Source organism: Streptomyces ambofaciens ATCC 23877, from assembly GCF_001267885.1.
GTDB lineage: Bacteria > Actinomycetota > Actinomycetes > Streptomycetales > Streptomycetaceae > Streptomyces > Streptomyces ambofaciens.
Window position 1 is genome coordinate 5681096 of the sequence record NZ_CP012382.1, and the last position, 922746, is coordinate 6603841.

General features: G+C 72.2%; 709 protein-coding genes, 5 tRNA genes, 3 rRNA genes, 22 pseudogenes and 6 riboswitches (2 of these 745 only partly in view). Of the genes and pseudogenes, 438 read left to right on the top strand and 301 right to left on the bottom strand.

The features are described 5' to 3' along the window. Nucleotides 1-1653, top strand: partial view of an ATP-dependent zinc metalloprotease FtsH gene (gene ftsH, locus SAM23877_RS25375; RefSeq protein WP_053137680.1) — the 3' portion only. 291 nt of this gene lie to the left of the window's left edge; only the last 1653 of its 1944 coding nucleotides appear in the window; its start codon lies off the left edge, out of view; the stop codon is at nucleotides 1651-1653. Nucleotides 1654-1716: 63 nt separating this feature from the next. On the opposite strand, the gene SAM23877_RS25380 is transcribed toward ftsH, so the two are convergent. After that, nucleotides 1717-2316, bottom strand: a complete 600-nt coding sequence (locus SAM23877_RS25380) for a hypothetical protein (protein WP_244902997.1) — start codon at nucleotides 2314-2316, stop codon at nucleotides 1717-1719. 204 nt (nucleotides 2317-2520) lie between these two features. Further along, on the bottom strand, nucleotides 2521-3390 hold the full coding sequence (locus SAM23877_RS25385) for a class I SAM-dependent methyltransferase (RefSeq protein WP_079030421.1): 870 nt from the start codon (nucleotides 3388-3390) through the stop codon (nucleotides 2521-2523). A 670-nt stretch (nucleotides 3391-4060) separates the two neighbouring features. Here SAM23877_RS25385 and SAM23877_RS25390 point away from each other — a divergent pair. The 17 genes and pseudogenes from SAM23877_RS25390 to SAM23877_RS25470 all read left to right on the top strand — a co-directional run bounded on the left by SAM23877_RS25390 (nucleotide 4061) and on the right by SAM23877_RS25470 (nucleotide 17455). Next, a complete protein-coding gene (locus SAM23877_RS25390; protein WP_053137689.1) occupies nucleotides 4061-4657 on the top strand; it encodes a hypothetical protein in 597 nt (198 codons plus the stop codon). Nucleotides 4658-4879: 222 nt separating this feature from the next. Further along, nucleotides 4880-5299, top strand: coding sequence for a 30S ribosomal protein S16 (gene rpsP / locus SAM23877_RS25395; RefSeq protein WP_053137692.1), 420 nt, complete (start codon nucleotides 4880-4882; stop codon nucleotides 5297-5299). 2 nt (nucleotides 5300-5301) lie between these two features. Beyond that, complete coding sequence (locus SAM23877_RS25400; protein ID WP_003973401.1) at nucleotides 5302-5541, top strand: RNA-binding protein; 240 nt, start codon at nucleotides 5302-5304, stop codon at nucleotides 5539-5541. A gap of 149 nt (nucleotides 5542-5690) precedes the next feature. Continuing rightward, nucleotides 5691-6254 (top strand): ribosome maturation factor RimM, encoded by a 564-nt coding sequence (gene rimM, locus SAM23877_RS25405; protein WP_053137694.1) that lies wholly within the window; start codon nucleotides 5691-5693, stop codon nucleotides 6252-6254. After that, the gene (gene trmD, locus SAM23877_RS25410; RefSeq protein WP_053137696.1) at nucleotides 6254-7087 is read left to right on the top strand and encodes a tRNA (guanosine(37)-N1)-methyltransferase TrmD; all 834 of its coding nucleotides are present in this window, start codon (nucleotides 6254-6256) and stop codon (nucleotides 7085-7087) included. Before rimM ends, trmD begins: the two co-directional genes overlap by 1 nt. A gap of 136 nt (nucleotides 7088-7223) precedes the next feature. Further along, nucleotides 7224-7574 (top strand): 50S ribosomal protein L19, encoded by a 351-nt coding sequence (gene rplS, locus SAM23877_RS25415; RefSeq protein ID WP_053137698.1) that lies wholly within the window; start codon nucleotides 7224-7226, stop codon nucleotides 7572-7574. Between the two features lie 45 nt (nucleotides 7575-7619). Then, complete coding sequence (lepB, locus tag SAM23877_RS25420; RefSeq protein ID WP_053137702.1) at nucleotides 7620-8459, top strand: signal peptidase I; 840 nt, start codon at nucleotides 7620-7622, stop codon at nucleotides 8457-8459. Further along, a pseudogene (lepB, locus tag SAM23877_RS37835) lies at nucleotides 8452-9534 on the top strand (signal peptidase I); the annotation flags it as partial. The gene lepB (SAM23877_RS25420) and the pseudogene lepB (SAM23877_RS37835), both read left to right, overlap by 8 nt. Further along, entirely contained in the window at nucleotides 9425-10414 is a 990-nt protein-coding gene (gene lepB, locus SAM23877_RS40670) for a signal peptidase I (protein WP_053137707.1), read from the top strand. The pseudogene lepB (SAM23877_RS37835) and the gene lepB (SAM23877_RS40670), both read left to right, overlap by 110 nt. Before the next feature lie 126 nt (nucleotides 10415-10540). Beyond that, nucleotides 10541-11317 (top strand): signal peptidase I, encoded by a 777-nt coding sequence (gene lepB / locus SAM23877_RS25435; RefSeq protein WP_053137710.1) that lies wholly within the window; start codon nucleotides 10541-10543, stop codon nucleotides 11315-11317. Beyond that, on the top strand, nucleotides 11307-11831 hold the full coding sequence (locus SAM23877_RS25440; protein WP_053137712.1) for an NUDIX hydrolase: 525 nt from the start codon (nucleotides 11307-11309) through the stop codon (nucleotides 11829-11831). Before lepB (SAM23877_RS25435) ends, SAM23877_RS25440 begins: the two co-directional genes overlap by 11 nt. A 56-nt stretch (nucleotides 11832-11887) precedes the next feature. Further along, complete coding sequence (locus tag SAM23877_RS25445) at nucleotides 11888-12196, top strand: DUF2469 domain-containing protein (RefSeq protein ID WP_053137715.1); 309 nt, start codon at nucleotides 11888-11890, stop codon at nucleotides 12194-12196. Nucleotides 12197-12324: 128 nt separating this feature from the next. Next, complete coding sequence (locus tag SAM23877_RS25450; protein WP_053137717.1) at nucleotides 12325-12687, top strand: YraN family protein; 363 nt, start codon at nucleotides 12325-12327, stop codon at nucleotides 12685-12687. Next, the gene (locus tag SAM23877_RS25455; protein ID WP_053137720.1) at nucleotides 12687-14312 is read left to right on the top strand and encodes a YifB family Mg chelatase-like AAA ATPase; all 1626 of its coding nucleotides are present in this window, start codon (nucleotides 12687-12689) and stop codon (nucleotides 14310-14312) included. The genes SAM23877_RS25450 and SAM23877_RS25455 overlap by 1 nt, the downstream gene beginning before the upstream one ends. After that, nucleotides 14309-15643 (top strand): DNA-processing protein DprA, encoded by a 1335-nt coding sequence (gene dprA, locus SAM23877_RS25460; RefSeq protein ID WP_079030424.1) that lies wholly within the window; start codon nucleotides 14309-14311, stop codon nucleotides 15641-15643. Before SAM23877_RS25455 ends, dprA begins: the two co-directional genes overlap by 4 nt. Nucleotides 15644-15926: 283 nt before the next feature. Further along, entirely contained in the window at nucleotides 15927-16769 is an 843-nt protein-coding gene (gene whiG / locus SAM23877_RS25465) for an RNA polymerase sigma factor WhiG (protein WP_053137727.1), read from the top strand. A 128-nt stretch (nucleotides 16770-16897) separates the two neighbouring features. Beyond that, the gene (locus tag SAM23877_RS25470; protein ID WP_053137730.1) at nucleotides 16898-17455 is read left to right on the top strand and encodes a TetR/AcrR family transcriptional regulator; all 558 of its coding nucleotides are present in this window, start codon (nucleotides 16898-16900) and stop codon (nucleotides 17453-17455) included. A 171-nt stretch (nucleotides 17456-17626) separates the two neighbouring features. On the opposite strand, the gene SAM23877_RS25475 is transcribed toward SAM23877_RS25470, so the two are convergent. After that, nucleotides 17627-18340 (bottom strand): murein hydrolase activator EnvC family protein, encoded by a 714-nt coding sequence (locus SAM23877_RS25475; RefSeq protein ID WP_079030425.1) that lies wholly within the window; start codon nucleotides 18338-18340, stop codon nucleotides 17627-17629. A gap of 272 nt (nucleotides 18341-18612) precedes the next feature. Between SAM23877_RS25475 and rpsB the strand changes: the two genes are divergently transcribed. The 5 genes from rpsB (at nucleotide 18613) to SAM23877_RS25500 (ending at nucleotide 23351) form a co-directional block, all read left to right on the top strand. Beyond that, on the top strand, nucleotides 18613-19542 hold the full coding sequence (rpsB, locus tag SAM23877_RS25480) for a 30S ribosomal protein S2 (protein WP_053137733.1): 930 nt from the start codon (nucleotides 18613-18615) through the stop codon (nucleotides 19540-19542). Nucleotides 19543-19636: 94 nt separating this feature from the next. Next, nucleotides 19637-20473: a translation elongation factor Ts gene (gene tsf, locus SAM23877_RS25485; protein WP_053137736.1), complete on the top strand. Its 837-nt coding sequence runs from the start codon at nucleotides 19637-19639 to the stop codon at nucleotides 20471-20473. Between the two features lie 206 nt (nucleotides 20474-20679). Further along, nucleotides 20680-21438, top strand: a complete 759-nt coding sequence (gene pyrH, locus SAM23877_RS25490; RefSeq protein WP_053137740.1) for a UMP kinase — start codon at nucleotides 20680-20682, stop codon at nucleotides 21436-21438. Nucleotides 21439-21618: 180 nt separating this feature from the next. Then, on the top strand, nucleotides 21619-22176 hold the full coding sequence (gene frr / locus SAM23877_RS25495; protein ID WP_053142865.1) for a ribosome recycling factor: 558 nt from the start codon (nucleotides 21619-21621) through the stop codon (nucleotides 22174-22176). After that, complete coding sequence (locus SAM23877_RS25500; RefSeq protein ID WP_053137743.1) at nucleotides 22176-23351, top strand: phosphatidate cytidylyltransferase; 1176 nt, start codon at nucleotides 22176-22178, stop codon at nucleotides 23349-23351. Before frr ends, SAM23877_RS25500 begins: the two co-directional genes overlap by 1 nt. 233 nt (nucleotides 23352-23584) lie before the next feature. Here SAM23877_RS25500 and SAM23877_RS25505 read toward each other — a convergent pair whose 3' ends face one another. The 4 genes from SAM23877_RS25505 to SAM23877_RS25520 are packed head-to-tail and all read right to left on the bottom strand — an operon-like array spanning nucleotide 23585 to nucleotide 26001. Then, nucleotides 23585-24088 carry a GNAT family N-acetyltransferase gene (locus tag SAM23877_RS25505; protein WP_053137746.1) on the bottom strand — a complete coding sequence of 168 codons (504 nt, stop codon included), beginning with the start codon at nucleotides 24086-24088 and terminating at the stop codon, nucleotides 23585-23587. Continuing rightward, complete coding sequence (locus tag SAM23877_RS25510; protein ID WP_053137749.1) at nucleotides 24085-24504, bottom strand: arsenate reductase ArsC; 420 nt, start codon at nucleotides 24502-24504, stop codon at nucleotides 24085-24087. The genes SAM23877_RS25505 and SAM23877_RS25510 overlap by 4 nt, the downstream gene beginning before the upstream one ends. Continuing rightward, complete coding sequence (gene arsB, locus SAM23877_RS25515) at nucleotides 24497-25597, bottom strand: ACR3 family arsenite efflux transporter (protein ID WP_280518077.1); 1101 nt, start codon at nucleotides 25595-25597, stop codon at nucleotides 24497-24499. The genes SAM23877_RS25510 and arsB overlap by 8 nt, the downstream gene beginning before the upstream one ends. Next, entirely contained in the window at nucleotides 25594-26001 is a 408-nt protein-coding gene (locus tag SAM23877_RS25520) for an ArsR/SmtB family transcription factor (protein WP_053137754.1), read from the bottom strand. The genes arsB and SAM23877_RS25520 overlap by 4 nt, the downstream gene beginning before the upstream one ends. 78 nt (nucleotides 26002-26079) lie before the next feature. Between SAM23877_RS25520 and SAM23877_RS25525 the strand changes: the two genes are divergently transcribed. The 6 genes from SAM23877_RS25525 to SAM23877_RS25550 all read left to right on the top strand — a co-directional run bounded on the left by SAM23877_RS25525 (nucleotide 26080) and on the right by SAM23877_RS25550 (nucleotide 32610). After that, nucleotides 26080-26550, top strand: coding sequence for an ArsI/CadI family heavy metal resistance metalloenzyme (locus SAM23877_RS25525; RefSeq protein ID WP_053137757.1), 471 nt, complete (start codon nucleotides 26080-26082; stop codon nucleotides 26548-26550). Nucleotides 26551-26685: 135 nt separating this feature from the next. Beyond that, entirely contained in the window at nucleotides 26686-27792 is a 1107-nt protein-coding gene (rlmN, locus tag SAM23877_RS25530) for a dual-specificity RNA methyltransferase RlmN (protein ID WP_053137760.1), read from the top strand. Between the two features lie 51 nt (nucleotides 27793-27843). Beyond that, nucleotides 27844-27949, top strand: a riboswitch (TPP riboswitch). A 79-nt stretch (nucleotides 27950-28028) separates the two neighbouring features. Further along, the gene (locus tag SAM23877_RS25535; protein WP_053137763.1) at nucleotides 28029-29117 is read left to right on the top strand and encodes a thiamine ABC transporter substrate-binding protein; all 1089 of its coding nucleotides are present in this window, start codon (nucleotides 28029-28031) and stop codon (nucleotides 29115-29117) included. Next, on the top strand, nucleotides 29093-30763 hold the full coding sequence (locus SAM23877_RS25540; RefSeq protein ID WP_162492128.1) for an ABC transporter permease: 1671 nt from the start codon (nucleotides 29093-29095) through the stop codon (nucleotides 30761-30763). Before SAM23877_RS25535 ends, SAM23877_RS25540 begins: the two co-directional genes overlap by 25 nt. 2 nt (nucleotides 30764-30765) lie before the next feature. Then, nucleotides 30766-31785 carry an ABC transporter ATP-binding protein gene (locus SAM23877_RS25545; protein ID WP_053137771.1) on the top strand — a complete coding sequence of 340 codons (1020 nt, stop codon included), beginning with the start codon at nucleotides 30766-30768 and terminating at the stop codon, nucleotides 31783-31785. Nucleotides 31786-31809: 24 nt separating this feature from the next. Further along, a complete protein-coding gene (locus tag SAM23877_RS25550) occupies nucleotides 31810-32610 on the top strand; it encodes a maleylpyruvate isomerase N-terminal domain-containing protein (RefSeq protein WP_053137773.1) in 801 nt (266 codons plus the stop codon). Nucleotides 32611-32682: 72 nt separating this feature from the next. On the opposite strand, the gene SAM23877_RS25555 is transcribed toward SAM23877_RS25550, so the two are convergent. From SAM23877_RS25555 to SAM23877_RS25585, 7 genes are all read right to left on the bottom strand, one after another. After that, entirely contained in the window at nucleotides 32683-33393 is a 711-nt protein-coding gene (locus tag SAM23877_RS25555; RefSeq protein WP_053137776.1) for an LAETG motif-containing sortase-dependent surface protein, read from the bottom strand. Between the two features lie 155 nt (nucleotides 33394-33548). After that, nucleotides 33549-34682, bottom strand: a complete 1134-nt coding sequence (locus SAM23877_RS25560; RefSeq protein WP_053137779.1) for an LOG family protein — start codon at nucleotides 34680-34682, stop codon at nucleotides 33549-33551. A 26-nt stretch (nucleotides 34683-34708) separates the two neighbouring features. After that, nucleotides 34709-35116 carry a VOC family protein gene (locus SAM23877_RS25565; protein ID WP_053137782.1) on the bottom strand — a complete coding sequence of 136 codons (408 nt, stop codon included), beginning with the start codon at nucleotides 35114-35116 and terminating at the stop codon, nucleotides 34709-34711. Between the two features lie 114 nt (nucleotides 35117-35230). Beyond that, nucleotides 35231-36667: a hypothetical protein gene (locus tag SAM23877_RS25570; RefSeq protein ID WP_053137785.1), complete on the bottom strand. Its 1437-nt coding sequence runs from the start codon at nucleotides 36665-36667 to the stop codon at nucleotides 35231-35233. Then, nucleotides 36649-37434 carry an ABC transporter ATP-binding protein gene (locus SAM23877_RS25575; protein ID WP_053137788.1) on the bottom strand — a complete coding sequence of 262 codons (786 nt, stop codon included), beginning with the start codon at nucleotides 37432-37434 and terminating at the stop codon, nucleotides 36649-36651. Before SAM23877_RS25575 ends, SAM23877_RS25570 begins: the two co-directional genes overlap by 19 nt. A gap of 209 nt (nucleotides 37435-37643) precedes the next feature. Further along, a complete protein-coding gene (locus SAM23877_RS25580) occupies nucleotides 37644-39011 on the bottom strand; it encodes an aspartate aminotransferase family protein (RefSeq protein ID WP_053137790.1) in 1368 nt (455 codons plus the stop codon). Between the two features lie 2 nt (nucleotides 39012-39013). Beyond that, nucleotides 39014-39529, bottom strand: coding sequence for an Lrp/AsnC family transcriptional regulator (locus tag SAM23877_RS25585; protein ID WP_053137793.1), 516 nt, complete (start codon nucleotides 39527-39529; stop codon nucleotides 39014-39016). 165 nt (nucleotides 39530-39694) lie between these two features. On the opposite strand from SAM23877_RS25585, the gene SAM23877_RS25590 reads away from it, so the two are divergent. Beyond that, a complete protein-coding gene (locus SAM23877_RS25590) occupies nucleotides 39695-41134 on the top strand; it encodes a gamma-aminobutyraldehyde dehydrogenase (RefSeq protein WP_053137796.1) in 1440 nt (479 codons plus the stop codon). A gap of 161 nt (nucleotides 41135-41295) precedes the next feature. Beyond that, nucleotides 41296-42486: an extracellular solute-binding protein gene (locus tag SAM23877_RS25595; protein WP_053137801.1), complete on the top strand. Its 1191-nt coding sequence runs from the start codon at nucleotides 41296-41298 to the stop codon at nucleotides 42484-42486. Between the two features lie 27 nt (nucleotides 42487-42513). On the opposite strand, the gene SAM23877_RS25600 is transcribed toward SAM23877_RS25595, so the two are convergent. Together SAM23877_RS25600 and SAM23877_RS25605 are read right to left on the bottom strand one after the other, a co-directional pair. Further along, complete coding sequence (locus SAM23877_RS25600) at nucleotides 42514-43230, bottom strand: glycerophosphodiester phosphodiesterase (RefSeq protein WP_053137804.1); 717 nt, start codon at nucleotides 43228-43230, stop codon at nucleotides 42514-42516. Nucleotides 43231-43244: 14 nt separating this feature from the next. Next, nucleotides 43245-44306, bottom strand: coding sequence for an adenosine deaminase (locus SAM23877_RS25605; RefSeq protein WP_053137807.1), 1062 nt, complete (start codon nucleotides 44304-44306; stop codon nucleotides 43245-43247). Between the two features lie 156 nt (nucleotides 44307-44462). Here SAM23877_RS25605 and SAM23877_RS25610 point away from each other — a divergent pair, with 156 nt between their 5' ends. Beyond that, the gene (locus SAM23877_RS25610) at nucleotides 44463-45137 is read left to right on the top strand and encodes a DUF4190 domain-containing protein (RefSeq protein WP_053137810.1); all 675 of its coding nucleotides are present in this window, start codon (nucleotides 44463-44465) and stop codon (nucleotides 45135-45137) included. A gap of 360 nt (nucleotides 45138-45497) precedes the next feature. Here the strand turns inward: SAM23877_RS25610 and SAM23877_RS25615 are convergent, their stop codons facing one another. Continuing rightward, on the bottom strand, nucleotides 45498-46094 hold the full coding sequence (locus SAM23877_RS25615; RefSeq protein ID WP_162492129.1) for a riboflavin biosynthesis intermediates N-glycosidase: 597 nt from the start codon (nucleotides 46092-46094) through the stop codon (nucleotides 45498-45500). 203 nt (nucleotides 46095-46297) lie between these two features. On the opposite strand from SAM23877_RS25615, the gene SAM23877_RS25620 reads away from it, so the two are divergent. The 8 genes from SAM23877_RS25620 (at nucleotide 46298) to SAM23877_RS25655 (ending at nucleotide 56003) form a co-directional block, all read left to right on the top strand. Beyond that, complete coding sequence (locus SAM23877_RS25620) at nucleotides 46298-47833, top strand: gamma-aminobutyraldehyde dehydrogenase (RefSeq protein WP_053137816.1); 1536 nt, start codon at nucleotides 46298-46300, stop codon at nucleotides 47831-47833. 54 nt (nucleotides 47834-47887) lie between these two features. Further along, on the top strand, nucleotides 47888-49135 hold the full coding sequence (locus SAM23877_RS25625; protein ID WP_053137819.1) for a polyamine ABC transporter substrate-binding protein: 1248 nt from the start codon (nucleotides 47888-47890) through the stop codon (nucleotides 49133-49135). Continuing rightward, complete coding sequence (locus SAM23877_RS25630) at nucleotides 49135-50322, top strand: ABC transporter ATP-binding protein (protein ID WP_053137822.1); 1188 nt, start codon at nucleotides 49135-49137, stop codon at nucleotides 50320-50322. Before SAM23877_RS25625 ends, SAM23877_RS25630 begins: the two co-directional genes overlap by 1 nt. Beyond that, nucleotides 50322-51251, top strand: coding sequence for an ABC transporter permease (locus SAM23877_RS25635; RefSeq protein WP_053137826.1), 930 nt, complete (start codon nucleotides 50322-50324; stop codon nucleotides 51249-51251). The genes SAM23877_RS25630 and SAM23877_RS25635 overlap by 1 nt, the downstream gene beginning before the upstream one ends. Beyond that, entirely contained in the window at nucleotides 51252-52052 is an 801-nt protein-coding gene (locus SAM23877_RS25640) for an ABC transporter permease (RefSeq protein WP_053137829.1), read from the top strand. Between the two features lie 35 nt (nucleotides 52053-52087). Beyond that, nucleotides 52088-53515, top strand: a complete 1428-nt coding sequence (locus SAM23877_RS25645) for an NAD(P)/FAD-dependent oxidoreductase (protein WP_053137832.1) — start codon at nucleotides 52088-52090, stop codon at nucleotides 53513-53515. A gap of 130 nt (nucleotides 53516-53645) precedes the next feature. Further along, nucleotides 53646-54104, top strand: a complete 459-nt coding sequence (locus SAM23877_RS25650; protein ID WP_053137834.1) for a hypothetical protein — start codon at nucleotides 53646-53648, stop codon at nucleotides 54102-54104. Between the two features lie 87 nt (nucleotides 54105-54191). Beyond that, a complete protein-coding gene (locus SAM23877_RS25655) occupies nucleotides 54192-56003 on the top strand; it encodes a chitinase (RefSeq protein WP_053137837.1) in 1812 nt (603 codons plus the stop codon). On the opposite strand, the gene SAM23877_RS25660 is transcribed toward SAM23877_RS25655, so the two are convergent. Together SAM23877_RS25660 and gabT are read right to left on the bottom strand one after the other, a co-directional pair. Then, the gene (locus tag SAM23877_RS25660; protein WP_053137841.1) at nucleotides 55942-56631 is read right to left on the bottom strand and encodes a phosphatase PAP2 family protein; all 690 of its coding nucleotides are present in this window, start codon (nucleotides 56629-56631) and stop codon (nucleotides 55942-55944) included. The two genes, SAM23877_RS25655 and SAM23877_RS25660, sit on opposite strands and share 62 nt — an antisense overlap. A 578-nt stretch (nucleotides 56632-57209) precedes the next feature. Continuing rightward, nucleotides 57210-58544 (bottom strand): 4-aminobutyrate--2-oxoglutarate transaminase, encoded by a 1335-nt coding sequence (gene gabT / locus SAM23877_RS25665; RefSeq protein ID WP_053137844.1) that lies wholly within the window; start codon nucleotides 58542-58544, stop codon nucleotides 57210-57212. Between the two features lie 255 nt (nucleotides 58545-58799). Between gabT and SAM23877_RS25670 the strand changes: the two genes are divergently transcribed. From SAM23877_RS25670 to SAM23877_RS25680, 3 genes are all read left to right on the top strand, one after another. Further along, on the top strand, nucleotides 58800-60923 hold the full coding sequence (locus SAM23877_RS25670) for an ATP-binding protein (protein ID WP_079030427.1): 2124 nt from the start codon (nucleotides 58800-58802) through the stop codon (nucleotides 60921-60923). 154 nt (nucleotides 60924-61077) lie between these two features. Next, a complete protein-coding gene (locus tag SAM23877_RS25675; RefSeq protein ID WP_053137850.1) occupies nucleotides 61078-62781 on the top strand; it encodes a PucR family transcriptional regulator in 1704 nt (567 codons plus the stop codon). A 247-nt stretch (nucleotides 62782-63028) separates the two neighbouring features. Beyond that, nucleotides 63029-64474, top strand: a complete 1446-nt coding sequence (locus SAM23877_RS25680) for an aldehyde dehydrogenase family protein (protein WP_053137853.1) — start codon at nucleotides 63029-63031, stop codon at nucleotides 64472-64474. Between the two features lie 188 nt (nucleotides 64475-64662). On the opposite strand, the pseudogene SAM23877_RS41400 reads toward SAM23877_RS25680, so the two are convergent. Then, nucleotides 64663-64923, bottom strand: a pseudogene (locus SAM23877_RS41400) (glycosyltransferase); the annotation flags it as partial. 224 nt (nucleotides 64924-65147) lie between these two features. After that, complete coding sequence (locus SAM23877_RS25690; RefSeq protein ID WP_053137859.1) at nucleotides 65148-68048, bottom strand: glycoside hydrolase family 3 C-terminal domain-containing protein; 2901 nt, start codon at nucleotides 68046-68048, stop codon at nucleotides 65148-65150. A gap of 391 nt (nucleotides 68049-68439) precedes the next feature. Between SAM23877_RS25690 and SAM23877_RS25695 the strand changes: the two genes are divergently transcribed. From SAM23877_RS25695 to SAM23877_RS25720, 6 genes are read left to right on the top strand one after another with little or no spacing between them, the layout of a single operon-like run. Beyond that, a complete protein-coding gene (locus SAM23877_RS25695; protein ID WP_053137862.1) occupies nucleotides 68440-70125 on the top strand; it encodes an extracellular solute-binding protein in 1686 nt (561 codons plus the stop codon). 29 nt (nucleotides 70126-70154) lie between these two features. Further along, entirely contained in the window at nucleotides 70155-71192 is a 1038-nt protein-coding gene (locus SAM23877_RS25700; protein WP_053137865.1) for an ABC transporter permease, read from the top strand. After that, entirely contained in the window at nucleotides 71189-72136 is a 948-nt protein-coding gene (locus SAM23877_RS25705) for a carbohydrate ABC transporter permease (RefSeq protein WP_053137868.1), read from the top strand. Before SAM23877_RS25700 ends, SAM23877_RS25705 begins: the two co-directional genes overlap by 4 nt. A 42-nt stretch (nucleotides 72137-72178) precedes the next feature. Further along, nucleotides 72179-74155 carry a beta-galactosidase gene (locus SAM23877_RS25710; protein WP_053137870.1) on the top strand — a complete coding sequence of 659 codons (1977 nt, stop codon included), beginning with the start codon at nucleotides 72179-72181 and terminating at the stop codon, nucleotides 74153-74155. After that, complete coding sequence (locus SAM23877_RS25715) at nucleotides 74152-76383, top strand: glycosyl hydrolase family 95 catalytic domain-containing protein (RefSeq protein ID WP_053137873.1); 2232 nt, start codon at nucleotides 74152-74154, stop codon at nucleotides 76381-76383. The genes SAM23877_RS25710 and SAM23877_RS25715 overlap by 4 nt, the downstream gene beginning before the upstream one ends. Before the next feature lie 35 nt (nucleotides 76384-76418). After that, on the top strand, nucleotides 76419-77135 hold the full coding sequence (locus SAM23877_RS25720) for a glycoside hydrolase family 12 protein (protein WP_053137876.1): 717 nt from the start codon (nucleotides 76419-76421) through the stop codon (nucleotides 77133-77135). A gap of 115 nt (nucleotides 77136-77250) precedes the next feature. Here the strand turns inward: SAM23877_RS25720 and SAM23877_RS25725 are convergent, their stop codons facing one another. Next, complete coding sequence (locus SAM23877_RS25725) at nucleotides 77251-78264, bottom strand: LacI family DNA-binding transcriptional regulator (RefSeq protein ID WP_053137878.1); 1014 nt, start codon at nucleotides 78262-78264, stop codon at nucleotides 77251-77253. 322 nt (nucleotides 78265-78586) lie between these two features. On the opposite strand from SAM23877_RS25725, the gene SAM23877_RS25730 reads away from it, so the two are divergent. The 7 genes from SAM23877_RS25730 to SAM23877_RS25760 all read left to right on the top strand — a co-directional run bounded on the left by SAM23877_RS25730 (nucleotide 78587) and on the right by SAM23877_RS25760 (nucleotide 88426). Beyond that, complete coding sequence (locus SAM23877_RS25730) at nucleotides 78587-80533, top strand: acyl-CoA dehydrogenase family protein (protein ID WP_053137881.1); 1947 nt, start codon at nucleotides 78587-78589, stop codon at nucleotides 80531-80533. 428 nt (nucleotides 80534-80961) lie between these two features. Next, a complete protein-coding gene (dxr, locus tag SAM23877_RS25735; protein WP_053137885.1) occupies nucleotides 80962-82218 on the top strand; it encodes a 1-deoxy-D-xylulose-5-phosphate reductoisomerase in 1257 nt (418 codons plus the stop codon). Between the two features lie 8 nt (nucleotides 82219-82226). Next, a complete protein-coding gene (locus SAM23877_RS25740) occupies nucleotides 82227-83519 on the top strand; it encodes a M50 family metallopeptidase (protein WP_079030795.1) in 1293 nt (430 codons plus the stop codon). Between the two features lie 243 nt (nucleotides 83520-83762). Beyond that, complete coding sequence (gene ispG, locus SAM23877_RS25745; RefSeq protein ID WP_053137892.1) at nucleotides 83763-84920, top strand: flavodoxin-dependent (E)-4-hydroxy-3-methylbut-2-enyl-diphosphate synthase; 1158 nt, start codon at nucleotides 83763-83765, stop codon at nucleotides 84918-84920. Nucleotides 84921-85017: 97 nt separating this feature from the next. Further along, nucleotides 85018-85866 carry a GNAT family N-acetyltransferase gene (locus tag SAM23877_RS25750; RefSeq protein WP_053137895.1) on the top strand — a complete coding sequence of 283 codons (849 nt, stop codon included), beginning with the start codon at nucleotides 85018-85020 and terminating at the stop codon, nucleotides 85864-85866. A gap of 240 nt (nucleotides 85867-86106) precedes the next feature. Then, nucleotides 86107-86649 (top strand): GNAT family N-acetyltransferase, encoded by a 543-nt coding sequence (locus SAM23877_RS25755; protein ID WP_053137898.1) that lies wholly within the window; start codon nucleotides 86107-86109, stop codon nucleotides 86647-86649. Between the two features lie 73 nt (nucleotides 86650-86722). Continuing rightward, a complete protein-coding gene (locus tag SAM23877_RS25760) occupies nucleotides 86723-88426 on the top strand; it encodes a proline--tRNA ligase (protein ID WP_053137901.1) in 1704 nt (567 codons plus the stop codon). Between the two features lie 743 nt (nucleotides 88427-89169). Here the strand turns inward: SAM23877_RS25760 and SAM23877_RS25765 are convergent. From SAM23877_RS25765 to SAM23877_RS25775, 3 genes are read right to left on the bottom strand one after another with little or no spacing between them, the layout of a single operon-like run. Next, on the bottom strand, nucleotides 89170-90069 hold the full coding sequence (locus SAM23877_RS25765; RefSeq protein ID WP_053137904.1) for an aminoglycoside phosphotransferase family protein: 900 nt from the start codon (nucleotides 90067-90069) through the stop codon (nucleotides 89170-89172). Between the two features lie 39 nt (nucleotides 90070-90108). Then, nucleotides 90109-90627, bottom strand: coding sequence for a ferritin-like domain-containing protein (locus tag SAM23877_RS25770; RefSeq protein WP_053137907.1), 519 nt, complete (start codon nucleotides 90625-90627; stop codon nucleotides 90109-90111). Continuing rightward, nucleotides 90624-91157, bottom strand: a complete 534-nt coding sequence (locus tag SAM23877_RS25775) for a hypothetical protein (RefSeq protein ID WP_053137910.1) — start codon at nucleotides 91155-91157, stop codon at nucleotides 90624-90626. The genes SAM23877_RS25770 and SAM23877_RS25775 overlap by 4 nt, the downstream gene beginning before the upstream one ends. Nucleotides 91158-91432: 275 nt before the next feature. Between SAM23877_RS25775 and rimP the strand changes: the two genes are divergently transcribed. The 9 genes from rimP to SAM23877_RS25815 all read left to right on the top strand — a co-directional run bounded on the left by rimP (nucleotide 91433) and on the right by SAM23877_RS25815 (nucleotide 103844). Beyond that, nucleotides 91433-91969: a ribosome maturation factor RimP gene (gene rimP, locus SAM23877_RS25780; protein WP_053137913.1), complete on the top strand. Its 537-nt coding sequence runs from the start codon at nucleotides 91433-91435 to the stop codon at nucleotides 91967-91969. Nucleotides 91970-91971: 2 nt separating this feature from the next. After that, on the top strand, nucleotides 91972-92982 hold the full coding sequence (nusA, locus tag SAM23877_RS25785; protein WP_053137916.1) for a transcription termination factor NusA: 1011 nt from the start codon (nucleotides 91972-91974) through the stop codon (nucleotides 92980-92982). Between the two features lie 102 nt (nucleotides 92983-93084). After that, nucleotides 93085-93366 carry a YlxR family protein gene (locus SAM23877_RS37845; RefSeq protein WP_079030428.1) on the top strand — a complete coding sequence of 94 codons (282 nt, stop codon included), beginning with the start codon at nucleotides 93085-93087 and terminating at the stop codon, nucleotides 93364-93366. A 174-nt stretch (nucleotides 93367-93540) separates the two neighbouring features. Beyond that, a complete protein-coding gene (infB, locus tag SAM23877_RS37850; protein ID WP_079030429.1) occupies nucleotides 93541-96609 on the top strand; it encodes a translation initiation factor IF-2 in 3069 nt (1022 codons plus the stop codon). A 154-nt stretch (nucleotides 96610-96763) separates the two neighbouring features. Beyond that, a complete protein-coding gene (locus SAM23877_RS25795) occupies nucleotides 96764-97057 on the top strand; it encodes a DUF503 domain-containing protein (RefSeq protein ID WP_053137921.1) in 294 nt (97 codons plus the stop codon). A 37-nt stretch (nucleotides 97058-97094) separates the two neighbouring features. After that, complete coding sequence (gene rbfA, locus SAM23877_RS25800) at nucleotides 97095-97574, top strand: 30S ribosome-binding factor RbfA (protein WP_053137923.1); 480 nt, start codon at nucleotides 97095-97097, stop codon at nucleotides 97572-97574. Continuing rightward, complete coding sequence (gene truB / locus SAM23877_RS25805; protein WP_053137926.1) at nucleotides 97571-98476, top strand: tRNA pseudouridine(55) synthase TruB; 906 nt, start codon at nucleotides 97571-97573, stop codon at nucleotides 98474-98476. The genes rbfA and truB overlap by 4 nt, the downstream gene beginning before the upstream one ends. A gap of 256 nt (nucleotides 98477-98732) precedes the next feature. After that, on the top strand, nucleotides 98733-102761 hold the full coding sequence (locus SAM23877_RS25810; RefSeq protein ID WP_053137929.1) for a trypsin-like peptidase domain-containing protein: 4029 nt from the start codon (nucleotides 98733-98735) through the stop codon (nucleotides 102759-102761). A gap of 135 nt (nucleotides 102762-102896) precedes the next feature. Then, nucleotides 102897-103844, top strand: a complete 948-nt coding sequence (locus SAM23877_RS25815; RefSeq protein ID WP_053137932.1) for a bifunctional riboflavin kinase/FAD synthetase — start codon at nucleotides 102897-102899, stop codon at nucleotides 103842-103844. 109 nt (nucleotides 103845-103953) lie between these two features. On the opposite strand, the gene SAM23877_RS25820 is transcribed toward SAM23877_RS25815, so the two are convergent. Both SAM23877_RS25820 and SAM23877_RS42125 read right to left on the bottom strand, forming a co-directional pair. Further along, a complete protein-coding gene (locus SAM23877_RS25820; protein ID WP_425314787.1) occupies nucleotides 103954-107067 on the bottom strand; it encodes a MinD/ParA family ATP-binding protein in 3114 nt (1037 codons plus the stop codon). A 423-nt stretch (nucleotides 107068-107490) separates the two neighbouring features. Beyond that, nucleotides 107491-107622, bottom strand: a pseudogene (locus SAM23877_RS42125) (SCO5717 family growth-regulating ATPase); the annotation flags it as partial. A gap of 438 nt (nucleotides 107623-108060) precedes the next feature. Between SAM23877_RS42125 and SAM23877_RS25825 the strand changes: the two are divergent. Then, on the top strand, nucleotides 108061-109599 hold the full coding sequence (locus SAM23877_RS25825) for an outer membrane protein assembly factor BamB family protein (RefSeq protein ID WP_053137938.1): 1539 nt from the start codon (nucleotides 108061-108063) through the stop codon (nucleotides 109597-109599). 22 nt (nucleotides 109600-109621) lie between these two features. Here the strand turns inward: SAM23877_RS25825 and SAM23877_RS25830 are convergent, their stop codons facing one another. Continuing rightward, complete coding sequence (locus tag SAM23877_RS25830) at nucleotides 109622-109918, bottom strand: DUF397 domain-containing protein (RefSeq protein ID WP_053137941.1); 297 nt, start codon at nucleotides 109916-109918, stop codon at nucleotides 109622-109624. 512 nt (nucleotides 109919-110430) lie between these two features. Between SAM23877_RS25830 and rpsO the strand changes: the two genes are divergently transcribed. From rpsO to SAM23877_RS25855, 5 genes are all read left to right on the top strand, one after another. Then, complete coding sequence (gene rpsO, locus SAM23877_RS25835; protein ID WP_006130415.1) at nucleotides 110431-110718, top strand: 30S ribosomal protein S15; 288 nt, start codon at nucleotides 110431-110433, stop codon at nucleotides 110716-110718. Nucleotides 110719-111061: 343 nt separating this feature from the next. Continuing rightward, complete coding sequence (locus SAM23877_RS25840; RefSeq protein ID WP_053137945.1) at nucleotides 111062-113281, top strand: polyribonucleotide nucleotidyltransferase; 2220 nt, start codon at nucleotides 111062-111064, stop codon at nucleotides 113279-113281. Next, complete coding sequence (locus SAM23877_RS25845; protein ID WP_053137947.1) at nucleotides 113278-114657, top strand: M16 family metallopeptidase; 1380 nt, start codon at nucleotides 113278-113280, stop codon at nucleotides 114655-114657. The genes SAM23877_RS25840 and SAM23877_RS25845 overlap by 4 nt, the downstream gene beginning before the upstream one ends. Nucleotides 114658-114682: 25 nt before the next feature. Then, nucleotides 114683-115435, top strand: a complete 753-nt coding sequence (gene dapB / locus SAM23877_RS25850) for a 4-hydroxy-tetrahydrodipicolinate reductase (RefSeq protein WP_053137950.1) — start codon at nucleotides 114683-114685, stop codon at nucleotides 115433-115435. Between the two features lie 13 nt (nucleotides 115436-115448). Then, nucleotides 115449-115904: a tetratricopeptide repeat protein gene (locus SAM23877_RS25855; RefSeq protein WP_053137954.1), complete on the top strand. Its 456-nt coding sequence runs from the start codon at nucleotides 115449-115451 to the stop codon at nucleotides 115902-115904. Between the two features lie 161 nt (nucleotides 115905-116065). Here SAM23877_RS25855 and SAM23877_RS25860 read toward each other — a convergent pair whose 3' ends face one another. Beyond that, complete coding sequence (locus SAM23877_RS25860) at nucleotides 116066-116620, bottom strand: hypothetical protein (RefSeq protein ID WP_053137957.1); 555 nt, start codon at nucleotides 116618-116620, stop codon at nucleotides 116066-116068. A 139-nt stretch (nucleotides 116621-116759) separates the two neighbouring features. Next, on the bottom strand, nucleotides 116760-116999 hold the full coding sequence (locus SAM23877_RS25865) for a hypothetical protein (protein ID WP_053137960.1): 240 nt from the start codon (nucleotides 116997-116999) through the stop codon (nucleotides 116760-116762). A 175-nt stretch (nucleotides 117000-117174) separates the two neighbouring features. Between SAM23877_RS25865 and thyX the strand changes: the two genes are divergently transcribed. From thyX to SAM23877_RS25905, 8 genes are all read left to right on the top strand, one after another. Beyond that, nucleotides 117175-117915 carry an FAD-dependent thymidylate synthase gene (gene thyX / locus SAM23877_RS25870; RefSeq protein ID WP_053137963.1) on the top strand — a complete coding sequence of 247 codons (741 nt, stop codon included), beginning with the start codon at nucleotides 117175-117177 and terminating at the stop codon, nucleotides 117913-117915. Nucleotides 117916-118147: 232 nt separating this feature from the next. Continuing rightward, the gene (gene dapA / locus SAM23877_RS25875) at nucleotides 118148-119047 is read left to right on the top strand and encodes a 4-hydroxy-tetrahydrodipicolinate synthase (RefSeq protein WP_053137966.1); all 900 of its coding nucleotides are present in this window, start codon (nucleotides 118148-118150) and stop codon (nucleotides 119045-119047) included. A 151-nt stretch (nucleotides 119048-119198) separates the two neighbouring features. Continuing rightward, a complete protein-coding gene (locus tag SAM23877_RS25880) occupies nucleotides 119199-120884 on the top strand; it encodes a ribonuclease J (protein WP_053137969.1) in 1686 nt (561 codons plus the stop codon). Between the two features lie 493 nt (nucleotides 120885-121377). Then, nucleotides 121378-122905: ribosomal RNA gene (locus SAM23877_RS25885) — 16S ribosomal RNA — on the top strand. A gap of 305 nt (nucleotides 122906-123210) precedes the next feature. Further along, nucleotides 123211-126333, top strand: a 23S ribosomal RNA gene (locus tag SAM23877_RS25890). Between the two features lie 84 nt (nucleotides 126334-126417). After that, nucleotides 126418-126534 (top strand): 5S ribosomal RNA (gene rrf, locus SAM23877_RS25895). The 16S, 23S and 5S rRNA genes sit together here, the layout of an rRNA operon. A gap of 114 nt (nucleotides 126535-126648) precedes the next feature. Next, nucleotides 126649-127311: a DegT/DnrJ/EryC1/StrS family aminotransferase gene (locus SAM23877_RS25900; protein WP_053137972.1), complete on the top strand. Its 663-nt coding sequence runs from the start codon at nucleotides 126649-126651 to the stop codon at nucleotides 127309-127311. A 77-nt stretch (nucleotides 127312-127388) separates the two neighbouring features. Beyond that, a tRNA-Thr gene (locus SAM23877_RS25905) sits at nucleotides 127389-127464 on the top strand. Between the two features lie 58 nt (nucleotides 127465-127522). Here SAM23877_RS25905 and SAM23877_RS25910 read toward each other — a convergent pair. Beyond that, nucleotides 127523-130276: a SpoIIE family protein phosphatase gene (locus SAM23877_RS25910; protein ID WP_053137975.1), complete on the bottom strand. Its 2754-nt coding sequence runs from the start codon at nucleotides 130274-130276 to the stop codon at nucleotides 127523-127525. A 391-nt stretch (nucleotides 130277-130667) separates the two neighbouring features. On the opposite strand from SAM23877_RS25910, the gene SAM23877_RS25915 reads away from it, so the two are divergent. From SAM23877_RS25915 to SAM23877_RS25970, 12 genes are all read left to right on the top strand, one after another. Next, nucleotides 130668-136145, top strand: a complete 5478-nt coding sequence (locus SAM23877_RS25915) for a HAMP domain-containing protein (protein WP_079030431.1) — start codon at nucleotides 130668-130670, stop codon at nucleotides 136143-136145. A gap of 394 nt (nucleotides 136146-136539) precedes the next feature. After that, on the top strand, nucleotides 136540-137217 hold the full coding sequence (locus tag SAM23877_RS25920; RefSeq protein ID WP_053137982.1) for a response regulator: 678 nt from the start codon (nucleotides 136540-136542) through the stop codon (nucleotides 137215-137217). 165 nt (nucleotides 137218-137382) lie between these two features. Beyond that, nucleotides 137383-140127: a DNA translocase FtsK gene (locus tag SAM23877_RS25925; RefSeq protein ID WP_174532257.1), complete on the top strand. Its 2745-nt coding sequence runs from the start codon at nucleotides 137383-137385 to the stop codon at nucleotides 140125-140127. 262 nt (nucleotides 140128-140389) lie between these two features. Beyond that, complete coding sequence (locus SAM23877_RS25930; protein WP_053137987.1) at nucleotides 140390-141253, top strand: helix-turn-helix domain-containing protein; 864 nt, start codon at nucleotides 140390-140392, stop codon at nucleotides 141251-141253. Between the two features lie 91 nt (nucleotides 141254-141344). Continuing rightward, on the top strand, nucleotides 141345-142826 hold the full coding sequence (gene rimO, locus SAM23877_RS25935) for a 30S ribosomal protein S12 methylthiotransferase RimO (protein ID WP_053137991.1): 1482 nt from the start codon (nucleotides 141345-141347) through the stop codon (nucleotides 142824-142826). Beyond that, entirely contained in the window at nucleotides 142823-143656 is an 834-nt protein-coding gene (pgsA, locus tag SAM23877_RS25940; protein WP_053137993.1) for a CDP-diacylglycerol--glycerol-3-phosphate 3-phosphatidyltransferase, read from the top strand. Before rimO ends, pgsA begins: the two co-directional genes overlap by 4 nt. Next, complete coding sequence (locus tag SAM23877_RS25945; RefSeq protein ID WP_053137996.1) at nucleotides 143653-144198, top strand: CinA family protein; 546 nt, start codon at nucleotides 143653-143655, stop codon at nucleotides 144196-144198. The genes pgsA and SAM23877_RS25945 overlap by 4 nt, the downstream gene beginning before the upstream one ends. A gap of 109 nt (nucleotides 144199-144307) precedes the next feature. Then, nucleotides 144308-144688: a helix-turn-helix domain-containing protein gene (locus SAM23877_RS25950; protein WP_053137999.1), complete on the top strand. Its 381-nt coding sequence runs from the start codon at nucleotides 144308-144310 to the stop codon at nucleotides 144686-144688. Between the two features lie 274 nt (nucleotides 144689-144962). Continuing rightward, nucleotides 144963-145433: a Dps family protein gene (locus SAM23877_RS25955; RefSeq protein ID WP_053138002.1), complete on the top strand. Its 471-nt coding sequence runs from the start codon at nucleotides 144963-144965 to the stop codon at nucleotides 145431-145433. 7 nt (nucleotides 145434-145440) lie between these two features. Next, nucleotides 145441-145737 (top strand): hypothetical protein, encoded by a 297-nt coding sequence (locus tag SAM23877_RS25960; RefSeq protein WP_053138006.1) that lies wholly within the window; start codon nucleotides 145441-145443, stop codon nucleotides 145735-145737. Between the two features lie 60 nt (nucleotides 145738-145797). After that, nucleotides 145798-146178, top strand: coding sequence for an ArsR/SmtB family transcription factor (locus SAM23877_RS25965; protein ID WP_053138010.1), 381 nt, complete (start codon nucleotides 145798-145800; stop codon nucleotides 146176-146178). Then, entirely contained in the window at nucleotides 146178-146663 is a 486-nt protein-coding gene (locus SAM23877_RS25970) for an SRPBCC family protein (protein WP_053138013.1), read from the top strand. Before SAM23877_RS25965 ends, SAM23877_RS25970 begins: the two co-directional genes overlap by 1 nt. Before the next feature lie 96 nt (nucleotides 146664-146759). Here SAM23877_RS25970 and SAM23877_RS25975 read toward each other — a convergent pair whose 3' ends face one another. Continuing rightward, on the bottom strand, nucleotides 146760-147599 hold the full coding sequence (locus SAM23877_RS25975) for an Fpg/Nei family DNA glycosylase (protein ID WP_053138017.1): 840 nt from the start codon (nucleotides 147597-147599) through the stop codon (nucleotides 146760-146762). An 18-nt stretch (nucleotides 147600-147617) separates the two neighbouring features. Then, the gene (locus SAM23877_RS25980; protein WP_053138020.1) at nucleotides 147618-152696 is read right to left on the bottom strand and encodes an ATP-dependent helicase; all 5079 of its coding nucleotides are present in this window, start codon (nucleotides 152694-152696) and stop codon (nucleotides 147618-147620) included. Between the two features lie 320 nt (nucleotides 152697-153016). On the opposite strand from SAM23877_RS25980, the gene SAM23877_RS25985 reads away from it, so the two are divergent. The 3 genes from SAM23877_RS25985 to SAM23877_RS25995 are packed head-to-tail and all read left to right on the top strand — an operon-like array spanning nucleotide 153017 to nucleotide 154931. Continuing rightward, nucleotides 153017-153883, top strand: coding sequence for an AraC family transcriptional regulator (locus tag SAM23877_RS25985; RefSeq protein ID WP_053138024.1), 867 nt, complete (start codon nucleotides 153017-153019; stop codon nucleotides 153881-153883). After that, on the top strand, nucleotides 153880-154626 hold the full coding sequence (locus SAM23877_RS25990; protein ID WP_053138031.1) for an AzlC family ABC transporter permease: 747 nt from the start codon (nucleotides 153880-153882) through the stop codon (nucleotides 154624-154626). The genes SAM23877_RS25985 and SAM23877_RS25990 overlap by 4 nt, the downstream gene beginning before the upstream one ends. Beyond that, nucleotides 154623-154931 (top strand): AzlD domain-containing protein, encoded by a 309-nt coding sequence (locus SAM23877_RS25995; protein ID WP_053138034.1) that lies wholly within the window; start codon nucleotides 154623-154625, stop codon nucleotides 154929-154931. Before SAM23877_RS25990 ends, SAM23877_RS25995 begins: the two co-directional genes overlap by 4 nt. A 6-nt stretch (nucleotides 154932-154937) precedes the next feature. On the opposite strand, the gene SAM23877_RS26000 is transcribed toward SAM23877_RS25995, so the two are convergent. After that, complete coding sequence (locus SAM23877_RS26000) at nucleotides 154938-155891, bottom strand: hypothetical protein (RefSeq protein ID WP_053138037.1); 954 nt, start codon at nucleotides 155889-155891, stop codon at nucleotides 154938-154940. 80 nt (nucleotides 155892-155971) lie between these two features. Here SAM23877_RS26000 and SAM23877_RS26005 point away from each other — a divergent pair, with 80 nt between their 5' ends. Both SAM23877_RS26005 and SAM23877_RS26010 read left to right on the top strand, forming a co-directional pair. Continuing rightward, complete coding sequence (locus SAM23877_RS26005; RefSeq protein ID WP_053138040.1) at nucleotides 155972-156166, top strand: DUF3046 domain-containing protein; 195 nt, start codon at nucleotides 155972-155974, stop codon at nucleotides 156164-156166. 60 nt (nucleotides 156167-156226) lie between these two features. Further along, nucleotides 156227-157516 carry an AI-2E family transporter gene (locus SAM23877_RS26010; RefSeq protein WP_174532258.1) on the top strand — a complete coding sequence of 430 codons (1290 nt, stop codon included), beginning with the start codon at nucleotides 156227-156229 and terminating at the stop codon, nucleotides 157514-157516. Between the two features lie 21 nt (nucleotides 157517-157537). On the opposite strand, the gene SAM23877_RS26015 is transcribed toward SAM23877_RS26010, so the two are convergent. Beyond that, entirely contained in the window at nucleotides 157538-157738 is a 201-nt protein-coding gene (locus SAM23877_RS26015) for a hypothetical protein (protein ID WP_053138042.1), read from the bottom strand. A 278-nt stretch (nucleotides 157739-158016) separates the two neighbouring features. Here SAM23877_RS26015 and recA point away from each other — a divergent pair, with 278 nt between their 5' ends. After that, on the top strand, nucleotides 158017-159135 hold the full coding sequence (recA, locus tag SAM23877_RS26020; protein WP_053138098.1) for a recombinase RecA: 1119 nt from the start codon (nucleotides 158017-158019) through the stop codon (nucleotides 159133-159135). A 3-nt stretch (nucleotides 159136-159138) separates the two neighbouring features. Beyond that, nucleotides 159139-160059 (top strand): recombination regulator RecX, encoded by a 921-nt coding sequence (gene recX / locus SAM23877_RS26025; protein ID WP_053138101.1) that lies wholly within the window; start codon nucleotides 159139-159141, stop codon nucleotides 160057-160059. A 232-nt stretch (nucleotides 160060-160291) separates the two neighbouring features. Here recX and SAM23877_RS26030 read toward each other — a convergent pair whose 3' ends face one another. From SAM23877_RS26030 to SAM23877_RS26060, 8 genes are all read right to left on the bottom strand, one after another. Further along, nucleotides 160292-160684 (bottom strand): rhodanese-like domain-containing protein, encoded by a 393-nt coding sequence (locus SAM23877_RS26030; protein WP_053138104.1) that lies wholly within the window; start codon nucleotides 160682-160684, stop codon nucleotides 160292-160294. After that, a complete protein-coding gene (locus tag SAM23877_RS26035; RefSeq protein WP_425314767.1) occupies nucleotides 160681-161184 on the bottom strand; it encodes a cupin domain-containing protein in 504 nt (167 codons plus the stop codon). The genes SAM23877_RS26030 and SAM23877_RS26035 overlap by 4 nt, the downstream gene beginning before the upstream one ends. A 102-nt stretch (nucleotides 161185-161286) precedes the next feature. Then, entirely contained in the window at nucleotides 161287-161373 is an 87-nt protein-coding gene (locus SAM23877_RS42130) for a putative leader peptide (RefSeq protein ID WP_363183285.1), read from the bottom strand. Nucleotides 161374-161604: 231 nt separating this feature from the next. After that, complete coding sequence (locus SAM23877_RS26040) at nucleotides 161605-163221, bottom strand: FAD-dependent monooxygenase (RefSeq protein ID WP_053138110.1); 1617 nt, start codon at nucleotides 163219-163221, stop codon at nucleotides 161605-161607. 175 nt (nucleotides 163222-163396) lie between these two features. Then, a complete protein-coding gene (locus tag SAM23877_RS26045) occupies nucleotides 163397-164293 on the bottom strand; it encodes an amino acid ABC transporter permease (RefSeq protein ID WP_053138113.1) in 897 nt (298 codons plus the stop codon). Beyond that, nucleotides 164290-164955 (bottom strand): amino acid ABC transporter permease, encoded by a 666-nt coding sequence (locus SAM23877_RS26050; protein WP_053138115.1) that lies wholly within the window; start codon nucleotides 164953-164955, stop codon nucleotides 164290-164292. Before SAM23877_RS26050 ends, SAM23877_RS26045 begins: the two co-directional genes overlap by 4 nt. A gap of 84 nt (nucleotides 164956-165039) precedes the next feature. Next, nucleotides 165040-165876, bottom strand: a complete 837-nt coding sequence (locus tag SAM23877_RS26055) for a glutamate ABC transporter substrate-binding protein (RefSeq protein ID WP_053138118.1) — start codon at nucleotides 165874-165876, stop codon at nucleotides 165040-165042. Nucleotides 165877-165971: 95 nt separating this feature from the next. Further along, nucleotides 165972-166748 (bottom strand): amino acid ABC transporter ATP-binding protein, encoded by a 777-nt coding sequence (locus tag SAM23877_RS26060; protein WP_053138120.1) that lies wholly within the window; start codon nucleotides 166746-166748, stop codon nucleotides 165972-165974. 289 nt (nucleotides 166749-167037) lie between these two features. Here SAM23877_RS26060 and SAM23877_RS26065 point away from each other — a divergent pair, with 289 nt between their 5' ends. Together SAM23877_RS26065 and SAM23877_RS26070 are read left to right on the top strand one after the other, a co-directional pair. Then, on the top strand, nucleotides 167038-167724 hold the full coding sequence (locus tag SAM23877_RS26065; protein WP_053138123.1) for a response regulator transcription factor: 687 nt from the start codon (nucleotides 167038-167040) through the stop codon (nucleotides 167722-167724). A 9-nt stretch (nucleotides 167725-167733) separates the two neighbouring features. Continuing rightward, complete coding sequence (locus tag SAM23877_RS26070) at nucleotides 167734-169176, top strand: HAMP domain-containing sensor histidine kinase (RefSeq protein WP_053138126.1); 1443 nt, start codon at nucleotides 167734-167736, stop codon at nucleotides 169174-169176. On the opposite strand, the gene SAM23877_RS26075 is transcribed toward SAM23877_RS26070, so the two are convergent. Then, nucleotides 169155-170150 (bottom strand): TAXI family TRAP transporter solute-binding subunit, encoded by a 996-nt coding sequence (locus SAM23877_RS26075; RefSeq protein WP_053138129.1) that lies wholly within the window; start codon nucleotides 170148-170150, stop codon nucleotides 169155-169157. The genes SAM23877_RS26070 and SAM23877_RS26075 overlap by 22 nt on opposite strands. 107 nt (nucleotides 170151-170257) lie before the next feature. On the opposite strand from SAM23877_RS26075, the gene SAM23877_RS26080 reads away from it, so the two are divergent. Further along, on the top strand, nucleotides 170258-170680 hold the full coding sequence (locus SAM23877_RS26080) for a pyrophosphohydrolase domain-containing protein (RefSeq protein WP_053142870.1): 423 nt from the start codon (nucleotides 170258-170260) through the stop codon (nucleotides 170678-170680). A gap of 322 nt (nucleotides 170681-171002) precedes the next feature. Here SAM23877_RS26080 and SAM23877_RS26085 read toward each other — a convergent pair whose 3' ends face one another. Continuing rightward, complete coding sequence (locus tag SAM23877_RS26085) at nucleotides 171003-172247, bottom strand: cation:proton antiporter (protein WP_053138132.1); 1245 nt, start codon at nucleotides 172245-172247, stop codon at nucleotides 171003-171005. Nucleotides 172248-172251: 4 nt separating this feature from the next. Further along, on the bottom strand, nucleotides 172252-172737 hold the full coding sequence (locus tag SAM23877_RS26090) for a cation:proton antiporter regulatory subunit (RefSeq protein WP_053138136.1): 486 nt from the start codon (nucleotides 172735-172737) through the stop codon (nucleotides 172252-172254). Between the two features lie 198 nt (nucleotides 172738-172935). Here SAM23877_RS26090 and SAM23877_RS26095 point away from each other — a divergent pair. The 4 genes and pseudogenes from SAM23877_RS26095 to SAM23877_RS26110 all read left to right on the top strand — a co-directional run. Next, nucleotides 172936-173868: pseudogene (locus SAM23877_RS26095) on the top strand (sensor histidine kinase); the annotation flags it as partial. A gap of 416 nt (nucleotides 173869-174284) precedes the next feature. Next, on the top strand, nucleotides 174285-174944 hold the full coding sequence (locus tag SAM23877_RS26100; protein ID WP_053138139.1) for a response regulator: 660 nt from the start codon (nucleotides 174285-174287) through the stop codon (nucleotides 174942-174944). Nucleotides 174945-175076: 132 nt separating this feature from the next. Continuing rightward, nucleotides 175077-176594 carry a tRNA (N6-isopentenyl adenosine(37)-C2)-methylthiotransferase MiaB gene (gene miaB, locus SAM23877_RS26105; RefSeq protein WP_053138142.1) on the top strand — a complete coding sequence of 506 codons (1518 nt, stop codon included), beginning with the start codon at nucleotides 175077-175079 and terminating at the stop codon, nucleotides 176592-176594. A gap of 70 nt (nucleotides 176595-176664) precedes the next feature. Further along, the gene (locus SAM23877_RS26110) at nucleotides 176665-177387 is read left to right on the top strand and encodes a class III extradiol dioxygenase subunit B-like domain-containing protein (protein ID WP_053142872.1); all 723 of its coding nucleotides are present in this window, start codon (nucleotides 176665-176667) and stop codon (nucleotides 177385-177387) included. Between the two features lie 208 nt (nucleotides 177388-177595). Here SAM23877_RS26110 and SAM23877_RS26115 read toward each other — a convergent pair whose 3' ends face one another. Further along, the gene (locus tag SAM23877_RS26115) at nucleotides 177596-177889 is read right to left on the bottom strand and encodes an antitoxin (RefSeq protein ID WP_053138155.1); all 294 of its coding nucleotides are present in this window, start codon (nucleotides 177887-177889) and stop codon (nucleotides 177596-177598) included. A 25-nt stretch (nucleotides 177890-177914) separates the two neighbouring features. Then, nucleotides 177915-178181, bottom strand: coding sequence for a hypothetical protein (locus SAM23877_RS26120; protein ID WP_053138157.1), 267 nt, complete (start codon nucleotides 178179-178181; stop codon nucleotides 177915-177917). Nucleotides 178182-178363: 182 nt separating this feature from the next. Here SAM23877_RS26120 and miaA point away from each other — a divergent pair, with 182 nt between their 5' ends. The 6 genes from miaA (at nucleotide 178364) to hflX (SAM23877_RS26150) (ending at nucleotide 186626) form a co-directional block, all read left to right on the top strand. Continuing rightward, nucleotides 178364-179302 carry a tRNA (adenosine(37)-N6)-dimethylallyltransferase MiaA gene (gene miaA / locus SAM23877_RS26125; RefSeq protein ID WP_053138160.1) on the top strand — a complete coding sequence of 313 codons (939 nt, stop codon included), beginning with the start codon at nucleotides 178364-178366 and terminating at the stop codon, nucleotides 179300-179302. Between the two features lie 107 nt (nucleotides 179303-179409). Beyond that, nucleotides 179410-179910, top strand: coding sequence for a hypothetical protein (locus SAM23877_RS26130; RefSeq protein WP_053138163.1), 501 nt, complete (start codon nucleotides 179410-179412; stop codon nucleotides 179908-179910). Nucleotides 179911-180107: 197 nt separating this feature from the next. Next, nucleotides 180108-180977, top strand: a complete 870-nt coding sequence (gene dapF, locus SAM23877_RS26135; protein ID WP_053138167.1) for a diaminopimelate epimerase — start codon at nucleotides 180108-180110, stop codon at nucleotides 180975-180977. A gap of 216 nt (nucleotides 180978-181193) precedes the next feature. After that, the gene (locus SAM23877_RS26140; protein WP_053142874.1) at nucleotides 181194-183365 is read left to right on the top strand and encodes a RelA/SpoT family protein; all 2172 of its coding nucleotides are present in this window, start codon (nucleotides 181194-181196) and stop codon (nucleotides 183363-183365) included. A 100-nt stretch (nucleotides 183366-183465) separates the two neighbouring features. Then, a complete protein-coding gene (locus SAM23877_RS26145) occupies nucleotides 183466-184986 on the top strand; it encodes a M1 family metallopeptidase (protein WP_053138169.1) in 1521 nt (506 codons plus the stop codon). Nucleotides 184987-185132: 146 nt separating this feature from the next. Further along, nucleotides 185133-186626: a GTPase HflX gene (gene hflX, locus SAM23877_RS26150; RefSeq protein WP_053138172.1), complete on the top strand. Its 1494-nt coding sequence runs from the start codon at nucleotides 185133-185135 to the stop codon at nucleotides 186624-186626. A gap of 66 nt (nucleotides 186627-186692) precedes the next feature. Here the strand turns inward: hflX (SAM23877_RS26150) and SAM23877_RS26155 are convergent, their stop codons facing one another. Both SAM23877_RS26155 and SAM23877_RS26160 read right to left on the bottom strand, forming a co-directional pair. After that, the gene (locus SAM23877_RS26155; RefSeq protein WP_053138175.1) at nucleotides 186693-187904 is read right to left on the bottom strand and encodes a trypsin-like serine peptidase; all 1212 of its coding nucleotides are present in this window, start codon (nucleotides 187902-187904) and stop codon (nucleotides 186693-186695) included. 131 nt (nucleotides 187905-188035) lie between these two features. Next, nucleotides 188036-189265, bottom strand: a complete 1230-nt coding sequence (locus SAM23877_RS26160) for a trypsin-like serine peptidase (protein WP_053138178.1) — start codon at nucleotides 189263-189265, stop codon at nucleotides 188036-188038. Between the two features lie 372 nt (nucleotides 189266-189637). Here SAM23877_RS26160 and SAM23877_RS26165 point away from each other — a divergent pair, with 372 nt between their 5' ends. From SAM23877_RS26165 to SAM23877_RS26180, 4 genes are all read left to right on the top strand, one after another. After that, nucleotides 189638-190969 (top strand): aminotransferase class III-fold pyridoxal phosphate-dependent enzyme, encoded by a 1332-nt coding sequence (locus SAM23877_RS26165; RefSeq protein ID WP_079030434.1) that lies wholly within the window; start codon nucleotides 189638-189640, stop codon nucleotides 190967-190969. 163 nt (nucleotides 190970-191132) lie between these two features. Continuing rightward, the gene (locus SAM23877_RS26170; RefSeq protein WP_342342865.1) at nucleotides 191133-193070 is read left to right on the top strand and encodes an IucA/IucC family protein; all 1938 of its coding nucleotides are present in this window, start codon (nucleotides 191133-191135) and stop codon (nucleotides 193068-193070) included. A gap of 107 nt (nucleotides 193071-193177) precedes the next feature. Continuing rightward, entirely contained in the window at nucleotides 193178-193870 is a 693-nt protein-coding gene (locus SAM23877_RS26175; RefSeq protein WP_053138185.1) for a GNAT family N-acetyltransferase, read from the top strand. Nucleotides 193871-194030: 160 nt separating this feature from the next. Beyond that, nucleotides 194031-196007 (top strand): ATP-dependent DNA helicase, encoded by a 1977-nt coding sequence (locus SAM23877_RS26180; RefSeq protein ID WP_053138188.1) that lies wholly within the window; start codon nucleotides 194031-194033, stop codon nucleotides 196005-196007. Nucleotides 196008-196281: 274 nt separating this feature from the next. On the opposite strand, the gene lexA is transcribed toward SAM23877_RS26180, so the two are convergent. Continuing rightward, on the bottom strand, nucleotides 196282-197061 hold the full coding sequence (lexA, locus tag SAM23877_RS26185; protein ID WP_053138191.1) for a transcriptional repressor LexA: 780 nt from the start codon (nucleotides 197059-197061) through the stop codon (nucleotides 196282-196284). Nucleotides 197062-197645: 584 nt separating this feature from the next. Here lexA and nrdR point away from each other — a divergent pair. Then, nucleotides 197646-198197 (top strand): transcriptional regulator NrdR, encoded by a 552-nt coding sequence (gene nrdR / locus SAM23877_RS26190; protein WP_053138193.1) that lies wholly within the window; start codon nucleotides 197646-197648, stop codon nucleotides 198195-198197. A 167-nt stretch (nucleotides 198198-198364) separates the two neighbouring features. Next, nucleotides 198365-201268, top strand: coding sequence for a vitamin B12-dependent ribonucleotide reductase (locus tag SAM23877_RS26195; RefSeq protein WP_053138196.1), 2904 nt, complete (start codon nucleotides 198365-198367; stop codon nucleotides 201266-201268). A 96-nt stretch (nucleotides 201269-201364) separates the two neighbouring features. Here the strand turns inward: SAM23877_RS26195 and SAM23877_RS26200 are convergent, their stop codons facing one another. Then, entirely contained in the window at nucleotides 201365-201898 is a 534-nt protein-coding gene (locus tag SAM23877_RS26200) for a TerD family protein (protein ID WP_053138199.1), read from the bottom strand. Nucleotides 201899-202055: 157 nt separating this feature from the next. Here SAM23877_RS26200 and SAM23877_RS26205 point away from each other — a divergent pair, with 157 nt between their 5' ends. The 3 genes from SAM23877_RS26205 (at nucleotide 202056) to SAM23877_RS26215 (ending at nucleotide 204362) form a co-directional block, all read left to right on the top strand. Beyond that, the gene (locus SAM23877_RS26205; RefSeq protein WP_053138201.1) at nucleotides 202056-202661 is read left to right on the top strand and encodes a YdbC family protein; all 606 of its coding nucleotides are present in this window, start codon (nucleotides 202056-202058) and stop codon (nucleotides 202659-202661) included. A 117-nt stretch (nucleotides 202662-202778) separates the two neighbouring features. Further along, complete coding sequence (locus SAM23877_RS26210; protein WP_053138204.1) at nucleotides 202779-203438, top strand: histidine phosphatase family protein; 660 nt, start codon at nucleotides 202779-202781, stop codon at nucleotides 203436-203438. Between the two features lie 12 nt (nucleotides 203439-203450). After that, entirely contained in the window at nucleotides 203451-204362 is a 912-nt protein-coding gene (locus SAM23877_RS26215) for an ADP-ribosylglycohydrolase family protein (protein WP_053138207.1), read from the top strand. Nucleotides 204363-204670: 308 nt separating this feature from the next. On the opposite strand, the gene SAM23877_RS26220 is transcribed toward SAM23877_RS26215, so the two are convergent. Continuing rightward, nucleotides 204671-206218: an MFS transporter gene (locus tag SAM23877_RS26220; RefSeq protein ID WP_053138210.1), complete on the bottom strand. Its 1548-nt coding sequence runs from the start codon at nucleotides 206216-206218 to the stop codon at nucleotides 204671-204673. A gap of 181 nt (nucleotides 206219-206399) precedes the next feature. Between SAM23877_RS26220 and SAM23877_RS26225 the strand changes: the two genes are divergently transcribed. From SAM23877_RS26225 to SAM23877_RS26235, 3 genes are all read left to right on the top strand, one after another. After that, nucleotides 206400-207020 carry a TetR/AcrR family transcriptional regulator gene (locus SAM23877_RS26225; protein WP_053138213.1) on the top strand — a complete coding sequence of 207 codons (621 nt, stop codon included), beginning with the start codon at nucleotides 206400-206402 and terminating at the stop codon, nucleotides 207018-207020. Between the two features lie 80 nt (nucleotides 207021-207100). Then, the gene (locus tag SAM23877_RS26230) at nucleotides 207101-207802 is read left to right on the top strand and encodes a ribonuclease HII (protein ID WP_053138216.1); all 702 of its coding nucleotides are present in this window, start codon (nucleotides 207101-207103) and stop codon (nucleotides 207800-207802) included. Between the two features lie 68 nt (nucleotides 207803-207870). Then, complete coding sequence (locus SAM23877_RS26235) at nucleotides 207871-208503, top strand: hypothetical protein (protein WP_079030436.1); 633 nt, start codon at nucleotides 207871-207873, stop codon at nucleotides 208501-208503. A gap of 193 nt (nucleotides 208504-208696) precedes the next feature. Here SAM23877_RS26235 and SAM23877_RS26240 read toward each other — a convergent pair whose 3' ends face one another. After that, nucleotides 208697-209311, bottom strand: a complete 615-nt coding sequence (locus SAM23877_RS26240; RefSeq protein WP_053138221.1) for a hypothetical protein — start codon at nucleotides 209309-209311, stop codon at nucleotides 208697-208699. Between the two features lie 282 nt (nucleotides 209312-209593). Beyond that, nucleotides 209594-211759 (bottom strand): RecQ family ATP-dependent DNA helicase, encoded by a 2166-nt coding sequence (locus SAM23877_RS26245; RefSeq protein WP_053138223.1) that lies wholly within the window; start codon nucleotides 211757-211759, stop codon nucleotides 209594-209596. A 141-nt stretch (nucleotides 211760-211900) separates the two neighbouring features. Between SAM23877_RS26245 and SAM23877_RS26250 the strand changes: the two genes are divergently transcribed. The 7 genes from SAM23877_RS26250 to SAM23877_RS26280 all read left to right on the top strand — a co-directional run bounded on the left by SAM23877_RS26250 (nucleotide 211901) and on the right by SAM23877_RS26280 (nucleotide 223642). Then, a complete protein-coding gene (locus SAM23877_RS26250; protein WP_053138225.1) occupies nucleotides 211901-213487 on the top strand; it encodes a DUF4192 domain-containing protein in 1587 nt (528 codons plus the stop codon). Nucleotides 213488-214454: 967 nt separating this feature from the next. After that, the gene (locus tag SAM23877_RS26255) at nucleotides 214455-216374 is read left to right on the top strand and encodes a glycogen debranching N-terminal domain-containing protein (RefSeq protein WP_053138227.1); all 1920 of its coding nucleotides are present in this window, start codon (nucleotides 214455-214457) and stop codon (nucleotides 216372-216374) included. A gap of 140 nt (nucleotides 216375-216514) precedes the next feature. Next, on the top strand, nucleotides 216515-217273 hold the full coding sequence (locus SAM23877_RS26260; RefSeq protein WP_053138229.1) for an NUDIX hydrolase: 759 nt from the start codon (nucleotides 216515-216517) through the stop codon (nucleotides 217271-217273). A 118-nt stretch (nucleotides 217274-217391) separates the two neighbouring features. Next, nucleotides 217392-219644 (top strand): ATP-binding cassette domain-containing protein, encoded by a 2253-nt coding sequence (locus SAM23877_RS26265; RefSeq protein ID WP_053138231.1) that lies wholly within the window; start codon nucleotides 217392-217394, stop codon nucleotides 219642-219644. A 160-nt stretch (nucleotides 219645-219804) separates the two neighbouring features. Then, nucleotides 219805-220692: a FadR/GntR family transcriptional regulator gene (locus SAM23877_RS26270; protein WP_053138233.1), complete on the top strand. Its 888-nt coding sequence runs from the start codon at nucleotides 219805-219807 to the stop codon at nucleotides 220690-220692. Between the two features lie 426 nt (nucleotides 220693-221118). Then, on the top strand, nucleotides 221119-222651 hold the full coding sequence (locus SAM23877_RS26275) for an RNA polymerase sigma factor (protein ID WP_053142879.1): 1533 nt from the start codon (nucleotides 221119-221121) through the stop codon (nucleotides 222649-222651). A 136-nt stretch (nucleotides 222652-222787) separates the two neighbouring features. After that, complete coding sequence (locus SAM23877_RS26280; RefSeq protein WP_053138235.1) at nucleotides 222788-223642, top strand: S1 family peptidase; 855 nt, start codon at nucleotides 222788-222790, stop codon at nucleotides 223640-223642. A gap of 111 nt (nucleotides 223643-223753) precedes the next feature. Here SAM23877_RS26280 and SAM23877_RS26285 read toward each other — a convergent pair whose 3' ends face one another. Further along, a complete protein-coding gene (locus SAM23877_RS26285; RefSeq protein WP_031035360.1) occupies nucleotides 223754-223984 on the bottom strand; it encodes a DUF7455 domain-containing protein in 231 nt (76 codons plus the stop codon). Between the two features lie 440 nt (nucleotides 223985-224424). Here SAM23877_RS26285 and SAM23877_RS26290 point away from each other — a divergent pair, with 440 nt between their 5' ends. The 3 genes from SAM23877_RS26290 to SAM23877_RS26300 all read left to right on the top strand — a co-directional run bounded on the left by SAM23877_RS26290 (nucleotide 224425) and on the right by SAM23877_RS26300 (nucleotide 228934). Beyond that, a complete protein-coding gene (locus SAM23877_RS26290; protein ID WP_053138238.1) occupies nucleotides 224425-226548 on the top strand; it encodes a DNA gyrase/topoisomerase IV subunit B in 2124 nt (707 codons plus the stop codon). A 233-nt stretch (nucleotides 226549-226781) separates the two neighbouring features. Further along, on the top strand, nucleotides 226782-227345 hold the full coding sequence (locus SAM23877_RS26295) for a DUF485 domain-containing protein (RefSeq protein ID WP_053138241.1): 564 nt from the start codon (nucleotides 226782-226784) through the stop codon (nucleotides 227343-227345). Then, complete coding sequence (locus SAM23877_RS26300; protein ID WP_053138244.1) at nucleotides 227342-228934, top strand: solute symporter family protein; 1593 nt, start codon at nucleotides 227342-227344, stop codon at nucleotides 228932-228934. Before SAM23877_RS26295 ends, SAM23877_RS26300 begins: the two co-directional genes overlap by 4 nt. Before the next feature lie 24 nt (nucleotides 228935-228958). On the opposite strand, the gene SAM23877_RS26305 is transcribed toward SAM23877_RS26300, so the two are convergent. The 5 genes from SAM23877_RS26305 to SAM23877_RS26325 form a co-directional block, all read right to left on the bottom strand. Then, nucleotides 228959-229639 (bottom strand): response regulator, encoded by a 681-nt coding sequence (locus SAM23877_RS26305; RefSeq protein WP_053138247.1) that lies wholly within the window; start codon nucleotides 229637-229639, stop codon nucleotides 228959-228961. Beyond that, nucleotides 229636-231339 (bottom strand): sensor histidine kinase, encoded by a 1704-nt coding sequence (locus SAM23877_RS26310; protein WP_053138250.1) that lies wholly within the window; start codon nucleotides 231337-231339, stop codon nucleotides 229636-229638. Before SAM23877_RS26310 ends, SAM23877_RS26305 begins: the two co-directional genes overlap by 4 nt. 109 nt (nucleotides 231340-231448) lie before the next feature. After that, entirely contained in the window at nucleotides 231449-232393 is a 945-nt protein-coding gene (locus SAM23877_RS26315) for a ferredoxin family protein (protein ID WP_053138253.1), read from the bottom strand. 266 nt (nucleotides 232394-232659) lie between these two features. Next, nucleotides 232660-232896 (bottom strand): hypothetical protein, encoded by a 237-nt coding sequence (locus tag SAM23877_RS26320; protein ID WP_079030438.1) that lies wholly within the window; start codon nucleotides 232894-232896, stop codon nucleotides 232660-232662. Between the two features lie 156 nt (nucleotides 232897-233052). Continuing rightward, nucleotides 233053-233604, bottom strand: coding sequence for a DUF6082 family protein (locus SAM23877_RS26325; RefSeq protein ID WP_053138256.1), 552 nt, complete (start codon nucleotides 233602-233604; stop codon nucleotides 233053-233055). 318 nt (nucleotides 233605-233922) lie between these two features. Here SAM23877_RS26325 and SAM23877_RS26330 point away from each other — a divergent pair, with 318 nt between their 5' ends. Further along, nucleotides 233923-235107, top strand: a complete 1185-nt coding sequence (locus SAM23877_RS26330; protein ID WP_079030439.1) for a CobW family GTP-binding protein — start codon at nucleotides 233923-233925, stop codon at nucleotides 235105-235107. Here the strand turns inward: SAM23877_RS26330 and SAM23877_RS26335 are convergent. Next, nucleotides 235104-237560 carry a DNA gyrase/topoisomerase IV subunit A gene (locus tag SAM23877_RS26335; RefSeq protein ID WP_053138260.1) on the bottom strand — a complete coding sequence of 819 codons (2457 nt, stop codon included), beginning with the start codon at nucleotides 237558-237560 and terminating at the stop codon, nucleotides 235104-235106. The genes SAM23877_RS26330 and SAM23877_RS26335 overlap by 4 nt on opposite strands. 286 nt (nucleotides 237561-237846) lie before the next feature. Here SAM23877_RS26335 and SAM23877_RS26340 point away from each other — a divergent pair, with 286 nt between their 5' ends. From SAM23877_RS26340 to SAM23877_RS26355, 4 genes are all read left to right on the top strand, one after another. After that, nucleotides 237847-239199, top strand: coding sequence for a M16 family metallopeptidase (locus SAM23877_RS26340; protein ID WP_053138263.1), 1353 nt, complete (start codon nucleotides 237847-237849; stop codon nucleotides 239197-239199). After that, entirely contained in the window at nucleotides 239196-240584 is a 1389-nt protein-coding gene (locus SAM23877_RS26345; RefSeq protein WP_053138266.1) for a M16 family metallopeptidase, read from the top strand. Before SAM23877_RS26340 ends, SAM23877_RS26345 begins: the two co-directional genes overlap by 4 nt. 188 nt (nucleotides 240585-240772) lie before the next feature. Beyond that, a riboswitch (cyclic di-AMP (ydaO/yuaA leader) is annotated at nucleotides 240773-240937 on the top strand. Nucleotides 240938-240949: 12 nt separating this feature from the next. Next, on the top strand, nucleotides 240950-241714 hold the full coding sequence (locus SAM23877_RS26350) for a M23 family metallopeptidase (protein WP_053138269.1): 765 nt from the start codon (nucleotides 240950-240952) through the stop codon (nucleotides 241712-241714). A 199-nt stretch (nucleotides 241715-241913) separates the two neighbouring features. Further along, nucleotides 241914-242609, top strand: a complete 696-nt coding sequence (locus SAM23877_RS26355; protein WP_053138272.1) for a GntR family transcriptional regulator — start codon at nucleotides 241914-241916, stop codon at nucleotides 242607-242609. A gap of 144 nt (nucleotides 242610-242753) precedes the next feature. Here the strand turns inward: SAM23877_RS26355 and SAM23877_RS26360 are convergent, their stop codons facing one another. Beyond that, entirely contained in the window at nucleotides 242754-243035 is a 282-nt protein-coding gene (locus tag SAM23877_RS26360) for an HPr family phosphocarrier protein (RefSeq protein WP_053138275.1), read from the bottom strand. Nucleotides 243036-243233: 198 nt separating this feature from the next. On the opposite strand from SAM23877_RS26360, the gene SAM23877_RS26365 reads away from it, so the two are divergent. The 4 genes from SAM23877_RS26365 to SAM23877_RS26380 all read left to right on the top strand — a co-directional run bounded on the left by SAM23877_RS26365 (nucleotide 243234) and on the right by SAM23877_RS26380 (nucleotide 248833). Further along, complete coding sequence (locus tag SAM23877_RS26365; protein ID WP_053138277.1) at nucleotides 243234-246284, top strand: bifunctional acetate--CoA ligase family protein/GNAT family N-acetyltransferase; 3051 nt, start codon at nucleotides 243234-243236, stop codon at nucleotides 246282-246284. 62 nt (nucleotides 246285-246346) lie between these two features. Continuing rightward, nucleotides 246347-246943 (top strand): DUF5998 family protein, encoded by a 597-nt coding sequence (locus SAM23877_RS26370; RefSeq protein ID WP_053138279.1) that lies wholly within the window; start codon nucleotides 246347-246349, stop codon nucleotides 246941-246943. After that, a complete protein-coding gene (locus tag SAM23877_RS26375) occupies nucleotides 246943-248136 on the top strand; it encodes an alkaline phosphatase family protein (RefSeq protein ID WP_053138281.1) in 1194 nt (397 codons plus the stop codon). Before SAM23877_RS26370 ends, SAM23877_RS26375 begins: the two co-directional genes overlap by 1 nt. A 46-nt stretch (nucleotides 248137-248182) precedes the next feature. After that, entirely contained in the window at nucleotides 248183-248833 is a 651-nt protein-coding gene (locus SAM23877_RS26380; protein WP_053138283.1) for a thymidine kinase, read from the top strand. A 78-nt stretch (nucleotides 248834-248911) separates the two neighbouring features. Here the strand turns inward: SAM23877_RS26380 and SAM23877_RS26385 are convergent, their stop codons facing one another. Then, a complete protein-coding gene (locus SAM23877_RS26385) occupies nucleotides 248912-249733 on the bottom strand; it encodes a VOC family protein (RefSeq protein WP_053142883.1) in 822 nt (273 codons plus the stop codon). Between the two features lie 253 nt (nucleotides 249734-249986). On the opposite strand from SAM23877_RS26385, the gene SAM23877_RS26390 reads away from it, so the two are divergent. Continuing rightward, entirely contained in the window at nucleotides 249987-250838 is an 852-nt protein-coding gene (locus tag SAM23877_RS26390) for a sulfurtransferase (RefSeq protein WP_053138285.1), read from the top strand. A 596-nt stretch (nucleotides 250839-251434) separates the two neighbouring features. Here the strand turns inward: SAM23877_RS26390 and sepH are convergent. Next, nucleotides 251435-252487 (bottom strand): septation protein SepH, encoded by a 1053-nt coding sequence (sepH, locus tag SAM23877_RS26395; RefSeq protein WP_053138287.1) that lies wholly within the window; start codon nucleotides 252485-252487, stop codon nucleotides 251435-251437. A gap of 471 nt (nucleotides 252488-252958) precedes the next feature. On the opposite strand from sepH, the gene SAM23877_RS26400 reads away from it, so the two are divergent. Beyond that, nucleotides 252959-253819, top strand: coding sequence for a hypothetical protein (locus tag SAM23877_RS26400; protein WP_053138290.1), 861 nt, complete (start codon nucleotides 252959-252961; stop codon nucleotides 253817-253819). Here the strand turns inward: SAM23877_RS26400 and SAM23877_RS26405 are convergent. Together SAM23877_RS26405 and SAM23877_RS26410 are read right to left on the bottom strand one after the other, a co-directional pair. Beyond that, nucleotides 253743-255080 carry a D-arabinono-1,4-lactone oxidase gene (locus SAM23877_RS26405; protein WP_053138293.1) on the bottom strand — a complete coding sequence of 446 codons (1338 nt, stop codon included), beginning with the start codon at nucleotides 255078-255080 and terminating at the stop codon, nucleotides 253743-253745. The genes SAM23877_RS26400 and SAM23877_RS26405 overlap by 77 nt on opposite strands. Then, a complete protein-coding gene (locus SAM23877_RS26410; RefSeq protein WP_053138296.1) occupies nucleotides 255022-256278 on the bottom strand; it encodes an MFS transporter in 1257 nt (418 codons plus the stop codon). The genes SAM23877_RS26405 and SAM23877_RS26410 overlap by 59 nt, the downstream gene beginning before the upstream one ends. A 185-nt stretch (nucleotides 256279-256463) precedes the next feature. Between SAM23877_RS26410 and SAM23877_RS26415 the strand changes: the two genes are divergently transcribed. Further along, nucleotides 256464-257591 (top strand): ferrochelatase, encoded by a 1128-nt coding sequence (locus SAM23877_RS26415; protein ID WP_053138300.1) that lies wholly within the window; start codon nucleotides 256464-256466, stop codon nucleotides 257589-257591. Between the two features lie 8 nt (nucleotides 257592-257599). Continuing rightward, nucleotides 257600-258418 (top strand): inositol monophosphatase family protein, encoded by an 819-nt coding sequence (locus tag SAM23877_RS26420; RefSeq protein WP_053138303.1) that lies wholly within the window; start codon nucleotides 257600-257602, stop codon nucleotides 258416-258418. A 652-nt stretch (nucleotides 258419-259070) separates the two neighbouring features. Here SAM23877_RS26420 and SAM23877_RS40330 read toward each other — a convergent pair. Beyond that, nucleotides 259071-259244, bottom strand: coding sequence for a hypothetical protein (locus tag SAM23877_RS40330; RefSeq protein WP_167355239.1), 174 nt, complete (start codon nucleotides 259242-259244; stop codon nucleotides 259071-259073). A gap of 436 nt (nucleotides 259245-259680) precedes the next feature. On the opposite strand from SAM23877_RS40330, the gene SAM23877_RS26425 reads away from it, so the two are divergent. From SAM23877_RS26425 to SAM23877_RS26440, 4 genes are all read left to right on the top strand, one after another. Next, nucleotides 259681-260334 (top strand): response regulator transcription factor, encoded by a 654-nt coding sequence (locus tag SAM23877_RS26425; RefSeq protein ID WP_003993508.1) that lies wholly within the window; start codon nucleotides 259681-259683, stop codon nucleotides 260332-260334. Nucleotides 260335-260340: 6 nt separating this feature from the next. Further along, nucleotides 260341-261585, top strand: a complete 1245-nt coding sequence (locus SAM23877_RS26430) for a sensor histidine kinase (protein WP_053138306.1) — start codon at nucleotides 260341-260343, stop codon at nucleotides 261583-261585. A 405-nt stretch (nucleotides 261586-261990) separates the two neighbouring features. Next, on the top strand, nucleotides 261991-262287 hold the full coding sequence (locus SAM23877_RS26435) for a DUF4193 domain-containing protein (RefSeq protein ID WP_003993510.1): 297 nt from the start codon (nucleotides 261991-261993) through the stop codon (nucleotides 262285-262287). A gap of 13 nt (nucleotides 262288-262300) precedes the next feature. After that, nucleotides 262301-263251 carry a hypothetical protein gene (locus tag SAM23877_RS26440; RefSeq protein ID WP_053138309.1) on the top strand — a complete coding sequence of 317 codons (951 nt, stop codon included), beginning with the start codon at nucleotides 262301-262303 and terminating at the stop codon, nucleotides 263249-263251. A 16-nt stretch (nucleotides 263252-263267) separates the two neighbouring features. On the opposite strand, the gene SAM23877_RS26445 is transcribed toward SAM23877_RS26440, so the two are convergent. Beyond that, on the bottom strand, nucleotides 263268-263729 hold the full coding sequence (locus tag SAM23877_RS26445) for a DUF3093 domain-containing protein (protein WP_053138312.1): 462 nt from the start codon (nucleotides 263727-263729) through the stop codon (nucleotides 263268-263270). A 57-nt stretch (nucleotides 263730-263786) separates the two neighbouring features. Between SAM23877_RS26445 and SAM23877_RS26450 the strand changes: the two genes are divergently transcribed. From SAM23877_RS26450 to SAM23877_RS26485, 8 genes are all read left to right on the top strand, one after another. After that, the gene (locus tag SAM23877_RS26450; protein WP_053138315.1) at nucleotides 263787-264371 is read left to right on the top strand and encodes a PaaI family thioesterase; all 585 of its coding nucleotides are present in this window, start codon (nucleotides 263787-263789) and stop codon (nucleotides 264369-264371) included. Further along, nucleotides 264368-264928 (top strand): dUTP diphosphatase, encoded by a 561-nt coding sequence (gene dut / locus SAM23877_RS26455; RefSeq protein ID WP_053138318.1) that lies wholly within the window; start codon nucleotides 264368-264370, stop codon nucleotides 264926-264928. The genes SAM23877_RS26450 and dut overlap by 4 nt, the downstream gene beginning before the upstream one ends. 1 nt (nucleotide 264929) lies before the next feature. Then, complete coding sequence (locus SAM23877_RS26460; RefSeq protein ID WP_053138323.1) at nucleotides 264930-265682, top strand: DUF3710 domain-containing protein; 753 nt, start codon at nucleotides 264930-264932, stop codon at nucleotides 265680-265682. Between the two features lie 143 nt (nucleotides 265683-265825). Continuing rightward, entirely contained in the window at nucleotides 265826-266146 is a 321-nt protein-coding gene (locus tag SAM23877_RS26465) for an ATP-binding cassette domain-containing protein (protein ID WP_053138326.1), read from the top strand. A 122-nt stretch (nucleotides 266147-266268) separates the two neighbouring features. Beyond that, nucleotides 266269-268833 carry a sensor histidine kinase gene (locus tag SAM23877_RS26470; RefSeq protein ID WP_053138329.1) on the top strand — a complete coding sequence of 855 codons (2565 nt, stop codon included), beginning with the start codon at nucleotides 266269-266271 and terminating at the stop codon, nucleotides 268831-268833. After that, nucleotides 268830-269513, top strand: a complete 684-nt coding sequence (locus SAM23877_RS26475; RefSeq protein WP_053138331.1) for a response regulator — start codon at nucleotides 268830-268832, stop codon at nucleotides 269511-269513. Before SAM23877_RS26470 ends, SAM23877_RS26475 begins: the two co-directional genes overlap by 4 nt. A gap of 62 nt (nucleotides 269514-269575) precedes the next feature. Then, complete coding sequence (locus SAM23877_RS26480) at nucleotides 269576-269974, top strand: OB-fold nucleic acid binding domain-containing protein (RefSeq protein ID WP_073731801.1); 399 nt, start codon at nucleotides 269576-269578, stop codon at nucleotides 269972-269974. Nucleotides 269975-269977: 3 nt separating this feature from the next. Further along, nucleotides 269978-270757, top strand: coding sequence for a DUF3159 domain-containing protein (locus SAM23877_RS26485; RefSeq protein WP_053138334.1), 780 nt, complete (start codon nucleotides 269978-269980; stop codon nucleotides 270755-270757). Between the two features lie 199 nt (nucleotides 270758-270956). On the opposite strand, the gene SAM23877_RS26490 is transcribed toward SAM23877_RS26485, so the two are convergent. Further along, nucleotides 270957-271634, bottom strand: coding sequence for a potassium channel family protein (locus SAM23877_RS26490; protein ID WP_053138336.1), 678 nt, complete (start codon nucleotides 271632-271634; stop codon nucleotides 270957-270959). Then, nucleotides 271634-272305 carry a potassium channel family protein gene (locus SAM23877_RS26495; protein ID WP_053138338.1) on the bottom strand — a complete coding sequence of 224 codons (672 nt, stop codon included), beginning with the start codon at nucleotides 272303-272305 and terminating at the stop codon, nucleotides 271634-271636. The genes SAM23877_RS26490 and SAM23877_RS26495 overlap by 1 nt, the downstream gene beginning before the upstream one ends. A 583-nt stretch (nucleotides 272306-272888) precedes the next feature. Here SAM23877_RS26495 and SAM23877_RS26500 point away from each other — a divergent pair. The 4 genes from SAM23877_RS26500 (at nucleotide 272889) to SAM23877_RS26515 (ending at nucleotide 277266) form a co-directional block, all read left to right on the top strand. Next, on the top strand, nucleotides 272889-274952 hold the full coding sequence (locus SAM23877_RS26500; RefSeq protein ID WP_053138341.1) for an APC family permease: 2064 nt from the start codon (nucleotides 272889-272891) through the stop codon (nucleotides 274950-274952). Nucleotides 274953-275030: 78 nt separating this feature from the next. Further along, nucleotides 275031-276383 carry a class I SAM-dependent RNA methyltransferase gene (locus tag SAM23877_RS26505; RefSeq protein WP_053138344.1) on the top strand — a complete coding sequence of 451 codons (1353 nt, stop codon included), beginning with the start codon at nucleotides 275031-275033 and terminating at the stop codon, nucleotides 276381-276383. Nucleotides 276384-276682: 299 nt separating this feature from the next. Then, nucleotides 276683-276877 (top strand): ribbon-helix-helix protein, CopG family, encoded by a 195-nt coding sequence (locus tag SAM23877_RS26510; RefSeq protein WP_053138347.1) that lies wholly within the window; start codon nucleotides 276683-276685, stop codon nucleotides 276875-276877. Next, the gene (locus SAM23877_RS26515; protein ID WP_053138350.1) at nucleotides 276874-277266 is read left to right on the top strand and encodes a type II toxin-antitoxin system death-on-curing family toxin; all 393 of its coding nucleotides are present in this window, start codon (nucleotides 276874-276876) and stop codon (nucleotides 277264-277266) included. The genes SAM23877_RS26510 and SAM23877_RS26515 overlap by 4 nt, the downstream gene beginning before the upstream one ends. A 155-nt stretch (nucleotides 277267-277421) precedes the next feature. Here the strand turns inward: SAM23877_RS26515 and SAM23877_RS26520 are convergent, their stop codons facing one another. Next, complete coding sequence (locus SAM23877_RS26520) at nucleotides 277422-278369, bottom strand: MBL fold metallo-hydrolase (protein ID WP_053138353.1); 948 nt, start codon at nucleotides 278367-278369, stop codon at nucleotides 277422-277424. Between the two features lie 259 nt (nucleotides 278370-278628). Between SAM23877_RS26520 and SAM23877_RS26525 the strand changes: the two genes are divergently transcribed. The 3 genes from SAM23877_RS26525 (at nucleotide 278629) to SAM23877_RS26535 (ending at nucleotide 281021) form a co-directional block, all read left to right on the top strand. Next, complete coding sequence (locus SAM23877_RS26525) at nucleotides 278629-278835, top strand: hypothetical protein (RefSeq protein ID WP_053138356.1); 207 nt, start codon at nucleotides 278629-278631, stop codon at nucleotides 278833-278835. Then, nucleotides 278822-280243, top strand: coding sequence for an Asp-tRNA(Asn)/Glu-tRNA(Gln) amidotransferase GatCAB subunit A (locus SAM23877_RS26530; protein WP_053138359.1), 1422 nt, complete (start codon nucleotides 278822-278824; stop codon nucleotides 280241-280243). The genes SAM23877_RS26525 and SAM23877_RS26530 overlap by 14 nt, the downstream gene beginning before the upstream one ends. Nucleotides 280244-280394: 151 nt before the next feature. After that, the gene (locus SAM23877_RS26535) at nucleotides 280395-281021 is read left to right on the top strand and encodes a TetR/AcrR family transcriptional regulator (protein WP_053138362.1); all 627 of its coding nucleotides are present in this window, start codon (nucleotides 280395-280397) and stop codon (nucleotides 281019-281021) included. Nucleotides 281022-281065: 44 nt separating this feature from the next. Here the strand turns inward: SAM23877_RS26535 and SAM23877_RS26540 are convergent, their stop codons facing one another. The 3 genes from SAM23877_RS26540 to SAM23877_RS26550 all read right to left on the bottom strand — a co-directional run bounded on the left by SAM23877_RS26540 (nucleotide 281066) and on the right by SAM23877_RS26550 (nucleotide 283635). After that, nucleotides 281066-281833 carry an SDR family NAD(P)-dependent oxidoreductase gene (locus SAM23877_RS26540; RefSeq protein ID WP_053138365.1) on the bottom strand — a complete coding sequence of 256 codons (768 nt, stop codon included), beginning with the start codon at nucleotides 281831-281833 and terminating at the stop codon, nucleotides 281066-281068. A 78-nt stretch (nucleotides 281834-281911) separates the two neighbouring features. After that, the gene (locus SAM23877_RS26545; RefSeq protein ID WP_053138368.1) at nucleotides 281912-283351 is read right to left on the bottom strand and encodes an MFS transporter; all 1440 of its coding nucleotides are present in this window, start codon (nucleotides 283349-283351) and stop codon (nucleotides 281912-281914) included. Next, nucleotides 283348-283635 carry an Atu4866 domain-containing protein gene (locus tag SAM23877_RS26550; RefSeq protein WP_053138371.1) on the bottom strand — a complete coding sequence of 96 codons (288 nt, stop codon included), beginning with the start codon at nucleotides 283633-283635 and terminating at the stop codon, nucleotides 283348-283350. The genes SAM23877_RS26545 and SAM23877_RS26550 overlap by 4 nt, the downstream gene beginning before the upstream one ends. Nucleotides 283636-283772: 137 nt before the next feature. Here SAM23877_RS26550 and SAM23877_RS26555 point away from each other — a divergent pair, with 137 nt between their 5' ends. Continuing rightward, the gene (locus SAM23877_RS26555; protein WP_053138374.1) at nucleotides 283773-284624 is read left to right on the top strand and encodes a helix-turn-helix transcriptional regulator; all 852 of its coding nucleotides are present in this window, start codon (nucleotides 283773-283775) and stop codon (nucleotides 284622-284624) included. A gap of 240 nt (nucleotides 284625-284864) precedes the next feature. On the opposite strand, the gene SAM23877_RS26560 is transcribed toward SAM23877_RS26555, so the two are convergent. Further along, a complete protein-coding gene (locus SAM23877_RS26560; protein ID WP_053138377.1) occupies nucleotides 284865-286289 on the bottom strand; it encodes an endo-1,4-beta-xylanase in 1425 nt (474 codons plus the stop codon). Nucleotides 286290-286790: 501 nt separating this feature from the next. Between SAM23877_RS26560 and SAM23877_RS26565 the strand changes: the two genes are divergently transcribed. Continuing rightward, a complete protein-coding gene (locus SAM23877_RS26565) occupies nucleotides 286791-288215 on the top strand; it encodes a non-reducing end alpha-L-arabinofuranosidase family hydrolase (RefSeq protein ID WP_053138380.1) in 1425 nt (474 codons plus the stop codon). A 61-nt stretch (nucleotides 288216-288276) separates the two neighbouring features. Here the strand turns inward: SAM23877_RS26565 and SAM23877_RS26570 are convergent, their stop codons facing one another. After that, entirely contained in the window at nucleotides 288277-288552 is a 276-nt protein-coding gene (locus SAM23877_RS26570) for a DUF3253 domain-containing protein (protein WP_079030442.1), read from the bottom strand. 73 nt (nucleotides 288553-288625) lie between these two features. Between SAM23877_RS26570 and pdxR the strand changes: the two genes are divergently transcribed. Beyond that, nucleotides 288626-290137 (top strand): MocR-like pyridoxine biosynthesis transcription factor PdxR, encoded by a 1512-nt coding sequence (gene pdxR / locus SAM23877_RS26575; RefSeq protein WP_053138398.1) that lies wholly within the window; start codon nucleotides 288626-288628, stop codon nucleotides 290135-290137. Between the two features lie 248 nt (nucleotides 290138-290385). On the opposite strand, the gene SAM23877_RS26580 is transcribed toward pdxR, so the two are convergent. Continuing rightward, the gene (locus SAM23877_RS26580) at nucleotides 290386-291360 is read right to left on the bottom strand and encodes an aldo/keto reductase (protein WP_053138404.1); all 975 of its coding nucleotides are present in this window, start codon (nucleotides 291358-291360) and stop codon (nucleotides 290386-290388) included. A 219-nt stretch (nucleotides 291361-291579) separates the two neighbouring features. On the opposite strand from SAM23877_RS26580, the gene SAM23877_RS26585 reads away from it, so the two are divergent. Next, entirely contained in the window at nucleotides 291580-292428 is an 849-nt protein-coding gene (locus SAM23877_RS26585) for an NAD(P)H-binding protein (RefSeq protein ID WP_063796824.1), read from the top strand. A gap of 22 nt (nucleotides 292429-292450) precedes the next feature. On the opposite strand, the gene SAM23877_RS26590 is transcribed toward SAM23877_RS26585, so the two are convergent. Beyond that, nucleotides 292451-293458, bottom strand: coding sequence for a glycosyl hydrolase (locus tag SAM23877_RS26590; RefSeq protein WP_079030445.1), 1008 nt, complete (start codon nucleotides 293456-293458; stop codon nucleotides 292451-292453). 688 nt (nucleotides 293459-294146) lie between these two features. On the opposite strand from SAM23877_RS26590, the gene SAM23877_RS26595 reads away from it, so the two are divergent. Next, nucleotides 294147-295310: an IS701 family transposase gene (locus SAM23877_RS26595; RefSeq protein WP_053138412.1), complete on the top strand. Its 1164-nt coding sequence runs from the start codon at nucleotides 294147-294149 to the stop codon at nucleotides 295308-295310. 263 nt (nucleotides 295311-295573) lie between these two features. On the opposite strand, the gene SAM23877_RS26600 is transcribed toward SAM23877_RS26595, so the two are convergent. Beyond that, nucleotides 295574-296194, bottom strand: coding sequence for a dTDP-4-dehydrorhamnose 3,5-epimerase family protein (locus SAM23877_RS26600; protein ID WP_053138415.1), 621 nt, complete (start codon nucleotides 296192-296194; stop codon nucleotides 295574-295576). A gap of 49 nt (nucleotides 296195-296243) precedes the next feature. Beyond that, entirely contained in the window at nucleotides 296244-297461 is a 1218-nt protein-coding gene (locus SAM23877_RS26605; protein ID WP_063483317.1) for a macrolide family glycosyltransferase, read from the bottom strand. 249 nt (nucleotides 297462-297710) lie between these two features. On the opposite strand from SAM23877_RS26605, the gene SAM23877_RS26610 reads away from it, so the two are divergent. The 5 genes from SAM23877_RS26610 (at nucleotide 297711) to SAM23877_RS26630 (ending at nucleotide 302432) form a co-directional block, all read left to right on the top strand. Beyond that, on the top strand, nucleotides 297711-298577 hold the full coding sequence (locus SAM23877_RS26610) for a 3-hydroxyacyl-CoA dehydrogenase family protein (RefSeq protein ID WP_053138421.1): 867 nt from the start codon (nucleotides 297711-297713) through the stop codon (nucleotides 298575-298577). Further along, on the top strand, nucleotides 298574-298885 hold the full coding sequence (locus SAM23877_RS26615; RefSeq protein WP_053138424.1) for an acyl carrier protein: 312 nt from the start codon (nucleotides 298574-298576) through the stop codon (nucleotides 298883-298885). The genes SAM23877_RS26610 and SAM23877_RS26615 overlap by 4 nt, the downstream gene beginning before the upstream one ends. After that, entirely contained in the window at nucleotides 298878-299999 is a 1122-nt protein-coding gene (locus tag SAM23877_RS26620; protein WP_053138427.1) for an acyl-CoA dehydrogenase family protein, read from the top strand. The genes SAM23877_RS26615 and SAM23877_RS26620 overlap by 8 nt, the downstream gene beginning before the upstream one ends. A gap of 88 nt (nucleotides 300000-300087) precedes the next feature. Beyond that, a complete protein-coding gene (locus SAM23877_RS26625) occupies nucleotides 300088-301203 on the top strand; it encodes an HAD-IIIC family phosphatase (RefSeq protein ID WP_053138430.1) in 1116 nt (371 codons plus the stop codon). Next, nucleotides 301200-302432: a class I SAM-dependent methyltransferase gene (locus tag SAM23877_RS26630; RefSeq protein WP_053138433.1), complete on the top strand. Its 1233-nt coding sequence runs from the start codon at nucleotides 301200-301202 to the stop codon at nucleotides 302430-302432. Before SAM23877_RS26625 ends, SAM23877_RS26630 begins: the two co-directional genes overlap by 4 nt. Nucleotides 302433-302474: 42 nt before the next feature. Here SAM23877_RS26630 and SAM23877_RS26635 read toward each other — a convergent pair whose 3' ends face one another. The 5 genes from SAM23877_RS26635 to SAM23877_RS26655 form a co-directional block, all read right to left on the bottom strand. Continuing rightward, the gene (locus SAM23877_RS26635; protein WP_053138436.1) at nucleotides 302475-303482 is read right to left on the bottom strand and encodes an aldo/keto reductase; all 1008 of its coding nucleotides are present in this window, start codon (nucleotides 303480-303482) and stop codon (nucleotides 302475-302477) included. After that, nucleotides 303479-304471 (bottom strand): NAD-dependent epimerase/dehydratase family protein, encoded by a 993-nt coding sequence (locus tag SAM23877_RS26640; protein WP_235614616.1) that lies wholly within the window; start codon nucleotides 304469-304471, stop codon nucleotides 303479-303481. Before SAM23877_RS26640 ends, SAM23877_RS26635 begins: the two co-directional genes overlap by 4 nt. A 1-nt stretch (nucleotide 304472) precedes the next feature. After that, nucleotides 304473-305651, bottom strand: coding sequence for a nucleotide disphospho-sugar-binding domain-containing protein (locus SAM23877_RS26645; protein WP_053138443.1), 1179 nt, complete (start codon nucleotides 305649-305651; stop codon nucleotides 304473-304475). Between the two features lie 116 nt (nucleotides 305652-305767). After that, a complete protein-coding gene (locus SAM23877_RS26650) occupies nucleotides 305768-307039 on the bottom strand; it encodes an activator-dependent family glycosyltransferase (protein ID WP_053138447.1) in 1272 nt (423 codons plus the stop codon). A 56-nt stretch (nucleotides 307040-307095) separates the two neighbouring features. Next, nucleotides 307096-308334: a cytochrome P450 family protein gene (locus tag SAM23877_RS26655; RefSeq protein WP_053138450.1), complete on the bottom strand. Its 1239-nt coding sequence runs from the start codon at nucleotides 308332-308334 to the stop codon at nucleotides 307096-307098. 312 nt (nucleotides 308335-308646) lie between these two features. Here SAM23877_RS26655 and SAM23877_RS26660 point away from each other — a divergent pair, with 312 nt between their 5' ends. Beyond that, nucleotides 308647-309687, top strand: a complete 1041-nt coding sequence (locus tag SAM23877_RS26660; protein ID WP_079030446.1) for a Gfo/Idh/MocA family protein — start codon at nucleotides 308647-308649, stop codon at nucleotides 309685-309687. A 108-nt stretch (nucleotides 309688-309795) separates the two neighbouring features. Here the strand turns inward: SAM23877_RS26660 and SAM23877_RS26665 are convergent, their stop codons facing one another. After that, nucleotides 309796-310839, bottom strand: coding sequence for an NAD-dependent epimerase/dehydratase family protein (locus tag SAM23877_RS26665; RefSeq protein ID WP_053138455.1), 1044 nt, complete (start codon nucleotides 310837-310839; stop codon nucleotides 309796-309798). Between the two features lie 319 nt (nucleotides 310840-311158). On the opposite strand from SAM23877_RS26665, the gene hflX (SAM23877_RS26670) reads away from it, so the two are divergent. Continuing rightward, a complete protein-coding gene (gene hflX, locus SAM23877_RS26670) occupies nucleotides 311159-312556 on the top strand; it encodes a GTPase HflX (protein ID WP_079030798.1) in 1398 nt (465 codons plus the stop codon). 63 nt (nucleotides 312557-312619) lie between these two features. Here the strand turns inward: hflX (SAM23877_RS26670) and rfbH are convergent, their stop codons facing one another. Next, nucleotides 312620-313921 carry a lipopolysaccharide biosynthesis protein RfbH gene (gene rfbH, locus SAM23877_RS26675; protein ID WP_053138458.1) on the bottom strand — a complete coding sequence of 434 codons (1302 nt, stop codon included), beginning with the start codon at nucleotides 313919-313921 and terminating at the stop codon, nucleotides 312620-312622. Between the two features lie 343 nt (nucleotides 313922-314264). Here rfbH and SAM23877_RS26680 point away from each other — a divergent pair, with 343 nt between their 5' ends. Beyond that, nucleotides 314265-315917 (top strand): ABC-F type ribosomal protection protein Srm(B), encoded by a 1653-nt coding sequence (locus SAM23877_RS26680; protein WP_053138477.1) that lies wholly within the window; start codon nucleotides 314265-314267, stop codon nucleotides 315915-315917. Between the two features lie 110 nt (nucleotides 315918-316027). Here the strand turns inward: SAM23877_RS26680 and SAM23877_RS26685 are convergent, their stop codons facing one another. After that, nucleotides 316028-317995, bottom strand: a complete 1968-nt coding sequence (locus tag SAM23877_RS26685) for a helix-turn-helix domain-containing protein (RefSeq protein ID WP_053138480.1) — start codon at nucleotides 317993-317995, stop codon at nucleotides 316028-316030. 574 nt (nucleotides 317996-318569) lie between these two features. On the opposite strand from SAM23877_RS26685, the gene SAM23877_RS26690 reads away from it, so the two are divergent. Beyond that, a complete protein-coding gene (locus tag SAM23877_RS26690) occupies nucleotides 318570-319289 on the top strand; it encodes a class I SAM-dependent DNA methyltransferase (protein ID WP_053138489.1) in 720 nt (239 codons plus the stop codon). A gap of 127 nt (nucleotides 319290-319416) precedes the next feature. On the opposite strand, the gene SAM23877_RS26695 is transcribed toward SAM23877_RS26690, so the two are convergent. From SAM23877_RS26695 to SAM23877_RS26730, 8 genes are all read right to left on the bottom strand, one after another. Next, complete coding sequence (locus SAM23877_RS26695) at nucleotides 319417-320565, bottom strand: DegT/DnrJ/EryC1/StrS family aminotransferase (protein WP_053138492.1); 1149 nt, start codon at nucleotides 320563-320565, stop codon at nucleotides 319417-319419. 404 nt (nucleotides 320566-320969) lie between these two features. Beyond that, the gene (locus tag SAM23877_RS26700) at nucleotides 320970-322379 is read right to left on the bottom strand and encodes an NDP-hexose 2,3-dehydratase family protein (RefSeq protein ID WP_053142891.1); all 1410 of its coding nucleotides are present in this window, start codon (nucleotides 322377-322379) and stop codon (nucleotides 320970-320972) included. 1 nt (nucleotide 322380) lies between these two features. Then, nucleotides 322381-323184 carry a thioesterase II family protein gene (locus SAM23877_RS26705; protein ID WP_053142893.1) on the bottom strand — a complete coding sequence of 268 codons (804 nt, stop codon included), beginning with the start codon at nucleotides 323182-323184 and terminating at the stop codon, nucleotides 322381-322383. Beyond that, the gene (gene rfbB / locus SAM23877_RS26710) at nucleotides 323181-324152 is read right to left on the bottom strand and encodes a dTDP-glucose 4,6-dehydratase (RefSeq protein WP_053142895.1); all 972 of its coding nucleotides are present in this window, start codon (nucleotides 324150-324152) and stop codon (nucleotides 323181-323183) included. Before rfbB ends, SAM23877_RS26705 begins: the two co-directional genes overlap by 4 nt. Before the next feature lie 49 nt (nucleotides 324153-324201). Further along, the gene (gene rfbA, locus SAM23877_RS26715) at nucleotides 324202-325080 is read right to left on the bottom strand and encodes a glucose-1-phosphate thymidylyltransferase RfbA (protein WP_053138495.1); all 879 of its coding nucleotides are present in this window, start codon (nucleotides 325078-325080) and stop codon (nucleotides 324202-324204) included. 26 nt (nucleotides 325081-325106) lie between these two features. After that, nucleotides 325107-326273 carry a DegT/DnrJ/EryC1/StrS family aminotransferase gene (locus tag SAM23877_RS26720; protein ID WP_053138498.1) on the bottom strand — a complete coding sequence of 389 codons (1167 nt, stop codon included), beginning with the start codon at nucleotides 326271-326273 and terminating at the stop codon, nucleotides 325107-325109. Continuing rightward, entirely contained in the window at nucleotides 326270-326815 is a 546-nt protein-coding gene (locus SAM23877_RS41815) for a sugar 3,4-ketoisomerase (protein WP_256359409.1), read from the bottom strand. The genes SAM23877_RS26720 and SAM23877_RS41815 overlap by 4 nt, the downstream gene beginning before the upstream one ends. Then, nucleotides 326806-328017, bottom strand: a complete 1212-nt coding sequence (locus tag SAM23877_RS26730; RefSeq protein ID WP_053138501.1) for a cytochrome P450 — start codon at nucleotides 328015-328017, stop codon at nucleotides 326806-326808. Before SAM23877_RS26730 ends, SAM23877_RS41815 begins: the two co-directional genes overlap by 10 nt. Nucleotides 328018-328563: 546 nt before the next feature. On the opposite strand from SAM23877_RS26730, the gene SAM23877_RS39245 reads away from it, so the two are divergent. The 9 genes and pseudogenes from SAM23877_RS39245 (at nucleotide 328564) to ccrA (SAM23877_RS26790) (ending at nucleotide 374832) form a co-directional block, all read left to right on the top strand. After that, nucleotides 328564-342222, top strand: a complete 13659-nt coding sequence (locus SAM23877_RS39245; protein ID WP_053138504.1) for a type I polyketide synthase — start codon at nucleotides 328564-328566, stop codon at nucleotides 342220-342222. A 34-nt stretch (nucleotides 342223-342256) separates the two neighbouring features. After that, entirely contained in the window at nucleotides 342257-348256 is a 6000-nt protein-coding gene (locus SAM23877_RS37920; protein ID WP_159041996.1) for a type I polyketide synthase, read from the top strand. Between the two features lie 73 nt (nucleotides 348257-348329). Continuing rightward, the gene (locus SAM23877_RS26760) at nucleotides 348330-359504 is read left to right on the top strand and encodes a type I polyketide synthase (RefSeq protein WP_159041997.1); all 11175 of its coding nucleotides are present in this window, start codon (nucleotides 348330-348332) and stop codon (nucleotides 359502-359504) included. Nucleotides 359505-359548: 44 nt separating this feature from the next. Continuing rightward, nucleotides 359549-364036, top strand: a pseudogene (locus tag SAM23877_RS26765) (type I polyketide synthase); the annotation flags it as partial. A gap of 359 nt (nucleotides 364037-364395) precedes the next feature. Continuing rightward, nucleotides 364396-370050, top strand: coding sequence for a type I polyketide synthase (locus tag SAM23877_RS26770; RefSeq protein WP_425314788.1), 5655 nt, complete (start codon nucleotides 364396-364398; stop codon nucleotides 370048-370050). Beyond that, nucleotides 370050-370760, top strand: a complete 711-nt coding sequence (locus SAM23877_RS26775) for a class I SAM-dependent DNA methyltransferase (protein WP_053138527.1) — start codon at nucleotides 370050-370052, stop codon at nucleotides 370758-370760. The genes SAM23877_RS26770 and SAM23877_RS26775 overlap by 1 nt, the downstream gene beginning before the upstream one ends. Before the next feature lie 119 nt (nucleotides 370761-370879). After that, a complete protein-coding gene (locus SAM23877_RS26780) occupies nucleotides 370880-372151 on the top strand; it encodes a cytochrome P450 family protein (RefSeq protein ID WP_053138530.1) in 1272 nt (423 codons plus the stop codon). 39 nt (nucleotides 372152-372190) lie between these two features. Next, nucleotides 372191-373456 (top strand): activator-dependent family glycosyltransferase, encoded by a 1266-nt coding sequence (locus SAM23877_RS26785; protein WP_053138533.1) that lies wholly within the window; start codon nucleotides 372191-372193, stop codon nucleotides 373454-373456. 26 nt (nucleotides 373457-373482) lie between these two features. Further along, nucleotides 373483-374832 carry a crotonyl-CoA carboxylase/reductase gene (gene ccrA, locus SAM23877_RS26790; protein WP_053138536.1) on the top strand — a complete coding sequence of 450 codons (1350 nt, stop codon included), beginning with the start codon at nucleotides 373483-373485 and terminating at the stop codon, nucleotides 374830-374832. A 137-nt stretch (nucleotides 374833-374969) separates the two neighbouring features. Here the strand turns inward: ccrA (SAM23877_RS26790) and SAM23877_RS26795 are convergent, their stop codons facing one another. Together SAM23877_RS26795 and SAM23877_RS26800 are read right to left on the bottom strand one after the other, a co-directional pair. Further along, nucleotides 374970-375635 (bottom strand): O-methyltransferase, encoded by a 666-nt coding sequence (locus tag SAM23877_RS26795; protein ID WP_053142901.1) that lies wholly within the window; start codon nucleotides 375633-375635, stop codon nucleotides 374970-374972. Between the two features lie 5 nt (nucleotides 375636-375640). Next, on the bottom strand, nucleotides 375641-376885 hold the full coding sequence (locus tag SAM23877_RS26800; protein WP_053138539.1) for an acyltransferase family protein: 1245 nt from the start codon (nucleotides 376883-376885) through the stop codon (nucleotides 375641-375643). 395 nt (nucleotides 376886-377280) lie between these two features. Between SAM23877_RS26800 and SAM23877_RS36820 the strand changes: the two genes are divergently transcribed. Next, nucleotides 377281-378129: a 23S rRNA (adenine(2058)-N(6))-methyltransferase Erm(Z) gene (locus SAM23877_RS36820; RefSeq protein WP_063796790.1), complete on the top strand. Its 849-nt coding sequence runs from the start codon at nucleotides 377281-377283 to the stop codon at nucleotides 378127-378129. Nucleotides 378130-378190: 61 nt separating this feature from the next. Here SAM23877_RS36820 and SAM23877_RS26810 read toward each other — a convergent pair whose 3' ends face one another. Genes SAM23877_RS26810 through SAM23877_RS26825 form a run of 4 tightly spaced genes read right to left on the bottom strand, consistent with a single transcriptional unit; the run spans nucleotide 378191 to nucleotide 387466 of the window. Next, nucleotides 378191-379042: an ABC transporter permease gene (locus SAM23877_RS26810; protein ID WP_244902999.1), complete on the bottom strand. Its 852-nt coding sequence runs from the start codon at nucleotides 379040-379042 to the stop codon at nucleotides 378191-378193. A 15-nt stretch (nucleotides 379043-379057) separates the two neighbouring features. After that, nucleotides 379058-379996: an ABC transporter ATP-binding protein gene (locus tag SAM23877_RS26815; protein ID WP_079030452.1), complete on the bottom strand. Its 939-nt coding sequence runs from the start codon at nucleotides 379994-379996 to the stop codon at nucleotides 379058-379060. 11 nt (nucleotides 379997-380007) lie between these two features. Beyond that, a complete protein-coding gene (locus SAM23877_RS26820; RefSeq protein WP_053138544.1) occupies nucleotides 380008-380235 on the bottom strand; it encodes an MbtH family protein in 228 nt (75 codons plus the stop codon). Nucleotides 380236-380248: 13 nt separating this feature from the next. Continuing rightward, a complete protein-coding gene (locus SAM23877_RS26825; RefSeq protein ID WP_053138547.1) occupies nucleotides 380249-387466 on the bottom strand; it encodes an amino acid adenylation domain-containing protein in 7218 nt (2405 codons plus the stop codon). A gap of 344 nt (nucleotides 387467-387810) precedes the next feature. Between SAM23877_RS26825 and SAM23877_RS26830 the strand changes: the two genes are divergently transcribed. The 8 genes from SAM23877_RS26830 (at nucleotide 387811) to SAM23877_RS26865 (ending at nucleotide 419438) form a co-directional block, all read left to right on the top strand. Then, nucleotides 387811-389589: a fatty acyl-AMP ligase gene (locus SAM23877_RS26830; protein ID WP_053138549.1), complete on the top strand. Its 1779-nt coding sequence runs from the start codon at nucleotides 387811-387813 to the stop codon at nucleotides 389587-389589. 98 nt (nucleotides 389590-389687) lie between these two features. Continuing rightward, nucleotides 389688-391436 (top strand): acyl-CoA dehydrogenase family protein, encoded by a 1749-nt coding sequence (locus tag SAM23877_RS26835; protein ID WP_053138552.1) that lies wholly within the window; start codon nucleotides 389688-389690, stop codon nucleotides 391434-391436. Next, entirely contained in the window at nucleotides 391433-393292 is a 1860-nt protein-coding gene (locus SAM23877_RS26840; protein WP_079030453.1) for an acyl-CoA dehydrogenase family protein, read from the top strand. Before SAM23877_RS26835 ends, SAM23877_RS26840 begins: the two co-directional genes overlap by 4 nt. 2 nt (nucleotides 393293-393294) lie before the next feature. Next, on the top strand, nucleotides 393295-393579 hold the full coding sequence (locus tag SAM23877_RS26845; protein WP_053138555.1) for an acyl carrier protein: 285 nt from the start codon (nucleotides 393295-393297) through the stop codon (nucleotides 393577-393579). 100 nt (nucleotides 393580-393679) lie between these two features. Then, the gene (locus tag SAM23877_RS26850) at nucleotides 393680-415966 is read left to right on the top strand and encodes a non-ribosomal peptide synthase/polyketide synthase (RefSeq protein ID WP_159041998.1); all 22287 of its coding nucleotides are present in this window, start codon (nucleotides 393680-393682) and stop codon (nucleotides 415964-415966) included. Between the two features lie 320 nt (nucleotides 415967-416286). Continuing rightward, nucleotides 416287-417252, top strand: coding sequence for an ABC transporter ATP-binding protein (locus tag SAM23877_RS26855; RefSeq protein WP_053138561.1), 966 nt, complete (start codon nucleotides 416287-416289; stop codon nucleotides 417250-417252). A 3-nt stretch (nucleotides 417253-417255) separates the two neighbouring features. Further along, nucleotides 417256-418065 (top strand): ABC-2 transporter permease, encoded by an 810-nt coding sequence (locus SAM23877_RS26860; protein WP_063796791.1) that lies wholly within the window; start codon nucleotides 417256-417258, stop codon nucleotides 418063-418065. 365 nt (nucleotides 418066-418430) lie between these two features. After that, nucleotides 418431-419438: an ArsR/SmtB family transcription factor gene (locus SAM23877_RS26865; RefSeq protein WP_053138569.1), complete on the top strand. Its 1008-nt coding sequence runs from the start codon at nucleotides 418431-418433 to the stop codon at nucleotides 419436-419438. Nucleotides 419439-419613: 175 nt separating this feature from the next. On the opposite strand, the gene SAM23877_RS26870 is transcribed toward SAM23877_RS26865, so the two are convergent. The 7 genes from SAM23877_RS26870 to SAM23877_RS26900 all read right to left on the bottom strand — a co-directional run bounded on the left by SAM23877_RS26870 (nucleotide 419614) and on the right by SAM23877_RS26900 (nucleotide 442385). After that, complete coding sequence (locus tag SAM23877_RS26870; RefSeq protein ID WP_053138572.1) at nucleotides 419614-420723, bottom strand: prephenate dehydrogenase; 1110 nt, start codon at nucleotides 420721-420723, stop codon at nucleotides 419614-419616. A 51-nt stretch (nucleotides 420724-420774) separates the two neighbouring features. Then, nucleotides 420775-422121 (bottom strand): aminotransferase-like domain-containing protein, encoded by a 1347-nt coding sequence (locus SAM23877_RS26875; protein ID WP_342342866.1) that lies wholly within the window; start codon nucleotides 422119-422121, stop codon nucleotides 420775-420777. After that, complete coding sequence (locus SAM23877_RS26880) at nucleotides 422118-423236, bottom strand: alpha-hydroxy acid oxidase (protein ID WP_053142909.1); 1119 nt, start codon at nucleotides 423234-423236, stop codon at nucleotides 422118-422120. Before SAM23877_RS26880 ends, SAM23877_RS26875 begins: the two co-directional genes overlap by 4 nt. Before the next feature lie 98 nt (nucleotides 423237-423334). Next, nucleotides 423335-424492, bottom strand: a complete 1158-nt coding sequence (gene hppD, locus SAM23877_RS26885; protein ID WP_079030455.1) for a 4-hydroxyphenylpyruvate dioxygenase — start codon at nucleotides 424490-424492, stop codon at nucleotides 423335-423337. Nucleotides 424493-424610: 118 nt separating this feature from the next. Beyond that, entirely contained in the window at nucleotides 424611-425552 is a 942-nt protein-coding gene (locus SAM23877_RS26890; protein WP_053138577.1) for a TauD/TfdA family dioxygenase, read from the bottom strand. A 78-nt stretch (nucleotides 425553-425630) separates the two neighbouring features. Then, a complete protein-coding gene (locus tag SAM23877_RS26895; RefSeq protein WP_053138579.1) occupies nucleotides 425631-426455 on the bottom strand; it encodes an alpha/beta fold hydrolase in 825 nt (274 codons plus the stop codon). A 63-nt stretch (nucleotides 426456-426518) separates the two neighbouring features. Next, nucleotides 426519-442385, bottom strand: a complete 15867-nt coding sequence (locus SAM23877_RS26900) for a non-ribosomal peptide synthetase (RefSeq protein WP_079030456.1) — start codon at nucleotides 442383-442385, stop codon at nucleotides 426519-426521. A gap of 263 nt (nucleotides 442386-442648) precedes the next feature. On the opposite strand from SAM23877_RS26900, the gene gntA reads away from it, so the two are divergent. After that, nucleotides 442649-443308 (top strand): guanitoxin biosynthesis heme-dependent pre-guanitoxin N-hydroxylase GntA, encoded by a 660-nt coding sequence (gene gntA / locus SAM23877_RS26905; RefSeq protein WP_079030457.1) that lies wholly within the window; start codon nucleotides 442649-442651, stop codon nucleotides 443306-443308. A gap of 233 nt (nucleotides 443309-443541) precedes the next feature. Here gntA and SAM23877_RS26910 read toward each other — a convergent pair whose 3' ends face one another. Continuing rightward, nucleotides 443542-444201 carry a response regulator gene (locus tag SAM23877_RS26910; RefSeq protein ID WP_053138586.1) on the bottom strand — a complete coding sequence of 220 codons (660 nt, stop codon included), beginning with the start codon at nucleotides 444199-444201 and terminating at the stop codon, nucleotides 443542-443544. 155 nt (nucleotides 444202-444356) lie between these two features. On the opposite strand from SAM23877_RS26910, the gene SAM23877_RS26915 reads away from it, so the two are divergent. From SAM23877_RS26915 to SAM23877_RS26930, 4 genes are all read left to right on the top strand, one after another. After that, on the top strand, nucleotides 444357-445871 hold the full coding sequence (locus SAM23877_RS26915; RefSeq protein WP_053138588.1) for a sensor histidine kinase: 1515 nt from the start codon (nucleotides 444357-444359) through the stop codon (nucleotides 445869-445871). 68 nt (nucleotides 445872-445939) lie between these two features. Beyond that, nucleotides 445940-447343 carry an APC family permease gene (locus tag SAM23877_RS26920; RefSeq protein ID WP_053138590.1) on the top strand — a complete coding sequence of 468 codons (1404 nt, stop codon included), beginning with the start codon at nucleotides 445940-445942 and terminating at the stop codon, nucleotides 447341-447343. A 214-nt stretch (nucleotides 447344-447557) separates the two neighbouring features. Next, nucleotides 447558-448205, top strand: a complete 648-nt coding sequence (locus SAM23877_RS26925; RefSeq protein ID WP_053138592.1) for a TetR/AcrR family transcriptional regulator — start codon at nucleotides 447558-447560, stop codon at nucleotides 448203-448205. Between the two features lie 514 nt (nucleotides 448206-448719). Further along, nucleotides 448720-450336 (top strand): MFS transporter, encoded by a 1617-nt coding sequence (locus SAM23877_RS26930; RefSeq protein ID WP_053138594.1) that lies wholly within the window; start codon nucleotides 448720-448722, stop codon nucleotides 450334-450336. A 21-nt stretch (nucleotides 450337-450357) separates the two neighbouring features. On the opposite strand, the gene SAM23877_RS26935 is transcribed toward SAM23877_RS26930, so the two are convergent. From SAM23877_RS26935 to SAM23877_RS26960, 6 genes are all read right to left on the bottom strand, one after another. Continuing rightward, complete coding sequence (locus SAM23877_RS26935) at nucleotides 450358-451215, bottom strand: ATP-binding cassette domain-containing protein (RefSeq protein ID WP_079030460.1); 858 nt, start codon at nucleotides 451213-451215, stop codon at nucleotides 450358-450360. Then, nucleotides 451212-451961, bottom strand: coding sequence for a cobalt ECF transporter T component CbiQ (gene cbiQ, locus SAM23877_RS26940; protein ID WP_053138596.1), 750 nt, complete (start codon nucleotides 451959-451961; stop codon nucleotides 451212-451214). Before cbiQ ends, SAM23877_RS26935 begins: the two co-directional genes overlap by 4 nt. Further along, nucleotides 451962-452303 (bottom strand): energy-coupling factor ABC transporter substrate-binding protein, encoded by a 342-nt coding sequence (locus SAM23877_RS26945; RefSeq protein WP_053138598.1) that lies wholly within the window; start codon nucleotides 452301-452303, stop codon nucleotides 451962-451964. After that, nucleotides 452300-453034: an energy-coupling factor ABC transporter permease gene (locus SAM23877_RS26950; RefSeq protein WP_053138601.1), complete on the bottom strand. Its 735-nt coding sequence runs from the start codon at nucleotides 453032-453034 to the stop codon at nucleotides 452300-452302. Before SAM23877_RS26950 ends, SAM23877_RS26945 begins: the two co-directional genes overlap by 4 nt. 30 nt (nucleotides 453035-453064) lie before the next feature. Beyond that, nucleotides 453065-453248: riboswitch (cobalamin riboswitch) on the bottom strand. Nucleotides 453249-453341: 93 nt separating this feature from the next. After that, on the bottom strand, nucleotides 453342-453935 hold the full coding sequence (locus tag SAM23877_RS26955; protein WP_079030461.1) for a potassium channel family protein: 594 nt from the start codon (nucleotides 453933-453935) through the stop codon (nucleotides 453342-453344). Beyond that, nucleotides 453932-455287: a chloride channel protein gene (locus tag SAM23877_RS26960; protein ID WP_053138604.1), complete on the bottom strand. Its 1356-nt coding sequence runs from the start codon at nucleotides 455285-455287 to the stop codon at nucleotides 453932-453934. The genes SAM23877_RS26955 and SAM23877_RS26960 overlap by 4 nt, the downstream gene beginning before the upstream one ends. A 277-nt stretch (nucleotides 455288-455564) precedes the next feature. Between SAM23877_RS26960 and SAM23877_RS26965 the strand changes: the two genes are divergently transcribed. The 11 genes and pseudogenes from SAM23877_RS26965 to fxsT all read left to right on the top strand — a co-directional run bounded on the left by SAM23877_RS26965 (nucleotide 455565) and on the right by fxsT (nucleotide 472228). After that, a complete protein-coding gene (locus SAM23877_RS26965; RefSeq protein WP_053138607.1) occupies nucleotides 455565-456023 on the top strand; it encodes a DUF7144 family membrane protein in 459 nt (152 codons plus the stop codon). A gap of 250 nt (nucleotides 456024-456273) precedes the next feature. Further along, nucleotides 456274-456666, top strand: coding sequence for a cell division protein SepF (locus SAM23877_RS26970; protein WP_053138610.1), 393 nt, complete (start codon nucleotides 456274-456276; stop codon nucleotides 456664-456666). 96 nt (nucleotides 456667-456762) lie between these two features. Next, entirely contained in the window at nucleotides 456763-457917 is a 1155-nt protein-coding gene (locus SAM23877_RS26975) for an AAA family ATPase (protein WP_053138612.1), read from the top strand. After that, nucleotides 457914-458267 carry a nucleotide pyrophosphohydrolase gene (locus SAM23877_RS26980; RefSeq protein ID WP_053138615.1) on the top strand — a complete coding sequence of 118 codons (354 nt, stop codon included), beginning with the start codon at nucleotides 457914-457916 and terminating at the stop codon, nucleotides 458265-458267. Before SAM23877_RS26975 ends, SAM23877_RS26980 begins: the two co-directional genes overlap by 4 nt. A 183-nt stretch (nucleotides 458268-458450) precedes the next feature. Beyond that, entirely contained in the window at nucleotides 458451-458921 is a 471-nt protein-coding gene (locus tag SAM23877_RS26985) for a DUF6099 family protein (protein ID WP_053138618.1), read from the top strand. A gap of 785 nt (nucleotides 458922-459706) precedes the next feature. Beyond that, nucleotides 459707-460630 carry an LLM class F420-dependent oxidoreductase gene (locus SAM23877_RS26990; protein ID WP_053138621.1) on the top strand — a complete coding sequence of 308 codons (924 nt, stop codon included), beginning with the start codon at nucleotides 459707-459709 and terminating at the stop codon, nucleotides 460628-460630. 191 nt (nucleotides 460631-460821) lie between these two features. Further along, a pseudogene (locus SAM23877_RS37940) lies at nucleotides 460822-462171 on the top strand (3' terminal RNA ribose 2'-O-methyltransferase Hen1); the annotation flags it as partial. 70 nt (nucleotides 462172-462241) lie between these two features. Beyond that, nucleotides 462242-464728, top strand: coding sequence for a polynucleotide kinase-phosphatase (locus SAM23877_RS27000; RefSeq protein ID WP_053138628.1), 2487 nt, complete (start codon nucleotides 462242-462244; stop codon nucleotides 464726-464728). Between the two features lie 205 nt (nucleotides 464729-464933). Next, on the top strand, nucleotides 464934-466427 hold the full coding sequence (locus SAM23877_RS27005) for a VMAP-C domain-containing protein (RefSeq protein ID WP_244903001.1): 1494 nt from the start codon (nucleotides 464934-464936) through the stop codon (nucleotides 466425-466427). After that, a complete protein-coding gene (locus tag SAM23877_RS27010) occupies nucleotides 466424-467539 on the top strand; it encodes a MoxR family ATPase (protein ID WP_053138635.1) in 1116 nt (371 codons plus the stop codon). Before SAM23877_RS27005 ends, SAM23877_RS27010 begins: the two co-directional genes overlap by 4 nt. Then, the gene (fxsT, locus tag SAM23877_RS27015) at nucleotides 467540-472228 is read left to right on the top strand and encodes an FxSxx-COOH system tetratricopeptide repeat protein (protein ID WP_053138638.1); all 4689 of its coding nucleotides are present in this window, start codon (nucleotides 467540-467542) and stop codon (nucleotides 472226-472228) included. 105 nt (nucleotides 472229-472333) lie between these two features. Here the strand turns inward: fxsT and SAM23877_RS27020 are convergent, their stop codons facing one another. Continuing rightward, a complete protein-coding gene (locus SAM23877_RS27020) occupies nucleotides 472334-473659 on the bottom strand; it encodes a cation:proton antiporter (protein WP_053138640.1) in 1326 nt (441 codons plus the stop codon). A gap of 182 nt (nucleotides 473660-473841) precedes the next feature. On the opposite strand from SAM23877_RS27020, the gene SAM23877_RS27025 reads away from it, so the two are divergent. From SAM23877_RS27025 to SAM23877_RS27055, 7 genes are all read left to right on the top strand, one after another. Beyond that, nucleotides 473842-475002, top strand: coding sequence for a hypothetical protein (locus SAM23877_RS27025; RefSeq protein ID WP_053138643.1), 1161 nt, complete (start codon nucleotides 473842-473844; stop codon nucleotides 475000-475002). Further along, complete coding sequence (locus SAM23877_RS27030) at nucleotides 474999-476132, top strand: effector-associated domain 2-containing protein (RefSeq protein ID WP_053138646.1); 1134 nt, start codon at nucleotides 474999-475001, stop codon at nucleotides 476130-476132. The genes SAM23877_RS27025 and SAM23877_RS27030 overlap by 4 nt, the downstream gene beginning before the upstream one ends. A 100-nt stretch (nucleotides 476133-476232) precedes the next feature. Further along, complete coding sequence (locus SAM23877_RS27035; protein ID WP_053138650.1) at nucleotides 476233-476475, top strand: hypothetical protein; 243 nt, start codon at nucleotides 476233-476235, stop codon at nucleotides 476473-476475. A 90-nt stretch (nucleotides 476476-476565) separates the two neighbouring features. Continuing rightward, a complete protein-coding gene (locus SAM23877_RS27040) occupies nucleotides 476566-478866 on the top strand; it encodes an aKG-HExxH-type peptide beta-hydroxylase (RefSeq protein WP_244903002.1) in 2301 nt (766 codons plus the stop codon). Nucleotides 478867-478930: 64 nt separating this feature from the next. Beyond that, a complete protein-coding gene (locus tag SAM23877_RS27045; RefSeq protein ID WP_053138652.1) occupies nucleotides 478931-480154 on the top strand; it encodes an arginine deiminase in 1224 nt (407 codons plus the stop codon). Between the two features lie 59 nt (nucleotides 480155-480213). After that, nucleotides 480214-481221, top strand: a complete 1008-nt coding sequence (argF, locus tag SAM23877_RS27050; protein ID WP_053138655.1) for an ornithine carbamoyltransferase — start codon at nucleotides 480214-480216, stop codon at nucleotides 481219-481221. 138 nt (nucleotides 481222-481359) lie between these two features. Continuing rightward, nucleotides 481360-482808, top strand: coding sequence for an amino acid permease (locus tag SAM23877_RS27055; RefSeq protein ID WP_053138664.1), 1449 nt, complete (start codon nucleotides 481360-481362; stop codon nucleotides 482806-482808). Here the strand turns inward: SAM23877_RS27055 and SAM23877_RS27060 are convergent. Continuing rightward, nucleotides 482765-483247: an ATP-binding protein gene (locus SAM23877_RS27060; RefSeq protein WP_053138667.1), complete on the bottom strand. Its 483-nt coding sequence runs from the start codon at nucleotides 483245-483247 to the stop codon at nucleotides 482765-482767. The genes SAM23877_RS27055 and SAM23877_RS27060 overlap by 44 nt on opposite strands. Nucleotides 483248-483495: 248 nt before the next feature. On the opposite strand from SAM23877_RS27060, the gene SAM23877_RS27065 reads away from it, so the two are divergent. Together SAM23877_RS27065 and SAM23877_RS27070 are read left to right on the top strand one after the other, a co-directional pair. Continuing rightward, entirely contained in the window at nucleotides 483496-484323 is an 828-nt protein-coding gene (locus tag SAM23877_RS27065) for an enoyl-CoA hydratase family protein (protein ID WP_053138670.1), read from the top strand. A gap of 2 nt (nucleotides 484324-484325) precedes the next feature. Then, nucleotides 484326-486716 (top strand): bifunctional salicylyl-CoA 5-hydroxylase/oxidoreductase, encoded by a 2391-nt coding sequence (locus SAM23877_RS27070; RefSeq protein ID WP_079030464.1) that lies wholly within the window; start codon nucleotides 484326-484328, stop codon nucleotides 486714-486716. A 90-nt stretch (nucleotides 486717-486806) separates the two neighbouring features. Here the strand turns inward: SAM23877_RS27070 and SAM23877_RS27075 are convergent, their stop codons facing one another. Beyond that, on the bottom strand, nucleotides 486807-487649 hold the full coding sequence (locus SAM23877_RS27075) for a PaaX family transcriptional regulator (protein ID WP_053138673.1): 843 nt from the start codon (nucleotides 487647-487649) through the stop codon (nucleotides 486807-486809). Nucleotides 487650-487664: 15 nt separating this feature from the next. Next, entirely contained in the window at nucleotides 487665-489308 is a 1644-nt protein-coding gene (locus SAM23877_RS27080; RefSeq protein ID WP_053138676.1) for an AMP-binding protein, read from the bottom strand. Between the two features lie 128 nt (nucleotides 489309-489436). Here SAM23877_RS27080 and SAM23877_RS27085 point away from each other — a divergent pair, with 128 nt between their 5' ends. Further along, complete coding sequence (locus SAM23877_RS27085; protein ID WP_053138680.1) at nucleotides 489437-490684, top strand: acyl-CoA dehydrogenase family protein; 1248 nt, start codon at nucleotides 489437-489439, stop codon at nucleotides 490682-490684. Then, the gene (locus SAM23877_RS27090; protein ID WP_053138683.1) at nucleotides 490681-491079 is read left to right on the top strand and encodes a RidA family protein; all 399 of its coding nucleotides are present in this window, start codon (nucleotides 490681-490683) and stop codon (nucleotides 491077-491079) included. The genes SAM23877_RS27085 and SAM23877_RS27090 overlap by 4 nt, the downstream gene beginning before the upstream one ends. A 124-nt stretch (nucleotides 491080-491203) precedes the next feature. Here the strand turns inward: SAM23877_RS27090 and SAM23877_RS27095 are convergent, their stop codons facing one another. Beyond that, the gene (locus tag SAM23877_RS27095; protein WP_053138686.1) at nucleotides 491204-491413 is read right to left on the bottom strand and encodes a DUF5999 family protein; all 210 of its coding nucleotides are present in this window, start codon (nucleotides 491411-491413) and stop codon (nucleotides 491204-491206) included. A 240-nt stretch (nucleotides 491414-491653) separates the two neighbouring features. Between SAM23877_RS27095 and SAM23877_RS27100 the strand changes: the two genes are divergently transcribed. After that, nucleotides 491654-492094, top strand: a complete 441-nt coding sequence (locus tag SAM23877_RS27100) for a DUF6299 family protein (RefSeq protein WP_053138689.1) — start codon at nucleotides 491654-491656, stop codon at nucleotides 492092-492094. Between the two features lie 96 nt (nucleotides 492095-492190). Here SAM23877_RS27100 and SAM23877_RS27105 read toward each other — a convergent pair whose 3' ends face one another. Further along, nucleotides 492191-493078, bottom strand: coding sequence for a hypothetical protein (locus SAM23877_RS27105; protein WP_053138691.1), 888 nt, complete (start codon nucleotides 493076-493078; stop codon nucleotides 492191-492193). A gap of 10 nt (nucleotides 493079-493088) precedes the next feature. Continuing rightward, nucleotides 493089-493214: a hypothetical protein gene (locus tag SAM23877_RS41820; protein WP_256359380.1), complete on the bottom strand. Its 126-nt coding sequence runs from the start codon at nucleotides 493212-493214 to the stop codon at nucleotides 493089-493091. Nucleotides 493215-493714: 500 nt separating this feature from the next. Between SAM23877_RS41820 and SAM23877_RS27115 the strand changes: the two genes are divergently transcribed. Next, on the top strand, nucleotides 493715-495217 hold the full coding sequence (locus SAM23877_RS27115) for a SulP family inorganic anion transporter (RefSeq protein ID WP_053138697.1): 1503 nt from the start codon (nucleotides 493715-493717) through the stop codon (nucleotides 495215-495217). Nucleotides 495218-495340: 123 nt separating this feature from the next. Here the strand turns inward: SAM23877_RS27115 and SAM23877_RS27120 are convergent, their stop codons facing one another. The 3 genes from SAM23877_RS27120 to SAM23877_RS27130 all read right to left on the bottom strand — a co-directional run bounded on the left by SAM23877_RS27120 (nucleotide 495341) and on the right by SAM23877_RS27130 (nucleotide 497724). After that, nucleotides 495341-495583 (bottom strand): DUF6411 family protein, encoded by a 243-nt coding sequence (locus tag SAM23877_RS27120; protein ID WP_053138700.1) that lies wholly within the window; start codon nucleotides 495581-495583, stop codon nucleotides 495341-495343. A 237-nt stretch (nucleotides 495584-495820) separates the two neighbouring features. Beyond that, nucleotides 495821-497389 (bottom strand): sodium:solute symporter family transporter, encoded by a 1569-nt coding sequence (locus SAM23877_RS27125; RefSeq protein ID WP_053142921.1) that lies wholly within the window; start codon nucleotides 497387-497389, stop codon nucleotides 495821-495823. After that, nucleotides 497386-497724 (bottom strand): hypothetical protein, encoded by a 339-nt coding sequence (locus SAM23877_RS27130; protein WP_053138711.1) that lies wholly within the window; start codon nucleotides 497722-497724, stop codon nucleotides 497386-497388. The genes SAM23877_RS27125 and SAM23877_RS27130 overlap by 4 nt, the downstream gene beginning before the upstream one ends. A 303-nt stretch (nucleotides 497725-498027) precedes the next feature. Between SAM23877_RS27130 and SAM23877_RS27135 the strand changes: the two genes are divergently transcribed. The 3 genes from SAM23877_RS27135 to SAM23877_RS27145 all read left to right on the top strand — a co-directional run bounded on the left by SAM23877_RS27135 (nucleotide 498028) and on the right by SAM23877_RS27145 (nucleotide 502745). Next, on the top strand, nucleotides 498028-498741 hold the full coding sequence (locus tag SAM23877_RS27135) for a hypothetical protein (protein ID WP_053138714.1): 714 nt from the start codon (nucleotides 498028-498030) through the stop codon (nucleotides 498739-498741). Next, complete coding sequence (locus SAM23877_RS27140; RefSeq protein ID WP_053138717.1) at nucleotides 498741-501518, top strand: TIR domain-containing protein; 2778 nt, start codon at nucleotides 498741-498743, stop codon at nucleotides 501516-501518. The genes SAM23877_RS27135 and SAM23877_RS27140 overlap by 1 nt, the downstream gene beginning before the upstream one ends. 708 nt (nucleotides 501519-502226) lie before the next feature. Then, complete coding sequence (locus tag SAM23877_RS27145; RefSeq protein ID WP_053138720.1) at nucleotides 502227-502745, top strand: transglycosylase SLT domain-containing protein; 519 nt, start codon at nucleotides 502227-502229, stop codon at nucleotides 502743-502745. Between the two features lie 144 nt (nucleotides 502746-502889). On the opposite strand, the gene SAM23877_RS27150 is transcribed toward SAM23877_RS27145, so the two are convergent. Further along, nucleotides 502890-504419: a helix-turn-helix domain-containing protein gene (locus SAM23877_RS27150; RefSeq protein WP_053138723.1), complete on the bottom strand. Its 1530-nt coding sequence runs from the start codon at nucleotides 504417-504419 to the stop codon at nucleotides 502890-502892. Between the two features lie 76 nt (nucleotides 504420-504495). Then, nucleotides 504496-504693 carry a DUF4236 domain-containing protein gene (locus tag SAM23877_RS37950; RefSeq protein ID WP_079030465.1) on the bottom strand — a complete coding sequence of 66 codons (198 nt, stop codon included), beginning with the start codon at nucleotides 504691-504693 and terminating at the stop codon, nucleotides 504496-504498. Between the two features lie 304 nt (nucleotides 504694-504997). On the opposite strand from SAM23877_RS37950, the gene acnA reads away from it, so the two are divergent. Then, a complete protein-coding gene (acnA, locus tag SAM23877_RS27155) occupies nucleotides 504998-507712 on the top strand; it encodes an aconitate hydratase AcnA (RefSeq protein ID WP_053138726.1) in 2715 nt (904 codons plus the stop codon). 236 nt (nucleotides 507713-507948) lie between these two features. Then, complete coding sequence (locus SAM23877_RS27160) at nucleotides 507949-508173, top strand: DUF397 domain-containing protein (RefSeq protein ID WP_280518078.1); 225 nt, start codon at nucleotides 507949-507951, stop codon at nucleotides 508171-508173. 261 nt (nucleotides 508174-508434) lie between these two features. On the opposite strand, the gene SAM23877_RS27165 is transcribed toward SAM23877_RS27160, so the two are convergent. The 3 genes from SAM23877_RS27165 to SAM23877_RS27175 form a co-directional block, all read right to left on the bottom strand. Further along, a complete protein-coding gene (locus SAM23877_RS27165) occupies nucleotides 508435-508863 on the bottom strand; it encodes a hypothetical protein (protein WP_053138733.1) in 429 nt (142 codons plus the stop codon). A 42-nt stretch (nucleotides 508864-508905) separates the two neighbouring features. After that, nucleotides 508906-509766 carry a helix-turn-helix domain-containing protein gene (locus SAM23877_RS27170; protein ID WP_053138736.1) on the bottom strand — a complete coding sequence of 287 codons (861 nt, stop codon included), beginning with the start codon at nucleotides 509764-509766 and terminating at the stop codon, nucleotides 508906-508908. Nucleotides 509767-509934: 168 nt separating this feature from the next. Continuing rightward, nucleotides 509935-513741: a GH92 family glycosyl hydrolase gene (locus SAM23877_RS27175; RefSeq protein ID WP_053138739.1), complete on the bottom strand. Its 3807-nt coding sequence runs from the start codon at nucleotides 513739-513741 to the stop codon at nucleotides 509935-509937. A gap of 414 nt (nucleotides 513742-514155) precedes the next feature. Here SAM23877_RS27175 and ngcE point away from each other — a divergent pair, with 414 nt between their 5' ends. From ngcE to SAM23877_RS27220, 9 genes are all read left to right on the top strand, one after another. Beyond that, complete coding sequence (gene ngcE, locus SAM23877_RS27180) at nucleotides 514156-515604, top strand: N-acetylglucosamine/diacetylchitobiose ABC transporter substrate-binding protein (protein WP_053138742.1); 1449 nt, start codon at nucleotides 514156-514158, stop codon at nucleotides 515602-515604. Between the two features lie 85 nt (nucleotides 515605-515689). Next, a complete protein-coding gene (locus SAM23877_RS27185) occupies nucleotides 515690-516616 on the top strand; it encodes a carbohydrate ABC transporter permease (protein WP_053138745.1) in 927 nt (308 codons plus the stop codon). Between the two features lie 3 nt (nucleotides 516617-516619). After that, nucleotides 516620-517543 carry a carbohydrate ABC transporter permease gene (locus SAM23877_RS27190; protein ID WP_053138748.1) on the top strand — a complete coding sequence of 308 codons (924 nt, stop codon included), beginning with the start codon at nucleotides 516620-516622 and terminating at the stop codon, nucleotides 517541-517543. A 192-nt stretch (nucleotides 517544-517735) separates the two neighbouring features. Next, nucleotides 517736-518947, top strand: a complete 1212-nt coding sequence (locus SAM23877_RS27195) for an ROK family transcriptional regulator (protein WP_053138751.1) — start codon at nucleotides 517736-517738, stop codon at nucleotides 518945-518947. 133 nt (nucleotides 518948-519080) lie between these two features. Beyond that, nucleotides 519081-520184, top strand: a complete 1104-nt coding sequence (locus tag SAM23877_RS27200) for an ABC transporter substrate-binding protein (RefSeq protein WP_053138754.1) — start codon at nucleotides 519081-519083, stop codon at nucleotides 520182-520184. A gap of 184 nt (nucleotides 520185-520368) precedes the next feature. Beyond that, nucleotides 520369-521160, top strand: a complete 792-nt coding sequence (locus SAM23877_RS27205; RefSeq protein WP_053138757.1) for an ATP-binding cassette domain-containing protein — start codon at nucleotides 520369-520371, stop codon at nucleotides 521158-521160. Continuing rightward, nucleotides 521157-522449 (top strand): sugar ABC transporter permease, encoded by a 1293-nt coding sequence (locus SAM23877_RS27210; protein WP_053138761.1) that lies wholly within the window; start codon nucleotides 521157-521159, stop codon nucleotides 522447-522449. Before SAM23877_RS27205 ends, SAM23877_RS27210 begins: the two co-directional genes overlap by 4 nt. A 262-nt stretch (nucleotides 522450-522711) precedes the next feature. Beyond that, nucleotides 522712-524640 (top strand): 1-deoxy-D-xylulose-5-phosphate synthase, encoded by a 1929-nt coding sequence (gene dxs, locus SAM23877_RS27215; protein ID WP_053138764.1) that lies wholly within the window; start codon nucleotides 522712-522714, stop codon nucleotides 524638-524640. A 140-nt stretch (nucleotides 524641-524780) separates the two neighbouring features. Then, nucleotides 524781-526307 (top strand): amino acid permease, encoded by a 1527-nt coding sequence (locus SAM23877_RS27220; protein WP_053138767.1) that lies wholly within the window; start codon nucleotides 524781-524783, stop codon nucleotides 526305-526307. 131 nt (nucleotides 526308-526438) lie between these two features. On the opposite strand, the gene SAM23877_RS27225 is transcribed toward SAM23877_RS27220, so the two are convergent. Further along, nucleotides 526439-526837, bottom strand: a complete 399-nt coding sequence (locus SAM23877_RS27225; protein ID WP_053138770.1) for a PIN domain-containing protein — start codon at nucleotides 526835-526837, stop codon at nucleotides 526439-526441. A 126-nt stretch (nucleotides 526838-526963) separates the two neighbouring features. Between SAM23877_RS27225 and SAM23877_RS27230 the strand changes: the two genes are divergently transcribed. Beyond that, nucleotides 526964-527497, top strand: a complete 534-nt coding sequence (locus SAM23877_RS27230; protein ID WP_159041999.1) for a hypothetical protein — start codon at nucleotides 526964-526966, stop codon at nucleotides 527495-527497. 23 nt (nucleotides 527498-527520) lie between these two features. Here SAM23877_RS27230 and SAM23877_RS37965 read toward each other — a convergent pair. Next, nucleotides 527521-528315: pseudogene (locus tag SAM23877_RS37965) on the bottom strand (IS5 family transposase). Between the two features lie 53 nt (nucleotides 528316-528368). Between SAM23877_RS37965 and SAM23877_RS27245 the strand changes: the two are divergent. Next, nucleotides 528369-529391: a PLL family lectin gene (locus tag SAM23877_RS27245; protein ID WP_053138779.1), complete on the top strand. Its 1023-nt coding sequence runs from the start codon at nucleotides 528369-528371 to the stop codon at nucleotides 529389-529391. 152 nt (nucleotides 529392-529543) lie between these two features. Beyond that, nucleotides 529544-530662 carry a PLL family lectin gene (locus SAM23877_RS27250; RefSeq protein WP_053138782.1) on the top strand — a complete coding sequence of 373 codons (1119 nt, stop codon included), beginning with the start codon at nucleotides 529544-529546 and terminating at the stop codon, nucleotides 530660-530662. Nucleotides 530663-530695: 33 nt separating this feature from the next. Here the strand turns inward: SAM23877_RS27250 and SAM23877_RS27255 are convergent, their stop codons facing one another. Then, on the bottom strand, nucleotides 530696-531784 hold the full coding sequence (locus SAM23877_RS27255) for an LCP family protein (RefSeq protein WP_053138785.1): 1089 nt from the start codon (nucleotides 531782-531784) through the stop codon (nucleotides 530696-530698). A gap of 366 nt (nucleotides 531785-532150) precedes the next feature. Between SAM23877_RS27255 and SAM23877_RS27260 the strand changes: the two genes are divergently transcribed. Continuing rightward, nucleotides 532151-536128 carry a bifunctional glycosyltransferase/CDP-glycerol:glycerophosphate glycerophosphotransferase gene (locus tag SAM23877_RS27260; RefSeq protein ID WP_079030470.1) on the top strand — a complete coding sequence of 1326 codons (3978 nt, stop codon included), beginning with the start codon at nucleotides 532151-532153 and terminating at the stop codon, nucleotides 536126-536128. A 151-nt stretch (nucleotides 536129-536279) separates the two neighbouring features. Here the strand turns inward: SAM23877_RS27260 and SAM23877_RS27265 are convergent, their stop codons facing one another. Next, complete coding sequence (locus SAM23877_RS27265; protein WP_053138788.1) at nucleotides 536280-537188, bottom strand: endonuclease/exonuclease/phosphatase family protein; 909 nt, start codon at nucleotides 537186-537188, stop codon at nucleotides 536280-536282. Between the two features lie 71 nt (nucleotides 537189-537259). On the opposite strand from SAM23877_RS27265, the gene SAM23877_RS27270 reads away from it, so the two are divergent. From SAM23877_RS27270 to SAM23877_RS27280, 3 genes are read left to right on the top strand one after another with little or no spacing between them, the layout of a single operon-like run. Next, nucleotides 537260-538720, top strand: a complete 1461-nt coding sequence (locus tag SAM23877_RS27270; protein ID WP_053138791.1) for a hypothetical protein — start codon at nucleotides 537260-537262, stop codon at nucleotides 538718-538720. Between the two features lie 48 nt (nucleotides 538721-538768). Beyond that, nucleotides 538769-540283 (top strand): Ig-like domain-containing protein, encoded by a 1515-nt coding sequence (locus tag SAM23877_RS27275; protein ID WP_053138794.1) that lies wholly within the window; start codon nucleotides 538769-538771, stop codon nucleotides 540281-540283. A 46-nt stretch (nucleotides 540284-540329) separates the two neighbouring features. Beyond that, complete coding sequence (locus SAM23877_RS27280; RefSeq protein ID WP_053138797.1) at nucleotides 540330-541838, top strand: hypothetical protein; 1509 nt, start codon at nucleotides 540330-540332, stop codon at nucleotides 541836-541838. An 83-nt stretch (nucleotides 541839-541921) separates the two neighbouring features. Here the strand turns inward: SAM23877_RS27280 and SAM23877_RS27285 are convergent, their stop codons facing one another. The 5 genes from SAM23877_RS27285 to SAM23877_RS27305 all read right to left on the bottom strand — a co-directional run bounded on the left by SAM23877_RS27285 (nucleotide 541922) and on the right by SAM23877_RS27305 (nucleotide 548620). Beyond that, nucleotides 541922-544051 (bottom strand): 3-hydroxyacyl-CoA dehydrogenase NAD-binding domain-containing protein, encoded by a 2130-nt coding sequence (locus tag SAM23877_RS27285; protein WP_053138800.1) that lies wholly within the window; start codon nucleotides 544049-544051, stop codon nucleotides 541922-541924. Next, complete coding sequence (locus SAM23877_RS27290; protein WP_053138803.1) at nucleotides 544048-545265, bottom strand: thiolase family protein; 1218 nt, start codon at nucleotides 545263-545265, stop codon at nucleotides 544048-544050. The genes SAM23877_RS27285 and SAM23877_RS27290 overlap by 4 nt, the downstream gene beginning before the upstream one ends. A gap of 182 nt (nucleotides 545266-545447) precedes the next feature. Then, nucleotides 545448-546734, bottom strand: a complete 1287-nt coding sequence (locus SAM23877_RS27295) for a ribonuclease D (protein ID WP_162492130.1) — start codon at nucleotides 546732-546734, stop codon at nucleotides 545448-545450. A gap of 231 nt (nucleotides 546735-546965) precedes the next feature. After that, nucleotides 546966-547628: a response regulator transcription factor gene (locus tag SAM23877_RS27300; RefSeq protein ID WP_003972894.1), complete on the bottom strand. Its 663-nt coding sequence runs from the start codon at nucleotides 547626-547628 to the stop codon at nucleotides 546966-546968. Nucleotides 547629-547942: 314 nt separating this feature from the next. Then, nucleotides 547943-548620, bottom strand: coding sequence for a DUF3000 domain-containing protein (locus SAM23877_RS27305; RefSeq protein ID WP_079030471.1), 678 nt, complete (start codon nucleotides 548618-548620; stop codon nucleotides 547943-547945). A 163-nt stretch (nucleotides 548621-548783) separates the two neighbouring features. Here SAM23877_RS27305 and hemE point away from each other — a divergent pair, with 163 nt between their 5' ends. Continuing rightward, nucleotides 548784-549851 (top strand): uroporphyrinogen decarboxylase, encoded by a 1068-nt coding sequence (gene hemE / locus SAM23877_RS27310; protein WP_053138812.1) that lies wholly within the window; start codon nucleotides 548784-548786, stop codon nucleotides 549849-549851. Between the two features lie 28 nt (nucleotides 549852-549879). Here the strand turns inward: hemE and SAM23877_RS27315 are convergent, their stop codons facing one another. Next, nucleotides 549880-550302 (bottom strand): hypothetical protein, encoded by a 423-nt coding sequence (locus SAM23877_RS27315; RefSeq protein ID WP_053138815.1) that lies wholly within the window; start codon nucleotides 550300-550302, stop codon nucleotides 549880-549882. Between the two features lie 50 nt (nucleotides 550303-550352). Then, the gene (locus SAM23877_RS27320) at nucleotides 550353-551171 is read right to left on the bottom strand and encodes a rhomboid family intramembrane serine protease (RefSeq protein ID WP_053138818.1); all 819 of its coding nucleotides are present in this window, start codon (nucleotides 551169-551171) and stop codon (nucleotides 550353-550355) included. A 134-nt stretch (nucleotides 551172-551305) separates the two neighbouring features. On the opposite strand from SAM23877_RS27320, the gene SAM23877_RS39255 reads away from it, so the two are divergent. Then, a complete protein-coding gene (locus SAM23877_RS39255) occupies nucleotides 551306-551668 on the top strand; it encodes a hypothetical protein (RefSeq protein WP_053138822.1) in 363 nt (120 codons plus the stop codon). A gap of 9 nt (nucleotides 551669-551677) precedes the next feature. Here the strand turns inward: SAM23877_RS39255 and SAM23877_RS27330 are convergent, their stop codons facing one another. Together SAM23877_RS27330 and SAM23877_RS27335 are read right to left on the bottom strand one after the other, a co-directional pair. Then, nucleotides 551678-553084, bottom strand: a complete 1407-nt coding sequence (locus SAM23877_RS27330) for an FAD-dependent oxidoreductase (RefSeq protein WP_053142923.1) — start codon at nucleotides 553082-553084, stop codon at nucleotides 551678-551680. A 28-nt stretch (nucleotides 553085-553112) separates the two neighbouring features. Then, a complete protein-coding gene (locus SAM23877_RS27335; protein ID WP_053138826.1) occupies nucleotides 553113-554147 on the bottom strand; it encodes a DUF4349 domain-containing protein in 1035 nt (344 codons plus the stop codon). Between the two features lie 168 nt (nucleotides 554148-554315). On the opposite strand from SAM23877_RS27335, the gene hemG reads away from it, so the two are divergent. Together hemG and hemQ are read left to right on the top strand one after the other, a co-directional pair. Beyond that, nucleotides 554316-555794, top strand: a complete 1479-nt coding sequence (hemG, locus tag SAM23877_RS27340; protein ID WP_053138828.1) for a protoporphyrinogen oxidase — start codon at nucleotides 554316-554318, stop codon at nucleotides 555792-555794. A 4-nt stretch (nucleotides 555795-555798) separates the two neighbouring features. Continuing rightward, entirely contained in the window at nucleotides 555799-556527 is a 729-nt protein-coding gene (gene hemQ, locus SAM23877_RS27345; RefSeq protein ID WP_053138831.1) for a hydrogen peroxide-dependent heme synthase, read from the top strand. Here hemQ and SAM23877_RS27350 read toward each other — a convergent pair whose 3' ends face one another. The 14 genes from SAM23877_RS27350 to zapE form a co-directional block, all read right to left on the bottom strand. Next, the gene (locus tag SAM23877_RS27350; protein WP_053138835.1) at nucleotides 556528-558126 is read right to left on the bottom strand and encodes an alpha/beta hydrolase; all 1599 of its coding nucleotides are present in this window, start codon (nucleotides 558124-558126) and stop codon (nucleotides 556528-556530) included. It lies immediately after the preceding gene. Nucleotides 558127-558242: 116 nt separating this feature from the next. Beyond that, the gene (locus SAM23877_RS27355) at nucleotides 558243-559049 is read right to left on the bottom strand and encodes a TIGR04222 domain-containing membrane protein (protein WP_053138838.1); all 807 of its coding nucleotides are present in this window, start codon (nucleotides 559047-559049) and stop codon (nucleotides 558243-558245) included. Nucleotides 559050-559058: 9 nt separating this feature from the next. Then, nucleotides 559059-560468, bottom strand: a complete 1410-nt coding sequence (locus tag SAM23877_RS27360) for an MbnB/TglH/ChrH family RiPP precursor modification enzyme (protein WP_079030473.1) — start codon at nucleotides 560466-560468, stop codon at nucleotides 559059-559061. A 120-nt stretch (nucleotides 560469-560588) separates the two neighbouring features. Beyond that, nucleotides 560589-561161, bottom strand: a complete 573-nt coding sequence (locus SAM23877_RS27365; protein ID WP_053138842.1) for a GNAT family N-acetyltransferase — start codon at nucleotides 561159-561161, stop codon at nucleotides 560589-560591. Between the two features lie 65 nt (nucleotides 561162-561226). Next, nucleotides 561227-561946, bottom strand: coding sequence for a peptidyl-tRNA hydrolase (locus SAM23877_RS27370; protein ID WP_053138845.1), 720 nt, complete (start codon nucleotides 561944-561946; stop codon nucleotides 561227-561229). A gap of 124 nt (nucleotides 561947-562070) precedes the next feature. Beyond that, complete coding sequence (locus tag SAM23877_RS27375; RefSeq protein ID WP_053138847.1) at nucleotides 562071-562265, bottom strand: hypothetical protein; 195 nt, start codon at nucleotides 562263-562265, stop codon at nucleotides 562071-562073. 18 nt (nucleotides 562266-562283) lie between these two features. Beyond that, nucleotides 562284-563135: a polysaccharide deacetylase family protein gene (locus SAM23877_RS27380; RefSeq protein WP_053138850.1), complete on the bottom strand. Its 852-nt coding sequence runs from the start codon at nucleotides 563133-563135 to the stop codon at nucleotides 562284-562286. 76 nt (nucleotides 563136-563211) lie between these two features. Then, nucleotides 563212-564735, bottom strand: a complete 1524-nt coding sequence (locus SAM23877_RS41825; RefSeq protein ID WP_053138854.1) for an FAD-dependent oxidoreductase — start codon at nucleotides 564733-564735, stop codon at nucleotides 563212-563214. 102 nt (nucleotides 564736-564837) lie between these two features. Further along, nucleotides 564838-566217, bottom strand: a complete 1380-nt coding sequence (locus tag SAM23877_RS27390; RefSeq protein WP_053138857.1) for a PhoX family protein — start codon at nucleotides 566215-566217, stop codon at nucleotides 564838-564840. A 120-nt stretch (nucleotides 566218-566337) separates the two neighbouring features. Beyond that, nucleotides 566338-567114: a slipin family protein gene (locus SAM23877_RS27395; protein ID WP_053142925.1), complete on the bottom strand. Its 777-nt coding sequence runs from the start codon at nucleotides 567112-567114 to the stop codon at nucleotides 566338-566340. A gap of 182 nt (nucleotides 567115-567296) precedes the next feature. Continuing rightward, nucleotides 567297-568787 (bottom strand): SulP family inorganic anion transporter, encoded by a 1491-nt coding sequence (locus SAM23877_RS27400; protein ID WP_053142927.1) that lies wholly within the window; start codon nucleotides 568785-568787, stop codon nucleotides 567297-567299. A gap of 8 nt (nucleotides 568788-568795) precedes the next feature. Next, entirely contained in the window at nucleotides 568796-569377 is a 582-nt protein-coding gene (locus SAM23877_RS27405) for a carbonic anhydrase (protein ID WP_053138860.1), read from the bottom strand. A 79-nt stretch (nucleotides 569378-569456) separates the two neighbouring features. Then, nucleotides 569457-569858: a hypothetical protein gene (locus tag SAM23877_RS27410; protein WP_053138863.1), complete on the bottom strand. Its 402-nt coding sequence runs from the start codon at nucleotides 569856-569858 to the stop codon at nucleotides 569457-569459. A 187-nt stretch (nucleotides 569859-570045) separates the two neighbouring features. Further along, complete coding sequence (gene zapE / locus SAM23877_RS27415; RefSeq protein WP_053138866.1) at nucleotides 570046-571176, bottom strand: cell division protein ZapE; 1131 nt, start codon at nucleotides 571174-571176, stop codon at nucleotides 570046-570048. Between the two features lie 543 nt (nucleotides 571177-571719). Here zapE and SAM23877_RS27420 point away from each other — a divergent pair. From SAM23877_RS27420 to msrB, 4 genes are all read left to right on the top strand, one after another. Beyond that, nucleotides 571720-572505, top strand: a complete 786-nt coding sequence (locus SAM23877_RS27420; protein ID WP_053138869.1) for a pyrimidine reductase family protein — start codon at nucleotides 571720-571722, stop codon at nucleotides 572503-572505. Between the two features lie 163 nt (nucleotides 572506-572668). Next, nucleotides 572669-573142 carry an indole-3-glycerol phosphate synthase gene (locus SAM23877_RS27425; protein WP_174532260.1) on the top strand — a complete coding sequence of 158 codons (474 nt, stop codon included), beginning with the start codon at nucleotides 572669-572671 and terminating at the stop codon, nucleotides 573140-573142. Between the two features lie 84 nt (nucleotides 573143-573226). Then, nucleotides 573227-574609 carry a UDP-N-acetylmuramate--L-alanine ligase gene (gene murC, locus SAM23877_RS27430; RefSeq protein WP_053138876.1) on the top strand — a complete coding sequence of 461 codons (1383 nt, stop codon included), beginning with the start codon at nucleotides 573227-573229 and terminating at the stop codon, nucleotides 574607-574609. Between the two features lie 30 nt (nucleotides 574610-574639). Further along, on the top strand, nucleotides 574640-575047 hold the full coding sequence (gene msrB / locus SAM23877_RS27435; RefSeq protein WP_053138879.1) for a peptide-methionine (R)-S-oxide reductase MsrB: 408 nt from the start codon (nucleotides 574640-574642) through the stop codon (nucleotides 575045-575047). A gap of 28 nt (nucleotides 575048-575075) precedes the next feature. Here the strand turns inward: msrB and SAM23877_RS27440 are convergent, their stop codons facing one another. Next, complete coding sequence (locus SAM23877_RS27440; RefSeq protein WP_053138881.1) at nucleotides 575076-576509, bottom strand: sensor histidine kinase; 1434 nt, start codon at nucleotides 576507-576509, stop codon at nucleotides 575076-575078. Further along, the gene (locus SAM23877_RS27445) at nucleotides 576506-577240 is read right to left on the bottom strand and encodes a response regulator transcription factor (protein WP_053138886.1); all 735 of its coding nucleotides are present in this window, start codon (nucleotides 577238-577240) and stop codon (nucleotides 576506-576508) included. The genes SAM23877_RS27440 and SAM23877_RS27445 overlap by 4 nt, the downstream gene beginning before the upstream one ends. An 85-nt stretch (nucleotides 577241-577325) precedes the next feature. Here SAM23877_RS27445 and SAM23877_RS39260 point away from each other — a divergent pair. The 5 genes and pseudogenes from SAM23877_RS39260 to SAM23877_RS27465 form a co-directional block, all read left to right on the top strand. Continuing rightward, nucleotides 577326-577445, top strand: a pseudogene (locus SAM23877_RS39260) (FAD:protein FMN transferase); the annotation flags it as partial. A gap of 112 nt (nucleotides 577446-577557) precedes the next feature. Further along, complete coding sequence (locus SAM23877_RS27450) at nucleotides 577558-578715, top strand: ABC transporter ATP-binding protein (protein WP_053138890.1); 1158 nt, start codon at nucleotides 577558-577560, stop codon at nucleotides 578713-578715. Then, on the top strand, nucleotides 578712-579422 hold the full coding sequence (locus SAM23877_RS27455) for an ABC transporter permease (protein WP_053138893.1): 711 nt from the start codon (nucleotides 578712-578714) through the stop codon (nucleotides 579420-579422). The genes SAM23877_RS27450 and SAM23877_RS27455 overlap by 4 nt, the downstream gene beginning before the upstream one ends. Further along, a complete protein-coding gene (locus tag SAM23877_RS27460; protein WP_053138896.1) occupies nucleotides 579419-580084 on the top strand; it encodes an ABC transporter permease in 666 nt (221 codons plus the stop codon). Before SAM23877_RS27455 ends, SAM23877_RS27460 begins: the two co-directional genes overlap by 4 nt. An 86-nt stretch (nucleotides 580085-580170) precedes the next feature. Then, entirely contained in the window at nucleotides 580171-581130 is a 960-nt protein-coding gene (locus SAM23877_RS27465; protein WP_053138899.1) for an ABC transporter substrate-binding protein, read from the top strand. 20 nt (nucleotides 581131-581150) lie between these two features. On the opposite strand, the gene SAM23877_RS27470 is transcribed toward SAM23877_RS27465, so the two are convergent. From SAM23877_RS27470 to SAM23877_RS27490, 5 genes are all read right to left on the bottom strand, one after another. Then, a complete protein-coding gene (locus SAM23877_RS27470) occupies nucleotides 581151-581765 on the bottom strand; it encodes a GTP-binding protein (protein ID WP_053138902.1) in 615 nt (204 codons plus the stop codon). After that, the gene (locus tag SAM23877_RS27475) at nucleotides 581752-582111 is read right to left on the bottom strand and encodes a DUF742 domain-containing protein (protein ID WP_053138905.1); all 360 of its coding nucleotides are present in this window, start codon (nucleotides 582109-582111) and stop codon (nucleotides 581752-581754) included. The genes SAM23877_RS27470 and SAM23877_RS27475 overlap by 14 nt, the downstream gene beginning before the upstream one ends. A gap of 1 nt (nucleotide 582112) precedes the next feature. Beyond that, nucleotides 582113-582532: a roadblock/LC7 domain-containing protein gene (locus tag SAM23877_RS27480; RefSeq protein ID WP_053138908.1), complete on the bottom strand. Its 420-nt coding sequence runs from the start codon at nucleotides 582530-582532 to the stop codon at nucleotides 582113-582115. After that, entirely contained in the window at nucleotides 582529-584955 is a 2427-nt protein-coding gene (locus SAM23877_RS27485) for a sensor histidine kinase (protein ID WP_053138911.1), read from the bottom strand. Before SAM23877_RS27485 ends, SAM23877_RS27480 begins: the two co-directional genes overlap by 4 nt. A 68-nt stretch (nucleotides 584956-585023) precedes the next feature. After that, nucleotides 585024-586037, bottom strand: coding sequence for a substrate-binding domain-containing protein (locus SAM23877_RS27490; RefSeq protein ID WP_053138914.1), 1014 nt, complete (start codon nucleotides 586035-586037; stop codon nucleotides 585024-585026). Nucleotides 586038-586414: 377 nt separating this feature from the next. Here SAM23877_RS27490 and SAM23877_RS27495 point away from each other — a divergent pair, with 377 nt between their 5' ends. The 6 genes from SAM23877_RS27495 to SAM23877_RS27520 all read left to right on the top strand — a co-directional run bounded on the left by SAM23877_RS27495 (nucleotide 586415) and on the right by SAM23877_RS27520 (nucleotide 593887). Continuing rightward, complete coding sequence (locus SAM23877_RS27495; RefSeq protein ID WP_053138918.1) at nucleotides 586415-587062, top strand: ScbR family autoregulator-binding transcription factor; 648 nt, start codon at nucleotides 586415-586417, stop codon at nucleotides 587060-587062. Nucleotides 587063-587184: 122 nt separating this feature from the next. Continuing rightward, nucleotides 587185-588390, top strand: a complete 1206-nt coding sequence (locus SAM23877_RS27500) for a damage-control phosphatase ARMT1 family protein (RefSeq protein WP_053138921.1) — start codon at nucleotides 587185-587187, stop codon at nucleotides 588388-588390. A 128-nt stretch (nucleotides 588391-588518) separates the two neighbouring features. After that, nucleotides 588519-590699 (top strand): germacradienol/geosmin synthase Cyc2, encoded by a 2181-nt coding sequence (gene cyc2 / locus SAM23877_RS27505; protein ID WP_053138925.1) that lies wholly within the window; start codon nucleotides 588519-588521, stop codon nucleotides 590697-590699. 75 nt (nucleotides 590700-590774) lie between these two features. Next, nucleotides 590775-591377 carry a PDZ domain-containing protein gene (locus SAM23877_RS27510; RefSeq protein ID WP_053138928.1) on the top strand — a complete coding sequence of 201 codons (603 nt, stop codon included), beginning with the start codon at nucleotides 590775-590777 and terminating at the stop codon, nucleotides 591375-591377. A gap of 289 nt (nucleotides 591378-591666) precedes the next feature. Continuing rightward, a complete protein-coding gene (locus SAM23877_RS27515; RefSeq protein ID WP_053138931.1) occupies nucleotides 591667-592797 on the top strand; it encodes an aminopeptidase P family protein in 1131 nt (376 codons plus the stop codon). Between the two features lie 76 nt (nucleotides 592798-592873). Continuing rightward, nucleotides 592874-593887 (top strand): aminoglycoside phosphotransferase family protein, encoded by a 1014-nt coding sequence (locus SAM23877_RS27520; RefSeq protein WP_053138934.1) that lies wholly within the window; start codon nucleotides 592874-592876, stop codon nucleotides 593885-593887. A 72-nt stretch (nucleotides 593888-593959) separates the two neighbouring features. Here the strand turns inward: SAM23877_RS27520 and treZ are convergent, their stop codons facing one another. Further along, entirely contained in the window at nucleotides 593960-595705 is a 1746-nt protein-coding gene (gene treZ, locus SAM23877_RS27525; RefSeq protein ID WP_053138936.1) for a malto-oligosyltrehalose trehalohydrolase, read from the bottom strand. Between the two features lie 174 nt (nucleotides 595706-595879). Here treZ and SAM23877_RS27530 point away from each other — a divergent pair, with 174 nt between their 5' ends. The 3 genes from SAM23877_RS27530 to SAM23877_RS27540 all read left to right on the top strand — a co-directional run bounded on the left by SAM23877_RS27530 (nucleotide 595880) and on the right by SAM23877_RS27540 (nucleotide 598429). Beyond that, nucleotides 595880-596431, top strand: a complete 552-nt coding sequence (locus SAM23877_RS27530; RefSeq protein WP_053138939.1) for an FHA domain-containing protein — start codon at nucleotides 595880-595882, stop codon at nucleotides 596429-596431. Between the two features lie 217 nt (nucleotides 596432-596648). Continuing rightward, nucleotides 596649-597974, top strand: a complete 1326-nt coding sequence (locus tag SAM23877_RS27535) for a M14 family zinc carboxypeptidase (protein ID WP_053138941.1) — start codon at nucleotides 596649-596651, stop codon at nucleotides 597972-597974. Continuing rightward, nucleotides 597971-598429 carry an SSI family serine proteinase inhibitor gene (locus SAM23877_RS27540; protein WP_053138944.1) on the top strand — a complete coding sequence of 153 codons (459 nt, stop codon included), beginning with the start codon at nucleotides 597971-597973 and terminating at the stop codon, nucleotides 598427-598429. The genes SAM23877_RS27535 and SAM23877_RS27540 overlap by 4 nt, the downstream gene beginning before the upstream one ends. A gap of 30 nt (nucleotides 598430-598459) precedes the next feature. On the opposite strand, the gene lpdA is transcribed toward SAM23877_RS27540, so the two are convergent. Next, nucleotides 598460-599863: a dihydrolipoyl dehydrogenase gene (lpdA, locus tag SAM23877_RS27545; protein WP_053138947.1), complete on the bottom strand. Its 1404-nt coding sequence runs from the start codon at nucleotides 599861-599863 to the stop codon at nucleotides 598460-598462. Between the two features lie 120 nt (nucleotides 599864-599983). Here lpdA and SAM23877_RS27550 point away from each other — a divergent pair. Continuing rightward, nucleotides 599984-600889 (top strand): annotated as a pseudogene (locus SAM23877_RS27550) (LysR family transcriptional regulator); the annotation flags it as partial. A gap of 234 nt (nucleotides 600890-601123) precedes the next feature. On the opposite strand, the gene treY reads toward SAM23877_RS27550, so the two are convergent. Continuing rightward, the gene (treY, locus tag SAM23877_RS27555; protein WP_053138950.1) at nucleotides 601124-603592 is read right to left on the bottom strand and encodes a malto-oligosyltrehalose synthase; all 2469 of its coding nucleotides are present in this window, start codon (nucleotides 603590-603592) and stop codon (nucleotides 601124-601126) included. A gap of 81 nt (nucleotides 603593-603673) precedes the next feature. Here treY and SAM23877_RS27560 point away from each other — a divergent pair, with 81 nt between their 5' ends. Then, complete coding sequence (locus tag SAM23877_RS27560) at nucleotides 603674-604960, top strand: MFS transporter (RefSeq protein WP_079030477.1); 1287 nt, start codon at nucleotides 603674-603676, stop codon at nucleotides 604958-604960. Here the strand turns inward: SAM23877_RS27560 and glgX are convergent. Further along, the gene (gene glgX, locus SAM23877_RS27565) at nucleotides 604957-607074 is read right to left on the bottom strand and encodes a glycogen debranching protein GlgX (RefSeq protein ID WP_053138952.1); all 2118 of its coding nucleotides are present in this window, start codon (nucleotides 607072-607074) and stop codon (nucleotides 604957-604959) included. The two genes, SAM23877_RS27560 and glgX, sit on opposite strands and share 4 nt — an antisense overlap. A gap of 355 nt (nucleotides 607075-607429) precedes the next feature. Here glgX and SAM23877_RS27570 point away from each other — a divergent pair, with 355 nt between their 5' ends. Beyond that, nucleotides 607430-608677, top strand: coding sequence for an SAV2148 family HEPN domain-containing protein (locus SAM23877_RS27570; RefSeq protein ID WP_053138954.1), 1248 nt, complete (start codon nucleotides 607430-607432; stop codon nucleotides 608675-608677). Between the two features lie 114 nt (nucleotides 608678-608791). Continuing rightward, a complete protein-coding gene (locus tag SAM23877_RS27575; RefSeq protein WP_053138959.1) occupies nucleotides 608792-609514 on the top strand; it encodes a 3'-5' exonuclease in 723 nt (240 codons plus the stop codon). Between the two features lie 25 nt (nucleotides 609515-609539). Here SAM23877_RS27575 and SAM23877_RS27580 read toward each other — a convergent pair whose 3' ends face one another. After that, nucleotides 609540-610403: a phosphotransferase enzyme family protein gene (locus SAM23877_RS27580; RefSeq protein WP_053138961.1), complete on the bottom strand. Its 864-nt coding sequence runs from the start codon at nucleotides 610401-610403 to the stop codon at nucleotides 609540-609542. Between the two features lie 220 nt (nucleotides 610404-610623). Here SAM23877_RS27580 and SAM23877_RS27585 point away from each other — a divergent pair, with 220 nt between their 5' ends. The 5 genes from SAM23877_RS27585 to mgt all read left to right on the top strand — a co-directional run bounded on the left by SAM23877_RS27585 (nucleotide 610624) and on the right by mgt (nucleotide 616022). After that, nucleotides 610624-611571: a carbohydrate ABC transporter permease gene (locus SAM23877_RS27585; protein WP_053138963.1), complete on the top strand. Its 948-nt coding sequence runs from the start codon at nucleotides 610624-610626 to the stop codon at nucleotides 611569-611571. Next, on the top strand, nucleotides 611568-612401 hold the full coding sequence (locus SAM23877_RS27590) for a carbohydrate ABC transporter permease (protein ID WP_053138966.1): 834 nt from the start codon (nucleotides 611568-611570) through the stop codon (nucleotides 612399-612401). The genes SAM23877_RS27585 and SAM23877_RS27590 overlap by 4 nt, the downstream gene beginning before the upstream one ends. After that, nucleotides 612401-613684, top strand: a complete 1284-nt coding sequence (locus SAM23877_RS27595; protein WP_053138968.1) for an ABC transporter substrate-binding protein — start codon at nucleotides 612401-612403, stop codon at nucleotides 613682-613684. The genes SAM23877_RS27590 and SAM23877_RS27595 overlap by 1 nt, the downstream gene beginning before the upstream one ends. A 308-nt stretch (nucleotides 613685-613992) precedes the next feature. Beyond that, on the top strand, nucleotides 613993-614772 hold the full coding sequence (erm(O), locus tag SAM23877_RS27600) for a 23S rRNA (adenine(2058)-N(6))-methyltransferase Erm(O) (RefSeq protein WP_053138973.1): 780 nt from the start codon (nucleotides 613993-613995) through the stop codon (nucleotides 614770-614772). Further along, complete coding sequence (gene mgt / locus SAM23877_RS27605; protein ID WP_053138975.1) at nucleotides 614769-616022, top strand: macrolide-inactivating glycosyltransferase; 1254 nt, start codon at nucleotides 614769-614771, stop codon at nucleotides 616020-616022. Before erm(O) ends, mgt begins: the two co-directional genes overlap by 4 nt. A 77-nt stretch (nucleotides 616023-616099) precedes the next feature. Here mgt and SAM23877_RS27610 read toward each other — a convergent pair whose 3' ends face one another. Beyond that, nucleotides 616100-618367: an MMPL family transporter gene (locus SAM23877_RS27610; protein ID WP_053138977.1), complete on the bottom strand. Its 2268-nt coding sequence runs from the start codon at nucleotides 618365-618367 to the stop codon at nucleotides 616100-616102. A 374-nt stretch (nucleotides 618368-618741) separates the two neighbouring features. Between SAM23877_RS27610 and SAM23877_RS27615 the strand changes: the two genes are divergently transcribed. Beyond that, nucleotides 618742-619290: a DUF1697 domain-containing protein gene (locus SAM23877_RS27615; protein WP_053138979.1), complete on the top strand. Its 549-nt coding sequence runs from the start codon at nucleotides 618742-618744 to the stop codon at nucleotides 619288-619290. Between the two features lie 67 nt (nucleotides 619291-619357). Here SAM23877_RS27615 and SAM23877_RS27620 read toward each other — a convergent pair whose 3' ends face one another. The 16 genes from SAM23877_RS27620 to SAM23877_RS27685 form a co-directional block, all read right to left on the bottom strand. Further along, on the bottom strand, nucleotides 619358-620095 hold the full coding sequence (locus SAM23877_RS27620; protein WP_053138981.1) for a sirohydrochlorin chelatase: 738 nt from the start codon (nucleotides 620093-620095) through the stop codon (nucleotides 619358-619360). Nucleotides 620096-620103: 8 nt separating this feature from the next. Next, a complete protein-coding gene (locus SAM23877_RS27625; protein ID WP_053138983.1) occupies nucleotides 620104-621000 on the bottom strand; it encodes an ABC transporter permease in 897 nt (298 codons plus the stop codon). Continuing rightward, nucleotides 620987-621781 (bottom strand): ABC transporter ATP-binding protein, encoded by a 795-nt coding sequence (locus SAM23877_RS27630; protein WP_053138984.1) that lies wholly within the window; start codon nucleotides 621779-621781, stop codon nucleotides 620987-620989. The genes SAM23877_RS27625 and SAM23877_RS27630 overlap by 14 nt, the downstream gene beginning before the upstream one ends. Before the next feature lie 34 nt (nucleotides 621782-621815). Then, the gene (locus tag SAM23877_RS27635) at nucleotides 621816-622919 is read right to left on the bottom strand and encodes an aliphatic sulfonate ABC transporter substrate-binding protein (protein WP_053138986.1); all 1104 of its coding nucleotides are present in this window, start codon (nucleotides 622917-622919) and stop codon (nucleotides 621816-621818) included. Nucleotides 622920-623050: 131 nt separating this feature from the next. Next, the gene (locus tag SAM23877_RS41830) at nucleotides 623051-623182 is read right to left on the bottom strand and encodes a hypothetical protein (RefSeq protein ID WP_280518079.1); all 132 of its coding nucleotides are present in this window, start codon (nucleotides 623180-623182) and stop codon (nucleotides 623051-623053) included. A 2-nt stretch (nucleotides 623183-623184) separates the two neighbouring features. Continuing rightward, nucleotides 623185-624540, bottom strand: a complete 1356-nt coding sequence (locus tag SAM23877_RS27640) for a sulfate adenylyltransferase subunit 1 (RefSeq protein ID WP_053138988.1) — start codon at nucleotides 624538-624540, stop codon at nucleotides 623185-623187. 2 nt (nucleotides 624541-624542) lie between these two features. Continuing rightward, the gene (cysD, locus tag SAM23877_RS27645; protein WP_053138990.1) at nucleotides 624543-625481 is read right to left on the bottom strand and encodes a sulfate adenylyltransferase subunit CysD; all 939 of its coding nucleotides are present in this window, start codon (nucleotides 625479-625481) and stop codon (nucleotides 624543-624545) included. Then, on the bottom strand, nucleotides 625478-626047 hold the full coding sequence (gene cysC, locus SAM23877_RS27650) for an adenylyl-sulfate kinase (protein ID WP_079030478.1): 570 nt from the start codon (nucleotides 626045-626047) through the stop codon (nucleotides 625478-625480). The genes cysD and cysC overlap by 4 nt, the downstream gene beginning before the upstream one ends. 1 nt (nucleotide 626048) lies before the next feature. Then, nucleotides 626049-626759: a phosphoadenylyl-sulfate reductase gene (locus SAM23877_RS27655; RefSeq protein WP_053138994.1), complete on the bottom strand. Its 711-nt coding sequence runs from the start codon at nucleotides 626757-626759 to the stop codon at nucleotides 626049-626051. Further along, on the bottom strand, nucleotides 626756-626935 hold the full coding sequence (locus tag SAM23877_RS27660; protein WP_053138995.1) for a hypothetical protein: 180 nt from the start codon (nucleotides 626933-626935) through the stop codon (nucleotides 626756-626758). The genes SAM23877_RS27655 and SAM23877_RS27660 overlap by 4 nt, the downstream gene beginning before the upstream one ends. Further along, nucleotides 626932-628629: a sulfite reductase SirA gene (sirA, locus tag SAM23877_RS27665; RefSeq protein ID WP_053138997.1), complete on the bottom strand. Its 1698-nt coding sequence runs from the start codon at nucleotides 628627-628629 to the stop codon at nucleotides 626932-626934. The genes SAM23877_RS27660 and sirA overlap by 4 nt, the downstream gene beginning before the upstream one ends. A gap of 129 nt (nucleotides 628630-628758) precedes the next feature. Beyond that, nucleotides 628759-628842: a putative leader peptide gene (locus tag SAM23877_RS42135; protein ID WP_309475039.1), complete on the bottom strand. Its 84-nt coding sequence runs from the start codon at nucleotides 628840-628842 to the stop codon at nucleotides 628759-628761. A 115-nt stretch (nucleotides 628843-628957) separates the two neighbouring features. Continuing rightward, nucleotides 628958-629530, bottom strand: a complete 573-nt coding sequence (locus SAM23877_RS27670) for a GNAT family N-acetyltransferase (RefSeq protein WP_053138999.1) — start codon at nucleotides 629528-629530, stop codon at nucleotides 628958-628960. 89 nt (nucleotides 629531-629619) lie between these two features. Continuing rightward, nucleotides 629620-630927, bottom strand: coding sequence for a hypothetical protein (locus SAM23877_RS27675; RefSeq protein WP_053139002.1), 1308 nt, complete (start codon nucleotides 630925-630927; stop codon nucleotides 629620-629622). 245 nt (nucleotides 630928-631172) lie between these two features. Further along, complete coding sequence (locus tag SAM23877_RS27680; RefSeq protein WP_053139003.1) at nucleotides 631173-632462, bottom strand: GAF domain-containing protein; 1290 nt, start codon at nucleotides 632460-632462, stop codon at nucleotides 631173-631175. Nucleotides 632463-632705: 243 nt separating this feature from the next. Beyond that, on the bottom strand, nucleotides 632706-634349 hold the full coding sequence (locus SAM23877_RS27685) for an acyl-CoA dehydrogenase family protein (protein ID WP_053139005.1): 1644 nt from the start codon (nucleotides 634347-634349) through the stop codon (nucleotides 632706-632708). Between the two features lie 99 nt (nucleotides 634350-634448). Here SAM23877_RS27685 and SAM23877_RS27690 point away from each other — a divergent pair, with 99 nt between their 5' ends. After that, complete coding sequence (locus tag SAM23877_RS27690) at nucleotides 634449-635582, top strand: YihY/virulence factor BrkB family protein (protein ID WP_053139007.1); 1134 nt, start codon at nucleotides 634449-634451, stop codon at nucleotides 635580-635582. A gap of 156 nt (nucleotides 635583-635738) precedes the next feature. Here SAM23877_RS27690 and SAM23877_RS27695 read toward each other — a convergent pair whose 3' ends face one another. The 3 genes from SAM23877_RS27695 to SAM23877_RS27705 form a co-directional block, all read right to left on the bottom strand. Further along, nucleotides 635739-636401, bottom strand: coding sequence for a pyridoxine/pyridoxamine 5'-phosphate oxidase (locus SAM23877_RS27695; protein WP_244903005.1), 663 nt, complete (start codon nucleotides 636399-636401; stop codon nucleotides 635739-635741). Nucleotides 636402-636571: 170 nt separating this feature from the next. Beyond that, nucleotides 636572-636889, bottom strand: a complete 318-nt coding sequence (locus SAM23877_RS27700; RefSeq protein WP_053139009.1) for a hypothetical protein — start codon at nucleotides 636887-636889, stop codon at nucleotides 636572-636574. An 88-nt stretch (nucleotides 636890-636977) separates the two neighbouring features. Then, on the bottom strand, nucleotides 636978-637847 hold the full coding sequence (locus SAM23877_RS27705; RefSeq protein ID WP_053139011.1) for a Rossmann-fold NAD(P)-binding domain-containing protein: 870 nt from the start codon (nucleotides 637845-637847) through the stop codon (nucleotides 636978-636980). Between the two features lie 82 nt (nucleotides 637848-637929). On the opposite strand from SAM23877_RS27705, the gene SAM23877_RS27710 reads away from it, so the two are divergent. Together SAM23877_RS27710 and SAM23877_RS27715 are read left to right on the top strand one after the other, a co-directional pair. Continuing rightward, nucleotides 637930-638862: an AraC family transcriptional regulator gene (locus SAM23877_RS27710; protein ID WP_053139013.1), complete on the top strand. Its 933-nt coding sequence runs from the start codon at nucleotides 637930-637932 to the stop codon at nucleotides 638860-638862. 10 nt (nucleotides 638863-638872) lie between these two features. Next, the gene (locus SAM23877_RS27715) at nucleotides 638873-639562 is read left to right on the top strand and encodes a helix-turn-helix transcriptional regulator (protein ID WP_053139015.1); all 690 of its coding nucleotides are present in this window, start codon (nucleotides 638873-638875) and stop codon (nucleotides 639560-639562) included. Here SAM23877_RS27715 and SAM23877_RS27720 read toward each other — a convergent pair. Continuing rightward, nucleotides 639542-639946 (bottom strand): VOC family protein, encoded by a 405-nt coding sequence (locus SAM23877_RS27720; protein ID WP_079030810.1) that lies wholly within the window; start codon nucleotides 639944-639946, stop codon nucleotides 639542-639544. The genes SAM23877_RS27715 and SAM23877_RS27720 overlap by 21 nt on opposite strands. A gap of 151 nt (nucleotides 639947-640097) precedes the next feature. Between SAM23877_RS27720 and SAM23877_RS27725 the strand changes: the two genes are divergently transcribed. The 3 genes from SAM23877_RS27725 (at nucleotide 640098) to SAM23877_RS27735 (ending at nucleotide 641883) form a co-directional block, all read left to right on the top strand. Next, the gene (locus tag SAM23877_RS27725) at nucleotides 640098-640427 is read left to right on the top strand and encodes a hypothetical protein (protein WP_053139019.1); all 330 of its coding nucleotides are present in this window, start codon (nucleotides 640098-640100) and stop codon (nucleotides 640425-640427) included. Nucleotides 640428-640531: 104 nt separating this feature from the next. Continuing rightward, the gene (locus SAM23877_RS27730; RefSeq protein ID WP_053139021.1) at nucleotides 640532-641197 is read left to right on the top strand and encodes a hypothetical protein; all 666 of its coding nucleotides are present in this window, start codon (nucleotides 640532-640534) and stop codon (nucleotides 641195-641197) included. Next, nucleotides 641194-641883 carry a ThuA domain-containing protein gene (locus tag SAM23877_RS27735; RefSeq protein ID WP_053139023.1) on the top strand — a complete coding sequence of 230 codons (690 nt, stop codon included), beginning with the start codon at nucleotides 641194-641196 and terminating at the stop codon, nucleotides 641881-641883. Before SAM23877_RS27730 ends, SAM23877_RS27735 begins: the two co-directional genes overlap by 4 nt. A 13-nt stretch (nucleotides 641884-641896) precedes the next feature. On the opposite strand, the gene SAM23877_RS27740 is transcribed toward SAM23877_RS27735, so the two are convergent. The 7 genes from SAM23877_RS27740 to SAM23877_RS27770 form a co-directional block, all read right to left on the bottom strand. After that, nucleotides 641897-642823, bottom strand: coding sequence for an ABC transporter permease (locus SAM23877_RS27740; RefSeq protein ID WP_079030479.1), 927 nt, complete (start codon nucleotides 642821-642823; stop codon nucleotides 641897-641899). Further along, the gene (locus SAM23877_RS27745) at nucleotides 642820-643740 is read right to left on the bottom strand and encodes an ABC transporter ATP-binding protein (RefSeq protein WP_053139025.1); all 921 of its coding nucleotides are present in this window, start codon (nucleotides 643738-643740) and stop codon (nucleotides 642820-642822) included. Before SAM23877_RS27745 ends, SAM23877_RS27740 begins: the two co-directional genes overlap by 4 nt. After that, nucleotides 643737-644087 (bottom strand): transcriptional regulator, encoded by a 351-nt coding sequence (locus SAM23877_RS27750; RefSeq protein WP_053139026.1) that lies wholly within the window; start codon nucleotides 644085-644087, stop codon nucleotides 643737-643739. Before SAM23877_RS27750 ends, SAM23877_RS27745 begins: the two co-directional genes overlap by 4 nt. Further along, nucleotides 644084-644596, bottom strand: a complete 513-nt coding sequence (locus SAM23877_RS27755) for a hypothetical protein (protein ID WP_053139029.1) — start codon at nucleotides 644594-644596, stop codon at nucleotides 644084-644086. The genes SAM23877_RS27750 and SAM23877_RS27755 overlap by 4 nt, the downstream gene beginning before the upstream one ends. A 149-nt stretch (nucleotides 644597-644745) precedes the next feature. Next, nucleotides 644746-645084, bottom strand: a complete 339-nt coding sequence (locus tag SAM23877_RS27760; RefSeq protein WP_053139031.1) for an STAS domain-containing protein — start codon at nucleotides 645082-645084, stop codon at nucleotides 644746-644748. Between the two features lie 170 nt (nucleotides 645085-645254). Further along, on the bottom strand, nucleotides 645255-645929 hold the full coding sequence (locus tag SAM23877_RS27765) for a hypothetical protein (RefSeq protein WP_063796792.1): 675 nt from the start codon (nucleotides 645927-645929) through the stop codon (nucleotides 645255-645257). Further along, on the bottom strand, nucleotides 645926-648736 hold the full coding sequence (locus SAM23877_RS27770; RefSeq protein ID WP_053139035.1) for a toll/interleukin-1 receptor domain-containing protein: 2811 nt from the start codon (nucleotides 648734-648736) through the stop codon (nucleotides 645926-645928). The genes SAM23877_RS27765 and SAM23877_RS27770 overlap by 4 nt, the downstream gene beginning before the upstream one ends. Before the next feature lie 206 nt (nucleotides 648737-648942). On the opposite strand from SAM23877_RS27770, the gene SAM23877_RS27775 reads away from it, so the two are divergent. Next, entirely contained in the window at nucleotides 648943-649635 is a 693-nt protein-coding gene (locus tag SAM23877_RS27775; RefSeq protein ID WP_159042000.1) for a hypothetical protein, read from the top strand. A gap of 19 nt (nucleotides 649636-649654) precedes the next feature. On the opposite strand, the gene SAM23877_RS27780 is transcribed toward SAM23877_RS27775, so the two are convergent. Together SAM23877_RS27780 and SAM23877_RS27785 are read right to left on the bottom strand one after the other, a co-directional pair. After that, complete coding sequence (locus SAM23877_RS27780; protein WP_053139039.1) at nucleotides 649655-649834, bottom strand: DUF397 domain-containing protein; 180 nt, start codon at nucleotides 649832-649834, stop codon at nucleotides 649655-649657. Next, nucleotides 649831-650649, bottom strand: coding sequence for a helix-turn-helix domain-containing protein (locus SAM23877_RS27785; RefSeq protein ID WP_053139040.1), 819 nt, complete (start codon nucleotides 650647-650649; stop codon nucleotides 649831-649833). The genes SAM23877_RS27780 and SAM23877_RS27785 overlap by 4 nt, the downstream gene beginning before the upstream one ends. A gap of 112 nt (nucleotides 650650-650761) precedes the next feature. Here SAM23877_RS27785 and SAM23877_RS27790 point away from each other — a divergent pair, with 112 nt between their 5' ends. Next, a complete protein-coding gene (locus tag SAM23877_RS27790) occupies nucleotides 650762-651196 on the top strand; it encodes an ATP-binding protein (protein ID WP_425314768.1) in 435 nt (144 codons plus the stop codon). A gap of 32 nt (nucleotides 651197-651228) precedes the next feature. Here the strand turns inward: SAM23877_RS27790 and SAM23877_RS27795 are convergent, their stop codons facing one another. From SAM23877_RS27795 to mmuM, 6 genes are all read right to left on the bottom strand, one after another. Continuing rightward, entirely contained in the window at nucleotides 651229-651840 is a 612-nt protein-coding gene (locus SAM23877_RS27795; RefSeq protein ID WP_053139042.1) for a hypothetical protein, read from the bottom strand. After that, nucleotides 651837-653180, bottom strand: coding sequence for a DUF58 domain-containing protein (locus tag SAM23877_RS27800; protein ID WP_053139044.1), 1344 nt, complete (start codon nucleotides 653178-653180; stop codon nucleotides 651837-651839). The genes SAM23877_RS27795 and SAM23877_RS27800 overlap by 4 nt, the downstream gene beginning before the upstream one ends. Further along, nucleotides 653177-654178 (bottom strand): AAA family ATPase, encoded by a 1002-nt coding sequence (locus tag SAM23877_RS27805; protein WP_053139045.1) that lies wholly within the window; start codon nucleotides 654176-654178, stop codon nucleotides 653177-653179. Before SAM23877_RS27805 ends, SAM23877_RS27800 begins: the two co-directional genes overlap by 4 nt. After that, nucleotides 654175-654726: a hypothetical protein gene (locus SAM23877_RS27810; RefSeq protein WP_107408678.1), complete on the bottom strand. Its 552-nt coding sequence runs from the start codon at nucleotides 654724-654726 to the stop codon at nucleotides 654175-654177. Before SAM23877_RS27810 ends, SAM23877_RS27805 begins: the two co-directional genes overlap by 4 nt. A 32-nt stretch (nucleotides 654727-654758) precedes the next feature. After that, nucleotides 654759-655691 carry a DUF4129 domain-containing protein gene (locus SAM23877_RS27815; protein WP_053142935.1) on the bottom strand — a complete coding sequence of 311 codons (933 nt, stop codon included), beginning with the start codon at nucleotides 655689-655691 and terminating at the stop codon, nucleotides 654759-654761. A 110-nt stretch (nucleotides 655692-655801) separates the two neighbouring features. Next, complete coding sequence (mmuM, locus tag SAM23877_RS27820) at nucleotides 655802-656710, bottom strand: homocysteine S-methyltransferase (RefSeq protein WP_053142937.1); 909 nt, start codon at nucleotides 656708-656710, stop codon at nucleotides 655802-655804. A gap of 206 nt (nucleotides 656711-656916) precedes the next feature. Here mmuM and SAM23877_RS27825 point away from each other — a divergent pair, with 206 nt between their 5' ends. Then, nucleotides 656917-657996: a glycoside hydrolase family 43 protein gene (locus tag SAM23877_RS27825; RefSeq protein ID WP_053139049.1), complete on the top strand. Its 1080-nt coding sequence runs from the start codon at nucleotides 656917-656919 to the stop codon at nucleotides 657994-657996. A 24-nt stretch (nucleotides 657997-658020) separates the two neighbouring features. Here SAM23877_RS27825 and SAM23877_RS27830 read toward each other — a convergent pair whose 3' ends face one another. After that, nucleotides 658021-658557 carry a hypothetical protein gene (locus SAM23877_RS27830; RefSeq protein ID WP_063484577.1) on the bottom strand — a complete coding sequence of 179 codons (537 nt, stop codon included), beginning with the start codon at nucleotides 658555-658557 and terminating at the stop codon, nucleotides 658021-658023. 116 nt (nucleotides 658558-658673) lie between these two features. On the opposite strand from SAM23877_RS27830, the gene SAM23877_RS27835 reads away from it, so the two are divergent. Together SAM23877_RS27835 and SAM23877_RS27840 are read left to right on the top strand one after the other, a co-directional pair. After that, nucleotides 658674-659141, top strand: coding sequence for a hypothetical protein (locus SAM23877_RS27835; RefSeq protein ID WP_053139051.1), 468 nt, complete (start codon nucleotides 658674-658676; stop codon nucleotides 659139-659141). Next, on the top strand, nucleotides 659138-659899 hold the full coding sequence (locus SAM23877_RS27840) for an isocitrate lyase/PEP mutase family protein (protein ID WP_053139053.1): 762 nt from the start codon (nucleotides 659138-659140) through the stop codon (nucleotides 659897-659899). Before SAM23877_RS27835 ends, SAM23877_RS27840 begins: the two co-directional genes overlap by 4 nt. Here the strand turns inward: SAM23877_RS27840 and SAM23877_RS27845 are convergent. Beyond that, nucleotides 659892-660476: a TetR/AcrR family transcriptional regulator gene (locus tag SAM23877_RS27845; RefSeq protein WP_053139055.1), complete on the bottom strand. Its 585-nt coding sequence runs from the start codon at nucleotides 660474-660476 to the stop codon at nucleotides 659892-659894. The two genes, SAM23877_RS27840 and SAM23877_RS27845, sit on opposite strands and share 8 nt — an antisense overlap. Nucleotides 660477-660621: 145 nt before the next feature. Here SAM23877_RS27845 and SAM23877_RS27850 point away from each other — a divergent pair, with 145 nt between their 5' ends. Continuing rightward, nucleotides 660622-662328 (top strand): PHP domain-containing protein, encoded by a 1707-nt coding sequence (locus SAM23877_RS27850; RefSeq protein ID WP_053139057.1) that lies wholly within the window; start codon nucleotides 660622-660624, stop codon nucleotides 662326-662328. Beyond that, complete coding sequence (locus SAM23877_RS27855) at nucleotides 662325-662849, top strand: hypothetical protein (protein WP_053139059.1); 525 nt, start codon at nucleotides 662325-662327, stop codon at nucleotides 662847-662849. Before SAM23877_RS27850 ends, SAM23877_RS27855 begins: the two co-directional genes overlap by 4 nt. Nucleotides 662850-662886: 37 nt before the next feature. Here SAM23877_RS27855 and SAM23877_RS27860 read toward each other — a convergent pair whose 3' ends face one another. Together SAM23877_RS27860 and SAM23877_RS27865 are read right to left on the bottom strand one after the other, a co-directional pair. Beyond that, the gene (locus SAM23877_RS27860; RefSeq protein ID WP_053139061.1) at nucleotides 662887-663540 is read right to left on the bottom strand and encodes a maltokinase N-terminal cap-like domain-containing protein; all 654 of its coding nucleotides are present in this window, start codon (nucleotides 663538-663540) and stop codon (nucleotides 662887-662889) included. A gap of 70 nt (nucleotides 663541-663610) precedes the next feature. After that, on the bottom strand, nucleotides 663611-664867 hold the full coding sequence (locus SAM23877_RS27865) for a D-arabinono-1,4-lactone oxidase (protein ID WP_053139063.1): 1257 nt from the start codon (nucleotides 664865-664867) through the stop codon (nucleotides 663611-663613). 106 nt (nucleotides 664868-664973) lie between these two features. Here SAM23877_RS27865 and SAM23877_RS27870 point away from each other — a divergent pair, with 106 nt between their 5' ends. The 5 genes from SAM23877_RS27870 (at nucleotide 664974) to SAM23877_RS27890 (ending at nucleotide 671594) form a co-directional block, all read left to right on the top strand. Then, nucleotides 664974-666293 (top strand): radical SAM protein, encoded by a 1320-nt coding sequence (locus SAM23877_RS27870; RefSeq protein WP_053139065.1) that lies wholly within the window; start codon nucleotides 664974-664976, stop codon nucleotides 666291-666293. Nucleotides 666294-666641: 348 nt separating this feature from the next. Then, on the top strand, nucleotides 666642-668162 hold the full coding sequence (locus SAM23877_RS27875; RefSeq protein WP_053139067.1) for a cellulose-binding domain-containing protein: 1521 nt from the start codon (nucleotides 666642-666644) through the stop codon (nucleotides 668160-668162). 244 nt (nucleotides 668163-668406) lie between these two features. After that, complete coding sequence (gene rsgA, locus SAM23877_RS27880; protein ID WP_053139069.1) at nucleotides 668407-669519, top strand: ribosome small subunit-dependent GTPase A; 1113 nt, start codon at nucleotides 668407-668409, stop codon at nucleotides 669517-669519. A 27-nt stretch (nucleotides 669520-669546) separates the two neighbouring features. Further along, on the top strand, nucleotides 669547-671028 hold the full coding sequence (locus SAM23877_RS27885; RefSeq protein WP_244903006.1) for a DNA-3-methyladenine glycosylase 2 family protein: 1482 nt from the start codon (nucleotides 669547-669549) through the stop codon (nucleotides 671026-671028). Between the two features lie 5 nt (nucleotides 671029-671033). Continuing rightward, the gene (locus SAM23877_RS27890; protein ID WP_053142941.1) at nucleotides 671034-671594 is read left to right on the top strand and encodes a methylated-DNA--[protein]-cysteine S-methyltransferase; all 561 of its coding nucleotides are present in this window, start codon (nucleotides 671034-671036) and stop codon (nucleotides 671592-671594) included. Here SAM23877_RS27890 and SAM23877_RS27895 read toward each other — a convergent pair. Both SAM23877_RS27895 and SAM23877_RS27900 read right to left on the bottom strand, forming a co-directional pair. Continuing rightward, entirely contained in the window at nucleotides 671557-672039 is a 483-nt protein-coding gene (locus tag SAM23877_RS27895; RefSeq protein ID WP_053139073.1) for a DUF456 domain-containing protein, read from the bottom strand. The genes SAM23877_RS27890 and SAM23877_RS27895 overlap by 38 nt on opposite strands. Nucleotides 672040-672099: 60 nt before the next feature. Further along, nucleotides 672100-673083: a helix-turn-helix domain-containing protein gene (locus SAM23877_RS27900; protein WP_053139075.1), complete on the bottom strand. Its 984-nt coding sequence runs from the start codon at nucleotides 673081-673083 to the stop codon at nucleotides 672100-672102. A gap of 291 nt (nucleotides 673084-673374) precedes the next feature. On the opposite strand from SAM23877_RS27900, the gene SAM23877_RS40075 reads away from it, so the two are divergent. The 3 genes from SAM23877_RS40075 to SAM23877_RS27915 all read left to right on the top strand — a co-directional run bounded on the left by SAM23877_RS40075 (nucleotide 673375) and on the right by SAM23877_RS27915 (nucleotide 677654). After that, nucleotides 673375-675336: a protein phosphatase 2C domain-containing protein gene (locus SAM23877_RS40075; protein WP_162492131.1), complete on the top strand. Its 1962-nt coding sequence runs from the start codon at nucleotides 673375-673377 to the stop codon at nucleotides 675334-675336. Nucleotides 675337-675364: 28 nt separating this feature from the next. Further along, on the top strand, nucleotides 675365-677107 hold the full coding sequence (locus tag SAM23877_RS27910) for a pyruvate dehydrogenase (RefSeq protein WP_053139079.1): 1743 nt from the start codon (nucleotides 675365-675367) through the stop codon (nucleotides 677105-677107). Nucleotides 677108-677246: 139 nt separating this feature from the next. After that, nucleotides 677247-677654 (top strand): ATP-binding protein, encoded by a 408-nt coding sequence (locus SAM23877_RS27915; RefSeq protein ID WP_053139081.1) that lies wholly within the window; start codon nucleotides 677247-677249, stop codon nucleotides 677652-677654. Between the two features lie 35 nt (nucleotides 677655-677689). Here SAM23877_RS27915 and SAM23877_RS27920 read toward each other — a convergent pair whose 3' ends face one another. Beyond that, nucleotides 677690-678742, bottom strand: a complete 1053-nt coding sequence (locus SAM23877_RS27920; RefSeq protein ID WP_053139083.1) for a DUF2637 domain-containing protein — start codon at nucleotides 678740-678742, stop codon at nucleotides 677690-677692. Between the two features lie 280 nt (nucleotides 678743-679022). Continuing rightward, entirely contained in the window at nucleotides 679023-679868 is an 846-nt protein-coding gene (locus SAM23877_RS27925; protein WP_053139085.1) for a (2Fe-2S)-binding protein, read from the bottom strand. A gap of 166 nt (nucleotides 679869-680034) precedes the next feature. Here SAM23877_RS27925 and SAM23877_RS27930 point away from each other — a divergent pair, with 166 nt between their 5' ends. Then, nucleotides 680035-680856, top strand: coding sequence for a GntR family transcriptional regulator (locus SAM23877_RS27930; RefSeq protein WP_053139087.1), 822 nt, complete (start codon nucleotides 680035-680037; stop codon nucleotides 680854-680856). A 129-nt stretch (nucleotides 680857-680985) separates the two neighbouring features. Here SAM23877_RS27930 and SAM23877_RS27935 read toward each other — a convergent pair whose 3' ends face one another. Both SAM23877_RS27935 and SAM23877_RS27940 read right to left on the bottom strand, forming a co-directional pair. Beyond that, nucleotides 680986-682221 (bottom strand): IS701 family transposase, encoded by a 1236-nt coding sequence (locus SAM23877_RS27935; protein WP_079030481.1) that lies wholly within the window; start codon nucleotides 682219-682221, stop codon nucleotides 680986-680988. A gap of 183 nt (nucleotides 682222-682404) precedes the next feature. Beyond that, complete coding sequence (locus SAM23877_RS27940) at nucleotides 682405-682707, bottom strand: hypothetical protein (protein WP_053139090.1); 303 nt, start codon at nucleotides 682705-682707, stop codon at nucleotides 682405-682407. 582 nt (nucleotides 682708-683289) lie between these two features. Here SAM23877_RS27940 and SAM23877_RS27945 point away from each other — a divergent pair. Next, a pseudogene (locus tag SAM23877_RS27945) lies at nucleotides 683290-686520 on the top strand (RHS repeat-associated core domain-containing protein). Between the two features lie 1053 nt (nucleotides 686521-687573). Here the strand turns inward: SAM23877_RS27945 and SAM23877_RS37975 are convergent. Continuing rightward, a pseudogene (locus SAM23877_RS37975) lies at nucleotides 687574-687776 on the bottom strand (IS5/IS1182 family transposase); the annotation flags it as partial. Nucleotides 687777-687907: 131 nt separating this feature from the next. Here SAM23877_RS37975 and SAM23877_RS41420 point away from each other — a divergent pair. Beyond that, nucleotides 687908-688117 (top strand): annotated as a pseudogene (locus SAM23877_RS41420) (hypothetical protein); the annotation flags it as partial. On the opposite strand, the pseudogene SAM23877_RS27950 reads toward SAM23877_RS41420, so the two are convergent. Next, nucleotides 688110-689311, bottom strand: a pseudogene (locus SAM23877_RS27950) (IS110 family RNA-guided transposase). The pseudogenes SAM23877_RS41420 and SAM23877_RS27950 sit on opposite strands and share 8 nt — an antisense overlap. 247 nt (nucleotides 689312-689558) lie before the next feature. On the opposite strand from SAM23877_RS27950, the pseudogene SAM23877_RS41425 reads away from it, so the two are divergent. Next, nucleotides 689559-689731, top strand: a pseudogene (locus tag SAM23877_RS41425) (ISAzo13-like element transposase-related protein); the annotation flags it as partial. 270 nt (nucleotides 689732-690001) lie between these two features. Here SAM23877_RS41425 and SAM23877_RS39685 read toward each other — a convergent pair. Continuing rightward, nucleotides 690002-690142, bottom strand: a complete 141-nt coding sequence (locus SAM23877_RS39685; protein ID WP_159042002.1) for a hypothetical protein — start codon at nucleotides 690140-690142, stop codon at nucleotides 690002-690004. 368 nt (nucleotides 690143-690510) lie between these two features. Between SAM23877_RS39685 and SAM23877_RS42140 the strand changes: the two genes are divergently transcribed. Continuing rightward, nucleotides 690511-693819 carry a DNRLRE domain-containing protein gene (locus SAM23877_RS42140; RefSeq protein ID WP_159042003.1) on the top strand — a complete coding sequence of 1103 codons (3309 nt, stop codon included), beginning with the start codon at nucleotides 690511-690513 and terminating at the stop codon, nucleotides 693817-693819. A gap of 69 nt (nucleotides 693820-693888) precedes the next feature. Here the strand turns inward: SAM23877_RS42140 and SAM23877_RS27960 are convergent, their stop codons facing one another. After that, the gene (locus SAM23877_RS27960) at nucleotides 693889-694368 is read right to left on the bottom strand and encodes a hypothetical protein (protein WP_244903007.1); all 480 of its coding nucleotides are present in this window, start codon (nucleotides 694366-694368) and stop codon (nucleotides 693889-693891) included. 438 nt (nucleotides 694369-694806) lie between these two features. Then, nucleotides 694807-695079 (bottom strand): annotated as a pseudogene (locus tag SAM23877_RS41440) (PucR family transcriptional regulator); the annotation flags it as partial. Nucleotides 695080-695321: 242 nt separating this feature from the next. On the opposite strand from SAM23877_RS41440, the gene SAM23877_RS27965 reads away from it, so the two are divergent. Beyond that, a complete protein-coding gene (locus SAM23877_RS27965; protein WP_079030482.1) occupies nucleotides 695322-696557 on the top strand; it encodes an IS701 family transposase in 1236 nt (411 codons plus the stop codon). 129 nt (nucleotides 696558-696686) lie between these two features. Here SAM23877_RS27965 and secD read toward each other — a convergent pair whose 3' ends face one another. From secD to SAM23877_RS27985, 4 genes are all read right to left on the bottom strand, one after another. Continuing rightward, nucleotides 696687-699014 carry a protein translocase subunit SecD gene (gene secD / locus SAM23877_RS27970; protein ID WP_244903082.1) on the bottom strand — a complete coding sequence of 776 codons (2328 nt, stop codon included), beginning with the start codon at nucleotides 699012-699014 and terminating at the stop codon, nucleotides 696687-696689. 235 nt (nucleotides 699015-699249) lie between these two features. After that, nucleotides 699250-699663 (bottom strand): hypothetical protein, encoded by a 414-nt coding sequence (locus SAM23877_RS27975; protein WP_053139099.1) that lies wholly within the window; start codon nucleotides 699661-699663, stop codon nucleotides 699250-699252. Between the two features lie 111 nt (nucleotides 699664-699774). Continuing rightward, entirely contained in the window at nucleotides 699775-700533 is a 759-nt protein-coding gene (locus SAM23877_RS27980) for a response regulator (RefSeq protein WP_079030483.1), read from the bottom strand. 2 nt (nucleotides 700534-700535) lie between these two features. Continuing rightward, on the bottom strand, nucleotides 700536-701489 hold the full coding sequence (locus tag SAM23877_RS27985; protein ID WP_053139101.1) for a HAMP domain-containing sensor histidine kinase: 954 nt from the start codon (nucleotides 701487-701489) through the stop codon (nucleotides 700536-700538). 340 nt (nucleotides 701490-701829) lie between these two features. Between SAM23877_RS27985 and SAM23877_RS27990 the strand changes: the two genes are divergently transcribed. From SAM23877_RS27990 to SAM23877_RS28005, 4 genes are all read left to right on the top strand, one after another. Then, nucleotides 701830-702156, top strand: coding sequence for a TraR/DksA family transcriptional regulator (locus SAM23877_RS27990; protein WP_053139103.1), 327 nt, complete (start codon nucleotides 701830-701832; stop codon nucleotides 702154-702156). A 46-nt stretch (nucleotides 702157-702202) separates the two neighbouring features. Then, entirely contained in the window at nucleotides 702203-702574 is a 372-nt protein-coding gene (locus SAM23877_RS27995; RefSeq protein ID WP_053139104.1) for a TraR/DksA family transcriptional regulator, read from the top strand. Next, on the top strand, nucleotides 702571-703389 hold the full coding sequence (locus SAM23877_RS28000) for an acetate and sugar kinases/Hsc70/actin family protein (RefSeq protein WP_053139106.1): 819 nt from the start codon (nucleotides 702571-702573) through the stop codon (nucleotides 703387-703389). The genes SAM23877_RS27995 and SAM23877_RS28000 overlap by 4 nt, the downstream gene beginning before the upstream one ends. Nucleotides 703390-703853: 464 nt before the next feature. Then, nucleotides 703854-704498 (top strand): Rv1733c family protein, encoded by a 645-nt coding sequence (locus SAM23877_RS28005; protein WP_053139109.1) that lies wholly within the window; start codon nucleotides 703854-703856, stop codon nucleotides 704496-704498. 6 nt (nucleotides 704499-704504) lie between these two features. Here the strand turns inward: SAM23877_RS28005 and SAM23877_RS28010 are convergent, their stop codons facing one another. Continuing rightward, nucleotides 704505-705293, bottom strand: coding sequence for a hypothetical protein (locus tag SAM23877_RS28010; RefSeq protein WP_053139111.1), 789 nt, complete (start codon nucleotides 705291-705293; stop codon nucleotides 704505-704507). Nucleotides 705294-705455: 162 nt separating this feature from the next. Then, the gene (locus tag SAM23877_RS28015; protein WP_053139113.1) at nucleotides 705456-707156 is read right to left on the bottom strand and encodes a PucR family transcriptional regulator; all 1701 of its coding nucleotides are present in this window, start codon (nucleotides 707154-707156) and stop codon (nucleotides 705456-705458) included. A gap of 299 nt (nucleotides 707157-707455) precedes the next feature. Between SAM23877_RS28015 and SAM23877_RS28020 the strand changes: the two genes are divergently transcribed. The 5 genes from SAM23877_RS28020 (at nucleotide 707456) to SAM23877_RS28040 (ending at nucleotide 714199) form a co-directional block, all read left to right on the top strand. Further along, nucleotides 707456-708346, top strand: coding sequence for an FAD binding domain-containing protein (locus SAM23877_RS28020; protein WP_053139115.1), 891 nt, complete (start codon nucleotides 707456-707458; stop codon nucleotides 708344-708346). Continuing rightward, the gene (locus tag SAM23877_RS28025; RefSeq protein WP_053139117.1) at nucleotides 708346-708933 is read left to right on the top strand and encodes a (2Fe-2S)-binding protein; all 588 of its coding nucleotides are present in this window, start codon (nucleotides 708346-708348) and stop codon (nucleotides 708931-708933) included. The genes SAM23877_RS28020 and SAM23877_RS28025 overlap by 1 nt, the downstream gene beginning before the upstream one ends. Before the next feature lie 2 nt (nucleotides 708934-708935). After that, the gene (locus SAM23877_RS28030; RefSeq protein WP_053139118.1) at nucleotides 708936-711320 is read left to right on the top strand and encodes a xanthine dehydrogenase family protein molybdopterin-binding subunit; all 2385 of its coding nucleotides are present in this window, start codon (nucleotides 708936-708938) and stop codon (nucleotides 711318-711320) included. Between the two features lie 219 nt (nucleotides 711321-711539). Beyond that, nucleotides 711540-712997: an NCS2 family permease gene (locus tag SAM23877_RS28035; RefSeq protein ID WP_053139119.1), complete on the top strand. Its 1458-nt coding sequence runs from the start codon at nucleotides 711540-711542 to the stop codon at nucleotides 712995-712997. A 50-nt stretch (nucleotides 712998-713047) separates the two neighbouring features. Further along, entirely contained in the window at nucleotides 713048-714199 is a 1152-nt protein-coding gene (locus tag SAM23877_RS28040) for an XdhC family protein (protein ID WP_053139120.1), read from the top strand. 63 nt (nucleotides 714200-714262) lie between these two features. On the opposite strand, the gene SAM23877_RS28045 is transcribed toward SAM23877_RS28040, so the two are convergent. The 3 genes from SAM23877_RS28045 to SAM23877_RS28055 all read right to left on the bottom strand — a co-directional run bounded on the left by SAM23877_RS28045 (nucleotide 714263) and on the right by SAM23877_RS28055 (nucleotide 716500). Beyond that, a complete protein-coding gene (locus SAM23877_RS28045; RefSeq protein ID WP_162492132.1) occupies nucleotides 714263-715141 on the bottom strand; it encodes an endonuclease/exonuclease/phosphatase family protein in 879 nt (292 codons plus the stop codon). Between the two features lie 85 nt (nucleotides 715142-715226). Next, the gene (locus tag SAM23877_RS28050) at nucleotides 715227-715670 is read right to left on the bottom strand and encodes an Immediate-early protein 2 (RefSeq protein ID WP_053139124.1); all 444 of its coding nucleotides are present in this window, start codon (nucleotides 715668-715670) and stop codon (nucleotides 715227-715229) included. Nucleotides 715671-715720: 50 nt separating this feature from the next. Next, on the bottom strand, nucleotides 715721-716500 hold the full coding sequence (locus tag SAM23877_RS28055) for a polysaccharide deacetylase family protein (protein ID WP_162492133.1): 780 nt from the start codon (nucleotides 716498-716500) through the stop codon (nucleotides 715721-715723). Between the two features lie 129 nt (nucleotides 716501-716629). Between SAM23877_RS28055 and SAM23877_RS28060 the strand changes: the two genes are divergently transcribed. The 12 genes from SAM23877_RS28060 to SAM23877_RS28115 all read left to right on the top strand — a co-directional run bounded on the left by SAM23877_RS28060 (nucleotide 716630) and on the right by SAM23877_RS28115 (nucleotide 729484). Beyond that, nucleotides 716630-717607, top strand: a complete 978-nt coding sequence (locus tag SAM23877_RS28060; protein WP_053139126.1) for a UDP-glucuronic acid decarboxylase family protein — start codon at nucleotides 716630-716632, stop codon at nucleotides 717605-717607. A 157-nt stretch (nucleotides 717608-717764) separates the two neighbouring features. Further along, nucleotides 717765-719399 (top strand): carbamoyltransferase family protein, encoded by a 1635-nt coding sequence (locus SAM23877_RS28065; RefSeq protein WP_053139128.1) that lies wholly within the window; start codon nucleotides 717765-717767, stop codon nucleotides 719397-719399. Continuing rightward, nucleotides 719396-720430: a glycosyltransferase gene (locus SAM23877_RS28070; protein WP_053139130.1), complete on the top strand. Its 1035-nt coding sequence runs from the start codon at nucleotides 719396-719398 to the stop codon at nucleotides 720428-720430. Before SAM23877_RS28065 ends, SAM23877_RS28070 begins: the two co-directional genes overlap by 4 nt. Continuing rightward, nucleotides 720427-721146 (top strand): D-glycero-alpha-D-manno-heptose-1,7-bisphosphate 7-phosphatase, encoded by a 720-nt coding sequence (locus SAM23877_RS28075; protein WP_053142946.1) that lies wholly within the window; start codon nucleotides 720427-720429, stop codon nucleotides 721144-721146. Before SAM23877_RS28070 ends, SAM23877_RS28075 begins: the two co-directional genes overlap by 4 nt. Beyond that, entirely contained in the window at nucleotides 721143-722132 is a 990-nt protein-coding gene (locus SAM23877_RS28080; RefSeq protein WP_053139133.1) for a glycosyltransferase family 9 protein, read from the top strand. Before SAM23877_RS28075 ends, SAM23877_RS28080 begins: the two co-directional genes overlap by 4 nt. Continuing rightward, nucleotides 722129-723079 (top strand): glycosyltransferase, encoded by a 951-nt coding sequence (locus SAM23877_RS28085; RefSeq protein ID WP_053139135.1) that lies wholly within the window; start codon nucleotides 722129-722131, stop codon nucleotides 723077-723079. Before SAM23877_RS28080 ends, SAM23877_RS28085 begins: the two co-directional genes overlap by 4 nt. Next, nucleotides 723076-724293, top strand: a complete 1218-nt coding sequence (locus tag SAM23877_RS28090) for a glycosyltransferase family 4 protein (protein WP_053139137.1) — start codon at nucleotides 723076-723078, stop codon at nucleotides 724291-724293. Before SAM23877_RS28085 ends, SAM23877_RS28090 begins: the two co-directional genes overlap by 4 nt. Beyond that, nucleotides 724293-724892 (top strand): D-sedoheptulose-7-phosphate isomerase, encoded by a 600-nt coding sequence (locus SAM23877_RS28095; protein WP_053139139.1) that lies wholly within the window; start codon nucleotides 724293-724295, stop codon nucleotides 724890-724892. The genes SAM23877_RS28090 and SAM23877_RS28095 overlap by 1 nt, the downstream gene beginning before the upstream one ends. 8 nt (nucleotides 724893-724900) lie before the next feature. After that, a complete protein-coding gene (gene rfaE2, locus SAM23877_RS28100; protein ID WP_053139141.1) occupies nucleotides 724901-726271 on the top strand; it encodes a D-glycero-beta-D-manno-heptose 1-phosphate adenylyltransferase in 1371 nt (456 codons plus the stop codon). Between the two features lie 398 nt (nucleotides 726272-726669). Continuing rightward, on the top strand, nucleotides 726670-727614 hold the full coding sequence (locus SAM23877_RS28105; protein ID WP_053142948.1) for a glycosyltransferase family 9 protein: 945 nt from the start codon (nucleotides 726670-726672) through the stop codon (nucleotides 727612-727614). Further along, nucleotides 727611-728591 carry a glycosyltransferase family 2 protein gene (locus tag SAM23877_RS28110; protein ID WP_053139144.1) on the top strand — a complete coding sequence of 327 codons (981 nt, stop codon included), beginning with the start codon at nucleotides 727611-727613 and terminating at the stop codon, nucleotides 728589-728591. The genes SAM23877_RS28105 and SAM23877_RS28110 overlap by 4 nt, the downstream gene beginning before the upstream one ends. Continuing rightward, nucleotides 728588-729484 (top strand): glycosyltransferase family 2 protein, encoded by an 897-nt coding sequence (locus SAM23877_RS28115; RefSeq protein ID WP_053139146.1) that lies wholly within the window; start codon nucleotides 728588-728590, stop codon nucleotides 729482-729484. The genes SAM23877_RS28110 and SAM23877_RS28115 overlap by 4 nt, the downstream gene beginning before the upstream one ends. A gap of 45 nt (nucleotides 729485-729529) precedes the next feature. On the opposite strand, the gene SAM23877_RS28120 is transcribed toward SAM23877_RS28115, so the two are convergent. Beyond that, nucleotides 729530-730420: a polysaccharide pyruvyl transferase family protein gene (locus SAM23877_RS28120; protein WP_053139148.1), complete on the bottom strand. Its 891-nt coding sequence runs from the start codon at nucleotides 730418-730420 to the stop codon at nucleotides 729530-729532. Nucleotides 730421-730455: 35 nt separating this feature from the next. Here SAM23877_RS28120 and SAM23877_RS28125 point away from each other — a divergent pair, with 35 nt between their 5' ends. From SAM23877_RS28125 to SAM23877_RS28130, 3 genes are all read left to right on the top strand, one after another. Further along, a complete protein-coding gene (locus tag SAM23877_RS28125; RefSeq protein ID WP_053139150.1) occupies nucleotides 730456-730704 on the top strand; it encodes a hypothetical protein in 249 nt (82 codons plus the stop codon). Nucleotides 730705-730798: 94 nt separating this feature from the next. Beyond that, nucleotides 730799-730906: a hypothetical protein gene (locus SAM23877_RS41965; protein ID WP_418080517.1), complete on the top strand. Its 108-nt coding sequence runs from the start codon at nucleotides 730799-730801 to the stop codon at nucleotides 730904-730906. Beyond that, complete coding sequence (locus SAM23877_RS28130) at nucleotides 730903-732012, top strand: winged helix DNA-binding domain-containing protein (RefSeq protein ID WP_053139152.1); 1110 nt, start codon at nucleotides 730903-730905, stop codon at nucleotides 732010-732012. The genes SAM23877_RS41965 and SAM23877_RS28130 overlap by 4 nt, the downstream gene beginning before the upstream one ends. A 100-nt stretch (nucleotides 732013-732112) precedes the next feature. Here SAM23877_RS28130 and SAM23877_RS28135 read toward each other — a convergent pair whose 3' ends face one another. From SAM23877_RS28135 to SAM23877_RS28145, 3 genes are all read right to left on the bottom strand, one after another. Then, complete coding sequence (locus SAM23877_RS28135; protein WP_053139154.1) at nucleotides 732113-732901, bottom strand: S1 family peptidase; 789 nt, start codon at nucleotides 732899-732901, stop codon at nucleotides 732113-732115. A 529-nt stretch (nucleotides 732902-733430) separates the two neighbouring features. Next, nucleotides 733431-736268 (bottom strand): ATP-binding protein, encoded by a 2838-nt coding sequence (locus SAM23877_RS28140; RefSeq protein ID WP_053139157.1) that lies wholly within the window; start codon nucleotides 736266-736268, stop codon nucleotides 733431-733433. 229 nt (nucleotides 736269-736497) lie between these two features. Continuing rightward, nucleotides 736498-737337 (bottom strand): LuxR C-terminal-related transcriptional regulator, encoded by an 840-nt coding sequence (locus SAM23877_RS28145; RefSeq protein WP_053139159.1) that lies wholly within the window; start codon nucleotides 737335-737337, stop codon nucleotides 736498-736500. A 123-nt stretch (nucleotides 737338-737460) separates the two neighbouring features. On the opposite strand from SAM23877_RS28145, the gene SAM23877_RS28150 reads away from it, so the two are divergent. The 4 genes and pseudogenes from SAM23877_RS28150 to SAM23877_RS39690 all read left to right on the top strand — a co-directional run bounded on the left by SAM23877_RS28150 (nucleotide 737461) and on the right by SAM23877_RS39690 (nucleotide 741333). Beyond that, nucleotides 737461-739134 carry an AMP-binding protein gene (locus tag SAM23877_RS28150; protein ID WP_053139161.1) on the top strand — a complete coding sequence of 558 codons (1674 nt, stop codon included), beginning with the start codon at nucleotides 737461-737463 and terminating at the stop codon, nucleotides 739132-739134. Continuing rightward, nucleotides 739131-739694, top strand: a pseudogene (locus tag SAM23877_RS28155) (AMP-binding protein); the annotation flags it as partial. The gene SAM23877_RS28150 and the pseudogene SAM23877_RS28155, both read left to right, overlap by 4 nt. Nucleotides 739695-739985: 291 nt before the next feature. Beyond that, nucleotides 739986-740582 carry a hypothetical protein gene (locus SAM23877_RS28160; protein WP_053139166.1) on the top strand — a complete coding sequence of 199 codons (597 nt, stop codon included), beginning with the start codon at nucleotides 739986-739988 and terminating at the stop codon, nucleotides 740580-740582. 82 nt (nucleotides 740583-740664) lie between these two features. After that, nucleotides 740665-741333, top strand: coding sequence for a hypothetical protein (locus SAM23877_RS39690; RefSeq protein ID WP_159042004.1), 669 nt, complete (start codon nucleotides 740665-740667; stop codon nucleotides 741331-741333). Nucleotides 741334-741670: 337 nt separating this feature from the next. Here SAM23877_RS39690 and SAM23877_RS28175 read toward each other — a convergent pair whose 3' ends face one another. After that, on the bottom strand, nucleotides 741671-743092 hold the full coding sequence (locus tag SAM23877_RS28175; RefSeq protein ID WP_053142950.1) for a recombinase family protein: 1422 nt from the start codon (nucleotides 743090-743092) through the stop codon (nucleotides 741671-741673). A gap of 24 nt (nucleotides 743093-743116) precedes the next feature. Here SAM23877_RS28175 and SAM23877_RS28180 point away from each other — a divergent pair. Beyond that, nucleotides 743117-744034 (top strand): annotated as a pseudogene (locus tag SAM23877_RS28180) (AMP-binding protein); the annotation flags it as partial. Between the two features lie 6 nt (nucleotides 744035-744040). Here SAM23877_RS28180 and SAM23877_RS28185 read toward each other — a convergent pair. From SAM23877_RS28185 to SAM23877_RS28195, 3 genes are all read right to left on the bottom strand, one after another. Next, entirely contained in the window at nucleotides 744041-745084 is a 1044-nt protein-coding gene (locus SAM23877_RS28185; RefSeq protein ID WP_053139172.1) for a hypothetical protein, read from the bottom strand. A 31-nt stretch (nucleotides 745085-745115) separates the two neighbouring features. Continuing rightward, nucleotides 745116-747080 (bottom strand): DNA/RNA non-specific endonuclease, encoded by a 1965-nt coding sequence (locus SAM23877_RS28190; RefSeq protein ID WP_053139174.1) that lies wholly within the window; start codon nucleotides 747078-747080, stop codon nucleotides 745116-745118. A 212-nt stretch (nucleotides 747081-747292) separates the two neighbouring features. Beyond that, nucleotides 747293-750655: an ALF repeat-containing protein gene (locus SAM23877_RS28195; protein WP_079030488.1), complete on the bottom strand. Its 3363-nt coding sequence runs from the start codon at nucleotides 750653-750655 to the stop codon at nucleotides 747293-747295. 432 nt (nucleotides 750656-751087) lie between these two features. Between SAM23877_RS28195 and SAM23877_RS28200 the strand changes: the two genes are divergently transcribed. Both SAM23877_RS28200 and SAM23877_RS28205 read left to right on the top strand, forming a co-directional pair. After that, entirely contained in the window at nucleotides 751088-751627 is a 540-nt protein-coding gene (locus SAM23877_RS28200; RefSeq protein ID WP_235614630.1) for a hypothetical protein, read from the top strand. Between the two features lie 51 nt (nucleotides 751628-751678). Next, entirely contained in the window at nucleotides 751679-753895 is a 2217-nt protein-coding gene (locus tag SAM23877_RS28205; protein WP_053139176.1) for a trypsin-like serine protease, read from the top strand. An 18-nt stretch (nucleotides 753896-753913) separates the two neighbouring features. Here SAM23877_RS28205 and SAM23877_RS28210 read toward each other — a convergent pair whose 3' ends face one another. Then, nucleotides 753914-754591, bottom strand: a complete 678-nt coding sequence (locus SAM23877_RS28210) for a hypothetical protein (RefSeq protein ID WP_053139179.1) — start codon at nucleotides 754589-754591, stop codon at nucleotides 753914-753916. 154 nt (nucleotides 754592-754745) lie between these two features. Here SAM23877_RS28210 and gcl point away from each other — a divergent pair, with 154 nt between their 5' ends. After that, nucleotides 754746-756530, top strand: coding sequence for a glyoxylate carboligase (gcl, locus tag SAM23877_RS28215; protein ID WP_053139181.1), 1785 nt, complete (start codon nucleotides 754746-754748; stop codon nucleotides 756528-756530). Between the two features lie 115 nt (nucleotides 756531-756645). Here gcl and SAM23877_RS28220 read toward each other — a convergent pair whose 3' ends face one another. From SAM23877_RS28220 to SAM23877_RS28240, 5 genes are all read right to left on the bottom strand, one after another. After that, nucleotides 756646-757290 (bottom strand): TIGR04222 domain-containing membrane protein, encoded by a 645-nt coding sequence (locus SAM23877_RS28220; protein WP_053139182.1) that lies wholly within the window; start codon nucleotides 757288-757290, stop codon nucleotides 756646-756648. Between the two features lie 103 nt (nucleotides 757291-757393). Continuing rightward, nucleotides 757394-757648, bottom strand: a complete 255-nt coding sequence (locus SAM23877_RS28225) for a hypothetical protein (protein ID WP_053139184.1) — start codon at nucleotides 757646-757648, stop codon at nucleotides 757394-757396. 453 nt (nucleotides 757649-758101) lie between these two features. Beyond that, nucleotides 758102-759565, bottom strand: a complete 1464-nt coding sequence (locus SAM23877_RS28230; protein ID WP_053139186.1) for a catalase — start codon at nucleotides 759563-759565, stop codon at nucleotides 758102-758104. A 178-nt stretch (nucleotides 759566-759743) separates the two neighbouring features. Beyond that, nucleotides 759744-760634, bottom strand: coding sequence for a 2-hydroxy-3-oxopropionate reductase (locus tag SAM23877_RS28235; protein ID WP_053139188.1), 891 nt, complete (start codon nucleotides 760632-760634; stop codon nucleotides 759744-759746). 41 nt (nucleotides 760635-760675) lie between these two features. Further along, complete coding sequence (locus SAM23877_RS28240; RefSeq protein WP_053139190.1) at nucleotides 760676-761515, bottom strand: TIM barrel protein; 840 nt, start codon at nucleotides 761513-761515, stop codon at nucleotides 760676-760678. A 156-nt stretch (nucleotides 761516-761671) separates the two neighbouring features. Here SAM23877_RS28240 and SAM23877_RS28245 point away from each other — a divergent pair, with 156 nt between their 5' ends. The 8 genes from SAM23877_RS28245 to SAM23877_RS28280 all read left to right on the top strand — a co-directional run bounded on the left by SAM23877_RS28245 (nucleotide 761672) and on the right by SAM23877_RS28280 (nucleotide 768879). Beyond that, the gene (locus tag SAM23877_RS28245) at nucleotides 761672-761923 is read left to right on the top strand and encodes a YkoF family thiamine-binding protein (protein ID WP_053139191.1); all 252 of its coding nucleotides are present in this window, start codon (nucleotides 761672-761674) and stop codon (nucleotides 761921-761923) included. Then, the gene (locus SAM23877_RS28250) at nucleotides 761920-762288 is read left to right on the top strand and encodes a helix-turn-helix domain-containing protein (RefSeq protein ID WP_053139193.1); all 369 of its coding nucleotides are present in this window, start codon (nucleotides 761920-761922) and stop codon (nucleotides 762286-762288) included. The genes SAM23877_RS28245 and SAM23877_RS28250 overlap by 4 nt, the downstream gene beginning before the upstream one ends. 168 nt (nucleotides 762289-762456) lie before the next feature. After that, a complete protein-coding gene (gene uraD / locus SAM23877_RS28255; protein WP_053139195.1) occupies nucleotides 762457-762966 on the top strand; it encodes a 2-oxo-4-hydroxy-4-carboxy-5-ureidoimidazoline decarboxylase in 510 nt (169 codons plus the stop codon). Nucleotides 762967-762968: 2 nt separating this feature from the next. Further along, the gene (uraH, locus tag SAM23877_RS28260) at nucleotides 762969-763370 is read left to right on the top strand and encodes a hydroxyisourate hydrolase (RefSeq protein ID WP_053139197.1); all 402 of its coding nucleotides are present in this window, start codon (nucleotides 762969-762971) and stop codon (nucleotides 763368-763370) included. Between the two features lie 7 nt (nucleotides 763371-763377). Continuing rightward, entirely contained in the window at nucleotides 763378-764313 is a 936-nt protein-coding gene (pucL, locus tag SAM23877_RS28265) for a factor-independent urate hydroxylase (RefSeq protein ID WP_053139199.1), read from the top strand. 64 nt (nucleotides 764314-764377) lie between these two features. After that, entirely contained in the window at nucleotides 764378-765790 is a 1413-nt protein-coding gene (locus SAM23877_RS28270) for a nucleobase:cation symporter-2 family protein (protein ID WP_053139202.1), read from the top strand. Between the two features lie 72 nt (nucleotides 765791-765862). Further along, a complete protein-coding gene (locus SAM23877_RS28275) occupies nucleotides 765863-767251 on the top strand; it encodes an 8-oxoguanine deaminase (RefSeq protein ID WP_053139204.1) in 1389 nt (462 codons plus the stop codon). 242 nt (nucleotides 767252-767493) lie between these two features. Next, nucleotides 767494-768879, top strand: a complete 1386-nt coding sequence (locus tag SAM23877_RS28280) for a nucleobase:cation symporter-2 family protein (protein ID WP_053139206.1) — start codon at nucleotides 767494-767496, stop codon at nucleotides 768877-768879. Between the two features lie 87 nt (nucleotides 768880-768966). On the opposite strand, the gene SAM23877_RS28285 is transcribed toward SAM23877_RS28280, so the two are convergent. Further along, nucleotides 768967-770403, bottom strand: a complete 1437-nt coding sequence (locus SAM23877_RS28285) for an MFS transporter (protein ID WP_053139209.1) — start codon at nucleotides 770401-770403, stop codon at nucleotides 768967-768969. Between the two features lie 97 nt (nucleotides 770404-770500). On the opposite strand from SAM23877_RS28285, the gene SAM23877_RS28290 reads away from it, so the two are divergent. Beyond that, nucleotides 770501-770902 (top strand): winged helix-turn-helix transcriptional regulator, encoded by a 402-nt coding sequence (locus tag SAM23877_RS28290; RefSeq protein WP_079030493.1) that lies wholly within the window; start codon nucleotides 770501-770503, stop codon nucleotides 770900-770902. A 13-nt stretch (nucleotides 770903-770915) separates the two neighbouring features. Here the strand turns inward: SAM23877_RS28290 and SAM23877_RS28295 are convergent, their stop codons facing one another. The 4 genes from SAM23877_RS28295 to SAM23877_RS28310 form a co-directional block, all read right to left on the bottom strand. Continuing rightward, nucleotides 770916-771338: an acyl-CoA thioesterase gene (locus tag SAM23877_RS28295; protein ID WP_053139212.1), complete on the bottom strand. Its 423-nt coding sequence runs from the start codon at nucleotides 771336-771338 to the stop codon at nucleotides 770916-770918. Nucleotides 771339-771419: 81 nt separating this feature from the next. Next, the gene (locus SAM23877_RS28300; protein ID WP_053139214.1) at nucleotides 771420-772064 is read right to left on the bottom strand and encodes a hypothetical protein; all 645 of its coding nucleotides are present in this window, start codon (nucleotides 772062-772064) and stop codon (nucleotides 771420-771422) included. A gap of 37 nt (nucleotides 772065-772101) precedes the next feature. Continuing rightward, entirely contained in the window at nucleotides 772102-772701 is a 600-nt protein-coding gene (locus tag SAM23877_RS28305) for a histidine phosphatase family protein (RefSeq protein ID WP_053139216.1), read from the bottom strand. A gap of 34 nt (nucleotides 772702-772735) precedes the next feature. Next, nucleotides 772736-773944 carry a pyridoxal phosphate-dependent aminotransferase gene (locus tag SAM23877_RS28310; RefSeq protein ID WP_053139218.1) on the bottom strand — a complete coding sequence of 403 codons (1209 nt, stop codon included), beginning with the start codon at nucleotides 773942-773944 and terminating at the stop codon, nucleotides 772736-772738. A gap of 87 nt (nucleotides 773945-774031) precedes the next feature. Between SAM23877_RS28310 and SAM23877_RS28315 the strand changes: the two genes are divergently transcribed. Next, nucleotides 774032-774673: a winged helix-turn-helix transcriptional regulator gene (locus SAM23877_RS28315; protein WP_053139221.1), complete on the top strand. Its 642-nt coding sequence runs from the start codon at nucleotides 774032-774034 to the stop codon at nucleotides 774671-774673. 43 nt (nucleotides 774674-774716) lie between these two features. Here the strand turns inward: SAM23877_RS28315 and SAM23877_RS28320 are convergent, their stop codons facing one another. From SAM23877_RS28320 to SAM23877_RS28330, 3 genes are all read right to left on the bottom strand, one after another. Continuing rightward, the gene (locus tag SAM23877_RS28320; protein ID WP_053139223.1) at nucleotides 774717-775520 is read right to left on the bottom strand and encodes a hypothetical protein; all 804 of its coding nucleotides are present in this window, start codon (nucleotides 775518-775520) and stop codon (nucleotides 774717-774719) included. Next, a complete protein-coding gene (locus SAM23877_RS28325) occupies nucleotides 775520-776794 on the bottom strand; it encodes a VWA domain-containing protein (RefSeq protein WP_053139225.1) in 1275 nt (424 codons plus the stop codon). Before SAM23877_RS28325 ends, SAM23877_RS28320 begins: the two co-directional genes overlap by 1 nt. Nucleotides 776795-776856: 62 nt before the next feature. Further along, nucleotides 776857-778356 carry an IucA/IucC family protein gene (locus tag SAM23877_RS28330; protein WP_053139226.1) on the bottom strand — a complete coding sequence of 500 codons (1500 nt, stop codon included), beginning with the start codon at nucleotides 778354-778356 and terminating at the stop codon, nucleotides 776857-776859. Between the two features lie 95 nt (nucleotides 778357-778451). Between SAM23877_RS28330 and SAM23877_RS28335 the strand changes: the two genes are divergently transcribed. After that, nucleotides 778452-779987 (top strand): IucA/IucC family protein, encoded by a 1536-nt coding sequence (locus SAM23877_RS28335; protein ID WP_053139228.1) that lies wholly within the window; start codon nucleotides 778452-778454, stop codon nucleotides 779985-779987. A gap of 130 nt (nucleotides 779988-780117) precedes the next feature. Then, a complete protein-coding gene (locus SAM23877_RS28340; protein WP_053142956.1) occupies nucleotides 780118-781032 on the top strand; it encodes a HipA family kinase in 915 nt (304 codons plus the stop codon). A gap of 68 nt (nucleotides 781033-781100) precedes the next feature. Here the strand turns inward: SAM23877_RS28340 and aceB are convergent, their stop codons facing one another. Together aceB and SAM23877_RS28350 are read right to left on the bottom strand one after the other, a co-directional pair. Beyond that, the gene (gene aceB / locus SAM23877_RS28345; protein WP_053139230.1) at nucleotides 781101-782723 is read right to left on the bottom strand and encodes a malate synthase A; all 1623 of its coding nucleotides are present in this window, start codon (nucleotides 782721-782723) and stop codon (nucleotides 781101-781103) included. A 218-nt stretch (nucleotides 782724-782941) separates the two neighbouring features. Next, nucleotides 782942-783541, bottom strand: coding sequence for a nucleotidyltransferase family protein (locus SAM23877_RS28350; protein ID WP_053139232.1), 600 nt, complete (start codon nucleotides 783539-783541; stop codon nucleotides 782942-782944). A 201-nt stretch (nucleotides 783542-783742) separates the two neighbouring features. Here SAM23877_RS28350 and SAM23877_RS28355 point away from each other — a divergent pair, with 201 nt between their 5' ends. Beyond that, complete coding sequence (locus tag SAM23877_RS28355) at nucleotides 783743-784057, top strand: DUF5955 family protein (protein ID WP_053139233.1); 315 nt, start codon at nucleotides 783743-783745, stop codon at nucleotides 784055-784057. Between the two features lie 187 nt (nucleotides 784058-784244). Here SAM23877_RS28355 and allR read toward each other — a convergent pair whose 3' ends face one another. After that, entirely contained in the window at nucleotides 784245-785048 is an 804-nt protein-coding gene (allR, locus tag SAM23877_RS28360; protein WP_053139235.1) for an allantoin degradation transcriptional regulator AllR, read from the bottom strand. A 243-nt stretch (nucleotides 785049-785291) separates the two neighbouring features. On the opposite strand from allR, the gene allB reads away from it, so the two are divergent. Both allB and alc read left to right on the top strand, forming a co-directional pair. Continuing rightward, complete coding sequence (gene allB / locus SAM23877_RS28365) at nucleotides 785292-786629, top strand: allantoinase AllB (protein WP_053139237.1); 1338 nt, start codon at nucleotides 785292-785294, stop codon at nucleotides 786627-786629. 62 nt (nucleotides 786630-786691) lie between these two features. Further along, nucleotides 786692-787822, top strand: coding sequence for an allantoicase (gene alc / locus SAM23877_RS28370; RefSeq protein ID WP_053139239.1), 1131 nt, complete (start codon nucleotides 786692-786694; stop codon nucleotides 787820-787822). 72 nt (nucleotides 787823-787894) lie between these two features. On the opposite strand, the gene SAM23877_RS28375 is transcribed toward alc, so the two are convergent. Further along, a complete protein-coding gene (locus tag SAM23877_RS28375; RefSeq protein WP_053139241.1) occupies nucleotides 787895-788659 on the bottom strand; it encodes an SDR family oxidoreductase in 765 nt (254 codons plus the stop codon). Between the two features lie 161 nt (nucleotides 788660-788820). On the opposite strand from SAM23877_RS28375, the gene SAM23877_RS28380 reads away from it, so the two are divergent. Further along, nucleotides 788821-789216 (top strand): ribonuclease, encoded by a 396-nt coding sequence (locus SAM23877_RS28380; protein ID WP_053139243.1) that lies wholly within the window; start codon nucleotides 788821-788823, stop codon nucleotides 789214-789216. Nucleotides 789217-789249: 33 nt separating this feature from the next. Here SAM23877_RS28380 and SAM23877_RS28385 read toward each other — a convergent pair whose 3' ends face one another. Further along, a complete protein-coding gene (locus SAM23877_RS28385; RefSeq protein WP_053139246.1) occupies nucleotides 789250-789447 on the bottom strand; it encodes a hypothetical protein in 198 nt (65 codons plus the stop codon). Between the two features lie 179 nt (nucleotides 789448-789626). Between SAM23877_RS28385 and SAM23877_RS28390 the strand changes: the two genes are divergently transcribed. Together SAM23877_RS28390 and SAM23877_RS28395 are read left to right on the top strand one after the other, a co-directional pair. Next, nucleotides 789627-790877: a sensor histidine kinase gene (locus SAM23877_RS28390; protein ID WP_053139248.1), complete on the top strand. Its 1251-nt coding sequence runs from the start codon at nucleotides 789627-789629 to the stop codon at nucleotides 790875-790877. Nucleotides 790878-790945: 68 nt separating this feature from the next. Further along, nucleotides 790946-791626, top strand: coding sequence for a response regulator transcription factor (locus tag SAM23877_RS28395; RefSeq protein ID WP_053139249.1), 681 nt, complete (start codon nucleotides 790946-790948; stop codon nucleotides 791624-791626). Nucleotides 791627-791995: 369 nt separating this feature from the next. Here the strand turns inward: SAM23877_RS28395 and SAM23877_RS28400 are convergent, their stop codons facing one another. Next, complete coding sequence (locus SAM23877_RS28400; protein ID WP_053139251.1) at nucleotides 791996-793018, bottom strand: Gfo/Idh/MocA family protein; 1023 nt, start codon at nucleotides 793016-793018, stop codon at nucleotides 791996-791998. Between the two features lie 129 nt (nucleotides 793019-793147). On the opposite strand from SAM23877_RS28400, the gene SAM23877_RS28405 reads away from it, so the two are divergent. From SAM23877_RS28405 to SAM23877_RS28460, 12 genes are all read left to right on the top strand, one after another. Further along, on the top strand, nucleotides 793148-793885 hold the full coding sequence (locus SAM23877_RS28405; RefSeq protein ID WP_079030814.1) for a myo-inositol degradation transcriptional regulator: 738 nt from the start codon (nucleotides 793148-793150) through the stop codon (nucleotides 793883-793885). A 219-nt stretch (nucleotides 793886-794104) separates the two neighbouring features. Then, nucleotides 794105-795109 (top strand): sugar ABC transporter substrate-binding protein, encoded by a 1005-nt coding sequence (locus SAM23877_RS28410; RefSeq protein ID WP_053139254.1) that lies wholly within the window; start codon nucleotides 794105-794107, stop codon nucleotides 795107-795109. After that, nucleotides 795106-796146 (top strand): ABC transporter permease, encoded by a 1041-nt coding sequence (locus SAM23877_RS28415; protein WP_053139256.1) that lies wholly within the window; start codon nucleotides 795106-795108, stop codon nucleotides 796144-796146. The genes SAM23877_RS28410 and SAM23877_RS28415 overlap by 4 nt, the downstream gene beginning before the upstream one ends. After that, nucleotides 796143-796934 carry an ATP-binding cassette domain-containing protein gene (locus SAM23877_RS28420; RefSeq protein WP_053139259.1) on the top strand — a complete coding sequence of 264 codons (792 nt, stop codon included), beginning with the start codon at nucleotides 796143-796145 and terminating at the stop codon, nucleotides 796932-796934. Before SAM23877_RS28415 ends, SAM23877_RS28420 begins: the two co-directional genes overlap by 4 nt. Nucleotides 796935-797073: 139 nt before the next feature. Then, nucleotides 797074-798222 (top strand): ROK family glucokinase, encoded by a 1149-nt coding sequence (locus tag SAM23877_RS28425; protein ID WP_053139261.1) that lies wholly within the window; start codon nucleotides 797074-797076, stop codon nucleotides 798220-798222. Beyond that, nucleotides 798219-798800 carry a hypothetical protein gene (locus tag SAM23877_RS28430; protein WP_053139264.1) on the top strand — a complete coding sequence of 194 codons (582 nt, stop codon included), beginning with the start codon at nucleotides 798219-798221 and terminating at the stop codon, nucleotides 798798-798800. Before SAM23877_RS28425 ends, SAM23877_RS28430 begins: the two co-directional genes overlap by 4 nt. Nucleotides 798801-798912: 112 nt before the next feature. Continuing rightward, complete coding sequence (locus SAM23877_RS28435; RefSeq protein WP_063796793.1) at nucleotides 798913-801990, top strand: DEAD/DEAH box helicase; 3078 nt, start codon at nucleotides 798913-798915, stop codon at nucleotides 801988-801990. A gap of 1196 nt (nucleotides 801991-803186) precedes the next feature. Beyond that, nucleotides 803187-804980 carry an SWIM zinc finger family protein gene (locus SAM23877_RS41445; RefSeq protein ID WP_425314789.1) on the top strand — a complete coding sequence of 598 codons (1794 nt, stop codon included), beginning with the start codon at nucleotides 803187-803189 and terminating at the stop codon, nucleotides 804978-804980. 258 nt (nucleotides 804981-805238) lie between these two features. Then, nucleotides 805239-806681, top strand: a complete 1443-nt coding sequence (locus SAM23877_RS28445) for an extracellular catalytic domain type 1 short-chain-length polyhydroxyalkanoate depolymerase (RefSeq protein WP_053139266.1) — start codon at nucleotides 805239-805241, stop codon at nucleotides 806679-806681. 120 nt (nucleotides 806682-806801) lie between these two features. Beyond that, nucleotides 806802-807143 carry a hypothetical protein gene (locus SAM23877_RS28450; protein WP_053139268.1) on the top strand — a complete coding sequence of 114 codons (342 nt, stop codon included), beginning with the start codon at nucleotides 806802-806804 and terminating at the stop codon, nucleotides 807141-807143. An 11-nt stretch (nucleotides 807144-807154) separates the two neighbouring features. Beyond that, nucleotides 807155-807805 carry a hypothetical protein gene (locus tag SAM23877_RS28455; RefSeq protein ID WP_159042005.1) on the top strand — a complete coding sequence of 217 codons (651 nt, stop codon included), beginning with the start codon at nucleotides 807155-807157 and terminating at the stop codon, nucleotides 807803-807805. Nucleotides 807806-807840: 35 nt separating this feature from the next. Further along, nucleotides 807841-809259, top strand: coding sequence for a hypothetical protein (locus SAM23877_RS28460; protein WP_159042006.1), 1419 nt, complete (start codon nucleotides 807841-807843; stop codon nucleotides 809257-809259). 140 nt (nucleotides 809260-809399) lie between these two features. Here SAM23877_RS28460 and SAM23877_RS28465 read toward each other — a convergent pair whose 3' ends face one another. Both SAM23877_RS28465 and SAM23877_RS28470 read right to left on the bottom strand, forming a co-directional pair. Further along, complete coding sequence (locus SAM23877_RS28465; RefSeq protein ID WP_079030495.1) at nucleotides 809400-810758, bottom strand: cation:dicarboxylate symporter family transporter; 1359 nt, start codon at nucleotides 810756-810758, stop codon at nucleotides 809400-809402. Between the two features lie 173 nt (nucleotides 810759-810931). Next, nucleotides 810932-812098 (bottom strand): mandelate racemase/muconate lactonizing enzyme family protein, encoded by a 1167-nt coding sequence (locus SAM23877_RS28470; protein ID WP_053139274.1) that lies wholly within the window; start codon nucleotides 812096-812098, stop codon nucleotides 810932-810934. Between the two features lie 107 nt (nucleotides 812099-812205). Here SAM23877_RS28470 and SAM23877_RS28475 point away from each other — a divergent pair, with 107 nt between their 5' ends. Continuing rightward, nucleotides 812206-812889, top strand: a complete 684-nt coding sequence (locus SAM23877_RS28475) for a GntR family transcriptional regulator (protein WP_053139275.1) — start codon at nucleotides 812206-812208, stop codon at nucleotides 812887-812889. A 72-nt stretch (nucleotides 812890-812961) separates the two neighbouring features. On the opposite strand, the pseudogene SAM23877_RS28480 reads toward SAM23877_RS28475, so the two are convergent. The 8 genes and pseudogenes from SAM23877_RS28480 to SAM23877_RS28515 all read right to left on the bottom strand — a co-directional run. Then, nucleotides 812962-813675: pseudogene (locus SAM23877_RS28480) on the bottom strand (ABC transporter ATP-binding protein); the annotation flags it as partial. A gap of 68 nt (nucleotides 813676-813743) precedes the next feature. Then, nucleotides 813744-814859, bottom strand: a complete 1116-nt coding sequence (locus tag SAM23877_RS28485; protein ID WP_053139279.1) for a FecCD family ABC transporter permease — start codon at nucleotides 814857-814859, stop codon at nucleotides 813744-813746. After that, nucleotides 814856-815824 carry an ABC transporter substrate-binding protein gene (locus SAM23877_RS28490; protein ID WP_079030817.1) on the bottom strand — a complete coding sequence of 323 codons (969 nt, stop codon included), beginning with the start codon at nucleotides 815822-815824 and terminating at the stop codon, nucleotides 814856-814858. The genes SAM23877_RS28485 and SAM23877_RS28490 overlap by 4 nt, the downstream gene beginning before the upstream one ends. Nucleotides 815825-815912: 88 nt before the next feature. Then, a riboswitch (cobalamin riboswitch) is annotated at nucleotides 815913-816090 on the bottom strand. 54 nt (nucleotides 816091-816144) lie between these two features. Further along, nucleotides 816145-816894: a class I SAM-dependent methyltransferase gene (locus tag SAM23877_RS28495; RefSeq protein WP_053139283.1), complete on the bottom strand. Its 750-nt coding sequence runs from the start codon at nucleotides 816892-816894 to the stop codon at nucleotides 816145-816147. Continuing rightward, nucleotides 816863-818131: an MFS transporter gene (locus SAM23877_RS28500; RefSeq protein WP_053139284.1), complete on the bottom strand. Its 1269-nt coding sequence runs from the start codon at nucleotides 818129-818131 to the stop codon at nucleotides 816863-816865. The genes SAM23877_RS28495 and SAM23877_RS28500 overlap by 32 nt, the downstream gene beginning before the upstream one ends. After that, nucleotides 818124-819389 carry an ATP-grasp domain-containing protein gene (locus SAM23877_RS28505; protein ID WP_053139286.1) on the bottom strand — a complete coding sequence of 422 codons (1266 nt, stop codon included), beginning with the start codon at nucleotides 819387-819389 and terminating at the stop codon, nucleotides 818124-818126. Before SAM23877_RS28505 ends, SAM23877_RS28500 begins: the two co-directional genes overlap by 8 nt. Next, nucleotides 819386-820408: a cysteine synthase family protein gene (locus SAM23877_RS28510; RefSeq protein ID WP_053139288.1), complete on the bottom strand. Its 1023-nt coding sequence runs from the start codon at nucleotides 820406-820408 to the stop codon at nucleotides 819386-819388. The genes SAM23877_RS28505 and SAM23877_RS28510 overlap by 4 nt, the downstream gene beginning before the upstream one ends. Then, complete coding sequence (locus SAM23877_RS28515; protein ID WP_079030496.1) at nucleotides 820405-821274, bottom strand: GHMP family kinase ATP-binding protein; 870 nt, start codon at nucleotides 821272-821274, stop codon at nucleotides 820405-820407. Before SAM23877_RS28515 ends, SAM23877_RS28510 begins: the two co-directional genes overlap by 4 nt. Nucleotides 821275-821532: 258 nt before the next feature. Beyond that, a riboswitch (cobalamin riboswitch) is annotated at nucleotides 821533-821680 on the bottom strand. Between the two features lie 285 nt (nucleotides 821681-821965). Here SAM23877_RS28515 and SAM23877_RS28520 point away from each other — a divergent pair. The 4 genes from SAM23877_RS28520 (at nucleotide 821966) to SAM23877_RS28530 (ending at nucleotide 825524) form a co-directional block, all read left to right on the top strand. Then, on the top strand, nucleotides 821966-822952 hold the full coding sequence (locus SAM23877_RS28520; protein ID WP_053139290.1) for a ferric reductase-like transmembrane domain-containing protein: 987 nt from the start codon (nucleotides 821966-821968) through the stop codon (nucleotides 822950-822952). Nucleotides 822953-822978: 26 nt separating this feature from the next. Next, a riboswitch (cobalamin riboswitch) is annotated at nucleotides 822979-823167 on the top strand. A 42-nt stretch (nucleotides 823168-823209) separates the two neighbouring features. Then, nucleotides 823210-823653 (top strand): hypothetical protein, encoded by a 444-nt coding sequence (locus SAM23877_RS28525; RefSeq protein ID WP_079030497.1) that lies wholly within the window; start codon nucleotides 823210-823212, stop codon nucleotides 823651-823653. Between the two features lie 121 nt (nucleotides 823654-823774). After that, the gene (locus SAM23877_RS40340; RefSeq protein ID WP_010059700.1) at nucleotides 823775-823930 is read left to right on the top strand and encodes a hypothetical protein; all 156 of its coding nucleotides are present in this window, start codon (nucleotides 823775-823777) and stop codon (nucleotides 823928-823930) included. A 1057-nt stretch (nucleotides 823931-824987) separates the two neighbouring features. Further along, nucleotides 824988-825524 carry a hypothetical protein gene (locus SAM23877_RS28530; RefSeq protein ID WP_053139292.1) on the top strand — a complete coding sequence of 179 codons (537 nt, stop codon included), beginning with the start codon at nucleotides 824988-824990 and terminating at the stop codon, nucleotides 825522-825524. 15 nt (nucleotides 825525-825539) lie between these two features. Here the strand turns inward: SAM23877_RS28530 and SAM23877_RS42145 are convergent. Together SAM23877_RS42145 and SAM23877_RS28535 are read right to left on the bottom strand one after the other, a co-directional pair. Then, nucleotides 825540-825635: pseudogene (locus SAM23877_RS42145) on the bottom strand (IS5/IS1182 family transposase); the annotation flags it as partial. Between the two features lie 86 nt (nucleotides 825636-825721). Continuing rightward, entirely contained in the window at nucleotides 825722-826369 is a 648-nt protein-coding gene (locus tag SAM23877_RS28535) for a DUF4291 domain-containing protein (RefSeq protein ID WP_053139294.1), read from the bottom strand. Between the two features lie 243 nt (nucleotides 826370-826612). On the opposite strand from SAM23877_RS28535, the gene SAM23877_RS28540 reads away from it, so the two are divergent. Further along, nucleotides 826613-828475, top strand: a complete 1863-nt coding sequence (locus SAM23877_RS28540) for an alkyl/aryl-sulfatase (RefSeq protein ID WP_179948847.1) — start codon at nucleotides 826613-826615, stop codon at nucleotides 828473-828475. Between the two features lie 360 nt (nucleotides 828476-828835). Here the strand turns inward: SAM23877_RS28540 and SAM23877_RS28545 are convergent, their stop codons facing one another. Both SAM23877_RS28545 and SAM23877_RS28550 read right to left on the bottom strand, forming a co-directional pair. Beyond that, nucleotides 828836-829558, bottom strand: a complete 723-nt coding sequence (locus SAM23877_RS28545; RefSeq protein ID WP_053139295.1) for a cation efflux transmembrane domain-containing protein — start codon at nucleotides 829556-829558, stop codon at nucleotides 828836-828838. Continuing rightward, nucleotides 829558-829893: an ArsR/SmtB family transcription factor gene (locus tag SAM23877_RS28550; RefSeq protein ID WP_053139296.1), complete on the bottom strand. Its 336-nt coding sequence runs from the start codon at nucleotides 829891-829893 to the stop codon at nucleotides 829558-829560. Before SAM23877_RS28550 ends, SAM23877_RS28545 begins: the two co-directional genes overlap by 1 nt. Nucleotides 829894-830111: 218 nt before the next feature. Here SAM23877_RS28550 and SAM23877_RS28555 point away from each other — a divergent pair. Further along, a pseudogene (locus SAM23877_RS28555) lies at nucleotides 830112-830291 on the top strand (ABC transporter ATP-binding protein); the annotation flags it as partial. A 177-nt stretch (nucleotides 830292-830468) separates the two neighbouring features. On the opposite strand, the gene SAM23877_RS28560 reads toward SAM23877_RS28555, so the two are convergent. Both SAM23877_RS28560 and SAM23877_RS28565 read right to left on the bottom strand, forming a co-directional pair. Further along, nucleotides 830469-831467: a zinc-dependent alcohol dehydrogenase family protein gene (locus SAM23877_RS28560; RefSeq protein ID WP_053139298.1), complete on the bottom strand. Its 999-nt coding sequence runs from the start codon at nucleotides 831465-831467 to the stop codon at nucleotides 830469-830471. Nucleotides 831468-831599: 132 nt separating this feature from the next. Further along, nucleotides 831600-831920, bottom strand: coding sequence for an ArsR/SmtB family transcription factor (locus tag SAM23877_RS28565; protein WP_244903008.1), 321 nt, complete (start codon nucleotides 831918-831920; stop codon nucleotides 831600-831602). Between the two features lie 464 nt (nucleotides 831921-832384). Between SAM23877_RS28565 and pcaDC the strand changes: the two genes are divergently transcribed. The 4 genes from pcaDC to SAM23877_RS28590 all read left to right on the top strand — a co-directional run bounded on the left by pcaDC (nucleotide 832385) and on the right by SAM23877_RS28590 (nucleotide 835883). Next, on the top strand, nucleotides 832385-833782 hold the full coding sequence (pcaDC, locus tag SAM23877_RS28575; RefSeq protein WP_053139302.1) for a bifunctional 3-oxoadipate enol-lactonase/4-carboxymuconolactone decarboxylase PcaDC: 1398 nt from the start codon (nucleotides 832385-832387) through the stop codon (nucleotides 833780-833782). Between the two features lie 44 nt (nucleotides 833783-833826). Beyond that, nucleotides 833827-834462, top strand: a complete 636-nt coding sequence (locus SAM23877_RS28580) for an MBL fold metallo-hydrolase (protein WP_053139304.1) — start codon at nucleotides 833827-833829, stop codon at nucleotides 834460-834462. Nucleotides 834463-834525: 63 nt separating this feature from the next. Beyond that, nucleotides 834526-835305, top strand: coding sequence for an exodeoxyribonuclease III (locus SAM23877_RS28585; protein WP_053139306.1), 780 nt, complete (start codon nucleotides 834526-834528; stop codon nucleotides 835303-835305). Between the two features lie 170 nt (nucleotides 835306-835475). Continuing rightward, nucleotides 835476-835883: a DUF6278 family protein gene (locus SAM23877_RS28590; RefSeq protein ID WP_053139308.1), complete on the top strand. Its 408-nt coding sequence runs from the start codon at nucleotides 835476-835478 to the stop codon at nucleotides 835881-835883. Between the two features lie 264 nt (nucleotides 835884-836147). Here SAM23877_RS28590 and SAM23877_RS28595 read toward each other — a convergent pair whose 3' ends face one another. Beyond that, a complete protein-coding gene (locus SAM23877_RS28595; protein ID WP_079030498.1) occupies nucleotides 836148-836906 on the bottom strand; it encodes a hypothetical protein in 759 nt (252 codons plus the stop codon). 120 nt (nucleotides 836907-837026) lie between these two features. Between SAM23877_RS28595 and ggt the strand changes: the two genes are divergently transcribed. Then, nucleotides 837027-838829 carry a gamma-glutamyltransferase gene (gene ggt / locus SAM23877_RS28600; protein ID WP_053139312.1) on the top strand — a complete coding sequence of 601 codons (1803 nt, stop codon included), beginning with the start codon at nucleotides 837027-837029 and terminating at the stop codon, nucleotides 838827-838829. A 27-nt stretch (nucleotides 838830-838856) separates the two neighbouring features. Here ggt and SAM23877_RS28605 read toward each other — a convergent pair whose 3' ends face one another. Continuing rightward, nucleotides 838857-841388 carry an ATP-dependent Clp protease ATP-binding subunit gene (locus SAM23877_RS28605; protein ID WP_053139313.1) on the bottom strand — a complete coding sequence of 844 codons (2532 nt, stop codon included), beginning with the start codon at nucleotides 841386-841388 and terminating at the stop codon, nucleotides 838857-838859. A gap of 506 nt (nucleotides 841389-841894) precedes the next feature. Further along, complete coding sequence (gene map, locus SAM23877_RS28610; RefSeq protein ID WP_053139315.1) at nucleotides 841895-842671, bottom strand: type I methionyl aminopeptidase; 777 nt, start codon at nucleotides 842669-842671, stop codon at nucleotides 841895-841897. An 89-nt stretch (nucleotides 842672-842760) separates the two neighbouring features. On the opposite strand from map, the gene SAM23877_RS28615 reads away from it, so the two are divergent. The 8 genes from SAM23877_RS28615 (at nucleotide 842761) to SAM23877_RS28650 (ending at nucleotide 852214) form a co-directional block, all read left to right on the top strand. Beyond that, entirely contained in the window at nucleotides 842761-843024 is a 264-nt protein-coding gene (locus tag SAM23877_RS28615; RefSeq protein WP_053139317.1) for a helix-turn-helix domain-containing protein, read from the top strand. Nucleotides 843025-843235: 211 nt separating this feature from the next. Further along, nucleotides 843236-844078, top strand: a complete 843-nt coding sequence (locus SAM23877_RS28620) for a nitrilase-related carbon-nitrogen hydrolase (RefSeq protein ID WP_053139319.1) — start codon at nucleotides 843236-843238, stop codon at nucleotides 844076-844078. After that, nucleotides 844075-845358, top strand: a complete 1284-nt coding sequence (locus SAM23877_RS28625) for an aspartate aminotransferase family protein (RefSeq protein ID WP_053139321.1) — start codon at nucleotides 844075-844077, stop codon at nucleotides 845356-845358. The genes SAM23877_RS28620 and SAM23877_RS28625 overlap by 4 nt, the downstream gene beginning before the upstream one ends. A gap of 31 nt (nucleotides 845359-845389) precedes the next feature. Beyond that, the gene (locus SAM23877_RS28630) at nucleotides 845390-847123 is read left to right on the top strand and encodes a PucR family transcriptional regulator (protein ID WP_079030499.1); all 1734 of its coding nucleotides are present in this window, start codon (nucleotides 845390-845392) and stop codon (nucleotides 847121-847123) included. 102 nt (nucleotides 847124-847225) lie between these two features. After that, complete coding sequence (locus SAM23877_RS28635; RefSeq protein WP_053139323.1) at nucleotides 847226-848068, top strand: nitrilase-related carbon-nitrogen hydrolase; 843 nt, start codon at nucleotides 847226-847228, stop codon at nucleotides 848066-848068. A 56-nt stretch (nucleotides 848069-848124) separates the two neighbouring features. Next, the gene (hydA, locus tag SAM23877_RS28640) at nucleotides 848125-849528 is read left to right on the top strand and encodes a dihydropyrimidinase (protein ID WP_053139325.1); all 1404 of its coding nucleotides are present in this window, start codon (nucleotides 848125-848127) and stop codon (nucleotides 849526-849528) included. Nucleotides 849529-849539: 11 nt separating this feature from the next. After that, the gene (locus SAM23877_RS28645; RefSeq protein ID WP_053139327.1) at nucleotides 849540-850562 is read left to right on the top strand and encodes a TIGR03842 family LLM class F420-dependent oxidoreductase; all 1023 of its coding nucleotides are present in this window, start codon (nucleotides 849540-849542) and stop codon (nucleotides 850560-850562) included. A gap of 107 nt (nucleotides 850563-850669) precedes the next feature. Continuing rightward, on the top strand, nucleotides 850670-852214 hold the full coding sequence (locus tag SAM23877_RS28650; protein WP_053139329.1) for an NCS1 family nucleobase:cation symporter-1: 1545 nt from the start codon (nucleotides 850670-850672) through the stop codon (nucleotides 852212-852214). On the opposite strand, the gene SAM23877_RS28655 is transcribed toward SAM23877_RS28650, so the two are convergent. The 3 genes from SAM23877_RS28655 to SAM23877_RS28665 all read right to left on the bottom strand — a co-directional run bounded on the left by SAM23877_RS28655 (nucleotide 852211) and on the right by SAM23877_RS28665 (nucleotide 854883). Beyond that, nucleotides 852211-852867, bottom strand: a complete 657-nt coding sequence (locus tag SAM23877_RS28655) for a hypothetical protein (protein ID WP_053139331.1) — start codon at nucleotides 852865-852867, stop codon at nucleotides 852211-852213. The two genes, SAM23877_RS28650 and SAM23877_RS28655, sit on opposite strands and share 4 nt — an antisense overlap. A gap of 166 nt (nucleotides 852868-853033) precedes the next feature. Next, nucleotides 853034-853855: a class I SAM-dependent methyltransferase gene (locus SAM23877_RS28660; protein ID WP_053139333.1), complete on the bottom strand. Its 822-nt coding sequence runs from the start codon at nucleotides 853853-853855 to the stop codon at nucleotides 853034-853036. Next, nucleotides 853852-854883, bottom strand: a complete 1032-nt coding sequence (locus SAM23877_RS28665; RefSeq protein WP_053139335.1) for a carboxymuconolactone decarboxylase family protein — start codon at nucleotides 854881-854883, stop codon at nucleotides 853852-853854. Before SAM23877_RS28665 ends, SAM23877_RS28660 begins: the two co-directional genes overlap by 4 nt. 167 nt (nucleotides 854884-855050) lie before the next feature. On the opposite strand from SAM23877_RS28665, the gene SAM23877_RS28670 reads away from it, so the two are divergent. Together SAM23877_RS28670 and SAM23877_RS28675 are read left to right on the top strand one after the other, a co-directional pair. Further along, nucleotides 855051-856163: a sensor histidine kinase gene (locus tag SAM23877_RS28670; protein WP_053139337.1), complete on the top strand. Its 1113-nt coding sequence runs from the start codon at nucleotides 855051-855053 to the stop codon at nucleotides 856161-856163. Nucleotides 856164-856168: 5 nt separating this feature from the next. After that, nucleotides 856169-856870, top strand: a complete 702-nt coding sequence (locus SAM23877_RS28675; RefSeq protein ID WP_053142969.1) for a response regulator — start codon at nucleotides 856169-856171, stop codon at nucleotides 856868-856870. Here SAM23877_RS28675 and lplAB read toward each other — a convergent pair. Further along, complete coding sequence (gene lplAB / locus SAM23877_RS28680; RefSeq protein ID WP_053139339.1) at nucleotides 856867-857931, bottom strand: lipoate-protein ligase LplAB; 1065 nt, start codon at nucleotides 857929-857931, stop codon at nucleotides 856867-856869. The two genes, SAM23877_RS28675 and lplAB, sit on opposite strands and share 4 nt — an antisense overlap. A gap of 295 nt (nucleotides 857932-858226) precedes the next feature. Here lplAB and SAM23877_RS28685 point away from each other — a divergent pair, with 295 nt between their 5' ends. The 13 genes from SAM23877_RS28685 (at nucleotide 858227) to SAM23877_RS28745 (ending at nucleotide 875976) form a co-directional block, all read left to right on the top strand. Further along, the gene (locus SAM23877_RS28685; protein ID WP_053142972.1) at nucleotides 858227-859435 is read left to right on the top strand and encodes a PP2C family protein-serine/threonine phosphatase; all 1209 of its coding nucleotides are present in this window, start codon (nucleotides 858227-858229) and stop codon (nucleotides 859433-859435) included. A gap of 323 nt (nucleotides 859436-859758) precedes the next feature. Further along, nucleotides 859759-860274, top strand: coding sequence for an ATP-binding protein (locus tag SAM23877_RS28690; RefSeq protein WP_053139341.1), 516 nt, complete (start codon nucleotides 859759-859761; stop codon nucleotides 860272-860274). Nucleotides 860275-860597: 323 nt separating this feature from the next. Further along, nucleotides 860598-862436: a gamma-glutamyltransferase family protein gene (locus SAM23877_RS28695; RefSeq protein WP_053139343.1), complete on the top strand. Its 1839-nt coding sequence runs from the start codon at nucleotides 860598-860600 to the stop codon at nucleotides 862434-862436. Between the two features lie 83 nt (nucleotides 862437-862519). After that, nucleotides 862520-863365, top strand: a complete 846-nt coding sequence (locus SAM23877_RS28700; RefSeq protein ID WP_053139345.1) for an inositol monophosphatase family protein — start codon at nucleotides 862520-862522, stop codon at nucleotides 863363-863365. A gap of 166 nt (nucleotides 863366-863531) precedes the next feature. Continuing rightward, a complete protein-coding gene (locus SAM23877_RS28705) occupies nucleotides 863532-864941 on the top strand; it encodes a phytoene desaturase family protein (protein ID WP_053142974.1) in 1410 nt (469 codons plus the stop codon). After that, on the top strand, nucleotides 864938-865447 hold the full coding sequence (locus SAM23877_RS28710) for an O-acetyl-ADP-ribose deacetylase (protein WP_053139347.1): 510 nt from the start codon (nucleotides 864938-864940) through the stop codon (nucleotides 865445-865447). The genes SAM23877_RS28705 and SAM23877_RS28710 overlap by 4 nt, the downstream gene beginning before the upstream one ends. A 122-nt stretch (nucleotides 865448-865569) precedes the next feature. After that, nucleotides 865570-867168: an ABC transporter substrate-binding protein gene (locus SAM23877_RS28715; RefSeq protein WP_053139349.1), complete on the top strand. Its 1599-nt coding sequence runs from the start codon at nucleotides 865570-865572 to the stop codon at nucleotides 867166-867168. Between the two features lie 32 nt (nucleotides 867169-867200). Further along, on the top strand, nucleotides 867201-868169 hold the full coding sequence (locus SAM23877_RS28720) for an ABC transporter permease (RefSeq protein WP_053139351.1): 969 nt from the start codon (nucleotides 867201-867203) through the stop codon (nucleotides 868167-868169). Nucleotides 868170-868174: 5 nt separating this feature from the next. Then, complete coding sequence (locus tag SAM23877_RS28725) at nucleotides 868175-869068, top strand: ABC transporter permease (RefSeq protein WP_053139353.1); 894 nt, start codon at nucleotides 868175-868177, stop codon at nucleotides 869066-869068. Next, the gene (locus SAM23877_RS41450) at nucleotides 869065-870228 is read left to right on the top strand and encodes an ABC transporter ATP-binding protein (protein WP_053139355.1); all 1164 of its coding nucleotides are present in this window, start codon (nucleotides 869065-869067) and stop codon (nucleotides 870226-870228) included. Before SAM23877_RS28725 ends, SAM23877_RS41450 begins: the two co-directional genes overlap by 4 nt. Continuing rightward, on the top strand, nucleotides 870221-870880 hold the full coding sequence (locus SAM23877_RS28735) for an ABC transporter ATP-binding protein (RefSeq protein ID WP_053139357.1): 660 nt from the start codon (nucleotides 870221-870223) through the stop codon (nucleotides 870878-870880). Before SAM23877_RS41450 ends, SAM23877_RS28735 begins: the two co-directional genes overlap by 8 nt. Before the next feature lie 262 nt (nucleotides 870881-871142). Continuing rightward, nucleotides 871143-875057 carry a glycoside hydrolase family 2 TIM barrel-domain containing protein gene (locus tag SAM23877_RS28740; protein WP_053139359.1) on the top strand — a complete coding sequence of 1305 codons (3915 nt, stop codon included), beginning with the start codon at nucleotides 871143-871145 and terminating at the stop codon, nucleotides 875055-875057. A gap of 40 nt (nucleotides 875058-875097) precedes the next feature. Then, nucleotides 875098-875976, top strand: a complete 879-nt coding sequence (locus SAM23877_RS28745; protein ID WP_053139361.1) for a DUF72 domain-containing protein — start codon at nucleotides 875098-875100, stop codon at nucleotides 875974-875976. On the opposite strand, the gene SAM23877_RS28750 is transcribed toward SAM23877_RS28745, so the two are convergent. Then, entirely contained in the window at nucleotides 875957-876319 is a 363-nt protein-coding gene (locus SAM23877_RS28750) for an ArsR/SmtB family transcription factor (RefSeq protein WP_053142976.1), read from the bottom strand. The two genes, SAM23877_RS28745 and SAM23877_RS28750, sit on opposite strands and share 20 nt — an antisense overlap. Nucleotides 876320-876376: 57 nt before the next feature. Here SAM23877_RS28750 and SAM23877_RS28755 point away from each other — a divergent pair, with 57 nt between their 5' ends. The 3 genes from SAM23877_RS28755 to SAM23877_RS28765 are packed head-to-tail and all read left to right on the top strand — an operon-like array spanning nucleotide 876377 to nucleotide 880364. Continuing rightward, on the top strand, nucleotides 876377-878302 hold the full coding sequence (locus SAM23877_RS28755) for a heavy metal translocating P-type ATPase (protein WP_174532262.1): 1926 nt from the start codon (nucleotides 876377-876379) through the stop codon (nucleotides 878300-878302). A gap of 55 nt (nucleotides 878303-878357) precedes the next feature. Further along, complete coding sequence (locus SAM23877_RS28760) at nucleotides 878358-879854, top strand: AlkA N-terminal domain-containing protein (protein ID WP_280518082.1); 1497 nt, start codon at nucleotides 878358-878360, stop codon at nucleotides 879852-879854. A gap of 27 nt (nucleotides 879855-879881) precedes the next feature. Beyond that, complete coding sequence (locus tag SAM23877_RS28765; protein ID WP_053139365.1) at nucleotides 879882-880364, top strand: methylated-DNA--[protein]-cysteine S-methyltransferase; 483 nt, start codon at nucleotides 879882-879884, stop codon at nucleotides 880362-880364. A 39-nt stretch (nucleotides 880365-880403) separates the two neighbouring features. Here SAM23877_RS28765 and SAM23877_RS28770 read toward each other — a convergent pair whose 3' ends face one another. From SAM23877_RS28770 to SAM23877_RS28780, 3 genes are read right to left on the bottom strand one after another with little or no spacing between them, the layout of a single operon-like run. Next, a complete protein-coding gene (locus tag SAM23877_RS28770) occupies nucleotides 880404-880748 on the bottom strand; it encodes a glyoxalase superfamily protein (protein WP_053142980.1) in 345 nt (114 codons plus the stop codon). Between the two features lie 4 nt (nucleotides 880749-880752). After that, nucleotides 880753-881502, bottom strand: a complete 750-nt coding sequence (locus SAM23877_RS28775; RefSeq protein WP_053139367.1) for an SIR2 family NAD-dependent protein deacylase — start codon at nucleotides 881500-881502, stop codon at nucleotides 880753-880755. A 40-nt stretch (nucleotides 881503-881542) separates the two neighbouring features. Next, nucleotides 881543-882037 (bottom strand): NUDIX domain-containing protein, encoded by a 495-nt coding sequence (locus SAM23877_RS28780; RefSeq protein ID WP_053139369.1) that lies wholly within the window; start codon nucleotides 882035-882037, stop codon nucleotides 881543-881545. 177 nt (nucleotides 882038-882214) lie between these two features. Here SAM23877_RS28780 and SAM23877_RS28785 point away from each other — a divergent pair, with 177 nt between their 5' ends. After that, a complete protein-coding gene (locus tag SAM23877_RS28785; protein WP_053139371.1) occupies nucleotides 882215-883339 on the top strand; it encodes a glycerate kinase in 1125 nt (374 codons plus the stop codon). Nucleotides 883340-883669: 330 nt separating this feature from the next. Here the strand turns inward: SAM23877_RS28785 and pssA are convergent, their stop codons facing one another. The 9 genes from pssA to SAM23877_RS28830 form a co-directional block, all read right to left on the bottom strand. Continuing rightward, complete coding sequence (gene pssA / locus SAM23877_RS28790) at nucleotides 883670-884485, bottom strand: CDP-diacylglycerol--serine O-phosphatidyltransferase (RefSeq protein WP_053142982.1); 816 nt, start codon at nucleotides 884483-884485, stop codon at nucleotides 883670-883672. 22 nt (nucleotides 884486-884507) lie between these two features. Beyond that, nucleotides 884508-885164 carry a phosphatidylserine decarboxylase gene (locus SAM23877_RS28795; RefSeq protein ID WP_053139373.1) on the bottom strand — a complete coding sequence of 219 codons (657 nt, stop codon included), beginning with the start codon at nucleotides 885162-885164 and terminating at the stop codon, nucleotides 884508-884510. Nucleotides 885165-885334: 170 nt separating this feature from the next. Beyond that, nucleotides 885335-886540 (bottom strand): acyl-CoA dehydrogenase family protein, encoded by a 1206-nt coding sequence (locus SAM23877_RS28800; RefSeq protein WP_053139375.1) that lies wholly within the window; start codon nucleotides 886538-886540, stop codon nucleotides 885335-885337. Further along, a complete protein-coding gene (locus SAM23877_RS28805; RefSeq protein ID WP_053139377.1) occupies nucleotides 886541-887053 on the bottom strand; it encodes a MaoC family dehydratase in 513 nt (170 codons plus the stop codon). A 5-nt stretch (nucleotides 887054-887058) separates the two neighbouring features. Beyond that, nucleotides 887059-888021 (bottom strand): HpcH/HpaI aldolase/citrate lyase family protein, encoded by a 963-nt coding sequence (locus tag SAM23877_RS28810; protein ID WP_053139379.1) that lies wholly within the window; start codon nucleotides 888019-888021, stop codon nucleotides 887059-887061. Further along, nucleotides 888018-890045 carry a protein meaA gene (locus SAM23877_RS28815; protein WP_053139380.1) on the bottom strand — a complete coding sequence of 676 codons (2028 nt, stop codon included), beginning with the start codon at nucleotides 890043-890045 and terminating at the stop codon, nucleotides 888018-888020. Before SAM23877_RS28815 ends, SAM23877_RS28810 begins: the two co-directional genes overlap by 4 nt. A 10-nt stretch (nucleotides 890046-890055) precedes the next feature. Continuing rightward, a complete protein-coding gene (ccrA, locus tag SAM23877_RS28820) occupies nucleotides 890056-891393 on the bottom strand; it encodes a crotonyl-CoA carboxylase/reductase (RefSeq protein WP_053139382.1) in 1338 nt (445 codons plus the stop codon). A gap of 325 nt (nucleotides 891394-891718) precedes the next feature. Continuing rightward, the gene (locus tag SAM23877_RS28825) at nucleotides 891719-892531 is read right to left on the bottom strand and encodes a TetR family transcriptional regulator (RefSeq protein ID WP_063484589.1); all 813 of its coding nucleotides are present in this window, start codon (nucleotides 892529-892531) and stop codon (nucleotides 891719-891721) included. A gap of 136 nt (nucleotides 892532-892667) precedes the next feature. Beyond that, nucleotides 892668-894473, bottom strand: a complete 1806-nt coding sequence (locus tag SAM23877_RS28830) for a 3-hydroxyacyl-CoA dehydrogenase family protein (protein WP_053139386.1) — start codon at nucleotides 894471-894473, stop codon at nucleotides 892668-892670. Nucleotides 894474-894854: 381 nt separating this feature from the next. Between SAM23877_RS28830 and SAM23877_RS28835 the strand changes: the two genes are divergently transcribed. Then, complete coding sequence (locus SAM23877_RS28835) at nucleotides 894855-895445, top strand: adenylosuccinate lyase (protein WP_053139388.1); 591 nt, start codon at nucleotides 894855-894857, stop codon at nucleotides 895443-895445. A 93-nt stretch (nucleotides 895446-895538) separates the two neighbouring features. Here SAM23877_RS28835 and SAM23877_RS28840 read toward each other — a convergent pair whose 3' ends face one another. From SAM23877_RS28840 to SAM23877_RS28850, 3 genes and pseudogenes are all read right to left on the bottom strand, one after another. Then, the gene (locus SAM23877_RS28840; RefSeq protein ID WP_053139390.1) at nucleotides 895539-895937 is read right to left on the bottom strand and encodes a RidA family protein; all 399 of its coding nucleotides are present in this window, start codon (nucleotides 895935-895937) and stop codon (nucleotides 895539-895541) included. A 72-nt stretch (nucleotides 895938-896009) separates the two neighbouring features. Next, nucleotides 896010-897587: an alpha/beta hydrolase gene (locus SAM23877_RS28845; protein ID WP_053139392.1), complete on the bottom strand. Its 1578-nt coding sequence runs from the start codon at nucleotides 897585-897587 to the stop codon at nucleotides 896010-896012. 143 nt (nucleotides 897588-897730) lie between these two features. Next, nucleotides 897731-898417, bottom strand: a pseudogene (locus tag SAM23877_RS28850) (radical SAM family protein); the annotation flags it as partial. A 41-nt stretch (nucleotides 898418-898458) separates the two neighbouring features. On the opposite strand from SAM23877_RS28850, the gene SAM23877_RS28855 reads away from it, so the two are divergent. The 7 genes from SAM23877_RS28855 to SAM23877_RS28885 all read left to right on the top strand — a co-directional run bounded on the left by SAM23877_RS28855 (nucleotide 898459) and on the right by SAM23877_RS28885 (nucleotide 906727). Further along, nucleotides 898459-900105: a recombinase family protein gene (locus SAM23877_RS28855; RefSeq protein ID WP_053142984.1), complete on the top strand. Its 1647-nt coding sequence runs from the start codon at nucleotides 898459-898461 to the stop codon at nucleotides 900103-900105. Nucleotides 900106-901229: 1124 nt separating this feature from the next. Further along, a complete protein-coding gene (locus SAM23877_RS28860) occupies nucleotides 901230-901619 on the top strand; it encodes a hypothetical protein (protein ID WP_159042007.1) in 390 nt (129 codons plus the stop codon). Between the two features lie 3 nt (nucleotides 901620-901622). Further along, nucleotides 901623-902207 (top strand): hypothetical protein, encoded by a 585-nt coding sequence (locus SAM23877_RS28865; protein ID WP_053139396.1) that lies wholly within the window; start codon nucleotides 901623-901625, stop codon nucleotides 902205-902207. Between the two features lie 71 nt (nucleotides 902208-902278). After that, the gene (locus SAM23877_RS28870; protein WP_280518091.1) at nucleotides 902279-903640 is read left to right on the top strand and encodes a phage portal protein; all 1362 of its coding nucleotides are present in this window, start codon (nucleotides 902279-902281) and stop codon (nucleotides 903638-903640) included. After that, nucleotides 903637-904461, top strand: a complete 825-nt coding sequence (locus SAM23877_RS28875) for a VG15 protein (protein WP_053139399.1) — start codon at nucleotides 903637-903639, stop codon at nucleotides 904459-904461. The genes SAM23877_RS28870 and SAM23877_RS28875 overlap by 4 nt, the downstream gene beginning before the upstream one ends. A 230-nt stretch (nucleotides 904462-904691) precedes the next feature. Continuing rightward, nucleotides 904692-905108, top strand: coding sequence for a phage terminase small subunit (locus SAM23877_RS28880; protein WP_053142986.1), 417 nt, complete (start codon nucleotides 904692-904694; stop codon nucleotides 905106-905108). A 155-nt stretch (nucleotides 905109-905263) separates the two neighbouring features. After that, nucleotides 905264-906727: a phage terminase family protein gene (locus SAM23877_RS28885; protein WP_244903011.1), complete on the top strand. Its 1464-nt coding sequence runs from the start codon at nucleotides 905264-905266 to the stop codon at nucleotides 906725-906727. A gap of 160 nt (nucleotides 906728-906887) precedes the next feature. On the opposite strand, the gene SAM23877_RS38030 is transcribed toward SAM23877_RS28885, so the two are convergent. Beyond that, entirely contained in the window at nucleotides 906888-907859 is a 972-nt protein-coding gene (locus SAM23877_RS38030) for a helix-turn-helix domain-containing protein (protein WP_079030503.1), read from the bottom strand. 93 nt (nucleotides 907860-907952) lie between these two features. Here SAM23877_RS38030 and SAM23877_RS38035 point away from each other — a divergent pair, with 93 nt between their 5' ends. Then, a complete protein-coding gene (locus tag SAM23877_RS38035) occupies nucleotides 907953-908150 on the top strand; it encodes a hypothetical protein (RefSeq protein ID WP_079030820.1) in 198 nt (65 codons plus the stop codon). Between the two features lie 228 nt (nucleotides 908151-908378). Here the strand turns inward: SAM23877_RS38035 and SAM23877_RS28895 are convergent. Beyond that, a pseudogene (locus tag SAM23877_RS28895) lies at nucleotides 908379-908693 on the bottom strand (Rv2578c family radical SAM protein); the annotation flags it as partial. Nucleotides 908694-908736: 43 nt separating this feature from the next. Between SAM23877_RS28895 and SAM23877_RS39280 the strand changes: the two are divergent. From SAM23877_RS39280 to SAM23877_RS28920, 5 genes are all read left to right on the top strand, one after another. Next, nucleotides 908737-910269, top strand: coding sequence for a recombinase family protein (locus tag SAM23877_RS39280; RefSeq protein WP_159042008.1), 1533 nt, complete (start codon nucleotides 908737-908739; stop codon nucleotides 910267-910269). Nucleotides 910270-910966: 697 nt separating this feature from the next. Further along, a tRNA-Gln gene (locus tag SAM23877_RS28905) sits at nucleotides 910967-911039 on the top strand. A gap of 50 nt (nucleotides 911040-911089) precedes the next feature. After that, nucleotides 911090-911162, top strand: a tRNA-Cys gene (locus SAM23877_RS28910). 38 nt (nucleotides 911163-911200) lie between these two features. Further along, a tRNA-Leu gene (locus tag SAM23877_RS28915) sits at nucleotides 911201-911274 on the top strand. Nucleotides 911275-911285: 11 nt separating this feature from the next. Continuing rightward, nucleotides 911286-911357, top strand: a tRNA-Pro gene (locus tag SAM23877_RS28920). A gap of 188 nt (nucleotides 911358-911545) precedes the next feature. On the opposite strand, the gene SAM23877_RS28925 is transcribed toward SAM23877_RS28920, so the two are convergent. Next, nucleotides 911546-912181 (bottom strand): DUF4352 domain-containing protein, encoded by a 636-nt coding sequence (locus tag SAM23877_RS28925; RefSeq protein ID WP_053139406.1) that lies wholly within the window; start codon nucleotides 912179-912181, stop codon nucleotides 911546-911548. A gap of 180 nt (nucleotides 912182-912361) precedes the next feature. Here SAM23877_RS28925 and SAM23877_RS38045 point away from each other — a divergent pair, with 180 nt between their 5' ends. From SAM23877_RS38045 to SAM23877_RS29000, 17 genes are all read left to right on the top strand, one after another. Beyond that, the gene (locus SAM23877_RS38045; protein ID WP_244903012.1) at nucleotides 912362-912571 is read left to right on the top strand and encodes an HNH endonuclease; all 210 of its coding nucleotides are present in this window, start codon (nucleotides 912362-912364) and stop codon (nucleotides 912569-912571) included. Nucleotides 912572-912573: 2 nt separating this feature from the next. Then, nucleotides 912574-912825 carry a hypothetical protein gene (locus SAM23877_RS28930; RefSeq protein ID WP_053139408.1) on the top strand — a complete coding sequence of 84 codons (252 nt, stop codon included), beginning with the start codon at nucleotides 912574-912576 and terminating at the stop codon, nucleotides 912823-912825. A 308-nt stretch (nucleotides 912826-913133) separates the two neighbouring features. Continuing rightward, nucleotides 913134-913724, top strand: a complete 591-nt coding sequence (locus SAM23877_RS28935; RefSeq protein ID WP_053142992.1) for a bifunctional DNA primase/polymerase — start codon at nucleotides 913134-913136, stop codon at nucleotides 913722-913724. 68 nt (nucleotides 913725-913792) lie between these two features. Then, nucleotides 913793-913987, top strand: a complete 195-nt coding sequence (locus tag SAM23877_RS28940; RefSeq protein WP_159042009.1) for a hypothetical protein — start codon at nucleotides 913793-913795, stop codon at nucleotides 913985-913987. A gap of 56 nt (nucleotides 913988-914043) precedes the next feature. Beyond that, complete coding sequence (locus SAM23877_RS39695; RefSeq protein WP_159042010.1) at nucleotides 914044-914214, top strand: hypothetical protein; 171 nt, start codon at nucleotides 914044-914046, stop codon at nucleotides 914212-914214. Further along, complete coding sequence (locus SAM23877_RS28945; protein WP_079030507.1) at nucleotides 914214-914660, top strand: phage terminase small subunit; 447 nt, start codon at nucleotides 914214-914216, stop codon at nucleotides 914658-914660. The genes SAM23877_RS39695 and SAM23877_RS28945 overlap by 1 nt, the downstream gene beginning before the upstream one ends. 68 nt (nucleotides 914661-914728) lie before the next feature. Then, a complete protein-coding gene (locus tag SAM23877_RS28950) occupies nucleotides 914729-916381 on the top strand; it encodes a terminase large subunit (RefSeq protein ID WP_244903014.1) in 1653 nt (550 codons plus the stop codon). A 13-nt stretch (nucleotides 916382-916394) separates the two neighbouring features. Next, the gene (locus SAM23877_RS28955) at nucleotides 916395-917921 is read left to right on the top strand and encodes a phage portal protein (RefSeq protein ID WP_053139414.1); all 1527 of its coding nucleotides are present in this window, start codon (nucleotides 916395-916397) and stop codon (nucleotides 917919-917921) included. A 97-nt stretch (nucleotides 917922-918018) separates the two neighbouring features. After that, nucleotides 918019-918711 (top strand): hypothetical protein, encoded by a 693-nt coding sequence (locus SAM23877_RS28960; RefSeq protein WP_244903015.1) that lies wholly within the window; start codon nucleotides 918019-918021, stop codon nucleotides 918709-918711. A 40-nt stretch (nucleotides 918712-918751) separates the two neighbouring features. After that, nucleotides 918752-919384 carry a capsid assembly scaffolding protein Gp46 family protein gene (locus SAM23877_RS28965; protein ID WP_107408682.1) on the top strand — a complete coding sequence of 211 codons (633 nt, stop codon included), beginning with the start codon at nucleotides 918752-918754 and terminating at the stop codon, nucleotides 919382-919384. Between the two features lie 21 nt (nucleotides 919385-919405). After that, nucleotides 919406-919801 carry a head decoration protein gene (locus SAM23877_RS28970; protein WP_053139418.1) on the top strand — a complete coding sequence of 132 codons (396 nt, stop codon included), beginning with the start codon at nucleotides 919406-919408 and terminating at the stop codon, nucleotides 919799-919801. A 13-nt stretch (nucleotides 919802-919814) separates the two neighbouring features. Then, nucleotides 919815-920849: a major capsid protein gene (locus SAM23877_RS28975; protein ID WP_053139420.1), complete on the top strand. Its 1035-nt coding sequence runs from the start codon at nucleotides 919815-919817 to the stop codon at nucleotides 920847-920849. Beyond that, nucleotides 920846-921097, top strand: a complete 252-nt coding sequence (locus SAM23877_RS28980) for a hypothetical protein (RefSeq protein WP_159042011.1) — start codon at nucleotides 920846-920848, stop codon at nucleotides 921095-921097. The genes SAM23877_RS28975 and SAM23877_RS28980 overlap by 4 nt, the downstream gene beginning before the upstream one ends. Before the next feature lie 230 nt (nucleotides 921098-921327). Beyond that, nucleotides 921328-921708 (top strand): hypothetical protein, encoded by a 381-nt coding sequence (locus SAM23877_RS28985; RefSeq protein ID WP_244903016.1) that lies wholly within the window; start codon nucleotides 921328-921330, stop codon nucleotides 921706-921708. 17 nt (nucleotides 921709-921725) lie between these two features. Further along, a complete protein-coding gene (locus SAM23877_RS28990; protein ID WP_244903017.1) occupies nucleotides 921726-922058 on the top strand; it encodes a hypothetical protein in 333 nt (110 codons plus the stop codon). Next, the gene (locus tag SAM23877_RS28995; RefSeq protein WP_244903018.1) at nucleotides 922055-922396 is read left to right on the top strand and encodes a hypothetical protein; all 342 of its coding nucleotides are present in this window, start codon (nucleotides 922055-922057) and stop codon (nucleotides 922394-922396) included. The genes SAM23877_RS28990 and SAM23877_RS28995 overlap by 4 nt, the downstream gene beginning before the upstream one ends. Then, on the top strand, nucleotides 922389-922746 hold the 5' portion of the coding sequence (locus SAM23877_RS29000) for a DUF3168 domain-containing protein (protein ID WP_053139425.1). It continues 8 nt past the right edge of the window; the window shows 358 of its 366 coding nt (coding positions 1-358); its start codon is at nucleotides 922389-922391; its stop codon lies beyond the right edge, outside the window. Before SAM23877_RS28995 ends, SAM23877_RS29000 begins: the two co-directional genes overlap by 8 nt.

Sequence of the window (922746 nt, forward strand, 5' to 3'; positions counted from 1 at the left end):
CGGGACAATCCCGAGGGCGACGGGAGCTACACCAAGTTCACCACCGAGCGGCCGACCTTCGCCGACGACCGGCTCTGGGACGACCTGACCGAGCACGGCGTCACCGTCACGGCCGAACCCGTCGTCCAGCAGCGCAGCTTCCTGGTCAATCTTCTGATCGCACTGGCCCCGATGCTGCTCCTGGTGGTGCTGTGGATCTTCATCGCGCGGCGTATGAGGGGCGCTCTCGGCGGTGGCGCCGGCGGCATGCTCGGCCGCAAGGCGCCGCCCAAGCCGGTCGAGCTGGAGGCCGGCGAGCCGCGCACGACCTTCGCCGACGTGGCAGGGATCGACGAGGTCGAGGGTGAGCTCAGCGACGTCGTCGACTTCCTGAAGAACCCCGACGCGTACCGCCGCATGGGCGCCAAGATGCCCCGGGGCGTCCTGCTGTCCGGCCCGCCCGGCACCGGGAAGACCCTCCTCGCGCGCGCGGTCGCCGGGGAGGCGGGGGTGCCGTTCTTCTCCGCGTCGGCGTCCGAGTTCATCGAGATGATCGTGGGCGTGGGCGCCTCCCGGGTGCGGGAGCTGTTCGCCGAGGCGCGCAAGGTGGCACCGTCGATCATCTTCATCGACGAGATCGACACCATCGGCCGCGCGAGGGGCGGCGGCTCCGGCATGGGCGGCCACGACGAGCGCGAGCAGACCCTGAACCAGATCCTCACGGAGATGGACGGCTTCTCCGGCGCCGAGGGCGTGATCGTCATCGCCGCCACCAACCGCGCCGACATCCTGGACCCGGCCCTGACCCGGCCCGGCCGCTTCGACCGCCTGGTCAACGTCTCGCCGCCGGACCGGGGCGGCCGCAAGGCGATCCTGGAGATCCACACCCGCGAGATCCCGCTCGCCCCGGACGTCGACCTGACCCAGGTGGCCCGCACGACCCCGGGCATGACCGGCGCCGAACTCGCCAACCTGGCCAACGAGGCCGCACTGCTGGCGGTCAAGCGGAAGCAGGACCGGGTGACGCAGGCGAACCTCTCCGAGGCCCTGGAGAAGGTCCAGCTGGGCGCCGAACGCCCCCTGGTGATGCCCGAGGAGGAACGCCGGCGCACCGCCTACCACGAGAGCGGACACGCCCTGCTGGGCATGCTGCAACCGGGCGCCGACCCCGTTCGCAAGATCACCATCGTGCCGCGCGGACGGGCGCTCGGGGTGACGCTCTCCACGCCGGACTCGGACAAGTACGCGTACACGGAGGAGTACCTGCGCGGACGGATCATCGGCGCGCTCGGTGGCATGGCGGCCGAGCAGGTGGTGTATGACGTGATCACCACCGGCTCGGAGAGCGACCTCGAACAGGTCACCCGGATCGCGCGCGGCATGGTCGGCCGCTGGGGCATGAGCGAACGGGTCGGCCGGCTCTCCGCACTCCCCGGCGACGCCCAGCAGGCCTACGGCCTCGCCGCCGCCCCGGGGACCCTCGACGCCATCGACGGCGAGATGCGGCGGGTCGTCGACGAGTGCTACGCGGAGGCCGTGCGCAAGCTGCGCGACCACCGCGCACAGCTCGACGCGCTGGCCGAGGCGCTGCTGGCCGACGAGACGCTGGAGGAGGCGGACGCGTACCGGATCGCCGGGATCACACGGTCGGCCAGGGACGTCCTGGAGGCGTGAGCGCGGTCGGCCAGGGACGTCCCGGAGCGTGAGCGCGGTCGGCCGCCGCTCGCGGGGGACCGCTTACGCGCGCGGGAACTTCCAGACCCAGGGCCCGCCGTCCTCCTCCGACCAGTGCACCTCCACGCTCGTGGCGTCCGCGGGGATCAGGTAGGTCTCGCAGAAGACGTGGCGCTCGCCCTGCCTCCAGCTCTTCACGTCGTACGGGTCCTCGCAGCCCGGGGCGTCGTCCGGGGCGCCGACGAGGACGGCGCCGCGCTGCCCGTCGGCGAAGACCGCGGTGGCGTCGTGGACCTCGGAGCCCCCGGTGAGGGCCGGGCCGCCTCGATGCGTGTACGTGACGTGCGCGACCGCCGGCACCTTGCCCTTCGCGTCCGCCGCGTCCGCCACCGCCCCGGCGGCCTCCGCCTCCGTGCCCACGTCCACCTTCCGCGCCACGACCTCGTAGGTGACCTCGCCGGGTTCCTCCGCGACCTTCCCCGTCACGGCCTCGCCCGTCGCCACGTCGCCGCCCGACGCCGCGCGCGGGGGAGAGGCCGGGGCCTCCGGGCCGGCCGCACTCTTCGGGCCGGCGTCCTCGCCGGCCCCGTCCCCGCACGCGGTGAGGGCCAGGGCGAGGACGGCGACGGGCGCGGCGAGGCGCAACGGGCTCTTGTGGTGCACTACGGGCTCCTGTACGCAGATGTGTTCGTTCCCCGGGACGGTGGATCAGAGTAGAGCGCCGGGATCCACCGGGAGCGACCACGGAAGCCCTGGCCGGGATTGCGCACACGATGCACACCGGCACCGCGGGAAGCCCTTCAGGTGCCGCGCAGGCCGGGCGGGTCCGGCCGGAACCGTTCGTCGGGTCGTCGGGTGATCGGGTGGTCAGATCGTCCGGGCGATCAGGTACCGGAACACGTTCGGCATCCACACGGTCCCGTCCGACCGCTGGTGCGGATGCAGAGCCTCCGAGAGTTCCTTGTCGACCTGCTCCTGGTCGGTCGCCGCGATCGCCGCGTCGAACAGACCGGTCGACAGCAGTCCGCGCACCGCGCTGTCGACGCCGCCGTACCCGAAGGGGCACGCCACCCGCCCCGAGCCGTCCGGCCTGAGCCCGGCGCGCTGGGCGACCTCCTCCAGGTCGTCGCGCAGGGCGGGGCGCCAGCTGCCCGCGCCGCGCAACGGGTCCGCGAGCTTGGTGGCCACCCGCAGCACCGACGTCGTCGCGCACCGCTCCGGCGGGCCCCAGCCGGCCAGCACCACGGCCGCCCCGCGCCCGGCCAGCGGCACGGTCTGCGCGAGCAGCTCGCCCAGCCCCTCCGAGTCGCCCGCCAGGCACCCGATGGGCTCGAAGGCGGTCACCAGGGTGAACGCCGGAGCCGACGGGTCCGCCGCGTCCCGGGGCGCGCCCTCGACGACCCGGGCGGCGTCCGCACGCGCGCGTGCGTCCCGGCCCCCGGGCGCCTCGGGCAGCAACCGCTGCCGTGCCAGGTCGACGCGCTCCGGGAAGCGCGACTCGACACCGGTCACCGAGGCACCGCGCGAGGCGGCCATCAGCAGAGCCAGCCCGGACCCGCAGCCCAGCCCGAGCATCCTGGTGCCGCCGCCCACGTCCAGTCGCTCGTAGACGGCCTCGTAGAGCGGTACGAGCATCCGCTCCTGTATCTCGGACCAGTCACGCGCGCGTGCACGCAGGTCCACGCGGGGCGTTGCCCCCGCGTGAGATGAGTGCTGCCGCACGAGCGTAGGTGTCATAGGAAAGCGCCCCAATCGCCGAGTGTTGCCGCTGTGCCGGATTCGGTGGCCCCCGTGCAGTGCGCTCGCACTCCCCCCGTATGCCAGGAAACTCCGGGCTCGCCGTGGCGTCCAGTGGTAGCGGGCGCCGGTTTGCCCGGTGCCCGCCACAGTGGCGAGATTTCACTTCCCCGCAATGTGGGCCTGGCCGCGCGGTACCCGCGGTAGCACGCGGGTGACCCCTTCGTCGGATGGCCTGATCGGGGCGCTCGGCGATGACAGCGGGTCGCGACGAGGCGGAGGATGCGGTTCCGGCCAAGGTCGCCGGGCTCGGCGACCGCCTCCCGGTGACGGAAACCGGCAGGGGGAGGGGCGGTACCGCACGCCGAGGGCACGCCCGGTAACCTCGCATCCGTCGAGGCGCCCGATCGGGTGGCGCCCCTCCGGTGGCACAGCGACCGAAACGCCCCTTGCGCATCGGGCGGCCCCACGCCCCCGGCGCGTGGACGGGCTCTACGCGCCGGCGCGTACGTCGGACTACGCACCAGCTTGGTACGAGCTGTGAGGCTTCTCCGCAGATCAGCGCACCCGCCCTCGTCGGGACGCATCAGCGGCAACTGACGGGTACGTGCAAATTATTTGGGATGCCCCGGAATAGGAACACAGCGGCACCCCGGCTCGTTGTCATTACGTGAGCACGACACCACCTGTTCTCGCCGCAGAGCTGGCGCAGGCGTGGGCCGACATTCAGCGGCACCACACCGAGCTGCCCGATCTTGCCGCGCCCGAGTCCCTGATCGGAGAGTCGTCGTCCGCCTGCGGGCACGAGCTCTCCTTCGAGCGACTGCTCCATGAGGCAGTCCACGGCATCGCCGCCGCGCGCGGAGTACGCGACACCTCCCGCGCGGGGCGTTATCACAACCGTCGTTTCCTTGCGATCGCCGAGGAGTTGGGCCTCGACCACCCCGAGGAGCCGCATCCCAGCAGTGGCTTCTCGCTGGTCACGCTCACCCCCGAGGCGAAGCGCCGCTACCGCCCGACGATCGAACGCCTCCAGCGTGCGCTGAAGGCCCACACCGCCGCGACCGCGACCGATTCGGCCCGCAGCTTCCGCGGGCCGGCCGCACGCCACGGCTCCTCCGGAGGAGGGGTGCGGGTGAAGGCGGTCTGCGACTGCGGACGCAACGTCCGGGTCGTCCCGTCCGTCCTGGCCCAGGCCCCGATCATGTGCGGCGGCTGCGGCAAGCCGTTCCGGATTCCGGAGGTGGTCGGCGCGGTGGCGAGCTGAGGATCCGGCTGCTCGTGGCGGCCGGATCCGGGCGCGGTGCCCTCGGTCCGCCCTCGGTCCGAAGGGCACGCCCGCGTGTGGCACAATGGTCAGCTGTACTCGACAGTCGCACAGGACCCCTCTCTCCTCCGGCTGACGCGTCCATCGGGCACTCGGGTACCGCAACCCCACGCGGCTCTCTCGCCGTGCCCACCCACGTCAAATCCAGGAGAACCCACTCCCGTGGCAGTCAAGATCAAGCTGAAGCGTCTGGGCAAGATCCGTTCGCCTCACTACCGCATCGTCGTCGCCGACTCCCGTACCCGCCGTGACGGCCGGGCCATCGAGGAGATCGGCAAGTACCACCCGACGTACAACCCGTCGGTGATGGAGGTCGACGCCGAGCGTGTCGCGTACTGGCTCGGTGTCGGCGCCCAGCCGACCGAGCCCGTGCTCGCCATCCTGAAGAAGACCGGCGACTGGCAGAAGTTCAAGGGCGAGCCCGCCCCGGCCCCGCTGCTCGTGGCCGCCGAGAAGCCGGCCCGTCCGTCCTTCGAGGCGTTCGGCGGCGAGGACGACGGCAAGGGTGAGGCCATCACCCAGAAGAAGAAGGCCGAGAAGAAGGACGAGGCCGCGGCCTCGTCCGAGTCGACCGAGGCCTGAGCATGCTCGAGGAGGCTCTCGAGCACCTCGTGAAGGGCATCGTCGACAATCCTGACGATGTGCAGGTCGCCTCGCGCAACCTGCGTCGCGGGCGCGTGCTCGAGGTCCGGGTCCACCCCGACGACCTCGGCAAGGTGATCGGCCGCAACGGTCGCACCGCGCGCGCTCTGCGCACCGTCGTGGGCGCCATCGGCGGCCGTGGTGTCCGCGTCGACCTCGTCGACGTCGACCACGTCCGCTGACGTCAAACGCAGCACCGGCTCGGGCCGGGGAGGGCCACCGGCCGTCCCCGGCCCGCAGTCGTTGTGAGCCGTGACCGACTCGTCGTAGTCCCGGACCATGGTTTCGGCCGTGGGTCTCGGTCGTAGTTCCGACAGGAGAAGCAAGCACAGTGCAGCTGGTAGTCGCGCGCATCGGCCGCGCCCATGGCATCAAGGGCGAGGTCACCGTGGAGGTCCGCACCGACGAGCCGGAACTGCGGCTCGGCCCCGGTGCCGTACTGGCCACCGACCCCGCCTCCACCGGACCGCTCACCATCGAGACCGGCCGGGTCCACAGCGGCCGCCTCCTGCTGCGCTTCGCCGGTGTGCACGACCGCACCGGGGCCGAGGCGCTGCGCAACACCCTCCTGATCGCCGAGGTCGACCCCGAGGAGCGGCCGGAGGACGAGGACGAGTACTACGACCACCAGCTGATCGACCTCGACGTGGTGACCGAGGACGGCACGGAGGTCGGCCGGATCACCGAGATCTCCCACCTGCCCACGCAGGACCTGTTCGTCGTGGAGCGCGCCGACGGCAGCGAGGTCTACGTGCCGTTCGTCTCCGAGATCGTCACCGAGATCGACCTGGACGAGCAGCGCGCGGTCATCGACCCGCCGCCCGGCCTGATCGACGACCGCGCGGAGGTCGCCTCCGCGCGGGACGCCGAGAACACGGCCGGGGACGAGGCGTGATGCGGCTCGACGTCGTCACGATCTTCCCCGAGTACCTGGAACCGCTGAACGTCTCCCTCGTCGGCAAGGCACGCGCGCGGGGGCAGCTGAACGTCCACGTGCACGACCTGCGCGACTGGACGTACGACCGCCACAACACCGTCGACGACACCCCGTACGGCGGCGGCCCCGGCATGGTGATGAAGACCGAGCCGTGGGGCGACGCACTCGACTCCGTCCTGGCCGACGGCTACGAGACGGGCTCCGGCGGACCCGCCCTGATCGTGCCCACGCCCAGCGGCCGGCCCTTCACCCAGGACCTCGCCGTCCAGCTCTCCGAGCGCCCCTGGCTGATCTTCACGCCCGCCCGTTACGAGGGCATCGACCGCCGCGTGATCGACGAGTACGCGACCAGGATGCCCGTGTACGAGGTGTCCATCGGCGACTACGTCCTGGCCGGTGGCGAGGCCGCCGTACTCGTCGTCACCGAGGCCGTGGCGCGGCTGCTGCCCGGCGTCCTGGGCAACGCGGAGTCCCACCGGGACGACTCCTTCGCCCCCGGTGCGATGGCCAGCCTGCTGGAGGGCCCCGTCCACACCAAGCCGCCGCAGTGGCGCGGGCGCGGCATCCCCGACGTGCTGCTCAGCGGGCACCACGGGAAGATCGCCCGCTGGCGCCGCGACGAGGCCCTGCGGCGCACCACGGCGAACCGGCCCGACCTGATCGAGCGGTGCGATCCGAAGGCCTTCGACAAGAAGGACCGGGAGATGCTCTCCATCCTGGGCTGGGAGCCCGACCCGGCGGGAGAGCCGTACGGCCGATTTTGGCGCAGGACCCCGGGCGTGGAAGAATAGGCCGCTGTTGTGCGTCCGTCCGGAGCGCGCCCCTGCCACAGGGGGAGACGACGCCCGTCCCGACCCGCACGACCCTGATCCCGAAACACCTAGTTTCCGTTGATGACCTGTGGCATCAGCGAAGAAAGCAGACGCAATGTCTCACCTGCTCGACTCCGTCGACGCCTCGTCGCTGCGCAGCGACGTCCCCGCCTTCCGCCCCGGCGACACCGTCAACGTCCACGTCCGCGTCATCGAGGGCAACCGCTCCCGTGTGCAGCAGTTCAAGGGCGTAGTCATCCGCCGCCAGGGCGCCGGCGTGCGCGAGACCTTCACGGTCCGCAAGGTCTCCTTCTCCGTCGGCGTCGAGCGCACCTTCCCGGTGCACACCCCGATCGTGGAGAAGATCGAGCTCGTCACCCGCGGTGACGTCCGTCGCGCGAAGCTGTACTACCTGCGCGAGCTGCGCGGCAAGGCCGCGAAGATCAAGGAGAAGCGCGAGAGCTGAGCGCCCTCCGGGGTCCACACCGGGGCCGGATAGCATCTGGCCCCGATGGACACCGAAGCACAGCCCACGGAGCGCGACCGCTCCTCCCGTTCTTCCGACTCCGAGCAGCCCTCGGAACCGGAGGGACCGGAGGAACGGTCGCGTTCCGCGTTCGCGGGCCGGCTCACGGACTGGGTGCCGGGCGGCCGGATCACCGTGACCCTGCTGACGCTGCTGCTGTTCCTGCTGCTGCTCAGCACCTTCGTCCTCCAGCCGTTCCAGATCCCCAGCGGTTCCATGGAGCGCGGATTGAGGATCGGGGACCGGGTTCTCGTAAACAAGTTGGCGTACCGTTTCGATGGCGGGCCGCGGCGGGGCGACATCGTCGTCTTCGACGGCACCGGGCTCTTCGGGCACGGCGACTACATCAAACGCGTTGTCGGTGTGGGCGGGGACCATGTGGTGTGCTGCGACCGGGAGGGGAGAGTCCAGGTGAACGGCCAGTCGGTCGACGAGTCGGCGTTCCTGTACCCCGGGGACCGTCCGTCCACGGTGCCCTTCGACGTCGTGGTCCCGGACGGCGCCCTGTTCGTCCTCGGCGACCACCGTGCCGACTCCAGCGACTCCCGCGACCACCTCGGCTCGCCGGGCGGCGGCATGGTCCCGGTCGACGAGGTGATCGGCCGCGCCGACTGGATCGTCTGGCCCTTCTCCCATGCCACGCACCTCGACCGTCCCGACGCCTACGCACGCGTACCGGACGCGGACGAGTCGGCCCCGGCGACGACCGGGCCGGCCCCGGCCGCGGAGGATCCGGCCCCGGCGACGACCGGACCGGCCCCGGGCACGGGCGAGCCGGCTCCTGGCGCACGCCCGTCCGAGCAGGCCAAGGGCGTCGATGGGTAACCGGGGCAAACCGCGTGGGGCGGCCAGCAGCCCCGCGGAGAACCTGCTGCCCACCGGCTCCCGGCGCGCGAACCCGCCGTCCGGCGGCCGGTCGCGTGCCGAGCGGCGCAAGCTCCAGCGCAAGGTGAAGCGGCGTCGCAGGCGCAGTGCGGTCAAGGAGATACCCCTCCTCGTGGGCGTCGCCGTCCTGATAGCGCTGGTGCTGAAGACCTTCCTCGTCCAGGCCTTCGTGATCCCCTCGGGCTCCATGGAGCAGACGATCCGGATCGGCGACCGTGTCCTGGTGGACAAGTTCACGCCCTGGTTCGGCTCCGAGCCGCAGCGCGGGGACGTCGTCGTGTTCCGGGACCCCGGAGGGTGGCTCCGGGGCGAGCAGACCACGCAGAAGGACGACCCCGTCGTCATCAAGCAGGTCAAGGAGGGCCTCGCCTTCATCGGCCTGCTGCCGTCCGACGACGAGAAGGACCTCATCAAGCGGGTCGTCGGAGTGGGCGGGGACCGGGTCAAGTGCTGTGACACCCAGGGCCGGGTCACCGTCAACGGCGTCCCCCTGACCGAGGACTACCTGTATCCCGGCGACAGGCCCTCCACGACACCCTTCGACGTCGAGGTCCCCGAGGGGCGGCTGTGGGTGATGGGCGACCACCGGTCGAACTCCGCCGACTCCCGTTTCCACCAGGACACCGACTTCGGCACGGTCTCCGAGGAGGAGGTCGTGGGGCGCGCCATGGTGATCGCCTGGCCCTTCGGCCACTGGACCACCCTGGACGAACCGAAAACGTACGCGTCCGTGTCCGACTCGGCCTCCGGTTCGACCGCCGCCCCCCGGCTGTCGCATAGGGTTGCCCCCGACGATCCGAACGCGATGATTCAACTCCCGACCCCTGCGGAACTCCCGCTCGTTATGGGAGTGGTGGGCCTGCACCGTGTACGGGGCAGGCGGTGGCAGAGAGTGAGGAGTTGGCGTGGGGGATGTGGCGGTTGGCGCACGGTCCGGACACGACGGCGAGGAGAACCGCGGACACCCCGTGGAGACAGCCGTCCCGGCCGCGGACGGCGCCCCGGCCTCCGGGCACGACTCCGGGACCGAGGACGGCAGGGTGACGGACGAACACAGCGGGCCCCAGGACGAGGGAGTGGGCGGGACACCCGCCGCGGCACCGCCCGAGCAGAAGAAGCAGCGCTCCTTCTGGAAGGAGCTGCCGATCCTGATCGGCATCGCACTGGTACTCGCGCTGCTGATCAAGACGTTCCTGGTGCAGGCGTTCTCGATCCCGTCCGCCTCGATGCAGAACACGCTCACGATCAATGACCGCGTCCTGGTCGACAAGCTCACCCCCTGGTTCGGTTCCGAGCCCGAGCGCGGCGAGGTCGTCGTCTTCCACGACCCGGACGACTGGCTGGCGGGCGAGCCCACCCCCGACCCGAACGCGTTGCAGACGGTCCTCAGCTGGATCGGCCTGATGCCGTCCGCGGACGAGAAGGACCTGATCAAGCGCGTCATCGGCGTCGGCGGCGACACCGTCGAGTGCAGCAAGACCGGGCCGCTCAAGGTCAACGGCAAGGCGCTGAACGAGCCGTACGTCTACCCCGGCAACACGCCGTGCAGCGTCGACGACCAGGGCGGCCAGTTCAAGGTCAAGGTGCCCGAGGGTTCCCTCTGGGTCATGGGCGACCACCGGCAGAACTCCCGGGACTCCCGGTACAACCAGTCGGACAAGCACGGCGGCATGGTGCCGGTGAAGGAGGTCGTCGGCCGCGCCATCGTGATCGCCTGGCCGATGAACCGCTGGGACACCCTGCCGGTGCCCGACACCTTCGACCAGGACGGTCTGCAGGCCCGGTCGTCGGCCGCCGCCGCGCTGTCGGCCGCGCCCCAGGGCCTGGCCCTGGCCGGGATCGTGCCGGTCGTCTGGTGGCGGCGCAGGCGTACCGCTCCCGCCGAGACCCGCTGAGACCCCCGGGCCGTACGCCTGTCGCCGCAGGGTGCGGCCCGTCTCACGGAGGCAGCCCTGCCAGCCCCTTCCGGGTCTCCGGGAGGGGCTGCCCCGTTCCGGTACCGCCGGGTAAGGTGCGGATCCATGGGTGGCGAGAGCACGACACGTACGGCCCCGCGTGACGGCGGAGCGAACAGGGGCCCGGTCGGTGGCCGGACCGGACAGCGGCTGTCCGGCCTCGCCGTGGCGCTGGGCCTGGTGCTGTTCCTCGGCGGTTTCGCCTGGGGTGCGGTCGTCTACCGGCCCTACACCGTGCCGACCAGCTCGATGACGCCCACGATCGACGCCGGGGACCGGGTCCTGGCACAGCGCGTCGACGGCACCGACGTCCGCCGCGGCGACGTCGTCGTCTTCAAGGACGCGACCTGGGCCGACGCCCCGATGGTCAAGCGGGTCGTCGCCGTCGGCGGGGACGTCGTCTCCTGCTGCCAGGAGGGCAAGCTCAAGGTCAACGGCAAGGTGATCGATGAGCCGTACCTGCTCGCCGGCACGCCGGCCGAGATCACCGACTTCCCGACCGTGACCGTCCCCGAGGGCCGCCTGTTCCTGCTCGGCGACGAGCGCGACAACTCCGTGGACTCCACCGCCCACCTCACGGACGCCGCCGGCGGGACCGTGTCGCGCGGTGCCGTGGACGCCCGCGTCGACGCCGTGGTCTGGCCGATGGACGGCATGCTGGAGCGTCCGACCGGGTTCCGGACGCTGGGCGAGCTCTCCTCGCCCGGCCCGCTGCGGACGGTCGTCGCGCTGGTGATCGCCGGGGCGGTGCTGATCCTCGCCGGCGCCGCGTACGGTCCCTTCGCCAAGAGGGCCGCGGCCTCCCGTGCGCGGAAGGGGACGGGGCCCACCGGTGCCCGCTGAGCCGACGCCGGCCGGGCACGACTCCTACGAGGGCGGCTTGCGCAGGGTCGCCCGGGTGGTGCTGCTCGACCCCGACGACCGCATCCTGCTCCTGCACGGGCACGAACCGGACGATCCGGCCGACGACTGGTGGTTCACCCCCGGCGGCGGCGTGGAGGGCGACGAGACCCGCGAGCAGGCCGCGCGGCGGGAACTCGTGGAGGAGACCGGCATCACCGACATCGAGCTCGGCCCGGTGCTGTGGCGGCGCAGGTGCTCCTTCCCCTTCGCGGGCCGCCGCTGGGACCAGGACGAGTGGTACTACCTGGCCCGCACCACACAGACCGCGACCGAGGCCGTGGGCCTGACCGAACTGGAGCGCCGCAGTGTCGCCGGAGCGCGCTGGTGGACGTGTCAGGAACTGACCCGGGCACATGAGACGGTGTATCCGACCAGACTCGCCGGGCTGCTGCGCACGCTGCTCGACGAAGGGCCCCCCGCCGGGCCGGTGACCCTGGACACCGAAATCGTCTAGGGGCGCACGGGACTGGCGCACAATGGTGGGACCGCACGGCTGAAGGGGAACATGCCATGAGCGCCGAGGACCTCGAGAAGTACGAGACCGAGATGGAGCTCAAGCTCTACCGGGAGTACCGCGATGTCGTCGGCCTGTTCAAATACGTGATCGAGACCGAGCGGCGTTTCTACCTGACCAACGACTACGAGATGGAAGTGCACTCGGTCCAGGGTGAGGTGTTCTTCGAGGTCTCCATGGCCGATGCCTGGGTCTGGGACATGTACCGGCCGGCCCGTTTCGTGAAGCAGGTGCGCGTGTTGACGTTCAAGGACGTGAACATCGAGGAGTTGAACAAGAGCGACCTGGAGCTTCCCGGCGGCTGACAGCCGGCAAACGGTCACCGCACCACACTCGTGTGGGTGACGACGTTGTCCACAGTCGGCTGACCGTCCACCAAGATCCAACAGCTCGCTGAGCTGCCCTCACCGTTGGCGCCGGAGGTGGTGCCGACATGAACGCACGAGCTGCGATCGGCAAGTACGGCGAGACACTCGCCGCCCGCCGGCTGACCGGGGCCGGCCTGACCGTCCTGGAGCGCAACTGGCGCTGTGGCAGGACCGGCGAGATCGACATCGTGGCCCGGGACGGGGACGTCCTGGTGGTCTGCGAGGTCAAGACGCGCAGGGGAGGCTCCTTCGAGCACCCGATGGCCGCGGTGAGCCCCGAGAAGGCGGAGCGGCTGCGACGGCTCGCCGAACGCTGGATCCAGACCCACGGAGGAGCCCCGCCCGGCGGTGTCCGCATCGACCTGGTCGGCGTCCTCCTCCCGCAGCGCGGCGCCCCCGTGGTGGAGCACGCCCGAGGGGTGGCGTGATGGGGTTCGCGCGTACGTGCTCCGTGGCGCTCGTCGGCGTCGAGGGCGTGGTGGTCGAGGTCCAGGCCGACCTCGAACCCGGCGTGGCGGCGTTCACCCTGGTGGGGCTGCCGGACAAGAGCCTGACCGAGAGCCGGGACCGGGTGCGGGCCGCCGTGGTGAACTCGGGCGCCGAGTGGCCGCAGAAGAAGCTGACGGTGGGGCTCAGCCCGGCGTCGGTACCCAAGAGCGGCAGCGGATTCGACCTGGCGGTCGCCGCGGCCGTCCTGGGCGCCGCCGAGCGGATCGATCCCCGCGTGCTCGCCGACATCGTGATGATCGGGGAGCTGGGGCTCGACGGACGGGTGCGGCCGGTGCGCGGCATCCTCCCGGCGGTACTCGCCGCCGCCGAGGCCGGCTACGAGCAGGTGGTCGTCCCGGAGTGCGCCGCCGCCGAGGCGTCCCTGGTGCCCGGCGTGTCCGTGCTCGGCGTGCGCAGCCTGCGCCAGCTGATCGCCGTCCTCGCCGACGAACCCGTCCCGGAGGAGGAACGGGACGAGCAGGGCCGGCCCGACCCGCTGCTGGCCGGTCTGCGGATGCCCGGCACGGGAGCCGCCACCGGTATGCACAGCATGGGAGCGGCGCAGCACGACCACGGGCACGACCTCGCCGACGTCGTGGGTCAGGAGTCGGCGCGCACGGCGGTCGAGGTCGCCGCGGCCGGTGGCCACCACCTGTTCCTGGAGGGGCCGCCCGGCGCGGGGAAGACCATGCTCGCCGAGCGGCTGCCCGCCCTCCTGCCCCGGCTCTGCCGGGCGGAGTCGCTGGAGGTCACCGCGGTGCACTCGGTGGCGGGTCTGCTGCCACCGGGCAAGCCCCTGATCGACGTGGCCCCCTACTGCGCACCGCATCACTCGGCCACGATGCAGGCCCTCGTCGGGGGCGGTCCCGGCATCGCACGGCCGGGGGCCGTCTCACTCGCCCACCGGGGTGTGCTCTTCCTGGACGAGACGCCGGAGTTCAGCAGCCACGCGCTCGATGCGCTGCGCCAGCCGCTGGAGGCCGGTCACGTCGTCATCGCCCGCAGCGCGGGTGTCGTGCGCTTCCCCGCGCGGTTCCTGATGGTCCTCGCCGCCAATCCGTGCCCGTGCGGGCGCTTCTCGCGGACGGAGGACCTGTGCGAGTGCCCGGCCTCGGCGATCCGCCGCTACCAGGCACGACTGTCCGGCCCGCTGCTCGACCGGGTCGACCTCCGGGTCGAGGTGGACCGGATCACCCGCGGCCGACTGGCCGGCGACGGCACCCGCGGCGACACCACCGCCACGGTCGCCGACCGGGTGCGAGCCGCCAGGGAACGGGCGGTGGCACGACTGGCGGGCACACCGTGGCGGTCCAACAGCGAGGTACCGGGACGAGAGCTGCGCAGCCGCTGGCACGCCGCACCCGGTGCGCTGGAGGAGGCGGAGCGCAGCCTGGAACGGGGTGTGCTCACCGCCCGAGGCCTCGACCGGGTGCTGCGCGTCGCCTGGACCGTCGCGGATCTCGTCGGCCACGACCGACCCGACGCGCGGGATGTCGCCCTGGCGCTGCAACTGCGCACGGGAGTCCCGCGGGGCGTCCCCATGGCACTGGGGGCACTGACATGACCGGGGACGAGACCGTGCCGGAGGGCGAGACGGTCGCCGGCGCCGGCGACCAGGCCCTCGACGGCACCGCGCCGGGGCGCGTCCACCGGGCCGGGGACGGGGCCTCCCGGGCCGACGACTTCGCCGGGGGCGGTGCCGTCGCCCGGGGTGGTGCGGTGAGGGGGCGTGGGGAGCGGGACCCGGGTGAGGTGGACGGCGAGCTGCTCGGCAGGGTCTTCCTCACCCGGGTCCTCGAGCCCGGCGACGAGACCGGCGGGCGCTGGGTGCGCGAGCGGGGCGTCGCTGACGTGGTGCGACGCCTGCGCGAGGGCGGGCGTCCGCTGCCCGGGGTGAGTGAGAAGCGCTGGGCCGGGCTGCTGGCCAGGGCCGGCCGGGCCGACCCCCGGAGGGATCTCGCCGTCGCCCGGGCGGCAGGGGTGCGGTTCGTCGCACCCGGGGCCGCCGAGTGGCCCGGGCAGCTCGACGACCTGGGGGACGCCCGGCCCCTCGGGTTGTGGGTACGCGGCCGGCCCAGCCTGCGCATGTGGGCGCTGAGGTCGGTGGCCGTCGTCGGCGCCCGCGCCTGCACCGAGTACGGCGCCCACATGGCGGCCACCCTCGCCGCCGGCCTCGCCGAGCGCGGCTGGGTCGTGGTGTCCGGGGGCGCCTACGGGGTCGACGGCGCGGCTCACCGGGGAGCGCTCGGCGCGGGCGGTGCCACCGCCGCCGTCCTCGCCTGCGGCGTCGACCGCCCCTACCCGCCCGGGCACGCGAGGCTGATCACCAGGATCGCGGAACAGGGACTGGTCGTCGGGGAGCTGCCCCCGGGTGATCACCCGACGCCGAGCAGATTCATCCTGCGCAACCGGGTGATCGCCGCGCTCACCCGGGGCACCGTGGTCGTGGAAGCCGCCTACCGCAGTGGCTCGCTGGTCACGGCACGCGCCGCCGAACGCCTGGGCCGGCACACGATGGGCGTGCCCGGTCCGGCCACCAGCGCGCTCTCCGCCGGGGTGCACGAGTTGCTGCGAGGCCATGCGGTGCTCGTCAGTGACGCCGCCGAGGTCGTCGAACTGGTCGGCGACATGGGAGAGCTGGCTCCCGACCGGCACGGACCGGTTCTCCCCACCGACCTGCTGGAACCCCGGGCCCGCCAGGTGCTGGCCGGGCTCCCCGGGCGCGGAGCGGCCACGGCGGTCGAGGTGGCGCGCCGGGCGCAGACCACGGAGGACGACGCGATCGCGAGACTGTACGAGCTTCGAGCACTTGGTTACGTCGAACGACACGGCGACGGCTGGAAGTTGACACGCCAGCCGATGATCTCGGTCCGCGGGGGCCGGAACCCGTCCTGACGCAGCGTGTTCGGCCGTCCGGGGGAACCCCGACGCCCTTGGGAATCCCGGCAGTTGAGGTGTTCGAGTGATCACGCAGAGCGATCATCATCCCCCCTGTAGAGCGTTCAGCGGAACGTATCTGCGTACGGCCCTCACCCGTCGCTTCGCGCACCGCGACAGTCCAGTCACGCTACGCTCACGAGGACCCCCACGCAGACGTCCGACAGCAGGCGACAACCAGACAGCAGACCGGCGGCCCCACCAGGCACCCGCATCACGGCAGAACGGCACAAGGCGACGAATGCCCCAGCACACCTCCGGGCCCGAACGGGCGGCGATCCCCCCAGCCGCCCGTGACGGTGGCAGCGTGCGACCGCCCGCCCCCTCGACGCTCGACGAGTTGTGGCGGTCGTACAAGGCGACGGGGGACGAGCGGCTGCGGGAACAGCTGATCCTGCACTACTCGCCCCTGGTGAAATATGTGGCAGGCCGGGTGAGCGTGGGGCTGCCGCCCAACGTCGAGCAGGCGGACTTCGTCTCCTCGGGGGTCTTCGGACTGATCGACGCGATCGAGAAGTTCGACGTCGACCGCGAGATCAAGTTCGAGACGTACGCGATCACCCGGATCCGTGGCGCGATGATCGACGAACTGCGGGCGCTGGACTGGATCCCGCGGTCGGTCCGGCAGAAGGCGCGGAACGTGGAACGCGCGTACACGACGCTGGAGGCGCGACTGCGCCGCACCCCGTCGGAGAGCGAGGTGGCCGTCGAGATGGGGATCGCGGTGGAGGACCTCCACGCGGTTTTCAGTCAGCTGTCGCTCGCCAACGTGGTGGCGCTGGAGGAGCTGCTGCACGCCGGCGGGGAGGGCGGGGGCCGGCTGAGCCTCATGGACACCTTGGAGGACACCGCCGCCGACAACCCGGTGGAGGTCGCCGAGGACCGTGAGCTGCGACGGCTCCTGGCGCGGGCGATCAACACGCTGCCCGAGCGGGAGAAGACCGTGGTCACGCTGTACTACTACGAGGGGCTCACGCTCGCCGAGATCGGGAACGTGCTCGGTGTGACGGAGAGCCGGGTCAGCCAGATTCACACCAAGTCGGTGTTGCAGCTGCGCGCTAAGCTGGCGGGATTCGGCCGCTGACCAGGGGTGATGCCCTGCGGTCGGCGCTGTCGGCGACCCTGTGGCCCGTCGCGCGGCCGCAGGAGTGACTCCCGTACGGGGTGGCGCGTCCGTAAAGTGGGGGCGTGCCAAGGATTCGAGCGGCCTCCGTGGCCGAGCACCGGTCGATGCAGCGTGCCGCCCTGCTGGACGCGGCACGCTCCCTGCTGTCCGACGGCGGAACGGAGGCGCTGACCTTCCCCGCCCTCGCCGAACGGACGGGCCTCGCGCGCTCCTCCGTCTACGAGTACTTCCGCTCACGGGCGGCGGTCGTCGAGGAGCTGTGCGCCGTCGACTTCCCGGTCTGGGCCGCGGAGGTCGAGGCGGCGATGGAGCGTGAGGCGTCCGCCGAGGCCAAGGTCGAGGCGTACGTGCGTACCCAGCTCGACCTGGTCGGGGACCGGCGGCACCGGGCCGTCGTGGCCATCTCCGCGAGCGAGCTGGACGCCGGCGCGAGGGAGAAGATCCGGGCGGCGCACGGCGGGCTGATCGCGATGATCGTCGAGGCGCTGGGCGAGATGGGACACGAGCAGCCGCGGCTCGCGGCGATGCTGCTGCAGGGGGTCGTGGACGCGGCCGTGCGGAGGATCGAACTGGGGGCCGCGGAGGAACCGACGGCAATCACCGAGGCCGCGGTCTCCATGGCCCTGCGAGGCGTACGGGGCTGACTGACCCGCCGGGGCGGCCGGACATCCCGGCGGCCGGACGTCTGGCGTCCGGGCGTCCCGGGCGTCCTGGGCGTCCCGTGCGTTCGTGTGTCCCGTGCGTCGCGTGCGTTCGTGCGTCCCGTGCGTTCGTGCGTCCCGTGTTCATCGCGTGGCCGACGCCTTCGCCGGGTGTCAGGGAGCCATGTCCGTGCCGGGCCCGCGTGCCTCCCCGGCCGCACGCGGGCCCGGGGAGTGCGGCAGGGGGACCCCCAGGACCGGCAGCAGCCTCGACGGGCCTCCGTCGAGCAGCCACGGGGGCAGCAGGGAGAGCGGGTTCAGGTAGACGTCGCCCCGCAGCAGGCCCCAGTGCAGGCAACCCGTGCAGTGGGAGCCCGTCGGCTCGACCGTGCCGAGCACCTCGCCCGCCGCGACCTCGTCGCCCCGCGTCACGGACGCCTCGAGCGGCTCGTACGTCGTCCGCAGGGGAGGATCGCCCGTCCCGGTCAGCTCCACCGAGACGACGCCCCTCCCCGCCACCCGACCCGCGAACGACACCCTCCCCGCCGCCACCGTCCGCACCGAGGCCCCGGCGGCCGTGGCGAGGTCGACGCCGCGGTGGCCCGGACCGTAAGGGGTCGCCGGGGCCTCCCACCCCCGTAGGACCGGAGGACGCGCGCCGACCGGCCAGACGCGGGCCACGGCCGGAACGGACGGGTCCGGGAGCCCGCCGGCGTCCCCGGCCGTCAACGGAACCGCCGCCGACACTCCCGCCGGTGACGCCGCCGACGACGCGGGTCGTGGTGGCCCCGCGATCACCGAGACCACCAGCAGCCACACGGCCGCCGACAGACCCGCCCGTCCAGCCGCCGCCCGTCCACCCGCGCTCACCCATCGCCTCACTCGCATGCGGGAAACCGTGCCGCACCGAGGGTCGGCCCCGCCCCGCCCTGTGGACCGTCCCCCGGTTGTGGACAGCCGCGTCACCCGGTGCCCCGCGGGTCCCGTACACTTCTGATGGCGATCCGGGTCACCGGGTCGACTTCGCACGCCCCGACACGAAGCCCGCAAAGGCTCGTGTCAGCGCCCCTCGGTCCCTTGCGGCAGGCGCATCGCGGGCGTCAGGCGCGGGAGCCGTCCGGCTCGCGCGGCACAACCGAGAAAATCAAGGAGATACGGCCATGGCCGTCGTCACGATGCGGGAGCTGCTGGAGAGCGGCGTCCACTTCGGTCACCAGACCCGTCGTTGGAACCCGAAGATGAAGCGCTTCATCTTCACGGAGCGCAACGGCATCTACATCATCGACCTGCTCCAGTCGCTGTCGTACATCGACCGCGCCTACGAGTTCGTCAAGGAGACCGTCGCCCACGGCGGCACGGTCATGTTCGTCGGCACGAAGAAGCAGGCGCAGGAGGCCATCGCCGAGCAGGCCACCCGCGTCGGCATGCCCTTCGTCAACCAGCGCTGGCTGGGCGGCATGCTCACCAACTTCTCGACCGTCTACAAGCGCCTGCAGCGCCTGAAGGAGCTCGAGCAGATCGACTTCGAGGACGTGGCCGCCTCCGGCCTCACCAAGAAGGAGCTGCTGGTCCTCTCCCGCGAGAAGGCCAAGCTGGAGAAGACCCTCGGCGGTATCCGCGAGATGTCCAAGGTGCCCAGCGCCGTCTGGATCGTGGACACCAAGAAGGAGCACATCGCGGTCGGCGAGGCCCGGAAGCTCAACATCCCGGTCGTCGCCATCCTCGACACCAACTGCGACCCCGACGAGGTCGACTACAAGATCCCGGGCAACGACGACGCGATCCGCTCCGTCACCCTGCTCACCCGCGTGATCGCCGACGCCGTCGCCGAGGGCCTCATCGCCCGCTCCGGTGCCGGCAAGGGCGCCGAGGGTGACAAGGCCGCGGGCGAGCCGCTCGCCGCGTGGGAGCGCGACCTGCTCGAGGGCGAGAAGAAGGCCGAGGAGGCCCCGGCCGCCGACGCCGAGAAGCCTGCCGAGGCTCCCGCCGCCGACGCCGAGCAGCCCGCCGAGGCCCCGGCCGCCGACGCCGAGCAGCCCGCCGAGGCTCCCGCCGCCGAGGCCCCGGCCGCGGACGCCGAGCAGGCCTGACCCCTCACCACCTTCGGGTTCTGGACGGCGGGGGCCCACGAAGCCCCCGCCGTCCGGCCCGTAGATCTTCAGACTCGAGAGAGATTCCGGAATCATGGCGAACTACACCGCCGCTGACGTCAAGAAGCTCCGTGAGCTCACCGGCGCCGGCATGATGGACTGCAAGAAGGCGCTGGACGAGGCCGAGGGCAGCGTCGAGAAGGCCGTCGAGGCGCTCCGCATCAAGGGTCAGAAGGGCGTCGCCAAGCGCGAGGGCCGCTCTGCCGAGAACGGTGCCGTCGTCTCGATCATCGCCGACGACAACACCTCGGGTGTGCTCGTCGAGCTGAAGTGCGAGACGGACTTCGTCGCCAAGGGTGACAAGTTCCAGGGCGTGGCCAAGGCCATCGCCGAGCACGTCGCCAAGGCCTCCCCGGCCGACCTCGAGGCCCTGCTGGCCTCCGAGATCGAGCCCGGCAAGACCGTCCAGGCGTTCGTGGACGAGGCCAACGCGAACCTCGGCGAGAAGATCGTCCTGGACCGCTTCGCGCAGTTCTCCGGCGGCTTCGTGACCGCGTACATGCACCGCACGATGCCCGACCTGCCCCCGCAGATCGGTGTCCTCGTCGAGCTGGACAAGCCGAACGCCGAGATCGCCAAGGGCGTCGCCCAGCACATCGCCGCCTTCGCGCCGAAGTACCTCTCCAAGGAGGACGTGCCGGCCGAGGTCGTCGAGTCCGAGCGCCGCGTCGCCGAGGAGACCACCCGCGCCGAGGGCAAGCCCGAGGCCGCCCTGCCGAAGATCGTCGAGGGTCGCCTCAACGGCTTCTTCAAGGACGCCACCCTGCTCGGCCAGCCCTACGCCCTGGACAACAAGAAGTCGGTCCAGAAGGTGCTGGACGAGGCCGGTGTCAGCCTGAAGCGCTTCTCGCGCATCAAGGTCGGCATCTGAGTCCGTACCGCGACGGACGCTCGACCCCGGTAGGGTCGACAGCAGTCGTCGGCGCCGTTCGCGCATGCCCTGGCGCACGCGCGCGTGGCGGCGGACGACAGCAGATCTGACGAGGAGGCCATTGCCGCGTACGGGATGCGAATCACGCCCCCACCGGCAATGGCCTTCTTCGTGTGTGTGACCCACGTAAAAGAGGCGAGATCTCCATGACCACCAAGGCCGAGAAGAGCGACGACGGCAAAGTACGCGGCCGCTTCATGCTGAAGCTGTCCGGAGAGGCGTTCTCCGGCGGTGGGGGCCTGGGCGTCGACCCCGACGTGGTGCACGCCATCGCCCGCGAGATCGCGGCCGTCGTCCGGGACGGCGCCGAGATCGCGATCGTCATCGGCGGCGGCAACTTCTTCCGTGGCGCCGAGCTGCAGGTGCGCGGCATGGACCGCGCCCGCTCCGACTACATGGGCATGCTCGGCACCGTGATGAACTGCCTGGCCCTCCAGGACTTCCTGGAGAAGGAGGGCGTCGACTGCCGCGTGCAGACCGCCATCACCATGGGCCAGGTCGCCGAGCCCTACATCCCGCTGCGCGCCGTGCGCCACCTGGAGAAGGGCCGCGTGGTCATCTTCGGCGCCGGTATGGGCATGCCCTACTTCTCCACCGACACCACGGCCGCCCAGCGCGCCCTCGAGATCGACGCCGAGGCCCTGCTCATGGGCAAGAACGGCGTGGACGGGGTCTACGACTCCGACCCGAAGACCAACCCGGACGCCGTGAAGTTCGACGCGCTCGGCTACGGCGAGGTCATCACCCGCGACCTGAAGGTCGCCGACGCCACGGCCGTCACGCTCTGCCGCGACAACAGCCTCCCGATCGTGGTCTTCGAGCTCCTGAAGGAGGGCAATATCGCCCGCGCCGTCAAGGGTGAGAAGATCGGCACGCTTGTGGGTGACCAAGGCAACCGGGACTGACCGGAGAACCACCCCCGTCCGCGGACGCCACCTGTCCGGGGGACGGACGGGACGGGACCGGGCCGGGGGATGGACAATGTCCCACCGGTCGGGAACCGTGCAGGAAGAACGCGACGCAGCCGGCCGCCGTCCCGACAGGGAACCGCAGCCGGGCCTACTCAAGACACGCAGGAGCAAGTGGTGATCGAAGAGACCCTCCTCGAGGCCGAGGAGAAGATGGAGAAGGCCGTCGTGGTCGCCAAGGAGGACTTCGCCGCGATCCGCACCGGCCGTGCGCACCCGGCGATGTTCAACAAGATCGTGGCCGACTACTACGGCGCGCCGACGCCGATCAACCAGCTGGCCTCGTTCTCCGTGCCCGAGCCGCGCATGGCCGTGGTGACGCCCTTCGACAAGAGCGCCCTGCGCAACATCGAGCAGGCGATCCGCGACTCCGACCTGGGCGTCAACCCCAGCAACGACGGCAACATCATCCGGGTGGTGTTCCCCGAGCTCACCGAGGAGCGCCGCCGCGACTACATCAAGGTCGCCAAGAGCAAGGGCGAGGACGCCAAGGTCTCGATCCGCTCCGTGCGCCGCAAGGCCAAGGACGCCATCGACAAGATGGTCAAGGACGGCGAGGTCGGCGAGGACGAGGGCCGTCGTGCGGAGAAGGAGCTCGACGACACCACCGCCAAGTACGTCGCCCAGGTGGACGAGCTCCTGAAGCACAAGGAAGCGGAGCTGCTCGAGGTCTGATGAACGACTCTTCCTGGGGAGCGCCGCCACAAGCCGGGTACTGGGGGCCGTCCGACCAGGGACCTGTCCAGGGCGCTGCCCCGGCGGGTCCCGCGTACGATGCGCCGTACGCGCAGCAGACTCGCCCCATGCCCATCGTGCCCGACGTACCCGAACACGGCGGAGCCCAGGACGACGACCAGGGGGCCGCTCGGCCGAGCGGCCCCCTGTTCCGGGACGAGCCGTTCCGCGATGAGCCGTATCGCGAGCACACCCACAGCGACGAGAACCCGTCGGCGCAGCCGTATGCGGCGGTGCCGCAGAATCCGGAGCCCATGCCCGACGCCCCGCAGCCGGCGCAGCCCCAGCCGCAGCCGAAGAAGACCGCGGGGCGCGATCTGGGTGCCGCGATAGGGGTGGGCCTCGGTCTCGGCGTAGTGATCATCGCGTCGCTGTTCGTCGTCAAGGCCGTCTTCGTCGGTGTGGTCGCGGTCGCCGTCGTCGTGGGCCTGTGGGAGCTGACCACCCGGCTGGAGGAGAGCAAGGGCATCAAGGCGCCCCTCGTGCCGCTCGCGATCGGCGGCGCCGCGATGGTGGTCGCCGGGTACGTGCGGGGCTCCGAGGGCGCGTGGGTCGCCATGGCGCTCACGGCGCTCGCGGTCCTCGCCTGGCGGATGACCGAGCCGCCGGAGGGTTACCTCAGGGACGTGACCGCGGGGCTGTTCGCGGCGTTCTACGTGCCCTTCCTGGCCACGTTCGTCGCGATGATGCTCATGGCGGACGACGGTGCCCGGCGCGTGCTGGTCTTCCTGGTGCTGACGGTCGTCAGCGACACCGGTGCCTACGCCGTCGGCTGGCGGTTCGGCAGGACCAAGCTCGCCCCCCGCATCAGCCCCGGCAAGACCCGCGAGGGCCTGCTCGGAGCGGTGGCCTTCGCGATGGTGGCGGGCGCGCTGTGCATGCAGTTCCTGATCGACGACGGCATCTGGTGGCAGGGCCTGCTGCTCGGGCTCGCGGTCGCCGTCAGCGCCACGCTGGGCGACCTCGGCGAGTCCATGATCAAGCGGGACCTCGGCATCAAGGACATGGGCACCCTGCTCCCGGGGCACGGCGGCATCATGGACCGGCTGGACTCGCTGCTGCCGACGGCGCCGGTGGTGTGGCTCCTGCTGGTGATCTTCGTCGGGTCCGGCTGACGGCCTGGCCGACCGCCGCCGGACGTACCGGCCGCCCCTCCCGCACCCGCGGCCACGACCAGGCCGCCCTCGTGGGAGGGGCGCGGCGCGTTCCGGGGCGGCCCACCCGGCGGTCGGCGGCGACGTCGGTGCGGTCGGTGCGGTCGGACTCCGGCGGTCGGCGCCCGCGGTCGAACGTCCAGCACACCCGGGGCGTACGCCCGGCGGAACGCGGTCGGTGGACGAGCGCCAGGTCAGACGGCGGGGCTTCTGCGTTCGATCAGTACGACGTCGCGCCATACGCCGTGGTGCCGGCCGATGCGCTCACGCGTTCCGACGACGCGGAAGCCCGCCCTCTGGTGAAGGGCGAGACTGGCGGTGTTCTCGGGGAAGACGCCGGACTGGATCGTCCAGATCCCGGCGGCCTCGGTGGACGCGGTCAGCTCGCGGAGCAGGGCGGCGCCGATGCCGTGGCCGCGCGCGTCGGGGTGGACGTACACCGAGTGCTCGACGACGCCTGCGTACGCGCATCGGTCGGAGACCGCCACCGCGGCGATCCAGCCGAGGACGCGGCCGGTGGCGTCGAGGGCGACGTACCGGTGTTCCGGCAGCTTGGCCGTGTCGAACTCCTCCCAGCCCGGAGCGGTGGTCTCGAAGGTGGCATCGCCCTCGTCGATGCCGAGCCGGTAGATCGCCAGGACCTGGCCGGCGTGCTCGGCGGTCATCGCGGTGATGCGGTACTCGTCCGCCTCGTTCATGCCCGGCTCGACGGGGCGATCTCGTCGATCAGGCCGCGGACGCGCTTCTCGATCTCGTCGCGGATCGGCCGAACCGCGGCGACCCCCTGCCCGGCCGGGTCGGGGAGCTCCCAGTCGAGGTAGCGCTTCCCGGGGAAGACGGGGCAGGTGTCGCCGCACCCCATCGTGATCACGGCGTCGGACGCCTGGACCGCCTCGACCGTCAGCACCTTGGGTACTTCGGCGGCGATGTCGATGCCCACCTCCGCCATGGCCTCGACGACGGCCGGGTTGACGGTGCCGGCGGGAGCGGAGCCTGCGGAGCGGACCCGGACGCGGTCCCCCGCGAGGTGGGTGAGGAAGGCGGCGGCCATCTGCGAGCGTCCGGCGTTGTGGACGCAGACGAACAGCACGGACGGGGCGGCGGTGTCAGGCATGGGTGGCGTCCTTCCGGGGCGCGGGGCCGGCGGCCGGGGCGGTGAAGTAGCGGCGTGCGTACAGGGCCACGTGCACCAGAGCGATCAGTACGGGCACCTCGATGAGGGGGCCCACGACACCGGCGAGGGCCTGGCCGGAGGAGGCGCCGAAGGTGGCGATGGCGACCGCGATGGCCAGTTCGAAGTTGTTGCCCGCCGCGGTGAAGGCCAGCGTCGTCGCGCGGGAGTGGTCCAGGCCGACGGCACGTCCCAGGAACATCGAACCGGCCCACATGATCGCGAAGTAGACCAGCAGCGGCAGGGCGATGCGGACGACGTCGAGGGGCCGCGAGGTGATGGCCTCGCCCTGCAGGGCGAAGAGGATGACGATCGTGAAGAGCAGCCCGTACAGGGCGAAGGGGCCGATGCGCGGGATGAACCGTGCCTCGTACCAGGTGCGGCCCCTGGTCTTCTCGCCGATGCGGCGGGTGAGGTAGCCGGCCGCGAGGGGGATGCCGAGGAAGACGAGCACACTGCGGGCGATCTCCCACACCGAGACGTCCAGGCCGGTCTGTTCCAGGCCGAGAAGGCCCGGCAGTACGGAGAGGTAGAACCACCCGAGCGCCGAGAACGCGACGACCTGGAAGACGGAGTTCAGGGCGACGAGGACGGCGGCGGCCTCCCGGTGGCCGCAGGCGAGGTCGTTCCAGATGATGACCATGGCGATGCAGCGGGCCAGACCGACGATGATCAGGCCGGTGCGGTAGGCGGGCAGGTCCGGCAGGAACAGCCAGGCCAGGGCGAACATGAGCGCCGGGCCGACGATCCAGTTGAGCAGCAGGGACGGCAGCAGCAGGCGGCGGTCGCGGGTGACGGTGTCGAGGCGGTCGTAGCGGACCTTGGCCAGCACCGGGTACATCATCACGAGCAGGCCCAGGGCGATCGGCAGGGACACCCCGGTCACGGTCACCTCGGCCAGCGCGTCCCCCAGGCCCGGGACCAGGCGGCCCAGACCGAGCCCGGCCGCCATGGCGACGAGGATCCAGACGGCGAGGTAGCGGTCGACGAAGGAGAGGCGCCCGGCCACCTTGCGCTCGGGTACGGCACTGCTCACGAAGCGGCCCCGGCCGGCGCGGTGCGGTCGGGCAGGGGCTCGCCGGTGGGGCGGGTCAGGATGCCCGCCAGTCGGTCGGTCGTCTCCGGCACCAGCCAGTAGTAGACCCAGGTGCCGCGCCGCTCGCAGTCGATGAGACCGGCCTGCCGCAGCAGCTTCAGGTGATGCGAGATCGTCGGCTGGGACAGGTCGAAGGCCGGGGTCAGGTCGCAGACGCACACCTCGCCGCCCGCCCGTGAGGCGATCATCGACAGCAGCCGCAGCCGTACCGGGTCGCCCAGCGCCTTGAACACCCTCGCCAGCTCGACGGCCTGGTCCTCGTCCAGGGGAGCGGTCAGCAGGCCGGGGCAGCAGCTCCCGGACGCCTCGCTGCCGCCCAGTACCACCCACTCTTGATTCGACATGCCTCTATGTTGACATCTTTCGATCCAGCGCGCAATGTTGGATCGACGGATATCAAATCAACCGGATGGGAGCCTGCCATGTCCCGCGCTCAGCTCGCCCTGCGTGTCAGTGACCTGGAAGCGTCGATCACCTTCTACACGAAGCTGTTCGGCACCGAGCCGGCCAAACGGCGCGAGGGCTACGCCAACTTCGCCATCGCCGAGCCCCCGCTCAAGCTCGTCCTCATCGAGGGCGAGCCCGGCGAGGAGACCCGGCTCGACCACCTCGGCGTCGAGGTCGAGTCCGCCGACCAGGTCACCGCGGCCACGACCCGGCTCAAGGACGCCGGCCTGGCCACCTTCGAGGAGAACGACACCTCCTGCTGCTACGCCCTCCAGGACAAGGTGTGGGTCCACGGGCCCGGCAGGGAGCCCTGGGAGGTGTACGTCGTGAAGGCCGACGCCGACACCCTCGGCAAGAGCGCCGACCCCCGCGCCATCGGCGACGGCTGCTGCACCGGCCAGGCCACCGAGGAGGCGCCGAGCGCCGCGGGCTGTGCCTGCGGCTAGGAGCACCCGCACCGGGAACGGGCCCCGGTCACGGCCGGGGCCCGCTCGCGTCCGCGCGGGCGGACAGGGCTCGCACGACGAGCGACCGGCGACGGGCGCAGGCCACCCAAGTCGATCTGCGACACTGGGAACGTCATGCCTAAGCCCGGAGAACTCACATTCGTCGCCCCGCGCGGAGTCAAGAAGCCGCCGCGGCACCTCGCCGACCTCACGCCCGCCGAGCGCAAGGAGGCCGTCGCCGCCATCGGCGAGAAGCCGTTCCGTGCGAAGCAGCTCTCGCAGCACTACTTCGCGCGGTACGCGCACGACCCCGAGCAGTGGACGGACATCCCGGCCGGCTCGCGGGAGGGGCTGCGGGAGGCGTTGCTGCCCGAGCTGATGTCGGTCGTCCGGCATCTTTCGACCGACCAGGGCACCACCCGCAAGACGCTGTGGAAGCTGTTCGACGGGACGCTCGTCGAGTCCGTCCTCATGCGCTACCCGGACCGGGTGACCATGTGCATCAGCTCCCAGGCGGGCTGCGGCATGAACTGCCCGTTCTGTGCCACGGGGCAGGCCGGCCTGGACCGGAACCTGTCCACCGCCGAGATCGTGCACCAGATCGTGGACGGGATGCGGGCGCTCCGCGACGGGGAGGTCCCCGGTGGTCCGGCCCGGCTCAGCAACATCGTGTTCATGGGCATGGGCGAGCCCCTCGCCAACTACAACCGCGTCGTCGGTTCCATCCGCCGGCTCACCGACCCCGAGCCCGACGGGCTGGGGCTGTCCCAGCGCGGGATCACCGTCTCCACCGTCGGCCTCGTGCCGGCGATCCACCGGTTCGTCGACGAGGGCTTCAAGTGCCGCCTCGCGATCTCGCTGCACGCGCCGGACGACGAGCTGCGCGACACCCTCGTGCCGGTCAACACGCGGTGGAAGGTGCGCGAGGTGCTGGACGCCGGGTTCGAGTACGCGGAGCGGGCGGGGCGCCGGCTGTCGATCGAGTACGCGCTGATCCGGGACATCAACGACCAGGCGTGGCGCGGTGACCGGCTCGGGCGGCTGCTCAAGGGCAGGCCCGTGCACGTCAACCTCATCCCGCTCAACCCCACGCCCGGCTCCAAGTGGACCGCCTCGCGGCCCGAGGACGAGAAGGCGTTCGTGGAGGCGATCGCGGCGCACGGTGTGCCGGTGACGATCCGGGACACCCGTGGCCAGGAGATCGACGGGGCGTGTGGTCAGCTCGCCGCGAGCGAGCGGTAACCTGACCGGCGTCAGTACCACGCACACATCTTCACAGGTCAGTACATCTTCATATTCCGACAGGGGAGCGCCACAGCGCTGAGAGTGCGGCACCGGCCGCAGACCCTCCGAACCTGGCCCAGGTCATTCTGGGTAGGGAGATCGGTCACCACTCGAGCTGTTGCGCCCTGCCCGGGACCCTCGCCAGGGGTTCCGGGCGGGGCCGCGTCTTCTCCTGGTCACCCAGGAGGAATTCAGTGAGCATCACCAAGAAGGTCAGTGTCCTGGCCCTCGGACTCGGCATGGTCGGCACCCTGGCCGCCTGCGGCTCGTCGGACGGCGGTCAGGGGTCCGGCGACTCCAGGACCGTGACCCTGGTCAGCCATGACTCGTGGGCCGCGTCGAAGGACGTCATCGCCGCCTTCGAGAAGAGCTCCGGCTACAAGGTCAGGGTGCTGGAGGACGGCGACGCGGGTCAGGCCGTCAACAAGGCCATCCTCACCAAGGACGACCCCCAGGGGGACGTCTTCTTCGGCGTCGACAACACGCTGCTGTCCCGCGCCCTCGACAACGGGATCTTCCAGCCGTACGAGGCGAAGGGCTCCGACCTGATCCTCCCTGAGTACCGGGCCGGCCAGGACGAGCACCGGGTCACTCCCGTCGACACCGGAGACGTCTGCGTCAACTACGACAAGGCGTACTTCAGCGAGCGCGGGCTGACCCCGCCGGACTCCCTCGACGACCTGGTCGAGCCCCGGTACAAGGACCTGCTCGTCACCGAGAACGCCGCCAGTTCCTCGCCCGGCCTCGGCTTCCTGCTGGGCACCGCCGCGAAGTACGGGGATGGGGGCAGAGGCTGGCAGGACTACTGGAAGAAGCTGAAGGCGAACGGCGTCAAGGTCGTCGACAGCTGGGAGCAGGCGTACAACGAGGAGTTCTCCGGTTCGTCCGGCGGCAAGAAGGCCAAGGGCGACCGCCCGCTCGTCGTCTCCTACGCCTCCTCCCCGCCCGCCGAGGTGATCTACGCCGACCCGCAGCCGGCCACCGCGCCGACGGGCGTCGCCCAGGGCACCTGCTTCCGCCAGATCGAGTACGCGGGACTGCTGGACAACGCCGCCAACCCCGAGGGCGGCAAGGCGCTCCTCGACTTCCTGATCGGCAAGGAGTTCCAGGACGACATGCCGCTGAACATGTTCGTCTACCCGGTGCGTGAGGGGGCCCGGATCCCCGAGGCGTTCCGGAAGTTCGGACCGCAGGCCGAGGACCCGCAGACCATGGACCCGGCGAAGATCGCCGACAACCGCGACCAGTGGGTCAAGTCGTGGACCTCGCTCGTACTGAAGTGAAACGCCGGAGCACCGCGCGCGGGAGCGCAGCGCGGCTCGGCCTGATGGCCGTGCCCGTCGCGTTCTTCGCGGTGTTCTTCGCCTATCCCGTCGCCGCGATCGTCGCGCGCGGGCTGAAGGCCGACGGGGTCTGGCGGTTCGGGCGGATCGCCGACGTGCTGGCCCAGTCCGACATCCGGCACGTGCTGTGGTTCACCACCTGGCAGGCCCTGGCCTCCACCGCGCTCACCCTGCTGATCGCCCTGCCCGGCGCGTACGTCTTCGCCCGCTTCGACTTCCCCGGCAAGCAGTTCCTGCGGGCCGTGGTGACCGTGCCGTTCGTCCTGCCGACGGTCGTCGTCGGTACGGCGTTCCTGGCGCTGGTCGGACGCGGCGGCCTCCTCGACGAGCTGTGGGGCCTTCGGCTGGACACCACCGTGTGGGCGATCCTGCTGGCGCACGTCTTCTTCAACTACGCGGTCGTCGTACGCACCGTCGGCGGCCTCTGGTCGCAGCTCGACCCGCGGCAGGAGGAGGCCGCGCGGATGCTCGGCGCGTCCCGCCTCACCGCCTGGCGGACGGTCACGCTGCCCGCGCTCGGGCCCGCCGTGGCCGCCGCCGCGCTGATGGTGTTCCTGTTCACCTTCACCTCCTTCGGCGTCGTCCAGATCCTCGGCGGGCCCACCTTCTCCACCCTGGAGGTGGAGATCTACCGGCAGACCTCGCAGGTCTTCGACCTGTCCACGGCCGCCGTGCTGACCATGATCCAGTTCGTCGCGGTCGCCGCCGTCCTCGCCGTGCACGCCTGGACGGTACGGCGCCGGGAGACGGCCCTGCGGCTGGTGGACGCCGCGCGGACGGCGCGCCGCCCGCGCGGGGCCGGGCAGTGGGCGCTGCTCGCCGGGGTGCTGGTCACCGTCGCCGGGCTCGTCCTGCTGCCGCTGGCGGTACTGGTGCAGCGCTCGCTCGGCGCGTCCGGCTTCGGCTACTACCGGGCGCTGACCCGCGCGGACGGCGGTACCTTCCTCGTCCCGCCGATCGAGGCGATCGGCAACTCCCTCCAGTACGCCCTCGCCGCGACCGCCATCGCCGTGGTGATCGGCGCGCTGGCCGCGACCGCGCTCACCCGGCGCGACGCGGGCCGCTTCGTACGCGGTTTCGACGCGCTGCTGATGCTGCCGCTCGGGGTCTCCGCCGTGACGGTCGGCTTCGGCTTCCTGATCGCGCTGGACGAACCCCCGCTGGACCTCAGATCCACCTGGATCCTGGTGCCGCTCGCGCAGGCGCTGGTCGGCGTCCCCTTCGTCGTGCGCACGATGCTGCCGGTGCTGCGGGCGGTGGACGCACGGCTGCGGGAGGCGGCGTCCGTGCTCGGGGCGTCGCCCTGGCGGGTGTGGCGGGAGGTGGACCTGCCGATGGTGCGCCGGGCCCTGCTGGTGGCGGCCGGGTTCGCCTTCGCGGTGTCGCTCGGGGAGTTCGGGGCCACCGTGTTCATCGCGCGGCCGGACAGTCCGACGCTGCCGGTCGCCGTGGCCCGGCTGCTGGGACGGCCCGGGGACATGAACTACGGCCAGGCCATGGCCCTTTCGACGATTCTGATGCTGGTGTGCGCCGTGGCCCTGGTGGTGCTGGAGCGGCTGCGGACCGACCGGAGCGGGGAGTTCTAGGGATGCTGCTGAGCCTTGAGGGCGCGACCGTCCGCTTCGGCGGGCGGGCCGTGCTCGACGCCGTCGATCTGGAGGTCGCCGAGCACGAGGTGGTGTGTGTGCTCGGGCCCAGCGGCAGCGGCAAGTCGACGCTGCTGCGGGTGGTCGCCGGACTCCAGCCGCTGGACGCCGGGCGGGTGGCGCTCGACGGGCGGGACCAGGCCGCGGTGCCCGCGCACCGGCGCGAGGTGGGGCTGATGTTCCAGGACCACCAGCTCTTCCCGCAGCGGGACGTGGCCGGGAACATCGCCTTCGGGCCCCGGATGCGCGGCGCCTCGCGGGCGGCGCAGCAGGCGAGGGTGGGGGAGTTGCTGGACCTGGTCGGTCTGCCGGACGCCGCCCGTCGGTCCGTCGCCGCGCTCTCCGGCGGTGAGCAGCAGCGGGTGGCGCTGGCCCGTGCGCTGGCGCCCCGGCCCCGGCTGCTGATGCTGGACGAGCCGCTCGGTCAGCTCGACCGCTCCCTGCGGGAGCGCCTCGTGGTGGAGTTGCGGGAGCTGTTCGGCCGGCTGGGCACCACCGTGCTCGCCGTGACGCACGACCAGGGCGAGGCCTTCGCGCTCGCCGACCGGGTCGTGGTGATGCGGGACGGGCGGATCGCCCAGTCGGGGACGCCTCTCGAGGTGTGGCAGCGGCCGGCCGACGCGTTCGTGGCCCGTTTCCTCGGCTTCGACAACGTGGTCGACGCGACCGTCACCGGGCAGGGAGCCGACACGCCGTGGGGGAAGGTGCCGGTCCCCGAGGACGCCCCGCAGGGGACGCGCACCCTGCTCGTGCGGCCCGCCGGGGTCCGTCTGGTGCCCGCCGACGCGGGCCTGCGCTGCACGGTCACCGCCCGCAGTTTCCGGGGCACCCACGTCGCCGTCCACCTGCAGCCCGAGGACGCGCCGCGCTTGGAGGCGGCGTGCGCGCTGCGGGCGGCCCCGGAGGTGGGGGACGCGGTCGGGGTGGAGTTCGACGCGGCGGAAATCGTGGTGCTCGGGTGATCGTCCGCCCGTAGGGTGCCGGGCATGACACTCCTCGCGCACGACCGCTACTGCGATGAGATCGCCGCTGGGGTAGGGCAGTTGCGGGCCGTCGTCTCGTCCGGCGCCGACCTCTCGGCCACCGTGCCGACCTGCCCGGACTGGTCCCTGGAGGACCTGGTGCGGCACGTCGGCCGCGCCCTGTGCTGGGTGGAGCTGATCGTCCGCACCCGCGCCGAGGAGGACGTCCCGCTCGACCGGGCGGCAGGGTCCGCGGGGCCCGCGCGGCGCGGGGACGCCGCCGCCCTGGACGCGTGGCTGGCCGAGTCCGGCACGATGGTGGTGCACGCGCTGCGTGAGGCGGGGCCGCAAGGGCGGGCGTGGTCGTGGTTCGGGGACCACACCGCGGGGTTCTGGGCGCGCCGCATGACCCACGAACTCGTCGTCCACGGGGCGGACGCCGCCCTCGCCGCGGGGCGGCCGTTCCGAGCGGTCGCGGCCGACGTGGCGGCCGACGCGATCGACGAGTGGCTGGAGATCGTGCGGTTCGTGCAGCGGGTCCTCCCGGAGGGGCCTGCGAAGGAGCTGCGGGCCCCGGGCCGGAGCATCCACCTGCACGCCACCGACACCGCGGCCGACCTCGATGCCGCATGGCTCATCGAACTTCCCGAGGACGGGATCACCTGGCGCCGGGGGCACGAGAAGGCGACCGTGGCGCTGCGCGGCCCGCTGACGGACGTACTGCTCGCCTTCTACCGCAGGCTGCCGCCGGACGCCCCCGGGCTCCAGGTGCTCGGCGACCGCGGCCTGCTGGAACTCTGGCTGGACAGGGCGACGTTCGGCTGAGCCGGCGTGACGCGACGGTGGCCCGCCCCCGGACGGGGGACGGGCCACCAGTGCCGCGAAGGGCGTACGGCGTCAGCGGTCGCCGTTCGCCCCGCGACGGCGCAGGCCGAAGAAGACCGCGCCGCCGCCGATCGCGACCAGGGCCGCCGCGATGCCGGCGATCATGCCGGTGTTGGAGTTGGCGCCGGTCTCGGCGAGGTTGGAGTCACCCGCGGCCGGGGACGGCGCGTTGCTCGGCACGGCGGCCGGAGCGGTGCTCTCGCTCTCCGCCGGTGCCGGGGCCGAGGTGGAGGGTGCCGGGGTGGGCGTCTGCGTCTCCTCGGCCGGGGTGGAGGAGCTCTCCGAGGGGGTCGGGGTCGGCGTCCCCTCCGTCGTGCACGGGGTCGACGGCGTCACGAGGTTCGGCTTGATGTCCTCGTCGACGTACTTGTCGGCCTTGACGTGGATGCGGTACTCGGCGTTCGGCTTCCAGTCCGCGGCGAAGGTGATGGTGGTGCCCTCGCGGGAGCCCTTGACCACCTGCTCGCCGACCTTCTCGATGTCGGCGCCGTTGTTCTGCAGGTGGACGGTGACGGTGGCGGGGATCCCGGCGGGGTCCACGTCGGTGACGGTGATGACGCCCTTGCCGCCCTCGCACTTGGCGGCGGCGGAGAACTCGCTGATGTCGCAGGCCAGGGCGTTGCCGGCGGCGCCGACCGCCAGGGCCACCGAGGCGGAGGCGACACCGAGGGCGCGGACGCTACGGCGTGATGCCGTACGGCTGATTATGGACAGGACTGCCACGTTGGTCCTTTACGGGAGCGCGGATGCGGGGGGTGGAGAGGGTGCCGACACCGTTGTCGCGGCATCAGCACACCCACGAGCCTCACAGGTCTATAAGCGGGGCATAAGCAGTGTCAACGCATATGCCCGTCAAGGGACTTGGCTTTACCGTCTTATTAACCGCCCAGACGTTTCAGCGCCTCCGGAGCTTCCTCGATCCGGTCGACCAGCGCGATCCGGGACTCCATGGTCCGCCCCGAGGCGAGGGACGTGAGCAGGGGCCACGCCGGCAGCCGCTCCGTCCAGTGCGCCCGGTCCACGAGCACCATGGGCGTGGGCTCGCCCCGTGACTCGTAGTAGTTCGGTGTGGCGTTGTCGAAGACCTCCTGCACGGTCCCCGCGGCGCCCGGCAGGAAGACCACACCGGCGTTCGAGCGGGCCAGCAGGCCGTCCTCGCGGGTGGCGTTGGCGAAGTACTTGGCGATGTGGGCGCCGAAGGCGTTGGGCGGCTCGTGGCCGTAGAACCAGGTCGGGATGGAGACCGAGACGCCGCCGCCGGGCCAGCGTCCGCGGACCTCGAAGGCGGAGCGCGCCCAGTCGGTGACCGACGGCGTGAACGAGGCGACCTTGGAGAGGAGCAGCAGGGCGTCGTCCAGCATCCCGTTGTCGAACGGGGCCGCGTAGGCACCGAGGTTGGCCGCCTCCATCGCGCCGGGGCCGCCGCCGGTGGCCACGGTGAACCCGGCGCGGGTCAGCTCCCGGCCCAGGCGCGCGGCGCCCGCGTACGACTTGGTGCCGCGCGCCATGGCGTGGCCGCCCATGACGCCCACCACCCGGGCGCCCACGAGGAGTTCGTCGACCGCGTCGGAGACGGCGTCGTCGTGGATCGCGCGCAGCATGGAGGCGAAGACGTCGCCGTCGGACTTGGTCTGCTGGAACCAGTCGTAGGCGAGGGCGTCCGGTGTCGCCGCGTACCCCTCGTCGAGCCGGGCGTACAGCTCCTCGGGGGAGTAGACGCGCGCTCGGTACGGGTCGAACGGCAGACCCGGTATGGGCGGGAAGACCAGGGCGCCTGCCGCGCGCACCCGGGCGGCGGCCCCGGGGTCCATCGGGCAGCCGAGGAAGACGGCGCCCGTGGGGTCCGCGGACATCAGGGCGTCCGTACGGGCCGTCAGGTCGACGGCCTGGACGCGGTAGTGGGCGAGGGTGCCGTGCGCCGAGACGACCCTGTCGAACTCGGCGAGGCTCTCGATCTCCCGGTCGTGCGAGGCGTGGTGGGACTGGGGCTGGGCGGGTGTCGTCGGATCCACCCGCCCATGCTAGGCGTGCGGTCCGCTCAGCCCTCGACCGCCGCCGGGTCCATCCAGACGACCTCGAAGGTGTGGCCGTCGATGTCGTCGAAGGCACGGCCGTACATGAACCCGTGGTCCTGGGTCTCGCCGGAGACCGAGCCGCCGGCCGCGACCGCCTTCTCCACCAGCTCGTCGACCTTCTCGCGGCTCTCGGCGCTCAGCGCGAGCAGCACCTCGCTGCTCTTCGACGAGTCCACGATGTCCTTCTTCGTGAACTGGCGGTACTTCTCCGGGGTGTGCACCATCACCACGATGGTCTCGCTGAGCGGGATGGAAGCGGTGGTGTCGTCGCTGAACTGGGCGTTGATCTCGTAACCGAGCCCGGTGAAGAACTTCTTCGAGGCGTCGAGGTCGTTGGTGGCCAGGTTCACGAAGATCATCTGCTGGTACATGGGGCCTCTCCCGTCGGTGTCCTGCTGTCGTCGTGCTGTTCGAAGGGTTAGACGCGAGAGGCGCCCGGAACTCATCGCGGATTCGCGATTTTCTTCGAGAAGTTTTCCAGGGTGTCAGCGCGTCAGGGGCAGCGACGCCAACCGCGCGACGATCAGGGTCAGCGGACCGAACAGGGCGAGCAGGGCGCCGGCCCGTACGGCGGCCGCCGCGCGCAGGGTCGCCGGGGGCGCGCCCAGCCGCAGCAGGGCGTCCGTGGTGTCGGCGCGGGCGTGTTTGGCCTCGACGGCCGCGGTGAGCAGGGTGGCCACCGTGCAGCCGGCCACGAGCAGCGCGCCGAGGGTGCTCAGGGGACCGAAGTCCGGTCCGTCCGCCTCGTACAGGGTGGCCGCCGCCCAGCCCGCGGAGGCCACCGCGCAGACGACGCCGAGCGGGCGCCCGATGCGGTGCGCCTCCTCCATGAGGACCCGGCCGGCCAGGAGGCGCAGGGCGCCGGGGCGGACCGCCTGGAGCAGCCGGCCGCACAGGTGGGTGAGTCCGGGACCGGCCAGGGCGAGGCCCAGGGCGGTGAGGACCCAGCCGAGGAGGACGCCGGCGGAAGGGGTGGTGTCCGCCGTGGGCGCGGTCGTGTTGCCGACGTAGGTCTCCACCGCGAGGCCCGCGGTGAGCACCGCGATGCCCCAGGGGAGGGCGGTGGTGCTCTGGGGGCGGGGCGCGGGCCGGGCGTCCGGTGCCGGCTGCGGACCGCCCGCCGCGGCCGTGAGGTGGTCCTCCGCCGCGTCCGGGGGGCGGGCGCCGCCGACCGGCGCCTGCGGGGTGCCGCCGCCGGGAGGGGGGCCGCCGGCGTCCAGCAGCGCCACCCCGGTGTCGTGCCCGGTCGCGGGCTGCGCCGGGGCGGTCGCGCCGCCTCCCGCGGCTGCCGTCGCCGGCGCCCAGCGGGCGCCGAAGCGGCCGTAGGTGCCGAAGGTCTCGCGGGCCGCGCCCCAGCCGTAGGCGCCGAAGCGGCCGTAGCGCCGGGAGCCGGAGGGCGCGGCCGGGCGGCGTTCGCGCGGGCGCAGCGTCATCGCGACGGCGGCCGACGCCGTGGCCGGGGCCAGGGCCAGCAGCGTCAGGGCGGCCGGGACGGGGAGGGCCTGACCGACGGCCAGGGCGTCGGAGACGTCACCGCCGATGGAGGTGCCCGTCAGGTCGCCGCGCAGCTGGAGGAAGCAGAGCAGGGCCGCGACCGAGCCGAGCCCGGTGGACAGGGCCGTGGTCGTCGCCGAGACGGCCATCAGCCGGCCGGGGCCCAGGCCGATCGCCGACAGCCCGGGGCGGGGCCTGGTGCCGGGATCGGTGCGGGCGACGGCGGCGGCGAGGTACGCCGTGGCGGCCAGCGGCGCCGTGCACCAGGCCAGGCGGAGGGCGGAGGCGCCCGGGGTGCCCGGGTGGGTCAGTGCGTGGCCGAGGGCGCACAGCAGCAGGAAGCCCGTGCCCGCCGAGGCCACCGTGACCAGCAGGCGGCGCAGGTGGACGGCGAGGTGGGCGGCGCGGGTCAGACGGAGAGCGAGCACGCCGCCCGGCCTTCCGTTCCGGAGGACCCGGCGGTCCCGGCGGCTTCCGTGGCTCCCGTGGTCTCGGCGACCGGCGGCAGGTGCACGGTGCGCACCCGCCGTCCGTCCAGCAGCGCCACCGTGCGGTCCGCCAGGGCGGCGGTCTGCGCGTCGTGCGTGGCGAGGACGACGGTGATGCCGTGCGAGCGGGCCGCGGTGGTGAGCGTGCGCAGGACGTGGGCGCGGTCGGCCCGGTGCAGGGGGGCCGTCGGCTCGTCGGCGAAGAGGACCGCGGGGGCGACGGCGAGCGCGCGGGCGATGCAGACGCGCTGCCGTTCGGCCTGCTGGAGCTCGTGCGGGCGCCGACGGGCCTTGGCGCCGACGTCGAGGCGCTCCAGCCACTCCAGGGCGGCGGTCCTGGCCCGGCGCCGCCCGGTGCCGCGCAGCATGAGGGGCAGGGCGGTGTTCTCCCAGACGTTGAGCTCCGGGACGAGGGCGGGGGCGGGGTCGATCCAGCCGAAGCGGTCGCGGCGCAGTCGCTCGCGTCGCAGCGGGCCCATGGTGTGCACCGGCACGCTGTTGAACCACACCTCGCCGTCCTGCGGCCGGACCAGTCCGGACAGACACCGCAGCAGCGTGGTCTTGCCGCTGCCGCGCGGGCCGCTCACGGCGAGGATCTCGCCCTCGCGGACGCCGAGCGACACGCCTTGAAGCGCGGGGGAGCCGTCGTGGTGCTGGAAGTGCAGGGCGCGGGCCCAGAGCACGTCGTTGTCCGGCGGGGCCTCCATGGGCGTACACCTCGGTTCTGATCCGTTTTCCCCGGTCGTGTCCCCCGTCCGGGGGACGCGAGGGGCGGGGCCGATCGGTCACTGGGCACCGTAGGCAGTCGGCGGGAGGAGGCCGGACAGCACGCGGCCCCGGGCCGCCGTTTCTCACTCGAACGGGCGGCCCGGGGCCGGGAACGATCATCCGAGAGGATCATCGTCCAAGGGGAGGCTCAGAGCTTCGTCCACGCCTCCGTCAGCGTGGCGCGCAGGATCTGCTCGATCTCGTCGAAGGTCCCCTGGTCGGAGATGAGCGGCGGGGCGAGCTGGATGACCGGGTCGCCACGGTCGTCGGCACGGCAGTACAGGCCGTTGTCGAAGAGCGCCTTCGACAGGAAGCCGTACAGGATCCGCTCGGTCTCCTCGTCGTTGAACGACTCCTTGGTGGCCTTGTCCTTGACCAGCTCGATGCCGTAGAAGAAGCCGTTGCCGCGGACGTCGCCGACGATCGGCAGGTCGAGGAGCTTCTCCAGGGTCGCGCGGAAGTTGCCCTCGTTGTCCAGCACGTGCTGGTTGAGGCCCTCGCGCTCGAACAGGTCGAGGTTGGCGATGCCGACCGCGGCGGAGACCGGGTGGCCGCCGAAGGTGTAGCCGTGCAGGAAGGTGTTGTCGCCCTTGTAGAACGGCTCGGCCAGGCGGTCGGAGATGATGCAGGCGCCGATCGGGGAGTAGCCCGAGGTCATGCCCTTGGCGCAGGTGATCATGTCCGGCACGTAGCCGAACTTGTCGCAGGCGAAGGTCGTGCCCAGGCGGCCGAAGGCGCAGATGACCTCGTCCGAGACGAGCAGCACGTCGTACTGGTCGCAGATCTCGCGCACCCGCTGGAAGTAGCCGGGCGGGGGCGGGAAGCAGCCGCCCGCGTTCTGCACGGGCTCCAGGAAGACGGCCGCGACCGTCTCCGGGCCCTCGAAGAGGATCTGCTGCTCGATCTGGTCGGCGGCCCAGCGGCCGAAGGCCTCGGGGTCGTCGCCGAAGAGCGGGGCGCGGTAGATGTTGGTGTTCGGCACCTTGTGCGCGCCCGGGACGAGCGGCTCGAAGGGGGCCTTGAGGGCCGGCAGGCCGGTGATGGACAGGGCGCCCTGCGGGGTGCCGTGGTAGGCGACCGCGCGGGAGATGACCTTGTACTTGGTCGGCTTGCCGGTCAGCTTGAAGTACTGCTTGGCGAGCTTCCAGGCGGTCTCGACCGCCTCACCGCCGCCGGTGGTGAAGAAGACCTTGTTGAGGTCGCCGGGGGCCTCGTTCGCCAGGCGCTCGGCCAGCTCGACGGCCTTCGGGTGGGCGTAGGACCACACCGGGAAGAAGGCGAGCTCCTGCGCCTGCTTGGAGGCGGTCTCCGCCAGCTCCGTGCGGCCGTGTCCGGCCTGGACCACGAACAGGCCCGCGAGACCGTCCAGGTAGCGCTTGCCCTTGTCGTCGTAGATGTGGGTGCCCTCACCGCGGACGATGGTGGGGACGGGGGCGTTCTCGTACGACGACATGCGGGTGAAGTGCATCCACAGGTGGTCGTAGGCGGTCCTGCTGAGGTCCTTGTCGGTGCTCACGATTATCGGGTTCCCCACATATAGGTCTGCTTCTTGAGCTTGAGGTAGACGAAGCTCTCGGTGGAGCGCACGCCGGGCACGGCCCGTATGCGTCGGTTGATGACCTCCAGGAGATGGTCGTCGTCCTCGCAGACGACCTCCACCATGAGGTCGAAGGAGCCCGCGGTCATCACCACGTACTCGCACTCGGACATGGCCGCCAGCGCGTCGGCCACGGACTCCACGTCGCCCTCGACGTTCACGCCGACCATCGCCTGGCGACGGAAGCCCACGGTGAGCGGGTCCGTCACGGCGACGATCTGCATCACGCCCTGGTCGAGCAGCTTCTGGACGCGCTGGCGCACGGCCGCCTCGGAGAGGCCCACGGCCTTGCCGATGGCGGCGTACGGCCGGCGGCCGTCCTCCTGGAGCTGCTCGATGATGGCGAGGGAGACGGCGTCCAACTGGGGACCGCCGTTCCTGGACTCGCGGGAGTCCCTCTGGTCTGCGCTTCGACTGGCCACGGGTTCACTGTGCACGACGTATCGACCGTTTCGCAAGGCGGGATCGATGAAATTCGTTGTCCAGGTGGCTTCAGTCTACGGATTTCGCAACCAGGAGGCGATCGGGGGTGTTGAAAACGTCGGTATACGGATTAGGGTGGGTGTCTCAGTGATTGGACACCCAACCTTGGAGGGCCGGCAGTGAGCACCGAGCTGCGTCGTCTGCGCAATTACATCGACGGTGAGTTCCGGGACGCCGCCGACGGACGGACCACGGAAGTGGTCAACCCCGCCACGGGCGAGGCCTACGCGACCGCCCCCCTGTCCGGCCAGGCGGACGTGGACGCCGCCATGGCCGCCGCCGCGGCCGCCTTCCCGGCCTGGCGCGACACGACCCCGGCCGAGCGGCAGAAGGCCCTGCTGAAGATCGCCGACGCGTTCGAGGACCGCGCCGAGGAGCTGATCGCGGCCGAGGTGGAGAACACGGGCAAGCCCATCGGGCTGACCCGCTCCGAGGAGATCCCGCCGATGGTCGACCAGATCCGCTTCTTCGCGGGTGCGGCGCGGATGCTGGAGGGGCGCTCGGCCGGTGAGTACATGGAGGGCCTGACCTCCATGGTCCGCCGCGAGCCGATCGGCGTCTGCGCGCAGGTCGCGCCGTGGAACTACCCGATGATGATGGCCGTGTGGAAGTTCGCCCCGGCGCTCGCCGCGGGCAACACGGTCGTCCTGAAGCCCTCGGACACGACCCCCGCCTCCACGGCGCTGATGGCCGACATCATCGGCTCGATCGTGCCCAAGGGCGTCTTCAACGTCGTCTGCGGCGACCGCGACACCGGCCGCCTGATGGTCGAGCACGAGACCCCGGCGATGGCCTCCATCACCGGCTCCGTGCGGGCCGGCATGTCCGTCGCCGAGTCCGCCTCCAAGGACCTCAAGCGGGTCCACCTGGAGCTGGGCGGCAAGGCCCCGGTCGTGGTCTTCGAGGACACCGACATCCCCAAGGCCGTCGAGGACATCTCCACGGCGGGCTTCTTCAACGCCGGGCAGGACTGCACCGCGGCCACCCGCGTGCTGGTCCACGAGGCGATCCACGACGAGTTCGTGAGCGCCCTCGCCAAGGCGGCGGCCGAGACCAAGACCGGTCAGCCGGACGACGAGGACGTGCTGTACGGCCCGCTCAACAACCCCAACCAGCTCAAGCAGGTCTCCGGGTTCGTCGAGCGCCTCCCCGCGCACGCCAAGGTCGAGGCGGGCGGCCACCGGGTCGGCGACAAGGGCTACTTCTACGCGCCGACCGTCGTCTCGGGCCTCAAGCAGGACGACGAGATCGTCCAGAACGAGGTCTTCGGCCCGGTCATCACCGTCCAGGCCTTCCGGGACGAGGACCAGGCGGTGGAGTGGGCCAACGGCGTGGAGTACGCGCTGGCCTCCTCGGTGTGGACCAAGGACCACGGCCGCGCCATGCGGATGTCCAAGAAGCTGGACTTCGGCTGCGTGTGGATCAACACCCACATCCCGCTGGTCGCCGAGATGCCGCACGGCGGCTTCAAGAAGTCCGGCTACGGCAAGGACCTGTCGTCGTACGGCTTCGACGACTACACGCGGATCAAGCACGTGATGACGTCGCTGGACGCCTGAGCGACCCGCTGTGCGCGCGGCCCCGGACGGGAACCCCCGTCCGGGGCCGCGGCGCGTGCGGCGCCCGAACTCCCCCCGGTCGACAGGGTGTCGGGCCTGGCCGTACGGGCTCGACGCAGCGTCGATTGTCCCGGCGGGCGCGGGCACGGAATCCTGCGGCCATGCCCCTGCTCTCGAAGACGCCCCCGATCTCCCGCCGGACCCTGCTGCGCGGCCTGGGCGGCTCCGCGGCCCTCGGCGCGCTGGCCGGCTGCGGTGTGCCGGCCGCCTACGTCGCCCCGGGCGACCGCGCCGCGACCGACCGGTCCGCCACCGAGCCACGGCTGACCTGGGCGAACTGGCCGCTCTACATCGACACCGACGACGAGCGTCCGAGCCGGAGGCCCACCCTGGCGGCGTTCGAGAAGCGGTCGGGCATCTCCGTCGAGTACATCGAGGAGATCAACGACAACGACGAGTTCTTCGGCAAGATCAGCCCGTCCCTGATGAACCACCAGCCGACCGACCGCGACCTGATCGTCATCAGCGACTGGATGTGCGGGCGGTTCGTCCGGCTCGGCTGGGTGCAGGAGATGGACCGCTCCCGGCAGCCGAACGTCACCGCGCACCTCGACCCGCTGCTGCGTTCCCCCGCCTTCGACCCGGGCCGGAGGTTCACCGTGCCGTGGCAGTCGGGCATCACCGGCATCGCCTACAACCGCCGCAGGCTCGGCCGGGAGCTCCGGCACGTCTCCGACCTGTGGGCCGACGACCTCAAGGGCCGGGTCACCCTGCTCTCCGGCCTGGACGAGGCGTTCGCGCTGCTGATGCTGGGCAACGGCGTGGACGTCACCGACTGGACGGCGGACGACTTCCACCGGATCTGCGACCAGGTGGAGCGGCAGGTCGCCCGGGGCCAGATCCGGCGCTTCACCGGCAACGACTACATCAAGGACCTCTCCGGTGGCGACGTGCTGGCCTGCCAGGCCTACTCCGGCGACGTGATCCAGCTCCAGGCGGACGACCCGGACATCGAGTTCGTCGTCCCGGAGGAGGGCGCGGAGCTGTGGGCGGAGTCCCTGATGATCCCCAACCTGGCCGGCCACAAGGCCAACGCCGAGCGGCTGATCGACCACTACTACCGGCCCGAGGTCGCCGCCGAACTGGCCGCCTGGGTCAACTACGTCTGCCCGGTCCCGGCCGCACGGGACGTGCTGGCCTCCTCCGGCGACGAGGAGACCGCCGCCCTGGCGGAGGACCCGCTGATCTTCCCGGACGACGCGATGCGCCGGCGCCTCGCCATCGCGCGGGACATCCCCGCGGCGGAGCGGACGGAGTTCGCGAAGCGGTGGAACGGGATCGTGGGCGTGTGACGAGCGCGGGGCCGGCGTGGGGCCGCCCTACGGGTGCGGACCGGCGACGGCACCGGCGCGGTCGCGCAGGGCGCACAGCACGTCGATGCGGTTCGTGGTGATCGAGTCGACGCTCAGCGCGATCAGCCTGCGCAGGGAGCGCCGGGTGTCGGGCGTCCACACGGACAGCAGGCAGCCGTCGCCGTGCACGCGCTCGGCCAGCGCCCGGTCCACCAGGCCGAAGCGGTAGTTGAGCCACCGCGGCCGGACCGCCGCGAGCAGCGCGGGCCGGGGCGGCGCGGCCGTCGTCCAGGTCATGGCGATCTCGGCGGTGGGGTCGGCGGCGCGCACGGCGAGCATGGCCGAGGGGCCCGCGGTGTAGTACACGCGGTCCTCGGCCCCGCACTCGCGGACGACGTCCACGACGCGGCGCACCGCCCGTTCGTCCGGACCGCCCGGCAGGTCGAGCATCAGCCGGGCGCCCCCGGTCGCGGCGAGCGCCTCCGCGAGCGTCGGCACCCCGCCCGCCGTCAGTCCCCGTACCTCCTCGGCGGTGAGCGAGCGCAGCGGCCGGTCGTGCCGCCACAGCCGTTTCAGCGTCTCGTCGTGCAGCAGCACGGGCACGCCGTCCCGGGTGAGGCGTACGTCGGTCTCGACGGCGTCGGCGCCGCGGTCGAGCGCCGAGCGCAGGGAGCCGATCGTGTTCTCGCGGTGCCGGTACGGGTCGCCGCGGTGTGCCACGGCGGTCACGCGCAGGGGGTTCATGACGGCGAGACCTCTCAGGAGGCGAGCCAGGCGGCGGTGTACGTGTCGATCTCGTCCCTGATCCCCGCCTTGCCCGGCACGTCCAGGAACGACGCCTCGACCGCGTTCTTCGCCAGGTCGGCGAGGCCCCGCTCGTCGAGGTCGAGGAGCCGTGCGGCGACCGCGTACTCGTTGTTGAGGTCGGTGCCGAACATCGGCGGGTCGTCGGAGTTGATGGTCACCAGGACACCGGCGCGCGTGAACTCCTTGATCGGGTGCTCGTCCAGGGTGCGCACCGCGCGGGTGGCGATGTTCGAGGTCGGGCACACCTCCAGCGGGATGCGCCGTTCGGCGAGGTGGGCCAGCAGCTTCGGGTCCTGTGCGGAACTGGTGCCGTGCCCGATGCGCTCGGCGCGCAGCTCGGTCAGGGCGTCCCACACCGTCTGCGGGCCGGTGGTCTCGCCGGCGTGCGGCACCGAGTGCAGCCCGGCGGCGATCGCCCGGTCGAAGTACGGCTTGAACTGCGGCCGTCCGACGCCGATCTCGGGTCCGCCCAGCCCGAAGGAGACGAGGCCCTCCGGCCGCACCCGGTCGTCGGTGGCGAGCCGCGTCGTCTCCTCCGCCGCCTCCAGCCCGGCCTCGCCGGGAATGTCGAAGCACCAGCGCAGCACGGTCCCGAACTCGGCCTCGGCGGCCTTGCGGGCGTCCTCGATGGCGTCCATGAAGGCGCCCTCGTCGATGCCGCGCCGGGTGGAGGAGTACGGGGTGATGGTCAGTTCGGCGTACCGGACCTGCTGGCGGGCCATGTCCCGGGCCACCTCGTACGTCAGCAGCCGCACGTCCTCCGGGGTGCGGATCAGGTCGACGACGGACAGGTACACGTCGATGAAGTGCGCGAAGTCCGTGAACTGGAAGTAGTCGACCAGTGCCTCGGGGTCGGTGGGGACCTTCGAGTCGGGGTGGCGCGCGGCGAGTTCGGAGACGATCCGCGGGGAGGCGGAGCCGACGTGGTGGACGTGCAGTTCGGCCTTGGGCAGTCCGGCGATGAAGGCGTGCAGGTCGCGCGGGACGGCGGGGTCGACGAGGCGCTCGGTCAAGGGTTCCTCCCCACAACGGCGTTCCGTCCGCGCGGGGCGGTGGCGGGACGCGGGTGATCGGCTGATCGGTGGTGCGGGGATCATCGTAGGCCGGTCTCACGCCGTGCGGCCCGGGACCGTAGCATGACGGGCACGATCGACCCAGGGGGACACGAGATGACCGACGCGACACAGCCGGGCGGGGACGCGAACGGCGCCCGTGACCCTTGGGCGCCACCGGAGAGCGGGCCGTCCCTGGACAAGGGCCGGGACGCCGCGACGGCGCCCCCGCAGCAGCCCGCCGGGCCCGCCACCGGTGGCGCACCGCCCTGGCAGCCGCCGCCGTCCGTGCACGACCAGGCCACGGTCGTCTCGATGCCCGCGGCCGGATTTCCCCCGCCCGACGGCGCGGTGCCGCCCCCGCCCGTCGCGCCGGGCGGTCCGGGGTACCCAGGGGGGTACGGCTACCCGGCTTACCCCCAGGGCTACGGCTGGCCCGGGGCCCCGATGCCGCCGCAGAACGGCATGGGCACCGCCGCGATGGTGCTGGGCATCCTGGCCTGCTGCATGTTCTGCGCGTACGGCGTGGTCTCGCTGGTGCTCGGCATCCTCGCCGTGGTCTTCGGGGTCAAGGGGCGGCGCAGGGCCGAGCGCGGCGAGGCCAACAACCACGGGCAGGCCCAGGCCGGCTTCATCATGGGGATCATCGGCATCGTCCTCGGCATCGCCGTGATGGCCGTGATCGCCGTCGCGATCGTCGCCGCGATCAACGACGACTCGGAGTACGAGGACCCCTACTACGGCGCCCCGCGTCCGGCGGCGGTCTCCGTGGCCGCGCAGCCCCAGGGCTGACGACGCCGGCGCCCGCGAGGCGGATCCCACGGGCGCCGGCCGGTTCGCCACGAGCGCGAGCCGACGCCGCGCGACCGCCGTCCGGCGGTCTTCGTGCCGTCGCTTCGGCCCAGGGCGCCGGTCGGCTCCGCGCGGCGGGTGCGTCCCCGGTGTCGGCGGATCGTTCGCGGGGCGGGCGCGTCCCCGGTGTCGGCGGATCGTTCGCGGGGCGGGCGCGTCCCCGGTGTCGGCCGACGTTCGCGCGGTTGCTCCTGCCCGGTGTCGGCCGGTCTTCGCGCCGCTTCACCCCGGGGTCGGCCGGTCTTCGCGTCACTTCACCCGGTGTCGGCCGGTCTTCGCGTCGTCGCCTCGTCCCCGGTGTCAGCCGGTCTCGCGCAGCCGCTTCCGCGCCGCCATCAGCGCGAACCCCAGCAGATTCGCCCCCCGCCACCGCTCCGGGTCCGTCGCCGCCTCGTCGTCCGCGGCCAGGCCGATGCCCCACACCCGGTCCACGGGGCTGGCCTCCACCAGCACACGCTCACCCGTGTCCAGCAGGAACGCGCGCAGCGCCGGGTCCGAGGCGAACTTGTGCACGCTGCCCTCCACGACGATTCGGAACCGCTCCCGCTCCCACACCGCCTCGTCGAAGCCGCGCACCAGTCGCCCGGCCTTCTTGGCCTCGGCGGGATGCCCCGCGGCCACCGCCCGGCGCTCGGCCTCGGTGTCCTCGAAGAGCCGGGCCTTGCCCGCCATCATCCAGTGCTCGGCCGTCGCGTACTCCACCCCGGCCACGGTGAACGGCGACGGCCACCACTGGCTCAGACAGCTCGCCCCGATCCGGCCGTCCGGACGCGGCCGGTGCCCCCAGAAGCAGAGATACCTGGTCCTCTCGCCCGCCCGGACCCGCCTGAGCAGCGCTTCCCTGCTGTCGATGCTCTCCACCGCCTCGCGGCCCCCCGCCCCCGTAGCCCTCTCCATACACGCGAGTCTGGCACGCGCCACTGACAGTCCGTCCGTCCTTTTCCGTGGCGACTCGACACCTGGTCGACAGATTCCGTCGCGTAACCAAATGGCAACAACGGAATCACTTGTTGGAGGCCTAGTGCTCTGTCAGGATCGGCACTCACATCGAGCCTGAGCCACGCCGGTCCCCGTCACAGGGGAGACCGAGGAGAGCCGACATGCACAACCCGGGCAACGCCACCCCGGACCGATTCCCGGCCCAGGACCGCTTCGCGGACGGGGCCCAGTACATCGCGGGCCGTCTGACGAAGGGCACCTCCGGACGCACGCACACCGTCGTCGACCCGGCGACCGGTGAGGACGTGCTGACCTACGACCTGGCCGGTCCCGAGGACGTCGACGCGGCCGTGGCCGCCGCACGGGAGGCGTTCCCCGGCTGGGCGGCCGCCACCCCGGGTGAGCGCTCCGACGCCCTGCACCGGTTCTCCGCGGTGCTCGCCGAGCGCGCCGAGGAGTTCGCCCGCGCGGAGTCCCTCCAGTGCGGGAAGCCGCTGAAGCTGACCCGTGAGTTCGACGTACCGGGCACGATCGACAACGCGGCCTTCTTCGCCGGCGCCGCCCGGCACCTCCAGGGCCAGTCGGCGGGGGAGTACTCCGGCGACCACACCTCGTACGTGCGGCGCGAGCCGATCGGCGTCGTGGGCTCCGTCGCGCCCTGGAACTACCCCCTCCAGATGGCCGCCTGGAAGATCCTCCCGGCGATCGCCGCGGGCAACACCGTCGTGCTGAAGCCCGCCGAGATCACCCCGCTGACCTCCCTGATGTTCGCCCAGGCCGCCACCGAGGCCGGCATCCCGGACGGTGTGATCAACATCGTCAGCGGCACCGGACGGGAGGCCGGTGAGCACCTCGTCGGGCACCCGGACGTGGCGATGACCTCCTTCACCGGTTCCACCGCGGTCGGCCGGCGCGTCGCCGAGGTCGCCACCGCCACCGTCAAGCGCCTGCACCTGGAGCTCGGCGGCAAGGCGCCCTTCCTCGTCTTCGACGACGCCGACCTGGACGCCGCCGTCCACGGCGCGGTCGCGGGCGCCCTCATCAACACCGGCCAGGACTGCACCGCCGCCACCCGCGCGTACGTGCAGCGGCCCCTGTACGAGGCGTTCGTCGAGAAGACCGCCGCCCTCATGGACACCGTCCGCGTCGGCGACCCCTTCGCCCCCGGCACCGACCTCGGCCCCCTGGTCAGCCACGTCCAGCGGGACCGCGTCGCCAGCTTCGTCGAACGGTCCCGCTCCTACGCGCGCGTGGTGTGCGGCGGCGAGGCACCGCGGGGAGACCTGGAGGACGGCGCCTACTACCGGCCCACCCTGATCGCCGACGCGGCCCAGGACAGTGAGGTGGTCCAGTCCGAGATCTTCGGGCCGGTCCTGGTCGTCCTGCCCTTCGACACCGACGACGAGGGCATCCGGCTCGCCAACGACACCCCGTACGGGCTCGCCGCCTCCGCCTGGAGCCGGGACGTGTACCGGGCCAACCGGGCCACCCGCGAGATCAAGGCGGGCTGTGTGTGGATCAACGACCACATCCCGATCATCAGCGAGATGCCGCACGGCGGATACAAGGCGTCCGGCTTCGGCAAGGACATGTCCGCCTACTCCTTCGAGGAGTACACGCAGGTCAAGCACGTCATGTTCGACAACACCGCGGTGGCGGCCAAGGACTGGCACCGCACCGTCTTTGGGGACCGATAGCCATCACGCCAGGCCGCCGACCACGGCCGACCACCCGAAAGGGCAACCACGCGCATGGAGCAGTACGAGCCCGACCGCCTGTCCCCGGCCCGAGCGGCCGCCATGCGGCGCAGTTTCACCAGCGGCAGGGCCGCCCTCACCCGCCGCTCACTGCTGCGCGCCTCCACGGGCGGCGCGCTGGCGGTCGGCGGCCTCGGGGCGCTGAGCGCCTGCGGCATCCCCCCGGCCGGCAAGAGCGAGGGCGGCCTCTCCTCCGAGGACCGGTCCGAGGCGGAGAAGGAGGTCTCCTTCTCCAACTGGACCGAGTACATGGACGTCGACGACGGCGGCGAACGGCACCCGACGCTGGACGCGTTCACCGAACGCACCGGCGTCAGGGTCAGGTACACCGAGGACATCAACGACAACAACGAGTTCTTCGGCAAGATCCAGCCGCAGCTGGCCGCGGGCCAGGAGACCGGCCGCGACATCATCGTCCTCACCGACTGGCTGGCCGCCCGCCTGATCCGCCTCGGCTGGGTCCAGAAGCTGGACCCGTCCCACCTGCCGCACGCCTTCGCCAACCTGTCCCCGCAGTTCCGCGACCCGGACTGGGACCCCGGCCGTGCCTACTCCTACCCCTGGCAGGGCATCTCGACCGTCATCGCCTACAACAAGAAGGCGCTGGACGGCGTCGAGGTGAGGACGGTCTCCGACCTCCTCGACAACCCGAAGCTCAAGGGCCGCGTCGGCTTCCTGACCGAGATGCGCGACACCGTCGGGATGGTGCTGCTCGACATGGGCAAGGACCCGGGGCGCTTCACCGACGACGACTACGACGCCGCGATCGCCCGCCTCCAGAAGGGCGTCGACCGCGGCCAGATCCGCCGCTTCACGGGCAACGACTACACGTCCGACATCAGCAAGGGCGACTTCGCGGCCTGCCTGGCCTGGGCCGGCGACGTCGTCCAGCTCAAGGCGGACAACCCGGACGTCGACTTCCTCATCCCGGACAGCGGATACATCACGTCCAGCGACAACATGCTGGTCCCCAACAAGGCCCGGCACAAGACCAACGCCGAGCGGCTCATCGACTACTACTACGAGCCGGGACCGGCCGCGCAGCTCGCCGCCTACATCAACTACGTCTGTCCCGTGGACGGCGTCAAGGACGAGCTCGCGAAGATCGACGAGGACGCGGCGAACAACCCGCTGATCCTCCCCGACAAGGCCATGCAGGCGAAGTCCCGTGCCTTCCGCTCCCTGAGCCCGAAGGAAGAGACCGCCTACGAAGAGAAGTTCGCGAAGCTCACTGGGGCGTGATGACGACGATGAAGACGCAGACAGACGCGACGGAGCACGGCGGGGACGTCCGCCTCTCCGGCATCAGCAAGACCTACGGCTCCTTCACCGCCGTGCACCCGCTCGACCTGACCGTGCCGCAGGGCTCCTTCTTCGCCCTGCTCGGCGCCTCCGGCTGCGGCAAGACCACCACCCTGCGCATGATCGCGGGACTGGAGGAGCCGAGCGCCGGCACCGTCCACCTCGGCGACCAGGACGTGACCGCGCTCCCGCCGTACAAGCGGCCGGTGAACACGGTCTTCCAGTCCTACGCCCTCTTCCCGCACCTCGACATCTTCGAGAACGTCGCCTTCGGCCTGCGCCGACGCGGCATCAAGAGCGTGAAGAAGCAGGTCGAGGAGATGCTGGACCTCGTCCAGCTCGGTGAGCAGGCGCGCAAGAAGCCGCACCAGCTCTCCGGCGGCCAGCAGCAGCGCGTCGCGGTCGCCCGCGCCCTGATCAACCACCCCAAGGTGCTGCTCCTCGACGAACCGCTCGGCGCGCTCGACCTCAAGCTGCGCCGCCAGATGCAGCTGGAGCTCAAGCGCATCCAGACCGAGGTCGGCATCACCTTCGTGCACGTCACGCACGACCAGGAGGAGGCCATGACCATGGCCGACCAGGTCGCCGTGATGAACGGAGGACGGGTCGAGCAGCTCGGCGCTCCCGCCGACCTCTACGAGAACCCGCGGACCACCTTCGTGGCCAACTTCCTCGGCACCTCCAACCTCGTCGAGGCCGAGGTCGACGGCCGCAGCGGCGACGACGTCGTGGTGCGGGCGGCCGGCGACAAGCTGGTCCTGCCCGCCGACCGCTGTTCCGCGCCGGCCCGGGCCGGCGGCAAGGTACTGGTGGGCGTGCGCCCGGAGAAGATCAGCCTCACCCACGCCGACGAGGCCGGGTCCATACCCGAGGGACGCAACCGCATCACCGGCAGGATCAGCGGCACCAGCTTCATCGGCGTCTCCACGCAGTACGTCGTGGACTGCGCGGCCTGCCCCGAGTTCGAGGTCTACGCCCAGAACATCGACCGCGACGCCCGGCTGGTACCCGGCGCCGAGGTCGTCCTGCACTGGAACCCGGCGCACACCTTCGGCCTGGACGCCGACCAGTCCGTGCTCGCGGGGACGACGGGCGACGCGGACGTGACCGAGGGCGAGGCCGCCTGATGTCCACCCTCACCGAGGCACCGCCACCGCTCTCCCCGCCCGCACCGCGGAAGAGGCCCCCGCGCAAGCGGGGCCGCTGGACGCCGTACTGGCTGCTGCTGCCCGGCATCCTGTGGCTCGTCGTGTTCTTCGCGGCGCCGATGATCTACCAGGCCTCCACGTCCGTGCAGACGGGCTCGCTGGAGGAGGGCTACAAGGTCACCTGGCACTTCGTGACCTACTGGGACGCGCTGTCCGAGTACTGGCCCCAGTTCCTGCGCTCGGTCGCCTACGCGGCCTCCGCCACCGTGCTCTGCCTGCTGCTGGGCTATCCGCTCGCCTACCTGATCGCCTTCCGGGCGGGCCGCTGGCGGAACCTGATCATGATCCTGGTGATCGCCCCGTTCTTCACCAGCTTCCTGATCCGCACCCTGGCCTGGAAGACGATCCTCGCGGACGGCGGCCCGGTCGTCGGCGTGCTGAACACGCTGCACGTCCTGGACGTCACCAGCTGGCTCGGCTGGACGGCCGGCGACCGCGTCCTGGCCACGCCGCTCGCGGTGGTCTGCGGTCTGACGTACAACTTCCTGCCGTTCATGATCCTTCCGCTGTACACGTCACTGGAGCGCATCGACGGCCGGCTGCACGAAGCCGCGGGGGATCTGTACGCGAAACCGTCGACGGTGTTCCGGAAGGTCACCTTCCCGCTGTCGATGCCCGGTGTCGTCTCCGGGACGCTGCTCACCTTCATCCCGGCGACCGGCGACTACGTCAACGCGTCCCTGCTGGGCTCGGCCGACACCGGCATGATCGGCAACGTGATCCAGTCCCAGTTCCTGCGGGTGCTGGACTATCCGACGGCGGCGGCGCTCTCCTTCATCCTGATGGCCGCGATTCTCGCCATGGTGACCGTCTACATCCGAAAGTCCGGCACGGAGGATCTGGTCTGAATGGCCTTCGTCAACTGGTTCAAGCGCAATCTGGTCGTCATAGCGGGCCTCTTCACGCTCGCTTATCTCCTGCTGCCCAACCTCATTGTCACGGTCTTCTCCTTCAACAAGCCGAACGGGCGCTTCAACTACGAGTGGCAGCAGTTCTCCACGGACGCCTGGAAGGATCCGTGCGGCGTCGCGGGACTGTGCGGCTCCCTCTCGCTGAGTCTCCAGATCGCCTTCTGGGCGATGCTCGGCGCCACCGCGCTGGGCACCGCGATCGCCTTCGCGCTGGTCCGCTACCGCTTCCGCGCGCGCGGCGCCATCAACTCGCTGATCTTCCTGCCGATGGCGATGCCCGAGGTCGTGATGGCCGCCTCGCTGCTCACCCTGTTCCTCAACATGGGTGCTCAGCTGGGCTTCTGGACGGTGCTCATCGCCCACATCATGTTCTGTCTCAGCTTCGTCGTGACGGCCGTCAAGGCACGCGTGCTGTCGATGGACCCGAGGCTGGAGCAGGCGGCGCAGGACCTCTACGCCGGACCCGTCCAGACCTTCGTCCGGGTCACGCTGCCCATCGCCGCCCCCGGAATCGCCGCCGGCGCGCTGCTCGCCTTCGCGCTCTCCTTCGACGATTTCATCATCACCAATTTCAACGCGGGTTCCACCGTCACCTTCCCCATGTTCGTCTGGGGATCGGCCCAGCGCGGAACGCCCGTTCAGATCAACGTCGTCGGTACGGCCATGTTCGTCATCGCCGTACTCTTCGTCCTGACCTCCATGGTCATCGGCAGCCGCCGAAAGCGCCGCACGGCGTAATGCACTGAGCACCGCATTCGTAGGGAGTTGAAATCATGGCCCCGAGCGCCATGAGCCGCAGCAACGACTGGACGAAATCCCTCTCCGACGCCCAGCCGGTCCCGTACTGGCTGGACGACCCCGGCCGCCCCCGCCCCCGGCCCGCCCTCACCGGCCCCGAGAGCTGCGACCTGCTGGTCGTCGGCGGCGGCTACAGCGGACTGTGGACCGCGCTGATCGCCAAGGAGCGCGACCCGGGGCGGGACGTGGTGCTGCTGGAGGGCCGCGAGGTGGGCTGGGCCGCCTCGGGCCGCAACGGAGGGTTCTGCGCCGCCTCCCTCACCCACGGCCTGGCCAACGGCCTCACCCGCTGGCCGGACGAGATCCACCGGCTGGAGGAGCTGGGCGCCCGCAACCTCGACGCGATCGAGGCGGCGGTCGCCCGCCACTCCCTCGACTGCGACTTCGAACGCACCGGCGAGATCGACGTCGCGACCGAGGAGTACCAGGCCCGGGAGCTCAGGGAGTGGTACGAGGAGATCCGCGACAAGGGCCTCGCCGACGGTGTCGAGTACCTGGACGCCGAGGCCGTCAGGGCGCAGGTCGACTCACCCACGTTCCGGGCGGGACTGCACGACCGCCGGGGCGTGGCCATGCTCGACCCCGCCAAGCTCGTCTGGGGCCTCAAGCGGGCCTGCCTGGAACTCGGCGTCCGCGTCTACGAGAACACCCCGGCGCTCACCCTGAGGCCCCTGGGCGCCGGTATGGCCGTGCGCACCCCCTACGGCGGGGTCCGTGCCCGCGCGGTCGCGCTCGGCACCAACGTCTTCCCGAACCTGGTCAAGCGGGTGCGCTCGTACACCGTCCCGGTCTACGACTACGCCCTGATGACCGAGCCGCTGACCGCCGCGCAACTGGCCTCGATCGGCTGGAAGAACCGGCAGGGCCTCGGCGACAGCGCCAACCAGTTCCACTACTTCCGCCTCTCCGCCGACAACCGGATCCTGTGGGGCGGCTACGACGCGATCTACCCGTACGGCGGCCGGGTGCGCGCCGAGTACGACGACCGCCCGGAGACCTACGCCAAGCTGGCCGGGCACTTCTTCACGTGCTTCCCGCAGTTGGAGGGCGTCCGCTTCACGCACGCCTGGGGCGGCGCGATCGACACCTGCTCGCGCTTCTCGGCGTTCTTCGGCACCGCCCACCAGGGCAAGGTGGCCTACGCGGCCGGGTACACCGGCCTCGGCGTCGGGGCCACCCGGTTCGGCGCCGAGGTGATGCTCGACCTGCTCGCGGGGGAGCGCACCGAGCGCACCGAACTGGAGATGGTGCGCAGGAAGCCGCTGCCGTTCCCGCCCGAGCCCTTCGCCTGGACCGGGATCGCGCTCACCAAGTGGTCGCTGGCCCGCGCCGACGCGCACGGCGGGCGGCGCAACCTCTGGCTGCGGACGATGGACCGGCTGGGGCTCGGCTTCGACAGCTAGCCCGGCCGCGCCACCGCCCGTGTGACCCGGTTCACCTGAACGAGTCGCCGCGACCCGCGTAATGCCCGCCGGGGGACCTCCCTCTCCCTCGTGACGCACCCGCGTCCACGAGCGAGAGGGAGGTCTTCACATGCCTGGTGCGAAGACGGCGGTCGCGTGGCTGGCATCCGTCGCACCGGATCCGGAGTCCTGTCGGCGGGAATGGGAGCGCAACCCCCTGGGGGTCGCGCTGCTGCCCGCCGGCAAGGCCTGGGACGTGCTCATCCTGCCGAGCAGGCTCGGCTATCCGACCCTCGACGTGCTCACCCGCGTCCTGGACCGGCCCGGCCCGGTGCTCGCCGACTTCGGCGACGCGCGCACGGGCTTCTTCGTGCCGGCCGGCACCGCGGCCCGCTGGGTGGGCACCGGCGTCCGGACGGCCGGGCTCGGCACCTGGATCGTGGTGCCGTACCCGGGGGGTCCGTCGTCCGGCGGAACCCGCTGGCTCGTCCCGCCCGACGGGGCGGGCACCCTCACCGATCCCGCGCTCCTCGAGCTGGCGATGCACGAGGCGGCGGCGGCTCTGGCGGGGGAGGAGGGCGGAGGGTGAGCGACGGCGGGGGTTGACAAGCGAATTGGTCTGGACCAAGTTGGGCGCGCTCCACCCTCCCCATCTCCCCCATGTCCGGAGGCACTTGTGGAACGCTCCAGACCTCGCGCCCGTCGCACCCTCGTCACGCTGCTCACCGCCGCGGCACTCGCCGCGTCCGGCACGACCGCGCTCTCGTCGGCCGCCCGTGCGGCCGACGCGGACCTCGCGAGGAACGGCGGCTTCGAGACCGGTCTGGACGGCTGGACCTGCACGGCGGGCGCGACCGTGAGCTCACCCGTGCGCAGCGGCGCCGCCGCCCTGAGGGCCACCCCGGCCGGCGCCGACAACGCCCGCTGCGCGCAGACGGTGACCGTGAAGCCGGACTCCTCGTACACGCTGACCGGCCACGTCCGCGGCGCCTACGTGTACCTCGGCGCGAGCGGCACCGGCACCACCGACGTCTCCGCCTGGGCCCAGTCGGCCCCCGACTGGCAGCGGCTGACGACCACCTTCCGCACCGGTCCGTCCACCACGCGGGTCACGATCTACACCCACGGCTGGTACGGCACCGGCGCCTACCACGCCGACGACATCTCGCTGACCGGCCCGGCCGGCGAGACGGGCGGGCCCCCGGCGGCCCCCGGCGGTCTGACGGCCGGCTCCGTCACCTCCTCCGGCGTCGACCTGTCCTGGTCACCCGTCCCGGGCGCCATGGGCTACGCCGTCTACCGCGACGGCACCAGGGTCCGCACCGTCACCGGCACCTCCACCACCCTCACCGGCCTGACCCCCTCGACCGCCTACGCCTTCCAGGTCGCCGCGGTCAACGACGCGGGCGAGTCCGCGCGGTCGGCCACGGTCACGGCGACCACCACGGCGGGCCCGGGCGGCGGCGGTTCCGGCCTCCCGGCCCACGCCCTGGTCGGCTACCTGCACGCGAGTTTCGCCAACGGCTCCGGCTACACGCGCATGGCCGACGTGCCCGACAGCTGGGACGTCATCGACCTGGCCTTCGGCGAGCCGACCTCGGTGACCTCCGGCGACATCCGCTTCGAGCGCTGCCCGGTCACGGAGTGCCCGAACGTGGAGAGCGACGCCGAGTTCAAGGCCGCGATCAAGGCCAAGCAGGCGGCCGGCAAGAAGGTCCTGATCTCCATCGGCGGCCAGAACGGGCAGGTGCGGCTCACCACCGCCGCGGCCCGCGACACCTTCGTCTCCTCCGTCTCGAAGATCATCGACGAGTACGGCCTCGACGGCCTCGACATCGACTTCGAGGGCCACTCCCTGTCCCTGAACGCCGACGACACCGACTTCCGGAACCCGAAGACGCCGGTGATCGTCCACCTGATCTCCGCGCTGAAGACCCTCAAGGCCAGGTACGGCGAGGACTTCGTCCTGACGATGGCCCCGGAGACCTTCTTCGTCCAGCTCGGCCACCAGTACTACGGCACGGGCAAGTGGGGCGGCCAGGACCCGCGCGCCGGTGCCTACCTGCCGGTCATCCACGCCCTGCGCGACGACCTGACCCTGCTGCACGTCCAGGACTACAACTCGGGCCCGATCATGGGCCTCGACAACCAGTACCACTCCATGGGCGGCGCCGACTTCCACATCGCCATGACGGACATGCTGCTCACCGGCTTCCCGGTCGCGGGCGACGCCGGCAAGGTCTTCCCGCCGCTGCGCGCGGACCAGGTCGCGATCGGCATGCCGGCCTCGACCAGCGCCGGCAACGGCCACGTCTCGCCGGCCGAGGTCACCAAGGCCCTGAACTGCCTGACCCGGAAGACCGACTGCGGCTCGTACGCGACCCACGGCACCTGGCCGGCCCTGCGCGGCCTGATGACGTGGTCGATCAACTGGGACCGCTACGCGAACTGGGAGTTCCAGAAGAACTTCGACGCGTACTTCGGGTGACCGGGCGCCGGGCCCGGTCCGCCGCCCGGCACACCCCGGCCAGCAGCACCGCCCCCAGGCACCAGCTGGCCAGCACGTCCAGCGGCCAGTGGTAGCCCCGGCGCACCAGCCCGTAGGAGGCACCGAGCACGAGGAGCATGCAGCAGGCGACGAGCACGCGGCGGACGGCCGGCGAACGCAGCAGCCCGAGGAGGAGCAGCGTCGCCGCGCCGTACGCGACGACCGCGGTGGCGGTGTGTCCCGAGGGGTAGTAGCCGACGGCCACAGGCACGGCCGGGGTCCCGGGGCGGTCGGTCCACTCCTTCAGCGGGGCCACCAGCGCCGGCACCAGGACCATCGCCAGGGCCCCGGCGAGGGGCGGCAGCCACCAGCGGTCCCGGCCCCCGGCCCGCCCCCGCCACGCGACGTACGCGAGGGCGAGGGCGAGGACGGGAAGGGCCACCTGCACGTTGCCCAGGTCGGCCAGCAGCTCGGAGAGCCGGTCGGGGTGGATCAGCGCCCTGCTCAGCCGCTCGTCCACCCCGACCAGCGGGCCGTCGGCGAGGACCTGCCAGGTGATCAGCGCGAACAGGAGGACGGACAGCCCGACGAGGGCGGTGAGCGGGCGGCGACGGGAGGAGACCGGCATGAGGCCCAGCTTCGCAGGCCCCCGGGAGGCGGAGGCGATCGCCCGTGGAAACCCGCCCGGCGCGGACGCTCCGGGTCCGGGAGGCGCGCGATCCGATGGCCCGCATCACCGTGGAGCGGCCCGACGACCGGGGCGGCCGTGGGAACACCGAAGGGCCGGCGCAAGGGGGGGAGTGTGCCGGCCCTTCGGTGAACCGCCGTCCCGGGTGCCGGGGCGGCCGTCCTGACCGGAACGCCGCGCGCCCCGGGGGGTTTGGGGCGGGCGACCGTCCGATCGTGAGGAGACCCGGAACCCGTGGGCTCCGGTGGTGTGCGCGAGGCACGACCAGGTCGAAGCTGGGGAGGCCTCGTCCTGAGATCCCGCCCACAGTCCCCTGTGGGCGGGGTGTATCTCTCATCTGCGTAGAACCTACGACAGGGGGTGGGCTCAGGACAGGGTCATCGGCGTCCTGCCATCCACCCCGCACACCTTCTTCACACGCTCTGCGGCTCGCCCCGTCAGGCGTGCGAAACGCAGCTCAGATGCGCGTTCGGGCGCTCGCTCACCTGGCCGCTCGCCCCGTCCCCTCGCGGGCTCGCTCAGACGCGGGCGAAGCCCTGCTCGATGATGTCGAGGCCCTCGTTCAGCAGGTCCTCGCCGATGACCAGCGGGGGCAGGAAGCGCAGCACGTTGCCGTAGGTGCCACAGGTCAGGACCAGCAGGCCCTCGGCGTGACAGGCCTTGGCGAGCGCGGCGGTCGCCTCCGGGTTCGGCTCCTTGGTGGCGCGGTCCTTGACCAGCTCGACGGCGATCATCGCGCCGCGGCCCCGTACGTCGCCGATGATGTCGAACTTCTCGGCCATGGCGGTGAGGCGGGACTTCATGAGCGCCTCGATGTTCTTCGCCCTGGCGTTGAGGTCCAGCTCCTTCATCGTCTCGATGGCGCCGAGCGCACCCGCGCAGGCCACCGGGTTGCCGCCGTAGGTGCCGCCGAGGCCGCCGGAGTGCGCGGCGTCCATGATCTCGGCGCGGCCGGTGACCGCCGCGAGCGGCAGACCGCCGGCGATGCCCTTGGCCGTCGTGATCAGGTCCGGGACGATGCCCTCGTCCTCGCAGGCGAACCACTGGCCGGTGCGGCAGAAGCCGGACTGGATCTCGTCGGCGACGAAGACGATGCCGTTGTCCCGGGCGAACTCGCTGATGGCGGGCAGGAAGCCCTTGGCCGGCTCGATGAAGCCGCCCTCGCCGAGCACCGGCTCGATGATGATCGCGGCCACGTTCTCCGCACCGACCTGCTTGCTGATCTGGTCGATGGCCTGGGCGGCGGCCTCCGGACCGGCGTTCTCCGGGCCGGTCGGCCAGCGGTAGCCGTAGGCGACCGGCACGCGGTACACCTCGGGCGCGAAGGGACCGAAGCCGTGCTTGTACGGCATGTTCTTCGCGGTCAGCGCCATGGTCAGGTTGGTGCGGCCGTGGTAGCCGTGGTCGAAGACGACGACCGCCTGGCGCTTGGTGTGGGCGCGGGCGATCTTCACCGCGTTCTCGACGGCCTCGGCGCCGCTGTTGAACAGGGCCGACTTCTTGGCGTGGTCGCCCGGGGTCAGTTCCGCGAGCGCCTCGGCGACGGCGACGTAGCCCTCGTACGGCGTCACCATGAAGCAGGTGTGGGTGAAGTCGGCGAGCTGTGCGGAGGCCTTGCGCACCACGGCCTCGGCGGAGGCGCCGACGGAGGTCACGGCGATGCCGGAACCGAAGTCGATCAGGCGGTTGCCGTCGACGTCCTCGATGATGCCGCCGCCCGCGCGCGCGGTGAAGACGGGCAGGACGGAGCCCACACCCTGCGCGACCACGGCCGTGCGGCGGGCCTGCAGCTCCTGCGACTTCGGGCCGGGGATGGCGGTGACGACGCGGCGCTCCTGCGGAAGTGCGGTCATGGGGGCTCCTGGGTCTTGCGGAGGTGACGGACGCTTGCCTTCTTTTCTCGCAGGCTAGGACCGGGACGGGGGAGCGGGCATGCTCCATGTGGGCGTGTCCCGGCGTGTCGGTTGTCCGTGGTGGACAGGTGGTCCGCGCGGCGGCATCCGGACAGTCGACGCGAGCGCGGGCGCGTAAGCGGTGAACTCCCCCTGGGAGGGCGTTAGATTGGCTCGCTGATGGTGGACGGAGCGGCTGGTCAGGGGGCAAGGGCGATGGACAGCGACGGGATGCGGGACGCACGGGGTACGCATGCGAATCCTGTGCCGCGCCCGGCGGGGCCACCCGAGGTGCCGTCGGTGCCGCCGCGCCCCCCGGCGCCGCCCGGGGCGCCGCCCCTGCCGGACGGCTCCGCGTTCGTGACGTGGCTGCGGACCCCCCGTCCCGAGGCGCTGCCCGGCGTGTGGCGCTTCGGGCACCGGCCGCGGTCGGCGCAGGAGCCGGAGCAGATGCCCAGCAGGCAGCTGCTCACCGGGGCGCTGATCGCGTTCCTCGTCGGGTGGCTCATCTGGTCGCTGCTGGCCAACGGCTACCTGGGCGGCTGGTGGATCCTCCCCCTGGAACTGCTCACCCCGGACTCGTGGCGCACCAGCGACAGCCAGATCGTCAACCTCGTCGTCTGGGACGGCTACACCCTGCTCGTCGTGCTCGCGATCATGGTCGGGGTCGGGCGGCTGGGCCGCTGGGACGAGGTCTGGCGCCGTTTCGTGAAGCCGCGGCTGCGGCGCCCCGAGCCGCGCGAGCCGCAGCCGGTGACCGAGGAGGACCCCGTCGGCTGGCCCGCGCTGCGCGCGGCCGGTGCCCACGACGCCGCCGAGCGGCTCGCCGGCGAGGCCCGCCAGGGTCTCATGCGGGACGTCGACCACGCCCGCATCACCCGCGCGTGGCAGGGCGTCCTGGGCGGCCGGCACAGCCTCGCCTCCTTCACCGGCGCGGTGCTCAGCCACGGGGCCGGCGCCTGCCCGCACCCCTCCGGCGCCCGCGACCTGCCCGTCCGGCAGGCCCGGCACGACCTGGTCACCGGGCAGGTGCGGCTCGGTACGACCGCCGACGACGCCCGCAACCCCTACGCCTACCGGGGCACCGGCCTGGCCCTCGACCCCGACCTGCTCGGCACCTCCCTGCTCGCCGTGGGACCGGCGGGCTCCGGCAAGACCGGCAGCGTCGTGCGACCGCTCACCGAGTCGCTGTGCCTGCACGCGCTGGCCGGACGGGCCGCGGTCGTCGTGGTCGGCGCCGCGGGCGCGCACCTCGGCCCGGCCGACGCCTACGACGTCGTCGTGCGCGTCGGTCACCCGGACTCGGTGTACGACCTCGACCTGTACGGCGGCACCACCGACCCCGACGAGGCCGCGGCCGTGCTCGCGGAAGCCCTGGTAGGAGACCTCACCGACGCGCACGCGGGCGGCGACACCCGTCGCTCCACCACCGTCCTCGCCCAGCTCCTCGGCCCCTTCCACGCGGTGCACGGACGCTTCCCCGGCGTACCGGAGCTGCGGCAGCTGCTCGACGGGACGCCCGGTCCGCTGGCCGCACTGCGCGAGGGGCTGCGGGCGGCCGGGCACGAGTCCCTGCTGCGCGAGCTGGACGCGCGCGAGCGGCAGATGGCGCACCCCGGGGACGTGGGCGGCGTGCTGGCCGACCGGGTGGCCCTGCTGGACCGGCCCGCCTTCGCCCCCTTCTTCGACACCTCGGGGCAGACCCGGCCGTTCTCGCTCAGGGCGCTCGACCACCCCGTACGGGTCCGCATCGACCTGCCCGAGCGCGGACACGCCGACGCCTCCCGCATGCTGGCGCGTCTGGTCCTCGCCCAGTTCACGGCGAGCGTCTCGGTGCGCGAGGACCGGTCGCTCTTCGCCTGCCTGGTGCTGGACGACGCGAGCGGCGTGATCACTCCGGAGGCGGTACGGGCCGTCCAGCGGCTGCGCTCGGCGGGCGCCGGTGTCGTCCTGACCCTGCGCACGCTGGACGACGTGCCGCGCCCGCTGCGCGGGCCGCTGCTCGGGTCCGTCGGGTGCCGGATGGCACTGGCCGGGCTCACCCCCTGGGACGGTCAGGACTTCGCCGCGGTGTGGGGCAAGGAGTGGACCGACGCCACGGACGTCACCGACCGGCAGATCATCGCCGAGACCCCGGCGGGCAAGGCCGTGCACATGCTGCGCCGGGTGATCACCGGCAAGGCGCCCACCGCGCGGGCGGTGACCGTGCGGCAGGTCGAACGGGAGCGCTGGTCCGCCTCCGAGCTGGCGCACGCGGTGCCCGCGGGGCACGCGGTGCTGTCGCTGACCTCGGTCAAGGGGGAGCACGCGCCGCCGCTCCTGGTGGACCTGCGCGGGTGATCCGGCGCGGGTGATCTGTCCGGAGCGGACGCCCGGGACCGTACAGTGAGGCAGAATCGACACAGGTCGTTCATACGCGGCGGCCAAAAGATCACGGTTGTCTCACACCTCAGGCACCTCCCGCACCGCACGCAGATCCGAAGGCCCAGGCCCCATGCCCCCCACGCTCGCCTCGCTCGTCCACCACTCCGCGCTCAAGCTGACCGTGCGCGCGGGGGAGGACCGCCTCGACGTGCCGGTGCGCTGGGCACACGTCAGCGAGCTCGCCGACCCCGTGCCCTACATGGAGGGCGGGGAGCTGCTCCTGATCACCGCGCTGAAGCTGGACGCCGAGGACCCCGCGGTGATGCACCGGTACGTGAAGCGCCTGGTGGGCGCCGGCGTGGTGGGGCTCGGTTTCGCCGTCGGGGTCAACTACGACGACATCCCCGAGCCGCTGGTCGCGGCGGCCCGGAAGGAGGGGCTGCCGCTGCTGGAGGTGCCGCGCCGCACCCCGTTCCTCGCCATCAGCAAGGCCGTGTCCGCCGCGATCGCCGCCGACCAGTACCGGGCGGTCACCGCGGGCTTCGCGGCCCAGCGGGAACTGACCCGGCAGGCCCTGACCGGCGGCCCCGAAGGGCTGCTGGCCGCACTCGCCACGCAGGTCGACGGCTGGGCGGCGCTGTACGACGCCTCGGGCGCCGTCGTCGCCGCGGCGCCCGACTGGGCGGGCCGCAGGGCCGCGCGGCTCACCGGGGACGTGCAGCGGCTGCGGGAGCGCCCCGCCCCGGCCTCCTCGGTCGTCGGCGGCGCCGGGGGCGCGGAGCACCCCGAGAACGCCGACCGGGTCGAACTCCACTCGCTCGGCACCTCCCGCCGGCCCCGCTCGGCCCTCGCCGTCGGCACCGCCGCCGCCCTCGGCACCGCCGAGCGCTACGCCGTCCACTCCGCCATCGCCCTGCTGACCCTCACCACGGAGCGCTCACGCTCCCTGCACGAGGCCGAACAGCGCATCGACGAGGCCGTGCTGCGCATGCTGCTGGCCGGCGAACCGGACCACGCGCGCACGGTCGCCGGGGACCTGTACGGCGGTCTGCTGGACGCGCCCTTCCGGATCGTCGTCGCCGAGTCGGCGTCCGCGTCCGCCGCGCGGGCGCACGCCGGCCCGCACGCGCGCGTGCCGGCCGCCCCGGCCAAGCCCTCCGCCGCCGCGCTGGCCGCCGCCGACACGGGCGGCGACCCGCTCGGCGCGCTCGCCGAGGTCGTGGAGTCGGCGGCGGCCCGGTCGGGCGAGGCGGTGCTCGTCGTCCCCGAGGGCGAGCGGCTGGTGGTGCTGGCCACGGACGGGGGCGCGGCCGTCGCCGCCTGCACCGAGTACGCCGCGGCGCTGGAGACCGCCCGCCCGGCGCCCGAGCCGAGGCCGGGCGGCGACGAGGAGGGCCTCGTCGTCGGCCTGTCGGCGCCCTCCGGGCCGATCGCCGCCTCCGCCGCGTACAAGCAGGCCGAGCAGGCCCTGTCGGTGGCCCGGCGGCGCGGACGGATCTGCGTGGAACACGAACACCTGGCGGCCGGATCGGTCCTGCCGCTCCTCGCCGACGACGCGGTACGCGCCTTCGCCGACGGCCTGCTGCGCGCCCTGCGGGACCACGACGCCACCGGCCGGGGCGACCTGGTGGCCTCCCTGCGCGCCTGGCTCTCCCGCCACGGCCAGTGGGACGCGGCGGCGGCCGACCTCGGCGTCCACCGCCACACCCTGCGCTACCGCATGCGCCGGGTGGAGGAGATCCTCGGCCGCTCCCTGGACGACCCGGACGTGCGGATGGAGCTCTGGCTCGCCCTGAAGGCGACGTCGACGGAGAACGGTCCGTCCGGGGGGTGAGGACGGGCCCGTTGAGGGCCGAAGCGGGGACCCGAGGGCGGCGGAGCCGGAGACGGGACGGGGCGGCGGGGACGAGAACCCTCCGGCCCGCCCGGCCCACCCCCGCGTCCACCTGGCCGCGGCGTCGAACAACCCGTCCCCACCACTACACCCCGGACAAACGCCCTCCGCCGACTCCCGCCCTACCGTGGACCCCGCACCCCCGTACACGTACACAGACCCCAACGCGGAAGGGCCGGGACTCGAGATGACTTCCACCCACGCCTTCTGGCTCGCCGGCCGCCAGGCCACCGGCGAGTCCGGCTTCGACGTCACGTCCCCCTGGGACGGCAGCCAGGTGGGCACGGTGAGCCTGCCGACCGACGCCCAGGTCGAGGAGGCCGTGGCCGCCGCGTACGCCGTACGGGACGAGTTCGCCGCCACCCCCGCCCACGTCCGCGCCGCCGCCCTGGACCACGTCTCCCGGCGGCTGGTCGAGCGCACCGAGGAGATCGCCCGCCTGATCTCCGCCGAGAACGGCAAGCCGATCAAGTGGGCCCGCGGCGAGGTGGGCCGCGCGGTGTCCGTCTTCCGCTTCGCGGCCGAGGAGGCCCGCCGCTTCAACGGCGGCGAGGCACAGCGCCTGGACACCGACGCCGGCGGCCAGGGACGGCTCGCTCTCACGCGTCGTTTCCCCAAGGGCGTCGTCCTCGGCATCGCGCCGTTCAACTTCCCGCTGAACCTGTGCGCGCACAAGATCGCCCCCGCGATCGCCGCCGGCGCGCCGATCATCCTCAAGCCGGCGCCGGCCACCCCCCTGTCCGGCCTGGTCCTCGGCGAGCTGCTCGCCGAGACCGAGCTGCCGGCCGGCTCCTGGAGCATCCTGCCGGTGCCCAACGACAAGATGCCCGCCCTCGTCCAGGACGAGCGCCTGCCGGTCATCTCCTTCACCGGCTCCGAGACGGTCGGTTACGCGATCATGGACTCGGTGCCCCGCAAGCACTGCACCCTGGAGCTGGGCGGCAACGGCGCGGCCGTCGTCCTCGGCGACTGGGCGAGCGACGAGGACCTGGACCGGGCCGCGGCCCGCATCGCGACCTTCTCCAACTACCAGGGCGGCCAGTCCTGCATCTCGGTGCAGCGCGTGATCGCCGACGCCGCCGTCTACGACCGCCTGCTGCCGCGCATCGTCGCCGCCGTCGAGGCCCAGGTCACCGGAGACCCGAACGACGACGCGACGGACGTCGGCCCGCTGGTCAGCGAGGCCGCCGCCGAGCGCGTGGAGTCCTGGGTCGACGAGGCCGTCGCCGCGGGCGCCACCCTGCACACCGGCGGCAAGCGCGACGGCGCCTCCTACGCGCCGACCGTCCTCACCGACCTCCCGGCCGGCACCACCCTCGCCTGCGAGGAGGTCTTCGGACCCGTCCTCAGCGTGCAGAAGGTGAACGGCGAGGCCGAGGCGTTCGAGGCGGTCAACGACTCGAAGTACGGCCTCCAGGCGGGTGTCTTCACCCACGACCTCCAGGCCGCCTTCCGCGCCCACCGCGCCCTGGAGGTCGGCGGCGTCGTCATCGGCGACGTGCCGTCCTACCGCGCGGACCAGATGCCGTACGGCGGCGCCAAGCAGTCCGGCGTGGGCCGCGAGGGCGTGCGGTTCGCGATGGACGACTACACCTACGAGCGGGTGCTGGTCCTGACGGGCCTCGCCCTCTGACCCACCCCGAGAAGGCCGACGGCCCGAGCCCACTGTGCGGGGGCTCGGGCCGCCGTCCGTCCGCCGTCGGCCCCGCCGCGGTACCCGAGTTCGTCCCGTCTCCGCGTGGTGCGGACGGAGTCCGTCCGCCGCCGTACCCGACCGCGTCTCACCCCCCCGCGCGGCGAGGACGGCGCCTCCTGGGCGAGCAGCAGGCCCCTCGGCGTCTCCCAGGAGTGGGCCCAGGACCACTCCGCACGCACCCGGTGGCGGCCCCTCGCGCCCATCTCGCGGGCGAGCGCGGGGTTCAGGAGGAGCCGGGTCAGCCGGTCCGCGGTCGCCGCCACCGAGCGGCCGTCGACGACATGGCCCGTCTCGCCTTCGAGCACGGCGTCCGGGGCGCCGCCCGAGTCCGCCACCAGCACCGGCAGTCCGGACGCGGCGGCCTCCCGGCAGACGATGCCCAGGCCTGCATACGTACCGACGGGCCACGGACGCGGCGGTTCGCGAAACCGGAACTGCGCGACCGGGCAGGCCGTCATCGTGGCCTACGAGACGGGCCTGGTCCGGGCGGGCGGGGACGGATCGCGCCCCTGAGGGTGGGGCCCCGTGGCGGACCCCCGGGTGACGAGACGGGGCCGGGCAGCGGCGGCCACCGCCGCCCGGCCCCCTCGTGCCGGCTTCCTCCGGACCCTCAGCCGGAGAAGCCGACGTGCGCGAGCCGCAGAGAGCCGCGCAGCCTGATGCGGAGGTCGTGCACGCCCTCGGCGGCCAGCGCGGCGCGCAGCTCCCCGTAGGCGTACGGTCCCGGGGCGGGCGCGTCCGGCGACAGCACCACCGGCGCCGCGCCGCCGTCGAGGGCGATCTCCACGGAGCCCTCGCCCGCCACGCTCACGGTCACCCCGGTGACCCCGGCGCCGAAGTCGCAGTCCCGGTACAGCAGTTCGCCCGTGCGCCCGGCCACGGGCGTCACCGCGTCACCCGCGGTCCTCGTCAGGTCGACGATCTCCGTGCCGCTCTGCTCGTCGAAGGCGACCGCCTCCAGCCCCCGTTCGCGCACCGGTCGCGGCGCCGCGGGCTCGCCGTCCAGGGGCACGGTCGCCGACAGGCGGACATCCTCGCAGGAGGCGCCCACCAGCAGGGCGTACGGTCCCGGCTCCAGCCGCCACCGGTCGTGCGCCACGTCCCAGAACGCGAGCGCGGACGACGGGACGTCGAAGGACACGTCCGCCGTGGCGCCCGGGGCGAGGGTGAGCCGGCGGTGGGCCAGCAGCTCGCGGCGCGGACGGGGGACCGACGGGGCCTCCGCACGCACGTAGAGCTGGGCCACCTCGTCAGCGGTGACGTCCCCGGTGTTGGTGACGGTGAAGGACACGGACACGGTCCCGGCCTCCGCCCGGGCCGACAGGTCCGCGTAGGCGAAGGAGGCGTACGACAGGCCGTGCCCGAAGGGGAACAGCGGGGTGCCCTCGAAGTACAGGTAGGTCTGGCGGCTGCCGATCACGTCGTAGTCGAGGAGACCGGGCAGGTCGGCGTCGTCCGCGTACCAGGTCTGAGGCAGCCGGCCGGCGGGGGACACGTCCCCGGCGAGGACCCGGGCCAGCGCGGTGCCGGCCGCCTGGCCGCCGTGCGCGGTCCACAGCACCGCGGGGAGCGCCTGGGCGTCGACCGCGTACGGGTAGGCGGACGTCAGCGCCAGCACCGTGGCCGGATTGGCGGCGCGGGCCGCGCGCAGCAGCCGCTCCTGGTGGGCGGGCAGGCGCAGCGTCGTACGATCCTCGGTCTCCCGGCCGTTGATGTGCGGGTCGTTGCCCGCCACCACCACGACCACGTCCGCCTGAGCCGCGGCCCGCGCCACCGCGTCCTCGCCGCGCTCGGTGACGACCAGCTCGAAGACCTCCGGGGCGTCGCCGGCCGAGGAGGCGTCCGGGGAGGCGTCCGAGGAGGCGTCCGGGGCGGCAACCTTCACGCCGTCGGCGGCGACACGGACGTGACCACCCGTTCCCGTGTGCCGCAGGAGGTGCCCGTCCCCGTGGGGTTCCAGACGGAAGGTCTCCTGCACGATCCAGCCGCCGGGCTGGTCGGCGGAGGCACGCACGAAGCCGTCCTCCGCGACGGACAGGTACCGGCCGTCGGGGGCGCGCAGGGTGAGCAGGCCCTCCCCCCAGTCCACGAGGGCGAGTTCGGTGCCGGTGGCGTCGGTGGTCAGCGGCGGCAGATCGGTGCGGCCGGCCAGCAGGGCCGGATCGAGCGCGCCCTCGGCGCCGGCCGCCCGGTCCGGTGCCCCGTCCGACGGGAGGACGTGCAGGAACGTACCGTCGGCGGTCCTCAGCCGGACCCGGTCCACCCCTTCCGCGAAGCTCACGCGTTCGGCGCCGAACCGCTCGTACAGGCCCTCCAGCGGGGTGGAGCGGTGGATGAGCGTGCCGCTGTACCAGTCGAGCTTGCACTCGTCGGCGAGCAGGCCGACGACGGCGACGCGGGTGTCGGGGGCCAGCGGCAGCACACCGTCGTTCTTCAGCAGGACGACGGCCTGCTCCGCCGCCTCCTGCGCGAGCGCCCGGTGCTCCGGCGTGTCGAAGGCCGCCGCGACGTCCTCGGCGGTGGTGACGGCGTGCGGGTCCTGCCCCGGGTCGAACTCGCCGAGCCGGAACCGGACGGACAGCTGCCGGCGCACGGCCGCGTCCACGTCGTCCTCGGTCACCAGGCCCCGCTCCAGGGCGCCGCGGACCCGCGCGACGATCTTCGAGGAGTCCGTGCCGTGGTCGGTGAAGCTGTCCACCCCGGCCCGCAGCGCGGCGGCGGTCGCCTCCTCGTGGGTGGCGAAGTAGTGCTCGGAGTCCACCAGGTTGGAGGGGGCGCCCGCGTCCGAGCAGACCAGGAGATCGTCCCGGGTCCAGGCGCGCAGGTGCCGGCCGAGGTACGGGGAGACGTGGTTGGGGCGGCCGTTGACCAGGTTGTAGGCCGGCATCACCCCGGCCACCGCGCCCGCCTCGACCGTCTCGCGGAAGGCGCGCAGGTCGTACTCGTTGAGGACGCGCGGGCGGACGGACGCCGAGGACGTGTCCCGGTCGGTCTCGTTGTTGTGCGCGAGCCAGTGCTTGAGGACGGGTGCCGTGCGCCAGTACGTCGGATGTCCGCCGCGCAGGCCGCGGGTGTAGGCGGTGGCGATGGCGGAGGTGAGCTTCGGGTCCTCGGAGTAGCCCTCCTCGTTGCGGCCCCACAGGGGGTGGCGCAGCAGGTTGACCGTCGGGGACCAGACGTTGAGGCCGACGCGCTCGTCGCGGGCGCGCATCGCCCTGGCCTCCCTGGACACCGCCTCGCCGACCCGGCGCACCAGATCCTCGTTCCAGGTCGCGCCGAGGCCCACGGCCTGCGGGAACACGGTCGCCGGCCCCATCCAGGCGACGCCGTGCAGGGCCTCCTGGCCGGTGCGGAAGGCGGCGACGCCGAGCCGTTCGACGGCGGGCGCGAACTGGTGCAGGAACGCGGTCTTCTCGTCGAGCGTGAGCCGCGACAGCAGGTCGTCGACGCGCTTCGGGAACGACAGGCGCGGATCACGGAACGGAGGCGCGGGTGGCGTGGATGCGGTCACGTGGGGATCCCTTTGCGGTGGAGCGGCCGGACGCTTTCGAAGCGCTTCGATGCTCAGTCGTCGCGGGGTCGGGTGTCAAGACACTTCCGCGCACCGCCTCCGACTTCTCGCCGCAACCTGGGTGACACATGAGGCGGTTCGGCCGGTCTCGTCCCGCACGCACCTCCGAGGAATTCCGGCATCGACTCTTGTGCACCCTCAGGCGTTCACTTAACCTCGCTGCAACATCGAAGCGCTTCGACGCCGGGGCTCGCATTCCCGCACGTGCCGTGAGGTGCGACGGAGACCGGGCACACCTCCGACGACCGCTTCAGCTCAGCCAGTTCCACTCGAGACACCGCAGCCGACGGCCACCGCCGGGTGTCCTGGTGCGCCACGAAGGGTTGACGCAATGACGCCGAACGCCGCCTCCGGCCCCAGCCGGAGAAAGTTCCTCGCCTCCACGGCGGTCGCCACCGCAGCGGTGGCCGGAGGCATGCCGCTGCTCTCCGCCTGCGGCGGGTCCGACGGCGGCTCGCGCGACGGCACCACGTCCGCCAAGGACGCGAAGAAGCTGCTGCCGGCGTACGTGGCCAGCAACGTGGTCGCTCCCGACATCCCGAGCAAGAACGGTTCCGCGGTCGGTTTCACCAGCAAGCTGGACCTCGCGGACCTGAAGACCTCGGTGCCCGAGAAGCTCGGCAAGGGCGGCCGGGTCACCGTCATGTCGCCGTTCTGGGGGTCCCCGCCGAAGGACGGCAACGCCTACTACAAGGCGATGAACGACCTCATCGGCGTCGACGTGACCTGGCAGAACCAGGACGGCAACACCTACGACCAGAAACTCGGCGCGGTGCTCGCCTCCAGCGAGGTGCCCGACGTGGTGGTCGTGCCCGGCTGGAACATGACCGGCAAGATACCCAGCGCCATCATCGGCAAGTTCGCCGACCTCGGCCCGTACCTCTCCGGTGACGCGGTCAAGGACTTCCCCAACCTCGCGGCGATCCCCACCGACGCCTGGCAGCGGTGCATCTTCGGCGGCAAGCTGCGCGGCCTGCCGATGCCATCCTCGTACGTGCCCAACAACGTGCCCCTCTACCGCCAGGACATCTTCGAGAAGGAGGGGTACGAAGTCCCCACCTCCGCCGACGAGTTCCTGGCGCTGGCCAAGGAGGCCACCAACGCCAGGGCCAGGCGCTGGGCCTGCCTGGACATGAAGTGGACCGCCTTCTACTCCTTCGGTGTGCTCTCCGGAGAGGAGAAGTCGCTCGGCTGGAACGAGGTCGACGGCAAGCTGGTCTACCGCATCGAGACCGACGAGTACCTCGAGGCGCTGGAGTGGACCCGCAAGCTGTTCGCCGCCGGCGTCGTCCACCCGGACGCCGAACTGGGCAAGAGCAGCGCCCAGGACCCCGGGCCCAAGTTCGCCGCCGGCGAGTTCCTCGTCTACAACCAGGACATCTCGCAGTGGTGGAGCCGTACCGCCGAACAGGCCGCGCAGAACCCCGAGTTCAAGATCTGGGGCATGGACATCTTCGGCCACGACGGCGGCGCTCCGACGCTGTGGGCCAAGAACCCGGCGAGCATCTTCGCCTTCGTCAACAAGAAGGCGTCGGAGTCGGTGATCCGTGACGTGCTGGCCGTCGCCAACGTCACCGCGGCGCCGTACGGCACCAAGGAGTACATGGCGACCAACTACGGCGTGGAGGGCACCCACTACACGGTCAAGGACGGCGTCCCCACCAAGACCGACCAGGGCAACATCGACGTGATGAACGCCTACGTGATGATCGCGAGCCCCGCCGCGACCATGGCCCACCCCGACTACCCCGAGGTCGGCAAGGGCCAGGTCGAGTGGCAGCAGCGGATGGGCGCCTTCACCAGGAAGTCCGCGTTCTACGGCATGCAGATCACCGAGCCCGCCCGCTACACCAACCTCTCCAACGACTTCGAGCAGCTCGAGGACGACTTCGTCCGCGGCCGCAAGAAGATGAGCGACGTCCAGCAGGCCGTCTCCGAGTGGCGCAGCAAGGGCGGCGACAAGCTCCGCGACTGGTACCAGAAGCTGCTCGACGAGAACGGCTCGGCGGCGAGCTGACCGGCGCGGACGAGGCGAGGAGAACGGCCGTGTCGCACAGCACGGTGCCTCGGAGCAGGGCCGAGGCCGATACGACGGAGAAGACCCCGGTGGCGTCCGACGGCGCCACCGGCCCCCGGAGGAAGGGACCGCCGTCCGGGAAGCTGAAGCTCGGGCTCAGACTCAGACGCGACCGCGTGCTGCTGCTGATGACGCTGCCCGCCGTGCTGCTGGTCCTGCTCTTCAACTACCTGCCGATCCTGGGCAATGTGGTCGCCTTCCAGGAGTACGACCCCTACCTCAGCGACAACGGGATCGTCTCCATCCTGAACAGCCCCTGGGTCGGCCTGGAGAACTTCCAGCGGATCTTCGAGGACTCGGCCTTCTGGAACGCGGTCCAGAACACACTGGTCCTCTTCGTCCTCCAGCTCGTCCTCTACTTCCCGGTCCCGATCCTGCTCGCGCTGCTCATCAACAGCGTCGTCAGGCCCCGGGTGCGGGCCGTGTCGCAGGCGATCCTGTACCTGCCGCACTTCTTCTCCTGGGTGCTGGTCGTCGCCGTCTTCCAGCAGCTCTTCGGCGGCGCCGGCATCCTCTCCCAGCTGCTGCGGGAGAACGGGTACGACGGTCTGAACATCATGACCAACCCGGACACCTTCGCCTTCCTGATCACCGCGCAGAGCGTGTGGAAGGACGCCGGCTGGGGGATCATCGTCTTCCTCGCCGCGCTCGCCTCGGTCAACCCCGACCTGTACGAGGCCGCCGCGATGGACGGCGCGGGCCGCTGGCGCCGCATGTGGCACGTCACCCTGCCCGCGCTGCGCCCGGTGATAGCCCTGCTGCTGGTGCTGCGCGTCGGTGACGCCCTCACCGTCGGCTTCGAACAGATCCTGCTGCAACGGGACTACGTCGGACCCGGCGCGGCCGAGGTCCTCGACACCTTCGTGTGGTGGAACGGCGTGCGCAACCAGGACTTCGGCTACGCGGCCGCCGCCGGCCTCGTCAAGGGCGTCATCAGCCTGGGACTGGTCCTCGCCGCGAACAAGGTGGCCCATCTGATGGGCGAGCAGGGGGTGTACAAGAAGTGACCACCGTCATCGACAAGGACGTCCGGCAGCCTTCGCGGAAGCCGAGCCGCTGGGCGGCCCCGCCCCGGCCGGTGTGGGAGGAGAAGCCCAGCACGGCCGGCGTCGCCGGCAAGGGTCTGGTGCTGGGCCTGGCCTGTCTGGCCATCGTCTTCCCGCTGTGGATCGTCATCGTCACCAGCCTGTCCTCGCGCAGGACCATCGACGAGGCCGGCGGCCTGGTGATGATCCCCAAGGACATCACCTTCGTCGCCTACCAGGAACTGCTCAGCGGCGGCCAGGTCACCCGCGCCGCGCTCGTCAGCGTCGGCATCACCCTCGTCGGCACCCTCTTCTCGATGACGGTGTCCGTGCTGTGCGCCTACGGCCTGTCCCGCACCGGCTCACTGGGCCACCGCTGGATCCTGATGCTCCTGCTGGCCACCATGTTCTTCAGCGCCGGCCTCATCCCCACCTACCTGCTGGTGCAGTCGCTGGGGCTGACGGACAGCTATCTCGCGCTGATCCTGCCGAGCGCGATCAGCGTCTTCAACATCCTGGTCCTGCGCGGCTTCTTCATGGGCATCTCCCAGGAGCTGATCGACAGCGCCCGCATCGACGGCGCCGGGGACTTCCGCATCCTCCGGCAGATCGTCATGCCGCTGTCCCGCGCCGTCCTCGCCGTGATCACGCTGTTCTACGCCGTCGGCTACTGGAGCGCCTGGTTCAACGCCTCCCTGTACCTGAACGACCAGGACATGATGCCGCTGCAGAACGTCATGATCCAGCTCGTGCAGAAGCAGGAGGCGCCGGTCGGCCTCGGCCAGGCGATCAAGACCGGGGAACTGTCGGGCCTCGCCGTGCAGATGGCCGTGATGGTCATGGCGCTGCTGCCGGTGGCCGTGCTGTCGCCCTTCGTCCAGCGCCACTTCAAGAAGGGGATGCTCACGGGGGCCGTCAAGGGCTGACACCTCCCGACCACCCTCCCCCGCAAGCAGAGAGCCCAGCCGATGCCGAACCTGTCGGACACCACCCGCCACCGCATCCTCTACGGCGGCGACTACAACCCCGAGCAGTGGCCCGAGGAGACCTGGCACGAGGACGTCCGCCTGATGAAGGACGCCGGCGTCAACTCCGTCACCCTCGGCGTCTTCTCCTGGTCGAAGCTCGAACCGCGCCCCGGCGTCCACGACTTCGGCTGGCTGGACCGCCTGATGGACCTGCTGCACGCCCACGGCGTCGGGGTCGTCCTCGCCACCCCCACCTCCTCGCCCCCGCCCTGGCTGGGCCACCTCCACCCGGACACCCTGCCCCGCGACGAGGAGGGCCGCACGGAGTGGTGGGGCGGCCGACAGCACTTCTCCCACTCCAGCACCACCTACCGTCGCCACGCGGCGGCCATCACCGAGGCCCTCGCCGCCCGCTACGCCGGCCACCCCGCGCTCACCATGTGGCACATCAACAACGAGTACTGCACCTACGACCAGGGGGACGAGGCCGCCGCCCGCTTCCGCCGCTGGCTGCGGGACCGGTACGGCACCCTCGACGCCCTCAACTCCGCCTGGGGCACCGCCTTCTGGAGCCAGGGCTACGGCGACTGGGAGGAGATCGCCCCGCCCCGCCGCGCCCACTACCTGAAGAACCCCACCCAGGTTCTCGACTTCCGGCGCTTCACCTCGGACATGCTCCTGGAGTGCTACGTCGCCGAACGCGACATCGTCCGCCGCCACACCCCGCACCTGCCGGTGACCACCAACTTCATGCCGCTGTGGTTCGGCCAGGACGCCTGGCGCTGGGCCCGGGAGGAGGACGTGGTCTCCGTCGACCTCTACCCCGACCCGCGTGACCCGCTCGGCGCGCAGCACGGCGCCCTCGTCCAGGACATGACCCGCTCCCAGGCGCGGGGCCCCTGGATGCTCATGGAGCAGGCCGCCGGCCCCGTCAACTGGCGCGGCGTGAACCACCCCAAGCCGCGCGGCCTCAACCGCCTGTGGTCCCTTCAGGCCGTGGCCCGCGGCGCCGACGCCGTCTGCTACTTCCAGTGGCGCCAGTCCCGGCAGGGCGCGGAGAAGTTCCACTCCGGGATGCTCGGCCACGCGGGCCCGCAGGGACGCACGTACCAGGAGGTCAGGCAGCTCGGCGCCGACCTCGCCCGGCTCGGCCCGCACACCGCGGACACCCGCGTCACCGCCGGCATCGCCGTCCTGCACGACTGGCACGCCTGGTGGGCCGGCGCCCAGGACGCCCGGCCCTCCACCCGCTTCGACTACCCCGATGTCCTCCACGCGTGGCACCGGGCCCTGTGGGAGGCCCACCTCACCACCGACTTCGCCCACCCGGAGCACGACCTGACCCCGTACGCAGTGGTCGTCGTGCCCCAGCTGTACGCCCTCACCGACGCGGCGGTCGACAACCTCCTCGGCTACGTCCGCGGCGGCGGCACCCTGGTCTGCGGCTTCCTGACCGGCGTCGCCGACGAGGACGACCGGATCAGACCCGGCGGCATGGACGCCCGGCTGCGCGCCCTCTTCGGCATCCGCACCCTGCACGAGTGGTGGCCCCTGGAGACGGACGAGACGGCGTCCTGCGACGGCTTCCGCGGCACCCTGTGGTCCGAGGAGATCGAACCCGACGGCACCGCCGCGGAGACCGTCCCCTACAAGGGCGGCGAACTGGACGGACTGCCGGCCGTCCTGCGCAAGGGCAGGGCCTGGTACCTGTCGACGATCCCGGAGCCGCGGGCGCTGCGCGACCTGCTCACCCGTGCCGCCGCCGAGGCCGGCGTCCACCCCGTGCTCGACGGACTCCCCGCGGCGGTGGAGGCCGTACGCCGCGGTGACCTGCTCTTCCTCCTCCACCACGGCCGCGAGCCGGTCACCGTGGACGTCCCGGGCACCCACCGCGACCTGCTGACCGACACGACCGTCACCGACCGCCTCACCCTCGGCCGGTACGGCGTCGCGGTCCTCACGGAGCCCGTCTCATGACCGGCACCCGCCCGGCCGACGGGCCCGTGCACGGCACCTGGGAGCCGGAGCCCGCCTCCCGGTGGGAGGACGCCTTCCTCAGCGGCAACGGCCATCACGGCGCCCTCGTGTACGGCGATCCGAACGCCGACCGGGTCGTCGTCACCCACCACACCCTCGTCCGCCCGGACGGCGACGACGAGTACCGCCGCCCGCCCCTGCTCGCCGCCGCACTGCCCGCCCTCCAGGACCGCCTGCTGGCCGGGGAGACCGCCGCCGCCGAGGACTTCACCGACGGCCGCCCCCTGCGATGGGTGCGCCCCTTCCATCCCGCCTTCCGGCTGCGCCTGAACAGGCCGCCCGGCGACGCCCGCGCCGCCTACCGCCGCTGTGTCGACTTCACCACCGGCGAGACCACGGCCACCCACTCCACCTGGACCAGCCGCGTCTTCGTCTCCCGCGCCGACGACGTGATCGTCCAGCGCGTCACCGCCCCGCACCTCACCCTCGACCTCTCCCTCGACCCCCGCCTCCCCGGAGCCCCCGCCGGGCTCGCCGTCGGCCAGGGCGCCGTCCTCACCCCCGAGGGCGCCCTGCTCAGCCTGCGTGTCCGCTACCCCGGCAGCGACCTGGCCTACACCGGCGTCACCCTGGTCGCCGTCACCGGCGGCGCCACGAGACTGGTCCCGCCGGGCGTCCTCGTCGAGGACGCCACGGAGGTCCTGCTCCTCACCCGGGTGCGCCGCCACACCGGCGAGCTGGACGTGGTCGCCGAGGGCCGCGCCCTGCGCGACCTGCCGGACGCGGCGTCCTACGACGGGCTCCTCGGCCGCCACCTCGCCCTGCACCGCACCGCCTACGACCGCGTCACCCTCGACCTCGGCGCCGACCCCGCCGAACGTGCCCTGCCGGGCTCGGCCCTCCTGGAGCGCCCCGGCGGCGCGGCCCTCCTGGAACGCCTCTTCGCCGCCGGCCGCTACCACCTGCTCTCCGCCAGCGGCCTGTTCCCGCCCCGGCTGACCGGCCTGTGGACCGGCGACTGGAACACCGCCTGGTCCGGGGCGTTCACCACCAACGCCAACCTGAACCTCCAGACCGCCTCCGCGGCGGCCGCCGCCCTGCCCGAGGTCACCGAGGCCCACGCGGCCCTGGTCCACCACCAGCTCCCGGACTGGCGCGACAACGCCCGCGCGATCTTCGGCACCCGGGGCGTCGTGGCGCCCTCGCACACCGACGGCGAGTCCGGGCACACGTACCACTTCAGCCGCGAGTACCCGCTCCACCTGTGGACGGCGGGCGCCGACTGGCTGCTCAAGCCCCTCGTCGACCACGACGAGACCCGCGGCGCCCGCGACCCCCGCACCGCCGCCGCCCTGGCCGAGGCCGCCCTCTTCTACGAGGACTTCCTCACCCGGACCGACGGAGACGGACAGGTGGTGGTCGTCCCCTCCTACTCGCCCGAGAACCGCCCCGCCAACGCCTCGTGGGGCAGCGTCGACGCGGCGATGGACCTCTCCGCCGCCCGGCACGCCCTGCTGACCGCCGCCGACCACCACCCCGAGCACGCCGATCGCTGGCGGGCCCTGGCCGACCGCCTCCCACCCCACCGGATCAACTCCGACGGCGCCCTCGCCGAATGGGCACGGCCCGGCCTGGAGGACTCCTACGACCACCGCCACCTGAGCCACCTCTACGGCGTCTGGCCGCTCGACGAGATCAACCCGTACGACACCCCCCGCCTCGCCGAGGCCGCCCGCCGGGCCCTCGAACTGCGCGGCACCGAGAACGACTCCGCCCACGGACACCTCCACCACGCCCTGGTCGCGGCCCGCCTCCGGGACGCCGGACGGGTCGCCCACGCCCTCGGCCGCGTGCTCGACGGCGACTACTTCCACCCGTCCCTGATGAGCGCGCACTACCCCCACCGCGACGTCTACAACGCGGACGCCGCGCACACGCTCCCGGCCGTGCTCATCGAGATGCTCGTGCAGTCCACGCCGGGCCGGCTGGTCCTGCTGCCCGCCCTCCCCGCGTCCTGTCCGCGCGGTGAACTGCGGGGCGTGCGCACCCGCTTCGGGGCGGAACTGGACCTCACCTGGACGCCCGACGGGACGGCGAGAGCCCTCCTGCGCCCCGGCCGCACCGTCCGCGTCGAACTCCGGACCTCCTCCGGCGCCGAACCGCTCGACCTGGTCGCCGGAGAGGACCGCGCCGTCAGCGTCACGAGCACGAGTGCCGCGGCGCGGTGACCCCCGCACCTCCCCCCACCCTTGGAAGGAACCCCATGACACCACGCACCCGCACCCCGCGCGCCCTGGCCGCTCTGCTCGCCCCCGCCCTCGCGCTCGGCGCCACCGTCGGCCTCGCCGCGGCCCCCGCCCAGGCCGCGGTCTGGAACTCCTGCGACCAGTGGGGCAACACGAACCTGAACGGCTACACCCTCTACAACAACATCTGGGGCTCCGGCGCCGGCAGCCAGTGCGTCTGGGCCAACTCCGGCACCAACTGGGGCGTCTGGGCCGACCACCCCGGCACCGGCGGCATCAAGTCCTACCCGAACTCCAAGAAGGTGATCAACAAGCCGATCACCTCCATCGGCTCGCTCAGCAGCAGCTACGACGTCACGGTTCCCTCGTCCGGCGCCTACAACACGTCCTACGACATCTGGGACACGGACTACGACTACGAGATCATGCTCTGGGTCAACCACAACGGCGCCGTGGGCCCGCTCGGCACCCCGCAGGGGACGGCCACCCTCGGCGGCCACACCTGGAACGTCTACAAGGGGAACAACGGAGCCAACGAGGTCTTCTCGTTCCTGCGCACCTCGGACTCGAACTCCGGCACGGTGAACATCCTCCCCGTCCTGAAGTGGATCAAGGACACCAAGGGCTGGATGGGCAACGAGACCATCGGTGACGTGCAGTTCGGCTACGAGATCACCTCGTCCCCCGGTGGCCTGGACTTCCGCACCAACCACCTGACGGTCAGCGGCGGCTGACCCACGCGCGCGGCGAGGGGCCGGTCCCGCCGGGGGCCGGCCCCTCGTGCCGACGAGCGTCCCGGTGCCTGTCCCGGCCCGTGCCCGCGAGGACCGGTGACAGGGGAAACAGGGCCTACGGCCGCACGGGCGCCGGGCCGGAGCTGGCCCGGACGGTCAGCTCCGGCGCGAGCAGCACGACCTCGTCGCTCCCGCGCCCGCCGAGTTTGGCCACCAGCTGCTCCACCGCATGCCGGCCCATGTCCTGCGCGGGTACGGCGACCGACGTGAGCCGCACCGAGGCCTGGGTGGCGACCTGCTCCGGGCAGACCGCCACCACCGACACGTCCTCGGGCACCGCACGGCCCTGCTGGCGCAGCAGGGCGAGCAGCGGCTCGACCGCCGCCTCGTTCTGGACGACGAACCCCGTGGTGCCGGGACGCTCGTCGAAGATCCGGGCGAGGGTGGCGGCCATCGCGTCGTACCCGCCCTCGCACGGGCGGTGCAGCAGCCGCAGCCCCAGCTCCCGGGCGCGCGTGCGCAGCCCGTCGAGGGTGCGCTCGGCGAAGCCGGTGTGCCGTTCGTAGACCGCGGGAGCCTCGCCGATGACGGCGATGTCGTGGTGCCCCAGCTTCGCCAGGTGCTCCACGCAGAGCGCGCCGGTCGCCCGGAAGTCCAAGTCGACGCAGGTGAGCCCCTTGGTGTCGGCGGGCAGCCCTATCAGGACGGACGGCTGGTCGGTGCCGCGCAGCAGGGGGAGTCGCTCGTCGTCGAGTTCGACGTCCATCAGGATCATCGCGTCGGCGAGTCCGCTGCCGGTGACACGACGCACCGCGTCGGGGCCCTCCTCGCCGGTGAGCAGCAGGATGTCGTACCCGTGGGTGCGCGCGCTGGTGGCGACCGCGATGGCGATCTCCATCATCACGGGCACGTACATGTCCGTGCGCAGGGGGATCATCAACGCGATGATGTTCGACCTGCTGCTGGCCAGGGCGCGGGCGCCGGCGTTCGGGTGGTAGCCGAGCTTGCGGATGCTCTCCTCGACCCGCTGCCGGGTGGTGGTGGAGATGGACCGCTTGCCGCTGAGGACATAGCTCACCGTGCTCGCGGAGACTCCGGCGTGCTGGGCGACCTCGGCGAGGGTGACCATCCAGCTCTCCAAGCTATGTGAAGCGCTTCGACAGCGCGCGAGAGGTGCAGGGGCGAGTGAGGGTGGTCAGACAGTAGCCCTAGGTGAGGGTCGGTGTCCAGAGAAGTGTCGAAGCGCTTCGACAGCTCTCTCCTCCTTGGCTCTCGCCGCGGGGCATCGGCCGAACGGCCGCACGAAGGGTGGTGGGACCGTCCGCTATCGGGTAAATACGATCGGGTAGCACCGACTTAGTAACGTACGTCCACACGTTCGCGCGGCACGAATCCGGCGATCTTCGTGGGCGTGCCTCCCCCTGATGCCGATTCGCGGCGAGGTGAGCCTCATGTCCGCCCCCACCACCCCCTCCTCCCGACCCACCGTCACCGAACGTGAGGCCCGACAGGTCGCCGAGGCGGCCCGGGAACAGGACTGGCGCAAGCCCAGCTTCGCCAAGGAGCTGTTCCTCGGCCGCTTCCGCCTCGACCTGCTCCACCCCCACCCCCTCCCCGCCGACGAGGACGTCCAGCGCGGCGAGGAGTTCCTCGCCAAACTGCGCGACTTCTGCGAGACGAAGATCGACGGGTCCGTGATCGAGCGCGACGCGCGCATCCCGGACGAGGTGATCACCGGGCTCAAGGAGCTCGGCGCCCTCGGCATGAAGATCGACACCAAGTACGGCGGCCTCGGCCTCACCCAGGTCTACTACAACAAGGCCCTCGCCCTGGTCGGATCCGCGAATCCGGCGATCGGCGCGCTGCTCTCCGCCCACCAGTCGATCGGCGTGCCGCAGCCGCTGAAGATGTTCGGCACCCAGGAGCAGAAGGACGCGTTCCTGCCGCGCTGCGCACGCACCGACATCTCGGCGTTCCTGCTGACCGAGCCGGACGTCGGCTCGGACCCGGCCCGTCTGGCGACCACCGCCGTGCCCGACGGGGACGACTACGTCCTCGACGGGGTGAAGCTGTGGACGACCAACGGCGTCGTCGCCGACCTGCTCGTCGTCATGGCCCGCGTCCCGAAGTCCGAGGGCCACAAGGGCGGCATCACCGCCTTCGTCGTGGAGGCCGCGTCCGAGGGCGTCACGGTCGAGAACCGCAACGCGTTCATGGGCCTGCGCGGACTGGAGAACGGCGTCACCCGCTTCCACCGGGTGCGTGTCCCGGCCGCGCACCGCATCGGTCCCGAGGGCGCCGGGCTGAAGATCGCCCTGACCACCCTCAACACCGGTCGCCTCTCGCTGCCCGCCATGTGCGTGGGCGCCGGCAAGTGGTGCCTGAAGATCGCCCGCGAGTGGTCGGCGGTGCGCGAGCAGTGGGGCAAGCCCGTCGCGCTGCACGAGGCGGTCGGCTCGAAGATCGCCTTCATCGCGGCGACGACCTTCGCCCTGGAGGCGGTGCTGGACCTTTCCTCCCAGATGGCCGACGAGGACCGCAACGACATCCGCATCGAGGCCGCCCTCGCCAAGCTCTACGGCTCCGAGATGGCCTGCCTGATGGCCGACCACCTGGTCCAGATCCGCGGGGGCCGCGGTTTCGAGACGGCCGCCTCCCTCGAAGCCCGCGGCGAGCGCGCGGTGCCGGCCGAGCAGATCCTGCGCGACCTGCGCATCAACCGGATCTTCGAGGGCTCCACCGAGATCATGCACCTGCTGATCGCGCGCGAGGCCGTCGACGCCCACCTCTCGGTCGCGGGCGACCTGATCGACCCCGAGAAGACCCTCTCGGACAAGGCCAGGGCGGGTGCGCAGGCGGGCGTCTTCTACGCCAAGTGGCTGCCGAAGCTCGTCGCCGGACCCGGCCAACTCCCGCGCGCGTACGCCGACTTCCATCCGTCCGGCCATCCCGACCTGTCCGGGCACCTGCGCTACGTCGAACGCACCGCCCGCAAGCTCGCCCGCTCCACCTTCTACGCCATGTCCCGCTGGCAGGGCCGGATGGAGACCAAGCAGGGCTTCCTCGGCCGGATCGTCGACATCGGCGCGGAGCTGTTCGCGATGAGCGCCGCCTGCGTCCGCGCCGAGCACCTGCGCACCCGGGGCGAGCACGGCCGCGAGTCCTACCAGCTCGCCGACGCCTTCTGCCGCCAGGCCCGCATCCGCGTCGAGGAACTCTTCGGCCGCCTGTGGACCAACACCGACGACCTCGACCGCAAGGTCGTCAAGGGTGTGCTGGGCGGCACCTACGAGTGGCTGGAGCAGGGGATCGTCGACCCGTCCGGCGACGGCCCGTGGATCGCCGACGCGTCACCGGGCGCGTCACAGCGGGCGAACGTGCACCGCCCCGTCAGGTGACGTCCGCCGACGGCGCGGACCCACCCGGACCCGCGGGCGTACGACAACCGCCGGTCCGGGCGTACGACACCGCCCGTCCCCGTCCGCGCGCACCCCGGGCGGACGACGGCACGGCGGCCGGGGAGCCCTCCCGCGGCCGAGGGCTCCCGCCCGGGGGAGCCCCCGGCCGGGGGCTCCCCCGACCGGGTGGGGGCACGACCCCAGCCGGGCGGGAGCACGACCCCGACCGGATGGGGGTGCGGGCGTGAGCCGATGGGCGCGCCGGTGCACAGCCGGGTGCGAGCCGACGGGAGTACCGGTGCGCCCCGGTGGGCGCGTCGGTGCGCCCGGGCGGGTGACGTCTCCGCGGCCCGCCCGCCGGGCATCCGTGACACCCGTGCGAGGGACGCGCTGTCCTCCCGGAGGACGGTTGCGGCAACAATGGGGGGATGAGCGACAGTCCAGCCCCACTCGCCGACCCCCACCTCGTGTACGACCCGGTGGCGGGCGACGGCCCGAAGGACGTGGTGATCCTCGGGTCCACCGGGTCGATCGGGACCCAGGCCATCGACCTCGTGCTGCGCAACCCGGACCGCTTCCGGGTCACCGCCCTGTCCGCCAACGGCGGCCGGGTCGCCCTCCTCGCCGAGCAGGCGTACCGGCTGAGGGCACGGACCGTCGCCGTCGCCCGCGAGGACGTCGTGCCGGCGCTGCGGGAAGCCCTGCGGGCCCAGTACAGCAGCGGTGAGCCGCTCCCCGAGATCCTCGCCGGACCGGAGGCGGCCACCCAGGTCGCCGCCTCCGACTGCCACACCGTCCTCAACGGCATCACCGGCTCCATCGGGCTCGCCCCGACCCTGGCCGCGCTGGAGGCGGGCCGCACCCTCGCGCTCGCCAACAAGGAGTCGCTCATCGTCGGCGGCCCGCTGGTCAAGGCCCTCGCCAAGCCGGGGCAGATCATCCCGGTCGACTCCGAGCACGCCGCCCTGTTCCAGGCGCTGGCCGCCGGCACCCGCGCCGACGTGCGCAAACTGGTCGTCACCGCCTCCGGCGGCCCGTTCCGGGGGCGCACGAGGGAGCAGCTGGCCGGCGTCACCGTCGAGGACGCCCTCGCCCACCCCACCTGGGCGATGGGCCCGGTGATCACGATCAACTCCGCCACCCTCGTCAACAAGGGCCTGGAGGTGATCGAGGCCCACCTCCTCTACGACATTCCCTTCGACCGCATTGAGGTGGTCGTGCACCCGCAGTCGTATGTCCACTCGATGGTTGAGTTCACGGACGGATCGACCCTGGCCCAGGCGACGCCCCCCGACATGGGAGGGCCCATCGCCATCGGCCTCGGCTGGCCCGAACGCGTCCCCGACGCCGCCCCCGCCTTCGACTGGAGCAAGGCCTCGACGTGGGAGTTCTTCCCGCTCGACGACGAGGCCTTCCCCTCGGTGAACCTGGCCCGGCACGTCGGAGAGCTCGCGGGCACGGCCCCGGCGGTGTTCAATGCCGCCAACGAGGAGTGCGTCGAGGCGTTCCGCTCCGGCGCGCTGCCGTATCTCGGGATCATGGAGACCGTCACGCGGGTGGTCGAGGAGCACGGCACGCCCCGTACGGGAACCTCGCTCACCGTCGCGGACGTCCTCGAAGCGGAGACCTGGGCGCGGACCCGGGCCCGGGAACTGGCGGCACAGACGGCGGAGGCCCGTGCATGACGACCCTGATGTTCATCCTCGGCATAGTCCTCTTCGCGGTCGGCCTGCTGTTCTCCATCGCCTGGCACGAGCTGGGGCACCTGTCCACGGCCAAGCTCTTCGGCATCCGCGTGCCCCAGTACATGGTCGGCTTCGGGCCGACGCTCTTCTCGCGCAAGAGGGGCGAGACCGAGTACGGCGTCAAGGCCATCCCGTTCGGCGGCTACATCCGCATGATCGGCATGTTCCCGCCCGGTGCCGACGGCCGGATGGAGGCCCGCTCCACCTCGCCCTGGCGCGGCATGATCGAGGACGCCCGCTCGGCCGCCTACGAGGAACTGCAGCCGGGTGACGAGAAGCGCATGTTCTACACGCGCAAGCCCTGGAAACGGGTCATCGTGATGTTCGCGGGCCCGTTCATGAACCTCGTCCTCGCGGTGGTGCTGTTCCTCATCGTCCTGATGGGCTTCGGCATCTCGCAGCAGACCACCACCGTCAGCTCTGTCTCCCAGTGCGTCATCTCACAGACCGAGAACCGCGACGACTGCACCAGGTCCGACCCGGCCTCCCCGGCCGCCGCGGCCGGCCTCAAGGCGGGCGACAAGATCGTCTCCTTCGACGGCGTGCGGACCGATGACTGGGACGAGCTGTCCAATCTGATCCGCGCCAATCCCGGCGACAAGGTGCCGGTCGTCGTCGAGCGCGGGGGCCAGGAGATCACCCTCCAGGCGACCATCGCCATCAACCAGGTCGCCAAGAAGGACGCGAACGGGCAGATCGTCGAGGGCGAGTACGTCACCGCCGGCTTCCTCGGATTCAGCGCCGCCACCGGCGTGGTGAAACAGGACTTCGGCCAGTCCGTGACCTGGATGGGCGACCGGATCGGCGACGCCGTCGACTCCCTCGCCGCCCTGCCCGCCAAGATCCCCGCCCTGTGGGACGCGGCCTTCGGCGACGGGCCCCGCGAGGCCGACTCCCCGATGGGCGTGGTCGGCGCCGCCCGCGTCGGCGGCGAGATCGCCACCCTCGACATCCCGCCCACCCAGCAGCTGGCCATGTTCGTGATGCTGGTGGCCGGCTTCAACCTCTCCCTGTTCCTGTTCAACATGCTCCCGCTGCTGCCGCTCGACGGCGGTCACATCGCGGGCGCGCTGTGGGAGTCGCTGCGCCGGAACACGGCCAAGGTGCTGCGCCGCCCGGACCCGGGCCCGTTCGACGTGGCGAAGCTGATGCCGGTGGCCTACGTGGTGGCGGGCATCTTCGTCTGCTTCACCCTGCTGGTGCTGGTGGCGGACGTCGTCAATCCGGTGCGTATCAGCTGATACGCGAATGTTCCGGGCGGTCCGGGTGATCCGGACGTATTCAACGGTTCGACGAGAAGCCCGACCCGGGAGCATGTCCTTCCGGGCCGGGCTTCACGCCGGCCGCCCGGCAGATGGGCGCCAACGGGTGTATCTCCCGTACGCCGTGTGCCCGGCGTTCACGTCGGTGCCGTAATCTCGAAGGCCGGAGCCCGCCGCTGAACGGGGCCGGACCTTGATCCACGACTTGGGGTTGCACAGCAGATGACTGCGATTTCTCTCGGCATGCCGGACGTTCCGACCAGGCTCGCGGAGCGCCGCAAGAGCCGGCAGATCCAGGTCGGGACCGTGGCGGTGGGCGGCGATGCCCCCGTGTCGGTCCAGTCCATGACCACGACCCGTACGTCGGACATCGGTGCGACGCTCCAGCAGATCGCGGAGCTGACCGCGTCGGGCTGTCAGATCGTGCGGGTGGCCTGTCCCACCCAGGACGACGCGGACGCGTTGCCGGTGATCGCGAAGAAGTCGCAGATCCCGGTGATCGCGGACATCCACTTCCAGCCCAAGTACGTCTTCGCCGCGATCGAGGCGGGCTGCGCGGCGGTGCGGGTGAACCCGGGCAACATCAAGCAGTTCGACGACAAGGTCAAGGAGATCGCGAAGGCGGCGAAGGACCACGGCACGCCGATCCGGATCGGGGTGAACGCGGGTTCGCTGGACCGGCGGCTGCTGCAGAAGTACGGGAAGGCGACGCCGGAGGCGCTGGCGGAGTCCGCGCTGTGGGAGGCCTCGCTCTTCGAGGAGCACGACTTCCGGGACATCAAGATCTCGGTGAAGCACAACGACCCGGTCGTGATGGTCGAGGCCTACCGGCAGCTCGCCGCGCAGTGCGACTACCCGCTGCACCTGGGCGTCACCGAGGCGGGCCCGGCCTTCCAGGGCACGATCAAGTCGGCCGTCGCCTTCGGCGCGCTGCTCTCCCGGGGCATCGGTGACACCATCCGCGTCTCGCTGTCGGCGCCGCCGGTGGAGGAGATCAAGGTGGGCATCCAGATCCTGGAGTCGCTGAACCTGCGGCAGCGGGGTCTGGAGATCGTCTCCTGTCCGTCGTGCGGCCGTGCCCAGGTGGACGTCTACAAGCTGGCCGAGGAGGTCACCGCCGGCCTGGAGGGCATGGAGGTGCCGCTGCGCGTCGCCGTGATGGGCTGCGTGGTCAACGGTCCCGGTGAGGCCCGCGAGGCCGACCTCGGTGTCGCCTCGGGCAACGGCAAGGGACAGATCTTCGTCAAGGGCGAGGTCATCAAGACCGTCCCCGAGTCCAAGATCGTGGAGACCCTCATCGAGGAGGCCATGAAGATCGCCGAGCAGATGGAGGCCGACGGCGTGACCTCCGGCGAGCCCTCGGTCTCGATCGCGGGCTGAACTCCCGCTCCTGCCGCGTCGCCCTCGGGGGCGGCGCGGCCTTTTTGCGGCAGGTACAGTGCGGGGACCAGCAGATCTCAGGGTGAGGCCCCCGCACGTGTTGACGCAGACCACCTCCCGTGTGCTCGAACCGAGCGACCTCGACGCCGCGCTGGCCGTCCTCGGCCGCGAGCCGGTCACGAACGCCTTCGTGACCGCCCGGGTGCAGGTCGCCGGCCTCGACCCGTGGCGCCTCGGCGGCGAGATGTGGGGCTGGTACGAGCACGGCATGCTGACGTCCCTGTGCTACGCGGGAGCCAACCTCGTCCCCATCTGCGCCACCCCGCGTGCCGTCCGTGCCTTCGCCGACCGCGCCCGGCGGGCCGGCCGGCGCTGCTCCTCGATCGTCGGCCCCGCCGACACGACGGCCCTCCTGTGGCGACTCCTCGAACCCGGCTGGGGCCCGGCCCGCGAGGTCCGCGCCCGGCAGCCCCTCATGGTCACCGACCGCATGCCGGCCGACATCGCGCCCGACCCCCGCGTCCGCCGCGTCCGCAAGGACGAGATGGAGCAGATCATGCCGGCCTGCGTGGCGATGTTCACCGAGGAGGTCGGCATCTCCCCGATGGCCGGCGACGGCGGACTGCTCTACCAGGCCCGGGTCGCCGAACTCGTCGGCTCCGGCCGCTCCTTCGCCCGCTTCGACGCCGACGGCAAGGTCGTCTTCAAGGCCGAGATCGGTGCCGCCACCGACCGCGCCTGCCAGATCCAGGGCGTCTGGGTGGCCCCCGAGTACCGGGGCAAGGGCCTCGCCGCCCCGGGCATGGCGGCGGTCCTGCGCTACGCCCTGGCGGACGTCGCCCCGGTGGCGAGCCTGTACGTCAACGACTTCAACACCGCCGCCCGACGCACGTACCGGCGGGTGGGCTTCCAAGAGGTCGGTGCCTTCATGAGCGTGCTCTTCTGACGATCCGGCGCCCGCGTGCCGTCCTGTCGCCGGACGCCCGTGTCGCCGTCCTGGGCGGCCGGGCGCGGGCGTGCCGCCCCGAGGGTCCGGCGCGGACCACCGCGCAGGCGGCTCACGCGACCCGGCTCACGCGTCGCCGCACGCTCGTGGTGACCGGCCCCGGACGCTTCCCCGGGTACCGCCGCGAACGCCCCGCGACCCGGGCGTGATCCGGCGGAACGCCCGGGTAGGCTCCCCGCCATGGAGCTCGTGATCGGCCCCTTGGACCTCGCCGCGCACGTGGACGAGGCCCTCGCGGTCCAAGCCGCCGCGTTCGGACTCGGCCCCGACGAGGTGGCCGTCCGCCGCCAGATCGTCCTGCGCCACATGACCCACCCGGGTGCCAGAGCCCTCGGCGCCACCGCCGGGGACGACCTCGTCGGCTTCGTCTACGGCATGCCCAACGACCGCACCCAGTGGTGGTCCACCGTCGTCGAGCCCTACCTCCGCGCCGAGGGCAACGCAGGCTGGCTCGACGACTCCTTCGTCATCACCGAACTCCACGTCCACCCGGCCCACCAGCACCGCGGCGCGGGCCGCGCCCTGATCACCACGATCACCGACGGCGCCGCCGAGCCCCGTTCGATCCTCTCCGCGATCGACACCGAGAGCCCCGCCCGTGGCCTCTACCGCTCCCTCGGCTACCAGGACCTCGCCCGCCAGGTCCTCTTCCCCAGCGCCCCCAAGCCGTACGCGGTGATGGGCGCCCCACTGCCGCTGCGCAGGCCGTCCGCCCGCCGATAACCGATTTCCGCGGGGATGGACCGCCCGGCTAACCTCCTAGCACCATCCTTACGCAGCAGGAGACACGAGAACCATGGCCAACGCACCGGTCCAGCGCATGTCGAAGTTGATGGCGAAGACGCTGCGCGACGACCCGGCGGACGCCGAGGTCCTCAGCCACAAGCTGCTGGTCCGCGCCGGGTACGTGCGCCGCACCGCCGCCGGCCTGTGGAGCTGGCTGCCGCTCGGCAAGAAGGTCCTCGGCAACATCGAGCGCATCGTGCGCGAGGAGATGGACGCCATCGGCGCCCAGGAGGTGCAGCTCCCCGCCCTGCTGCCGCGCGAGCCGTACGAGGCCACCGGCCGCTGGGACGAGTACGGCCCCGAGCTGTTCCGCCTCCAGGACCGCAAGGGCGGCGACTACCTCCTCGGCCCCACCCACGAGGAGATCTTCACCCTGCTGGTGAAGGACCAGGCGTCCTCCTACAAGGACCTGCCGGTCATCCTCTACCAGATCCAGAACAAGTACCGGGACGAGGCCCGCCCCCGGGCCGGCATCCTGCGCGGCCGCGAGTTCCTGATGAAGGACTCCTACTCCTTCGACGTCGCCGACGAGGGCCTCGCCGAGTCCTACGCCCTGCACCGCGCCGCCTACCAGCGCATCTTCGAGCGCCTCGGCCTCGACTACCGCATCTGCGCGGCGACCGCCGGCGCCATGGGCGGCTCCAAGTCCGAGGAGTTCCTCGCCCCGGCCGAGGCGGGCGAGGACACCTTCGCGGACTGCCCGAACTGCGACTTCGCCGCCAACACCGAGGCGATCACCTACGCGCTCACCCCGGTCGACGCGGCCGGCGTGCCCGCCGCCGAGGACATCCCCACCCCCGACACCCCCACCATCGAGACCCTGGCCGCCTCGCTCGGCGTCCCGGCCTCGGCCACCCTCAAGAACCTCCTCGTCAAGGTCGACGGCGAGATCGTCGCCGTGGGTGTCCCCGGCGACCGCGAGGTCGACCTGGACAAGGTCGAGGCGCACTTCGCCCCGGCCGCCGTCGAGCTGGTCACCGCCGAGGACTTCGTGGGCCGGCCCGACCTGGTGCGTGGCTACGTCGGCCCGCAGGGCCTCGGCGAGAAGGTGAAGTACATCGCCGACCCGCGCGTGGCGCCGGGCACCGCCTGGATCACGGGCGCCAACAAGGAGCACACCCACGCCAAGAACGTGGTGGCGGGCCGTGACTTCGAGGTCGACGCGTACGTGGACGTCGTGGTGGTCCGCGAGGGCGACCCCTGCCCCAAGTGCGGCACCGGTCTCACGCTGGACCGCGCCATCGAGATCGGCCACATCTTCCAGCTGGGCCGCAAGTACGCCGACGCCCTCAAGCTCGACGTCCTCGGCCAGAACGGCAAGCCGGCCCGCGTCACCATGGGCTCCTACGGCATCGGCGTCTCCCGCGCGGTGGCCGCCCTCGCCGAGCAGCACGCCGACGACAAGGGCCTCGTCTGGTCCAGGGAGGTCGCCCCGGCCGACGTCCACGTCGTCGCCGCCGGCAAGGCCCTGCAGACCGAGCTCGCCCTGGAGGTCTCCGACAAGCTGGCCGCCGCCGGCCTCCGCGTCCTGGTGGACGAGCGCGCGGGCGTCTCCCCGGGCGTCAAGTTCACGGACGCCGAGCTCATCGGAGTACCGCAGATCCTGGTCGCCGGCCGCCGGTCCGCCGAGGGCGTGGTCGAGCTGAAGGACCGCCGCACCGGCGAGCGCGAGGAACTGACGGTCGAGGAAGCGATCGCCCGCCTCACGGCCTGACACCTCACCCCGCAGGGGGCGCCCCCACTCACGGGCGCCCCCTGCGGCATGCGCGGCCACCCCCGCAAGCACGCGACGCACGACCGCCCGATGCCCCCCGCCGACGACGGACACCCGCATCCGACCCGCGACGGCGGCACGACGGCCCACGGCGGGCACCCGCATCCGGTCCACGTCGGCCGCACGAGGGGCCTGCGACGCGGCACGGCGGACACCCCGCGTCCGATCCACGACGGCGGTACGGCGGCCTGTGGCGGGCACCCCGCGCCGGTCCGCACGGCGACCCGCGACCCGCGACCCGCGGACGTCTTGCGTCCGGTCCGCGACGGACGCAAGCCCAGCTCCGCGTCCGGTCCGCGACGGCCGCACGACGGGTCAACGACGGCGCCCCCGGCGGGCCCCCGCGTCCGGTCCGCATCTGCGGCACGACGGGCCAACGACGGCGGCGCGGCGGTCACCCCGCGTCCGGTTCGCGTCGGCGGCACGACGGCCCGCGGCGGGCACCCCGCGCCGGTCCATACGGCGACCCGCGACCGGCGGACGGCGGGCACCCCCGGATTCAGCCCGCGACCGGACGGCGGGAGCCCCGCGTCCAGCCCGCGACGGTCACCCGCCCGGCGCCCCGGGGCCGCTCCGGGGGCGCGTGCCCCGGCGTTCCGGGGCCGGCCCGCAGCGTGTTCCCCGGCGTTCCGGGATCGGTCCGCGGCGTTCCGGGTCCGGTCCGCGGCGTGTTCCCCGGCGGCCTACAGCCAGCCCGCGAACTCCAGCAGCAGTTCCGCGTCCTTCTCCCGGCCCACCCGTCGCGCCCGCACGCCCGACTCGACCGCGCGGAACAGCGTCCAGCCGCGCAGCCGCTCTTGGTCGACGTCCAGCGACTCCGCGAGCCGCTTCACGCGGCGCCGGGTGGTCGAGGCGCCCGACGGCTGGGCGATGAGGTCCTCCACCCGGTCCCGCACCAACCGCGCGAGATCGAAGGCGCACTCGCCCACCACCGGGTCGGGGCCCACGGCCAGCCACGGCATCCGGTCCCCGGCGAGCACCTTGCTCTGCCGGAACGTGCCGTGCAGCAACCGCTGTTCCGGCGGCGCGGCCAGCAGTTCCCCGCGGGCCGCGAGCGCCGCGTCGACCAGCGGGGCCACCTGGGGGTCGGCCACCGCGCCCGCCCGCATCGCGTCGGCCTGTCGCCCGGTCCGCTCCGCCACGGTCTCGAAGGGATGACCGACGGGCGGCACCACCCACAGCCGCCGCAGCGTGCCCGCGGCCTCCAGCAACGCCTTCGCCTCCGGAAGCGACCGCACCGACACGTCCGGATGCAGCCGCTCCAGCAGCAGTACGCCCTCCGTGGCGTCCTCGTCGAGCAGCTGCACGGCACCCGTCCCGGCCCAGTGGGCGAGCGCGGCCCGTTCACTCTCCGGACGCGCCCGGCGCGGAGCCAGCTTCAGCACCGCGGGCGTCCCGTCCGCCGTCCGCACCAGGACCACCAGGCTGCTGCGCCCCCCGGGCACCTGCACCCGCTCCACGGCCAACTCACGCAGCGCCACGGCCCGCTCGGCCGCTTCGGGCAGCCTCTCCAACCAGTCGTCACCGTCCGGTGCCGTCTCGCCGAGCGCCTTGACCAGACGCCGCGGCGGTTCGAAAGCCATGCGCGAGCCGTTCCCTTCCCGTACGGACAGCCGTACGTGTTACGCGGTCGGAGCCGCCGAAGCGGAGGGCGGGGCGGATGCCGGATCCGAGGGCGAGCCCGGCACCGTGTCCGGCGCCGACGGGCCGCCCGCCCGCTCCGCGAGCCCAGGGAAGGCTACGCTCCCGCCCCGCCAGCGCACCGCCCGGACCGCCGCCTCCCGCAGCGCCCCCGCGGCGGTCGTCCGCCGGCCGCCCTCGGCGGCCCGCACCAGATCGGAGTAGACCCCGGCCACCCGGTCCTCCAGCTCGGCCGCCAACCGCACCGCCGTCGCCGAGTCCGGCACCGCGAAGGGCAGCGCGTACCCGGCCGCCGCGGCGACCGGCTCGCCCCCGAGATCACGGACCTCGCGCGCCAGCGCGTCCCGCCGCGCCCGGTGCGCGTCGTACGCCGTCCGCGCCTCGGAGCGCCGTCCCTGGCCGACCCGCCCGCCGACGACCCCGTAGCCGTACACCGCGGCGTGCTCCGCCGCCAGCGCCGCCTGCAGGGCGGCCAACTCCTTGTCCTGCGCCTCGCTCACCCGTCACCCTCCGTCAGCAGGTACACGTGCGCGGCGCCGGCCGCCGCCACCGACGCCAGCAACCGCGCCAGCTCGCCCGGCACCCCCACCAGCGTCTCGACCCGCCGGTCCGCCAGCTTCCGCTCGGCGGCGACGAGCAGGGCCAGGGCGTCCGTCGCGGCCGTCGGCACGGGACCGGAACCGTCCTGAGGTCCGGCGGCCCGCGCGGAGACCGACGGCGACGCCTCCGGCGAGGCGGCCCGTACGGCGCCGAACGCCTCCGCGTGCCGGACGACCTCCGCGTGCAGCGGGCGCAACCGCTCCGCAAGACCCGGATGCGCGGCGGCCACCGCCGCGTAGCGACCGGCCAGTTCCTCGCTGTCCCGGGCCGCCCGCGCGCGGGCCCGCTCGACGGCCGACGGGTCGGCGTCCGTGTCGCCGGAGCCCGAACCGCCGGTGCAGCCGACGAGCAGGGCGGCGCCGGTGGCCGACGCGAGCAGACTCCTTCGGCGCGGCCCCGGGGCCGGGCGCAGCGATGAGGAAAACGACACGGCAGACGTCCTCGACAGGCTCGTACGGAAGCGACGGCAAAGCGGCGGGTGAGGCGATGGTGAAGGACCGGGTGGAGCGGTGCGGAAGAACAGCGGGCGGCGGCCGGGACCAGCGGTGCGGCCTGCCCGTGATCACGGTACCCGGGCCGCGGCCGGGCACCACTCATCGGCACCGCCGGGCCGGGGTGGACGGCAACACCCCCCGGGACCGGATACCCTTTGACCAGACACGCGCACCGTCCCACAACAGCACACGCGGCCGAGGAGTCACCCGGATGAGCACCACCCAGAGCGACAGGCTGCGAGAGCTGCTCGAGCCGCTCGTCGCCTCCCAGGGACTGGACCTCGAGGAGATCGCGGTGGACTCGGTCGGCCGCAAGCGTGTGCTGCGTGTCGTCGTCGACTCCGACACCGGAGCGGACCTGGACCGGATCGCCGATGTGAGCCGCGCGCTCTCGGCGAAGCTCGACGAGACCGACGCGATGGGCGACGCGGAGTACACCCTCGAGGTCGGCACCCCGGGCGCGGAGCGCTCCCTCACCGAGCACCGCCACTACGTGCGCGCCGTGGACCGCCTCGTGCGGTTCCAGCTCCGGGAGGGCGGCGAGCTGGTCGCCCGCATCCTCGGCGTGGACGACGAGGGACTCGACCTCGAAGTGCCCGGAGTGAAGGGCCGCAAGGCCACCACCCGCAGACTCGCCTTCGGCGACATCGACAAGGCCCGCGTCCAGGTCGAGTTCAACCGCAAGGACGACGGTGGCAAGAACAGCATGAAGAACGACGAGAACACGACGGAAGAGGAGGAGGCGTAGCCGTGGACATCGACATGAGCGCCCTGCGGGGCTTGGTCCGGGAGAAGGAGATCTCCTTCGACCTGCTGGTCGAGGCGATCGAGTCGGCCCTCCTCATCGCCTACCACCGCACCGAGGGAAGCCGCCGGCACGCGCGCGTGGAGCTCAACCGGAACACCGGCCATGTGACCGTGTGGGCGAAGGAGGACCCGGACGACCTCGAGGAGGGCCAGGCGGCCCGCGAGTTCGACGACACCCCGTCCGACTTCGGCCGCATCGCCGCCACCACCGCCAAGCAGGTCATCCTGCAGCGGCTGCGCGACGCCGAGGACGACGCGACGCTCGGTGAGTACGCCGGACGCGAGGGCGACATCGTCACGGGCGTGGTCCAGCAGGGCCGCGACCCGAAGAACGTGCTCGTCGACATCGGCAAGCTGGAGGCCATCCTGCCGGTGCAGGAGCAGGTGCCGGGCGAGACCTACCCGCACGGCATGCGGCTGCGGTCGTACGTCGTCCGCGTGGCCAAGGGCGTGCGCGGTCCCTCCGTGACGCTGTCCCGCACGCACCCCAACCTGGTGAAGAAGCTGTTCGCGCTGGAGGTGCCGGAGATCGCCGACGGGTCCGTCGAGATCTCCGCGATCGCCCGCGAGGCCGGCCACCGCACCAAGATCGCCGTCCGCTCCACCCGCTCGGGCCTGAACGCCAAGGGCGCCTGCATCGGCCCCATGGGCGGCCGGGTGCGCAACGTCATGGGCGAGCTGAACGGCGAGAAGATCGACATCGTCGACTGGTCGGACGACCCGGCCGAGATGGTGGCGAACGCACTCTCCCCGGCCCGCGTCTCCAAGGTGGAGGTCGTGGACATGGCGGCCCGCTCCGCACGCGTGATCGTGCCCGACTACCAGCTGTCGCTGGCGATCGGCAAGGAAGGGCAGAACGCCCGGCTCGCGGCCCGGCTGACCGGCTGGCGGATCGACATCCGGCCGGACACCGAGCAGCCCTCCGACCGCTCGGAGGACGAGCGCGGGGAATAGATCCAAGCCGCACGGCGCCGAGATCACGACAGTCTTGCGTGCGGCATGTGTTCGATGCTTGCCCCGAAGGGGTGAGGTCGGTCCGGGGAGGTAGACTTAAAGATGTCTGGCCGGACACGTACCCGAGCCTGCCCTGAGCGCACCTGCGTGGGGTGCCGGGAGCGAGCGGTCAAGAGCGTGCTGCTGCGCACCGTGGTGGTCGAGGGTGAATGTGCCCCTGATCCACGCGGTACGCTGCCCGGCCGGGGTGCTTATGTGCACCCCGCACCGGTCTGTGTCGACCAGGCAGTGCGCCGCAAGGCGTTCCCGCGGGCGCTCCGCGTCCCGGGTCCGCTCGACGTAAAGGCGTTGCGCCGCTACGTCGAGCAGGCACAAAGTTGCTGAAAGCAGCATGTAGGCAACGTGGTAAGGAAGACACGCCGCGCGAAACCCCGTGCGGCTTGGTACCTCGCGAGTCGAAAGCAGGTCGAGATTGCGATGAGCACTCGATGAGTACGCGATGAGTACGCCCATGAACTAGCGACGGTCCGGACGCAACCCGGACCTCAGAGGAGCGAAGTGGCTAAGGTCCGGGTCTACGAACTCGCCAAGGAGTTCGGTGTCGAGAGCAAGGTCGTCATGGCCAAGCTCCAGGAACTCGGTGAGTTCGTCCGTTCGGCGTCTTCGACGATCGAGGCGCCCGTAGTACGCAAGCTGACAGACGCCTTCCAGCAGGGCGGTGGCAACGGTCGGTCCGCCGGTCGTCCCGCGGCCCCGAAGAAGGCTGCCCCCCGTCCCGCGGCGCCGTCCCCGGCGCAGGCGGCGCGTCCGGCCGCCCCGCGGCCGGCGGCGGCACCCAAGCCCGAGGCTGCCCCGCAGCCCGAGGCTCCGTCGGCCCCCGCGCCGGCTCCCTCCCAGGGTCCGCGTCCGACGCCGGGCCCCAAGCCCGCGCCGCGTCCGGCTCCGGCCACCCCGGAGTTCACCGCTCCGCCGGCCGCCCCGGCCGCTCCGGCCGCCTCGACTCCGGCTCCGGCCGGACCGAAGCCCGGCGGCGCGCGTCCCGGCGCTCCCAAGCCCGGTGGCAGTCGTCCGTCCGGTCCGGGTCAGGACCGCGGTCAGCAGGGCGGCCAGGGCCGTCCCGGTGGCCAGCGTCCCGGCGCCCCGGCGCAGCGTCCCGGCGGCCGTCCCGGCGGCCCGCGTCCGGGTAACAATCCCTTCACCTCCGGCGGCAACGCCGGCATGGCGCGCCCGCAGGCGCCCCGTCCGCAGGGCGGCCCCCGCCCGGGAGGTCCCGGTGCCCCCGGCGCCGGTCCCCGGCCGCAGGCTCCCGGCGGCCAGGGCGGCGGTCCTCGTCCCCAGGCTCCGGGCGGCAACCGTCCGACCCCGGGCTCGATGCCGCGTCCGCAGGGTGGCCAGGGCGGTCCCCGTCCCGGCGGCCCGCGTCCGAACCCCGGCATGATGCCGCAGCGTCCCGCTGCCGGCCCGCGTCCCGGCCCCGGTGGCGGCGGTCGCGGACCCGGTGGTGCCGGTCGTCCCGGTGGTGCCGGTCGTCCCGGTGGCGGCGGCGGCTTCGCCGGTCGTCCGGCCGGTCCCGGTGGCGGCGGTCGTCCCGGTGGCGGCGGCGGCTTCGCCGGTCGTCCCGGTGGTGGCGGCGGCTTCGGCGGCGGCGGTGGCCGTCCCGGCTTCGGTGGCCGTCCCGGCGGTCCCGGTGGCCGTGGTGGCACGCAGGGCGCCTTCGGTCGTCCCGGCGGTCCCGCGCGTCGCGGTCGCAAGTCGAAGCGGCAGAGGCGCCAGGAGTACGAGGCCATGCAGGCCCCGTCGGTCGGCGGCGTGATGCTGCCCCGCGGCAACGGCGAAGCCATTCGCCTGTCGCGCGGTGCCTCGCTCACCGACTTCGCGGAGAAGATCAACGCCAACCCGGCGTCGCTCGTCGCGGTCATGATGAACCTCGGCGAGATGGTCACCGCGACCCAGTCCGTCTCCGACGAGACGCTCCAGCTCCTCGCCGGCGAGATGAACTACACGGTTCAGATCGTCAGCCCGGAGGAGGAGGACCGCGAGCTGCTCGAGTCCTTCGACCTGGAGTTCGGCGAGGACGAGGGCGGCGAGGAGGACCTGGTCGTCCGTCCGCCGGTCGTGACCGTCATGGGTCACGTCGACCACGGTAAGACCCGACTGCTCGACGCCATCCGCAAGACGAACGTCATCGCGGGCGAGGCCGGCGGCATCACCCAGCACATCGGTGCCTACCAGGTCGCGACCGAGGTCAACGAAGAAGAGCGCAAGATCACCTTCATCGACACCCCGGGTCACGAGGCGTTCACCGCCATGCGTGCCCGTGGTGCGAGGTCGACCGACATCGCGATCCTGGTCGTCGCGGCCAACGACGGCGTCATGCCGCAGACGGTCGAGGCGCTCAACCACGCCAAGGCCGCCGAGGTCCCGATCGTCGTCGCGGTCAACAAGATCGACGTCGAGGGTGCCGACCCGACCAAGGTGCGCGGTCAGCTGACCGAGTACGGCCTGGTGGCCGAGGAGTACGGCGGCGACACCATGTTCGTCGACATCTCCGCCAAGCAGGGTCTGCACATCGACTCGCTGCTGGAGGCCGTGGTCCTCACGGCCGACGCCTCGCTCGACCTGCGGGCCAACCCGCACCAGGACGCGCAGGGCATCTCGATCGAGTCCCGTCTCGACCGCGGCCGCGGTGCCGTGGCGACGGTCCTCGTGCAGCGAGGCACCCTGCGGGTCGGCGACACGATGGTGGTGGGCGACGCCTACGGCCGCGTGCGCGCCATGCTCGACGACAACGGCAACAACGTCGCCGAGGCGGGTCCGTCGACGCCGGTCCAGGTCCTGGGCCTGACCAACGTGCCGGGCGCCGGTGACAACTTCATCGTGGTCGAGGAGGACCGTACGGCCCGCCAGATCGCGGAGAAGCGTGCCGCCCGCGAGCGGAACGCCGCGTTCGCCAAGCGCACGCGCCGCGTGTCGCTGGAGGACCTGGACAAGGTGCTGAAGGCCGGCGAGGTCCAGCAGCTGAACCTGATCATCAAGGGCGACGCGTCCGGATCGGTCGAGGCACTGGAATCCTCCCTCCTCCAGCTGGACGTCGGCGAAGAGGTCGACATCCGCGTCCTGCACCGCGGCGTCGGTGCGGTCACGGAGTCCGACATCGACCTGGCGATGGGCTCCGACGCCATCGTGATCGGCTTCAACGTGCGCGCCGCCGGGCGGGCACAGCAGATGGCCGAGCGCGAGGGTGTGGACGTCCGGTACTACTCGGTCATCTACCAGGCGATCGAGGAGATCGAGGCGGCCCTCAAGGGCATGCTCAAGCCGGAGTACGAAGAGGTCGAGCTCGGCACGGCGGAGATCCGCGAGGTCTTCCGCTCGTCCAAGCTGGGCAACATCGCGGGTGTTCTCATCCGCTCCGGCGAGGTCAAGCGCAACACCAAGGCGCGCCTCCTGCGCGATGGCAAGGTCATCGCGGAGAGCCTCAACATCGAGGGTCTGCGTCGCTTCAAGGACGACGTCACCGAGATCCGCGAAGGCTTCGAGGGCGGTATCAACCTCGGAAACTTCAACGACATCAAGGTCGACGACGTCATCGCGACGTACGAGATGCGCGAGAAGCCGCGGGTGTAACAGCCCCGACTTCCGAGACGGTGCGGTCCGGGGCCGGTCGGCGGAGAGTGAATATCCGTCGATCGGCCCCGGCCGTTCGTTGTACGGTTCTGGTGTCCCCGCCCCATGGATGGCGGGGCCACCGATCCCGTACCGGCGGGTGAACCGGTTACACATGTATGTGGGGACGCTGTCCTTCGACCTCCTCCTCGGCGACGTACATTCGCTGAAGGAGAAGCGCTCCGTCGTCCGCCCGATCGTCGCCGAACTCCAGCGGAAGTACGCGGTGAGCGCGGCGGAGGTGGATCACATGAACCTCCATCGCCGGGCCGTCATCGGCCTGGCGACGGTGTCCGCCGACGCCGGGCACCTCAGCGACGTGCTCGACCGGTGCGAACGGCTGGTGGCCGGCCGCCCCGAGGTGGAGTTGCTGTCCGTCAGACGGCGCTTCCACGGCGAAGACGACTGACCAAGAACGAGAAGAAGAAAGAACGGGAGACGGACCAGTGGCCGACAACGCGCGGGCGAAAAGGCTGGCGGACCTCATCCGAGAGGTGGTGGCCCAGAAGCTGCAGCGCGGGATCAAGGACCCGCGGCTCGGCTCGCACGTCACCATCACGGACACCCGGGTCACGGGTGACCTGCGGGAGGCGACCGTCTTCTACACGGTGTACGGCGACGAGGAGGAGCGCAACGCCGCCTCCGCGGGCCTGGAGAGCGCCAAGGGGATCCTGCGTTCGGAGGTCGGCAAGGCCGCGGGCGTGAAGTTCACGCCGACCCTGACCTTCGTCATGGACGCCCTCCCGGACACCGCCCGCAACATCGAGGACCTCCTCGACAAGGCGCGCCAGTCCGACGAGAAGGTGCGCGAGGCGTCCGCGGGCGCCGCGTACGCCGGCGAGGCGGACCCGTACCGCAAGCCGGGTGAGGACGACGAGGCCGACGAGGTCGTCGAGGGCGACGAGACGGACGACACCGCTAAATGAGCGAGAAGCACACCACGCCCGACGGCCTTGTCATCGTCGACAAGCCGTCGGGCTTCACTTCGCACGACGTCGTCGCCAAGATGCGGGGCATCGCCCGGACGCGGCGCGTCGGGCACGCCGGCACGCTCGACCCGATGGCGACGGGCGTCCTGGTCCTCGGGGTGGAGCGGGCGACCAAGCTCCTCGGGCACCTCGCCCTCACCGAGAAGGAGTACCTGGGCACCATCAGACTCGGGCAGACGACGCCGACCGACGACGCCGAGGGCGAGATCACGAGGTCGCTCGACGCCTCGAAGGTCACCCGGGAGTCCATCGACGCGGCCGTCGCCGAGCTGACCGGCGAGATCATGCAGGTGCCGTCCAAGGTCAGCGCCATCAAGATCGACGGCGTGCGGTCCTACAAGCGGGCGCGCGAGGGCGAGGAGTTCGAGATCCCCGCCCGCCCGGTCACCGTCTCCTCCTTCGCGGTGTACGACGTCCGGGACGCCGTCGCCGAGGACGGCACCCCCGTGCTGGACCTGGTGGTCTCGGTGGTCTGCTCCTCCGGCACCTACATCCGTGCCCTGGCCCGCGACCTGGGCGCGGCCCTCGGCGTCGGTGGCCACCTCACCGCGCTGCGCCGGACCCGCGTCGGTCCGTACAAGCTGGACGCGGCGAAGACGCTGGACCAGCTCCAGCAGGACCTCACCGTGATGCCGATCGCGGACGCCGCCGGTGCCGCCTTCCCCCGCTGGGACGTGGACGCCAAGCGGGCCCGGCTGCTCCTCAACGGCGTGCGGCTGGAGATGCCGGACGTCTACGCGGGCGCCGGGGCCGTCGCCGTCTTCGATCCCGAGGGACGCTTCCTCGCGCTCGTGGAGGAGCAGCGGGGCAAGGCCAAGAGCCTGGCCGTCTTCGGCTGAGCCGGCCCGCCGCCGGACTCCGCCCGTGGAGCGGCGACCACGGGGACTTCCACTGCCGCCGCTCCACGGTCCCCCCTCGGTTCCCCCACTCCCCAGGGTGTATCCAACCCTCCCCTCCTGTTCACCCGTCCGGGCAGGCGCTCGGAGTGAACCGGGGGTGTGGAGGGGGGCGCGTTCGCCAGGGGATCTGTCCCGCTGATCATCACCGGCCTACCGTCGAACACACAGCACGGGTGTACGGCGGGGAGGCTCGACGATGGCGTCGCGGAACCGGTCCCGGGAGGCGGGCAACGACAGGGCGGCACGGCGGTCCCGGGACGGCTCCCAGGACCCGCGTGACGGTGCGCAGGCCCTGGCGGCCGAACCGACGCGGTGCCCGCCCGACGACGTCCTGATCCGCGTCCACGACCTCGCCGGGCGCCCCCGCGGCGCGGGGTTCGTCGCCGACCACCGCGGGACGGTGGTCACCAGCCACGAAGCGGTCGACGGCCTGCCCCGGCTCGTGCTCAGCACCGCCGGCGACCGCCGCCGTGTGGTGGCCGCCGCCGACGTGACGCCGCTTCCCGCCCTCGGCCTCGCACTCGTCCGCGGCGAGGGCCTCGGCGTCGAACCGCTGCCCGTCGGCGCACGGGGGCGCGTCGACGCGGGCACGTACGTGCGGATCGCCGCCGGCGGCTGGCGCGAGGCCCGGGTACTGGGCGCCACCGACGTCCACTACGCGGCCACCGACCGCTTCCACGTCCTGCGCGACGCCCTGGAGCTCGCGCTCGGCATCTCGGGAAGGGACGCGCTGCGTCTCGGCGGCGGCGCCGCGGGCGGACCCGTCCTCGACATCACGACCGGTGCCGTCCTCGGCGTCCTCGGCACCGCCCTGAGCTCCGGACACAGCGACGTCGGCTTCGCCGTGCCCCTGCCGCCCGCCCCCGGCCCCCTCGCCGCCCTGCTCGCCGAGAACGCGGCGACGGTCCCGGCCTACGGCGCCGACCTGAATCTGGCCGGCGTCCTCGCGCTCACCGCGACCTCGGTGGCCAAGGACGGTCCGCCGGGAGTGCCCGGCGGCGGCGGTCCCGGTACGGGGAGCGGGGTCCGGGCCGGCGTCGAGGGTGACGGCGGTGGTGGCGCCGCTGCCGTGGCCCCGGTCGAGCGGTCCGCCGTCGCGAGGGAGTTCACCGCCTTCACCGAAGGACCCGCCCGTGTGCTCGCGCTGGTCGGCGCCCCCGGCAGTGGCCGTACGACGGAGCTGGCGGCCCTCGCCGCCCGCCGCTCCCGGGGGACGGAACCGGCACCCACCCTGTGGCTGCGCGGCGCCGACCTGCGCGACGACGACAGGTCGCTGGCCGACGCGGCGCGCAGGGCGCTGGCCCGGGCCGCCCGCATCGTGGCCGCCGCGGACCCCTCACGCCCCGCGGGCCTCGGCGACATCACCCCGGAGCGCCTGGCCCGCCTCGCCCGGGCCGCCGGGCGTCCGCTCCTGCTCCTCCTCGACGGACCCGAGGAGATGCCGCCCCTCCTGGCCCACCGCCTCCCCGAGTGGACCGAGGGCACCGCGGCCTGGCTGCGGGAGACGGGGACGCGGCTCGTCATGGCCTGCCGAGGGGAGTACTGGGAGCGGGCCGGCGCGGAGTTCCCTCCGGAGCTGCTGTACGCGTCGGTGGGGCGCGCGTCGTCGGCGGCGCCGACCGCGGGGGAGTGGACGACCGGACGTGCCGCGAGCGTGCCGTCGCCTCGCGTCGGTGCTGACGGGATCGTCGGGGCCGCCGGGGCGTCGGAGGCGGTCACCGGTGATGCGTCGGGGGCAATGGCGGTCACCGGTGGTCCGAGCGCCTGGCCGGTCGCCGTGGGAGAACCGGCGTCCGGGTGGTCGGGCGGGGCGCGGTTGCCTTCCTCCTTCTTCGGGGCGTGCGGTCCGTTCGGCGTACGTGTTCCGCCGTCCGGAGCCGTCAGCTCCAGGTCCGGGGTGACCGGGTTTCCGTCCGGAGCGGGTCGGACCCCGTCCGACGACATCGAGTCCGTGTCCGGGGAGGTCGAGCCGCCGACCGACGGCGTCCGTTCCTCGTCCGAAAGCGCTGGTTCTCCGTCCGGGGCGGCCGGAGCCCCGGCCGTGGCGGTCCGAGGCTCGTACGAACCGGTCGGCGTGGGGCGTCCGCCCTGCGTCCCTCTCGGCGACCTGCGCGACGACGAGGCCCGGGAGGCACGCGCCCGCTACCGCCTGCCGGACGGAGCCCTCGCGGACCCGGACGACCGGCACCCCCTCACCCTGCGCCTGCTCGCGGAGGTGCACGAGGCCCTGCCCGGGTCCCCGCCCCCCGCCCGCGTCGACCGGGACGGGGTCTTCGCGGCCTACCTGGACCTGATGTGCCTGCGCGTCGCGACCCGCCTGGCGGCGGAGAACGGCCTGCGCGGCACCGCCGTACGCCGACTCGCGGCGAAGGTCTCCGGACAGGTGCACGAGGCCGCCCGGCGCAGTCTCGGCCCCGGGCAGGGGGAGCTGGACCGCGAGTCGTTCGAGGCCGTGTTCCCGCCGGGGCGGGCTCCCGTCCGGCTCGGCGGCGGCACCGGCTGGGCGACCGCCGTACTGGCCGAGGGCCTCCTCGTCCCCGCCGGCGCCGGCTACCGCTTCGCGCACGAGGAACTCGCCGACTGGCTCCAGGGCACCCACCTCGACCTGGACGAGGCCCTGCGCGCCCTCGTCCACCACCGCGCCACCCCGCACGAACCGCACGCCCTGCCCGTGCCGCACCACCGCATCGGCCCGGTCGCGGAGGCGGTGCTGCTGCTCGGCCGTCAGTACGGCGCACCACAACTCGCCCTGAACTTGGAGGAGTTGGTCACCGTTCTCGACGCGGACCCGCATTCCTGGTGGGCCGCACGGCTGCTCACCGAGGTGCTGACGCGGGTGCCCGACGCGACGCCGTACACGGAGGTGTTGCGGCTGCTCGCCGACGGCATCGCGGAACGCGGCGCCGAAAGGAGGGCGTCGCCCGAGGAGTTCGGGCCCGCCTTCTGGACCGCTCTGCGCCTCCCGCAGGCCACGCGCCTGGACCTGCTCCGCCGCCTCGTCCTCGCCGACGGACCCCCGCACGCACCGGGCCCCCGCCACCTCGACACCGTCGCCGAACTGCTCGCCGCCGACCCCGCGACCGTGCAGCCGCTCCTCCTCCGCTGGTTCGACGACGAGAGGCCGCTGCCCGCCACCCCGCACGCGACCGTCGCGACCGCCGCGCAGGCGCTGCTGCACACCCACCGCCACCGCGGCCTGGACGGCCTCACCGAGGTACTCGTCGACAGCGCGCACCGGCGGGCCGACGAACTGCTCGCCGTCCTGGCCGAGGACGAGCCGTCCGCCCTCTGCCGGGCCGTCGAGCGGTGGGCCCGCGACGAGCGCACCGCGCGGCGGACGGCGGCGGTGACCCACGGCCTGCGCACCGCCCCGAACGCACGGACCGCCGCAGACCGCACCCTGCTGCGCCACGCCGCCCTGGTCCTGCTCGCCCGCCCGGCCGACGGACCCCTGCACGGCGGCGCGCTCGCCCTGCTCGTACAGGACCCCGACAGCCGCGACCGCCACCTCCCGAGGGCGCTCGACCACTTCGCGGCCGGCGACCCCTGCCTTCCCCCGAGCGCGGTGGCCACCGCCCTGCCGACCCACCCGGAGCCCGTCCTGGAGGCCTTCCGGGCCCGGCTGCGCGGCCCGGACGCCGGGGAGGCCCTGCGCAGACTCATCGACGCCACCACACCGGCGCTGGCCCGCCGGGTCGCCGTACTCGTGGGGGAAGCGGTGACGGAGCGCCCGGAGACCGCCGGGCACGTGGCGGCGTACGTCGACCGGCGACTCGACCGGGACCCCGCGGCCCGCCGCGTCCTCCACTCCCTGGTCACCGCACTGCTGGACGACGGTCCCGAGCCCGTACGGGCCGCGCTGGCCGGCGTCCTGGCCGCGGGAGGCCCGCCCGGCCGCGGTCCGCTCCGCCGCGAGCTGCGCGAACACCTCCTGGCCCACGAGCAGGATCCCGCCGTCCTGGACGCGCTGCTGCACGCGGCCGTCCGGTGCGGCGGCGAGGACCTGCGCGCCCTCGTCCACCGCACCGGCCTGCTCCTCGTCCGCACGCCGGACGGAGCCACCCGTTTCGACCGCGGTCTGGTCGACCTGGCACGCCACCTCCCGGGATTCGCCGCCCGGGTGACCGGCTGGCTGGCCGACGCGCCGCAGGACTGGGCCGCGCTGGTGGGCCCCAGCGCGCGCCGCACGCTCGAGAATCTGACGGGCGCCCGGGTCCCCGCGTGACCCGGGTCCGTTCCGTGTGGCGTGCACCCGGTCACAGGGCGCATACCGATGCGGGCGGGAGACGGACGGCATGGCACTCTTAGAGCTGCGTAAGAGGCATCGACTCCGACGAGTTTGCGACAAGGAGCAGACACAGTGCAGCGCTGGCGTGGCTTGGAGGACATCCCCGAGGACTGGGGACGCAGCGTCGTCACCATCGGCTCCTACGACGGCGTCCACCGCGGGCACCAGCTGATCATCAAGCACGCCGTGGACCGCGCCCGCGAGCTGGGCGTCCCCACCGTCGTCGTCACCTTCGACCCGCACCCCAGCGAGGTGGTCCGCCCCGGCAGCCACCCGCCGCTGCTCGCCCCGCACCACCGCCGCGCCGAACTGATGGCGGACCTGGGCGTGGACGCGGTGCTGATCCTGCCGTTCACCACGGAGTTCTCGAAGCTGTCCGCGGCCGACTTCGTGGTGAAGGTGCTGGTCGACCGGCTGCGCGCCAAGGCGGTCGTCGAGGGCCCCAACTTCCGCTTCGGCCACAAGGCGGCCGGGAACGTGGAGTTCCTGGTCGAGCAGGGCAAGATCTACGACTTCGAGGTCGAGGTCGTGGACCTGTACGTGACCGGTGAGGCGGGCGGCGGCGAGCCGTTCTCCTCCACCCTCACCCGCCGCCTGGTCGCCCAGGGCGAGGTCGAGGGCGCCGCGGAGATCCTCGGCCGACCGCACCGCGTCGAGGGCGTCGTCGTCCGGGGCGCCCAGCGCGGCCGCGAGCTCGGCTTCCCCACGGCCAACGTGGAGACGCTCCCGCACACCGCCATCCCGGCCGACGGCGTCTACGCCGGCTGGCTGCACGCGCAGGGCGAGGCGATGCCGGCCGCGATCTCCGTAGGCACCAACCCGCAGTTCGACGGCACCGAGCGCACGGTCGAGGCGTACGCCATCGACCGCGTGGGCCTCGACCTGTACGGCCTGCACGTCGCGGTGGACTTCCTGGCCTTCGTACGCGGTCAGGCGAAGTTCGAGACGCTGGACGCGCTGCTGGAGCAGATGGCCGAGGACGTGGAGCGCTGCTGCGGCCTGGTCGCGGCGGCGTCGTAACACCTGACCCCCCTCCCCCCACGGCTGGCCGCGCTCTGCCTGCGGCCCGCCCACGACGCCGAAGGGCGGCCGGTGCTGACGAGCACCGGCCGCCCTTCGCTGTCGGGGGCTACTGCTGAGGCGGCGGGGGAGGCGTCTGCCCGTCCTGCTGACCGGGCTGCGGGTAGCCGTAGCCGGGCTGGGCGTACGGCTGTCCCGGCTGCGGGTACGGCTGTCCGGGCTGCTGCGGGTACGGCTGCCCCGGCTCGGCGTACTGGGAGGGCTGGCCGGGCGTCCCCGGTGCACCGGGCATACCGGGAGCACCGGGCTGGCCGGGCTGGCCGGGCATGGGCTGCTGGCCCTGCACCGGATGCTGGCCGGGCAGGGGCTGCTGCCCGGGTAGCGGCTGCCCGGGCGCCGGCTGACCGTGCAAGGGCTGGCCGGGAATCTGCTGGCCCGGGTAGTTCTGGCCCGGCATCGGCGGAGCGGCCACCGGCGGCGGGTTGCCGTTGGACGTCCACAGGCCGTGCGACTGCTGGTGGCGGACGAAGTCCTCGGCGACCATCGCCGAGAGGTTGAAGTACGCCTCCCGGACCTTCGGCCGCATCATGTCGAGGTCGACCTCGGCGCCCGCTGCCAGATGCTCGTCGAACGGCACCACGACCACGCCCCGGCACCGCGTCTGGAAGTGCCCGACGATGTCGTCGACCTTGATCATCTTGCCGGTCTCGCGGACCCCGGAGATGACGGTGATGGACCGGGAGACGAGGTCGGCGTACCCGTGAGCGGACAACCAGTCCAGTGTCGTACTGGCGCTGCTCGCACCGTCCACGGACGGCGTCGAGATGATGATCAACTGGTCGGCGAGGTCCAGCACGCCGCGCATCGCGCTGTACAGCAGGCCGGTGCCCGAGTCGGTGAGAATGATCGGGTACTGCTTGCCGAGCACGTCGATCGCGCGCCGGTAGTCCTCGTCGTTGAACGTCGTGGACACGGCAGGGTCGACGTCGTTGGCGATGATCTCCAGCCCGGACGAGGCCTGGGAGGTGAACCGCCGGATGTCCATGTACGAGTTGAGGTACGGGATCGCCTGGACGAGGTCGCGGATGGTGGCCCCGGTCTCGCGGCGCACGCGACGGCCGAGCGTACCGGCGTCCGGGTTGGCGTCGATCGCGAGGATCTTGTCCTGCCGCTCGGTGGCGAGCGTGGAACCGAGGGCGGTGGTGGTCGTCGTCTTGCCGACACCGCCCTTGAGGCTGATGACGGCGATGCGGTAGCAGGACAGCACCGGGGTGCGGATCAGCTCCAGCTTGCGCTGCCGCTCGGCCTCCTCCTTCTTGCCGCCCAGCTTGAACCGGGAACCGCCGGACGCCGGGCGGCTGCTCTTCGCCTTCTGCCTCTTGTTGTTGAGCAGCCGGTCGGACGACAGCTCCACGGCCGCGGTGTAACCGAGCGGCGCGGCACCGGGGTTGGTGGGCTGACGCTGGTCGTGCTGCATGGGCTGCGGCCAGGCGGCACCGAGCCGGGGGTCGACGGGGTGCTGCGGCGCCGGAGCATGGGGCTGCTGTGCCTGTTGCGCCTGCTGTGCCTGCTGAGCCTGTTGCGCCTGCTGTGCCTGATCCGGCTGGCCGGGATGAACGGGCTGACCGGGGTGCTGCACCGGCTGGGGGGCCTGCGCCGGCTGAGGAGCCTGGGGGGCCTGAGGCGCCTGGTGCGGCTGTTGAGCGAACGGGCTCGGCGGAGTCTGCGGAGCCTGCCCCTGCGGGACCTGCCCCTGCGGCTCGCTCGGCCGGCCCATCGGCTGGGCCGGCGGAGTCTGCGACGCGAAGCCCTGCTGAGCCGGGTGCGGCGCGGCCTCCGGGGCCCGGGCGTCCGCCTGCGGCTGACCCTGCGGCGGTACGCCGGGCTGAGGCTGCCAGCCGTACTGCGCGGGCGCCTGCGGGAAGCCGTAGCCACCGGGCTGCACCGGAGGATGGGCCGGGTGAGCCGCCGCGCCGGGCTGCGGGAATCCGTAACCGGCGGCGGCGCCGGCCGCGGGACCGTGTGCGCCGCCCGGCTGCTCGGCCGGAGGCTGCGGTGCCGCCGGAGGCGTGGCGCCCGGCTGCGGGAATCCGTAACCGGCCTGGGGAGCGGGCTGTCCGGGCGCCTGGTTCGGCGGCATCGGCGCGGCGGTCGGAGCGGGACTCCACGCGGCGGGCGCCGGCTGCGGAGCCTGCGGCTGGAACGGCGGCTGCTGTGCCGGCACGTTCGGCTGCTCCGGGGCGGCGGGGGCGGGCTGCGGCTGCGCCGGCCACTGGTGCGCAGGGGCGGGGGCGGCGGGAGGGTAGGACGGGGGCAGCGGCGGCACATCGCCCTGCGCCACGGGTGCCGTCTGGGCAGGCGGGACGTCCTGCGGCTCGCTCTCCGCAGGGGAGGCATCGGCCGGAACGGCGTCCACCGGAGCCGCAGCGGACGTCATGGCCTCCGGCTCGGGCCGGGCGTCCTCCGGCTCCTCCTGGGCCGGGAGACTGTCCTCGGGCTCGGGCTCGGGCTCGGGCTGGGGCTCGGGCTGGGGCTCGGGCTGGAGCTGGGGCTCGGGCTGGGGCTCGGGCTGGGGCTCGGGCTCGCCGGCCGTGGGAGCGACCGGCTCGACCTCGACGTCCCGAGCCGGACCGGTGAGGCCGGACTCGACCACGCCGCTGTCCGCGACCCCGGAAACCTCGTAGCCCTCGTCGGAGCCGACGACGTCCTCCGCGTCCTCCGCATCGGCCGTACCGTCCCCGTCGGTCGGGTCGTCCCGCTCGCCGGAGCCGGTGAGCTCGGTACCGTCAATGAGCCCCGGACCGTCGTTGAGCTCCGGGCCCTCGGTGAACTCCCGGCCCTCAATGGCTTGCGGACCATCGATGACCACCGGCTCTTGGCCGCGCTCGGACTCCGCGGAGCCGTCCGCCACCGCGACGTTCTCGTCCGGGGTGCCCTCGCCGGCCCCCTCGGCCGCGGAGGCCTCGTCCTCGGTCGTGACCTCGGGTTCACCGACCGCGGTCATGGACCGCTCGTCCTGCTCCTCGTCCGGCCCCTCGTGCTGCCGGGCCTCTTCCGCAGCGGCACGCTCGGCGATCTCCCGCTTCAGGGCGGCGGAGGAGAAGCGCATGGTGGCGCCGCTGTCCAGGTCACCGTTGTCGGGCTCGGGCTCGGGCTCGGGCTCGTCCGCGGGCGGGGGAGTCGGGGTCTGCAACGGGAACCCGCCGGCGGGGAACGTCGGCACGGCCGTGGGAGACACCGGACCCGGCGCGGGAGCCGGAGCGGCCACTTCCTCCGGCTCCGGCCGCACCTGCGGTTCCGGCCCCGCATCCGGCTCGGACGGCCCCTGCGGCTGCTGGGGCTCGAACCCGCTCCCGATCGGCAGCCTGGGCAGACCGGTCGGTCCTCCGGTAGAGGGCACGGGTGGCGTGAACGGCGCGGGCGCCGGGGTCGGCGGCACGAAGGGAGGCGTAGGAGCGGGAAGGGAGGAGGGGCCGCTGGACGGATTCGCGTGCGGCGGAGGAGTCAACCCGGGCAACGGCGGAACCGGCCCACGAGGGGCAGGCGGGGCGGAAGGACCCGTAGGAGCCGCGGCGGACGAGGCCCCGGCGCTCGAACTGCCGTCGGCGCCCGCTCCCTGCCCCCGGTCCGCATCACTCGACGCGTTCTGTGTGTACCAGGCGGGCGGTGCGTAGTCGATGGTGAACTCGCCCGTCGTCTCGTTCGCTGACTCCGCGTCGGGCTGGTCATCGCCGGGTGTCGCCCAGCCCCCGCGCATCCCGTCCCGATCGCTGCTCACAGTTCCTCCTGATGTGGTCGAGCACCCTCATGCCGTGCTGGGGCGACCGTTTATGTCATCCGACGTGGTCCGAAGTGAAGCGAGGTCGTCCGATCGCCGGCCCTCCCCGTACGACGCCGACACCCGGGTCACGGGTTCTGGCGTCGCGCCCCGACCCAGCCTAATCACCACACGCCCCGCCCTGGCAGCCCCGTCCTCACCTCAGCATCCGCCCATTGCGTCACAGCCTGCCCCGAAGTGCCGTACCTCGTTTCCGAATCCGTGCATGCGCCATGCGACATCCATGACAAGTCGGACAGAAACTCCGTGTGGGCGGTGGGGGTTGGTACCCGTACACCCCGCTCGCGCTCGCGAGTGATCAAGGCACCGGCATAGTAGGAGCGCGCCTCCCGTCATCCCATCGCGGGAATCCCCCAGGAACAGGAAGAGGACTCACGCGTGAGCTTCGGCCCACCCCCCTCCATGCCCCAGCCCTCGCCGCCCGCGGAGACTCGCGAGCGGAAACGCGGCCGGAAGACGCTGACGGGCCTGCTCGCGGTCGTCGTCGCCGCGGCATTGGCCTCCGGAGGTTGGCTCCTGTGGGGCGGCAGCGGGGAGGACGCGTCGTCGGACAAGGCGCGGGCCGCCGACGGGCGGGGCCCCCTCGATGTCCGGGAGACGGTCGAGAAGCAACCCGCCGGCACCGTGGGGGAGATGGCCTTCCGCTTCTCGGTGGACGACATGGCCCCCGGGGAGCACGTGGAGATGCCGGGGATGTGGGCCACGGACCGCATCCTCGCCAAGGGCGTCAACAAGACCCTCGTCGGCATGCGGATCGGTACCGACGCCGCGCCCGGTGACGAGGAGTGGAGGCTCGGGCTGGACGGCCCGATCTGCGGCTACACGCGCCATGTGACCGGCGACCACCGGACCGCCGTCCTCTTCCGGGCGAACGACCAGGAGGAGGACGCGTATTGCAACCAGGTCGCCTTCGTCGACCTGGACGACGGCCGCCTGGTCTGGGAGGACCGGTTCCCCTACTCCGTGGCCGGTCCCGGCCCGGGTCTCGCCACCGGCCGCAGCAGCCAGGACCGGCCGAGCGTGACGCTGACGCACGACACGGTCGCGGTGACCTGGGGCGGCGGCACCATCGGGTACGACATGGAGAAGGGCGAGAGCCGGTGGGCCACGAAGGCCACCGCCCCCTGCCAGGACATGGGAGCGGCCGGCGGACGCGCCCTCCTGGTCCGCCAGCAGTGCTGGAGCACCGACGAGAGCGTGCCGGACGAATCCTGGCAGCACGTCACCTACAAGGTGCGCAAAGTGGACCCGGTCACGGGCCGGTCCCTGTGGACGTACGCGGCCGCGAAGGGCATTCGAGATCTGAGCGTGCCGTCCACCGAGCCGGCGGTGCTCGCCATCGCCGGTGGTGACACCGAGATCACCGACCTGCTGTCCCTCGACGACAAGGGACGTAACCGAGCCACGGTCAGTCTCCGCAATGGGGCGTACGTCGCCGACTGCGCATACACCGACTACCTGGTGATCGACGACTGCCCGACCATCGCCGTCGGAGCGGACCAGGTGTTCATCCGCAGCAAGGACCAGATGGAGAAGCAGGTCTCCAACTGGATCATCGGCTTCGACCTGGCGACGGGGAACACCACGAAGAAGTTCGACTCCGGCCCCGGCTCCCTGCTCCAACCGTTGCGCATGAGCGGGGACCAGCTTCTCGCCCTGCGCCTGAGCAACGACCACATCGCGCCGAACGCGCTGGTCGGCCTTGATCCCGAGACGGACAGGGAGACGCCGTACTTCTACTTCGGCCTGCCGAGCGAGGGAGAACCGCTGACGCTGACGAACGAGAACGACATCGTCGTCCAGGACGGACGTCTCTTCTTCGGCGCCAGATCCGCGAACGGTCCGTCCGACGAGCGGAAGAAGCAGTGGACCTACCTGGTCCTGGGCATCGGAAGCGGCACGGCGGCAGGACCGTGACGATCCCTCTCGCCCCGATGCCTCATTCCTTACCGGCGGCTCCGTCCCGCGTCGTCGGCTCCAGATCGAACTCCCCGTCCCGAGCGCCGAGCACGAACGCGGTCCACTCGGCTTCCGTGTACCGCAGCACGGTGCCCGGGTCGAGCGACGACCTCATGGCCACGGCGCCCGCCGGAAGGTAGGCGATCTCGACCCGCTCCTCGTGCTCCTCGGTGCCGGGCGCGCTGTGCCATTCGACGCCGGAGATGTCGAGGGAGTAGAGCTCGTCCCTCTCCCGCTCCTTGCGTGCCCGGAGTTCCTTGTCCTCGGCGTCGGCCATCGCGGCTCGGTCCTTCCTGCTGTGCCAACGAGCTGTGCGGCCACCTTACTTGCCGTAGTTCTCCCTGATCAGCGGTTTGCCGATGTACGTGACCGGCAGGGGTGACAGGGGGCCCGCGAAGGCGAGCCGGTGAGTCCGCCGGGGGTGTCGGCACAGAGGAGCCGGCCGAGCGACGCAGGCCGCCGGAGCCGAGCCGGAGCCCGGAGCGGTTCCCCGAAACCGTCCGGGCCAGCGCCCGGCCCCGCGCCCGGCCCCGCCCGGCCCCGCGCCCGCCCCGCCCAGCCCCGCGACCGGCCCCCCCCGGGGGGCTCGCGTCCAGCCCTCCCGGGTCCGCGTCCAGCCCCGTCCGCCCAGGCTGGTACGCTGTGTGACGGCCGTTTGTGTACGCGCCCCCGGAGCCTGGAGCCCTGGAGGTCGCGCCCAGCGGATCCCCGCCTTCCGAGTCACGGAAGATTCCCCGAGAAGTAGACCGGGGGCACTCGGTGGGCACTCACAGACCAAGAGGAGTACGCGTGTCGCTCGACGCCGCAGTGAAGAAGCAGATCATCTCCGAGTTCGGTACCAAGGAGGGCGACACCGGCTCCCCCGAGGTCCAGGTCGCTCTGCTGTCCCGTCGGATCTCCGACCTGACCGAGCACCTCAAGACCCACAAGCACGACCACCACTCCCGTCGTGGTCTGCTGATCCTGGTCGGTCAGCGCCGCCGGCTGCTGCAGTACCTCGCCAAGAAGGACATCCAGCGCTTCCGTGCGCTGGTCGAGCGCCTCGGCATCCGTCGCGGTGCGGCGGGCGCCAAGTAGGACGTCGTGAAGGGAGCGGTTCCCATCGTTCGGGGGCCGCTCCCTTTGCTGTACGTGCGCAGTGTCGCCACCGCTTTGTAGTGTGGTAGCAGAACAACAAGACGCACGACCGCACGACGCACGACAAGAACGACACGCACGACAAGAACGAACGCAGGACACGGACGACACGAGGAGAAGCGCGCCTCGCCGCCGCCGGTCCTCGGTAGTGGCCCCCGGGGGCAGAACCCCGGGTGCTTCGATCGAAGACCGGCCCGCACAGGACGCAGCGCTTCTCCACCCCCGTCCCCCCGCCACACGGGCGTGGAGGGACAAAAGACGACAAGCAATGGAGAAAACGCTAGTGGAGAACGAGACCCACTACGCCGAGGCCGTCATCGACAACGGCGCCTTCGGTACCCGCACCATCCGCTTCGAGACGGGCCGCCTGGCCCGCCAGGCCGCCGGTTCGGCCGTGGCCTACCTGGACGACGACACCATGGTGCTGTCGGCCACCAGCGCCTCGAAGAACCCCAAGGACCAGCTCGACTTCTTCCCCCTCACGGTGGACGTCGAGGAGCGGATGTACTCCGCCGGCAAGATCCCCGGCAGCTTCTTCCGCCGGGAGGGCCGGCCCTCCGAGGACGCGGTCCTCACCTGCCGCCTGATCGACCGCCCGCTGCGCCCGTCCTTCAAGAAGGGCCTGCGCAACGAGATCCAGGTCGTCGCGACGATCATGGCCCTCAACCCCGACCACCTGTACGACGTCGTGGCGATCAACGCCGCCTCCGCGTCCACGCAGCTGGCCGGTCTGCCCTTCTCCGGCCCGGTCGGCGGCGTCCGCGTCGCGCTGATCCGCGGCCAGTGGGTGGCCTTCCCGACGCACACCGAGCTCGAGGACGCCGTCTTCGACATGGTCGTCGCGGGCCGCGTCCTGGAGGACGGCGACGTCGCGATCATGATGGTCGAGGCCGAGGCCACCGAGAAGACCATCAAGCTCGTCGAGGGCGGCGCCGAGGCGCCCACCGAGGAGGTCGTCGCCGCCGGTCTGGACGCCGCGAAGCCCTTCATCAAGGTGCTGTGCCGCGCGCAGGCCGACCTCGCCGCCAAGGCCGCGAAGCCGACCGGCGAGTTCCCGATCTTCCTGGACTACCAGGACGACGTCCTCGAGGCGCTGACCGCCGCCGTCAAGCCCGAGCTCGCCCAGGCGCTCACCATCGCCGGCAAGCAGGAGCGCGAGGCCGAGCTGGACCGCGTCAAGGCGCTCGCCGCCGAGAAGCTCCTGCCGGAGTTCGAGGGCCGCGAGAAGGAGATCTCCGCCGCGTACCGCTCGCTGACCAAGTCCCTGGTCCGTGAGCGCGTCATCAAGGAGAAGAAGCGCATCGACGGCCGCGGTGTCACCGACATCCGCACCCTGGCCGCCGAGGTCGAGGCCATCCCGCGCGTGCACGGCTCCGCCCTGTTCGAGCGTGGCGAGACCCAGATCCTGGGCGTCACCACCCTCAACATGCTCCGTATGGAGCAGCAGCTGGACACGCTGTCGCCGGTGACGCGCAAGCGCTACATGCACAACTACAACTTCCCGCCGTACTCCGTCGGCGAGACCGGCCGCGTCGGCTCCCCGAAGCGCCGCGAGATCGGCCACGGCGCCCTCGCCGAGCGCGCCATCGTGCCGGTGCTGCCGACGCGCGAGGAGTTCCCCTACGCGATCCGCCAGGTGTCCGAGGCCCTCGGCTCCAACGGCTCGACCTCCATGGGCTCGGTCTGCGCCTCCACCATGTCGCTGCTGAACGCCGGTGTGCCGCTGAAGGCCCCCGTCGCCGGTATCGCCATGGGCCTGATCTCCCAGGAGATCAACGGCGAGACGCACTACGTCGCCCTCACCGACATCCTCGGTGCGGAGGACGCCTTCGGCGACATGGACTTCAAGGTCGCCGGCACCAAGGAGTTCGTGACCGCCCTCCAGCTGGACACCAAGCTGGACGGCATCCCGGCCTCCGTCCTGGCCGCCGCCCTCAAGCAGGCCCGTGACGCCCGCCTCCACATCCTCGACGTGATGATGGAAGCGATCGACACGCCGGACGAGATGTCCCCCAACGCGCCGCGGATCATCACCGTGAAGATCCCCGTCGACAAGATCGGTGAGGTCATCGGCCCCAAGGGCAAGATGATCAACCAGATCCAGGAGGACACGGGCGCCGACATCACGATCGAGGACGACGGCACGATCTACATCGGTGCCGCCCAGGGCTCGCAGGCCGAGGCCGCCCGCGCCACGATCAACGGCATCGCCAACCCGACCATGCCCGAGGTCGGCGAGCGCTACCTGGGCACGGTCGTCAAGACGACCACCTTCGGCGCGTTCGTCTCCCTGCTGCCCGGCAAGGACGGACTGCTGCACATCTCGCAGATCCGCAAGCTCGCCGGCGGCAAGCGCGTGGAGAACGTCGAGGACGTGCTCGGCGTGGGTGCCAAGGTCCAGGTCGAGATCGCCGAGATCGACTCCCGCGGCAAGCTCTCCCTGATCCCCGTGATCGAGGGCGAAGCAGGCGACGACGACACGAAGGACGACGCCGACCAGTGACGTCCCGTAGCGCCAAGGCGACGGCCCGCACCTCCTCGGAGGCGCGGGCCGTCGCCCGTACCCAAACCCTGATCAAGGGCGAGCACGGCATCGGCACGGTCCGCAAGACCACCCTCCCGGGCGGACTGCGCATCGTCACCGAGACCCTCCCCTCGGTCCGCTCGGCGACCTTCGGCATCTGGGCGCACGTCGGCTCCCGCGACGAGACCCCGGCTCTGAACGGCGCCACCCACTACCTGGAGCACCTGCTCTTCAAGGGAACGGGCAAGCGCAGCGCCCTCGACATCTCCTCCGCCCTCGACGCGGTCGGCGGCGAGATGAACGCGTTCACGGCGAAGGAGTACACGTGCTACTACGCCCGTGTGCTCGACACCGACCTGCCGCTCGCCATCGACGTGGTCTGCGACATGCTGACCGGCTCGCTCATCCGCGAGGAGGACGTCGACGTCGAGCGCGGCGCGATCCTCGAGGAGATCGCGATGACCGAGGACGACCCCGGCGACTGCGTGCACGACCTGTTCGCGCACACCATGTTCGGCGACAACGCGCTGGGCCGCCCCGTCCTCGGCACCGTCGACACGGTCAACGCCCTCACCGCCGACCGCATCCGCCGCTTCTACAAGAAGCACTACGACCCCACCCACCTGGTGGTCGCCGCGGCCGGCAACGTCGACCACAACAAGGTCGTACGCCAGGTCCGCGCCGCCTTCGAGAAGGCCGGCGCCTTCCGCGACCCGGTGGCCGAACCCATCGCCCCGCGTGACGGGCGGCGCACGATCCGTGCCGCGGGCCGGGTGGAGCTGATCGGACGCAGGACCGAGCAGGCCCACGTCATCCTCGGCATGCCGGGGCTGGCCCGTACCGACGAGCGCCGCTGGGCGCTGGGCGTACTGAACACCGCCCTCGGCGGCGGCATGTCGTCCCGCCTCTTCCAGGAGGTGCGGGAGAAGCGCGGCCTCGCCTACAGCGTGTACTCGTACACCTCCGGCTTCGCCGACTGCGGCCTCTTCGGCGTGTACGCGGGCTGCAGGCCCTCCCAGGTGCACGACGTGCTGAAGATCTGCCGCGACGAGCTCGACCACGTCGCCGAGCACGGCCTCACCGACGACGAGATCGGCCGCGCCGTCGGCCAGCTCCAGGGCTCCACGGTCCTCGGCCTGGAGGACACCGGCGCACTGATGAACCGTATCGGCAAGAGCGAACTGTGCTGGGGCGAGCAGATGTCCGTCGACGACATGCTGGCCCGGATAGCCTCGGTCACGCCGGACGACGTCCGCGCGGTCGCCCGCGACGTCCTGGGCAGGCGACCCTCGCTGTCGGTCATCGGCCCGCTGAAGGACAAGCAGGCGTCCCGGCTGCACGACGTCGTCGCCTGACACTCCCGGTAAGGAAGCGAACAACATGAGCAAGCTGCGCGTGGCCGTCCTCGGTGCCAAGGGCCGGATCGGCGCCGAGGCGGTACGGGCGGTCGAGGCCGCCGAGGACATGGAGCTGGTGGCCGCCCTGGGCCGCGGCGACAGCCTGGACACGCTGGCCGAGTCCGGCGCCCAGGTCGCCGTCGAGCTGACCACCCCGGCCTCGGTGATGGACAACCTCGACTACTGCGTACGCCACGGCATCCACGCCGTCGTCGGTACGACGGGCTGGACCGACGAACGCCTCGCACAGCTGACGGGCTGGCTGGACGGCTCCCCGCAGACCGGCGTGCTCATCGCGCCCAACTTCTCCATCGGCGCCGTACTCACCATGAAGTTCGCGCAGATCGCCGCCCCGTACTTCGAGTCCGTGGAGGTCGTCGAGCTGCACCACCCGAACAAGGTGGACGCCCCCAGCGGTACCGCCACCCGCACCGCCCAGCTGATCGCCCAGGCCCGGCAGAAGGCAGGCTCCGCTCCGGCGCCCGACGCCACTGCCACCGCCCTGGACGGCGCCCGCGGCGCGGACGTCGACGGGGTCCCGGTCCACGCGATCCGCCTGCGCGGGCTGCTGGCCCACCAGGAGGTCCTGCTCGGCGGTGAGGGCGAGACCCTCACCGTCCGGCACGACTCCCTGCACCACAGCAGCTTCATGCCGGGCATCCTGCTGGGCGCCCGCCGGGTCGTCACCACCCCGGGCCTCACCTTCGGCCTGGAACACTTCCTGGACCTGAACTGAGCCCCTGACCCTCATGCGCGCGAAAATCTCCTACGCCGTCACGGCCGCCGTCCTGGTCTTCTACTTCGCCCTGGTCGGCAGCCGCGGCGTGATGCTGATCGGCACCGGCACCGTCCTCACCGTGACCTTCGGGGTCGCGGTGCTGATCCTGCCGGTGATCGGCCTGTGGTTCCTCTGGAAGAACACCCAGTTCGTCCGCCGGGCCAACGCCCTCGCCGCGGAACTCGACGCCGAGGGCGGACTGCCCGTCGACGAGCTGAAGCGCACGCCCAGCGGGCGGGTCGACCGGGACTCCGCCGACGCGGTCTTCGCCCTGCGCAAGGCCGAGACGGAGGACGCCCCGGGCGACTGGCGGAGCTGGTTCCGCCTGGCCGTCGCCTACCACGACGCCCGCGACACCCCCCGCGCCCGCAAGGCGATGCAGCGGGCGATCGCCCTGCACGACGGCAAGCACGTCGAGGCGGCCTGAACGCCAACGAACGGCTCCCGAACGCACCCAACGGCTCCCGACGGACCCAACGGTTCCCGAACGGACCGAACGGACCGAACGGACCGAACAACTCCTCAACGACCGAGACGCCGGGGCCCGGACCGCACTGCGGTCCGGGCCCCGGCGTCCGTCACGGGCGCTCAGTCCTGCCGGTACTCCGCGGCCCACGCCTCCACGGCGTCGGCCGCCCGGTCGAAGGCCTCGTCACGGGCGAGGAAGTCGGCGCTGTGCGTGGTCAGCAGCGGCGGCAGGGTCTCTCCGGACCGACCCTGCCGGACGAGGAGCAGCGCCTGCCCCTGCACGGTGCGCGGCAGCCCGAGCCAGCGCACCGGCTGCTGCACCGTGCGCACGCTGGAGACCTGCTGCCAGGCCACCGTGCGCGTGCTGAGGAAGCTCACCTGCCGCACTCCCTGCGCGCTCACCCACGCCCCCACCCGCAACAGACGCAGGGCGCAGGCGATCACGACGACCGCGATGCCGAAGACCGCACCGGCGGAGGACAACGGAGCCGTCGCCGCGATGATGACCCCCGCGAACAGCACGAACGAGGCGAGCAGCAGCATCAGCGCCGCCGCCCCCACCCGCCACGGCCCCGGCCGGTAGGGCCGGCGCCAGAGGTCGCGGTCGTCGTGGGGCAGCGCGACGTCGTCGGCGGTGTCGAAGCCGCGGTCGGCCGTCAGGAAGGGCAGGGGCACGGCTGGTCCTCACTCGTTCCATGGCATGTGCTGTGCCCGGTGAGGCTACCGACCTGTGTCACCGGTCACCACCCTCGGGGCCCGGATGGAGTCAGGAGGACCGGCCCGAGGCGCGTCTGAGGACCGGCCCGAGGCCCGTCTAACGGCTCTCGGAGGCCTGTGACGGCTGCTTGTGGTCGGACGGCTGGTCGGCCGACAGGGCGGGCATCCCGATCACCAGGGATCCCACGATCCCGGCGACCAGGGTGAGGCCGAGCAGCCAGCGCCCGGCCAACTGGCCGAAGGACGCCCGCTCCCGGGGCGGGGGTGTGACATTGCTGCGGAACCTGTCGGCTTCGGCGACGAAGGCGAACGGCACGGGTTCACGCCGGCGGATCATGGAGGCTGTGTCTCCCTTCTGGGAATGAATGCATCGCTGTTACTCATACAGACGAACGAACGCCCCCGCGGGTGCCCTGTTTCACCGACTTCATCGTGGCACGGCACCGATCGCCCCATTCGGCGGGCCGTAGAGTGGCCCTCGCAAAGCGACCAGATGGGAAGGCCCTGCACCCGTGACCGACACCCCCGCCGACGATTTCAAGATCGACCTTCGCAGCGACGTCACCGTGGAACTCGTGAAGAGCGCCGCGACCGACTCGGACGTGCTGTTCGCCGCCCGTGTCTCGACCGCCGGGGAGCAGTCCCTCGACGAGCTGAAGAAGGACCCGGAGCGCTCCAAGGGCCTGATCAACTACCTCATGCGGGACCGGCACGGCAGCCCGTTCGAGCACAACTCGATGACCTTCTTCATCAGCGCCCCGATCTTCGTCTTCCGCGAGTTCATGCGGCACCGCGTCGGCTGGTCGTACAACGAGGAGTCGGGCCGCTACCGGGAGCTCCAGCCGGTCTTCTACGTGCCGGACACCTCCCGCAAGCTGGTCCAGCAGGGCCGGCCGGGCAAGTACGTCTTCGTCGAGGGCACCGCCGAGCAGCACGGACTGGTGAGCCGGGCGATGGAGGACTCCTACCGCCAGGCCTACGGGACGTACCAGGAGATGCTCGCCGCCGGCGTGGCCCGCGAGGTGGCCCGCGCGGTGCTCCCGGTCGGCCTCTACTCGTCGATGTACGCCACCTGCAACGCACGCTCGCTGATGCACTTCCTCGGCCTGCGCACCCAGCACGAACTGGCGAAGGTCCCGTCCTTCCCGCAGCGCGAGATCGAGATGGTCGGCGAGAAGATGGAGGAGGAGTGGGCCCGGCTCATGCCCCTCACCCACGCGGCCTTCAACGCCAACGGTCGCGTGGCTCCGTAGCTCCCCGACGGACCTCGCCGACGGTCGCCCGGCGGACCGCCAGGCACAGATGTACGCATCAGCCACCCGAAGTGTCCGTATTGCGGCGTTCTGAGAAGTTCATCTAGCCTGATCAAAGGGACCCGGCACTGCTTGAACCCCCGAGCAGGCAGTGCCGGGCTCCACCTCCCTCCCGACCTGCCGCCTCCCCCGAGGGCAGACCCCGCCCTGAGCAACGAGTAGCGTGTAACCCATGGCTCCGACCTCCACTCCGCAGACCCCCTTCGGGCGGGTCCTCACCGCCATGGTCACGCCTCTCAAGGCGGACGGCGCACTCGACCTCGACGGCGCGCAGCGGCTCGCCGCCCATCTGGTGGACGCAGGCAACGACGGCCTGATCGTCAACGGCACCACCGGCGAGTCCCCCACCACCAGCGACGCGGAGAAAGCGGACCTCGTACGAGCCGTCCTGGAGGCCGTCGGCGACCGGGCACACGTCGTCGCCGGAGCCGGCACCAACAACACCCAGCACAGCATCGAGCTCGCCCGCGCCGCCGAGCGCGCCGGCGCACACGGCCTCCTGCTCGTCACGCCGTACTACAACAAGCCCCCGCAGGAGGGCCTGTACCTGCACTTCACGGCCATCGCGGACGCCACCGGCCTGCCGGTCATGCTCTACGACATCCCCGGCCGCAGCGGTGTCCCGATCAACACGGAGACGCTGGTCCGCCTCGCGGAGCACCCGCGGATCGTCGCCAACAAGGACGCCAAGGGCGACCTCGGCCGCGCCAGCTGGGCCATCGCGCGCTCCCGCCTCGCCTGGTACTCCGGCGACGACATGCTGAACCTGCCACTGCTCTCCGTGGGCGCGGTCGGTTTCGTCTCGGTCGTCGGCCATGTCGTCACGCCCGAACTGCGCGCCATGGTGGACGCGCACGTCGCGGGTGACGTACAGAAGGCACTGGAGATCCACCAGAAGCTGCTCCCGGTCTTCACCGGCATGTTCCGCACCCAGGGCGTCATGACCACCAAGGCCGCGCTCGCCCTCCAAGGACTGCCCGCCGGACCGCTGCGCGCGCCGATGGTCGGGCTCACACCCGAGGAAACCGACCAGCTCAAGATCGATCTTGCCGCCGGCGGGGTACAGCTCTGACAACAGACTTGGCACCACCGCACGACCGGACTTCACAACTGAATACGCGGGCCACCGGTGCCCGCACCCCACCACGACAACTGCTTCTGCACGAACGTCACGCGCGCCACGTGCCCACCGGTACGTGGCGCGTGTGGTTGAGGAGAGTCTTTTGAGTCATCCGCATCCTGAACTGGGCCGGCCCCCGGCGCTCCCCAAGGGTGGCCTGCGGGTCACACCCCTCGGCGGCCTCGGCGAGATCGGCCGCAACATGACGGTCTTCGAGTACGGCGGCCGTCTGCTGATCGTCGACTGCGGGGTGCTCTTCCCCGAGGAGGAGCAGCCCGGGATCGACCTGATCCTGCCGGACTTCTCGTCCATCCGGGACCGCCTCGACGACATCGAGGGCATCGTCCTCACCCACGGCCACGAGGACCACATCGGCGGTGTCCCCTACCTCCTCCGCGAGAAGCCGGACATCCCGCTGATCGGCTCCAAGCTGACCCTCGCGCTCATCGAGGCCAAGCTCCAGGAGCACCGGATCCGCCCCTACACCCTCGAGGTGGCCGAGGGGCACCGCGAGCGCGTCGGCCCCTTCGACTGCGAGTTCGTCGCGGTCAACCACTCCATCCCGGACGCGCTGGCCGTCGCCATCCGCACCCCCGCGGGCATGGTGGTCCACACCGGCGACTTCAAGATGGACCAGCTCCCGCTGGACAACCGCCTCACGGACCTGCACGCCTTCGCGCGTCTGAGCGAGGAGGGGATCGACCTCCTCCTCTCCGACTCGACCAACGCCGAGGTCCCGGGCTTCGTCCCGCCCGAGCGGGACATCTCCAACGTCCTGCGCCAGGTCTTCGCCGGTGCCCGCAAGCGGATCATCGTGGCGAGCTTCGCGAGTCACGTGCACCGCATCCAGCAGATCCTGGACGCGGCGCACGAGTACGGCCGCCGGGTCGCCTTCGTCGGGCGTTCGATGGTCCGCAACATGGGCATCGCCCGGGACCTCGGCTACCTGAAGGTCCCGCCGGGCCTGGTGGTCGACGTCAAGACGCTCGACGACCTGCCGGACAGCGAAGTGGTCCTGGTCTGCACGGGCTCCCAGGGCGAGCCGATGGCCGCCCTGTCCCGGATGGCCAACCGCGACCACCAGATCCGCATCGTCGACGGTGACACGGTCATCCTGGCGTCGTCGCTCATCCCCGGCAACGAGAACGCGGTCTACCGCGTGATCAACGGCCTGACCCGCTGGGGCGCGCACGTCGTCCACAAGGGCAACGCCAAGGTCCACGTCTCGGGCCACGCCTCGGCCGGCGAGCTGCTCTACTTCTACAACATCTGCCGGCCCAGAAACCTGATGCCGGTCCACGGCGAGTGGCGCCACCTGCGCGCCAACGCCGAGCTGGGCGCCCTGACCGGTGTCCCGCACGACCGCATCGTCATCGCCGAGGACGGCGTCGTCGTCGACCTGATCGAAGGCAAGGCGAAGATCGCCGGCAAGGTCCAGGCGGGGTACGTGTACGTCGACGGCCTCTCCGTCGGCGACGTGGGCGAACCGGCACTCAAGGACCGCAAGATCCTCGGTGACGAGGGCATCATCTCCGTCTTCGTGGTCATCGACTCGTCCACCGGCAAGATCACCGGTGGCCCGCACGTCCAGGCCCGGGGCTCGGGCATCGAGGACTCGGCCTTCGCCGCGGTGCTCCCGAAGGTCACGGAAGTACTGGAACGCTCGGCACAGGACGGCGTCGTCGAGCCGCACCAGCTCCAGCAGCTGGTGCGCAGGACCCTCGGCAAGTGGGTCTCGGACACCTACCGACGCCGGCCGATGATCCTCCCTGTCGTCGTGGAGGTCTGACGGCCCGTCGGGTCTCCGACAGCGTCAACCTGGAGCGGGGCGCCTCGATTTGCATCGAGGCGCCCCGCTCCAGTACGTTTACATCTCCGCTCGGACGGGCACCCGAACACTTCGTGGTTCGGAGTCGGCCCCGGAGGGTGGAAATTCCGACTCAGAACTTCTGATAAAGTCAGAACCGCCGGAAAGGGAAACGCGAAAGCGAGAACCTGGAAAGCACCGAGGAAATCGGATCGGAAAGATCTGATAGAGTCGGAAACGCAAGACCGAAGGGAAGCGCCCGGAGGAAAGCCTGAGAGAGTCTCTCGGGTGAGTACAAAGGAAGCGTCCGTTCCTTGAGAACTCAACAGCGTGCCAAAAGTCAACGCCAGATATGTTGATACCCCGACCTGATCGGATCTCCGATCGGGTTGAGGTTCCTTTGAAAAAATACAGCGAGGACGCTGTGAACGGTCGGATTATTCCTCCGACTGTTCCGCTCCCGTGATGTAAAGCATTCACGGAGAGTTTGATCCTGGCTCAGGACGAACGCTGGCGGCGTGCTTAACACATGCAAGTCGAACGATGAACCACTTCGGTGGGGGATTAGTGGCGAACGGGTGAGTAACACGTGGGCAATCTGCCCTGCACTCTGGGACAAGCCCTGGAAACGGGGTCTAATACCGGATACTGATCCGCTTGGGCATCCAGGCGGTTCGAAAGCTCCGGCGGTGCAGGATGAGCCCGCGGCCTATCAGCTTGTTGGTGAGGTAGTGGCTCACCAAGGCGACGACGGGTAGCCGGCCTGAGAGGGCGACCGGCCACACTGGGACTGAGACACGGCCCAGACTCCTACGGGAGGCAGCAGTGGGGAATATTGCACAATGGGCGAAAGCCTGATGCAGCGACGCCGCGTGAGGGATGACGGCCTTCGGGTTGTAAACCTCTTTCAGCAGGGAAGAAGCGAAAGTGACGGTACCTGCAGAAGAAGCGCCGGCTAACTACGTGCCAGCAGCCGCGGTAATACGTAGGGCGCAAGCGTTGTCCGGAATTATTGGGCGTAAAGAGCTCGTAGGCGGCTTGTCACGTCGGTTGTGAAAGCCCGGGGCTTAACCCCGGGTCTGCAGTCGATACGGGCAGGCTAGAGTTCGGTAGGGGAGATCGGAATTCCTGGTGTAGCGGTGAAATGCGCAGATATCAGGAGGAACACCGGTGGCGAAGGCGGATCTCTGGGCCGATACTGACGCTGAGGAGCGAAAGCGTGGGGAGCGAACAGGATTAGATACCCTGGTAGTCCACGCCGTAAACGGTGGGCACTAGGTGTGGGCAACATTCCACGTTGTCCGTGCCGCAGCTAACGCATTAAGTGCCCCGCCTGGGGAGTACGGCCGCAAGGCTAAAACTCAAAGGAATTGACGGGGGCCCGCACAAGCGGCGGAGCATGTGGCTTAATTCGACGCAACGCGAAGAACCTTACCAAGGCTTGACATACACCGGAAAGCATTAGAGATAGTGCCCCCCTTGTGGTCGGTGTACAGGTGGTGCATGGCTGTCGTCAGCTCGTGTCGTGAGATGTTGGGTTAAGTCCCGCAACGAGCGCAACCCTTGTCCCGTGTTGCCAGCAAGCCCTTCGGGGTGTTGGGGACTCACGGGAGACCGCCGGGGTCAACTCGGAGGAAGGTGGGGACGACGTCAAGTCATCATGCCCCTTATGTCTTGGGCTGCACACGTGCTACAATGGCCGGTACAATGAGCTGCGATACCGCGAGGTGGAGCGAATCTCAAAAAGCCGGTCTCAGTTCGGATTGGGGTCTGCAACTCGACCCCATGAAGTCGGAGTCGCTAGTAATCGCAGATCAGCATTGCTGCGGTGAATACGTTCCCGGGCCTTGTACACACCGCCCGTCACGTCACGAAAGTCGGTAACACCCGAAGCCGGTGGCCCAACCCCTTGTGGGAGGGAGCTGTCGAAGGTGGGACTGGCGATTGGGACGAAGTCGTAACAAGGTAGCCGTACCGGAAGGTGCGGCTGGATCACCTCCTTTCTAAGGAGCACTTCTAAGCCAGGCTTGCCTGGTTCAGAGGCCAGTACATCAGCGAATGTCTGATGCTGGTTGCTCATGGGTGGAACGTTGACTACTCGGCACGATCGGCTTGATGGATCACTAGTACTGCTTCGGCGTGGAACGTGAGTCCTGAGAGTGGTTCGTGTCGGGCACGCTGTTGGGTATCTGAGGGTACGGCCGTTGGCCTGCTTTCAGTGCCGGCCCCAGTGCACTCGGGATGTTGTCCCGGGGTGATGGGTGGTTGGTCGTTGTTTGAGAACTGCACAGTGGACGCGAGCATCTGTGGCCAAGTTTTTAAGGGCGCACGGTGGATGCCTTGGCACCAGGAACCGATGAAGGACGTGGGAGGCCACGATAGTCCCCGGGGAGCCGTCAACCAGGCTTTGATCCGGGGGTTTCCGAATGGGGAAACCCGGCAGTCGTCATGGGCTGTCACCCGCTGCTGAACACATAGGCAGTGTGGAGGGAACGCGGGGAAGTGAAACATCTCAGTACCCGCAGGAAGAGAAAACAACCGTGATTCCGGGAGTAGTGGCGAGCGAAACCGGATGAGGCCAAACCGTATACGTGTGAGACCCGGCAGGGGTTGCGTGTGCGGGGTTGTGGGATCTCTCTTTCACAGTCTGCCGGCTGTGAGGCGAGTCAGAAACCGTTGATGTAGGCGAAGGACATGCGAAAGGTCCGGCGTAGAGGGTAAGACCCCCGTAGTCGAAACATCAGCGGCTCGTTTGAGAGACACCCAAGTAGCACGGGGCCCGAGAAATCCCGTGTGAATCTGGCGGGACCACCCGCTAAGCCTAAATATTCCCTGGTGACCGATAGCGGATAGTACCGTGAGGGAATGGTGAAAAGTACCGCGGGAGCGGAGTGAAATAGTACCTGAAACCGTGTGCCTACAAGCCGTGGGAGCGTCGGACATCAAGCTTGCTTGGTGTCTCGTGACTGCGTGCCTTTTGAAGAATGAGCCTGCGAGTTTGCGGTGTGTTGCGAGGTTAACCCGAGTGGGGAAGCCGTAGCGAAAGCGAGTCCGAATAGGGCGTTTCAGTAGCACGCTCAAGACCCGAAGCGGAGTGATCTAGCCATGGGCAGGTTGAAGCGGAGGTAAGACTTCGTGGAGGACCGAACCCACCAGGGTTGAAAACCTGGGGGATGACCTGTGGTTAGGGGTGAAAGGCCAATCAAACTCCGTGATAGCTGGTTCTCCCCGAAATGCATTTAGGTGCAGCGTCGTGTGTTTCTTGCCGGAGGTAGAGCACTGGATAGGCGATGGGCCCTACCGGGTTACTGACCTTAGCCAAACTCCGAATGCCGGTAAGTGAGAGCGCGGCAGTGAGACTGTGGGGGATAAGCTCCATGGTCGAGAGGGAAACAGCCCAGAGCATCGACTAAGGCCCCTAAGCGTACGCTAAGTGGGAAAGGATGTGGAGTCGCACAGACAACCAGGAGGTTGGCTTAGAAGCAGCCACCCTTGAAAGAGTGCGTAATAGCTCACTGGTCTAGTGATTCCGCGCCGACAATGTAGCGGGGCTCAAGCGTACCGCCGAAGTCGTGTCATTCATACATTAGGGCCAACGCCTGTATGGATGGGTAGGGGAGCGTCGTGTGCCGGGTGAAGCAGCCGCGGAAGCGAGTTGTGGACGGTTCACGAGTGAGAATGCAGGCATGAGTAGCGATACAAACGTGAGAAACGTTTGCGCCGATTGACTAAGGGTTCCTGGGTCAAGCTGATCTGCCCAGGGTAAGTCGGGACCTAAGGCGAGGCCGACAGGCGTAGTCGATGGATAACCGGTTGATATTCCGGTACCCGCTGTGAAGCGTCAAACATCGAGCATCGTGATGCTAAGGCCGTGAAGCCGCCCTGATCTCTTCGGAGTTGAGGGGAGTGGTGGAGCCGCCGGACCAAGCGGTTAGTAGGTGAGTGATGGGGTGACGCAGGAAGGTAGTCCATCCCGGGCGGTGGTTGTCCCGGGGTAAGGGTGTAGGCCGTGCGGTAGGTAAATCCGTCGCACACAAGGCTGAGACCTGATGCCGAGCCGATTGTGGTGAAGTGGATGATCCTATGCTGTCGAGAAAAGCCTCTAGCGAGTTTCATGGCGGCCCGTACCCTAAACCGACTCAGGTGGTCAGGTAGAGAATACCGAGGCGTTCGGGTGAACTATGGTTAAGGAACTCGGCAAAATGCCCCCGTAACTTCGGGAGAAGGGGGGCCACACCTGGTGATGATCTTTACGGTCTGAGCTGGGGGTGGCCGCAGAGACCAGCGAGAAGCGACTGTTTACTAAAAACACAGGTCCGTGCGAAGCCGTAAGGCGATGTATACGGACTGACGCCTGCCCGGTGCTGGAACGTTAAGGGGACCGGTTAGCTCCATTTCGGTGGGGCGAAGCTGAGAACTTAAGCGCCAGTAAACGGCGGTGGTAACTATAACCATCCTAAGGTAGCGAAATTCCTTGTCGGGTAAGTTCCGACCTGCACGAATGGCGTAACGACTTCTCGACTGTCTCAACCATAGGCCCGGTGAAATTGCACTACGAGTAAAGATGCTCGTTTCGCGCAGCAGGACGGAAAGACCCCGGGACCTTTACTACAGTTTGATATTGGTGTTCGGTTCGGCTTGTGTAGGATAGCTGGGAGACTTTGAAGCTCGCACGCCAGTGTGGGTGGAGTCGTCGTTGAAATACCAGTCTGGTCGTGCTGGATGTCTAACCTGGGTCCGTGATCCGGATCAGGGACAGTGTCTGATGGGTAGTTTAACTGGGGCGGTTGCCTCCTAAAGAGTAACGGAGGCGCCCAAAGGTTCCCTCAGCCTGGTTGGCAATCAGGTGTTGAGTGTAAGTGCACAAGGGAGCTTGACTGTGAGACCGACGGGTCGAGCAGGGACGAAAGTCGGGACTAGTGATCCGGCGGTGGCTTGTGGAAGCGCCGTCGCTCAACGGATAAAAGGTACCCCGGGGATAACAGGCTGATCTTCCCCAAGAGTCCATATCGACGGGATGGTTTGGCACCTCGATGTCGGCTCGTCGCATCCTGGGGCTGGAGTCGGTCCCAAGGGTTGGGCTGTTCGCCCATTAAAGCGGTACGCGAGCTGGGTTTAGAACGTCGTGAGACAGTTCGGTCCCTATCCGCTGTGCGCGTAGGAGTCTTGAGAAGGGCTGTCCCTAGTACGAGAGGACCGGGACGGACGAACCTCTGGTGTGCCAGTTGTCCTGCCAAGGGCATGGCTGGTTGGCTACGTTCGGGAGGGATAACCGCTGAAAGCATCTAAGCGGGAAGCCTGCTTCGAGATGAGGACTCCCACCCCCTTGAGGGGTTAAGGCTCCCAGTAGACGACTGGGTTGATAGGCCGGATCTGGAAGCACCGCAAGGTGTGGAGGTGACCGGTACTAATAGGCCGAGGGCTTGTCCTCAGTTGCTCGCGTCCACTGTGTTGGTTCTGAAACCACGAACAACCCCATGTGCCACACATGGTGCGGTTGTCAGTTTCATAGTGTTTCGGTGGTCATAGCGTTAGGGAAACGCCCGGTTACATTCCGAACCCGGAAGCTAAGCCTTACAGCGCCGATGGTACTGCAGGGGGGACCCTGTGGGAGAGTAGGACGCCGCCGAACAATTCTTCAAAGGGTTGGACCCCGAACTTCGGTTCCGGGTCCAACCCTTTTTTGTTCTCCGTCACTTGGAGTTCACGTTGCGCTACGACCATCAGACGTATGGGTACTGCAGCAATGCTCAGGGCCGCCGGCGTAGGAGTCGGTGACGAGGTCGTCGTACCTGCCTTCGGGAACGTCGAGGTCTCCGAGGCCGTGGTCGTGGTCGGCGCGTCGCCGGTGTTCGCCGACATAGATCCGGACACGTACTGCCTTGACGCCTCCGCGGTGGAGGCGTCGGTGACGTCCAGGACCGTGGCCGTGGTCGCCGTGCATCGCTTCGGGCGACCGGCCGACATGGCCTCGTTGCACGGCGTGGGGCAGCGGCACGGGCTGCTCGTGCTGGAACAGGGCGAATCCGAGGTGCCCTACGACGAGACAGCACGGCGCAGGCAGCGGGCGGCCTATCTGGACGGGAAGTTGAGGGGCGTGCGCACGCCCGACGGGGGCGACGGGCACACCTACCAGCAGTACGTGGTGCGGGTCCCTGGCAACGGGAGGCCGGACCGGGACGCGTTCGCGCGGGCCGTGCGGGGCAGGGGAGTCGACTGCCGGGTGCCGGTGAAGACGCCCGTGCACCGGATGCCCGGCTTCCGGCGGTGCGTGTCGCTGCCGGAGACGGAGCGGGCCGCCGACGAGACCCTCGCGCTGCCGGTCGACGCCTCGTTGACCAAGCGGGACATGCAGCGGATCGTGTCCGCGTGCAATGCCCTGGGAGGCCTCCTGCAGCCCGCCTTCTGAAAGGCGTGGTTGGGAGCACCGCTCCGTTCGGGGTATGATCTATTCCGTTGCCGCGAGGGAAACCTCGAAAGCGACAGGCCCCTATAGCTCAGTCGGTAGAGCGTCTCCATGGTAAGGAGAAGGTCAACGGTTCGATTCCGTTTGGGGGCTCCACCACGAAGGCCCCGCCCATTCGGGCGGGGCCTTTCGCATGCCCTGGGCGGGCGGCGCGCTAGTCCGCGTGGGGCTCCGGGACCCGCATCGCGAGAATGGCCATGTCGTCCGACGGGGCGTCCGACGCGAAACGCTCGACCGCGCGCATGATGCGGGCGGCCACCGCCCCCGCCGTCAGACCCGTGCAGGTCGTGAGGACGTCGGCGAGGCCGTCGTCACCCAGCATGCGCGTGCCCTCACGGCGTTCGGTGACGCCGTCCGTGACACAGAGCAGGACGTCGCCCGGGTCGAGGGTGACCGTCTGCTCGTAGAGCTCCAGGTCCTCGATGACACCGAGGAGGGGCTGCGGCTCCGCCGCGGGTTCGACCGTGCCGTCCTGACGCAGGCGGAGGGGGAGCGGGTGGCCGGCGCAGACCACCTTCAGCTCGGCGCTGCCGTCCTCCTGCGGGCGCATCTCCCCGTACAGGAGCGTGAGGAAGCGGCTGCGGGCGCCCTCGTCGAGGATCGCGGAGTTCAGGCGCTCCAGGACCGCGGGGCCGCTGAGACCCTCGCGGGCCAGCAGGCGCAGGGCGTGCCGGGCCAGGCCCGTGACGGCCGCCGCGTTCGGGCCCGTACCGCAGACGTCGCCGATGGCGAAACCGTAGGCGTCGTCGCGGATGGGGAAGACGTCGTAGAAGTCACCGCCGACCTCGTTGCCCTCGCCGGCCGCGCGGTAGATGACCTCCACCTCCACGCCGTCGATCACGGGGAGTTCCGGCGGCAGGAGGCTGCGCTGGAGCGACTGGCTGATGGCCGTGCGCTCCGAGTACAGGCGGGCGTTGTCCAGGGCCAGGGCGGCCCTTCGGGACAGGTCCTCGGCGAGTTCGAGGATCTCCTGGCGGAAGTGCTCGTCCGTCGGCTTGCCCAGCGTCAGCATGCCGATGACGCGGTTGCGGGCGACCAGCGGGAGGACCACGGTCTCGCCGCCGACCGCGGACGCCGTGGCCAGGGTCGGACCGATGCCGGTGCGCAACTGGCGGGACGGGTTGCCGCTGAGACCGAGGTCGCGCATGGACGTGCGCAGGGCCGCCTCGTGGGCCATCTCGGCGGGGGCCGACCAGACGCGGGCACCCGGAGTGGGCACCGGGTCGGGCGGGGCGATCTTCGAGAGCAGCGACTTGATGCCGTCGATGAGCTCCTCGTCCTCGTGCAGGACGTACGAGAGGTACGGCTCCGACGCCTGGTCCGCGATCGTGTACACGGCGCACCAGGTGGCCAGGGTCGGGACCGTCATCTGGGCCATCAGGGCCAGGGTCTGATCGCGGTCCAGGGTGCCGGCGAGGAGGTCGGAGGCCTCGACGAGGAAGCTCAGGGAGCCGCGGCGCAGGCGCTCCAGCTCGCCCAGGCGGGCGGACTCGACGGCCAGGGCGATGCGGTCGGCCGCGAACTGCAGGCGCAGCGCCTCCTCGTTGGAGTACCGGCCCGGCGCCTCCGCGGCGACGCCGAGGGAGCCGGTGAGGCGGCCCTCGACCTTGAGCGGGACGGTCACGACCGAGCGCATGCCCGTGCCGTTCAGCAGCGGAACGGCGCCGGGGACCGCGGCGAGGTCGTCGTGGACCGCCGGCATGCGGGCGGAGCCGTAGCGGCCGGGGCCGGCCTCGACGGGGACGCGGGCGAAGCGCTGGCGGGCGGAGGGCAGGCCGGTGGAGGCGCGGACCTCCAACTCCGTCTCGTCGTCGGTCGCCAGGAGCAGGAAGGCCGCGTCGGCGTCCAGCATGTCGCGGGCGCGTTCGACGGTGCGCTGGAGCAGGCCGTCGAGGTCGTCCGGGGCGGGCGAGCCGATGAACACCTCGAAGGGGTCGCTGCTCTGCCCCTCGGCGGAGGAGCCCGCGTCGGAAGCCGGTACGCGCAACGGCGTCTGCAGGACGGCCCGTTCGTGGTCGCGGACGAGGAGGCAGACCGTGGAGGGTTCGCCGCCGGCGTCGCGGACGCGGAGGTGGGAGGCGTAGACCGGGGTGACGCGGCCGTTGGCGTGCCTTATGCCGTAGCTGCCCTCCCAGCGGGAGAGCCGGAGCGCCTCGGCGATGCCGGTGCTGGTGCCCGGGGTGTGCGGCCAGGCGGCCAGGTCGGTCAGCGGCTTTCCGGTGACCTGCTCGGCGGGGTAGCCGAAGAGTTCCTCGGCGTCCTCGTTCCAGGACGTGACGGCGCCGGTGCGGTCGATCTGGACGACGGCGACGCGGACCCGGCCGTTGGCGAGCGGGAGCATCTCGGCGGGCAGGGCGGGGCCGGCGCTGCGGGTGCCGACCGCGCGCTCCGGCAGGTGCAGGTGGAACCAGACGTTCTTCAGCGTGGGCGTGTACTCGACGCCCCAGCGGTCGGCCAGGGCCGCGCACAGCTGGAGGCCGCGGCCGCCTTCCCGGTCGGGGCTGCCCATGTCGGCGGGGGAGCCCTGCAGCGGGACCTCGCGTTCCGGGTAGTGGTCGGCCACCTCGATGCGCACGCCGTCGTCGCTGCGCAGACACACCACGTCGGCGGTGGTGCCGGCGTGCACCACCGCGTTGGTCACCAGTTCGCTCGTGAGCACCACGGCGTCGTCGACGATGTCGGCATGGCCCCAGCCCTGGAGCGTGTCGCGGACGAAGGACCGGGCGCTCGCCACCGATCGTCCGACGGGCTCGAAGCTGGCGGCCGCGCGCGCGGTGATCACAGAACTCCTCGACCCTCTCTCCCCTTGCACGGCCTCCTGGCCGAGCGGCTCGCGCCGCTGCTGCGGCAGTCCACCCGTCGGCCCGGGATCCGGGGGCTGCTCCCCCGGGATCAGTCCGGTGGTCATTCCGGCCGCCCCTCCGATGCCCGCTCGTGTCCGTGCCACCGCCCAGGCCGGACGGACCGGTATGGCTGGACAGCCGCATGCAAGGTTACTTACCTTCGCCGTCCGTGCGGATGCCGGTCTGCAGTGTTTCCGCCCAGAGGGTGTGCGGACGATGTGCGAAGCTGCCGAACTGTTATGGCCTGGTTCGGCCGAGGTGAAACACTGGGCAGGCTTCCCATGACGATCCGGGCAGGTTGAATGCGCAGCGAGTGCGGCGGGCAGCAGCCCTGGGGGCGGTCCGGTGAACCGGTCCGGATCGCGCGGCAGCACAGAAGTACGCGGCAGCAACCGGTCCGCCGAGCGGTGGCAGCCGGGCACAGCGGTAATGGTCGACCCCTGCGGGAGGGACACAGTGGAGTCTGGCGCAGCGACGCGGGGCACAAAAGCGCGCGCGAAGGGCGGACAGTCCCTGAGTAACCAGGGCAAAACGCGGGGTGGCAGTACGACGGTGGACACGGCCGCGCTGAATCGCCTGCTGGCGGCCCTCGTGTCGATGCGGGAGGGCAACTTCCGCAAACGGCTCACGGTCTCCGGCGACGGCGTGATGTCGGAGATCGCGGCGGTCTTCAACGAGGTGGCCGACCGCAATCTCCACCTCACGGGTGAGCTGGCGCGGGTGCGGCGCATGGTGGGGCGCGAGGGAAAGCTCACGGAGCGGCTGGAGACGGGCGCCTGCGGGGGGTCCTGGGCGGCCGCGATCGACAACTCGAACGCGCTCGTGGACGACCTCGTACGGCCCGTCTCCGAGGTCAGCCGGGTGCTGTCGGCCGTGGCGGACGGTGACCTGTCGCCGCGCATGGAGCTGCGGACCCAGTCGCCGGAGGGCGCCGGCCAGCCGCTGCGCGGGGAGTTCCTCAAGGTCGGGCGGACCGTGAACAACCTGGTCGACCAGTTGTCGACGTTCACGGACGAGGTCACGCGCGTGGCCAGCGAGGTCGGCACCGAGGGCAAGCTCGGCGGTCAGGCCCGGGTGCGCGGTATGTCCGGCTCGTGGAAGGACCTCACGGACTCCGTCAACACGATGGCGCACCGGCTCACCGCGCAGGTGCGGGACATCGCGCTGGTGACGACGGCGGTCGCCAAGGGTGATCTGTCCCGGAAGGTCACGGTTCACGTGGCCGGCGAGATGCTGGAGCTGAAGAACACCGTCAACACGATGGTGGACCAGCTCTCCGCGTTCTCCTCCGAGGTGACGCGCGTGGCCCGCGAGGTGGGCACCGAGGGCGCCCTGGGCGGGCAGGCCCAGGTGCCGGGCGTGGCCGGGGTGTGGAAGGAGCTGACCGACTCCGTCAACACCATGGCCGGGAACCTGACGGCCCAGGTGCGCGGGATCTCCGAGGTGACGACGGCGGTCGCCAACGGTGACCTGTCGCGGAAGGTGACCGTGCCCGCCCGGGGCGAGGTCGCGCAGCTCGCCGAGACGATCAACCAGATGACCGAGACGCTGCGGATCTTCGCGGACGAGGTCACGCGGGTGGCCAGCGAGGTCGGTGCCGAGGGGCAGCTGGGCGGACAGGCGAACGTGCCGGGGGCGGCCGGGATCTGGAAGGACCTGACGGACTCCGTCAACACGGTCTTCCGGAACCTGACCACTCAGGTGCGGGACATCGCCGCGGTGACGACGGCCGTGGCCAGCGGTGACCTGTCGCAGAAGGTCACCGTGGACGTGGCCGGCGAGATGCTGGAACTGAAGAACACCGTCAACACGATGGTGGACCAGCTCTCCAGCTTCGGTGCCGAGGTCACGCGGGTGGCCCGGGAGGTCGGCGTCGAGGGTGAGCTGGGCGGCCAGGCGCAGGTGCCGGGGGCGGCCGGCACGTGGAAGGACCTCACGGACTCCGTCAACACCGCGTTCCGCAACCTCACCGGGCAGGTGCGGAACATCGCCCAGGTGACGACGGCGGTGGCCAACGGCGACCTGTCGCAGAAGGTCACGGTGGACGTCTCCGGCGAGATGCTCCAGCTGAAGAACACCGTGAACACGATGGTGGACCAGCTGTCGAGCTTCGCCGACCAGGTGACCCGGATGGCACGGGACGTGGGCACCGAGGGCCGCCTCGGCGGTCAGGCCCGGGTGGACGGCGTGTCGGGCACGTGGAAGGAGCTGACGGACTCCGTCAATTTCATGGCGGGCAACCTCACCTCCCAGGTGAGGCAGATCGCCCAGGTGACGACGGCGGTGGCGCGGGGCGACCTGTCGCAGAAGATCGACGTCGACGCGCGCGGGGAGATCCTGGAGCTGAAGAACACCATCAACACGATGGTGGACCAGCTCTCCGCCTTCGCCGAGCAGGTCACCCGGGTCGCCCGGGAGGTGGGCACCGAGGGCCGCCTCGGCGGTCAGGCCCAGGTGCCCGGGGTCGCCGGTGTGTGGCGCGACCTGACCGACTCGGTGAACGGCATGGCCGGGAACCTGACCGCGCAGGTGCGCAACATCGCGCAGGTGGCGACGGCGGTGGCCCGCGGTGACCTGTCCCAGAAGATCACCGTGGACGCGCGCGGGGAGATCCTGGAGCTGAAGAACACCCTGAACACGATGGTGGACCAGCTGTCGTCGTTCGCCCAGGAGGTCACGCGCGTCGCGCGGGAGGTGGGTACCGAGGGCATCCTCGGCGGCCAGGCGGAGGTGCAGGGCGTCTCCGGTACCTGGAAGGACCTCACGCAGTCCGTGAACGGCATGGCCAACAACCTGACGATGCAGGTCCGCAACATCGCCGAGGTGACGACGGCCGTCGCCAAGGGCGACCTGTCGAAGAAGATCACCGTCGACGCGAAGGGCGAGATCCTCGAGCTCGTCACCACCGTCAACACGATGGTGGACCAGTTGTCGTCCTTCGCCGAGCAGGTCACGCGCGTGGCCAGGGAGGTGGGCACCGAGGGCATTCTCGGCGGCCAGGCGAGCGTGCCCGGTGTCGTGGGCATCTGGAAGGACCTCAACGACAACGTCAACCTGATGGCCAAGAACCTCACCGTCCAGGTGCGGAACATCTCCCAGGTGGCCGCGGCCGTCGCCAACGGCGACCTGACGCGGACGGTGACGATCGAGGCCCGCGGCGAGGTCGCGCAGCTCGCCGACACCTTCAACACCATGGTGCGGACGCTGCGGTCCTTCGCCGACCAGGTGACCAAGGTGGCCCGCGAGGTGGGCACCGACGGCATCCTCGGCGGCCAGGCGCAGGTGCCGGGAGTGGCCGGCACCTGGAAGGACCTCACCGAGTCGGTGAACCAGATGGCGTCCAACCTGACCGGCCAGGTGCGCAACATCGCCATGGTGACGACGGCGATCGCCAAGGGCGACCTGACCAAGAAGATCGACATCGACGCGCGCGGGGAGATCCTGGAGCTGAAGACGACCATCAACACGATGGTCGACCAGCTCTCGTCCTTCGCCGAGGAGGTCACCCGCGTGGCCCGCGAGGTGGGCACCGAGGGGCAGCTCGGCGGCCAGGCACGGGTGCGGGACGTCGACGGCACCTGGCGGGACCTGACCGAGTCGGTGAACGAGATGGCCGGGAACCTGACCCGGCAGGTGCGTGCCATCGCGCGCGTGGCGACCGCGGTGACGCGCGGCGACCTGAACCTGAAGATCGACGTGGACGCCTCCGGCGAGATCTCGGAGCTGCAGGACTACATCAACAAGATGATCGCCAACCTGCGCGACACCACGATCGCCAACAAGGAGCAGGACTGGCTCAAGGGCAACCTCGCCCGCATCTCCGCGCTGATGCAGGGGCGCCGCGACCTCCAGGACGTGGCCTCGCTGATCATGAGCGAGCTGACCCCGGTGGTCTCCGCGCAGCACGGCGCGTTCTTCCTCGCCATGCCGCTGGTCGACGGGCAGGAGCAGGCGGGCGCCGAGCACGACCAGTACGAGCTGCGCATGCTCGGGTCGTACGGCTACTCGATGGGCTCCATGCCCACCTCGTTCCGGCCGGGGGAGGCGCTGGTGGGCACCGCCGCCCAGGAGAAGCGCACGATCCTCGTGGAGAACGCGCCGACCGGCTACCTGAAGATCTCCTCCGGGCTCGGGGAGGCGCCGCCCGCCCAGGTGATCGTCCTGCCGGTGCTGTTCGAGGGGCAGGTGCTCGGCGTGATCGAGCTGGCGTCCTTCACCCCGTTCACGCAGATCCAGAAGGACTTCCTGAACCAGATCGCCGAGATGATCGCGACCAGCGTCAACACGATCTCCGTCAACACCAAGACGGAGGTGCTGCTGAAGCAGTCGCAGGAGCTGACCGAGCAACTGCGCGACCGCTCCGAGGAGTTGGAGCAGCGGCAGAAGGCGCTCCAGTCGTCCAACGCCGAGCTGGAGGAGAAGGCGGAGCTGCTGGCGCAGCAGAACCGCGACATCGAGGTGAAGAACACCGAGATCGAGGAGGCACGGCAGGTCCTGGAGGAGCGCGCCGAGCAGCTCGCGGTCTCCATGCGCTACAAGAGCGAGTTCCTGGCCAACATGTCGCACGAGCTGCGTACGCCGCTCAACTCGCTGCTGATCCTCGCCAAGCTGCTCGCCGACAACGCCGACGCGAACCTGTCCCCGAAGCAGGTCGAGTTCGCCGAGACGATCCACGGGGCCGGTTCCGACCTGCTCCAGCTCATCAACGACATCCTGGACCTGTCGAAGGTCGAGGCGGGCAAGATGGACGTCTCCCCGACGCGCATCGCGCTCGTCCAGCTCGTCGACTACGTGGAGGCCACCTTCCGGCCGCTGACCGCGGAGAAGGGCCTGGACCTGTCGGTGCGGGTGTCGCCGGAGCTGCCCGCGACGCTGCACACCGACGAGCAGCGGCTGCTCCAGGTGCTGCGCAACCTGCTCTCCAACGCGGTGAAGTTCACCGACTCGGGAGCGGTCGAGCTGGTCATCCGGCCGGCCCGGGACGACGTTCCGCACGCCATCCGGGAGCAGCTGCTGGAGGCCGGTTCGATGACGGACCCGGACGCCGAGCTGATCGCGTTCTCGGTGAGCGACACCGGCATCGGTATCGCGGCCAGCAAGATGCGGGTCATCTTCGAGGCGTTCAAGCAGGCCGACGGCACGACCAGCCGCAAGTACGGCGGCACGGGCCTCGGGCTCTCCATCTCGCGGGAGATCGCGCAGCTGCTGGGCGGCGAGATCCACGCGCAGAGCGAACCGGGCCGCGGGTCGACGTTCACGCTCTACCTGCCGCTGCACCCCAGTGAGCTGCCCGCCCACGGCTACCAGCAGGCCCTGCCGCCGCTGGCCCCCGGTGAGCCGGCCGCCTCGCCGGGTGCCACGGCGGAGGCGTCGGAGGCGCAGACCGAGCCGTCGGCCGAGGTGACGTCGTACCAGGCATCGCAGAACGGGGCCGCGGCGCTGTTCCGGCGCCGGCGCCGGAACGCCCCGGAGGCCGAGGAGCGCTCCTCGGCGCAGCAGGAGCGGCAGCCGGCCGCCGGTCAGGAGGCGGTGTCGCCCTCGCGTCGCGGCATCCGGTTCGGCGGGCAGAAGGTGCTGATCGTCGACGACGACATCCGCAACGTCTTCGCCCTCACCAGCGTCCTGGAGCAGCACGGACTGTCCGTGCTGTACGCCGAGAACGGCCGCGAGGGCATCGAGGTGCTGGAGCAGCACGAGGACGTCGCGGTCGTCCTGATGGACATCATGATGCCGGAGATGGACGGATACGCGACGACCACGGCGATCCGCCGGATGCCCCAGTTCGCGGGCCTGCCGATCATCGCCCTGACCGCCAAGGCGATGAAGGGGGACCGGGAGAAGGCCATCGAGTCGGGGGCGTCCGACTACGTGACGAAGCCGGTCGACCCCGATCACCTGCTGACGGTGATGCAGGAGTGGATGCGGGAGGAGTGAGGTCCGGGTCCGGACGGGCACCGCACGGCCCGTTCGGGCACCGTGTCCGCGGTACGTCCGGGCACCACCCGCGCAGGGTGCCCGGGCGGTGTGCGAACGTGGGGTGTACGCGAACGGCGGGGACCTCGGGTCTTCACGCGGAGTTGCTGACTGAGTGTGCCCGAGGCCGTGTAGAGGTGCGGGATTCGGGGAACCTTCTGGTCTCCCGCTGCGTTTCTGCTATGTGCACAGTGACATCGCGGTGACAGGGTGTGTCGACGGGCGGGGTGCGGCTACGATGACCGGCACAAGGACGGACGGCGCAAGGGAGCCGTCCCCTGGGGCGGCGCCCGCCGGTGCTGCCCCAAGTCCTGCGGACAGGGGAGGCCCCACGCCGGGGCGAGGAGGGCGGGCCATGGTGCAGAAGGCCAAGATCCTCCTGGTCGATGACCGGCCGGAGAATCTGCTGGCGCTGGAGGCGATCCTCTCGGCGCTCGATCAGACGCTGGTGCGGGCATCGTCCGGGGAGGAAGCGCTCAAAGCACTGCTCACGGACGACTTCGCGGTCATTCTGCTGGACGTCCAGATGCCGGGCATGGACGGTTTCGAAACCGCCGCCCACATCAAGCGACGGGAGCGGACCCGGGACATCCCGATCATCTTCCTCACCGCGATCAACCACGGGCCGCACCACACCTTCCGCGGGTACGCGGCGGGCGCGGTGGACTACATCTCCAAGCCGTTCGACCCGTGGGTGCTGCGGGCGAAGGTCTCCGTCTTCGTCGAGCTCTACATGAAGAACTGCCAGCTGCGCGAGCAGGCGGCCCTGCTGCGCCTCCAGTTGGAAGGCGGCGGCAAGGACGCGGCGGGTGAGGCGGCCAAGGAGCCGGCGGGACTGCTCGCCGAGCTGTCGGCGCGGCTCGCGGCCGTCGAGGAGCAGGCCGAGGCGCTCTCCAAGCAGCTGGGCGACGAGTCGACGGACGCGGCGGCCGTGGCGACGGCGGCCCACCTGGAGCGCAAGCTCACCGGACTGCGCAGGGCACTGGACGCCCTGGAGCCGGGCTCGTCCGGAGGCCAGGCCGCGGTCAACTGAGGGCTGACCACCGGGTCGGCCCGGGCGGAACGTCGGGTTCGTCGGTGAACGCACGTCAGGGTCGGTACCGGAAGCGTCAGTTCCGGCCTTCCGCGCGGGCGACACGAACGGGTGAAGCGGTAGGCACACGTGTCGACCGGCGTCTCCCCCGGTAACCTCACACCTATGGCCTCACGTCCCTCCGCAGCCAAGAAGCAGCCCGCGAAGAAGGCGGTCGCTCCCGCGAAGGGTCCGGCGAGGAAGGCGGCCGCGAAAAAGGCGCCCCCCAGGAAGGCCCCCGTCCGGAAGGCCGCGGCGAAGAAGCCCGCGCCCCGACCGGCCCCCAGCCCCACCGGAGGCGTCTACCGGCTCGTACGCGCCCTCTGGCTGGGCATCGCGCACGCCGTCGGCGCCGTCTTCCGCGGGGTGGGGCAGGGCGCGAAGAACCTCGACCCCGCGCACCGCAAGGACGGCGTCGCGCTGCTGCTGCTCGGGATCGCGCTGATCGTCGCCGCTGGTACCTGGGCCGATCTGAAGGGCCCGGTCGGCGACCTCATCGAGATCCTCGTGACCGGCGCCTTCGGCCGGCTGGACCTGCTCGTGCCGATCCTCCTCGGCTCCGTCGCCGTACGGCTGATCCGGCACCCGGAGAAACCGGAGGCCAACGGCCGGATCGTGATCGGTCTCTCCGCACTCGTCGTCGGCGTCCTCGGCCAGGTGCACGTCGCCTGCGGTTCACCGGCGCGCGGCGACGGCATGCAGGCCATAAGGGATGCCGGCGGTCTCATCGGCTGGGGTGCGGCGACCCCGCTGTCGTACACGATGACCGACGTCCTGGCCGTGCCCCTGCTCGTGCTGCTCACGGTCTTCGGGTTGCTGGTCGTCACGGCCACGCCGGTGAACGCCATCCCGCAGCGGCTGCGGCAGCTCGGGGTGCGGCTCGGCCTCGTCCGCGACGTGGAGGCGGACGAGTTCTTCGACGACGAGGAGCGGTACGAGGAGCAGTGGCGCGAGGCGCTGCCGGCGCGGCCCCGCAGGCGCGGCGGACCGGTCGCCGACGAGCCGTACGATCCGGACGCGGCCGAGCAGGAGGCGCTCACCCGGCGTCGCGGCAGACCCCGGCGGTCCGCGGTGCCGCAGCCCGAGATGAACCGGCAGATGGACGCCGTGGACGTCGCCGCGGCCGCGGCCGCCGCGCTCGACGGCGCCGTGATGCACGGGATGCCGCCCTCGCCGCTGGTCGCCGACCTCACCCAGGGGGTGAGCACCGGGGAGCGGGAGGCGCCGACCCCGACCCCGGTCCCGGCCGCGCGTCCGCAGCCCGGGAAGCTCAAGAAGGACGCCCCCGCGCAAACCGTAGCGGAGCCGGCGGGCGGAGTCCCCGACCTCACCAAGACCCCGCCGCCCAAGGAGCGGGACCTGCCGCCGCGCGCGGAGCAGCTCCAGCTCTCCGGCGACATCACCTACTCGCTGCCGTCCCTCGACCTGCTCACGCGCGGCGGCCCGGGCAAGGCGCGCAGCGCCGCCAACGACGCCATAGTCGCCTCGCTGACCACCGTCTTCACCGAGTTCAAGGTCGACGCCGCCGTCACCGGCTTCACCCGTGGTCCGACGGTCACCCGGTACGAGGTCGAGCTGGGGCCCGCCGTGAAGGTCGAGCGGATCACCGCGCTGACCAAGAACATCGCGTATGCCGTCGCCAGCCCCGACGTGCGGATCATCAGCCCGATCCCCGGCAAGTCCGCCGTCGGCATCGAGATCCCCAACACCGACCGGGAGATGGTCAACCTCGGGGACGTGCTGCGCCTCGCGGAGTCCGCGGAGGACGACGACCCGATGCTGGTCGCGTTCGGCAAGGACGTCGAGGGCGGCTACGTCATGCACTCGCTGGCGAAGATGCCGCACATACTGGTGGCCGGCGCCACCGGGTCCGGAAAGTCGTCCTGCATCAACTGCCTGATCACCTCGATCATGATGCGGGCGACTCCGGAGGACGTCCGGATGATCCTGGTCGACCCCAAGCGCGTCGAGCTGACCGCGTACGAGGGCATCCCGCACCTGATCACGCCGATCATCACCAACCCGAAGCGGGCCGCCGAGGCACTGCAGTGGGTCGTCCGCGAGATGGACCTGCGCTACGACGACCTCGCGGCCTACGGCTACCGGCACATCGACGACTTCAACCGCGCGGTGCGCGAGGGCAAGGTCAAGCCGCCCGAGGGCAGCGAACGCGAACTCCAGCCGTATCCGTACCTGCTGGTGATCGTGGACGAGCTGGCCGACCTGATGATGGTGGCGCCGCGGGACGTCGAGGACGCCATCGTGCGCATCACGCAGCTCGCGCGCGCGGCGGGCATCCACCTGGTGCTCGCCACCCAGCGGCCCTCCGTGGACGTCGTCACCGGCCTGATCAAGGCCAACGTGCCCTCCCGGCTGGCCTTCGCCACGTCCTCCCTGGCGGACTCGCGGGTCATCCTCGACCAGCCCGGTGCCGAGAAGCTGATCGGCAAGGGCGACGGCCTCTTCCTGCCGATGGGCGCGAACAAGCCGACCCGTATGCAGGGCGCGTTCGTGACCGAGGAGGAGGTCGCGGTCGTCGTCCAGCACTGCAAGGACCAGATGGCGCCCGTCTTCCGGGAGGACGTCACCGTCGGGGCCAAGCAGAAGAAGGAGATCGACGAGGACATCGGCGACGACCTCGACCTGCTGTGCCAGGCGGCCGAGCTGGTCGTCTCCACCCAGTTCGGCTCGACCTCCATGCTCCAGCGCAAGCTGCGCGTCGGTTTCGCCAAGGCCGGGCGCCTGATGGACCTGATGGAGTCGCGGAGCATCGTCGGGCCGAGCGAAGGCTCGAAGGCTCGTGACGTTCTGGTGAAGCCTGACGAGCTGGACGGAGTGCTCGCGGTGATCCGGGGGGAGTCTGAAGGGTAGGAGACGGTACGCGAGGGGTTCCGTCGACGGAGGGTCACGGCGGCCGGTGGCCGATCGTGACTCACCCGTTAGGGATCATTGAGCAACCGTTTCCCCAAGGCGCACGTCAAGTTGAGGGAAGCGACGAACAGGAAGTCCACCATCGGGATGCCGGGCCATTCCGATGGCGTACAAAGTCGTATCGCCCGGTTGCCCCACCCGTTTGTACCCCCCCTAGACTGAACGTCCAGCGCAGGCGGTCATACGCTCGAAAGGCGCCCCCGTGTCCAAAGGCAACTCCCCTGAAGACGAGCGTCCGATCGAAGACGTGTCCCACGACGTTCCCGAGGACGTTTCCGAGGAATCCCGCCCCTCCGTCGGCCGTGCCCTGCAGCAGGCGCGGATCGCCGCCGGACTGACCGTCGACGACATCAGCTCCGCCACCCGTGTCCGGATCTCCATCGTGCACGCCATCGAGGCGGACGACTTCGCGCCCTGTGGCGGAGACGTCTACGCGCGCGGCCACATCAGGACCCTGGCGAAGGCCGTCGGGCTCGACCCCGCCGAGCTGCTCGCGCGGTTCGACGCCGACCACGGCGGACGCCCGGCGCCGACACCCGCCGCGTCCCTGTTCGAGGCGGAACGCATCCGTCCCGAGCGGCGCGGACCCAACTGGACGGCCGCCATGGTCGCCGCGATCGTCGCGGTGATCGGTTTCGTCGGCTTCACCTTCGTCAAGGGTGACGACGGCGGGGGCTCCGAGGCGAGCGTCGCCGAGGGCTCCGAGTCGTCGGCCGGCGCCTCCGCGTCGGCGAGCGCCGAGCCGAAGAAGCCGGCCGACCCGAAGCCGGACCCGACCGAGAGCGCGATCGCGGCCGCGCCCCGCGACAAGGTCACCGTCAAGGTCAGCGCCACCGACGGCCGCAGCTGGATCTCCGTCAAGGACCACAACGGCCGGCAGGTCTTCGACGGACTGCTCAAGGAGGGCGACTCCGAGACCTTCCAGGACAACGAGAAGATCAACCTCGTCCTCGGCGACGCGGGCGCGATCCAGCTCTACGTCAACGGCAAGAAGATCGAGGACGACTTCCAGCCCGGCTCCGTGGAGCGTCTGACGTACACCAAGGGCGACCCGCAGGTCGGCTAGCGGGGCCCGAGAGGGCGAGTCACCGGGGCCGCCCGAGATCGGCCAACCCCGTCGACATGGGCTGTCGGCGGGACGAAGTAGTCTTGAGCCCATGCCTGAAAGCCGTACCGTCGCACTCGTCACCCTTGGCTGCGCCCGTAACGAGGTGGACTCGGAGGAGCTCGCAGGCCGTCTGGAGGCGGACGGCTGGAAGCTCGTCGAGGACGCCGAGGAAGCGGACGTCGCCGTCGTGAACACGTGCGGCTTCGTCGAGGCCGCCAAGAAGGACTCCGTCGACGCCCTCCTGGAGGCCAACGACCTCAAGGGCCACGGCAGAACGCAGGCCGTCGTGGCGGTGGGCTGCATGGCCGAGCGGTACGGCAAGGAGCTCGCCGAGGCCCTGCCCGAGGCCGACGGCGTCCTGGGCTTCGACGACTACGCCGACATCTCCGACCGCCTGCAGACCATCCTCAGTGGTGGCGTCCACGCCGCCCACACCCCCCGCGACCGGCGCAAGCTGCTGCCCATCAGCCCCGCCGAGCGGCAGGAGGCCGGAGCCGCCGTCGCACTGCCGGGGCACGGCCCCACCGACCTTCCCGAGGGAGTCGCCCCCGCCTCCGGCCCCCGCGCGCCGCTGCGCCGCCGCCTGGACGGCTCCCCGGTCGCCTCGGTGAAGCTGGCGTCCGGCTGCGACCGGCGCTGCTCCTTCTGCGCCATCCCGTCCTTCCGCGGCTCCTTCATCTCGCGCCGCCCGAGCGACGTGCTGAACGAGACACGGTGGCTGGCCGAGCAGGGCGTCAAGGAGATCATGCTGGTCTCCGAGAACAACACCTCCTACGGCAAGGACCTGGGCGACATCCGCCTGCTGGAGTCCCTGCTGCCGAACCTCGCCGACGTCGACGGCATCGAGCGGGTGCGCGTCAGCTACCTCCAGCCGGCCGAGATGCGCCCGGGACTCATCGACGTCCTGACCTCGACGCCGAAGGTGGTGCCCTACTTCGACCTCTCCTTCCAGCACTCCGCGCCGAACGTGCTGCGCGCGATGCGCCGCTTCGGCGACACCGACCGCTTCCTGGAGCTCCTGGACACCATCCGGAGCAAGGCCCCCGAGGCGGGCGTGCGCTCCAACTTCATCGTGGGCTTCCCCGGCGAGTCCGCCTCCGACCTCGCCGAGCTGGAGCGGTTCCTGAACCATGCCCGGCTGGACGCCATCGGCGTCTTCGGCTACTCCGACGAGGAGGGCACCGAGGCGGCGACCTACGGCGACAAGCTGGACGAGGACGTCGTGGCCGAGCGGCTGGCGCGGGTCTCCCGGCTGGCCGAGGAACTCGTCTCGCAGCGCGCCGAGGAGCGCGTCGGCGCGACCGTGCGCGTGCTCGTCGAGTCCATGGACTCCACCGACGACGGGGACGGCGTCCGCGGTCGCGCGGAGCACCAGGCGCCCGAGACGGACGGCCAGGTGCTGCTCACGAGCGGCGAAGGCCTGAGTGTCGGTCGTATGGTCGACGCGAAGGTGGTCGGTACGGAGGGTGTCGACCTGGTGGCCGAACCGCTGCTGGGATCGCCCGAGTGGAGTGAGGAGGCCGGCAGATGACCGGAGTCCCGGCGTCCGCGGCGGGCGGCTCCTCCGGTGCGCGCCGGACCGGCCCGCGCGGCGGCTCGGGAGCCGCTCAGGAACCGGTGGAGCGGACGACTCCGGGAGGAGCGACGGAACGGGGTGCCTCGGACAGGGGCGCCTCGGACAGGAGCCCCGTGGACAGGGGGGCCGTGGAACGAGGCGCCACCGAGGGCGGTGCGGCCGGGCGTGGTGGCAAGATCGCGGCCGCGGCCGTCAACCAGGCGAGCGTCTGGAACGTCGCCAACCTGCTGACGATGCTCCGGCTGCTCCTGGTGCCGGCCTTCGTCGCGCTGATGCTCGGCAACGGCGGGTACGACCCTGCCTGGCGTTCGTTCGCGTGGGCCGCCTTCGCCGTCGCCATGATCACCGACCTTTTCGACGGCCATCTGGCGCGCACCTACAACCTCGTCACCGACTTCGGGAAGATCGCCGACCCCATCGCCGACAAGGCGATCATGGGGGCGGCGCTCGTCTGCCTGTCCGCGCTGGGTGACCTGCCGTGGTGGGTGACGGCCGTCATCCTCGGCCGGGAACTCGGGATCACCGTGCTGCGTTTCGTGGTCATCCGGTACGGCGTCATCCCCGCCAGCCGCGGTGGCAAGCTCAAGACCCTCACCCAGGGCGTGGCCGTCGGCATGTACGTCCTGGCCCTGACGGGGCCCCTGGCGACGCTGAGGTTCTGGGTGATGGCGGCGGCGGTCGTGCTGACCGTGGTGACCGGGCTGGACTATGTGAAGCAGGCCATTGTGCTGCGCCGCCGGGGAATCGCTGAGCGCAGAGCGGCGTTGAGGGAGACGGAAGGTTGAGTTCCACGGCTGCCGACGTGGTGCGACTACTCACGGTGAGGGGTGAGACCCTCGCGGTCGCCGAGTCTCTCACCGGGGGGCTGGTGGCGGCCGAGATCACGACGGTCGCCGGGGCGTCGCGAGCCTTCCGAGGTTCGGTCACCGCCTACGCGACGGAGCTGAAGCGGGATCTGCTCGGCGTCGACGCGACGCTGCTCACGGCGCGCGGAGCGGTGGATCCGCAGGTCGCAGCCCAGATGGCGGCGGGCGTCCGCAAAGCGCTGGGTGCCGACTGGGGGATCGCGACGACCGGCGTCGCCGGCCCGGACCCGCAGGACGGACAGCCCGTCGGAACGGTCTTCGTGGCCGTCGACGGGCCTTTCGGAGGAGAAAACGGTTCCGCCTCTGGCGGAAAAGTGGAGGCGCTGCGGTTGAACGGCGACCGCGCGGAAATTCGTATGGAGAGTGTACGGAGCGTACTCGCACTCCTTCTGAGGGAGCTTGCGGGCGAACAGACCGGGAATGAGCGGGCACAGGATACGGAACGGAACGGGGGGTTTTGATGTTTGCAGCCCTGAGTGAACACGACATCGCTCCCCGCACGGCCGCGGCGCGAGGCGGTACGGTGGGGCGTGAAGGATGCGGTTACACGGTCCGAGGAGGGAGCCACCGATGATTCTGCTCCGTCGCCTGTTGGGTGACGTGCTGCGTCGGCAGCGCCAACGCCAGGGCCGTACTCTGCGCGAAGTCTCCTCGTCCGCCCGAGTCTCACTCGGCTATCTCTCCGAGGTGGAGCGGGGGCAGAAGGAGGCGTCGTCCGAGCTGCTCTCCGCCATCTGCGACGCGCTGGACGTACGGATGTCCGAGCTCATGCGGGAAGTCAGCGACGAACTCGCCCTCGCCGAACTGGCGCAGTCCGCTGCCGCCACGTCCAGCGAGACCGTACCCGCGCCGGTGCGCCCGATGCTGGGTTCCGTGTCGGTGACCGGTGTGCCACCGGAGCGGGTGACCATCAAGGCGCCCGCGGAGGCGGTGGACGTCGTCGCCGCCTGAGCGTCGAGAACGTGTGCGTGTGAGGCCCCGGCCGGGGTCTCTCCGGGAGACCGGAGAGGTGCGGTCGGGGTTTTTGCGTTGCGGGGCAGCCGCGCAGGGGTGGGTGAGCCCGCGGGGAGGGCTCGCGTGTGAGGGCCGGGGCGTTCCGGGCGGGGGAGTTCCGGTGCTCCAGGGCGGAGGAGGGCCCGTGTGCTGGTTCGCCCGGTTTGCCGGTACCTGGTCGTGCGGTCATCGTGGAGGGACATGGCCGGGGGGCCGACCGACGGAGGTGTGCATGTACGTCGTGAAGAGCCCGTTGTCCGACGCGAACCTGAAGACCGTCTCCGATGCGCTGCAGGGTGGCCTCGTCGACCTGGTGGACCTGGCGCTGGTGGCGAAGCAGATCCACTGGAACGTGGTCGGTCCGCGGTTCCGCTCCGTACACCTCCAGCTCGACGAACTCGTCGACACCGCCCGCACGCACTCGGACACCGTGGCGGAACGTGCCTCGGCGCTCGGTGTGTCCCCGGACGGGCGGGCCGCGACCGTGGCCGTCGGCAGTGGCATCGACGTGACCCCCGAAGGGTGGGTCGACGACACCACCGCGGTCCGGACGATCGTGGACGCTCTGGGCGCGGTCGTCGCGCGGATGCGGGAGCGGATCGCCGCGACCGGCGATCCGGATCCCGTGAGCCAGGACATCTTCATTCAGATCACGGCCGACCTGGAGAAACAGCACTGGATGTTCCAGGCCGGGAACGGATGACGCGGTTGTGACGCCGGTGCGGGCCGCTCGCGGGGCGGCCGCGCTGGTGCTCGGTGCGCTGTGGTGGTGGGCGGTGCTGCGCTTGGCGCTGGAGCCCGGCGCGGGGGTGCTCGAGGGAGCGGTCGCCGTCGGCGGGTGGGGGCTGAGCGTTCTGCCGGTGCACTGTGTGCCGCGGAGCCGGGCCGCGGGAGCCATCGGTGAGGGGCGGTGGCTCGGGGCCCTGCGTGCGGTCAAGGTGTCCGGCGGGTCGAAGGCGTCGGGGTCGGACGGGGTGCGGGACCGGTCCGGCTTCGGCAAGTCCTGAGGCGGGGTGGGTCTGTGCAGCGCTTTACAGCGGGAGCGAGTCGAGCTAACGTACAACCAAATGGTTGTAGATGGTGTTCTTGAAGAAGCCGAAGAGGGCATGGACCGTCTGTTCCATGCCCTGGCGGACACGACGCGCCGCGACATCGTCCGTCGCTGCGTACGGGACGACCTCTCGGTGTCGCGACTGGCCGAGGCCTACCCGATGAGTTTCGCCGCGGTGCAGAAGCACGTCGCGGTGCTGGAGCGGGCCGGTCTGGTGGTCAAGCGGCGTCGCGGACGCGAGCAACTCGTGCGCACCGATCCGGATGCCGTTCGACGGGCGCGGCAGGCCCTCGACGAACTGGAGTCCGCCTGGCGTGGCCGCGTGGAGCGGATGTCCCGTCTGCTCGACGAGGGCCCGGGACCCGAAGTGCACAACCCCACGGAAGGACAGGACTGATGACTGTCACCAGCATGGACAAGGATCCGGACCGTCTCACCCTCACCCTGGTCGCCGACTTCACCGCGCCGGTCGCCCGGGTGTGGCAGCTGTGGTCCGACCCCCGGCAGCTGGAGCGCTGGTGGGGTCCGCCGACCTATCCGGCCACGGTGGAGGAGTACGACCTGACGCCCGGCGGGGAGGTCACCTACTTCATGACCGGTCCGGAGGGGGACCAGTACCGGGGCTGGTGGCGGATCACCTCGGTGGACGCTCCGACGTCCCTGGAGTTCACCGACGGCTTCGCCGACGCCGAGGGCGTGCCGAGCGCGGACATGCCGACCACCTCCACGCGGGTGACGCTCACCGAGCGCGACGGCGGCACCCGCATGGAGATGCGTTCGGTCTTCGACACCGCGGAGCAGATGGAGCAGCTCGCGAAGATGGGCATGGAGGAAGGACTGCGGGAGGCGGTCGGCCAGATGGACGGCCTGCTCACGGGCTGAATCCCCCGGCCGCCTCCTCGGCCGAACGGCGTCGGCTCGGTCCGCACCTGCCGAGTGCCGTCGGCCGAGCCGACCGGCCGGGCGCGCCGACCCGTGTCAACGCACACCGCGCCGCCGCCCGGAACCGGCGAGGCCGCCTGGCCGCGGCGCGGGACCGGCCTGGCACGTCGGGCACCAGTACGTGGGGCGTTCGCGGGACCCGTCGCCCTGGTCCGCCAGACGGATCGATGTGCCGCAGCGCAGGCAGGGGCGCGGGGCGCGGCTGTACACGAACAGATCCTGGCCGCGCAGGCCCGTCGTACGGCGGACGGGGCGGTCGCGGTTGGCCTCCAGGAGCTTCTTCGCGAGTACGGGCACCTTCGCCGCGAGTGCGGGGGGCAGGTCCCCGACGGGCAGCCAGGGCGTGACGCCGAGCAGGAAGCAGAGCTCGCACTTGTAGACGTTGCCGATGCCGGCGAGATTGCGCTGGTCGAGCAGGGCCTCACCGAGCGGACGGGCCGGGTCCGCGCGCAGGTTGGCCAGGGCCTGTTCCGGATTCCAGTCCGGGCCCAGCAGGTCGGGGCCGAGGTGACCGACGGCGCGCTCCTCGTCGGCGGTGCGGAGGAGTTCCAGCACCGGGAGGCGGTAGCCGACGGCCGTGCGGTCGGTGGTGCCGAGGATCACCCGGATCTGGTGTGCCGGTCCGCCGCTCCAGCGCTGCCCTGCCGCGAACACCTTCCACGAGCCGTCCATCCGCAGGTGCGAGTGGACCGTCAGGCCCCCCTCGACGCGGGTGAGCAGGTGCTTTCCGCGCGCGGTGACGTCCAGGACCGCACGGCCGGTGAGGTCGGCCGTGGCGTACCGGGGCACGCGGAAGTCGCTGCGGATCAGCATCTTGCCGGCGAGGGCCTCGTGCAGCCGCCGCGCGGCCTGCCAGACCGTGTCTCCTTCGGGCATGGATCAAGGGTGACAGGCTCAGGCCCTGATGCGCAGTCCGCGTGGGGTGGCGATGAAGCCCGCTTCCTCCAGGAGGGGGCCGAAGGGGGACGTCAGGGCCGCCGTGCCGTTGACGCGTTCCACCGTGACCGTGCCGAGGGACCCGGCGCGGGCGGCCGTGCCGAGCGCCTCCGCGGCTGCCCGCAGGCGGAGGTCGTCACCGGGGGAGGCGTCCGGATCGGAGGGCCAGAGCAGCAGTGTCTTGCCGCCGCGCTCCATGTAGAGCACCGGCTCACCCTCGACGAGCACCACCAGCGACCCGGCCTTGCGGCCCGGCTTGTGCGTGGCACCGGCCGGGGGCTCGGGCCAGGTCAGGGCCGCGCCGTACGCGTTCGCCGGATCGGCGGCGGCCAGGACGACGGCCCGTGGACCGGTGGAGAGGCGGTCGCGGCGGCCGGGGAAGCCGGTGGCGAACGAGCCCCGCGGTCCGCCGTAGCCGCCCTGCGCCCCGCCTCCGCGCGGTCCCCCGGCGCCCGGGTCCGCGTAGTCGCGAGGGGAGACGTAGTCATCCCGGGTGGAGGGGCGCTGCCGCGGGGGCGTGGACGCGTCGCCGGATCGGCCCGGGGCGCCGGTGCCCGCGTCACCGCCGAACGGGAAGTCGTCGAAGGGGAAGTCGCCCCTGGCCGGGTCGCCTGACCAGTCGGCCCCGTCAGCCCCAGCCCCGTCAGTCCCGTCAGCTCTGTCAGCTCTGTCAGCCCCGCGTGATCCGTCGGCCCCGTAGGACTCGTTCGAACCGCCGGACCAGTCGGATCCGTCCCGGGCGGTGGGGCCGGGGAGGCCGCCGCTGAAGTCGGGTCGTTCGGGTGAAGCCTCGCCGCGGTCCCGGGCGTTCGCGACGGCGCGCAGCCGGTCGACGGCGCCCTCCATGGCGAACTGCGCCGCGCCGAGCCCTTCCACGACGTAACCGCGCCTGGCCTGCCCGCTCTCCTCGAAGGCGGCCAGGATGCGGTACACCGCGGAGAAGCCTCCCTCGACGCCCTCCGCGGCGACGGCACCGCGGGTCACCACGCCGTGCCGGTCGAGGAGGGCACGGGCCAGGGCGTGCGCGCGTACCGTGGCGTCGGCCTCACGGTCCGGGAGCAGCGACCAGCGGCCCGCCACGGTCGGGGGGCCGGTGCGGGACGCGGTGCGGGCGGCGGCCGTCAGCGAGCCGTAGCGCCCACGAGGCACGCCGCGCTTGGCCCGGTGGGCGGTGGACCCGGCGGTGCGGCCGGAGCCGAGCAGGGAGCGCAGGGGCGCGAGCGTGTCGTTCGTCAGCCGGCCGGACCAGGCCAGCTCCCAGAGGGCGTCGGCCAACTGCGGATCGGTGGCCTCCGGGTGGGTGGTGGCGCGCACTTGGTCGGCGATCTGCCGGAAGAACAGCCCGTACCCGCCCGAGAGACTGCTCAGGACGGACTCGTGGAGGGCGGTCGTCTCCAAGGGGTGCGGGGGCGGCAGGAGCAGGGGAGCGGCGTCCGCGAGGTAGAGCGACACCCAGCCGTCCTTCCCGGGGAGCGAACCGGCTCCCGCCCACACCACTTCGCCGGCGGCCGTGAGCTCGTCCAGCATCGCCGGGCTGTAGTTCGCCACGCGGGAGGGCAGGACCAGCTTCTCCAGGGCTGAGGCGGGCACGGAGGCGCCCTGCAGCTGCTCGACGGCCCGGACGAGACCGTCGATCCCGCGCAAGGCGTGCCCCTTGCCGATGTGCTGCCACTGGGGCAGGAACTGGCCCAGCGCGGCCGGCGGCACCGGCTCCAGCTCGTGTCGCAGCGCGGCCAGGGAGCGGCGCCGCAGCCTGCGCAGGACCGTCGCGTCGCACCACTCCTGGCCGATCCCGGCCGGATGGAACTCGCCCTGCACGACCCGCCCCGCCGCGGCGAGCCGTTGCAGGGCGCCCTCGGTCACCGCGACGCCCAGGCCGAAGCGTGCCGCCGCGGTGACCGACGTGAAGGGGCCGTGGGTGCGGGCGTATCGGGCGAGCAGGTCGCCGAGCGGGTCCTTCACCGGTTCGGTGAACGCCTCGGGCACGCCGACGGGCAGCGCGGTGCCCAGCGCGTCGCGCAGCCGGCCCGCGTCCTCGATGGCCGCCCAGTGGTCGGCACCGGCGATGCGCACCCGGATCGCCCGGCGGGCGGCGGCCAGCTCCTGCGCCCAGTGCGGTTCTGCGCCCCGCTCGGTGAGCTCGGCGTCCGTGAGCGGGCCGAGCAGGCGCAACAGGTCCGCGACGCTCTCCGAGTCCTTGGCGCGGCGGTCCTCGGTGAGCCACTGCAGCTCGCGCTCCAGCTCGGTGAGCACCTCCGCGTCGAGCAGCTCCCGCAGCTCCGCCTGACCGAGCAGCTCGGCGAGCAGCCGTGAGTCCAGGGAGAGGGCGGCGGCACGGCGCTCGGCGAGCGGCGAGTCGCCCTCGTACAGGAACTGGGCGACGTATCCGAAGAGCAGGGAGCGGGCGAACGGGGACGGCTCGGGCGTGGTGACCTCGACCAGGCGCACCTTGCGGGACTCCAGGTCGCCCATCAGCTCGACCAGGCCGGGGACGTCGAAGACGTCCTGGAGGCACTCGCGGACCGCCTCCAGGACGATGGGGAACGAGCCGTACTCGCTCGCGACCTCCAGCAACTGGGCGGCGCGCTGGCGCTGCTGCCACAGCGGGGTCCGCTTGCCGGGGCTGCGGCGCGGCAGCAGCAGCGCGCGGGCGGCGCACTCGCGGAAGCGGGACGCGAACAGGGCCGAGCCTCCCACCTGGTCGGTGACGACACGGTCGACCTCGCCCTTGTCGAAGACCACGTCGCCCGCGCCGACGGGCGCCTGCTCGGCGTCGTACTCCAGGCCGGGCTTCGCCGGTTCACCGTCGAGCAGGTCCAGGCTCATCAGGTCGGCGTCCGGCAGACGCAGCACGATCCCGTCGTCGGCATGCATGACCTGGGCGTCCATGCCGTACCGCTCGGTCAGCCTGGCGCCGAGCGCGAGGGCCCAGGGGGCGTGCACCTGGGCTCCGAAGGGGGAGTGGACCACGACCCGCCAGTCGCCCAGCTCGTCCCGGAAACGCTCCACGACGATGGTGCGGTCGTCGGGGATGTGGCCGCAGGCTTCGCGCTGTTCGTCGAGATACGCCAGGACGTTGTCCGCGGCCCAGGCGTCCAGGCCCGCGGTGACCAGGCGGAGCCGGGCGTCCTCCTCGGTGAGGGAGCCGACCTCGCGCAGGAACGCGCCCAGGGCCCTGCCCAGCTCCAGGGGGCGGCCCAACTGGTCGCCCTTCCAGAACGGCAGCCGTCCCGGCACGCCCGGGGCGGGGGAGACCAGGACGCGGTCGCGGGTGATGTCCTCGATGCGCCAGGAACTGGTGCCGAGGGTGAAGACGTCGCCCACGCGGGACTCGTAGACCATCTCCTCGTCGAGCTCGCCGACCCGGCCGCCGCCCTTCTTCGGGTCGGCGCCGGCGAGGAAGACCCCGAAGAGGCCGCGGTCGGGGATCGTGCCGCCCGAGGTGACGGCGAGGCGCTGCGCGCCCGGGCGGCCGGTGACGGTGCCGGTGACCCGGTCCCACACCACGCGCGGGCGCAGCTCGGCGAAGGCGTCGGACGGATAGCGTCCCGCGAGCATGTCCAGGACGGCGGTGAAGGCGGATTCCGGCAGTGAGGCGAACGGGGCGGCGCGGCGGACGGTGGCGAGCAGGTCGTCGACCTGCCAGGAGTCCAGCGCGGTCATGGCCACGATCTGCTGGGCCAGGACGTCCAGCGGGTTGGCGGGGACCCTGAGGGCCTCGATGGCACCGCTGCGCATCCGCTCGGTGACCACGGCGGCCTGCACCAGGTCGCCGCGGTACTTGGGGAACACGACGCCCGTGGACACGGCGCCGACCTGGTGGCCCGCGCGGCCGACGCGCTGGAGACCGGAGGCGACCGAGGGCGGTGACTCGACCTGGACGACGAGGTCGACGGCGCCCATGTCGATGCCCAGCTCGAGACTGGAGGTGGCGACGACCGCCGGCAGACGGCCCGCCTTCAGATCCTCCTCGACCAGGGCGCGCTGCTCCTTGGAGACCGATCCGTGGTGGGCGCGGGCGATCACCGAGGGGGCGCCCTGCGCGGCTCCCGAGCCGCCCATGAGCTCGGCGGGGGAGTGGTGCTCTTCCAGGGACTCGCCGGTCGCACGCTCGTACGCGATCTCGTTGAGCCGGTTGCACAGGCGCTCGGCCAGGCGCCGGGAGTTGGCGAAGACGATGGTCGAGCGGTGCGACTGGACGAGGTCGGTGATCCGCTCCTCGACGTGCGGCCAGATCGACGGGCGCTCCGCGCCCTCGTTGCCGTCGGCGACCGGGGAGCCGCCCAGCTCGGCCAGGTCCTCGACCGGGACCACCACGGAGAGGTCGAACTCCTTGCCCGAGGCCGGCTGGACGATCTCCACCTTGCCGCGCGGGGCGAGGAAGCGTGCGACCTCGTCCACCGGCCGGACCGTCGCCGAGAGGCCGATGCGCCGGGCGGGCTTCGGCAGCAACTCGTCCAGCCGCTCCAGGGTGAGCGCGAGGTGGGCGCCGCGCTTGGTGCCCGCGACGGCGTGCACCTCGTCCAGGATCACCGTCTCGATGCCGGTCAGCGCTTCGCGCGTGGCCGACGTCAGCATGAGGAACAGGGACTCCGGAGTGGTGATCAGGATGTCCGGCGGGCGGGTGGAGAGGGCGCGGCGCTCGGCGGCCGGGGTGTCACCCGAGCGGATGCCGACCTTGACCTCGGGCTCGGGCAGGCCCAGACGGACGGATTCCTGGCGGATGCCGGTCAGCGGGCTGCGGAGATTGCGCTCGACGTCGACGGCCAACGCCTTGAGCGGCGAGACGTACAGGACGCGGCAGCGCTTCTTGGGGTCGGCCGGCGGGGGCGTCGAGGCCAGCTGGTCCAGGGCGGCGAGGAAGGCGGCCAGTGTCTTGCCGGAGCCGGTCGGGGCGACCACCAGCACGTCCGAGCCCCGCGAGATCGCCTTCCAGGTGCCCGCCTGGGCGGCGGTGGGCGCGGAGAAGGCACCCGTGAACCAACCGCGGGTCGCGGGGGAGAAGCCGTCCAGGGCTCGGTGTGCGGAGCTGACCATGGATCCATCGTGCACCCGAGCACTGACAATCGGCCCGATCCGGCCGTGGGGCGGGTTGCTCGGTGGCCGGACCGGACGGACCGGCAGGACAGGGCGGCAGGACGGGGTGGCAGGACGGGGCGGCAGGACGGGGTGGCAGGACAGGGCGGCAGGACGGGGTGGCAGGACGTGGGATGAGGCGGCGTTGACGGTTCGGTGCCGACGGCCGGCGACGCGGGCCGACGGTGGAGGCGGGGCCGGTCGCGGCAACGCAGCCCCGGGGGGACGGACCCGGTGGCCCAGGGCCCGGGCGGCGGTGCCCGGTGACGGAGAATGGGCGCATGGCGGGATCGGGTGAGCGGGCACGGCACTGGCGGTATGCGGAGCTGCCCCACGTCGATCTGCTGCGGGCCCGGTACATCCGGAAGACCTTCGCACGCCACACCCACGAGCACTTCGTCATCGCCGCCATCGCCGACGGCGTGGACGTCTTCCACCACGGCGGCAGCGACCAGTACGCCGGAGCGGGATCACTCGCCCTGGTCAACCCCGACACCCCGCACACGGGGCGGGCCGGAGGACCCGAGGGATGGCGCTACGGGGCCGTCTACCCGGCGCCCGGACTCGTGGCCGGGATCGCGGCGGAGACGACCACACTGCGCGGGACGCCCGGCTTCGTGCGACCGGTGCTCGACGATCCGTACGCCGTCGAGCTGGTGCACCGCGTGCTGCGCGCCGCCGACGAGGGGAACGCGCTCGCCGCCGACACGCTGCTGCGGGTGGCGGTGACCCGGTTGCTGCGGTTGAACGGCGGCCCGTTGCCCCGGCGGCAGGTGCGGACGGCCGGGGCCGGGAGCGCGGCACGCGCGCGTGCCGCGCTGGAGGAGAGGATGGCCGACCCGCCGAGCCTGGAGCGCCTCGCCGGGGAGCTGGGAACCAGCCCCTTCGCGCTGCTGCGTGCCTTCCGCGACACGTACGGCATGCCGCCCCACGCCTGGCTGACGGACGCCCGTGTGCGCCGGGCGCGGCGGCTGCTGGACGCCGGGACGGCCCCGGCCGAGGCGGCCGTCGCCGTGGGTTTCACCGACCAGCCGCATCTGAACCGGCACTTCGCGCGGATCGTGGGTGTGCCTCCCGGGGCGTACCAACGCGAGCGCAAGAACGTACAAGACGCACGGCGGCGGCCTCTCCTACCGTCCGAGGCGTGACAGAACAGACAGCCGATCCCGACACGCGCGCCGTCGGAGCCAAGCCGGACGCCGCCGTCGTACGGGACGCCCTCGGGGTGGGAGTCGCCGTCGGACTGTCCGGGTTCGCCTTCGGGGTGACCTCGGCCGGCAGCGGGCTCACACTGCCGCAGACCTGCGCGCTCAGCCTCCTGGTGTTCACCGGAGCGTCCCAGTTCGCGCTCGTGGGTGCCCTCGCGGCCGGCGGCAACCCGCTCACCGCCGCAGCGGGAGCCTTCTTCCTGGGCGTGCGCAACGCCTTCTACGGACTGCGGCTGTCGCAGTTGCTGGCCCTCCCGCGCGCGGTGCGGCCGTTCGCCGCGCAGTGGGTCATCGACGAGACCACGGCCGTGGCCCTCGCGCAGCCGACGCGGCGCGGCGCCAGGATCGGGTTCACCGTCACCGGGCTCACCCTCTACCTGCTGTGGAACCTGACCACCCTGCTCGGCGCGCTGGGGGCGGAGGCCATCGGGGACACCGACGCCTGGGGGCTCGACGCCGCCGGCCCCGCGGTCTTCCTGGCCCTGCTCGCGCCGATGCTGACGACCACCACCGAGCGCGCGGTCGCCGCGCTGGCCGTCCTCCTGGGGCTCGGCCTGCTTCCCGTGCTGCCCGCCGGCGTGCCCGTCCTGGTGGCCGCTTCGGCGGCACCCGTCGTGCTGTGGGCGCGAGGACGCCGCGCTGGCGAGGCCGGAGAGGGCTCCGCGCGGGAGGGGAAGCGGTGAACGTCTGGATCGCCATCGGCGTGACGGCGGTGGGCTGCTACGCCGTCAAGCTCCTCGGCCTCCTGGTGCCCGCCGGCGCCATGGAGCGGCCCCTGGTGCGGCGCCTCGCCGCCCTGCTTCCCGTCGCTCTCCTCGCCGCGCTCACCGCCCAGCAGACCTTCGCCGACGGGCAGGCGCTCGTGCTGGACGCCCGGGCCGCGGGAGTCGCCGCGGCCGCCGTCGCGCTGGTGCTGCGCGCACCGTTCCTGCTCGTCGTCGCGGCGGCCGTGGTGGTGACCGCGGGGGTGCGAGCCATGGGCGGCTGAGCGGGGTCAGCCGAGGGAACGTCCGTACGCGCGGAGTGTGCGCAGGGCCTCCAGCGTCACCCCTGGGCGGGCTTCCAGGGCGGGGGCAGGCGCCCAGTGGCGCCAGCGGACGGGCCAGCCTCCGTCCTCGTCCTGCGCCGACGCGAGGAAGTCGAGGGAGCGGGCCATCTCGTCGTCCGTGAACCACGCGCGCGCGAGGGAGTGCGGATGCCTCGCGTAGTCGTGGGGGAAGTGGTGCTCGCCCGGGGCGTAGCCGGGGGAGACCGGGTACGCGTCGAGGTCGTCCGGGTCCAGCGCCGCGAGGCGCTGCTCGCGCACCAGGTGGCCCAGCCGGTCGGCTGCGGCCTGGGCGCGGGGGCGGTCGGGGGCGGCGTCCAGGAAGGCCACGGCGGCCTCGACCTCGTAGGGGTGCGAGGTCGTCAGCGATTCGACCGCCTGCCAGCAGAAGTCCGTGGCCCGGAAGAGCCAGGCGTGCCAGACCTCGTTGCGGTGCAGCAGACCGACCACCGGACCGGTGGCGAGAAGCTCGCCGGGCGGGTCGTCGACGACCGGCACGAACGGCGCGGTGGGATACCCGCGCTGGCTGGGACGGATCGCCGGCAGGGCACCCTCCGGGGTGGACACGGACGTCAGGTAGCGGCACATCCGCTCCACGCGCTGTCCGCCGCAGCGTCCCACGGCGTCCAGGACGCGCAGGGCGTGCGCGGTGTGCAGCGGCTGGCTGACCGGACCGCGCAGATCGGGTTCCAGTGCGTGGGCGTATCCACCGTCCTCGTTGCGGTAGGCGTCCAGCGCGGTCTCCACCGGGTCGGCGGCGCCGCCGCGGAAGTGGAACGCGAAGAGGCGCTGTTCCAGTACGCGCGCGGTGAGCCAGACGAAGTGCTCCGCGCGCGCGAGCGGGGAGCGCGCCTCGGAGGTCGGGGGCGACTGGGGGAGTGGGGAAGCTCCGTTTTCGGCCATGGTCAGACCGTAGGGCGGAAAGCGGTACCGGCACCCGGTCCCGGCTCAGGGCCCACCCTCAGGGGCGGGATACTGGAGTCATGCGGTTGACGGTCTTCTGGGAGCGGATGACGGATCACTTCGGTCCGGGCTACGCCGACACCTTCGCGCACGATCACGTGATGTCGGAGCTGGGCGGGCGTACGGTGCACGAGGCGCTGGACGCCGGCTGGGACGCCAAGGACGTGTGGCAGGTGGTCTGCACCGTCATGAACGTGCCCCGGGAACAGCGCTGACCGGTCACGAAGATCGCCGGACGGTACTCCGCTGTCACCGGCGTGGGCGAGACTTGCTCCGTGGCACCCACTGACGAGACCGGGCAGGCGACCCGGCACGCATCCCCGACCGGCACGACGCCGCCCACCGGGCCCCCGGCCGACGGCACCGCCGGGCCGGGCGCCCGCATGCCGCGCTGGCTGCCGCGCGCCATGGTGCTGGCCCTCACGCTCATCGCCGTCTTCCAGCTGGGCAGCTGGGCCTTCCACCAGCTCACCGGCCTGCTGATCAACATCCTCATCGCGTTCTTCCTGGCTCTCGCCATCGAACCCGCGGTGAGCTGGATGGCCGGCCGCGGACTGCGCCGCGGGCTGGCCACCTTCCTCGTCTTCCTCGCCGTCCTGGCCGCCGCCGCGGGGTTCGTCACGCTGCTCGGTTCGATGCTGGCGGGCCAGATCGTCAAGATGGTCGAGGACTTCCCCGACTACCTCGACTCCGTCATCGCCTGGGTCAACGGCCACTTCCACACGGAGTTGAGACGGGTCGACATCCAGGAGGGACTGCTCCGCTCCGACTGGTTGCGCAACTACGTGCAGAACAGCGCCACGGGCGTCCTGGACGTGTCGGCCCAGGTCCTGGGCGGCCTGTTCCAGCTTCTGACGGTTCTGCTGTTCGCCTTCTACTTCGCCGCCGACGGCCCCCGGCTGCGGCGCGCGCTCTGCTCCGTCCTGCCGCCCGCCCGGCAGGCCGAGGTGCTGCGCGCGTGGGAGATCGCCGTGGACAAGACCGGCGGTTACCTGTACTCGCGCGGCCTGATGGCGCTGATCTCCGGCATAGCGCACTACATCCTGCTGGAGATCCTGGAGGTGCCCTACGCGCCCGCGCTCGCTGTGTGGGTCGGCTTGGTGTCGCAGTTCATCCCCACCATCGGCACCTATCTCGCGGGCGCCCTGCCCATGCTGATCGCCTTCACGGTCAACCCCTGGTACGCGCTGTGGGTACTGGTCTTCGTGGTGATCTATCAGCAGTTCGAGAACTACGTCCTCCAGCCCAAGCTGACGTCCAAGACCGTGGACATCCACCCGGCGGTCGCCTTCGGTTCGGTCGTCGCGGGCGCCGCCCTGCTCGGCGCCGTCGGCGCGCTGATCGCCATTCCGGCGATCGCCACCCTGCAGGCGTTCCTCGGGGCCTACGTGAAGCGCTACGACGTCACGGACGATCCCCGTGTCCACGGGCGCCGGGGCCGCCGCTCGGTGCCCGGGACATCGACGCGCCTGCGGAAGCTGTGGGCCCGCCGCCCGGAACACGGCAGTTCCGCAACGGAGGGGGCGGGAGACGGCGGCTCCTCCCAGGGCCGCGCCGACACGTGACGCCGGGGCGGACGCGCGGGGTCAGCCCTGCGGCTCCTGTGGCTTGGCGTCGATCTCCCGCAGGTTTCGGTCCTTGAACCCGGTGCGGGTCTCCGTGCGATGACCGCGGGCGATGTAGTCCCGCATCACCGCCTCGACGGCGTCCTGGGGTGAGCCGATACCGGCCAGGACCATCACTTCCACCACCAGTTCGGCGTCGAGACCGACGTTGACCTTGGCCATGGTGTCCCCCTCGTCACGTGGCCTCCGCACTCTAGCCACCCGGCCGCCGGGCCGGCGGACGTACGCTCGGAGGTGCCGCGTGGTGCGCTTGACACGAAAATCGAACATCCATTCTTATGGAGGCTCTGGCGAGGCTCGTGACGGGCGATTCGACTGGGTTCGGGCGGATAAGTGCCCGAGTTATCCACAGGCCGGACCCGCATCAGGGCGGATTGTCAGTGGCAGGCATTAGCGTCTTTGACGTGAAGCGATCGAATCAAGCAAACCGGGTGGAACCCATGGCAGGAACCGACCGCGAGAAGGCTCTTGACGCCGCACTCGCACAGATTGAACGGCAGTTCGGCAAGGGCGCGGTCATGCGCATGGGCGACCGGTCGAAGGAGCCCATCGAGGTCATCCCGACCGGGTCGACCGCGCTCGACGTGGCCCTCGGCGTCGGCGGCCTGCCGCGCGGCCGCGTCATCGAGGTCTACGGTCCGGAGTCCTCCGGTAAGACGACCCTGACCCTGCACGCCGTGGCGAACGCGCAGAAGGCCGGCGGCCAGGTGGCGTTCGTGGACGCGGAGCACGCCCTCGACCCCGAGTACGCGCAGAAGCTCGGCGTCGACATCGACAACCTGATCCTGTCCCAGCCGGACAACGGTGAGCAGGCCCTGGAGATCGTGGACATGCTGGTCCGCTCCGGCGCCCTCGACCTCATCGTCATCGACTCCGTCGCCGCGCTCGTCCCGCGCGCGGAGATCGAGGGCGAGATGGGTGACAGCCACGTCGGTCTCCAGGCCCGGCTGATGAGCCAGGCGCTGCGGAAGATCACCAGCGCGCTCAACCAGTCCAAGACCACCGCGATCTTCATCAACCAGCTCCGCGAGAAGATCGGCGTCATGTTCGGCTCCCCGGAGACCACGACCGGTGGCCGGGCGCTCAAGTTCTACGCCTCGGTGCGACTCGACATCCGACGCATCGAGACGCTCAAGGACGGCACCGACGCGGTCGGCAACCGCACGCGCGTCAAGGTCGTCAAGAACAAGGTCGCGCCGCCCTTCAAGCAGGCCGAGTTCGACATCCTCTACGGCCAGGGCATCAGCCGCGAGGGCGGCCTGATCGACATGGGCGTGGAGCACGGCTTCGTCCGCAAGGCCGGCGCCTGGTACACGTACGAGGGCGACCAGCTCGGCCAGGGCAAGGAGAACGCGCGCAACTTCCTGAAGGACAACCCCGACCTCGCCAACGAGATCGAGAAGAAGATCAAGGAGAAGCTGGGCGTCGGAGTCCGTCCCGAGGAGCCGACGGCCACCGAGTCCGGACCGGACGCCGCGACGGCCGAATCCGCACCGGCGGTGCCCGCGCCCGCGACCGCCAAGGTCACCAAGGCCAAGGCCGCGGCAGCCAAGAGCTGACCCGTGACACGACGAACCGACTGGGCCGAGTACGCCTACCCGGATGCCGCTGCGCGCGAGCGTGAGCGGAGGAGACCGGGTGGCCACGGCTCCGCCGGGACGGACGACGGCGCGTACGGGGCGGCTGCGGCCCCGTACGAGACCGACCTGTCCGCCGCCGCGGATGTCCCGGCCGGCGTCTTCGCGCCGAACGGCGCGGGGGACATGGACGACACCGAGGGCAGGTACGACACGGGGGAGACGCACGACGCCGGTTCGCCCGGCGGCGGGGCGCGCCGCGGTGACGGCGGGGCGCCCGGCGGTGGCGGACGGGGCCGGGGAACCGGCGGCGGGCGGGGGCGTCGACGGCGCGAGCCTGCGGAGCCCTTCGCCGAGGACGGAGGTGACGTCTCCTCGTCGAGGGCCGAGCAGGGGGAGCCTCCGCGGGACCCGGTCGAGCAGGCACGGGCGATCTGCCTGCGCCTGCTCACCGGGACCCCGCGCACACGCAGACAACTCGCCGACGCCCTGCGCAAGCGGGAGATCCCCGACGAGGCCGCGGAGGAGGTGCTGTCCCGGTTCGAGGAGGTCGGGCTGATCAACGACGGCGCCTTCGCCGACGCCTGGGTGGAGTCCCGCCATCACGGGCGTGGTCTGGCCCGGCGCGCGCTCGCCAGGGAACTGCGCACCAAGGGCGTCGAACCCACGCTCATCGACGCGGCGGTCTCCCGACTGGACTCCGAACAGGAGGAGGAGACGGCACGCGAGCTGGTCGACCGGAAGCTCCGCGCCACCCGAGGCCTCGACCGCGACAAGAGGCTGCGCCGCCTCGCGGGCATGCTGGCCCGCAAGGGCTACCCCGAGGGCATGGCCCTACGGGTGGTCCGCCAGGCGCTGGAGGAGGAGGGCGAGGACACGGAGTTCCTCGGCGACGGGGAGTTCTGATCCCCGATGCCTACCGTCCCGGAGGGCTGGCCCGTGCCGGCCGGCTGACCGCGTCGGCGGGGCCGCCGCGGGTCCGGAGTCGTGCGTCAGGAAGGCGGAGCAGATCGACCACCCTCCGCTCCGCCTGATCACCGAGGGCACCGCACATGCCGCACCGCACATGCCGCACCGCGGTACCGTCCGGCCGACGACCTCCGACTCCCGACTCCGGGGGAGCACGGCTGCAGCCCGGCTAGGGGGCGGTCACCGGCAGTCCGGCCGCCCGCCACGCCTGGAACCCGCCGATCAGATCGGTGGCCCGGTACAGGCCCAAGCGGTGCAGGGACTCCGCCGCCAGGCTGGAGGCGTAGCCCTCGTCACACACCACGACCACGCGCAGGTCATGGCCCGTGGCTTCGGGAAGACGGTGGCTGCCCTGCGGATCGAGGCGCCACTCCAGTTCGTTGCGCTCGACCACCAGGGCGCCGGGGATCACGCCGTCCCGCTCGCGCAGGGCGGCGTACCGGATGTCCACCAGCAGCGCCGCACCGGCCTCGGCGGCCTCGTACGCGGCGCGCGGCGCGATCCGCCGGTAGCCGCTGCGCACCCGCTCCAGGAGTGTGTCGATTCCGGTCGGCTCACTCACTGCCAGTCCTCCGGGCGCTCGACCTGCTCCAGCCGCAGGGTCTGTCCGGTGCGGCTGTAGCGGCGGATCTGCGGCAGGGGCGGGTAGTAGGCGTGTACGGAGACCGCGTGCCGGTCGGGCGACTCGTTGAGCACCTCGTGCACGTGATGCCGGCCGAAGGCACGTCCTTCTCCGGCCGACAGCCGGCGCTCCCGGTCCACGCCGTCGGTGAGTTCCAGGGTCTTCCAGCCGTCGGTGGGCAGGCGGGCGGCGAGGGCATGCTCCGTGAGCTCGCCCGCGGCGGTCACGAAGGCGCCGACGGACTCGGCGTGGTCGTGCCAGCCGGTGCCCGTGCCGGGCGGCCAGCCGATCAGCCAGGCCTCGCTGCCGCCCGGTCCGGCCAGCCGCACCCAGGTGCGACCCTCGGGGTCGAGCGGCAGGGAGGCGATCAGGTCCGCGTCGGCGGCCGTGCGCCGTACGAAGTCGAGGAGTTCTGCCTGGGTGGGAGTGGACGCGGCCACGGGGGCAGGTGAGGAGACAGACACGGGTACCGTCCTGGGGGTTTCGCAAGGGAGCGCGCGGCAGTACGCCCGGAGCGGCGCGCGAGGGGAAGGGATGCGAAGTCAGCAGGACGGGCGACACACGCAGCCCGCATAGCGGACGAGGTCCATATGGACCCTCCGCCACAGGCGCACATGGGTGTCGGTCACGCTCCGGAGTAGACCACGGAGGTGTCGGCCGGTCAACTCACCGTCACCATACGGACAGCGACCGACCGTGCCGACAGTCCTACACGGTCCTCCGGCGGAGCGCGGGCCCGTGATGGTCGGATGCCGCGCCGGCCACGCAGCCGACCGCGTGACCGGCAGACGACCGACCGCGCGGCAGGCAGACAGCCGACCGCGTGACCGGCAGACGATCGCCGGGAGCCGGAGGTCCGGTCAGCGGGATCCGGCCGCGGCTCCCGCCTCCGCCGTCTCCTCCGCGGCCGTCGACGCCCCGCCGAGCACCGCCTCGGCCGCCGCGTACAGGTCGGCCGGCCGCACCCCGCTCAGCGCCGTGACCAGGTGACCGTCGGGCCGCACCAACAGCACCGTGTGTGCCGCGGCGCCCGGGTAGGCCTCGGCGACCAGCAGCTCGGCACGGCACGGCAGTGCCGTCACCGCCGCCGCCAGTCGGGGCATGATCCCGGCGGTCACCCAGTGTTTGCGGTCCCACACCCCCGTGCCCGGGGCGATCAGCAGCACCAGCAGAGCCCCGAGCCCGAGCCGGTCGCGCAGCCGCACGAAGGTGCCGTCCTCCGCCGTGACCCGCACATCGGTGACGGGCTCTCCGGGCGGGGTGCCGACGGCCACTTCCCCGGTGAGGCCGGCAGGCGCCAGCGGCGACTCGGCGTACGTCCCCGGCGCACCGAGCGCTCCGCGCCCCAGATGACCGTCCGCGATCAGCGCGTCGTTGCCGCGGGCCGAGCCGGGGACGTAGGAACGCAGGCCCCCGCCGCCGCGCAGCAGCGGCAGCACCTGGTCGGCGGCGCGCAGCCGTGCGGCGATCGCGGTGCGCCGCTCCTCCTGGTAGCTGTCGAGCAATGCCTCGTGCGGGCCGTGGTGCCAGGCCAGGGCCAGTTTCCAGGCGAGGTTGTCGGCGTCCCGCAGTCCTTCCTCGAGACCCTGCGTGCCGAGGGTGCCCAGCAGATGTGCCGCGTCCCCGGCGAGGAGCACGCGGCCCACCCGCCAGCGGCGGGCCAGCCGATGGTGGACCGTGTGGACGCCGGTGTCGAGGAGTTCGTACGACGGGGTCGTTCCCCCGGCCCAGCCGGTGAGGGTCTCGCGGACCCGGTTCACCAGGAGTTCCGGGGTGACGAGGTCCTTGCCGGGCGGCAGCAGCCAGTCCAGGCGCCACACGCCGTCCGGCAGGGGACGGGCGACGATCTCGCCGGCCGACGGACCGGTCGTGCGCCACGGCGGCATCCGGTGGAGCAGCGCCTCGTCGGTCCACGGGAGTTCGGTGCGCAGCGCGGCGACGGCGTATCGTTCCACCGCCGTGCGGCCGGGGAAACGGATGTCCTGGAGCTTGCGGACGGTCGAGCGGGAGCCGTCGCAGCCGACCAGGTAACTGCCGCGCCACCAGGTGCCGCTGGGGCCGCGGGTGTGGGCCGTGACGCCCGATGTCTCCTGCTCGACGCTGTCCAGCCGGCTGTCCACCGCCGTCTCGACGAGGGGCTCCCGGGCGATCGCGGTGCGCAGGACGCCGGTCAGCTCGTGCTGGGCGATGTGCAGCGGCGCCGGATCGGCCTCGCCGAACTCGACCTGGCGGATCACCTGCTTGCGCCGCATCGACCGCCATCCGGCCCAACGGGAACCCAGCCCCGCCAGGGGCGTGCCGGTCAGCCGCTCGACGAGGGCGACGGTGTCCTCGCGCAGGACGACGGTGCGCGAGGGGCGCGGCTCGTCCTTGCCCGGACTCTCGTCGAGGACGACACAGGGCACCTCCTGCCGCGCCAGTGCCAGGGCGAGCGTGAGCCCGACGGGCCCCGCTCCGGTGATGATCACCGGGTCCACGGCGCGGCGCCCCCTGCCCGTGGCGGCGTCCCGGGAGACGTGGGTGAACAGGACGTTGGAGCAGGGTGCACGGTCACAGAACGTATGCAACCTACTGCCGCTGCTTGCGTCAAGCGACGGAGGCAGTGGCGATCATGCCACTGCCTCCGTGATGGTCATATGAACTGACCGACTGTCAGAGGGTGCCACCCGTGCCGGTCGCGGACGTCCCGCGCATCCCGGCGTCGTCCGCCTTGAGCACCGCGCCGGTCGACTTCTTGGCCCGCCGCAGCCTGCGCTCCAGCCAGCTCGCGAAGGTGGTGAGCGCGAAGTTGAGCGCGATGTAGATCACGGCGACGACGGTGAAGCTGGCGATGACGTTGGCGCCGTAGTAGCCGCTCATCGTGTTGGCCGACGCGAGCAGCTCGGGGAAGGTGAGGACGGCACCGCCGAGCGCCGTGTCCTTCAGGATGACGACGAGCTGGCTGACGATGGCCGGCAGCATCGTGGTGACCGCCTGCGGCAGCAGGATGGCCCGCATCACCTGGCCCTTGCGCAGGCCGATCGCCATGGCCGCCTCGGACTGGCCCTTGGGCAGCGCCAGGATGCCCGCCCGGACGATCTCGGCGAGGACGGAGGCGTTGTACAGCACCAGGCCCGTGACCACCGCGTACAGCGGACGGTCGTCCGAGCTGACGTTGGTGTACTCGGCGAACAGGGCGAGCCCGAAGATCATCAGGACCAGCACGGGGATGGACCGGAAGAACTCGACCACGACCGAGGCCGGGACCCGTACCCACACGTGGTCCGACAGGCGCGCGATGCCGAGGACGGCGCCGAGCGGCAGGGCGATGACCACCGCGAGGGCGGCGGCCTTGAGGGTGTTCTCCAGACCCGGCCAGATGTACGTGGACCAGGCCTCGGTCCCGGAGAAGAACGGCTCCCACAGGGCCCATTCCAGCTGGCCCTTGTCCTTGAGGGTGCCGAACACCCACCACAGCAGGGCGCCGAGGGCCACGACGAAGACCGCCGTGAAGACGATGTTGCGCCGCTTGGCACGGGGGCCCTGGGCGTCGTAGAGGACGGAACTCATCGCTTCACCGCCACCTTCTTGCCCACCCAGCCGAGGATCAGGCCGGTCGGCAGCGTCAGAACCACGAAACCGAAGGCGATGATCGCGGCGATCAGCAGCAGTTGCGCCTCGTTCTCGATCATCTCCTTCATCAGCAGCGCCGACTCGGCGACACCGATGGCGGCGGCCACCGTGGTGTTCTTGATCAGAGCGATCAGGACGTTCGCCATCGGGACGACGGACGAACGGAACGCCTGCGGCAGGACGACCAGGCTCAGTACCTGGCCGAAGCTGAGTCCGATCGCGCGGGCCGCCTCCGCCTGTCCGACCGGCACCGTGTTGATGCCGGAGCGCAGCGCCTCGCAGACGAAGGACGAGGTGTAGAGGATCAGGCCGAGGACGGCGAGCCGGAAGTTGATCGTCTCGACATCGTTCGCGCCGAGGGACACTCCCAGCGTCTGGTTGAGGCCCAGGGACGTGAACAGGATGATGACGGTGAGCGGGATGTTCCGCACGGTGTTCACGTAGGCGGTCCCGAAGCCGCGCATCAGCGGCACGGGGCCGACCCTCATGGCCGCCAGTGCGGTGCCCCAGATCAGGGAGCCGACGGCCGACAGCACAGCGAGCTGCACCGTCGTCCAGAAGGCCCCCAGCAGGTCGTAATCCTTAAGAAAGTCGAACACGATCTCCCGCGCTTTCGCGTGTAGGGATGCCCGCCCCAGTGCGCCGCCCCTTCCGGAGGGCGGCGCACTCTGTCAGGCGCTGCCTCAGCTCTTGATGTCGCCGATCTTGGGCGCCGGCTCGTTCTGGTAGTTGGCCGGGCCGAAGTTGTCCTTCACGGCCTTGTCCCAGGACTTGTCGGCGACCATCTCCTCGAGGGCCTTGTTGATCTTGTCCTTGAGGTCGCTGCCCTTCTTGACGCCGATGCCGTAGTTCTCGTTCGTCAGCTTGAAGCCGCCGAGCTTGAACTTGCCCTTGAACTGCGACTGGGCGGCGTAACCGGCGAGGATCGAGTCGTCGGTGGTCAGCGCGTCGATGGCACCGTTCTGCAGGCCGGGCAGGCAGGCCGAGTACGTCGGGTACGGCTGGAGCTGGGCCTTGGGCGCCAGCTTGTCCTTGACGTTCTGCGCCGAGGTCGACCCGGTGACCGAGCAGAGCTTCGCGGAGTTCAGGTCCTCCGGCGACTTGATCTTGTCGTCGTCGGCGCGGATCAGCACGTCCTGGTGGGCGAGCAGGTACGGGCCGGCGAAGTCGACCTTCTCCTGACGCTGCGGGGTGATCGAGTAGGTGGCGGCGATGAAGTCGACGTCACCGCGCTGCAGCATGGTCTCGCGGTCGGCGCTCTTCGACTCCTTCCACTCGATCTGGTCCTCGGTGTAGCCGAGCTTCTTGGCGACGTACGTGGCGACGTCCACGTCGAAGCCGTCGTAGCCGTCCGGGGTCTTCTGGCCGAGGCCCGGCTGGTCGAACTTGATGCCGATGGTGATCTTCTTGCCGTCACCACCGGAGGAGCCGCTGTCCTTGTCGTCGCCGCCGCACGCGGTGGCGGTCAGGGCGAGGGCGAGCACGGCGGCCGAGGCGGCGGAGACCTTGCGGAGCTTCATGGTGAACATCCTTTGACTGTGATCAGACGATCAGATGCGAGAGACGGACCGGGCCGGCCGGGCGCGGGATACGCGGGCGCCGCGGCCGGACGGTGTCAGTGGTGCAGGATCTTCGACAGGAAGTCCTTGGCACGGTCGCTGCGCGGATTGCTGAAGAACTGGTCCGGCGTGGCCTCTTCGACGATGCGGCCGTCCGCCATGAACACCACGCGGTTCGCCGCCGACCGGGCGAAGCCCATCTCGTGCGTCACCACGATCATGGTCATGCCGTCCTCGGCGAGCTGCTTCATGACCTCCAGGACCTCGTTGATCATCTCGGGGTCGAGGGCCGACGTCGGCTCGTCGAAGAGCATGACCTTCGGGTCCATGGCCAGCGCCCGCGCGATGGCGACACGCTGCTGCTGGCCTCCGGAGAGCTGCGCGGGGTACTTGTCCGCCTGGGCGCTCACGCCGACCCGGTCGAGCAGCGCGCGCGCCTTCTCCTCGGCCTTCTTGGCGTCGACCTTGCGGACCTTGGTCTGGCCCAGGGTCACGTTCTCGAGCACGGTCTTGTGCGCGAAGAGGTTGAAGGACTGGAAGACCATGCCGACGTCGGCCCGCAGCCTCGCGAGCTCCTTGCCCTCCGCGGGGAGCGGCTTGCCGTCGATCGCGATCGATCCTGAGTCGATGGTCTCCAGGCGGTTGATGGTGCGGCACAGGGTGGACTTGCCGGACCCGGAGGGCCCGATGACCACGACGACCTCGCCGCGGGTGATCGTCAGGTCGATGTCCTGGAGCACGTGCAACGCGCCGAAGTGCTTGTTGACACTCTTCAGGACGACCAGTTCGCCGGTCGCGGCCACATCTTCCTTGGCCACCGATACTTTGGTCATCGCTCTCGGGCTCCGTCCTCCTCGGTTTCGGAGGACAGTAGTAACGGTGAACGACCTGCGTCTCTACATCTGAGGGGAATCTGAGCATCACGATCCGATAGCAATCGGACACGAGTCGTAGCACTTGTGAGCAGGGCACATATCGGCCGGATAACTTCGAGCGGCCGCAACCGGAACCCTCTTGACGCCGTCCCCTTCCATCGGCGTCACTGCACAAGGTGCACGCGCGCGTGCACGCGTTTTTTGTACCCATCCCGAGCGTACGGCCGATGAACCGAAGGGGGCCCGGATGAGACTGCTGCTCGTCGAGGACGACAACCACGTAGCCGCCGCCCTGTCCGCGATCCTGGCACGGCACGGCTTCGACGTCACCCACGCGCGCAGCGGCGAGGAGGCGCTCCAGGCGCTCGTCCCCGAGGGGGACTGCTTCGGCGTCGTCCTCCTCGACCTCGGTCTGCCGGACCAGGACGGCTACGAGGTCTGCGGCAAGATCCGCAAGCGCACCAGCACGCCGGTCATCATGGTCACCGCCCGCTCCGACGTCCGCTCCCGCATCCACGGGCTGAACCTCGGTGCCGACGACTACGTGGTGAAGCCCTACGACACCGGGGAACTGCTCGCCCGCATCCACGCCGTCAGCCGGCGCACCGCCCACGAGGACGCCCCGGGAAGCACCGAGACCGCGGTGCGTCTCGGAGCGGTGCGGATCGAACTGTCGACGCGCCAGGTCACCGTGGACGGTGCGGCCGTCCCGCTCACCCGCAAGGAGTTCGATCTCCTCGCCCTGCTCGCCCAGCGCCCCGGAGTGGTCTTCCGCCGGGAGCAGATCATCAGCGAGGTGTGGCGCACCAGCTGGGAGGGGACCGGGCGCACGCTGGAGGTGCACGTCGCCTCGCTGCGGGCCAAGCTGCGCATGCCGGCGCTCATCGAGACCGTCCGCGGCGTCGGCTACCGCCTCGTCGCCCCCACCGCGTAGCGGGGCCGGGTGAGCACACGCCTGCTTCCGCTGCTCATCGTCCTGATGGCGGCCGTACTGCTCGCCCTGGGGGTGCCCCTCGGCGTGAGCGTCGCCCGCGCGGAGCAGCAGAAGGTCGTCATCGACCGCATCGACGACACGGCACGCTTCGCCGCGCTCGCCCAGTTCGTCACCGAGGACGCCCCGGGCGGCTCGCGCCGGACGACCACGGACGAGCGTCTGGAGACCCTGCAGACCGAACTCATCAGCTACCACGAGGTCTACGGCATCAAGGCGGGCGTCTTCTACCGCAACCACATTCCCATGGCCAACGCCCCGACGACCTGGTTCCTCCCGCAGACCGGCGAGGTCCGCGACTCCTTCGACGAGGCGCTGCTCAGCAGGCGCAGCCACGATCCGCAGCAGGTGTGGCCCTGGGAGGACGGCACGCTCGTGGTCGCCTCACCGGTGATCCGGGACGGGGACGTGGTCGCGGTCGTGGTCACCGAGTCACCCACCGACTCCATGCGGTCGCGCACCCTGCGCGGCTGGCTGCTCATCGGCGCCGGGGAGATCGCCGCGATGCTGCTCGCCGTGGGCGCCGCGCTCCGGCTGACCGGCTGGGTGCTCAAGCCGGTACGGGTGCTCGACGCCACCACCCACGACATCGCCACCGGCCGCCTCAAGTCCCGGGTGGCGCCGGCCGGAGGTCCGCCGGAGCTCAGACGTCTGGCCGGTTCCTTCAACGAGATGGCGGACCACGTCGAGGACGTGCTGGAGCAGCAGCGTGCCTTCGTCGCCGACGCCTCGCACCAACTGCGCAACCCTCTCGCGGCGCTCCTGCTGCGCATCGAACTGCTCGCCCTGGAACTGCCCGAGGGCAACCAGGAGATCGCCTCGGTCCAGGCCGAGGGCAAGCGTCTGGCCCGGGTCCTGGACGACCTGCTCGACCTGGCGCTCGCCGAACACAGCGAGGCGGACCTCAAGGTCACCGACATCGGCGCACTGGCCGCCGAGCGGGTGGCGGCCTGGTCACCGACGGCCGAGGCCAAGGGCGTACGCCTGGTGGCGGACTGCCCGCCGACCACGGGCTGGGCCGACCCGGTGACGCTGTCCAGCGCCCTGGACGCGGTCATCGACAACGCGGTGAAGTTCACGCCGACCGACGAGACCGTCCGCGTCGAGGTCGCCTCCAACGGGAACGCCACCACGGTCGTCGTCACCGACAACGGCCCCGGACTGACCGACGACGAGCTCACGCGCGTGGGCGACCGTTTCTGGCGCAGCGGCCGGCACCAGAACGTCAAGGGGTCCGGCCTCGGCCTGTCCATCTGCCGGGCGCTGCTCGAGGCGGGCGACGGCTCGATCTCCTTCGGTCACCACGCACCGCACGGCCTGGAGGTGACGGTCACCGTGCCGAGGTCGGGCCCGCGCACCGAGCCGGACCTTCCCTACGGTTTGACCGACCGGTAGTAGCGCCGGGCGCCCTCGTGCAGCTCCAGCGGGTCGGTGTAGATCGCCGTCCGCAGATCGACGAGCTGCGCGGAGTGGACGTGGGCCCCGATGCCGTCGCGGCTGTCGAGCACCGTCCTGGTCAGCCACTCGGTGAGCCGCGGGTCCATGTCCGCGCGGGTCATCAGCAGGTTCGAGACCGCCATCGTGGGCACCACGGCGCCGTTCTGCACGGTGGGGTACGCCGACTCCGGCATGTTGGTGGTCCGGTAGTAGCGGGTCGCTCCACCGGACTGGTGCAGCTTGGTGACGAGGTCGTCGCCGATCGGCACGAACCGGAACGCGGACTTCTCGGCGATCTGCCGCAGGCCGTCCGTCGGCACCCCGCCCGACCAGAAGAACGCGTCGAGCTCGCCGCCCAGCCGTCCGGGTCCGGTGTCGATACCGTCCGCGCGGGGCGTTATGTCCTTCTCCGGATCGATGCCCACGGCCTTGAGCAGCCGGGTGGCGATCAGCCTGACCCCCGAGTTCGGCAGCCCGATGGCCACCCGCTTGCCCCGCAGGTCGGAGACGGACTGGATGTCCGAGCCGCTCGGCACCACGAGCTGGACGTAGTCGTCGTAGAGGCGGGTGACGCCACGCAGTCCCTCGGCACCGGGCTTGCCGGCGATCTTGTACGTCTCCACCGCGTCGGCCGCCGCGATCGTGAAGTCGGCCTCCCCGGACGCGACCCGCTCGACGTTCTCCTGCGAGCCCGCGCTGGTCGTCAGCCGCACCTTCAGCCCCGGCATGTCCTTGCGCAGCTCGGCGCGGAGCAGCTCGCCGTACTTCTGGTAGACCCCCGCGCGGGTGCCCGTGCTGAAGGTGATCGTCCCGCTCGGCGGCTCCTCGCCCAGCGGCAGCAGCCACCACAGCAGCAGCCCGAGGGCGACGGCTCCGGCGACCGCGCCCTTGACGGCCCGGCGCCCGCCGATGCGGGAGAACAGCGTGGACATGGGCGCGATCCTGCCAGGCCGCAACGGTGCTGACCAGGGCCGAGCTCACACGGCGACCGCATGGAGGCGAGCGTCCACTGTCAGTGCTGCTCGCTACAGTCGGCGACATGAGCTCTTCGCCCGCCGACCTGGTCCGTGCCTTCCACCGTGCCTTCGGACTGGACACCCGCAGCACCCCCGCCGAGGTCGCCCCCGACCTGGCCGCCCACAGGGGCGAGCTGCTGGCCGAGGAGGCCGCGGAGGTCGCCGAGGTGTCGGTGCGGGGCCCGCTCGACCGGCTCGCGCACGAGCTGGCCGACGTGGTCTACGTCGCCTACGGCACGGCCCTCGTCCACGGCATCGACCTCGACGAGGTGATCGCCGAGGTCCACCGTTCCAACATGACGAAGGTGGGCCCCGACGGCCAGGTGAGCCGCAGGGCCGACGGCAAGGTCCTCAAGGGCGAGTACTACGAGGCGCCGGACGTGTCGGGCGTCCTGCGCAGACAGGGCTGGACGCCGGCGGAGCCGCAGACCGCGCAGGGAGCCTGACGCGCGCGGGGGGCGTGCGTGGCGGGGCCCGGCCCGGCTGACTCGGGGTCGGCCGGGCCGGGTGGGGTGCGGCCCTCGGTCGTCGGCGCCGCGCACGACGGCCCCGGTACCTGCGTACCGGGGTCGTGCGGGTGACGGGACCGCGGGCGGTGACGGGACCGTGCGCGGTGACGCGGCCGTGGGCCGCAGCCACGTGCGGTGACGCGACCGTGGGCCGCAACGGGACCACCTGCGGGTGACGGGACCGCGGGCCGTGGAAAGACCGCGAGCGGTAACGGGATCGCGTCCGGTGCCGGGACCACGTCCGTCGCCGGACTCGGGATCAGTCGCCCACCGATGCCTCGGCCGTGCGGGGTGCCCCGTCGGGGGCGTCAGGAAGGCCGCCCGGGCGGTCGGGGCCGTCGGGGTTGTCGCGGCGGCGGAACAGGCGCGACGCCAGAGGTTCCGTGAAGCGCGCGGTGAGGGGACCGAGAACGACCAGGATGAGGACGTAGGCCGTGGCCAGCGGGCCGAGGGAGGGCTCGATGCCTGCCGAGACCGCCAGACCCGCGATGACGATCGAGAACTCCCCGCGTGCCACCAGCGCACCGCCCGCGCGCCAACGGCCCTTGACGGAGATGCCGGACCGCCGGGCGGCCCAGTACCCCGTGGCGATCTTCGTCACGGCGGTGAGCAGAGCCAACGCGAGAGCGGGCAGCAGGACCGGCGGAATGCTGGCCGGGTCGGTGTGCAGCCCGAAGAAGACGAAGAAGACGGCGGCGAAGAGGTCCCGCAGCGGGCTCAGCAGGGTGTGCGCACCCTCGGCGACCTCTCCGGACAGCGCGATGCCCACCAGGAACGCGCCCACCGCCGCCGACACCTGCAGCTGCTGGGCGACACCCGCGACCAGGATCGTCAGGCCCAGCACCACAAGGAGCAGCTTCTCCGGGTCGTCGCTGGAGACGAAACGCGAGATGAGACGGCCGTAGCGCAGCGCCACGAAGAGCACCAGTCCCGCCGCGGCCAGCGCGATCGCCAGCGTGATGCTCCCCGTCATCAGCCCGGCGCCGGCGACCAGAGCCGTCACGATGGGCAGGTACACCGCCATCGCCAGGTCCTCCAGGACCAGCACGCTCAGGATCACCGGGGTCTCCCGGTTGCCGACCCGGCCGAGATCCCCGAGCACCTTGGCGATGACACCGGACGACGAGATCCACGTCACTCCGGCGAGGACCACGGCGGCCACCGGGCCCCAGCCCAGCAGCAGCGCGGCCACCGCGCCCGGCACCGCGTTGAGCGCGCAGTCGACGAGGCCGGCCGGGTAGTGGGATTTCAGGTTGGTCACCAGGTCACTGGCTGTGTACTCCAGGCCCAGCATCAGCAGCAACAGGATGACGCCGATCTCGGCGCCTGCCGCGACGAACTCCTCGCTCGCGCCCAGCGGCAGCAGTCCGCCCTCGCCGAACGCCAGCCCGGCCAGCAGGTACAGCGGGATGGGGGAGAGGCGGTACCGGCCGGCGAACCGGCCCAGCAGTCCCAGCCCCAGAATGATGGAACCGAACTCGATCAGCAGAACCGCGGAGTGCACCGGCTCACTCCTGCCCGAGTATCGCCGCGGCCGCGTCGACGCCCTCGCGGGTGCCGATGACGATCAAGGTGTCACCACCCACCAGCCGGAAGTCCGGCGCCGGCGACGGAATGGCCTCGGCCCGGCGCAGCACCGCGACGATCGACGCGCCGGTCTCGGTCCGCATGCACGTCTCGCCGAGCAGCCGGCCGTTCCACCGGGACGTCGCGGACACCTCGATCCGCTCGGCGACCAGCCCGAGGTCGGTGGTGTAGAGCAGGCTGGGGCTGTGGTGGGAGGGCATCAGCGCGTCGATCAGCGCACCCGCCTCCGCGGCGGCCAGCCGCAGCGAGTGGGCGCAGGAATCGGGGTCGTCGGCCCGGTACACGTTCACCGTGCGGGCGCCGTCGCGGTGCGCCACCACCGACAGGTGGCGGTGTTCGCGGGTCACCAGGTCGTACTGGACCCCGATACCCGGCAGCGGCGTCGCCCTCAGGCGTGGAGCTGACACGAGCTTTCCCCTCATTCGTCTTGCTTTCCTGACCGCACTTGCCGCACGTACGTGACGTGCTCGCGGCCTCGCCATGCTGTCATCCGCACGTACCGTGGCGATATGGGTGTCGTGACGGATATACGGAGCCGGGTCGGGGCGGCGAAGCTGGTCGCGGCGGTGTCGTGCGCGAAAGCCGGGAGGAGCGGAAAGAGGAACGTGTCGCTGTTCTGGCGGATCTTCTCGCTCAACGCCGCCGGCCTGGTCGTGGCCACCGCACTGCTGCTGGGACCGGTCACCGTGTCGACGCCCGTCCTGCCCGGGGAGGCGCTGATCCTGCTGGCGGGCCTCACCGCGCTGCTGGCGGGCAACGCCGTCGTCCTGCGCATCGGGCTCACCCCGCTGCACCGGCTCGGCCGGGCCATGGCCACCGCCGACCTGCTGGTGTCCGGGGCCCGTCCCACGGTCGCCGGACCGGCCGAGGCGGCGGAGCTGATCGCCACGTACAACACGATGCTGGACCGGCTCCAGGCCGAACGGGCCGCCGGCGCGGGCCGCGCGCTGCAGGCCCAGGAACGCGAACGCCACCGCATCGCCCGCGAGCTCCACGACGAGGTCGGCCAGACCCTCACCGCCGTGCTCCTGCAGCTGAAGCGGGTCGCCGACCGGGTCCCCGGGGAGCTGCGTGAGGAAGTGTCCCTGGCTCAGGAGGCCACCCGGGCCGGCCTGGACGAAATCCGCCGCATCGCCCGCCGCCTGCGTCCCGGTGTCCTCGAGGAGCTGGGCCTCGCCAGTGCCCTGCGCTCGCTCGCCGCGGAGTTCACCCACCACGGGCTGACCGTCCACCACCACGTCCCCGGCGACCTGCCCCGGCTCGCCCCGGAGGCGGAACTGGTGATCTACCGGGTCGCCCAGGAGGGCCTGACCAACACCGCCCGCCACGCCGCCGCCGACCGCGCGGAGCTCAGCCTCCGGCCGTTGCCCGACGCTGTCGAACTGCTCGTCCGCGACAACGGCACCGGCCTCGGCACGGCCCCCGAGGGCGCCGGCATCCGGGGGATGCGCGAGCGGGCCCTGCTGACGGGAGCCGACCTCCGCGTCGCACCCGCCCCCGGCCGGGGCACCGAGGTACGCCTGCGCGTCCCCGTCCCGAACGAGGGGCCGCACGGCGGGCACCGGCCCGCTCACACACCCGCACAACCCGTTGGCGCCCCAGCCCGGCCCGTGCCCGCGATCGGCGCCCCAGCCGCGGACCGATCCGTGCCCGCCACCGGCGATCCAGCCCCCGCCTGGTCCTCCGTGACGGGCTCTGGCGGCCCAGCCCCCGCCCGGTCCGTGAACGGCTCCAGCGGTCCGGCCCCCGCCCGCTCCGCGACCGGCATCGGCGACGAATCCCCAGACCAAGCCGCAGACCAAGCCGCGACCGCCGCCGCTCCAGCCGCAGACCAAGCCGCGACCGCCGCCGCCGACGCCCCAGACCAAGCCGCGACCGCCGCCGCCCCAGCCGCAGGCCCGTCCGCGACCGCCACCGGCGACCGCACCGCAGACCGAACCGGAGACCGCCCCTGATGTCCCCACGGCCGCCGATCCGCGTCCTGCTCGCCGACGACCACACCCTCGTGCGCCGCGGGGTGCGCCTCATCCTGGACGGCGAACCGGATCTGACCGTGGTCGCCGAGGCCGGTGACGGCGCGGAGGCGGTCGCCGCGGCGCGGGCCACCGAGGTCGACCTGGCCGTTCTGGACGTCGCCATGCCCCGCATGACCGGTCTCCAGGCGGCGCGCGAACTCTCCCGCCGCCTGCCCGAGCTGCGCATCCTCATCCTGACGATGTACGACAACGAGCAGTACTTCTTCGAGGCACTCAAGGCCGGTGCCTGCGGCTACGTCCTCAAGTCCGTCGCCGACCGCGACCTCGTGGAGGCGTGCCGGGCCGCCGTGCGCGACGAGCCGTTCATCTACCCGGGCGCCGAGCGGGCCCTGGTCCGCTCCTACCTGGACCGCCTGCACAGCGGCGGCGGCCTGCCCGAGCGGCCCATCACCGAACGGGAGGAGGAGATCCTCAAGCTCGTCGCCGAGGGCCACACCTCCAAGGAGATCGGCGAGCTGCTCTTCATCAGCGCCAAGACCGTGGAACGCCACCGCGCGAACCTCCTCCAGAAGCTGGGCGTCCGCGACCGCCTGGAACTCACCCGGTACGCGATCCGCGCGGGCCTCATCGAGCCCTGAGTGCCGAACGCCGCCTCCGGCGTCCCGTCCGCACAGCCTCTGACCAGACACGGCTCCCGCTCCTGACCAGCCGCGGCCCGGTTGTCCACAGGCGGCCCGGGTCACCGCCGCGGACCGCCTACCCTTATTGCCATGAGCAGCATCGACCGGAGCCAGTCAGTGGGCGGCACGCGCACCTACGAAGTACGCACCTACGGGTGCCAGATGAACGTCCACGACTCCGAGCGATTGTCCGGTCTGCTGGAGGGCGCCGGCTACGTCCGTGCCCCGGAGGGCGCCGACGGCGACGCGGACGTCGTCGTCTTCAACACCTGCGCCGTCCGGGAGAACGCCGACAACAAGCTGTACGGCAACCTCGGTCACCTCGCCCCGAAGAAGGCGAGCCGGCCCGGGATGCAGATCGCGGTCGGCGGCTGCCTGGCGCAGAAGGACCGCGACACCATCGTGAAGCGGGCCCCCTGGGTGGACGTCGTCTTCGGCACGCACAACATCGGCAAGCTGCCGGTGCTGCTGGAGCGTGCCCGCGTCCAGGAGGAGGCGCAGGTCGAGATCGCCGAGTCCCTGGAGGCGTTCCCCTCCACGCTCCCGACGCGCCGCGAGAGCGCGTACGCGGCCTGGGTCTCCATCTCCGTCGGTTGCAACAACACGTGCACCTTCTGCATCGTCCCGGCGCTGCGCGGCAAGGAGAAGGACAGGCGTCCCGGCGACATCCTCGCCGAGGTCGAGGCCCTGGTCGCCGAGGGCGTCTCCGAGATCACCCTGCTCGGGCAGAACGTCAACGCCTACGGCTCCGACATCGGCGACCGAGAGGCGTTCAGCAAGCTGCTGCGCGCCTGCGGGACGATCGAGGGCCTGGAGCGTGTCCGCTTCACCTCTCCGCACCCGCGCGACTTCACCGACGACGTCATCGCCGCCATGGCCGAGACGCCGAACGTCATGCCGCAGCTGCACATGCCGCTGCAGTCCGGCTCCGACCCGGTGCTGAAGGCGATGCGCCGCTCCTACCGCCAGGACCGCTACCTGGGCATCATCGAGAAGGTGCGGGCCGCCATCCCGCACGCGGCGATCACCACCGACATCATCGTGGGCTTCCCCGGCGAGACCGAGGAGGACTTCGAGCAGACGCTGCACGTGATCCGCGAGGCCCGCTTCGCGCAGGCCTACACCTTCCAGTACTCCAAGCGTCCCGGCACCCCGGCCGCCGAGATGGACGACCAGATCCCCAAGAAGGTCGTCCAGGAGCGCTACGAGCGTCTCGTCGCCCTCCAGGAGGAGATCTCCTGGGAGGAGAACAAGAAGCAGGTCGGCCGCACCCTGGAGCTGATGGTCGCCGAGGGCGAGGGCCGCAAGGACGGCGCCACCCACCGCCTCTCCGGCCGTGCTCCCGACAACCGCCTGGTGCACTTCACCAAGCCCGACCAGGAGGTCCGCCCGGGCGACGTCGTCACGGTCGCGATCACCTACGCCGCGCCGCACCACCTGCTCGCCGAGGGCGAGGTGCTCGGGGTGCGCCGCACCCGCGCGGGCGACGCGTGGGAGAAGCGCAACACGGCCGAGAAGGCCGGGCCCGCGGGCGTGATGCTGGGCCTGCCGAAGATCGGCGTTCCCGAGCCCCAGCCCGCCGTGGCGAGCGGCTGCGGCTGCGACTGACCGCACGGAGCACGGCGACCGACCGCGGGTGGGCGGCTGCGGACGGCGGGACGCGACTACGCTGCCGATCATGCTTGTCGCCGCCGCTGTCTGTCCCTGCCCGCCCCTCCTCGTGCCGGAGGTCGCCGCGGGCGCCGCACCCGAGCTGGACGCCGCACGGGCCGCGTGCACGGACGCGCTGGGCGTGCTCGCAGCCGCCCGGCCCGACCGGCTCGTGGTCGTCGGACCCGGGGACGGCCCCGGACCGGAGGCCTTTCCCCAGGGCACGCCGGGCTCGTTCCGTGGCTTCGGCGTGCACACGGACGTACATCTGGGCCCGGTTCAGGGCGCGGGGCCGGAGCGGCCGGGGCGCGAGCTGCCGTACGGGCTCGCCGTCGGCGCCTGGCTGCTCGCACGGGCCGGGTGGGCGGACGTCCCCGTCGAGGGCGTCGGCGTGGGCGAATCCCTTCCCGCCGAGCCCTGTGCCGCCCTCGGACGGGAGATCGCCGCGGGGGCCGGGAGGGTGGCGCTCCTGGTGCTGGGCGACGCCAGCGCGTGCCGCACGCTCAAGGCCCCCGGTTACCTCGACGAGCGGGCGGCGCCCTTCGACGCCGAGGTGGGACGTGCGCTGGGAGCGGCGGACGTGGCCGCCCTGGCGGCGATGGACGTGGTGCTGGCCCGCGAGCTGAAGGTCTCCGGCCGGGCGCCGTGGCAGGTGCTGGCGGGCGCGGCCGAGGGCGCGGGTCTCGCCGGCGCGCTGCTGTACGAGGACGCGCCGTACGGGGTGGGTTACGTCACGGCCGCCTGGTCGTAGGGGGACGCCGCCAGGCACGCCGGAGAGGCACCGCGGGGAGGCCACGGCCCGGCGGAGGAGGCCGGAAGGAGCGCGGGAGACCCGTTGGACCATCGGTCTGCACGAGCCGGCGGACGGCCCGGAGCAGGCCGCTCCTGACCGTCCGCCGCGGTTGTGGCGTTGACCCGCTCAGGCGCCGCTGCCCGGGCCGTGTCCCGGCCGCACCCCGTCAGGAAGCCGGCGGCGGACCGGCGGGCGGGGTGCCGCCCGGGGTGCTGCCCGGCGTGGCTCCGCCTCCGTCCGTGCCGTCGGCGTCCTTGTGGGCGAGGCGATCCATGGCGCCCTTGGCCTTGCCGGTGCCCGTCTGGATCCGGTCGCTGTACTTGCCCTTGGTCTTCTCGTCGACGGTCCTCGCCACCTTGTCGAGACCGCGGTCGATCTTGTCCCCGTGCTGCTGCGCGAGGTCGGTGACCTTGCCCTTCGCCGGTTCCAGCTTGGCTTTCAAGTTGTCCAGGAGACCCATGGTTCGCCTTCCCTCACGGAAGCGGTCAGGTGCGGGCGCCCTTGTCGGCCTCGTTGTCGACGGCCTCCCCGGCGGACTGCTGCTTGGGGATGCCGACACTGTCCGAGTCGGCGGCCTCGACGGCCTCCGCGGGCTGTGCCGTGTTCCGGGGTCCGGCTTCGGCCGCCTCCGGGGTCTCGGCCGCGCCTTCCTCCGCCGCGCGCTCGGTGTCCGGGGTGTCGGCCTCCGTCTCGGCGGACGGTGCCTCCTCGGCGGTCTTCGACTTCTGGAAGAACCGTGCAAAAACGCCCATATCAACTCCATACGTTACTCGTGCGGGCGAAATCCCGCGGCATCCGGTGCGTCCGTTTGCGTGGCCGGGGCCATGGCCCCGGTGATCCGGGGAGCGGGAACCTCGCACGGGCAACGACCCCGGGCTCGCACCGTCACGTAACTCGTTCGAGGGCGGAGTGAGAGGTTTGCGAGACTGGTGCGGTGAGCAGCGCGCACCCCGCCCCCCGAGTCATCGCCGTAGTCGGACCCACCGCGGCCGGAAAGTCCGATCTGGGCGTTTTCCTGGCCCAGAAGCTCGGCGGCGAGGTCGTCAACGCCGACTCCATGCAGCTCTACCGTGGGATGGACATCGGCACCGCCAAGCTGACGCCCGAGGAACGCGGCGACGTTCCCCACCACCTCCTCGACATCTGGGACGTCACGGTCACGGCCTCCGTCGCCGAGTACCAGCGGATGGCACGGGAGCGGATCGACGCGCTGCTCGCCCAGGGGCGCTGGCCCGTCCTCGTCGGCGGCTCCGGCCTCTACGTCCGCGGGGCCGTCGACCACCTCGAGTTCCCCGGCACCGACCCCGAGGTCAGGGCCCGGCTGGAGGAGGAACTCGCGCTGCGCGGACCGGGCGAGTTGCACGCCCGTCTGGCCGAAGCCGACCCGGAGGCGGGCCGGGCCATCCTGCCGAGCAATGGCCGCCGGATCGTGCGCGCCCTCGAGGTGATCGAGATCACCGGCAGGCCCTTCACCGCCAATCTCCCCGGCCACGACTCGGTCTACGACACCGTGCAGATCGGCGTGGATGTGGCGCGCCCCGAGCTGGACGAACGCATCGCCCGCCGGGTCGACCGGATGTGGGAGGCGGGACTGGTCGACGAAGTGCGCGCACTCGAAGCCCAGGGGTTGCGCGGGGGGCGTACGGCGTCGCGCGCGCTCGGCTACCAGCAGGTGCTCGCGGCCCTCGCCGGCGAGTGCACGATGGACGAGGCGCGGGCCGAGACCGTCCGTGCCACCAAACGCTTCGCGCGCCGTCAGGATTCGTGGTTCAGGCGCGACCCGCGGGTGCATTGGTTGAGTGGGGCTGTGGCGGATCGCACGGAACTTCCGCAGCTCGCGCTGTCGTTGGTCGAACGACCGGTTACAGCCTGATCACGTGATGGCATCGGGACGCCCCGGCCGTCATCCCGGCCTTCGGTGGCGTGCCATCATCGAGCTTCGATCGACCGAGTGAGTCCTAGTTGGGAGGGCGCGTGGCGATGGAGGCCGGCCCTCGCGACACCGCACCGAGTACCGAGCACGAGCCCGCCGACCACGACGGGCCGGAGCCGGCCGGAGCCGCTCTGAGCCCCGACGGCCCCGACGAGACGCCGGTGGGCGTGGCGGCCGACGGTCCGCGGCCCGAGGAGATGTACGGGGACGAGGTCGAGGTCGAGCTGCGTCCGCAGCGGCGACTGCGGATCTGGCAGCTCGCGCCCATCGTGTGCCTGGCCGCGGTCGGCTCCCTGATGTTCGCGTTCCCGCTCGCCTTCGACTTCGGTGACAGCGGCGCCGTGATCGCGATGCTCGGACTGCTGATCTGCTCCTGCGCGGCGGGCTGGGGCATGATGGCCGCCCGCCGGGTCGGCTACACCTGGCCGGGCCTGCCGCAGCGCGGCTCGGGACGCCGTGCCGACTGGCGGATGATCCTCGTGTACGTCCTGGCGGTCGCAGCCGTGGTCGTCCTGGCCGTGTGGCGGGTGGCCCGCCTGCGCGGCTGACCGGCACTCAGCCTGGGATCCGGCAGTCGAGCGCGCCTCGCGCGTGCCGAGTCATGCTCCACTCCCGTCCGCGGCCGGGCCGACGTGTCCGCCTGGTGCGGCCCTCTCCGTGCTCGTGACCGGGGCCGACGTGCGTGTGCCGCCCCGGCGCCGCCCGTCCGCGTCGTCCTGTCGCCGCCACCCCGTACGATCGAGGAATGAGCACGCGGATCGCCTTCCTCAAGGGTCACGGCACCGAGAACGACTTCGTGATCGTCCCGGACCCGGAGAACGCCGTCGACCTGCCCCCCGCCGCCGCCGCGGCGCTGTGCGACCGCCGCGCGGGCATCGGCGGCGACGGGCTGCTGCACGTGGTGCGCTCCGCGGCGCACCCCGAGGCCAGGGCCATGGCGGCCGAGGCGGAGTGGTTCATGGACTACCGCAACGGCGACGGCTCGGTCGCGGAGATGTGCGGCAACGGCGTCCGGGTCTTCGCGCGCTACCTCCAGCGTGCCGGACTCACCACCGAGGGCGACCTCGCCATCGCCACGCGCGGTGGCGTGAAGACCGTACACATCGCCAAGAACGGCGACATCACCGTCGGCATGGGCCGCGCGCTGCTCCCCGAGGGCGACGTCTCGGTGAGCGTCGGCGAGCGCAGCTGGCCCGCGCGGAACGTGAACATGGGCAATCCGCACGCGGTGGCCTTCGTCACCGACCTCGACCACGCCGGCGACCTCTACGCCCAGCCGCCGTTCGAGCCCGCGGGCGCCTACCCGGACGGGGTGAACATCGAGTTCGTCGTCGACCGCGGCCCCCGCCACGTCGCGATGCGCGTCCACGAGCGCGGCTCCGGGGAGACCCGCTCCTGCGGCACCGGCGCATGCGCCGTCGCCGTCGCCGCCGCCCGCAGGGACGGCACCGACCCGGCCCTCACCGGTACCCCGGTGACGTACACCGTCGACGTACCCGGTGGCACCCTGGTGATCACCGAGCACCCCGACGGCGAGATCGAGATGACGGGTCCCGCGGTGATCGTCGCCGAGGGCGAGTTCGATGCCGGATGGCTGGAAGGGGTACTCGGCTGAACCACAGCCCGGTCCAAGACACTCAGTGCGAAAACGTAAACCCTCGGTCCATCGCTCGAATGGGTGATCCGTTTCACGCTCGGCGAGAGGCGGTCAGCCGCACGTGATGGGCTCGATAGCATCAAGCACCGGCCCGGACGGGGGAACGACACCATCCCCTGAGCCGTGTCCGCCCTGGGATACCCCGTCCGCCGGTCCGCGCAGCCGGAGGTGCCCATGAATGCGGAGGCCGTGAATCCAGCGAGCCCAGGCCCGATGACGCCCGCGGTCGCCGGCGGCGTCTCGCCGTCCGCGCCCCGCCGGAAGACCCGCCCCCGGATCGACCTGCGCCGCCTGGGCCGCGCCGCACTGCTCGGCACCACCGCCCGCGGCCGGCTGCCCGACGCCATCGGCCACGTCGTCGAGGCGCACCGCGCCCACCACCCCGACGCCGACCTGGACCCGCTCCGTCGCGCCTATGTCCTGGCCGAGTCCTCGCACCGCGGCCAGATGCGCAAGAGCGGCGAGCCCTACATCACGCACCCCCTCGCCGTGACCCTGATCCTCGCGGAACTGGGCGCGGAGACCACCACGTTGACCGCCTCCCTCCTGCACGACACGGTCGAGGACACCGAGGTGACCCTCGACCAGGTGGGCGAGCAGTTCGGCGCCGAGGTCCGTTATCTCGTCGACGGCGTCACCAAGCTGGAGAAGGTCGACTACGGCGCCGCCGCCGAGCCCGAGACCTTCCGCAAGATGCTCCTCGCCACCGGCAACGACGTCCGCGTGATGTCGATCAAACTCGCCGACCGGCTGCACAACATGCGCACCCTCGGCGTCATGCGCCGCGAGAAACAGGAGCGCATCGCCAAGGTCACCCGGGACGTGCTCATCCCGCTCGCCGAACGGCTCGGCGTCCAGGCGCTCAAGTCCGAGCTCGAGGACCTCGTCTTCGCGGTCATGCACCCCGAGGAGTACGAGCGCACGCGGAAGTTGGTCGACGAGAACGCCGCCCGCGCGGACGACCCGCTGGCCGCGGTCGCCGACGAGGTGCGCAAGGTGCTGCGCGAGGCCGACATCACCGCCGAGGTCCTCATCCGGCCCCGCCACTTCGTCTCCGTTCACCGCGTCTCCCGCAAACGCGGCCCGCTGGGCGGCGCCGACTTCGGCCGTCTCCTGGTGCTCGTGCAGGACGACGCCGACTGCTACGCCGTCCTCGGCGAGCTGCACACCTGTATGACGCCCGTCGTCTCGGAGTTCAAGGACTTCATCGCCGTACCCAAGTTCAACCTGTACCAGTCGCTGCACACCGCGGTGGCCCGCGCGCAGGACGGACAGGTCGTCGAGGTCCTCATCCGCACCCACCAGATGCACAAGGTCGCGGAGGCCGGCGTCGTCGCGCTCGGCAATCCGTACGCGCAGCCGCCGGAGGAGCAGACCACGGGCGACGGCGAGCGGGTCGACCCGACCCGGCCCGGCTGGCTGTCCCGGCTGCTCGACTGGCAGCGGGGCGCCCCCGACCCCGACACCTTCTGGTCCACCCTCCGCGAGGACCTCGCCCAGGACCGCGAGATCACCGTCTTCCGCCCCGACGGCCGGGCCCTGGGCCTGCCCGAGGGAGCCACCTGCGTCGACGCCGCGTACGCCCAGTACGGGGAGGACGCGCACGCCTCCATGGGCGCCCGGGTCAACGGTCGGCTGGCGACCATGAGCACGGTGCTCCGGGACGGCGACACCGTGCAGCTCCTGATGGGCCAGGACCCCGCCTCGCAACCCTCCAGGGAGTGGCTGGAGCACGCCCACACGCCCGCCGCGCGGATCGCCATCCAGCGCCGGCTCGCCGCCCACCCGGAGCCCGCGCCGTCCGGCGAGGCGGAGCGGGCCTCCCGGGACTCCGCTCCGGGTGACGCACCCGCCCCGCGCCCCACGGCCGACGGGCCGGCGCCCCGCCCCGCCTCCGCCGACGTCCTGGTGGACCCGCCCGGGGCGGCCGTACGGCTGGCCGGCTGCTGCACCCCGGTGCCGCCCGACGAGATCACCGGCTTCGCCGTGCGCGGGGGAGTGGTGACCGTGCACCGCGCGGAGTGCGCCGTGGTGACGCGGATGAAGAGCACGGGGCGCCCGGAGGTCGGCGTGCGCTGGGGCGAGAGCACCCAGTGCCGGGTCACACTGCTCGCCGAATCGTTCGGCCGCCCGCACCTCCTCGCGGACCTCACCGAGGCCATGGCCGTCGAAGGCGCCGAGATCGTCTCCGCGACCGTCGAGCCCCCGGACCGGCAGCGGGTGCGCCACACCTACACCGTCCTGCTTCCGGACGCCGCCCGGCTGCCCGCCCTCATGCGCGCCATGCGCGATGTGGCCGGCGTCTACGACGTGAGCCGGGCGCAGCCGCAGACCACGGGGGTCTGAGCCGCACCGGACCGGGCCCCGGCGGTCGGGAGGTACCCGTTCGGGTGGCCCGGTCGCGCGCCGTCGCCGCGACGCACGCGCGCGTTGATAGCCGTGGGGGATGCCGCACACCCCGCACACTCCGACTTCGCGCTCCCGTGGCCGCTCCCGCCGCCGGCTCAGGATCGCCGCGCTGCTCGCCTCGGCCGTCTCCGTCTGCATGGTCGCCGCAAGCGCCCCGCCGACCCCCCTCGGCGTCGGCGACCGCCTCTTCCCGCACCTGGGCAACCCCGGCTACGACGTGGCGGCGTACGACCTGTCCTTCACCTACTCCGGCAGCAACAGCGAGCCGTTGAAGGCCGTCACCACCATCGACGCCTGGACCACGGCCGACCTGGACCGGGTCAATCTCGACTTCGCCCACGGCCAGGTCGACTCCGTCGAGGTGGACGGCGAGCCCGCCGGTTTCGCGACCGCCGGAGAGGATCTCGTCGTCACGCCCGAGGACGCGCTCGACCAGGGCGAGTGGATGCGCATCACCGTCCGGCACAGCAGCGATCCGGTCTACTCCGAGGACCGCGAGGGCGGCTGGGTGCGCACCGCCGACGGCCTCGCCATGGCCAACCAGGCCGACGTCGCCCACCTGGTGTTCCCCTGCAACGACCACCCCTCCGACAAGGCACGGTTCACCATCCGCGTCACGGCCCCCGACGGACTCACGGCCGTCGCGAACGGCCTGGCGGCGGGTGTGGAGCGGAGCGGCGGAGCGACCACGTGGACGTACCGGCACGACCACCCCATGGCCACCGAGCTGGCCCAGGTGTCCATCGGCCGCTCCACCGTGCTGCGCCGCACCGGCCCGCACGGACTGCCCCTGAGGGACGTCGTGCCGACCGAGCACCGCGCGGCGCTCGAACCGTGGCTGGAGAAGACCCCCGACCAGATCACCTGGATGGAGAACAAGGTCGGGCGCTACCCCTTCGAGACCTACGGGCTGCTGATGGCGGACGCCACCACCGGATTCGAGCTGGAGACCCAGACGCTCTCCCTCTTCGAACGGGAGCTCTTCACCGAGCCCGGTTACCCGGAGTGGTACGTCGAGTCGATCATGGTGCACGAGCTGGCCCACCAGTGGTTCGGCAACAGCGTCAGCCCCGCCACCTGGTCCGACCTCTGGCTCAACGAGGGCCACGCCACCTGGTACGAGGCGCTGTACGCCGAGGAGACCGCGGACAAGCCCGTGGAGGCCCGCATGAAGGCGGCCTACGGCGCCTCCGACGGCTGGCGCGCGAAGGGCGGACCGCCGGCCGCCCCGAAGCCCCCCACCTCGGGCAGCAAGACCGGCATCTTCCGCGCCAACGTCTACGACGGCGCGGCCCTCGTGCTCTACGCCCTGCGCCAGGAGATCGGCCGCGCCGCCTTCGAGCGCCTCGAACGCACCTGGGCCACCCGCCACCGGGACGACACGGCGGGCACCGCCGACTTCGTCCGGCTCGCCTCCGAGATCTCCGGCCGCGACCTGGGGGACTTCCTCCAGGCCTGGCTGTACGACCAGAAGACCCCGCCGATGCCCGGCCACCCGGACTGGCGGCCGACGGCGACCGGCCAGGCGCCGGCTACGGCAGGGGCGCACGGGGAATAAGCCGGTGACGAGACGGCCCGTGCCGTGCGACCATCTTCGCGACGGCGCGGTGCGGGCCGCGGGAATCTCCCCGGCGGCTCGTACGTTGTCCACAGTGATGCGGTATCAGTGCCGCACGCCACGTTTCCCAGCTACGTAAGGATCCAATGACCTCCTCTTCTTCCCCCTCCCAGGACACCAAGCGTCTCGCGCAGACCTATCCCGAGGGCCTCCGGGCCGATGCCCTGATGGAAGAGGACGTCGCCTGGAGCCATGACATCGCATCGGAGTGGGACGGCGACCAGCTCGACCGCGCCGACCGCGCGGCTCTGCGCCGGGTGGCGGGCCTCTCCACGGAACTCGAGGACGTCACCGAGGTCGAGTACCGCCAGCTCCGCCTGGAGCGGGTCGTCCTCGTCGGCGTGTGGACCTCGGGCACGGTGCAGGACGCCGAGAACTCCCTCGCCGAGCTCGCCGCCCTCGCGGAGACCGCGGGCGCGCTCGTGCTCGACGGCGTCGTCCAGCGCCGAGACAAGCCCGACGCCGCCACCTACATCGGCTCCGGCAAGGCCGAGGAGCTGCGGGACGTCGTCCTCGACACGGGCGCGGACACCGTCATCTGCGACGGTGAGCTCAGCCCGGGCCAGCTCATCCACCTCGAGGACGTCGTCAAGGTCAAGGTCATCGACCGCACGGCCCTGATCCTGGACATCTTCGCCCAGCACGCCAAGTCCCGAGAGGGCAAGGCGCAGGTCGCGCTCGCGCAGATGCAGTACATGCTGCCGAGGCTGCGCGGCTGGGGTCAGTCGCTGTCCCGGCAGATGGGCGGCGGCAAGGGCGGCGGCCTCGCCACCCGTGGCCCCGGTGAGACCAAGATCGAGACGGACCGGCGCCGGATCCGCGAGAAGATGGCGAAGATGCGCCGGGAGATCGCGGAGATGAAGACCGGCCGCGAGATCAAGCGGCAGGAGCGCAAGCGCCACAAGGTGCCGTCCGTCGCCATCGCGGGCTACACCAACGCGGGTAAGTCCTCGCTGCTCAACCGCCTCACCGGCGCGGGCGTGCTGGTCGAGAACGCGCTCTTCGCGACCCTCGACCCGACCGTGCGCCGGGCCGAGACGCCGAGCGGGCGGCTGTACACCCTGGCGGACACCGTCGGCTTCGTCCGGCATCTGCCGCACCACCTGGTCGAGGCGTTCCGCTCCACGATGGAGGAGGTCGGCGACTCCGACCTGATCGTGCACGTGGTGGACGGTTCGCATCCGGCTCCGGAGGAGCAGCTGGCTGCGGTACGCGAGGTGATCAGGGACGTCGGCGCCACCGGCGTGCCCGAGATCGTCGTGATCAACAAGGCCGACATGGCGGACCCGCTGGTCCTCCAGCGGCTGCTGCGGGTGGAGAAGCGCTCCATCGCCGTCTCGGCCCGCACCGGCCAGGGCATCGACGAGCTGCTCGCCCTGATCGACAACGAGCTGCCGCATCCGTCGGTCGAGGTCGAGGCGCTCGTGCCCTACACCCGCGGTGGGCTGGTCGCCCGCGCCCACGACGAGGGCGAGGTGCTGTCCGAGGAGCACACCCCGGAGGGCACCCTCCTCAAGGTGCGTGTGCACGAGGAGCTGGCGGCGGAGCTCACGCCGTACGCTCCGGCGCCTCTCGGCTGAGGCACGCACGGCGACGACGAGGGCCCGCTCCCCCACGACAGGGGAGCGGGCCCTCGCCCGTGCGGATCACTGACCGCCGTACGTCCTGCTCATGTTCTGGTACATCGCCTCCGCGTCACGGCCCAGCTGCGGGCCCGCCAGCCAGGTGTTCTCCAGCGGGCCGATCGAGGTGTTCGAGACCAGCCTGGTCTCGCCGTCCACCACCCGGAACCAGCCGCCGCCGGACGAGCCGCCGGTCATGGTGCAGCCGATGCGGTACATCGTCGGCAGCGACGGGCTCAGCGACAGCCGGCCGGGCCGGTCGACGCACTTGAACATGGACAGGCCGTTGTACGGCGGAGCGGCCGGGTAGCCCCAGGCACCCATGCTGGCGACCTCCGTCGCGGACGGGGCCGAGAAGTCCACCTCCAGCGCGGCGCCGACAGTCTCCTCCAGGGACTTGCTGCCCTGCTCCGGCTTCACGTGCAGCACGGAGTAGTCGTACGCGGCTCCGTCACCCCCGTCCTGCGCGCCGCCCTGGATCCACTGGTTCGAGGTCGACGCCCAGTCGGCCCACCAGGTGCCGTAGGGGGCCATCTCGCTGGTCGTCGCGTCCGCCAGCTCCGTCTCGGACTTGCCGAGATCGTTGTACGACGGCACGAAGGCAAGGTTGCGGTACCAGCCGCCGCTGCCACCCGCGTGCACGCAGTGGCCCGCCGTCCAGACGAGGTTGGACCTGCCCGGGTGGTTCACGTCCTTCACTACCGTGCCGGAACAGACCATCGAACCCTCGGGGGAGTCGAAGAAGACCTTGCCGACCGGGGCGGCGTTCCGGTGGTACGGCGTCTTCTCGGCCACGGCCTCGACGGGGGCCGGCTCCGGGTCGGTGGCGCCCTGGTCGGCGGCGGCGTCCTTGGTGCCGAAGGTCTTGTCGGCCTCCTTCGCGGACTTCATCCGGTCCGGCTTCCACAGGCCTTCGATCATCGGATTGACGAAGTCCTTCGCCTCACTGAGCCACTTGTCCCGGTCCCAGTCCTTCCAGCCGCCGTCCTTCCACCGGTCGACGTCGATGCCGTGCTCCTTGAGCCGGTCGGCCAGGCCGGCCGGGACCTCCACCTGGCCGTCGGCCCCGGTGCCGGCGGCCTGGGAGGTGCCGCCTCCGGGCTCGGCGTCGGCCTCGCCCCCGTCCGAACCGCCACAGGCGGTCATGGTGAGTGCCAGGGCGGCGACAAGGCCGGTGGCGGCGAGTGCCGTGCGCCGCCGGTGGCGTGGCGCCGCGGGCGCGGGTGCGGAACGCATGGTGAAACGACCCCCGTTGCATACCTGTGAGTGGGAACGTACGAGTGTGCGGGCACGTGCGGCGGGGCGCGGGCCGTTCGCCCGACGCGCCCCACCGCTCACTGAGCTCGGCGCCGTGCCTCAGCGCGTGATCACTGGCCGGCGAACTTGCCGCTCACCGCGTCGAACACGCCCTTGGCCTCCTCGCCGAGCCGCGGACCGGCCAGCCAACCGGCCGTCACCGGGCCGATCGAGGTGTTGGAGACCAGCGAGGGCTTGCCGTCGGAACCGGCCGCGATCCAGCCGCCGCCGGACGAACCCCCGGTCATGGTGCAGCCGATGCGGTACATGGTCGGGTCGGAGGCGTTGATCGACAGCCGCCCGGGCTTGTCCTCGCACTGGAACAGCTTCTGGCCGTCGTAGGGCGGCGCGGCCGGGTAGCCGATCGCCTTCATGTTCTCGATCTGCGGCACGGAGGGCGCGTCGAAGTCCACCGGAAGCGCCGAACCGACCGTCTCCTCCAGTGACTTCCCGCCGCTGCCCTTCTCCGGCGTCACGTGGATGACGGCGTAGTCGTGCGGGGCGCCGTCGCCGCCCGTCGCACCGCCCTGCTCGATCCACTGGTCCGAGGTCTGCGCCCAGTCACCCCACCAGACGCCGTAGGGAGCGACCTCCTCCTTGGTGGCGGTCTGCAGTTCCTCGGCCGACTTGCCGGCGTCGTTGTACGAGGGCACGAAGGCGATGTTGCGGTACCAGCCGCCCTTCTTGCCGGCGTGCACGCAGTGGCCCGCGGTCCACACCAGGTTGGACTTGCCGGGGTTGGCCGGGTCCTCGACGACGGTCGCCGAGCAGACCATCGAGCCCGCGGGGGAGTCGAAGAGCAGCTTCCCGGCCGTGGCGGCGCTGTCGTGGTACTTGGGCGGCACGGCCTGCGCCTCGACCGGCACCGGCTCCGGATCGGTCACGCCCTGGTCACCCGAGAGGTCGTTCTCGTCGACCTGCTGGTCCGGCTCCTCGGCTTCCCGCATCCGGTCCGGGTTCCACAGGTCCTCGATGATCGGGTTGACGAAGTCCTGCGCCTCACGCAGCCAGTCGTCCTTGTTCCAGTTCTTCCAGGCGCCGTTCTTCCACTCGTCGACGTCGATCCCGTGCTGCTTGAGCTTGTCCTTGATGTGGTCCGGGATCCGGATCTCGCCGTTTCCACCGTCCGCGGCGGTCGCGGAGGCGGAGGCGTCGCCGCCCGCCTCCGCGTCACCGGACTCACAGGCGGTGGCGGTGAGCGCGAGCGCCGAGACGAGTGCCACGGTGACCGGCACGGGGGAGGCTGTGCGCCGCCCGCGCCTGTGCCCGCGCGTGGAGAACGACGGCCGTATGGATCGCATGGTGGTGACTCCCCCTACTGTGAACTGCACTGGAACGGCACCACACACTATTGGTTGGCTGTGGGGGAGTTCCGACGGAACGGCAACGGTTCGGATACAAGCCGTCTGACCTGGCCCGTCGCCTCCACCGGTGGACGCCCCGTCCGGAGACGCCCGGTGGATCGGCGAGGTCCCCGAAGGATCTCCGGGCAACCCGTAACCCGGCCGACGGGCGGCGGTTGGTAGCGGTGGGGCCTGCTGTCCGGACGCGGTCCCTCGTGCCGTGGGCCCCCCGACACGGTGGCGCGTGTCCGGACAGCCGGGAGGTCGGGAGCCGTGGCCAGATCCGCGTACGGGGGAGGCGCCTCCGGAGGCTGGAACGTCGGGCCGGTGATGACGAGGCCGGCGGATGAGCCACCCGCGCGGGCCCCCTCTCCGCGCCGGAGCGGACCGGCGCGTGAGCCCTCCGCCCGCACGTACGCGCAGGCCCTCCCGGTCGTGCCGGTCCGGGCCCGAGGGCTCACCATCGAGGGTGCCGACGGCCGTCGCTACCTCGACTGTGCGTCGGGCGCGGGGGCACTGCCCCTCGGGCACAACCACCCGGTGGTGCTGGAGGCGATCCGCAGGGTCCTCGACTCGGGCGCCCCCTTGCAGGTCATGGGGCTCACCACGCCTGTGGAGGACACCTTCGTCACCGAGCTGCTGCGCACCCTGCCGGCCGGGTCGGCCCACCGCGCGCGCGTGCGGTTCTGCGGACCGGCCGGTGCGGAGCCGGTGGCCACCGCCGTGGCCCTGGTCCGTGCCGCCACCGGACGGACCCGGGTCGTCGCCCTCATCGAGTCCGACCACGGTGCGACCGCCGACCTCTCGGGCCCGGCCGACGCCGCACAGTCGCCGGCGGGAGTGATCTTCGAGCCGGTCCGCGGTGCGGCCGGTGTGCTGCCCGCCTCCGTTGCCTGGATGCGGGACCTGCGCCGCGTCACGGCCGAGCGGTCCGTCCCGCTGATCGCCGACGAGAGCGAGACCGGCGTCGGGTGGACCGGTGCCTTCTGGGCGGTCGAGCACGGTGCCGTCACCCCCGACGTCCTGGTCCTCTCCAACGCGATCGGCGGCAGCCTGCCGCTCGCGGCGGTGGTGTACGACGACGCCCTGCACTCCGGGGAGCCCGACGCCGGTGCCTTCCGCGGCAACCAACTCGCCCTGGCGGCGGGCGCGGCCACCCTGGCGCACGTCCGCGAACACCGCCTCGCCGACCACGCCGCCACGCTGGGGGCCCGGATCCTGACCCGACTGCGCGGCCTGGCCCGCGAGTTCCGGTGCGTCGGCGAGGTGCGCGGGCGGGGTCTGATGATCGGAATCGAGCTGGTGGCACCGGAGGGGACGCACGAGATGCCCGGCGACGGCTCGGGCGGCGGTGAGACCGGGGGTGGGGAAAACGGTCACAGCGCCGGTGTGGGCAACGGCGCGGGCGGTGGTGCGGGTGCGGGTCCCGCGTCCGGCTCCGCCGCCGCGGTCGCCGCCGCCGTCCAACGGGAGTGCCTGCGCCGCGGGCTGATCGTCGGCCTGGCGGGCTCGGCCCGTGACGTCGTGCGACTGCTGCCGCCCCTGATCACCACCGAGGAGCAGACGTCGGCGGTCCTGGACCGCCTCGCCGACGCCCTGGGAGCGGTGGAACGCGGCCGGGGCGGTCACGCGTTACCGCGCGCGGCGCGCGCCGCACGCTGAACTCCGCCGTCCAGGTTCCAGCACGTCATGAGGATTCGCGTTGCACACCCACCCCACGCCCGAGCGGGCGCCCGCCGACCTCGCCGAACCGCCTTCCGGGCAATTCTTCGCCGGTCCCCTGCTTCCCGGGCAGGCTTCCCCCGTTAACCGCGCGTCTGTTCCTGTGCCCTCCTCGGCGGCCACACCTGTGCCTTCGCCGCCGGCCGATGCCTTGGACGACCGTGCTCCTGACCCCGGCCCCGACTCCGGCCTCGGCCCCGGTTCCTGCCCCGGCTCCGGCCCCGATTCCGCTCCCGGCACATACCCCGACCCTGCCCTCGCTCCCTTCGCCGAGGCCCAGGCCGTGGCCGTGGAGAACCTGCTGCGCTGCTGGGTACGCGAGACCGGCGCGTCCGCCCCCGGCGGCGGCAGCCTCCGCGTGCCGCTCCCGGCCAGCGGGACCACCCTGACCGTTCCCGTCCACTACTGGTCGCCGACGGGCTGCCACCGCTTCGGCCGCCCCCGCCTGGCGGACGCCCCCGCCTCCACGCCCCCCGTGGACGCCGTCACGCTCGCCGCCCTGCTCGTCCGGGAGTCGGCCGGCGAACCGGGGCCCGACGGCGCCGATCTCGTGGCGCGCGTCGCCGACTCCGTCCGCCGTACCGCCGTGTTCCTCCGCGACCGCAGGGGAAGCCGCGCCCCCGACACCGGCTCCGGCCCCGGCCCCGGCCCCGACACCGAAACCGGCCCCGACCTCTTCCTCGCCGCCGAGCAGGCGCTCCTCCTGGGTCATCCGCTGCACCCCACCCCGAAGAGCAGGGAGGGCCTCACCGAGGCCGAGGCACGCCTGTACTCGCCCGAACTGCGCGGCGCCTTCCCCCTGCACTGGATGGCCGTCGCCCCCTCCGTCCTCGCCACCGACTCGGCGTGGACCGAGCGCGGCCGTCCGGTCACCGCGCCCCGGCTCACCGCCCGCCTCGCCGGTGACGGTGCGCTACCGCCCGACGGCTACGCGGTACTGCCCCTGCACCCCTGGCAGTTCCGCGCGGTACGGCACCGCCCGGAGACCGCGGCCCTGCTGGACGCGGGGCTGCTCAGGGACCTCGGCGTCCAGGGCGGTGACTGGCACCCCACCTCCTCCCTGCGGACCGTCCACCGACCCGGCGCCGCAGCCATGCTCAAGCTCTCGCTGGCCCTGCACATCACCAACTCCCGTCGGGAGAACCTCCGCAAGGAGCTGCACCGCGGAGTCGAGGTCCACCGTCTGCTGCGCAAGGGCCTGTCCTGCCAGTGGCAGGCCGCCCACCCGGAGTTCGACATCGTCCGCGATCCGGCCTGGCTCGGCGTCGACGGACCGGACGGCGGACCCGTCCGCGGGCTCGACGTCGTCATCCGGCACAACCCGTTCCGGCCCTCGGACGACGTCTCCTGCGTCGCCGGCCTCGTCGCGCCGCGTCCGTACGGGCCGGGGGAGGGTACCGGCCGGCACACTGGCGGCGTCCCGCGCTCCCGGCTGGCCGAGGTCGTCACCCGGATCGCCGCTCGGGCCGGCCGCCCGCGCGCGGCCGTGACCGTCGAGTGGTTCCTGCGGTACCTGCGGCACGTCGTACGCCCCGTGCTGTGGCTGGACGCCAACGCCGGGATCGCCCTGGAGGCGCACCAGCAGAACACGCTCGTCCTGCTGGACTCCGGCGGCTGGCCCGTCGGCGGACGCTACCGGGACAACCAGGGCTACTACTTCCGCGCGTCCCGGCGTGCGGAACTCGACGCACGCCTGCCCGGCATCGGCCAGCACAGCGACACGTTCGTGTCCGACGAGGTCACCGACGAACGCTTCACGTACTACCTCGCCGTCAACAACGTCTTCGGCCTGATCGGTGCTCTCGGCTCCCAGCACCTCGCCGACGAACGGCTGCTGCTGGCGGCCTTCCGGTGCTTCCTCCGCGATCTCGCCTCGGGCCCGGACCCCCTGCGCTGTCCGCTGCCCGAGCACCTCCTCGACTCGCCCGTGCTGCGGTGCAAGGCCAACCTGCTGACCCGGCTGCACGGCCTCGACGAACTCGCCGGCCCGGTGGACACCCAGTCCGTCTACGTCACGATCCCCAACCCGCTGCGTGTCTGAGCGGGCCGCCCCGCCGACCCGTGCCGTTCCGTCCCTCACTCCCTCACTCAAGAACCCGGGCGACTGCCGACCGCGCCCTGATCTTCCTCCGCCGAAGGATCGACACCGTGACCTCCACCGATGCGAGCACCGACGACACCCTGGACCTCCACCTGCCCGAGGACTTCGTCGCCCTGTTCGGGCGGGAGCGCCGCGACCAGGCGGGCACGGAGGCGCCGCCGCCCCGCGGCGACCTGCTCGACCGTGTCGCCGACTGGGGGCCGGCCGTCACCCCCGAAGGCAGGTTCCAGCTGGTGCCCGTCCATGTCGAACGGGACGTTCCGCTGATCGCCCGCTGGATGAACGACCCCGCCGTCGCCGCGTTCTGGGAGCTGACCGGCCCGCGGAGCGTGACCGAGGACCACGTACGGGCCCAGCTCGCGGGTGACGGACGCAGCGTCCCCTGCGTCGGCGTGCTGGAAGGCGTGCCGATGAGCTACTGGGAGATCTACCGGGCCGACCTCGACCCGCTGGCCCGGTACTGTCCCGTCCGACCGCACGACACCGGCCTCCACCTGCTGATCGGCGATTCCGCCGACCGGGGGCAGGGCCTCGGTACGACGCTGCTCAGGAGCGTCACCGACCTCGTGCTCGCCAGGCGGCCCGCCTGCACGCGCGTGCTCGCCGAACCGGACGTCCGGAACACGCCCTCGGTCGCCGCGTTCCTCGGCGCCGGGTACCGGTTCTCCGCCGAGGTCGACCTGCCCGCCAAACGGGCCGCCCTCATGATCCGTGAACGGCCCTCCGGCGAACTGCCGTAGCGCCCCGCCGCTCAGCCCGCGGTATCGCGGCAGCGTCCCTCGCCTACCGGTCCCGCCGCCCAGGAGCCCCCGTGCCACCGTCGTATCCACAGCCCCGTCCGTCCCCGTCGTCCGCCTTGCCGACCCGTCTGTCAGTCCTGGGCCGTAGGGTGGTCGCGCTATGACGAAGCCCTCACTCCCCGAACTCCTGCACGCCGCCGTCACCGCTGTGGGCGGCACGGAGCGTCCCGGCCAGGTGGCCATGGCCGAAGCCGTCGAGGAAGCCATCGACGGCGGCTCCCATCTGCTGGTCCAGGCCGGCACCGGCACCGGCAAGTCGCTGGGGTACCTGGTGCCCGCACTGGCGCACGGGGAGCGGGTCGTCGTGGCGACCGCGACCCTGGCCCTCCAGCGGCAGCTGGTGGAGCGGGACCTGCCGCGGACGGTCGACGCGCTCCACCCGCAGCTGCGCCGCCGTCCGGAGTTCGCGATGCTCAAGGGCAGGTCGAACTACCTGTGTCTGCACCGGCTCCACGAGGGGATGCCGCAGGACGAGGAGGAAGGTCTGTTCGACCAGTTCGAGGCCGCCGCTCCCACCAGCAAGCTGGGTCAGGACCTGCTGCGGATGCGCGACTGGGCGGACGAGACCGAGACCGGCGACCGCGACGATCTCACGCCCGGTGTCTCCGACCGGGCGTGGTCCCAGGTCTCGGTGTCCTCCCGGGAGTGCCTGGGCGCCTCGAAGTGCGCGTACGGCGCCGAGTGCTTCGCCGAGATGGCCCGCGAGCGCGCCAAACTGTCCGAGGTGGTCGTCACCAACCACGCGCTGCTGGCGATCGACGCCATCGAGGGTGCCCCGGTGCTGCCGCCGCACGAGGTGCTGATCGTGGACGAGGCGCACGAGCTGGTGTCCCGGGTCACCGGGGTGGCGACCGGTGAGCTCACTCCCGGCCAGGTGAACCGTGCGGTGCGGCGGGCCGCGAAGCTCGCCAACGAGAAGGCGGCCGACCAGCTGCAGACGGCCGCCGAGGGCTTCGAGCGGCTGATGGAGCTGGCGCTGCCGGGCCGGCTGGAGGAGATCCCGGAGGACCTCGGCTACGCCCTGATGGCGCTGCGTGACGCCTGCCGTACGGTCATCTCGGCGATCGGCGCGACCCGCGACAAGTCCGTGCAGGACGAGGACGCGGTCCGCAAGCAGGCGCTGGCCTCGGTGGAGTCGGTGCACGACGTGGCGGAGCGGATCACGAACGGTTCCGAGTGGGACGTCGTCTGGTACGAGCGCCACGACCGCTTCGGCGCCTCCCTGCGCGTCGCGCCCATGTCGGTCTCCGGCCTGCTGCGCGAGAAGCTCTTCACGGACCGCTCGGTCGTCCTGACCTCCGCGACCCTGAAGCTGGGCGGCGACTTCAACGGCGTCGGAGCCTCGCTGGGCCTCGCCCCGGAGGGCACCGAGGGCGACGACCTGCCGCAGTGGAAGGGTGTCGACGTCGGTTCGCCCTTCGACTACCCGAAGCAGGGCATCCTGTACGTCGCCAAGCACCTGGCGCGCCCCGCGCGGGACGGCGACCGGGGCGACATGCTCGACGAGCTCACGGAGCTGATCCAGGCGGCGGGCGGCCGCACGCTGGGGTTGTTCTCCTCGATGCGGGCGGCCCAGCTCGCCGCCGAGGAGCTGCGCTCCCGTATCCCGGAGTTCCCCATCCTGCTCCAGGGCGAGGAGACACTCGGCGAACTGATCAAGAACTTCGCCGCCGATCCGAAGACCTGCCTCTTCGGCACGCTGTCGCTCTGGCAGGGCGTCGACGTCCCGGGACCGAGCTGTCAGCTGGTCGTCATGGACAAGATCCCGTTTCCGCGCCCGGACGACCCCCTGATGAGCGCCCGCCAGAAGGCGGTCGAGGAAGCGGGCGGCAACGGCTTCATGGCGGTCGCCGCCACGCACGCCGCGCTGCTGATGGCTCAGGGCGCGGGCCGCCTCGTACGGGCGTCGGGTGACCGCGGGGTGGTCGCCGTGCTGGACCAGCGACTGGCCACGGCCCGGTACGGCAGCTATCTGAAGGCGTCACTGCCCGATTTCTGGTTCACCACCGACCGCAATCAGGTCCGCAGGTCACTCGCCGCGATCGACGCGGCGGCCCGCCAGACGGAAAGCGACTGAACGCGGGGGTCCACGGCGCCCGTCACCGGGCGCCGTGGGCCCACACGCCCCCCCGCCGCGGCGCGGGCCCGAACGTCCGCGTCACCCGGGGCCGGGGCCCTACGGGCGCGCCACGAGGGCGTGGGCCCACAAGCCCACCGCCGGGCTTCTCCCTCGACCGCCTGACACCCAGGGCGGCGTCCGGACAGCGCTGGGCCCCGGAACCGGCGCAGAGGTTCCGGGGCCCGGTCGGGTCGGCGGGGCGCTCTCTCGGCGCGCCCGCCCGCCGTGGCGCTCAGACGCGGCGCAGTACGGCCACCACCTTGCCGAGGATGGTCGCGTCGTCACCGGGGATCGGCTCGTAGGCCGCGTTGTGCGGGAGGAGCCAGACATGGCCGTCCTCGCGCTTGAAGCGCTTCACGGTCGCCTCGCCGTCGAGCATCGCGGCCACGATGTCGCCGTTCTCGGCGACCGGCTGGCGGCGGACCGTGACCCAGTCGCCGTCGCAGATGGCGGCCTCGATCATCGAGTCGCCGACGACCTTCAGAACGAACAGCTCGCCGTCACCGACCAGCTGCCGCGGCAGGGGGAAGACGTCCTCGACCGACTCCTCGGCGAGGATCGGACCACCAGCGGCGATACGCCCCACGAGCGGCACGTACGACGCGGCCGGCTTGCCGGCGGTGTCCGTGGGCTGGACGGAGGAGGCCTGGTCGGAGCCGCGCACCTCGTAGGCGCGCGGACGGTGCGGATCGCGGCGCAGGAAGCCCTTGCGCTCCAGCGCCATCAGCTGGTGCGCGACGGAGGAGGTGCTGGAGAGGCCGACGGCCTGGCCGATCTCCCGCATGGACGGCGGGTATCCCCGTCGCTGCACCGAGTCGCGGATGACCTCGATCACGCGGCGCTGCCGATCGGTGAGACCCGAGCTGTCCGCCCGGATGCCGGGAGGTCGGCCCGGCAAGGAGCGCTTGTGCCCCTCTGGATTCGTGGCATCGCTCATCGCGTGCACCGGCTCAGGTCGGCCCTGGGGGCGGTCCTGGCCAGTGATGATGGCACTGTCGGCGGTGGTGGTCACGTCGGCCCCTCTCGATGGTCTCCCTGCTGCACAACGGTAGTAGCTTTCGAAAGGTTGCGCCAAACACACGTTCGAGTGAAAAAAGGCGAATCGCTCGTCCGGAACGCATGTATGGGTGTATGGCTACCGTGGTGCCCGGCGGACAAAAGGGCTCATTGCTGTACTCTTCACCGCCGTGGTGACAACCTCGGGGATGTCGCTCCAGTCTGCCATCCGGCATCCCGTTCGACGGGGCGGGGCCCGCCATCTCTGCGGTAGTCCCACGCCCCCTCCCCGCGGCGCCCACGGTATCTCCGCATGCCCCGGGGCGGTACGGCCGTGCGGGTGAGCGCCCGCCCGCGTCGGCGCGTGTCGCCGCGGCCCTGCGCCGAGGGCGCCGTGTGTACGCACGGGCGCGACACGCGTGCAGGGCGTGTATGTATGAGCCAATCCCCACATCTAGTGGTTGGATTGCATCAGCAGCCCATAAGTTGTGGTCCCCCGGGTCTTCGAGCCCGCCGCGATCGCCTATGCTGGGGGCTGCTTCGAGGGGCCTGAGGGGCCTTCGAGGCTGTTGATTCTGCTGTGAGGAGGGTTCGGAGTTCATGCACTGCCCCTTCTGCAGGCACCCCGACAGCCGTGTCGTCGACAGTCGTACGACGGACGACGGCACGTCGATCCGCCGACGCCGCCAGTGCCCTGACTGCTCCCGTCGATTCACGACGGTGGAGACGTGCTCGCTCATGGTGGTGAAGCGGTCCGGGGTCACCGAACCGTTCAGTCGCACCAAGGTCATCAACGGTGTGCGCAAGGCCTGTCAGGGCCGTCCCGTCACCGAGGACGCGCTCGCCCAGCTCGGCCAGCGGGTCGAGGAGGCGGTGCGGGCCACCGGAAGTGCCGAGCTGACCACCCACGACGTGGGACTGGCCATCCTCGGCCCGTTGCAGGAACTCGACCTCGTCGCCTATCTGCGATTCGCCTCCGTCTACCGGGCGTTCGACTCGCTCGAGGACTTCGAGGCCGCGATCGCGGAGCTCAGGGAGGCGACGAGGCCACCCGGCCCGGACGGCGACGAGGCCGGCGCGGGGAGCCAGGAGAACGACCGCGGGTCCACGGGGGCGGCACAGGTCCCCGAGCCCGCAGGCGCCGCCGACTGACCGGTGGGCCGGACCCGGACCTCGGTACCCGGGCCCGGCCGGACGGCGGCGAGTGAGGAAGACCTGTCGCGGACGGAGCGAGAGACGTCCGCGACACCAGACAGAACATCGTGCCACGGGAACAATCGGGGCACTTCAGGGCGTTTTCGCCCGTACAGGGAGGCGGCATGACAGAGACGGCGAGCGGTCCGGCACGGAGTTCCCGCGCCAAGGGCCCCAAGGCGGGCAAGGGCCTCCGGGTCGAGCGCGTCCACACCACTCCCGGCGTCCACCCCTATGACGAGGTGGCCTGGGAGCGTCGTGACGTCGTCATGACCAACTGGCGCGACGGCTCGGTCAACTTCGAGCAGCGCGGCGTCGAGTTCCCCGACTTCTGGTCGGTGAACGCGGTCAACATCGTCACCAGCAAGTACTTCCGGGGTGCCGTGGGCACCCCGCAGCGCGAGACCGGTCTCAAGCAGCTGATCGACCGGATCGTGAAGACGTACCGGAAGGCCGGCGAGGACAACAGGTACTTCGCCTCGCCCGCCGACGCCGAGATCTTCGAGCACGAGCTGGCCTACGCCCTCCTGCACCAGATCTTCAGCTTCAACAGCCCCGTCTGGTTCAACGTCGGCACACCTCAGCCGCAGCAGGTCTCCGCCTGCTTCATCCTGTCCGTCGACGACTCCATGGAGTCGATCCTCGACTGGTACAAGGAAGAGGGCATGATCTTCAAGGGCGGCTCGGGCGCCGGCCTGAACCTCTCCCGGATCCGCTCCTCCAAGGAGCTGCTGTCCTCCGGTGGCAACGCCTCCGGCCCGGTCTCCTTCATGCGCGGTGCCGACGCCTCCGCCGGCACGATCAAGTCCGGTGGGGCCACGCGCCGGGCCGCCAAGATGGTCATCCTCGACGTCGACCACCCCGACATCGAGGACTTCATCGAGACCAAGGTCAAGGAGGAGGAGAAGATCCGCGCCCTGCGTGACGCGGGCTTCGACATGGACCTGGGCGGCGACGACATCACGTCCGTCCAGTACCAGAACGCCAACAACTCGGTCCGCGTGAACGACACGTTCATGAAGGCCGTCCAGGACGGCGGCAAGTTCGGCCTGACGTCCCGCATGACCGGCGAGGTCATCGAGGAGGTCGACGCCAAGGCGCTCTTCCGCAAGATGGCCGAGGCTGCCTGGGCCTGCGCCGACCCGGGCATCCAGTACGACGACACCATCAACCACTGGCACACGTGCCCGGAGTCCGGCCGCATCAACGGCTCGAACCCGTGCAGCGAGTACATGCACCTGGACAACACGTCCTGCAACCTCGCCTCGCTGAACCTGATGAAGTTCCTGAAGGACGACGGCAAGGGCAACCAGTCCTTCGACGCCGAGCGCTTCGCCAAGGTCGTCGAGCTCGTCATCACCGCGATGGACATCTCCATCTGCTTCGCGGACTTCCCGACCCAGAAGATCGGCGAGAACACCCGCGCCTTCCGCCAGCTGGGCATCGGCTACGCCAACCTCGGCGCCCTGCTGATGGCGACCGGCCACGCGTACGACTCCGACGGCGGCCGCGCCCTGGCCGGTGCCATCACCTCCCTGATGACCGGCACGTCGTACCGCCGCTCCGCCGAGCTCGCCGCGATCGTCGGCCCGTACGACGGCTACGCCCGCAACGCGCAGCCGCACCTCAGGGTCATGAAGCAGCACTCGGACGAGAACGCCAAGGCCGTCCGCATGGACGACCTGGACACGCCGATCTGGGCCGCCGCCACCGAGGCCTGGCAGGACGTGCTGCGCCTCGGCGAGAAGAACGGTTTCCGTAACGCCCAGGCGTCCGTCATCGCCCCGACCGGCACCATCGGTCTGGCGATGTCCTGCGACACCACCGGCCTCGAGCCCGACCTCGCCCTGGTCAAGTTCAAGAAGCTGGTCGGCGGCGGCTCGATGCAGATCGTCAACGGCACCGTCCCGCAGGCCCTGCGCCGCCTGGGTTACCAGGAGGAGCAGATCGAGGCGATCGTCGCCCACATCGCCGAGAACGGCAATGTGATCGACGCCCCCGGTCTCGCGCACGAGCACTACGAGGTGTTCGACTGCGCCATGGGCGAGCGCTCCATCTCCGCCATGGGCCACGTCCGCATGATGGCCGCGATCCAGCCGTGGATCTCCGGGGCCCTCTCCAAGACGGTCAACCTGCCGGAGTCGGCGTCCGTGGAGGACGTCGAGGAGGTCTACTTCGAGGCGTGGAAGATGGGCGTCAAGGCGCTCGCCATCTACCGCGACAACTGCAAGGTGGGCCAGCCCCTCTCCGCGAAGACCAAGTCGGTCAAGGAGGCGGAGAAGGCGGAGGTCACCGAGAAGGCCGAGGCGACCATTCGCGAGACGGTCGAGAAGGTCGTCGAGTACCGCCCGGTCCGCAAGCGCCTCCCGAAGGGTCGTCCCGGCATCACCACCTCCTTCACGGTCGGCGGCGCCGAGGGCTACATGACGGCCAACTCCTACCCGGACGACGGTCTCGGCGAGGTCTTCCTGAAGATGTCCAAGCAGGGTTCGACCCTCGCGGGCATGATGGACGCCTTCTCCATCGCGGTCTCCGTCGGCCTCCAGTACGGCGTGCCGCTGGAGACGTACGTCTCGAAGTTCACCAACATGCGCTTCGAGCCGGCCGGCATGACGGACGACCCGGACGTGCGGATGGCGCAGTCGATCGTCGACTACATCTTCCGCCGCCTGGCGCTGGACTTCCTGCCCTTCGAGACGCGCTCCGCGCTCGGCATCCACTCCGCCGAGGAGCGTCAGCGCCACCTGGAGACCGGTTCGTACGAGCCGTCCGACGACGAGCTGGACGTCGAGGGCCTGGCCCAGTCGGCTCCGCGCGCCCAGGAGCTGAAGGCCGTCGCCACGCCGAAGGCCGAGGTCGAGGCGGCCAAGCCCGCTCCGCAGCAGGCGCACACCAGCGCCGAGCTGGTGGAGATGCAGCTGGGCATCCAGGCCGACGCCCCGCTGTGCTTCTCCTGCGGCACGAAGATGCAGCGGGCCGGTTCCTGCTACATCTGCGAGGGCTGCGGCTCGACCAGCGGTTGCAGCTGACGAGTAGCTTCCGGTAGTCGCCGATGAGTAAGGGGCGCCCGCAATGGCGGGCGCCCCTTACTCATGCGTCGAGCCGCTGCTCGCACCTCCGCGTCGTCACGGCCTGCGTGCCGCGCCCATGGTCGCGGCGAAGGCCGCCGGATCGCCTTCGAAGCCGTGCACGCCGGCCCGGAACTCCCACGCCCCCGTCTCGTCGCGTACGAACTCCGCGACCGTGGCCGCCGTGGCGCCGAGGACGCCACTGAAGTCGTCCGTGGCCAGGTCGGTGTAGCCCTCCCTGATGCGCAGCCCCGGCTGGGACACGTCGCCGAAGGAGCGGTCCTCGCCGCGCTGCTGTATGGCGACGCCCACCACGACGCGCGCGTACCGGGCGTCGAGCCGCTCCAGCTCCAGCGTCATGACCTCGTCGAAGCCGAAGCCCTTGCCGTCCTGACTGTCCCGGTTGAGATAGATGGTGCCGTCGGGGGAGCGGCTGTCGAAGTGCACCACGTAAGAGGGGTCGCCGTACGGATCGTCCACCGAGTACGTCCCGGCGACGAGGTCCAGATCGGCGGGTGGCCGCCCCGCCGGACTCGGATCCCACCGCAGTGCGACCTCGACCTTGCCCACGCCCTTGCTGAGGCCGTTCACAGCCTTCCCCTTCCCACGTCACCCGCCCTGCCCGGCGACATCAACTGCCGAACGGTGACGGCCGGTTGTCCATCCTGCCACGCACAGCGACGCAGGTGCGGGCAAGTGGTCCTCCGGAGAGTGACCGGTGCCACGTTCCTGGCCTTACCATGGCGCGGTGCTGGTCAAGTGGATTCGCTGCACCGTGGTGGACCGCCGCGGTTTCGAGCGGGGGCAGCGAAAGTGGGCGGGGCTCCCGGGGGAGCCGGGTTTTCGGGGGCAGGGGGGTGGCTGGAGCCGTGGGAGGCAGGACGTGGCGCACGTCTTCGCCTTCTGGGAGAGCCGCGCCTTCTACGACTCCTTCATGGCCCGCTCCCACGACCGGCTCGCCTCGGCCCAGGCGGGCACCTTCAAGAACGCGCAGGTCAGGCTCTTCGACTACCGGTTCGACGTGAAGACGGGGTTCGAGCCGCGCTTCACGGACGCCGACCTGCTGCGGGTGGCCCTCTGCCGCGTGCACGAGGAGCGGGCCGAGCACTACGTGCTCATGCAGGAGAAGGTGTGGAATCCCGCGATGGCCGGTTCGCCGGGCATGGTCCGCGGGCTGTTCGGTGAGGCGCCCGGGCACGAGTACCTGGTCCTGTCCATGTGGCGGTCGGCCGCCGAGCACGGGAAGTACCGCACCGAGCGGGTGGAGCGCCTCGCCCTGCGCGCCCAGACGGAGGCCGACATCGTGGCGCTGACGGGGGACATCGTGCAGCTGGAGCCCTCCTGGACCGTCTGACATCCGGCCGGTCCCGGTGCCGCTCCGTGACGGCCGTGATGGGGGAAGTGTGTGAGGTACGCCGTATGGGGCCCGTTCGAGTGCTTGGATCCGCCCGTCTCGATCTAGGGTTCTGGCATGGCACGACCACGGCGCATCGTCCTTGTCCGGCACGGAGAGTCGATCGGCAACGCCGACGACTCCGTGTACGAGCGGGAGCCCGACCACGCGCTCGCCCTCACCGAGCAGGGCTGGGCGCAGGCGGAGGAGACGGGCAAGGCGCTGCGCGAGGTGTTCGGCCGGGAGCGGGTCAGCGTGTACGTCTCCCCGTACCGCCGGACGCACGAGACGCTGCGCGCCTTCCACCTCGATCCCGAGCTGATACGGATACGGGAGGAGCCCCGGCTGCGTGAGCAGGACTGGGGCAACTGGCAGGACCGCGACGACGTGCGCCTGCAGAAGGCCTACCGGGACGCCTACGGCCACTTCTTCTACCGCTTCGCCCAGGGCGAGTCCGGTGCCGACGTGTACGACCGGGTCGGTGGCTTCCTGGAGAGCCTCTTCCGCAGTTTCGAGGACCCCGACCACCCGCCGAACGTGCTCCTGGTGACGCACGGCCTGGCCATGCGGCTGTTCTGCATGCGGTGGTTCCACTGGACGGTCGCGGAGTTCGAGTCGCTGTCGAACCCCGGGAACGGCGAGGTCCGGATGCTCGTTCTCGGCTCGGACGGCAAGTACACCCTTGACCGCCCTTTCGAGCGCTGGCGAGATCCGGAACCGTACGGGATCACCGGATAGAGTGGCAGGGCGATGACCGCTCATTCATCTCCTGACGAGCGCCTGGACCGGGCGCTGTCCAGCCTGCGCGGCCTGTCGGTGGGGGACGCGCTCGGCTCACAGTTCTTCGTGCCCGAGAACTACCCGCTGCTGAAGCGCCGCGAGCTGCCTCCCGGCACCTGGCAGTGGACGGACGACACGGAGATGGCCTGCTCCGTGGTCTCCGTCCTCGCCGCTCACGCCCGTGTGGACCAGGACGCGCTGGCGCTGTCCTTCGCCCACCACCACGACTTCGACCGCGGCTACGGGCCCGCGGTCAACCGGCTGCTGCGTCTGGTCCGCGAGGGCGGTGACTGGCGCGAGCTCGCGGCCGCGCTGTTCAACGGCCAGGGTTCCTGGGGCAACGGGGCCGCGATGCGCGTCGCGCCGCTGGGTGCCTGGTACGCGGACGACCCGGAGCAGGCGACCCACCAGGCGGAGATCTCGGCCTACCCCACGCATCAGCACCGTGAGGCGGTGGTCGGCGCCATGGCGGTCGCCGCGGCCGCCGCACTCGCCGCGGACCCCGGTGGCCCGCCGACCCCGCACGCACTCCTCGACGGGGTGATCGCGTTGGTGCCCAAGAGCGCGGTGGGCGCCGGGCTGCGACGTGCCAGGGACATGCTCGACTACGCGGACGCGGCCACGGTCGCGGCCGTACTGGGCTGCGGCAGGCGTACGACCGCCCATGACACCGTGCCCTTCGCCCTGTGGTCCGCCGCCCGCGCCCTCGGGGACTACGAGCGCGCCTTCTGGACGACCGCTCAGGTCGGCGGGGACGTGGACACGACCTGTGCCATCGTGGGCGGAGTGGTCGCCGCCGAGAGGGCGGGAGCGGGAGCGCCGCCCGTCGAGTGGACGGCACGGGTCGAGGCCCTGCCCGAGTGGATGGCGGCGTCCGTCTAGCGGACCCGCGCCGGCCGGCCGCCGCGCCACGCCACGGTTCGGAACTCTCCGTGTGCGGCGGGAACTCCGCGTGACCGCCCGTGCGTTGTCGTGACATCCCGCTGTGCGGGCCATGGGCCTCGCACGGTGGCGGGACTGTCACGAGGGGGTGGGGCATGGGTGCGCTGTTCACGCCGGTCGGCGTGTGGCTGTCACCGGTTCTGCGCGTCCGGCAGGGCTCCCCGCCGGCCCGGGACCGGCACGGCGGGCACCGGCGGGCGTGCGTGACGCCCGCCGGTGCACCCCGCCCGGCCCGTGCCGGTGCGCGGTCAGCCGATTCCGGGCCCGGCCGAGCCGGACAGGGCCTCCAGGTCGCTCTTGCGCACCCGGATCACGAGCGACGCCGTGACCAGGGCGAGTACGGCCATGGCGGCAGCCGGAATAAAGGCCGCCGATATGCCCTGCGCCAGTACGTCGTGCGCCCAGGGCGCCGGCAGCTGGTGCGTCTGCGCGAACTCCGCCTTCTGCTCCGCCGAGCCGTTGGCGAGGAAGTCCTGCACCTGCTTCTCCGCCTCGTCCTTGCTGGCCGTGCCGAACACCGTCGTCAGGATGGCGAGCCCGATCGATCCGCCTACCTGCTGCATCGCGTTGAGCAGGCCGGACGCCGCGCCCGCCTCGTGCGGGGCGACGCCGGAGACGGCGGTGAGCGTCAGCGTGACGAAGTTCAGCCCCATGCCGAAGCCGAAGATCAGCATCGGACCGAGGACTCCGCCGACATAGGAGCTGTCCGAGCTGATGAGGGCCTGCCAGCCGAGCCCGAGCGCGGCCAGCGCCGAGCCCACCACCATGAACGGCTTGGGGCCGAAGACGGGCAGGAACCGCTGCGAGAGTCCCGCACCGAGCGCGATCACCACCGTGACCGGCAGGAAGGCCAGTCCGGCCTGGATCGGCGTGTAGCCCAGCACGTTCTGGACGAACAGCACGATGTAGAAGAACATGCCGAACATCGCGGCGGCCAGGCTCAGCATGATCACGTACGTGCCGGAGCGGTTCCGGTCGGCGAACATCTTCAGCGGGGTGATCGGCTCCTTGGCCCGCGACTCGATGAACGTGAAGGACAGCAGCAGGACCACTGCGGCCGCGAAGGAACCGATGGTCAGACTGTCCCGCCAGCCCTCGTCGGCGGCGCGTATGAAGCCGTAGACGAGGGACGCCATGCCCGCCGTCGAGGTCACCGCCCCGGCGATGTCGAAGCGTCCGGAATGCCGTTCCGACTCGCTGATGTACAGCGGGGTGAGCACGGCGATCAGCACACCGATCGGCACGTTGACGAAGAGCACCCAGCGCCAGTCGAGCCATTCGGTGAGCATGCCGCCCGCCAGCAGTCCGATGGCGCCGCCACCGGCCGACACCGCCGCGAAGACACCGAAGGCCCGGTTGCGTTCCGGACCTTCGGGGAAGGTGGTCGTGATCAGGGCCAGCGATGTCGGCGACGCGATCGCGCCTCCGACGCCCTGCAGGACGCGAGCCGCCAGCAGTTGCCAGGGTTCCTGGGCGAAGCCGCCGAGCAGCGAGGCGAAGGTGAACAGCAGGATGCCGGTCATGAAGACCCGGCGTCGGCCGAGGATGTCCCCGGCTCGGCCGCCGAGCAGCAGCAGACCGCCGAAGGTGAGCGTGTAGGCGCTGACGACCCAGGTGAGGTCGGTGGTGCTGAAGCTGAGCGCTTCTTGGATGTGCGGGAGCGCGATGTTCACAATCGTCGCGTCGAGTACGACCATGAGTTGGCAGGCCGCGATGACGGTGAGCGCGATGCCGGGATGCCCCTCCCGGCGGGCAGCTCCCGGCTTCTGATCTTTGACCAAGGAAGAGGTTGTCACTATGTGTCCCCCACGCATGACTTAGTGAACGCCCGCGTTCACTGTTGCTTCAACGTTAGTGACTCCCGGACAGTGAACGCAAGCGTTCACTTCCCGTGCTGCCGTGTGGCCCGTCCCCCGTTGTGGCCGCATGCCGCACCCTGCCCGACGCTCGACATCCCGCTCTCTGGAGATCCCCGACATGGTTGCTTCACACTGGGCGGCCGCCTCCGCCCAGACGCCTTCGCGCCGACGAGGCGTCGTTCTGGAACGCGCGATCCTCGAGGCCGCCCTGGACCAACTCGGCACCGTCGGCTGGAACGGCCTGACGATGGAGGGCGTGGCCGCCGGCGCCCAGACCGGCAAGGCGGCGGTGTATCGCCGCTGGCCGTCCAAGGAGGACCTGGTCGCCGACGCGCTGCTGTCCGGGCTCCCGAGCTTCGACACGGTGCCGGATCTGGGGAACGTGCGCGACGACCTCCTGGCGCTGTGCCTCAGGGCGCGGGACGCGATGTACTCCCGGCCGGGTTACGCCTTGCGGTCAGTTATTCACGAATGTGACAGCACGCAGGCCGAGCGCTTCCATTCGGTGATCATCAAGGGAGTGGTCGAGCCGACCCTCGCGATGCTCCGCGAAGTCATCAGCCGCGGAATAGAGCGAGGAGAGGTGCGACGTGACGCGGCGAACGGATACGTCTTCGATGCCATCCCCGCGATGATGATGTATCGGTCAAAGATTTGCGGAAGTGAATGGGTGGACCGAGAGGTAGAGGAGTTGATCGACCAGTTGATGGTGCCGCTGCTGCGGCCCGACCCCGTCTGACCACGGGCCGCGCGGGTGCCGATCCCATGAGGGGAACCGGGTGTCGCCGACGGATCGGGGCGGCGTACGCTAAGGGCGTCATGCCGTACGAACCGCCTACTCACACCGTCGAGCGCTCTCTCCGCGCCACGACCGGAGCGAAGATCATTGCCGGTGTCGACGAGGTGGGGCGAGGTGCGTGGGCCGGCCCGGTATCCGTCTGCGCCGCGATCACCGGACTGCGCCGGGCCCCGGTCGGCCTCACCGACTCCAAGCTGCTCACCATCAAGCGCCGCACCGAACTCGCCGAGGAACTGCGGTCGTGGGTGACCTCCTACGCCCTGGGCCACGCCTCCCCCGAGGAGATCGACGCGCTGGGCATGACGGCGGCGCTGCGGCTGGCGGCGGTGCGTGCCCTCGAGTCCCTGCCGGTCCGCCCCGACGCCGTCATCCTCGACGGCAAGCACGACTATCTCGGGGCGCCTTGGCGGGTTCGTACGGTGATCAAGGGCGACCAGTCCTGCGTGGCCGTCGCGGCGGCCTCGGTGATCGCCAAGGTCCAGCGCGACAAAATGATGGCCGAACTGGGCATCGACCATGCAGACTTCGCCTTTGCGGACAACGCCGGGTATCCGTCGCCCGTGCACAGGGCCGCACTGGCGGAGCGGGGCCCCACCCCGCACCACCGGTTGTCGTGGGCGTATCTTGATGCGCTGCCCCAGTGGCGGCACCTCAAGAAGGTCCGCAGTTGGGGGGACGGAAGCGTTCCGGAAATCGAGGGTCAGCTCGGATTCGATTTCTGACGGTTCCGCTCGCAGGTATGTGCCACCCGCCGACGCGAGCCGCACCAACGTTTGATAAATATCAGCTCATGCCTCTCATTCCCGAGGAGCCTCAGATTCACGAGAAGGCCCAGGGTCCCCGCGCCACTCCGGCCAGCGGCCGTACCGCGCCGACCCCCCGCCCCGTACCCGGCCCCCGTCCCGCGGCTCCACCGCGCCCCGGCCGTCCCGGCCCCGTGCGGCCGGCGCCGCCGACGCAGCGTGCGTCGCGCGGCTCGGCCCCGGCCGATCCCGGCCCGTCGGGCCCGGCAGCTCCGGCCGCCGCCCCGGCCGCCCCGCAGATCCAGCTGATCCCGGCCTCTTCCGAAGGCGCGCTCGACGCCGCCGAGGAGGCCGTGGACCTGCTCCTGGACTCGGGGCGCACCCCCGGCGACGTGCTGGTGATCACCACTGGTGAGCCGCACCCGTGGGCCGCCCACGAACTGTCCTTCGGCGATGCCGCCTACTGGGCGCAGCACGACGCGGGCGACGACGTCTTCTATGCGGACGCCGCCGTCGCCGACCGTGCCGCGTCGCGGGCCGTCGTCGTGGTCGCGTTGAACGGCGGTCCCGAAGCCGCCGCTGTCACCGCGCTGTCCGCGGCCCGTTCCCGGGCCGGCACCCTGCTGATCGTCTGCGGTGACCCGCAGCGCATCAACTCGGTGCTGGGCGCGGGCGTCTGAGCCCGTACCGTCGCGTGCGGCGGTCGTCGCCGTGACCCAGGGGCCGCGGGACCGGCCCCGCACGGTGGTCGGCTCGGCGTGCCCCGGGGATGCCTTCTCCGGGGCGGGGCAGGGGCGTTGACGCCGTCGCGTCGGCCCGTACATGGGCGCGCGCCGGTACGGCGAGGTCCGCAAGGGGCCGAGCCGAAGGCGCTCAGCGAGCCGCCGCGCGGCGCAGCACGTCCGAGGCGACCCCGCCGGTGCGCGGTGGCGGGAGTGGCGTCTCGGACGTCGCGAACGGCTCAGGTGCCGACGTCGCGTGGGGCCGGCGCCCGCCGCGGCCCTCGCCGAGCACCTGCCAGCCGTCGCCGGTCAGTGTGATGTAGGCGCCACAACGCAACCCGTGCAACGTGCACGCGTCCCGCAGTCCCCACATCCACGCGCCGTCCTCCTCCGTCCAACGCGCGTCGCCCTCACGGCAGTAGAGCAGCACGGCGGTACGCACCGGAGTGCGGCGTCGCAGGTCGTGCGGGATGACGCGGCGCAGCTGGGACAGCAGCGCGTTGCGGAACAGCCATCCGTCGGCCGGGGCGGGACGACTCGTGAACGAGGCGCTGGCGCGCAGTCGTTCGTCCGCGTCGAGTACGGCCACGATCGCGGTCGCCGGCTCCGGGCGGTGCCGCGCGTGGAGTCCGCTGACCACCTCCCGCGGATTGCGCAGCAGAGGGATTCCGGCGGCGGCCCACTCCGCCGGTTCGAGCATGCGAGTGGCGGAAGCGGCGGACGATGACAATGACGCCGCCGAGGACGGAGCGAATCCGAAGGTCACGTTCCTCCCTTCGGCTGCGCGCCCACACTGCGGGCGGGGTCGGATTCGGGGGAGCGCGCACCGCAGTGAAGCCCTGCCGGATCACGGACGAGCCGTGCGGGGAGCGGACTTCAATTCTTCCTGTCGAACTTGGATGCGGCAACGAGCAATTGGGACCGACGACCGTTATCGGATGATGCGCGTCTTATATCCCTACCCAGAGGGCGACCGGGTGACGCACGGGGCGCATCGGACGCATCCGTGAGAGGCCCGTCTGCGGCGAGGCGTGCTCGCCGCAGACGGTCACCCCTGCACGGCCAGGACCAGTGGAAACACCCCGTGAGCGCCGGCGCGTCGGAGCAGCCGGGCCGCCACGGCGAGGGTCCAGCCGGTTTCGGTGCAGTCGTCCACGAGGAGAACCGGCCCCGCGAGGTCGGTGAGCGTGGCGGCCAGAGCGGGGGGCACCGTCAGGGCGCCGTCGAGCGCTTTGAGCCGCTGTGCGCTGTTGCTGCGGGACGCCCGGGGCGCCTCACCCGTGTACTCGACGGAGCCGAGCATCGGCAGCCGACCCACCTCGGCGATGCGTGCCCCGAGGGACTGGATCAGCTGGGGCCGGGTGTGGGAGGCGACGGTCACCACGCCGACGGGGCGTGGTGGGGCGTCGGTCGCGCCCGAGGCCCAGCCGTCGGGCCCCTTCGCCCAGTCGGCCAGGACACCCACCACGGCCTTGGCGACATCGTCGGGCAGCGGACCGTCCGGAGCCTGGGGCGAGAGCATCGGCCGCAGCCGGTTGCCCCAGCCGATGTCGGAGAGCCGGCCCAACGCCCGCCCCGGCGCGGCCTGTTCTCCGGCCGGGATGCGTCCCTTCAGCTCGACACCGATCGCCGGCAGCCCGGTCGGCCACATGCGCCGCGGCTCCACCTCCACACCGGCCCGGCCCAGGTCGACCCGGGCGGCGTCGAGGGCTGCGGGCGAGGTGTCCCCGGTGAAGCGCGGGCCCGCGCAGTTGTCGCAGTGGCCGCAGGGCTTGGCTCCCTCGTCGTCCAGCTGTCGTTGCAGGAACTCCATCCGGCAGTCCGTCGTCGAGGCGTAGTCGCGCATCGCCTGCTGCTCGGCCTTGCGCTGCCGTGCGACCCAGTCGTAGCGCTCCGCGTCGTACGTCCACGGCTGCCCCGTGGCGATCCAGCCGCCCTTGACCCGCTTCACCGCCCCGTCCACGTCGAGGACCTTGAGCATGGTCTCCAGGCGGGACCGGCGCAGCTCCACCAGCGGTTCCAGAGCGGGCAGGGAGAGGGGCCGCTCCGCGCGGGCCAGGACGTCGAGTGTGCGGCGGACCAGGTCCTCCGAAGGGAAGGCCAGCGAGGCGAAGTACTCCCAGATCGCCTCGTCCTCCTTCCCGGGCAGGAGGAGCACCTCGGCGTGCTCAACGCCGCGCCCCGCGCGGCCGACCTGCTGGTAGTAGGCGATGGGGGAGGACGGCGAGCCGAGGTGCACCACGAAACCCAGGTCGGGCTTGTCGAAGCCCATGCCCAGCGCCGAGGTGGCGACCAGCGCCTTGACCCGGTTGGCGAGCAGGTCGTTCTCGGCCTGCTGACGGTCCGCGTTCTCGGTCTTGCCGGTGTAGGAGGCGACCGTGTGGCCACGCTGCCGGAGGAATGCGGTGACCTCTTCCGCGGCGGCGACGGTGAGCGTGTAGATGATCCCGGAGCCCGGCAGTCGGTCGAGGTGGTCGGCGAGCCAGGCCATCCGGTGCGCCGCGTCGGACAGCCGCAGCACCCCCAGGCTGAGGCTCTCCCGGTCCAGCGGTCCGCGCAGCACCAGCGCGTCCGATGTGCCTCCGGTGCCGAGCTGTTCCGCCACGTCGGCGGTCACACGGGCATTGGCGGTGGCGGTGGTCGCCAGGACGGGCACACCGGGCGGGAGATCGGTGAGCATCGTGCGCAGCCGTCGGTAGTCCGGGCGGAAGTCGTGGCCCCAGTCGGAGATGCAGTGGGCCTCGTCCACCACGAGCAGTCCGGTCGCGGCGGAGAGTCTGGGCAGGACCTGGTCGCGGAAGTCCGGGTTGTTGAGCCGCTCGGGGCTCACCAGAAGCACGTCGACCTCGCCGGCGGTGATCTCGTCCTGCACCACCGCCCACTCCTCGGTGTTGGAGGAGTTGATGGTCCGGGCGCGGATTCCTGCCCGAGCCGCGGCCTCCACCTGGTTGCGCATGAGGGCGAGCAGCGGGGAGACGATCACCGTGGGGCCGGCACCGCGTGCGCGCTGCAGCGCGGTCGCCACGAAGTAGACGGCGGACTTCCCCCACCCCGTGCGCTGGACGACGAGGGCCCTGCGCCGGTCGGCGACCAACGCCTCGATCGCCCGCCACTGGTCGTCCCGCAGCCGGGCGGTGCCGGACGCGTCCCCGACGAGGCGGGCGAGGACCGCGTCGGCCGCTGTCCGAAGATCCGCGTTGCTCGTGTGCTCCATGCGTTCCATACAACAGGACGGGACTGACAGTCGGGCGGCGGGGCGGGACGGCGCGGTCGTCGTTTCCCGGATTGATGTGGCCCTGATTGAAGTTATCCACAGGGCAAAGCGGAATCTGACGATCCGCGAGATCGTCGGGCCATGACGAACCACAGCGAAACGACTGGATCCTCCGAGAACGGCGACATCCCGAGCCCTGTGCCCTCGAGCCCCGTGCCCTCGAGCCCCGTGCCCGTGGGCCGGGCGGCCCGCACTCCGTACGGCAGCCCCGGCGACGAACCCCAGGTCACCCTGCGCACCCCGGCCGAACTGGCCGACGCCCTGCCCTATCTGCTCGGATACCGCCCCGAGGACAGCATCGTCCTGGTCGCCCTCCGCGACCGGAACGGCCGGGGCCGCTTCGGTGGCCGCGCCAGGCTCGGCATCCCCGCACACGCGGACGACTGGCCGGGCGCGGCGGGACAGCTGGCTCGAGGCCTGGTGACCGGCAGTGAGCGCCGAGGTGTGCGACCCGAGCAGATGGTCGCCTATCTCTGCCAGGAACCGGGGCGGGGAGAGACCGGACGGCAGGTGATGGAACGACTGCGGCCCCTGGCACAGCGGCTGCGAGTCGAGTGCGGCCGCCTCGACGTTCCGGTGGTCGAGGCGTTGTGCATCTCCGCCGGGCGCTTCTGGTCGTACTGCTGCGACGACGAGGCCTGCTGCCCGTCCGAGGGCGTCCCCATGGGGCTGCCGGGGACGTCGGTACTGGCGGCGGCGGCCACCTACGCCGGCATCCAGGTACGCGGCTCGCTGAGCGACCTGCGGGCCAGGCTGCTCCCCCGGGAGGGCGCCGTGGCCGCTGAACAGGAGGTCGCCCTGGACGCGGCCGCCATGACGCTGGTCTCCCGGATCCTCGACGACACCGGCCGCTCGGAGGTGGCCGGGGAGACGCTGGACCTGGCACAGCGGCTCATGCGACGCCTCGGGCAGGCCCGGCCCGTGTCGGGCCTCCCCGCCGAGGACCTGCGCGACGACCAGCTGCTGGGGAACGACGAGGCGGCGGCGCTGATCCTCGGCCTCCAGGACCGTACGACACGAGATCGCGCGGCCCAGTGGATGGAGGGTGACGAGGCCCTTCCCGCGCTGCGTCTCTGGAGGGCCCTGGCCCGGCGCTGTGCCGGTTCGTACGGCGAGCACGCGGCCGCGCCCCTCACGCTGGCGGGGTGGGTCGCCTGGTCCACCGGCGACGAGCTGGAGGCCCGGGAGGCGTTGGCCATGGCTCTCGGCGCAGACCCCGACTACCTCTTCGCACGGCTCCTGCACCAGGCGTGCAACGAGGGCCTGGACCCGGAATCGGTCCGCCGCTGCCTGCGCGCGGAACGAGAGAACCGCGAGGACACGGGAGGCGGCACTCCGGACGGGGACGGAAAGGCCGAAGAGGCTGCGCGACGCCAACGGACCGAGCCCTCCACCACCGTGCCGTCCTCACCCGGTCGCCGGCGCCGTACCCGCTCCGTGGTCCCGTCCGAGGGTGTCCGTCGCCGTGCGAGGACGCAGGGCCGTGAGCCGGACGCGAACCGTACGCGTCCCCGTACCCCGGCCGGTGGCGAACGACCGGGAGCTCCGCGGACGGGCTCCACGCCTCCGCGCGCTTCGGCGAAGCAGAGCTCGGGCCGGAGGGACGCCTGCCCGGGCGGGACACGCAAGGAGGAGAGCGGGCCGGAAGGGAGCGTCGAGGGACTCTGAAGAGCGTCGGCCGAGGGCTCAGAGGCGGTATCGAGGGCAGCAGCCGCACCGGGCGCGACGCGGGCGCAGGCGTGGGTGAGGACGGGTGCCGTGACCGTGCGTCCGCCGGACGACGCGAGCCGTACCGGCCCGAGCGCCTGCCACCGTCCGAGAACCTGCCGCCGTCCGAGCGTCTGCAGCCGCCCGAACGCGTGCGGGGCCGAGGCGGCGGGAGGGTGTCGTGCGGGGCCGAGGCGGCGGGAGGGTGTCGTGCCGGGCCGAGGCGGCGGGAGGGTGTCGTGGATGCCGAGGTGACAGCGGATGCCGACGCGGGAAGCCGAGCTCGTTGCGCGGATGGGTCTTCGTGACGCCGAAGCGGCAGACGAGGTCGCTGTAGGTGCCGACGCGGCTGGCGCGGGCACCGGCGGCGACCGAGCGGTCGTACGCCTCGCTCGCGCCGGCGCACAGCTCGCCGAACTCGTTGCCGTCACGTAGCGGACCCCCGACACCGAGGGCGTGACCCGAAGGCCATCCGCTCCGTTCACCTGAGTGGCGGAACGTCCGGGCCGGCCGGAGCCCCGCCCCGCGTCGTACCCGCCGGCCATGCCCCCGCACCGGCACCGCACCCCACCCGCCCGGTCGAAGCCCCGCACGGCGCCGTTCCGTCCGCAGCGCACCGAGGACATCCGAGGCGCACCGAGAACAGAGGGGGAGCCCTTCCATGCACCAACCGACCTCGTCCACCGCCGTGCCGGGTACCGCTGCCTTCGGCGGGCGGGTCACGCCGTCACCTCCCGCCGAGCCCGTGGCGCCGGTCGGGAGGCGCGGCCCGGCGCAGGGCCGGAGCCTCGCTCCCTCGACGGTCCGACCCGGGCCGACCTACACCCTTCCGTCCTCGCGGCCCGTGAGAGAGCCCGGCGCTCCGCGGAGCGCGCCGCCCGCGATCTCCTCCCACCGGTGCGGAGACCTGCCCCCGAACCACTCGACGATGATCGCAGTGGCCCTCCCCGGTCTCGTGATCTCGACCGATCAAGGGCAGCTGACCGGCGCGGGGCTGGAGGGCTTCTATCGCGCGGGCCGACGCCTGCTCTCCCGGTGCCGCCTCCGCGTGGCCGGGCGTGAACCGCTGTGCTTGCAGGCCCGGACGACCGGAGCCGACCGAACCGTCTTCGTGGGCGCCCTTCGGACATCGTCCGCTCCGGGCCCGGACCCGGATGTGATGGTCGAGCGGACGCGGCACGCCGACGGCACGGAGCGGATCACTCTGCGCAACGGGACGCCCCGTCCACTGCGCCTGCCGGTGGAGGTGGCTCTCGGTACGGACCTGGCCGACCTCGGGTCGATCGCCGCGGGCCGTGCCGGCCCCGAGCTGCCGGCCAGTGTTCACGCCTCCGGCCTGCGGTGGTCCTGCGCAGCGGGCACCGCGCTGGTCACGGCCGTACCGCCGCCGGACGATGCCCTCGCCTCCGCGGGACTGCTGCGGTGGGAGTGCGCGGTACCTCCGGGCGGCAGCACGAGCATCGAGCTGCGTGTGCGGCCGGACGGAGCGGGTCCGGTCCGGCCGGTGGGCCGCACGGCGGCCGATCCGCTGGCATCCGCGGAGGCCACCGGTGACGACCCCGGGGCCCCCGCCCTCCTGCGGACCAGCATCGACGACCTTCGAGCCCTCCTGCTGCGCGATCCGGTCCGTCCCGCCGACGTCCACCTTGCGGCCGGTGTCCCCTGGCGCTGCGGTCCGGCCCCCGCCGAGGCCCTCGCCGCCGCCCGGATGACGCTGCCCCTCGGCACCCGGCTCGCCGCCGGCACGTTGCGCGTCCTCGCCCGCACGCAACACCGCGGCCCCGGACCGGGGCGCGGCATGATTCCCGGGCCGAGACGCGACACCGGCCCCCACCTGCCACCGGGCTGCACTGGCACGGAGGCGACCCTGCTCTTCCCCGTGCTCCTCGCGGAAGCCCGCCGCTGGGGTCTCGGAGATCGCGAGACGCAGGAGCTGCTGCCCGCGGCCGAGGGATGCCTGGGCTGGCTGCGGGCCGCCGCAGGGGACGGCACGTACGTATCCGACCCGCACCCCGGCGGTCCCGTCCGCTGCGAGACCCAGGCCCACGCGCATCGCGCGGCCCTCCTCGGCGCCGAGCTGCTCGACGCCTTCGGCAGACCGGGCGGTGAAGCCCTGCGCCAGTGGGCCCAGGGACTGCGCGAAGCGTTCCGGCGTGACTTCTGGATCCACGACCCGGCAGGAGGGCGGCCCGCGGCGGCCCGCACCACGGACGGACGCCTCGTGCCGTCGTTGACCGCGGCCACCGCCCATCTCCTCGACACCGGACTGCTCGGGGGAGGAGTCACGGCCCCGGGGCTGCTCGACCCCGTGCAGACCGCCCGGCTCGCCCGGCTGCTGGGTAACCCGGTCATGGACTCGGGATGGGGACTGCGCGGCCTGGCCGTGACGGAAGCGGGCTACACCCCTTTCGGGCATCGGGCCGGAGCGGTACGCGTCCAGGAGACGGCGATCGCCGCGGCGGGCCTGGCCGCCGCCGGTCACGAGAACGAGGCGTCCTCGCTGCTGCGCGGCGTCCTGGCCGCCGCCGGCGCCTTCGGCCACCGCCTGCCCGAGATGTACGCGGGGGAGCAGCGCACCGACGTGAGTACGCCCCTGCCGCACCCGGCGGCCTGTCGTCCCGCCGCCACCGCGGCCGCCGCCGGGGTGCTGCTGCTGACCACACTGGCGGGCATCCACCCCGACGCCCCGGCCGGGACCGTCACTCTGCGTCCCCTGCGCGGTGCCCCTCTGGGAGAGATCGGCCTGGCCGGGCTGAGGGTCGCCGGGGAGCCCTTCTCCGTGCGGGTCAGCCGACTGGGCATGGCCATGGTCGAAGAAGCCGCCGACGGGCTGCAACTGAGAACCTGACCTGGCCTGACGCGTTCTCGCACGGCGTCCGAAGGCAGGCCGAGGGACACGGAAGACACAGCTCCGACCGAAGTGGATCAACGGTCGATGCGCTCGGCGAAGGGAGTGTTTATCGTCAGGCAGACGACTATGATCGCCGCATGCCCTACGACCCGTCAGCCTTTCCGCCCTTCGCCGTCACTGTGGACCTGGTCGTGCTGACCGTGCGTCGCCACTCCCTGTGCGCGCTGGCGGTGCGCAGGGGTGAGCCGCCGTTCCAGGGTCGCTGGGCCCTCCCTGGCGGGTTCGTGCGGGCCGACGAGAATCTGGCGCAGGCGGCGGCGCGGGAGCTCGCCGAGGAGACGGGCCTGTGCGTCCACGACCCCGCCGAGCCCACTCAGGACAACGGCGCGCACCTGGAGCAGCTCGCGACCTACGGCGATCCCGAGCGGGACCCCCGGATGCGCGTGGTCAGCGTCGCCCATCTCGCGCTCGCTCCCGATCTGCCCGCGCCACGGGCGGGCGGTGACGCCAGCAACGCGCGCTGGGCGCCGGTCGAGGAACTGCTGGAGCAAGCGGGATACGGCCGTGACGACGAGCCGGTGGCGCCGCTCGCCTTCGACCACACCCAGATCCTCGCGGACGGGGTGGAGCGAGCCCGGTCCAAGATCGAGTACTCGTCGCTGGCCACCGCCTTCTGCCCGCCCGAGTTCACCGTCGGCGAGCTGCGCCGCGTCTACGAGGCGGTGTGGGGCGTGGCCCTCGACCCGCGCAACTTCCACCGCAAGGTGACGGGCACCCCGGGCTTCCTCGTTCCCACCGGCGGCACGACCACCCGCCAGGGCGGCCGTCCCGCCCAGCTCTTCCGGGCAGGCGGCGCCACTCTGCTCAACCCCCCGATGCTGCGTCCCGAGGTGTGAGGCCGAGCCCGGACGGGCCCCGGACCGGACGGCGAACAAGGAGGCGACGGGCCCCTCGCCCGCACCAGGAGGCTCAGCGGTACCCGAAAAACCGGTCATAACAGGCTATCTTGCTGCGGTGATCCAGGCCTTCGGACTGACCAGCAACCCCCGCAAGGACCTTCCGCCCGCCGTCGACGACGTCTCCTTCGAGGCACGCGCGGGGCATGTCACCGCACTGCTCGGAGCATCGGGCGCCGGCAAGACGACGGTGCTCAGACTCATGCTCGAACTCCAACGGGGCCGTGGGCTGGCCCACTTCAGAGGCCGCCCACTGCACCGCATCGCCCACCCCTCACGCGAGGTCGGCGTCGTGCTGGGAGACGTGCCGGGGCACCCGGCCCGCACGGTCCGGGGCCATCTCCGCATGCTGTGCGCGGCGGCCGGAGCCCCCGTCCGGCGGGCCGACGAAGTACTGCAGTCGGTCGGCCTCGTGGGCCTGCGCGACGAACACCTCGGGACCCTCTCCCGCGGCATGGACCGACGCCTCGGACTGGCCTGCGCACTCCTTCCCGACCCGCACACACTGGTCCTCGACGACCCCGCCGGTGCGCTCTCCGTCCGCGACGCCCGCTGGCTCCACCAAACGCTGCGTGCCCACGCCGCCCAGGGCGGCACCGTCCTGTTCAGCACGGCGGACCCCAAGGAGGCCGCGCGTTGCGCCGACCACGTCGTCACGCTGGACCAGGGCCGGGTCGTCGCCGATCAGGCGGCGGCGGACTTCTCCCGTACCCGGCTGCGGCCGCGCGTCGCCGTCCGCAGCCCGCACGCCGCCCGCCTCGCCGCTCTCCTGATCAAGGAGGCGCGCAAGGCGCGCCGTTCCGTCGAGGTCGTCCGCGAGGGCGGCAACCGCCTCGCGGTGTACGGCAGTACGTGTGCCGACATCGGGGACACCGCCTTCCGGCACGGCATCCTCGTACACCAACTGGCCGACGAGGTCGGCGACATGGGGCCCGGGGCGGACGCGGCGCCGCTCGATACGCACGTCCCGCCCCACACCGAACGTGCTCAGCCATGGGCCGGCGGTACCGGGGCCGCTGAAGGAAGCCCGTCGTCCCTTCTCGCCGACACCCCACACCCGCCGCCGGTCGAGGAGCGACCGGGGACGGCCGCCGAGCAGCTGCCCGCGACCCGTGACGCCGGGCGCTCCCCCACCGACGCCGAGCCCGTGACGGAAGCCTCCCGGGTGACCGGAGCTCCCCGACCGGCCGGCTCCCGCTCGCCGGCCTCCGACCATCTCCGCTCGCCCGCCACCGACCGTCCCCACCCGCCGGCCTCCGACGATTCCCGTCCCTCGGCCGACGCCCTCCGAGCCCTCGCCGACGATCTTCCGTCCACCCGCGGTGCCGGGCGGACGCCGGCCGCGGACCACGGTGCCGGGCGGACGCCGGCCGCGGACCGCGGTGCCGCCGCGCCGGACAGCCCTCCCGCCCCCGGCGCCCTCCCCGAGCCACCGGCACGAGCCGCCTTCCGTCCCCTGCCGCGCCCCTCTGCCACGCTCGCGCCCACCGTCGTCCGGGAGGCGGCGTCCTCGCTGCCGCCTCCCATCTCCGTCCGTTCCGCTCCCAGCCCCCTGCGCCCCCTCCGGTACGAACTCCGGCGTGTGATCGGGGTCGGGACGGCGTTCGTCACCGGTGCCGTCGTCCTCGTCGTGTCCGCTGTCACCGCCGTGATCCTGGCCCGCATCGGGCACACCCCGCAGCCGCGTCTCCTGGCCGCCTGGCCGCGGGAGCTGCCGCTGCCGCCCGCGGCCCTCGGCGCGGGGCTGCTCGGGGCGCTCGCCTTCGGCGACGAGTTCCGCCATCCCGCCCTGGCGGCGGATCGCGGCACCGTTCCCCGCCGCATGGGGCTGCTGGCCGCCAAACTCCTCGTCTCCGCGGCCACCGCGCTGGTGCTGGCCGTCCTGGCGGTGGCCTGCGACGCCGAAGTGCTCCGCCTCTTCTACGGGCGGGAAGTCGCGGGGGTCCCCGCAGACTGGCCCGCACTGAGCGCGGCTTGGCTCGGACTCGTCGTCGGATGTGCCTGGTCCGGCCTGCTGGCCGCGGGAGTCTTCCGGTCCACCACGGCCGGGCTCGCCGCGGTGGTCGCCGTCCCCGTCCTGGTCGTACCGCTCGTACAGAAGGTCTGGGAGGGGCCGTCCGTGCGGACCGCCGCCGGCCTGTCCCTGCGGATCCGTGAGGCTCTCCTGACCACGTGGCCCTTCGGTGGTGAGCGGTACGTGGCCGAGGCGCTGCGCATGGTCGTCCAACCCGTGGGCGGCGCCCTGACGTTGTCCCTGACCACTCTGCTCTGCGCGTATCTGCTGATGACCCTGCGTAGCAGGGCCCGGTGACGTCCGCCGTGCCCTTCCGGTCGATCGCGTGCGCAACTCCCCGAGGAAAGCCCATTTCTTTCCGATAAGGCGTCAATTGCGACGGGGTGAGCGATCACCCTTTCGTGTGCTTTTCACCAAAGACCTCAAGGGAGTTGGAGAGGGCGCCGACAAATGATGCGTGACTACCCTTGCGCACTCCATGATGACCGCCGCCCGTTCCGCCGACTCCGGCCTCGCGAACCCGGGCGACCTCGACCGCTACCCCTTCGCCGAGACGTCCGCCGTCGACCGCGTCTCGATGCCCGCCTGGGAAGGCGCTGAACCCGAGCTGGGCCGCGTGGGCAGGCGCACCGGGGGCAGCCGGGGCCGCGGGCTGCACGGGCAACTCGTCCAGCAGCTGGGCCAGATGATCGTTTCGGGTGACCTGGGCGCCGACCGCCCGCTGGTGCCCGAGGAGATCGGGCAGCGTTTCGAGGTGTCCCGCACCGTGGTCCGTGAGTCCCTCCGGGTCCTGGAGGCCAAGGGTCTGGTCAGTGCCCGCCCGAACGTGGGCACCCGGGTGCGCCCGGTCAGTGACTGGAACCTCCTTGACCCGGACATCATCGAGTGGCGCGCCTTCGGGCCGCAGCGTGACGATCAGCGCCGCGAGCTCAGCGAGCTGCGCTGGACGATCGAGCCGCTCGCCGCGCGCCTCGCCGCCGGGCACGGGCGCGAGGACGTCCAGCAGCGGCTGTCCGACATGATCGGGATCATGGGCCACGCCATGGGGCAGGGTGACGCGCTCACCTTCGCGCGTGCCGACGCGGAGTTCCACGGGCTCCTCATCCAGATCGCCGGCAATCGCATGCTGGACCACCTCTCCGGAATCGTCTCCGCCGCCCTGCACGTCTCCGGCGGCCCGGTCACGTCCTGTGACCGGCCGAACGACGTCACGCTGGCACAGCACGGCAGGATCGTCGACGCCCTCGCCACCGGGGACGGAGCGGCGGCCGAGGCGGCCATGCGCCAGCTTCTGACCGTCCACCCCGAGGTGGAGCGAGTGGTGCCCGCCCCCCGCGAGCACTGACCGCGTCCCACCGGAACGGCGCGGGCCGGGCACGCCGGACCCCTCCTGCGGCAGTGGCCGGCCGGTACGCCGTCGCCCTCGGACCCCGTGGAATCGCTCGTGATTCCACGGGGTCCGACGGTGTGATGAGAGGCTGAGCCCTCTGATGTGGTCGGCTCGCGTCCGCTGGTGACCTCATTCGTCCGCTTCTGACAGGTTTTGAATGCTTACGGGGTGTGACTCGGGCCACGCGGATTGGGCGTAACGCTCGTGGGAGCAACGCGATGACCTAAGAGGTGACAGCCGCGGAGGGAATACGGACGCCGTTCACGGCGCTGTGCATCTCCCGGCTCGCCCGCGCCGTCGGCCCATTCCAAGCCGGTGGTCGGCTCCCGTCCGTCACGGACGGGGCCGGAAGCCGTTTTCCAACGTTCCGAGAGGTTGTTCGTGTCGGCCAGCACATCCCGTACGCTCCCGCCGGAGATCGCCGAGTCCGTCTCTGTCATGGCGCTCATTGAGCGGGGAAAGGCTGAGGGGCAGATCGCCGGCGATGACGTGCGTCGGGCCTTCGAAGCTGACCAGATTCCGGCCACTCAGTGGAAGAACGTACTGCGCAGCCTCAACCAGATCCTCGAGGAAGAGGGTGTGACGCTGATGGTCAGTGCCGCGGAGCCCAAGCGCACCCGTAAGAGCGTCGCAGCGAAGAGTCCCGCCAAGCGCACCGCCACCAAGACGGTCGCGGCCAAGACGGTGACCAGCAGGAAGGCCACCGCCCCCGCCACCCCGGCGGCGCCCGCCGCCGACCCGGCGGTCGAGGAAGAGGCGCCCGCCAAGAAGGCGGCGGCCAAGAAGACGACCGCCAAGAAGGCGACAGCGAAGAAGGCGACCGCCAAGAAGACGGCCGCCAAGAAGACCACCGCCAAGAAGGAGGACGGCGAGCTTCTCGAGGACGAGGCGATCGAGGAGCCGAAGGCCGCGACGGAGGAGCCCGAGGGCACCGAGAACGCGGGCTTCGTGCTGTCCGACGAGGACGAGGACGACGCTCCGGCCCAGCAGGTCGCCGCGGCCGGCGCCACCGCGGACCCGGTCAAGGACTACCTGAAGCAGATCGGCAAGGTCCCCCTGCTCAACGCCGAGCAGGAGGTCGAACTCGCCAAGCGCATCGAGGCCGGCCTGTTCGCCGAGGACAAGCTGGCGAACGCCGACAAGCTCGCCCCCAAGCTCAAGCGCGAGCTGGAGATCATCGCCGAGGACGGCCGCCGCGCCAAGAACCACCTCCTGGAGGCCAACCTCCGCCTGGTGGTCTCCCTGGCCAAGCGCTACACCGGCCGCGGCATGCTCTTCCTGGACCTCATCCAGGAGGGCAACCTCGGTCTGATCCGCGCGGTGGAGAAGTTCGACTACACCAAGGGCTACAAGTTCTCCACGTACGCCACCTGGTGGATCCGTCAGGCGATCACCCGCGCGATGGCCGACCAGGCCCGCACCATCCGTATCCCGGTGCACATGGTCGAGGTCATCAACAAGCTCGCGCGCGTGCAGCGCCAGATGCTCCAGGACCTGGGCCGCGAGCCCACCCCGGAGGAGCTGGCCAAGGAACTCGACATGACCCCGGAGAAGGTCATCGAGGTCCAGAAGTACGGCCGCGAGCCGATCTCCCTGCACACCCCGCTGGGCGAGGACGGCGACAGCGAGTTCGGTGACCTCATCGAGGACTCCGAGGCGGTCGTCCCGGCCGACGCGGTCAGCTTCACGCTCCTGCAGGAGCAGCTGCACTCCGTCCTCGACACCCTGTCCGAGCGCGAGGCGGGCGTCGTCTCCATGCGTTTCGGTCTCACCGACGGTCAGCCGAAGACCCTCGACGAGATCGGCAAGGTGTACGGCGTGACGCGTGAGCGCATCCGCCAGATCGAGTCGAAGACCATGTCGAAGCTGCGTCACCCCTCGCGCTCCCAGGTGCTGCGCGACTACCTCGACTAGATCGCGGTCGTACGAGCGACAAGGCCCGGTTCCACCAGGTGGGGAACCGGGCCTTCGCGTTGATCAGCGGGTGCGCGGCACGGCGTGCTGGATCACTCTGGGTGTTCCAGGAATCACCCAGGAGTGAGGAGCCTGCATGCGTCGCCTCTTTGCCCGGGCACTGGCCCGGCCGCTGGTCCTGGCGGCCGCGGCGACCGCGATACCGCTGGTGTCCACCGCCCCCGCATCCGCCGACAGCATCGTTGTCGGCGGCTTTCCGGTCGAAGTGTCCGACAGTCCGTGGACCGTCGCCCTGTCCAGTCGTGACCGGTTCGGAGGTACGCGGGCGGGACAGTTCTGCGGGGGAGTGGCCGTCGGCCGCACCACCGTGCTCACGGCGGCGCACTGCCTGGGGGAGGAGGTTCTCGGGTCGCCGCCCGACGAGGTGCGCGACCTGAGGGTCATCGCCGGTCGCACCGATCTGCTCTCGGACCAGGGCCACGAGATCCCCGTCCGCGACGTCTGGGTGAATCCGGCGCACGACGACGTCAGCAACGCCGGCGACTTCGCCGTGATCACCCTCTCCGCATCCCTGCCCGCCGGCTCGGTCATAGGGATGGCGGCCGAGGGAGACCCCGCGTACGAGCCGGAGACGGGCGCGCTCGTCTACGGATGGGGGGACACCTCGGGCGCGGGCGACTACGCGAACGGCCTGCGGGCGGCTCGCGTGCGTGTACTGGCCGACCCGCTCTGCGAGCGGGCGTATCCGGGCAGTGACGACGGTCGCTATCTCGCCGGCACCATGCTCTGCGCCGGCGAGGACGCCGGTGGCCGTGACGCCTGCCAGGGGGACAGCGGGGGGCCGCTGGTCGCCCAGGGGAGGCTCATCGGACTCGTGTCCTGGGGGAGCGGCTGTGGCCGCCCCGGGAGTCCGGGGGTCTACACGCGCGTCTCCGCGGTTCTGCGGACGCTGGGATGGGACGATGCCGCGCGCCGACGCGAGGGCGTCTGACGGCCCCTGAGGGCCTGCTGTGAACGAGCACGGGCGGCCGCCTCCGGGTTGCAGAGGCGGCCGCCCGTTGTTCGGCCTGTGCCGAGTCGGCTCGTCGTCGGGCGCGTAGCGTCAGCGCTCTTCCTCGGCGGAAGATTCGGGAACGGCCGTCAGCCGCTCCGTCTCGTCCTGTATCTCAGCGGCGATCTTCTTGAGTTCCGGCTCGAACTTGCGCCCGTGGTGGGCGCAGAAGAGCAGTTCTCCGCCGCTCAGCAGGACGACGCGCAGGTATGCCTGGGCGCCGCAGCGGTCGCAGCGATCGGCGGCCGTCAGCGGGCTTGCGGAAGTCAGAACAGTAGTCACGTCGCCTCTTCTCTAGCTCGACGAGCTGTCGTACCAGGGTCAACATCCAACCAGCCCCAAAACGTTCCCGCTCGTGGCTTTTCCTCGAAAAAACTTTCCGAGGGGCCGGCTGTTGCCGGTTGGCGGCGAATGTGCCGTATTGCGTGTCTGTGTGTCGTACGGGTTCGCGCAGTCGGTCAGTGTCGGTCCCGCCGGCTGGGTTGCCGGTTTGTTCATGAGGACGTGCCCGGAGCCTAAATGGTTCATGCCTCGAAGGGAACGTGATGTGTACTTCACCCCATCGAGGGATCGAACAGTTATGCGAGGCTGGACTAGGGTGTGTCCTCGACGAGGGTGGCGTTACAACGGCTCTACCAGGCCTCGGTACCCTCAGACCGGTGAACCGAGCCGCGCCCTTACCCAGCGGGGCCCCATCTGAAATTCAGCGAGGAGCGAACCGCGTGACCGCCGAGACATCCGTGCCGTCCACTGCGCTGCTGGCAGGAGCAGACCGGGACGGATCCAACTACACCGCGCGGCACCTGCTCGTCCTCGAAGGGCTCGAGGCCGTACGCAAGCGTCCGGGCATGTACATCGGATCGACCGACAGCCGTGGCCTGATGCACTGCCTGTGGGAGATCATCGACAACTCCGTCGACGAGGCCCTCGGCGGCTACTGCGACCACATCGAGGTGATCCTCCACGACGACGCCTCGGTGGAGGTCCGTGACAACGGCCGGGGCATCCCGGTCGACGTCGAGCCCAAGACCGGCCTGTCCGGCGTCGAGGTCGTCATGACCAAGCTGCACGCCGGTGGCAAGTTCGGCGGAGGCTCCTACGCCGCCTCGGGCGGCCTGCACGGCGTGGGCGCCTCCGTGGTGAACGCCCTGTCCAGCCGGCTGGACATCGAGGTCGACCGCGGCGGGCACACGCACGCCATCAGCTTCCGGCGCGGAGTGCCGGGCGCGTTCGCGGGGGCGGGGTCGGACGCCCGGTTCGAGGCCAAGAGCGGGCTGCGCAAGGCCAGGAAGATCCCCAAGGGCCGCAGCGGCACCCGGGTGCGGTACTGGGCGGACCGCCAGATCTTCCTCAAGGACGCCAAGCTCTCCCTGGACACGCTGCACCAGCGCGCCCGCCAGACCGCGTTCCTGGTGCCCGGACTGACCATCGTCGTCCGCGACGAGTTCGGACTCGGCGACGGCGGCAGCAAGGGCGAGGAGTCCTTCCGCTTCGACGGCGGCATCAGCGAGTTCTGTGAGTTCCTGGCTGCCGACAGGCCCGTCTGCGACGTCCTCCGCTTCAGCGGACAGGGCAGCTTCAAGGAGACGGTCCCCGTCCTCGACGAGCACGGCCAGATGACGCCCACCGAGGTCACCCGCGACCTCGGGGTCGACGTCGCGATGCGCTGGGGCACGGGGTACGACACCACCCTCAAGTCCTTCGTCAACATCATCGCCACGCCCAAGGGCGGCACCCACGTCGCCGGCTTCGAGCAGGCGGTGGCCAAGACCATGAACGAGGCGCTGCGGGCCAAGAAGATGCTCCGCGTCGCCGAGGACGACATCGTCAAGGACGACGCCCTGGAGGGGCTCACGGCGGTCGTGACCGTCCGTCTCGCCGAGCCGCAGTTCGAGGGCCAGACCAAGGAGGTCCTCGGCACCTCGGCGGCCCGCCGGATCGTGAACAACGTCATCAGCAAGGAACTAAAGGCGTTCCTCACCTCCACCAAGCGCGACGCCGCCCAGCAGGCCCGCGTCGTCATGGAGAAGGCCGTCGCCGCGGCGCGGACCCGCATCGCCGCCCGCCAGCACAAGGACGCCCAGCGCCGCAAGACGGCCCTGGAGTCCTCCTCGCTGCCCGCGAAGCTCGCCGACTGCCGCAGCGACGACGTCGACCGCAGCGAGCTGTTCATCGTCGAGGGAGACTCCGCCCTGGGTACGGCGAAGCTCGCCCGGAACTCCGAGTTCCAGGCGCTGCTGCCGATCCGCGGCAAGATCCTCAACGTCCAGAAGTCCTCCGTGACCGACATGCTGAAGAACGCCGAGTGCGGCGCGATCATCCAGGTCATAGGAGCCGGGTCCGGCCGTACCTTCGACATCGACGCGGCCCGGTACGGCAAGATCATCATGATGACGGACGCCGATGTGGACGGTTCCCACATCCGCACCCTGCTGCTGACGCTGTTCCACCGCTACATGCGGCCCATGGTGGAGGCGGGCCGGGTCTTCGCGGCGGTGCCGCCGCTGCACCGCATCGAGCTCGTGCAGCCGAAGAAGGGCCAGGACAAGTACGTCTACACGTACTCGGACCGGGAGCTGCGCGACAAGCTCATGGAGCTCCAGAGCCAGGGCGTGCGCTACAAGGACTCCATCCAGCGCTACAAGGGTCTGGGCGAGATGGACGCCGACCAGCTGGCGGAGACGACCATGGACCCCCGGCTCCGCACCCTGCGCCGGATCAACCTGACCGACCTGGAATCCGCCGAGCAGGTCTTCGACCTGCTGATGGGCAATGACGTCGCTCCCCGCAAGGAGTTCATCTCCAGTTCGGCGGCGACGCTGGACCGGTCGCGCATCGACGCGTGACCATGCGCCACCGGTGAGCCGGGCCCGGGACGACGAACCGGGTCCGGCTCCGGTGTGTGGCCCGGACAGTACTCCTGGTGCGTTCCGCGCCCGGGGAGGTGCGTGACGCGTAGGGGAAGGCCGGTACGCGTACGGGAGGGGCCCGGCGCCCTCCAGGGGACACAGTCACCTGATGGGGTGAAGCGTGAGGGGAAGAAGAGTCGGGGATCTTCCCGTTCTGTCCATCCTTGGGCATGCAGTCAAGCAATGATCGTCTTCGCGGTGCCGGGGGCGGTCCCGAAAGCGCGGTGGATCACCGCGGCGCCCTGGACCCGCCCTCCCCGGAGGGTTCCTCGTGTCCGGGATACGACGACCCGTGGTACGACGCCCTGGCCTCCGGCTGGGGCGAGTCGCCCGGCGCCCGGGGCCCCGAGGGGGCGTTGCCTTCGATGCGCCGGGAGCGGGCGAAGGACCCGGACCGGATCGCGGCCGACGTGTATCTGGAGGTCCAGCGCAGTGCGGCCTTCCAGGAGGTCCGCAGCAGGTACCGGCGGTTCGTGGTGCCGGCGGTCGTCGCCTTCCTGGGGTGGTACGCCGCCTACGTCGTGGCCGCCACGACGGCGCCCGCGCTGATGGCCCGGCCCGTGGCCGGAGCGGTGAACGTGGCGATGCTTGCCGGGCTCGGGCAGTTCCTCAGCACGTTCCTGCTCACCTGGGCCTACGCCCGGCACGCGCGACTGCGCAGGGACCGGGCCGCGCTGGAACTGCGCTGGGACACCCAGGAACTGACGCGCGGAGCGCGAGGGAGCGCATCGTGACGGGCGACCACCAGACCCTGGCGCTGTTCCTGTTCAGCGCGTTCGTCGCCGTCACGCTGGCGATCACCACCTGGGTGAGCCGCAACCGGCACGGCTCGGCGGAGGAGTTCTACGCGGGCGGCCGGCTCTTCTCCCCGATGGAGAATGGTTTTGCCATCGCCGGTGACTACATGTCGGCCGCCTCCTTCCTCGGCATCTCCGGGCTCATCGCGCTCTACGGCTACGACGGCATGCTGTACTCGGTGGGCTTTCTGGTCGCCTGGCTCGTGGTCCTGTTCCTCGTCGCCGAACTGGTGCGCAACTGCGGAAGGTTCACCCTCGCCGACGTCGTGGCGGCACGGATGCGTGAGCGGCCGGTGCGGATCGCCGCGGGCACCTCGTCGGTCACCGTCTCCGTCCTGTACCTGGTGGCGCAGATGGTGGGCGCGGGCAGTCTGGTCGCGCTGCTGCTCGGCGGCACCACCGAGGCGGCGCGGACCTGGACGGTCATCGGCGTCGGCGCCCTCATGGTGATCTACGTGTCGCTGGGCGGCATGCGGGCCACCACCTGGATCCAGATCGTGAAGGCGGTGCTGCTGCTCGGCGGGACCGTGGCACTGACCGCGCTCGTCCTGGTCCGCTTCCACGGGGACTTCGACCGGCTGCTGCGCGCGGCGGCCGAACGCAGCGGTCACGGCGACGCGTTCCTGGCGCCCGGTCTGGCCTACGGCGGGGACTGGACCTCACGCTTCGACTTCATCAGCCTGGGCCTCGCCCTGGTGCTGGGCACGGCCGGGCTGCCGCACATCCTGTCCCGCTTCTACACCGTGCCCACCGCCCGGGCGGCGAGGCGGTCCGTCGTCTGGGCGATCGGCCTCATCGGCGGCTTCTACCTGATGACGATCGTGCTCGGGTTCGGCGCCGCCGCCCTGGTCGGGCCGGATGCCGTGCGAGCGTCGAACGCGGCCGGGAACACGGCGGTCCCGCTGCTCGCCCTCGACCTGGGCGGCGGCGCGGGGTCCACCGGGGGGACGGTTCTGTTCGCGGTCGTCGCCGCCGTGGCGTTCGCCACCATCCTGGCGGTGGTCGCCGGCATCACCCTGGCCTCCTCCGCCTCCGTGGCCCACGACCTGTACGCGTCCCTGCGGCGCCGTGACGCCGCACCGCGCAGCGAGGTCGCCGTGGCCCGTGTCGCCGCCGTCGGGACCGGCGCCGTCGCCATCGCACTCGGCCTGCTCGCGCGGGACCTCAACGTCGCGTTCCTCGTGGGCCTCGCCTTTGCCGTCGCGGCGTCCGCAAACCTGCCCGTGCTGCTCTACTCGCTGTTCTGGTGCGGTTTCACCACGCGCGGCGCGGTGTGGGCCGTCTACGGCGGCCTCGTCCCCGCCGTGGTTCTCGTGCTGCTGTCCCCGGTGGTGTCGGGCACCCCGCAGTCGCTGTTCCCGGGCGCCGACTTCCAGTTCTTCCCGTTGCAGAACCCCGGCCTGGTCTCGATCCCGTTGGGCTTCCTCGCGGGCTGGCTGGGCACCGTCACCTCGCCCGAGGTGCCGGACGAGGCCAAGCACGCCGAGACGGAGGTGCGGTCGCTGACCGGGGCGGGGGCCGTGTAGGCGGCTCCGGCGGCGCGGTGCCGCTCAGGTGCGGGTCGCCCACTCGTAACGGTGCTCCGGGCGGCCCGCGTCCCCGTACTTGAGGGTCAGCCTGGCCCGGCCCGTGCGCTCCAGGAGCTTCAGGTAGCGCTGCGCGGTCTGCCGGCTCACCCCGGTCAGGTCGGCGATCTCCTGCGCGGACAGAGCGCCGTCGGCCTTCATCAGGCACTGGCGCACCAGCTCGGCCGTGGTCGGGGAGTGCCCCTTGGGCAGCCCGGGCTCCGACGGAGCCGACAAGGCGCCGAACATGCGGTCGACCTCCGCCTGCTCCGCCTCACCACCGCCGTCGAGCGTGCGCCGCAGCTCCGCGTACGCCTCCAGCTTGGCGCGCAGCCCCACGAAGGCGAACGGCTTGACCAGGTACTGCAAAGCGCCCTGGCGCATCGCTGCCTGAACGGTCGCCACGTCCCGCGCCGCCGTCACCATGATCACGTCGGTCTGGTGGCCCCGCCGCCGCATCTCCTGGACGACCTCCAGACCGGTCCGGTCGGGCAGGTAGTGGTCCAGCAGGACCAGATCCACACGGGGGAGCGTCTCCACACCGCGGAGCGCCTCCAGCGCGCTGTGCGCCTGACCGGCCACGTGGAAGCCCGGCACCTTCTCGACGTAGGCGGCGTTGACCCGCGCGACCCGCGTGTCGTCGTCCACGACCAGGACCTCGATCATCGGGCCTCCTCCTCGGTGGCGGTGGCGGTGGCGGTGGCGGTGCTCATGGGAGCGGGGGTGGCGGGCGCGGTGAGGGCCGGTTCCGGGTCGGCCCCGGTCAGCGCCTCGGGCAGGACGACGACGAACTCCGCGCCCCCGCCGTACGCCGTCTCGACGGTCGCGCTGCCGCCCTGCCGCTCGGCCAGCCTGCGGACCAGCGACAGCCCGATACCGCGCTGCCGGTGCGCCGGTCGCTCCTTGGTCGACCATCCCGCCGTGAACACCGACTCGCGGTGTTCCGCCGGGACGCCGGGCCCCGTGTCGCGCACCGTGAGCGTGACGGCGCGCCCCTGCGCCCGCAACTCGACCTCCACCCGCGCGTGCGGCGATCCCGCGGCGGCGTCGAGCGCGTTGTCGACCAGGTTGCCGACCACGGTCACGAGCCCCCTCGGGTCGACCAGGCGGTCCGGCAGCCGCGTACGGTCCGACACCCACAGGGCGACTCCCCGTTCCGCCGCGACGGTCGCCTTGCCGACCAGCAGGGCGGCCAGCAGCGGGTCCTGGATCCGCTCGGTGATCTGCTCCGCCGTCACCCGGTGATCGGCGACCACCTCGCCGACGAACTCCACGGCGTCGTCGTACATCTCGAGTTCGAGCAGCCCGAGCAGGGTGTGCATGCGGTTGGCGTGCTCGTGGTCCTGCGCGCGCAGGGCGTCGATCAGGCCGCGCGTCGAGTCCAGTTCCCGGCCGAGCTGCTCCAGCTCGGTGCGGTCCCGCAGCGTGGCCACGGCACCGCCGTCGTCGGTCGGCATCCGGTTGGCGACCAGTACCCGCTGACCGCGAACGGTGAGCAGGTCGGTGCCGGTCACCCGGCCGGCCAGGACATCGGCCGTACGGCCCGGGCCGAGCGCCTCCTCGGGGGAGCGGCCGACGGCCTCGGCGCCGACGCCCAGCAGGCGCTGCGCCTCGTCGTTGAGCAGCCGGACCAGGCCGCCGCGGTCCAGGGCGACGACCCCCTCCCGGATGCCGTGCAGCATGGCCTCGCGCTCCGCGAGCAGCCCCGCGATGTCCGAGAAGGCCAGGTCCCGGGTCTGCCGCTGCACCCGGCGTGAGATGAGCCAGGCGGCCAGCGCGCCGACGGCCAGTGCGCCCCCGGCGTACGCGAACAGGCCGGGAATGGCGTGGACCAGTCGCGCGCGGACGCTGTCGTAGGCGATGCCGACCGACACCGCGCCGACGACGGAACCGTCGCCGGCGCGCAGCGGCACCTTGCCGCGCGCGGAACGCCCCAGGGTGCCGTCGTCGATCTCCATGACCTCGCGGCCCGCCAGCGCCTGCCCCGGGTCGGTGGAGACGACCTCGCCGATCCGCTCCGGGTCGGTGTGCGACCAGCGCACGCCCTGCCGGTCCATCACGACGACGTACTCCGCCTTCGTGGCCTTCCGGATGCGCTCCGTCTCCCGCTGCACCGGGCCGTCCGGAGCCGGGCGCGTGGTCCGCAGCTCCTCGGCCACCCGCGGCTGCTGCGCCGTGGTCTGCGCGATCGCGAGCGCCCGGCGCATCGCCTGGTCGTCCAGTTGGTCGCCGAGCGGCGCCAGGAACAACCCGGTCGCGAGTACGGCGACTCCCGCGGCGATCGCCAGCTGCATCAGCAGCACCTGGGAGAAGACCCGCCGCGGCAGGCCGAGGCGCAGGCGGCGTGCGGGGGGAGTGGAGCTCATACCCATGACGGTACGTGGGAGGCGGCGGCATGCCGTAGAGGGGTGTGGCGCGGATCTCCTGATCGTCGCCGCCGGCGGAGGGCGGGCCGGGTGCGCGCCGAGGCGCCGCTCAGCCGGCGAGCGCCGCCGTCACCGACAGTTCCCGTACCGCCGTGACCTCCATGCGCGCCGGCGATCCCAGCACCGACGCCCCGCAGCTTTCCGGACGCGGGGGCGCCGACGGTCCGTGGTCGACGGTGACCCGCCAGTGCCGTCCGTCGCCGTGGGCCAGGGTCACCTCCCAGCCCGGCGCGGCTCCCTCCGTCCGAACGACGCGCAGGGCCCCGGCCGTGTCCTCGCCGAGGGCCGCGCGCACGGCCAGCTCGGCCGCCTGCCCGGGCCGCTCCCAGGCGGAGTTCCCCCGGCATCCTGCGGTCACGATCCGGCCCTCCCGGGCGCCGCCGATGATCTCTTCGACGGTGTGGGCCCGGACCCGCCCGTAGACGTATCCGTGGGGCAGCACGAGCACCGTCGGGGAGAAGCGGTGACCGCCCAGGTGGGTGACCTCCCAGACGTCACCCGCCCCGGAGGCGGCCAGCTCGGCGGCCAGTGGCCGGCCGAGGAGCGCGCAGCACCGGTCGCGCTTGCCGTTGGTGCACACCAGGGCCAGCGGCTCCCCGCGGTGCGGGCCGCCGCCGAGGGCCGAGTCGAAGGACCGGGCGTCGCCCCTGCCGAGGGCGGCGAGATCGAGGTCGAGCAGCCGACGGGGGTCCGTGAGTGTGGTGGCGTGCAGCCACACGTTTCCCGGCACGGTGTGGGCCGCGTACACCCGGCGCGCGTCCGGGGTGCCGCGGTCGGCGTGGCGTCCGGGCCGACGGATGAGGGCGACGCGCACGCCCGTGCCCTTCGCCGCGGCTTCCAGGGCGCGTCCGAGCGCGGGATCCAGGTGGCTCGCCGTGAGCGCCTTGGCACCCCACGGGCCGGGCTGTTCGAGCAGCAACCAGGTCCTCGCCACGGGCGCGGTGCCGGCGACGGGCTCGTCGAGGTCCCGGGAGACGGTTGAGCACGTACTCACAGAGGTGAGCCTAACCTGACTTCGCTCTCGGCGACTTCCAGCCGCGCCTGAGGATTGCTCCGGTCGTGGCCGTGGCGGCACGGAGCCCGGGCGGCGCCTCGCCGCCACCGGCGCCGGCCGGGACCGGCACGTGCGAGAGGCCTGGTGCCGTTCGGGCGCCAGGCCTGGTCGGAGGAGCGTCGAGCGAGGACGGGGTGCCGGACTGCTCGCCGGTGAGGTGCCCGGCGCGGGTGACGTGGACGCGGCCGGAGACGTGGATGGCGACGTCAGGCGTCGGGGATGTCCGCCTTGGCGCGGATCAGGGTTTCCCGGCTCACGACGACGATGCGTTCGTAGTCGGCGCGGGCGGCGTCGGCGGGTAGCTCCCGTTCCAGCGCCTCGGTGGCCTCGGTGCCGATGACGGCGAAGTTGCCGTCACTCAGTTCGAACACGTCGGGGCAGGTGGATCCGGAGGAACTGCCACGGGCGCTGGGAGGCACACCGATGCGGCGCACGATCTTCAAAGGTACCGGTCCTTATGAACAATCAGTCTGGACAGAGTGGCGGAGAACACACGCTACTGGTGTGTGAGAGGCCTCTGTGACCGCATGGCCGAAAAGACACCCCGAGGTGCCTCCTTGCCGTCGGTGTGTTGACCCGTTCGCCGGAACCGCCCGGCCTCAGTCGGTCGGCGGGGTGCCGACGACCCACCATTCGTCCGTGTCCGCCTCGTCGAGATCCTGGACGAGACCGTCGGCCATGCGGCCCACGCGTGCCTCCTCCGAGGTCTCGCTGAGGGAGGCGCGCATGTGCCGCGACGCCTCCCAGTACTCGCGGAACACCGGGCTCTGGAAGAACTCGCGCAGGGCCGCGTAGAGCTCCTCACGGTCCAGGAGCCCGGCCCGGTAGACGTGGTAGAGGTTCACGTACCAGGCGTTGGCGTAGAAGAACTGGCGGCGCCTCGCCGCTGGGATGTCCTTGTCGTACGTGTCGATGACCTCGGCCAGGGACGGGTCGTCGATCGCCCTCGTCAGCAACTCCCAGTGCATGCGCTGCTGATGCGCCAGGGACTCGCGCCGGATCGCCAGCTCCTCCAGCTCCAGCCGTCGCTCGTGCAGTCGGGCCTTCTCCAGCCGCCGCCGGTGTGCGGCGAGCGTCAACCCTGCCGTGGCGACCAGAGCACCGGTCGCCGCGGAGCCGAACCTCCCCGTGATGTTTTTCCGTGTGGCCATGTCAACCCCCGAATCAGGCGGCCCCGCCGCCGGTCGTCGAGTGCGGGTCGGCTGACGGGGACCGGCGAGCTGGGCGGCGCTTGCCGCCTCCAGAGTGCCGAGCGGCGCTGATCGGCGGGGAGGCGGAGAGGAGGCGCACGGAGGGAAGCGAGGGTCGCACGGTCCGGCGCCTTGTCCAACGTCTGCCCCGCGAGCGCTGCTAACAATCGTTCACTCCGCGCCGACCGCGGCGGCTCGTATCCTGATCAGGCAATTCCGTACGTGGGTGTACGCGCTGCCGCGGGCCGGCGTACGCGTGGGTGAGAGAGAGGTCGCACGGTGGGGCAGCGCCCGACTCCGCAGCAGATTCCGGTCGTCGTACTCGCCGGATTCCTCGGCTCCGGAAAGACCACCCTCCTCAACCACCTCCTCCACCGCAGTGGAGGCAGCCGTATCGGTGCCATCGTCAACGACTTCGGCTCGATCGAGATCGACGCGATGGCGGTCGCCGGCGCACTCGGCGACTCGACCGTCTCGCTCGGCAACGGGTGCCTGTGCTGCGCCGTCGACGCCAGTGACCTGGACGGGTACCTGGAGCGGCTCGCCCGCCCGGGCGCCGGCATCGACGTCATCGTCATCGAGGCCAGTGGTCTGGCCGAGCCGCAGGAACTCGTGCGCATGCTCCTCGCCAGCGAGCAGCCCGGCGTCGTCTACGGCGGGCTCGTCGAGGTCGTCGACGCCGCCGAGTTCGACGCCACGCGCGTCAGGCATCCCGAGATCGACAGGCACCTGGCGCTCGCCGACCTGATCGTGGTCAACAAGACCGACCGGGCTCCGGACGCCGAGCGGGTGATCGCCCTCGTCCGTTCGCTCGGCGACCGCGCCGCCGTCGTGCCCGCGACGTACGGCCGCATCGACCCCGAGTTCCTCTACGACTGCCGGCCCGGCGAGGAACGGGTGGGGCAGCTGTCCTTCGACGACCTGCACGACCACTCGGGAGGCGGCGCCCACGCCGAGCACCTGCACGCCGCCTACGACACCCTGTCGTTCGCCTCCGGCGTTCCCCTCGACCCGCGCCGCCTCATGACGTTCCTCGACAGCCGGCCCGAGGGCCTGTACCGGATCAAGGGCTACGTCGACTTCGGCCCGTACGACACGCGGAACAGGTACGCCGTCCATGCCGTCGGGCGCTTCCTGCGGTTCCACCCGGAGCCCTGGCCGGCCGCCGAGGCCCGTCGCACCCAGCTGGTGCTCATCGGCTCCGGCATCGACGCGCCGGCCCTCCGTGCGGAACTCGACGCGTGCCGCCGTGCCGCGGACGCCCCGCCCGCCGACGAGCACGGCATGTGGGGCGTCCTGCGCTACGTACCGGACCCCGAGGCCGAGGAGCCCGACGTCGAGGACCCCGACGCCGCGAACCCTCACGTCGAGGACCCCGACGCCGCGAACCCTCACGTCGAGGACCTCGAAGGGGAGGAACCGGGCGGCGTGGAGCCGCCGCCCGCCTCCCCGGACGGTGTCTAGGCCGGTCCCGCCACCACGGACACCGTCTTCGGCAAGGACACGCCCGAGCCGTCGCGGCGCGGGTCGATGTCCGGGAGCTGGGCCGGCGAGCCGTTCCGCTGCGCGGCGAGCGCCGGGGTGGCGCCGGCCCAGGCGAAGGCCAGGCAGTCCTCGCCCTTCAGGAACCGCTGGCAGCGCACGCCACCCGTGGCACGGCCCTTGCGCGGGTACTGGTCGAAGGGCGTGAGCTTGGCCGTGGTCTGTACGGAGTCGTCGAGCGTGCCGCGCGAACCGGCGACCGTGAAGACCACCGCCTCCGCGGCCGGGTCCACCGCCGTGAAGGAGATGACCTTCGCGCCCTCGGCGAGCTTGACGCCCGCCACGCCGCCCGCGGGGCGGCCCTGCGGGCGGACCTGTCCGGCCTGGTAGCGCAGCAGTTGCGCGTCGTCCGTGATGAAGACCAGGTCCTCGTCGCCGGTGCGCAACTCGGCGCCGCCCACGATCCGGTCGCCCTCCCTGAGGGAGATGACCTCCAACTCGTCCTTGTGGGACGGGTAGTCGGGCACCACCCGCTTGACGACGCCCTGCTCGGTACCGAGCGCGAGACCGGGCGAGGACTCGTCCAGCGTGGTCAGGCAGATGACCGTCTCGTCGTCCTCCAGCGAGATGAACTCCGCCAGCGGCGCACCGCCGGACAGGTTCGGCGTGGGCATGGGCTCCGGGAGCTGGGGGAGGTCCACGACGTTCACCCGCAGAAGGCGGCCGGCGGACGTCACCACGCCCACCTCGCCGCGGGCCGTGGCCGCCACCGCCGAGACGATCAGGTCGTGCTTGACGCGCTTGGCGCCCGCCTCCGTGACCAGGGGCTCGTCGTTCGCGGTGCGGGCGATCAGCCCCGTCGAGGAGATCAGCACCCTGCACGGGTCGTCCGCCACCTGGAGCGGTACCGCGGCCACCGGGGCCCCGGACGACTCCAGCAGGACCGTACGCCGGTCGGTGCCGAACTTCTTGGACACCGCCGCCAGTTCGGCGGAGACCAGCTTGCGCAGCTCCGCGTCCGAGTCGAGGATCCGGGTCAGTTCCTCGATCTCCGCGTTCAGCCGGTCCTTCTCCGACTCCAGCTCGATGCGGTCGAACTTGGTGAGCCGGCGCAGCGGCGTGTCCAGGATGTACTGCGTCTGGATGTCGCTCAGCGAGAACCGCTCGATCAGGCGCTGCTTGGCCTGCGCGGAGTTCTCGCTGGAGCGGATGAGACGGATGACCTCGTCGATGTCGACCAGGGCGGTGAGGAGCCCCTCGACCAGGTGCAGGCGGTCGCGGCGCTTGCTGCGGCGGAACTCGCTGCGGCGCCGTACGACGTTGAAGCGGTGGTCGAGATAGACCTCCAGCAGCTCCTTGAGGCCCAGGGTGAGGGGCTGGCCGTCCACCAGGGCGACGTTGTTGATGCCGAAGGACTCCTCCATCGGCGTCAGCTTGTAGAGCTGCTCCAGGACCGCCTCGGGCACGAAGCCGTTCTTGATCTCGATGACCAGGCGCAGCCCGTGCTCGCGGTCGGTGAGGTCCTTGACGTCCGCGATGCCCTGGAGCTTCTTGGAGCCCACGAGGTCCTTGATCTTGGCGATGACCTTCTCGGGACCGACCGCGAAGGGCAGCTCGGTGACGACCAGGCCCTTGCGGCGGGCCGTCACGGTCTCCACGGACACCGTCGCGCGGATCTTGAACGTGCCGCGTCCCGTCTCGTAGGCGTCCCGGATGCCGGGCAGGCCGACGATCCGGCCGCCGGTGGGCAGGTCGGGGCCCGGCACGTGCTTCATCAGGGCTTCGAGGTCGGCGTTCGGATACCGGATCAGGTGCCGGGCGGCCGCGATCACCTCGCGCAGGTTGTGCGGCGGCATGTTCGTGGCCATGCCGACCGCGATGCCGGAGGCGCCGTTGACCAGCAGGTTCGGGAAGGCGGCGGGCAGCGCCACCGGCTCCTGCTCCTGGCCGTCGTAGTTGGGACCGAAGTCGACGGTGTCCTCGTCGATGGACTCCGTCATGAGGCTGGTCGCCTCGGCCATCCGGCACTCGGTGTACCGCATGGCGGCCGGCGGGTCGTCGTTGCCCAGCGAGCCGAAGTTGCCGTGGCCGTCCACCAGGGGCACGCGCATGGAGAAGGACTGGGCCATGCGCACCAGGGCGTCGTAGATCGACGCGTCGCCGTGCGGGTGCAGCTTGCCCATGACCTCGCCGACGACACGGGCGCACTTCACGTACCCGCGCTCGGGCCGCAGACCCATCTCGTTCATCTGGTACACGATGCGGCGGTGCACCGGCTTGAGGCCGTCGCGGGCGTCCGGGAGCGCACGGGAGTAGATGACCGAGTACGCGTACTCGAGGAAGGAGCCCTGCATCTCGTCGACGACGTCGATGTCGAGGATCCTCTCCTCGTACGAGTCGTCGGGCGGCGGGGTCTTCGTACTACGGCGGGCCATCGCTGCCGGCTCCTTGCTGAAGCGTGAACGGTGATCTGACGCGGTCCATTGTGGACCGCGGCACTGACAGCGACCGACCAGGACCCGTCACGGGCTGCCCGGCCCGGCGCTGCCCGCAGGGTACGCCCTCGTCCCCGCCGGGCCGCCAACCCCGTTCTCGCTCTCGGCGTAGGAGGTGCGGGAACTTCACCGGTGGCCCGCACGCTTGCATACAGTGGCGGGACCGGCGGATTTCCGCGGCTCCGCCCGATGATTCCACCAAGATTCCGCGATCGAAGGGACGTACATGCCCATGGGTCACACGGCCACAGCCCAGGCAGACTCCGGCGGCCTGACAGCGACCGAGCACCGCCTGGCCAACGGCCTGCGCGTGGTGCTCTCCGAGGACCACCTGACCCCGGTCGCGGCGGTGTGCCTCTGGTACGACGTCGGCTCGCGCCACGAGGTCAAGGGGCGCACCGGCCTGGCTCACCTTTTCGAGCACCTGATGTTCCAGGGCTCCGCCCAGGTCAAGGGCAACGGCCACTTCGAACTGGTGCAGGGCGCCGGTGGCTCGCTCAACGGCACCACCAGCTTCGAGCGCACCAACTACTTCGAGACCATGCCCGCCCACCAGCTGGAGCTCGCCCTCTGGCTGGAGGCCGACCGCATGGGCTCGCTGCTCGCCGCCCTGGACGACGAGTCGATGGAGAACCAGCGGGACGTCGTCAAGAACGAGCGCCGCCAGCGCTACGACAACGTGCCCTACGGCACGGCGTTCGAGAAGCTCACCGCCCTCGCCTACCCGGAGGGCCACCCCTACCACCACACGCCGATCGGCTCGATGGCCGACCTGGACGCGGCGACCCTGGAGGACGCGCGCGCGTTCTTCCGCACGTACTACGCGCCGAACAACGCGGTGCTGTCGGTCGTCGGCGACATCGACCCCGAGCAGACCCTCGCCTGGGTCGAGAAGTACTTCGGCTCCATCGCCTCGCACGACGGCAAGCAGCCGCCCCGGGACGGCTCGCTGCCCGACGTCATGGGCGAGGAGCTGCGCGAGGTCGTCGAGGAGGAGGTTCCGGCCCGCGCCCTGATGGCGGCCTACCGCCTGCCGGAGGACGGCACGCGCGCGTGCGACGCCGCCGACCTGGCCCTCACCGTCCTGGGCGGCGGCGAGTCGTCCCGGCTGTACAACCGACTGGTGCGCCGCGACCGCACGGCCGTCGCCGCCGGATTCGGTCTGCTGCGGCTCGCGGGAGCGCCCTCCCTGGGGTGGCTGGACGTGAAGACGTCCGGTGACGTGGAGGTGCCGGTCATCGAGACCGCCATCGACGAGGAGCTCGCCCGGTTCGCCGAGGAGGGGCCCACCGCCGAGGAGATGGAGCGCGCCCAGGCCCAGTTGGAGCGCGAGTGGCTGGACCGCCTGGGTACGGTCGCGGGCCGCGCCGACGAACTGTGCCGGTACGCGGTCCTGTTCGGCGACCCGCAGCTCGCCCTCACCGCCGTGCAGCGGGTGCTCGAGGTCACGGCGGAGGAGGTCCAGGAGGTCGCCAAGGCCCGCCTGCGCCCCGACAACCGCGCGGTGCTCGTCTACGAGCCCACCGCCCCCGCCGACGTGAACGACGCCACCGACGAGAACGAGGAGGCGGCCAAGTGACCGAGCTCGCCACCATGGAATTCCACCAGCAGCCGCAGGCCGGCGAGCCCAGGCCGTGGGCGTTCCCCGCTCCGGAGCGCGGCAGCCTGGACAACGGCCTGACCGTGCTGCGCTGCCACCGCCCCGGCCAGCAGGTCGTCGCCGTCGAGGTGCTGCTCGACGCCCCCCTGGACGCCGAGCCGGCCGGCCTCGACGGCGTCGCCACGATCATGGCGCGGGCCTTCTCCGAGGGCACCGACAAGCACTCCGCCGAGGACTTCGCCGCCGAGCTGGAGCGCTGCGGGGCCACGCTCGACGCGCACGCCGACCACCCCGGCGTCCGGCTGAGCCTCGAGGTGCCCGTCTCGCGGCTCGCCAAGGCCCTCGGCCTGGTCGCCGACGCGCTCAGGGCGCCCGCGTTCGCGGACGGCGAGGTCGAACGGCTGGTCCGCAACCGGCTCGACGAGATCCCGCACGAGCTGGCCAACCCCGCCCGCCGAGCCGCCAAGGAGCTCTCCAAGGAGCTGTTCCCGGCCGGGACGCGCATGTCGCGCCCCCGCCAGGGCACCGAGGAGACGGTCGCGAACATCGACTCCGCGGCGGTACGCGCCTTCTACGAGAAGCACGTCCGGCCGGCCACGGCCACCGCCGTGGTCGTCGGGGACCTCACCGGCGTGGACCTCGACGCGCTGCTCGGCGAGACGCTGGGCGCGTGGACCGGCTCCGCCGCCGAGCCGCGGCCCGTGCCGCCGGTGACCGCCGACGACCGGGGCCGGGTCGTCATCGTGGACCGTCCCGGCGCCGTCCAGACGCAGCTGCTCATCGGCCGCACCGGCTCCGACCGGCACGACCGCGTGTGGCCCGCCCAGGTGCTCGGCACCTACTGCCTCGGCGGCACCCTCACCTCGCGCCTGGACCGCGTCCTGCGCGAGGAGAAGGGCTACACCTACGGCGTCCGGGCGTTCGGGCAGGTCCTGCGCTCCGCGCCCGACGGTACGGGCGCCGCCATGCTGGCCATCAGCGGCTCCGTCGACACCCCCAACACCGGTCCGGCCCTGGCGGACCTGTGGACGGTGCTGCGCAAGCTCGCCGAGGGCGGACTCACCGACGCCGAGCGTGACGTCGCCGTTCAGAACCTGGTGGGCGTGGCGCCGCTGAAGTACGAGACGGCGGCGGCCGTCGCGAGCACGCTGGCCGACCAGGTCGAGCAGCACCTGCCCGACGACTACCAGGCGACGCTCTACCGCCAACTCGCCGCCACGGGCACCGTGGAGGCGACGGCGGCGGTCGTCAGCGCCTTCCCGGTGGACCGTCTGGTGACGGTCCTCGTCGGCGACGCGGCACAGATCAAGGAGCCGGTCGAGGCGCTCGGCATCGGTGAGGTCACCGTGGTGGCAGCCGAGTAACGGCAGACGCTCGGGGCCCTGGTGACCGGAGTGTCACCAGGGCCGCCGTTTGTCCGAATTGAGGGAGAGGCTGTGTGTCTGCCCTGTGGCATGCGCTACAAAAAGCCGGTTGCGTTTGAGGATTGAAGACAACCGCGTTTAGCGTCTTCCGGGCTGTTCGTCAGGCAGTGCGCCGCACCCGCGGCACCGGACAGTCATCGCCGAGTCCCCGTACGGCGCGAGCCAGGGGAGCCGGGGACCCACCGTAGTCCCTGGGGTGAATCGGACGCCCGCGCGTGCAGCGAGGGTGCCCGTAGGAGACCTTCCACCTCCGAACCCGTCAGCTAACCCGGTAGGCGAGAGGGAAGGAAAGGACCAGCCTCCACATGGCGTTCACGCGCGCCACCGGCAAGCACCGCCGTCCCAGCCGGATGCACCGCACCACCGCCCGCGCGGCGGGTGTCGCGGCTCTCGCCACCACCGGCGTCGTCGGCACCCTCGCCGCTCCGGCGCTCGCCGCCGAGCCCCAGGCCGAGCAGACCGGACTCACCCCGGTCATCAGCATCGGCGACTCCCTGGCCGACGAGATCGACGCCCAGGCCGCCGCGCAGAAGCAGGCCGCCCTGGACGCAGCCGCCCGTGAGGCGGCGCAGGAGGCCGCGCGGGAGCGGGCCGCCGAGGCTGCCGAGGAGGCGCGCGAGGCCAAGGAGCGCGCCGCGCGGGAGGCGGAGCGCAAGCGCCTCAACACGTTCGTCTCGCCGATCACCGCCTCCTACGTCTCCACGGCCTACCAGGCCGGCAGCTCCCTGTGGTCCTCCGGCAGCCACACGGGCATCGACTTCCACGCCTCCACCGGCACCTCCGTGCACGCGGTCGGCGTCGGCACCGTCGTCGAGGCCGGCTGGGGCGGGGCGTACGGCAACCAGGTCGTGATCAAGATGCACGACGGCACGTACACGCAATACGGCCACCTGTCGTCCATCGGCGTCTCGGTGGGCCAGTCGGTCGACGCCGGGCAGCAGATCGGCCTCTCCGGCGCCACCGGCAACGTCACCGGACCGCACCTGCACTTCGAGGCCCGTACGAGCCCCGAGTACGGCTCGGACATGGACCCCGTCGCCTACCTCCGCTCGCACGGCGTGAACGTCTGACGAAGACGTACGGCACTCGAAAGCCCCGGCTCCCCGAGCCGGGGCATTCGCAATTCCAGGGGTGTTCCCGGCAGGGCCGTTGTCCAAAAACTGTCCATGGAATCCGCCTCGCCGTCGGAATTCCCGCCGCATTGGCCTAGAGTCGCTGAACACACGTCAATCGTCGACGTTTCACGGGGATTAAGGCGGAGGTCGGGGCATGCGTATTCCGGCGCACTCGGTGTGCACGGCGATCCGGGACGACATCGTCTCCGGTGTCCACGGGCGCGGCAGCCGCCTCACCGAGGAACTCCTGGCCCGCCGCTACGGCGTCTCCCGCGTCCCCGTCCGTGAGGCACTGCGCACCCTGGAGGCGGAGGGGTTCGTGGTGACCCGGCGGCACGCGGGCGCGTGTGTCGCGGAACCGACCGAACGGGAGGCGGCCGACCTGCTGGAGAGCCGCACGCTCCTCGAACCCCTGGGCGCCTCCCGGGCCGCCCGGCGCCGCACCGAGGCCCATCTCAAGGTCCTGCGCGGGCTGGTGCGGCTGGGGCAGGAGCGCGCCAGACAGGGGAGCAGCGACGATCTGCGCTCACTGGGCGGATGGTTCCACGAGACCCTCGCCCAGGCCGCCGGCAGCCCCTCGCTGGCGGCGTTGCTGACCCAGTTGCGCCACAAGATCGCCTGGCTGTACGCCGTGGAGACCGCGGCCGACCCGGTGGAGTGCTGGGCGGAGCACGGCGCGATCGTCGACGCGGTGGCCCGGGGGGACGGCGAGCGCGCACGGGCGCTGATGGCCCTGCACGCGGAGCGGTCGACGCCGGCGCACCGCCTGCGCTTCGCCGACGGCGGCGAGGCGGCGGATCGTGTGAGGAACTCGCAACGTGCCGTAAACATGCCGAGCCTGCGCTATTAACACGAGCGCCGTATACAAAGACAGGGTAATTCGGGGGGCTGATTTCCGCTGCCCATAAAAAGGGAAATCCATGACCGAGGGCAGGGCAGGAAAAAGGCCCGCCCGGAAATCCGGGCGGGCCTTTCTCGGTGGTGCTGCCGTCGGTCAGACGGTCTCGGGAAGCTCTTCGAGGCCTTCGGAGACCAGCTTCGCCAGCCGCTCCAGGGCGGCGTCCGCGCCCTCGGCGTCGGAGGCGAGCACGATCTCCTCGCCGCCCTGGGCGCCGAGGCCGAGGACGGCCAGCATGGAGGCCGCGTTGACGGGGGAGCCGTCGGCCTTGGCGATCGTGACCGGGACGCCTGTGGCCGTGGCGGCTCGGACGAAGATGGAGGCGGGGCGGGCGTGGAGACCCTCGGCCCAGCCGACGTTGACGCGGCGCTCAGCCATGTGATGCTGCCCTTCAGTGTTCAGGGGTCTGATGTTGTCTAGACCACTCTTGTCTAGACCAGTTTCCCACATCGTGAAGCGTGCCGGGACGGCTGTGCGCAGCCCCGCGTGGTCGTCGGACCGCGGCCTCGGCCCGACCTTCCGTCCTCCACAGACTGCCTCGCGCCGTTGTCGTACGCGAGCCGTACTCTGGGGCCCATGCAGACCTCGTCGGACCGGCACGAGTACCCCGCCCACTGGGAAGCCGACGTGGTGCTGCGCGACGGCGGCACCGCGCGCGTCCGCCCCATCACCGTTGATGACGCCGAGCGCCTGGTCAGCTTCTACGAGCAGGTCTCCGACGAGTCGAAGTACTACCGCTTCTTCGCGCCGTACCCTCGCCTGTCCGCCAAGGACGTCCACCGCTTCACGCACCACGACTTTGTGGACCGGGTGGGACTCGCGGCCACCATCGGCGGCGAGTTCATCGCCACCGTACGCTACGACCGGATCGGCGCCGGTGGAACACCCGCCTCCGCACCGGCGGACGAGGCGGAGGTCGCCTTCCTCGTCCAGGACGCCCACCAGGGGCGCGGCGTGGCCTCCGCGCTGCTGGAACACATCGCCGCCGTCGCCCGCGAGCGGGGCATCCGCCGCTTCGCCGCCGAGGTGCTGCCCGCCAACACCAAGATGATCAAGGTGTTCATGGACGCCGGGTACACCCAGAAGCGCAGCTTCGAGGACGGCGTGGTCCGCCTGGAGTTCGACCTCGAGCCGACCGACCGCTCGCTCGCCGTGCAGTACGCGCGCGAGCACCGCGCGGAGGCGCGTTCCGTCCAGCGGCTGCTGCAACCCGGCTCCGTGGCGGTCATCGGTACCGGTCGCACCCCGGGCGGCGTCGGTCGCAGCATCCTCGGGAACATCCGCGACGCGGGCTACACCGGCCGGCTGTACGCCGTGAACAGGGCCTTCCCCGAGGGCCGGGACACGCTCGACGGGGTGCCGGCCCGCCGCTCGGTGCGCGACATCGACGGACCCGTCGACCTCGCCGTCGTCACCGTGCCCGCCGAGCACGTCCCCGACGTCGTCACCGAATGCGGTGAGCACGGTGTACAGGGCCTGGTGGTGGTCTCCGCCGGCTACGCCGACAGCGGCCCCGAGGGACGCGAACGCCAGCGCGCCCTGGTGCGACAGGCCCGCACGTACGGCATGCGGATCATCGGGCCCAACGCCTTCGGGGTCATCAACACCTCCCCGGACGTGCGGCTCAACGCCTCCCTCGCCCCGGAGATGCCGCGCCCCGGCCGGATCGGCCTGTTCGCCCAGTCCGGCGCCATCGGCATCGCCCTGCTGTCCCGGCTGCACCGGCGCGGCGGCGGGGTCACCGGTGTCACGGGCGTGTCGACCTTCGTCTCCTCCGGCAACCGGGCCGACGTCTCCGGCAACGACGTCCTTCAGTACTGGTACGACGACCCGCAGACCGACGTCGCGCTGATGTACCTGGAGTCCATCGGCAACCCGCGCAAGTTCACCCGCCTGGCCCGGCGGACGGCGGCCGTCAAGCCGCTGGTCGTGGTACAGGGCGCACGCCACGGCGGGGTGGCACCGCAGGGCCATGCCGTACGGGCGACGCGGCTCCCGCACGCGACGGTCTCCGCGCTGCTGCGGCAGGCCGGCGTGATCCGGGTCGACACGATCACCGACCTGGTCGACGCGGGGCTGCTGCTGGCCCGCCAGCCGCTGCCCGCCGGGCCCAGGGTGGCGATCCTGGGGAATTCGGAGTCACTGGGCCTGCTGACGTACGACGCGTGCCTCTCCGAGGGGCTGCGGCCGCATCCTCCCCTGGACCTGACGACGGCGGCCTCGGCCGACGAGTTCCACGCGGCCCTCTCCCGGGCGCTGGCCGACGACACCTGCGACGCGGTGGTGGTGACCGCCATCCCCGCGGTGGGCGAGGGCTCGGCCGGGGACGCCGCGCTGGCGGAGGCCCTGCGCTCGGCGGCGGCCGCGGTGCCCGCCAAGCCGGTCCTCGTGGTGCACGTGGAGCTCGGCGGGCTCGCGGAAGCCCTCTCCGCGGCGGCGAGCACGGCGCCACAGCCGCCACCGCCCGCCGACCCGCAGGCGGTGGCGCCCGCCACCCCGCATGCCGCATCGCCCCCCGACCAACAGGCGGCTCCGTCGACCGCCGAGGACCGAGCGGCCTCTGCCGGGCCCGGCGCGTCCGCCCCCTCCGAGCCGCGGACGCCCCCGCTCTCCGAGCCGCGGACGCCCCCGCCCGCCGGGCCCCGGACGGGCTCGCCCGACGGGTCACGGACGCCCCCGCCCCCCTCCCCGGCGACGGCTTCCGCAAGCGGCTCCACGCGGCACTCTCCCGCTGCCGACGAGCCCGCCGAGGCGCCGGAAGGGCTCCACCTCATCCCCGCCTATCCCGCCGCCGAACGCGGCGTGCGCGCCCTCGCCCAGGCGGTCGCCTACGCCCAGTGGCGACGCGACGCCGCCGACCCCGGCAAGGTGCCGGAGTACGAGGACATCGACGAGAAGGGCGCCGCCGCACTGATAGCCGGGCACCTCGCGCGCGGGCAGGGGCTCACGCTCGGCACCGAGGAGACCTGCGAGCTGCTCGGCAGGTACGGCATCCGCGTCCACCGCGCGATGCCCGCCCCCACCCCCGACGACGCCGCGGCCGCCGCGCGGACCCTCGGCTACCCCGTGGCCCTCAAGGCCACCGCACCGCACCTGCGCCACCGCGCCGACCTGGGCGGCGTACGCCTGGACCTCGCGGACGAGGAGCAACTGCGGCGGGCGTACGCGGAGTTGACCGAGCTGTTCGGGACGCCCGCGGAGCTGCGCCCGGTGGTGCAGGGCATGGCACCGCGCGGCGTCGACACCGTCGTACGGGCGGTCATCGACCCGGCGGCCGGCGCGGCGCTCTCCTTCGGGCTCGCCGGGGCGGCCACCCAGCTGCTCGGCGACATGGCGCACCGGCTGATCCCGGTCACCGACCGGGAGGCCGGCTCGCTCATCCGCTCGATCCGCACGGCGCCCCTCCTCTTCGGCTGGCGCGGCTCGGCCCCCGTCGACTCCGCCGCCCTGGAAGAGCTGCTGCTGCGGGTCTCCCGGCTGGTCGACGACCACCCGGAGGTCGTCGCGGTCACCCTGGAACCGGTCGTCGTCGCCCCGCGCGGCCTGAGCGTCCTCAGCGCCTCCGTCCGCCTCGCGCCCCCTCCCGCCAGGGACGACCTGGGCCCGCGCACCCTGCCGGCGTACTGACCGCCCACGGCCCGGGACGGGTGCCGCACGAGCGTGCCGCGCAGTCGGTGCGCCCCCGTAGGATGGACGGCATGGCCAAGACCAGTACGACGACCCAGGGGCTGCGAGCGGCGATCGAGCGCAGCGGCTACTACCCGGCCCTCGTGGCCGAGGCGGTGGAGGCCGCCGTGGGCGGCGAGCCCGTCCGGTCGTACCTGGTCCATCAGGAGACGACGTTCGACCAGAACGAGGTGCGCCGGCACGTGACCGTGCTCGTGCTCACCGGCAACCGCTTCATCGTCAGCCACACCGACGAGCAGGCCGCCGACGACACCTCCCCGACGCCGTACGCCACGACCTCCACGGAGTCCGTCAAGCTCGGCCGGATCTCGTCCATCGTCGTCAGCCGCGTGGTCGCCAACCCGGAGCAGTACAAGCCCGGCACGCTGCCCCGCGAGATCGTGCTCACCATCGGCTGGGGCGCCGTCTCCCGCCTCGACCTGGAGCCCGCCGCCTGCGGCGACCCCAACTGCGAGGCCGACCACGGCTACACCGGCAGCTCGACGGCCGACGACCTCAGCCTGCGCGTCAGCGAGGCCGGGGACGGTCCGGAGACGGTGCGCCAGGCGCTCGCCTTCGCACAGGCCCTCTCCGAGGCGACCGCGGACTCCTCCCGCTGATGGCACAGCCCGCAGCCTGGGACACCGCCCCGGAACCGCTCCCCGTCGACTCCGCCCCCGTACCCGAGTACGGCGCCGGTTCGCTCGCCGACCTGCTGCCCACCCTGGCCGCCGGTCTCGGCGTCCCCGGCATGACCGCGAGCATCACCGAACTGACTCCGGCCGACCGGAACTGCGTGTTCCTGATCGACGGCCTCGGCTGGGAGCAACTGCGGGCCCACCCGGAGGACGCCCCCTTCATGAGCTCGCTGATGAGCAGCTCACGCGGCGGCACCGGGCGCCCGATCACCGCCGGCTACCCGGCGACCACCGCGACCTCCCTCGCCTCCGTCGGCACCGGCCTGCCGCCCGGCGCCCACGGCCTGCCCGGCTACACCGTGCGCGACCCCGCCACCGGCGAGCTGATGAACCAGCTGCGCTGGCGGCCGTGGACGGCGCCCGGTGCCTGGCAGCCGTACCCCACCGTCTTCCACCTCGCCCACGAGGCGGGGGTGCACGCCGCCCAGGTCTCCTCGCCGACCTTCGCGAACACCCCGCTGACCCAGGTCGCGCTCAGCGGCGGCACCTTCCACGGCCGGCTGTCCGGCGAGGACCGGATGGACCTCGCCGCCCAGCAGCTGGCCGGCGCGGATCGTGCCCTCGTCTACACGTACTACGCCGAGGTCGACGGCGCCGGCCACCGCTTCGGCGTCGACTCCGACACCTGGCGCGGTCAGCTCGCGCACGTCGACCGGCTCGTCCAGCGCCTCGCCGAGCAGCTGCCGCCGCGCAGCGCCCTGTACGTCACGGCCGACCACGGCATGATCGACGTGCCCTTCGACGAGGACCACCGCATCGACTTCGACGAGGACTGGGAGCTCAAGGCGGGCGTCGCCCTCCTCGGCGGTGAGGGCCGTGCCCGGCACGTGTACGCCGTGCCCGGCGCGCACAACGACGTGCTGACCTGCTGGCGCGAGGTGCTCGGCGAGCAGTTCTGGGTGGCCTCGCGGGACGAGGCGATCGAGGCGGGCTGGTTCGGCCCCCGGATCGACGACCGGGTGTACGGCCGCCTCGGCGACGTGGTCGCCGCCGCGCGGGACGACGTCCTGCTCATCGCCTCGGAGCGGGAGCCCAAGGAGTCGGCGATGGTCGGCAACCACGGGTCCATGACACCTGCCGAACAACTCGTGCCCCTGCTCGAAGTACGCTCCTGACCACCCGCAAACGTCTGCCTCGCTGCCGAAAGGTGCTCAACCCCTCATGCCCGAGCTGGTCTTCTTCTCCGGAACCATGGACTGCGGGAAGTCGACGCTGGCTCTGCAGATCGAGCACAACCGCTCGGCGCGCGGACTGGCCGGAATGATCTTCACCCGCGACGACCGGGCGGGCGAGGGCAAGCTCTCCTCCCGCCTCGGCCTGGTCACCGACGCGGTGGAGGTCGAGGACGGACAGGACCTGTACGCGTACGTCGTCGACCACCTCACGCAGGGCGGGCGCGTGGACTACGTGATCGCGGACGAGGCGCAGTTCCTCGGGCCGGACCAGATAGACCAGCTCGCGCGCGTGGTCGACGACCTCGACGTCGATGTCTACGCCTTCGGCATCACCACGGACTTCCGCTCCAAGCTGTTCCCCGGCTCCCAGCGGCTGGTGGAACTCGCCGACCGCGTCGAGGTGCTCCAGGTCGAGGCCCTGTGCTGGTGCGGGGCCCGCGCCACGCACAACGCCCGCACCGTGGGCGGCGTCATGGTCGTCGAGGGCGCCCAGGTGGTCGTCGGCGACGTGACCCGGTCTCCCGACGAGATCGGCTACGAAGTGCTGTGCCGACGGCACCACCGGCGCAGGATGACCAGCGCCTCGGCGCGCGCCGGCACCCTCTCGCCGGACGTCCTGCCGGTCTCTCCGGTCTGACCGGCCGGCCACGGGGCGCGTCGGCGCCCCGGACCGGTCACCGCGCGCCGGGAACGGCCGGCGATCGGCGTCCTCGTCTCACCCTGTTCCCGTGCCGGCGGGCCGGCCCTGCAGCAGCGAGAAGCGGGCGCCCTCCGGATCCGCCACCGTCGCCACCCGGCCGTGGACGGTGTTCCGGGCGGGCTGGAGGACGTGGCCGCCCAGATCGGCCAGGCGTTCCAGGGACTCCTCCGCGTCAGCCACCGCGAAGTACGTGATCCAGTGCGGACCCCGGTCGCGGGGCAGGGCGTGGCCGACCCCGTGGATGCCGGCGACCGGACGGCCGTCGAGGCACAGGGTCACGTAGTCGAGGTCGGCGGAGACCTCCGGCACCAGTTCGAAGCCGAACACGGTCTCGTAGAACTTGGCGACACTCGCCGTCTCGAAGGTCAGCAGCTCGTTCCACGCCGGGGTGCCGGGGACGCCCGTCACGGCCGTGCCGAGATGCGCCGCCGCCTGCCAGATGCCGAAGACGGCGCCCGCCGGGTCGGAGCCGATGGCCAGGCGGCCGGCCTCGCCCGCGTCCAGCGGACCCACCCCGACCGTGCCACCGCACGAACGTACCGTTTCGGCCGTCCGGTTGACGTCGGCCGAGGCGAAGTAGGGCGTCCAGGCGATGGGGAGCTGCCGGTCCGGGGGCAGTTGGCCGATGCCCGCCACCTCACGCCCGTCGAGCAGGGCCCGCGCGTAGGGGCCCAGTTGCTGCGGCCCGGGCTGGAACTCCCAGCCGAACAGGGCTCCGTAGAACTCGTGGGTGGCGGCCGGGCCGTGCACCATCAGACTCACCCAGCAGGGTGTTCCGGGCGTGTGCCGGGCGTTCGTCTCGCCGTTCCGGCCGGCCGACCCCCGTGCGTCGGTCATCGTCACTCTCTTCTCGGCCCTGCGCGGGCCGTGCGTCCGCTTCCGCCTGACGGATTCCGCTCTGACGGACCTTCGCGCCGATGCCGGCACCGGATCCGGTGCCGCGTGGTCCGGGCGCGCCCGTGGGACGGCCCGGTGCTGTACGGGTAGTACAGCATGTGCCCGAACCCATACGCCTGGTGATCGGTACTGTCCGGCGGGCAGAGTAGCCCGACATCGACGCTACGGCCACTCGGTACGCCAGGATGGGGCCATGAACGCCATCATCTCCGCATCCGAACTCGGGCACGAACTGGCGGGCCACCACCCGCCGGTCCTGCTCGACGTCCGCTGGCAGTTGAGTACGGCCAAGGCGGCCGGCGCCGCGCCGTTCGACGGCCGGGCCGAGTACGCGGCCGGGCACCTTCCCGGTGCCGTCTTCGTCGATCTGGACAGGGAACTCGCCTCCGCGCCCGGGGGAGGGGGCCGGCATCCGCTGCCCGACGTGGCGGAGTTCGGCGCGGTGATGCGCCGTGCGGGCGTCACGTCCGGCCGACCGGTCGTCGTGTACGACGGCGGGCAGGGGTGGGCGGCGGCCCGTGCCTGGTGGCTGCTGCGCTGGACGGGTCACCCGAACGTGCGGGTCCTCGACGGTGGGTTGCCGACGTGGCAGGGGCCGCTGTCGACGGACGTACCCGCCCCCGCGGAGGGCGACTTCGTTCCGCGGCCGGGCGCCGCGGGGCTGCTGGACGCGGACGGAGCCGCGGCGCTGGCCCGGTCCGGGGTGCTGCTCGACGCCCGGGCGGGGGAGCGGTACCGGGGTGAGGTGGAGCCGATCGATCCGGTCGGCGGTCACATCCCGGGCGCGGTGTCGGCACCGACGACGGACAACGTGGCGAGGGACGGCCGCTTCCTGCCCGCGGAGGAACTCCGGGCCCGGTTCAAGACCCTCGGTGCCTCGGAGGGCGACGAGGTCGGCGTGTACTGCGGCTCGGGCGTGTCGGCCGCCCACGAGGTGCTGGCGCTGGCGGTGGCGGGCATTCCGGCGGCGCTGTACGTGGGTTCCTGGTCGGAGTGGTCCTCGGACCCGGAACGGCCGATCGCCGTGGGGCCGGACCCGCAGTAGCCGGGAGCCGCAGCAGCCAGGGCCGGCCGCGGTCCGGACTGCCGTGGTCCGCAGCCGTGCTTGGCCCGCCGTGGTCCGGGTCCGCTGTGGTCCGGGTCCGCTGTGGTCCGGGTCCGCTGTGGTCCGGGTCCGCTGTGGTCCGGGTCCGCTGTGGTCCGGGTCCGCTGTGGTCCGGGCCCGCCGTGGTCCGGGCCCGCCGTGGTCCGGACCCGTCGCGGACCGGCCTCCTCGCAGTCGGCCGCCGTGGTCCGGAGTCGAGTCGTCGCGGGCCAGGGCCGCAGTAGTCCCGTCCCGCCGTGGTCCGGGTCGTCGCGGGCCTGCGCTGCCGTAGTCCCCGCCCCGTCATGGTGCGGAGTCGTCGCGGTCCGGCCCCGTTGTAGTCCGGGCCTGCCCGTGTAGAGCGTCCCCGTCACTGAGCGGCGCCCCGTGTACCGCCTCCGCTCCGCGGTGAGCCGGACCCGCGGCACGGAAGGGCCGCGACGTAGCCGGACCCGCGGCACGGCCGGCGAACTCCCGTGAGCCGCACGACCGGGGGCCGGGCCGCAGTCACTGCGGCCCGGCCCCCGGTCACCGTCGAAGCGGACGGCCCGCGCCCGCTACTCCTGCTTCTTGCGCCGTGTCCCGAACACGATCTCGTCCCAGCTCGGCACCGCCGCCCGTCGACCCGGGCGCACACCGTCGGCCTCGGCCTGGCGGTCGGTGGAGCCGGTCAGGCGGTCGCGGTGGCTGGCCACGGAACGCGGCATGAGCACATCGGCATAGGCGGAACCGGCCGACGCCGCGGGCGCCGGAGCCTCCTCCACCTCGGGCTCCTCGACGGGCTCCTCGGTCGGTTCCGGAGCGCGCTCGGGCACCACCAGGTCGCCACGGAAGCTCGGTACGGCCTCGAGCAGGCTGGTCAGCGAGTCGCGTTCGGCCGACGCGGTGGCCGCGGTCTCCTCGGCCGGCTCGGTCGGCGGCGGGGGCAGACTGGGCCGCTCCCGCTGCTCCCGGTCGAGGGAACGGTCCAGCGGCCGGTCGCGCGGCAGCCGGGCGATGCGCGGGACGAACGGGAAACTGGGCTCGGGCGCGGCGAGGTCGTCGGACTCGCCGATCAGCGCGCGCGCCTCCGAGTCGACGGCCTGGACGAGCCGCCGGGGCGGGTCGTACGTCCAGCTCGCCGAGTGCGGTTCGCCCGCGACCAGGTAGACCAGCAGGACTTCCCAGGTGCCGTCGTCGCGGCGCCAGGAGTCCCACTGGACGGTGTCCTTGTCGGCGCCGCGCAGCAGCAGCCGCTCCTGGACGGCCTCGCCGAGGGGCGGCCCGGAGTTCTCGCCGGGGCGGCGGACGGGGGTCTTGCGGGCCCGCTCCGCCATGAAGGCGCGCTCGGCCAGCACGGGACCCTCGAAGCGCCGCACGCGGTCGACGGGGATGCCGGCCATCTGGGCGACCTCTTCCGCGGTCGCGCCGGCTCGTATACGGGCCTGGATGTCACGGGGGCGGAGATGGCTCTCCACCTCGATCTCGATCTGGCCGAGGCGGGGACGGTCGCCGCGCACGGCGGCCCGGAGCCGCTCGTCGATCGGAAGCGTGTACTCCGTGCTGTCCGCAGCCTTCAGCACCAGCCGTGTGCCGTCATTCGAGACGGCCACGACACGCAGTTCGGGCATGGGGACCTCCCGGGTGGTGCCTGCCGACGTCACGTGCGTCGCTGCTTCCGCTCTGTCGAGTGTGGCCTGCCCGGGTGCAGCCTGCCACAACCTTGCCGAGTTGCCCGGCGTGTCGGGCGGGGGCCCTGGATCGCCGTTATGGCACGGTTACCTGTTCGCAACGCTAAGTGACCAACTCCGTCACCCAGAGCAACTAGCCCCCTCCCGGCGGTCCTTCGAGGTCCTGCACCCCTTGCCGGGAGGCCTGACCCAGGGCTCGCAACAGTACTCCATTCGGGCCACGTGCGTGGATGGGCACGCCGTCCGACTTCCGGCAAGAGACCGCGCTCGGCCGCCATCGGCGGGATTTCCGTGATCTTGACGTGGCGTACTTCACGGAATCGCCAGAAACGGAACTAATGGTTTCGACCGCACGTCCCTTTCTCGTGCAGTTGATCGATCGCGTACGGGAAAGGCAGGCAAGGTCCGGGAATGCGTGAAAAGCCCGACGACGCACGCGACACGGACGCGCGTGCGGAGGTGACGACCAAGCGGATCGACCTGAGCGTGCCCCAGGTGGCGGGCAGCGCCCTGGCGGCGGTGGTGGCCGCCAAACTGGCCTCCTCCTTCGGCGTGTACGGCACGATCCTGGGGGCCGGCCTCATCAGTGTCGTCGCCACCTGCGGGGGTTCGGTCCTCCAGCACCTCTTCAAGCGCACCGGCGAGCAGCTCCGGGAGAAGCGCACCGTCGGAGTCGTGCGGGCCGGCGGGCCGACGGACGCCGGTCCGCCGGCGCCTTCGGCCGCGGTCCCGGGGGAGTTCACCGAGGGCACCGTCTACCGTGCGCGGCCCACGGGATGGAAGCGCCCGGTGGCCGCGGCGGCCCTCGTCTTCGCCGTCGCCATGGCCGGAATCACCACGTACGAACTCGCCTCGGGCCAGAATCTCGGCGGCGGTCACAGCACCACCGTCGGCAACGCCCTCTCCGGCCACAACAGGTCGGCGGCGGATCCGGGAGACTCCGGCGGTTCCGGCGGCTCGGGGGACACACGGGACGACCAGGACTCCGGTCGGTCCGAGGCGCCGGACTCCGGCTCCGGGGACGAGACTCCGGCCGCCACTCCGTCCGGCTCCCCGAGCGGAACCGGCGACAGCACCTCGCCGGACGGCACCTCCCAGGACGAGGACGGCACGACGTCCAGCCCGACGCCGACTCCGGACGCCACCGGAGGCGAGGACTCCGGCGCGTCCACGAGCCCGGCCCCCGACGCGTCGGCTACGACCCCAGAACCCGGCGCAAGTAGTCGTTCCGGAACAGCCGGTCCGGGTCAAGACGGTCCCGCAACGCCGTGAACTCGCCGAAGCGCGGATACACCCGGGAGAAGTACTCGGCGTCCCGGGTGTGCAACTTGCCCCAGTGCGGCCGTCCCCCGTGCGCCGTGAAGATCCGCTCGGCGGCGGTGAAGTACGCCTGATAGGGCGTGCCCCGGAACATGTGGACGGCGATGTACGCGCTGTCGCGGCCGGAGGCGGTGGAGAGCGTGATGTCGTCGGCCGGGGCGGTGCGCACCTCGACCGGGAAGCTGACCCGGAGCCGGGAACGGTCGACCATCGCCCTCAGTTCGCGCAGCGTCTCGACCACCGCCTCGCGCGGAACGGCGTACTCCATCTCCACGAACCGCACCCGGCGCGGAGAGGTGAACACCTTGTAGGGGGTGTCCGTGTACGTCCGCGCGGAGAGCGCCCTGCTGGAGATCCGCGCGATCGCGGGAACGGTGGCGGGTGCCGCGCGGCCGATCCAGTTGGCGGCCTGGAAGACGCCGTTGGACAGGAACTCGTCCTCGAACCAGCCCTGGAGCCGCCCCACCGGCTGTGCGGGGCCGGCGCTGCGGTTGTTGCGCTTGGTGTTGGTACTGCCGGTGTGCGGGAACCAGTAGAACTCGAAGTGCTCGTTCTCGGCCCACAGTTCGTCGAAGTCGGCGAGGACCCGCTGGAACGGCATCGGTTCCTCGCGGGCCGTGAGCAGGAAGATCGGCTCCACCGCGAAGGTGATCGCGGTGACGACGCCCAGCGCGCCCAGGCCGATCCGGGCGGCGGCGAAGACCTCGCTGTTCTCCCGCTCGGAACAGGTCAGCACCGAGCCGTCGGCCGTGACCATCTCGAGGCCACGGATCTGGGCGGCGATCGAGGCCGACTCGCGGCCGGTGCCGTGGGTGCCGGTGCTGGTGGCGCCGGAGACGGTCTGCTCCATGATGTCGCCCATGTTGGTGAGCGACAGGCCCTCACGCGCGAGGGCCAGGTTGAGCCGCTTGAGCGGAGTGCCCGCCTCCACCGTGACCGTCATGGCGGCGCGGTCGATGTCGCGGATGCCGGTCAGCAGGTCCGGGCGTATCAGGACACCGTCCGTCGCGGCTATGGAGGTGAAGGAGTGCCCGCTGCCGACGGCCTTGACCCGCAGTCCGTCCTCGGCGGCCCTGCGGACGGCCTCGGCCAGTTCGGCGACGGAGGCGGGAGCGACCTCCCGCGCGGGGCGCGCCAGGACGTTGCCGCCCCAGTTACGCCATGTGCCGTTCTTCCCGCTCGTCTTCCCGCTCGTCGTGCGTGTGCTGCTCAACGGTCCCTCCCCGACGCTGAGCCGGCCGCTTGAGCCGGCGGTACCCGAGGAAACCGACCGCGACCGCGACGGCCCCGGCGACCGCCGGAACCCCGTACCCGGCGCGCGCACCCGAGGCGTCGATCACCCAGCCGCCTCCCGAGGAGCCGAGCGCGACCCCGACCGCGAGGCCGGTGCTCACCCAGGTCATGCCCTCGGTGAGCTGCGTGCGTGGTACGTGCTGGTCGATGAGGGACATGGTCGTGATCATCGTGGGAGCGATGGACAGACCCGCAACGAACAGCGCCACGGCCAGAGACAGCAGGTTTCCGACCAGTAGGAGGGGGATCATACTCACGGCCATCGCACAGACGCCCAGCAGCCAGCGACGCTCGGGCGGCCCGGCGAAGCGCAGCAGCCCGAAGACCATGGCCGCCGTGCACGATCCCGCCGCGTACAGGGCGAGGACGAGGCTGGCGGCGGCCTTGTGCCCCTCCTCCTCGGCGAAGGCCACGGTGACCACGTCGACGGCCCCGAAGATCGTCCCCGTGGCCACGAAGGTGGCGACCAGGACCTGGAGCCCGCGCGAGCGCAGCGCGGAGCCGCCGCCCTTCTCCTCGCGCGGGTGGGGCTCCGGCTCGGTGGCGCGCTGCGAGGTCAGCCAGAAGACGCCCGTCGCGAGGAAGCAGGCGGCCAGCAGCGGCCCGGCCTCCGGGAACCAGGCCGTGGACAGGCCGATGGAGATGATCGGCCCGAAGATGAAGCAGATCTCGTCCACCACGGACTCGAAGGAGTACGCGGTGTGCAGTTGCGGGGTGCCCCGGTACAGGGCCGCCCAGCGGGCCCGGACCATGGCGCCGAGGCTCGGGACGCAGCCGATGCCGACGCAGGACACGAACAGCACCCAGTCCGGCCAGCCGTAGTGCGCGGCCGGCAGGAGCACGGCCGCGGCGGTGAGCGACACCAGGGTCGCCGGGCGCAGCACCCGTCGCTGGCCGTACCGGTCGACCAGGCGGGAGACCTGCGGTCCGGCCACGGCGGCCGCGAGCGCGATGGTGGCCGACAGGGCGCCGGCCAGTCCGTACCGCCCGGTGAGCTGCGAGATCATCGTCACCACGCCGATGCCCATCATCGACAGCGGCATCCGGCCGAGGAAGCCCGCGGTCGAGAAGGCCTTGGTGCCGGGGGCGGCGAACAGGGCGCGGTAGGGGCTGGGCAACGGGGTCTCCGGAAACGGCGCGGTGGAGTGCTCGGTAAGGTCCGAACGCAGTCGATACAGATTACTCGTGTCGACGCGCGGGAAACACCCCGCGGAAGGCCCGGAAACAGGCCGCGGACCGGGCGGGACGCGCGGCACCACCCCACCGTTGGTCGGGTGTCAGTGCCGGGTGGCAGGATCGAGACATGCCAGACGTGCTCGATGCCAGCCCCTACGACGCCCTGCTCCTGCTCTCGTTCGGCGGCCCGGAGGGCCCGGACGACGTGGTCCCGTTCCTGGAGAACGTGACGCGCGGGCGCGGCATCCCCAAGGAACGCCTCAAGGAAGTCGGCCAGCACTACTTCCTCTTCGGCGGGGTCAGCCCCATCAACGACCAGAACCGCGCGCTGCTGGACGCCCTCCGCAAGGACTTCGCCGAGCACGGCCTGGCCCTGCCGGTCTACTGGGGCAACCGCAACTGGGCGCCGTACCTCACGGACACCCTGCGCGAGATGGTCCAGGACGGCCGCCGCCGCATCCTCGTCCTCGCCACCAGCGCCTACGCCTCGTACTCGGGCTGCCGGCAGTACCGCGAGAACCTCGCGGACGCGCTCGCCGCGCTGGAGGCGGAGGGCCTGGAGCTGCCGAAGATCGACAAGCTGCGGCACTACTTCAACCACCCGGGCTTCGTGGAGCCCATGGTCGACGGGGTCGTCCGCTCCCTCGCCGAGCTGCCCGAGGAGGTGCGGGACGGCGCCCACATCGCCTTCTCGACGCACTCCATCCCCACCGCGGCGGCGGACACCTCCGGACCGGCCGAGGAGCACGGCGACGGCGGCGCGTACGTGCGCCAGCACCTGGACGTGGCGCGGACGATCGCCGACGCCGTCCGCGAGCGCACCGGCGTCGACCACCCCTGGCAGCTCGTCTACCAGTCGCGGTCGGGTGCCCCGCACATCCCGTGGCTGGAGCCCGACATCTGCGACCACCTGGCGGAGCGCCACGCGGCCGGCGCCCCCGCCGTGGTGATGGCCCCGATCGGCTTCGTCTCCGATCACATGGAGGTCCTGTACGACCTCGACACGGAGGCCACGGCCAAGGCGGAGGAGCTGGGGCTGCCGGTGCGCCGTTCGGCCACCGTGGGCGCCGATCCGCGGTTCGCCGCCGCGGTCCGTGACCTGGTCCTGGAGCGGGCCGCCGGCGAGCGCGGGCAGGAGGCCGCGCCGTGCGCGCTCGGCGCGCTCGGCGCGAGCCACGACCTCTGTCCGGTCGGCTGCTGCCCCGCCCGCGCCCCCCGCCCCGCCGCCGCGGGCGCCGACAGTCCCTACGCCTGAGGAGCGCCGTGACCGACGTGACGACCGACCCGCTGCACGCCGAGCTGCTGAAGATCGCGCAGGAGGCCGCCCACCGCGCGGGCGAGCTGCTGCGCGACGGCCGCCCCGCCGACCTGGCGGTCGCCGCCACCAAGTCCAGCCCGATCGACGTGGTCACCGAGATGGACATCGCGGCGGAGAAGCTGATCACCGGCCTGATCGCGGACCGGCGTCCGGACGACGGCTTCCTCGGCGAGGAGGGCTCCGTCACCGAGGGCACGAGTGGCGTCCGCTGGGTGATCGACCCGCTCGACGGCACGGTCAACTACCTGTACGGGCTGCCCACCTGGGCGGTCTCCGTCGCCGCCGAGCAGGACGGCGAGCGGGTGGCCGGCGTGGTCGTGGCGCCGATGCGCGGAGAGTCGTACCACGCGGTGCTGGGCGGCGGGGCCTGGGCGACGGGCGCCTGGGAGGGTGAGCGCAGGCTCGGCTGCCGCGCCCCGGCGCCGCTGGACCAGGCGCTGGTCTCCACGGGCTTCAACTACGTCGCCGACGTCCGCGCCGAGCAGGCCGAGATCGCGCGGCGGCTGATCCCGCTGGTGCGCGACATCAGGCGCGGTGGTTCCGCCGCGATCGACCTGTGCGACGTGGCCGCCGGCCGCCTCGACGGCTACTACGAGCGCGGTCTGCACCCGTGGGACCTCGCGGCGGGCGACCTCATCGCCCGGGAGGCGGGCGCGGTGACCGGTGGACGCCCCGGGGAGCGCCCGTCCGGGGACCTGACGATCGCTGCCACCCCGGAGGTGTTCGAGCCCCTCCAGCGGCTGCTGACGGAGTTCGGGGCGTAGGTCCGCCGACCGGGACGACGGGGGCGGAGCCCGCACCGCGGCCCGCCGCACCACACGCCCGACTGCCGCCGACCTCTGGAGCGGTACGCGCGCCCGTCCGGGGGCCGATCGGCGCCCGGACGGCAGCCCGCCCGGACGGCAGCCCGCCCGGCCGCCGACCGCGTGTCCGGGCCGCCCCCCGCGGTGAAGGCGTCCCCGTCCCGCCCGGCTGACGGCGGGCCCGGCGCGTGCCCGGGTCCCGCTGGCGCCGTCCGGCGGCGGTCGACCGTCCGCGTGGTGTTCGGCGGCCGTCGATCGTCCGTACCGTCGTCCGCGTGATGCATGCGGTGGTCGTCCCGTCCGAGCCGTGCCCGGGGCCGTCGATCGTCCGTACCGTGGCTGCGGCCGTCGACCGTCCGGGCCGTGCCCGGGGCCGCCGGTCGGCGGACCGCCGCCCGGGACCGTCCGAAGGTTCGGTCCGGGGCGCGGCGCGCCCTCGTCGGCGCCGGACGGAGCCCCGTCCGACGAGTGCCCGACGGAGACCGACGACGACCCGACGGAGACCCGGCCGGGGCCGTGGGGCGCCGACCCGTGGAGCGCTCACCGCCGAGGTGACCCGCACGACGAGGCCCCGGCGCTGGATCCCGCCGGGGCCCCGTCGCTCACGGGCCGATCAGACGCCGGTCGCGCTGACCTCCACACCGTGCTCGGCTGCGAGGCGGCGCAGGTCGTCGAGCTCTCCCAGCTCCACGTCGACGAGGAACTCGTCCCCCTCGTCGCGGGCCCGGGACAGGTCGGACTCGGTCGTCTGTATGCGCTGCAGAAGTCCTGCGGTGAAAGCGTCCATGCTGCGCCCCCTCGTCCTGGGTCGTGGGTCGGTGGCACGGGGGTGTGCCGTGTGGAAGGGGCGATCACGTCTCCGGTGGAGTGCCCAGCGCTGCCCCGCTGGGCGGCGACGGTGCCGGACACCCACGCCCGCTCTGCGGAAGCGGACCGCGGCGTACCGAGCGGTGACGCGGTACAGGCAGAGCGTGATCGCGGGGTGTAAAGCCGTCCTCCCCCCGCGCCCATCCGCGGAAACCTCAACCTCCGGAGAAAATCTCGCATTCCCGGTTCCGTGAAAGCGTTCCCCGTTCCGCGAAGCGGCTCCGCACCGGCCCCTCACCCGCCTTACAGCCGACTTATGGCCGAAAAGGGCAGGATGGAGGCAACACACCCACCAGCCCCCTGCCCTCGTGCGCCCGACAAGCGCTACGCGGGTGGACAGAGGAAGGACAAGCGACGTGCGCGTACTCGTCGTCGAGGACGAGCAGCTGCTCGCCGATGCGGTGGCCACCGGACTGCGCCGGGAGGCCATGGCCGTCGACGTCGTGTACGACGGTGCGGCCGCCCTGGAGCGCATCGGCGTCAACGACTACGACGTGGTCGTCCTCGACCGCGACCTCCCCCTCGTGCACGGCGACGACGTCTGCCGCAAGATCGTCGAGCTGGGCATGCCCACCCGGGTGCTGATGCTCACGGCCTCCGGCGACGTCAGCGACCGGGTCGAGGGCCTGGAGATCGGCGCCGACGACTACCTCCCCAAGCCGTTCGCGTTCAGCGAGCTCATCGCGCGTGTGCGTGCCCTGGGCCGGCGTACCAGCGTGCCCCTGCCGCCCGTCCTGGAGCGGGCCGGGATCAAGCTCGACCCGAACCGCCGCGAGGTGTTCCGCGACGGCAAGGAGGTGCAACTCGCCCCCAAGGAGTTCGCCGTGCTGGAAGTGCTCATGCGCAGCGAGGGAGCGGTCGTCTCGGCGGAGCAGCTGCTGGAGAAGGCCTGGGACGAGAACACCGACCCGTTCACCAACGTCGTCCGCGTGACCGTCATGACCCTGCGCCGCAAGCTGGGCGAGCCGCCCGTCATCGTCACGGTCCCCGGCTCCGGCTACCGGATCTGATCGACCGTGGCGACGACACCCGCGCCCCCCGGGGCGCCCCCGAAGCCCACCTGGGCCCCGCGGTCGGCCGCCCCGCTGCCCTGGCTGCGACCGACCATCCGCATAAGGCTCACGCTGCTGTACGGCGGCATGTTCCTGATCGCCGGCATCCTGCTGCTGTCGATCATCTACCTGCTCGCCGCCCAGGCGGTGCGCACCGGCAACCAGCCGCTGTACAAGATCGTCGACTTCGAGGGCCTCCGCGTCGCCAGCAACGACTGTCCGGGAGTCACCAACGGCAACCTGTCGCTGTCGGAGTTCAACGCGGCGATCAGCGAGTGCATCGACCACGAGCGTCAGGCGGCCCTGGACAGGCTGCTCAGCCGTTCGCTGCTGGCCCTGCTCGGGCTCGCCGTGATCGCCTTCGCCTTCGGCTACGCCATGGCCGGACGCGTCCTGTCGCCGCTGGGCCGGATCACCCGCACCGCCCGCGCGGTGGCGGGTTCGGACCTCTCCCGCCGGATCGAGCTGGACGGCCCGGACGACGAGCTGAAGGAGCTGGCGGACACCTTCGACGACATGCTGGAGCGACTGCAACGGGCCTTCACCGCCCAGCAGCGCTTCGTCGGCAACGCCTCCCACGAGTTGCGCACGCCCCTGGCGATCAACCGCACCCTCCTGGAAGTGCACTTGTCCGACCCGAACGCCCCGGTGGAGCTCCAACAGCTCGGCAAGACGCTGCTGGCCACCAACGAACGCAGCGAGCAGCTCGTCGAGGGTCTGTTGCTCCTGGCCCGCAGCGACAACCAGATCGTCGAGCGCAAGCCGGTGGACCTCGCCGAGGTGGCCGGACAGGCCATCGACCAGGTGCACGCCGAGGCGGGCACCAAGGGCGTGGAGGTCCGGGGTGCGCGCGAGCCCGCGGTGGTCCAGGGCAACGGCGTCCTGCTGGAGAGGATCGCGCTGAACCTGGTGCAGAACGCGGTGCGCTACAACGTGCCCGAACAGGGCTGGGTCGAGGTCACGACCGCGGTCGAGAACGGCCAGGCGGTTCTGGTGGTCACCAACACGGGTCCGGTCGTACCGGCGTACGAGATCGACAACCTCTTCGAGCCGTTCCGGCGGCTGCGCACCGAGCGCACGGGAAGCGACAAGGGCGTGGGCCTCGGCCTGTCCATCGCGCGCTCCGTGGCACGGGCGCACGGCGGGCACATCTACGCGCAACCGCGCGAGGGCGGGGGGCTCGTCATGCGCGTCACGCTTCCCGTCTGAGATCATGACCCCGACATCCCACCGAACTCCGAAGATGTTCGCTTTGAGCAGAATTTCCAGGCCACCGGCCCGGAAAGCGCCTGTGTGATCGATCACAGCGGAGGCTTTCTCGCCATCTACTCTCCGTGATCATGCACCCTGTCGGAAAGCCGGGAAAATCCCGGTTTTCAGGGGTCCTGATCACGGGAAGTACACGGTGAGGCGCCTTTGAAGTGCGGTATTAGGACCGTGTACGGTCCCCATCGCCATCCAAGCCGATCACTCATGAGGGGTCCGGTTGGGTGTCGATTGAGTAACAGACCTTGATGTGAGGCAAAATCTCCGCCTCAGGTCGGGCACAAGTCCGGCCTCTCACGCGTTACGTGCGCTGGAGACACCGCAGACACCCAGAGGGGGAGAGCGACCATGGCAACCGATTACGACACTCCACGCAAGACCGACGACGACGTCGACTCGGACAGCCTCGAAGAGTTGAAGGCCAGGCGGAACGACAAGTCCGCCTCGGCCGTCGACGTCGACGAGTTCGAGGCCGCGGAAGGCCTCGAACTTCCCGGCGCCGACCTCTCGAACGAGGAGCTGGCGGTCCGTGTACTGCCGAAGCAGCAGGATGAGTTCACCTGCATGAGCTGCTTCCTGGTGCACCACCGCAGCCAGCTGGCCCGGGAGAAGAACGGCCAGCCCATCTGCCGCGACTGCGACTGAGGCGGGGTCGGCCGTGACTGGCTCGACCCCTCCCTGGAAGCGCCGCTTCTCCAGGCGGGAAGCGGACCAAGGGCCGTTCAACGGTCCGTACAGCGCGCGTGACGACGAGCGGGGCCCGACCGGCAGCGGGACGGCCTCGCTCGAACCCGTGGCCGGCCGGGGTGACCTCCCGGCGACCGCGGCGACGCCGGCACCCGCTGCCCGGCGCCGGGCAGCGGCGTTCCGGCACAAGGCCGGACAGGGCGTCCGCAACGGCGGCCAGCGCGCCAGGGCCGCCCTGGCGCACCTGGCCGACCGGATCATCGACCTGGCCCCCCGGGTGCCCGTGCGGGATCTGGCGACGCTCCGCAGGCAGTTCCCGGGCCTCGGGCCCGAGGAGCTCGCCGACCGGCTGGTGGCCGGCGCGGCGAAGGGCACGGCGACCGTGGGAGCGGGGATCGGCGCCGCGGCGATGATGCCCGTACCGCCCGCGATGCCCGCCGAGCTGGCCGCCGAGATCACCGGCGTCGCGGCGATCGAGCTCAAGCTGATCGCCGAACTCCACGAGGTCTACGGGGTACGCCCGCCCGGCGGCCTCGCCCAGCGCAGCACCGCGTACCTCAACTCCTGGTCGGACGAGCGCGGCGTCGACGTGTCGAAGCCGGCGAGTCTCGGTTCGGCCATGAACAGCCAGATGAAGCGCCAGCTGCGGCAGCAGATCATGAAGCGGATGGTGCGCGACCTGCCGAACCTGATGCCGTTCATGGTGGGCGCCGCCGTGGGAGCCGTCATGAACCGCCGCGACACCAGAAAGCTGGCCGCCAGAATCCGGGCGGACCTGCGCGGGAAGCAGGTTCCCTGGAGCGCCCTCGACGACCTTCCGGCCCTGGAAGGACCGCAGGACGCGCTGGACATGGGCGCCCTGGCGAGAGAACTCGGCCCGGGAGGCCCCGGGCACCGCCCCGGCGGGGGCAGCGGGCGCTGACCCCCGTACGCGGGCGCTACGCCGCGGCCTTGGCCGCCGCCAAGGCCTCCACCAGCCGCTCCGGCTCGCGGGTCGACAGGTACAGGTACGGAGTCGGGTCCTGCGGGTCCGTGACCATGACGCGCACGGCCCTCGGGATGTAGGCGCGCAGCAGCAGGAAGGCGCGGGTGTCGGCCTTGTACGTGCGCCAGGCGCGGGCCTCCTCCGGGTCGAGGATCTCCGCCTCGCCCAGCGCCGAGACCGGCACCTTCGCCTCGCCCGCGATGAGCGAGTCGCCCACGACGCGGATGCGGACCGCACCGTACGAACTGGCCGCCACCGCCGCCACCGCCGTCCCACCGGCCAGGCCGCCCAGCATCGGCAGTGTGCCGAAGGGCAGCAGGATCAGGGCGAACGAGAGCCCCACCAGGAAGGAGACCAGCCACCAGGAGCGGGGCGCGGTGAGGCGTTCTTCGTACGGGGCGGGGGAGAGCTGCATGAAGCAAGCTTGGCACGGTATCGGTGATCGGCCGACGCGCGGGTAAGGTCTGCGCCTGTGAGTGGTACTTCCCCGGGTCTTCAGCCCCCCGCCGACGCCGTGAAACCCGAACGGCACCCCGACGCGCCCGCCCCCGGCGAGCTGCTCGGCGCGCACTACGGCCAGTGCTTCGGCTGCGGCGGCGACCAGCCCCACGGACTGCACCTCCAGGCGCGAGCCGGAGAAGGCGTGTCGATCACCGCCGAGTTCACCGTTCAGCCCGCCCACCAGGGCGCCCCCGGCCTGGCGCACGGCGGCGTGCTGGCCACCGCCCTGGACGAGACCCTCGGGTCGCTGAACTGGCTGCTGCGCACCATCGCGGTGACCGGGCGGCTGGAGACCGACTTCCTGCGGCCGGTGCCCGTCGGTACGACGCTGCACCTGGAGGCCGAGGTGACCGCCGTGGCCGGCCGGAAGATCTACTCCACCGCCACCGGACGGATCGGCGGCCCCGACGGGCCCGTGGCCGTGCGCGCCGACGCGCTCTTCATCGAGGTCAAGGTCGATCACTTCGTGAGCCACGGCCGCGAGGAGGAGATCCGCGCTGCCATGGACGACCCCGACCAGCTCCGCCGCGCCCGCGCCTTCGAGGTGAACCCGTGAGCCGTGATCCCAGGCCGGAACTCGACGTCCTGATCCGCCGCGTCGACCCCGACGTACCGCTTCCGGCGTACGCGCAGCCCGGCGACGCGGGGGCCGATCTGCGCACCACCGCGAGCTGCGAACTCGCCCCCGGTGAACGGGCCGTACTGCCGACGGGCGTGTCTGTGGCGCTCCCCGAGGGGTACGCGGCCTTCGTGCACCCACGTTCCGGTCTGGCCGCCCGCTGCGGTGTCGCCCTCGTGAATGCCCCGGGGACGATTGATGCCGGGTACCGTGGGGAGATCAAGGTGATCGTGGTGAATCTCGACCCGCGCGAGACGGTGCGGTTCGAGCGCTTCGACCGGATTGCCCAACTGGTCGTCCAGCAGGTCGAGAGGGTCCGCTTCCGCCAGGTCGCGGAGCTTCCCGACTCGGCCCGGGCCGAGGGGGGCTTCGGGTCCACCGGCGGCCACGCCGGGTTGGACCGTGCAAGCGGCACAAGCGGTCAGGTCGCCGAGGGCGGCCCGACGGGTGGGAATCGATACGCTTCGGTCGTATCCGACCGGGAAGGACAGTGACGTGTTCGGACGTCGCAAGAAGAGGGATGCCGCCGAGGGCGCGGCCGGCGAGGCCGAGCAGGTCGTCGACAGCGTCGACACCGAGGCGGACGAAGGGCGCGAGCGCGTGCGGCTCGAGCCCGAACCGCGGCCCGACGGGCCCTGGGACAGCACCGAGGTCCGCGACCCGGCCGAGGGCCGGGTGGACCTGGGCGGTCTGTTCGTTCCCGGAGTCGACGGCATGGAGTTGCGGGTGGAGGTCGCGGGCGACGCGATCGTCGCCGCGACCGTCGTGCTGCGCGACAGCGCCATCCAGCTCCAGGGCTTCGCCGCTCCCAAGCGCGAGGGCATCTGGGGCGAGGTGCGTGAGGAGATCGGCTCCGGCATCACGCAGCAGGGCGGCATCATCGACGAGGTCGAGGGCCCGCTGGGCTGGGAACTGCGGGCCCAGGTCCCGGTGCAGCTGCCGGACGGCACGGGCGGCTTCCAGGTCGTACGGTTCGTCGGTGTGGACGGTCCCCGCTGGTTCCTGCGCGGAGTGATCTCGGGCCAGGGCGCGGTGCAGCCGCAGGCCGCCGGTCTGCTGGAGCAGATCTTCCGGGACACGGTCGTGGTCCGCGGCGACGGCCCCATGGCCCCCCGCGACCCCATCGTCCTCAAGCTGCCGAACGACGCGCAGATGGTCCCCGAGGGCGTCCAGCAGGAGGAGGGCTCCCGCTTCTCCGGCGGAATGGGCCAGCTCCAGCGCGGACCGGAGATCACCGAGGTCCGTTAGGCGAAGACTCCGTACGGTTTTCCGTACGCGCGCGTGCGGCGCACGCGCGCGCAGGAGGGCCGCGTCCCGCACGGGACGCGGCCCTCCTGCCGTAGGACCCGGGACAGCGTCGGCGTCGTCCTCCAGCCCTTCGGGCCCACCCGATGCTCACGGCCGCCGAGAGCGTGGACGTACCGCTGCGGCCGTACCGGGCCGCACCGTGTGAACGGGAGGAGCGGGCGGAACCGCCGCTCTCCCTCGTCGGGCTCGCCGGGCACGCCGTGAGGGAACGTCCGCGGGCCGTCGTACGCGGTGAGCGGAGCACCGTCCTGGTCGCCACCCACGACGCCACCCCGCCGGACCTCGCCGACCAGGTGCCGGCTCCCGGGACCCCTGACCTTCGCCCACCCGCCTCCGACCCGGTCGGACGGCGGGTGGGCTTCGTCGTCGGTGGGCCGCGAGACGGCGAGATCGCCGAGCCGTGACATCCCAGGCGTCAGAGTTCCGTCAAGGACGACCGGCATCCGCACCCCGCCCCGGTTTGTCGCGATTGCGGGTCGTAGGGTCGACGCTGCGCAGTCAGCGCTGACCGGAAGACAATGAGGCCATGGGACGCGGCAAGCTTCGGATCTACCTCGGCGCGGCGCCGGGCGTCGGCAAGACGTACGCCATGCTGTCCGAGGCGCACCGCCGCCTGGAGCGGGGCACCGACTGCGTCGTGGCCTTCGTGGAGCACCACGACAGGTCGCGCACGGAGGTCCTGCTGCACGGCCTGGAACAGGTGCCGCGCCGGCGGCTGACGCACCGCGGCGCGGTCTTCACGGAGCTGGACCTGGACGCGGTGCTGGCCAGGGCGCCCCGCGTGGCGCTGGTGGACGAACTCGCCCACACCAACGTCCCCGGTTCCCGCAACGCCAAGCGGTGGCAGGACGTGGAGGAACTGCTGGCCGCCGGCATCGACGTGATCTCGACCGTCAACATCCAGCACCTTGAGTCACTCGGTGACGTGGTGGAGTCGATCACGGGGGTACGGCAGCAGGAGACCGTGCCGGACGAGGTGGTGCGACGGGCGGACCAGATCGAACTGGTCGACATGTCGCCGCAGGCGCTGCGCCGGCGCATGGCCCACGGCAACATCTACCAGCCGGACAAGGTCGACGCGGCCCTGTCCAACTACTTCCGCCCCGGCAACCTCACGGCCCTGCGGGAGCTCGCGCTGCTCTGGGTCGCCGACCGGGTCGACGAGTACCTCCAGCAGTACCGCAGCGAGCACCGGGTGTCGAGGATATGGGGCTCGCGCGAGCGCATCGTGGTCGGCCTGACCGGCGGCCCCGAGGGCCGGACGCTGATACGGCGGGCCGCGCGCCTCGCGGAGAAGGGCGCCGGCGGCGAGGTACTGGCCGTGTACGTGGCCCGCAGCGACGGGCTGACCTCGGCCTCCCCCAAGGAGCTCGCGGTGCAGCGCACCCTGGTGGAGGACCTCGGCGGCACCTTCCACCACGTGCTCGGCGAGGACGTACCGGCCGCCCTGCTCGACTTCGCGCGCGGTGTCAACGCCACCCAGATCGTCCTGGGGTCCTCGCGCCGCAAGGCCTGGCAGTACGTCTTCGGCCCCGGCGTCGGCGCCACGGTCGCCCGCGAGTCCGGACCCGACCTGGACGTCCACATCGTGACCCACGAGGAGGTCGCCAAGGGCCGCGGGCTGCCGGTGGCCGGGGGAGTGCGGCTCGGCCGCTCCCGGATCGTCTGGGGCTGGTTCACGGGCCTCGGCGGACCGGTGCTGCTGACGCTGCTGCTGAACTCCGTCCACCTCGGGCTCGCCAACGACGTGCTGCTCTACCTGGCGCTGACCGTGGCCGCGGCCCTGCTCGGCGGGCTGTACCCGGCGCTCGCCTCGGCCGCCGTCGGATCGCTGCTGCTGAACTGGTTCTTCACGCCCCCGGTCGACCGGATCACCATCGCCGACCCCCGGAACATGCTGGCGCTGGCCATATTCGTGGGTGTCGCGCTCTCCGTGGCCTCCGTCGTCGACGTCGCCGCCCGCCGTACCCACCAGGCGGCCCGGCTGCGCGCCGAGTCCGAGATCCTCTCCTTCCTGGCCGGCGACGTGCTGCGCGGCGAGACCAGCCTGGAGACGCTGCTGGAGCGGGTCCGCGAGACCTTCGGCATGGAGTCGGCCGCCCTGCTGGAGCGGGCGGACGACGTGGCGCCCTGGACCTGCGCGGGCCGGGCAGGGACGGGTCCGCCGGTCCGGCGCCCGGAGGACGCGGACGTGGACATGCCGGTCGGGGACCACATGGCCCTCGCGCTGACCGGCCGGGTCCTGCCCGCCGAGGACCGGCGGGTGCTGGCCGCCTTCGCCGCCCAGGCCGCCGTCGTCCTGGACCGGCGGCGCCTGCGCGAGGAGGCCGACCGGGCCCGCGCCCTCGCCGAGGGCAACCGCATCCGCACGGCGCTGCTGGCCGCCGTCAGCCACGACCTCCGTACCCCGCTCGCCGGGATCAAGGCGGCGGTCACCAGCCTCAGGTCCGACGACGTCGCCTGGTCCGAGGAGGACCAGGGGGAGCTGCTGGAGGGCATCGAGGAGGGCGCCGACCGCCTCGACAACCTCGTGGGCAACCTGCTCGACATGTCCCGCCTGCAGACCGGCACGGTCACGCCGCTGATCCGGGAGATCGACGTCGACGAGGTCGTGCCGATGGCGCTCGGCGGGGTGCCCGAGGGGAGCGCCGAGCTGGACATCCCCGAGACCCTGCCGATGGTCGCGGTGGACGCCGGACTCCTGGAGCGGTCGATGGCCAACCTGGTGGAGAACGCCGTCAAGTACAGCCCCGCCGGACGCACCGTCCTGGTGGCCGCCAGCGCCCTCGCCGACCGGGTCGAGGTACGGGTCGTCGACCGGGGGCCGGGCGTGCCGGACGACGCCAAGGACCGCATCTTCGAGCCCTTCCAGCGGTACGGCGACGCCCCGCGCGGCGCCGGGGTCGGCCTCGGCCTGGCCGTGGCCAGGGGCTTCGCCGAGGCGATGGGCGGGACCCTGAACGCCGAGGACACCCCCGGCGGTGGCCTCACCATGGTGCTCACCCTCCGCGCGGCGGGCTCCTCCCGCACCGCGACAGCGCCCTCCGTGGCACCGCACGCCACCACCACAGAAAGGCAGGCCGCCCGATGACCAGGGTGCTCGTGATCGACGACGAACCGCAGATCGTGCGTGCCCTCGTGATCAACCTCAAGGCCCGGCACTACGAGGTCGACGCCGCCCACGACGGCGCCACCGCCCTGCGGCTCGCCGCCGCCCGCCAGCCCGACGTGGTGGTGCTGGACCTGGGCCTGCCCGACATGGACGGCGTCGAGGTGATCAGGGGCCTGCGCGGCTGGACCCGGGTGCCCATCCTGGTGCTGTCCGCCCGGCACGCCTCCGACGAGAAGGTCGAGGCGCTGGACGCGGGGGCCGACGACTACGTCACCAAGCCCTTCGGCATGGACGAACTGCTGGCCCGGCTGCGGGCCGCCGTCCGCCGGGCCGAACCGGTCCCCGGCGACGTGGGCGACGTGGTCGTGGACACCGAGGAGTTCACCGTCGACCTGGCCGCGAAGAAGGTGCACCGGGCCGGGAAGGACGTACGGCTCACCCCCACCGAGTGGCATCTGCTGGAGGTGCTGGTGCGCAACACCGGGCGCCTGGTCAGCCAGAAGCAGCTGCTCCAGGAGGTGTGGGGGCCGTCCTACGGCACCGAGACGAACTACCTGCGCGTGTACATGGCGCAACTGCGCCGCAAGCTGGAGGCGGACCCGGCGCACCCGCGGCACTTCGTCACGGAGCCCGGCATGGGGTACCGCTTCGAGAAGTGAGCCTCGCGATACCGGTCCGGAGAGGGTGTCTGCCTGTCGGCGCGCCCCGGTACGCTTCAGATATGAGTGCTGCTCCGCGTTCCGACAAGCCGGTGGGCCGGTTCCGGCGCATGTTCGACCGGCTCTCCTCGTCCCAGGAGGACCTGGAGTCCGAGGAACTGCGCGAGGACGCCGACACCGCCGGCTGCACCCGTATCTGCGACTGCCAGGACCGGCAGATCGTCTCGGTTACTGGTACCTTGCGCACGGTCACCCTGCGCCCGCGTGCGGGCGTCCCCGCCCTGGAGGCCGAGCTGTTCGACGGCTCCGCCGCCCTGGACGTGGTGTGGCTGGGCAGACGCTCCATCGTGGGCATAGAGCCGGGGCGCAAGCTCATCGCATCGGGCCGGATCTCGATGAGCCGGGGCCGCCGGGTGCTCTTCAACCCGAAGTACGAACTGAGACCCCTCGGACGGGAGTAGCCGGTGACGTCGCTCGACAAGCCGACCGAAGAGACGGAAGCGGACGACGCCCGGGCGGTGACGGAGGCCGCGCTGTTCGAAGCGTTCGGCGGCGTGCGGGGCATGATCGAGACGGTCCTGCCGGGTCTGCTCTTCGTCACGATCTTCACGCTCAACAACGACCTGCACATGTCGGCGATCGCGGCGCTCGCCGTGTCGCTGGTGCTGGTCGTGGTCCGGCTGGTGATGAAGGACACCGTCAAGCACGCCTTCAGCGGGGTCTTCGGCGTCGCCTTCGGCGTGGTCTTCGCGATGATGACCGACAACGCCAAGAACTTCTACTTGCCGGGCATGATGTACACGCTGGGCCTGGCCCTCGCCTACATCGTGACCGCGCTGGCCGGTGTCCCGCTGATCGGACTGATCCTCGGCCCGGTCTTCAAGGAGAACCTCTCCTGGCGCACCCGCAACCCGGGCCGCAAGAAGGCGTACACGAAGGCCAGCTACGCCTGGGGCCTGATCCTGCTCGCCAAGAGCGCGATCCTCTTCCCGCTGTACTGGTGGGCGGACACCGAGCAGCTCGGCTGGGTGCTGGTCACCCTGAAGATCCCGCCGTTCCTGCTCGCGGTCTGGCTGACCTGGGTCTTCCTCGCGAAGGCGCCGGCGCCCATCGACGTGTTCGCGGAGATGGAGGCGGCGGAGCAGGCCGAGAAGGAACGCGAGGAGCGGGCGAAGGTCGAGCGCGAGGCACTGGGCGGCGACGCCGTGGACCCCGCGCAGAGCGGCAGGCACCGCAAGGGCTGATCGCGCCGACGGACATGGCGGTCGCGCCGACGACTGACGGCGGTCCCGCCGACGAATGGCAGCGCTCGCGCCGATGGCTGACAGCGGTCGCGCTGACGGCGGTCGCGCTCGCTGGTGGCTCACGACGCCGGATACGGCGGTGGGGGCGCCCGGAGATCTCCGGGCGCCCCCACCGCCGTACCGTGGGCTCTCTCCCCGCTCAGCGCGCGGCGTCGCTCCGCCGCGCCGACAGCAGGTCCTCCAGCTGCTCCTCACGGGCCTGTGCCGCCACGAACAGCAGTTCGTCGCCCGCCTCCAGCGAGTCCTCCCGCGACGGGGTGAGGACCCGGGTGCCGCGGATGATCGTGACCAGCGAGGTGTCCTCGGGCCACTCGACGTCGCCGACCTGGGTGCCGGCCAGCGCCGACTCCTCCGGCAGCGTCAGCTCCACCAGGTTGGCGTCGCCGTGGCTGAAGCGCAGCAGCCGGACCAGATCGCCGACGCTCACCGCCTCCTCGACCAGGGCCGACATCAGCCGCGGGGTGGAGACGGCGACGTCCACCCCCCAGGACTCGTTGAACAGCCACTCGTTCTTCGGGTTGTTCACCCGGGCGACGACCCGCGGAACGCCGTACTCCGTCTTGGCCAGCAGGGAGACGACCAGGTTGACCTTGTCGTCTCCCGTCGCGGCGATGACGACGTTGCAGCGCTGGAGCGCCGCCTCGTCCAGGGACGTGATCTCGCACGCGTCGGCGAGCAGCCACTCCGCCATCGGGACGCGCTCGACCGAGATCGCGGTCGGCGCCTTGTCGATGAGCAGGACCTCGTGGCCGTTCTCCAGCAGCTCGCCCGCGATCGAACGGCCGACCGCACCGGCTCCGGCAATGGCGACCCTCATCAGTGACCGCCCTCCTCTTCGGGACCCTTGGCGAACGCCGCCTCGACCTTGTGGACCTCGTCGGTGCGCATCATCACGTGCACCAGGTCCCCCTCCTGCAACACGGTCTGCGAGGTGGGCACGATGGCCTCCCCGAGCCGGGTGAGGAACGCCACCCGTACCCCGGTCTCCTCCTGGAGCCGGCTGATCCGGTGGCCGACCCAGGACGCGGAGGTGTGCACCTCGGCGAGCTGGACCCCGCCGGTGGGGTCGCGCCACAGCGGCTCGGCGCCCGAGGGGAGCAGCCGGCGCAGCATCTGGTCGGCCGTCCAGCGCACCGTGGCGACCGTCGGGATGCCCAGGCGCTGGTAGACCTCGGCGCGGCGAGGGTCGTAGATGCGGGCGGCGACGTTCTCCACGCCGAACATCTCGCGGGCCACGCGGGCGGCGATGATGTTGGAGTTGTCACCGCTGGAGACGGCCGCGAAGGCGCCGGCCTCCTCGATGCCCGCCTCGCGCAGGGTGTCCTGGTCGAAGCCGATACCGGTGACCCGCCGACCGCCGAACGTGGAACCGAGACGACGGAACGCGGTGGGGTCCTGGTCGATCACGGCGACCGTGTGCCCCTGCTGTTCCAGGGTCTGCGCGAGGGCGGAGCCCACGCGCCCGCAGCCCATGATGACGATGTGCATCGCCTCACACCCCGCTTCCTGCGGGCTGCCCGCCGGCCTGTGTGGATGTCCTGCTCATGTCTCTCTTTCGGCTCGCCTGGCGACACGTCGCGGCCAGAGTGCGGGCCGCAGGGGACATCATGCCGGTGGGCAGCGACACCGGACCCTCTCGGGGCCCGGGAAGCCGGATTCCCCCGCTCGGGAAGCCGGATCCCCCCTCCGGGAGGACCGGGTTCCTGCCCGCACCCAACGTAGTGGCAAGCCTGCGGAGCCCGCAGCGCCGTCTCAGCCCCCGGCGGAGGATCTCCGTCGGCCGATGCTGCGGATGCTGGCGACTGTCAGGAATCCGAGGCCGACGAGCGTGGCGGCGCCGCCGATCAGCTCTGCGCTCACGTGCATGGGACCTCCCGGGCGCGGCGACGGCCGCGCGATCGACGGCAACGGGGCGGGGTTCGTCATATAGGCAGCCATATAGACACGCGGATTCCGCGACCTACGGAATCCGCAGCCGCACCGCCCCCGAATTCACCCGTAGGGCAGACGGTGGGGCGATCGGGGGTGGCGGGTGGGCGGGCGCTCGTTCGAACGCTTACGATCCTCTGTTGTGTCCAAACTGACCGACGTGCCCAAACGGATTCTGATCGGGCGCGCACTGCGCAGCGACCGGCTGGGGGAAACGCTCCTGCCGAAGCGCATCGCCCTCCCCGTCTTCGCCTCCGACCCGCTCTCCTCCGTGGCGTACGCGCCCGGCGAGGTGCTGCTGGTCCTGTCCATCGCGGGCGTGTCGGCGTACCACTTCAGCCCCTGGATCGCCGTCGCGGTCGTCGTGCTGATGTTCACCGTGGTCGCCTCCTACCGGCAGAACGTGCACGCCTATCCGAGCGGCGGCGGCGACTACGAGGTGGCGAACACCAACCTCGGTCCCAAGGCCGGCCTGACGGTGGCCAGTGCCCTGCTGGTCGACTACGTCCTGACCGTCGCCGTCTCCATCTCCTCCGGCATCGAGAACCTCGGCTCCGCGGTCCCCTTCGTCGTCGAGCACAAGGTCCTCTGCGCGGTCGGCGTCATCCTGCTGCTGACGCTGATGAACCTGCGCGGGGTCAAGGAGTCGGGCAGTCTGTTCGCGATCCCGACGTACGTCTTCGTCGCGGGCGTCTTCATCATGATCGCGTGGGGCGCCTTCCGGGGCCTGGTGCTCGACGACACCATGCGCGCGCCGACGGCGGACTACGAGATCAAACCGGAGCACGGCGGGCTGGCCGGCTTCGCCCTGGTCTTCCTCCTCCTGCGGGCCTTCTCCTCCGGCTGCGCCGCGCTCACCGGCGTCGAGGCGATCTCCAACGGCGTCCCGGCCTTCCGCAAGCCCAAGTCGAAGAACGCGGGGAACACCCTGGCGCTGATGGGCCTGCTCGCCGTCACCATGTTCTGCGGCATCATCGCGCTGGCCTCCGCCACCGACGTGCGCATGTCCGAGAACCCCGCCAAGGACCTCTTCCACGACGGCGTCCCGCTCGGCGCGGACTACGTCCAGCACCCGGTGATCTCGCAGGTCGCCGAGGCCGTGTTCGGCGAGGGCAGTTTCCTGTTCATCGTCCTGGCCGCGGCCACCGCCCTGGTCCTCTTCCTCGCCGCGAACACCGCCTACAACGGCTTCCCGCTGCTCGGCTCGATCCTCGCCCAGGACCGCTACCTGCCGCGCCAGCTGCACACCCGCGGCGACCGCCTGGCCTTCTCCAACGGCATCGTGCTCCTCGCCGGCGCGGCCATGCTGCTGGTCTTCATCTACGGCGCCGACTCGACCCGGCTGATCCAGCTGTACATCGTCGGCGTGTTCGTCTCCTTCACGCTCAGCCAGATCGGCATGGTCCGGCACTGGAACCGCCACCTGGCCGCCGAGCGCGACCAGGCCAAGCGCCGCCACATGCACCGCTCCCGCGCGATCAACGCCTTCGGCGCCTTCTTCACCGGGCTGGTGCTCGTCGTCGTCCTGGCCACGAAGTTCACCCACGGCGCCTGGGTCGCCCTGCTCGGCATGTGCATCTTCTTCGCGACGATGACGGCGATCCGCAAGCACTACGACCGCGTCGCCGAGGAGATCGCCGCGCCCGAGGATCCCGAGGAGGCGCAGAGCGACGACATGGTGCGCCCGTCCCGCGTCCACTCCGTCGTCCTGATCTCCAAGATCCACCGCCCCACCCTGCGGGCCCTCGCCTACGCCAAGCTCATGCGTTCCGACTCCCTGGAGGCGCTCAGCGTCAACGTCGACCCGGAGGAGACCAAGGCGCTGCGCGAGGAGTGGGAGCGGCGCGGGATCGCCGTACCGCTCAAGGTCCTGGACTCCCCGTACCGCGAGATCACCCGCCCGGTCATCGAGTACGTCAAGAGCCTGCGCAAGGAGTCCCCGCGCGACGCGGTCTCGGTCATCATCCCCGAGTACGTGGTCGGCCACTGGTACGAGCACCTGCTGCACAACCAGAGCGCACTGCGCCTCAAGGGCCGCCTGCTCTTCACACCGGGCGTCATGGTCACCTCCGTGCCCTACCAGCTCCAGTCGTCCGAGGCGGCCAAGCGCCGGGCCCGCAAGCGGGCGGACTGGAACGCGCCCGGTGCGGTCCGGCGCGGTCCGGCCCATCACGACCGGGCGAAGGACTCCTCTTCGTCGAAGTAGACTGGACGGCTGTTGTCCTTCGGCGTTCGCCCTCCGGCGTCCGTCACCGTCGTCACCGTTCTCTGGAGTCACCCCGCCATGCAGGCAGAACCGAAGAAGTCGCAGGCGGAGTCCCGGGCGGTCTCGCTGGTGGGTGAGGAGTACGAGGTCGAGATCGGCCCCGTCGCCCACGGTGGCCACTGCATCGCCCGTACCTCCGAGGGGCAGGTGCTGTTCGTCCGGCACGCGCTGCCCGGCGAACGTGTCGTGGCCCGGGTCACCGAGGGCGAGGAGGGGGCCCGCTTCCTCCGCGCCGACGCCGTCGAGATCCTGGACGCGTCCAAGGACCGCATCGAGGCGCCCTGCCCCTTCGCGGGCCCCGGCCGCTGCGGTGGCTGCGACTGGCAGCACGCCAAGCCGGGAGCGCAGCGCCGCCTCAAGGGCGAGGTCGTCACCGAGCAGCTGAAGCGCCTCGCGGGCCTCACCCCCGAGGAGGCCGGCTGGGACGGCACGGTGATGCCGGCCGAGGGCGACAAGGTGCCCGCGGGGCAGGTCCCGTCGTGGCGCACGCGCGTGCAGTACGCCGTGGACGCCGAGGGACGCGCGGGTCTGCGCAAGCACCGCTCGCACGAGGTGCAGCCGATCGACCACTGCATGATCGCCGCGGAGGGCGTCAGCGAGCTGGGCATCGAGCGGCGGGACTGGAGCGGCATGGAGTCGGTCGAGGCAATCGCCGCGACGGGCTCGCAGGACCGCATGGTGATCCTGGAGCCGCGGCCCGGTGCCCGCCTCCCGCTCGTCGAACTCGACAAGCCCGTCTCGGTCATGCGGGTGGAGGAGAAGGACGGCGGCGTCCACCGCGTCCACGGCCGCGCCTTCGTCCGCGAGCGCGCGGACGACCGTACCTACCGGGTGGGCAGCGGCGGCTTCTGGCAGGTCCACCCGCAGGCCGCCGACACCCTGGTCCGCGCGGTCATGCAGGGCCTGCTGCCCCGCAAGGGCGACATGGCCCTCGACCTGTACTGCGGCGTCGGCCTCTTCGCCGGCGCCCTGGCCGACCGCGTCGGCGACAAGGGCGCGGTCCTCGGCATCGAGTCCGGCAAGCGCGCGGTCGAGGACGCCCGGCACAACCTCGCCTCCTTCGACCGCGTCCGCATCGAACAGGGCAAGGTCGAGGCGGTCCTGCCGCGCACGGGCATCTCCGAGGCGGACCTCGTCGTACTGGACCCGCCGCGCGCGGGGGCCGGTCGCAAGACGGTGCAGCACCTGTCCTCCCTGGGCGCCCGGAGGATCGCGTACGTGGCCTGCGACCCGGCCGCGCTGGCCCGGGACCTGGGGTACTTCCGGGACGGGGGGTACCGGGTGCGGATGCTGCGGGTGTTCGATCTGTTTCCGATGACGCATCACGTGGAGTGCGTGGCGATTCTTGAGCCTGCGGATAAGGGTGCCTGACCTGCGGTCTTGTTGCCCTGGTGGGTTGCTCGACCGGTTTCCCTCCGTACAGCGGTTCAAGCAGACGGAACGATCTTTGGGAGCTCTCTGATCTGCGAAATTCGCGAGAGAGGTGCTTTCGAGGGCGACGTCTGCGGAGTGGCTCTCGCGGAGACTGCTGACGCTCGGATGGCGCTCGAAACGGGGTTCTTCGCCGCGCCTCCCCGGTAGCGATGCGAGCGGCCGCCTCGTCCCCCGCTCCGCGGAGCTGAGAGCGCCGCCCTCCGCCCCGGGTGATACCTGTCTGGTATCATCTCTGTATGGCGATGACTCTCCGACTCCCCGGCGACCTTGACGCGAAGCTCACCGAGCGGGCTCGTCGGGAGGGTCGCAGCAAGCAGGAACTCGCCATCGAGGCCATCCGCGATGCTCAGGACCGGGCCGAGCTGAAGGTCGATGACGTCCTGGCCGAGCTGATGGACAGCGATGCGGAGATCCTGGACCACCTGAAGTGACAGACGTGCGTTACCTCCAGATCGACGAGATCCTGGCCATCGCTCGCACGGTCAACGGTACCGAGCGCAGCGTGCGCGACATGGGCCTTCTGGTGTCGGCGATCGAGCGCCCCCGGACGAAGGTGTTCGGAGCCGAGCTGTATCCCACGTTGTACGAGAAGGCGGCGGCACTGTTGCATTCCGTTGCCCGCAATCGCGCGCTGATCAACGGCAACAAGCGCACCGCCTGGCTCGCCATGCGTGTCTTCCTGCGCTTCAACGGCCTCAGCGCCGATACCGTGCCGCCGCCCGGCTCCGTTGCCGGCCCATTCGTCGAGGAAGTCGCGCAGGACGACATCGACGTAGCGGTCATCGCCAAGCGTCTCTCGACCTGGTTCCCCGTTTCCTGACGTTCGACGTCGTGCGGTGGGGGAGACGAAAGAGGTCTGGAAAGCGGCGCTCGCAAAGGCTTTCCGACCGTCTTTCCGATGACGCATCAGGTGAGTGCGTGGCGATTCTTGAGCGGCGTGACTGTCGCCCGTGAGGGACAGGTGGAAAGCCGGCTTCAAGCATGGGGCGCAAGCCGGTGATCGGTTGTCGCTGAGGGAGCCGGGGCCAGTCGGTACCCGTCGTTCTCGCGTCGCACGTGGCCGGCGGTCGGCGGTGGGAAGTGGCTTCCCAGCAGGAGAGTTGACGTACCGGCCAGTGAGGCGAGCACCCGGTTCCGGGTCCTGGCCGCGAGTTCGGGAGCGACGTCCACGCAGCTGCAGAGCTCCGGATGCGCCATCTGGACCGGGTGGTGGATGCTGTCGCCGGTGACCAGTGCGGTCTCGCCACGGCTGCTCAGTTCCACCGCTACCTGCCCCGGGGTGTGGCCGGGGGTGGGCAGCAGACGGATGCCCGGTGCGACGTCCGTGCCCTCGTCCGCGACCTCGATGAGGTCGAACAGACCTGCTTCCCGGACGGGATGGACCGAGTCCCGGAACATCTGCCGACGCGACTCCTCCATGTCGACACCCGCCCAGTAGTCCCACTCGGTGCGGGAGGTGAGATAGCGCGCGTTCGGGAAGGTGGGCACCCAGGCGTCGCCCTCGGCACGCGTGTTCCACCCCACGTGGTCGGCGTGGAGGTGGGTCAGGACCACGACGTCAACGCTCTCCGGCGCGAAGCCGGCCGCCCGTAGCCGTGCTTCGTAGTCGCTGTTCAGGTGGTGCCAGGCGGGGTTGGCGCGCCGCTTCCCGTTTCCGATGCCGGTGTCCACCAGCACCCGCATGCCGTCCACCTCGACGGCGAAACTGTGACTCGCCAGGCGCAGGAGGCCTTGTTCGTCGGCGAATTCGGGGCTCAGCCAGGGAGTCCGGCCCACGAGGTCGGTGGTCGCCCCGGGCAGCAGCCACGGACCGGTCTGGGAGGGCAGGGCCACTTCGTCGATGCGTCGTACGGTGTGGTTCCCCACCGTCCAGGAAGAGGCGGGGGGAGTAGGGGACTTGGTCGTCTGCGAGGAGGTGGACACGAAGACCTTCCTTACCTGTCAGGGGTTGCGAGGACGCAGATATGTCTTGGGCGGGTGGGTCCGGTGAGGCGAGTGGTGTGGTTGCTCGCGGGGTACAGCGGGGTCGGTGTGCTGGGCCCCTCTCGCACTAAAAGCGATTGGTTTGCTTTAAGGCACCGTAGGTCCTACGATCGACTAAAGCAAATGATTCGCTTTTACGGTGCCCGGAGGCCCTGTACCGGTCCCGGCCCGTCGCGCCGCGCAGATCCGGAAGGACGTCATGACCAGCGAACTCACCCCCCAAGAAGCAGCCCGAGGGGCGCTGCGGGCCGGGCTCCCCCTCGGGGACGGCCGACAGGAAGAAGTGGCCATGACGGCCAACTACATCCACTCCGTGATCAGCACCTTGCGCGAGCTCGACTTCGGCGAGACCCCTCCCGCGTCCTCCTACCGCGCCGGACAGGGGAACGCCGATGCAACCGTTTGAGCTGTCGCTGGCCGAAGCCTCCCGTGCGGTGCGCGCACGGGAGCTGTCCCCCGTCGAACTCACCGCATCGGTGCTCGCCCGTATCTCCGCCGTCGAGGGACGGCTGGGCGCCTACGTCACCGTCGCCGCCGACGCCGCCCTGGCCGCAGCGGCCCGCGCCGAACGGGAGATCTCCGGAAGCGGACCGCGCGGGCCGCTGCACGGGATCCCCATGGCGCTCAAGGACCTGATCGACGCAGAGGGGATGCCCACCACGGCGAGTTCGCACGTCCGGACAGGGCACGTGGCGGAACGCGACAGTCGGGTGGCCGAACGGCTCGGCACCGCCGGGGCCGTCCTCCTGGGCAAGACGCACACGCACGAGTTCGCCTACGGCCTGACCACTCCGCAGACCAACAACGCCTGGGATCACAGCCGGGTCGCGGGTGGGTCGAGCGGCGGCTCGGCGGTAGCTGTCGCCGCCGGCGGGGCGACGTTCGCCATGGGCACGGACACGGGCGGTTCCATCCGGGTCCCCGCGGCCCTGAACGGCGTCGTGGGCCTCAAGCCGACCTACGGCCTGGTCCCCCGCACAGGCGTGACCTCGCTGTCCTGGTCCCTGGACCATGTGGGCCCTCTCGCCCGCACCGTCCAGGACGTCGGGCTGGTGCTGTCGGCGACCGCCGGCCACGACCCGCGCGACCCGGCGAGCGTGTCCGGCCCTACGCTGGACCGCTTCCCGGGAAGCGACCTGCGAGAAGGCGACCTGCGAGGAGGCGACCTGCGAGGACTGAAGGTCGGCGTACCGCGGAACCACTACTTCGACCGCGTCACGCCCGAGGTCGAGGAGTCCGTACGCGACGCGATCGAGCGGCTGGCGGAGCTGGGGGCGCAGCTCGTCGACGTCGAGATCCCGATGGCGCGCTACATCCAGGCCGTTCAGTGGGGGCTGATGGTTCCCGAGGCCACCGCGTACCACGAGCGGTCGCTGCGGGCCACCCCCGATCTGTACGCGGCGGACGTTCGCATCCTGCTGGAGGCCGGCGAACTCACCTCTGCGGGCGACTACCTCCGCGCCCAGCGGGCCCGCACCATGATGCGAGACGCCTGGGCTCGCATGTTCGACGGAATCGACGTCCTCGCCGCGCCGACGGTGCCGATGACCGCCGCCGAGGCGGGGCAGGAAGCCGTCGAGTGGGCCGATGGCACGACCGAGGCCGTGTCGGACAGCTACGTCCGCCTCTGTGCCCCCGCCAACATCACCGGCGTCCCGGCCCTCACCCTGCCGGTCGGTCACGACCACGCCGGACTGCCGATCGGAATGCAGCTGATGGCGCGCCCCTTCCACGACGCGACGGTGCTCCGTGTGGGCCGGGCCTACGAGGAGTCGGTGGCCGGCGCCGGGCGCCTTGCTCCCCTCGCTGCCTGAGGGGCCTGAGGCAAGGCGGACGTTCCAGCCGGCGTGCGTTCGCGTCGCCGCAGGGGTGCACGCCGTGCTGGGACGCCCGGATACGCGGCGCCGCGGGTCGCCGACGCCGGCCATCGGCTAGAAGCAACAGATTCGCATTAAGGTGGGTCGCATGACTCCCAAGCCCATGGCCCGCCCCGGCGGGCGCAGCGCACGCGTACAGGCGTCCGTCCATGCGGCGGTACGTGAACTCGTGGGGGAGGTGGGCCGCGACGCGCTCACGGTCCCGATGGTGGCCACTCGGGCGGGCGTGACCCCCTCCACGATCTACCGTCGCTGGGGCGATCTGCAGGAACTCCTGTCCGACGTGGCCGTCGAACGACTGCGCCCGGAAACGGAGCCGGCCGATCTCGGAAGCCTGCGGGCCGATCTCGACGCGTGGGCGGAACAGTTCCTCGACGAGATGGCCTCGCCGCCCGGGCGCGCCTACATCCGGGACGCCCTGCTCGGCGACCCCGACGGAACGAACGCCGGTCAGTGCTCGGCGTACGCCGCGGAGCAGATCGACGCCGTGCTGGCCCGTGCGGTGCAGCGGGGGGAACCGGTGCCCGAGACGGAACTGCTGATCGACCGTGTGGTGGCGCCGATCATGTACCGCATCCTCTTCCGCCCTGGCCGACTGGACGCCGCATACGCGCGTGAGCTCGTGACGAACGCCGTGTACGCCCTGGAGACCGAGGCCGGCGCTCGCCCCGCCCCGGCCGCCGCCCCGCGGCGCTCGAAGAAACCCGACAGCTGACCACGTCGCTCATCGGGCGGTCCGGCCACCGGGCGGACGACGGATCAGGCGGCGGTGAAGCCGCCGTCCGCGGGGAGTACGGCGCCCGTGACGAAGGCGGACCGCGGGGAGACCAGGAAGCACAGGACTTCCGCGATCTCGCGGGGCTGCGCCACCCTGCCCAGGGGGTGGGCGTCCGCGAAGGACGCCAGATAGGCGCGGCTGTCGGGGCGGAAGGTGTCGAGGAAGTCGGTCTCGACCACGCCTGCGGCGACGAGGTTCGCGCGGATGCCGAGGGGGCCGCCCTCCAGTGCCAGCACCTTGGTCAGCTGGGCGAGAGCCCCCTTCGATGCGCTGTAGGCGACCCCCTCGGGCAGCCCGACCGTGCACGCGTACGAACCGGTACTGACGATGGCGCCGCCGCCGCGCTCCTCCATGGCCCGGAAGGCCTCGCGGGCGAAGAGGAAGGCACCGCGGGCGTTGACGTCCATCACGCTGTCCCAGTCCCGTGCGGTGGTGTGCGTGACGGGCTTGTTCAGGGTGCGGCCGGCGTTGTTGACCAGGATGTCCAGTCCGCCGAAGGCGTCGACGGCGGCACCTACCGCGCGGGTGGCGGTCTCTTCCGCGGTGACGTCTCCGGTCACGGTCACCGTCCCGGGCAGCTCCTCCGGGAGAAGCGCGAGTTCGGGACGGGTGTCGAGGGCGACGACGTGTGCGCCGCGGGCGTGGAGGAGAGATGCGGTCTCCTTGCCGATACCGCGTGCGGCGCCGGTGACGAGGGCCGTCTTCCCGGCGAACTCGGCGGCGCCGGTGGACGATGGCGTGGATGTCATTCGGGTGCTCCCTGGTGGGGTCGGGTCGGGGGTCCGTGCGCGGTCACGGACGGCTTCGTGGCCGAACGAGGGGCCTCGTCAGTGGTCCCGGCTGTCGGGCCGGTGCCGGATGAGGAGCGCGGCGCCCAGGCCGACGAGCACGGTGGCGACGATGACGCCGGTACCGAGGCCGTAGCCCGCCAGGGGGTCACCCCGGTTCGTGCGCTGTCCGGCTTCGACGACCGCGGTGACGAGGGCGAGGACGACGGCACCGCCGATCTGCATGAAGGTGTTGAGCAGGGCTCCCGCCAGCCCTTGGTCACGGTCCGGCACCCCGGTCACGGCGCTCATGTTCAGGGCGGGAAAGGTCGCCGCGGTGCCGATCCCGTTGACGACCATGACGGGCAGGACCACGGTGAGGAAGGAGCTGTGGGGGCCGATCCGGAAGAACAGCGCGTAGGACAGCGCGAGGAGCAGCATCCCGGCGGCGATCGTCCTGTGCGTTCCGAACCGGGCGGCGAGCCGCCCCGCGAACGGAGCCAGCGCGCCGTTGGCGAGGCCCAGCGGGACGAAGGCACCGGCGGTCTGCAACGGCGACCAGTGCAGCACGTTCTGCAGGTAGAGCGTGGCGAGGAACGCGAACGACGTGTAGGCGCCCCACATGGCGAAGATCGTCAGGTTGGCGCCGGCGGTCGTGCGCCGGGTGAGGAAGGACAGCGGGACCAAGGGCCTGCGTGTACGGGACTCGACCCGTACGAACAGGCCGAGCAGACCGGCCGCGGCGAGGAAGAGGACGAGGGTGCGGGCGGACAGCCAGCCGTGCGACGGAGCCTGGGTGAGGGCGTAGACCAGGAGCACCAGGGCTCCGGTGGCCGTCAACGCGCCGGGAACGTCCATCTTCTCGCGAACGCTGCCCCGGGGGTCCGCCGGGAGCAGGCGCCGTCCCGCGAGCAGCGCGCCCACAGCGATGGGCACAGGGAGCGCGAAGACCAGCCGCCACGACAGTTCGGTCAGCACGCCGCCGAGAACGAGTCCGCCGATGAAGCCGCAGGCGCCGGCGGTGGCGTACCAGCCGAGGGCACGGCCGCGCCGCGGACCCTCCGGCCAGTTGGTGGTGATCAGAGAAAGAGCCGCCGGGGCCAGGAAGCCCGCGGCGATCCCCTTCACCAGCCGCGCCACGACCAGCACGCCACCGGTCGGAGCGAGCGCTCCCAGCACGCTCACCACGCCGAAGACGGCGACCGCGGTCAGGAAAGCGCGTCGCCGGCCGAACAGATCGGCGACCCGGCCGCCCAGGAGGAGGAACCCGCCGTAGCCGAGGGCGTAGGCGGACACGACCCACTGCAAGGAGCCCGAAGCCATGCCCAGGTCACGCTGGATCGCGGGCAGGGCCACGCCCACGTCCGAAAGGTCCACGGCGTCCATGAAATGAGCCGCGCACAGCACCAGCAGGGCCGGCATGCCGGGTGGCGGGGAGACCTCCGCGACGGCCCCGGTTCCGTGGGCGTGAGAAACGAGGACGCCGGCGCGCCTTCTCACGAGGGCTTCTCCGTCCGGTCCTCGCGGTAGAGCACGAGGTGTTCGTGGTGGAGCACGCCGTCCCTGATGTCGCCCGTGGCGGTGAAGCCGGTGTCGTCGACGTAGTCGAGGTGGTCGCCGGTCACCGTGTACCGGCCGGTGTACGCGCTGCGCCGGTCTCCCCGGGCCTCGTCGTAGCGCCCGTCCGGCAGCAGCTCCTGGCGGATCCGACCGTCCGCGGTCGTCCACATGCCGACCACGTCGGCATGCCCGGTAGCGCGGCCGTTGCGCGCATCGCCTGTCATCACATTGCCTTCCTCGGTGGGTGCGGGTGTCTTGCCCGACCGAGTCTGCGCAGGTCATCGCGGGTGTACCAGGGTGCTCTCCGCCTGGGTGCGGCACGCCCAGGCAGAGAGCGGAGCCACTGCCTAGCCTGGAGGCCATGGACGACAACCATCTCGGGGAATTCCTCCGCGCGCGCCGTGCCCGCCTGCGGCCACAGGACGTCAACATGGCGAGTCACGGCGTACGCAGGGTCGCCGGACTGCGCCGCGAGGAGGTCGCCGTCCTGGCCGGCGTGAACGCCGACTACTACACCCGGCTGGAGCAGGGCCGCGAGCGCCGTCCCTCGCCACAGGTGCTGGACGCGCTCAGCCGTGCCCTCCTGCTCGACGGGGAGGCCCGCGGCCACCTGCGCCGTTTGGCCGGAGTGTCACCGGAGGGCCAAGGCTCCCTCCACACCGCCGAGCACGTCGGTCCCGCGCTGCGTCAGCTGATGGACGGCTACCCGCACACCCCGGCGTTCGTGATGAACCGCGTCCTCGACCTCCTGGCCGCCAACGCCCTGGCCGACGCGCTGTACGCCCCCTTCACCCCCGCGGACAACCTGGCCCGCATGACGTTCCTCGACCCGGCCGGACGGGAGTTCTACCAGGACTGGGACCGGGCCGCCCAGGCCGCCGTCGCCAACCTGCGCCAGGCGAGCGGCTTCGACCCCGAGCACCCACGTCTGCGAGACCTGGTGGGCACGCTGACCGAACACAGTGCCGCATTCAGACGGTTGTGGGCGCAGCACACCGTGCGCGGAAAGACCCAGGACGCCAAGCAGCTTCTCCACCCGGAAGTCGGTCCTCTCGCCCTCACCTACCAGTCGTTCGACGTCCGCGACGCCCCGGGCCAGCAACTCGTCATCTATCACGCCGAACCGGGCAGCTCCTCCGCGCAGGCCCTGGCCCTTCTCGGCTCCCTGTACGCCGACGGCAGGCGGGACCCGTCCCGTTCCGCCGGACGGTGAGACCCGTGGCGCGCCCTCGAAGAGGACCGTGTCGAGGAAGAGGGCCGTGTCGAGGAAGAGGGGAGTGTGCGGGTACGGGCGAGCGCGGGAGCGAGGTCGCGCCACGGGAAGGGGGAGTGGCGAGGGTCGCCGCCACCACGGCGGCGACCCTGGGGCCGTCAGTGATGCCTTCCCGGCGGGGCGGGAGAGGCCGCACCGTAGGCCGTCATCGTTTCGCGCCTCCGTTCCCGGCGGGTGCCGTCAGGTGCGGGTCCAGCGCTGGTTGCTGCCGTTCGAGCAGGTGTAGAGCTGGATCAGGGTGCCGTTCGCGGTGCCGGTCGCCACGGCGTCGAGGCAGCGGCCGGACTGGACGCCGACGATGGATCCGTCGGAGTTGAGGCGCCACTTCTGGTTGTCGCCGCCCCAGCAGCTGTAGACCTGCACCTTCACGCCGTTGCCGGTGCCGGCGGCGTCCAGGCACTTGTTGCCCTGGATCCTCAGCTCGCCCGCGTCGGTGTACGTCCACTGCTGGTTGGTGCCGCTGTTGCAGTCCCACAGGCGGAGCTGTGTGCCGTCGGTGGTGCTGGGCACGTCCAGGCAGCGGCCGGAACCGACGCCCTTGATCTGCCCGGCGTCCGCAGGGGGCGTGGTGGAGCCGCCGTTGAGGGCGTTGAGGACGGCGGTGTAGGCGGGCTTCTTGCTGCCGTCGCCGTTGAACAGCAGCGGCGTCTGCTCCGATCGCCAGGAGTCGGTGTCGCGCACACCCCAGACGGTGATGCCGAGGCAGCGCGGGACGGCCAGGCAGTCGTTGGTCACGTTGGTGTAGGTCGAGGCCGGGGCGCCCTGGATGTCGAGTTCGGTGATGGCCACGTCGACGCCGAGGGCGGCGAAGTTCTGCAGCGTGGTGCGGAAGTTGCTGTTGTACGGGCTGCCGCTGTTGAAGTGCGACTGGAAGCCGACGCAGTCGATCGGCACGCCGCGCTGCTTGAAGTCCCGGACCATGGCGTACATCGCCTGGGTCTTGGCCCAGGTCCAGTCCTCGACGTTGTAGTCGTTGTAGCAGAGCTTCGCCGCCGGGTCGGCGGCGCGCGCGGTGCGGAAGGCGACCTCGATCCAGTCGTTGCCGGAGCGTTGCAGGTTGGAGTCCCGCCGGGACCCCGAACTGCCGTCGGCGAAGGCCTCGTTGACGACGTCCCACTGGGTGATCTTGCCCTTGTAGTGGGCCATCACGCCGTTGATGTGGCCGATCATCGCCTCGCGCAGGGCGCTGCCGCTGAGGCTCTGCATCCAGCCCGGCTGCTGGGAGTGCCAGGCGAGGGTGTGACCGCGCACCTGCTTGCCGTTCTGCACCGCCCAGTTGTAGACGCGATCGGCGGCGGCGAAGTTGAACTGCCCCCGCTGCGGTTCGGTGGCGTCGATCTTCATCTCGTTCTCGGCGGTCACCGAGTTGAACTCACGGTTCGCGATCGTCGTGTACGTCGAGTCGCCCAGCTTGCCCGAGGCGATGGCGGTACCGAAGTAGCGGCCGCTCTGCGCCGCCGCGGCACCGAGCGTGCTCTCGGCGGCGTGTGCGGTCGGCGGCGCGACCAGGGCGGTGACCGCGCCGAGGATGCCCACGAGCACCGCCAGCAGCAGGCCGCGGATCTTGCGGCGGTTGACCGGTCTGGGAAGGGCGTACGAGCCCATCACTGTGCCTCCAAGGTAGAAATCACGGAAGGACCGAAGCGCAGGGGTCGCGTCGTCCGCTCCCGAGCGGCAGACGGACACAGCCGGCGGACCGCCGGGCGGCGACAGGAATGATTGAGGTGTTGACGATGCATCGTCAATACTCGGCGCAGAAAATGTTTCTGAGTTCCTTTCGAAACTTTCGGCGGCCCATCTGTCGATGAATCCGCGATATCGCCGGGGTCGGTCGGGCCTCCTGATCGCGACGAGTGTCGGGTCGGTGGGGTCGGGAGGCGTGAATGTTTCGGTTTCGCGAGCGATAAGTGCGAGAGGGATTGACGCCGTTCGTCGGCTCCCTATTCTTCAGGTTGCTCGACACTTCGGCTGTCGTTCGGCATGTCGAACATGTCGAGTCGCTCCCTCGCGGAGCAGGCCGTCGCACCCCGCACCCCCGCTCCGACAGTTCGGGCCACCTCGGAGGAGGCCGGCCGGAACCGTCCACTCACGGTGGAGGAAGTCCCCATGCGCAGAGGAAGTCTCACCCGCGGGCACCCGTCCGCGGTGCTCGCCGCCCTGGTCGCCGCCGTCGCCGTGCTGGCGGCGCTGCTCGTCGTCACGCCGGCGCAGGCCGCCGCCGTCGGCGCCTTGCGCGGTGCCGGTTCGGGCCGCTGTCTCGATGTGCCGGGCGGCGTCCAGACCGACGGCACGCACCTGCAGATATACGACTGCTGGGGCGGGAGCAATCAGCAGTGGACGTTGACGGACGACCGTCGGCTGACCGTGTACGGCAACAAGTGCCTGGACGTTCCGGGTCACGCCACCACACCCGGGACGCGGGTGCAGATCTGGAGCTGTTCCGGCGGTGCGAACCAGCAGTGGCGGGTGAACTCCGACGGCACGGTCGTCGGCGTGGAGTCCGGGCTGTGCCTGGAGGCCGCGGGCGCCGGTACGGCCAACGGCACGGCGGTGCAGATCGGGACGTGCGTCGGTGGCAGCGGGCAGAAGTGGTCCGGCCTGACCGGGACGCCCCCGACGGACGGGGCGTGTGCCCTTCCGTCGGCGTACCGGTGGTCGTCGACGGGTGTGCTGGCGCAGCCGGCGAACGGGTGGGCGGCGGTCAAGGACTTCACCACCGTGACCCACAACGGCAAGCACCTGGTCTACGCGTCGAACGTGTCGGGGTCGTCCTACGGCTCGATGATGTTCAGCCCCTTCACGAACTGGTCGGACATGGCGTCGGCCGGCCAGACCGGGATGAGTCAGGCGGCGGTGGCGCCCACCCTGTTCTACTTCGCGCCCAAGAACGTCTGGGTGCTGGCGTACCAGTGGGGCGCGTGGCCCTTCGTCTACCGCACGTCCAGCGACCCGGCCAACCCCAACGGCTGGTCGGCTCCGCAGCCGTTGTTCACCGGGAGCATCTCAGGATCCGACACCGGCCCGATCGACCAGACCCTGATCGCCGACGGACAGAACATGTACCTGTTCTTCGCCGGTGACAACGGCAAGATCTACCGGGCGAGCATGCCGATCGGGAACTTCCCGGGCAGCTTCGGCTCGTCGTACACGACGATCATGAGCGACACGAAGGCCAACCTGTTCGAGGGCGTGCAGGTCTACAAGGTTCAGGGCCAGAACCAGTACCTGATGATCGTCGAGGCGATGGGCGCGAACGGACGCTACTTCCGTTCCTTCACGGCCTCCAGCCTGAGCGGCTCGTGGACCCCGCAGGCCGCGAGCGAGAGCAACCCCTTCGCGGGCAAGGCCAACAGCGGGGCCACCTGGACCAACGACATCAGCCACGGTGACCTGGTCCGCGACAACCCCGACCAGACCATGACCGTCGACCCCTGCAACCTGCGGTTCCTCTACCAGGGCAAGTCACCCACCGCGGGCGGCCCCTACGACCAGCTGCCGTGGCGGCCGGGTGTGCTCACCCTGCGGCGCTGACCTCCCGGCGTCGAGCTCCCGTGCCGCCGGGGCACGGGAGTTCCGCCTTCGGATCGAGCCGTCAGGAACCCGCCCGACGAATGCGGACGGGCCCGCGGGCCTCGGCCTGCGTGACGGGCCGGCCGGCCTGGGTCACCTCGACCTCGCCGGACCCCACCAGACGCCAGGCCGCTCGGCGCGCGGGTTCCAGCAGGGCTCGCCAGCCCTCGTCGTCACCCTCGTGGACCCGACGCGCGGCGTCGGACGGACAGATCGAGGCAGTGGCCGCCCGTCGCTCCAGCAGGTCCATGATGGCCTGCTCCAGCCGCTGGTCGAGATGCCGGTCCGTCTCCGCCACGCCATCCAGTGTGCACCGGGCCCGTGGACGCCGCCGCCCGGCCGTCGCGGGGCGGTGGGTAGCATCGGCTGCCGTGGGCGACGACCGGACCGACCCGGCATGGGGAACCTTTCTCGAACTGGGCGGGCCGGCGGACGGCCCGCTGCACGTCCGGCTGAGCCGTGCCCTGCGGGCGGCGGTGACCGGTGGGCGGATCGCCTCCGGCAGCGCGCTGCCGCCGAGCAGGGCGCTGGCGGCGGACCTGGGCTGCTCGCGGTGGGTGGTGACGGAGGCCTACGCGCAGCTCGTCGCGGAGGGGTACCTGGAGGCGCGCAGCGGCTCGGCCACCCGGGTCAGGGCGCAGGCCGTCCCCGCTCCGGTGACGCCCGAGGCGGACGTCGGTACGCGGTGGGAGCCGGAGTTCGACATGCTGCCCGGCATACCCGACCTGCGGGCCTTTCCCCGCGGACGGTGGGCGGACGCGGTGCGGGAGGCCACCGGCGCACTGACCTGGGGCGAGCTCGGCTACCCCGATCCGGCCGGTCTCGCCCGGCTCCGGCAGCGGCTCGCGGCCTACCTCGTGCGGGGACGCGGCGCGTCGCTGGAAGCCCGGCAGCTCGTCGTCTGCGCGGGCACGCTGGACGCGGTGCGCAGGCTGTGCCGGGTCCTGCGGACCGAGGGCCACACCCACATGGCCCTGGAGGACCCTGGCTGGTCGCGGCTGAGCGCCACGGTCGGGGCGGAGGGGCTGGTGCCCGTCCCGGTTCCCGTGGACGGCGACGGCCTGCGGGTCGACCTGCTGCGGCGCGCGCCTCAGGTCCGGTCGGTGATCGTCGCTCCCGCCCACCAGTTCCCGACCGGTGTGGTCCTCGCCCCGGCCCGTCGCGGCGAGCTGGTCGCCTGGGCCCGCGAGGTCGACGGCCTGGTGCTGGAGGACGACTACGACGCCGAGTTCCGATACGACCGCCACCCCGTGGGCGCCCTGCAGGGCATGGCACCGGAGCACGTCGCGCTGCTGGGGTCGGTCAGCAAGACGCTCTCGCCGGCCCTGCGGATCGGCTGGGCGGTGACCCCGCCGCGCTGGACCGAGGCCCTGGGCGCGGAGCACGTCGGGGGCGTACCACCGCCCGTCATCGACCAGGAGGCGTTCGCCCGGTTCCTGGCCCGCGGGTCCTACGACCGGTACCTGCGGGCGGCACGGCTGCGCTACAAACGGCGCCGCGATCACCTCATGGGAGAACTCGCGGCGTCGCTGCCGGGGTTCCAGGTGTCCGGTGCGGCGGCCGGCTTCCACCTGCTGCTGTCCCTGACGGACTGCTCGGCGCCCACCGTCGTCAGGGAGGCGGCGCGGCGTGACGTGAGGCTGGCGGATCTCGACGCCTACCGGATGGCGCGGGCCGAGCACCACCCGACGGCCCGGGCCGGCGACTCCGGCGGGGCGCGGGCCGTGGCCGCCGCCGGCCCCGCGCTGGTCCTCGGCTACGGCAATCTGGCGGACCACGCCGTGCCCGGAGCCGTGCGGCGCCTGGCACAGGCCATCGACGCGGCCCGGCGCCACGACCGGCGGCACGTCGACGCCGGGCGGGCCGGGGAGCGGGCCGACTGAGGGACGGCGTGTGGCTGGTCAGCCCGACCCGGGCGAGGGACGGCGTGTGGCCGTCAGCCCAGCCCAGCCGGGCTGAGGGGCGGGTGTGTGGCCGTCAGCCCAGCCCAGCCGGGCTGAGGAGCGGGTGTGTGGCCGTCAGCCCAGCCCAGCCGGGCTGAGGGGCGGGTGTGTGGCCGTCAGCCCGTCCCGGCTGAGGGACGGTGTGCGGCCGGTCAGCCCGTCCCGGGCGAGGGGCGGTGTGTGGCCCGTCAGCCCCGCCCGGCGAGGTCCAGCCGTGCCCTCGTCTCCCGGGGCAGCTCCAGCTCGACGGCGGCCAGCACCTCGTCCAGCTGCTCGACGGAACTCACCCCCACGATCGGGATCACCGGCGGATCACCTCCGAGCAACCAGGACAGCACCACCTGGTTGGCGGTGGCACCGAGCTCGGCGGCCACCTCCCGCAGCACGGTCAGCCGCTGCCCGGTGCCCGGGTGGTCGTAGGCGGCGGACAGGGTCTTGTCCGGCCGGGTGTACGCGCCCGAGAGCAGGGACGAGTAGGCCAGCAGCGTCAGGTCGGGCTCGCTGCGTACGTGGTCGAGGAGTTCGGAGGTCGCGTGGACGTGTCCGCTCTCCGGCAGTCCGACGTCGAAGCGCGGCTGAAGGTAGGAGTAGCGCTGCTGGACGCAGGTGTACGCCGTCCAGCCGTTGGTCCGGGCGAGCGCGCGGGCCCGTTCGATGCGCCAGCCCGCGTGGTTGGAGCAGCCCAGCACCGCCACCTTGCCGCCGCCGACCAGCTCGTCGAGAGCTCCGAGCGTCTCCTCCAGAGGGACGGTCCGGTCCTCGATGTGGGTCCAGTACAGATCGATGCGATCGGTGCCCAGGCGTCGCAGGCTGTCCTCCGCGGCCTTCCGTATGACGGGAGCCGACAGCCCTTCGGCGGTCTCCAGGCCGCTGCCGGGGACGGTGGGGCGGGCACCCACCTTGGTGGAGATCACCACCTCGTCGCGGCGGCGGCGGCTCGCCAGCCAGCGCCCGACGGTGTTCTCGCTCTCGTCCCCGGTCCCGCCGGGAGCCCAGAACGCGTAGTTGTCGGCGGTGTCGACGAGACTGCCGCCGGCCTCGACGAACCGGTCGAGGATGGCGAAGGACGTCTTCTCGTCGACGGTGGTGCCGAAGGGCATCGCGCCCAGGCACAGGGCACTGACGAGGGGGCCTGACGGCCCTCCGAGACGGCGTCGGAGCATCGGTATCACCTCTGTCTTCCCCGCACGTCGATGACGTGCGGGCTCGGGCGGGAACGGCTCCACCGTAGAAAGGAAGCGGTCCGGCGTCCCGGTCCAAAAGAGCACGGGAAAACCGGACCGATCGCGCGTCTGTGCCCTGGCGGGCCGGCTCGTTCCAAGCCCTGGTCGCGGTTGGCCCCCTACGGTGGTACGACCGACGACAAGGCGACGGGGGCGACGATGCGTATCGCGGTGACAGGGGCGGCGGGCAGTCTGGGCAGGCGGGTGGTGCAGCTGCTCGCGGACCGGGCCGACGTGGACGTCGTGGCGATGACCAGGCGGAAGCTGCCTGCCGAGGCACTACCGCCGGGGGTGGAGTGCGCCGTCGCCGACTACGCCGACCCGCCCGCTCTGCGTGCGGCGCTGAAGGGCGTGGACACTCTGGTCCTCGTCTCCAGCGACGGGCCCGACGCACGGGTGCTGCTGCACCACCGCAACGTCGTCGCCGCCGTGGTGGCCGAGCGCGTCGGCCATGTCGCGGCACTGAGCAGCGTCGACGCCGACTCGGCCTCCCCGTTCTGCTACGCCGTCGTCAACCGGCTCACCGAGGATCTGCTGCTCGCCTCCGGCGTGCCGTGCTCGTTCGCCAGGGCCTCGCTGTACATCGAGTTCTTCCTAGGCTGGCTCACCCAGGCGCGCTCGACCGGGCTGCTGAGGCTGCCGGCAGCCGATGGCCGGGTGTCCCTGGTGGCGCGCGACGACGTGGCCCGCGCCCTCGCCGCCCTCGCGGTGGGCGGGCCGACCGGCCGTCACCACGACATCACGGGACCCGAGTCGACGGACCTGGCAGGCATCGCCTCCACGGCGGCGGAGGTGTGGCGGACACCGGTCGCCTACGTGGACATCCCGGCCGACACGTACTCTGCCGAAACAGCGGCGACCGGCCTGGATCCCTGGTGGCTCTACGCCTTCTCCTCCCTGTTCGCCTCGGTACGCGAACAGCGCTGGGATCGGGTCCGCGACGACTGCGCCCAGCTCACCGGCCGCTTGCCCCGCACTCTCCGCGACGTCCTGTCAGAACGCGCGTGAGAGAGCCGGGCAGCGCCGAGCGTCAGGGCAGTGCGACCTCCCCCTGGTTCAGTACACGGGGGTGGAAATACGCCGTCTGTATTTCGGCGTTGGAATTGTTCCCGCGCAGATGCTCGGACCACATCATGAACCATGTCCACCGCGTCTGGCTGTCCAGCAGCGCGGCGGTCGGCATTTTGCCCAGCTCCGCGAGGGCCATGGGTTTTGTTCCCGCGATGCTCCGCATCTGCTGGTAGTCGGCGGAACTCGGGTGGCTCTTGTACCAGACGTCCAGCGAAACGACGTCCACGTACTGATCTCCCGGATAGTAGCTGTTCCAGTTTCCCGCCGGATTGTCCTGGACGTTCCAGACCCAGATCAGATTGTCCAGCCCTTTCGTCCCGGCGAGGTGATCGCGGGTGATCTGGTAGAGGCGTGCGCTGCCGTTCGCTCCGGGCCGGTTTCCCCACCAGTTCCAGGATTCGTTCATCTCGTGCAGCGGCCGGAAGAGGACGGGGACGCCCGCGTTCTCCAGCTGCTGCAGGTACGGGACGACCTCGTCCAGGCGCCGCTTCCATGCGCTGTTCAGGGCACTGCCCTCCGTGAGGACCTGCGAGAACTGCGCGTTCGTCAGCGTGGACTTGACGCCGCCCTCGAACGCACAGGTGCTGCCGCCGGTCGGCGGGCAGACGTGCCAGGTGAGCGAGACCAGCGATCCGTTCGCCCACTCGGTCCTGGCCTGGTCGACGACGCGCTGGCGGCCGGCCACGTCCGCCGCGGCGAACATCAGGTCACCGCCCCACAGGCCGGGGTACTGCCCGGTGACGTCCTTGACCTGCTGGGTGTACTGGCCCGGGGCGGAGGCGGGCTCCTTGTTGTGCTGTCCGGAGACGATGTGATTCCCGGAAATGGCGCGGAGGTGGTTCAGTACCGTCTGCTTCGGGGTCGGGGGAAACGCTTGCGCGGATTGCGTCGACGGCCAGAGAAGGAAAGTCGTGGCGACGGTCACGAAGGCCATGACGAGCATGACGTGATGCCGAATTGCCTGCATGGGATTCCAAGCTCCTGGGGGTGAACTTGACAGGTGCCGTCAATGTGGCCGCTGCACCGGTGCGCGTCAATGGGTTGTTCTCCCTGGCAATCCGCTCGCGGAATTCTTTACTTAACTTTTCCTAAACACTGTCGCGAAGGTGGCGTCTTGTCCCGGATCTGCTCGCCAGGGGGTGCGGCTCAGTGGTGGAAAGCCAGGAGCTTGGCGATGCCGTTGCGCTGGATCTCGGAGGTGCCGGTGAGGACGCGGAACCTTTGCGGCATCGAGTTCCTCGCCGTCCCGTCCCGCGGCCCGGGATTCCGGGTCCGTCAAGAGGGCGTCGGCCCACAGGGTCGCGGGGGCGGGACGGCGGCCGGGCGGGGTCGGGGCGGGAGCGGGCGCGCGCGGAGTGACGTCTTTCTGACGGTCCGTCATTCAAGGAGGCCGTGCGGCGAAGGCATCATCACGGCATGTGGTCGAACGGACCCCGTCGGTGAGGGGTTGTGGGGCCCCGGCACCGCTACCGGCGCGCGTGCGGTGGGCTTCCCCCCCACCGTCCGGAGAGCGGGGAGTGCTCCACACGCGGGCCGTGCCGCCGGGGGAGCGAAGCGGAACGAGTGTGCCCGGTGTACCTGGGGAGCAACGGGTGAATTGGCGATGCTGGTCGCAGTCCACTCGCAGTGATGACGAGGCCCCCACGAGGACTCCTATGACCTTACGCACGCTTCGACCCGCCGGCGCGGCGCCCCCCGTGGGTCCCGCCGCGCGGCACGACTTCGACTCGCTCGTCTCCGACGCATGTGCGGAGTTACTCGGTTCGCTCCGCCGGGCGGACCAGCGCAGAAGAGGTGAGCAGTACATACGCGGGCTGCTCACGGCACAGGGACGCAAGACCGCCCGGAACCTCGCCGCCTTCGTCGGAGAGGGCGCGGCGGAACAGAGCCTGCACCACTTCGTCGCCGGGTCGACCTGGGACTGGGGCGAGGTGCGGGCCGCGCTGGCCCGCTACGTGGACGACAGGCTGACCCCCGACGCCTGGGTGATCTGGCCGATGGTGGTCTCCAAGGCGGGGGTGCGCTCCGTCGGGGTGAGCCGGCGCTTCGTCTCCGACCTGGGCCGGGTGGTGAGCTGCCAGCAGAGTCACGGGCTGTGGCTGGCCTCGGGCACGACGGCCGCCCCGGTCAGCTGGCGCCTGACGCTGGGCGGCGGCCGGAGCGGGGAGGGCACACCCCGGCACCCCGGCGCACCCGGTGAGGAGGAGAACATCGTCCGCCTGGTGGCCGAAGCCGCTCAGGCCAACCGCTCCTTGGCCCGCCCCGTGGTGATGGACGCACGCGCGGCCGTGCTGCCACGACTGGTGCGAGGGCTCGGTCTCGCGGGCCTGCCCTTCATGGTGCGGGTGGGCGGGAACCTCCGGCTGGCCTCGGCGAGCGGCCGCGGCCCGGTGGACCACCACACGGGGACCACCTCGGCCCAGCAGTTGATGGAGCAGCTCAAGCGGTTGAGCCGCCCCGTGGAGTTGCGGGGCTCCCTCAGCCTCGTCGCCCCGCACCCCGTCGTCCTGCCGGGTGTGGTCCCGAGGCGGACGCTGACGCTGCTGGGGGTGTGGCGGGGCAACCGCCGGCGCCCCGCCGACCTGTGGCTGACCGACCTCACGTCCTGGGACCGCGGCGCCCTGCTGCGGCTGGCGATGCTCACCGAACAGGTCGACGCCGACTTCGACCGGGTGAGCGTGGGCGTGGGCATGCGCGACTTCGAAGGACGGTCGTTCCAGGGCTGGCACCGGCACGTGACCCTGGCGTCCATCGCCCACACGCTGCGGCTGGCGCAGCCCTCCGCGCGCGGCGACCTCGGTGGGGCGACGGCGGTGTGACCCCGCCCCGCCCCGTCGCGGTCGGCCGGCCCGCCCGCCCGGCCGGCCGCGACGGGGGAGGAGCGTACGGGAGGGACGGCCGTCGCATGCGGACGTTCGCTTTCATCGGAACGGCCGTCCCGGTACCGGAAAAAGCGGAAAGGGCCGCAGCCTGTTTCTGCGGCCCTTTCCGCTCCTCGGACGCGCTCCGTCCACGGTTCGGGAAATCGAGTTCGGATTCGCGTCGGATTCGCGTCGGATGCGCGGCGGTCGTGTCCGTCGCGTCAGAGCCGAGTCCGGTCGGGAGGGGCGGGCACGGACGTGCGCACCCGTAAGCAGTCCTCGTACGTGGGCAGAATTCCCGCCGCCGCGGCCGCCCGCAGGGACGGCGCCGCCGCGTCCCGGGCGGAGCGGACGGGATCCCCGGTCAGTCCCCACGGCAGGCCGAGTTCGGGGTCCAGGGCGTCCACGTCGATGACCATGCCCGGGACGTACTCCTCGGTGCACAGGTAGTTCATGCATGTGTCGTCCGCGAGGGCCACGTAGCCCAGGCCGATGCCGTCCGGCAGGTAGAGCGCGGTGCCCGACGGGGCATCCTGCCGCACCGCCTCGTACCGTCCGAAGCCCGGTGACCCGACCCTCATGTCGACCACCATAGTCAGCGCCGCACCCCGCACACAGGTGAGGATCTTGGCCTGGCCCGGCGGCAGGGTGGTGGCGTGCAGGCCGCGCAGTACGTTGCGCCCGGAGACGGTGCAGTGGACCTGCCGGACCTCGACCGAGTGCCCGACGGCGGCCTCCAGCGGCCCGCGGCGCACCGCTTCGTAGAACCGGCCCCGGTGGTCCGGCAGCGGTTCCGGATCGATGCGGAACACGTCGGGCACTGCTGTTTCGGTGATGAGCATGGGGCGATCCCGCCGTTCGGAAGGTGAACGCGTGTCGGGCGCGGACGTCTCAGCCCACCCGGGGCAGCAGTCCCTCGATCGCGTCGGCCGCCGCGGGCGCCCCGCCGGCCGCCCTGATCTGCTCCCGGAACCCGCGCATGTTCCCCGGGATCGCGGAGTCCGCCAGCACCCGCCGTACCGTGGCACGCAGGGACTCGGCCGTCAGCTCCGAGTTCAGCAGCTGGTCGCCCAGGCCCAGTTCGACGATCCGCCGCGCGGTGGCCCGGGGCTCCGGCATCACCGGGATCGCCACCACCGGCACACCGTGCGAGAACACCTCCATGGCGGTGCTCATCCCACCGTGGTTCACCACCACCGCCGTGTGCGGCAGGACGTCGCGCAGCGACACGAAGTCGGTCACCCGGACATTGCCGGGAAGCGGGCCCAGGTCGGCCGCGGGCACCCCGCCGCCCAGCACCAGAAGCACGTTCCAGGGCTCGTCGCCGAACGCCTCCAGGCAGGTGCGGAAGAAGTCCGGCCGGTCGTTGTACAGGGTTCCGAGACTCACCAGCACCAGGGGCCGGCCGTCGTCGTCCCCCGGCCTCCACTCGCCGTGGAACGCGGTGCGGGGCGGGCAGGGGCCGACGAAGTGGTGCTGTGCGTCGAAGGTCTCGCCCGCGTACTGGAACGAGCGGGGCATGTACAGCAGGGCCGGACCGCCGTGCAGGACCCCGGTGAAGCCGGCCAGGTCGTGCTCGACGCCCTGCTCCTCCAGCAGCCGCTCGATCCGCGCGAGCAGCTTGTGCAGCTCGGGGTCGTCCGGCGGCTCGGCCGAGTCGACCGGCGGATGCAGCGACCAGTGTTCGTTGGCGGCATAGGTCGGAGTGCTGCGGATGACCGGGATGCCCCACCGGTCCGCCAGCAGCCGTCCCGTCCACAGCGACGACGGATCGTTGACGACGACGTCGGGCCGGTCCCCGGCGAAGTGCCTCTCCAGCGGTTCCATGGTCTGCACCGTCATGTCCAGCAGCCACTCCAGGACCCGGACGAACTCGTCCTCGTCCGTGTACTCGTCCGCGTCCTGCCGCGGCACCATCTGGTCCAGGAACCGTTGCCTGTCCACCGGATAGGTGACCACCTCGGCGCCGATCAGCCGGGCCCGCTCGGCGAGGTCCTCGGACAGCGCGAACGTCACCCGGTGGCCGCGCGCGACCAGTTCCTCGGCGACTCCCAGGGTCGGATTCACATGCCCGGCAACCGGAAGGATGAAGAATGCGATATGAGCCATGTGAAACCCTTCATGCGTCGAGGTCCTTCGAACCGCGGGTCCTTGACGGACGGCGAGTCAATTCCGCCGTGCGTTCGCCGGGCGCACTTTAAGGACGGAACTCGTAAGCGGACAAGGCCGAGATGACATAGCCTCCGCCCGGCCTCCCACCGCTTGCTAGGTGACAAAGTCACGCCCGGGTGATGGAGCGCGGAAGCGATTCGGGACAGCATTTCGCACAGCCGCCGCCCCCGGGATTCTGGAGGATCCGTGCCCGATTCCAAGGAAAATTCTCCGCTCGTCGTGCTCGGCGCGGGCGTCATGGGCACGGCCATCGCGGCACTCGCCGTCGGACACGGGCACCCGGTCACACTGGTCGACACCTCCGCCGGGGCGCGCGCGGCCGCCCCCGACGCGGTCGCGCTGCATCTGCGGACGGCCCGGCTGATGGGCGCGCTGCCCCACGACCGCCCGCCCGGGGAGCTGACCGTCGAGGAGGCGCCGGCCGCCGTCGCCACCGCGACCGCCGTGATCGAGGCCGTCACCGAGGACCCCGAGCGGAAGGCCGAGGTGCTGGCGGACCTGGCGTCCGTGGCGCGCCCGGGGACGCTGCTCGTCAGCAACACCTCGGGCGTCCCCATCGACGAGCTGGCCGACGCCGTCCCCCGCCCCGAGGACCTCGTCGGCGTGCACTTCATGAACCCCGCGTACGTGATCCCCACGGTCGAGGTGGTCCTCGGACCGCGCAGCGGAGAGGCGGCCGCCCGGGCCACCCGGGACCTGCTGTCCGGCCTGGGCCGCCGGGGCATCGTCGTCGGCGACGGCGCCGGCTTCGTGACCAGCCGCCTGCTGCACCGGATGCTGAACGACGCCATCGCGGTGGTGCACGAGGGCCGGGCCACCCCGGAGACCGTGGACGCGCTGATGCGCGACTGCATCGGCCACCGCACCGGACCCCTGGCCACGGCCGACCTGATCGGACTGGACAACCTGGCCGACTCGCTGCGGGTGATGCACGAACGGACCGGCGATCCGGCGCTCCGCCCGAGCGAGCTGCTGCTGGACAAGGTCCGCCAGGGCCTGCTCGGCCGCAAGAGCGGCCGGGGATTCTACGACTACCAGGAGGCCACGCGATGACCACGACGTCCGGTCGGCCCGACCCCACCGGCACGACCCCCACCGCCGACGAGGTCGCCGGGGAACTGCTCGGGTTCCTCGAGGACCGCACCAAGACCACCTGGGAGCGCGACCAGGACCTGTTCGCCGTCGGCGGGATGTCCTCGCTGTTCGCCATGCAGCTCGTCGTGCACCTGGAGAAGACCTACGGCATCGTCATCAGCGGCGCCGACCTGATGCTCGACAACTTCCGCACCGTCGACGCGATGGTCCGGCTGGTCGGACGGCTGGCCGCGCCCGGCGAGGCGACCGGGCACGCAGGTGGCTGACACCTCCCACGCCGACGGCACCGAGGCCGAGGAGCTGTTCACCGCGCTGGTCGGCGACCGGGCGGCCGAGTGGGACCGGACGGGCGAGCTGCCCCTCGGCCTGCTGCACGACCTCGGCTCCCGGGGCCTGCTGTGCGCACAGGCGCCCGCGGTCCACGGCGGCCTCGGCTGGACCAGCCGGCGCAACGGCGAACTCACCGCGCACGTCGGCGCCCTCTGCAGCTCGTTGCGGAGCGTCATGACCTCGCAGGGCATGGCCGCCTGGACGCTGCGCCGGCTCGCCGGAGCGGACCAGCAGGCCTCCCTGGTGCCCCGGTTGACCGGCGGCGAACTGGCCGCCGTGGCGTTCACCGAGGCCGGCGCCGGCAGCGACCTGTCCGCCCTGCGCACCCGCATCACCTCCGACGGCGACGAAGTCGTCGTCGACGGCGTCAAGGTGTGGGCGACCAACGCCGCGTACGCGGACCTGCTGGTGGTCTTCGGCCGCACGGAGCAGGGCGCGGGCGCCGTCGTGGTGCCCGCCTCGGCCCCCGGCGTACGCGTCGAGCGCATCACCGACGCGCACGGCTGCCGCGCGGCCGGACACGCCGACATCCACCTGGACGGGGTCCGGCTGCCGGCCGACGCCCTGCTCCAGGGCCACGACCGCACCCCCGCCCTGCTGGTCACCACCGCGCTGAGCTACGGCCGGATGTCGGTGGCCTGGGGCTCCCTGGGCATCCTGCGCGCCTGCCTGGCCGCCGCCGCACGTCACGCCGGCGGACGGGAGCAGTTCGGCACGCGGCTCTCGGACCACCAGCTCGTCGCCCGGCACCTCGCCGAACTGTTCGTCGCCGAACAGCACGCCGCCCGGGCGTGCGAGCACGCCAGCGCCCAGTGGGACGAGGGCAGCCCCGACATGGTGGTCGCCGCCGTCCTGGCCAAGCACGTCGCGGCCACCGGCGCCGCACGCGGGGCCGAACGGGCCGTGCAGGTGCTGGCGTCGGCCGGGGCGCGGGAGGGACACGTCGTCGCACGGGCGCACCGCGACGCCAAGCTCATGGAGATCATCGAGGGCAGCAACGAGATCTGCGAACTGGTCCTGGCCCGGCACGTGATGTCCGCGGCCGGGTGAACCGGCCCGTGTCCCCGCCGGCCGCGGGCCGCGTACGCCCTGTCGAGGAGTCGCGGTCGCAACCGCCGTATCGAGAGAAGGGAACGACGTGCACCGGGACAACGCCGCCGAGCCGTTGGTCAAATGCCTGGTCTGGGACCTGGACAACACCCTCTGGCAGGGCACCCTCCTCGAGGAGGACGAGGTCCGGCTCGCCCCGGACGTCCTGCGGACCATCACCGAGCTGGACGCGCGCGGCATCCTGCAGGCGGTGGCCAGCAAGAACGACCACGATCACGCCTGGGCGAAGCTCGAACAGCTCGGCGTCGCCGAGTACTTCGTGCTCCCGAGGATCGGCTGGGGCCCGAAGTCGAAGTCGGTCCGCGAGATCGCCGACCGGCTGAACTTCGCGCCGAGCACCCTCGCCTTCATCGACGACCAGCCCTTCGAACGGGCCGAGGTCACCCACGAACTGCCGGAGGTCCGCACCTACGCCGCCGAGCAGGCGACCCGGCTGACCGGCCTCCCGGAGTTCAGCCCGGGCACCGTCACCGTCGACTCGACCCGCCGCCGCTCCATGTACCAGGCGTCCTTCCGCCGGGACGCCGAGCGGTCCGACTTCACCGGACCCGACGCGGACTTCCTGCGCTCGCTGGACATCCGGATGCGGATCAGCCGCGCCACGCCCCTGGAGCTGTCGCGGGTCGAGGAACTGACCCTGCGCACCAGCCAGATGAACGCCACCGGAGTGCACTACTCCGAGGACGAGCTGCGCGCCCTCATCGACGACCCCGACCACGAGGTGCTGGTCACCACCGTCACCGATCGCTTCGGTCCCTACGGCGCGGTCGGCGTCGTGCTGCTGCGGCGCGGCCCCGAGGCCTGGCGGATCAAGCTGCTGGCCACCTCGTGCCGGGTGGTGTCGCTGGGGGCCGGCACGGTGATCCTGCGCTGGCTGACGGACCAGGCGCACCGGGCCGGGGTGCACCTCGGAGCCGACTTCCGGGCCACCGAACGCAACCGGATGATGGAAGTGGCCTACCGCTTCGCCGGATTCACCGACGATCCCTGCCCGTGCCAGGACGCCTCCGCCGCCACCGGCGCGATCGGCCGCCTGCACCTGGTGCCGTCCCCCCGGCCCGCCCCCGACACCCTCCGTCTGGAAGCTCCCGACCTGGCCACGGGCCGGCGGCGCCCCGGCCAGGATCCCGAAAGGACCCCATGATTGCCACCGCGTGCCGCGTCTGCGGCAACAAGGAGCTGCTCTCCGTACTCGACCTGGGCGAACAGGCGCTCACCGGGGTGTTCCCGGCCGACCGCGACGAGGTCGTGCCGTCGGTCCCGCTGGAACTCGTCGCGTGTTCCCCGGCCGGATGCGGCCTCGTGCAACTGCGCCACACCCCCGACCCGGACCTCATGTACGGCGAGGGCTACGGCTACCGCTCGGGCATCCGGCCCTTCATGGTCGACCACCTGCATGGCAAGGTCGCCGCCGTCCGCCGGCTGGTGGACCTCGGCCCGGACGACCTGGTCCTCGACATCGGCAGCAACGACGCCACGCTCCTCAAGGGCTACCCCGCCGACGGCCCGCGACTGGTCGGCATCGACCCGACCGGCGGCAAGTTCCGCGACCTGTACCCGCCGAACGCCGAGTTGGTCGTGGACTACTTCACCCGCGCGACCTTCGAGAACCGCTTCGGGGCGCGGCGGGCGAAGGCCGTCACCTCCATCGCGATGTTCTACGACCTGCCGGACCCGCTGCGCTTCATGAGCGACGTCCGCGACGTCCTCGCCGAGGACGGCGTCTGGATGATGGAGCAGAGCTACCTGCCCGCCATGCTCGAAGCCGACGCGTACGACATCGTCTGCCACGAGCACCTGGAGTACTACGCGCTGCGCCAGATCGAGTGGATGGCGGAACGCGTCGGCCTCACCGTCATCCGGGCCGAGCTCACCGAGGTGTACGGCGGCAGCCTGTGCGTCACGCTCGCCAGGACCGGTTCCCGGCACCCGAGGGACGAGGCGGGCCTGGCCCGCATCCGGGCCGCCGAGGCCGCCGCGGGACTGGACGGCATGGCACCGTTCGAGGCCTTCGCCCGCCGCGTCGCCGACCAGCGGGACGCCCTGCGCGGCTTCCTGGACCGCTCCCGCCAAGAGGGCCTGCTGACCCTCGGGTACGGCGCCTCCACCAAGGGCAACGTCATCCTCCAGTACTGCGGGATCACCGAACGGGACCTGCCGTGCATCGGCGAGGTGAGCGAGGAGAAGGCGGGGCGTTTCACCCCCGGGACGGGCATCCCCATCGTGTCCGAGGAGGACGCGAAGGCGCAGAAGCCGGACCAGTTGCTGGTCCTGCCCTGGATCTACCGGGACGGGTTCGTCGAACGGGAGCGGGAGTTCCTCGACGGCGGCGGCCGACTGGTCTTCCCGCTGCCCGCGCTCGACGTCGTGTGACCGGCGGCATCGGCCGGCGTGACGTCGGCCGATGCACCCCCTTCAGCTGATCCACGCGTCCGGCGCCCGGCCGCCCTTGCCCAGGGGCGGGAAGATGGCGTCCAGCTCGGCCAGTTCGGCCTCCCCGAGGACCAGGTCCAGGGACCGCAGCGCCGAGTCCAGCTGGTCCACCGTGCGCGGACCGATCACCGCGCCGCTGATCCCCGGCCGGGACAGCACCCAGGCCAGACCGACCTCGGCCGGATCCGCGCCGATCCGGCCGCAGAACCCCTCGTACGCCTCGATCGTCGCGCGCAGCTCGGGCAGCAGCAGCTGGGCCCGCCCCTGTGCCGACTTCACCGCGACGCCCGCCGCGAGCTTGCGCAGCACCCCGCTGAGCAGCCCGCCGTGCAGCGGCGACCAGGCGAACACGCCCAGTCCGTACGCCTGGGCGGCCGGCAGCAGTTCCAGCTCGGCGTGGCGCACCGCCAGGTTGTACAGGCACTGCTCGGACACCAGACCGAGGGACTGGCGCCGCCGGGCCGCGTCCTGCGCGGCGGCGACGTTCCAGCCGGCGAAGTTCGACGACCCCACGTAGGTCACCTTGCCGCTCGCCACCAGACGGTCCATCGCCTGCCAGATCTCGTCCCACGGCGCGGCGTGGTCGACGCGGTGCATCTGGTACAGGTCGATGTGGTCCACGCCCAGGCGCCGCAGCGACTGCTCGCAGGCCGTGACGATGTGCCGCGCCGACAGGCCGCCGTCGTTGAGCCGTTCGCTCATGTCCCCGCCGACCTTGGTGGCCAGCAGGACGTCCTCCCGCCGCGCGGCGCTCTTGGCCAGCCACCGGCCCACCAGTTCCTCGGTGTGGCCCTTGTGGATCCGCCAGCCGTAGATGTCCGCGGTGTCGATGCAGTTGATGCCGCGGTCGACCGCCGCCTCCATCAGCTGCATCGCGTCACCGTCCTCGACCCGGCCGCTGAAGTTCACGGTGCCCAGCCAGAGCCGGCTCACCAGGGTCGCGCTGCGACCGAGCCGCGTGTGCGCGGCCTGCTCCCGGTCCGTGCTCACGTTCGGATCCCACCCCTCGCTCCGTCGGCCACCATCGTCTCCACCACGGCGCCGAGCCCCGCCCGCAACGGAACGAGGGGAGACCACCCGGTCACCGCGCGGAACGCGGAGGGGTCACAGACCGCGCTCTCGAAGTCGCCCGCCTCGGCATGGTCGGGCGGCTCCGTGGAGACCACCGGTACGGGGGGCCTCCCCGTCCGCTCGGCCACCAGCCCGGCGAGGGCCGAGAACACCTCTCCCAAGGGCTCCAGCCGGCCCGTACCGACGGACCACGTGCCGCCGTCCAGCCGCTCCACGTGACCGAGCGCCGCCGCGAAGGCGCGGGCCGCGTCCTCCACGTGGAGCAGATCGCGCCCGACCGTGCCGTCGTGCCACATCGTGACCGGCTCGCCCGAGACGGCCTGCCGTGCCACCGACGCGACCACCCCGCGGCCCGTCCACCCGGTCAGCGGGCTGCGCCCGTAGACGGTCGGCAGCCGCAGCACGACGCCGCGGACCACCTCCTCGGAGGCGGCCCGCAGCAGGACCTCCTCGGCCGCCGACTTCTGCCGGGCGTACGGGCCCTGCCGGGACAGCTCGACGCCGGCCTGGAGGGTACTGGCCAGGACCACGGCCGGGGCGGGCCCCGAGCGGTCCCGGAACGCGTCGGCCACGTCGCGCAGCAGACCGACGTTCACCCGCAGCGACCGCTCGTCGGCCGCGCGCCACGACCGCGCGCCGCCGATGTGGGCGGCGAGGTGCACGACGGCGTCCGCCCCCTCGACGGCGGCCCCGACCTCGTCCGGCCGGGCGAGGTCCGCCCGGCGGACCTCGACGGCGGCCCGTGCCCCCGCGGGAACGGGGGTCTCGCGCCGGGCCACCGCCCGCAGCCGCACCGGCATGCGCGCCAGCTCGGCGACCAGGGCGGACCCGATGAAGCCGGACGCGCCGACCACCGTGATCAGCGGCCCGCGCGGATCGTTCGAACGGTTGAGTACTTCCAGATTCACGTCACACCGCATCCTCGTTCGGGTAACTCCGCGGCATGTCCGGCCCGGGCCCCGGGTGTTCCAGGAGTCCGACCGCCGCCGACGGCGACGGCAGCAGCGCCATCTCCTCGGCGAGCCCGGCTGCCGCCTTGGCATACAGGGCGTTCTCCAGCACTTCGGCGCACCCCGCGGCCACGGCCGCGGGAGTGGCCCGGGACGGCGGTACGAGCAGGGCCGCCCCCGCCGCCGCCAGTGCCCGCGCGTTGTCGAACTGGTCGTCGAGCCGCGCCATGACGACCTGCGGCCGACCCGCGGCCAGCGCGGTCAGGGACGTGCCCTGCCCGCCGTGGTGCACCACCGCGTCGCACGCGGGCAGCACCTCCGCCAGCGGCAGCCGGCCGGCGTACCGCACCGCGGAGGGCAGCGGCGGCCACCGCGCGACGACGTCGTCGTCGACCGCCACGAGCAGTTCGCAGTCCCCTCCGCGGGTCTCCGCCACCAGCTCCGTCAGGAAGTCGGCCATCCCGGCGGCGCCGTACCGGGGCAGCATGGTGCCGAGCGTCACGCAGATCCGCGGCCCGCGACCGCGCGTGAACGCCCAGTCGGGGACGGGGGCGTCCCCGTGGGCCGGTACGTGCCGGACCCCGTCGTGGGCGACCGCGTCCGGCCGGCGCAGCGACACCGGCCACGGATCGAGCACGCGCGCCGCCTCCGGGAACCGGTCGAGGCCGAGCGCCGCCAGCTCGGGCGCGAACTCGGCCTCGGCCGCTCGCCGGTACTCCTCCAGGGACGAGACCGACCAGTGGTAGCGGACCCACGGGACCCCGAGGGCCGCCGCGACCAGCGGCCCGGCGAACTCGGCCCGTTCGCTGACGATCAGATCCGGCCGCCAGGCGTCCGCCAGCCGCCGCACCCCCGCCAGACTGCCCCGGGCGACGCGCGCCAGCGCCCCGCTCAGGACCCCCCGGGCCTCCGCCGCTCCGCGGGGCCGCGCGAGCGCCCCCGCCTCGGCCGCGCCCGCCAGGTCCGCGGCGGGCGGCCCGCACGAGGCGGACGGCAGCCCCGACCGCAGGGCGACCGGCACGAAGTCCTCCCGGGTCGCCACCAGTACCTCGTGGCCGGCCGCCCGCAGGGCCCACGCGATGGGCACCAGCGGAAGCAGGTGGCCCGCGAGCGGCGCGGTCGTGAAGAGGGCCCGCATCAGCACTCCAGTGTCGGGCGCGGACAGGCGAACCGGTCCACGGCTGAGTCGACGAGATCGATCACACGCGAGAGTCGGGTCGGGCGGTCACCGCCGGCACGGGCCCGCGCGCCGGTTCAACACGCCCGGCGGTGCTGGGCCGTGAGGCGCTCCAGGGTCGGCACGATCCCGGCCGGGCTGGGCATGGCCCGCATCCGCTCCTTCAGCCGCCGCGCGCCGTCGCGGAACCGCGGCTCCTCGAGCAGGCGCACCAGCGCGCTCCTCAGCGACGCGCCGGTCACCTCCTCCGGAGCGAAGGTGAGGGCGGCGGAGTTCTGCGCGAACATGTGCTGCCGTACGGCGGCGTCCAGGATGCCGCCGAGGATGATCTGCGGCACCCCGTGCAGCGCGGCGGTGTTGCACGTGCCCGAACCGCTGTGGTTGATGATCGCCGAGCACGTCGGCAGCAACGCGTCCATGGGCACGAAGTCGACGATGCGCGTGTTGTCCGGGATCCTCGGCAGCAGGTCCCGCTGGGCGTCGTCCAGGGTCGCCACCAGCTCGATGTCGAGATCGGCCAGCGCCTCGATGAACCTCTGCACCGGGACCTCGTCCTCACTGTGCTCCCGCGAGGACACCCCCAGGGTCAGGCAGACCCGAGGCCGTTTCGGTTCCTCGGTCAGCCAGTCGGGGATCACCGCCGACCCGTTGTACGGGGTGTAGCGCATCGGGACGGTCGGCAGGTCGAGGCCCAGACTGACGCCCTCCGCCATCGGGTCCACGCTCCACTGACCGAGCACGTCCTCCTCCCGGAAGTCGCACCCGTAGCGCGCCAGGGCCCAGGTCATCCACTCCGCGACCGGGTCGTCCCGGTGCTCCTCGGGCTGACGCGCCTGGGCCTGAAGGAACTTCGTCCGCAGCAGCCCGATCGTGTCCGGCCCCCACAGGACGCGGGCGTGCGCGGCCCCGCACGCCCGGGCCGCCACCGGCCCCGCATAGGTGAACGGCTCCCACAGCACCAGGTCGGGCTTCCAGGCCCGGGCGAAGTCGACGATGCTGTCGAGGGTCGTGGCGCCGTTGAGCGGTTCCAGCCACAGGCCGGACAGGATCACCTGCTGGGCGAGCAGCTTCTCCCAGTCCAGCTCGTCCTTCAGGGTGCCGAAGAAGTCGAACTCGTCGATGCCGTGCTGATACGGCTGGAGATCGCCCTCGACCTCCTCGAAGATCTGCGCCAGCGACTCCTCCTCGGCCAGGGCGAACGCCGGGATGCCGCTGGCGGTGATGGCGTCGACCAGCGACGGCTGGCCGGCCGCCACCACCTCGTGCCCCGAGGCACGCAGAGCCCAGATCAGCGGTACCAGGTGGTAGTAGTGCGTGTGGTGCGGGATGGAGGTCACCAGGACGCGCACGGCACTCCTTTCATGAAACGTCGTGGGGGACTGAGGGGACGCCGGCCGCGGGCCCGTCAGGAGTACGCGACGGGGAACCGCGCGTACCTGCCGAGGACCGGGGAACGGCGCCACCGGACGATGTCGCCGTCCCGCCGCAGTCCCGGGGCGGCCTCGGCCAGCACGCCCAGCGCGGTCTCGGCGGCACGGCCGACGAACTCCCCGGACAGCGCGAACCACAGGTCGTCCGGCAGCTCCGCCGCCGGTGCGCCCGCCAGGTCCGCCGGCTCCGCGGCCGGGGCGCCCGCGCGCCGTGCCGCGCCCACGAGCACCACCACGTGGCTCCCGGCGGGCAGCGGACGATCCGCCACCGTCACGTCCTCGTGGGCCACCCGGCTCTCCAGCCGCACCGGGGGCGCGTGCCGCAGGGTGTGCCGGACCGCGGCCGGCGCCAGAGCGGGGGAGTCGCACAACCGCCGCCACCACTCGGGTCGGTCGAGCAGCAGCCGGACCGCTTCGCACACCAGGGTCGTCGTCGGTTCGACGGCCGAGAGCGCCAGGCACACGGCGGCGGCCACCGCGTCGTCGGGGGCGGCTCCGGCGCCGACCATGCGGGCCACCGCACCCTCGCCGGACCCGCCGGGACGCGCGGCGACCACCTCGTCCAACAGCGCGCGCAGCCCCTCGGCGGCCGAGTCCGCCGCACGGGTGGCCGCCAGCGTCTGCGGACACAGCAGACCGTCCAGCAGCGGCCCCGCCGCCCGCAGCGACTCCTCCCACTCGTCGCACCGTTCGCCCGGCACCCCGAGCCACGCGGCCAGGACCAATGCCGGCAGCCGGCGGGCGAAGTCCGCCGTCAGGTCGAGGCCGGAACCGCGGCCGGCGAGCAGCCGGCGCCCGACGTCCTCGCCGAGCCGGCGCCACGCGGCGGCGGCGTCCGCGCCCAGCACGGGCTCGGCCACCCGCCGCAGACGCGCGTACGCGGCGCGGTCCAGCCCCAGGTACGTGGCGGGCGACGGCTGGAGGTACTCCTCCGGGCGCCGTCCGGCGCGGTCCAGCGCACCGAAGCGCGAGTCGCCCAGCACGGCCGCGGCCACCTCCGGGTCCGCGGTCACCCAGGTCCCGGTACGGCTGCGGAACAGCGGCCCGCCCTCGCGGACCCGCTCCTCGTACACCGACGGGTCGTCGGTCTGACCGCGCAGGATGAGGGCGTACGGGTCACCGTGGTTGCCGAAATACCAGTGGACGCCGCGTATCCGGTGCAGTCTGCGCCCCAGTTCGCGGTCGGCCAGCTCGGTCGTGATCGCGTCCGTCACCCGCGTCTCCTCTCTCCAACGGCGTGCCCCGAGGGCCGCTTCGGACCGGCGTCGCGGTCACCGCGGGCGCCGCGCTCACCTAACCCGGGCGGCCACCGCCCCGTCCACAGATTGGTCGGCGTAGTGTCAGGTCAGCGGGTACGCGGGGCACCGACGGTCCCTCGGCGCGGCACTGTGTCAGATCGGCCTTGCCGTCGCGTCGGGCCGCCGGGTAGCTTCAGGGCCGCCCATTGCCGGAAGCGACTCGTGGGTGTGCGCCGGCCGTTCACCACGCTGTGCCGTGACCATCCGGACCGATTGACGGAACCATCCATGACCGCCCTGGGTACTTCTGCTGAACCGTTCGCCGCACCCGGCCCGCCGCGGCCGGAAGCGTCCCCGGTGCTGCGCTTCGGAGCGATCGGCTGCGGCGACATCGCGGGCCGTCGCACCCTGCCCGCCCTGCTCTCCACCCCCGGCACCGTGCTGACCTGCGTCGGCAGCCGCGACGCGGACCGGGCCAAGGCCCTGGGCAGGCACTTCGACTGCGAGGCGGTCGCGCCCTACGAGGCCCTGCTGGAACGCCCCGACGTGGACGCCGTCTACATCGCGGTGCCCAGCATGCTGCACGCCGAATGGGCCGCGGCGGCGCTGCGGGCGGGCAAACACGTCCTCGTGGAGAAGCCCGCCGCCGCCAACCACGCCGACGCGGCCCGCCTGTTCGCCATGGCCCGGGAGCGCGGACTGGTACTGATGGAGAACTTCATGTTCCTCCACCACTCTCAACACGCCACCGTCAAAGCCCTGTTGGAGGCCGGTGCCATCGGAGAGCTGCGCACCTTCTCCGCCGCCTTCACCATCCCGCCGCGCGCCGACGACGACATGCGCTACCGACCCGACATCGGCGGCGGCGCACTGCTCGACAACGGCGTCTACCCGCTGCGGGCCGCGCTGCACTTCCTCGGACCCGAACTGCGCCTGACCGGCGCCGTGCTGCGCCGTGACCGCCGCCGGGGCGTCGTGGTCTCCGGCAGCGTCCTGCTCGCCGCCCCCCAGGGCGTGGCCGCCCACCTCGCCTTCGGCATGGAACACGGCTACCGCTCGGCGTACGAGCTGCACGGCAGCACCGGCTCGCTCGCCCTGAGCCACGTCTTCACGACCCCGGACAGCCACCACCCCGTACTGCGGCTGTCCCGCCAGGACCACCGGGAGGAGCGCGTCCTGCCCGTGGACCGGCACTTCGTGAACATCCTGTCGGTCTTCCGCCGTGCGGTGATCCGGGCCGAGGACGTCTCCGCCGAGTCGTACGCCGCGCTGCGCCAGGCGGGGCTGGTCGACGAGATCGTGGCCCGCGCCGAGACCTTCACCGTGTAGCCGCGCCCCGGGCGCCGGGACACAGGACGCGCCGCCGGGCCGCGGGGCGGACACGCGAGCGCCGCTCCCCGCGAGCGGGAAACGGCGTCGCACTCCTCGGGGGCCGCGTCAGCCCGCCGCCGCACCGCCGCGAGCGTCCCAGGCGGCGAGCAGCTCCTTCTCCCGGCTCAGGGACAGGCCGCAGCCGGCCGCGAGCGGCAGTTCCGGGACGGGCCGGTCCCGGACGACCTCCCAGGCGTCCCGCACGGTGTCGGAGAAGGGCCGGCAGGCCAGACCCGCGGCCCGGGCGCGCGGTGCTCCGGCCGCCCACACGAGGGTGTCCCGCGCGGTGTCGGGCACCCACATCGGCAGGTCCGTCCACGGACTCACGCCGTGCTCGGCGAGGAACCCCTCGTCGACCCACACCGGCTCCGCGGCCGAACCGGTGGCCTTGACGCACTCCGTGAGCAACTCCCCGAAGGTGGTGTTCTTCTCCGGCGGGTTGACGATGAAGGCGCCGGTACGGCCGTCCGCGAGGCAGTCGAGGCCGAAGACGGCGACATCGCGTACGTCGATCAGGCGCATGCCCACCTCGGGGTTGCCCGGGGCGAGCACCCGGCGGTGCTCCCCCTCGGCGACGCGCATGCGCCACAGCCAGGCGTCGAGCATGCGCATGGTGTCGTGCGGCCCGAGGATGACACCGGCCCGCAGGTGCAGGGTCCGGCCCGCGAAGTGCCGGTCCACGGCGCGCTCGCAGCCGGCCTTCAGGACGCCGTAGTCACCGTCGGCGTGGTCCGGTCCGGCGTCCGGCGGGCAGTCGTGGGCAGGTGAGTCGTCGTCCACCGGACGGACCGCCTGCGCCCAGTCGGGCAGGCAGGCGATGCTGGAGACGTAGAGGTAGGTGTCCGCGTGCCCGGACAGCGCCGCGGCCGAGGCCCCCACCGTGCGGGGCACGTAACCGCAGGTGTCCACGACCGCGTCCCAGTGCCTTCCGGACACCAGCCGCTCCAGGTCGCCGGCCACCTCGCGGTCGCCCCTGACCGCCTCGACGCCGGGCAGGTCGGTGCCGCTGACACCCCGGTTGAACGTGGTGACCCGGTGCCCCGCGGCCAGTGCCTCGGCGGCGAAGGCCCGGCCCACGAACTGTGAACCCCCGATAATGAGTACTCGCATGACATCCACACTCGCCCGCTTCACGCCCGCGGGCGCAGTACCCGGTGCACACTCTGTCAGCTGGGGAGGTGATCGCCGATACGTCCTTGCACACCCCGGCGACATGGCTAGGGTGGACGGCATGTGAGTTCCGGCAGCGACCTCCACGGCACCGGCCCCCGACGGCGAGGTGCGGACACGTCGGCCCCGACCCCCCGGCCCCGCGCCCGGCCCCGCAGGCCGGACGCGCCCCGCCCCGGAACGCTCTCGAACCCCCCAGATTGGAAGTACTTTGACGCATCCCGAGGACTTCGCCGGCACGCAGCGAGCCGACGCACTGATGGACGACACGATGGCCGGCGCCGACGCCGAGGAATGGGACGGCGATCAGTTAGACCGCGAGGACCGGGCCTCCCTCCGCCGCGTCGCGGGGCTCTCCACCGAACTGACCGACGTCTCCGAGGTCGAGTACCGCCAGCTGCGACTCGAGCGGGTGGTGCTCGTCGGCATCTGGACCTCGGGAACGGCCGCGGAGGCCGACAGTTCGCTCGCCGAGCTGGCGGCGCTCGCCGAGACCGCGGGCGCCCTCGTGCTGGACGGCGTCGTGCAGCGCCGGCAGAAGCCGGACCCGGCGACGTACATCGGCTCGGGCAAGGCGTCGCAGCTGCGCGACATCGTCGAGGAGACCGGCGCCGACACCGTGGTGTGCGACGGGGAACTGAGCCCCAGTCAGCTGATGCACCTGGAGGAGGTCGTCGGGGTCAAGGTCGTGGACCGCACGGCCCTGATCCTGGACATCTTCGCGCAGCACGCCCAGTCCCGGGAGGGCAAGGCGCAGGTGGCGCTGGCGCAGATGCAGTACATGCTGCCGCGGCTGCGCGGCTGGGGCCAGTCGCTGTCCCGGCAGATGGGCGGCGGTGGCGGCGGTGGCATGGCCACGCGCGGTCCCGGTGAGACGAAGATCGAGACGGACCGGCGGCGGATCAACGACAAGATGGCCAGGCTCCGCCGGGAGCTGGAGCAGCTGAAGACCGGCCGGGACGTGAACCGGGAGGAGCGACGGCGCAACAAGGTGCTGTCGGTCGCCCTCGCCGGCTACACCAACGCCGGCAAGTCATCGCTGCTCAACCGCCTCACCGGAGCCGGCGTGCTGGTGGAGAACGCCCTGTTCGCCACCCTGGACACGACCGTGCGGCGGGCGACGACGCCGAGCGGGCGCCCCTACACCATCGCCGACACCGTGGGCTTCGTACGCCACCTCCCGCACCACCTGGTGGAGGCGTTCCGTTCCACGATCGAAGAGGTCGCGGACGCGCATCTGGTGCTGCACGTGGTCGACGGTTCGCACCCGGACCCCGGCGCGCAGCTGGCCTCGGTGCGCGAGGTGCTGCGGGACGTGGGCGCCGGCGAGTCCACCGAGGTCGTGGTCGTCAACAAGGCCGATGTCGCGGACCCGGACGTCCTCGCCCGTCTGCTGGAGCAGGAGCCGGACGCGATCGTCGTGTCCGCCCGTTCGGGTCGGGGCATCGACGAGCTGCGGGAACTGATCGACCGCCTGCTGCCGCACCCCGAGGTGGAGGTGGAGGTCGTGATCCCCTACGACGAGGGGAGCCTGGTGGCGCGGGTGCACGACGAGGGCGAGGTGCTCAGCACCGAGCACACGCCGGAGGGCACCCTGCTCACCGCGCGGGTCCACCCCGACCTCGCCTCGGAGCTTCGGACGCTTCCGCGGCCGTGACGCCCCGGAGGGGAGGACCGCCCCGGTCCTCCCCTCCACGCGCACCCCGCGTACCGCCGCCCCTCAGGAGTGCTTGAGCACGAACTCCCGGATCGTGTCGCCGACGTAGGCGATCATCTCCGGGGTGATGCCGGGGAAGACCCCGATCCAGAACGTCTGGTCGGTGATCAGGTCGCTGTTCTCCAGGGAGCCGGACACCCGGTACCGACGGTCGGTGTAGGCGGGGTGCCGCACGAGGTTGCCCCCGAACAGGCGGCGGGTGCTGATCCGGCGCGATTCCAGGTGGTCGACCAGGGCCGCCCTGCTGTACGCGGCGTCCGGGTCCACGGTGATGAGGAACCCGAACCAGCTCGGATCGCTGCCCGGTGTGGCATGAGGCAGCAGCAGACCGGGCAGCCCGTCCAACGCGGCGCGCAGATGCCGCCAGTTGGCGCGCCTGGCCTCGGTGAACTCCTCGATCCGGGTCAGCTGGGACAGCCCGAGGGCCGCCTGCAGGTCGGTCGACTTCAGGTTGTAACCGACGTGCGAGAAGATGTACTTGTGGTCGTACCCGGGCGGCAGGTCACCCATCTTCTGGTCGAACCGCTTGAGGCAGCGGTTGTCCTCACCCGGCTCGCACCAGCAGTCGCGCCCCCAGTCGCGCAGTGATTCCACGATCCGCGCCAGGGCCAGGTTGTCGGTGAGCACGCAGCCCCCCTCACCCATCGCGATGTGGTGCGCGGGATAGAAGCTGACGGTCGACAGGTCGCCGAAGGAGCCGGTGAGCCTGCCCCGGTAGCGGGACCCCACCGCGTCGCAGTTGTCCTCGATGAGGAACAGCTCCCGCTCGTCCGCGAGGCGGGCCACCTCTTCGGCCTCGAAGGGGTTGCCCAGGGCGTGCGCGATCATGATCGCCCTGGTCCGGGGGCCGATGGCCCGCTCGATGCGCTCGGGCGTCGTGTTGTACGTGCCGAGCTCGACGTCCACGAAGACGGGCACCAGCCCGTTGTGGAAGATCGGGTTGACCGTCGTGGGGAACCCGGCGGCGACCGTGACGACCTCGTCCCCCGGACGCAGCCGTCTCTCCTCCAGCTGCGGCGAGGTGAGCGCGCCGAGGGCGAGGAGGTTGGCGGAGGAACCGGAGTTGGTCAGGTGCGCCTTCCGGAGCCCGAGGTACCGGGCGAACTGCCGCTCGAAGCCCCGGGAGGCCGGGCCGGCCGCGATCCGCATCTCCAGCGCCGTCTCCACCAGCGCCAGCCGGTCCTCCTCGCTCAGCACCGCGCCGGAGACCGGTACGTGCGTCGTCCCGGGAACGAAGCCCCCGGGCGCCTGTTCCCGGTGGTACGCGCGGACCAGCTCGGTGATGCGGTTCCTGAGATCGCCCATGGTCGACCCCTCTCGTGAAAGACCGCTGTGGTTGCTCCCGAGGCTAGGCATCCGGCCGCCGGACAAGCGATCATCCCGGTCCGACTGCATCACGTCGGCCGGTGCGACACGCATACCGTTGCGCGGCACCGGGTAGCACGGCTATAGTTCTTCGCATGGGATCTCTGTGATAGATGAGGATGCCCGGCGTTGAGCTGACTCCGCCTGCCGCATCCAGCAGCGTGCTCGTGACACCCCCTGACCGGCCATGTCCGCAGTGGTGGCGTCCCTTCTGCTTTCCGTTCTTTCTGCGAGCGCGCTCACGCATCCACTCATCCTCATCGTGGAAACAGGAGACTTACGCGTGTCGATTGCGCAATACGCCCTACACGACATCACGAAGCGCTACCACGACTGTGTCGTGCTCGACCGGGTCGGTTTCAGCATCAAGCCGGGCGAGAAGGTCGGCGTGATCGGCGACAACGGTTCCGGCAAGTCCACGCTGCTCAAGATCCTCGCCGGCCGCGTGGAGCCCGACAACGGCGCGCTCACCGTGGTCGCTCCCGGCGGCGTCGGCTACCTGGCGCAGACACTGGAACTGCCCCTCGACGCCACCGTCCAGGACGCCGTCGACCTGGCCCTGTCCGACCTGCGCGAGCTCGAAGCGGCGATGCGCGAGGCCGAGGCGGAGCTGGGCGAGAGCGACGAGAACGGCTCCGAGCGCGAGCTGTCCGCCGGCCTCCAGCGCTACGCCGCTCTGGTCGAGCAGTACCAGGCGCGTGGCGGCTACGAGGCCGACGTGCGCGTGGAGGTCGCGCTGCACGGCCTCGGACTGCCGAGCCTGGACCGCGACCGCAAGCTCGGAACCCTCTCCGGTGGCGAACGCTCCCGCCTCGCGCTCGCCGCGACCCTCGCCTCGTCGCCGGAGCTGCTGCTCCTGGACGAACCGACCAACGACCTCGACGACCGGGCGATGGAATGGCTGGAGGACCACCTGGCCGGCCACCGCGGCACGGTGATCGCGGTCACCCACGACCGGGTCTTCCTCGACCGGCTCACCACCACGATCCTGGAGGTCGACTCCGGCAGCGTCACCCGCTACGGCAACGGCTACGAGGGCTACCTGACGGCCAAGGCCGTGGAACGCGAGCGGCGGCTGCGGGAGTACGAGGAGTGGCGTGCCGAACTCGACCGCAACCGCGGGCTGATCACCTCCAACGTGGCGCGGATGGACGGCATCCCGCGCAAGATGTCCCTCTCCGTGTTCGGCCACGGCGCCTACCGCAGGCGAGGGCGCGACCACGGCGCGATGGTGCGGATCCGCAACGCGAAGCAACGCGTGGCGCAGCTGACCGAGAACCCGGTCCACGCTCCCGCCGACCCGTTGTCCTTCGCCGCCCGCATCGACACCGCGGGCCCGGAGGCGGAGGAGGCGGTGGCCGAACTCACCGACGTGCGCGTCGCGGGTCGGCTCGCCGTGGACTCCCTGACGATCCGGCCCGGCGAACGGCTGCTCGTCACAGGTCCCAACGGTGCGGGCAAGTCCACCTTGTTGCGGGTGCTGTCCGGGGAACTGGAGCCGGACGGCGGCTCGGTGCGCGTCGGCTGCCGGGTCGGTCATCTGCGGCAGGACGAGACGCCCTGGGCGCCCGGACTGACCGTGCTGCGGGCCTTCGCCCAGGGCCGGGAGGGCTACCTGGAGGACCACGCGGAGAAACTGCTGTCGCTCGGCCTGTTCAGCCCGTCCGACCTGCGGCGACGCGTGAAGGATCTGTCCTACGGGCAGCGCCGCCGGATCGAGATCGCCCGGCTGGTGAGCGACCCGATGGACCTGCTGCTGCTGGACGAGCCCACCAACCACCTCACCCCGGTGCTGGTGGAGGAGTTGGAGCAGGCACTCGCGGACTACCGCGGCGCCGTCGTGGTCGTCACCCACGACCGTCGGATGCGGTCCCGGTTCACCGGCGCCCGGCTGACCATGGGAGACGGGCGCATCGCCGAGTTCAGCGCCGGCTGAACCACGCGGGCCCGGGACCTCGTCGTACGGGGGACCGGTGGCCGGTGGTCAACGCCCGCCTGTCGGCGCGATCCGCGCCGACGGGCGGGGCGCCGCCCGTGCCGGAGAGGTCACTCGCGCAGCGATCCGAGCACGGCCCGGGTCTCGGACGCCGGTTGCGAGGAGAGCGCCGAGCGCACCTGATAGAGCCGCAGGGCCAGTTGTATGTCCAGCACCCGCTCCGGTGACTGCCAGTCCTCTCCCAGCAGTACGCCGATGCGCTCCAGCCGCCGTGAGACGGTGTTCGGGTGCACGCGCAGTGTCTCTGCGGCACGCGTGGGGCTCCTGCCCGACTCCAGGTACACCCTCAGAGTGGGAACCAGATCCGTGAAGCGGTGGGTGTCGTAGTCGACCACGGGGCCGATCGTCGTCCTGATGTAACCGGGGACGTCGTTCTCCTCGGCGAGGAGCATGCCGAGGAAACCCAGGTCGGAGGCGCACGCGGTGCCGCCGTCGCCGCCGAGCGCGCGGAGGGTCTCCAGACACTTCGCGGCCTCACGGTGCGCGTCGGCGATGCCGTCGACGGTCGAGGCGGGGCCCGCGACCCCCACGGTGACGGGGTGCCCGGCGCGGTCGGTCAGCTCCGGGGCGGCGGTCTGCGCCACGGCGACGGGGTCGTCGCCGGGCAGCAGCAGGACGACGGCGCCGTCCCGCACGCTGCACAGCCCGCCGAGCTCCTTCGCGTAGTCGGCGCCGGAGGCCTCCAGCCGCGGCGAGGTCCCGCGGGGTCCGCCCGCCACCAGCACCACGTGCGGGCGGCGGAAGCTGAGGGAGAACATCAGGGCGCGTTCCCTGAGGAGCGTGGGTGAGCGGGGCGCCCCGATCAGGTCGTCGAAGAACTCCTGGTGGCTCTGCGCCTTGGGGGAGTCGTCGTGCTGGACGCGCAGGTGCAGCGCGAGGGTGCGGGCGACCATCGGGAGCAGGGGGACGGCGGTGTGGTCCGCGTCCGGACCGAGGTCGGTCAGCAGGAAGCCGGCGTTGCCCCCGGGAAGCAGGGGCACCGTCCAGACCCCCGGGGCCACGGAGGTGGGCCGGCCGGTCTCGGCGGCCCGGCGGCACGCCGCGCGCAGTTCCGTGGGGGCGACGGGGCGCAGGGTCCCGTACTCGGCGAGCGGGCGCCCGAGCGGGCTGCACAGGCCGGCTCCGCCGCCGAGCGCCTCGGCGGCCGTCGCGAGTAACGAGTCGGCGCCGCGCCTGTCCATCACCTGCGTGACCAGGTGCGACTGGAGGTCGGCGGACCTGCGGGTGCGCGCGAGGGCGGTGCGGGCCTCGCCGATGTCCTGGCGCAGTTGCCCGATGGTGTCGTGGAGCTCCTCGACCAGCCGGTTGCGCTCGATCGCCACCGCGGCCAGATCGGCGAGCGAGCACAGCAGGGTGACCTCGTTGGGGGTCAGATGCCGCACCTGACGGTCGGCGACGTAGAGGACCCCCATCGGTTCGCCCCCGGCGCACAGCGGGACGGCCAGGACCGCGCGCAGGCCTTCGGCGCGGACGATGTCGTCGACGGCCTCGACGTGCGTGAAGCTGTTGTCCCCGAGGTAGTCCGGGGTCCAGAAGGGAGCGCGGCAGGTGCGCACCATGGCGCCCAGTCCGCCGTCGGCCGGCAGCCGGTAGCTCTCGGCGACCTTGACCGCGTTGCCGTCGGCGCTCAGCACCACCGTGCCGGGCCGGTCCTCCTCGTGCAGGCCGACGTAGGAGACGTCCAGCTTCAGCAGCAGCCGTGCTCTGCGGGCGATGGACTCCAGCAGGTCCTTGCCCCGCCGGGCGGCGACGAACTCGTGCGCGGCGTCGACCAGGGCCGCGAGCTCCGCCTCCCGGTCGCGGCGGTACTCGATCATCGACTGCGCGGTGAGGGCGAGCCGGTTGAAGCGCTCCAGTCGGCGCATCCGGTCCTCGTCGGCGCCCGAGCGTTCGGCGCGGGCCATGAGCCGGTCGTATTCGCTCCGTGGTGCCGACCGGGCGATGAACTCGAGGAAGGCGAGTGCGTCGTCCGACTCGTCTTCTTCGGACCCTTCTTCACCAGAACCCAGGTCACTCATCCCGCAGGCACCCCCATCCCTGTGCTTTACCAAAGCATTGACAGGCTATTACGCTTTCAAGGATTCCGTCTAGATCGACCGAGGTGACCGTTCGTCCCCTTCGTCCGTCTTCGGCGGCTTCAGCGGAGGACATACTCTATTCGACAAGAGAGGGTGCCTGGCTGAAAGGCCGGGGCTTCATGGCCGATATCCGGCCGTCCTTCAGTGGGTGTTGCGGCACGGTGGAAATGAATTCCATAAAGGCCGGGCCGGGGTTGAAGGCTGCCTCTTCAACCGCTGCGGTGAACGAGGCATAAGCTACCCGGTGGCCCGGGGGCCACACCGTGATTTCCGGCGGAACGAGCAACCGGTTGGCCGAATCCGTGCGCGTCGCCGGCGCGCCCCGCCCCGGGGGCGGAGCGCCCGACTTGACTGACCACCCCGTCGTTCCTTGACCCCGGCTCGGCGTGAACTGTTGGGTGTCCGTACGGAGATCATCGCGAGGGGCCGGCGGCAGGCCGCCCCCGCCCCGAGCGCACGGCGCACTCCTCTTCGACAGACCCACGGTTCCCCCTTCACGGCCCGGAGGATTCCCATGTACGAGAACGACAGTGCCGCCGAGGTCTACGACCTGCTCTACCAGGACCGCAAGGACTACGCGGGTGAGGCCGCCCGGGTCACCGACCTGATCCGGGAACGTACGCCGGACGCGGCCAGCCTGCTCGACATCGCGTGCGGCACCGGTACCCACCTGGAGGCCTTCGCCAAGCTCTACGACCGCGTGAGCGGCCTGGAGCTGTCCGAGTGGATGGCGGCCCGCGCCGAGGAGCGGCTCCCCGGCGTCACCCTCCACCGCGGTGACATGCGGGCGTTCGACCTCGGCGAGACGTTCGACGCCGTGGTCTGCATGTTCAGCTCGATCGGGTACCTGGAGACCACGGCCGACCTGGAGGACGCCGTCGCCGCCATGGCGCGGCACCTGACCGCGGACGGTGTCCTGGCCGTCGAACCGTGGTACTTCCCCGACACCTTCCTGGACGGCCACGTCTCCACCCACGCCCTGCGGACGGCACCGGGCGACCAGGGCGTCGCCCGTGTCTCCCACTCGACCCGGGAGGGCGGGCGGACCCGGATGGAGATCCACTACCTGATCGCGCACACCGCGGAGGGCATCCGGCACCGCAGCGAGGTGGACTACCTCACGCTGTTCTCGCGTGCGGAGTACGAGGCCGCGTACCGCAAGGCCGGCCTGGACGTCGAGTACGTCGTGACGGGCGAGGGCTCACCGGGCTTCTTCCTCGGCACGCGTCGCTGACGCACCGACGGGACGGCGGGGTGGCCCGGACCGTCCGCAGGACGCGCCACGGCCCCTGTCCCGGCGGTCACCGCCGGGCCCGGGCCGGCGGTCACCGCCGGGACAGGGGCCGTGGCGCGTGCGCGCGTCAGGCGGGGGCCGGATCCGCGGCGCTCAGGGCTCTGCGCAGGGAGGACACGACGGTGCGGACGTCGGCGTCCGACAGGCCGGGGTGCAGGGGCAGGCACAGGGTCCGTTCGGACGCCCGCTCCACGCCGGGCAGTTCGCCTCCGGTGTGGCCGTAGGCGGGCACCTTGTGCAGAGGTGCGTAGCGGAAGGTGGTGTAGATGCCGTCGGTGAGCAGGTCGCGTGCCACCCGGTCCCGGACGCCGGGGGCCAGCTGGATCCAGTAGAAGTAGTGCGTGGACTCGTGCCCCGCGGGTGGCGCGGGCGGTGTCAGCACGCCCTCCAGCGAGCTCAGTTCGCTGTCGTACAGGGCGACGATCTCCCTGCGGCGGGCCACGAAGCCGGGAAGCCGGCGCAACTGGACCGCGCCGATGGCCGCGGTGAGGTCGTTCCCGATGACGCGGCGGCCCGGTTCGGGGACGTCCATCTCCCACCAGCGCGCCGAGACCCTGGCGTATCCCAGGCCGCTGGACCGCGTGAGGCCGTGGTAGGCGAGGCGCCGGATCCGGGCGGCCGCCCCGGGGTCCTTGACGTAGATCATCCCTCCGTCGCCGGTGACCAGGACCTTCATGGCGTCGAAGCTCCACATGGCGAGGTCGCCGAAGGTGCCGACCGGTCGGCCGTCGACGCGGGAGGCCACGGAGCACGCGGCGTCCTCGATCAGGGTGATGCCCCGCTCCCGGCAGCGCTCGGCGATGCGCACGATGTCGCCGGGGTGGCCGCCGTAGTGGAGCGCGATGACGGCCCTGGTGCGCGGGGTGACGGCCGCCTCGATGTGCTCCAGGGCGGGGTTCAGCGTCCGCGGGTCGGTGTCGCAGAACACCGGGCGCGCTCCCGAGAGCTGTACGGCGTTCGCCGCGGCGAGGAAGCTGGGCGAGGGGAGCACGACCTCGTCGCCGGGCCGCAGGCCGAGCGACTCCAGGGCCAGGAAGAGGCCGGCGGTGCCCGAGTTGAGGAAGACGACGTGCTCGGGGCCGACCCCGAGGTGCTCGGCGAACGCGGACTCGAACGCCGCGGTCCGGGGTCCGTGACCGAGCCATTGGTCGTCGAAGACCTCGGACACCGCCGCCAGTTCCTCGGCCCCCATCTGGGGCTGGAAGAGATTGATCATTTTCGCCTCTCGCGTCGCGCTGTCTCGTCCGGACTCGGGCAGGTGCGTTCGACGCCGGGCCGCCGTCCGCGCGCAGTCGCCGTCCGTCCCGCCCGGCATTCGGGGGCCCTCGGGGCGCGCTTTTCCGGAGGCGGGAAAGGAATGTCCTCGGCCGCCCCCGTCGTATTCCGCGGCCCGGCCGGGAGGCGGGGGTGGTCCCGCGGCCGGGCGCACCGAAGGCGGGGAAAGCGGTTCCTCGTGCGGGCTCCCACCGTGTCCCGCCGGGAATTGCGCGCGGTCCGGGCCGGCCGTTCCGCCGTTTCCCGCAGGGCGCCGATGCGGGAGAACGGCGCTTTACCTTCCGGGTGCCGGCCGGCCGGTGGCGCGCTGCCGATTCTCCCGCGCGGTGCAGCTTTCGTGACCATTCAGTAGGAGGCGTGTGCGCACGCCATGAGGGTGCGGAGTTCGACGTTGAGATAGTTGCCGTGCGCGAGCAGTTCGGTGAGCTGGCCGAAGGTAGCCCAGCAGAAGCCGGGCGGGCAGCCCGTGTCGAGCTCCGGCCCCGCCTCGACCACCAGATAGCGGTTGCGCGCGTGGTAGAAGCGCCCGCCCTCCTCCGACTGCACCACGTCGTAGCGGACGCGGTCGGCTCCGGCCGTCAGCACCCGGTCCAGGTACGGGGGCGACTGGCCGTCCGCCTCGTCGGGCCGGCACTGGACGGTCGGTCCGAACTCGGCGACGTTGAGCGTGCCGACCTCCGACCGCGCCGCCACCAGGGCGTGCAGCACCCCGTTGATCCGCCGGGTGATCAGGGCCGCCAGTCCCTGCGAGCACGGGCGCAGCAACGGCTGGGTCCACGAGGCCACTTCACGGCGCTCCGCGGTCACCTCCACCGCCATGATCTCGAAATGCCTGCCGCTGCGATGCCGGATCGCGCTCCCGGTCCGCTCCCAGCCGTCCCGCCGGGCGTCGTCGAGCGGCACGCTCTGCTGGCGCAGCACCCGCAGCGCCCGGACGTCGGTGAGGCAGCTGGTGATGGCGTGCAGATCGTGCAACGGCGCGGTCTCCCCGTAGAGGGAGCGGCGCAGCGCCGCCGGGAAGGAGTCGTCACCGTCGTCGGGCGTGCCGTGCGCGGTGGGCAGACAGGCCAGCACACTGCGGGTGTCCATGTTGACGAGGTCGTCCTGGAGCATCAGCCGGCGGATCTGCCCGAGGGTCAGCCAGCGGAACGCGGCGTCGGCCTCGATGTCGGTGTCGATCTCGACGACCATGTTGCGGTTGCGCTTGTGCAGGAACCAGTCGCCCTGTTCGGACTGGATGCTGTCGATCAGGACCCGGCGGCCGGGGCGGTGGATGAAGTGGTCGAGGAACGGGGTGGACCGGCCGTGGTGCACCTCGTCGAAGTTGCTGCGCGTGGCCTGCACCGTGGGGGAGATCTGCAGCCCGTTGACGTTGCCGGGCTCGGGTTTGGCCTGCATCAGGAAGTGCAGCACCCCGTCGAACTCCCGGGCCAGGATGCCGAGCAGCCCCACCTCGGGCTGCACGATGATCGGCTGGACACGGGCGACCGGATCGGCGTCCGAGCTGGTGCGCAGCCCCTCCACGGAGAAGAAGCGGCCCGTCTCGTGCCGCAGGTCGCCGGTGCCCGGCTCGAAGGACCACCGCCGGAGCCGGTCGAAGGGGATCGGCTCGACGTGGAAGCGGTGCGCCCGGTGGTATTCCTCCAGCCAGCGGGGCACCTCCGCCAGCGCGGTGACCGGGCTGTCCAGGGTGTCGGCGGAGACCCTCACCCGTTCCGCGGTACGCCGGTGGACGGCGTACTCGACCGTGCCCACGTCACCCCGGGCGGACCCGCCGGACACCGCGCGTCCCGGCCGACAGCAGCGGCTCGAGCGTGTCGACCAGGGCCCCGCACACCTCCGCGGTCCGCTGGTACGGGAAGAAGTGGCCACCGGGGAAGGTGCGCGTCTCGACGTCGGACGCCGCCGCCTCGTGCCAGGCCGCCGCCTCGGCCGCGGTCACGGTGGGGTCGTCGGCGCCGGTGAACACGGTGAGGGGGCAGTCCAGCGGCGCCCCCGGGCGGTGGGCGTAGGCCGCCACGGCCCGGTAGTCGTTGCGGATCACGGGCAGCACCAGCCGGAGCAGCTCCGGATCGGCGAACACCTGGCTGTCGGTGCCGTCGAGCTTGCGGAGTTCCTCGACCAGCCGGTCGTCGTCGTAGAGGTGCACGGTCATCGGCCGGTCGACGGCGGGGGCCCGGCGCCCGGAGACCACCAGGCGCACCGGAGCCGCTCCCCGCCGCTGGAGCGCGCGGGCGACCTCGTAGGCCACCAGCGCGCCCATGCTGTGCCCGAACAGCACCACCGGGGGGCCGGCCTGCGCCTCCAGCAGGCCGGCCAGGGGCTCGGCCAGTCCCTCGATGGTGTCGACCAGCGGTTCGCTCCTGCGGTCCTGGCGCCCGGGGTACTGGACGGCCACGACCTCGATCCGGTCCGGCAGCTGCCGGGTGAACGGCAGGAACGAACTCGCCGAGCCGCCCGCGTGCGGGAAGCACACCAGCCGGACGGCGGGTGACGCGGACGGCTGGTACCGGCGGAGCCACAGGTCGAGCGGGTCCACGGATGCGGTCGTCACCGTCATCGCCCCCTCTTCGCGGGCGCCCACCACGCGCGGTTCTCCCGGTACCAGTGCACGGTCCGCTCCAGCCCTTCGTCGATGGTGATCCGCGGCGCGTAACCCAGCTCGTCCGCGATCTTGGTGTAGTCGACGGAGTAGCGCCGGTCGTGGCCCTTGCGGTCGGGCACCCGCCGCACCGCCGACCAGTCGGCTCCGCACAGTTTCAGCAGACGCTCCGTGAGCTCGACGTTGCTCAGCTCGGTGCCGCCGCCGATGTTGTAGACCTCGCCGGGCCGGCCGCCCCGGGCCACCAGGGCGATGCCCCGGCAGTGGTCGTCCACGTGCAGCCAGTCGCGCCGGTTGCCGCCGTCCCCGTAGAGCGGGACGGTCCCGCCGTCGAGGAGGCTGCTGGTGAACAGCGGGATGATCTTCTCCGGGTACTGGTAGGGCCCGTAGTTGTTGGAGCAGCGGGTGACGCACACCGGCAGTCCGTGCGTGCGGTGGTGGGCCAGCGCCAGCAGGTCGGAGGACGCCTTCGAGGCGGCGTAGGGCGAGTTGGGGTTCAGCGGGTGCTCCTCGGGCCAGGACCCCTCCTCGATGGAGCCGTACACCTCGTCCGTCGAGACGTGCACGAACAGCCCGGGGCGTACGGCCAGTGCCTCCTGGAGGAGGACCTGGGTGCCCAGCACGTTGGTGCGCACGAAGGCGTCGGCGTCGTCGATCGAGCGGTCCACGTGCGACTCGGCCGCGAAGTGCACCACCAGGTCGACCCCCGCCATCGCCTGGGTGACCGCGCCGCGGTCGCGGATGTCCCCCGGGAAGATCCGCAGCCGGGGACAGTCGCCCACCGGGGCCAGATTGGCCAGGTTGCCCGCGTAGGTGAGCGCGTCGAGCACCCTCACCTCGGGTTTGCCGAACTCCGGCAGGGAGCCGTCCAGCAGCGCGTTCACGAAGCGCGAGCCGATGAAGCCGGCGCCCCCGGTGACGAGGATCCGGGCCGGCGGCCGTCGGCCGGCGGAGCGGGCGGGCCGGCGCGGCGTCTCATTCGGTGCCTGCACGGGTGGCCACCTCCATCAGGTACGCGCCGTATCCGGAGGTGCCCAGTTCGCGGCCGAGCCGGTGGAGGGTGTCGGCGTCGATGAAGCCCATGCGCAGGGCGATCTCCTCGATGCAGGCGATCCGCACTCCCTGGCGCTGCTCGATGAGCTGGACGTACTGGCCGCCCTGGAGGAGGGAGTCGTGGGTGCCCATGTCGAGCCAGGCGAAGCCGTGGCCCAGTTCGATGAGCCGGGCGCGTTTCTGCTCCAGGTAGGTCCTGTTGACGTCCGTGATCTCGAGTTCGCCGCGCGCCGAGGGCCGGATGTTCTTGGCGATGTCGACCACGTCGTTGTCGTAGAGGTAGAGGCCGGTGACGGCGAGGTTGGAGCGGGGCCGGGCCGGTTTCTCCTCCAGGGACAGCAGTACGCCCTGGTCGTCGATCTCGCCGACGCCGTAGCGCTTCGGGTCGCTGACCGGGTAGCCGAACAGCACACAGCCGTCGAGGTGGCGGATGCTGCCCTGGAGCACGGCCGAGAAGCCGGGGCCGTGGAAGATGTTGTCGCCCAGGATGAGCGCGACCGGTGAGTCGCCGATGTGGTCGGTGCCGATGGTGATGGCCTGCGCTATGCCCTCGGGCTCGGCCTGTTCGGCGTAGGTGATGTCGAGGCCGAGGCGGGAGCCGTCGCCCAGCAGCCGCTGGAACAGCTCGATGTGCTGGGTGGAGGAGACGACGAGGATCTCGCGGATGCCGCCCAGCATCAGGACGGACAGCGGGTAGTAGATCATCGGCTTGTCGTAGACGGGCAGCAGTTGCTTGGACAGCGTGCCGGTCAAGGGGCGTAGGCGGGTCCCTCCGCCGCCTGCGAGGATGATCCCTTTCATTCCGGGACGCCCTGACATGACCTCGGTCATCGTTTCTCCGTCACTAGAGGAAAACGCTGGCCGTCCGGCGTCGGGTACGCCGCCAGCCCTGCGGACGCCGCCCGGACCGCCGCCACGACGGCGCGGGCCTCGTCCTCCCCGAGGTGCGGTCCCAGGGGAAGGCTGAGGCTCTGCGCCGCCAGGCGCTCACTGAGCGGGTGGGTCCCCGCCGGTGCGCCGGCCGGGTCGTCGGCGTAGGCCGGGGACCGGTGCGGGGGCACGGGGTAGTGGATCAGGGTCTGGACCCCGGCTCGTTCCAGCCGGCGGCGCAGCTCGTCGCGCTCCGCGCAGCGGATCACGTACAGGTGCCACACCGGGTCGGCCCAGGGAGCGGTGACCGGGACGGCGATCTGCGGTACCGGACCCAGGGCCCGCCCGTACCGTTCGGCCGTGCCGGCCCGGCGGGCGTTCCACGCGTCGAGCCGCGGCAGTTTGGCCCGCAGCACGGCCGCCTGGAACTCGTCGAGCCGGGAGTGGGTCGAGCGCACCTCGTGCCGGTACTTCTCCCGCGAGCCGCAGTTGCGCAGCAACCGGATCCGCTCGGCCACACCGGAGTCACCCGTGACCACCGCGCCGCCGTCCCCCATGGCGCCGAGGTTCTTGCCGGGGTAGAAGCTGAACGCGACCACGTGGCCCGAGCCGATCCTGCGGCCCCGGTAACGGGCGCCGTGGGCCTGCGCGGCGTCCTCGACCACGGCCAGGCCGTGCCGTCCGGCGATCGCCAGTAGCGGGTCGAGGTCGGCCGGGTGCCCGTGCAGGTGCACCGGCATCAGGGCTCTGGTCCGAGGGGTGAGCGCCGCCTCCACCAGCGCCGGGTCGAGGGAGAGCCCGTCCGGCGTCGGGTCGACGGCCACCGGCCGTGCCCCGGTAGCGGACACGGCCAGCCAGGTCCCGATGAAGGTGTGCGCGGGCACCACCACCTCGTCCCCGGGACCGATGTCCAGCGCCCGCAGGGACAGCTCCAGCGCGTCGCAGCCACTGCCCACCGCCACACAGTGGTCGTTGTCGCAGTACGCGGCGAACTCCTCCTCGAAGGCCGCGAGTTCCGCGTCGAGCAGATAGCGGCCGGAGGCGGACACCCGCTGCAGGGCCGCGTCGATCTCGGCTCGCAACTCCCGGTAGCCGGCGCCCGCGTCGAGGAAGGGGATGGTCATGTGAGGCTCCGTGCGTCATGCAGGAAGGTGTCGTAGTCGCGGTAGTAGTCGGACTCCTCGTAGTGCTGCGAGGCGAGGACCAGGGCCACGGTGTCGGGGTCGAAGTCCTTCAGGACGCGCCAGACCATGGGGCCGATGCAGAGTCCGGCTCCGGGTTCGTCCAGACGGTAGGTGGCGTGCTGGAAGCCGTCGTCGAGGGTGATGGAGAAGGCGCCGTGGACGGCGATGACGAGTTGTTCCAGGGTGCGGTGCGCGTGCAGGCCGCGCGGGGGAGAGGACTGGGTCTGGCCATGCATGTAGTAGACGCGTCGGACGGGGAAGTCCACGGTCACGCCGGACTCGATCACGGAGAGGCTGCCGCGCGGGTCGATGTGCTGCTCGAGCCTGATCAGCCGGCACGGCTTGATCCTGCCGACCCGCCGGGCAGGGAGCTCGGCTGTGTTCTCGGCGATGGCGGCGCTCCTTATCGGGCGGTCGTGAGGTCCAGGGCCGGCTCGGGACGGCCCTGGACTCCGGGACGAGACCCTCGGGTTCAGTTCCAGTCGACCCGGACGGGCAGGTACTTCGGAGTGAGCTGGTCGGCCTCGTAGAACACGGTGTGCTCGTGGTCGATGCGGAAGCCTTGGACCCGGTCCAGGAGGAGTTCGAGCATGACCTTGCCCTCCAGGCGGGCGAGGGCGGCACCCAGGCAGTGGTGGATGCCGTGCCCGAAGGCCATGTGCCGGGTGCCGTCCGAGCGGCGGATGTCGAAGGTGTCCGGGTCCGGGAAGTGCCGGGGGTCCCGGTTGGCGGACTGGCTCCAGGCGATCACCATCTGGCCCTTCTCCATGAGCGGACCGAGGACGGTGGTGTCCTCCTTGACGAACCGGAAGATGTTGTTGAAGGGGCTGCGGTAGCGCAGCGTCTCCTCGATCGCGCCGGGCACCAGGGAGCGATCGGCCCGCAGGTCCTCCAGCGCCTGCGGGTTCTCCTCCAGGACCAGGAACAGGTTGCTGAGCAGGGTGCTGGAGGAGACGTGCCCCGCCGTCAGGAGCAGCGCGACGATGTTGACGATCTCGACGTCGGTCAGCCGGCGGCCGTCCTGCTCCGCCTGGACCAGCCCGCTGACCAGGTCGTCGGCGGGCGCGTCCCGCTTGGCGTGGATCTGCTTCAGGAGGTAGTCGGTCATCTCCTTGAGCGCGGGCGCGATCGTCTCGGTGAAGTTGTCCGGGAGGTTCGGGTACTCCAGGCCCTCGTTCGTCAGCAGGGTGTCGACCCACTCCCGGAACAGGTCACGGTCGCCGGCGGGTATGCCCAGCAGTTCGGCGATCACGATGACCGGCAGCGCGTAGGACAGGTCACCCACGGCGTCGACGACGTCCTGCTGCCCCACCTTGTCCAGGAGCTCCTCGGTGATCGCGCGCACCCTGGGCTCCAGCCGGGCGATCCGTCGGGGGGTGAACGCCTGGCTCACCAGCTTGCGCATCGGTCCGTGCGCGGGCGGGTCCAGCGCGCCGATCGTGCCCGGACCGATGATCATCTCCAGTTCGGGCGGCGTCGGCATCACCATGTTGAAGTCCGAGGAGAAGAACTGCGGGTTGTTCGACACCGTCACGTAGTCGTCGTAGCCGAAGACCTGCCACGCCTGTCGGGTCTCGTCCCAGAACACCGGATGACGCGTCCTGTTGTACGCGAACCACTCAAGCAGCCCCCGGGCGTCCGCGTCCTTGCTCAGCTCCATCGGTCCCGTCACGGCCTCACCCATCAGTCGGACTCCTCGAAAAGCGGTGTGTGGACCGAACGCGCGGCACGGTGGTTCCGGTCCCGGTTACCGGCAGAGCTTAGGAATCTCCGGAGAATGTCGGCAAGGCGAACCTGACACAATGAGCTGCCGACTGAAATTCCGGCCGAGATGACGACCGGGGCGGAGCGGGACGGGCGCGGACGGGTCAGGGCGGGGCGGCACGGACCGCTCGGGGAGACCTGACATATTCGTCGCGAAGTGGTTGTCCCGCGCCGCGAGGTACTGAAATCTTCTCCGCTCGCCCAGGACTCCGCGTGCAGGTCACCGGAGTGCGCGACCGGCCGGGACGTCGGAGCGCCGACCCTGCGGACCTGGTGCGATGCCGTGTGGTCCCGCATGATCCCGCGCCGTCTCCGGTGACGAGAATCGGTGGACAATCTCCGAACTTGACACAATTGATTGTCGTTCACCGGCCGTTCCTGTCGCCCGGCAGTTCGCCCGCTGTACGCTCGGGAAGATCAAGAAAAGGCAGAAAAGCCACGGCGTGGTACGGCGAACATATGAGGGATGCAGGTGTCTGGAGAACTCGCGATTTCCCGCAGTGACGACCGGTCCGACGCCGTTGCCGTGGTCGGAATGGCGTGCCGGTTTCCCGGCGCCCCGGGAATTGCCGAATTCTGGAAACTGCTGACCGACGGAAGGGACGCGATCGGCCGGGACGCCGACGGCCGCCGGCGCGGCATGATCGAGGCGCCCGGCGACTTCGACGCCGCCTTCTTCGGCATGTCACCCCGCGAGGCCGCCGAGACCGACCCCCAGCAGCGCCTGATGCTCGAACTCGGCTGGGAGGCTCTGGAGGACGCCGGCATCGTCCCCGGCTCCCTGCGCGGCGAGGCGGTCGGCGTCTTCGTCGGGGCCATGCACGACGACTACGCCACCCTGCTCCACCGCGCCGGCGCGCCGGTCGGCCCCCACACCGCCACCGGCCTCCAGCGCGCCATGCTCGCCAACCGGCTCTCCTACGTCCTGGGGACGCGCGGCCCCAGCCTCGCGGTCGACACCGCCCAGTCGTCCTCCCTGGTCGCCGTGGCCCTCGCCGTCGAGAGCCTGCGGGCCGGCACCTCCCGCGTCGCCGTCGCCGGGGGCGTCAACCTGGTCCTCGCCGACGAGGGAACGGCCGCCATGGAACGCCTCGGCGCGCTGTCACCCGACGGCCGCTGCCACACCTTCGACGCCCGTGCCAACGGCTATGTCCGCGGTGAGGGCGGCGCCGCCGTCGTCCTGAAGCCCCTCGCCGACGCCCTGGCCGACGGGGACCCCGTGTACTGCGTGGTGCGTGGCGTCGCCGTCGGCAACGACGGCGGCGGCCCCGGGCTGACCGCTCCCGACCGCGAGGGACAGGAGGCGGTGCTCCGGGCCGCCTGCGCCCAGGCCCGGGTCGACCCCGCCGAGGTGCGTTTCGTCGAACTGCACGGCACGGGAACCCCGGTGGGCGACCCGGTCGAGGCACACGCCCTCGGCGCGGTGCACGGCTCCGGTCGGCCGGCCGACGACCCCCTGCTGGTGGGGTCGGTGAAGACCAACATCGGCCACCTGGAGGGCGCCGCCGGCATCGCGGGCCTGGTCAAGGCCGCACTGTGCCTGCGGGAACGCACCCTTCCCGGCTCGCTGAACTTCGCCACCCCCTCTCCGGCCATCCCGCTGGACCAGCTCCGGCTGAAGGTGCAGACCGCTGCCGCCGAGCTGCCGCTCGCCCCGGGCGGCGCACCCCTGCTGGCGGGTGTCAGTTCGTTCGGCATCGGTGGCACCAACTGCCATGTGGTCCTGGAACACCTGCCCTCCCGGCCCACCCCGGCCGTCTCCGTCGCCGCCTCGCTTCCGGACGTCCCGCCGCTGTTGTTGTCCGCGCGGTCGGAGGGGGCGTTGCGGGCGCAGGCGGTGCGGTTGGGTGAGTACGTGGAGCGGGTGGGCGCGGATCCGCGGGATGTGGCTTATTCGCTGGCTTCGACGCGGACTCTTTTCGAGCACCGTGCGGTGGTGCCGTGTGGTGGGCGTGGGGAGCTCGTCGCTGCTCTTGGTGGGTTTGCTGCCGGGAGGGTGTCTGGGGGTGTGCGGTCCGGGCGGGCTGTGCCGGGTGGGGTGGGGGTGTTGTTCACGGGTCAGGGTGCGCAGTGGGTTGGTATGGGGCGTGGGTTGTATGCGGGGGGTGGGGTGTTTGCGGAGGTGCTGGATGAGGTGTTGTCGATGGTGGGGGAGGTGGATGGTCGGTCGTTGCGGGATGTGATGTTCGGCGACGTCGACGTGGACGCGGGTGCCGGGGCTGATGCGGGTGCCGGTGCGGGTGCTGGGGTCGGTTCTGGTTCCGGTTCTGTGGGTGGGTTGTTGGGTCGGACGGAGTTTGCTCAGCCTGCGTTGTTTGCGTTGGAGGTGGCGTTGTTCCGGGCGTTGGAGGCTCGGGGTGTGGAGGTGTCGGTGGTGTTGGGTCATTCGGTGGGGGAGGTGGCTGCTGCGTATGTGGCGGGGGTGTTGTCGTTGGGTGATGCGGTGCGGTTGGTGGTGGCGCGGGGTGGGTTGATGGGTGGGTTGCCGGTGGGTGGGGGGATGTGGTCGGTGGGGGCGTCGGAGTCGGTGGTGCGGGGGGTTGTTGAGGGGTTGGGGGAGTGGGTGTCGGTTGCGGCGGTGAATGGGCCGCGGTCGGTGGTGTTGTCGGGTGATGTGGGTGTGCTGGAGTCGGTGGTTGCCTCGCTGATGGGGGATGGGGTGGAGTGCCGGCGGTTGGATGTGTCGCATGGGTTTCATTCGGTGTTGATGGAGCCGGTGTTGGGGGAGTTCCGGGGGGTTGTGGAGTCGTTGGAGTTCGGTCGGGTGCGGCCGGGTGTGGTGGTGGTGTCGGGTGTGTCGGGTGGGGTGGTGGGTTCGGGGGAGTTGGGGGATCCGGGGTATTGGGTGCGTCATGCGCGGGAGGCGGTGCGTTTCGCGGATGGGGTGGGGGTGGTGCGTGGTCTGGGTGTGGGGACGTTGGTGGAGGTGGGTCCGCATGGGGTGCTGACGGGGATGGCGGGTGAGTGCCTGGGGGCCGGTGATGATGTGGTGGTGGTGCCGGCGATGCGGCGGGGCCGTGCGGAGCGGGAGGTGTTCGAGGCGGCGCTGGCGACGGTGTTCACCCGGGACGCCGGCCTGGACGCCACGGCACTCCACACCGGGAGCACCGGCCGGCGCATCGACCTCCCCACCTACCCCTTCCAACGCCGTACCCACTGGTCGCCCGCGCTGAGCCGGCCGGTCACGGCCGACGCCGGGGCGGGTGTGACCGCCACCGATGCCGTGGGGCACAGCGTCTCCCCGGACCCGGAGAGCACCGAGGGGACGTCCCACAGGGACACGGACGACGAGGCGGACTCGGCGTCACCGGAGCCGATGTCCCCCGAGGATGCCGTCCGCCTGGTCCGCGAGAGCACCGCGGCCGTCCTGGGCCACGACGATCCCGGCGAGGTCGCGCTCGACCGCACCTTCACCTCCCAGGGCATGGACTCGGTGACCGCGGTCGAGCTGTGCGACCTGCTGAAGGGCGCCTCGGGGCTCCCCCTCGCCGCCACGCTGGTCTACGACCTGCCCACCCCGCGTGCCGTCGCCGAGCACATCGTGGAAGCCGCGGGCGGGCCGAAGGACTCGGTTGCCGGTGGGCCCGGAGTGCTCTCGTCGGCCGCGGTAGGGGTGTCGGACGCCCGGGGCGGCAGCCGGGACGACGACGACCCGATCGCCATCGTGGGTGTCGGCTGCCGGCTCCCCGGCGGCGTCGACTCGCGCGCCGCTCTCTGGGAGCTGCTGGAGTCCGGCGCCGACGCCATCTCGTCCTTCCCCACCGACCGCGGCTGGGACCTCGACGGGCTGTACGACCCCGAGCCCGGGACGCCCGGCAAGACCTATGTGCGGGAGGGCGGGTTCCTGCACTCGGCGGCCGAGTTCGACGCGGAGTTCTTCGGGATATCGCCGCGCGAGGCCACGGCCATGGACCCGCAGCAGCGCTTGCTGCTGGAAGCGTCGTGGGAGGCCCTCGAGGACGCCGGAGTGCTCCCCGAGTCACTGCGCGGCGGCGACGCCGGAGTGTTCGTCGGCGCCACCGCACCGGAGTACGGGCCGAGGCTTCACGAGGGAGCGGACGGATACGAGGGGTACCTGCTCACCGGCACCACCGCGAGCGTGGCCTCCGGCCGGATCGCCTACACCCTCGGCACCGGCGGACCGGCGCTCACCGTCGACACCGCGTGCTCCTCGTCCCTGGTGGCGCTGCACCTGGCCGTGCAGGCGCTGCGCCGGGGCGAGTGCGGGCTGGCTCTGGCGGGCGGCGCCACGGTGATGTCGGGGCCCGGCATGTTCGTGGAGTTCTCGCGGCAGCGCGGGCTCGCCCCCGACGGCCGCTGCATGCCGTTCTCCGCCGATGCCGACGGTACGGCCTGGTCCGAGGGTGTCGCCGTACTGGCACTGGAGCGGCTCTCCGACGCCCGGCGTGCGGGACACCGGGTGCTGGGCGTGGTGCGGGGCAGTGCGGTCAACCAGGACGGTGCCAGCAACGGCCTGACCGCTCCCAACCGCTCCGCGCAGGAGGGCGTCATCCGAGCTGCCCTGGCCGACGCCGGCCTCGCGCCGGGTGACGTGGACGCGGTGGAGGCGCACGGTACGGGGACGGCGCTGGGCGATCCGATCGAGGCGAGCGCGCTGCTGGCCACGTACGGGCGTGAGCGGGTGGGCGACCCCTTGTGGCTCGGGTCGCTGAAGTCCAACGTCGGTCACACCCAGGCCGCCGCGGGGGCCGCGGGTGTGGTCAAGATGCTGCTTGCCCTGGAGCACGGCACGCTGCCGCGGACACTTCACGCGGACCGGCCCAGCACGCACGTCGACTGGTCGTCGGGCACCGTCGCCCTGCTGGCAGAGGCGCGCCGGTGGCCCCGGCGGTCGGACCGCCCGCGCCGGGCGGCTGTGTCGTCGTTCGGGATCAGTGGGACGAACGCGCATCTGATCATCGAGGAGGCGCCGGAGTGGGTCGAGGACATCGACGGCGTCGCTGCTCCTGACCGCGGTACCGCGGACGCGGCTGCTCCGTCGCCGCTGTTGTTGTCCGCGCGGTCGGAGGGGGCGTTGCGGGCGCAGGCGGTGCGGTTGGGTGAGTACGTGGAGCGGGTGGGTGCGGATCCGCGGGATGTGGCTTATTCGCTGGCTTCGACGCGGACTCTTTTCGAGCACCGTGCGGTGGTGCCGTGTGGTGGGCGTGGGGAGCTCGTCGCTGCTCTTGGTGGGTTTGCTGCCGGGAGGGTGTCTGGGGGTGTGCGGTCCGGGCGGGCTGTGCCGGGTGGGGTGGGGGTGTTGTTCACGGGTCAGGGTGCGCAGTGGGTTGGTATGGGGCGTGGGTTGTATGCGGGGGGTGGGGTGTTTGCGGAGGTGCTGGATGAGGTGTTGTCGATGGTGGGGGAGGTGGATGGTCGGTCGTTGCGGGATGTGATGTTCGGCGACGTCGACGTGGACGCGGGTGCCGGGGCTGATGCGGGTGCCGGTGCGGGTGCTGGGGTCGGTTCTGGTTCCGGTTCTGTGGGTGGGTTGTTGGGTCGGACGGAGTTTGCTCAGCCTGCGCTGTTTGCGTTGGAGGTGGCGTTGTTCCGGGCGTTGGAGGCTCGGGGTGTGGAGGTGTCGGTGGTGTTGGGTCATTCGGTGGGGGAGGTGGCTGCTGCGTATGTGGCGGGGGTGTTGTCGTTGGGTGATGCGGTGCGGTTGGTGGTGGCGCGGGGTGGGTTGATGGGTGGGTTGCCGGTGGGTGGGGGGATGTGGTCGGTGGGGGCGTCGGAGTCGGTGGTGCGGGGGGTTGTTGAGGGGTTGGGGGAGTGGGTGTCGGTTGCGGCGGTGAATGGGCCGCGGTCGGTGGTGTTGTCGGGTGATGTGGGTGTGCTGGAGTCGGTGGTTGCCTCGCTGATGGGGGATGGGGTGGAGTGCCGGCGGTTGGATGTGTCGCATGGGTTTCATTCGGTGTTGATGGAGCCGGTGTTGGGGGAGTTCCGGGGGGTTGTGGAGTCGTTGGAGTTCGGTCGGGTGCGGCCGGGTGTGGTGGTGGTGTCGGGTGTGTCGGGTGGGGTGGTGGGTTCGGGGGAGTTGGGGGATCCGGGGTATTGGGTGCGTCATGCGCGGGAGGCGGTGCGTTTCGCGGATGGGGTGGGGGTGGTGCGTGGTCTGGGTGTGGGGACGTTGGTGGAGGTGGGTCCGCATGGGGTGCTGACGGGGATGGCGGGTGAGTGCCTGGGGGCCGGTGATGATGTGGTGGTGGTGCCGGCGATGCGGCGGGGCCGTGCGGAGCGGGAGGTGTTCGAGGCGGCGCTGGCGACGGTGTTCACCCGGGACGCCGGCCTGGACGCCACGGCACTCCACACCGGGAGCACCGGCCGGCGCATCGACCTCCCCACCTACCCCTTCCAACGCGACCGCTACTGGCTGGACCCCGTTCGCACCGCCGTGACCGGCGTCGAGCCCGCCGGTTCGCCGGCGGACGCTCGGGCCACTGAGCGGGGACGGTCGACGACGGCCGGGATCCGCTACCGCGTCGCTTGGCAGCCGGCCGTCGTCGACCGCGGCAACCCCGGGCCTGCCGGTCATGTGCTGCTTCTGGCCCCGGACGAGGACACGGCCGACTCCGGACTCGCCCCCGCGATCGCACGTGAACTCGCCGTGCGCGGGGCCGAGGTCCACACCGTCGCCGTGCCGGTCGGTACAGGCCGGGAGGCAGCCGGGGACCTGTTGCGGGCCGCCGGTGACGGTGCCGCCCGCAGCACCCGAGTTCTGTGGCTCGCCCCGGCCGAGCCGGACGCGGCCGACGCCGTCGCCCTCGTCCAGGCGCTGGGCGAGGCGGTACCCGAAGCCCCGCTCTGGATCACCACCCGTGAGGCGGCGGCCGTGCGGCCGGACGAGACCCCTTCCGTCGGGGGCGCTCAGCTGTGGGGACTCGGACAGGTCGCCGCGCTCGAACTGGGGCGGCGCTGGGGCGGCTTGGCGGACCTGCCCGGGAGTGCGTCGCCCGCGGTGCTCCGTACGTTCGTCGGGGCGCTGCTCGCCGGGGGAGAGAACCAGTTCGCGGTACGGCCCTCCGGCGTCCATGTCCGCCGTGTGGTTCCCGCGCCCGTCCCCGTCCCGGCCTCCGCTCGCACCGTCACCACGGCCCCCGCCACCGCCGTCGGCGAGGACGCACGGAACGACACCTCGGACGTGGTCGTGCCGGACGACCGGTGGTCCTCCGGCACCGTACTGATCACCGGGGGCACCGGTGCCCTGGGTGCGCAGGTCGCCCGCAGGCTCGCCCGGTCGGGCGCCGCGCGTCTGCTCCTGGTGGGCCGGCGCGGCGCGGCCGGCCCCGGAGTGGGCGAACTCGTCGAGGAGCTGACGGCGCTCGGTTCCGAAGTGGCCGTCGAGGCCTGCGACGTCGCCGACCGGGACGCACTGGCCGCGCTCCTCGCGGGCCTCCCCGAGGAGCGGCCCCTCGTCGCCGTACTGCACGCGGCAGGTGTGCTCGACGACGGTGTGCTCGACTCGCTCACCTCCGACCGGGTGGACGCCGTACTGCGGGCCAAGGTCACCGCCGCCCGTCACCTGGACGAGCTGACCGCGGACCTTCCGCTCGACGCCTTCGTGCTCTTCTCCTCCATCGTCGGCGTGTGGGGCAACGGAGGGCAGGCCGCCTACGCGGCCGCCAACGCCGCGCTCGACGCCCTGGCGCAGCGGCGCCGGGCCAGGGGAGCCCGTGCCGCCTCGATCGCCTGGGGGCCGTGGGCCGGTGCCGGAATGGCCTCCGGAACGGCGGCGAAGTCCTTCGAACGGGACGGCGTCACGGCCCTGGACCCCGAGCGCGCGCTCGACGTCCTCGACGACGTGGTGGGCGCCGGCGGGACCTCTGCCGCAGGGACGCACGCGGCCGGCGAGAGCTCCCTGCTCGTCGCCGACGTGGACTGGGAGACCTTCGTCGGGCGTTCGGTCACCCGCCGTACCTGGTCGCTCTTCGACGGCGTCTCCGCCGCCCGTTCGGCGCGTGCCGGCCATGCCGCGGACGACCGTGCCGCTCTCACCCCAGGGACGCGGCCGGGCGACGGCGCACCGGGCGGGAGCGGGCAGGACGGGGGCGAGGGCCGGCCGTGGCTCTCCGTCGGCCCCTCGCCGGCGGAACGCCGTCGTGCTCTGCTCACGCTTGTGCGCTCGGAGGCCGCCGGGATCCTGCGCCACGCCTCGGCCGACGCGGTCGACCCGGAGCTGGCCTTCCGGTCCGCCGGGTTCGACTCCCTCACCGTTCTCGAACTGCGTAACCGCCTGACCGCTGCCACCGGCCTGAACCTGCCGAACACGCTGCTCTTCGACCACCCGACCCCCCTCTCGCTCGCCTCCCACCTGCACGACGAACTGTTCGGTCCCGACAGCGAGGCGGAGCCGGCAGCGGCCGCCCCCACGCCGGTCATGGCCGACGAGCGTGAGCCGATCGCGATCGTGGGCATGGCGTGCCGTTACCCGGGCGGTGTGGCGTCGCCGGACGACCTGTGGGACCTGGTGGCCGGTGACGGGCACACGCTCTCCCCGTTCCCGGCCGACCGTGGCTGGGACGTCGAGGGGCTGTACGACCCGGAGCCGGGGGTGCCGGGCAAGAGCTATGTACGGGAAGGCGGGTTCCTGCGTTCCGCGGCCGAGTTCGACGCGGAGTTCTTCGGGATATCGCCGCGCGAGGCCACGGCCATGGACCCGCAGCAGCGGTTGCTGCTGGAGACGTCGTGGGAGGCGCTGGAGCGGGCCGGCATCGTTCCGGACTCGCTGCGCGGCACCCGGACCGGTGTCTTCAGCGGCATCTCCCAGCAGGACTACGCGACCCAGCTGGGGGACGCCGCCGACACCTACGGCGGGCATGTGCTCACGGGGACCCTCGGCAGTGTGATCTCCGGTCGGGTTGCCTATGCGTTGGGGTTGGAGGGGCCGGCGCTGACGGTGGACACGGCGTGTTCGTCGTCGTTGGTGGCGTTGCATCTGGCGGTGCAGTCGTTGCGGCGGGGTGAGTGTGATCTGGCGTTGGCCGGTGGGGTGACGGTGATGGCGACGCCGACGGTGTTCGTGGAGTTCTCGCGGCAGCGGGGGCTGGCGGCGGACGGGCGGTGCAAGGCGTTCGCGGAGGGTGCGGACGGGACGGCGTGGGCGGAGGGTGTGGGTGTGCTGCTGGTGGAGCGGCTTTCCGACGCGCGCCGCAACGGTCATCGGGTGCTGGCGGTGGTGCGGGGCAGTGCGGTCAATCAGGACGGTGCGAGCAATGGGCTGACGGCGCCGAGTGGTCCGGCGCAGCAGCGGGTGATCCGTGAGGCGCTGGCTGATGCGGGGCTGGTGCCCGCCGACGTGGATGTGGTGGAGGCGCACGGTACGGGGACGGCGCTGGGTGATCCGATCGAGGCGGGTGCGCTGCTGGCCACGTACGGGCGGGAGCGGGTCGGCGATCCGTTGTGGCTCGGGTCGTTGAAGTCGAACATCGGGCATGCGCAGGCGGCTGCGGGTGTGGGTGGTGTGATCAAGGTGGTGCAGGGGATGCGGCATGGGTCGTTGCCGCGGACGCTGCATGTGGATGCGCCGTCGTCGAAGGTGGAGTGGGCTTCGGGTGCGGTGGAGCTGCTGACCGAGACCCGGTCGTGGCCGCGGCGGGTGGAGCGGGTGCGGCGGGCCGCGGTGTCGGCGTTCGGGGTGAGCGGGACCAACGCCCATGTGGTCCTGGAGGAAGCGCCGGCGGAGGCCGGGAGCGAGCACGGGGACGGCCCTGAACCTGAGCGGCCCGACGCGGTGACGGGTCCGTTGTCGTGGGTGCTTTCTGCGCGGTCGGAGGGGGCGTTGCGGGCGCAGGCGGTGCGGTTGCGTGAGTGTGTGGAGCGGGTGGGTGCGGATCCGCGGGATGTGGCGGGGTCGTTGGTGGTGTCGCGTGCGTCGTTCGGTGAGCGTGCGGTGGTGGTGGGCCGGGGGCGTGAGGAGTTGCTGGCGGGTCTGGATGTGGTGGCTGCCGGGGCTCCTGTGGGTGTGTCTTCGGGGGCCGGTGCTGTGGTGCGGGGGAGTGCGGTGCGGGGTCGTGGGGTGGGGGTGTTGTTCACGGGTCAGGGTGCGCAGTGGGTTGGTATGGGGCGTGGGTTGTATGCGGGGGGTGGGGTGTTTGCGGAGGTGCTGGATGAGGTGTTGTCGGTGGTGGGGGAGGTGGATGGTCGGTCGTTGCGGGATGTGATGTTCGCGGATGCTGACTCGGTTTTGGGTGGGTTGTTGGGTCGGACGGAGTTTGCTCAGCCTGCGTTGTTTGCGTTGGAGGTGGCGTTGTTCCGGGCGTTGGAGGCTCGGGGTGTGGAGGTGTCGGTGGTGTTGGGTCATTCGGTGGGGGAGGTGGCTGCTGCGTATGTGGCGGGGGTGTTGTCGTTGGGTGATGCGGTGCGGTTGGTGGTGGCGCGGGGTGGGTTGATGGGTGGGTTGCCGGTGGGTGGGGGGATGTGGTCGGTGGGGGCGTCGGAGTCGGTGGTGCGGGGGGTTGTTGAGGGGTTGGGGGAGTGGGTGTCGGTTGCGGCGGTGAATGGGCCGCGGTCGGTGGTGTTGTCGGGTGATGTGGGTGTGCTGGAGTCGGTGGTTGTCACGCTGATGGGGGATGGGGTGGAGTGCCGGCGGTTGGATGTGTCGCATGGGTTTCATTCGGTGTTGATGGAGCCGGTGTTGGGGGAGTTCCGGGGGGTTGTGGAGTCGTTGGAGTTCGGTCGGGTGCGGCCGGGTGTGGTGGTGGTGTCGGGTGTGTCGGGTGGGGTGGTGGGTTCGGGGGAGTTGGGGGATCCGGGGTATTGGGTGCGTCATGCGCGGGAGGCGGTGCGTTTCGCGGATGGGGTGGGGGTGGTGCGTGGTCTGGGTGTGGGGACGTTGGTGGAGGTGGGTCCGCATGGGGTGCTGACGGGGATGGCGGGTCAGTGCCTGGAGGCCGGTGATGATGTGGTGGTGGTGCCGGCGATGCGGCGGGGCCGTCCGGAGCGGGAGGTGTTCGAGGCGGCGCTGGCGACGGTGTTCACCCGGGACGCCGGCCTCGACGCCACGACACTCCACACCGGGAGCACCGGCCGACGCATCGACCTCCCCACCTACCCCTTCCAACACAACCGCTACTGGGCAACCGGCTCAGTGACCGGTGCGACCGGCACCTCGGCAGCCGCGCGCTTCGGCCTGGAGTGGAAGGACCACCCCTTCCTCAGCGGCGCCACGCCGATAGCCGGCTCCGGCGCGCTGCTCCTCACCGGCAGGGTGGGGCTCGCTGCCCACCCGTGGCTGGCCGACCACGCCATCTCCGGCACGGTGCTGCTCCCCGGAACGGCGATCGCCGACCTGCTGCTGCGGGCGGTCGAGGAGGTCGGCGCCGGAGGGGTCGAGGAACTGACGCTCCATGAGCCCCTGCTCCTCCCCGAGCGAGGCGGCCTGCACGTCCAGGTGCTGGTCGAGGCGGCCGACGAGCAGGGACGGCGTGCCGTGGCAGTCGCCGCACGCCCGGAGGGCCCTGGGCGGGACGGTGAGGAACAGGAGTGGACCCGGCACGCGGAAGGCGTGCTCACCTCCACCGAGACGGCCGTTCCGGACATGGGCTGGGCCGCCGGGGCCTGGCCGCCGCCCGGTGCCGAGCCGATCGACGTCGAGGAGCTGTACGACGCGTTCGCCGCGGACGGCTACGGCTACGGCCCGGCCTTCACCGCACTGTCCGGCGTGTGGCGTCTCGGCGACGAACTCTTCGCCGAGGTGCGGCGGCCCGCGGGGGGCGCGGGCACGACCGGTGACGGTTTCGGCGTCCACCCCGCACTCTTCGATGCGGCCCTCCACCCGTGGCGCGCCGGCGGGCTGCTGCCCGACACGGGCGGCACCACCTGGGCGCCGTTCTCCTGGCAGGGCATCGCGCTCCACACCACCGGAGCCGAGACGCTCCGCGTCAGACTGGCCCCTGCGGCCGGCGGCACCGAGTCGGCCTTCTCCGTACAGGCCGCCGACCCGGCGGGCACCCCGGTCCTCACCCTCGACGCACTGCTGCTCCGCCCGGTGACCCTGGGGAGGGCCGACGCGCCGCAACCGCTGTACCGCGTCGACTGGCAGCCGGTCGGCCAGGGGACCGAGGCCTCCGGCGCCCAGGGCTGGACGGTGCTCGGGCAGGCCGCGGCCGAGACGGTCGCGCAGCCCGCCGCCCATGCGGACCTCACCGCCCTGCGTACGGCTGTGGCCGCGGCGGGAACACCCGTGCCCCGGCTGGTGGTCGTGTCGCCGGTGGACACCCGGCTGGACGAGGGGCCGGTGCTGGCGGACGCCGAGGCTCGGGCCCGTGCGGGTGACGGCTGGGACGACGATCCCCTACGTGTCGCCCTCGGGCGCGGCCTGACCCTGGTCCGGGAGTGGGTCGAGGACGAACGGTTGGCGGACTCCCGGCTCGTCGTCCTCACCCGTGGCGCGGTGGCGGCCGGTCCCGGCGATGTGCCGGACCTGACAGGTGCGGCCCTGTGGGGGCTGCTCCGCTCCGCGCAGTCGGAGTATCCGGACCGCTTCACCCTCATCGACGTGGACGATTCCCCCGAGTCCCGTGCGGCTCTGCCCCGGGCTCTGGGATCGGCCGAGCGACAACTCGCCCTGCGGACGGGCGACGTGCTGGCGCCGGCCCTGGTCCCGATGGCCACCCGGCCGGCGGAGACCACTCCAGCGACGGCGGTCGCCTCGGCGACAACACAGACACAGGTCACCGCGCCCGCTCCCGACGACCCGGCTGCGGATGCCGTGTTCGACCCGGCGGGCACCGTACTGATCACCGGCGGCACCGGCGCCCTGGGACGGCGTGTCGCCTCGCACCTCGCGCGCCGGTACGGCGTACGCCACATGCTTCTGGTCAGCAGGCGTGGACCGGACGCCCCCGAGGCCGGTCCCCTGGAACGGGAACTCGCCGGTCTCGGAGTCACCGCCACCTTCCTGGCATGCGACCTCACCGACATCGAGGCCGTACGGAAGGCCGTCGCCGCGGTGCCGTCGGACCACCCGCTGACCGGTGTGGTGCACACCGCCGGCGTGCTGGACGACGGCGCCCTGACCGGCCTGACCCGGCAACGCCTCGACACCGTGCTGCGGCCCAAGGCCGACGCCGTGCGGAACCTCCACGAGGCGACCCTCGACCGGCCGCTGCGCGCGTTCGTCCTGTTCTCCGCCGCCGCCGGACTCCTGGGCCGCCCCGGGCAGGCCTCCTACGCCGCCGCCAACGCGGTCCTCGACGCGCTCGCGGGAGCCCGCCGCGCGGCCGGACTGCCCGCAGTGTCCCTGGCGTGGGGCCTGTGGGACGAGCAGACGGGCATGGCAGGAGGCCTCGACGAGATGGCCCTGCGCGTGCTGCGCCGGGACGGCATCGCCGCGATGCCTCCGGAGCAGGGGCTCGAACTGCTCGACCTGGCCCTGACCGGACACCGGGACGGACCCGCCGTCCTCGTCCCCCTCCTCCTCGACGGCGCGGCCCTGCGCCGCACGGCGAAGGAGCGCGGCGCGGCCACGATGTCCCCCTTGCTGCGCGCCCTGCTGCCCGCCGCCCTGCGCCGCAGCGGTGGAGCCGGCGCCCCCGCGGCGGCCGACCGGCACGGCAAGGAGGCGGACCCCGGTGCGGGACGCCTCGCAGGGATGGTGGCACTCGAAGCGGCGGAGCGTTCCGCGGCCGTCCTTGAGCTGGTCACCGAACAGGTCGCCGAGGTCCTCGGCTACGCGTCGGCCGCGGAGATCGAGCCCGAACGACCCTTCCGGGAGATCGGCGTCGACTCCCTGGCGGCGGTGGAGCTGCGCAACCGGCTCAGCCGTCTGGTCGGCCTGCGGTTGCCGACCACGCTGTCCTTCGACCACCCCACGCCGAAGGACATGGCGCAGCACATCGACGGGCAGCTCCCCCGCCCGGCCGGAGCCTCGCCCGCGGACGCAGCGCTGGAAGGGATCGGCGACCTCGCGCGGGCGGTCGCCCTGCTGGGCACGGGCGACGCCCGCCGGGCCGAGGTACGAGAGCAGCTCGTCGGACTGCTGGCCGCGCTCGACCCACCTGGGCGGAGCGGCACCGCCGCACCCGGCGTCCCCTCCGGTGCCGATGGCGCGGAACCGACCGTGACGGACCGGCTCGACGAGGCGACCGACGACGAGATCTTCGCCTTCCTGGACGAGCAGCTGTGACCACACCGTGGACCGACCGCATGCCGAGGAGTTGGTGGCAGCAATGACCGCCGAGAACGACAAGATCCGCAGCTACCTGAAGCGTGCCACCGCCGAACTGCACCGGACCAAGTCCCGCCTGGCCGAGGTCGAGTCGGCGAGCCGCGAGCCGATCGCGATCGTGGGCATGGCGTGCCGTTACCCGGGCGGTGTGGCGTCGCCGGACGACCTGTGGGACCTGGTGGCAGCCGGTACGGACGCGGTCTCCGCGTTCCCCGTCGACCGTGGCTGGGACGTCGAGGGGCTGTACGACCCCGATCCGGAGGCGGTGGGGCGTAGTTACGTGCGGGAGGGCGGGTTCCTGCACTCGGCGGCCGAGTTCGACGCGGAGTTCTTCGGGATCTCGCCCCGTGAGGCGGCGGCGATGGATCCGCAGCAGCGGTTGCTGCTGGAGACGTCGTGGGAGGCGCTGGAGCGGGCGGGGATCGTCCCCGCGTCGCTGCGCGGCACCCGTACCGGCGTCTTCACCGGCGTCATGTACGACGACTACGGGTCGCGGTTCGACTCGGCTCCGCCGGAGTACGAGGGCTACCTCGTGAACGGCAGCGCCGGCAGCATCGCGTCCGGTCGGGTTGCCTATGCGTTGGGGTTGGAGGGGCCGGCGCTGACGGTGGACACGGCGTGTTCGTCGTCGTTGGTGGCGTTGCATCTGGCGGTGCAGTCGTTGCGGCGGGGTGAGTGTGATCTGGCGTTGGCCGGTGGGGTGACGGTGATGGCGACGCCGACGGTGTTCGTGGAGTTCTCGCGGCAGCGGGGGCTGGCGGCGGACGGGCGGTGCAAGGCGTTCGCGGAGGGTGCGGACGGGACGGCGTGGGCCGAGGGTGTGGGCGTGCTGCTGGTGGAGCGGCTCTCCGACGCCCGCCGCAATGGCCATCGGGTGCTGGCGGTGGTGCGGGGCAGTGCGGTCAATCAGGACGGTGCGAGCAACGGGCTGACGGCGCCGAGTGGTCCTGCGCAGCAGCGGGTGATCCGTGAGGCGCTGGCCGACGCGGGGCTGACGCCCGCCGACGTCGACGCGGTCGAGGCGCACGGCACCGGCACACCCCTGGGCGACCCCATCGAGGCGGGTGCGTTGCTGGCCACCTATGGCAGTGAGCGCCAGGGCCAAGGTCCGTTGTGGTTGGGGTCGTTGAAGTCGAACATCGGGCATGCGCAGGCGGCTGCGGGTGTGGGTGGCGTGATCAAGGTGGTGCAGGCGATGCGGCATGGGTCGTTGCCGCGGACGCTGCATGTGGATGCGCCGTCGTCGAAGGTGGAGTGGGCTTCGGGTGCGGTGGAGCTGCTGACCGAGACCCGGTCGTGGCCGCGGCGGGTGGAGCGGGTGCGGCGGGCCGCGGTGTCGGCGTTCGGGGTGAGCGGGACCAACGCCCATGTGGTCCTGGAGGAAGCGCCGGCGGAGGCCGGGAGCGAGCACGGGGACGGCCCTGAACCCGAGCGGCCCGACGCGGTGACGGGTCCGTTGTCGTGGGTGCTTTCTGCGCGGTCGGAGGGGGCGTTGCGGGCGCAGGCGGTGCGGTTGCGTGAGTGTGTGGAGCGGGTGGGTGCGGATCCGCGGGATGTGGCGGGGTCGTTGGTGGTGTCGCGTGCGTCGTTCGGTGAGCGTGCGGTGGTGGTGGGCCGGGGGCGTGAGGAGTTGCTGGCGGGTCTGGATGTGGTGGCTGCCGGGGCTCCTGTGGGTGTGTCCGGGGGCGTGTCTTCGGGGGCCGGTGCTGTGGTGCGGGGGAGTGCGGTGCGGGGTCGTGGGGTGGGGGTGTTGTTCACGGGTCAGGGTGCGCAGTGGGTTGGTATGGGGCGTGGGTTGTATGCGGGGGGTGGGGTGTTTGCGGAGGTGCTGGATGAGGTGTTGTCGGTGGTGGGGGAGGTGGGGGGTTGGTCGTTGCGGGATGTGATGTTCGGCGACGTCGACGTGGACGCGGGTGCCGGGGCTGATGCGGGTGTCGGTTCGGGTGTTGGTGTGGGTGGGTTGTTGGGTCGGACGGAGTTTGCTCAGCCTGCGTTGTTTGCGTTGGAGGTGGCGTTGTTCCGGGCGTTGGAGGCTCGGGGTGTGGAGGTGTCGGTGGTGTTGGGTCATTCGGTGGGGGAGGTGGCTGCTGCGTATGTGGCGGGGGTGTTGTCGTTGGGTGATGCGGTGCGGTTGGTGGTGGCGCGGGGTGGGTTGATGGGTGGGTTGCCGGTGGGTGGGGGGATGTGGTCGGTGGGGGCGTCGGAGTCGGTGGTGCGGGGGGTTGTTGAGGGGTTGGGGGAGTGGGTGTCGGTTGCGGCGGTGAATGGGCCGCGGTCGGTGGTGTTGTCGGGTGATGTGGGTGTGCTGGAGTCGGTGGTTGCCTCGCTGATGGGGGATGGGGTGGAGTGCCGGCGGTTGGATGTGTCGCATGGGTTTCATTCGGTGTTGATGGAGCCGGTGTTGGGGGAGTTCCGGGGGGTTGTGGAGTCGTTGGAGTTCGGTCGGGTGCGGCCGGGTGTGGTGGTGGTGTCGAGTGTGTCGGGTGGGGTGGTGGGTTCGGGGGAGTTGGGGGATCCGGGGTATTGGGTGCGTCATGCGCGGGAGGCGGTGCGTTTCGCGGATGGGGTGGGGGTGGTGCGTGGTCTGGGTGTGGGGACGTTGGTGGAGGTGGGTCCGCATGGGGTGCTGACGGGGATGGCGGGTGAGTGCCTGGGGGCCGGTGATGATGTGGTGGTGGTGCCGGCGATGCGGCGGGGCCGTGCGGAGCGGGAGGTGTTCGAGGCGGCGCTGGCGACGGTGTTCACCCGGGACGCCGGCCTGGACGCCACGACACTCCACACCGGGAGCACCGGCCGACGCATCGACCTCCCCACCTACCCCTTCCAACACGACCGCTACTGGCTGGCCGCCCCGTCCCGGCCCAGGACGGACGGGCTGTCGGCGGCGGGTCTGCGCGAGGTGGAGCACCCCCTGCTCACCGCCGCCGTGGAACTGCCCGGCACCGACACCGAGGTGTGGACCGGCCGCATATCCGCTGCCGACCTGCCCTGGCTCGCCGACCACCTGGTGTGGGACCGAGGCGTGGTGCCGGGGACCGCGCTGCTGGAGACGGTGCTCCAGGTGGGAAGCCGGATCGGTCTGCCGCGCGTCGCCGAACTGGTCCTGGAGACGCCGCTGACCTGGACGTCGGACCGCCCGCTCCAGGTCCGGATCGTCGTGACCGCTGCCGCCACCGCCCCCGGGGGCGCGCGTGAGCTGACCCTCCACTCGCGGCCCGAGCCCGTGGCCGCCTCCTCGTCCTCCCCGAGTCCCGCCTCTCCCCGGCACCTCACGGCGCAGGAGAGCGACGACGACTGGACCCGGCATGCCTCAGGGCTGCTCGCCCCGGCTGCCGGCCTCGCCGACGACTTCGCCGAGCTCACCGGCGCCTGGCCCCCCGTCGGCGCCGAGCCCCTCGACCTCGCCGGTCAGTACCCGCTCTTCGCAGCCGCCGGAGTGCGCTACGAAGGCGCCTTCCGAGGGCTGCGCGCGGCATGGCGTCGAGGCGACGAGGTCTTCGCCGACGTACGGCTGCCCGACGCGCACGCGGTCGACGCTGATCGTTACGGGGTGCACCCCGCCCTGCTCGACGCGGTGCTCCACCCGATCGCGTCGCTGGACCCGCTGGGCGACGGCGGGCACGGTCTGCTGCCGTTCTCCTGGACCGACGTACAGGGACACGGCGCCGGCGGACACGCCCTCCGGGTACGGGTGGCGGCCGTCGACGGCGGCGCGGTGTCGGTCACCGCGGCCGACCACGCGGGCAACCCGGTGTTATCCGCCCGGTCCCTGGCACTGCGTCGTATCACCGCGGACCGGCTTCCCGCCGCGCCCGTCGCCCCTCTCTACCGCGTGGACTGGCTGCCGTTCCCGGGTCCGGTGCCCGTATCCGCGGGCGGCCGCTGGGCGGTCGTCGGACCCGAGGCCGAAGCCACGGCTGCCGGACTGCGTGCGGTGGGCCTCGACGTGCGTACCCATGCGCTCCCCCTCGGAGAGCCCCTGCCTCCGCAGGCCGGTACCGACGCGGAGGTGATCATCCTCGACCTGACCACCACCGCAGCCGGCCGTACGGCGTCGGACGGGGGGCGGCTCAGTCTCCTCGACGAGGTGCGTGCGACGGTGCGCCGGACCCTCGAAGCCGTACAGGCCCGCCTCGCCGACACCGAAACGGCCCCCGACGTCGACGTCCGTACGGCCGCGCGCCCCCGCACAGCCGCCCGTACAAGCCCCCGCGTGGACACCCGCACGGGAGCCCGCACCGCTGACGGCCCCCGGCTCGTCGTCCTGACCCGGGGCGCGGCCGGACCCGAGGGAGGCGCGGCCGATCCCGCGGGTGCCGCTGTCTGGGGGCTCGTCCGGGTCGCCCAGGCCGAACAGCCCGGCCGCTTCACCCTGGTGGACGTCGACGGCACCCAGGCGTCGCTGCGGGCCCTGCCCGGTCTGCTGGCCACGGATGCCGGCCAGTCGGCCGTGCGCGACGGACGTGTCACCGTCCCGCGCCTCGTCCCGGTGGCCGACCCCGTCCCCCACGGCGGCGGCACGGCGGCCGACGGGACGGGTGCCGGCGAGCCGTCCGCGACCCTGGACCCCGAAGGCACCGTGCTGATCACCGGCGGCACCGGAGCACTGGCCGCGGAAACCGCCCGGCACCTGGTCGACCGGCACAAGGTGCGCCATCTCCTGCTGGTGGGCAGGCGCGGTCCCGACGCACCCGGCGTCGATCGACTGGTCGCCGAGTTGACCGAGTCGGGTGCCGAGGTCGCCGTACGGGCCTGTGACGTCACGGACCGCGACGCCCTGCGCCGCCTGCTCGACGCACTCCCCGACGAACACCCGCTGACCTGCGTGGTGCACACCGCCGGGGTGCTCGACGACGGCGTGCTCTCCGCCCAGACGGCCGAGCGGATCGACACGGTGCTCCGGCCCAAGGCCGACGCCGCCGTCCACCTGGACGAGCTGACCCGGGAGATCGGACGGGTGCCCCTGGTGCTGTACTCCTCGGTCTCGGCCACCCTGGGCAGCGCGGGGCAGGCCGGGTACGCGGCGGCCAACGCCTTCATGGACGCGCTGGCCGCCCGGCGGTGCGCCGCCGGGCACCCCGCGCTGTCGCTCGGCTGGGGCTGGTGGTCCGGGGTGGGTCTCGCCACCGGACTGGACGGAGCGGACGCGGCGCGGGTCAGGCGCTCGGGTCTCGCCCCGCTCGACGCCGGCGCCGCACTGGACCTGCTCGACCGGGCGCTGACCCGGCCCGAGCCGGCCCTGCTGCCCGTGCGGCTCGACCTGCGCGCCGCGGCCGGTGCCACCGCTCTCCCGGAGGTCCTGCGTGACCTGGCCGGCGTACCGGCGGACGCCCGCAGCACGCCCGGGGCCGCGGCGGGCACCGGGGACGAGGACGGTGCCGTGCGCCCTGCCCCCGCCCCGGCCGACGCCGCCGGGACGCTGGCCGCGCGGCTCGCGGGACGTTCCGCACCCGAGCGTACGGCTCTCCTGCTCGACCTGGTGCGGACCGAGGTCGCGGCGGTGCTCGGACACGGCGACCCCGCCGCGATCGGCGCCGCCCGCACCTTCAAGGACGCCGGATTCGACTCCCTCACCGCTGTCGACCTCCGCAACCGGCTGAACACACGCACCGGACTGCGGCTGCCCGCGACCCTCGTCTTCGACCACCCCACACCGCTCGCCCTCGCCGAACTCCTGCTCGACGGGCTGGAGGCGGCCGGTCCAGCGGAACCGGCCGCTGAGGTCCCGGACGAAGCGGCCGGTGCCGAGACCCTGTCCGGCGTGATCGACCGGCTGGAACGCAGCCTCGCCGCGACCGACGACGGCGACGCCCGGGTCCGCGCGGCACGGCGGCTGCGCGGCCTGCTGGACGCGCTCCCCGCCGGTCCCGGTGCCGCGTCCGGTCCGGATGCCGGAGAGCACGCCCCCGGTCGCGGCGACGTGGTGATCGACCGGCTCAGGTCGGCCTCCGACGACGACTTGTTCGACCTGCTCGACAGCGACTTCCAGTGAGCCGGACCGCGCCGCGCGCCGACCGCTGAACCGCTCTTCACCCAGACCCACGAGACCACGCCTGAGGAGAACCGTGTCTGCGACCAACGAGGAGAAGTTGCGGGAGTACCTGCGGCGCGCGATGGCCGACCTGCACAGCGCACGAGAGCGGTTGCGCGAGGTCGAGTCGGCGAGCCGTGAGCCGATCGCGATCGTGGGCATGGCGTGCCGTTACCCGGGCGGTGTGGCGTCGCCGGAGGAGCTGTGGGACCTGGTGGCCGCCGGTACGGACGCGATCTCCCCGTTCCCCGTCGACCGCGGCTGGGACGCCGAGGGTCTGTACGACCCGGAGCCGGGGGTGCCGGGCAAGAGCTACGTGCGCGAGGGCGGGTTCCTGCACTCGGCGGCCGAGTTCGACGCGGAGTTCTTCGGGATCTCGCCGCGTGAGGCGGCGGCGATGGATCCGCAGCAGCGGTTGCTGCTGGAGACGTCGTGGGAGGCGCTGGAGCGGGCCGGGATCGTCCCCGCGTCGCTGCGCGGCACCCGTACCGGCGTCTTCACCGGCGTCATGTACCACGACTACGGCAGCCACCAGGTCGGCACCGCCGCCGATCCCAGTGGACAGCTCGGCCTCGGCACCGCGGGGAGCGTCGCCTCGGGCCGGGTGGCGTACACCCTCGGTCTACAGGGGCCGGCCGTGACCATGGACACGGCATGCTCGTCCTCGCTGGTGGCGTTGCACCTGGCGGTGCAGTCGTTGCGGCGGGGCGAGTGCGATCTCGCGTTGGCCGGCGGGGCGACGGTCTTGGCGACGCCCACGGTGTTCGTGGAGTTCTCGCGGCAACGGGGGCTGGCGGCGGACGGACGGTGCAAGGCGTTCGCGGAGGGCGCCGACGGCACGGCGTGGGCCGAGGGCGCCGGTGTGCTGCTGGTGGAGCGGCTCTCCGACGCCCGCCGCAACGGCCATCGGGTGCTCGCGGTGGTGCGGGGCAGCGCGGTCAACCAGGACGGTGCCAGCAACGGCCTCACCGCACCCAGCGGGCCCGCCCAGCAGCGGGTGATCCGTGACGCGCTGGCCGACGCGGGGCTGACGCCCGCCGACGTGGACGCGGTCGAGGCGCACGGCACCGGCACACCGCTCGGCGACCCGATCGAGGCCGGCGCGCTGATGGCCACCTACGGCAGTGAACGGGTGGGCGACCCGCTGTGGCTGGGTTCGCTGAAGTCGAACATCGGACACACCCAGGCCGCCGCCGGAGCCGCCGGCGTCATCAAGATGGTGCAGGCGTTACGGCAGTCCGAGCTGCCGCGCACCCTGCACGTCGACGCGCCCTCGGCCAAGGTCGAATGGGACGCGGGCGCCGTGCAACTGCTCACCGGCGTCCGGCCATGGCCCCGGCGCGAGCACAGGCCCCGGCGGGCCGCGGTCTCCGCCTTCGGCGTCAGCGGCACCAACGCCCACGTCATCATCGAGGAACCGCCCGCGGCCGGTGACACCTCGCCCGCCGGCGACACCCCTGAGCCGGGCGAGGCGACCGCGTCCCCCTCCACCGCGGCCGGGCCGTCGTCCCCCTCCGCGGTGGCCGGGCCGCTGTCCCCCTCCTCCCCGGCCGTGGTCTGGCCCCTGTCCGCCGAGACCGCCCCCGCCCTGCGCGCCCAGGCCGCCCGCCTGCGGGCGCACCTCGAACGCCTCCCCGGCACCTCGCCGACCGACATCGGCCACGCCCTGGCCGCCGAACGCGCCGCCCTCACCCGACGCGTCGTGCTGCTCGGCGACGACGGAGCCCCGGTCGACGCACTCGCCGCCCTCGCCGCCGGCGAGACCACCCCCGACGCCGTCCACGGCACCGCGGCGGACATCCGCCGGGTCGCCTTCGTGTTCCCCGGCCAGGGTTCCCAGTGGGCCGGGATGGGCGCCGAACTGCTGGACACGGCCCCGGCCTTCGCCGCCGAACTGGACCGCTGCCAGGGCGCGCTCTCCCCGTACGTGGACTGGAACCTCGCGGACGTGCTGCGCGGCGCGCCCGCGGCGCCCGGCCTCGACCGGGTCGACGTCGTCCAGCCGGCCACCTTCGCCGTCATGGTGGGACTCGCCGCGCTGTGGCGCTCCCTCGGGGTCGAACCCGCCGCCGTCATCGGCCACTCCCAGGGCGAGATCGCCGCGGCCTGCGTGGCGGGCGCGCTCTCCCTGGAGGACGCCGCCCGGATCGTGGCCCTGCGCTCCCAGGTCATCGCCCGCGAACTGGCCGGGCGGGGCGGCATGGCCTCGGTGGCCCTGCCCGCGGCGGAGGTCGAGGCCCGCCTGGCCGGCGGCGTCGAGATCGCCGCCGTCAACGGCCCCGGCTCGACCGTCGTCTGCGGAGAGCCCGGCGCCCTGGAGGCGTTGCTCGTCACGCTGGAGAGCGAAGGCACCCGGGTCCGCCGCATCGACGTCGACTACGCGTCCCACTCCCACTACGTCGAGAGCATCCGGGCGGAACTCGCCACCGTCCTCGGCCCCGTCCGGCCGCGGAGGGGCGACGTGCCCTTCTACTCCACCGTCGAGGCGGCGCTCCTCGACACCGCCACCCTGGACGCCGACTACTGGTACCGCAACCTGCGCCTCCCGGTGCGCTTCGAGCCGACCGTACGCGCCATGCTCGACGACGGCGTCGACGCGTTCGTGGAGTGCTCCGCGCATCCCGTCCTGACCGTCGGCGTGCGCCAGACCGTGGAGAGCGCCGGCGGCGCGGTCCCGGCCCTCGCTTCGCTGCGCCGCGACGAGGGCGGGCTGCGGCGCTTCCTCACCTCCGCCGCCGAGGCCCAGGTCGTCGGCGTCCCCGTGGACTGGGCGACGCTCCGCCCAGGCGCCGGCCGGGTGGACCTGCCGACCTACGCCTTCCAGCGCGAACGCCACTGGGTCGGCCCCGCCCGGCCCGACTCCGCGGCGACGGCCGCCACGACCGGTGACGACGCCCCGGAGCCCGGAGACCGGCTCGGCTACCACGTCGCGTGGAAGGGACTGCGCTCCACCACCGGCGGCTGGCGCCCCGGCCTGCGCCTGCTGATCGTGCCCACCGGGGACCAGTACACCGCCCTCGCCGACACCCTGGAACAGGCGGTCGCCTCCTTCGGCGGAACGGTCCGCCGCGTCGCCTTCGACCCGGCACGCACCGGACGCGCCGAGCTGTTCGGCCTGCTCGAGACGGAGATCAACGGCGACACCGCCGTCACCGGCGTCGTCTCGCTGCTCGGACTGTGCACCGACGGCAGGCCGGACCACCCCGCCGTGCCCGTCGCCGTCACCGCCACCCTCGCCCTCGTCCAGGCCCTGGCCGACCTCGGCAGCACCGCACCGCTGTGGACCGTCACCTGCGGCGCGGTCGCCACCGCCCCCGACGAACTGCCGTGCACCGCCGGTGCCCAGCTGTGGGGCCTGGGCCGGGTGGCCGCGCTGGAGCTGCCCGAGGTGTGGGGCGGCCTCATCGACCTTCCCGCGCGGCCCGACGCCCGGGTCCTGGACCGTCTCGCCGGCGTCCTCGCCGAACCCGGCGGCGAGGACCAGATCGCCGTACGGATGGCGGGCGTCTTCGGCCGCCGGGTCCTGCGGAACCCGGCCGACTCCCGGCCCCCGGCCTGGCGCGCCCGGGGCACCGTCCTCATCGCCGGCGACCTCACGACGGTGCCCGGCCGACTGGTCCGGTCCCTCCTCGAGGACGGCGCGGACCGCGTGGTGCTGGCCGGACCCGACGCCCCCGCACAGGCCGCCGCCGCCGGACTGACCGGCGTCTCCCTCGTCCCCGTGCGCTGCGACGTCACCGACCGCGCCGCACTGGCCGCGCTGCTCGACGAGCACGCGCCCACCGTCGCCGTGCACGCCCCGCCCCTGGTGCCCCTGGCGCCGCTGCGGGAGACGGCACCCGGCGACATCGCCGCCGCCCTCGCCGCCAAGACCACGGCCGCCGGCCACCTGGTCGACCTGGCGCCGGCCGCGGGCCTCGACGCGCTGGTGCTGTTCTCCTCGGTCTCCGGAGTGTGGGGCGGCGCGGCCCAGGGCGGCTACGCGGCCGCCAGCGCGCACCTCGACGCGCTGGCCGAACGCGCCCGCGCCGCGGGGGTGCCCGCGTTCTCCGTGGCCTGGAGCCCCTGGGCCGGAGGCACGCCCGCCGACGGTGCCGAGGCGGAGTTCCTCAGCCGGCGCGGGCTGGCTCCCCTCGACCCCGACCAGGCGGTGCGGACCCTGCGCCGCATGCTGGAGCGCGGCAGCGCCTGCGGTGCGGTCGCCGACGTCGAGTGGAGCCGGTTCGCCGCCTCCTACACCTGGGTGCGTCCCGCCGTACTCTTCGACGACATCCCGGACGTGCAGCGGCTGCGCGCGGCCGAACTCGCCCCGAGCACCGGAGACTCGACCACCTCCGAACTCGTCCGCGAGCTGACCGCGCAGTCCGGCCACAAGCGGCACGCCACCCTGCTGCGGCTGGTGCGCGCACACGCCGCCGCCGTCCTCGGACAGTCCTCCGGCGACGCGGTGAGCAGCGCCCGCGCCTTCCGCGACCTCGGCTTCGACTCGCTGACCGCCCTCGAACTGCGCGACCGGCTCAGCACCAGCACCGGGCTCAAACTGCCCACCTCCCTGGTCTTCGACCACTCCAGCCCGGCCGCGCTCGCCCGGCACCTCGGTGAGGAACTCCTCGGCCGGAACGACACCGCCGACCGGGCCGGCCCCGACACCCCGGTACGGACGGACGAGCCCATCGCCATCATCGGCATGGCCTGCCGGCTGCCCGGCGGGGTGCAGTCCCCCGAGGACCTGTGGGACCTGCTGACCGGTGGGACCGACGCCATCACCCCCTTCCCGACCAACCGGGGATGGGACAACGAGACCCTCTACGACCCCGACCCCGACTCGCCCGGGCACCACACCTACGTGCGCGAGGGCGGGTTCCTGCACGACGCGGCCGAGTTCGACCCCGGCTTCTTCGGCATCAGCCCCCGCGAGGCCCTGGCCATGGACCCGCAGCAGCGGCTGATCCTGGAGACGTCCTGGGAGTCCTTCGAACGGGCCGGCATCGACCCGGTCGAACTGCGCGGCAGCCGCACCGGGGTCTTCGTCGGCACCAACGGACAGCACTACGTGCCGCTCCTCCAGGACGGCGACGAGAACTTCGACGGCTACATCGCCACCGGCAACTCCGCCAGCGTGATGTCCGGCCGGCTCTCCTACGTCTTCGGACTGGAGGGCCCCGCCGTCACCGTCGACACCGCCTGCTCGGCCTCCCTGGCCGCACTGCACCTGGCGGTGCAGTCACTGCGCCGCGGCGAATGCGACTACGCCCTCGCCGGCGGGGCCACGGTGATGTCCACCCCCGAGATGCTGGTGGAGTTCGCCCGTCAGCGAGCGGTGTCGCCGGACGGCCGCAGCAAGGCGTTCGCGGAGGCGGCCGACGGGGTCGGTCTCGCCGAGGGAGCCGGGATGCTGCTCGTGGAGCGGCTGTCGGAGGCGCAGAAGAAGGGCCATCCGGTACTGGCGGTGGTGCGGGGCAGTGCCGTCAACCAGGACGGTGCCAGCAACGGCCTCACCGCACCCAGCGGGCCCGCCCAGCAGCGGGTGATACGGGAGGCGCTGGCCGACGCGGGGCTGACGCCCGCCGACGTGGACGCGGTCGAGGCGCACGGCACCGGCACGCCGCTCGGCGACCCCATCGAGGCCGGCGCGCTGCTCGCCACGTACGGCCGGGACCGGCGCGACGGCCCGCTGTGGCTGGGTTCGCTGAAGTCGAACATCGGGCACACCCAGGCCGCCGCCGGCGTGGCCGGGGTGATCAAGATGGTGCTGGCGCTGCGCCACGGCGAGCTGCCGCGCACCCTGCACGCGTCGACGGCGTCGTCCAGGATCGATTGGGACGCGGGCGCCGTGGAGTTGCTGGACGAGGCCAGGCCCTGGCTCCAGCGGGCCGAGGGGCCGCGCCGGGCGGGCATCTCCTCGTTCGGCATCAGCGGCACCAACGCGCACCTCGTCATCGAGGAGCCGCCGGAGCCCACCGCGCCCGAACTGCTCGCGCCCGAACCGGCCGCCGACGGCGACGTCTGGTCCGAGGAGTGGTGGCACGAGGTGACCGTGCCCCTGATGATGTCCGCGCACAACGAAGCCGCCCTGCGCGACCAGGCGCGGCGCCTGCGCGCCGACCTGCTCGCCCACCCCGAGCTGCACCCGGCCGACGTCGGCTACACCCTCATCACCACCCGCACCCGGTTCGAGCAGCGGGCCGCCGTCGTCGGCGAGAACTTCACGGAGCTGATCGCGGCCCTCGACGACCTCGTCGAAGGCCGACCGCACCCGCTCGTGCTGCGGGGCACCGCCGGCACCTCCGACCAGGTCGTGTTCGTCTTCCCCGGCCAGGGCTCGCAGTGGCCCGAGATGGCCGACGGGCTGCTGGCCCGCTCCAGCGGCTCCGGCTCCTTCCTGGAGACCGCCCGCGCCTGCGACCTCGCGCTCCGGCCCCACCTCGGCTGGTCCGTCCTGGACGTACTGCGCCGGGAACCCGGCGCGCCCTCGCTCGACCGGGTCGACGTGGTGCAGCCCGTGCTGTTCACCATGATGGTCTCGCTCGCCGAGACGTGGCGTTCGCTGGGCGTCGAACCGGCCGCGGTCGTCGGTCACTCCCAGGGCGAGATCGCCGCCGCCTACGTCGCCGGCGCCCTGACGCTGGACGACGCGGCGCGCATCGTCGCCCTGCGCAGCCAGGCGTGGCTGCGGCTGGCCGGCAAGGGCGGCATGGTCGCCGTGACCCTGTCCGAACGCGACCTGCGTCCCCGCCTGGAGCCCTGGAGCGACCGGCTCGCCGTCGCCGCCGTCAACGGCCCCGAGACCTGCGCCGTCTCCGGGGACCCGGACGCCCTGGCGGAGCTGGTCGCCGAACTCGGTGCGGAGGGCGTGCACGCCCGCCCCATCCCCGGCGTCGACACCGCCGGGCACTCGCCGCAGGTCGACACGCTGGAGGCCCACCTGCGGAAGGTGCTCGCGCCCGTCGCGCCCCGCACCTCCGACATCCCGTTCTACTCGACGGTCACCGGAGGACTGATCGACACCGCCGAGCTGGACGCCGACTACTGGTACCGCAACATGCGCGAGCCGGTGGAGTTCGAGCAGGCCACCCGCGCCCTGATCGCCGACGGCCACGACGTGTTCCTGGAGTCGAGCCCGCACCCCATGCTGGCCGTCTCCCTCCAGGAGACGATCAGCGACGCCGGTTCCCCGGCGGCCGTCCTCGGCACCCTGCGGCGCGGCCAGGGCGGCCCCCGCTGGCTGGGCGTCGCCCTCTGCCGCGCCTACACCCACGGCCTGGAGATCGACGCCGAGGCCATCTTCGGCCCCGACTCACGCCAGGTGGAACTGCCCACGTACCCCTTCCAGCGCGAGCGCTACTGGTACAGCCCCGGCCACCGCGGTGACGACCCCGCCTCCCTCGGTCTGGACGCCGTCGACCACCCGCTGCTGGGCAGCGGCGTCGAACTGCCGGAGTCCGGTGACCGGATGTACACCGCACGGCTGGGCGCCGACACCACCCCGTGGCTGGCCGACCACGCGCTGCTGGGGTCGCCGCTGCTGCCCGGCGCCGCCTTCGCCGACCTGGCGCTCTGGGCCGGCCGCCAGGCCGGCACCGGCCGCGTCGAGGAGCTCACCCTGGCCGCGCCCCTGGTGCTGCCCGGCTCCGGGGGTGTCCGGCTGCGGCTGAACGTCGGCGCCCCGGGCACCGACGACGCCCGCCGCTTCGCCGTGCACGCCCGCGCCGAGGGCGCCACGGACTGGACCCTGCACGCCGAGGGGCTGCTCACCGCGCAGGACACGGCCGACGCGCCGGACGCCTCGGCGGCCACCCCGCCCCCCGGCGCCGAACAACTGGACATCGGCGACTTCTACCAGCGCTTCTCCGAACTCGGTTACGGCTACGGCCCGTTCTTCCGGGGACTGGTGAGCGCCCACCGCTGCGGCCCCGACATCCACGCGGAGGTCGCGCTGCCCGTCCAGGCGCAGGGCGACGCGGCCCGCTTCGGCATCCATCCCGCGCTGCTGGACGCGGCGCTGCAGACCATGAGCCTCGGGGGCTTCTTCCCCGAGGACGGCCGCGTCCGCATGCCGTTCGCCCTGCGCGGCGTTCGGCTGTACCGCGCCGGAGCCGACCGGCTGCACGTGCGCGTCTCGCCCGTCTCCGAGGACGCGGTCCGCATCAGGTGCGCCGACGGCGAGGGACGGCCGGTCGCCGAGATCGAGTCCTTCATCATGCGGCCGGTCGACCCGGGACAGCTCCTGGGCGGCCGCCCGGTCGGCGCCGACGCGCTCTTCCGCATCGCCTGGCGGGAACTCGCCGCCGGCCCGGGCACCCGTACCGGCGACGGCACCCCTCCCCCGGTGCGCTGGGTGCTGGCGGGACCCGACGCGCTGGGCCTGGCCGAGGCGGCCGACGCCCACCTGCCCGCCGTTCCCGGCCCGGACGGCGCACTGCCGTCCCCGACGGGACGCCCGGCGCCGGACGCCGTCGTGTTCGCGGTCCGTGCCGGGACCGGCGACGTCGCCGCCGACGCGCACACCGTGGCCTGCCGGGTGCTGGACCTCGTCCAGCGCCGGCTCGCGGCCCCGGAGGGCCCGGACGGCGCCCGCCTGGTGGTGGCCACCCGCGGCGCGGTCGCCGTACGCGACGACGCCGAGGTGGACGACCCGGCCGCGGCCGCCGCGTGGGGCCTGCTGCGCTCCGCGCAGGCCGAGGAGCCCGGCCGGTTCCTGCTCGTGGACCTGGACGACGACCCGGCGTCCGCCCGGGCGCTGACCGACGCCCTCGCCTCCGGCGAACCGCAGACCGCGGTCCGGGCCGGGACGGTGTACGTGCCCCGGCTGGAGCGGGCCGCCGACCGCACGGACGGGCCGCTCACCCCGCCCGACGACGGTGCCTGGCGGCTGGGCCGGGGCACCGACCTCACCCTCGACGGCCTCGCCCTGGTGCCCGCCCCGGACGCCGAGGCGCCGCTGGAGCCCGGCCAGGTGCGCGTCGCCGTACGCGCCGCGGGCGTCAACTTCCGCGACGCCCTCATCGCCCTCGGCATGTACCCGGGCGAGGCGGAGATGGGAACGGAGGGCGCCGGCACCGTCGTCGAGGTCGGCCCCGGCGTCACCGGTGTCGCCGTCGGCGACCGCGTGCTCGGCCTGTGGGACGGCGGCCTGGGCCCGCTGTGCGTGGCCGACCACCGGCTGCTCGCCCCCGTCCCGGACGGCTGGTCCTACGCCCAGGCCGCCTCGGTCCCCGCGGTGTTCCTCAGCGCCTACTACGGTCTGGTCACCCTGGCCGGCCTCAGGCCGGGGGAGCGGGTGCTCGTGCACGCCGCCGCCGGGGGCGTCGGCATGGCCGCGGTGCAGATCGCCCGCCACCTCGGCGCGGAGGTGCTGGCCACCGCGAGCCCCGGCAAGTGGGACGCCCTGCGCGCCATGGGCATCACCGACGACCACCTCGCCTCCTCCCGCACCCTCGACTTCGCGACCGCCTTCACCGGAGCGGACGGCACGTCCCGCGCGGACGTCGTCCTGAACTCGCTCACCAAGGAGTTCGTGGACGCCTCCCTCGGGCTGCTCCGTCCGGGCGGCCGGTTCCTGGAGCTGGGCAAGACCGACGTCCGGGACCCCGAGCGGATCGCCGCCGAACACCCCGGGGTGCGCTACCGGGCGTTCGACCTCAACGAGGCCGGACCCGACGCACTCGGCCGGCTGCTGCGGGAACTGATGGACCTGTTCGCCGCCGGCGTGCTGCACCCGCTGCCCGTCGTCACCCACGACGTGCGCCGGGCCGCGGACGCCCTGCGCACCATCAGCCAGGCCCGGCACACCGGAAAGCTCGTCCTGACCATGCCGCCCGCCTGGCACCCGTACGGCACGGTCCTGGTCACCGGTGGCACCGGCGCCCTCGGCAGCCGCATCGCCCGCCACCTGGCGAGCCGGCACGGCGTCCGCCGGCTGCTGATCGCCGCCCGCCGGGGCCCGGACGGCGAGGGCGCCGCGGAGCTGGTCGCCGACCTCGCCGCCCTGGGCGCGTCGGCCACCGTGGTCGCCTGCGACGTCTCCGACGCGGACGCCGTCCGCGGACTGCTCGCCGGCATACCGGCCGATCACCCGCTGACGGCGGTGGTGCACAGCACCGGCGTCCTCGACGACGGCGTGCTGCCCGGGCTCACCCCCGAGCGGATGCGGCGCGTGCTGCGGCCCAAGGTGGAGGCCGCCGTCCACCTGGACGAACTCACCCGCGACCTCGACCTGTCGGCGTTCGTCCTCTTCTCCTCCAGCGCCGGTCTGCTGGGCAGCCCGGCCCAGGGCAACTACGCGGCGGCCAACGCCACCCTCGACGCCCTCGCCGCCCGGCGCCGGTCCCTCGGCCTCCCGTCGGTGTCACTCGCCTGGGGTCTGTGGTCCGACACCAGCCGGATGGCACACGCACTGGACCAGGAGAGCCTCCAGCGGCGCTTCGCCCGCAGCGGCTTCCCGCCCCTGTCCGCCACGCTGGGCGCCGCGCTGTTCGACGCCGCCCTGCGGGTCGACGAGGCCGTGCAGGTCCCCATGCGGTTCGACCCGGCCGCGCTGCGCGCCACCGGAAGCGTCCCCGCCCTGCTGTCGGACCTCGTCGGGTCCGCCCCGGCGACCGGGTCCGCGGCCCCGGCGTCCGGCCCCCTTCCGGCTCCGGACGCCGGGACCGTCGGCGAGCCGCTCGCCGAGCGGTTGGCCGGACTCTCCGCCGAGGAACGCCACGACCGGCTGCTCGGCCTGGTCGGCGAACACGTGGCCGCGGTACTGGGCCACGGCTCCGCCGCCGAGGTCCGGCCCGACCGGCCGTTCCGCGAGGTCGGGTTCGACTCGCTCACGGCCGTGGAACTGCGCAACCGGATGGCGGCGGTCACCGGGGTCAGGCTCCCCGCCACCCTGGTCTTCGACCACCCCACCCCCGCCGCGCTGTCCTCGCACCTCGACGGCCTGCTGGCCCCGGCACAGCCGGTCACCACCACACCGCTGCTGTCCGAACTGGACCGCATCGAGGAGGCCCTGGCCGCCCTCACCCCCGAGCACCTCGCGGAGCTCGCCCCCGCCCCCGACGACCGGGCCGAGGTCGCCCTGCGCCTGGACGCCCTGGCCGACCGCTGGCGCGCCCTGCACGACGGCGCGCCCGGCGCCGACGACGACATCACCGACGTGCTGAGCAGCGCCGACGACGACGAGATCTTCGCGTTCATCGACGAGCGGTACGGCACGTCGTGACCGCCGGCCCGGAGCCCCGCCCGTCATCGAAAGGAAGCACCACCATGGCGAACGAAGAGAAGCTGCGCGCCTACCTCAAGCGCGTGACGGGTGAGCTGCACCGGGCCACCGAGCAGCTGCGTGCCCTGGACCGGCGGGCCCACGAGCCGATCGCGATCGTCGGGGCGGCCTGCCGACTCCCCGGCGGCGTCGAGAGTCCGGACGACCTGTGGGAGCTGCTGCACGCCGGTGCCGACGCGGTCGGCCCGGCCCCCGCCGACCGCGGCTGGGACGTGGAGGGAAGGTACTCGCCCGACCCCGACACGCCCGGCACCTCGTACTGCCGCGAGGGCGGCTTCGTGCAGGGGGCCGACCGGTTCGACCCCGCCCTCTTCGGCATCTCGCCCAACGAGGCGCTCACCATGGACCCCCAGCAGCGGCTGCTGCTGGAGACCTCCTGGGAGGCGCTGGAGCGAGCCGGTCTGGACCCCCAGTCCCTGGCGGGCAGCCGGACCGGCGTGTTCGCCGGGGCGTGGGAGAGCGGCTACCAGAAGGGCGTCGAAGGGCTCGAAGCCGATCTGGAGGCCCAACTCCTGGCCGGCATCGTCAGCTTCACCGCCGGCCGCGTCGCCTACGCCCTGGGCCTGGAGGGCCCGGCGCTGACGATCGACACGGCCTGCTCCTCGTCGCTGGTGGCACTGCACCTGGCGGTGCAGTCACTGCGCCGGGGCGAGTGCGACCTCGCACTGGCGGGCGGCGCCACGGTCATCGCCGACTTCGCGCTCTTCACCCAGTTCTCCCGGCAGCGCGGGCTCGCCCCCGACGGGCGGTGCAAGGCCTTCGGTGAGACGGCCGACGGCTTCGGCCCCGCCGAGGGCGCGGGGATGCTGCTGGTCGAGCGGCTGTCGGACGCCCGCCGCAACGGGCACCCGGTGCTGGCGGTGGTGCGGGGCAGTGCCGTCAACCAGGACGGTGCGAGCAATGGGCTGACGGCGCCGAGTGGTCCTGCGCAGCAGCGGGTGATCCGTGAGGCGCTGGCCGACGCGGGGCTGACGCCCGCCGACGTGGACGCGGTCGAGGCGCACGGCACCGGCACGCCGCTCGGCGACCCCATCGAGGCCGGCGCGCTCATGGCGACGTACGGGCACGAACGGACGGGCGACCCGCTGTGGCTGGGTTCGCTGAAGTCGAACATCGGGCACACCCAGGCCGCCGCCGGCGTGGCCGGGGTGATCAAGATGGTGCTGGCGCTGCGCCACGGTGAGCTGCCGCGCACCCTGCACGCGTCGACGGCGTCCTCCAGGATCGAATGGGACGCGGGCGCCGTGGAGTTGCTGGACGAGGCCAGGCCCTGGCCCCGGCGTGCCGAGGGGCCGCGCCGGGCGGGCATCTCCTCGTTCGGCATCAGCGGCACCAACGCGCACCTCGTCATCGAGGAGGAGCCGCCCGCCCGGCCGGAGCCCGAGGAGGCCGCGCAGCCGCCCGCCCCGGCCACCACCGTCCTCCCGCTGTCGGCCGCCGGCGCGCGATCCCTGCGCGAGCAGGCCCGCAGGCTCGCCGCGCACCTGGCCGGCCACGAGGAGATCACCGCCGCCGACGCCGCCCGCTCCGCCGCCACCACCCGTGCCGCGCTCTCGCACCGGGCCTCGGTCCTGGCCGACGACCGGCGGGCGCTGATCGACAGGCTGACCGCGCTGGCGGAGGACAGGAAGGACCCCGGCGTCACCGTCGGCGAGGCGGGCAGCGGCCGGCCCCCCGTCTTCGTCTTCCCGGGACAGGGCTCCCAGTGGACGGGCATGGGCGCCGAACTCCTGGACAGGGCACCGGTCTTCCGCGCCAAGGCCGAGGAGTGCGCGCGGGCCCTCGCGGCCCACCTCGACTGGTCGGTGCTCGACGTCCTGCGCGACGCGCCCGGCGCCCCGCCGATCGACCGCGCGGACGTCGTCCAGCCGACCCTGTTCACCATGATGGTCTCCCTCGCGGCGCTGTGGGAGTCCCACGGTGTACGGCCCGCCGCCGTGGTCGGCCACTCCCAAGGCGAGATCGCCGCCGCCCACGCGGCCGGTGCCCTGTCCCTCGACGACGCGGCCCGCGTGATCGCCGAGCGCAGCAGGCTCTGGAAGCGGCTGGCCGGAAACGGCGGCATGCTCTCCGTGATGGCCCCGGCCGACCGGGTCCGCGAACTGATGGAGCCCTGGGCGGAGCGGATGTCCGTGGCCGCCGTCAACGGCCCCGCCTCGGTCACCGTGGCCGGTGACGCGCGGGCGCTGGAGGAGTTCGGCGGCCGGCTCTCCGCCGCCGGGGTGCTGCGCTGGCCCCTCGCCGGCGTCGACTTCGCCGGACACTCACCCCAGGTGGAGCAGTTCCGCGCCGAGCTCCTCGACACGCTGGGCACCGTCCGCCCGACCGCCGCCCGGCTGCCCTTCTTCTCCACCGTGACCGCCGCGGCGCACGAGCCCGAAGGCCTGGACGCCGCGTACTGGTACCGGAACATGCGCGAACCCGTGGAGTTCGCGTCCACCCTGCGGACGCTGCTGCGCGAGGGCCACCGCACCTTCGTCGAGATGGGCCCGCACCCCCTGCTGGGCGCCGCGATCGACGAGGTCGCCGAGGCCGAGGGCGTGCACGCCACCGCCCTCGCCACCCTCCACCGCGGCTCCGGCGGCCTGGACCGGTTCCGCTCCTCGGTGGGCGCCGCGTTCGCCCACGGAGTACGGGTCGACTGGGACGCCCTCTTCGAGGGCTCCGGCGCCCGCCGGGTCCCGCTGCCCACCTACGCCTTCAGCCGGGACCGGTACTGGCTGCCCACCGCCATCGGCCGGCGCGCCGTCGAGGCGGCCCCCGTCGACGCGTCCGCCCCCGGGCGCTACCGCGTCACCTGGACACCCGTGGCATCCGACGACTCCGGCCGGCCCTCCGGGCGCTGGCTGCTGGTGCAGACCCCCGGCACCGCGCCGGACGAGGCGGACACCGCGGCGTCGGCCCTCGGTGCGGCCGGGGTGGTCGTGGAGCGCTGCCTGCTGGATCCCACCGAGGCCGCGCGCGTCACGCTCACCGAGCGACTGGCCGAACTGGACGCGCAGCCGGAGGGCCTGGCCGGCGTGCTGGTGCTGCCCGGCCGTCCGCAGAGCACCGCACCGGCCGACGCCTCCCCGCTCGACCCGGGGACGGCCGCCGTCCTGCTCGTGGTCCAGGCCGTGCCGGACGCCGCTCCGAAGGCCCGGATCTGGGTGGTGACGCGGGGTGCGGTGGCGGTGGGGTCGGGTGAGGTGCCGTGTGCGGTGGGTGCGCGGGTGTGGGGTCTGGGGCGGGTGGCTGCGTTGGAGGTGCCGGTGCAGTGGGGTGGGTTGGTGGATGTGGCGGTGGGGGCGGGTGTGCGTGAGTGGCGTCGTGTGGTGGGTGTGGTTGCGGGGGGTGGTGAGGATCAGGTGGCGGTGCGTGGTGGGGGTGTGTTCGGTCGTCGTCTGGTGGGTGTGGGGGTGCGGGGTGGTTCGGGGGTGTGGCGTGCGCGGGGGTGTGTGGTGGTGACGGGTGGGTTGGGTGGTGTGGGGGGTCATGTGGCGCGGTGGTTGGCGCGTTCGGGTGCGGAGCATGTGGTGTTGGCGGGGCGTCGGGGTGGTGGGGTTGTGGGGGCGGTGGAGTTGGAGCGGGAGTTGGTGGGGTTGGGGGCGAAGGTGACGTTCGTTTCGTGTGATGTGGGGGATCGGGCGTCGATGGTGGGGTTGTTGGGTGTGGTGGAGGGGTTGGGGGTGCCGTTGCGTGGTGTGTTTCATGCGGCGGGGGTGGCTCAGGTGTCGGGGTTGGGTGAGGTGTCGTTGGCGGAGGCGGGTGGTGTGTTGGGGGGTAAGGCGGTGGGGGCTGAGTTGTTGGACGAGTTGACGGCGGGTGTGGAGCTGGATGCGTTCGTGTTGTTCTCGTCGGGTGCTGGGGTGTGGGGGAGTGGGGGGCAGTCGGTGTATGCGGCGGCCAATGCGCATCTGGATGCGTTGGCGGAGCGTCGTCGTGCGCAGGGGCGTCCCGCGACCTCCGTCGCCTGGGGCCTGTGGGGCGGCGAGGGCATGGGAGCGGACGAAGGCGTCACGGAGTTCTACGCCGAGCGCGGCCTCGCCCCCATGCGGCCCGAGTCGGGCATCGAGGCACTGCACACGGCACTGAACGAGGGCGACACCTGCGTCACGGTCGCCGACATCGACTGGGAACACTTCGTCACCGGGTTCACCGCCTACCGGCCCAGCCCGCTGATCTCCGACATCCCCCAGGTCCGCGCGTTGCGCACGCCCGAACCCACCGTGGACGCCTCGGACGGACTGCGCCGGCGCGTCGACGCCGCCCTCACCCCGCGCGAGCGCACCAAGGTCCTGGTCGACCTGGTCCGCACGGTGGCGGCGGAGGTCCTCGGTCACGACGGGATCGGCGGCATCGGCCACGACGTGGCCTTCCGGGACCTCGGCTTCGACTCGCTGGCCGCGGTGCGGATGCGCGGCCGGCTGGCCGAGGCGACCGGACTCGTACTGCCCGCGACGGTCATCTTCGACCACCCCACCGTGGACCGGCTCGGCGGCGCGCTGCTGGAGCGGCTGTCCGCGGACGAACCCGCGCCCGGCGGGGCGCCGGAGCCCGCCGGGGGGAGGCCCGCGACCCCACCGCCCGCACCGGAGCCGGCCGTCCACGACGCCGACATCGACGAACTCGACGCGGACGCCCTGATCCGGCTGGCCACGGGAACCGCCGGACCGGCCGACGGCACGCCGGCCGACGGCGGGCCCGACGCGGCGGCGACCGCCCCCGACGGAGCACCGGAGCAGTAGCGCGCCCTCACCGGCGCGCCGACCGGCGGAGCGCCGTACCGCCGACGCCCCCCACAGCCAGCGAGCAGACGAGGAAGCCGAAGATGTCACCGTCCATGGACGAAGTGCTGGGTGCGCTGCGCACCTCCGTCAAGGAGACCGAGCGGCTGCGCCGGCACAACCGGGAGCTCCTGGCCGGCGCGCACGAGCCGGTCGCCATCGTGGGCATGGCCTGCCGCTACCCCGGTGGCGTGAGCACCCCGGACGACCTGTGGGAGCTCGCCGCGGACGGCGTCGACGCGATCACCCCCTTCCCGGCCGACCGGGGCTGGGACGAGGACGCCGTCTACTCGCCCGACCCCGACACCCCCGGCACCACCTACTGCCGTGAGGGCGGCTTCCTCACCGGCGCCGGGGACTTCGACGCGGCCTTCTTCGGCATCTCGCCGAACGAGGCGCTGGTGATGGACCCGCAGCAGCGGCTGTTGCTGGAGACGTCGTGGGAGACGTTGGAGCGGGCCGGCATCGTCCCCGCGTCGCTGCGCGGCAGCCGTACCGGTGTCTTCGTCGGAGCCGCGCACACGGGATACGTCACCGACACCGCGCGAGCGCCCGAGGGCACCGAGGGCTATCTGCTGACGGGCAACGCCGATGCCGTCATGTCCGGCCGGATCGCCTACTCCCTGGGTCTGGAGGGGCCGGCGCTGACGATCGGGACGGCCTGCTCGTCGTCGTTGGTGGCGTTGCATCTGGCGGTGCAGTCGTTGCGGCGGGGCGAGTGCGACCTGGCGTTGGCCGGCGGCGTCGCGGTCATGCCCGACCCGACGGTGTTCGTGGAGTTCTCGCGGCAGCGGGGGCTGGCGGTGGACGGGCGGTGCAAGGCGTTCGCGGAGGGTGCGGACGGGACGGCGTGGGCGGAGGGAGTGGGTGTGCTGCTGGTGGAGCGGCTTTCCGACGCGCGCCGCAATGGCCATCGGGTGCTGGCGGTGGTGCGGGGCAGTGCGGTCAATCAGGACGGGGCGAGCAATGGGCTGACGGCGCCGAGTGGTCCTGCGCAGCAGCGGGTGATCCGTGAGGCGCTGGCTGATGCGGGGCTGACGCCCGCCGACGTGGATGTGGTGGAGGCGCACGGTACGGGGACGGCGTTGGGTGATCCGATCGAGGCGGGTGCGTTGCTGGCCACGTACGGGCGGGAGCGGGTCGGTGATCCTTTGTGGTTGGGGTCGTTGAAGTCGAACATCGGGCATGCGCAGGCGGCTGCGGGTGTGGGTGGTGTGATCAAGGTGGTGCAGGCGATGCGGCATGGGTCGTTGCCGCGGACGCTGCATGTGGATGCGCCGTCGTCGAAGGTGGAGTGGGCTTCGGGTGCGGTGGAGCTGCTGACCGAGGGCCGGTCGTGGCCGCGGCGGGTGGAGCGGGTGCGGCGGGCCGCGGTGTCGGCGTTCGGGGTGAGCGGGACCAACGCCCATGTGGTCCTGGAGGAAGCACCGGTCGAGGCCGGGAGCGAGCACGGGGACGGCCCCGGACCCGACCGGCCCGACGCCGTGACGGGTCCGCTCCCCTGGGTGCTCTCGGCACGCTCGCGGGAGGCGCTGCGCGGCCAGGCCGGACGACTCGCCGCTCTCGCCCGCCAGGGGCGCACGGAGGGCACCGGCGGCGGCAGCGGACTCGTCGTCCCCGCGGCCGACATCGGATACTCCCTGGCCACCACCAGGGAGACCCTGGAGCACCGGGCGGTGGCGCTGGTGCAGGAGAACCGGACGGCCGGGGAGGACCTCGCCGCGCTGGCCGCCGGCCGCACACCGGAGAGCGTGGTCACGGGTGTCGCGCGACGTGGCCGCGGGATCGCCTTCCTCTGCTCGGGGCAGGGCGCCCAGCGGCTCGGCGCCGGTCGGGAGCTCCGCGGCAGGTTCCCCGTCTTCGCCGACGCCCTCGACGAGATCGCGGCGGAGTTCGACGCCCACCTCGAACGCCCTCTCCTGTCGGTGATGTTCGCCGAGCCCGCCACGCCGGACGCCGCACTCCTCGACCGCACCGACTACACCCAGCCGGCCCTCTTCGCGGTGGAGACCGCGCTCTTCCGGCTCCTGGAGAGCTGGGGCCTGGTCCCGGACGTCCTCGTGGGCCACTCGATCGGCGGTCTGGTGGCGGCTCACGTGGCGGGCGTCTTCTCTGCGGCCGACGCGGCCCGGCTGGTCTCCGCACGCGGCCGGCTCATGCGGGCCCTGCCCGAGGGCGGCGCGATGGCGGCCGTGCAGGCCACCGAGCGGGAGGCCGCCGCGCTGGAGCCCGTCGCCGCCGGCGGCGCGGTGGTCGCCGCGGTCAACGGCCCGCAGGCCCTCGTGCTCTCCGGGGACGAGGCGGCCGTACTGGCGGCGGCCGGTGAACTGGCCGCCCGCGGACGCCGCACCAAGCGCCTGAGGGTGAGCCACGCCTTCCACTCACCCCGTATGGACGCCATGCTCGCCGACTTCCGCGCGGTGGCGGACACGGTCGACTACCACGCCCCCCGGCTGCCGGTCGTCTCCGAAGTGACCGGCGACCTCGCCGACGCCGCCCAGCTGACCGACCCCGGCTACTGGACCCGCCAGGTGCGGCAGCCGGTGCGCTTCGCCGACGCCGTGCGCACCGCGAGCGCCCGGGACGCCGCGACCTTCATCGAGCTCGGGCCCGACGCCGTCCTGTGCGGCATGGCGGAGGAGTCCCTGGCCGCGGAGGCCGACGTCGTGTTCGCCCCGGCACTGCGCCGCGGGCGCCCGGAGGGCGACACCGTGCTCCGGGCCGCCGCGAGCGCGTACGTCCGCGGCGCGGGCCTCGACTGGGCCGCGCTCTACGGCGGCACGGGAGCCCGCCGCACCGACCTGCCCACCTACGCCTTCCAGCACAGCCGCTACTGGCTCGCCCCCGCCTCGGCCGCGGTCGCCCCCGCGACGGCCGCCCCCTCCGTCCGATCCGTGCCGGAAGCCGAGCAGGACGGGGCGCTGTGGGCCGCCGTGCACGCCGGTGACGTCGCCTCGGCCGCGGCGCGACTGGGCGCCGACGACGCCGGTATCGAACACGAACTGCGCGCGGTCCTGCCGCACCTGGCCGCCTGGCACGACCGCGACCGCGCGACCGCGCGGACCGCGGGCCTGCACTACCGCGTCACCTGGCAGGCGATCGAGGCAGACGCTGTCAGGTTCAGCCCCTCGGATCGCTGGCTGATGGTCGAGCATGGGCAGCGCACGGAATGCGCGGACGCCGCGGAACGGGCGCTGCGCGCGGCCGGCGCGGAGGTCACCCGCCTGGTGTGGCCGCTGGAGCAGCACACCGGATCACCGCGGACGGAGACCCCGGACCGCGGCACCCTGGCGGCCCGGCTGGCCGAGCTCGCACGGAGCCCGGAGGGCCTGGCCGGCGTGCTGCTGCTCCCCGACTCGGGCGGTGCCGCGGTCGCCGGGCACCCCGGGCTGGACCAGGGAACGGCGGCGGTGCTGCTGACGATCCAGGCACTGACCGACGCCGCGGTGCGGGCACCGCTGTGGGTGGTGACGCGGGGTGCGGTGGCGGTGGGGTCGGGTGAGGTGCCGTGTGCGGTGGGTGCGCGGGTGTGGGGTCTGGGGCGGGTGGCTGCGTTGGAGGTGCCGGTGCAGTGGGGTGGGTTGGTGGATGTGGCGGTGGGGGCGGGTGTGCGTGAGTGGCGTCGTGTGGTGGGTGTGGTTGCGGGGGGTGGTGAGGATCAGGTGGCGGTGCGTGGTGGGGGTGTGTTCGGTCGTCGTCTGGTGGGTGTGGGGGTGCGGGGTGGTTCGGGGGTGTGGCGTGCGCGGGGGTGTGTGGTGGTGACGGGTGGGTTGGGTGGTGTGGGGGGTCATGTGGCGCGGTGGTTGGCGCGTTCGGGTGCGGAGCATGTGGTGTTGGCGGGGCGTCGGGGTGGTGGGGTTGTGGGGGCGGTGGAGTTGGAGCGGGAGTTGGTGGGGTTGGGGGCGAAGGTGACGTTCGTTTCGTGTGATGTGGGGGATCGGGCGTCGGTGGTGGGGTTGTTGGGTGTGGTGGAGGGGTTGGGGGTGCCGTTGCGTGGTGTGTTTCATGCGGCGGGGGTGGCTCAGGTGTCGGGGTTGGGTGAGGTGTCGTTGGCGGAGGCGGGTGGTGTGTTGGGGGGTAAGGCGGTGGGGGCTGAGTTGTTGGACGAGTTGACGGCGGGTGTGGAGCTGGATGCGTTCGTGTTGTTCTCGTCGGGTGCTGGGGTGTGGGGGAGTGGGGGGCAGTCGGTGTATGCGGCGGCCAATGCGCATCTGGATGCGTTGGCGGAGCGTCGTCGTGCGCAGGGGCGTCCCGCGACCTCCGTCGCCTGGGGCCCGTGGGACGGCGACGGCATGGGCGAGATGGCGCCCGAGGGCTACTTCGCCCGCCACGGCGTGGCCCCGCTCCACCCCGAGACGGCGCTCACCGCCCTGCACCAGGCCATCGACGGCGGCGAAGCCACGGTCACCGTGGCGGACATCGACTGGGAACGGTTCGCCCCCGGCTTCACCGCCTTCCGTCCCAGCCCCCTGATCGCCGGCATCCCCGCGGCCCGTACGGCGCCCGCCGCCGGCCGGCCCGCCGAGGACACCCCCACCGCCCCCGGCCTCCTGCGGGCGCGGCCCGAGGACCGGCCGCGGCTCGCCCTGGACCTGGTGCTCCGCCACGTCGCGGCGGTCCTCGGCCACTCCGAGGACGCCCGGGTCGACGCCCGGGCCCCCTTCCGGGACCTCGGCTTCGACTCGCTCGCCGCGGTGCGGCTGCGCCGCCGGCTGGCCGAGGACACCGGGCTCGACCTGCCCGGCACCCTCGTCTTCGACCACGAGGACCCCACCGCGCTGGCCCACCACCTGGCCGGCCTCGCCGACGCGGGGACCCCCGGCCCCCAGGAGGGCACGGCTCGGGCCGAGAGCGGGCTGTTCGCCTCCTTCCGCGCCGCCGTCGAACAGCGCAGGTCGAGCGAGGTCGTGGAGCTGATGGCCGACCTGGCGGCGTTCCGGCCCGCCTACTCCCGGCAGCACCCCGGCTCCGGCCGCCCCGCGCCCGTACCCCTCGCGACCGGACCGGCGACGCGTCCCACGCTGTACTGCTGCGCCGGCACCGCGGTCGGCTCCGGGCCCGCCGAGTACGTCCCGTTCGCCGAAGGACTGCGCGGCGTCCGGGAGACGGTCGCCCTTCCCCTGTCCGGCTTCGGCGACCCCGCGGAACCGATGCCCGCATCGCTCGACGCGCTGATCGAGGTCCAGGCCGACGTCCTCCTGGAGCACACCGCGGGCAAGCCCTTCGCCCTCGCCGGCCACTCCGCCGGCGCGAACATCGCCCACGCCCTGGCCGCCCGGCTGGAGGAACGCGGCTCGGGCCCCGCAGCCGTCGTACTGATGGACGTCTACCGTCCCGAGGACCCCGGTGCGATGGGCGAGTGGCGCGACGACCTGCTCAGCTGGGCGCTCGAACGCAGCACGGTGCCCCTGGAGGACCACCGGCTCACCGCCATGGCCGGCTATCAGCGGCTGGTGCTCGGAACCCGGCTCACCGCCCTCGAAGCCCCCGTCCTGCTGGCCCGGGCGTCCGAACCCCTGTGCGCGTGGCCGCCCGCGGGCGGGGCGCGGGGCGACTGGCGGTCCCAGGTCCCGTTCGCACGGACCGTCGCCGACGTGCCCGGCAACCACTTCACCATGCTCACCGAACACGCCCGGCACACCGCGTCCCTGGTGCACGAATGGCTGGACAGCCTCCCGCACCAGCCCGGTCCCGCCCCGCTCACCGGAGGGAAACACTGATGTACGCCGACGACATCGCGGCCGTCTACGACCTGGTCCACGAGGGGAAGGGGAAGGACTACCGGCAGGAGGCCGAGGAGATCGCCGCACTCGTGCGCGTCCACCGGCCGGGCGCCCGGACCCTGCTCGACGTGGCCTGCGGCACCGGCCAGCACCTGCACCACCTGGACGGCCTCTTCGACCACGTCGAGGGCCTGGAACTCTCCGCCGACATGCTGGCCCTCGCGACCGGCCGGAACCCCGGTGTCACCTTCCACCAAGGGGACATGCGCTCGTTCTCCCTGGGACGCCGGTTCGACGCGGTGACCTGCATGTTCAGCTCCATAGGCCACCTGCGGACCACCGACGAACTCGACAGCACGCTGCGGGCCTTCACCGACCACCTCGAACCGTCCGGCGTCATCGTCGTCGAACCCTGGTGGTTCCCCGAGTCCTTCACCCCCGGTTACGTCGGCGCCAGCATCACGGAGGCGGGCGAGCGCACCGTCTGCCGGGTCTCGCACTCCGTACGGGAGGGGAACGCCACCCGCATCGAGGTGCACTACCTCCTCGCCGGACCCGGCGGCGTCCGTCACCTGACCGAGGACCACACCATCACCCTGTTCCCGCGCGCCGACTACGAGGCGGCCTTCGAGCGCGCCGGCTGCGACGTGGTCTACCAGGAAGGCGGCCCGTCCGGTCGCGGGCTGTTCATCGGCACCCGCCGCTGACCCGGTGCCGACGCGGACCGCCGCGGCCCGGAGGCGGGTTGCCCCGACCCACCCGGCACACCCGGGTCCCCCGATCGTGCGAGCGCCCCCATCGACCCGAGAAGAAAGGCAGGGCAGCCATGCCCACCCTTGCCACGGAAACGGCCCCCGCGAGCACGAGCACGAGCGCGGGCACGAGCACGGGCGTCCGTGCGCTCGGCCGTCGGCTCCAGCTGACCCGGGCCGCACACTGGTGCGCCGGCAACCAGGGCGACCCGTACGCGCTGATCCTGCGCGCCGTCGCCGACCCCGAGCCGTTCGAACGGGAGATCCGGGCCCGCGGACCGTGGTTCCGCAGCGAACAGCTGGACGCCTGGGTGACCGCGGACCCCGAGGTGGCGGCGGCCGTCCTGGCCGACCCGCGCTTCGGCACGCTGGACCGGGCCGGACGCCGCCCGGACGAGGAACTGCTGCCCCTCGCCGAGGCGTTCCCCCACCACGAACGCGCGGAGCTCGTACGCCTGCGGGCGCTGGCCGCCCCGGTGCTCAGCCGGTACGCCCCGGCCCAGGCGCCCTGCGCGGCGCGCACCACCGCCCGCAGAGTGCTCGGCCGCCTGCTGCCCACCGGTGACGCCGGGTTCGACCTTGTCGGCGAGGTCGCCCGGCCCTACGCCGTCGAGCTGATGCTCAGGCTCCTCGGAGTGCCGGGCCGCGACCGCGCCACCGCCGCGCGGGCACTCGCCGCCTGCGGCCCCCAGCTCGACGCCCGGATGGCCCCGCAACTGCTGACCGTGGCCCGGGAGTCCGCCGACGCCGTCCGCACACTGGCCGACCTGGTCCCCGAGCTCGTCGCGGAGAAGTCCCGGGGCCTCGGGAACGCCGAGCCCCGGCCCGACGACGTGCTCGCCCTCCTCCTGCACGACGGCGTCGCCCCCGGCGACGTCGAGCGCATCGCGCTGCTCCTCGCGGTCGGCGCACCCGAACCCGTCGTCACCGCCGTCGCGCACACGGTCCACCGGCTGCTCGGCCGGCCGGGGGAGTGGGAGAGGGCCCGCCGGACGCCGGCCGCGGCGAACGCCGTCGACCAGGTGCTGCGCGAGCGCCCCCCGGCCCGGCTGGAGAACCGGGTCGCGCACACCGGCCTCGAACTCGGCGGCCGCCGGATCACCGCCGACGAGCACGTCGTGGTGCTGGCCGCCGCCGGACGGGAGATCCCCGGGCCGGAGCCGCTCGGGGGCGCCGACGGACCGCACCTGGCGCTCGCCCTCCCGCTGATCCGCCTGGCCGCCACCACCGCGGTCCAGGTCACGGCCGGCCGCCTGCCCGGCCTGCGGGCCGAGGGACCGCCCCTGACCCGGCCGCGGTCACCGGTCCTGGGCGCCTGCGCCCGCCTCCGGGTCCACCCGGGATGACCCCGCCGTCCGTACGCCCCCTCCCAGACCGGAGCCGCTGTGCGCGTCCTGCTGACATCCCTCGCCCACAACACCCACTACTACAGTCTGGTGCCCCTCGCCTGGGCGCTGCGCGCCGCCGGGCACGAGGTACGGGTGGCGAGCCCGCCCTCCCTCACCGACGTCATCACCTCCACCGGCCTGACCGCCGTACCGGTGGGCGACGACCGACCGGCCGCGGAGCTGCTCGCCGAGATGGGCAGCGACCTCGTCCCCTACCAGCGGGGCTTCGAGTTCGGTGAGGTGGAGAGCGAGGAGGAGACCACCTGGGAGTACCTGCTCGGCCAGCAGAGCATGATGGCCGCCCTGTGCTTCGCCCCGTTCAACGGCGCCGCCACGATGGACGAGATCGTCGACTTCGCCCGTGGCTGGCGGCCCGACCTGGTCGTGTGGGAACCCTGGACCTACGCGGGGCCGGTCGCGGCCCGCGCCTGCGGTGCCGCCCACGCGCGCATCCTGTGGGGCCCCGACGCCATCGGACGCTCCCGCCTGCGCTTCCTCGCCGCCCTCGACGGGATGCCGGAGGAACTGCGCGAGGACCCCATCGCCGAATGGCTCGGCTGGACGCTGGACCGGTACGGGCTCGCCTTCGACGAACGCGACGTGCTCGGCCACTGGGTGATCGACCCGGGCCCGCGCAGCACCCGCCTCGACCTGGGCCAGACCACGGTGCCCATGTGCTACGTGCCCTACAACGGGCGCTCCGTGATCGAACCCTGGCTCGGCAAGAAGCCCGACCGCCCCCGCGTCTGCCTCACCCTCGGCGTGTCCGCCCGCGAGACCTACGGCCGCGACGCGGTCTCCTACTCCGAACTGCTGGAGGCGCTCGGCCGGCTGGACATCGAGGTGGTGGCCACCCTGGACACCTCCCAGCTCGACCGCCTGGGCACCCTCCCCGACAACGTCGTGCCCGTGGACTTCGTACCGCTCGACGCGCTGCTGCCGAGCTGCGCCGCGATCATCCACCACGGCGGAGCGGGCACCTGGTCCACCGCCCTGCGCCACGGAGTGCCGCAGATCCTGCTGCCCTCCCTGTGGGACGCGCCGCTCAAGGCGCAGCAACTCCAGCGCCTGTCCGCCGGGTTCGACCTGCCCGCGGCGACGCTCACGGCGCGCGGTCTGGCCGACGCGGTGCACACGGCCGTGCACGACCCCGCGATCAGGGCGGGCGCGCGGCGGCTGAGCGAGGAGATGCTCGCCGACCCCACGCCCGCCGGGATCATCCCCACCCTGGAGCGCCTCACCGCCCTGCACCGGGCCACCTGACGACACGAGCGATCGGAGACCGTTCCATGCCCGAAAGCCATGCGCAGAGCGCGCTGCTCGCCGCGATCACCGCCGCGGACCGCACCCCCGAGGACATCGCGGCGCTGCCCCTGCCCGAGTCCTTCCGCGCCGTGACCGTCCGCAAAGAGGACACCGACATGTTCCGCGGGATGCCGAGCGCGGACAAGGACCCGCGCAAGTCCCTGCACGTCGACGAGGTGCCGCTGCCCGAAGTGGGGCCCGGGGAGGCGCTGGTCGCGGTGATGGCCAGCTCCGTCAACTACAACACGGTCTGGTCCTCCATCTTCGAGCCCCTCCCGACGTTCGGCTTCCTGGAGCGCTACGGGCGCACCTCGCCGCTGGCCGCGCGCCACGACCTGCCGTACCACATCCTCGGTTCCGACCTGTCCGGCGTGGTGCTGCGCACGGGACCCGGCGTGAACGTCTGGAAACCCGGTGACGAGGTCGTCGCGCACTGTCTGTCGGTGGAGCTGGAGAGCCCCGACGGGCACGACGACACCATGCTCGACCCGGCCCAGCGCATCTGGGGCTTCGAGACCAACTTCGGGGGCCTGGCCGAGGTGGCCCTCGTCAAGTCCAACCAGCTGATGCCCAAGGCGGCCCATCTGACCTGGGAGGAGGCCGCCGCGCCCGGTCTGGTCAACTCCACCGCCTACCGCCAGCTGGTCTCCCGCAACGGCGCCGGCATGAAGCAGGGCGACAACGTGCTGATCTGGGGCGCCAGCGGCGGCCTGGGCTCGTACGCCACCCAGCTGGCCCTCGCCGGCGGGGCCCACCCCGTCTGCGTGGTCTCCAGCGCGCGCAAGGCCGAGGTGTGCCGGGCCATGGGCGCGGAGGCCATCATCGACCGCTCCGCCGAGGACTACCGCTTCTGGAGCGACGAGGACACCCAGGACCCGCGGGAGTGGAAGCGCTTCGGCAAGCGCATCCGCGAGGTCACCGGGGGCGAGGACGTCGACATCGTCTTCGAGCACCCCGGCCGGGAGACCTTCGGGGCGTCCGTCTACGTCACCCGCAGGGGCGGCACGATCGTCACCTGCGCCTCCACCTCGGGCTTCCGCCACGAGTTCGACAACCGCTACCTCTGGATGCACCTCAAGCGTATCGTCGGCACCCACTTCGCCAACTACCGCGAGGCGTGGGAGGCGAACCGGCTCGTCGCCAAGGGGAGGATCCACCCCACCCTCTCGCGCACCTACCCGCTGGCCGACACGGCGGTTGCCGTGCACGACGTGCACGGCAACCAGCACCAGGGCAAGGTCGGCGTGCTCTGCCTGGCGCCCACGGAGGGGCTGGGCGTGCGCGACGAGGAGAAGCGGGCGCGGCACATCGACGCGATCAACCGGTTCCGCTGACCGCCGTGGCCGGCCCTCGACGAGGGCCGGCCACGCCAGGGGGCCCGCACACGTCCGCCGCCGACCTGCCCGGGCAGGTCGGCGGCGGACGTGTGCGGGCCGGTGACGGCACCAGGTGCTCCGCACCCCGTGCGGACTCACTCCCGCCGGCGGGCCAGAGTGATCCCGTCGGCGACCGTCAGCAGGGCGATGTCCACGCGTTCGTCGTCGCGCAGCAGCTCGTTGAGCGCGCGCACGGCGACGGTGTCGGCGTCCTCGACGGCCGGGTCGGCCACCCGGCCGAAGAACAGGGTGTTGTCGACCGCCACCAGTCCGCCGGGGCGTACCAGGGCCAGCGCCTGCTCGTAGTAGTGCGGGTACCCGGTCTTGTCGGCGTCGACGAAGACCAGGTCGAACGAGCCGTCCCCCTCGTGCTCGCGGAGCTCGGCGAGGGTCCGGACGGCGTCGCCGACGCGCAGGTCGATCCGGGACTCCACCCCGGCCCGGCGCCAGTACGGTGCGCCGACGCCGGGCCACCTGTCGCTGATGTCGCAGGTGACGACGGTGCCGTCGGCGGGCAGTGCCCGCGCCATGCACAGCGTGCTGTACCCCGTGAAGGTGCCGATCTCCAGCACCCGCCGGGCACCGACGAGCCGGATCAGCAGGGCGAGGAACTGCGCCTCCTCGGGCATGATCTGCATGGCCCGGCCGCCGGGGAGCCCGGCGGTCACCTCGTGCAGTTCGCGCAGCAGGCCGTCGTCCCGCAGCGCGACGCTCCGGGCGTACTCCAGCAGCGCGGGGCTGAGAGCCGTCTGGTCTGCCACGCTCATCATCCTCTCGGGGTGGGTTCGTTCGTCGCTGCGGGGGTGTGCGCGGGCCCGGGTACGCCCGGGAGCAGGGGCACGCCGGCCGCGTCGGCCGCGGGTGAGTTCCGGGGAGCCGCGGTGGCGCCGGGCTTCGGACGGGAGGCGGACCTGCGGCTGCCGAACAGGCGCATGCAGGGCTGTTCGACGACGGTGTGCAGCAGACCGCCGGCCAGGACCGCCACCCCCAGCATCCCCAGGGACAGCGCGATCGCGGCCGGGGTGCTCCACTGCCGCTCGTAGCCCAGATCGCCGCCCATCAGCCGGTGTCCGTAGCGGATGATCAGGAAGTGGACCAGGTAGAAGGCGAAGGACCACTGGCCCAGCCGCACCAGCGTCGCCGAACGCAGCCCCGTGCGCCGGCCGTGCACGTCGGCGTCGGCCAGCGCCGTGATCAGCAGCGCGGCCGGTACGACGGAGCAGGCGACGAGGGTGAAGATCGGGGGCACCATCTGGGTGAGGCCGTAACTCGCGGCGAGGAGCGCCGTGCAGACCGCCGGACCGGGGCCCTTCCAGATCCCCGCGCGCAGGATCAGCGCCATCACGATGCCGAGGACGAACTCCAGCATGCGCACCGGCGGAAGCCAGTACGCGAACCAGACCTCGTTGAGCGACATCCCGGGGGCCACCTCCTCGCTCGCCGGGAGCAGGCCCGCCAGCAGGGGCACACACGTCACGGCCACGGCGATCCCCGCGGCGCACCACCACAGCCGCCGTGCGGGAATCCTGCGCACCAGCCGGTACCACAGCGGGAACGACAGATAGAAGGCGATCTCACAGGAGAGCGACCAGCTGGGCGTGTTGAAACTGGCCGTGAGGGTCGCGTCGGGAAGCCAGGACTGCACGAGCAGAACATTGGGCACCAGCCCGTCCCATACGGAACCGCCGGGAAGTACCGGCTCCGACAGGGAGAAAATGATGAGAGCCGCGATGCCGAACGTCGCGAGATGCAGCGGATAGATCTTCGCGATGCGGCGCCGCCAGAAAGTCGGCACGGAGTCCTCGTCGCGGGCCGACCAGGCGAGGACGAATCCACTCAGTATGAAGAAGATCGAGACCGCCATGGAACCGAGCGGGGTGATGTGCAGCAGTGCGCTGCCCACCTGCTGGTCGGCGAAGAAGCCCTGCTGGGCGATGTGACAGGCGAATACCGTCAGCGCCGCATACCAGCGGAGGCCGGTGAGTGACGACAGATCGACGCGCTGGAGCACTGGATTCTCGCTCCTCTTTTCGGGGGTGGGACCGGGGTCGGGACGACCGCAGGAACGGCTGAGTCATCCTGGGGCGCGGTGTGTTCGGCCGACAACCCGCAGATGACACAGTCAGCGGCCATCGGCCCGCGCCGCCCGGGGGACCCTCCGGACCTGACGAAGTCGGCCGGGAATCGCCCCCGTCGGAGTCATGGCGCCGGCCGCCCCCGACGAGACTGTGGCGAGTCGCCAGGAGCCGGAAATATCGCCGGGAACTCCGGTTCGCGCGCTGGTCACCGGTCGGGCCCGAAAGGCCCGCGGCCGAACGTCGGGATCGGGCCGGACGGTGGCTGAATTGCATGGGGTATACCGGTGGTTGATGGACCGTTGGGTCAAGACTTGGTAATGTCGCCGAGGTGACATTGAAATCCCCACTGCCACCGCAATCCGTCTCCGCACCCGCTGATTCACGCAGCACCGCGCGGAGAGAATGGGGTCAGAACTTCTTTCGTACAGCCGCCGCGGCCTGTCGTTTCTCCGCTCAGCTGGACGGTTCGGACACCATTCCGCCCGATTCTCCGAATGACCTGATGACCGTCGAAATAGGCGCGGGATCAGGGCGGGTGACCAAAGTGCTCGCCTCACCCGGGACGCCTTTACTCGCGGTGGAAATAGATCCCCGCTGGGCTCGGCGGCTGGCCGCCGAATCGCTGCCGGACGTCACGGTGGTGAACGAGGATTTCCTGACCCTGCAACTGCCCGGGCAGCCGGTCAGACTCATCGGGAATCTTCCCTTCGTCACCGGCACCAGAATGCTGAGGCGCTGCCTCGACATGGGTCCGGCGCGCATGCGGCAGGGCGTGTTCCTGTTGCAGCGGGAGTACGTGGGAAAGCGGACCGGAGCCTGGGGCGGAAACCTCTTCAACGCCCAGTGGGAGCCGTGGTACTCGTTCGACCGGGGCCTGGCCTTCTCACGCCAGGACTTCACCCCCGTACCGCGCGCGGACACCCAGACCCTGATGGTCGCCCCGCACCGCAGGCCGTCCGTGCCCTGGCGTGAGAAGGCCGCCTACCAGCGGTTCGTCCAACGGGTCTTCGACACCGGCCAGATGACGGTGGGCGACGCCGCGCGGAAGGTGCTGCGCCGCGGACACGCCCAGTTCGTGCGCGGGGCGGGCGTGAGGCCGGCCGACCGGGTCAAGGACCTCACGGTCCCGGAGTGGACCGCACTCTTCCGCGCCTACGGGCGGACGGCCGACCGCTGAGACCGCGCCCGCCTCCCCCGGGCGAGCCCGGAGGGGCAGGCGACGGACCCGTTCGCCGGAATCATTCGTTCGGGGGCCTCTTGAAGGAACGCCCGGCGACGTACATCCCCACCGCCATGAGCGCGGTGCTGGTCAGCAGCGCGCCGGGCACGCTCCACCCCGGGTCCCAGTCCAGCGCCAGGCGGCGGGCGCTGTCGACCGCGTACGTCACGGGGTTGAGGTGCGCCACCGAGCGCAGCCACTCCGGGAGGGCGTCCAGCGGGACGAACGCACTGGAGGCGAACATGAGCGGGAACATCACCAGAACCGCGAGGCTGGACATCACCTCCACGCTGCGCAGCCACGCCGCGAGGGCGATGAACCCCCAGATCAGCGACCAGATGACGAACAGGGTGAGCAACAGGGCGGCGGACGTGCCCCACAAACCCCCGGCCGGACGGAAGCCCAGCAGGATCACACCGACGGCCACGAGGACGACCAACTCGGTGAACACACGGACCAGATCGGCCAGCGACCGGGCGACCAGCACCAGGAACAGCCGGGCCGGCAGGACGCGGAAGCGCGCCACCATCCCGTTGTCCATGTCCCTGACCAGGCCCACCCCCGCGCCCTGGGCCGAGCCGATGCCGGTGGTGACCAGCAGCGCGGGCACCACGTAGTCGATGTAGCGCACGCCCTGCGGGAAGTCGTCCGGGTCGGCCATGCTGCCGAAGATCTCGCTCAGCAGCAACAGCATGATCACCGGTTGCATCAGGCTGAACAGCGCCAGGCGGCGGTCGCCGTACATGGAACGGATCTGCCGCGCGGTCAGTACCCACAGCTGGGTGCCGAGGCCGGCACCACGCCACACGGGGCCGGCCGGGGTACCGGTGTCGACCGCCACCTCCTTCACGGCGCGCTCCTGGATGGCCAACGGAACTCCTGGGGATCAGGCCGCGTCGGCGGCGGGTGAGGGATGGGTGAGCGCCAGGTAGACGTCGTCCAGGGACGGCTCCTTGACGGTCAGCTCGACGGCCTGCGTTCCGACGGTGTCCAGCGCGCGGATGACGCCCGCGATACCGGCCGAGGTGTCCACGGGCGTGGTCAGCGCGTGCTCCCCGGCGTCGGACCGCGGACGGAACCCGCCGGCGGTGAGCGCGGCGGCGGCGGCCGTCAGGTCGGCGGCGGGCGGAAGGACCACCCGCACCGACCGGTGGCCCAGGTCGGCCTTGAGCCGGTCGGTGGTGTCCGAGGCCACCACCCGGCCCTTCGACAGGACGGTGATCCAGTCGGCCAGCCGGTCCGCCTCGTCCAGGTACTGGGTGGTCAGCAGGACGGTCGTGCCGCCCGCCACCAGCTTCTCCACCGTCTCCCACAGGGCGATCCGGGTCGCCGGGTCCAGCCCGGTCGTCGGCTCGTCGAGGAACAGCACGTCCGGCCGGCCGACCAGGCTGGCGGCGAGGTCGAGCCGTCGGCGCATCCCGCCCGAGTAGGTGCGGGAGGGCTGGTGGGCCGCCCCGGTCAGCTCGAACAGCTCCAGGAGCTCGGTGGCCCGGGCCGCCGCCTCACGCCGTCCCGCCCCGAGGAGGCGGCCGATCAGGACGAGGTTGCGGAATCCGCTCAGGTACTCGTCCACCGACGCGAACTGGCCGGTCACCCCGATGCGCGCGCGGATCTCGGCGCCCTGCGTCGCGACGTCGAAACCGGCGACGGTCACCGTGCCCGCGGACGCCGGGGAGACCGTGGCAAGGATGTTCACCAAGGTCGTCTTGCCGGCCCCGTTGTGACCCAGCAGCCCGAGCACCCGGCCCCGTTCGACCTCGATGTCCACGCCGTCGAGGGCGTGGACGTCGCCGAAGCTCTTGCGGACGCCGACCGCCCGGATCATGGCGTCCTGGCTCAAGGGGCGTCCTGCCCGGCCGTCGCCATCGCCTCGACGAGGCTCTTGGGGCGCATGTCGGTCCAGTTCTCGTTGATGTAGTCCAGGCACGACTGCCGGTCCGTCTCCGGCACCACGACGGACCAGCCCGCCGGGACCTCCGCGAACGACGGCCACAGCGAGTGCTGCCCCTCGTCGTTGACCAGCACGACGTAGGTGGCTTCCGTGTCCTCGAACGGGTTGCTCATGATGTTTCCTTCCTCATCGGGATGCGCGAGGTGCGCGGGGTGCGCCGGACGCGCGGGGTGTGTCGTCCGCGGGCAGATGCCCGACGAGCACGTCGGAGATGGCCGTGACCGCGGCCGGTTCGATCAAGAGGTCCTCGTGGAGGTGGTCGATCACGTGCTCGGTGATCTGCCCGGTGACGTACGGCCGCCAGGCGGCGACGTCGTGAACCTGGTCGTCCTCGGCGAACGAGGTCCCGGAGGCGAAGAAGAGGACGTCCCCGTCGAACGCCTCGGGCCGCAGGTTCCTCGTCAGGCGCGAGCTGTTGACGTACACGCGGACCGCCGCGCCGATGTCACCGCCCGGCAGATGCCCCAGGGGATGCCCCTTCGCCCGCAGATCCGCGAGCAGCGCCTCCTCCTGGCCGGGGCCGACCCGGTCCACGTCGAAGCCCAGTTCCTCACCGATCCGCGCCACCATCTCCGCCGCGTCCCAGTCGGCCCGCACCGAGGCGGGCGGATAGGCGTCGACGATCGCGAGCAGGTCGACGCGCTGCCCCGCCCGCTGGAGGCGGGTGGCGACCCGGTGCGCGAGCAGCCCGCCCATGGACCAGCCGAGCAGCCGGTACGGGCCCTCGGGCTGGACCTCGCGGATCTGCGCGCAGTAGTCGTCGATCATCGCGTCGAGGCTCTCGGCGGGCGCCTCCTGCCCGAGCAGCCCGCGCGCCTGCAGCGCGTAGACGGGCAGTGCGCTCGGCAACTGGGCGGCGAGACGGCCGTAGCACCAGCCGAGCCCGAGGGCCGGGTGCAGACAGAACACGGGGGCCCGCCCGTCGCCGCCCGCCCGCAGCGGAAGCATCGACGAGAAGGAACTCTTGCTGCCCTCCGCGTCCAGGTGCCGGAGCAGACCGGAGACCGTCGGAGCCTGGAAGAGGTCCCGGATGGACACCCGCAGACCGAGCGCCCCGCGGATGCCCGTGATCAGCTGGGTGGCCAGCAGGGAGTGTCCGCCGAGCGCGAAGAAGCTCTCCTCGGTGCCGACCCGTTCCACGCCCAGCGCCTGCGCGAACAGCTCGCACAGGATCTGTTCCTGGGGCGTCACGGCCGCACCGCTGCCGTCACCGCCGCGGCTCGGGGCGGGGAGCGCCGCGCGGTCCAGTTTGCCGTTCGGAGTGAGCGGGAGGGCCTCGACCAGGACGACGGTGGGGACCATGTACTCGGGCAGCGTCGCGGCGACCCGGTGGTGCAGCTCCGCCGCGGTCGGCCGGGGTTCCGCGGCCGGGACGACGTAGGCCACGAGTCTCTTGTCGCCGGGGACGTCCTCCCGGACCACCACCGCCGCCTGCGACACACCGGGTGCCCGGGCGACGACCGTCTCGACCTCGGCCGGCTCCACCCGGAAGCCGCGGATCTTTACCTGGTCGTCGGACCGGCCGACGAACTCCAGCCGGCCCTCACGGTTCCATCGGACCAGGTCGCCCGTGCGGTACATCCGGGTGCCGGGGGCACCGAACGGGTCCGCGACGAAACGCTCGGCGGTCGGGCCGGGCCGGCCCGCGTAGCCCCGGGCCAGCCCGGCCCCGGCGATGTACAGCTCCCCGGTGACCCCGGACGGCACCGGATGCAGTCCGGCGTCCAGGACGTAGACCCGGGTGTTGTCCAGCGGGCGGCCGAGCGGCAGACCGTCGGCCGCCCGGTACGGCGCCCGGACGGCGTGACCGGTGGCGCACAGGGTGATCTCCGTGGGGCCGTACAGATGACGCACCGCCGTACGGGGGTTGGCCTCCAGGACCCGCTCCACGGCGCCGGCGGAGACCACGTCACCGCCGGTGAGCACCTCGCGCACCAGCCCGAAGGTGTCCGTCAGGTCCTCCGCCATCGCCCGGAACAGACCGGCGGTCAGGTGCAGGTGGGTGATGCCCCGCTCCCGGACCAGACGGTCCAGGACCAGCGCGTCCAGGTCGCCGGCCTCGGCGACCACCACGAGGGCTCCGCGCAGCAGCGGCACCCAGATCTCGTACACGGAGATGTCGAACGCGTGCGGTGCGTGCATCAGCACCCGGTCGCCCGCACCGACGTCCCATCCGCGGTCCAGAGCCAGGTCCGCCACGTCCCGGTGGGTGACGGCCACCCCCTTGGGGGTTCCCGTCGACCCGGACGTGTACATCACGTAGGCCAGCCGGTCCGGCTCCACCGTGCGGGGCGGCGCCGCGACCGGGTCGGCGGCGGGCCGCTCGTCGCAGACCAGGAGCGCCACGCCGGCCGCCCGCTGCTCGTCCACCAGCTCGTGACCGGCCAGCGCGCCGTGGGTGACGAGCACGGGGGCACCGGCCTCGGCGAGGACCGTGCGCATCCGTTCCGTCGGGTAGCCGGTGTGCAGGGGCACGTACGTGCCGCCCGCCCGCACCACGGCGAGGAGGACCGCGACGAGGTCCGCGGAGCGTTCCATCAGCAGCGCGACCGGTGTCTCGGCCCGCACCCCCAGTTCCACCAGCCGCCGGGCCAGCCGGTCGGCCCGGGCGTCCAGCTCGGCGTACGTCCACCGCACCTCGCCGCACTCCACGGCCGGGGCGTCCGGAGTCCGCGCCGCCTGCGCGGCGAACAGGTCCGGCAGGGACAGCGCGGGCACCGGTGACGCGGTCGCGTTCCAGTCCTCGACGACCCGCTGCCGCTCGGCGGCCGACAGGAGCTCGAACTCGCCGACCCTGCGCTCCGGGGCGGCGACCGCGGCGGCCAGCAGCCGCACCAGCTTGTCCGCGAGGCCCGCGACGGTCTCCCGGTCGAAGAGGTCCAGGCTGTACTCGATCCGCCCGCTGATGCCGGCCGGTTCGCCGTCGGGGGAGCGGTGCTCGGCCAGCCCGAAGTTCAGGTCGAACTTCGCGGTGCCCGCGTCGACCGGCTGACCGTCGGTGGCCAGCCCCGGCAGGTCCAGTGCGACGGCGGTGGTGTTCCAGCTCAGCGCGGTCTGGAACAGCGGGTGACGGGCCAGCGCCCGTTCGGGGTTGAGGACCTCGACGAGCCGCTCGAAGGGTACGTCCTGGTGGGCGAATGCCTCCAGGTCGGTACGGCGCACCCGGTCCAGGAGCTCACGGAAGCGGGGGTTCCCCGAGACGTCGGTGCGGAGCACCAGGGTGTTGACGAAGAACCCCACGAGGTCCTCCACCGCGGAGTCGGTGCGCCCGGCGACCGGTGTACCCAGCGGGATGTCGGAGCCGGCGCCCATCCTGGACAGGAGCGTGGCGAGGGCCGCCTGGACCACCATGAAGACGGTCACGTTCCGTTCGGCGGCCAGGGCCCGCGCGGCGGCGTGCAGGTCGGCGGGGATGTCCAGCTCGACGGTGTCACCGCGGAACGTCGGCAGGGCGGGGCGGGAGCGGTCCGTGGGCAGCTCCAGCTCCTCCGGCAGGCCGGCCAGTGTGCGCCGCCAGTGGTCCAGTTGGCGGGAGACGGCCGAGTCGGGGTCGTCGGCGGAGCCCAGCACCTCGTGCTGCCAGAGCGCGTAGTCCGGGTACTGCAGGGGGAGCGGCTCCCACTCGGGCGCGCGGCCCCGGAGCCGGGCCTGGTAGGCGGTGGCCAGATCCCGGGCGAGCGGCCCCATCGACCAGCCGTCGCTCGCGATGTGGTGCACCAGCACGAGGAGGACGTGCTCCGTCGGCGAGAGCTCGAACGACCAGACGCGCAGCGGTATCTCGGCGGTGAGGTCGAACTCGTACCGGCTCGCCTCGGTGACCCGCTCCGCCAGCTCGGTGGCGGACACCCGGACCCTGAGGAGCTCAGGCCGGGTCCCCGCACCGTCCAGAACGACCTGGTGCGGTCCCTCCGCGTCCTCCAGGAAGACGGTCCTGAGGCTCTCATGCCGTGCCGTGACGTCTTGCAGGGCCCGTTCCAGCGCCTCGTGGTCGAGCTCGCCGCGCAGCCGGACCGCCGTCGAGATGTTGTAGAGGTACGTGGACTGTTCCAGCTTCTGCAGGAACCACAGGCGGCGTTGGGCGTGTGAGAGCGGGATGCGGTCGGGGCGGGGCCCGGCGGTGAGGGCGGTCCGGGCTCCGGGGGTGACGGCCAGCCCGCGGGCGAGTCCGCTGACGGTGGGGTGGTCGAACAGGTCCTTGACCGAGAGTTCGGCCTGGAGGGTGGTGCGGATGCGGGAGACGAGGCGGGTGGCGAGCAGCGAGTGTCCGCCGAGGTCGAAGAAGCTGTCGTCGATGCCGACGCGTTCCAGGCCGAGGATGTCGGCGAAGAGGTGGGCGAGGACTTCCTCGTGGGGGGTGCGGGGGGCGCGGGCCGATGTGTTCACACCGTCCCGGTCGGGGTCGGGCAGGGCCTTGCGGTCGAGCTTCCCGTTGGCGGTCAGCGGGATGGTGTCGAGGGTGACGAAGGCTGCGGGCACCATGTAGGCGGGCAGGGACTGGGCGAGGTGGGTGCGCAGGTCGTCCGCGGGGACGGTCTCGCCGGTGGTGTAGGCGATGAGGCGGTCTTCGCGCACGATGACCGCTGCCTGCGTGACGGCAGGGTGCTGGACCAGGGCGGTCTGGATCTCGCCGAGCTCGATGCGGAAACCACGGACCTTGACCTGGTCGTCGGCCCGGCCGAGGTATTCCAGTTCGCCGTCGGTGTGCCGGCGGGCCAGGTCACCACTGCGGTACATACGCGTGCCCGGCGCGCCGTAGGGGTCGGCGACGAAGCGTTCCGCGGTCAGTCCGGGACGGTTCAGGTAGCCGCGGGCCAGGCCTGGGCCCGCCACGTACATCTCCCCCGTCACGCCTGCGGGCACCGGGTGCAGGGCACTGTCCAGGACGTACAGGCGCAGGTCCGGGATGGGCTCACCGATCAGGGACGCACCTGCCTGTCCGGCCACCGTGGCGGCGTCCAGGGCCCGGTGGGTGACGTGGACGGTGGTCTCGGTGATGCCGTACATGTTCACCAGCCGCGGCCCGCCCCCCGCCTCCGGATGACGCGCATACCAGGTACTCAGGCGGCCCAGGTCCAGGGCCTCACCGCCGAAGACCACATACCGCAGCGCCAGACCCTCACCCAGGGCCGGGTTCTCCTGGTCGGCCTGCATCAGCTGGTAGAACGCCGACGGCGTCTGGTTCAGGACCGTCACGCCCTCCCCGGCCAGCAGCGCCAGGAAATCGGCGGGACTGCGCGAGACCGTGAACGGCACCACCACCAGGCGACCACCGTGCAGCAGCGGCCCCCACAGCTCCCACACCGAGAAGTCGAACGCGTAGGAATGGAACAGCGTCCACACATCATCGGCACCGAACCCGAACCAGTCACGGGTCCGGGTGAACAGCCGCACCACCTGCCCGTGCGAGACCACCACACCCTTGGGCCGGCCCGTCGAACCCGACGTATAGATCACATACGCCGGATGCTCCACCCGCACCACCACACCCGGCACCGCACCAGCCGACCGGGCCGCCAGATCAGCGACCGTGCCCGGGTCGTCCAGCACCACCGTGTCCAGGTCGCCGACCTGCTCGGGCAGGGCCTGGCGTGTCGTCACCAGCAGAGCCGGAGCCGCATCCTTGAGGACGTAGGCGATCCGCTCGGCGGGATACGACGGATCCACCGGCACATACCCGGCCCCCGCCTTCACCACCGCCAGCAACGCCACCACCAGATCGACCGACCGCTCCAACGCCACCGCGACCAGCCGCTCGGCACCCGCACCCCGCTCCACCAGCAACCGCGCCAGCCGGTTCGCCCGACCGTCCAACTCCCCATACGACAACGACTCGTCGTCGCACGAGACCGCCACCGCCTCCGGCGACAACACCACCTGCCGCGCAAACCACGACACCAACGTCACACCCGCATCCAACGGGACGACCGAAGCACCGGAGGCAGGCGCGGGAAGCAACGCCGCCCGCTCCTCCGCCGACAACACCCCCACCCGCCCCACCGGCACCGAAGGCTCACCCACCACAGCCCCCAACACCCGCACGAACCGCTGCATCAACTCCTCGGCGGCGCTCGTGTCGTAGACGTCGGGCCGGTGGTCGAGGCGGAAGCGCATCGTGGTGCCCGGCAGGGCCACCAGGGTCAAGGGGTAGTGGGAGCGGTCGCTGGTGCTCTGACCGACGACCTGGACTGCCTCCGAAGGGGCCGCCCCCGTCCGGGAGCCCGCCTCAGCCGACGGGTCCTGTGACGAGGACGCGGCGGACGCGGAGCGCCCCACGTCGTGCGGGTAGTTCTCGAAGACCACCATGGTGTCGAACAGTTCCGGGAGCCCCGCCGCCTGCTGGATCTCCGTGAGGCCGAGATGCTGGTGGGCCAGGAGGCCGAGCTGCGTCCGGTGGAGGCGCTGGAGCAGCTGCCCGACCGGCTCCGCGGGGCGCACGCGCACCCGCAGCGGGACCGTGTTGATGAACAGCCCGACCATGCTCTCGATGCCGGGAATCTCCGGCGGCCGGCCGGAGACGGTGACGCCGAAGACGACGTCGTCGCTGCCGAGGATCCTGGACAGCAGCAGGGACCACGCGCCCTGGACGAGGGTGCTGACGGTGAGGCCCAGCTCGCGCGCCCTGGCGGTGAGCCGTTCCGTCTGCTCCTGCGTCAGGGCGAGGGTGACCCGCTCCGCGACGGCGTCGTCGGACCGGGTCCGCCCGGCAGCCACCAGCGAGGGCTCGTCGAGGTCCGAGAGGGCGTCGGCCCAAGCGGTGCGCGCGGTGTCCCGGTCCTGCCGGGCCAGCCAGCCCAGGAAGGCGCGGTACGGGGTGACGGGCGGCAGGGCGCGGGCGTCACCGCCGTCGGCGTAGAGCGCGAAGAGCTCGTGCAGGGCGACGGACAGCGACCAGCCGTCCAGCAGGAGGTGATGGAACGTCAGCGAGAAGCGGTAGCGCCGGTCGGCGAGCCGCAGCAGGGTGAACCGGACCAGCGGGGGAGCGGACAGGTCGAAGCGCTTCTCACGGTCCGCGCGCAGGAGTGCCTCGGCCCGAGCGTGACGTGCGGCGTCGTCCGGGAGGGCGGTGAGGTCCTCCTCGTGCCACGGCGCCCGCACCGACCGGGGCACGATCTGCACGGGCGTGGTGAGGCCCTCGTGGCGGAAACCGACGCGCAGGCTCGTGTGCCGGGCCAGCAGGGCGTCGACGGCCGAGCGGAGTGCGGCGGTGTCGACGGGGCCGGCTATTTCGAGGATGTGCTGGGAGACGTAAACGTCCTGGGCTTCAGGATTGTAGAGGCCATGAAAAAGCAGGCCTTCCTGGAGCGGGGTCAGCGGAAGGATGTCCTCGAGACCGGCCTGCTTCACTCCCGCACCTCTCGTTGTTTATGTGCATTGCCCTGGACGACTGGGCACGAGTATTGAACATGAGCTCATCAGGCCTGTCACTGGATTAAGGGGAGGCTGAATATCTCCGTCGGTCACGGCGCGGGGAGGGCGGATGTCCGGCCTCCGTGGGACCGGCCTGACGGCCGGGAACGACTGAAAAGTCGACGTGGAGTGACCTGGTGGCTACGTTCGGTGGAGGTTGTGGCGCCGGTCCCGGCCCGAGCCTCTGTTGACTGGATTCCGATGCGATGGCTATGTTCCCGCTGCAGATGGAATGTTGTCGTGAGCCGCGCACCGTGTGCCGCGCTTTGGGGGAATGGTCAATGTCCATTGCAGTTGCGGAACTTCCCAGTGTCGTCGCGGCCTTTCGCGGAAATGCCGCGTCCCGGCCGGACGGGGCTGCGGTGACTTTCGTGCGCGATCTTTCTGCGGAAAAGGTCGACGAGACATTGACCTACGCGGAACTCGACGCGGCGGCCCGGAGCATCGCCGTGCGGCTGGCCGCGCACCTCGCGCCCGGCGACCGTGCCCTCCTGCTGTATCCGGAGGGCCTGCACTTCGCCGCCGCCTTCCTGGGCTGCCTGTACGCCGGGGTGGTCGCCGTGCCGGCTCCGCTGCCCGGGCAGTACCGTCACCAGCGTGAGCGCGTCACCTCCATCGCACGCAACGCGGGCGTCGGCGTCGTCCTGACGAACTCCGCCGTCCACGCGGACGTGCGCGAGTGGGCCGAGGCCCAGACGGACGCCGGCACCGGTCCCGTCCTGGTGACGGACGAGGCCGACCCGGCCGGCCCCGTCGATCCGGACGCCTGGGCCGAACCCGCCCTGGACCACGACACGCTGGCGCTGCTCCAGTACACCTCGGGCTCCACGGGCGACCCCAAGGGTGTGATGATCAGCCACGGCAACCTGCTGCACAACGTGGACAGTCTCCGCCGCACCTTCGGGCTGGACGGCTCGACGCGCTTCGGCTCCTGGATCCCGCACTACCACGACATGGGGCTGATGGGCATCCTCCTGCCCCCGCTCGTGCTGGGCGGGTCCTGCACGCTGATGGCCCCCACCACCTTCCTGAAGCGGCCGCACTGGTGGCTGCGCATGGTGGACGTCTACGACCTCGACTGGTCCGCCGGGCCGAACTTCGCCTACGAGCGGTGCGCCCGCACGGTCACCGACGAGCAGCTCGAGGGCGTCGACCTCTCCCGCTGGCGGTTCGCCCCCAACGGGTCCGAACCCGTGCAGGCGGCGACGTTGACGGCCTTCGCCGAGCGTTTCGCGTCGGCCGGCTTCCGCGCCGAGGCGCTCACCCCCTGCTACGGCATGGCGGAGGCCACCGTGTTCATCTCGGGCGAGGGCGCCCGGAAGCCGGTCGTCCGGCAGGTCGACGCCGAGGAGCTGACCCGGCACCGGTTCGTGCCGTCCGGGGCGCCGACGGGCGCCAAGCCCGTGGTGAGCTGCGGCACCGCGCACGACTACGAGGTGTGCGTCGTCGACCCGGGGACCCGCGAGGTGCTGCCGCAGGGCCACGTCGGTGAGCTCTGGCTGAAGGGCGAGAGCGTCGCGCAGGGCTACTGGGAACGGCCGGAGGCCACTCGGGAGACCTTCCGCGCGGAGACCGCCGACGGGCGGTCCGGGTACCTGCGCACGGGGGACCTGGGGCTGGTGCACGAGGGGGAGATCCATGTCACCGGACGGATCAAGGAGACGCTGATCGTCCGCGGCCGGAATCTCTACCCGCAGGACATCGAGCACGAACTGCGGGCGCAGCACGACGACTTGCAGGGCCTGTTCGGCGCCGTCTTCTCCGTGCCCGGCCCGACCGGCACCGGCGAGGACATCATCGTCATCCACGAGGTGCCGGGCCGGCTGAGCGAGGACGTCCTCGCCAAGCTCGCCGCGGACATCAGGCAGACGGTGGCCCGGGAGTTCGGCACCGGCGTGCGGACCGTGGTCCTGCTGCGGCGGGGCGGGGTACGCCGTACCACCAGCGGCAAGATCCAGCGGGCCGCGATGCGCGAGCTGTTCCTGGGCGGTGAGCTCCGGCCGCTGTTCGCCGACGGCGGCCCCCGCGACACCGCACGCACGCCGACGCGACAGAGGTGAACCCGCGCCCCCGCAACGCCACCGCGGAGCCGTACGGAACGACGTACGGCCGTGCGGACGGCAGGCGTGAGGAGCGGCAAGAGGAAGGATTCCGCACAGTGCACCGGTCCGCCGTAGCAGCCCTGGACTCCCTGCTGGGGCTCCCGGGCGACGAGCACGAGTCGTTCCACCCCGCGGCGCTGGCCGAACTGGACCGCCGGGAGGCGTTCCCGGCCGCCGCCTGCCGGGTCCTGGACGACTTCGGTCTGAGCGAGCACTACGTGCCGGGCACGGCGGGCGGCCGACTGACCGACTACACCGAGCTGATGCTGCTGCTGCGCACCGTCGCCCGGCACGACCTGACCGTCGCGGTCGGTCACGGCAAGACGTTCCTCGGCGCCGCCTCCGTGTGGGTGGCCGGGGACGACGAACAGGTGCGGCAGCTGGGGCAGTTGGTGTCCTCGGGCGCGATCGCCTCCTGGGGACTCACCGAGCGCCGTCACGGCAGCGACCTGCTCGCGGGACAGGTCGCGGCGACCCGGACCTCGCGAGGCTGGGCCCTGAACGGCGAGAAGTGGCTGATCAACAACGCCACCCGGGGCCGGCTCGTCTGCGTGCTCGCCCGCACGCGGCCGGACGGCGGACCCCGCGGCTTCAGCCTGTTCCTGGTGGACAAGCAGCGTCTCGCGGAGGACGCGTACACCTGCCTGCCCCGCGTGCCCACCCACGGGATCCGCGGCGCCGACATCAGCGGCATCACCTTCCACGACGCCGAGGTCCCGGACGGGGCACTCGTCGGGGAGGTGGGCGGCGGTGTGGAGACCGTGCTCAAGGCGCTCCAGCTCACCCGTACCACCTGCGCCGCCCTGTCCCTCGGAGCGGCCGACACCGCGCTGCGGCTGGTGACCGACTACGCGAGCGGCCGCCGCCTGTACGGCCGTACCCTGAGCGATCTGCCCAGGATCCGGCGCATCGTCGGGGAGATCACCGCCGCCGCACTCCTGGCCGAGGCCACCGGCATCATGGCGAGCCGCAGCATCCACACGCTCACCGGCGAGATGAGCGTGACCTCGGCGATCGCCAAGGCACTCGTCCCCGAACTCGTGCACCACGTCCTGGACCGGGGAGCGGAACTCCTGGGCGTCCGCAGCTTCCTCACCGAGACGTACGCCGACGGGGTCTTCGCCAAACTGGAGCGCGACCACCGGGTCGTGGCCATCTTCGACGGCAACACGGCCGTCAACCGCAACGCCCTGGTCGACCAGTTCCCGCTGCTCGTCGCCGGCTACCGGCGCGGACGCGTCGACGGCGCCGGCGTCGACGCCGCGGCCCGTCCCGGCACCCCGCCCCCGGCGTTCGACCGCCGACGGCTCGCGCTGATCTCCCAGCGCGGGTGCAGCGTGGTACAGAGCCTGCCCGACACCGTCGCGCGCGTCCGCGCCCGGGCCGAGGCCGGCTCCCTCCCCGCGGCCGTGGCCGACCTCGCCGACCGGATCAGGGCCGAGGCCGACGACCTGCACCAGGAGCTCGCCGCCCAACGGCGGACGCCACGGGACGTCCCCCCGTCCGCCTTCGCCCTCGCCGAACGCTACGAGCTGTGCTACGCGGCGGCGGCCTGCATGCTCCTGTGGCTCAACAACCATGAGGCGCTCGCGCACGAGCAGGGTGATGCCGGCCTGCCGCCGGAGCTGTGGCGGGACGGACTGTGGCTCCGGGCCTGCCTGAGCACCGTCCTGACCCGCCTGGGCCACACCCTCGAAGCGGCGGACGCCGAGGCCTACGACCGCCTCGCCGAGCACACGCTCGACACCGCGCCCCCCACCCTCGCCACCGCGTTCGGGCCGGCGGCAGTCAGGAGCCCCGCATGACCAGCCCGGCCACCACGGCCTCCGCCACCACGGCCCCCGGCAGCACGACTTCCGGCACCACGGCCCCCGGCACCACGGCCGGCACCACGACTTCTGCCACCACGCCCCCCGGCACCACGGCCTCCGTCCCCGCCTCCCCGCACCGGGCCGACGTGCTGGAGAAGCACCTCGGCGACCCACGGGACCCCGGGAATCCGCTGGGCTTCCGGCAGATCCTCGCCGCCGACGAACGGGCCGAGATGTTCGCCGCCGGCGAGCTGGCCCTGGACGAGTACGGCCTCAACGCCGAGTTCGTCCCTCCCGAGTACGGCGGGCGCCTGACCCGCCTCGACGACCTCATCGAGATCATGCGGTCCGTCTACCGGCGCGACCCCTGTCTCGGACTGGGCTACGGGGCCAGCTCCTTCATCGCCGCCGTCAACATCTGGACCGCGGGCAGCGAGGAACAGCGCAGGCACGTCGCCGGACTCCTCCTGGACAACCGGAAGGTCTCCGTCGCCTACCACGAACTGGCCCACGGCAACGACATGGCCGGCACCGAGTTCGAGGCCCTGCCCGGACCCGACGGACGTCTCCTCCTGAACGGACGCAAGGAGGTGGTGACCAACCTCCAGCGCTCCGACGCCGTCGTGATGTTCGCGCGCACCGACCGCCGTCCGGGCAGCCGCAGCCACTCCCAGATACTCGTCGACAAGGCCGGCCTCCCCGAGGACCGGATGGCCTACCTGCCCCGGTTCCCGAGCGTCGGCATGCGAGGCGTCCAGCTCGGCGGCATCGAGTTCCACGACTGTCCGCTGCCCGCCGACAGCATCGTCGGACGACCCGGCCAGGGCCTGGAGACGGCCCTGAAGGCCTTCCAGATCACCCGCACCACGCTGGTCGCGATGTTCAACGGCATGCTCGACACCGGACTGCGCACCACCGTGCGCCACCTCAGCGCACGCAGGCTGTACGGACGCCCCGCCATCGACCTGCCCGAGGTGCGCTCCGTACTGGCCGCCACCCACGCCGATCTGCTGCTCTGCGACGCCTTCGCCACCGTCGGCGCGCGCGCCCTGCACCTCGTGCCCGCGGAGACCGGCATCTACGCGCAGGCGGTCAAGTACTTCATCTCCAAGATCCTCATGGACGCCATGCACCGGCTGTCCACCCTGCTCGGCGCGCACTTCTACATCCGCGAGGGCGAGCACGCCATCTTCCAGAAGCTGCTCCGCGACATCCAGCCGGCCGGCTTCGGGCACGCCGCACGGGCCGCCTGCCAGATGTCCCTGCTGCCGCAACTCCCGCTGCTCGCCCGCCGGTCCTGGTCGTCCGGCCAGGCCGCGCCCGAGGAGCTCTTCCGCCTCGACGCCGAGCTGCCGCCCCTCCCGTTCGACCGGCTGGCCGTCACCGCCGGGGGACGCGAACGGCTCTCCTCCTCCCTGGCCGCCGGCCTGGAGGCGGAGCCCGCGCTGCTGCTGGAACACCCGGTGATCCGCCGCGTGGGGCGTCATCTGACCGACGACCTGCGCGACCTCACCGCCGCCTGCGCCCACCTGCCCGCCGCGGAACTGTCCGTGGCGGCCGGCTCGGCGTCGTACGACCTCACCCATCGCTACGTGAACGTGCTGGCCGGCGCAGCCTGCGTCGGACTGTGGCGGGCCAACCAGAACCACCCGGACCCCTTCCTCCGCGACCCCGCCTGGCTCGCCGCGACGCTGGCCAGGATCCCGCTCCGCCCCGGGAACCCACCGGAGCGGCTGCCCCAGAACCTCGAACAGCGGCTGTTCGACGAGCTGATCCACCGCCACGAGGCGAGCACGAGTCTCGGCCTGGTCAGGCGGAGCCTCGCCGACCACAACCCCAAGGAGAACTGAACATGTCCAGCCCCACCGTCGAGAAGACCGACGCCGGCCCCTCCCCCCTCGAACTCACCGCCTGGCTCACCGAGCGGATAGCCACACACCTGGAGATGCCCGCCGAGGACATACGCACCGACGAGCCCCTCGGCGCCTACGGCCTCGACTCCATCTACGCCCTCACGGTCGTCGCGGAGATCGAGGACCACCTGGGCGTGACGCTCGAACCCACGGTCATGTGGGACGAGCCGACCGTCGCCGGACTCGTCGACATCATCCTCGCCGAACTGCCCCTGGCGGCCTGACCGCCGGGCGCCACCCACGGGCACGGGCAGCCCGGGGGCCCCGCTCCGCCGCAGCAGAAGAGCCCGTAAGGAGACCGAAGAGAACGTGGGTAGGTGCGCAGTGTCTGAGCATGGGTCGGTTCACAGGGCTGTTTCGGCCGCACAGACGGGAATCTGGGTGGCACAGCAACTGTCCCCCGACAGCCCGCTGTACAACTGCGCCACCTACTTCGAGATCGCGGGACACGTGGACGCCGGCGTCCTGACCGAGGCGGTCCGCCGCACCGTCGCCGAGACCGAGGCACTGCGCGTGCGCTTCGACGAGGACGGCGACGAACTCCGGCAGACCGTGGAACCGGCCGGCGACGGCATGCCCGTGCACGTCCTGGATCTCACCACGGAGCCCGACCCGGACGCGACCGCCCTCGCCTGGATGAACGCCGACCTGGCGGTCCCGTCCGACCTGCGCACGGGACCGCTGTACAGCCACGCCCTCCTGCGCACCGGTGAGAACCGGTCACTGCTCTACTTCCGCCACCACCACATCGTCCTCGACGGCTACGGGCAGGCCGTCTACTGCCGTCGGCTCGCCCACGTCTACACCGAGCTGGCGGCGGGCCGCGAGCCCGCGCCCACACGGTTCCGTCCCCTGGCCGAACTCGTCGCCCGCGACCAGGACTACCGCACCTCGCCGCAGCACGACGCGGACCGCGGCTACTGGCGGGACGCCCTCGCGGGCGCCCCGGACCCCGCCCCCCTGACCGGCCGGACCGCCGACCCGTCCCCCATCGCCCTGCGGCGCACCGTCCGGCTGCCCGCGGACCACATGGCGCTGCTCGCCGCGGCGGGCCGCTGGTCCTCCGTGCTGCTCGCCGCGGTGGCCGCCTACGCGCACCGCCTCACCGGCGCCGACGACGTGGTCGTCGGCCTGCCCACCACGGGCCGTACCACCGCGGGCGCACTCACCACACCGGCCGCCTTCGCCAACGAGGTGCCGCTGCGCCTCACCCTGAACCCCGGCACCACCCTGACCGACCTCGTGCAGCAGGTCACCGCACGGGTCGGCGGCGCCCTCAAGCACCAGCGCTACCGCAGCGAGGACCTGCACCGCGACCTCGGCCTGTCCGGCAGCAGCGGGGGACTGCACTCGGTCACCGTCAACGCCATGTCCTTCGGCCGGGAGATCCGCTTCGGCGGCCACGACACCGTCATGCACCCGCTGTGGACCGGCCCGGTCAAGGACCTGTCCGTGGTCTCCTTCGGCGACCCGGCGACCTCGGGAAGCGGCGTGCTCCTGGAGTTCGACGCCAACCCCGCCCTGTACACCGAGGCCGAACTGGCCGCCCACCAGGAACGGTTCATCGCGTTCCTCACCGCCCTCGCCGCCGCCCCCGACCGGCCGGTCGGCGACGCCGACCTGCTCGACGAGGCCGCACGGGAACGGATCCTCACCGACTGGAACGACACCGCTCACCCGCTCCCCGGCCGCTCCCTGCCCGAGCAGTTCGAAGCGCGGGCCCAGCAGACGCCCGAGGCCCCGGCCCTCGTCCACGGCTCCACCCGGACGACCTACGGCGAACTGAACTCCCGCGCCAACCAACTGGCACGCGTCCTCCTGCAGCGCGGCATCGGGCCCGAACAGTACGTCGCCGTCGCCCTCCCGCGCTCACCCGAACTGGTCATCGCCCTGCTCGCCGTGCTCAAGACGGGCGCCGCCTACATCCCCGTCGACCTGGAGTACCCGGCCGACCGCATCGCCTACATCCTGGGCGACGCACGCCCCGCCCTCGTGCTCACCACCGGGGACTGCGCCGACCGCATCCCCACCACGGCGAAGGCACCCCTCCTCCTGCTCGACCAGGCCCGCAGCGCCGCCATGCCCACCGCCAACCCGCACCCCCGCGAACGCGTCACCGAGGTCCGCGCCGACCACCCCGCCTACATCATCTACACCTCCGGTTCCACCGGGCGGCCCAAGGGCGTGGTCGTCACCCGGGGCGCACTGGACAACTTCCTCACCGCCATGGCGCACCGCCTCGGCACGACGGACACCGCCCGCTGGCTGGCCGTGACCACGATCGGCTTCGACATCGCGGGACTGGAGCTGTACCTGCCGCTGCTGTCCGGCGCCTCGGTCGTCCTGGCGGACCGCGACGAGGTCCGTGACCCGGACGCGCTGCGCGCCCTGGTCACCCGCGAGCAGGTCACCGTCATGCAGGCCACTCCCAGCCTGTGGCACGCGCTGGCCGCCGACCACGGCGACGTGCTCAGCGACGTACGCGTCCTCGTGGGCGGTGAGGCGCTCCCCACGGCCCTCGCCCACACCCTCACCACCGTCGCCGCCTCCGTCACCAACCTCTACGGACCGACCGAGACCACCGTCTGGTCCACGGCCTGCGACATCACCGCGGACACCCCTGTCTCCATCGGCCGCCCGATTCTCAACACCCGCGTCTACGTCCTGGACCACGCGCTGCGCCCCGTCCCCGCCGGCGTATCCGGCGAGCTGTACATCGCCGGCGCCGGCCTGGCCCGCGGCTACCACGACCGCCCCGCACTGACCGGGGAACGCTTCGTGGCCGACCCCTTCGGCACGCCCGGCACCCGCATGTACCGGACCGGCGACGTGGTCCGCTGGACCCCCGACGGCCGGCTCGAGTACCAGCGACGCGCGGACGACCAGGTCAAACTCCGCGGCTTCCGCATCGAACTCGGCGAGATCGAATCCGTCCTGCTGCGCCACCCGCACGTCGGCCGCGCCGCCGCCGTCGTACGGGAGGACCGCCCGGGCGACCAGCGCCTGGTGGCCTACGTGGTCCCGGACACCGCCGAGGCACCCGACACGGCGATGCTGCGCGCGCACCTCGCCGCCTCGCTGCCCGACTACATGGTCCCCGCCGCCTTCGTCGTCCTGCCGGTACTGCCGCTGACCCCGAACGGAAAGCTGGACCGCAAGGCCCTGCCCGTGCCGGACTACGGCACCGCCGGCACCGAGCGGCGCGCGCCCCGCACACCGCGCGAGACGCGGCTGTGCGGGCTCTTCGCCGACGTCCTCGGCCTGCCCGAGGTCGGCATCGACGACGACTTCTTCGCCTCCGGCGGCGACAGCATCATGGCCACCCGCCTGGTCGGCCGCGCCCGCCGGGCCGGCCTGCGCCTCACCGCACGGGACGTCTTCCGCCACCGGTCCGTCGCGGAACTCGCCCTGCTCCCGGGCCTGGCCGCGGAGAACGGCGCGACGGACGGAGCACCGGCCGACGCCCCGGACGCTGCCCCGTCCGGCGACGCACTCACCCCCGAGGACGTCGTCCAGGCGAAGGCCGCCGTCCCGGGCGCCGTGGACGTGCTGCCGCTCTCGCCGCTCCAGGAAGGCCTTTTCTTCCACAACCAGTTCGACACCGCGGCGCTCGACTACTACAACGCGCAGCTGGTCCTCTCCCTGGACGGCGCCCTCGACGTCCCGGCCCTGCGCAGGGCCGCCGACACGGTTCTCGCACTCCACCCCGGACTGCGCAGCGGCTTCCGGCAGATCGCCGACGGACGAGCCGTCGCCATGGTGTCCGACACCGTCACCACCCCCTGGCACGAGGCCGATCTCACCCACCTCGCCGACGACGAGCGCGCCGAGGCCTGGCGGGAACTCCTGGACCGGGAACGCTGGACCCGTTTCGACCTGTCCGAGCCGCCGCTGATCAGGTTCACCGTGGCCAGGCTCGGAACGGACCAGTGGCGACTCGTGCTGACCAACCATCACATCGTCCTCGACGGCTGGTCCCTGCCCCTCGTCGTCCGCGACCTGCTGACGGCCTACGCCACGACGGCCGACGACGCCCACCCGGCCCCGCTGCGGGCCCGCCCCTACCGGGAGTACCTCGACTGGCTGGCCGCCCGCGACCACGACGCGGCGCTCGACGCCTGGCGCACCGCCCTGGCCGGAGTGAACGAACCGGTGCGCCTGGGAACGGACGGTCCCGGCAGCGGCCCCGCAGCGCAGCAACGCATCCGCTTCGCCCTGCCCGATGACACGGCCCACGCCCTCACCCGGGCGGCCCGTTCCCACGGGGTCACCCCCAACACCCTCGTCCAGACCGCCTGGGCCCTGCTGCTCGGACGCCTCATCGGACGCGACGACGTGGTGTTCGGAGTAACGGTGGCGGGCAGACCGGCCGACCTCGACGGCGCGGACGACATGGTGGGCCTCTTCGTCAACACCCTGCCGCTGCGTGTGACGCTGCGTCCGTCGGAGACCGTCGGCGAACTCCTGCGTCGCCTCCAGGACGAACAGGCCGAACTCGTCGACCACCAGCACATCGGCCTCGCCGAACTGCAGCGGGCCATCGGCCTCGGTGAACTCTTCGACACCCTGACGGTGTTCGAGAACTTCCCCCTCGACCACGAAGCCGTCCGCTCCGGCGCCGCGCGCGCCGGCCTCTCCCTGGGCGACGCCGAGATCCGCGGTGGCACGCACTACGCGCTGAGCCTGGCGACCATCCCCGGCACCACCGGCCAGGGCATGAGCTTCCGGCTCGACTTCCGCCCCGACCTGGTCACCCCCGACCTCGCGGAGCGGGTGTCCGAGCGGTTCGTGCGGGTGCTGGAGACGGTGGTGTCGGCGCCGGGGGCTCGGGTGGGTCGGGTGGGTGTGCTGGCGGTGGATGAGCGGCTGCGGGTGCTGGAGGAGTGGAACGACACTCGTTCGGCGGACGCGGGTGTTGGTGTTGGTGGGGATGTGGTGGGTCGTTTCCGGGCGCAGGTGGCTCGGGTGCCGGAGGCGGCGGCGGTCGTCTTCGGTGGGGTGGCGGTGTCGTATGCGGAGCTGGATGCCCGTAGTGACCGGTTGGCGCGGCTGCTGGTGGAGGCGGGGGTGGGTCCGGAGCGGTATGCGGCGGTGATGCTGCCGCGTACGGCGGATCTGGTGACGGTGCTGTTGGCGGTGCTGAAGACGGGCGGTGCGTATCTGCCGCTGGACGCCGACTTCCCCGCGGAGCGGCTCGCGTTCATGCGGGAGGAGACCGGGCCGGTCCTGGTCATCGACGAGGAGTGGCTGGAGGGGGCGTGGGAGCGTGAGCCGGCCGCGGGTGGTGTGCTGCCTGCTTCGGTTGATCCTGCACTGGCCGCGTACGTGCTGTACACGTCCGGTTCGACGGGCCGCCCCAAGGGTGTGGTCGTCTCCCGGGGTGCCCTGGCCAACCTGCTCACCGATATGCGTGAGCGGATTCCGCTGGCGGACGGGGACCGGCTGCTGGCGGTGACGACGGTCGGCTTCGACATCGCGGGGCTGGAGCTGTTCGCGCCGCTGACGGCGGGTGCGGCCGTGGTCGTGGCTCCTTCGGGTGTCGTGCACGAGCCCGAGCAGCTGCGCGCGCTGCTCACGGGTGAGCGGGTCACCGTCATGCAGGCCACGCCGAGCCTGTGGCGTTCGGTGGCCGACGACGCGGGTGCGGCTGCCGCGCTCGCCGGTGTGCGGGTCCTGGCGGGTGGTGAAGCGCTGCCTGCCGACCTCGCCGGCCGGCTCACTGAGGCGGCTGCTCAGGTCACCAACGTGTACGGGCCCACCGAGACGACGATCTGGTCCACCGCGACCACCCTCACCGCGGGTGAGCCGGTGACCATCGGGCAGCCGTTGGCCAACACCCGGGTCTACGTCCTGGACGCTCATCTCCAGCCCGTTCCGGTGGGGGTGCCGGGTGAGCTGTACATCGCCGGCGAAGGCGTGGCCCGTGGCTACCAGCTGCGCCCGGCTCTGACCGCGGAGCGTTTCGTCGCCGACCCGTACGGGCCGGCCGGCACCCGCATGTACCGCACCGGAGACGTGGTCCGCTGGACCCCCGACGGCCACCTCACCTACCTCCGGCGCGCGGATGACCAGGTCAAGGTCCGCGGTCACCGCATCGAACTCGGTGAGATCGAAGCACTGCTCGGATCGCATCCGGCGGTCGCTCGTGCGGCGGTCATCGTCCGTGAGGAGCGGCTCATCGCCTACACCACGGGTGAGGCGGTCACCCCGCAGGACCTGCGTACCCACCTCGCCCAGTCCCTGCCCGCGTACATGGTGCCGTCGGCGTTCGTCGTGCTGGAGGTGCTGCCGTTGACGGCGAACGGGAAGCTGGACCGCAAGGCTCTGCCCACGCCGCAGTGGGACGGTGTGGAGTCGTCGGGGCGCGGGCCGCGCAACGACCGGGAGGAGATTCTCTGTCATCTCTTCGCGGACGTTCTGGGCCTGGAGCGGGTCGGTATCGACGACAGTTTCTTCGACCTGGGCGGCCATTCCCTGCTCGCCACCCGTCTCGTCGCCCGCATCCGCACCACCCTCGGCGCCGAGCTCTCCGTCCGCGCCCTCTTCGACACGCCGTCCGTCGCGGGCCTCGCTCACGCCCTGACCGGTGCAGGCCACGCAAGGGCAGCGGTGACGGCTCAGCCGCGTCCGGAGCGCGTTCCGCTGTCGCCGGCCCAGCAGGGGCAGTGGTTCCTGCACAAGCTCGAAGGCCCCAACGCCACCTACAACATTCCCATCGCGCTGCGCCTGACCGGCACCCTCGACCAGGACGCCCTGCGCGCTGCCCTCACCGACGTCACCGCACGCCACGAGAGCCTGCGCACGATCATCGTCGACGACAGTGCCACGGGTGCGTATCAGGAGATCCGTCCGGCCGATCGGGCCACTCCGGTGTTCGAGGTACGGGGGGTCAGCGAGGACCAGCTTGCCGGCGCGTTGGCCGACGCGGCCCGCCACGCCTTCGACCTGACCCGTGAGCTGCCGCTGCGGACCACCCTCTTCCGTCTCGACGAGTCCGAGCACGTCCTGCTGCTCCTCGTGCACCACATCGCCGCCGACGAGGGATCGTTCGCCCCCCTGGCCCGGGACCTGACCACCGCCTACACCGCCCGCACCACCGGTCAGGCACCCGCCTGGGCACCCCTGCCGGTCCAGTACGCCGACCACACCCTGTGGCAGCGCGACGTCCTGGGCACCGAGGACGACCCCGAATCCGTCCTGAGCAAGCAACTCGCCTACTGGACGCAGACCCTGGCCGGCCTGTCGGCTGAACTCGACCTGCCCACCGACCGGCCCCGGCCCGCCACCCCGTCCCACCAGGGCGGCACCGTCACCTTCACCATCCCCACCGACCTGCGCGAGCGCATCGAGACCCTGGCCCGCCAGGAACAGGCCAGCACCTTCATGGTCCTCCAGGCAGCACTGGCCGTGCTCCTGTCCCGGCTGGGTGCGGGCACCGACATCCCGATCGGCTCACCCATCGCCGGGCGCACCGACGACGCGGTCGAGGACCTGGTCGGCTTCTTCGTCAACACCCTCGTCCTGCGTACCGACCTGACCGGCAATCCCACCTTCACGGAGTTGCTGGCCCGGGTCCGGGAGACCGACCTCGCCGCCTACGCCCACCAGGACATCCCCTTCGAACGCCTCGTTCATCACCTCAACCCCGAACGCTCCGCCAGCCGGCACCCCCTCTTCCAGACGGTCCTGAACTGGAGTGACGAAGCCGAGCGACGGGCTCTTCTCGAGACCACCGAGATGCCTGGTCTCAGCCTCGCGCATGAGCGTGCTGTCTCGGGAGCGGCGAAGTTCGACCTTGTCTTCCAGGTCTCCGGCCTCAGCGGCGGTGAGGTGGAGTACAGCGTCGATCTCTTCGACCGTGCGTCGGTGGAGTTGCTGGCGGAGCGGTTCGTGCGGGTGTTGGGGGCTGTGGTGGGTGAGCCTTCGGTGCCGGTGGGGCGGGTGGAGGTGTTGCTGCCGGGGGAGCGGGCGGAGTTGCTGGCTCCTGCTTCGGCTGCTTCGGTCGTCCCGTTGGATGCGGGTGTGACGTTGGTGTCGTGGTTTGCGCGGCAGGTGGTGTTGTCGCCGGAGGCGGTGGCGGTCTCGTGTGACGGTGTGGCGTTGTCGTATGGGGAGTTGGACGGTCGGGCGAATCGGCTGGCGCGGTTGCTGGTGGAGCGGGGTGCGGGGGCCGAGCGGCTGGTCGCGGTGGCGTTGGAGCGGTCGGTCGATCTGGTGGTGGCGTTGCTGGCGGTGGTGAAGGCGGGGGCCGGGTATGTGCCGGTGGATCCGTCGTATCCCGCCGAGCGGATCGCTTACGTCCTCAAGGATGCGGCTCCGGCTCTGCTGGTGACGACACGCCAGGCCCTGCCCGAGCAGGTCGGCGACCTGGACACGGTGGTGCTGGACGACCCGGGCACGGTCGCTGATCTGGCGGCCCGGTCGGCCGGTGCGGTGCCGGGTGTGGTGGTGCGGGCGGAGCATCCGGCGTATGTGATCTATACGTCGGGTTCGACGGGCCGGCCCAAGGGTGTGGTGGTCTCGCACGGGCAGGTGGTGCGGCTGTTCACCCGGACCCGGGACTGGTTCGGGTTCGGGGCCGATGATGTGTGGACGCTCTTCCATTCCTACGCGTTCGACTTCTCGGTGTGGGAGCTGTGGGGGCCGCTGCTGCACGGTGGTCGCCTGGTGGTGGTGCCGTTCACGGTCTCCCGCAGTCCCGCCGACTTCCTGGCGCTGCTGGCCGCGGAGAGAGTGACGGTCCTGAACCAGACGCCGTCGGCGTTCTACCAGCTGATGCAGGCCGACCAGGAGAACCCGGCCCTGGGTGAGGGTCTGGCACTGCGGTATGTGGTCTTCGGCGGTGAGGCCCTGGACCTGGGCCGCCTGACCGGCTGGTACACGCGTCATCCGGAGTCGGGGGGCGGGCCGCGGCTGGTGAACATGTACGGCATCACCGAGACCACCGTCCACGTCACCCACCGGGCCCTGGACGCCGCGACCGTGGCCGGACAGGGTGCGTCCCTGATCGGTGAGCCCATCCCGGACCTGCGCCTGTACGTCCTGGACAGTGCCCTGCACCCGGTGCCCGCAGGCGTGACGGGGGAGATGTACGTGGCGGGCCCGGGACTGGCCCGCGGTTACCTGAACCGTCCCGGACTGACCGCGGAACGTTTCGTCGCCGACCCCTACGGGCCGGCCGGTACGCGCATGTACCGCAGTGGTGACCTGGCCCGCCGGCACACCGACGGCGAACTGGAATACCTGGGGCGGGCCGACGATCAGGTCAAGGTGCGTGGTTTCCGCATCGAGCTCGGTGAGATCCAGACCGCCCTGGTCCAGCACCCCGGCGTCACGCAGGCGGCGGTCATCGTGCGCGAGGACCGCCTCATCGCCTACACCACCGGTGATGCGGTATCTGCGGACGAGCTGCGCACCCACCTCGCCCAGTCCCTGCCCGCCTACATGGTGCCCGCAGCCTTCGTCACCCTCGACACCATCCCGCTGACCGCCAACGGGAAACTGGACCGCAAGGCCCTGCCCGACCCCGACCGGGACAGCGCGAACGCATCGTCCCGCGCCCCCCGCACCCCCCACGAGGAAGTCCTCTGCCACCTCTTCGCCGACATCCTCGGCCTGGAACGCGTCGGCATCGACGACAGCTTCTTCGACCTCGGTGGCGACAGCATCATGTCGATCCAGCTGATCAGCCGGGTCCGTCGAGCCGGTCTGAGTCTTTCGGCTCGGGACGTCTTCGAGCACAAGACGGTCGAGGCGCTCGCGGCGCTCATCGCCGGGGACGACCCGCAGAGCGGTGCCGCAGCCGAGGAGGACGGCGCCGGCATCGGTGCCGTACCGCTCACGCCCGTCATGCACTGGCTCGCCGAACGAGGCGGGCCCGTCGACCAGTTCCACCAGGCCGTCGTGGTGCGCGTACCGGCTCGGGCCGATCGCGAACGACTGGTCATCGCCGTACAGAAGCTGCTCGACCACCATGACGCGCTGCGTCTTCGGCTGCGTACGGACGACGCGTGGACGCTCAAGGCACTGGACGTCGCTCACGTCCCCTCCGCGGATGCGGTCCTGAGCCGGGTGGACGCGTCCGAGCTGGACGGACGGGCGCTGGAAGACCTGATGCGGGCGGAGGGGGAACGGGCGCGGCGAGCGCTCGACCCGGCGTCCGGGGCGCTGGTCCGGGCGGTCTGGTTCGACCGTGGCCGCGACCTCCAGGGACGACTCCTGATGATCGTGCACCACATCGCGGTGGACGGCGTGTCCTGGCGCATCCTCGTGCAGGACCTGGAAGAGGCGTGGCAGGCGCTTTCGGAGGGACGCGAGCCCGCACTGGGGCAGGTGGGCACGTCGTTCCGTAGCTGGGCCCGAGGGCTGGCCGAGGCCGCACCGGGGCGGGAGGCGGAGCGGTCCCTCTGGGAGCGGACCCTGGCCGGACCCGACCCGCTGCTCGGTGATCGTGCCCTGGACCCGGCGCGCGACACCTTCGCCACCGCGCGCACCCTCGAACTGCGGCTGCCCTCCGAGGTCACTCGCACCCTGCTCGGTGTGACGCCCGCACTGTTCCGGGCCGGCGCCGACGAGGTGCTGCTCGCGGCCTTCGCGACCGCCGTGACCAGGTGGCGGATGGAACACGGCGCTCCCGAGGCGGATGACGTGCTGCTGGACCTGGAAGGGCACGGCCGGGTGGAGGAAGTCGTACCCGGTGCCGAACTGTCCCGCACGGTCGGCTGGTTCACCAGCATCCACCCCGTGAGGCTGGCGCCCGGGGGTGGGCGGAACGGCGTCTCCGACCCGGGTACGGTGCTGAAGCGCGTCAAGGAACAGCTGCGTGCCGTACCCGACAAGGGCCTCGGCTTCGGCCTTCTGCGTCACCTCGCCCCGGGAGCGGGAGCGGGAGCGGGAGCGGGAACGGCATCCGGCACCGAGCTCGACCGGGCCCGACCGCAGATCGGGTTCAACTACCTCGGACGGATCGCCGGCGCTGCCCCGGAGGGCGGTGCCGTGGCCGCGGACTGGACGGCCGTTCCGCTGGCCGGTGCGAGCGAGGACCCCCGACTCGCCCTGGCGCACACGGTCGAGGTCAACGCCGCCACGCACGACGGCGAGCACGGCCCCGAGCTGGTCGCCTCCTGGACCTGGGCCGGTGAGCTGCTGGACGAAGCGAGCGTGCGGGAACTGGCCGAGGGCTGGTTCCGGGCACTGGGGGCGATGGCCGAGCACAGCCGGACCCCCGGCGCGGGCGGTCTGAGCCCGTCCGACGTGCTCCTGTCCGGCGTCACCCAGACCGAGATCGAAACGCTGGAGGCACAGGCACAGGCACAGGCACAGGCACAGGCACAGGCACAGGCACAGGCGCAGGCGCAGGCGCAGGCCTCCACGACCGCCCCCGTCCCGGTGCACACGGCCCCGGAGCGGGCGGGGCGCGTGCTGGAGGACGTACTGCCGCTGTCCCCCTTGCAGGAGGGCCTGTTCTTCCACAGCGCCTACGACGACTCGGCCCCGGACATCTACACGGCCCAGCTGGCCGTCGACATCGAAGGCGCCCTCGACACCGACGCCCTGCGCGAGGCCGCGCGGGAGGTGCTGGGGCGGCACAGCGCCCTGCGCTCGGCGTTCCGCAGGACGGCCGCCGGACACGCCGTGCAGATCGTGGTGACCGACCCTCCGCTGCCGTGGCGTGAGGTCGACCTGACCCGGTGGGACGAGCCGGACCGGGAAGCCGCGGCGACGCGCGTCCTCGAGGAGGAGTACGGCACCCGCTTCGACCTGGACCGTCCTCCGCTGCTGCGCTACGTGCTGCTGCGACTGGGCGCGGAGCGGTGGCGGCTCGTCCTGACGAACCATCACATCATCCTCGACGGCTGGTCGTCGCCCGTGCTCGTACGGGAGCTGCTCGCCCTGTACGCGCGCCGGACCGGCCGGGTCGCCGACGCCGCCCCGCTACCACGGGTCCGGCCGTACCGGGACTACCTGGGACACCTGGCCGGCCGGGACCGGGACGCCGCCCGGACCGCCTGGCAGGAGGCGCTGGCCGGGCTCGACGAACCGAGCCGAGTGGCTCCGGTGCCCGCGGGGCGGGCGCCGCTCGCCCCCGCACGAGTGGAGTTCACCCTCGCCGAGAAGGACACGGCGGCCCTCGCCGCACAGGCCCGGTCGTCCGGCGTCACCCTCAACACGCTGGTCGAGGCGGCCTGGGCCGTCGTCGTCGGCCGGCTCACCGGACGGGACGACGTCGTCTTCGGCGTCACCGTCTCCGGCCGCCCGGCCGACCTGGACGGCGCCGAGGACATGGCCGGTCTGTTCATCAACACCATCCCGCTGCGCACACGGATCGACCCGTGGGAGACGGCGGCCGCGTTCGCCGGCCGGCTGCAGCGGGAGCAGACGGCCCTGCTCGACCACCAGTACCTGGGACTCACCGAGATCCAGCAGCTCACCGGCCTGGGGGAGCTCTTCGACACCTCCATGGTCTTCGAGAGCTACCCGTTGGACGCCGACGCCCTGGGCGAACTGGCGGGACGCTCGGGCCTGACCCTGACCGGGGCCACGAACCGGGACGCCACGCACTACGCCCTCGCGCTCGTCGCCGTACCCGGGGCGCGGCTGGCGTTCCGGCTCGACCACCGGCCCGACCTGTTCGACGAGCGCGGTGCGCGGTCGGTCACCGACCGGTTCCTGGACGTGCTGCGCGACCTCGCCCACCGCCCCGACCGCCCGGTCGGACGCGTCGACCTGCCCGCACCCGCACTGCGCGACCGCTTCCTCGCACGGGCGAGCGGGCCGGCCCGCGCCCTGGCCGACGCCACGTTGCCGGAACTCTTCCGCACCCGCGTCCGCGACACCCCGGACGCACCCGCCGTCGCCCACGAGGGCTCCGTGCTGACGTACGCGCAGCTCGACGAGGCCTCCGACCGGCTGGCCGGCCGGCTCGGCGCGGCGGGGCTCGGCCCCGAGCGGATCGCCGCCGTCTCCCTGCCCCGGGGCGCCGAACTCGTCGTCGCGATCCTGGCCGTCATGAAGACCGGGGCGGCCTACCTGCCGGTCGACCCCGACTATCCCGCGGACCGCATCGCCTACATCCTGCGCGACGCGGCACCCGGAGTGCTGGTCACCACCCGTGCGCTGGGCGAGCGCCTGGGGAAGACCGACGGGACCGTCACCGACGGCGTGGGCGGAGCGGCCGGCACCTCCGGCGCGGCCGTGTCCGGACTGCCCCGCATCCTGGTGGACGACCTCGGACAGGCACCGGCCGCGCACGGTCACCCGACCCCGCCGCACCGTGCGGCCCGGCCGGACAACCCGGCCTACCTCATCTACACCTCCGGCTCGACCGGCCGTCCCAAGGGCGTGGTCGTCACCCACGGCGGTCTTCCCAGCCTCGCCGCCGCGCAGATCGAGGCGTTCGGCGTCGAAGCGGACAGCAGGGTCCTGCAGTTCGCCTCGCCGAGCTTCGACGCGTCCGTCTCCGAGATCTGCATGGCACTCCTGGCGGGTGCCTGCCTCGTCCTGGCCCCGCAGGAACGACTGATGCCGGGAGCGCCGCTGGCCACCCTCCTCGACGAACAGCGCATCACCCATGTGACCCTGCCGCCGTCCGCCCTGCCGTCGCTGCCCGAGGGCTCGATGAGCACGGTCACGACCCTGGTCGTCGCGGGCGAGAGCTGCCCTCCCGACCTCGTCGAGCAGTGGTCGCGCGGCCGGCGCATGCTCAACGCGTACGGACCGACCGAGGCGACGGTCTGCGCGACGATCAGCAGCCCGCTCACCGGGCGGGTCACGCCCGCGATCGGCGGACCGATCGCCAACACCCGTACGTACGTGCTCGACTCCGCGCTGCGGCCGGTTCCCGACGGTGTCACGGGTGAGCTCTACCTCGCAGGCGCCGGCCTCGCCCGCGGCTACCTCGGCCGCCCCGGCCCGACCGCGGAACGCTTCGTCGCCGATCCTCACGGACCGGCCGGTGCGCGCATGTACCGCACGGGAGACCTCGCGCGGCGGACCGCGCAGGGAGAACTGGAGTACCAGGGCCGCGTCGACGACCAGGTCAAGGTCCGCGGCTTCCGCATCGAACTCGGCGAGGTGCGCGCCACGCTGACCACCTCGCCGCAGATCGTCGACGCCTTCGTCATGGTCCGTGAGGACCGGCCCGGAGACCGCCGACTGGTCGCCTACGTGGTCCCGGGCGCCGACGCGGTCGTCGACACCGCCGCACTGCGCGCCCATGTGTCCACGGCCCTGCCCGCCCACATGGTCCCGTCGGCGTTCGTGGAGCTCGACGCACTCCCGCTCACCGCGAACGGCAAGGTCGACCGCAAGGGCCTGCCCGCCCCCGAACTGGGCGGTGCCGCCACGGGCCGCAGGCCGCGCTCCCCGCAGGAGGAGATCCTGTGCGGGCTGTTCTCCGAAGTCCTCGGCGTCGCCGTGCCCGGCATCGACGACAGCTTCTTCGACCTGGGCGGCCACTCCCTGCTCGCCACCCGCCTCGTGAACCGGGTGCGGACCACCTTCGGAGCCGAGATCCCGGTCCGCCGTCTCTTCGAGCACCCGACGGTCGCGGGTCTCGCCGCGGTACTCACCTCCGCGGAACGCGCCGGTGTACCGCTGACCGCCGGACCGCGCCCCGAGCACGTCCCCCTGTCCTTCGCGCAGCAACGCCTCTGGTTCCTCGACCGCTTCGAGGGGCCGAGCCCCACCTACAACCTGCCGACCGCCCTCCGCCTCACCGGCACCCTGGACCGGGAGGCCCTGGAGTCGGCGCTCGCGGACGTGGTGGAGCGTCACGAGACCCTCCGCACCGTCTTCAAGGGGGACGCCAACGACGTCCACCAGACTGTGCTCCCCCCGGCACAGGCACGCCCCCGCATTCCGGTCGAGCGGATCGAGCCGGATGATCTGCGGGACCGCCTCACCGGCATGGCCAGGCAGGGCTTCCACCTCGCGGAGGAGATCCCCCTCAAGGCGTGGTTGTTCGAGTTGTCGCCCGAGGAGCACGTCCTGCTCGTGCTGCTCCATCACATCGCCGGCGACGGCTGGTCCATGGGCCCGCTGGCCCGGGACCTGACCACGGCGTACGCGGCCCGGGTCGCCGGCCGTGAACCGTCCTGGACACCCTTGCCGGTGCAGTACGCCGACTACACGCTGTGGCAGCGCGAGGTGCTGGGCGCCGAGGACGACCCCGAGTCGACCGTCTCCCGCCAACTCGCGCACTGGAAGCGTGAACTGGCCGGACTCCCCGCCGAACTGGAACTGCCCGTCGACCGCCCCCGCCCCTCCGCCCCCTCGCACCGGGGCGACTCGGTGCCGTTGAGCGTTCCGGCCGAACTGCACCAGCGTCTCGAGGAACTGGCGCGGGCCCACGACTGCAGCGGTTTCATGGTCGTGCAGGCGGCGCTGGCCGTGCTTCTGTCCCGGCTGGGTGCGGGTACGGACATCCCGATCGGCTCACCGATCGCGGGGCGGACGGACGACGCGGTCGAGGATCTGGTCGGCTTCTTCGTCAACACCCTCGTCCTGCGCACCGACCTGACCGGCGACCCCACCTTCACGGAGCTCCTGGCCCGCGTCCGGGAAACCGACCTGACCGCCTACGCGCACCAGGACATCCCGTTCGAGCGCCTCGTCGAGGCCGTCAACCCCGAGCGCTCCCCCTCCCGTCACCCGCTCTTCCAGACGGTCCTGGAGTGGAACAACGACGAGGAGAGCGCGGCACTCGACACGGTGGCCCAGCTCCCGAACCTGACGGTGACGACCGAGCGCGCCTCCACCGGAGCGGCCAAGTTCGACCTCGTCTTCCACATCTCCGCGGCCCGCGACGCCGACGGCAACGCCGGAGGACTGTCGGGAGAGGTCGAGTTCAGCGTCGATCTGTTCGATCGTGCGTCGGTGGAGTTGTTGGCGGAGCGGTTCGTGCGGGTGTTGGGGGCTGTGGTGGGTGAGCCTTCGGTGCCGGTGGGGCGGGTGGGGGTGTTGTTGCCGGGGGAGCGGGCGGAGTTGCTTCCCGCGCCTGCCACCGGTGCTTCGGCTGCTTCGGTCGTCCCGTTGGATGTGGGTGTGACGTTGGTGTCGTGGTTTGCGCGGCAGGTGGTGTTGTCGCCGGAGGCGGTGGCGGTCTCGTGTGACGGTGTGGCGTTGTCGTATGGGGAGTTGGACGGTCGGGCGAATCGGCTGGCGCGGTTGCTGGTGGAGCGGGGTGCGGGGGCCGAGCGGCTGGTCGCGGTGGCGTTGGAGCGGTCGGTCGATCTGGTGGTGGCGTTGCTGGCGGTGGTGAAGGCGGGGGCCGGGTATGTGCCGGTGGATCCGTCGTATCCCGCCGAGCGGATCGCCTACGTCCTCAAGGATGCGGCTCCGGCTCTGCTGGTGACGACACGCCAGGCCCTGCCCGAGCAGGTCGGCGACCTGGACACCGTGGTGCTGGACGACCCCGACACGATGACCGACCTGGCGGCCCGGTCTGCTGGCGTTCTCGCGGACGTGGTGGTGCGGGCGGAGCATCCGGCGTATGTGATCTATACGTCGGGTTCGACGGGCCGGCCCAAGGGTGTGGTGGTCTCGCACGGGCAGGTGGTGCGGCTGTTCACCCGGACCCGGGACTGGTTCGGGTTCGGGGCCGATGATGTGTGGACGCTCTTCCATTCCTACGCGTTCGACTTCTCGGTGTGGGAGCTGTGGGGGCCGCTGCTGCACGGTGGTCGCCTGGTGGTGGTGCCGTTCACGGTCTCCCGCAGTCCCGCCGACTTCCTGGCGCTGCTTGCCGCGGACAGAGTGACGGTCCTCAACCAGACGCCGTCGGCGTTCTACCAGCTGATGCAGGCCGACCAGGAGAACCCGGCCCTGGGTGAGGGTCTGGCGCTGCGGTATGTGGTCTTCGGCGGTGAAGCCCTGGACCTGGGCCGCCTGAGTACCTGGTATGCGCGTCATCCGGAGGCGGGGGGCGGGCCGCGGCTGGTGAACATGTACGGCATCACCGAGACCACCGTCCACGTCACCCACCGGGCCCTGGACGCCGCGACCGTGGCCGGACAGGGTGCGTCTCTGATCGGTGAGCCCATCCCGGACCTGCGCCTGTACGTCCTGGACAGTGCCCTGCACCCGGTGCCCGCAGGCGTGACGGGGGAGATGTATGTGGCGGGCCCGGGACTGGCCCGCGGTTACCTGAACCGGCCGGGTCTGACCGCGGAACGCTTCGTCGCCGACCCCTACGGACCGGCCGGTACGCGTATGTACCGCAGTGGTGACCTGGCCCGTCGGCACACCGACGGCGAACTGGAATACCTCGGCCGGGCCGACGATCAGGTCAAGGTCCGTGGTTTCCGCATCGAGCTCGGCGAGATCCAGACCGCCCTGGTCCAGCATCCTGCCGTCACGCAGGCGGCGGTCATCGTGCGCGAGGACCGCCTCATCGCCTACACCACCGGTGATGCGGTATCTGCGGACGAGCTGCGCACCCACCTCGCCCAGTCCCTGCCCGCCTACATGGTGCCCGCAGCCTTCGTCACCCTCGACACCATCCCGCTGACCGCCAACGGGAAACTGGACCGCAAGGCCCTGCCCGACCCCGACCGGGACGGCGCGAACACATCGGCCCGCGCACCCCGCACCCCCCACGAGGAAGTCCTCGCCCACCTCTTCGCCGACATCCTCGGCCTGGAACGCGTCGGCATCGACGACAGCTTCTTCGACCTCGGCGGACATTCGCTGCTGGCGACGCGGCTGGTCTCGCGTATCCGTACGGCTCTGGGGGTGGAGCTTTCGGTACGGGCCCTGTTCGAGACGCCGTCGGTGGCGGGGCTGGCGGGGTTGCTGGGGCAGGCGGTGTCCGCTCGTACGCCGGTGGTGGCGCGGGCGGTGCGTCCGGAGCGGCTGCCGTTGTCGTACGCGCAGCAGCGGCTGTGGTTCCTGCACCAGTACGAGCCCGGCAGCGCCCTGTACAACATCCCCGTCGCCCTGCGCCTGACCGGCGCCCTCGACCACGACGCCCTGCGCGCCGCCCTCACCGACGTCACCGCACGCCACGAAGCCCTGCGCACCGTCTACGCCCAGGACGACCAGGGCGCCCACCAGATCATCCTCACCCCGGACCGGGCCACACCCGCCTTCGAGGTACGGGAAGTCACCGAGGAGCAGCTCGACGCCGCCGTGGCCACCACGGCCGCCCAGGGCTTCGACCTCACCCGCGACCTCCCGCTGCGCACCACCCTCTTCCACCTCGGCGAGACCGAGCACGTCCTGCTGCTCGTCGTGCACCACATAGCCGCGGACGGCTGGTCCCTCACCCCCCTCGCCCGGGACCTGACCACCGCCTACGGGGCCCGTGTCACCGGTCAGGCACCCACCTGGGCCCCGCTGCCGGTGCAGTACGCCGACCACACCCTGTGGCAGCGCGACGTCCTGGGCACCGAGGACGACCCCGACTCCGTTCTCAGCAAGCAACTCGCCTACTGGACGCAGACCCTGGCCGGCCTGCCGGCCGAACTCGACCTGCCCACCGACCGGCCCCGGCCCGCCACCCCGTCCCATCAGGGCGGCACCGTCACCTTCACCATTCCCACCGACCTGCGCGAGCGCATCGAGGCCCTGGCCCGGCAGGAACAGGCCAGCACCTTCATGGTCCTCCAGGCAGCCCTCGCCGTGCTCCTGTCCCGCCTCGGCGCCGGCACGGACATCCCCATCGGCTCACCCATCGCCGGGCGCACCGACGACGCCGTCGAGGACCTGGTCGGCTTCTTCGTCAACACCCTCGTCCTGCGCACCGACCTCACCGGCAACCCCACCTTCACGGAGCTGCTGGCCCGGATCCGGGAGACCGACCTCGCCGCCTACGCCCACCAGGACATCCCCTTCGAACGCCTCGTCGAGGCCGTCAACCCCGAACGCTCCACCAGCCGCCACCCCCTCTTCCAGACGGCGCTCAGCTGGAACGAGGACGAGGAGCAGCGCGCGCTCTCCGCGGTCGGAGGGCTGCCGGGGCTGGAGGTCTCGGCAGCGGGTGCTTCGTTGGGCGCGGCCAAGTTCGATCTGCTCTTCTCCTTCGGAGACGCGGTCGACGGGTACGCCGGACGCATCGACTACAGCACCGATCTGTTCGAGGAGGACACCGTCCGTGTCCTGGCCGAACGGACGGTCCGGGTGCTCGACGCCCTGGTGTCGGACGTCGGCCGGCCGGTGGGCGAGACGGTCGTGCAGGACGAGGAGGAACTGCGCAGGACGCTCGTCGAGTGGAACGCGACCGAGGTCCCGAGCCGGGAGCGGACCCGTGCCGCGCTGCCGGACCGCTTCGAGGCACAGGTCGCCCGTACACCGGACGCCGTGGCCGTCGTCTGTGAGGGCGCCGAGGTCACGTACGCGGAGCTGAACGGACGCGCCAATCTCCTCGCCCACCGTCTCGTCGGGCTCGGGCTGGGGCCGGAGTCCCGGGCGGGCGTCCTCATGGAACGCTCCGTGGACCTGGTCGTGGCGCTGCTGGCGGTGGCCAAGGCGGGCGGTGTGTACGTGCCGCTGAGCGAGGCCTACCCGGACGACCGGATGCGCTGGATCCTGGACAGCACCGGGGCGGAGATCCTTCTCACCGACCGCGTGCTGCGTTCACGGGCGGAGTCGGTGCGCCGGGAGATACCCCTCCTGATCACCGAGACCACCGCAATCACCGAGACCACCGCGACCGCCGAGACCACCGCAATCACCGAGACCACCGCGACCGCCGAGACCACCGCGACCACCGCAACCGCCGAGACCCCCCAGCCGACCGAGACCCCCGGAACCACGGACGGGGAGCGCCTCGGCCTCGGTCTCGGCCTGGACATCCAGCCCGACCGTCTCGCGTACGTGATGTTCACCTCGGGCTCCACGGGTGAGCCCAAGGGCGTGGCGGCCACCCATGCCGATGTGACCGCCCTGGCCGAGGACTCGCGCTGGCTGGACGGTGTGGTGGATCGGGTGCCGCTGCACTCGCCGCACGCCTGGGACGGTTCGACGTTCGAACTGTGGGCGCCTCTGCTCAGTGGCGGGCGGGTCGTGGTCGCACCACCGGGCGACCTGGACATCGAGACGCTCGGCCGCATCATCGTGGAGCAGCGGATCACCGCCCTGTTCCTGACGACGGGCCTGTTCCGGGTGCTCGCCCAGGAGCACCCCGAGTGCCTGGCGAACGTCCGGCAGGTGTGGACGGGCGGCGACCTGGCCTCGGCGAGTGCGATGCGCAGGGTGATGGAACACTGCCCCGGCGTCCGGGTCGTCCACGTGTACGGTCCGACCGAGGCGACGACCTTCTCGACCTGCCACGTGGTCGCTCCCGCCGATGTCGATGAGGCGTCCGCCGGTGTCCCGATCGGCGGGCCCATGGACAACACGCGGCACTACGTCCTGGACGAGCGCCTGCGTCCCGTACCGGTGGGCGTGCGGGGCGAGTTGTACATCGCGGGCGCCGGGCTGGCCCGCGGCTACTGGGGGCGGCCCGGTCAGACGGGTGAGCGGTTCGTCGCCGACCCCTTCGGCGCTCCGGGCGCGCGCATGTACCGCACCGGCGACGTCGTCCGATGGAACAGCGCGGGGCGGGTGGAGTTCCTCGGCCGGGCGGACAGCCAGGTCAAGGTCCGCGGCTTCCGCATCGAACTGGCCGAGATCGAGGCGGCGTTCGCCGCGCACCGGTCCGTCGCCGAGGCCGCCGTCGTCGTGCGCGAGGACCGCCCCGGGGACAAGCGGCTCGTGGCGTACGTCGTGCCGTCCGCGGACGGCGGCGCGGACGCGCTGCGTGACCACCTGGCCGGGGCGCTGCCCGACTACATGGTCCCGCGGGCCGTCGTCGAGCTGGACGCCCTGCCGCTGACCTCCGTCGGAAAGCTCGACCGCGCGGCGCTGCCGGTGCCCGAGCTCACGACGGAGGCCGGACGCGCACCGCGCACCGCGCGGGAGGAGACGCTGTCCCGGCTGTTCGCCGAGGTGCTCGGCGTGGCGGAGGTCGGGATCGACGACGGGTTCTTCGATCTGGGTGGCGACAGCATCATGTCGATCCAGCTCGTCAGCCGCGCCCGGAAGGCGGGACTGGTGCTGTCGCCCAAGGACGTCTTCGAGCGCCGCACCGTGGCCGCCCTCGCCGCGGCCATGGAGGACGGCGCCGAGGCGGTGGCGGCCGAGGAGCCGGGCGCCGGCGTGGGACCGCTGCCGATGACGCCGATCATGCACTGGCTGCGCGAACGCGGGGGCGCCATCGACCGCTTCAACCAGTCGACCGTGCTGCGGGTACCGGCGGGACTGAGGCAGGAACCGCTGCTCACGGCGGTGCAGACGCTGCTCGACCACCACGACGCGCTCCGCATGCGGGTGATCGAGGCCACCGAGTCCGGGGCGCTGACCTGCGAGATCGCCGAGCCCGGCGTGATCCGCGCCGAGTTGGTGACCCACCGGGTGGAGGCGGCCGGGCGGGACGCGGACGGGTTCGAGCGGATCTACACGGCCGAGGCCCGGGCCGCTGTGGAGCGACTGGACCCGGAACGCGGGACCATGCTCCAAGCGGTGTGGTTCGACCGGGGGCCGGCCGAGCACGGGAGGCTGCTGCTGGTGGTCAACCACCTGGTGGTCGACGGAGTCTCGTGGCGCATCCTGCTGCCCGACCTCATGGAGGCGTACGAGGCCGCCGCGCGGGGCGAGAAACCCCGGCCCGAACCCGTCGGGACCTCGCTGCGCCGCTGGGCCCTGCGGTTGCGGGAAGCGGCCCGGACACCGGACCGCGTCGCGGAGGCCGACTTCTGGGCCCGGGCGCTGAACACTCCGGAGCCGTTCATCGGTTCGGGGCCGCTGGACCCCAAGCAGGACACGCACCGTACCGCCGGCCGGGTCGAGATGGTGCTGCCCGAGGACGTGACCGTGCCGCTGCTGACCAGGGTGCCCGCGGTCTTCAACGTCGGCGTGAACGACGTGCTGCTCGCGGCGTTCGCCTGGGCCCTCGACGAGTGGCGCGGCCGGGGAGGGCAGACGTCGTTCCTGGTCGACCTGGAGGGCCACGGACGGGTCGAGGAAACCGTCGAGGGCGCCGACCTGTCGCGCACCGTCGGCTGGTTCACCAGCATGTACCCCGTACGTCTCGCCCCCGGTGCCTACGACCGGGCCGACGCCTGGGCGGGCGGGCCGGCCGCGGGCGCGGTGCTCAAGCGGATCAAGGAGCAGTTGCGTGCCGTGCCCGGCTCGGGCATGGGGTACGGCCTGCTGCGCTACCTCAACCCGGTCACCGGGCAGCGGCTCGCCGCGGGCCAACGGCCCCAGCTCGGCTTCAACTACCTGGGGCGGTTCGCGACCGACGGCGCCGAGGACGCCGTCTGGGCACCCGAACCCGGGGTGGCGGGCCCGGCCGGTGAGGCGGACACCGCTCCGCTGTCCCACGTGGTCGAGCTGAACGCCCACACCGCCGACGGCCCCGGGGGCGGCCGGCTGGTGGCCGGCTGGACCTGGGCCCAGCGCCTGGTGGCGGACGACTCCGTCATGGAGCTCGGCCGTCTGTGGTTCGAGGCGCTGCGGGCCCTGGCCCGACACGCCGAGAGCCCGGAGGCGGGCGGGCTCACTCCGTCGGACGTGGCCCTGGAAGCGATCACCCAGGAGGAGATCGACGAGTTCGAAGACCTGCTGTAGCCGGGCCACACGACACGGCACGCAGGACACGCAGAACGCGCAGGACACGCTCACGCGGTACGGCACACGCCGCCCCCGTGGACGTGGCAGGCGCGGCGGGGCCCGTGCGGGACACACATCCGCACGGGCCCCGCCGCATGCCCGGTCCGCCCGTCCTGCCCGCGGTGCCCGGCCCCCTGCCCGGCCCGCGGTGACGACCCCGGCAGCACCCGTCTCTCTGTCGAAAGTCGTAGTGCCACTCTGTCGTTGGACGGAAGACCAGGTCAGCGCCGGGCCCGTACCGTCATCGACATGAACGGACCCCTGAGGACGGACTGGCCATGATCACCTTGCGCGCAGTGACGAAGCAGTACGGCACCGCCGTGGCCGTGGACGGCCTGAACCTGGACATCGCGCCCGGCAAGGTGACCGGCTTCCTCGGCCCGAACGGCGCCGGCAAGTCCACCACCATGCGCATGATCATGGGTCTGGACAATCCCACCTCGGGCGAGGCACTGATCAACGGCAAGCCCTACGCGGCGCTGAAGCACCCCCTGCGTGAGGTCGGCGCGTTGCTGGACGCCAAGGCCCTGCACCCGGGGCGGAGCGCGCACAGCCATCTGCTGGCCATGGCGCGCAGCAACGGGATCTCCCGCAAGCGGGTGGACGAGGTCCTGGAGATCGTCGGTCTGGAGAAGGTGGCCAAGAAGCGCTCCGGCTCCTTCTCGCTGGGCATGGGACAGCGGCTCGGCATCGCCAGCGCACTGCTCGGCGACCCGGAGATCCTGCTGTTCGACGAGCCCGTCAACGGCCTCGACCCGGACGGCGTGCGCTGGGTGCGCGAACTGATGCGCTCCTTGGCCGAAGAAGGCCGCACGGTCTTCGTGTCGAGCCACCTGATGAGTGAGATGCAACTCACAGCCGACCACCTCGTGGTGATCGGCCGGGGCAAGCTCCTCGCCGACGACACCATCGACCGTGTCATCGCGCGCAGTTCGCTGACCGCGGTCCGGGTGCGTACACCGGACGGCGACGGCATGGACAACCTGGTGGGGCGCCTGGAAGCGCAGTCGACGCAGGTCCAGCGGCACGAGGAGCACGAGATCCTCGTCTCCGGGGTGTCGGTCGAGACGATCGGTGACCTGGCCTACCAGCTCGGCATCCGGCTGCACGAACTGCGCGTCGTCGAGGCCTCGTTGGAGGAGGCCTACATGGAGATGACCGCCAACAGCATCGAGTACAAGTCGCCCAAGCCCGCGGCCGTGGGCGCGGTCCCCCTCCAGGAGCAGCAGGAAGTCGAGGCCTGAGTCATGGCAAGCACAACCGTGAGCACGCGTGCGTCCCAGGCGTCCGTGCAGCAGGGTGGCGGTGGCACGTGGGGAGCGGTGGCCGCGGAGTGGACCAAGCTCTGGTCGGTGCGGGCCACCTGGTGGTGCCTCGCCGGCTCCGTCGTCCTGATGGGCATCTTCGCTCCGGGACTGGGCGTCAGCATCGCGAACAGCTACCGCAGCGACGGTGAGAACGTCGACATCCCGATCGCCCACCCGATGGTCCTCGCCGTGAACATGGTGCAGTTCGCCGTCGTGGCGCTCGCCATGCTGGCGATCACGGCGGAGTACTCCACGGGCAGCATCCGCACGTCGTTGCAGTGCGTGCCGGTGCGCGGTCGCATGCTGTTCGCCAAGTCCGCCGTCGCCGCGCCGGTGATGTTCGTGGTCGGGACGCTGCTGGCGCTCGTCGGCACCGTCACCACCGCACCGCTGCTGTTCGAGTACGCCGACTCCGACCTGGGCAAGGCGGTGCCGACGATCGTCTGCACCGGCGTCTACGTGGCGCTGATGGGCGTCTTCGCCATCGGCATCGGAGCCGCGATCCGCAGTGCCGTGGGCACTCTCACGACCGTGTTCATGATCCTCGCGGGACTGCCCGGAGCCCTGGCGCTCTCCAGCAGCGACTTCACGAAGAAGATCATGGACTATCTGCCCTCCACCGCGGGCCAGCACCTGATGGACGGTGACGCGGAGCCGTACGGACGGATGGGCGCACTCCTCGTCGTCCTCGTGTGGGTGGCCGCCGCCCAGGTGGCCGGCTACGTGGTCCTGCGCAGGCGGGACGCCTGAGCCGATGGCGGCGACTGTCTTCCCCCGTCAGTCGCCGCCATCTTCCCGCCTCCCGGCCGTCCGTGCCGGGAGGCCATTCCCGCATTCGCGCTGACTGGCACGTTCCGTTTCTCTATCATCAGATCTCTCCCTGTGCAAGGCCCTTTAGTACCGACTGAAGGTCCTCCTGCGCTACCGTGTTCGATTCGGACGCGTTACTTTGGGAACTACTGCCTCGGGCCGGTCGCATATTGGCCGCACGGATTTGGCGTTCGCGAAGCCGACCGGTCCGGGTGATATGGTCTGAGGTTGCGTGATCTGGCTAGCGTAGTGGGGGAACGATGCAGCGGATACGTTTGAACGGCGAGAGTGTCGAAAATGTACGCATGATGACCACTCTGGGACCTGTCTCAGAAGCGATATTCTCCGTTCGTCAGATGGGCGGCAGAGGCGAGCCGGGGTTCCGGGAGTGGGAGGAGCAGGTGTCCGACCGGCTCCGGTCCGGCCGGCTCGACCTCGGCGTCATCTCCGCTCTGCGTCGGACCTCGGACCTGACCTGGCTGCTTGCCGGGGAGGGCAACTCCGCGGCCGAGGAACGGTCGTTGCCGCAAGGACTCAGACGGGGGGACGTCCGCTCCGCGATCGAGCGGTACACCGACGCGTCGGTCGGCCCCTACTGGCCCCAGATGCTGGTGCGCCTGGGTGCCGAGCGCGAGGAGCGGATGCGGAGAGCGCCCGAGGGGGGCGAGAGCCTGCTGAATTCACTGCACCCGGAAATTTCCTGGAAACGGCCGTATCTGGAAATACCCGGGGGCGAGGACAGTGAAATCGAAGTCAACGGTAAAGGGATCCTGATAGCTCCGTCGATCTTCCTCGGGTCACGGCCCGCGGTGTTTTTGCCTAATGTTGGAGGGACCAGCGAATTGCCGGTCCTCGTCTTCTCTGTCCGACTTGCTCCCGCGGAAACGCGTTCCTTGTGGACGGCCCAGGCAAAGGACGCCGAGGCGCTGGACGCGCTTATGGGACGCACCCGTGCCCAATTGCTGAGGCTCACCCTGGTCGGCGGCACCACCAGTGAACTCGCGCGCCGTGTGGGTACTTCCGCGGCCGCTGTCAGCCAGCACACCGGCATACTGCGCAACGCCGGCCTGATCCGTTCCGAACGGGACCGGAACACGGTCATCCACCGCATCACCGGCCTGGGCCGGGCCGTACTGAACGGGAAATTCCACGCGGCACCCGCCCAGCCCGAGACGATGACCCTCGCCAACGCGGGTGGCGGCCGGGAGACCCGCGTCCCCCGGCAGCGGCAGCCCTTCGCCGTCGGCCGGAAGAGACCCCTCTCCGCGCCCCTGCAGGTGGCGGACGGCGGCCTGGCCTGTCGGGTCTCCTGAGCGACCTCGCCCCGCGCGAGCGCGACGCACGGCCGTGAGCGGGAGACACGGCCGGGGCGCGACACGCGGACGAGAGCCACGACGGACGGACGAGTGGGGGGTGGAGACCGTACCGAGTGGGGGCTGCCCCCCGTACCCGACGGTCTCCACCCCCCACTCGTCCCGGCGCGCCGCCCTACGTCCCCTGGCCGCCCGGCCAGTCCGCCAGCCGCACCGTCCAACCGCCCAGGCGCAGTTCGTCCGCCAGGACGCCGGCCCGGCCCGGCAGCACCGCCAGCCGGGCCCGGCCCATGAGCCGGTCGGAGGAGTGCTCCATGTCGATGTCCTCGATGTTCACGCCGGCCTTCGCCGCGTCCGCGAACAGCCGCGCGAGCTCTCCCGGGCTGTCGCCCACCGACACCTCGACGGCCGCGAAGTGCGCGTCCGGCACCCCGTGCTTGCCCGGGATGCCGTTCCTTCCGTCCACTCCCCGCTGGAGCAGCTCGGACAGTGCCACCGACCCGCTCCCGGCGTCCCCGCCCTGTCGCTCGACCCGCCGCAGCGCCTCGGCCACGCCCAGGGCGTCGGAGGCCAGCGCCTCCAGCACCTCGGCCACCGGGCCGGCGTTCGCCGACAGGATGTCCGTCCACAGCGCCGGACTGCCCGCGGCGGTCCGGGTGACGTCCCGCAGGCCCTGACCGGCCAGCCGGAGGGCGGACTCGCTGCCCTCCAGCAGCCGCGCCGCCGTCAGGCTCGCCACCAGATGCGGCACGTGCGAGACGAGCGCCACCGCGCGGTCGTGCGCCTCCGCGTCCAGCAGCACCGGCGTGGCACCGCACAGGGAGACCAGTTCCAGGGCGCAGTTGAGCGCCGGATCCCCGGTGCGCTCCGAGGGGACGAGCACCCACGGCCGGCCGTCGAAGAGGTCGCCCCGGGCCGCCAGGGGACCGGACCGCTCCCCGCCGGCCAGCGGATGCCCGCCCACGAACGAGGTCAGCTCGCAGCCCAGCGCCTCGACCTCCTGGCCCGGCAGGCACTTCACGCTGGCCACGTCCGTGTAGAAGCGGGCCGTCCCCCGCTTCTGCAGATCCGCCAGGACCGGCGCCACCTGCACGGGCGGAACGGCCAGCACCGCCACGTCCGCGCACGCGGACGGCTCCCGGGCCCGGCCCGCTCCCAGCGCCTCCGCCGTGCGCGAGGCCGTGGGGTCACTGTCGAGCAGATAGGTGTCGACCCCCCGTCGCCGCAGTGCCAGAGCGACGGACGTACCGACCAGACCCGTCCCGACTATGACCGCAGTACGCATAGGACACCCCAACTCCCGGCCGCTCGGGCCCGGCGTCGATCCGATGCCACGTCAGCCCAGTCGCTGCGTGACGAGGGCCGCGAACCTCTCGAGCCCCAGGTCGATCTGATCGTCCGTCACCAGGCTGTAGGAGAGCCGGATCTGGCGGGCCGCCTCGGGATCCGAGCTGAAGTAGCACATCGGCGTCCACAGCACCCCGTAGTCGCGGGCGGAGGTCTCCAGCAGCTTCTCGTCCGCCTCGAACGGCACGGTCACCACGAGGAAGAACCCTCCGCGCGGCACGTTCCACCGGACCCCCGTGCCCCCGCCGGGCGGGAAATGCCGCTCCAGGCCGGCGAGCAGACGTTCCAGGTTCCCCCGGTACACCGCGATCTCACGCTCGTTCGCGCCGTACAGGTCACAGCCGTGGGTCAGGAGCTTCCCCCCGATCACCGCCTGGGCGATCGGCGACGTGTTCACCGTCACCATGCTCTTGATCTTCGACAGCTGGTCGGCCAGCGGGCCGATGCCGCCGCCGGCGTCCGCCACCGACTGGTCGGCGACGACGTAGCCGATCCGGGCGCCGGGCAGACCCGTCTTCGCGAACGAGCCCAGATAGATCACCCTGCGCCGCTCGTCGAGGGCCTTCAGCGTCGGCAGGCGCACCCCGTCGGCGCTGAAGTAGCCGTACGGATTGTCCTCCAGCAGCAGCAGGTCCTCCCGCTCCGCCAGCTCCAGCAGCGCGTGCCGGGTCTCCAGGTCCAGGCTGACCCCCGACGGATTGGAGAAGTCCGTCACCAGGTAGCAGGCCCGCGGCCGCAGCCCGCGCGCCCGCGCGTCCCTCACCACCGCCGTGAGGCTCTCCAGGTCCACACCGCGGGGCCCGCCCTCCACCTCGAGGACCGGCATGTCCACCAGACGGGCCGCCCCCGTCAGACCCACGTAACGCGGCGACACCGTGAGCACCACGTCCCGCTCGTCCGAGCGCAGCGCCCGCAGCACCAGGAACATGGCCTCCTGGCACCCGACGGTCACCACGACCGCCTCGGGATCGACCACGATGCCCTCGTCGACCTCCAGGTGCCGGGCGACCAGCTCGTGCACGATGCCCTTGGTACGCCCGTACTGCAGCAGCGTGCGGCGGACCTGGTCCTCGTCGAAGCCCTTGTCCTCCCTGAGGTACCGCTCGAAACGCCGCAGGTAGTCGTGGACCAGGGAGGTGTCCCAGAAACCCTCGAACGGACGGCCGGGCGCGAACGACACCGCGTCCGGGAAGCGCTGGGCGATCTCGTTGAGGAAGTTCATCGAGCTCAACGCCTCGTCCTCGAGCGAGCCGTGCAGCGCCGAGGTGTGCAGCTGCGCCGCCCGGCCGGAACCGGTCCCGCTCCCGTCCGCCTGCTCCGCCGAATCCCGGATCACCGCCACACCGCCCCCTCGCCGACACCCGTACCGTCCTGCGACGCCCTCCGCAGCACGCGAAGCCGCCGCGCCTCGGCCACCCCGGAACAGCCCGCCAGCCCGAGGGCGTCGCGGAACTCCTCCGCCAGCAGCCCGAGCACCCCGCGGGCGCCCTCCGCCCCGCCGGTGGCCAGCCCCCACAGCAGCGGGCGCCCGACGAGCACGCCGCTCGCCCCCGAGGCCAGCGCCTTCAGCACGTCGGTGCCGCTGCGGACGCCGCTGTCCAGCAGCACCTCGCACCGCCCGGCCACCGCGGCGCACACCGCCTCCAGCACGTCGGCGCTCGCCACCGCGCCGTCCAGCTGCCGTCCGCCGTGGTTGGAGACCACCACGGCATCCGCCCCGGCCTCGGCCGCCCGCACCGCGTCCGCCGGGTCGAGCAGCCCCTTGACGATCAGCGGCAGCCGGGTGCGCCGCCGCAACTCCTCCAGGTCCGCCCAGCTCAGCGACGGGTCGAACGCCGTGCTCGTGTGCGCCGCCAGCGCCGAACCGCCCGGACTCGCCCGGTGCGCCTCGGACGCCGTACCCGTCGTGAAGTTCGCGGCCACGACGCCGTCCGGCAGCGCGAAGCCGTTGCTCATGTCCCGCAGCCTGCGGCCCATCCACGGCACGTCCACCGTCAGCATCACGGCGGCGCACCCGGCCGCCTCGGCCCTGCGCACCAGGTCGAAGGAGAGGGCACGGTCCCGCAGCCAGTACAACTGGAACCAGGTGGTCGCCCCGACCGCCGCCACCTGCTCCAGCGGGAAGCTGCTCAGGGTCCCTACGGTGAAGGGGACACCCGCCGCCTTCGCGGCGGCCGCCGCGGCGAGCTCCCCCTGCGGGTGCACCAGTTTCTGGTACCCGATCGGCGCGGTGGCCACCGGCATGGCCACCTGCCGCGACAGCAGCGTCGTGGCGGCGCTGCACGCCGACACGTCCCGCAGCGCCCGCGGCACGACCCGGATCCGGTCCAGGGCGGCGCGGTTGTCGGCGAGCGTGCGCTCCGACCCGCTGCCTCCCGCCACGAAGTCCCGTACGGCGTCCGGGAGTACGGCGGCGGCGGCGCGCTCGACGTCGTCCAGGCGCAACGGCACACCGGCCGGCCCGCCACCCCTGCCACCCGTGCCGTCCGCATCGCCCGCGGCGCCCGCGGCGCTCACGGACCGCGCGGCGGGTGCGAGGCTCTGGGCCGTCACCTGGACCAGCCGTTCTCCCGATGCCGTTCCAGCTCCACGGCCTCGTACAGCGCCTTGATGTTGGACGAACCGAACGTCTCCGCGCCGAGCCGCTCGATGACCTCGAAGAACAGGGTCCGCCGCGAGTGCGTCGAGCGCGTGAAGATCTGGAACAGCTGGCCGCCGTGGTCCTCGTCGACGAGGATGTTCAGCTCACCCAGCTCGGCGAGGTCGTGCTTGCGCAACTGCACCCGCTGCCCGAGCAGTTCGTAGTAGGTCGCGGGAGTGGTGAGGAACTCCACCCCGGACCCGCCCAGGGTGCGGACCGAACGGGCGGCGTCATCGCTGGAGAAGGCGATGTGCTGGACGCCCGGACCGTCGTGGTTCTTGAGGAACTCGTCGATCTGACCGGCATCGGCCACCGGGTCCGGCTGGATGACGGTGAAGGTGATGTCGCCGGACCGGCTCTGCACCACCTTCGACAGCATCGCCTGGGTGCCCACGACGATGCGCTCCTCGAAGATCTCCCGGAAACCCAGAGCCTGCCGGTAGAACGCGATGGTGTCGTCCAGCTCACCGATGTTCACGCACACGGCGAAGTGATCGACCTCGACGAGCCCCGGGAGGTCCGCCGAGGACCGGCTCCCGCCGGCGTACGGCCCGTCCGCCTCGGCGTCGGCCGGCACGAAGCCCTCCGGGAGCCCCGAGGGGTCCTCCTCGGCCCGCTGCACGAGGGAGTGCACGACGTCGCCGAAGCCCGACACCGTCGCGGTGACGACCACGCCGGGACCCTCGTGGCGCACCGGCTCCGCAAGAGGCCGGGCACCGTTGCGCACGGCGTGGTCGAAGACCGCCGCCACGTCCGGAGCCCGCAGGGCGATGCGGGCCACGCCGTCCCCGTGCGAGTGGACGTAGGCGGCGGCCGGGTGCTCGTCAGAGGTGCTCTCCGTCAGTACCAGGAGAATCCGGCCCTGGCGCAGGGCGACACTGCGGAAGCCCTCCGCGGCGGAGCCGGCGGTACCGACGACGGTGAAGCCGTAACCGCCGGTCCAGTCGGCGACCTTGCGGTCGAGGTCCTCGACGTAGAGTTCCACGTGGTCCAGCCGGAGATCTTCGACGGGCGCGTCGTCGCGCGGCGCGTCCTCGTGAAGGCCGGTGTTCGGGGCATGGGTCATAGCGACGGAATTCCTGTTCTTCCGGTACGGAGCGGGCAGGAGGCGCGGGTCGTCGGAGCGCGTCGACGACGCCGGGCCGGAGACGGGCAGGCCCGGGCGGGGCCGTACCCGGGCAGGGTCAGTCGGACATCGCGACCAGGATCCGTCGCGGCCCGGTGAACGGACGCCGGCCGTGCGCCACCAGCACGTTGTCGATCAGCAGGAGGTCCCCGGTGCGCCAGTCGACGTCCACGGCGGCCTCGAGCCCCTTGTCGCGCACCTCGATCACGTACTCGGCCGGGATCGGGCTCCCGTCCGCGAACCGGACGGACTGCGGGAGCTCCCCCTCGGGCAGGATCTGGGCGAGCTCGGCGGCCATGTCGTCACCGAGCGCGGCCGGATGCCACTGGTCGGACTGGTTGAACCACACCTCCGCCCCCGTCACCGGGTGGCGCACCGTGGACGGCCGCACCTGCGTCACCCGCAGACCACCGTCGGGCAGCCACTCCCACTCGGCCTCCGTGCCCTTGAGGAAGACCTCGACGTCGGCCCGGTCGTCGGTCTCGAAGGTGTCCTGCCAGCTCTTGCCGAGCCCGGCCCCGCCATGCAGGTTCTGCGTGTAGCGCACACCCCCGGCGAACGCCTCGCGGACCTCGGGCGCCAGCGACTCCAGCCAGGTCACCCCGTCCACGACCGGCGTGGCGCCGCCGGTGGTGGGCTCGTGCGCGGCGAAGAAGAGCAGCCGCGACGGCCAGGCGTACGCGTACGACAGCTCGTTGTGCATGGAGATCGTCAGCTCCGACGGGTATTCCGTCGAGGTGTACACATTGCTCCCCACCTTGCTGCGCGGCGAGTTGCCGTGCACGTAGGCGAGCCGGTTGGGCAGCAGGGGATCCATCACCGAATCCAGGGTGCCGTCGTCCACCCGGAAGCCGCGGAACACCAGAGCCTTCTCGCGGATGAGCATCTCGCTGATCCGCTCCCTGTCACTCACGAATTCGGCGAGACCCGCGGGTGTCGCCGCGACACCCGCGCTCTCCGGGGTGATCTCCAGCGGCCGCCAGTCGTGCTGTTGACTCATCAGTTCTCGATTCAGGGATTCGCCCGCGCGCGATAAGCCACACGGGTCGGCTGGATAGGGAATCGGAAGTGCCGGTTCTCAATGCGCCGGAATGTCGGGGACCTGACGGAAGAACTCCACGACGCTCTTGTTCACGGCGTCCGGATCCTCCAGGTACCCGAAGTGACCGCACCCGGGGATCTCCTCGAACGAGGCCCCCGGAATCGCCTCGGCGACCTCCCGCCCCAGTCCCGGAGGCGTCACCAAGTCGTCCTGGAATGCGATGACATGACAAGGCACGGTGATCGCCCGGTAGGCGTCGAGGCGCGCCGGCACGGGATCGAGCGTCATGTGGACACGCTCCCCGGGACCGGAGCCGGACGTGGCCTCCAGGACGTCCAGCCAGTCACTGACGGCGGCGTCGTCCGAGAGACTGCGCGGGGAGAGGTTCCGCATGGCCTGGACCACCGCGTCGAACCGCGCGGGCAGCGTCGTCCCCGAGTCGTAGAGCTCGATCTCCGCCGCCGTCAGCGCCCGCCGCATGGCGTCCACCCGGCCCCTGGTGGCCATCAGAACCGCCTGCCGCACCAGTTCCGGCCGGGCCAGAGCCAGCTCCTGCACCACGTACGCCCCCATGGACGTACCCACCAGGCGGCACGCGCCGAGCCCGAGGTGTTCGATCAGGCCCGCGAGGTCACGCACGAGGTCGTGCACCGTGAACCCCTCGGCGCAGACATCGGTCGGCGGTATCCCGCGGTTGTCGTACGTGATGACCCGGTGACCCGCGTCCGTCAGAGCCGGCACCTGGTGCAGGTGCCAGGCACGGCCGGAGGCTCCGGAGCCCATCACCAGGACGACGGGCTCACCGGCGCCACCGGAGTCGTCGTAGTTCAGGTTGATTCCGTTGACGGACACGAGGGGCATGGGGTGTTCCTCCGGCGTGGGGCAGTGGTTTCGATGGCGTCCGGGCTGCGGTGTCGACGGGGCTCACGCGCCCCATTCCGCCTGCAGGCGGTCGAGCTCCTCCTGGCTGAGACCGGTGAGCGGCGCGTCCGCCTCGAAGTCGGCGACCACCGGGGCGTCCGCGTCGAACCGGGCGTTCGCCGCCAGCACGGCCACGGTCCTGTGCTCGAACACGTCCCGCACCGTGAACGAGACGCCTTCGCGCCGTGCCTGCGCCACGAGCTGGAGCGAACGGATGCTGTCACCGCCGAGGTCGAAGAAGTCGTCGTCGATGCCGACCCGTCCCAGGCCCAGAGCGTCGGCGAAGATGCGGCAGAGGACTTCCTCGTGAGGGGTACGGGGGCCGCGCGCCGACGTGCTCACGCCGTCCCAGTCGGGGTCGGGCAGGGCCTTGCGGTCGAGCTTGCCGTTGGCGGTCAGGGGGAGTGCGTCGAGTGTGACGAATGCCGCGGGGATCATGTAGGCGGGCAGGGACTGGGTGAGGTGGGTGCGCAGGTCCTGCGGGGTGACGGTCTCGCCGGTGGTGTAGGCGATGAGGCGGTCGTCGCGGACGATGACCGCCGCACGCGTGACCGCCGGGTGCGTGCCGAGCAGTGCTTCGATCTCGCCGAGTTCGATGCGGTGGCCGCGGACCTTGACCTGGTCGTCGGCGCGTCGGAGGTAGGTGAGGTGGCCGTCGGGGGTCCAGCGGACGACGTCTCCGGTGCGGTACATGCGGGTGCCGGCCGGTCCGTGGGGGTCGGCGACGAAGCGTTCTGCGGTCAGAGCCGGGCGCAGCTGGTACCCACGGGCCACTCCCTCACCCGCGATGTACAGCTCGCCGGGGACGTGTGCGGGGACGGGCTGGAGGTGGTCGTCGAGGACGTAGACCTGGGTGTTGGTCAGAGGTCGTCCGATGGTGACGGGGGCGCCGGTGGTCAGGGTGGTCGCGGTGGACCAGATGGTGGTTTCGGTGGGCCCGTAGACGTTGGTGACCTGAGCGGCGACCTGGGTGAGCCGGTCGGCGAGGTCGGCGGGCAGCGCTTCGCCACCGGCGAGGACCCGCACACTGGCGAGTGCGGCGGCAGCGCCCGCGTCGTCGGCCACCGAACGCCACAGGCTCGGCGTGGCCTGCATGACGGTGATCTGCTCACCGGTGAGGAGTGCGCGCAGCTGCTTGGGCTCGTGGACGACGCCCGTGGGGGCCACTACGACGGCCGCGCCGGCGGTCAGCGGTGCGAACAGCTCCAGCCCGGCGATGTCGAAGCCGACGGTGGTGACGGCCAGCAGTCGGTCCTCACTGGTGAGCGGGATGCGCTGACGCATGTCGGTGAGGAGGTTGGCCAAGGCGCCGCGTGAGACGACCACGCCCTTCGGGCGACCCGTCGACCCCGAGGTGTAGAGGACGTAGGCGGCCTGGTCGGGGCGGGTGAGGGCGGGCAGGTGTGTGGCCGGGTGGGGCTCACGCTCCCACGCCCGCTCCAGCCACTGCTCGTCGATGACGAGGACGGGCCGGGTCTCCTCCCGCATGAAGGCGAGCCGGTCGGCGGGGAAGTCGGCGTCCAGCGGCAGATACGCGCCGCCCGTCTTCAGCACCGCCAACAGCACCGTGACCAGGTCGGTCGTACGCGGCAGCATCACCGCCGCGTACCGCTCCGGACCCACCCCCGCCTCCACCAGCAACCGGGCCAGCCGGTCACTACGGGCGTCCAGGTCGGCGTAGGAGGTGGCGGTGTCGCCGTAGATGACGGCGGCGGCGTCGGGGGTGCGCGTGGCGTGGGTGCGGAGGCGGTCGATGAGGTCGAGGTCGTCGGTGCTGGGCGTGATGGTGCCCTGGGCCCACTGGGTGAGGAGGGTGTGCTGTTCGTCGGTGTCGAGTACGGGAGCCTGGCCGATCCGAGTGTCCGGTGCGGCGGTCACGGCGTCCAGGATCTGGACGAACCGGCGGCTGAGCCGTTCCGCGCTGCCCTGGTCGAAGAGGTCCGCACTGAACTCCAGCACGGCGTCGATGCCCTCCGAGCTGCCCAACTCCGCGTAGGAGAGCGACAGGTCGTATCGCGACGTACCCGTGGTGCTCGGCTGATGTGCCGCCTTGAGGTCCCCGAACTCCACGGTGCCGGTGACCGCCGAGGTCAGCACGTTGGGGTTGAGCATGGTCTGGAAGAGGGGGTGGCGGCTGGTGGAGCGTTCGGGGTTGACGGCCTCGACGAGGCGTTCGAAGGGGATGTCCTGGTGGGCGTAGGCGGCGAGGTCGGTTTCCCGGACGCGGGCGAGGAGTTCGGTGAAGGTGGGGTTGCCGGTGAGGTCGGTGCGCAGGACGAGGGTGTTGACGAAGAAGCCGACCAGATCCTCGACGGCGTCGTCGGTGCGCCCGGCGATGGGTGAGCCGATGGGGATGTCCGTGCCGGCGCCGAGGCGGGACAGGAGCATGGCGAGGGCTGCCTGGAGGACCATGAAGGTGCTGGCCTGTTCCTGGCGGGCGAGGTGGGTGATGCGGGTGTGGAGGTCGGCGGGGATGGTGAAGGTGACGGTGCCGCCCTGGTGGGACGGGGTGGCGGGCCGGGGCCGGTCGGTGGGCAGCTCCAGCTCGGCCGGGAGCCCCGACAGTGCCTGCTCCCAGTAGGCCAGCTGACGGTTGATGGGTGCTTCGGGGTCGTCCTCGGTGCCCAGGAGGTCGCGCTGCCACAGGGTGTGGTCGGCGTACTGGACCGGCAGGGGTGCCCAGGCGGGTGCCTGACCGGCGATCCGGGCCCCGTAGGCGGTGGTCAGGTCCCGGGCGAGGGGGGTGAGGGACCAGCCGTCCGCGGCGATGTGGTGCACGACCAGCAGCAGGACGTGCTCGGTCTCGCCGAGGTGGAAGAGGGTGGTGCGCAGCGGGAGGTCGCGGGTGAGGTCGAAGCCCTGGGCGGCCGTGGTGGCCACGGCGGCGTCGAGCTGCTCCTCGGTGACCTCCCGTACCTCGAAGGCGGGTGTGGCCCGGTCCGGGGTGAGGATGATCTGGTGCGCGCCCTGGGTCCCCTGGTCGTCCTGGGCGTAGACGGTCCGCAGGGCTTCGTGGCGTGTGCTGACATCCGCGAGGGCGGCGCGCAGGGCGTCGTGGTCGAGGGTGCCGGTCAGGCGCAGGGCGACGGGGATGTTGTAGAGGGCGCTGCCGGGCTCGTACTGGTGCAGGAACCACAGCCGTTGCTGCGCGTACGACAACGGCAACCGCTCCGGACGCCGTCGAGCGGTCACAGCCGTCCTCGCCCGGCCTGCGCCCGCCAGGGCGTGGGCCAGGCCCGCGACGGAGGGCGATTCGAACAGGGCGCGGACCGACAACTCCACTCCGAGAGCCGTGCGGATACGCGAGACCAGCCGCGTCGCCAGCAACGAGTGGCCGCCGAGGTCGAAGAAGCTGTCGTCGATCCCTACGCGTTCCAGGCCCAGGACGTCCGCGAAGAGATGGCAGAGGACTTCCTCGTGCGGAGTACGGGGGCCGCGCGCCGACGCGTTCACGCCGTCCCAGTCGGGGTCGGGCAGGGCCTTGCGGTCGAGCTTGCCGTTGGCGGTCAGGGGGAGTGCGTCGAGTGTGACGAATGCCGCGGGGATCATGTAGGCGGGCAGGGACTGGGTGAGGTGGGTGCGCAGGTCCTGCGGGGTGACCGTCTCGCCGGTGGTGTAGGCGATGAGGCGGTCGTCGCGGACGATGACCGCCGCGCGAGCGACCGCCGGGTGTGATCCGAGGAGCGCCTCGATCTCGCCGAGTTCGATGCGGTGGCCGCGGACCTTGACCTGGTCGTCGGCGCGTCGGAGGTAGGTGAGGTGGCCGTCGGGGGTCCAGCGGACGACGTCTCCGGTGCGGTACATGCGGGTGCCGGCCGGTCCGTGGGGGTCGGCGACGAAGCGTTCCGCGGTGAGGCCGGGGCGTAGCTGGTAGCCGCGGGCGACGCCTTCGCCGGCGATGTACAGCTCGCCCGGCACCCCCACCGGAACGGGCTGGAGGTGGTCGTCCAGGACGTAGACCCGGGTGTTGGCCAACGGCTGCCCGATGGTCACCGGCTCACCCGCGGTGAGGGTGGTGGCGGTGGACCAGATGGTGGTTTCGGTGGGCCCGTAGACGTTGGTGACCTGAGCGGCGGCCTGGGTGAGCCGGCCGGCGAGGTCGGCGGGCAGCGCTTCCCCACCCGCGAGGACCCGCACACCGGCGAGTGCGGCGGCCGCACCCGCGTCATCGGCCACCGAACGCCACAGGCTCGGCGTGGCCTGCATGACGGTGACCCGCTCACCGGTGAGAAGTGCGCGCAGCTGCTCGGGCTCGTGGACGACACCCGAAGGAGCCACGATCACGGCCGCGCCGGCGGTCAGCGGTGCGAACAGCTCCAGCCCGGCGATGTCGAAGCCGACGGTGGTGACGGCCAGCAGCCGGTCCTCACTGGTGAGCGGGATGCGCTGACGCATGTCGGTGAGGAGGTTGGCCAGGGCGCCGCGTGAGACGACCACGCCCTTCGGGCGGCCCGTCGACCCGGACGTGTAGAGGACGTACGCGGCCAGCGCAGGATCAACCGAAGCAGGCAGCACACCACCCGCGGCCGGCTCACGCTCCCACGCCCGCTCCAGCCACTGCTCGTCGATGACGAGGACGGGCCGGGTCTCCTCCTGCATGAAGGCGAGTCGCTCCGCGGGGAAGTCGGCGTCCAGCGGCAGATACGCGCCGCCCGTCTTCAGCACCGCCAACAGCACCGTGACCAGGTCGGTCGTACGCGGCAGCATCACCGCCGCGTACCGCTCCGGACCCACCCCCGCCTCCACCAGCAACCGGGCCAGCCGGTCACTACGGGCGTCCAGGTCGGCGTAGGAGGTGGCGGTGTCGCCGTAGATGACGGCGGCGGCGTCGGGGGTGCGCGTGGCGTGGGTGCGGAGGCGGTCGATGAGGTCGTGATCGTCGGTGCTGGGCGTGATGGTGCCGTGGGCCCACTGGGTGAGGAGGGTGTGCTGTTCGTCGGTGTCGAGTACGGGGGCGTGGCCGATCCGAGTGTCCGGTGCGGCGGTCACGGCGTCCAGGATCTGGACGAACCGGCGGCTGAGCCGTTCCGCGCTCTCCTGGTCGAAGAGGTCCGCGCTGAACTCCAGCACCGCCCGCACGCCGCCTGATCGACCACCGTCCGGTGCCTCGAGTTCCTGCATGGCGAGCAGCAGGTCGAACTTCGAGACTGCCGCCTCCGCGTCCACCGGGCTCACGCTCAGGCCGGGGAACCGGCCGGCGGTCGCCACGGCTGCCGGGTCGACGTTCTGCAGGGAGAGCATGGTCTGGAAGAGGGGGTGGCGGCTGGTGGAGCGTTCGGGGTTGACGGCCTCGACGAGGCGTTCGAAGGGGATGTCCTGGTGGGCGTAGGCGGCGAGGTCGGTTTCCCTGACCCGGGCCAGCAACTCCGTGAAGGTGGGGTTGCCGGTGAGGTCGGTGCGCAGGACGAGGGTGTTGACGAAGAAGCCGACCAGATCCTCGACCGCGTCGTCCGTCCGCCCCGCGATCGGCGAACCGATCGGAATATCCGTGCCCGCACCCAGCCGGGACAGGAGCACGGCGAGGGCTGCCTGGAGGACCATGAAGGTGCTGGCCTGTTCCTGGCGGGCGAGGCGGGTGATGCGGGTGTGGAGTTCTGCGGGGATGGTGAAGGCGACGGTGCCGCCCTGGTGGGACGGAGCGGCGGGCCGGGGCCGGTCGGTGGGTAGCTCCAGCTCGGCCGGGAGGCTGGCGAGAGTCTGCGTCCAGTAGGCGAGTTGCTTGCTGAGGACGGAGTCGGGGTCGTCCTCGGTGCCCAGGACGTCGCGCTGCCACAGCGTGTGGTCGGCGTACTGCACCGGCAGCGGGGCCCAGGCGGGTGCCTGACCGGCGATCCGGGCCGCGTACGCCGTGGTCAGGTCCCGGGCGAGGGGGGTGAGGGACCAGCCGTCCGCGGCGATGTGGTGCACGACCAGCAGGAGGACGTGGTCGGTCTCGCCGAGGTGGAAGAGGGTGGTGCGCAGTGGGAGGTCGCGGGTGAGGTCGAAGCCCTGGCCCACGGCGTCGGACAGCTCGCTGGCGAGCTGGTCCTCGGTGACTTCCCGTACCTCGAAGGCGGGTGTGGCCCGGTCGGGGGTGAGGATGATCTGGTGGGCGCCCTGGTCGTCCTGGGCGTAGACGGTCCGCAGGGCTTCGTGGCGTGTGCTGACATCCGCGAGGGCGGCGCGCAGGGCGTCGTGGTCGAGGGTGCCGGTCAGGCGCAGGGCGACGGGGATGTTGTAGAGGGCGCTGCCGGGCTCGTACTGGTGCAGGAACCACAGCCGTTGCTGCGCGTACGACAACGGCAACCGCTCCGGACGCACCGCCCGCGCCACCACCGGACGACCCGTCCGTCCGGCCACCGTCATCAGCCTGGCGAGGCCGGCGACCGTCGGGTTGTCGAACATGTCGCGCACCGACAGCGTCATACCGAGCGCCGAACGGGCGCGCGCCAGCAGCCGGATGGCGAGCAGTGAGTGTCCGCCCAACTCGAAGAAGTCGTCCTCCCGGCCGACCTCCTCGACACCGAGTACGTCGGCGAACAGTCGGCCGAGCACCTCTTCCCACGGGTTGTGGGCCTTCTGGGCGGCAGTGCTGGGCTCGCGGTCCTCCACGGGTACCGGAAGGGCACCGCGGTCCAGCTTGCCGTTCGCGGTCAGCGGCAGCGCGTCGAGCAGGACGAAGGCGGACGGCACCATGTAGTCGGGCAGGCTCTCCGCGGCGTGCGCGCGCAGGGTCGCCGCGGTCGGGGCGGTCCCGTGGCCGGTGCCGGGGACGACGTAGGCGACGAGACGCTTGTCTCCCGAGCCGTCCTCCCGCAGGAGCACCGCCGCCTGGTGGACACCGGTCATGCCCACCAGTACCGATTCGATCTCGCCCAGCTCCAGACGGTAGCCGCGCAGCTTGACCTGCTGGTCGGCGCGGCCCACGTACCGCAGTTGTCCGTCCCTGCCCCACAGCGCGAGGTCGCCGGTGCGGTACATGCGGGAGCCGGAGCCGCTCGCGTCGAACGGGTTGGCCACGAACCGCTCCGCGGTCATGTCCGGGCGCCCCAGGTACCCGCGCGCCAGGCCGGTGCCGGCGATGTAGAGCTCGCCCGGAACGCCGGCCGGTACGGGCTGCAGGTTCGCGTCCAGGACGTAGGCCCGGGTGTTCCAGAACGGTCGCCCGATCGGGACCGGTCCCGACGGCGTCGGAGCACCCGGTTCGAGCGTGTAGTCGGTGCAGTTGACGGTGGCCTCGGTCGGCCCGTAGGCGTTGACGACCGTCACGTCGGGGTGCCGTGCGCGCCACTCGGCCAGGTTCTCGCCGAGCAACTGCTCACCCCCGAGCATGAGTGTGCCGGTCGGCGAGGCGGTGTCGGGGAGGGAGCCCAGCAGAGCCAGGTGACTCGGTGTGGCCTTCATGAAGGTCGGCCGGACGGAGGTGACCGAGCTGCCCGACTCGTCCTTGAGGTCGGCCAGGCGTACCCGGCCGCCCGAGACCAGCGGGGTGTAGAGAGCCGTCACGGTCAGGTCGAACGCGATGCGGGAGTGGAGCAGGGCCGTACCGGCGGCATCCGGGTAGACACGCCGCGCGCGCTGGAGGTAGGCACCCACCGAGCGGTGCTCGACGACGACCCCCTTGGGGCGGCCCGTGGACCCCGAGGTGTAGATGACGTACGCGGGGTCGTTCGGCAGGGGCAGTCCACCGGGACGGAACCGATCGGCCGCCGTCCCGCCACGGGAACCGATCGCGTCGCCCGATGCCTCGGACGGCGCGCGCCTGGTCTCTTCGGCGTCCCACCGCAGCAGCTTGCGGTCGGGTGTCCCCGCCAGGAGGCCGGACGACCGCTCGTCGGTGACGATCAGCAAGGGGTCGGCGTCCTCGACCATGTAACGGACCCGCTCTGCCGGTTGGTCGAGATCCAGGGGCAGGTAGGCGCCTCCGGCCTTCAGTACGGCGAGAAGGCTCACGATGAGTTCCACGGAACGGGGGAGGGCCACCGCGACGAACCGCTCGGGGCCCACGCCGTGCTCGACCAGCAGACGCGCGAGGCGGTTGCTGCGCTCGTCCAGCTCCGCGTAGGTGAGGGTGGACTCCTCGAACAGCAGCGCCTCGGCGTCGGGGGTGCGGGCGACCTGAGCCGCGAACAGCTCGACCACACTCGCCGGCTCGACGTCCCGTGCGGTGGCGTTCCAGGTCTCCAGCAGACGGCCGCGCTCGGCAGCGTCCAGGACGTCGATTCGGCCGACGGGCCGCTCCGGATCCGTGACGGCGTTGCGGAGCACGCGCACGAAGCGCTCGGCGAGGGACTCCGCGGTGGACGCGTCGTAGAGGTCCGCGCTGTACTCCAGCACACCGCCAAGGCCCGAGTCCGCGTCGTACAGGCGGAGCAGCAGGTCGAACTTCGCGCCCTCGTCGGAGGTCGCCTCCGTGGAGACCGAGAGCCCCGGAAGTGCCAGAGCGTTCCCCGCCGAGGACCGGGGGTCCGCGTTCTGCACGACGAGGCGGACCTGGAAGAGGGGGTGGCGGTTGGCGGAGCGTTCGGGGTTGAGGGCCTCGACGAGGCGTTCGAACGGGATGTCCTGGTGCGCGTAGGCGGTCAGGTCGGTTTCCCGGACCCGGGCCAGGAGCTCCGTGAAGGTGGGGTCGCCGGTCAGGTCGGTGCGCAGGACGAGGGTGTTGACGAAGAAGCCGACCAGGTCCTCGACGGCGTCGTCGGTGCGCCCCGCGATGGGTGAGCCGATCGGGATGTCCGTGCCGGCGCCCAGCCGGGACAGGAGGACGGCGAGGGCTGCCTGGAGGACCATGAAGGTACTGGCCTGTTCCTGCCGGGCCAGGGCCTCGATGCGCTCGCGCAGGTCGGTGGGGATGGTGAAGGTGACGGTGCCGCCCTGGTGGGACGGGGTGGCGGGCCGGGGCCGGTCGGTGGGCAGGTCGAGTTCGGCCGGCAGGCCGGCCAGAGTCTCCTCCCAGTAGGCGAGTTGCTTGCTGAGAACGGAGTCGGGGTCGCCCTCGGTGCCCAGGACGTCGCGCTGCCACAGGGTGTGGTCGGCGTACTGCACCGGCAGCGGGGCCCAGGCAGGGTCCTGGCCGGTGGTGCGGGCGGTGTAGGCGGTGGTCAGGTCCCGGGCCAGGGGGACGAACGATCCCTCGTCGGCGGCGATGTGGTGCACGAGGAGCAGCAGGACGTGCTCGGACTCGTCGAGACGGAAGAGGGTGGTGCGCAGCGGCAGCTCACGGGTCAGGTCGAAGGCGTGGCGGGCCGCGTCGGCCAACGCGCCGACGAGGCCGTCACTCGTGACAGCACACACCTCGAAGACCGGAGTGGCCTGGTCCGGAGTGAGGATGATCTGGCGGGCGCCCTGGTCGTCCTCGGCGTAGACGGTCCGCAGGGCTTCGTGACGTGCGGTGACGTCGGTGAGGGCAGCGCGCAGGGCGTCCTGGTCGAGGGTGCCGGTCAGGCGCAGCGCGATGGGAATGTTGTAGGTGGCGTTGGGGCCTTCGAGCTTGTGCAGGAACCACTGCCCCTGCTGGGCCGGCGACAGCGGAACGCGTGCCGGACGCGGCTGAGCCGTCACCGCTGCCCTTGCGTGGCCTGCACCGGTCAGGGCGTGAGCGAGGCCCGCGACGGACGGCGTGTCGAAGAGGGCGCGGACCGGTACTTCGGCGCTGAGGGTGGTGCGGATGCGGGCGACGAGGCGGGTGGCGAGCAGGGAATGGCCGCCCAGGTCGAAGAAACTGTCGTCGATACCGACCCGCTCCAGGCCCAGAACGTCCGCGAAGAGATGGCAGAGAATCTCCTCCCGGTCGTTGCGCGGCCCGCGCCCCGACGACTCCACACCGTCCCACCGCGGCGTGGGCAGAGCCTTGCGGTCCAGCTTCCCGTTCGCCGTCAACGGCAGCACATCCAGCACGACGAACGCCGACGGCACCATGTACGCGGGCAGAGACTGGGCGAGATGAGAACGCAGGTCCTCAGGGGTGACCGCCTCACCCGTGGTGTAGGCGACGAGCCGCTCGTCACGGACGATGACCGCCGCACGAGCGACCGCCGGATGCGATCCGAGCAGTGCTTCGATCTCACCGAGTTCGATGCGGTGACCGCGGACCTTGACCTGGTCATCCGCGCGTCGGAGGTAGGTGAGCCGGCCGTCGGGGGTCCAGCGGACCACGTCTCCGGTGCGGTACATGCGGGTGCCGGCCGGGCCGTAGGGGTCGGCGACGAAGCGTTCTGCGGTCAGAGCCGGGCGCAGCTGGTAGCCGCGGGCGACGCCTTCGCCGGCGATGTACAGCTCACCCGGCACCCCCACCGGGACAGGCTGGAGGTGGTCGTCCAGGACATACACCCGGGTGTTGGTCAGGGGTCGTCCGATGGTGACGGGGGCGCCGGTGGTCAGGGTGGTGGCGGTGGACCAGATGGTGGTTTCGGTGGGCCCGTAGACGTTGGTGACCTGAGCGGCGGCCTCGGTGAGCCGGTCGGCGAGGTCGGCGGGCAGCGCTTCGCCACCCGCGAGGACCCGCACACCGGCGAGTGCGGCGGCAGCGCCCGCGTCGTCGGCCACCGAACGCCACAGGCTCGGCGTGGCCTGCATGACGGTGATCTGCTCACCGGTGAGGAGTGCGCGCAGCTGCTCGGGATCGTGGACGACACCCGTGGGGGCCACGACGACGGCCGCGCCGGCGGTCAGCGGCGCGAACAGCTCCAGCCCGGCGATGTCGAAGCCGACCGTCGTCACCGCCAGCAGCCGGTCCCCGTCCGCCAGCGGAATCCGCTCACGCATGTCGGTGAGCAGGTTGGCCAGGGCGCCGCGTGAGACGACCACACCCTTCGGACGCCCCGTCGACCCGGACGTGTAGAGGACGTAGGCGGCCTGGTCGGGGCGGGTGAGGGCGGGCAGGTGTGTGGCCGGGTGGGGCTCACGCTCCCACGCCCCCTCCAGCCACTCCTCGTCGATGACCAGGACCGGCCCGGTCTCCTCCTGCATGAAGGCGAGCCGCTCCGCGGGGAAGTCGGCGTCCAGCGGCAGATACGCACCGCCCGTCTTCAGCACCGCCAACAGCACCGTCACCAGATCCGCCGTACGCGGCAGCATCACCGCCGCGTACCGCTCCGGGCCCATCCCGGCCTCCACCAGCAGCCGGGCCAGCCGGTCACTGCGGGCGTCCAGCTCCGCATACGACACCGCCACCCCACCGAAGACGACCGCCGCCGCCTCCGGCACCCGGGCCACCTGCGCCCGGAAACGACCCACCACATCGCCACCAGCACCAACACCCGCGTCCGCGTCCGCGTCCGCCGAACGAGTGTCGTTCCACTCCTCCAGCACCCGCAGCCGCTCATCCACCGCCAGCACACCCACCCGGCCCACCCGGGCCCCCGGCGCCGACACCACCGCCTCCAGCACCCGCACGAACCGACGGCCCAGGAGCTCGGCGCTCTCCCGGTCGAAGAGGTCGGCGCTGAACTCCAGTTCCGCGTCGATGCCGGCCGCGGAACTGTCGTCGTTGTAGAGCTCTCCCAGGTTGAAGGCGAGGTCGAAGCGTGCCGCGCTCGATCCGATCGACTGCTCGGACGTCTCCACACCGGGCCAGGACGCGAGGGAGGCCGTGGCCGTCCGCGAGTCCAGGTTGTGCAGGGAGAGCATGGTCTGGAAGAGGGGGTGGCGGCTGGTGGAGCGTTCGGGGTTGACGGCCTCGACGAGGCGTTCGAAGGGGATGTCCTGGTGGGCGTAGGCGGCGAGGTCGGTTTCCCTGACCCGGGCCAGCAGCTCCGTGAAGGTGGGGTTGCCGGTCAGGTCGGTGCGCAGGACGAGGGTGTTGACGAAGAAGCCGACCAGATCCTCGACCGCGTCGTCCGTCCGCCCCGCGATCGGCGAACCGATCGGGATGTCGGTGCCCGCACCCAGCCGGGACAGGAGCACGGCCAGTGCTGCCTGGAGGACCATGAAGGTGCTGGCCTGTTCCTGGCGGGCGAGGCGGGTGATGCGGGTGTGGAGCTCTGCGGGGATGGTGAAGGTGACGGTGCCGCCCTGGTGGGACGGAGTGGTGGGCCGGGGCCGGTCGGTGGGCAGGTCGAGTTCGGCCGGGAGGCCGGCCAGGGTCTCCGTCCAGTAGGTGAGTTGCTTGCTGAGGACAGAGTCGGGGTCGTCCTCGGTGCCCAGGACGTCGCGCTGCCACAGGGTGTGGTCGGCGTACTGCACCGGCAGCGGGGCCCAGGTGGGTGCCTGACCGGCGATCCGGGCCCCGTAGGCGGTGGTCAGGTCCCGGGCGAGGGGGGTGAGGGACCAGCCGTCCGCGGCTATGTGGTGCACGACCAGCAGCAGGACGTGCTCGGTTTCACCGAGGTGGAAGAGGGTGGTGCGCAGCGGCAGGTCGCGGGTGAGGTCGAAGCCCTGGCCCACGGCGTCGGACAGCTCACCGTCGAGCTGCTCCTCGGTGACCTCCCGTACCTCGAAGGCGGGTGTCGCCTGGTCCGGGGTGAGGATGATCTGGTGCGCGCCCTGGGTCCCCTGGTCGTCCTGGGCGTAGACGGTCCGCAGCGCTTCGTGGCGTGCGGTGACATCCGCGAGGGCCGCGTGCAGGGCCTCTTCGTCGAGGGTGCCGGTCAGGCGCAGGGCGACGGGGATGTTGTAGAGGGCGCTGCCGGGCTCGTACTGGTGCAGGAACCACAGCCGCTGCTGCGCGTACGACAACGGCAGCCGCTCCGGACGCACCGCCCGCGCCACCACCGGCGTACGAGCGGACACCGCCTGCCCCAGCAACCCCGCCAGCCCCGCCACCGACGGCGTCTCGAACAGGGCCCGCACCGACAGCTCCACTCCGAGAGCCGTACGGATACGCGAGACCAGCCGCGTCGCCAGCAGCGAGTGTCCGCCGAGGTCGAAGAAGCTGTCGTCGATGCCGACGCGTTCCAGGCCCAGGACGTCCGCGAAGAGGTGGGCCAGGATCTCCTCCTGGCCGGTCCGCGGTCGCCGTGCCGACTCGATCGCGCCGTCCCAGTCGGGCGCGGGCAGAGCGCGGCGGTCGAGCTTGCCGGTGGGGGTGAGGGGCAGTTCGGGCAGCGGGACGACCGCTGCCGGCACCATGTGCTGGGGCAGCCGCTCCGCGACGTACTGGCGCAGCGCGGCGGGGTCCGCCCCGGCGCCCTCGGTGGGGGAGACGTACGCGACGAGCCGCTTGTCGCCCGGGCGGTCCTCCCGCACGACGACCGCCGCCTGGGCCACCGACCCGTGGGCGCCCAGCAGGGACTCGATCTCACCCAGCTCGATCCGGAAGCCGCGCACCTTCACCTGGTCGTCGGCCCGGCCGATGAACTCCACCAGACCCTCGTCCGTCCAGCGGACCACGTCACCGGTCCGGTACATGCGGGAGCCCGCCGGACCGAACGGGTTCGCGACGAAGCGTTCCGAGGTGAGACCGGGACGGCCCAGGTAGCCGCGGGCCACGCCGGCGCCGGCGACGTAGAGCTCGCCGGCCACCCCGACCGGGGCGGGGCGCAGGGCGGCGTCCAGGACGTACACCTGCGCGTTGGAGACGGGTGTGCCGAGTTCGGCGGGGCGGGCGTCGCGTACGACACCGGTGACGCTGTCGGCGGTGCACTCGGTGGGGCCGTAGAAGTTGAACGCCAGGAGGCCGTCCACCGAGGTCAGTTCGCGGCGCAGGCCCTCGCCGATGGCCTCGCCGCCGAGGACCACGAGCGAGGGGCGGTGCCGGTCCGCGTCCAGCAGACCCGCGAGGAGCAGGTGCTGGCACTCCGACGGGGTCATGTCGACGACGTCGATGCGCTGTTCGTGGACCTGCCGGGCGAAGGCCTCCGGGTCATGACGGGTGTCGTCGTCGAGCAGATGCAGCTCGTGGCCGTGCGCGGCCATCCACAGGAACAGGCCCCATGACGCGTCGAAGGAGAAGGAGGCCGTGTGGGCCATGCGCAGCCTGCGGCCGCCGACGGAGTCCACCACCCTGCTCAGGACTTCGTACTGGTGGTGATGGAGCAGGTTGCTGAGGCTCGCATGGGTGATGAGGGCGGCCTTCGGGCGGCCCGTCGACCCGGAGGTGTACAGGATGTACGCGCCGCCCGCCGGGGTCACGGGGGCGGCGACCGGGTTCGTGTCCGGTCGTCCGTCGAGGGCGTCGCGGGTCTCCGCGCCGTCCAGCCGGATCACGGGGACGCCCGAGCCGTCGAGGACGGCGACCCGGTCCGCCGCGGTGGAGACGGTGACCACCAGCGAGGGCGCCGAGTCCGTCAGCATGAACGAGGTGCGGTCGGCGGGGTACTCCGGATCCACGGGGAGGTAGACCGCTCCCGCCTTCATCGCCGCGAGCAGCGCCACCATGGAGTCCACGGAACGGGGGAGCACCACGGCCACGACGTCCTCGGGGCCGACGCCCTGCTCGGTGAAGAGCCGGGCCAGCCGGTTCACCCGGGCGTTGAGTTCCCGGTAGGTGACGCGGGTGTCCTGGAAGACCACGGCGGTCTCGTCGGGGGTACGGGCCACCTGGGTCTCGAAGAGACGAGGGAGGATGCCGGCCGGTACGGGACGCTCGGTACGGTTCCAGTCGACGAGCAGGCGCTCCCGCTGCCCCGCGGCGAGCGCGTCGACGCGGCCGACCGGAGCGTGCGGGGCGTCGAGCAGAAGGCGCAGGATGCCCAGCAGGTGCTCGGCCAGCTCCTCGGCCTCCTCGCGGCGGAAGACGTCGGGGCGGTAGTCCAGCTGGAACCGCAGCGTGGAGTCGGGCATGCACACGAGACCCAGCGGATAGTGGGTGGCGTCGTAACCCTCGGTGCGCAGGACCCGGAGGCCGTCGGTCGCGCGGTCGAGACCGGAGGCGTCCAGCGGATAGTTCTCGAACACCATGGAGGTGTCGAAGAGTTCCCCCACGTCGGTCAGTCTCTGGATCTCGGCGAGTCCGAGATGCTGGTGGGCGAGGAGCCGGCTCTGTTCCTCCTGGAGTCTGGCCAGCATGGCCGCCAGGGGCTCCGCCGGGCGCAGCCGCAGCCGCAGCGGCAGCGTGTTGATGAAGAGACCGACCATGTCCTCGACCCCGTCGAGCTCCGGCGGCCGACCGGAGACCGTGACGCCGAACACCACGTCGTCGATCCCGGTGATCCTCGACAGCAGCAGTGACCAGGCACCCTGGACCACGGTGTTGAGGGTCAGGCCGTGCTCGCGGGCGAGCGCGGTCAGCGCCTGCGTCTCCCGGCCGTCGAGGCCGAACCGGACCTGCTCCGGAACCACCGGTGGCTGTCCGGGAGCGAGCGCCGCGACCCGCGTGGGCTCTTCCAGGCCCGCCAGCGCCTCGCTCCAGGCGCGGATCGCCGCACCGGTGTCCTGTTCGGCGAGCCAGGTCAGGTGGTCGCGGTAGGGACGCGGGCGGGGAAGCCCGGAGTCGTCGCCCTTGGCCAGGTAGAGCGCGAGCAGTTCCCTCATCAGGATCTGCATCGACCAGCCGTCGAGCAAAATGTGATGGTTCGTCAGGACGAACCGGTGCCGCTGCCCGCCGAGGTGGATGAGGGTGAACCGCACCAGCGGCGCCTGCCCCAGGTCGAAGCGCCGGCTGCGGTCCTCCAGCGCCTCGGCCTCCGCCCGGCTCGCCCGGCTGGTCTCCGGCAGGTCACCGAGGTCGACGGTGCGCCAGGGCAGGTCCACCTCGCGGAGCACCAGCTGGGCCCACTCGCCGGACTTGCGCTGGCGGAAAGCCACCCGCAGGTTCGGGTAGCGGGCGAGCAGCGCCGCGGACGCGTTCCGCAACGCCTCGGTGTCCAGCGGGCCTTCGAAGTCCGTCGTGATCTGGGCCACGTAGACGTCGGTGGCGGTCCCTTCGAGGACGTTGTGGAAGAGCAGTCCCTCCTGGAGGGGGGACAGCGGGTAGATGTCCTCGATCTTACGGGGCCGTCGCGTCACTGCCATCTCTCCCACTCGGACCGCACTTTGTCACCGTGGCCAGCGCCGCAAAATAAGGCTGGCAGCAATATCAGCCAGCAACCTATTCGCCGGAGTGGGTGGTCTGTCAAGGAAAATGCGACGCCCTTAACCCACGCCTTAAACACGGCTGTCGCGTCACGGTTTCCAATGAGTGGTGTTCAACTCCACCCTTAAACAGGAGGGCTAGCGGCGGTGTGACTGCGGGCCGGTGCTAGGGTCACGGCACTTGCGATGGAGCTGGAGGCGTAATGGCACATCATGAGTTGAGGGAGGAATTCATCACCTGGCTGGGCGGGGATTCCTTCACCTGCCTGGGAGCGCGTTCCGCTCTGCGACAGGACACCCTTGTCGTGCGGTTCTACGATGAGTTGGGCGGGGCCGAGGCCACTGCTCTCCTCCATCGGGACCTGGTCGCGTTCGCTGAGGAACAACTCACCGGGGAAAACGAATTCGCTTCGTTCGTGGCGATATTCCTGGGTCCCCGGATGCATGGCGAAGAGGAATTCGAAAAGCTGCTCTGGGAGCAGTTGGGGCACCTGCATCGACTGGATGCCAAAACCCATGAATGGAGCTCCGGGTACTCCAGTGACACAGAGTCGCCCGAATTCGCCTTCAGTGTGGCCGGGCATCCGTTCTTCGTGGCCGGTCTGGGCCCTGAAGCCTCTCGGATTTCCCGGCGCTTCTCACATCCGGCCCTCGTGTTCAATTCGCACGAGCAGTTCGCCCGGCTGAAGGCGCAGGGGACGTACTACGGCCTGCAGCGCAGGATCCGCGAACGTGAGGTACGGCTGCAGGGGAGCGTCAACCCCATGCTGTCCGACCACGGTCAGTCCTCCGAGGCCCGTCAGTACGCGGGGCGCGCCGTGCCGGCGGACTGGCGGTGCCCGTTCTCCGCGGAGGGCTCCTGAGCCGAGCGGCCGAGCGGCCGAGCGGCCATGTGGCCAAGAGGCCGAGCGGCCAAGCGGCCGAGCCCTGTTCGCGGTGACACGGAATAGGGGTGAACGGCTGATTCCTTTCGCCGCGACGCGGCGTCCGGCGTCAGGCGTCCTGCGTCCGGAACAGTTCCGGGACGACCAGTGATGTGCCGTGTCCGCACCGGCTGTTCGCGATGTCCGGAACAGCCGGTGCGCGGTGTCCGGAATCAGTCGACGCTTTCGATCAGTCCCGCCTCATAGGCGATGATGGCCGCCTGAACACGGTTGCCGACGGCCAGCCTCGTGAGGATGGAACTGACATGAGTCTTGACTGTGCCTTCGACGAGGCGCAGCCGACGGGCGATCTGGGCGTTCGACAGCCCTTCCCCGAGCAGTGTCAGCACCTCCCGCTCCCGGGCACTGAGGCGGTCGACCCGCTCGCGTGCGGCGGAGCCCCGTGCCATCCGGGCCGTGGGCAGTCCGCGGATCACCCGGTGCGCCGCCTCGGGAGAGAGATACGCGGCCCCGTCGGCGACGGCGTGCACCCCCGCGATGAGGTCGCGCGGGTCTCCCGACTTCAGCAGGAACCCACTGGCGCCTTCGCCCAGGGCACGCGCGATGTAGTCGTCGTTGCTGAACGTCGTGAAAATGATCACGGCCGTGCCCGCGTCGGACTTCAGGATCTCGGAAGCGGCGTCGAGTCCGTCGAGCTGCGGCATCTGCACGTCCAGGAGTGCCACGTCCGGCCGGTGCCGGCGCACCAGTTCCACGGCCTCCCGGCCGGTGGACGCCTCGGCCACCACCTCGATCTCCGGATCGGCCGACAGGATCGCCCGGGCCCCCGCGCGCATCATCGTCTCGTCGTCGGCGATCAGAACCCGAATCACACGTTCCCCATTTCTTCCGCCGGGGCTGTCGCCGCACCGGCGTGCTGTCAGGACTCCCGATGAAAAGCCGCTGGAAGTCCTGGGATCCTGCTCGGACCAGTCGATCCCGCATCCTTGTCGAGCGTGCCCGGCAACGCAAGGTCGTCCGAAGTGCCGTGCTCTGGGCGGCACTCGCCGTCCCCGCGCTGCTCGACTCGCCCGGCGACGCCGATCCCCGGTCCCTGTGGTGGCGGCTGGCCGGCGTCCTGCTGCTCGTACCCGTCGTCGTGCTCCGGGCCACGCGGCTGTCGCTGGCCTGCGGGACCACCGCGGTCCTGAGTCTCGTCAGCCCCTGGTTCGCGCCCAGCCTGTTCGTCATGGGCTACCTGGCCGGCCGGCGCGGCGACGCGCGAGGGCGTCCCGTCGACACGGCGGTGGCCGTCACGGCGGTGCTGACGACCCTGGGCGTCCTGGGGCTCAGGGCGGGCCACCTCACCACCTGGCTGAACAGCGTCCCGTTGCTGGTGGGCGCCGTGACCGCGTGGCTGGCCGGCCGGCACCGCCACCAGCGCCGCGAACTCGAACTCGCCGGCTGGCAGCGGGCCCGGCACCTCGAGCGGGAGTACGAGCTCGCCGCCGACCGGGCCAGGACCCGGGAACGCGCCCGCATCGCCCAGGACATGCACGACCAGCTCGGGCACGACCTCACCCTCATCGCCATGCAGGCCGCCGCCCTGGAGGTCGCCCCCGACCTGGACGCGTCCGTGCGGGCCACGGCGAAGCAGCTGCGCGGCAACGCGGGGCAGGCCGTGAGCAGGCTCAGCGACATCATCGGAGTGCTGCGCGTGGACACGGCGCAGGAACCGACGACACCGCGCGAGGACCTCATGACGACGGTGGACCGTGCGCGGACCGCGGGGATGCTGATCGACCTGCGGCGGATCGGCCTCGACGTCACGGCCCCGGCCGCGGTCGAGGAAGCGGTGCGGCGGGTGGTCCAGGAGTCGCTCACCAACGCCGCCAAGCACGCCCCCGGCGAGGAGGTGCGGATCCGGATCGACCGCCTGACGGACCACACGGTCGTCACCGTCACCAACGGCATCTCCGACGGCCCGTCCGAGCCGGCCGTCGGCAACGGCACGGGACTGGTCGGTCTCTCCGAGCGGGTCCAGGTGCTCGGCGGGACGCTCACCGCCCGGCTCCGCGAGGACGGCGTGTTCGAGGTCACGGCCCGCGTGCCGCACTCCGGGGAGCTGTACGGGGCCGGCGCCGCCGGTCCCCGGGGCCCGCTCGGTGTTCCGCTCACCGTCACGGCCCAGCGGGACGCCGAGCAGCGGGTCCGCCGCAGCCTCGTGACGATGCTGGCGGTGCCCGTGGTGGCCGTCGCCGTCGTGTGCGTGATGATGGTCGTCTACTTCTCGAACGCGTTCGACAGCAGCGCGACGCTGGACGCCTCCACCTACCGCGGGCTGGCGCGGGGCGAGCGATGGCAGGACCTGCGGACGGTGCTGCCCGCGGAGCAGGTGCCCGCGGAGTGGCACGCGGGCTCCCCGCCGGCGCCCGAGCGCGCCGTGTGCCGGTACTACCGGGCCGAGGGCGGTGGCCTCTTCTCGATGGAGGCGGGCGTGTACCGGCTGTGCTTCGTCGACGGACGGCTGGCGGCCAAGGACGTGCTGTCCGACGAGCGGTAGCCGGGGCGAGGGGGTGGCCGGCCGGAGTCGAGGGCGTGTTCTCCGTCCTGCGGGAAACCTGAGGCGTCATGGCGAGATTCGGAACACGAAAGCCGGCGGACGCTGAGGACGGTCCGGCGCTGAAGCGGGCGCTGACCACCCCGCTGCTGTACTTCTTCATCCTGGGCGACGTGCTCGGCGCGGGGGTGTACGTCCTGGTGGGGCAGGTGGCCGCCGACACCGGGGGAGCGGTGTGGGTGCCGCTGGTCGTCGCGCTGCTGCTGGCGCTGCTGACCGCGGCCTCCTACGCCGAGCTGGCCACGAAGTACCCCCGGGCGGGCGGCGCCTCCCACTACACCACCCTGGCCTTCGGGCCGTTCGCCGGGTTCGTCGCGGGTTTCTGCATGCTCGCCGCCGGCATCGTCTCCGTGGCCGCGCTGGCCCGCGGCTTCGGGGGCGACTACCTGTCGGCCTTCGTGACGCTGCCGGTGGGCCTCGTCGCCGTGGTGTTCCTCGCCCTGCTCGCGCTGGTCAACGCGCGGGGCATCAAGGAGTCCACCCGGGCCAACGTCGTCGCCACCGTCATCGAGGTCGGCGGCCTGCTCGTCATCGTCGCCCTCGGCGCGTGGCTGCTGCTGCGCGGCGACGGCGACGTGGCACGGCTCGGGCAGCTCGGGACGCCGGACAAGGGAGCCGCGGCGGCCGTACTGAGCGGCTCCGTACTGGCCTACTACTCCTTCGTCGGTTTCGAGACCTCCGTGAACGTCGCCGAGGAGACCCGCGACCCCCGCCGCTCCTACCCGCGCGCCCTCTTCGGCGCCCTCGCCACCGCCGGCGCCGTGTACGTACTGGTGGGGCTCGCGGCGTCCGTGGCCGTGCCGACGGCCCGGCTCGCCGAGTCGAGCGGGCCGCTGCTGGAGGTCGTCGAGGCGGCCGGCGGCGTGCCGACCCGCCTGTTCAGCGCCATCGCCCTGGTCGCCGTGGCGAACGGCGCGCTGCTCACCGGCATCATGTCCTCCCGCCTGGCGTACGGCATGGCCCGGGACGGGCTGCTGCCCGTCACGCTGACCAAGGTGCTGCCCGGGCGCCGTACGCCCTGGGCGGCGATCGCGGTCACGACCGTGCTGTCGATGCTGCTCGCGCTCACCGGCAGCGTCGCCACCCTGGCTTCCACCCTGGTCCTGCTGCTGCTCGTGGTCTTCCTCATGGTCAACACGGCCGTCCTCGTCCTGCGCCGCGACCCGGGTGAGGCCGACCACTTCCGGGCCCCGACCGTGCTCCCCGTGCTGGGAGCGGCCTCCTGCGTCGCGCTCGCCACCCAGATCGAGGCCGAGGTGTGGCTGCGCGGACTGCTGGTCGTGGCCGTGGGAACGGTCCTCGCCGCGGTCGCCGCCGTACGGCGGGGCGGACGGGGGGACGCGACCGAGCGCGAAGGCCGTTCGGACCGGGCCCGGGAGACGCACGAGGCGGGCGGCTCGGACCAGGCGCGGTAGCGGTCGGCGAAGGCGCAGCCCGTCGCCCGCCGTACGTCGACCCCGCCCGTCGCTCGTCACCCTCCACCCGTCGCCCGGCGTGGGGTGCCCGAGTCGGCCGGGGCGCCCGAGTCGGCCGGGGCGCCGGGGAGGGCGGGTCGCCGGTCGGGCCCGGGTGCGGCCTCCGTGCCAGAATGGACGCCCCGTCGCCCCACCACGCGCCCCAGAGGTTCCCGTGACCAAGCCCGTCGCCCGCGAGCCGCAGCGACGCAACGCGCGGTCCAACCGGGCGCGCATCCTGGCCACGGCCCGCCGCGAACTCGGACGGAACCCGGACACCACCCTGGAGGAGCTGGCCCGCGCCGCCGGCGTCGTACGGCGCACCCTCTTCGGTCACTTCCCGGGGCGCGCGGCACTCCTGGAGGCCCTCGCCGAGGAGGCCTCGGAGGTGCTGCGGAGCGCGATGGCCGCCGGTGCGGAGCGCATCGGGCCCGCGGAACCGGCCGAGCGTGCCCTCGCGTACTTCGTGCTGCTGATGTGGCCGGTCGGCGACCGCTACCGGATGCTCCTGGCGCTGGCCCGGCACGACCTGGGCGTGGAGCGCGTGTCGGAGATCCTGGCACCGGCCCGCGCCGAGGTCACCGCCATCCTGGAGCGCGGCCAGCGGGACGGAGCCTTCCCCGCGCATCTGCCGCCCGCCGTGCTGAGCGCCGGCCTGGAGGCGATGACGGTCGCCCTGCTGGAGCAGGTCAACACCGGGGCGCTGGAGGACGACGGCACCCGGGTCGCCCTGGCCCAGCTCATCGCGGCCGGCGTACCGGAGCAGCGGGCCCGGGCCGTAGTCGAGGACGTCACCCCCGCGGAGCCCGTCCCGGGCGAGTGAGCCACCGGCCACCCCCGCACTCCCGCCGCCGGCTCACCCGCCCCACCCCCGGCTGACCCCATCCCCCTCCCGCTCGCGTGCCGCCCGCGCTCCCACGGGGACCGTGCCGATCCCTGCCCACGCGCCGCGCTGACCGCCGGGCGCCAGCCGCGCTGCCCGCCACGTACCTACCGCGCCGACCGCTACGTGCCCACCGCCACGTACCCACCACCACGCGCCCACCGCGCCCACCGCGCCCACCGCGCTCGCCCCGCACGTCGCGCCCGTGCGAGGCGCGCCCGGCCCCGGACCCGGCACCGCCCCCGGACCCGGCACCGCCCCCGGACCCGGCACCGCCCCCGGACCCGGCACCGCCCCCGGACCCGGTACCGCCCCCGGACCGGGCGGGACCGGCAACGCGCACGGGTGGCCGAGGCACCCTCCCCGTATTTGCACCTCAATGTGCAACAAACTACGCTGCCCCTAGTCTGCACATCGATGGGCAATTAACTAGCCCCAGTCCCCGGGAGCCCCGATGCCCCTCCTAGCCACCACCCCCGTCGAGAAGATGACCGGGCCGTACGCGCGGCGCTGGTGGGCCCTGGTCGTCCTGTGCCTGAGCCTGCTGATCGTCGTCATGGCCAACACGTCGCTGATCGTGGCCGCGCCGGACATGACGGCCGACCTGGGCCTGAGCAGCAGCGACCTGCAGTGGGTCATCGACGGCTACACCGTCCCGTACGCCGCGCTGATGCTGGTCCTCGGCTCGGTCGGCGACAAGTACAGCCGCCGCGGCGCCCTGATCACCGGCCTGGTGGTCTTCGCGGGCGGTTCCGTGATGGGCAGCCTGGTGGAGGAGACCGGGCTGGTCATCGCGGCCCGGGCGATCATGGGCGTCGGGGCCGCCGTCGTCATGCCGGCCACGCTGTCCCTCCTGGTGGCGGTCTTCCCCAAGGGGGAGCGGGCCCGGGCCATCACCGCCTGGACCGCCACCTCCGGCCTCGCCATCGCGGTCGGCCCGCTGGTCGCCGGCCGCCTCCTGGAGGACCACGCCTGGGGCTCGACCTTCCTGGTCAACGTCCCCGTCGCGGTCGCCGCCGTGGTGGGCGCGCTGCTCCTCGTCCCGCCGTCGAAGGCGACCGGCATGGGCCGTATCGACTACGTGGGCGGTCTGCTGTCCATCGTCTCCGTCGGCAGCCTGGTCTACGCGAGCATCGAGGGTCCGCACTTCGGCTGGGGCACCGGTCCGGTCGCCGCGGCCGTCGTCGCGGTGGTGGGCCTCGTGGCCTTCGTGGCCTGGGAGCTGCGTCACCCGCACCCCATGCTGGACGTGCGGAGGTTCCTCCTGCGGCCGTTCAGCGGCTCGATGCTGGCGGTGCTGTTCTTCTTCTTCGGCACCTACGGCGCCATCTACTACGCCACGCAGTTCCTGCAGTTCGTGCTGGGCTTCGGCGCGCTGGAGACCGGCGTGCGGCTGCTGCCGCTGGCCGGCGCCGTGTTCGTCGGCGCCGCCGTCACCGGCAGGCTGACGCCGAGGCTGGGGGTGAAGGCCATGGTCGGCTCCGGCATGGTGCTCGGCACCGTCGGTGTGCTCCTGCTGGTCCTCGTCGAGAAGGACTCGACCTACGCCGACTTCCTGGCCCCGATGATGCTGCTGGGCCTCGCGATCGGGCTGAGCGTCTCCCCGGCCACCGACACCATCATGGGTTCCTTCCCGGAGAGCGAGCTGGGCGTCGGCGGCGGCGCCAACGACACCGCGCTGGAGCTCGGCGGCTCCCTGGGGATCGCCGTGCTGGGCTCCCTGCTCGGCACCGCCTACCGGGACGAACTCGCCGACCTGGCCGGCGGCCGGCTCCCGGCCGCCGCACTGGACACCGCCCAGGACTCCGTCGGCGGCGGACTGGCCGTCGCCGAGCGGCTCGCGACCGACCCCTCCGCCGGACCGCGGCAGGCCGAGGCCCTGGCGGACGCCGTGAACCAGTCCTTCGCCCACGGCGTCGCCACGACCAGCCTCGTCGGCGGCATCATCATGGCCGCCGGCACCCTCGTCGTCCTCGCCGTCCTGCCCGGCCGCCGCCGCACCGCCCACCGCCTGCCGGAGGACGACCCGGCACGGACCCGGGACGCGGAGCTCAGCGACTCGGCACGGTGAGCCGCTCCGGCCGGCTCCGCGTCAGTCGGTCAGAGCGGCCAGCTCCTCCGGTGTGCGCGGGCCGGCCGCCGAGTCCGTCAGCAGGCCCCGTGCCCGCAGCACCCGCGCCACCGCCACCCCCCACGGCAACCGCAGCCCCGCCTGCCGCAGCAGCTCCGTGCGGGCCAGCGTCGGGGCCGTCGGACCCGTGTGCACACCGGCCGGGGTGAGCAGGGCCGCCTCGTCGGACCAGCGCAGGGCGAGGTCGACGTCATGGGTGGCCATCACCACCGTGGTGCCGCCCGCGCGGAGCCGGTCCAGGGTGGCGAGCAGCCTCTCCTGCCCGTCCGGGTCGAGCCCCGCGGTCGGCTCGTCGAGGATCAGCACCCGCGGCCGCATCGCCACGGCACCGGCGATCGCGGTCCGCTTGCGCTGGCCGTACGAGAGCAGATGGGTGGGCCGGTCGGCCAGCGCCGCGATGTCCAGTGCGGCCAGCGCCTCCCCGACCCGGGACCGGACCTGCGCGTCGGACAGGCCCAGGTTCAGCGGACCGAAGGACACGTCCTGCCCCACCGAGGCCGCGAACAGCTGGTCGTCCGGGTCCTGCACCACCAGCTGCACCGTGGTCCGCAGCCGGGTCAGCCCCTTGCGGTCGTACACCACCGGCTCCCCGTCCACCGTCAACGTCCCGGCGTTCGGCCTGAGTCCGCCGCTGAGCAGCCGCATCAGCGTGGTCTTGCCGCTGCCGTTGCGGCCCAGCAGCGCGAGCGCGCGCCCCTCGCGCACCTCGAAGTCCAGGCCGGTGAGCACGTCCGGGCCCTCCTCGTACGCGAAGGACGCGCCCCGCAGGGCCACCAGGGGCGACGCGGCCGTCCCGGCCCCCTCGATCGTCTCGTTCACGACAGCGGCCTTTCCAGTACGAGGGTGAGGGCGGCCAGCGCCGCCAGCAGCGCGAGGCTCGCCGCCGTGAAGGGCACCGAGACACGGGCCTCGGGCACCAGGACCCGCAGCGTGCCGTCGTAACCGCGCCCCGCGAGACCGGACTGGAGCCGCGCCGCCCGGTCGAAGGCCCGTACGAAGGCCGTGGCGCCGAGCCCGCCGAGGGAGCGCCACGCGGCGGCCCGGCCGGTGTGGCCCAGCCGCGCCGCCTGCGCCTCGCGGATCCGGCGCACGGAGTCCAGCAGCAGGAAACTCATGCGGTACGTCACCAGAGCGACGTCCACCACCGGCGCGGGCACCCCGGCCCGCACCAGGCGGGGCAGCAGGTCGGACATCGGGGTGGTGAACGCGAACAGCAGCACCCCGAGGGAGGCCGCCGAGGTCCGCAGCATCAGCTCACCGGCGCGCACCGGCCCGCCGTCCGCCCATGTCAGGAACCCGTCCGGCCCCCCGACCCGCACCAGCAGCGGCAGCGCCCCCGTCACGCAGAAACCCAGCGGCACCCGGTACGCCCGCCACAGCCGGCGCCGGGGCACGCCCGCCGGGCCGAGCAGCACGACGAGCGCCGCCACCAGCACCAGTGCCGCGCCCGGCCAGGGCGGCAGCGAGACGGCGAGCACGGTCAGGCCGAGCCCGAGCACGGCCTTGTCCACGGGATGCCGGCGGCGCCACCTGCTGCTGTGCGCCGCCGCGTCGATCGGCAGCACTCAGTCCCCTTCGGGCGCGTCCCGCCCAGCCGTCGCCACCGCCCGTTCCTCGCCCTGCCGCCGGCCCCGGCGCAGCCCGAAGTAGTAGGCCAGCACACCCGCGCCGAGCGCGGCCTGCACGGCGAACAGCGCCGACTCGATCTCCCCGGACGGCGGCTCGTACAGCGGCGAGAACCACGGCTCGTAGTCCGGCTCGATCTCGGTGATCGCCGTCTCCGCCTCCGCGTCCGCCCCGGCGAACGGCTCCTCCTTGTGATCGCCGAGCCCCAGCACCAGCGGCAGCACCGCGAGCGCGGCGACGGCGAGCAGCAGCAGGGCGTTGATCTTCGCGTTGCGGCTCATCGGGCCACCACCTCCTCCTGCTCGCCGGACGCGACCTTGCCGGCCCCGGTCCCGTCGTCGGCTCCGGCCGGCCTCGACAGCACACCGAGCCGGGTCAGTTCTCCCTTGCTGGACTGCACCAGCAGCCGCATGACGACGACCGTGAGCAGGCCCTCGCTCACCGCCAGCGGGATCTGCGTGACGGCGAAGATGGACCCGAACTTGCCGAGGGCGCCCAGGAAGCCGCTGCCCGGGTCCGGGAAGGCGAGCGCCAGCTGGACGCTGGTGACGCAGTAGGTGGTCAGGTCGGCGACGAAGGCGCCGAAGAACACCGTGACCATCAGCGGCACGCCGGAGCGGCGCAGCACCCGGTAGACGGCGTAGCCGGCCCAGGGACCGGCGATCGCCATCGAGAAGACGTTGGCACCGAGCGTGGTCAGCCCGCCGTGCGCGAGCAGCAGCGCCTGGAAGAGCAGGGTGATGGTGCCCAGCACCGCCATGATCGGCGGCCGGAACAGGACGGCGCCGAGCCCCGTGCCGGTCGGGTGCGAACAACTCCCGGTGACGGACGGCAGCTTCAGGGCCGACAGCACGAACGTGAAGGCTCCGGACGCCCCGAGGAGCAAGGTGCTCTCCGGGTGTTCCCTGACCTCACGGGTGAGTGACCGTACTCCGTGGACGACGAACGGCGCGGACGCGACACCCCAGGCGATCGCGTGCGCCGGAGGCAGAAAGCCCTCGGCTATGTGCATGGCTCAGCAGACCCTCTCCAGCACCTCGTGGATGGACGACGCGCCTTGGCCGGTCTCCTGGCTTACGGGTACCACCGCCCGTGCTCCGCCTTCCCGGGTCCTAGGACCCAGTGGCTGCCCGCGAGGGCCGGAGCCGGACTTCCCGATTCACAGTGGCGAGGGCCGCACCGGCATCACACCGGATTTCCCGTTCACCAAGGCGTGGCGACAGTAGTGCTCCCGAAGGGGCGGTGACAAGCCGCCCTCCAGTCCTCGGACGCGCGTCGTTCACGCAGGTGGCGTCGGCGCACGCGCGTCCCGGTGCCCGTCAGCCGCGCCGGTCCCGCTCCGTCCGCCGGACCACCATGTCGCGCAGCCGCTGGGCGAGGGCGGTCGCGGCTGCGGTCAGGAACACGAAGCTGTACGTGATCTGGAGGACCGTCACGATGCGGGCCGCCTGGCCGCTCGGGGTGATGTCGCCGTACCCGACGGTCGCCAGCGTGACGATGGTGAAGTACAGGGCGTCGACGCGGGTGCTGAGGCCGACGAACTCGCCCTCGTGCTTGGCGAGGGCGTAGTAGGTGGCCGAGAAGATGTGCACGGTCAGGACGATCAGCAGGGAGAGGACCGCACCGGGCCGGGAGTCCGGGCGGTTGGTGAACACGTGGCGGATCTGCCGGAGCAGCAGCACGGCCACGACGGTGAGCGCGAGGGCGAACAGCACCCAGCTCAGTACGGGCCGCCGCGGGCCCAGGTGGTCGAGAGGGAGCAGGAAGTAGGCCACGACCACGGCCACCGTGACGCCGGCCCGCACCAGCCAGGGACGCACCGTGCGCCAGGCGGTCCGCGGGGGGTCGGTCCGGGGAGGGCCGGCCCGCGGACGGCCGGGCCGCCGAGGGCCGGACCGGTGGTGCTCCGTCACCGTGCGGTTCCCCCGCCCGGGCTCTCGGCCGCCGCCGGTTCGGTGCGGCGCACCAACTGGGCGACGACGAAGGCGACGACCGACGCGATGACGATCAGCGGCGTCTGGTCGTGGGCGTCCTTGCCCATCAGCAGGACCGCCAGCACCGCGCTGGCCAGTGGCAGTCCCGTCACCGCCGCCGCGGCGGCCGAGATGCCCAGGGCGAGGGCCGGCGTCACCCCGAAGCCCGGCAGACCGGAACACGCGACGGCCGTGGCCGCGCCCAGCAGTACGGCCGGGAAGATCGGCCCTCCGCGCAGACTGCCCAACGCGATGCCCCAGGCCAGCCCCTTGCACGCGACCAGGGCGACCAGCGCGCCCACCGACCAGGCGTGCGGGTCCGCGGCCAGCCGCCCGAGCGTGGCCTGACCGGACAGGGCCGCCTCCGCCGGGGAACGGCCGGTGATCAGGGCGTACGCGCAGAGGCAGGCGCCCACGGCCACGGCGCACAGGACGGTGCGTGCGGCCGTGTGCCGCCGCGTCCAGGAGACGGTGCGGTGACCCAGCTCGCGGGCCAGTGTGACCAGCACCGCGATCAGTGCCGCGGTGGGGATGCCCCAGAGGAAGTCGCCCGCGTCCGGGCCGGCGGCCGGGGGGAGGTCCTGCAGGCTCAGGGCGCCGATCTCCAGGCCCGTCCACTGCCCGAACCCGGTGAAGACCAGGGCGCCCGCCGCACTGGCCAGCAGACAGGGCAGCAACAGGGTGACCAGCTGGGCACCCGCGAGACCCGCCCCCTCGATCAGCAGGACGGCCGCCGCCACCGGCCCGCCGAGGATGGTGGAGATCGCGGCGGTGGACCCGGCCGTCGCGATGATCGCGCTCGCCCTCGGGTCGCCGGCCGCCTTCGCCCGCCGTACCGCCAGCAGCGCGAGTCCGCTGCCGACGGCCATCAACGGCGCCTCCGGCCCCAGCACCACACCGAGCGGCAGCGTGGCCAGCGCGGCCAGGACGGCGCCGGGCAGCGCGCGGGGGCCGACGGGCGCGCCGCCCAGCCCGTTCACCGGCAGATGCCCGCCGCCGCCCGGCATCCTGGTGACGATCGGCGCGAGGATCAGCCCGGCCAGCAGCAGCGCGGGCAGCGGCCACCACCAGGGCGGGGCGTCGTAGCCGGCCGCCTCGGGCAGCGACGTCCACACCCAGTGCTGCAGCTGGTGCTGGAACCCGACGAAGAAGAAGCAGGCCAGCGCGACGGGCACGCCCAGCAGGACGCACAGCAGCAACAGCCGCAGATAGCCGGGGCTCAACAGCGTGTGCCGCAGGGACTGTTCCGCCCGGCCCGGCACCGCGTTCGCCGGCGGGGGCTGAGTCGCCACGGTCCTCCTCCGTCCACCTCGCCCCGGCACCTGGTCCGACGGGGCCGGAGCGCGCGTTCGCACGTGCGCCCCAGTTAACGCGAGGCGGGGCGGGGGCGCATGCGCACGGGGCGTCCCGGCGAGCGGGCGCCGGGCGGACCGGCCGACGCCGGTTCACCCGTCCGGCGTACCCGCATGGCCGGGCGGCACGGGGGGCCGCAGGCTCGGAGTGACCTGTCGGCGCCCGGGGCGCCGACGGGCCGAGGCCCGTACGGGGACACGCAGAAAGGACTCGCTCATGAGCCAGCACGCCGCACCTTCTCCCGGCAGGCCGACGCACGGCGCAGGCACCCCGCGGTCGGCGGACCGCTCCAGCGGATGGGTGACCGGCGGGGTCGTCTTCGCGGGCGTCCTGCTGCTGCTGAACGGCGCCCTCGCCGTCCTCCAGGGCATCGCGGCCATCGCCGAGGACGACGTGTACGCCCGCGTCGGCAGCTACGTCTACGAGCTCAACCTCACCGGCTGGGGCATCATCCACGTCATCCTGGGCGCCCTCCTCCTCGCCACGGGCTACGGACTGCTCAAGGACATGGCCTGGGCGCGTTTCGCGGGCATCTTCCTCGCCTCGATCAGCCTCATCGCCCAGTTCCTGTTCCTGCCGTACGCGCCCGTCTGGTCGGTGATCATGATGGCGATCGACGTCTTCGTGATCTGGGCGCTGGCCAGCCGTCAGGACCGGGCGGACCAGCGGTCCTGAGGCTCCCGGCCCATGACCGGCGGGCCCTCGGCACGGAGAGGCCCTGACACGGCGGCGGCGCGGGCCCGGACCGGGGCGCGGGCCCGGACCGGGCCCGCGCCGCCGCCGTGCCGACGACCGGGGGCCCCGGCGACGGACGACCGCCGGGTACGGAGCGTCGCGAATCGTGTCGCTGTTGGGCCGAACGGGTGACTTGGCGTAAGAATTGGCTGGTGCACGCATTGAAGGCGAGTGAGATCGGGGGGAGCCGGTGAACAGCCACGACGTCACCGATGAACAGTGGGAGGGGCTCGCCCAGGTCGTTCCCCTGCGCGGGCGGGACGCCTGGCCCTCCGCGGTCGGCCACCGGGCGCTGCCGGAGGCGGAGACGGAGACCCGCCGTCGTTTCGTCGTCCTGAGGGTCAACGTGTTCGCGGACGCCCGCGAGGTCGCCGAGATCCTGATGGCGGGCATCCCGGTCCTCCTGGACCTGACCAGTGCCGAGGGCGAGGTCGCCAAGCGGGTCCTGGACTTCAGCACGGGAGTCGTCTTCGGCCTGGCCAGCGGCATGCACCGGGTCGACCGCAACGTCTTCCTGCTCACCCCGGCCGGCACCGAGGTGAACGGGCTGATGGAAGACGCGGCGGGGGTGCCCGGAGTGTGACGCGCCCCGCCGGCCCTGACGGTGCCGTCCCCCGTTCGTAGGAACCCCGCCCGGAGGGAACGGTTCGCCGTACGGGCGGGGTTCTACGGTCCGCACATGCCAGTGCCACCTGCGCCGACGGCCCCCGCCGCCCTCCTCCCGGACCGGCCCCGCGTCACGGAGCTGCGGCTGTCCGCCTTCGCCGGGCACCGGCGCGCCGTGCTGCGGTTCGGGCCGCTCACCGTGCTCGCCGGACCCAGCGGCTGCGGCAAGACCACCGCGCTCAGGGCGTACGAAGCCCTGGCCCGGCTCGGGGGCGGTGCCCGGCTCGACGCGGCCTTCCCCGACCCGGCCGCCTGCGTGCCCGAGCGGGCCCGGCCCGACGCCCAGCACCGCCGGGGTTTCCGTATCGGCTGTACGGCCGACGGAACCGAGGGGCCGGTGCACCTCGACGTCGCCGTGCAGGCGGAACCCGAACTGCGCATCGTGGGGGAGCGGCTGACGGCGGACGGGGTCGTGCTGTTGCAGACGGCCCTGCGCGACCCCGGCCGCCGTGCCGTCCAGGCGGCCTGGCACACGGCCGGGTCGGCACCCGTGACCCGCGCCCCGCTGCCGGACGACCGGCTCGGGACCCCGCTGCTGCCGCTGCGGGTGGCCGGCAAGACGGACGGGCAGCGCAGGGTGCTCGCCGCCGCCGAGCAGATGGTGGTCGCCCTGCGCTCCGTCTTCTCCTGCGATCCCCGGCCCGGCCGGATGCGGGAGCCCGTGCCCAGTGGCTCCGGTCGTCTGCTCGGCGGCTGCGACAACCTCGCCGACGTGCTGTGGCGCACCCGCACCGAGTGCGGCCGGCGCCACGCGCAGTTCGTCGCGGCGGTACGCGCCGGATGCGCGGGCTCCGTCGCGGACGTGCTGGCCGAGCCGGCGGCCGGCGGCGTGGTCAGCGCGTTGCTCGATCGGGGCGACGGCGTCCGCACCGGCCTCGCGCGGCTCGGCTACGGCGAGCTTCGCTACCTCGCCCTCGCCCTGCTGTTGTTCACCGGCCCCGGAGTGCTGGAGGTCGACCCGGCCGGTGAGGTCCCCGCCGCGTTGCAGACGCTGACCGTGCTCGCCGACGGCTTCGACCGCGGCCTGGACGCGCGCCAGCGCGAGGAACTGCTCCGCGTGGCGGCGCGGATGTGCGACCGCGGCCACATCCGGCTGGTCGCGGCGGTGGCCGACGCCTCCTGGGCGGCCGGGACGGACGGTGTCACGGTGGTACACCTGGACCCGTGACCGATCTTCCTCACCCGCCCCCCGACCTGCCCGCCCTTCAGCGCAGGCTCGCCGAGTTCGCCGCCGCACGGGACTGGCAGCCCTACCACACCCCCAAGAACCTCGTCGCGGCGCTCAGCGTGGAGGCCTCCGAACTCGTCGAGATCTTCCAGTGGTTGACGCCCGAGGAGTCGGCCCGCGTGATGGCCGACCCGGACACCGCGCACCGGGTCCGGGACGAGGTCGCCGACGTACTGGCGTATCTGCTCCAGTTCTGCGAGGTGCTCGGCGTCGATCCCCTGGCCGCCCTGGCGGCGAAGATCGAGCGCAACGAACTCCGCTTCCCGGTGCGGAGGGAACCGGGGGCCTGAGGCGGGGGAGCCGCCAACTCCGTTATTACTCTCCGCAGTCGGAATCAGGCCCGAAATCAATTTGTTGTCCGAAGATTTCCGCCTTCCTCTGGCTTTTCGTCCCACACGCCTTCACTCTGGGTAGTGGACAGGGAGTTCGGGCGGACGCGCCGCGAGTGCGTCGGAAACAGACGGGGGCAGCGCATGGACGCTGTTCGGCTCATCGTGACGAGTGGGCGTGCCCTGGCGGCCGGCGGCGAGGTGCCGGACATCCTGGCGGAGGTGTGGCAGGTGCAGGCCCTGGCGCAGGCGATCGGCAGTCGGCTGGCGGTCCACGGACCACCGGAGCTGCGCGGCGAGGCGATCGGGCTGACCGAGCTGGCGGGCCGCGGCTGCGGAGTGCTGCACACCCCGGAGCTGGCCCCCGGTGAGCTGCGCGCCGCCCAGCTCACCGAGCTGGGCGACGCACGGCAGGCCCTGATGCGCCTGGGCACCCTGCTCGGGGAGACCGGCATAGCCCTGGTCGGCATCGCCTGCGCCGCCGACGACGAGGCCACGTACTGGCAGTGCATGGAGGCCATCGACGCGGCCGACGAGTCGCGTGACCGGGTCCTGGAGATGCTGCGCAAACTGGCGGACCGGGACGCGGGCTTACCCGCGCGGGAGGCGGGCTAGCCGCGCCCCCGCGAGCCGCCGACCGCGCTCCCGCACAGCTCAGCCGGTACGTCCACCCCCGTCCGCCGGACGCCCGCGACGCCCCCGACCCGCCGGAGACTCCGTCACCCCCGGGAGTCCGGTGGGATCTAGGGAGTCCGTCGTCTCCGGGAGTCCGATGGTGTCGGGGGAGTCCGTCGCCCCGGGAGTGCGGTGGGGTCGGGGGAGTCCGTCACCCCCGGGAGTCCAGTGGTGTCGGGGGAGTCCTTCGTCCCCGGGAGCCCGGTGGGATCGGCGGAGTCCGTGGCTCCCCGGAGCCCGGTGGGGTCGGGAGACCCCGCGGCCCCCGGACGTCCCGTGGATCCGGGGCGCGAAGAATCTCCCGCCGACCGGAGGTCGGCGGCCAGGGCCGACAGGTCCGCGTTCAGCGCCGCCATGAGTTCCTCCATCCGCTGGAGCAGCCCCTTCGGCCGGGCGTCCGCCCCGTCCCGTCGCGGCACGGTCTCTTCGGACATGACGCCCTCCTCGGCCCCAGGCCCCCCCACGGAGAGGCCGGCACGGTCGGCGCGCCGGCGCACACCGCCCGGCGCGGAGGCCGGGCGATCCGGCTCCGTCCCGGCAAACGATCAACGCCGGGCCCGGTCACCGGACGCCCGGTCACCGGACTGCCGGTCACCGGACCGCCGCGCACCGGGCCCCGTGGGTCATCGCCCGGTCGCCCGGCGGAGGCCGGCGGAGGCCGGGGGATCCGCCGGGCCGGGCGGAGCCTGTGCGGCACACCCGCACCGAGCAGGCAGGATGGAGACATGGATCTGCGTATCTTCACCGAGCCCCAGCAGGGGGCCACCTACGACACCTTGCTCACCGTGGCCAAGGCCACCGAGGACCTCGGCTTCGACGCCTTCTTCCGCAGCGACCACTATCTCCGCATGGGCTCGGCGGACGGCCTCCCCGGCCCCACCGACGCCTGGATCACCCTGGCCGGCCTCGCCCGCGAGACCAAGCGCATCCGGCTCGGCACCCTCATGACCGCCGGCACCTTCCGGCTGCCCGGTGTCCTCGCCATCCAGGTCGCCCAGGTCGACCAGATGTCGGGCGGCCGCGTCGAGCTGGGCCTGGGCGCCGGCTGGTTCGAGGAGGAGCACAAGGCGTACGGCATCCCCTTCCCCAAGGAGAAGTTCGCCCGCCTGGAGGAGCAGCTGGCGATCGTCACCGGTCTGTGGGCCACCGAGACCGGCAAGACCTTCGACTTCCACGGGAAGTTCTACGACCTGACCCAGTCGCCCGCGCTGCCCAAGCCCGCGCAGACGAAGGTTCCCGTCCTCATCGGCGGCCACGGCGCCACCCGCACGCCGCGCCTGGCCGCCCGGTACGCCGACGAGTTCAACATCCCCTTCGCCTCGCTCGAGGACACCGAGCGCCAGTTCGCACGGGTGCGGGCCGCCGCCGAGGAGGTCGGCCGCGAGGCCGACGCCCTCACCTACTCCAACGCCCTCGTCGTCTGCGTCGGCAAGGACGACGCCGAAGTCGCCCGCCGGGCCGCGGTGATCGGCCGCGAGGTCGAGGAGCTGAAGGCCAACGGCCTGGCCGGCTCCCCGGCCGAGGTCGTCGAGAAGATCGGCCGCTACGCCGAGGCCGGCGCCCAGCGGATCTACCTCCAGGTCCTCGACCTCGACGACCTGGACCACCTGGAACTGATCTCCTCCCAGGTCCAGTCGCAGCTGTCATGACCCGATGAACCCACCCCCCGAACGACCGGGGGACGCGGTGACGCCGCCCCTCGAATAACGGAAGGCGCCGGTCACCCGCCCTGTGCGATGGTGTGATCGTCGTCCTGCCGGAGCCCCCGGGATCAACCGCCCCGGGGGCTCCCGCGCGTACGGCGTCCCGTAAGCGACCGCCGGCCGGAGAGGCCCTGCCCATGTTCCTGACCATCACCACCACCGGTACTCCCGGGCGCCCCGCGACCGATCTCGGCTTCCTGCTGCACAAGCATCCCGACAAGGCGCAGGCGTTCTCCACCTCCTACGGCACGGCCCACGTGTTCTACCCGGAGGCGGAAGAGCGGTGCTGCACGGCGGCCCTGCTGCTGGAGATCGACGCGGTGGCGCTGGTGCGGCGCGGCAAGGGCAGGGGACGGGGCGGCGCCCCCGACGCGGCACTCGCGCAGTACGTCAACGACCGCCCCTACGCGGCCTCCTCGCTCCTCGCCGTCGCACTGAGCAACGTCTTCTCCAGCGCGATGCGCGGCGTGTGCGCGAAGCGCCCCGAGCGGGCGGCCGAGCCCCTGCCGCTGCGCGTCGAGGTCCCGGCCCTGCCCGCCCGCGGCGGCCCGGGCCTCGTGCGCCGCCTCTTCGAGCCGCTCGGCTGGGCGGTCACCGTCGAGACCGTCCCGCTGGACACCGAGTTCCCCGAGTGGGGCGACTCGCGCTACGTCCGCCTCGAACTGGAGTCCACGACGCGCACCCTCGCCGAGGCCCTGCGGCACCTGTACGTCCTCCTCCCGGTGCTCGACGACGCCAAGCACTACTGGGTCTCCCCGGACGAGGTCGACAAGCTGATGCGGGCCGGCGAGGGCTGGCTGCCCGCCCACCCGGAGCAGGACCTGATCACCAGCCGCTACCTGTCCCGCCGCTGGTCGCTGACCCGGGAGGCGAGGGAGCGACTGGAACTGGTCCGGCTGGCCGAGACCGACGACAGCGACGTCGAGGAGATCGACAACGCCGTCGGGGCGGAGACCGAGCAGGAGGACCGGCCGACCCCGCTCGCCGTACGGCGCCGCGAGGCGATCCTGACCGCCCTGCGGGACCACGCCGCCGCCCGCGTCCTCGACCTCGGCTGCGGCGAGGGCCACCTGGTGCGGGAACTGCTCAAGGAGCCGCGGTTCACCGAGATCGTCGGCGTGGACGTGTCGGTGCGCGCGCTCACCATCGCCTCCCGCCGGCTCCGGCTGGACCGCATGAGCGAGCGCCAGGCCACCCGGGTCAGCCTGTTCCAGGGCTCCCTCGCCTACACGGACAAGCGGCTGACGGGCTACGACGCCGCCGTGCTCAGCGAGGTGATCGAGCACGTCGACCCGCCCCGGCTGCCCGCGCTCGCCTACGCGGTGTTCGGGTCCGCCCGCCCCCGCACCGTCGTCGTCACCACGCCGAACGTCGAGTACAACGTGCGCTGGGAGACCCTCCCGGCCGGCCGCGCCCGCCACCGTGACCACCGCTTCGAATGGACCCGCGAGGAGTTCCGGGCCTGGGCCGGGACGGTGGCCGAACGGCACGGCTACACGGTGGACTTCCGGCCCGTCGGCCCCGAGGACCCCGAGGTCGGCCGACCTCTCCCTCGTCGTGCTGATCGGCGCCTCCGGCTCCGGCAAGTCCACCTTCGCCCGGCGCCACTTCAAGCCCACCGAGGTCCTCTCCTCCGACTTCTGCCGGGGCCTGGTCGCCGACGACGAGAACGACCAGAGCGCCAGCCGGGACGCCTTCGACGTCCTGCACCACATCGCCGGCAAGCGGCTCGCCGCCGGCCGCCGCACCGTCGTCGACGCCACCAACGTGCAGCAGGACGGCAGGCGTCAGCTGATCGAACTGGCCAGGAAGCACGACGTCCTGCCCGTGGCCATCGTCCTCGACGTCCCCGAGGAGGTGTGCGCCGAGCGCAACGCGGCCCGCACCGACCGGGCCGACATGCCCCGCCGGGTCATCCAGCGGCACATCCGCGAACTCCGCCGCTCCCTGCGCCACCTGGAGCGCGAGGGCTTCCGCAAGGTGCACGTCCTGCGCGGCGCGGCGGAGGCCGAACAGGCCACCGTCGTCACCGAGAAGCGCTTCAACGACCTCACCCACCTCACCGGTCCCTTCGACATCATCGGCGACATCCACGGCTGCGCCGCCGAACTGGAGACCCTGCTCGCCAGGCTCGGCTACACCGACGGGGTGCACCCCGGGGGCCGTACCGCCGTCTTCGTCGGCGACCTCGTCGACCGCGGCCCGGACAGCCCCGGCGTACTGCGCCGCGTGATGTCCATGGTGAAGTCGGGCAACGCCCTGTGCGTCCCCGGCAACCACGAGAACAAGTACGGCCGCCACCTCAAGGGCCGGAAGGTCCAGCACACCCACGGACTCGCCGAGACCGTGGCGCAGATGGAGGGCGAGAGCGACGAGTTCCGCGCCGAGGTGCGGGAGTTCATCGACGGCCTGGTGAGCCACTACGTCCTCGACGGCGGCCGGCTCGTGGTCTGCCACGCCGGTCTGCCGGAGAAGTACCACGGCCGCACCTCCGGCCGGGTCCGCAGCCACGCCCTGTACGGCGACACCACCGGCGAGACCGACGAGTTCGGGCTGCCCGTGCGCTACCCCTGGGCCGAGGACTACCGGGGCCGCGCGGCCGTCGTCTACGGCCACACCCCGGTACCGGAGGCCACCTGGCTGAACAACACCATCTGCCTGGACACCGGCGCCGTCTTCGGCGGCAGGCTGACCGCGCTGCGCTGGCCCGAGCGCGAACTGGTCGACGTACCGGCCGAGCGGGTCTGGTACGAACCGGTCAAGCCGCTGCGCACGGAGGCGCCCGGAGGCAAGGACGGCCGCCCGCTCGACCTGGCCGACGTGCACGGCCGGCGGACGGTGGAGACCCGGCACGCCGGCCGGATCACCGTACGCGAGGAGAACGCGGCGGCGGCCCTGGAGGTCATGAGCCGGTTCGCCATCGATCCCCGGCTGCTGCCGTACCTGCCGCCGACCATGGCGCCGACCGCCACCTCGGCCGCGGACGGCTACCTGGAGCACCCCGAGGAGGCCTTCGCCCAGTACGCGGCCGACGGGGTGGCACGGGTCGTGTGCGAGGAGAAGCACATGGGTTCGCGGGCGGTGGCGCTGGTGTGCCGCGACGCGGAGGCGGCGCGTGCCCGCTTCGGGGTGGAGGGCCCCACCGGGTCCCTCTACACGCGCACCGGCCGCCCCTTCCTGGACGACGCGACCGTCTCCGAGGCCGTCCTCGACCGGCTGCGCGCGGCGATCGGCGAGGCCGGCCTGTGGGACGAACTGGCCACCGACTGGCTGCTGCTCGACACCGAGCTGATGCCGTGGTCGCTGAAGGCCTCCGGACTGCTGCGGTCCCAGTACGCCGCCGTGGGGGCCGCCGCCGGCGCCGTCTTCCCGGGGGCGCTGGCCGCGCTGGAGGCCGCCGTGGCCCGAGGCGTCGACGCCGGCGGGCTGCCGGCCCGCCAGCGTGAACGGTCCGCCGACGCCGTCGCGTTCACGGAGGCCTACCGGCGCTACTGCTGGACCACCGACGGCCTCGACGGCGTCGGTCTGGCCCCGTTCCAGATCCTGGCCGTCCAGGGCCGCAGCCTGGCCGCCCTGCCACACGACGAGCAGCTCGCCCTCATCGACCGCCTCGTCGAACACGACGGCAGCGGCCTGCTGCGGACCACCCGGCGGCTGTACGTCGACACCGGCGACCCGGAGTCGGTGGCGGCGGGCACCGACTGGTGGCTGGAGATGACCGGCCGCGGCGGCGAGGGCATGGTCGTCAAGCCGGTCGGCGCGCTGGCCCGCGACGCGAAGGGACGCCTGGTCCAGCCCGGTATCAAGTGCCGGGGCCGCGAGTACCTGCGGATCGTCTACGGCCCCGAGTACACCCGCCCGGACAACCTCGCCCGGCTGCGGCAGCGGTCCCTGGGCCACAAGCGGTCCCTGGCGATCCGCGAGTACGCCCTCGGCCTGGAGGCCCTGGACCGCCTGGCGGACGGCGAGCCGCTGTGGCGGGTGCACGAGGCGGTGTTCGGCGTGCTGGCGCTGGAGTCGGAGCCGGTGGACCCGCGGCTGTGAGCGCACGTTTCCGGCCGAGATGCCCCTCGGGGGGTGTCCCGGCCGGACGCCGTGCCCCGGGACCCCACACGTCCCTGGTTAACCGTCAGTTGCCGTGCTAACTTCGCAGGTCGGTCAGGCAGACGTACCGACTCATGGGGGACAGTCGGTGGAGACAGGCGCGGGATTCGGCGGGACGGCGGACGCTTCCAGGCACGCGCGCGGCATGGCGCTGCTGTTCGACCTGACCGAGGCGCTGTGCGGCATGAGCTGCACGGAGGACCCGCAGGCGCGCGGACAGTTCGCCCAGATGCTCGGCGAGAGCCTCGGCCGGCCCGTCGACCTGCGGGGCGTCAGACAGCGCGAGGACGTGGTGACCCTCGTCCGCACCGCCCTGAACGAGGCGGGCGGGGAACACGTACTCGTCGCAGTGGTGCGCATCCTCGAAGGCGCGCCGGCCGGCGAGGAACTGGACCAGCTGATCAGCCCCGCCCGCTCCGGTGCCCCGCCTCCCCAGACGCCGCCGGGCCCGCTCGGCCGCGACGACGAGACCAGCGCGCGTGCCGTCCTGGCCAAGGGCGATCTCCCCGCGGACCTGCTGCGGGACGACCTCGCCGTCGAACTGGGCGGTCTCGACCTGCCCATCGGGCTCCTGCCCGACCAGCTCTTCCAGTACGTCCTCGAACGGAACGTCCAGCCGGACGGCCTGCCGCCCGCCGTGCTCCTGCTCGACCGGGCCGCTCTTCTCGCCGACGCGCCCGACCACCGCACCGCCCTGTCCGGCTGGGTCGACGACTGGGCCCGGCGCGCGGACCTGACCCGCGCGCTGGAACAACGGCGGGCGGCACGGGCCACCGTGGTGCGCGGCCCCGACATCCCCCGCTGCCTGATCGTCGCCGTCGAACCGGCCCGGGACGCCTCCGGCGACGTGGTGGTCCGCCACTGGCTCAACACCGTCGCCGGCCACTGGAACCCCCAGCCCGGTACCCCGGCCGTCACCACTCTGGACGCGCTCGGCACGGCCGTCGACGAAGCGCTGAGCCGGGGCGCCCGGCTCCGTCCCGGTCCCCGCGACCGGCGTCCGAGTGGACACGGGCAGCCTTCGGCGTATGTCGAGTTCGTCCTTCCGTACGACCTCCTCAACCACGATGTGGCGGGGTTGACGCACCGTGTCGGCGACGGCCAGCCGTTGCGCCTGGGCACCCGGTACGGGGTCCACCTCCGCAGCCTCGAGCGCATGCGGTCCAGGGACCGCCGCGTCCTGGAGCAGTGGGAGGAACGCTGGTACGCGCTGCGGGAGCAGGGCGTGGCCGTGCACGGCTGGAGCGAGCCGGACGGCGGCCGGCTCGGCGCCTGGCAGACGGCGCTCGCCGGGGACACCGGACGTACGGCCGTGGTGCTGGACGCCCCGGTCGACGCGCCCGCCCTGGAGGCACTCAAAGCCGCCATAGCGGAAGGCGTGGGGCTTGCGGTCTGGGACCGGCGGGGAGTCTTCCCGGAGGAACGCCGGGAGGTGGTGACCGCCCTGTTCGCCGCCGTGCCGACGCCCGGGCAGATCCCCCTGGCCGTCCACCGCCTCCGGGAGAACGCCGAACGGCACTCCCAGGGGCCCGGCCGGCTCCTCGGCCGGCACATCGGTTTTCTCTGGGACGACCCCACCCGTCTTGTCGACATCCAGTCCGACTACGGCGATCTCGCCGGCGAGGAGGCAACGGCATGAACGCGCAGGAGCAGGCGTCCCCGAACGGCTGGCGGGTGTTCCACGGCACCGGCCGGCCACCGGTCGTGCCGCCCGCGCTGCCCGCGGCGCCGCCCTGGCGGCTCTTCCGCGGCGAGCCGTCCCAGCCCGCGCCGCCGGACGACCCGCAGGCCGCGCTGCGCCGCCTGGGCGACGGGCAGGTCACCGCGCAACTGGGCACCGACGAGATCGACGTCGTCAACGCCGCCCTGCTGCTGCGCAGGCCGTTGCTCATCACCGGCCCGCCGGGGGTCGGCAAGTCCACCCTCGCCTACCTCATCTCCCGCGAACTGGGCCTCGGCCGGGTCCTGGAGTGGAGCATCGTCAGCCGCACCACGCTCCGGGACGGCCTGTACGTCCATGACGCCATGGGACGTGCCCAGGCCATCGCCGCCTGGCAGGCCGGGCTGCGCGGCACCGAGGCCGGCGAACCCGGCCGGACGGACCCCGCCGCCGCGCAGGCCCTGGCCGAAACGGCCGACGTCAACGCCCCGTTGTCGGCGTCACCCGAGCAACTCCCGCCCGTGCTAGGCGACTTCATCACCCTCGGGCCCCTCGGGACGGCTCTCCTCCCCTACGATCGTCCCCGGGTGCTCCTCGTCGACGAACTCGACAAGAGCGACATCGACCTGCCCAACGACCTGCTGCACGTCCTGGAGAACGGAAGTTATGACGTCCCGGAACTGGTCCGTGACGCCGCCGACAGCGCGCGCGTCCACACCAGCGACCCCGGCGGCCAGGCACTGCTGCGGGGCGGACGGGTCGAGTGCCGGGAGTTCCCGATCGTGGTGATCACCAGCAACGGCGAACGGGAGTTCCCCGCCGCCTTCCGCCGGCGTTGCCTGCCGCTGGAGATGCGCACGCCGAGCCGCCGGCAGCTGCTGGCCCTGGTGGAGGGGCACCTGGGGGCCCGGCCGCAGGGGACCGAGGACCTGGTGGACCTCTTCGTGCAGCGGGTCCAGGCCGGCGGCACGCACTCCCTGGATCAGCTACTCAACGCGGTGCAGATGACTACCGCGGGTGGTTTCCAGGCGGACGGTGACGGGCGTAAGCTCGTGGAAATGCTCCTCCGCGACCTCGCGAAGGGCCGCTGAATGACCGGCTTCCCCAGGGAGCACGCATCCGGACCGGGCGACGAAGACCCCGTATCGGGGACGTCGCCTCCTTCGGCGTGGCCCCAGACCGCCGACGAGAGTGGCGTGGTCCTCGGCGGGCACCAGGCCGATGTGCTCGTCACCTCCGACCACGGGCACGCGGCCGACGCGCCCGTGGCCTCCGACCGCGGACACCTCGCGCAGTCCGCCGTCCCGGAGCAGTCAAGGCCGGCGCGCGCCCGGCCGAACCCGGACGAGCCGCAGGCGTCGGCCCCGCACTGGCAGGAGATCGCCGACGCCGTCTGGCTCGCCGCCCACTGGGACCGCCACGGCGGTCCGGGCCGGACGCCGGAACCCGCCGCGCGGCCGGACCGCCCGAGCCCCGCGGACCCGCCGGCCGCCGAGGAACCGCGGGATCCGGCCCCGGGTGAGACCGACGCCCCGCAAGGCACGGACACCGGGCCCCCGGACCCGGCCCCCGCCGCCGACGCACTCCCGGCGCCCGTCTGGCCGCCCGCCCCCGACAGCACCGCACCGGTGCCCGGCCCCGGGAACGCGTCCGGACCGGCCTCGTCCCCTCACGTCCCGCCCGGGCCGGTGGCCCGTGGACGGCTGTTACCCGACCCCGAGGGCCCCTTCACCCTGCACGCCGGCCGGCCGCTGCTGCCCGCCGAGGACGGCCCGCAGTCGGGGCCCGGCCGGGCCACCGCCCTGCTCGCCCGCGCCCTGCACCAGCTGGCCCGGCGCATCCCGTCCCGCCACACCCTGGAGCTCGACGAGGAGGCCACCGCCGAACAGGGCCTCGCGGACGGCATGTGGCTGCCTTTCCTGCGGCCCGCCCGCACCCCCGCCTTCGACCTGGTGCTGCTCACCGACGACGCCCCGACCATGCGCATCTGGCAGGAGACCTGCGCACGGCTGGCCGAGGCCGCCGAGCACAGCGGCGCCTTCCGAGGCGTCCGCCCGGTCCGGGTCCACGTGCCGCGCACCGGCACCGCCACCCTGCGCTGGAGCACCGGCCGGGCCGACGCCGACCCGGCCGAACTGCTCGACGGGCGCGGCGGACGCGTCTTCCTCGTCGTCACCGACGGCCTCGCCCCCGGCTGGGCGGCCCCCGCCGCCGACGACCTGCTCAAGCGCCTCGCCCACGCCGGCCCCACCGCACTGGTCCACCTGCTGCCCCCGCACCTGCGCCACCGCAGCTCCCTCCACCCCTACGAGGCGGTCCTGGAGGCCGGCGGGTTCGGCGCCCCGAACGACGGCCTCGGCCACTGGGCGCCGCCCGGCGGGCCCGACCCGTTGCGCCCCCTGCCCGAGGCCGGTGACGACTCCGTGCCGGTGCCCGTGCTCTCGCTCAAGCCCGGCTCCCTCGCCGCCTGGTCGCACCTCGTGACCGGGGAGCGCGGCGTGCGCCGCACCCTGCCCATCGTCCTGGCCGGTGCCCTGGCCAAGGGCGCGCCCGCTCCCGGACTGCGCGCCCCGCGCTTCCCGCGCGCCGCCACCACCGCCGTACGCCGCTTCTTCACCCTCGCCACTCCGGCCGCACGCCGGCTCGCCACCCAGCTGGCCGCCATCCCCTTCGACCTGGACCTCGTGGAGCAGCTGCGGCGGCGCACGATGCCGGAGACCGGGCCCGACCACCTCGCCGAGATCCTCATGGGCGGTCTCATCGACTGGGACAGGGCCGGCGAGGGCCGCCCCGAGTTCGCCGAGGGGGTCCGCGAGGCGCTGCTCGCCACCACCACCCGCAGCCAACTCGCCCGCACCGTCGCCGTGGTGGGTGAGCTGCCCGCCGCCGGGCAGCGGGGCGTCGCCCTGCGCGCCGCCCTGCACGACCCGGCGGGCGCCGCCCTGCCCGACCCGGCGGAGCGAGGCTGGGTGCGCAGCGAACTCGCCGTGATGCGCGCCCTCTCGGGGCCCTACTCCGAACGGGCCAGGCGCATCGAACCCGCCGTCGCCGGGCCGGTACCGCCCGGTGCGGCCGATCGGGTGGACGTCCGTTTGCCCACGGGTACACCCACTGAGGTGAACCCGACGGGCGGCGGCGGGTCATCCGGTGGCCGAGAAGGCAGTCATCCAGCGTCGAGCGATTCCGACGAACCTGGAGCACCCGTGCCGCTGGTACCCGACGCGACCCCACTCGAAGCCCCGGAGGCTGAGCCGCTCATGCAGAGCACCACGACCGCGACGCCCGCCCTTCTGGTGAACGTTCCGCTGCGGAACACCTCGTTCGTCGGCCGCCAGGGGCTGCTGAGCGCCGTGGAGGAGCAACTCGGCGCGCAGGACACGGCCGCCGTGCTGCCGCACGCGCTGCACGGGCTCGGCGGGGTCGGCAAGTCGCAGCTGGCGCTGGAGTACATCTGGACCCACCAGCACGACTACCGGGTGATCTGCTGGATCCCGGCCGAGCGCGAGAGCCTCGTCCTGGCCGCGCTGGGCACGCTCGCCGCCCAGCTGGGCGTCGTCCCGTCCGGCCAGGACCGCCCCGGCGCTCCCGCCGCGAACACGGCGGTGCCCGCCGTGCTGAAGGCGCTGAGCGAGGGGAAACCGCACGGCAACTGGCTGCTCGTCTTCGACAACGCCGAGGACGTCGACACGGTGCGGCAGTACTTCCCCACCAACGGGCCCGGCAAGGTCATCGTCACCTCCCGCAACCGGGCCTGGGAACGGGTGGCCACACCCCTGCCCGTGAACGTCTTCGAGCGCTCCGAGTCCATCGAGCTGCTCCAGAAGCGCTCGCCCGACCTGTCCGCCGAGGACGCCGACCGGCTCGCCGACGCCCTCGGCGACCTGCCGCTCGCCGTCGAGCAGGCGGGCGCCTGGCGCGCGGTCACCGGCATGCCCGTCGACGAGTACCTCGACCTGCTCGCCCGGCGCAGCCCCGAGATCCTGGAACTCGACCCGAACCCCGACTACCCGGTCTCCGTCGCCGCGGCCTGGGACCTGTCGCTGGAGCGCATCCGGCAGAACAACCCCGGTGCCCGGCAGTTGCTCGACATCTGCGCCAGCATGGCCCCCGAGCCCATCCCGCGCTCGATCCTGCGCGGCAGCCGGGGCGTCAGCATCACCCCGGAGATCGACCCGCTGCTGCGCGAGTCGATCACGCTGAACCGCGCCATCCGCGACCTCAACCAGTTCTCTCTCATCCGGGTGGACCCGCGGTCCAACACCCTCCAGATGCACCGCCTGCTGCAGACGGTCCTCCTCGCCAAGCTCGGCCCCGAGGAGAGGGAACGGATGCGCGGCGCCGCGCACCAGCTGCTGTCCGCGGCCAAGCCGGGGGCGCCCGGCGCCTCGCTGGAGTGGCCCGCCTACCAGGCGCTGCTGCCGCACGTGCTCGCCTCCCAGGCGGTGACCAGCTCCGACACCTGGGTGCGCGACCTCGTCACCGACACCGTCTGGTTCCTGTACTACTGGGGCGACCACGAGGGTGCGGCGGACTACGCCCGGGAGGCGTGGAGCGCCTGGCTCGCGGCCTCCGGCGAGGAGGACATCCACGTCCTGCGCATGACCAAGAGCTTCTCGTTCCTGCTGCGGCAGACCGGACAGGTGACCGAGTCCATCCCGCTGATCGAGCAGGCGCTGGAGACCTCCCGCCGTCTCGAGGTCGAGCCCGAGGAACTGATCGACTCCCTGTGCGAGATGGCCGACGCCCGCCGCTACCAGGGCCGCATCCACGAGGGGCGGACCGTGAGCAAGGAGGCGACCGAGCTGTCGCGGTCCCTGTTCGGCCCGGACGACCCCACCACGCTGCGCGCCATCCACTCGTGGGGCGTCGACCTCAGACTGTGCGGAGAGTTCCGCGAGGCGCTGCCGCTGGACCGGGAGAACGCCCGGCTCCGCGACCTGCTGTTCGGGCCCACCAGCTTCTTCACCCTCAACACCCTCAACGGCCTGGCCATCAACATGCGCGAGAGCGGTGACTACCCCGGCGCGCGCGACTTCCAGGAGGACGTGTACCGCCGGGCCGGTGCCGCCTTCGGCGCGGAGCACCCGCTCACCCTGCGCATCGCACGCAACCTGGCGGTCTGCCGCCGCCGCGACGGGGCGCTCACCGAGGGCGCCGAACTGGCCGCGGAGACGCTGCGACGCTTCAACAGCCGCTACGGGTACGACCACTTCGACTCGCTCTCCACCGCGACCAACGTCTCCGTCGACCTGCGGCTGACCGGAGACCTCGACGGCTCCAGGGAACTGTCCGAGGAGACGGTACGGCGCTACGAGCAACGGCTCGGCGAGGACCACCTGTACACCCTGCTGACCCGGGCCAACCTGGCCGCGACCCTGCGCACCCTCGGGAACCTGGACAAGGCGCAGGAGCACGAGGACGAGGTGGCACACCGGCTGGCCGCGACCGTGGGCGAGGGACACATCACCGCCCTGACCACCGCCATCGGCCAGGCCGGCACGGCGTACGCGCGTCTGGACTTCGAGCGGGCGCACGAGATCGACCGGGCCAATCTGCCGCGGCTCGCCGAGACCGCCGGCGAGGACCACCCGCTGACCCTGTCGTGCACCGCCAACCTCGCCCTCGACCTGCGCGGCCTCAGCCGGGGCGCGGAGGCGGACGAGCTGCTGCGCAAGGCGGTCGAGGGCTTCACCCGCGTGGTCCGCGCCGACCACCCCTGGCTCCTCGCGGCCCGCGGGCGGCGGCGTATCGAGTGCGACATGGCGCCGATGCCGCTGTGACGTCCTCCGGCGCCCGCCGCGCGGGCGGACGCCGGACGACGCGGGAAGCCGCCGCCCCCACCGGGCGGCGGCGACTTCCCCGGCCGGTGTTCGCCGGCGGGCCCGTCAGCCGACGTCCGCGGCCGGGGCCGCCGGGGCCGTGCCGTCCTGACCCGACGGGGAGGGCGGGGTGCGGAAGGCCGGGGGCGCGGGGCGGTCCCGTTCGGCCAGGTGGCGCACCAGGAGCAGGAGCGGCTGGGTGAACAGGGTCGTGGCCAGGGCCATGAAGACCAGCACCGTGTACAGCGGGGGACTCAGCAGCCCGGCTTGAAGGCCCGCGTTCAGGGCGATCAGCTCGGTGAGGCCCCGGGCGCTGAGCAGCACGCCGACGGTCCGCGCGTCGTGCCGGTCCAGTCCGCCGAGCCGGGCCGCGAGCGTCCCGCTGCCGATCTTCGTCGCCACCGCCAGTACGGTCACCACCAGCAGGACCGTCCAGCCCGTGCCGTCCATGTTGTTCAGCGCCACCGACTGCCCCGAGACCACGAAGAAGAACGGCAGCAGCAGCGAGCTGACGTCGTGCAGCGGTCGCAGCAGGTCCGGGTCGAGCGTGCCGTCCTCCTCGCGCGGGACCACCACCCCGGCGAGCAGCGCACCGAAGATCACGTGCAGTCCGAGGGAGTGCGTCACCCACGCCGACCCGAGGGCGAAGCCGATGAGCAGCGCGAGCCGCAGCGAGGGCTCCATCCGGGTCCCCCACAGCAGCCGGCGCAGTACCGGCCGGGCCGCGAGCACCATCACGGTGACGAAGCCGACCGCGAGCACCACCCGCCAGGGCCAGTCCAGCGCGGCACCGCCGCCGCCCCCTTCCATCAGCGCCGCCGCCAGCACCGTCCAGCAGACCGCGTCCAGCACGCCGGCCGCCGAGACGGCCACCACACCCGGCACCGAACGGGAGAGCCCGTTCTCCCGCACGATGGCCGTCAGCACGGGCACCGCCGTTATCGACAGGGCCACCCCGGCGAAGACCACCATGGCGGGGGAGGGGTCACGGGGCATGCCCAGGTCGTGCAACTGGTCCCGGAAGAGCAGTGCGCCCCCGCAGCCGGCGGCCATCGGCACCACGAACGAGGCCAGCGCCACGGTCAGCGAGGTGCGGGCCCGGGCGCCGAGGATCTTCAGGTCCAGCTCGTACCCCACCGCGAACAGGAAGACCACCAGGGCGAACTGCGCGAAGCCGGTCAGGGCCGGGCCGATCTCCGACGGGAAGAGCGCCGCGTGGGCGTCCGGCGCCAGCGCGCCGAGCAGCGACGGGCCGAGCGCGATGCCGGCGGACAACTGGCCGACGATGTACGGCTGTTTCAGCCGTCGGGCCAGCCAGCCGGCCGCGTGGGCGGCCACCAGGACGAGAGCCGAGGCACCCACGAAATGCGTGATCATCGCGTCAGGGCTCATGAGGTCTCCCCGTTGGTCCGGTGGTCATCCGGTTGCAGACGTGTGCGACGGCCGCCCGTGCGACGGTCCCGTGCGTGTTCGGAGCCTTCCCCGCGCCGAAGCTCCAACTTTCTTAGAATAGGGCGGAATTGACGATGCAACGGAAGTCGTACACGGACTTTCACCGGGGTCACGGGGGGCACATGACGGCGGTCGTCTTCATCCACGGCACAGGAGTACGCGAACCGGGCTTCTCTGCGCTCGCGGGGCGCTTCTCCGCCGGAGTGACGGCCCTGCGCGGCGGGCTGCGCATCGTGCCGTACTACTGGGGCGGCGAGCACGGAGCCGTCCTCGCCGCCGGGGGGACGAGCCTGCCGCCGGTCTCCGGTGCCGGCCGGGGCCCCGGCGCACCGGACGCGGCCGAGGACGACACGGCCGCCTGGGCCGCCCTCTACGCCGACCCGTACGCCGAGCTGGCCCTGGCCGCCGGTTCCGTCCCCGCGGCCGAACTGCCGCCCGGTTCCCTGTCCCTGGACCAGCCGATCCGGGAGCGGCTGGCCGTCCTCGCCGCCGAGGGCGACACACCGGCGGCCGAGCTGGGCCCGGGCCTGGCGCGCGCCGCCTCCGACCTGGCCGCCCACCCGCTGCTCGGCGCCGCCGCCGCGGCCCTCGCCCCGGACGACCTCCCCGACCTGGTGGCCCGCTGCCTGACCGCCCAGGTCGTCGGCGGGGTCCTCGACGCCGACGCGCCCCTCGTGCCGGTCGGCGCCACCCGGGACGCGGTCACCGACCGGCTCGCCCGGTCCCTCGGCGCACCGGCCCCCGGCACCGAACGCGGGGTGCGCACACTGGCCCTGCGGGTCGTGGGTCCGGCCGCCTCCCGCGCCCTCGTACGCCGTCGCCGCGCCCTCACCGAGGCCGCCCACCCGGCCGCCGGGGACGTCCTGCGCTACCTCAGCCGCGGCGAGGCCGTCCGCGCCGGACTGCGCGACCTGCTCGCCGGGCTGGAGCCGCCCGTCGCGATCGTCGCCCACAGCCTCGGCGGCATCATCGCCCTGGACACCCTGGTCCTCACCCCGCTGCCCCAGGTCCGGCTGCTGGTCACCGTCGGCTCCCAGGCGCCGTTCCTGTACGAGTCGGGGTCGCTGCCCTCGCTGGAGCACCCCGCGCCGCTGCCGGACCACGTCCCCGACTGGCTGAACCTGTACGACCCCCGTGACCTCCTCTCCTACCTGGGCGCCGGCCTGTTCCCCGGCCGGGTCACCGACGTCGCCGTCGACAGCCGCCAGCCGTTCCCGGCCGCGCACAGCGCCTACTGGACCAACCCGGACGTGTACCGGCACCTCGCGGAGCGGCTGCCGTGACCGGCGCGGCCCTCCCCGCGGCCGTGGACCCGGCGCGCGTGCACGCCCTCGTCGTCGGCGTCGAGGCGTACGACGCCGGGGCCGGCTGGGACCTGCCCGGGCCCGCCCGGGACGCGGTCCGCTTCCACCGCCTGCTGCGCACCGCCGGCGTACCGGAGGCCAACCTCCGGCTGCACCTCTCCCCGCTGCCGCCGTACGTCCCCGAAGCGCCGTACGCGCCGGCCGACCACGCCACGCTGCGCCGGGTGCTGGTGCGCGAACTGCCCGCGGCACGGGGCGACGTGCTCTGGGTCTGGTGGGGCGGGCACGGCGTCCTCGACCGGTCCGGGCACCTGCGGTTGTTCTGCGCGGACGCCACCACCGACGACAAGCTGGGCATCGACCTGGACTCCGCGCTCGAACGCTACGCGGGGGACGCCGTGCCCGGCCTCGCGGACCAACTGTGGGTCGTGGACGCGTGCGAGACCTTCGAGGAGGCGCTCGGCTTCCGGGAGCAGCTGCCGCCCGACGGGCTGCCCGTCGGGCGGCGCAGCACCGCGCACCGGCAGACCGTGCTCCGGGCCGCCGGACGAGGCCGGGCCGCGGCCAACGACCCGGTGCGCGCCACGGGCCTGTTCTCCGACGTCCTGCTCGCCCTGCTGACCGACCGGACGGCCGTACTCCCCGCGCCACCCGATGCGGAGGAACTGTTTCCGGCCGTACGAACGCGTATCGCTGCCCTCAGGGACGCGGGCCGTACTCTGCAGTATCCCGAGATCCGGCTGCAGAGCCCCGAACGCACCGAGATCCTCACCGCGGTGGACCTCGGCGCCGGGGAGCGGCGGCTCTCCCCGCTGCTGCGGGCCGTGGACGCCCTCCTCGCCTACCCGCTGATGAGCGACCCGGTCGAGCGGCAGACGGTGGTCGCCGCGCTGGGCCCTGGCGTCACCGGCACGCTGCCCCGTCACACCAAGGCCCGTACGGACGCGGCCGGAATTCTCGCCGGGCTCGCGCGGCACCGGCCGCAGGCGCTGTGGGACCTGTTCGACGCGGTGGTGTCCGTGGACGACGACCCGGAACTGGGGGCGGAACTCGCCGGTGCGCTGCGGCAGTTGGAGGACTCGGCGCGGCCGGGGCGAGCGCGTCGATGATCGGTGGCGTGATCGTACGGTTTTCGGCAAGGGCAGGAACGGCCATGATGGAGTAAGACACGGGGCCATCGCGTGCCACCGTGCGAGAAGGGGGAGCATCTTGGATCAGCCGCCCGCTCTGCATCATGCCGTGGCCGCCCGGGACCCGGCCGCTCGTGCGCGTGCCGTCTGGGAGTCGGACCTGGCGGACGTCGCGGCGCTGCCCTTGTCCGCTGTGGACGGTCTCACACCGCTCCGCCCCTCCGTCCGCCTTCTCGAAGAGGTTCTGCGCGCACGCGGCAGCATCCGGGGTGGCGGCGAGGGCAGCGGCGGCGGCAACGGTGGTGGCGCCCGAGCCGAATAGCCGACAACCGCCCATACGGCAGAGCCCGACGAGGCCGCGCGCCCGCCGGGTCCCCCGTATGCCCGCACCCGCAACCGGAGGTCCCCGCTCATGACCAGCGCACCGCGCCCCGCTCCGTTCCGGATGCCGGACCGGCTCTTCGCGCAACTGGCCTCGGGGGGCGGCTCCCCGGAGGCCGTCGCCTTCCTGGAACGCGGGGAGCGGGCGCGGCGGCTGCTCCTGCTGCGGACGCTGCTGGACCGGCTCGCGGACCTGCCCACGCCCCTGACGCCGGTGGCGCAGGCCTGGGCCACGTTCAAGGAGGCCGCCGAGCGGGCGCCCGAGGCGGTCGACCGGCTGCTGCTCGCGCCGACGACCGGCGGCTGGATCGCCCACATGCTGCGCCGCGTGCACGGCACCGCGACGGGGCCGCCCCTGTGGGCGGAGGCGGGCCGGCTGAACGTCCTGGCGATCACCGCGTCCCTGCACGCCGGTACGGAGCGGACCCTCACGGTCCCCCTCACCGACGGCGGCCTGCATCTGCCGGGCCTGGGCACGCTCCGCGTCCCGGACGAGTCGCCGGGTCCCTCCGTCGCCCGGGCGGCGACGAGAGCGGGCGAACTGACCTTCTCCGGCCCACCGCGCCAGGACGGCACCCGGACCCTGGTGACATGCCGCCCGACGACGACCCCGGCACGAAGCCTCCGCCCTGACGGACCCCGCGCTGAGGGGCCTCGCGGTGAGCCTCGCGGTGAGGGGCCCCGCCCTGACGGGCCTCGCGGTGACGGGCCTCGCCCCGACGGGCTTCGCGCTGATGGGCCCCGCCCTGACGGACCCCGCCCGGAAGGACTTCCGCCGGAGCGCCCCCGGCCGCACGGCCCCCGACGGAGCCCGCCCGAGCCGGGTGTCCTGGGCGTGCGGAGCAGGCCCGAACCGGGTGCCTCGCCCCGGTGGGGTGCGCCGGAGCCGGATCCTTCGTCCCGGCGGGACACGCCTGAAGCGGACGCCTCGCCCCGGCGGGACACGCCTGAAGCGGACGCCTCGCCCCGGCGGGATGCGCCCGATGCGGATGCCTCGCCCCGGCGGGATGCGCCCGATGCGGATGCCTCGCCCCGGCGGGACACGCCTGATGCGGAGGCGTCGTCCCTGCGGGGCACCCCCGGTACGGACGTCACGTCCCGGCGCGGTACGCCTGCGGAGGACGCGTCGCCCCGGCAGGGCGTGCCCGAGTCGCAGGTCTTGGACGGGGGGCGAGAGGCCGAGCGGAACGGACCTTCCCCCGGCCCCCGGCACCCCGTCCCGCCGGTGCCCCCCGCCGTCGAGGCGGCCCCCTGGCTGCCCCTCCGCACCCTCACCCACACCACCCCCGCGGGGCCGGTCGCCATACCGCTCGACGACCTCGACCCCTACCGCGACCTCGACGACCCGGTCCCGCCCGCCCGGCTCGACGCCGACGAGGCGGCCGAGTGGCAGCGGATCTTCGACAGCGCCGTCGCGCTTCTCGCCGCCACCGGCACCGCACCGGGCCCGGGACGGCTCGACCCGGCCCGGATACGCGCCGTCGTGCCGTACGGCCGTACCGCGCTCGACCCGCCCGCCCCGCCGACCGTCGGGGTCTCCGCCTCCAGCGGCGACTCCTTCGGCGCCATGCTGATCTCCCGCCCGGGGTCGGCGCTCGCCCTGGCCGAGACCCTCGTCCACGAGTTCCAGCACAGCAAACTCGCCGCGCTCCTCCACCTGTTCCCCCTCCTCGACGACGACCGCGAGGAGCGCTACTACGCCCCCTGGCGCGCCGACCCGCGCCACCTCACCGGGCTGCTGCACGGCGCGTACGCCTTCACCGGCGTGGCCGGCTTCTGGCGGGACCGGCTGGCCCAGCCGGAGCACGCCGAGACCGCCGCGTACCACTTCGCGCTGCGCCGACTGCAGAGCCGGCTGGTCGTGCGGACGCTGCTGACCAGCGGCCGGCTCACCGCCCCCGGTCAACGGCTGGTCTCCGGCCTCGCCCGGACCCTGGACGGCTGGCTGCGCGAACCCGTCGCCCCGGCCGCGCTCGCCCGGGCCCGTACGGCCGCCGCCCTGCACCGCACGCAGTGGCGGCTGCGCAACGTCGCGGCGGCGGACGGGCCGGACGGCGCCCTCCGCTTCCGCCCGGACCGCGCCTTCTGGCCCGACACCCGCACCCACGCCTTCGCCACCCGCCCGGCGGCCCCCCTGGCCCCCGACGAACACCTCGCCGCCGGCGATCCGGCCGCCGCGCTGGACGGCTACACCGAGGCCCTCGCCCGCGACCCGGCCGACCCGCACGCCCGGTCCGGCTGGATCGTCGCCCGCGCCGCCCTGGACCCGGGCCCCGCCGCCCGCCGTACGCTCGCCCGCCCGGAACTGCTCCAGCCGCAGCCCAGTCGCTGAACCGGGACGCACGGGTCTTCCCGAGCCGGGGGTGAACAGGCGCCCGAATGGTCAGGATGAAGGCATGGGATTCCACGTCGACTCCGAAGCCGGGCGGCTCACCCGCGTCATCCTGCACCGGCCGGATCTCGAGCTCAAAAGGCTCACCCCCAGCAACAAGGACGCTCTCCTCTTCGACGACGTGCTCTGGGTGCGCCGGGCGCGCGCGGAGCACGACGGGTTCGCCGACGTGCTCCGCGACCGCGGGGTCGCCGTGCACCTCTTCGGCGACCTGCTCACGGAGACCCTGGACCTCCCGGCCGCCCGGCGGCTCGTCCTGGACCGGGTCTTCGACGAGAAGGAGTACGGAGTGCTGGCCACGGACCATCTCCGGGCCGCCTTCGAGACCCTGCCCGCGGGCGAGCTCGCCGAGGCCCTGGTCGGCGGCATGACCAAGCGCGAGTTCCTCCAGGCGCACCCGGAGCCGACCTCCGTGCGCTTCCACGCCATGGAACTGGACGACTTCCTGCTCGGGCCGCTGCCCAACCACCTCTTCACCCGGGACACCTCGGCCTGGATCTACGACGGCGTCTCCATCAACGCCATGCGCTGGCCCGCCCGGCAGCGCGAGACCGTCCACTTCGAGGCGATCTACCGGCACCATCCGCTCTTCCGCGACGAGACCTTCCGCCTGTGGTCGGAGGGCCAGGCCGACTACCCCTCCACCATCGAGGGCGGCGACGTCCTGGTCATCGGCAACGGCGCCGTGCTCATCGGCATGAGCGAGCGGACCACGCCCCAGGCCGTCGAGATGCTCGCCCACAAGCTGTTCGCCGCCGGCTCCGCCCGCACCATCGTGGCCCTGGACATGCCCAAGCGGCGGGCCTTCATGCACCTCGACACCGTGATGACGATGGTCGACGGCGACACCTTCACCCAGTACGCCGGGCTCGGCATGCTCCGCTCGTACACCATCGAGCCGGGGGCGGGCGACAAGGAGCTGAAGGTCACCGACCACCCGCCGGAGCACATGCACCGCGCGATCGCCGCAGCCCTCGGCCTGAACGAGATCAGGGTGCTCACCGCGACCCAGGACGTGCACGCCGCCGAACGCGAGCAGTGGGACGACGGCTGCAACGTCCTGGCCGTCGAGCCCGGCGTCGTCGTCGCCTACGAGCGGAACGCCACCACCAATACCCACCTGCGCAAACAGGGCATCGAGGTGATCGAGATCCCGGGCAGTGAGCTGGGCCGGGGCAGGGGCGGACCGCGCTGCATGAGCTGCCCGGTGGAGCGGCAGGCCGTATAAGAATTCTATTACTCGTATACTGTTCCAGAGTCACGTCCCCGTACCCCTGGAGCGCCCCCATGGCGACAGTCCCGACCGCCCTCGCCGGCCGCCACTTCCTCAAGGAGCTCGACTTCACCGCGGACGAGTTCCGCGCGCTGGTCGAGCTGGCCGCGGAGCTGAAGGCCGCCAAGAAGGCCGGGGCCGAGACGCCGTACCTGCGGGGCAGGAACATCGCGCTGATCTTCGAGAAGACCTCGACGCGCACGCGCTGCGCGTTCGAGGTCGCGGCCGCCGACCAGGGCGCCTCCACGACCTACCTCGACCCGGCGGGCTCGCAGATCGGCCACAAGGAGTCCGTGAAGGACACCGCGCGCGTGCTCGGGCGCATGTTCGACGGGATCGAGTACCGGGGCGACAGCCAGCAGAAGGTGGAGGAGCTCGCGGCCTTCGCCGGCGTGCCCGTCTACAACGGCCTGACCGACGACTGGCACCCGACCCAGATGCTCGCCGACGTGCTCACGATGACCGAGCACGGCGGCAGGCCCCCGCACGAGATCGCCTTCGCCTACCTCGGCGACGCCCGCTTCAACATGGGCAACTCCTACCTGGTCACCGGCGCCCTGCTCGGCATGGACGTGCGCATCGTCGCCCCGGAGTCCTACTGGCCCGCCCAGGAGGTCGTCGACCGGGCGAGGAAGCTCGCCGAGTCGAGCGGGGCGCGCATCACCCTCACCGAGACCGTGGACGAGGGCGTGCGCGGTGCCGACTTCGTCGTCACCGACGTCTGGGTCTCCATGGGCGAGCCCAAGGAGGTCTGGGCCGAGCGCATCAAGGCCCTCGGTCCGTACGCGGTGACCATGGACGTCCTGCGCGCCACCGGGAACCCGGACGTGAAGTTCCTGCACTGCCTCCCCGCCTTCCACGACCTGGGCACCAAGGTCGGCCAGGAGATCTTCGAGGCCCACGGCCTGGAGTCCCTGGAGGTCACGGACGAGGTCTTCGAGTCCGCGCACTCGGTCGTCTTCGACGAGGCGGAGAACCGGCTGCACACCATCAAGGCGGTCCTGGTCGCCACGCTGGCCTGACCCGGCGGCCGGTCGGCCCTGTCGTACCGCCGACCGGCACCGTTATATTGACCGGCGGCCCCGGAGCCACCCCTTCCGGAGCCGTCGGCCGCGACCACCGTCGCGCCCCCGCACCACCAGAAACGAGCACCACCCGCAATGCCCGCTTCCCGTATCAAATCCCCCCACCTCCTCGTCGCCGAATCCGGCGCCGACCGCGAAGGCCACGGCCTGAAGCGCACGATGGGGCTCTTCCAGCTCGTCTGCTTCGGAATCGGCGCCATCGTCGGCACCGGCATCTTCGTCGGCCTCTCCGACTCGGTGGCCGAGGCCGGGCCGGCCGTCGTCGTGTCTTTCGTGCTCGCCGCGATCACCTGTGTGTTCACCGCGTTCGCCTTCGCCGAGCTGGGCGGCGCGATCCCGGTCTCCGGCTCCTCGTACTCCTTCGCCTACGCCGGGCTCGGCGAGCGGACCGCGTTCCTGGTCGGCTGGTGCCTGCTCCTGGAGTACGGCGTCTCCGTCTCCGCGGTCGCGGTCGGCTGGAGCCAGTACGTCAACGAGCTGCTGGACGGCGTCCTCGGCCTCCGGCTGCCCGAGGCGCTCTCCGCGGGGCCCGGCGACGGCGGCGTGGTCAACCTCCCCGCGGTGATCGTCATCGCCCTGGCCTGCGTCCTGCTGGTACGCGGGGTGCGCGAGAGCGCGCGGGCCACGGCCGCGATGGCCGTGCTCAAGCTGGCCGTCCTCCTCGCCTTCTGCGCCATCGGCTTCTACGCCTTCGAGGACGGCAACCTCACCCCGTTCTCACCGGCCGGCCTCGGCGGCATCGGCGCCGGCACCACGGCCGCCTTCTTCTCGTACATCGGCTTCGACGCGATCACCACGGCCGGCGAGGAGGCCAAGAACCCGCGCCGGGACATCCCCATCGCGATCCTGGTCTGCATCGGCCTGGTCACCCTGCTCTACTGCGCGGTCGCCGTCGCCGCGATCGGCGCGGTCGGCGGTGACACGGTCGGTGACCGGCCCGCCGCGCTGTCCTACGTCGTCAACGAGGTCACCGGCTCCGCGATCGGCGGCGGGGTCGTCGCCTTCGGCGCGGTGGTCGCCATCGCCTCGGTGGTGCTCGCCGTGATGTACGGCCAGACCCGCATCCTGATGTCCATGTCCCGCGACGGCCTGATCCCCCGCGTCTTCGAGAAGGTCTCCCCGCGCACCGCGACGCCCGTCGCCGGCACCCTGATCGTCGGCGTGGTCTTCGCCCTCCCGGCGGCCTTCGCCCCGCTGGACGCGGTGGTCAACCTGTGCACCATCGGCACCCTGGCGACCATGGCCGCCGTCAACATCGCGGTGATCGCGCTGCGCCGCCGGGAGCCGGGCCTCGCCCGCACCTTCCGCGTGCCGCTGTACCCGGTGACGCCGCTGCTCGGGGTCGGCTTCTGCCTGTACCTGATGTACGAGACGGGCGGGGCGACCTGGCTCCAGTTCGCGGTGTTCCTCGCCGTGGGCCTGCTGGTGTACACGGCCTACGGGCGGCGGCACTCCCGGCTCGCGGGGGCCGGCGCGCAGGTCACTCCGGGGAGCGACGCGGAGCGGGTACGGCAGGAAGCCTGAACCAGACCGCCTTGCCGGACCCGGTGGGGCGGTGACCGCAGGACGAGCTCAGGGCGCGGATCAGCAGCAGGCCGCGCCCGTGCTCCTGCCAGGGGTCGGGCGGCTCCTTGTCCGGGCGGGTGAGGTCGCCGGGCGGCGACGGGTCCGGATCGTGCACCTCGACCTGGCAGCCGCTCGGCAGCAGCTCCACGACCAGCTCTATCGGCGACCCGCCGGAGGTGTGCTCCACGGCGTTCGCGACCAGTTCCGCCGTGAGCAGCTCCGCGGTGTCGCCGTCGGCCGGGTGCTCCAGCTCGGCCAGCGCCGTCCGCACCAGGGCGCGGGCGACCGGCACGGCCGCAGCGGAGTGCGGCAGCGCGATGCGCCAGGAGGCGGGGGCTGGGATGCGATCGTGCACGGCGAGTCCGTTCTGGAGCAGGCGGTCCTGTCCTGCTTTCAACCTTATGAATGGTACGGGTCCGGTCGGCAGAGCCCTTCGACGGGCACCGTGCGGGACCTTCGGCCCCGCCGAGGGGCGGCCTACCCGGTCGAACTCCGTCCTTCACGCGGATGATCCCGCCGTTACCGCCTCATCGACGGTCTGTGACACATCGGCTATCGCGCCCTCGTGACGACGGTCACGGACGGGTGATAACTTCGAGGGGCAGTGCTCGGTGATGCCGTGCCCGCCCCAGGAGGCCGCCCGTCATGAGTCCCTTCACCGGCTCCACCGCTCCCACCCCCACGTGGCGGCATCTGCGCGTCGACCTCACCGACGGCGTCGCCACCGTCACCCTCGCCCGCCCCGACAAGCTCAACGCCCTCACCTTCGGCGCCTACGCCGACCTGCGCGACCTGCTCGCCGAGCTGTCCCGGGAGCGGTCCGTGCGGGCCCTGGTGCTGGCCGGCGAGGGGCGCGGCTTCTGCTCCGGCGGCGACGTCGACGAGATCATCGGCGCGACCCTCTCCATGGACACCGCCCAGTTGCTGGACTTCAACCGGATGACCGGCCAGGTGGTGCGGGCCGTGCGGGAATGCCCGTTCCCGGTGATCGCCGCGGTCCACGGGGTCGCCGCCGGGGCCGGCGCGGTCCTGGCCCTGGCCGCGGACTTCCGCGTCGCCGACCCGTCCGCCCGCTTCGCCTTCCTCTTCACCCGGGTCGGCCTCTCCGGCGGCGACATGGGCGCCGCCTACCTGCTGCCTCGCGTGGTCGGCCTGGGCCACGCCACCCGGCTGCTGATGCTCGGCGAACCGGTGCGGGCGCCCGAGGCCGAGCGGATCGGCCTGATCAGCGAGCTGACCGACGAGGGCCGCGTCGACGAGGCCGCCCGGTCGCTGGCCCGGCGCCTCGCCGACGGCCCGGCCCTGGCGTACGCCCAGACCAAGGCCCTCCTCACCGCCGAACTGGACATGCCGCTGGCGGCGGCGGTGGAGCTGGACGCCTCGACGCAGGCCCTCCTGATGAAGGGCGAGGACTACGCCGAGTTCCACGCCTCGTTCACGGAGAAGCGGCCTCCGAAGTGGAACGGACGGTAGCGATGCGCACCTCAGGGGCGCGGGGAACCGCGCGACCGGCCACGACGCACCCGCACCCGCACCCGCACTCGCACCCGCACCCGCACTCGCAGGACGAGGGCAACCACGCCCTGCACGTCGCGATCATCGGCGGCGGCCCCGGTGGCCTCTACACCGCCGCCCTCCTCAAACGCCTCGATCCCCGCCGCCGCATCACCGTCTGGGAGCGCAACCCTGCCGACGTCACCTTCGGCTTCGGGGTCGTCCTCTCCGACGAGACCCTGGGCGGCATCGAACACGCCGACCCGGTCGTCTTCGAGGCCCTGGAGCGCCACTTCGTCCGCTGGGACGACATCGACATCGTCCACCGGGGCACCCGCCACACCTCCGGCGGGCACCGCTTCGCCGCCCTCGGCCGCCGCCGTCTCCTGGAGATCCTGCACGACCGCTGCCGCGCCCTCGGCGTCGAGCTGCGCTTCGGCACCGAGGCCCCGCCCCCGGACCGGCTGGCGGGGACGCACGACCTGGTCGTCGCCGCCGACGGCGTGCACAGCGCCACCCGCGAGTCCTACGCCGAGGCCTTCGGGCCGCGTCTCACCGGTCACCGCTGCCGCTACATCTGGCTGGCCGCCGACTTCGCCCTCGACGCCTTCCGCTTCGAGATCGCCGAGACCGAACACGGCGTGATGCAGCTGCACGGCTACCCGTACGCGGCGGACGCCTCCACGGTCATCGTGGAGATGCGCGAGGAGGTCTGGCGGGCGGCCGGCTTCGACGCCCCGGACGAACGGGACTCGGTCGCCCGCTGCGCCAAGATCTTCACCGACACCCTGGGCGGCCGGCCGCTGAAGTCCAACAAGTCGGCCTGGACCACCTTCCGCACCGTCGTCAACGACCGCTGGTCGCACGGGAACGTCGTCCTCCTCGGCGATGCCGCCCACACCGCGCACTTCTCCATCGGCTCGGGCACCAAACTGGCCGTGGAGGACGCCCTCGCGCTCGCCGCCTGCCTGGAGGAGCAGCCGGCCCTCCCCGAGGCACTCGCCGCCTACGAGGCGGAGCGCCGCCCCGTCGTCGCCTCCACCCAGCGGGCGGCCCGGGCCAGCCTGGAATGGTTCGAGGACCTGTCCCGTTACCTCGACCTGCCGCCCCGCCGGTTCGCGTTCAACCTGCTCACCCGCAGCCGCCGCGTCACCCACGAGAACCTGCGGCTGCGCGACGCCCGCTTCACCGAGTCCGTCGAGCGCGAGTTCGGCTGCCCGCCCGGCACGCCCCCGATGTTCACCCCGCTGCGGCTGCGCGGCCTGACGCTGCGCAACCGCGTCGTCGTCTCCCCGATGGACATGTACTCCGCCACCGACGGCGTGCCCGGCGACTTCCACCTGGTCCACCTGGGGGCCAGGGCCCTGGGCGGCGCCGGACTGGTGATGACCGAGATGGTGTGCGTCAGCGCCGAGGGCCGCATCACGCCGGGCTGCGCGGGCCTGTACACCGGCCGGCAGGGCGAGGCGTGGCGGCGGATCACGGACTTCGTGCACGCCCAGGCACCCGGCACCGCCATCGGCGTGCAACTCGGACACAGCGGACGCAAGGGCTCCACCCGGCTGATGTGGGAGGGAATCGACGAACCGCTGCCCGACGGGAACTGGCCGCTGGTGGCCGCCTCCCCGTTGCCGTACAAGCCGGGCAGTCAGATCCCGCGCGCCCTGTCCCGGGCGCAACTGACCGACATTAGGGAGCAGTTCGCCGCCGCCGCCGGCCGGGCCGCCCGGGCCGGCTTCGACCTGCTCGAACTGCACTGCGCCCACGGCTACCTGCTCTCCGGCTTCCTCTCCCCGCTCACCAACCTCCGCACCGACGCCTACGGCGGATCACCGGAGAAGCGGCTGCGCTTCCCGCTGGAGGTATTCGACGCCGTACGCGCGGTGTGGCCGCAGGAGCGGCCCATGACCGTCCGTATCTCCGCGACCGACTGGGCCGAGGGCGGCACCAGCGGCGACGAGGCCGTGGCGATCGCCCGCGCCTTCGCGGCACACGGCGCCGACGCCGTCGACGTGTCCACGGGGCAGGTCGTCGCCGACGAGCGGCCGGAGTACGGGCGCTCGTACCAGACGCCGTACGCGGACCGCGTCCGCAACGAGGCGGGCGTCCCGGTGATCGCCGTCGGCGCGATCTCCTCCTGGGACGACGTCAACTCGCTGATCCTGGCCGGACGCGCCGACCTGTGCGCCCTGGCCCGCCCCCACCTCTACGACCCGCACTGGACGCTGCACGCGGCGGCCGAGCAGGGATACGAGGGACCGGGCGCCGTGTGGCCCACGCCGTACCGGGCGGGCAGCCGCCGTCCGGTGACCGGACGCGCCGACGGGCCCAGGCCCCGGCTCACGCTGCGCGGCGGTCACCAGGACGTGTAGCCCCAGGTCGCGGACGCCGCCCGCGGCGGCCCGGGGATCGCGTCGCTCCCGGGCAGCGCACGGCCGGGCCGTGGTGGAGCATGACACGAGTCACCGGTCGGGGTGTGAGGGCTCCGGCGTCACGTAGAGCGCGCCCGCGTCGCGCAGCCGCTCGTGCAGGGCCCGGAAGACGGCCGCCGACCGCGCACCGGGCCAGTCCACGGGAAGCAGTCGGGCGGGCAGCCCCGGGTCGGTGTAGGGCAGGTGGCGCCAGGAGTCCAGGGCCAGGAGGTAGTCGCGGTAGGCCTCTTCGGGCGGGGTGTCCGCCCGGCGCTCCCAGTCGTGCAGCACGCGCGCGTGGCGGTCGAGGAACGCCTCGTGCTCCTTGGCGATCGCGTCCAGGTCCCACCAGCGGGCCACTGCCTCGGCGGTCGGTGGGAAACCGAGATGCGCACCGCGGAAGAAGTCCACGTAGGCGTCGAGGCCCAGGCGGCCCAGCGCGTGCCGGGTCTCCTCGTACAGCCGGGCCGGGGCGATCCACACGCCGGGGGCCGCGGTGCCGAAGCCCAGACCGGCCAGGCGGGAGCGCAGCACGTGCCGCTTCTGCCGCTGGGACTCCGGCACCGAGAACACGGCCAGCACCCAGCCCTCGTCCTCGTAGGGCGCCCTGGCGTAGACGCGCCGGTCCCCGTCGTCGAGCAGTTGCCGGGCCTCGGCGGACAGCTCGTACCCGGCCGCGCCCCGGGCCGTACGGGCGGGCAGCAGCAGCCCGCGCCGCTTCAGCCGGGACACCGACGAGCGTACGGAGGGGGCGTCCACCCCGACCGCGGCCAGCAGTCGGATCAGCTCGGCGACGGGCACCGGGCCCGGCATGAAACGGCCGTAGGCGCCGTAGAGCGTGACGATCAGGGACCTGGGGGCGTGCTGCGCGTGCTGCTCGGACACATTGATCATCTTATGTCGTCGGCATTACCCCTGGTCACCTCGGGAACGGCCGGGCGAGGGCAGGAGCCGGTAGCGCTGGAGCTTGCCGGTCGCCGTGCGCGGCAGCGCGTCCGGGAAGAGGATCTCGCGCGGGCACTTGTACGGCGCCAACTCGGCCCTGAGGAACGCGCGCAGCGCGTCGGCGTCCCGCTCGGCGCCCTCCCTCAGCACCGCGTGCGCCACCACGACCTGCCCGCGGTGCGCGTCGGGCCGGCCCACCACCGCTGCCTCCACGACGTCCGGATGCCGCAGCAGCGCGTCCTCCACCTCCGGCCCGGCGATGTTGTATCCGGCGGAGATGATCATGTCGTCGGCGCGTGCCACGTACCGGAAGTACCCGTCGGGCTCGCGGACGTAGGTGTCCCCGGTGATGTTCCAGCCGCCGCGCACGTACTCCCGCTGCCGCGGATCGGCGAGGTACCGGCAGCCCACCGGCCCCCGTACCGCCAGGAGCCCGGGTTCCCCGTCCGGCACGGGCACACCGTCCTCGTCCTGCACGCGGGCGTGCCACCCCGGTACCGGCACGCCCGTCGTACCCGGCCTGATGTCCCCGTCGGCCGCGGAGACGAAGATGTGCAGCAGCTCCGTGGCCCCGATGCCGTTGATGATGCGCAGACCGGTGCGCTCGTGCCACGCCCGCCAGGTGGCCGCGGGCAGGTTCTCGCCCGCGGAGACGCACCGCCGCAGGCACGCCACGTCGTACCCGTCCAGTTCGTCGAGCATCGCGCGGTACGCCGTCGGCGCGGTGAACAGCACCGACACCCGGTGCTCCGCGACGGCGGGCAACAGCTGCCTGGGGCCCGCCTGTTCGAGCAGCAGGGCGCTGGCCCCGGCCCGCATCGGGAAGATCACCAGTCCGCCGAGCCCGAAGGTGAAGCCGAGCGGCGGGCTGCCCGCGAAGACGTCGTCCGCGCGGGGTCGCAGGACGTGCCGGGAGAAGGTGTCGGCGATGGCCAGCACGTCGCGGTGGAAGTGCATACAGCCCTTGGGGCGGCCGGTCGTGCCCGAGGTGAAGGCGATCAACGCCACGTCGTCGGCCGCCGTGTCCACGGCCGGGTACGGCGTGCCGGGCGCCGTCCCGTCCTCCGCGCGGGCCAGCAGGTCGTCCGGCGCCTCCCCGCCGTACGTCGTGATCCGCAGCCCGGGGACCTCCGCCTTGGTGAGGTCGTCGACGGCCCGGACGTCGCACAGTGCGTGCCGCACCCGCGCGATGTCGCAGATCGCGCGCAGTTCGTTCGGGCGCTGCTGGGCCAGCACGGTGACCGCCACCGCGCCCGCCTTCAGCACCGCCAGCCAGCAGGCGGCCAGCCACGGGGTGGTGGGGCCGCGCAGCAGCACCCGGTTGCCGGGGACGACACCCAGGTCGCCGGTGAGCAGATGGGCGAGCCGGTCGACGCGGGCCCGCAGCAGGCCGTAGCTCCAGCTCTCCCCGGAGGGCGTGCGGAAGACCGGGCGGTCGGCGGGCGGGCCGGTGAGCAGCTCGGCGGCGCAGTTCAGCCGGGCGGGGTAGCGCAGCTCCGGCAGGTCGAAGCGGAGCTCGGGCCACTGGTCGGGGGGCGGCAGGTGCTCGCGCGCGAAGGTGTCGACGTGGGCCGAGCGGTGCGGTTCCGCGCGGTGCGGGTCTGCCATGGCGGTTCGCCCCCTTTGTCGTGGTGGGCTCGCGCAAGGAGCGTATCGTGTCGGTGACGACAGTCAATGGGGCGCGATAACCTGGAGTCCGGCCCGGTGGGACAGGGGAGCAGGGGAAGGGACCGGCGATGACCGCATTCTCGCTCGAACCGGCACAACTCGCCTGGTGCGCCGAGGTGCGCGCCCTGGCCGCCGAGCGGCTGCGCCCGCTGGCCGACAAGGGCGAACCGGGGCGCGTCAACCGCGCCCTCGTCACCGAACTCGGCGCCCTCGGACTGCTGCCCCGCCTCTTCACCTCGGGCGCGCTCGACCTGTGCCTGATGCGGGAGTCCCTCGCCCACGCCTGCACGGAGGCCGAGACCGCCCTCGCCCTCCAGGGCCTGGGCGCCCACCCCGTGCACGCCCACGGCACCGAGGCCCAGCGCGCCCGCTGGCTGCCCCGCGTCGCCGACGGCAGCGCGGTGGCCGCCTTCGCCCTCAGCGAGCCCGACGCCGGCTCGGACGCGGCGGCGCTGAGGCTGAGCGCGGAACCGGATCCTCGACCTGATCCGGCTCCTCTCCCGGCTCCTCTTCCGGCTTCGGACCGCTCCCCGGCTCCGGACCACCCACCGGCCCCTGACCCCCTGGCCGCGGAACGTGACGGCCGCTCCGGCTGGCGGCTCACCGGGGAGAAGTGCTGGATCTCCAACGCCCCCGAGGCCGACTTCTACACCGTCTTCGCCCGCACCACGCCGGGCGCCGGCGCCCGCGGCGTCACCGCCTTCCTGGTGCCGGCCGACCGCCCCGGCCTGAGCGGCACCCCGCTCGACATGCTCTCCCCGCACCCCGTCGGCGCCCTCGCCTTCGACGCCGTTCCCGTCACCGCCGACGACGTCCTCGGAGAACCCGACCGGGGCTTCCGGGTCGCCATGGGCACCCTCAACCTGTTCCGCCCCAGCGTCGGCGCCTTCGCGGTCGGCATGGCGCAGGCCGCCCTGGACGCCACCCTCGCGCACACCAGCACCCGCGACGCCTTCGGCGGCAAGCTGCGCGACCTCCAGGCCGTCTCCCACCAGGTCGCCGAGATGGCCCTGCGCACCGAGGCGGCCCGTCTGATGGTGTACGCCGCGGCGACGGCGTACGACGAGGGTGCCGCGGACGTACCCCGGCGCGCCGCGATGGCGAAGCTCCTCGCCACCGAGACCGCCCAGTACGTCGTCGACCGGGCCGTCCAGCTGCACGGCGCCCGCGCCCTGCGCCGCGGCCACCTGCTCGAACACCTCTACCGCGAGGTGCGCGCCCCGCGCGTCTACGAGGGCGCGAGCGAGGTGCAGCGCGGCATCATCGCCAAGGAGCTGTACCGCACCCGGAACACGACGGAGGAGCTCGGGACATGACCGTGGAACGGGTGAACCCGTCCGAACTCTCCCCGCCGACCGGCTTCTCCCACGCCGTCGCGGCCACCGGCACCCGCGTCGTCTTCCTGGCCGGTCAGACCGCCCTCGACACCGACGGCGAGGTCGTCGGCGACACCCTCCCCGCCCAGTTCGAGAGGGCCCTCGGCAACCTCCTGACCGCCCTGCGCGCGGCCGGCGGCACCCCCGCCGACCTCGCCCGGGTCACCGTCTACGCCACCGACGTCGCCGCCTACCGGGACCACGCCGCCGACCTCGGCCGCCTCTGGCGCGAGCTGGCGGGCCGCGACTATCCGGCGATGGCGGTCGTCCAGGTCGTACGCCTGTGGGACGAGCGGGCGTTGGTGGAGCTCGACGGGTTCGCCGTACTGCCGTAGGGCTGCCCACCGCGGTGGGGCGGGTGCGGTGCGGGTGCACGCCCACCGTGCTCCCGCGGGCGCCGGCCCCGCCCCGGACGGTCGGCGCGTGGTCCGCGCGGGTCCCCTCGGGGCCGGGCAGGAGTCAGGCGGCCATCGCCAGGCGCCCGGCGGGCATCCGGCACGGTGCGACCACGCTGCCGTCGGGCAGCAGTTCGCCGGTGTCGTCGAAGACGATCGTGCCGTCGCACAGGAGGTTCCAGCCCTGCTCGGGGTGGGTGGCGACGACGTGCGCGGTGCCGGCCCGCGCGGCGGGGGAGTCGGCCGCGGAGCGGGAAGGCCGGTGAGTGCACATGGCGCACCTCCACATCGGATGACCGTCCCGTCATCGGGACCGTCGCGTGTACCGACCGTGCGCCCGGCGGCGACGCCTCGCCAACACCCGGGCGGCAAGCGTGACAACACCCGGACAACCCGGCGACGGTTCCACGACGACCGACGCGGACTCGCCACCGAAGGGGTGACGGTCACTCCAGCCGGCCCGTGCGCCGGGTACCAGTGGAACCCCCCATTCCGCCCGACCGGGAGGTTCTCCATGCCCGTACGATCCGCGGCCCTCGCCATGGCCGCCGGTGCCGCCCTGCTGCTGGCCGCCCCCACCGCCACGGCAGTCACCCACGACGCCCGCCATGTCACGGAGTCGGTGACCGTCGACCCGACCGGCCGTATCGCGGCGGACGGCAGCGTCACCCTGTCCGGGACCTACCGCTGCACCGCCGGCACCGGTCCCGTCTTCGTCAGCTCCTCCGTGAGCCAGGGCGATCCGTCCGTCCGGTACGGCATCGGCGGCACCCGCGCGGTGTGCGACGGCCTCGAGCACCGCTGGGTCAACACGGGCACGCCCTCCCAGAACGCGCTGGAGCCCGGCGCGGCCCACGTCGAGGCGACCCTGATGGAGCTGCGGACCACGGGGATCCTTCCGCTGCCGAGCTTCCACGCCCGGCAGGGCCAGGACGTGACGCTGACCGCGGGCTGAGCCTCGGCGCCACCGGGCCCCGCACCGCTCCGGCGCGGGGCCCGCACCTCGCGTACGACGACGTCCGGGGCGGCGGGGGCGGCGTTCGGCCGACGGTCAGGGCCGCTTCCCGGGCCCGGCGCCGGGCCTCGGCGTACGCGAGGGACGCATCCGCTGATGCGGCAGGGACACCGCCTCCGGGGCCGCCCCCGGATCCGCCGCGTCCGCCGACCCGTCCTCGGACGCCGGTGAGGGCTCGGGGCGCTGGCGGTGACGCGGCAGCGCCCGCCGGGGCGGACGGGTGAGCGTGATCTGGCGGACGATCTGCTGGAAGCAGACCAGTGCCGCCAGCCCCGGGAGGGCGGCGGCCCCGCCGTCGCTGAGCGTTCGGGGCGCCTGCGCGACGCACAGCAGCATCGCGATCGCGGAGAACAGCAGGACCACGGCCCAGGAGTGGACCGCGCGGCGCTGGTGCAGCGCGGACCGCAGCACGGCCAACGACGCCACCAGCCAGGGCCCGTAGACCAGCAGGGGCCACCACGACACGACACCGGCACGGGTGCGGGTCACGGCCGCCAGGCGCAGCGGCTCGTAGGCCACCATGCCGCCGAACAGACTCACGGAGGCCGCGATGACCGCGGCGAGCGCCGCCACGAAAAGACTCGCGGCACGCAGTCGGCTCACTTTCCTGCGAATACGGCGGTGACTTGTCGGAAATTCGCGCAGCGGCGGAAGTTCCGCTGTGATTTCCTGCAAATTACTCAACGGCGTACCCGGCGCGGGAGTGATCACCGAGGTGTCCGTCGTCCCCTGAATGACGGTGGCCTGCTGTTCCATCGCGTCCTGGAGCAGGAACGCGAGCTCCTCGGCCGGGTCCCAGCCGGGTTCCGGCGGGACCAGCGCCTCCTGCGGCGGCCCCTCCGGCGCCCGGTGCCGGCCGGTGCCCGAGGAGCCGAACGGCCCCTCTCCGTACGTCATGTGATGGCGCATCTGTTCCTCGTGCATGACGCCCCGGTCACTCCGCCCCGGTGTACGTGAGGGCTTCCTGGGACCGGCGCCACCGCTCCGCGAGGCCGGCCTCCAGCTCGGTCATGACGTCCAGGAAGCGTTGGAGCACGGGCTCCGTCACCCGGAGGGGCACGGGGAGCCCACCTCTGGTCAGAGCCCCCTCGCTCGGTGACGGGCAGTGATCTCTACCGGGCTGGTAAATGTATGGCCCAAGCGTCACCAATTCCGCGCATTCCTCTGTCATATCCGAAGTAACGTCTGCCTACTCCATCGGATGCGCGGCAGTCGAGTGAACGATTTCTGCGATACTTACCCAATCTCGAATTCACACCGGATCGAATGTCATGCAGTACGAAGACCGGTGCCGTACGAGGTGCCCCGGGCATGGACGGAGCGGCGGGGTCGCGTCCTGGGCGGGGGTCGGGGAGGGCGCCCTCACCTCGGGGCAAGGTAGACTTCCGCGACTTCCGGGCAATGACGCCCGACCGGCGGCCAGAGGGTCGCCGCACTGCCCGGCGAGGCCCCCCGCGAGGCGGCCGGGCCGCCGGGGGAGCCGCACTCCCGCGGGCTCACGAAACACCGCGCGTGCGTGTCCAGTGGCAGGGACGCCTGCGCCCGAACAGGAACGGTCGCATGTCCTCACCGCTGCCCGCAGCTCCACGGTTCCGCATGTCCAAGCCCGACTGGCTCGCCTCCCCGAAGGTCCTGCGCACCGAGGTGCTGGCCGGTCTGGTGGTGGCCCTGGCGCTCATCCCGGAGGCCATCTCCTTCTCGATCATCGCCGGTGTCGACCCCGGCATCGGTCTCTTCGCCTCCTTCACCATGGCGGTCGTCATCTCCGTGGTGGGGGGCCGCAAGGCGATGATCTCCGCCGCCACCGGTGCGGTCGCCCTCGTCATCGCGCCGCTGAACCGTGAGCACGGGCTGGGTCACCTGGTCGCCGCCGTCATCCTGGCCGGCGTCTTCCAGGTGATCCTCGGTGTGCTCGGCGTCGCCAGGCTGATGCGGTTCGTGCCCCGCTCGGTGATGGTCGGCTTCGTCAACGCGCTGGCCATCCTGATCTTCACGGCGCAGGTGCCGGAGATGCACGACGTGCCGTGGGCCGTCTATCCGCTGCTCGCGGGAGGCCTGACCCTGATGGTGTTCTTCCCCAAGGTCACCAAGGTGCTCCCGGCGCCGCTGGTCTCCATCGTCGTACTGACCGTGATCACCGTCGCGGCCGGCATCGCGGTCCCGACGGTCGGGGACAAGGGCGAGCTGCCGTCCTCCCTGCCCGTCCCCGGGCTGCCCGACGTCCCCTTCACCGTGGACACCCTGACGACCATCGCGCCCTACGCCCTCGCCATGGCGCTGGTGGGCCTGATGGAGTCGCTGATGACGGCCAAGCTGGTCGACGACATCACCGACACCCCCTCGAACAAGACCCGCGAGTCCGTCGGCCAGGGCATCGCCAACATCGTCACCGGCTTCTTCGGCGGCATGGGCGGCTGCGCCATGATCGGCCAGACGATGATCAACGTGAAGGTGTCCGGCGCCCGTACCCGCCTGTCCACCTTCCTGGCCGGCTCCTTCCTGATGGTGCTGTGCATCGTCTTCGGCCCGGTCGTCTCCGACATCCCCATGGCCGCGCTCGTCGCCGTCATGGTCATGGTGTCGGTCGGCACCTTCGACTGGCACTCGATCCGGCCCGCGACCCTCCGGCGCATGCCGCTCGGCGAGACCGTCGTCATGGTGGCCACGGTGGTCGTCGTGGTGGCCACCCACAACCTCGCCGTGGGCGTCGTCGTCGGCTCCGTCACCGCGATGATCATCTTCGCCAGGCGGGTCGCCCACCTGGCCGACGTCTGCGGTGTCGTCGACCCCGAGGGCAAGCAGGTCGTCTACGCGGTCACCGGCGAGCTGTTCTTCGCCTCGTCCAACGACCTCGTCCACCGCTTCGACTACAAGGGCGACCCCGACGACGTCGTCATCGACCTGTCCGGCACCCACGTCTGGGACGCGTCCTCCGTCGCCGCCCTGGACGCCGTCGAGACCAAGTACGCCCAGCGCGGCAAGAAGGTCACCATCACCGGCCTCAACGAGCCCAGCGCCGACATGCGCCGGCGACTGGCGGGTCAGCTCACCGGCGGCCACTGAGCGGGCCCGGACAGAGCCGTCGCCGTGGCCGGTGCCGCTGGGGCACCGGCCACGGCGACGGGCCTGTATGCGGTCACACCGGCCGCGACCACGTGCGGGGGGTCAGGGCGTTCGGCCCCGCCGTCAGAACGGCATGCGGCCGCGGGCGCGCCGGCCGGCCGAGCCACTGCGGCCGACGGCCTTGGAGCTGCTGCGGAAGGGCTTGCTGAGGGCGCGGCCCAGGACACCGGGGGCCTTCCCGCCGGCACGTGACCCGACGCCGAGCGTCCGCTGGGTTCCGCGCTGTGGGTGGTGGGACAGGCGCGGTACGAGGAAAGCGAGTACGAGAAGGACGGCGCAGACAGCGACGATCCCGACAACCATCATGATGGGCCTCCCGAAGTGTGGCGTGCCCTCCGCGTGCCCCGAGGGCGGGACGACATGCCCGACGGGAACCGGACGGGCCGGACGCGCCCCGCGCCGGACCGGCCGGTGATCTCACCGATCCTCGGCGACGTCCGCCACAAGAACTGGTGACACCGCGGCGACCGGTCGGCGTGCGCGGCCCCGCCGTCCGGCCGGACCGCCCACCCCGAAGTCACCGGTGGGCGGCCTGCGGGCGGTTCAGGCGGTGTCCAGCTCCGCGCGGCGCTCCCAGCCCGGTGCCCCGCCCGCCTTCCGGCCGGGACCGGTGACGCTGCCCAGCCAGCCGAGCAGGAATCCGGCGGGCACCGTCAGCAGGCCCGGGATCGTCACGTCCCAGACCCGGAAGTCGACACCCGGGAAGATCGACTCGGGCGTGCCCGACGTGTACGGCGACAGCGCGAGCGCCGCGACGCTCAGTGCGGTGGCCCCCCACAGGCACCACAGCGCGCCACGGGCCGTGAACCCGGGCCAGTACAGGGCGTACAGCAGGACGGGCGCGAGGGCGGCGCCGCAGACGGCGAGCCAGAGCGTCGAGACGACCACCAGGTTCCAGTCGGCGGCGACGACCGCCATCAGTGTGGCCACCGCCCCCGTCAGGGCCGCGGAGCCCCGCGACGCGGCACCGTCCGCCAGCCCCGTCGTCCGTCTGCCGGACGCGCCCAGCACGTCCCGGCCCAGGGCGATGCCGGCGGCGAGCGTCACATCCACCACGGCCGCCAGCGCGGTGAGGAAGAGGACGCAGGCCAGGGCCGCGACCAGGATGCCCCCGCTGTCCAGCGCCCGCCCGAGCAGCAGCGGCGTGAACGCCTGAGCCGCCGGCCCGGCCTCGCGCAGCGCCCCGCCGACCAGGGCCGCCGCCCCGATGCCGACCACGGCGAGCGCGCCGTACAGCAGGGTGAGTTCGCCGAGCATCCAGCGGCCGACGGTCCGGGCGCCCCGGGGGCTCTTCGTCGCGATGGCCCGCATCAGCACGGCGGGCATCGCCAGCGTGGCCATCGACATGCCGAGGGTCTGACCGATCCGGTTCACGGCGCCCACCCACCCGTCGCCGGTGTAGCCGCCCGGCCGCAGAAAGGCCTCACCCGTCCCCGAGCCGTGCGCGGCGGCGTCGAGCAGCCGCCCGGGGTCCCCGCCGAAGCGGTGGAGCACGAGCACGGCGGCGATCACCAGCACGGGCAGCGTGACCACCGACTTCGCGATCATGACCACGCCGGTGCCCCGGATCCCGCCGCTGACGGCCAGCGCCGTCATCACGCAGCCGATCACCACGACGCAGCCGGTCCGCACACCCGGCTGCCCGATCAGCGCGGCGGCCACGTTGCCGACCACCACCAACTGCACGACCAGCAGCGGGAAGCAGACGAGCAGGGTCACCGTGCCCCACGAGACACGCACGGCGGGCCCGCCGCTGCCGCGCGCGTCCAGCATGTCCGCGGGGGTCAACGAGGCGTGCCTGCGCAGCGGCTCGATGACCAGCACCAGGAGCAGCAGCACCCCGATCAGGCTGCCCAGCATGACGCCGAGGCCGTCGAAGCCGAAGGTGGCGACCATGCCCACCAGTACGGTGACCGTCGCGACCGTGGTGGTGTCGCCGCCCATCGCGATGCCCTGCTGCCAGGAGCGCAGCCGACGGCTGTCGGACCGTACGAGGGCCCGGTCGTCCTCGTCGGCGCCGGTGACGACGCACAGCATCAGGCAGATCACGACGAACACCGAGAACACGGCGAAGACCAGGGACCGCGACGAGGGTTCGAGGAGCGTGGTCACGACCACCTCCGCGCGTCCTGCTGCGGCTCGAGCCGGTCGATCCGCCGCCCGTACACCATCAGTGCGTGCACCCCGACGGCGAGCGGCACCACGGCGAGGAGCACCCCGAGGCTCAGCGGCCCCGCGACGCGCGTGCCGTACGCGGCGGGTGCGAGGGCGGCGGGCACCACGTAGAGCAGCCAGACGACGGCGATCCGGAGTCCGAGGCGCAGACCGACGGCCAGTCGTGCCGCTTCCTCGGCGTCCCGTCGCTCGTGTTCCGCCGGGCCCTGTGCGCCGGCTGGGCGCTCGTCATGGTGAGGCGGCCCGTGCCAGGGCTGCGGTCCCAAGGACATGTGTGCGGCTCCGCTCACGTTGCTCCGGCGCCCCACGAAGGGGCGCGTACGGGTGTGGGGGTGGGCGCGGAGTCAATCAGACGCCCGCGTACTCCCGTACGCCCCGAGCACAGATCTGTTCCGCCGCCCAGTCCGGAGCCGCGCGGACGGTGAACGGGCACTGCCCGACCGGGAGCGGGGAAGACCGGACGGCCGCCGCCCTCGAGTACCTGATGCCGAAAACCCTCACCGTCTGTAGGCGGCACGATACGATGTGCGGCCCGCCCAGCCATGACCGGTCTCGCTCGAAGCAGAGGGAACGCCATGTCGCCCAGTTCACTACTGCCCTGTTCACGACGGCGGTTCGTCCGGCGCGGCTCGACCGCGGCGCGGGCCGCACTGCTGCTGTCGGCCCTGGCTGCGGTGCTCGTCGCCGGTTGCTCCGACGCGGACGAGCCGGACCGGAGCGGATCGGACGAGGGCAAGGCAACCGTGTCGGCTCCCACGGGCGCCTCGTTCCCACCCAACCCGCCGGCCGCCGCCGGGTGCGCCGGAAAGACGCTCGACCACCGCGACATCCGACATCCGGACCTCGGGCCGGTCCGCGTTTTCCTGGTCCGGCGGCCCGCCTCCGAGCAGCCGGCCGGATGCGTCGCGGCCGTGACCGGAAGCGGGCGCGCGCTGGCCCCGGTCGAGGTGGACGCCAACTGGACCATGGAGGGCGCGTTGCGTTTCGCCGCCCCGGCGACCGACTCGACCAGGAACGTCTTCGTGACCTACAACCCCGGGCGCTACGACGGAGTGCTGGTGCTCGTGCCCACCGCCGACGGATTCGCCGACATCGGCTGGAAAAGCGCAGACGACTACTACAGCGGCGGCCGATTCGCCTTCTACTACGCGAGGCCGGTCGGCCCCGGAGAGGACGGCGAATACGCGATCGTCCATTCCATCAAGGGGTGTGACCCCTCCTGTGCCGAGGGCGCGACCTCGAAGGTGATCCTGCGCTGGGACGGCCGCGACTACCTGCCGACCGGTTGATGCGGACGCCCTGGTCGCCTCGTGAGCGGGGGCTCGGTTCGGCGTCCGCCCGGCTGCGGTCCGCCGTGGCCGGCCTCGGACCGGTCAGAGCCGAGCTGGGGTACGGCGTCTTCCTGTCCTACAGCGGTGACCGCGACCGGCGATGGCTGCCTCAGCTGCGGCACGAGATCGAGAAGCAGTCCCGGCCCTGGTACAAGCCACCGCGCATCAGGGTCTTCCTCGACAAGACGGGTGTGTCGATCGGGCCGGAGCTGTGGGGCAAGATCGAGGCCGGTCTCGCCCGCTCCGACTGGCTCGTGGTCCTGGCGTCCCCGGAGGCGAGGGCCTCGAAGTGGGTCGACCGGGAGATCGCCTGGTGGTTGGAGCACAGGTCGGCACAGACCATCCTGCTCGTCGTCACTGCCGGGCGGCTGGTGTGGGACGAGCGCCAGGGCGACTGGGATCCTGAACTGTCGACGGCGCTACCGGCCCGGCTGGCGGGGAAGTTCCAGCAGGAGCCCGTCTGGAAGACCGTGGACCTGCGCCCCCACGGTGACGCGGGCTTCTCTCCCGATGTCGACGGAGTCGCCTTCGGTGTCGCGTCCGTCGTGCGCGGCCTCCCCGAGGACGAACTCCGCTCGGAAGGCCTCCGCGACACCCGCCGCAACCTGCGGACGGCCAGGATCGTCGCCGCCGTGCTGGGTTGTCTGCTGCTGATCGCGAGCACCCTGTCGGTGGTCGCGGTCCTCTCACGAGCCGAAGCCACCCGGCAGCGCGACCAGGCCGTCGTCCAGCAACTCGTCAACCAGAGCTCGTCGCTCACCGGCCGGGACCCGTTCGCCGCCCGGTTGAAGGCATTGGCCGCGTGGCGCATCGACCCTTCTCCGGAGACCCGTTTCGCGGTCCTGCAGGCGTCGGTCGATCCGGCGGCCGGAGTGCTCTCCCACTCGGTTCCCGTGGACTCGGTGGCCTTCAGCCCCGACGGCAGGACCGTGGCCTCCGGCGGGGGCGACGGGGTGGTGAGACTCTGGCTGACCCGGACACAGCGGACGACGGGGCGCCCACTCATCGGACACCACCAGAGCATCACGTCGATCGCCTTCGCGCCGGACGGCAGGACGCTCGCCAGCTCGGGATTCGACGGCACCGTCCGCCTCTGGGACGTCGCCAGGGGCACGCAGATCGGCGCTCCCCTCAATGCCCGCTCCGGGGTGGTCCATTCGGTCGCCTTCGGCCGGGACGGCAGAACACTCGTCACCGTCGACTCGGAGGCGCTCCGGGTGTGGGACCTGGCGACCCACCGCCGGATCGGTCAGCCGCTCGACGGCGAGGGGGAGTTCCTCGCCATGAACTCCGACGGCAGTCGTGTGGCCTTCAGGGCTGATGAGGGCGGCGTACGACTGTGGGACACCGACTCCCGCGCACCGATGGGGAGAGCGTCGAAGGACCCCGGCAGCGTCGTCACGTCGCTCTCCTTCAGCCCCGACGGTGAGACCTTCGCCACGGCTGACATCGACGGCGGCCTGCGGTGGTGGGACATGTCGACGAAGACCCCGATCGGAGAGCCGATCGCCTCCCTTGCCACGGGGATCAGGTCGGTCACCTTCAGCCCCGACAGCGCGATGCTCGCCGCCGCGTACGAGGACGGCGCGGTGCGACTCTGGGATCTCCGGCGGCGCGCCCAGGTGGGCGGCCCGCTCATCGGCCACACCACCACGGCCCTGGCCGTCGCCTTCAGCCCGGACGGATCGGTCCTGGCCAGTTCGAGCGAGGACACCGCGGTCCGCCTCTGGGACATCCGTACGCTACGCCAGGCCGGAGCGCCGATCGACACGGGAGGACAGGGAAACGCGGCGCTCAGCCCGGACGGTCGGACGCTGGCCGTCGTCGACCCCGAGGAGACCGTGAGCCTCTGGAACGTCGCCACACGACGCAGGGGCGACGATCCACAGGTCCGCGATGCCCACGAGGTCGAACCCAGCCTCGCGTTCCGCGCCGACAGTGCCGTTCTCGCGATCGGGTCGGACGGACTACGGTTCTGGGACGTCGCCACCCGCCGCCCCCTCGGCGAACCGCTGCTCGACGCGGGCGAAGCCGGCGCGCTGTCCTTCGGCCCCGACGGCAGGACTCTCGTGAGCGGCGGCCCGGACTCCGTCCGGGTGTGGGACCTGTCCGCGCGGCCTCCCACCGGCACGCCACTGGGTGCCGGGTCCGTCGCTGTCGCGTTGGCCCCGGACGGCCGTGCCCTCGCCACCGCCACGGAGGACAACACCGTGGCGTTCTGGGACCTGGCCACGCACCGCCGCGTCGGCGAGACGCCGATCGACCACACCGCGCAGATCACGGCGGTGGCCTGGAGCCCGGACGGCACCACGCTCGCGACCGCGAGCCGCGACGACACCGTCCGGCTCTGGGACACGGCCGCACACGAACGGATCGGGGCCCCACTGCGGGGCCACCGCGGCGGTGTCACGTCCGTGGTGTTCAGCCCCGACGGGAAGACCCTCGCCACCGGGGGCAACGACCACACGGTCCGGCTCTGGGACGTCGCCACCGAGCGCCAGATCGGCGATCCCCTGGAGGGCCACGGCGCGGGTGTCACCGGTGCGGCGTTCCTCCCCGGCGGTACGGCGCTGCTCAGTTGGGCCGGGGACGGCACCGCCCGGCAGTGGAACGTCGAAGCGACGGCGGACCCGGTCCGGTCCCTGTGCGGAGGGGCGGACGGCGCGTTCACCCCCGACCGGTGGCGTGAAGCCGTACCCCCGGGCCCCGAGCCCCGCCCACTCTGCCCGACGTGAGCACCGGGGCGTCAGGCCGACCGGGGAGGGCCGCATCGCCACGGCACTGGCGCGAAGCGTCCCCCCGGCGGCCGTGGCGGTGCACGGCACCGGAACACCGGGCAGAGGTGACCACACCGGCCGAGGAGGACACGGTGCCGAACGACCTGCTCACGGACCTCGGCAAGCAGTCCCGCCGAGGCGTGTCCCCCGGCCGCGGCGGCCGCGGAGTTCTGCGCGTACCGACTGACACACCCTCGTCACGCGCGTCCTCGTGCACCACCTCGCCCGGTACCGGGACGTCGGCCTTCCTCACGACCCCGAACGGTGACTGTGCCATTCCGTTGAGTGAGAAGCCTGTCTCCGCAGGGTGACGAGAGGCGACCGCCGGGTGACCGGATCTGTGAGGGCGCGCACAGGGCCCACGTCACACCGGGCCGGGGTTAGTAGACGCCCGACGGCCTCTCGCCCGCGTGGTCCCCGGCCGTCCGGGCGAGTCACGCGGCCGGTCTGCTAAGCGGCGTAGTAGGTCACACACTTGTCGCGGCGCCGGAGCGTTCCGCAGTGTGTTCGGCGTACCGGGGAGCCGAGCGCCGGGACCGGACGGGAAGAGCCCGTCCGTGATCCAGACACCGGCCCTGATGACGCGAAGACGCGTCCCACGCGGACACCGCGTCGCCGACCCCCCGTCGGCCTCCCCATCACGTTCCCGAATGGAGAGGTACACCCATGCACGCCCTCATGCGCCGTCCCCACGTCCGCAAGTCCGCCGTGGCCTCCCTCGCCGCCGCGGGCGCCGCCGCCGTCAGCCTCACCCTCGTCCCGAGCCCGGCGCACGCCGCCGAGCCGGCCAAGGCCTCCACCGCGCAGACCCAGGCCCAGACCGACAAGATCGAGGCTATCGTCAAGGCCGGCGAGAAGAAGCACGGCGACGACCTCGACGGCTGGATCCGCACCGCCCTGGACGTCATGGACGCCAAGAACATCCCGGGCACCTACGAGGGCCTGCACCGCAACATCATGCGCGAGTCGTCCGGCAACCCGAACGCGCAGAACAACTGGGACGTCAACGCCCAGAACGGCATCCCCTCGAAGGGCCTGCTCCAGACCATTCAGCCCACCTTCGACGCCTACCACGTCAAGGGCACCAAGGACTCCGTCACCGACCCGGTCGCCAACATCGTCGCCGCCTGCAACTACGCGGCCGACAAGTACGGCTCCATGGACAACGTCGACTCCGCCTACTGACCGGCGGACCCACCGACCGCCTGAGCCCCCGGGACGACCGGTCCCACGCGGAGGCCGGCGGGACTCAGGCAGCACGGCGGGGCCGGAGGGACGACACGTCCCTCCGGCCCCGTCCGCGTCGCACTCCGCGCCTTTCCTGGACTGTCAGATGTCCCGGAAGATCTCGATCTGCGCCCCGATCGAGTTCAGCCGCTCCGCCAGGTCCTCGTAGCCCCGGTTGATGACGTACACGTTGCGCAGCACCGACGTGCCCTCGGCGGCCATCATCGCCAGCAGGACGACCACGGCGGGGCGCAGGGCGGGCGGGCACATCATCTCGGCGGCGCGCCAGCGGGTGGGGCCCTCGACCAGGACGCGGTGGGGGTCCAGCAGCTGGAGGCGGCCGCCGAGGCGGTTGAGGTCGGTGAGGTAGATGGCGCGGTTGTCGTAGACCCAGTCGTGGATGAGGGTCTGGCCCTGCGCCGAGGCCGCGATGGCCGCGAAGAAGGGGACGTTGTCGATGTTCAGGCCCGGGAAGGGCATGGGGTGGATCTTGTCGATCGGCGCCTCCAGCTTGGAGGGGCGCACGGTCAGGTCCACCAGGCGCGTACGGCCGTTGTCGGCGAAGTACTCCGGCGTGCGGTCGTTGTCGAGGCCCATCTCCTCCAGGACCGCCAGCTCGATCTCCAGGAACTCGATGGGGACCCGGCGGACCGTCAGCTCCGACTCGGTCACCACGGCTGCGGCGAGCAGGCTCATCGCCTCGACCGGGTCCTCGGAGGGGGAGTAGTCCACGTCGGCGTCGATGACCGGCATGCCGTGCACCGTGAGGGTGGTGGTGCCGATGCCCTCGACCCGCACGCCCAGGGCCTCCAGGAAGAAGCACAGGTCCTGGACCATGTAGTTGGAGGAGGCGTTGCGGATGACCGTGACGCCGTCGTGGCGCGCGGCGGCGAGGAGCGCGTTCTCGGTGACCGTGTCGCCGCGCTCGGTCAGCACGATCGGGCGGTCGGGGCGCACCTGGCGGTCGACCACCGCGTGGTAGTGCCCCTCGGTCGCGGCGACGTCCAGGCCGAACCTGCGCAGCGCGATCATGTGCGGCTCGATGGTCCGGGTGCCGAGGTCGCAGCCGCCGGCGTACGGCAGCCGGAAGCGGTCCATGCGGTGCAGCAGCGGGCCGAGGAACATGATGATCGAGCGCGTGCGGACGGCCGCCTCGGCGTCGATGGCCTCCATGTTCAGCTCGCTCGGCGGCACGATCTCCAGGTCGGTGCCGTCGTTGATCCAGCGGGTGCGTACGCCGATCGAGTTCAGCACCTCCAGAAGGCGGTACACCTCCTCGATCCGGGCGACCCGGCGCAGCACCGTGCGCCCCTTGTTGAGCAGCGAGGCGCACAGCAGGGCCACGCAGGCGTTCTTGCTGGTCTTGACGTCGATGGCGCCCGAGAGGCGGCGGCCGCCGACCACGCGCAGGTGCATCGGGCCCGAGTAGCCCAGAGAGACGATTTCGCTGTCCAGCGCTTCACCGATTCGGGCGATCATCTCAAGGCTGATGTTCTGGTTGCCGCGCTCGATGCGGTTGACGGCGCTCTGACTGGTGTTGAGCGCCTCCGCAAGCTGTGACTGGGTCCAGCCGCGATGCTGCCGGGCGTCACGGATGAGCTTGCCGATGCGTACGAGGTAGTCGTCTGCCATGAGGTTGAGGCTATCTCAGATATGAGATTGCGCCTCTCGGGGGGTCCGTCCGGGTGACGGGGCGTCAACGGCAGGCTCAGCGCCGCTTGCTGGTCGTCGTGCGACGCCATCCGAAAGGCCCGGGCAAATCCATCGATGTCGTACGACGTCCGGTGCTGCTGCGGGTGTGGCGCGGGCCGTTCTTGCCGCCGGTGGTGATGGACCACGAGCGCTTGTTGATGTTCAGCCGCACTCCGGGGAGGATCCGGAAGCTCTTGCGGAAAGTGAGCGGCATCGTGCCTCCTTCCGAGTAGTGCCGGGGGCCCCGGCGCAAGTCGGATACCCCGGTTCGGCGTAGAGATGGCCTCCGGGGTCACCCGGGTGGGGTGCACGCCACACCGCGCCCGGGCATGACCGGGCCGCCCCCATGTACTAGAGTTATCTCGACATCGAGATATCTGCCGAGGCGCACCGCAGTCGCACGCCGCTATCGGGTCTGGCGGTAAGGGTTACCTAACTTAGCCTTACCTTAGCGGATTGGCCGGAGCGGCGTGGCGGCAGGATGCGGTGGTACGCGCACATAAATGAAGGAGACTGTCGTGTCGGCGAACAGCTTCGACGCCCGCAGCACGCTGCAGGTGGGCGACGAGTCGTACGAGATCTTCCGGCTGGACAAGGTCGAGGGCTCCGCGCGCCTTCCCTACAGCCTGAAGGTCCTGCTGGAGAACCTGCTCCGTACCGAGGACGGCGCGAACATCACCGCCGACCACATCCGCGCCCTCGGCGGCTGGGACTCGCAGGCCCAGCCGTCCCAGGAGATCCAGTTCACGCCCGCCCGCGTGATCATGCAGGACTTCACGGGCGTGCCCTGCGTGGTCGACCTCGCCACCATGCGCGAGGCCGTCAAGGAGCTGGGCGGCGACCCGAACAAGATCAACCCGCTCTCCCCGGCCGAGATGGTCATCGACCACTCGGTCATCGCCGACAAGTTCGGCACCAACGACGCCTTCCAGCAGAACGTCGACCTGGAGTACGGCCGCAACAAGGAGCGCTACCAGTTCCTGCGCTGGGGCCAGACCGCCTTCGACGACTTCAAGGTCGTCCCCCCGGGCACCGGCATCGTCCACCAGGTGAACATCGAGCACCTGGCCCGCGTCGTCATGACCCGTGACGGCAAGGCCTACCCCGACACCCTGGTCGGCACCGACTCGCACACCACCATGGTCAACGGCCTCGGCGTCCTCGGCTGGGGCGTCGGCGGTATCGAGGCCGAGGCCGCGATGCTCGGCCAGCCGGTCTCCATGCTGATCCCGCGCGTCGTCGGCTTCAAGCTCACCGGTGAGCTCACCCCCGGCACCACCGCCACCGACCTGGTCCTCACGATCACCGAGATGCTGCGCAAGCACGGCGTCGTCGGCAAGTTCGTCGAGTTCTACGGCGAGGGCGTGGCGGCCACGAGCCTCGCCAACCGCGCCACCATCGGCAACATGTCGCCGGAGTTCGGCTCCACCGCCGCGATCTTCCCGATCGACGACGAGACGCTGAACTACATGCGCCTGACCGGCCGCAGCGACCAGCAGGTCGCGCTCGTCGAGGCGTACGCCAAGCAGCAGGGCCTCTGGCTGGACCCGAAGGCCGAGCCGGACTTCTCCGAGAAGCTGGAGCTCGACCTGTCCACGGTCGTCCCCTCCATCGCCGGCCCGAAGCGCCCGCAGGACCGCATCGTCCTCGCGAACGCCGCCGAGCAGTTCAAGCAGGACGTGCGCAACTACGTCGACAGCGTGGACGAGGCGGGCCAGGAGTCCTTCCCGGCCTCCGACGCCCCCGCCGTCACCAACGGCGTGCCGTCCAACCCGGTCCCGGTCACCGCCCCCGACGGCACCACCTACGAGCTGGACCACGGTGCGGTGACGGTCGCGGCCATCACCTCCTGCACCAACACGTCCAACCCGTACGTCATGGTCGCCGCCGCCCTGGTGGCCAAGAAGGCGGTCGAGAAGGGCCTGACCCGCAAGCCGTGGGTCAAGACCACCCTCGCCCCGGGCTCCAAGGTCGTCACCGACTACTTCGAGAAGGCGGGCCTCACCCCGTACCTCGACAAGGTCGGCTTCAACCTCGTCGGCTACGGCTGCACCACCTGCATCGGCAACTCCGGTCCGCTGCCGGACGAGGTCTCCAAGGCCGTCAACGACCACGACCTCGCCGTCACCTCGGTGCTCTCCGGCAACCGCAACTTCGAGGGCCGGATCAACCCCGACGTCAAGATGAACTACCTGGCGTCCCCGCCGCTGGTGGTCGCCTACGCCCTCGCGGGCTCCATGAAGGTGGACATCACCAAGGAGGCCCTGGGCGCCGACCAGGACGGCAACCCGGTCTACCTGAAGGACATCTGGCCCACCGAGGCCGAGGTCAACGAGGTCGTCGCCAGCGCCATCGGCGAGGACATGTTCTCCAAGTCCTACAGCGACGTCTTCGCGGGCGACGCGCAGTGGCAGGCGCTGTCCATCCCCACCGGTGACACCTTCGAGTGGGACGCCGAGTCCACCTACGTGCGCAAGCCCCCGTACTTCGAGGGCATGGGCATGGAGCCGGCCCCGGTCGAGGACATCTCCGGCGCCCGGGTGCTCGCCAAGCTGGGCGACTCGGTCACCACCGACCACATCTCGCCCGCCGGTGCGATCAAGGCGGACACCCCGGCCGGCAAGTACCTGACGGAGCACGGCGTCGAGCGCCGCGACTTCAACAGCTACGGCTCGCGCCGCGGCAACCACGAGATCATGATCCGCGGCACGTTCGCCAACATCCGCCTGCGCAACCAGATCGCGCCGGGCACCGAGGGCGGCTACACCCGCGACTTCACCCAGGACGGCGGTCCGGTGTCGTTCATCTACGACGCCTCCCGCAACTACATCGAGCAGGGCATCCCGCTCGTCGTCCTGGCCGGCAAGGAGTACGGCTCCGGCTCGTCCCGCGACTGGGCCGCCAAGGGCACCGCGCTCCTCGGCGTCAAGGCCGTCATCGCCGAGTCCTACGAGCGCATCCACCGCTCGAATCTCATCGGCATGGGCGTCCTGCCGCTCCAGTTCCCGGAGGGCCAGACCGCGGCCTCCCTCGGCCTGACCGGCGAGGAGTCCTTCTCCGTCTCCGGCGTCACCGAGCTGAACGAGGGCACCACCCCGCGGACGGTCAAGGTCACCACCGACACCGGTGTCGAGTTCGACGCGGTCGTCCGCATCGACACCCCCGGTGAGGCGGACTACTACCGCAACGGCGGCATCCTGCAGTACGTGCTGCGCAGCCTGATCCGCAAGTAGGGGCCTGTTCCACGGGCCGTGTCCTCCGGCTTCCGGAGACACGGCCCGTATCATGCCACCCGGCCGATTCCCCTATGGCCATCGCCGAACTGTGTCACTTAAGCTGGTCGTTCGATGACTTTCAGTGATGGAATCGGTGACGACGGAATGCCACAGGGGTTTCCCGGGAGGGGATTCGGAGACCCGCCTGCAACAGTGCACACCCGTCCACTAGCATGATGGGGCGCTATCCAGGCATGTGGGGGAAGCAGGGAGCTGAGGCAGTGCATGAGGGGCAACCCTTGTGGCGCAGGAGCAGCATGTGTGGCAACGAGAGCGAGTGCGTGGAGGTCACCGTGCGCGAAGGCCGGGTGCTGGCGCGCGACTCCAAGGCGCTCGGGCGTACGCCGCTGGGCTTCACCGCCTCCGTCTGGACTGACTTCCTGCATGCCGTGGCACAAGGAGAGTTGAACGGTCCGTGACGTTCTTATCCAGCCATCGGCAGGCGGTAGGGGGCCATATGAATGCCGAGGCATCGCCGGTGCGGCGGTCGGCCGGCAAGCGGAGCGCCGTAGTCCTGGGCGGCGTCCTCACCTTCACCATGAGCGTGGGGGCGGTGGCGACGCTGACGGCGGCGGTCGCGTCCACGTTCGTCGACAGCGTACTCGCCAAGAGGTTCCTCTGGGTGACCGTGGCAGTCGCCGTGGCGGTCGGCGCGGGAGTGTGGCGCGCGGGGAACGGGGCTATCCCGTCCCTACTTGGTTCTGATCACCCTCGTTACGACTCTCGGGCGGGTTCTGCGGAGTAGCGGAGCCGCGCGCCGCCAGCTTGCGCTTCACCCACCAGCTCAGTCCGGCGATGGCCGCGGCCATCACCACTGAACCCAGTGTGGTGCGGATGTCGGACCAGGGGAGTTCGAGGGCACGGGCCTTCTTCATGATGAAGGGTGCCGCCTTAGCCATGATGATCACCAGGGCCGCGAGCCCCAGCACCCCGAGCAGTGCCGTGTGTTTCCGCTTGTCGCGCGCCCGGGACGTCTCGATGGCTATGAGACGCTTCGTCTGCTCAGGGTCCTGGATGGCCTGAGCCTTCAGCTCCTCATCGTTCATGCCGCAGCCGAAGGCTATTCGCAGCACGTCCAGAAGAGCATCGATTGTCGACCTGGAGACCACGCCGGTCCTCCCCCTGCCTCTGTCAGCCCTGTTTCCGCGGCTCTAGCGGGCCTCGAGGCTCTGCTTGACGCGATCGATCAAGTCGAGGGACGCGTTCTCGTCCAACGCTCGCTCCATGAGCGTCTGGAAGCACTCCTGGTAGAGGGCGAGCAGTTCCAAGTCCTCGCCGCCGGTCATGCTGCCCGCGGCGTGTTCCAGGTACAGGAGATCGTCGTCGTCCGAGAAGCGCAGCAGGACGAAGCTGCCCAGTGTGCTGTAGTGCGCTCCCGCGTCGAACGGCAGCACGCGGACAGCCACCTCGTCCCGTCCGGCGAAACCGAGGATCTGTGCCAACTGCGCGCTGAACACACTCCTACCGCCGATCTGCCGCCGCACCGCTGCCTCGTCCAGGACGAACGTGGTCGTCGGACGACCCGATCCGTCGAACATGCGCTGTTGGCGTTCCATCCTCAAGTCGACGATCCGCCGCACCCGTTCGTCGGCCAGTCCGCGCTCGGCGAGCAGGGCCTCCGCGTAGGCGCGGGTCTGCAGGTGCCCCGGGATCACGATGGGGTGGTAGGTGTCGACGGCCCGCGCGGCGCCCTCGTACCCGAGGTATTGGGCGAACTGCGGCGAGACGACGTCGTGGTAACCCGACCACCAACTGGCCCCCTTGCTGCCCCGGGCTGCCTCCACCAGCTCGTCCACCGTGTCGGGCTCGGTGATGTCGTAGAGCGCCAGGAGGGCGCGCAGGTCACTGACGGACACACTCACCGTCCCGGTCTCCACACGGATGAGCTTCGACTGTGACCACTCCACCCGCTCGGCGGCCTCGCGCTGGCTGAGCCCGACACGCTCCCGCGCCTTGCGCAGGGCGAGCCGAAGCTTGCGCCGGTTGAGACTGGGGTCCACAGGGGGTGTCATCGCCGCTCCTTCGACCGTGCACGTACCCTGAACAAGAAAGGCCATGCACAGACAGTTCCTAGCGTTTGGCTAGGACCATTATGCCCCTGGCTTTCTGCATAGAGCCAAAACCCCGGACGTGCACAGGGCCCGCCCATAAGCTGGGCGGGCCCTGATCGAACGGTCCGGCTAGGCGAGCAGCTCGACCTCGGAGAGCACCGAGGCACCAGTGAGGACCAGCCGGTACTTCGCGTACGTGCCCGGTGACTTCACCGAGAACGCCCGGGTCTGCCGGTCCCACGCGAAGGACTCGCCGGAGCGCTCGTCCAGCGTCCGCCAGGTCGTACCGTCGGCCGAGCCCTGGAGCTTCCAGCCGGTCGGGGCCTTCGTCCGGTCCGCCGACGACGTCAGGGTGTACTGGACCGCCTCGGTGCCCTGGCCGGACACCGGAAGGTCCACCGACGTCACGGCCGCCTCCGTCGCCGACGTGTCGTCGAACAGGGCGCCCTCACCCTCGACGGCGTCCGCGCGCGGCGTCGGCACCTCGTCGTCCTGGGTGATCGACGGCGGCGCGGCGTTCGCCCCGGTGCCCCAGGCGGAGGGCTTGGCACCCATGTCGAACTCCAGGACACCGCCCTTCGCGATCAGCGAGTGGGGGAGCGAGGTGGAGTTCCAGCGCTTGCCGTTGACCTTCAGACCCTGCACGTAGACGTTCTTCGTGCTGTTCTTCGGCGCCTTGACGACCAGCTCGCGGCCGTTCTCCAGGTGCACGGTCGCCTTGGTGAACAGCGGGGAGCCGATGGCGTACTCGCCGCTGCCCATCACCAGCGGGTAGAAGCCGAGGGCGGAGAAGAGGAACCAGGCCGACTGCTCGCCGTTGTCCTCGTCGCCGTGGTAGCCCTGGCCGATGTCGCTGCCGGTGTACAGGCGGGAGAGCACCTCGCGGACGTTCTTCTGCGTCTTGTACGGCTGCCCGGCCGCGTCGTACATGTACAGCGCGTGGTGGGCGACCTGGTTGGAGTGCCCGTACATGCCCATCCGCACGTCCCGCGCCTCGGTCATCTCGTGGATGACACCGCCGTAGGAGCCGACGAACTCCGGGGAGGCCGTCTCGGGTGTGGAGAGGTACTCGTCGAGCTTGTCGCCGAGACCCTCGCGGCCGCCGTACAGGTTGGCCAGGCCCCGGCTGTCCTGCGGGGCGGTGAAGGCGTAGCCCCAGCCGTTGGTCTCGGTGTAGTCGTGGCCCCACACGCGCGGGTCGTACTCGTCCGAGTCCACGCGCCACTTGCCCGCCGCGTCCTTGCCCTGGAAGAAGCCGGCCTTCGCGTCGAACATGTTGACGTAGTCCTGGGCGCGGTTGAGGAAGTACGCCGACTCCTCCCGGTACCGCTTCTCGCCCGTCTCCTTGTAGAGCTTCTCGCCCATCTTCGCGATGCCGTAGTCGTTGAGGTAGCCCTCCAGCGCCCACGACAGGCCCTCGTGCGTCTCGGTGCTGGTGTACCCGAGGAACGGCGAGGTCGCCATGCCCTTGCGGCCCACGCCCGAGGACGGGGGCACGGTGGTGGCGTTCTTGACGGCCGCGTCGTACGCCGCCTTCGCGTCGAAGTCGACGCCCTTGACGTACGCGTCGGCGAAGGCCACGTCCGAGGAGGTGCCGGTCATCAGGTCCGCGTAGCCGGGGGAGGACCAGCGGGAGGTCCAGCCGCCGTCCTTGTAGTGCTGCACGAAGCCGTCGACCAGCTCACCGGCCTTGGACGGGGTCAGGAACGAGTACGCGGGCCAGGTGGTCCGGTACGTGTCCCAGAAGCCGTTGTTGACGTAGACCTTGCCGTCCACGATCTTGGCGCCGGTCTCCGTCGGGGTGTCCTCCTTGACCGCCTTGGAGAACGGGGAGGCGTACTTGTACGTGCCGTCGACCTTCTCGTGGCCGGCGTTCGGGTACAGGTACAGCCGGTAGAGGCTGGAGTACAGCGTGGTCAGCTGGTCCTGCGTGGCGCCCTCGACCTCGACCTTGCCGAGGACCCTGTCCCACTGCTTCTGGGCGTCCCGCTTGACCTTGTCGAAGGAGGCGCGTGCCGGGAGTTCCTGGCGCAGGTTGTCCTTCGCCTGCTCGACGCTGATCAGCGAGGTCGCGATGCGCAGCGTCACGGTGCGGTCCCGGCCCGCGTCGAAGCGCAGGTGGCCCTTGACGCCGCTGGAGTCGCCGCCGGTGACCTTGCTGTCGAACTCGCCGTGGACGAAGAGCCGGGTGGCGCCCGTGGACAGCCCGGACCTGACGTCCGAGTAGCCGCTGAAGGTGCCGGTCTCCTTGTCCAGGGTCAGGCCGGCCTGGTCGTTGACGTTGTCGAAGATCACGCTCGCGTCGTCACCGGGGTAGGTGAAGCGCATCATCGCGGCGTGGTCGGTCGGCGCCATCTCGGCCTTCAGGCCGTTCTCGAACCGCACGCCGTAGTAGTACGGCCGGGCGGTCTCGTTCTCGTGCCGGAAGGCCAGCTCGCGGGCGTCGCGGCCGGTGTCCGGGGTGCCGGAGGCCGCGGACGGCATCACCTGGAAGGTCTGCCGGTCGCCCATCCAGGGGCTCGGCTCGTGGCTCGCGCTGAACGCCTGGAGCGTGGGCAGGTTGTCCGCGTTGTTGCCGCGCGCGTAGTCGTACAGCCAGCTCAGCGAGCCGGCGTTGGTCACCGGCGTCCAGAAGTTGAAGCCGTGCGGCACGGCGGTGGCCGGGATGTTGTTGCCGCGCGAGAACCCGCCGGTGGAGTTGGTGCCGCGGGTGGTCAGCACGTAGTCGGAGAGGTGGGCCTTCGGCCGCTCGGGCTCGGCCCGCTCGATGGCCACGTCGTCCAGCCAGCCCCGGAACTTCGCCGGGCCCTTGGGGGAGTCGTACGCCACCAGGACGCGGTCGACGGTCTTGCCGGCCGCGACCGAGCCGATGCCCGACCGCACGCTGTTCCACTGGTTGACGTAGAGGATCTTGGCGTCGCCCTGACCGCGCGGCGTCAGCGGGAAGCCGTGCTGGTCGGTGGCCTTGAGGTCGCTCAGGTGGGTGCCGTCGGTGAAGGCGAGGTCGACGGAGACGTTGGTGGCGTCGTAGTCGAGGTCGCCGTCGGCCATCGACGGGAAGATCTTGTACGACAGCTCCGTGCGGCGGTCGACCTTCACGTCGACGTCGAAGACCTTGTTGTACGAGTAGGCCCGGCCGTCCGCGGTGTGCCGTCCCGCGTACCGCAGCGCGTGCTTGCCGGTGAAGCCGGCGCCCGCCTTCGCCGTCGGCGAGCCGCTCGGGCCCCGGTCGACGAGCGAGAGCATGTCCTCGGGGGTCGGCGTCTCGGCGTCGCCGGTGGCCAGTTGCACGTCGGCGAGCTGGAGCGCGTCGCCCGCCCCGTTGTTCTTCGTGATCTCCAGCCGGAAGTGCCGGTACTCGGCCGTCTCGGCCAGGTCGTACGTCTTCGTCTGGAACCGCTCGTCGAAGGACTCGCCGGAGCGGGTGTCCAGCGTCCGCCAGTCCGTGCCGTCCGCGGAGCCCTTGAGGGTCCAGTCGACCGGGTCGCGCTCGTCGTGGTCGTTGGCGGAGGTGAGCGCGTACTTCGCGATCTTCGCCGGCTCGTCCAGGTCGAACTCGACCCAGCCGGTCTTGTCGAAGGTCAGCCACTTGGTGGTCGGTTCACCGTCGACGAGGTTCTCCTTGACCTCGCCGCCGCCCGCGTTCTCCGCGCTCGCCCGCACCTCGGTGACGTGGTCGGTGACGCCGCCCGGTATGCCGGTGCTGAATCCGCCGTCGACGCCCGAGGCCCGCTTCCTGCCGTCCCGGCCCGTGTCCACGGTGTTGAGCCAGTCCGGAGCCGGGTCGTCCGCCTCGAACGAGGAGCTGAACTCCCGGTCGGCTCCGGCGGGCGCGGTGGGCAGCGCGACCGCCGCCCCCTGTGAACCCACCGCCACGGCGAGGGCGGTCGTCATCACGACCGCCGGACCCCATCTGTGCCGAACTCTGTACTGCATGCCCTGGCCACCCTCCCTGCGCTGGGGACAACGTTGTCAACTCAACTGCGCAAGGACCAGTAGGGGTCAAGTGGCATGTGATGTCAAGGGTGTTGGTTGTGGCGTTCGAGGCATATGGAGGGGATTCTTCCGGCAAGTGGCACACAGGCCGTTCATATTTCCGGGAGGTCTCAACTCGGAAAAGACGTACCGCCAACCTTGCATTCGATCTTGCTCCGCTGACGGAAAGTGGACTATACCTGTCGCCCATCGGGGGGATCCGGGGGAATCGCGAAGAGGAACCGCCAGAGCGCCCGAACAGCAGTGTCCGAACAGCAGTGACTGCATTTCCTGCACGACCCAGCGTGACCCGATCGCGGTGCCGGGGAGGATCCGGTTCACCGCCTGAGTCCTGGAGAAGGCGAGGACTTGAGCATGGGATCCACTTCCGCCGAGAACGACAGCAAGGGCGTCGGCCGCCGTGACCTGATCAAGCGTTCCGCCGCGCTCGGCCTGATCTCCGTACCGACCATGAGCTTCCTCTCCGCCTGCGCGAGCGGCGGCGGGGACGACCAGGAGAAGGCGGAGGCGGGCAAGAAGTCCGCCGAGAACCCGCTGGCGGTCAACGAGAGCGCCAAGATGGAGTTCGTCCTCTTCGACGGAGGCTTCGGCAAGGAGTACGCCGAGGACGCCGTGAAGCTGTACGAGAAGGCCTTCCCGAAGGCCACGGTGAAGTTCTCCGCCACCCAGAAGATCCAGTCCACCCTGCAGCCGCGCTTCAACGGGGGCAACCCGCCCGACCTCGTCGACAACTCCGGTGCCGAGCAGATGGACATGGGCGTCCTGGTCGGCAAGAAGCAGCTCACCGACCTCACCCCGCTGCTGGACGCCCCGTCCTACGACGACCCGAACAAGAAGGTCCGCGACACCCTGCGGCCGGGCATCGTGGAGATGGGCCAGTTCGACGGGGAGCCGGTCTGGATCCTGTACTACGCCTACACGGTCTACGGCAACTGGTACTCGAAGAAGGCCCTGGACTCGCTGGACGCGGAGTACCCCCAGACCTGGGACGAGATGCTCGCGGTCTGCGCGAAGGCCAAGAAGAAGGGGATGGCCGGCTGGACGTACGCGGGCAAGTACCCGTACTACATCCCGTTCTCGATGTCCCCGATGATCGCCAAGGTCGGCGGCGTCGAGGTGCTCGACGCCATCGACAACCTGGAGCCGAACGCCTGGAAGCACCCGGCGGTCAAGACGGTCTTCGAGGCCTGGTACGAGCTCTACAAGAAGGGCTACGTCCTCAAGGGCACCCCCGGCCTGGACCACATCCAGTCGCAGACCGCCTGGGCCAAGGGCGACGCCCTGTTCCTGCCCAACGGCTCCTGGGTGGAGAACGAGTCGGCCAAGGTCATCCCCGCCGACTTCGACCTCGCCGTCTCCGCTCCGCCCGGCATCGACGAGAACGACAAGATGCCCTTCGGCACCATCTGGGCCTCCGGCGGTGAGCCCTTCATCGTCCCGGCGAAGGCGGCCAACGGCGCGGGCGGCATGGAGCAGTTGCGCGTCATGCTGAGCGAGGCGTCCTCGAAGAACTTCACCAGCAAGGTCAAGTCGCTGAGCGCCTACAACGGCGGCACCGACGGCATCGAGCTCACCCCGGGCCTCAAGGCCGGTGTCGCGGCGCTGGAGCTGGCCGGCGACAACGTGGTGAACCCGCGCATGCAGGACTGGTACGTGCAGCTGCAGAAGGAGAAGATCGGCGTCTCCTGTCTGGGCGAGATGATGGCCGGCCGGCTCACCCCGGCCGAGACGATCAAGAAGATCCAGGGCTTCGCCGACGAGGCCGCCAAGGACTCGTCGATCAAGCACTACAAGCACCAGTGAGGACGTGTCGCCGGGGCCCGTGCCGCGCGTCCGCGCCGGACGGGCCCCGGCGGCGCCACCCGCGCGCAGATCGGGGTCATCAGCAATGCAGCACGGCAAGTACCGGTTCATCGTGGGGTTCCTGGCGGTTCCCCTGGGACTGTACGCGCTCTTCGTCGTCTGGCCGTTCATCCAGTCCATCTACTACTCGTTCACGGACTGGACGGGGCTGAGTCCCGAGTTCGAGATGGTCGGCTTCGACAACTACTCGCGCATGCTCGACGACGACATCTTCTGGAAGTCGTTGTGGCACAGCGTCCTGTTCGCCCTGCTGGTGCCGCTCGTGACGCTCGGCCTGGCGCTCTTCTTCTCCTTCATGATCAACGTGGGCGGGCGGAAGCGGAAGGGCGGCCCGGTGATCACCGGTGTCCGGGGTTCCGGCTTCTACAAGATCGCCTACTTCTTCCCGCAGGTGCTCTCCATCGCGATCGTCGCCCTGCTGTTCCAGTTCGCGTACAACCCGGACAGCGGCGCGGTCAACTCCCTGCTGCGCGGGATCGGCCTGGGCTCCGTCCAGCCGCTGTGGCTCGGCGACCCGAACCTCGCGCTGTGGTGCGTCATGGCGGTGCTCGTCTGGTCGACGGTCGGCTTCTTCGTGGTCCTCTTCTCCGCGGGCATGGCCTCCATCCCGGGGGAGCTGTACGAGGCGGCGCTGCTGGACGGGGCGAGCCGCTTCACGACCTTCTTCAAGGTCACCCTGCCGCTGCTGTGGGACACCGTGCAGTCCGGCTGGGTCTACATGGGCATCCTCGCCCTGGGCGCCGAGTCGTTCGCCGTCGTGCAGATCATGACGGTCGGCCCCGGCGGACCCGACTACTCGACCTCCGTGATGGTCCTGTACGTGTACCAGAAGGCGTTCCGGGACGGTCAGGCCGCCTACGCCACCACGATCGGCGTCGCCCTGCTCCTCGTCACGCTGGCCTTCGCGGCGCTCGTGATGAAGCTGGGCCGACGCGAGCGGCTGGAGTACTGATCAATGAAGACGACCGAGACCCCCGCCCCCGTGCCGGCCGAGCCCGGCACCCCCGTCCTGAAGACCGAGGCCTCGCCCGGCGGACTCCGCCAAGGGAAGAAGGAGGGCACCGCCCTCAACGTCTTCTCCCACGGCGTCCTCGTCATCTGGGCGATCATGGTCGGCATGCCGCTGGTGTGGGCGGTGATGACCTCCTTCAAGGACGACGCCTCCATCTTCGGCTCGCCCTGGTCGCTCCCCGACAAGCTGAACTTCGACAACTGGTCGCGGGCCTGGTCCCAGGCGCACATGAGCGACTACTTCCTCAACACCGTCCTGGTGGTGGGCGGTTCGCTCATCGGCACGCTGGTGCTCGGCTCGATGGCGGCCTATGTGCTGGCCCGGTTCGAATTCCCGGGCAACCGCTTCATCTATTACTTGTTCATCGGCGGCATGAGTTTCCCGATCATGCTGGCGCTGGTCCCGTTGTTCTACGTGGTCGACAACATGGGACTGCTGAACACCATTCACGGGCTGATCCTGGTCTACATCGCCTATTCGCTGCCCTTCACCGTCTTCTTCCTGACGGCGTTCTTCCGGACCCTGCCGAGTTCGGTGGCGGAGGCGGCGTTCGTGGACGGGGCCTCGCACACCCGGACGTTCTTCCAGGTCATGCTGCCGATGGCCAAGCCGGGTCTGATCAGCGTGGGCATCTTCAACTTCCTGGGGCAGTGGAACCAGTACATGCTGCCGACCGTGCTGAACACGGACCCGGACAAGCACGTCCTGACCCAGGGCCTGGTGCAGCTGGCGGTGAGCCAGGGATACAAGGGGGACTGGTCGGGCCTGTTCGCCGGCCTGGTGATGGCGATGCTGCCGGTGCTGGCCGCGTACATCATCTTCCAGCGCCAGGTCGTCCAGGGACTCACGGCGGGCGCCCTGAAGTAGCGCCCCCACCCTCGCGCGCGTGCCGCTCCCGGAATCCCGGGGCGGCACGCACACGTGTGTGCCCCGGGGTGCCGGACGCCCGGATGCGGTTCAACCTCTTGACGGGAGGCGACCCGAACGGCTCAGCTTAGAGTTCACTAGTTGGACATGGACGGGGCCTCATAGAAGCGGCCCCGCGCGCAGGAGGTCGTCGTGGAGACTCCCGGGTCGCAGTCGTCGCTGCACCGAGCCAACCTGGAACGGGTCGTACGAGCGGTACGGCTCGCCGGGTCGCTCACGCAGGCGGAGATCGCGAGGACGACGGGCCTGTCCGCGGCGACCGTCTCGAACATCGTCCGGGAACTCAAGGACGGCGGAACGGTCGAGGTCACGCCCACCTCGGCCGGCGGCCGGCGGGCCCGCAGCGTCTCGCTGAGCGGGGACGCCGGCATCGTCATCGGCGTGGACTTCGGGCACACGCACCTGCGCGTCGCGGTCGGGAACCTCGCCCACCAGGTGCTCGCCGAGGAGTCCGAGCCGCTGGACGTCGACGCGTCCGCCGCGCAGGGCTTCGACCGGGCGGAACAGCTGGTCAACCGGCTGATCGCGGCGACCGGCATCGACCCCTCCAAGGTCGCCGGAGTGGGACTCGGCGTGCCTGGTCCCATCGACGTGGAGTCCGGGACGCTGGGCTCGACCGCCATCCTGCCCGGCTGGGGCGGCACCAAGCCCGCCGAGGAGCTGCGGGGGCGGCTCGGCGTGCCGGTGCACGTGGACAACGACGCCAACCTCGGGGCGCTGGGCGAGCTGGTCTGGGGCAGTGGCAGGGGCGTGCGGGACCTGGCGTACATCAAGGTCGCCAGCGGTGTCGGCGCGGGCCTGGTGATCAGCGGCAAGATCTACCGCGGGCCGGGGGGCACGGCGGGCGAGATCGGGCACATCACGCTGGACGAGTCCGGCCCCGTCTGCCGCTGCGGGAACCGGGGCTGCCTGGAGACCTTCGCGGCCGCGCGCTACGTCCTGCCGCTCCTCCAGCCGAGCCACGGCACCGACCTGACCATGGAGGGCGTCGTGCGGCTGGCGCGGGAGGGCGACCCGGGCTGCCGCCGGGTGATCGCCGACGTGGGCCGCCACATCGGCAGCGGAGTCGCCAACCTCTGCAACCTGCTCAACCCGAGCCGGGTCGTCCTCGGCGGCGACCTGGCCGAGGCCGGGGAGCTGGTTCTGGGGCCGATCAGGGAGTCCGTGGGCCGCTACGCGATCCCCAGCGCGGCGCGTCAACTCTCGGTGCTCCCAGGGGCGCTGGGAGGCCGCGCGGAGGTGCTCGGAGCGCTTGCCCTCGCGCTCAGCGAGATGGGCGATTCGACCCTTTTGGACGGAAGTGCGACCGGTGCTCTGTCCGCTGCCACCCCTGCCTTCACTTAGAGCACGGATGGCACCGTTGTCATCTCGTTAAGGATTTACTTCTTGACGTCGCACGTGTGGCCGAGTTGACTTCCAGCCACCTCGGCCGCAACGACGCGGCCTCGTCAGGGAGGTTTCTGAAGTGAACACGCGTATGCGTCGTGCCGCCGTCGCCGTTGCCGCCACCACGATGGCCGTCTCGCTCGCCGCCTGTGGCAGCGCGAAGGAGTCCGGCGACAAGAAGGACTCGTCGGACTCCGCCGCCAAGAAGGGCGACGCCATCAAGGTGGGTCTGCTCCTTCCGGAGAACCAGACCGCTCGCTACGAGAAGTTCGACAAGCCCTTGATCGAGAAGAAGGTCAAGGAGCTCACGAACAACAAGGGCGAGGTCGTCTACGCCAACGCCAAGCAGGACGCCACGCTGCAGTCGCAGCAGGTCGACACGATGGTGACCAACAAGGTCGACGTGCTGATCGTGGACGCGGTGGACTCCAAGGCCATCGCCGGCTCGATCAAGAAGGCCAAGGACGCGGGCATCCCGGTCGTCGCCTACGACCGCCTGGCCGAGGGCCCGATCGACGCCTACACCTCGTTCGACAACGTCACCGTCGGCAAGACGCAGGGCGAGGCTCTCCTGAAGGCGCTGGGCGACAAGGCCAAGGGCGGCCAGATCGTCATGATGAACGGCTCCTCCACCGACCCGAACGCCGCCCAGTTCAAGGAGGGCGCCCACTCCGTCCTCGACGGCAAGGTGAAGGTCGGCCGCGAGTACGACACCAAGGAGTGGAAGCCGGAGAACGCCAACGCCAACATGGAGGGCGCCATCTCCGCCCTCGGCAAGGACAAGATCGTCGGCGTCTACTCCGCCAACGACGGCATGGCGGGCGGCATCATCACCGCCCTGAAGGCCGCCGGCATCGCCGACATCCCGGTCACCGGCCAGGACGCCGAACTCGCGGGTGTGCAGCGCATCATCACCGGTGAGCAGTACATGAGCGTCTACAAGTCCTACCCGCAGGAGGCCGCGGTCGCCGGCGAGATGGCCGTCGCGCTCGCCAAGGGCGAGTCGCTCGACTCGATCGCCAAGGACAAGGCCGACAGCGCCACCACCAAGGGCATCCCGACGGTCCTGGTCCCGGTCGTCTCGCTGACCAAGGACAACATCAACGAGACCGTCATCAAGGAAGGCTTCTACACGATCGACGAGATCTGTGGCGGCAAGTACAAGACGGCCTGCGACAAGATCGGCCTCAAGTAAGCAGACCCGCCCCCCGTACCGCCTGAGCGCGTACGGGACCGGCTGCACACGGCTTCCTCCGGCGCCCCGCACTCACAGCCCCGCAAGCTACGCGGGGCGCCGGACGGAACACCCCCGCGGGCAACCCCCGCACCCCCACCCAGTCTTTCTGTACAACCTCCCGCCGGGTCAGGCGGCGAAGGAGATGGTTCACGTGTCCGCTACGCCCGTGCTGGCGTTGCGCGGGGTCTCCAAGCGATTCGGTGCCGTCCAGGCGCTCACCGACGTAGAGCTTGAGGTCCACGCCGGTGAGGTGGTCGCCCTGGTGGGCGACAACGGAGCCGGAAAGTCCACGCTGGTCAAGACGATCGCCGGCGTGCACCCCATCGATGAGGGCGCCATCGAGTGGGACGGCAAGGCCGTCGCCATCAACAGGCCCCACGACGCCCAGAACCTCGGCATCGCGACCGTCTACCAGGACCTCGCGCTGTGCGACAACATCGACGTCGTCGGCAACCTCTACCTGGGCCGGGAGATCCGCAAGCGCGGTGTCCTGGACGAGGTGGAGATGGAGCGCCGGTCCCGCGAGCTGCTGGACACGCTGTCCATCCGCATCCCCAGCGTCCGCATCCCGATCGCCTCGCTCTCCGGCGGCCAGCGTCAGGTCGTGGCGATCGCCCGCTCGATGCTCGGCGAGCCCAAGCTGGTCATCCTCGACGAGCCCACCGCCGCCCTCGGCGTCGAGCAGACCGCCCAGGTCCTCGACCTCGTCGAGCGGCTGCGCGAGCGCGGTCACGCCGTCATCCTCATCAGCCACAACATGGCCGATGTGAAGGCGGTCGCCGACAAGGTGGCCGTCCTGCGCCTCGGGCGCAACAACGGCGTCTTCGAGGTCAAGTCGACCTCGCAGGAGGAGATCATCTCCGCCATCACGGGCGCCACGGAGAACGCCGTGACCCGTCGTGCGGCGCGCACCAATGGGGAGATCAAGAAGTGAGCATCGACAAGACCTCCACCCCCGCCGCGGACAGCGCGGCGGCGAACCCGGAAGCCGCACCCGCCGCGGTCGCCGCGGTCGACCCCCGGCTGCTGGTGCGCGAGCAGGGCTTCGCGGGCTACCTGGGCGAGTTCAAGCGGAAGATGAAGGCCGGTGACCTCGGGTCCATCCCGGTCGTCGTCGGTCTGCTGGTCATCTGGGCCATCTTCACCAGCCTGAACTCCAACTTCCTCACCGCCGGCAACTTCTCCGACATGTCGGTCGCCATGGTCGGCACCGGCATGATCGCCGTCGGCATCGTCTTCGTGCTGCTGCTCGGCGAGATCGACCTGTCGGTCGGCTCGGTCAGCGGTGTCGCGGGCGCCACCTTCGCGGTGCTCAGCGTCACGCACGGGATGAACGAGATACTCGCCCTGGTGCTGGCCGTCCTCACGGGCACCGTGGCCGGCGCCATCCACGGCTTCGTCTTCGCGAAGATCGGTGTCCCGGCCTTCGCCGTGACCCTGGCCGGCCTGCTGTTCTGGCAGGGCTTCATGCTGCAGATCCTCGGCAGCAACGGCACGATCAACCTGGACGCCGACGGTGTGGTCGTCAAGCTGACCAGCTACTACTTCACCGACGTGGCCGCCGCCTACGGTCTGGCGATCGTCGTCACCGCGGGCTACTTCCTCACCGCGTTCTTCGACAACCGCCGCCGTGCGGCCGCGGGGGTCCCCTCCCGCCCGCTGAACGAGCTGATCGTGCGCACGGTGCTCCTCGCCGTGCTGGCCTTCGCCGTCGCGATCGTCTTCAACCAGTACAAGGGCCTGCCCCTGGCCGTCGTGATCTTCCTGGCGTTCCTGCTGCTCACCGACTTCGTGCTGCGCCGCACCGCCTACGGTCGCAAGATCTTCGCCCTGGGCGGCAGCGTCGAGGCGTCCCGGCGCGCCGGCATCAACGTGGAGCTGGTCCGGATCTCGGTCTTCGCGATCGCCGGCACCTTCGCCGCGATCGGCGGCCTCTTCGTGGCCTCGAAGATCGCCTCCGCCAACCAGGGCGCGGGCACCGGTGAGTTCCTGATGAACGTCATCGCCGCGGCCGTCATCGGCGGCACGTCCCTCTTCGGCGGCCGCGGCCGCACCTGGGACGCGCTGCTCGGTGTGATGGTGATCATCTCGATCCAGTACGGCCTCGCCCTGGAGGGCATCGCCTCGCCGGTCCAGTACATGATCACCGGTGGCGTGCTGCTGGCGACCGTCGTCATCGACGCGGTCACCCGCAAGACGCAGAAGACGGCCGGCCGCGCCTAGGCGCCCGCCGCGGCCGTCTCCGCTCCACCACCGCCCGCCCGGGTCCAGCACCCGGGCGGGCGGTTCGCCGTCCGCCCGCGCCCTGTCCGTCACGCCGGGGCCGGGGGCATCCGTCGCGCGGCCCTCCGGGGAAGTCGTAGAACGGAGCGCCGATGGGTAAGGCCGAACGCGTGACGTACGACGCACCGCCCGGACACGTTCCGCCACGGCGGAACATTAGACTCGACAAGCCCGGCAACAGCTCTACTGCAAGGAGGCACGGGTGCCGCTGCTGACCCGCATCACGGGACCGCGCGATCTGGACCGGCTCAGCCTGGAAGAGCTGGACCGGCTGGCAGAGGAGATCCGCACCTTCCTCGTCGACGCCGTCTCCAAGACCGGCGGCCACCTGGGCCCCAACCTCGGCGTGGTGGAACTCACCCTCGCCCTGCACCGCGTCTTCGACTCGCCGAGCGACAAGGTGCTCTGGGACACGGGACACCAGTCCTACGTGCACAAGCTGCTCACCGGCCGGCAGGACTTCTCCCGGCTGAAGATGAAGGGCGGCCTGTCCGGCTACCCCTCGCAGGCCGAGTCCGAGCACGACGTCATCGAGAACAGCCACGCCTCCACGGTCCTCGGCTGGGCCGACGGCCTGGCCAAGGCGAACGAGGTCCTCGGCCGCGACCGCCACGTCGTCGCGGTCATCGGCGACGGCGCCCTCACCGGCGGCATGGCCTGGGAGGCGCTGAACAACATCGCCGCCGCCAAGGACCGCCCCCTCGTCATCGTCGTCAACGACAACGAGCGCTCCTACGCCCCCACCATCGGCGGCCTCGCCAACCACCTGGCGACCCTGCGCACCACCGACGGCTACGAGCGCTTCCTGGCCCGCACCAAGGAGGTCCTGGAGCGCACGCCGGTCGTCGGCCGCCCGCTCTACGACACCCTGCACGGCGCCAAGAAGGGCCTGAAGGACTTCATCGCCCCGCAGGGCATGTTCGAGGACCTCGGCCTGAAGTACGTCGGCCCGATCGACGGCCACGACCTGGAGGCCCTGGAGTCCGCCCTCACGCGCGCCAAGCGCTTCGGCGGCCCGGTCATCGTGCACTGCCTCACCGAGAAGGGCCGCGGCTACCAGCCCGCCCTCCAGGACGAGGCCGACCGCTTCCACGCCGTCGGCAAGATCCACCCCGACACGGGCCTGCCCATCTCCACCTCCGGCGCCGACTGGACCAGCGTCTTCGGCGAGGAGATGGTGAAGATCGGCGAGGAGCGCGAGGACGTCGTCGCCATCACCGCCGCCATGCTCCAGCCGGTCGGCCTCGACAAGTTCGCCAAGGCCTTCCCCGACCGCGTCTACGACGTCGGCATCGCCGAGCAGCACGGCGCCGTCTCCGCGGCCGGCCTCGCCCACGGGGGAGTGCACCCGGTCTTCGCGGTGTACGCCACCTTCCTCAACCGCGCCTTCGACCAGGTGCTGATGGACGTGGCCCTGCACAAGTGCGGCGTCACCTTCGTGCTGGACCGCGCGGGTGTCACGGGCACCGACGGCGCCTCCCACAACGGCATGTGGGACATGTCGATCCTCCAGGTCGTGCCCGGCCTGCGCCTCGCCGCCCCGCGCGACGCCGACCAGGTCCGCGCCCAGCTGCGCGAGGCCGTCGAGGTGGACGACGCGCCGACCGTGGTGCGCTTCTCCAAGGGCGCCGTCGGCCCCGCCGTACCCGCCGTAGGCCGCGTCGGCGGCATGGACGTGCTGCGTGCCCCCGGCACCGACACGCCCGACGTGCTCCTGGTCTCCGTCGGCGCCCTCGCGCCGATGTGCCTGGAGGTGGCGGACCTGCTGAACAAGCAGGGCATCTCCACGACCGTCGTGGACCCGCGCTGGGTCAAGCCCGTCGACGAGGCCATGGCCCCGCTCGCCGAGCGCCACCGCGTGGTCGTCACCGTCGAGGACAACTCGCGCGTCGGCGGCGTGGGCTCCGCCGTCGCCCAGGCCCTGCGCGACGCGGGCGTCGACGTACCGCTGCGCGACTTCGGCATCCCGCCGCGCTTCCTCGACCACGCCTCCCGCGCCGAGGTGCTGGCCGAGATCGGACTCACCGCCCCGGACATCGCCCGACAGGTCACCGGTCTGGTCGCCAAGCTCGACGGCCGGTACGAGCGCACGGGCGCCGAGGTGGACTCGGTGGAGGCCGCGCGCGACTGACGTACGACCGGATGGGCAGTTTCTCCACTCGTTGCGGTGGTGAAACCTGCCCATCCGCGTGAATCCGCTCACGCCGGGGCATACGCAGTACGCCCCCCTCTCGATCATGTCGGGGACGACAAGCGTCGGAGGTAACCCCCGTGAGCAGCAGTCTCTTCAGGACCAAGAAGATCGAGCAGTCCATCCGTGACACGGAGGAACCGGAGCACGCGCTCAAGAAATCCCTGTCCGCGCTGGATCTGACCGTCTTCGGTGTCGGTGTCATCATCGGCACCGGCATCTTCGTACTGACCGGCACCGTCGCCAAGGACAACGCCGGACCCTCCACGGCCCTGGCGTTCGTCGTCGCCGGTGTCGTCTGCGCGCTCGCCGCGCTCTGCTACGCCGAGTTCGCCTCCACGGTTCCGGTGGCGGGCTCCGCGTACACCTTCTCCTACGCCTCACTCGGCGAACTGCCCGCCTGGATCATCGGCTGGGACCTGGTCCTGGAGTTCGCGCTCGGGACGGCGGTGGTGGCCGTCGGCTGGTCGGGCTACATCCGTTCGTTCTTCGAGAACGCCGGCGTGACGTTCCCCGAGGCCCTCAGCGGCCGGGACGGGGCCGAGGGCTTCGGCTTCGACATCCTCGCCGCCGGCCTGGTGCTGGTGCTCACCGGCATCCTCGTCCTCGGCATGAAGCTGTCGGCGCGGATCACCTCGATCGTGGTCGCCATCAAGGTGACCGTCGTCCTCATCGTGATCATCGCGGGCGCCTTCTTCATCAAGGGTTCCAACTACGACCCCTTCATCCCGGAGTCGAAGCCCGTGGAGGCTGGTGCGGGCCTCGACTCGCCCCTGATCCAGCTGATGTTCGGGTGGGCGCCGGCCAACTTCGGCGTGATGGGCATCTTCACCGCGGCCTCGGTCGTCTTCTTCGCCTTCATCGGCTTCGACATCGTCGCCACCGCCGCCGAGGAGACCCGCAACCCGCAGCGCGACATGCCCCGCGGCATCCTCGGCTCCCTGTTCATCTGCACCGCGCTGTACGTCGCCGTCTCCATCGTCGTCACCGGCATGCAGCACTACAGCGAGCTGTCCGTCGACGCCCCGCTCGCCGACGCGTTCAAGTCCACCGGGCACCCCTTCTTCGCGGGTGTGATCAGTTTCGGCGCCGCCGTCGGCCTGACCACGGTCTGCATGATCCTGCTGCTCGGCCAGACCCGGGTGTTCTTCGCGATGAGCCGGGACGGACTGCTGCCCCGCTTCTTCTCCCGCGTCCACCCGAAGTTCCGGACCCCGTACCGGCCGACCATCCTGCTCGGCGTGATCATCGCGATCGTCGCGGGTTTCACCAGCCTCAGCGAGCTGGCCGAGCTGGTGAACATCGGCACGCTGTTCGCGTTCGTCATCGTCGCGATCAGTGTGATCATCCTGCGCCGGACCCGCCCCGACCTGCCCCGGGCCTTCCGCACCCCGCTGGTGCCGGTGCTCCCGATCGTGTCGGTCGCCGCCTCGCTGTGGCTGATGCTGAACCTGCCCGCCGAGACCTGGGTGCGGTTCGGCGTCTGGATGGCGATCGGCGTCGTCGTGTACTTCCTCTACAGCCGCACCCACAGCCGCATGGCTCTCGGCGAGGAGACACCGGCCGACGGCCCGTCGAAGCCGCCCGGGGGTGGCGCCGCGGTGTGATCACCCCGGTCACCTGCCACTCCGGCCCGGTACGTCCCCCTGCACGGGGACTGCCGGGCCGGACGCGTACGCGGTCGCGCGGGCCGGAGCAGGTACGTCCCACGGGACCGCGTACGTCCCGCCGGGCGGTGTCACGTGGGCCGCACCGTCCGCGGCCCCGCCACCTCGGCGCCCAGCTCCGTCACCCGGCGGCGCAGCTCCCGGTCGGCCGTCACGACCAGGACGGCACGTTCCCCCGAGACCGCGGCGACCAGGTCGACCATGTGGTCGTCCCCGCTGCCGGGGGCCGACTCCACCCGCACGCCGGGCACGGAGTCCACCCCGCAGGCCGCGCCCTCGACGACGAGGACGACCTCCACCGGGCCGGGCCGCCCCGGTACACCCTGCGACGCCAGGAGGTCCCGCAACCGCTCCGCCGCCCCGCGCCGGTCCCGCCACCAACCGTCCGGCACCGACCCGACCACGTTCGCGGCGTCGACGATCACGAGGAGACTGAGGAGGGAGGAGCCGTCGCTCGTGGGGGCGCTCATGGAAGGCAGGGTCGCATGCTCCGGGCGAGCGCGTGCGCGCGGCGGCTTAGACGTCGTTTTTTATGGCGCTCTTGCGGTTATCGTGCCGAGGGGCCATCGCTGGGGTTGGGCAAGGGGTGGGGGATCGTGGACGAGGCGTTTGACGCTGCGGGAACGGCGCTGTGTTGCGCCGCAGCCATCCGGCTGGGCGGAGCCGTGCAGGTACTGACCACGCGATCTGCCCTGCTTGACCACTACAACCCGATCATGGCGGGGCTGGAGAACATCACAGCGTTTCTCGACGGTCGAGGGCTCGATGACAACTTGCTCGGCTCTGCGTTCGCCGAGAGTTGGTCCCTGGATGCCAGGTATCCGGCAGATCTCGCCGGCCACGCCTTTGTCAAAGGATGGTCATCTCTGGTCTTCGGCACGGTGGTGCTGACCAGGCCGAAGCACCAGAACATTACGTCAGCGAAGACCCTGGAGTTTGCCTCGAAGGCGGCGGCATCCTGGCCGACCGCCGTCCGTATCGGCTCCTTCGACAGCCTGCTCCGCTTCGAGGCAGCGTGCCAGCAAGAGGCGGAAGCCCGGATGCGGGAGGGCGGTCTTCCTGCTCTGTGGAAACTGACGGAAGATCGAACAAAGCAGTATCGCCAGACGACGGAACAGTTCATCGGATAACCGGCGTCTCAGCCTGCCAGTCTTCAGAAGCCGATGAGGGCTGCGGCTATGCCGACGAAGGCGAGGAAGTGTTCGGCCTTGCGTTCGTAGCGGCGGTGGAGCCTTCGGCAGCCGGCCAGCCAGGACACGGTTCGCTCGACCACCCAGCGGTGCCGGCCCAGCCGTTGTGAGGACTCGATGCCCTTGCGGGCGATGCGAGGGCGAATGCCCCGCTGGCGCAGCCATCGCCGCAGGTGGCCGTAGTCGTAACCCTTGTCGGCGTGCAGTTTCGCCGGCTTCCGGCGCCGGGGTCCGCGGCGGGAGCGGATGGGCGGGATGCCCCGGACGAGCGGCTCCAGGCCCTGGCTGTCGTGCATGTTCGCGCCGGAGATGCCCAGGGACAGCGGTAGTCCGTTGCGGTCACAGATCAGGTGGATTTTCGATCCCGGTTTGCCGCGGTCGGTCGGATTCGGCCCCGTCAATGGCCCCCTTTTGCGGCCCGCAGACTGACCGAGTCGATCGCGCACCGGGACCAGTCCAGTTCGCCTCGCGCTCCGAGTTCGTCGAGGATCACGCGGTAGAGCCTGGCCCAGACCCGATCCCGGCTCCACTGGGCGAACCGGCGGTAGACCGTGGGCCAGGCCGGGCCGAACACCGGCGGCAGCTGCCGCCAGGTGCAGCCTGAGGTCGCCACGAAGATGATCGCCGCCAGGGCCTCGCGGTCACCTGCTCGGGCGTCGACCGCCGCCCTGCGGACGTATCACTTCAGTCGGTGGTACCACCTGCCTGAACAGCACCCACAACTCGTCCGGCACCAGTCGCTCCACGAGATCCGTCATGCACGGATCAACGAACTGTCACGCCATAAGAAACGACGTCTTAGAGTGATTCGGTGAATGGTGAGTGGCTCATACGCGGTCGGGACGGCCGACTCAGCGTCTATCAGATGTCCAATGAAGCGGTGCTGTGTCGCGCTGAGCGCGCGCCAGGCGGTCCCTGGGAGGTCCCGCGCAAGGTGGGCGGGGATCAGCGGCTGCTTCCCGGTCCGGCGATAGGTCAGGGTGCCGACGCCTATGTGCACCTGGTCTCCTGGCTGCCCACGGCGTCCGGCGAGTCCAGTGTGGTGCACTCCACTCACTTTCGGCCCCTGCTGGCCGCCCTGGACTGGGAACCCCTCGGCCATCCGAACGACGCCGGCGACCGGACCGGTACGCCCGTCGTCGCGGTCGACGCCCAGGGCCGCGCACACGTTTTCGTGCGCAACGACAGCGGAGGGCTCAGCATGCGCGCCCAGAAGCAGAGGGGCGGCTGGGGCCCGTGGCGTGACTTGAGGGGCAGGCAGCTACAGGACGTGCCCGTCGCCGCGGCGGGCAAGGGCGGACGTATTGAGGTGTACGCGACCGCCCCTGGTGCGATCCTGCACTGGCGCCAGGAAAAGCCCGGCGTCAAGTTCGAGTTGGTGGAGTCGGTGGCGACTGCGGCCCGCCCGGGCTCGCTGCGCGCACTCGCCACATCCCCGGAGCGCACCACCGTCTTCTTCACCGACGCCGACAGCGGCGAGCTCTGCGCCTGGCGCCCCGGCGACAAGCCGGTGCCCCTGGTGACCGCCGCCGGCCCGGGCCCGGTCGCGGCCGTCCGCTGCGTCATCGACGGCCACGACTGCACGCTGGTCGCCCAGCGCTCGACGGACACCGGACGGGTCGTCTTCGCCGCGTACCCGTCGGAGCAGGAGGTGATGGGCGCGCAGTGGACGGAGTCGGGCCCCGCGCTGCCGGCCGACGCGTTGGTGTCCCTGGCCCTTGACGCCGACGAGCGACTGGTGGCGGCCACGCTCTGTCCGTCCACCGGCGAGCTCCGGCTCACCCGGCGCAAGGACGAACCGGGTCTCGCGCTCGGTCCCTGGCAGGCCGTCTGACCGCGCCGCGACGCCCCCACGACGGCTTCGCGGCCGTCCGGTGAGGTCCGGTGACCGCGCCATGGGGAACTGGTGAACGAACGACATATGATGTTGCGCGTTCTAGGGTCCCTGTCCGTGACACGGCGGGCTTCAGGAAGGTGCAGCAGCCCATGCGGAGAAAGTCGGCAGGCCCCGTCGGCACCGCTCGACAGGACGGGCCCGGCACCCCGGAGCCGGGCGGCGCGCCCGAATCGGCCCACGGCGACTGGCTCACCCTCGGCAAGGACGGCCGCCTCAGCCTCTACGTACCCGCCGACGGCGGTCTGGTGCGCTGGACGGAGACGGTCGCGGGCGGCCCCGGCTGGAGCGGACCGCATGTCGTGCCCGCGCCCGGACTGACCCATCTGACGGTGGTGCAGGGCGCGGACACCTACGTCCACTTCCTCGGCCGCAGGGAGCGCGAGCGGGCCGACGGAGCGCTCGGTGTGGACGTCGTGCACGCGATCCAGTACCAGACGGGACTGGCCTTCACCGAATGGCGTTCACTCGGCAACCCGCACCGGGACCGGGAGCAGGGCCGCCGGCTCGGACCGCCGGTCGGGGCCGTCGCGGCCGACGGCACGGTGCACGTCTTCGTGCGGAACGCGCACGGCGGCCTGGCGCTGCGCCGCGAGTCGCCGAACGGCAAGTGGCGGGCCTGGGAGGACCTCCAGGGCGGCGAGACCGACGCCCTGCCGGCGCCGCTCGCCCTCGCCGGGGGACGGCTGGAGGTCTGCGCCGCGTCCGCGTCGGGTGTCCTCGTCTGGCGCCAGACCGCGCCGGGCGGCGACTTCACCGGCCCCCGCGGCTTCGCCCTGCGTCCGCTGCCGGGGACGGTCACCGCGCTGGAGACCGGGCCGGACCGTGCCACGTTCTTCTGGACCGACGCCGACAGCGCGGGAGCGGCCGCGTGGCGGGAGGGCGACTGGCCGGTCGCGCTGGGCGGATCACCGGCCGGGCAGGGGTACGCGTCCCTGCGTACGGCGGTGGACGGTTACGACTGCGTCGTGCTCGCCCACCGGGAGCGGGACGGCTCCGTGACGCTCGGCATGGGCGGCACCGAGAACGAGGCCGGTGGCTTCTGGTGGTACCCGCTGGGCGAGTCCTGCCAGGGCGTTCCCGCACTCGCCCGGGACGGACACGGGCGAGTGGTGCTGGCGCTGATCGGGTCCGACGGCGCGCCGAAGGTGGCCCGTCAGGACGACGGTGCCGGCCTCTCCTTCACCCGGTGGCACACCCTCGGGCGCTGAGCGGCCGGCACCTTCGCGTCGTACGGCCCGGGGTCAGCCGCCCGTCGCGGGGGACTTCTTGGCCGACTCGGGGATCTCGGAGTCCGAGCGGACGGCCTTCCACAGCTCGGTCGCCTGCGGCTCGGCGGCGACGACCCGGTTCGGGTCGGTCTTGTCGTACGCCACCGGCAGCATGATCGTCTCCATCGTCGCCGGGTCGACCCCGTTCATGCTGCGCCCGAACTCCGCCAGGCTGGTCAGCGAGGCCAGTTCGGAGTCGGTGGTGAGCGCGGAGGTCAGGGTGTCGGCGATCCTGTAGGTCTTCGTGGGGCTGCCCAGCAGGTCCTGCTTCTTGACCTCGCTGAGCAGCGCCACCAGGAACTGCTGCTGGAGGCCGATGCGGCCGAGGTCGCTGCCGTCGCCGACTCCGTGCCGGGTCCGGACGAAGGCCAGGGACTCGGTGCCGTCCAGCGTGTGGGTGCCGGCGCTCAGGTCCAGGCCGCTGGAGCTGTCCTTGATGGGCTCGTCGATGGTGACGGGCACCCCGCCGATGGCATCGACCAGGCCCTTGAAGCCGGCGAAGTCGATCTCCACGTAGTGGTCCATGCGGACGCCGGACATCTTCTCCACGGTCTTGACCACGCAGGCCGGCCCCGCGAGGGAGTACACGGAGTTGAACATCACACGCTTCGCCTCGGGCAGGTCGGAGCCGTCCGCTTTGGCGCACCGCGGTCGGGTGACGAGGGTGTCGCGAGGGATGCTCACGGCGACGGCCTGCTTGCGGCCCTCGGGTATGTGCACCACCAGGGCGGTGTCCGAACGCGCCCCGGCGACCTTGCCGGTACCGAGCGAGGCGTTGGCGCCGGCCCGCGAGTCCGAGCCGAGGACCAGCAGGTTCTGACCCGTGGTCGGCAGCTTCTCGGGCCGGTCCTCACCGAGGGCCTCGTTCAGGTCCACCCCGTCGATGTTCCCGTTCAGGCCGCTGTAGAGCCAGTAGCCGGTACCCCCGGCGGCGAGCAGGAGGACGAGGAACGACAGCAGGACGATCCGTCCCCAGCGCCTGCGGCGGCGCGGTGCACGGCGACCGCCGTTCGGCGCGGCCCGGCGGCTACGCCGAGGCTCCGTGGTGGCGGTATGGCTCATGGTGTTCGGTTCCTCTCCTCACGGGCTCCGCGTGGCGGAGTCGCAGGGGCCCGGGTGGGGGGAGGCCGGTCCACTATGCGGTCATGTAGATGCGAGCACTATATGCGCTTACGCACAGTGATTTTACGAGCCGGAAACCATAGCGCGTTACAGCGATGGACGCCACATTAACTGGCCTTGACCATCCTTAAGGGTGACATAAGATGTGGCGAACCTGTGACCGTAGTGAGGGGGCTTCGCTCGCGGTCGGGGGGTCAGGTGAAGCCAAGGCGGTTGAGGGGACCGCGGGTGCACCAGGTAGGGGTGGGAAGTCCGGTACGGACTGTTGGTGGCCCGTTGGGCGAAATGTCTTGGTAGGAGTGCGAGTTGGTGGATCATCCGCGTCTGAGCATCGTCGTGCCCTTTCAGGACGTCGAGACCTATCTCGCCGAATGCCTGGAGTCCATCGCGCGCCAGTCGTTCCGCGACTTCGAGGTGATCCTCGTCGACGACGGCTCCACCGACGGCTCCTCGCGCATCGCCGCCGACTTCTGCGCCGCCGACCCGCGCTTCCGCATGATCCGCCAGGAGCCGAACGGCCCCGGCCACGCGCGCAACACCGGGCTGCGCGCCATGCACCCCCAGGGCGAGTTCCTGGCCTTCGTCGACGGGGACGACGTCATCCCCGAGTACGCGTACGGGCTGCTGGTCCGGACCCTGGAGGGGTCCGACTCGGACTTCGTCTCGGGCAACGTGCAGATGATGAACTCCACCAAGAAGTGGCAGTCACCGCTGCACAAGGGGCCGATGCAGAAGAACCGGCGCGGCACGCACATCACCAGGTTCGAAGCACTGATCTACGACCGCACGGTCTGGAACAAGATGTTCCGGCGGTCCTTCTGGGACTACCACTACATCGCCTTCCCCGAAGGCGTCATGTACGAGGACTCGTGGGTCAACATGTACGCCCACTTCCGGGCCGCCAAGGTCGACGTCGTCACCGACATCGTGTACTTCTGGCGCCGGCGCGAGGGCGGGGCCGCGCCCTCGATCACCCAGCGTCACACCGAACTGTCCAACCTGCGCGACCGGGTCGCGGCGGTGCAGTCGGTCAGCCGCTTCCTGGCGGACCGGCGTTCGCGGCAGTACGAGGAGAGCAAGCGCAAGTACGACCTCGCCTGCCTGAAGTCCGACCTGATGCTGCACCTCAAGGTGCTGCCGGACGCGGACGAGGAGTACCGCCAGTCGTTCATGCGGTGGGCCAACGAGTTCCTCGACGAGACCGACCTCACCATCATCGACGAACTCCCCGCGGACGCCCGAGTCAAGTGGCTCCTGGTGCGCGAATGGCGGCTGGCCGAGCTGCTGGAGGTCATCGACTTCGAGCGCCGCGGCGGGCCGATGCCGGTCCAGCGGCGCTTCCACCGCTATCTCAAGTACCCCTACCTCGGGGACCGCGGGGTCGGCCTCGACAAGAAGGCGTTCCGCCTCGACAAGGAACTCTCCCTGCACGGTTCGCTCAGCGGCGCCCGCTGGAGCACCAACGGCCACCTGCTGACCCTCACCGGCACCGCGTACGTGCGCTACATCAACGTGCACAAACGGCACATGTCGGTGAAGGCGATCGCCCTGCGGAACAAGAAGCAGGGGCGCATGGTGATCACCGCGGCGAAGACCACCTACGCGCCGCAGGCCACCGAATCCTCCAACCAGAATCGTTACTGCTACGACTGGGCCGGCTTCGAGACCCGCATCGACACCACCCGCCTCAAGCGCAAGGGCCAGTGGGCCGAGGGGACCTGGGACGTGGCCACCGGCGTCCTCAGCCGCGGACTGTTCCGCTACCGCGGCATCGACCGGGGCGGCGCGGGCAGCGCGGCGAACCCGCCGTACCGGTACGTCGACAAGAACACCCGCATCCTCCCGGTCTTCCTCCAGGGCAAGCTGAAGCTGCGGGTGGAGGTCGTGCGCTGCCGGATCACGGCCCACCGGGTGGTCGGCGACCAGCTGGAGCTCCGCGGCGTGTACCTCGGCCCGAAGGTGCCCGAGTGGGGCAAGCTCCGCGTCACCAGCCTGAGCGGCGCGGGCCAGCACGACGGCCGGGTGTACTTCACCCCGGGCGGCGAGGGCTGGTGCACCTTCGCGGCCAGGCTGCCGCTGCGCTCGCTGGTGCCGGCCTTCCGGGCCGACGCCCAGGCCGACACGGACATCCCGCAGTCGTGGAGCATGGGCAGCAACGGCTGGAAGACGACCCTCCACGTGGAGGGCCGCAAGACGGCCATCTACCCCGTCATGGCGGAGGAGACCCCGGACGGGCACTACCGCATGCCCGCCGCGCTGCAGACCCGCGAGGGCGACCGGGAGGTCGTGGTCCACCGCAACGGCTCGGGTTACCTGGTGCTCTTCGAGCGGGCCACCCTGCCCACGACGACGGCGTTCACCTGGCGCGAGGACGGTGCGCTGGAGCTCCACGGCCGGTACCTGGCCGCGGACCGGCTGTCGCCGCGGGAGTACCAGGACGCACACCTGGTGGTCCGCTCACGGGCGCACGGCGCGGAGCGCGCGGTCCCCTTGGAGTGGAACGGCAACGCGTTCCGGACCGTCGTCCGCCCGGCCGCCATGCGCACCCTGGCCGGCGGCATCCCGCTCGCGGCCGGCCGCTGGGACTTCTTCCTGCGGCGGCAGGACCTGTCGGCGGTGGCCCGCGAGGACCGTCTCGAAGACCTGATGCTGAAGACCGAACAGGACCTCATCACCGCCCTCCCCGAGGAGTACGAGGCGGACGAGCGGCGCTACGACCTCCAGGCCGAGGCCTACGACCGGCTGTCCCTGCTCGTGCACTCGGCCATGCCCGACCACGCCCGCGGCCCGTACCGTCAGAAGCTGCTGCGCACCAAGGCGTATCCGGCGGCCCGCCGGCAGCGGGTGCGCCCCGCGATCCTCTTCGACGCCTTCAAGGGCACCCAGTACTCGGACAGCCCCCGGGCCCTGCACGAGGAACTGCTCCGGCGCGGTACCGACCTCGAACACCTGTGGGTGGTCCGCGACGACCAGGTGGAGGTGCCGCACACCGCGATCCCGATCCGCATGTGGTCGCCCGAGTGGTACGAGGCCCTCGCCACCAGCCGGTACGTCGTCGCCAACAACCACCTCCCGGACTGGTTCCACAAGCGCGACGGCCAGATCGTCGTCCAGACCTGGCACGGCACCCCGCTGAAGAAGATCGGGCACGACATCGAGTCCATCCACTTCGCCGACCAGCGCTACCTGGAACGGGTCGAGAAGGAGGTGCGGAACTGGGACATGCTGGTCTCGCCCAACAGCTTCTCCACCCCGATCCTCCAGCGCGCCTTCGGCTTCCCCGGCGAAATGGTGGAGTCCGGCTACCCGCGCAACGACATCCTGCGCCTGTCCGGCACCGAGCAGCGCGAGCAGGAGATCCGGCGCCGGATCGGCCTGCCCGACGGCAAGCGGGTCGTGATGTACGCGCCCACGTGGCGCGACGACCAGTACTACGCGCCCGGCAAGTACAAGCTGGACTTCCGCATCGACCTGGAGGACGCCCGCGCCAGGCTCGGCGCCGAGCACGTGCTCCTGGTCCGCCGTCACCCCAACGTCGTGGACCCGGTCCCGGGCGCCGGCGACGGGTTCGTCTTCGACGTCTCCGACTATCCCGACATGGCCGACCTCTCCCTGATCACGGACATCATGATCACGGACTACTCCTCCCTGATGTTCGACTACGTCAACACCGGACGGCCGATCCTCTTCTTCACCTACGACCTCGACCACTACCGCGACACCCTGCGCGGCTTCTACTTCGACTTCGCGAGCAGCGCCCCGGGGCCGCTCCTGGACACCTCCGAGGACCTGGTGTCGGCCGTCGAGCAGATCGACCGGATCCAGGACGCCTACGCCGAGCGGTACCGCTGGTTCCAGCGCGAGTTCTGCGACCTCGACGACGGGTACGCCTCCGCGCGCCTCGCCGACCGGATGCTGGTGGCGGGCGGCGACCTGGCGCCCGGCCAGGCGCACGCACCGGCCGTCGGAACCGTCGACACCGGGCAGGCCGGGCGGGCCATGACACCGGTGCGGGGCGTGGCCGGCAGCTGGTTCACCGCGCCGCGCCGGCCGGTGCGGGCCCGGACCGCCGAGACGGAGGCGGCCGGGGCGGTTCCCGCGCAGCCCGGTCCCGCGCACGCCACCGCGCCGCGGCAGGTGCACGTGCCGCAGCAGCACCCGCACGTGCCGCAGCACCACCCGCACCTGCCGCGGCTCACGCCCGCCGGGTCCGACCAGCCGGCCGAGACGTTCGGGCAGGCACCGGCCACCGAAGGCCGGACCTACGAAGGCGCGATCGTATGACGCCGGCGATCCGCCCCGACGGCGGCACCCGGCCACGCGGCGCCGCCCCCGAAGGCACCGGCGCCCCATGACCGCGCCCTCGTCCGCCTCGTCGGCGTCCGGTCCGTCCCCCGGCCACGGAGGAGGGGCCGGGCGTCCCTCCGGCACGGCCTCAGCCGGTGTGCATCCGCATCAGCAGCGCCCGGTGGTCGGAGAACCCGGTGTCGCGCACCGTGCAGGAGGACCGAGGCAACCCGGCGAAGAGATAGTCCAGTTTGTGACCGGAGACATGGGTCGCACGGCCCGACCGGTCGGTGCCGGACGTCTGGTCGCACTCCCGGAAGGCGTCGTAGGCGGCGGAGGGCCACACCCAGGCGGACCGGTTGCGGGCGCCGGGCGGCCTCAGGTTGAAGTCGCCGCCGAAAACCGTGCGCCGGCCGGGAACCGCCGCGACCAGTGCCTTCAACTGGTCGTCACGGTACTCCCGCCCGGGGTGCGCCCGGTCGCTGCCGGGAAGGCTCAGGTGGGCGTTGCACACCCGGACGTCGAAGGCCGCGACGGTCGCGCACAGGATGCCGCGCCGCAGCCCGACCTCGGGCTGGCGCGTGGGGACCGACCGCACCGAGGACAGCGGGCGGTCCGAGAGGACGGCGAGCCCGGCCGTGCCCCGGCCGCGCCCCTCGCAGTCGATCGCTGCGGTCCGCCCGCCGCCGTCACGCCAGGTGTAGGGCCGGAAGGACAACCGCCAGCTCTCACCGAGGGCCTCGCGCACCGACTCCGCATGCGTGGCGCAGGCCTCCTGGAGGAGCACGACGTCGGCCCCGGCGTCGACGAGCCGCTCCACCGCGCGCCGCTTCTCCGAGCCACTGCCGGTGCCCGCGCAACCCCACTGCCGCACGCCGCACATGTTCCAGGTCGCCACCGTCAGAGTGCGGCCGGCGGCCGGCGACCGCGTCCCGTCCGTGGCGGTGCGCACCAGCACCGCCGCGAGGACCGCCGTCACGGCGAGTACCGCGACCAGGGCGATCAGTGCGCCGCGGCGGCGAACGCCGGGCGGGAGCGAGGGGGCCGTGAGAGGCATCCCGACATCATGTCCGATCAGGTGATTCGGAGCCAATCCGACGATCTGTCCCCGAAACTGGAGTGCCGTACATGTCCAAAGCATCCTCGAGCGGGCGGAAGCTGTTCAACGGGATCGAGGCGTCGGGGACGTTTCCGGTCGAGTACCGGTTCTCCCACGCCAAGAGCGGCAACCGCCACCTCGTCGTGGTGTTCGCCAACTTCTCGGCGCCCGAGGACTACGGCTGGTCCAACGGCGTCTTCGACAACGTGCGCGCCAACATCCTGTGGATCCGTGACCGCTTCGACGGGATGAACGCCTACTACCTGTGCCGGAACATGGACTTCGGCCTGGCGGAATCGGTGCAGACCCTCATCTCCAACGTGATGCGGTCGCTCGGGCTCACCCCGGACCAGGTCACCCTGTGGGGCGGCTCCAAGGGCGGCAGCGCCGCGCTGTACTTCGGACTGCGCCACGGCTACCGGAACATCGTGGCCATCGTCCCGCAGTTCCTCGTCGGCGACGCCCTGGAGAAGCGACACCCGAAGGTCTCCGCCTACATGCTCGGCGAGGGGGCGCCGGCGCACCACGCACGGGTCCTGGACGCCCTCCTGCCCGACCTGGTGCGCAGCCGGGCCAACCCCGGCGCCAACATCTACGTCCTGTCCTCGCCGCAGGACGAGCACTACGCCGTGCAGGTGGAGCCCTTCCTCGGCATGTTCCAGGGGTACGAGAACTTCAACTTCCTGTACAGCGAGTCGCCCACCATCTCCGGCCACGCCACGGTGACCAGGCGGAACGTCCCGGCGCTGGTCGGCCTGCTGAACCTGCTGGCGGACGGTTACGCCCCCCGCCTCGGGTTCGTGCGCCACGCCGCCGAGGAGTTCGACCGGGACCAGTCGGGCATCGACGCCTACCTCTCCGCCACCTCGAAGGTCCAGGGCACCGACGCCTTCGCCCCGCCGGTGGTCACCTCCCCGGCCTACAACAGTGAGGTACCGGTCCCCGCCGTCCACTTCGCCGGACTCGCCCCGGGCGCGGTGCGGGTGAGCATGTGGCGCAACGGCAAGTTCGTGGCGTCGCCGGAGGTCGCGGCCGACGGGACCTGGTCCTGGCAGCCGGCCAAGCCGTGGGCCGCGGGGAACCACCTGGTCAAGATCTTCGCGGTGGACCCGGCCGGCTTCCACTCCAGCCGGGTCGAGGTGCCGTTCACGGTGGTGGACGGCCCTGTCGCGGGCCCGGCCGCCCCCGCCCCACCGGTCGTCTCCGTGCCCGGCCCGGGGCAGCAGGTGGGAACCTCGGTCGCCTTCCACGGGAGCGCACCGGGCGCGGTCCAGGTGGGATTCAGGCAGAACGGCGTACTCCTGGGCGCGGCGGCCGTCGCGCCGGACGGCGTCTGGGGCTGGGACCCGGGCTGGCCGTGGCCGGTGGGCCGGCACCTGGTCGAGGTCGTCGCGGTGGACGCCCACGGCGTGGAGTCCGCTCCGGCCCCGGCCGACTTCACGGCTCTGGACGTCTCCGTGCCCGCAGGTCACCTTCCGCCGCGGTACTGAGTACCGACGGCCGCCGATCACAACGACTCCACGAGTGGAAAGCCGCCCATGCCGAAAGCAGCGTCGAAGGCGCGCCAGATCATCACCGGGATCGACACGTCCGGTGCGCACCCGGTCGAGTACCGCTTCGCCCACGCGAAGAAGGGGAACCGCCACCTGACGGTCGTCTTCGCCAACCTCGCGGCGCCGGACGACTACGGCTGGTCCACGGGCACCCTCGACGACCTTCGTTCCAACATCCTGTGGATCCGCGACCGTTTCGACGGGGGACTGACCTACTACCTGTGCCGGGAGATGGACTTCTCCGTCGAGCGGTCCGTCATCGACCTGATCACCAAGGTCGTGTCGGCGCTCGGTCTGACCCCGAACGACGTCACCCTCTGGGGCAGTTCGAAGGGAGCCAGCGCGGCCCTCTGGTTCGGCCTGCGGTACGGCTTCCGGAACATCGTCGCGTGCGTCCCCCAGTTCCGCATCGGCACCTTCGTCCGCGAGGTGTATCCCAAGGTGGGCCGCTCCATGCTCGGTGAGGGGCTCCCCGAGGAGAACGCGCGGGTGCTGGACGCGATCCTCCCCGACCTGCTGCGGGCGGGCACCAGTCCGGAGGCCAACATCTACCTCGTGTCGTCGCCGCAGGACGAGCAGTACCGGGACCAGGTCGAGCCCTTCCTGGACCTGCTGCGGCGCTACCCCCACTTCAACTACATCCACAGCGAGTCCCCGTTCGTCCGGGAGCACAACCAGGTCACCCTGCGCAATGTGCCGCCCCTCCTCGGGATCGCCTACCTGCTGGTCGAGGGCATCACCCCGCGGCTCGGTGTGACCCGGCACGGCTACGAGGAACCGGATCGGGACACCTCGGCCATCGACGGCTTCCTCGGCGCGACCGCCAAGGTCAAGGAGGGCGCGGCCTTCCGGCCACCGGTCGTGACGGTCCCGGCCGCGGGGGGCCGACTGCCCCCGACGGACACGCCCTTCAGGGGGACGGCCCCGGGCGCGGTGCGGGTGAGCCTGTGGGAGAAGGGCAAGTTCCTGGCCTCGCCCCCGGTCGCCGCCGACGGCACCTGGTCGTGGGCGCCGTCCAAGCCGTGGGCCGAGGGCGAGCACCGCGTCAAGATCTTCGCGGTGGACGGGGCGGGCTTCCACTCGGCGACGACGGAGGTCCGCTTCACGGTGACCCGGGACGCCGCACCCGGCACGCCGCCGCCGGACGGCCCCGGCCCCGCGGCGCAGGCGGCATGGCCCGCGGCGCCGGTCCTGCGCCCGCCGGTCGTCTCCCTGCCCGCCGCACACCAGCAGGTGGCGGGGGCAGCGGTCGTGTTCCGCGGCATCGCCCCCGGCGCCGTACAGGTCCGCTTCCGCGGGAACGGCGCACTGCTGGGGATGAACGGCGTACGGCCGGACGGGACCTGGTCCTGGGAGCCGGGTCTGCCCTGGCCCGAGGGCCCGCACCTGGTCGAGGCCGTCGCCGTCGACGCGGACGGCGTGGAGTCCGTGCCCGTCCAGGTCCCCTTCGCCGTCGCCCCCACGGCCGCACCGGCCGGCTCCTTCACGCCGCGGTACTGACCACCGCCGCCACCGCCGTCGAACACCTCATGAGTGGAAGCCACACATGCCCACAGCACCGTCGCCAGCACGCGAACTGATCAACGGGACCGACACCTCCGGCGCCTATCCCGTCGAGTACCGCTTCACGCATGCCAAGGGCGGCAACCGCCATCTCGTCGTGGTGTTCGCCAACTTCGGCGTCACCGACGACTACGGCTGGTCGAACGGCGTCCTCAACCCGGTCCGGGCCAACATCCTGTGGATCCGCGACCGGTTCCGCGGCATGCGCAGTTACTACCTGTGCGAGGGGATGGACTTCTCCCTGGAGCAGTCCGTGATCGGGGTCATCTCCAAGGTGATGCACGCCCTGGACCTGACCCCCGACCGCGTCACGCTCTGGGGCGGTTCCAAGGGCGGCAGCGCGGCCCTCTACTTCGGCATGCGCTACGGGTTCGGCAACATCGTCTCCATCGTGCCGCAGTTCCTCATCGGCACCTACATAAAGACCGTCCACCCCAAGACCGCCCGCTTCATGCTGGGTGAGGGGGCGCCCGAGGAGAACGTCCGGGTGATCGACGCGATCCTGCCCGACCTCGTCCGCTCGGGCGTCGCCCGGCAGTCGAACATCTACCTGCTCTCCTCGCCGCAGGACGAGCAGTACGCGGAGCAGGTCGAGCCCTTCCTCCCTCTCTTCCAGGGCTACGACAACTTCAACTTCGTCTACAGCGAGTCGCCCTACATCACCAAGCACTCGGAGGTCACGCGCCGCAACGTGCCCTTCCTGATGGGTCTCATCAACATGCTCGCGGACGGCCTCCCCCCGCGGCTCGGCCTGGTGCGCAACGGGTACGAGGAACCCGACCGCGACACCTCGGCCATCACCGCCTACCTGTCCGACACCTCCCGGGACAAACCCGCCGAGCTCCCGCTGCCGGTGGTCACCCACCCGGCCCCCCACAGCGAACTGCCCACGGACGGCGTGTTCTTCGCCGGGACGGCGTACGGCGCCGTACGCGTGAGCCTGTGGGAGCACGGCAAGTTCCTGGGCTCGCCGTCCGTCGCCGCTGACGGCACCTGGTCCTGGCGGCTGAGCAAGCCCTGGAGCAAGGGCAAGCACCAGGTCAAGGCGGTCGCCTGGGACGCGGCCGGAGGCCACACCAAGGGGGTCGTCGTCCCGTTCACCACGGTGGCCGGTGCCGGTGCCGCCCCCGCGAGCGCGATCCCGGCCCAGCCCGCCGCACGGTTCGAGGCTGCGCCGACGGGCGGGCGGCCGGCGGCGCCGGCGGTCCAGTCCCCGGTGGCGTACGAGCAGCTGGCCACCCCGGCCGTGCGGTTCACCGGCCTCGCCCGGGGGGCCGCGCAGGTGGGGTTCAGGGCGGGCGGCACCCTCCTCGGAGGCAGCCCGGTCGCGGTCGACGGACGCTGGGCCTGGGACTCCGGCTGGCCGTGGCAGGAGGGCCGGCACACGGTGGAGGTGTTCGCCGTGGACGCGGCGGGCAACGAGTCCCCGGCCACCCTGGTCCCCTTCGCCGTGGCGCACACCCCGGCGGGCGCGACACCCTACGGCTACTGACCGCACCCGCGGCGGCACGCGAGAGGGCCCCCGCCTCAGGGCGGGGGCCCTCTCGTCGTCGTACCGGGGTACGCGCGCGGAGCCTACGCGGGCACGCTCGCCACGCCCGTCTCCAGGAACCGCTTCCCGTTCACCCGCTCGGCGACGCCCTCACGGTCCAGGTACGGCGTGATGCCGCCCAGGTGGAAGGGCCAGCCGGCGCCGGTGATCAGGCACAGGTCGATGTCCTGGGCCTCGGCGACGACGCCCTCGTCGAGCATGAGGCCGATCTCCTGGGCCACCGCGTCCAGCACGCGCTCGCGGACCTGCTCCTCGGTGAGGACGGTGTCGCCCTGCTTGAGCAGCGCGGCGACCTCGGGGTCCAGCTCGGGCTTGCCGCTGTCGTAGACGTAGAAGCCGCGCTTGCCCGCCTCGACGACCGCCTTGAGGTTCGGGGAGACGGTGAAGCGCTCCGGGAAGGCCCGGTTGAGCGTCTCGGAGACGTGCAGGCCGATCGCCGGACCGACCAGCTCCAGCAGCACCAGCGGCGACATCGGCAGTCCGAGCGGCTCCACGGCCTTCTCGGCGACCTCGACGGGGGTGCCCTCGTCGATGACGTTCTGGATCTCGCCCATGAAGCGGGTCAGGATGCGGTTCACGACGAACGCCGGGGCGTCCTTCACGAGGACCGCGGTCTTCTTCAGCTTCTTGGCGACGCCGAACGCCGTGGCCAGCGAGGCGTCGTCGGTCTGCTCGCCGCGGACGATCTCCAGCAGCGGGAGGATCGCGACCGGGTTGAAGAAGTGGAAGCCGACGACCCGCTCGGGGTGCCTCAGCTTCGACGCCATCTCCGACACGGACAGCGAGGAGGTGTTGGTGGCGAGGATCGCGTGCGCCGGGGCGACGGCCTCGACCTCCGCGAACACCTTCTGCTTGACGCCCATCTCCTCGAACACGGCCTCGATGATGAAGTCCGCGTCCGCGAAGCCCTCGGCCTTGTCCAGGACGCCGGTGACCAGGGCCTTGAGCCGGTTGGCCTTGTCCTGGTTGATCCGGCCCTTGCCGAGCAGCTTGTCGATCTCGGCGTGGACGTAGCCCACACCCTTGTCGACGCGCTCCTGGTCGATGTCGGTCAGGACGACCGGCACCTCCAGGCGGCGCAGGAAGAGCAGCGCGAGCTGGGAGGCCATCAGGCCGGCGCCGACGACGCCCACCTTGGTGACCGGGCGGGCCAGCGACTTGTCCGGGGCGCCCGCGGGGCGCTTGCCGCGCTTCTGCACCAGGTTGAAGGCGTAGATGCCGGAGCGCAGCTCGCCGCCCATGATCAGGTCGGCGAGGGCCTGGTCCTCGGCGTCGTAGCCCTGCTGGAGGTCGCCGTTCTTGGCGGCGGCGATGATGTCCAGGGCGCGGTAGGCGGCCGGGGCGGCGCCGTGCACCTTGGAGTCGGCGATGAAGCGGCCCTTGGCGACGGCCTGGTCCCAGGCCTCGCCGCGGTCGATCGCCGGACGCTCGACGACGATCTCGCCCTTGAGGACGGACGCGGTCCAGATCAGCGACTGCTCCAGGAAGTCCGCGCCCTCGAAGATCGCGTCCGCGATGCCGAGTTCGTGGACCTGCGCGCCCTTGAGCTGCTTGTTCTGGTTCAGGCTGTTCTCGATGATGACCGAGACGGCCTTGTCGGCGCCGATCAGGTTCGGCAGCAGCGTGCAGCCGCCCCAGCCGGGGACCAGGCCGAGGAAGACCTCGGGCAGCGAGAACGCGGGGAGGGCCGCCGACACCGTGCGGTACGCGCAGTGCAGGCCGATCTCGACGCCGCCGCCCATGGCCGCGCCGTTGTAGTACGCGAAGGTCGGCACGGCCAGCTGCGACAGCCGCTTGAAGACGTCGTGGCCGCCCTTGCCGATGGCCAGCGCGTCCTCGTGCCGCTTCAGCAGCTCGACGCCCTTGAGGTCGGCGCCGACCGCGAAGATGAACGGCTTGCCGGTGACGCCGACGCCGACGATCTCGCCGTCCGCGGCCTCCTTCTCGACCCGGTCGATCGCGGCGTCGATGTTCGCCAGCGACTGCGGGCCGAGCGTGGTCGGCTTGGTGTGGTCGTGACCGTTGTCCAGGGTGATCAGGGCGAAACGGCCCGCACCCAGGGGGAGGTCGAAGTGGCGTACGTGCGCCTGCGTGACGACCTCGCCGGGAAACAGCTCGGCCGCACCCTTCAGAAGCTCTGCGGTGGTGCTCACTTGTCCCCCTCGAAGTGCGGGTTCTCCCAGACGACCGTCGCGCCCATGCCGAAGCCGACGCACATGGTGGTCAGGCCGTAGCGGACGTGCGGCTGCTCCTCGAACTGGCGGGCCAGCTGCGTCATCAGACGCACGCCGGAGGAGGCCAGCGGGTGGCCGAAGGCGATGGCGCCGCCGTACTGGTTGACGCGCGCGTCGTCGTCGGCGATGCCGTAGTGCTCCAGGAAGGCCAGCACCTGGACGGCGAAGGCCTCGTTGATCTCGAACAGGCCGATGTCGTCGATGGAGAGGCCGGCCTGCGCCAGGGCCTTCTCCGTCGCCGGGATCGGGCCGTAGCCCATCACCTCGGGCTCGACGCCCGCGAAGGCGTACGAGACCAGGCGCATCTTGACCGGGAGGTCGTTCTCGCGGGCGAAGTCCTCGCTCGCGATGAGCGAGGCGGTCGCGCCGTCGTTCAGACCGGCCGCGTTGCCCGCGGTGACCCGGCCGTGCACACGGAACGGCGTCTTGAGACCCGCCAGGTTCTCCAGGGTGGTGCCCGGCCGCATCGGCTCGTCGGCCGTGACCAGACCCCAGCCGGTCTCGCCGGCCTCCTCGTTGGTGCGGCGCACCGACACCGGCACCAGGTCGGCCTGGATCTTGCCGTTGGCGTACGCCTTGGCGGCCTTCTCCTGGGAGCGCACGGCGTACTCGTCGGCGCGCTGCTTGGTGATGCTCGGGTAGCGGTCGTGCAGGTTCTCGGCGGTCATGCCCATGAACAGGGCGGACTCGTCGACCAGCTTCTCGCTGACGAACCGCGGGTTCGGGTCCACGCCCTCGCCCATCGGGTGGCGGCCCATGTGCTCGACACCGCCCGCGATCGCGACGTCGTACGCGCCGAAGGCGACCGAGCCGGCCACCGAGGTGACGGCGGTCAGGGCGCCCGCGCACATGCGGTCGATCGAGTAGCCGGGGACCGAGGTGGGCAGGCCCGCCAGGATTCCGGCGGTGCGGCCGATGGTCAGGCCCTGGTCGCCGATCTGCGTGGTCGCGGCGACGGCGACCTCGTCGATCTTCTTGGGGTCGAGACCGGGGTTGCGGCGCAGCAGCTCCCGGATCGCCTTCACGACCAGGTCGTCGGCGCGGGTCTCGTGGTAGATGCCCTTCGGGCCCGCCTTGCCGAACGGGGTGCGGACGCCGTCTACGAAGACGACGTCCCTGACGGTACGAGGCACGATGGCTCTCCTCCAGGGTGCGGGGTGGCACTGCTGCGGCACGCATGCACTGAGCGCGCGCTCAGGCCCATGCTACTTGTGGGTAACGTAGCTGCACAGTCCCCCCGGCTGGAGCGGCGAACGTCACACCGTCCGGTCACCGCTCCACCCTGGATCTTGGCCGGAACTCGCCGCCGCTCCGCCTACGACACGCCCTCGCCGAGCGCCGCCACCAGGGCGGGCGTCACCTGCTCCACCTGCCAGGGACGGGCTCCGTGCCCCGCGAGGGCCGCGCCCACGGACTCGGCGTCGACCGTCGCCGGGGGCTCCCAGCAGACCCGGCGCACGGTGTCCGGCGTGATCAGGTTCTCCTGCGGCATGTTCAGCCGCTCGGCGAGCGCCGTCACCGCCGCCCGTGCGGCGGACAGCCGGGCCGCGGCGGCGGGGTCCTTGTCGGCCCACGCCCGCGGGGGCGGGGGACCGGTCACCGGCTGGCCGGGCTGCGGCAGCTGCGACTCGGACAGCCCCCTGGCCCGGTCGACCGCGACCTGCCACTGCTCCAGCTGCCGGCGGTTGACCCGTCCGAAGCCGTTCAGCGCGGCGAGCGCGTGCGCGTTGGGCGGGAGCGCGAGCGCGGCCTCGACGATGGCCGCGTCCCCGAGCACCTTGCCGGGGGAGACGTCGCGGCGCTGCGCGATGCGGTCCCGGGTCTGCCACAGCTCCCGCACCACGGCCAGCTGACGGCGCCGGCGCACCTTGTGCATGCCGGAGGTACGGCGCCAGGGGTCCTTGCGGGGCTCGGCCGGCGGGGCCGACGCGATCGCGTCGAACTCCTGCCGGGCCCACTCCAGCTTCCCCTGCCGGTCCAGCTCCTTCTCCAGCGCGTCGCGCAGGTCGACGAGGAGCTCGACGTCGAGCGCGGCGTAGCGCAGCCAGGGCTCGGGCAGCGGGCGCGTGGACCAGTCGACCGCCGAGTGGCCCTTCTCCAGGACGAAGCCCAGGACGTTCTCCACCATCGCGCCGAGCCCGACCCGCGGGAAGCCGGCGAGCCGCCCGGCCAGCTCGGTGTCGAAGATCCGGGTGGGCACCATCCCTATTTCACGCAGGCACGGCAGGTCCTGGGTGGCCGCGTGCAGCACCCACTCCACGTCGGAGAGCGCGGTGCCCAGCCCCGACAGGTCCGGGCAGGCCACCGGATCGATCAGTGCGGAGCCGGCGCCCTCGCGGCGCAGCTGCACGAGGTACGCGCGCTGGCCGTAGCGGTAGCCGGAGGCGCGCTCGGCGTCGACGGCGACGGGACCGCTCCCCGCGGCGAAGGCGGCGGTCACCTCGGCGAGGGCGGACGCGTCGGCGATCACCGGCGGAACGCCCTCGCGCGGTTCGAGCAAAGGGGTCGGCGCCTGAGTCACAGAAGATCCGGCGTCGTCCGGAGGGGCGCCTCCGGTGGTTCGCAGTGAAGGGTCTGCTGCGGTTTCGTGGGCGTCGGTCACCTGTCAAGGGTATCCGTGGATCGACGGCGCCCGCCGACGGAACGTTCCGTCGGCGGGCGCCGGGGGGTCGTAAACCAGTCAGGTCAGTGAAAGATCCGCTTCAGGGAGGGGGGGCGGAGGGCGGAGAGGAGGGAGCGCAGGGGCAGGGAGGAGGGAGCGGAGGGGTGGGGAGTGGGGAGCGGTCGGGAACGGGGGAGGGGCGGGACGGGGGACGGTAAGGGCGGACTTCGGTCAGTGGATGATGCCGGTGCGCAGCGCCACGGCGACCATTCCGGCGCGGTCGCCGGTGCCGAGCTTGCGGGCGATGCGGGCCAGGTGGCTCTTGACGGTCAGGGCCGACAGGCCCATCGAGACGCCGATCGCCTTGTTCGACTGGCCCTCCGCGACCAGTCGCAGCACCTCCACCTCGCGGCCGGAGAGCTCGCGGTAGCCGCCCGGGTGGCTCGGGGCACCCGGGGGGCGGCGGTGCAGGCGGGCGGCGGCGGCGCCGATGGGGGCCGCGCCCGGCCGGGTGGGGAGCCCGACGTTGGTACGGGTACCGGTGACGACGTAGCCCTTCACTCCGCCGGCGAGGGCGTTGCGTACGGCGCCGATGTCGTCGGCGGCGGACAGGGCGAGCCCGTTGGGCCAGCCCGCGGCACGGGTCTCCGACAGCAGGGTCAGGCCGGAGCCGTCGGGGAGGTGGACGTCAGCGACACAGATGTCGCGGGGGTTGCCGATGCGGGGACGAGCCTCCGCGACGGACGAGGCCTCGATGACGTCGCGCACACCGAGGGCCCACAGATGGCGGGTGACGGTGGAGCGGACGCGCGGGTCGGCCACGACCACCATGGCGGTCGGCTTGTTCGGGCGGTAGGCGACCAGGCTTGCAGGCTGCTCGAGGAGAACGGACACCAGGCCTCCTGGGGAGTGGGACGGGGCCGGCTCGTGGGGGTGAAGCCGGGACGAACCGTGCTTTCAAGGTCACAGTCGTCTTCGGCACCGAACCCGTCCGCCTTTAGAGAATGATCACGATCTAGTGAGTAACAATCCGAGCAATTCGGACACGCGGTCGATCATTCGAAGATCAAACGGTTCCGTACTTTGTCGATACGGTGCCGAAAGTTGTCGTGTCGACAAAGTGACGGAACGTTTCGCGGGCCGGACGGGGCCCGGGTGCACAGAAGGTGGAGAGGCCAGGAGGGGAAGAACGAAGGGGACGCGGACCGTCAACGCGACTGCGGGCCGCGGCGCTGCGGCAGCGTGACGATCGACGCGTCCCCCGGTGTGGCCGGCGGCAGGCCCGCGACCTGGGCCAGCAGGTCGCACCACGAGGCGAGGTGGGCGGTGGTGTCCGGGACGCCGCCCAGGCCCTCGCGGGGCGTCCAGGACGCCCGGATCTCGATCTGCGAGGCGGACGGGCGGGCCGAGAGCCCTCCGAAGTAGTGGGAACTCGCGCGTGTGACGGTGCCGCTGGGCTCGCCGTACGCCAGTCCGCGGGCCTGGAGGGCACCGGTGAGCCAGGACCAGCACACCTCCGGCAGCAGCGGATCCGCGGCCATCTCGGGCTCCAGTTCGGCCCGCACCAGCGTCACCAGCCGGAAGGTGCCCCGCCAGGCGTCGTGCCCGGCCGGGTCGTGGAGCAGCACCAGCCGGCCGTCCGCGAGATCGTCGTCGCCGTCGACCACCGCGGCCTCCAGCGCGTACGCGTAGGGGGCGAGCCGCTGGGGGGCGCGCGTCGCCTCCACCTCGATCTGCGGCCGCAGTCGCGTCGTCCTGAGCGCCTCGACGGCGGCCGTGAAGGCCGGCGGTGCCGTACTCCCCGTATGCCGGGCCTCCTCCTCGGTACCCTTCTGCTCGTCCATTCCGCCAGCGCCGTCCGACAGTCGTCCCTGAGCCGCAGCCATGCGGGGAAGATTAAGCGGAACAGCGCCTCGGCGCAGGGAGGGACACCCGCGTGCGGGCGCGATGTCCGGATCACGCGGTCCCGCGCGGGCGCCCTCCACGCCACTCGCGCGCGGGCCCACCCGTGGTCCGGCGCGCCGACGGGGCCGTGCGAGACTTGCCGGTGTGAGTGCCAACCAGAGCCCCGCGGGCAAGCAGCCGACCGCCACGTACGACTCCGCGTTCCTCAGGGCGTGCAGGCGTGAGCCGGTGCCGCACACCCCCGTGTGGTTCATGCGGCAGGCCGGGCGCTCGCTGCCGGAGTACCTCAAGGTGCGCGAGGGCATCCCGATGCTGGAGTCCTGCATGCGGCCCGAACTGGTCGCCGAGATCACCCTCCAGCCGGTGCGCCGGCACGGCGTGGACGCGGCGATCTACTTCAGCGACATCGTGGTCCCCCTCAAGGCCATCGGCATCGACCTCGACATCAAGCCGGGCGTCGGCCCCGTGATCGAGAAGCCGATCCGCACCCGCGCGGACCTGGCACGGTTGCGCGACCTCACCCCCGAGGACGTCTCCTACGTCACCGAGGCGTACGGCCTGCTCACCCGCGAGCTCGGCGCCACCCCGCTGATCGGCTTCGCCGGCGCGCCGTTCACCCTCGCGAGCTACCTCGTGGAGGGCGGTCCGTCCCGCAACCACGAGCACACCAAGGCGCTCATGTACGGCGACCCCGAGCTGTGGGCCGACCTCCTGGACCGGCTCGCCGACATCACGGCGGCCTTCCTCACGGTGCAGATCGAGGCGGGCGCGAGCGCCGTCCAGCTCTTCGACTCCTGGGTCGGCGCCCTGTCGCCCGCGGACTACCGCCGCTCGGTGATGCCCGCCTCCCGCAAGGTCTTCGAGGCCGTCGCCGGGTACGGCGTGCCCCGCATCCACTTCGGTGTCGGCACCGGCGAGCTCCTCGGCCTCATGGGCGAGGCCGGCGCGGACGTGGTCGGCGTCGACTGGCGCGTCCCGCTGGACGAGGCCGTCCGCCGCGTGGGCCCCGGCAAGGCGCTCCAGGGCAACCTGGACCCGGCCGTCCTCTTCTCCACCCGGCAGGCGGTCGAGACCAAGACCCGCGAGATCCTGGACGCGGCGGCGGACCTGGAGGGCCACGTCTTCAACCTCGGCCACGGCGTCCTGCCCACCACCGACCCGGACGCGCTGACCCGCCTCGTGGAGTACGTCCACACGCAGACCGCTCGCTGAGCCGCTCTCGGGGCCGCCCGGCCCCGCGTCAGCCGACGAGCAGCAGAGCGAGGGCCAGGGCGACGAGCAGCCCGCCGTAGAAGCAGGCGGGGGTGGGCGAGACCGTCGCCTTCAGCCTGCCCCTGCGCTCGCGGCCCGGTGCCACGTCCATGGTGAAGGGCTCCACGGCCGGGTCGGGACGCCGCACCCGGTCGTAGAGACGCCGGAACAGCCGCTCCTGGTAGACGAAGTGCCCGTCGAGGAACCAGAAGGCCACGATGGGCACGATGCTGACCAGCGCGACGGACGCGTCGTCGTTGCCGACGGCGAAGGCGAGCAGGGCGCCGGTGAGCGTCAGCGACCAGCCCTTGATCACAAACGAGTTGTTGCCCATGCGGGCCACGGTCAGCTGGATCAGCTCCAGATGCTTGACCCGGCCCTCGTCCAGCACCGGCCCGTCCCCCGTCGTCATCGGTCCCCCCAAGCCGTAGACCCTGTGCCCCGGGAGCTTACCCACCCCGGTCACCACCCCGGCCGGGCCCGCCTCCCGAACAGCGGCCCGCCAGGCTCGGGCGGGGGAGGGGTGCCGCGTCGCAGTGGCCAGGCGATCAGCATGCCGGCGACGAAGCCGGCCACGTGGGCCGCGTAGGCGACAGTGCCCGCCGCGGAGACGGCCCCGCCGGAGGAGTAGACCGCCTGGAGCCCGAACCAGAAGCCCAGGACGATCCAGGCCGGCAGGCGCAGCGGCAGGAAGATCAGGAAGGGGACGAGGACCCACACGCGGGCCTTCGGGTACAGCACCAGGTACGCCCCGAGCACCCCGGCGACCGCCCCCGACGCGCCGATCAGCGGGGCGCCCGAGTCGGGGTCGAGGAGGGCGAAGCCGTAGGTCGCCGCGTAGCCGCAGACGCCGTAGAAGAGCAGGTAGCGCAGGTGGCCCAGGCGGTCCTCGACGTTGTTGCCGAAGATCCACAGGAAGAGCATGTTGCCCAGCAGGTGCAGCCAGCCGCCGTGCAGGAACATCGCCGTCAGGACGCTCAGCTCGGGGGACTTGTCGTAGTCCGGGGGGCCGACCACGCAGTCCGGCCCCTGCGGGCCGACGCCCGTGTCACCCGTCGGCACCAGCCCCGGCAGCCGGTGGTGGAGCAACTCCCGCGGCACCGCCGCGTACTGGTCCAGGAAGGCCTGGAGACGGCACAGCTCGGCGAGACCGCCCTCGCCCGTCACGGAAGCCGCCGTCCCGGGGGTCAGCAGGAAGACCAGGACGTTGGCGAGGATGAGGGCGTACGTCACCCAGGCGGTACGGCGGGCGGGGTTCACGTCATGGACCGGGATGACCACGAGACAGTAGTGCCCGCCGGACGGGCGGTGAATCGGCCCGTCCGCTGAACGCCCGCGTCCGGGTGTGCGTATGTCCTGCCAACCGCCCGCGGTCCGGGGAAGGCGGGGCGCGGGGACGACGTGAGGAACAGGCGATGAACGAACGGGTCACACCGGCACCGGCGATGCACGCCCTGCCCGACGGAGAGGCCGAGGTCGCCCTCGTGCTGCGGCTGCCCTGGGAGGACGTCGCCCGGCTCGGTCAGGAGGCCGGGCGGCTGGCGGCGCAGAGGCAGCGACCGGTGACGCTGGACGAGGCGGTGAGCCACCGGCTGCGCTCCGCGCGGGGCGCGGCGCACGCCAGGCCCGCCGGTGAGCAGCCGCCCGCGGTCGGCGGCCCGGCGCCGCTGACCGCACAGGCACCAGGGGCCGCCCCGGCGTCGGTGTCGTCCCTGCCCTCACGGGCCCCCGCCGAACAGGCCCGGCAGGCCATCGACCGGATCAACGGGACGTCGTAGCGGGCCTCCTCAGGCCTGCTGCCCGACCGCCCTCGTCGCCTTGCGGGCGGCCACCAGCACGGGGTCCCAGACCGGTGAGAAGGGCGGCGCGTAGCCGAGGTCCAGGGCCGTCATCTGCTCCACCGTCATCCCGGCCGTGAGGGCCACCGCGGCGACGTCGACCCGTTTGCCCGCGCCCTCGCGGCCGACGATCTGGACGCCGAGCAGCCGGCCGGTGCGCTGCTCGGCGAGCATCTTCACCGTCATGGACGAGGCGCCCGGGTAGTAGCCGGCGCGGCTGGTGGACTCGATGGTGGCCGTGACGAACCGCAGCCCCGCCCGCAGCGCGTCCTTCTCGCGCAGCCCGGTCCGCGCGATCTCCAGGTCGCAGACCTTGCTGACGGCCGTGCCGACCACCCCCGGGAAGGTGGCGTAACCGCCGCCCAGGTTGGTGCCGATGACCTGCCCGTGCTTGTTGGCGTGCGTACCGAGCGGGATGTGCCGCTCCTGCCCGGAGACCAGGTCGAGCACCTCCACGCAGTCGCCGCCGGCCCAGATGTCCTCGTGCCCGCGCACCCGCAGGGCCCGGTCGGTCAGCAGCCCGCCGTGCGCTCCCAGCGGGAGACCGGCGGCCTCGGCGAGCGCGGTCTCGGGGCGCACCCCGATGCCGAGCACCACCACGTCCGCCGGGAACTCGGCGTCCTCGGTGGCGACCGCGCGGACCCGGCCGTCGTCCCCGGTGAGCACCTCGGTGACCTCGGTGCCGTTCACCATGGTGATGCCCAGGCCCTCCATCGCCTCGTGGACCATGCGGCCCATGTCCGGGTCGAGGGTGGACATCGGCTCCCGGCCGCGGTTGACGACCGTCACCTCGTACCCGCGTTTGATGAGCGCCTCGGCCATCTCGACGCCGATGTACCCGGCGCCGACGACCACCGCGCGGCGGCCACGCGTGTGTGCCAGCGTGTCGAGCAGCGCCTGCCCGTCGTCCAGTGTCTGCACCCCGTGCACGCCGGGCGCGTCGACGCCCGGCAGGGCGGGGCGGATCGGGCGGGCGCCGGTCGCGATCACGAGCTTGTCGTACGACGTCCAGGACTCCGCCCCGGAATCGACGTCACACGCGCGCACCCGCCCGCCGGCGACGTCGATCTCCGTGACCTCGGTGCGCGTCCGCAGGTCGATGTCCCGGGCACGGTGCTCCTCGGGCGTCCGGGCGATCAGCTGGTCCCGGTCGGTGACGTCACCGCCGACCCAGTACGGGATGCCGCACGCCGAGTAGGAGCTGAAGTGGCCGCGTTCGAAGGCGACGATCTCCAGTTCGTCGGGGCCCTTCAGCCGGCGTGCCTGTGACGCCGCGGACATCCCCGCGGCGTCACCGCCGATCACCACCAGTCGTTCTCCGGCCCGCCCGGTACCGCTCGCAGCGCTCATGCTCATGAGGAACACGCTACGTGGGCGGGGCACTTCAGTCCTCCGTGCCGGGCCTCTCCCGGTGGCCGGACCCGGCCTCGGGCGCGGGACGGGCCGCCGGCAGCGGCGCCGAGGCCGCGGGGGCGCCGGCCGGGGGCGCCGCCGGCGCGGGTGCCGCGCGGCGCGGCCGGCGGGGCCGCAGCACCCGCACCCAGAGCAGCACCAGCAGCGCGGCCACCGCGGCGAACGGCAGCACCGCGCCGACGACCAGCGCCACCCAGCGCAGCATCGTCACGAACGCGTCCCAGCCGCCGGCCAGGGCGTCCGGGAAGCCGGGTTCGTCGTCCTCGTCCGCCCGCTCCACCGGCGTCTCGGACAGGGAGAGGGTGAGGGTGGCGAGGCTGGTGCGGTCCTTCAGGACCGCCTGCCGGGCCAGCAGCGCCTCCAGCTCCGCCTGGCGGCTGCTCAGCTCTCCCTCCAGCGTCACCACGTCGCTCAGTCTCGTCGCACGGTCCATCAGCTCGCGGACCCGGGCCACGCTGGCGCGCTGCGACTTCACGCGGCTGTCCACGTCCACCACCTGGTCGGTGACGTCCTCCGCCTTCGCGCTGCGTTCGAGGAGCTTGCCGGCGCCCTCCAGTTCGTCGAGCACCTCCTCGTAGCGTTCCACGGGCACCCGCAGGACGACCTCGGTCCGCTCGTGGTCCTCCTCGTCCCGGGTGGTGGTCCCGTCGCCGACGTACCCGCCGGCGTTCTCGGTCGCCGTGCGGGCCGCCTCCAGGGCCTTGGCCGCGTCCTTCACCTGAACGGTCAGGGAGACGGTCCGGATGATGTGGGAGGGGGCGAGCCGCGGTGGCGCGCTCTCTTTGGCACCGTCGCTCTCGCCGCCCGCGGCGCCGGCCCGGTCCTCGGCGCGGCCCTCCGCCCGCGCACCCTCCTGGGGCGCGGCGGCCTTGGCGTCACCGCCGGACGAGTCGGCGCCGCCGTCGGAGCCGCTGCAGCCGGTGAGGACGAGGGCCGCGGCCACCAACAGGCCGGCCCAGGCACGGGCGGGTGGCGCGGAACGCGGGGCTGATCGTCGGGTCTGCATGCGGGTACCCCCCGGGGGGACGGTGACAACTGACGCTCCTTCGACGCGCGAGGGGGTGCGGACGTTGGCGCGGAACGGTCCCGAACAGGTCACGGTCCGGACTCGCGGGGCCCCGCGGGGCGTGGGCCTGGCGGCGCCGCCGTCGGTGCGGTCTGAGACGCTGGGGGCATGTGCGTAAGCGAGACCTCCGCGGACGTGGCCGCCGCGGACCCGGGGCATGTGGTCGTCGTCGGAGCCGGCATCGCCGGACTGGCCGCCGCCCACCGGCTGCTGGCCCGCGGCGCGCGGGTGACCGTGCTGGAGGCGTCGGAGCGCGTCGGCGGCAAGCTGCTGCCCGGCGAGATCGCCGGAGTACGCGTCGACCTCGGCGCCGAGTCCCTGCTGGCCCGCCGGCCCGAGGCCGTGGGCCTCGCCCGCGAGGTGGGCCTCGCCGACCGCCTCCAGCCCCCGTCCACCGCGTCGGCCTCGCTGTGGACCGGCGGCGCCCTGCGCCCCATGCCCAAGGGGCACGTCATGGGTGTCCCCGGCACCGCTGCCGCGCTGTCCGGAGTCCTCTCGGCGGAGGGCCTCGCCCGGATCGAGCGCGACGCGGAGCTGCCCCGCACCGAGGTCGGCGACGACGTCGCGGTGGGGGAGTACGTGGCGGCGCGCCTCGGCCGCGAGGTCGTCGACCGCCTCGTCGAACCGCTGCTCGGCGGTGTCTACGCCGGCGACGCGTACCGCATCTCGCTGCGCTCGGCCGTGCCCCAGCTCTTCGAGGCCGCCCGCACCCACACCTCCCTCACCGAGGCGGTCCGCGCCCTCCAGGGCCGGACGGCCACCTCGCCCGCTACCGGACCGGTGTTCATGGGCATCGAGGGCGGCGTCGGCTCCCTCCCGCTCGCGGTCGCCGAGTCGGTGCGCGCCCGGGGCGGCGAGATCGTCACGGGAGCGCCCGTGACGGAGCTGCGCCGTACCGCCCCGAGCGGCTGGCGCATCACCGCCGGTGACCGGGTGCTGCGTGCCGACGCCGTCGTCGTCGCCGTCCCCGCCCGCCCCGCCGCCGAGCTCCTGCGCGCCGAGGCCCCCGCCGCCGCGGCCGAACTGGCCGCCGTCGAGTACGCCTCGATGGCACTGATCACCCTCGCCTACCGCCGCTCCGACGCCGCCGCGCTCCCCGAGGGCAGCGGTTTCCTCGTGCCGCCGGTCGAGGGACGCACCATCAAGGCGTCGACCTTCGCCTCCCGCAAGTGGGGCTGGATCGCCGACGAGGACCCGGACCTGGTCGTCCTGCGCACCTCCGTCGGCCGCCACGGCGAGACGGAGATCCTCGGCCGCGACGACGCCGGCCTGGTCGCCGTCTCCCGGCGCGATCTGGGAGAGGCCACGGGCCTGACCGCCGAGCCCGTCGCCGCCCGCGTCACCCGCTGGCACGACGGCCTGCCCCAGTACCCGGTCGGCCACCACGCCCGCGTGGCCCGCGTCCGCGAGCACGTCGGCAGGGTCCCGGGACTCGCCGTGTGCGGCGCGGCCTACGACGGCGTCGGCATCCCGGCCTGCATCGCGAGCGCCTACGCGGCCGTGGACCGGCTCCGGGGCGACCCGCGGGGTGTGGAGGAGCTCACCGCCCACCCGGTGCAGACCCTGCACGGCGGAGCGGGAGAATAGAGCCATGAGTGACGACGCCACCCCCGCCGCCGAGCGCATCCCGAACAAGGGCAAGCTGGCCAAGGACCTCAACGAGGTCATCCGCTACACCCTCTGGTCCGTCTTCAAGCTGAAGGACACGCTGCCGGAGGACCGGGCGGGCTGGGCCGACGAGGTCCAGGAGCTGTTCGACCAGCTCGCCGCCAAGGACGTCACCGTCCGCGGCACCTACGACGTGTCCGGTCTGCGGGCCGACGCCGACCTCATGATCTGGTGGCACGCGGAGACCGCCGACGAGCTCCAGGAGGCGTACAACCTCTTCCGCCGCACGAAGCTCGGCCGCGCCCTGGAACCCGTCTGGTCGAACATGGCGCTGCACCGCCCCGCCGAGTTCAACCGCTCGCACATCCCGGCGTTCCTGGCCGACGAGACGCCGCGCGACTACATCAGCGTCTACCCGTTCGTGCGCTCCTACGACTGGTACCTGCTGCCCGACGAGGACCGCCGCCGCATGCTCGCCGACCACGGCAAGATGGCCCGCGGCTACCCGGACGTGCGCGCCAACACGGTCGCCTCCTTCTCGCTGGGCGACTACGAGTGGATCCTCGCCTTCGAGGCCGACGAGCTCTACCGCATCGTCGACCTCATGCGCCACCTGCGCGCCTCCGAGGCCCGCATGCACGTCCGCGAAGAGGTCCCCTTCTACACCGGGCGCCGCAAGGACATCGCGGAGCTGGTGGCCGGGCTCGCCTGATCAGGAGGCCGGCGTCGCGGACTCCCGCGGCTCCGGCTCCGGGCGCGGGGCGCACGACTCGTCCCGCGCCGGGAGGCGGCCGTTCAGCAGGTACGCCTCCAGGTGCCCGTTCACGCAGGCGTTCGCGCCGCCGGCGATGCCGTGCGTACCGGCGTCCCGTTCGGTCACCAGCACCGAGCCCGACAGCCGCCGGCGCAGCTCCAGCGCGCCGTCGTAGGGAGTGGCCGCGTCCCGCTCCGCGGCCAGGACCAGCGTCGGCGGCAGCTCGCCCGGAGCGGTGCGCACGTCGAGGGGCCGCTGCCGGGGTGCCTGCCAGTAGGCGCACGGCAGGTTGGTCCACACGTTGTCCCACGTCTCGAACGGCGCCCGGCGCGCCAGCCGCGTGTTGTCCCGGTCCCACACCTCGAAGTCGGTGGGCCAGGACGCGTCGTTGCACTCGACGGCCGTGTACACGGCGCTGGAGTTCTCCGCCCCCACCGCCCCCTCCTCGGTGCGCGTGCCCGCCTGGTCGACCAGCGGCTGCGGGTCCCCCTGGAGGTACGCCGACAGCGCCTCGGCACGGTGCGGCCAGTAGTCGTCGTAGTACCCGGCCCGCAGGAACGCCCCCTGCAGCTGCGCGGGCCCCACCGTCCCGCCCGCCGGCCGGGCCGCGAGCCGTGTGCTCGCCTCCTCGTAGCTGTTCTGCACCTCCCTCGCCGTGTCGCCGAGCCCGTAGGCCGCGTCGTGCTCGGCCATCCACTCCTTGAAGTCCGTCCAGCGGTCCTCGAACGCCTCGGACTGGTCCAGGTTGTTGCGGTACCAGACCTGTCCCGGGTCGGGGTTCACCACCGAGTCGAACACCATCCGCCGCACGCGCGAGGGGAACAGCTCGGCGTACAGCGCGCCGAGGTAGGTGCCGTACGACGCGCCCATGAACGTGAGCCGCCGCTCGCCCAGCGCCGCCCGCACGACCTCCAGGTCACGGGCGTTGTTGAGGGAGTGGTAGTGGCGCAGCGCCCGACCGGCCCGTTCCGCGCAGCCGCGGGCGTACGCCTCGGCCTCGGCGGCACGCTCCCTCTTGTACGCGTCCGACGGCCGCGTCGGGGCCGCCCGGGGCCCCTTGAAGAAGTCACCGGGGTCCTGGCAGGACAGCGGCGCGGAGGGCGCGACCCCGCGCGGGGCGTAGCCGACGAGGTCGTACGCCGCCGCGATCCGCTTCCACTCGGGCACCATGCCGACCAGCGGGAAGTACAGCCCCGAGGCGCCCGGACCGCCCGGGTTGTACAGCAGCGCGCCCTGACCGGGCACCTTGCGCTTGCTGTTGTGCGGGTCCCGGTGGGTGGCCCGCACCCGGCTGACGGTGAGCCGGAGCTGCTCCCCGCCGGGGTGCGCGTAGTCCAGGGGCACGGTGACCGTGCCGCAGCGCACGGCCTCCGGCAGCTCCTCGGCCTTCGGGCAGCTGCCGAACTCGATACCGGCCGCCGCCGCGCGCTCGGCGGCCACGGCGGTGCCGCGCGCCTCGGCGGCACCGGGCCCGGCCGGGCCCGCCTCCGCCGGAGCGGCGGTCAGGGCGGTCAGCAGCAAGGACCCGGCGGCCGAGTAGAGGGCGGCAGCTCGCATCGCGTATCCCTTCCATGCACACGGGGTGACACAAGGGATGGTTGGCGCGGCGACCGGGCGGGGCAAGCACCGTCGGCGGGTGTCGCCCCCGCGTGCGCCCGTACGCCCCCGGCGCGTCAGCCCCGCGGTTCGCCGTGGCCCTCGGCGTACTCGTCGACGTACCGCTCGCGGTGGGCGAAGGCCGCGCGCAGGTCCGGTTCGCCGATCGCCCGGACGCCCCGCACGGCGACCGAGGTGAGGTAGGTACGGTCGTCGGCGGTGCCGTCGGCCTGCTGCACCAGGCTGCCGATCAGCCGCTGCCCGGCCGGTGAGGCCCACCGGGAGTACGGATGGACCTCCATGCGCGTGATGGCGAGGCACCCCAGGGTCAGGGCGAGGGGCAGCGCGAACCACAGGGCGATGAGCAGCCGCGGCTGGTCGGCGGGGAGCGGCAGCGCCAGGGCGGCGGCGGCCAGCGCGCACACGGCGAGCGCGGCGGTCCGTACCCGCCGCACCCCGGCCGCGACACCGCGCGAGCCGTCCGGCACGGCGAGGCCCGCGCCGACCAGCCGGTCGGCCAGGACCCGTACCGCGTCCGCGGTGGCGGCGGTGGCCCGCACCGGCGCTATCCGGGACTGCCCGCCGGGACCTATCGCCCCTATGACCGACCGCTCCATCTCGTCGCGCCCGCACGGGTCGACGACGGTCGCCCAGCCGGTGTGCGCGAGCAGCAGGCGGCGCTGGCGCGCCATGGAGACCAGGGTCAGGTCGGCGACCCGCCGAGGACCGCCGGAGAGGAACGCCGCCTCGTACAGCGTCAGCGCGTGCTCACGGCCGACGGTGGGCGGGCCGACGACCGCCGCGCGCACCGCGGCCAGACACAGCCGCAGGCACGCCAGCCCGGCGACGGACCAGGCGGACAGGAGGAGAAGCACCCAGAACATGCCGTACTTCTATGCCACAGGCTTTCGCCGGCGCCATGCCCTGTTCACATGTCGGGACGCAGTGTTGTGGGTATGTGACGTTCCGTTTGACGATGTCGAGCTGGTCCGGCGACGCGGCAGAATCCGCCGGGCCGCACGGGCCCAGCGGACCCCGGGCCGCTCCGACCGGGGCACCGGCCCCGACCGCTCCTCCCACCACCGACGCAACTCGTGGCGCACCCGCGCGTCCCCGGGACGGCCGTCCCGCACCAGCCGCTCGACGAAGTCGAGGGCGTCCCGCCGGTAGCCGCCGGTCATCGGCCGGCGCTGGGCGTGGGCGAGGAAGGCCGGCCGGTACTCCGCGCCGAGGATCACCGGCAGCTCGGGCGCGACCTTCGCGACCACGTCGGCCCGCTTGGCGGCGAGCGCCCGCGCCTGGACGCCCAGCCGTACCCGGTCGAACCCCTCGGGGACGGGGGTGCCGGCGACCAGCGCGGACAGCAGCGCGGTCTGCGCGAGGGCGAGCCGCTGCCGTACGGCGTCGGTGACGCGGGGCTCGGCGCGCGCGGAGCGCGGCGGGGCGGTCGCGCTCGCGCCGGGCCGCCCGTCCGCCGCCCGGCCCTTGCCCACCGCCACACGGATCGCCTCGACCTCGGCCTCCAGCTCCGCCGCGTCGGGGAAGTTCTCGTCGCGTTCCAGCAGGACGCCGGGCGGTGCGACGCGCGAGGCGAGGTCGGTGAGGATGTCGAGCACCGGCCGCGGAACGGCGTGGGCGTGGCTGTCGTGCCAGACGCCGTCCCGTTCGAAGCCGCCCGCGACATGGACGTAGGCGATGGCCTCCAGGGGCAGTTCGGAGAGGGCCTCGGCGGGGTCCTCGCCGCGGTTGACGTGGTTGGTGTGCAGGTTCGCCACGTCGATCAGCAGCCGCACCCCCGTCCGGTCGGCCAGCTCGTACAGGAACTGCCCCTCCGTCATCTCCTCGCCCGGCCAGGAGAAGAGCGCGGCGATGTTCTCCACGGCCAGCGGCACGGGCAGCGAGTCCTGCGCGACGCGCACGTTCTCGCAGAGCACGTCGAGGGCGTCACGGGTACGCGGCACGGGGAGCAGGTGCCCGGCCTCCAGCCGCTCGGAGGCGGTCATCGGCCCCCCGGCCCGGACGAACGCGATGTGCTCGGTGACCAGCGGCGACCCCAGCGCCTCCGCCCGCTCCGCCAACGCCGCCAGACGTCCGGCGTCCGGCCGCCCGGCATCCCCGAGGCCGAGCGAGACGCCGTGCGGCACGACGGTCACGCCGCGCTCGCGCAGCCGCAGCAGCGAGTCGGGCAGATGCCCGGGACAGAGGTTCTCGGCCACGGCCTCGACCCAGTCGATGCCGGGCATCCGCTCGACCACGTCCGCGATCTCCGGACGCCATCCGACTCCGGTTCCCAGTCGTGCCATTCGCTCCATGGTCCGTCCCCCTCCTGCGAACATGTGGGGGGTATCGCCCACCCCGCGCGGCCCGAACCCCGGGCAGGTCATGTTCAGAGCAACATCTGAGGTTCGCGGCGGCGGCGCCGGTCAGCGCAGGTCGAGCCGCATCAGCACCCGGGGGTGGCCGGCCAGCACCGACGTGGTGTCGGCGGCGTGGACGAACCCGGCGCGCTCGAAGTTGCTCCGGATGCCCGCGTACGCCATGGTCAGGTCGACCCTGGCACCCCCGTTGTCGAGGGGGTACGCCTCGACGGCCGGAGCACCCTGGGAGCGGGCGAAGTCGACCGCCCCGGCGATGAGGGCGTGCGAGATCCCCCGTCCGCGGTGACCGGGACGTACGCGGACGCACCACAGCGACCAGACCGGCAGGTCGTCGACGTGCGGGATCGTGCGGCTGCGCGCGAAGGAGGTGTCCGCGCGCGGCGCCACGGCGGCCCAGCCGACCGGCTCCTCACCGTCGTGGGCGAGTACGCCCGGGGGCGGTCCGGTACGGCACAGCTCCTCGACGTACGCGCCGCGGGCCGGGCCGCGCAGCTCGTTGTTCACCTTGGAGGGGACGCGGTAGCTCAGGCACCAGCAGACGTCGGCCCCGGGCGACTTGGGGCCGAGCAGGATCCGGACGTCCTCGAAGACCGAGGCCGGGCGGACGTCGATGGCCATGGGACCACGATGCCACGGCGCCCGGGGCGACGCCCGCGATCCGCCGGCCCACCTCGCCGCGCCCGCTACCGCAGGCCCGGATGGTCCGCCACCACCGTGCACGATCCCGGCGCGATCTCCGTGTAGCCGGCGTCCCGGACCACCGGCAGACCGCTCGTCGTGAGGGCGTGCCAGCGCGCCGGGGCGGGGGTGCGCACCGCCAGCGGGTAGCCGGCGTCCCGCCAGGCGGCCCGGGCCGCGTCGTCCAGCTCCCACCAGGCCAGCTGGGCGCCGTGCCCGGCCTGCGCCATCGCCTTGCCGGCCGACATGTCCAGGCCCGGATTCATCCACAGGACCGGCGCGGAGAGGTCGGCGTCGCCGGGCGGCCGCGGGTCGTCGAGGTCCGTGCCGGAGACCTGGAGGCGGGCCAGGTCCTTGGGCCATCCGTCCAGCGGGACCGGCGGGAAGACCCGCACCTCGGCCGCCCGGCCGGTGACCGTGATGCCGGGCAGTGCCTCGGCCCGCTGCCACTCGGCGCCGCGCGCCCGCCGCACGACCTTGCGGATGCGCGCGTCCTGCCAGTCCCGCATCACCCCCGCCCACACGCCGTCGCCGCTGGACCGCTCGTCGCCGAGCATCACCAGCACCGCCCGGGCCGCCGTCTCCAGCGCGTCGGTACGGGGCGGCGGTGCCGCGCGTTCGATGCGGACGACCAGCGGCAGGACGTACTGCGGGGCGAGGTCGCGGTCGCCGGGCTCGGGGCGGAAGGGGGAGTCGGGGAGGGACGTCGTCGGCTCGTTGCTCACGCCCACCAGTCTGCCAAGCCGCTGGGGCGCGAGCGGACGACCCCGTGCGACGCGAGTGGCGGCCGGAGCACGTGGGCCGCCGCTACGACCCGCGCGGTCCCTGGGTACCGCGCCGCGTCGCGGATCAGCCTGAACAGGCCGTCCGCTGGGCTTCCTGCCACTCGCAGCGCGGGCACATGGTGATCCCCTTGTACGACTCGGCGTACTCCGTCGGCTCCCGGCACAGCACGCACTCCGCGTACGGCGGGCCGTCGGCCCTGGGCGGCCGGGCCGCGTCGATCAGGCAGTAGTCGTCGCTACCTCGGTCGTCGTCGCTCATGCTTCCAGCGTAGGCCCGTCAGGCGCGGCCGTTCCCGGCGCCGATCAGCTCCGAGACCTTCACGAAGCGGTAGCCCCTGCTCCGCAGTTCGGGGACGATCGTCCGTACCGCCCGCTCGGTGACCGGGGCGGCGCTGCGGGTGCAGTGCAGGACGACGACCGACCCGGGCCGCACCCCGTCCAGCACCTGCCGGGCCACCGCGTCGGCATCCGTCGCGAAGGCGTCCCCGCTCACCACGTCCCACTGCACGGCGGTGACGCCGGTGGCGGTGAGCTCCTCCAGTGCCGCCCTGTCGTAGCACCCGCCGGGAAAGCGGAAGTACGGCATCGCGTTCGCCACCCCTGCCTTCCTGAACGCCGTGTACGCCCGCTCCACGTCGGCCCGCATCCGCTCCCGGGACACGGAGGGCAGGCCGTAGCAGTCGTCGGTGTAGGCGTAGTGGCTGTAGGAGTGGTTCGCGATCTCGAACCGCGGGTCCCGGCCGAGGGACCGGGCCGCGTCCGGGTACTCCTCGGCCCACCGGCCGGTCATGAACACGGTCGCCGGCACCTTCAGCTCCCGCAGCGCCTCGATCAGCCGGGGGTTGTCGAACCGCTCGCCCGCCGCGGCCCGGGGCCCCTGGTCGGCGGTCATGTCGGCATCGAAGGTGAGGGCGACGGTCTTGCCCCTGGCTCGCGGACCGTGCTCGAAGACGGGGGTCAGGCCCGCGGGGCCGGGCGCGAGCGTCGGAGGCGGGGCCGCCTTCGAGGGGGCGGCGGAGGGTGCGGACGGGGCCGGGCGGGGAGCCTCCGGGGCCTGGTCGGTCCCGCAGGCGGCGAGGGCGGCGCCCAGGAGACAGAGAGCGGTGGCACGTCGTACGAGAGTGATCACCGTACGAACGTATGAGTGTGTTGTTCGGTATGTATGACTATGCGAGGTGACGTGCCCGGGAGGTCACCCTCCCGGGTCAGATGTCCCGCCGCTCCAGCGGCTTCGTCGCCGGACCCTCGATCACCTTGCCGTCCGTGTCGAAGCGGGAGCCGTGGCAGGGGCACTCCCAGGCGCGCTCGGCCGCGTTGAAGTCGACCAGGCAGCCGAGGTGGGTGCAGCGCGGCGAGAGCGCGTGCAGCGCGCCGTCCTCGTCCCGGTAGACCGCGAGCCGGTCACCGCCGGCCCGGACGACGGCACCCTCGCCCGGCGGCAGGGCGTCCACCGGCGGGGCGGGCTTGAGCCGGTCACCGACGAAGTGGCGGGCGACCTCGGCCTGCGTCTTGAGGAACGCCGGGGCCTCGCGCACCGCCGTGCGCAGCCGCCGCGGGTCGTACAACCCGCTCCACGCGCACTCCTCACCGGTGATCTGCGCGGTGAGCAGCCGGCCCGCCATCATGCCGCCGCTCAGCCCCCAGCCGCCGAAGCCCGTGGCGACGTACGTGTGGTGCGCGCCCGGGTGCAGCGGGCCCACCATCGGCACGGTGTCCGTCGGGTCGATGTCCTGCGTGGCCCAGGCGTGGGTGAGGTCGACGCCCGGGAAGTGCTCGCGGGCCCAGGCCGACAGGCGGTCGAAGCGCTCCCGGGTGTCGCCCGTGCCGGGCGTGAAGTGCTCCCCGGTGACGACGAGCAGCCGGCGGCCCGGGTCGTCCAGGGGCGCCGTACGGACCGAGCGCGTGTTCTCGTCGGGCGTGATGTACATGCCGTCGACGTCGCGGTCGGCCTCGACGCTGCCCGCCACCACCAGCTCCCGGCGCGGGGAGAGCCGGGCGAACAGCAGGGCCCGGTCGAAGATCGGGTAGTGCGTGGCCACCACGACGTCCCGGGCGGTGACCGTCGCGCCCGCCTCCGTCCGCACGCGGCACGGCTCGCCCTCGTCCAGGCCGTGCACGGTGGTCCCCTCGAAGATCCGCCCGCCGTGCGCCTCCAGGTCGTCGGCGAGGGCCAGCAGGTACTTGCGCGGATGGAACTGCGCCTGCCCGGTGACCTCGACCGCGCCCGCCACCGGGAACGGCAGCCCCGTCTCCGTCACGAACGACGCGGGCAGCCCCGCCTCCCTCGCGGCGGCGGCCTCGGCGCGCAGCTCGTCCACGCGGCCCGCGTCACGGACGTAGGTGTACGCGCTGCGGGTCTCCCAGTCGCAGTCGATGCCCAGCTCGGCCACGATGCCGGCCGCGTGCGCGATCGCCTCCGACTGGGAGCGGGCGTACAGGCGGGCGCCCTCGGGACCGCGGGTGCGGCGCAGCTTGTCGTAGACGAGCGAGTGCAGGGCGGTCAGCTTGGCGCTGGTGTGGCCGGTGACGCCGGCGGCCACCCGTCCGGCCTCCAGCACCGCCACGCTGCGCCCGGCCCGGGTCAGCTCCCAGGCCGCGCTGAGCCCGGCGACGCCGGCGCCGATCACGGCGACGTCGACGTCGAGGTCCTCCGCGAGGGCCGGCCGGGGCGCGCCGCCGGGTGCCGTCTCAAGCCAGTACGAGCCGTTGACCTGCGCTTTCTCCGTCATGCGGCCCCGGGTACCCCGTTGTCACGGCTTCATTGACCGGGCGGTGCGCCCGGCGGGTGGACGCGTCCACCGGGCGGACCCGTCCACCGGGCGGAACGCACGCTACCTGCGCCAGGGTCCCGTCACCGCGAAGGTCGTGCCGGGCGTGTAGCAGTTGACGTACATCGTGTCGCCGTCGGGGGAGAAGGTGACCCCGGCGAACTCGCCCCACTCCGGTTCGTCCGGCGTCCCGATGTTCTGGGCGCCGCGGGCCATCGCGTAGACCTCGCCGCGCCTGGTCACGCCGTAGACGTGCTGGGCGCCGTTGCCGTCCTCGCAGACCATGAGGCCGCCGCTGGGGGCCAGGCAGATGTTGTCGGGGGACTCGCCGGGCAGCTGGACGTCGGTGTCCGGGCCGAAGACGATCACCAGGGTCAGGCGGCGCCGCTCCGGGTCGTAGCGCCAGATCTGGCCGTAGTGGTCGGCCGCCGAGCCTTCCGCGCTGCGGGCGAAGGAGGACACGAAGTACACGCTGCTCCCGCCCCAGTAGCAGCCCTCCAGCTTCTGCGCGTGGGTGACGCCGCCCCGGCCGAAGTCCTGGTGCCGGATGGGGGTCCCGGTGGCCAGCGGGTCGGGTACGTCCACCCACTGGACGCCGTCGAACCCGGCGCCCGTCTCCTGGATCGACGACAGGTCGGGCACCCCGGGCACGCGCATCGCCTGGAGCCGTCCGCCCGCCCGCAGCGAGCCCCTGCCGCCCAGCGGCTTCTCGGGCAGGAACCGGTAGAAGAGGCCGAAGGGGCGCTCGAACGCGTCCTCCGTCTCGTAGACCACGCCCCGCCGCGGGTCCACGGCGATCGCCTCGTGCTGGAAGCGGCCCATCGCGGTCAGCGGCACCGCGCCGGTGCGGCGCGGGTCGGCCGGGTCGACCTCGAAGATGAAGCCGTGGTCCTTGGTGTAGCCGTTGGTCCCTGCCTTGTCCTCGGTCTCCTCGCAGGTCAGCCACGTGTGCCAGGGGGTGGGCCCGCCGGCGCAGTTGACGGCCGTCCCGGCGATCGCGACCCGCTCGTCGCGGACGTGGCCCCGGGAGTCCAGGGTCAGGGCCGTACAGCCGCCCTTGCCCTCCGGGTCGTACGTCAGGCCCTCGACCGTGGGGACCGGGACCCGGCCGTCGGCGCGGTTCTCGTGGTTGCGCACCAGGTGGACCCCGCCGGGCCGGCCGGAGGAACGCGCGGGGAAGGCCGCCATGCCGTCGTGGTTGGACGGCACCGGGCCCTCGCCCGAGCGCAGCTCGTCGCCCTCGCGGGACAGGACCCGGTAGCGGAATCCTTTCGGCAGATCGAGGAGACCGTCGGGGTCGGGGACCAGGGGGCCGTAGCCGCTGTGGCCCGGGGAGTGCGCGGCGGCGGTGCCGGCGAAGAGTTCGGAGAGGGCTCCGGTGAAGGCGATGCCTGCGCCGAGGGCGCCGGTGCGGGCGAGGACCTGACGTCGTGTTGCGGACATGGGGCGACCTTCCTGTTGGCGGACAGGACTGTGACCCGCTGTGTCTATCACCTGACCGGAGTCCCGGGAACCACGCGCGTAGAACGTGTCCCCGGGTGTCTCACCACCTCCACAGGTGCCTCACCGCTCCACGGGGTGCTCCTGCGCCTTCTCCAGGAACCGGAGCAGTTCCACCGGGAAGGGCAGCACCAGCGTGGAGTTCTTCTCGGCGGCGACCGCCACCACCGTCTGCAGCAGCCGCAGTTGCAGGGCCGCGGGCGTCTCGGACATCTCCCGGGCGGCCTCGGCGAGCACCTTGGACGCCTGGAGTTCGGCGTCGGCGTTGATGACCCGGGCCCGGCGCTCCCGGTCGGCCTCCGCCTGCCGGGCCATGGAGCGCTTCATCGTGTCCGGCAGGGACACGTCCTTGATCTCGACCCGGTCGATCTGCACGCCCCAGCCGACCGCCGGACTGTCGATCATCAGCTCCAGGCCCTGGTTGAGCTTCTCGCGGTCGGACAGCAGGTCGTCCAGGTCGCTCTTGCCGATGATCGAACGCAGCGAGGTCTGGGCCATCTGCGAGACGGCGAACCGGTAGTCCTCGACCCGCACGAGCGCGTTGGCCGCGTCGACCACCTTGAAGTACACGACGGCGTCGACCCGCACGGTGACGTTGTCCCGGGTGATGCCCTCCTGGGCGGGCACCGGCAGCGTGACGATCTGCATGTTCACCTTGTGCAGCCGGTCCACGAACGGGACCACCATCGTGAAGCCGGGCTCACGCACCCGGCCCGCGAGCCGCCCGAGACGGAAGACCACCCCGCGCTCGTACTGCTTGACGACCCGGGCCGCCGAGGCGACGTAGAGGACGCCGGCGCTCCCGGCGGCGGCGGCCACGGTCAGCAGCTCCTGCAACATGACGACCTCCTCGTTCAGAGGCGCACGGAGGCCCGTGGAGGTCCGTGTCCGGTGGCACACGGAGGACCGTTTCATCCGTCTCTGTCACGATAGGCCCGGCGCCCGGTCCGAGGCCATGCCCCGGACCGGGCGCCGTCACCGCGGTGGTGATCCATAGGGTCGGATCGTCGGCGTCGGCCGGACTACACGGCCGCCTTCGCCGGCTCGGTGACCTTCACGGGGTCCGTGCCGGTCGCGCTGTGCCGCTCGGCCCAGTTCTCCAGCGCGGTGCGGCAGGCGTGGTCCAGGTGGTGCAGGCCGGACAGGTCCAGCTCCACCGGGCGGTCCTGCGGCAGCGCCTCCAGGCTCTCCAGGATCTTCGGCAGCCGCAGGAAGGTCGCGTTGCCCGACAGGTGCGCCTGGACGGGGCCGGCGCCCTTGTCGACGACCTCCAGCTTGAGGTGCGAGGCCTCCCAGGCGGTCTTGGCCACGGACAGGGCCAGACCGATCAGCACGCCCTCGAACATGTTCACCGCGACGATGGACACGGCCGTGACCACCAGGATCAGCGCCTCGCCCCGGTGACCCCGCCACAGCGACACGATGCCGCGGAAGGGGATCAGCTTCCAGCCCGCGTGGACCAGGATGCCGGCCAGGGCGGGCAGCGGGATCAGGGCCAGCGCGGACGGCAGCAGCGCGGCGAACAGCAGCAGCCACACGCCGTGCAGCACCCGGGACGCCTTGGTCCGCGCGCCGGCGCTCACGTTGGCGGAGCTGCGCACGATGACCGCCGTCATCGGCAGCGCGCCGAGCAGACCGCACACCGTGTTGCCCGCGCCCTGCGCCATCAGCTCCTTGTTGTACTCGGTGCGCGGGCCGCTGTGCAGCCGGTCCACCGCGGCGGCGCTGAACAGGCTCTCCGCCGACGCGATCAGGGTGAAGGCGACGATCGTGCCGAGCAGGCCCACGTTCACCAGCTCGCCGAAGGCGTCGGCGCCGGGCGGCTGGATGGAGTCCAGTAGGCCGTTCACCTCGACGGTCGCGACCGACAGGCCGAACGCCGCGGTGACCGCCGTGGCCAGGACGACCGCGGCGAGCGCGCCCGGCACGGTCTGCGCCCGACGGGGCAGCCGCTTCCACAGCACCATCACCGCGACGGTGCCCGCGCCGAGCGCGAGCGAGGTGAGCGCCTCGGCGCTGCCCAGCGCGTCGGCGGCGGCGCCGGGCAGACCGGTGATCTTGTCGAGGCCGGAGGCGGGAGCGGTCAGTCCGGCCGCCGAGTACAGCTGGCCGGCGATGAGCACGAGGCCGATGCCGGCCAGCATGCCCTCGACCACGGACAGGGAGATCGCCCGGAACCAGCGCCCCAGCTTCAGGGCGCCCATCGCGAGCTGTATCAGACCGGCGGCCAGCACGATCACGCCGAGCGCGGGCAGCCCGTACTCGTCGACCGCTCCGAAGACCAGCACGGTCAGGCCGGCGGCAGGCCCGGACACCTGGAGGCTGCTGCCCGGCAGCAGCCCGGTGACGATGCCGCCCACGATGCCGGTGACCAGGCCGAGTTCGGCCGGGACGCCGGAGGCGACCGCGACGCCCACGCACAGCGGGAGGGCGACCAGGAACACGACGAGGGAGGCGGTGAAGTCCTGCCGCAGGTGCGGGAACCTGCGGAGGTTCTCGGTCAGGGTGCTCATGCCGGCGCTCACAGGGTCTCGAACGTGTCGGTGTCCGCGCGGTGTTCGCGCACGGCGCCGGTGTGGACCTCGTAGTACCAGCCGTGCAGGCGCAGCCGGCCCTCCGTCAGCCGCCGCTCGACGCACGGGTAGGCGCGCAGCCGCAGCAGCTGGGCCAGGACGTGGCGCTGGACGGCCTCGGCGACCGTCGGATCGGCGGGGTCGCACGGGCCGGGTGCGTCCGCGGCGTGGGCGAGCCAGTCGCGCACGGCGGGTACGGCGCTCAGGTCGTCGCCGCGCACCAGCGCGCCGACGGCGCCGCAGTGCGAGTGGCCGCAGACCACGATGTCCGTGACACCGAGCACCTGCACGGCGTACTCGATGGTGGCCGCCTCGCCGGAGGGGCTCCCGGCGCCGTACGAGGGGACGATGTTGCCCGCGGTGCGCAGCTCGAAGAGCCGGCCGGGCCGGGCGCCCGTGATGAGGGCCGGTACGACCCGGGAGTCGGAGCAGGTGATGAACAGGACTTCGGGCGACTGGCCTTGGGCGTGCCCGGCGAACTCCTCAGGGCGCTGTCCGTAGGCGCGGGCGTTGTCGATGAGGGGCTGCATGATGCGGTGATTCCTCCTGGCGCGCGGTGGGGAGCGCGTCGGATGGGCAGGACGGTGGTGGGGGGTTGCCGCCGGACCCTCAGCAGCGGAAGACCTGGAGCACCGCCGGCGAGAGATCCGTCGCGTGTCTCGGCCGGTCCTCGGCCGTGCCGCCGGAGGGGGCGGGGGCGGGCACGACCGACGTGCCCTGCCGCGGCAGCGGCCACAGGGGGGCGTCGGGCTGGGGCGCGGCGGCGGTGCGGTGGCGGTCGCGGACGCGCGGGGCCGGGGCCGGTTTTCCGGAGCGCCCGGCGGTGTGGCAGGTGGCGGTCTCGTCGTGCAGAGCCGCGGCGGAAGGGGTGTCACCGGACCGGGCGTTGGCCACGGCCTCGCGGTCTGTGTGCGCGGATGCGAACGACGTTCCGGGGGTGAGGAACTGGAGCGCGAGCAGGACGGCGGCGAGGAGTGAAAGCACGGTCCGAGCCGTCGTGCCTCGGAGCATGCGCCCCCCTCCAGGTCGTTCGTGCCGTTGGTCCAGGACGACCCAAGGTCAACGGGCCGTCAACGCATGGTCAATGCGCGGTCAAGAAACACGTTAACCCTGCAAAATCGTTTGCAGGGTTAACGGAACGTTACGAGCGGGAGAGAGCCCGAAAATGGCGGGTGGGTTGGCGGGAACCGACCGCTCGTCAGGGCGTTTCGACCAGCCGGGCCGCGTCGCGGGCCAGTGCGGTGAGGCGGGAGATCGCCCGGAAGTACTTCTTGCGGTAACCGCCCTTCAGCATCTCCTCGCTGAAGAGCCGGTCGAAGGGCAGCCCGGAGGCCAGGACGGGCACCTCGCGGTCGTAGAGCCGGTCCGCCAGGACGACGAGCCGCAGTGCCGTCGACTGGTCCGGCACCGGCCGCACCCCCGTGAGGCACACGGCCGTCAGGCCGTCGGTCAGGGCACCGTAGCGGCTGGGGTGGACGCGGGCGAGGTGGTCGAGGAGCGCGGGGAAGGCGTCCAGGGAGGTGCCCTCGGCGGTCTGCGCCGCGCGGGTCACCTGCTCGTCGGAGTACGGCGCCGGGGCCTCGGGCAGACCGCGGTGGCGGTAGTCCTCGCCGTCGATGCGCAGGGCGCGGAAGTGGGCGGACAGGCCCTGGATCTCACGGAGGAAGTCGGCCGCGGCGAACCGTCCCTCGCCGAGCTTGCCCGGCAGCGTGTTGGAGGTGGCGGCGAGCGCCACGCCGGCCTCCACGAGCCGGCCGAGGAGGCTGGAGACGAGGACGGTGTCGCCGGGGTCGTCGAGCTCGAACTCGTCGATGCACAGGAGGCGGTGCCCGGAGAGGGTGCTCACCGTCTGCTGGAAGCCGAGGGCGCCGACGAGGTTGGTCAGCTCCACGAAGGTGCCGAACGCCTTGCGGGAGGGTTCGGCGGGGGTGGCGTGCCACAGGGAGGCCAGCAGGTGGGTCTTGCCGACGCCGTAGCCGCCGTCGAGGTAGACGCCGCGGGGGCCGGCGGGGGTCTTCGGCGCCCTGCCGCGGCCGAGGCCGAAGAAGCCGCGCCTGCCGGTGCCGCCCTGCCTCTCGCCGCCGAGCCCCGTGGCGAAGCCCTCCAGGACCCGCACGGCCTCGCTCTGGCTGGGCTGGTTCGGGTCCGGGATGTAGGTGCTGAAGCGGACCGAGTCGAAGCGGGGCGGGGGCACCATCTCGGCGACCAGGCGCTCCGCCGGGACGTGCGGCTCGCGGGCGCACAGGGACAGCGGCGCGGCTGCCGCCCCGGCTATCGGGGTGGGGCCGGAGGGGGTGGAACCGGAAGCGGCGGAAGAGGAGGGCGACACGGTGGTCCATGGTAGGGCCTGTTCGCGGAGCGCCCCGCTGGCCGCCGGGCGGGCGGGGCGCCGGCCGGGACCCGGACCGGGGGTGCGCGGTGCCTCGGGCGCCGGCCGGGGCCCGGACCGGAGGTGCGCGCCGCCGCCGTGCGCCCCGGACGCCGGGAGGCCGCACCCCGTCCGGTCCGCGGCGTACGTTCGCCGGACGGCCCGCCGGCCGCTCCCGTGGAAGGTCGCCGGCGACCCGCGGTCGCCCGGCCCGCCCACGGCGGCCCAGGCCGCCCACGACCGCCCATGGCGGCCCAGGCCGCCCACGACCGCCCACCGGCCCGGGAGGTGCGGCCGCCGACCGTTCGCCGGGCCACTCGCCGGTCGCTCCCGCGGGAGCGATCGTTACGGCAGCCCATGGTCGCCCAGACCGCCGGGGGCACCCCGCGGTAGCCCACGGCGCCCCACGGCGCGGCCCGGGAGGCGCGGTCGTCGGCCGTCGCTCCGTCGGTCCGTGCTCCGCCGGCGCGGTTCGGGATCCGGCCGCGTGGAACACTGCACCGCATGCGACGCCTGTTCCCTGTGACCGATCAGACAGCCGGCCCGGACCCCGACGGGACCGACCGGGAGTGGAGCCTCGCCGAGCTCGCCGCCGCCTACGCCTATCCCGAACCGGACGGGCGGCCGGGGGCGTGGCTGCGCGCCAACATGGTCTCCACCCTCGACGGCGCCGCCCAGCACGACGGCCGCTCCCAGCCCATCTCCAGCGCGGCCGACATGCGCGTCTTCGGCACCCTGCGCGCCCTGGCCGACGTGGTGATCGCCGGCGCCGAGACCGTACGCCAGGAGGGGTACCGCCCGGCGCGCTCGCGGGCCGACTTCGCCGAGCTGCGGCGGGCGGCCGGACAGTCCCCCGTGCCCGCGATCGCCGTGGTCAGCGCGAGCCTGGAGCTGGACTTCACCCTGCCGCTGTTCACCTCGCCGCTGGTGCCCACCCTGATCCTGACCGGCGCCGCCGCGGCGCCGGAGCGGGTCGCGGCCGCCGAGAAGGCGGGCGCCCGGGTGGTCATCGCCGGTGACGGCGTCGGCGTGGACCCGGCCCGTGCCGTCGACGCGCTCGTCGCCCTCGGCCACACCCGGCTGCTGACCGAGGGCGGTCCGCGGCTGCTGGGCCAGTTCGTCGCGGCCGGGGTGCTCGACGAGCTGTGCCTGACCGTCTCGCCCCTGCTCACCGCGGGGGACGCGCAGCGGATCGCCGGCGGGCCGTCGGTCGAGGTCCCGCGGCGGTTCGTTCTGGCCTCCCTGCTGGAGGAGGAGGGATTCCTGTTCAGCCGGTACCGGCGGGACTGAGGTGATCGGCCGAACAGGCGGAACGGTTCGTTCCGCTCAGTCCGCGCCGGGCACACTGAATCGGCAGTACCGGTGCGATCACGGGGCAGGATGGTTTCCGCAGGGTCCGGTACGGCCTACGGAGGGTGGGTCCCACGGGCCCTCGAAGGAGAAGGGGCGCCTGGTGTTCACAAGCGTTTTGATGATCGAGAAGGCCCTGACGTCCGCCGACGTGGAGTTCGTCACCACCTTGCACGGCGAGGAGCGGGTCGCCTTCCACGTGCTGCTCCAGCCGCGCGGCGATCAGGCGGACAGGCTGCTGAGAGCCATCGACGACGTCGCGCTCGGCGAGCTCGACGACGCCGTGCGGGAGGGCGAGACACCCGAGGGCGAAGAGGCACAGAGCGTCGGGCAGCGGGCACTGGAGGTGTCCCTCACCGCCCTGCGCGCGTCCGGGGCCGAGGCCGACGGCCGCCTGATCGAGGACCATCCGCTGGACGCGCTCAGGGCGCTGGTCACGGAGACCGGGGCCGACGAGGTGATCGTCCTGACCGACCCGCACTACGTGGAGGAGTTCTTCCACCGGGACTGGGCCTCGCGCGCCCGGCACAAGGTCGGCGTGCCGGTCCTGAAACTGTTCTCCCACAGCAAGGCATAGGCTGGGGCCGCGCCCCCGCCCAGGGGGCGCGCCCACCGGCAGAGCACCCTCGTACACCCGTCGCACCTCTGGGGAGAACAGCGCATGGCACCCGGCCTTCCTACCGCCATGGACCGACCGCACTTCATCGGCATCGGCGGCGCCGGGATGTCGGGCATCGCCAAGATCCTCGCCCAGCGCGGCGCCGCCGTAGCGGGCAGCGACGCCAAGGACTCCCCGACCGCCGAGGCCCTGCGCGCCCGGGGCGCCACCGTGCACATCGGGCACGCGGCGGAGCACCTCGCCGACGACGCCAGCTGCGTGGTCGTGTCGTCGGCGATCCGCGAGGACAATCCGGAGCTGGCCCGTGCGGCCGCCCTGGGCATCCCCGTGGTGCACCGCTCCGACGCCCTCGCCGCCCTGATGGACGGCGCGCGTCCGATCGCGGTCGCCGGCACCCACGGCAAGACCACCACCACCTCCATGCTGGCGGTCTCGTTGTCCGAGCTGGGCCTGGACCCGTCGTACGCGATCGGCGGCGACCTGGACGCGCCCGGCTCCAACGCCCTGCACGGCGAGGGCGAGATCTTCGTGGCCGAGGCGGACGAGAGCGACCGCAGCTTCCACAAGTACGCCCCCGAGGTCGCCATCGTCCTCAACGTCGAGCTCGACCACCACGCCAACTACGCGTCGATGGACGAGATCTACGAGTCCTTCGAGACCTTCGCCGCCAGGATCGTCCCCGGCGGCACCCTGGTGATCGCGGCCGACCAGGAGGGCGCCCGTGAGCTGACGCGGCGGCTGGCCGGGTCGGTGCGGACGGTGACGTACGGGGAGTCCGAGGACGCCGACGTGCGCATCCTGTCGGTCGTCCCGCAGGGGCTGAAGAGCCAGGTCACCGTGGTGCTGGACGGCACCGAGCTGACCTTCGAGGTCTCCGTCCCGGGCCGCCACTACGCCCACAACGCGGTCGCCGCCCTCGCCGCCGGAGCGGCCCTCGGCATCCCGGCCGCCGAGCTGGCCCCCGCGCTGGCCGCGTACACGGGCGTCAAGCGGCGCCTCCAGCTCAAGGGCGAGGCGGCCGGCGTCCAGGTCGTCGACTCCTACGCGCACCACCCCACCGAGATGACGGCGGACCTGGAGGCCATGCGCGCCGCGGTCGGTGACGCCCGCATCCTGGTCCTCTTCCAGCCCCACCTGTTCTCCCGCACCCAGGAGCTGGGCGAGGAGATGGGCCGGGCCCTGGCGCTCGCGGACGCGTCGGTCGTCCTCGACATCTACCCCGCCCGCGAGGACCCGATCCCGGGCATCACCAGCGAACTGATCATCGAGGCGGCCCGGGCCGCGGGCGCCGACGTCACGCCCGTGCACGACAAGGCGGAGGCACCCGCGGTGATCGCGGGAATGGCGAAGGCCGGTGATCTCGTTCTCACCATGGGCGCGGGCGACGTCACCGACCTCGGACCGCGCATCCTGGACGAGCTGTAGAGAACCGCTTTGACGAGGGGCTGAGGACTCATGTCGTACGACGTCGAGAAGCCGGACGAGCAGTGGCGCGAGGAACTGGCCCCGGCCGAGTACGCGGTCCTGCGCCAGGCCGCCACGGAGCCGGCCTTCACCGGTGAGTACACCGACACCAAGACCGAGGGCGTCTACTCCTGCCGGGCCTGCGGTGCCGACCTGTTCACCTCCACGACCAAGTTCGAGTCGCACTGCGGCTGGCCGTCCTTCTTCGACCCGAAGGACACCGACGCGGTCGAGCTGATCGAGGACCGGTCGCACGGCATGGTGCGCACGGAGGTGCGGTGCGCCCGGTGCGGGTCGCACCTCGGGCACGTGTTCAAGGGCGAGGGCTATCCGACCCCGACCGACCAGCGGTACTGCATCAACAGCATCGCGCTGCGGCTCCGGCCCGCCGAGGGCTGAGCCGGCGGCTCGGCGGCGGACGGGAGCCTCACCGGGCGGCGGCCGGCAGCGTCACGGTGAAGACCGTCACGCCCGGTTCGCCGCCCAGCTCGATCGTCCCGCCGTGCGCCCGCACCAGCGAACCGGCGACCGCCAGGCCCAGACCGCTGCCGCCGCGGTCCCGGCTGCGGGCCTTGTCGACGCGGTAGAAGCGGTCGAAGATCCGCTCCCGGTCGGCGGCCGGGACGCCCGGTCCCCGGTCGGCGACGGCCACCCGCGCCGCGCCGGACGCCACGGACAGCGTGACCGAGACCCGCGTGCCCGGCGGCGTGTGCACGGCGGCGTTGGTGAGCAGGTTGTCGAGCACCTGCCGGACGCGCTGCGGGTCCAAGCGCAGCCTCACCGCCGCCGGCCCGGTCGTCACCGTCAGCGGATGCTCCGGGTGACCGGCGCGGAAGGCGTCCGCCGCCTGCCGTACCAGCTCCGCCAGATCCGCGTCCTCCCACCGCAGGGGTGCCTCCACCTCGTCCGCGTCCAGCCGGGCGAGCAGCAGGAGGTCGTCCAGGAGCACGCCCATCCGGGCCGCCTCCGCGCGCAGCCGGGCCAGGTGCCGCTCCCGTTCCCCGGGCTCGTTGGCCGCCGCGTACTGGAACAGGTCGGCGTAACCCCGTACGGACATCAGGGGGGTGCGCAGCTCGTGCGAGGCGTCCGCGACGAACCGGCGCAGCCGCCGCTCGGCCTCGGCGCGCACCGCCAGCGAGTTGTCGATGTGCTCCAGCATCGTGTTGAACGCGGTCCGCAGCTCGGCCACCTCGCGGCCGCCGTCCCGGCCGTCCACCCGCAGCGGCAGCCGGGCCGCCGACTCGCTCAGGTCGTGCGAGGCGATGCCGTGCGCCGTGCCGGCCATGTCGCTCAGCGGCTTCAGCCCGCGCCGCAGCATCCGCCGCCCGAACACCACCAGTGCCAGCAGCGCCAGGCCGAAGGCGACGACCTGCACCGTGACCAGCTGCTCCACGGTGTCCTCGACGTCCCCCAGGGGCGCGGCGCTGACCAGCACCACCCCGGGCCGCACCTCGCAGGCCCGCAGCAGATAGGGGCCGTGCCCGCCGATCCGCACGGTGCGGGTGAGGTCCTCGTCCGAGCGGGCCATCGTCCGCGCGAGGGCGGTGAGCGCACGGCTGTCGGCCGGCACCTCGGCGGGGGTGCGCAGATCGGCCGAGCCGCCGGACACGTCGTACACGGCCGTGTACCAGCCGTAGTAGGGCTTGCGCCGCACCGTGCCGTGCTCCGCCGCGTCCTTGGACTGCACGACCTGCACCAGCTTCATCTGATCCGCGAGCTGCCGCTCCAGGTAGTCCCGCATGGACGCGGTCAGCGCCGTGCCGACCACGGCGAACACCACCAGCGACAGCACCCCGAGCCCCAGCGCCAGGCGGGTCCCGAGCCGCAGCCGGCGGTAGGCCCGCCACAGCCGGGGTATCACCGGGCCGCCTGCCGGATCACGTACCCGAAGCCGCGCACCGTCCGGATCAGCGGCTCGCCGGCCCCGTCGGCGTCGCCGAGCTTGCGGCGCAGCCGGCTGACGACCAGCTCCACGACGTTGGACCGGCCGCCGAAACCGTACTCCCACACGTGGTCGAGGATCTGCGCCTTGGTCAGCACGGCCGGTGACTTGCGCATGAGGTAGCGCAGCACCTCGTACTCGGTGGGGGTCAGCGACAGCCGCCGCTCGCCCCGGCGCACCTCACGGGTGTCCTCGTCCATCGTCAGGTCCCCCACCCGCAGCACCGCCCGCCGGAGATCCGGCCCGGCGCTGCGCCGCAGCACGGTCCGCAGCCGGGCCATCAACTCCTCCACGGCGAACGGCTTGACCAGATAGTCGTCACCGCCCCGGGTCAGCCCCGCCACCCGGTCGGCCACACCGTCGCGCGCGGTGAGGAACACCACCGGCACCATCGTGCCCGAGCCGCGCAGCCGGTCCAGGACACCGAAGCCGTCGACGTCCGGCAGCATCAGGTCGAGCACCACGATGTCCGGACGGAACCCGGCGGCCAGCCGCAGCGCCTGCTCGCCGGTGTTCGCGGTGACCGCCTCCCAGCCCTCGTAGCGGGCGACGGTGGCCACGAGGTCGGCGATGGGCGGATCGTCGTCCACCACGAGGAGTCGCACTTTTTCCACCCGCACATACTGCGCCACCGTCCGCCCGCACCCCATACCGCGTGGGCCTCCGCACCGAGATGGACAAGCAGTTGGCAGTCGCCCGACAGGAGAACGACAGGTCGGACGGGCGAAGCCCGGTGCCGTGACCATGGGTGAGGAGGGGATCGCGTGGGCCGCCGCCCGGCACGGCTGCGAGGTCTTCGCGGTCGACGCGGAACGCCGGGTGCCGCGCACGGCTGGCCTGCCCGTCCCGGGGTAGAGGCCTCACGCGGACGCCACGGGCCCGCAACACCGGACGTCTAGACTCTCCCGGCAACGACCCGTAGCGACCTGGCCAGAACTTTCCGCCCACCCGAAGGGTATTCGGCGTTTTGATACGGATGGAATCAGTCACCAAGCGGTACCCGGACGGCACCGTGGCGGTCGACCGGCTGTCGCTGGAGATACCGGACCGCTCGATCACGGTCCTCGTCGGACCCTCGGGCTGCGGCAAGACGACGACCCTGCGGATGATCAACAGGATGGTCGAGCCCACGGAGGGCACCATCTCCCTGGACGGCGCCGACCTCCAGCAGCAGCCGGTCACCACCCTGCGCCGGTCGATGGGGTACGTCATCCAGAACGCCGGGCTCTTCCAGCACCGGACGATCCTGGACAACATCGCCACCGTGCCCCGCATGATCGGCTGGGGCAAGCAGAAGTCCCGGGAACGGGCGGCCGAACTGATGGAACGGGTGGGGCTCGACGCCTCCCTCGGCAAGCGGTACCCGTACCAGCTCTCCGGCGGCCAGCAGCAGCGCGTCGGCGTGGCGCGGGCGCTCGCCGCCGACCCGCCCGTGCTCCTCATGGACGAGCCGTTCTCCGCGGTCGACCCCGTCGTCCGCAAGGGGCTCCAGGACGAACTCCTGCGCATCCAGGACGAGCTGGGCAAGACCATCGTCTTCGTCACGCACGACATCGACGAGGCCGTCAAACTGGGCTCCATGGTCGCGGTGATGCGCACCGGCGGCCGGCTCGCCCAGTTCGCGCCGCCCGCCGAGCTCTTGTCCGACCCCGCGGACGACTTCGTCGAGGACTTCCTCGGCGCCGACCGCGGCATCCGCCGGCTGTCCTTCTTCCCCTCCGCGGGCCTGGAGCTGACGACCCGCCCGGTCGTGCGGGTCGACGCCACCGCCGAGCAACTCGCCGCGGCCGACGGCCCGTATCTGCTGGTGACCGACGCGGACGGCCGACCGCTGGGCTGGGCCGAGCCGCGGGACCTGACCCCCGGCGCCCTCGTGCCCGAGCGCCTCCTGTCCCACGGGCGGCCGTTCCTGCCCGGCACCGATTCGCTGCGGGCCGCCCTGGACTGCGCGGTGCTCTCGCCGACCGGCTGGGCCGTCGCCGTGGACGCCGACGGCCGGGTGACCGGCGTCGTCTCCCAGCAGGCCGTCGGTGAGGCGATCCGCGCCGCTCACGGTGCGGGACCCGCGGCCGGGACGCCGGCCGCACGGCCCGCCACCGCCGCCGTCACCGAGGCCGCCCCGTGAACGGTTTCTTCGACATCCCGAGCGACCTCGACAACACCTACTTCGGGCTGATCGGACTGCATCTGCGCGAGGCGCTGCTGCCGGTGCTGGCCGGGCTGCTGCTCGCGCTGCCCGTCGCCCAGCTCTGCGTGCGGTTCCGCTGGCTGTACCCGCCCGTGCTCGGCGTGACCACCGTCTTCTACGCCATCCCGTCGCTGGCGGTCTTCGTCGTCCTCATCGACTACACGGGCCAGACCGAACTGACGGTGATGATCCCGCTGGCCGTCTACAGCCTGGTGGTGCTCGTCCCGGCGATCGTCGACGGCGTGCGGTCGGTGCCCGAGGAGACCCTCGCCGCGTCCACCGCCATGGGCTTCGGTCCCGTACGGCGCTACCTCCAGGTGCAGTTGCCGATCGCCGTGCCCGCCATCCTCGCCGGCCTCCGCGTGGCCGTGTCGGCGAGCATCTCGCTGGTCAGCGTCGGCGCCCTCATCGGCAATCAGGGCGCCCTCGGCAATCTCCTCGCGGACGCCCAGAAGTACGGCCGTCCCGAACTGGCGGTGAACTCCGTCCTCACCACCGCCGTACTGGCGATCCTGTGCGACGCGGCACTCGTCCTGGTCCGCAACCTGCTGACGCCGTGGATGCCGCGGGGCGGGACCAGGCGCCCCAAGGCGGCCGCCGTGCGGCAGGGCCGGCCCGAGACGGAGAAGGCGGCGGCCCGGTGAACGTGATCAACTTCGTCAACGCCTTCTTCAGCGACAGCGCCCACTGGCACGGCTACGACGGCATCCCGCAACGCCTGCTGGAGCACGTCCAGTACTCGCTGCTGGCCCTCGGCCTGGCCGCCGCGATCGGGCTGCCCGCCGGGCTGCTGACCGGGCACACCGGACGCGGCGGCAACGCGGTCGCCTTCGTCGCCACCGCCGCCCGCGCGCTGCCCAGCTTCGGCCTGCTGGTGCTGATCGCCGTCGCGGTCGGCATCGGCCTGCTGCCCGTCATGATCCCGCTGGTCGTGCTCGCGGTCCCGCCGATCCTGGTGACCACCTACGAGGCGGTCCGCTCCGTCGACCCCTCCCCGGTGGACGCCGCCCGGGGCATGGGCATGCACGAGTCGAGCATCCTGTTCCGGGTCGAACTGCCCGTCGCCCTGCCGCTGATCCTCAGCGGACTGCGCTCGGCGGCCATCCAGGTCGTCTCGACGGCCACCATCGCCGCGTACGTCAGTCTCGGCGGGATCGGCCGGTACATCATCGACGGGCTCTACCAGCGCGACTACGAGAAGGTGGTCGGCGGAGCCACCCTGGTGGCGCTCCTGGCCCTCGTCACGCTCGCGTTGTTCTGGGCGGCGGGACGGCTGGCGGTCTCGCCCGGGGTGCGCAGGCGATGACCACGGAGCGAGATGTGCACACGGGTGTGAAAAACGTGACCAGGCCGTTCTTGACTGACCGACAAGTGGCTCGTTTGGATCGGTGGATGACTTCTACCGCGCACAGCAGCAGGTCCAGGACGAGGCACACCGGCGCGGCGGCCGTCGCGCTCACCGCCGCGGCGGCGCTGCTCGCGGGCTGTTCCTCCTCCGACGACACCTCCGACAACCCCCTCGCCGGGGAGAAGGCGGAGGCCGGCACCGTCGTCGTCGGCTCGAACAACTTCGCCGAGAGCACCCTGCTCGCCGACATCTACGGCGAGGCGCTCAAGGCCAAGGGCCTCAAGGTCACCTACAAGCACAACATCGGCAGCCGCGAGACGACGTACGGCCTGATGAAGAACGGCTCGGTCACCGTGCTGCCCGAGTACAACGGCTCGCTGCTGGCCTACCTCGACTCCAAGGCCGAGCAGAAGTCCGCCGAGGCGGTGAACGAGGCGGCGAAGGCCGGGCTCGACGAGAAGCTGACGCTGCTGGAATCGTCGCCGGCCGAGAACAAGGACTCGGTCAGCGTCAACGCCGAGACCGCGAAGAAGTACGGGCTCACCGCGGAGTCGACCCTCGCCGACCTGAAGGAGGTCGCGCCGGACCTGGTGATCGGCGGCTCGCCCGAGTTCCAGACCCGGCAGCAGGGGCTGAAGGGCCTGGAGTCCGTGTACGGCCTGAAGTTCAAGTCCTTCAAGGCGCTCGACGCGGGCGGCCCCCTCACGCAGTCGGCGCTGACCAAGAACACCGTGCAGGCGGCGGACGTGTTCACCACCGACCCGACCATCATCAAGGAGAAGTTCGTCGTCCTGAAGGACCCGGAGAACCTCTTCGGCTACGCGAACGTGACCCCGCTGGTGTACAAGGAGGGGCTCTCCGAGGAGGGCGTCGCCGCACTGAACGCGGTCTCCGCCAAGCTGGACACCAAGACGCTCCTCGACCTGGACGCCCAGGTGCAGCTGGACAAGAAGGACCCGCTGGACGTGGCCAAGGAATGGCTCGCGTCGGCCGGACTGGTCTGACGCTCCGGTCCCGGCCGCCGTCACGGCGCCGCGGCCCCGGCCGCGGCGTCGATCAGCTGGTCGATCAGCGCGACGAGGACGTCCCGGCAGGAGGCCCGGTCCCGCGCGTCGCACAGCAGCACCTGCACGTGCGCCGGCAGCGCCAGCGCCTCCCGGATCGCCTCGGCCGGATACGGATGCCGCCCGTGGAAGCCGTTGACGCCGACGACGAACGGGATGCCCCGCCGCTCGAAGAAGTCGATGGCCGCGAAGCTCGACTCGGGTCTGCGGACGTCGACCAGGACCACGGCGCCGAGGGCGCCGATCGCCAGGTCGTTCCACATGAACCAGAACCGCTGCTGCCCGGGGGTGCCGAAGAGGTACAGCACCAGTTCCCGGCCGATGCTGATCCGGCCGAAGTCCAGGGCCACGGTCGTGGCCCGCTTCTCCTCGATGCCGGCGAGGTCGTCCACGTCCAGTCCCGCCGCGGTCAGCGGTTCCTCGGTGCGCAGCGGGGCGATCTCGCTCACCGATCCGACCATGGTGGTCTTGCCGACGCCGAAACCCCCGGCGATCAGGATCTTCACGGCGTCGGGTGCGGCGGCCCGGGGCGCGGGTGCCGTGGGCGCCGGAGCGGTGCGGTCAGAGCCGGCCAAGGCCGTCCCTCACTTTCTGCAGCAGGTCCAGGTCCGGGTTGGCGCGGGAGACGAGGTGCGGCGGCCGGGCGGTGATCCGGCCCGCCTCCAGCAGGTCGCAGAGCAGGATCACGACCACGCTCACCGGCAGGTCGAGGCGGGCCGCTATCTCCGCGACGGCGACGGGCTCGGCGCACAGGCGCAGGATGCGCAGGTGCTCGGGCTGCGGTCGCGCGGCCCGCGAGGGCTGTGGGTCGACCGCGGTCACCGTCGTGATGAGGGTGAAGTCGGCGCGGCTGGGCCGGGTCCGGCCGCCGGTCAGGGTGAACGGCCGCACCAGCCGGCCCCCCGCGTCGCCTCCGGTCACGTCACTCGCCGGGGCCGGCGGTGGCCCGCGGTGCCGCGCTCAGGTGCTCGCCGATCTTCTTCACCAGCATGTTCATCTGGTACGCCACGACACCGACGTCGGCGTTCGGGCCGGTGAGGACGACCAGGTGGGCGCCCGGGCCCGCCGAGGTGAGTATCAGGTAGCTGTTGGCCATCTCGATGAGGGCCTGGCGCACCGGGCCGCCGCGGAAGTCCATGCTGACGCCCTTGCTCAGGCTCATCAGGCCCGACGCGGTCGCCGCCAGCCGCTCGGCGTCGTCGCGCAGGAAACCGGTGGACTTGCTGACGACCAGTCCGTCCTCGGAGAGCACCACCGCCTGGCTCACGTCGGCGACCCGCTCCACGAGTCCGGTGAGCAGCTGGTCCAGCTCGGTGTGCGTGGCGGGGGAGGGTCGGGTCATGGCTTGTCCTTCGTCGGCGGTCGTCGGTCGGCGGTCGGGGTCGGGGGCGCGGCGCAGGAGAGAGCCTGCTCGGCGGCGGGGGTGTCGGCGGGTTCCGCGTCGACGGCGGTGTCCCCGTCCGTGCCGGCGGCCTGCGCCCGCAGCGTGCCGCGCTGGAAACCGGCGAGGGACGCGGCGGCGCGCTCGGCGGTGAAGGCGGCGTGGTCCTCCGCGGCGGCGTCCGGGCCGTCCTGGCCGGTGACGGGGCCCTCGTCACGGAGCTCGGCGGCCAGGCTCGTCTGCGGCACCCGGCGGGGCAGCGGGGCGAGCCCGTCGGCCTCGGTGGCGGTGGCGGCCGGAGCCGGGGCCGGGCGCGCCGCCGGGGAAGGCCGCTTCACCGGGAGGGGACGGCCCTCCCCGGCCGCGGCCGAGACGCGCACGAGGGCCTCGGGGGCATCGGGGGCCTCGGGGGCCTCGGGGGCCGGCGGTGCGCCGTCGGCACCGGCACCCCCCTCCACAGGCTCCGGCACCACGATGTCGTGCGGGATGAGCACGATGGCGGTGGTCCCGCCGTACGGGGAGGAGCGCAGCGTCACGGTGATGCCGTGCCGGTGGGCGAGCCGGGCGACGACGAACATGCCGAGCCGCAGGTCGTCCGCGAGCGCCACGACGTCGAACTGCGGGGCCACGGCGAGCTGGGCGTTGAACGAGGCGTAGTCCTCCTCCGACAGGCCCAGTCCACGGTCCTCGATCTCGACGGCCAGGCCCTTGGCGACCATCGCGGCCCGCACCCCGACCGGCTGGGGGGCGGGGGAGTACGCGGTGGCGTTGTCGATGAGTTCGGCGAGCAGGTGGATCACGTCGGCCACCGCGGGCGGGGCGAGGGCCACCTCCTCGTCGGTGTGCAGCTCCACCCGCTGGTACTCGGCGACCTCGCCGACCGCGCTGCGCAGGATGTCGACCAGCGCGACGGGCTCGCGCCAGGTGCGCCGTGGCTGCTCACCACTGATGATCACGAGGTTCTCCTCGTACCGGCGCAACTGGCTCGCGGTGGAGTCCAGTTCGTAGAGGCCCTTGAGGATCTCGGGGTCGGTGTGCTCGCGCTCCAGCGCGTCCAGCTTGCCGAGCTGCATGTTGACGAGGTTCTGGCTCTGCCGGGCGATGCCCAGGATCACCTTCTGGAAGCCGCGCCGGGTGTCGGCGAGTTCGACGGCGGTGTGCACGGCGGTGCGCTGCGCCGCGTTGAACGCTTGCGCCACCTGGCCGAGTTCGTCGCGCCCGTAGTCCAGCGGCGGGGTCGCCGACTCCACGTCGACCTTCTCGCCCCGCTCCAGCCGGGCCACCACCTCGGGCAGCCGCTCCTCGGCCAGGCTCAGGGTGGCCAGCCGCAGCCCGCGCAGCCGGCGGGAGAGCGAGCGGGTGATGCGCCAGGACATGCCGACGCACAGCAGCAGGGCGACCAGGCCGCCCGCGCTGAGGGAGGCCGCGGTGATCAGCAGTCCGCGCGCCTCGTCGGCGCTGCGGTCGAGCAGGCCGTCCGTCTGCTGCCGGATCAGCGCCGCGTACTGGTCGGAGACCTCGTCCAGGGCGGTCGTCCAGCGCTGCCGCACGTCCGGCAGGTCGATCCGGCCCTCCCCGCCCGCCGCGCGGGCCGCGAGCACCTGGTCCTCGACGGACTGCAGGGCCGCCCACTCCGGGCTCGCGAGGATCCGCTCGGTCTGCGCCTTCGCCTCGCCCCGCAGGGAGGGGAGGATCTGGTCCTGGACCAGCCAGCGCCGGGTGTGGACCAGCTGGGCGAACTCCGCCCACTCCTCCTCGCCCATCCGGTCGGACGGCCAGGCCAGGGTGAGCCGGGCGTCCTCCTGGGACACCAGTTCCGCGGCGTGCTCCAGGGCGACCAGTGGTCCGGCCTGCGAGGTGAGGTCGCCGTCGTCGACCTGGGAGAGTTCCTGGAAGGCGTGGATCTGCTCGTCGATGATCGACGTGTACTGGTCGAGTGCCTGGTCGGCGGTGATGTCGCTGGGCTCGTCGACCTGGTCGCGGTAGTACTCCAGGCTGCCCACCGAGCCGAGCACCGAGTACAGCCGCTCCGAGACCCGGTCGGGCGCGCGCTCGATCGCGTCGGACCGGCCGACCAGTTGGGCCACCGCCGCGTCCGTCCTCCGCCGCTGGGCGTCCAGGTCGGTACGGTCGCCGCCGGGTCCCGCCAGCCACGCCGCCGACAGGCTGCGCTCCTTCTGGAGCGCGAGCGCCGCCTCGGTGCCCATGGCCCCGGTGGACCGGCTGAGCTCCGTCTGCGCCCGCAGTCGCAGGCCCTCGGAGAACATCTGGATCGTCGTCACCCCCCACACCGTGGCGAGGGTGACGCCCGGGACCAGGGCCAGGAGGATCAGGGAGAGACGTATGGAGCCGAGGCGGCGCCGGGCACCCGTCCGTGCAGACATCGTCGTCCTAGGCGATCAGTGGGGAAGGCGGTCAAGTGCGCGCGGGCGCGTGCGGTCGCGGGGGCCGGTCACCGGGTGCCGCCCGCGGCGAAGCGCGCGACCGCGTCGGCGTTCGTCCGGGTCACGAAGGCCGGGCCGGTCAGGACGGGCGCCACTCCGCCGCCACTGACGTTGCCGTTGGTGCGGTAGAGCCAGAGCGCGTCCACCGCGAGGTAGCCTTGCAGATACGGCTGCTGGTCCACCGCGAACTGCACGTCGCCCCGCTTGACCGCGGCGACCAGGTCCTCGTCCAGGTCGAAGGTGGCGACCTGGGCCCTGCTGCCCGCCTTGGCCACTGCCTCGACCGCGGTGAGGGCGAAGGCCGCGCCGTTCATGACGACCTCGTCGATGCTGGAGTCCTGCCGCAGCCGCGCGGTGACGGCCGCGCCCACCGCCTTCATGTCGGTGCCCTCGACGTAGAGCATCTCGGTCTCGCCGCCGAAGGTCTTCTTCACACCGGCGCAGCGGGCCTCCAGGGCGACGTTGCCCCGCTCGTGGATGACGCACAGGGCGTGCCGGGCCCGCAGGTCGTTCAGCTTGTCGCCGACGGCCCGGCCCGCGACGCTCTCGTCCTGGCCGAAGTACTGGAGGAGCCCGGTCGGCCGCCAGGCGTCGATACCGGAGTTGAGGCCGACGACGGGGATGCCGGCCGCCTCCGCCTCGGCGACCGGCCCCTTCATCGCCTGCGGTTTGGCGAGGGTCACGGCGATGCCGTCGGCCTTCTCGCGGATCGCGTCCCGCACCAGGTCGGCCTGGTCGGCGGTGTCGGCGTCACCGGCGTACGTGAGGTCGACGCCGTCCTTCGCGGCGGCCGCCTCGGCGCCCTTGCGCACCCGGTCCCAGAAGGCGTCGCCCTCCCCACCGTGGGTGACCATGACGATCTTCATCCGGTCGCCGCCGGCCCCGGCCGCGGCGTCGGCGGCCGAGCCGTCCTCGTCCGCGCCGAGGGCGGAGCAGCCGGCCGCCAGCAGGCAGACGGCCGCGGCGAGGGCGGCGGCGCGCAGGCGTCCGGGCGTGGGGGTGGGCGGGGGAGAAGTACTCATGGGGGTTGCGGCACCTCGCTGTGCGGCCGAGCAGGAGGAACGGAGCGAGGGGGGCCGGAGCCGCGTGACGGTGCGCCAACCGGGTGAATCTCGCCTGGCCGGAGCAAACCGTGTGTGACGGCCGGTAGTCAAGTGACCCGCGACCTGCCACCAGTTGTCGGTGCCGCATCGTGATGAACGGGACGGGTGAAGCGAGAGTGACGGGAGAGGACGCTCGACGGCCTCCGCCCCGGCCCTGTCCCCCGTGGCGGCGCGACGGGCGGTGCCGCTCGTGCCACGGGGGCGCGGGAACGTGCACCTGACGGTGCGTTATCTTGTACGGGGGGTTAAGACAGGCGGCACGGCCTGTTGAGTTCCAGCCCGGGAGAGTCCAGCCGATGGCGAGGCAGCTACGCGCCGAACAGACCCGCGCGACGATCCTCGGGGCCGCCGCCGAACTGTTCGACCGTCAAGGCTACGAGTCGACCAGCCTGAGCGAGATCGTGGCCCACGCCGGAGTCACCAAGGGCGCCCTCTACTTCCACTTCGCGGCGAAAGAGGACCTCGCCCACGCCATCATGGAGCTCCAGTCCCTCACGTCGCGCAGGCTGGCGGCCGAGCTGGACGGCAGGGGGTACACCTCCCTGGAGGCCCTGATGCGCCTCACCTTCGACATGGCCCGGCTGTGCGAGGAGGGGCCGGTGCTGCGCGCCGGTCTGCGGCTCGCCACCGGGGGAGTGGCAGTGCGGCCGCCGCTGCCGCACCCCTTCACCGAGTGGCGTGAGATCGCCTCGTCCCGCCTCCTGGACGCCGTCCGGCAGTCCGACGTGCACCCGGACATCGACGTCGACTCCGTCGCCCACACGCTCGTCTGCTCCATCGTCGGCACGCGGGTCGTGGGCGGCACCCTGGAGCCCGACGCGCGGCAGCCGCGCCGCCTGGCCGGGATGTGGCGCCTCCTCATCCGGGGCATGGTGCCGGTCACCCGACGCGCGCGCTACCTCACCCTGGCGGCCCGCCTGGAGCGGGAACTGAGCACCGCCTGACCCCCGTCGGGGGCCCGGGGCCCGGGGCCCGGGGGCCGGGGGCCGGGGGCCGGGGGCCCGAGGCGCGGGGACGGGCGTCCGGTTCCGTCGCCGTGCCCCGGCCGCGCGATACGGTGAGGCGCATGCCCGACACCCCGCCGGAGCCCGCCCCGGTCATCCTCGGCGACGAGCCGGGGTCCTTCCCCCACAGCGTGCTGGCCGAGCGCCACCCGGCCATCCTCCGCCAGGTGGGCGAGGCGTTCCCCTACGACCCCGAGCGGCGGGCCGGCCTCGACGCGCTGCTCGCGAGCTGTGCCGACGGTGCGATCGAGCCGCTGCCCGACGCGGCCGACCCCGCGGACCGGCGCCGCTGGGCGGAATGGGGGACGGACCGGTACGCCGGCCGCTCCTGGTTCGACGTGCCCTGGCTGTGGGCCGAGAGCCACTTCTACCGTCGGCTCCTCGACGCCGTCGGATACTTCGGCCCCGGCCCCTGGCAGGGCGTCGACCCGTTCCGGCCCGCCAAACTCGCCGAGCTCGGGTCCCCGGAGACGGACGAGGAACTGGCCGCACTCGACGACCTCGCCGGCCTGCCCGCCGAGGAGCGGACCCGGGCCCTGCTGCACGGCTCGCTCTGGGGCAACCGCGCGGACCTGGGCTTCCGCCTCTCCGGGAACGGCGCCCGCACCGAGGACCGGGTGCGGGCACTGGTCGCCGACGACAGTGACGTGCTGTGGTCGCTGCTCCCGCCCTCCGCGCCCGGCACCCCGGTCCCGGCCACCCTGTGCCTCGTCGCCGACAACGCGGGCCGCGAACTCGTCCCCGACCTGCTGCTCGTCGCCCACCTCCTCGCCGAGGGCCGCATCGGACGGGCGGTCCTGCACGTCAAGCCGCACCCGTACTACGTCTCCGACGCCACCCCCGCCGACGTGCTCGACGCGCTGCGACGCCTGGTGGCGGCGGGCGGAGCGGCCGCCTCCTACGGCGAGGGCCTGTGGACCGCACTGACCGACGGCCGCGTCACCGTCCGCGTCCACCCCTTCTCCTGCGCCCCGTTGCCGTACGCGGACATGCCCGGCGACCTGCGCGCGGAGTTCGCCTCGGCCACGGTCACCGTCCTCAAGGGCGACCTCAACTACCGTCGTCTGGTGGGTGACCGGTACTGGCCCCCGACCACGCCCTTCGCGGATGTGACCGGCTACTTCCCCGGCCCCGTCGCCGCACTGCGCACCCTGAAGTCCGACGTGATCACCGGCCTGACCGCGCGGACGGAGGCCGCGCTGGAGGCGAGCGGGGAACGGCGCTGGCGGACGAGCGGGACCCACGCGCTGATCCAGGTCAGGGGCTGAGCCCGCGGCGCCCGGGCCCGGGCAGGACGGACCGCCGAAAGTTCCCGCCCTTCGCCCCGATTCACGCGATGGTGTGATCATGTGCCGCGCCGCGGATGTGCCCGCGGGGCCATGGGTAGTGCCCGGCCATGACGCAACAGCCCTTCGAACTCCCGCACTTCTACCTGCCGCATCCCGCCCGGCTCAACCCGCATCTCGACGAGGCCCGCGCCCACTCGACGACGTGGGCGCGCGAGATGGGCATGCTGGAGGGTTCCGGGGTCTGGGAGCAGTCCGACCTCGACGCGCACGACTACGGCCTGCTCTGCGCCTACACCCACCCCGACTGCGACGGCCCGGCGCTCTCCCTCATCACCGACTGGTACGTGTGGGTCTTCTTCTTCGACGACCACTTCCTGGAGAAGTTCAAGCGCACCCAGGACCGCGTCGGCGGCAAGACCCATCTCGACCGGCTCTCCCTGTTCATGCCGCTCGACCTCGCCGCCGGGATGCCCGAGCCGGAGAATCCGGTGGAGGCCGGCCTCGCCGACCTGTGGACGCGCACGGTGCCGGCGATGTCGGCCGAGTGGCGCCGCCGCTTCGCCGTCGCCACCGAGCACCTGCTCAACGAGTCCCTGTGGGAGCTGTCCAACATCAACGAGGGGCGGATCGCCAACCCCGTCGAGTACATCGAGATGCGCCGCAAGGTCGGCGGCGCCCCCTGGTCGGCGGGGCTGGTCGAGTACGCGACCGCCGAGGTGCCCACCGCCGTCGCCGGCTCCCGGCCGCTGAGGGTGCTGATGGAGACGTTCTCCGACGCCGTGCACCTGCGCAACGACCTCTTCTCCTACCAGCGCGAGGTCGAGGACGAGGGGGAGCTGAGCAACGGGGTGCTGGTCCTGGAGACCTTCTTCGGCTGCACCACCCAGGAGGCCGCCGAGCTGGTCAACGACGTCCTCACCTCCCGGCTGCACCAGTTCGAGCACACGGCGTTCACCGAAGTGCCCGCGGTGGCACTGGAGAACGGCCTGTCGCCGGCCGAGGTCGCCGCCGTCGGGGCGTACGCGAAGGGCCTCCAGGACTGGCAGTCCGGCGGCCACGAGTGGCACATGCGCTCCAGCCGGTACATGAACAAGGGCGCCCGGCCCGCCGCCGGCTGGCAGGCGCTGACCGGCCCCGGCACCTCCGCCGCGGACGTCGGCGCGCTGCTGACCGCGGCTGCCGCCGGACGGAGGCGTCCCTACACCTATGTGCCGTTCCAGAAGGTCGGCCCCTCGGTCATCCCCGACATCCGCATGCCCTTCCCACTGGAGCTGAGCCCGGCCCTGGAGGGCGCCCGACGGCACCTGTCCGAATGGTGCCGGGCGATGGGCATCCTCAGCGAGGGGGTATGGGACCAGGACAAGCTCGCGAGCTGCGACCTGCCCCTGTGCGCCGCGGGCCTGGACCCGGACGCCACCCAGGAGCAGCTGGACCTCGCCTCCGGCTGGCTGGCCTTCGGCACCTACGGCGACGACTACTACCCGCTGGTCTACGGCCACCGCCGTGACCTGGCCGCCGCCCGGCTGACCACGGCCCGGCTGTCGGCCTGCATGCCGCTCGACGGCGAGCCGGTCCCGCCGCCGGCCAACGCCATGGAACGCTCCCTGATCGACCTGTGGACCCGCACGACCGCCGGCATGACGCCCGGCCAGCGGCGCCCGCTGAAGACGGCCGTGGACAAGATGACCGAGGCCTGGGTGTGGGAGCTGGCCAACCAGATCCAGAACCGCGTCCCCGACCCGGTGGACTACCTGGAGATGCGGCGCGCCACCTTCGGCTCCGACCTCACGCTGGGCCTGTGCCGTGCCGGACACGGCCCGGCCGTTCCGCCCGAGGTCTACCGCAGCGGGCCCGTCCGTTCCCTGGAGAACGCGGCGATCGACTACGCGTGCCTGCTCAACGACGTCTTCTCGTACCAGAAGGAGATCGAGTACGAGGGCGAGATCCACAACGCGATCCTCGTCGTGCAGAACTTCTTCGGCGTCGACTATCCGGCCGCGCTCACCGTCGTGCAGGACCTGATGAACCAGCGCATGCGCCAGTTCGAGCACGTCGTCGCGCACGAACTGCCGGTCGTGTACGACGACTTCCGGCTGAGCGACGAGGCGCGCGGCGTCATGGCGGGCTATGTGACCGACCTGCAGAACTGGATGGCGGGCATCCTCAACTGGCATCGGGAGGTGCCGCGGTACAAGGCCGACTACCTGGCCCGGCGCACCCACGGCTTCCTCCCGGACCGGATCCCGGCCGTACCCGTGCCCAGGCTCAGCACCGTGCCGACGGCCTGACCGACGTCCAGTCTCACTCTTTCGTGGCTCGTCACGCGCTGGTGCGCCGGGTAGAGCACCAGCCGGAGGCGATCGATGGAACAGACAGCGTTGCGACCCAAGCCGATGCCCGGCCGGGAACCCCGAGCCGGTGCCGCGCCCGCCGACGTCCGGCGTCCGCACACCGGGCGTCGGCGCCGCCGACGGCTCACCACCGTGTTGCTCGGCGTGTGCGCCGCCACGGCCCTGCTGCTGGCGGGCGTGGGACTCGGCACGGTGGGGGCCACGGTCATCGGCATGAGCGAGCTGGCCGAGATGCGACGGCAGGCGGGTGCGCTCGGACCGGGACCGGGAGCGGGAGCGGGCGAGTCGGCGGGCACCCGGGCCGCTCCGGCGGACCCGTCGGTCGGCCGGTCCGCCTCCCCGGCCCCGGCCAGCGCGACCCTCGGCGTGGAGGCCGTGGACCACGAGAAGCCGGGGGCCCTGGTGGTGGGTGTCCACGTGCCCGGCCCCGGGTACGCGGCCGGCCTGGTCCGGGGCGACGTGCTCCTGGCCTTCGGCACGATCCGCGTCGACTCGGCCGCCGACCTCGCGCATGCCGTGGCCCGCGCCCGGCCGGGCAAGGCGGTCAAGGTCACGGTGCGCCACGAGAGCGGCGGTTACCAGCAGCTGACGGCCGTACCGGGCGTCGTCACCTGACCCGTCCGAACCGATTCGCCGGCCCGCGCCCCTGCTCGCCCTTCCCGGACGGCCGAGCACCCCGTGCCGCCCGGCGGACACCGGACCCGCACCGGTCACCTCCGGGGCGCTCGGACCACACGCGCACGGCGCCGGGGCGTCCGAGGGACCGGACGGCACGCCCCGGCGGCCGTGAGGCGTCTCCCGTTCCACCAGTGGTGCGGGTTTCCGTGCAAATCGGCTCGCGTCACTCCCGCGCCGAGGGCAGGATGCTGCTCACAGCCCCACCCTCGTCGCCCAGGAGGCCCGGATGACCGGCAGCACGCCCGCTGCTCACTTCACCGCCGACGACTACCGGGCCCGCATGGAGCGCGCCACCCGGGCGGCCGCCGACGCGGGCCTGTCCGGGTTGCTGGTGGCGCCGGGACCGGACCTCGTTTGGCTCACCGGCTACGCGCCCACCGCGGCCACCGAACGGCTCACCCTGCTCGTCCTCGCCCCCGGCCAGGACCCCGTCCTGGTCGTGCCGACGCTGGAGGCCCCCGACGCGGAGAAGGCCGTCGGCGCGCCCGCCCTGACCCTGCGCGACTGGACCGACGGCAAGGACCCCTACGCCGCCACCGCCGCCCTCCTCGCGGACTCCGGGCGGTTCGGCATCAGTGACAACGCCTGGGCGATGCACCTGCTGGCCCTCCAGCGGGCGCTGCCCGGCACCTCGTACGCCTCCCTCACCGAGGCGCTGCCCATGCTGCGGGCCGTCAAGGACGCGGCCGAACTGGAACTGCTGGCCGCGGCGGGCGCCGCCGCGGACGCCGCGTTCGAGGAGATCCGCACGGTCCGCTTCGGCGGGCGCCGGGAGTCCGAGGTCGCCGCCGACCTCGCCGGTCTGCTGCGGCGGTTCGGGCACTCCCAGGTCGACTTCACCATCGTCGCCTCCGGCCCGAACGGCGCCAACCCGCACCACGAGGTCGGCGACCGCGTCATCGAGGACGGCGACATGATCGTCCTCGACTTCGGCGGCCTGAAGGACGGGTACGGCTCCGACACCTCCCGCACCGTCCACGTGGGCGAGCCCACCGACGAGGAGCGCCGGGTGCACGACCTCGTCCGCGAGGCCCAGGAGGCCGGATTCCGGGCGGTGCGGCCCGGTGTCGCCTGCCAGGAGGTGGACCGGGCCGCCCGCGCGGTCATCGCCGACGGCGGGTACGGCGAGTACTTCATCCACCGCACCGGGCACGGCATCGGCGTCACCACGCACGAGCCGCCGTACATGATCGAGGGGGAGGAACAGCCCCTCGTGCCCGGGATGTGCTTCTCCGTCGAGCCCGGCGTCTATCTGCCCGGCCGGTTCGGGGTACGCATCGAGGACATCGTCACGGTCACCGAGGACGGTGGCCGCCGCCTCAACGACACCACGCGGGAGATGGTCACGGTGGAGTGACCGGCGACCGAGAGACCCCGAAACGCCCCGGCGCGACCTGAACGCCCGGGCAGACCCGGAAGACGACGGCGCGACCATGACCCAGGCACCGACACCCACCGCGGACACCGTCCGTCGACTGGTCCGTTCCCTGCTGGGCGGCAGCGCGGAACCCGAGACCGTCCGGCCGGTCGCGGAGGGCACCGCGTCCGCCACCTGGTGGGTCGGCACCCGGCACGTGCTCCGGCTGGCGCCCGACCGCGAGGCCGCGGTGCGGCAGCGACGCGAGCTGCGGCTGCGCGAGCTGATCCGCCCGCACCTGTCCGTCGCGGTGCCGAAGAGCGTGGCGCACGGCGAGTGGGCGCCGGGCCTGACCTACACGCTGGACACCAGGGTGCCCGGCGGATCGGGTGAGGATCACGACGTGTCGGCCCTGGGGGAGGCGGACCTGGCGGCGCTGCTCGGCGGGCTGCGCGAGGTGCCCGCCCGCCAGGCGGAGACCCTCGGTGTGCCCCGGGCCGCCCCGCGCCCGCTGGAGACGCTGCGGCAGGCCGCCGAGCGCGCCGCCCTACGCCTCGCTCGGGCCGACGAGTTCGACGCCGCGCGTCCGGAGCGGCTGACCCGGGCGGCGACGGCCCAGTTGGGCGCCCAGAGCGGCGCGGCCGTCCTCGTCCACCACGCGCTGGCCGGGGAGCACCTCGTGGTCGGCGCCGACGGCCGGGTGCGCGGTGTCCTCGGCTGGACCGACGCGGTCCTCGGCGACCCGGCCGAGGACATCGCCGCCCTCGCGCTGTCCGTCGGCTCGCCCGCCGCCGTCCGCGCCGCCACCCTCGCCGGCTACGGCGCCCGCCCCTGCCTGCGCGGCCTGTGGCTGGCCCGCTGCGACGCCCTCGTCCACCTCGCCGGCGCCCTGCCGGGCGGGCCGCCGACGCCGCCGGGCGTGAGCACGCGGCCCCTGCCCCTGCTCAGGCTCCGCCTGCGGCGTGCCTGGGAGCCGATCCTGCTGGAACGGGTGACGGAGCTGCGGGAAGACGGCGACGGCGACGGCACGGACGGACCGGACGGCACCGTCCCGGGGAGTGACGCGGACGACGCCGGCACCGGGGAGTGACGGGGGGCGGCTCCCCGGCACCGGCACTGACACGGGGCAGCGCCCGCACCGCGGAGTGACGCGGACGGCGCCTCACTCCTGCACGAGCACCACGCTCGACTCACCGGGCACCCGCAGCACCCCGTCCGCGCCCGGCCCCTCCACGGGCTCCCACGCGGCGAGCACACGGGCGGGGCGGCCTCCGAGGGGGATCGCCACCGGCTCGGCGCCGAGGTTGACGGCCACCCGGATGTCACCGCGCCGGAAGGCCAGCCAGCGCGCGTCGGCGTCGTAGGCCACCCTGGTGTCGGCCAGGTCCGGAGCGATCAGGTCCGCCCGCTCGTGCCGCAGGGCGATCAGCCGGCGGTACCAGTCCAGTACGCGCGCGTGCGGCTCGCGTTCCGGTTCGGACCAGTCGAGGCAGGAGCGCTCGCGCGTCGCCGGGTCCTGGGGGTCGGGCACGTCCTCCGCCCGCCAGCCGTGGGCGGCGAACTCCCGGCGCCTGCCGTTGCGCACCGCCTCGGCGAGTTCCGGGTCGGTGTGGTCGGTGAAGAACTGCCACGGGGTGCCGGCGGCCCACTCCTCGCCCATGAACAGCATCGGCGTGAACGGCGCGGTCAGGATGAGCGTGGCCGCACAGGCCGCCAGACCGGGGGAGACCAGCGCGGCCAGCCGGTCGCCCCGGGCGCGGTTGCCGATCTGGTCGTGGGTCTGGCCGTACCCGGTCAGCCGGTGCGCGGCCACGCGGCCCCGGTCCAGCTCCCGGCCGTGACCCCGGCCCCGGAAGCTGGAGTAGGTGCCGTCGTGGAAGTAGCCCCGGGTCAGCGTCTTGGCCAGCGCCGCCAGCGGATCCCGCGCGAAGTCGGCGTAGTAGCCCTGCGACTCCCCGGTCAGCGCGGTGTGCAGGGCATGGTGGAAGTCGTCGTTCCACTGCGCGTGCACCCCCATGCCGCCCGCCGCGCGCGGGGTGATGATCCGCGGGTCGTTGAGGTCGGACTCGGCGATGAGGAACAGCGGTCGCTCCAGGTCGGCGGCGAGGCCGTCCACGGCGGTCGACAGTTCCTCCAGGAAGTGGCACGCGCGGGTGTCGACCAGGGCGTGCACGGCGTCCAGGCGCAGGCCGTCGAGCCGGTAGTCCCTGAGCCAGGCCAGGGCGCTCTCCACCAGATAGGCGCGCACCTCGTCCGAGCCGGGGGCGTCCAGGTTGACGGCGACGCCCCAGGGCGTGTGGTGGGTGTCGGTGAAGTACGGGCCGAAGGCGGGCAGGTAGTTGCCGGAGGGGCCCAGATGGTTGTGCACCACGTCCAGGACCACGCCGAGGCCCAGTGCGTGGGCTCGGTCGACGAACCGTTTCAGCGCCTCGGGCCCGCCGTACGGCTCGTGCACCGCCCACAGCGAGACACCCTCGTACCCCCAGCCGTGCCGGCCCGGGAAGGGGCACAGCGGCATCAACTCCACGTGCGTGACGCCCAGTGCGGCCAGATGCTCCAGCCGCGCGGCGGCGGCGTCCAGCGTGCCCTCGGGCGTGTACGTGCCCACGTGCAGCTCGTACAGGACGGCGCCGGGCAGCGGACGCCCGGCCCACTCGGCACGCCACGCGTACCGCCCCTGGTCGACGACCGCGCTCAGTCCGTCCGGCCCGTCCGGCTGCCTGCGCGATCGCGGGTCCGGCAGCACCGGCCCGTCGTCCACCGCGAAGCCGTACCGCGAGCCGTCGCGCGCCTCGGCCTCCCCGCACCACCACCCCGGCCGCTGCGGATCGCGCTCCATCGCGCGCGTGACGCCGTCGCACGTCAACGTCACCCGGTCGGCCTGTGGTGCCCACACCTCGAACTGCACGGACGGTTCCCCTTCGTCTGCTCACCGTGATGTAGCCCGTCCATGGTCCTGCAAAAGCGATCTCCCCGCTGGGGAAAACCGCCGTTCGCGGCAGGTGTCGTACCGCACCGCGCGCAGGGTGGCCGTTTCTCCGTTTTCTGGACACCCCGGCCCGGCTGACCGACAATCACCTGCGTGACGTCGTCCTTCGAGTTCAACACGTACCCCGCGCGGTTGTCCGACGCGGAGCGCGACCATGCGTTGAAGGTGCTCCGGGACGGCGTCGTCATGGGGCGCCTGTCGCACGACACGTTCATCCGCAGGATGGAGCTGGCGCTCGCCGCCCGCCGCCTGGAGGAGCTCGCCGCGCTCACCGCCGACCTGCCCACCGAGGGCCGGCTGTCGCGGATGGTCTTCGGCACCGTCGAGGCCGTGTCCGGCTTCGGCGTACGCCTGCGCAGGGCCTGGCAGGCCGAGCGGCTGCCCAAGTTGCTGCTGCCCCACCCCGGCACCGGTCATCCCCTGCGCATAGGGCGCGACCCGGCGAGCGGTCTGCGGCTCACCCACGAGACGGTCTCCCGCGTACACGCCGAACTGAGCCGTCAGGGCGGCATGTGGGTGCTGCGCGATCTGAGCTCCACCAACGGGACCACGGTCAACGGCCGGCGGGTCATCGGGGCGGCGGTCGTCCGCGAGGGCGACCTGATCGGTTTCGGCCAGATGGCCTTCCGTCTCGCGACGAGCTGACCCCGAGGAAGGGGGGTCGAAGCCCAGCTCTGGCCTGGGCCTCACTCGGAGTCGCGCATTCCGGTGGAGTGAGCCGATGGCGCAAACCCCTTTGCCTGTCGCGGTGTTGACGTTCCCCCCAAGACGTGACTGACTGTGCGTACACCGCGCACGCCAGGTGAACCGACGGACCGCATCATGGAGGTGTGCCCTGCCGCCCCTCCTGCGCTACCCGACCGTGGACGAGCTGGGCACCCGGGCCGCCGCGCTCGTCGCCCGCCATCCCCGGCAGGCCCGCCTGCGCCGCGTCGGCACGTCCCGCGCGGGCACCCCGCTGCTGCTGCTCTCCGTCGGCCACGGCAGCCGCCAGGCCCTCGTCGTCGCCGGACCGCACGCCAACGAACCGGTGGGCGGCGCCACCGTCCTGCGGCTCGCCGAGCGGGCCCTGGCGGACCCCCGGCTCACCGAGGGCGCGGACGCCACCTGGAACCTGCTCCTGTGCGCCGACCCCGACGGCCTGCGCCGCAACGAGGGCTGGCTGTCCGGCCCGTACACCCTCGGCCGGTACGCCCGGAACTTCTTCCGGCCGGGCTTCCTGGAGCAGCCCGAGTGGCTGCCCGACGGCCCGGACCACGCCGCGCTGCCGGAGACCCGCGCCCTGCTCACCCTCCAGGACGAGCTCCGGCCCTTCCTGCACTGCTCCCTGCACGGCGTCGACGTGGGCGGCGGTTTCGTCGAGCTGACCCACGACCTGCCCGGCCTCGCCCAGCGCATCGCCCACGCCGCGGCCCGGCTCGGCATCCCCCGCGAGCTCGGCGCCTACGACACCCTGTACTGGCCCGATCTCGGTCCCGCCGTCTACCGCATCCCACCGCCCCGCCGCGGCGACCTCACCGCGGCCATCACCGAGGCCGCCGTCGAGTCCACCTGGTGCCACCCCCGGCGGTACGGAACCGTCACCGCGGTCGTCGAGGCGCCCATGTGGGGCGTGGCCGCCGTCGCGGACGGCTCACCCCCGGCCGACCGGGACGCGGTGCTGCGCTCCGTGAGCCGCACCCTGCGCCACGACACCCGTCGGCTGCAGCGCGTCCTCGCCCGCATCCGGCCCCACCTCGCCACCGACCCGGACGCGGCCCACCTGCTCGCCCCCGTCGACGACTACCTGCTGGTCTGCCCCAGGCTCGCCGACGCGTGGGACCCCGACACCGACGACGGAACGGGCCGGTCCCTCCCGCCGATGAGCACCGCCCACCTGGTCGCCCTGCGCCTGGCCGGCCGGCGACTGGCCCTGCGGACCGCGGGGCTGCTGCACCAGCTGGTGACCCGGACCGGGGACGATCCGACGGGTGTCCTGCCCGAGCTGGACCGGCTCGTCGACGAGGGATGCGCCGACTACCGTGACGGCTGCGCGGCCCGCTGGATTCCGGTCGCGCGCCAGGTGGAGTACCAGACGCGGGTCGTGCTCTCCGCGTTCGAACTGGCCGGGCGGCACTCCACCGCGGGTGCCCGTTCGGGTGAGCCGGGCTGGGGTTCCGAGGCCGCCGTGCCGATGCACCTGGAATGACCCACACCCTCACGGCGGGAGCGGCGCGGGCCGGTCTCCTGGCTGCCGCGGCCCTCCTGTTCACCTGTGCGGCACCGGCCCACGCCACCGCGGAGCGGCGGCCGGCGGCCGACTGGCTGCTCCTCACCGTCACCCCCGGCGACGCCCGGGCGCACGCCCCCGGTACCCGGCCGGGTACCGGAACCGGCGCCACGCGCGGTGCCCTGCTGCTGTGCGACCCGCCCCGGGGCCACGCCCACGCGGCCCGTGCCTGCGCGGACCTCGACGCGACGGACGGCCGCATCGACGCCATCCCGGCGCGCGACGCCCACTGCCCGATGGTCCACGCCCCGGTCACCGCCCACGCGAGCGGCCGGTGGCGCGGACAACCGGTGGACTACACGCGGACCTTCCCGAACGCGTGCGTGCTGGCGGCCAGTACGGGGGCCGTGTTCGCGTGGGACCGGGAGGGGTGATCACACCGGGCCGGTGACCGGCCGGGCGCGTCACCGCCGGTGCAGTGCGCGGCCGGCCAGCGTGAGGAACGCCTCGCCGACCGCCTCCGACAGGGTGGGATGGGCGTGGATGTGGCGGGCGACGTCGGACGGTTCGGCGTCCCAGCCGACGATCAGCTGGCTCTCGGCGATCATCTCCGAGACGTGCGGGCCCACCAGGTGGACTCCGAGCACCCTGCCGCCCCCCTGCTCGGCGACCACCTTCACCATCCCGCCCTGCCCGTGCACCATCCCCTTGGCGACCGCGGTCAACGGCATGACGTCGACGGCGACCTCGTACCCCCGCGCGCGTGCCTCCGCCTCGCCCAGGCCCACGGCCGCGGTCTGCGGCGCCGAGTACGTCACCCGGGGCACGGCCGCGTAGTCGACGGGCGCGGACGGCACACCCGCCAGCGTCTCGGCCACCAGCAGGCCCTCGGCGAACGACGCGTGGGCCAGCCCGAGGGACGGCGGCGGCAGCAGATCGCCCACCACGTGGATTCCGGGCACCGCCGTCTCCAGCCGGTCCCAGTCGGCCGGTACGACGAATCCCCGCCGGTCGGTCTCCAGCCCCGCGGCGGCCAGGTCCAGCCCCTCGGTGACCGGCGCCCGTCCCACGGCCACCAGGAGCCGTTCGGCCTCGATCGTGACCGTCTCCCCGCGCGAGGTGTGCACCCGCGCGCGCACGCCGTCGTCGAGCACCTCGGCGTCCGCCAGCCGGGCGCCCACCCGCACGTCGACGCCGCGCCTCTTCAGACCGCGCGTCAGATGGCGGCCGACGTCCGCGTCCTCCAGCGGCACGATCCGGTCGGCGGCCTCCACGAGGGTCACCTCCGCGCCCATCGAGCGGTGGAACGAGGCGTACTCGACACCGATCGCCCCAGCGCCGAGGACCAGGACCGACGCCGGCAGCCCGGGGGCGAACAGCGCGTCGTCGCTGGTCACCACGTGTCGGCCGTCCGGCGCGAGCCCGGGGAGCGTGCGCGGGCGTGAGCCGGTCGCCAGCACGACGCCGCGGCGTGCGGTGAGGTCGTGCGCGCCGTCGACCCGCACGGTCCGTGCGCCCGTCAGCCGGGCGTCGCCCCGTACCACCCGCACGCCCGCGTGGGCGAGGTGCGCCTCCACCCCCTTGTGGTTCCGGTCCACGATGTCGTCGCGGGTGGCGACGAGGGCCGGCCAGTCGACGCCGCCCAGGCTCGCCTCGACCCCCCAGCGCTCCCGCGCCTCGGTGATGCCGTCGACCAGTTCGGCGGCGTGCAGCATCGCCTTGCTCGGGATGCAGCCGCGGTGCAGACAGGTCCCGCCCACCTTGTCGCGTTCGACGAGGGCGGTGTCGAGGCCCAGGGCCGCGGCACGCAGGGCGGTGCTGTAACCGCCGGTGCCGCCGCCGATGACGATCACGTCGTGTGTGTTCATGCCCTCAGCCTCCGTCCGCCTCTTGTCATGAGTCCAAGGCAATGTTCTTGTGGCTTCGATGCAGGAACTTCATGACGGGTCCCGGTGACGGGCAGGGCGCGGGGTGGGGGCGGGGCGGGGATGAGCCTGCGGCAGATGGAGTACTTCCTGGCGGTCCTGGACGAGGCGTCCTTCACCCGCGCGGCCGAGGCCCTGCACGTCACGCAGTCCGCGCTCTCCCACCAGATCAAGGCCCTGGAGCGGTCGGTCGGCGGCGCCCTGCTGGAGCGCATGCCGCGCGGTGTGCGCCTGACCCCCATGGGCCGCGCCTTCCGGCCGCACGCCGAACTCGCCGTCCGCAGCGCCGTCCAGGCCCGCCGAGCCGCCCGCGCGGTCGCCGGGGCCGAGGGCGGCGAACTGCACGTCGCCGCCCTGCACTCGGTGGCCGTCGGCATCCTGCCCGACGTCTTCGCCCGCTGGCGCACCGCCCACCCCGGTGTCCTGCTGCACCTCCACGAGTACGCGACGACCGAGGTGCTCGAGGAGGAGGTCGAGCGCGGCACCGCGGACCTCGCCGTCGGCCCGGCGCCCAGCGACTGGTCCGGCACCGTCGTCACGGTCGGCGAGGAGGAGATCGTCCTCGTGGTGCCCTTCGACGACCGGTTCGCGGGCCGTACGACGGTGACGCTGCCCGAACTGGCGGACCGTCCCTGGGTCCGGTGCGCCATGGAACCCCTCGTCGAGGGCGAACGCTTCCTCGACTGGGCGTGCGGACGCGCCGGCTTCCGGCCGCGCACCGCCGTCTACACCGAGCACACGTCGACGGCCGTCCGGATGGCCGCCGCCGGCGTCGGCGTCTGCACGGCGCCCTCGCACATCGTGCGTGGCGCGGTGGGCGAGGACTGCGTGGTCCTTACGCCCGACCCGCCCTGGCGGCGCGCCCTGACCGTCTTCTCGCGCCTGCCGCCGGCCGGCGCCGCCGAGGCCTTCGTCGACCTGCTGCGCACGACGTGGCCGACCCCGGGCCCGGCTGCTCCGGCTCCGGGGTCGGCTGCTCCGGCTCCGGGCCCGACATTCCCGGCTCTGGGTCTGTCCTCCCCGGCGGTGGGCCCGACATCCCCGGCGGTGGGCCCGGCCACCCCGGCGGTGGGCCCGAACTCGCCGGTCGCGGTGCCGGTGTCCCCGGCCGAGGTGTGCGGGGCGACCACCCCGGCCGAGGTGTGCGGCGCCGTCCCCGCCGCCGCGCGGGGCGGCTGACGCCGGCTCCGGCGGGCCCGCCGCTCAGTCCGTGCCCTCCTCCGTCGCCCCCACCCGCTCCAGCAACGCCACCGGCACTCCCGTGAAGAGTTCCTCCACGGGCACCTGCCCGGTGAACTCCCGCCCGGGCGCCAGGGCGTCGGCCCACCGGCCGGGCGGCAGCGGCAGCGTCGTACCGCGCCAGCCGCCCGCCTCCGCCAGCCGCAGGGACAACCGGGTCACGGCGGTCACGACCTCCCCGGAGCGGACGAACGCCAGGCAGTGCGCCGCCGCGGGGCCCTGCGCGGCGAGCGGCTCGTACGTCGCCGCGTCGCCGAACACCTCCGGCCGCCGCCGTCGCAGCCCCAACGCCGCCCGGGTCACGGCCTCCTTCGTCCCGCCGGCCCCCGCCGAAGTGGCCCCGGCGCCCGCCGAAGTGGCCCCGGCGCCCGCGATGGCCCCGGCGCCCCCGGCGTTCGAGACGGCCCCGGTCTCCCCGTCCCCGGCGGGCGGGAAGCGCACGGGGCGGCGGTTGTCCGGGTCCACCAGGGCCAGGTACTCGCCCTCCGTACCCTGGTAGAGGTCCGGCACCCCCGGCATCGTCAGGTGCGTCAGGGCCGTGCCGAGGACGTTGGCCCGGATGTGCGGCTCCAGTGCTTCCCGGAAGGCGGCCACCCGTTCCCCCGGCGTGCCGCACGGCCCTTCCGCCACGAACCGGGCCACCGCGTCCTCGTACGCCGGCTCCTGCTCCGTCCAGCTGGTGTACATCCCCGCCTCGCGCACGTGCTTCAGCAGCGCCTCCCGCACGCGCTCCCCGGCCGCGGGCCCCAGCCCGAACACGGTCTGCCAGGCGGCCCACGCCAGCTGGGCGTCCGGCATGTCGTCGCCGGAGCGGGTGACCTCCGTCAGGACGTCCGCCCACCGCTCGGGGCACTCCGTGAGCACCGCCAGCGCGGCCCGCACGTCGGCGCTGCGCTTGGTGTCGTGGGTCGAGACGACCGTGCCGGTCGCGGGCCAGTCGCGCTGCACGCGCGCGCAGTACGCGTGGAACTCGTCCGGCGACAGTGCCGGGCCGCCCGGGTTCCCGCCCACCTCGGTCGCCGACAGCAACGGCACGTAGCGGTAGAACGCCGTGTCCTCGACGGACTTGGCGCGCAGCGCCGACGCGGTCTGGGCGAACCGGTTCCGGAACTCCACGTGCTCCGGCCCGTCCCCGGACCTCCCGAGCACCAGGTCCCGGACGACGTCCACCGCCCCGCCCTCCTCCCGCACCGGGAACGCGAGCCGCGCCTCGGCCGCCGCCTCCTCGGTGACGACGGACGCCGCGTCCACCGACGCGTAGGGCCGGTACACCTCGAGCCGGACCAGCAGCTCCCGCAAGGCCGTGCGCAGCGCCCACGGCGCCCGGTCGCGCAGGGCCGGTTCCGGGGAGGCGACGCACAGCCGGTGCGCCACCCGCGTCAGCCGGTCCATCTCGGTGGCCAGCTCGAACGAGAGCACCTTGTGGGCCGCCCGTCGCACCGTCGCCGCCCAGTCCCCGCCCCGGTCCGTCTGCGGGGCGGCGAAAGCGCGGTAGCGGCCGAGGAGTTCCCCGTACCCCGCCGGGTCCACGAAGAGCGCGTCGACGTGCCGCAGGGCGTCGTAGCCGGTCGTGCCCGCCACGGGCCAGGCGGCCGGCAGCCGCTCGCCGTCCGCCAGGATCTTCTCCACCACCGTCCACCGGCCGCCACTGGCCTCGTGCAGCCGCCGGAGGTACGTGTCGGGGTCGGCGAGGCCGTCCGGATGGTCGACGCGCAACCCGTCGAGCACGCCCTCGTGCAGCAGCCGCAGCACCGTGGCGTGCGTGGCCTCGAACACCTCCGGGTCCTCCACGCGGACGCCGATCAGCTCCGAGATGCTGAAGAAGCGCCGGTAGTTCAGCTCGGTACGGGCGAGCCGCCACCACACCGGGCGGTACCACTGCGCGTCCAGGAGCTGCGGCAGCGGAAGGTCCCCGGTGCCGTCCCGCAGGGGGAAGGCGTGGTCGTGGTAGCGCAGTACGTCACCGTCGACCCGGAGGTCGTCCAGGACCTCACCGACCGGGGCACCGAGCACCGGCAGCAACACCTGCCCGCCCTGCGCCTCCCAGTCGATGTCGAACCACCGCGCGTAGGGCGATTTCGGGCCCTCGCGCAGCACCTCCCACAGGGCGCGGTTGTGGCGGGGGGACATCGCCATGTGGTTCGGCACGATGTCCGCCACCAGGCCGAGGCCGTGCTCCCGCGCGGTGCGCGCCAGCGCCCGCAGTCCCTCCTCGCCACCGAGTTCCCCGCGCACGCGCGCGTGGTCCACGACGTCGTAGCCGTGCCGCGAGCCCGGCACGGCCTCCAGCACCGGGGACAGGTGCAGGTGCGAGACGCCGAGCGAGGCCAGGTACGGCACGGCCGCCGCCGCGGCCGAGAAGGGGAAGTCGGGCTGCAGCTGCAGCCGGTACGTGGCTGTGGGCACCGTCGGGTCGGGTCGCTCAGGTGTCATGGAAACCTACGTACCCGCCTCACCGCCTTTCGTGTCATCGGCCCCTCCACGGGCGTACGCGCGCGTGACTAGCTTCGAGCGATGGGAAGCAACCAGAGCACGGGGAGCGGCGCACTGGAGTCGTACCGGGAGGTGATCGGCCTGACCGGGCCGCTGCTGCCGGTGGTGTCCTTCCTCGGGCGGCTGCCGACGGCCACCGTCCAGTTCGGCAGCGTCCTGCTCATCGCCCGCACCAGCGGTTCGCTGGCCGCCGCGGGGCTGACCGGGGGAGCGCTCGCCGTCGGCCAGGTTGCGTGCGGTCCGCTGGTCGGCCGGCTCGCGGACCGGCACGGACAGCGCACCGTCGTCCTCGTCTTCTGCCTGGTCAACGCCATCGCGATCGCCGCGCTGGTGGCGGGCGCGCTCGCGGGAGCGGCGCCGCCGGTGCTGGCGCTCCTCGGTGCGGCGGCGGGGGCGAGCGTGCCCCTGATCGGTCCGCTGGCCCGTGCCCGCCTGGTGGCGCTCGCGCGCCGGGCCGGTGCTCCGGAACCCACCGTGAGCGCCGCGCTCTCCTTCGAGAGCACCCTCGACGAGGTCTCCTTCGTCCTCGGCCCGGCCCTGGTGGGCCTCGCGGCGGTCCTGGCCCACCCGGCGTACGCCCTGACCGGTGCCGCCGTCCTGGTCGCCGGGTGCGGCACCGCCTTCGCCCTGCATCCCACGGCCCGCACGACGGCCGCACCGGCCACCGGGACGCCCGGCGGCCCCCGTCCCCGCCTCCCGATGCCCCGCGCGGTGCACGCCCTGCGGGCCTCGCTCGCCCTCCAGGGGGCGATGTTCGGGGCCTGCCAGGCGGGGATCACCGCGCTCACCGAGCGCCTCGGGAGGCCGGAACAGGCGGGGCTCGTCTATGCCGCCATGGGAGTGATGAGCGCGGTCGCGGGGCTCGCCATGGCCGCCGTGCCCGCCCGCCTCGGACTGCGTACCCGCTGGCGGACGGCCACCGCCGTCGCGTTCGCCCTGTCGCTGCCGCTGCTGTGGACGCAGAGCCTGACGGGGCTGTACGTGGTGGTCACCGTCCTGGGCATCGCCTACGCCCCGCACCTGATCACCGTGTTCGCGCTCACCGAGCGGGCGGTGCCGCGGGCCCGGCTGGCCGAGGCGATGGCCTTCGCGACCAGCGCGATCGTGGGCGGCCAGGCCCTCGCCCTCGCCGCCACCGGCCGCCTGGCCGAGTCCCACGGCCCGGTCGCGGCGTTCGCGACGGCGAGCGGTGCCGCCGCGCTCGCCTGCGCGACCGCGCTGGCCGCGCGTCCGGCGCCGTACGCCGGGCGCGCGGGGACCGCCCACCACGCGCGCGTGGACGACGCGCGCGGCGGGGCGCGCTCCTAGACGGGGCGCTGCAGGACCGTCAGGCTCCGGTCCACCAGGGTCAGCCGGTCCCCGGCCTGCACCTTCGCACCCGTGTCCCGGGGCACGCCGTCGGTGCGCGCGGTGTCGACGACCACCTCCCACTGCCGGCCGTGGTCGACCGGCACCACGAAGTCCAACGGCTTCGGCGAGGCGTTGAACATCAGCAGGAACGAGTCGTCGGCGATGCGCTCCCCGCGCGGTCCGGGCTCGGAGATCGCGTTGCCGTTCAGGAAGACCGTCAGCGCGGACGCCCGCGCCGAGTTCCAGTCCCGCTGGGTCATCTCCGCACCCTCGGGGGTGAACCAGGCGATGTCCGACAGCTCGTCGTGGGTGCCCTCCACGGGACGCCCGTGGAAGAAGCGCCGCCTGCGGAAGACCGGGTGGTCCTTGCGCAGCCACACCATGGCGCGGGTGAACTCCAGCAGCTCACGGCCCATGCCGTCACCCTCGGGCCACGCCACCCAGGCCAGCTCGTTGTCCTGGCAGTAGGCGTTGTTGTTGCCCCGCTGGGTGCGGGCGAACTCGTCGCCGTGGCTGATCATCGGCACGCCCTGGGAGAGCAGCAGCGTGGCGATGAAGTTGCGCATCTGCCGGGCCCGCAGCTCCAGCACCGCCGGGTCGTCGGTCTCGCCCTCGACGCCGCAGTTCCAGGACCGGTTGTGGCTCTCGCCGTCCCGGTTGTCCTCGCCGTTGGCGTGGTTGTGCTTCTCGTTGTACGCCACCATGTCGTGCAGGGTGAAGCCGTCGTGGCAGGTCACGAAGTTGATGGAGGCGAGCGGACGGCGGCCGTCGTCCTGGTACAGGTCCGACGACCCGGTCAGCCGGGACGCGAACTCGGCCAGCGTGCGCTGCTCGCCGCGCCACAGGTCCCGCACCGTGTCCCGGTACTTGCCGTTCCACTCGGTCCACAGCGGCGGGAAGTTGCCCACCTGGTAGCCGCCCTCGCCCACGTCCCAGGGCTCGGCGATCAGCTTCACCTGCGAGACGACCGGGTCCTGCTGGACGAGGTCGAAGAACGACGACAGCCGGTCCACCTCGTGGAACTGCCGGGCCAGGGTGGCCGCGAGGTCGAAGCGGAACCCGTCGACGTGCATCTCGGTGACCCAGTACCGCAGCGAGTCCATGATCATCTGGAGTACGTGCGGCGACCGCATGAGCAGGGAGTTCCCGGTCCCCGTGGTGTCCATGTAGTAGCGGGGGTCGTCGGTCAGCCGGTAGTAGGAGGCGTTGTCGATGCCCTTGAAGGACAGCGTCGGGCCCAGGTGGTTGCCCTCGGCGGTGTGGTTGTAGACGACGTCCAGGATGACCTCGATCCCGGCCTCGTGCAGCGCCTTCACCGCCGACTTGAACTCCAGCACCTGCTGGCCGCGGTCGCCCCAGGAGGCGTACGCGTTGTGCGGGGCGAAGAAGCCGATCGTGTTGTAGCCCCAGTAGTTGTTCAGGCCCATGTCCACCAGGCGGTGGTCGTTGACGAACTGGTGGACCGGCATCAGCTCCAGCGCCGTCACCCCCAGCTCGGTCAGGTGCTCGATGACCGCCGGGTGCGCCAGGGCCGCGTAGGTGCCGCGCAGCTCCTCGGGCAGGCCCGGATGCCGCATGGTCAGGCCCTTCACGTGGGCCTCGTAGAGCACCGTGTGGTGGTACTCCGTCCTGGGGCGCCGGTCGTCGCCCCAGTCGAAGTAGGGGTTGACCACGACCGAGGACATCATGTGCGGGGCGGAGTCGAGGTCGTTGCGCCGGTCGGGGTCGTCGAAGTGGTAGCCGTACACCTCCTCGCCCCACTGGATCGAGCCGCTGATCGCACGTGCGTACGGATCGAGCAGCAGTTTGGCGCTGTTGCAGCGCTGCCCGCGCTCCGGGGCGTACGGGCCGTGCACGCGGTAGCCGTACCGCTGCCCGGGCATCACGCCCGGCACGTACGCGTGCCGGACGAACGCGTCGCTCTCCCGCAGCTCGACCGCGGCTTCCGAGCCGTCGTCGTGCAGCAGACACAGCTCTACTCGGTCGGCGGCCTCCGTGAAGACCGCGAAGTTGGTGCCGGCGCCGTCGTACGTGGCACCGAGTGGATATGCCTCTCCAGGCCAGACCTGCATGGACACGACTCTTTCAGGTGTGGGGCGCCGGTGCGGACGCCATGGCTCCGAGTCTCCCCGAAAGTGAGGCGACCACCTAGCACGTACGTCCTCCTACCCACCCGTCGGCGATGTGCTCGATCCACGCCCAGGGAAGGGCGCCAGGGATTCTTCCCCGTACCGGGCGACGTCACCGCTATGAATCCGCTCACTCCACGGTGTCCGGGCGGACGGAACGGACGTGTGGATCACGGAGGTTGGGAAAACCGGCCGGTCCATCGGGCTGCACCGCGGACCGCTCGCGGAGTACCCTTCCTTGATCGTTGGGACGGGGTCTCCCCGAAGGTGCTCCGGGGGAGCGGAAGGCGGTGCGCGGGTGGGCTCGGGAGGGCTGGAGCTGCCTCCTGGTGACGACGGTCACCAGGGGAACTCCGCGGACGTCCCGCCCGGTGCGGTGTCCCTGGCGCGGCCGATGAGCGCGGGCGCGATCGGTCCGGAGCTGGACTGGGACGCCGACTCCTGGCACGAGGTGCGCACCCGTGCGCAGCGGGCGGGCCGTGCCTACATCTGGCTCAACCTCGTCGAACAGCGGCTGCGCGCGGTCGTGGCCGCCGTCCTCAGGCCGGTCTACGAGCCCGTCCACGGCGACGACTGGGTGGTCGCCGCGGCCGGACCGGCGGGTCAGGAGTGGGTGCAGCGCGCCGTCGCCGTCCGGGAGGTCAGCCGCCGCAAGGGCTACCTGCTCGACCCGGCGGACGACAACGTCCTCAGCTTCCTCACCCTCCCGCAGCTGCGCGAGCTGATGGTGCAGCACTGGCCCTGCTTCGAGCCCTACGTCGACGAGCGCCGGGACGTGGAACTCGCCCTGGACGAGCTGGAGGTCACCCGCAACGTCGTCTCCCGCAACCGGGCGCTGTCCGAGGCGGTCCTGAACCAGGCCGAGCGGGCCTCGGCGCGGCTCCTGGAGGTCCTCGGCGCGGGCAGCGACGTGCCGTCCGCGCGGCGGCTGCCGGTCGACGCGGTGGAGGACCTGGTCGGCGACCGGTACGCCGACGTGGTCGCGGTCCACTCGGACCGGGTCCGGCTGCTGCGCCAGTTCCCCGCCGAGGACCTCTTCGGCAACGCGCGCCGGGTGGACGCCCTCGGTATCGGCCTCAACCTGCTCGTGCAGAACTTCTCCGGCCGGCGCCTGCTGCGGCTGGCCGAGTCCGGCGGCCGGGTGCGGCTGCTCTTCCTGAACCCGGCGTCGAGCGCGATCAAGCGCCGCGAGCGCGAACTCGGTATCAAGCGGGGTGAGCTGAGCCGCGCCGTGGAGATGAACATCCTGCACATGCGCCGGGTGCGCGCCCGGTTGCGGGACCCGGGCGCGTTCGAGATCCAGGTCTTCGACGAGACGCCCCGCTTCACCGCCTACCTGGTCGACGGGGACGGCGTGGACGGGATCGCCGTCGTCCAGTCCTATCTGCGCCGGACGCGGGGGATGGAGGCGCCGGTGCTCGTGCTGCGCAACGGGCGCAACGGCGGCAAGGTCGTGAAGTCGGACCAGCTCGACGAAAGCGGACTTTTCCCCACTTATCGCGAGGAGTTCGAGCTGATGTGGGCGGATTCGCGACCCGTCTCGTGAACGTCGGCGCCGGGTCGGGCGCGGGCGTAAGCGGAATGCGATCCTCTGATTGTCAGTGGCCCGTGGGAAGGTGGGAACCACTGGGGGACGCACCACCAAGGAGGGGGACCGCCCATGGGCTGGCACCGGGAGCTGCTGATCGGCTTCGACCTGGAGACGACGGGCACCGACCCGCGCGAGGCGCGCATCGTCACGGGGGCCGTGATCGAGGTCATGGGCGGGGAGCCGCGCGGACGCCGGGAGTGGCTGGCCGACCCCGGCGTGGAGATCCCGGCGGACGCGGTGGCGGTGCACGGCATCAGCAACGAGCGGGCGGCCACCGAGGGCCGCCCCGCCGACCAGGTCGCGGACGCCATCGCGGGCGTGCTCGCCGCCTACTGGAAGACGGGCGTCCCGGTCGTCGCCTACAACGCGGCCTTCGACCTCACCCTGCTCTCCGCCGAGTTGCGGCGGCACGGACTGCCGTCCCTGCGCGACCGCCTGGGCGGCCTCGACCCGGCCCCCGTCATCGACCCGTACACCATCGACCGTTCCGTCGACCGGTACCGCCGCGGCAAGCGCAACCTGGAAGCGGTCTGCCAGGAGTACGGCGTCCCGCTCGACGCCGCCCACGACGCCACGGCCGACGCCCTCGCCGCGGCCCGTCTCGCCTGCGCGATAGCCGGCCGGCACCCCAAGGTCGCCTCCCTCGGCCCGGCCGACCTGCACCACCGTCAGATCGAGTGGTACGCCGAGTGGGCGGCGGACTTCCAGAGCTTCCTGCGCCGCAAGGGCGACGCCACGGCCGTCGTCGACGGCAGATGGCCGGTGCGCGAACCGGCCGACGAGCGGGTCTGACCCGGTCCCGGCCAGGGACGCGGAGTCAGAAGGGGTACCAGCGCACCGTCGGGTCGCCGTCCCGCAGCGACGCCACCCGGCGTTCGAACTCGGCCAGCGCCTTCGGGTTGTTCGGTGCGTGCTGGGCGACCCACGCGCAGCTGGCCGTCTCCCGGGCCCCGCGCAGCACCGCGCAGCCGTCCCACTCGCGCACGTCCCAGCCGTAGGTCCCGGTGAAGCCGTCGTACGCCTCCGCGGGCAGCCCGTAGCGGTCCCGGCTGAGGGCCATCACCACCAGATCGTGCTCGCGCAGGTCGGCGGAGAAGGTCTCCAGGTCGACGAGGACCGGTCCGTCGGGGCCGACGTGCACGTTGCGGGGCAGGGCGTCCCCGTGGATCGGGCCCCGCGGCAGCCGGGGAGTGAGCGCGGCGGCGGCCGTCGCGAAGCCGTCCCGCCGCTCGCGCAGGTAGGCGGCGTCCGCCGGGTCGATCACGTCACCCGCGAGCCGCAGCCAGCGTTCCACGCCGCCCAGCAGCTCGCGGGGCGGCAACCCGAAGGAGGGGGAGGGCAGCGCGTGGACCAGCCGGAGCAGGGCGGCCACGTCCCGCGGCTCGGTGGGCCGCACCGGGTCCGGCAGCCGTCGCCACAGCGTCACCGGGTGCCCGTCGACGAAGAGCGCCGTGGGGTCGGCCGCCCGCACCGCCGGCACCCCGGCCTCCTCCAGCCACACCGCCACGGCCAGTTCCCGGCGCGCCCGGTCGAGCAACTCGGCGTCGCGGCCCACCTTGACCGCCAGGTCACCGGCGACGAACACCGCGTTCTCGCCCAGGGCGAGCAGCCGCGCCTCCCTCGCCGGGCCGGTCAGTACTCCCGCCGCGGCCAGCACCTCCCGAGCCCGTGCCTCGTCCATCGTCCCGCGCCTCCGTGTCCGTGTCCGTGTTGTCGCCCGGCCCGGCTGATCCACCGTGTCCGGCGTGTCCGGCGTGTCCGGCGTGTCCGCCGTGATCCCGCCATCCGTCGGCCAGTGTCGCATTCGCACTGGTGGGAGCGTGTGTGCGGGCTCTTGACGGGGCACGGCGCCTTCACGACCATGACCAGGCCTGTCCTGGCCGCGCAGAGGGGCTGATCACGTGACACCGGTGACGGATGCGAGGAGACCGGCGCGCCGCGCGTCCGGCACGAACCGGCCCCGGCCCGGCCCCGACCACGGTGCCTGGTTCCTGGTGCTGCCCGCGCTGATTCCCATCCTGGTGCTCAGCGTCGGACCGCTGCTCTACGGCGTCTCGCTGGCCTTCACCGACGCGCAGTCGGGCCGTACGGAGCCCACGCAGTGGATCGGCACCCTGAACTTCCAGGACCTGATGCACGACACCCTGTTCTGGGAGTCGTTCCGCATCGGGCTGGTGTGGGCCGTGGGGGTGACGGTGCCCCAGTTCCTGCTCGCTCTCGGCCTCGCCCTGCTGCTCAACCAGAACCTGCGGCTGCGCTGGCTGGCCCGGGCCCTCGCGATCGTCCCCTGGGCGATGCCCGAGGTCGTCGTCGGCATCATGTGGCGGCTGGTCTACAACCCGGACGCGGGCATCCTCAACGAGACCCTGCGCGACCTCGGCCTCGGCGACGGCCGCGACTGGCTCAGCGGCCTCGCCACCGCCCTGCCGGCCGTCATCGTCGTCGGGGTCTGGGCCGGCATGCCCCAGACGACGGTCGCCCTGCTCGCCGGGCTGCAGAACACCCCGCGCGAGCTGCACGAGGCCGCCGCGGTCGACGGCGCGGGAGCCTGGCGCCGCTTCCGCACGGTCACCTGGCCCGCCCTGCGCCCCGTCGCGTTCGCCATCACCGCCCTCAACCTCATCTGGAACTTCAACTCCTTCGCCCTGGTCTACGTGCTGACCAGCGGGGGGCCAGGCGGCCGGACCCGGCTGCCCATGCTGTTCGCCTACGAGGAAGCCTTCCGCTACGGGCAGTTCGGTTACGCGGCGGCGATGGGCTGCGTCATGGTCGCCCTCGTCTCGGTCCTGCTGGCCGTCTTCCTCGCCGGCCGGCTCAGGGGCGGACTCAAGGAAGGTGACGTCGCATGAGGACCTCGACCGGAGCCCGGGCCGGCCAGTACGCCGCGTTGCTCGCGTACCTCGTCTTCCTGGCCTTCCCGTTCCTCTGGCTGATCTCCACCGCGTTCAAACCGCCGCAGGAGCTGGCCGGTCTCCACCCCACCTGGATCCCGCGGGACCCCACCCTCGACAACTTCCGGCAGGCCTTCGACGAACAGCCGCTGCTGCGCGCCGCCCTCAACTCCCTGGTGGCCGCGCTCGGCGCCGCGCTGATCGCCGTGGTGATCGCCACCCCGATGGCGTACGTCATGGCCCGCCACCGCTCCCGGCTCACCAGGGCGGCGACGGGGTGGGTGGTGGTCAGCCAGGCCTTCCCCTTCGTCCTGCTGATCATCCCGCTCTTCCTGGTGCTGAAGAACCTGCGGTTGATCAACTCCGTGCCGGGACTGGTGATGGTGTACGTCGTGTGGTCGTTGCCGTTCGCGCTGTGGATGCTCGCCGGGTACGTCCGGGCCGTGCCGCCCGAGCTGGAGGAGGCGGCGGCGGTGGACGGCGCCGGGCGGCTGCGCACGCTCGTGTCGGTGACCGCGCCGCTGCTCGCGCCGGGGATCGTGGCGACGGCGCTGTTCGCGTTCATCACCGCGTGGAACGAGTTCTTCTTCGCGCTGGTGCTCTTGAAGACACCGGAGAAGCAGACCCTGCCGGTGATCCTCACCCACTTCGTCGGCGCCGAGGGCGTCGCCGACCTGGGGCCGCTCGCGGCGGCGGCCTTCCTCGCGACGCTGCCCTCGCTGGTGGTCTTCGCCCTCATCCAGCGGCGGATCACGGGCGGCATGATGGCCGGGGCGGTGAAGAGCTGATGCGCACGAGGACCGCGACCCTGCTGGTCTCCCTCGCCCTGCTGCTCGCCGGCTGTACGGACGGCGGCGGCGACTCGGCGGACGGCCGCGTCACGCTGCGCTTCCAGTCGCTCGCCTGGCAGGAGGAGTCCGTGGCGGCCAACGAGGAGCTGGTCCGCGAGTGGAACGCCACCCACCCCGACGTGCGGGTCGAGTACGTCCAGGGCAGCTGGGAGAGCGTCCACGACCAGCTCCTCACCTCCTTCGAGGGCGGCGAGGCGCCCGACATCATCCACGACGCCTCCGACGACCTCGCGGACTTCGCCCACGGCGGTTACCTCGCGGACCTCTCGGACCTGCTGACCGAGCGGCTGAAGGCGGACATCCCGCAGCGCACGTGGGAGACGGTCACCTTCGGCGACGGCGTCTACGGCGTGCCGTTCCTCCAGGAGCCGCGCGTACTGATCGCCAACGCCGGCCTGCTGCGGACGTCGGGCGTCCGGATCCCGACCCCCGAACGCCCGTGGACCTGGACGGAGTTCCGGCAGGTGACGAAGGAGCTGAGCGGCGACGGGCGCTACGGCGTGGCCTGGCCGCTCAAGGAGCCCGTCTCGGCCACGCTCAACCTGTCGCTGTCCACCGGCGGCCGGCTGTTCCACCGCGGCGCCGACGGCAGGGTCACCGTCCGGTTCGAGGAGGCCGACCAGGTCGTGCCCCGCACGATCCACGACCAGGCCAACACCGACCACAGCGCCTCCGCCACCACCCTGGGCAGCGGCGGCTCCGACACGCTGCCCGGCTTCTTCGCGGGCAAGTACGCGATGGTGCCGCTCGGCTTCGCCTACCGCCAGCAGATCGAGCAGCAGGCCCCCGACGGCTTCGACTGGCAGGTGCTGCCCGCGCCGGCCGGTGCCGAGGGCCTCGACCAGGGAGTCAGTCCGCAGACGCTGTCGATCGCCGAGGACAGCCCGCACAAGGAGGAGGCCGCCGCCTTCGTCGACTTCCTCCTCCAGCCGGACAACATGGTGCGCCTCGCCCTCGGTGACTGGATGCTGCCCACCGGAACCGAGGCCCTGAAGGACCCCGCCCTGCACACGTCCGAGCACGGCTGGGCCACGGGCACCGCCCTCGCCGCCCACCTGAGGTCGGCGCCGGCGCAGTCCGTCCGGGGCTATCCCGAGTGGAAGGACAAGGTGGCGACCCCGGCGCTCCAGGAGTACTACAGCGGGGCGATCGGCATCGGTGAGTTGCGGGGGCGGCTGGAGGACGACGGCAACCTCGTCCTCGCCCGCTACCAGCGCTGACCGCCGTGAGCAGTCGGAAACCGGCCGTCGTCGGCCGGGCACGGAAATCACGTTGCCCGGCCGCCGAGGCACCGCCTAGGGTCGTCTCCGTGGGAGCCTTCAACGCGATCTACAACTCCGGTCCCGGCCGGGGCTGCACGCACTCCGTCAGGATGCGTCGTGGCCCCGGAGCCCTGACCGGCCCGGGGACCCCCCGCCGCTGATCCAGCGCGGCGGGGCCGATCCTCCGCATCCCCTTTTCCCCTCGTCTTCCGGTCAGGGCCCTCGGCTGCCCTTTTCCCCTGCACGGAAGACAAGGACCGCAGGCCATGGCCCGCCCCACCCAGCGTGCGCGCACGCTCTCGCAGAACTTCCTCGCCGACCGCGCCGCCGCCGCACACGTCGCCCGGCTGACCGCCCCCGACCGTCGGCACCCGCCGCTCGTCCTGGAAGTGGGCGCCGGCAAGGGCGCCCTCACCGAGCCGCTCGCCCGCCGCAGCCGGGAGCTGCACGCCTACGAGATCGACTCCAGGCTCGTCCCCGGGCTGCGCACCCGTTTCGCCGCCGCACCCCATGTCCGCGTGGTCGCCGGTGACTTCCTCGCCGCGCGGCCTCCGCGCACGCCGTTCTCCGTCGCCGGGAACGTGCCCTTCTCCCGCACGGCGGACATCGTCGACTGGTGCCTCGGCGCGCCGGCCCTCACCGACGCCACCCTGATCACCCAGCTCGAGTACGCACGCAAACGCACCGGCGACTACGGCCGTTGGACCCTGCTGACGGTACGGACCTGGCCCCACCACGAGTGGCGCCTGGTGGGACGCGTGAGCCGCTACGGCTTCCGGCCGGCGCCCCGCGTCGACGCGGGCGTCCTCCGTATCGAGCGCCGCGCCACCCCGCTGCTCACCGGTGCCGCCCAGCACGGCTGGCGGGACCTGGTCGAGCTGGGCTTCTCCGGAGTCGGCGGCTCGCTGCACGCGTCCCTGCGCCGGGCACACCCCAGGCGCCGGGTGGACGCGGCGTTCCGGGCGGCCCGGCTGGACCCCGGGGTGCTCGTCGGCGAGGTGGCGCCGGCGCGGTGGCTGCGGCTGCACGAGGAGCTGGCGTCGTGAGAAGAGGTGATTTGCACGAGACGTATCGTCTTGATTACGCTCCGCACATGCACGATCCCGCTCATATCGCGATGTTCTCCATCGCCGCGCACGGTCACGTGAACCCCAGCCTGGAAGTGATCCGGGAACTCGTCGCGCGAGGGCACCGGGTGACCTACGCGATCCCGCCGCTCTTCGCCGAGAAGGTCGCCGAGACGGGCGCCGAACCCAAGCTGTGGAACAGCACGCTGCCCGGCCCCGACGCCGACCCGGACGCGTGGGGGACCACACCGCTGGACAACGTCGAGCCGTTCCTCGACGACGCGATCCAGGCGCTCCCGCAGCTCATCGCGGCGTACGAGGGCGACGAGCCGGACCTGGTCCTGCACGACATCACCTCCTACCCGGCCCGCGTCCTCGCCCATCGCTGGGGCGTTCCCGCCGTCTCGCTCTCGCCGAACCTGGTCGCCTGGGAGGGGTACGAGGAGGAGGTCGGCCGGCCGACGTGGGAGGAGCCGCTGAAGACCGAGCGCGGCCGGGCGTACGACGCCCGCTTCCGTGGCTGGCTGAAGGAGAACGGGATCACCGAGGACCCCGACCCCTTCGTCGGCCGTCCCGACCGGTCGCTGGTCCTCATCCCGAAGGCGCTCCAGCCGCACGCCGACCGGGTCGACGAGAAGACGCACACCTTCGTCGGTGCCTGCCAGGGCGACCGCGCCGCCGAGGGCGACTGGCGGCGTCCGGAGGGCGCGGAGAAGGTCGTCCTCGTCTCGCTCGGGTCCTCGTTCACCAAGCGGCCGGCGTTCTACCGGGCGTGCGTCGAGGCGTTCGGCGCGCTGCCCGGCTGGCACGTGGTGCTCCAGGTCGGCCGGCACGTCGACCCCGCCGAGCTGGGCGACGTACCGGAGAACGTGGAGGTCCGCTCCTGGGTGCCGCAGCTGGCGATCCTGAAGCAGGCTGACCTGTTCGTCACGCACGCGGGCGCGGGCGGCAGCCAGGAGGGCCTCGCCACCGCCACGCCGATAGTGGCGGTACCGCAGGCGGTGGACCAGTTCGGCAACGCGGACATGCTCCAGGGGCTCGGCGTGGGCCGCCACCTGCCCACCGAGGAAGCCACCGCCGAGGCGCTGCGCGCCGCCGGGCTCGCCCTGGTCGAGGACCCGGAGGTGGCCCGGCGGCTGAAGGAGATCCAGGCCGGGATGGCCCGGGAGGGCGGCACCCGGCGGGCCGCCGACCTGATCGAGGCGGAGCTGGCGGCGGCGAGGACCTGACCGCGGCGTGGGAGGGAAGGCCGAGGGCCCGTCGGTTCCGTGGAACCGACGGGCCCTCGGCCGGGTACCGGGGACACTCAGACCCCGATCCTCTCGCCCCGCTCCCCTCGTTCGCCCTCGTCGTCCCGGACCGCGGGCGCGACCGCCTCGGGCGTCTCGTCGTGGGTGAGGTCGGGCAGCCGGTGCAGCCACTTCGGCAGGTACCAGTTGCGCTCGCCGAGCAGAGCCATCACGGCCGGCAGCAGGACGCCCCGGATGACCGTCGCGTCGATCAGCACCGCCGCCGCCAGGCCCACGCCCATCTGCTTCATGGACTGCATGGACAGCGTGCCGAAGATGGCGAACACGGCGACCATGATGACCGCGGCGCTGGTGACGACACCGGCCGTGGTGACCACCCCGTGCCGGATCGCGTCCCCGGTGGTCCGCCCGCGCAGCCGCGCCTCGCGGATCCGGGACACCACGAACACGTGGTAGTCCATCGACAGGCCGAACAGGATCACGAAGAGGAACAGCGGCAGCCAGGAGATGATGGCGCCCACCCCCTCCGCGCCGACCAGCGAGGCGCCCCAGCCGTGCTGGAAGACGGCGACCAGGATGCCGTAGGCCGCGCCCACCGACAGCAGGTTGAGCACGATCGAGGTCAGCGCGATCGTCAGCGAGCGGAACGACAGCAGCATCAGCGCGAAGGCGAAGATCACCACGAACACGAAGACGGGCAGGACCGACCCGACGATCTGGTCGTTGAAGTCCTTCGAGCCGGCGACCTGACCGGTGATCGGGGCCTCGACCCCGTCGACCTCGCCGAGCGTCGCCGGCCGTACCTCCTCGCGCAGCCTGTCCAGGCTCTCGCCCGCCTTGTCCAGGTCGGAGCCGCCGACCAGCGGGACGTACACCAGGGCGACGTTCCGCTCGTCGTGCATCACGACGTCGACCGGGCCGCGCGAGGCACCGGAACCGACCGCCCGCTCACGGAACTCGGCGAGCGCCTCCCGCACCTCGGGCGCGTTGATGTCGTCGGCCTTCACGACCACCTCGGCCGGGTCGGAACCGCCGGGGAAGGCCTCGTTGACGCGGTTGTACGTCTGCACGATCGGCAGCGAGTCGCCGAACTCCTGGTCCAGCGTCAGGTTCTGCGTCTTCATGCCGAGCGCGGGCGCGGCGACGGCCAGCAGCGCGCCGGTCGCCACGGCGGCGGCGAGCAGCGGCTTGGCGAGCACACGGTCCAGGACGGCCGTCCAGAACCGGCTGCCCTCCGCGGCGCCGTTCCGGCGGCGCCGGCGCAGGAACGGGACGCGGCCCTTCTCGACCCGCTCGCCCAGCAGGGAGAGCAGCGCGGGCAGCACCGTCACCGAACCGACCATCGCGACCGCGACCACCATCAGCGAGGCCAGACCCATCGCCTCGAACTCGGCGATGCCGGTGAACAGCATGCCCCCCATCGCCACGCACACCGTGACGCCGGAGACGACGATCGCCCGGCCGCTGGTGGCGGCGGCGATCCGCAGCGCCGTTCGAGCGTCCCGCCCGGCGGCCCGCTCCTCGCGTTCGCGGCGCAGGTAGAACAGGCAGTAGTCGACGCCGACGGCCAGACCGACCAGCAGCATCACCGAGTTGGCGGTCTCGCTCATCGGCTGGAAGTGGCTGACCAGGCCCATCAGGCCCATCGTCGCCATGATCGCGGTGATCGCCAGGGCCACCGGGACCAGCGCCGCCACCAGCGCGCCGAACGCGACGAGCAGGATGCCGAGGGCCACCGGCACCGCGGAGTACTCGGCCTTCTTGAAGTCGTCGCCGAACGCGTCGTCGAACGTCTTCATCATGCTGGCGCCGCCGATCTCCTCGATCCGCAGCGAGCCGTGCTCCTCCTGGACGCCCTCGACGGCCTTCAGCACCGGCTCGACCCGCTTGCCCGCGGTGTCCGACTCGCCGCGCATGTCGAACTGGACCAGCGCGCTGCGGCCGTCCTTCGAGATCGTCTTCGTGTCGTACGGGGAGGTCACGCCGGTGACCTCCCCGGTCTCCTCCACCGCCGCCATCACCGCGGCCACCGCGGCCCGGAACTCGGCGTCCTGGGCCTTCGTCCCGCCGTCCTTCGCCTGCACCAGGACGGTCTCGCTCGCCGGCTCCTCGATCCCGGCGTCCTCGATGATCCTCGCGGCGGTGTGCGTCTCACCGCTCAGCTGGTCGCTGTCCTTGACGTCGACCCGCCCGGCCGCCGAGCCGAGCCCCATCGCCAGGACGACGAACAGTACCCAGATCCCGACGGCAGCCCATCGGTGCCGGGCGCTCCAGCCGCCGGCCCGGGCGGCCATGCCCCGCACCCGTGTTTCTCCGTTCCCCATGACGGGCTTGCCCCCTTGTGAGCGGTGACAGCCCCCTGCCGCCACCTTTCCTCTCGAAGGTAGGGGCCGGATAAAGCCATCTCGTCGTGCTCCCCGGTGACCCGCGGCGGCGCCGGCTCATCCCCCCGTACCGACGTTCCTCACCGCTGAGGAGGACATGGCCCCCTACATCTACCGGGACCGCTCGGGGTGTTGATCAGGGCGCGGTGCCCACCCCGCCTCTTTCGAAGTCTTGTTGAACAAGTCACAGACGCGTGTAGTGGTTGAAGCACGCGCACCGTATCGGCGAGAGTGGCGCGCACGTCCGCTCGGCGCGCGGGCGCGGCCGTCGTGCCCACCCCCACGGGGCACGACGGCCCCCTTATGGTGTGCGCATGACGACGATGTACGCGGCGCTGCTGCGCGGGATCAACGTGGGCGGCGCGAAGAAGGTCCCGATGGCGGAGCTGCGCGCGCTCCTGACGAGCCTCGGCCACGACCGCGTGAGCACCTATCTCCAGAGCGGCCAGGCCGTGTTCGCGTCCGACGGTGGCGACGCGGAGTCCCTGGCCGCCGAGTTGTCGTCGGCGATCGAGAAGCGCTTCGGCTTCACCGTGGACGTGCTCGTCCGCGACCACGCCTACCTGAAGGGGATCGCGCAGGCCTGCCCGTTCCCGGCCGCCGACCTGGAGGCCAAGCAGCTCCACGTCACCTACTTCTCCGCGCCGGTGGCCGAGGAGCGCTTCGCGGCGATCGACCGGGCGGGCTTCCTCCCCGAGGAGTTCCGCCTCGGCGACCGCGCCCTCTACCTGTACGCGCCCGAAGGCCTCGGACGCTCCAAGCTCGCCGAGGCCCTCGCCAAGCCCCGCGTGAACAAGGGCCTGACCGCCACCACCCGCAACTGGAACACCGTCGTCAAGCTGGTGGAGATGACCGCCGCCTAGCGCGCGCGGCCGGCGGCCTCCGGATCAGTACGGACGCGAGGTGCGGACGCGAGGCGCGGACGCGAGCTCAGGCCCCCACCGCCGTCAGCACCGGCACCCGCGCCTGGTCGTACCGCTCCAGCAGGACCCGCGCCACCTCCGGCGAGGGGCCGAGGACCTCCGCCCGTACGTCGGCCTCGGCCGCGCCCCGCGCGATGCGGTCCGGCAGGAACCCGGGGGCCAGGACGTAGGGGGCGACGGCGACGCGCGGGCAGCCCAGCTCCCGCAGTTCCCGCACGGCGTCCTCGGTGCGGGGAAGGGATGCGGAGGCGAACGCAGGCCGCACGGCGCACCAACCGGTGTGCCGCCACTCCCGCGCGATTTCTGCGATCACTGCGATCGCCTCCGGGTCGGAGGACCCCGCCGAGGCCAGCACGACCCCGGTCGAGGACTTGTCGGCGGGCGTCAGGCCCGCCTCGTACAGGCGCCGTTCCAGCGCCGACAGCAGCAGGGGGGAGGGGCCGAGCACGTCCGCCTGCCGGATCCGCAGGCGCGGCGGCGCGTCCGCGAGGACCGCCGGGATGTCCGCCTTGGCGTGGAAGGCGCGGGTCAGCAGCAGCGGCAGCGCCACCACGTCCCGCACGCCCTCCGTCTCCAGGGACTCCAGCACGCCCTGCACCGAGGGCACGTTGAAGTCCAGGAAACCGGTCTCCACGCGGACGTCGGGGCGCAGCGCCCGGACCCGGCGGACCAGGGCGTGCACGGTCGCGGCGTGCCGCGGGTCGCGGCTGCCGTGGGCGATGACCAGAAGGACCGGCGCGGACATGCTCGCTGTCAGCTCCTCACCAGCAGGCCGCGGCTGCGCAGCACCCACCGCTCCAGCGGGCTGAAGATCAGCAGGTCGATGGCGATACCGACGGTCAGGATCAGCAGGATGGCCTCGAAGACCATGGCCATGTCGCTGGCGTTGCGGCCGTTCTCCAGCAACTGCCCGAGGCCCACCCCGAGGTCGGGGAAGGAGGCGATGATCTCGGCGGCCATCAGGGACCGCCAGGAGAACGCCCAGCCCTGCTTCAGACCGGCGACGTAACCGGGCAGCGCGGCCGGCAGCACGACGTGCCACGTGCCCTTCAGGCCCGTCGCGCCCAGCGTGCGGCCGGCGCGCAGGAAGAGCGGGGACACCTGGTCGACGCCCGACACCAGGCCGTTGGCGATGGACGGCACCGCGCCGAGCAGGATGACGGCGTACATCATCTTGTCGTTCAGACCCAGCCAGATCACGGCCGGCGGCACCCAGGCCACCGACGGCAGCGACTGGAGGCCGGACAGGATCGGGCCGATCGCCGCCCGCGCGAACTTCACCCGCGCCACCAGCAGCCCCAGCGGGGTGCCGATCAGCAGCGCCAGCACGAACCCGGACAGGCCGCGCGAGACGCTCGTCCAGATGTAGCCGAGCAGCTCGCCCTGGAGCCAGGCCTGGTGGACGACGTCCCACACGGCGGAGGGGGCCGGCAGCTTGGTCGGGTCGTCGACGATCTCGAAGGAGACGAGCCCCTGCCACACCGCCAGCACCAGCAGGACGGCGAGGGTGGGCGGCAGGATCTTCTCCACGAAGGTCTGCCGGAAGGGCCTGCGGCGCTGCTGCACCGTCTCCAGCGCGTCCAGGCCCGCCTCCAGACCGGCGAGATCGCCCCCGTCCTTCGCGGGGCGGGTCGTGTCAGTGCTGGCCATGGCGGCGGATCTCCCCACGCAGTTCTTCGGTGATCTCGACGGACAGCTCCGCCACCTCGGTGTCCTCGATGCGGCGCGGGTGCGGGATGCCGACCGTCCACTCGCGGGCGATGCGCCCGGGGCGGGAGGAGAGCAGCACCACCCGCTCGGCGAGCCGCACGGCCTCGCGCACGTTGTGCGTGACGAACAGGACGGACAGCTTCGTCTCGCGCCAGATCCGGGTCAGTTCGTCGTGCAGCACGTCCCGGGTGATGGCGTCCAGCGCCGCGAACGGCTCGTCCATCAGCAGCAGACTGCTCTCCTGGGCGAGTGCCCGGGCCAGCGCGACCCGCTGGCGCATACCGCCCGACAGCTCGTGCACCCGCTTGCCGTGGGCGCCCTTCAGCCGGACGAGTCCGAGCAGCTCCTCCGCCTTGTCGCGGCGCTCGGACTTCGGCACGCCCCGCAGCTTCAGGGCGAGTTCGATGTTCTTGCCCGCGGTCAGCCACGGGAACAGGGCGTGCTCCTGGAACATCAGGGCCGGCCGCCCGTCCGTGGAGATCGCGCCGGCGCTCGGCCTGTCCAGCCCCGCCACCAGGTTCAGCAGCGTGGACTTGCCGCAGCCGGAGGCCCCCAGGAGGGTGACGAACTCGCCGGGCGCGACATCGAGGGTGATGTCGTCCAGCACGAGCTGCTGCCCGGCGGGGCCCGGGAACGACTTCGAGACGTGCTCGATCCGCGCGGCGTGCGTGACCGCCGCGGTGCTCTCGTCGGCCTTGGCGAGGGTCGTGGTCGTGGCCATGGTCGTCACCTCCTGGGAGTGGTCGGAATCCGGGCTACTTCGCGCCGAGACCGGCGTCGTCGACCGCGGGCCGGCCCTTGGCCGCCAGGACCCTGTTGAGCGGCGCGAGGTCGTAGATGCCCTGCAGGTCGGGTTCGTCCAGCAGGCCCGCCTTCACTGCGTGCTCGGCCTGGGCGTCGAGGGTGGCGGCCAGCGGGTCGTCGGTGACCTCGATCGACTGCCACGCCGGGTCCAGGACGTCGGCCGGCAGCGCCTTGCCGGTGTCCTTCTCCAGCTGCTCGTTGGCCGCGGCCTTCGCCTCGTCCGGGTTGGCCTTGATCCACTCGTTGGTGTCGACCGAGGCCCTCAGCACGGCCTCGACGGCCTTCGGGTGCTCCTCGAGGAACTTCTGCGACACGACGATGTTCGTGATCACGAACTTCTCGTCCGGCCACAGCGTCGACTCGTCCAGCAGCACCTTGCCGCCCTCGGCGACCAGCTTGGACGCGGTCGGCTCGGGCACCCAGGCACCGTCCAGGGAGCCCGCCCTGTAGGCGTCGGGCGTGACCTTGTTGTCGCTGCGCACGACCGTCACGTCGCCCTTGCCGCTCTGCGCGTCGACCTTCCAGCCCTGCTCGGCGACCCAGTTGAGGAACGCCACGTCCTGCGTGTTGCCGAGCTGCGGGGTGGCGATGCGCTTGCCCTCGACGTCCTTCAGCGACTTGATCTTCTCGGGGTTCACCACCAGCTTCACCCCGCCCGAGGCCGAACCGCCGACGATCCGCAGGTTCTTCCCGCCCGACTTGGTGTAACCGTTGATCGAGGGGGAGGGGCCGATCCAGCCGATGTCGAGGGAACCGGAGTTCAGCGCCTCGATCTCGGACGGGCCGGCGTTGAAGGTCGCGTACTTGGCCTCGGTGGCGCCCAGCGCCTTCTGGAAGAAGCCCTTACGGTTGCCGACCAGGGCCGTGGCGTGGGTGACGTTGCCGAAGTAGCCGATGCGGACGGAGTCCAGTCCGTCGATCTTCTCGGCGCCGGCGGCCACCTTCACGGTGTCGTCGTCCTTGGCCTGGGAGCCGTAGCCGCAGGCGGCGAGCGCGAGCAGCGGCAGAGCGGCCATGACCGCGAGGGTGCGGCGCAGAGCGGTGTTGGCAGGCACGGGAGGCTTTCCTCTCGTCGGCCCGGCGGTCACGCCTGTCGGTGGGCCGAGGTGTCAGGTCGTGGCCGGGAGGTCGGCGGGTCTTCGGCAGTGCGGGTGGGAGGTGCGGGCGCGCGAGCGGTGCGCGTACGTCACCGCGCACATCGCCCGACGCCGCCCAGCCCTCCCCCGAAGTCCGTGCGGGGGGACCCCCGGCCGAGGGCGCCGCTGCCGACGCGGCCGCCCTCCTCGGCGAACGTGGGGGAGAAGTCGGGGGAGCGCATGCTCAGAAGTCCCACCCGTCGTCGTCCGCCGCGTCCTTGACCGGTTCCGGCGCGGCGAAGGACTCGCCGACCATCCCGGCGGTGAGCGTGGTGCCGTCGCTCGGGTCGATCAGGATGAACGAACCGGTGCGGCGCGAGTCGGCGTAGGAGTCCGCGGGCAGCGGCTCGGCGGTACGGATCTTCACCCGGCCGATGTCGTTCGCGACGAGCTGTCCGGGGTGCGGGTGCAGGGACAGGTCGTCCAGCGTGAGCCGGGCCGGGATGTCCTTGACGATCGCCTTGACCGTGCGGGTGCCGTGCTTGATGAGCACGCGGTGGCCCACGGTGAGCGGCGCGTCGGCGACGTGGCAGACCGTGGCCTCGACGTCCTGGCTGGTGGCGGGGGCGTCCTTGGTGGGGACGATCAGGTCCCCGCGCGAGACGTCGATGTCGTCCTCCAGCAGCAGCGTCACCGACTGCGGCGTCCACGCGGCGTCGACCGGGTCGCCCAGCACGTCGATGCCGGACACCTTCGAGGTGCGGCCCGAGGGCAGCACGGTGACCGGGTCGCCGACGCGGAAGGTGCCCGCGGCGATCTGGCCCGCGTAGCCGCGGTAGTCGGGGTGCTCGGTGGTCTGCGGCCGGATCACGTACTGCACGGGCAGCCGGGCGTGGCAGTGCGCCAGGTCGTGGCTGACCGGGACGGTCTCCAGGTGCTCCAGCACGGTGGGGCCGCCGTACCAGTCCATGACCGCCGACGGCTCCACCACGTTGTCGCCCGCGAGCGCCGAGATGGGGATCGCGGTGACCTCCGGGACGCCCAGCTCGGTCGCGTACGCCGTGAACTCCTCGGCGATGGCGGCGAACACGGGCTCCCGGTAGCCGACCAGGTCCATCTTGTTGACGGCGAGGACGACGTGCGGGACCCGCAGCAGGGCGGCGATCGCGGCGTGCCTGCGGGTCTGCTCGACCACGCCGTTGCGGGCGTCGACCAGGATCACCGTCAGCTCGGCGGTGGAGGCGCCGGTGACCATGTTCCGGGTGTACTGCACGTGCCCCGGGGTGTCGGCCAGGATGAACCGGCGGCGCGGGGTGGCGAAGTAGCGGTAGGCCACGTCGATGGTGATGCCCTGCTCGCGCTCCGCGCGCAGACCGTCGGTGAGCAGCGCGAGGTCCGGGGCCTCCTGGCCGCGGCTGGCGGAGGCGCGCTCCACGGCCTCCAGCTGATCGGTGAGGATCGACTTGGAGTCGTGCAGCAGACGGCCCACCAGGGTGGACTTGCCGTCGTCGACGGACCCGGCGGTGGCGAACCGCAGCAGGGTGGTCTCGGACAACTGCTCGACCGACAGCGGCTCGACGGGTTCGGTGGTGCTGGTCATGGCTAGAAGTACCCCTCGCGCTTGCGGTCTTCCATCGCGGCCTCGGACATCTTGTCGTCGGCGCGTGTGGCGCCGCGCTCGGTGAGCCGGGAGGCGGCGATCTCGGCGATCACCTTCTCGATCGAGTCGGCGTCGGAGTCGACGGCTCCGGTGCAGGACATGTCGCCGACGGTGCGGTAGCGGACCCGCCGCTTCTCCACCGTCTCGCCCTCCTTCGGCCCGCCCCACTCGCCGGCGGTCAGCCACATGCCGGCGCGGGCGAAGACCTCGCGCTCGTGCGCGTAGTAGATGGCCGGCAGCTCGATGCCCTCGCGGGCGATGTACTGCCACACGTCCAGCTCGGTCCAGTTGGAGAGCGGGAAGACGCGGACGTGCTCGCCGGGGGCGTGCCGGCCGTTGTACAGGTTCCACAGCTCGGGGCGCTGGCGGCGCGGGTCCCACTGGGAGAACTCGTCGCGCAGCGAGAACACCCGCTCCTTGGCGCGGGCCTTCTCCTCGTCGCGGCGCCCGCCGCCGAAGACCGCGTCGAACCGCTCCGCCTGGATCTTCTCGGTCAGCGGCAGGGTCTGCAGCGGGTTGCGGGTGCCGTCCGGACGCTCCCTGAGCACACCCCGGTCGATGTAGTCCTGCACGGAGGCGACGTGCAGACGCAGCCCGTGCCGCTCCACCGCGCGGTCGCGGTACTCCAGGACCTCCGGGAAGTTGTGCCCGGTGTCCACGTGCAGCAGCGAGAACGGCACGGCCGCCGGGGCGAACGCCTTCAGCGCCAGGTGCAGCATGACGATGGAGTCCTTGCCGCCAGAGAAGAGGATCACCGGCCGCTCGAACTCGCCCGCGACCTCGCGGAAGATGTGCACCGCCTCGGATTCGAGGGCGTCGAGGTGGGAGAGGGCGTACGGGCCCGCCGTGCCCTCCTCCACCGCTGCGACGGTCGTCGTCATGCCAGTCCCCTTTCGGTGAGCAGGGCGTGGACCGCCGCGGCGGACTCCTGGACAGTCTGGTCCTGCGACTCGATGCGCAGGTCGGGGGCGACGGGCTCCTCGTACGGGTCGTCGACGCCGGTGAGCCCGGTCAGCTCGCCCGCGGCCTGCTTGGCGTACAGGCCCTTCACGTCGCGCACCGAGCAGACCTCGACCGGAGTCGCCACGTGCACCTCCACGTACGCCGTGCCGTTCGCCTCGTGCCGCTTGCGGACGGCGTCCCGGCTGTCCGCGTACGGGGCGATGACCGGGACCAGCGCGGTGACGCCGTTGCGGGCGAGCAGTTCGGCGACGAAGCCGATGCGCAGCACGTTGGTGTGCCGGTCCTCGCGGCTGAAGCCGAGGCCCGCCGAGAGGAACTCGCGGATCTCGTCGCCGTCGAGGAGCTCGACGCGCCGGCCCTCCGCGCGCAGGCGGCCGGCCAGCTCGTGGGCGATGGTGGTCTTGCCGGCGCTGGGCAGACCCGTGAGCCAGACGGTGGCTCCGGTCGTCACAGGGTTCTCCTGAATCTCAGTGGTCGTCGTCATGTCAGCCGTGCAGTCCGCACTCGGTCTTGGAGCGGCCCGCCCAGCGGCCCGCGCGGGCGTCCTCGCCCTCCAGCACGCGGCGGGTGCAGGGCGCGCAGCCCACGGAGGCGTAGCCGTCCGTCAGCAGCGGGTTGGTGAGGACGCCGTGCTCGTCGACGTACGTCTGCACGTCTTCCTGTGACCACTTCGCGATGGGGGAGATCTTCACCTTCCGCCGCTTCTCGTCCCAGCCGACCACGGGGGTGTTCGCCCGGGTCTCGGACTCGTCGCGGCGCAGGCCGGTCGCCCAGGCCTGGTAGCCCTTCAGGCCCTCCTCCAGCGGCTTGACCTTGCGCAGCGCGCAGCACAGGTCGGGGTCGCGGTCGTGCAGCTCGGGGCCGTACTCGGCGTCCTGCTCGGCGACCGTCTGCCGGGGCGTGAGCGTGATGACGTTCACGTCCATCACGGCCTCGACCGCGTCCCGGGTGCCGATGGTCTCCGGGAAGTGGTAGCCGGTGTCGAGGAACACCACGTCCACGCCGGGCAGGGCGCGGGAGGCGAGGTGGGCGACGACCGCGTCCTCCATGGACGAGGTGACGCAGAAGCGGCTGCCGAACGTCTCGGCCGCCCACCGGAGGATCTCCAGCGCGGAGGCGTCCTCCAGCTCGCGTCCCGCCCGCTCGGCGAGCGCCTTGAGTTCCTCGGTCGTACGCTCTTCCTGAACCACCGTCATATCGGTTCCCCTCCCGTGGAGTTGGGCTGAAGACCCCGGGCGAGGAGCCCGAGGAACTTCAACTGGAATGCGCGGTTGCACGCCCCGCATTCCCAGGCGCCGTGACCCTCTTCGTGCGGGCGCAGGTCCTCGTCGCCGCAGTAGGGGCAGTAGAACGGCGCGGCACGCTCGCTCATGACAGGGCCTCCTCGGAGGCGCGGGCCGCCCAGGTGGCGAAGCGCTCGCCGTCCTCGCGCTCGGCCTCGTAGCGCTTCAGCACGCGCTCCACGTAGTCCGGCAGTTCCTCCGCAGTGACCTTGAGGCCGCGCACCTTGCGGCCGAAGCCGGGCTCCAGTCCGAGGGCGCCGCCCAGGTGGACCTGGTAGCCCTCGACCTGCTCGCCCCGGTCGTTCAGGACCAGCTGGCCCTTGAGGCCGATGTCCGCGGTCTGGATGCGGGCGCACGCGTTCGGGCAGCCGTTGAGGTTGATGGTGAGGGGCTCGTCGAAGTCCGGGAGCCGGCGCTCCAGCTCGTCGATCAGCGAGGCGCCCCGCGCCTTGGTCTCGACGATGGCGAGCTTGCAGAACTCGATGCCGGTGCAGGCCATGGTGCCGCGCCGGAAGGTGGAGGGCCGGGCGGTGAGGTCGAGCGCCTCCAGGGACTCGACCAGGGAGTCGACCCGTCCCTCCTCGACGTCGAGGACGATCATCTTCTGCTCGACCGTGGTGCGCACCCGGCCCGAGCCGTGCGCCTCCGCCAGGTCGGCGACCTTGGTCAGGAGCGTGCCGTCGACGCGGCCGACGCGCGGGGCGAAGCCGACGTAGAAGCGGCCGTCCTTCTGCCGGTGCACGCCGATGTGGTCACGCCAGCGGCTGGTGGGGTCGGCGGGCGCCGGGCCGTCGGTCAGCTTCCGCTTCAGGTACTCGTCCTCCAGCACCTGGCGGAACTTCTCCGCGCCCCAGTCGGCGACCAGGAACTTCAGGCGGGCGCGGTTGCGCAGCCGCCGGTAGCCGTAGTCGCGGAAGATCGAGATGACGCCCTCGTAGACGTCCGGCACGTCCTCGATCGGCACCCAGGCCCCGAGGCGCACGCCCAGCTTGGGGTTGGTGGACAGGCCGCCGCCGACCCACAGGTCGAAGCCCGGCCCGTGCTCGGGGTGTTCGACGCCGACGAAGGCCACGTCGTTGATCTCGTGCACCACGTCCAGCACCGGCGATCCGGAGATCGCGGTCTTGAACTTGCGCGGCAGGTTCGAGTACGCCGGGTTGTTCAGGACCCGGCGCTTCATCTCCTCCAGGGCCGGCGTGCCGTCGATGATCTCGTCCTCGGCGATGCCCGCGACCGGGGAGCCGATCATCACGCGGGGCGTGTCGCCGCAGGCGGTGACCGTGGACAGGCCGACGCCCTCGAGGCGGTTCCAGATCTCGGGGACGTCCTCGATCCGGATCCAGTGGTACTGGACGTTCTGCCGGTCGGTGATGTCGGCCGTGCCGCGCGCGAACTCCTGCGAGATCTCGCCGATGACGCGCAGCTGGGCGGTGGTCAGGGCGCCGCCGTCGATGCGGACACGGAGCATGAAGTAGCTGTCGTCCAGCTCCTCCGGTTCCAGGACGGCCGTCTTTCCGCCGTCGATGCCCTGCTTGCGCTGGGTGTACAGCCCCCACCAGCGCATGCGTCCGCGCAGGTCGCCGGGGTCGATGGAGTCGAAACCGCGCTTGGAGTAGATCGTCTCAATACGTGTCCGTACGTTGAGACCGTCGTCGTCCTTCTTCACCTGCTCGTTGCCGTTGAGCGGGGTGAAGTGACCGGCCGCCCACTGGCCCTCGCCGCGGTGACGGCTCACCTTGCGGCGGGGGGTCGCGGCAGCAGGATTCGGCGGCGTGGCGGCCATGGTTGACACGTCCTTCTGGGCAGGCGGAAATGCGGCTCTGACCTGCGCGTGTGCGCGCACGGGCATGGGTGCGCGGCGTTGCGCGGGAATGAGGCGACTGCGGGGATCCGGTAGTGCTGGAGGAGGCTCTCAGCGGCCCGGACAGATGGCGCTGGACATGCGGCCGAGGTCGACGTGCCGCCGACTCACCAAGGCAATTCCAGTTCCAGGCATGACGGAAGCCTGGCACGACGATCTGAACACCGTCCAGCTTTGTCCACGATGCAGACACCCTTGTCTCGTACAGCGAGACAAGGGTGTTGTGGGTCACATGCTGGTCGGCGCCTGGTCAGGCGGGGAACGCTCCGGGCCAGGGTCCGGGGGTGGCGACGTCCGGCTCCTCCTCGACCCTGGTGTCGAAGAGGCGGAAGCCGCGACGCTGGTAGTTGTCCATCGCGAACGCGCCGTCCTTGCTGCACGTGTGCAGCCACACGCGCTTGGTCGTGGCCAGGCCCGGCCAGCGGTCCGCCAGGTCCCAGGCGCGGGCGGCACCGTACGAGAGCAGGTGGCCGCCGATGCGCCGGCCCCGGAAGGCCGGGATCAGGCCGAAGTACTCGATCTCCACGACCCCGTCGTCGCCGGACGACAGCTCCACGTACCCGGCGGGGGTGCCGTGGTCGTAGGCGACCCAGGTCTCCACTCCGGGCCGCTCCAGGTGCTCCCGCCACCGCGCGTGACTCCAGCCGAGCCGGTCCGTCCAGCGGATGTCCCCGCCCACCGAGGCGTACAGGAAGCGGCTGAACTCGGGGGAGGGCACCTCGGAGCGGACGATCCGGACGTCCCCCTCCGGTGCGGCGGCCGGCAGCAGGTCGGTCGGCGCCGTCTGCTCCAGGGACCAGGTGGTCACGGCGATGTTGGTCATGCCGGTCAGGGAACCATCCGCTCGGCGGATCTGTCGATCCCCGGCTTCCCGGCTCCCGGCTTCCCACCTGCCCGGTCCCGGGAGTGGCGTCAGTCGAGCGCGTCCTCGACCGACGTCAGCGGCAGCGCGAAGAGCATGCGGCCCGACTGGGACCAGACCTCACCGGTCGCGGCCCAGTACGACAGGGAGCCCGCCTGTCCGCTCCAGCACCGCTGCGAGCGGTCCGCCCCGCACTCCGCGGCCCGGGCTCCGTCCGCGTCCTGGCGCCAGAGGGTCCCGCGCCCGTCCTGTCCGCCGGCCGCGCGGGCCAGGTACCAGTCGGGTCGCGCCGCGCCCGGCGGGCGGTGCGAGAGCACGCCCCCCACCTCGGCCGCTCCGGTCTCGTACGCCTCCACCGCGTCGACGTGTCCCGCGGAGTCCACGGCCGGCAGTCCGGCGCGGGCGGGGTCGGCGCTGAACGCGTAACGCCAGAGGCGGGTGGGGCGGTCGCCGTCGTCGGGCACCCGCTCGCTCGCCACCAGGCTGCCCGGGACCGTGCCGCGGTCCAGGGAGATCGCGGCGGGGCGCGCCGCGCCGGAGGTGTCGGAGAGCCGGTACGAGGCGACTGCGGGCAGGACGTACCGGTGGCCGGCCGCCGCCCAGCCTCCGGGTACCCGGCCGACCGCGTCCGCCTCGGTGGTGGCGCGCTGGATCAGGTCCATGTCGTACACGTACAGCGCCTCGCGACCACCGGCGCCGGTGGTGACCAGCAGCTTGTCCTGGTACCAGACCATGCCGGAGACGGGGGAGGCGAGCCCCCGGTAGTCGTGGCCGCGGTCGACGGGGACGGCGAGGAGGGCCGAGGCGTAGCCGAGCCGGTCGGGAGCGTCCGCGTCGACGAAGGAGACCCGGGCGAGGCCGCCCTCGGGCGTGCCGTCGTCGCGGGTCCACGCGGAGAGGACGACGCGGTGGGCGCCCCAGCGGCCGTCCGCGTCGGCGTCCCCGGAGGTGGTGACCGCGCCGGGCCGCCAGCCCTCGGTGTCGCCCCGGTCCCAGCAGTAGGCCCGGGTGGCCGCGGGGAGGACCGGCAGCGCCTCCCGCTCCTCGGTCGCGCACTCGGCGGCGTCGCGCAGCGTGTGGTCGGCGGACCCGAGGACGGTGGAGACGCCCACCGGTTCACCCATCGCGTCGGAGAGCCGGTCGAGCCAGGGGCGCGGTACCCGGTGCTCGGTCAGACGCAGGGCGGCGGTCTCGGCGGGGGCGGTGAGGGGCTTGAGGGCGCCGGGGTCGTCGGCGACCGTGGCCTGCGAGGCGCTGATCATCGTGGCGGCGCCGGTCAGCGCGAGGGCCGCACCGGCCAGGGCCGCGCGCAGCGCCCGGCTCCGCCTGCGTCGGCGGTGTCTGCCGCGGTGCTTCATCAAACCTCCACAGGCACCGGACCAACTGAGCTCGACGAGGGTCGCGTTGACCGGGGAGCGGCTGGTGCGGTCCGTAGAGGATGCTACGACAGACGGGCGGGTCCGCGGACGCGGACGATGCAAATATGCGAAAACGTGGCGTCTCCACGGTCGGCGCGGGCCCTCACCGGGCCGGGCGCGGGAGGGGCGTGGCCGCTCGCGCGCCTCCCCGTGCCCTTCCCGTGCCCTCGCCGGGGTGTCGGCGTTCAGGGGGGCGGGGCCGAGGTCCGGTGGGCCGCCACCGCCGGAGCCGTCGAGTGGGGGAGCAGGTCACGGGGGTCCTCCGGGAGGGCGAGCTCTACCTCCGCCGCCCCGCAGAAACGATACGGCCGGTGCTCCAGATAGGCCCCGAGGTACCTCCGCACCCGGGACATCTCGGCCCGCACCGTCACCGTGCGCGCCGGGTCGCCGAACATGTCCTCGGCCAGGCCCGCGGCGCTGCGGCCGGTGCGGTGGACGGCCAGCAGGTACAGCAACTCCGCGTGCCGGGGACTCAGTTCCCGCGTCAAGGCCTCCGCACCCCCCAGCACCCGGACCGACCAGCGGCGCGGCTGCCCGAGGTCCAGCACGATCCGGACGCCACCGCTCGCCACCGGCTCCTCGGCCGCCCGTACCAGCCAGCCCTCGCCCAGCGGCTCCACGGTGCACGCCCCGAGCGCGGGCAGCCACCGCCGCCCCGCCACCGGGTGCCTGGGCAGCACCACCCGCTCCAGGTACGGCATCCCCGTCACCGCCGCCGTCCAGCCGTCCCGGTCCGTGACCAGGGCTCGGCCGTCGAGCCGGGCCAGCACCGGCGCCGCCACCGCGCGCAGCCGCTCCAGCGACTGCACGTGCAGCTCGCGCAGCCGGGCCTCGGCGAGCTTGGCGACCGAGTCGACCCAGGCGAGCGTGGCCGGATGCATCGTCGAGAGCGGCCCGCTCACGTCGACCACACCCAGCAGCCGGCCGCTGCGCGGATCGCTGATGGGCGCGCCGGCGCAGGTCCAGGTCGCCTGGGAACGCACGAAGTGCTCGGAGGCGAACACCTGGACGGGCCGCCGGGTGACCGCCGGCGTCCCCACGCCGTTGGTCCCGACCACCTCTTCGCGCCAGTCCGCCCCGAGTTCGAAGCCGAGCCCGTCGGCCTTGCGCAGCACCGGCGCGCTGCCCTCCCGCCACAGCAGCCGGCCCTCGTCGTCGGCGACCACCATGATGTGGTGCGCGACGTCCGCGACGGACAGCAGCCCCTCGCGCAGTACCGGCAGCACGTGCCGCAGCGGCGAGGCCTCCCGTCGCCGCCGCACCTCGTCGAGGGGCAGCAGTCCCGAGCGGAAGTCGTGCTCCGGGTCGACGCCGCTGCGCAGCATCCGCTCCCAGGACTGCTCGATCACCGGACGCGGTGCCACCGGAGCCCGTCCGCCCGAGAGGCGCGCGGAGCGGACCTCGCTGAGCATGCGCGCCGCGCGCGTCGTGTCGACGGCGGCGAGCCGCGTCACGTCCATCGGCGAGAGCGCCACTGGTCCCCGTCCTCCCGGAAGCAGGATGTCCGTCACGTACCGACCGCTTGCCCGTGCCCACAGGACACAGTCCGCGCATGGCCGGTGGCAAGTTGCAACCCCCTGCAACCCTGGTCGACGGCGCCGGCCGGTGTCCACACTTGAACCACGTCGCCCCGTGCGGCGTACGCGGCCCGAACGGGCCCGTGGGGTGGGGGTGGTGCCGTGTCGGCGCAGCACCACCCCCGCGCCACGCGGGCGGGATCAGGCCACCGGGGCGGCCCGCTCCACGACCGACGCCAGGTCGAGCGTGGGCGGCAGCGTGCCGAAGGCCGCGCCCCCGTCGCCGCCCAGCCGGGCGGCGCAGAACGCGTCGGCGACCTCGGGCGGCGCGTACCGCACCAGCAGCGAGCCCTGGAGCACCAGCGCCAGCCGCTCCACCAGCCGCCGGGCCCGCCCCTCGGCGGCCCCCAGGTCGGCCAGTTCCGTCAGCAGCCCCCTGATCGCCGCGTCCAGACGGTGGTCGGCGCCGCGCGCCAGGCCCACCTCCGTCAGGTAGGCGTCCATCGCCAGCGGTTCCCGCCCGAGCGCCCTGAGCACGTCCAGCGCCTGTACGTTGCCGGCGCCCTCCCAGATCGAGTTCAGCGGCGACTCGCGCACCAGCCGGGGCATCCCGGACTCCTCGACGTACCCGTTGCCGCCCAGGCACTCGGCGGCCTCCACCGCCACCGGCGCGCACCGCTTGGTCACCCAGTACTTGGCCGCCGGCACCGCCAGCCGCAGCAGCGCCCGCTCCCGCTCGTCACCGCCGTCGGCGGCGTCCTGGGCCGCCGCCAGCCGCAGCGCCAGCGTGGTCGCCGCCTCCGACTCGATCGCGAGGTCCGCGAGGACGTTGCGCATGAGCGGCTGGTCGACCAGCTTCGCGCCGAACGCCTCCCGGTACGTGCAGTGGTGCACCGCCTGGGCGACGGCCTGCCGCATCAGTCCCGCCGACCCCAGGACGCAGTCCAGCCGGGTCGCCGCCACCATGCCGATGATGGTGCGCACCCCGCGCCCCTCCTCGCCGACCCGGCGCGCCCAGGTCCCGTCGAACTCGACCTCGGCGGAGGCGTTGGACCGGTTGCCCAGCTTGTCCTTGAGCCGCTGGATCAGGAACACGTTGCGGGTCCCGTCCGCCAGGACGCGCGGTACCAGGAAGCAGGTCGGACCGCCCGGGGCCCGGGCGAGCACCAGGAAGCCGTCCGACATCGGCGCCGAGCAGAACCACTTGTGCCCGGTCAGCTCGTACGTGCCGTCCTCGGCCAGCGGGCGGGCGGCGGTGGTGCCCGCCCGGACGTCGCTGCCGCCCTGCTTCTCCGTCATGGCCATGCCGAACAGGACCCCGGCCTTCAGCGGGGCGGGCCGCAGCTCCCGGTCGTACACCCGGGAGGTCAGCCGCGGCTCCCACTCCGCGGCGAGCTCCGGGTCGGCGCGCAGGGCCGGCACGGCCGCGTGGGTCATCGACAGGGGGCAGCAGTTGCCGGCCTCCACCTGGGTCCACATGAGGAAACCGGCGGCGCGCGTCACCTGCCCGCCCGGCCGGGACCAGGCCGCGGTCAGGCCGGCCGCGACGCCCTTGCCCAGCAGCCGGTGCCAGGCCGGGTGGAAGTCGACCTCGTCGACGCGGTGGCCGTAGCGGTCGTGGGAGCGCAGGGTCGGGGGGTTCTCGTCGGCCTGCGCGGCCCACTCCCGGGTCTGGAGGGAACCGCAGCTGCGGCCCAGGCCCGACAGCTCGGCCCGCGCCTCCTCGCGCAGCTCCGGTGCCAGGTGCCGCTCGACCGCGGCCGTCAGCGCCCGGTCGGTGGTGAACACGTCGTGGCCGACCAGCGGCGGGGCCTGATTCGTCACGGTGTGGGTACTGCCTGCCATGACCGTGAACCTACCGTGCCGTCGGCCGGTGCGGAGGCGGCACCGGCCGACGGGCGTCCGCGGATGAGTGCGGCCCCCGGCTGCGGATACCTTTAGGGCGTGCAGCCAGCAAGTGAATCCCCCGAACGGCCCTCCGGCCGGCTCCATCGCGCCCGGGTCCTGTACCGGAACGTCTCCAAACGCAGGACCGCCTGGCTGCTCCTCAAGGACACCGTCAACTCGTGCATGGAGTACCGCATCCTCGGCCTGGCCGCCGAGGCCGCGTTCTTCACCCTGCTGTCGGTGCCGCCCCTGCTGCTGAGCGTCCTCGGGCTGATCGGCTACGTCGACCTGTGGATCGGCGCCGACACCACCGAGAGCCTGCGCACCAACATCCTGGACGCCTCCCGCGCGGTGCTCTCCGAGCGGGGCGTCCAGCAGATCACCGAGCCGATCCTGGACGACGTGACCAAGGGCGGCCGGCCCGACGTCATCTCCATCGGCTTCCTGTTCGCCCTGTGGTCGGGCTCCCGCGCGGTGAACGTCTTCATCGACACCATCACCGTGATGTACGGCCTCGACGGCGTCCGGGGGATCGTCAAGACCCGCCTCATGGCCTTCCTGCTGTTCCTGGTGGCCCTGCTGATCGGGTCGATCGCGCTGCCGCTGATGGTGGCCGGACCCGATGCCGTGGTGCGGATCGTGCCGTGGTCGACGACGGTCGTCCAGGTGCTGTACTGGCCGGTCGTCATCATCCTGTCCATCGCGTTCCTGACCACGCTGTACCACGTCTCGGTGCCCGTGCGCTCCCCGTGGATCGAGGACGTGCCCGGCGCGCTGGTGGCCCTCGCGATGTGGGTGCTCGGCAGTTTCCTGCTGCGCATCTACCTCACCAGCACCGTGGAGGGCCCCACCATCTACGGTTCGCTCGCCGCGCCCGTCGCGGTCCTGCTGTGGATCGGCGTGTCCGCGTTCGCGGTGCTGGTGGGGGCGGCGGTCAACGCGGCCATCGACCGGGTGTGGCCCGCCGCCGCCACCGCGGCCGCCCGCGAGGCCAACGAGCGGCTCCGGCAGGCCCAGATCGCCGAGTACGTGGCCCGTGCCGCCGCGACCGGCGAGGCGGACCCCGACATGCCCTCCGAGTTCCCGGAACGCTGGTCCCGCTTCCTGCCGCCCGAGGACGTCACGGCCCGCCTGCGGACCCACGTGAAGAACAACCCGCCCGCGAACCACAACAAGCCGGAGGCCTCCTGACCGGCCGGCGCCGTCCCTCAGGGCCTGTCTGACCATTCCCGCCGCCTCGCGACGCCCTGCACGCTCCCCCAGAGAAGACCTCCACGACGCCCAGGAGGCCGCCTGGCGTCGAACGAGCGTTTGACGGCAGAGGGGTGCGGTGGCGTTGGTCCGGGGCTACGGCCACAGCATCTGCCTGGTCCATCCGTCGGGTGTGGACAGGTAGACGAGCCGGGTGTGGCGGCGCTGTTTGTCGCCCTGCCAGAACTCCACCGATTCCGGGCGCACTGAGTACAGTGTCCAGTCCGGCGCCACGAGGGTCGGCTCGCTCTTGATCCGCGTGAGTGACGTCTCCACCTGTGCATCTCTCTCGGCCAGGTCCGCGAGCGGTTGCGATTGCCGGCCGAGCAGGGCTTCCGCCCGTGCCCCCGCACCACGGGCGAGGAAGTCCGCAGCGCACAGTTCGGGGGTTTCTCGCACAACCGGTCCGCGCACCCGGACCTGGCGGGCGAGCGGTGCCCAGTAGAAGGTCAGTGCCGCACAGGGGCGGGCGGCGAGGTCGCGGCCCTTGGGGCTGTTCGCGTCAGAGGCGAACTGCCATCCCTGAGTGCTCACGTCCTTGAGGATGAGTACGCGGGCCGTCGGATCACCGCTGGCGTCCGCGGTGGCCAGCGTCATGGCGTGCGGCTCCTTCACTCCGGCGCTCAGCGCCTCGAGCAACCACTCGGTGAACAGCTCGACGGGCGTGTCCGGCGCCGTCGTGGGGTCGAAACCGGGAAGCTCGCCGGAGAAGACCTCGATGTCCCGCAGCGTCTGACGCAGGTTGGCCGCACCGGTCACGTTCCACTCCCTCAGTCGTGATCGCTCACGTCGAACTGAACCTATCAACCTGCCTGATCCACCTGCTGATTGAGGCTGAACGTGATCCTCGCAGTGATGCCTTCGGGATTCCGCCCGCTCAGGGGCGGCCAAGGCCCCGTGACGGGCGATGTCGAGCGAGCGGATTCGCGCTACGCGTCCTCGACCGGCAGTCCCGCGACGAACTCGGAGAGAGCGGCTCCTCGGGGCGGCGTCTGCCCTTGCAGGAACCGCTGGTAGTGGTCGGCGACGAGACGACGAAGGTCGGCCTCGGCCGGTTCGTCACCACTGAGCTCGAGGGTGACCTGATGCGGCTCGCCCGTCATGCGCAACGGTCTGGCGAGGGCGTCGAACCCACAGGCGTACTCGTCGGGCATTTCCCACCATGCCTCGGCGAATGCTCGGTCCCGGAGGACGTACATGTAGTAGTCGTCATCGAAGAGGACCACGGGGCCTATCGGTGCAGTCACTCGTGGAGTATGGCGCAACCTGCAGGTCAGATGTGCATCACAGCGTACGGTCCCCGCGACTTCACGGCCCCGCCGCACAGGTCGAAGATCAAGCCAGGAGCGGCCGGGACGCGTCCGGCTCCCACGTGCCGGCCGTCACGCCCTCCCGTACGAAGTCGCCGAAGTCCCTCGGTGTGCGGCCCAGCACCTGCCGCACACCGTCCGACAGCCGGGCGTTGCGGCCGTCGAGCAGGGCGGCGAACAGCTCCACCAGGAACGCGGCCTCCTCCGCCGGCACCCCGAAGCCGGCCAGGTTCGCGCCGTACTCGTGCGGCGCCACGGCCCGGTACGTCAGCGCGCGGCCCGTCCCCTCCGCGATCTCCGCGACCGCCTCCGCGAAGGTCAGCAGCCGGGGCCCCGACACCTCCAGCACCCGCCCGGCGTACCGGTCGCCGGAAACCAGCGCCGCCACCACCACGTCGGCGACGTCCCGCAGGTCCACGAACGGCTCCCGGGCCCCGTCACCGGCCGGGAACACCAGCTCCCCGCGCCCGCGCAGCTCCTCCGCCAGCGGGCCCTCGGTGAAGTTCTGCGCGAACCAGGCGGCCCGCACGACCGTCCACCGCGTGCCCGCCCCGGCCAGCGCCTCCTCGGTCGGCCGCGCCTGCTCCTCGCCCCGCGCCGACAGCAGCACCAGCCGCCGTACGCCGAGACCGGCCGCCTCCCGCGCGAACGCCCCGACCGTCTCCGCGGCGTCGGGAGCGCCGACGTCCGTGGGGTGGGCCACGTAGGCCGCGTCGGCGCCGCGCAGGGTGCCGGCCCAGGTCGACCGGTCCCACCAGTCGAACCCGGTCGCCCGCGACGCCGCCCGTACGGTCAGCCCGGCCGCCCGTGCCGCCTCGGCCACCCGTCGCCCGGCCCGCCCGGACGCCCCCGTCACGACGACCGTCATGTTCCCTTGTGCGCTCATCCTCGTCATGGCACCAGTCAACGGCCGGGCGCCCCGCGTTCCCATCGCCGAACGGCTCGCCGGCATACGCGTGCGTCTACGCTGTGGCGCCATGGACGCACTCGCCGGACTGCTGGAGGGCCCCCGTGCCCGGGGCGCGTTCATGATCCGCGCCTGTTTCGACCCGCCCTGGGCCGTACGCGTCGAGGACCGGGCACCGCTGACGGTGATGCTGATGGTCCGCGGCGACGCCTGGATCGTGCCGGACACGGGGGAGCGGCTGCGGCTGCGTACGGGCGACCTCGTCCTCGCCCGCGGCCCCGACCCCTACACCTGCGCCGACGACCCCGGCACCCCGGCGCAGGCGGTGATCCTGCCGGGCGGCGCGTGCAGCTACCCCGACGGACGCCCCCTCAACGGCTCCATGGACCTCGGCGTGCGCACCTGGGGCGACCGGACCGACGGCGGCGCCGTGCTGCTGATCGGCACCTACCTGGTGCGCGGTGAGATCGGCGGCCGGCTGCTGGACGCCCTGCCCCCGCTGCTGTCCCTCGCCTCCGACGAGTGGGACTGCCCGCTGACGCCCCTGCTGACGACGGAGGTCACCCGGGACGCACCGGGCCAGGAGGTGGTCCTGGACCGGCTCCTCGACCTGCTGGTCATCGCCGCGCTGCGGGACTGGCTCGCCGGGCCGCGGGCCGAGCCGCCGGCCTGGTACCGGGCCCTGGGCGACCCGGTCGCGGGCCGGGCGCTGCGGCTGCTCCAGGACGACCCGGCGCACCCCTGGACGGTGGCGACGCTCGCCGCGAAGACCGGCGTCTCCCGCGCTGCGCTGGCCCGGCGCTTCACCGACCTGGTGGGCGAATCCCCGATGGCGTACCTCACCGGCTGGCGTCTCGCGCTCGCCGCCGACCGGTTGCGCGACACCGACGACACCCTCGGCGCGATCGCCCGGCAGGTCGGCTACGGCAGCGCGTTCGCCCTGTCCACGGCCTTCAAACGGGTGTACGGCGTCAGCCCGCGCGAGTACCGGGCACCGGCGTAGCCTGGCAGGCGTGTACGCGGAACGGGCGTCCCGGCTGGCCGGCGCGGTGGTGTGGACCAACACCCCGTCCGGGACCGGCTCCGGACGTGTGCTGCCCGACGGCTGCATGGACCTGCTCTGGCACGAGGGCCGGCTGCTGGTCGCGGGCCCCGACACCCGCGCCCACGTCACCGGGGGCGCCCCCGGCCCCTGGGCGGGCGTCCGCTTCTACCCCGGTACCGGCCCCGCGCTGCTCGGCGTTCCCGCCCACGAACTGCGCGACCGGCGGGTCGAGCTCACCGACCTCTGGCCCGCCGCCCGGGCGCGGAGCCTGGCCGCCCGGGTGAACGCGGCCCCCGACCCGGCGAGCGGCCTGGAGGAGGCCGCGCTGTCCCGGGCGGCCGGCACCGAGCCCCCCGACCCGCTGCTGCGCCGGATCGTGGCCGCCCTCGAAGCGGGCCGTCCGGTCGCCGTGACCGCCGACGAGCTGGGCATGGGGCCCCGCCGGCTGCACCGCCGTTCACTGGCCGCCTTCGGCTACGGACCCAAGACGCTGGCCCGCGTACTGCGGCTCCAGCGTGCCCTCGCCCTGGCCCGCGAGGGCACGCCCCTCGCCGAGACGGCCCTGCGCGCCGGCTACGCCGACCAGGCGCATCTGGCACGGGACGTCCGGGAGTTGGCGGGCCTGCCGCCCGGGGAACTACTCGGCCGGCGCGGGTAGCGGCGCGAACAGGTCGACGCCGTGGCCGTCCGGGTCGTTGAGCACGGCGTACCGCTGGCCCCAGACGGCGTCCCAGGGCTTCCGTTCGCCGTGGCAGCCGGCGTCGGTCAGCTCCTCGTAGAGCGCGTCGACCTCGGCCGGGGTGTCGCACAGCAGGGCGAGCGAGTGCCGTCCACCGCCGGCCGGCGGCTGCCACCCGGGCGTGAAGGAACGGACGGACGCCTCCGTGTCGAGCAGCAGCCGGAGCCCGCCCGGCAGTTCGGCCTCGGCGTGGGGCTGGTCCCCGGCGTCCTCGGGGAACGCGAAACCGAGCCGGCGGTAGAAGGCCACGGAGGCGGCCATGTCGGAGACGATGATGCTGATGGCGTCGAATCGTGCGGTCATGGGGCCACCGTAGGCGGGGAGCGCGGGGCCGGTCTTGAAGGAATCGGACACGCGGCGCGGGTCCGCGGGGGAGTCGCGATGACGGTCCCCGGGTCTCAGAAGCCGCTCAAGTCCCTTGAACCGTGCGGGCCGAGTCCTTGATCATGGCTCCATGTTCGGACGCGGCAGGCAACAGGAACTCAACGTGCTCGTCCTGCGGGACGCGGACGTCGTCGCCCAGGAGATCCGTCAGGCACTCGCCGAGGCGACGCCCGAGCAGCGGCCCGGGCTGGAGCGCGCCGCCGCCCTGGCCGAACGGGCCGCCGCCGCCTCCGACGCGGAGCTGCGTGCCCGCTGGGTCCACGAACGCTTCGCCCGGACCGGCTACGAGGGCCCCGCCGACTCCGTGCGGGCGGTCAAGATCCTGCGCGAGGCGGCACCCGGACTCAGTCTGCTCTCGGCCGTCCAGCTGACGAAGGACGCCGCGGCGCACCGCCCCTAGGGCGCGGCACGGCCCGGGTGGGCGCCTCCCGTCCGCACGGCACCGGCCGCACGGGCGGGCGGCCGGGCCTGACGAGGGGAACGCCCGTACGGCAGGATGGGCGCATGCCTCGTCTCACGCGCGTCCTGCCGGTGCTGCTGCTGGCGCCGTTGCTGCTCACCGCCTGCGGCTCCGAGAAGGCGGACACCGAGACCGTGGCCGTCTCCTCCGCGGGGGCCCGGGAGACCACCGGTCCCGACACCGGCCGGGGTGAACTCGACGCCCGCGCACAGGCGCTGGGCGTGGCCCCCGAACTGGTCCGCGTCACCGAGGCCCCCGGTTTCACCCTGGCCCAGCAGTCCGTCGGCGTCCTCGGCGACGACGGCTTCTCCGCCACCTGGGTCTCCGGTGAGACCGGTGCGCACCTGCGCCTCTCCGTCGACCGGGGCTCGATCACCGCCGGCACGTGCCCCGAGCAGCCGGTCGGGGACATGTCCGGGGAGCGCACGACGTGCGAACGCGACGGCGCCACCTGGTACCGCACCGGCGCCGGACGCCACGAGTACGCGGTGCCCGGCGAGGGCCACGTCGTACGCGTCTCGGCGGAGGAGGGCGCCGTACCGCGTGACGTGCTGCGCGAGGCCGCCCTCGCCGCCCACCGCCCCGACGCCGCCGAAGCCGCCCGGCTGCTGCCCCCCGCCGGCCCCGCGCCCGGCACCCCGGTCGAACGCGGCGACCTGCCCCCGGTCGGTGACGGGGCGCCCGACAACGACGTGGACGCCGGCGGATGACGCGCCCCGGCAGGACGGCACCCCGGCTGCTCCTCTACACGCGCACCACCGCCTACCGCCACGACTCCATCCCGGACGCGGTGCACGCCGTGCGCACCCTGGAGGAGTTCGAGGCCGACCACACGGAGGACCCGGCGGTCCTGGAGCGGCCCCTCGACCGGTACGCGGCCGTCGTCTTCCTCTCCACCAGCGGGGAGGTGCTCACCCCGGCCGGACGCGACCGGCTCGCCGCGTACGTGGAGGCGGGCGGCGGCTTCGTCGGCGTGCACGCGGCGGCCTGCACCGAGGAGGACTGGCCGTACTACGGCGAGCTGCTCGGCGCCCGCTTCGCCCGCCACCCCGCCTGCCAGCCGGGCCGGGTACTCGTCGAGGACCCCGCCCATCCGGCGACCCGGGAGCTGCCGCCGGTCTGGGAGTTCACGGACGAGTGGTACGACTTCCGCACCAACCCGCGCGGTGCGGTGCGGGTGTTGGCCCGCGCCGACGAGTCGTCGTACGAGGGCGGTGGCATGGGCGACGACCATCCGCTGGTCTGGTGCCGCGCACAGGGCGCGGGCCGCGTCTTCTACACGGCCCTCGGCCATGCCGCCGACGCCTACCGCGACCCGGACTTCCGCGCCCATCTGCGGGGCGGCATCGACTGGGCGGCCCGCGCGGACACCGGCACGCCGCCGCGACGGCCCTGAGGCCCCGGCCCGGCTACACGGGCAGCGCGCCGCTGCGTGCCGCCTCGCGGTGGCGCGAGGCCAGGCGGGAGCCGGACTCGCGGCGGGCGGCGCGGCGCAGGAGGGGCACCGCGAGGAGGAAGCCGAGGACCGCCCAGGCGCCCAGGACCAGGGCGACCATGGGCAGTTCCCAGGAGCCGGCCGGCTCGGCGGTCCGGGCGGCGTCCGGCAGCAGCGCCGAACGCAGGCCCTGGGCCATCCACTTGAGCGGGAAGACGGAGGCCACCTGCTGCACCGGCGCGGGCAGCGAGGTGATCGGGAACACCGCTCCGGAGGTGACCAGCAGCCCCATGGTGGGCAGCATGATCAACGCCAGCGCCTCGCGCGGATTGGGCAGCACGGCGCCGATGGCCGCGCCCAGCGGCACGACGGCGAGCAGCCCCAGCGTGGTGACCCACAGCAGCGTCAGCCAGCCCGCCGGCCCGTCCGGCAGCGGCCCGTCCACCAGGACCGCCGCGCTCGCCAGGAGCACGGCCAGGGTGCCGATCGCCGTGACGGCCACCAGCAGGCACTTGGCGACGAGGTAGGCCGGTATCCCGCCGGGTGTCGCGCGCAGCCGCAGCAGCGCGCCCTCCTCGCGTTCGGTCACCAGCATCTGCGGGACGTTGATCAGCCCGATCTGGAACAGCAGGTAGGCCGCGAAGCCCGCCAGCACCAGGTGGGCCATCGGGGTCTGCGTGCCGGGCACGTCGTCACCGACGTAGCCGGCGATCGCCAGCGCGACGACGACGTTGGTCAGATGGCCGGACATCTCCCTGGGGTTGCGCAGGAGGTGCCGCAGCTCGATGCCGCCGCGGAGGAACCCGGCCCGCCAGTGCCGGCCGCGCGGACGGAGCGGTGCCTGCGTGCCGGCAGTGCCGTCCGCCTCGTGGGTGCTGTCCGTCACGTGTGTCCTCCTCATGCGGCCTGTGCCTCCCCGTCCGGGGAGTCGTCCGGGGGTCCGGGCGGGCCGCCGGCCGTCCCGTGCACCATGTGCAGGTAGGTGTCCTCCAGCGTCGGGCGGCGCACCTCCAGGCCGGGGATCGGGCCCGCCGCGTCCCGGTGGAGTTCCCAGACCAGCCGGGAGGGGTCCTCGGTGCGTTCGCGGCGGGACGTCCCGTCGTCGGCCGTCCAGCGGACCTCGGCCCGCGAGGCGGCCTGCCGGGCCAGGTCCGCGGGCGTGCCGCAGGCCCGGATGCGGCCGCCGACCAGCATGGCGATCCGGTCCGCGAGGCGCTCGGCCTCCACCAGGTCGTGCGTGGTGAGCAGGACGGTGACGCCCTCGTCGCGGGCCAGCCGCTCGACGAGGAGGTGGAAGTCGTGCCGCGCCCGGGGGTCGAACCCCGTGGTCGGTTCGTCCAGGAAGAGGAGTTCGGGACGGCCGACGATGCCGAGGGCGACGTCCAGCCGCCGGCGTTGCCCGCCGGACAGCCGGTCCACCTGTCGGCCCGCCTGGTCGGTGAGGCCGACCAGGGCCAGCAGTTCGGCCGGGTCGCGGGGGTCGGGGTAGTACGTGGCGAAGTGCCCCAGCAGTTCGGCGACCCGCCAGCGGCGGTGGTCGCGCCAGGACTGGAGCACCAGTCCGATCCGGCCCCGCCAGGCGTCGTCGCCCCGCTCCGGGTCCGTGCCGAGGACGTCGACCTCCCCGCCGGAGCGCCGCCGGAAGCCCTCCAGGATCTCCACCGTGGTGGTCTTCCCGGCGCCGTTGGGGCCCAGCAGCGCGAAGACTTCGCCGCGGTGGATGTCCAGATCGATGCCGTGGAGGACGGCGGTGTCCCCGTACGCCATGGTCACGTCGCGCGCGTGGATCACGGGCCGGCCGGGTGCGTGCCGCGTCATCGTCCCGCCTCCGAGGGCTGCCGCCGGGGCTCCGCGCCGGCCGCCGCCTGCGGGCCGGCGGCGTCGACGATCGCCCGGAGTGCCGCCACGTGCCCCTCGAAGGCCGTGCGGCCGCGGTCCGTCAGCCGCACCTTCGTGCGCCGCCTGCGGCCACCGCCCTCCTTGTGGAGTTCCAGGTAGCCGGCCTCTTCCAGGGTGTGCAGCTGCTTGGAGAGCGCCGAGTCGCTGAGCGAGAGGCTGTCGCGGACGAACGCGAAGTCCGCCCATTCGGTGGCCGCGAGCAGCGCGACCACCGACAGCCGGGTGGCGGGATGGATCAGCTCGTCGAAACCGGTGGGGATGCTCATCGCCCCGCCCCCGGGTGAGGTTCCCGCACACCCCGGTCACGCAGCGACCCTGCCGCCCAGCGGCCCGCCGGGCCGATGAACAGGACGAACACGGCCGCCGAGACCGTGGCCCGGATCAGGCCGCCGGACACCGGTTCCAGGGACTCGACCATACGGCCGGACAGCAGGACCGTCGCGCCGGTCACCACCGCTCCCGCGACGAACGTGGCGAGCGTCCGCCAGTCCACGCGGGAGTGGTGCAACCGCATCCGGCTCCTGCGGTGGTGCACCACGGCCAGACGGCCGAGCAGGCCGACGTACGCGGCGATGGTCAGCAGGACGCCCCACAGGGGCAGGTCCAGGCCCTGGACGGCGAGGAAGACCCACATGATCGCGGCCGTGGCGTAGGTCGTTCCGCCCCCGCCGGACGCCGACCGCTCGACCTCGTCGTACACCCGCTCCTGCGGCACCCGGATGCGCTGCAGGTCCTTCCATGCCTGTTCGGCATCGACCGGTGTGCTCACGGCCATCGCCCTCCCGTGCCCGACTCCACTTTCCTACTGGGAAAGCTATCTTCGACTTTCCCGGTAGGCAAGTCGGTGGGAGGGTGAGGCCGGCAGATCACCGAGGGTCGCCGGCCGGTCACCCGGCCGACGACCGCTGTGCGGCGCGGGGCCGGCTACGCGACGAAGGTGGCGACGGTGTCCAGCCCCGCGTGCCGCAGGGTGCGGTGCACCGCCGGGCGGGCGCCGCGGACGGTGAGGACGGCCGGTTCCGGGGCCCGGGTGACCGCGCGCAGCAGCGCGTAGGCGCACGCGAGGTCGATGTGCGTCAGGTCGCCCATGTCCAGGGTCCACGCGCCCGGCCGCCGCAGACGGGGGTCGAGGAGCAGCTCCTCCAGGACGCCCAGCGCGGGCGCGTCCAGGTCACCGGCGAAGGCCAGAACGGCGTGCCGCTCGTCGGCCTCGGCGATCGTCACGGGGGCGGACCGGCTCGGGTGGTGAGGGTCGACGGTCACGACGGCCTCCTCGGCGCACAGTGCGGGCGGGCGTGTCTCCCATTGTCACCCCGCGGCGCCGAGCGGGGCGGGTCGGAACGCGACCGCGCACCGGGACCCTTCGCCGCGAGCCCGGGACCACCGTGTTCCGGGCCCCCGGGCGTCCGGTGCGTCGGTGGCCGGGACGCCGGTCAGGACGTGACCTTCGAGTCGCTCAGAACCAGCACGTCCGCGGCTTCCAGCGTCCAGGTGCTGACCCTTTCCCCCGACGGGCAGCAGTTGGCGTCCGACGGCCGGTACCAGAGCTCGGTCATGGTGGCCCTGCCCGGCTTCAGCTTCGTCGTGGACACCAGCGGCGGATGCTCGGCGTACGACTCGTGCTGGGTGGGAAGGGTGCCCAGCGCGTACAGCCGGCCGTCGCGCGCCGTCAGGACGACGGCCGCGAAGGTCAGTTGCCCGGCCGCGGTCCCTCCCCCGTTGTCGCAGCCGACGGCGACGGCGGCCTCGTCGCGGTCGTCCCCCGTGACGTCTCCGTACGTGGTGAGGTCGGGGAGCAGGGCCACGTGGACCCGGCCCCAGGTCTTCGACTCGCCCCGGCCCTCGCTGTCGGTGAGGGTCACCGTCCCGGCTATCTCGCAGAAGTCGCCGGGCAGCACCGCACGCGTCCAGTCGACCTCCCGCAGGTCGTCGGGGGCGGGCCCGAGCGCGGAGCCCGGGATCAGGGGAGAGGCGGTGGGTACCGGGGCCGAGACGCTGGGCGCGGCCGGCGCCGGGGTGACGCGGGGGCCCTGGTCGGGGGTCGAGCAGGCCGCCGCGAGCGCCGCGACCGCCACGACCGGCAGAGCCCGTGCCACACGTCTGTTCATGCGCTCGTCTCCACGGTCGGCTGCGGTTCGACGCAGGGCGGGCTGTACGTCCGGTCGGGCAGGTACTGGGCCCACTGCTCACGCGTGATGGGCTCCGACTGGGCACACAGCTGCTGCTGGATCGTCGACGGCTCGGCCTCCCACATCTGTGTGGCCCCGCCGGTCGACACGGCGAGGGTGTGGCCGTCCGCACTGAACGCCATGCCGTCCGTGCCCGCCCCCACGTCCAGCACCGCGGACTCGCGCGGGTTCTCGGGACCGGACACGTCCCAGATGCGGACGGACCCGTCGGCTCCGCCGCTCGCGGCCGTGGCGCCCTGCGGGTGGACGGCGAGGTCCTCGACCGCCGTGGTGTGCCGGGTGCTGGAACCCAGTCGGTCGGCCCGGTCACCGCGGACACGCCACGCCGTGACCGCTCCGTGGGAATCCCCGACGTACAGGGTCCCGTCGGATGCCGCCAGGGAGGTGGGCCGTGCGGCGCCCGTTCGGAGAGTGGCCGCCTTCCTCGGCTCGGAGGGGGTGGAGACGTCCCAGACCTGGACGGCGTCCCGGGCCCTGGTGACGGTCGCGAGGCTCCTGCCGTCGTCGAGGAAGACCGCGGGGGACCTGGTCGCCGCCGGGAGCAGCGCCAGTCGTCGGGGTTCGTCCTCGGTGCTCCACAGGCCCAGCCGATCGTCCTCGTCGGCGGCCACGAGGTCCCCGTCGGGGCTGAACAGCACGAGGTCCGCTCCCTGCCTCAAGGCGGTGGTCGTGAGCTCGCGGGGCTCCAGGGGGTCGGAGGTGTCCCACATCTTCAGGGGTGTTCCGGTGGCGAGCGTCCTGCCGTCCGGAGCGAAGGAGACCTGCTGCCCGCCCTGGTTGAACGTGGTCAGCGTCGACAGGCGGTGCGGCTGGGCGGCACCGTCGACCCACCACAGCGTCGAGGGCGAGCCGAGGGCGAGTACGTGGCCGTCCTTGCCGAAGGGCTGGGCCGACATGTGGCCGTCCGGCAGGAACACCCGGGAGGACGAGCGTTCCGCCTCGGCCACCCGCCACAGCCGGACGGTGCCGTTGAGGTCGTCGGAGCCGTCGGCGGCGCGGGTCGCGCCGTCCGAGGCCGCGGACGCCAGTGTCCGGCCGTCCGGCGCGAAGGCCAGTGCCTTGACCCGTCCGGAGTGACCGGTGAGCCGTGCCCCCTGCGCGGGACGCAGCGGGTCGGACATGTCCCACAACTGGATCGTGCCGTCCCCCGCTCCCGTCGCGAGCGACCTCCCGCTGGTGCTGAAGGCGACGGAGTCGACGCCCAGGGACGAGCGCGCGCCGAGCAGCGCCGCCGGACTCGGCCGGGACGGGTCGCTCACATCCCACAGACGTGCGGAGTCCTCCTCGCCGCCGACGGCGAGGAACTGGCCGTCGGGGCTGAACGCCAGCGCGTCGGACGGGCTGTTCGTCGTGGACTCCACGGTGAGCCCGCCCTCTTCGGTCAGGCTCATGAGCCTGACCTTGCCCCCTTCGTACGACGCCGCGACGAGGGTCCCGTCGGGGCTGACGGCGATGGTCTCGGTGATCCCCGCCAGCGTCGTGCCCGGCAGCGAGTCCGTCACCTCGGCGTCCGGCTTCTCGAAGTCCACGACGTGGGGCACGGCGCCGTCGGTGATGACCGCCAGCCGCAGCGTCCGCCCGATGAACGCCAGTCCTCCCACCCCACCGTCGTCCGGCCGTACCGCCGTCAGGAGCCGCGGCTCGTCGGCCCGGCTCACCGACCACAGGCGTACGTGGCCGAAGGCGTCGCCCACGGCGAGCACGCCGCAGTCCTGCCCGAACGCCACGGCGGTGGCGGAGCCCCTCGCGGTCCCGACGAGACCCAGACGCCGGTTGCCGTCGGTGCCGTACAGCGTCACGCCGTCGTCCGCGGCCGTAGCGAGCAGTCCGCCGGACGGGCAGTAGGCGACTCCTTGTGAGGAACCGTCGGTGGGCAGCACGTCCGGGATGGCGGCGCTGGCGACGAGGGCTCCGTGCGCCTGGGCGGTCGGGGCCATCCGGTAGGCCTGCACGAGCAGTTGCCTGGCCAGGTCGGGCTGGCTGTCCTGGATCGAGGCCGCCTCCGCCACCAGCTGACGTGAGGTGGCGACGAGTTGGCGCTCGGCGGCCCGGTCGCTCTCCTCGTTCGCCCTCACCCCGGCGACCACGGCGATGCCGAGGAGGACGGCCAGCACCACGCTGATGGCGGTCACCGTCTGCCTGAAGCGCAGTTGGCGCCGTAGATGAGCCCCGATCAGCTCGGCCTTCGACCTCCCCCGCACCGGGGCGACGAACTCCGCCACCGCCTGGACCAGTCGGGTGTGGCGCGGCGAGATCCGCTTGTGCTCGCGCAACCACGTCAGGTCGACCCACCGGGGCTCCTGGGTGAAGGCTCCGGCCAGCTCCTTCCGGGGCAGGCAGTCCGTCCGCGCCCAGTCGAACTCGCCCCGTTCGGCGTCCCAGGCGATGGTGCCGGCGGTCAGCGCGATCAGGATGCGGTCGCCGCTCCGGTGTTCGAGCCACCACCTGATCTCCTTGCGGACCCACGGTGACTCGGCCGCCAGGGGAGAGGCCATGACGATGAGCCAGGCGGACTCTCCCAGCGCCTTCTCGATGTCCGCCCACAGATGAGGGCTCGCCGAGAGATTGGTCTTGTCCCTGAAGACGCGCAGGTCGCGGGAGCGGTAGAACGGGCGGCCGAAGTGCTCGACGGCGGCCTGGAAGGCCGTGGCGGGCCCGTCGTCCAACTGGTGGCTGTACGAGATGAAGACGTCGTGCTGATGGACACGCTCGCCGGCCTGCTCCATGCCGTTCCCCCCTGCGCGGTGTGCCCCCGGTAACCGCCCCCGCGCGTGTCAGGAGAGTAGCCCCTGCGTCACCCCCTATACAGGGATATGCCGCAAACTCCACTCCTGTCCCAGGGCGAACGCCGAGCTTCCGCGACCCCTGACGCGCCGCCCCCGGCCTCGTCTACAGTTCGGCCAGGGCACGCACACGGACTGTGGGGTGGTGGATGGCCGACGGAAGGGCGGCCAGGGTCACGGGAACGCTGGTGTTCCGGGCCTTGGTGTCCATGGTGCTCGGCGCCGGACTGGGCCTCGGGGTCTATTCCGTCAGTCACGCCAACGGCACCTACCTCTTCGCCGTCACCGGCGGGCTGACCGGGGTCGTCGTGGCACTCGGACTCGACGCCTACCGGCGGGCCGGCCGGCTGACCGAGGTGCGCGTCACCGTGCCGCAGCTCAGCGAACTGACCTTCGTGGTCAACAACGACTCGCGGCAGGTCTCGTGGCAGCTGTTCATCGAGTCCGTCACCCGCGTGTCGGTCCAGCCCCTGGACGACGACGAGGGGCTGCTGCGCGAGGCCCTGACGTCCCTGTACGGGCTCTTCGCCACGACCAGGGAGACCCTCAAGGCCGGCCGTCCGTCGGTCCACGCGAACAGCGGCCTGACCGTCGAGCATCTCGCCGTCACGTTCCTCAACAACGAACTGCGGCCGTTCCTCACCAAGTGGCACCCGCGCTTGCAGGCCTTCGAGCAGAGCCATCCCCAGCGTCCCGAGCAGGAGTGGCCGGGAGCCGCCGACTGCCGCGCGGATCTTCGCCGAGTGCAGGCCAACGTCCGCCAGTACGTCCTCGCCTTCGCCAAGCTCGCCGGCGTCAAGGACGCGCAGGCCATGATCGAAGGCTCACGGATCCATCCCTGACACGCGCCGTGTCAGGGAGTCACCAGGCGAGGAACGCGGCCCAGGCCTGCGGCGCGACGGTGATGCGGGGGGCGGTGGGGGCGTCGGCCTTGGAGTCGCGGATGTGGATGGTGGCGGGTTCGACGGCCACCTCGACGCAGTTGCCGCCCTCGCTGCCGCTGTAGCTCGACTTGACCCACCTCAGTGCGGTGCTGCTCATTGTTCTCCCAGGAGACGGTCCAGAAGATCCCTCGTGTCCTCGGGGGTGAGGGCCTGTGACCGCAGCATGGCACATTTCTGGGTCAGGATCGCCACCTCTCCAGGGTCGGCGATCAGTTGGCTGCCGCGCTGGTTCTCCGTGTAGGCGAGCCGCTGGTGTTCGGGCGTTTCCAGCAGGACGAAGGGCCCGTCGAGCGAAGCGTGACTCGCCCTGTCGAGAGGCAGAACCTGGAACATCAGGCCCGGCAGTTCAGAGCATGCCCGCAAGTGCCGCAACTGCTCGACCCACACCTCCGGTCCGCCGATCGGCGCCCGCACGACCGGTTCCCAGACCACGAAGCAAGTGATCGGCGGCTCCCCGCGGTGCAGGATCGCCTGCCTCTCGACGCGCGCCGTCGCCAACTGGGCGATCCTCTCCTCACCGTAGAACGGCACCCGGCTGCGGAACACCGCCCACGCGTACGCCTCCGTCTGGAGCAGGCCGGGCAGCACCTGGTTCTCGTACGACGAGATGGCGATGGCCTCCCGCTCCCGGTCCAGGAACTCCTCCGCCCACAGGGGTACGAGGTCCACCTCCGGCATCCTGCTCAACGCGGTCGACAACGCCCCCTTGGTGTCGAGGAGTTCGTCGAGCTGCTCGGCGAGATCCGGCTTCAGTGGGCGCCTGCCCTGTTCGATCGAGGCGATCTGCTGTTCCCCGATGACGAACCGTTCGCCCAGCGACCTCTGGGTGTGGCCGGCGGCCTGGCGGTAGAGGGCGAGCAGTGCCCCCACCATCTTCATCGCGGAGGCGTTCCTCCGTGTCGTCGTGCTCATGAGGTCGGACTCCCCACCCGGGCGCGTACGTTCACCGGCGCGCACCCGTACGGACCGGCTGTACGGGGGCGCGCACTGTCTCATGATGACCACGGAGCGTGACCCTCGTCCCGTGAACAGTGAAAATCGACCCCCGTCCCCCCGCGAGCGCTTCTACCGCCGGGAGCGCCGGTCCGTCCCCGACGCGAGGGCGTTCGCCCGCGAGGCACTCGCGGACTGGGGTGGGTGCGGTCGCACGGACGACGTGCTGCTGTGCGTCAGCGAACTGACCACCAACGCCCTGGTGCACGGCGTCCCACCCGGCAGGGGCTTCCTGCTGCGGCTGCTGCCGTACGACGACGGTGACGGCGTACGTGTGGAGGTGCACGACAGTGGGGACGGCGTGCCGGCGGTGCCGCCGCGGGGCGGGTGCGAGCCCGGGGAGGGCGGGCGCGGGCTGGTGCTCGTGTCGGAGCTGGCGGACAAGTGGGGAGTGGAGGAACGGACTCCCGGCAAGATCGTGTGGTGCGAGCTGGGTGCCGCTCGGGTCGCGGAAGCGCGACCCTGACAAGGAAGCGGGCGGCCCTTACGGCCGCTCCTTCAGCGGGGGTGCCGCTCCCGGCCCCGCCAACGGGCGCTCAGCACCCCACCGCCCGCCACCGCCAGGCCCACGACCACCCCGGCCACCGCCAGGCCCACGACCGCCCCGGCCGCCACCACCCGGCCGGGTCCGGTTCCCGCACCCGTCACCGGGAGCGCCGCGGCGACCGCCACCACACCGGCTCCGGCGCAGGCCGCCGCCGCCTCCGCCCACACGCGTACGACACCGCGTCCCCACCGCCACGGCCACGTCTCGCTCGTCACCAGACAGGCGACCAGCAGCCCGGTCAGACAGGCCCCTTCCCACCAGGCGGGATCACCGAGGGCGGCGATCACCACCACGCCCGCCGCCAGCACCGTCGTCCGGTGCCGCAGCAGGCGGTGGGACCAGCGCGTGGACTCCAGTGACGGCCGCCGGTCCAGCGACGGCGCCGCCCACAGGGCGAAGAGCACCGCGCAGCCGAGCGCGAGCGCGTCCGGCGCTCCGCTCACCCTCGCCCACGGGCGCCACGCCGTCACGACGGCCGCCGCCCCGAGCACCCGCACCGGCACGGTGCCGGCCCAGTACCCCAGGGACGCGCGGACGCCGGCCCGGGCCTCCGGCACCGTCATCCCACGCGCCCCGTCCCGCCGACCCGCCCCGACAGGAGCGGTGCCAACGCCAGATCCAGCGGCTCACCCACCACATGCCGCAGCACCGGCACCCCGCTGTCCCGCAGGGCGAACCGCATCGCGTCCCGCTCCGCCCGCCACAGTCGCAGTCCCAACTCGCCCGCGAGGTCGCCCGGTTCCACCTGCGGGTCGCCGCTCGGGATCTCCACGACGACCGGGCGGCGCCCCCGCTGCTGGAGCTCCCGCAGCACCTTCAGCACCCGGGCGTCGCTCAACGGGGTGAAGACGTAGACGAGTGCTCCCTCCGGCAGCGCGGGCGGCGGCAGCCGCTCCACACCGGGGGCGTCGAACCGCCGGTCCCTGCGTACGTCGAGGACGCTCTCCACGATGCGGTAGAACGCCGCGTCCCCGGTGCCCGGCGCCAGCCACCTCGTGCTGCCGCCGGTCGAGACGACCCCCACCCGGTCGTGGGTGCGCAGATAGGCCCGGGCGAGCCCGGTGGCGGCGCGCACCGTCTCGTCCAGGGACGACACTCCGGTCCCCGGATCGACGACGTCCCCGAACGCGTCGATCAGCATCACCGTGTCGGCGGCCCGCTCGGCCGCGAACCGGTGCAGCTGCACGGTCCCGCGCCGAGTGGTCGACGGCCAGTGGATGCGCCGCTGCCGCTCCCCGGGCACCCAGGGGCCCACACCGATGACCTCGACGCCCTCCCCGGCCTGCGGCGCGGCGTGCTCGCCGAGCCGCTGCGGCAGCCGTGCCGGGATCGGCGTGAACCGTGCCTGGGTGGCGCGCGGGAACACGGCCACCTCGGCCGCCGCCACGCGCACGGTGCGGCGCACGGTGCCCCCGTCGTCGTACACGTCGAGGTCCACCGGGCCGAGCGACCAGCGGCCCCAGTCAAGGGCGGTGTGGCGCAGCGTCACCGTGGACCGGCCCACGACGACCTCGTCGAGCCGCAGGCCCGGGCCGAGCGTGACACCGGGGTCGAGACGGACGGCGTCCCCGTCGTGGGCCACCGAGATGCGCAGGGTGACGGTGTCACCCTCGAAACAGCGGCCCGGTTCCACGGTCACCGACGTCTCGACGTGCCGGGGGAAGGCCCGGGGCAGTGCCAGCGCGAGCAGCACCAGCGGGGCCGCCGCGAGGGCCAGCAGCCATGCCCGCCCGGTGAGCAGCGCGGCGGACAGCGCGACGACGGCGACGGTCAGCAGGCGCAGCGTCCGCTCGCCGGGGCGCGGCCCGTCGGGCGGCGGGGGCGGCGGCTGCGCCGGGGCGGTGCGCCCTTCCAGGGCCCGGACCACGGCGGCGTCCGGCGGCACGGCAGCGGGCGGGGTCACGACGCGACGGCGGCGGCCGTGCGCCGTGTCGCCGGTGTGCCGACACTGCCGACGATCTCGCTCAGCACGTCGTCCGTCGACACCTCGCGCACCCACAGCTCCGGCCGCAGCGACACCCGGTGGGCCAGCGCGGGCACCGCGAGGGCCTTGACGTCCTCCGGGACGACGTAGTCACGGCCGTCCAGCACGGCGCGGGCGCGCGCGAGCTGTACCAGGGCGAGCCCGCCGCGCGGCGAGGCGCCGATGCTGATCTGGGGATGGCCGCGGGTCGCGCCGACGAGCGCGACGGCGTACTCCAGCAGGTCGTCGTCGATCTCCACGCGCTCCACGACGGCCCGCCACGCGACGACATCGGCCGGCCCCGCGAGGCGGTCGAGCACGGCCTCGGGTGCGGCCCGGTCGATCCGGGCCCGCAGCATCGCCAGCTCCTGATCGCCGGTCAGGTAGCCCATCCGCACGCGCAGCTGGAACCGGTCGAGCTGCGCCTCGGGCAGGGAGTACGTGCCCTCGTACTCCACCGGGTTGGCGGTGGCGATCACCAGGAACGGGTCGGCGAGCCGCCGGGTCTCGCCCTCCACGGTCACCTGCGACTCGGCCATCGCCTCCAGCAGCGCGGCCTGGGTCTTGGGCGGCGTCCGGTTGATCTCGTCGGCGAGCAGGAGGTGGGTGAAGACCGGGCCGGGGTGGAACACCATCTCACCGGTGCGCTGGTCGTACAGCGACGTTCCGGTGACGTCGGAGGGCAGGAGGTCGGGCGTGAACTGGACGCGGCGGAAGTCCAGGCCGAGCGTGCGGGCGAAGGACCGCGCGAGGAGGGTCTTGCCGAGCCCCGGCAGGTCCTCGACGAGGACGTGGCCGCCGGCCAGCACGCCCAGCATCACCAGTTCGAGCGCGTCCGGCTTGCCGACGACGGCCCGGCCCACCTCGCGCAGTACGGCGCCTGCCTGCTCGCCGACCTGCTCGGCGGTGCGGAGCCCGGGCGTGGAGTCAGTCGTCACGTCGCTTGTTTCCTCACGGGTGCGGGTGCGGGTGCGGGTGTACGGGTGCGGGGTGCGCCGAGCGTTTCGAGCCGGTCGACGAGGTGGCGCAGCACGTCGACGGGGACCTCGCCGTCGGGCCCGGTGCGGGGCGGCTCCGGGCCGAGCCAGGGCCACAGCTCGGTGCCGACCAACTCGGCCGCCCGCTCGGGCTGCTGGTCGAGCGAGACGTGGTGGTGCTCGGCGAGCGCGGCGGCGTACAGGTGGCGCAGCTCGGGGCGGAGCACGGCACGGTAGTAGAGGGCGCCGTCGGGGCCCGTGGCGGTAACCACGTTCCGCCGCCACTCGCCCATGCCCGGCGCCCGCGTCCGCAGCAGCCCCACCTCCTCCCGGCGCGCGGAGTCGAACGCGGCCGCCCCGGCGGCGTACCGGGTGAGGAGCAGCACCACGACGGTCAGCACGACCAGGAGCGCGCAGGCCGCCTCGAATCCGTCGAGGAGCAGGACGAGCAGGAGACCGGAGCCGGCGACCGCGCCCCCGAGCAGCCCGAGCCGGCCCCGGGTGAGCATGTCCCCTGCCGCGGTCCCTTCTCCGGGCCGGTTCACCGCGCGCCCTCCCGGTCCCGCAGCAGTGAGGCGATCTCCTCCAGGGCGCGGGCCGCGGCCTCGTGGTGCGAGCGGTCCATCGGGTGGGAGGAGTAGCGGGCCTCGCGGAACAGCGCGGTGAGGCGCGGTGCGGCCGGACCGGGGGTGAGACCCGCCCCGGCGGCCCGCGCGAGCAGATCGGCGGGGCTGTCGGAGGCGTGCCGCCGGACGCCGGACGCGACGAGGGCGTCCTCCATCGCGGCGTAGCAGGCGATGACGTCGGCACGGGCGTCACCGGTGTCGGACAGGGCGAGGCGGCCCGACCGCACGGCGGACAGCAGCAGGCGCGCCTCGTCGTCCTCGGCCACCGTGCCCGCGGGGCCGGGGCGCTGCGGCACCCTGAGCCCGCGCCGTCGCAGCCGTCGCACGACGGCCGGCGCGACGATCACGACGACGGCGGCGGCCAGGAGCCCGAGCACGGCGTACAGCGGCAGTGACGGCAGGCTCGGCGCGTTCCCCGGGCCCTCCGGGGCCGTCGGCCCGCCGGGACCGGGGGTGGGGAGCCGCGTCGGGAGGGGCGGCGGCGGTGGGCCGGACTCCGTGCCGCCGGGGAACCGGTGCAGCACCAGAGCCAGGACCCCGATGAGGCCCGCCCCGGCGAGCAGCAGCGGTGCGGCGGCCTCCCGCAGCCGCTGCTCGCCCGCCGGCAGCGCGGCGCGGCGGGAGCCGAACCGGCCCCGCAGGCGGGTGACGGTCCGCACGACCAGGGCCGACCAGACGAGGGACGACACGATCACGACGCCCCCGTGGCCGAGCGGCCCCCGGCCGGCGTGCAGCAGCCCCTCCGAGGGCCGCAGCGCGAGCGCGGCGACGGTGAGCGCCCCGACCGCTCCGGCGGCGACCGCCGCCCCGGGCACCGCCCGCTGCCTCGCCCGCCCCCCGTGATCCATGGCCCCCCTGCCGAACACGCTGTCCCGCACGTCGGTTCACCGCGGCCCTGACCCATGGTCCGACCACGGCCCGGCTCGCCTCCCCAGACGGCCGTGCCACCGGCATCCGGTCACACCGGCGCCAGTGCCGCCGCGACTGACCTGATGGTCCCCGGCCCCACCCGGCAGCAACCGCCGATCAGCCGGGCCCCGGCCGCCCGCCACCGGCGGACCTGCCCGGCGTCGAACGAGTGGGGCCCCTCCCAGGACCGTGCCTCAGCGTTCCAGGCCTCCCCGCTGTTGGGGTAAACGACAACTGACTTTCCGGTGACACGCGCAGCGGTCTCCACGGCGCCGGGCACGTCCTCGGGCGCGCAGCAGTTCACACCCACCGCGATCACCTCCTCCGCGTCCGCCGCCAGAGCGAAGGCCTCCTCCAGCGGCTGACCTGCGCGGGTGCGGTCGCCCGCGACGGTGTACGACAGCCAGGCCGGTACGCCCAGGGAGCGCACCACCCGCAGCAGCACCGCGGCCTCCTCGGTGTCGGGGACCGTCTCCAGTGCGAGGACGTCCGGCCGGGCGGCGGCCAGTACCTCCAGGCGCGGGCGGTGGAAGCGCTCCAGCGCCGCGGCGCCGATGCCGTACCGGCCCCGGTATTCGGAGCCGTCGGCGAGCATCGCCCCGTACGGGCCGGCCGAAGCGGCCACCCACAGCCGGCGGTCCGTCCGCGCCCGGCGGGCGGCGGCCCGGGCCGCCGCCACGCTGAGCGTGAGGAGTTCGGCCGCCCGCTCGGGGCCGATGCCGCGCCGGGCGAAGCCTTCGAAGGTGGCCTGGTAGCTGGAGGTGATGGCGACGTCCGCGCCCGCCTCGAAGTAGGCGAGGTGCGCCTCGGTGATCGCGCCGGGATCCTCCGCGAGCAGCCGTGCCGACCACAGGTCGTCAGTCAGGTCGTGGCCCGCCGACTCCAACTGGTTGGACAGGCCGCCGTCGAGCACGAGCGGACGGCCGGAGGCGAGGGCGTCGGCGAAGTCGCTGGTCATGAGCACGAGGCTAGTCGGCGCGCTCGGAAGCGCAGGTGGCCGACCGGGCCCGTGCCGCCCACGGGTCCCGGGGGCGGGTGGGAGTGGGCACGTCGCACCCGTTGACCTCTCCCTGCCACCCCCTTACCTTTTCGACGTTCGTAATCACAGATGCTGTTCGATATGACGAACGGCACATCCCCTGTTCCCCGTGGAGAGGCAGTCGCATGAGCCGCGCCGACGACCGGCCCGTTCCGCCCGCAGCCCCCGGCCGACGCCTGCTGCTGAAGGGTGCCGCGGTCGCGGGGGCCCTGGCGGCCGTCCCCGCAGCGGCCTCCGCCGTGCCCGGAGGGGCGGCCCCCCTCGCGAACCCGCTCGTCCGCAACCGTGCCGACCCGCACATCCGCCGGCACACCGACGGCTTCTACTACTTCACGGCGACCGCTCCCGAGTACGACCGCATCATCCTGCGCCGAGCCCGCACCCTGAACGGTCTTTCGACCGCGCAGGAGTCGGTCATCTGGCGCAAGCACGCCACCGGCGACATGGGCGCCCACATCTGGGCGCCCGAGATGCACCGCGTCGGCGGCAAGTGGTACGTCTACTTCGCCGCCGCGCCCGCCGAGCGCGTCTGGGACATCCGCATCTGGGTCCTGGAGAACTCCCACCCGAACCCCTTCCGGGGCACCTGGGTCGAGCGCGGTCAGGTGAGAACGGCCTGGGAGACCTTCTCGCTCGACGCCACCACCTTCACCCACCGCGGCGTCCGCTACCTCGCCTGGGCGCAGCACGAGCCCGACATGGACAACAACACCGCCCTGTGGCTGTCGGAGATGGCGAACCCCTGGACGCTGAAGGGTCCTCAGATACGGCTCTCCACCCCCGAGTACGACTGGGAGTGCGTGGGCTTCAAGGTCAACGAGGGCGCCTCGGTCATCGCCCGCAACGGCCGGCTCTTCATGACCTACTCGGCCAGTGCCACCGACGCCAACTACTGCATGGGCCTGCTGACCGTCGACGCGGACGCCGACCTGATGGACCCCGCGAACTGGCGGAAGTCGCCGACGCCTGTCTTCACCAGCAGCGACACCACCCGTCAGTACGGCCCCGGCCACAACTGCTTCACCGTCGACCGGGACGGCCGTACCGACGTCCTCGTCTACCACGCCCGTCAGTACAAGGAGATCGACGGCGACCCGCTCCACGACCCCAACCGGCACACCCGCGTCCAGCGGCTCCGCTGGAACGCCGACGGCACCCCGGACTTCGGCGTCCCGGTCGCCGACACGGCGGGGGCGCTCCGCTGAACGGGCGCGGCCGGCGCCCGGACTTCAGGCCCGCAGCCGATGCCGCATCTGCGTCAGGCGCCGGTCGAACCGCACGTTGTACCAGGTCAGCCAGGTCAGGAAGACGACCGCCAGGGCGAGCGTCCACCCCCCGGCCGCGACCGACCCCGAGGCGAACCACAGGACGGACGTACCGAAGAAGATCAGGAACATGAGCGGGAACGCCCACCAGCGGTTGCGCCGCAGACGCCGCTGACGGGAGTCGACCAGTGCCGCCATGGCCTGTCGGCGCCGCGGGTCCTCGGGGGGCGGCCCGCCCTTGAGGATCCGCCGCTCCATGGCGGGCACGTCCTCCGGTTCCGCACCGGTGTCCCGCGCGTCGTCGCGCCGGCGGCGCCGCACCAGGAACACGACCCAGGCGCTCATCGCGGCGGCGCCGAGGAGGGCCGACGGCCAGGCCCCGGTGCCGCCGAAGAGCAGCCGGACCACGAGGCCGGCCGCCAGCGCCCCCAGGCCGATCATCCACAGGCTGTCCCGCCGGAGCCGCTCCGGACGGTCGTCGCGCCGCTCAGGTCTCCCCATCTCCACCCCTCGGACAGTCGCACCTCGTGTGACCTCACCTGCTCCCGCGGGTACCCGCACGAGGGGTACGGACACTTCGGCCGGCACCGAAGCAACGGGCCTCTAGCGTCGGGGACATGAGCGACACGAAGACCGCCACCGCCCCCACGCCCGCCGACACCGTCACCGGCATGGTCGACCACGTCCTGGCGCTCGCCGCCACCTGGCCGGGCTGGGACGGCCGCCCCGCACACGTCGACGGCCGCGTCTACACCCCGCACAAGGCGATCCGCCGGGTCGCCGACCACATGGTCGACCATCTCGCCGAGCTGGAGGCCCGGCTGGCCGGGGAGGAGACGCAGCCCGACCACTGGCACGCCTCCACGGTCACCACGGAGGCGGACCGCGCCCCGTTCACGCGGGAGGACCTCGACGAGGCCCGCAGCCGCCTCACCCGGCTCGCCCGCATCTGGGCCAACCGCCTCGACGCGCTCACCGACGAACAGCTCGACCACTCGCCCGGCGAGGGCTGGAGCTTCCGCGAACTCGCCGCGCACCTGGAGGAGTCCGTCTACTACGCCGACGCGGTCGGTGACCTGTCGTGAGCGCCTTCGCCGGCCTGCACCGCGCCGGTGACCCCCTGCTCCTGCCGTGCGCCTGGGACCACGCCTCGGCGCTCGCCCTCGCCGGGCGCGGATTCCGGGCCGTCGGCACGACCAGCCTCGGCGTCGCGGCGGCGGCCGGGCTGCCCGACGGCGCCTCGGCGACCCGCGACGAGACGCTGCGACTGGCCCTGGCCCTGGGGCGGGAGCCGTTCCCGCTGTCCGTGGACGCGGAGGACGGCTACAGCGACGATCCCGACGAGGTGGGCGAGTTCGCGCGTCGGCTGGCGGCGGCCGGGGCCGTCGGCATCAACCTGGAGGACGCCCTGGGCCCCGTCGACCGGCACGCCGCGAAGATCGCCGCCGTCAGGTCGGCGGCCCCCGGCCTGTTCGTCAACGCCCGTACGGACACGTACTGGCTGCGTGCCGGCGAGGACGACGGCCGCGCCAGGGAGACGGCACGGCGCCTGGACGCCTACCGGGAGGCCGGCGCCCACGGCGTCTTCGTCCCCGGCCTGACCGACCCGGGCCGGATCGCGGACCTCCTCACCCATCTCGACGTGCCGCTCAACGTCCTCTACTCGCCCGCCGGCCCGTCCCTGCCGCACCTCACCGACCTCGGCGTGCACCGCGTCAGCCTCGGCTCGCTGCTGTACCGGCGGGCACTGGGCGCCGCCCTTGAGGCTGCGGCCGACATCGGCGCGGGCCGGGTCCCGGGCGGTGCGACGCCCTCGTACGACGAGGTGCGGGACCTCAGGTGACGCCGGGCTCCTCGCGCGGCCAGTGGACCAGGGCCATGTGCAGGGCGTCGACGGCCTTGTCCCAGGAGGCCCGCACGTCGCGCGGGGCGCCGAAGCCGCCGGCGGCCTCCAGGGCGCAGTAGCCGTGGAAGGTGCTGCGCAGCAGGCGTACGGCATCCGTGAGGTCGGGTTCGGTGAGGCCGTAGGCGCGGAGCATCCCGTAGGTGATCTCGGCGGTGCGGCGCAGGGCGGGGGAGTCGGCGACGAGGGACTGGTCGACGCGGATCTGGGTCGCGGCGTAGCGGCCCGGGTGACGCAGGGCGTACGCGCGGTAGGCGCCCGCGAAGGCGGCGAGGGCCTCCTTGCCGGCCCGGCCGGCCACCGCCGAAGCGATCTCCTCGATCAGCTCGCCGCCGGCCAGCAGCGCCACCCTGACCCGCAGGTCCTGGAGGTTCCTGACGTGGGTGTACAGGCTCGCGTCCTTGACCCCGAAGTGCCGGGCGAGCGCGGAGACGGTGACGCTCTCGAACCCGGTCGCGTCGGCGAGGTCGGCGGCGGCCGCGACGACACGGTCGGTCGTGAGACCCACTCGGGGCATGGGCCACCTGCTTCCTAGGGTTCCTAGGTTTCATGCTAGGGCAGGCAGGGCGGCAGGCGGGGCTCACCCGCGAGTCGTTCAACGTTCACCTTGTGCCTCGATCCTCCTCACAGCCGCGCACCGCGGCGGTATCCAGGAGGACTTCATGGGGCACGGACACGGACACGGCCATCACCACCACGGGCACGCACACGACCACGACCACGAGGCCGCGCCGGTCCTGCCCGCCGCCTTCGACACCAGCGTCCCCGACGAGGCCCTGAACCCCGAACAGCAGTCGCGCCGGGGCCTGCTGCGCCGTGCCGGCCTCCTCGGCGCCGGACTCGCCGCCGGTACCGTCCTCACCCCGACCGCGAACGCCGCCCCCGCGCGGGCGGCGGGCGACCGCCGTGGCGGGAAGGGCTTCCTCTGGCTCGCCGGGGACCACCACATCCACACGCAGTACAGCAGCGACGGCAAGTACCGCGTCGTCGACCAGGTCCGCCAGGGTGCCCGGAACGGCATCGACTGGCTGGTCATCACCGACCACGGCAGCACGACGCACGCCAGGATCGGCGTCGAGAAGGTCAACCCGGACATCCGGGAGGCCAGGGCGGCACACCAGGACACCCTTGTCTTCCAGGGCCTGGAGTGGAACATCCCGGCCGCCGAGCACGGCACGGTCTTCGTCCACCCCGGCCGCAACGAGGTGTCCGTCCTCAAGCAGTTCGAGACCGACTACGACGGCAGCGTCAAGGGCGCCGGCGACTCCACGCCCGCCAACGAGGCCCTCGCGGTCGCCGGTCTCTCCTTCCTCGCCGACCAGGTGAAGCGGCGCAAGGTGAAGGACGCCCTGATGCTCGCCAACCACCCGGCGCGCAAGGGCATCGACTCCCCGCACGAGATCCGCGCCTGGCGCGACGCCACCTCCGAGCACCACCAGATCGCCGTCGGCTTCGAGGGCGCCCCCGGCCACCAGGCCGCCGGCCTGCCGAAGCCGCTGGGTGCGGGCGGGGCCCGCGGCATCTACGACGGCAGCCCCGGCGTCAACTCCTTCCCCGGCTACCCGCTGGAGAGCTACCGCACCTGGGGCGGCTTCGACTGGATGACCGCCACCGTCGGCGGCCTGTGGGACAGCCTCCTCGCCGAAGGCCGCCCCTGGTGGATCACCGCCAACTCCGACTCCCACCAGGTGTACGCCGACACCGCCGCCCGTGGCGGCGGCGACTTCAACGCCAACGGCCGCTACGACGACCCCGTCTACGCCGGGAAGATCGACATCGGCCAGGGCGACTTCTGGCCCGGCCAGTACAGCCGCACCCACGTCGGCTCCGACGGCTTCTCCTACGCCGCCGTCATGGACGGCATCCGCGCCGGCCGCGTCTGGGTCGACCACGGACAGCTCGTCAGCGGCCTCGACGTCCGCGTGACGGGCGGCGGCCGGTGGGCCACGCTCGGCGGTGCCCTGCACGTCCGCAAGGGCACCCGGGTCACCCTGTCGATCGACGTCGCCCTGGCCGGCGGCCCCAACTGGGCCGGATTCACCCCGAAGCTGGCCCGCGTCGACGTCATCCAGGGCGACGTCACCGGCCCGGTCGCCGACCGGGACACCTTCACCGCGCCGACCGCCCGAGTGGTCAGGTCGTACGAGGTGAACAAGGACTCCGGGACCGTGCGGCTCACCTACGACCTCGGCCGCGTCGACCACCCCGTCTACCTCCGCACGCGCGGCACCGACGGCAACCGGTCCGCCGTCGGCGCACTGGGTGCGAAGGTCGACCCGGCGGGCCCCGCCATCGACGTCGTCGGCGACTCCGACCCGTGGCGCGACCTGTGGTTCTACTCCAACCCGGTGTGGGTCCTGCCGTCGTGACGCCGCCCGGCCCGCCGTACGCCATCGGCATCGACACCCGGGCGACGACGCTCCGCGAGGCCGATCACCTCCTTCAGGCACTCGCGGCCGAACTCGCCCTTCCCGAGGGCGTCTTCGGCTGCACGCACCTGGTCCGGGACGGGCGCCCGCGGGTCGCCCTCTCCCTGGCCGCCGACGCGAAGCCGGTCCTGCGCACCGCCCGGGACCGGCTCACCGCCCAGGGGTACGACGTCCTGGGCGGCGCCCCGGACGCGGTCGGCCGCGCCGTCCTCTACCCGGGGGCGGCCGGTCTCACCGGAACGCTGACCCTGGCCGAGCTGCTCGCGCGCTCCGCGATCGACGGCGTGACCGTACTGGGCACGCCGGACGAACCGTCCCCGGACACCCGGCTGGTCACCCGGGAGCACGTCCGTCCGCAGTGGCGCGACGGACGCCTCGTGCTGACCGCCATGCCCGCCGCGGGCGGCACCCTGGTGCCGTTCGAGGACCCGGACCCGACCCCGTGCTGCGCGGACCACTGAGGCGCCCGGCGGGGCCGCCCGGGCCCTAGCGCGGGCCCTAGCGTGGGTCCGTGCTCAGGACGGCGAAGAGCCCCCTGGCCCGGGTGCCGTCGGGCAGGTCCCAGCCGCCCGCGACGTGGCCGGCCGCCCCCGGCGGCGGGACGGGGCCGGCCTCCGGGACGGGGACCAGGACCCGGTGCAGGCGCAGGACCGCACCGTCCGGTGCGCGCAGCTCGGTGCCCGTCCGGTCGTCGACGGCGACGGAGAATGCGGGCGCGCGGCCGTCACCCGTGCAGGAGCGGGTGACCTCCCGGTCGGGGAGGTCGCTCGTGTTCTGGTCCTGGGCCCGCACCCGGCCCTCGACCAGGGCCGGCAACTGGGCGGCCAGCACCGGGTCGTGGCAGCCGTCGTAGGCCCAGCGGCGCCCCAACACCCCGTGCTCCATGGTGCCCACGAGGGCGTGCTCGGCCCCGTCGAGCGGGGCACCGCGGTAGGTGAGCGGCACCAGGTAGGAGGTCGGGTGGGGCCCGGAGACGTCGGTGACCACCATGAACTCGATCCCGACCGCCCCCTCGGGGTCGTCCAGCCGGAAGCCGCCGGCCTTGGTCAGGCGGGGCTCGCCCGCACCGGCGTACCACGGCCGGGAGGGCAGCCAGGAGGCGAGCAGTTCCAGCTTGGTCGGATGGAGCGAGGTGTGGTGGATGACGGCCATGCGGCCAGCCCCTTTCGTCGTCCGGACGCGGCGGCCCCACCTTGCCATCCGCCGCGGCCCGCGACGGGCCTCAGCCGCCCAGCACCCCGCGCACGAACGCGTTGGTGAACTTGCCCGCCGGGTCCAGGGCCTCGGTCAGCGCCCGGAAGTCGTCCAGCCGCGGATAGAGGGCGCGCAGCTCGTCCGCCGGCGTGGTGAACACCTTCCCCCAGTGCGGCCGGGCCGCGAACGGGGCCAGCGCCTCCTCCAGCCGCCGCACCACCGGCAGCACCGACGCCGTGTCGTCCACCCAGGTGAAGTGCGCCGCCACGGTGTCCCGCCCGTGCGCCGGGCTCAGCCACTGCTCGTCGGCGGCGACCGTGCGCACCTCGCAGGTCTGGAGCACCGGCGCGATCGTCGCCCGTATCGCGTCCACCGCGCGCAGGGCCTCCACGGCGTGCTCGCGGGGCATCAGGTACTCGGACTGGAGCTCGGCGCCGCTGCTGGGGGTGAACTCGGCACGGAAGTGCGGCAGCCGCTCGTGCCAGGGCCCCGGCACACCGAACTGCTCGGTGCAGTTGACCGCCGGCATGCCCGGCACCGGATGCATCTTCTCGGCCGCCGGAGCGGCGTACGGGAACGCGGACAGCGGCTGGTCCGTGCGCCGCTTCAGCCACACCTGCCGGAAACCCGGCGCCCGCCAGTCGGTGAACAGGCTCACGCTGTACGCCGCCGCCATCACCGCCTCGAAGGCCGCCGTGTCCAGCCCGGCGAGCGGCAGCTCCGTGAAGACGTGCTGCTCGACCTCGTAGGCCGCCTCCAGATCCAGGGTGAGCGAGGTCACCACGCCGAGCGCGCCGAGCGAGGTCACCGCGCCGCCGAACCGCTCCTCGCCCCGCGCGACGGTCACCGTCGACCCGTCCGCCGTGACCAGCTCCACCTCACGCACCGCCGACGCCAGCGAGCCGTTGCCCACCCCGGAGCCGTGGGTGCCGGTCGCCACCGACCCGGCGACCGAGATGTGCGGCAGCGAGGCCATGTTCGGCAGCGCCAGCCCCCGCCCGTGCACCAGCCGCGCCAGCTCCGCGTAGCGGACGCCGCCGCCCACCCGCACCGTACGGGCCGCCGTGTCGACGTCCACCTCGGCCGGCAGGCCGGCCAGCGACAGCAGGACGCCCTCGGCGCCCGGCTCGGCGATCTCGTTGAAGGAGTGTCCGCTGCCCAGCATCCGGACCCTCGCGCTGTCCGCCACGAGGGCCCGCAGCGCGGCCGTCGAACGCGGCCGCAGCAGCTCCTTGGCCGTGTAGGTGATGTTGCCGGCCCAGTTGGTCACGGTGATGTCGGTCATACCGCGGAAACCTACCCGGCGCGCCTGGAGGGGGCCCCGGACGGGAAGCCGCACCGGCGGGGGCATACCGTGAGAAGTCGAACGCCTGAGCCGGGAGGAGACACGGATGGGCAGCCGCACCGCGCTGGTCGAGGATCTTATGGAGCGCTTTCCGCATGTACCGCGGGAAGCCGTCTTCAAGGAGGACCTGCTCCGCGGCGGGGTGGCCTTCGACCCCTCCGCGCTCAGTGACAACGAGGACGGCGAGGTCAAGCCGAAGTCGTACTTCATCTTCTCCTTCGACCACGGCACCCTGCCCGAGCTGGGCGAGGCCGCGCTGCGCCGCCCGCCCGAGGAGATCATCCTCACCGGCGGCCCCTACGACCTGCGCCGCACCGTCGTCTCGGTCCGCGTGAACCCGTCCTCGCCGTACCGCGTCGCGGCCGACGAGCACAACCAGCTCGGCCTGTACCTCGACGGCAAGCGGATCTCCGACGTCGGCGTGCCGCCCATGCCGGAGTACTACCGCCACAAGCTCGCCAACGGGAAGTCGGTCATGGAGGTGGCCCCCACCATCCAGTGGGGCTACCTGATCTACCTGACCGCGTTCCGGGTCTGCCAGTACTTCGGCGCCAAGGAGGAGTGCCAGTACTGCGACATCAACCACAACTGGCGCCAGCACAAGGCGGCGGGCCGCCCGTACACGGGCGTGAAGGACGTCGACGAGGTCCTCGAAGCGCTGGACATCATCAACAGGTACGACACGGCGAAGACGTCCACCGCCTACACGCTCACCGGCGGCGCGATCACGTCGAAGGTCCAGGGCCTGGACGAGGCGGACTTCTACGGGCGCTACGCCAAGGCCATCGAGGAGCACTTCCCCGGCCGCTGGATCGGCAAGGTCGTCGCGCAGGCCCTGCCCAAGGACGACGTCCAGCGCTTCAAGGACTACGGCGTCCAGATCTACCACCCCAACTACGAGGTGTGGGACGAGTACCTGTTCAAGATGTACTGCCCCGGCAAGGAGCGCTACGTCGGCCGCGACGAGTGGCACAAGCGCATCCTCGACTCCACCGAGGTCTTCGGCGCGCGCAACGTGATCCCGAACTTCGTCGCGGGCGTCGAGATGGCCGAGCCCTTCGGCTTCAAGACGGTCGACGAGGCCATCGCGTCCACCACCGAGGGCCTGCGCTTCTTCATGTCGCAGGGCATCACGCCCCGCTTCACCACCTGGTGCCCCGAGCCCACCACCCCGCTCGGCAAGGCCAACCCGCACGGCGCGCCGCTGGAGTACCACATCCGGCTCCTCCAGGCCTACCGGCAGACGATGGAGGAGTACGGCCTCTCCTCGCCCCCCGGCTACGGCCCGCCCGGCGCCGGCAACGCGGTCTTCTCCGTCAGCTCCTTCATGGACAGCCTGCCGGAGGACGCGCCCGTCGAGGTGTGAGCCGACGCACGGACCGGCGGACCCGCGCACCGCGCCCGCCGGTCGTGGCCCTGCCGGTCGGGGGCCTGCTGGTCGGGGGCCCGGCTGCCGGTCGTGGTTCCCGCCGGCGGGGGTCCCGCCCGTCGTCGTGGTTCCCGCCGGCGGGGGTCCCGCCCGTCGTCGTGGTTCCCGCCGGTCCGGGTCCCGCCCGTCGTCGTGGCCCTGCCGGTCCGGGTCCCGCCGCTCGTCGGCACCGGCCGCTTGTCAGTCGTGCCGAAGACGTGCGAAGCTCTGCGCCTGCCGCGAGACCCGGCCCCAACTCCTCCGACCCTGCGGTGAGTTGGCCTCACCCGTGGACGCAGGAGTCCGATGCCCGACCTGCCGAGCCCCAAGGACGCCGCCGAGGCCGCACTGCTCGCGGAGTGCCGGGACACGGTGCTCTCCTACGCCGCCCTGTGCACGTCCGGGCCGGAGGCGGCCGCCCGACTGGCCGCCGAGGCGTTCACCCACGGCATGCGCGAGGTCCGCGCCGCCGACCCGGCCGCCGCCCGCGGCGCGGCCCGCCCGCAGTCCCGGCTGCCCCGCACCGCGCTGCTCCTGACCGCCGTACGCACCACGGCGGCCGGCTGGGAGGACGGCGGCCGGGGGCAGGAACTCGACCCCGGACTGCGGCAGTGGCTGGGCTCCCCCCGGGCCGCCCGCTACACGGGACCGCCGCCGCGCCGCCCGCTCGCGCTGCGCGGCCTCAAGGACATGCAGGCACCGGACGCGGAACTGCTGTGGCTGGCCGACGTCGAGGTCCTGCCGCCGCAGGTGGTGGCCCGTCGGCTCGGTCTCGACCCGGCCACCGTGACCGAGGAGCTCGCCCAGGTGCGCCGGCTGTTCCGGGACCGCTGCCGGCGCGGCCACCTCGACGCGCCGCCGGCCCCGCCGTGCCGCGGCTACGCCCGCCTGCTGGACGCGGTCACCAGGTCGCCCGCCGCCGACACCCCCGACGACCTCTCCCGCCACCTCGCCGACTGCCCCGACTGCGCCGAGGCCGCCGCCTGTCTGAGCCCGCACGACGACCGGCTGGCCGCGGCCCTCGCCGCCGGAGTGCTCGGCTGGGGCGGGCTCGCGCACCTGGAACGCCGCCGCCGTGACGCCGAGGCACGACGCGCCGCCGGGAGTCCGGCGCCGGACGACGACCGCGCGGAGGGCGTACCGGACGGCGACCCCCGGGCCCGGCTCGTCCGCGGCGGTCTCCTCGCCACCGCCGTCCTGGTGTCCCTGCTGGCGCTCACCGTCACCCTGGTCCCCTCCCGCGGCACCGCCGACGACGCCGCGGCGCCCACCGACACCGCGGACCGCCGCCCGGCCGCCGTCCCGGTCCCCTCGCCGCCGTCGGCGGACAGCCGGCCGTCACCGGACGCGGAACGGGCGTCCGCCGGTGCCGCGGCACCGGTCGCGGACGGGACACCGGACGAGAAGGCCCCCGACCCGGCGCCGCAGGGCACCGCCACACCCACCGCGAGCGCCGGGGGACCCACGGGCCCCGACCGCGCCCCGGCCCCGGACCCCGGCACGCCCGCCCCCGCCGCCTGCCGGGTCCGCTACGACCTCGTCAACCAGTGGCCCGACGGCTTCCAGGCCACCGTCACCGTCACCACCGTCCGCGCCCTCGACTCCTGGCAGGTCGCCTGGACCTTCCCCGACGGGCAGCGGATCGGTCAGATGTGGGACGCCGGGTACGCCCAGACCGGCCCGCGGGCCACCGCGACGGCCGCCGCCCACAACGCGTCCGTCCCCGCGGGCGGTCGCCTCGCCTTCGGCTTCCTCGCCTCCTGGCGCGGCCGGAACGCCCCGCCGTACGACTTCACGCTGAACGGCCGGGAGTGCGAGCGCGGGTGAGGCGTCCGCCGTCCCCGGAAAACGCGTTGACGGGCCTTGGTGGGGACGGGCTAGTGTGGCGGCACGTCACGCGGTGATCGCCGCGCGGTGAGGAACGTACGAGTGAGGAGGTGTCGACCGATGGCTGTCGTTGCGACGGGCGCTGCCCGCAACCAGGAACCCATCACGTCCACCTCCGTGGCCGCCGGCCGACCTCAGCCTTCCTGAGTCCCAGCGCCGGGGCCGCCCCCTGAAGGGCCACCCCTTGTCTTCCACCTCGTCTTCCACCTCCGTCTTCACCGCCCACTCCACCCTGACCCGCTACGGCTGGGACGAGGACTGGGCCGACGCGTTCGCCCCGTACGCCGCCGAAGGGCTGCTGCCCGGCCGCGTCGTCCGGGTCGACCGCGGTCAGTGCGACGTCGCCACCACCGACGGGACCCTGCGGGCCGACACCGCGTTCGTCACCCCGCACGACCCCCTGCGCGTCGTCTGCACCGGCGACTGGGTCGCCGTCGAACCCGACGGCAGCCCGCGCTACGTACGGACGTGTCTGCCGCGCCGTACGGCCTTCGTGCGCTCCACCTCCTCCAAGCGGTCCGAGGGGCAGATCCTCGCGGCCAACGTCGACCACGCGATCGTCGCCGTCTCCCTCGCGGCCGAACTCGACCTCGCGCGGATCGAACGGTTCCTCGCCCTGGCCTGGGAGTCCGGGGCGCAGCCCCTGGTCGTGCTCACCAAGGCCGACCTCGTCCCCGACCCGGTGACGCTGGCGTACCTGGTGGCGGACGTGGAGACCGCCGCGCCCGGTGTGACGGTGCTGTCCGTCAGCGCCGAGCACGGGGAGGGGATCGACGTCCTCTCCGCCGTGGTCGGCGGGGGCACGGCCGTGCTGCTCGGGCAGTCAGGCGCCGGCAAGTCCACCCTCGCCAACGCCCTGCTCGGCGAGGACGTCATGGACGTCCAGGCCATCCGGGACGTCGACGGCAAGGGCCGGCACACCACCACCACCCGCAACCTCCTCGCCCTGCCCGGCGGGGGAGTCCTGATCGACACCCCCGGGCTGCGGGGCGTCGGGCTCTGGGACGCGGGCACCGGGGTCGGGCAGGTGTTCGCCGAGATCGAGGAGCTGGGCCGCGACTGCCGGTTCCACGACTGCGCCCACGAGAGCGAGCCGGGCTGCGCCGTCCTCGCCGCCATCGACGGCGGCGAGCTGCCCGAACGCCGGCTCGAGAGCTACCGCAAGCTCATGCGGGAGAACCAGCGCATCGTCGCCAAGACCGATGCCCGCCTGCGCGCCGAGATCCGCAAGGAGTGGAAGCGCCGGGGAGCCGCGGGCAAGGCGGCGATGGAGGCCAAGCGGGGCCGCGTGCGGTAGCGGAACGCACGCCGGGCCTCCGACGCGATGTCCGATTTCCGCCAGCCCGGTCCGCCGGGCCGGCGGAGACTGGACAGCGTGACGCAGAACGTGACGGAGCGCGCGGAGCACGCGCAGCACGAGGACAGCAGGTACGAGGCCGTCCGCAGCCGGGACGCCCGGTTCGACGGCGCGTTCTTCTTCGCGGTCGAGACCACCGGCATCTACTGCCGGCCCAGCTGCCCGGCGGTCACCCCGAAGCGGCGCAACGTGCGCTTCTTCGCGACGGCCGCCGCGGCCCAGGGCTCGGGCTTCCGGGCCTGCCGGCGGTGCCGCCCGGACGCCGTACCGGGCTCGGCGGACTGGAACGTCCGCGCCGACGTCGTCGGCCGGGCCGTGCGGCTGATCGGCGACGGCGTCGTCGACCGCGAGGGCGTCGCCGGACTCGCCGGCCGGCTCGGCTACAGCGCCCGCCAGGTCCAGCGGCAGCTCACCGCCGAGCTCGGCGCCGGGCCCGTGGCCCTGGCCCGCGCCCAGCGGGCGCACACCGCGCGCGTCCTGTTGCAGACCACCGGCCTGCCCGTCACCGAGATCGCGTTCGCCTCCGGGTTCGCCAGCGTCCGGCAGTTCAACGACACGATCAGGGCCGTGTTCGCGGCCACCCCGAGCGCGCTGCGCGCCGCCGCCCCGGCCCGGGACCGGCCCGCCCGGCGCGACGCCACCCCCTCCGCCGGCATCCCCCTGAGGCTCGCCCACCGGGGCCCCTACCAGCACGGGCCCGTCTTCGACCTGCTCGGGCACGAGGCCGTGGCCGGGGTCGAGGAGGTGAGCGGCCCGCCCGGCCGACGCGTGTACCGGCGCACCCTGCGCCTGCCGTACGGCACCGGGATCGTCGCCGTCGACGAACGGCCGGGCGGGCCGCGCACCGGCCCCGGCGGCTGGCTGGAGGCCCGTCTCCACCTCACCGACCTCCGCGACCTGACCACCGCCGTGCAGCGGCTGCGCCGGCTCTTCGACCTCGACGCCGACCCCTACGCCGTGGACGAACGGCTCGCCGCCGACCCCCGGCTCGCGCCCCTCGTCGCCGCCCGCCCCGGGCTGCGCTCACCCGGTACCGCCGACCCCGGTGAACTCGCGGTGCGGGCCGTGGCCGGACGGGCGCGGTCCGAGCGCCTGGTCCGGCGGTACGGCAAGGCCCTGGACGCGCCGTGCGGCACCCTGACCCACCTCTTCCCCGAACCGGCCGTCCTCGCCGCCGCCGAGCCCGCCGGCACCCTGGGCGCGCTCGCCGCGGCGCTCGCCGACGGCGCGGTACGCCTGGACCCCGGCGCCGACCGGGACGAGGCCGAACGGGCGCTGCTCGCCGTGCCCGGCGTGGACGCCCGCACGGCCGCCGTCGTCCGCACCCGCGCCCTCGGCGACCCCGACGTCGCCCCGCCCGACGCCGCTGTGCCCGAGACCTGGCGCCCCTGGCGCTCGTACGCACTGAACCACCTGCGCGCAGCAGGAGAGTGGGAGCAGCACCGATGACCACCATGAACGGCACGACGGGCACACCCCCTGCGACCGGCACGCCCGTGACGTACTGGAGCGAGATCGACAGCCCCGTCGGCCCGCTGCTCCTCACCGCGGGGCCGGACGGGGCGCTCACCTCCCTGTCCGTGCGCGGCCAGAAGGGCGGCCGGAGCGTCCAGGACGGCTGGCGGCAGGACCCCGGGCCCTTCCGGGCGGCGCGGGAGCAGCTCGCCGCCTACTTCGCCGGAGAGCTCGAGGAGTTCCGGCTGCCGCTGCGCGCCGAGGGCACCGCCTTCCGGGAACGCGTGTGGGCCGCCCTGGACGACGTGCCCTACGGCGCGACGACGACGTACGGCGAGATCGCGGCGCGCATCGGCGCCTCCCGCCCCGCGGTCCGCGCGGTCGGCGGGGCGATCGGCGCCAACCCGCTGCTGATCCTGCGCCCCTGTCACCGGGTGATCGGCGCCGACGGCTCCCTGACGGGATACGCGGGCGGCCTGGAACGCAAGACCCGGCTGCTCGCCCTGGAGGGGGTCAGGACCGCTAACCGGCCAGCACCGCGCCCAGCCACGCCCCGGTGATCAGCAGGCAGGCGAAGAGTTCCGTCAGCACGCCGGTGCCGCCCGAGCGCATCGCCGTCCGCAGTGCCGCCATCGCCTCGCCGTGCCGGCCGAGCCGTATCCGCTCGGCGAGGTAGATGCCGCCCAGGAAGCCGGGGATCGCGCCGAGCACCGGGACGAGCACGAAGCCGAGGAAGGCGCCCGCGCCCGCGTACGCCATGACCCGGCGGGTGGCGTCGTCCGCGCGCAGCCGTCGGGAGGGCAGCGACCAGCGCACGGCCTGGGACAGGAGCAGGACGACCGTGGCCCCCACCAGCACGGCCCACGCGAGCGGCTGCTGATCCTTCAGCGCCCACCACAGGACCCCGGCCCACACCAGCCACGATCCGGGCATGCCGGGGAACAGCACCCCGCACAGCCCGAGCAGGATGACCAGCCCGGACAGCAGGAGGTCCCACGCTCCCATCTGTCCAGGGTGCCGGACTCGGGCCCGGTCCGCAGATGTCGTGCCGGCGTCGGGCCCGGCTCAGCGCCTGCGGGCCACCCACTCCCGCTCGTAGGCGTGCCAGCCCAGCTGGAGGCGGGTGGTGACCCCGGTCAGCTCCATGAGGCGCTTCACCCGGCGCTGCACGGTCCGCAGGCCCAGGTCGAGCTGCTTGGCGACGCTCGCGTCGGTCAGGCCGGCCAGCAGCAGGGAGAGGATCTCCAGGTCGGTGCCGTCGGGCGCCTCCGGGCCGTGCTCCGTGACACCGGACGCGCCCAGCCGCAGCGGGAGGGCGTCCTGCCAGATCGACTCGAAGAGGCCCGACAGCAGTTCCAGCAGGCCGCTGGCGTGCACGACCAGCGCGGCCGGCTCCGAGGAGTGGGCGGTGAGCGGCACCAGGGCGAGTGCCCGGTCGGCGACCACCAGCTTGGTCGGTACCCGGTCCACCACCCGGACCTGCTCGTCGCGGCCCAGCGCGGCGGTCAGTTCCGTGATGCCGGTGGGCAGGTCCAGCACCGCCCGCTCGACCACCACCCGGTAGCGGACCCCGCGTCCGGTGGCCTGCTCCTCCGCGTCGTTCTCCATGCCGGTGACGGCGACCGGGTTGCCGGTGACCAGCGCGCACACCTCCTCGCTCGCTCCCAGCTGGAGCTGGAGGAAGCGCTGGGCGACCGCGGCGGCGCCGGTCACCACCTCCACCAGGTCGTGCACCGCGGGCTCGGACGCCGCCGCCCGGTACTCCTCGGCCAGCAGGGCCGCCGCCAGCTCCGCCTTCTCCAGCTCGTGCCGCTGCTGGGTGAGCAGCGCGCCCAGGGCCACGCCCGGTGGCGCGGCGACCCAGCGGCCGGGCCGGGCCGAGGACTGGGCGGCGAGCCCGGTCTGCTCCAGCCGGCGCAGAGCGCGTTCCGTCTCCTGCTCGCCGAGCGCCAGCCGGCGGGCCAGGTCGGGCACGTCGGCCGCGCCCAGGGCCACCAGCGCCCGGTACGCCGACTCGTGCGCCTCCTTGAGCCCCAACACTCCCAGCATCAGGTGTCGTCCCTCCCCGAGAACCGACCTCAGCACCACCTGCGCGGAGCCCGTCCGTGGCGGGAAACGGCCACGGCGCAAACCCGCCTCCAGACATCATCGCCGTACGACGGGTCACTCTGCCAAGGTGGCGTCGCCGGGCGGTTCTCCCGTGGGGGGTGGGACCGCCCGGCCACGCCCGCTCGCACCACCGTTCGACACGTCCCCCGAAACGCGTCCGGCGCGTGCGGGTACGCCGGATTTTCCGGATGCCCCGTTCTCCTACGGCTCCCGCGGTGGACAATCAGGGGCATGAGTCAGCAGGGGGGAAGGTCCACCGGCCGGGACGACGACTGGTGGGCGCAGCTGTACGACGACTCCACCGGCGACACCGGTCCCACGGTCGCGCCCGATTCCCTGGACGACCGGTTCGCCTCGGCGGCGGGGACGGTGTCCCGCGGCCCGGACCACGGCATACGGGGCGGGGCCAAGCCCCCACCGCCGACGGACCGCACTCCGCCCGCGACCGAGACCACCGCGCCGTCCGCGGACCGGCCTCCCTGGTGGGCCGCCGCCGTCCCCGGCCCCCGTACGCCGGGTCCGACGCGACCCGACGACACCCCGCGCGGCGACGACACGCCGGGTGGGGGCGACAGCCCGCGCGGTGGTGACACGCCGGGCGGCGACGGCACGCCGGGTGGGGGCGACAGCCCGCGCGGCGGTGACACGCCGGGCCACCCCGGTCCGCCCTCGCCCGGGGCCCCGTGGGAACCACCGCCCGCCGCGCCCCCCGGCCCCGTGAACTTCCCGCCCGGACCCCCGCGGCCCGGGGCTCCCGACCACCGGGCGGGGCAGCCCACCGGCCGACAGCCCGCCCCCGCCCAGCCGCCCGACCCCGCGCCCCCGGCACCCCCCGTACGGCCCGCGCCCCCGGCGCCGCCCGCGCCGTCCGGGACGCCCACACGGCCCGGGCCGCCCGCGCCGTCGCCGTCCGAACCCCTCGCACCACCCGCACCCACGGTCCCGCCAGCACCCACGGTGCCCCCCGCGCCGTCGGCGCCGCCCGCCTCCCAGCCCTCCGCACCGCCCGCGCCCCCGCAGCCGGCCGCGGCGCCGGGCGGTCCTCGTGGGCGTACCACCTCGGGGAGCGGGGCCGGCGATCTCCGGGAGCCCGCCGCCACGGACGGACCGGCCGCCCCGCCTCCTCCCCGGACCACCCTCGACCTCCCCCCGCTCCCGCCTCCGTTCCTGCCCTCGCCGTTCCCGCACGCAGGGGACGGTGGCGGGCCCGCGTCCCCCTCACGGGACTACGTGGGCTCCCGGCCGCCCACCTACGACGCCGAGCCCACCGCGCTGCCGGCCGCCGACCCCGAGGGGCTCGACGGGCTGGTGCCGGACACCGTGCTGGACGGCGCCCGGTACGGGACCTGCACGCTGCGGGCCGTCTCCGTGCGGGGAGACTCCGCGCGCTACCGGGGCGATCCACGCCGCGACGCGCTGCTCGTCGCCCGGTTCGGCGCGGGGGAGCAGGCGCTCGTCCTGGTGGCGATGGCGACCGGCGCCCGTGCGACGGCCGGGGCGCATCTCGCGGCCGCCGACGCGTGCCGGTGGATCGGCCGTGCCGTGGGCCGCAGTCACGCCCGGCTCGCCGAGGACCTCCGGGCCGGCCGGCGCGGCGACCTGAAGTCCGGCCTGCACCGCCTCACCGACCGCAGTCTCGGACGGCTCCGCGCCGCCGCCGCCGAACAGGGCCTGACCCCCGAGGAGTACGCGGCCACCCTGCGCTGCCTGCTGCTGCCCGCCGACCCCGCGTGCCGGACGAGGGTGTTCTTCGGCGTCGGCGCGGGCGGGCTGCTGCGGCTGCGGGGCGGTGCCTGGCAGGACATGGAGCCCCGGGGCGGCGACGTCACGGGTGAGCCCGTCGTGGGGTACGGCTCTCCCAGGGGCGGGGCGGCGGGCGAGACGCCCGAGGGCGACCGGCTCACCATGGACCTCGGCATCACGACACCGCCGGGCCCGTCCACGCAACCGCCCGCCGGGCCCCGCAGGCCCTTCCGCTTCCGTGCCTCCGTAGCCCGCCCGGGTGATGTGCTCCTGATGAGCACCGCCGGCCTCGCCGAGCCGCTGCTGAGCGAACCGGAACTGGGCCGGCACCTCGCGCGGCGGTGGCCGGGCCGTACTCCGCCCGGCCTCGCGGAGTTCCTCGCCGACAGCGGAGTCCGGGTCAAGGGGTACGCCGACGACCGCACGGCGGCCGCCGTATGGGAGGCGTGACGCGGCTCGCTGTGCCATACGTAGAGCCATGGCCAAACAGAACGTCGCGGAACAGTTCGTCGACATCCTCACCCGCGCCGGAGTCGAACGCCTCTACGGAGTCGTCGGCGACAGCCTCAACCCGGTCGTGGACGCCGTGCGCCGCCACCCCGGCATCGAGTGGGTGCACGTCCGGCACGAGGAGACCGCCGCCTTCGCCGCGGGGGCGGAGGCGCAGGTCACCGGCAAGCTGACCGCGTGCGCCGGCTCCTGCGGCCCCGGGAACCTCCATCTCATCAACGGCCTCTACGACGCCCACCGGTCCATGGCCCCCGTCCTCGCCCTCGCCTCGCAGATCCCGTCCAGCGAGATCGGCCTCGGGTTCTTCCAGGAGACCCACCCCGACCAGCTCTTCCGGGAGTGCAGCCACTACAGCGAGCTGATCTCCAGCCCGAAGCAGATGCCGAGGCTGCTCCAGACCGCCATCCAGCACGCCGTCGGCCAGGGCGGCGTCAGCGTCGTCTCCCTGCCCGGCGACATCGCGGACGAGCCCGCCCCGGAGAAGGCCCCCGAGACCGCCCTGGTCACCTCCCGGCCGACCGTCCGCCCCGGCGACGAGGAGCTCGACCGGCTGGTGCGGATGATCGACGACGCCGACAAGGTCACCCTGTTCTGCGGCAGCGGCACGGCGGGCGCGCACGCCGAGGTGATGGAGTTCGCCGGGAAGATCAAGTCCCCGGTGGGGCACGCCCTGCGCGGCAAGGAGTGGATCCAGTACGACAATCCCTTCGACGTGGGGATGAGCGGGCTGCTGGGCTACGGCGCGGCCTACGAGGCCACCCACGAGTGCGACCTGCTGATCCTGCTCGGCACGGACTTCCCGTACAACGCCTTCCTGCCCGACGACGTCCAGATCGCCCAGATCGACGTCCGGCCGGAGCGTCTGGGCCGGCGTTCCAAACTGGACCTCGCGGTGTGGGGCGACGCGAAGGAGACCCTGCGCTGCCTGATCCCGAGGGTGCAGGAGAAGAAGAGCCGCCGCTTCCTCGACCGGATGCTGAAGAAGCACGCGGACGCCCTGGAGGGCGTGGTCAAGGCCTACACCCGCAAGGTCGACAAGCACGTCCCGATCCACCCCGAGTACGTGGCCGCCGTGCTGGACGAGGTCGCCGACGACGACGCCGTCTTCACCGTCGACACCGGCATGTGCAACGTCTGGGCCGCCCGCTACATCTCGCCCAACGGCCGCCGCCGCATCATCGGTTCCTTCTCGCACGGCTCGATGGCGAACGCGCTGCCGATGGCGATCGGCGCCCAGTTCACCGACCGGCGGCGACAGGTCGTCTCGATGTCCGGCGACGGCGGGTTCACCATGCTGATGGGTGACTTCCTCACCCTCGTCCAGCACGATCTGCCGGTGAAGGTCGTCCTGTTCGACAACTCCTCACTGGGCATGGTCGAGCTGGAGATGCTGGTCGCGGGCCTGCCCTCGCACGGCGTGGCCAACGTCAACCCCGACTTCGCCGCCGTCGCCGAGGCGTGCGGGGCCTTCGGCGTACGGGTGGAGAAGCCCAAGGAGCTGGCCGGGGCCCTGAAGGCCGCGTTCGAGCACAAGGGGCCGGCCCTCGTCGACGTCGTCACCGACCCCAACGCGCTGTCCATCCCGCCGAAGATCAGCGCCGACATGGTCACCGGCTTCGCCCTGTCCGCGTCCAAGATCGTCCTGGACGGAGGGGTCGGCCGGATGCTCCAGATGGCCCGCTCCAACCTGCGGAACGTGCCCCGGCTCTGACCTCGGACCGTCCTCGGACCTGACCGATCGAGCGGTCGTGACGATTCGACATGACTGGCCGGGGTCCGAACGGGCAAGGCTTCCCCCGTGAGGTTGTTCGAAGAGGAGGGGAAGCGACATCAGTAAGCGGACGGGGGACATGGAGAGGGAGACGACGCCACAGCTCAGCCGACGGCTCGGGCGGGCGGACCTGCGGGCGGTGCCCGAGAGCCGGCGAGCGCTGCGTGAGCTGCTGCGGCACTGGGGCGGGCCCGGACGGTCGGAGATCGCGGAACTGCTCACCAGCGAGCTCGTCACCAACGCGCTGGTGCACACCGGCGAAGGGGCCGTGCTGACCGCCACGGTCGGGCCGCGCGCGCTGCGGGTCGAGGTGCGGGACTTCGTCGCCCGGCCGCCCCGGCCGCGCTCGCCCGATCCGGAGGAGAGCACCAACGGCAGAGGGCTGGTCCTCGTGGAGTCCCTCGCCGACGACTGGGGCGTGCGGCCGTGCGAGACGGGCGAGCCGGGCAAGTCGGTCTGGTTCGAACTGGACGCCGAGGCCGCCTGAGCCGCCGGTGACCGGGCGCCTCAGGCGGCATGCGGCTAACCGAACTGCTGCTCCAGGTCCTTGAGCTTGCGCTCCAGGGAGTCCAGGCGCGGCAGTGCCTGGGTGTCGTCCTCCGCGGTGAGGTCGACGGTCACCTGGTCAGTTCCGCCGCGGACGGGCTGCAGCGAGGGCCGCTGGCGCACGGGCAGGGGGTCCGGGGTCGATATGGCAGGCTCCGCAGTGGCCCGTTCGGCACCCCGCTCGACCTGCTGCACCTCGACCTCGACCGGCCGACCGCCGCGGCCGGGGAAGCCCCGGTGCCCGTGGCCCCGGCTGATCGCCTTGAGCTGCGCCCGCTCCAGGCGCTCCTGCTCGCGCCGGCGCTGCTTGGTCTCTTCCTTGCGACGCCGGTCGTCGCGCACCTCGTCGACCGCCTCGTCGAGGCTGCGCACGCCCTCCAGGAGCATCAGCGACCAGGCGCGGTACGTCTCCCTGGGGGCCCGCAGCCAGCGGACCATGCGGATCTGCGGGAGCGGACGCGGCACGAGGCCCTGCTCGCGCAGTGCGGCCCGGCGGGTCTGCTTCAGGGCCCGGTCGAACAGCACCGCCGCCGACAGGGACATGCCCGCGAAGAAGTGCGGGGCACCCGCGTGACCGAGGCCGCGGGGCGCGTGCACCCAGTTGAACCACGCGGCCGCGAAGGCGAAGGTCCACACGAGTATGCGGGAGCCGAGCGCCGCGTCACCGTGGCTGGCCTCGCGCACCGCGAGGACGGAGCAGAACATCGCCGCGCCGTCGAGGCCGAACGGGACCAGGTACTGCCAGCCGCCGGTCAGGCCGAGGTTCTGCTCGCCGAAGCCGACCAGACCGTGGAAGGAGAGCGCCGCGGCGACCGCGGCGCAGCAGAAGAGCAGGACATAGGAGAAGGTGCCGTAGAGGGCCTCCTTGCGCCTGCGGCGCTCCTCCATGCGCTCCCACGAGTCGTCCGCGCCCGCGTCCTTCCCCGAGGAACGCTTGCCGCGCGCGAGCACCGCCACCGCCGCCAGCATGCCCAGGAGCAGCACGGCGCCCGGAAGCAGCCAGTTCAGCGATATGTCGGTCAATCTCATCTGGGGTCCCTTGCATTGGGATAGGGCGTAACGCCCGCCATGGTGGCCCAAACCCGGCGGCCCTCAGGGGGGTTTCGGGGCAAGAGGCCGCCAAGTGGGTGCGAGGGGGTGCCCAGGGCGACGATCTGCTCGAACTGCCGCGTGAGGAGCGGGAATTGAGTTCGAATAAGATAACCCGTACGAGTGGTTCCGTGGAAACCGCCCGTGCTGCACGAGGGAGTTGTGGAGCGAGCCCGGTGATCTCGAGGGACCGCCGCGGGCGGGTGCGCCGGGCGGCGGCTCAGACCGCCGTGGCGAGCAGCTTGCCGACGCGGTCCGCGTCACAGGTGCGCGGGCAGGTGGCGCAGGTGTCCTTGGGGCGCAGCGTGTAGAACATGCAGCAGCTCGCCCGGTCCCGGGTGTGCAGCGACTCGCCGTCCGGCCCCGTCAGTTCGCGGAACGCGGCGTCGCCCACGTACGGCTTGGTCGCGCCCGGCAGCAGCAGCTCCAGCTCGTGCCGGGCCCGTTCCTGCTCGCCGAGCAGGTGAGCGACGTACCACAGGCCCTCCACGACCTCGTCGGTCGCCATGCCCCACAGGGCGCGTCCGCGCCGCCGCATGCGCGGTCCGAAACCCGCCAGCACCGGCTCCAGGTGCTCCGCCACGGAGGCCCGCACCTCGGCCCGCAGCGCCTCCTCGTCGGCGACCACACGGGCACCGGGCAGGGCGGCGGCCGGATCGCCCGGCAGGCAGGCGAAACCGGCGGCCCGCACGGCCATGCGGCCGAGGGGCAGGCCGGCGGCGGAGCGGTCGTAGGCGACCTGGGCCGCGGGATAGCGGGGGACCCGGCGGTGCAGGAACCACGGCACGGTGATCAGCAGACAGGCCGGCCACGCGTACCGGTGCAGACCGAAGCTCGCGATCACGTCCGGCCGGGCCCGCTGCCCGTAGTCCCGCAGCACCTGGGCGTCGTCCCAGGCGAGGAACGCCTCCAGTTCCGCCCCGCCCGCGGCGAGCGAGCCGGCCGGGACCCACCCGCCGTCGCACGGCAGGTCGCCGTCGGCGTCCAGCTCGGTGACGCCCAGTCCCGGGAGGACCTCGGACAGGCGCGCGTAGGCGTCCGCGAAGGCCGTGCGGGTGACAGGCATGCGGGACCACCGTTCCACGTCGGACCACGGGCTGTTTGAGGTAAGCCTTACCTTATCGAAAATTCGCGGGATTTGAACTGGCGGCCGGTGCGCTTATGGTGCTTGACGGACAGGCGACAACCCGCCGTAATGACCCCAAGTACCGACACGTCCCGCAGGAGGACCCGTGAAGCCGAGCGCGCAGGGGCCCCCAGGGACGGGCACCGGGCGGGCCCGCACCGCCGAGCGGGCCGGAGCGGCCGGCATACCCGTGCAGCCCCGCGCCGCGGACGGCGACCGGGACCGGGCCCCGGGGCGCGCGGGCCCTGCCGGGGGCGTACGCGGCGAGCACACGCACAGCGAACCCCTCCCGCCCCGCCCGCGCGTCCTCGTGCAGCGCTCCTCCGTACGCGGGCAGGTCCTCGACGCCCTGCGCACCGCGCTGGTGGCCGGCGAGCTGCGCCCCGGCGAGGTCTACTCGGCACCCGCGCTCGGCGAGCGGTTCGGCGTCTCGGCCACGCCCGTACGGGAGGCCATGCAGCAGCTCGCCCAGGAGGGCGCCGTCGAGGTCGTCCCCAACCGGGGCTTCCGCGTCCTCGAACGCGGCGACCGGGAGCTGGCCGAACTCGCCGAGGTCCGGGCGCTCATCGAGGTCCCCGTGATACTGCGCCTGGCCCGGACCGTCCCCGCCGAACGCTGGGCGGAGCTGCGCCCCCTCGCCGAGGCCACCGTCCGGGCCGCGTCGTCCGGCTGCCCGGCGGCCTACGCCGAGGCCGACCGCGGCTTCCACCGCGCGGTGCTCGTGCTGGCCGGCAACGACCAGCTCGTCCGGATCGCCGGTGACCTGCACCGCCGCGCCCAGTGGCCGCCGGCCGGCGCCCCCGCGGTACGGGGGCGGGCCGACCTGATCGCCGACGCGCACGAACACACGGCGCTGCTGGACGCGCTGATCGCCGGCGACCTGGACGTGGTGCGGACCCTGGTGGGGGAGCACTTCACGGGCGCCTAGTAGTGCTTCGTTAGGTTCTGGGCTGTCTGCGGCGGCTTTGTGGGTTGGGTAGAGGCCGTCCGCAGGTGGTGCAGGCACCGGTCCAGCACCTCAGGAGGTCCTGAAGAACGTCGAGGACCTGGTAGAGGGTCAGGCCGGTGTGTGGGCTTTTGGGTCGAGCCGCCTGAGGGTGAGGAATGCCTGAGCGGCGGTGACGAGCGTGACGTGGTGGTGCCAGCCGCGCCAGGTGCGGCCCTCGAAGTGGTCCAGGCCCAGACCGTGCTTGAGTTCGCGGTAGTCGTGCTCGATCCGCCAGCGCATCTTCGCCCAACGCACCAGGTCAGCGACCGGGGTGGTGGCGGGCAGATTCGATATCCAGTACCCGGTCGGAGCGTCCTGGCCCTCCGGCCATTCGACCAGGAGTGTCTGGGCGGGCAGGACGCCGTCCCACCTGCTGCGGCCGCCGCCCGCCTCCTGGGCTGAGGCCAGGGACTGCTTGCCCGCAGGCCTCACGGTCAGCACCGCGAACCGTGAGGCCATCGCGCCCTTGCTGCCCTGTCGCCAGGTCACCTCGGTGAACCGGCCGGCACCGGCCTCGACCGCGAGGACCGAGACGGCTCGTGGCGAAGTGCGGTAGCGGGCCAGCGTCGGCGGACCGAGCCCGCCGTAAGCGGGCTGGTGCGGCTCGGCATCCTCCCGGTGGGCGACTTCCTTCCCGGTCAGGGCGAGAACATAGGACAGCCCACGCTGTTCGAGACCGATCCGGAAGGGGGTGCTGACGCCGTAGCCGGCGTCGGCGACCACCACCGGCGCCTTCAGCTGCCACTCGCCGAGCGTGTCGAGCAGGCCGAGCGCGAGACGCCATTTCTCCTGGTGGACGATGTCGTCGGGTACTCCCGCCCTGCGGCATCGGTCCGGATCGTCCGTCCACTCGCGCGGCAGATACAGCTGCCAGTTCAACGGGCAGGACGCGGTGTCGGTGGCGGCGTGGACGCTGACCGCGACCTGGCAGTTCGCCCGCTTGCCGACGGCTCCGCAGTACTGGCGTGCAACGCCGGCCGACGCGGTGCCGCACTTGGGGAACGACACGTCGTCGACAACCCACACCTCGGGCGTGATCACCTCGGCGATCCGCTCGGCGGTCCGCCGTCTGACCGGCAGCGGGTCCCACGGCGACTGGTTCACGAACTGCTGCAGGGCCTGCATGTTCCCGTCCGGCAGCCGCTCGGCCATCGGCTGGACCGACTTCCGCCGGCCATCGAGCATCAGGCCCCGCAGATAACACTCGCCCCAACGCCGCTGATCCCGACGCGGCAACGACCCGAACACATCGGCAACAAACCCCGCTAACTCGCCCCGGAGCCGTTCCACTTCCCCCAGCTTCACCCTGGAAGGCTGCCCACCACCAACCGAGATCACTCAACGTAACGAAGCACTACTAGGCACGCACCTGCCGGCAGAACGCCAAGGGCCGTCGACAGCCCGCTGCGCGGCCCGCCGAGCCTCAGCAAGGGAACCGCTTGGGGCCGGACCCCGTTTGGGCATGCATGCGCCGGTTTGCTGCAGGTTCTATGCCGCCTGGTCCCAGCTGTCCGGGAGGTGATTCTCGTCGGGCGGGCGCTGTGTGGCCTTCTCGCGGGCGCGGCCCGGGATGGACAGGCTGGTGAGGTACCAGGGCAGTGGCCATACGGTCTCCCACCACGGTGTCTGGGGTTCGAGGAGCAGGTCTGCGGCTGCGGTGGTCATGCCGGCGGCGAGGCTCCAGCACAGCAGACGTCCGGTCCGCTGCACGGCGCGGGCGGTCCGGTGCGTGGCGGGGGAGGGGTGGCGGCTTGGGCTGGAGCAGGGCATGCGTCTGCCCAGTGCGTTCATCGGGGAAGAGTGTCCTTCACAGCAGGGGTGGTTGCCGCGGGTTGGGGGACCACGCATGCAGGACGAGGAAAGTGTGCATTGCGTGAAGCCGTGGGTGCAGGAGAGCCTCACGTCCGCCGTACGCTCTGAGACAACTTGCCTGGACAGCGCTTTCCGTCCGTGACCGGCGACGATGACCTGTGAGCGCCGTCCGGCAGCGTAGGAGGCAGGCCGGAACCTGGCCGAAACAAAACACCCGCTGACCTCCCCTTTAATGAAGGAGGCCCAGGTCACAAGGTTTCGGTCAAGGTATCGCCGATGAGTGGTAACAGAACCATCAATTCCGCCCGGACTGCAGGGTGGTCAGGGTGGTTAGGTCCGGTTTGCCGCGCTGAAGCGGCGGGGCTGATTCCGGACCGCATGTCACGGGCGTTCGGGGGGACGTCGCGCCGGATTGTGTGCCACTGGTGACCGCTGGGGTCGCCGGTTCTGACTTCCTGTGGGGGGAAGCTCATGCACTCGCGTGCCGACCGCACGCCGTTTCGGCGTGCCCGGAGAACACACAGAACTGCATTGATATCGGCGATCACCACGGCTGCTGTGATGATCGCCGCAGCTCCCGGTCTGGCTGCGGCACCGAAGGCCGAGCTGCCGCAGCCGGAGAGCCCGTGGACGAAGCCGACCAAGGTGGAAGTGCCCGCGACACCGGCCGGTTCGATCACGGCGCCGGACTCGGAGGCCGAGGCCAAGCCGTCGGCAGAGGTCGCAGCCTGGCGGGCGGCCCGGAAGGCTCGTGCGACAGGCGACGCACCGGCCAAGACCCCGGCGTCCCGCTCGGCTACCGCTGCCGCTGCCGCGTCCGATTACCTGCCCGAAGGGCAAGGCGAGGTGCCCTGGCACCAGACTGTCGACACCCGCCTGAACGACGCCCTGGTGGCGCGGGTGAACGTCTCCAACGGCAACCTGATGCTGGCGGCGACGGACTTCGACATCGCTGGCGTCGGCCAGGAAATCCAGCTCACCCGCACCTACAACTCCCTCGAAGCGCCGTGGGGGAAGGTGTCGCAGCGCTGGTGGCAGGGATACGAGCGCTACCTGCAGATCAACGACGGTGAAGTCGACGTCTTCGACGCCACCGGCGCCCTGCTGCGCTTCACCGCCAGGACCGACGGCGGCTACACCACCCCCGCCGGCTATTCGAAGGACTTGAAGAAGAACGCGGACGGCACCTACACCCTCACCGACCGCAAGTCCGGCACCAAGGACACCTACAACGAACACGGCACCCTGACGAAGGTCACGGACAAGAACAAGGGCACGATCACCGTCGACCAGCACGACGAAGGCGCCGAGCACAAGGGCTTCAAGCTCACCGAGACCCGCTCGGGTCGCTGGATCGACCTCGTCAAGACCTACCCGAACCAGTGGCAGGCCAAGGACCACACCGGCCGCACCGCCGTCCTCGACCTCGACGGATCCGGCAACCTCGCCAAGGTCACCGACACCGCCGGCAAGGCCACCGCCTACGAGTACGACTCCTCCCGCCGGGTGACGAAGGTGACCACCCCCGAAGGCACCGTCACCCTGTTCACCTACGACAGCCACAACCGCGTCACCTCCATGCAGCGCGCCACAGAATCCGCCTCCGGCGGGCACACGGGCCCGACCTGGCGCTACGACTACGGCGCGGCCACCCCCTCCGACGCCGGCACGACGACCGTGACGGACCCGGACGGCGACGAGACGATCTACACGCACAACGCCGACGGCGAGGTCACCAAGGTCACCGACCCCCTCGGCCACTCACGCCACTCCACCTACAAGAACCACCTCACCCAGACCGCGATCGACGCGATGGGCACCGGCACGGACGGCACCGGCGGCAACACCACCACCTACGGCTGGGACGGCCGCAACAACGCCGTCTCCCAGAAGCTCCCGCTCGGGGCGACGGCGTCCGTGACGGCGTACCAGACGGTCGCCGGCACCGACCTGCCCAACGACTTCACCACCGCGGACGGCCGCAAGGACTCCTTCAAGTACGACGCCAACGGCAACACGATGTCGGTGACGACGTCGGGCACCGCGGGCGGCACCCGTGAGTACACCTACAACGAAGCCACCCCCAAGTGCGGCGGTTTCGAGGGCCAGCGCTGCACCGCCAAGGACGCGGGCGGCAAGGTCACCTCCTTCACCTACGACGACCGGGGCAACCTGTGGAAGGTGAAGCCGCCGGCGCCGCTGGGAGAGACCACGTACACGTACGACGCGCTCGGCCGGGTGGAGACCGTCACCGACGGTCGTGGCATCAAGACCGTCTACACCTACGACAACCGCGACCGCGTGCGCGAGGTCTCCTCCACCAACTCCACCGTCACGTACTCCTACGACGGTGACGGCAACGTCAAGACCCGCACCGACGCCTCCGGCACCACCACCTGGGAGTACGACAAGCTCAACCGCGAGAAGCGCCGAACCCTGCAAAACGGCGCCCAGACCGTCCTCGCCTACACCCCGGGCGGCGACGTCGACTTCTACACCGACCCGACCGGAAAGACGGACTACACCTGGGACAAGGCCGGCCGCCTCGACCACCTGACGGCGCCGGACGGCAAGAAGACCGACTTCGACTACAACAACAACGACAAGCGCACCAAGACCGTCTACCCCGGCGGCACCACCCAGACCGTCACCATCGACAAGAACGGCCGCCCGGAAAAAATCAAGACCACCTCCGGCAGCCAGACCTTCATCGACCTCACCTACAGCTACACGAGCGCGGGCAAGGACACCACCAAGATCCGCACCCGCACCGACAACCTCACCCAGTACAAGACCACCTACACCTACGACTCCCAGGACCGCCTCACCTACGCCCTGGAAGCCGACTCCGCCGCTGCGCGGAAGGCGTCGTGGCTGTACTGCTTCGACAAGGCCGGAAACCTCACCAGCCGGGACGGCAGCAAGAACACCTGCCCCGGCGGCACGACGTACACCTACAACGACGCCTCACAGCTGAGCGGCAAGAACGGCTCCACCACCGGCTGGTCCTATGACAAGCTCGGCAACGAGACCTCGGCGGCCGACAACACCCCCCGCACGGGCGAGTCCTGGACCGACTACAGCCAGCTGGCCGGCATCACCTCGGGCGGCACAACCTACGACCTGGTCCACGCGGGCACCAGCAACGCGGAGCGCACCAAGCTCGGCTCGACCTGGTTCCACCACACGGCCCTCGGCCTGGCGTCCACGACCACAAACGGTGTCGACACCGGATTCATCCGCGAGCCTTCGGGCACGCTGAACTCCATGACGACTGGGGGGAAGTCCTACTACTACCTCACCGACGCCACCGGCAACGTCCTCGGCCTCGCCGACAGCACCGGCAAGCGGACGCACACCTACGCCTTCGGCCCCACCGGTCTCCCGCGCACCACACCCACGGAGTCCGTTCCCCAGCCGTACCGCTATGCGGGTGCGTAAGCGGACCCGACCGGCCTGTACAAGATGGGCCACCGCTACTACGACCCCACCCTCGGCCGCTTCACCCAGCCCGACCCCTCCGGCCAGGAACAGAATCCTTATCTCTATGCCGACGGCGACCCCGTCAACCGAATCGACCCCGGCGGGTTGTGGGACTGGGGCAAGTTCGCCAGCAAAACCGTCGGGACTGCAGTAGCTGGCGGAGCCGGAGGCTGCGCAGCGGGCGCTCTCGGCTCGATCTGGACGGGTCCGGGAGCCCTGGCCGGATGCGGGATCGGTGCGGCCACGGGTGGCGTGGGAGGCGCGGTGACAGGTGCCATCGACTACACATGGTCAGAAGTATTCGGCTGAGGCAGCATCACACATCGAAGGGTGTTTCAAGATGGACCCTATCTGGATTGTCGGCCTTATTGTGGGGGCGGTGATCGGTGGGCTCACCGTCGTGTTACTAGGACGGCGACGGTGAATCTGTAGACGTCTCGAATTCCTCTCGGTGCGACCGCAGAAAGCTAGACCGGCGGATGGCTGTCGCGCCTTGCGGACCTGCTCCGGGCAAGGCTTCTTCCGTTCTAATGGTCGTCGCAACACCCCAGTTCAGGGGTTGCGATGAACTTTGAGATTCGAAAAGCGCGGGGCCCTCAAAGCCGCAAGAAGCTCTTTTGCTGAACGAGCTGCATAATTCCAGCTCATGCAGCAGGGTGTGAGCAACGAGGACGCGTGCCGGGTCATTGAGGTGAACTCGAAGACCGGCAAGCGCTGGCGCAACGGACGCAGACCGTCCGGTCGGAACAAGGCGGCACCCCCGGTTCGCCCGGTGGTGCCGCCCTCCGCTTCCTCGGCGCGATGCTAGGCCAGGATGAGCGGATCTAAGTAGTTGACCGGAGAGAGCAAAAAGGCAGTTCAGGGTCACCGGCGCCAAGCTGGGTCGCAGCCTGTCCACTATCAGTCGAGAGATCGCCGCCACCGCACCAGGGGCACCACCGGTCAGGGGCGCAACCGGCCCTACGCCGCTCAGGAACGGCTATGCACCGACCATCTCACCACCCGTATCCGGTTGATGACTCGAACGAGTTTTTGCTGATGTTCGGAAACGTTCGACTTCCTCGCATCAGTTGATCTTGGTCCTCGGCGACTCGGTGGGCGCGGCTCCTTGGTGCGTGCCGATGAACATCTGTTTCTCCTTCGTTGAGCTGCACCGAAAGGGCACTGTGCGGCTGCACCGCCGGGGCAACTGGACAGCCGGCCGGAGCCGCCGACTGCGCAGGACCGCCCAGCCCGACCCGTCGGGGCAGGAAACCAACGCCTACCTCAATGCCGCCCTGCGCATTGAGGGCCGGATCGGCCCGTGCACCCTCCTGATCACCACCGCCACGCCCTGCCGCTCACAGCCGCGGACCGCGCCGACAGTGCAGGCGATGCCCACACCAGGCGCCCAGCGGGATCGGTGATGATCTGCACGTTCATGCCGTGCTTGCTTCTCATGTTTCCAAGGGCCGGTCGGCTGCGATTCGGTCGATCGGCAGCAACGTGCCGTCCAGGATCACGAATGTCCTGGGGGACGCCGTGCCGGCCGCGGCCAGCGCGGCGAGGACCGCACCCGCAGCAGCCGCTTCAAGCGCTGGACATTTCGCGAAGACCCCGCTGCAGGCGGTCGCGAGCCGGCAGGTCGGCAACGACAACGACGAAGGCTGATCAGCGGGCTGGCTCAGATGCGTAGAGTGGGAGTCGGGAGGAACGGTCCGATGATGAAGTCGACTTCGACGTCGACCTGCGAGAGTTGCAGGGCCAGGATCGACTTGATGTGTTCCGCGGGTTCCTCCGGGAGATCGGGCGGCGGCTGGGCAAGCCGGTGCTGATGGACCCGGAGGGCGATGCTGGCCATCCGGTGCTCGGCTTCGATGTCGAGGCCGGTCGAGTCGTTGTCCTCGCAGACCCGTTGGTCAGGTGACTGTGGCCCACGGCTGGGGTTCGCAGAAGGTTCCGTCGCGGAGCATCGCGAACAGGACGTCGGCCCGGCGCCGGGCAAGGCAAAACAGGGCCTGGGTGTGGTGCTTGCCCTGAGCGATCTTCTTGTCGTAGTAGGCCCGGGAGGCAGGGTCGCCCAAGGCGGCGAACGCGGAGAGGAAGAAGGCCCGTTTGAGCTGCTTGTTTCCCCTCCGGGAGGGTTGTTCGCCGCGGATCGAGGAGCCCGAGCTCCGGGTCGCGGGGGAGAGTCCCGCGTAGGCGGTGAGGTGGCCGGCGGTCGGGAAGGTGCTGCCGTCGCCGACCTCGATCAGGATGCGGGCTCCGGTCCTGACGCCGACGCCCGGCATCGAGGTCAGGACCTTGGAAAGAGGGTGGTCCTCCAGGAGTTCCCCGATCCGCCCGGCCAGCAGTTTGGGCTGGTTGAGCACGGCTGTCAGGGAGACTGCCAGGCTCGGGACGATCAACGAGGTCGCCCCGGTCCCCGGGACGGTAACGGTCTGCTCGTCCAGGGCGGCGAATATCTCCTCGACCAGACGCTCGGCCATCCGCAGCGCCTTCGGTCGCAGCAGGGTGACCAACCGTCGACGGCCGGCCTTGCGGATCTGAGCCGGGGAGCCAAACCGTTCCAGCAGCGTGAGGACGGCCGGATGCTGTAACCGCGGCCCCAGAACCCGTTCCAGCGACGGATGGATCTGGGTCAACAGACCGTCCAGCCGGTTCGCGACCCTGGTCGCTTCCCCTGCGAGATCGTCGTCGAACCCTACGATCATCTCCAGCTCGGCGATCGTCTCGTCCTCGCCGTCGATCGCCCGCAGCGTGTGCGGCATCGCGCGGGCCGCGTCCGCGATGATGAACGCGTCCCTCGCATCCGTCTTCGCGTCGCCCGGGTAGAGGTCGGCGATCCGCCGCATCGTCAGCCCCGGCAGGTAGGCGACCGGGCAGCCCATATCCCTCGCAACCGCCAGCGGAAGGGCACTGATCAAGGCCGGCTGGTCCACCACGACCAGCACCGTTCCGTGCTTGGCCTGAAGTTTCGCGAACAGCTCGCGGAGTTTGGGTTCGGTGTTGGGCAGGCGCTTGTCGAATGTCTTCTTGCCGGCCGGGGTGACGGCGGTGGCGTGGTGCCCTTGCCGACGTCCAGGCCGAGGAAGACGTCGATGTCGCCGGTGTCGATCACGTGCAGGCCCCTCCATCACGCTTTCGTCCGGCCTTGCCAGGGCATCGAGCTGCCACATCCACGTTAAGGAGAGCCCTTCCGGCTCGGGTGAAGCCGGTGCTCAAGCCCCTCATCAGCGGTCCGTCGATGCCTTCGGACCCGGTGACACCACCCCCCCCGGGTCATCAACAACAGGAGGGGGAAGTCATGCCGGACCCGAAGGCCAGAGGCCCCATTGCGGAGCCAACGAAGACGGTAACGGGGGGGCCGCCGGGTCGGTGGTGGTGGCCGCAGCGTCTGATCGAGCGCGAGCCGACCCTGCGGAATGCGCTGCTGTCTCTGATCGAGCCTGATGCGCGTGGGGACCGCAGGTTGTCGCTGCGCTGGACGTGCAAGTCCACCCGCAAGCTCGCTGCCGAACTGACTCGGCAGGGGATACGGGATCGGCCCGGCCGGTCCCATCCATCCCGGCCGGGGTCGACCCTCGGAGTACGTGCCGTCACCCGGCCACGGCGCCTTCCAGGCTCCAAGGTGACCTTCGCACCGCTGGCCATGGAGTCCAGAGCGGGAGTCGGGAGGAACGGGACGGTTCAGACACCTTCCGAGAGTCCCACCTTGAACTCAGCTTCATGACAGGCGCTTGACCTGCGTGTGTGCAGGCTCTCGGTTCGGCGGGGGCATGCATAGCCGGAACGGAGGACCCACAAAGGGCTACGGCCAGGAGGAACCGATCCTCGACTGGTTCCAGAAGTACCCCGTCAGCTCTCTGTCGCCGCCGTAAGCGACGTTCTCGCGCTGGAAGCCGGCCAGTTGCTCGGAGTCGGTGACGGCGGCGGCGCTCGGTGACGACAACACCGGCACTCGCGCCGACTGCTGAGCACTGTTCGTGCTGCGGCCTGTGCGTCGAGTGGGTCCTACTTGCCGAGCAGTCGGCGGGCCGACTGCTCGGGCCGGTTCGCTTCGAGCACCTGAACGTGCCGTGCCGGCCGGTAGCGGGACAGGCCCGCATCGAAAGCGCCAACCCTCCCTGCGTCAAGAGCCGTTATCCGGTCGGAGCTAGGACCAGTGGGACGTGACTTACGCGACGTTTGGAACGCTACGGTCCGGGGCCCACAAGCTCGGGCTACGGGGAGGTGATCGCGTTTCGGTCATCTCATCTCGCGAACGGTCGCAAGTGATCACGCAGACCTACTGTGCCTGCAAACGTTGCCGAGTGAAGAATGGGCGTGCGGTTGGTGCACACGCGAATATCGCGTACCAGAAAAAGACGGACGGGACAGCTGGCGGTGGGTGCTGCTCTGCTGGTCCTCGTGGAAGGCTCCCTCGCTGTGGGGGTCGCGGGCGCTGCTCCACAGTCCGTGTCAGAGGAGACCTCCACGGCACAGCCCGCGAAGCGGCCGTCCGGCGCCACGGACAGCCAGGCAGCCGCGAGGAAGAAGGCGCTACGGGCCAAGGGCTCCCTCGGCTGGGCAATTGCTCAGGCGAAGAGCAGCGGCAAGAAGATCGCCGCGACTGACGAGACGACCGCCACGACATCCACGGTGGCCAACCCGGACGGCACGGTGACCACTGAACTCACCGCAGGCCCCGAGCGGGTGTGGCGGGACGGTGCCTGGCGGAAGGTCGATGTGACCCTCATCAAGTCCGCCGACGGCTCGGTGCGAGCTAAAGAGCATCCCAACGGCCTGCGCCTTGCGGGGAAAGGTGGCTCCCGGCCCAAGTCGATCAGCGCCGCGCAGGGTTCTTCAGCGCGCGACCTGGTCACTCTGGGCAGTGGCGAGGACCGCGTCACTCTCCAGTGGAAGGGCGGACTGCCCGAACCGCAACTCGATGGCACACGCGCCCGCTACCAGGACGCAGTCCCCGGCGCGGATGTGCTCGTCGAGGCGACACGGACCGGCTTTGAGCAGTTCGTCGAGATAGCCGAGAAGCCGGCCAACGGAAACTTCGCGTATACGCTGCCGCTCCAGGCCAAGGGCATGACTGCCAAGGCCGGCAACGACGACTCGGTGGTGTTCACCGACGCCGAAACCGGCGATGTGCGTGCCACCATGCCCGCACCGGTGATGTGGGACTCGGCCGTCGACAAGGTGTCCGGCGAGCACACTCGACGAGCACGCGTGGGCATGGAGGTCGTGGACAAGGGGCGGGGCGAGATCGACCTGGTCGTCACCCCAGATGCCGACTTCCTCGCCGACGAGAAGACGCAGTACCCGGTCACGGTCGATCCCTCCACCTCCGCCCTCGCCAGTGCCTTCGACACGTACGTGCAGCAGGGCGAGACGGTCGACTGGTCCAACGACGTCGAACTCGACCTCGGCAACCCGGGAACCACCAACGCGGACGGAACGCCCCGCACCGCGCGCTCCTTCATCACCTGGGACACCACTCCCATCCAGGACGCGCTGATCATAGACACGAACCTGTCGATGTGGAACTTCCACTCCGGCAACACCAACTGTTCCGTTCAGGGTTGGACGGTCTGGGACACGAGTGCACCGTCGACCTCGTCACGGTGGACGAACCAACCGACGTGGAAGCAGCAGTACCACTCGTCCACCGAGACACGCGGAAACCCGGGCTGCACCGGCAGCCAGCCGGACGGATGGATCAACGCCGACGTCGACACGCTCGTGCAGACCTGGGCGTCCGCCAAGGCGACCCGCGGACACATGGGCCTGCGCGCGGCCACTGACGCCGTCACTGCCTGGAAGCGTGTCAACTCGGCTAATGCGTCGACGAATCAGCCCAAGCTGACGGTCACATACAACTACCGGCCGCAGGACGGAACGGCCCAGCAGGCCGGCCCGCCCTTCAGGTCCCACGAGGGCGTGTGGGGGGTCAACACCCTCACCCCGACCCTCAGGGACAAGTTCGAGGACGCGGACGGTGACCGGGTCAGCGGCAGCTTCCAGGTCTACGACGCGGAGACCAACACGCCGATCACCACCCCGGCCGGGGACGGCGTACTCATCTCCGAATACGTGGAGCCCGGCGAATGGGCGACCGTGCAGGTCCCGGACGAACTGACGGACGACAAGGCGTACAAGTTCCGCACCAACGCCTACGACGGCACCCACTACAACCTGGGCTGGTCCCCGTGGCGGACGTTCGTCGTGGAGACCGCAGCGTCCGGCGTGCCCACCAACCTCCAGCCCGGCGACTCCTACACGATCAATGACCCCGAATTGATCGCCGATCCCGCTCGGATCGAGGAAGTCATGAACCGGGACGGTAACCTCGAGGCCCTTGGGGTTCTGCCGCGCACCGGGCCTTCGGCAGCCGAGCCGACGGAGACGAAGGCCGTCTGGGAGCGTACCTACACGGCTCCCAGCGACCGGTTCATACGCGGTCGCAAGCCGGAGAACAACGGGCTCGACCCGTACGACTACATCGCCGACATCGACGAATGCGTGAATGCCGACGACTCCGACAACAGAGCCGGCTGGATCAAGAACCGCTTCTCGTACTGCCAGGAGACCCTGACAGTCATGCCGGCCATCCGCTGTGGTCTGTGGCCGCCCGGGTGCTACGTCAAGGGCCTCTTCATCTCACGGAACACACTCATTGGGTACGGAAAAATCGGCGGCCTCGACGCCAGCCCCTACACCCGTTACGTCGAGTTCGACTTCAACATCGACGTGAAAACCACCAACGGCGACTTCAGCAAGCCAGGATCCAAGCTGAAGGCCACCCTGGAATGCGAGGGCGACTGGGCCATCGGAGTCCCGTCGACGGCCAGGGATGAGGACGCGTGTTTCACCGGACTCTACGAGGGCCGTGAGGACTCCCCCAACCAGTGGAACGCCAACGGCGACACCAAATTCGATCTGTGGTCATTCGCACCCAAGATGCCCAACGTCGCCGACGGCGACCAGATCGCCACGGGACTGTTCACACCGATCCTCGAGTTCACCATCCCGGGCTACGGTCAGGTCATTCCCTCTGAAGGCGAAGAAGGAGAGGTGCGCTTCGACAGCGCCGCCTACAATCAACGGGCACAGCTCGGGTCCGTGTTCCCCGACGCCACACCCGCCTTGCGCTACGACAGAAGTGACAAGAGCGTGCCCAACACAGCCGGCGAGCCGTACCTCGGAGTTGCCGCGGCGGCGGACCACATCGGCGACACCCTCGATGACCCGAGCAGCACCTACCCGACGAAAACCGACAAGAATATACCCGGCGGGGATCCCTTGGACCCGTTGCACCGCCTGGTGCCGGGCTATGGGGTGACCGAGCGGGACCGCTATGACGCCAATCGTGCACTCGTCTCATCCACCTGCAACAGTAGCGGCATGCCAGGACGACCCGCCGAAGGGGAGAGTCTCGACTGCGACGAATTCCCCTTCGCGTCGAGCTACGAGGGCGCTGCCCGTCACCAGTACGAAGGTGACCAGTACCGCAACGACTTCTCTGTCCGCTACATCGACCCAACAGAGAACCAGGAAGCCGGTCGTCGTCTCGGCGCCTGGTACGACAACGACCGCATTCTGAGCCACGACCCGTACATCATCCGTATCGGCGACTGAACGGGAGCGGTCCAGTCACACCGACAGTATTGCGGGGCCGACCGACCACCGGCCGGCCCCGCAACCTAGCTACTCAACGGAGATGCGCCAGATTTGCACGAGACAGTACAGATCCCTGTCCTTCAGCCTCTCGTCCCGCACCGAAGGAACCTCCAGGGTGCGCCACGAGAGCGGTGAGGTGAAGGGACCACTTTCGCTGTTGAACATCCACTGCCACCGCATCCTGAACAGGCCGGGCGAGGGCAGGGTCAGCGGGACCTCTTGCCGCCCCCCGTCGATGGTGTAGATGGCCAGGTCCCCACTGGGAAGTCGCATCTCCACCTCCTCTCGGCCGAACCACTGAGCAATCTCTTCTCCAGGGAGAGTGGACCAACTCTCCAGCCGCACGGTGGCCCGAACCACCTGGGACGGTATCTGCATGTACACGAGACCAGGAGCGGAGAGCAACCACTTCGCGGAATCCGCCTCCACCCCAGGGGTATCGACGGATGTGTCGTACACACCGAAGACGCCATCGCTTGGAGAAACACGGGCGTCGAATGCGTCCAATAGCCTGCTCAAGAGATACCTCTCGCATCGACAGTTGAGTCGCGAGCAGCATATGCGGCAGCAACCTGTTCTCCGGCCGCCGTCTCCGAGCGTGGACGACCGGCAGGGGCGCGGCGAAGCGTGGCACACAGAGCTCCGAATTCGTGAGCGCCACGCACACGCGAGTCGAGCCCCCTGACACGGACGCCCCTATAACGCGGGGGTGCAAGACACCGGTCTGGACCGGGGTGAAAACCTCGCGGGCCGCGTATCGCTTGAGGCACCGGATGGTCTCACGTCGGGTCTTGCCCACCTGGGTGCGTCGTTCGTCGTGCAACTGGGGACGGGGATCGTGGCGCAGGCGGCTGAAGACGATGCGGTGCGGGGCGGCGTTGGCCTGGCGGTCGCCGCCGTAGTCGAGTCGGCGTGTGCGCCGTCGGCCGGAGGAGTATTCGATGGGTCCAGCTGCCGTGCGGTCGCGTCAGGCACGGTCCTGAGCATTGCGAGGGCTCGGGCACACAGGTCTGCGAACGCGTCCACGTCGGCGCTCAGCACCAGCTCGGGCAGATGGTCCTCGGTGTCGCGGATATCAGAGGAGAGGGAGCGGGCGCGTGCGGCTCGTGCGTACGAGGCGGACACACGAGTCCATGGCCGGGCCTGGCCGACCACGCCGGTGCGGTCGGTCAGCTGCCGCAAGAGATGTGATCGGTCGACATCGGGGACGAACAGCAGCGGCGGCGAGCAGGTCGTTCTCGCGCCCCGGGCCACCGAAATCGGGCATACCCTCCAGTCCGAACCAATGCACCCGCGCCCGCACCGCTGGGTCTGTCGGGTTCGGACGCCGAGGACCTCGCGCTGTACCGGCAGAAGTTCGAGGGCCGGCTGCCGCAGTCGCTGGAGGAACTGCACGGCCCGGCACTAGTAGTGCTTCGTTACGTTGAGTGATCTCGGTTGGTGGTGGGCAGCCTTCCAGGGTGAAGCTGGGGGAAGTGGAACGGCTCCGGGGCGAGTTAGCGGGGTTTGTTGCCGATGTGTTCGGGTCGTTGCCGCGTCGGGATCAGCGGCGTTGGGGCGAGTGTTATCTGCGGGGCCTGATGCTCGATGGCCGGCGGAAGTCGGTCCAGCCGATGGCCGAGCGGCTGCCGGACGGGAACATGCAGGCCCTGCAGCAGTTCGTGAACCAGTCGCCGTGGGACCCGCTGCCGGTCAGACGGCGGACCGCCGAGCGGATCGCCGAGGTGATCACGCCCGAGGTGTGGGTTGTCGACGACGTGTCGTTCCCCAAGTGCGGCACCGCGTCGGCCGGCGTTGCACGCCAGTACTGCGGAGCCGTCGGCAAGCGGGCGAACTGCCAGGTCGCGGTCAGCGTCCACGCCGCCACCGACACCGCGTCCTGCCCGTTGAACTGGCAGCTGTATCTGCCGCGCGAGTGGACGGACGATCCGGACCGATGCCGCAGGGCGGGAGTACCCGACGACATCGTCCACCAGGAGAAATGGCGTCTCGCGCTCGGCCTGCTCGACACGCTCGGCGAGTGGCAGCTGAAGGCGCCGGTGGTGGTCGCCGACGCCGGCTACGGCGTCAGCACCCCCTTCCGGATCGGTCTCGAACAGCGTGGGCTGTCCTATGTTCTCGCCCTGACCGGGAAGGAAGTCGCCCACCGGGAGGATGCCGAGCCGCACCAGCCCGCTTACGGCGGGCTCGGTCCGCCGACGCTGGCCCGCTACCGCACTTCGCCACGAGCCGTCTCGGTCCTCGCGGTCGAGGCCGGCGCCGGCCGGTTCACCGAGGTGACCTGGCGACAGGGCAGCAAGGGCCCGATGGCCTCACGGTTCGCGGTGCTGACCGTGAGGCCTGCGGGCAAGCAGTCCCTGGCCTCAGCCCAGGAGGCGGGCGGCGGCCGCAGCAGGTGGGACGGCGTCCTGCCCACCCAGACACTCCTGGTCGAATGGCCGGAGGGCCACGACGCTCCGACCGGGTACTGGATATCGAATCTGCCCGCCACCACCCCGGTCGCTGACCTGGTGCGTTGGGCGAAGATGCGCTGGCGGATCGAGCACGACTACCGCGAACTCAAGCACGGTCTGGGCCTGGACCACTTCGAGGGCCGCACCTGGCGCGGCTGGCACCACCACGTCACGCTCGTCACCGCCGCTCAGGCATTCCTCACCCTCAGGCGGCTCGACCCAAAAGCCCACACACCGGCCTGACCCTCTACCAGGCCCTCGACGTTCTTCAGGACCTCCTGAGGTGCTGGACCGGTGCCTGCACCACCTGCGGACGGCCTCTACCCAACCCACAAAGCCGCCGCAGACAGCCCAGAACCTAACGAAGCACTACTAGACCTCCCCCTGGGAAACCTCCTGCCGTCGTGGGCGCCGGCTTCCCGGCTTCTCCGCGGTGGGATCCGCCCGCCCCGCGCGGCGCGGGGTGCGGCGCCCGGTGGCCCGGCCGTGCAGCTCGACGGCGAGCGGAGCCGCGGTGAACACCGACGAGTACGTGCCCACCACCACGCCGATCAGCAGGGCGAGGGCGAAGTCGGTGAGCGAGCCCTCGGCGAGTACGGCCAGGGCGGCCAGGATGAGCACCGCGCCCGTTCCCGTGTTGACCGTGCGCGGCAGCGTCTGGAGGATCGCCCGGTTGGCGAGCCGGGCGAAGGGCGTCCCGCGGTCCTTCCCGAGCAGCTCCCGGACGCGGTCGAACAGGACGACCGAGTCGTTGACCGAGTAGCCGACGACCGTCAGCAGCGCGGCCAGGAACACCCCGTCGATCGGCTTGCCGAGCCAGGCGAACACACCCACCAGGACGACCACGTCGTGCGCGAGCGCTCCGACGGCGGCCGTGCCGAACAGCAGCCGGAAACGGGCGGCGAGGTACAGGAGCTGGGCGCCGAGGGCCAGGCCGAGGGCGATGAGGGCGTCCCGGCGCAGCTCCTCGCCGAGGCTGGGCCCGATCAGCTCGTCGCGGACCTTCACGGTGTCGCCGCCGAGGGCGCCGACGGCCCCGGTGACGGCTGCCGCCTCGTCGTCGGTCAGCTCCTCGGTGCGCACCGTGAGCCCGTGGTCGCCGGAGGACTGGACGACCGCGCGCGGGAAGCCGGCCTCGGCCAGGGCCGTACGGGCCCGTTCGGGGTCGACCTCGGTGGCGGTGGAGTACTCGATGAGCCGTCCGCCGGTGAACTCGATGCCGAAGTCGAGTCCGCGGGCCAGGACGCCCGAGCCGGCCAGCACCAGGACGGCGCCGGAGGCGGCCAGCCAGCGACGGGGGCGGCGCATCAGGAACGGGTCGCGGCGCAGCAGGGCGTCGCGGACCGGGCCGGTGCCGGCGATGCCGGTGAGGTGGGGGCGGCGGAGGACGGACGGGCGGCTCGCGGCGAACTCGGTGAGCACCCGCGTGATCACCAGGGCGCTGACCATGGAGGCGAGGACGCCGATGCCCAGGGTGACGCCGAAGCCCTTGACCGGGCCGGACGCGAGGAAGAACAGCAGGGCGGCGGCGATGAGCGTGGTGATGTTGGAGTCGGCGATCGCGCTGAACGCGCTGCGGAAGCCGGCCGTCAGCGCGGAACGCGTACTGGGCCGGCCGCGGGCGGCCTGCTCCTCGCGGGCGCGTTCGAACACCAGGACGTTGGCGTCCACCGCCATGCCGATCGCCAGGACGAAACCCGCCAGCCCGGGCAGGGTCAGGGTCGCGCCGATCGCGGCCAGGGCGGCGTAGGAGATGAGGCCGTAGCAGAGCAGGGCCACGGCCGCGAGGGCGCCCATGAGGCGGTAGACGGCGATGATGAACAGCGCGGTCAGCGCGGTGCCGACGACGGCGGCCCAGGTGCCGGCCGAGATCGCCTCGTCGCCCAGCGTGGCCCCGATGGTGCGCTGTTCCACCGTCTCCACCGGGACGGGCAGGGCGCCGCCCTCGACGAGCAGGGCGAGTTCGCGGGCCTCGGCGTCGTCGAAGGAACCGGTGATCCGGGTGGAGCCGCCGGAGATGCCCGCTCCGCAGGCCACCGACGGGTCGACCTGCGGCGAGGAGATGATCTTGTCGTCGAGCACGATGGCGATCCGGCGCCGGTCGTCACCGGCCGGGTGGCAGGCCGCCTCGCCGGTCACCCGGGCCCACCGGTCGCTGCCCGCGTCCTCGAAGTCCACGGTGACGTGCCACCCCGCGCCGCCCTGCTGGTCGAAGCGGGCGTCGGCGCCCTTGACGTCCTGCCCGGTCAGGGCGGCGCCGTCGAGCCGGAGGGGCCGGCCGGACTCGTCGGGCAGCACGCGCTCGCCGGACCGGTCGGAATCGGCCTTCCCGGCTTCCCCGGCCTTCCCGGCTTCCCCGGCCTTCCCTGGGTTTCCGGCCTCCTTCTCCGCACCGGTGTCACCCGCCTTCCCGGTCACCTCGGCCGGGCCGAGGACCGAGTGGACGGTGAGCTGCGCGGTGCGGCCCAGTACGTCGGCCGCCTGCTGCGGATCCTGGACGCCGGGCAGTTCGACGACGACGCGGTGGTCACCGGAGCGGACGATGGTCGGCTCGGCGACGCCGAGCGCGTCGATGCGGCCGCGCAGCACCTCCACCGTGCGGTCGGTGGCCTCGGCGTCCGCGTCGGTGGTGGGGGTGGAGCGGGTCTCCAGGACGATCTGGGTGCCGCCGCGCAGATCGAGTCCGAGGCGGATCGGCATGGTGACGGCGATGCCCACGGCCACGGCCAGCACGGCCAGGGCGATCAGCGCACGGGTGCGCAGACCGTCGGACCGGGACCGGGACCGGGACTTCGACCGGGAGCGGCCGCGGGAACGTTTCGACAAGGGGATACGGGAGCGCTGCAACAGGGGCCTCCGGCGGGCACGCCGCGGCAGCGGCCTGCGCGGCCGCGGCGGAAGAGGAAAGGGACGGGTGTACGCGTCGCGTACGTGCTCAGGTGCCGGAGGGGGCGGGAGGTGCCCGGCCGCGGTCGTGATGTGTGCGGCCGGGGGAGAGGGCCACGGCGCCGGACCCGGCGGGGGTGCGCCCGCCGGCGGCCGGGGCGGCGCCCGCGGAGCGCGGGGCGGTGGCGGGGCGGTCCGGCGGCGCCGGGCGCTCACCGAGGTGGTCGTGCCGTGCCCTGGCCCGGTCGGAGCAGGGCGTGGCGCAGCCGTCGTCGGCGTGGTGGTCGGCGGCCGGGTGCGGGGCGGTCGTCACCGCGTGGGCCGGTGGTGCCACCGCTGCCGCGCCGCCCGTGCCGGTCGCGGACCCGGCCGGGACCAGGGTCAGCAGGACGGCCAGCAGCGCGGTGAGCGCCGCCGCGAGCGGGTGGACCGTCGCGGGGGCGGTGCGACCTGCGGGGCGCATGCACCGTCCCCTCTCGTCAGGGTGTCGTGTGAGCCGGACCGTCCGGCGGAAGGGGAGCCCGGGGCCCCGGCCCGGGAGTGGGTGGCCGGAGCCCCGGACGGATCAGGGGCGTCAGGGTTCGATGAGGCCGGCGCGGATGGCGTAGCGGGTGAGTTCCAGACGGTCGCGCAGACCGAGCTTCTGCAGCAGGTTCGCCCGGTGCCGCTGGACGGTCTTGACGCTGATGAAGAGGATCTCGGCGATCTCCTTCGAGGAGTGGCCCTCGGCGACGAGCTTGAGGACCTCCTCCTCCCGGGGCGTCAGGATGTGGTCGGCGCTCTCCTCGCCGTGCCGGACCCGGTCGAGGTAGTTGCGGATCAGGGCGGTCACCGCGCCCGGGTAGAGGAAGGGCTCGTCCCGCATCGCGGCCCGGCAGGCGGCGACCAGATCGCGGTCGGCGACGGACTTCAGGACGTATCCGCAGGCCCCCGACTTCAGCGCCTGGAACAGGTACTGCTCGTTGTCGTGCATCGTCAGCATGAGGATGCGCAGCCCCGGCTTCAGCGCGGCCAGCTCGCGGGCGGCCTGCAGACCGGTCAGACGCGGCATCGCGATGTCCAGGACGGCCAGGTCGACGGCGTTCGCCCGCGCCATCTCGATCGCCTCCGCACCGTCCCCGGCCTCGGCGACCACCTCCAGGTCCGGCTCCCGGTCGAGGATGAGCCGTACGCCGCGGCGCACCAGCGCGTGGTCGTCGGCGAGCAGGATGCGGATCCGCGCCGGGTCGGACGCGGGCCCGGGGGACCCGGGCGCCGTCGACGCGGCGGACGCGGTGGTTCCGGAACCGGACGGCTCGGGCCGGGAACGGTCGGGCAGGGACGGGTCGGGCATGGTCAGGGCTGCTTCCTGGGGACGGGTGCGGTGAGCCGGACGCGGGTGCCGGCGCCGGGAGCCGAGGTGATGTCGAGGGCGGCCCCGACGAGCAGGGCCCGTTCGCGCATGCCGCGGATGCCGGCGCCCTCGCACGGCGCCTCGATCCCGCGGCCGTCGTCGCCGATGGTGAGCGTCACGGCGCCGTCGGCCCGGGCGAGGCCCACCTCCAGCCGCCGGGCGTCCGCGTGGCGGGCGGCGTTGGTCAGGCTCTCCTGCGCCACCCGGTAGAGCACCAGCTCGGTCTCGTGGTCCAGTGCGGGCAGGTCGGCGTCGAACCGGCGTACCACCCGCAGCCCCGTGTGGGTCGCGAAGTCGTGGGTGAGCGAGGACAGCGCGCTGATCAGACCGAGATCGTCGAGGACGCCGGGCCGCAGCCGGCGTACCAGGCGGCGGACCTCGTCCAGGCTCTCCCGGGTGATCTCCTGCGCCTGTTGCAGCTCCGAGCGCAGCGGTTCGTCGGCGTCGTCCGCGGAACGCCCGAGGACCAGCAGGATCGCGGTCATGCTCTGCCCGACCTCGTCGTGCAGCTCCTGGGCGATACGGCGCCGCTCCGCCTCCTGGGCGAGCAGGACGCGGGCACTGCTGGTGGCCCGCTCGTGCTCCAGCCGGTCCAGCATGGCGTTGAAGGTGCGGATCAGCTCGGGGACCTCACCGCCGCCGGCCACCGGAAGCCGCTGGCCCGGGCGGAGCAGGTCGACCGTGGTCATCAGCTTCGTGAGCCGGTCCAGCGGTGCCAGGCCCCAGCGCAGCAGGGCGCCGTTGGCCACCAGCATGACGCCCAGCCCGCCCACCAGGATGACGGCCTCGGTCAGCAGGACCGGCACGGAAACGGTCACCGGAGCCCACAGCAGCAGGGCCGTGGCGAAGCCCAGCACCACCGCGTTGAGCCCGAAGATCCGCCAGAACAGGGACACCGGGGGGTACGCCTCCTTCTGCGACGCGACGACTGGTACGCCTCCACTGTCGGCCATCGCGCACCCTCGGGGGGAGACGCGGCCCGGGTCGCGACCGAGCAAGCGACCAGCGTGCCCCGCCGCGCACCGCCTGGTCGATGGGGGCCGACCCCCATTTCCGTGTCGCGGCACACCCATACGGCCGCCCCCGTGTGCCGCCGCGTGGATGCTCGGGCCCCGGGCAAATGGGGCCCGCGCCCGATGGGTTTCCCCCGCCGGCCCGGCCAGGCTGGAAGACGACCGGGCCCGATCGGCCCGGCGTCCGCCCTACCCGCAGATCCTTCCGAGAAGAGGACGCACCGTGTCGCTCGACGCCTCCCGCACCGAACCCCGCCCCGAGCGGCTGACCGCTCACGAGGCACGCCAGCGCCTCGAACACGCGCGCAACACCCGGCTGACCCAGCTTCAGGCCCTAGGGGAGAGCGGCCAGGCGGACGACCAGCTGACGGTCGCGCAGAAGGACGCCATCGAGCGGGTGCTCAAAGAGATCGAGGCGGCCTTCGCGCGGGTCGACGGCGGCAGCTACGGCACCTGCCTGGGCTGCGGGAAGCCCGTCCCGGGGGAGCGGCTGGAGATCCTCCCCTACACGCGGTACTGCGTCGCCTGCCAGCGCCGCGCCGCCGCCTGACCACCGTCCGTCCGGCCCGCGTCTCCCGCCCTGCCCGAGGGGTGAAGTGGTGAACAACCCGATCATCGACGACCACGACACGCGCCTGTCGCCCGAGGACCTCGCGGTGCTCCGGGACAGCCTGCGCGAACAGCGGCTGTTCCGTGAGGAGCAGCTGCGGCAGATCGCGACCGTACCGGCCCGCGCCGACGAGGCGCGCCGGCGGCGGTCCGCCGCACAGACCGAGGTGCGGGCCGAGCTCGCCGCCTCCGCGCGCATGGTCCTCGCCGACGTGGAAGCGGCGCTCGACCGCATGGCGAGGGGCCGCTACGGCTCCTGCCACCTGTGCCGGCGTCCCGTCGACCGCGAGCGCCTGATGATCGTGCCGCAGGCCCGCTACTGCGCTCGCTGCCAGCAGGTGAGGGAGGCCGGACGATGACCGCCGTCCGCCTGCCCTCCTACTCCCGGCGCCTGCCGTGGCCGCTGCCCTGGCACCGCGGCGGCGTCGCCCTCGACATGGGCAGCGCCCGGACCCGCGCCTGGGTCGCCGGGCGGGGACTGATCCTCGACGTGCCGACGGTGACCTTTCCGGGCACCGGGGCGGTGTACCCCGTCCAGCGCGGCTCCCTCGTGGACACCGAGGGCGCGGCGCGCATGCTCGGCCGGCTCCTCGCCCACCGGCTGCCCCGCTTCGCCCGTCCGCTGGTCGTGCTGACCGCGCCGGTGCTGGACGGGTACGCCTACCGGACGCAGGCCCGGACGGCCGTGGAGGTGCTGCGGCCCCGCGGTGTGCTGACCGTCCCGAGCGCTCGGGCGGTCGCCCTCGCGGCGGGGGCGGACCTGTCCCGGCCGCTGCTCGTGGTGGACCTCGGCGCCCGCCTCACCGAGGTGGTGCTCCTGGTCGACGGCGCCGTCTTCGACGCGCGCCGCGCCGCGCTGGGCACGGGGGACCTCGACGAGGCGACCCCGTCGGCGGCGATCGGCGAGGCGGTCGCCGACATGACGACCTCGATGCTGCGGCAGGACCGCACGTCCTTCACCGTCGACGCGCTGGGCCGGGGTCCGCTGCTGGCGGGGGGAGGCGCCCTGCGTCCCGAGATCACCTGCCACCTCGCCGACGTGCTGCACACCCCGCTGCGCGCCGTGCCGGCCCCGCACACGGCCGCCGTCCGCGGTGCCGCCCAGCTCCTGGCGGCCGCGCACTCCCACCCGCCCGTCACGGGCACGGACCCCCCGGCCGACCACCCGCACTGACCCGAATCCACCCGGCGCCCCGACGCGGCGGGCCCGCGAACCGCACCCGACCCGACCCGACCCCCACGATGCGCCCGGCCGCAGGACAGGCCCAGGGCCGGTGGCCCGGCCGACCATGGGCCGCCCGGTTCCGGTGGCTCGGGTCCGGCGTGGGCCGCTCGACTCCGGGGGCCCGGCGGGCCATGGGCCGCTCGGATCGGGCGGTTCGGTCGACCATGGGCCGCCCGGTTCCGGTGGCTCGGGTCCGGCGTGGGCCGCTCGACTCCGGGGGCCCGGCGGGCCATGGGCCCCTCGGGTCCGGCGGTTCGGTCGGGCGGGGGCCTGCTGGGGGCCGCCGGCGCGGCCGGGCGGGGCCCCCTTTCGGCCCCCCGACGTCGAGACCGTCCCGACGTCGAGGCCGTCCCGCCGTCGAGGCCGTCCCGCCGTCGACGGCCCGGCTGACCGATCCTGGAAGGAGGCGCACCGTGGCCGGCGAGACACCCCGGGCACAGCCACCGCCCCTCGATCCCGTGCCCGCTCCCGAAGGGCACCCCCACCACGTGCTGTGGCGGTGGCGGCGCAACCCCCTGCGGCGCCGCACCGACCGGCTGCACGCCTGGATCGCCCTGGGCCTGCTGCTGGCCGTCCTGGCGGCGGCCCCCGCGGCGATGTTCGCGGTCGGCGACGCGGCCCACCGCCACTACCGCGCCACCGCCGAACAGCAGGCACGCACGCGGGACCACCGCCCCGCCGTCCTCGTCCACGACGCCCCGCGCCATCCGGAGCCGGGGTCGGCGGAGGCGAAGAGGACCCGGTACCCGGTCGAGGTGCGGTTCACCGGCCCGGACGGAGCGGCCCGGACCGGGGAGACCGACGTCGAACCGGGGCTGCCCGCGGACAGCACCGTCCTGGTCTGGGTCGACGCGGCCGGAGAGATCACCGAACCGCCGCTGACCGGCGACCAGATCCGCAGTCGCGCGACGGGCTGGGCGATCCTCGCCTTCCTGGGCGTGGCCCTCACCGGCCTCGCCGCCCACGGGGTCACCGGCATGGTGCTGCACCGCGTCAACCTCGCCCGGTGGGACGCGGCCTGGGCCGTCACGGAACCGCGCTGGAGCAGGTCCTCCTGAGCACGCTCACGCGGTCGCCGCGCCCGCGGCCGGCGGTGCCAGGTGCCGGGCCAGCCAGGTCGGCACACCGCCGAGCAGCCGGACCAGGCGCCGCGCCTCCTCCCGCAGCCGCGACGCCTCCGGCTCCGACTCGGCGTCCGCGAGCGAGACCAGCGCGGGTGCCGTACCGACCAGGTACCCCAGCTCCTCCCGGATGCGCAGCGACTCGGCGAAGCCGTGCCGGGCCTCGGCCATCTCTCCTTCCCGCAGGGCGAGTCCGGCGAGATGACGCCAGGTGGCGGACTGCAGCAGCGGGTCGCCCTGCGCGGTGGCGCCGGCGTGGGCGCGCCGGTACGCCGCCTTGGCGGCCTGCGGCGACCGGGTCAGGTTCTCCGCGAGCAGCCCCCGCCGGAAGTCCAGCAGCGCCCGCCCCCTCGCCCCCGGCGCGATCAGCGCCGCCGCCCGGCCCAGCGCGGCCCGCGCCTCGTCGGAGCGGTCGCGCACCCCGTGCACGGTGGCGGCGTAGGCCAGTTGACCGCGTTCGCAGGCGGCGGCCCCGCGCTCGTCGTCGCTGTCGGCCAGCGCCTCGGCGGTGCGCAGCGCGTCCTCGGCGTCCGCCCAGCCCTGCTCCGTGTACAGGCACCGCTCCACCAGCAGCGCGGTCCGCTGCAACGCGGTGGCCGCGGTGACCGGCTCCAGCAGGGCCGCCGCGTCGGACCAGCAGGCGCGCGAACGCAACCGCCACACGGCGGTCTGGAGCGGATCGTCACCCTCGGTCGTTCCCCAACCAGAACCAGCCATGGCGGAATGCGCCACGTCGCCCTCCCCTTAGCACGCCATCGAGCTCTCGAGTGGTGGCCGCATCTCAGCACGGATCCGGCGGCCCGGCCAAGGGGATGGGTGAAACTTTTCACAAAGTCGTGGGACTTGACGGCCCGCGGGTTCGGGACCGTCGCGGGCGGGGTCGCGTCCCGCGGCTCAGCTCATCCGCAGTGCCAGGAAGAAATCCAGCTTGTCCTCCAGGCGCGACAGATCACGCCCCGTCAACTGCTCGATCCGCCCGACGCGGTAGCGCAGCGTGTTGACGTGCAGATGGAGCCGGGTCGCGCAGCGCGTCCAGGAGCCGTCGCTGTCGAGGAAGGCCTCCAGGGTCGGGATCAGCTCGGCGCGGTGGCGGCGGTCGTAGTCCCGCAGCGGGTCCAGCAGCCGGGCGGTGAAGGCCCGGCGCACGTCGTCGGGGACGAAGGGCAGGAGCAGGACGTGCGAGGCCAGTTCCTGGTGGCCGGCCGCGCAGACCCGGCCGGGGCGCGCCGCCGCGACCCGCCGCGCGTGCCGCGCCTCCTCCAGCGCGCCGCGCAGCCCCTCCGCCGAGTGCACGGCGGCGCTGACGCCGAGCGTGACCCGCCCGTCGCCGTCCAGCCCCGCCGACAGCGGCTCCCGTACGGCCTCCAGGAGCACGTCCGCGAGGATGCCGGTCTCGGAGCCGTCGTGCTCGGTGGAGACCGCCGGCAGCGGCACGAGGGCGACGGCCTCGTCGCCCGTGTGGGCCACGGCGATGCGGTCGGAGTGCTCGGGACCCGTGGCGAGCGGGTCGACGAGGATCTCCTCCAGCAGGGTCTGGGCGACCGGACCGGTCTCGGAGTCGTCGTTCTCCCACTCGACCCGGGCGACCACGACCTGCCAGTGCGGGGCCGCGCCGAGGCCCGGCAGCAGTACCGGCGCCGCGACCCGCAGCCGCGCCGCGATCTCGGCGGGCGCGGCACCCGTCTGCACCAGCTCCAGGACCTCCTGCGCGAGCCGCCGCCGCACCGTGCGCGCCGCGTCCCGCCGGTCGCGTTCGACGGCGATGAGCTGCGTGACGCCGTAGAGCAGGTCGAGCCGCTCCTCGGCCCAGTCCCCGGCGTCCGCTTCCACCACCAGCAGCCAGTCGGACAGCACCGTCTCGCGCACGTCCCGCGCGGCCTGCGGGACGCGCGCCGCGCCCGCCCCCGTCGAGCGGTGCCCCGAGGCACGCACCGGGAAGAGGCTGTACGCCGTCGGGCCCAGGAACACCCGGTGGGGTGCCCGCCGGCCCGCCCGGGTGGCCGCCAGGTGCTCCGCCGCCAGCTTCGCGCACACCTCGGACGGCAGCACGGGACCCGCGTCCTTGGGGCCCGCGACCGGCCGCCCGGTCGGCGAGAGCACCCAGGCCCGCAGGTCCAGGTCCGTGCCGAGCAGGTCGAGGACCACGTCGGGGCCGCCGCCCGCGGGGCCGGAGGTCATCATCCGGCGGTGCCGGTCGACCACGGCCGCGAGGTCCCCGGCCCGCTCGCCGGAGACCTGGCGGACCACGTGCTCGGTGATGGTCGCGAAGGCCACCGACTCGTTCACCGCGAACAACGGCAGCCGGTGCCGCGCGCACGCCGCCACCAGGTCCTCCGGCACGCTCCCCAGCTCCGCCTCGCCGGCGGCCAGGGCGGCCACGCCGGACTGCACGAGGAGGCGGACGAACGGCTCGGAGTCGGCGGCGTCCCGGCGCCAGGCGAGGCCGGTGAGGACCAGCTCCCCGCCGGAGAGGTAGCGGCTGGGGTCCCGCAGGTCGGTGGTCATCACGCCCCGCACGGAGCGGTCCAGCTCGTCCTCGCCGCCGAGCAGCTTGAGGCCCAGCGCGTCGGTGTCCAGCAGTGCGCGCAGCCGCATTCTCGTCGCCGCCGTTCTTTGTCTCGAAGTGTTCCAGGTCACGCGGCTGTGTCGCCCGATTTCCGGAGGGACCATAGGAATGTCAGGAGGTTACGGAGGGCCTCCTTTCATACGAATCTACAAGATGCCCGTGCTGGCCAGCCAACTCCTTCATGGTTTCTGCGACTGACCCTGGTGGAGCAGCGGGCGGTGTACTGAGGCCACTCCACGTGAACAGCACATGAACGAGCCGGGCCCGCCGCACACGGATTGGCTCAATCTGCACGACCACCAGACGAAGACGAAGAAGAGAGCCGGTCATGGACTTCCTTCGCCCCGCCAGCTGGGAGGAGGCGCTCGCCGCGAAGGCCGAGCACCCCACCGCTGTGCCGATTGCGGGTGGCACCGACGTGATGGTCGAGATCAACTTCGATCACCGCAGGCCCGAGTACCTGATGGACCTGAACCGCATCGGCGACCTCTGCGAGTGGGAGGTCGGCGAGGACTCCGTGCGGCTCGGCGCCTCCGTCCCGTACACCCGGATCATGGACAGCCTCCGCACCGAACTCCCCGGACTCGCCCTCGCCTCGCACACGGTCGCCTCCCCGCAGATCCGTAACCGCGGCGGCGTGGGCGGCAACCTCGGCACCGCCTCCCCGGCCGGCGACGCGCACCCCGCGCTGCTCGCCGCCGGGGGGGAGGTCGAGGTCGAGTCGGTGCGCGGCAAGCGCCTCATCCCGATCGACGAGTTCTACAAGGGCGTCAAGCGCAACGCGCTCGAACCCGACGAGCTGATCCGCGCCGTGCACGTCAGGAAGGCCGACGGCCCGCAGCAGTTCTCCAAGGTCGGCACCCGCAACGCCATGGTCATCGCCGTGTGCGCCTTCGGTCTCGCCCTGCACCCCGAGACCCGCACGGTCCGTACCGGCATCGGTTCGGCGGCCCCCACGCCCGTACGGGCGAAGGCCGCCGAGGAATTCCTGAACGCCGCGCTCGAAGAGGGCGGCTTCTGGGAGAACGGCAAGATCATCACGCCGTCGGTGGCCAAGCAGTTCGCGGACCTGTGCTCCGCCGCCTGCAACCCGATCGACGACGTCCGGGGCACCGCGAGCTACCGCCGCCACGCGGTCGGCGTCATGGCCCGCCGGACGCTCACCTGGACCTGGGAGTCGTACCGCGGCGCCCGCCACACCACGGAGGGAGCCGCGTAATGCGCGTCAACTTCACTGTCAACGGACGTCCGCAGGAAGCCGACGACGTGTGGGAGGGCGAGTCCCTCCTCTACGTCCTGCGCGAGCGGCTCGGCCTGCCCGGCTCCAAGAACGCCTGCGAGCAGGGCGAGTGCGGCTCCTGCACGGTCCGCCTGGACGGCGTCCCGGTCTGCGCCTGTCTGGTCGCGGCCGGCCAGGCGCAGGGGCGCGAGATCGTCACGGTCGAGGGCCTGGCCGACTTCGCCCAACAGCGCGCCGAGGGCTGCGCGACCGGCGCCTGCGGCGGCCAGGGGACCTCGCTCGACGAGGCCAAGCGCTGGCAGGCCGCGGGCAGCGACTCGCACACCGGCGAGGGCACCGAACTCGCGCCCATCCAGCAGGCGTTCATCGACGCCGGCGCCGTCCAGTGCGGCTTCTGCACGCCCGGCCTGCTGGTCGCCGCCGACGAGATGCTGGAGCGCAACCCGAACCCGACCGACGCGGACATCCGCGAGGCGCTGTCGGGCAACCTGTGCCGCTGCACGGGCTACGAGAAGATCATGGACGCGGTCCGGCTGGCCGCGGCCCGCCAGTCCGAGGGGGTCTGAGCATGGCTGCCAACGGCGCACCCACCAAAATCACCCAGGGTTCGAAGACCAAGGGCGGTATCGGCGAGTCGACGCTCCGCCCGGACGGCACCCTCAAGGTCACCGGCGAGTTCGCGTACTCGTCCGACATGTGGCACGAGGACATGCTCTGGGGCCAGATCCTGCGCTCCCCGGTCGCGCACGCCGAGATCCTGTCCATCGACACGGGCGAGGCCCTCGCCCTGGCCGGCGTCTACGCCGTCATGACCTACGACGACCTGCCCACCGAGGTGCGGAACTACGGCCTGGAGATCCAGGACACCCCGGTCCTCGCGCACGGCAAGGTCCGCCACCACGGCGAGCCGGTCGCCATCGTCGCCGCCGACCACCCGGAGACCGCGCGCCGCGCCGCCGCCAAGATCAAGGTGGAGTACCGGGAGCTGCCCGTCATCACCGACGAGGCCTCCGCCACCGCCCCCGACGCGATCCTCGTCCACGAAAACCGCGACGACCACCACATCGGCCACGTCCCGCACCCCAACATCGTGCACCGCCAGCCGATCGTCCGCGGCAACGCCGACGAGGCCGCCAAGAAGGCGGACGTGATCGTCAAGGGCGAGTACTACTTCGGCATGCAGGACCAGGCCTTCCTCGGCCCCGAGTCCGGCCTCGCCGTGCCCTCCGAGGACGGCGGCGTCGAACTGTACGTCGCCACCCAGTGGCTGCACTCCGACCTGAAGCAGATCGCCCCGGTCCTCGGCCTGCCCGAGGACAAGGTGCGGATGACGCTGTCCGGCGTCGGCGGCGCGTTCGGCGGGCGCGAGGACCTGTCGATGCAGATCCACGCCTGCCTGCTGGCGATGCGCACCGGCAAGCCGGTCAAGATCGTCTACAACCGCTTCGAGTCCTTCTTCGGCCACGTCCACCGCCACCCCGCGCGCCTGTCCTACGAGCACGGCGCCACCAGGGACGGCAAGCTCACGCACATGAAGTGCCGGATCGTCCTGGACGGCGGCGCCTACGCGTCCGCCTCCCCGGCGGTCGTCGGCAACGCCTCCTCGCTGTCGGTCGGCCCCTACGTGATCGACGACGTGGACATCGAGGCCATCGCCCTCTACTCCAACAACCCGCCCTGCGGCGCCATGCGCGGCTTCGGCGCGGTCCAGGCGTGCTTCGCCTACGAGGCGCAGATGGACAAGGTGGCCAAGGAACTCGGCATGGACCCGGTGGAGCTGCGCCGGATCAACGCCATGGAGCAGGGCACGATCATGCCGACCGGCCAGCCGGTCGACTCGCCCGCCCCGGTCGCCGAACTCCTGCGCCGCGTCAAGGCGATGCCCATGCCGCCCGAGCGCCAGTGGGAGTCCAGCGAGGGCTCCGACGTACGGCAGCTGCCGGGCGGCCTGTCCAACACCACGCACGGCGAGGGCGTCGTCCGCGGCGTCGGCTACGCGGTCGGCATCAAGAACGTCGGCTTCTCCGAGGGCTTCGACGACTACTCCACCGCCAAGGTGCGCATGGAGGTCGTGGGCGGGGAGCCCGTCGCCACGGTCCACACCGCCATGGCGGAGGTCGGCCAGGGCGGCGTCACCGTCCACGCGCAGATCGCCCGCACCGAGCTGGGCGTCACGCAGGTGACGATCCACCCGGCCGACACGCAGGTCGGCTCGGCCGGCTCGACCTCGGCCTCCCGGCAGACGTACGTCACCGGCGGCGCCGTGAAGAACGCCTGCGAGCTGGTCCGCGAGAAGGTCCTGGAGATCGGCCGGCGCAAGTTCGGCTCCTACCACCCCGCCTGGGCCACCGCCGAGCTGCTCCTGGAGGCCGGCAAGGTCGTCACCGACGGCGGCGAGGTCCTCGGCGACCTGGTCGACGTCCTGGAGGGCGAGGCCGTGGAGGTCGAGGAGGAGTGGCGGCACCGGCCGACCGAGGCCTTCGACCTGCGCACCGGCCAGGGCAACGGCCACGTCCAGTACTCCTTCGCCGCGCACCGCGCCGTCGTCGAGGTCGACACCGAGCTCGGCCTGGTCAAGGTCGTCGAGCTGGCGTGCGCCCAGGACGTCGGCAAGGCGCTCAACCCGCTCTCCGTGGTCGGCCAGATCCAGGGCGGCACCCTCCAGGGCATGGGCATCGCGGTGATGGAGGAGATCGTCGTCGACCCCAAGACGGCGAAGGTGCGGAACCCGTCCTTCACGGACTACCTGCTGCCCACGATCCTCGACACGCCGACCATCCCCGTCGACGTGCTCGAACTCGCCGACGACCACGCGCCGTACGGGCTGCGCGGCATCGGCGAGGCACCCACCCTGTCGTCCACCCCGGCGGTCCTCGCGGCCATCCGGAACGCGACCGGGCTGACGCTCGACCGCACGCCCGTACGACCGGAGCACCTCACCGGCAAGGCGTGAGCAGGCCCTCCGGGCGGCGCACGGAACGTCACACACTCCGCGCCGCCCGGAGCACATCCCGGGTTCCGCTCCGCTCGCGGGCCTCGTAGCGCCACACGCACACGTACCACCACCCATGCGTTCGTCTCGGGCCGTCCCCCGGGTCGTGCACATCCCAAATCCCGCAGCCGCCCCAGCGGACTCGCGCGGGTGCCCCTTTGAACCTTGGGAGACGGCCCCATGACCCAGCAGTCAGTGGAGCCCAAGACCACCGCCGAGGAGGCGGGACCGGGTTCCCGCGTCCCCGCCGGCAGGTCTTGGCTCGACCGGTACTTTCACATAACCCACCGAGGATCCACGGTCGCGCGTGAGGTGCGCGGCGGCATCACCACCTTCATGGCGATGGCCTACATCGTCCTGCTCAACCCCGTGATCCTGTCCGGCAAGGACGCCGCCGGGGACACCCTGGGCCAGAAGGCCCTGATCACCGCGACGGCGTTCGCGGCGGCGCTGACCACCCTCCTGATGGGCTTCGTCGGCAAGGTGCCCCTCGCCCTGGCCGCCGGACTCTCGGTGTCCGGAGTGATCGCCGGGCAGGTCGTGCCCCAGATGACCTGGCCGCAGGCCATGGGCATGTGTGTGATGTACGGCGTGGTGATCATGCTGCTCGTGGTCACCGGGCTGCGCGAGATGATCATGAACGCGATCCCGCTCGCCCTCAAGCACGGCATCACCATGGGCATCGGCCTGTTCATCGCGATCATCGGCCTGGTGAAGGGCGGCTTCGTCCACGCGGGCGAGGCGACCCCGCTGACCCTCGGCCCCACCGGCGAACTCGCCGGCTGGCCCGTCCTGCTCTTCGCGGGCACCCTGCTCCTGATCTTCATGCTCCAGGCGCGCAACACCCCCGGCGCGATCCTGATCGGCATCATCACCGGCACCGTCGTCGCCTCCGTGCTGAACGCCACCGGGGTCATCGACCCCGCGCAGTGGGCCAACGGAGCGCCCGAGCTGCACGGCAGCGCCGTCTCCATGCCCGACTTCTCGCTCTTCGGCGAGCTCGAGTTCGGCGGCTGGGGGGAGGTCGGCGCGATGACGGTCGGCATGATCGTCTTCACGCTGGTGCTGGCCGGGTTCTTCGACGCGATGGCCACCATCATCGGCGTCGGCACCGAGGCCAAGCTCGCCGACGACAAGGGCCGCATGCCGGGTCTGTCGAAGGCGCTGTTCATCGACGGCGCCGGCGGTGCCATCGGCGGTGTGGCGGGCGGCTCCGGCCAGACCGTCTTCGTCGAGTCCGCGACCGGCGTCGGCGAGGGCGCCCGCACCGGGCTCGCCTCGGTCGTCACCGGCCTGTTCTTCGCGGCCTGCCTGTTCTTCACGCCGATCACCGCGATCGTGCCCCAGGAGGTCGCCTCGGCCGCCCTGGTCGTCATCGGGGCGATGATGATGATGAACGCCCGGCACGTGGACTGGGCCGACCGGGCCACCGCGATCCCGGTCTTCCTGACCGTCGTCCTGATGCCGTTCACGTACTCCATCACGGCGGGCGTCGCGGCCGGCGTCATCTCCTACGTCGCCATCAAGGTCGCCCAGGGCAAGGCCCGGGAGATCGGCGCGTTCATGTGGGCCCTGACGGTGATCTTCGTCGTCTACTTCGCCCTCAACCCGATCGAGAGCTGGCTGGGCGTGCACTAGCCGCCGCATCGGGAACCCTTCCCCTACCTCTCGTCCAAGGAGACCGACAGATGCTGGACATTGCCGAAGAGCTGAACCGGTGGGTCGAGCAGGGACGCGACGTCGCCGTGGCCACCGTGGTGGCCGTCGGCGGCAGCGCCCCCCGCCAGCCCGGAGCCGCCCTCGCGGTGGACGCCGGCGGCACGGTGATCGGCTCGGTGTCCGGCGGATGCGTGGAGGGGGCCGTGTACGAGCTGTGCCGGCAGGCGCTGGAGGACGGCGAGACCGTGCTCGAGCGCTTCGGCTACAGCGACGAGGACGCCTTCGCCGTGGGTCTGACCTGCGGCGGCGTCATCGACATCCTCGTCACGCCGGTACGGGCGGCCGATCCCGCCCGCCCGGTGTACGCCGCCGCGCTCACCGCCGCCGCGCGAGGTGAGGCGGCGGCGGTGGCGCGGATCGTGAGCGGTCCGGCGGAACTGACCGGCCGCGCACTCGTCGTCCACCCGGACGGCTCGCACGAGGGCGGTTTCGGCGCCCACCCCGAGCTGGACCGCACGGTGGCCGCCGAGGCCGGCGCCTTCCTGGACGCCGGACGCACCGGCACCCTGGACATCGGAGAGCAGGGGTCGCGTTGCGGAGCACCGCTCACGCTGCTGATCGAGTCCTCCGTCCCGGCGCCCCGCATGATCGTCTTCGGTGCGATCGACTTCGCCTCGGCCCTGGTCCGGGCCGGCAAGTTCCTCGGCTACCACGTGACGGTGTGCGACGCGCGCCCCGTCTTCGCCACCGCCACCCGCTTCCCCGAGGCGGACGAGATCGTCGTCGAGTGGCCCCACGAGTACCTGCGGCGCACCGAGGTCGACGCGCGCACCGTGCTGTGCGTCCTCACCCACGACGCCAAGTTCGACGTGCCCCTGCTCAAGCTGGCCCTGCGCCTGCCGGTGGCGTACGTCGGCGCGATGGGCTCCCGCCGCACCCACCTGGACCGCAACGCCCGCCTGCGCGAGGTCGGCGTGAGCGACCTGGAGCTGACCCGCCTCAGGTCGCCCATAGGCCTCGACCTCGGCGCCCGCACCCCCGAGGAGACGGCCCTCTCCATCGCCGCCGAGATCGTCGCGACCCGGCGCGGGGGCACCGGTGCCTCCCTGACCGGCGCGCACACCCCCATCCACCACGACGGCCCCACGGCACCGGCCGGACGCATCGGCTCGGTGGCGTAGGGCCGACACCGCCAGGCGGGCGGCAGCGGCCGGACGGGCCCGGGAGCCCGTCCGGCGAAGGGCCTAGCCCCGGCCGGGCCCCTTCCCGAGCAGCGACACGTCCGCGACCACCGGCCGGTGGTCCGAGGCGACGGCCTCCTCGGGGACCGAGGCTCCGCGCACCCGCACGCCCTCGCCCACGGCCACGTAGTCGATCCGCTTCACGGGCGCCGCGGCGGGGAACGTGCCGCCGGAGCCCGCCCCGGCGTCCCGCAGGTCCGCCCACAGCGGGCGCAGTTCGGGTGCCGCGGGCTCGGCGTTGAAGTCGCCGAGCAGGATCTGCCGCGCCCCGGGCAGCGCCGCCCGCTCCCGCGCCATGATCCGCCGGGTGTCGGCCACCTGTGCCACGCGGACCGCGGGGTCCGGCCGGTAGTCGAGGTGCGTCACGAACACCTGCACGGGCACGCCGCGCACCTTGAGCGTCACCTCGCCGAACCCGGGCGCGGGGGCCGGCACCGGGTTCTCGTCCTGCGTGGACAGGCGCGTGATCTCGTGGTTGGCCGCCGCCCTGACCGGGAAGCGGGAGAGGACCGCCACGCCGTACTCGCGCCGCGGACCCCCGGCCTCCACCGGGTCCAGGCTGTAGATCGGCGCGAACGACACCCGCATCCCGAGCCGCCGCGCCAACTCGCCGGCGACGTCGAGTCCCTGGCTGCGCGCGCCCCAGTGCACGTCCACCTCCTGGAGGCCGATCACGTCCGCGTCGAGCGCGCGCAGCGCGGCGGCCTGCCGGTCCAGGTCGAAGACGCCGTCGGATCCGGTGCCGGCGTGGATGTTGTACGTGGCGACGCGCAGCGGGACCGGGTGGCCCTGGCCGGCGGAGGCGGGCGGGGCCGTCAGAGCCACCGTCAACAGGGCTCCGGTGAGGGACAGTTGCACGAGGACGCGCGATCGGGGAGACATGCCGGCACGGTACGCGGGAAACGCCGGTGGCGCGGCGGCCGGCGCGAAGTCGCCCGCGAGCCGTACCGCGCCCGCAACCGGGGGTTCACGGGTGGCGCAGGAGGTGGTTGACCGTGCGGCCGAAGACGTACCGCCCCGAACGGCCCAGCACGCCGTCGAAGAGGGAGGGCAGCGGGCGGACGCTCATCTCCTCGCGCCACAGGACCCGGGTGCGGCCGCCGGGACCCGGGCGGACCTCGATCTCGGCCCAGCCCCGGACCAGCCGGCCGCGCTTCTCCAGTCGGCACAGGCCGGGGGTGTCGTCGCCCTGCGGTGGCTGCCAGACCGTCACCTCCATCCGGTCGTCGAAGGCGAGCGGGCCGGTGCCCGTGCGGGCCACGATCACCGTTCCCCGGCGCGTGGGCCCGGGCGTGGCGACGGTGACCCGGGTCAGCGGCACGGTGTCGCCGTGCCGCCGCCAGGCGGTGAGCCGGCGCCATGCCTCGTCCAGGGGGAGCGGGGCGGTACGTTCGAGCGAGAAGGTGGCCACGTCACGATCGTAGGGAACCGGCCCCGAGGACACCTCGCAGCCGGCCGCGCCTAGCGGTAGACCTTGCCCGGTTCGGCCTTCCCGGGCGCCAGCAGCTGGGGCACCGTCACGAAGACGTAGCCCCGCGCCTTGAGCGCGTCGACGATGCCGGGCACGGCGGGCACGGTGCCGTCGTAGATGTCGTGGAGCAGGATGATGCCGTCGCGGGACGACTGGTCGAGGACCCGTTCGGTGATCAGGTCGGAGTCGTCGGTCTGGTAGTCCTTGGCGGTCACGCTCCACAGCACCTCCGCCAGCCCCAGTTCGCGGCAGATCTCGTGCACCGTCTCGTCCGTACGCCCCTGCGGCGGGCGCATCAGGGTGGGGCGCTGCCCGGTCAGGCGCTCTATCTCCTTGTTCGGGCGCTCCAGCTCCTCGCGTACCTCCTGCGGTTCGGCGTCCGTGAGGATCTGGTGCGTCCAGGTGTGGCTGGCGACCTCGTGGCCCTCGTCGGCCATGCGTCTGACCAGCTCGGGATAGGTGTCGATGTGCCGTCTGCCGAGCAGGAAGAAGGTCGCCGGGACCTGCTTCTCCTCGAGTATGTCGAGCAGCCGTGCGGAGTTCTCGCTCGGTCCGGCGTCGAAGGTCAGCGCGATGCACTTGACGCGGGCGCAGTCGACCGTGCCGAACTCGGCCCGCGCCTGGGCGCCCGCCGCTCCCCGTACGGAGCTGGGGGAGGTCGTCTCCAGTCGCGTGCAGCCGCTCAGCGCCAGTGAGGCGGCGGCCGCGAGGGTCGCGACCGCGCGCAACCCGGTCCGCGTTTTCGTCATCTTCTCGGTCAGCGAAGGCATGCCGGGAATATACACAGCGTGTATAGACGGGGTGCATAGTGCCCCCTCGAATGACAGTTCGGGGTAGTGGGGCGGCTCGCGGGGTTACTCAGCCGACACGCAAGTGACGGTGAGAGCGAGGAGAGTCCCGTGAGCGAGACCCCCGTGAGCAGACGTGTCTGGCGCCGGGCCCTGGTGACCGGCGGCGCCGGATTCGTGGGCTCCCACCTGTGCGGCCGGCTGCTCGACGCCGGCGCCGACGTCGTGTGCCTCGACAATCTGGCCACCGGCTCGCGGCGCAATGTGGCCGACCTCGAACGGCACCGCGGCTTCCGCTTCGTCCGCGCCGACGCCACCGATCCGGCGGCCCTGCGCGGCCTGCCCGGCCGGTTCGACCTGGTCCTGCACTTCGCCTGTCCCGCCTCGCCCGCCGACTACCTCCGGCTGCCCCTGGAGACCCTCGACGTCGGCAGCACCGGCACCCGCAACGCCCTGGAGCGGGCCCGTGCCGACGGCGCCCGCTTCCTGCTCGCCTCCACCTCCGAGGTCTACGGCGACCCGCTGGAGCACCCGCAGCGCGAGACGTACTGGGGCAACGTCAACCCGATCGGCCCGCGCAGCGTCTACGACGAGTCCAAGCGCTTCGCCGAGGCCCTGGTCACCGCCCACCGCCAGGTGCACGGCACCGACGCCGCCATCGTCCGCCTCTTCAACACCTACGGCCCCCGCATGCGCACCGGCGACGGCCGCGCCGTCCCCACCTTCATCGCGCAGGCCCTGGACGGCATGCCCCTCACCGTCGCCGGTGACGGCGGCCAGACCCGCTCCCTGTGCTATGTCGACGACACCGTCGAGGGCGTCCTGGCCCTCGCCGCGTCCGCCGAGACCGGGCCGATGAACATCGGCGGCACGGACGAGATCACCATGCTGGAACTGGCCCGCCGCGTCGTCGAGCTCACCGGCTCCGGCTCCCGCATCCGCTTCGTGGACCGCCCCGTCGACGACCCCGGCCGGCGCAGGCCGGACACCACCCTGGCGCGTCAGCGGCTCGGGTGGCAGCCGCGGGTCGGCTGGAGCGAGGGGCTGGAGCGCACCATCGGCTGGTTCGCGCACTCCGTCGCCGCGTAACCCCCACAGGCGGCGGGGAGGGGATCGGCATGCTCACTTTCGGTGATTTGTCCGTTCTTTTCCGGAATTGAGCTGACTTCAAGAGTTTGAGTCTGGTGTGGAGCGGCACCCGCGACGCCAGAGGAACCCCAGCAGTCGCCCGGGACGGAGCACCCCCATGCGCATCCTTGGTATCAACGCCCTGTTCCACGACCCGGCCGCCGCCCTCGTGGTCGACGGCCGGACCGTTGCGGCCGCCGAGGAAGAGCGCTTCAGCCGCCGCAAGCACGGCAAGCGCCCGGTGCCCTTCTCCGCGTGGGAGGTACCGGAGCTGTCGGCGCGGTGGTGCCTGGAACACGCCGGGGTACGGCCCGAGGAGCTCGACGCCGTCGCCTACTCCTTCGACCCGAAACTGGCCCGGCCCGCCCGTGACATGGGCCTGGACGACCCCTGGGACCCGCTGCGGCTGGAGTACGCCCGCCGGGCGCCCGAGTTCCTCGCCGAGGCACTGCCCGGGCTCGACCCCGACCAGGTCGTCTTCGTCCCGCACCACGTGGCGCACGCCGCCTCCGCCGGTCCGGCCTCACCACACCCCGACAACGACGTCCTCGTCCTCGACGGGCGCGGCGAGTGCGCCTCCCACCTGGCCGGACGCTACCGCGACGGCAAGCTCGACACCCTCGCCGCCCAGGCGCTGCCGCACTCGCTGGGCCTGGTCTACGAGGAACTGACCGAGCACCTCGGCTTCCTGCGCAGCAGCGACGAGTACAAGGTGATGGCCCTCGCCTCCTACGGCACCCCCCGCCACCTCGACCGCCTGCGTGAACACGTGCACGCCACCGGCGACGGCGGCTTCCGCGCCCACGGCGTCGACTGGGCGGCCCTCGCCCCGGCCCGGGCCCCGGGCGAGGACTGGACGAAGGACCACGCCGACCTCGCCGCGAGCACCCAGGCCGCACTGGAGGAACTGCTCCTCGAACTCGTCCACTGGCTGCACCGCGAGGCCCGGGGAGAGGCCCTCACCATGGCGGGCGGCGTCGCCCTCAACTGCGTCGCCAACTCCAGGATCGCCGCCCGTGGCCCGTACCGGCACGTGTGGGTGCAGCCCGCCGCCGGCGACGCGGGCACGGCCCTCGGCGGCGCCCTGCACGTGGCCGCCCAGACGGCCGTCCCCGAGCCCATGCCCGGCGCCGACCTGGGCCGCGGCTGGAGCGACGAGGAGATCCGCGCCTGGCTGGAGACGGCCGCGATCCCGTACGAGGAGCCGGACGACATCGCCGAGACGGTCGCCGAGGAACTCGCCCGGGACGGCGTCGTCGCCTGGTTCCAGGGCCGCAGCGAGTTCGGGCCGCGCGCCCTCGGGCACCGCTCCCTCATGGCCCACCCGGGCCGCGCGGAGAACCTGGAGCGGCTCAACCACGTCAAGGGCCGCGAGGAGTTCCGGCCGGTGGCGCCCATGGTGCTGGCCGACCGCGCCGCCGACCTCTTCACCGGCCCGATCCCCAGCCCGTACATGCTCTTCGTGCACGACGTCGCCCCCGCGTGGCGCGACCGCATCCCGGCCGTCGTCCACGTCGACGGCACCGCCCGCATCCAGACCGTCGAGGAGCGCCGCGAGCCACTCGTCGCCCGGATGCTCACCGCGTTCGAACGGCGCACCGGGCTGCCCGTCGTCGTCAACACCAGCCTCAACACCGCCGGCCGGCCCATGGTCGACGACCCGCGCGACGCGCTGGAGTGCTTCGGCTCCGCACCCGTGGACCTGCTGGCCATCGGCCCGTTCGCGGTGCGCCGGGGGAGGGCGTTCGCATGACCGGCACGCCCGCGACCGGCGCTCCCCTGAACGGCTACGCCGTCGTCGTCCCCACCCTCGTCCGCGACACGCTGGCCGACTGCCTGGCCGCGCTGGCCGCCGCGCACGGGCCCGGCCCCGACGAGATCGTCCTCGTCGACGACCGGCCCGGGCCCGACGCCGACCCGGCCGACCTGGAGCACCCGCTGACCGTCCTCGGCGACCTGCGCGAACGCACGGTGGTGCTGCGCAGCGGGGGCCGGGGGCCGGCCGCCGCCCGCAACACCGGCATCCGCGCGGTCACCGCGCCCTGGACCGCCTTCCTCGACGACGACGTCCAGGTCGGCCCGCACTGGCGCGACCAACTGGTGCAGGACCTCGCCGAGGCCCCGCCCGACACCGGCGCGGTGCAGGGCGTGATCGCCGTTCCGCTGCCCGGCGAGCGCCCGCCCACCGACTGGGAGCGCGGCACCGCCGGCCTCGCGCGGGCCCAGTGGATCACCGCCGACATGGCCTACCGCACCGACGTGCTCAAACAGGTCGGCGGCTTCGACGAACGCTTCACCCGTGCCTTCCGTGAGGACGCCGACCTCGCGCTGCGCGTCCTCGACGAGGGGTGGCGCATCCGGCGTGGCCGCCGTACCACCCGCCATCCCGTGCGCCCCGCCTCCCGCTGGGTGTCCCTGAAGCAGCAGCGGGGCAACGCCGACGACGCCCTGATGCGGCGGCTGCACGGCCCCGAGTGGTGGGCCAAGGCGGTGGCGCCCAAGGGCCGGATCAGGCGCCACGCGGTGATCACCGCGGCCGGTGCCGCGGCCGTCGCCCTCGCCGCCGCCGGCCGCCCCCGGACGGCCGCGGTCGCCGGCCTGGGCTGGGCCGCGGGCACCGCCGAGTTCGCCTGGGCGCGGATCGCCCCGGGCCCGCGCACCCGTCAGGAGGTCACCACCATGCTGGTCACCAGCGCGCTCATCCCGCCCGCCGCGACCTGGCACCGGCTGAGCGGACTGTGGCGGCACCGCGGCGCCCCCGCCTGGCGGGAGGTGGCCGCATGAGCCCCGTCAAGGCCGTGCTCTTCGACCGCGACGGCACCCTCGTCCACGACGTCCCCTACAACGGGGACCCCGAGCGGGTCCGGCCCGTCGACGGTGCCCGCGAGGCGGTCGCGCTGCTGCGCGCCCACGGCCTGCGGGTAGGCGTCGTCACCAACCAGTCCGGTGTCGCCCGCGGCCTGATCAGCGACACCGACGTCCGTCACGTCAACCGGCGGATCGACGACCTCGTCGGCCCCTTCGACGTCTGGGCGATCTGCCCGCACGGCCCCGGCGACGGCTGCCGGTGCCGCAAGCCGCAGCCCGGCCTGGTCCTCTACGCGGCGGGCCGCGTCTGCGCCGCCCCCGCGGAGTGCGTCGTCATCGGCGACATCGGTGCCGACGTCGAGGCCGCCGAACGGGCGGGCGCCCACGGCATCCTCGTCCCCACCGCGCAGACCCGCCCGGAGGAGACGGCCGGCGCGCCCCACGTCGCCCCCGACCTGCTGACCGCCGTACGTGCGGTGCTCGACGGCCCGCCCCGGGGCCGCGCCCCGGCGCACGAACGCCCCGTCGCGGCGGGGCTCCCCGCCGGAACGGACGGCGGCACCGGGGCCGAGGCCCCCACAGGAACCGGTGCCGGGACCGCTGCCGAGGCGCGTACCGGGACCGCCGCCCCCGGCGGGGCCGAGGCGGTTCGGGCGCGTCCTGGCGTCGACACCCGTCGGAGGTCGCGATGAAGGCGCTCGTCACCCGGCTCGACAGCTTCGGCGACGTGCTGCTCGCCGGGCCCGCCGTCCGGGCCGTGGCCGCGCGGGCCGACCACGTCACGCTGCTGTGCGGCTCGCGCGGCGCGCCCGCCGCCCGGCTGCTGCCCGGCGTGGACGAGGTCCTGGTGTGGGACGCCCCGTGGGGCGGTTTCCAGCCGCCCGACGTCAGCCGCGAGGACATCGACGCCCTGGTGGACCGGATCGACGCCGACACCGCGCTGGTCCTCACCTCCTTCCACCAGTCCCCCCTGCCCACCGCCCTGGTGCTGCGCCTCGCCGGCGTCCGGCACATCGCCGCGGACAGCGTGGACTACCCCGGCTCCCTGCTGGACCTGCGCCACCGGCGCGCCCCCCACGCCCACGAGGTGGAGGCCGCGCTCGACCTCGCCGAGGCCGCCGGGTTCCCCCGGCCCGACGACGGACGGCTGCGGGTGCACGCGCCGCCCCGCACCGAGGAGCTCACCGGCCCCGGCCCGTACGTCGTCCTCCACCCGGGCGCCAGCGTCCCCGCCCGCGCCTGGAGCCCGGACCGCGGCGCCGAGGCCGTACGCGAACTGGCCGCCGCCGGGCACCGCGTGCTGGTCACCGGCGGCCCGGACGAGCGCGACCTCACCGCTCACGTCGCGGGTGAGCACGGCACCGACCTCGGCGGCCGCACGGAGGCCCCGGAGCTGTCCGGCGTCCTCGCGGGCGCGAGCGTCGTCGTCACCGGCAACACGGCCCCCGCCCACCTCGCCGCCGCCGTCGGCACCCCGGTCGTGTCCCTGTTCGCACCCGTCGTACCGGCGGAGCGCTGGCGGCCGTACGGCGTCCCGTACGTCCTGCTCGGCGACCAGGACGCGCCCTGCGCCGACAGCAGGGCCAGGGACTGCCCCGTCCCCGGCCACCCCTGCCTGAACACCGTCACGGCGACCGATGTGGCCGCCGCCGTCGAGAAACTCCTGGGGGAGGCATGAGGATCCTCATCTGGCACGTGCACGGGTCGTGGACCACGGCCTTCGTGCAGGGCCCGCACACCTACCTCGTCCCCGTCACCCCGGACCGCGGACCCGACGGCCTCGGCCGCGCCCGCACCTGGGACTGGCCCGACTCCGTCGTCGAAGTGCCGCCGGAGCGGCTGCGGGACGAGCACGTCGACCTCGTGATCCTCCAGCGTCCGCACGAACTCGCCCTGGTCGACCGGTGGCTGGGACGACGCCCCCCGCTGGTCTACCTGGAGCACAACGCCCCCGACGGCGACGTGCCCGACACCCGCCACCCCGCCGCGGACCTCCCCGGCGTCACCCTCGTCCACGTCACCCACTTCAACCGGCTGATGTGGGACGCGGGACCCACCGAGACGGCCGTCGTCGAGCACGGCATCGTCGACCCCGGCCACCGCTGGACCGGTGAGCTGGAACGGGCCGCCGTCGTCGTCAACGAGCCGATCCGGCGCGGGCGCACGACCGGCACGGACCTGCTCCCGGCGTTCGCCCGGTCCGCCCCGCTCGACGTGTTCGGCATGCGCACCGAGGGACTCGCCGAGCACATCGGCGTCGCCCCCGACCGCTGCCGCACCCAGGACGTCCCCCAGGGCGACCTGCACACCGAGCTGGCCAGCCGCCGCGTCTACGTCCACCCCGTCCGCTGGACCTCCCTCGGCCTGTCCCTGCTGGAGGCCATGCACCTGGGCATGCCCGTGGTCGCCCTGGCCACCACCGAGGTGACCGAGGCCGTCCCGCCCGGCGCCGGGGTGGTCTCCAACCGCATCGACGTACTGACCGACGCCGTACGCGACTTCCTCGCCGACCCGCCGCACGCGCGGACAGTCGGCGAGGGGGCCCGTGCGGCGGCCCTCGCCCGCTACGGGCTGTCCCGCTTCCTGGACGACTGGGAGCGGCTGCTGAAGGAGGTGACCCGATGAGGATCGCCATGGTGTCCGAGCACGCGAGCCCCCTCGCCGCGCTCGGCGGCGTCGACGCCGGTGGACAGAACGTCTACGTGGCCCGTCTCACCGAGGAGTTGGCCAAGCGCGGCCACGACGTCACGGTCTACACCCGCCGGGACGCCCTCGACCTGCCCGACCGGGTGCCGCTGCCCGGCGGCGCGGTCGTCGAGCACGTGCCGGCCGGACCACCCGCGGCCGTCCCCAAGGACGAACTCTTCCCGCACATGCCCGCCTTCGGCACCCACCTGGCCCGCGCCTGGGCGAGGGAGCGGCCCGACGTGGTGCACGCCCACTTCTGGATGTCCGGCATGGCCGCGCAGATCGGCACCGGCCCGCACGGCATCCCGCTCGTGCAGACCTTCCACGCCCTCGGCACCGTCAAGCGGCGCCACCAGGGCCTGCGGGACACCAGCCCGTACGAGCGCATCGGCATCGAGCGGCAGCTCGGCCGCGCCTGCGAACGGGTCCTGGCCACCTGCACCGACGAGGTCGTCGAACTCGGCGACATGGGCGTACCGCCCCGGCAGATCTCCGTGGTGCCCTGCGGGGTGGACGTCGAGCACTTCCACCCCGCCGCCGACACCGGCCGCACCCCCGAGAGACGCCGGCGCCACCGGCTGCTCGCCTGCGGCCGGCTCGTCCCCCGCAAGGGCTACGACCAGGCCGTACGCGCCCTGGCCCACGTACCCGACACCGAACTGCTCATCGCGGGCGGCCCGCCCGCCGGCGCCGTCGACGCCGACCCCGAGGCCCGGCGCCTGACCGCGCTCGCCCACCGCGTCGGCGTCGCCGACCGGGTCCGGCTGCTCGGCGCCGTCGACCCGGAGGACATGCCCGCCCTGCTCCGCAGCGCCGACCTGGTGCTGTGCACCCCCGTCTACGAGCCGTTCGGCATCGTGCCGCTGGAGGCGATGGCGTGCGGCGTGCCGGTCCTCGCCACCGACGTCGGCGGCCACCGCGACTCCGTGGCCGACGGGATCACGGGCCGCCTCGTCACCCCGCAGGACCCCGAGGCCGTCGCGGACGCCGCCCGCGAACTGCTCGCCGACGAACGGCTGCGCCGCCAGTACGGCAGGAACGGCCGGGAACGCGTCCTCAGGCACTACACCTGGGCGCGCGTCGCCGACGGCGCGGAACAGGTGTACCGCCTGACCCTCGCCGACCACGCGCTGTCGAAGGAGGTGGCGTGATGACCGTCCACCCGCCCGTCGTCGGGCACTGCGACGAACTCCAGGAGGCGCTGGGGGCGTTCCGCGCCTCCGCGCACATCACCGAACGCTGGGGCCGGCGGCTCGCCGCCGTGCTGGCCGGCGGCGGCCGGCTGCTGGCGGCGGGCAACGGCGGCAGCGCCGCCCAGGCCCAGCACCTGACCGCCGAGATCGTCGGCCGCTACCGCGACGACCGGCCGCCGTTCTCCGCGATCGCCCTGCACGCCGACACGTCCAGCACCACCGCCATCGCCAACGACTACGGCGTCGACGAGGTGTTCGCCCGCCAGGTCCGCGCCCACGGCCGCGAGGGCGACGTCCTGATGCTGCTGTCCACCAGCGGCGCCAGCGCCAACCTGCTCTCCGCCGCGGACGCCGGGCGCGCCGCCGGAATGCGGGTGTGGGCGCTGACCGGCTGCGAACCCAATCCGCTCATGGCGGGCAGCGACGAGTCCCTGTGCGTGGCCGCCCCCTCGACGGCCACCGTCCAGGAGATCCACCTGGTCGCCGTGCACATGATCTGCGCGGCCTTCGACGCCGCCCTGGAGCGGGGCGTGCGCGGCACCGGAAGGCGGAGGTGACGGGACGCATGGCTGACCGGACCCCCCTGGTCGTCGTCGGCGACGCCCTCCTCGACCGCGACCTCACCGGCTCCGCCGACCGGCTCGCCCCCGACGCGCCGGTCCCGGTGGTCTCCGAGTGCGCGGAACGCGTACGGCCCGGAGGAGCGGCCCTCGCCGCGTACCTCGCCGCCCGCGACGGCCGCGAGGTCACGCTGATCGCCGGCGTGGGCGACGACCCGGCCTGCCTGGCCCTGCGTGAACTCCTGGACCCCTGGCTGACGCTGGTCCCCCTCCCGCTCACCGGCACGCTGCCCGAGAAGACCCGCGTCCTGGCGCAGGACCGCCCCGTCGTCCGCCTCGACCGCGGCGGCGGCCGGGTCCGCGAGGCCACCGAGGAGGCCCGCGCCGCGCTGCGCGCCGCCCGCGCGGTCCTCGTCTCCGACTACGGCCGCGGCGCCGCGGACGCCCTGCGCGACGTACTGGCCGCGCGGCCGCCCCTGGTGTGGGACCCGCACCCGCGCGGGGGCCCGCCGGCCCCCGGCACCCGGCTGGTGACACCGGCCGAGAAGGAGGCGCACGGCTTCGCGTCCCGGGACGGCCGGCCGGGCGGAGGCCTGCGCGCCGCCGCGCTCGACGCCGCCGCGCTGGTGCGCGACTGGCGCGCGGCGGCGGTGACGGTGACGCTGGGCGCGCGCGGCGCCCTCCTGTCGTACGGCGAACACCCGCTCCTGGTCCCCGCCCCCGCCGCCCACCACGGTGACGCGTGCGGTGCGGGGGACCGGTTCGCGGCCACCGCCGCCGGGCTGCTCGCCGACGGGGCACTGGTGGGGGAGGCCGTCGAGGGCGCGGTGACCGCCGCGTCGGCGTTCGTCGCCGCGGGCGGCGCGGGCGCGCTGCCTCCCGCCGGCGCCGGCCCGGTGCCCCGCTCGGACCCGGACTCCGACGACCCGCGGGCCCTGACCGCCCGCGTCCGCGCCCAGCACGGCACGGTGGTCGCCGCGGGCGGTTGCTTCGACCTGCTGCACGCCGGCCACGTCGGTCTCCTCCAGGCCGCCCGACGGCTCGGCGACTGCCTCGTCGTCTGCGTCAACTCCGACGCCTCCGTCCGACGCCGCAAGGGCGACGGCCGGCCCGTCAACCCCCTCGCCGACCGCGTCCGCGTCCTGCGCGCCCTGGCCTGCGTCGACGCCGTCGCCGTCTTCGACGAGGACACCCCCGAACGCCTCCTGGGCGACCTGCGCCCCGACGTCTGGGTCAAGGGCGGCGACTACGCGGGCGCGGATCTCCCCGAGGCGGCGCTCCTCCAGGAGTGGGGCGGCCAGGCGGTCCTCCTGCCCTACCTGGACGGCCGCTCCTCCACGGCCCTGCTGGCCCGGGCGGCCGAGGGAGTCCGATGACTCGCCACACGCCGACCACGGGGGGAGGCCCCGGGCCGGTGAGCGCGGCCACCGGGCGAGGACCCCGACCGGTGAACGCGGCCACGGGGGGAGGCTCCGGTTTGGTGACTGCGGCCACCGGGGGAGGCCTCGGGCCGGTGAGCGCGGCCACGGGGGGAGGCTCCGGTTTGGTGAACGCGGCCACGGGGGGAGGCTCCGGGCCGATGAACGCGGACACCGGGCGAGGACCCCGACCGGTGAACACGGCCACCGGGCGAAGCTCCGGACCGGCGGACGCGGGCCCGGGGCCGGTGCGGGACCGTCGGCCGGGACAGGACCGTCGGCCGGGACAGGACCGTCGGCCGGGACAGGACCGTCGGCCGGGACAGGACCCGGCGGGCGGCGGCGCGCGCCCTCGGCTGCTCGTCCTGCGTGCCCTCGGGCTCGGGGACCTGCTCGCCGGGGTGCCCGCGCTGCGCGCGCTACGCCGGGCCCACCCGGGGCACGAGCTGGTGCTGGCCACCCCCGCCGAGCTGGCGCCGGTCGTCGCGGCGACGGGAGCCGTGGACCGGCTGCTGCCGGCGTCCGCACCCGGCCGCGCCGTCCCGCGCACCCTCGACTGGACCGGGCCGCCCCCGGACGTCGCCGTCGACCTGCACGGCAACGGACCGCCCAGCCACCGTCTGCTGGCGCGCCTGCGCCCGCTGAAGCTGCTGGCGTTCGCGCACCCGGAGACCCCCGAGGTGGACGGCCCGCCCTGGTACGCCGAGGAGCACGAGCGCGACCGCTGGTGCCGTCTGCTGCGCGCCTACGGCATCGACGCCGACTCGGCCGACCTGCGACTGCCCCGCCCCGGCACGCCGTCCCCCGCCCCCGGCGCCGCGGTCCTGCACCCCGGTGCCGGCGCCCCCTCCCGCTGCTGGCCCGTGGAGCGGTTCGCGGCCGTCGCGGGGGCGCTCCGCGCACGGGGGCACCGGGTCGTCGTCACCGGGGGAGCGGACGAGGGCGACCTGGTGGCCCGGCTGGCCAAGCTCGCCCGCCTGCCCGACACGGACGTGTTCGGCGGCGGCCTGCCCCTCGACCGGCTCTCCGCCCTGGTGGCCGAGGCCGGCGTCGTCGTCAGCGGCGACACCGGCATCGCCCACCTCGCGGTCGCCCACGCCACCCCCTCCGTCACCCTCTTCGGCCCCGTCCCGCCCAGCCGTTGGGGCCCGCCCGACCACCCCCGTCACCGCGCCCTGTGGCACCCCGGCCCGGACGGCGACCCGCACGGCCAGGCGACCGACCCCGCGCTGCTGCGCATCGGCACCGGGGACGTCCTGGCCGCACTCGACGCCCCGGGCGTCCTGGAAGAGGCACCATGAACCACGGCACGCCGCACCACGCCCCGGAACCGGCCGCACCGCACGGTCTGTCGGCCACCCGCGCACGGCCCCGCCCCGACCCCGCCGCACACGCCGACGTCGGCATCGTCGTCGCCACCCGCAACCGCTGCGCGAGCCTCGCCGTCACCGTGCGCCACCTGCTCGCCCTGCCCGAACGGCCCGAGGTCCTCGTCGTCGACAACGCCTCCACCGACGACACCCGCGCCATGCTGGCCCGCGACTTCCCCCGGGTGCGCGTGGTCTCCCTGCCCTTCAACCGCGGCGCCCTCGCCCGCACCCACGGCGTCCGCGCCCTCGACACCCCGTACGTGGCGTTCAGCGACGACGACTCCTGGTGGGCGCCCGGCGCGCTCGGCACCGCGGCCGCACTGTTCGACGAGCACCCGCGGCTGGGCCTGGTCGCCGCCCGCGTCCTCGTGGGCCCCACCGAGGACGCGGACCCCCTCAACGACCTGCTCGCCGCGTCCCCCCTCGGCACCGCCACCGACCTGCCCGGCACGCAGGTGCTCGGCTTCCTCGCCTGCGCCGCCGTCGTCCGACGCACCGCCTACCTCGACGCGGGCGGCTACCACCCCCTGCTCTTCTTCGGCGCCGAGGAGACCCTCCTCGCCTACGACCTGGCCTCCCGCGGCTGGGGCGTCACGCACTGCCCCGAGGTGACCGCCCACCACCACCCGGACCCCGCGCCACGCACCGACCGTCCGGCCGTCGTAAGCCGCAACGCCCTCCTCACCGCCTGGCTGCGCCGCCCCCTCCCGCACGCCCTCGCCCGCACCCGCGCCCTCGTGGCCGAGGCCCGCCACGACCCGCACGCCCGGCGCGCGCTGCGGGAGACCCTCACCCGCCTGCCCGCCGCCCTGCGCGCCCGCAGACCCCTGCCCCCGCACGTGGAGCGCGCCGCCCGTCTCCTCGACGAGCGCGGGGGCGCCGGCGGCACCGACGGAGCGACCTCATGACCGACGTCCGGACCACCGTCGTCGTCATCACCCACAACCGGCGCCGCGAACTCCTGCGCACGCTGGGCCACCTCGCCGAACTCCCCGAAGCACCGAGGGTGATCGTCACCGACAACGCCTCCACGGACGGCACCGCCTCCGCCGTCGCCCACCACCACCCGCACGTCGGCCTCCTGCGCCCCGGCCGCAACCTGGGCGCCGTCGGCCGCAACCTGGCGGTCCGACGGGTCCGCACGCCCTACGTCGCCTTCTGCGACGACGACTCCTGGTGGGCGCCCGGCTCCCTGTCCGGGGCCGCCGACCTGCTCGACCGGTACCCGGCGGTCGGCGCGGTCACCGCCCGCATCGTCGTCGAGCCGGACGGCACCGAGGACCCCATCGTCAGGGAACTGCGCGACTCGCCCGTTCCCCGCCCGGACTGGCTCCCGGGACCGGCCCTCGGCTCCTTCCTGGCCGCCGCGACCGTGCTGCGCACCGACGCCTTCCGGGCCGCGGGCGGCTTCCACCCCCGGCTGTGGCTGGGCGGCGAGGAGGAACTGCTCGCCGCTGACCTGGCGGCGAACGGCTGGTGGCTGACGTACGCCGACCACCTGACGATCCACCACCACCCCTCGACGGCCCGGGACTCGACCCTGCGGCGCGCGCACGGCATCCGCAACACCCTGTGGTTCACCTGGCTGCGCCGCCCGGCCGGTCCCGCCCTGCGCCGCACCCTCCACCTGGCCCGCACCGTCCCCCGCGACACCGCGTCCCTGCGCGCCTTCGCCGAGGCGACGGCCGCCCTGCCGTGGGTGCTGCGCGAACGCCGGGTGCTACCCCCCGAGGTCGAGGCCCGCCTGCGCTCCCTGGAACCCACCCAGCGCACCTCGACGGCCCGCACCTACACGGGCTGACCGGCCCCCGGACGGGCCGGCACGGAACGGGCCGGCCGCGTGCCACTAACCGACCGGCCCCGCTCCCAGCGCCGCCACCAGCCCGTCCGCGGTGTCCTCCGCGGCCTCCGCCGACCGGAAGCCGGCGCCGATCCGCGCGGCCTCCTCCCGTCCGCGGGTCAGGCACCAGTCCCACCAGTGCTCCAGGGCGCCCACCGTCAGCCCTTCGGCGGGCAGCAGTGCCGGCCAGCCGCAGGCGCGGGCCTGTGCCGTCACCTTCGCGCCGCCCGCGACCGGGTCCACCGCCAGTGCGGGGGTCCCCGCCCGCAGCGCCAGGACCAGCCCGTGCAGCCGGTCGGTCACGACCAGGTCCAGCCGGGCCAGTACGGCCTCCAGCTGGGCGGGTGTGCCGCACAGCCGCCAGTCGTGGGCGTCGAGCCGGGTCTCCAGTTCCAGCCGCGCGCAGTCCTTGCCGGCCAGCCAGCGCGTCAGTTCCGCGGCGGCCTCGGCGTGCCGCCGCCGACCCCCGTACTCGTGCTGCCCGTGGGTGAGGACCACCCCGGCGACCGGCCGGGCGGGCGGTGCGGGCGCGCGGGCCGCGAGGTCCAGGGTCGGCACGGTGCCGGCGGCGTCCCGGGCGAGCACCTGGTGGAAGCCGGTGACGGCCGGGGACCCGGGGTCGACGACGGAGACGCCGACCGCGATCCGCACACAGTGCGCGAACCGCCGGTGCAGTTCCTCGATCTGCCGTCCGTGCACCGGCCCGCACACGAAGACCAGGCGGGTGTACGCGGCCGGGTCGACGTCCGCGAAGTGCATGTCGCCGGGCCGGAATCCGGGGCTCCACACGACGTCGTACGCGAGCCCCGCGTCCCGCAACACCGCCTCCACCCGCCGCAGCGCCAGCACGTCCCCGGCGGTCGCCTCCCCGTGCAGGAAGCTGAACCAGCCGGTCACCAGGATCCTGTCTCGTCCGTGCACAGTGCCCCCGGGTGCCCCTCCCGGGGCACGGCAACCACGGGCACGGCAACCACGGGCACGGCAACCACGGGCACGGCAACCACCGGGGGACCGTTCAGCGCCTCACCACCGGCTCGAAGGCCCTGCGCACGTCGGCTCCCGACGGGGTGACGGCCTGCCGCGAGGGGACACTGCCGAAGTACCCGAGGACGCCCGGGCAGCTCGCCCCGCCGATCTGCACCGTGCGGTCGGCCACCGGCCTCCCGGTGCGCGGCGCGTAGACCCGCCCTGGTCCGGCTCCGGGACGTCCGCCGGCCGGGAGCCCCGCGTCCGCTGCCGCGCCACCTCACCGGCCACGAGGCCGCCGTCCTGTCCGTGGCCTTCGCCCCCGACAGCCGCGTGGTCGCCGCGGGCGCCGAGGACGGCACCCCCGGGGCTCGCGGACGGAACCTGTCCGCGTCCGCCGCTACCGTGCACGCATGACGACCAAGGCATCCGCGACCGCCCCCGTCCTCGGCACCCGGGCCCTCAACCGCGCCACTCTGGAGAGGCAGTTGCTGCTGCGCCGCGCGTCGATGCCGGCCGAGGCCGCCGTCGCGCACCTCGTCGGGCTCCAGGCCCAGAACGTGAAACCCCCGTACTACGCGCTCGCCGCCCGCCTCGACGGCTTCACGCCCGAGGACCTGTCCGGGGCGATGGCCGACCGCCGGGTCGCCCGCCTGGTCACCCTCCGCTCGACCCTCCACACCCACACCGCCGACGACTGCCTCACCCTGCGCCCGCTGGTGCAGGCCGCCCGGGACCGGGAGCTGGGGAACTTCCGCAAGGGCCTCGTGGGTGTCGACCTGGACCGCCTCGCCGTCCTCGCCCGAGAGCTGGTCGAGGCCGAGCCGCGCACCATGGGCCAGTTGCGCGAGGCGCTCCTCGCCCGGTGGCCGGACGCCGACCCGCAGGCCCTGGCCGTCGCCGCCCGCTGCCGGCTCCCGCTCGTCCAGGTGACACCGCGCGGCCTGTGGGGAAGGAGCGGACAGGTCACGCTCACCACCGCCGAGCACTGGCTCGGCCGCCCCGCCCGGCCGGCTCCCGCTCCGGACGAGACCGTCCTCCGCTACCTCGCCGCCTTCGGTCCGGCCTCCGTGCGGGACATGCAGACCTGGGCGGGCCTGACCAGGCTCCGGGACGCCTTCGAGCGACTCCGGCCCCGGCTGGTCACCTTCCGGAGCCCGGACGGCACCGAGCTGTTCGACCTCCCCGACGCGCCCCGCCCCGACCCGGACACGCCCGCCCCGCCGCGCTTCCTGCCCGAGTTCGACAACCTGCTCCTCTCCCACGCCGACCGCACCCGCCTCGTCCCGCCCGCCCACAAGGGCCGCACCTGGTCGAAGAACGTGGCGCACCGAGTCCTCCTCGTCGACGGCTTCGTGGCCGGGCTGTGGAGGACGGCCGACGACGTCCTCGTCGTCGAGCCCTTCGACCGCCTCACGAAGGTCCGGTGGGACGAGGTCGTGGCCGAGGGGCAGCGGATGCTGGCGGCCCTGCACCCGGGGACGGCGTACGACGTCCGGCAGGGGACCGTGCGCGGCGACTGACACGCGGAGATGGAGAGGGGGCGTTGCGGGCCGCTCGTGGAGGCCCGCAACGCCCCCCGGTCTGTCACCTGAGGGGTGCTCAGGTGGTTTCGGTGCGGGGCTAGGAGGTGACCTGCGCGGTCACCAGGCCCGAGAACGTGGTCAGCCGGGAGTAGACACCCGGATAACCCGCCCGGGCACAGCCCTCGCCCCAGGAGGTGATCCCTGCCAGGACGCCCCCGATGACCAGGGGTCCGCCGCTGTCGCCCTGGCAGGTGTCCACGCCGCCGGAGGGGAGTCCGGCGCACACCATGTCGCTCGCGACGAAGTCGGAGCCGTAGGAGCCGCGGCAGCTCGTGTCCGACACGACCGGTACGGTCGCGGTCCGCAGCTGGTTGGAGGAGGAGCCGTTCTCCCGGGTGGTGCCCCAGCCGAGGACACGGGCGGTGGTGCCGGCCGCGTAGACGGAGGTGTCCGAGGCGGACACGTACTTCGCCGGCGTGTACGGCATCGACCTCGACAGGGTCAGGACCGCTACGTCGTCACCGTTGGTGGCGTCGGTGTAGTCCGGGTGGATCCAGATCCGGCTGACCTGGGCGACCGTGCCGTTGGTGCCGTTCAGGTAGGTGCGTCCGCCGACGACGCGCACGCTGCGGGTGCTCTCGCCGACCATGCAGTGGGCGGCGGTGACGACCTTGGTGGGGGAGACCAGGGTGCCTCCGCAGAACTGGTTCTGCGAGGCGTCCGTGATCTGCATGACGAAGGGGTACGCGCTCGTCGTGGTCGTCGAACCTCCGACGATGGGCTGCGGCGCGGCGACGGCGGAGGGCGCGGCCAGCATCGCGGTGACCGCGGCGCCGGCGGTGGCCAGGGCGGCGGCGGTCGATCTGGCGCGGGTGAGCCCGAACATGAGTCTCCTCAAGGGGTTGCCGGTGGGGGGTCGCACGGGGTGGGGGGTGGACACGGGGGTCTCGGGACAGACCCCCGTATGCCCGGGCGAGCGGCACGTGCTCACGCTAGGACCGGCGGCGCGGACCCCCCAATGAGGGAAGCCCCTAGGGGAGTCGGGCAGGGAAAACCCTCGGCCGCCCCTCGGTGACCCGACCGGCCCCACCGAGCCGGGCCGACCGAGCCGGCCCCACCGAGCCGGGCCGACCGAGCCGGGCCGACCGAGCCGCGCCCACCGAGCCGGGCCGACCGAGCCGCGCCCACCGAGCCGGGCCGACCGAGCCGGGCCGACCGAGCCGGGCGCACCGAGCCGGGCCGACCGAGCCGGGCGCACCGAGCCGGGCGCACCGAGCCGGGCGCACCGAGCCGGGCCTGCCGAGCCGGGCCGACCGAGCCGGCCCCACCGGGCCGGCCTCACCGAGCCGGCCCCGCCGAGCCGGGCCCGCCGAGCCGGTGGTCCGCGTCACTCGCTGCGCGTCACCCGTCGCGCGTCACTCGCTCCGCCGGCCCGCCGCCAGTCGGACGATGTCCACCCGGGACCGGATCCCGAGCTTGCGGTAGACGCGGGTCAGGGTCGCCTCGACCGTCTTGACGCTGACGAACAGGCGGCCGGCGATCTCCCGGTTGGTCGCGCCCTCCATGACGAGCGCGGCCACCTGGCGCTCCATCGCGGCGAGCCCCGCCAGACCGTCGGGCACCACGAGGGCCGCGGCGGGCACCGGGAGCGCGGCCCGTGCCGCGGACGCCTCCAACCGCCGCAGCCAGGGCAGCGCCCGGCAGCGCCGGAAGAGGCGCGCCGCGTCGTCGTACGCCGCCGGGCCCGGCGCCCGCCCCGGCCGGCCCGCCCGCAGCTCCGCCAGCGCGAAGGCCGCCCGCGCCTCCTCCAGGCCGTAGCCCAGCTCGGCCAGCCGCTCCCGCGCCGACGTCAACCCGGTGACGGCGGCCCGGTGTTCGCCCCGTGCCGCCCGCACCAGCGCCTCGGCCCGGTCCAGCACGGCGAGCACGCCGCCGCGCCCGAGCCGCAGCGCGTGCACGCGCGTGACGTCGACGACCTCCTGCGCCTCGGCCGTCGCCCCGGTACGCACCAGCGCCTCGGCGAGGTCGCCCTGCCACCGGCCGCGCGCCGGGTCGGTGATGCCGGCGCCGGCCTCCAGCTCCCGTACCCGGCTCAGCGCGTGCACGGCCGCCTCCGCGTCGCCCGCCACCAGGCTCGCGTGACCGAGGGCGGCCAGCGCCCGCGACAGGTACACGGCGTCGCCGTCCTCCTCGGCCCGCCGCACCGCCTCCCGCGCCAGGGCCAGCGCCCGTTCCACGTCCCCTCCGGCGGCCTCGGCGAGCGCGGCCTGCATCGCACCCGCGCCTTCGCCGATGCCCGCGTCCCGGGCCAGCGTCAGACTCTCCCGGGACAGCTCCAGGGCCCTGCCGCAGTGGCCGGAGTGCAGCTCGGTCTCGGCGAGGAACCGCAGGTAGTGGACCTCGCTCTCGGCCATGCCGCGCCGGCGCGCCTCGCGCAGCAGCGCGGTCGCGGCGGTCCGCGCCTCGGCCAGCCGGTCGCTCATCACCAGCCAGCGGAACCGGGAGGAACCGGCCCCGTTGTGGTGACACGCCACCCGCGCGTCCTGCGGCTCGTCGAGCGCCCGCCGGATGGTCGCCGGGGCGTCGGGATGCCCCATCAGCGTCTCGGCCTGCGCCTGGAAGGCCAGCGCCAGCAGCTCGGTGCGCCGGTCCCCGGCCCGTGCCGCCAGCCGGGCGGCGTGCGCGGCCTCCTCCCGGCCCTGGGCGAAGTCCCCCTGCACCACCAGGCCGCGCCAGGCGAGTTGGTAGTGGACCAGGGCGAGCAGCCGGGGATCGTCCCCCGCGTCGGCCAGGACCTGCGGGAAGACGGCGTCGACCTCGCCGATGGCCTGCCCGGCCGCCTCGATCACCACCATCCAGGCGCGTACCCGCTCCCCGGGCGCGGTGGCCCGGGTCAGTACCTCACGGGCGATGTCCCGGGCGAGGTCCTGCTCACCCGCGGTGATCGCGTCCTCGGCGGCCTGGAGCCGGCGCTCGTCCGGCCCCGGTGCGCTGTCCGCCGGGGTGTGCCGGGCGGCGAGCAGCCCCAGCGACGCGGCGACCGACGGGGCCCCGCGGTCCCGGGCCAGCGCGGCCGCCTCGGCCAGCCGGGCCGCCACCCGCGGATCGGTGCCGGTGGTGGCGAGCGCCAGGTGCCGGGCCCGCTCGATCGGGTCGGAGGCCGCCGTGGACAGCGCGGCGTGCGCGGCCCGCCGCTCCGGCGCCGGGGCCTCGGCGTACAGCGCGGCCGAGATCAGCGGATGCGCGAACCGTACGGTGGGTCCCTCCGGGTCGGTCGCCAGCAGACCCAGCCGCGCCGCCTGGGCGGTCTCCGCCTCGGCGTTGCTCCGGCCGGCCGCGTGCAGCAGGGCCGGGGTCGGGCGGGCGCCGGCGCTGGCCACCAGGAGGGTGCGCCGGGCCTCGTCCGACAGCATCTCCAGGCGGGAGAGGACCAGGGCGCGCAGCGAGGTCGGCACCGGCAGCGGCTCGCCCGGCCGCGGCGCGGTGGGGCTCTCGGCGAGCGCCCGGCCCAGCTCCAGCGCGAAGAGCGGATTGCCGCCGCTGGTGCGGTGGATGTCGCGGACCGTGGAACGGGGCAGGCCGCAGTAGCCGCGGTCGTCGAGCAGGGCCGAGACCTGGGCACGGGTCAGCGGTCCGAGGCGCACCGCGCGGGTGTCCGGCGGGGACGCGCGCAGATGGCGGTCGTACTCGGCGCCCTCCGTCTCCGGCCCCTCGGTCCGCACCGCGCACAGCATCCGTACCGGGGTGTCGCCCAGGCGGCGGGCGGCGAAACCGAGGAGCTCGGCGCTGGCCGGGTCGAGCCACTGCAGGTCGTCGGCGACGACCAGCACGGGACCCTTCGCGGCGAGCGCGCGCAGCGTGGAGAGCACCGCCAGCCGCAGCGCCAGACCGTCGCGCTGGAGGGTGGACTCGCCGCGGCCCGTGAGCGCCGACTCCAGCGCGGTGCGCTGCGCGGCGGGCAGGGCGTCCGACACCTCGTCCAGCACCAGACCGAACAGGTCGGCGAGGGCGAGGAAGGGGAGGTGGGATTCGGACTCGGTGGCCGAGCAGCGCAACACGGTGTGGGCCGTGCGCGCGTATTCGGCGGCCAGACTGCGCAGGACGGTCGACTTTCCGATTCCGGCGGGGCCGTGCAGCAGCACACTGCCGCCGCGGGTGAGTTGCTCGCGCGCCGCGCCGAACGACTCCTCCCGCCCGATGACCAGGTCGGAGCGGCATCCGGCAGACTCCGCGAAGTCCCGTCGCACGGTCACCGCTCCCCTCCGTATGACGCGTCCCGCGCGTATGTCGTGTCCTGGCCAATATTAGGCAACGGTCCCCTGAACCGCCGGGGGACGAAGGGGTGACGGAAACAACAGCAAGAGGGCGCCTCCGCAGAGGAGGGGCGGCGTGAAAACCCGCGGCACCCGTCGGTCACGGCGGCCGACCGCCCCGGCCTGCCGGCCCGCTCACGGCAGCCCTCCGGCCCGGCGAGTCGCCCCCTTACGGCAGCCCTCCGGCGCGGCGAGCCGCCGCCACCGCCTCTCCACGGGTGCGGGCGCCGAGCTTGCGCATGGCCGAGCGCAGATAGGCCTTGACGGTCTCCGGGCGCAGGCCGAGCCGCTCCGCGGCCGCCGCGTTCGTCGCCCCGGCGGCCACGCAGGCCAGCACGTCCACCTCACGGGGAGCGAGCCGGGCCGGCGGGGCGGCGGGCCCGCTCCCCGCCGCCAGTAGTCCGCACGCCCGCAACAACTCCTCCCGCAGCGCCGGGTCCGCGATCCTGGGCGCCAGTGCGCGCAGCGCGGCGTGCGCCTCACGCACCTGTTCCCAGCCCGGGGAACCCCCGGGGCCGCACGCGGCCCGCGGCCGGGCCGCCGTCAGCAGCGCGCCCGCCTCGTCCCGCAGCACCAGCGCCTGCTCCACGTCCCGCGCCGCCTCCACGGCCGCGCTAAGCGTGCGGTCGCCCAACGGCTGGGCCGTGCGCAGGGCGCCGTAGAGCACCCCGCGCACCCGGCGCCGTACGACCACCGGGACCGCCACCACCGAGCGCAGCCCCTCGGCGGCGACCGGGAGGTCGTACTCGTGGCTGATCTGCCGCGAGACGGAGTAGTCGCTCACCGCGCACGGCCGCGTGAGCGCCACCGCCTTGCCGCCCAAGCCGTTGCCGGAGGTCACCGCGAGGGCGCTCAGCGCGGCCGTGGCCGTCCCGCTCAGCTCGCTGATGCGGACCTGGCGGCGCCCGGACTCCACCAGCCCGCCGAAGGCGACCGGCAGCCCGGTCGTCCGCCGCAGCCGCACCAGCGCGCTGCGGATCTCCACCCCGCCGGCCGTGTCCACCGCCACCCGTTCCGCCCTCCTCGCGCCCGTCCCGGGACGCACACCCCCGTTCGGGGGTAGTGAGACCTGCATCACGGATTACACGATGGCAGAGAGCCGCCCGGCAAGGTCCGGCACGAAGGAGGACAGATGACGACGGCCACGGAGCTGTTCCGCAGCGCACGGGACTTCCTGCTGGAGCACCGCGAGGACTACGCCGCCGCCTACGAGGGCTTCACCTGGCCCCGCCCCGGGAACTTCAACTGGGCGCTGGACTGGTTCGACGTCATCGCCGAGGGCAACCGGCGCACGGCGCTGCACATCGTCGAGGAGGACGGTTCCGAGGTCCGGGTCTCCTTCGCCGAGATGTCCGCCCGCTCCGACCGGGTCGCGAACCGGCTGCGCGAGTGGGGCGTCGGCCCCGAGGACCGCATCCTCGTCATGCTCGGCAACCAGGTCGAGCTGTGGGAGACCGCGCTCGCCGCGATGAAGCTCCGGGCCGTGGTCATCCCGGCCACCCCGCTGCTCGGCCCCGCCGACCTGCGCGACCGCGTCGACCGCGGCCGGGTCGGGCACGTCATCGTGCGCGCCGCGGACACCGGCAAGTTCGCCGACGTCCCCGGCGACTACACCCGCGTCGCGGTCGGCGGCACGACGGCGCCGGGCTGGTCGCGGTACGAGGACGCGTACACCGCCTCCGACGTCTTCATCCCGGACGGCCCGACCACCGCCGACGACCCGCTGATGCTGTACTTCACCTCGGGTACGACGGCCCGGCCCAAGCTGGTCGAGCACACCCACGCCTCGTACCCGATCGGGCATCTCGCGACCATGTACTGGATCGGGCTGAAGCCCGGCGACGTCCACCTGAACATCTCCTCGCCCGGCTGGGCCAAGCACGCCTGGTCGAACCTGTTCGCGCCGTGGAACGCCGAGGCGACCGTCTTCCTGCACAACTACACGCGGTTCGACGCCGGCCGCCTGATGGCCGAGATGGACCGGGCCGCCGTGACCACCTTCTGCGCCCCGCCCACCGTCTGGCGGATGCTCATCCAGTCCGACCTGAGCCGGCTCGCCACCCCGCCGCGCGAGGTCGTCGCCGCCGGTGAGCCGCTCAACCCCGAGGTGATCGAACAGGTGCGCCGCGCCTGGGGCGTGACCGTCCGGGACGGCTTCGGGCAGACCGAGACGGCCGTCCAGGTCTCCAACAGCCCCGGCCAGGTCCTGAAGACCGGCTCCATGGGCCGCCCCAGCCCCGGCTACCGCGTAGAACTCCTCGACCCGGTCACCGGCGCGCCCGGCGCCGACGAGGGCGAGATCGCCCTCGACCTGTCCGAGAGCCCCGTCGGCCTGATGACCGGCTACCACGGCGACCCCGACCGCACGGCGGAGGCGATGGCCGGCGGGTACTACCGCACCGGTGACATCGGCGCCCGCGACGCGGACGGGTACCTCACCTACGTGGGCCGGGCCGACGACGTGTTCAAGGCCAGCGACTACAAGATCAGCCCCTTCGAGCTGGAGAGCGCCCTGCTGGAGCACGAGGCGGTCGCCGAGGCGGCCGTCGTGCCGGCCCCGGACGAGCTGCGCCTCGCGGTGCCGAAGGCGTACGTGGTCCCGGCGGCGGGCTGGGAGCCGGGCCCCGACACCGCGAAGGTCCTCTTCGAGCACTCCCGCCGGACCCTCGCCCCCTACAAGCGCATCCGGCGCCTGGAGTTCGGCGAACTGCCCAAGACCGTCTCCGGCAAGATCCGCCGCATCGCACTGCGCGAGGCCACGGCGGCCGGTTCCACGGACGAGTACCGCGAGGAGGACTTCCGGTGACCCCGCCCCCCGCACAGCCGTCGTACGCCCACGGCACCAGCACGGCCCCCCTCCTCGGCGACACCATCGGCGCGAACCTCGACCGCGCCATCGCCGCCCACCCCGGCCGCGAGGCCCTGGTCGACGTCCCGTCCGGACGGCGCTGGACCTACGCCGAGTTCGGCGCGGACGTCGACGAGGTGGCGCGCGGACTGCTGGCGAAGGGCGTCGCCAGGGGCGACCGGGTCGGCATCTGGGCGGTCAACTGCCCCGAGTGGGTCCTCGTCCAGTACGCCACCGCCCGCATCGGCGCCGTCCTGGTGAACGTCAACCCGGCCTACCGCGCCCACGAGCTGGAGTACGTCCTCAAGCAGGCCGGCATCACCGTGCTGATCGCCTCCCTCACCCACAAGAGCAGCGACTACCGGGCGATCGTGGACCAGGTCCGCGGCAGGTGCCCACAGCTGCGCGAGACCGTCTACATCGGCGACCCGTCCTGGGACGCCCTCACCGCGGGCGCCGCCTCGGTGCCGCACGACCGGCTCGCGGCCGCGGCGGCCGAGCTGAGCTGCGACGACCCGGGCGGCGCCCTCACGGGCTCTCACGCCATCCGGGAGGGTCTGGCGCTCTCACTTCGGTTGTGCGTCCAGACGGATGCACCGGGACTCCCCGACTCACGTTTCACTCTCGACAGCCGAGACCGTGCGCCGTAGGGGGCTGCGCACCGAAGCCGCAGACCCACTGAGCACGGGGGCGTGTCCTGGGGAGTGCTCGGGACACACCCGTCGCGTGTCGGCCGGCTCAGTGAGTCTTGGAGCCAAGTCGCGGCAAACCGCTACGAGTTGACCGGATGACAACGCCACACTTGAGGCATGGACGAACTGTATGTAGTCCGGCATGAGCCGACCTGGCGCGAGGAGCCGGAACCAGACGACGAGTACGACAACGACACGGACCACAAAACCCTGTACGCCCTCTTCGGGCTGGCCATCTACAAGGCCAACGTCCTCGAACACACCCTCGTCAACACCCTCGCCCTGGCCAGAATCATCACGGCGGAGGAGCAGGGGGAACAGCTCATCCGGGACCCTTGGGCGCAGGGCTTCAAGGACATGATGGGCAAGCTCATCAAGCGCGCCGAGCCGCACGTAAGCGCCTACCCGGAAGTGGTAGACGACCTGACCAACAGCCTGAAGCGGCGCAACTTCCTGGTTCATCACTTCTGGCGTGAGCGCATCCAAGAGACGATCGCCGAGGCGAGTCGAGCCAAGATGTGCGCGGACCTGAAGGCCGACTGCCGACTGTTCACTCAGACGGATGAGCGCCTGAGTGAGAGGGTCTTTGACCCCCTGGCGAGGAAGCGGGGAATCACGGCCGAGATGATCGAGGCTGCGTACGCGGAGGAACGCCGCGGGGCGATGAAGCGCTACGAGCCCGACTCGTTCACGGCCGAAGACGATTCGGGCTGACCTGCTTGTTCACACGCCCCTGGCCAAGCTGAAATTGCCCTGAAGTTCCTGGGAGGCAACGGCGATGATGTAGCTTCCGGCCATGAACACTCTGGCGGGGGACTGGTGGGAATCCGGCTCGTGGTGGCAGCTCGTCGTCACGATCACTGCGAGCATCGCGGTGGGCATTCTCGGAGCCTGGGCGGCGCTCAGGTCCAGCAACCCAAAGCGTCAACTCACCTGGCGAGTGCGGTCCAACACCCCGCTCATGAGCGTACCCGGAAACCCCCAAGGGTCTGAGCTCGCCGTCACCTTCTTCGGTGCGCCGCTGGCATCACCGCGCATCGTTGAACTCGTCATTGCCAACTCAGGTCGGCGTGACATCACCGCCGCCATGTTCCATGACGCTCAACCACTGCGGTTCGACTTTGGCGCCCCCGTCTGCACCATCCTGGATGTGACGACATCCCCCGCCGGAAGCATCCGCCCCACGTTCGACACCGCTGGCTGGCACATCGTGGGCGATGACACATCGGGAGAATGTTGGGTTGACGTCCTCCCCACGCTGCTCAGCAAGGGGCAGGAAGTCGTACTTTCTGTACTCGTCGACGGCGATGAAAAGCCAGTGGACTTGGTCAGGTTCCCGCTGGTCGATGTCGCTCCAGTCTCCGAAGCGCCGGGGGAACGGTCGCGAGCGCTCGCCGAGGCACTCAGCCGAACGTCGATCTACCTCGGGCCGATCCGCATCAGGGTGCGCTCTGATCGACCCTGAAACCGTGGCGCAAGGGCGGGCGGTAAGACGCAGCGGTGCGGAAACCACGGCTCAGGGGATCACCCCCCGACCGACGTCCGACCGAGCGGGCAGGCGCCCGGGCGGCTGAGGACGCAGCACGCGGCCCGCTCGCGAACGATCACGCAGCCTCGGGCCCCAGTCCTCGGCCGCTCGCTCCCTCGACAACAACGACGCGGACGACCGGGCACTCCTCGACGAGCTGATGCCCATCACGTACAACGCCTTCAACCGCAACGGTCGTGTCGCCCCCTGACGCCAGGCAGACGGAAGCCCCGGCTACCCCCGAAAGGGGGTAGCCGGGGCCTCGTCGTATCCGCTACTCGCTCACGTCCCGCCACTCGATGGTGACGTGGTCATCGACAGACATGGAGGACATGTGCCGGCCCTTGGCCGGGTTCAGGGTGACGATGCAGCAGAAGTCCACCCACGCACGACGCGTCGGCAGAGGCAGACTCGGCCACCCCTCGATCAAGCCCGCGACCCCCTTCACCGGGTCGAGCGGAGGGATGCCGCCCGAGCTCACCGTCTCCGACTCGATCTCTTCGAGCTTCTTCTGGAGCGCCGTCGACCCAGCGGTCATCTGAGACAGACTGATCGCTCCCTCTGCGTAGGCCACAGCCAGCCCGTCGAGACGCTGCCGCAGTTCCTGTGCCTGACTCTGGAGCTGGGCCCCTGACTGGCCGTCCTGGGCGTTCTGACTCTCCAGGATCTGACCCAGAAAGTCAGGGAACATCAGCCGGGCCAGCGTCGCCTTGCTCGCACAGTCGTCGGCGATGCTCCGCGGAGTACGCGTGTGCGTAGCCGCGCAGCCGTACACCGGGACACCCCGGTAGCCGCGACCGTTGACCGTGTCAGTGCATCCGTCGTACCCGCAGTTCCCGATGCCGGCGAGCAGCGTGCCCGGCGTCCGGCCGGTCCGCTTGCCTCCCGAGAACCGCTCCGGGCTGTTCAGGATGGCCACGACTGAGTAGTGCACCTCCGGGTCGAGGATCGGGGGCCACTGCGCCTGCCCCATCACCTCACCGAGATACGTGGCCATCCCGGCGTAGCGCGGGGACGTGAGTACCTTCTTCACGCCCCGCAGCGTCCACCCCTTGGCGCCCGTGACCTTACTGCGGGGCGACTGGAGCTTGGCCTCGTCCCACTTGCGGGCGACCGCCGACAGAGACTCCCCGGCGAGGATCATCTGAGCGCCCTCGACGATGGCCGCAGCCTCGTCGGCGATGAGCGTCATGTGGTCGTCTGCGTATCCGAAGGGGCGGATGCCGGCGGTGTACGGGCGGCCCTGCTGGGCGGCCTGCTGGTTGGCGAGCTTCTGGCGCGCGGCCTTCTGCTCACCCTCGTAGGTGGCCCAGGCCGTCACCGTGCGGGCGACAGCTCGGCCGGCCGGCGTGGCCAGGTCGAGGTGTCCGGCCTCGACCGCGTAGACGTTGACGCCGAGCTCGATGACGCGCTCCAGGTCCCGCGTGACGCGGATGAGGCGGTCAGTGTGCCAGCACACGATCGCCTGCGGGTTGCTCTGGAGCATGGCTTCGAAGTCGGGCCGGACGACGTTCTTCTTCGTGGCGCTCAGGTCGTTGTCGACCCAGACGTGTCGGACCTTGAGCCCGAGCTGTGCGGCGAGCGTCCGGCAGCGCTTCTCCTGCCGCTGGACGCCGTACTCGTCGCCCGTGAGATCCTGGCTGATGCGGACGTAGATGTCGCACTCGGCGACCTGCCCTGACCCGCGATTTTGCATGAAGGGCATGGTACCCCCAAGGTGTACCGCTCGTTCGGCATGGTCATGGGCAACCTGGGCGCCACCTCCCACGCCGCCTGCATCGTCATCCCCGGCCCCTCCTTCGACCCGGCCGCCACCCTGGCGGCGGTCCAGCAGGAGCGGTGCACGTCCCTGTACGGCGTCCCCACCATGTTCATCGCGGAGTTGAACCTCCCCGACTTCGCCTCCTACGACCTCACCTCCCTGCGCACCGGGATCATGGCGGGCTCACCCTGCCCCGTGGAGGTCATGAAGCGGGTGGTCGCCGAGATGCACATGGAGCAGGTCTCGATCTGCTACGGCATGACCGAGACCTCCCCGGTCTCCCTCCAGACCCGCATGGACGACGACCTCGAACACCGCACCGGCACCGTCGGCCGGGTCCTGCCCCACATCGAGGTCAAGGTCGTCGACCCGGTGACCGGCGTGACCGTGCCGCGCGGCGAGGCCGGGGAACTGCGCACCCGCGGCTACAGCGTGATGCTCGGCTACTGGGACGAGCCCGGGAAGACCGCCGAGGCGATCGACCCCGGCCGCTGGATGCACACCGGGGACCTCGCGGTGATGCGCGACGACGGCTACGTCGAGATCGTCGGCCGCATCAAGGACATGATCATCAGGGGTGGCGAGAACATCTACCCGCGCGAGGTCGAGGAGTTCCTCCACGCCCACCCGAAGATCGCCGACGTCCAGGTCGTCGGCGTGCCGCACGAGCGCTACGGCGAGGAGGTCCTCGCCTGCGTCATCCCGCGCGAGGCGGCCGATCCGCTCACCCTGGAGGAGCTGCGCGCCTACTGCGACGGGCAGTTGGCCCACTACAAGATCCCCAGCCGCCTCCAGGTCCTCGACTCCTTCCCGATGACCGTGTCCGGGAAGGTGCGCAAGATCGAACTGCGGGAGCGGTACGGGACGGGCGCTTGAGGGGGCCTACTGGACCAGCTCCAGGTGGGGGTGGTCCGGGGACACCGGGCAGACGTGGAGTTGCAGGTCGTAGCCTCGGGCGAGGTCGATCCGGGTGTGGTTCGCCGGGGGGACACCGGGAGGAAGCGGGTGGCGGGTCCGGTCCCCCTCCGGGGCCCAACTCGCGGTGCCGCGGTTCCATTCGGTCGTGGCGATGGTCAGCAGCGGGTCCATCCCGGTGCCGCACGTGGAGCAGACCCGTGGCATGGGGTCGGTCAGTCCCCAACGGGACCAGCCACCGGCCTTCCAGCCGGGGGAGACGGACAGCTGATCCATGTAGAGCTCCTGCGGCGCCACGGCGTAGGCGCTGTCCACCGCGGATTCCGCTGCCTGCCACCTGCTCCAGTCCGCCAGCAGCTCCTGCAGTTCCTTGCCCAGCTCCAGGAAATGGGGGTACTCGACGACCTCCTCCGGCGAGAGCAGGCAGGGCTGGGGCACGTAGCCGGAGAACTGGACCGCGGGCGGCTCGGGGGGCGTGTCGAGGATGTCGGTGACCGCGGCGGCGGACCGCCGGAACAGCGCGGTCCTCGGGTGTTCCGGGTGGTCGAAGGGGCACCACAGCACCTGGAGCAGATCGGCGTCGGCCTGCCCGGACAAGCGCAGCGAGGGGACGTCGCGCAGGTACAGCTGGGCCACGGGCAGCATGGCGATCGGCCCCTCGGGCCACGGGCGGCCGGCATTGATCCGCTCGATGACCGCCCGCTCCTGCGGCGTGTACCCGGACGCGCCGGGAACGCCGTCCGCTCGACTCGCCGCGGCAGCTTGGATGCGCCGTAGCAGACGTACGTCCTCCGCTGAGGTGGGCTCGTTCACCTGGTCCCATTCGTGCGGGCCGTCGCAGTGGGGCCACGGCTCGTCGGCGGGCCACAGCAGCGGTCCACCGACCGAGCTGTCGTGCGGCGACGGAGACCCGGCGCGTGGGTGCAGCCGGGTCGCCGTGCGCGCCATCGGGGCCAGTTGAGGGAAGAGCGCGGCCACGTCGAACGGCCGCGGTGGGGTGGTACTACTCATACTGGCTCCCGATGGCGCGAATCGTCCGGGCTCAGTTCCCGAGGTTGAGCTTCCCGGTGTTGCCCTTGGTGTTGGGTATGTACTGGTCGGAGAAGAGCGGCTGCGAAGAGCCGTCCGCGCGTTCGACTCTAGCGGTCATCTTCACACCCACGGGAATCGTGCTGCTGGCGTCCAGGTAGTCGGGCGTGACCTGGTACAGGACCGCGTCACCGGCCCCGAAGTTGGCGTCCTCCTTCACCAGCTTCTGAATCGCCTGCTCGAAGGTCCGCATGCTGGGTGTACCGGTGTTCATGCCGGACTGCCAGCAGGGAACGAGGTTGCGCTGTCCGCCGTCCAGCACCCGGCCCTTTCCGCCGAGGATGTTGGCGATGAGGTGGCACCGGGCGAGTCCCGTCCCGGGGGAGTTGCTGTCACGGAACAGCTCCGCGTCCTGCCAGCCGGTGATGTCACCCACGGCGTCACTGCCCTCGTCGGGGTTCTTCCCCACGCAGGCCTGTGCCGTGGTCGCCCGCTCACCGGCCGGTCCGAGCGGGGTGGTGGTCTTGTTGACGTGCGCGACCGCTTCGGTGGTGTTCCTGATCCACCCCTTGCCGGCCGGGAGCGAGTCGGTGGGTGCGTTCTTCAGACAGGCGGCCTGCGGCCCGGCGGTCGAGCTGGTGATCTCCACCTTGAACTGCTCGGCCTCCAGCACCCGCTGGTTCACGAAGCCCTCGTCGAGCTGCGTCTCGGCGGACTGCTTGTCCGCGAGCGGGATGTGGGCACGCACACAGGACCTGCCGGCGTCAGCGGTCCCCAACTGGTGGATGTTCCATCCTCCGCCGTTGTCGTTGGGGATGATCTCGGCGCACTGGGCCCCGTCGGTCCCTCCTTCGTGGGTGGCCGCGAAGGGGAAGGTGCCGCAGCTGTCGTCCGTGACGAGGGGCGTGGGCTGGAAGGGCTTCGAGCCCTGACAGGTGCGAGCGGTGCGGTCGGCGATGCCGCTCTTCGCCCGGGTCAGCGGCGTGTCGCGCCCCCAGCCGTTGGCGAGATTCTGCTGGGCCCACAGGTATCCGGCCGCCGCGGCGCGCGACGTGCCGTTGAGGGTGACGACCGGCATGATGCTGGGCACCACGCAGCCGGGAGCGGGCGTGCCGGCGGAACCGGTGTCACGGACGTCGTCGTCACAGCGGATCGGCCTGGGGTTGCTCCAGGTGGCGCTCGGGTCGATGACCTGGGCGCCGGGAGCGGCGACGTACAGCTCGTACGACGTCGTGAACTCGACCTTGGTGCCGGGGGCCGGGGTGGATTCGTAGGTCACGCGACCGTTGCGGGCATCGCCCTTGACCAGGGTGCCCCCGTACCACGGGGCGTTCTTGGTGGCCTTGCAGCCGGCCGAGCACGCGGACCGGAACTTCGCGGTCAGGGACGTGACGGCCCCGGTCGCGCCGGTCATGGTCACGGTGACGTGCTCGTTCCACGTCGTGCCCGCGGGGGGCAGGAGGGCACTGGTCGTGACGTCCAGCGTGCCGGTGCCCAGTTCCTTGCCGTTGCTGTCCTTGAGCACGTACAGCACGGTCAGGCCGCTCACGCAGTAGCCGAAGCGGTTGTAGATCCACTGGCCGGGGGAGGTGATCGAGCAGCTGACCTCGTCGGCGGCGACGGAGGCCGTCGTCGGCTGCGCGGCGGCGAGGGACTGCCGCTTGGCCTGCGTCACCGGCTTGGTGCTGGTGGTGACGCAGGCTTCCACGGCACCCGACCTGCGCTCGCGGGAGCCGGCGCGGGTGGGCTCGCAGTGCTCCCCGGGTGCCACCGGGACGGGCCCGGTCTCGGTGGGCGTGGGAACGCCGGTCCTGTCGGCCGGATCGAGGCCGTCCACCGCCCGGGACGTCTGGGAAGTGGGGGACACCTCCGGTGCCTGGGACGCGGGCACCATCGCGGTGGTGGTGCCCAGGGCCAGGACGGCCAGCAAGGGGACGGCCGCGCGTCGATAGCGCGCGAACAAAGAGGATGGTCGCATGGTCGTACTTACCTTTCGGGTGTGACGTGCCACCGGGTGGGCGGAGGCTGGGGAACGCGTCCCGGGGAGTACGGCGTGAGGGAGTGGCGTGAGGCCCGCCCGGGACCGTGGGTCCGCGTCGGCGCGGCGGTGGGACGTCGTCAGAGGACCGCCCCGCCGGTCACCGGCGGGGCGGGGGTGTCACCCGTCGTGTGACGGGTGGGCGGCGCCGGTCACCAGAGGTTCGACAGGCCGCCGGTGATGGAGGACACCAGCTCCTTGCCCTCCTGCGCGACCTTGTTGACCACGGGGGCCGCCTTCTTGAGGCCCGTGGTCACCAGCTTGCCCCGGCCGAAGGTGGCCAGGTTCAAGGCGGTGCCGCCGAGGGACCCGATGAACTCACCGCTGGTGAAGCCGTGTTCGATGCCGGTGAAGACGGCGCTGAGCGCGCCCGCGCCCACGGAGACCCAGGCGAAGAACGCGGCCCCCGCCGCCAGCGGGGGGAAGACCAGGCTGGCCAGGCCGAGGCCGGCGGCGATGAAGCCCGAGGCGACGCTGACCTTGCCCGCGGCGTCCGCCCACCAGCCGGCGTCCGACCACCAGTCCTCCTGCTCGGAGCCGGAACCGGTGCCGTTGGGGTGGACCTCGTCGTGGGTCTCGCTGTTGGCCGGGTTCCTGCCCTCCTGCCGTTCCCGCTTCGCCTTCTCGGCGGCCTCACGGGCGGCCTCGGCGATCTCGGCCTGGCGCTTCTGGGCGGCGACGTTGCGTGCCGCGGTGGCCGCCGCGGCCGCCGTCGCCTTGTCCTTGCCGGCCTGCAGGGCGGACTGGCGGGCGCTGGCGGCGGACGCCTGGGCGCTGTGGGAGGAGGCCAGTGCCGAACGGGCCGCGTCCACGGCCTTGTTCGCGGAGTAGTTGGCCGACCTGGACGCGCTGCGCGCGGTCGCCGCCGCCGAACTGGCCTGGTTCGCCGAGGCCTGGGCGTTGGCCGCGGACCGGTCCGCCGCGTCGGCGTTCTGCTTCGCCTGGTCGGCGTAGCCGTCCGCCTCGCGTGCCGCGTCCACCGCCTTGTCGGCCCATTCCTGGGCCTCGGCGCCGGCCTTGCGGGCGTCCGCCGCCGCCTTGGACGCGAGGGCCGCCTTCTCCTGGGCCTTGTAGGCGATCTTCGCCCCGGCCGCGATCGTCCCGCGGATCGCCGCGATGTGGGTGGCGGAGTCGTGGTCGAGCTGCGCCGCCGTGTACCGCACGGTCTGGACGAAGTTCCGGCGCATCCAGGTCGGCCCCTCCAGGGCGACCTGCCCGTACGACTTGACGTACTCGCCACCGGTGGCCACCGACGTCGCGGTCTCCACCGCGTCGTCCTCCCGCACCGCCGCCGGGTAGGTCCGCTCGAAGAAGTCCTGCAGCGCCTCCGGGGTGTTCTTGTCCAGCGCGTCGTTGGCGGCCTTCTTGACGGCGTTGCCGGGATTGTCGTTGAGGATGCGGCCGATCTGGACCTTGTTGTCGTCCTGCGAGGCCCGGATCATGCCCGAGGTGAGGAAGTCGCCCACCGCCGCGGAGCTGGTGCTCGACAGCGCGGTCTGCGCCGCCTCCGCGATGGCGGGGCTGGATATCTGGGCGATGTACAGGACGGTCTCGCGGTCGTCCTGGTTCTGGGCGATGCCCCGGTCGAGGTCGACCCAGGAGAGCACGTCGTCGTCGGTGCCGGCCAGCGCGTGCTGGGCGGCCTCCCGCGTCCAGGCGCCCTTGGCCTCCAGCAGCCCGGTGGCGGCCTTGCGGCCCAGCGTCGCGGCGAGCGTCAGGTCACCGGTCTCCCACAGGGCCTTCTCGGCCGCGGCGATCAGGTCCTTGAGAGCCTGCTCGGTCTGGGCCTCCTGGGTGCGCTTGTCCTCGTACTCGGCCTGTTCCTCGGCCTCGATCTGCGCCAGCAGGCGGGCCTCGTCCATGCCCTGGAGCTTGTCCTGCTCCAGCCTGGACATCTCCGCCTCACGGGCCGCCTGTTCCACCGCCATGGCGTCCTCGACGGCCTTGGTGGCGGTGTTCGCCGCCTTCACGGCCTCGGCCGCGTGCGCGGTGGACTTGTTCGCGTAGTCGATGGCCTGACCGGCGAACTTCACCGCCTCCTCGGCGGCCTTGGCAGCCTTCTCCGCGTGGTCGGCGGCGGAGTAGGCCGCGTCCCGGGCGGTGCGCGCGGCGGAGGCCGCCTTGTTGGCGAGCGCCTGGGCCGTGGAGGCCGCGTTGGTCGCGCGGTTGGCGGCGGTCGTCGCGATGGCCGCCTGGCGCTTGGCCTCGGCGGCCTCGGCTCCCGCGGCCCCCGCGGCCGTCGCGGCCTGCGCGGCGGCGGTCGCCGCCGCGGCGGAGTTGCGCGCGGCGGAGGCGGCCGAGGAACCGGCGTTCGCGGCCTGCGCGGAGGCGGCCGCGGCGTAGTCGGCGGCCTTGGCGGCGGTACGGGCCTTCGCGGCCGAGTTGTACGCGGCGACGGCCGCGTCCTTGGCCGCCTGGGTCTTGCCGGCGTCCTTGGAGGCGGCGATGGCGGCGTTGTAGGCGTGCGAGGCGGCGTTGCCGGCCGTCGCTGCGGCCTGGGAGGCCGCGGCGGCGGCCCAGGAGGCGCGGCGGGAGGCGGTGACGGCGGCGTTGGAGGCGCTGATGGCGTTGCGGGCGGCGTTGGCCGCGCCCTGGGCGGCGCTGGCCGCCTTGCGGGCGGCCGCGGCGGACTTCTTCACGTCCTCCTTGGCGGCCGCGGCCTCCGCGGCGGCCTTCTCTGCCGCCTCCTTGGCCTTCGCGGCGGCGGCCAGGGCACGCGCGGAGGCCTCGACGGCCAGGTCGGTCTCGGCCTGGGCGCGCTTGCCCTCCCGCTCGACGACCGCGACGAGTTCCGCGATGGTCGCCGACTCCTGGTCCCGGGCACGGGCGATGTGCTGGCCGGTGTCGAGGAACCACTGGACGTCCGTCGCCGTGCCGCTCAGGGCACGGTCCGCGTACTTGCGCACCTCGGGCCCGGTGCCGACCAGCATCGCGGACACCTGGACCCTGGCGTCCTCCAGACGCGCGTCGTACTGGCCGTCGGTGAGGAAGCCCTCCAGCGCCTGCTGGGTGCCGGCGTCCAGCGCGGCGGAGGCCTCCCGCTGGACGGCCCTGTTGCCGGTGGACGAGACGATGGAGGTCGCCACGCTCAGGTCCTCGAGCAGAGCGGGCTTGTACAGCTCGCCCAGGAAGGCGGCGATGGCCTGGTCGCCGTTGTCCAGAGCGGCGACCGCCTCGCGGCGCAGGCCCTTTCCGGCCCGGGCGAGATACCGGGCGACGGCGACCCGGTTGTCCTCCGCGGTGACCTTGGGCAGCGTCTCGGCGAGGAACGTCGCGACCTCGGCGTCGGTCCCGTACAGCGCGTAGGCGGCCGCGGCCTTGGTGGCCTTGCCGCCCGTCGTCCACGCCTTGACGACCTTGGCCCGCTCGGTGTCGGGCAGGGCCGGCGGGACGGTCGGCGTGTCCTGTGCGGCGGCGCGCGCCGGGGGCGTCAGCGACAGGGGGGTGGCGGCGGCGGCCGTCACGGCGGCGGCCGCGCCGAGGAGCCGTCTGCGACTCCAGAACATCGTCTGCATAAGGGCGTTGTCCTCGCGGTCTGGTCGATGAAATGGCAGGGGCATGAAAACTGGAGTGACCCTATCAATGACCGCCGGGAGTGAAATCGGTTGGTGGGCAGACAAATTGACGGAGCGGCAGATCCGGGCGACGCGTGGCACCTACATGTCTTCACAGATCCTCCACAGGGATACGTACAACCTTTCCAGAAGGTGGCGAGAGTCACACGGAATCTACAACTCCAGTCCGTTTTGCCGGGGTTCGGAAGTGGACAGGCACCGCTGCTGGGAGGTGGCATGGACAGGCTCAAGCGGAGATACGGGAAATGAAAGTGCTGTTCTCCCTTATTTCCGACGGGGGTTGGGGGCCCTCATTGAATTGCGGAGCCTTCATGCCTGTCGCGGGGTCGGATGGCGGACATCCGGCCGGAGGAAAACGAAATTAGGACTGTGATGAAGGTACGCACCACCACCGCGGTGAAGCCGCAGCGGAAGAGACTCGTGGCGCGCGCCCTGGGCGGCGCGCTGGTCGCCGGTGGCCTGGCATGGGCCGCGCTGGGCTCCGGCCTCCCGACGGAGAGTGGCGGTCCCGCGGTGGCCGTGGCGGACGAGGCTCCGGGTTACGCGGTCGAGGACTTCGCCTATCCGCAGGCCGACAAGATCCTCGAGGAGCAGGGCATCGTCCTCAAGCGCGGGGACGGTCACATCACCCTGGCCGACTGCGCCGACGGCCCCGGCCTCCTGCAGGTCATGGCCCGGCGGGAAGCGGAGACGATCTGCTTCAAGACGGTCGGCAACTCGGGGTGGCTGACGCTGGAGATCCCCGCCGTCTACGTCATGCGGGGCAACGACTACGACACCCAGGTGGACATGACCGTCGGGGACGAGGAGAAGTCCTTCGACCTGGAGAAGAACACGTGGACCTCGGTGGGCGAGAGCGCGGACGAACAGGGCCGTGAGCACCTGCTCGTGGAGATCAGGACCACCAAGTAGCGGACAGCCGACTCCCCTTGCCGAGACCTGCCACCGAGGAAACCTGAACTGATGCGACACACCAGACCCGTGCGTTTCGCCGCACTGGCCGCAGCCCTGACCGCGGGACCGGTCGTCATGACCGCCGTTCCCGCCACCGCCGTGACGGGCCCCGCCTCCGCCTCGTCCGACACGACGCACGCCTACACGGCGCAGGTCGTCGTCGGTGCCCACGACCGCGGTTGCTCCGGCGTCCTGGTCGACACCGAGTGGCTGCTCACCGCCGCCAGTTGCTTCGCGGACGATCCCGCCGCGAGCCTGGCGGTGCCCGCGGGCAAGCCGCAGCGCAAGACCACCGCGACCGTCGGCCGCGCCGACCTGTCCGGCACCGCCGGTGCGGTCCGCGAGATCGTGGAGCTGGTGCCCCGCACCGACCGCGATGTCGTCCTGGCCCGGCTGAACCGCCCGGTCACGGGCGTCACCCCCATCGCCCTGGCCACCACCGCACCCGTCGCGGGCGAGGAGCTGAAGCTCGCCGGGTACGGCCGTACCAAGACCGAGTGGGCGCCGCTGAACCTGCACACCGGCACCTTCTCGGTGGACGCCGCCGCCACCACCACCACGGCGACGGTGACCGGCAAGGACGGCGTCTCCGCGTGCATGGGCGACACCGGCGGCCCGCTGGTCCGGGTGGCCGGCGGGACCCACCGGCTGGCCGGCCTCAGCAGCCGTTCCTACCAGGGCGGTTGCTTCGGCATCGACGCCGCCGAGACGCGTACCGGCGGGATCGTCACCCGTGTCGACGACCTGGGCTCCTGGGTGGCGTCCAAGGTGGGCGCGACCCGCGTCACCGACTTCAACTGCGACGGTGTGGAGGACATCGCCGTCGCCGACCCGGAGGCGGCCGTCGGCGGAGACGCCAAGGCGGGCCTGCTCCGTCTCGTGTACGGCGGCGGCAAGGGCAGCGCCGAGATCAACCAGGACCTCGACTGGGTCCCGGGCGGGGCCGAGGCGAACGACCTCTTCGGCCAGGCCATCGCCACCGTCGACTACGACGAGGACGGCTGCACCGACCTGGCCGTGGGCGCGCCCGGCGAGAACGTCGGCGACGCCGTGGACGCGGGCATGGCCGACATCCTGCACGGCGCTCCCGGCGGCCTCGGCACCGGCGCCAAGAAGAACACCCACTTCGAGCAGGCCGCGGGCAACGGCTCGATCAGCGCCTCGACCCCCGAGACCGGTGACCTGATGGGGCAGGCGATGGCCGCGGGCACCACCGCTGCCGGCGAGCCCTTCGTCGTGATCGGCACGCCCGGCGAGGGTCTCGGCACCGCCGCCAAGGCGGGCGAGGCGTTCTACGTCCGCGGTGGCACCAACGTCTCCGTCCACCAGGACAAGCTGAACGTGCCCGGAGCGGTGGAGGCGGGCGACGGCTTCGGCGCCGTGCTGGCCGCCGACACCAACCACGTCGCCATCGGGGCGCCGGACGAGAACATCGGCGGCGACGACGCGGCCGGCAACCTCGCCGTCTTCTCCCACACCCTGAACAGCGAGAAGAGGCCCACCCCGCTGTTCGGCCTCGACCAGGACCTGGACGCCGTCCCGGGCGGCGCGGAGGCCGGCGACCGGTTCGGCGCGGCCCTGGGTCTGGCTCCCTACCGCGCGTCGGGCGCGGCGACCGCCGCCGAATCGATCCTCGCGGTCGGCTCGCCGGGCGAGGCCCTGACGGTCGACGGCGTCGCCAAGGCGCAGACCGGTGGTGTGATGACCTTCCGGATCAGCGCCGCCGGCGCCTACACCAAGCTCGAGGGATACGACTCGGGCACCGCCGACGACGACGTCTCCGGCACCTCCGAGGCCGGTGACCACTTCGGCGCCACCCTGAGCGTCGTGAACACCGCGCCGAAGGCGGTCAGCACCGTCGCCACGATGAAGATGGCCGTCGGCGTCCCGGACGAGGCCATCGGCTCGGAGACGAGCTCCGGCGCCGTTCACGTCTTCTCGCTGCTCGGCGCCCCCGGCGCCAACGACAAGTGGATCGAGTCCGGCGACGGCGACGGCATCCCCGGCGCCCCGAAGGCCAAGCAGTACCTCGGCCGGAGCCTCCACTTCACCGGCACCCGCCTGTACGTCGGCATGCCCTACGGCCCGAGCGCGTACGGCGCGCTCTACGCCCTGCCGATGTCCAACGTGACCGTGGGCCAGCCGACCGCCCCGGTCGCCGTCCACCAGCCCGGTCAGGGCGGTCTCCCGGCCGCCGGCGTCCGCTTCGGGTACGCCGCTCGGTAGTCCGTACAGCAGCAGTTCTCAGTCGGCCGTGGCGTCCAGCGCCACGGCCGACGCGTTTGCCGGCCGCGGTACCCCCGTCGGATCGAGGACGAAGAGCGCGACGCCCAGCAGATCGGCGCGGGCGCGCGCCTCCTCGGTGTGGCCGGCGAGCGAGAAGTGGACGCAGCTCGCGGACTCGGCCATGGCCGTGAGCCACAGGCACTCCACGTCCCGCGCCGAGGCCGGACCGACGGCCGGGTCCACCTGGACCACGATGCCGGGCGCGGCCAGCCCGATGCCGGACACGGGCCGCTGGTCGGCGCGGCGGACGTCCCGGTGACCCAGTCCGCGCAGGTACAGCACGGCGGCGGTGACCGCGTCGCGGGCGGTGCGGATCGGCACGGCCCGGTGGGCCGGGACCCGCGACCCGGGGGTGCGCCCGGAGCGCCCGGCGGCCGTGCGGTCCACCGCCACGCACAGCACCGTCCCGCACGGGCAGCCCAGTTCCGGCCGCGGCCAGCGGCTCTCCACCCCGCAGGCGGCGCAGCGCACCCCGATCCACTCCTCGTCCCACGCCCGGTGGGTGACCGCGGTCGCGGCCCCGCGCGGATCGAGCGCGGGGGCGACGGGCGCCCCGCACGCGCAGGGATACGACGGTGCCGTGTAGCGGTGCCGGCGCCCGCAGGCGGTGCAGCACACCGGGACGGTCTCGGACATGCCCCCATCGTCCTCTCTTGACGGCCCTCGGCCGCCCACTTACATTACTTCCAGATCGTAGAAACCAAATTCCGCAATATGGAAGTCACTACGGAAGAGCTCACCGCGGGGCGCGACGGGAGTGCGAATCCGACAGCCGAAGCAGGAGTACTCGATGGCTCGTATGACCGCTGCCCGAGCGGCAGTTGAGATCCTCAAGCGCGAGGGCGTCACCGACGCGTTCGGTGTGCCGGGCGCGGCGATCAATCCCTTCTACGCGGCGCTCAAGGCCTCCGGCGGCGTCCACCACACCCTCGCCCGCCACGTCGAGGGCGCCTCCCACATGGCCGAGGGCTACACCCGGACCCACGCCGGCAACATCGGCGTCTGCATCGGCACCTCCGGGCCGGCCGGCACCGACATGATCACCGGCCTGTACTCGGCGATCGGCGACTCGATCCCGATCCTGTGCATCACCGGCCAGGCGCCGACCGCGGTGATCCACAAGGAGGACTTCCAGGCCGTCGACATCGCCTCGATCGCCAAGCCGGTCACCAAGATGGCCGTCACCGTCCTGGAGGCCGCGCAGGTCCCCGGCGTCTTCCAGCAGGCCTTCCACCTCATGCGCTCCGGCCGGCCCGGCCCGGTCCTCATCGACCTGCCGATCGACGTCCAGCTCACGGAGATCGAGTTCGACCCGGACACCTACGAGCCGCTCCCGGTCTACAAGCCGGCCGCCAGCCGCGCCCAGATCGAGAAGGCGATCGGCCTGCTCAACGCCGCCGAGCGGCCCCTGATCGTGGCCGGCGGCGGCATCATCAACGCCGACGCCGCCGACCTGCTGGTGGAGTTCGCGGAGCTGACCGGCACCCCGGTCGTGCCCACCCTGATGGGCTGGGGCCTGCTGCCCGACGACCACGAGCTGAACGCCGGCATGGTCGGCCTGCAGACCTCGCACCGCTACGGCAACGCGACCTTCCTGGAGTCGGACTTCGTCCTCGGCATCGGCAACCGCTGGGCCAACCGCCACACCGGCAAGCTCGACGTCTACACCGCCGGCCGGAAGTTCGTCCACGTCGACGTCGAGCCGACCCAGATCGGCAAGATCTTCGCCCCGGACTACGGCATCGCCTCCGACGCCAAGGCCGCCCTGGAGCTGTTCGTCGAGGTGGCCAAGGAGCTGAAGGCGGCCGGGAAGCTGCCCGACCGCTCCGCGTGGGCCGCCTCCGCGCAGGAGCGCAAGGCCACCCTCCAGCGCCGTACGCACTTCGACGACGTCCCGATCAAGCCGCAGCGCGTCTACGAGGAGATGAACAAGGCCTTCGGCCCGGAGACCCGGTACGTCTCCACCATCGGCCTCTCCCAGATCGCCGGCGCGCAGATGCTGCACGTCTACCGTCCGCGGCACTGGATCAACTGCGGCCAGGCCGGCCCCCTCGGTTGGACCGTCCCGGCCGCGCTCGGCGTCGCCAAGGCGGACCCGGAGGCCCAGGTCGTCGCGCTCTCCGGCGACTACGACTTCCAGTTCATGATCGAGGAACTGGCCGTCGGCGCGCAGCACAAGATCCCCTACGTGCACGTCCTGGTCAACAACTCCTACCTGGGCCTGATCCGCCAGGCGCAGCGGGCGTTCGAGATCGACTTCCAGGTCAACCTGGAGTTCGAGAACATCAACTCGCCCGAGCTGGGCGTCTACGGCGTGGACCACGTCAAGGTCGCCGAGGGCCTGGGCTGCAAGGCGATCCGGGTGACCGACCCGAACGAGCTGGGCGCGGCCCTGGAGCAGGCCAAGAAGCTCGCCGCCGAGCACCAGGTGCCGGTCGTCGTCGAGGCGATCCTGGAGCGGATCACCAACATCTCCATGTCGGGAACGAACGACATCTCCAACGTGGTGGAGTTCGAGGAGGTGGCCACGGAGCCGGGGCACGCCCCGACCGCGATCAGGACGCTGAAGGCCTGACCACCCGCACCACTCCGCACCACCAGCACCACCCACTCAGCACCACCCCGCACGACCTGCGGGCGAGGGCGGTCCGTCACCGGGACGGGCCGCCCTCGCGCATGTCCGGGGCCGCTCAGTCCCCGCCGCCCCCGCCCCCCGAGCCGCAGCTGCCCCCGTGGTCCCCGTGGCCCGCGCCCCAGTCGCCCGAGACCGAGTCCTCGTACTCGTCCCGCCACCTGAGGAACCTCCCGCGGCCCAGGGAGAAGCGCACTCCCTCGGCCGGGGCTCCGGGGTCCGCGAGCCCGGTCCGCAGCGCGAAGCGCGGCAGCAGCATGCGCAGGGCGGCGTCGCCGTGCAGGGCGACCGCGAGCAGCGTGCGGTCGTCCGTGAGCCCGTGCCGGACCGCGGGCAACGGGTACCGCTCGCGCCAGAACGCCACGCGCCGGCGAGCGCGGCGGCTCGGTCCCAGCCGGGGGTAGCGCAGCAGCCCCTCCTCCGCGAGCGGGATGCGCGCCAGTGCCAGCGCCAGCCGCACGTCCGTGTGCCGGACCAGCTCGCGGGCGGTGAGCGGCTCACGCAGGCAGTCCAGGACGGTCCCCTCGAACGGCCCCAGCCCCTCGGGCTCCGGTCCCGTCGCGCACAGCGTCCTGCGCGGGCCGGGCTCCACGGCACCCAGCAGGTGCAGGGCGACCACCGCCACCGTGACCGCGGCTCGCGGCCCGCCGCCCAGCAGCGCGACCTCGTAGGGCTCCCAGCCGATCTCCGTGCCGGCGTCCATTTCCCCACCCCCCCCGTGTGCCCGGGGATGTGCCCGGCGCGAGGGGTGGTTCAAGCGCGTGGCCGCGTTCTCAGAGGAAGACTTGAGGGAGGCGTACGCACGGTCAGCCCCGGCGGTGCTCCTGGTGCTCCTGGTGCTCGTGCAGCCCCGGCCAGTCGTCCGGGCCGCCGCCCCGCCACTCGACCAGGTCGCTGTCCTCGACGTCGGTCACGTACAGGTCGGCCAGCCGCAGCAGCTCGGCCACGTCGTCGGCGTGCGAGGCGACGCCGAGGGTCTCGTCGCCGGAGGTGACCCGGCGGGAGCCGTCCAGGGCGGGGGAGTGGACCACGATGTGCGGATGCTCGGGTGGGTGTGCCATGTCTTCAGGCTGCTGCGCGGGCGGGCGATCCGCACCCCGGCGGGGCCGGTGGCGTCGGCGCACGCCGAAGAGCGCCGGATGCGGGACCGTCCGCATCCGGCGCTCTTCGGCCGGTGAAGGTTCTGAGGTTCTTCACATGGTGTCCGTCCGACGGCGCGAGGCTGGGCGCGACAGGTCGTTCGCGCCGCCGGACGGAGTCGTGGGCCTCTTGCGTGAAGAGGCGGACGGTGGCTGGGACCGCGACGGTGCGACGGGTCCGGAAGGCCTCTCCCCTCAGGTCGTAGGAGAAGCTCCGGGCCCTTCACCACCGCACTGGCTCGCAGGCCGTCGCGGTCCTCGCCCTTCCCGCGCCGGCTCCGGGCGGCCACCCCTCATCCGGGCCGCTCCGGTGCCCGCGCGGGCCGCGCACACGGTCCCGGCCTCCCCGCCGGGTCCCGTGCGCGAGCCTTGCGGTCAGTCCTCGCGCAGGGCGCGGACCGCCTCTTCCAGACGCTTGCCGTACTCCGGGTCGGCGGCGTGGAAGTGCGCGAGGTTCTTCTCGACCACGTCGTTGCGGGAGACCTGGGACAGGCCGCCGGCGAGGTTCGCGATCAGACGCTGCTTCTCGTCCTCGGACATCAGGCGGTACAGCTCACCGGCCTGGTAGAAGTGGTCGTCCTTGGTGTGCAGCGGCGTCTCGTGGGTGCCGGTGTGGCCGGACACCGGGAGCGGCGCGGCCAGCGGGCGGCCGGTCTCGACCGGGCCGTCGTACGAGTTCGGCTCGTAGTTCTTGGCGCCGCGGCCCTGGGAGTTGGACGCCATCAGGCCGTCCCGGCCGTAGTTGTCCGCCCCGCCGGGCACCGCCTTGGGGGCGTTCACCGCGAGCTGGGTGTGGTTGACGCCCAGGCGGTAGCGGTGGGCGTCCGCGTAGGCGAACAGACGGCCCTGGAGCATCTTGTCGGGGGAGGGGCCGATGCCCGGAACGAAGTTGTTCGGGGAGAACGCGGCCTGCTCGACCTCGGCGAAGACGTTGTCCGGGTTGCGGTCCAGCACCAGCCGGCCCACGCGGCGCAGCGGGTAGTCCGCGTGCGGCCACACCTTGGTCACGTCGAACGGGTTGAAGCGGTAGTTGGCCGCCTCGGCCACCGGCATCAGCTGCACGTGCAGGGTCCAGGACGGGTACACGCCCCGCTCGATCGCCTGCACCAGGTCCGTCTGGTGCGAGGTCGGGTCCTGGCCCGCGAGCTTCGCCGCCTCGTCGGCGGTCAGGCAGCGGATGCCCTGGTCCGTCTTGAAGTGGTACTTGACGAAGAAGGACTCGCCCTTGCCGTTCGTCCACTGGTAGGTGTGCGAGCCGAAGCCGTCCATGTGGCGGTAGGACGCCGGGATGCCGCGGTCGCCCATCAGCCAGGTCACCTGGTGCGTGGCCTCGGGGGAGTGGGCCCAGAAGTCGAAGACGTTGTCCGGCTCCTGGCGGCCCGAGAAGGGGTCGCGCTTCTGCGAGTGGATGAAGTCGGGGAACTTGATCGGGTCCTTGATGAAGAACACCGGGGTGTTGTTGCCGACGAGGTCGTAGTTGCCCTCCTCGGTGTAGAACTTCACCGCGAAGCCGCGCGGGTCGCGGACCGCGTCCGCGCCGCCGAGCGAGTCGGCCACGGTGGAGAAGCGCAGGAAGACCTCGGTGCGCTTGCCGACGGTGTTCAGGAAGTCGGCGTGCGTGTAGCCGGTGACGTCGTCGGTCACCTCGAAGTGGCCGTAGGCGCCGGAGCCGCGGGCGTGCACCACGCGCTCCGGGATGCGCTCGCGGTTGAAGCGGGCGAGCTTCTCCAGGAGGTGCTGGTCCTGGATCAGAAGGGGGCCGCCGATGCCGGCGGAGGCGGAATTCTGGTTGTCGGCGACCGGGGCGCCGGACTCTGTCGTGAGCACGCGCTGCGACATCGGGGACCTTCCGTGCGAGGGGTCAGCGGAAAACAATTTCCGCTTCGTGGAGCCTAAGTTCGAGTGAAGAACACGTCAACAGTTTGTTGAAGTGGGTTCCGGGCGGCGCCGCCGCTCGGGCGCGACAGGACAGGTGTCAGCGACCGCGCCGCCCGGAGGTCTCGTGGTCCGCGGCCGGTCAGACCTGGGAGCCGGAGAGGCGCTCCACGGCCCGCAGCAGGGCCGAGTGGTCCAGGCCGCCGTCGCCCTGGGCGCGCAGGGAGGCGACCAGCTGGGCGACCACGGCGCCGACCGGCAGCGCGGCACCGACGTTGCGGGCGGCGTCGGTGACGATGCCCATGTCCTTGTGGTGCAGGTCGATGCGGAAGCCCGGCTTGAAGTCGCGGGCCAGGAAGTTGTCCTTCTTGCGCGTCAGCACCGTGGAGCCGGCCAGGCCGCCGTTGAGGACGTCCAGGGCGGCCTTCAGGTCCACGCCCGACTTCTCCAGGAAGACCACGGCCTCGGCGCACGCCTGGATGTTCACGGCGACGATCAGCTGGTTGGCGGCCTTCACGGTCTGGCCCGAGCCGTGCGGACCGCACAGCACGATGGTCTTGCCGAGCGCCTCAAGCAGCGGCTTGGCCTCGTCGAAGTCGGCCTGCTCACCACCGACCATGATGGACAGCACGGCCTCGATGGCGCCGGCCTCGCCGCCGGAGACGGGGGCGTCCAGCACGCGGATGCCCTTGTCCTCGGCGGCCTTCGCCAGGTCGATCGAGGTCTGCGGGGTGATCGAGGACATGTCGACCAGCAGCGCGCCCGACTTCGCGTTCTCCAGGATGCCGTCGGGGCCGTAGGCGATGGCCTCGACCTGCGGGGACGCGGGCACCATGGTGACGACGACGTCGGCCTCGCGCACGGCCTCGGCGATCGAGCCGGCCGCGGTGCCGCCGGCGGCGGCCAGACGGTCGAGCTTGTCCTGCTCCAGCGTGTAACCGGTGACCTGGTAACCGGCCTTGATCAGGTTCTCCGCCATGGGGGAGCCCATGATGCCGAGACCGATCCAGGCGACCTTGGGGAGGGTGCTCATGATGGGTGCCTCTCTGAAAAAAAGTGTTCTGCGGGTGGCGCTCAGCGGGCCGCGCGGGCCTCGGCCGGCAGCCAGGAGAAGGACTCGGCGCTGGGGCTGTCGCCCGGCTTGTACTCCAGGCCGACCCAGCCGTCGTAGCCGGCCTTCCGCAGCCGGTCGAGGAGGTCCGCCAGCGGGAGGGAGCCCGTGCCGGGGGCGCCGCGGCCCGGGTTGTCGGCGATCTGGACGTGGCCGGTCTTCGCGGCGTACGCGTCGATCACCTGCGGCAGGTCCTCGCCGTTCATGGACAGGTGGTAGAGGTCCATGAGGAACTTGGCGTTGCCCAGTCCGGTGGCCTCGTTGACCTTGTCCACGACCGCGACGGCCGCCGGGGCCGACACCAGCGGGTACCGCGGCGACTCGGGCTCGTTGAGCGCCTCGATCAGCAGGATCGCGCCGATCCGGTCGGCCGCGCGGGCGGCGAGGACGAGGTTCTCCAGGGCGAGCCGGTCCTGCTCGGCCGGGTCCACGCCCTCGACGCGGTTGCCGTACAGGGCGTTGAGCGCCGTGCAGCCCAGCGACCCCGCGAAGTCGGCGGCCACGTCGATGTTGGCGCGGAACCGGTCCGACTCCTCGCCCGGCACCGACAGGGCGCCGCGGTCGGGGCCCGGGAGCCTTCCGGCGTAGAAGTTCAGCCCGGTGAGCTGGACGCCCGCGTCCCCGATCGCCTTCTTCAGGGCGTCGAGCTCGGACTGCTCGGGGGTGGGCGAGTCGATCCAGGGCCACCACAGCTCGACCGCGGTGAAGCCGGCCGCGGCGGCGGCCGCGGGGCGCTCCAGGAGCGGGAGTTCCGTGAAGAGGATCGACAGGTTGACGTTGAAGCGCTGGTCTGCGAAGCCCATCGGGTGCCGCGCTCCTTCCGTTTCGATCGTTGTCCGCGGGATCCGGGATTCCGTATTGCGGAACTTCGTTTCTGCTTAATGGAAGATTGCCGGTGCGGCTTCGTCCTTGTCAAGAGGGGGCGGCGGAAAACGGTCACCGCGCGTTAGGTTGACGGGGTGCGATTGAGAGTGGAGTTCACGACCGAGCCCTTCGACCTGGACGAGGCCCCCGCGCACGCGGTGGTCGCCCGGGAGGTCGTCGAGGCCGCGGAGCTGGACGAGGTCGACGTCGGCCCGTTCGGCAACACGGCCGAGGGCGGCGCCGACGCGGTGCTCACCGCCGTGGACGCGCTGCTGCGCCGCTCCCTGGAGGCGGGCGCCACCCGGATCTCCCTCCAGGTCAACGTGGTCGGGGAGGACGCGCGGTGACCGGGCCGGGGGAGGAGCCCTTCATCGCGGCCGTGAAGCCCCTGGTCGACGCCATCGGCGGCGAGCTGCTCCCGGCCGACGAGGCCGGCCAGGACGACGTCGTGCTCACCTGGGAGGGCGCCGACGTGGTCGCCGTGCGCCTGCCCCAGCTCGCGGACTCCCTGGACCACATCCTCGCCGCCCTGGAGCGCCGGCAGGGCCGTCCGCTGTCCGAACTGGACCGCCGGGCCAAGCAGGAGGTCGTGCGGATGCTGGAGGCCCGAGGCGCCTTCTCCGTGCGGCACGGTGTGGAGACCGTCGCGAGCGCGCTGGGCGTCAGCCGCTTCACCGTCTACAACTACCTGAACCGCGAGAAGGGTGCCTGATCGGACAAGGGGTACCTGACCAGGCACGATCTCCTGAACGGCGAGCCGCCGCCCGGTGACCGGGCGGCGGCTTTCGTCACCCCGAATTTTCAACAAAGTGTTGACGCCTTGTTTCCGAGGGCGTTAGCTATCGGCACGCCCGTTCAGCACAAGGCCACGGAGGCTCCCGTGACGTCCACTTCCGCGTCGGGCCTGGCCCGTTTCAACGCATCCGAGGAGTCCGCGGCGCTCGCCGAACTCCACGAGGTGTGTGCCTCCACGGCGTGGGCCCGGCACCTGGTCGCAGCCCGCCCCTTCGCCACCCCCGAGGACCTGTACACCGCCAGTGACGCCGCCATGGCCCGGCTGACGGCCGAGGACCTCGCCGAGGCGATGGCCGGGCACCCGCCGATCGGACGCCCCAAGCCGGGCGACCCGACCTCCTCCCGCGAGCAGGCGGGCATGGCCGGCGCCTCCGACGACCTCAAGGCGGAGATGCTCGAACTCAACCTGGCCTACCAGGACACGTTCGGCCACGTCTTCCTCATCTGCGCCACCGGCCGGACCGGCGAGCAGATGCGGGACGCGGTCAAGGAGCGGATCGGGAACTCGCCCGAGCAGGAGCGGGAGATCGTCCGCACCGAACTGGGGAAGATCAACCGCATCCGCCTGAACCGACTCGTCGAACAGGACGCCTGACCATGAGCACCAGCACCACCGCCTCCGTGTCCACGCACATCCTGGACACCAGCGTCGGCCGCCCCGCCGAGGGCGTCGCCGTCCAGCTCTCCGCCCGGTCCGGGCAGGACGCGGACTGGCACGAGCTCGGCGGCTCCGCGACCGACGCGGACGGCCGGTGCAAGGACCTCCCGGCCCTGCCGGAGGGCACCACACACGTACGGCTCGGCTTCGAGACCGAGACGTACTTCGCCAAGAAACAAGCCGCGGCCCAGCAGGACGCCCCCGCGCTCCGGGACAGCGAGAACGGCCGGCCCGTGTTCTTCCCCGAGGTCACCATCACCTTCGCGGTGGTGCCCGGCGAGCACTACCACGTTCCGCTGCTGCTCAACCCGTTCGGCTACTCCGTTTACCGAGGGAGCTGACCGACACATGACCCGTTTCGTCCTGGGACAGAACCAGTACGGCAAGGCAGAGAACCGCGTCGTCAAGATCACGCGCGACGGCGACACGCACCACATCAAGGACCTGAACGTCTCCGTCGCCCTCTCCGGCGACATGGAGGAGGTCCACCGCAGCGGGTCCAACGCGAACGTCCTGCCGACCGACACCACCAAGAACACGGTGTTCGCCTTCGCCAAGGAGCACGGCATCGAGAGCGCCGAGGACCTCGGCGTCAAGCTCGCCCGCCACTTCGTCGACAACAACGAGCCGATCCACCAGGCCCGCATCCGCATCGAGGAGTACGGCTGGGAGCGGATCGAGACCTCGAAGGGCGGAGCCCGCTTCGTCGGCTCCGAGGAGATCGCCCACTCCTTCGTCCGCAAGGGCCAGGAGACCCGCGTCGCGCAGATCACCTACGACGGCCACGGCATCCAGGTGCTCTCCGGCTTCAAGGACCTGACCGTCCTGAACTCGACCAACTCCGAGTTCTTCGGCTACCTGAAGGACAAGTACACCACCCTCAAGGAGGACTACGACCGGATCCTCGCCACCACCGTCTCCACCTGGTGGCGGCACAACTGGGACGGCGTCGACTCGCACGCCCCGGACTGGGACCGCTCGTACAACGGTGTGCGCAAGCACGCGCTGCAGGCGTTCGCCGAGACCTACTCGTACTCGCTCCAGCAGACCCTCTTCGAGATGGGCGTGCGGGTGCTCAACTCCCGCGACGAGGTGGACGAGATCCGCTTCTCGATGCCCAACAAGCACCACTTCCGCTCGGACCTGTCGCCCTTCGGGATCGACAACGAGGCCAAGGACGGCGCCGTCTACTACGCCGCCGACCGCCCCTACGGCCTGATCGAGGCCACCATCCTGCGCGACGGCGCCGAGCAACTCATCCCGGTCGACATGACCAACCTCTGACGCGGAAAGCGCGCCCCCGGCCGGGCATCCGGACCCGGGGGCGCGCCACACCGGAGGAAACACCATGGCACTGCCTGCGAAAGGGCCCGCCAAAGGCCTGGATTCCACCCCGCCGGAGCACTGCGAGGACGCCGTCACGTCCGTGCACCCGGTGGACGAGAAGCTCCACCCCTCGCGGCTCGTCCCCGCCGCGCTCCAGCACATCGCCGCCATGTACGCGGGTGTTGTCACTCCTCCGCTCATCATCGGCCAGGCCGTCGGACTCGACCTCGAGGGCCGCACCCGGCTGATCGCCGCGAGCCTGCTCATCGCGGGCGTCGCGACCCTGCTCCAGACCCTCGGCGTCAAGGGCTTCGTCGGCAACCGCCTGCCCTTCGTCAACGCCGCCTCCTCGGCCGGCATCGCACCCATCCTCGCCATCGCCGAGACGAACAGCGACGGTGGCCAACTCCCGGCCATCTACGGCGCGGTGATGGTCGCGGGCGTCTTCTGCCTCGCCGTCGGCCCGTTCTTCGGCCGGCTGCTCCGCTTCTTCCCACCCCTGGTCACCGGCGTGGTGATCACCCTCATCGGGGTCACGCTGATGCCGGTCCCGGTCGGCTGGGCCCAGGGCGGCGACGAGACCGCCGCCGACTTCGGCTCCATGGGCAACCTCGCGCTCGCCGCGTTCACCCTCGCCGTCATCCTCGTCATGCAGCGCTTCGGCACGGGCTTCCTGAAGCAGGTCGCCCTGCTCTTCGGCCTGCTCGTCGGCACCCTGGTCGCCATCCCGGCCGGCATGGCGGACTTCAGCGCCCTGAAGTCGGCGCCGGTCGCCGCGCTGCCCACCCCCTTCGCCTTCGGCGCCCCCGAGTTCCAGCCCGCGGCCATCCTGTCGCTGTGCATCGTGATGCTGGTCCTGATGACCGAGTCCAGCGCCGGCATGCTCGCCCTCGGCGAGATCTGCGACCGCCGCGCCGACGCCAAGGTCATCACCCGCGGCCTGCGCACCGACGGCCTCGCCACGCTGATCGGCCCCGTCTTCGGCGGCTTCCCCACCTCCGCCTTCGCACAGAACGTCGGCGTGGTCTCCCTCACCCGGGTACGCAGCCGCTACGTCGTCGCCGTCGCGGGCGCCACCCTGCTGGTCCTCGGCGCCTTCCCGGTCCTCGGCGCGGTCGTCTCCCTCGTCCCCATGCCGGTCCTCGGCGGCGCGGGCATCGTGCTCTTCGGCTCGATCGCCGTCAGCGGCATCCGCACCCTGTCCGAGGCGGGGCTGGACGACAGCTCCAACATCATCCTGGTGGCCGTGGCCCTCGGCGCGGGCATCATCCCGCTGGCCGCGCCGACCTTCTACGCCGAGTTCCCCGCCTGGGCGCAGACCGTGCTCGGCTCCGGCATCAGCGCCGGCGCGCTCGTCGCGGTCACGCTCAACCTGTTCTTCCACCATCTCGGCACCCGGAGCCGTCCGACGGCTCCGGCACTCAAATCCTCCTAGGGTCCTGCCGTGCCCTCCCCGTGGGTACTCACTTCCCCGCCCATGGGCCCCACTGAAAGACAAGGAAGCAGCATGGCAGCATCATCGGCAGCCGAGCGCGTGGTCATCGAGAACTGCGCGATCGCCACGGTGGACGCGGGCGACACCGAGTACGCCTCGGGCCACGTCGTCCTCGCGGGCAACCGGATCGAGTCCGTCGGCGCGGGAGCGGCGCCCAAGGACCTGGAGAACGTCGTACGCCGGATCGACGCGACCGGCCACCTGGTCACGCCCGGCCTGGTCAACACCCACCACCACTTCTACCAGTGGATCACCCGGGGCCTGGCCACCGACCACAACCTGTTCAACTGGCTGGTCGCCCTCTACCCGACGTGGGCGCGCATCGACGAGCCGATGGCGTACGCGGCGGCCCAGGGCTCCCTCGCCATGATGGCCCGCGGCGGCGTCACCACCGCCATGGACCACCACTACGTCTTCCCGCGCGGCTCCGGCGACCTGTCCGGCGCGATCATCCGCGCCGCGAGCGAGATGGGCGTCCGCTTCACCCTCGCCCGCGGTTCGATGGACCGCGGCGAGTCCGACGGCGGGCTGCCGCCGGACTTCGCGGTGGAGAGCCTGGACGGTGCGCTGGCCGCCACCGAGGCCACCGTCAGGGAACACCACGACTCCTCCTTCGACGCGATGACCCAGGTCGCCGTCGCCCCCTGCTCCCCCTTCTCCGTCTCCACCGAACTGATGCGCCAGGGCGCCGAGTTGGCCCGCCGGCTCGGCGTGCGGCTGCACACCCACGGTTCGGAGACCGTGGAGGAGGAGAAGTTCTGCCACGAGCTGTTCGGCATGGGTCCCACCGACTACTTCGAGTCCACCGGCTGGCTCGGCGAGGACGTGTGGATGGCGCACTGCGTCCACATGAACGACTCCGACATCGCCGCCTTCGCCCGCACGAGGACCGGTGTGGCGCACTGTCCCTCCTCCAACGCCCGGCTGGCCGCGGGGATCGCGCGGGTGCCCGACATGCTCGCCGCCGGCGTCCCGGTCGGCCTCGGTGTGGACGGCACCGCCTCCAACGAGTCCGGTGAACTCCACACCGAGCTGCGGAACGCCCTGCTCATCAACCGCCTCGGCGCCCACCGCGAGGCCGCGCTGAACGCCCGCAAGGCGCTGCGCCTGGGCACCTACGGCGGCGCGCAGGTACTCGGCCGTGCCGCCGAGACGGGCTCCCTGGAGGCGGGCAAGCTCGCCGACCTGGTGCTGTGGCGGATGGACACCCTCGCCCACTCCTCCATCGCCGACCCGGTGACCGCCCTGGTCTTCGGCGCCGCCGCCCCGGTCACGGCGTTGTTCGTCAACGGCCGCCAGATCGTCGAGGACGGCCGGCTGCTCACGGCCGACGAGGACGCCGTCGCCCGCTCCACCCGGGAGCAGGCGCGGCGCCTGGCGGGGATCGCCGCGCAGGCCTGAACGAACCACAGCTGAACACCACCTGATCTCCGGCCGAGAGGGACGGCTCTCTGCCGGTAGCCGTGGACCCGAGCGGGGTCCATGGCGGCCGTCTCCGGGGGCGTGCGTCCATACGCACGCCCCGGGAGCGGTCACCGTTTCCCCAGACGGTCCGTCACGGTCCCGCACGACCGTCACCACCCGCACCACCTCCATGACACCCGCGTCAGAGACGACGCGTAACCGACCGGAGGGACGCCGCCGTGGCCGACCACCCCGTAGACGAGAAACTCCCGCCCCTGAAGATGGCGACGACCGGCCTCCAGCACGTGGCCGCCATGTACGCCGGAGTAGTCGCACCACCCCTGATAGTCGGCGCGGCCATAGGGCTGTCCGCGACCGAGCTCACCTTCCTCACCGGCGCCTGCCTGTTCACCGCCGGCCTCGCCACCTTCCTGCAGACCCTCGGCATCTGGAAGATCGGTGCCCGGCTGCCCTTCGTCAACGGCGTCACCTTCGCGGGTGTCGCCCCCATGACCGCGATCGTCGCCTCCACCGAGGACAAGTCCGACGCGTTGCCCATCATCTTCGGCGCCGTCATCGTCGCCGGTCTGCTGGGCTTTCTGTTCGCCCCCGTCTTCTGCAAGGCGATCCGCTTCTTCCCGCCGGTCGTCACCGGCACGGTCATCACCCTGATCGGCATCTCCCTGCTGCCCGTCGCCTTCGGCTGGGCGCAGGGCTCCAGTCCGGAGGCGGACGACTTCGGTTCCTCGACCAACCTGGGCCTGGCGGCGATCACCCTCGTCATCGTCCTGCTGCTGCGCCGCTTCACCCGCGGCTTCGTCAAGCAGATCGCCGTGCTGCTCGGCCTGGTCGCGGGCACCCTCATCGCGATCCCCTTCGGCGTCACGGACTTCGGGCCGGTCGCGGACGCGAGCGTCGTCGGCTTCCCGACCCCGTTCCACTTCGGCGCCCCGCAGTTCCAGCTCGCCGCGATCCTCTCCATGTGCGTGGTGATGGTGGTCTCGATGACCGAGTCCACCGCCGACATGCTCGCCCTGGGCGAGATCGTGGACCGCAAGGCCGACGAGAAGACCATCGCGGCCGGCCTGCGCGCCGACACCCTCGGCTCGGCCATCAGCCCGCTCTTCAACGGCTTCATGTGCAGCGCCTTCGCGCAGAACATCGGCCTGGTCGCGATGACGAAGATCCGCAGCCGCTACGTCGTCGCCGCGGGCGGCGGCTTCCTGGTGCTGATGGGGCTGTGTCCCATGGCGGCCTCGCTCATCGCCGTCGTCCCCCGCCCGGTGCTCGGCGGCGCCGGCGTGGTCCTCTTCGGCTCCGTCGCGGCCAGCGGCATCCAGACCCTGGTCCGGGCGAGCCTCGACAAGGACAACAACGTCCTGATCGTGGCGGTTTCCCTGGCCGTCGGCATCATCCCGATCGCGGCACCGGAGTTCTACCACTCGTTCCCGGAGAACGCGAAGATCATCCTCGACTCGGGCATCTCGACCGGTTGCGTGGCCGCCGTCCTGCTCAACCTGGTCTTCAACCACCTGGGCAAGGGACAGGACGCGGAGGACGTCACCCATCCGATGGAGGCGGGGGAGGAGATCACCGGCGCGACCCGGGCCCCGGCCGGGACGTGAGGCCGGCACCGGGCGACCCCCGGGCGTTACGGGGGCCGGCGCCTCTCCCCGGAGGCGCCGGCCCTCACCTGTCGTGGCCCTCGAGGGTCACCTGCCCCGTCCGGCACGCTCCCGCAGGACCACCGCCGCCAGCACCAGCGCCGCCACCGCGACGACCACCGCCACCCGGAAGGCCAGTTGGTACCCCTCGGCCGTCGCCGCCACCGGCGCCGCGCCCTCGCCGAGCAGCCCCTCGGTCCGGCCCGCGGCCAGCGTCGACAGCACCGCGAGCCCCAGCGAACCACCCACCACCTGTGTGGTGTTGAACAGCCCGGAGGCCAGTCCCGCGTCCTCCTCGCGCACTCCCGCCATCGCCAGCCCCGTCAGCGCGGGCATCGCGGCGGCGAACCCGACGGCCAGCAGCAGCATCGGCGGCAGCACGTCGGTGACGTACGAGCCGTCGACCGGGGCCCGGCTCAGCAGCGCCAGCCCCGCGACGATCAGCGTGAGTCCGGCCAGCAGCACCCGGTACGCACCGAACCGGCCGACGGTCCGGGCCGAGAACCCCAGCATCAGCACCCCGATCGCCACGGGCGCCGGCAGGAACGCCGTGCCGGTGGCCAGCTCGCCGTAGCCGAGCACCCGCTGGAGGTACAGCGCGCCGATGAACTGGAAGCCGTACATGGTCGCCACCATCAGCACCTGCACGGCGTTGGCGCCGGTCAGCAGCCGGGAGCGGAACAGCCGGAGCCTCAGCAGGGGGCGGGCGACGCGTCCCTGCCGGACGGTGAAGGCGACGAACAGGGCGAGGGCGGAGGCGGCCAGGACGGCCGTGGTGGAGGTGCCGAGATCACCGGCGCCGACGATCGTGTACACCGTCAGCATCAGCGCGCCGGTGACCAGGGCCGCGCCCGGGTAGTCGGCGCCCCGGACGGAGCCCGCGGACGGGTCCGGAGCGAGGACGCGGACCGCCGCGAGCCAGGCCAAGACGCCGATCGGCAGGTTGATCAGGAAGATCCAGTGCCAGTTCAGTGCCTCGGTCAGGGCTCCGCCGAGGAAGGTGCCGAGCGCCCCGCCCGCCGCGCCGACCGCGCTGAACACGGCGATCGCCCGGGCCCGTTCCCGCGGTTCGGGGAAGAGCCCGACCACCATGCCGAGCACCACCGCCATGGTCATCGCCCCGCCGAGGCCCTGGAGGGCCCGCGCCGCGATCAGCAGCCCCTGGCCGGTGGCGACCCCGCACAGCACGGACGCCACGGTGAACAGCGCGAGCCCGGTGGTGAACATCCGCTTGCGGCCCACCAGGTCGCCCAGCCGCCCGGCCAGCAGCAGCAGGCCGCCGAACGGGATCAGGTAGGCGTTGACCACCCAGGCGAGTCCCGGCCCGCTGAAGCCGAGGTCGGCCTGGATCGCGGGCATGGCGACGGTGACGATGTTGCCGTCCAGGATCGTCATCAGCGCTCCCGCGCACAGGACGACGAGGGCCCGCCACCGCGAGGGTGCTCCCACCTGCGTCCGGGCCGGGGACTCGATCATGGTCGTCATGGCGACGGGGCCTCCGCTTGTCGTGGTTCCCAGGTGCACTTCTTGTGACGGGGACCATCGTGGGTAACCCTGGAGGCCGGCATAAGGAGGCAGTTCGATGTCCCAGAGGAACACCGGTGTTACGTCCCAGGCAGTCAACGCGCACGCGTGCCCGGTCCGCGAGGTTCTTGACAGGGTGGCGGGCAAGTGGAGCGTCCAGATCCTGGTGGCCGCCGCCCCCGGCCCCATCCGCTTCACCGAACTGGAGCGCAGCATCGAGGGCGTCAGCCGCCGCATGCTGACGCTGACCCTGCGCAACCTGGAGCGCGACGGACTCGTCGTCCGCACCGTCCATCCGACCGTACCGCCCAAGGTCGAGTACGAACTCACGGATGTGGCACAGGAGTTGTACAGCTCGCTGCGGCACCTGACGGACTGGGCCGAGCGCAACCGCGTCTACATCGCCGAGGCGCGTGCGGCCTATGACACCGAGCACCGGCCGGAGCTGGTGGACGCCTGAGGGCGGCGGCGGGTCACAGGCCGAACAGCCCCGGCTCCGAGGCCAGTTCCCCGAAGCGCCGCCGCGGATCGGCCACCAGCTTGCGGGCGGTCAGGTCCATGAGCCCGCCGACGGCCTCGATCTCCGCGGCGACGGTGCCGTCCGCCTTGCGGACGACCTGCACGATCCGGAAGGTCCTGCCCTCGCCCCACTCGAAGACACAGGACACCTCGACCTCGTCGCCCGCGAGCAGCTCCCGCCGGTAGCGGATGGTCGTCTCCAGCGCGACCGGACCCACGCCCCGCGCGACCAGGTCGGCCTGCCGGATGCCGGCCGCGCGGAGCAGCGACCAGCGGGCGTGCTCGGCGTAGTTCAGGTACACGGCCTGGTTCACGTGTCCCTGGGTGTCGGTCTCGTACCCGCGGACGGTCACGGGGACGGAGAACGGTTCGCTCACGGAAGTCGCCTCTCTCGTACCGGTACGGCGCGCGCCGATCCGTCGATCCTGACACGTCCGTCGATCCTGACACGGGGAGCCTCACACCTTCCGCGGTGAGGCCAGCAGGTAGCGCTCCCGCGTCCGCGGCTCGGTGTGCTCCCCGACCTGCCAGCCCGCCTCCTCCAGCGCCGTCGCACAGCCCCGCAGCGCCGACGGGTCGGGCTCGTGCACGGCGACGGCCTCGGGCTGCGGTGTCGCCCGCACCCGGTACCCGCCGCCACCGCCCGGCCCCGCCGGACGCAGGCCCGCCGCCTCCAGGGCGAGCGCGGCCGCCTGGACCAGATGCGCACGCTCCCACGCGCAGGGCCGGTCCCTGCTCCCGTCGGAGTGCGTCATCCGGCGCAGCTCCAACAGCCCCTGCCAGGCGCCGCGCACCTCGCGCAGCCGGGCCGGACCGGCATCGCCCGCCGCGGTCTCCTCGCCACCCACCCGCGCGGCGAACACCCCGCCCGCGGCCGGTGCGGCCGGCTCAGGGGCCGGGGCCTCGCCGGGGCCGGCCGGCGCCTCCCGTATCCGGTGCCCGGCGGGGGTGAGGAAGTGGTCGTGCGGCGGGCGCGGGTGCCGGAAGGCCAGCCCTCGCTTCACCAGGGCCGCGAGCTGCGCCCGCGTCCCCCGCAGGCGCCCGGTCACGGGGTCGGCGGCGTCGATGACCCGCCGCTGCGCGGCGGTGGGCGACAGGGCCACGGCGTCCTCCTTCCGTCACCGGTGACGCCTTCGAAGACTACGACGGAGGTCTGACATTCCAGGCGGCGACCACCGGCCGCCCGTGCTCCGTGCCCAGTCGGCACAGCGTGCCCGTGCCGAGCTGGAACAGCGCGCCGTGGGACGGCTCGAGCCCCAGGTGCCGCGCGGTCAGTACGCGCAGGAAGTGCCCGTGCGCCACCAGCACCACGCACCCCTCGGTGTCGGCGAACGCGGCCTCCACCCGGGCCAGCACCCGGTCGGCCCGCTCGCCCACCTGTTCGGGCGTCTCCCCGGGACGGTCCGCGGGCCCCGGCGCGACACCGTCCGTGAACAGGAACCAGTCCGGCCGGCTGCGGTGGATCTCGACCGTCGTGATCCCCTCGTACCCGCCGTAGTCCCACTCGTGCAGGTCCGGATCGACCCGCACCCCGTGCAGCCCGATCAGCTCGGCCGTCTCCCGGGCCCGCTGGAAGGGGCTGACGAACGCGGCCCCGATCCGGTGGGAGCGGATCAACGGCACCAGGCTCCGCGCCTGCTCCCGCCCCTGTTCGGTCAGTGGAACGTCCGTCAGCCCGGTGTGCCGCCCGGAACGCGACCACTCGGTCTCACCGTGCCGGACGAGAAAGAGATCACCCATGCGTCCCAGGCTATGCGCCCCCGCCGGGCGTCGCTCACTGCCGGTACCCGCCCAGGAAGCGGCCGATCCGGCCGATGGCGGCCTCCAGGTCGTCCGCGTGGGGCAGGGTGAGGATGCGGAAGTGGTCGGTGCCCGGCCAGTTGAAGCCGGTGCCCTGGACCACCTGGATCTTCTCGCGCAGCAGCAGGTCCAGGACGAACCGCTCGTCGTCGTGGATCGGGTGCACCTTGGGATCGATGCGCGGGAAGGCGTACAGCGCCCCCTTGGGCTTCACGCAGGAGACGCCCGGGATCTCGTTCAGCTTCTCCCAGGCGACGTCGCGCTGCTCGCGCAGCCTGCCGCCCGGCGCGGTCAGCTCGCGGATGGACTGCCGGCCGCCGAGCGCGGCCTGGATGGCGTACTGCGCGGGCGCGTTGGCGCACAGGCGCATGGAGGCCAGCATGGTCAGGCCCTCGAGGTAGTCGCGTGCGTGCTGCCGCGGCCCGGTGACCACCAGCCAGCCGGAACGGAAGCCCGCCACCCGGTAGGTCTTCGACAGGCCGCAGAAGGTCAGGACGACCAGGTCGGGGGCGAGGGCGGCGGCCGAGTGGTGGACGGCGTCGTCGTACAGGATCTGGTCGTAGATCTCGTCGGCGAACACCATCAGGCCGTGCCGGCGGGCGAGGTCGAGGATGCCCTCGACGATCTCCTTGGGGTAGACGGCCCCGGTGGGGTTGTTCGGGTTGATGAGGACGACCGCCTTCGTGCGGTCGGTGATCTTGGACTCCATGTCCGCGAGGTCCGGGTACCACTCCGCCTGTTCGTCGCACAGGTAGTGCACGGCCTTGCCGCCCGCGAGGGTGGTCACCGCCGTCCAGAGGGGGAAGTCGGGGGCGGGGATCAGTACCTCGTCGCCGTCCTCCAGCAGGGCCTGGACGGCCATGGAGACGAGCTCGGAGACGCCGTTGCCGAGGAAGACGTCGTCGACGCCGACCTCCAGGCCGAGGGCCTGGTAGCGCTGGGCGACGGCCCGGCGGGCGGAGAGGACGCCCCGCGAGTCGGTGTAGCCGTGCGCCTGCGGGAGCATGCGGATCATGTCCTGGACGATCTCCTCCGGCGCCTCGAAACCGAAGAGCGCGGGGTTGCCGGTGTTCAGGCGCAGCACGCTGTGCCCCGCCTCCTCCAGCGCGTTGGCCTGCTCGATGACCGGGCCGCGGATCTCGTAACAGACCTCGCTGAGCTTGTTCGACTGCCGGAACTCCATGCGGCGCTTCCCCTCCGGTGACTGGTGTTGCTTGGTTTTACCAAGTAGGAGCTTGGAAAGTCCAACAACTTGTCTACACTGCGTCGCATGCCACCTCGCCGAAGCTACGACCAGTACTGTTCCGCCGCCCGCGCGCTCGACGCCGTCGGCGACCGCTGGACCCTGCTGATCGTCCGGGAGCTCCTCGCCGGTCCGCGGCGCTACACCGACCTGCACGCCGACCTGCCCGGCGTCAGCACGGACGTACTCGCCTCGCGGCTCAGGGAGATGGAGCAGGGCGGGCTGGCGACCCGGCGGCGGCTGCCCCCGCCGGGAGCGGCGTACGTCTACGAACTGACCCCGCGCGGAAGCGGATTGCTGCCGGTGCTGGAGGCGCTCGGCGCGTGGGGCGCCGGCGAGCTGGGCGAGCGGCGCCCCACGGACGCCGTGCGGGCGCACTGGTTCGCGCTGCCGCTGCGGCGCGCCCTGCGGGAGGCGGGGGCCGGCGAGGAGGTCGTCGAGGTCGGGCTCGACGAGGGGGAGTTCCACCTGTACGCGGGGACGGACGGACAGGGGCCGGTGTACGGCGACGGGCCCGCACCCCAAGGGGCCGGTGCCCGGATCGTGTTGGACGCCCTGACCTGCGCGGCCCTCGGCCGCGGTGAGCTGAGCCTGCGGGACGCGGTGCGGGACGGCCGGGTCGAGGTGACCGGCGAGGGCACGACGGCCAAGGCGCTCCGCGAGGGCTGACACGGCGGAAGGCCCGCCCCGGGGGCGGGCCTTCCGAAGGCGTTCAGGCGGCCGGCGGCACCCGGGACGGCCGGCCCGAGCCGCGGGTCAGCGCGTATCCGCCGACGCCCGCGAGCGCGGCCAGTACGCCCCCGATCCCGGTCCACACCCACCGGTCGGACCACCAGCCGGAGGACCAGCCGTCCTCGGGCTCGATCGCGGACAGTACGGCGCCGCGGCCGGCGTCCTCCTCGTCGGCGCCCGGCCCCACGGCGGCGCCCGGCACCAGCGGCTCGGCCAGCGAACCGTCCACCGCCGACGCCCCGCCCATGTCCTTGGAGTCCACCTCGACCTCGGCACCCACCCGGACGCCGAGGTCGGACGTCGGCAGGTCCACGACCGTCAGCCGGACGTAGTACGTCCCGGGCAGCGGGTCGTTCGCCCACGGCTCCGACCAGGCGCGCACGGTGCGCAGCACGCAGGCGAGCTCCACCGAACCGGCGCCCGCCGCCGCCGTACGGGTCTGCGCGCCGTACTGGCAGGCCTGGCGGCGGCGCAGGCCGTCGTAGACGTCGACCCGCCAGGTCTCGGCGGCGTGCGTCTCGGGCAGGCTCACCGTGGCCCGCACGGTGGGGCGCTGTCCGGCGTCGGCCGGGAACGACCAGTACAGGTAGTCGCCCGCGGCGCCGTTCGCCGTGGCCGGCCGTCCCTGCTCGATCTCGGTCGCCGTCCGGAAGGAGGTGCCCGCCGTCGTCGGCGCGCCGCCGTCCTCCGCCGGGCTCGCGGTGGGCGACGCATCGGCCGCCGCGGGGCCGGCGGTGATGCCCAGCAGCAGCACCGCCACCGTCAACGTCTCTCTGAAACGCATCAGTTGGTCCTCCAGACCGCGAACCGCCAGCGCGACAGCCAGCCCCACAGCAGGCCGGCGAGGAAGCCGGCGAGCACCAGCACGCCGAGCAGCCACCAGCCGCGTCCGAGGCCGAAGGAGGCCACGTCGTCGGCGTCGCCCGGTCCTTCCACGACGTCGACGGTCAGCTCCAGCGGCAGCCCGGGCGTGCTCTTCACGTCCTCGGCGGCGGAGAAGGAGTGGGTGACCTGGAGACACACGGTCTCCGCGGCCGGCTTGTCCGCGTCCGCGTCGTCGCGGTCGGCCTTCGGATAGCGCAGCCCCGCGGAGATCACGTCCGTACGGCCCTCGCCCGCGGCCTCACCGCGGACGATCTCCCGGCCGTGCACCGTGACCGCCCGCAGCAGCACGCCGTAGGACGGGTTCACGGCACGGTCGGCGCCCACGCTCACCGAGGCGCGCAACTCCTGCCCGGGCAGCACGTCCACCCGGTACCAGCGCTGCTGCCCGAACTCCTCGCGGTCGGTGTACAGACCCGACTCCAGCGTCGGCGCCTTCGTGCAGACGTCGGCGCCCTCGGTGGCGACCGGCGTCACCACCGGGTCGGCCGCGCGGTCCACCAACTGGTTCACGCGATCGGTGAGTTCGTCGGTGTGCTCGATGGAGGTGTACGTCCCGCCGGTCGCCTCGGCGATGCAGCTGAGCTGCTGCCGCATCGTGGCGTTGGGGACCAGGCCCAGCGTGTCGATGGTCAGCCCGATGCCCTTGGCGGCGATCTCGCGGGCCACCTCGCACGGGTCGAGCGGGGCGCAGGTGTCCTCGCCGTCGCTGATCAGCACGATGCGCTTGGAACCGTCACCGCCGTCGAGGTCGTCGGCCGCCGCCAGCAGCGCGGGACCGATCGGCGTCCAGCCGGTGGGCGCCAGCGTGGCCACCGCCGTCTTGGCCTCGGTACGGTCCAGCGGTCCGACCGGGTAGAGCCGCGCGGTGTCCTTGCAGCCGGTCCTGCGGTCGTCGCCCCGATAGTCGGCGCCCAGGGTCCGGATGCCCAACCGGACCTCCTCGGGCGTCGCGTCGAGCACCTCGTTGAACGCCTGCTTCGCCGCGGCCATCCGCGTGCCGCCGTCGATGTCCCGCGTCCGCATCGAACCGCTGACGTCGAGCACCAGGTCGACCTTCGGCGCGTCCTCGCCGGCGGGTTCACCGGCGGCCGCCCCGGCCGGGAGGGCGATCCCGGCCGCCAGCGCGGCGACCAGGGCACAGGCACCCGCCGCCAGCCGTGTTCTTGTGATCATCGGCGGATCTTATTGATCAATGGTCTCGGGCTCCAAAACGAGACCGCGCGTACGTCCCGGCTTCACTTCCAGTGCAGCGGATTGGGCAGCCGCGCCCACTGGTCCCCGCTGCCGCCGGGCGAAGTGCGCATCAGCGTCAGCGCCTTGACCGGCAGCGGTGCCTCGCACAGGGCCACGACGTCCGGCGTACGGGGCAGTTCGCGCACGGCCGCCCCCAGGGCGTCCCGCAACGCCGCACCCGAGCCCGCGACCGACGCCAGCGCGCCCCCCACCAGCGACCCGAACAACTTGCGGCGCAGGGCGTCCGGGTCGTCCGTGAGCATGCGGGAGGGCAGTTCGGGTGTCCGGACGCCGTGGCGGGCCAGGCGGGCCGGCGAGACCCGGATGTCGGCCAGGTCGCGGTAGACCAGGCGCAGCGGTTCGCCCGTCGCGGACAGCACCGCGAGGAGGTTCTGGCCGTGCGCCTCCAGAGCCACACCCAGCTCCAGCGCGCGCAGGCCCACGACGAGCGCGAGACGGGCCAGGGCGGCCGTCCACCGCGGCGAGCGGGGCAGTCCGGTGGTCGCCAGCGCCGCCACCGGGACGACGTGCTCACCCGCGGCCGCGTGGTCCCGCGGCGACTCGCGCAGTACGGCGGCCAGGTCGGGGGAGTGGGCGGTGGCCGCGCCCAGTGTGCGGGTCACGTGGAGCAGGCCGTCCATGCGCGCCGCCAGCTCCTCACCGAACGACGACAGGGTCGCCGACGCGGCGACGGAGGCGACCGAGATGTCCCGCACCGAGGACGTCAGCCGGGCGCTCAGCGCGGTCTTGACGTGCGGTCCGCCGGGCACGGCGAGCGTACGCAGGGACATGAGCGGATGCGCGGCGAGCCGTCCCTCGCACGGGCGCCGCAGCACGTGCGCGGCCTGCCACGGGTGCACCGGCAGCAAGAGCCGCGAGCCGTCCCGCAGCTCCCGCGGCCACGCCCCCGTCACCAGGCATCCCGTCGCCGGTACCGGCACCAGGCCGAGCCCCACCACGGGCCCGTGCTCGGGCCCGTACGCCAGCTGCTCGGCCACCGAGAAGCCGGGCCGGGAACGGCAGTTGGGGTGGTAGGGATGCCCGTCCACCACCCGCTGCTCCCAGGCCCAGTCGCTCCGGGGCCACTCGTCCGGGTGATCCTCCCGGCCCGCGTACGACAGCGCCAGCGACGCGGCACTGTGCCCGAGTTCGGCGGCGAACCCCGCGGCGTGCGGTACGCCGAGCTCGGTCATCAGCCGCGCCGGATCGTCGTACGCGACCCCGTCCAGCCGCACGACGCGTACGTACGGGCCCGTGCGGTACGGATCCGCCGCCGGGCCGGTCAGCCGTCGGCCGTCCCGAAGGCGCAGGACGAGTTCCTCCCCGGCCGGCTCCCGGTCCGCGATCCACGGCATCGGCTCGTGGGCGAACGCACGCCAGAGCCGGGAGAGCACCGCCGCGCGGGCGCCGGGCAGCTCGGCCGCGAACCGGGCCACGAGATCGGGGCGGACGGACGCCAGCTCGTCGGCGACCTCGGCCTCGGCGACGGGGGGACGGTGCACGGGCGGACTCCTCGGGTAGGGACGGGACGGCACGGCTCGGGAACGACGACAGACATACTGATCGTCTCCGCCCTCTGACAGACCGTAGGGAACGAGTGGAACGCGTGGATTTCCTGCCCCCGCCCGCCGGCGCCGACGCCGCACTCCGGGACGACGTCGCCGAACGCGCCGACGCCTACGCCGCGGTACCGCTGCTGAACTGTCTGCTGCGCGAAGTGGCCGAACCGCTTCCGGACACCGGCGCCCGGCCGGTGTACCGGCTCCCCGGCGGCAGACTGCTGCGGGTGCGCGCGGGCCGGCGGCCCGCCGAGCCGGAGGTGTACGCGGCGGGCGGATGGCATCGCGCCGGCCACACCGAACTGGTGAAACTCGTCGCGGAGGAACTGCGCCGGCACACCGGGCTGCCCAACCACGAACTGCCCACCGAGATGACCGACAGCCGCGACGCGGTGGCGGCGCTGCTGACGGCCCGTGCGCGGGCGACCCCGCCGGACGACCCGTACGTCCGCTCCGAGCAGTCCCTGCTCACCGGTCACACCCACCACCCCGCCCCCAAGGCGCGCGGCGGCGGCCCGCACGCCGACTGGCTCCCGTACGCGCCCGAGACGCACGCCCGCTTCCCGCTGGCGCTGCTGGCCGTGCGCGAGGACACGGTCGTCGACGAGGGCGACACCACCGCCCTGGACGCCCTCGGCGAAGCCCCGCCCGGCTACCGGATGCTGCCCGCCCACCCCTGGCAGCTCCGGCTGGCCTCGGCCGCCCTGGCCCCGGCCTTCGCCGACGGGCGGATCGTCCGGCTCGGCACCACCGGCTTCCCCGTCTGGCCGACGGCCGCGGTCCGCACGGTGTACGCCCCCGAGTACCTTCCGGGGCGCGACCTGTTCCTCAAGTTCAGCCTCGACGTCCGCATCACCAACGACATCCGGCGCCTGTGGCGTCACGACCTGCTGAGGCTGCGCCGCACCGACACGGCGGTCAGCGAGGCCTTCGACGTCATCGGCCCCCCGGCGGCCTGGCTCGCCGACCGCGGGCACCGCACCACGGACTTCGCCTTCGAGGAACTGGCCGTCGTCGTGCGCGACGGACTGCGCGGCCGCGTCCTGCCCGGCGCGACCCCGCTGCTCGCCGCCGCGCTGGTCGAAGGCTTCCCGGGCAACCCGCTGGAGCGCACCGCGGACCCGGCGGCCTGGTGGGAGGCGTACCTGGCCGCCGTCGTCCCGCCCGTGCTGACCGCCTTCGCCGACGACGGGGTGGTCCTGGAGGCACACCTGCAGAACACACTGGTCGCGGTGGACGCGGCCGGGACACCGGCGCAGGCCCTGTTCCGGGACGCCGAGGGCGTGAAGCTGCTGCCGGAGACCTCCCGGGCGGCCGGCTGGGAACGGCTGGTCTACTGCCTGGTCGTCAACCACCTCTGCGAGATCGCCGGTGCCCTGGCCGAGCACCACCCGGGCCTCGACCCCTGGCCCGCCGCGCGCCGCGCCCTGGCCCGGCACGACCTGCCCGAGATCCCCGCCCTCCTCGCCTCGCCCACCCTCCCCGGCAAGACCAACCTCCTGCTCCGCTGGACGGGCGCGGACGGCGCCGACGCCCGCTACCGGCCGCTGCCCAATCCACTGCGGGAGCCGTGAGGGTCCGCGCCCCCGGCCGCGCCTCGGGGACCGCTCGTCGGTCTGTCACGCTTGGTCACTATGCTCAGGTGATGCCGGAGACCAGGGGCAGGAAGTGCGCAGATCCGGACGGGCCGACGTGGGAGACGGGATGCTGAGGAGTGTCAGCGCGACACGCTATGTCACGCCCCTGCACTCGGGCGGCTCCGTCCCCGGTGTCGTCGAGGCGGACGACCTGGGGACCTACGTCGTCAAGTTCACCGGTTCCGCACAGGGCCGCAAGGCGCTGGTGGCCGAGGTGATCGTCGGGGAGCTGGCCCGTGAGCTGGGGCTTCGGGTGCCCGAGCTGGTCCTCGCCCACTTCGACCCCGGGATCGCCGCCGACGAGCCGCACCAGGAGGTGCGGGACCTGCTGGACGCGAGCGCGGGGCTCAACCTCGGCATGGACTACCTGTCGGGCGGCGCCGACCTGACGCCGGAGCTGGCGCAGGACTTCTCCGTCGGCTCCGGGGAAGCCGGCCGCGTCGTCTGGCTGGACGCCCTCACCGTGAACGTCGACCGGACCGTGCACAGCTCCAACCTCATGGTCTGGCCCACCCTCGGCGTCGCGCCCGCGCGCCTGTGGCTCATCGACCACGGCGCGGCCCTGGTCTTCCACCACCGCTGGGACGCCTCCGCGCCGGAGAAGGCCTACGACTTCCGCCACCACGCCCTGGGCCGGTACGCGCCGGACGTCCGGTCGGCCGACGCCGAGCTGGCGCCGAAGGTGACGGAGGAACTGCTGCGCGAGGTGGTGGCGCGGGTGCCGGACGACTGGCTGACCTGCGAGGCCGGCTTCGACACCCCGGGGGAGGTCAGGGACGCCTACGTGGGCTACCTGTCCGCGCGGGTGCGCGCCTCGCGCGACTGGCTGCCCACCGACTTCCCGTCCCGCGAGGAGCTCGCCGCCGAGAACGCCGCCCGCGCGGCCCGTACGCGGCGCGGGCGCCCCGACTGGCTCAAGCGCGTCCCCGACCTGCACGGCAAGCCCTCCGCCGCGCCGGACTGGTCCCGGCACCTGTCCTGAACACAGGCCCGCGCCCCCGGTGCCGTGCGGTACCGGGGGCGCGGGCCTGTCCGTGAGCGGCGCCGGCGTCAGCCCTTCAGCTGCTCGTAGGCGGGCAGCGTCAGGAAGTCGGCGTAGTCCTCGTCGAGCGACACCGTGAGCAGCAGGTCGTGGGCCTGCTGCCAGTTGCCGGCCGCGAAGGCCTCGTCGCCGATCTCGGCGCGGACGTTCGCCAGCTCCTCGGCGGCGACCTTGCGGGCCAGCTCGGCGGTGACCTGCTCGCCGTTGTCGAGGACGACCTCCGCGTTGATCCACTGCCAGATCTGCGAGCGCGAGATCTCGGCGGTGGCCGCGTCCTCCATCAGATTGAAGATGGCGACCGCGCCGAGGCCGCGCAGCCACGCCTCGATGTAACGGATGCCGACCTGGACGGCGTTGACCAGACCCGCGTAGGTCGGCTTGGCGTCCAGCGAGTCGATCGCGATCAGGTCGGCCGCCCGCACGTCGACGTCCTCGCGCAGCCGGTCCTTCTGGTGGGGCTTGTCGCCGAGGACCTTGTCGAAGGACTCCATGGCGATCGGGACCAGGTCGGGGTGGGCGACCCAGGAGCCGTCGAACCCGTCGTTCGCCTCGCGGTCCTTGTCGGCGCGGACCTTCTCGAAGGCGACCTTGTTGACCTCGGCGTCGCGCCGCGAGGGGATGAACGCGGCCATGCCGCCGATCGCGTGCGCCCCGCGCTTGTGGCAGGTGCGGACGAGGAGCTCGGTGTACGCGCGCATGAACGGCGCGGTCATCGTCACGGCGTTGCGGTCCGGCAGCACGAACCTGGCGCCGCCGTCCCGGAAGTTCTTCACGATGGAGAACAGGTAGTCCCAGCGGCCGGCGTTCAGTCCGGCGGCGTGGTCGCGCAGTTCGTAGAGGATCTCCTCCATCTCGTACGCGGCCGTGATCGTCTCGATCAGGACGGTGGCGCGGACGGTGCCCTGCGGGATGCCGACGTAGTCCTGCGCGAAGACGAAGACCTCGTTCCAGAGACGGGCCTCCAGGTGCGACTCCGTCTTCGGGAGGTAGAAGTACGGGCCCTTGCCGAGGTCCAGCAGGCGCTGGGCGTTGTGGAAGAAGTACAGGCCGAAGTCGACCAGCGCGCCCGGGACCGCGCGGCCGTCGACCTGGAGGTGACGCTCGTCGAGGTGCCAGCCGCGCGGGCGCATGACGACCGTCGCCAGCTCCTCGTCCGGGCGCAGGGCGTACGACTTGCCGGTGCGCTCGTCGGTGAAGTCGATGGTGCGGGTGTAGGCGGCGGTCAGGTTGAGCTGGCCGAGGACCACGTTCTCCCAGGTCGGAGCGGAGGCGTCCTCGAAGTCGGCGAGCCAGACCCGCGCACCCGAGTTGAGCGCGTTGATGGTCATCTTGCGGTCGGTCGGGCCGGTGATCTCGACCCGGCGGTCCTGCAGCGCGGCCGGGGCCGGGGCCACCTTCCAGGAGTCGTCCGCGCGGACGGCGGCGGTCTCCGGGAGGAAGTCGAGCGTGGAGGTGCGGGCGATCTCGGCGCGGCGCTCCGCACGGCGGGTGAGGAGCTCGTCACGCCGGGGCGTGAACCTCCGGTGCAGCTCGGCCACGAAGGCGAGCGCCGCATCGGTGAGGACCTCCTCCTGCCGGGGCAGAGGCTCGGCGTCGACGATGGCCAGCGTGGACGGCGCTGGTGCGGACATGAGCTGTCACTTCCTTCAGCGGTGGCACCGGGTGCCAGAGGGCGCGTACGGGGCATTGCGCACTCGCAGTGGGGGTCCCCCCGGTCGAGCGCAGCCGAGAGTGGGGAGGACGAGTGCTTCTGGTCAGTGGATAGTAGTTTCCTCATCGTGGAACTTCAAGGAGTGTTGATGTCGAGATTCTCTGAGTCGAGGGAAGGTGGCGCCCAGTGCCACGCCACTCACTCGAGGTGGTGCAGGTCGGCCGCGGTGTCGATGTCGTAGGGCAGCGCCACGTCCCCGCACTCCACGAGCGCGATCTCCGCCTCGTGTTCCCTCAGATAGGCGCGTGCCCCCCGGTCCCCGGTCGCAGTCGCCGAGACGCCCGCCCAGTGGGCGGCGCCGAGCAGGACGGGATGCCCGCGCACGCCCGCGTACGCCGCCGAGGCGAGCGACGTCTCGTCCCGGTACCCGGCGCGCACCCGTGCCATCGCCCGCGCGCCGATGCCGGGCTGGTCCACCAGCGACACCAGCGCGGCCCGCGCTCCGGTGCCGGCCAGTGAGCCGAGCCCGGCGCACAGCGACGAGCCCATGCCCTCTTCCCAGGCGGGGTTGTCCACCAGTACGCATCCGTCGAGCGCCGCCCGCGCCCGCACCTCCTCGGCGCGCGCCCCCAGGACGACGTGCACGCGGGTGCAGCCTGCCGCGCGCAACGCGGCGATCGCATGTTCGACGAGCGGGTGTCCGTGGTGTTCGAGCAGGGCCTTGGGCCGTCCGCCGAGCCGCCGCCCGCCGCCGGCGGCCAGCAGCACCCCGGCCACCTGGTCTTCGTTGTCCGTCATGCGTCCTGCATACCCGACCGCCCGTCGAACGCCCCGGCGCGCGGCGGGCTTATCAGAGGACTGAATTTCGGTCCGCCCGGTGGCGCGTCCGGCGCCAGGTGGCGTTTACTGGCCCGCGTCCCCGGCGCCCGACCAGCGACCTGGGGCGCTCGGCACGTTCACCAGGCAGGGGCGCACGACGGCGTGCGAGGGGGAGGGGCTGTGTTGCGGAGCTTGGGGCAGGGGCAGGTGACGGTCGGCGACGAGGACGTCAGGGTGACGGCGCTGCGGACCGCGGTGTCCCGGTTGCGCCGTCAACTCGCGTTGCTGCGCGCGGACTTCCCGGACCGGGCCGTGGCCGAGGACGAACTGGCGGACCTGGCCGCGATGACGGCGCACGGGGTCCCCGAGGTGTCCCGGCTGCACCGCTCCCTGCTGCTGATAGTCGGGGCGATCGGCTCCGTCAGCGCCTTGTCGCGAGGCCTGACGGAGGTCCGTCAGGCCGTCGAGCTCTTCGGCGACCCCCCGCGTCGGTGAGCCACGGGCCGACGCGTTCGCCGGCCACCCCGCGCGGCGGTGCCCCGCGGGCCGGCGTGCCCGCCTGTCGGGCGTCGGCTCGGGGCGGCCCGGAGCGGGCGTGAGCGGTGCGTCTCGCCGCGCCGGTGGCGGCAGCCGTCGTGCGGGGCGGTGACGACCGGAAGCCCTCCGTGCGAGCGGTGGCCGCTCAGGCGGCCGGGGTGCCGTTCGAGGCCAGCAGGGCCTCCGACAGTTCGGCCGCGACCTGCTGGAGCAGCGGCACCATCCGGTCGGTGGCGGCCTCCGTGACCCGGCCGGCCGGGCCGGAGATGGAGATGGCGGCCGCGGTGGGGGAGTTCGGCACCGAGACGGCCAGGCAGCGGACGCCGATCTCCTGCTCGTTGTCGTCGATCGCGTAGCCCTGGCGCCGCACGTCCGCCAGCGCCGCGATGAAACCGTCCGGTGTGGTGATGGTCTTCTCGGTCGCGGCCGGCATGCCGGTCCGGCCCAGCAGCGCCCGCACCTCGTCCGCCGGGAAGTCCGCGAGCAGCGCCTTGCCCACTCCGGTGGAGTGCGGCAGCACGCGCCGGCCGACCTCCGTGAACATGCGCATCGAGTGCTTGGACGGCACCTGGGCGACGTACACGATCTCGTCCCCGTCCAGCAGTGCCATGTTCGCCGTCTCACCGGTCTCCTCGACCAGCCGGGCCAGGTGCGGGCGGGCCCAGGTGCCGAGCAGCCGGGAGGCGGACTCGCCGAGCCGGATCAGACGGGGGCCCAGCGCGTACCGGCGGTTGGGCTGCTGGCGTACGTACCCGCAGGCCACGAGCGTGCGCATCAGGCGGTGGATGGTGGGCAGCGGCAGTCCGCTGCTCGCGGAGAGCTCGCTCAGGCCGACCTCGCCGCCCGCGTCCGCCATCCGTTCGAGCAGGTCGAAGGCGCGCTCCAGGGACTGGACGCCGCCTGTGGCGGACCTGGCGGAGTCGGTGGTGCTGGCGCTGGACGTCGGCACGGCACGTTCCTTTCGGGGCTGGCGGGAGGAAAGAAGCGTACCCGGCGGCCGGTTGACTACCGGCTTGTACGTAGCTACGTTCTGCTTGCTGGAATTCTAATTCCGCTTTGTGGAAACGTCCAGGGCTCGGTCGTGGTCACGCCTACACAAAGGGTGCCTCTTGACGGGGCGGAACCGGGAATGAAGACTCCTTCAACAGAACGTTGAAATCGTCGGCGGAGATCGGCGGAGAGAGGGGTTCGGGTGTCCGAGGCTGAACTGGTGCTGCGCTCGACGCGCGTCGTCACTCCCGAGGGGACACGCGCCGCGTCCATCGCGGTGACCGGGGAGAAGATCACGGCCGTCCTGCCGTACGACGCCCCCGTCCCGGCGGGCGCCCGGCTGGAGGACGTCGGCGACCACGTCGTCCTGCCCGGCCTGGTCGACACCCACGTGCACGTGAACGACCCCGGCCGCACCGAGTGGGAGGGCTTCTGGACCGCCACCCGCGCCGCGGCGGCCGGTGGCATCACCACCCTCGTCGACATGCCGCTCAACTCCATCCCGCCGACCACCACGGTGGAGAACCTGCGCACCAAGCGCGAGGTCGCCGCCGACAAGGCGCACATCGACGTCGGCTTCTGGGGCGGCGCCCTGCCCGACAACGTCAAGGACCTGCGCCCGCTGCACGAGTCCGGCGTCTTCGGCTTCAAGGCCTTCCTGTCCCCGTCGGGCGTGGACGAGTTCCCGCACCTGGACCAGGAGCAACTGGCCCGGTCCCTGGCGGAGATCGCCGCTTTCGACGGCCTGCTGATCGTGCACGCCGAGGACCCGCACCACCTGGCCGCGGCCCCGCAGCAGGGCGGCCCCAAGTACTCCCACTTCCTCGCCAGCCGCCCGCGCGACGCCGAGGACACCGCGATCGCCGGCCTCCTCGCCCAGGCGAAACGGCTCGGCGCGCGCGTGCACGTGCTCCACCTGTCCTCCAGCGACGCCCTGCCGCTGATCGCCGAGGCCCGCGCCGAGGGCGTGCGGGTGACGGTCGAGACCTGCCCGCACTACCTCACCCTCACCGCCGAGGAAGTGCCCGACGGCGCCAGCGAGTTCAAGTGCTGCCCGCCGATCCGCGAGGCCGCCAACCAGGACCTGCTGTGGCAGGCGCTGGTGGACGGCACCATCGACTGCGTGGTCACCGACCACTCGCCGTCCACGGCCGACCTCAAGACCGACGACTTCGCCACCGCCTGGGGCGGCATCGCCGGCCTCCAGCTCAGCCTGCCGGCCATGTGGACCAAGGCCCGTGAGCGCGGCCTCGGTCTGGAGGACATCGTGCGCTGGATGTCCGCGAACACCGCAAGCCAGGTGGGGCTCGACGGGCGCAAGGGCGCCATAGCCGCCGGCCACGACGCCGACTTCGCCGTCCTCGCCCCCGACGAGACCTTCACCGTCGACCCGGCCGCCCTCCAGCACCGCAACCGCGTCACCGCGTACGCGGGCAAGACCCTGTACGGCGTCGTGAAGTCCACCTGGCTGCGCGGACGGCGCGTCGTGGCGGACGGCGCGTTCACCGAGCCGAAGGGACAGCTCCTCGACCGGGCCTGACGCGTCCGGACCCCTTGAACCACACACACCACGAACGACCCCGAAAGGAACACCTGATCACCGTGACGGCCCAGCAGAACCCCTCGTTGGCCAGCTTCACCGGAGACGCGAACCCCTACGGAGGCGGCGACCCGTACGCGGACTACCGCACCGCCGACCTCCCCTTCACCCAGTACGCCAACCTTGCCGACCGGCAGCTCGGCGCGGGTGTCGTCGCCGCCAACGACGAGTTCTTCGCCCAGCGCGAGAACCTGCTGGTGCCGGAGCCCGCCGAGTTCGACCCCGAGCACTTCGGGCACAAGGGCAAGGTCATGGACGGCTGGGAGACCCGTCGGCGCCGCGGCGCGTCGGCCGAGCACCCCTGGCCCACCGAGGACGACCACGACTGGGCGCTCATCCGCCTCGGCGCCCCCGGCGTGATCCGCGGCATCGTCGTCGACACGGCCCACTTCCGCGGCAACTACCCGCAGGCCGTCTCCGTCGAGGGCACCTCGGTCGCGGGCTCCCCGTCGCCCGAGGAACTGCTCGCGGACGACGTCAAGTGGACGACCCTGGTCCCGCGCACGGCGGTCGGCGGCCACGCGGCCAACGGCTTCGCCGTCCTGGCCGAGCAGCGCTTCACCCACCTGCGCCTCAAGCAGCACCCGGACGGTGGTATCGCCCGCCTGCGGGTGTACGGCGAGGTCGTCCCCGACCCCGCGTGGCTCACGGCCCTCGGCACCTTCGACGTGGTGGCGCTGGAGAACGGCGGCCAGGTCGAGGACGCCTCCAACCTCTTCTACTCGCCGGCCACCAACACCATCCAGCCGGGCCGCTCCCGCAAGATGGACGACGGCTGGGAGACCCGCCGCCGACGGGACCAGGGCAACGACTGGATCCGCTACCGGCTGGTGGACCGCTCGCAGATCCGCGCGGTCGAGATCGACACGGCCTACCTGAAGGGCAACTCGGCCGGCTGGGCGTCGGTGTCCGTGAAGGACGGTGAGGACGGCGAGTGGCGCGAGATCCTGCCGCGCACCCGGATGCAGCCCGACACCAACCACCGCTTCGTGCTGCCGGAGACGGCCGTCGGCACCCACGCGCGCGTGGACATCTTCCCCGACGGCGGCATCTCCCGCCTGCGCCTGTTCGGTTCCCTGACCGAGGACGGCGCGGCCCACCTCGCCGCCCGCCACCAGGAGCTCGGCGGCTGACCCACCCCGACCCGTGGGGCGCGCCCGGCCTGGACAGCACCGGCGCGCCCCACGCGCATCCCCCCGTCGGTGTCAGGCCGCGTGGCCGCCGTCCACCGAGAACTCCGCCCCGGTGACGTACCCGGCCGTCGCCAGGTGGGCGACGGTCGACGCCACCTCCTCGGCCGTGCCGAAGCGGCCCAGCGCGGTCAGCGCCGCCTGCCCCTCGGCGTACGGTCCGCCGGCCGGGTTCATGTCGGTGTCGATCGGCCCGGGGTGGACGATGTTCGCGGTGATGCCCCGCCCGCCCAGCTCCCGGGCCAGGGCCTTGGTCAGCCCGATGAGCGCCGACTTGCTCATCGCGTACAGCGTCCCGCCGGGACCCGGCACGCGCTGCGCCATGCAGCTGCCGACGGTGATGATCCGCCCGCCCGCGGTCATCCGGGCGGCCGCGGCCTGAGCGGTGAGGAAGACGCCCCGGACGTTGACGGCCAGCACCCGGTCCAGGTCGCCCACCGAGAAGCCCTCGACGGGGCCGAGCAGCCCGACACCCGCGTTGTTGACCAGCACGTCGAGCCCGCCCAGGGCGTCCGCGGCCCGCTCCACCGCCCCCGCGGCCTCGTCCGCGTCACCGGCGTCCGCCCGCAGGGCCACCGCCCGGCGCCCCAGCGCCTCCACGGCCCGTACGACGTCCTCGGCCGCCTCCTTGCCGTTCACATAGGTGAGGGCCACGTCCGCGCCCTCCCGGGCCAGCCGCAGCACGGTCGCCGCGCCGATGCCGCGGCTGCCGCCCGTCACGAGGGCCGTCCGGCCGGTCAGCGGCGGGAGCGTGGGATGAGTGAGTGTGTTCGTGTTCATGCCTCCATCCCAGCGGACCGGGACGGCTCGTACCGGCGGTGAACGGACGTCGTCCTCGCGCGGACGACGCGCCGAACTCGCCGAAAGTACATACGACTTACCGGCAACCTCCACGGTCTTGTCATTGACATGCCACTGTCTACGCGCGTCATCATGACGTCATGCGATTCCCCCCACGCGCCGCCCGGCTCGGCGCGGCAGCCGCAGTCCTGTCCGCCCTCCTCGTGGGCGGCACCGTCTCGGCGACCACCGCGGGAGCCGCCCCCGCCGCGGTCGGCGACATCTGCCTCAGCGACCTGCCCTCGCAGGCGCACGACACCCTCGACCTGATCGAACAGGGCGGCCCCTACCCCTTCGAACAGGACGGGACCGTCTTCCAGAACCGGGAGGGCATCCTGCCCGACCGGTCCACCGGCTACTACCACGAGTACACGGTGATCACCCCCGGCTCCGACACCCGGGGCGCCCGCCGGATCGTCACCGGTGAGCAGACCCGGGAGGACTACTACACGGCCGACCACTACGCCTCGTTCGACCTCGTCGACCACGGCTGCTGAGAACCGCGGCCCGGGCCCGGCCCGGACCCGGGGTCACCCGCGCCGGCTCTCGGCGGCGGCGAACAGCGCGCCGCCGAGAGCCAGCAGCACCACGCTCGCGTAGACCTCGTAGCCGTCGAGGACGCCGATCCGCTGCACCACGCCCCAGTTCCAGTCGGTGAACTCGTGCACCAGACCGGCCACGCCTTGGATCACGGCCATCAGGCCCAGGAACTCCAGCAACTCCTTCATGCCGACGACCCTCGCCCCGCGGTCCCCCCACACGCATCGGCCGCGGGGCGAGCCCTGCCCGACGGAAGGCTCCGGTGCGCGCGGGCCCGGGCATCGAAAGTCGACGGCTTCGCGACTTCGGTCGCTCATCCCGCTCTCCCGGCCGCCGTGGCCGCCACCGCTGCGTAGATTCGTCGACCGTGAACAGTGACAAGCAGGCCACGACACCCCCCGCGTTCGCCAAGCGGCGCTGGGTGCTGCCGGCGGCGCTGGTCGAGGACATGTATCCGCAGTCGCGGCGGGCCGACGGACGACCGCGACGCACCGGGCGCGACTGGATCGTCGACTTCACCTGCTTCCTGCTCGCGGTCGGCGTCGGTCTGCTGGCCGCCGACACGCTCGACCAGGAGCCGAACCTGCCGCGGAGCATGGAGCTGGCCGACCAGGTGGTCGGAGCGCTGGCCTGTGCCGCGGTCTGGCTGCGGCGCCGGTGGCCGGTCGGGCTGGCCGTGGCGATGGTGCCCGTCTCCATGGTCTCGGCCACCTCGGGCGGCGCCGCGCTCCTTTCCCTCTTCACGCTCGCCGTGCACCGTCCCTTCCGCTACACCGCCTGGATCGGTGGCGCGAGCCTCGCCCTGATGCCCCTGTACTTCTGGATGCGGCCGGAACCCGACCTGCCGTTCCTGGCGTCGCTCGTCATCGCCTCCCTGCTCGCCGTCGCGATCGTCGGCTGGGGACTGCTCGTCCGCTCCAAGCGCCAGCTCCTGCTCAGCCTGCGCGACCGTGCCCGGCGCGCCGAGAACGAGGCGCGGCTGCGCGCGGAGCAGGCGCAACGACTGGCCCGGGAGGCCATCGCACGCGAGATGCACGACGTCCTGGCACACCGGCTGACGCTGCTCAGCGTGCACGCGGGCGCGCTGGAGTTCCGGCCCGACGCCTCCCGGGAGGAGGTGGCGCGGGCGGCCGGTGTCATCCGCGAGAGCTCGCACGAGGCCCTCCAGGACCTGCGGGAGATCATCGGTGTCCTGCGCGCCGGGGAGTCCGACGACGCGGGCCGCCCCCAGCCGACCCTCGCCGCCCTCGACGCCCTGGTCGCCGAGTGCCGGGAAGCCGGCATGAAGATCACCCTGGCCGGTCGGGTCACCGACCCCGCCGGTGTACCCGCCTCCGTCGGCCGCACCGCCTACCGCGTCGCCCAGGAGGCGCTGACCAACGCGCGCAAGCACGCCCCCGGCACCGAGGTCAGCGTCTCCGTCGCCGGGGCCCCGGGCGAGGGCCTCTCCCTGTCCGTGCGCAACGCCCCGCCCGTCGGCGAGGTGCCCCCCGTGCCCGGTTCCGGGCAGGGCCTCATCGGGCTGACCGAGCGCGCCACGCTCGCCGGCGGCACCCTGGAGCACGGCCCCACGTCCGAGGGCGGTTTCGAGGTACGGACACGGCTGCCGTGGGGCTGAGACCGTCCCGGGCGGCGGTCGTCGAAGGAACGGAGTCGGCCGGCGGCAACCGTGATTACGTATGGCCCATGACTGCGATCAGACTGCTCCTCGTCGACGACGACCCGCTCGTGCGGGCCGGGCTGTCCTTCATGCTGGGCGGCGCCGACGACGTCGAGATCGTCGGTGAGGCCGCCGACGGCGACCAGGTCGAGGCGCTCGTCGACCGCACCCGGCCGGACGTCGTCCTCATGGACATCCGGATGCCGGTGGTGGACGGCCTGACGGCGACCGAGCGGCTGCGCTCCCGCCCCGACGCCCCGCAGATCGTCGTGCTCACCACCTTCCACGCCGACGAGCAGGTGCTCCGGGCCCTGCGCGCCGGTGCCGCCGGCTTCGTCCTCAAGGACACCCCGCCGGCGGAGATCCTCGACGCGGTGCGCAGGGTCGCGGCCGGCGACCCCGTCCTGTCGCCCGCCGTGACCCGGCGGCTGATGGCGCACGCGGCCGGCGGCACCGCCGACACCAGGCGCACCCGCGCGCGTGCGCGCGTCACCGCCCTCAACGACCGCGAGCGCGAGGTGGCCGTCGCGGTCGGCCGCGGCATGGCCAACGCCGCCATCGCCGCGGAGCTCTTCATGAGCGTCGCCACCGTCAAGACCCACGTCTCCCGCATCCTCGCCAAGCTCGACCTGGACAACCGGGTGCAGATCGCGCTGCTGGCCCACGACGCGGGACTCCTGGACGAGTACGGCGAGGAAGCGCGCTGACGCCGGATACCGACGCGCCGTCGGCGGCGGACCACGAGCCCACGGCCCGCCCGCCTCACCACCGGCGCCCACGCCCCGCCGGAACACGTCCCGCCGCGCACCGCCGACGTGGCCGGTGCCCGGCCGACGGATGGCCGGAGCGCCCCCCAAAGGCCGGCGGGTGGCCGGCGGGTCCGCCCCACTGGGCCGGCGGGTGGCCGGCGGGCTGCCCACTGGGTCGGCGGGCCTGCACCGGGCCGGCGGGCCTGCACCGGGCCGGCGGGCCTGCACCGGGCCGGCGGGCCTGCACTGGGACGATGGGCCTGCACTGGGACGGTGGTGGTCGGAGGGCCCCGCCCGCTCGGCCGGCGGGTGGTCGAAGGCCCGCCCTCACCCCGTCGCGGACGCCCCGGCGCCGGGGACCTCCGCCGGCCGTACGGGTCTGCGCTCCCGCCGGGAGATCTCGCAGGCCTCGGCGATCAGCAGGGCCCGCAGCGCCTCGCGCCCGTCGCACGGATTGGCCCGCTCGCCGCGCACGACCTGAACGAAGGCGGCCAGCTCCGCCTCGTACGCGGGTCCGAACCGCTCCACGAAGCCGGTCCACGGTTTGTCCGCGGCGGGCGGCCCGGTCGGCTCCGTCGAGGCGATCGGCGTACGGTCGTCGAGGCCGACGACGATCTGGTCCAGCTCCCCGGCCAGCTCCATGCGCACGTCGTACCCCGCCCCGTTCAGCCGCGTCGCGGTCACCGTGGCCAGCGTGCCGTCGTCCAGCGTGAGCAGCGCCGCGCCCGTGTCCACGTCGTCGGCCGCGCGGAACATCGGCGGCCCGGCGTCCGACCCGGCGGCGTACACGTCGGTGACCTCCCGCCCGGTCACCCAGCGCAGGACGTCGAAGTCGTGGATGAGCGTGTCCCGGTAGAGCCCGCCGGACTGCGGCAGGTACGCGGTGGGCGGCGGCGCCTGGTCGCTCGTCACCGCCCGGACGGTGTGCAGGCGGCCCAGCCGTCCGGACCGCACCGCCTCGCGGGCCCCCGTGTAACCGGCGTCGAAGCGCCGCTGGAAGCCCATCTGGAGAACCGTCCCGGCGGCCTCCACCTCGGCGATCGCCTGGAGCGTGCCGGGCACGTCCAGCGCGATGGGCTTCTCGCAGAACACCGGCAGCCCCGAGCGCGCTGCCCGACCGATCAGTTCGGCGTGGGCCGCGGTGGCCGTGGTGATCACCACGGCGTCCACGCCCCACCGGAAGATCTCGTCCACCCCGGGGGCGGCCGTCTCGCCGAGCCGGTGGGCCAGGTCCTGGGCGCGCCCGAGGTCGGCGTCCGTGAGGATCAGGGACCCGACGTCGCGATGGCGGCTGAGCGTGTTGGCGTGAACGGTGCCGATGCGGCCCGTACCGATGACCCCGATGCGCATGGAATCAAAGTGGGCGCACAGCGCACGCCCTGTCAATGCGTATGTCCGGACAATCGAACTACACAACTTCCCGTCAACAGCGCACGGAGCTACGCTCGGGCCGTGCCGAAACCAGAAGTGGACCCGACCGTGTCGCTGGACCTCAGCGTGGATCGCAGCAGCCCCGTGCCGCTGTACTTCCAGCTGTCGCAGCAGCTGGAGGCCGCGATCGAGCACGGTGCGCTGACCCCCGGCAGCCTGCTGGGCAACGAGATCGAGCTCGCCGCGCGGCTCGGCCTGTCCCGGCCCACCGTCCGCCAGGCCATCCAGTCGCTCGTCGACAAGGGCCTGCTCGTGCGCCGCCGGGGCGTCGGCACCCAGGTCGTGCACAGCAAGGTCAAGCGCCCGCTCGAACTCAGCAGTCTCTACGACGACCTGGAGGCCGCGGGACAGCGTCCGGCCACGAAGGTGCTGGTCAACACCGTCGTCCCCGCGACCGCGGAGGTCGCCGCCGCGCTCGGTGTGGTCCAGGAGAGCGACGTGCACCGGGTGGAGCGGCTCCGGCTGGCGCACGGGGAGCCGATGGCGTACCTGTGCAACCACCTGCCGCCCGGTCTCGTCGATCTGGACACCGGACAGCTGGAGGCCACCGGCCTGTACCGGTTGATGCGCGCCGCCGGGATCACCCTGCACAGCGCCCGCCAGTCCATCGGCGCCCGGGCCGCCACCGCCGACGAGGCCGAACGGCTCGGCGAGGACGTGGGCGCCCCCCTGCTCACCATGGAACGCACGACGTTCGACGACACGGGGCGCGCGGTCGAGTTCGGCACGCACACCTACCGTCCGTCCCGCTACTCCTTCGAGTTCCAGCTGCTCGTGCGGCCCTGACCGGCGCCGTCCGGTGGCGGTCCCCGCCGTGCGGGTTCGTCTCAATGTCCGGACAATGTGACCGTCATCGCACTCCCCGGAGGCGAGTGCTCCGCTTGCGTGTCGGACAATGGGGCGTTTGGGATCTCCGGATCCCGGCCGGGGCGTCGGCGGACGCCCGGCACGCACAGCAACGGCACAGCACGGCACAGCACGGCACAGCAAGAAGGGCACGGCCTCGTGGCACGGTTTCGGACATGGGTGGGCATCGCGCTGGCAGGGGCACTGTCGGTGTCCCTGGCCGGGTGCAGCAGCACGGGCGGCAAGCGCGCCGAGGACGCCCGCAAGGCCGCCTCCGCCCAGGGGAAGGCCGCGGTGAACACTCCCCGCTGGACCTTCGCGATGATCACTCACTCGGGTGATGGCGACACCTTCTGGGACATCGTCCAGAGCGGTGCCGAGCAGGCCGCCGTCAAGGACAACATCAACTTCCTGTACTCCCACGACGACGAGGCCCAGCAGCAGGCGCAGCTCGTGAACGCCGCGATCGACAAGAAGGTCGACGGGATCATCGTCACGCTCGCCAAGCCCGACGCCATGAAGTCCGCCCTGGACCGCGCCCGGAAGGCCGGCATCCCAGTGGTCACCGTGAACTCGGGCTCGCAGGAGTCCAAGGCGTTCGGCGCCCTCACCCACATCGGCCAGGACGAGACGATCGCCGGCGAGGCCGTCGGCGAGGAGCTGAACGAGCGCGGCCGCGAGAAGGCGATCTGCGTGCTCCACGAACAGGGCAACGTCGGCCACGAGCAGCGCTGCGACGGTGTGGAGAAGACCTTCGACGGAAAGATCGAGCGGCTCTACGTCAACGGCACCAGCATGCCGGACGTGCAGTCCGCCATCGAGGCCAAGCTCCAGACCGACGCGTCCCTGGACGCGGTCGTCACCCTCGGCGCCCCCTACGCGGACACCGCGGTGAAGGCCAAGCAGGGCGCGGACAGCAAGGCGGAGATCGACACCTTCGACCTCAACGCCAAGGTGGCCGCCGGACTGGAGGACGGCAGCCTCGGCTTCGCCGTCGACCAGCAGCCCTACCTCCAGGGCTACGAGGCCGTCGACCTGCTGTGGCTGTACAGGTACAACGCCGACGTCCTCGGCGGTGGCCGGCCGGTGCTCACCGGTCCGCAGATCATCACCAAGGACGACGCCGCCGCACTGAGCGACTACACGAAGCGGGGCACCCGATGAGCGCCACGCAGACGAAGGACGCTGACGAAAGGATTCTGCAGGCCTCTCCGCTGCGGAAACTGCTGGGCCGCCCCGAGCTCGGCTCCGTCGTGGGCGCGATCGCCGTCTTCCTCTTCTTCGCCTTCTTCGCCGACAGCTTCCTGCACGCCGCCAGCCTCAGCACGGTGCTCTACGCCGCCTCCACGATCGGCATCATGGCCGTCCCGGTGGCGCTGCTGATGATCGGCGGCGAGTTCGACCTGTCGGCGGGCGTCATGGTGACCTCCTCGGCCCTGGTGTCGTCGATGTTCAGTTACCAGATGACCGCCAACGTCTGGGTCGGCGTGGCCGTGTCGCTGCTGGTCACCCTGGCGATCGGCGCCTTCAACGGCTACATGCTCACCCGCACGAAGCTGCCCAGCTTCATCATCACGCTCGGCACCTTCCTGATGCTCACGGGCCTGAACCTGGGCTTCACCAAGCTGATCGACGGCACCGTCTCCACCAAGACGATCGCCGACATGGAGGGCTTCCCCTCCGCCCGGGACGTCTTCGCCTCCACGCTCACCCTCGGCGGCGTCGGCTTCAAGGTCACCATCCTGTGGTGGCTCGCCCTGGTCGCCGTCGCCAGCTGGATCCTGCTGCGTACCCGGGCCGGCAACTGGATCTTCGCGGTGGGCGGCAACAAGGACGCGGCGCGCGCGGTCGGCGTCCCGGTCACCAGGACCAAGATCGGCCTCTACATGGGCGTGGCCCTCGGCGCCTGGATCTCGGGCCAGCACCTGCTCTTCTCCTACGACGTCGTCCAGTCCGGCGAGGGCGTCGGCAACGAGCTCATCTACATCATCGCGGCCGTCATCGGCGGCTGCCTGATCACCGGCGGCTACGGCAGCGCCGTCGGCTCGGCGGTCGGCGCGCTCATCTTCGGCATGACCAGCAAGGGCATCGTCTTCGCCGAGTGGAACCCCGACTGGTTCAAGTTCTTCCTCGGAGCGATGCTGCTCCTCGCGACCCTGCTCAACGCCTGGGTCCGCAAGCGCGCGGAGGCCACCAAGTGACGCAGCCCGAAAGCCGTACGCCGCTCGTGGAGCTGTCCGGCGTCAGCAAGCACTACGGGAACGTCCGCGCCCTGGAGGGCGTGTCCCTCCAGGTGCACGCGGGCGAGATCACCTGCGTGCTCGGCGACAACGGCGCCGGCAAGTCCACCCTCATCAAGATCATCTCGGGCCTGCACCAGCACGACGGCGGCACGCTGAGCCTGGAGGGCGAGGAGACGCGCCTGTCGTCCCCGCGCGAGGCCCTGGACCGCGGCATCGCCACCGTCTACCAGGACCTGGCCGTCGTCCCCCTCATGCCGGTCTGGCGCAACTTCTTCCTGGGCTCCGAGCCGCGCAAGGGCGTCGCCCCCTTCAAGCGCATGGACGTCGACCACATGCGGCGCACCACCCGTGCCGAGCTCCTGCGGATGGGCATCGACCTGCGCGACGTCGACCAGCCCATCGGCACCCTCTCCGGCGGTGAGCGCCAGTGCGTGGCGATCGCCCGCGCGGTGCACTTCGGCGCGAAGGTCCTGGTCCTGGACGAGCCGACGGCGGCCCTGGGCGTGAAGCAGTCCGGTGTCGTCCTGAAGTACGTCGCGGCGGCCCGCGACCAGGGCCTGGGTGTCGTCCTCATCACCCACAACCCGCACCACGCCTACCTGGTCGGGGACAGGTTCGTCCTGCTGAAGCGCGGCGCCATGGTCGGCAACCACGAGCGGCAGGACATCACCCTGGACGAGCTGACGCGGCAGATGGCGGGCGGAACGGAGCTGGACGACCTGCGCCACGAACTGGAACGCCGCTAGGGGCGCGGGGCGGCGTCGTACGCGGCCCCGCCGCGCGGGCGCGGCCTGCCACGACGCACCCGCGGACGGCGGACCAGGCCACCGCCCCGCCCCCGTCCCATTCGGCACCCGGCGGGGGCGTGCGGCACAATCGCACCCGATGAGCACCTACCGCGACTTCACCGCCCCCATCGGCTCCCGCCGCGCCCCGGTCCTGCGCACCGTGGGCACGAGGGAACGCCGCTCACACCTGACGGCACCCCGCGTGCCCACGGTCGGCATCGACATCGGCGGCACGAAAGTCATGGCGGGCGTCGTCGACGCCGACGGCAACATCCTGGAGAAGCTCCGCACGGAGACCCCGGACAAGTCCAAGAGTCCCAAGGTCGTCGAGGACACCATCGTCGAGCTGGTCCTGGACCTCTCCGACCGGCACGACGTGCACGCCGTCGGCATTGGCGCGGCGGGCTGGGTCGACGCCGACCGCAACCGCGTGCTGTTCGCGCCCCACCTGTCCTGGCGCAACGAGCCGCTGCGCGACCGCATCGCCGGCCGCCTCGCGGTCCCCGTCCTGGTCGACAACGACGCCAACACCGCCGCCTGGGCGGAGTGGCGCTTCGGCGCCGGCCGCGGCGAGGACCACCTCGTGATGATCACGCTCGGTACCGGCATCGGCGGCGCGATCCTGGAGGACGGGCAGGTCAAGCGGGGCAAGTACGGAGTCGCCGGCGAGTTCGGCCACATGCAGGTCGTGCCCGGCGGACACCGCTGCCCGTGCGGCAACCGCGGGTGCTGGGAGCAGTACAGCTCCGGCAACGCGCTGGTCAGGGAGGCCCGGGAGCTGGCCGCCGCGGACTCGCCGGTGGCGTACGGCATCATCGAGCACGTCAAGGGCAGCATCGGCGACATCACCGGCCCGATGATCACCGAGCTGGCCCGCGACGGCGACGCCATGTGCATCGAACTGCTCCAGGACATCGGCCAGTGGCTCGGCGTGGGCATCGCGAACCTCGCGGCCGCGCTCGATCCCTCCTGCTTCGTCATCGGCGGTGGCGTCAGCGCCGCCGATGACCTGCTGATCGGCCCCGCGCGGGACGCCTTCAAGCGTCAGCTCACCGGCCGCGGCTACCGCCCGGAGGCCCGCATCGTCCGCGCCCAGCTCGGTCCCGAGGCCGGCATGGTGGGCGCCGCCGACCTGGCCCGCCTGGTCGCCCGCCGGTTCCGCCGCGCCAAGCGGCGCCGGGTGGAGCGCTACGAGCGGTACGAGCGCTTCGCGGAGGCCCGCCGCACGTCCCGGGAGTCACTGTGACGGACTCCCTGCCCCACCAGGTGGGCCCCCCGGACGAGCCCGAGCGCCCGGTGGAGGACCGCCGGCACATGATCCGCCGCCGGTCGCTCACCCTGCTCATCATCGTGCTGCTCATCGGCGTCCCGGCCGGCTATCTCGTGATCTCCGCCAACCAGAGCCGCGACAGCGGCCGGGAGAAGGAGGCGAAGTACGCGGCGACCGGCATGACCGAGGGCTGGCCGTCCAAACTCCAGCGCCGCGTCTACGAGGTCCCGGTACCGGTCCCCTCCGAGGAGGTCGCGTACTACGAGACGAACAACTGGAAGACCAGCCGCCTCTACGTCCAGTTCGAGACCACCGGCGCCGGCCTCGACGCCTTCCTCGCGGGGCTGGGCGTCGACCGGGACGCCCTGAAGCGGGGCAAGATCGCCATCAGTGACCGCGCCCAGCGGGTCACCGGTTGGGAGTTCGGCGGGTCCGGCTCCTGGTGGGGCCTGGTCAACGAGCAGCGCAACCCGGCACCCACCCAGGACGTCGTCGTGAACATGGAGAACCCGGACTACCCCATGGTCTACGTGGTCTCCCGCACCGTTCCCTGACCGCGCCCCCGCGGCGAGCGGGCCCCGACAGGCCGCCGGAGCCGATTGTCAGACCCCGCCCGTAGAGTCGAAGACATCTGATCGGGCCTGCGGGCGGGAGGTGACAGGACGTATGAGCGACACGGCTGTGGTGGACGTGATGGCCGGCGGGCGAGCGGGGGAGCGCGGACAACCGCGCCAGGCCGAGGAGCCCACGGCGTCCGTCCCCCTCCGGCTCGCGGCCGTCTTCCTCCCCGCTCCCCTCCCGCGCGACGGACGGATCGCCTTCTGGGACCCGGAGGGCGGCGCCGTCACCTCCGAGCCTCCCGTCACCTCCGAGCTGCCCCCCGCCGCGGAGCGGGCCGCGTCTGCCGCCTCCGCAGTCGTGGCGGGCTCGGCGCCCGCCGGGTCCCGCACGGCTGCGTCCGCCGCGCCGGCCGGATCTCGCACGGCCGCCGTCGCCGCGTCGCCGGATGCGGGCCCCGTCGCCGCCGGAGGCACCGCCCGGCCCATCGAACCCACCGAGCTCACCGTCGTACGCCGGCACGGCGCCGGGGTACGGCGCAGGACGACGACCGCGCTGTCGCTGCCGGTCGGTGAGGCGCTGCCCCTGCTGGTGCGCGCCCGGCACGACCCGGCCGCCCACCCGGCCACCGCCTGCTGGGGAGCGGCGGCCCTGCACGCCCTGCGGCTCACCGCGCGCGGCCGGCTCCTGCCCGGCCTGACGGCGACCGGGCACGACGCCTGGCGGGCCGGCCCACTGGACCCCGACGACATCGCACACCTGCGCGCGGTGGCCGCCGCACTGCCCCCGGAGGGCCACGCGGTCCCGCTGGACGGCCCGGGCCCGATCCGGCTTCCGGAGCCGGAAGCGCTGGTCCGCGCCTTCCTGGACGCCGTCGCCGACACCCTGCCCCGCACTCCGGCCGCGCCCCACGCCTCCGGCCGGCCCTTCGCGGCACGCGGAGCGCAGCACCTGCCCGGCGCCCACGACTGGGCCGCGGAGGTCGCCGCGGGCATGGACGCGGGCGTGCGGATCTCGCTCCGCCTGGACCTGTCGGCGTACGACCTGTTCGACGCGGACGGCGACGGCAGCGGCGGCGCGCGCAGCGCCGGAGCGGCGGTCGTGCAGGTCCACAGCCTCGCCGACCCCACCCTGGTGGCCGACGCTGCGGACCTGTGGTCGGGAGCGGCCGACGCGGCGTTCGGCCCCCGCACGCGCGTGGACGCCGCCCTCGCGGTGCGGCGCGCGGCGCGTGTCTGGCCGCCGCTCGACCGGCTCACCGAGCAGGACGTACCCGACGTCCTCAGCCTCTCCGAGGAGGAGGTCACCGACCTGCTGGGCGTGGCCGCCGGCCGGCTCGCCGGCGCCGGGGTCGCGGTGCACTGGCCCCGTGACCTGGCCCAGGACCTCACCGCGACCGCGGTGGTCCGGCCCGCGCCCGGCTCGGCGACGGACGGCACGGGCTTCTTCGAGAGCGAGGACCTCCTTCAGTTCCGCTGGCAGCTGGCGATCGGCGGCGACCCGCTCACCGAGGCCGAGATGGACACCCTGGCGGAGGCCCACCGCCCGGTCGTCCGGCTCCGCGACCGGTGGGTGCTGGTCGACCCGGGCCTGGTCCGCCGCGCCCGCAAGCGTGACCTCGGCCTGCTCGACCCGGTCGACGCCCTGTCGGTCGCCCTCACCGGCAGCGCGGAGGCGGACGGCGAGACGGTCGAGGTGGTGCCGGTGGGCGCGCTGGCCGCACTGCGCGACCGGCTCACGGCGGGCGTGGGTCCCGCCGAACCACCGCCCGGCCTGCACGCCACCCTCCGCGACTACCAGCTGCGCGGCCTGGCCTGGCTCGACCTCATGACCTCGCTCGGCCTGGGCGGCTGCCTCGCCGACGACATGGGCCTCGGCAAGACGGTCACGGTCATCGCGCTGCACCTAGAGCGGGCCCGCACGGAACCGACGCTGGTGGTCTGCCCCGCCTCCCTCCTGGGCAACTGGCAGCGGGAGATCACCCGGTTCGCGCCCGGCGTCCCGGTCCGCCGCTTCCACGGCAGCGACCGCACCCTGGACGACCTGGCCGGCGGCTTCGTCCTCACCACCTACGGCACGATGCGCTCCGCCGCGGCCACCCTGGCCGAGCAGCGCTGGGGCATGGTCGTCGCGGACGAGGCACAGCACGTCAAGAACCCGTACTCGGCGACCGCGAAGGCCCTGCGCACCATCCCGTCCCCCGCACGCGTCGCCCTGACCGGCACACCGGTGGAGAACAACCTCTCCGAGCTCTGGGCGCTCCTCGACTGGACCACCCCAGGCCTCCTCGGCCCCCTCAAGTCCTTCCGCGCCCGGCACGCCCGAGCGGTGGAGAACGGCGAGGACGAGCAGGCGGTGGAGCGCCTCGCCCGGCTGATCCGCCCCTTCCTGCTGCGCCGCAAGAAGTCCGACCCGGGCATCGTCCCGGAGCTGCCGCCGAAGACCGAGACGGACCACCCCGTCCCGCTCACCCGCGAACAGGCCTCGCTGTACGAGGCGGTGGTGCGCGAGTCGATGCTCGCCATCGAGGCGGCGGAGGGCATGGGCCGCCGGGGCCTCGTCCTCAAGCTGCTGACCTCGCTGAAGCAGATCTGCGACCACCCCGCGCTGTTCCTGAAGGAGGAGCACCCGCCGGGCGGCGGCGACCGTCTGAGCGCCCGCTCCGGCAAACTCGCGCTGCTGGACGAGCTGCTGGACACGGTCCTCGCCGAGGACGGCTCGGTGCTCGTCTTCACCCAGTACGTGGGCATGGCCCGCCTCATCACCTCCCACCTGGCCGTCCGCGCGGTCCCCGTCGACCTGCTGCACGGCGGCACGCCGGTCCCGGAGCGGGAGCGCATGGTCGACCGCTTCCAGAGCGGGGCGACGCCCGTTCTCGTCCTGTCCCTCAAGGCCGCCGGCACCGGCCTGAACCTGACCCGTGCGGGCCACGTCGTGCACTTCGACCGCTGGTGGAACCCGGCCGTCGAGGAGCAGGCCACCGACCGCGCCTACCGCATCGGCCAGACCCAGCCGGTCCAGGTCCACCGCCTCATCACCGAGGGCACAGTCGAGGACCGCATCGCCGAGATGCTCCAGTCCAAGCGGGCGCTGGCCGACGCGGTCCTCGGCTCGGGCGAGTCGGCCCTCACCGAGCTGACCGCCCGTGAGCTGTCCGACCTGGTGTCCCTGCGGAGGCCGTCATGACCCCCCGGCCCGCCGACGAGGCCCGCCGCGCCCTGCGCGCGGCGCGCGAGCGCGGCGGGGAGACGCCGGCCTCCTCCGCGGAGGCGGCCGCCGCCCCCACCCTCCCGGACGCCGCGCGGCCCGAGCCGGCGCGTGAACGCGGCGAGGAGAGCGAGGGTTCGCATGCGCACGACCGTGGCCCGCGCGGGGACCGGGACGGCGACGTCGATCGCGGTGGGGACCGCGGCCAGGGCTGGGGGCCGGTCCGGGGTCGGGACGGCGACGCCGATCTCGGCGGGGACCGCGACCAGGGCCGGGGCCCGGTCCGGGGCCGGGACCTGGACCTGGACCTGGGCCCGGATCAGGACCGAGAGCGGGAACATGATCAGGCCCAGGGCGAGGACCGGGACCGGGACCGGGACTGGGGTTGGGATCAAAGTCGGCTCCGGGGCCAGGGCGACCCCGACCGGGCCCCGGCCCGCGACCAGCACCCGGACCCGGACCAGCACCCGGGCTCGGACCAGCACCCGGACCCGGACCCGGATCGGGAGCCGGCCCGCGACCAGCACCCGGACCCGGACCCGGATCGGGAGCCGGCCCGCGACCAGCACCCGGACCCGGACCCGGACCCGGACCCGGACCAGCATCGGGAGCCGGACCGCGCCCAGCACCCGGGCCCGGACCCGGACCAGACCAAGGACGAGCGCACCGGCACGCGCCCGGGGGACGTCGCGCGCGCGGCGCTGCGCAGCGCCCGCACCGCGCGAGGGGGCACCGCGTCGCCGGACGCGAACCGGGACAGCGGCCCGCCGCACCGCCCCGGTGTTCCGGGAGAGGAGGACGCCGACCGCCCCGACGAGGTGATCGGGAGCGCTCGGCCGGTCGCCCCCGGAGGCACGACAGCCCCCACCCCGACGGACCGCTCCGGTGACGCGCCGGCCGGCCGGCCGGCGGATGTGGCACGTGAGGCCTTGCGGGCGGCACGTCGGCAGGCGCGGGTCGACTCGGCGACCAAGGGCGCGGCGAGTCCCCGCCGCCCGTCCCGCCCGGTCGGGGGCCCGCAGGTGGCGGGCGGTTCGCCTTCCGCCGCCGCCCGCGCCCGCGCCCTGCGGGACTTCGCCGCGGACGCCTTCCGGCTGCCCCCGGAGACTGATCCCGCCGGGACGACCGCGCCTTCCGCTGAGCCGGTGCCCTCCGAACCCCGGACCCCCGAACCCTTGCCTCCGCCTTCCGAGCCTCTGCCCCCCGAGCCCCTGCCCTCCGATCAACAGACCCCTGAGTCCCTCTCCTCCGCATCCGTGCGCTCCGGGCAGCTCACCGGAGAGCCGTCCGTGGACCGGGCCGACGCAACCGTCCCGCCCGTTGAGCCGCCGTCCCCTCGGTCGGCGTCCCCTCGGTCGGCGTCCCCTGAACCGACGTCCCCTGACCCGGCGCCCTCTCACCCCCTGCCCCCTGACCCGCCGTCCCCGGGGCCGTCCTCCCCTGAGCCGCCGTCCGCGGCACCCTCTCCGTACGAGCCACCGCGTCCGCACCACCGTGCGGCGGCGCACCCGGAGCGTGAGCCGGGCGAAGCGGACCGGGCCGCGCATGGGCGTTCGCGCCCGGCACCGCACAGAGCACCCTCGCGAGAGCCGTACGAGGATGCCCCGCCCACGACACCCCCCGCGCCGCCCGTGCGGACAACCGCGCCCCCCGCATCGGCCGTGGACCACCACACCTCCGGCACCACCCCCCGCGCGCCCCGCTCCATGGCGGCCCCCGACCGGGACGGCGAGCTCCGCCGTACCTTCCCCGCCCTGCCGCCCGGGCCGGCGGCGAGCGAGGACTTCGCCGGGACATGGTGGGGAAACGCGTGGGTGACCGCCTTGGAGGAGGGCGCCCTGGACGCCGCGCGGCTGGCGCGCGGGAAGGCGTACGCCGAGCGGGGGCACGTCGACGCGATCACCGTGACTCCGGGCCTGGTCCTCGCCTACGTACAGGGCAGCCGCCCCCGGCCCTACCGCGTGCAGGTGCGGTTGCGCACGCTGGACGACGCGGGCTGGGAGCGGTTCCTGGACGCCGCCGTCGAGCGGCCCGGGCACATCGCCGCCCTCCTCGACAAGGAGCTGCCCCACTCCCTGGCCGAGTGCGGAGTCCCCTTGCTCCCCGGCCCCGGCGACCTCGCCCCGCAGTGCAGCTGCCCGGACTCCGGGCACCCCTGCAAGCACGCCGCCGCCCTCTGCTACCAGACGGCCCGTCTGCTCGACGCCGACCCCTTCGTTCTGCTCCTGCTGCGCGGCCGGGGCGAACGCGAGCTGCTGGACGCCCTGTCCCGGCTGAACGCGGCCCGTGCCGCCCGTGCCGCCCAGGACCGCGGGCCGGCGCCGCTGCCCGGCGTGCGAGCCGGCGCCGCCCTGGCCGAGCGCACGCTGCCGCCCCTCCCGGTGCCGCTGCCCGCACCTCCGCACCCCGAGCAGCCCCCGGCCTACCCGGCGGCACCGGGCGGCCCCGACCCGTTCGCGCTGGACCAGCTGGCCACCGACGCCGCCGCCCGTGCCCACGCGCTGCTCACCACGGGCCGCGACCCGATCGGCGGGCTGACGCTGTGGCGGGACGCCGTCCGGCTCGCCGCGGCCCGCCCCGGCTCCGGTCTCACCGCGGGGACCCGGGCGCTCTACGCGTCCCTCGCCAAGGCCGCCGGCCGGGACACGGCCGAGCTGGCGCGCGCGGTCGCCGCCTGGCGCCAGGGCGGACCGGACGGGCTCGACGTCCTGGAGGAAGCCTGGGACCCGCCGGCCGGCCGCTTCGACCGCGCCCGCCCCCTGCTGCTCGCCGCCGACCTCCCCGCCTTCCGCCCCTGGCGCAACCGCCTGACCCACCCCCGGGGCCACGTGCAGCTCCGACTGGGCCGGACAGGCCTCTGGTACGCCTACGAGTCGGAGCCCGGCCGCGACGACTGGTGGCCGCGCGGCACCCCCGACCTCGACCCGGTCGGTGCCCTGACGGGCCTGGGCGGCACCGGCGACCTCTGACCGGTTCCGGACGGCCGGTCCCTGGTGCGAGGACATACACGCCGAGGTCCCGGCGAGGCCATGGAGGCCCGTCACACAGCACTCGCGGCGACCCTGTTCGCGCGGTCCATGCCGTTCGGGATGCCACCGCCGGATGATGCGCGGACACCGCTGCCAGAACCCCTGGCGCCGGCCCCAGAGCGTGTCCATCCCCAGGAGGCAGCCGACATGGGACAACCGCACCCCCCGTACCGCTCCGCGAGGAGCCGCCGCCGCGCGATGGGCGTCCGCGGCTGGATCACCGCCGCGGCAGGCGCCCTCGCCCTCACCGCCGGGCTGGTGGCCGCGGGCCCGCAGGCGTCCGCCGCGGGACTGACCCAGGTCACCGGTTTCGGGACCAACCCGGGCAACCTGTCCATGTACGCCTACGTGCCCGACTCCCTGCCCGCCGACGCACCGCTCGTGGTGGCCCTCCATGGCTGCACCCAGAGCGCGAACGACTACTACGCCCACTCGGGTTGGCCCACGTTCGCCGACCGCTACGGCTTCGCGGTGGTCTTTCCCCAGACGAGCAGCGCGAACAACGCCAACAACTGCTTCAACTGGTTCCAGCCGGGCGACAGCGCCCGCGACCGGGGTGAGGCGCTGTCGGTCAGACAGATGGTGGACGCGGCCGTCTCGCGCTACGGCAGCGACCCCGGGCGTGTCTACGTCACGGGCCTGTCGGCCGGCGGCGGCATGACGGCGAACCTGCTCGCCGCCTACCCCGACGTCTTCGCGGGCGGCGCCGTCGACTCGGGTCTGCCCGCCTCCTGCGCCGACAGCGTGACCGCGGCCTACACCTGCATGTACAGCCCTCCGGACCGGACGCCCGCCCAATGGGGCGACCTGGTCCGCTCGGCGGCCCCCGCCGGCACCGCCTCCTGGCCACGCGTGGCGATCTGGCAGGGCACCGCCGACACCACCGTCCGGCCCGCCAACGCCACCGAACTGCGCGACCAGTGGACCGACGTGTGGGGCATCGGACAGACGCCCTCCCGCACCGACGCCCTCACCGGGGGCACCACGCGAACCGTCTACGACGACCCCTCCGGCAGGCCCGCGGTCGAGGTCTACTCGATCTCCGGCATGGCCCACGGACTCGCGGTCGACCCCGGCAGCGGCCCCGAGCAGTGCGGAACCACCGGTACCTACTACCTCGACACCATCTGCTCCAGCTACCACACCGCCCGCTTCTGGGGGCTGGACGGCGACGGCGGCGGCGAGCAGCCCGGCACGCTCCCCGCCCCCACCGGACTGGCCGTCACCGGGACCACCGCCACCTCGGCCACCCTCAGCTGGAACGCCGTCCCCGGAGCGGCCTCGTACACCGTCCTGCGCGGCGGCACACGGGTCGGAACGACCGCGTCGACCCGCCACACCGACACCGGCCTGGCGTCCGGCAGCACGTACCGCTACACGGTGACCGCCGTCGACGCCGCGGGCGCGGCGGGCCCGCCCTCGTCCGCGGTCGTCGCGACCACCACGGGGTTCACGCCCACGTGCCACACGGCGAGCAACTACGACCACACCGTCGCCGGCCGGGCCTACGCGGAGGGCGGCCGGGCCTACGCCCGTGGCTCCGGCCAGCCCCTGGGCCTGTGGAACACGTTCACCACCCACACGCTCCAGCAGACCTCACCCGGCCACTACGTGATCGCCGACTCGGGGTGCCCGGCCTGACCACCGTGTTCGGCCCCGAATCGCGGAGCGTGGCGAGACCGATCCGGCCAACACCGGCGGGGCATATGCCGGTCGATCGGAGGGGCTGACGGTGCGTCATGCCCATGAGACCATCTTCGGATGATCACTCTCCGTGTCGCCGTCCTCTCCGGGACCGGCCTCCTGGTCGCAGCGCTGGGCGTCTGGCTGGCGGTGGTCCGCTGGGAGGACGGGGACAGGATCGCGACGTCGGTCTCGGCGTTGGCCGCCGTGGCCGCGGTCGGCGTCTCCGTCTGGGCCGCACTGCACGCTTCACGGCAGCAGGCGACGCTCGTCGCTTCGCGTACGGGCAGTGCGACCACCCGGCGCGGGGACGCCAACACGGGAGTGAAGACCGGGCACGCCGCCGACGGCTCCCAACGAGCCGAGGACACCGGTGACGCGAGGTCGACCGACGGTGACGCGAACACGGGTATCCAGTGAAGGGCCGCCCGGTGGAGGGCAGGGCGAACCGGACGGGGAACGCCCAGGCGGACGCCTATGCGAACACGGGCGTCCACATCGGCGACGTGACCATCAACCAAGCCCCGCGGTCGGAGGTGAGGTTCGCGCACATCGGAATCCCCCTGCACACGAGACCGCGCTGGGCGGAGTACCCGCATCGGCCCGACTTCCTCGCCTGTGAGTTCTCCGACAGGTGCGAGAGGCTCTTCAGTCTCACGAGTCTGATCCATGACGCCGATCTCTTCTTCGACCTGGTCCTGCTGAACACGGGCGACTCGCCTGCCGTCCTGTCCAAGGTGGGGGTCTGGATCGAAGAAGTGCAGCAGCTGATCTACATGTACGGATATCCGAAGGCCAGCGTCATCAGGCCGGCCGCGGACGAGTACGAGATCGTCATGCCGGCGGTCAGGAAGCAGTACAAGGTGGGTCTCATGGACCACATGACGCCGGACCGGGTGGACCTGCGTCCGACGTGCGACCTGGCCGACCCCCTGTATCTGCCGCCCCAGGGTGTCTACCGGTACACCCTGCACCTCAAGTCGTACCAGCGGAACATGCCCAACCACGCTCAGGTCCGGCTCACGGCGGAGGTGAGCGGGCAGGAGGTCTGCTCACCCAGGCTGCACGTCTTCACCAGGTGACCGTGCGCAGGCACGGGAGGGAGATCGAGGGGACCGTGAACGACGCGGAGAGTACGGCCGAAGCCATGATCTTCGACCTCGTGGACAGCATCGCTCGCCGGTCCCCGCCCGGCTGGCTGGAGATGAGCGCCGAGTTCGCCTTGGCCGGCAGCGCGCAGTCCATCGACATCACGCTGCACTACCCGGACACGACTCTCAGGGTCCAGCCCTCCCCGGTGGAGGTCGAACTGATCCGGAAGCAGCGCGGTGTCACCGCCACGACGGATGCCGGACCATGGTGGAGGATGTCGCTGGTGGTCACCGCCGAGGGCGAGGCCGACGTCACCTACGACTATGGTGAGTCGCCCTTCCCGGAAGACCAGCTCTTCCCGCCGGAGGCCTATCGAGCGGATCTGGCGGAACACCCCCGAAGAGACCTCCCGCTGTGGATGAACGCCTATGTCAATCATGGCGACCGGCAGTCGCGAAGTCCCCGCCGAGCGGCGAGGGAGGTGCGGGAGAACCGTGCGCGCAGCCGCTGGCCCCAGTTGACGGTGAACGAGTTCCCCGCCTTCCCCGAGATGTGGGCGCGGTGGGCGGTCATGTCGGCCGCGTTCGTCGCAGCCGGGTCGGAATGGGGGCCCCGGGTGGCTCCGGGGTTCGCCTGGTTCGAGGGAGCGGCACGCGGCGGAAGCACCCTGTACCGGTTGCCGGGCGACCGCGCGGTGCTGTCCGGCGGTGTGTGGAACGCTCCGTCGCTGGCCGCGGGCTATGCGACGGGACGCCTGCCCGACCTGTTCAGGGGGGCGCCGGAGTGGGTCGCCGATCCGGTCCTGAACCCGCGCGGCCGCCGGGGGCTGATGACGTTCTGCTACTGGTGGGAAGGAGGGTGCTGGTACCGGGGCGATTCGCCGACGGCCTCCGCATGCGCCAACGCGGTACCGGGCGTATGGACCGACCGTACCGTGGCCGATGTCATCGGCCGGCTGGCCGACGCCGACGGCTCCGAGGACATCGGACAGGCCGCCGAGGAACTGGTGTCGAGCGGACACCAGGGAACCGTCACCAGAGAAGCCCTCGTTCGCCTGCTCGGCGACGCCGACGCCCAAGACGTCGATGACGCCCTGTTCCAGCTGTCGGTGGCGGGCGTCCAGTACTCCCTCCCCCCGGACGAGCTCCCCGAGGGGACGGCCCTGTCCCTGGCGCGCAAGCACGTCGAACCGCCCGCGGGCTCGGCCAAGGGCCCTTCCGCGGACGCGTTCGAGGCGGAGAGACTCGGTACCGGCTGGAGGCTCTACGTGCCCGCGCCGGGGAGCACGACCCCGGTGGGCCAGGTCGCCTACGTGGACGACGACGGCGACGGTCTGGCGGTGCCGTCGTCCGGCGCGGGAAGCGCCGCCCAGGTGATCGCTGCGTTCGAACGACGCTTCCGCAGCCGCCACTCTCCCGGCGACGTGCCCCCTCCGGGCCCATAGCCACCGCCCTGCCGCCGACGAGCGGACCGACCCCGCAACGGGTCACATCGAGGCGGTCACCGAGCCGCCCAGCGACTCCACGAATTCCGGGGAGCGGGAGTGGCGGGAGCACCGTCGGCGGACGCGGGCGACGCGGACGGTCAGGTGTCGGCGCCGACCCGGGGGGCGCCGGTCTCGGCCTCGGCGTCGGTGCGCGGGGCCGTCGTCCGGTCGCGGGAGTTGAGGATCGAGCGTGCCTTGTCGGTGTCGAGGTCCTTCTCCCACTTGCCGATCACGAGGGTGGCGACGGCGTTGCCGAGGACGTTGATGAAGACGCGGCCCTCGTTGAGGATGCGGTCGATGCCGACGATCAGGGAGAGCGCGGCCAGCGGGATGTGGCCGACCGCGGTGACGGTGCTGGCCAGGACGATGAACGCGCCGCCCGCGATGCCCGCGGTGCCCTTGCTGGTGAGCATCATGACCCCGACCATGACCAGTTGCTGCTGCCAGGACAGGTCGACTCCCATGGCCTGACCCAGGAAGAGGGAGGCCATGGTGAGGTAGACCGCGGAACCGTCCAGGTTGAAGGAGAACCCGGAGGGGATGACGATGCCGACGACCGGCCGGCCGACGCCGAGGGTCTCCAGCTTGCGCACGAGCTGCGGCAGGACGGCTTCGCTGGAGCAGGTGCTCAGGGCGACGAGCAGCTCGGCCTTGAGGAAGCGCATCAGGCCGAACAGGCTCAGACGGCAGGCCCGCATGATGGCACCGAGGACCACCAGGACGTAGACGACGCAGGTCGCGGTGAACAGGATGATCAGGTAGCCGAGCTGTTTGAGGCTCTCGGCGCCGTAGGTGGCGACCACGGTGGCCAGGGCGCCGAAGGTGCCCAGCGGTGCCAGCCACATCACCCAGCCCACGATGCGGAAGACGACGTCCGAGAGGGCCTTGATGCCGCGGGTCAGGGGCGCGCCGTCCTCGCCGGCCATGTTCAGGGCGACGCCGAAGACGATGGAGACCATGAGCGCGGCGAGGATGGCGTCACCGGTGATGGCGCCGAGCAGGGAGGTGGGGATCAAGGAGGAGATGAAGCCGGTGAAGGTGGCGTGCTCGGTGGCGGTCTCGGGCACGTCGGCGGCGTTCAGCGACGAGGGATCGACGTTCAGCCCGGCGCCGGGCTGGAAGATGTTGGCGACCACCAGCCCGATCAGCATGGACAGCAGCGACAGCACCAGGAAGTAGCCGATCGCCTTCACCCCGATCCGGCCCGCCTTGCGGAGGTTGTCCATGGAGGCGATGCCGGTGGTGACCACGCAGAAGACGACCGGGACGACGATCATCTTGACCAGGTCGATGAACCAGTCGTTGAGCGGCTTGAGTTCCTTGCCGAGCCCGGGGGCGAGGATACCGACGGCGATGCCGAGGACCGCGCCCAGTACGACCTGGAACCACAGCTCACGTATCAGACGGTTCAGCCGTGACCGCTGCGGACGGCCGGCGGCAGTAGTGGTGGATGTCATCGAGGGTGCTCCCTTGCACGACGATCGTGTCTGGCCCTGTCCCGTGGGGGGTGTGCGCGAGGGACGCGAAGCGGCTCGCGTCCCCCGGGGTCGTACGTGGCGCCTGGATGGAGCTGCGCCGGCGGACGGCGCCCGCCCGGTGGCGTGCGTGTCACGGTGCGGTGTGGCGGTGGTCAGCCGTGCAGGTCGCGCAGGACCTTGTAGAAGGCGGCCTTGGCCTCGAAGCCGATGCCGGGGATGTCGGTCAGGCCGACGCGGCTCCTCTCGACGACGGCGTCGTCGGCGAAGCCGCCGGTGGGCTGGAACTCGCCCGGGTAGGACTCGTTGCCGCCGAGCTTGAGGGCGGCGGCGATGTGCAGGGAGAACTGGTGGCCGCCGTGCGGGATGCAGCGCCGGGAGGACCAGCCGTGCTGCTTGAGCATGTCCTGGATGCGCAGGTACTCCACCAGGCCGTAGGAGAGCGCGGGGTCGAACTGGAGGGTGTCGCGGTCGGGGCGCATGCCGCCGTAGCGGATCAGGTTGCGGGCGTCCTGGAGGGAGAAGAGGTTCTCGCCGGTGGCGATGGCGCCGGCGTAGTGCTCGGCGACGGTGGCGTTGAGGCGGTAGTCGAGCGGGTCGCCGATCTCCTCGTACCAGAACAGGCCGTACGGCTCGATCGCCCGGCCGTACTCCAGTGCCGTGTCGAGGTCGAAGCGGCCGTTGACGTCGACGGCGAGGCGTGAGCCGTCACCGCCGAGGACGTCGATGACGGCCTCGATGCGGCGCAGGTCCTCGGCCAGGTCGGCGCCGCCGATCTTCATCTTGACGACGTCGTAGCCCAGGTCGAGGAAGCCGCGCATCTCGTCCTGGAGGTCGGACAGGGTCTTGCCGGGCGCGTAGTAACCGCCGGCGGCGTAGACGAACACGGAGTCGTCGGGCTGTCCGTCGCCGTAGCGCTCGGACAGGTACCGGTACAGCGGCTTGCCCTCGATCTTGGAGGCGAGGTCGAACAGGGCCATGTCGACGACGCCGACGGCGACCGAGCGCTCGCCGTGGCCGCCGGGCTTCTCGTTGTTCATCATCACGTCCCACGCCCGGGCGTGGTCGAAGCGGCCCTGCTCGTCCAGGAGGGAGCCGGGCTCGGCAGCGGTCAGGCGGGGCAGGATCCGGCGGCGCAGGATCTCACCCGCGCTGTAGCGGCCGTTGGAGTTGAAGCCGTAGCCGACGACCGGCTTGCCGTCACGGACGACGTCGCTCTCGATCGCCACGATCGAACAGTCCATGGAGCTGAAGTCGATCCAGGCGTTGCGGATCGACGAGCTGATCGGGACGACGCCCTCGTACACGTTGGTGATCTTCACGACGACCCTTTCTCATATCTTATAAGTTGCGTCGGTGTTAGGCTGAGGGGCCGTGATGGGCACTGTCAAGGGGGGTGCACGCACCCAGGAAGGATTCACCGGGGGCGATGACCAGTCCGAACCTCTTCGTCAGCAAAAGCGATCTGGCCTACGCGGAACTCCGCAGCCGCATCCTCACGGGAATCCTCCCGGCAGGCGCACGGCTGGCGCAGTACGACCTCGCCGAGTCCCTCAGCATGAGCATCACACCCCTGCGCGAGGCGATCCGCCGCCTCAGCAGCGAGGGCCTGCTGACCGTGGAGACCCACCGCGACGTCCGGGTCTCCGCGATGAACTCCGAGGAGGCCCGCCAGCTGTTCGAGGTCCGCCTGTCCCTGGACCCGACCGCCGCCGAACTCGCGGCGCTGCGGCGCACCGACGAGGACATCGCGACCATGCGCGCCGCCGTCGGCAGGCTGCTGCCCGTCACGCGGCAGTGGGGCGAGGAGGCACTCACCGCCCACCGCGCCTTCCACCAGGCCCTGTACCGGGCCTCCCACAACGACGTCCTCGTCAAGCTCCTGGACGACCTGTGGGACAAGTCCGACCGCTACCGACGCCTCGGTCTCGAACTCCCGCCCGGCGACGAACCCCGCACCCGCGACCTGCAAGAACACCACCAGCTCGTCGACCTCGTCGAGGAGGGACGGAGTGTCGAGGCAGGCCGGCTGATGCGCGAGCACATCACCCACAGCCTCACCGCCACCGCCATCAGCGCCCTGGAGGACCGCGAAGGCGCCCGCACGGGCTGAGGTGCTGACGAGCCGCCGCCCTCCCCGCCGGCCCCACAGCACGAAGGGCCGGGGCAGAGCACGGCGGGCCCCTCAGCTGTGCGGCTCTTCGGGGAAGAACGTCACCTGCGGAGCGCCCGTGCGCGGGTGGACGGCGACTTCCGCGGCCACTCCGTAGACCTCGGCCAGGAGCCGCGGGGTGAGGATCTCGGCGGGTGGGCCGGAGGCGAAGACCTCGCCGGCGTGCAGGACGTACAGGCGGTCGCACCAGTAGGCGGCCAGGTTGAGGTCGTGCAGGGCGAGCAGCACGGTGGCGGGCAGGCGGCGCAGGGTGCCGAGCACGGACAGCTGGTGCCGGATGTCGAGGTGGTTGGTGGGTTCGTCGAGGACGAGGAGGGTGGGCTGCTGGGCGAGGGCGCGCGCGATGAGCACGCGCCGGCGCTCGCCGCCGGAGAGCCGGTCGAAGGGGCGGTCGGCCAGGTGGACGGCGTCGACCGCGAGGAGCGCGGAGTCGATGATCTCGGCGTCCTCGGGGGTGTCACCGGCGAGAAGGCGTTTGTGCGGGGTGCGGCCCATGGCGACGACCTCGCGGACGGCGAGGTCGAAGTCGGCCGCCGAGTCCTGGACCACCGCCGCCACGGTACGGGCCAGTTGGCGCACCGGCAGCGACCAGGCGTCGCTACCGTCGACGCGGACCCGGCCGGTGTCCGGGCGCAGGACGCGGTAGACGCTGCGCAGGAGGCTGGACTTGCCGCTGCCGTTGGGGCCCACGAGCCCGATGGTCTCGCCCGGACGGGCGGTCAGGGAGACGTCGCGCACCAGGTGGCGGGCTCCGGCGGTGAGCGTGACGCCGTCGACGCTCAGGTCGGTCGCCGTCATGCCGCTCCTCGGTCGGTGCCGCGCCGGGCGTCCCGGCGCATCAGCCACAGGAAGAACGGCCCGCCGCACAGGGCCGTGAGCACGCCGACGGGTATCTCCATCGGGGCGGCGACCGTCCGTGCGGCGATGTCGGCCCAGATGAGGAAGACCGCCCCGCCGAGTGCCGCCGTCGGCAGGACCCTGCGGTGGTCGCCGCCGACGAACAGGCGCACGATGTGGGGCATCATCAGGCCGACGAAGCCGATCGGTCCGGCCGCCGCGACGAGCACGCCCGTGACGAGGGAGAGCAGGACGAACAGCCGGGCGCGGAAGCGGGCCACGTCCAGGCCCATGGTGGTGGCGGACTCCTCGCCGGCCAGCAGCAGGTTCAGGTTGCGTGCCTGGACCATGAGGACGCCGACACCGAGCAGCAGAGCCGTGCTCGGCAGCCACAGGGTGCCCCAGTCGACGCCGCCGAGGCCGCCGAGGGTCCAGGCGAGGACCGCGCGGGCCTCGTTGCCCCGGCCGGTGGTGAGCAGCAGCAGGTCGAGGACCGCGGTGAGCACCGCCGCGATCGCCACCCCGGACAGCACCAGCCGCGACGAGGTGATGCGGCCACCGGTGCGCGCGCCGGCGTACACGAGCAGGAGCGCGCCGAGGGCGCCCACGAAGGCGGCCGCCGACAGGGAGAGCGGCCCGAAGAGGGTGACTCCGAACACGATCACGACGACCGCGCCGAGGGACGCGCCGGAGGAGACGCCCAGCAGGTAGGGCTCGGCGAGGGGGTTGCGCACCAGGGCCTGGAGGGCGGTGCCGATCACCGCCAGGCCGGCGCCGGTGACCGCACCGAGCAGTACCCGCGGCGCCCGCACGTCCAGCACGATGGTCTCCCGGGCCCGCGACCAGTCCGGTTCCCGCTGGTCGGCACCCAGCGCGTGCGTCACGATGCCCCACACCTCGCCGGGCGGCACCTGGACGGAGCCGATCGCAAGGCCCGCCGTGGCGGAGACGAGCAGCAGGGCGGTGAGTACGAGCAGCGTGACCGCCCATCTCGTACGGCCCGCCCCTGGCTCGCCGGACTTCCGCGGCCGCACCGTCCGCTCGTCGTACGGCCCGGTGGCGGTCTGGGTCACCGGAAGCTCTCGGGGTGCAGCCCGCGAGCCAGATCCTCGACCGCGTAGGCCGAGCGGATGCCGACCAGCGTGGCGGTCAGCGGCAGGACGACGAACCGCTTGTTCCTGACGGCCGGTACGTCGGCGAGCGCGGGCTGGGAGAGCAGGAACCTCTTCTTCTCCTCGACGCTGCCGGCACCGGCGTAGTCGTAGAGGGCGATGACTTCCGGCCTGCGCTCGACGACCTGCTCCCAGGAGACGTCACCGAAGACGTCGTCGAGGTCGGCGAAGACGTTCGTGCCGCCGGCCGACCGGATCAGCTCGGTGCCCAGGCTCCTGCCGCCCGCGGTGAAGGCGCTCTTGTCGCCGCTGTCGTAGACGAAGACGGACACCTCGGGCTCGCCCTCGACCTGGCCGGCGGCCTCGTCGACGCGGCCTTCGAGATCGGCGACCAGTGCGTCGGCCCGGTCCGGGACACCGAAGATCTCGCCGATGGTGCGGATCTCGTCGTAGGTGTCCTTCATCGTCACCCGCTTCCTGCCGCAGTACTCGCGGTTGAGGTAGGTGTCGATGCCGGCGTCGGTGAACGCCGTGCGGGAGCGGCCCTCGTTCTCGGCGAAGGCGCTGCCGTAGCCGCCGTAGACGAAGTCGGGTTCGGCCTCCAGGATCCTCTCGAACGACGGCTCCCTCTCCGCCAGTTCGGGGATCGCCTCGTAGTCCTTCCGCAGCTCGGGCAGGACGGCGGAGTCGGGGAAGGCCGTGCCGACCATGCGGTCCTTCAGGCCGAGGGCGAGCATGAGCTCCGCCGGGTGCTGGTGGATGGTGACCACCCGCGCCGGAGGCTCGTCGTACGTCGTCCTCACACCGCAGTTGTCGATGGTGACCGGGAAGCCCGCGGGTACGGCCGTGGAGGCCTTCGCGTCCCCACCGCTCCCGTCGGACGACGCACCGCAGCCGGCGGTCAGCAGCACTGAGGAGAGAGCCATGGCAGCGGCCGTGGCACGGAGGAACACCCGTGTGCGGGCAGGGTCGAACAGCTGGGACACGTGAAGCCTCCTGGAGTCCGCGCTCCTTGGGACGGGCCCGCGACGGACCAGTGTCCTGACTCCCGGATCGACGTTCCCCCCGCCTTCCCGCGCGGTGCGCAGTGGCATGTCGGAGGGGCGCTCCCCGGTCACAGTGGCGGGACCGTGCCGGATTCGCACCGGCTTCCTGTCTCCCGTCGCGGCGATGACCAGGTGATCCTACGTTTCCCCGAGCCGCCGGCAAAGGGCGTGCGGACCCGGCCGCACGCCCCGCTCCTCCCTCAGGCCTCACGGACCGCCCGAAGCACCAGCCGCTCGGCGTTCTCGTCGTAGGGGCGTCCGTCGAACCCGCCGAAGACCTCCACGCGGCCGAACCCCGCCTCCTCGGCCATCCGCCGCAGCTCCACCGCGCTGTACACGAACCAGGTCAGGGTGGCCCGCGTCACCCGTTCGCCCCGGACCAGCACCCAGTCGCTGCGCAGCCGCGCCCACTCGTCCAGCACGGTGTCGGTCTGCACCATCAGGTCCTCGCCCCGGCGCACCACCTTGGGCGGGGTGACCCTGCGCGCCAGGAGCTCCTTCCCGGCGAGGTCCAGGACGAGCGTGCCGCCGGGTGCCAGGCAGGTGTGCATGGTGCGCAGCACGCGGGCGTTGTCGGCGGGATCCTCGAAGTACCCGAAGGAGGTGAACATGTTGAGGACGACGTCGAAGCCGCCCGGCGCCTCGTACTCGCGGGCGTCGGCCCGCACGTACGTCACGTCGGCACCGGCGTCGGCCGACCGCTTGCGCGCGCGGTCCAGCATGGCCGGGCTCAGGTCGACTCCGGTCACGCGGTGACCGCGGCGGGCGAGCGGCACGGTGAACACCCCCGGCCCGCAGCACAGGTCGAGCACGCGTGACCCCCCGGCGAGGGCGAGCAGGGGAGAGGTGTCCAGCAGCTCCTCGGCCTGCTCGTAGCGCTGCTCGGAGAAGAGGAAGTCGTGGAACTCGGTCCAGAAGTCATCGTCCTGGAATCCGCCCGTCCGTGTCATCGCGCGTCAGTGCTCCTTCATGGTCGCCGTCGGGGGCAGGGCGCCGCGCCGTGCGGTGGCGCAGCGTGAGCAGCAGAAGGGGAAGCAGCGCACACTGGGCGGCCGCCAGCAGCCAGAACCAGCCGGTGTGCCCGGCCCGTTCGCCGAGGCCGTACACCTGCCCGCCCAGCACGCCGCTCGCGCAGGCACCCAGGCCCGCGGCGAGCCGCTGCTGGCCGAAGACCACGGCGTCGGAGCGCGGGCTGCGGCGCAGTGCCTCCAGGTCGTTCTTGAGGAACAGCACGATGTCCCCGAGGGTGATCAGCGCGCCGCCCGCCAGCAGTGCCGCCCGGGTACCGGCCGCCAGCACGGCCAGGCCCGCGGCGAGGCCCGTGAAGCCGACCGCGAGGGCGAGGGCGTACGGCATGCGCCGGATCAGGCCGGACGCGAGCGGCTGCACGACGATGACCAGCGTGAAGCAGAGCAGCAGCACCACGCTGTAGAACGCGCTGGAGGCACGCTCGACGGCGTACACCGCCAGGAAGTGCTGGAAGTGGAAGTACAGGTAGAAGGCGAGCGCGTTGGCGGCGAACGGCAGGAGCGCCACGCCCGCCAGGAGACTTTGGGGAGCCGTTCCCTTCGATCCGGTGGGGTGGTCCCCGTCGGTTCCGGGGAGCCGCGCGTGTCCCGCCGTGACCGCGAGGAACAGCGCCGTGACGGCCGCGAACAGCCAGCCGGGCGACGACAGGACGAACGGTCCGGCGATGAGCGGGCCGACGGCCATGCCGGCGTTGAGGGCCGCGTTGCCCGCCGACAGGAACGCCGGCCGGCGCTCCTCGTCGACGCCGTGCACCAGGTACGCCTTGTTCGCGGGCAGGTAGAGCGCGGCACCGCAACAGGTCAGGACCAGCGCCCAGATCGCGAGGGGCGGCCAGCGCAGGGCCAGCAGGAGCCCGGCGAAACCGGCGGTGCGTACGACGAGGGCCCACAGCATCGTGCGGCGCAGCCCGATCCGGTCCGCGAGGGCTCCGCCGACGATGCCGCCGGAGAACTGCACGAGCGATGCCACGGCCAGGACGATGCCGACCGCGCCGAGGCCCATGCCGAGCCGTTCGTGCAGGAACACCGACATGAACGGCAGGACCATGAAGCTGCCGAGCGGAATGAGGAACGAGCTGAGCAGCAGGAACCGCAGCGGGCCGGTGAGCGGGAACAGCGAGGCCCGCAGGCCCGGACCGCGGGTGGTGCGCTCACCCACCGGGCGCCGTCCGGCCGGCCGGGCCGGGGATCGGGTCGGGGATCGGGTTGGTGAGCACACGCAGGGCGTTCGCGGCGGTCACCGCGCGGTGGGTGGCGAGTTCGGCGGTCTCCGCCTCCGCGTACACGATGCCCGCGTATCCACGGCTGTCGCCCAGGTGCTCGATGCGTTCGCCGACCTGCTTGACCGGGTACCAGGCGCAGGTTCCCGGCATGTCGGTGAGCCGGTCGAGCCCGGCGACGCCGGTGAACACGCCGGGGGCGGCCGGATAGCCGAGGACGAAGGCGACGGCCGGACCGCCGGGAAGGTCTGCGTCCATCAGACCGGGGCGGCGGCCGAGCGCGGCCTCCAGCACCGCCTCGTACACGTTGACGCCGAGCGCCCGGCACATGCCCTCCCCGACCAGGGCGCCCCCGATGCGGGGATTGACCTCCACCACCTCCGGGCCGTCCGCGGTGAGCACGAACTCCACGTGGGCCGGCCGGTCGGTGTAACCGATGGCGGCGAGCACCCGGTCGAGCCAGGACTCGAGCGATGTCCGCTGCGGGTTCGGGAACGCCACCGGGAAGGCGGTGATCTCCTCCCGGAAGTGCGGTTCCGGCGACATGAGCCGACTGGAGACACCGAGCAGCCTGGTGCGGCCGTCCCAGGTGAGCGTCTCGGCGCTGTACACCGGGCCGCTGAAATAGGGCTCGGCGAAAAGCCGTCCCTTCAGGTCCCGGCCGGAAGCCTCCGCCAGCGCCGCGTCGAGTTCGCCCTCGTCCCGGACCAGCCACACGTTCTGGCTCCCGGTGCCCGCGGTGTCCTTGAGCACGAGCGGCAGCCCCGCCTCCTTGAGCAGCAGCCCGCGTGCCTCGCGGTCCGGGCCGGCGCTCTCGACGGCCCGTGCGCGGGTGAGACCCGCGTCGTGCAGCCTGTCGCGTACGGCGGCCTTGTCCCGGGTCAGCCGCAGGACGGCCGGATCGAGCCCCGGCAGGCCGAGGCGTTCGGCGAGGGCGGCGCCGGTCAGCGTCCAGGTGTCGGTGGAACTGACCAGACCGCGCAGCCCCGGGGTACGCCGGAGCAGGGCGGCGACCCGCTCCACGTCGAAGGTGTCGGTCACGACGACGTCGAGGGCGTCGCCGGGCAGCCGGTCCAGTTCGTAGGCGTAGTAGGCGGGGTCCCGGGTGAGGAGTAGCAGGCGCTCGCCGAGCCGGTCGGCGGCGCGGACCAGATGGCCGAGGCCGAAGGTCAGGGACTCCAGGCAGGCCACGGTCATGCGGCACTCTCCTTCCGGCCCGCCGGGCGGGGGGTGCGCTGCCAGGACATCCTCGACCAGGGTATGGTCATCTCCTCCGGACCGCGGACCTCGTGGGGTTTCAGCGCGGCCGGATCGAGCGCCTCGGCGTGCCGGGCGAACACGCGCTCCACGTAGCGGTGTCCGGTGTCGGCCCCTATCACCACGTGCAGTCGGTCGGGGTGGCGGCGGGCCTCGTACGTCGCCGTCAGGTAGCCGGCACCGGTGGACAGTCCGGCGAAGACCGCGTGCTCGCGCAGCAGGGCGACGGCACCGGACATGGCGTGGGTGAAGTCCAGCCAGTGCACGGTGTCGTAGAGATGGTGGCGGACGTTGTCGAAGACGATCGACGAGCCGATGCCGGCGATGATCGCCTCGGGATCGTGATGGTCCTGGCTGCCGAAGGTGACGCTGCCGAAGGGCTGGACGCCGACCAGCCGCACCGAGGGGTCCGTCCCGCGCAGGCGTTCCACGATGCCGCCGGTCGAGGCCCCGCTGCCCACCCCGCCGACGACGGTCAGCGGCGCGGCCGGGAACTCCGCCGCGATCCGGTCGGCGACCTCCTGGTAGCCGAGGTAGTGGATGTCGTCGTGGTACTGGCGCATCCAGTGGTGGCCGGGACGCTCGGCGAGGATCTCGCGCACCCGTCGCACCCTCAGTTCCTGGTCCAGTTTGAGGTTCCGCGACGGTCTGACCTGTTCCACGGTGCTGCCGAGGATCTCCAGCTGGGCGAGGGTGGTGGCGTCGACGGTGGTGGACGCGACGATGTGGCACCGCATGCCGTACCGGTGGCAGGCCAGGGCGAGGGCGTAGGCGTAGATGCCGCTGGAGCTGTCGATCAGGGTCTGGCCCGGACGGACGGTGCCCCGCTCCAGCAGATGGCGGACGGCGGCCAGGGCCGAGTAGATCTTCATCGACTCGAACCTCAGCAGGACCAGGCCGTCGGTGAGCCGGACGAGGTCCGGGACTTTCAGGGCGTCGGCGATGTGGGGGTGGATCACCCGTAGCCTCCTTGGGCGAAGGTGCACTGGTGGCCGAGCGAGAGGAAGAACGCGGAGAGTTCGGCCTTGACCTCGGCCCGCGGGCGTGCGGTGAAGAGGTAGCCGGCCAGGCAGCCGGTGTGGGCGACGAAGACGCCGTCGGCGCCGAAGCGCTCACGATGGGCTTGCAGGCTGCCGAAGGTCGCCTTGGGCAGCACCTCCTGGGACAGGGCGGCGCTGACCGTCGCGGCACGGGCGACGGCGGCCGGATCGCCCGAGTCGAAGCCCTTCACCAGGTCGGTCAGACACCGCTGGTACTCCTCGCCGCGGCGCCGGTAGTGGTCCAGCAGCAGGGGAGTGACGGCGGCGGTGTCCACCGTGCCGGGTTCCGTGACGTACACGGTGTGGAAGCCGATGTCCGGGCCCAGCCGCCGCACCACCCGGTGCCGGCCGCTGAGATACAGGGCGAACTCGTCGAGGAAGACACTGTCGGCGCGCTCGATGTCCGCCAGGATGCCGAGGACCACGTCCACGTCGTACGGCAGGGAGAAGAGGCGGAACAGGCAGCGCAGCGTCGCCACGATGTCCGCCGTCGAACTGGCCATCCCCACACCCACCGGCAGTTCGGAGTGGGTGCGCCAGTCGCCCGGGGGCAGGGCGAGGCCGTAGTGGGCCAGGAAGAGCCGCGCCGCCGTCGCCGCCTTCTCTCCCAGTGCCGGCGAACGCGGCGATCCGGCCGTCGTCCCCGGTGTGAAGTACACCCAGGAGTGACGGTCGACGGGAAAGGACACCACGGCGATCTCAGGTTCGGTGCCCGCCCGCAAGGGGCCTTGGTACAGCTCGCCCAGAGTGCCGTGGCAGACGCCGGACACCGTGCCGCGGGACACGTCCCGTCCCCGTGGGGGCCCCGCGACGGATCCGAGGATCCGGGTCGTCCGTCCCGGTCCATCGGACGACACGGCGGCCCGGGGACGGAAAGGCCGACGCGAAGCGCCTGGATCCCGCACACCATCCTCCTCCGTACCGGGCCTTGAACACCGACAGGGAAGGAGGAGCGGCCACCCGCACGACGCACGACCGCCCATACCGCCGACCCAGTCCACGAGGTCACGTGCACAGCCCGCGCGGGACGCGGGCGCAGTGGCAGGTCTTCGGACTCGCGGGCACGTCCGCCGAGAGGGCGGACACCTACCGGCCGTCTCTTCCCCGGCCCTGACGCGGACCCAGTGACATCGACGGCTTCCGTTCCCACTCACCGCTGCGGGACAGCCCCGGATTCGCACCGGGTTCCCTCTTGCGTCGCGCCACCGGGCGTCCGGGCGGACGGGAGGCGCGAACCGACTGCGTGGATCAGCGTAGGGGCGCTGGTATTCCTGCGACAGTGGGCCTTCGCCGGTTGTCTTGAATGTGGAGGGGAGACGGAACCAGCCGTGTCCCCTGTGCAGTTGTCGCCGCGCGGTGTCGTCGGGGCTCTGGCCGGATAACGCCTCTGGGGATCGCCGCCCCGTCGGCCAGACTTGTTGCCTCACGTCACATGCACACCGTTGCCGCGGTGGCCCGTGCCCGGGAGGCCCCCTGATGCTGTCAGACGCGAGTCCGGACGAAGACGGGGCGGAGGTCCCGCCCGGACGGCCACGGCCCTCCGGGGACCGCGTCGCCCTGCGCGGCGATCTGCGCTCCGCCCTGCCCGACGCCACCGCGGCGGTGGTGGTCACGGCGCTCGTGTTCGTGTTCCTGTGGGCGCGCATGGAGTCGGGTGCTTCGGACACCGTCGCGATCATGCCGTTCATGGACGATGCCGGCACCTACTGGATGTACCTGCTCAGCCAGGCCTTCGGCTGGTCGGGGCTGCTGTGGGCCTGGTGCACGGTCATGTTCGGTCTGCTGCTGTCGGGGACGGGCCACACCCGGCTGCCCCTCTCCCGGCAGGTGCTGGAGCGCTGGCACCGCACCACGAGTCTGACGACGATGGCGCTGATGTTCGCGCACGCGCTGATGTTCGCCGCGGAGCTGGTGCGCTACGAGACGAAACTGGGGTGGGCCGAGCGGCTGTGGGTGGGCTTCGCGGACTCCTTCGTGCCGGGCTGGTACGACTCCGGCACCGGCCGGATCGCCATCCCGATCGGACAGGGTGCCCTGTACCTGGCGGTTCCGCTCGGGCTGCTGTTCTACGTCCGGCACCGCATCGGAGCGAAGACCTGGCGTCGGCTGCATCGCTTCGTGATCGTGGTCTACGTGCTGAGCGTGTGGCACACCCTGCTGTACGGGACCAACGTCTGGTACGGGGAGTGGCCGCGCACCGTCCTGTGGCTGCTGCAGATCCCCGTCGCCGCGCTGCTGTTGCTGCGCCTGGTGAGACCTGCCCGGCGGGCCGAGCGGCTGGGCCCGCCGAAGGGCGGCGCGGGCGCGGCCCGCCCCGCCTGGTGGGCGCGCGCGGGTGGACGCGTCGTCGCCGGAGCCGTCGTCGTCGGGCTGGTCGTCGTGGTGGTGTCCGGCCGTGACGGCGGACGGGACCGCCCGACGGACCCGCCCGCGACGGCCCCCCACACCCAGGAGACGGAGTGACGGCCGGCACCGGAAGGTCGGCCCTCCGTCCCGGGGTGGGATGATGTCCGGCGACAAGGCGACGGCGGAACGAGGAAGCCGGTGTGAATCCGGCGCGGTCCCGCCACTGTGATCGGCGAGCGCGTCCCGACAGGCCACTGCCCGGCAGCGGGTGGGAAGGCCGGGACGGGCATCGACCCGAGAGCCAGGAGACTCACGCGGTCGCCTCCTCGACGGACCACCGGGGCGGATCTCCCCGGAGAGAGGGACGGCACCGCATGCCCGCAACGCCGACCGGACGCACGCCCGACGACGCGAGGACCCCGACGGCCACCGGCCCCGTACCGTGCCGCGTCGTCGTGTGCCGCGACTGCTGCTGCGGCAGCCCCAAAGTCACCGGCGTCGACCACGCGGCCCAGACCGAGCGCCTGCGCGCCGCGGTACCGGTACGCGTCTCCGACTGTCTCGACGTCTGCGGCCAGGCCAACGTCATCGTCGTACAGCCCTCCGCGGAGGGCCGGGCGGCCGGAGCCCGGCCCGTCTGGCTGGGGCTGGTCAACGACCCGGACGCGACCGAGGACATCGCCGCCTGGGCACGCGCCGGCGGACCGGGCGTCGCGCCCCGGCCGGACATCCTCGACCTGTACGCCATCACGCCGCCGCGACGGCGTACTGAACGAATTTTCGAGCGGATGCGTGAACGCCGTATCGCCGGGAACTAGGGCTATCGCACCGAGGTCCTGGCATTCGTAGGCCGGGATCTACCGACTAGAGACAAGCTCGGGCCTTTGTGAGGCATAAACGCCTACGCGCCTGAGTCGGAAAAGACGATGGGGTTCTGAAATGATCATTCTCGGACTTATTCTACTGATCATCGGCCTGCTTGTCGGTATGGGTCTGCTGACGACGATCGGCGGCATCCTCATTCTGGTTGGCGCCATCCTGTGGATCCTGGGTGCGACCGGCCGCGCGGTCGGTGGACGCAAGCACTTCTTCTAGGACTCGACCTTCGTGAGACTGCTGCCGACGTCTCCGTAACAGGGAAACGAACGAGGTCAGTACGGATCGAACGAGGTCAGTGCAGCCCCGGGCCGAGGAGCTCGGGGCTGCAGCGGCGTTCAGGGACCGTCTCGCCGACGGCATGCCCCGGCCCCGACCGGACGAGGGTCGTCGACTTCCGCGGAGGCCAGACGCGACCGATCCAGTCCAGTCCACCACGGTCGCGGCGAACTCCTGGGACACCTGCTCCGGTGCCGCCACGTGCCCGTCGGACAGCACTTTCGCCGGGCAGCCGAGCGCTGCGGCGAACTTCGCCAGGGACGGCCGGGAATAGTGGTCACCACCCTCGGCCTCCTGAGCCTCGTCTATGACCGGCATACTGCGCCTGATCGCGATGCGTGTACTGCGCAAGTATGGAGTTGAGGTGTAAACGGAGCCGCGAAGATCAACGAGGGAGGCGCGGACGCCGCCGCGAAGCCCATGCCCGAGGGCACCGACCCCGCCCTGGCCTGCGTCTACTTCTCCCCGGTCGGCACCGCCTGGGCGACCGTCCACCCCATCGCCCAGGTACGCCCGGGGGAGCGGGTGCTGGTCACCGGCGCGTCCGGCGCGGTCGGCGCCATGGCCGTACGTTCGTACGGTGGGCCGGGGTGTAGACGGTCAGGTACAGGCAGTCCTCACTCATTCCCTCCCGTCCGGCCGTGCGCCGCCGCTGGGAGCTGACCACCGGACGGCTGTTCGTCGTCACGGCGTCGCGGTGGCGGCGGTCGCCTGACCGCGGACGGAGCGTCGGACGATTTCGGGACTTGGGACGACGCCGACCTACCCTCCCTGGTGGAGCGGAGCAGGGCACCAGCGTGCGTCGCCGACGTCTCGGCGATCGCAATGGGTCGCTCTGCCACGGCACCGCAACCTGCGGGAAGGCGCGCACCCGCTCTGGGCGAGTTCTACCGTGGGCTCGGGTGGAGGCAGGGCGGGCGGTCGGCTGGTGCGGTGGTAGTCGACGCATGCGGAAACTTTGGTTTACGTCGGCGCTTTCGTGAACTACAGTTGTCGAATGGCGGTCTATGAGATCACTCCAGAAGAGCAGGCAGAGCTCGACAAGGCCCTGTACGACGCCTTGAACCCCCTGGCCTCGGCCATCCGCTCCCGGGAGACCGGGTTGCCCACCGACCGTATGTGGGACGCGAGTCCGGTCGAAGTGGCGCTGTCCGTCCTGGCCGCGTGGAAGGCGCTGGACGGCGAGGTCAAGCGGCTCACGGAGCGGGCGGCAGTGACCGCCGGCTCCTACGGCGCGAGCTATGAGCAGTTGGGAGCCGTCTGGGGCATCACCCGGCAGGGGGCCCGCAAGAAGTGGCCCGGTGCCGTCAGCCGCCCAGCACCCGCGACAGCGGGCAACAGCGCGCTTGCGCTGTTCGGAGGGACTGCTGAGCTGGTGCAGTCGCCTTCCGGTGGCTGGGGTTGGACTGGTCGAGGCGCTGACGGAGCATCCGGCGCGGCCGCCGATGGGGCGCCGTATGCGAGCGCAGAGGAAGCAGCGGCCCACGCGGGCGCGTTCCTCAAGGAACATGCCCTCGCCGGCGATCAGTCCTAGAGCTGCTCACGTGGATCACCTGCGGCCGCAGATGAGGACGGCGGCGAGGTGGGGTGCGGCCTGGTAGGCGTTGGCGAGCTTGTCTGTTCGCATGGCCAGGACGCGCCATCGGTCGGGTAGCCGGGTCGCGACGCCGTGACCCGGCCCCCCTGAGACCCGGACGTGTCTGTTTCCGAGCATCACGGCTCAGACGTCTCTCAGTTGATGGTGCAGACCGCTCGGTGCAGGTGGGCCAGAGCCTCGCCGCTTACGGGGTAGGGACGTTCACTCGGCAGGAGTTGCCGGGCGACGTCCAGCTCTCCGCCCCGTACATGGGCGTGGATCGTGCGGGCCAGCGGTGTGACATCGGTGATGGAGACGATCCACTCGTCGGCATAGCGATGTGCTGCTTCGCCGGTGAGGCCGAGTTGTAGTGATCGGTGCGGAAGCGGCCGAAGGTGCAGGTCGCGTTCAGGGTCCCATTGCACCCGGGCGGGGGCTCGCCTCAACTGGCGCTTCCACGTGGCGCGGTCGGTGTGCAGTCCATGCTCGTAGTGGGACAGGCAGGCGTGTCGCAGTGCCCACTCGAAACCCTCCCGGGTGATCTCGATGGCGAGGACATTCTCCTGGCCTTCCTTGCTGCCCCACCCGCAGCGGTACATCATCCACAGGAACGACGGCTTGATCCACGTCATCCGGTCCCGCTGCCACTCCGCCGGGAAACGGCCGTCTCGGGCCGCCGCTGGACCGATCGCCGACGAGTACGCCTGGTAGACGGTGATCGTGCGGTCCGTGTGCAGGGCTCGGATCCGGTGCTTGGGTTCTGTCACTGGACCAGGGTGATCACACGTCTTCGCGCGCGCCATCGAATTACCGCGGCGGGAGGCCACCGAGTCTGCGCTAGCGGATGAGGGTGCAGGCGATGCTCGTGAAGGCGCGCGTACCGCACAACCCCTGCGGCACCTGCCCCAGGTGGCCCGAACGGCGGTGTGCGGTGGCTGCCCCCTCGGCCTTGGCGGAGCGTGGAAGGGCCCTGTCGCGAGCGACCGTCCCCGGAAGGAAGACCCGCGATGACCGAGAGCAGTAAGTCCAGAGCCGCATAACCCAGCATCACTGCGCGCAATGCCGAGGTCCGTGAGCGCTGTCCCTTCGACGACACCCAAGACTTCGAGGAGGCGCGCCGTGGCTTCGTCGGCACCGCCGAGAGCACCGTGGTGCGCGACAGGGACGGCAACAGCGTGTGGGACCTGGACGCGTACGACTTCCTCGACCAGGACTGCCCGGACACCGCCAACCCCAGCCTGTGGCGCCAGAGCCGCCTGGTGGCCCGGCACGGTCTGTTCGAGGTGGTTGAGGGCCTCTACCAGGTCAGGGGCTTCGACCTGTCGAACATGACGATCGTCGAGGGCGACCGCGGCGTCCTCGTGATCGACCCCCTCATCAGCGCGGAGACGGCCGCGGCGGCCCTCGCGCTGTACCGGCGCCACCGTGGGGAGCGCCCGGTGACCGGCGTGCTGTACACGCACAGCCACGTCGACCATTTCGGCGGCGTCAGGGGCGTGGTGAGTCAGGAGGACGTCGACGGCGGGGTGCCGGTCATCGCTCCGGAAGGCTTCCTGGAGCACGCGGTCAGCGAGAACGTGTACGCCGGGACGGCCATGGGCCGCCGCGCCGCCTACATGTACGGAGCCGCCCTGCCCGCCGGTGAGCGCGGACGGATCGGTGCCGGGCTCGGGCAGAGCACCTCCACCGGCGCTGTCGGGCTGATCCCGCCCACCTTGGACGTCACCCGCACCGGGCAGAGCGAGACCGTCGACGGCATCCGGATGGTCTTCCACCTCACCCCCGGTACCGAGGCACCGGCGGAACTGAACATCCACTTCCCCGACCGCGCCGCGCTGTGCATGGCCGAGAACGCCACGCACAACCTCCACAACCTGCTCACCCTGCGCGGAGCCCAGGTCCGCAACCCGCACGTGTGGGCCCACTACCTCACCGAGGCCATCCATCTGTTCGCGGGCAGCGTCGACGTGGCCTTCGCCTCCCACCACTGGCCGACGTGGGGCCGCGAGCGCGTCCTGACCTTCCTCTCCGAGCAGCGGGACTTGTACGCCTACCTGCACGACCAGACCCTGCGCATGCTCAACCCAGGCCTGACCCCGCTGGAGATCGCCGAGACCATCCAGTTGCCGCCGACCCTGGAACGCGCCTGGCACACCCACGGCTACTACGGCTCGGTCAGCCACAACACCAAGGCGATCTACCAGCATTACCTGGGCTGGTTCGACGGCAACCCGGCTCACCTGTGGGAGCATCCGCCGATCGAAGCCGCCACCCGCTACGTCGACTTCATGGGCGGCGCCGACGCCGTCCTGCGCCGCGCCCGCGACTCCTACGCCGCAGGCGACTTCCGCTGGGTCGCCCAGGTCGTCAACCACGTTCTGTTCGCCGACCCCGACAACACCGAAGCACGAGCCCTGCAGGCCAACGCCCTCGAACAGCTCGGCTACGGCAGCGAGAACGGCACCTGGCGCAACTTCTACCTCACCGGCGCCCTCGAGCTGCGCAAGGGCCTGGTCGGCACCCCGACTGTGACCGCCTCCCCGGACCTGATGCGCGCGCTCTCCCTCGACCAGCTCTTCGACTCCCTGGCAATTCGTGTGGACGGCCCTCGCAGTTGGCACGCCGACCTCGCGATCCGCTTCCACCTGCGCGACGCGGAGCCGATCACGGTGCGGCTGCGCAACGGCGTCCTGGTCCACACCACCGGAGCTGCACCCGACGCACACGAACCCGACACCGAGATCGCCCTGACCGAGGCCGACCTGCGCACGCTCCTCCTGGGCGGCACCGACCTCACCGACCTCGCCCGCCAGGGCCGCGCCGAGATCTCGGGCGACCCCGGCGGACTCGCCGAACTCCTCGGCTACCTCACCGCCCCCGATCCCGACTTCGCCATCGTCACCCCCTGAACCCCTCCATCCGACGGAGAAGAGGCACAGATGCCCGAAGAGGGCGCGCCCCTGGCCCGGGACGAACCGCCCGTGGGACGGCCCTCCGGCGCACAGCGGACCGCCAACCGGGATCAAGGGCCATCAAGCGCGCCACCGCGCCCTCACGCCCGTCAGCCGGCCAGCGCCGCGGCATCCCCTCGCCACCAGGCACCTGATCGGACACTCCTCACCCCCGGCTGCACCTCGTGCAGGTGGTGGCTGTCCGCCTTGGCCTCATCCATCCCGACACGCCGATCAGGCACAGACGAACGGAGCCAGTCAGGGCCGGATGCCGTGCGTTGCTGCTTCGCGTAGCGGTGCGCGTTCGGTAGTCCCGGTTCAGCCGCAGCAGTCGCAGCCAGGTCGGCAACCACATGCGTCGCCCTGCTCGGCACCGGCCGGAAGTACCGCTGCGGCCGGGGTCGCGCAGCAGCCCTTGCCCTGCCAGGCGTCGCGGCCTTCCTTGACGGCGATGGCGGCGATCACGAGGGCGGCGAGGGGGTCGGCCCAGGACCAGCCGAGGGTGGCGTTGAGGACCAGGCCGACCAGGAGCACGGCGGACAGGTAGGTGCACAGGAGCGTCTGCTTGGAATCGGCGACCGCGCTGGCGGAGCCGAGCTCGCGTCCGGCGCGGCGCTGGGCGGCGGACAGGAACGGCATGATCGCCAGCGACAGGGCGGCGATGACGATGCCCGGGACGGAGCGTTCGGCCTCGCCGGTGCCGGCCAGTGCGCGGACGGCGTCGACGCCGACGTACGCGGCGAGCGCGAAGAACGAGATTGCGATGATCCGCAGGGTGCGCTGTTCGCGTGCCTCGCGGACGGCGTGGTCGGAGGCGGAGAACTGCCAGGCGACCGCGGCGGCGGAGGAGACCTCGATGATCGAGTCGAGGCCGAAGCCGATCAGGGCGGTGGAGGAGGCGATCGTCCCGGCGGTGATCGCGACGGCCGCCTCGATCACGTTGTAGGTGATGGTGGCCGCGACCAGCAGCCGTATCCGCTGGGTGAGGACGTCGCGGCGGGCCGGGGAGGGACCTATGCCGATGGATATCTGGGCGGTCATCAACAGCAGCCCTTCTCGTCCGCGTCGGCACAGGTCTTGTCGGCCTCAACGGCCACCACGGCGGTGCGCAGGTCGTCCAGCGCGTGCCCGAGGCGTTCGTCGGCGAGCTCGTAGCGGGTGCGGCGGCCAACTGGCACCGCGACGACCAGGCCGCAGTCGCGCAGACACGCCAGGTGGTTCGACAGCCGGGTCCGGGAGATGTCCAGGGTGTCGGCGAGGTCGGCCGGGTGGGCCGGGGCCTCGCGCAGGGCGAGGAGGATCCGGCAGCGGATCGGGTCGGCGAGGGCGCGGCCGAACCGCGCCAGCACCTCGATGTCGGCAGCAAGAGTCAGCACACCGACGACAGTACACAGAATGCTGAATCCATAAAAGGCTGAACTGTATGTGCCGGCGGGCTGTCGCTCTGAAGACCGCCTCGGTCTTGGCGTCGTGCACGGTCACGTGGCCTGTGGTGACTGACACCTCTTGGCCGAGAGGCGTGCAGCGGCTTGTGAGGCAGCGGCATCGTCACCGGCGTAGCGGCAACGAAGCCAGCAGCGTTCATCAAAGGCCGCAGACGACGCTTTTGAAGATCCTTTCTGGTGAGCTGCGGCCCACGCGCGGCACGGTCCGGCATGGCGGCCGGTTCGGGTACTGCCCGCAGCATGTGGTCCTCAATGAGGCGCTGACCGTCCGGCAGCACCTGACGTTCTTCCGGACGGCCTACCGCCTGACCGATGTGCGCTACGCCGAGGTGGGAGCGCCGTTGCTCTGATGACACGCCGCCTGACCAGGCCCGTGGGTGCCCGGCGCGAGCCCGAAGCCTCTTTGGACCCGCCACGGCGGGTCCGGCCGGCTCCAGCCCTGGACGGTCCGGCTCTCCGGTACACCCCTTCCCGGCCCGGTGAGGTGCATCGCCCGCTGAGGAGGGTCAGGCGCCGGGAACGGTGACGACGATCTTGCCGACCTGTCCGCCGGCTTCCAGGTACCGGTGGGCCTCGGCGATGTCCTCCAGGGGGAAGGTCTTGTCGATGGTGGGGGTCAGCTCGCCCTTGGCGAGGCCGTCGGCCACGAAGGCGACCGCTTCGGCGCGGCGCCGGTCGTCGGTGGTGATCTCGAAGAGTTCGAACCCCCGGATGGTGAGGTGCTTGAAAAGGACCTCACCGACGTTGAGCGGGGTGGGGGTGCGGTCGAGGACGCCGTAGAGGACGAGGTGGGCCTCGTGGGCGGCGGCGGTGACGAGGTCGGCCAGAGCCGTGCCGCCGACCGGGTCGAAGATGATGCGGGCGCCCTGGCCGTCGGTCAGCTCCCGCACCCGGGCGGGAACGTCCTCCTCGGCGGTGGCGATGACCTCGTCCGCGCCGGCGTCCAGGAGCTGCCGGCGCTTGGCTCCGGTGCGGGTCAGGGCGATGGCGCGGGCGCCGGCCTTGTGAGCGACCTGGATGGCGGCGAGGCCGACGCTGCTGGAGGCCGCGGAGACCAGGACGGTGTCGCCGGGGCGGACGCCCGCGAGGTCGACCAGACCGCCGTAGGCGGTGATGAACTGCATCCACACCGAGGCCGCCTCCTCGAAGGAGAGCCGCTCGGGGTGGGCGACGACCGCGTGGGCGGGGGCGAGAACCGCCTCCCCGTGCACGCCATAGTCGGTCATGGTGAACGACGGCACCACGCTGACCGCCTCACCCACGCTCAGCCCGCGCACGCCGTCACCGAGAGCCTCGACCACTCCGGCCGCCTCGTAGCCGATGCCGGAGGGGAAGACGGGATCGGTGCCGTACTGGCCGAGCCGGAACATCGACTCCGCCCGGTTCAGGCCCAGCGCCCGGGTCCGGATCAGGACCTCACCCGGCCCGGGCTCGGGCACGGGGGCCTCCTCCAGATGCAGGACTTCGGGTCCGCCGGTCTGATGGAAACGGACGACGCGGTGCATGCGTGGCTCCTTGGTGCGGTTCGGTGCGCTGCCGGTGTCGCACCGGCTCTTCCTCCACCCTGCCCCCAAGGTTCGATGAGTGTCAAATTTTGACCGCCATCGAAATATGTACGCCGAGGCCGGCGCCACCCCTCACTCGACGTTCGAGCCGGCCTCCGCCGCGCAGGCCGCGATCACGGCCGAGAGTAGGCCGGGGAACCGCTCCTCCATCTCGTCGGCGCGCAGCGTGTTCATCTTGGTCACGCCCACGTAGTACTGCCGGATCACTCCCGCTTCGCGCAGCACGTTGAAGTGGTGGGTGAGCGTGGAGACGGAGACCGGTGCCTCGAACGTGCCACAGCTCATGTCCTCGCCCTTGCGCACGAGCTGGGAGACCACCGTCCGGCGCACCGGGTCCACCAGCGCCTCCATCACCTGCTGGAGATCCACCTGGGCGAGGTCGGGATGATCCACTGTCCGGGGGGTGGTGCGGGGGCGGGCCACGGTCAACTCCTAGAGGCGATACCAGCAACTCACCCATACTACGACTGTCATCGAAGTAATGGTCAGGGCTAGCTAGCCGGCTGAGAACGCCTGGCGGCGGGCGAGGGGTACGAGGGCGGCGGGTATGTCCTCGTGGATGGACTCGGGGGCGCGCTGAACGGTCGGCAGCTTCGAACGCGGGCCTACGAAACAATGGACGCAAACGGCCTTCGCAGGGTCCGTCTGTACGATGCTCGGGCGTCTTGCCTCACGTACCTCGCCACCCACGGTGTGCCGGATCACCTGCTCGCCAGGTGGGCCGGGTACACCAACGTGAAGACGACGAAGAAGTGGTACGTGAAGCCGGACGTGGCGGACCTGCTTCCAGCGGCGGGGGCGTGGGGAGGTCTCGTAGGGGGCGTGTGACAGATCGTGACAGATGAAGGTGTGAACCCGTGACCGAAGGCAAGACCGAGACGCTGCAATACCGCTTTGACGGGCCAGAACACCTACCAGTCCTCATCTTGGGGCCGTCCCTCGGTACCACCTGGCACATGTGGGACCGGCAGGTGCCCGAGCTGGCGCAGCAGTGGCGGGTCTTCCGGTTCGACCTGCCCGGGCACGGGGGCGCCCCCGCACATCCGTCGGGCTCGGTCGCCGAGCTCACCACGCGTCTGCTGGCCACGCTCGACGGACTCGGCGTGCAGCGCTTCGGCTACGCCGGCTGTGCGTTCGGCGGCGCCGTCGGCATCGAGCTGGCCCTGCGGCACCCCGAGCGCCTCGCCTCCCTCGCGCTGATCGCGGCGTCGCCGCGGTTCGGAACGGCCGACGAGTTCCGCCAGCGCGGCGTGATCGTCCGTACCAACGGACTCGACCCCATCGCCCGCAGCGCGCCGGAGCGCTGGTTCACCGGCGGGTTCGCCGCCGCCCAGCCGGCGATCACCGAGTGGGCCGTGCAGATGGTGCGGACCACCGACCCCGGCTGCTACATCGCCGCCTGCGAGGCGCTCGCCGCGTTCGACGTGCGCGGTGAACTCGGGCAGGTCGGCGTCCCGACCCTGGTCCTCGTCGGCTCCGACGACCAGGTCACCGGCCCCGCCGAGGCCCGTACGCTGGTCGCCGGCATCCCGGACTCCCGCCTCGCCGTCGTCCCCGGCGCCTCCCACCTGGTTCCGGTCGAGCAGCCCGCAGCCGTCACCGACCTGCTGGTCCGGCATTTCGGCACCGCCTGGCAGACCGCCCACGACGCCTCCACCGGCCAGATCGCCGTCCCGGCCGCCCGCGCCACGACGGCCGCCGCCCAGCCCGTCGGGCCCGCCGCCCACGCCGTCGTCCCCGGGGCCGCACCCGTCGCGCCCGGCCTCTCCGCCGCCCCCGTCCAGCCGGCCATGGCCCCGCCACCCCAGGCGGCCGCGCCCATCGCCGAGATCGCCCCGCCCGCCGTGCCGCCGCAGGTCCCGGCGCAGGGGCGGCCCGACCCCTACGACGCGGGGCTCAAGGTGCGCCGGGAAGTGCTCGGCGACGCGCACGTCGACCAGGCGCTGGCGCAGGCCGACGAGTTCTCCGGGGACTTCCAGGAGCTCCTCACCCGGTACGCCTGGGGCGAGATCTGGGACCGTCCGGGCCTGGACCGGCGCACCCGCAGCTGCATCACCCTCACCGCCCTGGTCGCCGGCGGCCACCTGGAGGAACTCGCGCCGCACCTGCGGGCCGCACTGCGCAACGGCCTCACTCCGGGAGAGATCAAGGAAGTGCTGCTGCAAGCGGCCGTCTACTGCGGCACACCCGCCGCGAGCAGGGCTTTCCGAGTGGCGCAGCAGGTCGTCCGCGAGGAGACCACGCCGCCGGAGTGAGTCCCACCCGGCCGCGGGCCCGGGTGCGGCGGCAGGATGGAGTCATGAAGCTGACCAAGAAGTCGCACGCCTGCGTCCGCCTGGAGAAGGACGGGCGGACGCTCGTCCTGGACCCCGGCGCGTTCAGCGAGGAGGACGCCGCCCTCGGCGCGGACGCCCTGCTCGTCACCCACGAGCACCCCGACCACTTCGACGAGCCGCGGCTGCGTGCCGCGATGGAGAAGAACCCGGCCGCCGAGATCTGGACCCTGAAGTCGGTCGCGGAGAAGATCTCGGCGGCGTTCCCGGGCCGCGTGCACACCGTCGGACACGGCGACACCTTCACCGCCGCCGGGTTCGACGTGCAGGTCCACGGCGAGCTGCACGCGGTGATCCACCCGGACATCCCCCGCGTGACCAACGTCGGCTTCCTCGTCGACGGCGGCAAGGTCTTCCACCCCGGCGACGCCCTCACCGTCCCCGACCGGCCGGTCGAGACGCTGATGCTCCCCGTCATGGCGCCCTGGAACAAGATCTCCGAGGTCATCGACTACGTCCGCGAGGTGAAGCCGCAGCGCGCCTACGACATCCACGACGCCCTGCTCACCGACCTGGCCCGGCCGATCTACGACCGTCAGATCGGCGAGCTCGGCGGCTCGGAGCACCTGCGGCTGACCCCGGGGGAGTCCGCGCGCGTGTGAGGCCGGCGACCGGGGGCTCCCGGGCGGCCGGGGTTGTCAGTGCCGCCCGGTAGGTTGTGGGACATGCGCATCGCCACCTGGAACGTGAACTCGATCACCGCCCGCCTGCCGAGGCTGCTCGCCTGGCTGGAGAGCAGCGGCACCGACGTGCTGTGCCTCCAGGAGGCCAAGGTCGCCGAGGAGCAGTTCCCCTTCGACGAGCTGCGGGAGAAGGGCTACGAGGCGGCGGTCCACGCCACCGGCAGGTGGAACGGCGTGGCGGTGCTCTCCCGCGTAGGCCTCGAGGACGTGGTCAAGGGGCTGCCCGGCGACCCCGGCTACGACGGGATCCAGGAGCCCCGCGCCATCTCCGCCACCTGCGGCCCGGTCCGCGTCTGGTCGGTGTACGTGCCGAACGGGCGCGAGGTGGAGCACCCGCACTACGCCTACAAGCTCCAGTGGTTCGAGGCCCTGCGTGCCGCCGTCGAGGGTGACGCCGCCGGTGACCGTCCCTTCGCGGTGATGGGCGACTACAACGTCGCGCCGACGGACGAGGACGTCTACGACCGCGCCGCCTTCGAGGGCTCCACCCACGTCACCCCCGCCGAGCGCGCCGCCCTCGCCTCCCTGCGCGGCACCGGCCTGACCGACGTGGTCCCGCGCCCCCTGAAGTACGACCACCCCTTCACCTACTGGGACTACCGGCAGCTCTGCTTCCCCAAGAACCGCGGTATGCGCATCGACCTGGTGTACGGCAACGAGCCCTTCGCCAAGGCCGTCACCGACTCCTACGTCGACCGCGAGGAGCGCAAGGGCAAGGGCGCCTCGGACCATGCACCGGTCGTGGTGGACCTGGACGTGTAGGACCCGCCCCGGCGGCCCGCGCATCCGCCCCGGCGGCCCGCGCACCCGCCCCGGCCACCCCTCCCGCTGAGCCGCCCCGACGCCCCCTCATCCGCTCCCGCCTGTCCGCCGTCGTCTCCGTCCTGCGTGCCCTGTGGTGCATACGGCGGTACGAATGACAGTCTGGAGGTATGAACATCCCCTTCCTGGGCCGGCGGCGCGAAGACCCCCGCGTCCACGACGCCGAGGGCATCGGTGAGCTGCTCGCCGACTGCGACCTGCTGCGCTCACAGGCGTCGCGGGAGGGTGTCCGGCTCGACGACTCGGCGGCGTCCCTGGAGCAGCTGGACCAGGTGCTGCCCCGCTGGCGGAGCGACGAGGAGATCCTGAACTGGCTCGGCAACGACGCCGGTCTGTACCTCGGCACCGTGATCGTGCGCACCGTGCCCGGCGCCGCCTGGTCCATCCGGGCCGACGGTCAGCCGGTCGTCCGGCTCGCCTCCGGCCGGGAGTTCGACGTGGTGGCGTCCGGCCACGAGTGGGCGGCGGACGGGGTGCCCGAGCTCTCGCAGCTGTACGGCGAAGTCGCGGAGACGTGACCCCCGGCCCCGAGGAGCGCCGTAAATAGGGCTAATGCCCGAAGGTGCGTGTCGTCGGCATGCCCGTCGTCCGTCCCGCTACGTTGCAGTCCTCGGGCCGCGCGCAGAGGACGCACGGGACACACGAGACGCACGGGACACGCGAGACGCGCACGACGCGCAGGGGGTACGCAGGGGTGCAGCCGGAGATCACTGCTCGCGCAGCGGATCGGCCGTCACGACAGGTCGTCCGCGGGCGGGGAGAAGGTCAGCTGCACGGCCGCCCTAGGCCCGATGGGAGTTGCGGGGCGCCGGTGCCGGCGCCGGCAGGGGGCTCGTCGCCACCCGGGTCACGTCCCCGACGAGCTCGACGACATCCGGCCCGTAGGCCTGCGAGTTGACCACCTTGAGCAGCAGCACGAAGGAGTTGTTGCCGTGCTTGCGGGCCAGCTTCTCGTGGTGACGCGCGAGGTAGCGGGTGGCCGCCTGGTTGTTGATCGCGCGCTGGCCGCAGAACAGGAACGCGGGGCGGGCCTCGCGCCGGTCCCCGGCGGTGAGCCGCGCCAGCAGGACGTACTCCGTGACGCCCGGGTCCATGCGGTAGCGCTCGCCGCCTATCTGGAACGCCCCGCGGTCCGGGCCCGGCTCCGGGTCGATGTTGATCCGCACCCCGGGCAGCATGGCCGCCATGTGGGCCACCATGCGCCGGTTCGATCCCGGGCCGCCCACGCAGAACTCCGTCCGTTCGCCGAAGCCCTGATGGACCATGTCCTGCGTGACCACCTGCAGGTGCGCGCCGCAGTCCTTGATCAGCCCGGACAGTTCCAGCAGCGCGAAGACGTCGAAGCGGTGGACGGCCGGTTCGGAGGCGGCCGGGTCCCGGTTGACGACGAGCAGCGACTCGGAGTTCTCCGGCAGCCCGAAGAACGCCTGCTTGCGGCGGAGCTTCCGCTTCAGCAGGTACGTACGGGCGAGCCAGCCCAGCGCGGCGCTGATGCCGGCCGCGACCACACCCAGGACGATGTTGCGCACGTCGTCAGTCATGGGCGCGCATGCTAGCGGGCATCGGTGAACCGGTGTTCGACGGGTCGCGGCGGACATGCTCCTGACGCGGCCATGGCGATCAACTAAGCTGCCCGAACGGCCTTTTCACTGGAGGTGCGGATGCGTCGCCCTGTCGCACGGAATCTGACGGTCCTGGCGGTCTCTGCCGCCGTGGTGTCGGTGGGGGCGGCAGCGCCACCCGCCGCCCAGAGCAGGCCCGTCGCCCCGAAGACCCCGGTCGCCGTCGGACACGGCGGTGCGGTCGCCAGCGTCGACCCGGACGCCTCGGCCGCCGGCATCGAGGTCCTGCGCAAGGGCGGCAACGCCGTCGACGCGGCCGTGGCCACCGCCGCCGCGCTCGGCGTCACCGAGCCCTACTCGGCCGGCATCGGGGGAGGGGGGTACTTCGTCTACTACGACGCCAAGTCCCGCACGGTGCGCACCATCGACGGCCGGGAGACCGCACCGCTCACCGCCGACGAGAAGCTCTTCACGGAGAACGGGAAGCCCATCCCCTTCGCCGAGGCCGTCAGCAGCGGCCTCGCCGTCGGCACCCCGGGCACGCCCGCCACCTGGCAGAGCGCCCTCGACCGGTGGGGCAGCCGGAAGCTCGGCTCCGTCCTCGCGCCCGCCGAGCGTCTGGCCCGGAACGGCTTCACCGTCGACGACACCTTCCGCTCCCAGACCGCCGCCAACGAACAGCGGTTCCGCTACTTCCCGGACACCGCCGAGCTGTTCCTGCCCGGCGGTGAACTCCCGGTCGTGGGCTCCACGTTCAAGAACCCGGACCTGGCGCGCACCTACGAGGAGCTGAGCCGCAAGGGCGTCGGCGCCCTCTACCGCGGCGAGCTCGGCGAGGACGTCGTCGCCACCGTCAACGAGCCGCCCGTCGACCCCGGCTCCGGCTGGAACGCCCGCCCCGGCGACTTGTCCGCCGAGGACCTCGCGGCCTACGAGGCCACGTTCCAAAAGCCCACCCGGACCTCGTACCGCGGTCTGGGCGTCTACTCCATCGCACCCTCCTCCTCCGGAGGCACCACGGTCGGCGAGGCCCTCAACATCCTGGAGCGGACCGACCTCTCCACGGCGAGCAAGGCCCGCTACCTGCACCGCTTCATCGAGGCGAGCCGCATCGCGTTCGCCGACCGCGGGCGCTGGGTCGGTGACCCCGCCTTCGAGGACGTACCGACCGAGGAACTGCTGGCGCAGCGGTACGCCGACTCCCGCGCGTGCCTGATCAAGGACGACGCGGTCCTCACCAGTCCTCTCGCGCCCGGGGACCCCCGGCACCCGGCCCCCTGCGCGGGCGGTGGAACGGCGGCGCCGACGACGTACGAGGGCGAGAACACCACGCACCTCACGGTCGCCGACAAGTGGGGGAACGTCGTCGCCTACACGCTCACCATCGAGCAGACCGGCGGCAGCGGCATCACCGTGCCCGGTCGCGGCTTCCTGCTCAACAACGAGCTGACGGACTTCTCCTTCGCCCCCGCCAACCCGGCCGTCCACGACCCGAACCTGCCCGGGCCCGGCAAGCGCCCGCGATCCTCGATCGCGCCGACGATCGTCCTGGACCGGCACCACCGGCCGGTCGTGGCGGTCGGTTCGCCCGGCGGCGCCACCATCATCACCACCGTGCTCCAGACGCTCACCGGCTTCCTCGACCGCGGCCTCCCGCTCGTCGACGCGATCGCCGCACCGCGCGCCAGCCAGCGCAACGCCGCGCAGACCGAGCTCGAACCCGGCCTGTACGACAGCGGCGTGCGGGCGGACCTGGAGGCGCTCGGGCACTCCTTCAAGCTCAACCCGGAGATCGGCGCGGCGACCGGTGTGCAGCGGCTGCCGGACGGCAGGTGGCTGGCCGCCGCCGAGAAGGAACGACGCGGCGGCGGCTCGGCGATGGTGGTGCGGCCCGCGCGCTGAGGCCGGTGGGGCGGGCCCCAGGCCCGCTCACAGTTCGGGGACGGGCCGCTCGGGCGTCCGGAACGCCAGCCGCCCGTCCTCGGCGTCGACCGTCACCCGGCCGCCCTCAGCGACCCGGCCGTCGAGCAGCAGCCGGGACAGCTCGTTGTCGACCTCGCGCTGGATGGTGCGACGCAACGGGCGGGCGCCGTACTCCGGCTGGTAGCCGCGCTCGGCGATCCAGTCCACGGCCGCGTCGGTGAACTCGACGGTGATGCCCTGCGCGTGCACCATGCGGCGGGTCTGCTCCAGGAGCAGGCTGGTGATCTGCCGCAGCTGCTCGCCGCTGAGCTGGCGGAAGACGACGATCTCGTCGATGCGGTTGAGGAACTCGGGCCGGAAGTGCTCGCGCAGCGGACGCAGCACCTGCTCGCGCCGGGCCTCCTCGTCGGCCTCCGAACCGCCGGCGCCGAAGCCGATGCCCGCACCGCGCCGGGTGATCACGTCGGATCCCAGGTTGCTGGTCATCACGACGACCGCGTTGGTGAAGTCCACGGTCCGGCCCTGGGAGTCGGTGAGGCGCCCGTCGTCGAGGACCTGGAGCAGGATGTTGAAGACGTCCGGATGCGCCTTCTCCACCTCGTCCAGCAGGAGCAGCGAGTACGGGTGGCGGCGGACCACCTCGGTGAGCTGACCAGCCTCCTCGTGCCCGACGTAGCCGGGCGGGGCGCCGACCAGCCGGCTGACGGTGTGCCGCTCCTGGTACTCGCTCATGTCCAGGCGGACCATGCGGTCCTCGCTGCCGAACAGGGCCTCGGCCAGCGCCCGGGCCAGCTCGGTCTTGCCCACGCCGGTCGGGCCGAGGAAGAGGAAGCTGCCGATGGGCCGGTCGGGGCTGGCGAGTCCGGCGCGGGAGCGCAGTACGGCGTCGGAGACGACCCGTACGGCCTCCTCCTGGCCGACGACCCGCTCGTGGAGGTGGGACTCCAGACCCAGCAGCCGCTCCTTCTCCTCCTGGGTGAGGCTGCTGACCGGGATGCCGGTCTGCCGGGAGACCACCTCGGCGATGGACTCGGTGCGGACGACCAGGTTCAGGCCCTCGTCGGCCTCGCCGCCGCCGGTGGCCTCGGAGATGCGCTGCTTCAGCCCGGAGATCTGGTCGCGCAACTGCATGGCCCGTTCGTACTGCTCGTCCGCGACCGCCTGCTCCTTGTCCCGGACGAGCTGGTCGACCTCGCGCTCCATCGCCCGCACGTCCGTGCCCTTGGTGCGGGCCCGCAGGCGCACCCGGGCACCGGCCTGGTCGATCAGGTCGATGGCCTTGTCCGGCAGCCGGCGGTCGGTGAGGTAGCGGTCGGACATCTCCACGGCCGCCACCAGCGCCTCGTCGGTGTAGCGGACCTGGTGGTGGGCCTCGTAGCGGTCGCGCAGGCCGCGCAGGATCTCGATCGCGTCGGCGGGGGTGGGCTCCGGCACCAGGATCGGCTGGAACCGGCGGGCGAGCGCCGCGTCCTTCTCGATCTTGCGGTACTCCTCCAGCGTCGTCGCGCCCACGATGTGCAGCTCGCCGCGGGCCAGGGCGGGCTTGAGGATGTTCCCGGCGTCCATCGAGCCGCCCTCGCCGCCACCGCCCGCGCCGACGACGGTGTGCAGCTCGTCGATGAAGATGATCAGCTGGTCGGAGTGGGCGCGGATCTCGCCCACGATGTTGTTCATGCGCTCCTCGAAGTCGCCGCGGTAGCGGGTGCCGGCGACCACGCCCGTCAGGTCCAGCGCGACCACCCGGCGCCCGACCAGCACGTCGGGCACGTCGCCGTCGGTGATGCGCTGGGCGAGCCCCTCCACGACGGCGGTCTTGCCGACGCCCGCGTCACCGATCAGGACCGGGTTGTTCTTGCCCCGGCGGGAGAGCACCTCGACGGTCTGCTCGATCTCCTCCTCGCGCCCGATCACCGGGTCGATCCGGCCCTGCTGGGCCAGCTCGGTGAGGTCGCGGCCGTACTTGTCCAGCGTCGGCGTGTTCGTGGCCCGCGGTCCCTCGGCGCGCCCGCCCTTCGCGGTGTCCTGCGGCTCCGTCGGCAGGCCCGAGGGGGCGAAGCGGGCCGCGTTCAGGATGTGCCCGGCGGCCGAGTCCGGGTTGGCGGCCAGGGCGCTGAGCACGTGCTCCGGGCCGATGTACCCGGTGCCGGTCGAGCGGGCCAGTTCGTGCGCGTCGAGCAGGGCGCGTTTGACGGCCGGGGTGAGGGACAGCGAGGTCGGCGGCGGGACCTCGCCCGGCGGGTGCTGCACCGGGCCGGTCCGCTCGTCGATCTGCGACGCCAGGGCGTCCGGGTCGGCGCCCGCCCGGCTGAGCAGGCCCCGGGTCGGCTCGGTGGAGAGGGCGGCCCGCAGCAGGTGCTCGGTGTCCAGGTCCCGGCTGCCGTGCTCGGCGGCGTACTGGGCCGCGCCGCGCACCAGCTCCCGGGCCGGCTGGCTGAGCAGCCTGCCGATGTCGATCTGCCGCGGCCTCGGCCCGCCGAAGAAGCGTGCCAGGAATTCCGCGAACGGGTCGCCCTCCGGTCCCATGAAGCCGCTGGTCATCGTGTACGGACCTCCGCTGCATCGCTGATCGACGTGCCGGGGCCGGGTAACCCGGCCGGGGCGCGGTCATGCCCAACATGACACGATCTGTTCCGGCGGGCATGTCCGGGAAGCCCGGGCACCGCGGGCCCCGGTCGCGCCCCGCGCGAGCGGACGCGCAGGTCTCGGCAGGCGTCCCGGCCGGTCGGGCGCCTGGTCCCGCCAGGCCTCCCGTACCCGGCGGACCCCCAGGCTCACGGCCGTTCGCGCGATCGGACACCTGGCCTCGGCAGGCTTCCCGCGAGGTGGGACCGCTGATCTCAGCCGGTCTCCCGCGAGGTTGGGACCCCTGATCTCAGCCGGTCTCCGGCGAGATGGGACCCCTGATCTCAGCCGGTCTCCCGCGAGGTGGGACCCCTGATCTCAGCCGGTCTCCGGCGAGGTGGGACCCCTGATCCCAGCCGGTCTCTGGCGAGGTGGGGGCGCACAGGCCCCGGCACGCTTCCGCGCGGGCGGACGCGCAGGCCTCAGCAGGCGTCCCGTGACGTCAGGACGCGCGGTCCGCCGTCCGTGATGGCGACCGTGTGCTCCACGTGGGCCGCCCGGGAGCCGTCGTTGGTGCGCAGGGTCCAGCCGTCGGGGGCGCAGTGGTAGTCGTCCCGGCCGCCGGCGATCAGCATCGGCTCGATGGCGATGACCATGCCGTGGCGCAGCGGCAGCCCGCGTCCCGGCCGGCCCTCGTTGGGCACGCCCGGGTCCTCGTGCATGCTGCGGCCGATGCCGTGGCCGCCGAAGTCCTCCATGATCCCGTAGCCGGCGGTCCGGCACACCGTGCCGATGGCGTGCGCGATGTCGCCGATGCGGTTGCCGACGACGGCGGCGTCGATGCCCGCAGCGAGGGCCCGCTCGGCGGTCTCGATCAGCGTCAGGTCCGCCGGGCGCGGGGTGCCCACGACGAAGCTGACCGCCGAGTCGCCGGCCCAGCCGCCCAGGGTCGCTCCGCAGTCGAGGGAGACGAGGTCGCCGTCGCGCAGCCGGTAACCGTCCGGGATGCCGTGCACGATCGCGTCGTTCACCGAGGCGCACAGGACGGCCGGGAACGGGACCGGCGCGAAGGAGGGCCGGTACCCGAGGAACGGCGAACCGGCGCCCGCCTCCCGCAGCACCTCCCGTGCCACCGCGTCCAGCTCCAGCAGGGACACGCCCACGTCCGCGGCGTTCCGGGCCGCGGTCAGGGCGCGGGCGACCACCTGGCCGGCCGCGTACATGGCATCGATCGATGAGTCCGTCTTCAGTTCCACCATGCCAATTACTATACCGGTATTTGAATTGGGTCGATCACTCGGCCGACCGACGCGGGTCCGGTACGGGAAGCCGGTATTAGAATGACGCCATGGTGCGCACCCCCCTGACCCCCGAAGAGCGTGAACGCGGCGAGCAGCTCGGCCGGCTGCTGCGCCTGGCCCGCGGCGACCGGAGCATGACGGAGGTCGCGGCGGTGGCGGGCATCTCCGCCGAGACCCTGCGCAAGATCGAGACCGGTCGCGCGCCCACCCCGGCCTTCTTCACGGTGGCGGCGCTGGCCCGCGCGCTCGGGCTGTCCATGGACGACCTGGTGGGTCGCTGCGTGCTGACGGCGGTGCCGGGGGCGGCCTGACACCGCCCGACGGGCACGGCCCGAGCGGCCCGAGGGCCGTCACAGCCGCCCCACCCGCCCCACCACTCACCCACAGGAGTGCGAAAGGCGATCGACACCCCGGCTTGGCGACGATGGTCTTGGCAAGCCCCGCCGGCCAGGCATACGTTCGTCCCTCTACGGTCCGCTCTACGGGCGTAGAGGCTCTGACGTCGTGTCGAAGGAGCAGCTCATGGCCAACGTCGTACGTGCCGCTCTGGTCCAGGCCACCTGGACCGGCGACACCGAGTCCATGGTGGCGAAACACGAGGAGCACGCCCGCGAGGCGGCCCGTCAGGGGGCCGAGGTCATCGGCTTCCAGGAGGTCTTCAACGCCCCCTACTTCTGCCAGGTCCAGGACCCCGCGCACTACCGCTGGGCCGAGCCGGTCCCCGACGGCCCGACGACCCGCCGCATGCAGGCCCTCGCGCGCGAGACCGGCATGGTGATCGTCGTCCCCGTCTTCGAGGTCGAACAGTCGGGCTTCTACTACAACACCGCGGCCGTGATCGACGCCGACGGCACCGTCCTCGGTACGTACCGCAAGCACCACATCCCGCAGGTCAAGGGCTTCTGGGAGAAGTTCTACTTCCGCCCCGGCAACCTGGGCTGGCCGGTCTTCGACACCGCCGTCGGCAAGGTCGGCGTCTACATCTGCTACGACCGGCACTTCCCCGAGGGCTGGCGGCAACTCGGCCTCGGCGGCGCCCAGCTGGTCTACAACCCCTCCGCCACCCACCGCGGGCTCTCCTCCCACCTGTGGCGCCTGGAGCAGCCCGCCGCGGCCGTCGCCAACGAGTACTTCGTCGCCGCCATCAACCGGGTCGGGCAGGAGGAGTACGGGGACAACGACTTCTACGGGACCTCGTACTTCGTCGACCCGCGCGGCCAGTTCGTCGGCGAGACCGCCAGCGACACCGAGGAGGAACTCGTCGTCCGCGACCTGGACTTCGACCTCATCGAGGAGGTGCGGCAGCAGTGGGCCTTCTACCGCGACCGCCGCCCCGACGCCTACGAAGGGCTGGTGCGGCCGTGACCAAGGACCTCTTCGGCCGTCACCGGGCCGTCCTGCCCGACTGGCTCGCCCTGTACTACGAGGACCCGCTGGAGATCACCCACGGCGAGGGCCGGCACGTCTGGGACGCCGCCGGCAACAAGTACCTCGACTTCTTCGGCGGCATCCTCACCACGATGACCGCGCACGCCCTGCCCGAGGTGACCAAGGCGGTGAGCGAGCAGGCGGGTCGGATCATCCACTCCTCGACCCTCTACCTCAACCGGCCCATGGTCGAACTCGCCGAGCGCGTCGCCCACGTCTCCGGCATCCCCGACGCCCGTGTCTTCTTCACCACCTCCGGCACCGAGGCCAACGACACCGCCCTGCTGCTCGCCACCGCCCACCGGCGCAGCAACACCATCCTGGCGATGCGCAACAGCTACCACGGCCGTTCCTTCAGCGCCGTCGGCATCACCGGCAACCGCGGCTGGTCCCCGACCTCGCTCACCCCGCTCCAGACGCTGTACGTCCACGGCGGCGTCCGCACCCGCGGCCCCTACGCGCACCTGGACGACCGCGCGTTCATCGACGCCTGCGTGGCCGACCTGGAAGACCTGCTGGGGCACACCCGCGCCCCCGCCGCGCTGATCGCCGAACCCGTCCAGGGCGTCGGCGGCTTCACCTCCCCGCCCGACGGGCTCTACGCGGCCTTCCGCGAGGTGCTGCACGAGCGGGGCATCCTGTGGATCGCCGACGAGGTGCAGACCGGGTGGGGCCGCACCGGCGAGCACTTCTGGGGCTGGCAGGCCCACGGGCGAAGCGGCCCGCCCGACATCGTGACCTTCGCCAAGGGCATCGGCAACGGGATGTCGATCGGCGGCGTCATCGCCCGCGCCGAGATCATGAACTGCCTCGACGCCAACAGCATCTCCACCTTCGGCGGTACCCAGGTCACCATGGCGGCCGGCCTCGCCAACCTCTCCTACCTGCTGGAACACGACCTCCAGGGCAACGCCCGGCGCGTCGGCGGACTGCTCATCGAGCGGCTGCGCGGCGTCGCCGCCCAGGTGCCGCACGTGCGGGAGGTGCGCGGGCGGGGGCTGATGATCGGCGTCGAGCTGACCCGGCCCGGCACCGACGAGGCCGCCCCCGAAGCGGCGTCCACCGTGCTGGAGGAGGCCCGCGCGGGCGGGCTGCTCATCGGCAAGGGCGGCGGCCACAGCACCAGCGTCCTGCGCATCGCACCGCCGATGTCCCTCACCGTCGCGGAGGCCGAGGAGGGCGCCGCGATCCTGGACCGCGCCCTGCGGAGCATCTGACAGCAGCGCCCCGAGCAGAGGAACCGCCGCCATGACCTCCACCTCGGACACCTCGTGCACCTCATGTACCTCGGACACCTCGTGCACCTCGGACACCTCCAACACCTCGGACGGCTCGAAGGACCCGGAAGCCCGGGAAGCCCCGGGCCCGTCGGAGGCGACCGAGGCCTCGCAACGGCAGTCCTGGGAGCCCGCCCTGTCGGTCCGCCAGGTCCTCACCCTGGAGCGGGTGCTCGCCGGGCAGCCGGAGGTCGTGGCCGGCGCGGACCGGCTCGACCGGCCCGTGCGCTGGGTGCACGTCGCCGAGGCAGCCGACGTCGGAGTGATGCTCAGGGGCGGGGAGATGGTGCTCACCACCGGAGTGCTGCTCGCCGGCGACGAGGACAAGCAGGGGGAGTACGTCCGCTCCCTGCACCGGGCGGAGGCCGCGGCCGTCGTGCTCGGCCTCGGCCGGGCCTTCCCCACCCCGCCGGAGGTGATGCGCCGGGTGGCGGAGCGGTGCGGGCTGCCGATGGTCGTCCTGCACCGCCCGTTCCCCTTCGCCGAGCTGACCGAGGAGGTGCAGTCCCGCCTGCTGCGGCGCGAGTTCGCCGCCGTCAGCCTCTCCGAGGCCGTACGCACCGAGCTGACCGGCCTGATCACCGCGGGCGCCCCGGTGCAGCGCCTGCTCGACGAGGTGGCCCGGCACGGCGGCTGCCCGGTCGTCGTCACCAACCTCGCCCACCGCGTCCTCGCCACGGCGGGGGAGCGGCCCGCGGTCGACGACGTGCTCCGGGACTGGGAGCGCATCGCCCGACAGGCCGGTGCCGAGGCGTCCGACGACTGGATCCGTGCCGAGTTGAGCTGCCGCGGGGAGCGCTGGGGAAGGCTGGTGCTGTGCGGCTACCGGGGTGACCGGGCCGCCGGACGGCTGCTCGCCGACCGCGCCGCCGAGGCCCTCGTCCTGCACCGCATGCTCGGCCCCGGCGGGGCCCGCGCCGGGACCTCCGCGGGACCGGCCGGGGCCTGGGACTCCTGGGAGGAGCAGTCCGCGCGGAGTCTGCTCACCGACCTGGTCAGTGGCGCCGTACCGGCACGGCAACTGCTGACCCGGGCACGGGCCGCCGGGCTGCCGGTCAACCGGCGCGTCTTCGTCCCGCTGGTCGTCCGCGGCCGGGACCCCGCCCGGCCGGCCCGCGTGCTGCGGATGCTGGGCCTGTCCGGGATCGTCGCCGAACTCGCCGACGGCACCAGCGCCGTCCTGCTCAGTCTCGCCCCCGATCAGGACGCCGGAGCGCTGACCGCGCGCTTCGCGGCCCGGCTGCGCGCGGAGCCGGAGTCCGCCCACGCCGTGGTGGCGGCCGCCGACGCCCGCTGCGCCTGGGACGACGTACCCGCCGGCCTGCGGGAGGCCCGGCACGTGGCCGACGCCGTCGCCGTCTCCGCGGCCCCCCTCGACCTGCCGCCCGTCGTGCGCCTGCGCGACATCCACCTGCGCGGGTTGGTCCGGCTGCTGCGTGACGACCCGCACGTGCAGACCTTCGCCGAGCGGGAGCTCGACGGGCTGCTCCGGGGCCCCGACGAGGACCTGCTGGCCGTCCTGCGCACCTACCTCGCCACCGGCCGCAACAAGTCCCGCACCGCCCAGCTCCACCACGTGTCCCGGCCGGCCCTCTACCGCCGCCTGGAGGCGATACAGGGCCGGCTCGGCGTGAACCTCGACGACTTCGAGCAGGCCGCCTCCGTCCACATCGCGCTCCTCGCCCACGACGCACAACAGGGGTGACACCGTGCAATGCCCGACCCCCGCAGACGTGACACCGTGCCACTCATCCGGACCGGCCGTCCTTCCTAGGCTCGCCCCACACCGAGCGAGTGGAGGCCGAAGATGAGCCGAGTGATCCGTGCCGCGCTCTTCCAGACCGCCTGGACGGGCGACAGGGAATCGATGATCCGGGTCCACGAGCAGGCGGTCCGCGACGCCGCCGCCCAGGGCGCACAGGTCCTGTGCTTCCAGGAACTGTTCTACGGACCGTACTTCTGCCAGGTCCAGGACCCCGGGTTCTACGCCTACGCCGAACGCATCCCGGACGGCCCGGTCGTCGAGCGCTTCCGGCGGCTCGCCCGCGAGCACGGCGTCGTCCTGGTCCTGCCGATGTACGAGGAGGAGCAGCCCGGCGTCCTGTACAACACCGCGGCCGTCATCGACGCCGACGGCTCCTACCTCGGCAAGTACCGCAAGACCCACATCCCGCAGGTGCGCGGCTTCTGGGAGAAGTTCTACTTCCGCCCGGGCAACTCCGGCTGGCCGGTCTTCGACACCGCCGTCGGCAAGGTCGGCGTCTACATCTGCTACGACCGGCACTTCCCCGAGGGATGGCGGGCGCTCGGCCTCCAGGGCGCCGAGGTCGTGTTCAACCCGTCGGCCACCTCGCGGGGCCTGTCCCGCTACCTGTGGCAGCTGGAGCAGCCCGCCGCGGCCGTCGCCAACGAGTACTACGTCGGCGCCATCAACCGGGTCGGCGTCGAGGAGCTGGGCGACAACGACTTCTACGGCACCTCGTACTTCGTCGACCCCGAGGCGCGGTTCGTCGGGGAGGTCGCGAGCGACAAGGAGACCGAACTCGTCGTGCGGGACCTCGACATGGGCAGGCTGCGCGAGGTCCGCGACCGCTGGCAGTTCTACCGCGACCGGGCGCCCGGCGCGTACGCCCCGCTGACCGCGCCCTGACCGGCCGGGCCTTTGACGCGCCCTGACCGGCCGGGCCTTTGACAGGAGGGAACAGCATGAGCAGCCGTACCGTCATCCGCGGTGGCCTCGTCATCACCGCGTCCGACGAGATCCACGCCGACGTCCTGATCGAGGACGGCCGTGTCGCCGCCCTCGCCGCGAGCGGCACCCCCGCCGCCGGAGCCCTCTCGGCCGAGCGGGTGATCGACGCGAGCGGGAAGTACGTCATCCCGGGCGGCGTCGACGGACACACCCACATGGAGATGCCGTTCGGCGGCACCTACGCCGCGGACACCTTCGAGACGGGCACCCGGGCCGCCGCGTGGGGCGGTACGACCACCGTCGTCGACTTCGCCGTCCAGAGCGTCGGCCACTCCCTGCGCGAGGGCCTGGACGCCTGGCACGCCAAGGCCGAGGGCAACTGCGCGATCGACTACGGCTTCCACATGATCGTCTCCGACGTGAACCAGGACACGCTCAAGGAGATGGACCTCCTGGTGGAGGAGGGGGTGACGTCGTTCAAGCAGTTCATGGCGTACCCGGGCGTCTTCTACTCCGACGACGGCCAGATCCTGCGGGCCATGCAGCGTGCCGCCGAGAACGGCGGACTGATCATGATGCACGCCGAGAACGGCATCGCGATCGACGTCCTGGTCGAGCAGGCCCTCGCCCGCGGAGAGACCGACCCGCGCTACCACGGGGAGGTCCGCAAGGCCCTGCTGGAGGCCGAGGCGACCCACCGCGCCATCAGGCTCGCCCAGGTGGCCGGCGCGCCGCTGTACGTCGTGCACGTCTCGGCCCAGGAGGCGGTGGCCGAGCTGACCCGGGCCCGCGACGAGGGCCTGAACGTCTTCGGCGAGACCTGCCCGCAGTACCTCTTCCTGTCCACCGACAACCTCGCCGAGCCCGACTTCGAGGGTGCCAAGTACGTGTGCAGCACCCCGCTGCGCCCGCGCGAGCACCAGGCGGCCCTGTGGCGGGGCCTGCGGACCAACGACCTCCAGGTCGTCTCCACCGACCACTGCCCCTTCTGCTTCAGCGGCCAGAAGGAGCTGGGACGCGGCGACTTCTCCAAGATCCCCAACGGTATGCCGGGCGTCGAGCACCGCATGGACCTGCTCCACCAGGCCGTGGTCGACGGACACATCAGCCGCCGCCGCTGGATCGAGATCGCCTGCGCCACCCCGGCCCGCATGTTCGGCCTCTACCCCAAGAAGGGCACCATCGCGCCCGGTGCCGACGCCGACATCGTCGTCTACGACCCGCACGCCGAGCAGGTCGTCTCCGCCGAGACCCACCACATGAACGTCGACTACTCGGCGTACGAGGGCAAGCGGATCACCGGCCGGGTGGAGACGGTGCTCTCGCGCGGCGAAGCGGTCCTCACCGACCGGGAGTACACCGGACGCAAGGGCCACGGCGTCTACACGCCGCGCTCCACCTGCCAGTACCTCAGCTAGGAGCCCCGCTCATGGACTTCGGACTCGTCCTCCAGACCGACCCGCCGGCCTCCCGTGTCGTCAGCCTGATGCAACGGGCCGAGCGGAGCGGCTTCCGCTACGGCTGGACCTTCGACTCCGCCGTGCTGTGGCAGGAGCCGTTCGTCATCTACAGCCAGATCCTCGGCAGCACCACCCGGCTCACGGTCGGTCCGATGGTGACCAACCCCGGTACCCGCACCTGGGAGGTGACCGCCTCCACCTTCGCCACCCTCAACGACATGTTCGGCAACCGCACCGTCTGCGGCATCGGCCGCGGCGACTCCGCGATGCGCGTCGCCGGCCGCAGGCCCAACACCCTCGCCCGCATCAGCGACGCGATGAAGGTCATCCGGGCGCTGGCCCGCGGGGAGGAGGCCGACCTCGGCGGCGGCACCGTCGTCAGGTTCCCCTGGGTCCGGCCGGGCGCCGAACTGCCCGTCTGGATGGCGGCGTACGGCCCGAAGGCCCTGAAGATGGCCGGTGAGCAGGCCGACGGGTTCATCCTCCAGCTCGCCGACCTCTACCTCACCGAGTACATGGTCAAAGCCGTCAAGGACGCCGCCGTCGCCGCCGGGCGCGACCCGTCCGAGGTGACGGTCTGCGTCGCCGCCCCGGCCTACGTCACCGCCGACGACTCGCCCGAGGCACTCGCCCACGCGCGCGAGCAGTGCCGCTGGTTCGGCGGCATGGTCGGCAACCACGTGGCCGACCTGGTGGACAGGTACGGCGCGCACTCCGCCGCCGTACCCGACGAACTCACCGAGTACATCAAGGCCCGACAGGGCTACGACTACGCCCACCACGGGCGCAGCGGCAATCCCGACACCCAGTTCGTGCCGGACGAGGTCGTCGACCGGTTCTGCCTCATCGGTCCGGCCGAGAAGCACGTCGAGAAGCTGAAGGCCCTGCGCGCCCTCGGCGTCGACCAGTTCGCGCTCTACGACATGCACGACGCCCAGGAAGCCGTGATCGACGCCTACGGCACCCACGTCATCCCGGCCCTCGACACCTGACCCCGCACCCCCTCCCCGCTCGGGGGAGGGGCCCAGGGCGCACCCGCGCACCCCCCTCGGCACCTCCCGCACGGCCTCTCCCGTCCCGCCGCACGATTGGCCTGCCCATGACCGACACCGCGCCCACGGCGATACCGCCGTCCGCCCAAGTCATCCTCCCCGACGGGCGCGTGGAGCTCGCCCCCGGCTCCCCGCCGCCGAGCGGCCCCTACGCCAACGAGGACCTGCTGCCGGTCCCCGTCGGCAAGCGCACCTGGACCACGTACAACTTCTCGGCGCTGTGGGTCGGCATGGCCCACAACACGGCCTCCTGGACCCTGGCCTCCGGCCTGATCGCCGTCGGCATGGACTGGAAGCAGGCGGTGCTCACCATCGCCCTGGCCAATGTCATCGTGCTCGTCCCGATGCTGCTCACCGGGCACGCGGGCCCCAAGTACGGCATCCCCTTCCCGGTCTTCGCCCGCGCCTCCTTCGGCATCCGCGGCGCCAACCTGCCGGCCGTGGTGCGGGCGCTCGTGGCGTGCGGCTGGTTCGGCATCCAGACCTGGATCGGCGGCGAGGCGATCTACTTCCTGGCCGGCAAGCTGATCGGCGACGGCTGGACGGACGCGGCCGCCTTCGGCGGGTACGCCTGGACGATGTGGCTGTCGTTCGCGATCTTCTGGGCGATGCAGGTCGCCATCATCTACCGCGGCATGGAGACGATCCGCCGCTTCGAGAACTGGGCGGCGCCCTTCGTGCTGGTCGGGGCGTTCGTGATGCTGTGGTGGATGGCCGACAAGGCGGGAGGCTTCGGCCCGCTCTTCGACCAGCCGTCGCGACTGGGCTGGGGCGGCGACTTCTGGAAGCTGTTCTGGCCCTCCCTGATGGGCATGATCGGCTTCTGGTCCACGCTGTCCCTGAACATCCCGGACTTCACCCGCTACGGGAAGAGCCAGAAGGCGCAGACCCGCGGTCAGGCCCTGGGCCTGCCGACCACCATGACACTGTTCGCCTTCCTGTCCGTGATGGTCACCTCCGGCTCCCAGGCGGTGTACGGGGAGCCGATCTGGGACCCGGTGAAACTCGCCGCCAAGACGGACAACGCGGTGGGGCTGCTCTTCGCCCTCGTCACCGTCCTGGTCGCCACCCTGTCCGTGAACATCGCGGCCAACCTGGTCTCACCGGCCTTCGACTTCTCCAACGTCGCGCCGCGCAAGGTGACCTTCCGGGCCGGCGCGCTCATCACCTGCGTCCTCGCGGTGCTGATCTTCCCGTGGAAGCTGTACTCCGACCCCGAGGGCTACATCTTCACCTGGCTCGGCCTGGTCGGCGGACTGCTCGGCACGGTCGCCGGAATCCTCGTCGCGGACTACTGGATCCTGCGCCGCGCCCGTCTCGACCTGGTCGACCTGTACCGTGCGGGCGGACGCTACTGGTACGACGCCGGATGGAACTGGCGGGCGGTCGTCGCCCTCGTCGTCGGTGGCGTCCTGGCCGTCGGCGGCGCCGACTTCCACCCCCTGATCGACGGCCGGCCCGTGCCGTTCCTGGAACCGCTGGCCGACTACGGCTGGGCCGTGGGACTCGGCACCTCCATGGTGCTGTACCTGGCGCTCATGCTGCTGCCCGCCACCCGGCCGGGCCGGGGCGCCGCGACGGTGCGGCCCTAGCCGTCGGCCAAGGCGGCCAGGGCCTCCTTGGCCGCCTTGATGGCCCCCTTGTTGATCTCGTCCGTGCCGGGGGCCTTCTTCGACTCGAAGTCGCTGCCGTTGTACGTGATCATCACCAGGGCGTTGGACGCCCGGACCAGCACGGTGCCCTCGCGCGTCTGCTGCTTGTCCTCGGTGGTGAGGTTCACCACCGAGTAGGCCGCGTCGCCGAGCCCGGGGACCTCACCACCGCCACTGCGGTCGGCGACCCGTTCCTCGTACGACTTCCGCGCCGCCTCGTCCGACGCCATCACCTCGAAGGAGACGTCGAGCCAGCGGTAGTCGTAGCCCTTCAGCGCGTTCCACGAGCAGGTGCGGCGCACCTTGCTGTCGGTCGACGGGATCTCCTTGCCGGCCGCCTTCGCCCCCGGCACCAGGGAGCCGACCGACTTGCCGGCCAGGCTCTCGCAGGGCGCGGGGGCGGCGGTGTACGTCCTCGTCACCGCCTGCGTCGCCGGCGCGGAGGCGGACCGGTGGGCGGGGTCGGGCGACGTCCGCTCCTGGGCGGCCGGAGAGGTGTCCGGTCCGGACGACAGCGCCCAGCCGGCCGTGGCGAGCACGGCGACCGGCGCCAGACGCGCGGTCAGGGCGAGCGGCAGAGGAAGAGAACGCACGGCGCACTTCTCGTGGGGGACGGTGCGGAGAGGGTCCGCACTGCGGACGGGACGCCAGTCTCACACGAGTCCCCGTGGGGCGGAAGGGCGAACTCGGTCCGTGCCCGCGCGGTGACGCAGACGGACGGGAGACCTCCACCGGGGGCGGGAGCGGGGGCTGGACCGGTCACGGCCGCACGGCCGTCACCCGCCACACCCCGCCCCGCAACCGCACCCCCGTGTCGGTCGCGAAGGGACGCAGCGCCTCCTCCAGCTCGGCCAGCCGCGAGGCGGGGAGCGCGCCGCCCGGGACCCGCGACAGCAGGAACTCCACGGCGTCCGGCACGTCCCGGCCCCAGACCGCCTCGACGGTCACCGGGTCGACCGCCACCTCCTCGTATCCGGCGAGGACCTCCCGGATGCGGTCCGGGTCCATCAGCGAGGCCATCGCGGTCCGCGCGGCGACCTGGTCCGGGCCGGGCTCCGCGTCGACGAGCCGCCCGAACAGGCCGAGCACCCGGCCCTCTTCCGAGTGCGGGCCCGGCGGCCGCGGGCAGACGAACGCGAGCCTGCCCCCCGGCCGCAGCGCCCGCGCCAGGTTCCGGAAGGCGGCGGCGTGATCGGCGAAGAACATCACCCCGCCCCGGCTGAGCACCACGTCGTACCCGCCGGCCGGGAAGGGACGCGTCTGCGCGTCGGCGCACTCGTAGGCGGCGTTGGCGATCCCCTCGGCGGCGGTGCTCGCGCGGGCCCGCTCCAGCAGTGGCGTCGAGATGTCGACGCCGACCACCTGCCCGGGGGCGGCCAGCCGCGCCGCGATCCGGGTCGTCGCACCGGCCCCGCAGCCGACGTCGAGGACACGGTCGCCGGGGGTGACGGCGGCCGCGTCGAACAGGGTGTCGTTCAGTCCCGCCAGCATCGCGTCGTAGCGGCCCTGGTGGGCGGCCCAGTGGGCGCCGACGGGACCGTTCCACACTGCGGCCTGACGGGGGTCGGCGACGAACGTCATGAGGTCTCCTGGGTGGTGTGCCGGGTGGGGGACGGGGCGTCGGGTGCGGACAGGGCGGTCTCGACGCGGTCCACGGCGGCGAACGCGCCGTACGCGACGAGGCGCACCAGGCAGTGGTCGGTGTGCTCGGGCCGGCGCCAGGCCGCGACGTCCTCAGCCGTGACGCGGTACGGCGCGAGCGCGGCCAGCAGCGCCAGCCGGGCGCCGGGCCGTTCCCGCCGGCCGGGGAACGGGTCCGGGGTGAGAGGCGGATGGGACCCGTCCCAGTCACGCAGGGCCCGCCGCACCAGGGCCTGGTCGTCGGGGTCGAGGAGGCCGGCGCCCGTCATGGCGGCGGTGCGCAGCGCCGCGTAGGCCGGGCCGACCGGTGTGCCCGCCGCCCACCGGGGCCCCGGGCCGGGGGCGGGGTCGTCGAGCAGCGGCAGGGAGGCGCCCGGCACGGCGGGGCGGCGCACCGCGCGGGACAGGGACCGGCCCGCCAGACTCCGTACCGGTCGCAGCCGCTGGGCGTCGCCCGGGAACACGCTCTCGCTGACGAGCGCGGACACGACACGGTTGACGAAGTGGAAGGAGAGCGCCGTGCCCAGGTAGCCGGGCGTCTCCTCGGGCGGGAACGGGTACGGCTCCCGGACCGCCCCCGGGATCCGGGTGCGCCGTGCCCACTCCAGCACGCGCGCGTGCCGCTCGTCCTGCGGTTCCCGCCCCCGGGCGAGGCGTTCGGCGAGGGCGTGGTCGCCGGTGGCGTGCAGCAGCATGGTGTGCGCGTCCACGCAGAACCGGCACTTGTTGGCCTGCGACACCCCGAAGGCGGCGACCTCCTTGCCGGTCCGGCCGCCGGGGCCGGCGATCAGGGACTCCCGCATCAGCGCCCAGGCGGGGGCGAGCAGTTCGGGCGCGGAGGAGAGGACCACGAAGGGAGCGGGTTCGGGAATGCCGAAGTCCCGGCTGATCTGCTCGTAGACCGCCGCGACGCGGCCGGTGGCCGCCTTCGGGGGGATCGGTTCGGTGTGACGGAAGGGTGTGGGCATGGACAGCAGCGTGCGCCCGGTGGGTGCCCGCGGTCGTCGTACCGCCGGATGCGGTCGGATCTGCGCCGCCGGGGCCCGGTCCGGGCGGTCACTACGCCGCCGGGAGTAGTCCGCAAGCCGTCCACAGGGCGGACGCGGTCGCCGGCCGAGCCGTCTAGGGTGCGGGCATGAGTGGGCGTCGGATCGATCGTGGACGGCTCGCCGACGCGGTCCTCGCGGCCGTGGTCGGCGCCCTCTGCATGACCGTCGCCGCGTTCGACGCGGACACGACCGCCGTCGACCACGCGCTGATCGCCCTGGCCTCGGCCTCCCTGGCGTTCCACCGCACCGCCCCGCGCGCGGTGCTGGCCGTCGCCACCGTGCTCGGCACGGCGTACGTCGTGCACGCCCACCCCGGGCCGCTCTCGGCCCTGCCCGTCCTCGGCGCCGTGCACACCGCGGCCCGGGTCGGCCACCGGGGTCTCGCCGCGGCCGGCGGCGCGGTGTTCCTGGCCGGGTACGTGGCGACCGGCCCCGGGACCCAGGAGGTGGCCGAGCAGGCCGGGCTGCTCGCCGGCTGGTTCCTGTGCGCGGTGGTGACCGGGCTCGCCGACCGAAACTGGCAGGCGTACCTGCGGCAGACCGAACAGCGCGCCCTGGAGGCCGAACGCACCCGGGAGGAGGCGGCCCTGCGCCGCGCCGGGGAGGAGCGCCTGCGGATCGCCCGGGAGTTGCACGACTCGCTCACGCACAGCATCTCCATCGTCAAGCTCCAGGCGGGTGTCGCCGTCCACCTGGCCCGCAAGCGCGGCGAGGAGGTGCCGCCCGCGCTGCTCGCCATCCAGGAGGCCAGTGGCGAGGCGATGCGCGAACTGCGCTCCGCCCTGCAGGTGCTGCGCGCCGACGAGCCCACCGGCACCCCCGCGCTGCTCGTGGAACGGGCCCGCGCCGCCGGTCTGTCCGTCGGTCTGACGGTCACCGGCGAGGAGCGCCCGCTGCCACGGGCCGTCGACCTGGCCGCCTACCGCATCGTCCAGGAGGCCCTCACCAACGCGGCGCGGCACGCGGGACCGGCGAAGGTGACGGTCCACCTCGACTACGGCACCTGGCACCAGGGGGAGTTGACCATAGGCGTGGACGACGACGGAACCGCCGACCCGGCCCGGCCGCCGGCGCCGGGCACCGGCCTGACCGGCATGCGGGAACGCGTCACGGCCCTCGGCGGCACCCTGCTCGCCGCACCTCGCGGGCAGGGCGGCTTCTCGGTGCGGGCCCGGCTGCCGCTGGGGGAGACGGGGTGAGCGAGGTGCTGCGGGTGGCGCTCGTCGACGACCAGGCGCTGATGCGGGCCGGCTTCCGGGCCCTCCTCGACGCCGAGGAGGGCATCGAGGTGGTCGGGGAGGCCGCGGACGGCGAGCAGGGTGTCGCACTGGTACGGGCGCGGGTGCCCGACGTGGCGCTGGTCGACGTGCAGATGCCGGTGATGTCGGGCATCGAGGCGACCCGACGCATCGCCGCCGACCCGGCCCTCGCCGCCGTGCGCGTGGTCATCCTCACCAACTACGGGCTGGACGAGTACGTCTTCGAGGCCCTGCGGGCGGGAGCGAGCGGCTTCCTCCTGAAGGACACCGAGCCCGCCGACCTGCTCCAGGCCATCGAGGTGGTGGCGCGCGGCGAGGCCCTGCTCTCGCCGTCGGTCACCCGCACCCTGATCGGCGAGTTCGTCGCCCGGCCCCCGGACCGGGCCGGCGCCCCCGGCCTGGACCGGCTCACCCGCCGCGAACGCGAGGTGACCGCGCTGGCCGCGCGCGGGCTCAGCAACGAGGAGATCGCCGCGCACATGGTCATCAGCCCGCTGACCGCCAAGACGCACATCAGCCGGGCGATGACCAAGCTGGCCGCCCGGGACCGGGCGCAACTGGTGGTGTTCGCGTACGAGTCGGGCCTGGTGGAGGCACGCCGCCGGCCCCCGTCCGAGGGGCGAACCCACGGGCCCGGGCCCGTCTAGGGCACCCGCGCCGTCCACTCGGGGGAGCCGAACTTGGCGCGTGCCAGTTCGCGTGCCCGGGCCAGTTCCCCGTCGGTCACCTTGCCCCGGGTCAGCCCGTAGCGACCGGCGAACGAGCCGATCATCCGCTCGATCACGGCCTCGCGCGCCAGCCCGGTCTGCCGGCGCAGCGGATCGACCCGCTTCCGCGCGCTCCTGGTGCCCTTGTCGGACAGCTTCTCCCGCCCGATGCGGAGCACCTCCAACATCTTGTCGGCGTCGATGTCGTACGACATGGTCACGTGGTGCAGCACGGCGCCGGGCCCACCGCCCGGTCCCACGACGCGCTTCTGCGCGGCGCCCGCGATCTTGCCCTGGTCCGTGGCGATGTCGTTCAGCGGCTGGTACCAGGCACGGATGCCCATCTCACCGAGGGCGCCGAGCACCCAGTCGTCGAGGTAGGCGTAGCTGTCCTGGAAGGACAGTCCCTGCACCAGCGCCTCCGGCACGGACAGCGAGTAGGTGATCGTGTTGCCGGGCTCCACGAACATCGCGCCGCCGCCGGAGATCCGGCGCACCACCTCGATGCCGTGACGCGCGGCCCCTTCCGCGTCCACCTCGTTGCGCAGCGACTGGAAGCTGCCGATGATCACCGCCGGGGCGCCCCACTCCCAGACCCGCAGGGTCGGCGGACGCCGGCCCGCCGCGACCTCGGCGGTGAGTACCTCGTCCAGGGCCATGTGCAGGGCGGGGGACTGCGGACCCTCGTGGATCAGCTGCCAGTCGTAGTCCGTCCAGTCCGTGGCGTGCGCGAGGGCCCGGCGCACCGCGACACCGACGCCCTCCGAGGTCAGGCCGTACATCACGGTGCCCTCGGGCAGCGCCGCGTCGATCCGCGCGGCCAGTCCCGCCGCGTCGGTGTCCGCCGGGGCGCCCTCCAGCGCGCCGTTCACGGCGTCCAGGGCCTCGTCCGGTTCCAGGAAGAAGTCGCCCGCCACGCGCACGTGCCGCAGCACGCCCTGCTCGGACTCCACGTCCACGACGACCAGCTTGCCGCCGGGGATCTTGTACTCGCCATGCACGGCTTTCGTTCCCTTCCGGCGCGCGGCACGGGTCATGAGCCGGACGCTCGGACATCGGACAGACGCGCACATACTTCCTCAGGCACTTTAACGCCCGCCCACGACGGGGTCGCGTTCCCCTGGGGCCGTCGGCGGGGGCCGGCCCACCCGTCAGTGATCGAAAAGGAACACTCCTCGCACCGACGGCGACACGGGTGTGGCTCATCGCGTCGGACTCGCGCCCACTCGACAGGCTGACGCGTGTAGGTGCAGGTCGCCGGGCAATCGATGTGGATAGACCGGGGAGGTAGGCGTGCTGAACGGTGAAGGCTTGGGCCTGGACGATGTGTTGCGGGCGGCGGAGGGAGCCGCTCCGGTGGAGTCGGTCGACGTGGTGGCCCGGAACCTGGAGAAGCGGTTCTCGGCTAGGGAGGTCTCCTTCCTGTTCGTCGACATGCTCGGCCGGGAAGCCCTGCGGCTGCCCAGAGCCGGTACGGCGGAACAGGAGCGTGGTGAGCCGGAGAGACTCGAGCTGGCGGGGAGCGTGTACGACCGGGTACTGCGCTCCCAGCGCCTGCACCAGGAGGACGACGGCGAGGGCGGCTGCCGGCTGGTGGCCCCGGTGACCAACCGCGGCGACTGCGTCGGCGTGCTGGAGCTGGTGGTGCCGTACGCGGACGACACGGTCCGCGACGCGGTGGCCCAGGCCGCGCACGCGCTCGCGTACATCGTGGTCACCGACCGCCGCTTCACCGACCTGTACCACTGCTGCCGCCGCACCACGCCCATGTCCCTGGCCGCGGAGATCCAGCACCAACTGCTGCCGTCGGCCGCCTGCTGCGAGGCGGAGCAGTTCACCCTGGTCGGCGGCTTGGTCCCGGCCGACGACATCGGCGGCGACACCTACGACTACGCCCTCGACCAGGACGTCCTGCACCTGTCGATCACCGACGCGATGGGGCACGACACCGCCTCCGCGCTGCTTGCCACGCTGACCGTCAACGCACTGCGCGGAGCACGCCGCGCCGGGCACGGCCTCCTCGACCAGGCGTACGCCGCCCATCATGCGATCACCAGCCACGCGCGGGGCATGACCACCGGACAGCTGCTGCGGGTCCGGTTGGAATCCGGCGACTGCGAGCTGGTCAACGCCGGTCACCCCTGGCCCCTGCGGCTGCGCGGCTCCCGCGTGGAGGAGCTGGCCATGAAGGTCAACATGCCGTTCGGGGTGCCCGCTCCCGTCACGTACCAGGTGCAGCGGCTGCGCCTGGAACCGGGTGACCGCCTGGTGCTGATCACCGACGGTATGCACGACCGCGCCGCGGCCGCGGTCGACCTGCCGGCCCTCATCCACGACACCCGCGACGAGCACCCCCGCGAAGTGGTCCGGGCGTTGACCGCGGCGGTCTACGAGGCGTGCGAGGGCTCGCTGCTCGACGACGCGACCACACTGGTTCTGGACTGGCACGGCAACCGCCGGGAGAGCCGCCGCGGCCGTGGTGCCACCACGCCCGACCCCCGGTGACGTGCGGCCCGAGCCCGCGACGCCCGGTCGGCCCGAGCCCGCGACGCACGGTAGGACAGCCCGCGACGTCCGGCAGGCCAGCCCGCGACGTCCGGTCGGCCCGGCTGCCCGCCCTCGGCCGCCGTCTCCTCGACCGCGTCCACGCTTGCTCCCGGTCAGGGGTGCGCGTCCTGCTCTCTCCCGGTGAGGGATGCGCGCGGGGCCCTGCCGCTCCACCGCCCGGCCGGACGAGCCCGTGCGGCTGCCGGACGACACCGCCGTGGAATAGGTGACCGCATCGCGGGTACCGGTGCGCGGGTGAACGGGGAATGAGGGCGATGCCTGTGGGATCCCATGGCGACGGCGGCGGTCGTGCGGGAGCGAACGCGCACTTGATGCGCGCGGCCTTCGCCCTGGACGGGGACGACGGCTGCATCGCCGACGCCCGGAACCACGCCACCGCCTTCCTGGACCGGGCCCGCGCCGACCACCGCCTGCCGGTGACGGCACGGGCGAGGGACCTGACCCAACTGGTCGTCAGCGAGCTCGTCACCAACGCGCGCAAGTACGCCCCGGGTCCCGTCCTGCTGGAGTTGGGTATCACCGCCGGACGCGTGGACATCGTCGTGTGGGACAGCGACCCCACCGTTCCGACCGCCCGGCCCGCCGATCCCGCCAGGATCGGCCAACACGGCCTGGAGATCGTCAAGGCCGTCACCGAGGATCTGTTCATCGAGCAGGAGCCGACCGGCAAGCGCATCACGGCCCGCATCACCCTGTCAGACCCCCGCCCGCCCGAGGCGCGAGGCCCGCTGAACCGACCGAGGCGCGCGAGGCCCGCTGAGCCGACCGAGACCTGACGCCCGCTGAGCCGCCGAACGGCCCGCCACTCCGCGCGCCGGGCCACGCACCCGCGATCACCGGCACCGGACGACGCCGGGCCCACCCCCCTGGTCCAGGCACTCGCCCGGGTATTCAGCCGGCCCGGCCCGAGGGGATAGCGTCGGTTCGACGCGCCCAGCGGCTCCGCGCGCGGCGGCGGTGGACCTCGCCACCCGGTCAGGGCGGCGGAGGACGAAGGGCGGTGAGGAGGAGACGGCCCCGCACCCCCCACCTCCGGGTCTCCGCGGCGGGTCCCGCTGCCGCACTGGCTCACCGACGTACCCGAACACCGAGGTCAGACATGCGATTCACGACTCGTCCCACCCTGAGCGGCACCTTCGGCATGGTGTCCTCCACCCACTGGCTGGCCTCCCAGTCGGCCATGGCGGTGCTGGAGGACGGGGGCAACGCCTACGATGCCGCCGTCGCCGGCGCCTTCGTGCTGCACGTCGTCGAGCCGCACCTCAACGGCCCCGCCGGCGAGGTGCCGATCCTGCTCGCCCCCGCGGGCGGCGAGGTGCGGGTGCTGTGCGGGCAGGGGGTCGCACCGGCCGGGGCGACGGTCGCGCACTACAGGGGGCTCGGGCTGGATCTCGTCCCCGGCACCGGGCCGCTCGCCGCCGCGGTGCCCGGCGCCTTCGACGCCTGGCTGCTCCTGCTGCGCGACCACGGCACCAAGTCCCTGGCCGACCTGCTGAAGTACGCCATCGAGTACGCCGAGCACGGACACCCGCCCGTGGAACGCTTCGCGGAGACCGTCGAGACCGTGCGGGAACTCTTCGAGACGGAGTGGACCTCGGCGGCCGAGGTCTACCTGCCGGACGGGCGTCCGCCCCGCCCCGGTGAGCCGTTCCGCAACCCCGCCCTCGCCGCCACCTGGAAGCGGCTGCTCGCGGAGACCGCCGGCGCGGGGGACAGGGAGGCGCAGATCGACGCGGCACGGGAGGTGTGGCGCACCGGGTTCGTCGCCGAGGCCCTGGTACGGCAGGCCGGGCGGCCCACCCTGGACACCAGCGGTGAGCGCCACACCGGGACCCTGACGGCCGCCGACCTCGCCGGCTGGTCCGCGACCTACGAGGCACCGGCGACGTACGACTGGAACGGGTGGACGGTGTGCAAGGCGGGCCCGTGGAGCCAGGGCCCCGTCCTGCTCCAGCAACTGGCCCTCCTCCCGCCCGAACTGCCCGCCCACGGCTCCGCCGACTACGTCCACCTGCTGACGGAGGGCTGCAAGCTCGCCATGGCCGACCGGGAGGCCTGGTACGGGGACGCGGACGGTGCGGAGGGGGTGCCGCTCGACGATCTGCTGTCACCGGAGTACAACGCGGCCCGGCGGGCGCTCGTCGGCGAGAAGGCGTCCTTCGAGCTGCGGCCCGGCAGCCCGGGTGGGCGCGTCCCGCGGCTCAGCGCCCACGCGCGCGTGGCGGCCGTGGAGGGCGAGGGCTTCGACGCGCTGGGGGTCGGTGAGCCGACGGTCGCCAAGAGCCCGGCCTCCCCGGTGCCGGGCGAACCGGACGTCACCGCCGACGGGGGCACCCGCGGAGACACCTGCCACCTCGACATCGTGGACCGCTGGGGCAACATGATCTCGGCCACGCCCAGCGGCGGCTGGCTCCAGTCCAACCCCGTCGTGCCCGAACTGGGCTTCCCGCTCGGCACCCGGCTCCAGATGACCTGGCTGGAGGACGGCCTGCCGAACTCGCTCACGCCGGGCCGCCGCCCGCGCACCACGCTCACCCCCTCCATCGCCCTGCGCGACGGGGTGCCCGTCCTGGCGTTCGGCACGCCCGGCGGCGATCAGCAGGACCAGTGGCAACTGCACTTCCTGCTGGCGGTCGCCCTGCGCGCCCCGGTGCGCGGCGGCTTCGACCTCCAGGGCGCGATCGACGCGCCGAACTGGCACAACGACAGCTTCCCCGGGTCGTTCTTCCCGCGCGGCATGCGCGCGGGAAGCGTCACCGTGGAGTCGCGCATGCCGACGGAGGTCGTCGAGGAGCTGAGGCGCCGCGGGCACGACGTGACGGTCGGCGGGGCCTGGTCGGAGGGACGGCTGTGCGCCGTCGCGCGGGACCCGCGGACGGGCGTGCTGTCGGCGGCGGCGAATCCGCGCGGGATGCAGGGGTACGCGGTCGGCCGCTGACCCGAGCCCCGTGTTCGCCCCGATTCCACCTGGAATCCACCACCCGGGTGGGGGCTGTCAGTGGCGCGTGCTCTCATGGAGTCATGATCGAGAGCAACGAAACCATCGACGAGTTTCTCGCCCGGCACGCCGACGACGTGGAGGAGGCCGTCCGCAAGGCGGCCGCCCAGGAGATCATGCCGCGCTGGCGTCGGCTCGCGGCACACGAGGTGGACCAGAAGGCCGGACCGCACGACCTGGTGACGGACGCCGACCGCAAGGCGGAGCTGTACCTCACGGAGGTCCTGGCCGCCCTGCTCCCGGGCTCGGTCGTGGTCGGCGAGGAGGCCGTGCACGCCAATCCCGCGTCGTACGAGGCGATACGCGGCGAGGCACCGGTGTGGATCGTCGACCCCGTCGACGGCACGCGGCAGTTCGTGCACGGCGACCCGGGCTTCTGCACGCTGGTCGCGCTCGCCCACCGCGGAGTGGTGCACGCCTCGTGGACGTACGCCCCCGCCCTGGACCGACTCGCCACGGCGATCCGTGGCCGGGGCGCCTACCTGGACGGCGAGCGGCTGTACGCCGGTCCGCCCGAGCCCGGCCGCGACCTGCGGGTCGCCACGTCCCACCCGGACTACACGACGGACGAGCAGAAGCACGCCCTGACCGGCCTGCGCACCCCGGGCGTGGCACCCCGCGCCTGTGGCTCGGCCGGCCTGGAGTACCTCGCCGTCGCCCGCGGGGAGTCCGACGCCACGGCCTTCTCCTGGGAGGCGGCCTGGGACCACGCCGCGGGCCTGCTCCTGGTCGAGGAGGCGGGCGGCACCCACCTGACCCGCACGGGCGAGCCCTTCCGCGTCACGGGCGACAACGACCTGCCGTTCACCGCGGCCCGCGACGCGGCCACGGCGCGCCGGGTGGTGGCCCTGCTGTCGGGCGAGGCCTGATCCCCGGCCCGGCCCCGCCACCCGTCCCTCCCACGTGCCCTCCGCCTCCCTCCCACGTCCCTTCCGCGTCCCTCCCGCCCCACCCGCGACCGCGGGCTGTCGGACCCCGGGCATATCCTGATCCCGAGTGGCCATCGGCTGACGAAGGAGTCCGAAGGTGCCGTCGATGCTCGATGCGGTCGTAGTGGGTGCGGGGCCGAACGGACTGACCGCTGCCGTGGAGCTGGCCCGCCGCGGCTTCTCGGTGGCCGTGTTCGAGGCGCGGAGCACCGTCGGCGGCGGGGCGCGCACGGAGGAGCTGACGCTGCCGGGCTTCCGGCACGACCCGTGCTCCGCCGCACACCCGCTCGGCATCAACTCGCCCGCCTTCCGCGCCCTGCCCCTGGAGCGGTACGGGCTGCGGTGGCTGCACGCCGGGCTGCCCATGGCGCATCCCTTCCCGGACGGCTCGGCCGCCGTGCTGTCCCGGTCGGTCGGGGAGACCGCGGCGTCCTTCGGAGCGCGTGACGCGGGCGCCTACCGCAGGCTGGTCGAGCCCTTCCTCCCCAGGTGGGACACGCTCGCCCGCGACTTCATGTCCCTGCCGCTGACCGCACTGCCCCGCGATCCGGTGACCCTGGCCCGCTTCGGGCTGGCGGGCCTGCCCCCGTCGACGTGGCTGATGCGCCGCTTCCGGGACGAGCGGGCCAAGACCCTCATCGCCGGCCTCGTCGCGCACGTCATGGCCCCGCTGGGCGGCTTCGCCACCGGCGCCATAGGCCTGGTCTTCGCCCTCGCCGCGCACGCCCGCGGCTGGCCCGTGGCCCGCGGCGGCTCCCAGGCCATCTCCGACGCGCTCGCCGCCTACCTCAAGGAACTCGGCGGCACCGTCCACACCGACTACGAGGTCAAGCGCCTCGACGACCTGCCGCCCGCCCGCGCCTACGTCTTCGACACCTCGCCCACCGCCCTGGCCCGCATCGCCGGCCTCGGGAACCACTACGCCGGCTACCGGTACGGCCCCGGCGTCTTCAAGATCGACTACGCGTTGGACGGCCCCGTCCCCTGGACCGCCCGGGAGGCCCGCATCGCGGGCACCGTGCAGGTGGGCGCCGACAGCGCGGAGATCGGCGCCGCGCTGAACGCGGCCTCCCGGGAGGGCCGCGCCCCCGACCCGCCGTTCCTCATCACCGTGCAGCCCAGCGTCGTCGACCCCACCCGGGCACCGGAGGGCAAGCACGTCTTCTGGGCGTACGGCCACGTCCCCAACGGCTGGACCGGCGACCTCACGGACGCCATCGAACGCCAACTGGAGCGCTTCGCCCCCGGTTTCCGCGACCGCGTCCTCGCCCGCGCCACCGCCGGCCCGCCCGAACTCGCCGCCCGCAACGCCAACTACGTCGGCGGCGACATCGCCTCCGGCGCGATCTCCGGCCTCAAGATCATGCTGCGGCCCAAGCTGTCCCTGTTCCCGTACGGCACCCCGCACCCGGCGGTCTTCATCTGCTCCTCCGCCACGCCGCCGGGCCCCGGAGTGCACGGCATGTCGGGGCACAACGCGGCGAAGGCCGTCTGGCGCAGACTGCGGCAGACATGACCGCCCTCACGCTGGTCCGGGGCGACATCACCCGCGAGAGCGCGGACGCCATCGTCAACGCGGCCAACAGCTCGCTGCTCGGCGGCGGTGGCGTCGACGGCGCCATCCACCGGCGCGGCGGCCCCGCGATCCTCGCGGCGTGCCGCGAGCTGCGCGCGGGGCACCTCGGCAAGGGGCTGCCCACCGGCCGGGCGGTCGCCACCACCGCGGGCGAACTGGACGCGCGCTGGGTGATCCACACGGTCGGCCCGGTGCACAGCACGACCGAGGACCGCTCCGCCCTCCTCGCCTCCTGCTACCGCGAGTCCCTCCGCGTCGCCGACGAACTCGGCGCCCGCACGGTCGCCTTCCCCGCCATCTCCACCGGCGTCTACCGCTGGCCGATGGACGACGCGGCCCGCATCGCCGTAGAGACGGTCCGCACCACCGACACGTCCGTCACGGAGGCGCGCTTCGTCCTCTTCGACGACCGCGCGTACGAGGCGTTCGCCGCACGCATCGGCTGACCGGCCCTCGAGCCGGCCGTCACTTCCTCCGTCCCACCCCTGGATCCTTTCCCACCTGGCTTGACGCTTCAATTGCGACTGATGTGCAATAACCCCGCACCATCAACAAGCGTGGGGGAGACATGACAACCCGTCGGATCCGTCCGATACGAAGTGCCGCCGTCGTGGCGGCGTTCGCCGCGGGCGTCAGCGCCTGCTCCGCGCCCGGGGGAGGGAAGGGCGACGACGCCGAGGCGGCCGAGTCCGTCGTGATCGGCGTGGCCTCCGAGCCGGACACCCTGAGCCCGCTGCTCGGCTACGGCAAGGACGGCAACTCCAAGATCTTCGACGGGCTGCTCGCCCGCGACACCGACCTCAGACTGAAGCCGGCCCTGGCGACCGCGTTGCCGAAGATCGCCGACGGCGGCCGGACGTACACGTACACCCTGCGCGAGGGCGTGAAGTTCAGTGACGGGGAGCCGCTGACGGCCCGGGACGTGGTCTACACGTACCGCACCGTTCTCGACGCGAAGACCAACAACACCGCCCGCAGCGAGCTGGACGCCGTCCAGGACGTCCGCGCGAGCGGCGACGACACCGTCGTCTTCACCCTCAAGTACCCGTACGCGGCCTTCGCCGCCCGCACGGTGCTGCCCATCGTCCCCGAGCACGTCGCGGGCGGACAGGACCCCAACACCGGCGACTTCAACACCAAGCCCGTCGGGACCGGCCCGTACGTCCTGGCCGGCTGGAGCAAGGGCGAGAAGCTCACCTTCAAGGCCAACCCGCACTACTGGGGCGGCGAGCCCGCGGTGAAGTCGTTCACCACGGCGATCATCGCCGACGACAACGTGCGCGCCACCCGCCTGCGCTCCGGCGACCTCGACGGCGCCGTCCTGCCGCCCAACCTCGCCGCCACCTTCAAGGACGACGACGGCCGCCGCACCTACGAGGCGAAGTCCTACGACTTCCGGGCCGTCACCCTGCCCACCACGGGCGAGGTCACCGGCGACCGGGCCGTCCGCCGGGCCCTGGACGCCGCGGTGGACCGCCGGGCCATGGTCGACAAGATCCTCGACGGCGCGGGTCGGCCCGCGTACGGGCCGCTGCCCGCCGACGACCCCTGGTACGCGCGGGGCATCGAGCGCCCGCACGATCTCGCCGAGGCCAGGCACATCCTCGACGAGGCGGGCTGGAAGCCCGGTTCCGGCGGCGTCCGCGCCAAGGACGGACGGCGTGCCTCGTTCACCCTGTACTACCCCTCGGGCGACAAGGTCCGCCAGGACCACGCGCTCGCCTACGCCTCCGACGCCAAGAAGGCCGGCATCGAGGTGAAGGTCGAGGGCGCCACCTGGGAGGTCATCGAGCCGCGCATGAAGCACGACGCCGTGCTCGCGGGCTTCGGCAGCGTCGGCGACCCCGACTTCGGCCTCTACACCCTGCTGCACTCCTCCCTCGCCAACGACGGCTTCAACAACATGGCCGGCTACGACAACGCGGCGGTGGACGAGGCGCTCGACGCCGGGCGGCGCACTCAGGACCCGAAGAAGCGCGAGGCGGCCTACGACGAGATCCAGCAGGCCCTGGTCGAGAACCCCGGCTACACCTTCCTCACCCACATCGACCACCTCTACGTCCTCACCGACCGCTGGAAGGGTCTGACCACCCAGCTGGAGCCGCATGAACACGGCTTCGCGAGCGGACCCTGGTGGAACATCGAGGACTGGCAGCCCAAGAAGTGAACCGGTCTCCCCGGCGTCTGCCCTGGGGGGCGATGGCGCGCCTCGCGGGACGGCGGGCGCTGTTCGCCGTCCCCGTCGTCCTCGTCGTCACCTTCGGCGTGTTCGCCATCGCCGCCGCCTCCCCGTTCGACCCCGTCAAGGCGTACGCCGGCACCGCCGCGCTCGGCGCCGACCAGGAGACCCTGGACCGGCTGCGGGACAACCTCGGTGTGGACCAGTCCTTCGTCGTCCGCTGGTGGAACTGGCTGACCTCGGCGCTCACCGGCGACCTCGGCCACTCCGGTGTGCTGCGCCAGCCGGTCGCCCAGGTGATCGGCGAACGCCTCGTGTGGTCCGCGCTGCTGTGCGCCGTCGCCTTCGCGGTCGCCGTCCTGGTCGGCACGCTCCTCGGAGTGCTGGCCGCCCGCCGCCCCGGCTCGATGCTCGACCGGGCCGTCACCTCGGTCGCGTACACCCTGGAGGCGGCGCCGGTCTTCTGGATCGCCCTGCTCGCCGTGTGGCTGTTCGCCCTCCAGTGGGACGTCCTGCCGGCCGGCGGGCTGACGGACACCGCCAGCGAACAGGTCACCCCCGGCCAGGTCGCGAGCCACCTCGTGCTGCCCGCCGGCGTGCTCGCCGTCTCCCAGCTGCCCTGGTTCACGCTCTACGTGCGCCAGGGTGTCGGCGACGCCCTGGCCGAGGACCCGGTGCGCGGCGCGCGGGCCCGCGGCATCGGGGAGGGCACCGTCCTGTTCGGACACGCCCTGCGCTCGGGGCTGCTGCCGGTACTCACCCTGATCGGCTCCCGCGTCCCCGAACTCATCACCGGCGCCCTGCTGGTGGAGAGCGTCTTCAGCTGGCCGGGCATCGCCGCGGCCACCGTCGAGGCGGCCACCGCCGTCGACTTCCCGCTGCTGGCCGCCCTCACCACCCTCGCCACCGCCGCCGTACTCGCCGGCAACCTGCTCGCCGACCTGCTCTACGGACTCTTCGACCCGAGGGTGAAGCTCAGTGAAATGTGAGTCCCATGGCTGAGATCACAGCCGAGAAGACGGCACGGCCCACCGTGTGGCGGACCCACGGCACCGACCGCCGCTCCACCCGCACCCTGCGCCTGCGCACCTCCGCCGCGCTGCTGGCCGTGACCGTCCTCGCGGTGCTGCTCGTGCCGCCGCTGGTCCAGCTCGACCAGCAGGCCGTCGACCTCGCCGCGAAGTTGCGGCCACCGAGCTGGGCGCACCCGTTCGGCACCGACGACGTCGGCCGCGACCTGCTGCTGCGCTGTGTCTACGGCCTGCGCGTCTCCCTGCTCGTCGGGGTGGCGGCGGCCCTGACCGCGACGGTGGTCGGCACCGCCGTGGGCGCCACCGCCGGAGTGCTGGGCGGCTGGGTCGACCGCGGCGTCATGCGGGTCGTCGACACCATCGCCTCCGTGCCCCACCTGCTGCTCGGCATCTTCATCGTCGCGATGTTCCGGCCGGGCGTCTGGCCGGTGGTGGTCTCCGTCGCGCTGACCCACTGGCTGTCCACCGCGCGCATCGTCCGCGCCGAGGTGCTGTCCCTGCGGTCGCGGCCCTATGTCGACGCGGCCGTCTCGGGCGGTGCCTCCCGGTGGCGGGTGGCGGTACGGCACCTGCTGCCGGGCGTGCTGCCCCAGGCCGCGCTGGCCGCCGTACTGATGGTGCCGCACGCCATGTGGCACGAGTCCGCGCTGTCCTTCCTCGGGCTGGGGCTGCCCACCCACACCGCGAGCCTCGGCAACCTGATCCAGGAGGCGCGGGGGTCGTTGCTCGCCGGGCACTGGTGGCCCACCCTCTTCCCGGGCCTGTTCATCATCGTCCCGACGCTGGCCGTCGCCGGTCTCGCGGGCGCCTGGCGGGAGCGGATCAACCCCCGCCGCCGATCGGAGCTGATGCTGTGACCGAGCGAGCCCCCGTGCTGTCCGTACGCGGTCTGTCGGTGCGTTTCCTGATGCCGGGCGGGCGGAGCGTCGCCGCCGTCACCGACGCCCACTTCGACGTGGCGGCCGGCGAGTGCCTGGCCCTGATCGGCGAGAGCGGCTGCGGCAAGTCCGTCCTCGCCTCCGCCCTGCTCGGCCTGCTGCCCGGCAACGCGCGGATCGCGGGCAGTGCGCTGCTCGGCGAGCTGGACCTGCTCACCGCCGACGAGCGGACCTTCGCCCGCACCGTACGGGGCCGGCTGATCGGCCTCGTTCCGCAGAGCCCGGCCGCCCACCTCACCCCGGTCCGCACGATCCGCTCCCAGCTGGAGGAGACGGTCGCGCAACTCACCGCGGTCCGCGGCCGAGCGGCCCTGCGCGAGGCCGCGGAGGCCGCCGCCGAGCGGGCCGCGTTCCCCTCGGACCACCTCGACCACCATCCGCACGAACTCTCCGGCGGCCTCGCCCAACGTGCGGCCACCGCCCTGGCCCTGGTCGGCGACGCCCCGCTGCTGCTCGCCGACGAGCCGACCACCGGACTCGACCGGGACCTCGTGGACCGGACGGTCGACGAGCTACGACGACATGTCGACAACGTGCGCGACGCCACCGGAGACATCCGCGACACCACCGGAGACTCCCGCGACGCCACCGGAGACATCCGCGACACCACCGGAGACATCCGGGACAACCCCCGCACCGTCCGTGAAACCACCCGCACCGTCCGCGGCACCACCCACCCCGGCAAGGCCGACGGCCCGCTCGGCAAGGCCGGCGGCCCGGACGGTCACCGGGCCCTGCTGATGATCACCCACGACCTGGCCGCCGCCGAACGCATCGCCGACCGGATCGCCGTCATGTACGCGGGGCGCATCGTCGAACTGGCCGACGCCGCCGACTTCTTCGGCACGCCCGGCCCCCGCCACCCCTACAGCCGTGGGCTGCTGGACGCCCTGCCCGAGCGGGCGTTCACCCCCATCCCCGGGCTGCCGCCCGAACTCGGCGCCCTCCCCGACGGCTGCGCCTTCGCCGTCCGCTGCGAGCGGGCGTCGGATTCCTGCGCCACGCTCCCGCAGCTGACCGGCACGGTCGCCTGTCATCACCCGCACGCCGTGCTCACGGAGGCCGCCGACCGTGCTTGAACTGACCGACATCACCGCCGGGTACGACAGGAACACGCCCGTGATCCGGGGGATTTCCCTGTCGGTCGCGCCCGGGGAGGCCGTCGGACTGCTCGGCCCGAGCGGCTGCGGCAAGTCCACCCTCGCGCGGGTGGCGGCCCTGCTGCACCACCCCGACGCCGGCACCCTGGTGGTCGACGGCACCCCTGTACGGCGCTGGCGCCACCGAGCCCCGCGTGAGCAGCGCACCGCCTTCGGTGTCGTCTTTCAGCAGGCCCGGCTCTCCGCCGACCCCCGGCTCGCCCTCACCGACCTGATCGCCGAACCCCTGCGCGCCACCGGCCGCCGGGCGGGGATCGCCGACCGGGTCCGTGAACTGGCCGCCACCGTGGGGCTGACCACCGACCTGCTGGGCAGGCGTCCGCACGAGGTCAGCGACGGGCAGCTGCAACGCGCCTGCCTCGCCCGCGCCCTGGTGCTGCGCCCGCGCTGGCTGGTGTGCGACGAGATGACGGCGATGCTCGACGCCTCGACCACCGCCGCCCTGGTCCGGGTGGTGGAGGACTACCGCGCCGCCACCGGCGCGGGCCTGCTGGCCGTCGGGCACGACCGCGTCCTCCTCGACCGCTGGTGCGACCGCACCGTCGAATGGGCCGCTCTGGCGCGCTCCTGACGACGCCGGAGCGGGTGCGTGCCGACCGTGCCCACCCTGTGGCCGGTCTCGCGCGGGCCGCGTGTCCGGAGCGCAGCCCTGCCGTTGCCTCTCAGGAACCAACAAAGTCCGACGGGGTAATTGATTCGGTTGTGTTCGGGTCCTAGGGTGTGCCTGACTCAGTAGTCGCCGCGTCACCGGCAGTTGTGCCCCATTCCCACCTCAACTGCTGTCACAGCACCGTGTGTTGAGCCGCCCCCGAAGCCCACGGAAGGCCACGGTCATGCCGCACCCGCCCGTGTCACCCGCCGCACTCCCGGCCCCCCGCCCCCGCCCGCTCGTCAGCCGCCGACGCCTCCTGGAGGGCGGCGCCGCCGTCCTCGGCGCGCTCGCCCTGTCCGCCCCGCCCGTCGCGGCGCGCGCGGCCGGCCCGCGGGCGGCGGCCGACGAGCCCCCGGAGTGGGAGGACTTCGGCGTCTTCCGGCTCGGCACCGAGCCGCCGCACACCACGCTCATGCCGTACGCGGACGTGAGAGCGGCCCTCGCCGCAGACCGGACCCGCTCGCCGTACCGGATGAGCCTCGACGGCACCTGGAAGTTCGCCTACGCCGACCGCCCCGAGGACCGGGACGCCGACTTCCACCGCACCGACACCGACGACGGCGACTGGGAGAGCGTCCCGGTGCCGTCCGTGTGGCAGCTGCACGGCCACGACTTCCCGATCTACCTGAACATCACGTACCCCTACTGGGGCCCCAACGGCCGCGGCGAGGACCCGCAGCCCCCCACCGCGCCGACCCGCTACAACCCGGTCGGCCAGTACCGGCGCACCTTCACCGTCCCCCGCGACTGGGACGGCCGCCGCACCTTCCTCCACTTCGAGGGCGTCAAGTCCGCCCACTACGTGTGGATCAACGGCGAACTGGTCGGCTACGACGAGGACTCCTACACACCCTCCGAGTACGACATCACCGACCACCTGAAGCCCGGCACCAACCAGATCGCCGTGGAGGTCTACCGCTACGCCGACGGCGACTGGCTGGAGGACCAGGACATGATCCGGCTGAGCGGCATCTTCCGCTCGGTCTACCTGTACTCCACGCCGGCCGTGCACCTGCGGGACTTCAAGCTGGACACCCCGCTGGACGACACGTACACCGACGCCGAGCTGGCGGTCACCGCGAGCGTACGGGCCTACGGCGAGGGCGCAGGCGCGGGCCGGTACACCGTGGAGACCCAGCTCTACGACGCGCGCGGCCACGCCGTCTGGTCCCGCCCGCTCCAGCAGGCCGCCGACCTCGGCACCGTCGGCGCCGGCCAGGACGTCACCGTCCGGGCCGCGAAGGCCGTACCGAGGCCCAGGCTGTGGTCGGCCGAGCACCCGAACCTCTACACGGCCGTCCTGCGCCTGCGGGACCCCGCGGGGAAGGTCGTGGAGACCCTGTCCCACCGGGTCGGCTTCCGCGAGTTCGCGCTCAAGGACGGGCTGATGCGCATCAACGGCAGGCCCGTCTCCTTCCGCGGCACCAACCGGCACGAGATGCACCCGGACCGGGGCACGGCCCTCAGCCGCGAGGACCTGGTCGAGGACATCAGGATCATCAAGCGGCTCAACATGAACAGCGTCCGCACCTCGCACTACCCGAACAACCCGCTGTGGTACGAACTCGCCGACGAGTACGGCCTCTACCTCGTCGACGAGACCAACCTGGAGACCCACGGCATCCGCGAGGAGTACCCCGGCGACCACCCCGAGTGGACCGAGGCCTGCGTGGCCCGCGCCCAGAACATGGTGCACCGCGACAAGAACCACGCGTCCGTCGTCATCTGGTCGCTCGGCAACGAGGCGGGCGGCGGCAGCACCTTCACCGCCATGCACGACTGGATCCGCTCCTACGACCCCACCCGCGTCATCCAGTACGAGGGCGACGACCGCCCCGGCATCAGCGACATCCGCTCGGAGATGTACGACACCCCGCAACGCGTCGAGCAACGGGCCAAGGACACCTCCGACACCCGCCCGTACGTGATGATCGAGTACGCCCACTCGATGGGGAACTCCACCGGCAACTTCAAGAAGTACTGGGACGTCGTCCGCGCCCACGACGTGCTCCAGGGCGGCTGGATCTGGGACTTCGTCGACCAGTCGCTGACCTGGCCGGTCCCGGAGCGCACCCTGCTGACCGAGGCGGGGCCGTACGGGCTGCGCGGCGAGATCCTCGGCGCCTCCGGCACCTTCGAGCGCGGCAAGGGCCTGTCCGGCGGCACGGTCTTCGCCCGCGACGAGGGCCTCGACCTCACCGGCTCGCTGACGCTGGAGGCCTGGGTCACCCCGCACGTGACCGGCTACCACCAGCCGATCCTCACCAAGGGCGACACCCAGTACGCGCTGAAGCAGAACGACCGGACGCTGGAGTTCTTCATCCACTCCGGCGGCCAGTGGATCACCGCGACCTGGACGGTGCCGGAGGACTGGACCGGCCGCGAGCACCACATCGCGGGCGTCTTCGACGCCCAGGCCGGCACCCTCACCCTCCACGTCGACGGAGAGGTGCGGGCGACCCGCACCACCGACCGCCGGCCCACCGGCAACACGGCCTCCCTGGCCCTCGCCACCGACGCCGACAACCAGGTCCGCGAGTTCAGCGGCACCATCCGCCGCGCCCGCGTCCACGCCCGCGCCCTCACCGCCGCCGAACTGGCCGAGGACGACCGGGGCCCCGGCGACGAGGGGGTGCGGTTCTGGTTCGACGCGCAGACCGTGGAGGTCGAGCGGAAGCGGCCGAAGGAGAAGAACTTCTTCGCCTACGGCGGCGACTGGGGCGACAACCCCAACGACGGCTGCTTCGTCGCCGACGGCGTCGTCCTCGCCGACCGCGGCCACACCGGCAAGGCCGCCGAGGTCAAACGCGTCTACCAGGCCGTCGGCGTCGAGCCCCGCCCCGGGGAGGCGGGCGCGGTCACGCTCGTCAACGAGTACCTCTTCACCAACCTGCGCGAGTTCGACGGCCACTGGGAACTCGTCGCCGACGGCGAGACGGTGCGGCGCGGACGGCTCACCCGCCGGCAGCTGGACGTGGAACCGCTGTCCAGCAAGGACATCACGGTGCCCGTACGGCTGCCGGACGACCCGGCGCCCGGCACCGAGTACTTCCTCCAGCTGTCCTTCACCACCAAGGAATCCGCACCCTGGGCGAAGGCGGGCTTCGAGGTGGCCCGTGCGCAGCTCGCCCTCGACGCCGACGTCCGCGTCGTGACGCCCGTGCCGCTGGACCGGGTGCCGGCCCTGCGCCACCGGGACGGCGACGACGAGGTCACGGTCGACGGCCGGGGCTTCTCGGTGACCGTCGACAAGCGCGCCGGCACCCTCACCTCGTACGAGGCGAAGGGCAGGCGGCTGATCACCTCCGGGCCCGTGCCCAACTTCTGGCGCGCGCCCACCGACAACGATCACGGCAACGGCCAGCACACCCGCAACCAGACCTGGCGCGACGCCGGTGCCCGGCGGAAGGTCACGGACGTCACCGTGCGCACCCTGGGCGACCGGGCCGTCGTCATCGAGGTCGCCGGCACCCTGCCCACCACCGTGGAGTCGACGTACACCACCACGTACACGGTGTTCGGCAACGGCGAGATCAAGGTCGACAACACCCTGCACCCGGGCGCCGCGAACCTGCCGTACATCCCCGAGGTCGGCACCCTGCTGTTCCTGCCGCGTGGCCTGGACCGGCTGCACTACTACGGCCGGGGCCCCGAGGAGAACCACTGGGACCGCAACACCGGCACCGACGTCGGCCTCTACTCCGGGACCGTCGCCGAGCAGTGGACGCCGTACATCCGCCCGCAGGAGAACGGCAACAAGACCGACGTCCGCTGGATCGCCCTCACCGACCGCCACGGCGTCGGCCTGCTCGCCTCGGGTGAGCCCCTGCTGGAGGCCAACGCGTCCCACTTCACGCCGGAGGACCTGTCGGCGGGGGCGCGGCACGACTACCAGCTCACCCCGCGGGACGCCGTCGTCCTGAGGCTGAACCACCGGCAGATGGGGGTCGGCGGTGACAACAGCTGGGGCGCGCACACGCACGACGAGTTCAAGCTGTTCGCCGACCGGGACTACTCCTACACCTACCGGCTGCGCCCGTTGACGGACGTGGGGGAGGCGATGGCCGCCTCGCGCCGGCCCACGGCGACCGGATGACCCGGGGATGAACGGGGAGTCCGGGGCAACCCGGACCCCCATGAACGACGTACTGGTGGGAGCCTGTTCCTGGACGGACCGCCAACTGGTCGCGAGCGGCTGGTACCCGCGCGGACGACGGGACGCCGAGGGGCGGCTGCGGCACTACGCCTCGCGGCTGCCCGTCGTCGAAGTGGACGCCGGCTACTACGCGTTGCCGAGCCGGCGCAACGCCGAGCTGTGGGTGGAGCGCACACCGGAGGGGTTCCGTTTCGACGTCAAGGCCTTCTCCCTGCTGACCGGCCACCCCACGCGCGTGGAGGCGCTGCCTCCCGACCTGCGCGGGGCCGACCCCGCCGCCCTGAGGCGCGGACGGGCGGGCGAGGGCCTGCTGGACGAGGTGTGGAGCCGCTTCACGGAGGCGCTCGAACCGCTGCGCAAGGCCGGGCGGCTCGGCACCGTGCTGTTCCAGTTCCCGCCATGGTTCGCGCCCGGTCCCGATGCCGAGGCGGCGCTCGAGGCGTGCGCCCGGCGCACGGAGGGCTGGCCGCTCGCCGTGGAGTTCCGGCACCCGCAGTGGTGGGCGCCGCGGCGGGCGGACACCACCCACGCGCTGCTGTCCGCACTGGGCGCGTCGGCGGTCGGCACCGACATGGCCCAGGACCTGCCCGCGTCCCTGCCGCCGGTCGCGCCGGTCACCCGGCCGGCCCTGGCCGTCGTCCGCTTCCACGGGCGCAGCCGCGCGTGGGGGAGGGGGAGCAAGGAGGAGCGCTTCCGGCACGACTACTCCGCCGCCGAACTCGCCGCCTGGGTACCCCGCCTGCGACGCGCCGCCCGGCAGGCGGACGAGCTGCACGTGCTCTTCAACAACTGCTGCGCGGACGCCGCCGTACGCGCCGCCGAGACCATGCGGGAGCTGCTCACTCCGCCGTGTCGCTGATGCCCAGCCGCAGGTGTTCCACGTGGTACACGGCCTGGTCGAGCAACTCGGCGACATGGTGGTCGTGCAGCGCGTAGACCACCGACCGGCCGCGGCGCTCACCCACCACGAGGCCGAGGTTGCGCAGCAGCCGCAGCTGGTGCGAGCAGGCCGACTGCTCCATGCCGACCTCCGCCGCCAATTCGGTCGCGGGCAGCGGGCCTTCGCGCAGACGGGCCAGGATCAGCAGCCGGGAGGGCGTGGACAGGGCCTGGAGCGTGGTGGCGACCTTGGCGACGTTGTCCGCGTCCAGCCGCACGCGTGCGGTGGCGTCCTGCGCGGTGGTGGCGGCTCCGTGACCCATGCGGTTCATCCTACCCACCACACATGAACGCATGAAGGAGTCTTCATTCGTTCCTGTATGGTGTCCGGCGTGTCCACCACGCTCGCCCCCACCCGGCTCCCCGCGCCCGTCCACCGGGCCCCCCGCCGCCGCACCCGCGTCCTGGCCCTGCCCGAGGCCCGCTGGGCGCTCGCCTCGCTGCTCGCCTTCCTCGCCGCACTCCCGCTCGACCTCGGCTCCGCCCCCGCCTGGACGTACGGCCCGCTCTACGCCCTCGCCTACGCCGCCGGCGGCTGGGAGCCCGCGCTGGAGGGCCTGCGGGCGCTGCGCGAGAAGACCCTGGACGTCGACCTGCTGATGATCGTCGCGGCACTGGGCGCGGCGTCCATCGGGCAGGTCCTCGACGGCGCCCTGCTCATCGTCATCTTCGCCACCTCCGGCGCCCTGGAGGCCCTGGCCACCGCCCGCACCGCCGACTCCGTGCGCGGGCTGCTCGACCTCGCGCCCACCACCGCCACCCGCCTCGACGGAGAACGCGAGGAGACCGTCCCGACCGCCGAGCTCGCCGTCGGCGACCTGATCCTGGTCCGTCCGGGGGAGCGGATCGGCGCCGACGGCCCGGTCGTCGGCGGCACCGGCGAGGTCGACCAGGCCACCATCACCGGTGAGTCCGTCCCCGTCCTCAAGCGCCCCGGCGACGACGTCTTCGCCGGCACCCTCAACGGCACCGGCGCGCTGCGCGTCCGCGTCGCGCGCGACCCCGCCGACTCGGTGATCGCCCGAATCGTCACCCTGGTCGAGGAGGCGTCCCGCACCAAGGCGCCGACGCAGCTGTTCATCGAGAAGATCGAGCAGCGCTACGCGATTGGCGTGGTCGTCGCCACCCTCGCGGTCTTCGGCATCCCGCTCGCCTTCGGCGCCGACCTCACGGACGCCCTGCTGCGCGCCATGACCTTCATGATCGTCGCCTCGCCGTGCGCGGTGGTCCTCGCGACGATGCCGCCCCTGCTGTCCGCCATCGCCAACGCGGGCCGGCACGGCGTCCTGGTGAAGTCGGCGGTCGCCATGGAACGCCTCGGCGAGATCGACACCACCGCCCTCGACAAGACCGGCACCCTCACCGAGGGGACCCCCGAGGTGACCGCCGTACGCCCGCTGACCGGATCCGGGCTCGACGAGGACGCCCTCCTCGCGCTCGCCGCCGCGGCCGAGCACCCCAGTGAGCACCCGCTGGCCCGCGCGATCGTGGCCGCCGCCCGCGCCCGGGACCTGCCCCTCGCGCCCGCGGCGGACTTCACGGCGACCCCGGGCCGGGGTGTGACGGCCGTGGTCGAGGGCCGCACCGTGCACGTCGGCCGCGCCGAGACCCCCGAGGGCGCCGACACCACCGTCCGGGTCACCCGCGACGGCACCCCGGTCGGCACCCTCGCCCTCGCCGACCGCCTGCGCGCCGACGCCGCCGGGGCCACCGCCGCGCTGACCGCCCTCACCGGCACCGCCCCCACCCTGCTCACCGGCGACAACGCCCCGGCCGCCGCCCGCGTGGCCGCCGCGACCGGCATCACCGACGTCCGCGCGGAGCTGCTGCCCGAGAACAAGGCCGAGGCCGTACGGGAGTGGGAGCGGGCGGGCCGCAAGGTGCTCTTCGTCGGCGACGGGGTCAACGACGCTCCCGCGCTCGCCGCCGCGCACGCCGGCCTCGCCATGGGCCGGGCCGGCTCCGACCTGGCCCTGGAGACCGCGGACGCGGTCGTCGTGCGCGACGAGCTGACGGCCGTACCCGCCGTCGTGCGGCTGTCCCGGCGCGCCCGAGGGCTGGTCGTCCAGAACCTGTTCATCGCGGGTACGTGCATCACCGTCCTCGTGCTGTGGGACCTGATCGGACATCTCCCGCTGCCCCTGGGCGTCGCCGGGCACGAGGGCTCGACCGTGCTGGTCGGTCTCAACGGGCTGCGGCTGCTGCGCGAGTCGGCGTGGCGATCCGCACCGGCCCAGGAAGAGTGACGTCCATGTCGGATTCCCGCCAGCCCGCACCGGGCCGGCGGGCCATCCTGGACGCATGCAGACGGGAATGCACACCGACACCGAGCGCTGCGTCCGCGCCGTGCGGTCGAAGGACGCACGGTTCGACGGCTGGTTCTTCACGGCCGTCCTGACGACCCGCATCTACTGCCGGCCCAGCTGCCCGGTGGTGCCGCCCAAGCCCGAGAACATGACCTTCCACCCGAGCGCGGCGGCCTGTCAGCAGGCCGGCTTCCGGGCGTGCAAACGCTGCCGCCCGGACACCAGCCCCGGCTCCCCGGAGTGGAACCTGCGCGCCGACCTCACCGCCCGCGCCATGCGGCTGATCGCCGACGGCGTCGTGGACCGCGAGGGCGTCCCCGGCCTCGCCGCCCGGCTCGGCTACAGCACCCGGCAGGTCGAACGCCAGCTCCTGGCCGAGCTGGGCGCCGGACCCCTCGCGCTCGCCCGCGCGCAGCGCGCCCAGACCGCCCGGCTGCTCATCGAGACGACCCCGCTGTCGATGGCGGACGTCGCCTTCGCGGCCGGCTTCTCCTCCGTCCGCACCTTCAACGACACGGTCCGCGAGGTCTTCGCGCTCTCCCCGAGCGAGCTGCGCACCCGCGTCCCGAAGAGCCGCCCGGCCCCCGCCACCCGGGGCGCCGCCCCCGGCACGCTCTCCCTCCGCCTCCCGTTCCGCACCCCGCTCCACCCCGACAACCTCTTCGGGCACCTCGCCGCCACCGCCGTACCCGGCGTGGAGGAGTGGCGGGAGGGCGCGTACCGCCGCACCCTGCGCCTCCCGTACGGTCACGGCATCGTGGCCCTCACCCCCCACCCCGACCACATCGCCTGCCGCCTCACCCTCGGCGACCTGCGCGACCTGACCGTCGCGATCAGCCGCTGCCGTCGCCTGCTCGACCTGGACGCCGACCCGACGGCCGTCGACGACCAGCTGCGCGCCGACCCGCTGCTCGCGCCGCTGGTCGACAAGGCGCCCGGCCGGCGCGTGCCGCGCACGGTCGACGAGGCGGAGTTCGCCGTACGGGCCGTGCTCGGCCAGCAGGTCTCCACCGCCGCCGCCCGCACCCACGCCGCCCGCCTGGTCACGGCACACGGCGTCCCGGTCGACGACCCCGAGGGCGGCCTGACCCACCTCTTCCCGTCACCGGAGGCACTGGCGGAGGTGGACCCGCAGACCCTGGCGATGCCCCGCACCCGCCGCACGACCCTGACCTCCCTCGTCTCCCGCCTGGCCGACGGCTCACTCGGCCTCGGCGTCGAGACCGACTGGGCCGAGACCCGGGCCCGGCTCCTCGCCCTCCCCGGCTTCGGCCCCTGGACGGCCGACGTCATCGCCATGCGCGCCCTCGGCGACCCCGACGCCTTCCTCCCCACCGACCTCGGCGTCCGCCGCGCCGCCGGGGAGCTGGGCCTGCCCTCCACACCGGCGGCGCTCACCGCCCGCGCGGCGGCCTGGCGACCCTGGCGGGCGTACGCCGTCCAGTACCTGTGGGCGACCGACAGCCACCCGATCAACGTCCTGCCCGTGTGACCGTACGAACCCCTGCGAGGAATCGCCGTGAAACAGCACACCGTGATCGACAGCCCCTACGGCGCGCTCACCCTCGTCGCCGAGGACGGCGCCCTGTGCGGCCTCTACATGACCGACCAGCGCCACCGCCCGCCGGAGGAGAGCTTCGGCACGCCCGACGACGGACCGTTCGCCGAGGCGGAGGAGCAGCTGACGGCGTACTTCGCCGGTGAGCTCAAGGACTTCACCCTCGACCTGCGGCTGAACGGGACCCCGTTCCAGCGCGCGGTCTGGGACCAGCTCCGCCGCATCCCCTACGGCGAGACCCGCACCTACGGCCAACTCGCCGCCGCCCTCGGCAACGCGACCGCCTCCCGCGCCGTGGGCCTCGCCAACGGCCGCAACCCGATCGGCATCATCGTCCCCTGCCACCGGGTCATCGGCGCGAGCGGCGGCCTGACCGGCTACGGCGGCGGCCTGGAGCGCAAGCAGCGCCTGCTGGACTTCGAGCGGGGTGCGGCGCTGTTCTAGTCCCCGGGCACCCCGCGCACCCCGCGCGGACCGTCGCCCTCACTCGCCGGGCGACTCGCGGGGTGTGCCGATCCGCAGGCGGTTGCCGTCCGGGTCGCGCAGCTCGGTCTCGCGCGCCCAGGGCGCCTCCTCGACCCGTACGCCGAACTCCGCCGCGACCGCGTCGACGTCGGCCACCCGCAGGTAGACCAGCGTGTCCGGCCGGGCGTCCCCGGTGTGCTCCGACAGGAACAGCCGCACCCGCCCCCGCGCGACCTCCACGAACGCCGGCAGACCCGGCTCGAAACGGTGCTCCCACTGCTCGACGAAGCCCAGCCGCGCGTACCACCGCACGGCCGCCGCGGCGTCGGCCACACGCAGGACCGGAACGACCTCCTCGTCCACGTTCTCAGCCACCCGCTCCGTCGCTCCCGGACGCCAGCCCGCGCAGCAGCTCGGGCAGGGCGGTCCCGATCGGCTCCCGGACGACCTCGTCGGCGAGGTCGTCGTACGGGGTCGGTTCGGCGTTGACGACGACCAGGCGGGCGCCGTGGTCGGCGGCCACGCCGGCCAGTCCGGCCGCCGGCTGCACCTGGAGGCTGCTGCCGACGGCGATGAACACCTGGCACGCCTTGCTGACGGCGGCCGCCTCGCCGAGCACCACCGGGTCGAGCCGCTCGCCGAACATCACGGTCGCCGGCTTCAGGATGCCGCCGCACTCCAGGCACGGCGGGTCGTCCTCACCGGCGTCGACCCGGGCGAGCGCGTCCTCCATGGGGCCCCGGGCGTGGCAGCCGGTGCACACCCAGCTCCGTGCGGTGCCGTGCAGTTCGAGGACCTTGCGGGCGGAGAGTCCGGCGAGCTGGTGCAGGCCGTCCACGTTCTGCGTGATCACCCGGACCGGCACCCCGGACCGCTCCAGCTCCGCCACCGCGCGGTGCGCGGCGTTCGGCTCGGCCCGCAGGGCCCCGGTCTCCCGCCGCATCCGCCAGGAGCGGCGCCTGATCTCCGGGTCGCCCATGTAGTACTCGTAGGTGACGAGCTTCTCGGCCTCCGGATCGCGTCGCCACAGCCCGTTCGGCCCGCGGTAGTCGGGGATGCCGGAGTCCGTAGAGATGCCGGCACCGCTCAGGACGGCGACGAGGGGCTTGCTGGTCATGCGGTCGAGGGTAGGACGCGGGGGTGCGGGCGGCGAACGGTTATCGGTCGGTGCGGACGCCGTTCTCCAGCTCGGCCGTCCCGGAGCCGTCCGCCAGCACGTCCAGCGCGGCCAGGACCCGGCCGTGCAGCGCGCCGAGCAGGTGGGCGCCCAGCTCCTCGCGCGGCACCAGCCGCCAGGACAGCAGTTCCTCCTCCTGCAAGCGGATCGCCTTGAGCTCGTCCTCGGTCAGGATTCCGCCGTCGTAGAGGTACGCGACGACCGGCGGGCGGCTCGTCCCGTGCACCCAGTCCACCGCGAGCAGCCGGCCGAGCCGGACGTCCAGTCCGATCTCCTCGACCGTCTCCCGCCACGCGCCCTGCCGCGGCGTCTCCCCGTCCTCCGACTCGATCGTGCCACCGGGCAGTACCCATCCCTCGCGGTAGTTGGGCTCGACGAGCAGGACCCGCCCCTCGGCGTCGCGGAAGAGGGCGGCGGCGCCGGCGAGGACGCGGGGGAGCCCGGCGATGTAGGCGGCGTAGTCAGCAGTGCTCATCCCGAAAGCGTAGCGAGCCCCGGTCCCGCCCCGGCCGTTCCAGGGTGCGGGCAGGGCATGACGGCGTGGCCGTCCTCCGGTTATGGTCGCAGCGGCGCGACTGCCTTGACGTGCGCAAGGCTCGGAGAGCAAGGGGAGAGCAAGGTGGCTGACGCTGCAGGAGACGGGGCCCGCCGGGTGCTCGTCGCCGCGGACAAGTTCAAGGGTTCGCTGACGGCCGTGGAGGTCGCCGAGCGGGTGACGGCCGGGCTGCGCCGTGTCGTGCCGGACGTCCGGGTCGAGGCGCTACCCGTGGCCGACGGCGGCGACGGCACCGTGGCCGCGGCGGTCGCGGCCGGGTTCGAGCGCCGGGAGGTACGGGTCGCCGGGCCCCTCGGCGACGAGGTGACGGCCGCGTTCGCGCTGCGCGGTGACACCGCGGTGGTGGAGATGGCCGAGGCCAGTGGCCTGCAACGGCTTCCGGAAGATGTCCTCGCGCCCCTGACGGCGTCCACGTTCGGCTCCGGTGAACTGCTGCGGGCCGCGCTGGACGCGGGGGCGCGGACGATCGTGTTCGGCGTCGGCGGCAGCGCCACCACCGACGGCGGCGCCGGGATGCTGGCGGCGCTGGGCGCCCGGTTCACGGGCCGGGACGGTGCGCCGGTCGCGCCGGGCGGGGGCGGCCTCGCCGACCTGGCCTCGGCCGACCTGACGGGGCTGGACCCGCGGCTGGCCGGCGTCGAGCTGGTGCTCGCGAGCGACGTCGACAACCCGCTGACCGGGCCGAAGGGCGCCCCCGCGGTCTACGGCCCGCAGAAGGGCGCCTCTCCGCGGGACGTGGAGGCCCTGGACGCGGCCCTCGCGCACTTCGCGAAGGTGCTGGAGCAGACGGAGACCGTGGGCGCGCGGGCCGCCGAGTACGCCGCCTCGCCGGGGGCCGGCGCGGCGGGCGGGATCGGCTTCGGCGCGATGCTCCTCGGGGCGCGGTTCCGGCCCGGCATCGAGGTGATGCTGGACGTGCTCGGCTTCGCGCCGGCGCTGGAGCGGGCCGACCTGGTGATCACGGGGGAGGGCTCGCTGGACGAGCAGACCCTGCACGGGAAGGCCCCGGCCGGTGTCGCCGCGGCGGCGCGGGCAGCGGGCAAGGAGGTCGTCGCGGTGTGCGGGCGGCTGGCGCTGGCGCCGGAGGTGCTGGGGCGGGCCGGGATCCGGCGGGCGTATCCGCTCACGGACGTGGAGCCGGACGTGGCGAAGTGCATCGCCGAGGCCGGGCCGATCCTGGAACGGGTGGCGGAAGGGATCGCCCGGGACTTCCTGACGTAGGCGTAGGCCCAGGCGCAGCTGTGGGGGTAGGCGTGGGGGTGTTTCGCCCCCGCGCCTCGCCGCGTGGCCGACCCCGGACTTCGCTTCCGGACTGCCCCGACACCACTCCCCGCCCCCCGCTCGGCCCGAAGGCCTCGCCCTCCGTCGCCGGGCGGGTCGTCGCGTCCCCTGCCCGGTCCAGTCCAGCCCTGGTCGGTGAGCGGTGGGTGGGCAGCACAGGCCCGGGGCCCGGAGCGGCGCCCCCGGCAGACACGCACCGGCTGGCCGCAGGCGCACAGACAGCAGGGCCCCGGACCCGACCCGGGTCCGGGGCCCTGCTCAGCGGTGGCGTCACGGCTGGGCCGCTCGCGCCTCCCGCCGGTTGTCCCTGAAGTTGTTCACCTTGCGGGCCGTCGCGAACAGCGGGATCACCGCGCCCATGACCAGCTGCAGCGCGCACCCCGTCTGGAGCAGCAGCTGCCCGCTCGGCGCGTCGAAGGCCCACGCGGCCAGCAGGCCCATCGACAGCACGATCCACGACAGCATCGCCACCGCCAGCCGTCCCCGCGGCTTCGGGTACTCGACCCGGCTCACCATCAGCCAGGCGGTGCCGATGATCGCCAGCAGCGTCGCCACGAAGGGCAGCTCCAGCAGCACGATCGACACCACCGTCAGTGCCCCGAACGGCGACGGCATGCCCTGGAACGTGCCGTCCTTCACGGTGACGCAGGAGAACCGCGCAAGCCGCAGCACCACCGCCAGCAGCACCACGATCGCCCCCACCGCCGCCACGCGCTGGTAGGCGTCGTCCGCGACCATGCCGTAGACGAGGACGAAGTACGCCGGTGCCAGCCCGAAGCTGATCAGGTCGGAGAGGTTGTCCAGCTCGGCGCCCATCGGCGAGCTGCGCAGCTTGCGCGCCACCAGGCCGTCGAACAGGTCGAAGATCGCCGCGCACAGCATCAGGATGACCGCCGTGGCCGCGCTGTGCCGGGCCATGCCCGACTCGTCGCTGCCCATGAGGTGCGGGATCAGGATGCCGGTGGTGGTGAAGTACACCGCCATGAAGCCGCACGTGGCGTTGCCGAGGGTGAGGGTGTCCGCTATCGACAGGCGGAGCGAGAGAGGCATCTCCTCCTCGTCGTCCACCTCGTCGGCCTCGGGCACCCAGCCGGCCTGGGTCTGCGGATCAACCACGGTCAATGCGAGTCACCCCAGCCACCGTCTTCTGCCCCACCTCGACCGCGACCTCCACGCCCTCCGGCAGGTACAGGTCGACGCGCGAGCCGAAGCGGATCAGACCGACCCGGTCACCCTGCTCGACCTTCGTGCCCTGCGGCACGTACGGGACGATGCGACGGGCCACCGCGCCGGCGATCTGGATCATCTCGATGTCACCGAGCTCGGTGTCGAAGTGCCACACGACGCGCTCGTTGTTCTCGCTCTCCTTGTTGAAAGCGGGAACGAAGCCGCCCGGCACGTGCTCGACCGACGTGACCGTGCCCGACAGGGGCGCGCGGTTGACGTGGACGTTGAGCGGGCTCATGAAGATCGCGACGCGGGTGCGGCCGTCCTTCCACGGCATGATGCTCTGCACCACACCGTCGGCGGGCGAGATGACCCGGCCCTGGGTGATCTCGCGCTCGGGGTCGCGGAAGAACCACAGCATCCCCGCCGCGAGCGCGGTGGCGGGGACGGCGACGGCCTTGGCGGCGCCGGAACGGCGGGCGCGCAGGAGGCTGACGGCTGCGGTGGCGACGGTCGGCAGAAGCCACGGCGATGCTCCGCGCGCGAGGCGTACGCCGGCCAGGCTGTCGCGAGATGCAGAGGTTTGGCTGTGGGGCATGGATGACCTTCGTAGCGGATGATGCCGCACACTGACGGGGGACGGCGGCTTTCCGGCGATCGTAGCGGCTTCCCGCCGCAACTGGGTAAGCCAGGAAGCCGAGTCGGCGGCCGGGCACTGCCTACGGGGTGTGACCTTCTTCTCCAAGAAAACACCCCGTATCCGGACATCTAACCCTGGAATCGATACTCTTCGAGCAGTCGGCGGCCGATGATCATTTTCTGGATCTCGGCGGTGCCTTCACCGATCAGGAGCATCGGGGCCTCGCGGTAGAGGCGCTCGATCTCGTACTCCTTGGAGAAGCCGTACCCGCCGTGGATCCGGAAGGCGTCCTCGACGACCTCTTTGCAGTACTCGGAGGCGAGGTACTTGGCCATCCCCGCTTCCAGGTCGTTTCGTTCGCCCGAATCCTTTTTGCGTGCAGCGTTCACCATCATCGCATGCGCCGCCTCCACCTTGGTAGCCATCTCCGCGAGCTTGAACTGAATGGCCTGGTGCTGGGCGATCTGCTTGCCGAAAGTGTGACGCTGCTGGGCGTACCGGACGCCGAGCTCGAAGGCACGCTGAGCGACGCCGCAGCCACGCGCCGCCACATTGACGCGGCCGACCTCGACGCCGTCCATCATTTGGTAAAAACCTCGGCCGGTGACCCCGCCGAGCACCCGATCGGCCGGAATGCGCAGGCCGTCCATGATGAGCTCGGTGGTGTCGACACCCTTGTAGCCCATCTTGTCGATCTTGCCGGGGATGGTCAGCCCGGGCCGCACCTCACCGAAACCGGGCTCCTTCTCCACCAGGAAGGTCGTCATCGACTTGTGCGGCGCCGTGCCGTCCGGGTGACCCTCGTCACTTTTCACCAGAACGGCCACCAGCGACGACGTTCCGCCGTTCGTGAGCCACATCTTCTGGCCGTTCAGGACGTACTCCTCGCCGTCCTTCACCGCCTTCGAGGAGATCGCCGACACGTCGGAGCCCAGCGCCGGCTCCGACATCGAGAAGGCGCCGCGGATGTCGCCCGCGGCCATCCGGGGCAGGAAGTGGTCCTTCTGCTCCTGCGTGCCGTGCTGCTTGAGCATGTACGCCACGATGAAGTGCGTGTTGATGATGCCGGAGACCGACATCCAGCCCCGGGCGATCTCCTCGACACACAGCGCGTAGGTGAGCAGCGACTCGCCCAGGCCCCCGTACTCCTCCGGGATCATCAGGCCGAACAGGCCCAGCTCCTTGAGCCCGTCCACGATGTCCTGCGGGTACTCGTCGCGGTGCTCCAGCTCGGTCGCGACCGGGATGATCTCCTTGTCCACGAAGTCGCGGACGGTGGAGAGGATCTCCCGCTGGATGTCCGTGAGGCCGTGGGTCTGGGCGAGGCGGCTCATCTACTTCTCCTGTTCCTTCGGCTCGGGCCGGCCGGGCTGCTCGCCGCCGCGCTCCTTGATGTACGTCTCGGTGGGCACCATCACCTTGCGGCGGAAGACGCAGACCTGCGTGCCGTCCTGCTTGTAGCCCCTGGTCTCCACGTGCACGATGCCGCGGTCGTTCTTCGACTTCGACGGCCACTTGTCCAGCACGGTCGTCTCGCCGTAGATCGTGTCGCCGTGGAAGGTGGGCGCCACGTGCCTGAGCGACTCGATCTCCAGGTTGGCGATGGCCTTGCCGGAGACGTCCGGGACCGACATGCCGAGCAGGAGCGAGTAGATGTAGTTGCCCACCACCACGTTCCTGCCGAAGTCCGTCGTCCGCTCGGCGTAGTTGCCGTCCAGGTGGAGCGGGTGGTGGTTCATGGTGAGGAGGCAGAAGAGGTGGTCGTCGTACTCGGTGACCGTCTTGCCCGGCCAGTGCTTGTACACCGCCCCGACCTCGAACTCCTCGTAGGTGCGTCCGAACTGCATGGCTGTCAGGCCTCCGGGATCTCGAACGTGCTGGTACGCGTCATGCCGGCGGCGCGGCCCTTGCCGGAGACGACCAGGGCCATCTTGCGGCTGGCCTCGTCGATCATCTCGTCGCCGAGCATCGCGGAGCCCTTCTTGCCGCCCGCCTCGGACGTGTAGTAGTCGTACGCGTCCAGGATCAGCTCGGCGTGGTCGTAGTCCTCCTGGGAGGGCGAGAAGATCTCGTTGGACGCCTCGACCTGGCCAGGGTGCAGCACCCACTTGCCGTCGAAGCCGAGGGCGGCGGCGCGCTGCGCGACCTCGCGGTAGCCGTCGACGTTGCGGATCTGGAGGTACGGGCCGTCGATGGCCTGGAGGTTGTTGGCGCGGGCGGCCATGAGGATCTTCATCAGGATGTAGTGGTAGGCGTCCGCCGGGTAGCCGGGCGGCTGCTCGCCGACGACCAGGGACTTCATGTTGATGGACGCCATGAAGTCGGCCGGGCCGAAGATGATGGTCTCCACCCGCGGGGAGGCCTGGGCGATCTCGTTGACGTTGTTCAGGCCCTGCGCGTTCTCGATCTGCGCCTCGATGCCGATCCGGCCGACCTCGAAGCCCATCGTCTTCTCGATCTGGGTGAGCAGGAGGTCGAGGGCCACCACCTGCCGGGCGTCCTGGACCTTCGGCAGCATGATGCAGTCCAGGTTCGGGCCCGCGCCCTCCACCACCGTCACGACGTCGCGGTACGTCCACTCGGTCGTCCAGTCGTTGACGCGGACGACGCGGGTCTTCCCGGTCCAGTCGCCCTCGTTGAGGAACTTGACGATGGTGTGCCGCGCCTCCGGCTTGGCGAGCGGCGCGCAGGCGTCCTCCAGGTCGAGGAAGACCTGGTCGGCGGGGAGGCCCTGGGCCTTCTCCAGGAAGCGCGGGTTGCTCCCCGGTACGGCGAGGCAGGAACGCCGGGGGCGAAGGCGGTTGACCGTGGTCATGCGGGGACCTCCAGGGGGTCGAGCTTGTTCGCTTTGCGGATCTCGTCGACGATGCGGCCGATGATTCCGGTGATGTCGAAGTCCTTCGGGGTGAAGACCGCGGCCACTCCCGCGGCCCGCAGCTGTTCGGCGTCACCGCCTGGGATGATGCCACCGGCGATCACCGGAATATCTGTGGCACCGGCCACATGCAGCCGTTCCAGTACGTCCGGCACCAGCTGGGCGTGCGAACCGGAGAGGATCGACAGGCCCACCGCGTGCACGTCCTCGGCGAGGGCCGCGTCCACGATCTGCTCCGGGGTGAGCCGGATGCCCTGGTAGACCACCTCGAAGCCGGCGTCCCGGGCGCGCACGGCGATCTGCTCGGCGCCGTTGGAGTGGCCGTCCAGGCCCGGCTTGCCGACCAGGAAGCGCAGCTTGCCCACGCCGAGGTCCTTGGCCGTCAGTTCCACCTTGCGGCGCACCAGGGCCAGCGCCGAGCCCTCCTCGGCGGGCAGGGCGACCGGCGCCGACGACACGCCGGTCGGCGCCCGGAACTCGCCGAACACCTCGCGCAGGGCCCCGGCCCACTCGCCGGTCGTGACGCCGGCGCGGGCGCACTCCAGGGTGGCCTCCATGAGGTTGTCGGTGCCCTTGGCGGCCTCCTTCAGCTTCTCCAGCGCCTTGCAGGGGCGCGGGTGGTTGAAGGGCGGCTGGTAGCGGGTGTCCCGCCAGTGCTGGAGCGAGGCGATGACGCGGGCCTCCACCGCCGGGTCGACGGTCTGGATCGCGGTGTCCAGGTCGGCGGTCAGCGGGTTGGGCTCGGTGCCCTCGAAGGCGTTGACACCGATGATCTTCTCCTCGCCCGACTCGATCCGGGCCCGGCGCTCGGCGTGCGAGGAGACCAGCTGGGACTTGAGGTAGCCGGACTCGACGGCGGCCATCGCGCCGCCCATCTCCTGGATGCGCTCGATCTCGGCGAACGACTCCTCGACCAGCTCGTCCACCTTCGCCTCGACCACCTTCGAGCCCTCGAAGAGGTCGCCGTACTCCAGCAGGTCGCTCTCGTAGGCCAGCACCTGCTGGATGCGCAGCGACCACTGCTGGTCCCAGGGGCGGGGCAGGCCCAGCGCCTCGTTCCAGGCGGGCAGCTGCACGGCACGCGCGCGGGCGTCCTTGGAGAGGGTGACCGCCAGCATCTCCAGCACGATCCGCTGGACGTTGTTCTCCGGCTGGGCCTCCGTCAGGCCGAGGGAGTTGACCTGGACGCCGTAGCGGAAGCGGCGGTGCTTGGGGTCCTCGATGCCGTAGCGCTCGCGGGTGATGCGGTCCCAGATGCGGCCGAAGGCCCGCATCTTGCACATCTCCTCGACGAACCGGACACCCGCGTTCACGAAGAACGAGATGCGGCCGACGACGTCGCCCATGCGCTCCTCGGGCACCTGGCCGCCGTCGCGGACGGCGTCCAGCACGGCGATCGCGGTGGACATCGCGTACGCGATCTCCTGTACCGGCGTGGCGCCCGCCTCCTGCAGGTGGTAACTGCAGATGTTGATCGGGTTCCACTTCGGGATGTGGGAGACCGTGTACGCGATCATGTCCGTCGTCAGGCGGAGGGACGGTCCCGGCGGGAAGACGTGCGTCCCCCGGGACAGGTACTCCTTGACGATGTCGTTCTGGGTCGTGCCCTGGAGCCTGGTGATGTCGACACCCTGCTCCTCGGCGACGACCTGGTAGAGCGCCAGCAGCCACATGGCCGTGGCGTTGATGGTCATCGAGGTGTTCATCTGGTCCAGGGGGATGTCCTGGAACAGCCGGCGCATGTCACCGAGGTGCGCGACCGGGACCCCGACCCGGCCCACCTCGCCGCGGGCGAGGACGTGGTCGGAGTCGTAGCCGGTCTGGGTCGGCAGGTCGAAGGCGACCGACAGACCCGTCTGCCCCTTGGCGAGGTTGCGCCGGTACAGCTCGTTGGACGCCTCGGCCGTGGAGTGACCGGCGTAGGTCCGCATCAGCCACGGCCGGTCCTTCTGACGCTCACTCATGCGACGCTCCTCAGATGTTCCGGAAGCGGTTGATGGCGTCGAGGTGCTGGGCCCGCATCTCCTCGTCGCGCACGCCCAGGCCCTCCTCGGGGGCGAGGCACAGCACGCCGACCTTGCCCTGGTGGGCGTTGCGGTGGACGTCGTGGGCGGCCTGGCCGGTGTCCTCCAGGGAGTACACCTTGGAGAGCGTGGGGTGGATCTTGCCCTTGGCGATCAGGCGGTTGGCCTCCCAGGCCTCGCGGTAGTTGGCGAAGTGGGAGCCGATGATGCGCTTCAGGGACATCCACAGGTAGCGGTTGTCGTACTCGTGCATGTAGCCCGAGGTCGAGGCGCACGTGGTGATGGTGCCGCCCTTGCGGGTGACGAAGACACTCGCGCCGAAGGTCTCGCGGCCGGGGTGCTCGAAGACGATGTCGATGTCCTCGCCGCCGGTGAGCTCGCGGATGCGCTTGCCGAAGCGCTTCCACTCCTTCGGGTCCTGGGTCTGCTCGTCCTTCCAGAACCGGTAGCCCTCGGCGTTGCGGTCGATGATCGCGTCGGCGCCCATGGAGCGGCAGATCTCCGCCTTCTGGGGCGAGGAGACGACGCAGATCGGGTTGGCGCCGCCGGCCAGCGCGAACTGGGTGGCGTAGGAGCCGAGACCGCCGCTGGCGCCCCAGATGAGCACGTTGTCGCCCTGCTTCATGGCGGCGCCGTTGCGGGAGACCAGCTGGCGGTACGCGGTGGAGTTGACCAGGCCGGGGGCGGCGGCCTCCTCCCAGCTGAGGTGGCCCGGCTTGGGCATCAGCTGGTTGGACTTGACGAGGGCGATCTCCGCGAGGCCGCCGAAGTTGGTCTCGAATCCCCAGATGCGCTGCTCGGGGTCGAGCATCGTGTCGTTGTGGCCGTCGGACGACTCCAGCTCCACGGAGAGGCAGTGCGCGACGACCTCGTCGCCGGGCTGCCAGGCGTTGACGCCGGGGCCGGTGCGCAGCACGACGCCGGCCAGGTCGGAGCCGATGATGTGGTACGGCAGGTCGTGGCGCTTGGCCAGCTCGTTGGTGCGGCCGTAGCGCTCCAGGAAGCCGAACGTCGACAGCGGCTCGAAGATCGAGGTCCACACCGAGTTGTAGTTGACCGAGGAGGCCATGACGGCCACCAGAGCCTCACCGGGGCCCAGCTCGGGCACCGGCACCTCGTCCAGGTGGATCGACTTGCGCGGGTCCTTGTCGCGGGTCTCGAGGCCCGCGAACATCTCGGTCTCGTCCTTGTGCACGGTGATCGCGCGGTACGACTCGGGGATCGGCAGTGCGGCGATGTCGGCCGGCGTGGAGTCGGGCGACTGGATCGCGTCCAGGATGTCCTTCACGGTGTTGCCTCCGGCGGTGAGCGCCCTGAGGGAGGGGCGCTGAGGGTTACGTCGGTGCTGATGAGGGTGGGTGAGGGTGCCTGTGACGCAGGCGTTCGGACGCGCAGGGGATGAGGTGCGGGGACAGCCCGAACACCTTCAACGTATGACACCGCGTGTCACCCCGCAAGGCACTGAGTGCCAGAACCTGCTCTCAGATGAATTCTTTACCCGACAGATGAGCGATGATCGATCGAACCGGGGTCCCGGCGCCGGTGAAAAGGGGCACTGACATGCAAAAACGGCCACCCGAGGGGTGGCCGTCGTCACAGCGGGAGAAGGGGGTTCAGTGCTCCTTGAGGGCCTGTTCGATGGTGCGCATGACCTCGTGCAGCGGTGCGTCGGTGCGCGCCACCGTCACCAGCACCTCGCCCTGCACGGCGGCCGAGGCGGAGGCCGGCCGTGCCGCGGTGGTGGAGCGTCCGGCGCCGATGCCCGTACCGAACGTCCGGCGCACGATCGCGAAGGCGTGGTCGAGCTGGGCCTCCACGTCCCCCTGCCCGCCCGCCCTGAGCCAGCGCCGCAGCACGTGGTTGTGGGCGGTGACCACGGCGGACGCGGCGACCTCCGCCAGCAGCGGGTCGTCGTTGGCGTCGTCGTCGTGCGCGTGCTCGTCGAAGTGGCCCAGCAGATAGCGGGTGAAGAGGCGCTCGTAGCGGGCCACGGAGGCGATCTCCGCCTCCCGCAGGGTAGGCACCTCGCGCGTCAGCTTGTAGCGGGCGACCGAGATCTCCGGCCGGGCCGCGTACATCTTCATGACCTCTTTGATGCCGCGGCACACCGTGTCGAGCGGGTGCTCGTGCGCGGGCGCCGCGTTGAGCACCGCCTCGGCGCGGACCAGGGTGTCGTCGTGGTCCGGGAAGATCGCCTCTTCCTTGGAGCGGAAGTGCCGGAAGAAGGTCCGGCGCGCGACCCCGGCCTGCGCCGCGATCTCGTCGACCGTGGTCGCCTCGTACCCCTTGGTCGCGAACAGCTCCATCGCGGCTGCCGCCAGCTCCCGGCGCATTTTGAGCCGCTGGGCGGCGGCTCGGCCGCCGGCCGCGCTCTCCGGCGCGTCGGGCGTGGCTGGTGTACGTGAGGACCTGGCGGGCTGGGACATGACCCGAACGTACTGCATGTGCACGCAATCATGCGCGTGACCGGGGATTCCCCCGCCCGAAGGGGGCGGGGGAGACCCGGCGGGATCCAGCAGGCCGCCCCAGTCCTCCTCGGGCCGGAACCAGTCGCCCGGCCGCTCAGCGGCGGGCATACTCGCGGAAACCGCGGCCCGTCTTGCGGCCGAGGCAGCCCGCGGCCACCAGGTGCTCCAGGAGTGGCGCCGGAGCCAGTCCCGGGTCGCGGAACTCGCGGTGCAGGACCTTCTCGATGGCCAGCGAGACGTCCAGCCCGACCACGTCGAGCAGCTCGAAGGGGCCCATCGGGTAGCCGCCGCCCAGCTTCATCGCCGCGTCGATGTCGTCCAGCGTCGCGTAGTGCTCCTGGACCATCTTCACGGCGTTGTTCAGGTACGGGAAGAGCAGCGCGTTGACGATGAAACCGGCCCGGTCGCCGCAGTCCACGGCGTGCTTGCGGATCTTCGCGCAGACCTCGCGGACGGTGGCGTGCACGTCGTCGGCCGTCAGCACGGTGCGGACCACCTCGACCAGCTTCATGGCCGGCGCCGGGTTGAAGAAGTGCATGCCGATCACGTCCTGCGGGCGCGAGGTGGCGCGGGCGCAGGCGACGACGGGCAGGGAGGAGGTGGTGGTGGCGAGCACCGCGCCGGGCTTGCAGACCTTGTCCAGCGTGGCGAACAGCTGCCGCTTGACCTCCAGGTCCTCCGCGACCGCCTCGACGGCGAGATCGACGTCGCCGAAGTCGTCGTAGGTGCCCGTCGGCGTGATCCGCTCCAGCGTCCGCGCGGCGGCCTCGGCGGTGATCCGGCCCTTGTCGACGCCCCGGGCCAGGGACTTCCCGATCCGGGCCTTGGCCGTCTGGGCCTTCTCCGCGCTGCGGGCGGCGAGCACGACCTCGTACCCGGCCTTGGCGAACACCTCGGCGATGCCGGACGCCATGGTGCCGGAACCGGCGACGCCCACCGAGCGCACGGGACGGCCCGGGACGGGGGTGTCGCCCGCCCGCGGGGTCAGGGCGTCGGGGACGACGACCGCGCTGCCCGGCGCCTCGTAGGTGTAGAAGCCGCGCCCGGCCTTGCGGCCCGTCAGGCCGGCCTCGCTGAGCTGGCGGAGGATCGGGGCGGGGGCGTGCAGACGGTCGTGCGAGGCGGTGTACATGGCCTCCAGGACCGTGCGCGCGGTGTCCACTCCGATCAGGTCCAGCAGTGCCAGCGGCCCCATCGGCAGTCCGCAGCCGAGCCGCATCGCGGCGTCGATGTCCTCGCGGGAGGCGTAGTTCGCCTCGTACATCGCCGCGGCCTGGTTGAGGTAGCCGAACAGCAGACCGTCGGCGACGAACCCGGGCCGGTCGCCGACCGCGACGGGCTCCTTGCCGAGGTCGAGGGCGAGATCGGTGACCGCCGCCACGGCGCCCGGGGAGGTGAGCACGGAGGAGACGACCTCCACCAGCTTCATCGCCGGGGCCGGGTTGAAGAAGTGCAGGCCGAGCACCCGCTCCGGGCGGGACGACTCGGCGGCCAGCCGCGTGACGGACAGGGCGTTGGTGCCGGTCGCCAGGATCGTCTCGGGGCGCACGATCCCGTCCAGCTCCCGGAAGACCTGCTGCTTGATCTCGTACGACTCCGGGACCACCTCGATCACCAGGTCGGCGTCGGCGGCCTGGCGCAGGTCGGTCGAGGTGCGGACGCGGGCGAGGGCCTCGGCGCGCTCCTGCTCGGTGAGGCGTCCGCGCTCGACGGAACGGGCCGTCGAGGACTCCAGCGCGGCGACGGCGGTCGTGGCCTGTGCCTCGCTGACGTCGATGCCGACGACGTCGCGGCCGGCCCGGGCCAGGACCTCGGCGATGCCGGTGCCCATGGTGCCGAGGCCGACGACGGCGATGGTCCGGAACGGGGACAGAGAGGTGTGGGACAGGGGAGTGGCCATCGCGGGACTCCAGGAATGAGGGTGACGACGGGAACGTCCCCGGACGCGCCACGGGCGCGACGGGGTGCGTGAGGGAAGGAGTGCGGGTGTTGCCGGGCTGACTGGCGCACACGCCCGGTGCCGGCGCGGAGGGCGTGCACACGCCCGCGCGGCGGCGGTGTCCGACCGGCCCTGTCCCGGGGCGCGGTCGCGCTGCGGTACCTGAGTGCCCGGTACCGGACCGACTGCTCTCACCGCGGCTGCGTCACCAAACCGCCGTGAGGAGTACCGCGAGTGGGTAACTCGCTCGTCTGAGATTAACTCGCGGGTAACGAGCGCGCCAGCCCCCGGTGTTCGTGATGTACGTCCCACGCGGCCCACGACGCCCCTAACCTCGGTGTTATGGACGAAGAGTTGCGAACGCTCACGGAGCGCTTACGGGCCGAAGCGGACGCGCCGGGACCGGACGGTCCGGTGGCGTACGACCGGCTGGTGGCGACCGAGGACCCGGACGAGCTGGCCGCGGTGCTCACCGAGCCCGGGCACCAGCTCTGGGCCCGGGAACTGGCCGCGTTCCGGCTGGGCGTGGCGGGCGACCCGCGGGCCTTCGAGGCTCTCGTGCTGCTGCTGAACCACCGCGACCCGCCGCGCTGCGCCGCCGCGGCCCACGCCCTCGCCCGTCTCGGTGACCCCCGCACCGCCCGCGCCGCCGCCGCCCTCGCCACCAACGAACTGCGGGTCGCCTACGCCCTGCACCCGGTACGGCTGCTGGTCGAGCTGCGCGCTCCCGAGGCCGTGCCCGCCCTGATCACCACGCTGAAGCGACGGCTGCGTCCGCACGACCCGTACCGGCGGGTGGCGCTCGCCTGCGTCGAGGGGCTCGGCACCCTCGGCGACCGCCGGGCCGAACCCGTCCTGAAGGAGGCCCTGGCCCACCCGGCCCTGGCGGAGGCGGCGGTACGGGCGCTGGCGCGGATCCCGGGCCGGCGATGAGCCCTCAGCCGGTCAGTCGCCTCGGGCCTGGGACGCGGATCTCGGACACCCGGTCGCAGTCGGCGAGCCTCATCTCCCGGACGTGAGCCGCGCTCACGGGGCGACGACCGCGAACGCCTCGATCTCCATCAGGAACTCCGGCCGGACCAGGCCCGCGACCCGCACCGCGGAGGCGGCGGGCAACCGGTCGTCGGGTATGTACGCGGCGCGGGCCGCGCGGATCGCGGGCATGTGCGCCATGTCCGTGACGAAATAGGTCAGCTTCACCACGTCGTCGAAGGTCGCGCCGGCCGCCGCCAGGCACCTGTGCAGGTTCTCGAAGACCTGGCGGGCCTGGGCCGCGGGGTCGCCCGCGCCGACCACCTCGCCGTCCTCGTCCAGGGCGAGTTGACCGGAGACGGCCACGAACCGCCCGGTACCGAGGACGACATGGGCGTACTGGGCGGCGGGCGCGACGCCCTCGGGAGCGGGGATCCTGGTCAGCTCACTCATGCGTCCATGGTGGACCACGGGTCCGACAACGCCCCCGACGGGCCGTCGGCCCGCCCGTCCGGCGGGGGAGGGCTACCCCCGGAAGCCGAGCAGCCCGTGCAGCGTCGAGCCGCGTGAGGATGCGGACGCCGCCTTGGACTCCAGTGGCTTCGGCGCGGGCAGCGCCGCGCACACGGCGTCCGCCTCGCCGTCGCCGCGCGGCACGGTGCCGTCGGCGAGGTAGGCGGCCAGGTGCTCGTCCAGACAGGTGTTGCCGCTCAGCGTGATGCCGTGGTTCCCGCCGCCCTCCTCGACCACCAGGCTGGAGCCGCGCAGCAGCCGGTGCACGGTGACGCCGCCCTCGTAGGGGGTGGCCGCGTCGCCGGTCGCCTGGAACAGCAGGGCCGGCGGGAGTTCCCGGTTGGTGACGTCCACCGGCCGCCGCGACGCGGTGGGCCAGAAGGCGCACGGCGCGTTGTACCAGGCGTTGTTCCAGGTCATGAAGGGCGCCTTCTCGTACACGTCCTCGTTGTCGTCGCGCCACTCGTCCCAGTCGCGCGGCCACCCGGCGTCGCGGCACTGCACGGAGGCGTAGACGCTGTAGCCGTTCTCCCCGGAGGCGTCCACGGCACCGAAGTTCTCGTACGCCTCCACCAGCAGGCCGGTGTCGGCGTCGTTCACGTACGCGGCGAACGCCTCCGCCAGATAGGGCCAGTAGCCGTTGTAGTAGCCGCCGGGGAGGAAGGTGTCCTCCAGTTCCGAGGCGCCGACCTTCCCGCCCGCCGGCTCCTTCGCCAGTGCCGTCCGCATGGCGTACCACGCGGTCTCGACGCGCTCCGGGTCGGTGCCCAGCCCGTACGCCCCGTCGTGCTCGGCGATCCAGGCCAGGAAGGCCCGGTGGCGGTCGTCGAAGACGTGGTCCTGGTTGAGGTTGGCGTCGTACCAGACGTCGGTCGGGTCGACGACGGAGTCCAGGACCAGGCGCCGTACGCGGTCCGGGTGGAGCTTCGCGTAGACGGCGCCCAGATAGGTGCCGTACGAGTACCCGAAGTAGTTGATCCGCTCCGCGCCGAGCGCCGCGCGGATCGCGTCCACGTCCCGCGCGGCGCTGACCGTGTCGATGTACGGCAGCACGTCCGCGTACTTCGCGCCGCAGGCGTCGGCGAAGCCCTTCGCGCGCGCGAGGTTGGCTTCTTCGACGGCCGGATCGGCGGGCAGGGAGTCGGGGCGCACCGGATCGAAGTGGCCCGGCAGGCAGTTGAGGGCGGGCTCGCTCTTCCCCACCCCGCGCGGGTCGAACCCGATGACGTCGTACTGCGCGGCCACCTCCGGGGGCAGCGAGGACGCCACGAACCCGGCGAGCGTCCGTCCGCTGCCGCCCGGGCCGCCGGGGTTGACCAGCAAGGGGCCCTGGTACGCCGCACCGGTGTGCGGGATGCGGGACAGCGCCAGCGTGATCCGCCGCCCGTCCGGACGGTCGTGGTCGAGCGGCACCGAGAGGGACGCGCACTGGAGGGTGGGGTAGTCGCTCGTGCCGCACTTCTTCCAGCTGGGCTTCGCGGCCTGCGAGGCGTCCGACCGGTGCGGTGCGCTCGCCTCGGCGGGGAGCGCTGTGACGGTCCCGGCGGCGATGACGGCGGCGCCGCACAGCACGGCTGCGCGTTGTCTCATGGCGTTCTCCCAGGACTCCCAGGGCGGAGCGGCTGCGGTCCGCGCGGGTCGCGGTCCTCGCCGCATCGTCCCGGCGAGCGCCGCCAGAAGAACGCTTTCTGTTCATACTTGACCCAATTGGGTCGGTAGATGCCCTCGAATGCTCAGAGGAGCGACAGCTGGACCGGCTCGGTCGGCTCGGTCGGCGCGGCCCCGGAGGCCGAGGGCCCGGCCGCCGCGAGGCCCGTACCCGGCTCCGGCCGGGCGATCCGCCGAGGCGTCCCCCCGCGCGCGGGGCCGATGCCGTACTCCTCGGCCAGGTCGTGCACCTGGCGGGTGATCCGGCGCTGGTACCACTTCGGGGCGTAGGCGCCCTCCGCGTACAGCCGCTCGTAGCGGCGCACCAGGTGCGGGTGGTGGTGCCCCAGCCAGCTCATGAACCACTCCCGGGCGCCCGGCCGCAGGTGCAGCACCAGGGGTGTCACGGACGTGGCGCCCGCGGCGGCGACGGCGCGCACGGTCGCACGCAGCTGGGCCGGCTCGTCGCCCAGGAACGGGATGACCGGCGCCATCAGCACCCCGCAGCCGATGCCGTGCCGGGCGAGGGTCCGGACGACCTCCAGGCGGCGCTCCGGCGCGGGCGTCCCCGGTTCCACGGTGCGCCACAGCTCGTCGTCGGTGAAGCCGACCGAGACCGAGATCCCGACGTCGGTCACCCGCGCGGCCCGTGTCAGCAGGTCCAGGTCGCGCAGGATCAGCGTGCCCTTGGTCAGGATCGAGAAGGGGTTCGCCCGCTCGGTGAGGGCCGAGATGATGCCCGGCATCAGCCGGTAGCGGCCCTCGGAGGGTTGCACACTTCCCTAAGCGGCTCTGACCTGCGAATATGTCCGGCATGAACACACAGACGGACGACACAAGCCACCTCATCGACTTGGTGTGTCGGAAGAGTCAGGCGGTCAAGAGCAAGACCGGCCGCCGGGAAATCTCGGTCAGCGCACAGGAAGCCCGAGGCCGCAAGACGGCCGAACTACTCGGCCTGACTGTTCGTCATGTATGGCGCGAGGTTGGGTCGGCATCCCGCTTTCGCCGGTCCAAGAAAGTGCCTAAGCAGGATCTCGCGCTACAGGCTTTGGACCGTGGCGAAATCGGGGCCCTGTGGGTGTTCCGCTTGGACCGATGGACCCGCCGGGGTGCCGGTGCCATTCTCTCAATCGTAGAGCCCGCAGACGGCCGACCCCGCCGCTTGCTGATCGACAACGGCGACGCCGACAACCCCGGTATCGGACTGGACAGCGCTAACCCTCGGGACCGTTCAGAACTCATCCGCCGCGCCGAGGACGCCCGCGAGGAAACCGAGGTACTGAGCGAGCGAGTCAGGAACACCAAGACTTTCCAGCTCGAAAATGGAGAGTGGCTTAACGGGGTCGCCCCTTACGGTCTGCGCGTCGTCACTGTCTCCGCGTTCGATGAGGACGGCGAGGAGATAGAGGAACGGAAGCTACAGCGAGACCCGGAAACGTCCGCAGGTATTCCGGGTGAGCCCCAGGTAACCAAGATGGAGATTGCCCGCTTGGTTACGTACGAATGGCCGGTGGCGCGAGTGACTAAGCGAGAGATGGCACGCCGATTGAATGAGCGCGGTGTTCCGTCGCCCACGGGCGGTGACTGGGCATTCAGTACCGTTGCGAACATGATCGGAAATCCCGCGTACGCCGGATGGCAGATAACCGGACGCTCCGACAACCGGTCGCGTCGAATGCTCTACCTCAACGAGAACGGCGAAAAGGTCAGCGTCATGGTCGGCCCGCCGCTGCTCACCGATGAGGAATACAACGAGGCGCAGGCAGCATCGCGCGGAAATGGGCCCCCGGCAGACGCCGAGTCGTGGAAGGCAAAGCACCTGCTGACTGACCTACTCGAATGCTGCGGCTGTTTCTCGTCCATGCCGAGCGCCGGAACGTCGTACGCCTGTTGGCGCTCCCGCGCTGGCGGAGTGTGCCCCGCCCCCGCGAACGCTGCGGCTTACAGCGCTGAGGAATACGTCTTCCAGCGCTGGTCTGCCCGCCTCCACTCGGCCGACCTAGACGACCCGCTGTTGGTCATCGTGGCGGAGCGCTGGGCGGCCCGAAAGGACCCGCAGGCATCCGAGGAGGAGCAGACCGCTAGGGCCGCTCTGGCGGACGCAGAGCGCGTTCTCTCCCGCCTCTGGCAGGACCGGCGCGCAGGACTGTTCGACGGCCCCTCAGAGCGGTTCTTCGCCCCGCAACTCACCGAGGCGAACGCGGCCGTCATGGCAGCGCAAAAGGCCCTCGACGGCATACGGGGCACGGGGCCGGTGGATATCTCGTTCCTGCTGGACCTAGAGCAGCAGCGGGAAGCGTGGGAAGCGGCAGACCTCCCGCTTAAGCGCGATCTCTTGAGACTGGCGATCCGCCGAATCCGAGTGCGGCGCGCACCCAAGCGGGGAGTCCAGTTCGACGGAGATTCCCGCATGGAGATCAATTGGCTTGACGAGCCCGCGTGGGACACGGCTGCCTGAGCAAGAACCAAGGGCCCCGTTCGGAGAGTGATCCGGGCGGGGCCCTTTGCTATGCCCTAGGAAGCCACAGACGGCCGTCTGAGCGCCTTACAGCCCCGAGGTGGGACCGAGTACCGGAGAGGCGTCGAGAGGCCGTCAGAGAGGCGTACAGAGCCTCGGAGGGCAGCGGGCGGGAAAAGCGCCGTAACACAGCGGGGAGGGGGCGAGTGTGTCGAGTGCTGTTTCAGAGAGGCACTTTGGCAAGCCCTATAGAAACCCTATGTACTCCTTGGTTTGTGTCTCAGAATCAACACTCACAACATAACCCCAGGTCAGAGGGGGTCTGTCGCTGTGTCGATTCTCTGAGCCGTGCCGATTCCCCCTCGCTGGAATAGGCGGCATTTCCAATCCATATAACGAATCGGTAACGACCGTGCGGCCTATGTCCGTTCCGACCGCGTATGCACTTCACAAACTCGCTCGTAGTAAGTAGCAGGCGCAAGCCACTCGATCTCTCATACGTGTAGGCACTCGCGCGCGATTCGTTGTCCTGGCGTCCCAGGGTTTCGCGTTGACCTCCCCGGAACGTTACGGGGTGCCTCTCTAAATCTCGCCCGTGCGCTGTTCGCTCCCGGCCCCTCTCCTGCCGGTTGAGCGTGCGCATGTGCGGCGGGGCCCCTCGGTCGGTTTCGGTCCGCCTCCCCCCGAGGGGCCTTTCTTTTTCCCCTTGAGTCACAGACCAGAAAGGGGGTCACTGCGTGACCGCAATTTCCCTCTCCCGTTCCCGCTGCCGCATCTGTGGCTCACGGTTCCTGGATATCCGGCACGGCGGTATTCCCTCCGAACACTGCTCCCAGGAATGCAAGCGGGTTTCCACTCGCATCCGACAGCGCCGGTTCCGCGCGGGGGGTTCAACGTGCACGTAATCACAATCCGCATTGACCGTGACGTTGCTACCTCGCTGCTTGCCGACGACCCCGCCGCTTGGGCAATCGCCACGGCCTTTATCCGAGGGCAGGCAGCCGATGTGCTGGCCGGTCGCCCTACTCCCCTAACTGAATTGCTCGCTGATCTCCGGAGGCTCACGCGTGACGACACCAATTGAGCCGGTACCCATGTGCACCGTTGACGACGTAGAGGCGCGCATGGGCACGACCTTTGCCGACGCCGAGCGGAACATGATCAGCACGGGAATTCTCGATACCTCCGAGCTGATCGACCTTGAGGCAGCGTGGATCGACGGTATCCGTCCCGATCCGCTGCCCTACCTGTTCCGCATGATTTGCGCGACGGCCGTTATCCGCTGGTTCCGCAACCCCGAGGGCTACCGCTCCGAAATGGCCGGTGAGTACCAGTACCAATACGGCGGGGCCGCGACTCTCGGCAAGCCCGTACTAACCCGCGAGGAAAAGCAGCAGATCGCCCGGTACCTGGGACGTGGCGGCATTACCTCGGTCGCCGTTGGCGCTGATTACGACCTTTGCGAGCGAGCGCAGATCGTTCCCGCTTTCCGTCACCGTACCTATTGGGGGTAATCCATGAGCTTTCTTGACCCGAACTCCGCACCCGAGGCTGACCAGGATATTGACCCGGCCACGTTCGACGCCGAGGACAACGAACTAGCCAGCCTTGCCGAGCAGCTACGCACGCAGCTTGCGGAGATCGACGCCAAGCGCGCTGACGTTTCCAAGCGTCGCGTAGAGGCAGGCCCTTCCCGCGCGCAGATTCGCAGCGAACTTATGGAGTCGCTAAACCTTTTCGATGATGAGGACGACCCCATGCCGGCTGGGATTAAGCGAATTCTTGATAAGCACGCCAAGGAATGGCAGAAGACTTACCGTGATCGGCAGCGTGACGGAAAGATGCCGTCGGGCCGTAGTGACCACGGTGTGGGCGGAACTGGAATTGGTTTCGACATGCTCTTGGGTGACAAGGCTATGGAGCGCCTAACACGAGAGGTTGACGACTGGTTCACTTCCCGCGCCAATTCTCGAAACCGTCGCGGTGCTGAGGCGATCAACTACGACTCAGCAATGGTTGACCGGCTGTACGAGCAGACGCGCACGGGCCGCAATCCTGACCTCATCGGCGCACCGTCCATCGTCTCTGATGGAGCGCGCTAATGGACGTGTGGCTATCCCCTGATGCCCGGCTCACTCGGCCGGACGGCCCCGAGGGTACGGACTCGCCCACAATGGGGCCGGTCCTAGACACAATCCTCGGGAAGTACCGCGAGACCTACCCCCGCCTAGAGCGGGTGGAGCAGTACCTACACGGTCACCACGCACCGGCATATCTGCCCGAGGCGACGGCCGATGAGTTCCAGATGTTCCGTGAGCGCAGCGTGAAGAACTTCCTTCCGCTGGTGGTCGATGCGGTCGCGTCGAATCTCTACGTTGACGGCCTCCGTGCGGCCGGTGGAGGCGATAACTTCCCCGCGTGGGAGTCCTGGGACCGGAACGGCATGGTAGAGGCTCAGGCAGCCGTTCACCGTGACGCGCTGGCATTCGGTGAGGCTTACGTGCGTGTCCTCCCCGGCGCGAACGGCCCCGAAATCGAACCGCTTTCCCCGCTGTCCGTCACGGCCCTATTCCAGCGGCCGAACGATCCCTTCCCGGTAGCCGCTGCTGTCCACGGTTCAACGTTCATCGGTGGTGAGCGTCGCGCGACCGTAGACCTGTATGACGACGAATTCGTATTCCGTCTCGTCAGCAAGGAAGAAGGCGACACCCCCGACGCTTCGGATTTCGTTGTTGTCGAGCAGCTAAAGCACGGCCTTTCTCACTGCCCAATCATCCGGTTCCGCAACGTGGCTTCAACGTCGCCTAACGTCCCCTCGCTCGGGGAGGTTGAGCCACTGATCCCCATTCAGGACCGACTCAACGACATTGAGCTATCGACCGCCATTGCCATTCAGTACGGCGCACACCGTCAGAAGTGGGTGGCCGGTGTCGAGCCTCCCAAGGAAAACGGAGGCGTATGGGATTGGGTGAAGGGTGCTTTCCGTAAGCGGGCAATTGAGTTCTCCGCGTCGCGTCTGATCGTTTTCCCGGATAAGGACACCAAGACTGGTCAGTACGACTCGACAGATATTGGGCCATACCTAGACGCGTACAACAACACCGTTAAGCACCTTGCCTCTATCGGTTCGCTGCCTCCGCATTTCATCACCGGTGACATGGTGAACCTGAGCGCCGAGGCTCTAGCGGCTGCGGAGGAATCCCTACGCAAGAAGGTTCTTGACCGACAGCGGGGATTCGGTGGCGCATGGCGTCGCGTATTCCAAACGGTGGCCGAGCTAACCGGCGAGTCCCTGCCCGCCGACGCTGACATTGTGTGGCGTGACTGCACTCCGCGCAGCTTCCCGGCAACCGTTGACGCACTCGGCAAGATGGTTTCCGCAATGGGTGTTCCCCCCGAGGCTGCATGGCAGATGGTGCCCGGCATGACCCCGGCTCAGCTTGCCGAATGGCGCACGCTGGCCGAGGAGTTGGACCCGGCAACCAAGATGGCTAACGCGCTGGCAAAGTCCGTGATTGAGCCGGTGGCCGCATGACGCAAGCGGATATCGACCGCGCGTCTCGGGCCTACTACAACGAACAGTTGGCCATTTCCGGCACGCTTATGCAGCGGGTCATGGAATGGTGGTCAACGCTCAGTTGGCGCGCTGTGGAATCCGACTCTGACGCGCTGTGGCAGGAATACCGCGACATGGTGAGTGATGCTCGGGGCCGGTCCTTTGCGGCCGGTTCCGACTATCACAACCGTGTGCGGGATCTGGCACTAGAGCACCCCGTAACGTTCCGGGGAGGTCAGCGGGACACCGAGTCGGAAACCCGACAAGCGGCAGCATCGTTCTTTGTCCACACTGCGCCGGTCGCTCGGGAGATCAAGCGGGGCCGGTTGGATGACCCGGAATTCCTCGCAGAGCTAGACGACGTTATGTCTCGCGCTGGCACGAACCTTTCCCGTGATGCTGGCCGACTGGCCGAGGATGGCGGGCGGGATGCGCTGGCCGACGCACGCGAGAACGACCCCGAGGTAATCGGCTACTACCGCAAGACGGATGCCGACCCGTGCGGGTTCTGCGCGATGCTGGCCAGTCGTGGCGCTGCCTATACCGAGGACCGGAATTCGTCCCGGTCCACTCGGTCATTCAAGGGTGACGACAACCCGGATCAGTACCACCCTGATTGCCACTGTCAGACGCTCCCGCTGTTCCGTGGCGTCTCGCTTCCGCCCGAGGATGAGGCCAAGCGAACTGAATACCTCCGGCTCTGGAATGACACCCCAGGGTCAGGAGAGGAGCAACGGCGCGCATTCGTCCGAGCGTTCAACGAGCAGCGAGAGCAGCGCAGCGAAAGCGACGCAGCGTAACCGCTGACCGAACGCGCTTCCGTGGATTCCAAGGCGACCCCTGGGCACCCCCTCCCATTCGACCGTCACGGGCACCGTAAACGTGTAGGCGGTGACTCTTTACGGGTTCAGGGGTCGCTCAGGTGGACCCCTTCCCTTGGAATCCACGGAAAGCCCCGATATCCAGGCCGGCTGCCGGTTACGCAGTGTGCCCATTTCCCTTTCTCTGTCCTTTCCCCTGGGGGTTCGTCATGGGCACACACGGCCCTATTCCTAAGCGTTCCGACATGCGCCGTCGCGCCAATGAGCCGAGCACACCGATTACCCGTGCTCCCGCTGGTGAGCGTCCGTCCAATCCGGCCCCTGATCCGAATTGGCACCCCATCGCTATTGAGTGGTTCGAGTCGCTGTTTGAGTCGGGACAGTCTTTCTTCTATGAGCGCTCCGATATCGCGCAGGCCCGATACGTGGCCGAGGTGATGAGCCGGAATCTCAACCAGGGACAGCGCGTAAGCGGACAGCTTTTCGCCTCGGTCATCTCCGCTGCTTCGGAACTGATGACCACCGAGGGGGCCCGCCGTCGCCTCGGGGTGGAGCTAACCAAGTCGGCATCTGCCGATATCGACTCGGGCCTAGATGACCTACTAAGCACGTACCGGGACGATTGATGGAACCAGTACGCACAATTCCTGATGTTGTCCCGCCCGCTAATCGCACCCTCGGGGATCTCGCTATCCGCTGGTGCACGCAGTACCTACGACAGCCGGACGGCCCGGATGCCGGGGGCCGATGGAAGTTCACGCGAGAGCAAGCGCGAACGGTTATGCGCTGGTACGAGATAGACGACAGCGGCGCATTCGTCTACCGACAGGGAACCGTGCGGCGAATCAAGGGTGCCGGTAAGGACCCGTTCGCTGCTGCGCTGTGTGCCTTTGAGTTCGTCGGCCCGTGCCGTTTCGGCGGTTGGGATGACAGCGGGAATCCGGTTGGAATTCCTCACCCCGCCGCATGGGTTCAGGTCGCCGCTACTTCCAAGGATCAGGCGCAGAACACAATGGCGCTTTTCCCTGGCATGTTCTCTAAGTCGGCCCTTATCGCGTACGGAATCGACCTCGGTAAGGAGATCATTTACAGCGGGACGGGTGGACGGATTGAAGCCGTTACCGCATCGGCCCGAGCGCTGGAAGGTCGCCGCGCCACTTTCACGCTGATGAACGAAACCCAACATTGGGTCAAGTCCAACGGCGGCCACGACATGGCAATGACCATTGCCGGAAACGTGGCTAAGTCTCGTGGTGGTGGTGCTCGCACACTGGAGATCACAAACGCCCCGTTGCCCGGTGAAGACTCGGTAGCGGAGCGCACGTTTCACGCGTGGTCCAAGCTGCGCGATAAGGGTTCGGATATTCCCCGTCAGGCTGGCACCTATTACGACTCCGTAGAGGCTCCGGCATCAGTGGAGCTAGGCAACCGGGAATCTCTCCGCGCTGGCATCATCGCTGCCCGAGGTGACGCCGATTGGCTAGACGTTGACTGGATCATTTCCACGATCTACAGCGGCACGTATCCCGCGTACCAGTCCCGTCGAATGTTCCTCAATCAGCTAGTGACCGATGAGGATTCCCTCATTTCGCCGGTTGCTTGGGATGCCCTCGCAGTCTCGGACAGCATCCAAGAGGGCGACCGAATCACGCTCGGGTTCGATGGTGGAAAGACCGACGACGCAACAGCCCTAATCGCCATGCGCGTAACAGACCGGCTGATTGAACCGCTCGGCATTTGGGAGCGGCCGGACGGTCCCTCGGGTGAAGGGTGGGAAGTTCCCCGCGATCAGGTGGAGGACGCCGTACACCACGCGTTCGCGCGCTTCGACGTAGCGGCATTCTTCGCTGACCCCGTGCTATGGGAAGGGCACATTGCCCGCTGGTCCGAGGAGTACCGGGACCGATTCGCTGTACGGGCCTCTACGGGCTCCGCAGTGGCCCGACGCATGGACGGCTCGGGCGGACAACAGCGGGAGCTGACAGACGCCAATGCGCGGCTTGTAGCGGCAATCGAGAATGGCCACGTCCGGCACACCGGAAACCAGACGCTACGGCGTCACGTCATGAACGCTAAGCGCCGGATCAACCGGTACGGCGTCAGCTTCGGCAAGGAGAATCCCAACTCCCGCAAGAAGGTGGACGGTTACGCCGCTCTGTTGCTGGCAGACCTAGCGCGTACTCGACTGGCCGAGGCTGGAAAGCTGGAGGTTCCCAAGCGCGACGGTCGAATGTTCTTCGGATGACCTCCCCGTAACGTTACGGGGTGGTGTAACGCCCCTGATGGCTTCCCGCTGTCAGGGGCGTTTTCGTTGCCTTGGATTAAAAGGCGGGTATCCTCGCCGGCCGTGGGTGCTTGGGGGCCGACTTCCCAGCAATACCAAGGGTTTTCGGCACCTTCGATTCTTAGGCTGCTTCGACCGCTCGGCGCAAAGCGTCCTTGTGTTCCCACGACCAAGGGGCGTCGCGCAGTTCCTCGGGCAAGCCAGCGAGACCGGTCCTCAAATGGTCGGCCGCCTCGCTGTATCTGCCGAGTGCGAGAGTGGCTAGCCCCATGTTCAGTCGGTTGAAACTCGGGGTGAGCCAATACGCGGTTGCCGGTGGCGGGAGCGCTGCGGCTTTATCCATGAGCTTTTCCGCCTGCTCCACAGTCCGCAGCGCTGCGTCTGCGTCGCCCAACTCCGCGAGTCCGGCCGCTGATTGCAGGTAGTCACCGATTCGCTGTGCGGGGTGCGCGCCGGGGGTATTCGCCGCTGCACCGAACCAGCGGGCAATTCCTTGGGGTCGCCCCTGCTGTCGCGCAATGTAGCCCTTGAAATTGAGGGCCTGCGCGGCAAGGGTTCCGTTTCCTGTCTCGTCGGCAAGTTCCACGGCGTCATTCAAGAGCCGTACGCCGTCCTTGTATTCGCGCGTTTGTGCGAATAGCCATCCTGCGAACTGGACCCATTCTGACGCTACGTCAGAAAGTCGGTCCCTTTGCGGGCCGCGCGCTTCCTTGAGCATCCGCGTAACCTCCCGCATTTGCGTCATGGTCGCCGGAATGACGCTGCGCGGGGGTGCTGTGTCGTCTAGGCGGCGGTATGCGGCCAGTACGCCAGCGAGAGCGTCAACGGTTCCGGCGTCCAGTCGAGAGGGATTCTCAGCGCTGCGTGCCACGCGTTCCGCGTCGTCCTCCCCGAGCAGTGTTCCGGCCAATGCGCCACCGGCACCAACGAGGGAATCCAGCGCGTGAGCGAGGTTTTCCGACGGGCGCTGTTTGCCGTTGAGGACACGCGAGAGGTATGCCGGGTCATAGTGCATTTCCCGTGCTGCGGCTTTCATCGAATATCCGGCGTCGCGGAGTGCACGGCGGGCAAGGTCAGGGAAGTCGTCACGCATTGCGAACCTCTGGGGGTTGACCGGCTGTGCATCCAGATTAGTCAACCTCGGTCAACTCCCGCGTGACCATTGCAATTCCCGATCATGGTCCGCATGACCAAGCCGAGGACGTACCCCACTGCGCCGGTTGAACTCCCCATGAGGGAAGCGGAGTTGGAGCCGGTGCCGGTCGAAGGCTGCGCAGGATGCGCCGAGTTGGACAAGGTCCGGGCCCGTGCGCGTGTGGTCAACGATCAGGCGACGATCACCGACGCCAATGTGTTGCTGCGACGGCACCCCGATGGTCACTGACAAGGACGTGGGCCAGCGGGTCAAGGACAGCGCGGGAAGGGTCGGCATCCTGCGCGCTGTACTCACCGATTGGGAGGACCCGGCCAAGCTGCCGCCGGACCGCCGCAAACAGACCCTCGCTTTCCTCTGGCCAGAGGGGGGCGGACGGGAGTGGACGGCCCCGCCTCGCGCTGTGGAGCGCATCTAGTTTCCGCAGGTCAGAGGTACTTCGGGGGGTGTACAACACGCCTCGGCGCGCTGGTAGCAGTCGACGTTCGTGCCCATCGCGACGTGCTCGCCCTGCCAGCGGTGCGAGGCCAGCTGGCGGCGCAGCAGCTCGGGCGCGTTCACCTTCACGACGATCTGGGAGTCGAAGCCGAGTCCCGTGTCGAGGTCCAGGTAGCTGTGCGTCTTGCGGGCGAAGCAGTACACGCACGCGTGCGTGCAGCCCCGGTACGGGTTCACGGTCCATTCGAACGGCATCCGCGAGGCGCCCGGCACCCGGTTGAGGATCGAGCGGGCCCGCACCTCGTGGAAGGTGATGCCGCGGAACTCGGGTGTGTCGGTTCTGTCATCTAACACGCATCAGAGCCTCTATCATGGGGCCATGACGCCAACTGACGTCCCAGCGACGTCCCGCCCGCGGAAGCGTGCGAGCCTCTACGCCAGGCTGTCCGTCGCTGCCGACGCTGAGAACCTGTCACTCGACGGCATGATCCGCGACATGCGCGCACTGTGTGACCGTGAGGGCTTCGAAGAGGTTGCCCTACACATCGACGATGGTAGGTCGGGTGGACGCCGGGACAGGGACGAATTCCAAGCCTGGCTGAACGACGCACGCACAGGCGCCTGCGACGTCCTCGTCAACCCTGTGACCGACCGGCTCACCCGTGAGGGCCTGAACGTCGCAGCGACGATTCTGGACGTCGTGGAGGGCAAGGACCCGGCAACCGGCAGGCTCGCACACCCGCCTGTACGGCTCATCGACTGCAACGGGCTCGACAGCTTGCACGGTGACGCGTTCCGCTTCCGCTTCGTCATTCAAGCGGAGGTGGGACGGGCGGAGCGGGAACGTATCCGGTCCCGCTCCCGAAAGCGGGCACGCAACCTCCGTCGCGCCGGCCGATGGGGAGGTGGGACGCCGCCCTTCGGGTACAGGGCGATAGCCAACCCTGACGGACCTGGCTGGGTGCTCGACGTGGAGCCGAAAGAAGCGAAAGCCGTACAGGAGGCGGCAGAGGCGGTTCTGAAGAATCCCCCGGACCCGCTGACGCGTGTTGTACGGCGACTGAATCATCAGGGCGTGCCGCCTCGTCGAGCAAAGGCATGGTCCCGTGTGACGCTGAAGAGGGTGCTCACGGGGGACCACATCTTGGGACGCGTCAGTCAGAACGGACGCCTTTTGCGCGACGAGGAGGGGGAAATCCTGGCGCCGTTTCCGGCGGTTCTCTCCCTTAGCCAGGTATCCGCATTGCGCGACCGGCTGAAGCCGAAAGGCGGGACGTCGAACGGCGGAGGACATCCCGCGCGGGTGCTTTCCGGCCTTCTCTCTTGCCATTCCTGTCTGTCTGACCTCATCGTCCATCATGCATCAGTGCGCACGCGTGACGGAAAGCAGAAGGTAGAAGGGAAGCCGCCGAGAGTCTCCTACCGATGCGAGTCGCGAAGCCAGGGCAGGGTGTGCGAGCAACCCGTGACGGTAACTGCCGGCCCCATTGAGGAATTCGTCGTCAGGCTGTACCTGGACACCGTCGGCAGCTTCCCCATGTACAAGGAGCGGACGATCGTCTCCGGACTGGAAGAGTTGGCGTCGGTGGAGGAGGAGATCAAGGAAGCGTTGGCGGACCTGGCCACGGCTGCGGACGCAGAGACGTTCGCCAGGCTGCAGAAGCTCCAGGCACGTCAGGCAGAGCTGTCGACCCGGGACACCGGCCGTCGGTCGGAGATGGTGGCGACGGGCCAGACCATGGCGGAGTTCTGGGAGGGCGCGCTCATCGACGATCGCCGGGAGCTACTGGAGAGCGCGTTCGATGAACTGATCGTCGGCCCTGGGCGACGGGGGCCGAAGGGGTTCGACCCCGAGAGGCTCTCGTACCGATGGGCCGAGCGGGACGATGTGGCCTTCCAGGAGAGCATTTAGGTAACGAGTAGATAACACTCATGAGAGCCCCGGAGTCACCCCTCCGGGGCTCTCGGGCCCTCCCCGCGCCCTCGTCGCCCTCCTCGTCGACGTCGCACAGGCGCCGCGTCCTCCACAGGGGCCTGTGGGTAACTGCGGAGGGTGAGTGACGGGGTGTAAACTGCTACTCACTGTAGCCGTAGTGGTCAGACTGGGTGCCAAAGTGTCGAACTAACCCCTATTTTCAATTTCTTCTAACGCGCGTCGGTAGAAAATGAAAATAGGGGGTTAGTTTGCATGTTTGACCGCAGTCTGACCAGGGGCCTACCAAGATCGTTCCCGCGTCACACTTACGACATAACAATAGTAGGAGGGAAGGACGAGGCGACCGCGACGAGTAGCGCGCGGCCCGCTTCCCTCCCCGACGGCCGGCACCGCTCCCGTGCTCCCCGCACTCTCCTCCGGGTTGAAGCGCGGTTGCAGCGGTCCGGCCGTCCAAGGTTTCCCGTCCGTCAGGCAGCGTGCGCCGGATCTCATCGAGGGTCGGCATGCAGACGCGGACGGGGAGGACGTCAAGCGCCGCGGGACCTCTCGCGGAGAGCCTCTGACGCCCGCGCTGTACCGCGAGGCGCCGGGAACGGGGCTACTTGCCGCGGACAGAGGCCGTAGGGGCGAGGCCCCGTGACGATCAACACCCGGGCCTCACGGTCCGGACGTTTCCCCGCTGGTGTAACCGGCAACACGCCCGCCTCTGGAGTGGGTAGCTACAGGTTCGAATCCTGTGCGGGGAGCTGGGGGCGTCCCGTGCGTGACTGATCAGCACGCGCCCGAACGTAGCTGTGCGTGGATAGCTCAGTGGCCGAGAGCACCCGACGCAATCGGGGGACGCGGGTTCAAATCCCGCTCCAATGACGTGCAGCGCTTTCCGACGGCGGGACCCGGACAGCACCCCGCCCGCGTAGGCAAACTGGCAAAGCCGCCCGGTTCAGGCCCGGGAGTCTGGGAGTTCGACTCTCCCCGTGGGTACAGGCAGTCTCCGGGACGTAGCCAAGAGGTAAGGCGCCCGCTTTGGGAGCGGGAGAGCGCGTGTTCGATCCACGCCGTCCCGACACAGCCGAAGGGCCCAACCGCAGCCACCCCGGTTGGGCCCTTCTAACCCCCGCATCGGCGGGGAAAAGGATCACGCTGTGCCCGTAACGCGGGCCACCCCCGCGTCGGCGGGGAGGTGTTGCGTATTCCACGCTAACAGACACGCCCCGCCCCGGAGGAGAGTTCCCGGGAGCGGGGCGGACGCATTTCAGGAGGACGGCAGCTCCACGACGAAAGCCGCTTCCGCGTTCGGATCGTCCGTCCCCGTGTAGCTGACGGTCCCGCCCTTGGCGGCGACGTCGAGCACCACCTTCCCCGTGACGGACTGACCAGGCTTGTACGTCGTATCCAGGTCCGGACCCTCTCCGACGCCCTCCAGCGTCGTGGCGTCCTGCGCGGCGTGCTCGGCGTCCTGCCACTCCAGCATCCCGTAGAGCATGACGTCCGCGGGGGCCTGGCCCACGTTCTTCAGCGTCAACGTCAGCTCCACGTACTGACCGTGCTCCGGCTCGTTCGTCGTGTCGACCTCCGCCGGCGTCACGTACTTCGCACTGACGACAGTGACGGACATCTTCGACGTGACCTTGTAGTTCTGGCCGTAGTCGTCCGTCTCGCCGTAGTCCCAAGTCTTCGTCTCACCGACCTTGACGACGGGCGCTTCAGCCGCAGGAGCGGACGAGGACGGCTCCTCCGACGGAGCATCCGCCGGCTCGACAGAGGCCTCCGCGGCAGGCTCGTTTTTCGACGCCTCCGCCCCGCCTCCGTCATCAGACGAGCACCCCGCTACGAGGGCGAAGGACAGGACGACGGCTGGCACCACGGCACGGCGAATGTAGGCGCGCATAGCGCATCCCCCCATGAATCAGTGGCCTCCCCTGGCCACGCGGAGCCCACAGCGTAAGGCACAGGCGTAGGACGAGGAGGCGCAATGGCGTGGGAAGGAAGCACACGCAGAAGCCGACTCCCCGCGAACTGGCCCTCACTTCGACGCCGTGTCCTGCGCAGGGACAAGGGCCTGTGTCAGATGCCCTTCTCTGACGGGCGCTTGTGTGGGGCAGAGGCCACAGACGTGGACCACATAGAGCCCGGTGACGACCACAGCATGGCCAACCTACAGGCGCTGTGCACGTGGTGCCACGCACGCAAGAGCGCCAGTGAAGGCGGCAAGGCAGCAGCCCTCACGCGCGTGCGTATGGACCGACCCAAGCCCACACACCCGGCCCTGGAGGACTAGGCATGGCAGGCGCACACGTGGTGCTGGAGGAGGCAGACGACACGGGCGAGCAAGGCGTCAGCATCACGCGAGTGATCGTCAACGGAATCGATGTTGGTCGGCTCGCGAAGGCACCGAAGATCAGCGTCGGCACAGAGCGACGCTGCACAACGGTGACGCTCACGCTCGTGCCCAGCCGCCTGGAGATCAGAGGCGAGCACGCTGACGGTGATCGTCGAGAGGCGCGCGCCGGCTTCGGTTCGAAGATCGACTAGCCCCCGGGGCAGGGGGGTGATCCCCTCCCGGAAACCCTGAGCATCGTTAAGGTGCTGGGTCTCGCGCTCTGTACGGGTCTGGGGACCCAACGAGTCACACTTTCGCCCCATCGCGCGGGAGGGCGGCAGACGGCCGCACAGGGCTTCCTAGGGGCATCTGAGCCGCGCGGGGGCCGAGAAAGTGTGACGCGCCGGCCCTCTTCATCAACTACGTTTCCGCAGGTGGGAGGCTTGAAAGTGTGACCGGCCGCCACTACGATAGAGACGTGCCCAAGACTTGCGAGCACTGCGCGAAGCCCCTGCCGATCATGGCCAGGCGGCATACGCGGTCGTGCTCGCCCCGGTGCCGAAAGGCACTGTCCCGCGCTGCCGCGAAGGCTGCGCGCTCGCTCCCCGTCGAGCTGACGTCCCGCGACAGGTGGGTACGTCGAGCCGGCGACAAGCGTCCGCTGACGACGACCGGCAGGGCCGCGTCAAGCACTGACGCGAGCACGTGGAGCACCTACAAGAACGCCGCGGAGTCCGTGGCGGGCGTCGGGCTGGGCTTCGTCCTCTCCGACGCCGACGACGTGGTCTGTATCGACCTCGACCACTGTCTCAACCCGCTCACCGGGCGACTTGCCCCGTGGGCGGCAGCCATCGTGCGCGACGCGGGCGCCACCTACGTAGAGGTGTCCCCGTCCGGCGATGGACTGCACATCTGGGGCCGCGCCCACGTCCGACAGGGACGGCGCATCCGACGCCCTGACGGAACGGCCGTGGAGATCTACGGGACCGGCCGGTACATCGCAATGACGGGGCGCCGGCACGGTTCTAGCCCCTCTATCCTGGGGGACTTGTCCTCCCTCGTTGCCCGGCTGACGGCGCACCCGAAGATCCCGACAGGGGACCACTCGTGACTGACCGCCCGAACCCGACGCTTCCTAGTGAGACCCTCCGGGCCGTACAGGAGCTGTCGCTGATCCTAATGGACCAGGTATCCGACCCGGCCGTCGCCCGCCGCGTGGCGGAGTGCTTCGAGTTCCTTGACCAGCCTGGCGACATGCCGATGTCCGTCGGATGGTGGCGCCGTGCCGCCGACATGGGCGACCGAGATGCGCGGGACTACCTCCGCGACCTGATTGACCAGGGGAAGGCCGAACGGCTCCCTGACGACGACTGACGGCGTACCTCCCGACAGGGGACGGCACGGCCGTTCCTTACCTGGGAGGTACCCCCATGGATGACGAGGTCGTCCCCTACGAAGACGGCGGCATTCTCGCGCCGGTCACGTCGTGGGTCTCATATCCCGAAGAAACATGCGTCCTCACCTTGGACCAGATGCGCGAGATGCTCGCGGCGTTTGACCCGTCGGAGCCGATCACCTTCATCCACGATCGGAACTACTGATGGCCGGCCGCGGACCCGCCCCGAAGGACCCCGCGAAGCGGAGGCGCCGCAACGCCACTGAGCCGGAGACTGTCATCGCCAACGACGGTGAACTCCGCGGCCCCGACCTCCCGGAGGGCGTCCTCCCCGGTGACGAGGAGTGGCACCCCATGACGGTCAACTGGTGGCACACCTGGCGCACGTCGCCGATGGCTGCGACCTTCCTCGACACCGACTGGGCTTTCCTCCTCGATGCCGCCCTGATGCACCACACGGCGTGGACAAAGGGCAAGTGGGAGTTCCTCTCTGAAGTACGCATGCGCTCCTCGAAGTTCGGCGCCACGCCAGAGGACCGCGCCCGCCTGAAGCTGAAGGTCGACGAGCCGCTGAGCGGCCGTCAGACGCCCGTTCAGCGCGCGGACAACGTCTCGGACATCAACTCGCGCAGAGCGCGTCTCACAGGCTAGGAGGGGGCTTCGTGCCGCACGTAACCGTGCGCGCCCCCGGTCACGATCGCTCCCGCTCGCTCGGGTGGATGGCGGTCGCGTGGATGGAGTACTTCGTCGTGCACGGCCCTGGCGACGTCCAGGGCGAGCCGGTGCGTCACGGAGACGAATACACCGGCTTCGTCGTGGACTGCTACGCGGTCGACGAGCACGCCGGCAAGATGCTCTACGACTCCGCCTTCTTCTCCCGCCCCAAGGGCTGTGACAAGTCCGGCCTAGGCGCCCGCATCGGCCTCTTCGAAGCCTTCGGCCCCTCCCGCTTCGACGGCTGGGCTGAGGGCGGAGAGGTCTACCGCGACCCGTGGGGACTGGGCTTCGAGTACGTCTACGAGCCTGGCGAGCCGATGGGCCGACCAGTCAAGGTCCCGTACCTCCGCATCATGGCGACGGAGGAAGGCCAGACCGGCAACGTCTACGACACCATCCATTTCAACCTGACCGACGAGGCGTCGCCGCTGAGTCAAATCCCGGGAGTCGACCCGGGCCTTACCAAAATCAACCTCCCTGACGGCGGGGAAATTACCCCGTCAACCGCTTCTTCCTCCTCGAAAGATGGCGGCAAGGAAACATGGGTCTGTTTCGACGAAACCCATCTCTATAACACGCCCGAACTTCGCCGTATGTACGCGACGGTTACCCGAAACCTCCGCAAGCGGAAGAAGGGTGCCGGAACGTGGTATCTGGAAACAACCACCATGTTCGCCCCCGGGCAAGACTCCGTCGCTGAGCGCACCTACGAGGAAGCCGAAGCCATCCGCGAGGGTAAGAAGAAGCGCGGTCGCGCTCGTCTTCTTTACGATCACCGCTACGGCGTCTGCAAGAACCTGAAAGACGAGGCCGAACTACGCGCGGCCCTCATCGACTCCTACGGCGACGCCATGGAGTGGATGGACCTGGAGACGCTGGTCGATGACTTCTACGACCTGCGTAACGACAGTGCCGACGGCAAGCGGTACTTCCTCAACTCCCGGACCTCCTCCAGCGACTCGTGGATGGAGCCGGACGCGTGGGAGGTCTGCCGCCGACCGGAGCCGCTCCAGGCCGGTGACCTCGTCACTCTTGGCTTCGACGGCTCCATTCGTGACGACGCCACGGCGCTCGTCGCCTGCCGTGTCTCTGACGGTCACCTCCAGCTCCTAGGAGTCTGGGAGAAGCCCGAAGGGCACGAAGGCGAAGGCTGGCAAGTCGACCGCGAAGCGGTAGACAACTGTGTTGCTCGCGCCTTTGACCGCTACGAGGTCTGCGGCTTCTACTGCGACCCGCCCCACTGGCAAGACTACGTGGACAAGTGGACGTCGGAGTACGCCGAAGGGCTCCAGATAAGCGCTGTGCAATCCCGCCCGCTGGAATGGTGGACGAACCGCCCCACGGCCATGGAACACGCGCTTGACCGCTTCGTCGAAGCCGTTGACGACAAAGCCCTCTCCTTCGCCGGCACCGCTAAGGCGGACGACGAAGAGGAATTCTCGCGGCTGGGCGCCACGCTCACCCGCCACGTCCTCAACGCCAAGCGCCGGCCGATGGGCCGAAATCACATGGGTATCGGCAAGGAGCACCCCAAAAGTCCGAAGAAAATCGACGCCGCTATGGCGGCAGTGCTCGCCTACGAATGCCGCGCGGATGCGGTTGCCGCGGGCATCACGAAGCGCAAGAAAAAGACCGGTCGCCTAGTCGCCTTCTGAGGGAGGTCCGTAAGTGCCTATCGATGCATCGAAGGTGGAGTCTCCCGGATGGTGGCTTCAGCGCCTTGGTAAGAAGCTCCTCGACGAGCGGGAGGACGTCACCGACGCCAGCGGCGAGAAGACTCCGGGGCTCGACACCCTCCGGGACTTCGCCGAAGGTCGACCGCCCGTTCCGCACGTCCTGGGCGTCGACCCGCGCGAGGCGCGAGAGTGGATGAAGGACGCGCGTACCAACTGGACCGCGCTCGTCCTCGACTCCCCGACAGAGCGCATGCACGTCGATGGCTTCCGCTTCGGCGATCCCAACGACGACAGCGAAGACGCCCGCAAGGCGGACACCGAAGCCAACCGCATCTGGCAGGAGAACAGCCTCGACGCGGACGCGGACCTCATCCACTACGGCGCACTTTCCCAGCGACGGGCCTTCGCCCTCGTCGAGCAGGGCGACGAGGGACGTCCCGTCATCACGCACGAGACGCCCCGACAGGTGGCCGTGGAGCACGTCCAGGGTAGCCGGCGGAAGCTCGCTGCGGGCCTGAAGCTCTGGCGCGACGACTGGACCGGGAACACCCGGGCGACGCTCTGGACACCGGACCGGATTTACGACTTCGTCTCCAGATCGGACCTCGTGACCTTCTCCGGTCGCGCGGCAACTCTTCGCGGCTGGGATGCCCTTGTCCTCCCTGATCGTCCCGACGGTGAGCGACCCAACGACCTGGGCATGGTCCCGCTCGTCCCCTTCATCAACCGCCGTAACCGGCGTCTGACCGGCTTCGCTGAGCACGAGGACGTTCTCAGCATTCAGAATCGGATCAACCTCAGCCTGATCAACCTCATGGCCGCGATGAAGTACGGCGCCTTCCGACAGCGCTGGGCGGCCGGCCTGGAGGTCGGGGAGGACCCGGTCACCGGGAGGGCGATCGAGCCCTTCCAGCTCGACATTCGCCGGCTCTGGACGACGGACGACCCCGAAGTGAAGTTCGGCGAGTTCGCCGCAACCGATCTCAAGCCCTACGTCGCAGCCGTGCAGGCGGCCGTGCAGGATCTCGCCGCTATCTCGCGGACGCCTCCGCACTACCTGATTGGTGCAGTCGTCAACGTCTCCGGCGACGCCCTGAAGGCCGCGGAAACGGGTCTGATCAGCAAGGTTCGGGACCGTCAGCGCTCCTTCGGCGAATCTTGGGAGCAAACCATGAGGCTGGCCTTCCGCGTCCTGGGCGACGAGGCGAAGGCGACGACCTTCACCGCTGAGACCCTCTGGCGTGACCCGGAATCCCGCAGCATCGCGGAGCTTGCCGACGCTGCCGTGAAAAAGAGCACTGCCGGCGTTCCGTGGCGTCAGCGCATGGAGGACATGGGTTACACCCCGGCGCAGATCTCCCGCATGGAGATCGACCGGGCGGCCGACGCGATGAATGCTCAGACAGCCGTCGACCCGACCATGCCGCCTCCGGCCTCACTTGACGACGCTCGCGCACGACGTGATCAGCGCCCGGTGATCGGACGAGAGGACGACGACGATGCCGCTAACGCCGCTTGATCGGCGCTACGGCTCCGCGGTCCGAAGTATTTGGACGAGCGTCCTGGGAAGGACCAACCGGTCCTTCCTGGGGCTGGGCTCGTGGCGTGACGCGGACATGCGCCGCTTCCAGCGACAGGCTCTCCCCATCATCCTGGCCGGCGAACGCCAAGTAGCGACGCTGACGGCGTCCTACCTGGAACAGCTCTACAGGGACGAGGACCCCCGGGGCCGCCGTGCTCGGCTCGACCTTGACGCTGTGACGGGCCAGGCCCTCCGTGGCGTCGACCCTTCCGACGTCTACGAACGGCCTTTCAAGGAACTGCGCGCCGCTTTGGGCGATGACGTCTCCCTCGACGAGGCCGTCAACCGGGGCGCTCACCGTCTCGAAACCCTCGTGAAGACGGACCTGCAACTTGCTCGCACGCACACTGTTCGCGAAGTGTCGGCCGACATGCCGCGCTTCACGTACACCGTCCGTGAGCTGCAAGGGGAATACGACTGCGCCCTCTGCATCATCGCCTCCACGCAGCGCTACCACAAGCGCAACCTAGCCCCGATCCACCCCGGCTGTGACTGCCTCGTCAAGACGGTCACCGCCGACTACGACCCGGGCCAGGTCATCGACGAGGAGACGCTAGAGCGGCTTCACGACCTCGTGGAGGAGGCCGTGGGCAAGGCGGACCGCGGAGGACGCGCGGTCGATTACCGAAAGATCATCGTCGCCAACGATCACGGCGAGATGGGGCCCGTTCTGGGCTTCAAGGGCCAGCGATTCACCGGGCCCGACGACATCAACCTTCCGACCTGACGCCCGCCATGGGCCGACGACTCCCGACAGGGGATACCGCATGCCTCGACGCACTCTCGCACGCCGTACCAACCTTCTGACCCTGGCGCACGAGCCGTGGACTCTCTACGAGGACGACCCGGGAGCCGGCGGGGGAGGTGGTGGAGGCGGCACGTCCGTCAACGAGCACGGGTACCCCGACGCGACCCCCGTCGCCGACATGACGTCGGAACACCAGGTCGCCTACTGGAAGCACCACGCCCGCAAGCACGAGGCTGCGGCGAAGTCGGCCCCCGACGCTGCGGAGCTGGAGCGCCTCCGGGCCGCTGAGGCAGAGCTGAACACCCGCAGGGCCGCGGAGCTGAGCGAGACGGAGCGACTCCAGAAGGAGCGCGACGAAGCCGCCGCAGAAGCCGCTACCGCGAAGGCGGAGCGCGACGCCGCAGCGCGCAAGGCACTCCTCCTCGAAGTCGCCGCGGACAAGGGTCTGACCCCCGCGCAGGCTGCGCGCCTCCAGGGCTCCACGAAGGAGGAGCTGGAGGCCGACGCCGACGCGCTGAAGGCGGAGTTCGGCTCGACCGGCGGACAGGGGACCCCCGTCCCTCGCTCTGGCGGCAACCGGGGAGGCGACGTCGGCAACTCCGGCGGCGTGTCGACGGGTGCTGAGCGCTTCCGCCAGAAGCACGGCAAGTAACCACCACCTCTTGGAGGACACATGGACCTCAACCTGAAGGTTGAGTCTTTCACTCAGGACCGCCGGGATTGGCTGGGGTCCGCTCACGGCACCGACGCCCCCGTCTCCGTGACCCTCGACGTCTCGAAGTTCACGAAGGCCACTCACTACCCGGACGGCTACATCAAGTCGGGTCTGCCGCTGGGCAAGATCACGACCGGCGGCAAGTACGGCCCCTACGACGACACGGCCACCGACGGCCGACAGACCCTCGTGGGCTTCCTCTTCACCGCCCAGGACGTCGACGCCCGCAAGGTGGCGTCAACTTCCGTCGTCGGGTCGATGCTCATCCATTGCTTCATCCGTGAGGCGAAGCTCCCCGTCGCCGTCGACGCTGCCGGAAAGACCGACGTCGCCGGCCGCATCATCTTCGTCTGAGAGGCCCTGATACATGCAGCTCATCACTGAGTACGCGACTCCCGCGGAACTCACCGGCTACGCCCGCGAGGCGCTCCGGTTCCGCGAGGAGAACGCGCTCAACCTGAACCGGTGGCTCCCCAACGAGACCATCAACGACCTGACGTTCCGGTTCAACCGGGGCGGAGGCGGACTCACGGAGGCGGCGAACTTCCGCGCCTTCGACGCTGAGTCGGACATTGCGACCCGCTCCGGCGGGGCCCGGGTGAGCGGCGAACTGCCGCCCATCTCGCGGAAGATGCCCGTTGGCGAGTACGAGCAGATCCGCATGCGGAACGTCGACACGCAGAACGCCGAGATCCGCGACGCCATGGAGTCCGACTCCGTGAAGCTCGTCGCGCAGATCGCCGCGCGGCTGGAGCTTGCCCGCGGACAGGCCCTCTTCAACGGCTCCGTCACCCTGAACGAAAACGGCGTCCAGGCGTCCGTGGACTTCGGCCGGTCGGCGACCCACTCGGTCACCATCGCCGACAGCGCGCTCCAGTGGGACAAGACCGAGGCTGCGAAGGCGTACGACGACCTCCAGAAGTGGCTAGAGGTCTACAACGACACGAACGGCCATCTTCCGGCGTACACCCTGATGTCCCGCAAGGTGTACAACTTCCTGCGGCAGAACAAGCAGATCCGAGAACTCGCGTTCGCTGGCTCTGCCTCCGCCCCGGGTGTCCTGACGCGCGAGGGGCTGAACAGCGTCCTTGGTCAGTACGACATCCCGCCCATCGAGATCTACGACGCCAAGGTGAGCGTCAGCGGCGCCACCACGCGCATCACTCCGGAGGACAAGCTTCTCTTCCTGCCCGAGCAGGGTGACGCGGCCGGTAAGACCCTGTGGGGTGTGCCGGTGGAGGCGAACGACCCGCGCTACGGCCTGGCCGGTGACGCTGCGGGTATCGCGGTCGGCGGCTACAAGTCGGAGGACCCACAGACCGTGTGGACTCGCGCGACTGCCATCGCCCTTCCGATCGTTGCGAACCCTGACCTGACCTTCGTCGCGGACGTGATTGCGTGAGTGAAGCACGCTGGGTCCGCGTCAGCGAGTCGACGGTTGACCCTCTTCGTCCTGTGATCACGTTCAGGGATGTTTCGAAGGTGTCGACTGTGACCGTGCGCGGCGTCGCAAACAGCACGGGCATCGCCGATGGCTACTACGTGGAACTTGACGGCGTCCGTACCGTCGGCCCGTTCGCAACCGTCGTTGAGGCAGAAGACCTCGTAGAAGCTCTGCTCTCGCCGTACTTCCCCGACCTCCCATCCTGAAGGAGCCCGAACCGTGGCCAAGCTACGTACCTTCGTCCACGTGACGGACGACGAGGGCCGCCCCCACGCGTTCGGCCCCGCGGACGAGGTCCCGACGTGGGCTCAGGCCCTCATCACCAACCCGAAGGCGTGGGCGGAGGCGCCAGTCGCGCAAAACGACTCACGCGTCACCGCCCCGTCTGCGAAGCCCGCTGCGAAGCGCGCTGCGCCACGGCGGAAGGCGGGCGGCAGTGGCACTGTTCAGTGAGGCTGAACTCCGCACGCTCCTGAAGCGTCCCCTCACGGCCGACGAGTGCACGCTTGCTCACGACCTCACCGAAGACGCGTTCTACGGTGAGGTTGGGGAGCGGCTGACGGACCCGCCTCAGCGCGGAGTCAAGTCCGTCGCCCTGGCCGTCGCCGCCCGCATCCTGACGAACCCCGCGGGGGTCCGGTCGGAGCAAGCGGGCGGCATGCTCGTCAGCTACGCCGACTCCGAGACAGGCGTCATGCTCTCGGAGGACGAGCGTAAGCGACTGCGACGTGCCGTCGGCATGGCGGCCGGCGCCTCGTCCCTGGACATCGCTCCGGAGGACTACTGCCCGCCTGTGAGGGTCTGGAGGGCGCTGTGAGCCTGGTAGCCCAGCTCATGTCTGAGACCCTCATCATCGAGCGCCCCGGGGAGCCCGTCCGGGATTCCACGGGGTCGGAGGTCCCCGGTCCGCCCGTCCGGATCACCGTCGAGAACTCATCGATCATGAGCCCTTACGGCGTCACGGTCGGCTCTTCGACGGAGACTCACGACGCATCGACGGTCATCGACACCCGACGCGTCTTCGCCGCTCCACTAGGCACCGACGTGCGACCCGCGGACAAGATCCTCCGGGGTGACGAGGTGTGGCAGGCGGAGGGCGAGCCCCTTGCCTTCCCCCTGACGTCGCTGGCCCGGGTGGAGATCTATGTGAAGCGGGTGAGCGGATGACGAACGGACCCCGCCCCACCTACCGGGGCAATTACCGCGGCATCGGCCGGATGTTCCAGCGTCCGTGGATGCAGCGTGGCGTGCGGAAATTCGCGGTTCAGATGAAGGAAGTGGCGGAGGCTGGCTCACCCCGTGAGACGGGCGAGTACGCATCGAGCTTCGACGTCGCCCCGCTCTGGAAGAACATCCCCTTCAAGGGCAAGCCTCGCATGCGTGCCGGCGCACGGCTGGTCAACACGAGCGACCACGCCCGTCACGTCGAGTACGGCAACGGGGAGACTCCCCGGTACGCCGTCCTCCACAAGGCCGTCGACACGATGAAGGCTGCCCATGGCTGACATCGAAGCTGTCCTGAACCCCTGGGCGGAGGCGCTGACCGGCGTCAAGGCCGGCGCGGAGACTCCGCCGGAGCTGGAGAAGAGGCTCCCGCGCATTCGGATTCAGCGCGACGGAGGAGCCGACGCACGGTTCTCGTCGCACCCGCGTGTGTTCGTCGATGTCTTCGCCGCCACGGCGGACGAGGCGCGGACACTCGCCAACGCCCTGCGGGATGCCTTGCTCTTCCTTCACGGCCCGGTGAACGGTGCAGTCATCCGCTCCGTCCGATGTGACTCCGGCCCCTCTCGGCAACCGTGGACTAACGAGCTGATTCACCGACGAGGCGCCACCTACACCGTGTCCTTCCGGG

Bases quoted from the DNA above. Each gene is read 5' to 3' on its own strand.
- SAM23877_RS27845 (WP_053139055.1), bottom strand. From the start codon at position 660,476: ATGCCCCGAGTGGGTCTCACGACCGACCGTGTCGTCGCGGCCGCCGCC.
- SAM23877_RS26580 (WP_053138404.1), bottom strand. From the start codon at position 291,360: ATGCTCCGACGCCGTCTCGGAGGGCCGTCAGGCCCCCTCGTCAGTGCC.
- SAM23877_RS26360 (WP_053138275.1), bottom strand. From the start codon at position 243,035: ATGGCTGAGCGCCGCGTCAACGTCGGCTGGGCCGAGGGTCTCCACGCC.
- SAM23877_RS28130 (WP_053139152.1), top strand. From the start codon at position 730,903: ATGACGACCAAGGCATCCGCGACCGCCCCCGTCCTCGGCACCCGGGCC.
- SAM23877_RS28025 (WP_053139117.1), top strand. From the start codon at position 708,346: ATGCGCGTCAACTTCACTGTCAACGGACGTCCGCAGGAAGCCGACGAC.
- SAM23877_RS25595 (WP_053137801.1), top strand. From the start codon at position 41,296: ATGCCCCTGCTCTCGAAGACGCCCCCGATCTCCCGCCGGACCCTGCTG.
- SAM23877_RS27725 (WP_053139019.1), top strand. From the start codon at position 640,098: ATGTTCGGACGCGGCAGGCAACAGGAACTCAACGTGCTCGTCCTGCGG.
- cysC (WP_079030478.1), bottom strand. From the start codon at position 626,047: ATGACGACGACCACTGAGATTCAGGAGAACCCTGTGACGACCGGAGCC.
- SAM23877_RS26310 (WP_053138250.1), bottom strand. From the start codon at position 231,339: ATGAGCTCCACTCCCCCCGCACGCCGCCTGCGCCTCGGCCTGCCGCGG.
- SAM23877_RS28700 (WP_053139345.1), top strand. From the start codon at position 862,520: ATGATCGAGAGCAACGAAACCATCGACGAGTTTCTCGCCCGGCACGCC.
- SAM23877_RS25965 (WP_053138010.1), top strand. From the start codon at position 145,798: ATGGTTGTAGATGGTGTTCTTGAAGAAGCCGAAGAGGGCATGGACCGT.
- SAM23877_RS26720 (WP_053138498.1), bottom strand. From the start codon at position 326,273: ATGACCATCCCCTTCCTCGACGCGGGCGCCGGCTACCGGGAGTTGCGA.
- SAM23877_RS27275 (WP_053138794.1), top strand. From the start codon at position 538,769: ATGCCGAAAGCAGCGTCGAAGGCGCGCCAGATCATCACCGGGATCGAC.
- SAM23877_RS28810 (WP_053139379.1), bottom strand. From the start codon at position 888,021: ATGACCACGGTCAACCGCCTTCGCCCCCGGCGTTCCTGCCTCGCCGTA.
- SAM23877_RS26165 (WP_079030434.1), top strand. From the start codon at position 189,638: ATGACGAGGCCGGCGGATGAGCCACCCGCGCGGGCCCCCTCTCCGCGC.
- SAM23877_RS27140 (WP_053138717.1), top strand. From the start codon at position 498,741: ATGCGGACGCCCTGGTCGCCTCGTGAGCGGGGGCTCGGTTCGGCGTCC.
- SAM23877_RS28665 (WP_053139335.1), bottom strand. From the start codon at position 854,883: ATGCCCACACCCTTCCGTCACACCGAACCGATCCCCCCGAAGGCGGCC.
- SAM23877_RS28395 (WP_053139249.1), top strand. From the start codon at position 790,946: ATGACTGCGATCAGACTGCTCCTCGTCGACGACGACCCGCTCGTGCGG.
- SAM23877_RS28205 (WP_053139176.1), top strand. From the start codon at position 751,679: ATGCGACACACCAGACCCGTGCGTTTCGCCGCACTGGCCGCAGCCCTG.
- SAM23877_RS38045 (WP_244903012.1), top strand. From the start codon at position 912,362: ATGCCCTTCTCTGACGGGCGCTTGTGTGGGGCAGAGGCCACAGACGTG.
- argF (WP_053138655.1), top strand. From the start codon at position 480,214: ATGGCGACAGTCCCGACCGCCCTCGCCGGCCGCCACTTCCTCAAGGAG.
- SAM23877_RS27620 (WP_053138981.1), bottom strand. From the start codon at position 620,095: ATGTCCGCGCCGGTCCTTCTGGTCATCGCCCACGGCAGCCGCGACCCG.
- nrdR (WP_053138193.1), top strand. From the start codon at position 197,646: ATGCACTGCCCCTTCTGCAGGCACCCCGACAGCCGTGTCGTCGACAGT.
- SAM23877_RS27105 (WP_053138691.1), bottom strand. From the start codon at position 493,078: ATGCACGAGGAACAGATGCGCCATCACATGACGTACGGAGAGGGGCCG.
- SAM23877_RS26155 (WP_053138175.1), bottom strand. From the start codon at position 187,904: ATGCGTTCCGCACCCGCGCCCGCGGCGCCACGCCACCGGCGGCGCACG.
- SAM23877_RS27870 (WP_053139065.1), top strand. From the start codon at position 664,974: ATGGGCAGCCGCACCGCGCTGGTCGAGGATCTTATGGAGCGCTTTCCG.
- SAM23877_RS25620 (WP_053137816.1), top strand. From the start codon at position 46,298: ATGCACAACCCGGGCAACGCCACCCCGGACCGATTCCCGGCCCAGGAC.
- SAM23877_RS25565 (WP_053137782.1), bottom strand. From the start codon at position 35,116: ATGTACCAGCAGATGATCTTCGTGAACCTGGCCACCAACGACCTCGAC.
- SAM23877_RS25675 (WP_053137850.1), top strand. From the start codon at position 61,078: ATGCCCCCCACGCTCGCCTCGCTCGTCCACCACTCCGCGCTCAAGCTG.
- SAM23877_RS27590 (WP_053138966.1), top strand. From the start codon at position 611,568: ATGAGGACCTCGACCGGAGCCCGGGCCGGCCAGTACGCCGCGTTGCTC.
- SAM23877_RS26475 (WP_053138331.1), top strand. From the start codon at position 268,830: ATGACCAGGGTGCTCGTGATCGACGACGAACCGCAGATCGTGCGTGCC.
- SAM23877_RS25475 (WP_079030425.1), bottom strand. From the start codon at position 18,340: ATGCGAGTGAGGCGATGGGTGAGCGCGGGTGGACGGGCGGCGGCTGGA.
- SAM23877_RS27745 (WP_053139025.1), bottom strand. From the start codon at position 643,740: ATGACGCGGCACGCACCCGGCCGGCCCGTGATCCACGCGCGCGACGTG.
- SAM23877_RS27500 (WP_053138921.1), top strand. From the start codon at position 587,185: ATGCCCGACACCCCGCCGGAGCCCGCCCCGGTCATCCTCGGCGACGAG.
- SAM23877_RS26920 (WP_053138590.1), top strand. From the start codon at position 445,940: ATGGCGAGATTCGGAACACGAAAGCCGGCGGACGCTGAGGACGGTCCG.
- SAM23877_RS27975 (WP_053139099.1), bottom strand. From the start codon at position 699,663: ATGCGCCCCGCAGGTCGCACCGCCCCCGCGACGGTCCACCCGCTCGCG.
- SAM23877_RS25720 (WP_053137876.1), top strand. From the start codon at position 76,419: ATGACACCACGCACCCGCACCCCGCGCGCCCTGGCCGCTCTGCTCGCC.
- SAM23877_RS25730 (WP_053137881.1), top strand. From the start codon at position 78,587: ATGTCCGCCCCCACCACCCCCTCCTCCCGACCCACCGTCACCGAACGT.
- SAM23877_RS28275 (WP_053139204.1), top strand. From the start codon at position 765,863: ATGGCAGCATCATCGGCAGCCGAGCGCGTGGTCATCGAGAACTGCGCG.
- SAM23877_RS27160 (WP_280518078.1), top strand. From the start codon at position 507,949: ATGTGGGGGAAGCAGGGAGCTGAGGCAGTGCATGAGGGGCAACCCTTG.
- uraH (WP_053139197.1), top strand. From the start codon at position 762,969: ATGAGCACCAGCACCACCGCCTCCGTGTCCACGCACATCCTGGACACC.
- SAM23877_RS25900 (WP_053137972.1), top strand. From the start codon at position 126,649: ATGCTCAGGGCCGCCGGCGTAGGAGTCGGTGACGAGGTCGTCGTACCT.
- SAM23877_RS27355 (WP_053138838.1), bottom strand. From the start codon at position 559,049: ATGTTCTGGGTGCTTCTCCTCCTGTCCGCCTGGTCCGTCGCCGGGCTG.
- SAM23877_RS25645 (WP_053137832.1), top strand. From the start codon at position 52,088: ATGGCCCCGAGCGCCATGAGCCGCAGCAACGACTGGACGAAATCCCTC.
- SAM23877_RS39280 (WP_159042008.1), top strand. From the start codon at position 908,737: ATGACGCCAACTGACGTCCCAGCGACGTCCCGCCCGCGGAAGCGTGCG.
- SAM23877_RS27835 (WP_053139051.1), top strand. From the start codon at position 658,674: ATGAGCGACACGAAGACCGCCACCGCCCCCACGCCCGCCGACACCGTC.
- SAM23877_RS28795 (WP_053139373.1), bottom strand. From the start codon at position 885,164: ATGCCCCACAGCCAAACCTCTGCATCTCGCGACAGCCTGGCCGGCGTA.
- SAM23877_RS28525 (WP_079030497.1), top strand. From the start codon at position 823,210: ATGCCCGCAACGCCGACCGGACGCACGCCCGACGACGCGAGGACCCCG.
- SAM23877_RS27630 (WP_053138984.1), bottom strand. From the start codon at position 621,781: ATGGCCACGACCACGACCCTCGCCAAGGCCGACGAGAGCACCGCGGCG.
- SAM23877_RS26660 (WP_079030446.1), top strand. From the start codon at position 308,647: ATGACCGCCCTGGGTACTTCTGCTGAACCGTTCGCCGCACCCGGCCCG.
- SAM23877_RS25625 (WP_053137819.1), top strand. From the start codon at position 47,888: ATGGAGCAGTACGAGCCCGACCGCCTGTCCCCGGCCCGAGCGGCCGCC.
- SAM23877_RS27150 (WP_053138723.1), bottom strand. From the start codon at position 504,419: ATGGCAGACGACTACCTCGTACGCATCGGCAAGCTCATCCGTGACGCC.
- SAM23877_RS28375 (WP_053139241.1), bottom strand. From the start codon at position 788,659: ATGAACACGAACACACTCACTCATCCCACGCTCCCGCCGCTGACCGGC.
- SAM23877_RS28175 (WP_053142950.1), bottom strand. From the start codon at position 743,092: ATGCAAAATCGCGGGTCAGGGCAGGTCGCCGAGTGCGACATCTACGTC.
- SAM23877_RS28495 (WP_053139283.1), bottom strand. From the start codon at position 816,894: ATGACACGGACGGGCGGATTCCAGGACGATGACTTCTGGACCGAGTTC.
- SAM23877_RS28855 (WP_053142984.1), top strand. From the start codon at position 898,459: ATGAACACACAGACGGACGACACAAGCCACCTCATCGACTTGGTGTGT.
- SAM23877_RS25765 (WP_053137904.1), bottom strand. From the start codon at position 90,069: ATGGCTTTCGAACCGCCGCGGCGTCTGGTCAAGGCGCTCGGCGAGACG.
- SAM23877_RS27510 (WP_053138928.1), top strand. From the start codon at position 590,775: ATGGAACAGACAGCGTTGCGACCCAAGCCGATGCCCGGCCGGGAACCC.
- SAM23877_RS26055 (WP_053138118.1), bottom strand. From the start codon at position 165,876: ATGAAGCTCCGCAAGGTCTCCGCCGCCTCGGCCGCCGTGCTCGCCCTC.
- dapB (WP_053137950.1), top strand. From the start codon at position 114,683: ATGAGCAAGCTGCGCGTGGCCGTCCTCGGTGCCAAGGGCCGGATCGGC.
- SAM23877_RS25830 (WP_053137941.1), bottom strand. From the start codon at position 109,918: ATGGCCGACGCCGAGGACAAGGAACTCCGGGCACGCAAGGAGCGGGAG.
- SAM23877_RS28835 (WP_053139388.1), top strand. From the start codon at position 894,855: ATGGACGAAGAGTTGCGAACGCTCACGGAGCGCTTACGGGCCGAAGCG.
- SAM23877_RS28930 (WP_053139408.1), top strand. From the start codon at position 912,574: ATGGCAGGCGCACACGTGGTGCTGGAGGAGGCAGACGACACGGGCGAG.
- SAM23877_RS27730 (WP_053139021.1), top strand. From the start codon at position 640,532: ATGCCTCGTCTCACGCGCGTCCTGCCGGTGCTGCTGCTGGCGCCGTTG.
- SAM23877_RS39690 (WP_159042004.1), top strand. From the start codon at position 740,665: ATGAACACTCTGGCGGGGGACTGGTGGGAATCCGGCTCGTGGTGGCAG.
- SAM23877_RS28695 (WP_053139343.1), top strand. From the start codon at position 860,598: ATGCGATTCACGACTCGTCCCACCCTGAGCGGCACCTTCGGCATGGTG.
- ispG (WP_053137892.1), top strand. From the start codon at position 83,763: ATGACTGCGATTTCTCTCGGCATGCCGGACGTTCCGACCAGGCTCGCG.
- SAM23877_RS26540 (WP_053138365.1), bottom strand. From the start codon at position 281,833: ATGACATCCACGCCATCGTCCACCGGCGCCGCCGAGTTCGCCGGGAAG.
- SAM23877_RS26705 (WP_053142893.1), bottom strand. From the start codon at position 323,184: ATGACGGTGACGACCGCATCCGTGGACCCGCTCGACCTGTGGCTCCGC.
- SAM23877_RS39245 (WP_053138504.1), top strand. From the start codon at position 328,564: ATGCAGGTGTCTGGAGAACTCGCGATTTCCCGCAGTGACGACCGGTCC.
- gntA (WP_079030457.1), top strand. From the start codon at position 442,649: ATGGCACATCATGAGTTGAGGGAGGAATTCATCACCTGGCTGGGCGGG.
- SAM23877_RS27910 (WP_053139079.1), top strand. From the start codon at position 675,365: ATGGCCAAACAGAACGTCGCGGAACAGTTCGTCGACATCCTCACCCGC.
- SAM23877_RS27830 (WP_063484577.1), bottom strand. From the start codon at position 658,557: ATGGGGAGACCTGAGCGGCGCGACGACCGTCCGGAGCGGCTCCGGCGG.
- SAM23877_RS27685 (WP_053139005.1), bottom strand. From the start codon at position 634,349: ATGGCAGGCAGTACCCACACCGTGACGAATCAGGCCCCGCCGCTGGTC.
- SAM23877_RS27775 (WP_159042000.1), top strand. From the start codon at position 648,943: ATGGCCGACGGAAGGGCGGCCAGGGTCACGGGAACGCTGGTGTTCCGG.
- SAM23877_RS27740 (WP_079030479.1), bottom strand. From the start codon at position 642,823: ATGAGGAGGACACACGTGACGGACAGCACCCACGAGGCGGACGGCACT.
- SAM23877_RS27825 (WP_053139049.1), top strand. From the start codon at position 656,917: ATGAGCCGCGCCGACGACCGGCCCGTTCCGCCCGCAGCCCCCGGCCGA.
- SAM23877_RS27710 (WP_053139013.1), top strand. From the start codon at position 637,930: ATGGACGCACTCGCCGGACTGCTGGAGGGCCCCCGTGCCCGGGGCGCG.
- treY (WP_053138950.1), bottom strand. From the start codon at position 603,592: ATGACACCTGAGCGACCCGACCCGACGGTGCCCACAGCCACGTACCGG.
- ngcE (WP_053138742.1), top strand. From the start codon at position 514,156: ATGGGATCCACTTCCGCCGAGAACGACAGCAAGGGCGTCGGCCGCCGT.
- SAM23877_RS26260 (WP_053138229.1), top strand. From the start codon at position 216,515: ATGCCCTACGACCCGTCAGCCTTTCCGCCCTTCGCCGTCACTGTGGAC.
- SAM23877_RS25510 (WP_053137749.1), bottom strand. From the start codon at position 24,504: ATGCCTGACACCGCCGCCCCGTCCGTGCTGTTCGTCTGCGTCCACAAC.
- SAM23877_RS28225 (WP_053139184.1), bottom strand. From the start codon at position 757,648: ATGGCACACCCACCCGAGCATCCGCACATCGTGGTCCACTCCCCCGCC.
- SAM23877_RS26005 (WP_053138040.1), top strand. From the start codon at position 155,972: ATGCGGTTGACGGTCTTCTGGGAGCGGATGACGGATCACTTCGGTCCG.
- SAM23877_RS27115 (WP_053138697.1), top strand. From the start codon at position 493,715: ATGTCCTCACCGCTGCCCGCAGCTCCACGGTTCCGCATGTCCAAGCCC.
- sirA (WP_053138997.1), bottom strand. From the start codon at position 628,629: ATGGCCGCCACGCCGCCGAATCCTGCTGCCGCGACCCCCCGCCGCAAG.
- SAM23877_RS25545 (WP_053137771.1), top strand. From the start codon at position 30,766: ATGCTGCTGAGCCTTGAGGGCGCGACCGTCCGCTTCGGCGGGCGGGCC.
- SAM23877_RS25755 (WP_053137898.1), top strand. From the start codon at position 86,107: ATGGAGCTCGTGATCGGCCCCTTGGACCTCGCCGCGCACGTGGACGAG.
- SAM23877_RS28805 (WP_053139377.1), bottom strand. From the start codon at position 887,053: ATGCAGTTCGGACGCACCTACGAGGAGTTCGAGGTCGGGGCGGTGTAC.
- SAM23877_RS27795 (WP_053139042.1), bottom strand. From the start codon at position 651,840: ATGACGGTGCCGGAGGCCCGGGCCGGCGTCCGCGCGTCCCTGGGGTAC.
- SAM23877_RS26815 (WP_079030452.1), bottom strand. From the start codon at position 379,996: ATGATCCGGGCGGTCGGCGTCCGCAAGAGCTTCGGCGACGTCCACGCC.
- SAM23877_RS28535 (WP_053139294.1), bottom strand. From the start codon at position 826,369: ATGGCGCGCGCGAAGACGTGTGATCACCCTGGTCCAGTGACAGAACCC.
- SAM23877_RS28775 (WP_053139367.1), bottom strand. From the start codon at position 881,502: ATGACCAGCAAGCCCCTCGTCGCCGTCCTGAGCGGTGCCGGCATCTCT.
- SAM23877_RS27885 (WP_244903006.1), top strand. From the start codon at position 669,547: ATGTCCGATTTCCGCCAGCCCGGTCCGCCGGGCCGGCGGAGACTGGAC.
- SAM23877_RS26895 (WP_053138579.1), bottom strand. From the start codon at position 426,455: ATGCCCCTCGTGTCCGTCAACGGAATCAACCTGAACTACGACGACTCC.
- SAM23877_RS26465 (WP_053138326.1), top strand. From the start codon at position 265,826: ATGCTCACGGCCGCCGAGAGCGTGGACGTACCGCTGCGGCCGTACCGG.
- SAM23877_RS27020 (WP_053138640.1), bottom strand. From the start codon at position 473,659: ATGAGCCCTGACGCGATGATCACGCATTTCGTGGGTGCCTCGGCTCTC.
- SAM23877_RS25455 (WP_053137720.1), top strand. From the start codon at position 12,687: ATGGGGTTCGCGCGTACGTGCTCCGTGGCGCTCGTCGGCGTCGAGGGC.
- lepB (WP_053137702.1), top strand. From the start codon at position 7,620: ATGGACACCGAAGCACAGCCCACGGAGCGCGACCGCTCCTCCCGTTCT.
- rimO (WP_053137991.1), top strand. From the start codon at position 141,345: ATGCCTGAAAGCCGTACCGTCGCACTCGTCACCCTTGGCTGCGCCCGT.
- SAM23877_RS25980 (WP_053138020.1), bottom strand. From the start codon at position 152,696: ATGGTCAGCTCCGCACACCGAGCCCTGGACGGCTTCTCCCCCGCGACC.
- SAM23877_RS28755 (WP_174532262.1), top strand. From the start codon at position 876,377: ATGGTGTCCGGCGTGTCCACCACGCTCGCCCCCACCCGGCTCCCCGCG.
- SAM23877_RS28605 (WP_053139313.1), bottom strand. From the start codon at position 841,388: ATGACCAGCGGCTTCATGGGACCGGAGGGCGACCCGTTCGCGGAATTC.
- SAM23877_RS28230 (WP_053139186.1), bottom strand. From the start codon at position 759,565: ATGTCGCAGCGCGTGCTCACGACAGAGTCCGGCGCCCCGGTCGCCGAC.
- hflX (WP_053138172.1), top strand. From the start codon at position 185,133: ATGACCTCCTCTTCTTCCCCCTCCCAGGACACCAAGCGTCTCGCGCAG.
- SAM23877_RS25715 (WP_053137873.1), top strand. From the start codon at position 74,152: ATGACCGGCACCCGCCCGGCCGACGGGCCCGTGCACGGCACCTGGGAG.
- SAM23877_RS26335 (WP_053138260.1), bottom strand. From the start codon at position 237,560: ATGGCCCGCCGTAGTACGAAGACCCCGCCGCCCGACGACTCGTACGAG.
- SAM23877_RS26505 (WP_053138344.1), top strand. From the start codon at position 275,031: ATGCAGGCAGAACCGAAGAAGTCGCAGGCGGAGTCCCGGGCGGTCTCG.
- SAM23877_RS28095 (WP_053139139.1), top strand. From the start codon at position 724,293: ATGACCGTCCACCCGCCCGTCGTCGGGCACTGCGACGAACTCCAGGAG.
- SAM23877_RS26855 (WP_053138561.1), top strand. From the start codon at position 416,287: ATGATCACCTTGCGCGCAGTGACGAAGCAGTACGGCACCGCCGTGGCC.
- SAM23877_RS27025 (WP_053138643.1), top strand. From the start codon at position 473,842: ATGACGGCGGTCGTCTTCATCCACGGCACAGGAGTACGCGAACCGGGC.
- SAM23877_RS25865 (WP_053137960.1), bottom strand. From the start codon at position 116,999: ATGATCCGCCGGCGTGAACCCGTGCCGTTCGCCTTCGTCGCCGAAGCC.
- SAM23877_RS27040 (WP_244903002.1), top strand. From the start codon at position 476,566: ATGACCAGCGCACCGCGCCCCGCTCCGTTCCGGATGCCGGACCGGCTC.
- SAM23877_RS28415 (WP_053139256.1), top strand. From the start codon at position 795,106: ATGAGCGCCACGCAGACGAAGGACGCTGACGAAAGGATTCTGCAGGCC.
- SAM23877_RS28630 (WP_079030499.1), top strand. From the start codon at position 845,390: ATGACCTCCACCTCGGACACCTCGTGCACCTCATGTACCTCGGACACC.
- SAM23877_RS26510 (WP_053138347.1), top strand. From the start codon at position 276,683: ATGGCGATGACTCTCCGACTCCCCGGCGACCTTGACGCGAAGCTCACC.
- SAM23877_RS26370 (WP_053138279.1), top strand. From the start codon at position 246,347: ATGGACGGCATGGCCAAGACCAGTACGACGACCCAGGGGCTGCGAGCG.
- SAM23877_RS28965 (WP_107408682.1), top strand. From the start codon at position 918,752: ATGCCTCGACGCACTCTCGCACGCCGTACCAACCTTCTGACCCTGGCG.
- SAM23877_RS26890 (WP_053138577.1), bottom strand. From the start codon at position 425,552: ATGAGTCAACAGCACGACTGGCGGCCGCTGGAGATCACCCCGGAGAGC.
- SAM23877_RS25695 (WP_053137862.1), top strand. From the start codon at position 68,440: ATGACGCCGAACGCCGCCTCCGGCCCCAGCCGGAGAAAGTTCCTCGCC.
- cysD (WP_053138990.1), bottom strand. From the start codon at position 625,481: ATGACGACGACCGTCGCAGCGGTGGAGGAGGGCACGGCGGGCCCGTAC.
- SAM23877_RS28645 (WP_053139327.1), top strand. From the start codon at position 849,540: ATGGACTTCGGACTCGTCCTCCAGACCGACCCGCCGGCCTCCCGTGTC.
- sepH (WP_053138287.1), bottom strand. From the start codon at position 252,487: ATGCCCGAACTGCGTGTCGTGGCCGTCTCGAATGACGGCACACGGCTG.
- SAM23877_RS28995 (WP_244903018.1), top strand. From the start codon at position 922,055: ATGACGAACGGACCCCGCCCCACCTACCGGGGCAATTACCGCGGCATC.
- SAM23877_RS28960 (WP_244903015.1), top strand. From the start codon at position 918,019: ATGCGCCGCTTCCAGCGACAGGCTCTCCCCATCATCCTGGCCGGCGAA.
- SAM23877_RS25975 (WP_053138017.1), bottom strand. From the start codon at position 147,599: ATGCCCGAAGGAGACACGGTCTGGCAGGCCGCGCGGCGGCTGCACGAG.
- SAM23877_RS25910 (WP_053137975.1), bottom strand. From the start codon at position 130,276: ATGACCACCGGACTGATCCCGGGGGAGCAGCCCCCGGATCCCGGGCCG.
- SAM23877_RS27515 (WP_053138931.1), top strand. From the start codon at position 591,667: ATGACCGGCAGCACGCCCGCTGCTCACTTCACCGCCGACGACTACCGG.
- SAM23877_RS26255 (WP_053138227.1), top strand. From the start codon at position 214,455: ATGATCGCAGTGGCCCTCCCCGGTCTCGTGATCTCGACCGATCAAGGG.
- SAM23877_RS27250 (WP_053138782.1), top strand. From the start codon at position 529,544: ATGCGGAGAAAGTCGGCAGGCCCCGTCGGCACCGCTCGACAGGACGGG.
- glgX (WP_053138952.1), bottom strand. From the start codon at position 607,074: ATGCAGGTCTGGCCTGGAGAGGCATATCCACTCGGTGCCACGTACGAC.
- SAM23877_RS25640 (WP_053137829.1), top strand. From the start codon at position 51,252: ATGGCCTTCGTCAACTGGTTCAAGCGCAATCTGGTCGTCATAGCGGGC.
- SAM23877_RS26490 (WP_053138336.1), bottom strand. From the start codon at position 271,634: ATGAGGGTCGCCATTGCCGGAGCCGGTGCGGTCGGCCGTTCGATCGCG.
- SAM23877_RS25615 (WP_162492129.1), bottom strand. From the start codon at position 46,094: ATGGAGAGGGCTACGGGGGCGGGGGGCCGCGAGGCGGTGGAGAGCATC.
- rfbH (WP_053138458.1), bottom strand. From the start codon at position 313,921: ATGGGCGATCTCAGGAACCGCATCACCGAGCTGGTCCGCGCGTACCAC.
- SAM23877_RS26645 (WP_053138443.1), bottom strand. From the start codon at position 305,651: ATGCGGGCCCTCTTCACGACCGCGCCGCTCGCGGGCCACCTGCTTCCG.
- SAM23877_RS25920 (WP_053137982.1), top strand. From the start codon at position 136,540: ATGGTGCAGAAGGCCAAGATCCTCCTGGTCGATGACCGGCCGGAGAAT.
- rfbA (WP_053138495.1), bottom strand. From the start codon at position 325,080: ATGAAAGGGATCATCCTCGCAGGCGGCGGAGGGACCCGCCTACGCCCC.
- SAM23877_RS28940 (WP_159042009.1), top strand. From the start codon at position 913,793: ATGGACCAGGTATCCGACCCGGCCGTCGCCCGCCGCGTGGCGGAGTGC.
- SAM23877_RS26530 (WP_053138359.1), top strand. From the start codon at position 278,822: ATGCAACCGTTTGAGCTGTCGCTGGCCGAAGCCTCCCGTGCGGTGCGC.
- SAM23877_RS28760 (WP_280518082.1), top strand. From the start codon at position 878,358: ATGCAGACGGGAATGCACACCGACACCGAGCGCTGCGTCCGCGCCGTG.
- SAM23877_RS25680 (WP_053137853.1), top strand. From the start codon at position 63,029: ATGACTTCCACCCACGCCTTCTGGCTCGCCGGCCGCCAGGCCACCGGC.
- SAM23877_RS27005 (WP_244903001.1), top strand. From the start codon at position 464,934: ATGGCGCTGCTGTTCGACCTGACCGAGGCGCTGTGCGGCATGAGCTGC.
- SAM23877_RS27420 (WP_053138869.1), top strand. From the start codon at position 571,720: ATGCGACGCCTGTTCCCTGTGACCGATCAGACAGCCGGCCCGGACCCC.
- SAM23877_RS25725 (WP_053137878.1), bottom strand. From the start codon at position 78,264: ATGGTCACCCTCGCCGAGGTCGCCCAGCACGCCGGAGTCTCCGCGAGC.
- SAM23877_RS28325 (WP_053139225.1), bottom strand. From the start codon at position 776,794: ATGATCACAAGAACACGGCTGGCGGCGGGTGCCTGTGCCCTGGTCGCC.
- SAM23877_RS28720 (WP_053139351.1), top strand. From the start codon at position 867,201: ATGGCGCGCCTCGCGGGACGGCGGGCGCTGTTCGCCGTCCCCGTCGTC.
- dprA (WP_079030424.1), top strand. From the start codon at position 14,309: ATGACCGGGGACGAGACCGTGCCGGAGGGCGAGACGGTCGCCGGCGCC.
- SAM23877_RS28080 (WP_053139133.1), top strand. From the start codon at position 721,143: ATGAAGGCGCTCGTCACCCGGCTCGACAGCTTCGGCGACGTGCTGCTC.
- SAM23877_RS28085 (WP_053139135.1), top strand. From the start codon at position 722,129: ATGAGGATCCTCATCTGGCACGTGCACGGGTCGTGGACCACGGCCTTC.
- SAM23877_RS27445 (WP_053138886.1), bottom strand. From the start codon at position 577,240: ATGGGGTGCGGGCGGACGGTGGCGCAGTATGTGCGGGTGGAAAAAGTG.
- SAM23877_RS27135 (WP_053138714.1), top strand. From the start codon at position 498,028: ATGTCGCCCAGTTCACTACTGCCCTGTTCACGACGGCGGTTCGTCCGG.
- SAM23877_RS26565 (WP_053138380.1), top strand. From the start codon at position 286,791: ATGCGCAGAGGAAGTCTCACCCGCGGGCACCCGTCCGCGGTGCTCGCC.
- SAM23877_RS28840 (WP_053139390.1), bottom strand. From the start codon at position 895,937: ATGAGTGAGCTGACCAGGATCCCCGCTCCCGAGGGCGTCGCGCCCGCC.
- SAM23877_RS28020 (WP_053139115.1), top strand. From the start codon at position 707,456: ATGGACTTCCTTCGCCCCGCCAGCTGGGAGGAGGCGCTCGCCGCGAAG.
- SAM23877_RS28885 (WP_244903011.1), top strand. From the start codon at position 905,264: ATGCGCTGGTACGAGATAGACGACAGCGGCGCATTCGTCTACCGACAG.
- lpdA (WP_053138947.1), bottom strand. From the start codon at position 599,863: ATGAACACACACGACGTGATCGTCATCGGCGGCGGCACCGGCGGTTAC.
- SAM23877_RS41830 (WP_280518079.1), bottom strand. From the start codon at position 623,182: ATGCGCTCCCCCGACTTCTCCCCCACGTTCGCCGAGGAGGGCGGCCGC.
- SAM23877_RS28045 (WP_162492132.1), bottom strand. From the start codon at position 715,141: ATGTCTCCCCGATCGCGCGTCCTCGTGCAACTGTCCCTCACCGGAGCC.
- SAM23877_RS28725 (WP_053139353.1), top strand. From the start codon at position 868,175: ATGGCTGAGATCACAGCCGAGAAGACGGCACGGCCCACCGTGTGGCGG.
- trmD (WP_053137696.1), top strand. From the start codon at position 6,254: ATGCGGCTCGACGTCGTCACGATCTTCCCCGAGTACCTGGAACCGCTG.
- SAM23877_RS26015 (WP_053138042.1), bottom strand. From the start codon at position 157,738: ATGGCCAAGGTCAACGTCGGTCTCGACGCCGAACTGGTGGTGGAAGTG.
- SAM23877_RS26060 (WP_053138120.1), bottom strand. From the start codon at position 166,748: ATGACCAAAGTATCGGTGGCCAAGGAAGATGTGGCCGCGACCGGCGAA.
- truB (WP_053137926.1), top strand. From the start codon at position 97,571: ATGAGCGAGAAGCACACCACGCCCGACGGCCTTGTCATCGTCGACAAG.
- SAM23877_RS28615 (WP_053139317.1), top strand. From the start codon at position 842,761: ATGGTGCGCACCCCCCTGACCCCCGAAGAGCGTGAACGCGGCGAGCAG.
- murC (WP_053138876.1), top strand. From the start codon at position 573,227: ATGGCACCCGGCCTTCCTACCGCCATGGACCGACCGCACTTCATCGGC.
- SAM23877_RS26480 (WP_073731801.1), top strand. From the start codon at position 269,576: ATGAGTGCTGCTCCGCGTTCCGACAAGCCGGTGGGCCGGTTCCGGCGC.
- SAM23877_RS26065 (WP_053138123.1), top strand. From the start codon at position 167,038: ATGAGACTGCTGCTCGTCGAGGACGACAACCACGTAGCCGCCGCCCTG.
- SAM23877_RS26630 (WP_053138433.1), top strand. From the start codon at position 301,200: ATGATTGCCACCGCGTGCCGCGTCTGCGGCAACAAGGAGCTGCTCTCC.
- rpsB (WP_053137733.1), top strand. From the start codon at position 18,613: ATGGCCGTCGTCACGATGCGGGAGCTGCTGGAGAGCGGCGTCCACTTC.
- SAM23877_RS25855 (WP_053137954.1), top strand. From the start codon at position 115,449: ATGCGCGCGAAAATCTCCTACGCCGTCACGGCCGCCGTCCTGGTCTTC.
- SAM23877_RS27495 (WP_053138918.1), top strand. From the start codon at position 586,415: ATGGCGAGGCAGCTACGCGCCGAACAGACCCGCGCGACGATCCTCGGG.
- SAM23877_RS26945 (WP_053138598.1), bottom strand. From the start codon at position 452,303: ATGAGCCGCAACGCGAAGATCAACGCCCTGCTGCTGCTCGCCGTCGCC.
- SAM23877_RS26110 (WP_053142872.1), top strand. From the start codon at position 176,665: ATGCTTGTCGCCGCCGCTGTCTGTCCCTGCCCGCCCCTCCTCGTGCCG.
- SAM23877_RS27185 (WP_053138745.1), top strand. From the start codon at position 515,690: ATGCAGCACGGCAAGTACCGGTTCATCGTGGGGTTCCTGGCGGTTCCC.
- SAM23877_RS27655 (WP_053138994.1), bottom strand. From the start codon at position 626,759: ATGACGGTGGTTCAGGAAGAGCGTACGACCGAGGAACTCAAGGCGCTC.
- SAM23877_RS28590 (WP_053139308.1), top strand. From the start codon at position 835,476: ATGAACATCCCCTTCCTGGGCCGGCGGCGCGAAGACCCCCGCGTCCAC.
- SAM23877_RS28465 (WP_079030495.1), bottom strand. From the start codon at position 810,758: ATGACATCCACCACTACTGCCGCCGGCCGTCCGCAGCGGTCACGGCTG.
- SAM23877_RS27375 (WP_053138847.1), bottom strand. From the start codon at position 562,265: ATGAGCGACGACGACCGAGGTAGCGACGACTACTGCCTGATCGACGCG.
- SAM23877_RS27755 (WP_053139029.1), bottom strand. From the start codon at position 644,596: ATGGCCGTGAGCACACCGGTCGATGCCGAACAGGCATGGAAGGACCTG.
- SAM23877_RS27190 (WP_053138748.1), top strand. From the start codon at position 516,620: ATGAAGACGACCGAGACCCCCGCCCCCGTGCCGGCCGAGCCCGGCACC.
- SAM23877_RS26400 (WP_053138290.1), top strand. From the start codon at position 252,959: ATGCGTGAAAAGCCCGACGACGCACGCGACACGGACGCGCGTGCGGAG.
- SAM23877_RS28870 (WP_280518091.1), top strand. From the start codon at position 902,279: ATGGGGCCGGTCCTAGACACAATCCTCGGGAAGTACCGCGAGACCTAC.
- SAM23877_RS28195 (WP_079030488.1), bottom strand. From the start codon at position 750,655: ATGCAGACGATGTTCTGGAGTCGCAGACGGCTCCTCGGCGCGGCCGCC.
- SAM23877_RS27670 (WP_053138999.1), bottom strand. From the start codon at position 629,530: ATGACCAACATCGCCGTGACCACCTGGTCCCTGGAGCAGACGGCGCCG.
- SAM23877_RS26295 (WP_053138241.1), top strand. From the start codon at position 226,782: ATGCAGTCAAGCAATGATCGTCTTCGCGGTGCCGGGGGCGGTCCCGAA.
- SAM23877_RS27750 (WP_053139026.1), bottom strand. From the start codon at position 644,087: ATGAGCATCCCCACCGGTTTCGACGAGCTGATCCATCCCGCCACCCGG.
- SAM23877_RS25635 (WP_053137826.1), top strand. From the start codon at position 50,322: ATGTCCACCCTCACCGAGGCACCGCCACCGCTCTCCCCGCCCGCACCG.
- SAM23877_RS26435 (WP_003993510.1), top strand. From the start codon at position 261,991: ATGGCAACCGATTACGACACTCCACGCAAGACCGACGACGACGTCGAC.
- msrB (WP_053138879.1), top strand. From the start codon at position 574,640: ATGTCGTACGACGTCGAGAAGCCGGACGAGCAGTGGCGCGAGGAACTG.
- SAM23877_RS28945 (WP_079030507.1), top strand. From the start codon at position 914,214: ATGGCCGGCCGCGGACCCGCCCCGAAGGACCCCGCGAAGCGGAGGCGC.
- SAM23877_RS28650 (WP_053139329.1), top strand. From the start codon at position 850,670: ATGACCGACACCGCGCCCACGGCGATACCGCCGTCCGCCCAAGTCATC.
- SAM23877_RS28970 (WP_053139418.1), top strand. From the start codon at position 919,406: ATGGACCTCAACCTGAAGGTTGAGTCTTTCACTCAGGACCGCCGGGAT.
- dapF (WP_053138167.1), top strand. From the start codon at position 180,108: ATGAGCACGCGGATCGCCTTCCTCAAGGGTCACGGCACCGAGAACGAC.
- pucL (WP_053139199.1), top strand. From the start codon at position 763,378: ATGACCCGTTTCGTCCTGGGACAGAACCAGTACGGCAAGGCAGAGAAC.
- SAM23877_RS26695 (WP_053138492.1), bottom strand. From the start codon at position 320,565: ATGATCAATCTCTTCCAGCCCCAGATGGGGGCCGAGGAACTGGCGGCG.
- SAM23877_RS40075 (WP_162492131.1), top strand. From the start codon at position 673,375: ATGAGTCAGCAGGGGGGAAGGTCCACCGGCCGGGACGACGACTGGTGG.
- SAM23877_RS27170 (WP_053138736.1), bottom strand. From the start codon at position 509,766: ATGACACCCCCTGTGGACCCCAGTCTCAACCGGCGCAAGCTTCGGCTC.
- SAM23877_RS27770 (WP_053139035.1), bottom strand. From the start codon at position 648,736: ATGGAGCAGGCCGGCGAGCGTGTCCATCAGCACGACGTCTTCATCTCG.
- SAM23877_RS28745 (WP_053139361.1), top strand. From the start codon at position 875,098: ATGAACGACGTACTGGTGGGAGCCTGTTCCTGGACGGACCGCCAACTG.
- SAM23877_RS28710 (WP_053139347.1), top strand. From the start codon at position 864,938: ATGACCGCCCTCACGCTGGTCCGGGGCGACATCACCCGCGAGAGCGCG.
- hemQ (WP_053138831.1), top strand. From the start codon at position 555,799: ATGAGTGACGACGCCACCCCCGCCGCCGAGCGCATCCCGAACAAGGGC.
- SAM23877_RS27315 (WP_053138815.1), bottom strand. From the start codon at position 550,302: ATGACGACGGGGGACGGGCCGGTGCTGGACGAGGGCCGGGTCAAGCAT.
- hppD (WP_079030455.1), bottom strand. From the start codon at position 424,492: ATGACCCATGCCCCGAACACCGGCCTTCACGAGGACGCGCCGCGCGAC.
- SAM23877_RS26250 (WP_053138225.1), top strand. From the start codon at position 211,901: ATGACGAACCACAGCGAAACGACTGGATCCTCCGAGAACGGCGACATC.
- SAM23877_RS25610 (WP_053137810.1), top strand. From the start codon at position 44,463: ATGACCGACGCGACACAGCCGGGCGGGGACGCGAACGGCGCCCGTGAC.
- tsf (WP_053137736.1), top strand. From the start codon at position 19,637: ATGGCGAACTACACCGCCGCTGACGTCAAGAAGCTCCGTGAGCTCACC.
- SAM23877_RS27850 (WP_053139057.1), top strand. From the start codon at position 660,622: ATGGGGCACGGACACGGACACGGCCATCACCACCACGGGCACGCACAC.
- SAM23877_RS25575 (WP_053137788.1), bottom strand. From the start codon at position 37,434: ATGGAGGCCCCGCCGGACAACGACGTGCTCTGGGCCCGCGCCCTGCAC.
- SAM23877_RS28185 (WP_053139172.1), bottom strand. From the start codon at position 745,084: ATGAGTAGTACCACCCCACCGCGGCCGTTCGACGTGGCCGCGCTCTTC.
- SAM23877_RS26325 (WP_053138256.1), bottom strand. From the start codon at position 233,604: ATGGCCACACGGAAAAACATCACGGGGAGGTTCGGCTCCGCGGCGACC.
- SAM23877_RS26160 (WP_053138178.1), bottom strand. From the start codon at position 189,265: ATGCGATCCATACGGCCGTCGTTCTCCACGCGCGGGCACAGGCGCGGG.
- SAM23877_RS27705 (WP_053139011.1), bottom strand. From the start codon at position 637,847: ATGACGAGGATGAGCGCACAAGGGAACATGACGGTCGTCGTGACGGGG.
- SAM23877_RS28815 (WP_053139380.1), bottom strand. From the start codon at position 890,045: ATGAGTGAGCGTCAGAAGGACCGGCCGTGGCTGATGCGGACCTACGCC.
- SAM23877_RS26115 (WP_053138155.1), bottom strand. From the start codon at position 177,889: ATGGGTCTCCTGGACAACTTGAAAGCCAAGCTGGAACCGGCGAAGGGC.
- SAM23877_RS26965 (WP_053138607.1), top strand. From the start codon at position 455,565: ATGAGCCAGCACGCCGCACCTTCTCCCGGCAGGCCGACGCACGGCGCA.
- rimP (WP_053137913.1), top strand. From the start codon at position 91,433: ATGAGCACCACCCAGAGCGACAGGCTGCGAGAGCTGCTCGAGCCGCTC.
- SAM23877_RS27520 (WP_053138934.1), top strand. From the start codon at position 592,874: ATGACCCAGGCACCGACACCCACCGCGGACACCGTCCGTCGACTGGTC.
- SAM23877_RS27765 (WP_063796792.1), bottom strand. From the start codon at position 645,929: ATGAACAGACGTGTGGCACGGGCTCTGCCGGTCGTGGCGGTCGCGGCG.
- map (WP_053139315.1), bottom strand. From the start codon at position 842,671: ATGGTGGAACTGAAGACGGACTCATCGATCGATGCCATGTACGCGGCC.
- SAM23877_RS28350 (WP_053139232.1), bottom strand. From the start codon at position 783,541: ATGACGGACAACGAAGACCAGGTGGCCGGGGTGCTGCTGGCCGCCGGC.
- SAM23877_RS25650 (WP_053137834.1), top strand. From the start codon at position 53,646: ATGCCTGGTGCGAAGACGGCGGTCGCGTGGCTGGCATCCGTCGCACCG.
- SAM23877_RS28705 (WP_053142974.1), top strand. From the start codon at position 863,532: ATGCTCGATGCGGTCGTAGTGGGTGCGGGGCCGAACGGACTGACCGCT.
- SAM23877_RS26930 (WP_053138594.1), top strand. From the start codon at position 448,720: ATGCCCCTCCTAGCCACCACCCCCGTCGAGAAGATGACCGGGCCGTAC.
- SAM23877_RS28035 (WP_053139119.1), top strand. From the start codon at position 711,540: ATGACCCAGCAGTCAGTGGAGCCCAAGACCACCGCCGAGGAGGCGGGA.
- SAM23877_RS27085 (WP_053138680.1), top strand. From the start codon at position 489,437: ATGACCGCATTCTCGCTCGAACCGGCACAACTCGCCTGGTGCGCCGAG.
- SAM23877_RS25525 (WP_053137757.1), top strand. From the start codon at position 26,080: ATGTCCCGCGCTCAGCTCGCCCTGCGTGTCAGTGACCTGGAAGCGTCG.
- SAM23877_RS27490 (WP_053138914.1), bottom strand. From the start codon at position 586,037: ATGAGTACTTCTCCCCCGCCCACCCCCACGCCCGGACGCCTGCGCGCC.
- SAM23877_RS27560 (WP_079030477.1), top strand. From the start codon at position 603,674: ATGGGAAGCAACCAGAGCACGGGGAGCGGCGCACTGGAGTCGTACCGG.
- SAM23877_RS28595 (WP_079030498.1), bottom strand. From the start codon at position 836,906: ATGACTGACGACGTGCGCAACATCGTCCTGGGTGTGGTCGCGGCCGGC.
- SAM23877_RS25660 (WP_053137841.1), bottom strand. From the start codon at position 56,631: ATGCCGGTCTCCTCCCGTCGCCGCCCGCTCACCGCCCTCGTCGGGCTG.
- SAM23877_RS28520 (WP_053139290.1), top strand. From the start codon at position 821,966: ATGCTGTCAGACGCGAGTCCGGACGAAGACGGGGCGGAGGTCCCGCCC.
- SAM23877_RS26775 (WP_053138527.1), top strand. From the start codon at position 370,050: ATGTACGCCGACGACATCGCGGCCGTCTACGACCTGGTCCACGAGGGG.
- SAM23877_RS26985 (WP_053138618.1), top strand. From the start codon at position 458,451: ATGGACGCTGTTCGGCTCATCGTGACGAGTGGGCGTGCCCTGGCGGCC.
- SAM23877_RS26365 (WP_053138277.1), top strand. From the start codon at position 243,234: ATGCAGACCTCGTCGGACCGGCACGAGTACCCCGCCCACTGGGAAGCC.
- SAM23877_RS28240 (WP_053139190.1), bottom strand. From the start codon at position 761,515: ATGGGCTTCGCAGACCAGCGCTTCAACGTCAACCTGTCGATCCTCTTC.
- hflX (WP_079030798.1), top strand. From the start codon at position 311,159: ATGGACGACACGATGGCCGGCGCCGACGCCGAGGAATGGGACGGCGAT.
- SAM23877_RS28000 (WP_053139106.1), top strand. From the start codon at position 702,571: ATGACCGCCGTCCGCCTGCCCTCCTACTCCCGGCGCCTGCCGTGGCCG.
- SAM23877_RS26140 (WP_053142874.1), top strand. From the start codon at position 181,194: ATGAATGCGGAGGCCGTGAATCCAGCGAGCCCAGGCCCGATGACGCCC.
- SAM23877_RS26120 (WP_053138157.1), bottom strand. From the start codon at position 178,181: ATGGGCGTTTTTGCACGGTTCTTCCAGAAGTCGAAGACCGCCGAGGAG.
- SAM23877_RS27720 (WP_079030810.1), bottom strand. From the start codon at position 639,946: ATGACCGCACGATTCGACGCCATCAGCATCATCGTCTCCGACATGGCC.
- SAM23877_RS42140 (WP_159042003.1), top strand. From the start codon at position 690,511: ATGGGCGTGCGGTTGGTGCACACGCGAATATCGCGTACCAGAAAAAGA.
- SAM23877_RS27890 (WP_053142941.1), top strand. From the start codon at position 671,034: ATGAACGGCACGACGGGCACACCCCCTGCGACCGGCACGCCCGTGACG.
- SAM23877_RS25810 (WP_053137929.1), top strand. From the start codon at position 98,733: ATGGCGTCGCGGAACCGGTCCCGGGAGGCGGGCAACGACAGGGCGGCA.
- SAM23877_RS25710 (WP_053137870.1), top strand. From the start codon at position 72,179: ATGCCGAACCTGTCGGACACCACCCGCCACCGCATCCTCTACGGCGGC.
- SAM23877_RS27860 (WP_053139061.1), bottom strand. From the start codon at position 663,540: ATGGCCGTCATCCACCACACCTCGCTCCATCCGACCAAGCTGGAACTG.
- SAM23877_RS27080 (WP_053138676.1), bottom strand. From the start codon at position 489,308: ATGGCAGACCCGCACCGCGCGGAACCGCACCGCTCGGCCCACGTCGAC.
- SAM23877_RS26375 (WP_053138281.1), top strand. From the start codon at position 246,943: ATGGCACAGCCCGCAGCCTGGGACACCGCCCCGGAACCGCTCCCCGTC.
- cyc2 (WP_053138925.1), top strand. From the start codon at position 588,519: ATGACGCAACAGCCCTTCGAACTCCCGCACTTCTACCTGCCGCATCCC.
- SAM23877_RS28580 (WP_053139304.1), top strand. From the start codon at position 833,827: ATGAAGCTGACCAAGAAGTCGCACGCCTGCGTCCGCCTGGAGAAGGAC.
- SAM23877_RS39695 (WP_159042010.1), top strand. From the start codon at position 914,044: ATGGATGACGAGGTCGTCCCCTACGAAGACGGCGGCATTCTCGCGCCG.
- SAM23877_RS28830 (WP_053139386.1), bottom strand. From the start codon at position 894,473: ATGGCCACTCCCCTGTCCCACACCTCTCTGTCCCCGTTCCGGACCATC.
- recA (WP_053138098.1), top strand. From the start codon at position 158,017: ATGGCAGGAACCGACCGCGAGAAGGCTCTTGACGCCGCACTCGCACAG.
- SAM23877_RS28445 (WP_053139266.1), top strand. From the start codon at position 805,239: ATGGGCGTCCGCGGCTGGATCACCGCCGCGGCAGGCGCCCTCGCCCTC.
- SAM23877_RS27120 (WP_053138700.1), bottom strand. From the start codon at position 495,583: ATGATGGTTGTCGGGATCGTCGCTGTCTGCGCCGTCCTTCTCGTACTC.
- SAM23877_RS42135 (WP_309475039.1), bottom strand. From the start codon at position 628,842: ATGCCTGGAACTGGAATTGCCTTGGTGAGTCGGCGGCACGTCGACCTC.
- SAM23877_RS28315 (WP_053139221.1), top strand. From the start codon at position 774,032: ATGCCACCTCGCCGAAGCTACGACCAGTACTGTTCCGCCGCCCGCGCG.
- gabT (WP_053137844.1), bottom strand. From the start codon at position 58,544: ATGACCGCACTTCCGCAGGAGCGCCGCGTCGTCACCGCCATCCCCGGC.
- SAM23877_RS28670 (WP_053139337.1), top strand. From the start codon at position 855,051: ATGAGTGGGCGTCGGATCGATCGTGGACGGCTCGCCGACGCGGTCCTC.
- SAM23877_RS28075 (WP_053142946.1), top strand. From the start codon at position 720,427: ATGAGCCCCGTCAAGGCCGTGCTCTTCGACCGCGACGGCACCCTCGTC.
- SAM23877_RS27390 (WP_053138857.1), bottom strand. From the start codon at position 566,217: ATGTCCGCAACACGACGTCAGGTCCTCGCCCGCACCGGCGCCCTCGGC.
- SAM23877_RS27485 (WP_053138911.1), bottom strand. From the start codon at position 584,955: ATGTCTGCACGGACGGGTGCCCGGCGCCGCCTCGGCTCCATACGTCTC.
- SAM23877_RS26230 (WP_053138216.1), top strand. From the start codon at position 207,101: ATGCCGTACGAACCGCCTACTCACACCGTCGAGCGCTCTCTCCGCGCC.
- SAM23877_RS25925 (WP_174532257.1), top strand. From the start codon at position 137,383: ATGGCCTCACGTCCCTCCGCAGCCAAGAAGCAGCCCGCGAAGAAGGCG.
- SAM23877_RS28400 (WP_053139251.1), bottom strand. From the start codon at position 793,018: ATGCGCATCGGGGTCATCGGTACGGGCCGCATCGGCACCGTTCACGCC.
- SAM23877_RS28190 (WP_053139174.1), bottom strand. From the start codon at position 747,080: ATGCGACCATCCTCTTTGTTCGCGCGCTATCGACGCGCGGCCGTCCCC.
- gcl (WP_053139181.1), top strand. From the start codon at position 754,746: ATGGCTCGTATGACCGCTGCCCGAGCGGCAGTTGAGATCCTCAAGCGC.
- SAM23877_RS27255 (WP_053138785.1), bottom strand. From the start codon at position 531,784: ATGAGCCATACCGCCACCACGGAGCCTCGGCGTAGCCGCCGGGCCGCG.
- SAM23877_RS27270 (WP_053138791.1), top strand. From the start codon at position 537,260: ATGTCCAAAGCATCCTCGAGCGGGCGGAAGCTGTTCAACGGGATCGAG.
- ggt (WP_053139312.1), top strand. From the start codon at position 837,027: ATGCGTCGCCCTGTCGCACGGAATCTGACGGTCCTGGCGGTCTCTGCC.
- SAM23877_RS28055 (WP_162492133.1), bottom strand. From the start codon at position 716,500: ATGCCTTCGCTGACCGAGAAGATGACGAAAACGCGGACCGGGTTGCGC.
- SAM23877_RS27785 (WP_053139040.1), bottom strand. From the start codon at position 650,649: ATGAGCACGACGACACGGAGGAACGCCTCCGCGATGAAGATGGTGGGG.
- SAM23877_RS26385 (WP_053142883.1), bottom strand. From the start codon at position 249,733: ATGACCGACGCACGGGGGTCGGCCGGCCGGAACGGCGAGACGAACGCC.
- SAM23877_RS28660 (WP_053139333.1), bottom strand. From the start codon at position 853,855: ATGACGTTCGTCGCCGACCCCCGTCAGGCCGCAGTGTGGAACGGTCCC.
- SAM23877_RS27980 (WP_079030483.1), bottom strand. From the start codon at position 700,533: ATGCCCGACCCGTCCCTGCCCGACCGTTCCCGGCCCGAGCCGTCCGGT.
- dapA (WP_053137966.1), top strand. From the start codon at position 118,148: ATGGCTCCGACCTCCACTCCGCAGACCCCCTTCGGGCGGGTCCTCACC.
- SAM23877_RS27070 (WP_079030464.1), top strand. From the start codon at position 484,326: ATGCGCACCTCAGGGGCGCGGGGAACCGCGCGACCGGCCACGACGCAC.
- SAM23877_RS26195 (WP_053138196.1), top strand. From the start codon at position 198,365: ATGACAGAGACGGCGAGCGGTCCGGCACGGAGTTCCCGCGCCAAGGGC.
- SAM23877_RS27065 (WP_053138670.1), top strand. From the start codon at position 483,496: ATGAGTCCCTTCACCGGCTCCACCGCTCCCACCCCCACGTGGCGGCAT.
- SAM23877_RS27075 (WP_053138673.1), bottom strand. From the start codon at position 487,649: ATGATCAATGTGTCCGAGCAGCACGCGCAGCACGCCCCCAGGTCCCTG.
- SAM23877_RS28585 (WP_053139306.1), top strand. From the start codon at position 834,526: ATGCGCATCGCCACCTGGAACGTGAACTCGATCACCGCCCGCCTGCCG.
- SAM23877_RS27660 (WP_053138995.1), bottom strand. From the start codon at position 626,935: ATGAGCGAGCGTGCCGCGCCGTTCTACTGCCCCTACTGCGGCGACGAG.
- SAM23877_RS26535 (WP_053138362.1), top strand. From the start codon at position 280,395: ATGACTCCCAAGCCCATGGCCCGCCCCGGCGGGCGCAGCGCACGCGTA.
- SAM23877_RS27225 (WP_053138770.1), bottom strand. From the start codon at position 526,837: ATGAGCGCCCCCACGAGCGACGGCTCCTCCCTCCTCAGTCTCCTCGTG.
- SAM23877_RS26820 (WP_053138544.1), bottom strand. From the start codon at position 380,235: ATGAGCAACCCGTTCGAGGACACGGAAGCCACCTACGTCGTGCTGGTC.
- SAM23877_RS39255 (WP_053138822.1), top strand. From the start codon at position 551,306: ATGAACGAACGGGTCACACCGGCACCGGCGATGCACGCCCTGCCCGAC.
- SAM23877_RS26390 (WP_053138285.1), top strand. From the start codon at position 249,987: ATGAACGCCATCATCTCCGCATCCGAACTCGGGCACGAACTGGCGGGC.
- SAM23877_RS26900 (WP_079030456.1), bottom strand. From the start codon at position 442,385: ATGGCAGTGACGCGACGGCCCCGTAAGATCGAGGACATCTACCCGCTG.
- SAM23877_RS25950 (WP_053137999.1), top strand. From the start codon at position 144,308: ATGATTCTGCTCCGTCGCCTGTTGGGTGACGTGCTGCGTCGGCAGCGC.
- rplS (WP_053137698.1), top strand. From the start codon at position 7,224: ATGTCTCACCTGCTCGACTCCGTCGACGCCTCGTCGCTGCGCAGCGAC.
- SAM23877_RS28530 (WP_053139292.1), top strand. From the start codon at position 824,988: ATGGCGGTCTATGAGATCACTCCAGAAGAGCAGGCAGAGCTCGACAAG.
- SAM23877_RS28780 (WP_053139369.1), bottom strand. From the start codon at position 882,037: ATGAGCACTGCTGACTACGCCGCCTACATCGCCGGGCTCCCCCGCGTC.
- SAM23877_RS27900 (WP_053139075.1), bottom strand. From the start codon at position 673,083: ATGCTGGGAGTGTTGGGGCTCAAGGAGGCGCACGAGTCGGCGTACCGG.
- SAM23877_RS28545 (WP_053139295.1), bottom strand. From the start codon at position 829,558: ATGACCGCCCAGATATCCATCGGCATAGGTCCCTCCCCGGCCCGCCGC.
- SAM23877_RS28635 (WP_053139323.1), top strand. From the start codon at position 847,226: ATGAGCCGAGTGATCCGTGCCGCGCTCTTCCAGACCGCCTGGACGGGC.
- SAM23877_RS25985 (WP_053138024.1), top strand. From the start codon at position 153,017: ATGGCGGGATCGGGTGAGCGGGCACGGCACTGGCGGTATGCGGAGCTG.
- SAM23877_RS26215 (WP_053138207.1), top strand. From the start codon at position 203,451: ATGACCGCTCATTCATCTCCTGACGAGCGCCTGGACCGGGCGCTGTCC.
- SAM23877_RS28070 (WP_053139130.1), top strand. From the start codon at position 719,396: ATGACCGGCACGCCCGCGACCGGCGCTCCCCTGAACGGCTACGCCGTC.
- SAM23877_RS28560 (WP_053139298.1), bottom strand. From the start codon at position 831,467: ATGCACCGCGTCGTCCGTTTCCATCAGACCGGCGGACCCGAAGTCCTG.
- pyrH (WP_053137740.1), top strand. From the start codon at position 20,680: ATGACCACCAAGGCCGAGAAGAGCGACGACGGCAAAGTACGCGGCCGC.
- SAM23877_RS28040 (WP_053139120.1), top strand. From the start codon at position 713,048: ATGCTGGACATTGCCGAAGAGCTGAACCGGTGGGTCGAGCAGGGACGC.
- SAM23877_RS26145 (WP_053138169.1), top strand. From the start codon at position 183,466: ATGCCGCACACCCCGCACACTCCGACTTCGCGCTCCCGTGGCCGCTCC.
- SAM23877_RS27280 (WP_053138797.1), top strand. From the start codon at position 540,330: ATGCCCACAGCACCGTCGCCAGCACGCGAACTGATCAACGGGACCGAC.
- SAM23877_RS26100 (WP_053138139.1), top strand. From the start codon at position 174,285: ATGTCCCCACGGCCGCCGATCCGCGTCCTGCTCGCCGACGACCACACC.
- SAM23877_RS25500 (WP_053137743.1), top strand. From the start codon at position 22,176: ATGAACGACTCTTCCTGGGGAGCGCCGCCACAAGCCGGGTACTGGGGG.
- SAM23877_RS27395 (WP_053142925.1), bottom strand. From the start codon at position 567,114: ATGTTGCAGGAGCTGCTGACCGTGGCCGCCGCCGCCGGGAGCGCCGGC.
- SAM23877_RS28875 (WP_053139399.1), top strand. From the start codon at position 903,637: ATGACGCAAGCGGATATCGACCGCGCGTCTCGGGCCTACTACAACGAA.
- SAM23877_RS28065 (WP_053139128.1), top strand. From the start codon at position 717,765: ATGCGCATCCTTGGTATCAACGCCCTGTTCCACGACCCGGCCGCCGCC.
- lepB (WP_053137710.1), top strand. From the start codon at position 10,541: ATGGGTGGCGAGAGCACGACACGTACGGCCCCGCGTGACGGCGGAGCG.
- SAM23877_RS26305 (WP_053138247.1), bottom strand. From the start codon at position 229,639: ATGATCGAGGTCCTGGTCGTGGACGACGACACGCGGGTCGCGCGGGTC.
- SAM23877_RS27925 (WP_053139085.1), bottom strand. From the start codon at position 679,868: ATGCCTGTCACCCGCACGGCCTTCGCGGACGCCTACGCGCGCCTGTCC.
- SAM23877_RS27360 (WP_079030473.1), bottom strand. From the start codon at position 560,468: ATGGCACGACTGGGAACCGGAGTCGGATGGCGTCCGGAGATCGCGGAC.
- SAM23877_RS28380 (WP_053139243.1), top strand. From the start codon at position 788,821: ATGCGATTCCCCCCACGCGCCGCCCGGCTCGGCGCGGCAGCCGCAGTC.
- SAM23877_RS25955 (WP_053138002.1), top strand. From the start codon at position 144,963: ATGTACGTCGTGAAGAGCCCGTTGTCCGACGCGAACCTGAAGACCGTC.
- SAM23877_RS28220 (WP_053139182.1), bottom strand. From the start codon at position 757,290: ATGGACGCCGGCACGGAGATCGGCTGGGAGCCCTACGAGGTCGCGCTG.
- SAM23877_RS27865 (WP_053139063.1), bottom strand. From the start codon at position 664,867: ATGACCGACATCACCGTGACCAACTGGGCCGGCAACATCACCTACACG.
- SAM23877_RS25630 (WP_053137822.1), top strand. From the start codon at position 49,135: ATGACGACGATGAAGACGCAGACAGACGCGACGGAGCACGGCGGGGAC.
- SAM23877_RS37950 (WP_079030465.1), bottom strand. From the start codon at position 504,693: ATGCCGCTCACTTTCCGCAAGAGCTTCCGGATCCTCCCCGGAGTGCGG.
- SAM23877_RS26615 (WP_053138424.1), top strand. From the start codon at position 298,574: ATGACCACGACGTCCGGTCGGCCCGACCCCACCGGCACGACCCCCACC.
- SAM23877_RS27920 (WP_053139083.1), bottom strand. From the start codon at position 678,742: ATGAGATTGACCGACATATCGCTGAACTGGCTGCTTCCGGGCGCCGTG.
- miaB (WP_053138142.1), top strand. From the start codon at position 175,077: ATGAGCAGCATCGACCGGAGCCAGTCAGTGGGCGGCACGCGCACCTAC.
- SAM23877_RS28620 (WP_053139319.1), top strand. From the start codon at position 843,236: ATGGCCAACGTCGTACGTGCCGCTCTGGTCCAGGCCACCTGGACCGGC.
- SAM23877_RS27130 (WP_053138711.1), bottom strand. From the start codon at position 497,724: ATGTCCTTGGGACCGCAGCCCTGGCACGGGCCGCCTCACCATGACGAG.
- SAM23877_RS26590 (WP_079030445.1), bottom strand. From the start codon at position 293,458: ATGCAGGCAATTCGGCATCACGTCATGCTCGTCATGGCCTTCGTGACC.
- SAM23877_RS28845 (WP_053139392.1), bottom strand. From the start codon at position 897,587: ATGAGACAACGCGCAGCCGTGCTGTGCGGCGCCGCCGTCATCGCCGCC.
- SAM23877_RS27895 (WP_053139073.1), bottom strand. From the start codon at position 672,039: ATGGGAGCGTGGGACCTCCTGCTGTCCGGGCTGGTCATCCTGCTCGGG.
- SAM23877_RS27615 (WP_053138979.1), top strand. From the start codon at position 618,742: ATGACGACGATGTACGCGGCGCTGCTGCGCGGGATCAACGTGGGCGGC.
- SAM23877_RS26560 (WP_053138377.1), bottom strand. From the start codon at position 286,289: ATGGGCTCGTACGCCCTTCCCAGACCGGTCAACCGCCGCAAGATCCGC.
- SAM23877_RS27055 (WP_053138664.1), top strand. From the start codon at position 481,360: ATGCCCGCTTCCCGTATCAAATCCCCCCACCTCCTCGTCGCCGAATCC.
- SAM23877_RS25450 (WP_053137717.1), top strand. From the start codon at position 12,325: ATGAACGCACGAGCTGCGATCGGCAAGTACGGCGAGACACTCGCCGCC.
- SAM23877_RS25385 (WP_079030421.1), bottom strand. From the start codon at position 3,390: ATGACACCTACGCTCGTGCGGCAGCACTCATCTCACGCGGGGGCAACG.
- SAM23877_RS28925 (WP_053139406.1), bottom strand. From the start codon at position 912,181: ATGCGCGCCTACATTCGCCGTGCCGTGGTGCCAGCCGTCGTCCTGTCC.
- SAM23877_RS26130 (WP_053138163.1), top strand. From the start codon at position 179,410: ATGGAGGCCGGCCCTCGCGACACCGCACCGAGTACCGAGCACGAGCCC.
- SAM23877_RS28825 (WP_063484589.1), bottom strand. From the start codon at position 892,531: ATGTCCCAGCCCGCCAGGTCCTCACGTACACCAGCCACGCCCGACGCG.
- ccrA (WP_053138536.1), top strand. From the start codon at position 373,483: ATGCCCGAAAGCCATGCGCAGAGCGCGCTGCTCGCCGCGATCACCGCC.
- SAM23877_RS27575 (WP_053138959.1), top strand. From the start codon at position 608,792: ATGGGCTGGCACCGGGAGCTGCTGATCGGCTTCGACCTGGAGACGACG.
- SAM23877_RS26470 (WP_053138329.1), top strand. From the start codon at position 266,269: ATGGGACGCGGCAAGCTTCGGATCTACCTCGGCGCGGCGCCGGGCGTC.
- SAM23877_RS26665 (WP_053138455.1), bottom strand. From the start codon at position 310,839: ATGCGAGTACTCATTATCGGGGGTTCACAGTTCGTGGGCCGGGCCTTC.
- SAM23877_RS28860 (WP_159042007.1), top strand. From the start codon at position 901,230: ATGGGCACGACCTTTGCCGACGCCGAGCGGAACATGATCAGCACGGGA.
- SAM23877_RS28450 (WP_053139268.1), top strand. From the start codon at position 806,802: ATGATCACTCTCCGTGTCGCCGTCCTCTCCGGGACCGGCCTCCTGGTC.
- mmuM (WP_053142937.1), bottom strand. From the start codon at position 656,710: ATGACCAGCGACTTCGCCGACGCCCTCGCCTCCGGCCGTCCGCTCGTG.
- SAM23877_RS26860 (WP_063796791.1), top strand. From the start codon at position 417,256: ATGGCAAGCACAACCGTGAGCACGCGTGCGTCCCAGGCGTCCGTGCAG.
- SAM23877_RS28135 (WP_053139154.1), bottom strand. From the start codon at position 732,901: ATGTTCGGGCTCACCCGCGCCAGATCGACCGCCGCCGCCCTGGCCACC.
- SAM23877_RS26605 (WP_063483317.1), bottom strand. From the start codon at position 297,461: ATGGCTCATATCGCATTCTTCATCCTTCCGGTTGCCGGGCATGTGAAT.
- SAM23877_RS27780 (WP_053139039.1), bottom strand. From the start codon at position 649,834: ATGAGCAGCACCGCACTGAGGTGGGTCAAGTCGAGCTACAGCGGCAGC.
- SAM23877_RS27145 (WP_053138720.1), top strand. From the start codon at position 502,227: ATGCACGCCCTCATGCGCCGTCCCCACGTCCGCAAGTCCGCCGTGGCC.
- SAM23877_RS26380 (WP_053138283.1), top strand. From the start codon at position 248,183: ATGCCCGAGCTGGTCTTCTTCTCCGGAACCATGGACTGCGGGAAGTCG.
- SAM23877_RS26780 (WP_053138530.1), top strand. From the start codon at position 370,880: ATGCCCACCCTTGCCACGGAAACGGCCCCCGCGAGCACGAGCACGAGC.
- SAM23877_RS26235 (WP_079030436.1), top strand. From the start codon at position 207,871: ATGCCTCTCATTCCCGAGGAGCCTCAGATTCACGAGAAGGCCCAGGGT.
- pgsA (WP_053137993.1), top strand. From the start codon at position 142,823: ATGACCGGAGTCCCGGCGTCCGCGGCGGGCGGCTCCTCCGGTGCGCGC.
- SAM23877_RS37845 (WP_079030428.1), top strand. From the start codon at position 93,085: ATGTCTGGCCGGACACGTACCCGAGCCTGCCCTGAGCGCACCTGCGTG.
- SAM23877_RS26495 (WP_053138338.1), bottom strand. From the start codon at position 272,305: ATGCACATCGTCATCATGGGCTGCGGGCGCGTGGGCTCCGCCCTCGCG.
- SAM23877_RS26730 (WP_053138501.1), bottom strand. From the start codon at position 328,017: ATGGGTGAGGCCGTGACGGGACCGATGGAGCTGAGCAAGGACGCGGAC.
- SAM23877_RS28505 (WP_053139286.1), bottom strand. From the start codon at position 819,389: ATGACCGTGGCCTGCCTGGAGTCCCTGACCTTCGGCCTCGGCCATCTG.
- SAM23877_RS25740 (WP_079030795.1), top strand. From the start codon at position 82,227: ATGTTCATCCTCGGCATAGTCCTCTTCGCGGTCGGCCTGCTGTTCTCC.
- SAM23877_RS26585 (WP_063796824.1), top strand. From the start codon at position 291,580: ATGCGTATCGCGGTGACAGGGGCGGCGGGCAGTCTGGGCAGGCGGGTG.
- SAM23877_RS28150 (WP_053139161.1), top strand. From the start codon at position 737,461: ATGACGACGGCCACGGAGCTGTTCCGCAGCGCACGGGACTTCCTGCTG.
- SAM23877_RS27595 (WP_053138968.1), top strand. From the start codon at position 612,401: ATGCGCACGAGGACCGCGACCCTGCTGGTCTCCCTCGCCCTGCTGCTC.
- SAM23877_RS28285 (WP_053139209.1), bottom strand. From the start codon at position 770,403: ATGACGACCATGATCGAGTCCCCGGCCCGGACGCAGGTGGGAGCACCC.
- SAM23877_RS26445 (WP_053138312.1), bottom strand. From the start codon at position 263,729: ATGCAGCTCTCCCCCGCCCCGTACGAAGAACGCCTCACCGCGCCCCGC.
- SAM23877_RS25760 (WP_053137901.1), top strand. From the start codon at position 86,723: ATGGCCAACGCACCGGTCCAGCGCATGTCGAAGTTGATGGCGAAGACG.
- SAM23877_RS40340 (WP_010059700.1), top strand. From the start codon at position 823,775: ATGATCATTCTCGGACTTATTCTACTGATCATCGGCCTGCTTGTCGGT.
- SAM23877_RS28310 (WP_053139218.1), bottom strand. From the start codon at position 773,944: ATGGAGTTCCGGCAGTCGAACAAGCTCAGCGAGGTCTGTTACGAGATC.
- SAM23877_RS25520 (WP_053137754.1), bottom strand. From the start codon at position 26,001: ATGTCGAATCAAGAGTGGGTGGTACTGGGCGGCAGCGAGGCGTCCGGG.
- SAM23877_RS27580 (WP_053138961.1), bottom strand. From the start codon at position 610,403: ATGGACGAGGCACGGGCTCGGGAGGTGCTGGCCGCGGCGGGAGTACTG.
- SAM23877_RS28210 (WP_053139179.1), bottom strand. From the start codon at position 754,591: ATGTCCGAGACCGTCCCGGTGTGCTGCACCGCCTGCGGGCGCCGGCAC.
- SAM23877_RS28090 (WP_053139137.1), top strand. From the start codon at position 723,076: ATGAGGATCGCCATGGTGTCCGAGCACGCGAGCCCCCTCGCCGCGCTC.
- SAM23877_RS28425 (WP_053139261.1), top strand. From the start codon at position 797,074: ATGAGCACCTACCGCGACTTCACCGCCCCCATCGGCTCCCGCCGCGCC.
- SAM23877_RS26975 (WP_053138612.1), top strand. From the start codon at position 456,763: ATGCCAGTGCCACCTGCGCCGACGGCCCCCGCCGCCCTCCTCCCGGAC.
- SAM23877_RS26950 (WP_053138601.1), bottom strand. From the start codon at position 453,034: ATGCACATAGCCGAGGGCTTTCTGCCTCCGGCGCACGCGATCGCCTGG.
- SAM23877_RS26180 (WP_053138188.1), top strand. From the start codon at position 194,031: ATGACGAAGCCCTCACTCCCCGAACTCCTGCACGCCGCCGTCACCGCT.
- SAM23877_RS28235 (WP_053139188.1), bottom strand. From the start codon at position 760,634: ATGAGCACCCTCCCCAAGGTCGCCTGGATCGGTCTCGGCATCATGGGC.
- SAM23877_RS27410 (WP_053138863.1), bottom strand. From the start codon at position 569,858: ATGCTCCGAGGCACGACGGCTCGGACCGTGCTTTCACTCCTCGCCGCC.
- SAM23877_RS28030 (WP_053139118.1), top strand. From the start codon at position 708,936: ATGGCTGCCAACGGCGCACCCACCAAAATCACCCAGGGTTCGAAGACC.
- SAM23877_RS28200 (WP_235614630.1), top strand. From the start codon at position 751,088: ATGAAGGTACGCACCACCACCGCGGTGAAGCCGCAGCGGAAGAGACTC.
- SAM23877_RS26870 (WP_053138572.1), bottom strand. From the start codon at position 420,723: ATGCGTACTGCGGTCATAGTCGGGACGGGTCTGGTCGGTACGTCCGTC.
- SAM23877_RS28115 (WP_053139146.1), top strand. From the start codon at position 728,588: ATGACCGACGTCCGGACCACCGTCGTCGTCATCACCCACAACCGGCGC.
- SAM23877_RS26555 (WP_053138374.1), top strand. From the start codon at position 283,773: ATGGACGACAACCATCTCGGGGAATTCCTCCGCGCGCGCCGTGCCCGC.
- SAM23877_RS26000 (WP_053138037.1), bottom strand. From the start codon at position 155,891: ATGGCCGAAAACGGAGCTTCCCCACTCCCCCAGTCGCCCCCGACCTCC.
- whiG (WP_053137727.1), top strand. From the start codon at position 15,927: ATGCCCCAGCACACCTCCGGGCCCGAACGGGCGGCGATCCCCCCAGCC.
- SAM23877_RS25670 (WP_079030427.1), top strand. From the start codon at position 58,800: ATGGACAGCGACGGGATGCGGGACGCACGGGGTACGCATGCGAATCCT.
- SAM23877_RS26550 (WP_053138371.1), bottom strand. From the start codon at position 283,635: ATGACAGGCGATGCGCGCAACGGCCGCGCTACCGGGCATGCCGACGTG.
- aceB (WP_053139230.1), bottom strand. From the start codon at position 782,723: ATGTCCGCACCAGCGCCGTCCACGCTGGCCATCGTCGACGCCGAGCCT.
- SAM23877_RS27640 (WP_053138988.1), bottom strand. From the start codon at position 624,540: ATGACCAGCACCACCGAACCCGTCGAGCCGCTGTCGGTCGAGCAGTTG.
- SAM23877_RS28880 (WP_053142986.1), top strand. From the start codon at position 904,692: ATGGGCACACACGGCCCTATTCCTAAGCGTTCCGACATGCGCCGTCGC.
- SAM23877_RS27200 (WP_053138754.1), top strand. From the start codon at position 519,081: ATGCGTCGTGCCGCCGTCGCCGTTGCCGCCACCACGATGGCCGTCTCG.
- SAM23877_RS25400 (WP_003973401.1), top strand. From the start codon at position 5,302: ATGCTCGAGGAGGCTCTCGAGCACCTCGTGAAGGGCATCGTCGACAAT.
- SAM23877_RS27095 (WP_053138686.1), bottom strand. From the start codon at position 491,413: ATGTGCACTCACCGGCCTTCCCGCTCCGCGGCCGACTCCCCCGCCGCG.
- SAM23877_RS28490 (WP_079030817.1), bottom strand. From the start codon at position 815,824: ATGGCTCTCTCCTCAGTGCTGCTGACCGCCGGCTGCGGTGCGTCGTCC.
- SAM23877_RS26690 (WP_053138489.1), top strand. From the start codon at position 318,570: ATGTACGAGAACGACAGTGCCGCCGAGGTCTACGACCTGCTCTACCAG.
- SAM23877_RS28270 (WP_053139202.1), top strand. From the start codon at position 764,378: ATGGCACTGCCTGCGAAAGGGCCCGCCAAAGGCCTGGATTCCACCCCG.
- SAM23877_RS28990 (WP_244903017.1), top strand. From the start codon at position 921,726: ATGTCTGAGACCCTCATCATCGAGCGCCCCGGGGAGCCCGTCCGGGAT.
- SAM23877_RS27675 (WP_053139002.1), bottom strand. From the start codon at position 630,927: ATGAAGCACCGCGGCAGACACCGCCGACGCAGGCGGAGCCGGGCGCTG.
- SAM23877_RS26525 (WP_053138356.1), top strand. From the start codon at position 278,629: ATGACCAGCGAACTCACCCCCCAAGAAGCAGCCCGAGGGGCGCTGCGG.
- SAM23877_RS28950 (WP_244903014.1), top strand. From the start codon at position 914,729: ATGGCGGTCGCGTGGATGGAGTACTTCGTCGTGCACGGCCCTGGCGAC.
- SAM23877_RS26830 (WP_053138549.1), top strand. From the start codon at position 387,811: ATGTCCATTGCAGTTGCGGAACTTCCCAGTGTCGTCGCGGCCTTTCGC.
- SAM23877_RS27365 (WP_053138842.1), bottom strand. From the start codon at position 561,161: ATGGCCATCGACGTCCGCCCGGCCTCGGTCTTCGAGGACGTCCGGATC.
- SAM23877_RS28750 (WP_053142976.1), bottom strand. From the start codon at position 876,319: ATGGGTCACGGAGCCGCCACCACCGCGCAGGACGCCACCGCACGCGTG.
- SAM23877_RS27465 (WP_053138899.1), top strand. From the start codon at position 580,171: ATGACTTCTACCGCGCACAGCAGCAGGTCCAGGACGAGGCACACCGGC.
- SAM23877_RS26280 (WP_053138235.1), top strand. From the start codon at position 222,788: ATGCGTCGCCTCTTTGCCCGGGCACTGGCCCGGCCGCTGGTCCTGGCG.
- SAM23877_RS27400 (WP_053142927.1), bottom strand. From the start codon at position 568,787: ATGAGCACCCTGACCGAGAACCTCCGCAGGTTCCCGCACCTGCGGCAG.
- SAM23877_RS27205 (WP_053138757.1), top strand. From the start codon at position 520,369: ATGGTTCACGTGTCCGCTACGCCCGTGCTGGCGTTGCGCGGGGTCTCC.
- hemG (WP_053138828.1), top strand. From the start codon at position 554,316: ATGTGCGTAAGCGAGACCTCCGCGGACGTGGCCGCCGCGGACCCGGGG.
- SAM23877_RS27480 (WP_053138908.1), bottom strand. From the start codon at position 582,532: ATGACCCGACCCTCCCCCGCCACGCACACCGAGCTGGACCAGCTGCTC.
- SAM23877_RS27540 (WP_053138944.1), top strand. From the start codon at position 597,971: ATGACCCACACCCTCACGGCGGGAGCGGCGCGGGCCGGTCTCCTGGCT.
- SAM23877_RS25970 (WP_053138013.1), top strand. From the start codon at position 146,178: ATGACTGTCACCAGCATGGACAAGGATCCGGACCGTCTCACCCTCACC.
- SAM23877_RS28385 (WP_053139246.1), bottom strand. From the start codon at position 789,447: ATGAAGGAGTTGCTGGAGTTCCTGGGCCTGATGGCCGTGATCCAAGGC.
- SAM23877_RS40330 (WP_167355239.1), bottom strand. From the start codon at position 259,244: ATGGACGCTTTCACCGCAGGACTTCTGCAGCGCATACAGACGACCGAG.
- SAM23877_RS27610 (WP_053138977.1), bottom strand. From the start codon at position 618,367: ATGGGGAACGGAGAAACACGGGTGCGGGGCATGGCCGCCCGGGCCGGC.
- SAM23877_RS26245 (WP_053138223.1), bottom strand. From the start codon at position 211,759: ATGGAGCACACGAGCAACGCGGATCTTCGGACAGCGGCCGACGCGGTC.
- SAM23877_RS26865 (WP_053138569.1), top strand. From the start codon at position 418,431: ATGATGACCACTCTGGGACCTGTCTCAGAAGCGATATTCTCCGTTCGT.
- SAM23877_RS27330 (WP_053142923.1), bottom strand. From the start codon at position 553,084: ATGAGCATGAGCGCTGCGAGCGGTACCGGGCGGGCCGGAGAACGACTG.
- SAM23877_RS26845 (WP_053138555.1), top strand. From the start codon at position 393,295: ATGTCCAGCCCCACCGTCGAGAAGACCGACGCCGGCCCCTCCCCCCTC.
- SAM23877_RS26840 (WP_079030453.1), top strand. From the start codon at position 391,433: ATGACCAGCCCGGCCACCACGGCCTCCGCCACCACGGCCCCCGGCAGC.
- rlmN (WP_053137760.1), top strand. From the start codon at position 26,686: ATGCCTAAGCCCGGAGAACTCACATTCGTCGCCCCGCGCGGAGTCAAG.
- SAM23877_RS27810 (WP_107408678.1), bottom strand. From the start codon at position 654,726: ATGCTCACCCGGGGCCGGCTCGGGCTGCTCGGGGGCGCGGTCGCCGGC.
- SAM23877_RS27625 (WP_053138983.1), bottom strand. From the start codon at position 621,000: ATGGCCAGCACTGACACGACCCGCCCCGCGAAGGACGGGGGCGATCTC.
- SAM23877_RS38030 (WP_079030503.1), bottom strand. From the start codon at position 907,859: ATGCGTGACGACTTCCCTGACCTTGCCCGCCGTGCACTCCGCGACGCC.
- SAM23877_RS26990 (WP_053138621.1), top strand. From the start codon at position 459,707: ATGGATCTGCGTATCTTCACCGAGCCCCAGCAGGGGGCCACCTACGAC.
- SAM23877_RS27100 (WP_053138689.1), top strand. From the start codon at position 491,654: ATGCCCGTACGATCCGCGGCCCTCGCCATGGCCGCCGGTGCCGCCCTG.
- SAM23877_RS27175 (WP_053138739.1), bottom strand. From the start codon at position 513,741: ATGCAGTACAGAGTTCGGCACAGATGGGGTCCGGCGGTCGTGATGACG.
- SAM23877_RS26685 (WP_053138480.1), bottom strand. From the start codon at position 317,995: ATGAGTGACCTGGGTTCTGGTGAAGAAGGGTCCGAAGAAGACGAGTCG.
- SAM23877_RS28320 (WP_053139223.1), bottom strand. From the start codon at position 775,520: ATGCGTTTCAGAGAGACGTTGACGGTGGCGGTGCTGCTGCTGGGCATC.
- SAM23877_RS26350 (WP_053138269.1), top strand. From the start codon at position 240,950: ATGGCGTTCACGCGCGCCACCGGCAAGCACCGCCGTCCCAGCCGGATG.
- SAM23877_RS28305 (WP_053139216.1), bottom strand. From the start codon at position 772,701: ATGGGTGATCTCTTTCTCGTCCGGCACGGTGAGACCGAGTGGTCGCGT.
- SAM23877_RS26340 (WP_053138263.1), top strand. From the start codon at position 237,847: ATGCCCATGGGTCACACGGCCACAGCCCAGGCAGACTCCGGCGGCCTG.
- dxr (WP_053137885.1), top strand. From the start codon at position 80,962: ATGAGCGACAGTCCAGCCCCACTCGCCGACCCCCACCTCGTGTACGAC.
- SAM23877_RS27735 (WP_053139023.1), top strand. From the start codon at position 641,194: ATGACGCGCCCCGGCAGGACGGCACCCCGGCTGCTCCTCTACACGCGC.
- SAM23877_RS26225 (WP_053138213.1), top strand. From the start codon at position 206,400: ATGGTTGCTTCACACTGGGCGGCCGCCTCCGCCCAGACGCCTTCGCGC.
- secD (WP_244903082.1), bottom strand. From the start codon at position 699,014: ATGCCGATCCGCCTCGGACTCGATCTGCGCGGCGGCACCCAGATCGTC.
- SAM23877_RS28160 (WP_053139166.1), top strand. From the start codon at position 739,986: ATGGACGAACTGTATGTAGTCCGGCATGAGCCGACCTGGCGCGAGGAG.
- SAM23877_RS28015 (WP_053139113.1), bottom strand. From the start codon at position 707,156: ATGCGGCTGCGCGCACTGCTGGACACCGACGCGCTGGGCCTCAAGCTG.
- SAM23877_RS28975 (WP_053139420.1), top strand. From the start codon at position 919,815: ATGCAGCTCATCACTGAGTACGCGACTCCCGCGGAACTCACCGGCTAC.
- hydA (WP_053139325.1), top strand. From the start codon at position 848,125: ATGAGCAGCCGTACCGTCATCCGCGGTGGCCTCGTCATCACCGCGTCC.
- SAM23877_RS27335 (WP_053138826.1), bottom strand. From the start codon at position 554,147: ATGCAGACCCGACGATCAGCCCCGCGTTCCGCGCCACCCGCCCGTGCC.
- SAM23877_RS27915 (WP_053139081.1), top strand. From the start codon at position 677,247: ATGGAGAGGGAGACGACGCCACAGCTCAGCCGACGGCTCGGGCGGGCG.
- SAM23877_RS26595 (WP_053138412.1), top strand. From the start codon at position 294,147: ATGACCTTACGCACGCTTCGACCCGCCGGCGCGGCGCCCCCCGTGGGT.
- SAM23877_RS25445 (WP_053137715.1), top strand. From the start codon at position 11,888: ATGAGCGCCGAGGACCTCGAGAAGTACGAGACCGAGATGGAGCTCAAG.
- SAM23877_RS28340 (WP_053142956.1), top strand. From the start codon at position 780,118: ATGCTGAGGAGTGTCAGCGCGACACGCTATGTCACGCCCCTGCACTCG.
- SAM23877_RS27815 (WP_053142935.1), bottom strand. From the start codon at position 655,691: ATGGATCACGGGGGGCGGGCGAGGCAGCGGGCGGTGCCCGGGGCGGCG.
- SAM23877_RS38035 (WP_079030820.1), top strand. From the start codon at position 907,953: ATGACCAAGCCGAGGACGTACCCCACTGCGCCGGTTGAACTCCCCATG.
- SAM23877_RS26210 (WP_053138204.1), top strand. From the start codon at position 202,779: ATGGCACGACCACGGCGCATCGTCCTTGTCCGGCACGGAGAGTCGATC.
- SAM23877_RS27045 (WP_053138652.1), top strand. From the start codon at position 478,931: ATGGGATTCCACGTCGACTCCGAAGCCGGGCGGCTCACCCGCGTCATC.
- SAM23877_RS27350 (WP_053138835.1), bottom strand. From the start codon at position 558,126: ATGCGAGCTGCCGCCCTCTACTCGGCCGCCGGGTCCTTGCTGCTGACC.
- SAM23877_RS26075 (WP_053138129.1), bottom strand. From the start codon at position 170,150: ATGTCCACGCTGTTCTCCCGCATCGGCGGGCGCCGGGCCGTCAAGGGC.
- SAM23877_RS27875 (WP_053139067.1), top strand. From the start codon at position 666,642: ATGCCCGACCTGCCGAGCCCCAAGGACGCCGCCGAGGCCGCACTGCTC.
- SAM23877_RS26355 (WP_053138272.1), top strand. From the start codon at position 241,914: ATGCGTATTCCGGCGCACTCGGTGTGCACGGCGATCCGGGACGACATC.
- SAM23877_RS28110 (WP_053139144.1), top strand. From the start codon at position 727,611: ATGAACCACGGCACGCCGCACCACGCCCCGGAACCGGCCGCACCGCAC.
- SAM23877_RS27265 (WP_053138788.1), bottom strand. From the start codon at position 537,188: ATGCCTCTCACGGCCCCCTCGCTCCCGCCCGGCGTTCGCCGCCGCGGC.
- SAM23877_RS28935 (WP_053142992.1), top strand. From the start codon at position 913,134: ATGGCCAGGCGGCATACGCGGTCGTGCTCGCCCCGGTGCCGAAAGGCA.
- SAM23877_RS28715 (WP_053139349.1), top strand. From the start codon at position 865,570: ATGACAACCCGTCGGATCCGTCCGATACGAAGTGCCGCCGTCGTGGCG.
- SAM23877_RS28475 (WP_053139275.1), top strand. From the start codon at position 812,206: ATGACCAGTCCGAACCTCTTCGTCAGCAAAAGCGATCTGGCCTACGCG.
- SAM23877_RS26045 (WP_053138113.1), bottom strand. From the start codon at position 164,293: ATGAGTTCCGTCCTCTACGACGCCCAGGGCCCCCGTGCCAAGCGGCGC.
- SAM23877_RS28800 (WP_053139375.1), bottom strand. From the start codon at position 886,540: ATGAGCCGCCTCGCCCAGACCCACGGCCTCACGGACATCCAGCGGGAG.
- SAM23877_RS27090 (WP_053138683.1), top strand. From the start codon at position 490,681: ATGACCGTGGAACGGGTGAACCCGTCCGAACTCTCCCCGCCGACCGGC.
- SAM23877_RS25505 (WP_053137746.1), bottom strand. From the start codon at position 24,088: ATGAACGAGGCGGACGAGTACCGCATCACCGCGATGACCGCCGAGCAC.
- SAM23877_RS26415 (WP_053138300.1), top strand. From the start codon at position 256,464: ATGCCAGACGTGCTCGATGCCAGCCCCTACGACGCCCTGCTCCTGCTC.
- SAM23877_RS28865 (WP_053139396.1), top strand. From the start codon at position 901,623: ATGAGCTTTCTTGACCCGAACTCCGCACCCGAGGCTGACCAGGATATT.
- rfaE2 (WP_053139141.1), top strand. From the start codon at position 724,901: ATGGCTGACCGGACCCCCCTGGTCGTCGTCGGCGACGCCCTCCTCGAC.
- SAM23877_RS25600 (WP_053137804.1), bottom strand. From the start codon at position 43,230: ATGAACCCCCTGCGCGTGACCGCCGTGGCACACCGCGGCGACCCGTAC.
- fxsT (WP_053138638.1), top strand. From the start codon at position 467,540: ATGACCGGCTTCCCCAGGGAGCACGCATCCGGACCGGGCGACGAAGAC.
- SAM23877_RS28740 (WP_053139359.1), top strand. From the start codon at position 871,143: ATGCCGCACCCGCCCGTGTCACCCGCCGCACTCCCGGCCCCCCGCCCC.
- SAM23877_RS27940 (WP_053139090.1), bottom strand. From the start codon at position 682,707: ATGAACGCACTGGGCAGACGCATGCCCTGCTCCAGCCCAAGCCGCCAC.
- SAM23877_RS27405 (WP_053138860.1), bottom strand. From the start codon at position 569,377: ATGCAGCCCCTCATCGACAACGCCCGCGCCTACGGACAGCGCCCTGAG.
- SAM23877_RS41825 (WP_053138854.1), bottom strand. From the start codon at position 564,735: ATGACGGAGAAAGCGCAGGTCAACGGCTCGTACTGGCTTGAGACGGCA.
- SAM23877_RS28290 (WP_079030493.1), top strand. From the start codon at position 770,501: ATGTCCCAGAGGAACACCGGTGTTACGTCCCAGGCAGTCAACGCGCAC.
- SAM23877_RS27010 (WP_053138635.1), top strand. From the start codon at position 466,424: ATGAACGCGCAGGAGCAGGCGTCCCCGAACGGCTGGCGGGTGTTCCAC.
- SAM23877_RS25550 (WP_053137773.1), top strand. From the start codon at position 31,810: ATGACACTCCTCGCGCACGACCGCTACTGCGATGAGATCGCCGCTGGG.
- SAM23877_RS25795 (WP_053137921.1), top strand. From the start codon at position 96,764: ATGTATGTGGGGACGCTGTCCTTCGACCTCCTCCTCGGCGACGTACAT.
- SAM23877_RS26080 (WP_053142870.1), top strand. From the start codon at position 170,258: ATGAGCTCTTCGCCCGCCGACCTGGTCCGTGCCTTCCACCGTGCCTTC.
- SAM23877_RS27305 (WP_079030471.1), bottom strand. From the start codon at position 548,620: ATGGCTGCGGCTCAGGGACGACTGTCGGACGGCGCTGGCGGAATGGAC.
- SAM23877_RS28435 (WP_063796793.1), top strand. From the start codon at position 798,913: ATGAGCGACACGGCTGTGGTGGACGTGATGGCCGGCGGGCGAGCGGGG.
- SAM23877_RS26600 (WP_053138415.1), bottom strand. From the start codon at position 296,194: ATGCTCATCACCGAAACAGCAGTGCCCGACGTGTTCCGCATCGATCCG.